Annotated in this window: 771 protein-coding genes, 13 tRNA genes, 4 pseudogenes, 4 riboswitches and 2 other annotated features (2 of these 794 cut by a window edge); of the genes and pseudogenes, 385 read left to right on the top strand and 403 right to left on the bottom strand. The window is 53.3% G+C overall.

Translation table 11 applies throughout. The annotated features are described in order from the left end of the window. Window positions 1-1039 carry the 5' portion of an acyl-CoA carboxylase subunit beta gene (locus KTH_RS20285; RefSeq protein ID WP_111319475.1) on the bottom strand. 545 nt of this gene lie to the left of the window's left edge, so only the first 1039 of its 1584 coding nucleotides appear in the window; it begins with the start codon at window positions 1037-1039; the stop codon falls past the left edge of the window. Between the two features lie 381 nt (window positions 1040-1420). Between KTH_RS20285 and KTH_RS20280 the strand changes: the two genes are divergently transcribed. After that, window positions 1421-1651, top strand: a complete 231-nt coding sequence (locus KTH_RS20280; protein ID WP_111319473.1) for a hypothetical protein — start codon at window positions 1421-1423, stop codon at window positions 1649-1651. 78 nt (window positions 1652-1729) lie between these two features. On the opposite strand, the gene KTH_RS20275 is transcribed toward KTH_RS20280, so the two are convergent. Next, window positions 1730-2728: a uroporphyrinogen decarboxylase/cobalamine-independent methonine synthase family protein gene (locus KTH_RS20275; RefSeq protein WP_497620749.1), complete on the bottom strand. Its 999-nt coding sequence runs from the start codon at window positions 2726-2728 to the stop codon at window positions 1730-1732. Then, complete coding sequence (gene metE / locus KTH_RS20270; protein ID WP_497620747.1) at window positions 2725-5037, bottom strand: 5-methyltetrahydropteroyltriglutamate--homocysteine S-methyltransferase; 2313 nt, start codon at window positions 5035-5037, stop codon at window positions 2725-2727. The genes KTH_RS20275 and metE overlap by 4 nt, the downstream gene beginning before the upstream one ends. A 159-nt stretch (window positions 5038-5196) precedes the next feature. Further along, window positions 5197-5335, bottom strand: a riboswitch (cobalamin riboswitch). 297 nt (window positions 5336-5632) lie between these two features. Here metE and KTH_RS20265 point away from each other — a divergent pair. From KTH_RS20265 to KTH_RS20240, 6 genes are all read left to right on the top strand, one after another. After that, the gene (locus tag KTH_RS20265) at window positions 5633-6115 is read left to right on the top strand and encodes an Asp23/Gls24 family envelope stress response protein (RefSeq protein WP_497620745.1); all 483 of its coding nucleotides are present in this window, start codon (window positions 5633-5635) and stop codon (window positions 6113-6115) included. 73 nt (window positions 6116-6188) lie between these two features. Continuing rightward, a complete protein-coding gene (locus tag KTH_RS20260; protein WP_497620743.1) occupies window positions 6189-6572 on the top strand; it encodes a hypothetical protein in 384 nt (127 codons plus the stop codon). 15 nt (window positions 6573-6587) lie between these two features. Continuing rightward, on the top strand, window positions 6588-7166 hold the full coding sequence (gene amaP, locus KTH_RS20255) for an alkaline shock response membrane anchor protein AmaP (protein ID WP_497620741.1): 579 nt from the start codon (window positions 6588-6590) through the stop codon (window positions 7164-7166). A 15-nt stretch (window positions 7167-7181) separates the two neighbouring features. Further along, a complete protein-coding gene (locus KTH_RS20250; RefSeq protein ID WP_211326021.1) occupies window positions 7182-7376 on the top strand; it encodes a hypothetical protein in 195 nt (64 codons plus the stop codon). An 82-nt stretch (window positions 7377-7458) separates the two neighbouring features. Then, entirely contained in the window at window positions 7459-8100 is a 642-nt protein-coding gene (locus KTH_RS20245; protein ID WP_497620739.1) for an RNA polymerase sigma factor, read from the top strand. Then, on the top strand, window positions 8090-8425 hold the full coding sequence (locus KTH_RS20240) for an anti-sigma factor family protein (protein ID WP_497620737.1): 336 nt from the start codon (window positions 8090-8092) through the stop codon (window positions 8423-8425). Before KTH_RS20245 ends, KTH_RS20240 begins: the two co-directional genes overlap by 11 nt. A gap of 40 nt (window positions 8426-8465) precedes the next feature. Here KTH_RS20240 and KTH_RS20235 read toward each other — a convergent pair whose 3' ends face one another. From KTH_RS20235 to KTH_RS20220, 4 genes are all read right to left on the bottom strand, one after another. Then, complete coding sequence (locus KTH_RS20235) at window positions 8466-9308, bottom strand: sulfurtransferase (protein WP_111319458.1); 843 nt, start codon at window positions 9306-9308, stop codon at window positions 8466-8468. Window positions 9309-9519: 211 nt separating this feature from the next. After that, on the bottom strand, window positions 9520-10596 hold the full coding sequence (locus tag KTH_RS20230; protein WP_497620735.1) for a dipeptide epimerase: 1077 nt from the start codon (window positions 10594-10596) through the stop codon (window positions 9520-9522). 70 nt (window positions 10597-10666) lie between these two features. Then, the gene (locus KTH_RS20225; RefSeq protein ID WP_497620733.1) at window positions 10667-11785 is read right to left on the bottom strand and encodes a D-alanine--D-alanine ligase; all 1119 of its coding nucleotides are present in this window, start codon (window positions 11783-11785) and stop codon (window positions 10667-10669) included. Between the two features lie 69 nt (window positions 11786-11854). Next, window positions 11855-13285: a UDP-N-acetylmuramoyl-tripeptide--D-alanyl-D-alanine ligase gene (locus tag KTH_RS20220; protein ID WP_497620731.1), complete on the bottom strand. Its 1431-nt coding sequence runs from the start codon at window positions 13283-13285 to the stop codon at window positions 11855-11857. 280 nt (window positions 13286-13565) lie between these two features. Here KTH_RS20220 and KTH_RS20215 point away from each other — a divergent pair, with 280 nt between their 5' ends. Next, entirely contained in the window at window positions 13566-14093 is a 528-nt protein-coding gene (locus tag KTH_RS20215; protein ID WP_497620729.1) for a YceI family protein, read from the top strand. Between the two features lie 88 nt (window positions 14094-14181). Here the strand turns inward: KTH_RS20215 and KTH_RS20210 are convergent, their stop codons facing one another. Then, on the bottom strand, window positions 14182-15420 hold the full coding sequence (locus KTH_RS20210) for a metal-dependent hydrolase family protein (RefSeq protein WP_497620727.1): 1239 nt from the start codon (window positions 15418-15420) through the stop codon (window positions 14182-14184). A gap of 96 nt (window positions 15421-15516) precedes the next feature. On the opposite strand from KTH_RS20210, the gene KTH_RS20205 reads away from it, so the two are divergent. Both KTH_RS20205 and KTH_RS20200 read left to right on the top strand, forming a co-directional pair. Continuing rightward, a complete protein-coding gene (locus KTH_RS20205; protein ID WP_497620725.1) occupies window positions 15517-16494 on the top strand; it encodes an NAD(P)H-quinone oxidoreductase in 978 nt (325 codons plus the stop codon). 163 nt (window positions 16495-16657) lie between these two features. Then, a complete protein-coding gene (locus KTH_RS20200) occupies window positions 16658-17836 on the top strand; it encodes an RNA-guided endonuclease TnpB family protein (RefSeq protein ID WP_497620723.1) in 1179 nt (392 codons plus the stop codon). A gap of 37 nt (window positions 17837-17873) precedes the next feature. Here KTH_RS20200 and KTH_RS20195 read toward each other — a convergent pair whose 3' ends face one another. Together KTH_RS20195 and KTH_RS20190 are read right to left on the bottom strand one after the other, a co-directional pair. Next, window positions 17874-18380 (bottom strand): hypothetical protein, encoded by a 507-nt coding sequence (locus KTH_RS20195; RefSeq protein ID WP_497620722.1) that lies wholly within the window; start codon window positions 18378-18380, stop codon window positions 17874-17876. 104 nt (window positions 18381-18484) lie between these two features. After that, window positions 18485-19240: a 2-phosphosulfolactate phosphatase gene (locus tag KTH_RS20190; RefSeq protein ID WP_497620720.1), complete on the bottom strand. Its 756-nt coding sequence runs from the start codon at window positions 19238-19240 to the stop codon at window positions 18485-18487. A 654-nt stretch (window positions 19241-19894) separates the two neighbouring features. Between KTH_RS20190 and KTH_RS20185 the strand changes: the two genes are divergently transcribed. Next, a complete protein-coding gene (locus KTH_RS20185; protein ID WP_497620718.1) occupies window positions 19895-20110 on the top strand; it encodes a hypothetical protein in 216 nt (71 codons plus the stop codon). A 136-nt stretch (window positions 20111-20246) separates the two neighbouring features. Continuing rightward, entirely contained in the window at window positions 20247-20504 is a 258-nt protein-coding gene (locus KTH_RS20180; protein ID WP_497620716.1) for a hypothetical protein, read from the top strand. Between the two features lie 134 nt (window positions 20505-20638). On the opposite strand, the gene KTH_RS20175 is transcribed toward KTH_RS20180, so the two are convergent. Beyond that, entirely contained in the window at window positions 20639-21403 is a 765-nt protein-coding gene (locus KTH_RS20175; RefSeq protein WP_111319436.1) for a hypothetical protein, read from the bottom strand. A 528-nt stretch (window positions 21404-21931) separates the two neighbouring features. Between KTH_RS20175 and KTH_RS20170 the strand changes: the two genes are divergently transcribed. The 7 genes from KTH_RS20170 to KTH_RS20140 all read left to right on the top strand — a co-directional run bounded on the left by KTH_RS20170 (window position 21932) and on the right by KTH_RS20140 (window position 32498). Then, window positions 21932-22642: a response regulator transcription factor gene (locus tag KTH_RS20170; protein ID WP_497620714.1), complete on the top strand. Its 711-nt coding sequence runs from the start codon at window positions 21932-21934 to the stop codon at window positions 22640-22642. A gap of 23 nt (window positions 22643-22665) precedes the next feature. Then, window positions 22666-24342 (top strand): sensor histidine kinase, encoded by a 1677-nt coding sequence (locus tag KTH_RS20165; RefSeq protein ID WP_497620712.1) that lies wholly within the window; start codon window positions 22666-22668, stop codon window positions 24340-24342. An 82-nt stretch (window positions 24343-24424) separates the two neighbouring features. Further along, the gene (locus KTH_RS20160; protein ID WP_497620710.1) at window positions 24425-25630 is read left to right on the top strand and encodes a GAF domain-containing sensor histidine kinase; all 1206 of its coding nucleotides are present in this window, start codon (window positions 24425-24427) and stop codon (window positions 25628-25630) included. A gap of 199 nt (window positions 25631-25829) precedes the next feature. Next, the gene (locus tag KTH_RS20155; RefSeq protein ID WP_170142373.1) at window positions 25830-26054 is read left to right on the top strand and encodes a hypothetical protein; all 225 of its coding nucleotides are present in this window, start codon (window positions 25830-25832) and stop codon (window positions 26052-26054) included. Between the two features lie 14 nt (window positions 26055-26068). After that, complete coding sequence (locus KTH_RS20150; protein ID WP_111319426.1) at window positions 26069-26521, top strand: hypothetical protein; 453 nt, start codon at window positions 26069-26071, stop codon at window positions 26519-26521. 348 nt (window positions 26522-26869) lie between these two features. Then, window positions 26870-29497, top strand: coding sequence for a protein kinase domain-containing protein (locus tag KTH_RS20145; RefSeq protein WP_497620707.1), 2628 nt, complete (start codon window positions 26870-26872; stop codon window positions 29495-29497). Window positions 29498-29723: 226 nt separating this feature from the next. Beyond that, window positions 29724-32498 carry a protein kinase domain-containing protein gene (locus KTH_RS20140; protein WP_497620705.1) on the top strand — a complete coding sequence of 925 codons (2775 nt, stop codon included), beginning with the start codon at window positions 29724-29726 and terminating at the stop codon, window positions 32496-32498. 35 nt (window positions 32499-32533) lie between these two features. Here the strand turns inward: KTH_RS20140 and KTH_RS20135 are convergent, their stop codons facing one another. The 4 genes from KTH_RS20135 to KTH_RS20120 all read right to left on the bottom strand — a co-directional run bounded on the left by KTH_RS20135 (window position 32534) and on the right by KTH_RS20120 (window position 34368). Beyond that, window positions 32534-32809, bottom strand: coding sequence for a DUF167 domain-containing protein (locus tag KTH_RS20135; protein ID WP_111319420.1), 276 nt, complete (start codon window positions 32807-32809; stop codon window positions 32534-32536). A 3-nt stretch (window positions 32810-32812) separates the two neighbouring features. Next, entirely contained in the window at window positions 32813-33082 is a 270-nt protein-coding gene (locus tag KTH_RS20130) for a YggT family protein (protein WP_111319418.1), read from the bottom strand. Window positions 33083-33085: 3 nt separating this feature from the next. Continuing rightward, a complete protein-coding gene (locus KTH_RS20125; RefSeq protein ID WP_111319416.1) occupies window positions 33086-33580 on the bottom strand; it encodes a DUF6391 domain-containing protein in 495 nt (164 codons plus the stop codon). A 62-nt stretch (window positions 33581-33642) separates the two neighbouring features. Further along, window positions 33643-34368 carry a YggS family pyridoxal phosphate-dependent enzyme gene (locus tag KTH_RS20120; RefSeq protein ID WP_211326018.1) on the bottom strand — a complete coding sequence of 242 codons (726 nt, stop codon included), beginning with the start codon at window positions 34366-34368 and terminating at the stop codon, window positions 33643-33645. Between the two features lie 422 nt (window positions 34369-34790). On the opposite strand from KTH_RS20120, the gene KTH_RS20115 reads away from it, so the two are divergent. The 3 genes from KTH_RS20115 to KTH_RS20105 all read left to right on the top strand — a co-directional run bounded on the left by KTH_RS20115 (window position 34791) and on the right by KTH_RS20105 (window position 40478). Beyond that, complete coding sequence (locus KTH_RS20115; RefSeq protein WP_497620702.1) at window positions 34791-36008, top strand: glycoside hydrolase family 113; 1218 nt, start codon at window positions 34791-34793, stop codon at window positions 36006-36008. Between the two features lie 5 nt (window positions 36009-36013). Further along, window positions 36014-39370: a glycosyltransferase gene (locus tag KTH_RS20110; protein WP_497620700.1), complete on the top strand. Its 3357-nt coding sequence runs from the start codon at window positions 36014-36016 to the stop codon at window positions 39368-39370. Between the two features lie 442 nt (window positions 39371-39812). Further along, entirely contained in the window at window positions 39813-40478 is a 666-nt protein-coding gene (locus KTH_RS20105) for a transaldolase family protein (protein WP_111319410.1), read from the top strand. Between the two features lie 47 nt (window positions 40479-40525). Here KTH_RS20105 and pgeF read toward each other — a convergent pair whose 3' ends face one another. Both pgeF and KTH_RS20095 read right to left on the bottom strand, forming a co-directional pair. Then, entirely contained in the window at window positions 40526-41452 is a 927-nt protein-coding gene (gene pgeF / locus KTH_RS20100) for a peptidoglycan editing factor PgeF (protein ID WP_497620697.1), read from the bottom strand. A 112-nt stretch (window positions 41453-41564) separates the two neighbouring features. Further along, a complete protein-coding gene (locus KTH_RS20095) occupies window positions 41565-42851 on the bottom strand; it encodes an LCP family protein (RefSeq protein WP_111319406.1) in 1287 nt (428 codons plus the stop codon). Between the two features lie 281 nt (window positions 42852-43132). Here KTH_RS20095 and KTH_RS20090 point away from each other — a divergent pair, with 281 nt between their 5' ends. The 4 genes from KTH_RS20090 to KTH_RS20075 all read left to right on the top strand — a co-directional run bounded on the left by KTH_RS20090 (window position 43133) and on the right by KTH_RS20075 (window position 48287). After that, window positions 43133-44320, top strand: a complete 1188-nt coding sequence (locus tag KTH_RS20090) for a M24 family metallopeptidase (RefSeq protein WP_170142356.1) — start codon at window positions 43133-43135, stop codon at window positions 44318-44320. Window positions 44321-44546: 226 nt separating this feature from the next. Beyond that, a complete protein-coding gene (locus tag KTH_RS20085; RefSeq protein ID WP_111319402.1) occupies window positions 44547-46157 on the top strand; it encodes a DnaJ-like cysteine-rich domain-containing protein in 1611 nt (536 codons plus the stop codon). Between the two features lie 166 nt (window positions 46158-46323). Further along, window positions 46324-46866 carry an RNA polymerase sigma factor gene (locus tag KTH_RS20080; RefSeq protein WP_111319400.1) on the top strand — a complete coding sequence of 181 codons (543 nt, stop codon included), beginning with the start codon at window positions 46324-46326 and terminating at the stop codon, window positions 46864-46866. Further along, on the top strand, window positions 46863-48287 hold the full coding sequence (locus tag KTH_RS20075; protein WP_497620694.1) for a WD40 repeat domain-containing protein: 1425 nt from the start codon (window positions 46863-46865) through the stop codon (window positions 48285-48287). The genes KTH_RS20080 and KTH_RS20075 overlap by 4 nt, the downstream gene beginning before the upstream one ends. 43 nt (window positions 48288-48330) lie before the next feature. On the opposite strand, the gene hisS is transcribed toward KTH_RS20075, so the two are convergent. Beyond that, complete coding sequence (gene hisS, locus KTH_RS20070) at window positions 48331-49644, bottom strand: histidine--tRNA ligase (RefSeq protein ID WP_497620692.1); 1314 nt, start codon at window positions 49642-49644, stop codon at window positions 48331-48333. Between the two features lie 208 nt (window positions 49645-49852). Between hisS and KTH_RS20065 the strand changes: the two genes are divergently transcribed. Continuing rightward, the gene (locus tag KTH_RS20065) at window positions 49853-51223 is read left to right on the top strand and encodes an acetyl-CoA hydrolase/transferase family protein (RefSeq protein WP_111319394.1); all 1371 of its coding nucleotides are present in this window, start codon (window positions 49853-49855) and stop codon (window positions 51221-51223) included. On the opposite strand, the gene KTH_RS20060 is transcribed toward KTH_RS20065, so the two are convergent. Next, on the bottom strand, window positions 51220-52476 hold the full coding sequence (locus KTH_RS20060; protein WP_111319392.1) for a mannosyltransferase family protein: 1257 nt from the start codon (window positions 52474-52476) through the stop codon (window positions 51220-51222). The genes KTH_RS20065 and KTH_RS20060 overlap by 4 nt on opposite strands. 501 nt (window positions 52477-52977) lie before the next feature. Here KTH_RS20060 and KTH_RS20055 point away from each other — a divergent pair. Further along, the gene (locus KTH_RS20055) at window positions 52978-54591 is read left to right on the top strand and encodes a glycosyltransferase family 39 protein (RefSeq protein ID WP_211326017.1); all 1614 of its coding nucleotides are present in this window, start codon (window positions 52978-52980) and stop codon (window positions 54589-54591) included. A 90-nt stretch (window positions 54592-54681) separates the two neighbouring features. Further along, a complete protein-coding gene (locus tag KTH_RS20050; RefSeq protein WP_111319388.1) occupies window positions 54682-55065 on the top strand; it encodes a hypothetical protein in 384 nt (127 codons plus the stop codon). 60 nt (window positions 55066-55125) lie between these two features. Here the strand turns inward: KTH_RS20050 and gyrA are convergent, their stop codons facing one another. Further along, window positions 55126-57669: a DNA gyrase subunit A gene (gene gyrA, locus KTH_RS20045; protein WP_111319386.1), complete on the bottom strand. Its 2544-nt coding sequence runs from the start codon at window positions 57667-57669 to the stop codon at window positions 55126-55128. Between the two features lie 422 nt (window positions 57670-58091). Here gyrA and KTH_RS20040 point away from each other — a divergent pair, with 422 nt between their 5' ends. Next, a complete protein-coding gene (locus KTH_RS20040) occupies window positions 58092-58661 on the top strand; it encodes a hypothetical protein (protein WP_111319384.1) in 570 nt (189 codons plus the stop codon). Between the two features lie 94 nt (window positions 58662-58755). After that, on the top strand, window positions 58756-60363 hold the full coding sequence (locus KTH_RS20035) for a PH domain-containing protein (protein ID WP_111319382.1): 1608 nt from the start codon (window positions 58756-58758) through the stop codon (window positions 60361-60363). A gap of 50 nt (window positions 60364-60413) precedes the next feature. Here the strand turns inward: KTH_RS20035 and rlmD are convergent, their stop codons facing one another. The 6 genes from rlmD to KTH_RS20005 all read right to left on the bottom strand — a co-directional run bounded on the left by rlmD (window position 60414) and on the right by KTH_RS20005 (window position 65592). Further along, window positions 60414-61775: a 23S rRNA (uracil(1939)-C(5))-methyltransferase RlmD gene (gene rlmD / locus KTH_RS20030; RefSeq protein ID WP_137686121.1), complete on the bottom strand. Its 1362-nt coding sequence runs from the start codon at window positions 61773-61775 to the stop codon at window positions 60414-60416. Between the two features lie 294 nt (window positions 61776-62069). After that, window positions 62070-63038: a DUF8173 domain-containing protein gene (locus KTH_RS20025; protein WP_111319378.1), complete on the bottom strand. Its 969-nt coding sequence runs from the start codon at window positions 63036-63038 to the stop codon at window positions 62070-62072. 52 nt (window positions 63039-63090) lie between these two features. Continuing rightward, entirely contained in the window at window positions 63091-63660 is a 570-nt protein-coding gene (locus tag KTH_RS20020) for a zf-HC2 domain-containing protein (RefSeq protein WP_111319376.1), read from the bottom strand. Beyond that, window positions 63641-64387: a sigma-70 family RNA polymerase sigma factor gene (locus KTH_RS20015; RefSeq protein ID WP_497620687.1), complete on the bottom strand. Its 747-nt coding sequence runs from the start codon at window positions 64385-64387 to the stop codon at window positions 63641-63643. The genes KTH_RS20020 and KTH_RS20015 overlap by 20 nt, the downstream gene beginning before the upstream one ends. Before the next feature lie 329 nt (window positions 64388-64716). Then, entirely contained in the window at window positions 64717-65280 is a 564-nt protein-coding gene (locus tag KTH_RS20010; protein WP_497620685.1) for a cysteine hydrolase family protein, read from the bottom strand. 229 nt (window positions 65281-65509) lie between these two features. Next, window positions 65510-65592 (bottom strand) — tRNA-Leu (locus KTH_RS20005). A gap of 241 nt (window positions 65593-65833) precedes the next feature. Here KTH_RS20005 and mnmG point away from each other — a divergent pair. From mnmG to KTH_RS19990, 3 genes are all read left to right on the top strand, one after another. After that, a complete protein-coding gene (gene mnmG / locus KTH_RS20000; RefSeq protein WP_497620683.1) occupies window positions 65834-67858 on the top strand; it encodes a tRNA uridine-5-carboxymethylaminomethyl(34) synthesis enzyme MnmG in 2025 nt (674 codons plus the stop codon). 440 nt (window positions 67859-68298) lie between these two features. After that, window positions 68299-69012: a response regulator transcription factor gene (locus KTH_RS19995; RefSeq protein ID WP_497620681.1), complete on the top strand. Its 714-nt coding sequence runs from the start codon at window positions 68299-68301 to the stop codon at window positions 69010-69012. A gap of 102 nt (window positions 69013-69114) precedes the next feature. Next, window positions 69115-70212 carry a sensor histidine kinase gene (locus KTH_RS19990; RefSeq protein WP_111319370.1) on the top strand — a complete coding sequence of 366 codons (1098 nt, stop codon included), beginning with the start codon at window positions 69115-69117 and terminating at the stop codon, window positions 70210-70212. Window positions 70213-70248: 36 nt separating this feature from the next. Here KTH_RS19990 and nfi read toward each other — a convergent pair whose 3' ends face one another. The 3 genes from nfi to KTH_RS19975 all read right to left on the bottom strand — a co-directional run bounded on the left by nfi (window position 70249) and on the right by KTH_RS19975 (window position 72448). After that, window positions 70249-70962, bottom strand: coding sequence for a deoxyribonuclease V (gene nfi / locus KTH_RS19985; RefSeq protein WP_111319368.1), 714 nt, complete (start codon window positions 70960-70962; stop codon window positions 70249-70251). A gap of 21 nt (window positions 70963-70983) precedes the next feature. After that, window positions 70984-71742, bottom strand: a complete 759-nt coding sequence (locus KTH_RS19980) for a class I SAM-dependent methyltransferase (RefSeq protein ID WP_497620678.1) — start codon at window positions 71740-71742, stop codon at window positions 70984-70986. A 136-nt stretch (window positions 71743-71878) separates the two neighbouring features. Next, the gene (locus KTH_RS19975; protein WP_497620676.1) at window positions 71879-72448 is read right to left on the bottom strand and encodes a hypothetical protein; all 570 of its coding nucleotides are present in this window, start codon (window positions 72446-72448) and stop codon (window positions 71879-71881) included. 894 nt (window positions 72449-73342) lie between these two features. Between KTH_RS19975 and KTH_RS19970 the strand changes: the two genes are divergently transcribed. Further along, window positions 73343-74308, top strand: a complete 966-nt coding sequence (locus KTH_RS19970) for a hypothetical protein (RefSeq protein WP_111319357.1) — start codon at window positions 73343-73345, stop codon at window positions 74306-74308. A gap of 67 nt (window positions 74309-74375) precedes the next feature. Here the strand turns inward: KTH_RS19970 and KTH_RS19965 are convergent, their stop codons facing one another. Then, window positions 74376-76208 (bottom strand): S53 family peptidase, encoded by a 1833-nt coding sequence (locus KTH_RS19965; RefSeq protein ID WP_170142355.1) that lies wholly within the window; start codon window positions 76206-76208, stop codon window positions 74376-74378. A gap of 412 nt (window positions 76209-76620) precedes the next feature. On the opposite strand from KTH_RS19965, the gene KTH_RS19960 reads away from it, so the two are divergent. From KTH_RS19960 to KTH_RS19910, 11 genes are all read left to right on the top strand, one after another. Then, a complete protein-coding gene (locus KTH_RS19960; RefSeq protein ID WP_111319353.1) occupies window positions 76621-77802 on the top strand; it encodes an acetyl-CoA C-acetyltransferase in 1182 nt (393 codons plus the stop codon). A gap of 222 nt (window positions 77803-78024) precedes the next feature. Next, entirely contained in the window at window positions 78025-79746 is a 1722-nt protein-coding gene (locus tag KTH_RS19955; protein WP_111319351.1) for an acyl-CoA mutase large subunit family protein, read from the top strand. Window positions 79747-79874: 128 nt separating this feature from the next. After that, window positions 79875-80786 carry a GNAT family N-acetyltransferase gene (locus tag KTH_RS19950; RefSeq protein WP_111319349.1) on the top strand — a complete coding sequence of 304 codons (912 nt, stop codon included), beginning with the start codon at window positions 79875-79877 and terminating at the stop codon, window positions 80784-80786. 50 nt (window positions 80787-80836) lie between these two features. Continuing rightward, a complete protein-coding gene (gene prmA / locus KTH_RS19945) occupies window positions 80837-81760 on the top strand; it encodes a 50S ribosomal protein L11 methyltransferase (RefSeq protein WP_111319347.1) in 924 nt (307 codons plus the stop codon). 21 nt (window positions 81761-81781) lie between these two features. Then, entirely contained in the window at window positions 81782-82573 is a 792-nt protein-coding gene (locus tag KTH_RS19940; RefSeq protein WP_111319345.1) for a 16S rRNA (uracil(1498)-N(3))-methyltransferase, read from the top strand. A 130-nt stretch (window positions 82574-82703) separates the two neighbouring features. Beyond that, window positions 82704-85043 carry an SWIM zinc finger family protein gene (locus KTH_RS19935; RefSeq protein ID WP_211326015.1) on the top strand — a complete coding sequence of 780 codons (2340 nt, stop codon included), beginning with the start codon at window positions 82704-82706 and terminating at the stop codon, window positions 85041-85043. Further along, entirely contained in the window at window positions 85030-87378 is a 2349-nt protein-coding gene (locus KTH_RS19930) for a helicase-associated domain-containing protein (protein ID WP_497620672.1), read from the top strand. Before KTH_RS19935 ends, KTH_RS19930 begins: the two co-directional genes overlap by 14 nt. An 87-nt stretch (window positions 87379-87465) precedes the next feature. Beyond that, a tRNA-Gly gene (locus tag KTH_RS19925) sits at window positions 87466-87537 on the top strand. Between the two features lie 14 nt (window positions 87538-87551). Continuing rightward, window positions 87552-87626: transfer RNA gene (locus tag KTH_RS19920), tRNA-Cys, on the top strand. Window positions 87627-87706: 80 nt separating this feature from the next. Continuing rightward, the gene (gene recO, locus KTH_RS19915) at window positions 87707-88516 is read left to right on the top strand and encodes a DNA repair protein RecO (protein WP_497620670.1); all 810 of its coding nucleotides are present in this window, start codon (window positions 87707-87709) and stop codon (window positions 88514-88516) included. Between the two features lie 110 nt (window positions 88517-88626). Then, the gene (locus KTH_RS19910) at window positions 88627-88959 is read left to right on the top strand and encodes a hypothetical protein (RefSeq protein ID WP_497620668.1); all 333 of its coding nucleotides are present in this window, start codon (window positions 88627-88629) and stop codon (window positions 88957-88959) included. 27 nt (window positions 88960-88986) lie between these two features. On the opposite strand, the gene KTH_RS19905 is transcribed toward KTH_RS19910, so the two are convergent. Continuing rightward, window positions 88987-89475: a tetratricopeptide repeat protein gene (locus KTH_RS19905; protein ID WP_497620666.1), complete on the bottom strand. Its 489-nt coding sequence runs from the start codon at window positions 89473-89475 to the stop codon at window positions 88987-88989. 171 nt (window positions 89476-89646) lie between these two features. Between KTH_RS19905 and KTH_RS19900 the strand changes: the two genes are divergently transcribed. The 9 genes from KTH_RS19900 (at window position 89647) to nuoH (ending at window position 101962) form a co-directional block, all read left to right on the top strand. Further along, window positions 89647-91056 carry a spinster family MFS transporter gene (locus KTH_RS19900; protein ID WP_170142354.1) on the top strand — a complete coding sequence of 470 codons (1410 nt, stop codon included), beginning with the start codon at window positions 89647-89649 and terminating at the stop codon, window positions 91054-91056. A 194-nt stretch (window positions 91057-91250) separates the two neighbouring features. Next, on the top strand, window positions 91251-92579 hold the full coding sequence (gene hisD, locus KTH_RS19895; RefSeq protein ID WP_246046322.1) for a histidinol dehydrogenase: 1329 nt from the start codon (window positions 91251-91253) through the stop codon (window positions 92577-92579). A gap of 434 nt (window positions 92580-93013) precedes the next feature. Next, window positions 93014-94801, top strand: coding sequence for a protein kinase domain-containing protein (locus tag KTH_RS19890; RefSeq protein ID WP_497620664.1), 1788 nt, complete (start codon window positions 93014-93016; stop codon window positions 94799-94801). A gap of 47 nt (window positions 94802-94848) precedes the next feature. Further along, window positions 94849-97488, top strand: a complete 2640-nt coding sequence (locus KTH_RS19885) for a PP2C family protein-serine/threonine phosphatase (protein WP_497620662.1) — start codon at window positions 94849-94851, stop codon at window positions 97486-97488. Window positions 97489-97669: 181 nt separating this feature from the next. Then, the gene (locus KTH_RS19880) at window positions 97670-98035 is read left to right on the top strand and encodes an NADH-quinone oxidoreductase subunit A (protein WP_111319327.1); all 366 of its coding nucleotides are present in this window, start codon (window positions 97670-97672) and stop codon (window positions 98033-98035) included. Further along, the gene (locus KTH_RS19875; protein WP_111319325.1) at window positions 98026-98727 is read left to right on the top strand and encodes an NADH-quinone oxidoreductase subunit C; all 702 of its coding nucleotides are present in this window, start codon (window positions 98026-98028) and stop codon (window positions 98725-98727) included. Before KTH_RS19880 ends, KTH_RS19875 begins: the two co-directional genes overlap by 10 nt. 168 nt (window positions 98728-98895) lie before the next feature. Then, window positions 98896-99216 (top strand): DUF2776 domain-containing protein, encoded by a 321-nt coding sequence (locus KTH_RS19870; protein WP_137686119.1) that lies wholly within the window; start codon window positions 98896-98898, stop codon window positions 99214-99216. A gap of 97 nt (window positions 99217-99313) precedes the next feature. Then, the gene (locus KTH_RS19865) at window positions 99314-100462 is read left to right on the top strand and encodes an NADH-quinone oxidoreductase subunit D (RefSeq protein WP_497620659.1); all 1149 of its coding nucleotides are present in this window, start codon (window positions 99314-99316) and stop codon (window positions 100460-100462) included. Window positions 100463-100549: 87 nt separating this feature from the next. Beyond that, complete coding sequence (gene nuoH, locus KTH_RS19860) at window positions 100550-101962, top strand: NADH-quinone oxidoreductase subunit NuoH (RefSeq protein ID WP_497620657.1); 1413 nt, start codon at window positions 100550-100552, stop codon at window positions 101960-101962. A gap of 158 nt (window positions 101963-102120) precedes the next feature. Here nuoH and KTH_RS19855 read toward each other — a convergent pair whose 3' ends face one another. The 4 genes from KTH_RS19855 to KTH_RS19840 form a co-directional block, all read right to left on the bottom strand. After that, complete coding sequence (locus tag KTH_RS19855; RefSeq protein ID WP_497620655.1) at window positions 102121-102759, bottom strand: phosphatase PAP2 family protein; 639 nt, start codon at window positions 102757-102759, stop codon at window positions 102121-102123. A gap of 60 nt (window positions 102760-102819) precedes the next feature. Beyond that, the gene (gene murI / locus KTH_RS19850) at window positions 102820-103707 is read right to left on the bottom strand and encodes a glutamate racemase (protein ID WP_497620654.1); all 888 of its coding nucleotides are present in this window, start codon (window positions 103705-103707) and stop codon (window positions 102820-102822) included. A 35-nt stretch (window positions 103708-103742) separates the two neighbouring features. Next, entirely contained in the window at window positions 103743-105410 is a 1668-nt protein-coding gene (locus KTH_RS19845; protein WP_497620652.1) for an acyl-CoA mutase large subunit family protein, read from the bottom strand. Window positions 105411-105617: 207 nt separating this feature from the next. Further along, window positions 105618-106199: an acyl-CoA carboxylase biotin carboxyl carrier protein subunit gene (locus KTH_RS19840; protein WP_497620650.1), complete on the bottom strand. Its 582-nt coding sequence runs from the start codon at window positions 106197-106199 to the stop codon at window positions 105618-105620. Between the two features lie 272 nt (window positions 106200-106471). On the opposite strand from KTH_RS19840, the gene KTH_RS19835 reads away from it, so the two are divergent. The 3 genes from KTH_RS19835 to groL are packed head-to-tail and all read left to right on the top strand — an operon-like array spanning window position 106472 to window position 108761. Next, on the top strand, window positions 106472-106771 hold the full coding sequence (locus tag KTH_RS19835) for a hypothetical protein (RefSeq protein ID WP_497620648.1): 300 nt from the start codon (window positions 106472-106474) through the stop codon (window positions 106769-106771). Window positions 106772-106806: 35 nt separating this feature from the next. Continuing rightward, window positions 106807-107097 (top strand): co-chaperone GroES, encoded by a 291-nt coding sequence (gene groES, locus KTH_RS19830; protein ID WP_111319309.1) that lies wholly within the window; start codon window positions 106807-106809, stop codon window positions 107095-107097. Between the two features lie 38 nt (window positions 107098-107135). After that, a complete protein-coding gene (gene groL / locus KTH_RS19825) occupies window positions 107136-108761 on the top strand; it encodes a chaperonin GroEL (RefSeq protein ID WP_111319307.1) in 1626 nt (541 codons plus the stop codon). Window positions 108762-108857: 96 nt separating this feature from the next. On the opposite strand, the gene KTH_RS19820 is transcribed toward groL, so the two are convergent. The 5 genes from KTH_RS19820 to KTH_RS19800 all read right to left on the bottom strand — a co-directional run bounded on the left by KTH_RS19820 (window position 108858) and on the right by KTH_RS19800 (window position 113061). Continuing rightward, window positions 108858-109118: a hypothetical protein gene (locus KTH_RS19820; protein WP_111319305.1), complete on the bottom strand. Its 261-nt coding sequence runs from the start codon at window positions 109116-109118 to the stop codon at window positions 108858-108860. A 99-nt stretch (window positions 109119-109217) separates the two neighbouring features. Then, the gene (locus KTH_RS19815) at window positions 109218-109958 is read right to left on the bottom strand and encodes a glycosyltransferase family 2 protein (RefSeq protein ID WP_111319303.1); all 741 of its coding nucleotides are present in this window, start codon (window positions 109956-109958) and stop codon (window positions 109218-109220) included. A 108-nt stretch (window positions 109959-110066) separates the two neighbouring features. Next, window positions 110067-111437 carry a DnaJ domain-containing protein gene (locus KTH_RS19810; protein ID WP_111319301.1) on the bottom strand — a complete coding sequence of 457 codons (1371 nt, stop codon included), beginning with the start codon at window positions 111435-111437 and terminating at the stop codon, window positions 110067-110069. A gap of 53 nt (window positions 111438-111490) precedes the next feature. Next, a complete protein-coding gene (locus KTH_RS19805) occupies window positions 111491-112156 on the bottom strand; it encodes a DNA-3-methyladenine glycosylase family protein (RefSeq protein WP_170211505.1) in 666 nt (221 codons plus the stop codon). A gap of 161 nt (window positions 112157-112317) precedes the next feature. Next, window positions 112318-113061, bottom strand: a complete 744-nt coding sequence (locus KTH_RS19800; RefSeq protein WP_111319296.1) for a TetR/AcrR family transcriptional regulator — start codon at window positions 113059-113061, stop codon at window positions 112318-112320. Between the two features lie 186 nt (window positions 113062-113247). On the opposite strand from KTH_RS19800, the gene KTH_RS19795 reads away from it, so the two are divergent. Next, window positions 113248-115383: a thioredoxin domain-containing protein gene (locus KTH_RS19795; protein WP_111319294.1), complete on the top strand. Its 2136-nt coding sequence runs from the start codon at window positions 113248-113250 to the stop codon at window positions 115381-115383. Between the two features lie 32 nt (window positions 115384-115415). Here KTH_RS19795 and KTH_RS19790 read toward each other — a convergent pair whose 3' ends face one another. Beyond that, window positions 115416-116138, bottom strand: coding sequence for a universal stress protein (locus KTH_RS19790; RefSeq protein WP_111319292.1), 723 nt, complete (start codon window positions 116136-116138; stop codon window positions 115416-115418). Window positions 116139-116657: 519 nt separating this feature from the next. On the opposite strand from KTH_RS19790, the gene KTH_RS19785 reads away from it, so the two are divergent. From KTH_RS19785 to KTH_RS19770, 4 genes are all read left to right on the top strand, one after another. Continuing rightward, window positions 116658-117347 (top strand): hypothetical protein, encoded by a 690-nt coding sequence (locus tag KTH_RS19785; RefSeq protein WP_111319290.1) that lies wholly within the window; start codon window positions 116658-116660, stop codon window positions 117345-117347. Between the two features lie 376 nt (window positions 117348-117723). After that, complete coding sequence (locus KTH_RS19780; protein ID WP_137686118.1) at window positions 117724-118512, top strand: anti-sigma factor; 789 nt, start codon at window positions 117724-117726, stop codon at window positions 118510-118512. Window positions 118513-118661: 149 nt separating this feature from the next. Continuing rightward, a complete protein-coding gene (locus KTH_RS19775; RefSeq protein ID WP_497620642.1) occupies window positions 118662-121670 on the top strand; it encodes a CHAT domain-containing protein in 3009 nt (1002 codons plus the stop codon). Window positions 121671-121778: 108 nt separating this feature from the next. Continuing rightward, window positions 121779-123614, top strand: coding sequence for a S8 family peptidase (locus KTH_RS19770; RefSeq protein ID WP_170142351.1), 1836 nt, complete (start codon window positions 121779-121781; stop codon window positions 123612-123614). Window positions 123615-123687: 73 nt separating this feature from the next. Here the strand turns inward: KTH_RS19770 and KTH_RS19765 are convergent, their stop codons facing one another. Next, entirely contained in the window at window positions 123688-123981 is a 294-nt protein-coding gene (locus KTH_RS19765) for a GlsB/YeaQ/YmgE family stress response membrane protein (RefSeq protein ID WP_111319282.1), read from the bottom strand. Window positions 123982-124217: 236 nt separating this feature from the next. Between KTH_RS19765 and KTH_RS19760 the strand changes: the two genes are divergently transcribed. From KTH_RS19760 to KTH_RS19745, 4 genes are all read left to right on the top strand, one after another. Continuing rightward, complete coding sequence (locus KTH_RS19760; protein WP_497620639.1) at window positions 124218-125579, top strand: MFS transporter; 1362 nt, start codon at window positions 124218-124220, stop codon at window positions 125577-125579. 239 nt (window positions 125580-125818) lie between these two features. Continuing rightward, the gene (locus tag KTH_RS19755) at window positions 125819-128203 is read left to right on the top strand and encodes a transglutaminase TgpA family protein (protein ID WP_497623266.1); all 2385 of its coding nucleotides are present in this window, start codon (window positions 125819-125821) and stop codon (window positions 128201-128203) included. A gap of 160 nt (window positions 128204-128363) precedes the next feature. After that, entirely contained in the window at window positions 128364-129404 is a 1041-nt protein-coding gene (locus KTH_RS19750; protein WP_497620638.1) for a hypothetical protein, read from the top strand. A gap of 9 nt (window positions 129405-129413) precedes the next feature. After that, window positions 129414-129995, top strand: coding sequence for a hypothetical protein (locus tag KTH_RS19745; protein ID WP_137686115.1), 582 nt, complete (start codon window positions 129414-129416; stop codon window positions 129993-129995). 74 nt (window positions 129996-130069) lie between these two features. On the opposite strand, the gene KTH_RS19740 is transcribed toward KTH_RS19745, so the two are convergent. Further along, complete coding sequence (locus KTH_RS19740; protein ID WP_497620636.1) at window positions 130070-131629, bottom strand: FtsX-like permease family protein; 1560 nt, start codon at window positions 131627-131629, stop codon at window positions 130070-130072. A 471-nt stretch (window positions 131630-132100) separates the two neighbouring features. Here KTH_RS19740 and KTH_RS19735 point away from each other — a divergent pair, with 471 nt between their 5' ends. After that, window positions 132101-133192, top strand: coding sequence for a lipid II:glycine glycyltransferase FemX (locus KTH_RS19735; protein WP_497620634.1), 1092 nt, complete (start codon window positions 132101-132103; stop codon window positions 133190-133192). A gap of 41 nt (window positions 133193-133233) precedes the next feature. On the opposite strand, the gene KTH_RS19730 is transcribed toward KTH_RS19735, so the two are convergent. From KTH_RS19730 to KTH_RS19685, 10 genes are all read right to left on the bottom strand, one after another. Next, window positions 133234-134652, bottom strand: coding sequence for an MFS transporter (locus KTH_RS19730; protein ID WP_497620632.1), 1419 nt, complete (start codon window positions 134650-134652; stop codon window positions 133234-133236). Continuing rightward, the gene (locus KTH_RS19725; RefSeq protein ID WP_497620630.1) at window positions 134649-135416 is read right to left on the bottom strand and encodes an ATP-binding cassette domain-containing protein; all 768 of its coding nucleotides are present in this window, start codon (window positions 135414-135416) and stop codon (window positions 134649-134651) included. The genes KTH_RS19730 and KTH_RS19725 overlap by 4 nt, the downstream gene beginning before the upstream one ends. Before the next feature lie 11 nt (window positions 135417-135427). Further along, on the bottom strand, window positions 135428-136489 hold the full coding sequence (locus KTH_RS19720) for an ABC transporter permease (protein ID WP_497620628.1): 1062 nt from the start codon (window positions 136487-136489) through the stop codon (window positions 135428-135430). A gap of 86 nt (window positions 136490-136575) precedes the next feature. Further along, a complete protein-coding gene (locus tag KTH_RS19715; RefSeq protein WP_111319258.1) occupies window positions 136576-137634 on the bottom strand; it encodes an ABC transporter substrate-binding protein in 1059 nt (352 codons plus the stop codon). 70 nt (window positions 137635-137704) lie between these two features. Next, window positions 137705-139297, bottom strand: a complete 1593-nt coding sequence (locus tag KTH_RS19710; RefSeq protein ID WP_111319256.1) for a cache domain-containing protein — start codon at window positions 139295-139297, stop codon at window positions 137705-137707. A 22-nt stretch (window positions 139298-139319) separates the two neighbouring features. After that, a complete protein-coding gene (locus tag KTH_RS19705; RefSeq protein WP_111319254.1) occupies window positions 139320-139883 on the bottom strand; it encodes a DUF4388 domain-containing protein in 564 nt (187 codons plus the stop codon). Between the two features lie 641 nt (window positions 139884-140524). Continuing rightward, window positions 140525-141433 (bottom strand): ABC transporter substrate-binding protein, encoded by a 909-nt coding sequence (locus KTH_RS19700; RefSeq protein WP_111319252.1) that lies wholly within the window; start codon window positions 141431-141433, stop codon window positions 140525-140527. A 184-nt stretch (window positions 141434-141617) separates the two neighbouring features. Further along, window positions 141618-141703, bottom strand: a tRNA-Ser gene (locus KTH_RS19695). Between the two features lie 7 nt (window positions 141704-141710). After that, window positions 141711-141796, bottom strand: a tRNA-Ser gene (locus KTH_RS19690). Between the two features lie 39 nt (window positions 141797-141835). Continuing rightward, window positions 141836-142120, bottom strand: coding sequence for a hypothetical protein (locus KTH_RS19685; RefSeq protein ID WP_111319250.1), 285 nt, complete (start codon window positions 142118-142120; stop codon window positions 141836-141838). Window positions 142121-142393: 273 nt separating this feature from the next. Between KTH_RS19685 and KTH_RS19680 the strand changes: the two genes are divergently transcribed. The 3 genes from KTH_RS19680 to KTH_RS19670 all read left to right on the top strand — a co-directional run bounded on the left by KTH_RS19680 (window position 142394) and on the right by KTH_RS19670 (window position 144131). Beyond that, window positions 142394-143263 (top strand): sigma-70 family RNA polymerase sigma factor, encoded by an 870-nt coding sequence (locus KTH_RS19680; protein ID WP_497620624.1) that lies wholly within the window; start codon window positions 142394-142396, stop codon window positions 143261-143263. Between the two features lie 113 nt (window positions 143264-143376). Next, a complete protein-coding gene (locus KTH_RS19675) occupies window positions 143377-143667 on the top strand; it encodes a flagellar biosynthesis anti-sigma factor FlgM (RefSeq protein ID WP_111319246.1) in 291 nt (96 codons plus the stop codon). Window positions 143668-143930: 263 nt separating this feature from the next. Then, a complete protein-coding gene (locus KTH_RS19670) occupies window positions 143931-144131 on the top strand; it encodes a carbon storage regulator (RefSeq protein ID WP_111319244.1) in 201 nt (66 codons plus the stop codon). Between the two features lie 103 nt (window positions 144132-144234). Here KTH_RS19670 and KTH_RS19665 read toward each other — a convergent pair whose 3' ends face one another. Beyond that, window positions 144235-145371: an inositol-3-phosphate synthase gene (locus KTH_RS19665; RefSeq protein ID WP_246046321.1), complete on the bottom strand. Its 1137-nt coding sequence runs from the start codon at window positions 145369-145371 to the stop codon at window positions 144235-144237. A gap of 385 nt (window positions 145372-145756) precedes the next feature. Between KTH_RS19665 and KTH_RS19660 the strand changes: the two genes are divergently transcribed. Together KTH_RS19660 and KTH_RS19655 are read left to right on the top strand one after the other, a co-directional pair. Then, window positions 145757-146806, top strand: coding sequence for a GHMP family kinase ATP-binding protein (locus tag KTH_RS19660; protein WP_111319240.1), 1050 nt, complete (start codon window positions 145757-145759; stop codon window positions 146804-146806). A gap of 50 nt (window positions 146807-146856) precedes the next feature. Next, entirely contained in the window at window positions 146857-147465 is a 609-nt protein-coding gene (locus tag KTH_RS19655) for a D-sedoheptulose-7-phosphate isomerase (protein WP_111319238.1), read from the top strand. A gap of 29 nt (window positions 147466-147494) precedes the next feature. Here KTH_RS19655 and KTH_RS19650 read toward each other — a convergent pair whose 3' ends face one another. The 5 genes and pseudogenes from KTH_RS19650 to KTH_RS19630 form a co-directional block, all read right to left on the bottom strand. Then, window positions 147495-148421: a GDP-mannose 4,6-dehydratase gene (locus KTH_RS19650; RefSeq protein ID WP_111319236.1), complete on the bottom strand. Its 927-nt coding sequence runs from the start codon at window positions 148419-148421 to the stop codon at window positions 147495-147497. Between the two features lie 178 nt (window positions 148422-148599). Continuing rightward, window positions 148600-149397 carry a GspE/PulE/PilB domain-containing protein gene (locus KTH_RS19645; protein ID WP_111319234.1) on the bottom strand — a complete coding sequence of 266 codons (798 nt, stop codon included), beginning with the start codon at window positions 149395-149397 and terminating at the stop codon, window positions 148600-148602. Window positions 149398-149524: 127 nt separating this feature from the next. Beyond that, window positions 149525-150352: a hypothetical protein gene (locus KTH_RS19640; RefSeq protein WP_111319232.1), complete on the bottom strand. Its 828-nt coding sequence runs from the start codon at window positions 150350-150352 to the stop codon at window positions 149525-149527. Window positions 150353-150448: 96 nt separating this feature from the next. Then, entirely contained in the window at window positions 150449-150904 is a 456-nt protein-coding gene (locus KTH_RS19635; RefSeq protein WP_487248050.1) for a Clp protease N-terminal domain-containing protein, read from the bottom strand. A gap of 81 nt (window positions 150905-150985) precedes the next feature. After that, window positions 150986-151405, bottom strand: a pseudogene (locus KTH_RS19630) (Clp protease N-terminal domain-containing protein); the annotation flags it as partial. Between the two features lie 418 nt (window positions 151406-151823). Between KTH_RS19630 and KTH_RS19625 the strand changes: the two are divergent. The 3 genes from KTH_RS19625 to KTH_RS19615 all read left to right on the top strand — a co-directional run bounded on the left by KTH_RS19625 (window position 151824) and on the right by KTH_RS19615 (window position 160834). After that, the gene (locus KTH_RS19625) at window positions 151824-153242 is read left to right on the top strand and encodes a DNA polymerase Y family protein (RefSeq protein ID WP_497620618.1); all 1419 of its coding nucleotides are present in this window, start codon (window positions 151824-151826) and stop codon (window positions 153240-153242) included. A gap of 486 nt (window positions 153243-153728) precedes the next feature. After that, window positions 153729-156512 carry a DUF4012 domain-containing protein gene (locus KTH_RS19620; RefSeq protein WP_497620617.1) on the top strand — a complete coding sequence of 928 codons (2784 nt, stop codon included), beginning with the start codon at window positions 153729-153731 and terminating at the stop codon, window positions 156510-156512. A 665-nt stretch (window positions 156513-157177) separates the two neighbouring features. Then, on the top strand, window positions 157178-160834 hold the full coding sequence (locus KTH_RS19615) for an AAA family ATPase (RefSeq protein ID WP_497620615.1): 3657 nt from the start codon (window positions 157178-157180) through the stop codon (window positions 160832-160834). Between the two features lie 70 nt (window positions 160835-160904). Here KTH_RS19615 and KTH_RS19610 read toward each other — a convergent pair whose 3' ends face one another. Then, window positions 160905-161561 carry a hypothetical protein gene (locus tag KTH_RS19610; RefSeq protein WP_497620613.1) on the bottom strand — a complete coding sequence of 219 codons (657 nt, stop codon included), beginning with the start codon at window positions 161559-161561 and terminating at the stop codon, window positions 160905-160907. Between the two features lie 383 nt (window positions 161562-161944). Between KTH_RS19610 and KTH_RS19605 the strand changes: the two genes are divergently transcribed. Then, entirely contained in the window at window positions 161945-162466 is a 522-nt protein-coding gene (locus KTH_RS19605) for a DoxX family protein (protein WP_111319218.1), read from the top strand. Between the two features lie 881 nt (window positions 162467-163347). Beyond that, entirely contained in the window at window positions 163348-163518 is a 171-nt protein-coding gene (locus KTH_RS19600) for a DUF7455 domain-containing protein (protein ID WP_170142346.1), read from the top strand. A 9-nt stretch (window positions 163519-163527) separates the two neighbouring features. On the opposite strand, the gene KTH_RS19595 is transcribed toward KTH_RS19600, so the two are convergent. The 3 genes and pseudogenes from KTH_RS19595 to KTH_RS19585 form a co-directional block, all read right to left on the bottom strand. Beyond that, entirely contained in the window at window positions 163528-164022 is a 495-nt protein-coding gene (locus tag KTH_RS19595; protein ID WP_371859998.1) for a sensor histidine kinase, read from the bottom strand. A gap of 63 nt (window positions 164023-164085) precedes the next feature. Further along, window positions 164086-165369 (bottom strand): annotated as a pseudogene (locus KTH_RS19590) (GAF domain-containing protein); the annotation flags it as partial. A gap of 1211 nt (window positions 165370-166580) precedes the next feature. Next, a complete protein-coding gene (locus KTH_RS19585) occupies window positions 166581-168527 on the bottom strand; it encodes a nitrilase-related carbon-nitrogen hydrolase (protein WP_111319212.1) in 1947 nt (648 codons plus the stop codon). 639 nt (window positions 168528-169166) lie between these two features. Between KTH_RS19585 and thrS the strand changes: the two genes are divergently transcribed. Then, complete coding sequence (gene thrS, locus KTH_RS19580; RefSeq protein ID WP_111319210.1) at window positions 169167-170978, top strand: threonine--tRNA ligase; 1812 nt, start codon at window positions 169167-169169, stop codon at window positions 170976-170978. Window positions 170979-171030: 52 nt separating this feature from the next. On the opposite strand, the gene aceB is transcribed toward thrS, so the two are convergent. The 7 genes from aceB to KTH_RS19545 all read right to left on the bottom strand — a co-directional run bounded on the left by aceB (window position 171031) and on the right by KTH_RS19545 (window position 181989). Then, window positions 171031-172620: a malate synthase A gene (gene aceB / locus KTH_RS19575; protein WP_111319208.1), complete on the bottom strand. Its 1590-nt coding sequence runs from the start codon at window positions 172618-172620 to the stop codon at window positions 171031-171033. Window positions 172621-172737: 117 nt separating this feature from the next. Next, window positions 172738-174015, bottom strand: a complete 1278-nt coding sequence (aceA, locus tag KTH_RS19570) for an isocitrate lyase (protein WP_111319206.1) — start codon at window positions 174013-174015, stop codon at window positions 172738-172740. 798 nt (window positions 174016-174813) lie between these two features. Continuing rightward, window positions 174814-178224, bottom strand: coding sequence for a preprotein translocase subunit SecA (gene secA, locus KTH_RS19565; protein WP_497620610.1), 3411 nt, complete (start codon window positions 178222-178224; stop codon window positions 174814-174816). Between the two features lie 243 nt (window positions 178225-178467). Next, window positions 178468-179481, bottom strand: a complete 1014-nt coding sequence (gene fgd / locus KTH_RS19560; RefSeq protein WP_497620608.1) for a glucose-6-phosphate dehydrogenase (coenzyme-F420) — start codon at window positions 179479-179481, stop codon at window positions 178468-178470. 421 nt (window positions 179482-179902) lie between these two features. Then, window positions 179903-180868 (bottom strand): DNA glycosylase AlkZ-like family protein, encoded by a 966-nt coding sequence (locus KTH_RS19555; RefSeq protein WP_497620606.1) that lies wholly within the window; start codon window positions 180866-180868, stop codon window positions 179903-179905. 30 nt (window positions 180869-180898) lie between these two features. Continuing rightward, window positions 180899-181393: a ClbS/DfsB family four-helix bundle protein gene (locus KTH_RS19550; RefSeq protein ID WP_497620604.1), complete on the bottom strand. Its 495-nt coding sequence runs from the start codon at window positions 181391-181393 to the stop codon at window positions 180899-180901. A 62-nt stretch (window positions 181394-181455) separates the two neighbouring features. Further along, window positions 181456-181989, bottom strand: coding sequence for a cysteine hydrolase family protein (locus tag KTH_RS19545; RefSeq protein WP_497620602.1), 534 nt, complete (start codon window positions 181987-181989; stop codon window positions 181456-181458). Between the two features lie 218 nt (window positions 181990-182207). Here KTH_RS19545 and KTH_RS19540 point away from each other — a divergent pair, with 218 nt between their 5' ends. Further along, window positions 182208-183173, top strand: coding sequence for a helix-turn-helix transcriptional regulator (locus KTH_RS19540; RefSeq protein WP_497620600.1), 966 nt, complete (start codon window positions 182208-182210; stop codon window positions 183171-183173). On the opposite strand, the gene KTH_RS19535 is transcribed toward KTH_RS19540, so the two are convergent. From KTH_RS19535 to KTH_RS19520, 4 genes are all read right to left on the bottom strand, one after another. Then, on the bottom strand, window positions 183088-183924 hold the full coding sequence (locus tag KTH_RS19535) for a GNAT family N-acetyltransferase (protein WP_497620598.1): 837 nt from the start codon (window positions 183922-183924) through the stop codon (window positions 183088-183090). The genes KTH_RS19540 and KTH_RS19535 overlap by 86 nt on opposite strands. Before the next feature lie 148 nt (window positions 183925-184072). Then, window positions 184073-184633, bottom strand: coding sequence for a CRISPR-associated protein Cas4 (gene cas4 / locus KTH_RS19530; protein WP_497620596.1), 561 nt, complete (start codon window positions 184631-184633; stop codon window positions 184073-184075). Window positions 184634-184642: 9 nt separating this feature from the next. Next, window positions 184643-185056, bottom strand: a complete 414-nt coding sequence (locus KTH_RS19525; RefSeq protein WP_497620594.1) for a hypothetical protein — start codon at window positions 185054-185056, stop codon at window positions 184643-184645. 22 nt (window positions 185057-185078) lie between these two features. Beyond that, the gene (locus KTH_RS19520) at window positions 185079-185654 is read right to left on the bottom strand and encodes an HD domain-containing protein (protein WP_497620592.1); all 576 of its coding nucleotides are present in this window, start codon (window positions 185652-185654) and stop codon (window positions 185079-185081) included. Window positions 185655-186075: 421 nt separating this feature from the next. On the opposite strand from KTH_RS19520, the gene KTH_RS19515 reads away from it, so the two are divergent. From KTH_RS19515 to KTH_RS19505, 3 genes are read left to right on the top strand one after another with little or no spacing between them, the layout of a single operon-like run. After that, window positions 186076-187350 carry an ABC transporter substrate-binding protein gene (locus KTH_RS19515; RefSeq protein ID WP_497620590.1) on the top strand — a complete coding sequence of 425 codons (1275 nt, stop codon included), beginning with the start codon at window positions 186076-186078 and terminating at the stop codon, window positions 187348-187350. Between the two features lie 60 nt (window positions 187351-187410). Next, on the top strand, window positions 187411-188352 hold the full coding sequence (locus tag KTH_RS19510; RefSeq protein ID WP_497620588.1) for a carbohydrate ABC transporter permease: 942 nt from the start codon (window positions 187411-187413) through the stop codon (window positions 188350-188352). A 20-nt stretch (window positions 188353-188372) separates the two neighbouring features. After that, on the top strand, window positions 188373-189242 hold the full coding sequence (locus tag KTH_RS19505; protein WP_111319184.1) for a carbohydrate ABC transporter permease: 870 nt from the start codon (window positions 188373-188375) through the stop codon (window positions 189240-189242). Window positions 189243-189395: 153 nt separating this feature from the next. On the opposite strand, the gene KTH_RS19500 is transcribed toward KTH_RS19505, so the two are convergent. From KTH_RS19500 to KTH_RS19490, 3 genes are all read right to left on the bottom strand, one after another. Then, window positions 189396-190673 (bottom strand): DedA family protein, encoded by a 1278-nt coding sequence (locus KTH_RS19500; protein ID WP_497620586.1) that lies wholly within the window; start codon window positions 190671-190673, stop codon window positions 189396-189398. A 302-nt stretch (window positions 190674-190975) separates the two neighbouring features. Continuing rightward, window positions 190976-191989, bottom strand: a complete 1014-nt coding sequence (locus KTH_RS19495; RefSeq protein ID WP_497620584.1) for a dipeptide epimerase — start codon at window positions 191987-191989, stop codon at window positions 190976-190978. A gap of 54 nt (window positions 191990-192043) precedes the next feature. Beyond that, window positions 192044-193096, bottom strand: coding sequence for an N-acetyltransferase DgcN family protein (locus KTH_RS19490; protein ID WP_497620582.1), 1053 nt, complete (start codon window positions 193094-193096; stop codon window positions 192044-192046). Window positions 193097-193382: 286 nt separating this feature from the next. Between KTH_RS19490 and KTH_RS19485 the strand changes: the two genes are divergently transcribed. The 3 genes from KTH_RS19485 to KTH_RS19475 all read left to right on the top strand — a co-directional run bounded on the left by KTH_RS19485 (window position 193383) and on the right by KTH_RS19475 (window position 195914). Further along, window positions 193383-194663 (top strand): carbohydrate kinase family protein, encoded by a 1281-nt coding sequence (locus KTH_RS19485; protein ID WP_497620580.1) that lies wholly within the window; start codon window positions 193383-193385, stop codon window positions 194661-194663. Window positions 194664-194838: 175 nt separating this feature from the next. Continuing rightward, window positions 194839-195303 carry a hypothetical protein gene (locus KTH_RS19480; protein WP_111319174.1) on the top strand — a complete coding sequence of 155 codons (465 nt, stop codon included), beginning with the start codon at window positions 194839-194841 and terminating at the stop codon, window positions 195301-195303. 8 nt (window positions 195304-195311) lie between these two features. Further along, complete coding sequence (locus tag KTH_RS19475) at window positions 195312-195914, top strand: molybdenum cofactor guanylyltransferase (protein ID WP_111319172.1); 603 nt, start codon at window positions 195312-195314, stop codon at window positions 195912-195914. 6 nt (window positions 195915-195920) lie between these two features. Here KTH_RS19475 and fni read toward each other — a convergent pair whose 3' ends face one another. The 3 genes from fni to purB all read right to left on the bottom strand — a co-directional run bounded on the left by fni (window position 195921) and on the right by purB (window position 200141). Continuing rightward, window positions 195921-197066, bottom strand: a complete 1146-nt coding sequence (gene fni, locus KTH_RS19470) for a type 2 isopentenyl-diphosphate Delta-isomerase (protein ID WP_497620578.1) — start codon at window positions 197064-197066, stop codon at window positions 195921-195923. Continuing rightward, window positions 197063-198616 (bottom strand): MptA/MptB family glycosyltransferase, encoded by a 1554-nt coding sequence (locus tag KTH_RS19465; RefSeq protein WP_497620576.1) that lies wholly within the window; start codon window positions 198614-198616, stop codon window positions 197063-197065. The genes fni and KTH_RS19465 overlap by 4 nt, the downstream gene beginning before the upstream one ends. 211 nt (window positions 198617-198827) lie before the next feature. After that, window positions 198828-200141, bottom strand: a complete 1314-nt coding sequence (gene purB / locus KTH_RS19460) for an adenylosuccinate lyase (RefSeq protein ID WP_111319166.1) — start codon at window positions 200139-200141, stop codon at window positions 198828-198830. A 490-nt stretch (window positions 200142-200631) separates the two neighbouring features. Here purB and KTH_RS19455 point away from each other — a divergent pair, with 490 nt between their 5' ends. The 5 genes from KTH_RS19455 (at window position 200632) to KTH_RS19435 (ending at window position 206754) form a co-directional block, all read left to right on the top strand. Next, entirely contained in the window at window positions 200632-202881 is a 2250-nt protein-coding gene (locus KTH_RS19455; RefSeq protein ID WP_111319164.1) for a serine/threonine protein kinase, read from the top strand. A gap of 324 nt (window positions 202882-203205) precedes the next feature. Next, window positions 203206-203415: a 50S ribosomal protein L31 gene (gene rpmE / locus KTH_RS19450; RefSeq protein WP_111319162.1), complete on the top strand. Its 210-nt coding sequence runs from the start codon at window positions 203206-203208 to the stop codon at window positions 203413-203415. A 119-nt stretch (window positions 203416-203534) separates the two neighbouring features. Then, window positions 203535-204962 (top strand): MGDG synthase family glycosyltransferase, encoded by a 1428-nt coding sequence (locus KTH_RS19445; protein ID WP_246046319.1) that lies wholly within the window; start codon window positions 203535-203537, stop codon window positions 204960-204962. 92 nt (window positions 204963-205054) lie between these two features. After that, window positions 205055-206023 carry a DUF1385 domain-containing protein gene (locus tag KTH_RS19440; protein ID WP_111319160.1) on the top strand — a complete coding sequence of 323 codons (969 nt, stop codon included), beginning with the start codon at window positions 205055-205057 and terminating at the stop codon, window positions 206021-206023. A gap of 23 nt (window positions 206024-206046) precedes the next feature. Then, window positions 206047-206754: a protein-tyrosine phosphatase family protein gene (locus tag KTH_RS19435; protein ID WP_170142342.1), complete on the top strand. Its 708-nt coding sequence runs from the start codon at window positions 206047-206049 to the stop codon at window positions 206752-206754. Here KTH_RS19435 and KTH_RS19430 read toward each other — a convergent pair. After that, window positions 206709-207581, bottom strand: coding sequence for a Cof-type HAD-IIB family hydrolase (locus tag KTH_RS19430; RefSeq protein WP_170142341.1), 873 nt, complete (start codon window positions 207579-207581; stop codon window positions 206709-206711). The genes KTH_RS19435 and KTH_RS19430 overlap by 46 nt on opposite strands. Before the next feature lie 213 nt (window positions 207582-207794). Here KTH_RS19430 and KTH_RS19425 point away from each other — a divergent pair, with 213 nt between their 5' ends. Together KTH_RS19425 and KTH_RS19420 are read left to right on the top strand one after the other, a co-directional pair. Next, window positions 207795-209225, top strand: a complete 1431-nt coding sequence (locus KTH_RS19425; protein ID WP_497620571.1) for an HD domain-containing protein — start codon at window positions 207795-207797, stop codon at window positions 209223-209225. Between the two features lie 114 nt (window positions 209226-209339). Then, window positions 209340-210062, top strand: a complete 723-nt coding sequence (locus KTH_RS19420) for a hypothetical protein (protein ID WP_111319152.1) — start codon at window positions 209340-209342, stop codon at window positions 210060-210062. Here the strand turns inward: KTH_RS19420 and KTH_RS19415 are convergent. Further along, window positions 210059-211117 (bottom strand): tetratricopeptide repeat protein, encoded by a 1059-nt coding sequence (locus KTH_RS19415; RefSeq protein WP_111319150.1) that lies wholly within the window; start codon window positions 211115-211117, stop codon window positions 210059-210061. The genes KTH_RS19420 and KTH_RS19415 overlap by 4 nt on opposite strands. Window positions 211118-211375: 258 nt before the next feature. Between KTH_RS19415 and KTH_RS19410 the strand changes: the two genes are divergently transcribed. Then, the gene (locus KTH_RS19410; RefSeq protein ID WP_170142340.1) at window positions 211376-212722 is read left to right on the top strand and encodes a S1C family serine protease; all 1347 of its coding nucleotides are present in this window, start codon (window positions 211376-211378) and stop codon (window positions 212720-212722) included. Window positions 212723-212852: 130 nt separating this feature from the next. On the opposite strand, the gene KTH_RS19405 is transcribed toward KTH_RS19410, so the two are convergent. The 3 genes from KTH_RS19405 to KTH_RS19395 all read right to left on the bottom strand — a co-directional run bounded on the left by KTH_RS19405 (window position 212853) and on the right by KTH_RS19395 (window position 215085). Next, on the bottom strand, window positions 212853-213599 hold the full coding sequence (locus KTH_RS19405) for a hypothetical protein (RefSeq protein WP_111319146.1): 747 nt from the start codon (window positions 213597-213599) through the stop codon (window positions 212853-212855). A 175-nt stretch (window positions 213600-213774) separates the two neighbouring features. Continuing rightward, a complete protein-coding gene (locus KTH_RS19400) occupies window positions 213775-214431 on the bottom strand; it encodes a zf-HC2 domain-containing protein (protein WP_170142339.1) in 657 nt (218 codons plus the stop codon). A gap of 21 nt (window positions 214432-214452) precedes the next feature. Next, window positions 214453-215085 carry a sigma-70 family RNA polymerase sigma factor gene (locus KTH_RS19395; RefSeq protein ID WP_111319142.1) on the bottom strand — a complete coding sequence of 211 codons (633 nt, stop codon included), beginning with the start codon at window positions 215083-215085 and terminating at the stop codon, window positions 214453-214455. Between the two features lie 340 nt (window positions 215086-215425). Between KTH_RS19395 and KTH_RS19390 the strand changes: the two genes are divergently transcribed. Then, window positions 215426-216550: a citrate synthase gene (locus KTH_RS19390; protein ID WP_111319140.1), complete on the top strand. Its 1125-nt coding sequence runs from the start codon at window positions 215426-215428 to the stop codon at window positions 216548-216550. A 48-nt stretch (window positions 216551-216598) separates the two neighbouring features. On the opposite strand, the gene KTH_RS19385 is transcribed toward KTH_RS19390, so the two are convergent. The 3 genes from KTH_RS19385 to sufB all read right to left on the bottom strand — a co-directional run bounded on the left by KTH_RS19385 (window position 216599) and on the right by sufB (window position 220618). Next, the gene (locus tag KTH_RS19385) at window positions 216599-218533 is read right to left on the bottom strand and encodes a protein kinase domain-containing protein (RefSeq protein WP_111319138.1); all 1935 of its coding nucleotides are present in this window, start codon (window positions 218531-218533) and stop codon (window positions 216599-216601) included. 95 nt (window positions 218534-218628) lie between these two features. Next, window positions 218629-219090 (bottom strand): macro domain-containing protein, encoded by a 462-nt coding sequence (locus tag KTH_RS19380; RefSeq protein WP_497620567.1) that lies wholly within the window; start codon window positions 219088-219090, stop codon window positions 218629-218631. Between the two features lie 127 nt (window positions 219091-219217). Next, a complete protein-coding gene (gene sufB / locus KTH_RS19375; protein WP_111319134.1) occupies window positions 219218-220618 on the bottom strand; it encodes a Fe-S cluster assembly protein SufB in 1401 nt (466 codons plus the stop codon). 306 nt (window positions 220619-220924) lie between these two features. Here sufB and KTH_RS19370 point away from each other — a divergent pair. Next, window positions 220925-220997 (top strand) — tRNA-Arg (locus KTH_RS19370). Between the two features lie 691 nt (window positions 220998-221688). After that, window positions 221689-222336 carry a hypothetical protein gene (locus KTH_RS19365; protein WP_497620565.1) on the top strand — a complete coding sequence of 216 codons (648 nt, stop codon included), beginning with the start codon at window positions 221689-221691 and terminating at the stop codon, window positions 222334-222336. Window positions 222337-223065: 729 nt separating this feature from the next. Here the strand turns inward: KTH_RS19365 and KTH_RS19360 are convergent. Beyond that, a complete protein-coding gene (locus tag KTH_RS19360; protein WP_111319130.1) occupies window positions 223066-225447 on the bottom strand; it encodes a serine/threonine protein kinase in 2382 nt (793 codons plus the stop codon). Between the two features lie 416 nt (window positions 225448-225863). Here KTH_RS19360 and KTH_RS19355 point away from each other — a divergent pair, with 416 nt between their 5' ends. Beyond that, entirely contained in the window at window positions 225864-227762 is a 1899-nt protein-coding gene (locus KTH_RS19355; protein ID WP_111319128.1) for a DUF790 family protein, read from the top strand. 13 nt (window positions 227763-227775) lie between these two features. Here KTH_RS19355 and KTH_RS19350 read toward each other — a convergent pair whose 3' ends face one another. Together KTH_RS19350 and KTH_RS19345 are read right to left on the bottom strand one after the other, a co-directional pair. After that, window positions 227776-228348: a thiamine pyrophosphate-dependent enzyme gene (locus KTH_RS19350; protein WP_111319126.1), complete on the bottom strand. Its 573-nt coding sequence runs from the start codon at window positions 228346-228348 to the stop codon at window positions 227776-227778. Between the two features lie 3 nt (window positions 228349-228351). Next, the gene (locus KTH_RS19345; RefSeq protein ID WP_111319124.1) at window positions 228352-228864 is read right to left on the bottom strand and encodes a thiamine pyrophosphate-binding protein; all 513 of its coding nucleotides are present in this window, start codon (window positions 228862-228864) and stop codon (window positions 228352-228354) included. A gap of 347 nt (window positions 228865-229211) precedes the next feature. Between KTH_RS19345 and KTH_RS19340 the strand changes: the two genes are divergently transcribed. Further along, the gene (locus tag KTH_RS19340) at window positions 229212-231284 is read left to right on the top strand and encodes an ATP-binding protein (RefSeq protein ID WP_111319122.1); all 2073 of its coding nucleotides are present in this window, start codon (window positions 229212-229214) and stop codon (window positions 231282-231284) included. Window positions 231285-231326: 42 nt separating this feature from the next. Here KTH_RS19340 and KTH_RS19335 read toward each other — a convergent pair whose 3' ends face one another. Further along, window positions 231327-231458: a hypothetical protein gene (locus KTH_RS19335; RefSeq protein ID WP_282957309.1), complete on the bottom strand. Its 132-nt coding sequence runs from the start codon at window positions 231456-231458 to the stop codon at window positions 231327-231329. Window positions 231459-232154: 696 nt separating this feature from the next. Between KTH_RS19335 and KTH_RS19330 the strand changes: the two genes are divergently transcribed. Beyond that, window positions 232155-233462 (top strand): AI-2E family transporter, encoded by a 1308-nt coding sequence (locus KTH_RS19330; RefSeq protein WP_111319118.1) that lies wholly within the window; start codon window positions 232155-232157, stop codon window positions 233460-233462. A gap of 62 nt (window positions 233463-233524) precedes the next feature. Here KTH_RS19330 and KTH_RS19325 read toward each other — a convergent pair whose 3' ends face one another. Then, a complete protein-coding gene (locus KTH_RS19325) occupies window positions 233525-234184 on the bottom strand; it encodes a potassium channel family protein (protein ID WP_111319116.1) in 660 nt (219 codons plus the stop codon). A gap of 53 nt (window positions 234185-234237) precedes the next feature. Further along, complete coding sequence (locus KTH_RS19320; RefSeq protein WP_111319114.1) at window positions 234238-234648, bottom strand: potassium channel family protein; 411 nt, start codon at window positions 234646-234648, stop codon at window positions 234238-234240. A gap of 162 nt (window positions 234649-234810) precedes the next feature. Between KTH_RS19320 and KTH_RS19315 the strand changes: the two genes are divergently transcribed. The 6 genes from KTH_RS19315 (at window position 234811) to pdxR (ending at window position 241299) form a co-directional block, all read left to right on the top strand. Then, window positions 234811-235857 (top strand): lipid II:glycine glycyltransferase FemX, encoded by a 1047-nt coding sequence (locus tag KTH_RS19315; protein ID WP_170142338.1) that lies wholly within the window; start codon window positions 234811-234813, stop codon window positions 235855-235857. A 30-nt stretch (window positions 235858-235887) separates the two neighbouring features. Beyond that, a complete protein-coding gene (locus KTH_RS19310) occupies window positions 235888-236481 on the top strand; it encodes an HD domain-containing protein (protein WP_111319110.1) in 594 nt (197 codons plus the stop codon). A 104-nt stretch (window positions 236482-236585) separates the two neighbouring features. Further along, window positions 236586-238823, top strand: coding sequence for a PAS domain-containing sensor histidine kinase (locus tag KTH_RS19305; protein WP_111319108.1), 2238 nt, complete (start codon window positions 236586-236588; stop codon window positions 238821-238823). Between the two features lie 17 nt (window positions 238824-238840). Then, window positions 238841-239236: a response regulator gene (locus KTH_RS19300; RefSeq protein WP_170142337.1), complete on the top strand. Its 396-nt coding sequence runs from the start codon at window positions 238841-238843 to the stop codon at window positions 239234-239236. A gap of 65 nt (window positions 239237-239301) precedes the next feature. Then, complete coding sequence (locus KTH_RS19295; RefSeq protein ID WP_111319104.1) at window positions 239302-239544, top strand: PLDc N-terminal domain-containing protein; 243 nt, start codon at window positions 239302-239304, stop codon at window positions 239542-239544. 144 nt (window positions 239545-239688) lie between these two features. Continuing rightward, complete coding sequence (gene pdxR, locus KTH_RS19290) at window positions 239689-241299, top strand: MocR-like pyridoxine biosynthesis transcription factor PdxR (RefSeq protein WP_170142336.1); 1611 nt, start codon at window positions 239689-239691, stop codon at window positions 241297-241299. Between the two features lie 63 nt (window positions 241300-241362). On the opposite strand, the gene KTH_RS19285 is transcribed toward pdxR, so the two are convergent. Further along, window positions 241363-242040, bottom strand: coding sequence for an RNA polymerase sigma factor (locus tag KTH_RS19285; protein ID WP_497620559.1), 678 nt, complete (start codon window positions 242038-242040; stop codon window positions 241363-241365). A gap of 284 nt (window positions 242041-242324) precedes the next feature. Here KTH_RS19285 and KTH_RS19280 point away from each other — a divergent pair, with 284 nt between their 5' ends. Both KTH_RS19280 and KTH_RS19275 read left to right on the top strand, forming a co-directional pair. After that, the gene (locus KTH_RS19280) at window positions 242325-245858 is read left to right on the top strand and encodes a TGS domain-containing protein (protein ID WP_497620557.1); all 3534 of its coding nucleotides are present in this window, start codon (window positions 242325-242327) and stop codon (window positions 245856-245858) included. 71 nt (window positions 245859-245929) lie between these two features. Continuing rightward, window positions 245930-247408 carry a winged helix-turn-helix domain-containing protein gene (locus KTH_RS19275; protein WP_497620554.1) on the top strand — a complete coding sequence of 493 codons (1479 nt, stop codon included), beginning with the start codon at window positions 245930-245932 and terminating at the stop codon, window positions 247406-247408. Here the strand turns inward: KTH_RS19275 and KTH_RS19270 are convergent. After that, window positions 247389-248351, bottom strand: coding sequence for an aminoglycoside phosphotransferase family protein (locus tag KTH_RS19270; protein ID WP_497620552.1), 963 nt, complete (start codon window positions 248349-248351; stop codon window positions 247389-247391). The two genes, KTH_RS19275 and KTH_RS19270, sit on opposite strands and share 20 nt — an antisense overlap. Window positions 248352-248972: 621 nt before the next feature. Between KTH_RS19270 and KTH_RS19265 the strand changes: the two genes are divergently transcribed. Continuing rightward, window positions 248973-249329: a DUF5522 domain-containing protein gene (locus KTH_RS19265; RefSeq protein ID WP_497620551.1), complete on the top strand. Its 357-nt coding sequence runs from the start codon at window positions 248973-248975 to the stop codon at window positions 249327-249329. A gap of 11 nt (window positions 249330-249340) precedes the next feature. On the opposite strand, the gene KTH_RS19260 is transcribed toward KTH_RS19265, so the two are convergent. Both KTH_RS19260 and KTH_RS19255 read right to left on the bottom strand, forming a co-directional pair. Then, window positions 249341-249577, bottom strand: coding sequence for a hypothetical protein (locus tag KTH_RS19260; protein WP_497620549.1), 237 nt, complete (start codon window positions 249575-249577; stop codon window positions 249341-249343). A gap of 276 nt (window positions 249578-249853) precedes the next feature. Continuing rightward, the gene (locus KTH_RS19255) at window positions 249854-250765 is read right to left on the bottom strand and encodes a CHAP domain-containing protein (RefSeq protein ID WP_497620547.1); all 912 of its coding nucleotides are present in this window, start codon (window positions 250763-250765) and stop codon (window positions 249854-249856) included. Window positions 250766-251227: 462 nt separating this feature from the next. Between KTH_RS19255 and KTH_RS19250 the strand changes: the two genes are divergently transcribed. Together KTH_RS19250 and KTH_RS19245 are read left to right on the top strand one after the other, a co-directional pair. Then, on the top strand, window positions 251228-252556 hold the full coding sequence (locus KTH_RS19250; protein WP_497620545.1) for a S53 family peptidase: 1329 nt from the start codon (window positions 251228-251230) through the stop codon (window positions 252554-252556). 96 nt (window positions 252557-252652) lie between these two features. Continuing rightward, entirely contained in the window at window positions 252653-253612 is a 960-nt protein-coding gene (locus KTH_RS19245; protein WP_497620543.1) for a DUF2207 family protein, read from the top strand. Window positions 253613-253694: 82 nt separating this feature from the next. Here the strand turns inward: KTH_RS19245 and asd are convergent, their stop codons facing one another. The 4 genes from asd to metX form a co-directional block, all read right to left on the bottom strand. Next, the gene (asd, locus tag KTH_RS19240; protein ID WP_111319082.1) at window positions 253695-254768 is read right to left on the bottom strand and encodes an aspartate-semialdehyde dehydrogenase; all 1074 of its coding nucleotides are present in this window, start codon (window positions 254766-254768) and stop codon (window positions 253695-253697) included. 51 nt (window positions 254769-254819) lie between these two features. Next, the gene (locus tag KTH_RS19235) at window positions 254820-256289 is read right to left on the bottom strand and encodes an aspartate kinase (protein ID WP_111319080.1); all 1470 of its coding nucleotides are present in this window, start codon (window positions 256287-256289) and stop codon (window positions 254820-254822) included. 131 nt (window positions 256290-256420) lie between these two features. After that, the gene (locus tag KTH_RS19230) at window positions 256421-257746 is read right to left on the bottom strand and encodes a homocysteine synthase (RefSeq protein ID WP_497620540.1); all 1326 of its coding nucleotides are present in this window, start codon (window positions 257744-257746) and stop codon (window positions 256421-256423) included. Between the two features lie 42 nt (window positions 257747-257788). Beyond that, a complete protein-coding gene (gene metX, locus KTH_RS19225) occupies window positions 257789-258931 on the bottom strand; it encodes a homoserine O-acetyltransferase MetX (protein ID WP_111319076.1) in 1143 nt (380 codons plus the stop codon). 192 nt (window positions 258932-259123) lie between these two features. Next, window positions 259124-259413 (bottom strand) — a binding site (T-box leader). A 71-nt stretch (window positions 259414-259484) separates the two neighbouring features. Continuing rightward, window positions 259485-259599, bottom strand: a riboswitch (SAM riboswitch). Between the two features lie 341 nt (window positions 259600-259940). On the opposite strand from metX, the gene KTH_RS19220 reads away from it, so the two are divergent. Continuing rightward, window positions 259941-260150, top strand: coding sequence for a helix-turn-helix domain-containing protein (locus KTH_RS19220; RefSeq protein WP_111319074.1), 210 nt, complete (start codon window positions 259941-259943; stop codon window positions 260148-260150). A gap of 71 nt (window positions 260151-260221) precedes the next feature. Here the strand turns inward: KTH_RS19220 and KTH_RS19215 are convergent, their stop codons facing one another. The 3 genes from KTH_RS19215 to KTH_RS19205 all read right to left on the bottom strand — a co-directional run bounded on the left by KTH_RS19215 (window position 260222) and on the right by KTH_RS19205 (window position 262826). Then, a complete protein-coding gene (locus tag KTH_RS19215; protein ID WP_111319072.1) occupies window positions 260222-261394 on the bottom strand; it encodes a thiolase family protein in 1173 nt (390 codons plus the stop codon). Between the two features lie 68 nt (window positions 261395-261462). Then, a complete protein-coding gene (locus tag KTH_RS19210; RefSeq protein WP_497620538.1) occupies window positions 261463-262128 on the bottom strand; it encodes a hypothetical protein in 666 nt (221 codons plus the stop codon). Further along, complete coding sequence (locus KTH_RS19205) at window positions 262116-262826, bottom strand: hypothetical protein (protein WP_497620536.1); 711 nt, start codon at window positions 262824-262826, stop codon at window positions 262116-262118. Before KTH_RS19205 ends, KTH_RS19210 begins: the two co-directional genes overlap by 13 nt. Window positions 262827-263081: 255 nt before the next feature. On the opposite strand from KTH_RS19205, the gene KTH_RS19200 reads away from it, so the two are divergent. The 3 genes from KTH_RS19200 to KTH_RS19190 all read left to right on the top strand — a co-directional run bounded on the left by KTH_RS19200 (window position 263082) and on the right by KTH_RS19190 (window position 265994). Then, window positions 263082-263975, top strand: coding sequence for an eIF2B alpha/beta/delta subunit family protein (locus KTH_RS19200; RefSeq protein WP_497620534.1), 894 nt, complete (start codon window positions 263082-263084; stop codon window positions 263973-263975). 139 nt (window positions 263976-264114) lie between these two features. After that, window positions 264115-265536, top strand: a complete 1422-nt coding sequence (locus KTH_RS19195; RefSeq protein ID WP_497620532.1) for a gamma-glutamylcyclotransferase family protein — start codon at window positions 264115-264117, stop codon at window positions 265534-265536. A gap of 164 nt (window positions 265537-265700) precedes the next feature. Further along, the gene (locus KTH_RS19190; RefSeq protein ID WP_111319062.1) at window positions 265701-265994 is read left to right on the top strand and encodes a GYD domain-containing protein; all 294 of its coding nucleotides are present in this window, start codon (window positions 265701-265703) and stop codon (window positions 265992-265994) included. 88 nt (window positions 265995-266082) lie between these two features. Here KTH_RS19190 and KTH_RS19185 read toward each other — a convergent pair whose 3' ends face one another. Beyond that, window positions 266083-267177, bottom strand: coding sequence for a gluconeogenesis factor YvcK family protein (locus KTH_RS19185; RefSeq protein ID WP_497620529.1), 1095 nt, complete (start codon window positions 267175-267177; stop codon window positions 266083-266085). A gap of 419 nt (window positions 267178-267596) precedes the next feature. On the opposite strand from KTH_RS19185, the gene KTH_RS19180 reads away from it, so the two are divergent. Continuing rightward, window positions 267597-268775, top strand: a complete 1179-nt coding sequence (locus KTH_RS19180; RefSeq protein WP_170142334.1) for a tetratricopeptide repeat protein — start codon at window positions 267597-267599, stop codon at window positions 268773-268775. 86 nt (window positions 268776-268861) lie between these two features. Here the strand turns inward: KTH_RS19180 and KTH_RS19175 are convergent, their stop codons facing one another. Continuing rightward, window positions 268862-269680, bottom strand: a complete 819-nt coding sequence (locus KTH_RS19175) for a hypothetical protein (RefSeq protein ID WP_497620527.1) — start codon at window positions 269678-269680, stop codon at window positions 268862-268864. A gap of 170 nt (window positions 269681-269850) precedes the next feature. Here KTH_RS19175 and KTH_RS19170 point away from each other — a divergent pair, with 170 nt between their 5' ends. Next, on the top strand, window positions 269851-271836 hold the full coding sequence (locus tag KTH_RS19170; protein ID WP_497620525.1) for a glycoside hydrolase family 15 protein: 1986 nt from the start codon (window positions 269851-269853) through the stop codon (window positions 271834-271836). Between the two features lie 183 nt (window positions 271837-272019). Next, a complete protein-coding gene (locus KTH_RS19165) occupies window positions 272020-273291 on the top strand; it encodes a calcium:cation antiporter (RefSeq protein WP_111319052.1) in 1272 nt (423 codons plus the stop codon). Between the two features lie 53 nt (window positions 273292-273344). On the opposite strand, the gene KTH_RS19160 is transcribed toward KTH_RS19165, so the two are convergent. The 3 genes from KTH_RS19160 to KTH_RS19150 form a co-directional block, all read right to left on the bottom strand. After that, window positions 273345-273839 carry a CPBP family intramembrane glutamic endopeptidase gene (locus tag KTH_RS19160; RefSeq protein ID WP_170142333.1) on the bottom strand — a complete coding sequence of 165 codons (495 nt, stop codon included), beginning with the start codon at window positions 273837-273839 and terminating at the stop codon, window positions 273345-273347. Window positions 273840-273970: 131 nt separating this feature from the next. Beyond that, window positions 273971-274333: a hypothetical protein gene (locus KTH_RS19155; RefSeq protein WP_111319048.1), complete on the bottom strand. Its 363-nt coding sequence runs from the start codon at window positions 274331-274333 to the stop codon at window positions 273971-273973. Window positions 274334-274515: 182 nt separating this feature from the next. Further along, entirely contained in the window at window positions 274516-276378 is a 1863-nt protein-coding gene (locus tag KTH_RS19150) for a protein kinase family protein (protein WP_170142332.1), read from the bottom strand. A gap of 990 nt (window positions 276379-277368) precedes the next feature. Between KTH_RS19150 and KTH_RS19145 the strand changes: the two genes are divergently transcribed. From KTH_RS19145 to KTH_RS19085, 13 genes and pseudogenes are all read left to right on the top strand, one after another. Continuing rightward, window positions 277369-277899 (top strand): NADH-quinone oxidoreductase subunit J family protein, encoded by a 531-nt coding sequence (locus KTH_RS19145; RefSeq protein WP_111319046.1) that lies wholly within the window; start codon window positions 277369-277371, stop codon window positions 277897-277899. 3 nt (window positions 277900-277902) lie between these two features. After that, on the top strand, window positions 277903-278232 hold the full coding sequence (gene nuoK / locus KTH_RS19140; RefSeq protein WP_111319044.1) for an NADH-quinone oxidoreductase subunit NuoK: 330 nt from the start codon (window positions 277903-277905) through the stop codon (window positions 278230-278232). A gap of 86 nt (window positions 278233-278318) precedes the next feature. Then, window positions 278319-280532 (top strand): proton-conducting transporter transmembrane domain-containing protein, encoded by a 2214-nt coding sequence (locus KTH_RS19135; protein WP_111319042.1) that lies wholly within the window; start codon window positions 278319-278321, stop codon window positions 280530-280532. 3 nt (window positions 280533-280535) lie between these two features. Continuing rightward, window positions 280536-282149: a complex I subunit 4 family protein gene (locus KTH_RS19130; RefSeq protein ID WP_497620520.1), complete on the top strand. Its 1614-nt coding sequence runs from the start codon at window positions 280536-280538 to the stop codon at window positions 282147-282149. Window positions 282150-282262: 113 nt separating this feature from the next. Next, entirely contained in the window at window positions 282263-283732 is a 1470-nt protein-coding gene (locus KTH_RS19125) for an NADH-quinone oxidoreductase subunit N (protein ID WP_111319038.1), read from the top strand. A 171-nt stretch (window positions 283733-283903) separates the two neighbouring features. Then, a pseudogene (locus KTH_RS19120) lies at window positions 283904-284599 on the top strand (ATP-binding cassette domain-containing protein); the annotation flags it as partial. Window positions 284600-284814: 215 nt separating this feature from the next. Continuing rightward, window positions 284815-285561 carry a lantibiotic immunity ABC transporter MutE/EpiE family permease subunit gene (locus KTH_RS19115; RefSeq protein ID WP_111319034.1) on the top strand — a complete coding sequence of 249 codons (747 nt, stop codon included), beginning with the start codon at window positions 284815-284817 and terminating at the stop codon, window positions 285559-285561. Then, on the top strand, window positions 285558-286280 hold the full coding sequence (locus KTH_RS19110) for an ABC transporter permease (RefSeq protein WP_111319032.1): 723 nt from the start codon (window positions 285558-285560) through the stop codon (window positions 286278-286280). The genes KTH_RS19115 and KTH_RS19110 overlap by 4 nt, the downstream gene beginning before the upstream one ends. 74 nt (window positions 286281-286354) lie before the next feature. Further along, window positions 286355-287074, top strand: a complete 720-nt coding sequence (locus tag KTH_RS19105) for a response regulator (protein ID WP_111319569.1) — start codon at window positions 286355-286357, stop codon at window positions 287072-287074. Continuing rightward, window positions 287032-288471, top strand: coding sequence for a HAMP domain-containing sensor histidine kinase (locus tag KTH_RS19100; RefSeq protein ID WP_111319030.1), 1440 nt, complete (start codon window positions 287032-287034; stop codon window positions 288469-288471). Before KTH_RS19105 ends, KTH_RS19100 begins: the two co-directional genes overlap by 43 nt. Window positions 288472-288565: 94 nt before the next feature. After that, a riboswitch (TPP riboswitch) is annotated at window positions 288566-288671 on the top strand. 77 nt (window positions 288672-288748) lie between these two features. Then, window positions 288749-289522: an ABC transporter ATP-binding protein gene (locus KTH_RS19095; RefSeq protein WP_111319028.1), complete on the top strand. Its 774-nt coding sequence runs from the start codon at window positions 288749-288751 to the stop codon at window positions 289520-289522. Next, entirely contained in the window at window positions 289519-290313 is a 795-nt protein-coding gene (locus KTH_RS19090) for an ABC transporter permease (RefSeq protein ID WP_111319026.1), read from the top strand. The genes KTH_RS19095 and KTH_RS19090 overlap by 4 nt, the downstream gene beginning before the upstream one ends. A 34-nt stretch (window positions 290314-290347) precedes the next feature. Beyond that, complete coding sequence (locus KTH_RS19085) at window positions 290348-291394, top strand: ABC transporter substrate-binding protein (RefSeq protein ID WP_111319024.1); 1047 nt, start codon at window positions 290348-290350, stop codon at window positions 291392-291394. Between the two features lie 19 nt (window positions 291395-291413). Here the strand turns inward: KTH_RS19085 and KTH_RS19080 are convergent, their stop codons facing one another. Beyond that, on the bottom strand, window positions 291414-292073 hold the full coding sequence (locus tag KTH_RS19080) for a thiamine diphosphokinase (RefSeq protein WP_111319022.1): 660 nt from the start codon (window positions 292071-292073) through the stop codon (window positions 291414-291416). A gap of 105 nt (window positions 292074-292178) precedes the next feature. On the opposite strand from KTH_RS19080, the gene KTH_RS19075 reads away from it, so the two are divergent. Genes KTH_RS19075 through lipP1 form a run of 3 tightly spaced genes read left to right on the top strand, consistent with a single transcriptional unit; the run spans window position 292179 to window position 295225 of the window. Next, a complete protein-coding gene (locus KTH_RS19075) occupies window positions 292179-293525 on the top strand; it encodes an FAD-binding oxidoreductase (protein WP_111319020.1) in 1347 nt (448 codons plus the stop codon). After that, window positions 293522-294259 carry an SDR family oxidoreductase gene (locus tag KTH_RS19070; RefSeq protein WP_111319567.1) on the top strand — a complete coding sequence of 246 codons (738 nt, stop codon included), beginning with the start codon at window positions 293522-293524 and terminating at the stop codon, window positions 294257-294259. The genes KTH_RS19075 and KTH_RS19070 overlap by 4 nt, the downstream gene beginning before the upstream one ends. 24 nt (window positions 294260-294283) lie before the next feature. After that, the gene (gene lipP1 / locus KTH_RS19065; RefSeq protein ID WP_497620515.1) at window positions 294284-295225 is read left to right on the top strand and encodes a LipP1 family hormone-sensitive lipase; all 942 of its coding nucleotides are present in this window, start codon (window positions 294284-294286) and stop codon (window positions 295223-295225) included. Window positions 295226-295288: 63 nt separating this feature from the next. Here lipP1 and KTH_RS19060 read toward each other — a convergent pair whose 3' ends face one another. The 9 genes from KTH_RS19060 to KTH_RS19020 all read right to left on the bottom strand — a co-directional run bounded on the left by KTH_RS19060 (window position 295289) and on the right by KTH_RS19020 (window position 303083). Next, window positions 295289-296233: a hypothetical protein gene (locus KTH_RS19060; RefSeq protein ID WP_497620513.1), complete on the bottom strand. Its 945-nt coding sequence runs from the start codon at window positions 296231-296233 to the stop codon at window positions 295289-295291. Window positions 296234-296345: 112 nt separating this feature from the next. Further along, window positions 296346-297098, bottom strand: coding sequence for a 23S rRNA (guanosine(2251)-2'-O)-methyltransferase RlmB (rlmB, locus tag KTH_RS19055; RefSeq protein WP_111319014.1), 753 nt, complete (start codon window positions 297096-297098; stop codon window positions 296346-296348). Window positions 297099-297240: 142 nt separating this feature from the next. Continuing rightward, window positions 297241-297846 (bottom strand): ATP-dependent Clp protease proteolytic subunit, encoded by a 606-nt coding sequence (locus KTH_RS19050; RefSeq protein WP_371859997.1) that lies wholly within the window; start codon window positions 297844-297846, stop codon window positions 297241-297243. 132 nt (window positions 297847-297978) lie between these two features. Next, window positions 297979-298641 carry an ATP-dependent Clp protease proteolytic subunit gene (locus tag KTH_RS19045; RefSeq protein ID WP_111319010.1) on the bottom strand — a complete coding sequence of 221 codons (663 nt, stop codon included), beginning with the start codon at window positions 298639-298641 and terminating at the stop codon, window positions 297979-297981. Window positions 298642-298843: 202 nt separating this feature from the next. Next, window positions 298844-299536, bottom strand: a complete 693-nt coding sequence (gene rnhB / locus KTH_RS19040) for a ribonuclease HII (protein ID WP_497620510.1) — start codon at window positions 299534-299536, stop codon at window positions 298844-298846. Next, complete coding sequence (rplS, locus tag KTH_RS19035; protein WP_111319006.1) at window positions 299523-299975, bottom strand: 50S ribosomal protein L19; 453 nt, start codon at window positions 299973-299975, stop codon at window positions 299523-299525. Before rplS ends, rnhB begins: the two co-directional genes overlap by 14 nt. A gap of 107 nt (window positions 299976-300082) precedes the next feature. Further along, window positions 300083-300349 (bottom strand): 30S ribosomal protein S20, encoded by a 267-nt coding sequence (gene rpsT, locus KTH_RS19030; protein WP_111319005.1) that lies wholly within the window; start codon window positions 300347-300349, stop codon window positions 300083-300085. Between the two features lie 311 nt (window positions 300350-300660). After that, window positions 300661-302448, bottom strand: coding sequence for a L,D-transpeptidase (locus KTH_RS19025; protein WP_497620507.1), 1788 nt, complete (start codon window positions 302446-302448; stop codon window positions 300661-300663). Window positions 302449-302462: 14 nt separating this feature from the next. After that, window positions 302463-303083: a TenA family protein gene (locus tag KTH_RS19020; protein WP_497620505.1), complete on the bottom strand. Its 621-nt coding sequence runs from the start codon at window positions 303081-303083 to the stop codon at window positions 302463-302465. A gap of 228 nt (window positions 303084-303311) precedes the next feature. Here KTH_RS19020 and recG point away from each other — a divergent pair, with 228 nt between their 5' ends. Next, window positions 303312-305951, top strand: a complete 2640-nt coding sequence (recG, locus tag KTH_RS19015) for an ATP-dependent DNA helicase RecG (protein WP_497620503.1) — start codon at window positions 303312-303314, stop codon at window positions 305949-305951. Between the two features lie 28 nt (window positions 305952-305979). Here the strand turns inward: recG and KTH_RS19010 are convergent, their stop codons facing one another. Next, a complete protein-coding gene (locus KTH_RS19010) occupies window positions 305980-306159 on the bottom strand; it encodes a hypothetical protein (RefSeq protein ID WP_111318998.1) in 180 nt (59 codons plus the stop codon). A 453-nt stretch (window positions 306160-306612) separates the two neighbouring features. Here KTH_RS19010 and KTH_RS19005 point away from each other — a divergent pair, with 453 nt between their 5' ends. The 16 genes from KTH_RS19005 (at window position 306613) to tatC (ending at window position 318073) form a co-directional block, all read left to right on the top strand. Then, complete coding sequence (locus KTH_RS19005) at window positions 306613-307992, top strand: cytochrome P450 (RefSeq protein ID WP_497620501.1); 1380 nt, start codon at window positions 306613-306615, stop codon at window positions 307990-307992. Window positions 307993-308098: 106 nt separating this feature from the next. Further along, the gene (locus KTH_RS19000) at window positions 308099-308674 is read left to right on the top strand and encodes a PadR family transcriptional regulator (protein ID WP_111318994.1); all 576 of its coding nucleotides are present in this window, start codon (window positions 308099-308101) and stop codon (window positions 308672-308674) included. 98 nt (window positions 308675-308772) lie between these two features. Next, on the top strand, window positions 308773-309963 hold the full coding sequence (locus KTH_RS18995; RefSeq protein ID WP_111318992.1) for an MFS transporter: 1191 nt from the start codon (window positions 308773-308775) through the stop codon (window positions 309961-309963). Between the two features lie 155 nt (window positions 309964-310118). Further along, window positions 310119-310481, top strand: coding sequence for a hypothetical protein (locus tag KTH_RS18990; protein WP_497620499.1), 363 nt, complete (start codon window positions 310119-310121; stop codon window positions 310479-310481). A gap of 217 nt (window positions 310482-310698) precedes the next feature. Next, window positions 310699-311202, top strand: coding sequence for a pantetheine-phosphate adenylyltransferase (gene coaD, locus KTH_RS18985; protein WP_111318988.1), 504 nt, complete (start codon window positions 310699-310701; stop codon window positions 311200-311202). A 60-nt stretch (window positions 311203-311262) separates the two neighbouring features. Further along, window positions 311263-311889: a hypothetical protein gene (locus tag KTH_RS18980; RefSeq protein ID WP_111318986.1), complete on the top strand. Its 627-nt coding sequence runs from the start codon at window positions 311263-311265 to the stop codon at window positions 311887-311889. Between the two features lie 249 nt (window positions 311890-312138). Further along, window positions 312139-312663 carry a YceD family protein gene (locus tag KTH_RS18975; RefSeq protein ID WP_111318984.1) on the top strand — a complete coding sequence of 175 codons (525 nt, stop codon included), beginning with the start codon at window positions 312139-312141 and terminating at the stop codon, window positions 312661-312663. 141 nt (window positions 312664-312804) lie between these two features. Continuing rightward, a complete protein-coding gene (gene rpmF, locus KTH_RS18970; RefSeq protein WP_111318982.1) occupies window positions 312805-312993 on the top strand; it encodes a 50S ribosomal protein L32 in 189 nt (62 codons plus the stop codon). A gap of 71 nt (window positions 312994-313064) precedes the next feature. Next, the gene (fabD, locus tag KTH_RS18965; RefSeq protein ID WP_497620497.1) at window positions 313065-314081 is read left to right on the top strand and encodes an ACP S-malonyltransferase; all 1017 of its coding nucleotides are present in this window, start codon (window positions 313065-313067) and stop codon (window positions 314079-314081) included. Window positions 314082-314236: 155 nt separating this feature from the next. Then, window positions 314237-314593: an Asp23/Gls24 family envelope stress response protein gene (locus tag KTH_RS18960; RefSeq protein WP_111318978.1), complete on the top strand. Its 357-nt coding sequence runs from the start codon at window positions 314237-314239 to the stop codon at window positions 314591-314593. Window positions 314594-314817: 224 nt separating this feature from the next. Then, a complete protein-coding gene (nusB, locus tag KTH_RS18955; RefSeq protein WP_111318977.1) occupies window positions 314818-315261 on the top strand; it encodes a transcription antitermination factor NusB in 444 nt (147 codons plus the stop codon). Next, window positions 315262-315504: an acyl carrier protein gene (gene acpP, locus KTH_RS18950; RefSeq protein ID WP_111318975.1), complete on the top strand. Its 243-nt coding sequence runs from the start codon at window positions 315262-315264 to the stop codon at window positions 315502-315504. Between the two features lie 244 nt (window positions 315505-315748). Next, on the top strand, window positions 315749-316447 hold the full coding sequence (locus tag KTH_RS18945; RefSeq protein WP_111318973.1) for an RNA polymerase sigma factor: 699 nt from the start codon (window positions 315749-315751) through the stop codon (window positions 316445-316447). A 9-nt stretch (window positions 316448-316456) separates the two neighbouring features. Then, a complete protein-coding gene (locus tag KTH_RS18940) occupies window positions 316457-316756 on the top strand; it encodes a hypothetical protein (protein WP_111318971.1) in 300 nt (99 codons plus the stop codon). A 52-nt stretch (window positions 316757-316808) separates the two neighbouring features. Then, a complete protein-coding gene (locus tag KTH_RS18935) occupies window positions 316809-317174 on the top strand; it encodes a twin-arginine translocase TatA/TatE family subunit (protein ID WP_497620493.1) in 366 nt (121 codons plus the stop codon). 32 nt (window positions 317175-317206) lie between these two features. Then, window positions 317207-318073: a twin-arginine translocase subunit TatC gene (gene tatC, locus KTH_RS18930; protein WP_111318967.1), complete on the top strand. Its 867-nt coding sequence runs from the start codon at window positions 317207-317209 to the stop codon at window positions 318071-318073. A gap of 49 nt (window positions 318074-318122) precedes the next feature. Here tatC and KTH_RS18925 read toward each other — a convergent pair whose 3' ends face one another. Genes KTH_RS18925 through KTH_RS18915 form a run of 3 tightly spaced genes read right to left on the bottom strand, consistent with a single transcriptional unit; the run spans window position 318123 to window position 320531 of the window. Continuing rightward, window positions 318123-319490 (bottom strand): MFS transporter, encoded by a 1368-nt coding sequence (locus tag KTH_RS18925; RefSeq protein ID WP_497620491.1) that lies wholly within the window; start codon window positions 319488-319490, stop codon window positions 318123-318125. Continuing rightward, a complete protein-coding gene (locus tag KTH_RS18920; RefSeq protein ID WP_497620489.1) occupies window positions 319474-320046 on the bottom strand; it encodes a hypothetical protein in 573 nt (190 codons plus the stop codon). Before KTH_RS18920 ends, KTH_RS18925 begins: the two co-directional genes overlap by 17 nt. A gap of 2 nt (window positions 320047-320048) precedes the next feature. Beyond that, window positions 320049-320531 carry a hypothetical protein gene (locus KTH_RS18915; RefSeq protein ID WP_111318962.1) on the bottom strand — a complete coding sequence of 161 codons (483 nt, stop codon included), beginning with the start codon at window positions 320529-320531 and terminating at the stop codon, window positions 320049-320051. A gap of 237 nt (window positions 320532-320768) precedes the next feature. Here KTH_RS18915 and KTH_RS18910 point away from each other — a divergent pair, with 237 nt between their 5' ends. Then, window positions 320769-321416, top strand: coding sequence for a MarC family protein (locus KTH_RS18910; RefSeq protein WP_111319565.1), 648 nt, complete (start codon window positions 320769-320771; stop codon window positions 321414-321416). A gap of 619 nt (window positions 321417-322035) precedes the next feature. Then, window positions 322036-323232, top strand: a complete 1197-nt coding sequence (locus KTH_RS18905) for a rhomboid family intramembrane serine protease (protein ID WP_249033443.1) — start codon at window positions 322036-322038, stop codon at window positions 323230-323232. Between the two features lie 371 nt (window positions 323233-323603). Here KTH_RS18905 and KTH_RS18900 read toward each other — a convergent pair whose 3' ends face one another. Together KTH_RS18900 and KTH_RS18895 are read right to left on the bottom strand one after the other, a co-directional pair. Continuing rightward, window positions 323604-324980, bottom strand: coding sequence for a TolB family protein (locus tag KTH_RS18900; protein WP_497620486.1), 1377 nt, complete (start codon window positions 324978-324980; stop codon window positions 323604-323606). 128 nt (window positions 324981-325108) lie between these two features. Then, window positions 325109-325849 carry an alpha/beta hydrolase gene (locus KTH_RS18895; protein WP_497620484.1) on the bottom strand — a complete coding sequence of 247 codons (741 nt, stop codon included), beginning with the start codon at window positions 325847-325849 and terminating at the stop codon, window positions 325109-325111. Window positions 325850-326038: 189 nt separating this feature from the next. Here KTH_RS18895 and KTH_RS18890 point away from each other — a divergent pair, with 189 nt between their 5' ends. Continuing rightward, on the top strand, window positions 326039-327175 hold the full coding sequence (locus KTH_RS18890; protein WP_497620482.1) for a cystathionine gamma-synthase: 1137 nt from the start codon (window positions 326039-326041) through the stop codon (window positions 327173-327175). 17 nt (window positions 327176-327192) lie between these two features. On the opposite strand, the gene KTH_RS18885 is transcribed toward KTH_RS18890, so the two are convergent. Both KTH_RS18885 and KTH_RS18880 read right to left on the bottom strand, forming a co-directional pair. Continuing rightward, window positions 327193-327594 carry a hypothetical protein gene (locus tag KTH_RS18885; protein ID WP_497620481.1) on the bottom strand — a complete coding sequence of 134 codons (402 nt, stop codon included), beginning with the start codon at window positions 327592-327594 and terminating at the stop codon, window positions 327193-327195. Between the two features lie 6 nt (window positions 327595-327600). Continuing rightward, on the bottom strand, window positions 327601-328491 hold the full coding sequence (locus tag KTH_RS18880) for an NAD-dependent epimerase/dehydratase family protein (RefSeq protein ID WP_497620479.1): 891 nt from the start codon (window positions 328489-328491) through the stop codon (window positions 327601-327603). 342 nt (window positions 328492-328833) lie between these two features. On the opposite strand from KTH_RS18880, the gene KTH_RS18875 reads away from it, so the two are divergent. From KTH_RS18875 to KTH_RS18850, 6 genes are all read left to right on the top strand, one after another. Then, on the top strand, window positions 328834-330093 hold the full coding sequence (locus tag KTH_RS18875) for an MFS transporter (protein ID WP_497620477.1): 1260 nt from the start codon (window positions 328834-328836) through the stop codon (window positions 330091-330093). 126 nt (window positions 330094-330219) lie between these two features. Beyond that, entirely contained in the window at window positions 330220-330759 is a 540-nt protein-coding gene (locus tag KTH_RS18870) for an MFS transporter (RefSeq protein WP_497620475.1), read from the top strand. After that, entirely contained in the window at window positions 330759-331466 is a 708-nt protein-coding gene (locus tag KTH_RS18865) for an MFS transporter (protein ID WP_497620473.1), read from the top strand. The genes KTH_RS18870 and KTH_RS18865 overlap by 1 nt, the downstream gene beginning before the upstream one ends. A gap of 33 nt (window positions 331467-331499) precedes the next feature. Beyond that, window positions 331500-331832, top strand: coding sequence for an RNA polymerase sigma factor (locus tag KTH_RS18860; RefSeq protein ID WP_497623261.1), 333 nt, complete (start codon window positions 331500-331502; stop codon window positions 331830-331832). A gap of 5 nt (window positions 331833-331837) precedes the next feature. After that, the gene (locus KTH_RS18855) at window positions 331838-332395 is read left to right on the top strand and encodes an RNA polymerase sigma factor (protein ID WP_497620471.1); all 558 of its coding nucleotides are present in this window, start codon (window positions 331838-331840) and stop codon (window positions 332393-332395) included. Between the two features lie 22 nt (window positions 332396-332417). Further along, entirely contained in the window at window positions 332418-332624 is a 207-nt protein-coding gene (locus KTH_RS18850; protein ID WP_497620469.1) for a hypothetical protein, read from the top strand. 41 nt (window positions 332625-332665) lie between these two features. Here the strand turns inward: KTH_RS18850 and KTH_RS18845 are convergent, their stop codons facing one another. From KTH_RS18845 to lpdA, 7 genes are all read right to left on the bottom strand, one after another. Then, window positions 332666-333853 carry an ArsA family ATPase gene (locus KTH_RS18845; RefSeq protein WP_111318938.1) on the bottom strand — a complete coding sequence of 396 codons (1188 nt, stop codon included), beginning with the start codon at window positions 333851-333853 and terminating at the stop codon, window positions 332666-332668. Window positions 333854-334070: 217 nt separating this feature from the next. Beyond that, window positions 334071-334289: a hypothetical protein gene (locus KTH_RS18840; RefSeq protein ID WP_111318936.1), complete on the bottom strand. Its 219-nt coding sequence runs from the start codon at window positions 334287-334289 to the stop codon at window positions 334071-334073. A gap of 808 nt (window positions 334290-335097) precedes the next feature. Next, entirely contained in the window at window positions 335098-337569 is a 2472-nt protein-coding gene (gene leuS, locus KTH_RS18835) for a leucine--tRNA ligase (RefSeq protein ID WP_111318934.1), read from the bottom strand. 427 nt (window positions 337570-337996) lie between these two features. Continuing rightward, window positions 337997-338072 (bottom strand) — tRNA-Ala (locus tag KTH_RS18830). A gap of 270 nt (window positions 338073-338342) precedes the next feature. Next, window positions 338343-338418, bottom strand: a tRNA-Ala gene (locus KTH_RS18825). Between the two features lie 136 nt (window positions 338419-338554). Next, complete coding sequence (locus tag KTH_RS18820) at window positions 338555-340102, bottom strand: polysaccharide deacetylase family protein (RefSeq protein WP_111318932.1); 1548 nt, start codon at window positions 340100-340102, stop codon at window positions 338555-338557. 319 nt (window positions 340103-340421) lie between these two features. Then, window positions 340422-341846: a dihydrolipoyl dehydrogenase gene (gene lpdA, locus KTH_RS18815; protein ID WP_111318930.1), complete on the bottom strand. Its 1425-nt coding sequence runs from the start codon at window positions 341844-341846 to the stop codon at window positions 340422-340424. Between the two features lie 573 nt (window positions 341847-342419). Between lpdA and KTH_RS18810 the strand changes: the two genes are divergently transcribed. Continuing rightward, window positions 342420-342668: a hypothetical protein gene (locus tag KTH_RS18810; RefSeq protein ID WP_111318928.1), complete on the top strand. Its 249-nt coding sequence runs from the start codon at window positions 342420-342422 to the stop codon at window positions 342666-342668. Between the two features lie 65 nt (window positions 342669-342733). Here KTH_RS18810 and KTH_RS18805 read toward each other — a convergent pair whose 3' ends face one another. Then, on the bottom strand, window positions 342734-343444 hold the full coding sequence (locus KTH_RS18805) for a metallophosphoesterase family protein (RefSeq protein ID WP_111318926.1): 711 nt from the start codon (window positions 343442-343444) through the stop codon (window positions 342734-342736). A gap of 143 nt (window positions 343445-343587) precedes the next feature. Between KTH_RS18805 and KTH_RS18800 the strand changes: the two genes are divergently transcribed. After that, window positions 343588-344085 carry a metallophosphoesterase family protein gene (locus tag KTH_RS18800; RefSeq protein WP_170142327.1) on the top strand — a complete coding sequence of 166 codons (498 nt, stop codon included), beginning with the start codon at window positions 343588-343590 and terminating at the stop codon, window positions 344083-344085. Here KTH_RS18800 and KTH_RS18795 read toward each other — a convergent pair. The 4 genes from KTH_RS18795 to KTH_RS18780 all read right to left on the bottom strand — a co-directional run bounded on the left by KTH_RS18795 (window position 344080) and on the right by KTH_RS18780 (window position 348918). Then, a complete protein-coding gene (locus tag KTH_RS18795) occupies window positions 344080-345117 on the bottom strand; it encodes an alpha-hydroxy acid oxidase (protein ID WP_111318922.1) in 1038 nt (345 codons plus the stop codon). The two genes, KTH_RS18800 and KTH_RS18795, sit on opposite strands and share 6 nt — an antisense overlap. A 73-nt stretch (window positions 345118-345190) precedes the next feature. After that, the gene (serS, locus tag KTH_RS18790; RefSeq protein ID WP_111318920.1) at window positions 345191-346477 is read right to left on the bottom strand and encodes a serine--tRNA ligase; all 1287 of its coding nucleotides are present in this window, start codon (window positions 346475-346477) and stop codon (window positions 345191-345193) included. 48 nt (window positions 346478-346525) lie between these two features. Next, window positions 346526-346742, bottom strand: a binding site (T-box leader). A 109-nt stretch (window positions 346743-346851) separates the two neighbouring features. Next, window positions 346852-348282 carry a zinc-ribbon domain-containing protein gene (locus KTH_RS18785; protein WP_111318918.1) on the bottom strand — a complete coding sequence of 477 codons (1431 nt, stop codon included), beginning with the start codon at window positions 348280-348282 and terminating at the stop codon, window positions 346852-346854. Window positions 348283-348606: 324 nt separating this feature from the next. Continuing rightward, on the bottom strand, window positions 348607-348918 hold the full coding sequence (locus tag KTH_RS18780; RefSeq protein ID WP_111318916.1) for a metal-sulfur cluster assembly factor: 312 nt from the start codon (window positions 348916-348918) through the stop codon (window positions 348607-348609). Window positions 348919-349147: 229 nt separating this feature from the next. On the opposite strand from KTH_RS18780, the gene KTH_RS18775 reads away from it, so the two are divergent. Then, window positions 349148-350065, top strand: a complete 918-nt coding sequence (locus KTH_RS18775; RefSeq protein ID WP_111318914.1) for a nucleoside hydrolase — start codon at window positions 349148-349150, stop codon at window positions 350063-350065. Window positions 350066-350120: 55 nt separating this feature from the next. Here KTH_RS18775 and rbsK read toward each other — a convergent pair whose 3' ends face one another. Both rbsK and KTH_RS18765 read right to left on the bottom strand, forming a co-directional pair. Continuing rightward, window positions 350121-351068 (bottom strand): ribokinase, encoded by a 948-nt coding sequence (rbsK, locus tag KTH_RS18770; protein WP_497620463.1) that lies wholly within the window; start codon window positions 351066-351068, stop codon window positions 350121-350123. A gap of 133 nt (window positions 351069-351201) precedes the next feature. Further along, a complete protein-coding gene (locus KTH_RS18765) occupies window positions 351202-354189 on the bottom strand; it encodes an AAA domain-containing protein (RefSeq protein ID WP_111318910.1) in 2988 nt (995 codons plus the stop codon). A 180-nt stretch (window positions 354190-354369) separates the two neighbouring features. Here KTH_RS18765 and KTH_RS18760 point away from each other — a divergent pair, with 180 nt between their 5' ends. After that, entirely contained in the window at window positions 354370-355533 is a 1164-nt protein-coding gene (locus KTH_RS18760) for a DUF711 family protein (RefSeq protein WP_111318908.1), read from the top strand. Between the two features lie 9 nt (window positions 355534-355542). Continuing rightward, complete coding sequence (locus tag KTH_RS18755; protein WP_170142325.1) at window positions 355543-355884, top strand: inorganic pyrophosphatase; 342 nt, start codon at window positions 355543-355545, stop codon at window positions 355882-355884. A 79-nt stretch (window positions 355885-355963) separates the two neighbouring features. Here the strand turns inward: KTH_RS18755 and KTH_RS18750 are convergent, their stop codons facing one another. The 5 genes from KTH_RS18750 to dnaA all read right to left on the bottom strand — a co-directional run bounded on the left by KTH_RS18750 (window position 355964) and on the right by dnaA (window position 360543). Beyond that, window positions 355964-356563 (bottom strand): GAF domain-containing protein, encoded by a 600-nt coding sequence (locus KTH_RS18750; protein ID WP_111318904.1) that lies wholly within the window; start codon window positions 356561-356563, stop codon window positions 355964-355966. A gap of 222 nt (window positions 356564-356785) precedes the next feature. Then, window positions 356786-357292 carry a universal stress protein gene (locus KTH_RS18745; RefSeq protein WP_111318902.1) on the bottom strand — a complete coding sequence of 169 codons (507 nt, stop codon included), beginning with the start codon at window positions 357290-357292 and terminating at the stop codon, window positions 356786-356788. 313 nt (window positions 357293-357605) lie between these two features. Continuing rightward, the gene (locus tag KTH_RS18740; RefSeq protein WP_111318900.1) at window positions 357606-357914 is read right to left on the bottom strand and encodes an ATP-dependent Clp protease adaptor ClpS; all 309 of its coding nucleotides are present in this window, start codon (window positions 357912-357914) and stop codon (window positions 357606-357608) included. A 286-nt stretch (window positions 357915-358200) separates the two neighbouring features. Beyond that, window positions 358201-358779 carry a hypothetical protein gene (locus KTH_RS18735; RefSeq protein WP_111318898.1) on the bottom strand — a complete coding sequence of 193 codons (579 nt, stop codon included), beginning with the start codon at window positions 358777-358779 and terminating at the stop codon, window positions 358201-358203. 204 nt (window positions 358780-358983) lie between these two features. Beyond that, entirely contained in the window at window positions 358984-360543 is a 1560-nt protein-coding gene (gene dnaA, locus KTH_RS18730; RefSeq protein ID WP_111318896.1) for a chromosomal replication initiator protein DnaA, read from the bottom strand. A gap of 699 nt (window positions 360544-361242) precedes the next feature. Between dnaA and KTH_RS18725 the strand changes: the two genes are divergently transcribed. From KTH_RS18725 to murA, 3 genes are all read left to right on the top strand, one after another. Further along, window positions 361243-362667: an FHA domain-containing protein gene (locus KTH_RS18725; protein WP_170142324.1), complete on the top strand. Its 1425-nt coding sequence runs from the start codon at window positions 361243-361245 to the stop codon at window positions 362665-362667. Between the two features lie 160 nt (window positions 362668-362827). Further along, window positions 362828-364315 carry a phytoene desaturase family protein gene (locus tag KTH_RS18720; RefSeq protein ID WP_111318892.1) on the top strand — a complete coding sequence of 496 codons (1488 nt, stop codon included), beginning with the start codon at window positions 362828-362830 and terminating at the stop codon, window positions 364313-364315. Between the two features lie 28 nt (window positions 364316-364343). Continuing rightward, window positions 364344-365687 (top strand): UDP-N-acetylglucosamine 1-carboxyvinyltransferase, encoded by a 1344-nt coding sequence (gene murA, locus KTH_RS18715; protein WP_111318890.1) that lies wholly within the window; start codon window positions 364344-364346, stop codon window positions 365685-365687. A gap of 46 nt (window positions 365688-365733) precedes the next feature. Here the strand turns inward: murA and KTH_RS18710 are convergent, their stop codons facing one another. Further along, complete coding sequence (locus KTH_RS18710; protein WP_111318888.1) at window positions 365734-367770, bottom strand: hypothetical protein; 2037 nt, start codon at window positions 367768-367770, stop codon at window positions 365734-365736. 287 nt (window positions 367771-368057) lie between these two features. On the opposite strand from KTH_RS18710, the gene KTH_RS18705 reads away from it, so the two are divergent. The 5 genes from KTH_RS18705 to KTH_RS18685 all read left to right on the top strand — a co-directional run bounded on the left by KTH_RS18705 (window position 368058) and on the right by KTH_RS18685 (window position 377778). Then, a complete protein-coding gene (locus KTH_RS18705; protein ID WP_111318886.1) occupies window positions 368058-368873 on the top strand; it encodes an SAM hydrolase/SAM-dependent halogenase family protein in 816 nt (271 codons plus the stop codon). An 83-nt stretch (window positions 368874-368956) separates the two neighbouring features. Continuing rightward, complete coding sequence (locus KTH_RS18700) at window positions 368957-369772, top strand: LLM class flavin-dependent oxidoreductase (protein ID WP_111318884.1); 816 nt, start codon at window positions 368957-368959, stop codon at window positions 369770-369772. Between the two features lie 903 nt (window positions 369773-370675). Further along, on the top strand, window positions 370676-373930 hold the full coding sequence (locus KTH_RS18695; RefSeq protein WP_170142323.1) for an LAGLIDADG family homing endonuclease: 3255 nt from the start codon (window positions 370676-370678) through the stop codon (window positions 373928-373930). A 167-nt stretch (window positions 373931-374097) separates the two neighbouring features. Beyond that, complete coding sequence (yhbH, locus tag KTH_RS18690) at window positions 374098-375240, top strand: sporulation protein YhbH (protein ID WP_111318882.1); 1143 nt, start codon at window positions 374098-374100, stop codon at window positions 375238-375240. Window positions 375241-375294: 54 nt separating this feature from the next. Beyond that, window positions 375295-377778, top strand: coding sequence for a SpoVR family protein (locus tag KTH_RS18685; RefSeq protein ID WP_111318880.1), 2484 nt, complete (start codon window positions 375295-375297; stop codon window positions 377776-377778). A gap of 49 nt (window positions 377779-377827) precedes the next feature. Here the strand turns inward: KTH_RS18685 and KTH_RS18680 are convergent, their stop codons facing one another. The 7 genes from KTH_RS18680 to KTH_RS18650 form a co-directional block, all read right to left on the bottom strand. After that, on the bottom strand, window positions 377828-378718 hold the full coding sequence (locus KTH_RS18680) for an alpha/beta hydrolase (RefSeq protein WP_111318878.1): 891 nt from the start codon (window positions 378716-378718) through the stop codon (window positions 377828-377830). 310 nt (window positions 378719-379028) lie between these two features. Continuing rightward, window positions 379029-379637 (bottom strand): sulfite oxidase-like oxidoreductase, encoded by a 609-nt coding sequence (locus KTH_RS18675; RefSeq protein ID WP_111318876.1) that lies wholly within the window; start codon window positions 379635-379637, stop codon window positions 379029-379031. 423 nt (window positions 379638-380060) lie between these two features. Continuing rightward, on the bottom strand, window positions 380061-381056 hold the full coding sequence (locus KTH_RS18670; protein WP_111318874.1) for a D-2-hydroxyacid dehydrogenase: 996 nt from the start codon (window positions 381054-381056) through the stop codon (window positions 380061-380063). Window positions 381057-381169: 113 nt separating this feature from the next. Beyond that, window positions 381170-382027 carry a PHP domain-containing protein gene (locus KTH_RS18665; RefSeq protein ID WP_111318872.1) on the bottom strand — a complete coding sequence of 286 codons (858 nt, stop codon included), beginning with the start codon at window positions 382025-382027 and terminating at the stop codon, window positions 381170-381172. Between the two features lie 79 nt (window positions 382028-382106). After that, a complete protein-coding gene (locus tag KTH_RS18660) occupies window positions 382107-382469 on the bottom strand; it encodes a D-alanyl-D-alanine carboxypeptidase family protein (protein WP_111318870.1) in 363 nt (120 codons plus the stop codon). After that, window positions 382466-383161 (bottom strand): helix-turn-helix domain-containing protein, encoded by a 696-nt coding sequence (locus KTH_RS18655; RefSeq protein ID WP_111318868.1) that lies wholly within the window; start codon window positions 383159-383161, stop codon window positions 382466-382468. Before KTH_RS18655 ends, KTH_RS18660 begins: the two co-directional genes overlap by 4 nt. 440 nt (window positions 383162-383601) lie before the next feature. After that, the gene (locus KTH_RS18650; protein WP_111318866.1) at window positions 383602-384732 is read right to left on the bottom strand and encodes an NADH:flavin oxidoreductase/NADH oxidase; all 1131 of its coding nucleotides are present in this window, start codon (window positions 384730-384732) and stop codon (window positions 383602-383604) included. Window positions 384733-384950: 218 nt separating this feature from the next. Here KTH_RS18650 and KTH_RS18645 point away from each other — a divergent pair, with 218 nt between their 5' ends. Then, complete coding sequence (locus KTH_RS18645; protein ID WP_111318862.1) at window positions 384951-385364, top strand: ester cyclase; 414 nt, start codon at window positions 384951-384953, stop codon at window positions 385362-385364. 49 nt (window positions 385365-385413) lie between these two features. On the opposite strand, the gene KTH_RS18640 is transcribed toward KTH_RS18645, so the two are convergent. Further along, on the bottom strand, window positions 385414-387300 hold the full coding sequence (locus KTH_RS18640) for a serine/threonine-protein kinase (protein WP_170142322.1): 1887 nt from the start codon (window positions 387298-387300) through the stop codon (window positions 385414-385416). A gap of 263 nt (window positions 387301-387563) precedes the next feature. On the opposite strand from KTH_RS18640, the gene KTH_RS18635 reads away from it, so the two are divergent. After that, complete coding sequence (locus KTH_RS18635; RefSeq protein WP_111318858.1) at window positions 387564-389048, top strand: aldehyde dehydrogenase family protein; 1485 nt, start codon at window positions 387564-387566, stop codon at window positions 389046-389048. Window positions 389049-389566: 518 nt separating this feature from the next. Continuing rightward, window positions 389567-391159 (top strand): serine/threonine-protein kinase, encoded by a 1593-nt coding sequence (locus tag KTH_RS18630; RefSeq protein WP_111318856.1) that lies wholly within the window; start codon window positions 389567-389569, stop codon window positions 391157-391159. Between the two features lie 57 nt (window positions 391160-391216). Here KTH_RS18630 and KTH_RS18625 read toward each other — a convergent pair whose 3' ends face one another. The 4 genes from KTH_RS18625 to pdhA all read right to left on the bottom strand — a co-directional run bounded on the left by KTH_RS18625 (window position 391217) and on the right by pdhA (window position 395448). Continuing rightward, complete coding sequence (locus KTH_RS18625) at window positions 391217-391795, bottom strand: DUF4870 domain-containing protein (protein ID WP_497620454.1); 579 nt, start codon at window positions 391793-391795, stop codon at window positions 391217-391219. A gap of 299 nt (window positions 391796-392094) precedes the next feature. Continuing rightward, on the bottom strand, window positions 392095-393378 hold the full coding sequence (locus tag KTH_RS18620; RefSeq protein ID WP_497620452.1) for a dihydrolipoamide acetyltransferase family protein: 1284 nt from the start codon (window positions 393376-393378) through the stop codon (window positions 392095-392097). 7 nt (window positions 393379-393385) lie between these two features. Then, window positions 393386-394378, bottom strand: a complete 993-nt coding sequence (locus KTH_RS18615) for an alpha-ketoacid dehydrogenase subunit beta (RefSeq protein WP_497620450.1) — start codon at window positions 394376-394378, stop codon at window positions 393386-393388. Window positions 394379-394401: 23 nt separating this feature from the next. Next, the gene (gene pdhA, locus KTH_RS18610) at window positions 394402-395448 is read right to left on the bottom strand and encodes a pyruvate dehydrogenase (acetyl-transferring) E1 component subunit alpha (RefSeq protein WP_111318848.1); all 1047 of its coding nucleotides are present in this window, start codon (window positions 395446-395448) and stop codon (window positions 394402-394404) included. Window positions 395449-396289: 841 nt separating this feature from the next. Between pdhA and KTH_RS18605 the strand changes: the two genes are divergently transcribed. After that, complete coding sequence (locus tag KTH_RS18605) at window positions 396290-397528, top strand: ATP-binding response regulator (protein WP_497620448.1); 1239 nt, start codon at window positions 396290-396292, stop codon at window positions 397526-397528. Window positions 397529-397839: 311 nt separating this feature from the next. After that, window positions 397840-397983, top strand: coding sequence for a hypothetical protein (locus KTH_RS18600; protein WP_497620446.1), 144 nt, complete (start codon window positions 397840-397842; stop codon window positions 397981-397983). Window positions 397984-398212: 229 nt separating this feature from the next. Here KTH_RS18600 and KTH_RS18595 read toward each other — a convergent pair whose 3' ends face one another. After that, a complete protein-coding gene (locus KTH_RS18595; protein ID WP_497620443.1) occupies window positions 398213-398845 on the bottom strand; it encodes a TenA family protein in 633 nt (210 codons plus the stop codon). A 216-nt stretch (window positions 398846-399061) separates the two neighbouring features. Here KTH_RS18595 and KTH_RS18590 point away from each other — a divergent pair, with 216 nt between their 5' ends. After that, complete coding sequence (locus KTH_RS18590; RefSeq protein ID WP_497620442.1) at window positions 399062-400093, top strand: GAF domain-containing protein; 1032 nt, start codon at window positions 399062-399064, stop codon at window positions 400091-400093. A gap of 325 nt (window positions 400094-400418) precedes the next feature. Here the strand turns inward: KTH_RS18590 and KTH_RS18585 are convergent, their stop codons facing one another. Next, window positions 400419-400694, bottom strand: coding sequence for a hypothetical protein (locus KTH_RS18585; RefSeq protein WP_497620440.1), 276 nt, complete (start codon window positions 400692-400694; stop codon window positions 400419-400421). Window positions 400695-400785: 91 nt separating this feature from the next. Further along, a complete protein-coding gene (locus KTH_RS18580) occupies window positions 400786-400947 on the bottom strand; it encodes a hypothetical protein (RefSeq protein ID WP_497620438.1) in 162 nt (53 codons plus the stop codon). A 325-nt stretch (window positions 400948-401272) separates the two neighbouring features. On the opposite strand from KTH_RS18580, the gene KTH_RS18575 reads away from it, so the two are divergent. The 3 genes from KTH_RS18575 to KTH_RS18565 all read left to right on the top strand — a co-directional run bounded on the left by KTH_RS18575 (window position 401273) and on the right by KTH_RS18565 (window position 405774). After that, window positions 401273-403846 (top strand): BACON domain-containing protein, encoded by a 2574-nt coding sequence (locus tag KTH_RS18575; RefSeq protein ID WP_497620436.1) that lies wholly within the window; start codon window positions 401273-401275, stop codon window positions 403844-403846. 93 nt (window positions 403847-403939) lie between these two features. Beyond that, the gene (locus tag KTH_RS18570) at window positions 403940-404794 is read left to right on the top strand and encodes a hypothetical protein (RefSeq protein ID WP_111318836.1); all 855 of its coding nucleotides are present in this window, start codon (window positions 403940-403942) and stop codon (window positions 404792-404794) included. A gap of 218 nt (window positions 404795-405012) precedes the next feature. Further along, window positions 405013-405774: a sugar isomerase domain-containing protein gene (locus KTH_RS18565; RefSeq protein ID WP_211326006.1), complete on the top strand. Its 762-nt coding sequence runs from the start codon at window positions 405013-405015 to the stop codon at window positions 405772-405774. Between the two features lie 49 nt (window positions 405775-405823). Here the strand turns inward: KTH_RS18565 and nagZ are convergent, their stop codons facing one another. From nagZ to KTH_RS18550, 3 genes are all read right to left on the bottom strand, one after another. After that, a complete protein-coding gene (gene nagZ, locus KTH_RS18560; RefSeq protein WP_111318834.1) occupies window positions 405824-407461 on the bottom strand; it encodes a beta-N-acetylhexosaminidase in 1638 nt (545 codons plus the stop codon). Window positions 407462-407494: 33 nt separating this feature from the next. Further along, window positions 407495-408451 (bottom strand): BadF/BadG/BcrA/BcrD ATPase family protein, encoded by a 957-nt coding sequence (locus KTH_RS18555; RefSeq protein WP_111318832.1) that lies wholly within the window; start codon window positions 408449-408451, stop codon window positions 407495-407497. A gap of 106 nt (window positions 408452-408557) precedes the next feature. Then, window positions 408558-409307 (bottom strand): GntR family transcriptional regulator, encoded by a 750-nt coding sequence (locus KTH_RS18550; protein ID WP_111318830.1) that lies wholly within the window; start codon window positions 409305-409307, stop codon window positions 408558-408560. A gap of 362 nt (window positions 409308-409669) precedes the next feature. Between KTH_RS18550 and nagA the strand changes: the two genes are divergently transcribed. Continuing rightward, the gene (gene nagA, locus KTH_RS18545) at window positions 409670-410845 is read left to right on the top strand and encodes an N-acetylglucosamine-6-phosphate deacetylase (RefSeq protein WP_111318828.1); all 1176 of its coding nucleotides are present in this window, start codon (window positions 409670-409672) and stop codon (window positions 410843-410845) included. A 60-nt stretch (window positions 410846-410905) separates the two neighbouring features. Here nagA and KTH_RS18540 read toward each other — a convergent pair whose 3' ends face one another. Further along, a complete protein-coding gene (locus KTH_RS18540; protein WP_111318826.1) occupies window positions 410906-411940 on the bottom strand; it encodes an SIS domain-containing protein in 1035 nt (344 codons plus the stop codon). A 291-nt stretch (window positions 411941-412231) separates the two neighbouring features. Here KTH_RS18540 and KTH_RS18535 point away from each other — a divergent pair, with 291 nt between their 5' ends. The 7 genes from KTH_RS18535 to KTH_RS18505 all read left to right on the top strand — a co-directional run bounded on the left by KTH_RS18535 (window position 412232) and on the right by KTH_RS18505 (window position 422935). Then, window positions 412232-414154: a glycosyl hydrolase family 18 protein gene (locus KTH_RS18535; RefSeq protein ID WP_111318824.1), complete on the top strand. Its 1923-nt coding sequence runs from the start codon at window positions 412232-412234 to the stop codon at window positions 414152-414154. A gap of 344 nt (window positions 414155-414498) precedes the next feature. Beyond that, entirely contained in the window at window positions 414499-416190 is a 1692-nt protein-coding gene (locus tag KTH_RS18530; protein WP_170142320.1) for an ABC transporter substrate-binding protein, read from the top strand. A gap of 646 nt (window positions 416191-416836) precedes the next feature. Then, window positions 416837-418477, top strand: coding sequence for an ABC transporter substrate-binding protein (locus KTH_RS18525; RefSeq protein ID WP_170142319.1), 1641 nt, complete (start codon window positions 416837-416839; stop codon window positions 418475-418477). 223 nt (window positions 418478-418700) lie between these two features. Beyond that, window positions 418701-419696: an ABC transporter permease gene (locus KTH_RS18520; RefSeq protein WP_111318818.1), complete on the top strand. Its 996-nt coding sequence runs from the start codon at window positions 418701-418703 to the stop codon at window positions 419694-419696. A 3-nt stretch (window positions 419697-419699) separates the two neighbouring features. Next, on the top strand, window positions 419700-420719 hold the full coding sequence (locus KTH_RS18515) for an ABC transporter permease (RefSeq protein WP_111318816.1): 1020 nt from the start codon (window positions 419700-419702) through the stop codon (window positions 420717-420719). Next, window positions 420719-421843: an ABC transporter ATP-binding protein gene (locus KTH_RS18510; protein ID WP_111318814.1), complete on the top strand. Its 1125-nt coding sequence runs from the start codon at window positions 420719-420721 to the stop codon at window positions 421841-421843. Before KTH_RS18515 ends, KTH_RS18510 begins: the two co-directional genes overlap by 1 nt. Window positions 421844-421846: 3 nt before the next feature. Further along, the gene (locus KTH_RS18505) at window positions 421847-422935 is read left to right on the top strand and encodes an ABC transporter ATP-binding protein (RefSeq protein WP_111318812.1); all 1089 of its coding nucleotides are present in this window, start codon (window positions 421847-421849) and stop codon (window positions 422933-422935) included. 70 nt (window positions 422936-423005) lie between these two features. On the opposite strand, the gene prfA is transcribed toward KTH_RS18505, so the two are convergent. After that, window positions 423006-424088: a peptide chain release factor 1 gene (gene prfA / locus KTH_RS18500; protein WP_111318810.1), complete on the bottom strand. Its 1083-nt coding sequence runs from the start codon at window positions 424086-424088 to the stop codon at window positions 423006-423008. Window positions 424089-424591: 503 nt separating this feature from the next. On the opposite strand from prfA, the gene KTH_RS18495 reads away from it, so the two are divergent. After that, window positions 424592-425341, top strand: a complete 750-nt coding sequence (locus KTH_RS18495; protein WP_497620429.1) for an ATP-grasp domain-containing protein — start codon at window positions 424592-424594, stop codon at window positions 425339-425341. A 23-nt stretch (window positions 425342-425364) separates the two neighbouring features. Here KTH_RS18495 and KTH_RS18490 read toward each other — a convergent pair whose 3' ends face one another. Continuing rightward, a complete protein-coding gene (locus tag KTH_RS18490; protein ID WP_497620427.1) occupies window positions 425365-426033 on the bottom strand; it encodes a histidine phosphatase family protein in 669 nt (222 codons plus the stop codon). Between the two features lie 87 nt (window positions 426034-426120). Here KTH_RS18490 and KTH_RS18485 point away from each other — a divergent pair, with 87 nt between their 5' ends. From KTH_RS18485 to KTH_RS18465, 5 genes are all read left to right on the top strand, one after another. Further along, a complete protein-coding gene (locus KTH_RS18485) occupies window positions 426121-426519 on the top strand; it encodes a hypothetical protein (RefSeq protein WP_497620425.1) in 399 nt (132 codons plus the stop codon). Beyond that, the gene (locus KTH_RS18480; protein ID WP_497620423.1) at window positions 426516-428750 is read left to right on the top strand and encodes an ATP-dependent Clp protease ATP-binding subunit; all 2235 of its coding nucleotides are present in this window, start codon (window positions 426516-426518) and stop codon (window positions 428748-428750) included. Before KTH_RS18485 ends, KTH_RS18480 begins: the two co-directional genes overlap by 4 nt. Window positions 428751-429044: 294 nt before the next feature. Continuing rightward, the gene (locus KTH_RS18475; protein WP_497620421.1) at window positions 429045-430022 is read left to right on the top strand and encodes an MBL fold metallo-hydrolase; all 978 of its coding nucleotides are present in this window, start codon (window positions 429045-429047) and stop codon (window positions 430020-430022) included. A gap of 106 nt (window positions 430023-430128) precedes the next feature. Next, window positions 430129-431352: a sensor histidine kinase gene (locus KTH_RS18470; protein ID WP_497620419.1), complete on the top strand. Its 1224-nt coding sequence runs from the start codon at window positions 430129-430131 to the stop codon at window positions 431350-431352. Between the two features lie 103 nt (window positions 431353-431455). Further along, the gene (locus tag KTH_RS18465) at window positions 431456-433051 is read left to right on the top strand and encodes an RNA polymerase sigma factor (RefSeq protein WP_497620417.1); all 1596 of its coding nucleotides are present in this window, start codon (window positions 431456-431458) and stop codon (window positions 433049-433051) included. A gap of 3 nt (window positions 433052-433054) precedes the next feature. On the opposite strand, the gene KTH_RS18460 is transcribed toward KTH_RS18465, so the two are convergent. From KTH_RS18460 to KTH_RS18445, 4 genes are all read right to left on the bottom strand, one after another. Continuing rightward, the gene (locus KTH_RS18460) at window positions 433055-434179 is read right to left on the bottom strand and encodes a glycosyltransferase family 4 protein (RefSeq protein ID WP_497620415.1); all 1125 of its coding nucleotides are present in this window, start codon (window positions 434177-434179) and stop codon (window positions 433055-433057) included. Between the two features lie 241 nt (window positions 434180-434420). After that, the gene (locus KTH_RS18455; protein ID WP_111318792.1) at window positions 434421-434711 is read right to left on the bottom strand and encodes a DUF5348 domain-containing protein; all 291 of its coding nucleotides are present in this window, start codon (window positions 434709-434711) and stop codon (window positions 434421-434423) included. Between the two features lie 1032 nt (window positions 434712-435743). Next, window positions 435744-436247, bottom strand: a complete 504-nt coding sequence (locus KTH_RS18450) for a hypothetical protein (protein ID WP_497620413.1) — start codon at window positions 436245-436247, stop codon at window positions 435744-435746. A gap of 64 nt (window positions 436248-436311) precedes the next feature. Continuing rightward, the gene (locus KTH_RS18445) at window positions 436312-436884 is read right to left on the bottom strand and encodes a hypothetical protein (RefSeq protein WP_497620411.1); all 573 of its coding nucleotides are present in this window, start codon (window positions 436882-436884) and stop codon (window positions 436312-436314) included. A gap of 607 nt (window positions 436885-437491) precedes the next feature. On the opposite strand from KTH_RS18445, the gene KTH_RS18440 reads away from it, so the two are divergent. Next, window positions 437492-440098: a tetratricopeptide repeat protein gene (locus KTH_RS18440; protein ID WP_497620409.1), complete on the top strand. Its 2607-nt coding sequence runs from the start codon at window positions 437492-437494 to the stop codon at window positions 440096-440098. A gap of 54 nt (window positions 440099-440152) precedes the next feature. On the opposite strand, the gene KTH_RS18435 is transcribed toward KTH_RS18440, so the two are convergent. Continuing rightward, the gene (locus tag KTH_RS18435) at window positions 440153-440314 is read right to left on the bottom strand and encodes a hypothetical protein (protein WP_170142316.1); all 162 of its coding nucleotides are present in this window, start codon (window positions 440312-440314) and stop codon (window positions 440153-440155) included. 944 nt (window positions 440315-441258) lie between these two features. Here KTH_RS18435 and KTH_RS18430 point away from each other — a divergent pair. The 4 genes from KTH_RS18430 (at window position 441259) to KTH_RS18415 (ending at window position 446811) form a co-directional block, all read left to right on the top strand. Next, complete coding sequence (locus KTH_RS18430) at window positions 441259-442833, top strand: NB-ARC domain-containing protein (RefSeq protein WP_497620407.1); 1575 nt, start codon at window positions 441259-441261, stop codon at window positions 442831-442833. 132 nt (window positions 442834-442965) lie between these two features. Beyond that, complete coding sequence (locus tag KTH_RS18425; protein WP_497623258.1) at window positions 442966-443613, top strand: tetratricopeptide repeat protein; 648 nt, start codon at window positions 442966-442968, stop codon at window positions 443611-443613. A gap of 432 nt (window positions 443614-444045) precedes the next feature. Then, on the top strand, window positions 444046-446412 hold the full coding sequence (locus tag KTH_RS18420; protein WP_497620405.1) for a tetratricopeptide repeat protein: 2367 nt from the start codon (window positions 444046-444048) through the stop codon (window positions 446410-446412). 27 nt (window positions 446413-446439) lie between these two features. Continuing rightward, window positions 446440-446811, top strand: a complete 372-nt coding sequence (locus KTH_RS18415) for a DUF488 domain-containing protein (RefSeq protein WP_497620403.1) — start codon at window positions 446440-446442, stop codon at window positions 446809-446811. A gap of 51 nt (window positions 446812-446862) precedes the next feature. Here KTH_RS18415 and KTH_RS18410 read toward each other — a convergent pair whose 3' ends face one another. Continuing rightward, window positions 446863-447051, bottom strand: coding sequence for a hypothetical protein (locus KTH_RS18410; protein WP_111318776.1), 189 nt, complete (start codon window positions 447049-447051; stop codon window positions 446863-446865). A gap of 226 nt (window positions 447052-447277) precedes the next feature. Between KTH_RS18410 and KTH_RS18405 the strand changes: the two genes are divergently transcribed. Beyond that, window positions 447278-449701 carry a DNA polymerase domain-containing protein gene (locus KTH_RS18405; protein ID WP_111318774.1) on the top strand — a complete coding sequence of 808 codons (2424 nt, stop codon included), beginning with the start codon at window positions 447278-447280 and terminating at the stop codon, window positions 449699-449701. Window positions 449702-449780: 79 nt separating this feature from the next. On the opposite strand, the gene KTH_RS18400 is transcribed toward KTH_RS18405, so the two are convergent. Next, window positions 449781-450725 carry an aldose 1-epimerase family protein gene (locus KTH_RS18400; RefSeq protein WP_170142313.1) on the bottom strand — a complete coding sequence of 315 codons (945 nt, stop codon included), beginning with the start codon at window positions 450723-450725 and terminating at the stop codon, window positions 449781-449783. Between the two features lie 470 nt (window positions 450726-451195). On the opposite strand from KTH_RS18400, the gene KTH_RS18395 reads away from it, so the two are divergent. The 10 genes from KTH_RS18395 to KTH_RS18350 all read left to right on the top strand — a co-directional run bounded on the left by KTH_RS18395 (window position 451196) and on the right by KTH_RS18350 (window position 460612). Next, window positions 451196-452674 carry an isochorismate synthase gene (locus KTH_RS18395; protein WP_111318770.1) on the top strand — a complete coding sequence of 493 codons (1479 nt, stop codon included), beginning with the start codon at window positions 451196-451198 and terminating at the stop codon, window positions 452672-452674. A gap of 18 nt (window positions 452675-452692) precedes the next feature. Beyond that, window positions 452693-454684, top strand: coding sequence for a 2-succinyl-5-enolpyruvyl-6-hydroxy-3-cyclohexene-1-carboxylic-acid synthase (menD, locus tag KTH_RS18390; protein WP_111318768.1), 1992 nt, complete (start codon window positions 452693-452695; stop codon window positions 454682-454684). Then, window positions 454681-455505 carry a 2-succinyl-6-hydroxy-2,4-cyclohexadiene-1-carboxylate synthase gene (menH, locus tag KTH_RS18385; protein WP_111318766.1) on the top strand — a complete coding sequence of 275 codons (825 nt, stop codon included), beginning with the start codon at window positions 454681-454683 and terminating at the stop codon, window positions 455503-455505. The genes menD and menH overlap by 4 nt, the downstream gene beginning before the upstream one ends. 61 nt (window positions 455506-455566) lie before the next feature. Next, window positions 455567-456385 (top strand): 1,4-dihydroxy-2-naphthoyl-CoA synthase, encoded by an 819-nt coding sequence (menB, locus tag KTH_RS18380; RefSeq protein WP_111318764.1) that lies wholly within the window; start codon window positions 455567-455569, stop codon window positions 456383-456385. 8 nt (window positions 456386-456393) lie between these two features. Beyond that, window positions 456394-457521, top strand: coding sequence for an o-succinylbenzoate synthase (gene menC / locus KTH_RS18375; protein WP_497620398.1), 1128 nt, complete (start codon window positions 456394-456396; stop codon window positions 457519-457521). A 17-nt stretch (window positions 457522-457538) separates the two neighbouring features. After that, window positions 457539-459059: an o-succinylbenzoate--CoA ligase gene (locus KTH_RS18370; RefSeq protein ID WP_497620396.1), complete on the top strand. Its 1521-nt coding sequence runs from the start codon at window positions 457539-457541 to the stop codon at window positions 459057-459059. Window positions 459060-459320: 261 nt separating this feature from the next. After that, window positions 459321-459674 (top strand): DNA-binding response regulator, encoded by a 354-nt coding sequence (locus tag KTH_RS18365; RefSeq protein ID WP_497620395.1) that lies wholly within the window; start codon window positions 459321-459323, stop codon window positions 459672-459674. 94 nt (window positions 459675-459768) lie between these two features. Next, window positions 459769-460251 (top strand): NUDIX hydrolase, encoded by a 483-nt coding sequence (locus tag KTH_RS18360; protein WP_497620393.1) that lies wholly within the window; start codon window positions 459769-459771, stop codon window positions 460249-460251. A gap of 155 nt (window positions 460252-460406) precedes the next feature. Continuing rightward, window positions 460407-460497 (top strand) — tRNA-Ser (locus KTH_RS18355). A gap of 39 nt (window positions 460498-460536) precedes the next feature. After that, window positions 460537-460612 (top strand) — tRNA-Trp (locus tag KTH_RS18350). A 48-nt stretch (window positions 460613-460660) separates the two neighbouring features. Here KTH_RS18350 and KTH_RS18345 read toward each other — a convergent pair. Then, window positions 460661-461035 carry a nuclear transport factor 2 family protein gene (locus tag KTH_RS18345; protein ID WP_497620391.1) on the bottom strand — a complete coding sequence of 125 codons (375 nt, stop codon included), beginning with the start codon at window positions 461033-461035 and terminating at the stop codon, window positions 460661-460663. 163 nt (window positions 461036-461198) lie between these two features. Between KTH_RS18345 and KTH_RS18340 the strand changes: the two genes are divergently transcribed. Continuing rightward, the gene (locus KTH_RS18340; RefSeq protein WP_497620389.1) at window positions 461199-461822 is read left to right on the top strand and encodes a hypothetical protein; all 624 of its coding nucleotides are present in this window, start codon (window positions 461199-461201) and stop codon (window positions 461820-461822) included. 66 nt (window positions 461823-461888) lie between these two features. On the opposite strand, the gene KTH_RS18335 is transcribed toward KTH_RS18340, so the two are convergent. The 3 genes from KTH_RS18335 to KTH_RS18325 form a co-directional block, all read right to left on the bottom strand. Next, the gene (locus tag KTH_RS18335; protein WP_497620387.1) at window positions 461889-463094 is read right to left on the bottom strand and encodes a pyridoxal-phosphate-dependent aminotransferase family protein; all 1206 of its coding nucleotides are present in this window, start codon (window positions 463092-463094) and stop codon (window positions 461889-461891) included. Window positions 463095-463221: 127 nt separating this feature from the next. Then, window positions 463222-464337 (bottom strand): 2-hydroxyacid dehydrogenase, encoded by a 1116-nt coding sequence (locus KTH_RS18330; RefSeq protein ID WP_497620385.1) that lies wholly within the window; start codon window positions 464335-464337, stop codon window positions 463222-463224. A 59-nt stretch (window positions 464338-464396) separates the two neighbouring features. Further along, the gene (locus tag KTH_RS18325; protein ID WP_497620383.1) at window positions 464397-465407 is read right to left on the bottom strand and encodes a D-alanyl-D-alanine carboxypeptidase family protein; all 1011 of its coding nucleotides are present in this window, start codon (window positions 465405-465407) and stop codon (window positions 464397-464399) included. 359 nt (window positions 465408-465766) lie between these two features. Between KTH_RS18325 and KTH_RS18320 the strand changes: the two genes are divergently transcribed. Beyond that, window positions 465767-466792, top strand: coding sequence for an alpha/beta hydrolase (locus tag KTH_RS18320; protein WP_497620381.1), 1026 nt, complete (start codon window positions 465767-465769; stop codon window positions 466790-466792). 115 nt (window positions 466793-466907) lie between these two features. Continuing rightward, entirely contained in the window at window positions 466908-468395 is a 1488-nt protein-coding gene (locus tag KTH_RS18315; RefSeq protein WP_111318743.1) for a molybdopterin-dependent oxidoreductase, read from the top strand. 60 nt (window positions 468396-468455) lie between these two features. On the opposite strand, the gene KTH_RS18310 is transcribed toward KTH_RS18315, so the two are convergent. Further along, window positions 468456-469415 carry a hypothetical protein gene (locus tag KTH_RS18310; protein ID WP_497620378.1) on the bottom strand — a complete coding sequence of 320 codons (960 nt, stop codon included), beginning with the start codon at window positions 469413-469415 and terminating at the stop codon, window positions 468456-468458. A 488-nt stretch (window positions 469416-469903) separates the two neighbouring features. Here KTH_RS18310 and KTH_RS18305 point away from each other — a divergent pair, with 488 nt between their 5' ends. Continuing rightward, window positions 469904-470290 (top strand): hypothetical protein, encoded by a 387-nt coding sequence (locus KTH_RS18305; protein WP_111318740.1) that lies wholly within the window; start codon window positions 469904-469906, stop codon window positions 470288-470290. Window positions 470291-470319: 29 nt separating this feature from the next. Here KTH_RS18305 and KTH_RS18300 read toward each other — a convergent pair whose 3' ends face one another. Beyond that, entirely contained in the window at window positions 470320-471492 is a 1173-nt protein-coding gene (locus tag KTH_RS18300; protein WP_497620376.1) for an FAD-dependent oxidoreductase, read from the bottom strand. Between the two features lie 303 nt (window positions 471493-471795). Between KTH_RS18300 and aroA the strand changes: the two genes are divergently transcribed. Then, entirely contained in the window at window positions 471796-473151 is a 1356-nt protein-coding gene (gene aroA, locus KTH_RS18295; RefSeq protein ID WP_497620374.1) for a 3-phosphoshikimate 1-carboxyvinyltransferase, read from the top strand. Here aroA and KTH_RS18290 read toward each other — a convergent pair. Beyond that, window positions 473148-473777 (bottom strand): helix-turn-helix transcriptional regulator, encoded by a 630-nt coding sequence (locus tag KTH_RS18290; RefSeq protein WP_497620372.1) that lies wholly within the window; start codon window positions 473775-473777, stop codon window positions 473148-473150. The genes aroA and KTH_RS18290 overlap by 4 nt on opposite strands. A gap of 219 nt (window positions 473778-473996) precedes the next feature. On the opposite strand from KTH_RS18290, the gene KTH_RS18285 reads away from it, so the two are divergent. Further along, window positions 473997-474299 carry a hypothetical protein gene (locus tag KTH_RS18285; RefSeq protein WP_111318732.1) on the top strand — a complete coding sequence of 101 codons (303 nt, stop codon included), beginning with the start codon at window positions 473997-473999 and terminating at the stop codon, window positions 474297-474299. A gap of 46 nt (window positions 474300-474345) precedes the next feature. Next, window positions 474346-475614, top strand: coding sequence for a radical SAM family protein (locus KTH_RS18280; RefSeq protein ID WP_497620370.1), 1269 nt, complete (start codon window positions 474346-474348; stop codon window positions 475612-475614). A gap of 32 nt (window positions 475615-475646) precedes the next feature. Here the strand turns inward: KTH_RS18280 and KTH_RS18275 are convergent, their stop codons facing one another. From KTH_RS18275 to ispE, 9 genes are all read right to left on the bottom strand, one after another. Beyond that, window positions 475647-475997 carry a hypothetical protein gene (locus KTH_RS18275; protein WP_111318728.1) on the bottom strand — a complete coding sequence of 117 codons (351 nt, stop codon included), beginning with the start codon at window positions 475995-475997 and terminating at the stop codon, window positions 475647-475649. Between the two features lie 58 nt (window positions 475998-476055). Continuing rightward, window positions 476056-477216 (bottom strand): glycosyltransferase family 9 protein, encoded by a 1161-nt coding sequence (locus KTH_RS18270; RefSeq protein ID WP_111318726.1) that lies wholly within the window; start codon window positions 477214-477216, stop codon window positions 476056-476058. Next, window positions 477213-478019: a GNAT family N-acetyltransferase gene (locus KTH_RS18265; protein WP_497620367.1), complete on the bottom strand. Its 807-nt coding sequence runs from the start codon at window positions 478017-478019 to the stop codon at window positions 477213-477215. The genes KTH_RS18270 and KTH_RS18265 overlap by 4 nt, the downstream gene beginning before the upstream one ends. Continuing rightward, window positions 478016-479302 carry a lipopolysaccharide heptosyltransferase II gene (waaF, locus tag KTH_RS18260; protein ID WP_497620365.1) on the bottom strand — a complete coding sequence of 429 codons (1287 nt, stop codon included), beginning with the start codon at window positions 479300-479302 and terminating at the stop codon, window positions 478016-478018. The genes KTH_RS18265 and waaF (KTH_RS18260) overlap by 4 nt, the downstream gene beginning before the upstream one ends. 174 nt (window positions 479303-479476) lie before the next feature. Continuing rightward, window positions 479477-480208 (bottom strand): IMP cyclohydrolase, encoded by a 732-nt coding sequence (locus KTH_RS18255; RefSeq protein ID WP_497620363.1) that lies wholly within the window; start codon window positions 480206-480208, stop codon window positions 479477-479479. 84 nt (window positions 480209-480292) lie between these two features. Beyond that, window positions 480293-481504: a glycosyltransferase family 9 protein gene (locus tag KTH_RS18250; protein WP_497620361.1), complete on the bottom strand. Its 1212-nt coding sequence runs from the start codon at window positions 481502-481504 to the stop codon at window positions 480293-480295. Continuing rightward, on the bottom strand, window positions 481501-482559 hold the full coding sequence (waaF, locus tag KTH_RS18245) for a lipopolysaccharide heptosyltransferase II (protein ID WP_497620359.1): 1059 nt from the start codon (window positions 482557-482559) through the stop codon (window positions 481501-481503). Before waaF (KTH_RS18245) ends, KTH_RS18250 begins: the two co-directional genes overlap by 4 nt. A 271-nt stretch (window positions 482560-482830) precedes the next feature. After that, window positions 482831-482986: a DUF5679 domain-containing protein gene (locus KTH_RS18240; protein ID WP_170142310.1), complete on the bottom strand. Its 156-nt coding sequence runs from the start codon at window positions 482984-482986 to the stop codon at window positions 482831-482833. Window positions 482987-483010: 24 nt separating this feature from the next. After that, window positions 483011-483937, bottom strand: a complete 927-nt coding sequence (ispE, locus tag KTH_RS18235) for a 4-(cytidine 5'-diphospho)-2-C-methyl-D-erythritol kinase (protein ID WP_497620357.1) — start codon at window positions 483935-483937, stop codon at window positions 483011-483013. 400 nt (window positions 483938-484337) lie between these two features. Between ispE and KTH_RS18230 the strand changes: the two genes are divergently transcribed. Continuing rightward, window positions 484338-485348, top strand: coding sequence for a hypothetical protein (locus KTH_RS18230; protein ID WP_497620355.1), 1011 nt, complete (start codon window positions 484338-484340; stop codon window positions 485346-485348). Window positions 485349-485385: 37 nt separating this feature from the next. Here the strand turns inward: KTH_RS18230 and KTH_RS18225 are convergent, their stop codons facing one another. Next, window positions 485386-486171 carry a hypothetical protein gene (locus KTH_RS18225; RefSeq protein ID WP_111318710.1) on the bottom strand — a complete coding sequence of 262 codons (786 nt, stop codon included), beginning with the start codon at window positions 486169-486171 and terminating at the stop codon, window positions 485386-485388. A 252-nt stretch (window positions 486172-486423) separates the two neighbouring features. On the opposite strand from KTH_RS18225, the gene KTH_RS18220 reads away from it, so the two are divergent. After that, window positions 486424-487254: a purine-nucleoside phosphorylase gene (locus tag KTH_RS18220; RefSeq protein ID WP_497623256.1), complete on the top strand. Its 831-nt coding sequence runs from the start codon at window positions 486424-486426 to the stop codon at window positions 487252-487254. A gap of 367 nt (window positions 487255-487621) precedes the next feature. Here KTH_RS18220 and KTH_RS18215 read toward each other — a convergent pair whose 3' ends face one another. Next, window positions 487622-488383, bottom strand: coding sequence for a hypothetical protein (locus KTH_RS18215; RefSeq protein WP_111318708.1), 762 nt, complete (start codon window positions 488381-488383; stop codon window positions 487622-487624). 153 nt (window positions 488384-488536) lie between these two features. Continuing rightward, window positions 488537-489166, bottom strand: a complete 630-nt coding sequence (locus tag KTH_RS18210) for a hypothetical protein (protein WP_137686105.1) — start codon at window positions 489164-489166, stop codon at window positions 488537-488539. 338 nt (window positions 489167-489504) lie between these two features. On the opposite strand from KTH_RS18210, the gene KTH_RS18205 reads away from it, so the two are divergent. Continuing rightward, a complete protein-coding gene (locus tag KTH_RS18205; protein ID WP_111318704.1) occupies window positions 489505-489774 on the top strand; it encodes a twin-arginine translocase TatA/TatE family subunit in 270 nt (89 codons plus the stop codon). Between the two features lie 46 nt (window positions 489775-489820). Here KTH_RS18205 and KTH_RS18200 read toward each other — a convergent pair whose 3' ends face one another. The 9 genes from KTH_RS18200 to KTH_RS18160 form a co-directional block, all read right to left on the bottom strand. Further along, window positions 489821-490726 carry an NmrA/HSCARG family protein gene (locus tag KTH_RS18200; RefSeq protein ID WP_111318702.1) on the bottom strand — a complete coding sequence of 302 codons (906 nt, stop codon included), beginning with the start codon at window positions 490724-490726 and terminating at the stop codon, window positions 489821-489823. Between the two features lie 130 nt (window positions 490727-490856). Next, window positions 490857-491204, bottom strand: a complete 348-nt coding sequence (locus KTH_RS18195; protein WP_111318700.1) for a 4a-hydroxytetrahydrobiopterin dehydratase — start codon at window positions 491202-491204, stop codon at window positions 490857-490859. Between the two features lie 105 nt (window positions 491205-491309). Next, on the bottom strand, window positions 491310-491972 hold the full coding sequence (locus KTH_RS18190) for an SDR family oxidoreductase (protein ID WP_111318698.1): 663 nt from the start codon (window positions 491970-491972) through the stop codon (window positions 491310-491312). Window positions 491973-492101: 129 nt separating this feature from the next. Further along, window positions 492102-492572: a 2-C-methyl-D-erythritol 2,4-cyclodiphosphate synthase gene (gene ispF / locus KTH_RS18185; RefSeq protein ID WP_111318696.1), complete on the bottom strand. Its 471-nt coding sequence runs from the start codon at window positions 492570-492572 to the stop codon at window positions 492102-492104. A gap of 2 nt (window positions 492573-492574) precedes the next feature. Further along, window positions 492575-493267, bottom strand: coding sequence for a 2-C-methyl-D-erythritol 4-phosphate cytidylyltransferase (gene ispD, locus KTH_RS18180; protein ID WP_111318694.1), 693 nt, complete (start codon window positions 493265-493267; stop codon window positions 492575-492577). A 96-nt stretch (window positions 493268-493363) separates the two neighbouring features. Next, on the bottom strand, window positions 493364-494548 hold the full coding sequence (locus KTH_RS18175; RefSeq protein ID WP_170142308.1) for a PIN/TRAM domain-containing protein: 1185 nt from the start codon (window positions 494546-494548) through the stop codon (window positions 493364-493366). A gap of 380 nt (window positions 494549-494928) precedes the next feature. After that, window positions 494929-496350, bottom strand: a complete 1422-nt coding sequence (gene radA, locus KTH_RS18170) for a DNA repair protein RadA (protein WP_111318692.1) — start codon at window positions 496348-496350, stop codon at window positions 494929-494931. Window positions 496351-496547: 197 nt separating this feature from the next. Then, on the bottom strand, window positions 496548-499067 hold the full coding sequence (locus KTH_RS18165) for an ATP-dependent Clp protease ATP-binding subunit (RefSeq protein WP_111318690.1): 2520 nt from the start codon (window positions 499065-499067) through the stop codon (window positions 496548-496550). An 822-nt stretch (window positions 499068-499889) separates the two neighbouring features. Then, complete coding sequence (locus KTH_RS18160) at window positions 499890-501428, bottom strand: 30S ribosomal protein S1 (RefSeq protein ID WP_111318688.1); 1539 nt, start codon at window positions 501426-501428, stop codon at window positions 499890-499892. 628 nt (window positions 501429-502056) lie between these two features. Here KTH_RS18160 and KTH_RS18155 point away from each other — a divergent pair. Both KTH_RS18155 and KTH_RS18150 read left to right on the top strand, forming a co-directional pair. Beyond that, window positions 502057-502686, top strand: a complete 630-nt coding sequence (locus KTH_RS18155; protein ID WP_497620348.1) for an NUDIX hydrolase — start codon at window positions 502057-502059, stop codon at window positions 502684-502686. A gap of 357 nt (window positions 502687-503043) precedes the next feature. Then, window positions 503044-503280, top strand: coding sequence for a hypothetical protein (locus KTH_RS18150; RefSeq protein ID WP_497620346.1), 237 nt, complete (start codon window positions 503044-503046; stop codon window positions 503278-503280). A 76-nt stretch (window positions 503281-503356) separates the two neighbouring features. On the opposite strand, the gene KTH_RS18145 is transcribed toward KTH_RS18150, so the two are convergent. After that, window positions 503357-504328 carry a P1 family peptidase gene (locus KTH_RS18145; protein ID WP_497620344.1) on the bottom strand — a complete coding sequence of 324 codons (972 nt, stop codon included), beginning with the start codon at window positions 504326-504328 and terminating at the stop codon, window positions 503357-503359. A gap of 210 nt (window positions 504329-504538) precedes the next feature. Then, complete coding sequence (locus KTH_RS18140) at window positions 504539-506341, bottom strand: alpha/beta fold hydrolase (protein ID WP_497620342.1); 1803 nt, start codon at window positions 506339-506341, stop codon at window positions 504539-504541. Between the two features lie 273 nt (window positions 506342-506614). On the opposite strand from KTH_RS18140, the gene KTH_RS18135 reads away from it, so the two are divergent. Next, window positions 506615-507088: an NUDIX domain-containing protein gene (locus KTH_RS18135; protein WP_111318678.1), complete on the top strand. Its 474-nt coding sequence runs from the start codon at window positions 506615-506617 to the stop codon at window positions 507086-507088. Window positions 507089-507114: 26 nt separating this feature from the next. Further along, entirely contained in the window at window positions 507115-507771 is a 657-nt protein-coding gene (locus tag KTH_RS18130) for an alpha/beta family hydrolase (protein ID WP_111318676.1), read from the top strand. 62 nt (window positions 507772-507833) lie between these two features. Here KTH_RS18130 and rpe read toward each other — a convergent pair whose 3' ends face one another. The 9 genes from rpe to mutS (KTH_RS18085) all read right to left on the bottom strand — a co-directional run bounded on the left by rpe (window position 507834) and on the right by mutS (KTH_RS18085) (window position 521613). Further along, window positions 507834-508505 (bottom strand): ribulose-phosphate 3-epimerase, encoded by a 672-nt coding sequence (gene rpe, locus KTH_RS18125; RefSeq protein WP_497620339.1) that lies wholly within the window; start codon window positions 508503-508505, stop codon window positions 507834-507836. A gap of 21 nt (window positions 508506-508526) precedes the next feature. After that, on the bottom strand, window positions 508527-509276 hold the full coding sequence (gene pgl, locus KTH_RS18120; protein ID WP_111318672.1) for a 6-phosphogluconolactonase: 750 nt from the start codon (window positions 509274-509276) through the stop codon (window positions 508527-508529). Window positions 509277-509301: 25 nt separating this feature from the next. Next, the gene (locus tag KTH_RS18115; RefSeq protein ID WP_497620337.1) at window positions 509302-510600 is read right to left on the bottom strand and encodes a glucose-6-phosphate dehydrogenase assembly protein OpcA; all 1299 of its coding nucleotides are present in this window, start codon (window positions 510598-510600) and stop codon (window positions 509302-509304) included. A gap of 86 nt (window positions 510601-510686) precedes the next feature. Next, window positions 510687-512234, bottom strand: a complete 1548-nt coding sequence (gene zwf / locus KTH_RS18110) for a glucose-6-phosphate dehydrogenase (protein WP_111318668.1) — start codon at window positions 512232-512234, stop codon at window positions 510687-510689. A gap of 169 nt (window positions 512235-512403) precedes the next feature. Further along, window positions 512404-513315: a phosphogluconate dehydrogenase (NAD(+)-dependent, decarboxylating) gene (gnd, locus tag KTH_RS18105; RefSeq protein WP_281278996.1), complete on the bottom strand. Its 912-nt coding sequence runs from the start codon at window positions 513313-513315 to the stop codon at window positions 512404-512406. Window positions 513316-513507: 192 nt separating this feature from the next. Next, a complete protein-coding gene (locus KTH_RS18100) occupies window positions 513508-515217 on the bottom strand; it encodes a phosphoglucose isomerase-related protein (RefSeq protein ID WP_111318664.1) in 1710 nt (569 codons plus the stop codon). Continuing rightward, entirely contained in the window at window positions 515217-516362 is a 1146-nt protein-coding gene (tal, locus tag KTH_RS18095) for a transaldolase (protein ID WP_111318662.1), read from the bottom strand. Before tal ends, KTH_RS18100 begins: the two co-directional genes overlap by 1 nt. 117 nt (window positions 516363-516479) lie before the next feature. After that, on the bottom strand, window positions 516480-518501 hold the full coding sequence (tkt, locus tag KTH_RS18090; RefSeq protein ID WP_111318660.1) for a transketolase: 2022 nt from the start codon (window positions 518499-518501) through the stop codon (window positions 516480-516482). Window positions 518502-518823: 322 nt separating this feature from the next. Next, complete coding sequence (gene mutS, locus KTH_RS18085) at window positions 518824-521613, bottom strand: DNA mismatch repair protein MutS (RefSeq protein WP_111318658.1); 2790 nt, start codon at window positions 521611-521613, stop codon at window positions 518824-518826. A 180-nt stretch (window positions 521614-521793) separates the two neighbouring features. Here mutS (KTH_RS18085) and KTH_RS18080 point away from each other — a divergent pair, with 180 nt between their 5' ends. Continuing rightward, entirely contained in the window at window positions 521794-522201 is a 408-nt protein-coding gene (locus KTH_RS18080) for a LapA family protein (RefSeq protein WP_111318656.1), read from the top strand. A gap of 17 nt (window positions 522202-522218) precedes the next feature. Here KTH_RS18080 and KTH_RS18075 read toward each other — a convergent pair whose 3' ends face one another. From KTH_RS18075 to nusA, 13 genes are all read right to left on the bottom strand, one after another. Further along, a complete protein-coding gene (locus tag KTH_RS18075; protein ID WP_111318654.1) occupies window positions 522219-523514 on the bottom strand; it encodes a hypothetical protein in 1296 nt (431 codons plus the stop codon). 1 nt (window position 523515) lies between these two features. Next, a complete protein-coding gene (locus tag KTH_RS18070) occupies window positions 523516-523983 on the bottom strand; it encodes a hypothetical protein (protein ID WP_111318652.1) in 468 nt (155 codons plus the stop codon). 110 nt (window positions 523984-524093) lie between these two features. Next, entirely contained in the window at window positions 524094-525524 is a 1431-nt protein-coding gene (locus KTH_RS18065) for an FtsW/RodA/SpoVE family cell cycle protein (protein WP_246046310.1), read from the bottom strand. A gap of 178 nt (window positions 525525-525702) precedes the next feature. Continuing rightward, window positions 525703-527109 (bottom strand): FtsW/RodA/SpoVE family cell cycle protein, encoded by a 1407-nt coding sequence (locus KTH_RS18060; protein WP_111318651.1) that lies wholly within the window; start codon window positions 527107-527109, stop codon window positions 525703-525705. Window positions 527110-527286: 177 nt separating this feature from the next. Next, window positions 527287-527739 (bottom strand): FHA domain-containing protein, encoded by a 453-nt coding sequence (locus tag KTH_RS18055; RefSeq protein WP_111318649.1) that lies wholly within the window; start codon window positions 527737-527739, stop codon window positions 527287-527289. Between the two features lie 12 nt (window positions 527740-527751). Continuing rightward, window positions 527752-528648 carry an FHA domain-containing protein gene (locus tag KTH_RS18050; RefSeq protein WP_111318647.1) on the bottom strand — a complete coding sequence of 299 codons (897 nt, stop codon included), beginning with the start codon at window positions 528646-528648 and terminating at the stop codon, window positions 527752-527754. Next, window positions 528645-529604 carry a bifunctional riboflavin kinase/FAD synthetase gene (locus tag KTH_RS18045; protein ID WP_111318645.1) on the bottom strand — a complete coding sequence of 320 codons (960 nt, stop codon included), beginning with the start codon at window positions 529602-529604 and terminating at the stop codon, window positions 528645-528647. Before KTH_RS18045 ends, KTH_RS18050 begins: the two co-directional genes overlap by 4 nt. Before the next feature lie 312 nt (window positions 529605-529916). After that, window positions 529917-530807, bottom strand: coding sequence for a tRNA pseudouridine(55) synthase TruB (gene truB / locus KTH_RS18040; RefSeq protein ID WP_111318643.1), 891 nt, complete (start codon window positions 530805-530807; stop codon window positions 529917-529919). 29 nt (window positions 530808-530836) lie between these two features. After that, window positions 530837-531871 (bottom strand): DHH family phosphoesterase, encoded by a 1035-nt coding sequence (locus KTH_RS18035; protein ID WP_111318641.1) that lies wholly within the window; start codon window positions 531869-531871, stop codon window positions 530837-530839. Then, window positions 531868-532254, bottom strand: a complete 387-nt coding sequence (rbfA, locus tag KTH_RS18030; RefSeq protein ID WP_111318639.1) for a 30S ribosome-binding factor RbfA — start codon at window positions 532252-532254, stop codon at window positions 531868-531870. Before rbfA ends, KTH_RS18035 begins: the two co-directional genes overlap by 4 nt. A gap of 102 nt (window positions 532255-532356) precedes the next feature. After that, entirely contained in the window at window positions 532357-534660 is a 2304-nt protein-coding gene (infB, locus tag KTH_RS18025; RefSeq protein ID WP_111318637.1) for a translation initiation factor IF-2, read from the bottom strand. A gap of 663 nt (window positions 534661-535323) precedes the next feature. Continuing rightward, entirely contained in the window at window positions 535324-535653 is a 330-nt protein-coding gene (rnpM, locus tag KTH_RS18020; RefSeq protein ID WP_111318635.1) for an RNase P modulator RnpM, read from the bottom strand. A gap of 13 nt (window positions 535654-535666) precedes the next feature. Then, window positions 535667-536788 (bottom strand): transcription termination factor NusA, encoded by a 1122-nt coding sequence (gene nusA, locus KTH_RS18015; protein WP_111318633.1) that lies wholly within the window; start codon window positions 536786-536788, stop codon window positions 535667-535669. Window positions 536789-537218: 430 nt separating this feature from the next. Between nusA and KTH_RS18010 the strand changes: the two genes are divergently transcribed. Then, window positions 537219-537665, top strand: a complete 447-nt coding sequence (locus KTH_RS18010; RefSeq protein ID WP_211326004.1) for a YccF domain-containing protein — start codon at window positions 537219-537221, stop codon at window positions 537663-537665. 3 nt (window positions 537666-537668) lie between these two features. Here the strand turns inward: KTH_RS18010 and KTH_RS18005 are convergent, their stop codons facing one another. Then, complete coding sequence (locus KTH_RS18005; RefSeq protein ID WP_170142306.1) at window positions 537669-538115, bottom strand: GNAT family N-acetyltransferase; 447 nt, start codon at window positions 538113-538115, stop codon at window positions 537669-537671. Window positions 538116-538354: 239 nt separating this feature from the next. Between KTH_RS18005 and KTH_RS18000 the strand changes: the two genes are divergently transcribed. From KTH_RS18000 to KTH_RS17985, 4 genes and pseudogenes are all read left to right on the top strand, one after another. Beyond that, window positions 538355-539500 carry an acyl-CoA dehydrogenase gene (locus tag KTH_RS18000; RefSeq protein WP_111318629.1) on the top strand — a complete coding sequence of 382 codons (1146 nt, stop codon included), beginning with the start codon at window positions 538355-538357 and terminating at the stop codon, window positions 539498-539500. Between the two features lie 79 nt (window positions 539501-539579). Continuing rightward, a complete protein-coding gene (locus KTH_RS17995; RefSeq protein ID WP_111318627.1) occupies window positions 539580-540467 on the top strand; it encodes a class I SAM-dependent methyltransferase in 888 nt (295 codons plus the stop codon). Further along, the gene (locus KTH_RS17990; protein WP_111318625.1) at window positions 540455-540913 is read left to right on the top strand and encodes an ATP-binding protein; all 459 of its coding nucleotides are present in this window, start codon (window positions 540455-540457) and stop codon (window positions 540911-540913) included. Before KTH_RS17995 ends, KTH_RS17990 begins: the two co-directional genes overlap by 13 nt. Before the next feature lie 176 nt (window positions 540914-541089). After that, window positions 541090-541498 (top strand): annotated as a pseudogene (locus tag KTH_RS17985) (ABC transporter ATP-binding protein); the annotation flags it as partial. Between the two features lie 44 nt (window positions 541499-541542). On the opposite strand, the gene KTH_RS17980 reads toward KTH_RS17985, so the two are convergent. After that, window positions 541543-542877, bottom strand: a complete 1335-nt coding sequence (locus tag KTH_RS17980; protein ID WP_111318619.1) for a hemolysin family protein — start codon at window positions 542875-542877, stop codon at window positions 541543-541545. A 447-nt stretch (window positions 542878-543324) separates the two neighbouring features. Between KTH_RS17980 and KTH_RS17975 the strand changes: the two genes are divergently transcribed. The 3 genes from KTH_RS17975 to KTH_RS17965 are packed head-to-tail and all read left to right on the top strand — an operon-like array spanning window position 543325 to window position 544465. Next, a complete protein-coding gene (locus KTH_RS17975) occupies window positions 543325-543729 on the top strand; it encodes a hypothetical protein (protein ID WP_211326002.1) in 405 nt (134 codons plus the stop codon). Next, window positions 543662-544054: a hypothetical protein gene (locus KTH_RS17970; RefSeq protein ID WP_211326001.1), complete on the top strand. Its 393-nt coding sequence runs from the start codon at window positions 543662-543664 to the stop codon at window positions 544052-544054. Before KTH_RS17975 ends, KTH_RS17970 begins: the two co-directional genes overlap by 68 nt. Before the next feature lie 3 nt (window positions 544055-544057). Then, complete coding sequence (locus KTH_RS17965) at window positions 544058-544465, top strand: GntR family transcriptional regulator (RefSeq protein ID WP_111318613.1); 408 nt, start codon at window positions 544058-544060, stop codon at window positions 544463-544465. A 301-nt stretch (window positions 544466-544766) separates the two neighbouring features. On the opposite strand, the gene KTH_RS17960 is transcribed toward KTH_RS17965, so the two are convergent. From KTH_RS17960 to KTH_RS17945, 4 genes are all read right to left on the bottom strand, one after another. Beyond that, window positions 544767-546902, bottom strand: coding sequence for a heterodisulfide reductase-related iron-sulfur binding cluster (locus KTH_RS17960; RefSeq protein ID WP_497620326.1), 2136 nt, complete (start codon window positions 546900-546902; stop codon window positions 544767-544769). A gap of 232 nt (window positions 546903-547134) precedes the next feature. After that, window positions 547135-548100 (bottom strand): electron transfer flavoprotein subunit alpha/FixB family protein, encoded by a 966-nt coding sequence (locus KTH_RS17955; RefSeq protein WP_111318609.1) that lies wholly within the window; start codon window positions 548098-548100, stop codon window positions 547135-547137. Between the two features lie 24 nt (window positions 548101-548124). Next, window positions 548125-548910 (bottom strand): electron transfer flavoprotein subunit beta/FixA family protein, encoded by a 786-nt coding sequence (locus KTH_RS17950; RefSeq protein ID WP_111318607.1) that lies wholly within the window; start codon window positions 548908-548910, stop codon window positions 548125-548127. Between the two features lie 329 nt (window positions 548911-549239). Next, window positions 549240-549887 carry a 6TM ABC transporter family protein gene (locus KTH_RS17945; RefSeq protein WP_111318605.1) on the bottom strand — a complete coding sequence of 216 codons (648 nt, stop codon included), beginning with the start codon at window positions 549885-549887 and terminating at the stop codon, window positions 549240-549242. Window positions 549888-549972: 85 nt separating this feature from the next. Here KTH_RS17945 and KTH_RS17940 point away from each other — a divergent pair, with 85 nt between their 5' ends. The 8 genes from KTH_RS17940 to KTH_RS17905 all read left to right on the top strand — a co-directional run bounded on the left by KTH_RS17940 (window position 549973) and on the right by KTH_RS17905 (window position 559055). Continuing rightward, window positions 549973-550494, top strand: a complete 522-nt coding sequence (locus KTH_RS17940; RefSeq protein ID WP_111318603.1) for a GNAT family N-acetyltransferase — start codon at window positions 549973-549975, stop codon at window positions 550492-550494. Window positions 550495-550669: 175 nt separating this feature from the next. After that, window positions 550670-552013: a cytochrome ubiquinol oxidase subunit I gene (locus tag KTH_RS17935; RefSeq protein ID WP_111318601.1), complete on the top strand. Its 1344-nt coding sequence runs from the start codon at window positions 550670-550672 to the stop codon at window positions 552011-552013. Between the two features lie 5 nt (window positions 552014-552018). Next, the gene (locus KTH_RS17930; RefSeq protein WP_497620322.1) at window positions 552019-553071 is read left to right on the top strand and encodes a cytochrome d ubiquinol oxidase subunit II; all 1053 of its coding nucleotides are present in this window, start codon (window positions 552019-552021) and stop codon (window positions 553069-553071) included. 174 nt (window positions 553072-553245) lie between these two features. Continuing rightward, the gene (locus KTH_RS17925) at window positions 553246-555816 is read left to right on the top strand and encodes a heavy metal translocating P-type ATPase (RefSeq protein ID WP_497620320.1); all 2571 of its coding nucleotides are present in this window, start codon (window positions 553246-553248) and stop codon (window positions 555814-555816) included. 329 nt (window positions 555817-556145) lie between these two features. Further along, the gene (locus KTH_RS17920) at window positions 556146-556271 is read left to right on the top strand and encodes a hypothetical protein (RefSeq protein WP_281278935.1); all 126 of its coding nucleotides are present in this window, start codon (window positions 556146-556148) and stop codon (window positions 556269-556271) included. Between the two features lie 290 nt (window positions 556272-556561). Beyond that, complete coding sequence (gene menA, locus KTH_RS17915; RefSeq protein ID WP_111318595.1) at window positions 556562-557500, top strand: 1,4-dihydroxy-2-naphthoate octaprenyltransferase; 939 nt, start codon at window positions 556562-556564, stop codon at window positions 557498-557500. A gap of 144 nt (window positions 557501-557644) precedes the next feature. Continuing rightward, a complete protein-coding gene (locus tag KTH_RS17910; protein ID WP_137686100.1) occupies window positions 557645-558421 on the top strand; it encodes a hypothetical protein in 777 nt (258 codons plus the stop codon). Window positions 558422-558494: 73 nt separating this feature from the next. Further along, window positions 558495-559055 carry a hypothetical protein gene (locus KTH_RS17905; RefSeq protein ID WP_111318591.1) on the top strand — a complete coding sequence of 187 codons (561 nt, stop codon included), beginning with the start codon at window positions 558495-558497 and terminating at the stop codon, window positions 559053-559055. Between the two features lie 37 nt (window positions 559056-559092). Here KTH_RS17905 and KTH_RS17900 read toward each other — a convergent pair whose 3' ends face one another. The 10 genes from KTH_RS17900 to rpiA form a co-directional block, all read right to left on the bottom strand. Continuing rightward, the gene (locus tag KTH_RS17900; protein ID WP_111318589.1) at window positions 559093-559722 is read right to left on the bottom strand and encodes a histidine phosphatase family protein; all 630 of its coding nucleotides are present in this window, start codon (window positions 559720-559722) and stop codon (window positions 559093-559095) included. Between the two features lie 58 nt (window positions 559723-559780). Next, on the bottom strand, window positions 559781-560113 hold the full coding sequence (locus tag KTH_RS17895; protein WP_111318587.1) for a PRC-barrel domain-containing protein: 333 nt from the start codon (window positions 560111-560113) through the stop codon (window positions 559781-559783). Further along, window positions 560094-560519: a PRC-barrel domain-containing protein gene (locus KTH_RS17890; protein ID WP_111318585.1), complete on the bottom strand. Its 426-nt coding sequence runs from the start codon at window positions 560517-560519 to the stop codon at window positions 560094-560096. The genes KTH_RS17895 and KTH_RS17890 overlap by 20 nt, the downstream gene beginning before the upstream one ends. Further along, a complete protein-coding gene (locus KTH_RS17885; RefSeq protein ID WP_111318583.1) occupies window positions 560520-561743 on the bottom strand; it encodes an NRAMP family divalent metal transporter in 1224 nt (407 codons plus the stop codon). After that, on the bottom strand, window positions 561740-562144 hold the full coding sequence (locus tag KTH_RS17880; RefSeq protein WP_111318581.1) for a hypothetical protein: 405 nt from the start codon (window positions 562142-562144) through the stop codon (window positions 561740-561742). Before KTH_RS17880 ends, KTH_RS17885 begins: the two co-directional genes overlap by 4 nt. 83 nt (window positions 562145-562227) lie before the next feature. Next, complete coding sequence (locus KTH_RS17875) at window positions 562228-563058, bottom strand: energy-coupling factor transporter transmembrane component T family protein (RefSeq protein ID WP_111318579.1); 831 nt, start codon at window positions 563056-563058, stop codon at window positions 562228-562230. Beyond that, window positions 563055-563912 carry an ATP-binding cassette domain-containing protein gene (locus KTH_RS17870; RefSeq protein ID WP_111318577.1) on the bottom strand — a complete coding sequence of 286 codons (858 nt, stop codon included), beginning with the start codon at window positions 563910-563912 and terminating at the stop codon, window positions 563055-563057. Before KTH_RS17870 ends, KTH_RS17875 begins: the two co-directional genes overlap by 4 nt. Window positions 563913-563925: 13 nt before the next feature. Beyond that, complete coding sequence (locus KTH_RS17865; protein WP_111318575.1) at window positions 563926-564768, bottom strand: ATP-binding cassette domain-containing protein; 843 nt, start codon at window positions 564766-564768, stop codon at window positions 563926-563928. A 6-nt stretch (window positions 564769-564774) separates the two neighbouring features. Beyond that, window positions 564775-565383, bottom strand: a complete 609-nt coding sequence (locus KTH_RS17860; RefSeq protein WP_211326000.1) for an ECF transporter S component — start codon at window positions 565381-565383, stop codon at window positions 564775-564777. Window positions 565384-565562: 179 nt separating this feature from the next. After that, window positions 565563-566270, bottom strand: a complete 708-nt coding sequence (gene rpiA / locus KTH_RS17855; protein WP_497620313.1) for a ribose-5-phosphate isomerase RpiA — start codon at window positions 566268-566270, stop codon at window positions 565563-565565. A 525-nt stretch (window positions 566271-566795) separates the two neighbouring features. Between rpiA and KTH_RS17850 the strand changes: the two genes are divergently transcribed. Both KTH_RS17850 and KTH_RS17845 read left to right on the top strand, forming a co-directional pair. After that, entirely contained in the window at window positions 566796-568550 is a 1755-nt protein-coding gene (locus tag KTH_RS17850) for a response regulator (RefSeq protein WP_497620311.1), read from the top strand. Between the two features lie 45 nt (window positions 568551-568595). After that, complete coding sequence (locus KTH_RS17845; protein WP_281278934.1) at window positions 568596-568727, top strand: hypothetical protein; 132 nt, start codon at window positions 568596-568598, stop codon at window positions 568725-568727. A 1-nt stretch (window position 568728) separates the two neighbouring features. Here KTH_RS17845 and KTH_RS17840 read toward each other — a convergent pair whose 3' ends face one another. The 8 genes from KTH_RS17840 to metH form a co-directional block, all read right to left on the bottom strand. Further along, the gene (locus KTH_RS17840) at window positions 568729-569502 is read right to left on the bottom strand and encodes a PspA/IM30 family protein (RefSeq protein ID WP_497620309.1); all 774 of its coding nucleotides are present in this window, start codon (window positions 569500-569502) and stop codon (window positions 568729-568731) included. A gap of 119 nt (window positions 569503-569621) precedes the next feature. Continuing rightward, window positions 569622-571139 (bottom strand): flotillin family protein, encoded by a 1518-nt coding sequence (locus tag KTH_RS17835; protein WP_497620307.1) that lies wholly within the window; start codon window positions 571137-571139, stop codon window positions 569622-569624. A 6-nt stretch (window positions 571140-571145) separates the two neighbouring features. After that, window positions 571146-571928, bottom strand: coding sequence for an NfeD C-terminal domain-containing protein (locus tag KTH_RS17830; protein WP_497620305.1), 783 nt, complete (start codon window positions 571926-571928; stop codon window positions 571146-571148). A gap of 4 nt (window positions 571929-571932) precedes the next feature. Continuing rightward, the gene (locus tag KTH_RS17825; protein WP_497620303.1) at window positions 571933-572253 is read right to left on the bottom strand and encodes a hypothetical protein; all 321 of its coding nucleotides are present in this window, start codon (window positions 572251-572253) and stop codon (window positions 571933-571935) included. Between the two features lie 238 nt (window positions 572254-572491). After that, a complete protein-coding gene (locus tag KTH_RS17820) occupies window positions 572492-573004 on the bottom strand; it encodes a helix-turn-helix domain-containing protein (RefSeq protein WP_497620301.1) in 513 nt (170 codons plus the stop codon). 331 nt (window positions 573005-573335) lie between these two features. Beyond that, window positions 573336-575732, bottom strand: coding sequence for a penicillin acylase family protein (locus KTH_RS17815; RefSeq protein ID WP_497620299.1), 2397 nt, complete (start codon window positions 575730-575732; stop codon window positions 573336-573338). A gap of 86 nt (window positions 575733-575818) precedes the next feature. After that, window positions 575819-577276: a cysteine--tRNA ligase gene (gene cysS, locus KTH_RS17810; RefSeq protein ID WP_111318557.1), complete on the bottom strand. Its 1458-nt coding sequence runs from the start codon at window positions 577274-577276 to the stop codon at window positions 575819-575821. A 555-nt stretch (window positions 577277-577831) separates the two neighbouring features. Next, window positions 577832-581410, bottom strand: a complete 3579-nt coding sequence (metH, locus tag KTH_RS17805; protein ID WP_497620296.1) for a methionine synthase — start codon at window positions 581408-581410, stop codon at window positions 577832-577834. A 388-nt stretch (window positions 581411-581798) separates the two neighbouring features. Here metH and KTH_RS17800 point away from each other — a divergent pair, with 388 nt between their 5' ends. Continuing rightward, entirely contained in the window at window positions 581799-582968 is a 1170-nt protein-coding gene (locus KTH_RS17800) for a carboxylate-amine ligase (protein ID WP_497620294.1), read from the top strand. A 99-nt stretch (window positions 582969-583067) separates the two neighbouring features. After that, window positions 583068-584297 (top strand): carboxylate-amine ligase, encoded by a 1230-nt coding sequence (locus KTH_RS17795; RefSeq protein ID WP_497620292.1) that lies wholly within the window; start codon window positions 583068-583070, stop codon window positions 584295-584297. A gap of 36 nt (window positions 584298-584333) precedes the next feature. Here the strand turns inward: KTH_RS17795 and KTH_RS17790 are convergent, their stop codons facing one another. The 5 genes from KTH_RS17790 to KTH_RS17770 all read right to left on the bottom strand — a co-directional run bounded on the left by KTH_RS17790 (window position 584334) and on the right by KTH_RS17770 (window position 589129). Beyond that, window positions 584334-584864, bottom strand: a complete 531-nt coding sequence (locus KTH_RS17790; protein ID WP_497620291.1) for a hypothetical protein — start codon at window positions 584862-584864, stop codon at window positions 584334-584336. A gap of 67 nt (window positions 584865-584931) precedes the next feature. Further along, entirely contained in the window at window positions 584932-585165 is a 234-nt protein-coding gene (locus KTH_RS17785; RefSeq protein ID WP_111318547.1) for a hypothetical protein, read from the bottom strand. An 81-nt stretch (window positions 585166-585246) separates the two neighbouring features. After that, the gene (locus KTH_RS17780; RefSeq protein WP_497620289.1) at window positions 585247-585792 is read right to left on the bottom strand and encodes a hypothetical protein; all 546 of its coding nucleotides are present in this window, start codon (window positions 585790-585792) and stop codon (window positions 585247-585249) included. A gap of 104 nt (window positions 585793-585896) precedes the next feature. Beyond that, entirely contained in the window at window positions 585897-587090 is a 1194-nt protein-coding gene (locus KTH_RS17775) for an aminotransferase class V-fold PLP-dependent enzyme (protein ID WP_497620287.1), read from the bottom strand. A 14-nt stretch (window positions 587091-587104) separates the two neighbouring features. Continuing rightward, window positions 587105-589129: a protein kinase domain-containing protein gene (locus KTH_RS17770; RefSeq protein ID WP_497620285.1), complete on the bottom strand. Its 2025-nt coding sequence runs from the start codon at window positions 589127-589129 to the stop codon at window positions 587105-587107. Between the two features lie 265 nt (window positions 589130-589394). On the opposite strand from KTH_RS17770, the gene KTH_RS17765 reads away from it, so the two are divergent. Then, a complete protein-coding gene (locus KTH_RS17765; protein WP_497620283.1) occupies window positions 589395-590435 on the top strand; it encodes a homoserine dehydrogenase in 1041 nt (346 codons plus the stop codon). Between the two features lie 32 nt (window positions 590436-590467). Here the strand turns inward: KTH_RS17765 and KTH_RS17760 are convergent, their stop codons facing one another. The 5 genes from KTH_RS17760 to KTH_RS17740 all read right to left on the bottom strand — a co-directional run bounded on the left by KTH_RS17760 (window position 590468) and on the right by KTH_RS17740 (window position 596215). After that, window positions 590468-592105, bottom strand: coding sequence for a mucoidy inhibitor MuiA family protein (locus KTH_RS17760; protein ID WP_111318539.1), 1638 nt, complete (start codon window positions 592103-592105; stop codon window positions 590468-590470). A gap of 121 nt (window positions 592106-592226) precedes the next feature. Further along, window positions 592227-593516 carry an MFS transporter gene (locus KTH_RS17755; protein ID WP_497620280.1) on the bottom strand — a complete coding sequence of 430 codons (1290 nt, stop codon included), beginning with the start codon at window positions 593514-593516 and terminating at the stop codon, window positions 592227-592229. A 75-nt stretch (window positions 593517-593591) separates the two neighbouring features. Then, window positions 593592-594425 (bottom strand): SDR family oxidoreductase, encoded by an 834-nt coding sequence (locus KTH_RS17750; protein WP_497620278.1) that lies wholly within the window; start codon window positions 594423-594425, stop codon window positions 593592-593594. A gap of 13 nt (window positions 594426-594438) precedes the next feature. Next, entirely contained in the window at window positions 594439-595533 is a 1095-nt protein-coding gene (locus KTH_RS17745) for a DMT family transporter (protein WP_111318533.1), read from the bottom strand. 82 nt (window positions 595534-595615) lie between these two features. Then, window positions 595616-596215, bottom strand: a complete 600-nt coding sequence (locus KTH_RS17740) for a hypothetical protein (protein ID WP_497620276.1) — start codon at window positions 596213-596215, stop codon at window positions 595616-595618. A 406-nt stretch (window positions 596216-596621) separates the two neighbouring features. On the opposite strand from KTH_RS17740, the gene KTH_RS17735 reads away from it, so the two are divergent. The 3 genes from KTH_RS17735 to mutL all read left to right on the top strand — a co-directional run bounded on the left by KTH_RS17735 (window position 596622) and on the right by mutL (window position 602586). Next, window positions 596622-598022 carry an FAD-binding oxidoreductase gene (locus KTH_RS17735; RefSeq protein WP_497620274.1) on the top strand — a complete coding sequence of 467 codons (1401 nt, stop codon included), beginning with the start codon at window positions 596622-596624 and terminating at the stop codon, window positions 598020-598022. A 146-nt stretch (window positions 598023-598168) separates the two neighbouring features. Continuing rightward, on the top strand, window positions 598169-600820 hold the full coding sequence (gene mutS, locus KTH_RS17730) for a DNA mismatch repair protein MutS (protein WP_497620273.1): 2652 nt from the start codon (window positions 598169-598171) through the stop codon (window positions 600818-600820). Next, window positions 600817-602586 (top strand): DNA mismatch repair endonuclease MutL, encoded by a 1770-nt coding sequence (gene mutL, locus KTH_RS17725; RefSeq protein ID WP_497620271.1) that lies wholly within the window; start codon window positions 600817-600819, stop codon window positions 602584-602586. Before mutS (KTH_RS17730) ends, mutL begins: the two co-directional genes overlap by 4 nt. Window position 602587: 1 nt before the next feature. On the opposite strand, the gene KTH_RS17720 is transcribed toward mutL, so the two are convergent. The 21 genes from KTH_RS17720 to cmr1 form a co-directional block, all read right to left on the bottom strand. After that, entirely contained in the window at window positions 602588-603157 is a 570-nt protein-coding gene (locus tag KTH_RS17720) for a P-loop nucleotide/nucleoside kinase family protein (RefSeq protein ID WP_111318524.1), read from the bottom strand. Between the two features lie 3 nt (window positions 603158-603160). Then, window positions 603161-603976, bottom strand: coding sequence for a hypothetical protein (locus KTH_RS17715; RefSeq protein WP_137686099.1), 816 nt, complete (start codon window positions 603974-603976; stop codon window positions 603161-603163). A gap of 81 nt (window positions 603977-604057) precedes the next feature. Next, window positions 604058-605476 (bottom strand): MFS transporter, encoded by a 1419-nt coding sequence (locus KTH_RS17710; RefSeq protein WP_497620268.1) that lies wholly within the window; start codon window positions 605474-605476, stop codon window positions 604058-604060. Between the two features lie 79 nt (window positions 605477-605555). Continuing rightward, a complete protein-coding gene (locus KTH_RS17705) occupies window positions 605556-605774 on the bottom strand; it encodes a DUF951 domain-containing protein (RefSeq protein WP_111318518.1) in 219 nt (72 codons plus the stop codon). A gap of 30 nt (window positions 605775-605804) precedes the next feature. Then, window positions 605805-606455 (bottom strand): nicotinate-nucleotide adenylyltransferase, encoded by a 651-nt coding sequence (gene nadD / locus KTH_RS17700; RefSeq protein WP_211325999.1) that lies wholly within the window; start codon window positions 606453-606455, stop codon window positions 605805-605807. A gap of 41 nt (window positions 606456-606496) precedes the next feature. Further along, window positions 606497-607531: a mechanosensitive ion channel family protein gene (locus tag KTH_RS17695; RefSeq protein ID WP_170142300.1), complete on the bottom strand. Its 1035-nt coding sequence runs from the start codon at window positions 607529-607531 to the stop codon at window positions 606497-606499. 83 nt (window positions 607532-607614) lie between these two features. Next, window positions 607615-608565 carry a tRNA glutamyl-Q(34) synthetase GluQRS gene (gene gluQRS, locus KTH_RS17690; RefSeq protein ID WP_111318514.1) on the bottom strand — a complete coding sequence of 317 codons (951 nt, stop codon included), beginning with the start codon at window positions 608563-608565 and terminating at the stop codon, window positions 607615-607617. Continuing rightward, entirely contained in the window at window positions 608553-609221 is a 669-nt protein-coding gene (locus tag KTH_RS17685; protein ID WP_497620264.1) for a Maf family protein, read from the bottom strand. Before KTH_RS17685 ends, gluQRS begins: the two co-directional genes overlap by 13 nt. Next, on the bottom strand, window positions 609218-610519 hold the full coding sequence (locus tag KTH_RS17680) for a class I SAM-dependent RNA methyltransferase (protein ID WP_497620262.1): 1302 nt from the start codon (window positions 610517-610519) through the stop codon (window positions 609218-609220). Before KTH_RS17680 ends, KTH_RS17685 begins: the two co-directional genes overlap by 4 nt. Before the next feature lies 1 nt (window position 610520). Then, window positions 610521-612962, bottom strand: coding sequence for a hypothetical protein (locus KTH_RS17675; protein WP_497620260.1), 2442 nt, complete (start codon window positions 612960-612962; stop codon window positions 610521-610523). A 110-nt stretch (window positions 612963-613072) separates the two neighbouring features. Then, window positions 613073-615280, bottom strand: a complete 2208-nt coding sequence (locus KTH_RS17670) for a tetratricopeptide repeat protein (RefSeq protein ID WP_497620259.1) — start codon at window positions 615278-615280, stop codon at window positions 613073-613075. 153 nt (window positions 615281-615433) lie between these two features. Further along, the gene (locus tag KTH_RS17665; RefSeq protein WP_497620258.1) at window positions 615434-616933 is read right to left on the bottom strand and encodes a glycosyltransferase family 87 protein; all 1500 of its coding nucleotides are present in this window, start codon (window positions 616931-616933) and stop codon (window positions 615434-615436) included. A gap of 183 nt (window positions 616934-617116) precedes the next feature. Beyond that, a complete protein-coding gene (locus tag KTH_RS17660; RefSeq protein WP_497620256.1) occupies window positions 617117-617584 on the bottom strand; it encodes a GNAT family N-acetyltransferase in 468 nt (155 codons plus the stop codon). 60 nt (window positions 617585-617644) lie between these two features. Then, on the bottom strand, window positions 617645-617839 hold the full coding sequence (locus KTH_RS17655) for a hypothetical protein (protein ID WP_111318502.1): 195 nt from the start codon (window positions 617837-617839) through the stop codon (window positions 617645-617647). 182 nt (window positions 617840-618021) lie between these two features. Next, entirely contained in the window at window positions 618022-618618 is a 597-nt protein-coding gene (locus KTH_RS17650; protein ID WP_111318500.1) for an NUDIX hydrolase, read from the bottom strand. Window positions 618619-618707: 89 nt separating this feature from the next. Further along, window positions 618708-620639, bottom strand: a complete 1932-nt coding sequence (gene recN / locus KTH_RS17645; protein ID WP_497620253.1) for a DNA repair protein RecN — start codon at window positions 620637-620639, stop codon at window positions 618708-618710. Next, on the bottom strand, window positions 620629-621618 hold the full coding sequence (locus tag KTH_RS17640; RefSeq protein WP_497620251.1) for an NAD(+)/NADH kinase: 990 nt from the start codon (window positions 621616-621618) through the stop codon (window positions 620629-620631). Before KTH_RS17640 ends, recN begins: the two co-directional genes overlap by 11 nt. 63 nt (window positions 621619-621681) lie before the next feature. Next, window positions 621682-623211, bottom strand: coding sequence for an HD domain-containing protein (locus KTH_RS17635; protein WP_497620249.1), 1530 nt, complete (start codon window positions 623209-623211; stop codon window positions 621682-621684). 68 nt (window positions 623212-623279) lie between these two features. Further along, window positions 623280-623657 (bottom strand): CRISPR-associated protein Csx15, encoded by a 378-nt coding sequence (gene csx15 / locus KTH_RS17630; RefSeq protein ID WP_497620247.1) that lies wholly within the window; start codon window positions 623655-623657, stop codon window positions 623280-623282. A gap of 12 nt (window positions 623658-623669) precedes the next feature. Beyond that, complete coding sequence (locus KTH_RS17625; protein WP_497620245.1) at window positions 623670-624533, bottom strand: hypothetical protein; 864 nt, start codon at window positions 624531-624533, stop codon at window positions 623670-623672. 40 nt (window positions 624534-624573) lie between these two features. Continuing rightward, window positions 624574-624942: a type III-B CRISPR module RAMP protein Cmr1 gene (cmr1, locus tag KTH_RS17620; protein WP_497620243.1), complete on the bottom strand. Its 369-nt coding sequence runs from the start codon at window positions 624940-624942 to the stop codon at window positions 624574-624576. 578 nt (window positions 624943-625520) lie between these two features. On the opposite strand from cmr1, the gene KTH_RS17615 reads away from it, so the two are divergent. The 7 genes from KTH_RS17615 to KTH_RS17585 all read left to right on the top strand — a co-directional run bounded on the left by KTH_RS17615 (window position 625521) and on the right by KTH_RS17585 (window position 633648). Next, a complete protein-coding gene (locus KTH_RS17615) occupies window positions 625521-627392 on the top strand; it encodes a PrsW family glutamic-type intramembrane protease (protein WP_111318486.1) in 1872 nt (623 codons plus the stop codon). Window positions 627393-627943: 551 nt separating this feature from the next. Beyond that, entirely contained in the window at window positions 627944-629029 is a 1086-nt protein-coding gene (locus tag KTH_RS17610) for a thiamine pyrophosphate-dependent dehydrogenase E1 component subunit alpha (RefSeq protein WP_111318484.1), read from the top strand. After that, window positions 629026-630012: an alpha-ketoacid dehydrogenase subunit beta gene (locus KTH_RS17605; protein ID WP_111318482.1), complete on the top strand. Its 987-nt coding sequence runs from the start codon at window positions 629026-629028 to the stop codon at window positions 630010-630012. The genes KTH_RS17610 and KTH_RS17605 overlap by 4 nt, the downstream gene beginning before the upstream one ends. Before the next feature lie 31 nt (window positions 630013-630043). Then, window positions 630044-631366 carry a dihydrolipoamide acetyltransferase family protein gene (locus tag KTH_RS17600; protein WP_111318480.1) on the top strand — a complete coding sequence of 441 codons (1323 nt, stop codon included), beginning with the start codon at window positions 630044-630046 and terminating at the stop codon, window positions 631364-631366. Window positions 631367-631469: 103 nt separating this feature from the next. Continuing rightward, window positions 631470-632357, top strand: a complete 888-nt coding sequence (gene lipA, locus KTH_RS17595; RefSeq protein ID WP_111318478.1) for a lipoyl synthase — start codon at window positions 631470-631472, stop codon at window positions 632355-632357. A gap of 6 nt (window positions 632358-632363) precedes the next feature. Then, on the top strand, window positions 632364-633161 hold the full coding sequence (locus KTH_RS17590) for an alpha/beta fold hydrolase (RefSeq protein WP_111318476.1): 798 nt from the start codon (window positions 632364-632366) through the stop codon (window positions 633159-633161). A gap of 61 nt (window positions 633162-633222) precedes the next feature. Then, window positions 633223-633648 carry a response regulator gene (locus KTH_RS17585; RefSeq protein WP_111318474.1) on the top strand — a complete coding sequence of 142 codons (426 nt, stop codon included), beginning with the start codon at window positions 633223-633225 and terminating at the stop codon, window positions 633646-633648. A 33-nt stretch (window positions 633649-633681) separates the two neighbouring features. Here the strand turns inward: KTH_RS17585 and KTH_RS17580 are convergent, their stop codons facing one another. Next, entirely contained in the window at window positions 633682-635376 is a 1695-nt protein-coding gene (locus KTH_RS17580) for a serine/threonine protein kinase (protein ID WP_111318473.1), read from the bottom strand. Window positions 635377-635808: 432 nt separating this feature from the next. Between KTH_RS17580 and KTH_RS17575 the strand changes: the two genes are divergently transcribed. After that, window positions 635809-636408 (top strand): hypothetical protein, encoded by a 600-nt coding sequence (locus KTH_RS17575; protein WP_111318472.1) that lies wholly within the window; start codon window positions 635809-635811, stop codon window positions 636406-636408. A 57-nt stretch (window positions 636409-636465) separates the two neighbouring features. On the opposite strand, the gene KTH_RS17570 is transcribed toward KTH_RS17575, so the two are convergent. From KTH_RS17570 to KTH_RS17560, 3 genes are all read right to left on the bottom strand, one after another. Next, window positions 636466-636960 carry a hypothetical protein gene (locus KTH_RS17570; RefSeq protein ID WP_111318471.1) on the bottom strand — a complete coding sequence of 165 codons (495 nt, stop codon included), beginning with the start codon at window positions 636958-636960 and terminating at the stop codon, window positions 636466-636468. 124 nt (window positions 636961-637084) lie between these two features. Next, complete coding sequence (mctP, locus tag KTH_RS17565; RefSeq protein ID WP_111318470.1) at window positions 637085-638680, bottom strand: monocarboxylate uptake permease MctP; 1596 nt, start codon at window positions 638678-638680, stop codon at window positions 637085-637087. Window positions 638681-638769: 89 nt separating this feature from the next. Beyond that, a complete protein-coding gene (locus KTH_RS17560; RefSeq protein WP_111318469.1) occupies window positions 638770-638973 on the bottom strand; it encodes a DUF3311 domain-containing protein in 204 nt (67 codons plus the stop codon). Window positions 638974-639280: 307 nt separating this feature from the next. Here KTH_RS17560 and KTH_RS17555 point away from each other — a divergent pair, with 307 nt between their 5' ends. Further along, the gene (locus KTH_RS17555; protein ID WP_137686098.1) at window positions 639281-640507 is read left to right on the top strand and encodes a serine/threonine-protein kinase; all 1227 of its coding nucleotides are present in this window, start codon (window positions 639281-639283) and stop codon (window positions 640505-640507) included. A gap of 15 nt (window positions 640508-640522) precedes the next feature. On the opposite strand, the gene KTH_RS17550 is transcribed toward KTH_RS17555, so the two are convergent. Then, window positions 640523-641533 (bottom strand): hypothetical protein, encoded by a 1011-nt coding sequence (locus KTH_RS17550; protein ID WP_111318467.1) that lies wholly within the window; start codon window positions 641531-641533, stop codon window positions 640523-640525. A gap of 139 nt (window positions 641534-641672) precedes the next feature. Then, complete coding sequence (locus KTH_RS17545; protein ID WP_497620237.1) at window positions 641673-642917, bottom strand: hypothetical protein; 1245 nt, start codon at window positions 642915-642917, stop codon at window positions 641673-641675. Between the two features lie 762 nt (window positions 642918-643679). Here KTH_RS17545 and KTH_RS17540 point away from each other — a divergent pair. Next, complete coding sequence (locus KTH_RS17540) at window positions 643680-646499, top strand: diguanylate cyclase (protein WP_497620235.1); 2820 nt, start codon at window positions 643680-643682, stop codon at window positions 646497-646499. Between the two features lie 95 nt (window positions 646500-646594). Here the strand turns inward: KTH_RS17540 and KTH_RS17535 are convergent, their stop codons facing one another. Further along, window positions 646595-647803, bottom strand: a complete 1209-nt coding sequence (locus KTH_RS17535) for a sigma-70 family RNA polymerase sigma factor (protein ID WP_246046306.1) — start codon at window positions 647801-647803, stop codon at window positions 646595-646597. Between the two features lie 478 nt (window positions 647804-648281). On the opposite strand from KTH_RS17535, the gene KTH_RS17530 reads away from it, so the two are divergent. The 3 genes from KTH_RS17530 to KTH_RS17520 all read left to right on the top strand — a co-directional run bounded on the left by KTH_RS17530 (window position 648282) and on the right by KTH_RS17520 (window position 652139). Then, a complete protein-coding gene (locus KTH_RS17530) occupies window positions 648282-648770 on the top strand; it encodes a hypothetical protein (protein ID WP_497620232.1) in 489 nt (162 codons plus the stop codon). 535 nt (window positions 648771-649305) lie between these two features. Then, entirely contained in the window at window positions 649306-650208 is a 903-nt protein-coding gene (locus tag KTH_RS17525) for a histidine kinase (protein WP_497620230.1), read from the top strand. A 245-nt stretch (window positions 650209-650453) separates the two neighbouring features. Continuing rightward, complete coding sequence (locus KTH_RS17520) at window positions 650454-652139, top strand: HEAT repeat domain-containing protein (RefSeq protein WP_497620228.1); 1686 nt, start codon at window positions 650454-650456, stop codon at window positions 652137-652139. A gap of 42 nt (window positions 652140-652181) precedes the next feature. On the opposite strand, the gene KTH_RS17515 is transcribed toward KTH_RS17520, so the two are convergent. After that, window positions 652182-653480, bottom strand: a complete 1299-nt coding sequence (locus tag KTH_RS17515; RefSeq protein WP_497620226.1) for an NAD(P)/FAD-dependent oxidoreductase — start codon at window positions 653478-653480, stop codon at window positions 652182-652184. A gap of 10 nt (window positions 653481-653490) precedes the next feature. Then, window positions 653491-654792 (bottom strand): DUF1015 domain-containing protein, encoded by a 1302-nt coding sequence (locus tag KTH_RS17510; protein ID WP_170142297.1) that lies wholly within the window; start codon window positions 654790-654792, stop codon window positions 653491-653493. A gap of 449 nt (window positions 654793-655241) precedes the next feature. Here KTH_RS17510 and KTH_RS17505 point away from each other — a divergent pair, with 449 nt between their 5' ends. Further along, complete coding sequence (locus tag KTH_RS17505; protein WP_111318448.1) at window positions 655242-655487, top strand: hypothetical protein; 246 nt, start codon at window positions 655242-655244, stop codon at window positions 655485-655487. A 15-nt stretch (window positions 655488-655502) separates the two neighbouring features. Here the strand turns inward: KTH_RS17505 and KTH_RS17500 are convergent, their stop codons facing one another. Then, window positions 655503-656114, bottom strand: coding sequence for a YbjN domain-containing protein (locus KTH_RS17500; RefSeq protein ID WP_111318446.1), 612 nt, complete (start codon window positions 656112-656114; stop codon window positions 655503-655505). Between the two features lie 370 nt (window positions 656115-656484). On the opposite strand from KTH_RS17500, the gene KTH_RS17495 reads away from it, so the two are divergent. Together KTH_RS17495 and KTH_RS17490 are read left to right on the top strand one after the other, a co-directional pair. Continuing rightward, window positions 656485-657504 carry an aminopeptidase gene (locus KTH_RS17495; RefSeq protein ID WP_111318444.1) on the top strand — a complete coding sequence of 340 codons (1020 nt, stop codon included), beginning with the start codon at window positions 656485-656487 and terminating at the stop codon, window positions 657502-657504. A 204-nt stretch (window positions 657505-657708) separates the two neighbouring features. After that, on the top strand, window positions 657709-659406 hold the full coding sequence (locus tag KTH_RS17490; RefSeq protein ID WP_497623254.1) for a protein kinase domain-containing protein: 1698 nt from the start codon (window positions 657709-657711) through the stop codon (window positions 659404-659406). Window positions 659407-659438: 32 nt separating this feature from the next. Here KTH_RS17490 and KTH_RS17485 read toward each other — a convergent pair whose 3' ends face one another. Continuing rightward, window positions 659439-660797, bottom strand: coding sequence for a GNAT family N-acetyltransferase (locus KTH_RS17485; protein WP_497620223.1), 1359 nt, complete (start codon window positions 660795-660797; stop codon window positions 659439-659441). Between the two features lie 467 nt (window positions 660798-661264). Between KTH_RS17485 and KTH_RS17480 the strand changes: the two genes are divergently transcribed. The 7 genes from KTH_RS17480 (at window position 661265) to KTH_RS17450 (ending at window position 666948) form a co-directional block, all read left to right on the top strand. Next, on the top strand, window positions 661265-661525 hold the full coding sequence (locus KTH_RS17480) for a 4Fe-4S dicluster domain-containing protein (protein WP_111318438.1): 261 nt from the start codon (window positions 661265-661267) through the stop codon (window positions 661523-661525). 167 nt (window positions 661526-661692) lie between these two features. After that, the gene (locus KTH_RS17475; protein ID WP_111318436.1) at window positions 661693-662322 is read left to right on the top strand and encodes a hypothetical protein; all 630 of its coding nucleotides are present in this window, start codon (window positions 661693-661695) and stop codon (window positions 662320-662322) included. Between the two features lie 185 nt (window positions 662323-662507). After that, complete coding sequence (locus tag KTH_RS17470) at window positions 662508-662726, top strand: hypothetical protein (protein WP_111318434.1); 219 nt, start codon at window positions 662508-662510, stop codon at window positions 662724-662726. Window positions 662727-662984: 258 nt separating this feature from the next. After that, entirely contained in the window at window positions 662985-663752 is a 768-nt protein-coding gene (locus KTH_RS17465) for a Bax inhibitor-1/YccA family protein (protein WP_111318432.1), read from the top strand. Between the two features lie 249 nt (window positions 663753-664001). Then, the gene (gene trxA, locus KTH_RS17460; protein ID WP_111318430.1) at window positions 664002-664352 is read left to right on the top strand and encodes a thioredoxin; all 351 of its coding nucleotides are present in this window, start codon (window positions 664002-664004) and stop codon (window positions 664350-664352) included. Window positions 664353-664539: 187 nt separating this feature from the next. Beyond that, window positions 664540-665286 (top strand): GntR family transcriptional regulator, encoded by a 747-nt coding sequence (locus KTH_RS17455; RefSeq protein WP_111318428.1) that lies wholly within the window; start codon window positions 664540-664542, stop codon window positions 665284-665286. Between the two features lie 246 nt (window positions 665287-665532). After that, on the top strand, window positions 665533-666948 hold the full coding sequence (locus KTH_RS17450) for a tetratricopeptide repeat protein (RefSeq protein WP_111318426.1): 1416 nt from the start codon (window positions 665533-665535) through the stop codon (window positions 666946-666948). Between the two features lie 76 nt (window positions 666949-667024). Here KTH_RS17450 and mntA read toward each other — a convergent pair whose 3' ends face one another. The 3 genes from mntA to moaD all read right to left on the bottom strand — a co-directional run bounded on the left by mntA (window position 667025) and on the right by moaD (window position 668723). Further along, window positions 667025-667864 (bottom strand): type VII toxin-antitoxin system MntA family adenylyltransferase antitoxin, encoded by an 840-nt coding sequence (gene mntA, locus KTH_RS17445; protein ID WP_111318424.1) that lies wholly within the window; start codon window positions 667862-667864, stop codon window positions 667025-667027. A 182-nt stretch (window positions 667865-668046) separates the two neighbouring features. Then, on the bottom strand, window positions 668047-668460 hold the full coding sequence (locus tag KTH_RS17440) for a molybdenum cofactor biosynthesis protein MoaE (protein WP_111318422.1): 414 nt from the start codon (window positions 668458-668460) through the stop codon (window positions 668047-668049). Beyond that, the gene (gene moaD / locus KTH_RS17435) at window positions 668457-668723 is read right to left on the bottom strand and encodes a molybdopterin converting factor subunit 1 (protein WP_111318420.1); all 267 of its coding nucleotides are present in this window, start codon (window positions 668721-668723) and stop codon (window positions 668457-668459) included. Before moaD ends, KTH_RS17440 begins: the two co-directional genes overlap by 4 nt. A 114-nt stretch (window positions 668724-668837) precedes the next feature. On the opposite strand from moaD, the gene KTH_RS17430 reads away from it, so the two are divergent. The 3 genes from KTH_RS17430 (at window position 668838) to KTH_RS17420 (ending at window position 672228) form a co-directional block, all read left to right on the top strand. Continuing rightward, the gene (locus tag KTH_RS17430) at window positions 668838-669578 is read left to right on the top strand and encodes a class I SAM-dependent methyltransferase (RefSeq protein WP_111318418.1); all 741 of its coding nucleotides are present in this window, start codon (window positions 668838-668840) and stop codon (window positions 669576-669578) included. A gap of 408 nt (window positions 669579-669986) precedes the next feature. Next, window positions 669987-670670, top strand: a complete 684-nt coding sequence (locus KTH_RS17425) for a TIGR00266 family protein (RefSeq protein WP_111318416.1) — start codon at window positions 669987-669989, stop codon at window positions 670668-670670. A 331-nt stretch (window positions 670671-671001) separates the two neighbouring features. After that, window positions 671002-672228: an MFS transporter gene (locus KTH_RS17420; protein WP_170142294.1), complete on the top strand. Its 1227-nt coding sequence runs from the start codon at window positions 671002-671004 to the stop codon at window positions 672226-672228. A 47-nt stretch (window positions 672229-672275) separates the two neighbouring features. On the opposite strand, the gene KTH_RS17415 is transcribed toward KTH_RS17420, so the two are convergent. The 6 genes from KTH_RS17415 to KTH_RS17390 all read right to left on the bottom strand — a co-directional run bounded on the left by KTH_RS17415 (window position 672276) and on the right by KTH_RS17390 (window position 680008). Next, a complete protein-coding gene (locus KTH_RS17415; RefSeq protein ID WP_497620216.1) occupies window positions 672276-673658 on the bottom strand; it encodes an Nramp family divalent metal transporter in 1383 nt (460 codons plus the stop codon). A 472-nt stretch (window positions 673659-674130) separates the two neighbouring features. Further along, window positions 674131-675639, bottom strand: a complete 1509-nt coding sequence (locus KTH_RS17410) for a leucyl aminopeptidase (protein ID WP_497620214.1) — start codon at window positions 675637-675639, stop codon at window positions 674131-674133. 189 nt (window positions 675640-675828) lie between these two features. After that, window positions 675829-676200 carry a response regulator gene (locus KTH_RS17405; protein WP_111318408.1) on the bottom strand — a complete coding sequence of 124 codons (372 nt, stop codon included), beginning with the start codon at window positions 676198-676200 and terminating at the stop codon, window positions 675829-675831. A 43-nt stretch (window positions 676201-676243) separates the two neighbouring features. Then, on the bottom strand, window positions 676244-678736 hold the full coding sequence (locus tag KTH_RS17400; protein WP_497620212.1) for a sensor histidine kinase: 2493 nt from the start codon (window positions 678734-678736) through the stop codon (window positions 676244-676246). A gap of 466 nt (window positions 678737-679202) precedes the next feature. After that, window positions 679203-679475, bottom strand: a complete 273-nt coding sequence (locus KTH_RS17395) for an anti-sigma factor family protein (protein ID WP_497620210.1) — start codon at window positions 679473-679475, stop codon at window positions 679203-679205. Continuing rightward, window positions 679472-680008 (bottom strand): RNA polymerase sigma factor, encoded by a 537-nt coding sequence (locus tag KTH_RS17390; protein ID WP_497620208.1) that lies wholly within the window; start codon window positions 680006-680008, stop codon window positions 679472-679474. Before KTH_RS17390 ends, KTH_RS17395 begins: the two co-directional genes overlap by 4 nt. A gap of 414 nt (window positions 680009-680422) precedes the next feature. Between KTH_RS17390 and mtnA the strand changes: the two genes are divergently transcribed. The 6 genes from mtnA to KTH_RS17360 all read left to right on the top strand — a co-directional run bounded on the left by mtnA (window position 680423) and on the right by KTH_RS17360 (window position 689052). Next, entirely contained in the window at window positions 680423-681520 is a 1098-nt protein-coding gene (mtnA, locus tag KTH_RS17385; protein WP_497620206.1) for an S-methyl-5-thioribose-1-phosphate isomerase, read from the top strand. 33 nt (window positions 681521-681553) lie between these two features. Then, window positions 681554-682186 (top strand): HD domain-containing protein, encoded by a 633-nt coding sequence (locus KTH_RS17380; RefSeq protein ID WP_111318399.1) that lies wholly within the window; start codon window positions 681554-681556, stop codon window positions 682184-682186. Window positions 682187-682259: 73 nt separating this feature from the next. After that, window positions 682260-683231 (top strand): PfkB family carbohydrate kinase, encoded by a 972-nt coding sequence (locus KTH_RS17375; protein WP_497620204.1) that lies wholly within the window; start codon window positions 682260-682262, stop codon window positions 683229-683231. Window positions 683232-683408: 177 nt separating this feature from the next. Then, window positions 683409-684677 carry an adenosylhomocysteinase gene (gene ahcY, locus KTH_RS17370; protein WP_111318395.1) on the top strand — a complete coding sequence of 423 codons (1269 nt, stop codon included), beginning with the start codon at window positions 683409-683411 and terminating at the stop codon, window positions 684675-684677. 500 nt (window positions 684678-685177) lie between these two features. Next, a riboswitch (SAM riboswitch) is annotated at window positions 685178-685293 on the top strand. 192 nt (window positions 685294-685485) lie between these two features. Beyond that, entirely contained in the window at window positions 685486-686712 is a 1227-nt protein-coding gene (gene metK, locus KTH_RS17365; protein WP_111318393.1) for a methionine adenosyltransferase, read from the top strand. 1191 nt (window positions 686713-687903) lie between these two features. Further along, window positions 687904-689052 carry an acyl-CoA dehydrogenase family protein gene (locus KTH_RS17360; protein ID WP_111318389.1) on the top strand — a complete coding sequence of 383 codons (1149 nt, stop codon included), beginning with the start codon at window positions 687904-687906 and terminating at the stop codon, window positions 689050-689052. A 53-nt stretch (window positions 689053-689105) separates the two neighbouring features. Here the strand turns inward: KTH_RS17360 and KTH_RS17355 are convergent, their stop codons facing one another. Beyond that, on the bottom strand, window positions 689106-691016 hold the full coding sequence (locus tag KTH_RS17355; protein WP_497620201.1) for an anti-sigma factor family protein: 1911 nt from the start codon (window positions 691014-691016) through the stop codon (window positions 689106-689108). After that, complete coding sequence (locus KTH_RS17350; RefSeq protein WP_111318385.1) at window positions 691013-691846, bottom strand: RNA polymerase sigma factor; 834 nt, start codon at window positions 691844-691846, stop codon at window positions 691013-691015. Before KTH_RS17350 ends, KTH_RS17355 begins: the two co-directional genes overlap by 4 nt. A 518-nt stretch (window positions 691847-692364) precedes the next feature. Between KTH_RS17350 and holB the strand changes: the two genes are divergently transcribed. The 5 genes from holB (at window position 692365) to alaS (ending at window position 698255) form a co-directional block, all read left to right on the top strand. Then, on the top strand, window positions 692365-693399 hold the full coding sequence (holB, locus tag KTH_RS17345) for a DNA polymerase III subunit delta' (RefSeq protein ID WP_497620198.1): 1035 nt from the start codon (window positions 692365-692367) through the stop codon (window positions 693397-693399). Window positions 693400-693426: 27 nt separating this feature from the next. After that, window positions 693427-694224: an enoyl-CoA hydratase/isomerase family protein gene (locus KTH_RS17340; RefSeq protein WP_497620196.1), complete on the top strand. Its 798-nt coding sequence runs from the start codon at window positions 693427-693429 to the stop codon at window positions 694222-694224. A 151-nt stretch (window positions 694225-694375) separates the two neighbouring features. After that, a complete protein-coding gene (locus KTH_RS17335; protein ID WP_111318379.1) occupies window positions 694376-695368 on the top strand; it encodes an NAD-dependent epimerase/dehydratase family protein in 993 nt (330 codons plus the stop codon). Between the two features lie 93 nt (window positions 695369-695461). Next, the gene (locus tag KTH_RS17330; RefSeq protein WP_111318377.1) at window positions 695462-696385 is read left to right on the top strand and encodes a hypothetical protein; all 924 of its coding nucleotides are present in this window, start codon (window positions 695462-695464) and stop codon (window positions 696383-696385) included. Window positions 696386-696938: 553 nt separating this feature from the next. Beyond that, the gene (gene alaS / locus KTH_RS17325; protein WP_170142292.1) at window positions 696939-698255 is read left to right on the top strand and encodes an alanine--tRNA ligase; all 1317 of its coding nucleotides are present in this window, start codon (window positions 696939-696941) and stop codon (window positions 698253-698255) included. A gap of 51 nt (window positions 698256-698306) precedes the next feature. Here alaS and KTH_RS17320 read toward each other — a convergent pair whose 3' ends face one another. The 5 genes from KTH_RS17320 to KTH_RS17300 form a co-directional block, all read right to left on the bottom strand. Further along, entirely contained in the window at window positions 698307-698510 is a 204-nt protein-coding gene (locus KTH_RS17320) for a hypothetical protein (RefSeq protein ID WP_111318373.1), read from the bottom strand. 226 nt (window positions 698511-698736) lie between these two features. Continuing rightward, complete coding sequence (locus KTH_RS17315; protein WP_170142291.1) at window positions 698737-698892, bottom strand: hypothetical protein; 156 nt, start codon at window positions 698890-698892, stop codon at window positions 698737-698739. A gap of 138 nt (window positions 698893-699030) precedes the next feature. Further along, window positions 699031-699486, bottom strand: a complete 456-nt coding sequence (locus KTH_RS17310; protein WP_111318371.1) for a DoxX family protein — start codon at window positions 699484-699486, stop codon at window positions 699031-699033. A 63-nt stretch (window positions 699487-699549) separates the two neighbouring features. Continuing rightward, on the bottom strand, window positions 699550-700182 hold the full coding sequence (locus KTH_RS17305; protein ID WP_111318369.1) for a TetR/AcrR family transcriptional regulator: 633 nt from the start codon (window positions 700180-700182) through the stop codon (window positions 699550-699552). Between the two features lie 108 nt (window positions 700183-700290). After that, window positions 700291-701568, bottom strand: coding sequence for a glycosyltransferase (locus KTH_RS17300; RefSeq protein ID WP_170142290.1), 1278 nt, complete (start codon window positions 701566-701568; stop codon window positions 700291-700293). A 158-nt stretch (window positions 701569-701726) separates the two neighbouring features. On the opposite strand from KTH_RS17300, the gene KTH_RS17295 reads away from it, so the two are divergent. Continuing rightward, the gene (locus tag KTH_RS17295; protein ID WP_111318365.1) at window positions 701727-702674 is read left to right on the top strand and encodes a zinc-dependent alcohol dehydrogenase; all 948 of its coding nucleotides are present in this window, start codon (window positions 701727-701729) and stop codon (window positions 702672-702674) included. Here KTH_RS17295 and KTH_RS17290 read toward each other — a convergent pair. The 8 genes from KTH_RS17290 to KTH_RS17255 form a co-directional block, all read right to left on the bottom strand. Beyond that, the gene (locus KTH_RS17290) at window positions 702644-703042 is read right to left on the bottom strand and encodes a thiol-disulfide oxidoreductase DCC family protein (protein WP_111318363.1); all 399 of its coding nucleotides are present in this window, start codon (window positions 703040-703042) and stop codon (window positions 702644-702646) included. The genes KTH_RS17295 and KTH_RS17290 overlap by 31 nt on opposite strands. 102 nt (window positions 703043-703144) lie before the next feature. After that, entirely contained in the window at window positions 703145-704353 is a 1209-nt protein-coding gene (locus KTH_RS17285; protein WP_111318361.1) for an acetylornithine transaminase, read from the bottom strand. A 37-nt stretch (window positions 704354-704390) separates the two neighbouring features. After that, on the bottom strand, window positions 704391-705605 hold the full coding sequence (argJ, locus tag KTH_RS17280) for a bifunctional glutamate N-acetyltransferase/amino-acid acetyltransferase ArgJ (protein ID WP_111318359.1): 1215 nt from the start codon (window positions 705603-705605) through the stop codon (window positions 704391-704393). 213 nt (window positions 705606-705818) lie between these two features. Next, complete coding sequence (gene ftsH / locus KTH_RS17275) at window positions 705819-707783, bottom strand: ATP-dependent zinc metalloprotease FtsH (RefSeq protein ID WP_111318357.1); 1965 nt, start codon at window positions 707781-707783, stop codon at window positions 705819-705821. Window positions 707784-707931: 148 nt separating this feature from the next. Beyond that, window positions 707932-708690, bottom strand: coding sequence for a ComF family protein (locus KTH_RS17270; RefSeq protein ID WP_170142289.1), 759 nt, complete (start codon window positions 708688-708690; stop codon window positions 707932-707934). A gap of 135 nt (window positions 708691-708825) precedes the next feature. After that, window positions 708826-710301, bottom strand: coding sequence for a lysine--tRNA ligase (lysS, locus tag KTH_RS17265; protein WP_497620189.1), 1476 nt, complete (start codon window positions 710299-710301; stop codon window positions 708826-708828). Window positions 710302-710596: 295 nt separating this feature from the next. Further along, window positions 710597-711061, bottom strand: a complete 465-nt coding sequence (gene greA / locus KTH_RS17260; protein ID WP_497620187.1) for a transcription elongation factor GreA — start codon at window positions 711059-711061, stop codon at window positions 710597-710599. Window positions 711062-711123: 62 nt separating this feature from the next. Continuing rightward, entirely contained in the window at window positions 711124-712038 is a 915-nt protein-coding gene (locus KTH_RS17255) for a biotin--[acetyl-CoA-carboxylase] ligase (RefSeq protein WP_497620185.1), read from the bottom strand. A gap of 586 nt (window positions 712039-712624) precedes the next feature. Between KTH_RS17255 and KTH_RS17250 the strand changes: the two genes are divergently transcribed. The 4 genes from KTH_RS17250 (at window position 712625) to KTH_RS17235 (ending at window position 718152) form a co-directional block, all read left to right on the top strand. After that, window positions 712625-712864 carry a DUF433 domain-containing protein gene (locus tag KTH_RS17250; RefSeq protein ID WP_111318349.1) on the top strand — a complete coding sequence of 80 codons (240 nt, stop codon included), beginning with the start codon at window positions 712625-712627 and terminating at the stop codon, window positions 712862-712864. 443 nt (window positions 712865-713307) lie between these two features. Next, complete coding sequence (locus KTH_RS17245; protein WP_111318347.1) at window positions 713308-713490, top strand: hypothetical protein; 183 nt, start codon at window positions 713308-713310, stop codon at window positions 713488-713490. A 187-nt stretch (window positions 713491-713677) separates the two neighbouring features. Next, window positions 713678-716176, top strand: coding sequence for a sugar phosphate nucleotidyltransferase (locus tag KTH_RS17240; RefSeq protein WP_497620183.1), 2499 nt, complete (start codon window positions 713678-713680; stop codon window positions 716174-716176). 176 nt (window positions 716177-716352) lie between these two features. Beyond that, a complete protein-coding gene (locus KTH_RS17235; RefSeq protein WP_497620181.1) occupies window positions 716353-718152 on the top strand; it encodes a serine/threonine protein kinase in 1800 nt (599 codons plus the stop codon). 113 nt (window positions 718153-718265) lie between these two features. On the opposite strand, the gene KTH_RS17230 is transcribed toward KTH_RS17235, so the two are convergent. The 3 genes from KTH_RS17230 to KTH_RS17220 form a co-directional block, all read right to left on the bottom strand. Continuing rightward, window positions 718266-719234 (bottom strand): NAD-dependent epimerase/dehydratase family protein, encoded by a 969-nt coding sequence (locus KTH_RS17230; RefSeq protein ID WP_111318341.1) that lies wholly within the window; start codon window positions 719232-719234, stop codon window positions 718266-718268. A 334-nt stretch (window positions 719235-719568) separates the two neighbouring features. Next, on the bottom strand, window positions 719569-719772 hold the full coding sequence (locus tag KTH_RS17225) for a helix-turn-helix domain-containing protein (protein WP_111318339.1): 204 nt from the start codon (window positions 719770-719772) through the stop codon (window positions 719569-719571). 308 nt (window positions 719773-720080) lie between these two features. After that, window positions 720081-720218, bottom strand: coding sequence for a hypothetical protein (locus KTH_RS17220; RefSeq protein ID WP_497620178.1), 138 nt, complete (start codon window positions 720216-720218; stop codon window positions 720081-720083). Window positions 720219-720277: 59 nt separating this feature from the next. Here KTH_RS17220 and KTH_RS17215 point away from each other — a divergent pair, with 59 nt between their 5' ends. From KTH_RS17215 to KTH_RS17190, 6 genes are all read left to right on the top strand, one after another. Then, complete coding sequence (locus tag KTH_RS17215) at window positions 720278-721609, top strand: metallophosphoesterase family protein (RefSeq protein WP_111318337.1); 1332 nt, start codon at window positions 720278-720280, stop codon at window positions 721607-721609. Between the two features lie 157 nt (window positions 721610-721766). Further along, window positions 721767-724850: a DNA polymerase I gene (polA, locus tag KTH_RS17210; protein WP_111318335.1), complete on the top strand. Its 3084-nt coding sequence runs from the start codon at window positions 721767-721769 to the stop codon at window positions 724848-724850. A gap of 99 nt (window positions 724851-724949) precedes the next feature. Further along, window positions 724950-726116, top strand: coding sequence for an LL-diaminopimelate aminotransferase (locus tag KTH_RS17205; RefSeq protein ID WP_111318333.1), 1167 nt, complete (start codon window positions 724950-724952; stop codon window positions 726114-726116). A 241-nt stretch (window positions 726117-726357) separates the two neighbouring features. Continuing rightward, entirely contained in the window at window positions 726358-728457 is a 2100-nt protein-coding gene (locus KTH_RS17200; RefSeq protein ID WP_111318331.1) for an amylo-alpha-1,6-glucosidase, read from the top strand. A 135-nt stretch (window positions 728458-728592) separates the two neighbouring features. Continuing rightward, window positions 728593-729267, top strand: a complete 675-nt coding sequence (locus tag KTH_RS17195) for a response regulator transcription factor (RefSeq protein WP_497623252.1) — start codon at window positions 728593-728595, stop codon at window positions 729265-729267. Beyond that, window positions 729267-730838 carry a sensor histidine kinase gene (locus KTH_RS17190; protein WP_111318329.1) on the top strand — a complete coding sequence of 524 codons (1572 nt, stop codon included), beginning with the start codon at window positions 729267-729269 and terminating at the stop codon, window positions 730836-730838. The genes KTH_RS17195 and KTH_RS17190 overlap by 1 nt, the downstream gene beginning before the upstream one ends. On the opposite strand, the gene KTH_RS17185 is transcribed toward KTH_RS17190, so the two are convergent. After that, window positions 730835-732787: a protein kinase domain-containing protein gene (locus KTH_RS17185; protein WP_111318327.1), complete on the bottom strand. Its 1953-nt coding sequence runs from the start codon at window positions 732785-732787 to the stop codon at window positions 730835-730837. The two genes, KTH_RS17190 and KTH_RS17185, sit on opposite strands and share 4 nt — an antisense overlap. A gap of 409 nt (window positions 732788-733196) precedes the next feature. Between KTH_RS17185 and KTH_RS17180 the strand changes: the two genes are divergently transcribed. Continuing rightward, a complete protein-coding gene (locus KTH_RS17180; RefSeq protein WP_111318325.1) occupies window positions 733197-734201 on the top strand; it encodes a hypothetical protein in 1005 nt (334 codons plus the stop codon). Window positions 734202-734259: 58 nt separating this feature from the next. On the opposite strand, the gene KTH_RS17175 is transcribed toward KTH_RS17180, so the two are convergent. Continuing rightward, a complete protein-coding gene (locus KTH_RS17175) occupies window positions 734260-735858 on the bottom strand; it encodes a class I adenylate-forming enzyme family protein (protein WP_111318323.1) in 1599 nt (532 codons plus the stop codon). Window positions 735859-736250: 392 nt separating this feature from the next. Here KTH_RS17175 and KTH_RS17170 point away from each other — a divergent pair, with 392 nt between their 5' ends. The 6 genes from KTH_RS17170 (at window position 736251) to KTH_RS17145 (ending at window position 745456) form a co-directional block, all read left to right on the top strand. After that, the gene (locus tag KTH_RS17170) at window positions 736251-736814 is read left to right on the top strand and encodes a hypothetical protein (protein ID WP_137686095.1); all 564 of its coding nucleotides are present in this window, start codon (window positions 736251-736253) and stop codon (window positions 736812-736814) included. A gap of 12 nt (window positions 736815-736826) precedes the next feature. Further along, a complete protein-coding gene (locus tag KTH_RS17165) occupies window positions 736827-739133 on the top strand; it encodes a peptidase domain-containing ABC transporter (RefSeq protein WP_497620175.1) in 2307 nt (768 codons plus the stop codon). A 240-nt stretch (window positions 739134-739373) separates the two neighbouring features. After that, window positions 739374-739634, top strand: coding sequence for a mersacidin/lichenicidin family type 2 lantibiotic (locus KTH_RS17160; protein WP_111318317.1), 261 nt, complete (start codon window positions 739374-739376; stop codon window positions 739632-739634). A 113-nt stretch (window positions 739635-739747) separates the two neighbouring features. After that, the gene (locus tag KTH_RS17155) at window positions 739748-742978 is read left to right on the top strand and encodes a type 2 lanthipeptide synthetase LanM family protein (RefSeq protein ID WP_170142287.1); all 3231 of its coding nucleotides are present in this window, start codon (window positions 739748-739750) and stop codon (window positions 742976-742978) included. A 216-nt stretch (window positions 742979-743194) separates the two neighbouring features. Then, window positions 743195-744259 carry an acyl-CoA dehydrogenase family protein gene (locus tag KTH_RS17150; RefSeq protein WP_111318313.1) on the top strand — a complete coding sequence of 355 codons (1065 nt, stop codon included), beginning with the start codon at window positions 743195-743197 and terminating at the stop codon, window positions 744257-744259. A 6-nt stretch (window positions 744260-744265) separates the two neighbouring features. Next, the gene (locus tag KTH_RS17145) at window positions 744266-745456 is read left to right on the top strand and encodes an acyl-CoA dehydrogenase family protein (RefSeq protein WP_111318311.1); all 1191 of its coding nucleotides are present in this window, start codon (window positions 744266-744268) and stop codon (window positions 745454-745456) included. Between the two features lie 28 nt (window positions 745457-745484). Here the strand turns inward: KTH_RS17145 and KTH_RS17140 are convergent, their stop codons facing one another. Both KTH_RS17140 and KTH_RS17135 read right to left on the bottom strand, forming a co-directional pair. Further along, entirely contained in the window at window positions 745485-745694 is a 210-nt protein-coding gene (locus tag KTH_RS17140; RefSeq protein WP_111318309.1) for a hypothetical protein, read from the bottom strand. A gap of 219 nt (window positions 745695-745913) precedes the next feature. Beyond that, window positions 745914-746162 carry a hypothetical protein gene (locus tag KTH_RS17135; protein WP_137686094.1) on the bottom strand — a complete coding sequence of 83 codons (249 nt, stop codon included), beginning with the start codon at window positions 746160-746162 and terminating at the stop codon, window positions 745914-745916. Window positions 746163-746376: 214 nt separating this feature from the next. Between KTH_RS17135 and KTH_RS17130 the strand changes: the two genes are divergently transcribed. Then, on the top strand, window positions 746377-746910 hold the full coding sequence (locus KTH_RS17130) for a methylated-DNA--[protein]-cysteine S-methyltransferase (RefSeq protein ID WP_111318305.1): 534 nt from the start codon (window positions 746377-746379) through the stop codon (window positions 746908-746910). A gap of 188 nt (window positions 746911-747098) precedes the next feature. Here the strand turns inward: KTH_RS17130 and KTH_RS17125 are convergent, their stop codons facing one another. Then, a complete protein-coding gene (locus KTH_RS17125) occupies window positions 747099-747455 on the bottom strand; it encodes a hypothetical protein (RefSeq protein WP_111318303.1) in 357 nt (118 codons plus the stop codon). A 373-nt stretch (window positions 747456-747828) separates the two neighbouring features. Here KTH_RS17125 and KTH_RS17120 point away from each other — a divergent pair. The 3 genes from KTH_RS17120 (at window position 747829) to KTH_RS17110 (ending at window position 749309) form a co-directional block, all read left to right on the top strand. Further along, window positions 747829-747900 (top strand) — tRNA-Val (locus KTH_RS17120). 120 nt (window positions 747901-748020) lie between these two features. Then, complete coding sequence (locus KTH_RS17115) at window positions 748021-748662, top strand: protein-L-isoaspartate(D-aspartate) O-methyltransferase (protein ID WP_111318301.1); 642 nt, start codon at window positions 748021-748023, stop codon at window positions 748660-748662. 179 nt (window positions 748663-748841) lie between these two features. Continuing rightward, window positions 748842-749309, top strand: a complete 468-nt coding sequence (locus KTH_RS17110; protein ID WP_137686093.1) for a hypothetical protein — start codon at window positions 748842-748844, stop codon at window positions 749307-749309. Here KTH_RS17110 and KTH_RS17105 read toward each other — a convergent pair. From KTH_RS17105 to KTH_RS17075, 7 genes are all read right to left on the bottom strand, one after another. Further along, entirely contained in the window at window positions 749236-751068 is a 1833-nt protein-coding gene (locus KTH_RS17105; protein ID WP_111318297.1) for an ATP-binding protein, read from the bottom strand. The genes KTH_RS17110 and KTH_RS17105 overlap by 74 nt on opposite strands. 33 nt (window positions 751069-751101) lie before the next feature. Beyond that, a complete protein-coding gene (locus KTH_RS17100) occupies window positions 751102-751479 on the bottom strand; it encodes a hypothetical protein (protein WP_111318295.1) in 378 nt (125 codons plus the stop codon). 535 nt (window positions 751480-752014) lie between these two features. Continuing rightward, on the bottom strand, window positions 752015-754645 hold the full coding sequence (locus tag KTH_RS17095; protein WP_111318293.1) for a CDC48 family AAA ATPase: 2631 nt from the start codon (window positions 754643-754645) through the stop codon (window positions 752015-752017). Window positions 754646-754889: 244 nt separating this feature from the next. After that, window positions 754890-756038, bottom strand: coding sequence for an NrfD/PsrC family molybdoenzyme membrane anchor subunit (nrfD, locus tag KTH_RS17090; protein WP_111318291.1), 1149 nt, complete (start codon window positions 756036-756038; stop codon window positions 754890-754892). A gap of 3 nt (window positions 756039-756041) precedes the next feature. Continuing rightward, window positions 756042-757001, bottom strand: coding sequence for a 4Fe-4S dicluster domain-containing protein (locus tag KTH_RS17085; protein ID WP_111318289.1), 960 nt, complete (start codon window positions 756999-757001; stop codon window positions 756042-756044). Beyond that, window positions 757001-760183: a formate dehydrogenase-N subunit alpha gene (gene fdnG, locus KTH_RS17080; RefSeq protein WP_170142286.1), complete on the bottom strand. Its 3183-nt coding sequence runs from the start codon at window positions 760181-760183 to the stop codon at window positions 757001-757003. The genes KTH_RS17085 and fdnG overlap by 1 nt, the downstream gene beginning before the upstream one ends. 186 nt (window positions 760184-760369) lie before the next feature. Next, window positions 760370-761605, bottom strand: a complete 1236-nt coding sequence (locus KTH_RS17075) for an L-lactate MFS transporter (protein ID WP_497620169.1) — start codon at window positions 761603-761605, stop codon at window positions 760370-760372. 565 nt (window positions 761606-762170) lie between these two features. On the opposite strand from KTH_RS17075, the gene ftsH (KTH_RS17070) reads away from it, so the two are divergent. Beyond that, the gene (gene ftsH, locus KTH_RS17070) at window positions 762171-764018 is read left to right on the top strand and encodes an ATP-dependent zinc metalloprotease FtsH (RefSeq protein ID WP_111318281.1); all 1848 of its coding nucleotides are present in this window, start codon (window positions 762171-762173) and stop codon (window positions 764016-764018) included. After that, window positions 764015-764599: an RNA 2',3'-cyclic phosphodiesterase gene (gene thpR / locus KTH_RS17065; protein WP_111318279.1), complete on the top strand. Its 585-nt coding sequence runs from the start codon at window positions 764015-764017 to the stop codon at window positions 764597-764599. Before ftsH (KTH_RS17070) ends, thpR begins: the two co-directional genes overlap by 4 nt. 43 nt (window positions 764600-764642) lie before the next feature. On the opposite strand, the gene KTH_RS17060 is transcribed toward thpR, so the two are convergent. Next, window positions 764643-765935 carry an MFS transporter gene (locus KTH_RS17060; protein WP_111318277.1) on the bottom strand — a complete coding sequence of 431 codons (1293 nt, stop codon included), beginning with the start codon at window positions 765933-765935 and terminating at the stop codon, window positions 764643-764645. Window positions 765936-766045: 110 nt separating this feature from the next. Between KTH_RS17060 and KTH_RS17055 the strand changes: the two genes are divergently transcribed. The 10 genes from KTH_RS17055 to KTH_RS17010 all read left to right on the top strand — a co-directional run bounded on the left by KTH_RS17055 (window position 766046) and on the right by KTH_RS17010 (window position 776888). Continuing rightward, a complete protein-coding gene (locus tag KTH_RS17055; RefSeq protein WP_497620166.1) occupies window positions 766046-766960 on the top strand; it encodes a LysR family transcriptional regulator in 915 nt (304 codons plus the stop codon). A 270-nt stretch (window positions 766961-767230) separates the two neighbouring features. Beyond that, complete coding sequence (locus tag KTH_RS17050) at window positions 767231-767602, top strand: hypothetical protein (RefSeq protein ID WP_497620165.1); 372 nt, start codon at window positions 767231-767233, stop codon at window positions 767600-767602. A 115-nt stretch (window positions 767603-767717) separates the two neighbouring features. Continuing rightward, window positions 767718-769487, top strand: coding sequence for a biosynthetic-type acetolactate synthase large subunit (ilvB, locus tag KTH_RS17045; protein ID WP_497620163.1), 1770 nt, complete (start codon window positions 767718-767720; stop codon window positions 769485-769487). Then, complete coding sequence (ilvN, locus tag KTH_RS17040; RefSeq protein ID WP_497620161.1) at window positions 769487-770032, top strand: acetolactate synthase small subunit; 546 nt, start codon at window positions 769487-769489, stop codon at window positions 770030-770032. Before ilvB ends, ilvN begins: the two co-directional genes overlap by 1 nt. A gap of 62 nt (window positions 770033-770094) precedes the next feature. Next, on the top strand, window positions 770095-771129 hold the full coding sequence (gene ilvC, locus KTH_RS17035; protein WP_497620159.1) for a ketol-acid reductoisomerase: 1035 nt from the start codon (window positions 770095-770097) through the stop codon (window positions 771127-771129). A 60-nt stretch (window positions 771130-771189) separates the two neighbouring features. After that, complete coding sequence (locus KTH_RS17030; RefSeq protein ID WP_497620157.1) at window positions 771190-772329, top strand: 2-isopropylmalate synthase; 1140 nt, start codon at window positions 771190-771192, stop codon at window positions 772327-772329. Window positions 772330-772449: 120 nt separating this feature from the next. Beyond that, a complete protein-coding gene (locus tag KTH_RS17025) occupies window positions 772450-773421 on the top strand; it encodes a branched-chain amino acid transaminase (RefSeq protein ID WP_111319535.1) in 972 nt (323 codons plus the stop codon). 159 nt (window positions 773422-773580) lie between these two features. Then, a complete protein-coding gene (gene thrB / locus KTH_RS17020) occupies window positions 773581-774606 on the top strand; it encodes a homoserine kinase (protein WP_497620155.1) in 1026 nt (341 codons plus the stop codon). A 19-nt stretch (window positions 774607-774625) separates the two neighbouring features. Continuing rightward, on the top strand, window positions 774626-776053 hold the full coding sequence (gene thrC, locus KTH_RS17015) for a threonine synthase (RefSeq protein ID WP_497620153.1): 1428 nt from the start codon (window positions 774626-774628) through the stop codon (window positions 776051-776053). 331 nt (window positions 776054-776384) lie between these two features. Continuing rightward, the gene (locus KTH_RS17010) at window positions 776385-776888 is read left to right on the top strand and encodes a hypothetical protein (protein ID WP_497620151.1); all 504 of its coding nucleotides are present in this window, start codon (window positions 776385-776387) and stop codon (window positions 776886-776888) included. Between the two features lie 31 nt (window positions 776889-776919). Here the strand turns inward: KTH_RS17010 and KTH_RS17005 are convergent, their stop codons facing one another. From KTH_RS17005 to KTH_RS16990, 4 genes are all read right to left on the bottom strand, one after another. After that, window positions 776920-777966 carry a type I phosphomannose isomerase catalytic subunit gene (locus KTH_RS17005; RefSeq protein ID WP_497620149.1) on the bottom strand — a complete coding sequence of 349 codons (1047 nt, stop codon included), beginning with the start codon at window positions 777964-777966 and terminating at the stop codon, window positions 776920-776922. 155 nt (window positions 777967-778121) lie between these two features. Continuing rightward, entirely contained in the window at window positions 778122-778460 is a 339-nt protein-coding gene (locus tag KTH_RS17000) for a thioredoxin family protein (protein WP_111318257.1), read from the bottom strand. A gap of 162 nt (window positions 778461-778622) precedes the next feature. Then, on the bottom strand, window positions 778623-780317 hold the full coding sequence (locus tag KTH_RS16995; RefSeq protein WP_497623250.1) for a DNA repair helicase XPB: 1695 nt from the start codon (window positions 780315-780317) through the stop codon (window positions 778623-778625). A 9-nt stretch (window positions 780318-780326) separates the two neighbouring features. Continuing rightward, window positions 780327-780998, bottom strand: coding sequence for an alpha/beta hydrolase (locus KTH_RS16990; RefSeq protein WP_497620148.1), 672 nt, complete (start codon window positions 780996-780998; stop codon window positions 780327-780329). Between the two features lie 734 nt (window positions 780999-781732). On the opposite strand from KTH_RS16990, the gene KTH_RS16985 reads away from it, so the two are divergent. Together KTH_RS16985 and KTH_RS16980 are read left to right on the top strand one after the other, a co-directional pair. Then, entirely contained in the window at window positions 781733-782776 is a 1044-nt protein-coding gene (locus KTH_RS16985; RefSeq protein ID WP_497620146.1) for a GGDEF domain-containing response regulator, read from the top strand. Between the two features lie 80 nt (window positions 782777-782856). After that, entirely contained in the window at window positions 782857-783264 is a 408-nt protein-coding gene (locus KTH_RS16980; RefSeq protein ID WP_497620144.1) for a hypothetical protein, read from the top strand. 73 nt (window positions 783265-783337) lie between these two features. On the opposite strand, the gene KTH_RS16975 is transcribed toward KTH_RS16980, so the two are convergent. After that, complete coding sequence (locus KTH_RS16975) at window positions 783338-783979, bottom strand: antibiotic biosynthesis monooxygenase (protein ID WP_497620143.1); 642 nt, start codon at window positions 783977-783979, stop codon at window positions 783338-783340. 183 nt (window positions 783980-784162) lie between these two features. Between KTH_RS16975 and KTH_RS16970 the strand changes: the two genes are divergently transcribed. Together KTH_RS16970 and thiL are read left to right on the top strand one after the other, a co-directional pair. Further along, a complete protein-coding gene (locus KTH_RS16970) occupies window positions 784163-785095 on the top strand; it encodes a GNAT family N-acetyltransferase (RefSeq protein ID WP_497620141.1) in 933 nt (310 codons plus the stop codon). Between the two features lie 7 nt (window positions 785096-785102). Beyond that, entirely contained in the window at window positions 785103-786110 is a 1008-nt protein-coding gene (gene thiL / locus KTH_RS16965; RefSeq protein ID WP_497620139.1) for a thiamine-phosphate kinase, read from the top strand. 3 nt (window positions 786111-786113) lie between these two features. On the opposite strand, the gene ruvA is transcribed toward thiL, so the two are convergent. The 4 genes from ruvA to KTH_RS16945 form a co-directional block, all read right to left on the bottom strand. Next, window positions 786114-786707, bottom strand: a complete 594-nt coding sequence (ruvA, locus tag KTH_RS16960; protein WP_111318243.1) for a Holliday junction branch migration protein RuvA — start codon at window positions 786705-786707, stop codon at window positions 786114-786116. Window positions 786708-786752: 45 nt separating this feature from the next. Beyond that, window positions 786753-787286 carry a crossover junction endodeoxyribonuclease RuvC gene (gene ruvC / locus KTH_RS16955; RefSeq protein ID WP_497620137.1) on the bottom strand — a complete coding sequence of 178 codons (534 nt, stop codon included), beginning with the start codon at window positions 787284-787286 and terminating at the stop codon, window positions 786753-786755. A 38-nt stretch (window positions 787287-787324) separates the two neighbouring features. Continuing rightward, entirely contained in the window at window positions 787325-788089 is a 765-nt protein-coding gene (locus tag KTH_RS16950) for a YebC/PmpR family DNA-binding transcriptional regulator (protein ID WP_111318239.1), read from the bottom strand. 200 nt (window positions 788090-788289) lie between these two features. After that, on the bottom strand, window positions 788290-788991 hold the full coding sequence (locus KTH_RS16945) for an alpha/beta fold hydrolase (protein WP_497620134.1): 702 nt from the start codon (window positions 788989-788991) through the stop codon (window positions 788290-788292). A gap of 151 nt (window positions 788992-789142) precedes the next feature. On the opposite strand from KTH_RS16945, the gene KTH_RS16940 reads away from it, so the two are divergent. Both KTH_RS16940 and KTH_RS16935 read left to right on the top strand, forming a co-directional pair. Continuing rightward, a complete protein-coding gene (locus KTH_RS16940) occupies window positions 789143-789517 on the top strand; it encodes a YraN family protein (RefSeq protein ID WP_497620132.1) in 375 nt (124 codons plus the stop codon). Between the two features lie 57 nt (window positions 789518-789574). After that, complete coding sequence (locus KTH_RS16935; RefSeq protein ID WP_497620130.1) at window positions 789575-790099, top strand: zinc-ribbon domain-containing protein; 525 nt, start codon at window positions 789575-789577, stop codon at window positions 790097-790099. Between the two features lie 52 nt (window positions 790100-790151). Here KTH_RS16935 and glgP read toward each other — a convergent pair whose 3' ends face one another. Continuing rightward, window positions 790152-792707, bottom strand: coding sequence for an alpha-glucan family phosphorylase (gene glgP / locus KTH_RS16930; protein ID WP_497620129.1), 2556 nt, complete (start codon window positions 792705-792707; stop codon window positions 790152-790154). Window positions 792708-793028: 321 nt separating this feature from the next. Here glgP and KTH_RS16925 point away from each other — a divergent pair, with 321 nt between their 5' ends. Next, window positions 793029-793481: a hypothetical protein gene (locus KTH_RS16925; protein WP_497620127.1), complete on the top strand. Its 453-nt coding sequence runs from the start codon at window positions 793029-793031 to the stop codon at window positions 793479-793481. Window positions 793482-793580: 99 nt separating this feature from the next. Here the strand turns inward: KTH_RS16925 and KTH_RS16920 are convergent, their stop codons facing one another. Together KTH_RS16920 and KTH_RS16915 are read right to left on the bottom strand one after the other, a co-directional pair. Continuing rightward, window positions 793581-794276 (bottom strand): LuxR C-terminal-related transcriptional regulator, encoded by a 696-nt coding sequence (locus KTH_RS16920; protein WP_111318225.1) that lies wholly within the window; start codon window positions 794274-794276, stop codon window positions 793581-793583. A 341-nt stretch (window positions 794277-794617) separates the two neighbouring features. Further along, complete coding sequence (locus tag KTH_RS16915) at window positions 794618-795202, bottom strand: GTP-binding protein (RefSeq protein WP_111318223.1); 585 nt, start codon at window positions 795200-795202, stop codon at window positions 794618-794620. Window positions 795203-795673: 471 nt separating this feature from the next. Between KTH_RS16915 and gatB the strand changes: the two genes are divergently transcribed. Then, complete coding sequence (gene gatB / locus KTH_RS16910; RefSeq protein WP_497620124.1) at window positions 795674-797173, top strand: Asp-tRNA(Asn)/Glu-tRNA(Gln) amidotransferase subunit GatB; 1500 nt, start codon at window positions 795674-795676, stop codon at window positions 797171-797173. An 18-nt stretch (window positions 797174-797191) separates the two neighbouring features. Then, the gene (locus KTH_RS16905; protein WP_497620123.1) at window positions 797192-798460 is read left to right on the top strand and encodes a Glu/Leu/Phe/Val family dehydrogenase; all 1269 of its coding nucleotides are present in this window, start codon (window positions 797192-797194) and stop codon (window positions 798458-798460) included. Window positions 798461-798655: 195 nt separating this feature from the next. Here KTH_RS16905 and KTH_RS16900 read toward each other — a convergent pair whose 3' ends face one another. Together KTH_RS16900 and KTH_RS16895 are read right to left on the bottom strand one after the other, a co-directional pair. Beyond that, the gene (locus tag KTH_RS16900; RefSeq protein WP_497620121.1) at window positions 798656-799096 is read right to left on the bottom strand and encodes a hypothetical protein; all 441 of its coding nucleotides are present in this window, start codon (window positions 799094-799096) and stop codon (window positions 798656-798658) included. Between the two features lie 212 nt (window positions 799097-799308). Next, the gene (locus tag KTH_RS16895) at window positions 799309-799644 is read right to left on the bottom strand and encodes a hypothetical protein (protein WP_497620119.1); all 336 of its coding nucleotides are present in this window, start codon (window positions 799642-799644) and stop codon (window positions 799309-799311) included. Between the two features lie 390 nt (window positions 799645-800034). Between KTH_RS16895 and dxs the strand changes: the two genes are divergently transcribed. Beyond that, window positions 800035-801978, top strand: a complete 1944-nt coding sequence (gene dxs, locus KTH_RS16890; protein ID WP_246046303.1) for a 1-deoxy-D-xylulose-5-phosphate synthase — start codon at window positions 800035-800037, stop codon at window positions 801976-801978. A 74-nt stretch (window positions 801979-802052) separates the two neighbouring features. On the opposite strand, the gene KTH_RS16885 is transcribed toward dxs, so the two are convergent. After that, complete coding sequence (locus tag KTH_RS16885; RefSeq protein ID WP_111318215.1) at window positions 802053-802793, bottom strand: response regulator; 741 nt, start codon at window positions 802791-802793, stop codon at window positions 802053-802055. 673 nt (window positions 802794-803466) lie between these two features. On the opposite strand from KTH_RS16885, the gene rpsB reads away from it, so the two are divergent. The 9 genes from rpsB (at window position 803467) to ispG (ending at window position 812276) form a co-directional block, all read left to right on the top strand. Next, window positions 803467-804303 carry a 30S ribosomal protein S2 gene (gene rpsB, locus KTH_RS16880; protein WP_111318213.1) on the top strand — a complete coding sequence of 279 codons (837 nt, stop codon included), beginning with the start codon at window positions 803467-803469 and terminating at the stop codon, window positions 804301-804303. Between the two features lie 297 nt (window positions 804304-804600). Further along, complete coding sequence (tsf, locus tag KTH_RS16875) at window positions 804601-805197, top strand: elongation factor Ts (protein WP_497620116.1); 597 nt, start codon at window positions 804601-804603, stop codon at window positions 805195-805197. Between the two features lie 14 nt (window positions 805198-805211). Next, complete coding sequence (pyrH, locus tag KTH_RS16870) at window positions 805212-805946, top strand: UMP kinase (protein WP_111318209.1); 735 nt, start codon at window positions 805212-805214, stop codon at window positions 805944-805946. 74 nt (window positions 805947-806020) lie between these two features. Continuing rightward, window positions 806021-806578: a ribosome recycling factor gene (gene frr, locus KTH_RS16865; RefSeq protein WP_111318207.1), complete on the top strand. Its 558-nt coding sequence runs from the start codon at window positions 806021-806023 to the stop codon at window positions 806576-806578. 11 nt (window positions 806579-806589) lie between these two features. After that, window positions 806590-807366 (top strand): polyprenyl diphosphate synthase, encoded by a 777-nt coding sequence (uppS, locus tag KTH_RS16860; protein ID WP_170142364.1) that lies wholly within the window; start codon window positions 806590-806592, stop codon window positions 807364-807366. Between the two features lie 155 nt (window positions 807367-807521). Next, window positions 807522-808400 (top strand): phosphatidate cytidylyltransferase, encoded by an 879-nt coding sequence (locus tag KTH_RS16855; protein WP_170142282.1) that lies wholly within the window; start codon window positions 807522-807524, stop codon window positions 808398-808400. Between the two features lie 176 nt (window positions 808401-808576). Continuing rightward, complete coding sequence (locus KTH_RS16850) at window positions 808577-809755, top strand: 1-deoxy-D-xylulose-5-phosphate reductoisomerase (protein ID WP_497620113.1); 1179 nt, start codon at window positions 808577-808579, stop codon at window positions 809753-809755. A 71-nt stretch (window positions 809756-809826) separates the two neighbouring features. Continuing rightward, window positions 809827-811020, top strand: a complete 1194-nt coding sequence (locus tag KTH_RS16845; protein WP_497620111.1) for a M50 family metallopeptidase — start codon at window positions 809827-809829, stop codon at window positions 811018-811020. 17 nt (window positions 811021-811037) lie between these two features. After that, window positions 811038-812276, top strand: coding sequence for a flavodoxin-dependent (E)-4-hydroxy-3-methylbut-2-enyl-diphosphate synthase (ispG, locus tag KTH_RS16840; protein WP_497620109.1), 1239 nt, complete (start codon window positions 811038-811040; stop codon window positions 812274-812276). A gap of 39 nt (window positions 812277-812315) precedes the next feature. Here the strand turns inward: ispG and KTH_RS16835 are convergent, their stop codons facing one another. The 3 genes from KTH_RS16835 to KTH_RS16825 form a co-directional block, all read right to left on the bottom strand. Continuing rightward, the gene (locus KTH_RS16835; RefSeq protein WP_497620108.1) at window positions 812316-814037 is read right to left on the bottom strand and encodes a hypothetical protein; all 1722 of its coding nucleotides are present in this window, start codon (window positions 814035-814037) and stop codon (window positions 812316-812318) included. 215 nt (window positions 814038-814252) lie between these two features. Then, window positions 814253-814326 (bottom strand) — tRNA-Val (locus KTH_RS16830). 34 nt (window positions 814327-814360) lie between these two features. Continuing rightward, window positions 814361-814437: transfer RNA gene (locus KTH_RS16825), tRNA-Val, on the bottom strand. Window positions 814438-814688: 251 nt separating this feature from the next. On the opposite strand from KTH_RS16825, the gene KTH_RS16820 reads away from it, so the two are divergent. The 11 genes from KTH_RS16820 to KTH_RS16770 all read left to right on the top strand — a co-directional run bounded on the left by KTH_RS16820 (window position 814689) and on the right by KTH_RS16770 (window position 826065). Next, window positions 814689-817190 (top strand): CHAP domain-containing protein, encoded by a 2502-nt coding sequence (locus KTH_RS16820; RefSeq protein ID WP_497620105.1) that lies wholly within the window; start codon window positions 814689-814691, stop codon window positions 817188-817190. Window positions 817191-817304: 114 nt separating this feature from the next. Further along, a complete protein-coding gene (gene aroB / locus KTH_RS16815; protein WP_497620103.1) occupies window positions 817305-818981 on the top strand; it encodes a 3-dehydroquinate synthase in 1677 nt (558 codons plus the stop codon). After that, a complete protein-coding gene (gene aroQ, locus KTH_RS16810; RefSeq protein ID WP_111318183.1) occupies window positions 818978-819433 on the top strand; it encodes a type II 3-dehydroquinate dehydratase in 456 nt (151 codons plus the stop codon). The genes aroB and aroQ overlap by 4 nt, the downstream gene beginning before the upstream one ends. A gap of 207 nt (window positions 819434-819640) precedes the next feature. Next, window positions 819641-820744: a M24 family metallopeptidase gene (locus KTH_RS16805; protein WP_111318181.1), complete on the top strand. Its 1104-nt coding sequence runs from the start codon at window positions 819641-819643 to the stop codon at window positions 820742-820744. A 12-nt stretch (window positions 820745-820756) separates the two neighbouring features. Next, a complete protein-coding gene (gene efp / locus KTH_RS16800; protein WP_111318179.1) occupies window positions 820757-821314 on the top strand; it encodes an elongation factor P in 558 nt (185 codons plus the stop codon). A gap of 58 nt (window positions 821315-821372) precedes the next feature. Further along, complete coding sequence (locus KTH_RS16795; protein WP_497620100.1) at window positions 821373-821867, top strand: acetyl-CoA carboxylase biotin carboxyl carrier protein; 495 nt, start codon at window positions 821373-821375, stop codon at window positions 821865-821867. A 6-nt stretch (window positions 821868-821873) separates the two neighbouring features. Further along, window positions 821874-823127 (top strand): exodeoxyribonuclease VII large subunit, encoded by a 1254-nt coding sequence (xseA, locus tag KTH_RS16790; protein ID WP_497620098.1) that lies wholly within the window; start codon window positions 821874-821876, stop codon window positions 823125-823127. 48 nt (window positions 823128-823175) lie between these two features. Next, the gene (xseB, locus tag KTH_RS16785; protein WP_111318173.1) at window positions 823176-823409 is read left to right on the top strand and encodes an exodeoxyribonuclease VII small subunit; all 234 of its coding nucleotides are present in this window, start codon (window positions 823176-823178) and stop codon (window positions 823407-823409) included. Between the two features lie 30 nt (window positions 823410-823439). Next, entirely contained in the window at window positions 823440-823883 is a 444-nt protein-coding gene (locus KTH_RS16780) for a divergent PAP2 family protein (RefSeq protein WP_111318171.1), read from the top strand. Window positions 823884-824459: 576 nt separating this feature from the next. Next, complete coding sequence (locus tag KTH_RS16775) at window positions 824460-825203, top strand: response regulator transcription factor (RefSeq protein ID WP_497620096.1); 744 nt, start codon at window positions 824460-824462, stop codon at window positions 825201-825203. A gap of 466 nt (window positions 825204-825669) precedes the next feature. Then, window positions 825670-826065 (top strand): hypothetical protein, encoded by a 396-nt coding sequence (locus KTH_RS16770; protein ID WP_497620094.1) that lies wholly within the window; start codon window positions 825670-825672, stop codon window positions 826063-826065. A 14-nt stretch (window positions 826066-826079) separates the two neighbouring features. Here KTH_RS16770 and KTH_RS16765 read toward each other — a convergent pair whose 3' ends face one another. Next, a complete protein-coding gene (locus KTH_RS16765; protein ID WP_497620092.1) occupies window positions 826080-826757 on the bottom strand; it encodes a sugar transferase in 678 nt (225 codons plus the stop codon). 441 nt (window positions 826758-827198) lie between these two features. On the opposite strand from KTH_RS16765, the gene KTH_RS16760 reads away from it, so the two are divergent. Both KTH_RS16760 and KTH_RS16755 read left to right on the top strand, forming a co-directional pair. Beyond that, window positions 827199-828326 (top strand): DegT/DnrJ/EryC1/StrS family aminotransferase, encoded by a 1128-nt coding sequence (locus KTH_RS16760; protein WP_211325987.1) that lies wholly within the window; start codon window positions 827199-827201, stop codon window positions 828324-828326. A gap of 538 nt (window positions 828327-828864) precedes the next feature. After that, window positions 828865-829866 carry a Gfo/Idh/MocA family protein gene (locus KTH_RS16755; RefSeq protein ID WP_111319525.1) on the top strand — a complete coding sequence of 334 codons (1002 nt, stop codon included), beginning with the start codon at window positions 828865-828867 and terminating at the stop codon, window positions 829864-829866. A 64-nt stretch (window positions 829867-829930) separates the two neighbouring features. On the opposite strand, the gene KTH_RS16750 is transcribed toward KTH_RS16755, so the two are convergent. From KTH_RS16750 to KTH_RS16715, 8 genes are all read right to left on the bottom strand, one after another. Further along, window positions 829931-830890: an SDR family oxidoreductase gene (locus KTH_RS16750; protein ID WP_111318158.1), complete on the bottom strand. Its 960-nt coding sequence runs from the start codon at window positions 830888-830890 to the stop codon at window positions 829931-829933. Window positions 830891-831135: 245 nt separating this feature from the next. Beyond that, complete coding sequence (locus KTH_RS16745; RefSeq protein ID WP_497620090.1) at window positions 831136-832374, bottom strand: glycosyltransferase family 4 protein; 1239 nt, start codon at window positions 832372-832374, stop codon at window positions 831136-831138. Further along, window positions 832371-833435, bottom strand: a complete 1065-nt coding sequence (locus KTH_RS16740) for a glycosyltransferase (RefSeq protein ID WP_497620088.1) — start codon at window positions 833433-833435, stop codon at window positions 832371-832373. The genes KTH_RS16745 and KTH_RS16740 overlap by 4 nt, the downstream gene beginning before the upstream one ends. A gap of 24 nt (window positions 833436-833459) precedes the next feature. Beyond that, the gene (gene asnB / locus KTH_RS16735) at window positions 833460-835403 is read right to left on the bottom strand and encodes an asparagine synthase (glutamine-hydrolyzing) (protein WP_497620086.1); all 1944 of its coding nucleotides are present in this window, start codon (window positions 835401-835403) and stop codon (window positions 833460-833462) included. 43 nt (window positions 835404-835446) lie between these two features. After that, window positions 835447-836706 (bottom strand): glycosyltransferase family 4 protein, encoded by a 1260-nt coding sequence (locus KTH_RS16730; RefSeq protein WP_497620085.1) that lies wholly within the window; start codon window positions 836704-836706, stop codon window positions 835447-835449. A 2-nt stretch (window positions 836707-836708) separates the two neighbouring features. Further along, window positions 836709-838013 carry a glycosyltransferase family 4 protein gene (locus KTH_RS16725; RefSeq protein WP_497620083.1) on the bottom strand — a complete coding sequence of 435 codons (1305 nt, stop codon included), beginning with the start codon at window positions 838011-838013 and terminating at the stop codon, window positions 836709-836711. Beyond that, the gene (locus tag KTH_RS16720; RefSeq protein WP_497620082.1) at window positions 838006-840888 is read right to left on the bottom strand and encodes a lipid II flippase MurJ; all 2883 of its coding nucleotides are present in this window, start codon (window positions 840886-840888) and stop codon (window positions 838006-838008) included. Before KTH_RS16720 ends, KTH_RS16725 begins: the two co-directional genes overlap by 8 nt. Window positions 840889-841106: 218 nt before the next feature. Beyond that, window positions 841107-842711 (bottom strand): tyrosine-protein kinase domain-containing protein, encoded by a 1605-nt coding sequence (locus KTH_RS16715; protein ID WP_497620080.1) that lies wholly within the window; start codon window positions 842709-842711, stop codon window positions 841107-841109. 521 nt (window positions 842712-843232) lie between these two features. Between KTH_RS16715 and KTH_RS16710 the strand changes: the two genes are divergently transcribed. From KTH_RS16710 to KTH_RS16675, 8 genes are all read left to right on the top strand, one after another. Next, window positions 843233-844858 (top strand): N,N-dimethylformamidase beta subunit family domain-containing protein, encoded by a 1626-nt coding sequence (locus KTH_RS16710; RefSeq protein WP_137686090.1) that lies wholly within the window; start codon window positions 843233-843235, stop codon window positions 844856-844858. A 22-nt stretch (window positions 844859-844880) separates the two neighbouring features. Next, window positions 844881-845912 (top strand): polysaccharide deacetylase family protein, encoded by a 1032-nt coding sequence (locus KTH_RS16705; RefSeq protein ID WP_497620077.1) that lies wholly within the window; start codon window positions 844881-844883, stop codon window positions 845910-845912. Continuing rightward, on the top strand, window positions 845893-847176 hold the full coding sequence (locus KTH_RS16700) for a carboxylate--amine ligase (RefSeq protein WP_497620075.1): 1284 nt from the start codon (window positions 845893-845895) through the stop codon (window positions 847174-847176). The genes KTH_RS16705 and KTH_RS16700 overlap by 20 nt, the downstream gene beginning before the upstream one ends. Continuing rightward, window positions 847173-848399 carry an NAD(P)-binding domain-containing protein gene (locus KTH_RS16695; protein WP_497620073.1) on the top strand — a complete coding sequence of 409 codons (1227 nt, stop codon included), beginning with the start codon at window positions 847173-847175 and terminating at the stop codon, window positions 848397-848399. The genes KTH_RS16700 and KTH_RS16695 overlap by 4 nt, the downstream gene beginning before the upstream one ends. A 63-nt stretch (window positions 848400-848462) precedes the next feature. Beyond that, a complete protein-coding gene (locus tag KTH_RS16690) occupies window positions 848463-849503 on the top strand; it encodes a polysaccharide deacetylase family protein (protein WP_497620072.1) in 1041 nt (346 codons plus the stop codon). A 6-nt stretch (window positions 849504-849509) separates the two neighbouring features. Then, a complete protein-coding gene (locus KTH_RS16685; RefSeq protein ID WP_111318119.1) occupies window positions 849510-850094 on the top strand; it encodes an acyltransferase in 585 nt (194 codons plus the stop codon). A 154-nt stretch (window positions 850095-850248) separates the two neighbouring features. Next, the gene (locus KTH_RS16680; protein WP_497620069.1) at window positions 850249-851043 is read left to right on the top strand and encodes a hypothetical protein; all 795 of its coding nucleotides are present in this window, start codon (window positions 850249-850251) and stop codon (window positions 851041-851043) included. 143 nt (window positions 851044-851186) lie between these two features. Continuing rightward, window positions 851187-851810, top strand: a complete 624-nt coding sequence (locus KTH_RS16675; protein ID WP_497620067.1) for a DUF4388 domain-containing protein — start codon at window positions 851187-851189, stop codon at window positions 851808-851810. Between the two features lie 64 nt (window positions 851811-851874). Here the strand turns inward: KTH_RS16675 and KTH_RS16670 are convergent, their stop codons facing one another. The 7 genes from KTH_RS16670 to KTH_RS16640 form a co-directional block, all read right to left on the bottom strand. After that, on the bottom strand, window positions 851875-852024 hold the full coding sequence (locus KTH_RS16670) for a hypothetical protein (protein ID WP_170142277.1): 150 nt from the start codon (window positions 852022-852024) through the stop codon (window positions 851875-851877). 244 nt (window positions 852025-852268) lie between these two features. Then, window positions 852269-853510, bottom strand: a complete 1242-nt coding sequence (locus tag KTH_RS16665; protein ID WP_497620064.1) for an NAD(P)/FAD-dependent oxidoreductase — start codon at window positions 853508-853510, stop codon at window positions 852269-852271. A 21-nt stretch (window positions 853511-853531) separates the two neighbouring features. Further along, the gene (locus tag KTH_RS16660; RefSeq protein ID WP_497620062.1) at window positions 853532-854464 is read right to left on the bottom strand and encodes an MBL fold metallo-hydrolase; all 933 of its coding nucleotides are present in this window, start codon (window positions 854462-854464) and stop codon (window positions 853532-853534) included. A 13-nt stretch (window positions 854465-854477) separates the two neighbouring features. Continuing rightward, window positions 854478-856058, bottom strand: coding sequence for an L-glutamate gamma-semialdehyde dehydrogenase (gene pruA, locus KTH_RS16655; RefSeq protein ID WP_497620060.1), 1581 nt, complete (start codon window positions 856056-856058; stop codon window positions 854478-854480). Window positions 856059-856189: 131 nt separating this feature from the next. Further along, window positions 856190-856654, bottom strand: coding sequence for an NUDIX domain-containing protein (locus tag KTH_RS16650; protein WP_497620058.1), 465 nt, complete (start codon window positions 856652-856654; stop codon window positions 856190-856192). A 61-nt stretch (window positions 856655-856715) separates the two neighbouring features. Beyond that, complete coding sequence (locus KTH_RS16645) at window positions 856716-858047, bottom strand: NHL domain-containing thioredoxin family protein (protein WP_497620056.1); 1332 nt, start codon at window positions 858045-858047, stop codon at window positions 856716-856718. 198 nt (window positions 858048-858245) lie between these two features. Then, entirely contained in the window at window positions 858246-858947 is a 702-nt protein-coding gene (locus tag KTH_RS16640) for a nucleotidyltransferase domain-containing protein (RefSeq protein WP_111318098.1), read from the bottom strand. Between the two features lie 94 nt (window positions 858948-859041). Between KTH_RS16640 and KTH_RS16635 the strand changes: the two genes are divergently transcribed. Continuing rightward, on the top strand, window positions 859042-859833 hold the full coding sequence (locus KTH_RS16635) for a carbon-nitrogen hydrolase family protein (protein WP_111318095.1): 792 nt from the start codon (window positions 859042-859044) through the stop codon (window positions 859831-859833). A gap of 81 nt (window positions 859834-859914) precedes the next feature. Here KTH_RS16635 and KTH_RS16630 read toward each other — a convergent pair whose 3' ends face one another. Continuing rightward, complete coding sequence (locus KTH_RS16630) at window positions 859915-860325, bottom strand: DUF4383 domain-containing protein (RefSeq protein ID WP_111318092.1); 411 nt, start codon at window positions 860323-860325, stop codon at window positions 859915-859917. 407 nt (window positions 860326-860732) lie between these two features. On the opposite strand from KTH_RS16630, the gene KTH_RS16625 reads away from it, so the two are divergent. From KTH_RS16625 to KTH_RS16590, 8 genes are all read left to right on the top strand, one after another. After that, entirely contained in the window at window positions 860733-861206 is a 474-nt protein-coding gene (locus KTH_RS16625; RefSeq protein WP_111318089.1) for a GatB/YqeY domain-containing protein, read from the top strand. A 473-nt stretch (window positions 861207-861679) separates the two neighbouring features. After that, the gene (gene cysC / locus KTH_RS16620) at window positions 861680-862249 is read left to right on the top strand and encodes an adenylyl-sulfate kinase (protein ID WP_111318086.1); all 570 of its coding nucleotides are present in this window, start codon (window positions 861680-861682) and stop codon (window positions 862247-862249) included. A 17-nt stretch (window positions 862250-862266) separates the two neighbouring features. Further along, window positions 862267-863433 (top strand): sulfate adenylyltransferase, encoded by a 1167-nt coding sequence (gene sat, locus KTH_RS16615; RefSeq protein ID WP_111318083.1) that lies wholly within the window; start codon window positions 862267-862269, stop codon window positions 863431-863433. Window positions 863434-863480: 47 nt separating this feature from the next. Beyond that, complete coding sequence (locus KTH_RS16610; RefSeq protein WP_111318079.1) at window positions 863481-864512, top strand: ABC transporter substrate-binding protein; 1032 nt, start codon at window positions 863481-863483, stop codon at window positions 864510-864512. A 24-nt stretch (window positions 864513-864536) separates the two neighbouring features. Further along, the gene (locus tag KTH_RS16605; protein WP_497620051.1) at window positions 864537-865376 is read left to right on the top strand and encodes an ABC transporter ATP-binding protein; all 840 of its coding nucleotides are present in this window, start codon (window positions 864537-864539) and stop codon (window positions 865374-865376) included. Beyond that, complete coding sequence (locus KTH_RS16600; RefSeq protein WP_111318074.1) at window positions 865360-866163, top strand: ABC transporter permease; 804 nt, start codon at window positions 865360-865362, stop codon at window positions 866161-866163. The genes KTH_RS16605 and KTH_RS16600 overlap by 17 nt, the downstream gene beginning before the upstream one ends. A 190-nt stretch (window positions 866164-866353) precedes the next feature. Further along, entirely contained in the window at window positions 866354-867007 is a 654-nt protein-coding gene (locus KTH_RS16595; protein WP_111318071.1) for an LON peptidase substrate-binding domain-containing protein, read from the top strand. Window positions 867008-867231: 224 nt separating this feature from the next. Further along, a complete protein-coding gene (locus KTH_RS16590) occupies window positions 867232-868449 on the top strand; it encodes an MFS transporter (protein WP_174843900.1) in 1218 nt (405 codons plus the stop codon). Between the two features lie 70 nt (window positions 868450-868519). Here the strand turns inward: KTH_RS16590 and fusA are convergent, their stop codons facing one another. Further along, a complete protein-coding gene (gene fusA / locus KTH_RS16585; RefSeq protein WP_497620048.1) occupies window positions 868520-870637 on the bottom strand; it encodes an elongation factor G in 2118 nt (705 codons plus the stop codon). 253 nt (window positions 870638-870890) lie between these two features. Between fusA and glyA the strand changes: the two genes are divergently transcribed. Further along, on the top strand, window positions 870891-872186 hold the full coding sequence (gene glyA, locus KTH_RS16580) for a serine hydroxymethyltransferase (protein ID WP_111318065.1): 1296 nt from the start codon (window positions 870891-870893) through the stop codon (window positions 872184-872186). Between the two features lie 39 nt (window positions 872187-872225). On the opposite strand, the gene KTH_RS16575 is transcribed toward glyA, so the two are convergent. From KTH_RS16575 to KTH_RS16535, 9 genes are all read right to left on the bottom strand, one after another. Continuing rightward, entirely contained in the window at window positions 872226-872810 is a 585-nt protein-coding gene (locus KTH_RS16575; protein ID WP_111318062.1) for a GNAT family N-acetyltransferase, read from the bottom strand. Further along, a complete protein-coding gene (locus tag KTH_RS16570; RefSeq protein ID WP_170142274.1) occupies window positions 872794-873804 on the bottom strand; it encodes a phosphotransferase family protein in 1011 nt (336 codons plus the stop codon). Before KTH_RS16570 ends, KTH_RS16575 begins: the two co-directional genes overlap by 17 nt. Window position 873805: 1 nt before the next feature. Next, window positions 873806-875896, bottom strand: a complete 2091-nt coding sequence (gene ligA, locus KTH_RS16565; RefSeq protein ID WP_111318057.1) for an NAD-dependent DNA ligase LigA — start codon at window positions 875894-875896, stop codon at window positions 873806-873808. 47 nt (window positions 875897-875943) lie between these two features. Further along, entirely contained in the window at window positions 875944-876231 is a 288-nt protein-coding gene (locus KTH_RS16560) for a putative quinol monooxygenase (protein ID WP_111318054.1), read from the bottom strand. 153 nt (window positions 876232-876384) lie between these two features. Next, window positions 876385-877452, bottom strand: a complete 1068-nt coding sequence (locus KTH_RS16555) for a phospholipase D-like domain-containing protein (protein ID WP_111318051.1) — start codon at window positions 877450-877452, stop codon at window positions 876385-876387. Between the two features lie 268 nt (window positions 877453-877720). Beyond that, entirely contained in the window at window positions 877721-880090 is a 2370-nt protein-coding gene (locus KTH_RS16550) for a sodium-translocating pyrophosphatase (protein ID WP_111318049.1), read from the bottom strand. Window positions 880091-880561: 471 nt separating this feature from the next. Continuing rightward, the gene (locus KTH_RS16545) at window positions 880562-882211 is read right to left on the bottom strand and encodes a putative manganese-dependent inorganic diphosphatase (RefSeq protein ID WP_111318046.1); all 1650 of its coding nucleotides are present in this window, start codon (window positions 882209-882211) and stop codon (window positions 880562-880564) included. A 430-nt stretch (window positions 882212-882641) separates the two neighbouring features. After that, the gene (locus KTH_RS16540) at window positions 882642-883757 is read right to left on the bottom strand and encodes a polyprenyl synthetase family protein (protein ID WP_497620043.1); all 1116 of its coding nucleotides are present in this window, start codon (window positions 883755-883757) and stop codon (window positions 882642-882644) included. Between the two features lie 138 nt (window positions 883758-883895). After that, the gene (locus KTH_RS16535; protein WP_497620041.1) at window positions 883896-884399 is read right to left on the bottom strand and encodes a B-box zinc finger protein; all 504 of its coding nucleotides are present in this window, start codon (window positions 884397-884399) and stop codon (window positions 883896-883898) included. A gap of 333 nt (window positions 884400-884732) precedes the next feature. On the opposite strand from KTH_RS16535, the gene folP reads away from it, so the two are divergent. The 3 genes from folP to KTH_RS16520 all read left to right on the top strand — a co-directional run bounded on the left by folP (window position 884733) and on the right by KTH_RS16520 (window position 888814). After that, entirely contained in the window at window positions 884733-885608 is an 876-nt protein-coding gene (folP, locus tag KTH_RS16530; RefSeq protein ID WP_497620039.1) for a dihydropteroate synthase, read from the top strand. A gap of 50 nt (window positions 885609-885658) precedes the next feature. Then, window positions 885659-887080, top strand: coding sequence for a bifunctional folylpolyglutamate synthase/dihydrofolate synthase (locus KTH_RS16525; protein ID WP_497620037.1), 1422 nt, complete (start codon window positions 885659-885661; stop codon window positions 887078-887080). Window positions 887081-887191: 111 nt separating this feature from the next. Next, window positions 887192-888814 (top strand): long-chain fatty acid--CoA ligase, encoded by a 1623-nt coding sequence (locus KTH_RS16520; protein ID WP_497620035.1) that lies wholly within the window; start codon window positions 887192-887194, stop codon window positions 888812-888814. 47 nt (window positions 888815-888861) lie between these two features. Here KTH_RS16520 and KTH_RS16515 read toward each other — a convergent pair whose 3' ends face one another. Together KTH_RS16515 and KTH_RS16510 are read right to left on the bottom strand one after the other, a co-directional pair. Further along, window positions 888862-889575, bottom strand: coding sequence for a metal-dependent hydrolase (locus KTH_RS16515; RefSeq protein ID WP_497620033.1), 714 nt, complete (start codon window positions 889573-889575; stop codon window positions 888862-888864). Between the two features lie 190 nt (window positions 889576-889765). After that, window positions 889766-891310, bottom strand: coding sequence for an asparagine synthase-related protein (locus KTH_RS16510; RefSeq protein WP_497620031.1), 1545 nt, complete (start codon window positions 891308-891310; stop codon window positions 889766-889768). A gap of 262 nt (window positions 891311-891572) precedes the next feature. On the opposite strand from KTH_RS16510, the gene KTH_RS16505 reads away from it, so the two are divergent. Continuing rightward, window positions 891573-892499 carry a C39 family peptidase gene (locus tag KTH_RS16505; RefSeq protein ID WP_111318025.1) on the top strand — a complete coding sequence of 309 codons (927 nt, stop codon included), beginning with the start codon at window positions 891573-891575 and terminating at the stop codon, window positions 892497-892499. Between the two features lie 33 nt (window positions 892500-892532). On the opposite strand, the gene KTH_RS16500 is transcribed toward KTH_RS16505, so the two are convergent. Genes KTH_RS16500 through KTH_RS16485 form a run of 4 tightly spaced genes read right to left on the bottom strand, consistent with a single transcriptional unit; the run spans window position 892533 to window position 895951 of the window. Beyond that, a complete protein-coding gene (locus tag KTH_RS16500) occupies window positions 892533-893363 on the bottom strand; it encodes a PIG-L deacetylase family protein (RefSeq protein WP_111318022.1) in 831 nt (276 codons plus the stop codon). A gap of 34 nt (window positions 893364-893397) precedes the next feature. Further along, window positions 893398-894177 (bottom strand): lipoate--protein ligase family protein, encoded by a 780-nt coding sequence (locus KTH_RS16495; protein WP_497620029.1) that lies wholly within the window; start codon window positions 894175-894177, stop codon window positions 893398-893400. After that, window positions 894149-895489 (bottom strand): MFS transporter, encoded by a 1341-nt coding sequence (locus KTH_RS16490; protein ID WP_497620027.1) that lies wholly within the window; start codon window positions 895487-895489, stop codon window positions 894149-894151. The genes KTH_RS16495 and KTH_RS16490 overlap by 29 nt, the downstream gene beginning before the upstream one ends. Before the next feature lie 33 nt (window positions 895490-895522). Then, the gene (locus KTH_RS16485) at window positions 895523-895951 is read right to left on the bottom strand and encodes a helix-turn-helix domain-containing protein (RefSeq protein WP_497620025.1); all 429 of its coding nucleotides are present in this window, start codon (window positions 895949-895951) and stop codon (window positions 895523-895525) included. A gap of 472 nt (window positions 895952-896423) precedes the next feature. Between KTH_RS16485 and KTH_RS16480 the strand changes: the two genes are divergently transcribed. Further along, window positions 896424-897221, top strand: coding sequence for a hypothetical protein (locus tag KTH_RS16480; protein WP_111318011.1), 798 nt, complete (start codon window positions 896424-896426; stop codon window positions 897219-897221). Between the two features lie 142 nt (window positions 897222-897363). Further along, window positions 897364-898428 carry a THUMP domain-containing class I SAM-dependent methyltransferase gene (locus KTH_RS16475; protein WP_497620022.1) on the top strand — a complete coding sequence of 355 codons (1065 nt, stop codon included), beginning with the start codon at window positions 897364-897366 and terminating at the stop codon, window positions 898426-898428. 55 nt (window positions 898429-898483) lie between these two features. On the opposite strand, the gene KTH_RS16470 is transcribed toward KTH_RS16475, so the two are convergent. The 6 genes from KTH_RS16470 to KTH_RS16445 all read right to left on the bottom strand — a co-directional run bounded on the left by KTH_RS16470 (window position 898484) and on the right by KTH_RS16445 (window position 903606). Then, a complete protein-coding gene (locus tag KTH_RS16470; protein ID WP_497620020.1) occupies window positions 898484-898885 on the bottom strand; it encodes a diacylglycerol kinase in 402 nt (133 codons plus the stop codon). Beyond that, a complete protein-coding gene (ybeY, locus tag KTH_RS16465; RefSeq protein ID WP_111318002.1) occupies window positions 898869-899426 on the bottom strand; it encodes an rRNA maturation RNase YbeY in 558 nt (185 codons plus the stop codon). Before ybeY ends, KTH_RS16470 begins: the two co-directional genes overlap by 17 nt. 110 nt (window positions 899427-899536) lie before the next feature. Then, window positions 899537-899719 carry a 30S ribosomal protein S21 gene (gene rpsU, locus KTH_RS16460; RefSeq protein WP_111317999.1) on the bottom strand — a complete coding sequence of 61 codons (183 nt, stop codon included), beginning with the start codon at window positions 899717-899719 and terminating at the stop codon, window positions 899537-899539. A 110-nt stretch (window positions 899720-899829) separates the two neighbouring features. Beyond that, on the bottom strand, window positions 899830-900954 hold the full coding sequence (locus KTH_RS16455) for a lysylphosphatidylglycerol synthase transmembrane domain-containing protein (protein ID WP_497620018.1): 1125 nt from the start codon (window positions 900952-900954) through the stop codon (window positions 899830-899832). 22 nt (window positions 900955-900976) lie between these two features. Next, the gene (locus tag KTH_RS16450) at window positions 900977-902575 is read right to left on the bottom strand and encodes an O-antigen ligase family protein (RefSeq protein WP_497620016.1); all 1599 of its coding nucleotides are present in this window, start codon (window positions 902573-902575) and stop codon (window positions 900977-900979) included. Between the two features lie 80 nt (window positions 902576-902655). Beyond that, window positions 902656-903606 carry a UDP-glucuronic acid decarboxylase family protein gene (locus KTH_RS16445; protein WP_111317990.1) on the bottom strand — a complete coding sequence of 317 codons (951 nt, stop codon included), beginning with the start codon at window positions 903604-903606 and terminating at the stop codon, window positions 902656-902658. Window positions 903607-903823: 217 nt separating this feature from the next. On the opposite strand from KTH_RS16445, the gene KTH_RS16440 reads away from it, so the two are divergent. Then, window positions 903824-904816 carry an ornithine cyclodeaminase family protein gene (locus KTH_RS16440; protein ID WP_497620014.1) on the top strand — a complete coding sequence of 331 codons (993 nt, stop codon included), beginning with the start codon at window positions 903824-903826 and terminating at the stop codon, window positions 904814-904816. A 110-nt stretch (window positions 904817-904926) separates the two neighbouring features. Here KTH_RS16440 and KTH_RS16435 read toward each other — a convergent pair whose 3' ends face one another. From KTH_RS16435 to KTH_RS16420, 4 genes are all read right to left on the bottom strand, one after another. Next, on the bottom strand, window positions 904927-905586 hold the full coding sequence (locus KTH_RS16435) for a CPBP family intramembrane glutamic endopeptidase (RefSeq protein ID WP_111317984.1): 660 nt from the start codon (window positions 905584-905586) through the stop codon (window positions 904927-904929). A 25-nt stretch (window positions 905587-905611) separates the two neighbouring features. Further along, entirely contained in the window at window positions 905612-906268 is a 657-nt protein-coding gene (locus KTH_RS16430; protein ID WP_497620011.1) for a DUF6483 family protein, read from the bottom strand. 59 nt (window positions 906269-906327) lie between these two features. Next, on the bottom strand, window positions 906328-907851 hold the full coding sequence (gltX, locus tag KTH_RS16425; RefSeq protein ID WP_497620009.1) for a glutamate--tRNA ligase: 1524 nt from the start codon (window positions 907849-907851) through the stop codon (window positions 906328-906330). 139 nt (window positions 907852-907990) lie between these two features. Next, window positions 907991-909025, bottom strand: coding sequence for an SDR family NAD(P)-dependent oxidoreductase (locus tag KTH_RS16420; RefSeq protein ID WP_497620007.1), 1035 nt, complete (start codon window positions 909023-909025; stop codon window positions 907991-907993). 310 nt (window positions 909026-909335) lie between these two features. Between KTH_RS16420 and KTH_RS16415 the strand changes: the two genes are divergently transcribed. Continuing rightward, the gene (locus tag KTH_RS16415; RefSeq protein WP_111317972.1) at window positions 909336-909839 is read left to right on the top strand and encodes a hypothetical protein; all 504 of its coding nucleotides are present in this window, start codon (window positions 909336-909338) and stop codon (window positions 909837-909839) included. 89 nt (window positions 909840-909928) lie between these two features. Here KTH_RS16415 and KTH_RS16410 read toward each other — a convergent pair whose 3' ends face one another. Beyond that, window positions 909929-911032, bottom strand: coding sequence for a tetratricopeptide repeat protein (locus tag KTH_RS16410; RefSeq protein WP_497620004.1), 1104 nt, complete (start codon window positions 911030-911032; stop codon window positions 909929-909931). Window positions 911033-911263: 231 nt separating this feature from the next. Between KTH_RS16410 and lysA the strand changes: the two genes are divergently transcribed. Both lysA and KTH_RS16400 read left to right on the top strand, forming a co-directional pair. After that, window positions 911264-912610, top strand: coding sequence for a diaminopimelate decarboxylase (lysA, locus tag KTH_RS16405; RefSeq protein WP_497620002.1), 1347 nt, complete (start codon window positions 911264-911266; stop codon window positions 912608-912610). Between the two features lie 36 nt (window positions 912611-912646). Continuing rightward, entirely contained in the window at window positions 912647-913183 is a 537-nt protein-coding gene (locus tag KTH_RS16400; protein WP_497620000.1) for a hypothetical protein, read from the top strand. Between the two features lie 20 nt (window positions 913184-913203). Here the strand turns inward: KTH_RS16400 and KTH_RS16395 are convergent, their stop codons facing one another. Next, window positions 913204-913743 (bottom strand): bifunctional nuclease family protein, encoded by a 540-nt coding sequence (locus tag KTH_RS16395; protein ID WP_497619998.1) that lies wholly within the window; start codon window positions 913741-913743, stop codon window positions 913204-913206. Between the two features lie 368 nt (window positions 913744-914111). Here KTH_RS16395 and lexA point away from each other — a divergent pair, with 368 nt between their 5' ends. From lexA to KTH_RS16380, 3 genes are all read left to right on the top strand, one after another. Further along, complete coding sequence (gene lexA, locus KTH_RS16390) at window positions 914112-914756, top strand: transcriptional repressor LexA (protein ID WP_111317958.1); 645 nt, start codon at window positions 914112-914114, stop codon at window positions 914754-914756. A 343-nt stretch (window positions 914757-915099) separates the two neighbouring features. Further along, a complete protein-coding gene (locus KTH_RS16385; RefSeq protein ID WP_497619995.1) occupies window positions 915100-916131 on the top strand; it encodes a hypothetical protein in 1032 nt (343 codons plus the stop codon). 84 nt (window positions 916132-916215) lie between these two features. After that, window positions 916216-916914 carry a DedA family protein gene (locus KTH_RS16380; protein ID WP_497619993.1) on the top strand — a complete coding sequence of 233 codons (699 nt, stop codon included), beginning with the start codon at window positions 916216-916218 and terminating at the stop codon, window positions 916912-916914. A 146-nt stretch (window positions 916915-917060) separates the two neighbouring features. Here the strand turns inward: KTH_RS16380 and KTH_RS16375 are convergent, their stop codons facing one another. From KTH_RS16375 to KTH_RS16350, 6 genes are all read right to left on the bottom strand, one after another. Then, complete coding sequence (locus KTH_RS16375; RefSeq protein WP_497619991.1) at window positions 917061-918020, bottom strand: LLM class flavin-dependent oxidoreductase; 960 nt, start codon at window positions 918018-918020, stop codon at window positions 917061-917063. Between the two features lie 113 nt (window positions 918021-918133). Beyond that, a complete protein-coding gene (locus KTH_RS16370; protein ID WP_497619989.1) occupies window positions 918134-919789 on the bottom strand; it encodes a hypothetical protein in 1656 nt (551 codons plus the stop codon). 10 nt (window positions 919790-919799) lie between these two features. After that, window positions 919800-920624 (bottom strand): ABC transporter ATP-binding protein, encoded by an 825-nt coding sequence (locus tag KTH_RS16365; RefSeq protein WP_497619987.1) that lies wholly within the window; start codon window positions 920622-920624, stop codon window positions 919800-919802. A 280-nt stretch (window positions 920625-920904) separates the two neighbouring features. Further along, window positions 920905-921561 (bottom strand): methionine ABC transporter permease, encoded by a 657-nt coding sequence (locus KTH_RS16360; RefSeq protein WP_111317940.1) that lies wholly within the window; start codon window positions 921559-921561, stop codon window positions 920905-920907. Then, window positions 921562-922542: a methionine ABC transporter ATP-binding protein gene (locus KTH_RS16355; RefSeq protein ID WP_497619985.1), complete on the bottom strand. Its 981-nt coding sequence runs from the start codon at window positions 922540-922542 to the stop codon at window positions 921562-921564. A 92-nt stretch (window positions 922543-922634) separates the two neighbouring features. Next, window positions 922635-922746 carry the final stretch of a MetQ/NlpA family ABC transporter substrate-binding protein gene (locus tag KTH_RS16350; protein WP_111317934.1) on the bottom strand. It continues 707 nt past the right edge of the window, so the window shows 112 of its 819 coding nt (coding positions 708-819); its start codon lies beyond the right edge, outside the window; it ends in the stop codon at window positions 922635-922637.

Genomic DNA, 922746 nt, shown 5'->3' with positions numbered 1-922746 from the left:
CCAGGACACCAGCGAGAGAGCGTGGCTGTTGCGCCACGATACCGACGGAGCGTCCATTCAGGCGGGCAAAGCCGATGAGGATATTCTGAGCGAAATGTTCCTGGACCTCGAAGAACTCGCCGTCATCAACAATATGTCGAATGATCGTTTTCATATCATAGGGCTTGTTGGGATTGTCGGGAATGATCGAATCAAGCGCCTCTTCCACGCGAGTCGGAGAGTCGTTCGGCGTGATTCGTGGCGGATCTTCCATGTTGTTCAGTGGAAGATAGCTGAGTAATTGCCGAATCATCCGAATACATTCGGGCTCACTCGGGCAGGCGAAGTGTGAAACACCACTGGTCGAGCTATGGACGCGCGCTCCACCCAGTTGCTCAAAGGTAACATCCTCATGCGTCACGGTTTTGACAACATTTGGCCCGGTCACAAACATATAGCTGGTGTTTTCGACCATAAAGATAAAGTCTGTGATGGCAGGTGAGTAGACGGCTCCTCCGGCACAGGGTCCCATGATCGCCGAAATCTGGGGAATAACACCGGATGCCAGCGTATTGCGCAGAAAGATATCAGCGTAGCCGCCGAGGCTGACCACACCTTCCTGAATTCGAGCGCCACCTGAGTCATTCAAACCGATGACTGGAGCCCCGTTCTTCATTGCCAGATCCAGCACCTTACAGATCTTCTCTGCATGTGCCTCTGCGAGGGAGCCGCCGTAGACGGTGAAGTCCTGCGAGAAGACGTAGACAAGGCGTCCATCAACTTGACCATAGCCCGTTACAACGCCATCGCCATAGATGGTCTGACCATCAAAGCTGGTACGGTTGGTGACAAACATATCAAGTTCATTGAATGTACCAGGGTCCAGGAGCAGATCAATGCGTTCGCGGGCTGTTAGCTTGCCTTTCTTATGCTGTGCATCAATGCGTTTCTGACCACCACCGAGTTTTGACTGTGCTTTGAGCTCTTGCAGCTCTGACAGCTTCTCAGCGGTGCTCTTAATATGGGTTGTATCCTGGGCACTACGTTCACTTGTGGTCATTGTGAGGAATCTCCATTGATTGCTTGTACTCTGAGTTCTTTTGTAGAAATAGGCTACGCACCCACTATACCACATCGCGTTCTTTCACGCTCGCTACCCTGAACAGTTCAGTTTCTGGTGATAAAAGCGCCTGAGCGGAAGCGCTCTCCTGTTACCCTTCTCCTGAAAGGAACGTGTTTGAGAGTAGAATCAAGAACCTGTTTTGAGGATGGAACAGGCAGTTTTAGCGGTGACTCATTTGCGTTTATGTGGCGCGTGGTCCCGGGGCTGAGAGCCATACAGAATGGGAAACCTTCTTCTCGTTTGAGAATGAGTGTTGGAGTAGCCCCGGAGGCCGCTGAAAAAGAACCTGTTTCTTGCTATCAGAGAAGGAGACTTTTTATGGGGAAAGAGAAAGAACATGATGAGCTGGAAGGGGTAGAGTCCATATCCCCTGAGCAGGCCAGAAAAGAAATGAAACAAGCTGCTGAGCGCGTCCGAAAAGAAGGGCAGGGAGCAAAATCCTCTCAGGGTGAAGAGGATGAGCTTGCTGATGTTGAGAAGATTTCTCCTGAGCAGGCAAAAGAAGAAATGCGTGAAGCAGTGCGTAAGCTCAAAAAGGAGAAGCAATAAGAGACCCTTCTGATAGATCCCATTATGTAGAGCGGGAAGAGTGAAGGTTCCCGCTCTTTTTTCTGCTCTCCGGCAGGACTACTCTCCGGAACAGGCTTCATGGGCAAGCTGTGAGAGCTGTTGTGCCTGTGCAAAATGTTCTTGTACAGCTTCAAGCGGTAGGAGACCCAGGCCACAGGTCGCGGTAAATATGGTGTGTCTGAGGCTCGGGATGATATGCTGACCTGGTTGTTGGGTCAGGAGCCAGCGCATAAAAAGTGTCGAGATATCCAGCTTGTGCGGTGTCGTGACTGTTGGAAGCAGCCCATAGGCTACGATTCCCCCGCCTCGTATAAACTCCTGTGTGCTAAGATCGGCTGCAAAGGTTTCCAGATCGCGATAGGCGTCAAACGAGATCAGATCAGCGTGAAGCCGTGTCAGCAGGGCATAATCAACAAGCTGAGCACAGCAATGGACTCCCGCCAGCGCTCCGGTTGCATGTATACGCTCAAGAAGCCACTGAAGCAGAGGCAGATGGGATGCGCCCAGGGCCAGACACGGTTCGTCTACAACCAGGAGCGTTGGACGCTGATACCGTTGCAGACGACGAATCTGCCAGAGAGCCAGCCGCGCCAGGTAGCGTGTAAGCAATCCGGCAGCCTCCGGGTCGGCAATGAGCGGTGTTTCACCGTCGAAAAGGCAACTGGCGAGCGTGAGGGGGCCGACCATCTGTCCTTTTACCGCTTTGGCCCGGGGAAAGAGCCCGGCAAACCATCCCGTCTCAAATGCAAAGAAGCCGCTGGCATTTTGTTCTGTGAGGGTTGCTGGACCACCTGCCAGAAAGCGCAGCAAGGCAGTTCGCTTCCCTGCTTTGATACGATAGCCGTACGTTCCGTCGCGCGGCTCGATCAGAGAAAGCGCCTCTCCTACTGCCTGTTCAAGCTGCATCTCCTGAGATGAGCGTTGCGGCAATTGCGGCCAGAAAGGAAGCTCCGGACTGTATTCGGCCACGAACTGAACTGCCGCCCGGGAGTCGGTAAGGGGCAGGCTCCCGACTCCCGTAACCGCGCCATTCGGGAAGAACGGTTGTTGGTTCACCCCTGTTTCTCTTTCTGCTGTGAGGTGTGCCGGAAGCGCCGGGCTGCCTCTACCATTCGGGTCAGGGATGGGCGCACCTCTTCCCAGCGGCGCGTTTTGAGGCCGCAGTCTGGATTCACCCAGAGCTGGTGGGCAGGTAAGACCTGTAAGATTGCTTGAAGTGTTTCGTCAAGCTCTTTTTGCTCTGGCACACGAGGTGAGTGAATGTCATAGATGCCGGGTCCAATGTCATTCAGGTAGCGACAGGTAGCAAATGCGTTGAGTAACTCAAGCTGAGAGCGTGAGGCTTCAATGGAGAGAACATCAACATCCATGCTGGCAATGGCATCCAGAATATCATTGAACTCGGAATAGCACATGTGGCTATGAATCTGCGTCTCGTCTTTGACGCCGGTCGAGGCCAGCCGGAAGCTATGAATTGCCCATTCAAAGTAGCGCTCGCGTTCCTCTACCCGTAGTGGCGTTCCCTCGCGTAGCGCTGGCTCATCGATTTGAATGATTTGAATACCCGCCTCCTCAAGCGCCTGTACCTCGTCTCGAATCGCGAGGGCAAGCTGATAGCAGGTTTCAGCGCGAGGCTGATCGTCGCGCACAAACGACCACTGTAGCATAGTGACCGGGCCGGTCAGAATGGCTTTCAGTGGTTTCTCCGTCAGCGCCTGAGCATAAGTGATCCAGCGAACAGTAATGGGGCTGGTATGTACCACATCGCCATAAATGATCGGGGGACGGACACACCGTGAACCGTAGCTCTGTACCCAGGCGTTGGCGGTAATCAGGATCCCTTGCAGGTGTTCTCCAAAATACTCGACCATATCGGTGCGCTCAAACTCGCCATGAACCAGGACATCTATCCCGATATCCTCCTGAAACCGGATCGTTTCCTCGATCTGATGGCGCAGGAATGTCTCATAATCCTGTGTGTTGAGCTTGCCCTTTTTATGCGCCTGCCGTGCCGCGCGTACTTCGCTGGTCTGTGGAAAAGAGCCGATAGTAGTTGTTGGCAACAGAGGAAGCTGGAGCCGTTCCTGCTGTTTGGCTTTGCGCACCGCGAATGGAGATGTGCGCTGGGCCGATTGTTGCAGTGCGGTGGCAACCCTGCGGGCAACGGCTGGATTGGAGACACGAGAAGACGCGCGACGCTGTTGGATGGCTTCTCGACTGGTTGCGAGCTCTGTTTCAACGGCGGGGCGTCCCTCGTTCAGGGCTCGGGTAAGCACAACCAGCTCTTCCACCTTTTGCCGGGCGAAGGCCAACCAGGGGCGAATCTCTGCATCTATATCGGGCTCCTGTTCCAGATCCATCGGCACATGCAGCAGCGAACAGGAGGGAGCAAGCATGACCCTATCTGATCCAAGCGCCTGTACAGCCCGCTCGGCGTATTGCAGAGCGCGATCAAGGTCGGTGCGCCAGATATTGCGTCCATCGACCAGCCCGAGTGAGAGCGAGAGTGTTGAGGGAATATCTGTGAGGGCCTGCTGCAATTGCTCAGGGGCGCGGACCAGATCAAGATGCAGCGCAGCTACCGGGAGGTTAAGCGCGGTTTGAAGATTCTCGTGCAGGGGACCAAAGTAGGTGGCCAGAAGGATGCGCGGGCTGGCTTTGCTCAAACGGGTATAGATAGCATGGTACAGCTTTCTTATCTCATCATCAAGGCGAAGGACAAGACATGGCTCATCAAGCTGAACCCACTCTACACCTGCTGCGGCTAACTGCTGAAGTAGCTCTTCATAGACCGGTAGTAGCCGTTCCAGCAATGAGGGGAGATGAAGTGTTCCTGTATGTGATTTGCTCAGGAGCAAAAAGGTAAGCGGGCCGGGTAATACCGGGCGGGCGTAAATGCCGAGGGCCTTCGCTTCCAGAAACTCATCAAGCGGCTTGGTTGAGGAGAGTGAGAAGCGCTGATCCGGGGTTAATTCGGGCACGATGTAGTGATAATTGGTATCAAACCACTTGGTCATCTCCATTGCTGGAAGCGCTGTGTCCCCGGCTGTTACGGCTTTTGTGCCGCGTGCCATCATAAAATAGGTGGAGAGGTCAACCATCGTGCCGGACCAGGCATAGCGTTCGGGAATAGCCCCGACCAGCGCGATTGTATCAAGGATATGATCGTAGAGGGAGAAATCATTTGCGGGAACATGATTCAGACCGAGTGTATGCTGAAGCTGCCAGTGCTGTTTGCGTAGTTCGGTCGCTCTGGATTGTAGCTCTGTCGCAGTGATTTTCCCGGACCAGAAGGCTTCCAGCGCCTTTTTTAACTGGCGTTGGGCCCCGATGCGAGGGTAACCGAGGTTTGTTGCGAGTACCATTGGATTGTGTCCTCTCTTGTCCTGAAGAATAACAATCCCTTCCAGCGTGAAGACAGAGAGCAAGAAAAAAGCCTGATCCGGCGGGGGAACAGGCGCAAGATCAAAGAACTTGCAGAGCGTGATGTGCTCCTGATGTCTTCCCCTTTGACGCGAAGGGTTGCTCGACGGTTCGTACGGGTGGGCATTCGGGCTCGGGAGTGGTTCCCTTACCGTTGCGCGACAGCACCGGATTTGCACCGGATTTTCCCCATATTTCAGCTATGCCACGACAGCATAGCCCCGTAGATGCGCTATATTCGTTTTCTGCGCTATAAATGTATGCTACCATATTCAGATTCTGGCCGTCAAGTGGCGCATATTTTTCCACTGAAAAATGAGTCATGATTCCCGAAACAATGGAAATTTTGTCTGAGCGATTCTCTGTAGAGTGCTGTTGGCTGTGCTTTTTCTGTGTGACTTTTTGCTTTCTTTGTCGTCTCTTTAATAGCATAGTGGCAAGAACAGCTCAACTCTTCTTTTCCGAGGAAATGGCTGTGTTGCTACGCGGAGAATGGGTGAAAATTCAAGCTTGAGTGCAACAAGGAAAGGGAAACGTATGACAACTCAGGGTGGAAAAAACGTCCAGAATCAGCAAGAAGCAGCGCGTACGGGTGTGGCAACGATTCCCCGTGCGACCGAAACGTATTCACAACAGGGAAAGACCTCAATTGCTGATGGTGTGGTTGCGAAGATCGCGGGTATTGCCGCACGTGAGGTACAGGGCGTTCATGCACTGGTTCCGGGTGGAACAGGGGCCGCAATCGGTCAACTGGCAACGCGCATGACTGGTGGCGATACGCGCTCTCAGGGTGTCAGTGTGGAAGTGGGACAGCAAGAGGCGGCGGTTGATGTGAATATGATTGTTGAGTATGGTGTGAGCATTCGGCAGGTAGCCGATGCTGTGCGGCAGAACATTATCAACCGTGTCGGCTCCATGACCGGACTCACCGTCAAAGAGGTGAATATCTCGGTGGCTGATCTCTACTTCCCTGAAGATGAGCGTAAGCAGAAAGAGCAACCAGAACCTCGTGTCCAATAGTATGGCAACAGGGGGACATCTCTTATAGAAGAATGCTCCTCCTGTTGTCTCACTTTCTGTGGAAGGAGGGGGGATGACACAGCTTCATTCTAGCGAGATCGGGGCACCGTCTGCTGAGGTTCGCTTTGCTCGGGAGATTGCCCGGGCGGTTGTACAGATGCCCGAGTTCGCATCTCTGGGGCCAGGGCGCTTTGTGCAGGCGGCAACCTATGGCCCTGGTGAACGTATCACCGGGGTTGTGGTACAGCAGAGCGCTCCCGAGGTTTTTACAGCAGAGATCCATGTGGTGCTGACAGAAGCCGCACTACAGCAAGCGTTCATACAGCAGCCAATCGGGAGCGCATATCTGCTACAACTGGCTGACGCTGTTAGGAAGGTAGCGCATCAGGCTGCGAGTCGGGTAGCAGGTACCGCTACCCTCGCTCAAATAGATGTGGCCTTTGATGATGTTGCCTGAGCATGGAGGAGAGCTATGAGAAATGTATTTAACCGGATAGTGCTACTCATTTTAAGCATTCTGGCTATCGTGTTTGGTATCCTGGCACTGCTGATCCTGGGCGGGCTGGTTTCACCTGCACAGCTCAGCCCTGGTGGTTTCTTACATGGCTTATGGAGCTCGATAGGCATGAGCAGCGGGCCCGGGCGCACGACAGCACTTATCAGCAGTATTGTAGCGCTTGGTTTAGGATTGGTGTTTCTGGGGATTGAGTTGTTACCGGGACGCAGAGCGGGTGAGTTTGTCATTCGACGTGATGGCCTGGGTACGGTCTCGGTCGCACGGAACAGTATTGATGAGCTGGTCGGGCGAGTGGCTGGGAGTGTGCCGGGAGTGCGTGAGGTTCGTGAGGACGTGGAGAAGGGAGATAAAGGGTTGCGCGTGTGGGTGCGGGCGGCGGTTGCTCCCGATGTGGTAGCGCCAGATGTAGCCCGTACCTTGCAGGAACAGGTACACACCGCCTTACAGAATAATCTCGGGCTCCCTGTCTCTGAGGTGCGTGTCTCGACACAGCTTGCTTCATTGGAACATACCCAGCGAAAACGAGTACGGTAATCTGGAAAGGAGGAAATGATGTCAGGAAGAACAGCAGGACTTCTGTTCGGTTTTGGCCTGGGGGTTGTCTGGATGTGGCTTGGCTTCTGGCCCGCGGTGTTAACGTTGATTCTTGGTGTGATCGGCTGGTTGATTGGGGGTGTCGCGGAAGGCAAGGTGAATCTGGCCGATGTCTGGAGCGATTTACAGGGACGACGGCGTGAGGTGTGACCACAGGTTAAGGATTCTTGGAGAGGGTCGCTAAGCTGAAAGTAGAGTGCACTGTGGTTCAGGGAGAAGCAGGAAGAAGTCTGTGAGCAAAAATAACCTCTCCGATGAAGAACTTGTGAGCCGTTGTCAACGTGAATTGCCCGATTCAACGCAGAGCTTTGAAGTGCTGGTCCAGCGGTATAAGCCGAGAATCTATCTGCTGGTTTATCGGCTTGTCCGCAATGTGGAGGAGGCAGAAGATGTCACACAGGAGGTATTCATTAAATTATATTATCATCTTCACTCGCTTGATCAGCAGGGCGCGTTTACCGGATGGATGTATCGAGTGGCGATGAATGCAGCGCTTGACGCTCTGGAACGGTGTAAGCGACATCCCCACCCCGAGACGGAAGGGGAGAGCGTCAATGCGCTTGATCAACAGGCGGCCAGTATACCAGAACCAGATGAGCAGGTGATAAGTGCTGAGTTGCGAAGCTGCATTCAACATGTCTTGAGTCAGTTGAAGCGAGAGCAGGCACGGGCGCTCATTCTGCGTGATGTTGAGGGGCTGGAGTATAAAGAAGTTGCTCGCTTACTGGGAACCAGTCTGAGCGCCGCAAAGATGCGAGTTCACCGCGCCCGGCTGGCATTTCAACGCCTGTTCATGCAACAGCCCTGTGGGCGGATCTACTTTGAACTGTACGTTGAGCAAGAGCAAGAAAAAAGGAATAGCTATGAACTGTAAAGAGGTACGGATGCAGCTGCTCGCACTCATTGAGGATGATCTACCAGTAGAGCAGCGTGAGGCTGTGGAAGCGGTGCTTGTCCATTGCTCCGAGTATCAACAGGAGTATCTGGCAGCGAGGCAAGCCCGCTCATTGCTGCTCCTCTTTCGGTCGAAGCCGGGAGAGGCCGTGCCCCTTCCCGATTTTGAGAGCCGCCTGATGGAGCTCTTAAAGCAGCGAAGGAGTGACAGGTTGGTGCAAGAGGGGTTTGAGGAACTGGTACCTCTGGCAGGTAAAGAGCAGGTGTCATCAGAGGAGAGGAGCGCTGTACAGAAAAAAAGGTAGGAGCACTTCCCCGGTTGCTCCTACCCCCAATGCCAAAGGATTAACGCTCGATGGGTGAGCGTACAAGGCTACCCCACTCGGTCCAGGAGCCGTCGTAGTTACGGACGTTCTGGTAGCCGAGGAGCTGTGTCAAGATGAACCAGGAGTATGCAGCGCGTTCACCTATGCGGCAATACGTGATGACATCTTTGTCAGGCGTGATCCCTTTTTCCTCATAGAGCTTCCGAAGTTCGTCTGCTGATTTGAAGGTTCCGTCCTCGCGTGCGCCAGTTGCCCAGGGAATATTCTTCGCACCCGGGATATGACCTGCACGCTGTGCTCCCTCTTGAGGATAGTTCACCATATGGAGAAGTTCGCCACTGTATTCCTGTGGAGAGCGGACGTCAACAAGCGCGAGACCGGGATCTCCCAGACGCTCAAAAATCTGGTCGCGGAACGCACGAATACCCTCGTTCGCGGGCTGTGCCTGATAGTTTGTCTCCTGATAGGTTGGCACATCTTTGGTGTAGGGCTGTCCAGCCGCTTCCCAGGCCGCGCGTCCGCCGTTCAGAATGCGGAGATCCTTATGCCCATAGAGCTTAAAGAGCCAGAAGGCATAGGTGGCATACCAGTTATTCTTATCGCCATAGAGAACGATTGTGGTGTCGTTCGTGATGCCCCACTTGCTCAGCAGCTTCTCGAAGCCTTCTTTGTCAATGAAGTCGCGGCTTAACGGATTCTGTACGTCGACATTCCAGTCAAGCTTGACTGCGCCGGGAATGTGCCCGATATCGTAGAGCAAGACGTCTTCGTCGGCCTCAATCAGACGGACCTTCGGGTTCTGTAGATTATCAGCAACCCACTGGACATTGACCAGAACTTCTGGATGAGCATACTCTGCCATCTCTGTATCTTCTCCTTTAGCCTATTGTTGACTAAGTAGATCAACTAAATAACCTTCTAGCTAAGTATAGTCAGAGAATGGGGCGAATGTCAACCTTTTACAGGGATGAATTTTAGAGAGTATGGAAAATTCCATATGGATGGATGGAAGGCGCAAAAAAAACTCTGGAAGAAAGCAAACTCTCTTCCAGAGTGGATAGGAGAAACTCGGGCTAACGGCGTTCTATGCCAAGACCGCTTGTGATGGTACTGAGGTCATAGCGGGCTCCAGATTGCTCATAGCCACCAATAAAGGGATCTTCTGCCATCAACATTGGAGTATCCAGATCGATATAGCGGAAGCCTCCGACTCCGGCTACCAGATGCGCCGCCGCGCTGATCGCAAGTCGAGAATCGATCATTGCACCGACCATCAAGGCGGTGTTGGTTGCCCGGCAAAGAGCCACGATATCGAGCGATTCAATGAGCCCGGTTTTCATCAGCTTGATATTGATCACATTGACTGCGCCCATGCTAATCAGGCGGGCAACTGCCGCCGCGCTATACGCACTCTCATCAGCCGCAACCGGCACCGTAGTATGTTGGGTGACAAACCGCAGGCCCTCAAAATCTTCCTTGTGTACCGGTTGTTCCAGCAGAATAGGGCGGATGTCGCGTTCGTCCAGCGCTTCCAGACAGAGCAGCGCTTCATTGGGGGTATAGCCCTGATTGGCGTCAAGGATAATAGCTGCGTTGGGTGCTGCCGCACGAACCGATTCCACGCGGTCCACATCTTCGCGTAGATCTCCGCCTATCTTGATTTTGATAACGCGCATACCCCGAGAAACAGCATCTTGAGCCAGATCATATGCATGCTCGGGTGTAACGATGGGAATGCTCATATCCGTTTCGATGGAAGAAGATGCCCCCCCGAAGAAGGTATAGAGCGGGATCTGATGCGAGCGTGTCAGGGCATCAAGCACAGCCATCTCGATTGCGGCACACACACTTGCCTGCGCATAGAACAGGCTGCGCACTCGTTTGGCCAGGGGACGCCAGTTTGCGGCGTCTTCGCCCTGAATCAATTCGGCGCAAGCCCGGGCTGTAGCAAGCGCCGTCTCCTGTGATTCTCCTGTGCTTGGCGGAAAGGGAGAACTTTCGCCATAACCTACACTGCCATCTGCCAGCGTGACCGTAATCAGAACGTTTCGGGCGGCGTTGACGCTTCCAGTCGCAATGATAAACGGCTCCAGCAGCGGGATATTTAATGGTTCGACCGCTACCGATGTAATGAGAGTGCGCGACGTCATCTGTTTCACCTTTTCTCTTTCGGCGCTGAAAGAAAACTATGGATACGTGTTCGTACTGTGGGGGATGCTTTTACAGGCTGGTGCGATTGCGCTGGCGATCCTCATGGCGCTCAAGGGCAAGCTCAATCAGCCGATCGATCAGCTCCGGATAGGGAATACCGCTTGCTTCCCAGAGCATGGCATACATACTGACCTGCGTAAAGCCGGGCAGCGTATTGACCTCGTTAATCAGAACCTCACCTGTATCCTTATTCAGGAAGAAATCAATGCGTGAGAGGCCGCTGAGGTCCAGCGCGATAAACGCCTGAATCGCCATTTTGCGGATCTGCTCGGCGGTCTCCTGTGGGATATCAGCCGGGATGACAATCTGTGATTTGTTGTCGATGTATTTAGCGCGATAGTCATAGAACTCGTTGCTCGGGATCACCTCACCTACCACCGAGACAATCGGCTCGTCGTTGCCCAGAACGGCGCACTCAAATTCGCGGCAGTTAATGCCCTTCTCAACAACAATCTTGCGGTCATATTCAGCGGCGACCTTGATCGCGTGGATCAGCTCCTCACGATTATGGGCCTTGTTGATGCCGACGCTGGATCCCAGGTTTGCCGGCTTGACAAAGGTGGGATAGCCAAGTTCCTGCTCGATTTTGTCCAGAATGGTTTCAGGGGCACGCTCCCATTCATTGCGACGGAAGACTGTGAAGGGCCCGACGGGAAGCCCGACCTGTTGGAAGATCAGCTTCATCTTTTCCTTATCCATGCCCAGGGCAGAACCCAGGACGCCGCAGCCCACATAGGCAACATTCGCCATCTCAAGGAGTCCCTGGAGTGCTCCATCCTCGCCGAAGGTGCCGTGTGTGACGGGGAAGATAACATCAATCGCGCTCTGATCTTCCTCCTCGGTCGCTATCAGGCTCTGGAGCGTGGGATCACCGGAAAGCGCGACGGCGTGGGTGGTGCCTTCTGCGGAGCTCTCGGGGAGTGCGACCGGCGTTCCCGCTTCCAGTAATTTGGTAGGATCGGCACCCCGAACCCAGGCCCCTTCTTTTGTGATGCCAATTGGCACAATATCATACTTTTCCGGGTTGATCTGACGCATCACCGACTGAGCAGAAGCAAGCGAAACCTCATGCTCACCGGAGCGCCCTCCGAAGACCACGCCAACACGGATCTTTTTTTTCTGTCCCATTAATTGTGTTCCTTTCCCTTACAGGTGGAAATACCGAGCTGATTCCGCTCAAGGAATCAGCTCGGGACGTTATTCAGAAAGCATTCGCAACAGGCTATCCAGACCAACACCGAGTGAGCCCTTGAGGAGCACCAGATCACTCGCCTGCACCTGCGATTTCAGCAGATCGGCTGTGGCACGTTTGGCCGCTTCCAGTTCGGGGGTATTCTCAAGGTTGGCGCTATAGTACCAGGTCTGTTCTGCGGGCAAACCGGCTGCATTGGCCCCTTCAATAAAATACCGGGCGTGATCGCCAATCGCAACGATATAATCTACCAGGCCAGCAAGCGCCTCGCCGGTTTGATAGTGCTCGTCTCGTGAGTATTCTCCGAGTTCAAGAATGTCTCCCAGAACGGCCCAGCGCTTTCCGCTGACCTGTTTGGCCTCTTTCATGGCGCGGGCAATGGCAATGATCGACTGGCGGTTCGCGTTGTAGGAGTCATCGACAATGGTGCTGCCGTTGGGACCAGGCTTGAGCTCGCCTCTTCGCTTGAAGGCTGTCAGTTCTTCAAGCGCCTCGGCTATCGTTGACAAGGGAATCTGAGCGGCACAACCGACCGCGGCGGCAGCCAGCGCGATGGTGACGCCATGTTCGCCGGGCAGACGAAGCTGAACAGGAACCTGTTCGCCCCGATAGTGCAAGGTGAAGTGCAGCCCGAAGAGCGCATCTCCACCGATATCGGTGGCGCGTACGTCTGCCGCTTCGTCGGTGCCATAGAAGAGCACGCGGGCACGGGTTTTTTCCTGCATGCCACGAACGCGCAAGTCATCATAGTTCAGGATTGCGATACCATCTGGCTCAAGCACCTGAACCAGCTCACTCTTTGCGATGGTGACCTGTTCCTGTGATCCAAAATAGCCGAGATGAGAGGCTCCCACATTGGTAATAACCGACCAATCAGGGCGCGTGATGGTGCTCAACATTGCGAGCTCACCAACCCACTGCGCCCCCATTTCAAGCACAGCGTACCGATGATGTGATTCCAGATTGAGCAGTGTAATCGGGAAGCCAATCTCAGTGTTATAGGAGGCTGCCGTCTTGAGGGTTGGCGCTACCTTGCTCAGGATCGTTGCGATGGCTTCTTTGGTGCTTGTCTTGCCGTTGCTGCCGGTAATTCCTATATAAGTGGTCTCGGGCTGCCGGCGGGTGCGCATCCGCGCAGTGTTGTGGAGAGCCTCAACGACATTGGGAACGACAAACTGAATGAAATCAGCAGGAACGTCGGAGGCTGGTACGGGATGTTCGCAGAGCGCCGCCTTTGCGCCCGCTTGAGCGGCTTTTGTGATAAAAGTATGGCCATCGACCTTTGCTCCTTTGATCGCAAGAAAGAGATCTCCGGGGCCGATCTGACGGCTGTCGTGATGTGCTGCATGGAACGTCAGGTCTGGGTCTGGCTGTTGAGCGCAGACCATTTCTAGCTTGCCTTTGTTTCCTTGCAGGATGTCGTTGAGGGTAAACATAGTGTCAGCTTCCTCTACATTCTGATACTATTTTGGTGCAATTATATCATGGATGACCTATTCTCTCCTTCCCCTCTTCCCTTCGTCCTGTATCTTCTCTCCTATCCCTTTTCAATCCTGACTAATAAAATGTTAGGTACTTGACGATGATGAGGACCTCGTGTTATACTAATGTCAACTCAGTAGTAAGATATTATTTAGCAGCTAACTATTAATAAGTAGGGACGTCCTTTGCGGATGGCTCGCCTACCTTTTTGTTGGAGAGAGGAGTTGTATTCTTATGACCTGGCAGATTGATCCATCTCACTCCCGCGTTGGCTTTTCTGTCAAACACATGATGATCAGCACTGTGCGTGGCCAGTTTAACTCATTCCGTGGTACGTTGAATATCGATGAGCAGAACCCTGCTGCTTCCTGGGTTGAAGCTGAAGTAGATGTTGCGAGCATCGACACCGGGGATAGCAATCGTGATGCCCATTTGAAGTCTGGTGAGTTCTTCCTGGCCGAGGAGTACCCAACCATCACCTTTAAGAGTACCAAAGTGGAGCCCGCAGGCGAGGGCGAGTACAAGGTGACCGGTGATCTGACTTTGCGTGGCGTGACCAAACCTGTCGTGTTTGATGTTGAGTATGGCGGTCAGGGGAAAGATCCCTTCGGAAACGTCAAAGCCGGTATCTATGCCCGCACAAAGATCAATCGTAAAGACTTTGGCGTCAACTATCATGTCGTTCTAGAAAGCGGTGGTCTGCTGGTTGGCGATGAGGTTAAACTTGAGCTTGAGCTAGAGGCTGTGAAATCCGCCGAATAGATATATCAGCAGATAATACCAGTTGTCTCCTCAGTGGAAAAGAGCATTCACCCGATACCGACAGTGGGTGAACGCTCTTTTTTTGCGTCTATGCTTCAAGCAGATTCTTACAAATGCGGCCATCTTTAATGACGAGACGCACGTTATCAGGATTACCAAAAAGGTCGATATCATCAAGCGGATTGCCCGAGAGCACGATCATATCCGCAAGTTTGCCTTCTTCCAGTGTGCCGAGCTGGTCATCCAGATGGAGCAGCCGCGCCGCATGAAGCGTCGAGGCCTGAATAGATTGCATTGGTGTCATACCATGTTTGACCATCAGTGAGAGCTCGCGCCCATTGCCTCCATGCCGTCCAACACCCGAGTCGGTTCCCATCGCGATTTTTACTCCGGCTTCGACGGCGCGTCGATAACTTGCCTGATGCGCTTCCACGACCTGTAGCGCTTTGGCGGCGATCATCGGGGGAACGATTTCGGGATGCTCATGTGAAAAATCGATGACATCGAGTGGAGCAACAAGTGTCGGCACCAGATACACACTTTTTTTCAGCATCAGCTCGATCGCTTCATCCGTTAAATAAATGCCATGTTCGATGGAAGCGACTCCTGCTTTTATGGCATTAATTATACCTTCTGCACCCTGTGCGTGGGCCATGCAACGCTTGCCTTGCGCCGCTGCCTCATAGACCGCTGTTTTGATCTCATCAATAGTAAGCTGGGCCGAGGTGGGAGCATCGGCTGTTGAAAGAACGCCGCCGGTCGTTGCAAGCTTGATCCAGTCGGCTCCGGCGCGTAGAAGCTCACGTGTCACCTTGCGCACCTCGTCCTCTCCATCCGCAACTGCGCGTGGAACATCGGTAAGCTGAAGACCAAACAGGCCAAGATCGCAGCCACAGGGATAGTAGCCGTCTCCATGTCCACCTGTTTGCGAAATAATAGAGACAGAGATCAGCATGCGAGGTCCTTCAATGATTCCCTGCTGGACGGCCATCTTCACACCTGCTGGAGTGCCGCCCGCATCACGAACGGTAGTCACACCCGCGTCAAGGGTTGCTCGCATTCGGGGAATGGCCTGAAACAGGCGCAAGGAGGACGGTGTAATCAGGTATTGCGCCATATTTGGATATTCCATCAGGAAATGAACGTGTGTGTCAATCAACCCAGGGAGCAGCGTTGCCCCTTGAAGGTCAATTGTCCGGGTGCCCGCGGGAATCTTGATGGTTTTGCCGATAGCTCGAATACGATTCTCTTCGATCAGAATGCTGATGTCTGAAATGGGATCGCGCCCGGTACCATCGATGATGGTGGCGTTGGTAAGGGCGATCATAGATGAAACTCCTTTCCGGGGCTATGAAACGTGCATTGCTTTCTTCATTGTACAATAAGAAGAAGAATATATCGGTTGAGAAAGGGGGCTTATCTGATGAAAGCAGTTCTAATTACCGGGGCAGGCGGGCCCGAAGTGCTCAGCATTCAGAATGTTGAGCCGCCCCAACCTTATGGGGAGTATGTCCTTGTGCGCGTGCGGGCTGCCGGGTTAAACCGGGCGGATATCGGGCAACGCATGGGGAATTATCCCGCACCGCCAGGAGCTCCGGCGAACATTCCCGGACTTGAATTTGCTGGTGAGGTGGCTGAGATCGGGCCTCAGGTACGGCGCTGGAAGCCCGGTCAGCGCGTAATGGGTATCGCGGGCGGTGGTGCTCAGGCCGAGTTTCTGCTTGCCCATGAGGGACTGCTTGTGGAGATCCCGGAGAACCTTGATTATGTGCAGGCGGCGGCGATTCCCGAAGTCTTTATGACGGCTCATGACGCGCTCTTTACTCAGGGGGGCCTGAAAATGGGTGAGCGTCTGCTTGTGCATGCGGCGGGAAGCGGTGTCGGTACGGCGGCTATTCAGCTTGCGCGCGCTGTTGGAGCGACGGTGTATGGAACATCTCGGACACCTGCAAAGCTGGAAAAAGCCAAGCCGCTCGGGCTAGATGTGGGGCTGGGTGCGGACCATTTCGCCGAAGAGGTGCAGCAGATGACAAAGGGTGAAGGGGTCCATCTGGTGCTCGATTTCATTGGGGCTGCCTATATGGAGCAGAACCTTGATGCGCTTGGTCCGTGGGGGCGTCTGGTCTATCTGGCAACGATGGGAGGAGCGAAGGCATCGGTTAATCTGGCGAAGGTGATGGGAAAGCGTATCAGTATTCGCGGCTGTACTTTGCGCTCGCGAACGCTGGAAGAGAAGCTTGCTGTCACTCGTCTCTTCACAACGCAGGTGATGCCTCTCTTTGAGAAGAGCCGTATTCAACCGGTGGTTGAGACGACATTCCCCCTTCATAAGATCGCTGAGGCGCATCGGGCAATGGAGGAGAACCGGAACTTTGGTAAGATTGTCCTCACGCTAGATTAGCGGGCTGTTCCCGGGATTTCCCGGGCAGCCCTGTTTCTTTATAGAACGGGCGCGGGAAAACCCCCTGGATTTCTCCGGGGGATGAAAGCGCCCTTCCTTGTTTGGCGGATGGGGTGGGGAGATACTGTTGACGTTTTACACCATATGGGATATCATGTAACGCATGAAACAGAAGAGAGCATACAAGTACCGCATCTATCCAACCGATGAGCAAAAGCATCGTCTTGCTCGCACCTTCGGCTGTGTCCGTTTTGTCTTCAATTGGGCGTTGCGTCAAAAGACCGATGCCTACTACAACGAGCAGAAGCGGATCTACTACAAAGATCTGAGCGAGATGCTGACGGCTTTGAAGAAGCAAGACGAGTATGCCTGGCTGAACGACGTCTCTTCTGTTCCCCTGCAACAAAGTTTGCGTCATCTGGAGAAGGCGTTCATCAACTTCTTTGAGGGACGTGCTCAGTATCCCACGTTCAAAAAGAAGCGCCATCAGCAATCCGCAACCTATACCAGCAATGCCTTTGTCTGGCGCAATGGGATGATCACTCTTGCCAGGATGAACGAGCCGCTTGACATTCGATGGTCGCGTCCCTTGCCTGATGGCAGTAAGCCTTCCAGTGTCACCGTCTCCAAAGATGGTGCTGAGCGCTCTTTTATCTCCATCCTGGTAGAAGAAGACAGTGAACACCTGCCTCCCTCTGTCCAGTCTGTCGGTGCTGATCTTGGCTTGAAGTCCCTGGTGGTCTTGTCTACGGGTGAAAAGGTCGGCAATCCCAAATGCTTTGCCAAAGACGAAAAGAAGCTGGCAAAAGCGCAGAGACGACACGCGAAAAAGAAAAAGGGATCGAAGAACCGAGACAAGGCTCGCAAGAAAGTGGCTCGTATTTATGCCCGGATCGCTGATCGACGCCGTGATTTCCTGCAGAAACTCTCGACAAGATTGATCCGTGAAAACCAAACGATCTGCGTCGAGACGCTGGCAGTCAAAAACATGGTCAAGAACGAGAAACTCGCCAAAGCGATCAGCGATGTTGGATGGTCGGAGCTGGTGTCCCAATTGGAATACAAAGCGAACTGGTATGGTCGAACCCTGGTCAAGATGGATCGGTGGTACCCATCCAGGAAGCGCTGTTGCGCTTGTGGGCATCTTCTCGACGCCTTAGCGCTTGATGTGCGTGAATGGACGTGCCCTGCATGTGGGGTCCATCATGACCGTGATATCAACGCAGCAAAGAACATGGTGGCCGCCGGGCTGGCGGTGTCAGCCTGTGGAGAGGCGGTAAGACCCGGTGCGGTGAAAACCAAAGCGGGCACGCCTCGTCGAAGCAGGAAAGCCCGCTCGTGAGGGTGGGAATCCCCCGTGCTTGAGCCGGGGGAGAAGGTCAATAGCTGAATGCAGCGCTCCCGAGGGCAGCACTATTCATCATTTCTTCCTGATACAGGCGATGCAGGAACCAGCCGAATGCTGTAAGAAAGCTCAGAGATGGGCAGGACGCGGCTGCTGGCTCCAGGCGAATCTTCTTCCCGCTCACCTGCACAAGCGGCGCACCGCTTTGATCGTGCCAGCTAAAGGAGCCCTTGAGCACTCCATCTTTCGTCCAGGCATACTGTCCATCTGGCAAAATGAGCGTATAGCGCGTCGAGCTATGCCGCTGGAGCGTAAGCACATTCGCGCCTTCAATCTGGATCTCTGGCTTGAAAAAGCCCTTACGAGAGAAGGTCCAGGTATGTTCTCCTATCTGGATCGTCGTCTGTGAACTGATGCTGGATTTCCAGCGCAATGTAGCGATGAGCGTGTTCTGATCAGCCCAGAGCTGGCTTTCCCTCTTGAACATGCCAGCCGAGCGAATTTCAAGCTCCTGGCCAATAAAGGGATACAGGTAATCCATGTTGTACCTTCTTCTCTGTGACCATTATTAATACTGTATATAATTGGTATACGTCGGAGCGTGAGAAAGGTTAAAAGGCAAGTGTTCTGGGAAACAGGCTTCGTTTAGAGTGCGATGGGGACCCGTTCCAGAATCAGCAGTTCAGTGTGGGGATGCTTTCCCGTGACCCGGGCAATGCTCGAACTGGCATTGTACGTCACGCATATATCTAGATCGGCTCGAAGACCTGCATTGATGACCGAGCGTGCCGAGCGACAGTATTCCAGCAATTTTGGAGGCGCGTAGGTCTGATAGAGTGCGAGCGCCGCATGGACGCTTTCATGTAGTTCCAGTGTAGGCGTCTGTTCGATGAGCATCTGTGCCAGATAGCCCGCGCAGACGGCGTCATCCAGCGGGAAATAGCCATACTCACCGGCACACACGATGGCGATATTACTTCCCAGATTGGTCGCCTGGGAGAGGGCATAGCTGGTCACAGCCTGGGCATTGTAGAAACAGCCCGCCAGACGTACGCTCTCGGGTGGACAGGCAAAGAAGGCGCGTGTTCCGTTCGTGGTGGTCAGAACCAGCTCTTTGCCAATTAGCTCGGCCTGTAAGAACTGGACCGGCGAGTTTCCGAAATCAAAGCCGGGGAGCTGCAAGGCGTTGCGTTCTCCACAGAGCAGGGCACCGGGGAGGTAGCGTGACGCCTCCTGAGCCTGTTCGATGGTCTGCGCGGCATAAATGCGGCTGGCTCCGCGGTCAAGGATGGTAGTCATGCTGGTTGTGGCACGAATCAGATCGATCACAATATAGACATCAAGGGCGCTTGCCCTGACTGTGGCTACTTCTGCTGGTGTAAAGTAGATGGTTAATTGCATGAGAAAAGAACTTCTTCACCTCTTTTTTGGGCATTGTATCGCGGGAAAAGTGTCGCTAGCAAGCACGGGCACAGGGCGGAGTGCTATGATACACGCTCATACACGCAGGATCATGCGCCTGAGAACTGCCATTTCTCTCGCTGGCCTGCCCGGGACATCAGTACCAGGACTTTCGGGCGCTTCCCGAAAACCTGTAAAGAATGAAGACGGGTGCGACCTGAAAAGAAGCATCATTCGCTTGTGATACCATCAGGATGAGTTCTTCACAAGTAACATGGGTAATCCAGGAAGCATAAATACTATGTATATTTCTCGATATGTCAACTACCACATGTTTTTCAGAGAGCAAAGGATCACGTCTCCTCTATAGTATAAGGTGTTGCAGTGCAGCAGATGCAGGGTGAAGAGACGAGAGACTTGAAAGATCACGACTCCGCCTTGTTCCGGATCTGGATCCTGGGACCGTTTCATGTTGAAAGGCATCTCTCTACTGATGCCTGGGAACCTGTCGACGAGAAAGAATGGGGCAGTATCCAGGCCGCCGCAGATTACACCAAAAGTCTCTGGAGATTCTTGCTCACGTATCATAAACGAACAACAACCTGAGCAACGCTGTTGCAGCGGCTTTGGTCTCATATGGCTTCCGAAACCCCTTTGTACCGTGCGACATCGAGGCTTCGTGCTCTTCTCTCAACACCGGACAAGCAAAGCCTGCTGACAACTGGCGAGCGCTTCACGGGTGCGGACCAGGCGCTCATCTGGGTCGGTGCCGACCATGCCGAAGCACTTGTCAGGGAAGCGGAAACCATTGGCCCGACGCAACCAGCGGCGATCCCGCTGCTCGAAGAAGCGCAGGACCGGTTCCAATGAGGGAGATTCTGGTGCAGGGGGGATGGAACATAGTGCATTAATGAGAAATGGGATCCTGTTGCAAATGAGATGCTATAAGCATGGCAGATGCTTGAGCGGGGAGAATCCGCAGAAGAAGCAGTCATCCGAGAGGTCTATGCAGAGACAGGAGCGCATATCACAGTGGCGTATTTCCAGGAAAGTCTACACGCGCTACAAGGATGACTATCCCAATGGAGGTCAAGCACAGCCGATCGCATTCGTCTTTGTGTGCTTGATACGTGGGGGAATGCTCTCTATCAATGGAGAGGAGACGCTGCGTTTCTTCCCGGTAATGGAAGCTCTCCCCTTTGTTCAATCAGCAGCAACGGGATTCGATGACTTTCTGCATGGGCGATGTGGTATTTCTCGTTAAGTCTCACCCTTTTGATATGGGGTGCAAACTCCCCCCTCTGGTCACACAGCAATGGAGAGAAAAGAACGGCACTTTGCACCGAAGCGCCGCTCCTGATGTTCTTGCTGATTCTCGCGATGAGAGGGAGCGAGGTTCTATCGTTCGAGCTTCTCAAGCTCTGCCCTGACAGCCTCTACCTGTTGTTCCATTGTGGCAAACATCGCCTTTCGTTGCTGCAACCATTCAGGACTTTGTGATTCATGTAGCCGTTTCTGGATAATGTTCATAAAGGACTGCTGGTGTGCGAGCCAGGCGTGCACAAACTGAATGACATGCTCGCGCTCGCTTGTACTGGTGGGCATTTCGCCGATGCGGAGAAAGGTTTTTGTTGTAGGGGTGTAGAGGGAGAGTTCATAGGTGGTGACGGGAAGGTGTTGCCCATTGGCATAGTCATGAATGGCGCGTAAACAGAAGTTCCCATAACGGAGAGCGACCGTTGGGCTGATGTGGCGCGTGACGGGGGGAAGATCGATACTCGGCAGATTTGAATGATAGTCCGGTTCGATCTCCTGTAGCGCCTGTTCTACATGGTGATAGAGTTGTTTCTGTCGCTCAAGGAAACTCTGCAATCCAGCTCTGGCGGTAGGATCAGGCGTTTGTTGTTGCATATGCTGAATACTGGCAAAGCGGTAGCGTTGCTCCTTGAGCCAGTCATGCAGATGCTGGATCAGGCCGGCCAGGTTGCTTTTATCAATATCAATGGTGCCGAGATTAGCCGTACAGTGGGTGATATCGTCGGTGAAAAGCACATGATACTGGTTGGTTTTCTCGACGATGTCGCCCTTATAAAAGGTGCCGGTATGCAGATGGAAACGCCCGTATTGCTTAATAGCCGGGCCTATCTGGAGAACGTGAGCCACAACAGACCTCCTCGGGAGACGTGCCGTACATGCGAAAGTACAAATCCGGTTGCAGCAGAGAAGTGCAGTATACATCACTTATCATCATTATACACTATGGCTGCAGTAGAAAAGATCTTTCTGGTACTGATACGAGCGGTGTTATGCCGCAAAAAAGCTTCCCGTTCGAGCCTGAACGGGAAGCTGGCTACCGTGGAGGGTCATTTTTGTATCGAGTGTTGCTTGTCTCTTTCTCGGAAAGGACGTCGCTTCCATCGCATCCAAGAGGGCAGGAGAGCCCGGAAGGGACTCCGGACTCTCTCGGGCGCAATGCAATGCATAGAACAGGAGTAAATGATATGGGAGATACTTCTGTCTTGTCCTGTAGTGTACCGGGAAAACATGAAGAAACTGTATGGTAACTTTTAAAAAACTCTCAAGATTTCGCGTTGGAACCAGAAACGGTCCATGCCATTCACCCTGAGCTATGATAAGATACGGAAAGATGCAACGGTATAAACAGGATGTGGGATGGAGCCGCACACAAGCATGACACAGAAAATATTGATAATTGAAGATGAAGAGGGCATTGTACACCTGCTCAATCTCTATCTGAAAGATGCCGGTTTTATCACGCTGGTGGCCAAAGATGGAGCTGATGGACTGGCGCTGCATGCCCGAGAGAAACCCGATCTTGTCATTCTTGATATTATGCTTCCTGCTGTTGACGGTTTTGAGGTATGCAAGCGCATTCGTGCCTGGGCTCAAACGCCGATACTCATGCTCACGGCTCGTGGGTCGGAGGATGATCGTGTGAATGGGTTAGAGCTGGGGGCGGACGACTACCTTGTGAAACCGTTCAGCCCGCGTGAATTGGTCAGTCGGGTGCGTGCCATTTTGCGCAGAACGGCGAGTCAGGAGAGCGGGGGCGAGGCCCCACCTGAGACCGAGCGCCGTTTGCTCTGTTTCCCCGGCCTGACGATCGATCTGGCAGCCCGGCGGGTTGAGGTGAACAGCAAAGAGGTTGCCCTGACTCCAACCGAGTTTGACCTGTTGTCATTGCTGGCTCAGACGCCTGACCGTGTCTTTACTCGTGAGGTATTGATGAACCGCATCTGGGGATATGACTATTTTGGGGATGGGCACATCATCGATGTCCATATGAGCGCCCTGCGTAAAAAGATTGAGGGGAGTTCCGGTCTGCGCTATATCAAGACGGTCTGGCGTGTTGGCTATCGGTTTGATATTCATGCTTCCTGAATGCAGAGAAGAGGATGCGGGCTATGCAAAAGAAACCGCGCTGGTGGGAACGCCTTCATTGGCGATTCGCTCTGGTCACTGTCTTTGTCTCACTGTTCGCGATGAGCGCAATGGCTGTTTCGGCTCTGGTAGCGCTGACCCATTTTTACGTCAGTGAACAGAATCATCGAGTGGAGGATCTGACAGAGAGCAGGGTACAGGAGATCAGCCTGATCTATCGCCATATGAATGGAAACAAAAAGACTGAGTGGCGCAAAGCGATGCTCTGCCGGGCCGTAATGCAGGTATTGACGAACGTCTCCAGAAAGAGCCTGCTTGGCGAGCAATCCTACGTGATGGCTGTTATTTCTCCTGCAAACACCCTGGTCTATCCTACCCCGGACCTTGAATGTGATGAACAGCATGGAGGCAAATCCTGGAAAGCACCATTCTCGCCGACTGTAGCGCAATTTTTAGATAAGCTGATTGCGGCCTCCGGGCGCGAAAAAGAGAAGATGGATTTCACCCTCTTGCGCGGTGCGATCCAGCAAGCACAGATGGGTGAGGAGGTCGCGGGCACTTTTGGGCCGAGCTGGTTACCTCAGCCTTTTATGGCGCAACCTATCCGCCTGACCCGATCTGACGGAACGAGTGAAGTGCTTGGTGTGCTCTTTGTCACCACACGCTTCGCGATAGATGAAAGCATGCCGCAGTTGATTGTCAATGTGGGAAGTGTGGTCTTGACTGCCTCGCTGATTATCGCGGTGATCGCGGCGGTGATCGCGATCCTCTTTACCCGGACCATTACCAGGCCGCTGGCGAAGCTCTCGAAGGCAGCCCGGCAAATGGCAGGTGGTGAATATCACGCGCAGGTGGTGACGCGGGCGGGGGGCGAATTGGGTGAGCTGGCTCATGCCTTTAACGAAATGTCGGCGCAGTTGCGGCGCGATGTGGAAGAGCTACGCCGACAGGAGGTGCTGCGGCGTGAGCTGATTATGAATATCACCCATGATCTGGCAACTCCCTTAACAGCTATTACCGGACTTGGTGAGGCGCTGATTGATGGTGTGAATCAGAGCCGCGAGGATTATGAGGCGACAGGCCAGATTATCGTGCGCGAGACGCTGCGCCTGAGGCGGCTGGTACAGGATATCCATATGATTGCAAAGGTAGAAGAGGGAGCCCTGCATCCACGCTATGTCCCGGTCCGATTGGCTGCGCTGGTTGATGAGGTGTTCGCGGTGTTGACACCCGAATTCGAGCGGACGAACCTTGAGCCGATCAACGCTGTTCCGTATCATCTGGCACCCGTTCAGGCCGATCGTGATATGCTCTTTCGTGTCTTTTCCAACCTTTGCGAGAACGCGCTGAGTCATACGCCATCCGGTGGCACAGTGACCGTTTCTGCGGAGCGCGAGGGCAACTATCTGCGACTCAGCGTCACCGATACCGGGCAGGGAATTCCTGAGGAGGCGTTGACCAGGGTCTTTGAGCGCTTTTATCGTGCTGATAGTGCACGGAGCTCGCAGGCTGGCAAGAAGGCCGGAAGTGGGCTGGGATTGGCAATTGTGAAGGCCATTATTGAGGCGCATGGGGGGAGTGTCTCTGCCGAGAATAGACCACAGGGTGGCGCACGAATCAGCTTTACGTTGCCGCTCCGTGATTCAAAGGGAAAACAACAGGAAAAAGCTGAAGAACGTTTGCGCCATGCGGAAATATAATATATGATATACTCTGACGCAAACAGCCGCTAAAATCCGCCCCTGTACAGTCAGATTAGGTGTAGTTGAAGAGGTCTTGATAATGAAGAAGGTAGATTCTTTTTCCTGCCCATCGCAGCCCACAACGCAGCTTGAGCTCTTTGTACAGCTCTCACAGTGGATGATTGCGCAGGGTGAGCCGACTGTACTGTATCGCGCCACGCTGGCCGAGATCGGGCGCTTGATCGAGAGCGAGCAACTGGACCTGTACCTCTATCGCTCCTTAGAGCCGGATGAACTGCGTCTCTGGCAGTGGCGCACTGAAGCTGGATGTCTGACCGTGGAAGGAGAGCGTCACCCTGCGGCAGAACTGCAAGAGCGAGATCCTGGCGTTGCTCATATACTGCATGCGCGTCCCCCTCTGGTGCATGAACGTGTGGGTTCGTCTGCCCAACTGGCGGCTCCGTTGAGCGTCCGCGGGAAGCTTTATGGCATTCTCTCACTCAGACGACACCGAGATTTTCGCCGCGAAGAGATTCAGACACTGCGGCAGGCGATCCCGCTGCTGTCTTCCTTGCTGGAAAACCTTGACACCGTGCGCGTACAACAGGAAGAACGACATCATCTGATCTCTCATTTTGGGCATGAGCTGCGTGCGCCCCTGAACACAATTAATGGCTATCTTGAACTCTTGCTGGCCGGGTCTGCGGGACCCTTGCAAGGGGAGCAGGTTGAATTTGTGCAACGAGCGAGGGCCAGCAGCGAGAACCTCTATGCAATGATCGAAGATACGCTGCTGCTGGCGCGTCTGGATAATGGGCGGCTGCAACTGTATCGCTCGCTGCTGGATGTTGCCGAAGTCGTGCTTGATGCAGTCGAGCAGTTGGAGCTGGACGCGAAGGACCGCTCGCTTAAAATACAGATAGCGGTGCCACCAACGTTGCCCCGTCTCTATGCCGATCAGTTGCGGCTCCAGCAGGTGGTGCGAAACCTTGTGCGTAACGCGATTGATAATACCGAGCCGGGAGGAAAGATCTGGATTCGCGCCACGCCAGACGAGCGGGATGCATCGCTGTTGCTGCTTCAGGTGCAGGATACCGGGAGAGGGATTGAGCCGCGCCACCGGGAACGTATCTTTGAACGCGGCTACCAGATTCGTCGTCCCGAGGGTCACCGTCACAGCCAGGGAATGGGATTGGCAGCGGTCAGAGCGATCGTCGAGGCACATGGGGGGCGAGTTGAGGTTGAGAGTGAGACCGGCAAAGGGAGCCTCTTCACTTGCTTCTTTCCAGGACTGCTTTCAGCATAAGAGAAGCGTACTGCACCCAAATGTTTGTCTGGTACGTGTAAGATTCTAGTAGAAACCCTTGACGCACTTTTAAACGCATGCTATTCTCAAAATATCTCATAGTGTTTCTTGGTGTAGTCAAAACCAGGAAGCCGGGAAGAGCGCGGTAGTAGTCACGCATGTAAAGAGAAGGAGACGGACCGTGGGAATGCTACGTATTATGTCCCGTCGGGGAGACGATCGAATTACATGGGACCCGAAGAAAGCCGATGCAAATGATCCTGAGGCTCAGGCCGCAGTGAGAGAGGCAGAGCGTATCTTTCAAGAGGCTCGTATGCGCGGAGCAACGGCATTTAGAGTCAGCCCCGGCCCTACCGAGCGCATCGATAAGTTTGATCGTACTGCCGAGCAGATAGTTATTGTACCGCGTGTTGTAGGTGGGTGAGGAGCGATACAGCTATGTTAGAAACGCTGAGTTTGTTTCTGGGCATATGGCTGTTGTTTCTCCTGCTCGCGATCTATTACCTGTCGCAAGCGCCAGAAGGGCGTGTCGGACGTTTTCGTGAGAGTGTCAGTGAACACTTCTCGGCTGAGAATCGGGCCAGGGCGCTCTTGCAGGAGATGTTGACCGACGAACAATATCAACAGTTGATGAAGTATGGATATCTCGAAGTTGCCAGTCCTTCGAGCGCCGACAGGATTTATCGAATTCCCGGCTCTGGTGGTCTGGTCAAGGTGTACGAGCGGGGGAGTGCGGTGATGGAACTCTGTTTGCAACCGGCGGAGCCTCTCCCGGATGGCGATGTTGTTTTGATGCATAAACTGATGATAGAAGCGAACGAGCCGGAATACCTCCAGAAAGCAAACCACTTTGCTCCGGGAATCATTTCGTTGCGCTGTCCACATCTGTAGAGCGGAAAAGGCACCGGGGGTTTTCGTTCCCGGTGTCCTGCTTTTTTTTGCCTGCCTTTCTCTTCCCAAACGGCGGATTTTGATTCTCCCCGCCATTTTTCGTCCATTTAGATAAACATTACTTCCCCCCTTTTGTTGAACTTTTTGTATGCAAATACGTAATCTATAAAGGGCCAGTCTATCACTATTCGAGCCTGTTTATGAGCGAAGGGAAAGAACATCTGCTGGTTCTCGACGGATATCAGGTAAACAAGTATAATGAGCTGGAAACGTCTATAGAGATGTGGGCTCTATTTGCGTCTTAGAAGGCAGGCTGAAACGATGGTATGTCCTTATTGTAATGCACCTATGCGAGATGGTAGCCGCTTTTGTGGCCGTTGCGGGAGGCATATCGGGCAGGAGAGGCGCGTTTCCTCTTCTACCGGGGCCCTGACTCCGGGGACGCGCCTGCAAGGGGGCAGATATAGTATTAAAAAAGTGCTCGGCGATGGAGGCGCTGGCTCGGCGCTGCTGGCAACCGATGTGCGGCTTGACAAACAGGTGGTGATTAAAGAGCTGCTCTCCAATGAGGCGAATGTGGCCGGATGGCAGGAAGAAGTGAAGCACTTCAAACAAGAGGTGGCAATCCTTGCGCATGTCGATCATCCACTGATGCCAGGGGTCACCGATCACTTTCAGGAGGGGATGCGTTATTTCATGGCGCAGGAGTATATTGAGGGCGAAACGCTTGAGGAGCGCCTGCAAACCCTGCAACATCCACTGCAAGAGCGAGATGTCCTGCTCTATGTATCCGATATTCTGGATCTGCTGGCCTACCTGGCCCGGTTGCCAACCCCCCTGATCCATCGTGATATCAAGCCCGCCAATATCATTCTCAGTGACGATGAGCAGGGAGTGCATCTGGTCGATTTCGGTATTGCCCGGGCGGAACAGAATAAACATGAGCGCCGTAAGCGAACCGAACGTTTTGGCACTGCCGGCTATGCGCCGCCGGAACTTTATCAGGGAGAAGCTGATCCGCGTTCCGATCTGTATGCGCTGGCTGCGACCATGCACCATGTGCTGACCAACCGGGATCCTCGCAATTATCCTCCTTTTCTCTATCCTTCGGTGCGGTCACTCAATCCGCAGCTCTCGCCTGAGCTTGAGCAGGTATTGGAGCGAGCGCTGCTGCGAGACAAAGAGCAGCGGTACCAGAGCGCCGCGGCCATGAAACAGGAGATCGATACGATTTTACGGGTTCGCTTTGGCGTGGTGCGCGACATCCCTGAAGTTGATGTTCTCCCTGCTGGTCATATTGTCACAACCGCAGAAGTGGGTGGCCCGAGGGGGGGAGCAACGCTTCCGGTCCAGCGCAGAGAACAGGTGGCGAATGCCAGTTTTACCCCACCTCCGCCGCCCACAGATCAGCCGCCGTTGCTGCCTCCTATAGGAGCGCTGCCGACGAAGAAGAGGCGTGTGAATACAGGCCTGCTGTTGCTGATCGGCCTGCTGCTTCTGGCGCTCTTAGGCGTGAGTATTTTTGGCGTCTTTTCTTTTATCAGCCCGGATTCCGGGCAGAAGCCGGAGACTGCGGAGAGCCACGGTATCGGGTCCGAGATGATCAATGGCGAGAAGATCGGCCTGAGCGATGGGAGCGTTGCGTTCGATGTCAAGCGAAGCGGCGGTGTGGTGAAGGAGCAGGGAGCGGAGCGTTTCCAGAAAGGCGATGTTTCGGCAGCTATTTCGCTCTGGAAGCAGGCATCCTCTCAGGACACGTCCGACGCGGAAACCCTGATTTATCTGGAGAACCAGCGAGTTGGAAATGCGCCACATGTGACAATCGTTGTTGGTACCATGCTTTCCGGCTCTGATGATGAGGTCGGAGTGGGACGCGATGATCTTCAGGGAGCGTACGTCGCCCAGAAAGAGTTTAATGATGGCGCAAAGCTGAAGGGTGGTGTGCTGGTGAAATTGCTGATTGCCAGCAGCGGTAGCCAGAACAGCTACGTGACAAAGGTGGTTCAGCGGATCAAGGAGCAGATGAAGCAGGACCCGACGATTGTCGGGGTGATGGGCTGGCCTTTAAGCGGACGAGCGCTGGAAGCGGCGCGATTACTCAAAGAGGTCAGGCTTCCTATGGTCTCGCAGACAGCCACCAGCGATGATCTGACCGGAATCTCACCCTATTTCTTCCGGATTGCGCCACCAAGCGCTGTTCAGGGGAAGGCGGGCGCGATGTATGCCCGCAAGACACTTGGCGTGAAAAAGGTTGCGCTCTTTCAGGATAAGAATGATCCGTACAGCCAGAGCCTTGCCAGCGATTTCGCGCAGGAGTTTCAGCGGCTTGGTGGCACTATTGTGACAACCGTCAACTATACCATTCATAAAGCTGAGACGATCTCCGAGGCGATGGAGCAGGCAATGAAGCCCAATCCTGATATGATCTACTTTGCCGGGTATTCGGGAGATGTCAGTACCCTGCTGGTGAACCTGCCTCCGGGAGAAATGCCGGTCATGGGAGGCGATACACTCTATGAGCTAAATGGCTTTCAGAGCAGTGCCCGGGCCAATTTTCACCGGTTGCGTTTTACGTCGCTGGCCTATCCCGACGAGTGGGATATTCTGGCGAAAGGACGTCCGCGACCTGCTTTCTTCAGTCATTATGCGGCGGCTTTTAATCCCGGCGGAGCGCATGCCCCTGCCTATGGATATACGAGGGCGAACAATGACGTCATTCTCTCGTATGATGCGATGACCGCGCTGCTCCTTGGATGCGCTAACGTGTTGAAGGACGGTAAGGAGAAGGTAACGCCTGAAGCACTACAGGTGGGCCTGAGAAAGATAAATGGCGCAAATGCATTTCAGGGAATCAGCGGTCAGATCTCTTTCGGCGCGGATGGAGACCCGCTGAACAAGGCAATTGTAATCCTACGGGTTGATGATAATGGTCATATTCAGATGGAGCCAAAGATTATCGGGACATACTTCTTGTAGTGTGTGACAGAGAAGTCAGGGTCCCGAAAGGGGAACAACGGCAGATGAGGGCGCTGTCTCCCCTATGAGCAGTCCGAACCGTTGGTTCTGTATTTTCTATGAGTGAGCGTGTCTCTGTTGTTGTATTTGTGGAAGCGGTCATCGGTGTGGTGTTCGGACTGTCATTTTTGTCAGTTGTCAGTTATAGAGCGAGTTAACGCATAAGTGGGAATAAGGCTAACATACTATGAGATGTCCTGTCTGTGGAACAGATAATGCGCCTGGCGAAGATTTTTGTGGGAACTGCGGCCTTGCCCTGGATTCTACAAATGCGAATGCGCCAACCGTCGTAACTCCTGTCAAAAGTGCCTCTCCGGTGAATACGGGGCCGACAGTAGTCTATCCAACCACGTCGCCCGGTATAACCGGAATGACGGGCGGCTCGGGAAAGCTTGCACCAAATATGGCGCTACAGAATGGGCGCTATGTTATTGAAAAGGTGCTCGGTGAGGGGGGGATGGGTACAGCCGCGCTTGCCAGAGATACGCGTGTGGCAAATAAACGCGTTGTGGTGAAAGAGCTGATTACTGACAGCAGTGATCCCACAAAATTAAGTGAGGACGTTGACAACTTCAACCGTGAAGTTGCGACACTGGCGAGCCTGAATCATCCGTCGATCCCTGATGTTACTGACAGCTTTCAGGAGGGATCGCGCTACTTCATGATTCAGGAGTATGTGCCCGGTGAGAATCTGGAAGCGTATATTGATCGGTTGCAGAAGCCATTGCCGGAGCGCGAGGTTCTGACCTATGCTTTACAGGTCCTTGATATCATTGACTATCTGGCACAGCAGAACCCACCCATTATTCACCGCGATATCAAGCCTGCCAATATCATTATCGGTGCGAGCAACAAAAAAGCACATCTGGTTGACTTTGGTATTGCGCGTGCGGATGTGAACAAGTATGCCAAGCGGAAGCAGACGTCGGCGTTGGGCACACAGGGCTATGCCCCGCCCGAACAATATAGCGGCAATGCAGACACCCGTTCGGATCTCTATGCGCTTGCGGCAACCATGCACCATCTCCTGACCAATCGCGATCCGCGCAATTATCCGCCGTTTAACTTTCCTGATGCCCGAACGCTGAATCCACAGCTCTCGGTTGAGACGGAGAAGATGCTGAAGAAGGCACTGACCATCGATGCCAGCAAGCGCTATCAGAGTGTCGGCGAGATGCGGAAAGATATTCAGGATATCTTGCGCAAGAACTATAACATGGGACGCAATACCATGCCTCAGCGTGGGACGGCGACTCAGGGCGGACAGGCTTCCCGTCCAGCGGCCAAACAGCCTGTAACGCCGCCTCCGGTGACGCCACCTCCTGTGCAACCTGTGTCGCCGCCAAAGAAAGAGTCTCATTGGGTGCGCAATTCGTTGCTGTTGCTGGTGGTGCTTGGCGTGATTCTGTTTGCGATTATCGGGGTCCCGCGTCTGTTCCCTGCGAAACAGGGGGCCAGCCCTGGAACAACCCCCACTGCGATCACGCAGACCGAACCCACCGCTAACGCGACTCCAACCCCCGGCGAAAAGAACGTCCTGGGTGTAGAGACGGTAGATGGGCAACTGATCGGGATCAGTGATGGCTCGACGGCCTTTGATCTGAATCGCCCGAGTGGTCCAGATAAGAAGGCCGCCGCGGAGAAGCTGAAGGCCGGAGATGTCAACAGCGCTCAGTCCCTCTGGCGAGCCGCGCTCGGGAAAGATAGCAGTGATGCAGAGGTGTTGATTAACCTGGAAAATCAGCGTGTGCTGGATTCTGGCAAGCCCTATGTAACGATTGTCGTGGGTACGATGCTGACCGGTGCAGCAGATAACATTCAGGCCGGGCGTGATCAGTTGCAGGGTGCCTATGTCGCGCAGAAGGAGTTCAACCAGAACAATGGGGCGCGTCTCGGTGGCAAGCTGGTTCGCCTGTTGATTGCTAATGGCGGCGATAGTGATCGCTTTGTGCCACAGGTTGCCAATCAAATTGTTGAGCTCGCTAAAAATGATCCAACCGTTGTGGGCGTGATGGGCTGGCCGTATAGCGCTCATGCACAGGCCGCGATTCGCGTACTGGGAAAAGCCCAGGTCCCGATGATTACCGGAACAGCTTCCAGTGATGATCTGACCGGCGTCTCTCCATACTTCTTCCGGGTCGCGCCATCCAATCAGGAACAGGCGAAGGTCGCGGCGAAGTACGCAAAGAGCAAGATGAACGCGAAGAATGTCGTTGTCTTCCAGGACCCTGCGAATACATATAGCCGCAGCCTGGCTGAAAGCTTTATGCAGGAGTTTCGGCAGGAGGGGGGCACGATTCTGGGCCCGGTTTCCTATACGCTGAAGGACGAGACCTCTATCAGTCAGGCGTTAGATGACGCGCTTCAGTTGAGCCCGGCACCTGATATGATCTACTTCGCGGGGTACTCCGATGATGTGAGTGTCCTTTTGAAGGATCTGCCTGAGAAGCCGAATACCCAGAACTTGCAGATCCTGGGCGGAGATGCGCTCTACAATCTGGGTGGCTATCCGGCAAATAACAGCGGTTTTAATCGGCTGCGCTTTACCGCATTTGCATATCCAGATGAATGGGATGTGCTCGGTCACGGAAGTCAGAAGCCGTCCTTCTATAAGGACTATCCAGACGCCTTTGACCCTAATCGGCGGCATCAGGGAAGCCCCTACGGCTTTACTCGTCCGGCCTTCAATGTGGTCCTGGGCTATGATGCAATGCTGGCCCTGCTGTCTGCGTGTGAGAACGCTACTAAGGGTGGAACGAACACACTGACACCTGAGGTAGTCAAAGATGCGCTGACTCAGATTACCGGGACCAAGGCCATTCAGGGCGCAAGTGGTCAGATTTCCTTCGGGGCAGATGGCAACCCGCTTGAAAAGCCTATTGTGATGCTTCGAGTCAACGAGCGCGGCCAGATTCAGATGGAATCGCAGCTCGGTTCTGGCAAGCTGTTAGTCGGTGAATAGCCAGCGAAAACAAAGAAGCGGTAGTGCTAAACAGCCTACCGCTTCTTCTTTTTGAGCGGATTCTTGATACGCTCCTGGATTTCGTCCAGCGTTACGCCTTCAATCTCCAGCGTTTTCTGACGTCCTGTTTCTCCTCGCACGATCTGAATGGAGCGTTTGGGCACCGCGAGGCTCTGTGCAAGCAGATCAATCAGCGCCGCGTTGGCTGCGCCATCAACTGGCGGCGCGGTCAGGCGGGCCTTAATCGTGCCCTGCTCCCACTCAAGGCTGTTTTTCCCGCTTCGGGGGATCACACGAACCGAAATGTACATACACTAGATGGGCAGGGCTTGCAGGATCAGGATCCTGATGATCTGAATGGAGAAGGCTGCCAGAAAGAACGAAAGGTCAAAGAAGCCAATTGGCTTAACAAAGCGTCGGAATGGCTCAATAAACGGGTCGGTGACATACGCAAGAAAGCGCACAATCGCGTAGCGCTCATCGATTTGAAACCAGGAGAGGAAAGCGCGCACGAAAAAGCAAATCATCAGGATGTTGAGCCCGATGTTTGCGATATAGTAGACGATCAGAAAGAAGATGCTCATACATTACTCCTGGACCGTTCGGACCTCAATAAAGGTGAGGCCGAAGAAATTGCGGCGGATGATCTCGGTAACGCGCACGCCCTGGAGATCTGGCAGGGTGGTAAAGTGGCGCTGGACATATTCACCAACTGGCCGGGCGGCGGCCCAACCGGCCAGCGTAGAGGCGGCAGCGGTTGCAATGCGGGTGCGGGTATTGCTGGATGCGAAGCCAAGCAGTGTCCCGAGGGTCACCATTGTGACTCCGACGGCCAGATTGGTGCCGCAATTGGGATGAATCGCCAGCTCCGCTTCTCCTGCTTGCAGGCGGCGCAGCGCTTCTTCAAGGGCGTGTCGTAGCTCTCCCAGGTCCACATCACCGAAGATAATGAAGCCGTTCGTATTGGAACGGGCGCTCACTGTCAGGTTCGGGACGCGTTGACTTAAAATGGTAATGGTTGCATGCTCAAGTGCATGGTTCTGGCGAATACGACGGCCAAACATAAAATCATCGAGTTGCATTCTGTTCCTCCTTGCACGATGCCTGTTGTCTGTCAATGACCGACATCGCCGCTAACAAGAGCTTACCGGGAAGGGCGTGCGCCGAAAATCGCTCGTCCAATTCGTACCATAGTTGCGCCTTCTTCAATTGCGACCTGATAGTCATCTGTCATGCCCATCGAGAGGTGATGCCAGGAATGCTGTGGAACGGCATCGCGCAGACGGTCACGAAGCTCGCGGAGCGCTCGAAATACCGGGCGTACCTCCTCGGGATTCGTAACCAGCGGCGCGACTGTCATCACGCCCTGTATATCCAGATGGGGGTATGCAGCGATCTCCCGGGCAACGCTCAGGCTCTCTTCCGGACGCATCCCTGCCTTTGAGGCCTCGCCTGCGATATTGATTTCCAGCAGGATAGGCAGGTGTTTTTCCCTGGATGCTGCCAGACGTTCCAGCACCTGAGCCAGATGAAGGCTATCAACGCTTTGAAGCATGTCAAATGCTTCGACCACTTTTCCAGCCTTGTTGCTTTGCAGGTGCCCGATCATATGCCAGTGAATCCCTTCCGGGTGAAAGGTCGCTATTTTCGGAAGCGCCTCCTGAACCCGGTTTTCCCCGAAATGGGTGAGCCCCTGCTGAAAAGCCAGTTGAACCAGTTCAACCGGCTTAGTTTTTGAAACGGCAATCAGCGTGATCTCTTCCAGCGGGCGGTTTGCCTTCTGGGCCGCTTCAGCGATTCTATTGCGAACTTGCTCGATATTGTGGGCAAGCTCTTCCGGTTCTAGAAACGATGATGAATGTTCTACCACAGTATACTCTCAAAATGTATCGGAATGTGTAATCGTTGCTGATGCTGATCAGTTGTAATACGCTTGATCGGGTACAGGAGTTGTGTGCCCTTTTCTCTATATCACATATATATTGTGCATACTGGCATAGATCAACGCATTCGTCAATATCGGGAAGAGAAAAGGTCATGATAGCTTGAAAGTACTCTTCAAAAAACGCTCGCTGTATTGGTTTTCTTTTCTCCTGTCTATCTGGCAAATTCGATCCCTGAGATCGGATACAGGCGTTGTGTGGCGTCATTGGCGTTCTTCGCTTTCGCCTGGATGCCATGAAGCTATACTGATATTATTTGAAATGATATTGTACGTCTTGATATAAAAAGGTACACTGTATGATGAGATAAGGCCTCTTTCAGAATTATGTGGTGAGGAGGGTTGTAAGGGTGGATGCCTCACGAGAGAAGCTGCCTGTCCTGCTGCTTCTCCTGTTGCTTTGTGTACTGCTGGCTGCTTGCAGTGGTGGATGGGAGAAGACCGAAAAACCAAGGCAAGATCTGCACATGACCGGGCCTACGTCCTGTGAGACCGAACAGCGGCCATTTCAGGCCGGGATCTCGTATCCTCAATGGAGTGTAACAGGGTACGGAGATGAGCACTGGAGCAAGAGCCTTGCCTTGCTCAAGGCCCAGACAGGCGCGTGCTGGATACAGATGCCAATTCTCCTGACGCAGGAAACATTGATCTCCACTGACGTGTTTCAGGATACAAACGCGCCTGCTCTCTATTCCTACGCAGAGGGTGTCAGAGCGGCTCATGCCCAGGGGCTGCGTGTCTTCACAACGTTTCTACTGACGGTGAAGCGAGATAGAAGCGACTGGGCTGGAGATATTTATTTTCAACGGAAGCAGGATATAGGCCGCTGGTTTGAGAGCTACTGGCAGGCGATCCAGCCATATGTACAGGTGGCGCAGGAGGAGAAGGTTGAGCAGTTGGCGCTTGGAACTGAACTAGAATGGCTGGCGGCCCATGCCCCCGCTCAACTCTGGACTCAGTTGCTGGGCCGTGCGCGTGCGCTCTATACCGGCTCTCTGGTCTATGACATGAACTGGACCGGCTTGCAGGAGGAGCCTCCTGCCTGGATGAAAGATCCTGCCCTGACCACAATAGGTGTATCGGCGTATATGCCGATTCTGCTGGAACCCCGACCGATTCCACGATCACATCTCACACTGGTCTGGAAGCAGCGTGAAGGGGCCGCCCTTGACACCTTTGCGCGTCGTCTGGGCAAACCGGTCCTGATTTCAGAGATCGGGTACCGTCGGCATAGCGATGCACTTGCTGATCCCTGGCGTGTGCATAGCAAGGCTCCGCTGGATCCTGCATTGCAGGCAAGCGCCTGTGAGGCCGCGCTTCAGTATGCCCTCAGCAACCCGCGCATCAGGGGGGTATTCTTCTGGGCCTGGGATGAGGTAGGGGCCATGAGCTTGCGCGATCAGCCCGCAGCCATCGTTTTGCGCAACTGGTTTACCTCTCCTCCCACAACGCCTGAATCCGAAAGCGAGGGTCCTTTTCGTCTTGCCGGTTGCAGAGCAGCGAAACAGCGATGTCAGCCGGGTGATGTACAGCGTCCTTCCAATGGGAGCCATACAGGAGAAGGATAAAGAGCATGATGATCCAACGAATGATAGCCCCTCGGCTCAAGATACCAAAGAAACAGACCTCGAATACCCTTGAGCACTATAAAGTATGGCTGGCAAAGCAGGCCGAGTGGGAGAAAAATCACGATCCGATCAAGGAAACCGAGGAATATCGCCGGGCTGCTGCACGGATTGTCAGAGTCAGAAATAAGAACGTTCAGGTATTTGTGCCGTTTCGTCCCGGCCTCTCCGCTTTTCAGGTATGGAGCAGGTCGCAGATGGGTATCGCTTGTATGGTCGTTCTGGCCGGTCTGGCTGGTGTCTTCTTCTCTGGCCTCTCTTTGCTCGTTACGACTATTGCGTTGATCACGATTGTCTATGCACTGCATTTGCTCCTGAGTTTCTGGATGCTGGCACGAGTCGCCGGGCCGTCGGAGACCACAAAGGTTGATGAAATCCTGCTTCGGCAACTCAAGGATGTGGAATGGCCGCGCTATACGGTGCTTTGTCCACTCTATCGGGAGGCGACGGTTGTGCCGCAGCTCTTGCGGGCGCTCAAGCAACTGGACTACCCTGAAGACAAATTACAGATCTTGCTGCTGACCGAGGAAGATGATACTCAGACCCGGAGCGTGATTCGGGCGCAAGCCCTGCCACCACATTTTCACCTGGTAACGGTACCTCCCGGAGAGCCGCGCACCAAGCCTCGGGCCTGTAACTATGGCCTGATGTATGCGACGGGAAGCTATATCGTCATCTATGATGCGGAAGATGTCCCGGACCCTTTCCAGTTGAAGAAGGCGGTCCTGGCTTTCGCGAGCCATGACACCGAGGTGGTCTGTGTGCAGGCCAGACTGAATTGCTATAACGCGAAGCAAAACCTGTTGACGCGCTGGTATACGGCTGAATATTCGATGTGGTTTGATCTGATCCTGCCTGGTTTGCAGAAGCTCGGGCTGATGGTGCCGCTTGGAGGAACCTCCAATCATTTTCGGGCTTCGGTTCTGCGTGCGCTTGGCGGGTGGGATGCCTTTAACGTAACGGAGGACTGTGATCTCGGGTTGCGGCTGTCGCGCTGCGGGTTCAAGACGGTTGTGCTGGACTCTACTACCTATGAGGAGGCCGTTTCGCAGGGGGGGAACTGGCTCCGACAGCGCTCCCGCTGGATCAAAGGCTACTTTCAAACCTACTTTGTGCATACGCGCTATCCGCTGACGCCGGGACGGAGAGAGCTACGCAACCTGTTTTCGCTTCATCTGCTTATCGGAAGCGGTGCCTGCATGCTGTTTATCAATCCGATTATGTGGGCGCTCTTTCTGCTCTATCTCTTCTGCAAAGATCTTGTGATGCCTTTCTATCATACGCTTTTCCCTCTGCCAATTTTCTATCTGGGGATTTTCTGCTTTGCTTTTGGAAACTTTTTCTATGTCTATCTGTACCTGCTTGGTTGTGCCCGAAGGAAGCTGTACGCTCTGATGCCATGTGCCCTGTTGATTCCCCTCTACTGGGTTGGGGGGTGTCTGGCCGCGTTGTTGGCGCTTGGTGAACTGGTGTTCCGCCCGCATTACTGGCAGAAAACCACGCATGGTCTGCATCTGAAGGATGGGCAGAGTATCCAGGGCTACCCACCAGAAGAGCGAGCCTCGGCAACGCTCAAGCTGACCAGAAGCCGAACGGATTTTATCCTCCCGGTCACTGATAAGATTCTGCGGGTCAATCCACTGCCAATGATGTTGAACCGGATGTATGCGACGCTACAAACGTTTCCGTTGCCGGTCTTTACGCGGATGCAGGCCCCTGCCGCAGAGGTGAAGAAGCGACGCCGCTCTGATCACTGGCTCATGGTCGTGCTTGGTACTGCCAGTGTGCTGAGTATCGCGAGCTGTGGTTACTTCTTCTGGCGGCGACAGATTTTGCTTTATAGCGAGGCGACCATCCAGTTGCGGCTGGCGCACCATGCCTTTGAGAGCATTGCGTCCGGGCAGGCGTTACCGGCAGGGACGTGGTTTTCGATGCCCCAGGTTGTGATGCTCCCATTTATCTGGAACTCCTATCTCTGGCAAACGGGACTTGCAGGTAGCCTGGGCTCGATGCTTTGCTATGTCTGTACTGCCTGCTTCTTGTACTTGACGATCAAGCGCCTGACGGGCAGAAGCATTCTGAGCTATCTGGGCACGCTGTTGTTTCTGCTGAATCCAAACATGCTGTACCTGCAAGCGACGCCGCTTGCTGAAGCGGTGGGTATTGCCACCTGTACGACGACGCTCTTCTTTTTTCTGGCCTGGGTGCAGGAGCAGCGGCTGCGTCTCCTGATCCTCTCAGGGGCCTGCTCGTTGCTGGCAATGATGGCTCATCCTCTTGGGTGGGGCGTGTTTCTGGCGCTACTAATCTTGCTTGTCGTGACCGGAAAACTTCAGCGGCAGTCTTTCTCCTGTATTGGAAGCAACCTGTTGCTCTTCGGTCTGTGGGGCGTGTGGGGGCTGGTGCTCTGGGAATGCTGGAATCTAATCCAGGCGCGTAATCCGCTGCTTGAGCTCTCTCGCCTGGCTTTATTCCCTGTTGAGATGTGGCATACACAGGGCATCTCTCCGGCCTTTCACCATATCGGGATAGCATTGAAAATTGCTGCGTTCGCACCTGCGTTCTTTGCCGGGATAGTACCTGTGATGCTGGCCTGTATCGGTATCGTGCTGTATGTCAGGCGGCAGAAATTGACGCCGGTCACGCTGACGGTGCTGACGTTTGGGATTGTTCCTTTCGTGTTTCTGGTGCTGGCGCTCTATACAGGACAGCTTTTTATCCTCTTGCCCGATACATCTCATGCCTCGTTTCACAATGTGCGATTTGGCTCGCTGCTGCTGGTGCCTGTGGCGCTGTTCTGTGCGCTGTTCTGTGATAGTGTGAGGCTGGAACACTGGCGGCCCTTCTCTCGCATCATGTTAGTGATCTTTGCGCTGCTGATTCTGGGGCAGTCTGTGGCGCTTGCGGCTGACGGGGGCGTTGTGCTAGAGGAGCGGCAGCAGGGTCAGACGTGTGAACCTGTGCCCCTGGTGTATCGCTACCTGGAGCAGCACTACAACGGAGGCATCATATTACAACGTCGGCCTGACCCGCGCCTTTCAACTATTCAGCGGCGCAACCTGCTTGATGAGCGCTCGGGCCTGCGGTGGAAGCAGGCGCTCCAGGAGCCGGAACGCTTTGCTGAGTGGGTCGTATATGATGGAGGCATGAAGGCACTGGATGTGAAGAGCGCTCGCTTTCGGACGCACTATCTGTTGCTGGTGCAGGATACATCGGGGATGCAACTGTTCTACAAAAAGGGAGGGCCGTCGCTGCATCATGTTGCCCGGGTGGTCGAGCAACCATGCCCTGAGCATCAGCATTAGTTTCCCTGTCTACTTCACGTAGGTGGACGCCTCCTGTTCCCTGGGGCGGCTCACCTGATGCCTCTGCTGGAGATACCGCCGGACGTGAGACGGCGGTATCTTTTTTCGGAGGATGTATTTTTGACACTCCCCGGGCCGAAAGAGTTGGGAATGCTTCTTTCAACTCGCATCCGTGCGCGTCGCAATAGCATGATGCCCTCCTGTCCAGAAGTCTTTGACGAGGTACAGTCGTTGGTTCCCTGTCTGCCTGATGGGACCTGTTCATGAAAAGGATTCTGACACAGGTGAGGTCCACTACCAAGTGACATTCGTATTCTCTGCCCAGAGGGAGCTGATGCACCATGAGCTCAAGCCTGGGACTTTCTGTCGCATTTTTGGTAATATGTAAAGATGTGGTGAGTGAATGTGTGTGTGCATAATCTGAAGATCAGGAGCGTGAGACATGGCCCTTTATGTAGATGGCGCCTACCTTGACGAGATTGAACAGGTTGCCGCTGTGCTACCAATCGCGGGAGTGACGACGAATCCGACCATTCTTTTGAATACGTGGAAACGTGGGCAGCATCTTGGAGCGCGGGAGCTCTTGCAGCAGCTTCTAGAGCGTGTGAGCGGCGATATCTTTATGCAGCCCTCTATTGCCAGCGAAGAGGATGGCTATCGTGAAGCAATGGGCTACATTGAGATCGCACCAGAGCGCATCTTACCAAAGATTCCGCTGACCCAGACCGGCATGAAGATCGCAATGCGATTGAAAAAGCAGGGGGTCCGTCTGGCGTTTACGGCTGTTACCTCAGTTGCGCAGGCGTATGCAGCAGGGTTGCTTGGTGCTGAGTTCATTATTCCCTACTATAATCGGATGCTGCGTAATGGTATTCAGCCTGCCGAGCGTATCAGTTGTATGGCGAAGATCTTTCAAGATCAGCAGTTGCCGACGCGTATTCTGGCGGCCAGTATCAAATCATCGGTTGAGGCGGCGCAGGCGCTGGCAGCGGGTGCACATGATCTGACAGTCCCTCCCGAGGTTCTACTGACAATGGTCACCGAGCCCGATACCGAAGAAGCGGTCGAGCGCTTTGAGAAGGATAGCAGCGAGCTACGATCGCTCTAGTTCAGGAAGGGGTGTGGGTCAGGATGCGCTGTTCTGACCCACCCTGTTCACGCAGGACGGAGCATGATCGTGACCGGAAAGCGGCCCGTCTGCCCGTTCTCCTTGCGATGTGAGAAGAAGTCAGCCGTGTTACAGCCGGTACAGATGTTGGCCGCCTCAATATGCTCCGGACGCAATCCAGCCAGGAGCAGCAGACGGCGATGAGTCTCTTGCAGGTTCAGGCGCAAGCTGTCGCGTCCGTTTTCCTGCACGATCCCAAAGGAAGCAGCTTCCCGAAGAAGTGGGCGGAACCGCTCCGCAATGGGGTCCTCGTCAAAGTTTGCCCGTCCCAGAAAAATGGCACGAACCTCTTCTGAAACCTCATAACAGCACTCTCCGATCGTCGGCCCGATCGCGGCGTGAATATCTTCAATGTGGCTGCCAAAGCGCTGTTGCATCGCCTCAATAGTGGTCAGGGTGACGCCACGAGCCGTGCCACGCCAACCGCCATGTGCGATCCCGATGACGTGTTGAACCGGGTCATAGAAAAGCAGGGGAGTACAGTCGGCAAAGGACATCGTCAGCGCCATGCCCCGGGTTTGTGTGATAATGGCGTCTCCTTTTCTGATCGTCTCGGGAGTCCAACCGGGCTGGAAATAACTGGCTGAGGACCAGTCAGAGCGCCAGGGTGCGTCCGGCTCATAGACATGAACATCAGCTCCGTGGATCTGCCAGAGCGTCACACAGGGCGAATCGGCGATATCAAGCGCCTCAAGTACCAGCCGCCGATTCTGTAGAACGTTTTCAACGGCATCACGTTTTTCTCGTAAGATAGAATGGGTTGTATTCAGGCTGTGATAAGGTGCCGGGCTGGTGCCACCGTGACGGGTAAAGACGCCGTGAACAAGCTCGGGGTACGCGGAAAGATGGTGAAATTGCAAGAACCGGAGTTGTTGATAGTGCTGTTCGATCAAGATAGTATCCTTCTTTATCAAGGTGGTCGAAATGGAGAAACTGTATGCTTGATTTTATTCTAGCATATAGAGGATGGGTAGCATAAGAAGGGAGTGAGGAACGGAGCCTTATTTCCTCACTCCTGAAGCTTCGTTATGTTCCTACATTGCAGCTCTGGGTGTCCGCTCCCAGTTCAAAAATGCGGTTAATCAACGGCTGGATGTTCTCACAATGCGGTATCACAACGTCCTGTTCCAGGCCGCCAATGCTGTAATCAATAACCTTGTCCCAGTGGCCATAGTTCTCTTTCCCTTCGCCCGGGCCAAGCGTCAGGCGCTGGATTTTCTCTGCGGTGAGCGTGCGTCCGAAATTGGCAAAGTCCAGCATCTCTTGCTCGCTCACGTTGGTGTAGACCTTCCCTTCGAGGTCTTTAAGAAGCTCTGGAAGCTTGTTCAGCAGGTCGAGGCCGTTGAGCTTCTTTTGGAGTGCTGTCAGTACCTGTTGCTGGCGATAGGTGCGTCCGATATCGCTGATCAGGTCGGCATGCCGCGAGCGCACATATTCAAGTGCCTCACGCCCGTTCAGGTGCTGAGGACCGGGTGCGATATAGAGCCGCTTGTATGCGTTCTTGTCTTGCGTGTGGACCTGCTTGTCCATATCATCCGGATAAGTGTCGTCAACAATGGGATGTTCAACCACAATATCGACGCCTCCAAGCAGGTCGATGACGTTGGCAAACCCATCAAGGCCGATCCATCCGTAGCGATCGATTTTAATGCCGTAGTTCTTTTCAACTGTCTGTTGTGCCAGAGCCACGCCATCTTCAAAGCTATTATTCTGGTTTGCACCGAGCAAGAAAGCCTGGTCTATCTTATGCATTCCATAGTCGTTGGGAATCGGAACCCAGGAATCACGAGGGATGGAGAGCATCGTAACCTTGTTTTGAATGGGATCGATACGTACAACCATCATAACCTGTGTCAGGACCGCAGGGAAGGTGTATTTTCTATCGTTATCGCTGCCAAGAAGAAGCAAATTCCAGGCTCGCCCTTGAATGCTGCTGAGTTGTGGTTCTGGCGTTTGCTGTTGCCCCGGCTTATTCTTAGTAATGGGTCGATAGAATTTGGTGAGTGGATCATGAATGTTCTGATAATAATACCAGTATCCTACTCCTAATATGGCGCCGAAGAGGACCAGAAACGCGAGAAAGATCGTCAACGCAATGCGTACCGGGCGGCGCTTGCGCTTCTTTTTTGTGCCCGGCATCTGGACGGTTGGCGTTTGGGAGAGCTCTTCGCGCCTCTGCTTGTCTGTTTCTTCTTTTGTTGTGGTTGCGGTCTCTGGTGGTGTATCGGGTCCCTCGGTTGACTGTGGCTCGGCAGGTGGCTTCTCTTCTACCGGCTCGCTAGATTGATTGTTTTGAGTATTTTGATCGGTCATAAATCATGCATTCCTGATAAGTATCTCAAAAAAGTATAAAGTGTCCGGGGGCCAGAGATAAAAGAAAAAGGTATCTATCAGAAGAGAGTGCTTCTGGCGGTGATTTGTTCCGCCGGGTTGCCGTATTTTCTCCTCCTGCTGTCTTTTTGCCGAGTATACTAAAGAAGGAATCGTTTGCTATGGGAAGATTGTACCATATTTAGATGTCCGTGATACAATGGTCTGAATAGATGACAATGTATCGCTGTCCCCCGGCTCGTAGCGAGAAAGGATATGGTCTTATGGATCTTGAACATATTCAACAGGCCTTGCGCGATGAGAAGATAGATGGGTGGCTCTTTTATGATTTTCGCAAGTCAAACCCGATCGCCTATCGGGTCCTTTCGCTCCCATTGAATGCTTTCTACTCGCGACGCTGGTTTTATTTTGTCCCGGCTCAAGGAACGCCAACAGCTATTGTCAGTGCGGTTGAGCCGCATGTGTTGAACGATTTGCCTGGAGAGCATCGTGTTTTCCGTACCTGGCAGGATTTGCATGCTCTACTAAAAGATACGTTGCAATCGTCCAAAAAGGTTGCAATGGAATATTCGCCCATGAACGCTATTCCCTACATTGCCCGTGTTGACGCTGGCACGGTCGAACTGGTGCGCTCGGCAGATGTGGAGGTCGTCAGTTCTGCTGATCTGTCACAATATTTCGTTGCTTGCCTGAATCCCTGGCAGATCGAGACGCATCGTATAGCCGGCAAAACGCTGATCGCGATAAAGGATAAGCTCTTTGCAGAACTGGGTGAGGATCTGCGCAGGGGGCGTGAGCTTGATGAGTATACGGTGGTGCAGCGCTTTGGCGCGATGCTTGAGGCGGCTGGCCTGAATCTGTCGCAGGGCTTGCCCCATGTGGCGGTGAATGCGAATGCCAGTAACCCCCACTATGAGCCGACGGCGACCACTTCTAGCCCGATCAAGCGCGGCGACCTGATCCTGTTCGACTTCTGGGCAACCACGCGAGATGAGGGCGCGATTGTCGCCGATTATACCTGGATGGCCTTTGCCGGAACCAGAGACGAGATTCCCCGGAAGCAGCGCGAGGTCTTCGAGGTTGTGAAGCAGGCACGTGATACTGCTGTTGCCTTTATCAGGGAGCGTATCGCCGCCGGAAAGCGCGTCCAGGGGTGTGAGGTTGACGATGTTTGCCGTGCCGTGATTGTCAAAGCGGGGTATGGCGACTACTTTGTGCATCGGACCGGCCATAGTCTGACCACGGCCACGCATGGCGAGGGGGCCAACAATGACAACTATGAGACACATGATAGCCGCTCTCTGTTGCCTGATACCTGTTGCACTATTGAGCCGGGCATCTACCTGCCAGAATTTGGAGTGCGCAGTGAAATTGACCTGATTATTGGCAAGAATGATGTTGAAGTAACCGGGGTTCCTGTCCAGGAAGAAATTGTGCCGCTTCTCTCATAAAGACCCACGAGAGGCCGACTTCCAGTCAGGAATGTCGGTCTCTTTTGTTTTGGATGGGGAGACATGCCGATCATTCTGAAAATACAACCAACGTCTGGGTATGGCGTATATAAGGTAGCAGCAGTCAGGATTGATAAACACTGCATCATAATAGCGTGAGTTGATATAATCAATCGAGAGTTCACCGTTTGGCTTTGTTGAAGCCACAGGATGGAGGCACCAGACTATGAGCGAGCGCAACACCGATCCCTATCTGCATAACTCAGGCCATACACCTTCGGATGATAAAAACGCGGATAAGACATATGCGGGCTCAGCTTCAAATTCAGAGAATCGAGGCTATTCCTGGCCAGATGATAAAGCGCAGCAAGATGAAATTGAAAAGACGATAGATGATATTAAACGTATGGTTGTTCAGGGAGCAAGTGAGGCTCAACAACGCATCAGGCGGGTGGTCGATAAAGCTGGCGATTACTGGCAAAAGATTCAGGAGCAACCCACTCCCCGGCAAGCGAACACCGTAGAAGAGCAGCGCCTGCGTCAACTGCTCAATATGTGGAGTAACGAAAACTGGCGTATTGCTAAAGACCTCGGTTCCTATGCGGAGTTGCATACCTGGGATAGTGGCGAGGTCTGGGAGGCGACATTACAGACGCGCTGGGAATCGCGGCAGATGGAGATTGTCAGCGAGCCCTACACCGGGCAGACTGTTGGTGCCCCAAAGCCGTTGCTCCCTGTCTGGGATTATGAGCTTCCACAGGTTGTGGGGCTGAAGCCGCCTCAGACACGCACTCGTCTGGAGAACATGGATGAGATTGTCTCGTGTACGAACTGCAATGGAACAGGGCATGTGCTCTGTGCCAATTGCACGGGGCGCGGGTGGGTGGTCTGTCCCGATTGTAAAGGACGAACGAAAAAGCGCTGTACTACCTGTCGGGGTCGTGGCTATATTGCTGATACCGAGCCCGGTGGCACAAAGAAGCCGTTCTTCAAGCGGCAGGCTGAAGGTGTGTCTCGATCGATCTCCGGGAAGTTCTCCGATCTCTTCGAGGGCATTCGACAGAAAGGTGTGCCGATTCCAAATCCGATAGATTCTGATCCCGCGGAGAAGGGACCGACGATTCCCTGTCCCGACTGTGTGAAAGGCGAGATGCCCTGCACCTGCGGCAATGGCAAGCGTGTCTGTGAGACCTGCGAAGGCTCACGGATGATGCTATGTAAGAACTGCAATGGGACAAGCAAGCTGGTGCGACATCGCGAGATCGCCCGGCGTTTTGACCTGCGCACCCGTACCGAGATCATCGGTCAGACCGATATACCCGCACAGCAGTTGCTGAAGGCTGGCGGTGATATTGTCTTCAATACCGAGGTCAATGAGCCTCTCTATGCCGCTGCTCCGCCAGATGGTGTCCCTGCTGAGGTATGGAGCACGGTCGTCAATATGGTCGATTCCGAAACTCGCCAGGGACGGGAGCGCTCTGGAACGGAGCCACAGTTACAGGCTCGCCCCACGCTTCAGGTGATTGAGCTGGCGCGTATCCCATACACGCGGGTCTTTTATCGCTTCGGCGATCATGATTACGTTGTGTATATCTATGACAGCGAGGGCAGTGAGAAATTCTATGCTGAGCAATTCCCGGCACGATGGGATAATATCGGACGTCTCTTCAAGGCAATCACGGCTGATCTGACAACCCCGGTGACTGTCCCAAATCCTGATGATAGCAATCGCCCGACCGGCGGCTATCGTGTTCCGGTAGAGGTTCCGCCCGAGGATCCCAACAACCCGGATACCTTTGACGAGCATGGCGGCAAGAATCCTTATCGCTATAAGTAGGCGCGAAACGAACCGTTTTGCACCTTCCAGCGAGAAGAGCGGATACCCAGAGATGGGCGTCCGCTCCTTATTTTGGGGGGGACGCGTGACGCTTTGCCTGTAAAGACGATAGTTATTAACGAATTATCGCATGCGAAGCCTGAGAAGGTAAGGAAACCTCTTTTTTATGCAACAATCGTTATCTGTTCATGATATGAAAGCCGCTGATCTCTATCAAAAATATTCTGTTAACTTATTTGCATATTTACGGCTGCATCTTGCCTCACGTGAGGATGCAGAAGACATGCTGGTAGAGATTTTTCTAGCAGCGCTCGAAAATGAAAAATTGAAAGATCTAGGTGAAGACTATCAGCGGCGTTGGCTCTGGCGGGTCGCTCATAATAAAGTGGCCGATTACTATCGGTCGAGAGAGAAACGTCAGGCGGTTGCCCTGGAAACGGTCACTGACTCGATGTATGAAGATGAAGAGCTGGCTCCCGAGCGGCTGGCCGAGCGTGGGGAGGACTATGCACGGCTCTATGCTCTCATAAGACAGTTGCCTGACATTCAACGCCGTGTGCTTGAATTGCGCTTTGTCCAGGGGATGCGTTGTCGGGAAATCGCTGAGCTTGTAGGAAAAAGAGAAGGAAATGTGCGTATGTTGATTTCGCGAGCGCTGAATCTCTTACGGGCTTTATATCAAGAGGCCAGAAGGGAGAACGGACAATGACAGAACGACACAGAGAATTTGATGCCGAGCACATAGATGAGCAGGTGGAAGAGCTGCTTCGGGCCGCATCAGAACCAACAACGTCAGAGGACGTCGACCAGCGCTTTGTGTATGATCTCCGGGATATTCTCGCCTCGTATGATGAGGATCAGCGTTCGGTCGATTGGGCCTGGTCTCGTATCGCGAGCCGAATGGCGCAGCCTGTATCACAATCACGCATACAGAGAACAAAACGCATGCGCCGAAGCTGGCTTGCAGATCTCAGAAAAGTGCCTGTCCTGCGGTTCGGAATCCTGGTGGCCGCCTGTTTGCTTCTCCTGCTGGTGAGCAGTGTCGCGTTTGCTCTCTATCAGGCGAAGCAGAATCAGCACCTGTCCCGGACAGCGGAGATACCGCCCTCTCAAAAAGGTGCTACACCCACGCTGGTTCAGACCTATGCGACTTCGGAGGCACCGGTGTACTCGCTTGAGTGGTCACCAGATGGGAAGCACATTGTCGCCGTGATTGGTGATACCGTCAAAAGCTGGAACGCGCTGACCGGGTCCGATGAGAAGGTATACCCGCTTCCGAGACTGCGAGGAGCGATTACGGATGTCAGATGGTCGCCAGATGGACGCTTGATCGCGGCTGGCACTGGAAGTCAATTGGTCATCTGGAATGCCGAGAATAGACAGGTCGTCAGAGTCCTCGGCGCTCAGCTACCAGGCTCAGATCAGCTGATTGGCTCGATTCTCAACCTGAGCTGGCTGCCGGATGGAAAGTCGATAGAGGCGCTGGTATCTGTCGAGGGCCAGATGTTGACCCAGATGTTTGTGATCTGGCATGTAGACGATGGTGCGCAACAGCGTGTAGTGTCACTCAATGGATTTGCGACCTCCGTCGCGTGGTCTCCTGATAGAAGTCGGATAGCAACCGAGCAGAACGGCAAGATGATGATCTGGAATGCCAGCACGCTTGAGAAAGTTGCGTCTTATGATGCGGTGGCTTCGCTGTTTGCCTGGTCTCCGGATAATCGTTCCCTGGCGCTGGTGGTCCCTGGTCGGGACCAGCATCGTCAGGTGATTATCTATGACGCTCAAACCGGGGCTCAGAAACTGGTCTATAGCGGATACGGCAACGTGAATGATATTGCGGACCTTGCCTGGTCGCCTGATGGCTCGCGGCTTCTCTCCTCTGCCTGGTTGAGCCTGCATATCACAACGCCGGATGGACAGAACACAAGGTCGACCGGGCTGCGCAGCGAGTTTTGTATCTGGAATGTGGTTGATGGGACAACGTTGTATACCTCGGCGGAACAGAACCAGTTTTTAGGGGCGCTGGCCTGGTCGCCTGATGGTTCCTTCTTTGCGGTCGGTGAAAGCTTCTGGGGAGGTGGAAAGAGTAAGGAACCGCTGGCTATTCGGATCTGGAAGGTATCCTGAAAGCAAAAGGAGCCGGGAGGAAGCCCCCCCGGCTCACGCTGTACTACTGTCCCTGATTCAGGGTCTGAGTGAGATGGTTGACCAATTGAGAGCGATCAACCTCAACCTGCTTGCTCTCAAGGTCGGACTCTTCTGCTTGCATGTTCTTCAAAATGACGGCGTTGCGCGTCAGCTCATCCTCCATGATCAGGACTGCATAGGACGCATGTGAATTATTGGCCTGCTTGAGCTGCGCTTTCCGGCTGCGGTCTCCATAGCTCATCTCGGTTTTAAGACCGGCATGGCGCAACTGGGCCGTGATCTCAACCGCGGCCTGTTTGAGTTCTGGCTTGCGGTCAAAGTAGACCACAAAGACCTCAGTAGAGCGCTCTGGGGGCGGCTCAATCCCCTGACGCTTCATCTCATTGATGATACGCTCAATCCCAAGCCCAAAGCCAATCCCGGGTGTATGTGGGCCACCCAGGAGTTCGGCAAGGCCATCATAGCGGCCACCGCCATTGATCGCCAGCTTATCCTTTTCGTTGGTGAACTCGAACACGGTACGGGTATAGTAATCCAGACCACGGACGATCAATGGATCGTGGACATAGGGCACACCATAGGCGGTGAGATACTGTTTCACGGCGTCGAAATGGGCCTGACAGGCTTCGCAAAGATGCTCGGAGATTTTGGGTGCCGCGGCAATTTTCGCCTGGTCCCTGGGATCTTTACAGTCAAGCATGCGCAATGGGTTCTTGGTATAGCGCACTTTACAATCATCACAGCAATCGTCCAGTAGCGGGCGATAGTATTCCTTCAGCAGCTCAACATACTGCGGGCGGCAGTTCTGATCGCCAATGCTGTTGATAGAGGCACGGATGTGTTTCAATCCCAGGCGGGTAAAGAGTTCATGAAGCAGACCGATGATCTCGGCGTCAAGCGCTGGATCTTCTTCTCCGATGGCCTCACATCCGAACTGATGGTGCTGCCGATAGCGCCCGGCCTGAGGACGTTCACGACGGAACATCGCCATATCAAGATAGAACAGCTTGACTGGCTGAGGGAGCTTGAACATGCCATGCTCAATATAGGCACGCATCACGCTGGCCGTTGCCTCCGGGCGTAGTGTGATGCTCTGGCGGCGTCCCTCTTTGTCGGGGCGATCGTCAAAGGTATACATCTCTTTCGTCACGATGTCGGACGATTCGCCGGATGTGCGGCGAAAGACGGCTGTCTCTTCAAGCAGAGGCGTATCAATGCGGCGATATCCAAAAAGCGTGGCAACCTCGGTCGCTACCTGCTCGAAGTAGCGCCAGTAGGGCTGCTCATCCGGCAGAATATCGCGAAAACCCTGTAATGCTCGAAATTGTTCTGGCATAACGATCTTATCTCCTCCAAGCACTTTGCGAATAGAGCTATTATAGCAGATTCTTACATGACTGTAGAGACATCGCAGACAAGAATATCACAACTTTCTTACAATCCGGTACAACACGTTGAAAAATGCTGAAACGTGAGACCTGAATGTGTGCTAAATAGAAGTGGGGCGATCTCTCCCCACATGATGGAAGAAGGAGAGTCTAAAAGTGTCAAGAACGATTTGGTGCGATATCGAGACTGCGGTCAGTGTCGTGCAGTCTGGTGATAGAGTGTTTGTACAGGGGGCCGCCGCGACCCCGACCGCGCTGACAGAGGCGCTTGTCAGACGGGGCGAAGAGCTGCATAATGTCGAGATTGTGCATATGCATACGCATGGTCCCACTCCCTATACCGAGGAGCGTTGGGAAGGCCATTTCTTTTTGCGCTCGTTTTTTGTGGCCGAAAATGTGCGCGAAGCGGCCAATAGTGGCAGAGCAAGCTATACTCCTGTCTTTCTCTCAGATATCCCGTTGTTGTTTGAGCCGGGCGGGGAGCTCCCGATTGATGTTGCCTTTATTCAGGTATCGCCGCCCGATCGGCATGGCTACTGTTCGCTTGGTCCCTCGGTTGATGTGACGCTGGCGGCAGTCCAGCATGCGCGTACCGTTGTGGCGCTGGTGAATCCCAATGTACCGCGTACGCATGGGGAAAGCTTTTTGCCCTTCTCGCGGGTGCATTTCGCAGTGCACTGGGAGGCCCCATTGTATGTGGTGGCCCGTCAGACGCCTGATGAGGTACAACTGAGCATCGGTCAGCATGTAGCACGGCTGATTGATGATGGTGCGACGCTTCAGCTTGGGATCGGCGCGATACCCGATGCGGTGTTGCGAGCCCTGGATAACCGCAAAGATCTGGGTGTGCATACCGAGATGTTTTCTGATGGTGTGCTGGATCTGGTCGAGAAAGGCGTGATTACCGGCGCCCGGAAGAAGCGGGATCAGGGAAAGATTGTCTCAAGCTTTGTGCTCGGCTCACAACGAGTCCTTGATTTTATTGACAACAATCCTGCCGTTGAACTTCATCCCACAACCTACACCAATAATACCGCGATTATTCGCCAATTCGAGCATATGGTGGCGGTCAATAGCGCCTTGCAGGTTGATCTTACAGGTCAGGTCTGTGCAGAGTCAATCGGACCATATACCTATAGCGGTGTGGGCGGGCAGATGGACTTTCTGCGTGGGGCGGCGCTCTCACCGCGGGGTCGTCCGATTATCGCGCTTCCTGCTACTGCCCGAGAGCCACGAACGAGCTATCGTACCGAGGCGCTGGCCCATCTGGATCTGGGAGCGCTGCGCCTGGACCCGGTTGAGGGACATATCTCGCGGATTGTTCCCATTTTGACGCCGGGTGCAGCGGTTACGACATCACGAGCGCACGTGCATTACGTTGTAACCGAATATGGCATCGCGGAGCTGCATGGGCGTAATCTGGCGGAACGGGTACGCGCCTTGATAGAGGTGGCCGCTCCTCAGTTCCGTGAAGGGTTAGAGCGGGCAGCCTATGCATTGCACCTTCTACCCGCTCGTTTCTACTAAACAGTCCAGAAGCCAACCAGAAATTGTAGTAGAAAAAAGGCTTGCAAGGAGCTTGCCAGTACCAGATAGTGCAGGTGAACCTGTTTCTGCATCCCAAGCTTTGCCAGGACGATAAAGGCTGGAAAGAGCTCCAGCACTAACCGTGAGAGCGATTGGAGCGGAAAGCCATCGTATGAGGGAAAGAGGATCAGAAAGAGATAAGCGACAAGCCCATAGAGCGCGTAGACCCGCTCGCGGGCGCTGAACTTCCAGGGGCCAACAAACGTCAGGGCTGTGAGCGCAAGCAAGATAAGCCCGGTGCTGAGATCAATGACGTTATGGATTGAGGCAAAGCCCAGAAGCGGCTGTTGACGAATCACGCCGAACGCCTTCAGGAAACCATAGCCGGGCAGACTCAGAACGCGATTCCAGCCCGCCTGTGCATGGGAAAAGGCCAGCGGATCGCCGAAGCGATACCAGCAATAGAGCGCGAAGAGCCCCAAACCGGTGGGTAATAGCAGTACGCTCAGGCCATCCAGCCGCAGCGCCCGCCAGTTCCACCCATGCTGACGCAGATAGTCATAGCAGAAGGGCAGACAGAGCAGGATTCCAGCGGAGCGCGTCAGGCAGGCAAGGAAGCCTACCAGACCCGCCAGCCACCAGCGCCCTTTGCGAATCTGGTAAAAGCAGAGCAGGGTAAAGAACAGGAAGAGCGATTCGTTGTAGGCTGCTGAGAGAAAGAAGGCCGTCGGAAAGAGTGCCAGATAGAGCGTTGTTCGGGCGGCCAGGATGGTGCCAAAATCACGCTCAACCAGACGATACAATATGACAAAGACACCGAAGAGGGCCAGGTTAGAAAGCAGCAGCCCAGCCACCAGCGCGTTTCGGGTGAGGAGGGCCAGGCCAGATTCAAATAGGGGATAGAGCGGAAAAAATGCGGTCCGCCAGGCCTCGTCATAGCCCTTACTGGCAATAAATACAAAATGGTCAGTGTCCCAGCGTCCCCACCATGAGAGGAGCATGGGTAATGCCAGGGATTTCTGCGTAAAATTTTCCAGATGAAAAAGACTACTCAAATAGGTGAGTAGAAAATAGGCAATATGTGTTGCAGTATAGAGTGGAAGGACAGCCAGAGCCGCTTTTTGCCAGGGGCGAAAGACCTGAGCCGGGCGGGTGGGCGCAAGCTGTTGCTGAAATTCGGTGATGGGAAGTGGTGCCGGAAATATTGGCTCCAGAGGAATATTCTGGGTGTGTGCGTCGTTCGATAGATCCATGTAACCTTTATCCTGACTAGCTGCCGATAACAGGTGCGTCCCCTTTCAGGAGCACCCATATGTGTTTCTGGCAGGCACAAAGTATGCTTCTGGATGGTGCATCCTTGCCTGTTCTTCCTTTCTTATGGTTGTGCTTGTTGATTCAAACGGAAAAAGAAGAGGCGAGTAACACTATCTCTGGAGGATAAGAGAAATTATGGAAGATAGTATCATGCTTTTCAATTTTTAAATGGTAGAGATGGAGTAATATGAAGAGGAGCATTGTGCAGATGCTATGAAGTTTGGTGGGTCGTCCTTCGCTGTCTTTCTCAAAATGGGCCCCTTGTGCTACAAAGTATAGAAAGAAAGCATCCAGGTGGTATAGTAAGCTGAAGTTGAGCCGGTAGGTGGAAAATGGTTTCGGAGGAAGGAGAGGACCGGGTGACATAAAGAAACTGTATCACAAAGAAGTAAAGGGTGAGTATGGATTCTCACAGAATACAGAAGAAAAACAGCGGGGATATGGTGGCAGGCAGCGGAACGGTAGGCTCATTGAGTGATAAACTGGACAGGAAAGCGCATTCCGGGGTGAGTGCCCGTCTCTCCTGGCGGCTGCTGATCGGTCTGGTCCTCTTTGGGGGCATGCTGGTGCTGGATCTCTTCCGCCTGGGACAACCAAGTATCTGGTTTGATGAAGCCTTTTCGGTTGAACTTGCGCGTCTTCCGTTCTCTCAGGTCTGGCATCTGGTGACTGACGCGGAACCGAACATGAGCCTGTATCATCTCTTGCTGCATGGATGGCTTCAAATCATGGGATGGTTCGGGATCTTGCCAACAGAGGCTGTGGTTCGGCTTCCTTCTGCTCTCTTCATGGCTTGTAGCGGACTGATCCTTTATTTCTGGGCCTCGCGTTATCTCGGCCTGCTGGCCGCGACGGTTGGTGTTCTCCTCTATGCATGCAACTTTTTACAGCTCACCTATGCACAGCAAACGCGTGCATATGCCTTGCAAGTCTTGCTCCTCTGCCTGGCCTGGTCTGCCCTCTTTGAGGGATTGACCCAACAGAAGAAACGCTGGTGGATCTGCCATGTGCTGGCCCTGATCGGCGCGATCTATGCTCATATGTTCAGCTGGTTGATTCTATGCGGGCAACTGGTCGGGCTGCTCGTCATGGCCTTGCTCAGTCAGGAATGGCGAGAGCGCATCATGGCTCAGAAAGTGCCGCTTGGTATCAGCGTGCTGACCGTAGGTGTACTGAGTATTCCGCTGGCGCTGCTCATTCCGCGTGGGGCTAAGACGGGCTGGCTACCAGCGCCGCACCTGGCTGAGATTGTAAACCTGCTCTATACCATTGGCGGCTATCAAAAGTATTTTCTGGTGGTGCTGGCTCTGATCGCGCTTGTTGGCATCAGTGTGGCGTTGCTACGTTTTGTCTCGTTCAAGGGACGTATCAACAAGCTATACGGAGTGCCTGGATCGGTGGTGCCGATCGTCTGGGCACTGTTGTGCTGGTTCCTGCTGCCCATTGTGATCGCTTATGTGGTGTCGTTGAGTCCCTGGCGGCTCTTTTCTGCACGTTATCTGGTAACGGTTGTGCCTCCCTTCCTGTTGCTGGCGGGAGTGGGGATCGCGGCACTGCGTCAGGTGTGGCTCAGGGGGATCTGTCTGCTGGTGTTGCTGGCGTTGGCTCTGACAGGAACGAGCTACTATTATCGCAGCGCGCAGGTGGAAGACTGGAATGCGGCCACGCATTGGATGCAGGAGCGCGCCCGGACAGAGGACGGCCTGGTATGCTATGACAATACAGTGCAGCAGGGATGTCAGATCGCGGTTGAATACTATCTGCACGCGTATCCTGGTCCCGCTCATTTCGAGCCTGAGAGCCCCGGGGCCTTCTCCTGGCAGATGTTTGGTCCTCTGCGTTCCGCTGGACCGGATGAGGCCGTTGATCCGGCGGCACTACAGCGATACGGCCAGAAACACGCGCGCATCTTCTTCATTGTCGGACGTGTGCGTGATGACGCGGCTTCGGCTCGTCTGGAGCAGGCGCTGAGCTGGATGGATCAACATTTCCACAAGAACGCGCAGTATACCTCGCGGACTGTCTCGATCTATCTCTATGAGACAACGCCGTGAGGGGCATAGAGCATGCAATTTGTGGTAGTATTGAGACGAGAGCTAATATAGACAAGGATTCGACAAGAGGAGAACAGGAGTATTTTTGGCATGGCAGACGGGTCATTTAACGAACTCTATCGGGACACGCTAAAGGATGTGTTTCTACGACTGGCGAATGAGCAGCTTGAGCAAGGAGCTGACGGCCTGACCTGTGCCGATACCTATGCTGAGCAGGGAAAACCAGAATTCACGCTGGCTTACCTGCTGCTTACAGAGGTTGCAGACGAGGTAAAGCGGGATATTCTGGCCCGTGCCTATGAGCAGCGGGCGCTATTGTCGGAGCAAAAGGCCGAGGCAATGGCCGAAGAATTTCATCGTCCATTCCCGATGATTAAGGTTGAGGCGCAAAAAGATCGTACCGCGGCCAGACAGGTGCGTTCAGGCAAACGCCTGCGTCGCGAAACAAGAGCCATTTCGATTCAGTTGAACTAAAGCAAAGAAGCCCTGACAAGAGACCAGGGCTTCTTTGCTTCTTTCGAGAAAGCAGGCAGTTTATTCCTGCTCCTCAACGGTTTCTGTTGTTGAGTCTGTCGTAACGGGTTCTGTTGCTTCCTGTTCGGAAACGGTGTTCTCGTCGAACTCCTCAGTGGTGTCCTGAGGACGTTTGCCATTTGTCGTCGCGATTGAAACGACCGCATCCCCATCGGCAACATTCATCAGGATCACGCCCTGCGTAATGCGGCTGGACTGCTTCACCAGATTAACATCTGTACGGATTACCACTCCGTTTGCGGACACAATCATCAGATCGTTATCCTTCTCAGTAATGATACGTGCCGCCGCCAGAGGGCCCGTTTTATTGGTGATGCGGAAGGTGATCACACCGGTGCCACCACGTCCACGCAGCGGGTACTCGCTCAGAGAGGTGCGCTTTCCATAGCCTTTCTCAGTAACGGCAAGCACCTCGCTGTCCTCGCTATCTTTCCGGGCCACGTTGAGCGATACCACGCGATCGCCATCCTCAAGCCGGATACCACGGACACCGCCGCTGGTGCGGGAAGCCCGCCGAAGCTGGTTGACGGCAAAGCGGGTGGCATGGCCATGAGCGGTGACAAGTAGCACGTCATCATCTTCGCGAGCAAGCTTGGCGCCGATCAGCTCATCATCATCTTCAAGATTCATTGCGATCAGGCCGGCACGGCGTACGACCTCAAATTCGGACATAGCCGTTTTCTTGACCTCGCCCTTGCGGGTTGCCAGAATCATATAGTCACGGCTTACGTCTTTCGGGACAGAGACAATCGCTGTGACGCGTTCGCGCTGCTCAATCGAGATCAGATTGATGAGATGCTCACCGCGTGCGGTGCGGCTGACATCGGGTAGCTCAAAGGTGCGAAGCTGGAAGACGCGCCCACGATCGGTAAAGAAGAGCAGGCTGTCATGCGCATGGGTGACAAGCAGGTGACGGACGGCATCATCCTCGCGTGTAACCATACCTGTAACGCCGCGTCCACCCCGGCGCTGTGCGCGATAGGTGTTGGATGGCAGGCGCTTGATATAGCCCTTCTCAGTAAGCGTGACAACTGCTTCCTCGTTCGGAATGAGGTCCTCATCCTTGAACTCGGTGACTTCAGCTTCCTGAATCTCGGTGCGCCGTGGGTCGCCATACTTCTCTTTCAGATCCTCAAGGTCCTGCTTGATGATCTTGCGAACTTCATTGATATCGCTCAACACCATCTGATAGTAGTGGATATGGCGCTGAACTTCCTGCAACTCGTCTTCGATTTTCTGCCGTTGCAGTGCGGCCAGGCTGGAGAGGCGCATATCCAGGACCGCCCTTGCCTGCTCGTTCGAGAAGCCAAAGGTTGTCTGTAGTTCTTCGGCCAGACCTGCGGTATCGCGCCTGGAATTGCGAATCGTGTTGATAACCGCATCCAGGTGGTCGAGAGCGAGTTTGAGCCCTTCGAGGATGTGGCGGCGTGCCTCGGCCTTTTTCAGGTCGAATTGGGTTCGGCGTGTGATGACTGACTCGCGATGCGAGATGTAGTGCTGCAAGAACTTCTTGAGCGTCAGCGTCTGTGGCTGCTGATCGACCAGTGCCAGCATATTGGCGTGGAACGAGCTCTGCATTGCGGTGTACTTGAAGAGCGAGTTCAGGACGCTGTGAGGATTGGCATCACGTTTGAGTTCGATGACCACACGCATGCCCCGGCGGTCGGACTCATCGCGAATCTCGGAGATGCCGTCGATCTTCTTGTCACGTGTGAGCTCAGCAATTTTCTTGACCAGCTCAGCCTTGTTGACCTGATAGGGAAGCTCGGTCACAATAATGCTGATGCGGCCGCGTTCAGATTCCTCAATCTGCGTACGGGCGCGAATTACAACTCGCCCCCGTCCATTTGCGTACATATTGCGGATACCCTCACGGCCCTGGATGATGCCGCCGGTCGGGAAATCTGGCCCGCGAATAATGCGAGAGAGATCTTCGGTGGTGGCATCGGGATGATCAATCAGGTAAGCGATGCCATCGCAGACCTCGTTCAGGTTATGGGGGGGAATATTCGTTGCCATACCGACAGCAATGCCGGTAGAGCCGTTCAAGAGCAGATTGGGCAGACGAGCCGGAAGAACGGTCGGTTCTTTCCCTGTGTTATCGTAGTTTGCGCGAAAATCGACGGTATCTTTCTCGATATCGCGCAACAGTTCGTCGGCAATTGCCGCCATTTTGGCCTCAGTGTAGCGCATGGCTGCCGGGGGATCATCATCTTGCGAGCCGAAGTTTCCCTGTCCGAGGACCAGGGGATAGCGCATAGACCAGGGCTGTGCCATACGGACCAGCGCTTCGTACACGGGCGCGTCGCCGTGGGGATGGTAACTTTTCAGAACCTCTCCAACAGTACCTGCACATTTACGAAATTGGCGCGTGGATTGCAGGCCCATTTGTTCCATTGCGTAGAGAATACGACGGTGTACAGGCTTGAGCCCGTCTCGAATGTCGGGGAGCGCCCGGCTGACGATGACGCTCATCGAGTAATCGAGATAGGCACCCGTCATTTGCTCAACAATATTGACCGTTTTTATGTTACCTAGTTCCATTGAAAAACATCCTCACAAAAAAAATCAGACATAGCCCACCGGCGACGTCGGATTGTAGTGCTCTTTCGCTTTATGAAGGCCTGGAGGGGACAAAGAAGATACTGTATTTTTGCAGTTAGAGGGCGCATGCATCGCACCTCTGAACAAGCATCAATATTGAATCCAGCATACATCTATAGTATAGCACATTTGGGTCATTGAAGCGAGTTTTTACCCTCTGGTAATGGTATGTTTAGGGATTAAAATGCTGCATGACAAGTTGATACAAAATTCACCCTGTTCTGCCCTATGTTTTCAAGATAACCTGTGGTATGATTTAATGCAAGAGCGGGATTTGCGGGAGAGTAGTATCATCTTGTTGTCACACAGACAGGCGCGTAGTATGGCCGTGATACTGTAGCCCTAAGGGAGTGACGAGCGTTATGGTTTTGCCTTTTACGGATCAACAGTGTTTTTTTGTAGCCATTCTGGCATTTATAGTGATAGGCTTTATAAGGGGGTGGAAGCGTGAACTGATATCCCTGGTTGCCGTGCTGCTGGCAGTTTTTCTCATTCGGCCGGATAGCGGAAGAGGCTTCAGTCAATTTATCAGCCGCTTACCTCAGATCTTTTCGTTTCTTATCACCGGCTCACAGGCGAATGCGCCCCAGCCGGACGCATCAACAAGCAACTTTCTTGGCGGCCCGTGGGGGTCGATTGTGCTGTTCATGGCGATTGTTTTGCTCGGCTATTTCCTCGGGAATAAGGCTTTCCCCAAGCCGGGTGTCCCTCAGGAGCGCTTTCTCGGTGTGATTCCCGGGATTATTTCCGGGGCCTTTGTGATGGCGTACCTGAGCAGCATGATCCCAAAATCGCCGAGCGGGCAATCTCTTCTTTCCGTTGCAGTGCAGGCTCCTGATCCAGCAAATTATATTCCTGTCCTTTTCTTGATTGCGATTGTCGCTGTAATCATTGCGTTAGTTGCCGCACGTGCAAAGCAGGCCAAAAAGTAGAACCATTCTCCATTCTTTGTAGAATCTCAATGACCGTGTTAGCAAACAGTGTGAGTGTATAGCGGTCGGCAAGCGTGAAGTGTTGAGGTGACGAATGGCCGAGAAATCCGGGAACAACACGGCTGGCGGACAACGGAAACGTTCTGGCTGGCGTATATCCCATTTTCGGCGCGGGGCAGATCGAAAGTGGTACTTCTCAGGACAGCAGCCGGGTGAAGTGGTGCGGATGGTGGTGCGCAAGCACTGGTGTTTTATGGTGCGTCCTGCTTTGCCCGCGATAGCCTCGGCGCTGGTATTGATACTGCTCCTCTGGATGAGTACTATTCTCCCGGGTGATCCACTGATTTGGTGGGCGCTTTGCGGAGTAGCGTTTCTGGTGTTTCTTGTCTTTGCTGTGATGTTCGCGTCTCGCGATCTGGTTGCCTGGTGGTTTGAGTCGTTTATTATCACGAACAAGCGTATTATCAACACGCGTGGCCTGTTTCAACCAACGCGCAAAGAGGTCTCCAACGACAAGATCGAGCAGGTTGGAATCGGCTTTAACTCGCTTCTGGGACATGTCTTCCACTATGGGACCGTCTATGTGTACCTTGATGGTGGTGAACTGATTATGGAGGATGTCCCCAATCCCAAACGGGTCAGGGACGCCCTGCATGATATCAGTGAAGACGTCAAAGCAAAGAAGTCCGGGGCGCCGAAGAAAGAGCAGCCCATGCCAGAAGATCCGGTGATGGCGGCTGTTCTTGAAGAGCTTTCGAAAGGGAAAGAGGTTCCCTCGCTGGAAAATGCAGACGCGGATTTACCACCTCCACCGGGAGAGGGAGAGCGCTTCCGGGGCCCGCGGCGTACCTTTGGCGGAATTCTTCGTATTCCTGCCGGTGTGCGCTACAGCTCTGGGGAATATACCGTGAAGTATATTCAGCGGTCGCGCTACGTGCTCTGGCGAAATCTGGCGATTCCGTTTTTGATCCTGTTGCTGGTGCTGCCAGTAGCCTTTTTGTCACCTGCCAGTGGTATCATTACACCGTCCATTCAGGTCTACTGGTGGTTTATCATGGGGATGCTTGTTGTTGGCTGTCTGGTCGCCATGCTCCTCATCTACATGAACTATGTCGATGATTTGTATATCCTTACGAACAAGCGCATTATCGACATCAACCGCCATTTCGTGCTGCTGTTTGAGCGTCGTGTTGAGACAGAGTACTCCAAGATCGTGAATTTGAAGGTGCAGGTCTCCAATCTGTTAGAGCGCTTTTTGGATGTTGGCAACCTGTATATTGAGACGCCGGGAAACAATCCCGATATTGTGTTGCGCACGGTTGATGATCCCTTCTCGCTCATGGATGAGATTCAGGGAATCAAGGGGTTCAAGGATCGCTACGACAAGGCCAAGAAAGAGAACGAAGAAAAGGAAAAGATGAAGCTCTGGTTTGGAACCATGTTCCGACAACTGGAGGCCCGAACGCGGGGCAGAGGAGCTCCCGATTTACGTGAAAAGGACATACTAACGGCGATCGCCTACGCGCAGGAGTGCGGTTTTGATGTCTCCGTGCTGGCGGAGGAGCCAGACCCGGGAATGGGTGTCCCCCCTGGCTTTGTATTGAGGCAGGAGCCGCCCGCAGGAACCTTAATGGAAGAGGGGAGCACCATCGGATTGGTGCTCAGTGCCAGCGGTAAGGCCGCCACGCTCAGTAAGCCCTAGAGAAGTGAGGAAGCCCCGGCAGTCTCGTCGGGGCTTCCCTTTTTATGCGTTTAGCGTGTGCCGCCAACGCGGGCCAGCAGAGCCACACATTCGATATGATAGGTTTGCGGGAACATATCGACGGGCTGCGCCGAAACCAGACGATAGCGTCCACCAGAACAGAGTGTCGCGATATCGCGGGCCAGAGTGCTTGGGTCACAGGAGACATAACAGATGGCGCGGGGGGCCATCTGTTGAAGAGCCCAGAGCGCCTTTGGATGGCAGCCGGTACGTGGGGGATCCAGCAGAGCCAGATCAATCCGTTCACGGCGATAGTGCAGGGTATTTAGCACGCGCTCAAGAGGTCCCTCAATCGATGTGATGTTGTTCTGGTTGTTGAGCGCTGCGCTGGCGCGTGCATCCATTACCGCGCTTGGCTGTGACTCAACCGCGATAACGCGAGCCGCCCGGGGCGCAAGGAACGACGAGAAGAGGCCAACGCCGCTATAGCCGTCCAGTACGACATCTGTGCGCTGTGGCTCAAGCATTGCCAGGGCCCGTTCAACCAGTACCGCTGTCTGTACCAGATTGACCTGAAAGAAGGAATCAGCGGAGACGCGGAAGCGGCGACCAAGTACGACGTCTGTCAGGAACTCCTGACCCACAAAAATACGGCCATAGCGTCCGCCGACACGCTCGATAATCACACCAACCATTGCGGGCGAGAGGCCGAGTAACTCCTGCGCAAGTGCCTGTGGGTCCTCGATCACCGAGCCGGGACGCGCGTGAACGGTCAGGAGTGTGGGTACGGCCTTTGCTGTCGCGAAGCTGTTCAGATTGTTGTTGGTAACAGCGCCGATTGCGCCCCGAATCTGAAAGCCCTGAATCATCTGACCAAGCTCATCACCAAAATACGCTATAAGCTTGGCACGAACGAGTTGATAGATATGGTCAAGAGCCGGATGGAACAAAGGAAAGCTCGGTAAATCTTGCACATCGTGGCTGTCTGCGATCTTTTGTCCGATTTCTCCCGACGGTCCAACTGTGAACTGTGCGATACTGCGGTAATGCCAGGGTGGAACCTGAGGCGGCATGCCAATTGTCGGGTGGACCAGTGCATCGGGCTGCTTACCAATGCGAACCAGCAGCTGACGTACAATATGGGCCTTCCACGTGAGTTGAGCCGGGTAGGCAATGTGCTGCCACTGGCAGCCGCAATCAGTCAGCAGTGGGTAAGGTGGCTCAATGCGTTCTGGAGCAGGACGAAGAATTTCGAGCAGCTGCGCACGTGCGTGCCCACGCCGCTCTTCAACGATCTCAACACGAACCCGCTCCCCTGGAATCCCTCCAGGGACGAACAGAACGCGTCCTTCATAGCGACCTACGGCATCACCTCCGTAGGCAAGGTCTGTCAGTTCAACATCAATACTCATGTTCACCTCGGCGGTCACCTGACGACATGCTTCCGTAGCGGGCGGCGTTGCCCTCGGAAGGTGCGCTACTCATCCGTTACAAGATGAGGAAAGCGCGTACTCTGTCGTTGATGTCCGTCCCATCCTTCCAGCGAAATTTATCTGACTATCCACAACAAACAAACGATTACTACTTAGCCCCAAAGGGATGTCTCGTCCCTTTACGCAGGATTCGTTCCTGTGTAGGTCGAAACGCTCTCTGATGTGAACCTGCACCACGGCCAATCGGAGCAGAAAAATTCGTTGCTTTTCATTTTAGAGCGGTAGCGGCTGTCTTGGCTGGCCGTATAGCCGTGTGCCGAAGCGGCTCAAGAGGACGGCACCAAGCCCTAACAATCCCGCACCAAGTGTGATAAGCCAACCGATGTAGGGGAGAGACCCGGCTAAAACGAAAACTGTCAATCCCACTACGACCTGTGTTAACCGAGTGTTATAGCCTGGAAAAAGCTTGTGCACTATATATTCGCCGATCAGGCTGCCAACGGCGACAGTGCCGAGTGCCCAGGCGGCAATGAGCACAACCAGGACGATGATAGCTAAAGGAATCGAAACAATTAACGCAAATAAGACGGCAAGAAAGAGCGGGGCAAGCACAACGCTGAGCAGGCCCAGAACCAGACTCCGGCGCAGCTTCTGGGTGATTGTGGTGCGTACCAGAACGACATGTTCCGGCATGAGTAGCGTGAGCAAGGCACCCAGTGCCAGCCAGGTCAGGAGAAACCAGAAACGGATAGCCGGGTTAGCCTCGCCAAGCAGAACCATTCCTGCACTTTTGGTGCATTCAAACAACGAGCCATGCAGTTCGGAATCGTTGTCATTGGTCCACTGACTCTGGCAGAGGTGAACGTCTCCATTCACATGTGCGTTGTCTTGCAGGGTTACACCCCCGGCATACACCATCACTTTCCCGTCAATCTTTCCATCAATCACTACAGAGCTGTTAAACGCAACAACATCACCTCGGACGATGCCACGAATAACAACCGTACCACCAAATACAGTAAGATTGCTACAGATCACCTCCCCACTGGTGATAACCACCGTTTTTCCGAAAAATGGCTGATGATACTCGCCTGTACAGTGCTGCTCGCTCGGACTCCGGGCGGCTGCGCTCGCCGTGCCGGATGTTGTCGGCAAGAGGACGCACAGCAGAAGGACGAAAACCAGGCCGAGCCAGCGCGCTCTGTCAATCATGCGCTGTTGACGTTTGGTGTTTGCATGCATATGGAACCTTCTTCCCTATCATGATCGCCCGGATAACGACCATGACCCTCGCCTACGCCTCCTGTGGGTGGCGCATCAAGCGAAGCCACATCCCCGACATGACGACAACGGCCAGTGCCAGCGCGGCAAGTAACCAGTTATTCTGCGTGACCAACTGTAAGGTTGATTGCAGGTATTGTGAGAGTACCACCAGTATATCAATAAGTCCTTTTCCAACGGTGAGCAGTTGTACAACCGTATCCGATTGAATAATGACAAGTGCCAGTAACCCGAGTGGCAGGCAGCTCAGGGAAAAAAAGATGATTGCTGCAAGCACCGTTCCAAGCGGCTGGATCTGGCTCATGCGGGTCCGCTGTTGCGTGCGAAGCTCTTCAAGCTGCTGCGAAATCTGACTCCGCTGCTGAATGGTGCGCATTATTTGTTCTGTCGAGACATGAGAGATGCTCGGTTTCATCTGGGGGATGGAGAGACGGAGCAACGCGTCCAGCTTCTGGAGCTGCTCTTGATGCATGCGACAACTGGCACACTGCTTCAGATGGTCTCGAAGCTCGTCTGCCTGACCGGGCTCGAACTCTTTTTGAGATTGAGCTTCCAGCCATTCTCTAGCGTCGCGACAGCGCATCAGCGTTTTCCTCCTCCTGTTGGGCGGCTTGTTTCTTAATCTGGCGCGCCAGAAGCTCGCGTGCGCGGTGCAGGCGGGCTTTGACCAGTGCCGGGGTCAGTTGGAGTGCCTGGGCGATTTCGTCGTAGGAGAAATCATACCAGTAGCGTAAAACGATAACGGCTCGATATTTTGCAGGAAGCAGTTGCAAATAACGCTGAATCTCGTCCTGCTGTTCTCCCTGAAGTGCTGATTGTTCAGGGCTGATTCCTACGTCGACAATCCATTCCAGAAATGGCACATCCTCTAATGGCAGGGCCAGAAAACGCCGGCGCCGCAGCTGATCAATGGCAAGGTGTGAGGCAATTGAAAGCAGCCAGGTGCTGAATTTATGCACTGGTTTGTACGTGTTGAGTTGTGTATAAGCACGCACGAATGCTTCCTGCGTGACATCTTCCGCTTCGGTGACGTTGCCAAGCATCCGATAAGCGAGATTATGGACTGCGTCCTTGTAGCGCTCGACCAGCACGGCAAACACTTCCTGGCGTCCCTGAAGCACCAGCTCGACAATCTCAATATCGCTCTTCGCTTCCAGTTGTGCATCAACTCTGCTGTATACCTCTGTTCGGCTTTGAACGCTGCTCTCCACCCGGGCCGCACTACGGCTTCGGCCCTTTTTCGCTGCGGGTTTGGCGATTGAGCCTAAACCCCCGAGCATATCTGTTGCTTTTATTGTTGATTCAACCATGCCTTACCGCTCATTATTTCTTCTAGAATAGACGTACTTTAAGAAAACTTCAATATTACAATGAGAAACTCAACATTTAAAAAGGCTTTTTAGACATGTACGAGCCGCGACTTAAAAAAGTTGTAATCTTTTTTGCAGTGTAACATGACTCTCCATCAGTGACAAGAGTCTGCTGTTGTACCGCTATTCTGCGCATACGCTGTTCAAATCTGCTCATTACCTGTTCCTTCCGGGCTCATACACATACCCATACTCTCAGTGATGAGATGAGTATATATGAGAAAAAGCTAGTCTTCTCTACTTTGTAAAACGAAATATAGTGACAGAAATCAAATTATGGTATCGCGTTCCCGGGTCACAAAGTCGATCTCCCCACTGGAGAGAACAGTGACAACATGCTCGTTATTCCCGAAATCGTCAAGAGTCTCATTATGATGGGCAACGATTTGTTCTGCCGAACACACATCGCTATCAACGGTGCTGTGAGCATCTGCGACCAGAGTGACATGAAAGCCCCGGCTGACCGCGACCCGGCAGGTGGTATCAATGCAATATTGCGTCCGACAGCCGACAATCACCAGGTGCGTGATGTTTTTGCTGTCGAGCAGAGCCTGTAAGGGTGTTTGATAGAACGAGTCGGGGGCGCTTTTTCGCAGAATGGGTTCGTCCGGAGCCGGTGCGACCGCGGGGTGAATCTGCCAGCCAGGTGTTTCAGGTTCCAACCCGCTCCCCTCGGGACCATCGTGCTGTATATAGATGACTGGGATATCTGCTGTACGGGCGGCTTGAAGCAGGGTCGTAATCGTGTTTAGAACGTCTTCGCGGCGAAAGGATTGCTCATTCATCAGCCCACTTTGCACATCGATGACCAGTAGTGCGGTCCTTCCTGTCATTGGCTCTCGCTTCCTTTCTACCCACTCATATAGCAACTCAGTGCTATTACTTCATAGATAAAAATCTATCTATTAATCTCTGAAAACATCTTTCATATGCTTGTATGTTTAAGATAACAAAGCACGCGTTGCATGTCAAGATGGAGAGTGAATGCCGGGGCTCAAAAAAGGGAAGGTGTGGGCATAAAAAAAGAAAAGGCGCTTCCTGGGAGGAGGAGTGATGAAGTGATGGGGCGTGTGGGACTCGAACCCACACGGCCTTGCGGCCCCGGGATTTTAAGTCCCGTGCGTCTACCATTCCGCCAACGCCCCATGTGGATTTACTGCTACGATAGTACCATGTTCTGGCCCTTCCGTCAATCGTTTTTTTCAAGAAAGTGCGGCTTCTGTTTTTTATCCCATTGTTCCCTCTCAAACGATAACGCAAAAAATGCTATCTCCTGCTTGATATATTGACGGAACCCCGTAACTGGGGCATAATACGAGTCGTGTAGGAGTGAAAAAACATTCATATAGAGGAATCGATAAAAGGAAACAACCAGGTAGAATGAGCATGAGTAATGGTGCAATGAGCGTCAATTCCCCTGCTGAACAGATGGTACGGGGAATCTATGATGTGATCGTGGTAGGGGCCGGACATGCAGGCTGTGAGGCGGCGCTTGCTGCTGCCCGTATGGGCCGAAAAACCCTGTTATTGACCATGAATCTGGATAGTGTTGCATTAATGCCCTGTAATCCTTCTATGGGGGGGCCGGCAAAGGGCCACCTGATTAAAGAGATCGATGCACTGGGCGGTGAGATCGGACGCAATACCGATCGCACGTTTATCCAGATGCGGCTACTCAATACCAGCAAAGGCCCGGCTGTGCAGGCGTTGCGCGCGCAATGTGACAAGCAGGCATATCGACTGGCAATGAAATACGTGCTTGAAAGTCAGCCCGGGCTTGAGCTCAAACAGGCAACCATTGCACGCTTGCTCAGCGAGACGGGGCCAGATGGTCGCCCGGTGATGACCGGCGTGGTGACGAATACAGGCTGGTGCTATATGGCGCCCTCCATTGTGTTGACGACCGGAACCTTTATTAATGGTCGCCTGGTTGTGGGTGAGAAGACACAGCCCGGTGGACGTGCGGGTGAAGGGCCTGCGGTGGGTATCTCCGAATCGCTTCGTGCTCTGGGGCTGGAAGTACGGCGCTTTAAGACAGGGACGCCTCCGCGAATCGATGCGCGTACCGTTGATTTTAGCAAGACCGAGCCGCAGCCCGGGAGCCGCAAGCCGCTGTATTTCTCGCGGGATCTCAGTGCCCGTGAGGACGTCCAGCTTCCCGGCGGACGTCCAAATCCGGTCTACCCCGTCACGGACGAAGATCTATACGGCTGGCGTCCACAGCTTCCCTGTTATCTGGTGCGCACCAATGAGCGTACCCATCAGATTATTCGCGATAACCTGCATCGTTCTCCGCTGTATACTGGCATTATTGAGGGCATCGGTCCGCGCTATTGTCCCTCTATTGAGGATAAGATTGTGCGCTTTGCGCAGAAGACAGCTCATCAGATCTTTCTGGAGCCGGAAGGCTGGCGTACTGGAGAGATGTATGTGCAGGGGATGAATACCAGTCTGCCCGAAGATGTCCAGCTTGAGATGCTGCGCAGCATTCCGGGACTGGAAAAGGTTGAGATGATGCGGGTCGGCTATGCGGTCGAGTATGATTATGTACTCCCTGTGCAGTTGAAGACGACCATGGAGACAAAGGCGGTTGCCGGGCTCTTCCTGGCTGGCCAGATCAATGGCACCTCAGGTTACGAAGAGGCGGCGGCACAGGGGATTATGGCGGGCATTAATGCGGCGTTATATGCGCGGCATGAAGAGCCGTTTGTGCTTGGTCGTCATGAAGCCTATATTGGAGTCCTGATTGACGATCTGGTGACAAAAGAGATGAGTGAGCCGTATCGCCTGCACACCTCGCGGGCCGAGCATCGTTTGCTGCTGCGAGCTGATAGCGCCGATCTGCGTTTGAGCGAGCATGCCTATCGTCTGGGGTTGATTGATGAGGAGCGGTATGCCCGGGTGATCGAGAAGCGTGAAACGATTCGGCGCACGATGGTCTCCTTGAGTGAACTGATCTTTACGCCATCCAGGCAGGTTGAGCAGCAGGCTCAGGAACTTGGCTTGACCGCCCTGAGTGGGAAGATGACCGCGACTGAGCTGCTGCGCCGGCATGATGTGCGCTATGAGCAGGTTGAGAAGCTCGCACAGGCAGTCGTCGGACCGGAGGCTCTCCCGGAACTGGAACCGGAAACGGCGGAGGAGGTGGAACTACAGGTCAAGTATGAGAGCTATGTCAAGAAGCAAGAGCAGATGGTCAGGCGCACCTCCCGGTTGGAAGAGATGCGGATACCGGAGGCCCTTGACTATCAACAAATACAACATTTACGCACGGAAGCGCGTCAGAAGCTGCTGAAGACCCGCCCTCGAACCGTGGGACAGGCGTCGCGGGTAGAAGGGGTGACTCCGGCTGATATAGCCATATTGATGGTGTATATCGAGAAAATACGTGCGCTAAAGTTGTCCTCTTGACATTTTCCGCAAATTGTGTGTACCATACACAAGCATAGAGCTCAGAATAGACGAATAGAGCAGAGAACGGTTTCATGTGTTCCCCCGTGCGTGCGACCGGCTCTATGCGTATTCATGCATTTCTAGTGCTGTATCACAGAACTGTCTGGGGAATGGAACGGAGGTTGTGGAGGCAGTATTCCTCGCGTTCATGGAACGTGCAACTTAGCATTCCATGAAAGAAGGAGCAAGCCCACACACCTCTTCTCAACACTCGCGTCGAGGCTGTAATGCGTGTTGTGGCGGCGTGGGTGGAAAAACGAAGGAAAGCAAGCGTATGGAGGTGGAAGTGTCTGTGACTGGAATCCGGTGTACAGATAGGAATGCTCTGTACCAGTGCATGTTGGTCGTCTTATGTATCGGTCGGTTAAGGAGTGCGGAAGTAACCACACAGGCGTGGAGTGCCTGAAGAACAGGAAGAGGGGAAAACCGTGTACATCCTTGTCGTTGACGACGATCGCTTTGCGAACACGCTGGTTCAGTTTGTACTGACCAAAGAAGGGTATGAGGTGGAAACCGCGGATAACCCGCGTGGTGCATTGCAGATGATACAGAAGCGTGAGCCGGACCTATTGATCCTTGATGTGACCATGCCCTATATTAACGGGTTTGAGTTCTCTGCGAAGCTTCGGGCTGAAGGATACGAGATCCCCCTTATTTTTATGACCGCCCAGGACACTATTGAGGCCAAATTGCAGGGCTTCAACATTGGTGCGGATGATTATATCTGTAAGCCCTATAATCATCAGGAACTGGTTGCTCGGGTGCAGGCGGTGATGCGGCGGATCAAAAAGAATGGTAAGGGGGGCAATCAAAGTATCCGCGTCGGACAGCTAGAACTCTTCCCTGCTGAACTCAGGGTGGTGATCGGGGGAAAGCATGCCGTCACTCTTACCCCGACCGAGATGCACGTGCTACGTGTATTGATGAGTAGTGCTGGTCAGGTGGTCAATCGTGAGCAATTGCTTGCGGAGGTATGGAACGATAACGAGAACAACAGCAACATTGTTGATGTCTATATACGCCGTCTCCGGGTGAAACTTGAAACAGATGCCGAGAAGCCGCAGTATATTCTTTCGGTGCGCGGAATCGGCTATAAGTTTGTTGGGAGATAGGGGGTCAGGGTGCGGAAGCGAGTATCAAAGCAAGGGGATAAGCAGTGCGTTGTCCCCATTGACAGCGAAAACAGAGAGAGCTGCGCAAGAGAGGAGCCACGGATGCTGGCTCATGTGCCTTTCGATATGCAGGCATTCATGCGCTTGACGCCTGATGCCATCTTTATCCTCGACGAGCACTTTCTGGTGCGCGATCTGAACCCGACGGCAGAGAAGACGCTGCACTGTTCGAGGACAGATGCGCTTGGCAAACGCTGTACCGAGGTGTTGCGCTGTAAAAATATGAACCACATGGAGCTCTGTGGAACCTCAAGCTGTCCCCTGATGCGGGTGTTGCAGGAGCAGCGGGCACTTCCCAATGAAGAGCTGATTTTTGGAACAGAGGTTGCGGCACAGTGTGAGGTCTCGACCAGCGTCACCCCGCTGTTGAATGAAGAGACTCGGCTGGCTGTCTTTACCGCTCGTGACCTGTCCGCGTTAAAGGTTGCCAATCAGGTGCGGGCGAATTTTGTTTCGATGGTCTCGCATGAGCTACGCACACCGCTCAACTCGGTGCATGGCTTTATCGAGCTACTGTTACAGGGCCATATGGGCGCGTTAACCGAGGAACAGCACCTCTATCTGGGGTATACGCAGGAAGGGGTGCAGCAGCTTATCTCGATCGTAGAAGATATTCTGTTTATGACGCGCTCGGATCTGGGACAGTTCGAGATCAAGCCGCAGAAGGTGCATCTTCGTGCGCTGGTCTCGCAGGTGATCCAGAGCTTGCAGCCGCAGGCAATCAAGGCCAGCGTGATTCTCTGTCATAATATCTCGCCTGAGACGCCACCACTCTACATTGATCCACAGAGAATCAAGCAGGTACTGAACAATCTGGTGACAAATGCCATCAAGTTTACACCGCCGGGTGGAACGGTCACGATTACGACGCGCAAGCACGATGATCGTTTTCAGATGATCTCCGTGATTGATACCGGCTATGGTATCCCGCCGGAGGATCGCCCCCATGTATTTGAACGTTTTTATCAATCAAACCATAGTCAGCAGTCGAAGATGGGCGGCTATGGTCTGGGACTCCCAATTGCGAAGTTAATTGTTGAGCAGCATGGAGGCGCTATCAGCTTTGATTCGGTCGTTGATAAAGGCACCACGTTCTATTTTACCGTGCCAATCTATAAGGGACAGGATGCAGAAGCATAAGGCCCTGCATCGCTGTTTGGTTGGCAGCGGATAGGGCTACTGCCAGAGGCTTTGCTGTTCCTCGGGCTCGGCGGGTTCCATCCAGGTTTTTTCTTTCGAGAGCTTGTCGGCCTGGCGAGTTGGTTCGGGCAAGCGGTAGCCTTTTGTCGTGGCAAGTACATAGCGGATGCTTGTTTCCAGGCTGACCAGGTGGCCTGGTGAGATAAACATGGGTTTCACTCGGCTACGGGTACGAACAACCGCACCGATTGTCTCGCCGTGGTCAATGAGCGGAACCCATGATCCGGCTTCTTCCCCAAGCTCCTTGCTATTGTATTTTCCGACAAGCAACGACTTGGCACAACCGATAGTAGGGATGTTCAGCCAGAGGCCGAGGTGGGAGGCAATGCCGATTCGGCGAGGGTGAGCAATGCCCTGTCCATCAGCCATGATCAGATCAGGACGCTGGCGCAGCTTCTTGAAGACTTCGAGCAGACTGGGTGCTTCGCGAAAAGAGAGCAGACCGGGAACGTAGGGCATGCGTAGCGGCTCTTCGTGCACGTGTTTCTCGATGATTTCCAGCTCTGGATAGGAAAGCAGAACGATTGCTGCGCGGGCCATCTCGGTTTCTTTCCGAATCGCCATGTCCACACCAGCGATAAAGCGCACATCGCCTACATGATCCTGAAGAATCACGCGTTGAGCCAGCTCACGTTGAAGGGCAATCGCTTCTTCTGGGGTCAGGTTCCATTTATGTAAGCTTTCTTGCATCTCTCTCTCTCTTTCCTCATACTAGCGGGTCGTCGCGACGCAGATCAGGCGGGGACTATCGAGCCGGAAGGGGCTGAAGTCATAGTCGCCAAGTATCTCTTTGATGGTGAAGCCTGCCTGCTCTAACAGAAGCTCAATTTCGCTGCGTTCAAACAGGTAGTGATAGGTTGTAGTGGTTGTGCGCTGGATCGGGCCGCCCTGCGTATAGCAATCATAGAAATGTGTCAATTCCAGCAGATGTCGATCTGTGGAGGCGGCGGGGCTGACAAAGTGGGTGAGCATTGAGCCATCTTCCAGCTTCCATGTTCCCTGATGAATCAACTGGCCGCCCATATTCTCCATATAGCGAATATCGCTGTTGCTCAAATCAAGGAGAAAGGTGCCGCCCGGATTCAGGTGCGCTCGAATGGCTGTGAGGGTCTGCTGCTGTTTGGCGCGCGTCGTGATATGGGCGAATGAGCCCAGGGCAATAAACGCCAGATGAAACTTCTTTCCCAGGGTAAGTTGACTGATGTCCTGTTGAACAAGGGTTACACGCTGAGCAACGCCAGCTTCTGCCAGCGCCTGTTGCGCCCGTTCTAGCATCTGGGCCGAGGTATCGACGCCGGTAACCTCGTAGCCATCTTCGGCCAGCGGAAGCAATACCCTCCCACTTCCACAGGCCAGCTCTAGAATCGAGCCTCCACCGAGTTCAGCGTAGTTGTGATACATGTCCAGATCTTCAACAAAGTGCGCATGCTCTATATCATAAAAAGTCGCTATCGGATCGTAACTATTCATCGTGTACCCTGTTCCCTCTTGCATTTCGTTTGTCAGGCAAGGTTAGTATAGCGTTCTGTAGGGGGAATGACAAGGGCAGAGAAAAAAGGATCGCCAGCCGGATAGCCTGGCGATCCCCGATAGGGCGGGTGACCCTCTACGGTAAAACGTCGTAGTCTACGATTATTTCTGCGCCAAAACTCTGCTGTAACAATGAGAGAAGCCGGGTCCCCTGAAGATCGGCTTTTTTGTGTCCCATTGCCCTGAGGCCGTAGCGCACATAGTAGGTCGAGCTGGAATAAAAGGTTGTGACGTCAATGCAATGCAGCATATGCGGAGTGGTGAGAGCAAACAATAAAACATCTGTCATTTTGGCGAATGACGGATGACGCGCTATAAAATCTGGATGAAAGCCTGCAAACCAGAAACATAGATTGCTTTTTTCATAGGAAAGGTCGTGCAGGGCATGGAGCAGCGCTGTTGGCTCTTTCCCATGATAATGAACAATGATTTCTTTACCCTCTGCTACGATCGGTTTTTGAATCTGTGGTGCGAGGTGCAAATTCAAATGAGCGATGCTGAGCGAGGAGTTGATTTCAAGGTCACCGCTGAGTAGTGCGCATGGCAGGGTGACAATCTGCTCCTCTATAAGCGCAGAAAAGAGCGCTTCAATGCTCTGGCGACTGATGGTACCGGGGTGACGTCGGGCGACCAGTAAATCAACCATACAGCCCACGGTGTTGCTCCTGTTCTAGCATTCCTGAAATCCTGCAACCAGGGTCTTCTCTAGTATAAAGTTTCGGATCTTTGTCAGGAAAAGATGTAGTAAAAAATAAAAATGGTATGGACATTGCTTGTGCGAAAATAAAGCATGAATGGTGCAGTGACAGGTTTCTTTAAGAAGAAATAGTTGTGTGTTTACTTCATGCTTGCTCCAATTGACTCCCTCCTGCATTCTTTTTATAGTATTCTCAAGTCCCTCTATGACGAAATGGGAGATCTGAAAAAATATCATACAAGAGAGAAAGCACAACGTAACTGTGTCTTTTTGTGGGAAAAGTGAAGTGTTTTGTTTTTAAGGAAGAACGGCGCTGTTTTCTCTTCATCGGCTAACTTGCCTTTGTCTGGAAGGTATTGGTATTCGCCACAGAAGCGTAAGCGCCTCTCTCTCTATGGTAGAGCTCGTTGCGAGATAACCTGTGTTCTGAAAAAAAAACGCTATTTCAGAAAGAAGTTCTCCCTGTGTATCTCCGGTGTTGTTTTCCGCTATCTCCTCAGGTATAAATAGAAGTGTTGGATGTCTGTCGTTTTGTGTGTAGAGGCGCACCGAAAGCAGAATGCCAGAACGCTCCTGCTCATCTGTGAAGTAGTTCATATGATTCTGTTTCTTTCTACGCTATTGTACATATATATTGATCAATTTGCGGGGGGGAGAACGTGGGGGGGCATGTCAGATTTTCTGGCGGGTGAGGACGCTTGTTTTTCCCAGGGGAAACAGCACACCGCTGCTCTTCACTTGCGACCAAGCGTCTCTAAGGGAGAAAACGACCCATCTGGCAAGTCAGGATTTTAGTTATCTCGCTTGAGATTGACATTTTTCACGTTCGAGGAGCAGTGTATTATGAATTATCAGCCGAACCCCCAGCAACCAGGTCCATATCAGCCGCAGACCAATTATGGCAGCGGTCAACCGTCACCAGAGGGTAACCCGGTTGATCCATATAACCCGTATACGCAGCCAGCATATCCCTCACATATGGGGACATCATCGCCTCAGTATGGACCGGTGCCCACTCCCGGCCCTACCTATACTCCGATGCCTCCGATGGGCCCTCCTCCAAAGCGGCCATCGGGCAAACGCACTGTGTTTATTATTGTGGCGGTCTGTATTTTGCTGGTTGTTTCTGCGTCGGCCATCGGTGGAGCTCTGTATGTCACCAATCAGAATAATATCAACGCGACCGCAACCGCGCAGACGAAGAATGAGCAGGCGACCGCAACCGCACAGGTGCAGGCGACCGCAACCTATCTCGCCACCCACTTTCCGTTTAGCTCAAACCTGGTTCTGGATGATCCCTTGACGGATAATAACAAGGGGAATCAGTGGCTCACTGACGAGTATTGTGCCTTTCAAAATGGTACTTATACGGATCATGTGCTGAATACCAAGACCTTTGCTGCCTGCACAGCGACCAAGCAGAATTTCTCGGATTTCTCGTTTGAGGTCACGATGAAGAACCTTACAGGGGCGGGTGGCGGCATTGCATTCCGCTCCAATGTAAGTGAAAGCCGGTATTATCTCTTCATGATCTATACTGATGGGTATTATTCGCTGAGCAAGTATAGTAAAGCCGATCGCATGACGACAATCGTGAAAGGCACCATTGCAAACTTCGACGCGCAAGGCCCGATCCGCCTTGGCGTGACCGCTGTCGGGAGCAAGATTCAGTTGTTTACCAATGGCCAATTGCTCAACGAGGCAAACGATTCTACCTTTACGACCGGACACGTAGGGGTTGTCGTTGTCAATGAAGATTCCATTACCAGCGCCCAGTTTACGGATGCAAAGGTCTGGCAACTGCCATGAACCTGGTAATGAGAAAGACAGAGGGAGCGCCTGCCGGGGCAGCTCCCTTTTTCGTTTTGTGCAAGTGTTATCGTCTCGTTTGCCGCAACTGGACCAGATAGGAGAGGAGCTGATCGGCCTTAAGGCTGCCTAAGCCGGTCGCGAGATCATAGTTGCGGGTGGCTGGATATGTTCCCTGATGCCAGCCGTTGAAGTCGTTGTTGCCGGTTGTGATGTCGTGGAAGGCGGCCTGATAGCTTGCCGGATTGGAGGCCAGTCTGTAGAGCAGGGGATTCAAGAAGCCGACACGACCTCCCCCATGTTTCTGTAACTGTTGATTGGTAATAGCGGTAAAGGCCGCCCAGATAGGAGCGCCTGCCGAGGTGCCACCAACTGCGAGCCAGGGCTTCATTTTGTTGCAGCCTGCTGATGGGACCGAGCAATAAATCAGGTAACCCTTACTTGCATCGGCATGCAAGGCGATATCGGGAATCTGACGGCAGATGCGCCCGTTGCCGGCCTGGCAGGGGGCCGCGCTTGTATGCGGGTTAATCACTCCGGGCGCTTGTTGCCAGGAAGGAGCTGCCCAGTAGTGGCTGATTCCGCCTCCTGAGGCTCCGATGCGAGGTGAGGGCGTGTTTTCAGTCGGATGATTCCAGACGGATTCGCTTTTATAGGTTGAGTCGCTGTTCAATTCCAGGCTGGTTCCTCCCACTGCTGTTACAAAGGGCTGAGAGGCGGGATCACTGACATTGAGCTGCTTCAGCGCTGGATTGGCATGCGCGCAGGCGGAACTACCACTATCGCCCGAGGCAACAAAAATGCTCTGACCCTGAAGGGCGGCGGCCTTCAAGAGGGTGTTTTCCTGTTTGAGCATTGCTGGATCTGCCAGATCCTCACAGACACCCCAACTATTGCTGACGACCGGCACGCGGTCTTCAACAATGCGGCTCCAGGCGTCCAGCACGCCAGCGGGCGTATTGGATGCTTCATAGATTTTCAGGGTACGAAGACCCGGGGCCATACTCAATACCTGTTCCGCATCAAGCTCGACTTCCAGTAAGCCGGGGCCGCTGCGCTCCGGGCCGTTGCCAACAAGAACCTGTTCAATAGAGGTCTGGCTGTCTCCATAGCAGGCACTATAGGTATCAAGATCGGTGGTCGAGTAATCATCAAGCTCAAAGAGGGCGATGGTCTGTCCTTCTCCACGCAGGCCCCGCTCATATAGTGAATCGAAGCCGTAGGCCCGGGCGATCTGCTCGGGAAGATAATAGCGTTCTCCAGGGCCCGGGCAGCCGAGCTCTGCCCCACGGGCGCTTTTCTCAAGGGGGCGAGCTGTGATACGGGTGCTGTGCTCCCATTGAATCGCGTTATTGAGTCCGGTAATACCGGAGATAAATGAGGCTAACCGTGCTGGCAAGCGGGGTTCACGATTCGTTGCGTAGTACTGATGGCCATCTGGCGCGGCATAATTCTGAATATTGACGCCAAAGGTTTGTTCTGCCTGTTCAGCGGTACCTGTGGCGGTCAGGAGCAATCGGTGCTGGTAGGTGTTCTGAACGTGAAAGCCAGCGCTTTCAAGATAGGCCCGAACTTGCTGATAGGCGCTTTCATTAGGGGCAAAAAGCGCGTTGAACTGCTGTGATGTCAGCATGGGGGGCGATCCACCCGCATTCAGAGTTTCGATATAGGCGTTGAACAGATCTTCGTTGCGCGGACGAAAACCGAGGGAAATAGTAAGTGGTTGCGTGCTCTGGCTCTCTCCTTTGAGCAGGCTAACGGGGAGCAGGGGGGAGAGCGAACCCGGGATAGTCAGCGGAGTCAGCGCCTGAAGCGGAGGCGTATACAGGCACTGAAGCAGCGCTGTCCCGATGAGGGTGAGCAGAATACTGACAGGTAGAAACAACTCTTTCAGAGACACTCTGCTCGTGTTCTTTGGGCATGTGGGCATAAGGTCTTCTAACCTCCCTTCGACTTCACCCGGTGATACTCTGGCTCCTGCCTGTGCAGGAGTGCAGCATGTTCCGCATCTATAGATATAAAAAGGATATATATAACTATGCGGTAGTGCATTGCTCTATACTGTAACATCATATGAATAGGGTGAAATGAGCCTGATCTATAGAGCGGTTGAGGGAGTCTGAGGAAACCGGAGCGCTGCTCTTTGCTGGAAGCGTCTATGAGCGGCGAGAAGAGCGGCAGTTTGCTATGTTGCTCATTTGACCAGGTATCATGCAAGGGGATACAATGAAACAGGCCAGAAATGGCAGTACTTTGTTTTTCGTTACGGGTCACAATGTCGTGATAGAATTCTGCATCCCAGGGAGGGTTTTATGACAGAACATATTCCCGTTCTTGTAGGAGCGGCGAGGACGCCGACGGGAAAATTTTTAGGGAGTCTTGCAAGTTTGAGCGCCATCGATCTGGGCGCTATTGCAATAAAAGAAGCGGTACGTCGTGCCGGGATCGATCCAGCCAGCCTGGATGAAGTGATTATGGGTAATGTCGTCTCCGCGGGCCTGGGACAGGCGCCCGCCCGGCAGGCGGCCATTCATGCCGGATTACCTGAGGATCTGCCCGCCTTTACGATCAATAAGGTGTGCGGGTCCGGCTTAAAGGCAGTGATGCTGGCGGCGCAGGCGATTCGCGCCGGAGATGGTCAGGCATTTGTTGCGGGTGGCATGGAGAGCATGAGCAATGCCCCTTATCTGTTGCCGAAGGCGCGAACCGGCTATCGCATGGGTGACGGAAAGCTGATCGATGCGGTGGTGCATGACGGCCTCTGGTGCGCCTTTGAAGACATTCATATGGGGAATGAGGCCGAGATCATTGCGGAAAAGTTCGGGATTTCACGCGAGGCACAGGACCAGTTCGCGTTGAGCAGCCATCAGAAAGCCCTGGCCGCGACCCAGGCCGGACGCTTTAAGGATGAGATCATCCCCATTGAGATCAAGCAGAAAAAGGGCACTATCGTCGTTGATACGGATGAGCCGATTCGTGGCGATACCTCGGCGGAAGCGCTGGCGAAGCTGAAGCCCGCTTTCCTTGAAGGAGGCACCGTAACGGCAGGCAACGCCCCCGGCTTAAGTGATGGCGCGTCCGCGACCGTTGTGGTGGATGAGGCGTTCGCGAAAGCGCACGGCCTGAATGTGCTGGCGCGTATTACGGGCTATGCCTCGGCTGCGATCACGCCTCGCTATATCTTCGCCGCTCCAACACGAGCCGTGCGCCGAGTGCTTGAGCGGACTGGATTAGAGATCAATGATTTTGATTTGATTGAGGTGAACGAGGCGTTCGCGGCTCAGACGCTTGCGAATGGGAAAGAGCTCGATTGGGATTGGTCACGGGTGAACGTGAATGGTGGCGCGATCGCTCTGGGCCACCCGATTGGTTCCAGCGGATCGCGTGTTCTGACGACGCTGATCTATGAGCTGCGCAGGCGGGGCGGTGGACGTGGATTGGCAACACTTTGTCTGGGTGGCGGTGGAGCAGTCGCGATGACGGTTGAGGTCTGAGTCCTGTAGAATGAGAGAGGGAGGGCGTGTATTCCTCAAAGGCGCTCTCCCCGCAGTATTCCGGTGGCAGAAAAACAGGGAGCACAAGAAGAAGGCGTCTATTGCTGTGTTTTCTGCATAGGAGCAGTACCATACAATGAAAATTCGGTCTATGATACAATATTGGAGAAACGGGCGCGTGCCCTTGCTGACCGTGCTAACTCGCAGAGGAGAGAGCGTTCAATGATTGAGCAAAAACCGACTGAGCCGTCTGTGAAACAGGGAACCCTTTTTGATAAGGCCGAACTGGAACGCCTGACGGTCAACAAGGCCGAGTGGGAAGCGACGGCCGTGCAAAAATCGATCGAGCGGGTCCCAGAGCGAAAGAATCTGATGACGACATCCAGTGTACCGGTGCAGCGGCTCTATACGCCACTGGACAATCAAAATCTGGATTATACCCGTGATCTGGGATTCCCGGGCACTTACCCCTATACACGGGGCGTGCAGCCTACCATGTACCGGGCGAAACCCTGGACAATGCGTATGTTCGCTGGCTTCGGCACCGCCGAGGATACGAACCGGCGCTTCAAGTACCTGCTCCAGCAGGGGCAGACCGGCCTTTCTACCGCGTTCGATATGGCGACGCTCTATGGCTACGATACCGATCACCCGAAAGCGGCCGGAGAGTTTGGTAAATGTGGCGTCGCGATCTCTTCTCTGGCCGATATGGAGATCCTCTTTGCAGATTTGCCTCTGGATAAGATTACTACTTCTATGACCATTAATAGCCCCGCGCCGGTGCTCTGGGCGATGTATATCGCGAATGCTGAGAAGCAGGGCTTCCCGATGGCCTCACTCGGGGGTACCTTACAGAACGATATCCTGAAGGAATATATTGCCCAGAAAGAGTTTCTGTTTCCGCCGGAACCTTCGCTGCGCCTGGTTGTTGATACTATTGAGTTCGGCACGCGCTTTATGCCGAAGTGGAACACGATCAGTATCAGCGGGTATCATATCCGTGAGGCGGGAGCGACCGCCGTGCAGGAGCTTGCTTTTACCCTTGCCGATGGGCTGGCCTATGTGGATGCCGCCCTTGAGCGTGGGCTGAAGATTGATGAGTTCGCGCCGAGGCTCTCGTTCTTCTTTGATGTCCATAACGACTTCTTTGAGGAGATTGCCAAGTTTCGAGCTGCTCGTCGACTCTGGGCACGGTTAATGAAGGAGCGCTATGGAGCCAAAGATCCGCGCTCAATGATGTTGCGTTGCCACGCGCAGACAGCAGGCGTCTCATTGACCGCACAGCAACCGGAAAACAATATCGTGCGGACCGCTATTCAGGCGCTGGCGGCTGTACTGGGGGGTACACAATCGCTGCATACCAATTCACTTGATGAGGCGCTGGCTCTTCCCACCGAGAAAGCGGCCTTGATCGCGCTACGCACACAACAGATTATCGCGCATGAGAGCGGCGTGGCGAACGTCGTTGATCCGCTTGGTGGTTCCTACTTTCTTGAGGAGCTGACCGATCAAACCGAGCGTGCGGCATTGGCCTATATCGAGCAGATTGACTCACTGGGTGGTGTGCTTGCCTGTATCCAGAATGGCTTCTTCCAGCGTGAAATAGCTGAGTCTGCCTATCGGTATCAGCAGGAAATTGATGCGAAAAAGCGTGTCATTGTCGGCGTCAATGAATATGTCATGGATGAAGAGGTTCCTGTACCGACGCTCTATGTTGATTACGAAGGACAGAAAGTACACCTTGAGCGCCTGAATCGGATTCGTCGTGAGCGAGATCAGGGAGCGGTTCGAGAGGCTCTGGACCGGTTGCGTTGCGCGGCCGAAGGAACAGAGAATACCATGCCATTTATTCTGGATGCGGTGAAAGCCTATGCAACTCTAGGCGAGATTATGGATGTATTCCGCACCGTCTTCGGAGAATACATGGAACCGGCCGTTTTCTAAATAGAACGTCTCAATGCGAGCATACCCTTCTAGCGGGCGCAAGGTTTTGTACCTGAACGCATTCAGTGATACAATGACTTGCGCCCTTTGTCTGCCCGCCGTTTGAGTTTGAAAGGGGGCTTGATTGGATGGATTCAATGATTGAAAGAATAGATGGCCCAATCGAGAAGCGCTCGCTCACCGCAGAGGATGTCGTTGCAATCCTGAAGCTTGCTGATGCGTGCAACAGGTATGAAAATTTGCATATGCGCCTGCTTGAAAAGGATCTGCGGGATCCCGAGCTCAAAACTCATTTTCTCTTGTACGAGGATGGCAGGCTTGCTGGCTATCTGTATGCTGAAGGAGTTGAGGAGAGGGAGCTGAGTGTGATGGTTCACCCGGCCTATCGGCGGAGAGGGATCGCCCGGGCACTGGTGGCACAGGCTCAGGCTGTTTTACGCGCGGCTGGCGCCACGCAGTTGCAGCTCATTTGTGAGGAGGGGGCGGCGGGTGGCAAGGCCTTTCTGACCGCACTTGGCGCTTCGCTTGCTCGTGCCGAGCATGAAATGGAGCTCGCGACGTTTCAGGAACGCTTTGCCTTTGATGACCGCCTTTCGTTTCAACCTGCACAAGACGATGAGATGGAGAAGGTGATCTCTGTTCTGGCGGACATTTCTCAAAAGTCGTCGGCGCACATTCGCCAGCGAGTTGAGAGTTGCTGGTCTAATCCCCACTGTTCCTATTATCTGCTGACTTTTGGTGAGGGTGCTGTCAGTTGTCGGGAAGCGGTTGGCGTTGTTCGTCTGGATTGGGATCGTAATGAGTGGACCTGCTGGCTCTACAGTCTCATCATAAAACCCGAGTATCGGGGGCGTGGCTATGGGCGTGTCTTGCTCGAAGAAGCGATACGTTCACTGCCTCATGATGAGCAATGGAAGGTCAAGCTTGAGGTGAATACAACGAATATTCCCGCTCTTCAACTCTATCAATCCTGTGGTTTTCGTATCACACGGACGTATGGATATTATCTCTTACCGCTGGCGTTGTCGGACGCACGGTAGGAACCCCTTGTATAAGGGAAACATTATCTACTTGGAGAACAGGAAATACTATGCGTTGGTTAGAACTTACGGTTACCTCTCATCCTGATGCAGTCGAGTCGGTCAGTGAACTCTTGAATCGCTACAGCCCGGATGGTGTGGTGATCGAACAGCCAATAGAGCTGTATGAAGAGGGTCAGGCGTATCGCGTGCTGGAGGGTCAGCCGGTCAAACTTCATGCATATGTGCCTATTGATGGGACGGAAGAGGATATCTGTTTGCGCGTGCGAGAAGCGCTCTGGCATTTCTCTGCGATCGGGTCACATCTGGTCGGTGATCTGGAAACGCGCCCGGTGAGTGAGGAAGATTGGGCCAATGCCTGGAAAGAATACTATCATGTCACGTTGATTGGCAAGCGCCTGGTAATTCGTCCCTCATGGCGTGACTATACCCCGAAGCCGGAGGAGGTCGTGCTGACGCTTGATCCCGGTATGGCGTTTGGCACTGGCCTGCACCCAACCACGCGCATGTGTCTGGAACAACTGGAAAAGCGCGTGAAGCCTGGAATGCAGGTGCTGGATGTGGGCACTGGTTCCGGCATTCTAGCGATTGCCGCCGCCAGGCTCGGAGCAGCTCATGTGCATGCCATTGATAACAGCAGCGTTGCCGCCGAGAGCGCCGCCGAAAATGCGAAAATGAACGATCTGGATGATCGCATCGATGTGGTGCTTGGGGTGCTGGACGAGCAGACGGCAAAGCAGCACGAAGGTAAATATGATCTGGTGCTGGCAAATATTATTGCCCACGTGATCGGAGGAATGGCCCCGCAACTCGCACAGACGCTTGCTCCTGATGGCCTGCTCATCGTCAGCGGCATTATTGAGGAACGGCGGAAAGATGCCGAGGAGCCGTTGTACGCTGCCGGGCTGGAACTGGTCGAAAAAGTGATGATGGAAGATTGGCTCGCGCTTGTGCTACGAAAGCGCACCGCATAATCAGTAAGGTTGTGAGGGTCTATGCATCGTTTCTTTGTCCCGCCAGAGTTGCCTTTGCAACCTGGCTCCACGCTTGATTTACCGGATACCGTTGCCCATCAGGTGAGGGATGTTTTACGTTTGCAGCAAGGGGAGCACCTTGTCCTGCTGGATAACAGCGGAGATGAGGCGCTCTGCTCGGTAATGAACCTCTCGCGCTCTCGTGTTGAGGTGCAGGTTGAGCAGCGTTCCCCGGGAAAGACCGGCTCAACGGTGAAAGTCATTTTGTGCCAGGGATTGTTGAAGTCATCAGGCCGTTTCGAGCTGATCCTTGAAAAGGGAACGGAGTTAGGAGTGACAACCTTTGTGCCAACCATCTGTCAGCGTTCGACGGCTGGACTCGGCGAGGTTGGTTCCTCCAAGTTGAAACGCTGGCAACGAATTGTGCAGGAAGCAGCGGAGCAATGTGGTCGTGCACGGATCCCGGGACTGGCACCGGTTCGACCGTTTGCCCGGGTGTTCGATGAGTTGCCTGAGGGGGCATTAGTTCTCATGCCCTGGGAAGAAGAAAAAGCACACCATCTGCGGACAACGCTAAAGGCGGCTCGAACCGCCTATACTGAGGCCCCGGCGGTGGAGCCACTCACGGTGGTTGTGTTTATTGGTCCTGAAGGCGGACTAACGGTCGATGAGGCGCGCATTGCGCGGGAGCATGGAGCACAGGTTGTCTCGCTCGGGCCGCGCATTCTGCGAGCAGAGACAGCGGCAATCACGGCTGTAGCGAATATCATGTATGAGTTAGAGTGTATCGGCGTAGAGCGAGGGCTTCATTGACCATGCCTGTGATTCGTGCTAAGATAGCCGGACATATAAGCGTATTCTGAGTATCTTACAGCTTTTTCTGTTTCCACAGCGGAGAAAGGTTCCTGTGGAAAACGAGCTTTTTGCGGACAATAATGGTGCTATGGAAAATGTTGTACCGGGCGTCCTTTTGCGCCTGAAGGCTACCGATATTATTCACATGGCTGGTCTCACCACTGCTTCTCTAGGACAGGAATATTGCCATATGGGGGCAGTGCTGAAGCCACAGCGACAGGGCGCATCTCTGAGTGGAACTGTGCGTGTAGCTCATGCGTCCTCACGGGTAGCTCTGGCGCTGATCGGTGAATTGGATGAAGATGCTTCCGCAGGTGAGTCGCGCCGCTATGATGTCAGCATTACGATTCAGAGCACGACTTCCTGGGATTATATCTGTACCTGTAATGAGCGATCCGAGCGGATCTGTGCTCATGCCGCGGCTCTGCTTTATTACTGGCTGGCGGAGCCGACTGCCTTTGTTCCCATTGCCCAACCCGCAAAAAAGCAGGAACCGGAACGACTGCCTGCACCGCCAAAGCAGTCGTTAAAGTCATATGCGAGGCCTCAGGCGAAATCCTATGCACCTGCTGCCCCATCAATCGTCGAGACGGGACAGGCTCCCGCTCGTGCGCCTGAGCATGAGACGCGAATCACACTTCCTGCAGGAAAAGTGGTAGAGCTCTTACAGCGGTATGGGCAGGAAGAATTGCGCTCTCTTGCCCGGGAATATGAGCTTACGGTAACCGGCCTGAACAAACAGCAGATAATCATGGCACTGCTTGAGGCGTTGCAGCAACCTGAAGCAATCCGACGAGTGGCGGCCTCGCTGGAGAAAGCCCCCCGCCAGCTTTTGGCCGTGATTACGCTTTCAGGGGGGACCGTGTCTGAAGGTGAACTGCGCGGACTCTATGAACGCTTCTCATTGAGCCGTGCGGGACAGCTTCAGGATCTTTTGCAGGTGTTGCAGGCGAAAGGGCTGCTTTTCCGCAAAGGTCTATCTCGTGAGCATGGCTGGTTTGTCCCTGAGGAAGTTCGTGCTGCTCTGCGTGTCACCGTCCCGATCAGCCATTATGCGTTATCGGTTCATGATATCCCCGAAGTCAGCAAGCAACAACTGCAGAAATTGCTGTCAGAACTCCTGCTACTGGCTCGGGCGCTGGACGGTTACCTGCTCTCTACAGAAGAACGGGAGTGGTTAGATCAGACAACGCGTGATGAGCAGCCGGTCTTCTCAAATCACCTGCCTGAAGCGCTGTTGCAGACTGCGCAGCAAGTGGTGTCGCGTCCTGCCGAATATCTCTCTTTTCTGGTTCGGCTGCTGCGTTTAGCCGGTTTTGTCTTGCGCGAAGAGGAACGGCTGCGGGTGCTCCCGGACTGTACGGCCCTGTTGCTCGGTCCATCCTCGATGCAAACAGCTCGTACTCTGTTTGATCTCTGGCTCAAGCAGACAGCTCTTGATGAGCTACAGGCCTTGCAGGCAGGTGGGATCAGGGTTGCCTTTCACCGTGATTCGCTCAATCGGCCCCTGTTGCGTGCGGGTGAGTTAGAGAGTGAGAACTGTGAGGCCCGCCAGACGTTGATAGCGCTTCTGACGCGCGTCCCTTTTGGTCAATGGGTCACGTTTGCTCCCTTTGCTCGCTTTGTCTACCGGCTAAATCCTCTGTTTTTACAGCATAGACAACGGCTCAATCCGCAGCCTCACTGGTGGCTTGAAACCGATGATCGTCATCCCTTACGCCCTCAGTTGTGGAATGATTGGTCACGCGCTGAAAAGGTTTATCTGGAGTATCTTTTGCGGGGACCGTTGAGCTGGTGGGGGCTCTGTGCGACCGTCGTTTCAGCCGAGCAGCAGGTCCAGGCGTTCTGTTTGCTGCCACAGGCAAAGCATCTCTTGTTTGCTGATGCGTTGCCGGAACCCGCCTTTGTAGATTTCCGGGAGGGACTTCCACTGGTAGAAATAGAGAATACCACAACACTCAGGGTTGCTCCTGGTGCGCAGGCCTGGCCTATTCTGGATCGTTTGGAGTCGTTTCTGCAACCAGCGGGCGTTGATCAGGGGAAACTCCTGTATCGGCTCTCTCCCGGCAAAATGGCGGCTGCGCTTGATCGAGGCATGCGTCCTGAGCCACTACTTGAGCTACTAGAAGCCTTGCAGGAGACGCGGGCAGATGAGAGCTTGCGTGCGCTGCTGGCACAGGTGCGTCACTGGCTCAACTGCTATGGTCGCGCTCGTTTATATACCGGTGTGACGATACTGGAAACGGCTGATCCGGGGATTATGGCCGAACTGACTGCCCAGGTCGACCTTGAGGAAAAACAGGTGCTGCGTATTCAACCAACAATGGCGATTGTGCGCAATGAGATGGTGGACCAGTTAATAGAAGAATTGAAGCGGCGGGGACAGACTCCCCTCTTGCACACAGAGGGACAGTATGGAGTTGAGTGAACTGGAACTGTTGCGTACCGTGCCAGCTTATCACGTGCAGGCAATGCTCCGGGCACGACGTGTGAAGGTTCCGGCTGGCAACGAAGATGAGGGGAATGAGCTTGAGCAAATTGTGGCTCGTCTGTTTGAACCAGGAGCATTGATAGAGGCGCTGAGCGAGCTGCGAGGGCTGGAAAAGCGGCTGCTCTGTGAACTTGTCTGGTGCGGCGGGCGGGCCAATAGCCGTGATCTGGCCCTGTATGCCACATATGCAGGATTGCTCGGAGAGGGAAATGAGCTTGAAGATGCTCGCCCGGGCATGAATGGAAGTGTTCAATATCCTGCCGCCTATTCGCACGGGCGGTTTGAGATGGCCCTGCATCTGTTGCTGCTTCGTGGCCTGATCTTCTGGAGCCAGAAGACACAATTTGCCAGTCTGGACTATGCCAGCGGGATTCATGATGGTATGCTGATCGTTCCCGCGTCTGTGAAAGAGGCGGCGCTGAAGCTCTGGCCCCCCACGAAACCGCTCTCTGCCCTTGCTGAGGAGCAATTGTACGATGTAGGGGCGGGGGCCCGGACGCTGCAACGAATGCTGTATCTCTACTGGTCAGCGGTGACGGCGGCACGAGAGGGGCTCACGCTGCTGAACAATGGCCTGCTGGCGCGTTCAGCCTTGCGCTATATTGTGGAACGGGTTGATGACCGTACCCGACTGGAACAGATCCGAAGCGAGACCGATATACCATACCTGCTGTTTGTGCGCCTGCTCTTGCTCAAACTGGGATTATTGCGTGTCCAGGGGGGGACACTGCTGGCTGCTCCGGCTCGAACCTATTTTCGGCAACCACTGCTTGAGCGTGCTCGCCGCTGTTATCAGCTCGCGCTTGAAGATGCATTCTGGAACGAGATTCCCTATCTTCCCGAGGTGAATGTGCGGCCAGGTCCCGCGCCCCTTGAGGCGGTGCATAGCGAGATACTGCGCTCCCGGCAGACTGTGATTGAACGGCTGAAATACGAGGAAGTGGGGGAGTGGATTACATTTCCCGCTTTTATTGCGCATATGAAGCTCTTTGCTCCCTACCTGCTCTTCCCTCGGCAGTATGGGCCGCGAGCGGAGCGCTATTCGACTGGTTGTAACCCCTATAATTGGGATTTCCGGTTGCGGAAGGGCTGGCTGACGCCGCGTGAGGGTTGGTATGCCGTCGAGGGCGGCTTTATTCAGACAGTAGTTAGCCAGATGCTTACCTGGCTCGGGATCACTGAACTGGATCATGCCGAGAAGCCGACACGTTTTCGTCTTCTGCCAGAGGCGGCTTTGATTATGGCAGAGCGTGAACCTGTAACAGGCGATGAGATCCAGGGTCGTTTGATTGTGCAACCGAACTTTGAGCTGGTCGTTCTTGCTCCCGTCTCGGAGGGGTTGCTGATCTCTCTGGATCGTTTTGCTGAACGGATTGACCTTGAGCATGTCGCTCGCTATCGTCTCTCGAAGGCCAGTGTGGTGCGGGCCATTCAGCAGGGACTGAATGCTGAGAAGATCACCCGCTTTCTGGAAACAGAGTCTCATAGCACATTACCACAGAATGTCGCTTATTCGCTCAAAGAGTGGGAGCGACAGGCGCGGCGGGTCGAGCTCTGGCGCAAGGTGATATTGCTGGAAGTTGAAGACCCGGCGGTGCTGGATGAGCTCTGTGCACAGGAGGAACTGTATGTGCGGCGCTTGAGCTCAACACTGGTCGAGGTGCTTCCAGAACGGATGCAGGAGATTCGGGAATGGCTCTGGCAACGTGCGCTTTTGCCTGCACAAACGGAAGCGCCTGCTCACTCTCCGCTGGCCGGTGAGGCGGGAGGGCCGCAATGGCGGTTATTAGAGGATGGGGTGTTACAGCCACTGTATCCGGTAGTTGATCTCTTTGTGGCAGCGGAGGCTGAGCGCTTCTGTGAGCAGCACAAGACTCATGGGGGGTTCTGTCTCACGCCTGACTCCGTGCGGCAGGCCTTGAAACAGGGAATGGAGCTGGAAGGGATCATTCGTTTTCTGCAACGGTATTGCCTTGATGGGATCCCGGGCTCGCTGTTGCCCCGCCTGAAACTCTGGGGTGATGGCTATAGCGCCAGTACTTCCATTTATCTTGAGCAGGGCCCGCTACTGCGTTTGCCTGAGCAGGTATTACAGGATCTGCACGGAGACGAGCAGGTGAGTGCTTTACTGGGTCCAACGCTTGAGCCAGAGTATCGCTTTGTGCGCATTTCCCCCTCCAATCTGGAGCGGTTACGAGCTCTGTTACGAGAACGAGGCTTCGCTTTAGATGAATTTTCCCAGTTTCAAAAAAATTCCTCGGAAAGTAGTTGACAACTCTTCCAAGTTATGATATTTTATACGTGCAGTCGGGAGTCACAGAAAAAAGAAAGTGATGACGACGCGCTAGCACTAAAACTAGCGGGAGTGGCTCAGTGGTAGAGCGCTTCCTTGCCAAGGAAGATGTCGCGGGTTCGAATCCCGTCTCCCGCTCTTTTTTATTGTATGGCGACGTAGCCAAGTGGTAAGGCAGGGCTCTGCAAAAGCCCCATTCAGCGGTTCGAATCCGCTCGTCGCCTCCAGGCGTGATGGTGTGAGACCTCACGCCTTTTTGTGTTGTTCTGGCGTTCACGCTACCAGTGCTTTTTCTGGATTGCTCTTTATGGCGCAACCACGTACATACTCCACCGATGCAATCATTCTCAAACGCTTCCCGTATGGCGAGGCCGACCGCATTTTGACGCTCTTTACTCCCTATAAAGGAAAGATCAGCGCTATCGCGAAGGGGACGCGTCGCCCGGTCAGTCGCAAATCGGGCCATCTTGAGCTGCTGTGCCTTTCGCGTTTGCACGTGGCACAGGGGCGTAATCTCGATATTATTACGCAGGCTCAGGTGAGTGAAAGCTTTCTCCATCTGCGGGGTGAGTTCTGGCATATGACCTGTAGTACCTATCTGGCAGAATTGATTGACCGGCTGATCGAGGACGATAACCCCTACCCGGAAGTCTATGAACTGCTAACGCTGGCCTTGCGTGTGCTGGATGCTGATGCGCAGGAGCTTCAGCAACAACGCACTGCCGGAACGCTCAATGCCGCCCATGAGCGCGACCGCAGCCTGCTGTTATTGCGCTTCTTTGAAATTCACCTTCTCTCATTGATTGGCTATGAGCCGCTGCTTCGGACCTGTGCTCACTGTGATGCGGAGCTGGAACCGGTGGAGAATGGCTTTACCCCGACGCTTGGCGGTGCGCTCTGTCCCGAGTGCTCGCATTTGTGGTCTCATAAAATCTCGGTCAATGCGCTCAAAGTCTTGCGTCTGCTCCAACGCAGTTCCTGGGCTCAGGTGCCGCGTCTGCATCTGAATGAGCAGCTGCATGGCGAGATCGAGCATGCAGTGCGTGGCCTGTTACGCCAGCATCTTGAGCGTGACCCGGAATCCTGGGAATTTCTGGCGATGTCGACCCGGCACTAGTGCCGATACAATCAATACATGATGCGGTGTTCTGGCTGAGAAACGGTGATGTGAACAAAAGCGTGCTCTCAGTAGAGTCTGTTTTTGTTAGCAATGGAAGGAGCGCCAGTATGGCGAACGAACATCGTTTCCATGAAATACATGCCCATACTCACGGCTCACAATGTGGACATACAGCCGTTCTGCATGAAGGGCATCTCGATTACCTGCATGAAGGGCACCTGCATCACCCGCATGGCGATCACTATGATGAGCACGTGATTGCTGTCAGCCCCCAGAATCCTGAGGAATGCAAGCAGGTGAGCTGCGCGTGTAGTGGTCATACAAGCTGCCAACATGAGCAGATCCCACATGGCGATCATATGGATTATCTGGTGAATGGTCGCTTGCATCATGTGCATGGCAACCATTGTGACGATCACGGACCTGTAGAGGTGCGATGAAAGAGGAGGATTGTTCCCCCTCTTTATTTATGCCTCCCAGACCTGATTGAGCTGAGGGGCGTAGAAAAGAATGGCTCGCCTATAGGTCTGAATATCCTCATTCGAGCTGGTTTCCGCGATGATACGAAGTACCAGCTCCATTGCCTCTGCGTGTCGTTGCACGTTGTAGAGCGCCATTGCCAGAAAGACCTGTAGCGCTCTCTGCTGTGGAAACTCCTGAACGCCTTGCTGTAAAGTTTCGACCGCTTGCTGATACTCTCCCAGGGCTCGATAGGTGCTTCCCAGACCCAGAAATGCTTCTGCCCGTTCTGAACCCGTGAGCCCGTTGTCCAGTGCAGCCCGATAATAAGGAACTGCCTCGCGCTCCAGTCCGAGCGAGTCATGTACTGAGGCGGTATAATAGAGCGTCTGCGGGTGTTTGGGGTTGGCAGTGACAAGCTGTAAAAGCTGTTCTCGCGCTTCTTCAAGCTTGCCCGCTGTATAGAGTTCTATCGCGTGCTGTAAATTCGCTTCCATTCGATCGGCTCCTGTCGCTATCATAATAGCTCCCAGTATACCCCATCTTTGAGTAGCGAGCATCCGTGTGCAAGAAGTCTTTTCCCGCCCCCTCAATGCTAGGAAATACCCTTTTTCTATGATATGGTTAAGAGGAATTGAATGTGCTGCATTGTAGCCGCCTCTGGAGGTATGATGGAAGATACCGCACCTGTTCCTCGAAAGGGCGAAGGACGTCGCCCACTTGTTGCATCCGCATCTTATGTATTCTGGGTCATGTTCTGTATCAGCTTTCTGAACTACCTTGACCGGTATGTCCTCAGTGGTGCAGGAAACGTGATGGCAAAAGAGCTGAAATTTGACCTCGGGCAGCTTGGCCTGATCGGTTCAGCTTTCCTGATCGTCTATACACTCTGTTCGATGCCACTGGGAATGCTAGGTGATCGCCTGAAGCGCAAGAACGTTGTTGCCACCTGTGTGGCGATCTGGAGCTGTGCCACAGCGCTGACCGCGCTGGCGAACAATTTTCTGTCTCTCTTTTTGTTTCGTATGTTGCTTGGGGTTGGGGAGGCGGGATATTTCCCGGCGGGGACCGCGCTGCTCAGCGACTATTTCAGTCGTTCGCGCCGCTCACGCATTATGAGCTTCTGGAGTATCGGACAGTATGTGGGCGTGCTCGGTGGCTATGCGCTTGGCGGTTATCTGGCAACGCTCTATTTTGGAAGCTGGCGGTTGGCCTTTTTGCTGACCGGTATTCCGGGCCTGCTGCTGGCGCTGCTTATCTGGCTGGCGCGAGAGCCCCGACGCAATCAGGCCGATGAGGAAGAACAACAGCAGCGCGGAGCTGTATCGGAGCCTGTGGAGCTGACAAATGCTCCACGTGGTACGATCCTACAGCAATGCCTGTCTCTGTTAAAGATCAAGACCATGATCACATTAACCGTCATGCAGATCTTTGCCTATTTTGTGCTTGGCATCGCGGCCTACTATCTCCCGGTCTTTCTCCAGCAGAAGGACACATTTGATCTTTCCTCAGATCGAGCTGGCCTGTACTCTGGTGGCGTGATTGTCATTGCCAGCTTGATCGGGACGCTGACTGGCGGCTATCTTTCGGATCTGCTGAATCGGCGACACCCGGGGGCGCGTGTGCTGGTGTGTGGGCTTGGCTTTCTGCTCTGTGCGCCGGTCTTTGCAACGGCCATTCTGACCCGGGATATGACACTCTTCACACTTTTCTTTGTCCTGACAGCGATTCTGCTCACCCTCTATACCGGGCCGAGCACCGCGGCGATTCAGGATGTTGTCCCTTCCTATTTACGTTCGAGCGCGGTCGCGGTCTCGATGTTAGTTGCGCACCTGCTGGGGGATGCCTTTGCGCCGCCTCTGGTGGGCATGCTGGCAACCTCTTTTGACCCGACGCATGGGACTCATTTTCAGGCGAATATGGCGGGCAACGAACTGGCTCTGGCATTTCTGTATACTTGCGTTCCGGCGCTGGTGCTGGCTGGACTGGTTGGAATTTTTGGGGCGCGCTGGATGAAGGACGATGTGGCGGCTGCTGAGCAGGCGGACAGGGAAGCGAGAATTGTGCCCGCGTCATAGGCCTTCCGGGTGATAGCGTCAACGGAAAATACGAGCGAAAGAGGAATCTCCTGCCCGCGAGCGGGAGGTTCTTCTTTCTGTATGGACAAGGAGGGTGACTGTCACTTATGATGAAGAGAGAAAAAGTTGTAGAATCTTCTGATTCGTCTTATTGTATTGAGCAGTAGAATTGTGTGCCGGGAGGTTCTGAGGAATTGTCAAAGATTCATTTTTATGAACTGGAACAACTGAGCGCGGAACAGCGAGCACGACTGTTGCGGCGTTCAGAGGTCGCGATTGACGATCTGATCGAGTATGTGCGCCCGATTGTGCGAGATGTGCGTGACCGTGGAGATGAAGCGGTGATTGAGTATATGGCCCGCTTTGATAAAGTGCACCTGACACCTGATCGTCTGCGGGTGAGTCGAGAAGAGATCGAGCAAGCGCATGCTGCATTAGAGAAAGATGTCTATGCCGCAATCGAGCATGCGGTTCGCAATGTGCGAACGTTTCATCAGCGTCAGTTGCCCCATGAACAGTGGTTTACCGAGGTCGCGCCGGGCGTGATGGCAGGTGAGAAGATCACCCCGATTAGTAGTGTCGGTCTCTATGTGCCGCGTGGGAAAGGGGCCTTCCCTTCTGTGATGTATATGCTTGCGGCTCCGGCCAGTATCGCTGGTGTGCCTCGAATTGTTGTTTGTACGCCTCCCGGACCGGATGGAGCGGTTGACCCAGCCTCGCTGGTCGCGGCTGATCTCTGCGGTGTGCATGAGATTTATCGCATTGGCGGTCCTCACGCGATTGCAGCGCTGGCCTATGGCACACAGAGTATTCCTCGGGTCCATAAGATTACCGGGCCTGGAAATCCGTATGTTTCCGCGGCCAAGCGTTTATTGTATGGGACGGTTGATGTTGGCCTTCCGGCTGGTCCAAGCGAAGCGATCATTCTGGCTGATGAGAGCGCAGATCCTGAGCTGGTTGCTCGTGATGTACTGATTGAAGCTGAACACGGTCCCGATTCGTCGAGTATAGTAGTGACTGATAGCCGGAAGCTTGCACAGGCGGTTGCGGCGCTGCTGCCGGCGAAGATTGAGGCGCTGCCTGAGCCGCGGCGGTCATTCTGTCTCAATGGATTGACGGGGGAAAAGGGAACGGGTGGCATCCTGCTAACGAAGACTATGCAGGACGCGATCGCCTTCGTGAACGAGTACGCGCCTGAACATATGGAAGTGCATGTGCAAGAGCCATTTGCGCTTTTAAGCGAGCTCAAGAATGCAGGTGAGATTCTCTTAGGGCCATATACACCGACCTGTACCGGAAACTATAGTGTTGGGACCAATGCGATTCTGCCAACCGGTGGCTTTGCCCATACCTTTTCCTGTACCTCAGTATTCGATTTTCTCAAGCGAACCGGAGTGGCGTATCTGACGGCAGAGGGCTATGCCTCCTTGAGTGAGACCACGCGTCGTCTGGCCACCTTCGAGGGGTTCCCGGCTCATGCTCAAGCGGTAACCGAACGACCGGTCCCTGATGCAAGGAAATAGCACTGTTGGGGGAATGAACCATCTACCCAAAGATACCAGTATTCGGTGTACATCCTGAAAAATGGTATGCTACATGGAGCAGTGGCGTGCGTTAGTGCGGAAGAGGGGGGAAAAGTGTGATTGTGTGAAGTAGGCTACTGCCCAGTGGAGACAAGATGTGTTATAATTCCCCCTACATAGAGGCCATCTTGTAATGTAGACTAGTGAGAGGACCAGTGCGCAGGGGAAGGTGTCCCCTTCAAACAGAGTTGCCAGGTCAAGGTGCTATGCGTCTCTTGTTGTCAGAAGGAAAGGGAATACGTTGTAGCACACGCCGGGGGATCTGACGCAGTATTGTTGCTGGCATATATAAAGGTCACGTATCAGATAGTATATCAGCAGTTGACCTGTTGCTAGATAGAGTCTAAAAAGTTGAAGATCGGTAACAGCAAGATATGAATAATAATGCACCTGATCCCAAAAATATATCATCTGTAAGCAGTGAGAATGGGCCTCAGAGTGGGCCAGTATCCCCTACGCCGTCAACCGATGGTGGGGCGCAAGCACGCCGCCGTTTACTCCCTGATACGGAGCTCTCAGACGGGCGCTACAGGATTGAGCGGTTGATTGCGGCTGGCGGCATGGGGGCTGTTTATCGTGCAATTGACAAGCGCTTTAACCGTCCTTGTGCCGTCAAAGAGATGCTGGATGACTTCACCGCAGAGGCGGAGCGGGCTCAATCGGTTGAGTGGTTCCGACGCGAAGCGACTCTGTTGCTGGATTTAAGTCATCAATGTATTCCTCGTGTGCGCGACTTTTTTACGCAAGATGGTCGCTACTATCTGGTGATGGACTTTATCGAGGGACGTACTCTATCCGAGATTCTTGAAAAAGAAGGCACTGTGATAGGGGTCAATGGAGCGCGAGGCGTGCCCGAGGCGCGTGCTCGAAGTTGGGCCATCCAATTGTGCGATGTACTGGGATATCTGCATCGCCAGAACCCTCCGATTATCTTTCGTGACTTGAAACCTTCCAACATCATGGTCACCGGGCAGGATGAAATTAAATTGATTGACTTCGGTATTGCTCGTAGTTTCCAGTCTCAGGGGCAGGCGACCATTATTATGACGGTTGGCTATGCACCACCTGAGCAGTTGCACGGCATGCCGGAACCGCGCAGTGATATCTATTCTCTGGGGGCGACCCTGCACCGTGTGTTAACCTGCCATGATGCTGCAAATAACAAGCCAACTATCTTTTCTTTCCCGCCTGTGCGCTCCTTGCGTCCAGATCTCTCTGTCGGCTTTGAGCAGATCTTGATGAAGGCTCTGGCATATACGCCTAATCAGCGCTGGCAGAGCTGTGATGAGATGGCGCGGGCTTTACGGAACTTGCCGCCGGTCACCGCTACACCGGTCGTTTCTGCTCCTCTGGGCAGCGGACAGCATTTCGCTGGCAGGCAAACACCAAGCGGCCCACAGAATCCGCCAAGTGGCGGCTCGGGTGGATATGTGCCTTCATCTGGTCCGGTGACAACCGGGACAACCGGCCCGGGCGGACAGTTTATTACGGCGGCGCTTGGTCATATGGCGGCGGGGCGAATTGAAGAGGCGTATATGGCAACCAGGCAGGCGTGTGGTATAGAACCCAATAACGCGCTGGTGCATAAGCTCTTCGGTCAGGTGTTTGCGCGGAGACGCCCCCCTCAGGTTGATCAGGCGATCCGGGCCTATGCACATTCTATTGAGCTGGACCCGAATGACGCCGAAACGCACAAGTTGATGGGGGATATCTGGCTCTATCTTCGTCCGCAGCCATATCAGGCCATTCCACATTACACACGCTCGGTTAGCCTGAACCCGCGGGATCATGAAACGCATTTCCGTCTGGGGTTGTGTTATGAGAAGACAAACCAGTTGGAACCGGCGCTGAAAGCCTATCAGGAAGCGCTGAATCTGGTGCCGAAACAGCCACCTCAGATGATGGGTCATTATGGGCAGATGCTTGGACGCCTTGCAATGCGTATGCAGCGCTATCCTGTTGCTGAACATGGTTTTGTACAGGCTTTGATCGCGAATCCAGCCGATCATAACACGCGCTTCTTGCTGAGTCAGGTGTATGAAGCTGAACAGAAGCTGGAAGATGCTTTCAGGGAATGCTCCTATGTATTGGGCCCTCTGGGCTCGATGAATCCGGCGGTCGCACAGATGTATCAACGATTACGCGCACGTTTAGGACGATAAAGACAGATTTCTATGCGCTGTCACTCCGGCATGAAGGGAAAATGTCAATGAATACGCATAGTCTCAGTTCCAGATGGCAATGGCGAGGTCGGTCGCTGTCTGTCTGTGCATTGGGGGGACTTCTTGTTGCTTTGATTCTGCATCTGCTTGCGTTCTCGCCCGTCTCTGTCGCGGCGGCAGAAAACAGGCCGCCATTGGGTGTTGCTCGTGCCGGTGCTTCGCTGGTGCGCCTGGTGGCTACGTATACCGTAGAAGAGAATACAGCTGACGCGACCCCTTCGCCAACCTCAGGGACTCCCCAGGCTACTTCAGTGGTGGTTCCCAGTACTATGTTTTCCTGTACCGGCCTGGGAGTGATTTTTGCGAGTTGGGCTGCTGACAATGAGTTGAATACCTGGATTCTGACAGATGGCAATGTCGTCACCAATGACGGACGAACCTGCGCTTCCTCTCGTCCAAATGCCAAATTATCCAGGCTGTTTATCTATTTCAGTACGGCGTTTAATGAGAAAATGCCTCCCATCCCCTTGCAGTTTGATATCGAAAAGGGAGATAAGCTGAATTCTCTGAAGTGCCAGACCAGCCCCTGTAAGGATGGCGTGGTTGCTTTTTCGCTGAATTATTCGCATTCGTTACCTTTCATTTCTGTTGTCAGCAACTCACCATCGGAAACGTTCACACTTGGCCTGGCAAAGAATGAAGACGCGATTGTGATGCCTGAAGCGGTGCATGACGGTGGCGATGGACAGGAGGCGGGTACCTATCGCACCCCGGTGCAGATGCCCGGTGAAGAGCTTGGTCAGAACCGTCTGGGTATGCCTGTGGTCAATAATGTCGGGGATCTGGTTGGCCTCTATGTGGGAAACACCCGGATTTCCGGCGACAGAATCAATGCTTTTATCAAGCAGCAGCTACCGGAACTACAGAAGTCCCATGAAAACACTGTAAACGCCCACTGGAAGAGCGGCGTTACCAATTTTTACCAGAAGCGCTATGAGCAGGCGCAGAGCGATTTCCAGAGTGTGGTAGCCGAGAATCCTCAGTTTCAGGGGGCCGATCTGTTGCGTCAGGAAGCAGCGCAAGAGCTACAGCATCAGAACACAACCAATACTGAGAATCAGAAGAAGGAGGCCGAAGCCGCAGGGCTCACTCTATTCGGTTTCCATCTTCCATATTGGCTGTTGATCGTTGCGGCCGTATTTCTCATTCTGGTGATCCTGCTGATCTGGGTTAGCCTGCGTTTCGGACGCGCACGAAGCCAGAAGGCACGTATGCGCAAGTTTCAGGCCGAGTTGGAAGAACTTGAGCGCCTGGCAGAGCCCGACGCAGCAAGAATTAAACAAGAGGAGGAGGCGCAAGCCATGCAACATCAGCAAAAGCCCCCGCAATCTCAGCCTCTCTGGGAGCAGCAAAAGGTGCAGGTATCTCAGGGCGCTGGCAATCAAGCGTCAGTTGCCCCCGGTTCATTCCCTGCTGGCAGTGAAACACAGCCTGCTCAGGCTGCCTCGTCCGCTCAGCGGAAGGGAGCTGAATTGACCTGTCCTGCCTGTGGCGCTCCGGTTCAGAAAGACGATAATTTCTGTACAAACTGTCGGCAGGTGCTCTCACCTTCAACCTCGGGTGTGCACTATCGCATCTCGTCTCAGCCGCTTGGGAGCCTGCGTCCGGCAAATCTGATACCGGCGGATAAAATCGCGGAGATGCCAACCGCAGAGATGCCACCCAAACAGTCGATTCAGGATGAGCCGACACGCCCGATTCCACCCGGTGTGACTCCGTCCTCCGCCGATACGGAGAAGACGGTTCCGTTTGATCGCTCCTTCATGGCTGATTTCACGCCGCTGTACCGAGCTGGCACGGCCTCTGATCCGGGCATCAAGCGCAAGCACAAGCCGAATGAGGACAGCTTGTTTGCGGCCTATGGGAGTTGGAATGTCAATTCGGCCTATGTACCGTTTGGCCTGTTTATCGTTGCTGATGGTATGGGTGGTCACGCTGCTGGACGCGCTGCAAGCCGTCTGGCGATCCAGACGATCGTGAACTTTATGCTGCCGATCCTGAACAAGAACTATATCGCTCACGGCGACTCGTTGGAGAAGTTGCTTGTGGAGGGCGTGCAGCGTGCCAATCAGGCGGTACACCAGAATAACATGGAGCAGCGTGCTGATATGGGCACGACGATGACGGCGGCGTTGTTGGTGGGGGCGAATGCCTATGTCGCCAATGTTGGCGATAGTCGCACCTACCTGTATCGTCCGGGAACCGGACTGAAGAAGATAACAAACGATCACTCGGTTGTTGCCAGTCTGGTGGAGGCGGGCATTATCAAGCCTGACGACATCTACACTCATCCAAAGCGCAACCAGATCTATCGCAGCCTGGGCGAGAAACCAATGATAGAGGTAGATAGCTTCCAGGTCACACTTCAGCCGGGCGATAAGATGCTGCTCTGCTCGGATGGTCTCTGGGATATGGTCCGTGATCCACAGATCGAGAGTATCCTGGCAGCGCCTGAGGGACCAGAACAGATGGTCCAGAACTTGATTCAGGCCGCGTTTGATGGGGGCGGTGAAGACAATGTCAGTGTGGTGTTTGTTGAACTGGCAGAGGCGGCACAGCCACCAACTGCCCCCTCTTTCCAGGTGGTGGGAAAGCCGGATACCATCGAGTTACCACCCCTGCAATAAGGCTTTTTCTCTCGGGCGGGATCGCATCCCGCCCGCTTTTTTGTGCCGCTTTTTGCGCATGATTCGTAGAAAGGGAAGGGGCGTAATAAATTGTCGCTCCTTTCTCCCTGTGCTATAATCAGTGCAGCATCTTCTAGCCTTTGTCGAAATAATAAAGGCCTTTTTATTGGGAGGAAAGCTCGTGCCAACCCTTAATCCTGGGTATTTATATGCAGGCATTCTCTTAGTGGCGGGCTTTGTTTTTGTGATACTTGCAATGGCCGTTGCTAACCTGCTTGCACCCCATAATGCTACAAAAGAGAAGCTACAGACATACGAGTCTGGTGAAACTCCGATCGGTTCCGCCTGGGTGCAATATCCTCTGGGCTTTTATATCTTCGCCTTGCTCTTCGTTGCATTTGACGTTGATATTGTTTTTATCATTTCCTGGGCGGTGATCTTTAAACAGCTAAGTATCTTTGGCTTTGCGGAAATTCTTTTCTTTATTATTGTGCTCACGCTTGGCCTGGTCTATGCCTGGCGTAAGGGAGTGACGCGATGGATCTAGTACCACGTTCAACAAACATACCCAGTGCAACAACTGGCTATCGAGATCAGAACGCAGCGCTTGCCCGTGATCTGGCGCCGATCGCGCAGATTATTGGGAAGCCGGTTCAGCCACAGACCATGAAGGGAGACTTCCTGGGTCTGGAGGTTGATGCGGAACATCTGGTCGCTGTGTGCCGTTTCTTGCGTGATCAGCTTGGCTTTGAATTGCTGAGCTGTGTATCAGGGGTCGATATGCTCGATCATATGGAAGTGGTCTACCATGTTCGCTCCATTGTGAGAGGGCAGTTGCTTCAGGTGAAAGTGCGCATTGATCGTGAGAAGCCGGTTGTTGATAGTGTCGTTTCGGTCTGGCCTACAGCGAACTGGCTGGAGCGCGAAACCTACGACATGTATGGGATCCACTTTGCCGGGCATCCTGATCTGCGTCGTATGCTTCTTGATGATGATTTTGAGGGCTACCCGCTGCGTAAGGATTTCCACCAGGTCCCTCTGACGGTCAAGCCACGGGCGACAACACAGGTTGATCCGAATATGGCTGTATCCGGTCAATTCCAGCAGCAGCGTCTGGAGCGCGTTGTGCAGAAGAAGCTCGGTCAGGGCATGCAGGAGCGCTTGCACCCCGGGACACCGACGTTTGGTCATTCTGCTCATGGGCCGGAAGATACCCCCCAGGGCGCGCCAGAGAAGTAGCAAGGCCCGTTTCTTCTGGTTCAGTTATGCAATGCGGGAACTGGCGTTCCCTCCTGACTGGAAGCGATCTCTGTTTGTTGTCTGGTCGTTTGCTCTCTCCTGTGAGCCGAATTGCCCGGGAGGAGTGAGCGTTTGAGCCTCTACCTGACTGAAATGTGAGTGTGTGCTATGCCGAGAGCAAGGGCGCGTCGGAATACTGGACAGAGCAAAAAGGGAACAGGCACACCCAAGAGTGAACAGGCTCGTCATCGTAGAGATAACGGAGGGAACAGCGGTGGAACCGGCGGTCCGACCCAGCAGAGAAGAACGGTCCTTATTCCTGCTCTTACCGCGCTTGTCTGTTTTTGTGGTGGCTTCTATTATGCCCTGTTCTCAACGGACCCGAACCGCGCTGTGATTGGTGGCATTGCTGTGCTCACGGGGTTTATCTGGCTGTTCCTTGTCTGGTCCCGTGTGCGAAGGCTGCCGCGAAGAATACATCGTAGATAAAGTTGCATGATACTCTGTGTTTCCTGTTCCGCCTGACGGCTCTTGTGTAGTCGTTGCGCGGGGTGGAAGATTTGAAATTTTCTGATTGAGGATACTCATGGCTACAGACCAAGAGATGAAAATACATCCTGAAGGGGGAGTTATCGAGGAGTCGAAGTCACAGGAAATGCTGTTGAACATGGGTCCTCAGCACCCTAGCACTCACGGCGTGTTGCGCTTGATGCTGAAGCTTGAGGGCGAAACAGTCCTTGACTGTACTCCAGTGATCGGCTATTTGCATCGCGGCATCGAGAAAATTCTAGAGAACCGCACGGTAATGGCCGGTATCCGTTATATGGATAACTCCGACTATCTTTCTCCGATGCTCAATGAAACGGCATATGTTGGCGCTGTTGAGCAGTTAATGGGCATCGAGCCCCCGCGTCGAGCTCAGTACATTCGCTTGATTACCAATGAGCTTCAGCGTATCGCAAGCCATCTGGTGGCTCTGGGAACCTACGGCATGGACCTCGGCGCTTTTACCCCGATCCTGTGGACCTTCCGCGACCGTGAGGGCATTCTGGACCTGTTTGAGGCCCTCGGCGGTAGCCGCTTCAATGTGAACTATATGCGTGTGGGGGGGGTGCTCCATGATACCCCCAGTGGTTGGCTTACGCAGTGCGAAAAGTTCCTGGATGAACTAGAGAAGAACACAAAAGAACTGGATGCTCTGCTGACCGGAAACGAGATCTTTATGGCTCGTACTCAAGGGGTCGGCTATATCGATCCACAGCAGGCGATGGCTTATGGTCTGACTGGCCCGATGCTGCGCGCCAGTGGCGTGAACTGGGACCTGCGTGTGAACCGCCCGTATATGGCCTATCGTGAGATCCCGGTGAATCCTCAGGTCCGTCAGGAAGGCGACTGTTTTGCTCGCTATTATGTCCGTCTCAATGAAATCTTTGAGAGCATTCGCCTGTGCCGTGAGGCTATCGATAAGATGCCCGGCGGCCCGATCTCGACACGCACTCCGATTGCCCTGCGCCCACCACGCGGCGAAACCTATTTCGCTGTTGAGAGCAGTAAGGGTGAGCTTGGTGTGTACTTTATCAGCGATGGCAGTGAATATCCGTGGAGAGCGAAACTGCGCGGACCTTCCTTCATCAACTTGCAGATCCTCCCGGAGCTGCTGCGTGGTCATAAGATGAGCGATACCATTGCGATTCTGGGTAGCCTGGACATCGTGCTTGGTGAAGTTGATAGATAACACGAGGTTTTTGACGGTACGAGTTGAAACAGGTCAGGGTGGCTCCCCTTGCCTGTTTCTATGTGTGCTGTTTTGGAGTAATTCAAGATGTTTAGCGTTGTGATGGCTGAGGCCGGATCGAGCGATCTTTGGACCTGGTGGACTCAGTTTGTAAGCGGACTCCTTTCCTGGGAGACCCTTCAATATGTGGTTGCCTTCCTCTCGATCTTTGGCTTTATCATGACCAGTGCGGTTATCCTGATCCTGCTCGAACGTAAGGTGATGGGCTGGATGCAGGACCGTCTGGGTCCTATTCATACCGGGCCGTGGGGCTTGTTGCAGACGGTCGCTGACGTTGGTAAGCTGTTGCTGAAGGAAGATATTCATGTGGTCAAGAGCGACAAGCTGATGTTCCTGCTTGCGCCTTCTGTCTTCCTGGCTCCGGTGATGGCATCCTGGGCAGTGATCCCGTTCTCTCCGTATATTCGCCTGCCGTTTACGGCTCTGGCAACCGGTATTGTCTTTTATGTAGCAATGAGCTCCATTGACGTTGTTGGCGTGATTATGGCCGGTTGGAGCTCGAATAACAAGTATTCATTGATTGGTGGTCTGCGTTCCGCGGCTCAGATGATTTCCTATGAGCTGCCGCTGGTGCTCTCGCTGGTAAGCGTGGTGATGCTGACAAGCGTCCTGGCGAAGGATGGTATCGGTACGGTGTCCCTCTGGGATATCCAGCAGTACCAGGATACCTGGACAAAGACTGGCAATGGCGTGCTGGACTTCCTCTTCCAGGGCTTCACTCCCTGGAGCTGGTTCTTCCTGGTGCAGCCGCTGATGCTGATGATCTACTATATCTGTGGTCTGGCTGAGACCAACCGCTCGCCGTTCGACCTGCCAGAAGCGGAGTCCGAGCTTGTGGCTGGTTATGTGACCGAGTACAGTGGTATGCGCTGGGCTCTCTTCTATCTGGGTGAGTACGGTAACATGACGATCGTGTCCGCGATCGCAAGCTATCTCTTCCTGGGTGGTTTCTCTGGCCCTGGCGTTGGTTTCTTGACCGGCCTCGGCAATATCTGGTGGGGACTGCTTGGAAACATCCTGGCGTTGGTGTACTTTGTGCTGAAGATCTACCTGCTGTGTACGGTCTTCATCTGGGTTCGCACAACTCTGCCACGCTTGCGTGCTGACCAGCTCATGCAGTTCGCATGGCTGATCCTGATGCCTGTTACACTCTGTAACATTGTGCTGAGCGGTGGCATCTACCTGATCTGTAACGCGCTTGGTCTCTCCAACCTGATCTACTTGATCGTGCTTGGTGTCATCAACTGGCTTTCGATCGGCCTGTTCATCTGGATTGTGCGTCGTGCAACTGTGGCGACCACGCGTCGCGCTCAGGCTCCCGCGATCCGGGCACAGCGTCGAGCGTCCTCTGTCCCTGCGCTTCAGTTGCGTGACGGGGTTCCGTCTCGCGTCTCTGAGCTCCCAGCGGGCAGCTCAGTCGCAGGTGGTGGCTCGCACTAAGCAAAAGAAGAAGCGAAAAGAGGCTACAGATTTTGCATGTAGTCTCTTTTCTTTTTGCCCGAAAAAAAGAGCCGGAGCAATGCCCGGCTCAGTGCCTGTTTTTGTTGATAGTAGAGATAACCCTTTCTTCTTTTTTTAGATCATCATTTTTGAATAGCTTAGAAGCCTATACATGTCAACAAGAGCCACGGAAGTAGAACACCGGCAATGGAGCCTGCGATGACCTGACCGGTGGTGTGACGTCGAAGGACAACCCGTGACCAGCAGACCAGCAGGAGCAGAACATAGGCCGGTAAACAGATCGCTCCATAGATGATCGTCAATATAGTGAGCGCCCCTGAGAGCGAGGCCGCGTGCATACTGATTTTCCACCACGCAGTAATAATCAGAAGAATGACTCCAATAATAATAGTGGCGAGCAATACGGATTGCAGGGCTCGTGGCGCTCGGGTCAGGGCCAGCGCGATCAGACCGAGCAACGCTGAACTGAGACCGAAGAGAAAAGGACCGGTCCGCTGTGAGCGCTTGCTGACGTCCAGATCGCTGAGCTTGCCCATTTTGACGCCGATCGCGATATAGATCATCGGGCCAACGCTCAGGAAGAAGAGCGTTAACGCGGTATAGCCAAGCGCGGTGTACTGATTCGCGGCCTGTGAAAGCGCCACCAGAAAGACTGCCGGAATAGAAATCACTATTGGTGATAGAATAGCTGAAAGATAGCGGGCAATGCGAATATGAGGTAATTGTGACGTCGCAAGTGGTGTATTCTTATCGAGAGTAAGTGGTTGTTCTCTCATGCGCCTCCTTCGTTCTTTCTCTCGCGTGTTATTGAAGCGAGAATGGTGCTCTCAGGTGCTTTATCCTGAAACCTGTGGATAGTTTTTCGCTTGCGTGACAGTGACTGGATAGCCCAGAATCACGCTGGCTGTCCGTTGAAATGCTGTGGCGTCCCCACTACTCCATAGCTGGACCGTTCCTCTTTCCTCCTGTTCAGCAGGCCGGAGCAGCTCTTCCGTTTCCAATACCCATTGTGTACGGCGGGCAATTGCACTTCCGCTATCAATTACTTGAACGTTCTCGCCGACGATTTTTTCAATCGCAAGTCGCAAAGCTGGAAAATGGGTGCAGCCGAGGACCAGAACATCGATATCTTTTCCCAGCACCGGGCGCAGCGATTGCCGCAGGATAACATCAACCTCGGGACCCTCGATTCTTCCCTGTTCAACCAGCGTCACCAGTTCGGGGCAGGCGGCGACGGCTACTTCAACCCCTGCTGCATGAGTAGCAATCAGGTTTTGAAGGTATGCAGCCTTTACAGAACTATTGGTTGCCACAACACCGATGCGTCGCTTCTGGGAAAGGCGTGCGGCTGGCTTGACGGCTGGCACTACACCGACAAAAGGAAGCTGTGGAAATGCCATCCGAAGTGTTTCCAGGGCTGCCTGTGAGGCCGTATTGCACGCGACCACAATCATTTTGACATCCTGTTCCAGCAGAAAGCGGGTGGCAAGTTGAGCCAGCTCCCGTACTTCTGCATCGGTGCGAGGACCATATGGATTGTTGAGCGTATCCCCAAAAAAGACAAAGTGCTCATGGGGTAGTTGCTTTCGTAGATCGGCCAGAATGGTCAGGCCGCCCGCCCCGGAATCAAAAACTCCGATAGGAGCAGATGGGCGACCTCTGCGGTCGCCCCGTGTTTTCTGTTCGCTTGTGTGTTCCTGGTTTCTCAGTATTTGTTGCGTCATAGTCTAAATCATCAACTGTACTTATGAACAGATCCTTACAGTTCAGCGGCGAACTCTCTTTGTTCTCCGAAGACATGTCGCAGCGCATCGCTGATCTCTCCCAGAGTGGCGTAGGCTTCAACTGCCTCAATGATAAACGGTATCAGGTTCTTGCTGCCTCGTGCTGCGTTCTGAAGAGCCTGGAGCCTGTTTTGTACCTGCTCGTTATCGCGCCGCTGGCGCAATGCCGCAAGTTTGGCAGCCTGACGCTTGCCTACCTCGGGATCAACCCGCTGAATTTCCGGTTGTACCTCATTCTCTATGGTAAAACGATTGACGCCCACAACAGTAGCAGTTCCTCGCTCTAAAGAGAGCTGATAGTCATAGGCAGCCTGTTCTATCTCAGATTGGAGGTAGCCCTTTTCGATGGCACGAACGCTTCCCCCGAGCTCATCTATCTTGTGGATATACTGCCAGGCAGCCTCTTCAAGCTGATTGGTCAGGGTTTCGATAAAGTACGAGCCTGCAAGGGGATCAACGGTGTCGGCGACGCCAGTTTCGTAGGCCAGAATCTGCTGTGTGCGCAGGGCAATACGAGCAGATTCTTCGGTCGGGAGAGAGAGTGCCTCGTCTTTGGAGTTGGTATGCAGTGATTGCGTGCCTCCCAGGACGGCGGCCATCGCCTGATAGGCGGTACGAATGATGTTGTTATCAGGCTGCTGTGCCGTCAGGGTTGAGCCGGCCGTCTGCGTGTGGAAGCGGAGCATCATCGAGCGTTTCTCCTGGGCGTGGAAGCGCTCGCGCATGATGTGTGCCCACATGCGGCGGGCTGCCCGGAACTTACAGATCTCTTCAAAGAAGTTGTTATGGCAGTTGAAGAAGAACGAGAGCTGCCCGGCAAATCTATCCACGTTCAGCCCTGCATCAATGGCCGCCTGTACATAGGCAATGGCATTCGAGAGGGTAAAGGCGATTTCCTGTGCTGCCGTCGCTCCCGCCTCGCGGATGTGATAGCCGCTGATGCTGATCGTGTTCCAGCGCGGCACATGTTCGGCGCAATATTTGAAGATGTCGGTGATGAGGCGCATTGAGTGCTCTGGCGGGTAGATGTAGGTGCCTCTGGCGACATACTCCTTCAGGATATCGTTTTGAATGGTGCCTGAAAGTTTGCGGACATCGGCCCCCTGCTTTTTGGCGACCGCGATATAGAGCGCCAGCAGAATAGAGGCCGTGGCATTGATCGTCATTGACGTGCTGATCCGCTCCAGCGGGAGGCCATGAAGCAGCGTTTCCATGTCTTCCAGGCTGGAAATAGAGACGCCGACCTTGCCGACTTCTCCGGCGGCCAGGGGATGATCTGCGTCATACCCGATCTGGGTAGGAAGATCAAAGGCAACCGAGAGGCCCGTGGTGCCCTGTGAGAGCAGATAATGGTAGCGTTTATTTGATTCCTCGGCGGTGCCAAAACCGGCATACTGGCGCATGGTCCAGAAGCGTGAGCGGTACATGCTCGGCTGTACGCCCCGGGTAAACGGGAACTCGCCGGGATATCCCAGTTGCTCCTGAGGCTGAAACTGAGCTAGATCCTCCTGTGTATACAGTGGCTGGACTGGAATATCTGAACTGGTGGTAAATTGGACCTTGCGCTCTTCTACCTTCTCACGCGCCTTCCGGTAGGTTGTTTCCTGCCATTCCCTGGCGCTTTTACTCACATGCTGCTGCATCGCAACATTCCTCCTTTGCATACCTCTGGCATTATAGCATACCTTCTGCGATGACCCCCGCATTCTGCTCTGGCAATGGGTCTTGAGTCCTGGTACCTCCACATTCAGGTTTCGGAACAGGAAGCTCTTCGCAGTAGCTTGCCCATCTCGGGTACGCGATTGAAAATGGTACCGGGCCACTTTGCCCGAAGTCGTTGAGAAGCGTGTTCAGGCGTCCTCTCCGGCGATAACAACCAGAATGTCACCCTGATCGACGGTCTGCCCTTTCTGGACGCGGATTTCGGTGACTTTACCGGTAAATGGAGCAGTCAGGTCATTCTCCATTTTCATCGCTTCCAGAACAGCAACGGCCTGTCCTTCTTCAATATGATCGCCAACGGCCACGGGAAGGCCCACAACCAGTCCAGGCATCGGAGCGGTCACTTCGGCGGTGCCTGTGCCTGCTGCGCCTTTGATCAGGCCACTTAATAGGCGGGTGCGCTCATCTTCGACGGTGACTTCAAAGCGTTGGCTCCCGATGAACAATTCATAGGTTTCACTTCCCTTCTGGCCGGGCCTGGTGATGCGACGGGCAAAAATATCATAGGAATGGTTGCCGATCAAAAGGCTAAAATGGCCCTCCGCATGGGCCGCGCCCTGTGCGATATTTGCCAGTTGCGCGATCTGCTGCCAGTCGATGGTATAGGCGTTGCCATCAAGCGTGATCGTATTTTTCTGGCCGTTTTCGCCAACCTCAACACGATAGGAAGGTTTTTCTTTTCTGGTATGAAGCGTTGTGATGTAGGCCATAAGACATGCATTCCTCCTGGCACATAATAGCTTGCTTGTTCTTACATTTCGTGCAAACATTGTACCATACCTTTGAGAACGCTGTGAGAGCGGAAGAAAGGGGGGATGGGCGTAACAACAGCGGTGGGGCTCGTTGGATCGTGGCTCTTCTGACGCCACAGGGAAATTCTAACACTTCTCTAACATTCTTCCTATACGCTTCTAACAATTTCTGTGGCATACTCATGTACGGATGAAGTAGTAGTTGTTCCACCATCCGTGAGAAATGAGCCATGTTCGCAGAACGCAATGAGAAACAGACAAATCAGCAGGCTTTTGAGAGCGAAACCGGGTTGCATGTGCAGTCGCGGCAGAGGCTCTATTGTGCGAACTGCGACATTGAGATTCTCTGGCGGCCAGTGGTGGTTCAGGGAAAGGTCTATTGTTGTGCGGGATGTGCAGCGGGTGGTCCCTGTACCTGCGACTACTCTCAGTATCGCTCGGTGAACATTGCCGGGGTGATCCATTATGAGCAGGAAAACGGGGGCGCGACTACTGGCGCTCCTGATGATAGGGAGATCCCTGAGCAATAACCATAGACTTTGTGAAACAAAAGGAGTATACGGCAGTGGCTAATATTCGTCCTGTTGGTGACCGCGTTGTAGTAAAGCCCGCGGCAAAGGAAGAAGTGACCAAGAGCGGTATCGTGATCCCTGATACAGCGAAAGAGAAACCCCAGGAAGGCACCGTGATTGCAGTTGGTAGCGGTCGCTTGCTCGATAATGGCGATCGTGCTCCTATCCAGGTCAAAGAGGGTGATCGTGTTCTGTTTGCCAAGTATGGCGGCACAGAATTCAAGCTGGAAGGTGAAGAATACCTCGTTCTTAAGGAAAGCGATATTCTCGCCATTATTGGTTAGTTGCTCATTGAAAAAAGAAGGAAAAGGACTGGGTTACAATGGCAAAGCAGCTCGTATTTAATGATGAGGCTCGTCGTTCGCTCAAGCGTGGTATCGATACACTTGCCAATGCTGTAAAGACCACTCTTGGTCCTAAGGGCCGCAACGTTGCTCTGGATAAGAAATTCGGCGCTCCTTCCGTTACACATGATGGCGTCACTGTTGCGAAGGAAATTCAGCTCGAAGATCCATTCGAGAACATGGGCGCTCAGTTGCTCAAAGAGGCCGCGACCCGCACAAACGACGTTGCTGGTGATGGTACCACCACCGCAACCGTGCTGGCTCAGGCTATCGTGACTGAGGGTCTGAAGAACCTGGCCGCCGGCGCCAACCCCATGCAGCTTAAGTATGGTATCGACAAGGGTACCGAGGCTGTTGTTGAGTACATCCGCAAGATGGCTATCCCCGTCGAGAGCAAGAAGGAGATCGCACAGATCGCCTCTATCTCCGCCGCTGATGAGCAGATCGGTGAGCTGATCGCCGAAGTGATGGACAAAGTCGGTAAAGATGGTGTCATCACTGTTGAGGAGTCCCGCGGTATCAACTTCGAGGTCGACTACGTTGAGGGTATGCAGATCGATAAAGGTTACATCTCTGCATATTTCGCGACCAACACCGAGAAGATGGAAGCCTCGATCGAGAACCCGTATATCCTGATCACCGACAAGAAGATCAGTGCCATTCAGGATATCCTGCCTTTGATCGAGAAGATGGTCCAGCAGGGCAATCGTAACATCGTCATCATTGCCGAGGATGTTGACGGCGAAGCGCTGCCGACCCTGGTTGTGAACAAGCTGCGTGGTATTCTGAACGTGCTGGCAATCAAGGCCCCTGGCTTCGGTGATCGCCGTAAGGATATGTTGCAGGATATCGCTGTACTGACCGGTGGTACCGTCATCAGCGAGGACATGGGCCGCCGCCTTGACAGCGCCACTCTGGAAGATCTGGGGACTGCTCGCCTGGTTGTCGCGCACAAAGACGACACCACCATCATCGAGGGTCATGGCAATCCCGAGGACATTCAGGCCCGCATCCGCCAGATCAAGGCTCAGATCGAGGCGACCACCAGCGACTATGATCGCGAGAAGCTTCAGGAGCGCCTGGCGAAGCTTTCCGGTGGCGTTGCCGTGATCAAAGTTGGTGCTGGCACCGAGGTTGAGCTGAAGTATCGCCAGACCCGCGTTGAGGACGCCCTGTCCGCGACTCGGGCCGGTGTTGAAGAGGGTATGGTCCCCGGTGGTGGCGTTGCTCTGGTTAACGCTGTTGCCGCTCTGGACGATCTGAAGCTTGAGGGTGATGCCGCGACCGGCGTGAGCATCCTGCGCCGCGCGCTTGAGGAGCCTCTGCGCCAGCTCGCCGCAAACGGTGGCCGTGATGGTTCTGTGGTTGTTGAGGGTATCCGCCGCGCTCAGAAAGAGCACAACAGCAACCGCATCGGTTATAACGTCCTGAGCGACAGCTATATCGACATGGTCGAGGCTGGTATTATCGACCCGGCGAAGGTGACGCGCTCTGCTCTACAGAATGCAGCCAGCATCGCCGCGATGATCCTGACCACCGAGGCCCTGATTACCGATATCCCTGAGAAGGAGAAACCCGCTGCTCCGGCAATGCCTGAGTACTAGTCGTTCTCCGTTTCGCAGATAGATCAAAAAAAGTGGCCTGCTTCCCGTTCCGGGTGGCAGGCCCTTTCGTTTGGAAATAGATTGAAAATCGGCGATTTATTGCGGAGAATCAAGCAGGATACAGTCGAAGCGAACGGTCCCGCTTTGCCTTTCAGTGACGACTTTCTGAATACCGACTGTGATATGCTCACCGATCTGGAACGGCAAGTGAGCCTGATTCAGGATACGACAGACGAAGCGCCGTGTTGGCTCTATCTGATCCGCGATCACGCAGCGAACGTAGGCCCGTTCTTCTCCCTGAAAGAACATTGTTTTCCCCTCTTCCTTTTCCTGGAGAATTCCAGCCCGAATCATCATGGAAGCGGCTCCTTTTTTTGTCCCCTTTGTTCTATCGTGTGCATAAGTGTTCTCGGCAGAAGAGGGAAGGCCCGGCACAACAAGACACCGGGCTCCTTTCTAAGCCGTATGTTGCGCTACTGGCTCTTTGCTCTCCTCAGGGATATGAAATGACCCGCGGAAGCGACGGCGTAACAGCATGGCCAGGGCTGGCCATCCATCTTTCCAGGGATTCAGCTTCTTGGCGGTGCGCGGGTTGTAGCTGATGGGCACTTCCAGGATCGTGTAGCCAGCCTGAAGCAGACAGGAGGTGATTTCTGGCTCTATCTCAAAGCGTTTGCCTTCCATCGGGAGCGCTTTGGCGACTGCACGCGGGAAGAGCTTATAGCAGGTCTCCATGTCGTGGATGCGGCTACCGTAGAGGAGGTTGGTAACGGCTGTGAGGAAGCGATTGCCCCAACGGGTCGTAAACTTCTGGCGTGAGAGGTTGCGATACCCGTAGACCGCGATTCGTTTGATACCGCGGGTCACTCCCTGCTCATACTTCTGCACCAATGCAGGGATGTCCTGTGGATCGTATTCCATATCGGCGTCTTGAATCGTGACCAGATCGCCGTTCACCAGCCCGAAGCCCGTCCGCAGACCTGCGCCTTTGCCCTGGTTATGATCGTGGCGGACATAGAGATATTTATTAAACGGTTCTTTTTGCTTTAGCTCCTGCAAAATTTCCCAGGTCCGGTCTGTTGAGGCATCATCAACAACAATGACTTCCAGATCCAGAGGAACTTCTGATAATGATTGTAGAATGGTTGCTACAGTTTGTTCTTCATTATAAACAGGAACGATTACTGATACACGCATAAAATAAGGCCTCTCTCCTACATATGGAATTTATTATAGGCGTTCCCTGAAAAAAGTTCTGTTGCCTGATTACACGAACGATTCAGAATGACAATAGCAACGGTTAAGTTACTTCCATGTATATATAGTCCCATCCGTCAGTGCAACAAAAAGTTGTCTTTCACTGAAATAGAGGGAACTGATCTGCCAGGGGTGATAAAACTTCTGAACAAGCTGGCCCGTTGCAGCATGCCATAAATCAATGACCCCTTCGTTGATCTCGCTATCTTCACGTGCAATCGCGATCCATTGACCGTCTGACGAGAATGCCAGGCGGGCGCTGCTTCCCATTGTACCCGAGGGTAAATCGCTAAAGGTTCCGTTTGTACTATCGCAGATACGCAGCTGATTTCCGGCAAAGCCAAAGGCAACCATACGAGCATCTGGCGTGACCGCGTAGGGAGGCGCACACGCAGCGCAATCTCCCACATCGAGCGAGATATCAATATGGGGGCGTGGTCCGCCAAAGCGCCCTCTGGCTGTCAGATCCCATCGTCTGAGGATCACTTTCTGCTGCTTTTCCCCTGGTATCTGGGCGCAGGAGAGGGTGAGCAGGTGGTTAGTGTCCTCGGAGAGCGCTCGCAGCCGGATAGCCCAAAATTGTCGATTTTCAATGTTTTCTTCAACACAGGTCACAGGGTCTATCAGTTTCTGGGTGTCATCCTCCATAATATGGCTGATAATGTCGCTGCCACGTACGCCCCATGAGCGCGGTGCCCGGATATCTCCTGGCAGGAGTGGAAGGGCCATTCGTACTGCCTGCTTCCCTTTTGCGGTCACCTGGGGCACGAGATCAAGGGAATAGTGAGCAGAGACGGCTCTTTCTGAGACATTATAACTCCAGAGGCGCTGACCACTCCATGCGTCCCAGACATGGACCGCCTGACGCCCCCAACCGGTTAGCAAGCTTCCAGCTTCTGAGAAGCGCAGTTCGCGCAGCGATTCAACGGTCGGGATAGGAGCTGCCGAGAAGGCAATTTCTTTGCAGGGCTGGTCGTCAACAAGTTGCCAGATCTTGCCTGTGCCGTCAAGGGTGCCTGCGGCGATCAATTGACCACTGGCGATGGAGATGCTGCGCAGAGCAGAGATCACTCCGAGCCCGGTATGCAGGCGCGGCCCTGAACGGAAAGGTCCCTTTGTGCAAAAAGTATTCAGGCCTGCAAATTCCAGGTCCTCCTGTTCGCTGAAGCGTTTGGGTCTGGAACGAGGCCGTGTCTGGCCGATGACGCCACCACGAATCGCATCGTAATGCTGTCGCTTTTCGGGATCGCTCAGGACGGCATATGCCCGATTGATCCGCTTCATTTGAATTGCGCTTCCTTCGCCTGCCAGATCGGGATGATGCTGTCTGGCAAGCTGGCGATATGCACGTTTCAGTGTTTCGTTATCCGCATCCTCTGAAACGCCAAGAATGGCATAGTAATTTTCAGGAGTGTCCATAATAACTATCTGGCTTATCGGTTCAGGTTGTACGAATGGCGCATCTGCATTCTCTATAAGGATACAATACGCGTGCGCTTGCGGTCATCCTTCATAGTATATCTGCGCCACCGCCAGATATACCACGTGGCAAATGTGCGATATGGTTTCCAGCGTTCCCCGAGGGCAAGCAGCTCTTTCCGCCCGGGCCGCTCTGGCAGACCGTATGCCTGTCGCACGCCCTCAACAAGACCAAGATCGTCAACTGGAAGCACATCCGGACGCGCCAGAGAGAAAATCAGGATCATTTCGGCGGTCCAGCGCCCGATTCCCTTCACAGCGGTGAGCTGTTGAATAATGGTCTCGTCGTCCAGCTCCGGCAGGCGCTCCAGATCAAGCTGTCCGGTCAGAATGTGTTCAAGGAGATTACGGACATAGCGGGCCTTTGCATTGGAAAAGCCGAGGGAACGCAGATCTTCATAGGCCAGAGGAAGAAGCGTATCAGGGGTGATCTTCCCATCAGGGACAGCCTGTCGGATACGCGCCATGATCGCATCTGCCGCTTGAACGGATATCTGCTGCGAAACGATGGCATCAACCAGGGCTTCAAAAAGATTGGGTTCGGGCTCAATGGTGCAAGGCCCCACCAGCTCAATGGCATGGTTCAGGACTGGATCGACCTGTTTGAGGTGCTCTGTTGCCTTTATGCGCAATGTGGCAAAGGATTCTTGTTCTGTCATACTCTTTTTGGGCTGCGACTTCTCTTTATTGATCAGGTCTCTATTGTACGACATATGAACCTTTTCGTCAGCAAGTACTGGGAAAAATGGTCAGGAGAGCCCTATACTGGTGGATATGACTTTCTACTTCTTCTGATCGCTTTTTGTATCCGTATCTGGCTTTACAGGCGAAGTGAGGCCCCGGTCTCGGGGCGCTGAAACCACTCTCTGGCTGCTCCGATATATGTTCGCAGCAGTGGCGCGAAGTATTCACGGGCCTCCTGCATGGTTTCGGGGGCTGGTGCTTGCCCTGACTCAAAGCGTTGCTGAATGACCGCCGCAGCCTCATCCGCAATCTGTTCGGCTGAGAGGCGCTGATCTTCCGCTAAGTACTGCTCAGTCATTAAAAAGCCCATCATAATCGCGCTAACCGAGTACAGTTGGGTTCGGACATCCATATCAGTACGAAGCAGTTGCCTTTCACGCAGGAAGAGCAAGAGTTTCTCGATAACTGCCAGTTTTTGCTGAGCCAGTGTAGGCGTGCCAACGTTCGCCAGTTGCAAAAAGTCACCGAGCAGATCGGTATCGTTGAGAAAGAGGGCTCTGGTCAGCGGGCGGTTCAGCGTCACAAACAGGGAGTGTCTGGTCAGGTGGGAAAGCAGGATGCCTTCGGGGTCTGCCTCGATCCTGTGAAGCATCTCCTCTCCTGCGCGAAGGAGTTCACGGAATATGGCCGCAAGGAACAGCGCTTCACGTGATTTCCAGTGCAGGTAGATGGTGCCTTTTGCCACGCCTGCCTGTCGGGCGATGTCGTCAATGGTGGTCTTGCGATAGCCCCAGCGAAGCATCAACTCAACGGCGACATCCAGAATGCGATCTGCACGCTCCTGTCGTCTGGTGGAATCGGATTGTAGTGATCGAGCCATTGTGTTCCTCCCTTCCCGCGCCGGTGTTCTGTTATGACTTTTTGGCTGTATCTGGTCACATATTCAGAGTTTGAGTATAGAGCGCCGGCCTGGAAATGTCAAGTACGGGGTTATTGCTCAATTTTCTCTTCTTTTCTGGATGTCGTACAATGCAAGAGAAACTGTCTTTTTTCGGGAGAAACACTTATGGCCGAGCAGCAACCACCCCGACAGGGTGAACATACGCACACCAACCGCTTGATTCATGAGACCAGCCCGTATCTCTTACAGCATGCTCATAATCCAGTGGATTGGTATCCGTGGGGAGATGAGGCACTGAAGCGGGCCCGGCAGGAGGATAAGCCTATCCTGCTGAGCGTTGGCTACTCTTCTTGCCACTGGTGTCATGTCATGGAACATGAGTCGTTTGAGAACGAAGAGATCGCAACCCTGATGAACCAGAACTTTATCTGTATCAAGGTTGATCGGGAGGAACGCCCGGATATCGACGCGATCTATATGCGTGCGGTTCAGGCCCTGACGCAACAGGGAGGCTGGCCGATGACCGTCTTTCTGACGCCTGATGGTCGTCCGTTCTTTGGTGGAACCTATTATCCGCCCCGTGATCGTCATTATGGTCAATATATGATGCCGGGCTTCCCGCGGGTGCTGCTCAGTATGGCGCATGCCTATCGAGAGGAGCGGGAAAAGGTCGAGGAGCAGGCGAATCAGCTTGCCCAGTATCTCCAACAGCAGAGTGAGGCGCCACTATTACAGCGCTCAACTCGGCACATCGAGTCGCTTGATCTGCTAGGCACAGCCAGCCATGCCCTGATTGCTGAATATGATGCGCAGCATGGTGGCTTTGGCAGTGCTCCGAAATTTCCGAATACGATGGCGCTTGAACTGCTGCTGCGCGTCCACCTGCACCGGGAAAAGGGCGAGATCGAGGGACAACCTCCTCGCTATTCCGAGCTACAAGTGGTGGAACACTCACTGCAACAGATGGCTCAGGGTGGGATCTATGATCAACTGGGGGGCGGTTTCCATCGATATTCCGTTGACGCGGAGTGGCTGGTTCCGCATTTTGAAAAAATGCTGTATGATAACGCGCTACTCAGTCGCGTCTATCTGCATACCTATCTGGTAACAAAAGAGCCGTTGTATCGGCGTATTGTTGAAGAGACGCTGGCCTATGTCATGCGCGAGATGCTCTCGCCTGAGGGAGGCTTCTACTCGACGCAGGACGCCGATAGCGAGGGGGTTGAGGGCAAGTTTTTCCTCTGGACACCCGAGGAGATCGAGCAGGCGCTTGAGTCGCAGGATGCCCGTATCTTTATGCGCTATTATGATGTGACGCGTCAGGGCAATTTTGAGGGCAAAACGATTTTGCATGTTGTCACCAGCGTGCCCGAGCTTGCGGCTGAGTTTCAGCGCTCACCCGAGGAGATTGAGCAGGCTTTGCGGCGTGGACGAGAGCGGCTCTTCCAGCTCCGGGAGCAGCGTGTGAAGCCCGGACGTGATGAGAAAATCCTGACCTCATGGAATGGCCTGATGCTGCGCAGTTTCGCGGAGGCGGCGCGTCATCTCCAGCGTGAGGATTACCTGCAAGTGGCGCTGAAGAACGCGGAGTTCCTGCTATCCACCATGCGCCAGAACGGGCGTCTTCTACGCACCTACAAGGATGGTCGGGCGCATATTCAGGGATATCTGGAAGATTATGTGTTTCTGGCTGATGGTCTGCTGGCTGTCTATGAGGCGTGCTTTGACGTTCGCTGGTTCCAGGCGGCTCAGGAGCTGGTGGAGCAGGCAATTGCGCTCTTTGCCGATGAGCAGAACGGCGGTTTCTTCGATACTGGTAAGGATCATGAGGAATTGATCTGCCGGCCAAAGGATATTATGGACAACGCAACGCCTTCGGGGAACAGCGGTGCGGCGGATGTGCTGCTGCGGCTGGCTGCCTTTACCGGTGAGAGTAGCTATCGGGAGCGAGCAGAGAACTATCTACAGGCACTCGCGGATGTGATGGTACAGCACCCCCAGGCGTTCGGACATGCACTGGGAGCGCTGGACTTTGCCCTGTCACCAGCGCGTGAAATCTCGATTCTGGGAGATCCGGCCTCAGTGGACACACAGGCGCTTCTGGCTGTGGTCAATCAGCGGTATCTACCGAACAGTGTGCTTGCCTGTGTTCAGCCGGAGAACAAGGCAGTGCTGACGGCCATACCATTGCTGGCTGGCCGTTCCATGCTCCAGCAAAAGGCAACCGCCTATGTCTGCCAGAACTTTATCTGTCAGCAACCGGTTTCATTTCCACATGAGCTGGAACAGATGCTAGCATGAGAAGGAGAACGCGGTTTCAGGGAGGGCTGCCTTTAGTCGTTAACGTAGCGTAGCTCTCCTTCTACCTGATGGCGGCACAGCATGCCACCTTCAGTAAGCTGTTCAAGCGCCTTTGTAGCGGCATCAAGTTCCTTTTTGCCAGAGGCATCTTTACCAGGGGGGGTGAAGAACTGCACCACTTTTTGAGGTGTCAGGATGGTCAGAGATGCGTTATTCTCTTTGAGGTAGCGTTTAACCTCCTCTTTGTACCAGCCGACCAGATCGTCAACGCGGTCTGGTTCGGGGGTAACGACAACCATAACGGGGCACGAAGCAAGCTGCAGGACGCGCTGAGAGACACTACCAACCAGCATACGCCGGAGGCGATGCTTGAGCGTATCGGCATGTCTGCCAACAACGATAAAGCTGGCATTATGTTCTCTGGCAGCTCGCACGATCTCGTCTGCTGGTACCCCTTCGCGAATGATGCTCTCGGTGCGCTCCAGTCCAATTCCGCGCTGTTCTAGCAGGAGGCGCGCTTTTTGTAGCGTTTCTTCTGCCAGGGTACGCTGCGCCGGTGTGACGACGCCGGGAAGGACCTGCCCGACATACATTCCTGGCTGCGCAGGAATGACCTGCGTAACCGGTATGACGTTTAAAAGCAGCAAACGAACCTGGGGGGCAGCACGCTCGACAAACTCGCTAACGGCCTGCAAGGCGTACTGAGCTGTCGGAGAAAGTTCAGAATCGATACCAAGCAGGATAGACTTATTCATGTCCCTCAGTCCTTTTTGTGGGACTGGTCACTTTTTTTTGGTTACGCAAGACATTGTACAAATCGCATGTTGCGAGTAATCTTATATATAAAGTATACCTGCTTTATTCATTTGTGGCAAGAAATGGTACATTTGACAGAGTAAAGTGTGCGAGTAACCAGGCAGGGGAAGGGACTGAGAGGGATACTGTACTCGCGTATAGATCATCACTGAATTTTTGTCGGAGATCGATTGAGAGAGATGGCAGCTTCTTCAAGAACCTATTTTTCGGGAGCGACAGATTTCTGTACATGATCGTTGTGTACTGTAGTGGTTGTAGTGAGGGGAGATCCCAGGGAAGCCGGAGCGTAACCGCAATTGCGCAAGAAAGGCTTTAGAAGCGAACCTGCGGAAGGTTTTGAGTAACCGCAAGATGCTGCGTTTATTCTCGTAGTGCGTCCACCCGGTGGAGGGGAGACGTACTATCCGGCCTTCAGTACAACTGAAGAGGAAGTAGGACAAGAGCAAATGGGGATCAGAATGGATAAACCACCTGGCGAAATGAGCCTGACGGAGTTGATGGAATGTAGCGTACGTGAAATGGGCAAGTATCGTCGGAAAGAGCCATGTAACGACCAGTATTGTTTAGAGGTGCTGCGCCGTGCAATTGTCGAACGTTGTGAGGAGGCGTGGCTTGTATTACAGAAGCTGTTCAGTGAAAGTATTCGTCTCTGGATTGGACGTCATCCCAGTCGTGAGGCGGCGCTGCGCCTGGAGCATGAGCAGACCTATATGGACGATACCTTCCGACGTTTCTGGCAGGCAGTAAGTGATCAGAAGCTGCGTTTCTCCACTCTCGGAGGGGCGCTGAGTTATCTGCATCTCTGTTTGAACTGCGCAATTATGGATACCCTGCGTGCCTACTCACGTTCTACCGTCGAGCCAATGCCTGACTATCATCAGGGGAATCATGACGAGCCCTTTGTGGTTGACCGCTATCATGAGAACGAATTGTGGCACGTCATTCAATCGCTGCTCCCCGGTGAAAAGGAGCGTCGGGTTGCGTATCTCCATTTTCACTGCAATCTCAAACCGCGCGAGATTGTACGCTATTGCCCGGATGAGTTTCACAGTGAAGACGAGATTTATCGGTTAAAGCGCAATATTATGGAACGCCTTTTACGCAATGCCGATAAGATTCGCTGGAAACTCGGGAACGGTGACGCCTGATTGGGAGGGCAGATATCTCGTTTGATGGTAACACTCTATACTTCTGTGATGGTGGTCTGAAAAGGTCCATGCAATTGTCTGTTACAGGGAGAGGTGGCCTGAAGCCGCGCTCTCCTTTGTTTTACCCGCCGGTTCTCTTTTCCTATTGTGCTTTGCTGGCTGTTAGTCCGGGCGAGTACAATAGTTATGTGCACATGTATCTATGTAGTGCGAGCGCTCTTCAGAAGCGGGATAAGAGTCTATACCTGTTCTCCAGAATGGCGCTCAGGTGAAAATAGAGTGCGAAAAATCTGCTCTCCGGCGTTTATAAAACAGCAGCAACCTAAACAACCGTCTAAATTGCGCTAAATGTTTAGAGAAATTGAAGGACCCGCTCATGATGGATTGTGTACATGCAATGGCACCTGATGATGACGAACTGCTCCGGTTTATTCTTGATGAGGAGCCATTGCGCGCTGAGACACAGGAGCATCTCAGACAATGTGAGGTTTGTCGTCAGCGACTGGTATTTTACAAGGAAACGAATGCGTTTCTGGTGTCGAGGCTGTATCGGAGCCAGTGCCCCGATGCGACAGCATTAAACCTCTTTTGCGCTCATATGCTCCCTGTCGATGAGGTGATGAAGATTACAGGACATCTGAAGGAATGTCCGCTTTGTAACAGGGAAGTGCAGGAGATCCGCCAGATCCTCGCTGATTTTGACCCCTTCCCCGTGCCTCCTTCACCGCGAGAAGCCCTGCGTGGCTTTGTTGAACGAATCGTGGCAACGCTGGTTCCCTGGCAGCCACAGTTTGTGACGCGAAGCGCCCTACATGAAACTCCGACTGAGAGTTCCTGGCCTCGTCAATATCGGGCCGGTTCTCTGAATATCTCTCTGCATCTCTCACGTACCAGCTATGGGGAAGCGATGATTCTCGGCTTGTTTTCCAGTGTTGATCCAAATGTCAGTAGCGAAACCTTTGAGGGAGGCTCTGTTTCTCTCTACACCGCTGCTCTCTTTCCTTCAGCACAGGAGATACCCGTTGATCCCCCTCTGTTGGAGGCGTCCATTGATGATCTTGGGAACGTGGTTTTAAAGCCGGTGCCAACTGGTGAATATGTGATGGTGGTCACCTTGCCTGAAAATGAAGTAGTGATTCCAGCTCTCTCCATTCCCGCAAGCTAGTGCCTGAAACTGCTTGCGCGGCGGTATTGTTTCGCTTTCAGCCGAAAGGGAAGAAACGCAACAGCTTTTTGCTTCCTGAAAGTAGATGGACTATTATTAAGGAAGATGCAAATGTTGTTTTTCTTCACATCCGCTGTTATGGGGTTGTTATGGATGTCGCACAATTCTTTCGCGAGGTGTTTGTTCGTGATTTTGAGGAAGGAAAAGCATACATCCTCTCTCAGGCTCGCTCGATTGAAGACCCGCTGGCGCTGGCCCGGGCTTTTAAAGAGGAGGCTTCAAAACAACTGTATGCTGACCCGTCTATCTCCTTAAAATACAGCGAGCTTCTGATCTTTTTCGGACAGGAGCTACAGATTCCTTTAGCCTATGGTCTCGGTCTCTCCGCGAAAGGGGATGCGCTTTCGACGCTAGGGTATCATCAAGCGGCCCTTGAGTGTCTGGAACGTGCCGGGCAGGAATTTCTACGCCTCGGAGATGAGTATCTTTGGGCGCGAAGCCGAATGAAATGGCTGATCTCCTGCGCGTCGGCGGGTCAGATTGAGAAAGCGTTACAGGAAGCCGCAACGGTACGAGCGGTGTTTGAGCGGCGGGGTGATCGTTACTGGATGTGTGCTGTTGATCTCAACACCGCGATTATTTATAAGCAGGCCGGCCTTTGTCAGAGCGCGATTGAACTCTATGATCGTGTGCTGGCTATTTATGCTGAGCTTGTTCAGGACGGCGATCCGAATGTCTATCGCTCGATTGCGATTGCGGAAAATAACAAGGCCAGTAATCTCTCAGTGCTTGGCCGTTTCTCTGAGGCATATAGCCTGCTCTATAGAGCTCGAGAGCGCTTCCTTGCCCTCGGGAATATCTGGCCCGTGATGATCACGGAAATTACGCTTGCTGATATCGATTTTGCTCAGGGCTATTATGGTTCGGCCCTGAAACGCTTCTATCAGCTACGCGATTTGTTTGAGCAGCATAAGCTGACCGATGCCCGATTGCTGGCCGGTATCTTGCTTCAGATGGCGCTCTGTTTGGTCAAGCTTGGTCGGACTCAAGAGGCCTATCGGCTTGCCACTGAGGCTCTGGAACAGTTCGAGCCGAAAGAGGGGTCCTGGGAGGCGGGTGATATGCTGCATCAGTATGCGCTGATCCTGGTGGCGGTAGGGCGCACAAAGGAGGCCCTGAACTCGCTACAAGAGGTTGTTGAGCTGTTCCATGCCCGTAACCTGATGTATTTCTCTAATATTGCTCGGCTCCAGAAGGCCGAGTTGTTGCTTGAGTTGGGGCGTTGGGCTGAGGCAGCAACCGAGGCCCGTGAGCTTCGGCAGATCTATCAGCAGCAGACATTGCAGCAGCTTCTCCTCCGTACTGAAATTGTGCTGGCTGATGCCTGTATTTCGCAGGCGGAACGCTGTGCTGCTGATGCTGACCAACGACAGAAGCTGTTGCAGGAAGCAGCAGAGCTGTGTCTGCATTGTGCCACGCGAGCCCGACAGCATAATTTTCAGGAACTGGTGTATAAATGCCGCTATTTGCAGGGGCGTCTGGCGCTCCTGCGGGGGAATGAGGGTCAGGCTGCACGCTATTTTGGGGGCGCGATTGCCCAGGTGGAACGCATTCTCGGGAATCTGCTCTACGATCTTTCGCCCTCGTTCCTGCGTACAACCTGGAACATGTACGAGGATATGATTGTGCTGCAATTGCGCCGTGGCAAGAAAGAGCAGGCCTTTCGGTATCTGGAACGCGCACGCTCAATCTCTTTGCGACAGTATTTAAATGTTGCTCCGGTCACTGCGCAGCAAGCTCAGGGGACGGTCTGGCAGGAACGCGGTACACTCTTCCTGCAGAAGCAGACCGAACTTGAGCAATGGCAGGAGCGCTATCGTAAATGTAGCGCTCAACTTGCGACGAATGATCCGCTGCTGCTCGCCCTGGTTGACCGAGAGGCTGTCAAAGAGGAGATGAACCTGTGCGAGGCAAAGATCAGTGAGCTTTTTGAGTGGCTGTATGTTCAGCAGATCGAAATACCCGATCATCAAGATTCGTCGTTGCGCTCGACTTTCCGTAACGTACGGACGGTCGATATCGCGCAGTTGCGTGCCTGTCTGCAACCGGATCAGGTGGTTCTGACCTATTATTTGTGTCGCGATGATGTGGTCATCTTTGCGCTTACTCCCGATACATTGGCTGTTTTTGAGGTGCCGGGAGCAGCGCTTCAGGTGGAACGCTACCTGCCGTTGTTGCATGCCCATCTACAGCCAGCCGGATGGTCTGACCCTGCGAATCCGCCACAGCAGGGACTTCGTGGGCTACTGCGCCGTCTGCACAAGCTGCTGATCGAGCCTGTGGCTTCGTGCTTGCCGCCACGCGAAGGGCTGATCACAATTGTGCCGTATGGGCCGCTGCATTCATTGCCCTTTCACGCGCTCTTTGATGGCGCGCGCTTTTTGATCGAGGATTTTCAGATCAGCTATTTGCCCGCAAGCACGCTGTTGACGCGAGCCATGCAGCCGGTGGCGGAGCATAAAAGCGCGTTGAACGAGCCGCTCATCTTTGGCTGCTCGGGGAATCGAGAGCTCCCCTCGGCTCGGCGTGAGGCTCTGGAAGTTGCTGAACTGTTGCGTGGCCGCTGCTATTTGGAGCAGGAGGCAACAGGGGAGAGGCTTCGGATGCTGGCCTCTGGTGCGCCGGTCATTCATCTGGCAACCCACGGTCATAGCAGACTGGACGCGCCGAATTTTTCCGCGGTGCTGCTTGCTGATGGGCTGCTGACAGCCTTTGATGCTTTCCACCTGGATCTTCATTGCTGTGAACTGGTGACGTTAAGCGGCTGTGAAACGGGACTTGCGTTGAGTGGCGGAGGTGACGAACAGCTAGGACTAGGACGTGCGTTTCTGGTGGCGGGCGCTGCCTCCCTGGTAATGACGATCTGGTCGGTAGAGGATAATTCTACAGGTCTATTTATGCATTATTTTTACCATCAGATCTTGCAGGGAGAAAGTAAAGTACAGGCATTGCGTACTGCTCAATGTCAGCTATTGCGGAGCTCTGCGGCCTACGCGCACCCGTACTTCTGGGCCGCTTTTCGGCTGGTTGGTAATCCGGGGCCGCTTGGCAGTGCGGTGAGGACCCAGCTAGAGAAGCAGGAGTCTCAATCAGTGTGAGGTGGGGGGCTTTGTCCTCCCACTTTTTGTGAAGAGAAGATAGGAGAAAAAATAGGGGGATAGTCGTTTATTTAAACGAAAATGTTATTGAAATATTTGGAGGAATACATGTCTGAAGAACATTATCATTTGTCTACCCCCTGGTGGAGTGCTCCTGTCATGTACTGGTTTGAACATGAACTGGTGGTGACGTTTCAATCGGATGTACCTCATACACATGGTACGGCTGTTGTGGCTGATTCTCTGAATATTGATGAATTAAACTCTTTTCTAATCAATCGCGGTTTTAAACTGGCCCCTCTGGGCTCTTCTCATTCTCACACTCATACTCATGACCATACGCAAATCAATGAACAACATACTGAACTCAAGCATGCGATGAAAAAGTGTCTCTTCTGTTCTCCTGCTTCAACCGGTACCACCGTTGTGGGTTTCTTCGCGGTAGAAGAGGTGGAGATGCACCATCAGTTGCAGGATGTTGAGGGGCCGGGATATGATACCTCTCCATCTCGTCGTGTGGTCAACATGTTGAATCAGAACCTGCAAGCATTGCGTGAGCATGCGCGTATTCCTATCGTGTCAGCGGCTCCAAACTGGTTGGGCGGTGCTACGCCTCAGGGGTGTATTTCTCATGGAAGCCCGGTTTATCCTCCGTTTCCGGTGCCCGTCGAGGATAGCTGTCCAGAACATCCAGGAAGCTGGTCGCTTTCTCTGCCTGAATTGAAGAATACCCCTCTTGAAACGAAGACGGGGAAAGGCGTAACGGTCTTTGTGCTGGATACCATGCCTGCGACAGCCGGAGACCCACAGGCGGCAATCCGCGAGGCGGCTCAACGTGCAGGTGATTCCAATATGCTCTTGCAGACGATCGCAGCACAGATGAACCGCGAGGAATCGCCCTCAATCAAATTCTACTATCAGCAGCTTTCCGAAGAGCTTGGCGAGGGGGCGGATGATCAGCTCGTCACCGGACGCGATATCTATGGGAAACTCTATGGCTTCCCGATGCCAGATCATGGCCTCTTTGTGACTGGCATCCTGCGCGATCTGGCGCCAGATGCTGATATCGAGTATGTGCGGGTACTGAACGATTTTGGCGTGAGTGATAGTTTAACGGTTATCAATGCGCTGGAAGCCATTCATGCACGCATGCAGCCAATTAATCCGCGCACGGGCCAGCCGGGTGATCTGCATAACAAGCCGGTCGTCATTAATCTGAGCCTGGTGCTGACGCCTTCAGATGAGGATCTCTTTAAGTACTGGCATGCTGCCGGTGCCTGCACGCCTCAGGAGCATGTGCAGATGATGTATGACATCAATCTCTTGCGGGCGCCGCTGCATCATGCAATTCAACGCCTGGTAGAGTCTGGCGCGGTCATTGTCGGGGCAGCAGGCAATGACTCCAATACGGATAGCACCCCGACCCGTATCGGCCCACGATATCCGGCCGCCTTTCCGGAAGTGATCGCGGTGGGTGCGGTTGATCGTCGTGAGCGGGCGGCACGCTACTCAAACTATCCACAGATTCCGCCAAAGGGCAATGGTATCGCGACTTATGGCGGTGGCTCGCCGACCCTGAACGAGATTGAGTATGGGATTGCGGATGCGATGATTGGCGTGTATACCGGGTCCAGATATCCCGCACTTGAAGCGAAGAACCCCCCAGAGCCTGCCTATGAGGGGAACAATCATTGTTGGGCATTCTGGTCGGGAACCTCGTTCGCCACCCCGATTGTCAGTGCGGTTGCCGCTCGCATTCTAGAACACATTCAACCGTTGCAGTTGCCTGCACGGCACGTTGCTGCCGAGGTACAATGGATCTTGACCGATCCTCACGGTCAGCATGAGGTATTCGGGACAACGTTAAGCACACAGCCAGAACTCGGGGTAACGCTGCTGCGTGCCACGCAGTGCCGCCCCGAGCGACCGCGCTTCGGACGCTAAACGCTGGAAGCAAACAAGAAAGAGGCAGGATAGTTCACGCTATCTTGCCTCTCTTTGTATCGAACATGCTGTTTTAGCTTCTACCACCTGTCAGTAATTTCAAGATGACGAGCAGAAGGGCGGCTCCCAGGAATGAGATGAAGATGGTTCCACAGAAGTGATAGGTCCCGCCTATATTCAGGGCACTGGCCAGGTATCCCCCGATTACCGCACCGATCAGGCCGACAACCGTATTACCCAGACAACCCAGACCTCGACCTCGGACGAGCAAGCTGGCAATATATCCAGAGATGAGACCAACCAGTAACCAGGCAATAATATCGCCTGGTTGGAGTAGTACGCCGATGTGAATGCCTTGAAATTGCATTGTGTGCTTTGCTCCTCTTTGTGCTATAGGGGCTTGTTTGTGTCCCGGTTTCCCGGGTGTTGTTATCTATGTTGTTGTTATCAATATACGCGGATTCAATGTCGGAGGTTATATTTTATTGCTTGCCTGGATGGCAGAGCTGAGAAACTGACCTTTTGTCCATTGTATGAGTGCAAGCGTGTGTGTTACTGTATACATATATTTGTTATCATACTGAGTCCAGGAGTATTACTTGTATGTCCTCTGTGTCCAGAGACCCTGAGACAGAGCACACCATAAAGGGTCGAGAGGCGCACACTACCCGCTCTTCACCTCTTTCAGTTCTGTCCTCTTTTATTCATTTGCCTCGTAATGTGTATCTTTTGCTTGTATTCACCCTGGGCAAAGGATTACAGCTTACGATCGCAACACTTACAATTAACTATTATGCATACAGTCTTGGGTATACGCAGGAATTCATCGGGATTTTTAGTGCGATGCCAGCGATCGGTGCTTTTCTGGGGGCTTTCCCTGCCGGCCTCCTGGCCGACCGTTTTGGGCGCAAGCCGATCCTGCTTGCCAGCGCTATTTTATCTCCGCTTTTTCTGGTCTGCATAGGTCTGGTAACGTCGGCTCCGTTGTTGCTTGCCTTCAGTCTGATTCAGGGTTTGGTGTCAACTGCATACTGGGTAACGAATCTCCCTCTGTTGACCGAGAGTACGACGGCAAACCAGCGCGTGGGTGTGATTGCTCTGAACAGTTTCCTGATGCTTGGCATTGGTTCACTGGGTAACCTTCTCGGAGGAGCAATTCCGGAGTTTGTTGCTGGCCTGTTGCATGTTCCCGCGAATAGTCCGGAGCCGCTACGTTGGGGTGTGATTGCTGCCTCACTCTTTACTTTCCTTTTTGGTTTGCCGCTCTGGCTCTTGAAGGAGTCGAAGCCGGTAGATGAGGCGCCAGCGGCTGAGACGGTGGTTGCGGTGCCGGAGCCAGGGGCTGCTGAGGCCGTGGTTGCGTCTACAGAACCGAAAGCATCTCAGGAGAAGCTGCCGGTCTGGCTCTTTGTTAAGCTGCTGATTCCTGATTTGCTCTTTACAATGGGTGAAGGGGCTGTGGTTGCCCTGATACAGATCTACTTTGTGATCCGGTTTCAGCTTTTGCCGGGCGAACTGGGCGTGATCTTCACTTTTTCGGGTCTGGCGGGTGGTATCTTCTCGTTGTTGGCTCCCTTGCTGACCAGGAGATGGGAGAAGATACGCATCGTGACGCTGGTGCAGTATATCAGCGCGCCCTTGATGGTATTGATCGGCTTTGCGCCTTCCCTGTTGGTAGCAATCGGGGGCGAATATGCCCGCTCGATTTTGCGTACGATTATTGAACCGGTATATGCAACTTTTGCGATGGAGCAGGTGTCGAATCGCCATCGTTCCAAGCTGGCTGGATTGTATTCAACAACATGGAGTATTGGTTTTAGCGTTGGGCCTTCAATTGCGGGCTGGCTACAGCAACACGTCAGTCTCTCCACATCCTTTGTGTATGGCGCGGGATGTCTTGTCCTGAGTGCGACGCTGTTGCTCCTGTTCTTCGGGCGAAAGCGGAGTGTTGTGTCATCCTCATAGCTCTTATCCCCTGAAGAGAAGCGTTCCTCCCTCTCTTCGGGGGCTATTGTTTTAGGTTGGGTTGATATGGTAAGGTAAGGTTGCTACTACTCTTAATAAATAAAGAAAAAGTCCTGATACCTGTAATAAGCGATAGTGAAACGCACTGAAAAAGGTATACTGCATAGTATGGCAATGCATATCTCTATTGGTCAATATAGACATGTCGTTTCAATGGTAAGGAGTATGGAAAGTTGAGCGTGCTTGACACCCGACGACCACCTGATATACCACCGGAAGATTGTAAGCCACCTCGATCAACACAGCCATTTTCTCAACCTGTCGTGGCAGCATATCCTGCCCCTCAGCGCTTTTCTTTTTCGTGGGCTCCTGCTGAAGGATGGCTTCCGTTAGTGCTGCTTGCAGTTGCGTTGTATAGTGTTGTGTATTCGGTCATTGCGGCAAACTGGGTCAAGCATGATACTTTGCTCTTTATTTGTCCGGCGGTTGGCCTGTTGGTTGGATTGGTAATCTCAAAAGTGCCGAAGGTGCCGCAATCGGTCCTGCACTTGTTGGCCTGCCTGTTCGGTCATACATTGGCCGTACTGGTAACGTGTATGCTGGCCTATCATATACCGATACAAACCTTGATAGAGACGACACATCAGGCGTTCATTGGTGGCTTTCAGGCAATGGAGGCTATTGAGCGTCTGTTCTTCTTCTACCTTGCTTTCCTGGCGTACTTCCTGGGCTACTTTGGTAGCTGGCTGATCTATCGGGCCCGTTTGCCCTGGCTGGTTGCGCTGGTCTATGCCTCGATCATCCTGGTAAATCTCAACTACGTCAAGACAGATTATAGCTATCTGGTTGTCATTCTGGCGGGAGCACTCGCGTTACTGATTGCTCGGGTTCAGCTAGCTGCGCAGATTTACAATTGGAGACAGGACGGCCTCTATACGGACCGTTCCTGGCTCCGTGCAATGACGCTGCGTCGGATGCAATTTGCCTCGGTAATAACGCTGCTTGCGGTTCTCGGGGCATGGTTCCTGCCCATTGTTGCTCAGCCTGCCCAGGGACGTGAGTTCTGGGCACGACTGGATGCGGCCTGGAATAATGTGGTTTCTGGACGTATCACGCCAGAGAATCTGGGGGATATCTTCAATGCGACTCCCGCGAACTTCTTTAGTGACCGGATGACCATTACTGGCTCTGTCAGCCTGCCGACTGGTGAGGTGCTTTCCTATACCACTACCGCTAATGCGCCACAATATCTGCAAGGCTTTACGTATAACGTTTTCGATGGTCGCACCTGGACGATTGAACCTGGAATGCTCTCTTCGGCCTACTTCCCGGCGGGGGCGACCCTACCCGACGATATTGTGCATGATAGCTCAACATCAACTATCGCAACGAATATCACCATGCTCAATCCGCCGCTTGGACCGAAGCACTATGTCTTTGCCCCTGCTCAACCTCATCGTTTCACGATCCCTACGATTGTGCGATCTGATGTGACCATGAGCGCATGGGAGAAAGAGGAACGCTTACAGAAGGATGAGCGTTACACAGTGGAGTCGATCCCGCCTGTCTCGGATTCCCGTCTCCTCTCAACGGTCCCTTTGCCTTCACAGAACTCATCCTTCTGGCAACAAGATCGCTACTATCAGGCGCTCCTCACTGGCTATGTCCAGCTTCCGCCCAATCTTTCGCCGGCGGTAGAGAGGCAGATGCAAGCGTGGACCGAGGGGGCGCACAATGCTTATGATGCTCTGAAGCAAATAGAGAAGCATCTAAGTGATAGAAACGAATTTACCTATTCTATAGAAAATACACCTATTCCATCTAATACCAATGTTGTTGATTGGTTGCTGCAAACGCGAGTCGGGTATTGTACCTACTATGCCAGCGCGATGATTGTGATGGCTCGCATGCTGCATATCCCGACGCGGATGGCAAATGGTTTTAGCCCCGGCCACTATGATTCACAGCGCAAGGCCTGGGTTGTGAATGGGAGCGATGCCCATAGCTGGGTACAGGCCTATTTCCCGCAGTATGGTTGGGTAAACTTTGATCCGACGCCGGGCTTCTCGGGTGATGGGTCGCAGTCGCTTGTGATTTCTCCACCGGAGTCAACGCAGCCGGCCGTTCCGACGCAGACAGCCACCGCAACCCAGGTCACGCAGAAAGAGGTGCCAACCAAACAACCGCAAGTAGAGAAGCCCAATTCGTCAGAGTCTCAAGATGAGAGGGACAATCCCGGAGTCTCCGTCCTGTTGACCGTGCTGATCCTGCTCACACTGGGTATTTCTCTGGTAGCGGGAGTGGTCGCGCTGTGCTCTCTCTGGTGGCGCAGGCTCTATGGGGGTAGCTCACCGATTGCTGGCGTCTATTGGCGGCTCTGCTGGTTAGCCAGTCGGGTCGGCTTTGCACCGAAGCCCTGGCAGACGCCGTATGAGTATAGTAGGGCGCTGGGGCAGCAGGTACCACAGAAATCGCCGTATCTCTGGCGTTTAACCGAGCTGTTTGTGCGTGAGCGCTGGGGTAAAGGAGCCGCTCGACCGGAAGAGGCCGAGCAGATACATTCAGCATTGCGAGATCTCCACTGGCAGCTTTTCAAGCGGAAGTGGCTGAGACGCACAAAGTAGAAAATGACAGAGGCATATCATTGATGTGCCTCTTTATTTGTGTATTATACGGGCGCTTGCCTATGTACGGATGTATTGATGTATGTTACGTTCGCTGACTCTTTTCGTCTCCCTATTAAGAGACGTCTGGAATTTTTGGGATGATGTGGAGAGGGGGAGTATGACCAAGCGTTCTGTACCGCTCATCGTCTGTCACTATGGATGGGGACGCCGCTTGAGCCTCTATCAAGACCACCTCGATTTACATGGAAAGCGCTATGCACTCACGGATTTACTTCAGGTACGGGCTCGCTACTTTCGCATTTTGGGTATCGCCTCGGCCCGACTTGAACTACGCTTTCGCTCGTCCATGGTCATAGTGCGTGGTATTGCTGCGGTTGAGGAAGCCCGCCGAATCGCTGAATATTTACATAGGTATGTGTCGACGTCACGCCGGAACGTCTATCGCTCTCGCCCGCGGCGAATGGTGACGACCGCAGATCAGCCGATCCGAAGCTTTTCCCGAATGCGCAAAGCGGCAACCACCGAAGAGCGAGGGCCTGTTCAGGTGTCCCACTGGTTGCATCGATATCAAGAGTTGCGTGAGCGGAGGAAACAGCGTTTACAGTCAGAACGATCGCTTCGCGAGTATGGCTTTGATGTTGAACAGTTGAGGTTACGCTTGCAGCAAGAGACCTTGCCACGTGTTCCCGTCCCGGTACGCCTTCTGCCCGGGGAGTATGCCCATTATAGCGCTGATGTGACGCTTTGTGATGAGATCCCCCCGGACGTACAGATACAGCGGTATCCTGCACGGGATCATGGCAAGCTGATCCTGACCAGCGAGCGCTTGATTTATTTTGGACGCAAATGTCAGATTGTGCTTGGTTATGGACGCCTGGTTGAGGTAACGGAGCTTCAGGGGGCCATCGCGTTTACGGCGGAACACTGGTCAAAGCGTGAGCTGTTTGCGGTGAAGCGCCCGCTAGAATTTCTGATGTATCTGGAAACGATTGTACAGCGTTTCCAGCAAGTGCAGCATATCAATCAGCGGCTCTCGCCGTGGCGTGGCACCTCCGTTCGTCAGGTGTTCTCTTTTTCATCTGGAGAAGAGCGTCAGCCTAGAACGGATGCGCTTTCTGGTGATCTGCTCTCAACGGATGAACATGAGGTCGCTGGACGCCGGGTGAGACGACTCAGTTCGCTACCGGACAAATTCTGAGGGTGAGCTATGATAGATACAGTAATGGCATTGTGGAATCAGGAAAAGCAGCGAGGAGGGTTGAAAGAACGCTTCTTTTACGCCGTGCTTGGTGGATGTCTGTGTGTTGGGCCGATGATATGCTATACCTTCTGGCAGATGTTCTTTCCGCTCAGAAGCGTCGAGCCGATACAGGTCATTACCATGACGCAACAGAAGAGCAAGCTGCAAATTGTGCCCCGTAACGAAAGCGAGATGCGGCGCTCACTGACGCTGCTTCCTGTGCAGCCGCGCGCGGTGGCGACGACGCCTGCGGAGGTGGTCGTTCCCCCGCCTGCTCAGGTGGTGTTCCCGGTCGCGACTCCTGAGCCAATCGCGACACTACCGGTTGAGCAGGAGCGGCCGCCCATCGCGCTCCCGACGCCGACGCCGGGACCTTCACACGTCACTCCTGAGCGAAAACCACCTGCCCCCGATCCCGGGAAGAAGAAAAAAGAGCCCGAACCGGGACCGATCATTCGTGTACCAGATATTCCTTCTGTGCCGGACCCCCTTTTTATTGCTGATCCAACGGTACCACCGATTCCAACGATAGTGGTACCAGAGCGCTAGGAGCCAGAGGACAGGATATCTGTTCTCGCGAGGTGTAGAAGAGAGAGTGAGTTTGCTCTCTCTTCTTCTTCTTTTTAGTCAGCGTTCAAGCGCAAGACCGTATGGAGCGAGGCGCGGATGATGGTGCTGACAGTCAGCAAGAGGACAAGCAGGCTGATCCTGAGTAGAGCCAGCAGAGGAAGCCAGATCTCAGGGGGAATGATGACTGAGATTGCCGCACCACTGTTGAGCATGCTGAAGAACTCCTTCGTTGTGCTGATGTTGGTGAAAGAGGCGTAATTGATTGCTGCCGGGAGCAGATAGGGCAGGGTGGTAAATGCCAGAAAGAGACCAACCACGAGGCCAAGCAGCAACCCTATGCTATATGGCGCTATCGTGAGCAGGGTATCTATTCCGAGACGCAGATGCGAGCTAAAGAGCCATTGTACAAGCGATCTGACCGCGAGCAGCGCAAGGAGCGGCCCAAGCAGTAGCGCCAGGATCGCGGGGCCACAGACCTGAAGCAGGAGCGTGCCGGAAAGCTGAAGCCGGGTTGCACCACGGCTGTGCAGCAGCGCGAGCGCCTCGTCCTGTTGCTCGAGTAACAGTTCAGTCATGATCGCCACAAAGAAGAGGATCAGCGCTGTTATCTGAACCGCGAGGACAAAAAGTGGGAGTTGCACTACTTGAAGTTGATCGCGGTAGATTGAGAGGGTGCCGGGCTTGCCTGCTGTGCCAAAGGCTGCCGAGCGTAGCTCACGTTGCTGAAGGAAAGGAGGCTTCTCGGTCAGGCTGCTGTCGCTGCTTTTCAGTTGTTCCCCGGTTATGTGATAGCGCGTCAAAAGTTCGTTGAGCTGTTCTGTATTCTCAAGGCGCTGGAGCACAACCGGATAACGCCAGTAGAGATGAATCGGCTCTGGAAGCGTCATTGTTCCTGATCGCGTCAGCGTATCGATCGCGTTAGCCAGCGCTGTATTCTCGGTCAATGCGGTCAGGGAGGTATCTGGCTGATAGGCGAACGTGGTATTTTGCCAATAGGGATCGCTTGCCGCAGGAAGAAAGATTCCGACGACGCGCAAGGTCAGTGTCGCTGGAGTGCCGACATGTGTGCCCGGCACTAGCAGCAGATAGCGCAAGGTCAGTGTCGCTCCAGGCCTGAGTTGAAGCTGAGTGGCAACAGACGGATGAAGCACGACTTCGAGTGCGTCCGCTGAGATGCGGGGAAGCCGACCCTCAAGAATCGTCAGGTGCGGCCTGGCCTGCTCTCCGGAGGCTCCTATCAGGCTCATGGTATACGGGTGCGACGTTGATGGTGCAAGTACTCTGGTACTGCTCGTTTCAAGTGAGAGCGTCGGGGGCACCGTAAGCCAATCCGTTAGATTGCGTTGAAGGGGTTGGGTCAGCTGTTGCTGGATCTGGGCCATCCGGGCCGCTGAGAGTGTTCCTGCTGTGGCATGCAGGGTAATGGTGGCCTCGGGCAACCCCAGCCGAAAAATAGTCTGTGTCAAGAGGGGGATCGCACAGATAACGAACGAGGCCGCGATCATTCCCAATCCTGTGATTGCCAGCAGTGGTCCTGTTTTCCGCAAACGCCACCCTGTGAGGACAAAAATTGCCGCCCATGTTGAAGCAAGAGGCCATTTAGATCTTTTCATTTATAAAATTCCTTATATGCGACAAAGAATGCTATTTATTACTGGTAATAAAAAGGGTGAACAATGTGAAAGAATACCGAAAGGCAACTACAAGTCTACCTTGATGATAGATATATGTCAATTTCTTGTGCAAGAGCAGTATTCTTTCCAGAAATTCAGCGAGGGAAGGTATCTCGGAGAGCCTTAGAAGAAGCAGCATGCTTTTCATGAAAAGGAGGATAGAGCTGCTTAAATTTTGTATACTATGTTATATATGTCGACCTTGCAGCGATGTATAAGTGTATCGTTGTTCGCCGAAAAAGTGCATCGTGCTGGAACATCTTCTTCTGCGGAGACGTAATAAAGAAAAATGATTACTCCGTAGCTAGGTTAAGGCTCTTATGAAGGCGAATGACGGAAATGTATGGAGAGGGGAGAAGCGTGTATTATCATATGCCGCTGAAATACATACTTGACAAAGGAAGTGAGTCGATGAGCCAGCTAGAAGAAAAGCCCTTCACGAAGTTGTCGTTGGAAATCAAAACCGAGATAGATCGTGAAGAGTGGAATGGCTTCTTACAGGAACATCCACAGGGTCACCTGCTTCAGTCATATGAGTGGGGAGAGCTGTTGCGTTATCTGGGCGCGAAAGTATATCGTCTGGCTGCTATTCAGGACGGGTGCATGATCGGTGCTATGATGCTCTCTCTTTCTGATGTGCCGCTTCCCGGCTTGCGCCTGAAATGGCTGTATTGTTGTCGTGGGCCTGCCGTTGATGCGCCTGATTCACCTGCTTTAAAAGCGTTGATTGAAGAGGCCCATGCCATTGCGCGTCGAGAGCGAGCCCTTATTTTGCGTCTTGAGCCTAACATTACCGAAGATGATCCTCAGTATGAGCGCTGGCTTGATGCTTTTCGCTCTCTGGGTTTTAAGATCAATCCGATTGCTGTGCATGGGCGGAGTAGCTGGCATCTCGATATCCGGCCTGCACTCCCGATACTTCGTTCGGCGTTCCGTAAGACATGGAGACATAATATTCAAAAGGCCGAGCGTATGGGCGCGGTCGTACGCGTGGCACAGAGCGAAGAGGACTTCGAGACGTATTATCGACTGCTGCAACTGACGAGCAAACGTGATGACTTCTTTATTCATGATAAAGACTATCATCGAGAGATCCTGCGTCAGTTCTCTGAGAACGGCAATGCTGCTCTGTTGATCGCTGAATATCAGGGGGAACCGGTTGCCGCAAAACTGTTGATTCGGTATGGTCACTGTTGCTGGGATATGTTTGCCGGCATGACAGATGATCGAACCGACCTGCCGAAATCGCATATTCTGCAATACCATGCGATTCTGTGGGCAAAGGAGCAGGGCTGCACCCTCTTTGATTTCCGTACCATTCCTGACAATCCACGCGAAGGGTCAGAGATGTGGGGAGTCTATCACTTCAAGAAGGGCTTTGGCGGCTTCCCTGCTCACTATCTCTGGACGCAAGATTACATCTATCGTCCTGTACTATATCGGCTCTGGCGGGAGGCAGTGGCCTTGCGCCGCACGCTTCGCCGACGCAAACATACACACTAGCACCAGAAGAAGAGAGGCTGCAAAGCCTCTCTTTCTTTCTGTTATGCTTGCTCATGTAGCAGGCGGGGCAGGCCAAGCGCCAGCGCCATCTGTAACATACAGATTCCCAGAATGTAGCACAGCATTGTGATTGAGAAGGCAGTGGTATAATGCTGTTCTCCGAGCAGGCTGAAAAAGATAACCCCGATCACCGCAATACCCAGAGCAGGCCCAACCTGTTGCGCCGTGCTGATCGAGCCTGAGGCGGCCCCGGCGGCATCATCGCCCGCGACAGTCAGAATAAAGCCCGGCAGAGGCGTGGCAACCAGCGCATTGCCGAAGCCCAGTATAGCAAGTGGAAGCATAGTGAGAAGCGTTGGTTTTGTCGTCATACTGACCACCACAAAGGTCACGACCGTTCCCAGGGCTGCTATAAGGATGCCCAGATGCAGGATACGAGTGCCGAGTTTCGGCGTCAGGCGGCTGGTTGCCAGGGAACCAACAGTATAGGCGATCGCCATAGGCGTAAAGGCCAGCCCCGCTTCAAAGGGGCTGAAGTGATGCCCGCTCTGAAGATAGAGGGCCAGAATAAAGAAAAAGGCGCTGCCGAGAGCTGTTTCCAGTAACAGGATCAGGATGCTCCGTGTAAAGACGGTGTTGCGGAACAGGGAGAGATCCAGCAGCGGGGATCCAAGCATCCGGGTGCGCCGTTGCTCATAGCGCAGAAAGAGCCAGCCTACAGGCAGACAGGCCACCAGACAGAGCAAGGTCCACCACGGCCAGCCCATTTCACGCCCCTCGACAAGCGGAAACGCAAGCAGGAAAAGGGTTCCTGTTGCCAGCAGGACGCCCGGCCCATCCACGCGGGTTGCTGTGGTTGAGCGCGACTCACGCAGCAGAAAAGGAGCCGCGAGCGCTGCAAGAAGCCCGACAGGCACATTGACGAAGAAGATGGGTCGCCAACCCAGACCCCCGATATTTGCACCAAGCAGCAGGCCCCCGAGTAATTGCCCTCCGATCGCGGCGGCTCCCAGAACTGCTCCGATAATTCCGAGCGCTATTCCCTGTTCTTTCTCGGGAAAGGTGACCTTCAGCAACGAGAATACCTGCGGAAACATCAGCGCGGCAGTGATTCCTTCCAGAATACGCGCGATAATCAGGACAAGCGTATCAGGGGCGATCCCACAGAGAAATGAGGTGAGCGTAAAGCCCCAGACCCCGTAAAGAAAGAGGCGCTTTCGTCCGTAGATATCGCCGAGGCGCCCGCCTGTCACGACGAGCACCCCATAGGCCAGAACGTAGCCCGCGATGACCCATTGCAGGCCCGCTGCATCCATATGCAACTCGCGTTGTAGCGCGGGCTCGGCCACAAAGACAATGAAGTCGTCGAGCGTTGTCATAAAGGCGGCCAATACGAGCACAACCAGCGCAAGCCAGCGTGTCCGGGCTGCCATCTGCTGAGGAACTTCTACTGTTGTCATGCGTGCAATCCTTTTTGCTCGGAGCCGGTAATCAGACTGATGATCTCGTTCTGGTTTGTTTCCTGGATGAGCCGCTCCCCTACCTTGCGCCCCTGACGCAGCACGATGACGCGATCGGCGACCTCGAAGACATCCTGCATATTATGGCTGATCAGCAGGATGGGGGTGCCGCGTTCGCGTAGCGTTCTGATCAGTTGGAGCACTTTCCGCTGTTCCGGGACGCCCAGAGCTGCCGTTGGCTCGTCCATGATGAGTAGACGGGCGTTCCAGTAGATGGTGCGAGCAATCGCGATTGCCTGCCGCTGGCCTCCGGATAGCTCACGTATGGGGCGGGTCAGATCCGGGATCTGGATATCAAGCTGTTCAAGCAAGGTGTGGGCCTCGCTCTGCATCAGCTTGCGGTCGAGCTCTTTGAACAGGCCCAGGCGACGTTTCAAGGGCTCGCGTCCCAGAAAGAGATTTGAACTGGCATCCAGATTTTCACAGAGCGCCAGATCCTGATAAATGGTCTCAATACCCGCCTTACGGGCGTCCATCGGCGTTGAGAAATGAACCGGTGTCGAATCAATGCTGATAGTACCCTGATCGGGCCGATAGACGCCGGAGATCATTTTGATGAGGGTTGATTTGCCTGCCCCGTTGTCTCCAAGCAGGCCGACAACCTCACCAGGATAGATAGTCAAGCTTACCTGATTGACGGCGATCAGGCCCCCGAAATGCTTTGAGAGGCCATCGAGTTGCAATACAGGCTCTTTCTCGGGCATGGATAACCTCCTCAGGCTCTGATGCGCATGCGGTCAACAAAGACGGCAATGATGATGACAACGCCCACTGCGATAAACTGCCAGAATGGGTCGATTCCCAGGATGATCAGGCCATTTTGAATCACACTGATAATCAGCGTACCGATGAGCGTGCCGATAATGGTTCCCTCGCCACCGAACAAGGAAGCGCCACCGATTGCCACCGCCGCGATGGAGTCAATCAGCAGGGGATCACCAGCCTCAGCGGCACCACTGGAAAAGCGGAACACATAGAGAACGCCAGCCGTCGCGGCCAGACAGGAGGAGAGAATATACACGAGCACGGTGTGGCGGGCGACCGGGATGCCTGCACGTCGAGCGGCCTCTTTGTTGCCGCCAATCGCATAGGTATGTTGACCGAAGCGGGTGCGGGTAAGCAACCAGTGGCAGAAGAGCACCAGGAGCAGGCTGAGGATCAATGGCATCGTAAAGAGGCCAACCACGTTGCTCATCTGCACGGCAGTCAAGCCCTGTGGTGGCTGAAAGAAGGTGATTGCTCCAGTGGGCTGAATATAGAGCAGGTTATTATTGCCGATGCGCCCGATATCCTGCAAGGGAATGCTGATCGGCAGGCCATTCTCGATGATAAAGCCGGCTCCTCGTGCAATGCCATACATACCAAGCGTGACGATAAAGGGAGGCACAGAGAGACGTGTGATCAGGACGCCGTTCAGCAGGCCGGGCAGGACGCCTACCGCCAGGCCAACCAGGAAGGCGATCACCACAACCAGCGGCAGGGGCAGCCGTGGAGCGAGGGCAATGATAATCTGTGCCACAATCACGGAAGCCATGCCAGTCGTATAGCCTACGGAGATATCCAGGCCGCCCAGAATAATCACAAAGGTCTGGCCGAGTGCCATGAGCAGCATGAAGGACATATCGGCAAAAATATTCTGGATATTCGTAATGCTGAGGAAGCCGTTGCCGCTGATAGAAAAGAACAGGAAGAGAACACACAGAAATATCCATGACCATGCTTTGCTGAGGTCTTTCCAGGATAGCTCCCGGCGGTTACGCGTTTTAACGCTGACCATACTTGCTCCTTTGTTTGACAGAAGAGAGACGTGATCGTACTGATCTCGCCTCTCTTACTGTATGTGTTCTGATGGTCGTAATTGGGTTAGTAGATCGCGTTCTGGGATTCGGGGGTATCAACGTTGGTCTTATCGATAACCACGAAGTCGGTCTGCACGTTTTTCTGAAGCGAGCTGTCGCCGTTCAAGGCCTTGATCGCGTACTGCACACCGATTTTGCCCATTTCGCGGGGCTTCTGGCCGATGATAAAGTCGATGATCCCATTGCGGAGATCGGTCACGCCCTGCTGTGACGAGTCGAAGTGGATAATCTTAATGGCATTGCTCTTGTTGGCATTTTTCACCGCGGCGGCTGCGCCTTCAGAACTGAAGGCTGTGGTGCCGAAGATACCAGCGATATCAGGGTGTGCCTGGAGCACTGCCGAGGTTTGCTGTGTTGCTTTATCCATGCTGCCCTCGTCATAGCTGGTGGAGACGATGGTGACCGCGCCATTCGTGGCTGCAATGGCCTCCTTAAAGCCCTTCTCGCGCTGGTCGGTTGAGCTTGTGCCGGGCTTATTACTCTGGATGTACACCTTGCCTTTGCCCCCGATCGCTTTGATCATCACCTCACCGGCAATCTTGCCGCCTTTGGTGTTGTCGGAGCCAATATAGGTGATAGGAAACTTGACCGAGCCATTGGCGTAGTCGCCATCGCCCAGAACGGTATCAACGGTAATGACGGTGATGCCAGCATCGTGCGCCTTCTGGAGCGGCGCTACCAGCGCCTGATTGTCACAGGGAGAAATAATAATGGCGTTTACCTTCCTGGCAATCAGGGCCTCAACAATTTTGGTCTGCTCGACCGGGTCCCACTGTTTGGGGGCCTGATAGGTCAGATCCATGCCTTGCGCCTTTGCTTCTTCCTCCGCCCCTTTTTTAATCATCTCATAGAACGGGACGCCCGCCATACCGCCTACGACCGCCAGAGCGTACTTTTTTGAGGAAGACGTATTTTGATTGTTGTTATTGTTTGAGGCGTTGGTTGAGTTGTTGGCGGAGCAGGCAACCAGGGCCGCACCACCAGCAACAGTAGCGATGCTGACAAGAAATGTGCGCCTGTTTAGCGCGTTCGAAAGGTCCAGGGGTTTGTTTGTTTTGCTCATGAATAAACTCCTTTAATGCACAGAAAATAGAGAAAGAGTGAATGTGTTTATGCAACACAAGAGAAATGTCTTATTTGCCAACGACGGTGCGCAACTGGTTCACCACCTGCTCTAGCTGGTCAGCGGCGTCGGTTGCTGAGGTCGCTCCCATCACGAGCTGATCGGCGACCTGGGTTGAAACCTTGACAGCCGAGGTCAGCTTTTTGTTGTTTTCCGTCTGAAGCCGGATGGCCTTTTCCGCGTAGCGAGTTGCGTTCATAAGCTGCTGCAAAGCTTTGCGGGTTGTAACACCGTCCAGGTTTTCCCAGTGCTGTTCTAGTCTGGTGCCGACCTCGCTTGCCTGCTTGATAGCGGTGTTGGCAGCGTCGGTATAGTATTGAAGTGATTGCAGACCGACGTTACAGGAATCAATCACCCAGGACTGCTGGGTCGCGGCCTTCTGCTCTTTTTCCGCTAGCTGCTTCAGAGATTCGCTGCTCTTACGCAAATTGTTGACCGATGCCAGGATCGGGAACGTGACGCGTTGGGCCAGCAGAACACCGATGATTGTGGCTGAAATGGTGAGTATACAGGCGATAATGATGGTGCTGAGAAGCTGTTCATCAGCGACCGCGGTAGCGGTTTTCAGCGGCGTTACCACGACATAGGTCCAGGGGACGGTATATGTTGTCTGGCGCGCGGCCTGATGGACCTCCTTCTGTCCGGGAGGCGTAAATTGTAACGTGACAGGTGGGTTGACCTGCTTATAGAGCTGTTCAAGCTCGGGAATGTCAAGCACGTCAACAGCATTCTCTGCCCCTTTACCGTAAAGATCACCAGCGCCGATCAGACTGCGTGTTTTCTCCGAGAGCGGCATCACGGCTTGAAAAAGATGCTGCGAGTGCACACCACTGAATGGGTCCGGGTTGGGGCTACTATGGGCAATAATGACGCCGTTCTGATCAAGAATAAAGGCATAGCTGCCGCTTCCATTCGTTCCCTGCTCTTTATTCACCAGATCCCAGATATAGTGAATGTCGAACGTGGTGCGTAAGATACCAACCTGCACATAATCTGTGGTTGTAATAGGCGTATAGATATCAATATAGGCTTCCTTTGTGATCGGGCTATAAAACACGCCAGAGACAAGGGTCTTCTTGGCTGATGGTGGCGGCTGATTGGCGCCGCTACTCTGTTGCTGTCCATCTGGCTGCATCTGCTTTAAATCTGCCGGGAGAATGTAATACTGCCCATGTGGCAGGGGCGAGGCTGGATAAGAGAGTTTGGGCATTCCTTGCAGGTCAAGCAGTGTCCAGTTCTCATAGTAGCTGCCGCGTCCATGACCGGTTTCAAGGCTGTCCAGTGCGCGTTGTTTGGTCGTTTCACTTGCGCTGCCATTCTTTTGTAGCTCTTCCATAAAGGTATGGAGAGGAGCCAGGCGGCTGAGCGCTTCGGCGGCGAGGATGCGTTCGGCAAAGAAGTTGTCAATTAGCTCTGTATGGATTTTCGCGTCGGTCTCTATTTCGCGATTCGCCTGGGCGATTGCGGTCGGACGCGTGACAAGCGTAATGATACCGATACTGAAGAGTAGCGGTGTGATGGCGACAATCACCAGAAGCAAGGCAACTTTAAGCGAAAGCGAGAGCGAGCGTCGGGTGTGTGTCCGATGGACTGGCTGTAACATGAGGCTCCCTTCTACGGATGTGCTATCGCTGAATGAGCCCGAGGGTTTCCAGTTGTCCGAGCATCTGGTGAACTTCCTCGGGTGAGCGCCGGACCAGGACGGCTAGCTCAGAGATGGTTCGTTGAGCGTCAAGTAACAGGAAGAGACGGCGATGCGTACGAGAAAGGCCGTATTGTTCAATAATCTGAAGGGCTTCTGCTGGATGTTTAATTCTGCGAATACCAGACCACGTCGGAGAGCCCTGTACAGAGGGGGTGGCAGGTGGTAGAGCCCGCTGCCTGCTGGTTTGACGAGGAGGAAGGGGGCCACTCATACGAAAAAGGGTGGGGCTTGTCTCGGGTGGGATGCCGGGAGAAAAGGAGAAGAAGCAATTTTTCCAGGTGCTGAGCCACCGGAGTGCTTCCGCTGTTCCCAGATTGCCCAGTGTAGCCCGGGTAATCTGCCCGTTGACAAAAGTAATGACCCCTACTTCTTTTTTCATTGTATCTTCTCGTTTCACAATAAGTACCCCGGATTTCCGTCCTAACTGTAGCGTATCTATCACGCTCCCCAGATCATCGGTCTGGGTTTCATTTGGTTCAAACATTCGTCTAGTGCTCCCATCCAGCGTATAACTCTAGTGATGCTTGTAGTACGCCTGAGAAGCTGCCGGGTGGCCTTTCCTTCGTATTCTACCTCTATATCTGTCGTCAAGGTGACCGGTTGAATGTATCTCCCATTTGCATAGCGCTACTTCTGCACGTGAACACAGGTGCTCGTTCCCATGAAGAAGAACTCCGGGGGTGAGACACCCCGTAGAGAAGACGGGCGTATACAGAGAAATGACAGGTAGAACAGGTAGATTGAAATTCCGGAGCAATATAGTAAAAAATAAGGTGATCTTGCCAGCGAAAGTAGAAAAATAAATTGAGTTAAAATATATTGCCCGGGTATTACTATCTATTCATGTATACACCCGAAAAAAAGTATTATCTTTATTTACCTTCCCGGGCAATATTATAACAAATAAAGGCAGGCAAGTCCATATAAGTACTTCTTATTTGTAGGTAGGAAAGTGGCATAGAAGCTATGGAAGATGCTAGAAGAACGATATATACTATCCTTGGTTTTGAATTTAAAAACGGGAGAAATTTCTGAAAATTATAGATAGGGGGCGGGATAGCTACAGAGGTAAAAAGGCTGTGGAAGGGAATCCACAGCCCGTATTTCTTCTGTAATATGACAGCGTTATTGATTTATTTCCGGCTCTTTGCAGATAACTGCCTGTGCTTCTTCTGTCTCTACATTCTCCCGATCGATGATGACAAAACCGGTTGAAATACGTTCGGGAATAGTACTTTCTTCTCCTTTCACTGCTTTTACCGCGCATTTTACCGCGAGTTGGCCCATATCAAATGGGCGCTGCGCGATCACAACATCTGCGACTCCGGCACGAAGCTCATCAATGCCCTGTTCTGAAGCATCGAAGCGCACAACTCTGATGTCCTGCGCCCGGTTTGTGGCTCTAAGAGCACGGGCAACACCTTTCGAGCTATAATCTCCAGTGCTCATAATGGCCGCAAGGTCCGGGTGGCGTTGGAGCATGGCTGTGGCCTGCTCACACGCGACATCAATCGAGCCGCCATCATACTCGATGCCGAGCAGTTCGATATCGCTTGTGCGCAGGATCTCAATGCAGCCCTCCTCGCGCTGATCAGTTGCGCTGACGCCCGGGTGCAGGCTCTGGATATAGACCTTTGGTTTGGTCTGACCATTGAGCAGACGCAGCAACAGCTCGCCGGCGAGCCTACCCCCGGCGGTATTGTCGGAGCCAATAAATGTCAGGGGAAAACCATTGGTAGAGGTGCCATCGCCGATGTGGGCATCAACGGTTAGCACCTTGATTCCGGCTTCGTGGGCCCGGCGCAAGGGTTCAACCAGTGCCTGACTATCGCAGGGAGTGACAATCAGCGCGTCAACGTGACGCTCAATAAACGAATCGATCAGTGGGATCTGTAAGGATGCATCCCAGTCGGCGGGTGCATCAACAAGCAGTGCGACGTTCTGACGGGCGGCTTCGGTCTCAGCCCCTTTCTGGATCGTGAGAAAAAAGGGTGTGCGCAGACCAAGTAGCAGCCCGATTGTACAGGTGTCCATCGGGTTTCCCTTTCATAAAAAAAAGCTAGATTGTATCGGGAAAAGGGGGTAAAAATGCGTTAATGCATTCTTACAAGGACGGGGGAAGGTATAGGTTCTTCGCAATTTTACCTGAAGAAGCGTGAGAAAACAAGGGAAACAGGACAAAAAAAAGAGACCAACCGGCGATTGACCTCTTGACGGGCGGAGGAGGTGGGATTCGAACCCACGAGGGCTATTCACCCTACACGATTTCCAGTCGTGCTCACTAGACCACTATGAGACTCCTCCACGCAAGCGGAGAGGGCGGGATTCGAACCCGCGAGGGCTGTTCACCCTACCGCTTTTCGAGAGCGGCACATTCGACCACTCTGACACCTCTCCGCCGTGAAGTATAGCATAACTTCCTCATTCTGACAAGCACTAATTTTCGTTTAATTCACCCTGCTCGTACAACCAGCGGGCGAATTGAATATGGCTGTCTTCCTCCATGCGCTGGCGCACTTCTGGATTGCTATAGAAACCCTCTTTCATATCGATGAGGCGAATAGCTTCACCCCAGGAAAAACCGCTGTCCAGCAATGCTTTTAACTGTGTATGCTCTTTGTACAGTGCCAGTTGTGTGGTCTCTGTCTGGTCTGTCTCACTGGTGTGCAGCGTTTGTTCTGGCTGCTCCGAATCTCCTGGCTGATAGGGTAGATTGTGCATTCCTGTTTCTCTCCTTAGGATCTTGAAAGATAATAGCGTTTCAGTGCATATGGAAGGGATTGGTTATCTACTTATATCGACCTCTTTGCCAAAATGTATAGTTCTCTTTTCTTCGGGACTTCTGTATGTAGAAGAAGGGACCAGAGTCAATAGGTATTGCCTGTAATTCCAAACTACACTGTAGGTACGTCAAGGAGCGAGACGAAAAGAGGAGGGCGGTGAGTTGTATTTTGCAGGTGAAAGGAGCGTAGAGTAATTAGTATGAGGGTCGGGGTGAAAACTTCTGTTGATGATATCTGGACACAATATATGAATACTCGCCGTCCAGAACTGCGCGAAGAGCTGATTGCACATTATGCTCCCCTTGCTCGTTTTGTTGTTGGTCGTCTGGGTATTCCTCCTTCCAGCCTACTCGATACTGAAGACCTCATTGGCTATGGTATGATTGGCCTGATAAACGCAATTGACCGCTATGATCCATCACGAGGAGTGCGCTTTGAATCCTTTGCGACACCCCGGATTCGAGGCGCGGTCATTGATCAGATCAGACAGTTGAACTGGTTACCACGTTCTGCTGTTTCGCGCATGCGGCAGGTCGAGGACACGCTAGCAACGCTGGAACAACGTTTGCAGCGTCCGGCGACTGAGACGGAAGCCGCGGAGGCAATGGGCGTTTCCATCGATCAGTATCGACAGATGTTGCTGGATATGAGCGCAACCGTGCTCTCGCTTGATGCCCCCCTGGGATCAATGGCACAGGAAGACGATGCGACCTCCCTGAGCGATTTGCTGGAAGATGAGCAGACGACAGGGCCCGCGGAGCAAGTTGAGCAGCATGAGCTTGTTACAGTGCTGGCAGAGGCGATCGAGCGCTTGCCGGAACGGGAACAGCTATTGCTCTCTCTGTACTACAAAGAGGAGCTGACTATGAAGGAAATCAGCCGGATCATGAACGTTTCCGAGTCTCGTATCTGCCAGCTTCGGATGCAGGCCATCATGCATTTGCGGGCCTCTATGCAGACCTATCAGACCGGAGAAGCGAAGGCTCGTAAAACACCCAGAAAAAAGGCGGAGGCCGGTCAGCGCCGTGGCCGTGGTCGTCCACGACGGAAAAGCACGACCGAAGAAAAATCCACTGATTGAACTGACCGGATTCTTTTTCAGTGACCTATGTCTAACAAAAATTCACGCGCTGCCGATTGTAATGTGTAGGATGTTGAGGGCCTGTCGGAGGCTCTCATTCGGGAGGTCAAGAGATGAAAAGCAATGCGGCGCGTAAACCTCTGTTTTTTGAACAAGCGCAGCATAGGGAGAGAAATAAAGTGCAAGGCCAGACATTTCAACCGGGAAATCAGATGAACTACGAGCCAGTACCACATTCTCGCTGGTACTATGATCTACCAACTGTTGAGAGCTTAATTGCCTGGGAGCAAGATCGAGCCATTTTGGTCGACAAATTACGTGCCCAAATCGAAGCAGGTACGTATACTGTAGAGAGTACGGTTGTTGCCAATTGTATACTTAAAAATGAAACCTGTTTCAGGTAGGTTGGTGTACGTTTTCGGAAGAGAGAATGTATTCTATCTTCCTTGTACAGAGGGAGAGACTGACCGCGGATTGTCTGATAGTCATAGGGGATCAAAAATGCACTATCAGACGTCATAATAGGTGTGGTCTGTAACTCTTGATGGTATGCCAGGTTTTTTGTCTACTGGTGCGGTTACGCTGAAAGATGCTCCTTTAGGCGTTTGTCGCAGCGCAGGGACGCTTGAAATGTGCTTCAAAATGATGAAGGTGAAGGGAGCTTTGCATGCTTGTATTGCGACGTAAAGTTGGCGAAAGCATTGTGCTGGCTGGAGTAATTAACATTTCTGTATTGGCTGTTGAAGGCGAGCGGGTAAAGATCGGCATTAGCGCACCCCCAGATGTCTCGATTGTGCGCGAAGAGTTGCTCCGCTCTGTTCCAGAGACGTCTTCGGTACAGAACACGTCTCCGGTACAGCATCGGTGAGCAATCGTGGATATGCCATGTATTGCCTGTGTGAATACATAGCATCTACAGATAGTGCAGGGTAAAACCCGAGGGCGGCATATACTGCCGCCCTTTTTTCTGCTTACTCAGTTGGTGCTTCAACCTGATGACCATTTGCCTCCACTTTGACGTTTCCTTTTCCTGCCATTTCGGCAATAAAGGACTCGGTCATTTCGCGAGCCACGTCATCGGAGTGTTGAACGGGAGGCGATTTCATCAGGTACGCGCTCGGTCCCTCAAGCGTGCCGCTTATTCCGTTATCGAGGGCCAGTTTCGCCATGCGCACGGCATCGATCACCACACCTGCGGAGTTCGGCGAATCCCAGACCTCAAGCTTGAGCTCAACATTGAGCGGAACATCCCCAAAGGTTCGGCCTTCAAGGCGGATATAGGCCCATTTGCGGTCACTGAGCCACTCCACATAGTCTGAAGGGCCGATGTGCACGTTCTCTTCGCCCAGTTCATAATCAAGCTGGCTGGTCACCGCGTTGGTTTTGCTGATCTTCTTGGACTCAAGGCGGTCGCGTTCCAGCATGTTGTAGAAGTCGGTGTTGCCGCCGACGTTGAGCTGCATGGTGCGTTCCAGCTTGACGCCGCGCTCACGGAAGAGTCGGGCCAGCTTGCGGTGAACGATGGTTGCGCCTACCTGGCTCTTGATATCATCTCCAATCATCGGGAGGCCGGCTTCTTTGAAGCGGTTCTGCCAGTATTGTTCGCGAGCAATAAAAACGGGGACACAGTTGACGAAGGCGACCTTTGCCTGTAGCAGTTGTTCAACATACCACTTGGTGGCATTCTCGGAGCCGACAGGCAAATAGTTGATGACGACATCGGTTCCGGTATCTTTGAGGATTTGCACGATGTTGTCGGTCGGGCCTGGGGCTTTGGTAATGATTTGTGAAAGATATTTACCCAGACCATCGTGTGTCATTCCTCGATAAACGCGGGCGTTCAGGTAGGGGACATCAGCAAACTTGTAGGTATTGTTGGGGGCGCTGAAAATAGCCTCGCTCAGATCCTTGCCGACTTTGTTCTGATCGATATCAAAGGCAGCGGTGAACTCAATATCCCGAATATGATACCCTCCCAGGTTGACATGCATCAGTCCCGGGATGAAATCGTCCTCGCTGGCGTTCTGGTAGTATTGCACTCCCTGCACCAGTGAACTGGCACAGTTGCCAACGCCGATAATTGCAACACGAACTTTTTTCTTCGACACTTCTCTTTTTTCTCCTTTTCTCCGTGCTTCTTCTGGCTGCGCATTGTCGCTTTCAGGGGGAAAAGACTCACTCGCAGAATGCAGCCCGGCACGGACTCTACAACATCTTAACCTTTTTGCCGGGGTAAAATATTCCACCTGCATGCTTTCTGTTCTGGTTTCATCCCGCTATATCGCCTGGTGATGAGCGGCTTGCGTATACTACTCCCTGGTTGAAGCTTTGTTTGAAGCAGGATACGCATCTGTTTCGTGGTACTAGATAGTTGGTTGAAGATATTATGCTTGCGCTTCACAAAGCATTTGTAAGGTTTATAGGATTTATCAAATCCTGTGGTAAAGGCAAGGAAGCGCTCCCTTATTTTGTGGTAGAGGAGATCGTGTTTCTATGTTGCTTGTAAGAGCTCCTATGCGAATCAGTTTCGGAGGTGGAGGGACGGATCTAGAAGCGTACTATGGCCGCTTTGGTGGCGTGGTGATCAGCACTGCTATTAATAAATACTTTTATACTATTATTGAAGCTGCAGCTACAGATGAATTACAAATAATCTCAGCCGATTATCGCTCTCTCTTTCGTCATGCGCCTTTTGATGCCCTTTCCTGGGATGGTGATCTTGCGTTGCCGAAAGCGGTCTGTCACCACTTTGGTATACGTGGTGGTCTGAATCTCTTTCTGGCGGGCGAAGTGCCCCCGGGGACAGGGCTTGGTTCGTCAAGCTCTGCGGCTGTGGCGCTGGTGCGCGCGTTCTCAACCCTGTTGGAGCTGCCAATGAGCAAACAGCAGGTTGCTGAACTGGCATCCTCTATCGAGATCGAAAAAATGGGGATGCCAATTGGCAAGCAAGATCAGTATGCCTCCGCCTTTGGTGGCCTGAATAAAATCTCCTTTACTGCCGATGGGGTCACCGTGACCCCCTTACAGATTGCCCGTGAAACCTATTGGACGCTGGAAAGGCGCCTGTTGCTTTTCTTTACGGGCCGTTCCCGGCTGTCAACCTCTATCCTGAAACAGCAGCGTACATCGACTGAACAGAATGATGTGATGGTGTTGCAGGCACTGCATCATATCAAAGAAGGGGCGCTGCAAATGCAGGAGTGTCTGGAATCTGGGGATCTTGAACGCTTTGCTCGCCTGCTCCATTATGCGTGGCAGGAGAAGCGTTGCCTTGCACCTGGCCTGTCTTCAAGCTTTATTGATGAATGTTACGAACTGGCGCTTCAGCGTGGAGCGCTTGGCGGAAAGATTACCGGTGCCGGTGGTGGTGGCTTTCTGCTGCTCTATTGCCCGGAAGAGGCTCAAGAGGCGGTCACGCTGGCTCTTGAGCAGCAGGGCTTGCAGCGAATGAATTTCCGGTTTGATCGGCAGGGGGCAGCGGTAATACTCAACGTTTCGTCTGGTTACGATCATCTGCGGGTTCAGCCCTATGAACACGAGTAAGCGGGCTGTTGTTGTTCGCGGAGCGTTGTGAGTTTGTCTAAGGGGGAAACATGTTGCATTCAACTGTAGCATACTTTCATGATGTTGAGCGCATGGTTCGTTCTATCTCGTTGCCGCAATTGCAAAATGTCCTGGATATCCTTGAAGATGCATATTACAAAGAAAAACGCATCTTTATTATGGGCAATGGTGGCAGCGCGGCAACCGCTTCCCATCTCGCGCTTGATCTGGCAAAGAATACGATTATGCCGGGTGCCCCACGCGTGAAAGCGATCTCACTGACAGACCATGTTCCCTTACTCACGGCCTGGAGCAACGATACCGCTTATGAGCATGTCTTTGCGGAGCAACTGGCAAATCTGGTCGAGCCGGGAGATGTCACGATCCTGATCAGCACCAGCGGCAATTCTGTGAACGTTATCCGGGCAGCTGAACTGGCGAAAGAATATCAGGCGGCGACCATTGCCCTGCTCGGGGCGCGGGGCGGCAAGCTGCGCCGTATGGTTGATGCCTATGTTCTGGCTCCGGGACGAAATATTGAGCAAGAAGAGGATGCTCATATGATCCTTGCGCATGTGATCACCCGGCATATGCGCGGTGTGGTGCGTTCCTATGCGCTTGAACAGGCGGAAGCGGCGGCCGTGATTGGAGAGCGGTAGCCCTGCGCCATCAGAGCTACCGCAATGCCTCAGTGCTGTTGAAAGTATGCGAGTGTTTTCTTGACGCCCTCTGCAAAAGAGACTTCGGGTTTCCAGCCAAGCAGCCGCTCTGCCTTGCCACAACTGAACTCGGCCATATAGAGGTCTCCCGGGCGTTTGGGGGCGCGGACAATCTCCGGTTCATAGCCGGTCAGATCTGCCAGGGTACGATAGATCTGGTTGACGGAGACGGCGTTTCCTGTGCCGATGCAGAACACATCGTTATCCCCGCGATTCAACGCCTGAATGTTTGCTCTGGCGACGTCCTCGACAAAGACGTAATCTTTGCGCTGCTCTCCATCCCAGTCAATGCGCACTGCTTCATGAGCAAGGAAGCGTTTCGCAAAGATTGCGATCACACCAGCCTCGCCGTTCGGGTCCTGACGTGGCCCATAGACGTTCCCGTAGCGCAGAATGGTATAGGTCAGGCCGTGTGCCTGCTGCCAGTACCGCAAATAATGTTCGGAGACCATTTTTGTGATCCCGTAAGGGGATTCTGGCCGCTGGAGTACATCCTCATCCAGAGGCAGACGGGCAGGAGTCCCATAGGTCGCGCCAGAAGATGCGAAGATAATCTTGCGAGTTTGGACGCGGGTGCAGTTTTCCAGCACGTTGAGCAGGCCCATGACATTGACCTGTGCATCCAGCCTGGGATCACGCGTGGAGACTGCAACGCTATGCTGTGCCGCGTGATGGCAGACGATTTCTGGTTGTACCTCGCTGAAGATGCGTGTAAGGGCCTCTTCATCGCGAATATCTGCATTGTAGAATGTCGCTTTGGGGTGAATGTTGTCCTTCTTCCCGCCGCCCTCATTCCACATGTTATCTATGATTGCGACCTCGTGTCCAGCCGCAATATAGTGGTCTACGATATGTGAGCCGATAAAGCCAGCCCCGCCAGTAACAAGAATTCTCATCAGCAGCCCTTTCTTTTGCAGGTTATTCCGGGCGGTCGCGTTGTGCCACGAGCGTTTATTTGCTCAGTTGACCGCTAAACAAACACGCAAACATCGCCCCCTTGCATTATAGAAAGAAATTCGGGCAAGTTCAACTTTACTGACGAATTGCCAGGCTTTCCTTCTGTGAGCATGATGTTCAGGACATTTTTTCCAGTGCTGCTTGAAGCTCCTGTGGACTGGCAAGAACCGGATAAATCTGCATGCCTGTCTCCTTCTTAAGCCGGTCAAGCGCCTGGCTGTTCTGTGGGTCCGACATTGCGACCGTCAGGGTATTGCGCTCACGACCAAGAGGGAAGCAGTGAAGCTCCTGTGCCAGTTTCGGGCTGATGACTCCCTTGAGGCGGCGCGGAAACTGGCGCGGAAGCAGGGAGAGATAGGGTATCCCGAGCTTGCGTGCAAGGCGAGAGAGCTCTTCCGGTTCGTGCGCTGCTGGACCGTTGTCGCTCTGGTGAATCAAGGCGCTTTGTTGCTGCATACCAGCGGTAATCAGACATTCTCTTCCACTGGGGTCAGGGAGCGGGTACGCACTGTGGCCGATACTGACATGCAGGGGTTGGCTGATATCCTGTTCGGCAGTATGATGAATACGCCAGAGCAGCGTATCCCAGAGGCGTTCCTGCACAAGCTGGCCGCCCTGACGGTTGGCTCCGAGCAGGAGAAAATGAAATTGCTGCTGCCGCATCAGCACGATATCTGTTTTGCGGACGCGTAAACGCAGGTGTGAAAGATAGTAATGGCAACTTCTTTCACGTGTTGCAGCAGGAATAGTGTCCTGAAAACGAAGTGAAATGGTTACCAGGGCTGTAGAGGGTGAGAGTTGCGAAATGCTACCCTCTATCATCCTGGCAATCTCTGGCACTGTTTCCACCATTCTGTAGTGATGTTCCTGTACCTCTAACGCTCCACCCGGTGCTGAGATTGCCTCCTGGCGCATAACTCGTCTCCTTGTATATCGAAAAAGTTGTATCCTTGAGATGTTGTGGAAAGTATAGCGCAACACACTGGAATTCGAGTCTTGACCCGGTTGCAGTCCTGTTAAGTCTTGTAATTTATGGTTAAGATCAATTCATTTCTTGTTTCAATGCGTGATGCGCTATCAGTGCCTGTAACGGTTCCATCAATGCATCTATGGTAAAAATGGCTTGATCTGCTTTCTGCATCATATCAAGTAAAAGAGTCATCACCATCTCGTCGTCTTCCGCGAGTACTGCCTGAAAGTCTGCCAGAATATCGCCATAGATCGCACAGGTGCTCTCAAGAAGTTCACGAAAAAGGCTGTCCAGACGATCCAAACCGGGAGGCATTGATTGAAGGTGGAAGGCATAGGTGCTCAGGGTACCACGGTAGCTTTTCCAGCTCTTAATGTGGGTACTGACGATGGCGAAGGCTCGACGCCATTGCTCTTGAATTTCGGGCTGCCAGCGGCTTTCTGGGGGCGATTGGAAGCGTTCAGAGCCGGGGCTGATCCCCTGTTCTTCTCTGACGTGTGAGGTGTCGGCGGTGGCATCCAGCGAGTCAATCATCCCGTTGATTGCGCTATTGAGGAGCTGAAAGAGTGTGGCAAGGCGTTCAAGCTGGCGTTGACCCACCAGCAGGTTACTCCATATTTTGCGTTTGCGTTTGAGCTCTTCGCTTCCTCGCACGGGCAGGTGCATACTCTGAATGGTGGTCGTGACTCTGGGCAGGATGTCCTGATAGAGTTTCGAGGTACTGAGAAAAATATGATGCAGGCTGACCTTGAAAAGCTGGATATCGGCGGCAAAGACACGCTGTTCGCAGTGTATCTCAAGCCGCCTGAGCATGGTTGCTAACCAGCGCTGTTCAGATCCGCTACCGGGTTGGAGCCGCCGTTCTGTGATGGCGCTCTCAGGGGTGCTGTTGTGATTCACGTCTTTTTCCCTTCTCTCCCTCATCCACAAAAACACAACAACTCTTATTCTCCATTGTACCGGACCTGCTGAATTGTCAGGTATAAGCATGCTGATCTAGAGCAGCGGTATGAGCGTTTCCCTCACTTTGGTGCGGGTAGTGCCAAGCGCCGTCAAAATGTTTTCCAGAGGGCCCTGCTCATCACGCAACATTGCCAGCAGGAGGTGTTCAGGACTGATAAGCTCTTCGTCTCGGGTTTGAGCCTCTTTATGCGCAATGAGCAGATACGCTGAGAGCAGAACAGAGATGCCGGGATGGGTGCTATCTGGCTCCTGTTCCGGTTCCTTTTGTTCAATAATCGAGCGAGCCTTGTCGATGGTGACTCCTTGCTTCTGAAGCGCCTGCGCTGCTGGTGAACTGCCCTCGTGAAGCAGACCAAGCAGCAATAATTCAGGGGTGAGGAGCAATTGCTTTAAGCGGGCAAGTTCGCCACCTGCGAACGTGAGTGCTGAGATAGAAAGTGGACTCAGTTGCCCATAGGGGATATCCTGTGGAAAGATCGTGAACGTCACTCCTGAGCTGAAGATCTGCTGCCTGATGGTTTCTTCTCTGGCATGCAGCGTTGAGGATGATCCAACTAGCTGTATTGTTGTGGTACGCAGGTCTTCCAGAGAGAGGCCCTGGCTTTTCAACACGCCGCCTGCGATGCCTTCGCCCTCACGCATCAGGGCGAGCAGGAGGTGTTCGGTGCCGATATAACGGTGATTCATCCGCCGGGCTTCATCGACGGCCAGTTCTATGACCTTTTTGGCGCGTGGTGTCAGGCCGATCGCACCAAGCACAATACGATCACCGCGTCCGATAATGAATTCGATTTCATGCCGAATCTTCTCAAGAGCGATACCACGAGCGAGGAGTACTTTTGTTGCTACGTTCTCTGGATTACGTAGCAGACCGAGCAGGAGATGTTCGGTGCCAATGTAATTGTGTGAGAACTTCTATGCCTCTTCTTGCGCATAGGAAAGCACTTTGCGAGCTTGTTCTGTAAATTTGTCAAAGCGGTCACGATCCATATTCTTTCCCCTTCTCTGATAGGCAGAAATACTCTAACATCTAGTACGTGAACTGTATTGAGAAGTTGTAAATACTGTGATTCTTTTCGCATATGCGGCTTTCTGAATGTTTCTTGACACACCTCTCAGAGCGTATGAAAATAGAAGTGCTGTATCTGTTGCGCTCTGTTTTGATGGCCTGTAAAACCGAAAGCATTGTTGCAATCGTTTATGTATTGTGTGGGGAGAAAGGAGGGCTTTATTCTGCGCGAGATGGACAACGTTCCTATCTGTCTGCCGCTTTGCGTGGCGATGTAATACAATGGCGTTTGAGCTGTCAGATGCTTATCAGCCCTCTTGTTTGGAAGATCATTTCTCTGTGCGCTTTTCTGGCGTACAGTATAAAAAGCAGCAATAGCAGAAGCAAGAAAACGAAACTATGCAGCAACCTTTTCATACTCCATTAGATGGAGATATTCAGACTGAACATCTGGTATCTGAGGGGCAGACTATTTCTTCCGCTGATCTGGAACAGGCAGCGAAAGCGGCCGAACGCGCCCGTTTACGTCAGGGTATTATGCATGTGCGAATCCACCATCTCTACTGTACGCTGGAAGAGCACTTTGACCCCTCATTGAAGGGCACCAGCTTTGTGATTGGTACCGGGAATGGACGTCCGAATGAGCCGGGGCGTGTGATTGACGCTTCGCCTGCTGCAATACGCCAGGGCATTACTCCGGGTATGCCACTACGGAGAGCGCATCGAATCGCGCCACGCACACGCTTTATGCCCGCTGCTCATGAACGCTACCAGCCGATCTTACAGAAGCTGCGGGAGCGCTATAGAGCCTATTCCCGGATTATCGAGTCACTGCCTCTGGCTGATGCCTATATTGATCTGCGCGGGTGCGAACTTCCTTTTGACTCGCCTGTGGCGCTTGCGGAACGTCTCTGTGCTGAGATCGCCGAGATGGAACTGACCGCACAGATCGGTGTTGCCAGCGGTAAGGCAATTGCTGAACTGGCCGCGCTGATGAGCCGGCGTGATGGGAGACAGGGCGTCCTTTACATTCCTCCGGGGAGCGAGGCATCATTTGTGCAGACCTTGCCTCTGTCGTTGCTCTTACAGGTGCGTGCTGCTGGCAATAGTGCCGGGAGCGCCGATGGAGATGAACGGGGGGGGACACTGTCTCGTCCGCCTGAGGCTGATGGTCGAGGCGAGCAGATAGACTCGTTTGCAGTTGCTGAAATGGTTGCCCATTTGCGCGATTTTGGTATTACCGAGTTCTCTCAGGTCGCAACCTTGACTGAAGAAGGGCTCCGCCGTCGCCTGGGACGCCTGGGAAGCTGGCTGTTTAAGGTCGCACAGGGAGAAGATTCCAGCCTGGTTGTGCCGGATGTTCCACCGCTGAGCCAGAATGCCAGAGTGCGCTTTCATCATGCCGCGGATGCCGACGAGACCTGTGCTGCGATTCGGAAACTGGCGGATTATCTCGGTCAACGTCTCCTTGAACAACGTTTAAAGGGTCAATCAATCGCCCTGATTCTCTGGCCGCACCGGTTGCTACGACGTGAGACACGAAAGCTAATGCTGGATGAAAGTGGTGAAGAAATGGCGGTGAGCGAGGCGGATGAGTCGATTGGAGGGCAGATGATTCTTGCCCGCCATACTGATGACGCCGATGTGATTGCCCACCATAGTTTGATGCTCTTTGCTCACTATCACCGTCCAGCATATCGGTATGTGCAGGTGCAGATCAGAATTGGCGATATTATCGCTACAATCCCTTCATATTACCCGCCACCAGCTCGCTCTCGTGGTCGCTTGACCCGAAAATTGCAGTCATCAGGACGATAACGAAGCACCTCATGAAAAGGAGCAGCATCTTCTGCTCCTCTTTTTTTCTGATGTTGAGAAGGTCAAGGGACTAAGAAATGTCTCTCTGGTTCTGAAGTACAAAATCGCTATATTTCTTTGCATTATTTTAATGCCTGTGTATGATGATAGCGCATACGCCTTGCTCGGTCAGACGAGCTATGACGAGGAGCCGGGTTTGTCAGCATAATTCTGCGCTTCTATTTCCTTCATGCTATCGTATTCCCGCCGATGTAACATACGAACGGCGAATGCGTTATAGCTATAGAGTGGGAGTTGCGGGGCAGAAGGGATACATGGCTTTTCTGGTCTTTGAAGCAATGCGCTCTTACTTGAATACATCATAGAAAAAGTATGTCTAAAAAACGAAAAAAGCGAAATAAACGTCACTCAGATTCCTCGCAATATGCACGTAAGCAGATGCGTGGATCTGAGGTGCAGAGAGAACAGAAATTGCGAACTCCGCGTGTGCAACGTCCTGAGGAAGCGCAACCTGAGGGAACAGAAGAGGCTGTTTCCGAGGGGAAGGCAATAGCTGCTGTCAAAGAAAGACCGGCGGTGCTGATGGACAGAGACACACAGTGCGAAAAGGAACAGGTCGAAGTGCCTCCTTCAATACCAGAAGCTCCTTTTTCCACGGAAGAGGCTACCCCTTCCTCCCAGGTTGAGAACGGTGAGGCAGAACCGCTTCTGGAGCCCTTGCACGTCTCAGAAGAGGAGCAGCCGAAAGAGGAAGCCATACCCGCTGAGGCCACTCAACCCCTGAAAGAGGCAGAGGAGCAGCCGAAAGAGGGAGAAGCTATACCTGAGGTCATGGAACAGGCAGAAGAGCAGCCGGAGCCTTTGTATGTCTCGGAAGAGAAGGAAGAACAGCCGAAAGAGGAAGAGCCGGAATCCTCAGGAGAAGAGGAGAAGAAAAAGGTTGCGCTTCCCGAGACTGTGCAAACCCGGGAAGGGAAAGTGCAAGAAGCTGCTGCTGTTCCGGCTGTTGCGGTTGTGGACGAGCAAGCGGAGAAGCCTGAAACAAAGCCGGGGGAAGCAGAACTTGTTCCTGGGCCCAAAGCTCCTATCATACTGCGTAAGCTGCCGTTAAGCCGCCGGCTCTCTATTGGGGTGCGTCTGGCGCTGGTATTCTGCCTGCTGGCTCCGCTCTGTGCTGGCGTGATCTATGGTGTAAATGCCTGGGTGACATATACCTCACTGCGCGCACATGCTGAGAATGGGGTGCAGCACCTTCTGAATATGAAGACGCTGCTTGCTGGTTCCGGGTCTACAGATGGGCAATCGATGATCCGCAAAAGCCCGAGCAGCATGCTTGATGCCAGTACATTGAAAGATGCAAAAGAGGAAGTATTGGCAGCGAAGGCGGAGTTTGAAGCGCTCAAGGGGTTGCTGAATGATTCAGCCGTGATTCACCATATTTCGCAGTGGTTGCCTCAGTTTGAGCCACAGATTACCTCGGCAAAGGCAGCAAGCCAGATCGGGATTGAGTTAACCGATATCGCTCAGATAGCGCTGGATGCGGGGATACAGCTTGCTCCTCGTTTTCGGGGGCCCTTGCTTGCCAATGAGCAAAAGCCGCTGGTTACCTCGACAGACTTGCAGCTCCTGCAACAGACGCTTCAACAGGTGATGCCGCGTCTGGACAAGATCGAGCAACAGACCAGGCTGCTTTCACTGGATGCCTTGCCGCTGGATACTGCGCAGCGGAATCAGCTTCAACAGTATGTGCTGCTGTTGCCACAGGTGCGAGAGACGCTCGGATTGCTTGAGAATATGATGGGGGTTGCTGGCTGGCTTCTGGGTGTGGATACGCCGCGCACCTTTCTGGTGCAGACCATGGATCGGGGCGAATTGCGAGCGACCGGAGGCTTTACCGGCCAGTTTGGAGAATTGAAGATCAATGGCGGACGCGTGGCTCCATTCTCGTTAACCAATGTGGCCTTGATCGAGTATGCGCCTGGTAGCCCGAATAGCGAGCAGGATGCACCGAAAGAATACCGCTCATGGTGGCCGTTTGCTAACTGGGGGCTGCGGGATGCGAACCTGTCAGCCGATTTTCCTGCATCTGCAAAGATTATTATGCAGGCATATAAGGATGAACTGAAGAAGAATGTGGATGGCGTGATTATGTTTACGCCATTTCTGATCGAGCACATGTTACAGGTGATTGGGCCGCTTTCCATCCCGAAGTACAACGAAACTGTGACTGCTGAGAATCTTGAGGATCGCCTGCATTATTATCAGCTCGATAACGCGGGCATCCTGAAAATCAAAACAATCGAGCATATTGAGAACAATGAGGAGGCTCGCAAGGTCTTTACCAGTCTGGTTGCGCAGGCATTGATGGCGCGTATTCGCAACGCATCCTTTGATGAATTGCTGGTGCTCGGAGTGATGGGTCTACAGAATTTGAAGACAAAGGATTTGCAGATCTATTTCGCCAATGAGCAGGCTCAGCAGTTGCTTAGCCGTTATGGCTATGCCGCGGAGATTGATCGCTCGACGGACCATGATGCCTTTTACCTGGTCCAGACCAACGTAAGCGCAAGCAAAGCCTCGCAGTATGTGCGTACGCTGATGAAAGATACGGTCACGCTGGATGCACAGGGAGGGGCGACCCATATGTTACAGATCAGATTGGCCTATAACCAGTTGGGTTCAGTCTATGGCCTGGATACCTATCGTGACTATATTCGTCTCTATGTGCCGCCCGATGCAAAGTTCCTCTGGGGCAATGGCTTTGATACCGGAGAACCCTTATGCGGGGGAACGCTTGGTCATTGTCCGGCGCAGGGAATCTATCCGGGTCAGGAACTCATTTGCCCAACCGATCAGTACGAGGCGGGAGCCTCTGCGCCGATGATTGGAGATCCCTATTACAGGCAATGGCACCCGCTGAACAAGATCGGGCCACCGAATAATTTCAAGAGCGATATCGCCGGGCGGGCTATGTTTGGCGGCTATCTGGTAGTGCCGAAGAACTGCACCATGCTTGCTACCATAGCGTGGTATGTGCCGCCCCAGAAGGGCCAGCAGACTGGAGTATACGATCTACTGGTGCAGCGTCAGGCGGGTACATTTCCGGAGCTGGATCTAACCCTGCAAAAAGCGGAGAGCGGATGTGCAACAATGCCACGCGATGGATTATACTATAATGGTGTGATGACTCAAGATATGCTTTTCAAGCTGGATGAAGGACAGCACGAGAAAGCTGCGAGCTGCCCTGAGAAGCCAGCAGTCGCTGTATAGACAAAACAGGCGGAAAAATCTTCCCTTTTCGCCTAAAAAAGAAAGTGTTACACAAGTTTCTCACTATTGTACATTTCCAATCTTTAAACATACTAATGAATCTGTCAATAGTACGAAGAGGCAATTTTCCTATTGCCTCTATGGAACTTATATGCTATCTTATACTGTACAAATAGCTGTGCGTTTGATAATGTAGAGCAGACTGCGACCCGACATCAGCAAACAGGGGAAATGGTGGTAGAACAGAGGGGAGCCAGATTCTGTACCGTGTGGTATTCCGAACAGCGTATACTACGTTGTGCAAAAGAAGTCCCCGAGGCCGTTCAGGTGAAGGGGAAAGCGGGTAGGTAGTTCACCCGATACATTGCTGTGGAAGCTGTCTATAGTCGAGCTATAGATCAGGAACTGCTTTGTTGTACTGTGTAGGAAATGGTCTCGGTCGCGGCTCTTATTGGTCTGTATGGGCCGATAAAGTGGCGGTGGGGCCTGGAGAGAGGGCATCTGCTCGTAGTGATTGCCGCCGGAGGTTGTGGCCGGTACAATGGTAAGGATGGGGCGCGCTGTCAACGCAGAAATGAGAGAAACAGCGTTATCACAATTCGTAGCAGAATGTACCGATCGTGCGTTATCGTAATTCACGGGAAGATTGTGGAAGAGAAGTATTCATGGAACAGCCAGCCATTTTAAATATCAACCGAACCGATGCAAAATACCAGTTTCGTCTTGATCTTCCCGATGGTCAGGTGCTTGCGGGACAGGAACTGAGCGTAGAGCTGAGCCCGGAGCAGAATGACCGTCTTCGTCGGATGCTGCAAGCAATGGCACAAGCGACCCGCTCTGTCGGGACACTGGATGGAAAGAGACAAACGGCCAGGACGGCTGCCATCAGTGATACACACATGGCGCTTGGTCGCTTCCTCTTTGATACGCTTATACCTCCTGTTTTGCATGATGCATTGCGCTCACTAAACGGTGCTCTCCTGCTTACGACAAACACCCCTGATATTCCGTGGGAGATCATGTTTGACTCAACACAGAGTCCCCGACCGGGGAAATATCTGTGTCAGACGGTGAGCGTTGCTCGTCTTCCGCAAGCGGTGCGTGATCGCTCCTATCGGTCCGGGTTACAGGATCGAGTGAATCGAGCTCATAAATTTTCCAAACGTGACGCGCAGGCGCTTTCGATCCTCTTTCTGGTCAACCCAACGGGCGAATTTGTGAGTGCGGAAGAGGAAGTTGCCTCTCTGTGTACCAGTCTGCCCGAGGCCATTGCGCGACTGATCCTCTACCGGCAGCAGGCAAATCAACTAGAAATGCGCATGCGGCTGAACGCAGAAAATCCTCTGATTGTGCACTATGCCGGCCCTCTTCCTTCCTTCATGGGCCTCAAGCCTGTCTTGCCCCTGGCAGGCAACTCACGTCTAGATGCATCTGCGGTTGAGCAGCTTTTCCTGGCATTACCCAGGAGTCCGCTGGTATTTCTCAGCTTTTATGAAGATGAACGAATTCTGCGTTCAACTGGCAGTGCGGCCGCACAGTTGGAGCGTGATGAGATTGTTGAGCAACTGGCCGCCACGCTGCTCCAGGCAGGAGCGGGTGCGGTTGTCGTGCCTCGCTGGCCTGCGAATCCGTTGCGCATGCGCGAATGTATGGCGCTCTTCTACCAGGATATTGCGGATGGCGTCACTCTGGGAGACGCGTTGCGGCGGGCACGCTCCTATATGGCTCAGCATTATACGGATGATACCGCCTGGATGACGTTTGTCTTATATGGTGATCCAACGCAACGTCTGGTAACTGGATCGCTTGCAGGGAAAGAACGCCCTGTTGAGCCACAATTTGATGACCTGGATGATAGTCAACTTATGCCACCCTTTTTCGCATCTTCTCATACACCTGATAGACGTTTCTTAAAAGCAGTTCTTGAACTTGCTCTGACCGAGGCCCGGCGGATGCACAAGGACTATTTAGGAACCCCCCATCTCTTCATTGCGCTCACAAAGCTGGATGGAGGCTGTACGCAGGATGCTTTACGGACGCTTGGTTTCTCTCCCAAGCAGGTGCGTGATGTCATCCGGCTGGCGCTTGGCTCAGGGAAGGCGTCCATCGATACGCCCATTCTTCCCACACGTCGCTGTAAAGAGATACTCCAAACGGCAGAGCGCAATGCGGCTTCTGCCGGGAGCTCGCTGGTTGATGAACGGGCCATTGCGCAGGCTGTTCTGAGTGAAGGGGATGGCGTGACCCATGAGCTGTTAACCAAGCTTGGTATTAATCCCTCGCAATTGATGGAACTGATCTCTCAGAGTAACGCCCATGCGCTGCTTGAGTTGGTCCCGTCCGCGAGCGCGGGAGGCCCCGAGATTGGCGCTGATGATCTGCCGGGCGTGCTTGCCCCCGAGGGAGCACCCAAAGGCGGAAACTCGGTGCTTGAGCGTCTGGGACGCGATCTGACCCGCCAGGCAAGCCAGGAGCAACTGACACCGCTGATCGGGCGCGAGAAAGAGATGCGTCTGCTCATGCAAACTCTGATGCTCAAGGATCGAAACAACCCCATCCTGATTGGCGACTCTGGTGTTGGTAAGACCACCATCGTATATGGTCTGGCACAGCGCATCATTGAGGGCAAGGTACCGCCCGAACTGAAAGGAAAACGCCTGATAGAGCTGTCCGCTAGCTCGCTTGTTGCTGGAACAAAATACCGTGGCGAATTTGAGGAACGCCTGCTGAAGGTGTTGGAAGAGGCGGAGGGAAGTGGCAATATTATCCTCTTTATTGATGAAATGCATCTCCTGATCGGGACCGGGCGGGCCGCCGATGGAAGTATTGACGCGGCAGGGATTCTTAAGCCGGCTCTTGCCGGGGGACGGCTACGCTGTATTGGCGCCACTACGCCACAAGAGTATCGTCTGATCGAGAAAGACGCGGCAATGGAGCGCCGTTTGCGCCCGATTCTGGTTGAAGAGCCATCACCGGATGAGGCGCTCGCTATCCTGAAGGGCATGCGCTCGCTCTATGAAGAGCATCATCATGCGACGATTACTGATGATGCGTTGCAGGCAGCAGTGAATCTTTCGGTCCAGTATCTCCCAAATCTCAGGCTTCCCGATAAGGCCTGTAGTGTGCTGGACGAGGCCTGTTCACAGGCGCGTATTTCCTGGATGGAACATGCGGAGGAAGCGGAACAGGAGGAAGAGCAGGAGAACGTGGATAATCGCCCGACGCCGGTGATTACGCCTCCGCTGATTGCCGAAGTGATCTCCCACCGAACAGGCATTCCGGTGCGCGCTCCCGGCCGTGAGGAGCGAGATCGATTGCTCGGTCTGGAAACGCGGCTCAAAGCCCGGGTGATCGGTCAGGAAGAGGCGGTGAAGCGTGTCTCGCAGGCGATTCAGGTGGCACGTGCAGGATTGAAGCCGCGCAATCGACCTGTAGGGGTTTTCCTGTTTGTGGGCCCGACCGGTGTTGGTAAGACGGAGCTTGCGCGTGCACTGGCGGCGGAGCTGTTTGGCTCCGATGATTACCTGATTCGGGTGGATATGTCCGAGTATATGGAGAAACATGCTGTGTCTCGCATGATCGGCGCTCCTCCGGGCTATGTAGGCTACGATCAAGAGGGACAGCTAACCGGCAAACTGCGGCGGCGCCCTCATTGTGTGGTGCTGCTGGACGAGCTGGAAAAGGCACACCCGGAAGTGTTTGACCTGTTCTTGCAGGTGTTTGATGCCGGACGTCTGACCGATGCACAGGGGCATACCGTTGATGCTCAGCATGCCATTTGGATTATGACCTCAAATCTGGGAACAGAGATGCTTGGGCGCTCGGTACCCGGCGGCTTCCGCGCCTATACACGCGAGAACGAGAAGCAGATGCAGCGTGAGCAGATCATGGAACGAGTTCGTCAGGCATTCCGCCCCGAGTTCCTGAATCGAATTGATGATATCGTGCAGTTCTACCCGCTGGATCGCGATCAGGCTCATACGATCACCCGGCTCCAGTTGCATGAGCTGGCCGGGCGCTTGCTGGAACAGGGAATGACGCTGAATGTAGAAGATAGCGCTGTCGATCTGCTTTGTAAGGAGGGCTTCAGTACGACGCAGGGCGCACGTCCGTTGCGTCGTGTGATTGAGCGTATGCTGACAGTTCCTCTCAGCTTGCGTATTCTTCTGGCCGATGTCCCGCAGCATTGTGAGGTCCGTGTCTCGGCCGTGAATGGTAAGCTGAATATTGACCTGCGCGATACCTCAACCATCATGTCTTCTCCTGAGCATACGCCAAGCGTTCCGGATGAAATCCCGCTGGATGCCGAGTTGACCTCATAAGTACAGGCGAAAGAAGAGTCGATAGCCCTTCATTCATCCATGAAAAGGGCTATCGACTGTGCTTCTGCGATCAGTCAAGACCGTTGTCAACTTTTGTCACAGTCCCCCTGGTTCCGTCATAGATAACCTCAACATCGACAGGCTGCTTGCCTGGGATAGACTGGGCGTTGGCAAAGTCTTCAATGCGGGTGCGTGAAGGATCGATTGGCAGATCATAGGTGTTGTTGCCTACCTTGAAGTGCAACATATTGTCCTTTCCAACCGGGCTGGTGGTGATACCCTCAAAATTAACCTTCTTGATTCCTGGCTCCCGTCTATCCTCGTCGTCGGGGAGCTCAAGCTTGTTTGCGACAAAGTTTCCTTGATTATCGGCAATCGTCTTGACTTTGATGAGTTGCCCGACAGTCGGCTGATCGGGGGGAACTTTATCGCGCCTGGTCTGTTCTGTGACGCGCATGGCCAGTTCTTTCCCGTTAGGCATTGTGACGCTCAGGCTGTCCTTGCTGGCCTGTTTCACGGTGCCGGTGAACTCGATGGTCTGTGCCGTTGTTGGCTGCTGAGGTTGCTGATTCTGCCCGGTTGTTGGGCTTTGTTGTGGCGGCGCTGGTTGCTGCGTCGATACCGGGTTCTGTTGCGTTGTGTTGTTATTGGTACAGGCAGTAAAAAAGAGTATACATGCTATACTTATTACGAGAAGAGAAAAGCGAATTTTTGTGAGCAATGACATTTTCTTGATCCCTCCTTTTTCATAGAATAGGGCATCTATATCTATTGTACTCTTATGAGTATAATAGATAACTTATATGCTATTCAAATATATACTCTTCAATATATGATTCTTAATATTAGAAACTCTTCTGCACGCTTTAGTAGATCAGACGGATGGCGAACTCATGCAGCAGGGCACTTCTCTCCTCTCGTGGACTATGCACATTTTGGGTGTTTTCAGCCCTCCTTGCTCTTCGGAGCGAAGCTTACAATGGAGTTGCTCAGCTTGTTACTAATTTAAAATTAGGGACTTGACAAAAGAAAGTGAAAGAGGTATCCTACTGAGGAGAAGAAAGTCACTTATCTAAAGTAACCAACGAGGGAAACTAAGAGGAGATTACCATGTCTATCGAAACTGGACTGTTTCTGCTGCGCGTCTGCTTTGGACTTATCATTGCAGCACATGGAGCACAAAAATTATTGGGCTGGTTTAGTGGTAGTGGTTTGAAGGGCACTGCGCAATTGTTGCAGAAGCTCGGGTTTAAGCCTGCCGGGTTCTGGGCCTTGTTAGGAGCAGGGGGCGAGTTTGGCGGCGGCCTGTTGCTGGTATTGGGTCTATTGACACCGCTGGCGGCTGCCGGTGTGTTTGCTGCTATGCTAATGGCTGTATTGAAGTTCCACTGGTCGGCTGGCTTCTGGGGGACGAAGGGCGGCTATGAGTATCCTTTGATTCTCGGTATTATCAGTATTATTCTTGGTCTGGTTGGTCCTGGAGCATATGCACTGGATGGAGCACTTGGGCTCGCCACGGTTCTTCCTGAGCTAACTGTGTTTCTGGTTGCTGCGGTGCTTGCCATTATCGTCGATGTGATCGGCCTTGTGACCAGCAAGCAGCCGGCTGAGGCTGCCACCCAGCAAGCATAACCCCTCTTTCCGCTAGAGAAAGGCCCGGTGTGAGCGCAGCGGGCCTTTTTTGTTGCGGCAAAAAAGAAATGTCGCCGACGTTACAGTCAACGACATTCCCGAATGTGCGACGGACTATTCTGCCAGCCCTGGCATGAATACACCGCAGATAGTGAATATGTGTGCGGGCAAACAGTCTCCGCTTTTCTACTGAGAGGAACCACACATTGTTTTCACGCAAAGGACCGGTGAAATGTTACAGGTGGCTAAAAGCTTGCTTCTATCGCAAGAGAAGGTGAAAAAGGTACGCTCGAAACGCCTCTTTCACCTCTTGAGGGGAATAGATGCTATTCTGATACTAAAGAAGAGAGGTGGGCGATTCTCGCTCTCACCCTGCTGCGATCACGGAAGAGAACCTTGTAAGCGGCTCAACGATTGTACCCTGTGGAGCACTGCTCAACACCAGATTTATCGGAACCCACGCTTTCAGGGATCTCCTGAGGATATGCAACCGGGCTTATTGGCACCCGTGCGACAATCGACCACCCTTGCCTACAACTATACCGCGAGCAGCTTCCCTGGCCCTTTGCTTCGCTCTGTTCCTCTCTTCAGCGGGTAAAAGTGGCCGTACAAGCCTCTGAAGCCACTGGAGGGGGGCAGATCTCTGCCCTGTCTTCTGACGAGGTGTATTTCTTCTCTTCATTTCTCTGAAGTCTTACATAAGACCGTGGAAGTGGTGCGCGCTCTGCTTTCTGGCCCTACGCCAGAAATATCGCTTCCCGATTGCAGGTGTCACACATTTACTCAATTTATGGTATGATAGGGGTGCATTCCTTTCAATCACACGGGTTTGTCGCCCTTATCTCTATAGATTTCTCTGAATAAAGGAGGATATATCTCTTATGAAAGCAGTTAGAACGCACGTCGGGCGCTGTGATACCTGTGGAGAGCCCGCTGCTTACGCGCAATTGCTCCCCGGTGGTCGCCGTTTCCTCTTCTGTGAAGAACATGCCCCCTTGCTGGTCAAAAAGCAGGCAAAGGCGGCTGAAGATAAGGATAGTGCGAAAAAGTAGCCTCTCCGCCTAAGCCATGGGCAATAGGATAGAGATTGTTGTACCCTTGCCTGGTATACCTTCACTTTCAATCCGAATCTTTCCACCCATGGCTTCAATCAGGCGGCGCGAGATATAGAGACCCAGACCAGAACCCCGGACAGGACTGTTCACATCACTTTCCACGCGGAAGAAGCGCTGAAAAACCCGCTCATGATCCTCCGGTTTGATTCCTTTCCCTCGATCACTGATGGTAATCATCACCTGCTGTCTCCCCTCCTCCTCACGCACGCGTGCGACAATCGAGAGCGGGGTCTGTGGCGGTGAATACTTCAGCGCATTGGTACAGATATTCATCAGTACCTGACGAAGTCGCATCGGATCAGCCCGCACCATGAGATGGGTGGGCACATGAAGATGAAGGTTTCGTTGCTCTTTGGTTAATTGTGGCTCGATCATCAGCACCACACTCTCGATCGCTTCCTGCACCGAAACGTTTTTGAACAGTGCCGGGCCGATGGTCATTTCTTTATCAAGACGACTGGCATCCATCACGTTGCAAAGCAGCATTGCCAGTTCGTCACATCCACGTCGTGCTTTTTCCAGAAACTCCCGACGGTCATTTGCAGGCAGGATCTCATCATATTGAGCCAGGAGCTCGATATAGCCCTGTACTGCGGTCAATGGTGTGCGGAGCTCATGGGAGGCCGTAACCATAAATTGATCTTTCATTTGATCGAGCTCTTGCAGGCGACTATGTGCTGTTTGCAGACGCTGGTAGAGCTGTGCATTCGTGTATGCGACGCCCGCCTGCTCACCGAAATCCTGTGCCTGTGATAGCTCGGGCAGATCCAGAGGCCGTGTGGTAGTGCTGCTCCGGTAACTTGAGCGTGCAAACACAAGCAGGCCAAAAGGTTCACCCCCTTCAATTAAGGGTGTGAGAATAGCGGTGGTGACGCCCTGCTGTATCAGCGTATCTCGGAAACCCTGTCGTGACTGAGTCGCGATACGATAGGTGCTGTGTTCGTCTCCTTGCGCTTGTTGTTGTCGCTTTTTGCCGATAAAATTGACATTATCCTGCTTTTCCTCTTCCAGCACGATGAGCGTTGGCTGCAACGCTTCAAGTGCCTGAGCATCTGGTTCATACAGGCTGATCGGGGGCCAATGGATGGGCTGGTCACTGCCAGAGTAGGCGGCCTGTGGCTGTAGCCCCTGGCCTTTTTGCAACAGATAGAAGATTGTGAAATCCGCTCGCAGGGCACGCGCTCCCTCTTCACAGATAAGCTGGCTGAGTTCTTCAGGTTCAATAACGGCGGCATTGAGACGGGTTGCTATATTTGCCATTGCCTGGGCGAATGCCTCACGTTCTTGCGTTTCCTGGTAGAGCTGTGCATGGCGAAGCAGTGTGGCGACCTGCTCGCTGTAGGCTACCAGGAGGGAGCGGTCCTGTTCATTGATCTCTGTCGATGATTGGCGCGCGACACCCAGACACCCGATCCGTTGCCCATGATAGCTTAAGGGAAAGAAGGTCATTGTCGCGATCCGTTGCGCCAGAAACCACGAGGCCACCGGCTCCGGGATATCGGGAGTGTGGCTGTTCCAATGTAAGAGGGTTTCATGCTCACTACGATAGGTGCGCTGTAGAATGTTCTCGCCCTGGAAAAACCAGCTCTGAAGTGGCTGTTTATGTGCTGCTGCAAGAATGTGCAGGTGGGGTGGCATATGGTACGGTCCACGATGCTCTTCTACGAGAAGCAAGAGTGCCGCATCAAAGCCCAGATCCGTAATCAAGGTGCGGGTCGCTTGCTCTCGGAGCGGTTTGAGCTCAATATGCTGTGTCAGCCGGGCCACGATCTGGTGCAGGTGGGCCATTTTATCCTGATGGGCGCTCTTTTCGCGCAGCAGTCCTTCGTTTTCGCGGCTGGCAACGAAGAAACGCGCCCCGATCAAGATGCCAATACTCAGAATCAGCAGCGGTAGAACCATCGCTTCATACTGAGGATTTATTCGGATATGGCGATATGCTGTTAGCACGAAGAGCAGCAACATGGGAATGTAGACCAGTAAATTCTGGGTGATGCTGCCGTTTCCCTGAACAGGCTCTTTCTGGCTGGAGGCCTCTTCTGGTTCCAGGAGCACCTCTCGATAGCTATAAAGGGAGGAGAGGCCGGTCAATAGACATCCTGCTATCCAGAGTGAATTTTGCAAACGATCCATTGCCCCTGTATAGAGCGAAATTATATCGCTGATGATAAAGATACCCAGACCGCCAATCAGTAACAGTGATGAGGGCTTATACAGTGAATGGACGTCGCGATAGAGCAGGTAGGCTATCCCGAACAGGGGAGCCAGAGTAGGACAGAGATACAGTAACGTCAATGAAGGCGATGGAGCGACGACCTCACCGAGGAAGGGAAGCGTCCGTTCTGGTATATGCATGAGCACCCAGGCGATCCCAAAAAGAGAAAGCGTGGTGATGATCGCGTCAAGGAGCATCTGGAAAGAGAAACGAGTGCGAAACGATAGAAGAAAAATTCCCAATAACAGAAGTAACGGACTGAGCAGTGCAAAAGAGACATCCTGTAACAGGGGCAACATCTGGTGCCACCACATATGCAGCAATAACCAGAGGGCATACAGCAATATGGAAGCCCCGATAGTGAACCAGGCATATTGATCACGCCTGTGGAGCCGTATCGGGCCTTTTCGGGCCAGAATAGCCGTTTGAAAGCACCAGAAGCTCGCCAGTAGTGCAGCGATCATCTGTGCAATACTGATAAAAAGAGTGGTTTCCGCTCGATCATTGATACGCCAGGGCAGGCTAATGACGAGAAGGACCACTGCCAGGCATGTAGCCAAAAATATGTATTTTGTGAACCTCTGTTGTTTGAGGCTATATGGTGCTTTTGTTGTGTGTTCGGACATTGCTAGCGTTTCTGCACGTTGCAATCACAGTCCTTGAGAGCGTGGGTCTTGTATGCAAGTATACTAACATGCAAACAAAGAGTCAACGGCATTTCCGGCTGAGTTTTGTGGGAGGTTGCTCCTGTTCACGGAGAGAACCACCCTCCGTGAACAGCGTGTCACTGATCGATTTTGGGCTTGACGAGGTCCAGATACCAGTATGGTTGACGTTTGCGTAGCATGGGCTTGCTGCGGACTGAGTTGCCTGGAATGCTGTCCTGTATGGAATAGTCCAGCTCTCCGGTCAGTGAGCCTGCCATATCTCCCGGCGCGTATCCGAGGGTATGGGTAGTGCGGCGTCCGGTGCGCTGCTCGCGCGTATCGATCGTCATCAGCATCAAGCCCGGCTCATCCTCATCGGCGATCACTTCATTGGCTCCAGTGGGCGAGAAGATGCCACTCAGGCCATTCGCCCGGGCATCGGCGTGCTGTCCGCTCCAGTTGGTCACTGCCAGATAGACATTATGCTCGGCGGCCCGAATGCGCCAGAGATAATGCTGTGGTGGCTCTTCCTCTTCAAAGCCCAGAATGCTGGGAATGGTAAAAGTGGGAGCTGTAAAGGGCAGAGGCACAGGGTCTGGGAAGTCGAGCAGCGTGGGCGCACAGACCAGATCGGCTCCCTTGCTCGCAAGCACACGGATCGTTTCAGGGAAGAGCGCATCATATCCCGTTGTAAGTCCAATACGCCCTGATGGCGTATCAAAGGTAGGCAGTCCGGCATTTCCAGGTGTTGCCCAGAGGCGATCTCGTTCGGTGAGATGGAGCTTGCGATAGGTGCCATAGACGCCCTCAGGGTCAATCAGCACAACGGAATTATAGTAGTGTCCATCGGCATATTCAGCGACGCCGAGGACCATGCTGAGTTGCAGTTCTTCAGCGAGTGTGGCAAAGGCTGCGGTCTCGGGACCAGGGATTTGAATTGCGCCTCGCTGGATATAGTTGCGGTACTCCTCATCACTCAGGTTGCCCTGTTGTTCGCGTGGTAGCGGGCCGGGTAGGAGCAGTTCGGGAAGCACTAACACGTCCGGGCAAGCCGGGCCACTGTCTTTAATAACAGCACGAATCAGGTTCCCGAGTGCTTCAATTGTTGCCAGGTTATTGCTTGTAGTACTGCGCGTAAAGGTGCCCAGACCGAGCTGTAGAAAGCCAACACAGGAGAGCTGCCCCGGTGGAAGGCTGCCCAGTTCATACAGCCCATGATAACGGAGTGGTTCCCAGAGATAGGTATTATCAACAAGCTGAATATACTCGGCTGGTCGCCTATCTTTCAAACGATCTCCCCGGCTAACCGCGCCCTGTCCCCAGACCTTCTGGCGACTTGCTTGCAGGTCAATCTCTCCGTAGACAATGCCGTCTCCTTTGCTGAGAAAATCTTGCAGGGTGCCATCTGGGTTAATAATGCAGCTTCCGCCGCTAAACTGGACGCCTCGTTCGTTCCCGTAGCGGTTGGCGACAACCACGTACAGGCCATTTTCCAGCGCTCGCGCCATCCACCAGCCCATTACCTGCTGATCACCTACCTGACTGGAAGGCAGGAGCAACACATCTGCGCCGTGCAGGGCGGAGAGGCGTGCCGACTCACAGTAGAAGGCATCCTGTGACATCAGGCCGCTCAAACGACCGAGCTCTGTATCCCAGACCGGTACTCCTTTATCCCCATCCCGTGCCCAACGTGGTTCTGACATATATGAATGTATTTTGCGGTACGTCCCTGTTATCCCTTTTGGCCCGATCAGTACCATACTGTTGTAATATACCTGTGTAAGGGGGTCAACTTCAGGTAGTGCGAGCGCGATAGAGCAGTGATATCGTGCAGCTAACTCCTGGAATTGCTGGCTTGTTGGTCCGGGAATCGATTCGACAAATGGTTGAATTTCCTCGCGTGATGTCCAACAGTAGCCGGTTGTGCCCATCTCCGGCAGGACAATCAGACTGGCCCTGTTCTTTGCCGCTTCTTCTGCCAGATGGAGCAAGTCGCGGACATTCTTTTCTTTCTCCCCGAGCGTTGGTTCATACTGAATTGCAGCAACACGATAGCGAAAGGGGGAGGGTATGGGATTACTCATGTAGTCTCCTGGCTAGGTAACTGTGCGAAAGGTCCCTCGCTTTTTGAGGCCAAAGGGCTTGGTTTTATGACTGGCTAGTAGGCAGTCTATCTCATCATCGTTGTATTATAGCACTTTGCACGCTTCACTGTATAATTTTCTTGTCGCTTGCTTAGTACTTTCGCCCCAGCGTTTGAAAGTGCTTGCAAGGTCATAATTCTATGATATTCTCTCACAAAAAACTATTTACAGGTTGCGCTTCTCTATGGTATGCTATAGGTATGTTCTACCGGTAGGCAAATGAGATAATGTGACCGTGGACACAAGACATGTCTTCTTACTCAAGGACATTCAGAGAGGATACACCGGCGGCTGAAAGTGTACCTGTAACCCGAGAAGAAGATACCCCTTGTCAGGTCTGTACCGAGACAGTAAGGTACACGGTAAAACCCCGTTAACGGTTTTGACCACGAGTGCTTTCTGCGCTTGAGATGGTCTCACTTGAGTTCTGAAGAGATTGGAAGAGCTCAAGGAGATACGTTATTGCGGAAAGAATCTGGGTGGAACCACGGAAAGTATTGAGCCCTTTTCGTCCCAGTGGGGATGAAAGGGTTTTTTTGTTGTTCTGTCCGCTACAGTGAAGATGCCAGGAGAGAATAGATGTCTTCCGCTGAATTAGATCTGGAAAAACAATCGGTGCATTATTCGCCTATTCAGCGTATGCGCCATTCGGCTGCACACGTGATGGCGGAGGCCGTTCAAGAGATATTCCCCGATGCCAGGTTCGCGATTGGTCCAGCCATTGAAGATGGTTTCTACTACGATATCGATCTTCCACGTCCGTTGACGCCTGAGGATTTGCCGGAAATCGAGAAACGTATGAAGCGCATTGTGAAGGCGAAACATCCGTTTGTGCATGAGATGTGGCCGCGTGAAAAGGCGCTCGAATACTTCCGTCAGAAGGGCCAGGTATATAAGGTTGAGATTATTGAGGGACTCCCTGATGCAGAGGTCGGCATGTATCGACAGGGGAACTTCCTTGACCTTTGCCGTGGTCCGCATGTTGAGAATACGGGACAAATCGGTCCCTTTAAGCTGATGCGGGTTGCTGGTGCCTACTGGCGTGGCGATGAGAACAAGCCAATGTTGCAGCGCATCTATGGTACGGCCTGGTTCTCACAGGAAGAGCTTGACCAGTACCTCTGGCGGCTGGAAGAGGCCCAGAAGCGCGATCACCGCAAGCTCGGGCGCGAGTTGAAGCTGTTTGTGATGCATGATGATCTCCCGGCGGGTGTGCCAATGTTCCTCCCGAATGGTGAGATGCTGCGTCACCTGATGGAAGGCTATGTGCGTGAGCTTCAGGAGCGCCACGGCTATCAGCACGTCTGGACGTCGCATCTGGGCAAAGTGCGCCTGTATAAGACGTCGCGCCACTGGTATACGTATCGCGAAAACATGTTCCCGGTTATGAAGGGCGAACAGGAGCAGCTTGAGGATGATGCCTACATTCTGAAGCCAATGAACTGCCCGCACCATATCACGCTCTATAAATCGCAGCGCCATAGCTATCGTGAGCTGCCGATTCGCTACGCCGAGTTCGCCACGCTCTACCGATACGAGAAGGCTGGAACACTCTCCGGTCTGGCCCGGGTGCGCAGCCTGACGCAGGATGATGCCCACGTCTTTATGCGCCCCGATCAGGTTCAAGAAGAGTTTAACCGGGCGATCGATCTAACGCTAGAGGCCTTCAAGACGTATGGTCTGAATGATTATTGGGTGCGTCTCTCGCTGCGTGATCCCGAGAAGAAAGAAGAGTATATCGGGAGTGACGAGATCTGGCAGGCCGCAGAGGATGCTTTGCGTGATGCTGCGCTGGGGAAAGGCCTGAAGTATGAAATTGGTATCGGTGAAGCCGCGTTCTATGGCCCGAAGATTGACTTTATGGTCCGTGACGCGCTTGGTCGCGAGTGGCAGTGCTCAACGGTGCAGCTTGATTTCAACCAGCCCGAGAACTTTGAGCTGGAGTATATCGGCGAAGACGGCCAGCCGCACCGTCCGGTGATGATCCACCGTGCGGTAACGGGATCGACAGAGCGCTTTATGGCAATGCTGATCGAGCACTATGCTGGCGCATTCCCGGTCTGGCTTGCCCCGGTGCAGGCGATGGTGATTCCGATTGCTGACCGTCACGCTGACTACGCCTATAAGGTGCAGGAGCTGTTGAAAGCCATCGGGCTTCGGGTTGATGTGGATGTTCGCGGCGAGCGCATGAACGCGAAGGTTCGCGATGCGCAGTTGCAGAAGATCCCCTACATGCTTGTTGTTGGCGATAAAGAGGCCGAAGCCGAGGCCGTCGCGGTTCGTTTGCGCACGAACAAGAATCTCGGTGCTGTGCCTCTGTCGCAGTTTATCGACAAGGTATCCGAACTGGTACGTACGAAGAGCCTCGCGCTCTGGGACGAAGAGGCATAAGGTCTGATATTCCGGCATCCTCCTGAAGGAGTCAGGAGGATGCCGGTTCTTTTTATGCCAGATATCGATAGGCCGGGAGTGTCAGAAACTCAACGAAGGTAGCAGAGGTAACCAGCTCATCGAGGATGCGAGCGGCATCCTCGAAACGCCCGGCGCGTAGTGCTTTCAGCCGAGCAAGCTCTTCATCCAGAAAGCTGTGGAATAGCTCAACCGTTACCTTGCGCCCATCGCCGAGAATTCCCCGTGGGTGATGGAGCCACTGCCAGAGCTGAGCGCGAGAGATCTCAACCGTTGCGGCATCTTCCATCAGATTGTTGATCGGCACGCAGCCAGTACCGCGCAGCCACGACTCAAGATATTGCAGGCTGACACTGATATTGTTGCGCACTCCGCCCTCGGTGATCGTTCCCTCTGGCACCTTGAGCAGATCGGCGGCGGTTACCTGTACATCCTCGCGTTTCCGCTCAATTTGATTGGGCCCCTTCAGGACAGCGTCAAACTCGGCCCGCGCTATAGAAACCAGTCCGGGATGTGCTACCCATGTGCCGTCGTGCCCGTCAGTTGCCTCACGGCGCTTGTCTTCGCGGACGCGTGCTAGCGCCTCTTCATTGGCCTGAGGATCATGCTTGATCGGAATCTGGGCTGCCATTCCACCAATAGCAGGAGCGTTGCGCCGATGACAGGTCTTGATAGTCAACAGGGTATAGGAGCGCATAAAGTGTGTGGTCATGGTTACCTGCGCCCGATCGGGATACAGGAAGTCCGGGTGATTGCGAAACTTCTTGATGGCACTAAAGATGTAATCCCATCGTCCACAGTTGAGCCCGGCTGAATGCTCGCGAAGCTCGTAGAGAATCTCATCCATCTCGAAGGTGGCAAGGATGGTTTCAATCAGGACGGTGGCCTTGATGGTGCCCTGCGGAATGCCCAGTTCTTGTTGTGCCTTGCTAAAGATATCGTTCCAGAGCCGCGCTTCGAGGTGGCTTTCCAGTTTGGGCAGATAAAAGTATGGGCCTGTGCCACGTTCGAGCAGGGCGTGCGCGTTGTGGAAGAAGTAGAGCGCGAAATCAAAGATCCCGCCAGAGATGGGTTTCCCATCGAGCAGGACATGCTTTTCGTCCAGGTGCCAGCCCCGAGGACGAACCAGCAGCACAGCCGTTTGCTCGTTGAGCTGATAGTGTTTGCCTTCTGGACTGGTATAGCTGATGGTGCGTCGCACCGCGTCTCGAACGTTGATCTGTCCCTCAATGGTGCCGGCCCAGGTGGGTGAGTGAGCATCCTCAAAATCGGCCATAAAGACTTTGGCTCCGGAGTTGAGCGCGTTAATGATCATCTTGCGATCGACTGGCCCGGTGATTTCAACGCGGCGATCCTGGAGGTCTGCGGGCAGGGGCGCAATGGTCCAGTTGCCCTGGCGAATGTGCGCGGTTTCGGGAAGAAAGTCGGGCAGTGTTCCGGCATCTATTTCGGCTTGTCGAGCGGCGCGGCGCTGTAAAAGATCTGCCCTCCTTCCTTCAAAGGTGCGACAGAGCAGAGCCACAAATTCCATCGCAGCCGGTGTCAGGATCTCGGCAAATGCGGGCGAAATTGGCGCGGTGATCTCGATACCTGCGGGAAAACGTACAGTTTCCTGACTGGTCATACTTTCGTCCTTCTTTATCACTTGTGCGGGAACAAACTACAGAAAGACGCAGGAGTGTGCTATTCACGTCTACTGATACACACTCCTACATCTTATCATAGAAGCGTACTGTCTGTCTTACTGGAACTGGGTCGTTTCAGTTGAACCTGTGAGGGCCACTGTAGAGGTTTCTCCGCCCGCAATCACCTGCGCCACCTCGTCGAAATAACCCGTCCCGACTTCGCGCTGATGCCTGGTCGCTGTATATCCCTGCGCCTCAAGCTCGAACTCTGCCTGTTGCAGCCGGGAGTAGGCGGCCATGCCCTCCTGTTTGTAGCTCTGGGCCAGCGTGAACATGCTGTAATTCAGAGCGTGGAAGCCTGCCAGCGTGATAAACTGGAACACGTAGCCCATTTCACTGAGACGCTGCTGAAAGGTGGCAATAGTTTGCTCGTCGAGGTGCTTTCGCCAGTTGAAAGAAGGTGAACAGTTATAGGCAAGCAGTTTGCCGGGATAGTGTGCATGAATGGCATCGGCAAAACTGCGGGCCTCATCCAGATCAGGCGTTGAGGTTTCGCACCAGATCAAGTCGCAGTAGGGAGCATAAGCCAGACCGCGTGCAATTGCAGCCTCAAGGCCTCCCCGTGTTCTGAAGAAGCCTTCAGGAGTCCGCTCACCCGTTAAAAATGGTTGATCGTTTGGATCAATATCAGAGGTAATAAGCTGTGCGGCGTTGGCATCGGTGCGGGCAATCAAGATGGTGGAAACGCCCATAACATCAGCGGCAAGACGGGCAGAGATCAGGTTCTTGATCGCGGCTCTGGTCGGGATCAGGACCTTGCCGCCCAGGTGCCCGCATTTTTTCTCGGAGGCTAGCTGATCCTCAAAATGAACGCCTGCAGCCCCGGCTTCAATCATGGCTTTCATCAACTCAAAGACATTGAGGGGACCACCGAACCCGGCTTCGGCATCGGCGACAATGGGAGCAAACCAGTAGATATCATTTTTGCCCTCGGAATGGTGAATCTGGTCGGCTCGCTGGAGGGCCTGATTGATCCGTTTCACGACATGGGGAACGCTGTTACTGGGGTAGAGGCTTTGATCCGGATACATCTGCCCGGCAAGATTGGCATCGGCTGCTACCTGCCAGCCACTGAGATAGATTGCTTTAAGTCCAGCCTTTACCTGCTGGACAGCCTGATTACCGGTCAACGCGCCGAGTGCTGCAATATAAGGTTCAGTGTTCAGCAGGTGCCATAATCGTTCGGCACCCAGGCGGGCCAGGGTGTGCTCGATTGAAATGGAGCCGCGTAAGCGCAGAACATCTTCTGCACTGTAGGGACGTTTGATCCCTTTCCAGCGAGGATCATGTGTCCATTGTTCTTGAAGGGATTGTGCCAGGGAGTCAGTCGTCATGATGTATGCTCCTCATCTCTACATGCTTCAACTTTGAAGCGCTGCACAACAAACAGTAGAAACCAGCGTCTACGCGTGAGGATGACGCAAGGGAGACCCCTTTGTCTCCCTTGTATCCTGGCGGAGACTCCTTTGTCCCCAGAGATTGTTTTCTACCAAAAGAGTACCACGAAGAAGCTCAAGCAGTCTATATTTTTACTTCGCAAATTCTGAGGTTATCCATAACCAAATGCTTATGTATCTGAAAAGAAAAGGCCGGTTCAGCATGAGAAGTCGCTGGATACTCGTTTCTGCGCTCTTTTCCCAGAAGCAACTGTTTAAGTTACAGCACCACTATTGGCAGCATGGGGGGTAGGCGTATCCCTGTGAGGAGGCCTCGGACGAAATGAAGAGGCAAGTTCTCACAAGCAAGCGAATATTCAGAGAGGAAGAGGATATCTGACTCTATTGTCGCCTGTACTGCGGTCGATGCAAGGAAGGGCGCACCGAATGTGCTGGTAAGGAGGCGGCTGGCGGCCTTTGGTTGGGTTTCGGAGCCACTTACCAGCACCTGGCAGGGACAACGTGAAAAAGCGCAAGTGTGCATTTGTCAGCTCAAGGCGAGCGCGAGCTGTACCCACAGGTTGAGCGAGAGATCAAAGCACTGCATCTCTGTGATGAGCTGGAAAACATCGTTCATGCAATCGTGGTAGGAAGCAGGGGTTTATCCTCTTCATGGGATTGAGCTGGAAACGGGCTAGCCGAAGAAAAAGACGGGTTCCCCTCTTCATTCAGTGGGAACCCGTCTTGTCTTTTGGCTTATGCGCCGTGACAGCGCTTGTATTTTTTTCCGCTGCCACAGGGACAGGGATCATTGCGCCCGACTTTGGGCAGGCTACGTGCAGCTGGAGCAGGCGTTCGCTGCCCGTTCTGACGGTGGCTGTTTGAGCGTGTTTTTACGGGCTGCTTTGTCTCGTCGCTTTTGGCCTGACCACTGGCCTCAGCAATGGCCTCGGCGTTTGTCTGTACATTGCGCGGAATGCGGCGCGGCGGCTCCGGTCGATTGACCTGGATCGTGACCTCATTGCGCAGCAGCTTCAGCAGGTTATCGACGGTATGACGTTGAATGGCTCGTTTAAGCTCTTCAAACATCATATAGGCCTCGTTCTTAAACTCGACCAGAGGATCACGCTGACCGACACTGCGCAGGCCGATACCCGCACGCATCAGGTCCAGCGCGTCGATATGATCCATCCACAGGCGATCAACGATGCGCAGCAGGTTGGTACGCTCAAGCTCGCGGATGGGGTCAATCGTCAGGCCCTGTGCTTTTGCCTGCGTGCGAAGCTCCTGGGCACGTTGCTCGTAGTGGTTGACCACCAGCTCGATGAGCTCCTTTTTCAGCTTATCTTTTTGCAGCGCGTGGATATTGTCTGGAACGATCTCTTCGGGAAGCTCGACCCAGGTCTCCAGCGCCTTAAAGAGGCTGTCAAGCTCTTCTTCATCGCTGATGGCATGGCCTGGAATGTGGGCCTCAACGAGCTGTGCGACCTCGTTTTCGATCATGTGCACGATACGATCATGCATATCGCCATGTTCGAGAATCGTGCGGCGATCAGCATAGATGACGGCACGCTGCTGTGCGATCACGTCGTCATATTCCACCACATGTTTACGGAGGTCAAAGTTGTAGCCTTCAACCTGGCGCTGTGCGTTCTCGATAAAGCGGGTGAAGATCTTGCTTTCCAGCGGAATATCTTCCATCCCGGCTTTTTCCATCAGGCCAGAGACACGATCGGCGGCGAAGCGGCGCATCAGTTCATCATCCAGCGCCAGGAAGAAACGCGACTCGCCAGGGTCACCCTGACGTCCGGCACGACCACGAAGCTGGTTATCAATACGGCGCGATTCGTGGCGTTCGGTACCAATGATATAAAGGCCGCCAAGCTCGATAACCCGCTTGCGATCTTCCTCGCACTCCTTGATCTTCTGTTGAAAGAGCTCCTGCTTTTCCTCTTCGCTCATATTCGCGATATAATCGCGGATTGCCTCTTCCTTCTCCTCACGCTCTTCTTCAGAGCGGGTGGGCATGTCGCGAATAAAGCTGACCGATTCGGCGTGTTTGCGCAGGATCGTATCAAAGTATCCTTCTGGATTGCCGCCAAGCAGGATATCGGTACCACGACCGGCCATGTTCGTTGCGATCGTAACAGCACCACTCCGACCGGCCTGAGCGACAATATGTGCCTCACGTTCGTGGTGCTTGGCGTTCAAGACGTTATGCTCAATCCCTTCGCGTTCCAGCATGGCGGAGAGCATTTCGGAGATCTCGACCGAGGTTGTACCGACCAGGACAGGCTGACCCTCCTCGTGGCGTTCTTTAATCTCGTTGACGATCGCGCGGTACTTGGCTTCCTGATTACGGAAGATCAGGTCTGGCATATCGCGGCGGATCATTGGCTTGTTCGTCGGGATGACGATGACGTCCAGCGAGTAGATCTTGTGGAACTCTTCGGCCTCGGTGAGTGCGGTACCGGTCATACCAGCCAGCTTGTTATACAGGCGGAAGTAGTTCTGAAAGGTGATGGTCGCGAGCGTGTGGTTTTCACGCTGTACCTTCACGCCCTCCTTTGCCTCGATTGCCTGATGCAGGCCCTCGCTATAGCGGCGTCCCGGCATCTGGCGGCCTGTGAACTCGTCGACGATCACGACTTCGCCATCTTTGACAATATAGTCCCGGTCACGCTTATAGAGAATCTCGGCTTTCAGCGCGTTCTCCATATAGCGCGTCATATCCAGGTTCTCTTCAGCATAGATGTTGTCGATACCGGCCATCTTCTCAATTTTGTCAATGCCTGCTTCTGTCAGCATGACGGCGCGGTGTTTCTCATCAACAGTATAGTCGAGCTCTTCTTTCAGGCGTGGGGCCCAGCGTGCGAACTGCGCATACATCTCGGTTGGCTCTTCGCCGGGGCCAGAGATGATCAACGGCGTACGCGCTTCGTCGATCAGGATGTTATCGACCTCGTCAACAATTGCGAAGTTGAGTTCACGCTGTACGGTCTGCTCGAGCGAGGTTGCCATATTATCACGCAGATAATCGAACCCGAACTCGTTATTAGTGCCATAGGTAATATCCGCCTGATAGGCTGCTTTACGCTCTGGTGTGTACGGCTCAATCGCGTTTACCAGAATGCCGACTGTCAGGCCGAGGAAGCGATAAATGTTGCCCATCCATTCGGCGTCACGCCGTGCAAGGTAGTCGTTGACCGTCACGACATGGACTCCTTTTCCGGTCAGCGCGTTCAGATAGACCGGAGCGGTTGCGACCAGCGTCTTACCTTCACCGGTTCGCATCTCGGCGATCTTGCCCTGATGGAGCACGTAGCCACCGATGAGCTGCACATCATAGTGGCGCATATTAATCACACGTCGGCCAGTCTCACGGACAACTGCGAAGGCTTCGGGAAGCAGGTCGTCCAGCGTCTCGCCTGTACGATAGCGCTTCACCATGTCTGGGAGCAGTGCGTCCATCTCTTCGGCCTTCAGCGCAATCAGTTCTTCCTGCATATGATTGAGGATGGTGAGGAAGAACAGCTCCATGTAGCGGTCAGCATTCTCATCAGTGATTTGACCGGAGGAACGCGTTTTCTCGTATGCCGTCCATGCTGTCTCGAAAGCCGCATTGCGCTCATCCTCATCAATATCTTTGAGCAGTGGTTCCACTTCGGTCAGCAGGGCAAAGGTGGTCTTTTTGGGGTCTGACGCCTCATCGGGCCATTCCTGACGCTCTTCGGCAAGATCCATTGCAGCACTGACGCGAAGCTCATTGAGGATAGGAGAGAGTTTTGTATAAGCCTCCTCAAAGCCTTCCGAAAGGAGATCCTGAAGGTGATCTTTTAATTCAGTTTCTGCATCTTTTTTGCGGTCGATTTTCTGCCGGTACTCGGTAATTGCCGCACGGAGTTGGTCATCTGTACATTTCCTGGCAAGCGGCTCTACTTTATCGAGTGCCTCACGGAAGAGCTGTACGAGCTCGTCTTCCAGCACCAGGCCGCCTTTGAGATGGAGAGAAAGCCGTGAGCGGAACTCAGCGGTTTTTCCGGCCAGTTCCTCATCAGAGAGTTTTTTTAGTTCCGGTTCTAAGGCATTGATCTTATCAATGATAGGCTGAATACTCTTTATTTCTCGTTTATTGGGGTCTCCCAGTAGTTTGCTTAGAAGTTGCATAGTGTCTGTTTTCTCCTACTGACCGGCATCGGTGCTGTTGGTAATAGTGTTGGAAATGAAAACTCCGGGTGATGCAATGGATTTCGTGCCTATTATACCACGGATGCTCAGTTTAGCACATACGTTTTTCTTTGTTCTGCTTTGGCTTTATGACCGCTATGATGGGTGCATTCTTGAACGGGGAAATGAGGAAGAAGGGGAAGGCGGAAGGTTGATCCTTCCGTCTCCCGATTTATGATCTGTTTAGCCCCAGCGCTGACGCAATCTGGGCAAAATTTCTTTCGCATAGAGTTTCAGGAAGCGCGACTGATCATCGCCCGGAGCATGGAAGACCAGATGTGTAAAACCAAGCTCAATATACGGGCGGATCTGCTCAATATGTTCTTCTGGGTCATTGGAAACGAGCCAGCGACGATGGGCCTGATCTGCAACCTCTTCGGCTTTGCGCTCCATCTCCCGGGGATCATGAATCGCAACTTTATCTTCTGCTGGCAGCGCCAGAGCGGCCCAGATACGGGTATCTTTCAGGGCGCGATCCCGGTCAGTATCGAAGGAAACCTTTATCTCAATCATGCGCTCGATCTGCTCGGGATCTCTCCCGGCTGCTTTCGCGCCTGCGTCTAATCCCGGTATCAATTTATCCCGATAGAGCTCATCGCCCTTTCCTGAGGTACAGATGAAGCCATCTCCCAGACGACCCGCAAGTTTTGCTGCAACAGGTCCCCCGGCACCCATATAAATAGGTATCGGCTGTGAAGGCTTATCATAAATGGTTGCATTGCGTGTATGGTAATACTTGCCGTCAAATGTGACCAGATCTTCAGTCCAGAGGCGGCGAATAAGTTCTACCGACTCTCCAAGACGGGCAAGGCGTTCTTTCGCCGATGGCCATTCAATATTGGCAACAGCGATCTCATTGAGCGCTTCACCTGATCCTACGCCCAGAATGATACGCCCGGGGGTCAGCACTCCAAGCGTGCCAAACGCCTGCGCTACCACCGCTGGTTGATACCGAAAGGTTGGCGTTAAAACGCTGGTGCCAAGCACGATCCGCTTTGTGCGCTGGCCAACAGCGGCCATCCAGGAAGGTGCGAACGGTGCATGTCCGTCGGTGTGACGCCATGGCTGGAAGTGGTCGCTGATCCAGACGCTATCAAAACCATTGTTCTCTGCTTCAATTGCCAGATCAAGCAGATGTTGAGGGCCAAATTGTTCGGCTGATGCTTTATATCCAAGCTTTAATGGAAAGCGTGCCATTTTTTTGTGATTCCTCCAATGCTTATCCCAATAAAAGGGGAAAAACACCTTCGACCGCTTGTCACTCTGGCCGAAGGTGAATATTCTTTTTAGTGTACCTAAGAAAACGAAAGTTGCTCCCTTTATTTACGGAATATTTGGGAGCTTTTGTCAAGATGAACTGTATACTCTCGTTATTCTCTACTATTAGATCTCTATTCTATTTTAGCCCGCTGCAAGAAGGGCAACCTTTGTTGCATGGTCCAGATGGTCGGGGATCTGGATACCATCCGCGCGGAGATAATGGAGGAATGCCCGCGCCATCTGCGTGAGGTCGGTAAGCATATCTGCGTCGGGGGTTACGTCGTCTTCCCACCACCATTGAGAGATGGTCCAGATACCTTTTTCCAGCCGCGAATCAAGTCGGGCGATAAAGCGGTTCTTATAGAAGACAGGTAGGACATAATAGCCCCAACGGCGTTGTGAGGCTGGTTTGTAGACTTCCCAGATATACGAGAAGTTGAAAAGCTTGCAGGTTTTTGCGATCCCAGAGTAGATTGTCCAGTGGACCAAGAATCCGCATGCGGTCGGCTGGTATGGAGGTGGTATCAAGCAGCGGCAGGGCGCTTGTCGGGATATAGTACGGCGTCTTGAGCGTCTCGATCGTGACCTGCGTGATGGTTCCCTCTTCGAGCAACTCGGCAATAACACGCTTGCGATCCTCGGCTTTGCCGCACACGCTCCAGATAGCCGGATCGGCTGCCAGACGCAGGAGACCAACAGCCTGAATGCGACGCGCTACGATCCAGCGAAGGTAGGCGTCATGGTCGGCCAGGAGAGGCTGCGCGAAATGTTTGGCGGGAATGACGCGCTCCGGTCTATCATAATAGTGGCGGCCATTTTTGCGATGATGGGTGAGCAACTCGCCACAGACCCACATGGCTCGTAGGGCACGATTGATCTGGGTGATACCGTACCAGGAGTTCCTTTCTCCATAGCGTGCCCTTTCCTCAAATTCAAGCGAGGAGAGCGGCCCACGGGAATCAATTGCCGCCATGATGGTACGTGGTAGGTCGGGATGCAGCCCCAGAATCTCACGATCGTGGTAAGGGCGGTGATGGGCACGGATAATTGCGCGTAAGGGCCAATCGCTAACAGGAACAAGGCAGGCCTGTTTATCCCAGGCATCGTAGATCAAGCGATTCTGATAGGCCGCTGTTTGCCAGTCATCCACCTGATAGCCGGGAATACGCGCCTGAAAGACAAGGTCCGGATTGCGTCCAACCGGGTTCAATGGATCATATTGTACAGTGCCCAGTTGCTCAAAGATCGCTGGCAACGTTGTCGGCTGAAAATGGTAGCTCGCCAGAAATTGGCGAGCCTGTGGTAGAGAGAGATGAACAGTCATAGGCTGGTTTCCTGCACTATTATTGAAGAGTTATTGGGCTGCTTTGCGTTGCAACCAGTTTTGAATGTATTCGGTATGCTCCTGATAGTGGCTGAATGTGTTTCCGTCTACGAGTTCCCAGAGAAGATATTTGTCAGTCCAGCATGGAGGCTGATTTAACATCTCTTCGGGCGTCTGCTCAACACTCTGCACTGTCTGAGCATAGGTATCCTCAAACTCTTGTTGCACATCAGCCAGAGAACGGTGTCTGTTCTCCTGAAAGATGCGTTCATTGATCCCATCAATGTCGAGTCCCTGGTCACGATCCTCCGGAGTGATACCCGCCCGCGCCGCTGCTAGATCGTCTATCAGGCGTTTATGCCAGGCGCTCAAATGTGCAATGTTATCTTTGATTGACCATTCACCATTGACTCCTGGTTCCTGTAATTGCTGCTCATCGAACTGAGCAAGGAAGGTTTTGAGGGCGTCATGCCCTTCCTGAATTTTTCTAAGCAATTCTGCTTTTGTAATTGGGTCGGCAGGCATAATGTTTACTCCTTCGTAATATATTGTATATCGTAATATATGCCAGTATACCATATCCTGTGCTAGAACTGGATTTCATGAGCTGGAACGACCCGGACCCGATATTCGCCCGTCTGAAACCAGTTTAAAAGCTCGTTATGATGGCGAATGATCTGTTCTGCTGAGAACGATGACGAATCAGAGGTTGTATGTGCATCGGAGACAAGCGTTACGTCATAGTGATGTGCGGTCGCGCTTCGCGTGGTGCTATCAACGCAATACTCAGTCTGACCGCCAGTGACAATCAGGTGGGTAATGTGGCGCTTCTGAAGCTCAGCCTCAAGCTCGGTCTCATAGAAGGCATCGCAGGCCTGTTTACGGATAACCGGCTCCTCTGGTGCTGGCGCGATAGCTGGATGAAGGTGCCAGCCCGGTGTATCAGGCTCCAGCGGGTCACCAGCAGGGCCATCATGTTGCACATAGAGAACCGGAAGCTGCTTCGCGTGGGCTTTATCAAGCAGTGTGCGGATGGTGTTCAAGGTCTGTTCTGGTTGATAGGCTCCTTCGAGTAAGCCTACCTGCATATCAATGATAAGAAGCGCGGTGTGATCCTTCATGGCCTGGACTCCTTTACCGAATTGCTGAAGCATTCTTTTTGCTTCTCATCTTGAGTATACCAGCATATCAGGTTATAATTTGACCTGTTTAAGGCGGTTCTGTCTGCTGCTCTCAAACCGGAGAACTGTTTCACTTGCGTGGCCTCCGCTCGTTGAGGATGGCGGTTCGCACCATGACCAGGAGCCGCCTGAAGTAGTTAGATGAGAGGGGAGAATGAATGTATTTTCCGACGACACGTGTCCTGACCGTGCTGGAACTCCTGCAATCACGCTCAAAGATCAGCGGACCGGAACTGGCGGAGCGCCTTGAGGTCGATATCCGAACGGTGCGACGCTATATCATGATGTTGCAGAGTATGGGGATCCCGGTTGAAGGCGGGCGGGGACGCTATGGGGCCTACTATCTGCGCCCGGGCTTTAAGCTGCCTCCCTTGATGTTTACTAACGATGAAGCGTTTGCCTTGACGCTCGGTTTGCTGACGGTCCGTAAACTGGGGATGGCTGATGCTGCTCCGGCTGTGGAGGGAGCGCTTGCCAAGCTGGAACGAGTGTTGCCGCGCGGCCTGAGTGATCAGGTGCAGGGACTCAAAGAGGTGCTCAGTGTCGATGTGCGGGAAGTACAGACGCTGACACAAAGTGCGATTATTGCTACGCTGGCGGCAGGGGCGCGTTTGCGCCGTAGAGTCTGGGTACGCTATGGCGCATATGACGCGGGGGCGACGGAACGCGAGATTGATCCGTATGGGCTTGTGTGTCGGGCAGGGTACTGGTACACGGTCGGGTATTGCCATTTGCGGAAGGACCTGCGTAATTTCAGACTGGATCGTGTGGAAATGGCTGAGCTACGAGACGAGACCTTTACCCGGCCAGAGAACTTTGATTGTCTGGAGTTCGTGGTGAAATCACTGCCAATGACGCCTGCTCGCTGGTTCATTGAGCTCTGGCTTGAAACCTCGCTGGAGGAAGCGCAGCGCTATGTCTCACCTGCACTGGCAGTCCTGGAACCTGTTCCGGACCATGAGCGGATGGTAAGCTTTCGCTGCTATGTCAATGAACTGGATTGGATGGCGCATATCGTGGCGGGGTGGCCTTTCCCGATCAATGTTCGTCAGCCGGCCGAGTTACGAGAGGAATTGAAGCGTCTGGCTGATGTGCTGAAAATGCAGGCCGAGAGAACCCTTTAAAGCGTGTCCAGGTCGCGACATGCTCGAAACCATATCGTGCATACCAGTTTTTAGGCCAATCGGCTGCATCGGCTCGCAGGCATAGTCCCTGTAGTCCTGCTGTAGTGGCAAGCTGACAGATGGCGTGCAGGAGCTCATTGCCGAACCCTTTTCCCTGATAGGCCGGGATGATATCGACATCTTGTAGCCTTCCAACTTTGCCATAGGGCGTATTGCAGCATACCAGACCGATGCCTCCAACGATGGCCCCTTCAGCGTGCGCAAGATACCAGGCGCTTTCTAGATGGCGCTGGCGCCAGCGAATATGCTCGATCATGCGTTGAATGGTGCGAGAATCGGTGATGCCGAACGCTTGCTCTCCCTGGAAGCGATAGGCGAACATGGTTGCCCAATCGGCTTCGTTTTGGGCTGGAGTGAGCCCCAGACGCAGGGAATGGATGTCAGGAAAGGCGGAAGCTGGCAGCCACATCCCCCATTCATGCTGCATGCGAACGGTTGGCGGTTGAGGCTCTGGAAAGAAGTCGGCCCATTCACCCGGAGCCAGTACGATCAGCTCGAAGGGGTGGAGGCAGGGAAGTGAGAGGTCTCTGAGTGCCTGACCGGGCTGTTGTATCCAGAGCTGATGAGAGCTGTGCTGATCGTGCCAGGCGCAATTATAGGTAAGCTGCCCCGCCGGAAGCTCAAGGATATGATTGCCTGTTGTCGCGATGTGCCATTCGGTTCGCCAGACAATATCCGCAAGATGGTGCATGGTTTTCTTCCTTTCAACAGGGCTGTCTTCTCCTCTTGAGGGGAATTCCAGAAAAGAAGGAGATAGGTTCTTCTAAGACAATAGAAATAGTGTATATATAGAAAAGCTTTTCTATAGAATGGGTACTCGAATTTTTCGCGAGGGCACTTTATTTTGCCTGCCCAATCGGACAGATTGCTCGAAAGGGACAAGCCTGGCATTTCCGTGCATTCTGGGTTTTCAGAACAGGCTGTTCCTTTTCATCGCAGGTACTCATTGCTCTGAGTTGTCGAAGCACTTTTTTGCGCAGCGCAGGTGTATACTCGACCGTAAAATCTCGGTCGGCATAGCGAAGTATGCCATGTGTTGGCGCTTCATCCGCGTAGTCTTCCAGGATCAAGCAGTACGCCGCTACCTGGATGACATGGTTGCTATACGGTTGCGTCGCCCCTTTGGTAGAAAGCTTGAGTTCAAGCGGCACGAGGCGACCATCCCGTTGCTGAATCACATAGTCAGGCTTGCCGATAAGCGGGTATGCGCTGGAACTGAGCGTTGTTCCCTGGCCATCGGCATCTTTATAGACCAATGTTCCTTCTGGCAAGCGTAACGCCTGATAGTAGGCGGTCTCCCGACGCTGTTGCTGGTGCTGCCGCTCGTTCCTCACCAGGAGGAGCAGGGCAACCGATGTAATAAGCAGAACAAGGCCAAAAGCGATCAATAATGAACCCATAAGCGCTCTTTATCGTCCCAAAAAGAGACCTGCTACGATCAGAATGATGGCAATGAGAAGTATGCAGATTGCAATCAGTGTCAATCTGTGCAACAGATCATTTGATGATGAGTCCGCTTTTAGACCACGTTGAGGGCCATGATCATAGTCGGTATGCTGGTGGATACCCTCATTGAAGGCATTCTGGCGAAGGAGCAGTTGTTCGATCACCTGATACTCAGGAAGGGATGGAGCCTGCGAGCCGTATTCGTGCTCAAGCTCGACCAGACGGGCAAAAAGCTCTTCTGTATCGGCCCGGGCTGTGGGGCCGAAGTGCTCGTACCACCAGGAGAGAGGGCAGTACTCGAACTGCGCAATCTCGCTGGCGGTAAACAGTCGCTGTGATTGAGGTGGACGAGGCGTATTGTCGATGTTATCAATCATAGCGCATCCTGTCAGTGCCTCTCTAGGCGGCAGTGCCTCGCAAGCCGAGCTGATCTGCAACCTCACTCATGGCCTGAATAACATTCGCGATATGCTCTTCAAGCGGAATACCCAGTTCTTCTGCCCCTCGTACCAGATCTTCACGGTTAACCCCGGCGGCAAAGCCTTTCGACTTCATCTTTTTCCGCACAGAAGAGACTTCCAGCCCGATCACGCTTTTATTCGGGCGCACAAGGGCAGTGGCTGTAATCATGCCGGTGATCTCATCACAGGCAAACAGCGCACGTGAGAGCAGGTCATTGCGAGGATTGGTCTCTTTATTGAGGTCGTTATGCGCCAGAATCGCATAGATAATGCGCTCGTCATATCCTTCTTCGCGCAGCCAGTGGGCGGCCACCTGCGTATGGCGCTCTAAATCGGGGTATTCTTCATAGTCGCAATCATGCAGGAGACCTGCAATTCCCCACAGTTCCTCGTCCTCCCCGTATTTCCGGGCATAGAAGCGCATTGCAGCTTCAACAGAGAGCATATGTTTTTGCAGGTTCACGTTTTTGACATGACTGGTCATCAGTCGATAGGCATCTTCTCGTGTTGGCATAGGAAACCTCTACAATTAGCAGAAAATAAAATGATGTCTTTCCGGTTTTATTGAAGCTATTATACTACATCCCGATGGTTCTGCATCCTCCCGCTGTTGGGGCAATCGGAAAAAAGGGGCCAGAAGTCCGCTTTCTCCATCCGTTATTTATGATAGTTACTTCATTTCTAGAAATACTACATTGACAGAGCCTGCATCTTCTCTGTTCTAGATGTGATCTCTGTCTATCCTGAACCGGTTCTTGGATTGCGATGAAAAAAAGACTGCTTGTTTTAGTATTGATTTTTTTTCATTTTATGTGTTATAAATTATCTAACTTTTATAGCTTTCTTCCAGGGATACGAATTGCCTCTTTGTTTGTATTCTTTGGTGGAAACGTTTTCTCCTGATGTGCGCTCAAGATTATCAAACAGGAGGAATTATGGAACGGACCTTTTCTGCATCGGGGAGGATGCGTAACCTGGCCTGTATCCTGTTGCTTATGGCAGTGTTGCTGAGTCTGGCAGGGTGTGGGCTGAATGCCAATGCGAGCGGAGATGGGAAGATCCATCTGAAACTCTGGTACTGGAACCGCTCCATTGATGATAACCTGCTTGCACAGGTGAACAAGGTTTTTCCGAATGTGGTCCTGGAACCACAGAAGATGTCAGATTATGACGCAAAGGTGCGTACCACAATGGCGGCTCATAATGGGGTCCCCGATATTCTGGCAATTAACTCCAACATCTCCATCTATTTCCCGGACGAAGATCAGTTTTATGATCTCAATACTCTGGGCGCGAAAGAGATCAAGTCGCAGTACCTTGAATGGAAATGGAATTACGGTCTGACTCCGAAGAATCGTCAGATCGCTATTCCGATGGATACAGGCCCGACGGCCCTCTTCTACCGGGCAGATCTCTTTGAGAAAGCTGGTCTTCCTGGCGACCCTGAAGAAGTCTCTGCACAGATCAAGACCTGGGATGATTACTTCGCACTGGGCCAGAAGCTCAAGCAGGCAACGAACGGACAGGTCTACGTGGTGGACAGCCTGACCAACCTGTATACGCAGCTCATGTCACAAAGCCCGAAGCTCTACTTCGATCGGGACGGAAACTATATCGGCGATCAGGAGCATGTGAAACGGAATTGGGACCTTGCCGTGAAGGCGTATCAGATGGGCATTGATGGCAAAATTGTCAGCAGTGAGTGGAACAAGGCCGCGAATAACGGGCGTATTGGCGCTTTTGTTCACGCTGTCTGGGAGAAACAGATCCTGGCAGATGCCGCGCCCGATACAAAAGGAAAATGGCGTATTGCCCGCGCCCCCGGTGGTGATGGAAACAATGGCGGCTCCTTCCTGACGATCACCAAATATTGCCAGCACCCGAAAGAGGCGTTTGAAGTAATCAAGTGGCTCCAATCTCCCCAGAACCAGTTAACCGCGTACAAAACCATGCAGCTCTTTCCCTCAGCATTCGATGCCCTGAAATCACCCGAGCTTGCGCAGCCTGAGCCATTCTTTGGTGGTCAGCGCACGACTGAGATTTTTAGTGCGGCTGCTGTAAATGTGCCTAATAGCTATTCTGCCCCTGATGATAGTGTGGTGAGCACCGCGATTACCGATCAGCTCACGCTGATTGAGCTTCAGGGAAAGAATCCCGAACAGGCCTGGCAAGATGCACAGAACGAAGCACGGAGAGTTTTGTTGCGGTAACGATTCCAAACAGGAGACTTGAAGGACGCGTCATTGTAGACGCAAAAGGAGTAGCTAGTTATGGGCAGCTTGAGTCCGGTTGCGACAACGATGAGTGGGAACAAGAGTAGCGCGGGTGCTACAACTGCACGGAAGAACTTTAAGCGCTATATTCCGATGTACCTATCTGTGGCACCCTTTTTCATCCTGTACCTGGTATTTGGCCTTCTACCATCACTGTTCACCCTGTACCTGTCGTTCCAGAAATGGGATGGTATCGGCGAGATGAAGTTTATCGGGCTGAATAACTTTATCTTTGCCTTAACCGATCCCAAGTTCGGCAAGTCAATCATCAACACCTTTCTGATCTGGTTCATGTCCACAATACCGATGCTCTTTCTGGCATTGCTGATGGCCTTCCTGCTGAACCAGCGGAAAAAATCGAAGTTTCTCTATCAGGTAGCTTTCTTCCTGCCTTACGTGACCTCGATTGTGGCGATTACCCTGATCTTTAACTCCTTCTATGGGTCAGAGTATGGCCTGATTAATGTGATACTACGCGCCATTCATTTGCCCGGGATAGAATGGCTTTCTGATCCCTGGGGGATAAAATGGTCAATTGCGATCATGGTCATCTGGCGCTGGACTGGCTATAACGCCCTGATCTATATGGCCGGTTTGCAAAGCATTCCAACGGAGCTGTATGAGGCAGCCCGCATTGACGGTGCAAGTACGAAAGACATCTTCTTTCATATTACGCTTCCACTGCTACGCCCGGTCATTCTTTTTACTGTGATCTCCTCGACAATTGGCGGTATGACCCTCTTCACTGAGCCTCAGGTTATGCTGGGCAACGGTGGCGGTCCGGCGGCTGAGGGCCTGACGATGTCGCTCTATCAGTATGGCCAGGCATTTGTGAGCTTCCGCTATGGCTATGGTGCCGCGGTGAGCTGGCTGATCTTCTTGATCCTGCTGGTGTTCACCTTTATTAACTGGAAAGTGGTCAACCGGGGCGATCGGTAAAAAGGAAAGGAGTCCGAAAGATGATAGGCGTAGCACCGCAACAAAACCATTTGAGCGCAAAGGGTCCCGGCTACTGGGTCAAGACCATTCTGGTTGAAGGTTTGCTCTTGCTTGGACTGATTGCTTCTGTGTTCCCGTTCTATTGGGTCTTCGTCATGTCGACCAACACCACCAGCGATATCTACAGGGTACCGCCAAAAGTGATCCCGGGTGGTAATCTCTGGACCAATGTGACGAATGTCCTGACGAATATGGATTTCTTTCAGAGCTTTGCGAACTCGCTGATTGTTTCTCTTGTATGTACTGTTCTGGCGTTGTTCTTCTGCTCAATTGCAGGATTTACCTTCGCGAAATTTGAATTCCCGGGGAGGAATGTGCTGTTTGCCTTGCTCCTGGGCACAATGCTTATTCCAACTGCCGGTTCAACTGTGGCCTCGTTTGTGATCATGGCAAATCTTGGCTGGATTGGCACATTTCTCCCGTTAATTATACCGGGAATGGCGACCGCCTTTGGTATCTTCTGGATGCGTCAGTATGCCCTCTCGGCGATTCCAAATGAGCTGATTGACGCGGCCCGTCTCGATGGGTGCGGCCATTTGCGGATCTACTGGCACGTCGCGTTGCCAGCGTTGCGCCCGGCGCTCGGCTTCTTTGGCATTCTGACCTTTATTACCTCCTGGAATGACTATCTCTGGCCGTTGATTGTCTTGAATGATCCCAGGATGTACACCTTACAGGTCTCGCTGACCTCACTGAAGGGGGTGTATGACACTGACTACAGCATGATCATGGCCGGAACGTTGATGTCAACGATTCCGCTCATTATTATCTTCTTCCTGGGAGCACGACAGTTTATCGCCAATATTTCAGCCGGCGCGCTGAAGTTCTAGAGCGATAGTCACTGTTGTCGGGTGCAAGAGGCATGCGTCCTGACAATGGATCTGAAAATGAAGATGAAATAACGAGCGCACACTAGAGAGAAGAGCGAGTCACCCGGTGAAAAGGGTGGCTCGCTCTCTCTGTCTGTCTTATCTGGCTTATGGCTAGAGGGGTTTCCAGGGGTTTTGTTGTTGTCCCTGTTGTGGCGCTGTCCAGGGACGCTGTACAACCGTAGCCTCATTCCCGTTTGCGGCGGGCTGTTGCTGCTGAGGCGTAAAGGGCGAATTGCCTATGCCCGGCATTGACGGAACGTGTGGCATAAAGCCTTGCTGTTGTGGTTGGACCTGCGGCATGCTGCCTTGCTGTTGTGGTTGGACCTGCGGCATGCTGCCTTGCTGTTGTACAGGTGCTCCCGACTGTGGCTGGAAAGGAGGTCCCGGACGGCGAATCACTGTCGCATCAGGATCGGCGTTCTGCTGTTGCGGTTGCCCCCATACCGGTTGCTGACCCCATGCGGGCTGCTGAGGCTGTTGTGCATTCCATGCAGGTTGCGCTTGTTGACCCCATGCAGGTTGTTGCGGTGTGGAATGGCGTACCACTGTGACATCTGGTGAGGAGCCCTGCGGTGCGCCTGAGAACGCCGCCTGACCCCATGCAGGTTGCTGCTGTGGTTGTCCCCATGCAGGTTGTTGTTGCTGAGGTTGTTGCGCATTCCAGGCGGGCTGCTGCTGAGGCTGTTGTGCATTCCAGGCGGGCTGCCCTGTGCCGGGAACTTCAGGGGACCAGTTCTGTGCGGTAACCTGTGCCTCGGTTTCCTCGGGTTCCGGCTTCTCACGCATCTGCAAAACGAGACGCCAGATATAGATAATTGCAAGAATAGCCACACAGCCACCGAGGATGTATTTGCCCCATCCTCCCATGATGTGGTCAATCTGGGTGTAGTTTTCTTTGAGGGCGTAGCCGCCAAAAGTCAGACCGATATTCCAGAGAGATGTGCCAAGCAGGGTCAGGAGCAGAAATGGGACGATTTTTACTTCAGCAACGCCTGCCGGGAGTGAGACCAGAGAGCGAATACCGGGAATGAAGCGACAGAAGAAGACGACCCAGATGCCATATTTGTCGAACCAGGCATCCGCTTTGCGAATATCCTTCCCGGAGACAGTAAGCCAGCGACCGTATTTATTAGCAAACTTCACGAGTCGCGCGGTACCGACGAATTTCCCCAGATAGTAGAAGACAATGGCACCGGCCATTGAGCCAATTGTTCCCGCTAAGGCAACAAAGACGGCATCCAGGGGATTCTTGGCGATAGATCCTCCCCACGGCATGATGACTTCTGAGGGGATGGGTGGAAAGAGCACCTCCAGAAACATAAGTATGCCTATACCGGGGTACCCGAGGGCCTCAAATGTTTTAACGAGGCCATCAATGATCTGGCTCATGAAGTGAGTTATCCTTTCACTTTGTCAGGGCTTTAAGCTGAAATGTGTGTATGTTCAAGGCGATTGAGTGTAAAAAGGCATAGTTTTTTTTATTTTATAGACGATGCAAACTCAGATAAGTTGTTTCTCATGGGAAAGATGGTAAAAATACCATTATTCTCCGGTGCTTTCCCGAAAATTGTACCATAGATTATCTTAAATCCAGATGAATCGAGAGAATAGATAGCTATAAAGGTTAGGGATAGCTCTATGAGTGGGGGAGAAGAGAGGCATTGCAGGAATGAACCTCTCTTCTGTTATTCTCAGTTTCGTGGGGTGACGCCCAATCCGGGAGCATCCGGGAGGATAAGCTTGCCGTGCTCGACTTTGACACCACTATAGGGATCGTTCTTGATCAAGAGATGTCCATCCAGATCGGCGTAATCAACCAGCGGGGTGAGGTGAGCGGCTGCCGTGATCGCAAGCGAGCTTTCGATCATACAACCAATCATGACCCGCAGATTGTGTGCTCGTGCAGTATGAATCATCTTCAGGGCGTTGCGCAAACCGCCACATTTCATTAGCTTTATGTTAATCCCATCAACACAATCAGCAACGACTGGAATGTCATCGACGGTGACGCAGCTCTCATCGGCAATGATGGGCAGGGGCACATTGTCGCGAATCAGCTTGAGCCCTTTCAGGTCGTGGGCTGGAACCGGTTGCTCGACGAATTCAACATTCAGGTCTGCGAATTGCTGAATCTTCTCAATGGCCTCTTTTGGGGTCCAGCCACAGTTTGCATCAACGCGGATCACCGCTGACGAGACTTCGCGAATCGCCCGGAGGTTGTCCAGGTCGTTCTTTGTCCCTACCTTGATTTTCAGAATGGGATAGTCTTTGGCGGCCAGCGCTTTCTTTGCCATCTCAGCGGGGGTATCGATGCCAATCGTAAAGGAGGTCAGCGGTGTGTGTTCTGGATTCAGGCCGAGCAGCCGATAGACCGGGATGTTCAGTATTTTGCCGATGAGATCATAGAGAGCCATATCAATCGCTGCTTTCGCGGCTGGATTACGCCCTATCGCTTTCTCAACATCGTGCAGGATCGTATCAAGCAGGAATGGATCTTCGCCCAGATGGTCTGCAAAGCGCTCAACACAGGCGAGCACGGTTTCCTGAATTTCGCCATAATAGCGACTGGGGGCCGCTTCACCATAGCCGGTAATGGTATTATGAGTTATCTGGACGACAACGTTTGTCGCAACATGCTGAACCGAACGTGCAATCCGAAATGGGGTTTCTAGATCGAGATTCATGGGCCTGGCGTCAATATGCATCTTGTGGCTTCCTCCTTAAATAAGACCAGCGCGTGGCTGGCGGTACGGTCGAACTCAAGCATTGAAATGGCGCTGAATGGCATCAACTAGCGGATCTGCACCAAAGCGGAGAACATCAACAGTGGGCAGGCCGGTTTCCTGCTCAATACGTTGTATCTCGGCGCGGGCTTCCGCTTCAGAAAGATGATGGGTGAGCAATGAAATACCAACCACTTTGCTGTTATGGTGAGGATGGAGCCAGTTGACAACGTCTTCGTTCATCCGAATCATCTCGGGAAGAGATGGGAGCGGACAATGTTGATAGCCGTCAATGGTTGTGGCTCCGGCAATATGGCAGAAGATCATCGCATCGGGAAGTGTTCCGTGTAACAGGCCTAATGTAACCGGGGAATAGCCGGGGTGATTGAGGGCCCCCTGTCCCTCAACAAAGACCCAATCATATTTCTCACAGAAGTCCAGCACCATTTCTTCGACCATTCCAGCTAGAAAATCACAGATGATATGGTCGATAGGCAGTCCGTTCCCTGAGATCATGATTCCGGTCTGGCCTGTGGCGACAAAGGCGCTGTTCAGGCCCCGCTGGCGGGCTGTTTGCTCGAGTTCCAGCATGGTGGTCATTTTCCCGGTTGAGCAATCGGAGCCGACCGCGAGAATAGTATGGCTACCAGCGCGGTGCGGAGTATAGTTCGCAACAACCTTTTTCTCTGGTGGGCGGCGTACATCATAGAGCATGACGCCATGCTTTTCGGCTGCCTGACGGAGCTCTTCATCATCGGATAGGAAGAAATGGAGCCCGCTGACGATGTTCATTCCCGCCTCGATTGCTGTGAGCAACTGCCAGCGCCATGCTGCCGGCAGATTCCCGCCACGTGGAGCGATACCGATAAGCAACGTATCTGGCTGATAGGGGAGGGCTTCACGAATGTCTCGAACAATTGGTATCCCTGTACCGAAGTTTGTTTGCAGTGCTTGCGCAACATCCTGACCAGCTTTGGTGCTGTCAATGACAGCAACAACTGTATCCTTGCTATAGCGGATGACACCTACTGCTGTTTTCGCTGCATGAAACTGAAAGGAGCCCTCTGCAAGAATAACGATTCTGCTCATAATAGCCCAACCTCGCAATACTCGAAGATGCTCTGTCATTTCAGGATGAATTGACAGAACGATCCGCTGACCGACAAATAGTATCTCTTATTATATAACCTGAAAACGGGCTTGTAGGGCCTGATTTTTCGTATGCAGGATTGGAGGTACGCTTGCTTGCTTCGAGAGGAAGGGCGCTTCTGCAAAAAGGAAGCTGATTATCTGTATAGTTTGAGAAACGTGATAGAAATAACCACGTACTATGTAAAGGGGAGATCGGGGAGAAATCTTCTAGAAGGAATAGCATATGAGGGAGCAGAAAGGATTGACTGAGTACAGCAACGGAGTTGATACCGCGATGAAGCATTTTTCGTCGTATGACGATCAAATCCCGATAAAGATGGAGGCCATTGTTGCAGGTCCCATCAGCCTGCATATTCAACCTCGATTCGGGGAACAAGCAGGCGTATCCAGGAAAATGTTCGAGGCCGAACAGGTGGCCTTGACGGCTGCTGGCTCTGCCTTTCATACCGGGGTGGCGCTGCAAAAGCTTGGCATTGGCACCGGTTTAATGGGAAAGGTCGGTGATGATGATTTCGGGCGTATACTCTTACAGGCGCTTGAGCCCTATGGCCCGATTCTGACCGAGAGCATGATCATTGCGGCGGGAGAGGCCAGCTCATGTGCAATTGTCGTGGAGAAGCCCGGGAGAGAGCACACGGTCATCTATTCACCTGGTTGTAATAAGACATTCAGTGTCAATGATATTCGTTATCGGCTGTTGGAAAATATCGCGCTCTTTCATGTTGCCACTCCTGCTCTGTTACCATGCATGTATCAAAACAATGGAGAAGGGCTGCTTGCGCTGATGCAGCAGGCGAAGGAGCGTGGTGTGACCACCTCGCTGGATCTCTCGTTCCCCACGCTCCTCGGGGTCAAGCCGGAGTGGAACGAGATGTTATCGGCTGTTCTACCGTCTGTAGATGTGGTGCTGGTAAATGTGGAGACGCTGCTATTTCTGTTGCGACGTCCACTGTATGAGAAGTTTACAGCCCGCGCCAATAAGATTAAGCCTGTAGACCGGGTTTCGCCTGAACTGGTTTCTACCCTTGCCCGAACCTTGATGGAGATGGGCCCAAAGATGGTCGGACTGAAGCTCGGGCATCGTGGCTTTTATCTGCGTACGGCCAGCTTTGCTTTGCTGGAACAGATGGGGCGGGCGCAGCCTTCGGGACTGGTGAATTGGGCGGATCGCGAGATCTGGGCTCCCTGTTTTAAGGTGGATGTGACAAGTACCACTGGAGCCGGGGACACCGCGCTTGCAGGCTTTTTGCTCGGGTTGCTGCGGGGAATGTCTCCAGTGGCGGCGCTTTCGGCGGCGTGTGCGGTCGGAGCGAGCAGCGTTGAGGCGCCAGATGCGTTAAGTGGTGTGCGAAGCTGGCCGGAAATCATGGAGCGGCTGGCGGCTGGATGGCCGCGTCTGTTGCCCGGGAAGAAGGTGCGGACTCCACTGGATATGGAAGCCTTTAAGTGGCGTTGGTCTGAAACAGACGAGGTCTGGCTTGGTCCTGAAGACAGCCGTTATTAGCTGTGAAATCGTGAGCGGGAAGGCGTCAGAAAATCGTATCTACAGCAGAGTGCATCTGATGCGCTTTCCCTGCTCTGACAGAGCATGCGCCTACTGGACTCTAACAGGCAGACATGATATCATTATCTGCAACCGTATGGCGTGGATGCACGGTATTTAAAGGAGTTGATTTTTCATGCAGTTTGACTTATTGCGCTGGCTCTTCCAGGACCCTGCTACAGCCGGTGCTGATGCGGGTTTATCAGGGTCTGAGCCGTTCCATTTTCTCTGGCCCTGGGTTATTTTTTGTGGTTTAGGACTCCTTGTCTGGTTTTACTATACAGTTGAGGGCCGGAAACGTTTTGTGAAAGGCAAACCGATTGCAAAGCGCATGCTTGATCGCTTCCTCGGCTGGCTTGCTGTGCTCTGTCTGGTTGGCTTTGTCTTTATCTTTGCTCGTGTCGCGATGGACTCAAGTCTGTTCGCCTGGCGTTTCTGGCGGTATCTCTGGGGGCTTGGCCTGCTTACCTGGGCTGTTGTCTGGGTTGTCTATCTCATCAAGCGCTATCCGAAGGAGCGGGCGAATATGGAGGCATGGAATCGCAGACAGCAGTATATACCGGCAGGGAAACGGAAGAAGGCAAAGGCAGGTAGCAGGTAGAACAGAGCATGAACAGCGCTGCGGGTATTATTCTCACAGGCGGACGAAGCAGGAGAATGGGACGCGAGAAGGGGCTTTTACCGCTCCCCGGCAATGAGCAGTATACGTTCGTTGAACGCCTCAGCCTGACCCTCTCCTCTCAGTGTAGCGAAGTGATTCTCGTTGCCCGCGACAGGGAGCAGGCACGCCTGTATCAGATGCCGAATGTGCGCACTGTCGTTGATGTGGTGCCAGATGTTGGGCCACTGATGGGTCTCTACAGTGGCTTACGGGCCATGCAGGCAACGCATGCACTGGTAACGGCAGTTGATATGCCGCTGGTACAGCCTGCGATCATTCACTATTTATTGGCTTTCCCTCAGGATGATACCTTGCTTGTTCCCGTTGTGAAGAATATCCCGCAGGTCTTGTTCGCTGTGTATCCGCGAACGGTTCTTCCCCTGATCGAACAGCGTTTACAGGAAGGGAGACGCGACCCTCGCTCCCTGCTGACGCTTGCCCGAGTCCGTTATATAGAAGAAGCGCAACTGCGACTGATTGAACCGCAGTTGCGTTCATTTCTCAATGTGAACACTCCTGAAGAGTTGGCTGCCCTTCAACAGCCCTCCTGATACAGGTTATGCTTCTGGCTGTGTGGCTTGAAACCGACGCCAGCGGCGCTGTGCCAGCCCCTTGATTTCATTCTCAAAGCCGCGAACGGTGAGCCACTCACGCGTCTCTCCAAGCAGCACCACATCGACCTCGCGCATTTGGGCGATGGAGGCGGCTCCGCTCAACTGCATCGCTATTTTGAGCTCCTGAATAAAGCGTTCCAGCCATTCCTGAACGGCCTCATAGCTCTGGCTGGCTGCCTTCAGGAATGGCAGACCAACACCGACCAGCGTAGCTCCGAGTGCCAGCGCTCGCGCCATATCCAGTCCGGTGCGTATGCCCCCGGTCGCGATTAAGGGGACGCGTGCGCTGGATGCCTCCACAATGGCAATCGGTGTCGCGATCCCCCAGTTTTGATAGAGCAGCCCGAGATTCATTGCGGCTGTGTTCCCATGTGAGCGGGCCCGCATCGCTTCCAGCGCTGGCATACTGCTGCCGCCTGCTCCTCCGACGTCGATTGCCGCGATGCCGTAGGAGCGGAACAGGAGCGCCTGTTCCCGGCAGATGCCTGCGCCGGTTTCTTTGGCGATCACTGGCAGTGGAAGCTGTTTGGTCAATGCTTGAAGTGAGCTGGCGATTCCGACGGCTCGTCGATCTCCCTCGGGCTGCGTGGCCTCCTGAAGGCTGTTCAGATGGACTGCAAGGGCATTGGCTCCAATCATGGAGATCGCGCGTTGTATCTGCTCAAGCGTAAAAGCCGGATGGCCTTCCTGCGCGATAAGCTGCGGTGCGCCGATATTGGCAATGAGAAACGCGTGGGGGGCCTGTTGCCGGGTAATAGCAAAGCTTCCTTCAACCTCAGCGTTGACAAGGGCGGCTCTCTGGCTGCCAACTCCTAGCGCCAGGCCGTATTCTTCGGCTGCTCTGGCAAGATTGCGGTTGATGGTGGTCACGTCGGGATGGCCGCCGGTCAACGAAGAGATAAAGATAGGGTAGCGGAGCCGCTGCCCGAGAAACTCGACTGACATATCAATGGCGTCAAGGTTCACCTCTGGTAGCGACTGATGCACAAAATGCACATCATTCCAGTTGGCGCGTTGCGGGACGGCTACATCTTCTTCCAGTGCAATCTTGACATGCTCTAATTTGCGCTGTTTGACTTCATCGGTCATGAGCGTGTAATCCTTTCTTTGTGCTTGCGACGGAGGAGCGAGACAAGTAGATAGGCAAGCGGAATACCAAAGATAAGCGCTGTCTGATATGGAGCGATCGGATCACTCTGAAAACCGATAAACGCGTAAATGAAGAGCGAGGTGAAGGTCAACCCCAGTATTGTACTGGAAAAGGTGTCCAGCTTCTGAAAAGGGAGCATCCAGAAAAACCAGAGGGTGTACCAGGGCCAGAACCAACCGGAAACGAGTACAAGATACCAGAGAGCGGAGGTATACCAGCTCTTGAACAGGGTAAAGATACCTGCTTTGTTGAGATATGCTGCTCGTACCTGCCCAAAGCACGAGCCATAAATCAAGACAAAGATAATGGTTGCAGAAGCTCGGAGCGTCATATCTGCGGAAATGACCGGGTTGATATATTTAGGAATATGCGCCACTTGAGCAAAAAAAGAGAAGAGCGCACGCAACGGGATTGCCAGTACACCAATTGGTGAGTGCACAAAGTGTTGCATGTCGATCGCCGATGTAATGGCAAAAAAGGTGACGGCCCCTTTCCAGAATGGGAGAAAGAGGCAGAATGCCGGAAGAAGAACGAGCACCAGGCGGCGGCAGAATGCCAGAAATGCCTGTAGTAGCACACGCTCGTGTCGGACATCAAACCAGAGAAAAAGGGGGGCCAGCAACAGGGCAATCAGGTTCGTGCTGATTGCCAGCCCAAAAATGAGAAAGGCCGCTATACATGGAACGATGCGCTCTTTATAGGTGTAGCAATAGACGGCAAGGAGCAGAAGCAATAAAAGGAGTCCCTCACTATGTCCGTTCCCTGCTAACTCGATCAGCACCAGAGGATTCCAGGCATAGAGAAGCGTGCCCGAGAACTGCCTTCTGGGCATGATCCTGCCAAGAATGGTCCAGACAAGCAGTGTGTTCAGCAGGTGCATGAGCAGTGCAAAGCCTTTAAAGAGCAAAAGGCTGACAGCCGGATTGTCACTGAGAAGAGAGAGCAGAGCAGAAATACAGAACCAGAGGGGACCGTAAATGTTGGCGATATTCCGCCCGGAAATCACCCAATGGATATAGGGATCGTAGGGCAATTGGGCCGGAAGCGTGTTATAGGGATCAAGCCCGTAGACCGTGATAATTCTTCCGGCAATCATATATGTAAACACATCATCCGAGAACAGCTTCGGCAAAAAGAGCAGAGTGACACCAAAAAGGGCGGTGCTTCCTGATAGCAGGAGCAGCGGATGCCGCAGGATCTCCCCCGCGTGTCGACTCAGCAAGAGGGCTAACAGATACAGGAAGATCAGCCCGAGAAGAGTACCGCCGAACAGGAGTGAAGGCAGGAATGAGGCGCTTGTGTGAAGCAGTCCTGCGAGTTGTTGATAGGGAGCTAGAAGCCAGGAAAGCTGTTCGAGCAGGGGAGTTGCACGAAGGTGCAGCACGGAGAAGGGAACCAGTGCAAGAAGCAAAAACCAGAGAAGTTCTATACCAAGCGCCAGCACGCAAAAGAAAAGGAGCTGACGTCCTGATTTTTTGTTTTTAAGCATTGATGTTGCTTGAGTTTGTACTGAAATAGCCAAAATGAAAGCAATCCTTCATCAAAAACTGGGGAAAAAAGACGGTAACTTCCTGCTCTGAAAGCATCACCCGGGGGCATGCTTTCACGAGAGTGAACCATCTTCCTCCTACTATCCTACCACTATATAGTATGTCGAATAGCAGAAAGGTTCTATAACAGGAAGCTACCGTTGTAGAAAGCTATTCCAGTCCAACGCGTTTGAAGGATGTATCGATATATTTGAGATAGAAATCTGTGTTGGTTAGCTCTTCAAGCTCAGCGCGGCTGAGGTGCTGCGTTACTTCAGCGTCGTTGCTGAGCTCGTTCAGCAATGCCGGACCCTGAATCGGGCCCTGGCTTGCCTGTGCCCAGACCTTTTTGGCGTTGCGCTGGACCATTTTATAGGCTTCCTGTCTGCCTACACCCTTGTCAATCAATGCCAGCAGAATGCGCTGTGAGAAGACCAGGCCGCCCGTCATATTCAGATTGGCCTTCATGCGCTCTTCGTCTACCTGGAGTCCTTCAATCACGTTAGTGAAGATGGACAGCAAATAATGCAGGAGGATACAGGCATCGGGAATGATAATGCGCTCGGCGGACGAATGGCTGATATCCCGCTCGTGCCAGAGGGCAACATTTTCCATTGCTGTGACCGAGTAGCCTCGCAGAACACGTGCCAGACCACAAATACGCTCACACAGTTCAGGATTGCGCTTGTGAGGCATTGCAGAGGACCCCTGCTGACCGGAGCCGAAGGGCTCGAAGGCTTCGCTGAGCTCGGTTCGCTGAAGGTGTCGGATCTCCTGTGCCATTTTTTCCAGCGAACTGCCAAGCAGGGCTAGCGTGGTGAGGAAGTGGGCGTGACGATCACGCTGGACAACCTGATTGGAGATCGGAGCCACACCCAGACCAAGCTTTTCGCAGACAAATTCCTCGATCTGTGGTGGGATCGTGGCGTGTGTGCCAACCGCACCGGAGATCTTGCCGACACTGACCTGTTCCAGAGCAGCGGCCAGACGCTTTTGATGGCGTCGCAGCTCATCCATCCAGAGCGCAAGCTTCAGACCAAAGGTGATGGGCTCGGCGTGAATGCCGTGTGTGCGACCTGCCATCAGGGTGTATTTATATTTCTTCGCTGCTTCACCAACGGCTGCGGTCAGTTTGGAGAGTGCAGCGGTCAAGACCTGTCCGGCCTCCTTGATCTGGACGGCCAGCCCGGTATCAAGTACATCGGAAGAGGTCAGGCCGAGGTGGATAAAGCGACCTTCGGGCCCGAGCTGCTCTTGAATGGAGCGAAGGAACGAAATAACATCGTGGTGTGTTTCCTTCTCGATCTCCTGCATGCGCTTTTCATTATAGCGTGCTTGCCGGATCTTCTCCATTGCTTCGGGGGGAATGACACCTTCACGGGTCCAGCCCTCACAGACGAGGAGCTCGACTTCAAGCCATTTATCGGTTTTATGTTTGTTGGTCCAGAGGTTTGCCATTTCTGGCAGTGAGTAACGCTCGATCATTGCTTTCTGTGTATCCTCAATCAATGGTTGTAGAGATCAATAAAGAGAAAAGCCGCGAGAGTGGTTCTGCCTGGCGACACCAGGGTGCTCACATCACAGCAGAACGCACAACACAATCAGGGTGTGCCGATAAGATTGTAGCATCTTGTTAGTACTATTGTCACCTGGAACGTGTTGTTCCATCGTGGAGGGGCGCGATTCTGCGAGGGGGTCGGGCCTCGCTGGCCGGGATGGTATAGGCAATTTGTCCTGTTTCTCTGGTTATTCGTTCCTCTACTTCCTAGAATTCTTGTGTTACATACTTCCTTGTGATATTCTCGCTTTATCTATGAGGCCAGATATCCTTACACTTTTTCTCTAAAAATCGTGTTTCTTTCGGGGTGAAAGAGAGATACGTGTCTCTCTATCGATGGCTCATGGGATGTGCAGGGAAGTGAGACCTGAATATTGTTTCAGTAGCGCCTCAGGGAGCATGAAAGAGGTGTAAAGCGTGAGCTCAAATGTGCAGCAAATTGGCAAATACAGGCTATTGGAAAGTCTGGGGAAAGGGGGGACAAGCGAGACCTGGAAGGCATTCGATGGGCAAAAAAGACAGCATGTCATTGTCAAGCAGCTACAGGCTGAGGTTGATAATCCAACTGCTTTTGTGCAGACAACCGACATACTCAAGGCCTTATATCATCCGAACGTGATCCCGCTGCGTGAGGGGATTCTTGAAAACGCCGGGGCGTATATGGTCAGAGAGTTTGTGACCGGAAAGACGTTGGCGCACATCCTGCAGCAGAAACGGCAAGCCAGAGAGACCTTTTCGGCGCAGGAAATCGTCGAGATTTTTTATCCTGTCGCTCAGGCTGTTGAGTATGCACATCGAAGCCGGATCATTCATGGAGGTTTAAAGCCATCTAATATTTTTCTTCGTCAGCCTGACGGACGCGGCGGAAGTTACTCGGGTGAGGTGGTTGTAACCGACTTCGGGGCATGGCAACTACTCGGCAATCCCGCAAACGCGCAGCATCGCCTCTCTTTGACCGCAATGACGTATATCTCGCCAGAGCAGGCATGGGGAAATCCGGGCCGACCAAGCAGTGATATTTACGCGCTCGGTGTGATTCTCTATGAGATTTGTGCTGGAACGGTGCCATTTCAGGGCAATCGACCGGTCGCGCTCTTGATGCAGCATGCCAATAAAGCCCCGGTTCCGCTTCGGGCGATCAATCCGCATATCTCTGAGAGGCTGGAAGCAGTGATTATGAACTGTCTGGAAAAAGATGCTTCCAGGCGCTTTCAGAGTGCACCAGAACTGGTCTCGGCGCTGGCAGATGCGCTACAGGTTCCGCTACCAGAGAACACAACGCCGTCGCTGAGTGGCAAGCAGACATCTGGTTGGCTTCAAAGCGTTCCTCGGGTGATCGATGCTACTCCCGCTCCCAAAAGGCCGGAACAGCAGCCTGCTCGTACAGTAGCATCTGACGTGCGGAGTCAATCAGGGCTACCGGCAGACCATAGGCGTAACGAGAATGTTTCACAGAAAAGCGATCAGGTGCAAGCGCTTTCGGAGATGCTGGCCTCCCGGCAGGAACGACAGCGCCGGCAGCAAAAATTGATCGTGACCGTGAGCGCTCTGCTGGCTTTGACACTGGTGCTTGGCATTGTGTTGACTCTGACCCTGACTCTCTCAATGCGCTCCGAGCCGAAGGTGCTCGGCTACGCTTCCTTTAGTAGCAGCCACCTGTTTGAGGTGAAAAAGGATGGGCGCGGCAATAATGATCAGATGACAGTCACGCTCTCTAATCTGGAAAAGCAGCCCGCGGCTGGCTCTAGCTTCTATGCATGGTTACTTCCAGATAAAGGGATGAGCCTGGCATCTGCTCTGCTCCTGGGCAAACTTCAGCTTGGAGATGACGGCAAGGCGACGCTCTTCTATCAGGATAAGCAGCAGACGAACCTGTTCTTGCGCATGAGTCGGCTGGTTGTGACTGAGGAACCGGATCCGAGCCCTCCACAGAAGCTGACAACGGATACCAGCAAGTGGCGTTATTATGCTGAGATGCCACAGAGCGTGGGCAACGATAAAACGCTGCTCCAACAGATGCGGGCGCTGCTGGTGCAATCACCTGAATTGAAGACATATGGCATTGAGGCAGGCCTGAGCGGCCAGATGCTTCAGAATATGCAGAACCTCTTTGCCCTTTCGACTCACATCTATAGTGTACAGCTTGATGGCACTCAGGCAACATCCTGGGATCCAACGTCTCTGCGCCAGGAACTGGCAAAGCTGCTGATCTATCTGGAAGGCTATGAGCAGGGAACAAAGGATGCATCACCCATCTCGGTAACGCTTTCGGAGAGTGAAAAGCAGGCGACACAACTGGGTTTGGTGAGTGGTTCAAAGAATTATCTGGGCCTGCTTGAGCAGCATCTTGAGAATATGAGGCAGTCACCTAACCTGCTTCAGGAACATCAGGAAAAGCTATCAACGCTGAGGCAAGAGGTGAAGGTCCAGCGTCAGTGGCTGATGCAGATACTTAATGATGCCAAGCAGGCGGTCAAGATGAGTGATAAGCAGCTCACTTCAACCGGCGTCTTTGTGGATATTGCCCGCTATGGCTCGTATGCCTATACGGGTTGTGTGGAGGAAAAAAACAACCAGAAGCAGCCCGGCTTCGTAGAGATATATGTACAGACGCAGGACCTTGCTGCCTTACCACTGCTCTCGTATGCCGCAGGAAGTGAGAAATAGTGCGCTGAGGCAGGTGGGTTAGTAATGTCGGCATAAAACAGTGTCGTCGCGTGTTATTTATGATAGAATATGACGGGCTGCTAAGAAATGAAAAAAGGATGGGACCCGTCAATTGCGGGTCCCTCTGTATGTAGATATGGAAGGCCGGAGCGGCGGGTCAGGGCAATCCCCCCCTTAAAGGAAACCGCAAGCACATCTTGACGAAGCAAGACCATGCATGTACAATCTTGTCACTGTGTTGTGTGTGGGGGGAACCTGCCGGAAAGCACAGCCTTCCCGGACACCTAGTAATCATTGATTAGAAATTGGGAGAGACCAATCACTATGAAACAGGGAATTCATCCGAACTACGTTGAAGCCACAGTGAGCTGTGCCTGTGGAAATAGCTTTAAGACGATGAGCATTAAGCCCGTCCTGAAAGTTGATGTTTGCTCTGCTTGTCACCCGTTCTTCACCGGGCAGCAGCGTATTCTTGACTCGGCAGGGCGCGTTGAGCGTTTCCGCAAGCGCTTCAATCTTGAAGACGAGAAATAGGCTTTTGAGCGTATGCAACGGGATAAAGGATGGCTCAGGCACTCCTTTATCCCTTTTTTCAGTTTGAGCCCAATGGATAGATATGAGAGATCCATGAGATACATAAGGGACTACAGGGGGTGAATATTCTGGTGAATGCAAAGCAGCGCACTATCTTATTCCTGATTGCTGATACGGGCGCGGGACATCGTAGCGCGGCGAACGCGATCAGAAATGCCTTACACCTCATCTCTCAGCAAGAGCAGGACGAGTGGCTGCAACGCTCTGATGCGGAGGCCGGGAGTGAGGAGAAGCAGGCGCCACCACCACATTACAACGTCGAAATCGTTGATGTGTTTGAGGAATACAGCCGTTTCCCGCTGCGTGAGTTTGTCAAACTCTATGGGCCTGCGATTCGTTATAATCCCAAACTGTACGGCGATGTATTTCATTTAAGCAATCGCGTTGGAACGGTAACCGCAGTCAATACCATGACGACGCCCTTACTGCTGAACGGCTTGAAGCGGCTTATCATCAGTGTACAGCCTGATATCATTGTTTCTATCCATCCGATGATTAATCATGTGACAATTCGTGCCTTGCGTTCGCTTGGCTTGAAGATCCCGTTTTTAACTGTGGTCACGGATCTGGTTTCTGTACACCATTTCTGGCTGGCTGAGGGCGCTGACGGCTATATTCTGCCAACGGAAGAGGCAAAAAAGCTCTATCTGGAACGTGGGCTTGATCCGAAGCGAATGCATGTGTTAGGCATGCCTATTGACCCGAAATTTTCGCGCCCGATTGCAAGTAAAGAAGAGCTGCGTCAGAAGTTTGGCCTGACGCCGGGGTTGCCTGTGATTCTGCTTGTTGGTGGTGGTGATGGTGCGGGAGGACTGCAAACTGCGGTCAAGGCAATTTCTCAGGCTCGTCTTCCCGTGCAATTACTGGTCGTGACTGGACGAAATAAGCGTCTGTATGCCAATTTACAGCGCACGCGCACGCGTTTGCACGTTCCGGCGCAGATCTTTGGCTTTGTTGATAATATGCCTGAGCTGATGCACGCTGCCGATGTCCTGATTACGAAGGCTGGACCGGGAACGATCTGTGAAGCGCTGGCCTGTAATCTGCCCCTGATCCTCAGCGGCTATGTGCCCGGGCAGGAAGAGGGGAATGTTGATTTTGTGGTACAGAATGGGGTTGGTGTCCTGGCGCTTGATCCGCGCACGCTGGTGAATGAACTGCGCAAGTTGATTAAGCCCGGCTCAAAAGTGCTACAGCAGCGCCTGGAGAACGCGAAGGCCCTGAGCCGTCCAGAAGCGTCATTTGATATTGCACGGTGCATCCTGAGTTATATTCCTGCGAATCAGGAGATGGACCCCTGGGAGTCCCCGCAGTGGTTACGACGGCAGCGGCATCTGACGGAGCGCTTGCGTTCGGCTGTGCGCCTGCGTCCTTTGTCTGCGCGTTTCCCTCACACTCTTCTAAAGAACCCTGCGACACGCCGTTCTACACAGACACATGATTTATCGGATATCAGTGATGTCTGGGAAACAAATAAGCGCAAGTAAAGGCGCTTGTTGAGAGAGCATCTCTATCCTTTTCCATCGCGCCTGATACAATTTGAAAAGGGAGCAATGCCGGGTGAAGGAGCTTTTAACGCATGGCTAAATTCTATTATGGTGGGCAGGCAGTTATTGAAGGTGTCATGATGCGCGGGCAGAACTCGCTCGCTGTCGCTATTCGAAAACCGGATCAGAACATTTATGTCTACGAGGAGAAGCTGACACCAAAGATCTATCAGAATAAGCTCTTCCGTCTGCCCTTTTTACGTGGCATGATCCTGATGTGGGAGGTTCTGGGCCTGGGATCTCGGATCCTGACCCTTTCCGCCAATGTTGCGACGGGCGCGCTGGACCCTGATGCACCGAAGGAGACCACCGAAAAAGGCGAGAAGCCGGAAATGATTGGCGGTGCTGGTATGGTCGGTTCCTTGCTGGTCTCTCTCTCGATTGCTGTTGCGGTCTTCTTTGTCGGACCGATGCTGGTAGCGAATCTCCTTCAGCCATTGATTGGTGGCGGCTGGCTCAACTTGCTGGTTGAGGGAGGCATTCGCCTGTTGTTGTTGCTTGGCTATCTGTATTTCATCGGACGAATACCCGATATTCAGCGTGTGTTTGGCTATCATGGAGCCGAACATAAGGCAATCAATGCAATGGAGCATGGGCAGCCGCTCGACGTTGCGCATGTGCGGCAGGCGACCCGCTTGCATACTCGTTGTGGCACCGGCTTTATCCTGATAGTCGCGGTAATCTCCATTTTTGTCTTCGCACTGGTTGGTTCGCCGATCTGGCCGATTAAAATACTATCGCGTATTCTACTCGTTCCTGTTGTGGCAGGGATCGCCTATGAGGTGATGCGTCTGGGAGCGAACTTCTATCATGTACCTCTGGTGCGCTGGCTGTTGACGCCTGCTCTGGCCTTGCAAGGCTTAACGACGCGTGAGCCTGACGATGGTATGATTGAGTGCGCAATTGCCGCGCTCGAACGTGTATTACAGAGAGACAAAGAAGCGGAATCGGCTCACGATGAGGTGCCGGTCAATGATCGTCGGGTCGTAACTGAGAAGTGATGGAAAAGGATAAGCTAAGAACGATGCAATCTGAACAAGCGCCAAAACAAACATCTGAGGAAAATACTGCTGTACCATATGATTTACCTGAGCCTGTAGAGAGCGAAACCATGCTTGCGGGGTTGCGGGAGCCGCAGAAGCTTCGTTTCTCGTTTGTGCGTTGGGGAACAACGGGCATGATTCGCGTACTCTATCGGCTCTGGACACGGCTGGCGGTTCGTCTGTTTCCGGAGAACTCACCGGGCGAGCGAGTCGCCCGCGCCCTGCATGTTCCTCTGCCTGACAGCTTGAACATGAGTTGGGTCACGGATCAGCTTTCCGTGGGTGGACGCGTGCATCCGCAGGACATTCAGACGTTAGCGCGGGCTGGCGTGAATTATGTGGTAGATACCCGTTCCGAATATTGTGACGATAAAGAGGCTATGCGGGCAGTCGATATCGAACTGCTGCATTTGCCTGCCCCCGATACCTATCCGCTCAGTATAGATCAGTTGATGGAAGGGGCACGGTGGGTCAGCGAGCGCCTTGAACAGGGAGGACGCGTGCTGATCCACTGCGAACATGGCGTCGGACGCAGCGTTTTGCTGACCTGTGCCGTGCTGGTCTATCGCGGGATGAACGCATTTGAAGCGCTCAGTCTGGTGCAGCGAAAACGCTGGCAGGCCTCGCCAAACCATCGGCAGGTTCAGCGACTGCGTGAATTTGAGGCCGCCTGCCGTTCCAGAACATAGCGCTCAATCGCGAGTGCAACCCCATCCTCGGCGTTACTGGCAGTAACCGCATGGGCAACCGCCTTTACCGCTTCCGGGGCCTGCCCCATTGCCACACCCCAACCGGCTGCCTGAAGCATCTCGATATCGTTATTGTTGTCGCCGATAGCCATAACCTGTTGCATGGTGATTCCCAGATGGCGGGCCAGCGCTTCAACGCCGCTGGCTTTCGAGCAGGTCTTATGCATAATTGCCAGCTCTGCCGTCTGGTAGCTACCCAGTGGCGTGATGTTCCAGGCACAGTGCAGGGATGAGATTGCTGGAACCAGCTTCATCACCCGGTCTTCTGTGGTGAAGGCCACAATGCGCAGGGGGTCCGGTTGCCCCATGCAACAGGTCGCATGCTGGAAGCGACGAATGATGTTGATTTCGGGAAGGTATGCAAAGTATTTTGCGACATCTTCGTTATCGAAGTCCTCTGGTCCGGTCCAGGTTTCCTCAACCTGATTGGTAAAATGATGAATGACCGGTTGCACGTTGTACTCAACCAGCACATCAACAACCTGCTGTGCGATCTCGGCCTGTAGCAGATTGGTATGGAGCACATGACCATCCGGATGGTCCAGAATCAGCGCACCATCATAGAGCACAATCGGGATGTCAAGCCCGAGTTCAGTCGCGATGCTTCCCGTGCTGAGATAGCGGCGTGCCGTAGCCAGTGTGACGGTAATACCGGCTTCTCGGGCGGCACGAATCGCAGCGCGTGTGCGTGGGGAGATCTGTTTCTGGGGGTTGAGGAGTGTTCCGTCAATATCAATTGCTATCAGTCGGATATCTTGTGGTAGCATATTCATGGGCGAATGTACAGAGACCCTTTTCTACAAACAAAACAATGAGAAAGCTACTCTCATTATAAGCAGGACTGACGGAAGAGGGCCAATAGAAAGCCTACAAGTACTGGCTGCCCGCGCTTGTGAGCACGATCGTTCGGGCCGCCACGCATTTTTCAAGCAACCCCTGAAGGGATGACAATGAGAACGAGAGAAGAACAAACAGTAAATATGAGTGACGATACTGAACAGCCGCTTGCGCAGAAGCAGGAGGAAGTGATCCGCCCCGAGATGCGCTCTTTCTGGCGGGATGCGGAAGGCTGTCCGCTTCTTCCCGATATGGAGCCTGTTAGCACGGTACGTGATAGCCTCTACGATTTGATCCCGCTTGGACCCCGTGAAAGAAAACTGATCGGGACAACTCCATTTTTGCGTTTGCAGCAGGTGAAACAGCTTGGCTTTGTCTATCGTGTCTGGCCCGGTGCGACGCATACGCGCTATGAACATAGTCTGGGATGCTATCATCTGGTCGTGCGGGCGCTGCGCTCGCTGTTGTATCGGGGGGAGCATGGTGGCCTGGATGGTATCTCTGTCAGCAGCATTCGGGCGCTGGTTGTGGCGACATTGTTACACGATATTGGCCATTATCCCTATTCACATACGATTGAGGAACTGGGTCACCCGATCCTCTTGCATGAAAAGGTGGGGCGCTCGATTATTGAGAAGAGCGAAATCGCAACGATCATCGAACGCGATTATCATCTATCGCCCGAGCGTGTCGCTGACTTTGTTGACCCGCCGCGCAATCGAGAGCGCCATCCGGATGATGAGCTGTTGAGTGCGCTCCTGAGTGGGCCGCTGGACGTTGATAAGCTGGACTATCTTCCCCGAGATGCGCGAGCCTGTAATGTTCCCTACGGAGGCGTTGATGTTGCCAGGCTGATCAGTGCGTTGCGCGTTCATACCATCGATGGTATGCGGCGCATTGTCGTAACGAATAAGGGTATTAGCCCGATGCATTCACTGCTCCATGCGCGTCAGGAGATGTATGATAATATCTACTGGCACCATACGAGCCGCTCATTCCAGATGATGCTGGTCAGGGCGGTACAGGATGCACTATCGGCGGAGTGCCTGACGGCTGAAGAACTGGTTGGCCTTCATGATGCCTCTCTGCTTGAACTGCTGCAAGCTGAGACTATGCCAGAGAGTACAAGGGCGCTAGCCGTGGATCTGGACAAGCGCCGCCCGTATAAAGTGGTGCTGGAAGTCAGTCGGAAGGCGGGCCGCTTCTTTAATCGGCTGGATGCCCTCTACTGGGACGCGGAACGCCGTCGCCGGATTGAACGGGAACTGGCTGCTGCGCTCACTGAGAAGCTGGATATGAAGATCGCCGATTATGAAATCCTCTTCGATATTCCCCGCCCCGAGAAGTGGGAAATGGATCTCTATATCTCTTTTGAGCATCCCCCCGTCGGGATGAAGCCGCTTATGTCCTGGGTCGAGGTGACCGGTCTGCAACCGGATGATCTGGCGCGCTATGAGCAGCATCAGCGGCGTATTCGCGTCCTGGTAGCCGCGCATCTGCGCGAGAAGATTCAGGCGCGCAAGGATGATATCGTGCTTCCGTTGTTGGAGCAACTGGTTGCTTCTGTCCATTAAAGCGCTTTCCGCAAAGCGAGAGTCCGGTTCCGGGAGCTCTCGCTTTTTTGTTGCTGGTGAAGATTGGCAGTGATAGGACGTAATTGTTGCAGAAAGCAGCAAAGGAGTCGGACCATGAATGCAGCAGACAGACAGGAACAGCGACGGCCAGGATGCATGGCGCTTCTCTTTCGCTGGCTGCACTTTCTGGTGGTAACCACACCCGGACGGGTTGTGGTGGGTATCATCTATGTCGTAAGTGGGCTGGCGTATGGCTTCTCATCATATACAGTGCACTATCAGGCTGGTCCGTCCGGTCCCTATCATCTCCTTGTCTCGGGTGACTCCTATTATCTCTCTACTGAGTCCGAACAGAACGTCTACTATCGTGTGGCGGTGGGAGATTTTCAGCCTATGCCGCACATTCAGGCGGAGCAATGGGACAAGCCACCGATTGTGTCCTTGCTGATTGAAGATCGGGCGGAGCATTTTGAGCTCTGGCTACCGGATGGTCGCCGTTTACGCGGGAAGAGCTACCGGGTGGTGCAGTTGACGCTGAGCCCGAATGAAACCTTTACAAGCGCTACGCTGCGCCAGCACCCCGATGGCTATTCGGTGAATCGCTGGCCGCTAGGGCTTGGCTCTTTGGGATTCGGGCTGCTCTGGTGGCTCTTTGCCTCGCTCGGGTTGTTGCTGGACTGGCTGGCGAAGCGCAAGGGCCGGTACGGGGAGCTCCGCGTTTCCGAAGAAAAGGCGCTGGAACTCCTGGACAAGCAGAACAGACGAGAGGACCTCTATGTGCCGGAGCACTGGCTGAGGCGCATTCGCCGGGCGCTTCGTGATAGAGGACGGGATTAAACGGGGCGCATCGGGCGAATGCTGGCTGGTTCTCGATCCTGCAAGCGAAGCTTTTTCAGTGCCTTATCATGAAGCCGCTGCGCAGGCGGATATTGCATATCGATCTCAAGCGCCTGCTCAGAGGCCGTGAGGGCCTGCTGATATTGTTCAAGGCGGTAATGAGTATCCGCTTTCAGGGTCCAGTAGCGCACATTGGTAGGATCAAGCTGGATAAGGTTATCAATTACCTGGCTTGCCTGTGCATAGCTGCCCATGCCACGCAGTGCCCGGATAAAATGTTCCCAGGCGAACACGTGATCGGGGATGATCTGAAGCAACTGTCCGGAGATTTCCAGCAACTCGGGATAGCGCTCCAATGAGCGAAGGGCTTGAGCCAGATTCATCAGGGCAATGGTGTTGAGCGGTTCCAGCGCGAGAATGGCCTGCGCTACCTCTGCTGCTTCCGTCATGCGTCCGAGCTTGTAGAGAATCTCGCCTTTCAATTGAAGCGGGAAGATATATTCAGGGTCAAGCGCAATGCTCTGATTGAAGGCGCTCAGGGCCTCGTTCAGTCGCTGAAAGTTCATCAGGGCAACGCCCAGATTGGCCCACGCTCGTGGGTCATTTTTGCCAACTTCAACGGCGCGTTGTGCGCTGCGCAGGGCCTCTGGATATTTTTGCTGAAGCAGTTGCAGGCCACTCCGGTTAATCCATGCTAGCGGAAGAGTATTATCAAGCAGCAGCGCCTGATCATTTGCAACGGTGGCTTCAGAAAGTCGTCCGAGTTTTTGCAGTGCCCGTGCTTTAAAGGCCAGACCCTCAGGAGATGCCGGTTTCAGACGAAGATACTGCTGAGAGAGCTCTAAGAGCTGCTCGAACTGTTCTGCCTGCTCCAGAACTTTCGCGAAATAGGTATAATAGCTTTGTGTTCTATAATCATGAAAGTTCTGCTCCAGCATTCTGACCAGGCAATTTTGTGCGAGCTGCCAATCTTCTTCTGTGATATGTTGGAGAAGTTGGGCAGAAAGATCTTCAAACTCCTGGGCTGTCATTGTGTGGCGCTGCTGTTCGTTCACCGTTCCAGATAACCCCTTCCGAGAATATCAGGGAAGCTATCCCCCCTCAACAATAGTAACACTCATTATCGCATGTATACCGGGTATGAGCAAGCCTTTCTTTACATGCCATGACTATACAGATTCTTTACAATTTTCACAAGGTTTCCTGATGAGGTCCCTGTATAGTAAGTATAGAAAGTTTACAGAGGGGATAGGGATAGACGTGGTATGAGAGTGAGGATATCTGGACTTGTAAAAGGGAAGAGGAGACTGCCAATGTCTACTTTTGAACCGGACAAGGATGAATTGCAATCATATAATGCTGTTCCCAATACGCAATCAGCGGAAAAGACATCTTCTTCTGCTCCGCAGGAAGCGGGGAGCACTCCACAGGGCGACTATGGACTGTATGCAAGCCAGGGGAGCCACATGGATCAAAAGATAAGTCCGATGCAAAACGCGCAACAGACGACCGCGGAAGCCCCATACAATATGTACACTGCCCCACAGGCATATGGTGCGCCTCCGCCAAAACGCAAGCGGAAATGGGGCCTCGCGCTTCTGATCCTTTTGCTTCTGGCGCTTGTCTTTGGCGGTGGCCTGTTTGCCGGTTTGCAGGTTGCCCGTGGGGGGGTGGCAAACGAGCAGGTGACTCCTCAGCCGACCATACCGCCTCTAACAGGTACCAACATCGAACAGGTGCGTGAGGCGGCTGTTGAGAAGGTTCGCCCATCTGTGGTTCTGATTACGGCTGAGACCAGTAAAGGGACCAGTCTTGGCTCAGGGGTCATTGTGGATAAACGAGGCTATATTGTCACCAATAACCATGTCATTGAGGGTGGACGCAATTATCAGGTAACGATCAACGATGGTACCAAGCTGAACGCGCAGGTGGTAGGCACCGATTCACTTGACGATCTGGCCGTGCTGAAGGTGGAGACCAAGAAGACGCTTATTCCCGCAACACTGGGTGACTCATCAAAGCTCAGAGTAGGTCAGGAGGTGTTGGCAATTGGTAATCCTCTGGGCAATGAGCAGACCGTAACCAAAGGTATCGTAAGCGCACTCAACCGAACGGTTTCTGAGGATAATGGTTCGGGTGCGATCCTGAACGCGATTCAGACCGATGCTCCTATTAATCCTGGCAACAGCGGCGGTGCGCTGGCTGATCTTCAGGGGAATGTGGTTGGTATTCCAACGTTGACGGCGATTGATCCACAGTTTGGTACTCCGGCAAATGGTGTCGGGTTCGCGATTCCCTCAAACCGGGTGCAACAGGTCGTCAAGCAGATTATTGAGACCGGAAAGGTCACCAATAGCGGACGTGCTGCGCTTAACATTCAGGCTGCTGACGTTGATCCGTTTGTCGCGGCACAGTATAACCTTCCGGTGGACCGTGGCGTGCTGGTGGCCGAGGTCACGCAGGGTGGTGCGGCTGCAAAGGCTGGAATTCGGAACGGGGATGTGATTGTGAAGATCGATGATACAGATGTAAAGAGTCGCTCAGATCTCACCAATTACCTGTTGAACAAGAAACCAGGTGATCAGGTGACGATTGGGCTCTATCGCGGTAATCAGCAGTTGACGGTCAAGGTAACGCTGGACGAATTGAAGGCGCAATAAGAAGCGCTCATGCATTGCGTTTGACTTGAAGATACCATTTCTCGCATGTGCGTTCTAACTGTGCTTCTTCTCCGAACGAAGAAGAGGGGACGGAGAATCCTGGCTCCTATCCTCTCTTCTTTTTTGCGCTTTAGGAGGTATGGGAAACCTGCGCGGTTGGGGCCGGGCGAGGACGCCGACTGGCAAGCACGACGCCAGAGAAGAAGACAATCCAACCAACTGCCATAATCAGCCAGAAGGTACTCTGGATGCCGAAACGCGCGAGGCTGCCTGCTGCCGCGTTTAGCAGGTCTCCAAGCAGGATCAGGAGATTCGCCCAGAGCAGATTTGCTGTACGCATCCCTTTAATATTGGTTTGGTGGCGAATCAGTTTCCAGCCGGAGTAGATCGCAACCCCGACGACGGCAACAACACCCAGTGAATTGAGGAGAATAATCATAACAAGCCAGGGACCGGGGCGCAGAACGCCGCTTCCAGGGGTTCCGGCAATTGCTGCCAGATGCGTAACATCGATGGTAGCATCTAGAATAAACGCGATGCAGATCAGGCTCAGGAACGAGAGAATCAAAAGGCAGGTTCGAGTAACGCGCGGACCGCTAACCAGCGCAATGCTTCCCAGGCCCAGCCAGGCTGGCATGATTGCTGCACCAAAGATATAGTAGATGCGATACAGTAGCATTCCCGTGGCGCTGGTCGGTTGTACCAGCAGCATACAAATATAGGCAAGCGTCGCAACCACTGCCATGCTGAGACCGATCGACCAGTACAATTGATTGGCTCGGTGTTTCTGTAGATATTGTTTGATGACGGTTCCTGCAAAGATTGCGGTCACTACCACGTTAATGATAGGTGGCAGATAGATCAAGAGTGTATTCATGACAAGCCCTTATGTGTTAGCGTACAATCTCAAAATCTCCAGAAGTGCTCTGAGATTTTCTCAAAGATTCTCTCAAAATATACAAAAAACGATAGGGGAAATGCAAAAAGGCCTGTCAGGACAATGCTTAGCGAATCGGAGCAGGAAGACCTCTGTGTTTGAGCTAGAGCGAAAGTTAAGGACTGCCCCGGGTCCGAGGTTTGAAGAGGGTTACTCCCATACCGCCGAGGATCGCAAGAAGAATGCCTACCCCGAGCTGAATGCCGGGCGTATTCAGGTTCAAGAAGGAGAGCAGCGAGAAGCCGGGCGCTGGCTCCTGTGTTTGAGGTGGATGCGTTGTTTCCTGCGTTTTCTTCAGGCTTGGCGTTGTTGGCTTGTTATTGGTGGTGACCGGCTGTGGTGTGTTCGCTTCTGCTGATTGGCTTGAATCGGACTGACTCGCAGGCCGTTCACCTGACGAAAGCATCACGCTATTATGTTGCTGTGTGAACATCAGGAAGCCGGAAAGCAGGAAGAAGATGCCGATCACCGCTGCCAGACCACTGATCAGGCGTAGCGATCTGCGAAGCGGGCCGGGTAAATGCCGCTTATGCTTGCTGACAGGTGTGACAGTGCTGCCCTCTTCTACTGGCAGCGTAAAGGAGCGTGGCAGGGGCAGCGGCGGAAGGTCATGGAGCAAGGCGACCGTTTGCCGGAGCGACTCCAACGATTGCCTACAGTCCTCACAGGATTGTATATGGCGTTCCGCCTTGTCCTGTTCGGGGGAGGTGAGTTCTCCATCAAGGTAGGCCGAAAGTTCTTCAGTTGTCAGATGCCGGGTATCGTGTGTCACACAAAAGCTCCAGGAAAAGATTTACTCGTTGCTTAGACGATAGGTGCCGGGTAAAAGTTCCCGGTGTTGCGAAAGATAACTGCGCAGTTTGCTCCGACCACGCGCAATGCGGGAACGAACGGTACCGAGCGTGGCCTGTGTGGCCTCAGCAATCTCATCATAGGAAAGGCCCTGAATATCACAGAGAATCACCGCGACGCGCTGATCAAGCGGAAGCTGCGCCAGCCCCTGTTGAATCAGTTCTTGAAGCTCGCGTGCGAGTACGTGCGCTTCCGGGTTCTCCTCTTGCCGGGAGGTGATGAGAGGGCCTAATTGTTCGGGTGCATGGGGCGCATCTTCTTCGGTCAGTTCGTCCAGTGAGCTCGCGGGGTGGCGTTGAACCCGACGCCAGTGGTCGCAGGCCAGGTTGGAGCCAATGCGTAACAGCCATGCCCGAAAAGAGGAGCCGGGCCGAAAGCTCGAGATCGCGCGAAAAGCGGAAAGAAAGGCTTCCTGCGTGACATCGGCGGCAACCTCGGCGTTCCCGAGCATGCGAAAAACTGCGCTATACATCAACTGCTGATAGCGCAGCACAAGCTGGTTAAATGCCTGTACGTCCCCTCGTTGGCTCCGAGCGATCAGGAGTCGCTCGTCTTCTGTTGCTGACCTGCTCATCACACAAATTACCCCAGACTTTGAAGCCGTTTGTGCTAGTGTAGCATATTTTACGTGCGGTGACTATTGCTTTTGGCATGAAAGGCTATCTCCAAGTTACAACGACTTGAAAAAGAGGGATATAAGGTGATATATGTAGATAGATAAGCGTGTTAGCTAGCTTCGTTGACACCTGCAAGCTCTGGTGTCATAATACCTGTACACAATAACACTAGAACTATCGCGCAATGTCTACAAAAGTTTCTGCTTCGCTGTGGAAGCGGAAAGACTGGCTCATTGATGAGCAAGTATGCCGCATATATTCCCCTGAGACGAAGCGATATCCTGTGGAGGACTGAGAATGACCACTGCTACAGCAGGTCTCGAGGATGTCGTCGCCACGACGTCTTCTATTTGTGATCTTGATGGTAAACTTGGCAAACTCACCTATTTTGGGGTGGATATCCACGATCTCGCACGCTATTCGACCTTTGAAGAGACCGCATATCTTCTCTGGCATGGTACGCTCCCAACGGAAGCGCAGCTAGAGGAAGTAAAAGCGCAGCTTTGTGCTCATCGTGTTATCCCGGAGCAGATTATTGCGCTGATGAAACTGCTTCCTGCCGAGACCGCCCCGATGAACGCCTTGCGCACGGCCATTTCTGCCCTTGCTGCATTCGACACAAGCTTGAATGATACATCGACACATACCAACGAGCAACGGGCGATTCGCCTGACTGCCGCCTTCCCTACCATTATCGCGGCCTGGCACCATATTCGGAACGGACGTGAACCGATTGCGCCATTGTCCGATGGCTCCCATGCCGCTAACTTCCTGTATATGTTGAATGGCGAGAAGCCCGACGAGTATAGCGCTCGGGTTCTGGATGTTGCCCTGATTTTGCATGCTGACCATGAGTTGAACGCCTCGACATTTGCCGCTCGTGTCACTGCCGGAACAAAAGCCGATATGTATGCTTCAATCACTGCGGCTATTAGCGCGCTTTCTGGCCCGCTGCATGGTGGCGCGAACGAGCAGGTCATGCGCACCTTACTGAAGATCGGCGAGCCTGAAAAGGCAGAGGCCTATATTCAGGAGGCGCTGGCCCGCAAAGAGCGCATTATGGGCTTTGGGCATCGTGTATATCGGACGGAGGACCCCCGAGCAACGCATCTGCGTGAGATGTCGAAGGAATTGGGTGAGCGCAAGGGCGAAACTCGCTGGTTCGAGATATCGCGTAAGATTGAGGCATATATGAAGGAGCATAAAGGGCTGAACGCCAATGTTGACTTCTATTCTGCCTCGGTGTACTACACAATGGGCATTCCTGTGGATCTGGATACTCCCATTTTTGCTTCGAGCCGCGTAGCAGGCTGGACTGCTCATATCCTGGAACAGTATGCAAACAACCGCCTGATCCGGCCACGCGCCGACTATGTCGGACCAAAGGTGACGGAGTATGTCCCGCTGGAACAGCGTGGCTAGTGCAGACGAAATTGAGCGAGAAGAAGAGACTGCGCGGTCTCTTCTTCTTTACCTTTTGGTTACCAGGGCTTGCAGACTCGCCTTGAGTTGCTCATAGGTCTGATAGCGCACGCCCGGGTCTTCGGCCAGCGCCTTACTGAGAATTGCTTCAAACGCTGGCGAGATTGCTTTATTCAGGATGCGCGCCGGTGGGTAGGTTGGGTAGTGTGGCGGCGCGATGTTGGTTACTGCATGATGCATAGTCGCGGCCAGAGCAAAGATGCAGGTTCGTTGATCGAATGGCTTGTCCTGAATTGGCAGATAGGGGGAGATAGCCAGTTTGCGCGTGGTGCGGCGGGGGCCTCCTCCGGGATGAGCTGCCAGAATCGAGGGCGGAAGTGGCACCTGAAAGCCTGTGAGCATGGCTCGATTGCGCTGTTTCTCGATAATGATGTTAGAAGGCGAGATATCATAGTGCCGCAGAGGAGGTGTCTGCTTTTCCAGTGCGATCAGAATATTTAAGATCGAGAACATATACTGAATGGCGTCCTGTTCAGGGATCGGACGCAGCAATTTCAGCAGGCGTTCCTCAATGCTTTCCCCATCAATATAGTTCATCACCAGATAGTAGTGCTGGCCCTCGGCAAAGCGCTGTAGGACCCGAGGTACCAACGGATGTTGCAGGCGCGTGAGGGGTTCGGTCACTCTATCGAAATGCGCGACATCTTTGGCCCGTTGTGCTAAGGGGGTGTCGGCGCACTCCCACCGTTTGAGGATGACTTTCTGCCGCGTTCGCTCATCAAAAGCAATTGCCACCATTGAGCGTGATTCTTCCGAGCGCCTGAGCATGTGTTTGATGATATAGCGGCCCTGGTTCAGGCTGACTCCTGCCAGTGGGCTATAGAGTGCCAGTGCTGAAGGAATAGTCAGGCGGCCACAGGTGGAGCAGCAGCGCTGACCGAAGCGAACCGGCGTCTCACAGTAGGGACAGCGGCGGTTATCATATTCGGTGCCGCAGAAGGCGCAGCGTTGAGCGCCACTGCGATTCTGTTGCCCACAATGACGACAAACATAGCGGAGCAGCGCTGTTTCAACCGCCTCGGTATAGGCGCGAGCGAACAAACTGACGCTGCTATAGCGCTGGCGGTAATCTTTTGCCATCGCTCGCTGCAACACAGCGGAGACCTCAACCGGAATGCGCGGATTCCATTGCTGTGGTGGGGGAGGCGCGGTATGGACGTGGGCCAGCCACATTTCTTCAATCCCTTTATGGACAAATGGTGTTCGCCCCGTCAGGAGCTCATAGCAGCAGATGGCGAGAGCGTATTGATCCGAGTCGCGTCGTGGCGTGCCCTGCCACTGTTCCGGGGGCATATACGCGGCGGTTCCAGTGACTTCGCCCAGGGAGGCATGTGTCTGAGTGCCGAGATGGAGCGTTGTGCCGAAATCGGAGAGGAGTACCTGTCCATTGCGCCCGATGAGCAGATTACCCGGTTTGACGTCCTGATGCACCATTCCGCTATTATGTACATATTGAAGCGCGTCTGCGGTTTGCTGCACATAGGGAACAAGCTCTTCGGCGAAAGCAAGACGGGGAGCGCCATTACTGTTACGGAACAGGTCCAGAATGGTTCGGGGGGCATAGTCAGTGACAAGATAGGGTTGTTCGCTATCCTCTAGCTGGCCAAAGTTATAGACCGGTAGAATATTTGGATGATGCATGGCCGCAATCCGTCGAGCCTCCTGAAAGAAGTTCGCTCTGGATTTGGCTGTAAACTGATCCAGACGCAGGACTTTCAGGGCCAGTACACGGCTGAGTGGAGCCGACTCGCGGATCTTATAGACATAGCCATAGCTCCCGGCCCCAATAAATGAGAGCACCTGATAGGTGCCGATATGAGCGCCGTGGACCAGGAAACCACAACGTGAGCAACTGATAGCTGTATCCGGGTTCTCGTGTCCCCCGCGTGGATTGAGGCAGTAGGCCAAAGAATTGTCTCCCACTTCTATGATTGCTTTCGATATGGTCGGGGTCAGATTCCTTCCCTCTACATCTTACTACGGTTGGTCGGCACTCGGGTTACGCGCTTTGTCTCTGATCAGGAGTACGGTGTGTCCTCATCAGTAATATAGAGAAAAACATCAATATCAAGTGCGCGTAAATAGCGGGCCATCAACGGGCCAACCGTATCCCAGGAGAGTCGCCCGTGCAGGGTGCCGAGTTTGGGAAACGCGATACTGGTGATGCCTTGCTTGCGATAGTGGGCGACGAAGTGGGCAAGACCCTGTTCAATGATCGAGAGAGTTGAGGGTTGGCGCCAGTGATTTTTTGTCGGAAAATTCAGAATCCAGGGCGTGCTTTCGGTATAGAGGACCGGGCGCCCGATACGCAACCTGCCCGCCGCACAATCCTGCTGATAGGCTTGAAACATCTTCGGGTAGCGTTGTTTGAAGGCGAGAGCAAGCCCTGCCCCCATGACCCCTTTACAATTCACCGGGTTAACAAGCGTCTGCGCTGTTGAGGTAAAGAGATCGCCCTTCATGTAGTATATCGCTGACATATGCCATCTCCAACTGCAAGACCTGTTTCTTTTAGCATACAGGATGACGGCTGCGGGCTGCAAGGAGCAACAAAAAAAGGGGACTTCGGTGAAGAGGTCCCCTTTGAATGATTGTTCTGGTTGCGGACTAGCCCACACTACCGGACATCTCAAGCTGGATCAGACGGTTCAGCTCAACGGCGTATTCCATCGGCAGCTCTTTGGTGATCGGCTCGATGAAACCGTTGACGATCAGCGAGTATGCCTCGGACTCATCAAGACCGCGGCTCATCAGATAGAAGAGCTGATCTTCACCGACCTTCGAGACAGTGGCCTCGTGGCCGATCTCGGTCATGTTCTCTTCGACGCGGATGGTCGGGTACGTGTCGGTGCGGGCTTGCTCATCAAGCAGCAGCGCATCACAGCGGACGCTCGACTTCGTGTGATGGGCGCCCGGATTGATGCGGATCAGGCCGCGATAGGAGGAGCGACCAGAGCCCTTCGAGACCGACTTCGACAGAATCTGCGAAGTGGTGTGCGGTGCAAGGTGCGTGATCTTCGCGCCTGCGTCCTGATGCTGCCCATCGCCTGCGAAGGCGACAGAAAGCACGTCACCACGCGCGCCTGGCTCCATCAGCAGGACAGCAGGATACTTCATGGTAACTTTTGAGCCGAGGTTACCGTCAACCCATTCCATCGTTGCGTCACGGTATGCGGCGGCACGCTTGGTCACGAGGTTGTAGACGTTCTTCGACCAGTTCTGAATGGTGGTATAGCGAACGCGTGCGCCCTCTTTCACCTTGATCTCAACAACAGCACTGTGCAGGCTATCATCGGTATAGTTAGGAGCCGTACAACCCTCCACATAGTGGACATAAGAACCGGGTTCGGCGATAATCAGTGTGCGCTCGAACTGGCCCATGTTGCGGGCGTTGATACGGAAGTACGCCTGTAGCGGAATCTCAACGCGAACGTTGGCGGGCACGTAGACAAAGCTACCACCACTCCAGACGGCGCTGTTCAGCGAGGCGAATTTGTTGTCGGAAGGCGGAACAATAGTGCCGAAGTGCTCTTTCACCAGATCAGGATACTCGCGCAGGGCGGTGTCCATATCGGTGAAGATCACGCCAAGCTTTTCCAGATCCTCACGAACCTTGTGATAGACTGCTTCACTTTCGTACTGTGCGGTCACGCCAGCAAGGTATTTCTGTTCTGCCTGAGGAATACCAAGACGGTCGAATGTCTCTTTGATTTCGGATGGCACGTCATCCCAGGACTTACCCTGCTGGGGCACAGGCTTAATGTAGTAATAGATATCGTCAAAATTAATACCGGACAGGTCAGCGCCCCAGGTTGGCATCGGCCGTCTCTCAAAGAGTTTCAGGCTCTTCAGACGGAAATCCCGCATCCAACTGGGTTCGCCTTTCATCTCAGATATTTGTGCAACGATGCGCTCGTTGAGGCCCTTTTCGGACTTAAACGCATAGTTTTCTGGTACATGGAAACCAGCACTATACGTATCCTGTTCCAGTTCAAATGCCTGACTCATAGATTTCTCCACTTGCTGGCTTAAATCTTCTCTATCAAAAATGGGAAAAGGATTGCTTCCCCTAATCCTTAGTTCTTTACTCGGATTTCAGGTGTATTATAAGTCTTTGAGCGTTGCTTGTCAAGGTGTGTCCGGTGGCCGGGCTGGTGGCTGCTCATCCTCTGGTAGCGAGCCGGGTCTGTATTGCTGAATCTGTCGACCGGGGCAAAAAGTCAGCAGATGCTTGACAGAATGGGGCAGGCATTGCTATTATGATAAAGGGTTTGCCGTTGTTTATCCAGTGTTTCAACGGTTTCCCGGATGTAAGCGCCCATAGCTCAGTGGATAGAGCAACGGTCTTCTAAACCGTGTGTCGCAGGTTCGAATCCTGCTGGGCGCGTTTGTAAGAGAGATGGCTTGTTAAGCCGTTTCTCTTTTTTTTGTGCTCTTGCCATATTCCTGAAAAATCCGCTTCATAAAACCTCCACTGTGTCTTTTAAAAAATCGTTACTGAAGCTCGTTGCTCTATCCCTTGAGTATAAGTGCTCAGATCAAATTTATAATACTATGTTCTGTCATGTTTTATGCCATCTGCCTTTATTTATTTTGCCACTTAGAAGCTTTTAAAGCCACTCTTCACAATGAATGCATCTAGTTTCCAGACAGAGGTACAGAACCAAAGGACTCCAGAAGCTAAAGAGCCTCCTGTGAACTGCCTTCAGTAAAAAAACCTTGCAGGGAGATTAATACAGGATATCCATATAAGGCTATATAACATCTTATATCGTAAGCATAGGGAGTATAACACGATGCTATAAATACAAGAATTTCATCATACTATATATCGTATTAGAGGAAATATTTGTATGAACGACATGATGCATTTTTAGAGAGGAGGGATCAGATCCTTAAACAAAAAAAGCTGTCTGTAGATCGCAATGGATCAATAATCAAAAAGCGTATAAAAATTACAAAATTCTTTATATCATAGTAAGTTGTAAACAATGCTATAAAATTTCGGTGGGGCTACGTTTAGCATATCAGATCCTTTTTTTATTGATTCTTTGAATTATATCTTGTGGAGGATATGAATGCAACAACCACCAAATTATCAACCACTTTACCCCCAGAAGAAGCCCAATCCCTTTATTGCCTGGTTCAAGCGTTTGTCGGTTCGAGGAAAGGTACTATTCATTGTTGCCTGTGCTGCCTTGCTTTGTACCTGTAGCGGATTTGGATCTTTTGCTAACTCTGGTAGCAAAACGGCGCAAACACAAGCCCAGGCGACAACTCAGCCCACCCAGCAGAAACAGCAACAAGCTGCGCCAACCCCCACGCCTACCAGGAATCTCACTCTAGAAGAGCGAGTGAAAGCGACTGCGACCAGCGTGAAGAAAGATGCTGAGGTGCTTTATTTTCCTGATCAGAAAACGGTTCAGGTCACAACATATATCGGAGCACAGTGGGATAACAACTCAGCTCGCGATTCGGTCAAGATGGATTGTTTTAGAATGCAGAAGGCGCTGTGGACCGCACAGCCGCCGCTAGGTCTGGAGAGTGTAATTGTTTTTCTACATGGGGATACCATTGATAAATATGGTAAAGAGGCAAGGGAACAGGTCGGAGGCTGTACACTGAAGAGGCCGACCGCTGAGCAATTTGTATGGCAAAATCTAACGTGGCGCACTGCCTGGGATGCGTACGACTTTAAGTCTCTGGCACCTTTCCTGCAAAAATAGGACTGTTCTTCTGGATGCCATAAACGGCCTTGCTGTTTTTCATGTACTTCCATCTGAAGCGAGCCGCAGTTGTTTTGCCGGGATGCGTTTATGTCCCGGCAAATGTATGCCCGAATTTTGGGCAATTTCAGGAACTGTAGAGAGCGCTCATCATAAGATGGGGTTGTATTTAGGAAAGAGGCAGAGTCAGGTACCGATCCTGGGGAACTCCTACCCTTTGTAATGGTGTGATATTGACCTTAGCTGGAGCAGAAGAAAAACGTTGTAAAGTAGCTTGTAGAACCGAATGCTTACAAACAGGTTTTCTAAACCGTATGTCGCAGGTGCTGGGCGCGTTTTTCTATTTTAGCCCGCGCTTGAAGCCAAATAACCCTATAGAACAAATATCAAAACACACTTCTGTAAGGTTTTTTCTTCAGAACTGAATGTCAGATCTCCCATTTTTCCGACAATGAAAGCCGGCAATAAGCTCTACAGTTCAGCGGACTTTTGCTTCTTTCTCTCCTTTTCCTATAGTTCCTCCCCCATTGCGAGAGCATTCTGTCTGCCGGAAATAGCAATTATTTCCGGCAGTAGAAGCGTGAAAACGCCCTCAAAATAGCAAGTGCTGATTATTTGGCCAAATCAGTACTTCTTTTTTGCCCTTAAAGGGTACCATGAAGTCCTGTATGGTGAGCGGAAAAAAAAGAGGCATGGATCCGTTTCTGTCCATGCCTCGGAATGATCCTGCTAGACTTTTTGCAGGGTGAGGGTTGCCAGATACTGGCTCTCGACATACGCCTGATAGGCTCCGGCTGAACCCAGAATCGGCTGTGGGCCCTGATTGGGTGGAATGGTTCGGCCGGCATAAGCGTCAGCCGCGAGCTGTTTCAACTGAAGAGCAACCTTAATCATCTCGGGGCTCTTGATATCCGATGCCTTAATAAGCTGGGTTGCGTAGGTTCGCATCTTCTGGACCCAGTCTTTCAGGTTCGTGATGGCGTTTTCCACGTTGCTTGCATGTTTCATTAACTCCTGATCTGAGCTTGCGACGCTTTTCAGTTGGGTGATCTGCGTGGAGAGCAAATCGAGATAGCCCTGCGTATTATCAATCGTCAGAATGCCGGTCTCGGTCGGTAGCAGGCTTGCTTGTTTTGCAGGGAGATCTCCGCTTTTGTGGGCCATCGTGGAGCCATCAATCAGCTCAATGATGCGCACCGCCTGTCGATATGCCAGTTGATAATCACCGGTGTTCTGAAGCGAGTCGACAATACTGCCTGCCTTATCATTGATCGATTGAAGCGCTTCTCGCATACTGGTTATAGCGCTCTGCTTCTCTGACAGGCCGGGCGTTGCGTAGAGAATATTCTTAATAGAGGGGAAGGCTGCTTGATCGAAGAGCCCTCGGAACACCTCTCGATTGCCCGGTTGTTGTGGCGGATGGTCAGCGTTCTCAAGCGTGATGATCACACCACGCGGTGAGAGCGAGAGCAAGTTCGTGTTCTTTTTGTCGCCGGGATAGAGCAAAGAGCCCTGTTTCTCCTTGAATGTGATCTGACCAAGAGGAAGCTCAGGCTGTGTCATATCCTGCATCTGGAGCCAGGCGAAATAGCCCATCCCATCTGGTGGAGCTTCAATGTTATTCAGTTGAATCCGAATAACATTATTATGCCCAAGTGCATTATCCTGAAAAAAGACCTGTCCGACGAGCGCTGCCGAGGCTGGCGCTTGACCACCACGATTCAGAAAGAGCAGACTGGCTGCACCTCCGCCAAGCAGCAGCAACACGACAAGCACTGCCGCAATAAGGTACAGAGGATTTGTGCGAGCGCGTTGCTTCTGGTGAGCAGGGACGGGATGCAGTGATGAGGTCCGCTGTTCCTGCGTGGGCACGGGAGGCGGCAGGACCGGTGATTGCTGCATCAGTTGTTCCTGCGGCGCAGCCGGGGTTGTGGTGGGTGTTCTGGCACTAACGACTTTTGTTGGCTCGGGTTCGTTTTTGAGCACAGGATTGATGGCCGTTGGCTGCATGGAAATACTGGCCGCCGGGAGTGATCCCGGAGGAGGCGTTTGCTGTGGCGCCTTTTCAACCGGAAGTGTCTGTGATGGCATCTGTGCCGCGGGTAGTGGTGGCAGAGAAGGTGTTGACCCTGTTCGTGTCGTTGAGGGTCGGAAGAGCGGCTGTGAGACGCCGAGTAGTGTTCCCCCCTCGTTGGCTGTTGGGGGCGCAGGCAGTGCCTCAATCTCGCCGGTTCTGGTTACTGGATAGATTGGCCGCAGTGAACAGGCTTCAGCGATGGCGGCAGCCAAATAGGCAGCCTTTGGGTAACGCGAGGCCGGATCTTTGGACATGGCGCGAAGGATGACCTCTGAAAGAGCCCCGGGAATGTTCGGGTTAATCAGGTTTGGCGGTGTGGGCAGTGTGTGTAGATGTTGCATGAGAACCGTGGTCGGCGTTTCTCCACGGAAGGGCTGTACTCCGGTGCAGATCTCATAGAGAAGCGCTCCCAGGGCATAGATGTCACTGCGTGCGCTCGGAGCTTCTCCACGTGCTTGCTCGGGTGAAAGATAAAAGGGTGTATGAGCATTAATAGGCATATTGAGCAAGCGAACCAGGCCTAGATCTGCTACATAGGGTTCACCTGCCTCAAAATGTGTTGTATTCTGTTGGTGAAGTAAAATATTTCGCGGTGTAATATTTCCATGCGCAATGCCGCGCCGATGCGCGTAATCAAGCGCAGAACCAATACAGGCGAATAAATAGACAATCTGGGGCACAGGCGGAAAGATGCCACGATGTGATGTTTTTCCCAGATAGGCATGGAGCGTCATGCCCGGGATATAGTCCATCACCAAATAGGCAAAAAGAGTGTTTGTCTCTACCGAGCGATACACGTTTAGATCAGTGACTGGCACCAGATTGGCGTGCTGCAACGTTATCAGAGCTTGTCCATTCTCTCGAAAATGCGTAAAGAACCGGGGATCGGTCTGTTGTAAATCGGTGTGGAGAATTTTTATGGCGATGTCACGCTGGAGCTGAAGATCTCTCCCCTTCCAAACCTCGCCAATAGTGCCCTGTCCGATACGCTGTTGCAGCTCGTATTTCCCCAGTTGCCTCGGGATTGTGCTCATTGCGACCTCCAATGTGACACTTCGCAAAGGCGTTTTGTTGTAAGCTACGCCAGACTGGCATAGCTGTTTGTTTTGACGACGATAACGAGGGTGAAAAACGCAGAAACGTGCTGAACTGTACGGGGAAAACCGGAGCAGTCTGTGCACTCCTGACTGTTTTCAAGATACAACAAGAAACATCGTAGAACAGCCCATAGCTACCATAGCATAAAAAAACGGCATCTTCAATTATGTTAGGATGCTTATCCTATCCCGTCTTCTCAAGAGGAATGGCAGCCTTGTCGAATGCTCTTTCCTTTTTCTGCTCTCCGCGTGAGAAGAGAAGGAGAGAATGGCGTGCGTGCCTTTGTTCCGCGAGCGCCTGATTCTGTGTTATATACTTGGATGGGAAAGAGACTACTGAGAGAGGAATATGTGTGCGGTTTAGTTTACAGGATGTGAAAAAGACAGTCCAGCGCCGGGGACAAGAGCTATCTGTCTCACTGCATTTTGTGCGCCCGGGAACTCTCACCACCGAGATTCAGAGCCTGATTGCCTATTTTGAACAGCTCCTGGGGCAGACGCAGCGCTCGTTCTCGCTTGACGAGGCACGCAGTTGTATCGGTGATTATCGGCTGGCTTCCTGCCTGATCGCGACGCTAAGCAACTGGTATGTCTGGCGTCAGCGTGAGTGGGGAGCTGTTGTACGGGAGATGCAGGCAAGCCCGGATTTCCTGCGTGACTTCGCGTCCCCGGGACAGCTCCGGTTGGCACTCTATGAATATGTGAATGAGCAGCAGAACGGCTTCCTGACACAGCAGAATCGTCATGCCACGCTGGCAGCGTTTGCCGCGCGCTATCACCTGACGGTTCCGGCACTGGAATATCTGGTGTTGCTGGATAGCGATGAGGAGGCTCTGTTGATCCGAATGACGGAGGCGCCTCCTTCTCCTCAGGATGTGGCGACGCTGTATAATCAATGGGCCTTTGAAGCCGCTCTGTGTAGCGCTTCAGAGGTGCAGTTTGTGCTCGATTGTCGGGCATTCGCGAGCGGGCAGACGAGCGGCAAAACGCGACCAGTGGCAGGTATCGGCACAGTAATCAAACGATTATGTTTTCTGGCGCGGCGGCTCGGCGTCTATTATGAGCTGAGCTATGAGGGGGAGGCTGAACATATGCTGCTCTCCCTGACGCTCTATGGACCGCAGGAAGTAACCGGAGCACCGCAACAGTATGGCTTACGGTTGGCGCGACTTTGCCGCCTGCTGTTGCGCTATCAGCAGGGACAGAAGCGCTCAGTGATACAGGCAATCGTTGAGGCAAGCGCGACTGTGCATTTCCTTCAACGACGCTATCTCTTCCGGATGGATTCCCACCTGCTTCGCCTGCTTCCTGCTGGCGAAGGGAACGACGACGAAAATCAGGACACCATTTTCGATAGCAGTGTTGAAGAGCAGTTCGCGGCTGCGTTTCTGGATCTGGCAAGTCGTAAGGGTGTGGAGGGCTGGATGCTGGAACGTGAGCCTGAACCCCTGCTGGTACAGGGCAGTATTTTGATCCCCGATTTTGCCCTGACGCGCGGGCAGAAGCGCCTGTATGTGGAAATTCTGGGATTCTGGACTCCGGCCTATCGAGAGCGGAAGGTGCAGAAACTCTTGCAGCTTCGTGGGCGCGATGACATCGTGCTCGCGATCCCTGAGGAAGCGAAAGAGGCGTTTCAGGTGATCTCGACGTTTTTCCCGATTGTCTATTATAATGGGCAACTTACCGTGACGGATATGCTTCAGGTGTTGCGACAACACTATGATAACTTCTCCGAGCGCATCCTGCACATCCAACCTGAGTCGGTACGGGAGCGCGTGCTTCAGGCCGGATTGATCCCTGAACAGCAGTGCTATGAGCTGCTGCATTGCTATAGTCGTTCCGAACTGATGCAGGCGCAGATCCATGTGACCGACGAGCATATATGCTATCTCCCGGGCATTGGTTTGTGCGCAGTAGCCTGGCAGCAGCAGCTTCTGGCGGAGGCCGTTGTCTGGCTGAAAGAGCATGGCACCGTTCCCCTGTCTGAACTGGTGATCGCTCTCCAGCAGCAATATTCTGTGTTGCAGCCGTGCGAGGAGGCAACAATAGAGGCTCTGCTTGCCTTGCAACCGACTATTCACATCACCCATGATTCAATCTTTGAGGCAACGGTCATGCTACAGGATGGTGAGCCGACCCCGGTTAGCATGGAAAAGCCTGCCGAGCCAGCTCCCAGGCGCAAGAAGCGAGCTGCATCGGCACGCAAGAAGGAAGCACCCGAGCCCCAGGACGGCCTCTGGAATTTTGGCTGAAATCGGATGGCGTTCAGGAGCGACCCCGTGCCTCAAGGAAGCGCCGAAACTGGTCACGGTTTTCCTGCAATGTGATGTCCATAAACAGCGATTGAGGTGGGACGGACTCCACTTTCGCGACAATTGTTGTCAGTGTATTGGTGATCAGTGCTTGCTGAACCTGCGCTTGAAACTCCTCAAGCGTCGAAGCAAAGAAAACAGCAGGAACGCCACTTTCCCGGGCAATTCCAGCCAGGTCGGTTCCTGTGGCTGTCGCCGTGGGAAAGCCACCAATCGAGGCCATATTTTCATTATCAAAGACGATGTGTAACAGGTTTCCAGGCTGGTAGCGGGCCATTGTACTGAGCGTCCCCAGATTCATCAGCAAGGAACCATCGCCATCAAGGACGATTACCTTTTCGGAGGGAAGCGCAAGAGCAATTCCCATACCCAGAGAGGAGGCGAGACCCATTGCATGTTGCAGATAGAAGAAGTTCGGTCGGTGTCCAAGCGCGTAGAGCTCACAGGCCGTTGCCCCCATGATTGTCACCACAATACGCGATTGCAATTCTGGATAGATTGCTCGAAGGGCGTCTGAACGAAGCATGGTTTACTCCTCCCAGAGTAGTTGGCGGGTCAGTAGCACAGCGACAGGTTGCAGCGCTGCGTGTGCAAGCGTCTGTGTGTCTGCGAGGGTGCGCTGTGCGTCAGCGGGTGAGGTCAACAGCGAATAGGGAATGTTGAGCGCACGCAAGACTGGCTCGGTCTTTAGCCCACCCTGGGTCTGCCACGGATCTGTTTCTCCTGATGAGCCACGATAGCTGATCAGCAGCAAGAGCGGAATTTTGTAGAGGAAGGCCAGCGAGACAATCGGATTGATAGCGGCAAGGAAGCCATGATTCTGCACGATAAGGGCTGAGCGAACGCCTGCCAGATACGCGCCGGCAGCGATGCCCACCCCCTCTTCTTCCTTCGCAACCTGGATGAACGTCATTTCCGGGTCATCGTCAATGGAGTTGAGCAGGGGAACTAACCATGTTTCAGGCAGCGCGGCAATCAGTTTGATATCACAGGCCTTGAGTGCCTCATAGAGGCAGCGGGCGTTCTTGCACGAAATTGGCATGCAACCTCCCTGGCAGACAATGGACGAACAAGGAAGAAACAGGGGATATATCTTCATTATACCATAGCTATATCAGATAACATGAAATACGTACTCATTCATGTGCTTGCCTGGAAGCCAGTCGATACATCGGGAGCAGCAGCGCGGCACCTGCTGGAATGCCCTTGCATTCTGTTTGAGCAGCAACTTATACTTCAGATATATGATTCTATATATAGAGAGAACCAGAGAAGAGGAGACAGCACCAGGAGGCCTATGAGCAAGATCAGAAAGCAGGAAAGCATATGAGGTATATGTGAGAGACGTGGTAGCTTGTCTGGTTCCCATCGAAGACGAGGAGGGAATATATGGATAGAGAGCGCCTGGAGGGGCATACTCCCGTAATTCGTATCTATCTACTGGGACAGTGTCGTCTGGAACGATGGAATAGATCAGAGTGGCAGGAGGTACATGAAGCAGCATGGCAACAGCGACGGATTCGTACTTTTCTTGGGTGCTTGCTGAGCGTGCCTTCTCGTATGCTTGGACGAGAGCAAGTAATGGAGGCGCTCTGGCCTGAAACCGATCTGGAGACGGCGGCCAATCGTTTGAATATCACGGTGCATAGCTTGCGCCAACTTCTAGAGCCGGATCTTGCCCGGCCTGCCAATTCCAGCTTGCTGCGTCTGGAACATGATATTTTTCGCTTTGCCTCACAGCAGAGAGTATGGCTTGATGCCGATCATTTTGAGATGCTACTTCAGCAGGCGTTACAGACACAGGAGCCATCCGAACGAGAGAGCCTGCTTGAGGAGGCAATGGCCCTGTATCGGGGTGATTTTCTCCAGGGGGAACAGATCGCTTCATGGGTCACCGTGCGGCGCGAGACCTTGCAGCGGAAATGGTTCGGTGTGTTGCTGGCTCTGGCAGATAGCTATATGGAGAAAGAGGCCTTTGTGCAGGCGCTTGCTCTGCTTGAGAAGCTGCTACAGGCATATCCGGCGCATGAAGCGGCGGCCTGCCGACTAATGCGCGTGCTGGCGTTGCAGGGAAGCCGCACAGAAGCACTGCTTGCTTATCGACGTCTGGAAGCGACGCTGTGGAAATTCTATGGGGCGGAACCGTTGCCAGAAACACGAGCCCTGTATGAGCAACTGCAAAGTAGCGGCCAGATAGGAGCGGTGCATCCGCGCTTACCTTTGCCGGTGGCGCGAGGAACGCGTTGTCATTTTGTGGGCCGGGAATATGAGTATCAGCGTATTCTTGAACAGGCAGACGCTCTTCAGAGCGACAAAGAGGGCTTCCCTCATTCACTGTTTCTCACTGGTGAGCCCGGCATTGGAAAGACGCGACTGGCAGAAGAGGTCAGTCGGGCGCTGAGCGAGCGGGGTTGGGCTATCCTCTGGAACAAAGTCTATGAGCAGGAGCAAACTGTATCCTATCGTCTCTGGATCGATGTATTGCGGCAGTTGAGCGGGCTGGAACAAGTTCAAGGTATGGAGCGAGTGCTGCGAGAGACGCTCTCGGGGCTGTTACTTTCCTCGGCTCCCTCCTGGTCGGCCAGAGTTGCCCGTGAGCGCTTTTCCCTGACCGAAACACTGCTTGAGTGCCTCTATCTGGCAGGACAGAAAGCGCCGATCCTGCTGGTCTTTGATGATCTCCATTATGCTGATCGAGCCAGCATTGAGGTCTTTGCAACTATCGTGCGGCGCGTCTGGTTGCAGCCGGTTTTGCTCCTGGGAACTTGCAATCCGCTCACAGACGGGGAGGAGAATGGGCTACAGATGCTCATTCGAGATTTGCAGGCAGAGCAGCGCGCCTGGCATCTGGAACTGAAGCCGCTTCCGTCTGAGCAGATAGGTCGATTGTTGCGGCGCTGTTCTCCTGCAATTCAGCGTTCTATTCTCGAGTACGCGCATGGGAATCCCTTTTTTGCGATCGAGTTTATACATGCCATTCAAGAGATGGAGCAGCAGCAGGGAGAAAACGAGATTCTCTATACGCTGAAGTTTGGCTCTTTGCCAAGCACTATCGCGGCGGCGGTCGATCTGCGCCTTGAGAAACTGAGCGAGCAGTGCCGGCGGGTGCTCTCGAAGGTAGCGGTACTGGATCATCCTTTTCCATTTGAGCTTGTCGCATTGATGACGCAAGGACAGGGGGGGCTATCACAGATGCTCGAAGAAGCGCTTCAGGCCGGGATCTTACTTGTGGAGAAGCAGGGAGAGCAAGAGCTGTATCGCTTTGCGCATCCATTGTTTGGCAAGCGTTTATATGAGCGGCTTTCGGCGGCGCGACAGGCATCACTTCATCGGCTGGCCGGTGAGGCACTGTCCCGGCTCTATAAGCAGGACGAAGAGGAAGTATGGTGTACGATTTCCTATCATCTGCTTAAAGGAGGACAGAACCCATTTACGCAGCGGGGGAAGCGGGAGGCATCCTGAAAAAAGCCCGCCAGAGCTGGACTCTGACGGGTTTTTTTCGCTTTAGCGTGCCGCGCGGGAGGGTTGCAGTGCAGCTTGCTCACGTACAACCTGCTGCTCGGTGACGGGTGCTGGTGTATCGGGAATGGTAGCCGCAAGGATAGCGCGTGACGTTACCTGAGATGTCGAAGTCACATGTATATGAGAAAGCCTGGCTGCTTCTTGATCTTTATTTCGGAGGGCAAGGAAGGCGAACGTAATGAACCACCCCAGCAAGACAACCAGTAGAACCCATAGAAGCGTGATTTGTGATGTCGAAGTCAGATGTGATATGCCCACTGTTTTTATCCTCTTTTCAAGCTGGTTTCTGATAGATACTTTCTAAGCTGTATAATGAAACGTCAAGTTACAGAGAAAACGAAATTGGAAAAATGTGAGACTCGATGCGCTCACTAAGAGAGAAGTACAGACCGCATAGGCTATCTTCCTCATACCTGATAGGAGTGGCTATCGCATGCTGCTGAGGGGTGCCCATTGCCCTCAAACAAAGAATGAGATAGCGTTCAAGCCGGTTAGCTCTACAGCCTCCGGCGGGCCTGGACTCCACATTGACATGACGAAACATAGCCATAGAAAGTTTCACTGTGCGAGTCTCTTCTTTTGACATAATCTGGAAAAGAGCATCTGGATAAAGATCTCAATATAGGTATATTCTAGTTTTCTTCTGATGAAACGTCTAAGCAAATAGAAGCTTTTGGCTAGGACTGTCCGTTAGAGTACTATCTATTGTAAAAAGAATAGCTGAAAACACTTGTTTTCGACTATGAAACATGTCACAATGGTGAAGATAAAGGTACACCGTCCGGTTGCTAACAGCGAGGAAAAAGAAATATGGGTCAAATTAACTGGCAACGAACGCGTGATATTTTAATCTGTATCATCTGCGTTGGTTTTATTTTCAGCGCATCATGGGCCTTGTTGGGTCAGTTTGTCGAGGCGATCGTGATTCTTGTCCTGTCAATGGCGATTGCCTTTCTGCTGACTCCTCTTGTAAACCTGTTAACGCGTGCGAAAATCCCGCGTGTGCTCTCCACCGCGATTGTCTATATTGGCGTTCTGTTCCTGCTTGGTTTTCTGATCTACCAGTTAGGAGCGAACGTGGCAGAGCAGGGAAGAAAATTCTCCGGTACTGTTTATGACTTCGTTGTCAGCATACCGGATCGCTATAACTCTACAATTAACTGGCTGAAAGAGATGGGCATTGCCCAGAGCGATATTGACAATGTCCTTAACGAGTTAAGAACGCAGGCCTGGAACTTTGCCTCTTCCGCGCCACTCAGTACGGTCAACATTCTGACGTTGGCGGTGCAGTATTTCCTCAATATCTTTCTGGTTGTGGTAATGAGCTTCTACCTGACACTTGACGGGAAGCGGATTCGTGACTCGCTGGTAGGGTTGGCTCCCAAGCGCTTTTTGCCGAATGTCCTGTTGTTTGAGGATGCACTGACGCGAGTAGTTGGGAATTATATTCGGGGACAGTTGACTCTGGCGCTGATCGTTGGCGCGATGACGGGGCTGGTCTGTGTGTTTAACCCACCTCTGGGCGAGTTCGCCCTGATCTGTGCGGTCCTGGCATTCCTCTTTGAAACAATTCCGATGGTGGGGCCGGCGCTGGCCTCGATTACACCTATTGTGATATCGCTGCTGGAGCCGCAACAATTTCCACGTACCTTTATTGTTGCCGGTTGTTTTGTCGCGATTCAGTTAATTGAGAGTAACATTCTGGGGCCTCGCATTGTCGGGCACGCGGTTGGGCTGCATCCGGTGGCTGCTATTCTGGCCTTGCTGGTAGGTGCGCGTCTGTTTGGCGTTTTTGGTGCTCTGCTGGCGACCCCGATTGTGGCGGCGCTGTGGGTGGTTGTTTCCAGCATTTATCGCTCGGCTCGAGGCGAGACGCCCGATCAGATTCTTGCGCGTAAGCGAGCGCCGTGGACTATTCGCCGTCCAAATGGGCGTTTTCGGGTTCGTCTGAGGCCACCCAATAGTACAGATGAAAGCGAAGCGCAGGAAGGTGAGGTTGAGTATAGTGATCTGATCTATGCGATTGATCAGGAAGGCAAGGCGGAGGAAGAGGGCGAAGAGAAGGAGAAAGAGCAATCGGAAACCTCGAAGAAAGAGCCTCCTTTGAGTGAGAAATAGGGCAGAAGAGCACTTCATCGCTGGATTGAAGTGCTCTTTTTGCTTCTGGCTTGTCCTGACGTTTAGCTTGTGCCGAAGTTGCGGCGCAGCTCTTCTTCTCCCTCCTGACTGAGGAGCGCATAGACGATATCGTTTGCCTGTAGCACGGTATCGGCATTGGGGAAGATCTCTTCGTTGTTCCGAATAATCAGCGCAAGCGTGCATTTGCGTGGAAGGTTGATTTCGCTTAGCTTCTTGCCAACAACCGGTGACATTGCCGGAACATTTACTTCGACAATCTCAAGGCCGGCTCGTTTCAACGTCAGCAAAGAGATAAAGTGCGGGCCGGGCAACTCACTTTCGATCAGCGAGAGGATTGCTTTTGTCGGGCTGATCGTGACATCGATTCCCAGTTTATAGAAGAGGGCCTCGTGCTTGGGATTGTTCAAACGAGCAATAGTACGAGCAACATTGAAACGTTTCTTTGCCATCTGGCAGATAACAAGGTTGTCTTCATCTTCACCGGTGACAGCAATGACTACTTCAGCACGGCGGACGCCCGCTTCTTCCATTGTGCGGGCCTCGCATGCGTCTCCCTTAAGAATGGCCTGTCCCAGTTCTTCGGCAAGCATTTGAACACGTTGTGCCGACTTTTCCAGAAGGAGCACCTCGTGTCCGCGTTTGAGCAAGCTCCTGGTCAGGTAGTAGCCGACGTCGCCACCACCTCCGATGATAATATACATAGATACGCCTCTCTACTCCCTTCCCTCGTATGCCGGGAATGTATTGATAGTGCTCATTGCTTTTCTTCTTTCAGTATGGCTTGAGAGAGAAGTTCTGCTCCTACAATTGTAGGGCTGATTGTCTCTATCCCAAGTTCCTGATACGTGCCCTGGCGAATCGGGTCATAGATACGGCAAACGACCTTCTTGACGTGAAAAATCTCTTTTGCGATCTGGCTTGCCATGATGTTGCGGTTGTCGCCATTGGTAACGGCGGCAAAGGCATCAGCTTGCTCGATTCCAGCCCGGCGCAAGATATCCTCATCCACTCCATTTCCGGTGATGCGCTCTCCCTGGAACTCGGGGTCCAGACGCTGGAAGGCGTCTGTATTGATATCAATGACAGATACCTGATGACCCTGCTTTTCGAGATTTGATGCAAGGGTGGCACCTACCCGACCACAGCCGAGAATAACAATTCTCACAGAATGCCTCCTGTCGGTTGTCAACCGCGTTTAGGATTAGGTGAAATGACAATGGTATTATAGCATGTCTGTCTTTAGTGATAGGATGGTTTTCCTGTGGAAGAGTGTGAAGAAGGCCAGTGATATGATAAGCTATCATAAATGCGAGAGAAAGTGAGTCCTATGCAAGCTCTACATCAGCGTTATACACTTCATCTGCTTCATGAGGCGGCGCGCGAGGTCTGGAACCGCTTTGTTGATGAGCACCCGAACGGACATTTTTTGCAGTCATGGGAATGGGGCGAGCTCAAGGCGCCCACTGGCTGGCTCCCTCAGCGCCTGGTTTTATGGGATAGAGAGCAGCTGCGCATTGTTGCGGGAGCACAGGTCCTCTGCCGGACCGCTCCCCATGTCCCCTTGCGTATGGGGCATCTGGCGTATATCCCGAAAGGGCCGGTGCTGGACTGGCGACAGCCCGAGCTCTGGGAGCCATTCTTTACCCGACTGCATGAGCATCTCAAGCGCCAGGGGGCTGTGGCCCTTCAGGTTGAATCAGCGGAAGAGACCGAGACAGAGGGTGGACGGTGGGTAGCGGAATGGTATCGACGCTGGCAAATGCAGCCGCTGCATCCAGTTCAACCATTGCGCAGTATCGTGCTGGACCTTTCCCCTGCTGAAGAGGCGCTCCTTGCTGGCATGAAAGAGAAGTGGCGCTATAATGTGCGGCTGGCGGCCCGGCGTGGCGTCACTATACGAGTGGCCGAGCGACCGGCTGATGTCCGCGCCTGGTATAACCTCTATCGTGTTACCAGTGAACGCGATCATTTCGGAATTCATGATCTTGAGTATTATCTGCGGGTCTGGCAGCTTTTCGCACCACAGAACCGACTTCGGTTGCTGCTCGCGGAGCACGAGGGCCAGCTTCTGGCAGGAATCTTTGTCGGGCTGTTTGCACGTCAGGGAATCTATCTTTATGGGGCTTCGGGCAATGAGAAGCGCCAGTTGATGCCAAATTATCTGTTACAATGGGAGGCGGTTCGCTGGTGTAAACAGCAGGGGGCAACGACGTATGACTTCTGGGGGATCCCTGATACCGATGCAGAGGGCGAGGCGATGGCCGGTGTGTATCGCTTCAAACGCGGTTGGGGCGGACGCGTGGTACAGTATATAGGGAGTTACCAGCACGTTTACCAGCCCTGGTTGATGAGGCTTGCCGAACGATTCCTCTAGCCCAATCGGAAAGGAAGGAAACGTCTGTCAATGGAAGAAAATATCCCATTTCGCCTGGAAACTGCATTAGAACGGAAAATCGCCGCTGACCCTGAGTGGCTGGCCGGGATTGAATGGGGGAAACCGCGAGCCGGTCACATGGAGGGTCCGGTGAAATTCCATATTGCAGACGTGCTGGCAAATATTGATGCGCAACATCCTGAGCCAGAGGAGCGGCGGGTGTTGCGCTTGATTGCCCTGCTTCATGATACATTCAAGTATCAGGTTGACGAGCACAGGCCGCGCATTCATTCAAACCACCACGCCTACCGCGCTCGATGCTTTGCACAGCGCTATATTTCTGATCCCATCTTGCTAGACCTGATTGAGTTGCATGACGAGGCTTATAATAGCTGGCGACTAGGCGCGATTAAGGGCGACTGGCGGCATGCGCAAGAGCGTGTCGACCTCCTGCTTGCCAGAATTGGTCCGGCGTTACCCCTCTATATCCGCTTCTTTCTGGCTGACAGTGGCACCGACTCAAAAGACCCGGCGCCGGTTCGCTGGTTCCTCGATTATGTGCGCAAGAAAGGGTTTCCTCTGCCTCCGATTCCTTCACGATACAAGCTGCCAAAAGAGGGCTAGAAGTCCTTTGCTCTTCTTCTTCTTTTGTCTATAGCTTCTCTTTGGATGCACTTTGTACACTGAACAGAGTGAGAGTGTATTGTTTCTGTTCAGGGGCAAACAGCATGAGTAAAGAAGGTGCGCGGAAGACGGGAGAGCAGAAAACGGGGGAGCAGCAAAAGCAGCGGCGTAAACCCTCGACCTCGGTGATCGAAAAGGTTGACAGGATCCATAGCCAGGATGAGTTACGCATCTATCGTTCTCTATTTGTGGGCATGGAACAGGGCGTAATCGTGTATGACGCCGAGGGGAGGCCAGTTATGGCGAATCCCGTTGCGGCCCAGATTCTGGGCATTCCGATGGAACAGCTTATGCAGCGTACGCCCTCCGATCCAGCCTGGCGTATGTTGCAGGAGGATGGCACGCCGTTCCCTGTGGATGCTCTGCCCGTGGTTCGCTCGCTTCGTAGTGGACAACTTCAAGCCGGTATTGTGGTGGGCGTTTTGAATCCCAAAGAAAAAGCATATCGCTGGTTACTGATGAATGTGATTCCTTCTCATCCTTCTCGAGCAACCCGGCCTGACTTTGTGCTTATGGTATTTCATGATTGTACCAATGAGCATCAACATCTAGATATACTCCGCTCCTCTGAGGCGCAGGCGCGCTCACGACTTGAAGAGTTGGAGGCCATTTTTGAGGTCATCGCCGATCACGTCTCCGTCTACGATTGTAATATGCACATCTTGCATATGGGACGAGTTTTGCGTGAGGCATTAGAACTGCCTGAAGAGAATCTGCCGGAAAGTCTGGATATACTGGTAAAGGACCAGAGCCGCATTCTGGATGAGCATGGAGAGCCGCTTCCCCGTGACCAGTGGCCGACCGCCCGTATTCTACGTGGCGAAGTACTCAAGGATGCAAACGCGGTCGATATTGTGGTGCAGCGTGCCGAGAAGCATGATGTCCGTTTTAGTATTACTGGTGCACCTTTGTTTGATCAATATGGGCACATCACAGGTGCGGTGACGATCTCAATGGATGTAACCCGGCGGCGCATGCTGGAACAGCGAACCCAGAACGCGTTGCATGCCATCCTTTCAATGGCTGAGGCGATGGTTGAGGAGAGGCATGACACGGGCTCGTTGATTGCTGCCTTTTCCGAAGGGGAGAATGCTGAAAGTGTTGATATGGTGCGTCGTCGACTGGCTGAGATCCCCTACCATTTGTTGGATTGCGAGCGAGTAGCGCTTCTGTTGCTTGATCCTGAGGCCCAGACGCTTGAGCCAATGATTATTGTGGGGGCTTCCCCGGAGCAAGAATTGCAGTGGCGCAATCGCATGCAGGACATTACTTTGCATGACATTGTGATGGGCAACGAAGCCTTGCTGAAACAGCTATATCAGGGTGAGGTAATTGGCCTGCGCCCCGGTGCATCAGCCTTGAAAGGCTCTTCGCTCTACAGGGTTGTTTCACCGATCATGCAGGGAAAGCAGCTCATTGGCCTGCTGGTTATTGGCTATGCCACGTTGAAGGTGCGCCTGGAGCCCGACGACCTCTCAATTATTCAGGGGATCGGGCGTCTTGCTGCGTTGTTGATCGCGCGTGAGAAGGCACAACAGGAGAGGGATCAGGCCCTGCAAGCCTTGCGAGATGCCAATGAGGAGCTAGAACGCCTCAATCGGATGAAGAGTAACTTTGTCTCGATTGTCAGTCATGAGTTCCGCACAGCCCTGACTGGAATTCAGGGATTCAGCGAGATTATGCGGGATAGTGAACTCAGTGCGATGGAGGTCAAAGAATACGCCGCCGATATCCATGCGGATGCACGTCGCCTGGTGCGCATGATTAATAATATGTTGGATCTCGATCGGCTGGAGTCGGGGCGTCTGCGCTTGAATCTGGGCTGGCTCGATCTAAACGCGATTATTATTGAGGTTGTGAATCGGCTACGTCAATCGGCGCCGAAGCATCATATCCGCTTGCGACTGGCAAAAGCGTTGCCCATTATACTGGGGGACCGTGATAAGCTGACGCAGGTCGTTGTCAATCTGCTGAACAATGCCATCAAGTATTCACCCGGCGGCGGAGAGATCGTGATTGGGAGCATTCTTGAGGGTAGTATGATTCATGTCTATGTCAAAGATAATGGTCTGGGCATTCCCGATGATGAGTTAGAGCGTATTTTTGAGCGCTATACTCGCGTTGAGACGATGGGCACACGTTTTATTCAGGGGACCGGACTTGGCCTGCCGATTGTTAAAGAGATTGTGCAGTTGCACGGCGGCGAGGTCTGGGCTGAAAGTGCGGTCGGAGAAGGCTCTGTATTTCATTTTACAGTGCGTTATGGCCCAAAAAGCGTGTAATGGAAGGGGGAATTGAGATGGCGAAGATTGTCTTTTGTGAGGATGAGGAGCGTATTCAGAAGCTGGTTCGGGTCATGCTTCGCTCAACACCACATGAGCTTTACCTTGCGGCTGATGGGCGTGAAGGGCTGGCTCTGATTGAGCAGGTCAGGCCAGATATTATTTTTACGGATATCTCGATGCCCTATTATGACGGCTTTCAGCTTGCCAGAATGGTGAAAGAGCGTCCTGAGCTGGCGCATATTCCGATCATTTTTATCTCGGCGTTCTCTCAACGTTCAATGATAGATGAAGGGTATGAATACGGTGGAGCGAGTTATCTGGTGAAGCCTTTTAGCGCAGCAGAACTCTATGAGAAGATCGCCGCTTTTTCCAGCATTTCCAACCCGGATACCTCGTCTCACGTACCTTAAATAGAGTAGTATGTAGTGTGATTGTATTGAATAGAAAAAGCGCTTCATCTAAAGGAGAAATAAAAATGTCTAATCGCGGATGTTTTTTTAATAGTGTTTTGTTTCTTGCTATTCTGTTTCTACCTGTGATTGTTGGTCAGATTATTGAAACCTTTATGGTGCTTGAAGATGAGTACTCAACCTCTGGAAAAGTGCTCTGGCTGGTTCTGATTTGGTTGGTGCCGGTGATTGGTACCTGGCTCTATCTGTTTTTCGGGCAACGTCCTCCGCAGCGCCGTGGGTATATTCGGTTCGGCCAGTCGGCATAAACCACACTTGTTCCATAGTTGTTATACAGGAAAGCAGCCAATTAACATCAATTGGCTGCTTTTTTAATACGTCAATTGGCCCTTGTCACATAGGGGGCGAACAGTTTACAGTGAATGGAGGAAGCCAATGCAGGAGGAATAGAGATGCGAGAGAAAACTATCCGAAAAGCGAAACATCCCCCACTCTACCAGAGCACGCCCCGATCTGTGGTGGTCCCGCTGCATACTTATATTCATTTAGAGCGTTCTTCCAGTGTGCCGCTCTATAAACAGATCAGTGACCAGATTCGCGAAGTGATCCTCTCGGGAGAGCTTGGTGAGGGATCACGTTTGCCAACTGAGAGGGCGCTAGCGCAGGAACTGAATGTCAATCGAACGACGATCATGAACGCCTATAATGAACTGGCTGCCGAGGGACTGATAGAGGGACATGTTGGTCGTGGAACAGTGGTTAAGCGAACCTATTTTCAGGCCTTTGAGGATGAGGAAGCCTTTGTTGATGATAGTCCTTCCTGGCTTTTTGGTTTGTCATCTATGGATGATCTGTCAGAGGGCCCTCAGGCGCGCGTCCTGAGCGATATTGCCTCAATGGGAGAGCGCGAAAATATTATCTCGTTGGCTTCAGCAACCCCACCACCTGATATGTTACCGGCTGAACTGATACAGTCCATTATGAGTCAAAGGCTGGCTGAGGGGAGACAAAGCGCACTAGGGTATTGTCCGGTTGAGGGATTGCAATCATTGCGGCGTGCGCTGGCATCACACATGCGGAAGCGTGGGGTTCCGGTTGACTTTCAGCATATCCTGGTGTTGTCCGGTTCGACGCAGGGAATCGGCTTGATCGGGCGTTTTCTCTTGCATCCAGGAGATGAGGTTGTGGTGGAGGTACCGACTTATCTGGGAGCGATTCAGACCTTTCGAGCATTGGGTGCGCGGATTATCGGGATCCCGGTCGATAAGGATGGAATGCGTGTTGATTTGCTGGAAGCGATGCTTGCCAGGCGGAAACCGCGCCTGATCTATGTGTTGCCAACCTTTCAGAATCCGACCGGGGTGGTGATGTCGCTTGAGCGGCGTAAGCGTCTATTGGCTCTGGCCCGGCGCTATCAGGTACCGATTCTGGAAGATGACCCTTATGGTGAGATCTATTTTGAGAATGATGTGCCTCAGCCCTTGAAGGCGCTAGATACGCGGGGCCATGTGCTGTACCTGAGTACCTGTTCAAAGATCCTGGCTCCCGGTTTGCGGGTTGCGTGGCTGGCGGCAGCGGAACCGTTGATAGAGATGCTTTCCCTGCACAAGCAGGTTTTTGATCTGAATACGAATGCTTTGGGGCAGTGGCTTGTATCCGAAATGTTACGTCAAAATGTACTGAGTAAACATCTGGAAACCGCGCGAGCGCTCTATCACCACAAACGTGATCTGATGCTTGATGCAATAAAGCGCTATTGGCCGGTTCCTGTGCGAATTCATGTCCCGGATGGCGGTTTTCATCTCTGGTGTCATCTTCCGGGCTGTATTCGGGCGCGAGCGCTCTTGCGAGAGTCCATTCAAGAACAGGTTACGTTTGTTCTGGGTGAGCCATTCCATGTTGATGGAGGTGGCCATCAACATATTCGTTTGAGCTTTGCTAGCGCCTCAGAAGATGAGATTGTAGAGGGTATTCGACGTATCGGTCTGGCAATGCAGCGTATTCTAGCTCGCCATGTACCGCGTGAAGAGCAGGAGAGGATTGAGCGCTTTCCTGTTGTCTGATCGCTTTATATAAAATAGCCGCCACCCCCTTGCTACCCCCTGAGAAAAAAGAGAGGACACTGGCTATTTTCTTCGCCTACGAACATGAAAACACGTGAACGGATGGTCTGAGCTAAAGTGCGGATTTGCGCTAAGGTGGCGAATAAGTGTGCTGCGTGCTGCATAGAATGACGCAAGCAGTTTCTGCTTATCTGCGCGTTCTTGCGGCCAGCGGCAAGGCGTGATATCCAGGTTATATCGCTGAAAAGACGCGATCAGGACATGTCGATCATCAACGATATCGTTAAAGTAGCAGATGGTGGCATACCGCTGTACGGGGGGTAATTCCATGATGGCGTCTACAACAAGGTCAAGTAGTTCCTGAAATGATGCTCGGTGTTCATATTCAAGGGCGGGATCGTCCCACCCCTGGCTCAAAGAGATGAGTGGTGTTCCGGTACAGGGTTCACCTTCTTCTGTGGTATGGAGGGAGAGCCAGGGCCTGGTGCTGCGGAGATAGCTGACAAACTCATTGTGGATGGTTCGTTTGAGGTATCCATGGAGATTGCTGATCTCGCGGCTTGCCAGGGCTCTGGCAAGCTTATACAGCGTGCACTGCGCTATCTCGTCCTGTTCCCAGTCATTCAGTGAGCAGTTGGCATGCTTCAGCATCACACGAATTACGGGTTCTAGCTCTACGAGAACCGAGTTAAGAGAAGGGGCGCTATAGTCAGATGGTACTTGAGGTTTCTGATAGGGCATACTGTACCCCTTTCTTTCCTGTGATGTTAGTTATAAAAAGAGCAGAAATTTTTATATTAAGTAATATATGCAGTAATTATTGGGAAATGTCAATAACTTTTGACGTAATTTTTGGAATAATAGACAAAAGAGAAACAATTTTATTTTCGTCTCTTTATTTTATTTTTATTCCTAAACGAAGTGATATAGAGACTTGACTTATGCATTTTTACATATTATTATTACGAAATAGGATATGGTTTGTAAAACTGTGAGGCAAGCAAAAAGAGCAAAGGTGCTTCCTGATGGGAAAGACTCGTTTGCAGGCAGAGCTTGCATGCTGGAAACCGGTTCCTACAACAATACCCGCTGAATGGGCTATGTGGATCGAAGAGCTGGCTCGGGAGACAGTGGGAAGCCCTCGTCCGGCCCATGCCTATGTGCTGAATGTGATCAGGTATGATGCCCGGGAAGTAGGGAAGCTGTTACAGAACTGGGGGTTGCCCTGGCAGGTTGTGGCAGCGGGATACCTGCGTATCTACGATGAGGAGTTGATTAAGCGGCGGCAGCTTCTGGATCGAGAGCGGGTGATGAGCCACTTTAAAGAGTCGCTGCTGTACTCTCGTTATATTGAAGAAGAGCAATTAGGGCCCCTCCTTTCTCTGCCCCATCGTGATCTAGGAGCGTTGTTGATTGCGGTTGCTATCCATTATCAGTCGTTAGTGCAACTGTCCAAAAGCGAGCAGCGGCCTGGAGACGATCAGAAGCGGCGACCACGTATTGAGAGCACCGGGCGAATCCTCCTTCACATTTGTAAGCGTTTGGGAATGTGGCGTTTTAAGCGCCAGATTGAAAACCTGATTGAGCAATTGGCCGATCCTCTGAAGTATAAACAAGATGAGCAGCGGTATTGTGCCATTCTTGAACGAGATGATGAGAAAATAGAAGACGTTCGTTGTATGTTTGTTAACTATTATCAACGAACGATTGGTCAGCAGATCGAGATTGAGGTTATTCCGTGTGAAGTTTCGGGCCTCAAACGCAGAGAGCTAAACAGTTATGCCCCGACAATAACACAGAAAAGACGTCTCTCGGGATTTGATCTGGTTGTTTTTAATGTGATTGTGCCCACTGTAAAGGATTGTTACACTGCTTTTGGCGTTTTAAATCAGCTTGGCATATTACAGGACCGCGTCGCTGACCAGATCGCGAATCCGAAACCTAACGGCTATAGTTTGTTGGCTTATGAACTCGTGCTGGATGGAAGCCATTCAGTTTTACAAGACCTTACCTGGTTGAGTGAAGAGCGCGTTTGTTGCTTTTTGCAGATTGCGACCGCACCTCTGCATGCCATTATGTATTATGGCTGTTTGTATCCCGAATGCTACCTTGTCTATACTCAAACTCTGCCTTTTCGGAAGCATCTCTACGAACTGCCTTCCGCGTATACCTGGAATAGTCCCGTTGGACGGGCGCTTTTTGCAATCAAGAAGGCAATTGTTGAGAGTGAAAAGGCCGTGCCGACCTATGATCGTTTGCGCCCGATTATCGTGTATGATAAGCATCGCAACCCGGTTGCTCTGGAAAAAGGAGCCACTATCCTGGATTTTGCCTATCAGCTTGCCCCTCATTTAGGTAATCAAATTGCGGAGGCTTATGTGAATAATCGTAGAGTGCCTCTCTATCGTGAACTCGATGCCGGTGACGTTGTCGAGATACGGACTGGGGGAGAATTGCAGATCCAGGATGATTGGTTTGATGGAAGATATGCCATTACCAAAAATGCACTGGATCAGATGCGCAAGGCATTGAAGAACCAGCTCCATAGATATAAGGGATATGTTTTAATTGATCGTGCGTTGAGACGTCAGCATTATACATTGTCTTTTGACGAGCTGGATGATGAATTGAGTCTGCTTGTGGCGCAATATCGTCTCGGTACGAGACAGATCTATCTTGAAAATTTCAAAGTGGAGTCGGAAGCGCCTTATACACCGGATTGGGCGGCGCAACAAATCATCAAGCGACGTGAACAGGCCGAGACGCAGAGCGAAGGGGAAGCCTGGCTCCCCCAGGCAATAGATTCGGAACAATTATACCCTTTGCGTTTATGCTATGTTTGCCAACCTGCTTATCCTCAGAGGATTGTCGGCAATCGTCGTAGGGGAAGTGAGGAATTAATAGTACACACGATCACCTGTGGTCGCTTGCATAGAAGAGACGCTGCCAGACATGCAGGTACTGTGCCGATGGACTGGAGGCGTGTTGATTCCACTCTGAAAGTGACGTTTACGATTGAGGCCCGTGATCGTCGTGGATTGGTACATGATCTCGCGAAACGATTGCGTCGGCATCAGTGTCTGTTGTTAGGTATTAATGGACGTGTGGTAATGCGCTGGCGCAAGGCGGAACTGAGCCTCCAAATAGAGGTCATTAATGATAGAGAGGCGCTTGCTCTCTGGGATGAGCTATCACAGGTAGAGAGCGTCACAAAGGTTGAGGTAGATGCAGAGGGGACTGACCGGTTAGTGTATGCATCCCTGGTGCATCAGAAAAAGAGGAGCTATCCCGAGCAAGCATATAGCAGAGGACCGGTAGCTTCTGATCAGCGAGGACAGAGCCTCACAAGGCGGAATCGTATTTTGAAGAATCCCTATGACATTTCAAGGCCTGCGACGGCGCAGATGTTTGTGGGACGTAGTTACGAGATGGATCGCCTGAACAGGGAACTCTGTGAGTCCGAAAGAGGGAAAGCGGTGCTCCTATATGGCCCCAGACGTTCCGGAAAAACCTCGCTTTGTAAGAATTTTCTGGAGCGCTATGTTACGCCGCCTTTCTGGTACACTTTTTATTCGCTTCAGAATGTTGTTGGTGAAAATGAAGAGGTTATTTTGCGATGGATTGCTGAGGCTATCGCCCACGCATTTCAATTACAATTAGGGGTAGAGGCTCCTCACTGGAATGAGCAGGCTATTCCTGATATTCATGCCTGCTTTACGGATTTCCTCTGTCGTTGCTTGGCCCTGACTCAAAACTCCCGCCTGATTCTGGTACTGGATGAGTTTGGGAGCGCCCTGGATGCGTATCAAGCCAGGAAACTGGATGTTCGTTTCTTCTCCTTCTGGCGCCATCTGATGGAGGAGGTTCCTCAACTCAGCCTGTTGATTTCGTTGCCTACACGCGCTCATATGCTGCTCACATCCAACGAATTTTCAAATGCGTTTAGTTTTGCCCAATCATTACCTGTTTCATATCTCGATTCAGAAAGCGCCAGCCATCTGTTAGTGGATCCATTAGAGGAACAGCATATCCAGTTTGCTTCTCAAACCGTGGCGGAAGCCATGCGTTTGACCGGAGGTAATCCATACTATCTTGCACTGCTCGGCCTACAGCTTGTTTTCTTTCTCAATATGGAGACAAACAAAGAGTACGTGACAAAACAAGATATCGATCGGGTAGTAAATGATATCATAGGTGCAGGTTCAATTCAGAACTTCATTTTTTATGGGAAAGAGTTACAGGATGAGCAGGAACTGGATATTATTGAGGCAATTGTTGAACTCACAGAACAGAATGGACAGGCTACTGTGTCCTTGCAGCAACTGCTAAATTCCCTGAATTTGTCTGTCCAGCATATTCGTTCTCGCCTTGAGCGCCTGCGTAATGGTCTGGTTCTTGGAGAATATATTCACCGTAAGCCTTCCAATCCCTATTATGCTTTTAAGGTTGAACTGGTTCGTTACTGGTTGCAACACAATCGCTGGTTTTTTCATTATTTTCGTAAAGAACGAGAGGACAGCCTAAGATGGGAGAGAAAGGAACTACATGGTTCAGTCTAGCCAATCCTTTTTTTGCTGTTGAAGACAAGGTGATAGGGAGAGTATCGGGGCGTGGAACAGATATAAAAAGAATGTTGATCGGCAGACAAAGCGCGATTATTCTGACGGGAGCGCCTTGTATCGGGAAGACCTCGTTGATTCGCTATCTCTGTGATGAGCCTGACAGCGGCTGGTCATGGAGGCAGGAAGAGGAACTGATCCCTCTTCAGGAGATGTTTGCCTTAGATAGGTACCATTTTGTGCAGATAGATCTTGCCCCCTTAGAGGGGTGTCTGCATGTACATGATATGTTACCTCTTTTTATTGCTGAATGCGCAAAAGCGCTCTATGCTATTCATTGCCCTGGTGAGAAACCACCTGCCCATGATCTGCGTGGCCTTAGAGATTTATTGAGATCGCTGAGTACGCAACATCCAGAGGAACAGTATTGTGTGATGCTGGATGCTGTTGAGAGGCTTGATCGACCAGATGTTGCTTTTCCGGAACTGGAAAAGAGCGGGGCGAAAACTCCTCAGGAAAGAGGGATTGCTTTGCTGAATCATTGCGGCGCTATTCGGGTTCTGGTTGACCTGATAGATGAATTTGCCTGTTTTAGTGTTGTGCTCTCAATCGAGAGCCTCCCTCATGCCAATATCGAGAGCCAGTTTGAGAATATCTCTGCGGATCTTGCCCGTTTCTATACGATGCCACTCCAATGTTTCACGTTGAAGGATACCCGTGCCTTGCTGGCCCAGCTCCCAAGGGATTTCGGGGAAAAGTGGGCTGCTTCATTCCACGAGCTTGGAGGAATGGAGATATTTTCCCAGCAGGAACAGGACTGGATTTATGAACAGGCTGGAACCCATCCTTATCTTTTGAGCCAGTTTTGCTATCAACTGTTCTATTTTAAACAACTGTACGCAGATGTATGCGGCTCGTGGCGTGAGCTTCCCTTAGATGGTCGCGAGCAGCTCCTTGAACAGGTCAATGCCGGGATTGCCACTTTTCTCTCTCGGCAATGGAAACGCCTGGTTCAAGCTCTGGAGCGTGGAGGTCCGGAGACAAAAAGCCATTTTGCTACCTTTGTTCTCGCCTTAAAGCAGAGAAAAGCAACGGAGCCATTTTCAGATGCAGAATGGAACTCATTTTACAATGTGCGCTATATCCTGACGAATGAAGGTATTGTGCGTTACGATCCATTCCGCCCTGTTTATCCTCCCGGATCGCTGCTCTGTCATTACCTTATCCAGCAGATACGTGAATGGACGTTACCTGCTGGACCAAGTGTTTTTCGCTTGAGCATTCAGTTTGCAGATAAAGAACCTGCGCAGCTCACACTCACTGAATTGGAATACAGGCTGTTAAAGGTCCTACTAGATCATCCCAAGCAGTGTAGCGAAGAGAGCCTGATGAAGGGAGGGTGGGGAAAAATAGTCGAGCGCTCCACTCTATCTCAGCGAATGCATCATTTACGTAAAAAATTACGCAAACACAGCGGTGAAGATCTGATTATTAATCACTATGGGGGCCATTATTCGCTGACAAACCCGTTCAGGCTCCAATTGGGATGAGTGCAGTTTTCTCCGGGGGCTTCTCCTGTATCACTTCTGGCTTGTCTGTGAGCTTGCTTGCCAGGACCTTGGCGATATCAAGAAACCCTTTGGAGAAGTCTTTTGACGCCTTATCATAAAAGAGGCTGGTATAGGCGCAAACGATTGCCTTTTCTGCCATGTAGTACCAGAGCAGGGGTTCGTATGCTTTTATCTCGCTGGAGAAAGAGTAGGCATCGAAAAAGGTGTTTAAGAGTATGCCCCACTGCTTCCATTCGAGGTGGCGAAGGATACTGACAAGCAGCATCGCCAGATCGCTGAGCGTGTCAATGTAGTAGAAATCGGAGCGCTTGTCGAAATCAATACAGTCGATTATCCATACATCGAAGGTCTGGTCAGTTATATTGAGATAAATGTTGTTTGCCTTGAGATCTCCATGACAGCGCTTGATGTGTTTCCGCTCCCATCGTTGCTTAAAGAGCCATTGATAGCGATGAAGTGCAGCTTTTAAGGGGACTGCAATAGCGGCTTCTGGCTCTTCGGCCTCTAATCCCAACGCACGGCAAACCGAATAGAGACACTTGAGGTTCACATTCAGTTTGCCTTGTAGCCGTGCAATGGTTCCGAAATCTGGCGGCGCCGGCTCTAACTGTTGATGTATTGAAGCGATATCTCGGGCAAGCTTTACCAGCTTTTCTGGCTGTAATGCAAAGTCATGCTTTTTGAGCTGGCAGTCCAGCCAGCCATCTGGATTTGATGGGCACTTCATAACCAGCGCATATTCAATTTCCTGTTCAAAATGGTTGCTCTTCTCATTCAGGTAGGTACGAAAATCTTGCTCCTGAATAAGATCTCCAATCTCGATACGACCACCTTCGCACAGGTCTTCCACATACTTCAGGGGGGCGATGCCCAGATAGATGTGTGGTGTCAGTTTGCGATTAAAGGTGTAGCCCTCTAGCAAAGCTTTTCGCCGTTGGATGCTTTCAGTGAAATCATAGATTCCATCCTTGTAAGCTTGGAGCCATTTGAGGCAAAGTTCCTCGTTGTATTCTGATACTGTGATGGGCTTAACTCTGACAACATTTGAGGGTTTTCTGTGTGAAAGGACTGTCCTGATGACATAGGAGGACGAGGGAATATATTTGTGTGTGTGGGAAGTTGAGGGGCTGCAATGCCCTTTTACTCCACTGCCATCATTGGCCTGAGGCATAAAGCACGTACATCTCCTCTCTACGAGATAAGATTTTGCTCTCAATGAGAGCCTTGATGAAGATTTAGTTCTGAATTTCAAATCGATGTGTTTGATAACAAGCTATAGGGGAGCAAGTCCTGCTCTACAAAATATAGTATACTGACCCATATGAAAGAGGCGTGTAATTGGGATTATGGTATATTTGTTTGATAGATAAATATCTACATTTGAAGTATATGTATATATTTGATAAAAAAAGAATGTGATGTGACATGCTGAAATAACGTTTGGGGAGGCGTGGTTCTGTGATGTGAAATGCGCTACAATAAAACAAGGCTGTTCCATTCGCGATGGTGCATAATGAAGTAACTTGTCTGAGAATATGGGGAGATGGAAGCAAACTTGAAGCGAAAACTGCAAAATGAGAATGCAGATTGGGAAATAACCTCTGATGGTCTGTATGTTGCGACAAGAGGGTTTTTGATTCGCCGTGGCTACTGTTGCGCCAATCGGTGTAAGAATTGTCCGTATATCAACTGGCGGGATAACCCCGAGTGGGAGCCCGCACCGCCAGAGGCCGTACGGCAGATGCGGGTATCACCAAAAGCGATCGCGGGAGCTGAAGCTATGCTGGCCTATCATAGGCAACAATTAGAGCTGGCTCACGACGAGCAAGAGCAGCGCTATCATCGGCGTATGTGGACACATTATGCTCATCTGTTGCGTTGTTGGGGGGCCGGTTCCTGATCGCCACTGTTTTATGGTGATGAGACAGCAATATGCACGACGAGACGCTTTGGTGAGCGTGGTCCGGGTTGCTTGCGACCGGTACCGCGAATGATGACGATCTGACGCAGTGAGGTTGTATCTTTTTGTGGTACTTCATCTTCTGGTTGACGTTCTGGTGTGGCATTTTGATACAATGTGGTTCCTGTTGTTTCGTTCTCTGGTTGCTGACGGAATGTTTCAGATGTTGTGGAATAAAAGGACGGCATGCAGAATTCCCTTTTCTCTTCTAGCTTGCATTCAAACGTGTACATGTACTCACAAAAACATCAGGCGTCCATTGCTGAATTAAACCAGCTTTGAGCTCCTTCGTCAAGCAAACGAGCCGGATACCAGGACCAAGATGCTACTCCCCTTTTCTCGCTGTCTGTTGAAGAAGAGCCCTTTCTTGCTTCCTCTTCTGTTTTTACCTCTTTTTGAGAAATACTGAGGCCAAAAGAAAGGGCTACAGATCAATTAACCTGTAGCCCTGTCATATGTTTGCTTTAGTGCCAGACGAAGTACATTCCCGGACCGGGTGAGAAATCCCAGTAGGACAGGGTTGCGAAACCGCCGCCTCCGGCATACCAGTTCCAGTTGCTGGTATGAACGGTTCCGTCAGGATTGATACTCTCTACGATCGCAACGTGACCGTAGCCACCTGCTCCCTGTACACCCGGCATCATTACCAGGATAGAACCGACGACAGGTTGTTGTGAGACATGCCAGCCATACGCATATGCTCCACTTACCCAGTCTGCTGCATTACCGAGCCAGGGAACCCAGATCCCGGTTAATTCGTGATAGCGCATTGCCGCCCAGTAGGTGCATTGACCGTAAAAGAAGTGGTTGCCGTCGCCGTAAGCGCCTGGAGGAGGAGTCGGAACACCTTCAAAGACCTGATTCCCCGGATCATAACCGTCCTGCGTTACAGCCGTCGCCGTGGCTGCCTGCTCGGGGAGCAAGGTCACTTTGTCATTCTTCGAGTTAAAACTGTTCAGCGTACTGTTGAGGAGCGTGCTTGGCGCTCCCTTTGCGTCAGATGTGATAGGAACGACTGCTGCCAGTGCGCCGCCGATGATCAGGACAAGCGTCAGAGTGGCAGCAATATGCAGAACGAAACGCCGGCCTTTTGGAGGGCGGACGCCGCCACTTTTCTTCCCGGAGCCTTTAATAACAACCGGGTCACGTTTGACCCCATTATCTCCCAGTGCTCCAGTGAGCTGGCGCGTCACTTTGGGAGCCATCATCTGCGAAGCATTCAAAGGTGCAGCGGGAAGCGGCTGTGATGCTGGTGGCATCTCTGCCCCTGGAAACGCCAGTTGCTCTACCGGAGTTTGCTGTTCTGTTGCATCCGAGGAGAGAGAATCAGTGTGTAATTGTGATTCAGGATTCTTTGTGAAATTCAACGACGACATACGAAATATCCTTCACTCCAGTATCTCGCATTACAATAAATACTTTTGCGATTTGCAGCACTTCATCACCTATACCTGACTTTACCCAAGGAGCTCGGGGGGGTCAAGTTATGTTCCGTTAAATAGGACTATAGAACTACATTGAGCAGCATGATCTTAACCAAAAAAGAAAGTACGTTGCTACTCCTCTCCCTGGAAAAATGCAGAGCTACTCATTGCTACGTGAAATATATGCTGATTGGGCACGATTAGTAGTAATCTGAGGAACAGGCGGAACAGGATAAACCGGTTGCTGCTCTACACTCCTTTCCTCCAGGGATTTCACCTGAACGAGCTTGTTTCTGCTGACCAGATACGAGGGGAACAGGTATAATGTGCGCAGGGTCAGAAACAATAGAGCATTTCTGACCTGGTGTACCATCGCTATGACCTGCGTGGGTCAGGTATAACGAGAGGAGAAGCATGAAAAAAGAGTTTTTTCGGTATTGGTGTTCCCTCGGCCTGCTGCTAACGCTACTGCTGGCGGCCTGTGGTGGAGGTGGTGGGGACAATGGAGAACAGCCGACAAAGCAGCCACAGGTAACCCCAACAGTACCACAAACTGCAACGACTGAGCCTGTTACTTCCTGTCCTGCACGGCTCAAGGAAGTGCGAACCTGTCTGACGCCCTATACGCTACGGCAGGTGTATGGTGTCCAGTCGTTGATTGATAAGGGATATACCGGGAAAGGGCAGACCGTTGTGCTGATCGAGTCCTTTGGGAGCCCGACAATCAAAGAAGATACAGACGCTTTTAGCAAGACCTTCGGCCTTCCTCCTGCCGATATAGAGGTAATCTTGCCGCTCAATGTGCCGGAAAAAGATCCGCATAATGATAAATATGGCTGGATGCAAGAAACGACGCTGGATGTCCAGATTGTGCATTCTATTGCTCCCGAAGCAAAGATCGTTATTCTGGTCAGTCCGGTGGCTGAAACGCAGGGCACTTTTGGCCTACCGGAATATCGTCAGCTAGAACAATATATTCTTGACCATAAGCTTGGAAATATTGTCTCACAGAGCTGGGGGGCATCTGAACTGACATTGCAGGATAAAGCTGCCCGCGATGAGCTCAATAAGTGGGATGCATTATTGAAAAAAGGGGCACTTGAGCATCATATTACCTACCTTAGCTCGTCTGGTGATTCCGGGGCTACCGATTATATCGATCAGGAGAGTACACGTCTGGGTGATAAGCCGACGACGGTTTTTTCAGCCAGTAATCCCTGGGGGCTTGCCGTCGGTGGGACAACGGTTCTGCCCAAAAAATCTGGTGGCTATACCGAGAGAGCATGGAATGGGAGTGGTGGTGGCTTCAGCAGTATTTTCGCGCTTCCCGAATATCAGAAAAAGCTACCCGCGCAGGTACAACAGATGTTGCAGAACCGACGAGGCGTGCCCGATGTTTCGGCTAATGCTGATCCGGCAACCGGCCTTGCCTATTATCTCAAGGGTAACTGGTCAATGGCAGGTGGAACCAGCGCCAGCGCTCCCCTCTGGGCAGGCCTGATCGCCATTGCAAACCAGATGGCCGGGAAACCACTCGGCTTTATCAATCCTGCTCTGTATCAACTGGCTACGACTCCCGCCTATAACCAGTGCTTCCATGATATAACGACCGGCGACAATACCAATCGTGAGGCTGATGTGGAAGGCTATCCGGCGATGCAAGGATGGGATCCCGTTACCGGTCTGGGCACACCGAACGCGGAGAAACTGCTTCCTGAGTTAATCAAAATACAACATGCTTGAATGAGGTGAGCTGCTCTCATTTTTTGCGTTTCAGGGGCGCTTGCGCTAGAGTATGAAGGAAGTTGAAAAATAAAAGATAAAGGATGGTCGATCGCTGTGTTCATCGCTGGCATTCTTCTTTTTTTGCTCGGGGCCGCTGCCCTCTTCTGGTATTGGAGAAAAGAAGGTGGCTTTGCTCGCACTCATCTGGATGATACAGAGATACAGGAACCGGAGTGCCTGGCTCCGGCAATTGCAGGGATCATGGCGATGAGTGCGCCGTTGCCGTCCTGGCATCATGCCCAGAGCGCCCTCTATCATCTGGCCAATCGGGGCATCTTACGAGTGCAGGAACTTGAGGAAACGGTTCTCTGGCGACCCGATCAGGCGGATTATCTACTTGAAATCGTTCAGGTGCCAGAGCAGTTGAGCGAGCATGAGCAGGGAGTGCTTGCCATGCTTTTCCCGGAAGGATATACGCGGGGAGCCTCGCTGAAAGCTTCTCAATTGAAGCGAGCCTATAGCAAACAATATCGATATTTCGCTGACGCATTGTTGCATGAGCTCGAAGAAAAGGGTTTTCTGGATCGGCGAAGGCAATATGTCCGCGGACATTTCGGCCTGATTTGTGTTTGTTCTCTGATCCTGGCGCTGATCGGGTGTATGATCGGGCTGACCGTTGGCTCGACCGAGGGGATCGGTTCGGTTGTCCACCTGGCCTTTGGCTTACTGGGCATTAGTGCCATCGCGTTCTTTATGCGCCTGCTTTATTCGACGCTCTCACCCCGAGGGCGAAGGCAGTCGCAGCGCTGCCGGGAATTCGCGAACTCGCTGCTCACAGCAATGAAGAAGGATACCGGGCCCGAAACGTTTGTGCAATACTTCCCCTATGCTGCCGGGTTTGGCTGGTTGGCCGCGTGGGTTTATGCGTTTCAGCAGCGTGAGGCTTTGAACGCTCCTGACTGGTATCAGCCTCGTACCTCGGGGGATGCACCACGCTCATTTGCTGCGATGCTCTTGATGTGGAATTCGATCTTTACCCGTAGCAATGGCGGTGATCTCCGCAAAAGTAACTAGGAAGTATCCGGGACGTCTCTGGTCGAGAGAAAGAGGACGGCACAAGGCCTGATGCTTTGCGCCGTCCTTTCATCGCAAGAGGCTAGAGCAAACCTTTTTGCACACAGAGTTCCGCATTCAGGACCGAACCACCAGCCGCGCCCCGGATGGTGTTGTGACCCAGGACCACAAACTTGTAGCTGAGAATCGGGCAGGGGCGCAGGCGTCCGATAGTTGCTGTCATACCCCGGCCTGCATTGCGGTCGCGAACCGTTTGCGGGCGATCCTCTTCATAACGATAGATCAGCGGATGCGCGGGAGCCGTAGGAAGCTTGAGCTGTTGTGGCTCTGGCTGATAGTTTGTCCAGACTGCAATGATATCCTCGGGGGTGGCCTGACGCTCAAGCTCTATACTGACGCATTCCAGGTGTCCTTCTCGGGTAGGAACGCGGGTGCAGTGAGCACTGACAGCAAGGGGAGCATCAACAAATCCCCGGCCCTCTTCCCAGGTACCAAGCATTTTACGCGTCTCGCGTTCCAGCTTCTCTTCTTCGCCCCCGATATATGGGATCACATTATCTACAATGTCATAGGAAGGCAGACCGGGATAACCTGCCCCGGAGATTGCCTGTAGCGTGGTGAGGATGGCTTTCTTGATGCCAAAGGCCTGCTGGAGTGGCTTGAGGGCCATTACCAGCGGCGTCGCCGAACAGTTCGCATTCGTGATAATAAAGCCGGGCCATTCTCTGCGTTGGCGCTGTTCCTGAATGGCCGCGACATGATCGGCGTTGACTTCTGGAATCAACAGGGGCACATCGGGTGCCATGCGGTGGTTTTTTGCATTGCTGAAGACCGCTACTCCGGCTCGGGCAAAGGCCTCCTCGATCTCGCCCGCTACCTCTCCGGGAAGCGCTGAGAAGACAACGCGTACGCCCGGGAGCGCTTCGGGACGACAGGCAACGACCGGCAAGGAGGCGACAGAAGCGGGCATGTCGCTTTCGGGGAGACGCCAGCGGGCTACTTCTCCATAGGGGCGGCCACCATGCTGCTCTGAGGCGGCAAGCCCGACCAGCTCAAACCAGGGATGATTGTGCAAAAGCTCGATGAAGCGTTGACCGACCATGCCTGTCGCGCCAAGAACGGCCACTGGAATACGTTGCTGTAACTGTGATGCCATAATAGTGCGTATTCTCTCCATTTCACTCAAGATTGATTTTGTCTGGCAGCCTTATGCTTCGCGGCGTTTTTCCTGTGTGGAATGGCGTACCAGCGGGATAACAGGCGCAATCAGATCACGATGCAGACTTCGCAGCGCCCGCTCGCTATCCTTCTCCTCAATAACCAGCGTGATATTGAGGTCGGAGGAACCCTGAGCGATAACCGGGATTCGCTCGTGTGCCAGGGCTGCGACGGCGCGGGCCGGGCTCATCGGATCAGCCATAAAACCGGAGCCAATGCAGGCACAGAGCGCTACATTGCGGCGACAGCGTACTGTCCAGTGTCCCATATCGTGTTGGAGCAGTGCAAGGATCGAGTCAGCAGATGCAGCCTCAACCAGAAATGAAAGGTGTTGACCCGAAGTTGAACAGATCGCAACCGGGGCTGCATCGGCGCGTGCCGCCAGCTCAAAGACCTGACCGGCATTCTCCTGAGCCCCGAACATATCCGTGCTCTCCATGATGATCAGGGCCAGGTTACGCTTAACGGTGATCGCACGTGCGCCGCTATTCCGCTGCGGGGCAACCGGTCCCACCACGGTGCCGCGAAGATGCGGGCGGAATGTGTTGCGTACCCGGACCGGAATATTGCGTGAGGCAATCGGGATCAGCGTGCGCGGATGCAGAACCTTCGCACCGAACCAGGAGAGCCGGGCGGCTTCTGCATATGAAAGGTGTGTTAGAAGGCGGGCATTCGTCACCTGGCGTGGGTCGGCGGTAAGGACACCATCCACGTCGGTAAAGATAGTCACTTCCGTGCAGTCGAGTGCTGCACCGATAACCGTGGCAGAGTAGTCCGAGCCGTTACGTCCCAGGGTGGTCACAAAGCCTGTGATGGTGCGGCCCAGGAAGCCAGCAGCAATGGGGACAATCCCACGCTCGACCAACGGGCGAACCAGTTTTGCCGCGTTGGCCCGGGTCTCTTCAGGAATAGGGTTTGCGCCAATGACCACACCGAAAGGCTGAGTGGTATCAGTTTTGGGGTGACTTGTAATGATAATTTCCTGTCGGATAGGTTCGGCAGCAATCCCTATTTCATTGACCGCGGCGGCAACCAGCAGGACCGAAAGCCGCTCGCCATATGCGGCAACCGCAGCGGTACGAAGCGTGACATCCTGATTCAGCTCGGCAACCCGCGCCAGAGCCTTAATATCGAGTTGTAATGATGAAAAGGTATTGGTCAGTTCAGCAAGCAGATCCGAAAGCGCTCTGCGATCAGTGACGAGCACTTCTGCGGCGTCGAGATGTTTTTGTCGCAGCTCCTTAAACTCTCGTATAATCTCCTCTTGCTGCCCTTCGCAGGCGTAGCGGGCAATACGGAGAAGCTGGTCCGTGATACCTGCCATTGCTGATACAACGACAACTGGAAAAGCGTCCTGTTCCTGACGCGCCTGTGCGATAACGCGGGCCACCTGTTGGATACGTTCACCACTTCCTACAGATGTACCGCCGAATTTCAAAACACAAACAGCATGTTCCATTTAAGTCACCCCAATTTGACAATGCTTCATGGTCCGGGATTGCCGGACACTCTTTCCTATGAACCGAAAACAAAAAGAAGAGGTATCGCTGATACGCCGCGATACCTCTCGATGAAGCGAATCGTGTCACGTTACGCGTTGACCGATTCATTTGCGGCGGCTACAGCAGCTTTGAGCGCCTGATCCAGGTCCTCAATCAGATCCTCTACGGTCTCAAGGCCAACCGAGAGACGGATGAAGTCTGGAGTGACGCCGGTTGCCTCTTGCTCCTCTGGCGTGAGCTGTGAGTGCGTAGTGCTGGCAGGATGAATAATCAGAGATTTGGCATCGCCAATATTTGCCAGATGCGAGAAGAGCTCAATATGGCGAATCAACTGCTTACCTGCTTCAAGCCCACCTTTAATGCCAAAGCCAAGAATAGCGCCATAACCATGCGTGAAGTATTTTTTCGCCAACTCGTGCTGCGGATGGCTCTTCAAGCCGGGATAGCTGACCCAGGAGACAGCAGGATGCTCTTCCAGAAACTCTGCAATGCGCTGCGCGTTCTGGCTATGCCGCTCCATGCGCAGCGGAAGGGTTTCCAGACCTTGCAGGAAAAGCCAGGCATTAAACGGGCTGACAGCCGGGCCCATGTCACGTAAAAGCTGGACACGTGCCTTCGTAATGTATGCCTGTGGACCCAGTGCCTCGACATAGCGCAGCCCATGATATGAGGGATCTGGCTCGGTCAGGCCGGGGAAGCGCCCACTCGTGGCCCAATCGAAGGATCCGCCATCGACAATAACCCCACCGATGGAGGTTCCGTGACCACCGATAAACTTGGTGGCCGAGTGAATCACGATATCCGCTCCGTGTTTCAGCGGCTGCACCAGATACGGCGTCGCCATAGTGTTATCAATAATCAGGGGAATCTTGTTGGCATGCGCGATCTCGGCGATCGTGCTGATATCCAACGTGTCCTGCCGTGGATTGCCGACCGTTTCTGCATAGACAGCTTTTGTTTTCTCTGTAATCGCAGCACGAATGTTTTCCGGGTCGCGGCTATCAACAATGCGTGTGGTGATGCCGAACTTGGGAAGGGTGTAGTGCAGCAGATTGTAGGTCCCGCCGTAGAGGCTTGCGGAGGCAACAATTTCGTCGCCCGCCTCGGCGATATTGAGAATCGCCAGCAACTCAGCAGCCTGTCCAGAGGCGGTAGCCAGTGCGCCAACGCCGCCCTCTAATGCCGCAATACGCCGCTCAAATGCATCCTGAGTCGGATTCATAATGCGGGTGTAAATATTGCCACTTTGCTGCAAAGAAAAGAGATTCGCCGCATGTTCCGGGCTATCAAACACATAGGATGATGTCTGATAGATGGGCACCGCACGGGCATTAGTTGCGCTATCGGCTGTCTCCTGTCCTGCATGCAGAGAGAGGGTTTCAAATCCATAGCTGCGATTACTGTTGAGCGCCATAGAAAGTCAACTCCTTTTCAATCGAGTGAGTAGAGAAACCAGCTAAACAAGCTGCGTGATAACTGCGGACATCTGCTGCCATTCTTTTAAGAATGCATCATGACCACAAGGCGAGTCAAGTTCTGTATAGATTGCATTACCGCCCAGCTTGCGTACAGCATCAGCCAGAGCCTGCACACGAGCTGCCGGGAAGAGAAAGTCCGAGGTAATGCCGACAAACAGGATTTTGCTGCTGATTCGGCGCAGCGCCGCTTCCAACGAGGGGAAACCGGCACTGATGTCGAAGAGATCCATTGCCCTGCTGAGATAGAGATAGCAGTTCGCATCAAAGCGACGCACCAGCGCCTCACCCTGATAGTAGAGGTAGTTTTCAACGTCGAAGCGGCCACCCAGATCGGGATGGCTGGTCGGCGAAGAAACGGCCTCGCGTCTCAGCGTATTGCGCCCGAAGCGGTGTTCCATTGACGCCTCGCTTTGATAGGTGATCATTGCCAGCATGCGTGCAATCGAAAGGCCGGTGGCGGGGCCTTTCCCTGGTGCATAGTCGCCACACTGCCAGTCGGGATCGGCCATAATGGCCTGGCGGGCGACTTCATTGAAGGCAATTCCCTGGGCGGTCAGCGCTCCTGTGGCGGCAATGACCGCTGTTTTTGAGATCAGCTCGGGGTAGAGTACTGACCAGCAGAGCGCTTGCTGACCGCCGATAGACCCTCCAATGACCAGTTCGAGCCGTTTCACGCCCAGATGATCGATCAGCTTGCGCTGTGCTCGCACCATGTCATGGATGGTTATAACCGGGAAGCGCATTCCATATGGACGCCCAGTCCGAGGGTCGATGGATGCGGCTCCGGTGCTGCCATAACAGCCGCCAAGCACGTTCGAGCAGATGATGAAATACCGGTCGGTATCCAGTGGGCGGCCCGGCCCTATCAATGGATTCCACCATGCTGCTTTGGGATCATAGGGACGAGCCGGGTCATGGGCGTGGGCATCACCGGTCAGCGCATGGGTAATCAGAATCGCGTTTGTGCCTGTGGCATTGAGTGTTCCCCATGTCTCATATGCCAGCGTAATCGGGCCGAGCACTCCTCCCTGCTGGAGTGATAGCCGATCAAAGGAAAAGGTCTTCTTTTGTGTTTCCGGTGTGATCGAAATGGGCTGCGTGATCTGAACTTTTGCCACCATAGGTTTTCGACTCTCCTTTCACGCTACTGGACTGTAGCGTGCCTCTCAAAAGGGCTCTCCTGTATGTCAACCGAACAGACGGATGTACCGTATTCAGGCTCTAGAACGCTAGTGAACCAATATCGAATATATATTGACACGCCCTGAAATATCTATGGAGGAGGAAAAGGGTGAAAAAAAACCCTCCCCCATCACAGGGGCGAGGGTAACTAGGCTTCGCGGTACCACCCTGATTTGTTGACACCTCACGGTGTGCAACCTCAGTGAGTGCTGTTCTCCTTCCTCTTTTCTCTACCTGCTGGAAGTGACAGCACTGCTGGCCTATAACGTAGCCACACGGCTCAACCTACTCTAGCTATACAGCTTTTTCAGTCTGCAACTCCGAGGTCATCTTCAATGCTGGTATGACGCTGACCTTCTCATCAACCGTCAACTCGCTGTAGTCACCCGTTGCATTTACTCGTCCTCTTCACGGTCATTTCCGTTCTATGCAGTGTTCAGGGCAACAAAAAACCCCTGACTTTTGACAGGGGTGCTGCGACTACGCATACTCCCCTCATCTTGCGGATTATGCATTCCGCCGGAATTGGCACCCTGTGTAATGCGACTTTGCAACACGGGTTGCCGGGCTTCATCGGGCCGTTTCCCTCCACCTCTCTGGATGAGAGCAATTGCTACTGCATATATTTTATTGTCAAAAGGTGCTTGCGTTTCGTATCGTTGTTAAGTATACCTAAGAGTTCTGAAAAATGTCAAGGGGGTGCACTGGAATTTGTTGAGCCGCTCCCCTTCTTTTTTTTATCCGTTCCCGGTGTAAAAAGAGCAAATATTGGAGAATGGTCATGTTTTCCTTTAAAATATGAAAAATAGATGGAAAATATTATATACTAAGACGTTAAATAAGTAAGAGTATACTATCATTTGTCGGCTTCTCCCGTTACTACCTTTATTTACTAAGAGGCCGTACTACACGTACTTAAACCGATATTCGTTTTTCAAGGGGGAAGACATGATACGTCTCAAGGTGAGGGAAATTGCTGAAAGCAAGAGCATCAGTATGACCCGTTTATCGAGAATCGCTGATGTAAACTACAAGACTGTACAGGCGCTGTTTCATGATCCGTATCGTGACGTAGCGTATAGCACTTTGGTCAAGCTCTCACGAGCCTTAGGGGTCAGTGTTGGCGATCTGGTTGAGGAGGAGCCCGACCGCAATTAGAACTATGGACAGGAAAGGAGAGAGAACAATGTATACGTACCCTGAAAACCGCTCAGGGTACGTTTTTTGGCTTAATCCAGCCGTTCAAGAATCAAGGCGTTGGCCATACCTCCGCCCTCACAGATCGTCTGAAGACCGTAGCGGAGCCCCGTTCGCTCCAGTTCGCAAAGCAGCGCAGTGGTCAGACGTGCCCCCGAGGCGCCCAATGGATGCCCAAGCGCAATTGCTCCGCCGTTGACATTGACCTTTGCCTGATCGACCCCAAGTTCATGCTGCCAGGCAAGCACAACACTTGCGAACGCCTCGTTGATCTCGAACAGGTCTATTTGCTCAAGCGTCATGCGTGCCTTTGTTAAGACCTTGCGCGTGGCAGGTATGGGCGCAGTCAGCATAAACACGGGATCAGCTCCGGCAAGTGCGAAGGAGACAAAACGCGCTCGTGGCTTGAGGCCGAGGCGCTCAGCAACTCCTCGCTCCATTAGCAGCAGAGCGCAAGCTCCATCGCTAATCTGGGAGGAGTTTCCTGCCGTGATACGTCCTGCTGACCTGAACGCTGGCTGAAGCGCGGCCAGCTTTTCGAGACTGGTATCAGTACGAATCCCTTCATCTCGTTCCATTAGAACGCCAGTCTCCTGAAGCGGAACCGGAATAATCTGTGAGCGGAAACGCCCCTCAGCAGTAGCCTGTGCTGCTCGGCGATGGCTTTCGAGGCTGAAGGCATCCAGTTCGGCCCGACTGAGTTCCCATTTTTCTGCGATCAACTCCGCACTGATGCCCTGGTGGACAAGTCCTTCTGTGTAGCGTGCACTCATTCGCGGCCCGAATGGCTGTCCTGGCCCATGCTCATAGGTTGACCCCATCGGGACACGAGTCATTGATTCGACCCCTGCCGCAATGGCGACGTCATATGCTCCGCTGATGATGCCCTGCGCGGCAAAATGAACCGCCTGCTGTCCTGAGCCGCACTGACGGTCAACGGTGGTTGCAGGCACACTTTCGGGAAAGCCCGCGGCAAGCACTGCATTGCGTCCGATATTCAATGCCTGTTCTCCAACCTGGTCAACACAGCCTACAATGACGTCATCAACGAGGGTTGGGTCAAGGTTGGTGCGTTCGATCAGGGCGGAAAGGACATGAGCAAGGAGATCAACAGGATGCCAGTCTTTCAGGCTTCCATTTCGTTTCCCGATCGGTGTGCGCAGGGCGGCAACAATCACGGCCTCGCGCGTGGAGGGCTGTAACATAGCATGTTCTCCCTGACTGCTGCTAGAAAACAGTCTATAGTCTTTTCTCTTATTATCGCATAAATTGCTCAAGAGAGTTGCTCAACCAGAGCGACCAGCAGGCGGATCAGCAGCAGGCTGACGATGATCGCAAGGCCGATTGCGATAAACCAGGCCAGCAGATTCACCACGAGAAGCAGCAAGAAAGGGAGCATAAGCAACATGTTCAAACTTCCACCAAGTGCCTGCGCAAAAGCAATCCACTGAAGCCCTAAATGGCCCTGGCGCAGGTTACGGGTGATTACGAGTAGCGCTATTCCGCTACAGAAGAGGCTGCCATTGAGCAGTTGGAGTGGAAACGCCTGCGAGATCCATTGCATATAGACAGTTAGCGGATTGTTCAACCAGCCCAGAAAGAAGGGGAAGTATATACTCTGTAGTGGCTGCTTCATCAGTGGGAAAAGCAGCAGAAGGGCCGCACAGATCACAGAGAGTAACATTCCTGCCTGTGCGCCCTGCTTGAGCTTTGTCGTAAAGGGAAGCGGTTGGTGCTCATAAATGACCGTGTGCTCTATGAAGTCCTGTACGCTGATTCCTGAGAAGGGGGAAGGTTCCCTGTCCTGTTGTTGTCTCTGTCGTTGTGTTGGCAGCATAAAAAACTCCTGGATAGTTTGGTCGGTCAGATTGAAGCGCCCGGGAGGCATGCAGGCTGCCGGGAAGCATACCTCCCGCTCAGCCAGCTTTACCAGTACCATTGTGCCAGAACAAACCATGTGGCCAGGCCATGCTGATCGGCATACGCACCAAAGATCAGCGGGTCAAGCAGTGCTGCGGCTGCGATTCCGGCCCCGGTGGTGGCGATGCCCGCACCCTTAATACCGGCAGTAAAGGCCTTTTTCAGCTTGCCCAGAACGATTGTAGTAGCGATATGTGCGATGTTGCCTAGCTGTTCGGCGGTGGCGGCTGCTTCCTTTGGCACAGGCGGCGCGATGACTTCCAGTGGAATTGGTCCATGCTCGCTGACGCTGTTGCGTGGCACCTCGTGGGCAATGTAGGTCCGCATCTGGTCGAGTGGTACCCCGGCTTCTCTGATGAGTTGAAGGCGTCGAGCGACATGAAGCGGCACAGGGAACTTTCCTGATGCCAGGAGCGGATCTTCTTCTGCCGGAAGAATCACTACATCTGTTTGCGCACCTCGAATCAGCTTTGAGCCAGTAAACAACGGATACTCGCCGAGGCACTGGATCGCAATGCCATGCTCCTGGCAGGGCTTCTCGATCAGCTCGGTGGCTCGCTGGCGTAAGGTGAATGCGGCCTGTGTCCAGATACAAAGCGTGCTGGCGAGGACATTTGGTGAGATACCCTGTATAACACCTTGCCTGGCGAGCGCGCTCTGTATTGTGCTGGTGACACGCCTTGCTTGAACATCATCCCGGTACAATGTATGATGCATTGTGTTCTCCTTTGTTCCAATGGCGAAACATGCTGTACGTGAATACCCTCTCTACCTTTATGACGCAGTTATTGTGGAATGTATTAAATCTCACGGTTACGATAAAAGAAATGCTATCTGCACACGCACGAAAAAGTACAACTGTTGGTTGTACGATTAGTCGATGCTCTGACGCAGACTATGTTAAACTGTTTCTTTGTTGTTTATGACGTTGCAAAACGGCAAAGATAAATTTGCTGCCAGGAGGGATGTACTATGAATGCAATTGAACAAAGAGTGAAAAAACTGTACTCAGATAGAGAACATGGGTCACGCTGGTTAGTGCGTGAGGCAATTTGTATTATGCACGATGCAGCGAAGGAGAAGGTTACCGAACAGCAAGAGCATATTTACATGCTGCGAGAAGTTGCGCGCGAAATCGCACAGGCGCGTCCGGCAATGGCGGCTCTTTCGGGGGCGATGGGCCTGTTAATGGTCGGACGCAAAACGCCCGCGGAGATCGCAGCGGCCGCTGCAAGGATGCTCTCTGACTATGACCGCATGACCACCCGTATCGCGCAGCACGCGGCTCCCTTATTGCACGGGAGCCTGCTGACATGCAGCATCTCCAATACCGTACTTGATGTGTTGCGGGCCTGCCGGCAGCAGATCAGCGAGGTGGTGGTGATGGAAGGGCGCCCGAACTTTGAGGGGCGTGAGACGGCACTAATCTTACAGTGTGCCGGGCTGAAGATCACGCTGATTACCGATGCTCAGGCCGCTCTTTTTCTGCCACGCTGTCAGGCGGTGGTGGTCGGTGCTGATAGCGTGCTGGAAGATGGCACGGTGCTGAATAAGGCCGGGACGGCTCTGGTAGGCTGGGCGGCTCACGGTCTCCAGATCCCCTTCTATGTGCTCTGTGAGACATTGAAGATCACGCCGCGCCACTGGAACCCCGACGAGGAACACTGGCTTGAAGAAAAAGAGCCAGAGGAGGTCTGGCCGGACGCGCCTGAAGGGATTGCAGTGCGCAATTTTTACTTTGATGCGACACCTTCCCACCTGGTGCGCCACTGGATTACGGAGCAAGGAACGCTGAAACGGGACGAGATTGGCACCTATGCCCGGAAGATCGGGGAGGCGATGCTCGCGTTGCAACTGGCTCCGTAGAGCACGGTAGGGGTGGGGAAAGAGAGTGACGCGGGAGACAACACTACTTTTGGCCTATTGATTTGGTGAAAATGGGAGTTGTTTGTATCCTGATACTACAGAAAGCAATAGTCTGACACTTCTTGAAATAAGGTGGTGCATGTGGAAGAAGGTGAAAGCAGTGGAGAGTCAGAGCAACGAGCACAAGCGAGTAGAGGATGCTTCCGATGACATCATGGCTGTGGCTGAGGGAGAGCAAGAGAACGAAGAGGTGGCGCCCGGCGTCTCTGTCATCAGAAGCAATACTCCCAGACCGTTAACCCTGCATTCTGAGCTTGCTCTTCACGATCTATCGCAGCTCGAAGAGCCGGAGGCAAGCGAGGAAGAGATACAGCCCTCCTTTCCGGCAAAGGCCCCGTCTGCCCCCCCTTTGCCCGAAGAAATCGACGAGGAAGAAGAGTCGGTTGAGGAGGGATCAACCGTTACAACCGCTCCCGTTGAGACAGTACCGCAATTCACCTGGCTTTTTGAATATGGCCTTGAGATGGACCCTACCGTGCTGAATAGCGTCGAACGGATGGATGGACAGGCTCTGCTCTATGGTCCCGCAGTACTGAAAGGCTATAGTATTTTATTGGGAACCCTGCCGAACGAACAAAAGACCCTGGCAACCATTGAACCCGGACCTGAAGCAAAGGCGGAGGTCTGGGGGGTGCTCTATCGTGTGCCACAACGCCTGACAAAGCCCGTAGATGATGAAGCATCGCTGCTGGATAGGGTGCATGCGGCTGCGCCTCCACGGCCCCTGTTTCGCCCCGTACAGGCCGTTGTGCGCGAGGCCTATCGGTCCCGCGATATCTCCTGTATCACCTATATTGCAACCGAGGCCGTGCGTCAGCAATTGCAGCCCCTTTCTCTGCTATCGGAGTCGGGGGGAACGGCTTTTGTTCAGCAACTGGCGGCAGCGGCTCGTAAACAAAAACTACCGATGAAGTACCTGGGGAGGTATATGATGCAAGAAGAGGATGCAGCAACCACCGAGGAGAAAAGCAGGCTGGATACGGCACTGATCGAGTATGCCCCGCAGGATACAGAGCCGCTTCCAGCCTTTCAGGAGCTTCAGGAAAAGGAGGCCAGCAAGGAACCATTGTTGCCGCGTGCGACGACGCGTCGGCGTTCCTCTCTGTTAACTTTATTTGCGACCTATCTGGTATTTACGCTCCTGCTAACACTCACCTTTGCAGTGTTGCATGGCATTGGTTTTGCGCGGGCTATCTTGAATGAAGAGTTTACGCTGTTGGGAGTCCCCTGGCTGGTCTTGATGTATGGTTTGTTGGGTGGCTGTATCAGTTGTCTGTTAACCCTGAGCCAGTATCGAAGTGCTCCCCCACCATTATTTATCGTCATCACGTGGTTCACACGACCATTTGTCGGCGCGGTTCTGGCTCTCTTCACCTATCTTCTGCTTTCCAGTGGGTTGTTTGTGTTTCAGGGTGGCATTATGACGCATCGCGGTATCTTCTTGCTGGCGGGAGCGCTGGCCGGAATCTGTGAAGGCTGGCTCTTTGTCCAGAAGAGGTAAAATGAGAAAAGGACCATTACGATATTAAAAATCTGAGATGAGAGAAAAGAATTAGAAAGAAAAGGTACTTGTGTTGTCGGCATGCCAGCGTATACAATGGAGTATATGGCCGTTGTTCTGCGAGACGGTGCATGTCTTTTTTCTCAATGTGGAGGAAAACGTCTATGCCAACATACGTGACTCTGGTCAATTTGACGGAGCAGAGCGTGAAGGATGTCAGGGACGCGCCAGAGCGTCTCAGGGCCTTTGAAGAGGCCGCAAAAGAGGTTGGTGGCAGGTTAGTAGGCTTCTATTTAGTGATGGGCCAGTTTGATTATGTGGTAATCATCGAGGCTCCCGACGATCAGACGGCAGCTCGCCTTCTTCTCGAAACGATGACTCAGGGTTCCATGAGAACGCAAACTCTGAGAGCCTTTCCACGTGAGGAATTTGAACAGATCGCTCACGGATTGCGATGAGCATGACAAGCCCTTCTACGCCAAAGGTAGAAGGGCTTCTTCAGGCCGCGTGAGGGTCCAACAAATACTGGCGTGGCCAGATGCTGTGTTAAAAATAGTCTTTCAGGATGGCCTGCACCAGTCTATCGGCATCGTGACGGGCCAGCGTGTCATCTTCCAGCGTGAGGTGCTCGATGACAACGTTGGGCACCAGACGACTGAGCTGGGCGCGATCGACAAGGACGGGCTCACTGCGCTCTTCAGAATACATCTTGAGGAGATCGGGTGAGAAGGGACCGTCATTAACGATGACGCGGTCGACGCGGGCTCCAAGATAACGATGGATTACATTGACAAAGTCAGATGCTTTGTAGCCATCTGTTTCACCATGCTTGGTCATCAGATTGCAGACATATACCTTTTCGGCCTCTGACTCACGAATAGCGCGTGCGACATCGCGCACCAGCAGATTGGGGAGCAAGCTTGTGTACAGGTCGCCAGGGCCAATAATGATGATATCTGCCCGGCGTAGCGCACGAATCGCCTGAGGACAGGCTGCGGCATCCTCCGGGAGAAGATGGAGACGTTGAATAGGGGAAAGGTCGCCGCGGTCTTTTTTGCCACGTGTATCGATCTCGGTTTCGCTACAGATCGTCGTGCCGTCTTCAAGGTCTGCACAGAGCGTTGTGGGAGTTAAGGTTACCGGCAGAACATTGCCTGCGGTATTGAGGAGTTCTTGCGCGTCTTCAATGGCAAGAAGCAGGTCGCCGTTATTGATGTCCTGTAGCCCTTTAATGATCAGGTTACCCAGACTATGCCCGGTGACACCCTGCCGAATGGTTGCCTCTGTTTCATCCTCATCGTCACGTTCAAAGCGATGCATAAAGACCTCGCGCCAGAGAGCTCCATTGCGGGCAAGCGCTACAAGGGATTGGCGAAGGTCTCCGAGTGGTAACTGGCGACGGAACTCGTCCATGAGCATGCGTGAACTGCCGCCACTATCTGACATAGTCACGATGGCAGTAATGTTCAGGGGATATTTTTTGAGATGCGAAAGCACCGAAAACGTTCCCGAACCTCCACCGATGGTGACAACCCGCAGATTAGTGAGGCGATCATGTAAGCGATGGTTTCCTTGCACTGTCAATCTCCTGCTACTGGATCCACTCTCGTTCTCGATGGTACTATCTTCTTCTAGATGCATCAATTTCGTTTCTCCATCTTCCACATCTAGCCACTTTGCTTGTTTTTGGGCAAAGGGGTAAACGTTTTTTCTTCCTGCTTTTATAATACAGTATCGAGAGGGTGGGCGCTCTGGCCCCTTGCACAGTCTATCACGAAGCTACTTGTCTCGCAAGGAAAAGCGCATATCCTGTAAGTACTGGGTTCTTGTGTAAAAGAAAAGATTACGTTATACTGTGAATAACGGGAAATCTCCTTGCCACTTTGTGGGCGCGGTGGTAAGGGTTCAAGATTTTCCGTTGTACTTTCTTTACCCTCCTTCTATTGGTATATAAGACTTCTTCTCTTCTTTCCTATTTATCCTTCCAAAACTACTCATTTTCCTATGGATGTGTTATAATTGCATATGTTTACATATGATGTAAGGAGGAGATGCGGTTCGTGGTATCAAATGCAAAATTGCAGATGCAGTTGTATCGTGCTCGTCTGCAAATAGAAGAAGGGCAGTCCGACGTTGTCTTGCATGAGTTGCAACAGCTACAGCAGGAGATTCAAGCTGCCAGCGAGAAGCAGCAGCAAGAATTTGCCTATCTGCTTGGCTGGTGTTACGTGGAACGACGCCAGTGGGATGAAGCCATGCGTGTGCTCTCTCCTTTACTGGAACAGGCAACAAGGGCCGAAGGCAGTGAGATTGTGCTAGAGCGCGAGCGCATCGCGTTTTTTTTGCTCTGCCTGGGGAAAGCCGCTTCCAATCTGTTTCTGTTTGTTGATGCATCCCTCCATTTTCAAGCCTGCCTCAAACTGTTGCACGATCGGCGTATTCACCTACCGCGAGTCCGTATTCAAGGGCGCTACTCTCTGGCTACCGCTTTCTATATGCGGGGGCTCTATCAGGCCGCGATACGGGAATACATGGAGGCACTACGCCTGTGTCAGCACTATCAAAACAGGGATGAAGTCCCCAATATTCATTATGGTCTCACCGAGACCTATCGAGCAATGGGCGACTATGAGCGGGCTGGTGAGCATGGAGAGATTGCGCTGAAGTTGTATCGTGAGCAAGCGAATCGTACGTTGGAAGCTCGAATGCTGAACGGCCTCGGATATATTCGTTTTTTGCAAAAGGATTATAGTACAGCGGCTGATTTATATACTGAAGCTCTTTCAATCTGTACCGGCTTGAGCGGTCAGCAGGCGCTTTCTATGATGATCTGTGCCAATCTGGCTACATTGCGTCTGGCTGAAGGGCGACCGGATGCGGCCTGGCGGTATTGTGAACGTGCTCTGGGAATCATCGAGCAGATCAAGGGAGCCTCTCCCTATATGGAAGGTGTAACATATCGGATCATCGGTGAGGTAGTCCATGCCGAAGCCATGCAACAGAGTGGAGAGCGGCGGAAGCAGCTCCTTGCCAGAGCGGTCGGCTATTTTGAACGAGCCATTGAGTGCCTGAAAGGAACGCAGACTGATTTCGCTCTGGCGGAGGTCTATCGGCATCTGGCGCAAACGCTAGAGGCGCAGGGGCAGCAAGAGCGGGCCCTTGAATACTGGCGTTCGGGATATGAACTGTTGCATGCCTCTGAGGCTGGTGGACAGGGCGATACTGCATTCCGCGAATAAAGGCTATAGCCCATCTTCTTTGTAGGTGGCCTCGTATATCAACATCTTGTTTGAGGCGGGCTGTCTCGATCGGGCAGCCCGCTTGCTCATTCCTCTGCTCGCAGCCGAACCAGCATGATGCTAAACCAGAGAATCCACGCGGCAAAGAACAGAATGGCATAGGTGGTTAAGGGCGACTGCCCCGTTGCCGGGCTGCAAGCAACTCCGACCGCGCTGCCACTCAAGGGTGCGGAAACGGCCAGCCCACAGTAGCCAAAAAGGAGCCAGGAAGTCGGCCAGAGCGTGCGCCCGCTTCGAGCAATCATCGCACCAAAGAACAGGCTGGAAAGCGCCAGAATCCCGATCGCGACCGCATTAGTCGTAATGGTAAAGATGTTGGTAAACTGGATAGTTCCCCCTGCAATGGTGCTGCCATGAAAGTTCTGCGCGGTTAGTGTGACATAGATCGTGCCGATGAGCGTTCCCAGAAGGAAAATCAGAATACCAATTGTGCCAAGCCAGGCGGCAAGGACCGCGAACCCCTTTCCTCTCCAGGCAAAAGATGGCATCCCCTCCGCCTGGTGTTCATCTTCTTCCTGCGGTTTCTCGCTCTCCTGCTCTTCACCCTCTTCAAGCTGACGCATCAGTTCTTGCGCGACAATAATGCGGTAGAGTGAATAGGGAAAGGTGAAGAGCAGCGCGAAGGCCAGAAAGAGCAGGCCGCGATAGATCAGGAAGTGGAGCGTGTGCTGCTGAATCCAGAGAAAATAGGCATCCATCCTGCCAACCAGCCGCGTATCATCGAAGCCAGCCGGATTGAGGACCAGCAATTGATAGAGCGGCGTGAGAAGAAGCAAAATAAGTGCGCTGACCAGATACAGCCAGCCGTTTGTGCGTAAACGTGAAAGTAAATTCCGTTTTTTCATGAAAAGCGAACCTACATCTTTGAACTTTCTTCATACAGTAGCAAAAAAGCCTTCATGTCACAAGATCGAAAGGGAAAAGACAGCTCTCTTATCGTTTAACCAGTAGAGACCCTTTGCTCGCCTGTTTTGTTTTGCTGTTGGGTTCAGTTGGAAAGTGGAGGATTGTTGTTATGCCTCGTGATATTCCGGTGGGAAATGGACGATTACTGGTGAATTTCGATCGGGCCTACAATGTGCGTGATATCTACTGGCCACATATTGGACAGGAGTTGCATACTGGTGGCGATATCTCCTATACAGGCATCTGGGTCGACGGCGCGTTTGCCTGGCTCAACGATCCCGAGTGGCGGCGGCAGATTCAGTATAGAGAGGAGACATTGGTCACCCATGTACTGCTTGAGCATCCTCGTTTACAGCTCCGCTTGCTCTGTGAAGATTTGGTCGACTTTCACCACCCTGTGTTTCTCCGCCACATGATTATCACCAATCTAGCGACACGGGAGCGAGAGGTGCGGCTGTTCTTCCATTATGACTGGTATCTCTGGAATGACCGGAACGCAAACACGGTATTTTACGCTCCCGAGCAGCAGGCGCTGATCGCCTATAAGTTGCGTGCATACTTCCTGATGAACGGGTTGGTGCGCCTGGACGGAACAACCACCGTTGGGGTCAGTAGCTGGGCTACCGGGATCAAGCAGTTTCAGGGCGCAGAGGGAACATGGCGTGACGCGGAAGATGGCGTCCTGGGCCGTAATCCGATTGCGCAAGGCTCGGTTGATAGCACACTGGCGCTGCATGTTCCGAATGTTGCTGGCGGCGCTGCTGTTGAGTGCTATCACTGGCTTGTGGCCGGTCAGGACTGGTCTGCCGTTGTGGAACTGGATCGGCTGGTGCGTGAGCGCGGTCCCGAAGTGTTGCTACAGCGTACCGCGAATTACTGGAAGCGTTGGGTGAACAGGGAAGTGGAGCCAGATTTCGCCGACCTGTCGCCTGAACTGGTCGCTCTGTATAAGCGCAGCTTGCTGATTGTGCAGAGCCAGATCGATCACGGGGGCGCTATTCTGGCCGCAAACGATGGCGATGTACAGGAGTTCTCCAATGATAGCTACTCCTACATGTGGCCACGTGATGGGGCGCTGGTTGCAAACGCGCTGAGCCATGCGGGCTATGGCGAGCCGACCCGCTCGTTCTTTCACTTCTGCAACGATGTCCTGACCGAAGGCGGTTATTTGCTTCAGAAGTATAACCCCGACCATTCCTGGGGGAGTAGTTGGGAAGCGTGGATTGATGGGGAAGGGCAGCCTCAGTTGCCGATTCAGGAAGATGAAACGGCTCTGGTGATCTATAGTCTCTGGCAACATTATCAGCGGTTTCATGATATCGAGTTCGTGGCTGCGCTGTTTCGCTCGCTGATCGTGCGAGCGGCTGACTTTATGGTCTCCTATCGAGATCCGAGAACGGGACTGCCCCAGGCCTCCTATGATCTCTGGGAAGAGCGCCGGGGCATCTTTACCTTTACGACCGCCACCGTCTATGCGGGATTGAACGCGGCGGCTCAGTTCGCGCATCTGTTTGGTGAAACTGTGCTGGCGGAGCGCTATGGTAGGGAAGCCGAAGTGATGAGAAGCGCGGCGCTTCAGTACCTCTGGGATGAGGAACGGGGCCACTTCTTGCGTCGAATCCAGGTGAAAGCGGATGGCTTACTTGAGAAAGATACGGCGCTGGATAGCAGCCTGTGCGGTCTGTTCCTCTTCGGGTTGCTGCCCGCCGATGATCCTCGTGTTGAGCGTACCATTCAGGCTGTTGAGCGCGCCCTCTGGGTGAAAACAGAGATCGGGGGGATGGCCCGCTATGAGAATGATCGCTATCATCAGGTGACAGAAGATCTCTCCATTGCGCCGGGGAATCCCTGGTGTATCTGCACTCTATGGCTGGCGCGATATCGCATCGCTCGGGCCCGCTCCCTGGATGAGCTACATCAGGCCTTGCCGCTGCTGGAATGGGTGAAAAAGCGGACCCTGTCGAGTGGCGTGCTGGCAGAACAGATGCATCCCTTTACCGGCGAGCCGCTGAGTGTTTCCCCATTAACCTGGAGCCATGCGGAATATATTATGACCGTGCGCAGTTATTGTGAGGCATATCGCAAGCTGGCATAACCAAATGACGAACAGCGATAAGACAGCGTTTGCTCCTTTATCGCTGTTCTTTTTTGTGTTAGTGTATACATGTGAGAAATAACCCGGAAACAGCCCGTTAAGCGCCTTAACCTCTACATTTTTGCAGAACAGCATAACCCGCCTGCAAAAGAAGAAAATCAATTGAAGGGGAGGACTCTTTTCATGCCGCGCTGGTTGTATTTCCTGCTGATCTTTGCAGTTGCAGCCGTTGTTCTTGATTTCGCACATGTGTCTTTGCCACCCGCCATCATTTTTGGGCTTGCAGCACTTGGCATTGTGCCGCTGGCTGCATTGATTGGCACATCCGTTGAAGGGGTCGCTGAATATACCGGTGAACGCATCGGGGGCTTGCTCTTTGCGACATTTGGCAATGCCACCGAACTGATTATCAGCATTTTTGCGCTGAGTGAAGGATTAGTCGATGTGGTTCGTGCCTCGATTATTGGTGCGATCCTGGGTAATGCGCTCCTGGCCCTGGGAATCTCTGTCTGTGTCGGTGGTTTCAGGCACGGACGCCTGAAGTTCGAGGCTCGCCCGGCCAGTCAGTATGCATCGCTCTTTTTGCTCTGTTCAGCGGGCTTGATGTTGCCAACCATTGCGAATCTGCATGTGGTATCGACGCAACAGAAGGTAGTAGAACATAATCTCTCGGACTTTATTGCGGTCATCCTGTTACTTGGATATATCGCTTCGATTATCTTTAGCGTGTTTCGGTTTCGTGATCATGGTGACGAGGATGAGGATCTAGAGCCGACTCTGGGCGCACGCTCAATGGACGCGATCTCGCGCTTGCTCTCGTACCGCTATCGTCTGGCACAGAGCGATATCGCGGGTAAGACCGAAGCATTGAAGCATATAGATGTCGCTGTGGATACGATGCTCAAACAAGAGCAGAAGCCGGCTGCAACCCGGGAGATCAACCCGGTTCAGGCGGCAGCATCCGCGACAAAACAGCCTGTCCATCTGCACCGTCCGCCGCTCTGGCGTTCTCTGTTGCTGTTGTGTCTCGCCACAGTAGGGGTCGCGCTGGTCTCCGAGGTGTTGGTTGGCTCGATTGAACCGATGGCGAAGGGTCTGGGTTGGAATGAGGCGTTTATAGGTCTGGTGTTTGTGCCATTTATTGGCGCGTTGCCCGAATACTTTAACTGCATCTCGATGGCCTGGAATAAGAAGATCGGTATGGTGTTGGCGGCGTCCGCTGGCTCCTCTATTCAGATCGCGCTGCTGGTTGCACCGCTGTTGGTGCTGCTCAGCCTGTTTATGCCACAACGCCTGGATCTGGTATTCAGTATCGTTGAGCTTGCGGTGCTTGGCATTACGACCTTTCTTTTCAGCGAGATTACAAAAGATGGCGAACTGGTCTGGCTGGAAGGGCTTTTGCTGATACTGCTCTTTGGCATGATGGCAGGAACAGTCTTTGCCTTTGGTGCCTGAACAAGCGAAGGGCGAGCGGAGGATCTCCTGCTCGCCTCTTTTGTGTGCGCACGTTACCGTCTTTGAACCGAGCGGGTAAAGTGCAGGTAGCCCAGAATGACGCTCGCAAGGAGCAAGACAAGCGTAACAACGATACCCCCTTCGGGCCCAAAGTTTCCCCCATTCAGCCACTCCGGGCCGACACTATGCATTTGAATGGGATAGAAGCCCCGATAGACAACCCCGCTGACTGGCAAACCGAAGACATTTCCTTGCATCCAGTTCCAGGCGGCATGGAGGCCGCTAACGCCCCAGATGTTCCCCGTATAGGCTGCATAGAGCGCGGTCAGGATCGCGAAGAGGAAGAGGTTCAGGAAGGAAATCACGTTGAAATTGGCGTTCAGGCCGTGCGCGAGCGAGAAGAGAAGCGAGGAAACAAACAGCGCAGCGGCCGGCGAGAGCTTCACGCCCAGGAGCGGGAAGAGCCAGCCCCGATAGATCAGCTCTTCTTTACCCCCTTGTAGCATCCAGGCCAGAAAAACGACCGCCACGCTTTGCCAATCGCGCATGTGCCCCTCCAGGGGCTTGAGTGAGCTCAGTGTGGCTGTTCCTGAGAGCAGAAGGAGGCCAACTGAGGAACCCATGAGCAGACAACCCGTAGTTATTCCAAGAGCATATGAACTGGTGAATGATTTGACGTTCAGGCCGAGGGTGCGAAAAGAACGCTTTTCACGATAAGGAGCCAGAGGAGCAGAACGACAGCGGCAAGCCAGATAAAACAGATCCAGATGTAGCCAGCGGCGCTCTTCAGACTATCAGTATCTCGATAGAGTGCGTATACCTGTTCACGTAACGAGAAGATAGAGCAGATTTTGTAGAAAGCAGGGATAAGCAGGTAATTGGGAAGCAAGAGAAAGACGAAAGAAAGCAGGGCTGTGATGAGAATCGTGAGGATCTTGCCCGGTCGGAAGCGACTGAGTCGGGCCTGCTGAAAAAGTGGTGTATGAGGATCAAGGAGCGTTTGACGCTGCTCCAACTCCATTGATTGCATTTTAATATACATTTTTTGCATTGCCCCTTTGACATAGTATAAATGACAACATAACGTCATCAAGACAGCCTAAGCGTCATGCTGGAAAGAAACTGTTCAATTGTCTTCTACAAACAAATCGCAGAAAGTGCGGAAATGTTACGGGGTAAAAAAAAGACGAGCAGGGAAAAGGACCTGCCCGCCTTTTGCGTGCGTTAAATGGGAATGGGGAGAACGTTATGTCCCTCTCTTCCTGATTGTACCAGATGGGATATAAACAGCTCGACGACAAATGGTTGCTCATAAAGCAAGCGATCTTTTCCATCCTTGATGCTGATGTAGAGCCGTTCGCGGCGTCCCCCGGGCTCTTTTTCAAACGGAGGCATCGGAAGCAAAACCTCTGCTGCATAGCCATATCCTGGGACCTGTACCTCTGCGCGTTGGATGACATAGGCTTTGCCCTGAGCCAGCACAGACCGAACCTCCAGATGGACTATATCGCCCTCTGTGAGGGCGCTCAGGCCAGCGATTGGGCTTCCTGGTGGCGCGGCAATAGGCCGGGTGGGGTGATTGCGACCCATAATGGTAATGCGTACCTGATAGGGCTGCTCCGGTCTGATCCGTAGCGGGGTTTCAACCAATGCGGCAGCCTGAATATCGCGTCGTTGTGTTCCAAGCACAAAGCTTTGCAGGTGTTTCAGCCAGACGCTCTTGACAACCGTTCCCTTATGAGGAGCCGGTAAGCCGGGCTTGCTCGCCGGGATCGGAAGCTGATTGATCACACGCATGATTGCAGGCAGGGCCGTGGTGAGCCGCTGTTTGACACGGTGCATGGTCTGGCTCAGTTCTCTGCTGAGGGCCGGCTTCTGTGGCTGCGCCGGAACTGGCAGGAACGATTGCTGCGGTGAGGGGGCCCCCGAAGGGGGGGGCTCATGCTGTCGAGATGCAAACGGCTGCATCCGCATGGTTTCCTGCTGATCGATGGGAACCGGTTCAGATAGCTTCCGGGTGGGCTGCTTCACCACGTCATCGCTTGTCGGGCTACCCTTCTCTTCTGGCATCTGATAGGGCAAGGGACCACTGGCAATGATGGTTGCTTCTGGGTCGTGCTTGCCCTGTTGTTTATCTGTATGTTTCGATGTAGAGCTATCGTTTGAGGCAAGCGTCTCAAGGGCAGCGGCCAGTTCATCGGCATGCTGGAAACGTTGAGCGCTCTCGATAGTCAACGTGCGTTGGAGGATCGGCGCGAAGCGGGCGGGAAATTCCTGTTTCTTGACGATGTCGCGTTCGGGAGCGGCTCCGGTCAGGAAAAGGTAGAGAAGCGCGCCCAGGCTATAGAGATCTGCGCGCGCGTCCGGCGGGTTTTGCTGGATCTCGGGCGCGGTAAACTTGCTGGCCGGGATCTTTGCCTTTTTTGCTGGCAGAAGCTGACGGACGGCAGGCGTTAGCCAGGAAACGATGAGCTCTGGTGTTGAATCGTTTTCACGGATAACGATCGTATAAGGATCGAGATCACCTAAAAAGATCTGATGGCGGTGCAGTGCAGAGAGCGTGCGGCAGAGCGAGAGGGTCCAGCGAATCGCTGTTTTTGTATCGGGGAGCCCGTTTCCGCTTTGAAGCTGATGCTGGAGTACATGCAGGGAGGACTTTTCTTGTGTCTGGACCTGTTGCCCGGCAATAACGAAAACATGTCCACGAAGAGAACGGAGATCGATCACTGGCAGAACACCGGCCGGGTGTTCCTGACGGAGCAGATCATATTCTTGTTGGATTGCTTTGAGAGCGCGGGCCTGCGTGCTCTGATCCAGCGAACTGGTGTCGATATCACGAATAGCGACAGGGCGTTGAAGCCGGTTGTCGGTTGCCAGAAAGATTTGTACAGCGGGTTGTCGTCGCACGAGAGCTGTTATATGATAGCGTTCATCAATCGCTTTCGTATCGCTTGAGAGCATATTGGAGTTCTGCTCAATGCGTGCGCCACAGCTACTACAGAAAACCGCATTCTGCGGTAGCGCGGTCTCGCAGTGCGGACAATGGGTACCAGAGGGCTGTTTTTGTGCATTGATAGTCGGTGTCACGCTCATAGATCCTCTACTACGTCTTTTTCAGGATAGGACAAACAACCGCCTGACAAGGGATACACAGGTTGAGCTTCTCAATGGCACGATGTCTGCTGCTGAAGTGCTTTGAGAAGAGAAAAGAAAAAATGATAACAGACAGTGTTGTTCTATAAAGAATGAACAATACGAAGCTCCATTGATTTCTGTCTTCTTATTATACGTTGTATTGGTGGATTTAGGGTATCGTCGTAGGAGGATGGAGAGGGATGTTTTCCCCTTGTCACATGTCGGATGTTTTGTTAGAATCCCTAAAGGATACTTGGCCTCTTTTCCTGCTCTGGATAGTGCCTGAGAAGCTTGCGAGTGATACAATATGAGTAAGAGTACCCCAGAAGCATAGGGCCGGGGGCTGATCGACAGTGCTGTCTCTGCGGTCCCTGCTGGCTTCTCAGAGCCAATGTATTCGCTTACCAATCTGGCACCACAACGACGTCTGTGTGTGCTTGCCTTGTGTCTCAAGAGGCTCCTGAATACCTGCATGCGAGCATGCTCTTGATTATGGATCACTCTTGTATCCGGGATGTCAAGAGTGTGTTTCCATGTTTGGAGAAAAATACAAGATCGATTTTCTCGTGTAGAAAGCCGGAACGGTTTTGAGAACGGAACAGAAGAGGTTTGAAAGGCGACACCACTCGTGTTCTCTGGAACGCGAGGACCGGGGGCGTTGGCAGAACCTCTTTGAGGAATGCAATGCGCGTTCCTCGCGCCTCTCTCCTGGAGAGAGCAGCCTTGTGGCAATCCCTTGAGGTTGTTGAGGGCTGAAAGCAAACAAGCGAACGTCTCTCTTTTGTGGAAAGAGAAACGGCGAGAAGACAAGAGGCGAAGAGTGCATTTGTGCTACGTGGAGTCCTGTTACTTCTTTTTATGAAAAGAAGCGAAGATAGAAGGATTTAATGTTCTCCTCTTGCCAGAAGAAAAGATTGTGATGATCCGAAACGACCCGGAGGTATGTTTAAGATGGACTTTGCCACCCTTTTATTCTGGATTCTGGCAATTGTCATGGTGGTGGCGGCCTTAGCGGTAGTCACAATGCGCAACATCGTTCACAGCGCTATGGCGCTCTTTTTCATGTTTGCGCTGGCTGCCGGTGTGTATGTCCTGGCCCGTGCTGAATTCATTGCTATTGTACAGATCCTTATTTATGGTGGTGCTATTACCGTTTTGATCCTGTTCGCGCTCATGTTGACGCGTATAGGAGGACAACGGCGGACGAATCCAACAAACAGAACCTGGCCGGTTGCCTTGCTGGTCTGTCTCCTTGTTGGTGGCAGCATCCTGTATGCTCTGTTGAGTAGTCCTCTGGCTGTTTCGCAGACGCTTCCTGCTAGCGTCCCGATGGACCCACTGAACAATGTAGCACGCATTGGCTTGCTGCTGTATAGTCCTAGCCAGTATAGCTATGTACTGCCTTTTGAAATTGCCTCTATTGTACTGTTGGTAGCAATTGTCGGCGCAATTGTTATCGGCAGGGAGGATTAGTATATGTTAACCACGCTCACACTCAACCATTTCCTGGTGCTTGGCGCTATTCTTTTTTGTATAGGACTGTATGGCACCATTGCAAAACGGAATGCCATTGCTGTCCTGATGGGCATTGAAATTATGCTCAATGCGGTGAATGTGACTCTGGTTGGTTTTTCGCTCTTCAATCAGGTTCCCGCTTATCGGGGCCTGCTTACCGGTCAAATCTTCGCTATCTTTATTATCACTGTGGCGGCGGCGGAAGCCGCGGTTGCTCTGGCGATGGTCATTGCGATCTATCGCAGACGCAAGACGGTGGATGTTGGCGAAATTGATATCATGAAGTTCTGATTCAGACAGGTCGCTAATGTGAAGAAAGGAGTTGTGCGCCCCCCTGTCTTCGAGGGTTAACACAGTGCGCACTGTGTTTTTTGGTTATGGAATTGTATCAATCTTCCTGGCTGATCCTGTTTGCTCCGCTCTTCGCTTTCGTCGTGATTATTTTCGGCACGCGAATGCTGGATCTGTTCAGCCGTCCTCGTGCAGCCACGGTGAGCGAAGAGTCTCATGGACATGCCACAGAGGCGCATGGTGAGGAGTCTCATGGTCATCATCATAATGGACTTGATGACGATGAAGATCCCAAAGTGCCTCAGTTGACCATCTGGGCAAAAGCCAGCGCCTGGGTTGCGATGCTCTTTATGGTGATCGCCTGTGGGTTCTCCTGGTTTTTGTTAATCAATGCTCTTACCAGTAACGTGCTCCCGGATCAGGGCACCTCGGTCTTTCATTATGAGTGGTTCGCGGTCCCTGGCAATCCGTTAAAACTTGAAATCGCTTTCCATATTGACCGCCTGGCTATCGCGATGATGGTGGTGGTGACGACGATCGCTCTCCTGGTGATGATCTACTCTCAGGGCTACATGGAGCGCTCCGCCGGGTACGCTCGCTTCTATTCGTACCTGTCGCTGTTCGCGTTCTCCATGCTGGTGATCGTGTTTGCCGCTAACTTCCTGGTCATGTTCATTGGTTGGGAACTGGTCGGTCTCAGTTCTTATCTGCTGATTGGCTTCTGGATTAATAAGACTGCCAAGCCTGATGAGCAGCGTCCGTCTCCCGCAAGCGCTTCGTTGCAGGCGTTTGTGATGAACCGTATCGGTGACGTTGGCTTTATCATCGGCATCATGATTCTGTTCACGTCTCTTGGCACCTTCGATTTTCACACGCTCTTTGCCAATGCCGGCCATATGGATAAAACCCTGCTGACCATCGCGATGATCTGTGTGTTCTGTGGTGCTATTGGTAAGTCGGCCCAGGTTCCGCTGCATTCCTGGCTGCCTTCCGCTATGGAAGGTCCGACTCCTGTTAGCGCGCTGATCCACGCCGCGACGATGGTTGCTGCTGGTGTCTATATGGTGGCGCGTACCTTCCCGCTGTATGCTGCGGCTGAGCCTGCTGCGTTCACTGTTGTTGCCTGGATTGGTGGTCTGACCGCGTTCTTCGCAGCGACCATTGCGCTGGTCCAGCGCGACTTCAAGCGTGTGCTGGCCTTCTCGACGATCAGCCAGCTTGGTTATATGTTTGTGGGTCTTGGTGTTGCCGGTCTGGCCGTGTTGAACGGTCATGGACCCGCCAACGAGCATGAGGCGCTGTTGGTCGCTGTTCAGGGCGCGTTGTCCGAGGGCGGTCATCATGTGCCATACTACGGCGTTGGTGCCGGTATGTTCCATCTGTTCACGCATGCCTTCTTCAAGGCGCTGCTCTTCCTGGGTGCTGGTAGCGTGATCCATGCCCTGCATCATGTGACCCATCGTGAGATGCAGGATATGCGCTTTATGGGTGGCCTGGCGAAGAAAATGCCGATTACGGCGATCACCTGGTTGGTTGCCGTGCTGGCAATTTCTGGCTTCCCTTTCACCTCTGGCTTCTATAGTAAAGAGACAATTATTGGTCTGGCCTATGAAACCAATCAGTGGGGTCTGTATGTGCTGACCCTGGTGACGGCCGGTCTGACCGCCTTCTACATGCTGCGTGCATATATCCTGGCCTTTGGTGGTCGCGATGGTAAGTTCGGTGGCCTCTGGGGTGGCACCTATCGCGGTGTTGGCGAGCCTCATGAGTCTCCGTTCACCATGACCATCCCGTTGATTATTCTGGCGATTCCTTCGATTATCGCCGGCTACTGGACTGGTTTCTTTCCCTTTGTGCAACCTCAGGCGAACCCGCTGGACATCCCGCACATGCTGTCCCTGCCTGATACCTGGATCGGTGTGCTGGTGTCGTTTATCGGTCTGGCCGTCGCCTATGTGATGTATTGTCGCGTGGAACCAGCAAAACTCGAATCTTTCGTACGGAATAATTCCTTCGTACGTGGACTCCACGCCTTCCTGTTTAACAGATGGTTTATTGATGACCTCTATGCGGCCTTTGTGAAGTACATTGTGATTGGCTTCTTCTGCAATGTCGCTCAGGCCATTGATACCTATGTTGTTGATGGTATTGTAAACGGTGTCGCTTTCCTGATTACTGGCCTGGGCCAGGGTATTCGGCGTCTGCAGACCGGACGCGTGCAGGCTTACATGGTTGGTTTCTTTGGTGGCGTCGCTGTGTTGGCAATCGTGGTTATTGTGCTGGTCACGAGGGGATATTAAGTTATGGACATTTTGTTTCATCCACTTACCTTAATTATCCTGCTGCCAGTGATCGGCGCACTGGTAGCGTATCTGACGCCTACAAAGGTTTCTCGCTGGGTGGCACTGATTTTCAGTGCGCTCGTGTTCGTGGTGACGCTCTACCTGCTCGGGCAGGGCTTCTCTCATGGATTTGGTAGCTTAAAGACCATTGGCGCTGTTAATCGCGTCGATTGGAATGCTGTTCGCGTCGACTGGATTTCTATTCCTATCGGGAAAATTCCGTTTAATGTTCAGTACTTCATGGGCGTTGATGGCCTGGGCCTTCCGCTGGTGGTGCTGAATGGTATGCTCACGGTGCTGGCGATTATTGGTGGCTGGCGGCGCAATCGGGTAAAAGATTACTTCGCCTTGCTGCTGCTGCTGGAAGCTGGCGTGATGGGTGTCTTTACAGCAATGGATCTGTTCCTCTTCTTCCTGTTCTGGGAGGTCGAGCTTGCCCCGATGTTCCTGCTGATCGGTATCTGGGGTAATGAGCAGATTAAGCACGGGGTTCCGGGTCGTATCTACTCTGCCTGGAAGTTCCTGCTGTACACCTTCTTCGGTAGTGTCTTTATGTTGGTCGGTTTCCTGCTGCTCTACTTCATGAATGCAGGAACCGCGGGTGCGACAATCACGGCGAGCATGCCGTACTTTGCCGATCCGGCGCATATGCCCTCCGGCACGCTGAATATTCTTGGTATCACTGCAAGCGCCCAGTTGGTGCTGTTCCTGTTGATCTTTGTCGCCTTCGCGGTAAAGATCCCAATGTTCCCATTTCATACCTGGCTGCCAGATGCGCACACCGATGCTCCAACTGAGGTCAGTGTGATCCTGGCTGGCGTCCTCCTGAAGATGGGTGCGTACGGTCTGATCCGTATCTGTTTCACGCTCTTCCCGGAGGGGATTCACGCGTTCGCTCCCTGGATGGCTGGACTGGCTGTGATCAACATCATCTATGGTGCGGCAATCTGTCTCGTCCAGAAGGACATGAAGAAGCTTATCGCGTATTCCAGTATCAGCCATATGGGTATTACCCTGCTTGGTGTGGCTGCCGCTGCCGGTAGCGGCAACGTCCAGTTCCGCGAGGTGGCGCTGATGGGTGCAACCTTCCAGCTTATCAGCCACGGCTTGATTTCTGGTATGCTCTTCTTCTGCGTTGGCGTGATCTACGACCATGCCCATACGCGTATGATTGCTGACTTCGGTGGTGTCGCCAAGAAGATGCCGCGTCTGGCCACCCTGTTTACGCTGGCCGGTATGGCCTCGCTTGGTCTGCCTGCTCTGGCTGGTTTCGTTGCTGAATACATGGTCTTCACAAGCAGCTATAAGATCTGGCCTGTGGCGACCGTGGTTTCGGTCTTTACTATGATCCTGACCGCTGGCTATCTGCTCTGGATGTTGAAGCGCGTCTTCTTTGGCCCCTTCAACAAGAAATGGAGCTGGTTGCCGGATGCCAACCCGCGCGAGATGGTTCCGCTGGTGATCCTGGCGGCTTTCATCGTGATCGTTGGTATCTATCCCAAGTTCTTGATTGATGTGCTGCTACCTAGTTTGCATCATGTCCTGTATGATGCGGCTCAGGCTTTGATTAAGTAGGAATCTCCCGGAACCCGTTGAGGCGATAGAGCTTCTTCTTCTTCGGGTTTCGGATCACCCGAACCGGGGGAATATTGCCGAAATATTCCCCCAGGCGGGTTAAGGAGTTCAGAATGAAATTCAGTGCGTTTGATTTCTACCTGCTCTCGCCAGCGATCAGCCTGATGGTATTGGCGCTTGTGGTGATGGCGGTCGATATGTTCGTAAAACGCCGCAGTGTTGTCGCCGCGATTTCGCTCGTCGGTCTGATTGTTCCTGCGGGGTTTGCGATCTCTCAAGCGATGACTCTGACCGGGACGCATAAAGCGTTCTGGGATATGTTGATTATCGATCAATACTCTATCTTTTTCACGATTCTCTTTTTAGTAATCGCGGCAGTGATGATCCTGGCCTCATATAACTATGTGGAACGCTATGTGAAAGGCCAGGGCGAGTTCTATGTCTTGATGCTGTTCTCAGTCGTCGGCATGATGCTGATGGCAAGCACCAGTGAACTGATCACGGTCTATATCTCGCTGGAGCTGACCAGCTTCCCGCTGTATGTGATGGCGGGTCTGATTCGTGAGAACGATAAGTCTGCTGAGGCAGCCGTCAAGTATGTGCTCCTGGGGGCGATGTCGTCCGCAATCCTGCTTTATGGCTTTGCTCTGCTCTATGGTCTGACCGGGACAACTGATCTGGCTGGCATTGCGAAATCCTTTGGACAGATCGGACAGGGGAACCTGGCTGTGCTGGTCGCCGATATTCTGATTATTGCCGGTTTCGGCTTCAAGATCTCGGCTGTACCGTTCCACATGTGGGCCCCTGACATCTATGAGGGATCACCTACTCCTGCAACGGCCTTCTTCTCGGTTGGCTCAAAGGCTGCTGGCTTTGCCGCAATGATTCGTGTGTTTATGCTTGGTAATCTGGGCGCGGTCAACCTGGGTGATCTGGTGGTCGTTCTTTCAATCGTCGCGGTTCTGACCATGACGGTCGGTAACGTGGTCGCTGCGGTTCAGAGCAACGCGAAACGCATGATGGCCTATTCCGGTATCGCGCAGGCTGGCTATATCCTGGTTGGCTTTATCGCAAGTCTGGCATCGGGACAGCCGCAAGGCAATAGCGCGGTGCTGTTCTACTTGCTGGTCTATGCGGTGACGAACCTGGGCGCTTTCGCCGGTATTATTGGGCTGGCGAACCTGACCGGTGGCGATCGCATCGAAGATTTCCGTGGCCTGTTCTATCGCGCGCCGCTGCTGAGCATTGGAACGGCGCTGTGTCTGCTGTCGCTCGGTGGTATCCCGCCAATGGCTGGCTTTATCAGTAAGCTGTATCTCTTCTCGGCTGCCTGGAATATGGGCCAGTACTGGCTGGTGGTCGTGGCACTGCTCAACAGCGTGATCTCGCTGGTCTACTATGGCCGCATTGTGAAGGCGATGTTCTTCGACAAGCCTGCAAAGCAGGGTCGCCTCTCCACTTCCTTCAGCCTCGGCACATCGCTGGTGCTGATGAGTGCGGCGCTGGTCGTGATGACACTGGTCGCGCAGGTCTTCCTGTCGGCTACCAGTTTGCCCGCTGGTCTCCTGATGGCGGGTCACTAAGCATCTATTCAGAAGAAGAAACGGGGTCCGTGCTGGTACGGGCCCCGCTTTGCTTTTCAGCTTGCCCTCTCCTCATCGCCCATTCCCCTGGATTGTTTATTTTTTCTTTAGATTCTGGCTGTACGATTTGGGAGAAATACATGTATACCTGTTTCTATTCGGAGTCCAATAATGAGCTTTATTGTGCAAACGGTCCATCTGACCAAAAAATACAGAAACCAAATCGCGCTACAGAATGTTAATCTGCTGATTGAGCAGGGGACGATCTATGGCCTGCTCGGGCCAAATGGAGCGGGAAAGTCAACGCTCATCAAGCATCTGGTTGGCCTGCTCCGCCCGACTGAGGGGCAGGTGCTGTTGTTTGGTGAGCCCTGGCGGCGAGAACACCTCTGGCATATTGGTGCACTGATCGAAGGTCCCGCCCTCTATGGCCATCTGACAGCCTGGGAGAATCTGGCGGTGCATGCGACGTTGCTTGGTGTGCCAAAAAACCGTATTGATGAGGCGCTGGAGCAGGTTGATCTGCGCAATGTAGGTTCCAAGAAGGCGGCTCAGTTCTCGCTCGGGATGAAGCAGCGGCTGGGGATTGCTTCGGCCTTGCTGAGCAGGCCCAAATTGCTGATTCTGGACGAGCCAACAAATGGGTTGGATCCTGCTGGCATTCGCGAGATGCGCGGGCTGATTCATCGTTTTTGCCAGCAAGGAATGACGGTTCTGGTTTCCAGTCATATCCTGGCTGAAATTGAGCAGGTCGTTACGCACCTGGGCATTATCAGCAAGGGGCAGCTTCGCTATCAGGGACGACTACGCGATCTGCTGGCGCAAGGACAACAACGCGTTGAGTTGGAGACGCCGCAGCTTCAGCAGGCATACCGGTTGCTTCAGCCCTCGTTCCCGGCCTTGCGGGTCGAAGGTCAAAAGCTGGTGCTTCCGAATCCGGGTGCGGTCACGGCTCAAATTATCTCGTTGTTGACGCAGCATGGCATCGCTGTGACCAAAATCGATACGGTACAGGATGATCTGGAAACGCTCTTCCTGCGGCTTGTTGAGAGCGGAAACTATCGCTAGGAGGAGAATGAGAGATGTTTGCTGTACTTCGGGCTGAATGGTTGCGTCTGAAAGGGGCTTTTGTACCGTTGTTTCTGACGGTGCTCCCGGCGAGCATTGTGGTGCTGGTAACGATCATGCGTTATCTGGCTCCGAACGCGACCGTCTGGAGCTATTACCTCTGGATGCTCTTCAACTGGTGGCCGCTGATCTGGGGGCCTTTCGGTATCGCGATTCTGGCTGCCCATTCGATGATGCTGGATAAGCCCTTGCTTCGGGGGCTGCGCTCACGTCCCGTGTCACCTGCGCTGCTCTACCTGGGAAAGCTGCTGGTACTGGTAATTCACTTCCTGGTCAGCTCTCTGTTGCTGATTGCATTGACGCTTTTGTCCGGGGTGCTCTTGCTCAAAGGGGCGACACCCTGGGGAACGGTCATTACTGCGTCGCTGCTGATCTGGGTAACGGCGCTGCCGCTGGTTGCGCTGATGTTGTGGTTTGCGCTGCTTGGCGGTTATGTATTGCCGGTTGTCGTTTCGCTTGTCGGGCCCTTGAGTGGCGCAGTCATGGCGGTACAATCATCCTGGATGTTGAATCCCTGGGCTTGGCCGTTGCGCGTGGTTATCCCGGTGGTTGGGGTGCATCCAAACGGTGTACCGCTTGAGGCTGGCGACCCGCTGTTGCAGACGCCAATGGTTCCAGTAGTGTTGGTGTCACTGATCGCGTTTATCCTGTTCGCAGCCCTGGGGGCGGTCTGGTTCGCCCGGCAGGAGGTGAAGGCATGACACTCCTGCGCGGAATGGGGGCCGAGTTTCTCAAGTTGCGGCGCTCTATGACACTCTGGTTAACGGTGCTGTTTCCGTTGCTCTGCATGCTGGCATTTGGCTGGTATCTGGCAACGACACACCGGATGACCTGGGATAATCTTCAGGAAACGTTTCTCATCTGGCTGGTGTTCTGGAGTGCTGGCGGTACGGCACTTCAGGCAGCGCTGGCTGCGAACATGGATGGGCAGAACTGGCGAGCGCTCCTTGCGCGTCCTGTTGAGCCGGGGATACAGCTAGGCGCGAAATATCTGACGCTGCTTGTGCTCTTGTTACTTCATGCGCTCTGGTTCAGTGTCTTGATTCTGATCACGGGGCTCCTGCTCCATGCTGAGGGCGAGATTCTCTGGGGGAGCTTGCTCGGTGCGCCGCTGGCTACCACGCTCTTTGTGATGCCGATGCTGTTGCTTTACACATGGCTTGCGACGGCGAAAGGGTTCGGTTGGACCATCGGGCTTGGTGGGATCGGCATGCTGGTGGGGACGCTGCTTGGGACAACGTCAATGGGTGATGCGGTATGGATGTATGTTCCCTGGGCGTGGCCTTTCCGCTTCCCGATGATGGCGCACGCGCTCTCCACGAACTGGCCACAGTTGCTGTTCCCTGTGGTTGCGACCGTTGTTCTGACGGTCACGGTGTTGTGGGTAAGTATACGCTGGTTCAGGCGACGCGAGTGGTAGACGGGACATTGTACGATTCAGATATGCGACCATTTTCAGGGAAGGAGCTGCTGTGTATGCTTGATGATGCGACGTTGCAGGGGAAAATTCTGCTTGTAGATGATGATGATGAGATTACACAGTTCGTCCAGGATGCCCTTGAGGACGAAGGCTTTACGGTGCTGATTGCACACGATGGAGCCCGGGCTATTGAACTGGCTCGGGTGGAAATCATCGATCTGGTGCTGCTGGACATTATGTTGCCGCATCTCGATGGCTTCAGTGTGTGCCAGGTTTTGCGTGATGAGCTGGATATCCCGATTCTCTTTGTCAGTGCCAGACAGGGAGAGTCCGACCGGATCCAGGGATTGAGTGTCGGTGGCGATGATTATATTATGAAGCCGTTCAGTATTCGGGAACTGGTTGCCCGGGTACGGGCGCATCTCCGCCGCGAGAACAGGCTGCGCAAGCAAAAGCGCCAGATGGTACGGCTGGTTTGTGGTGCGCTCTCGATTCACCTCGATACCTACGAGGTGCGCTACCGCGAACAGCTCCTTGCCCTGTCGCGCAAAGAATTTGAGATTGTTCGCTTGCTGGCGTTGCACCCGCGGCAGGTGTTTTCGCGCGAGACAATCTACGAGCGGGTTTGGGGCGACGATGCGAATAGCTACTCGGAGACCGTGACCGAGCACATCAAGCGAGTTCGGCGGAAGCTGGCGCTTGCAGATCCGCATACCGAATATATCAAGACGGTCTGGGGAGTAGGGTATAAATGGGACCAAGCCATAGCGAAGGCTTCCGACGCCTCTTTCTGAAATATCTGTTTTTGCTGCTTGCGATCGCTATTCCAGCTATTGTGTTTCTGGAAATGTGCCTTGCTGCTTTCTTGTTGCGTCCATTCGGCATGACTCAGGTAAGCGGCGAGGCCGGCCGGCTGGCACAGTTCGGGAGCGAGCATGCGGCACTGCTTGTGGAGCGAGACAATCGATTCATGCAGGACTGGGAGCGACGTGTGCGAGCTGTACCTGCTTTAGAGTATCTGGTACTCGATCCGCAGGGAAAACCGCTTGCCGGGAACAGGCAGACTTTTTCACCTCTGCCCTCTCCCGCGCTGTTGCTTCAGCGGCTGAATCAGACTATTTTGCTCAAGAATGACCACTATGTTAATACCGTGCCTCTGGTTTCTGATACCCGTGTCTATGGCTATCTCCTGTTGACCTATCCTGCCAGCGCCCTTCCTCCACAGGCGTCGATTTCCTGGGCTTTTATTCTGGGGCTGTTGCTGCTTGAGCCGCCTGTTGTGCTGTTTGTCGTTGTTCTAATCTTTGCCTCGCGTCTGGGCAAAAAGCTGAACCAGCCGGTTGAAGAACTGATGGGGGCGGTCGAGAAGATTAAACAGCACGACCTGGATTTTACGATCCATTATGACCAGCCTGATGTACTCGGCGATCTCTGCCGGGCGGTCAATGATCTGCGTACGGCCTTACAATCCTCGCTGTTGCGCGAGTGGGATAAAGAAGAGCAGATGCGCGAGCTTGTGGCCGCTCTCTCGCATGACCTGCGTACACCTGTGACCGTGATCCAGGGGCATATTGAGGGACTACAGCGGGCCCAGCCCGCCAAGCGAGCAGAGCGCCTTGAGCGCTATCTTCCGGTGCTGGAAACGAACGCGCAGCGCATTGGTCGTCTCCTGGAAGAGATCTTGCTGATCTCCTCGCTGGAACAGGCAGAATTCTCGCTTCAGATGCAGGCGGTCCATCTGGGCGATGAACTGCGACGTAAGGCCCAGAATTATGAGCTGGCGGCGGCTGAACAGGAGATTCGCTTTCGGTATGAACTCTATCGTGTCGCGGAGTCAGAAGAGGCGCTGCTTGATTTCTCGCAGATTGAACGGGTACTGGATAACCTGTTTGAAAATGCCCTGCGCTTTACCCCGAAGGGAGGCGAGATCACGCTTTCCTGTGCCTGGAATGTTGGTGTGCTCAGTATCAGCCTGCACGATACCGGGAGCGGGATTGACCCGCAGGAACTTCCTTTTATCTTCGACAAGTACTACACGCGATCTCGCAGGCCGAAGCAAGGCAAGAAGAAAACGGTTGGTCTCGGTCTCTATGTTTGCAGAGTGCTGATTGAAAAGCATGGGGGGCAGATTATGGCCCGCAATCGTCCCGAAGGTGGTTGTGAGGTATCATTCTGGCTGCCATTGCAGTGAGGCGCGTCACTGGCTGTCTATATTGATATATCTGCTATCTATGATATACTTGAGGTGAATTTATTGTGTTTGGCCGTATGATGGCCGGGCATGATTGCGCTGCTAGGGGAGCCTATAGGCTGAGAGGTGGCCGGAAGCGGCCCCGACCCTACGAACCTGATCTGGGTAGTGCCAGCGGAGGGAAGCGGCAGTTCTTCTTTTTCTCTACCTCATTCTCGTTTCTGCTGCATTCTTTCCCCATGCCTTTGTATCTCCCGAAAAGAGCTGTAGAAAAACAATGAATCCAGGCTATAAACTCTCGCTTCGAGGAGTGACCAGGAGCTTTCGTTCCGGGAAGCGAACGGTAGAAGTGCTGAGCTCAATTGATATGGATGTCAGGAAGGGCGCATTTGTGACTCTGATCGGGCCCAGTGGCTGCGGAAAAAGCACGCTGTTCAATATCATTGCCGGGTTGGATGTGCCTTCTTCTGGAACGGTGGCGATCGATGGTGACGCCGAGAGCCCACGTGCCGGACGAAGCGGCTATATGCTTCAGCAGCCGTTGCTGTTGCCCTGGCGCACCGTCGAGGAGAATATCCTGCTTGGGCCCGAGGTGCGACGTGAGGCTCGCCAGCAGGCCCGGGAGGAAGCGCGTGAACTGATGAAGCGCTTCGGGCTGGCGGAATTCGCACAGCAGTATCCCGCCACGCTTTCTGGTGGCATGAAGCAGCGGGTGGCCCTGCTCCGAACGGTGCTGTTTAACCGTTCGTTCCTGCTGCTGGATGAACCGTTAGGAGCACTCGATGCCCTGACGCGTCTCTCTTTGCAGATGTGGCTGCTCGATCTGTGGCAGAGTTTCCAGTCAAGCGTGCTCTTCATCACCCATGATGTGCGTGAGGCGCTCCTGTTATCTGACCGCATTTATGTGCTCAGCGCGCGGCCTGCGCGGATTTTGCGCGTGGTGGACGTTGATTTGCCGCGCCCGCGCCGCCAGGAACATCTGGCGGAGGCACGAGCCTTACAGCTTGAACGGGAGTTGCTTTCACTCTTGCTGAAGGAGCAGCCAGTATGAAACTACGTCGTATTGCCGCTTTTGGCCCTGCATTTGTCGTCGCCCTGGCGCTGCTGGCGCTCTGGGAAGTCTATGTGCGCTCGGGGATAGTCACTCAGTCTGTGTTGCCGTCTCCGTTAGCTGTGGTACAGGCTCTGGTAGATCGAAGTGATGCTCTCTTTGCCGAGACAGTGCAGACGTTGCTTGAAACGCTCCTGGGCATAGTGGTCGCTACGGTGTTAGGCTTGCTGCTGGCGCTGGCGCTCGGGTTATCGTCGCTAGTGCGTCAGGCGCTCTATCCGTTGCTGGTTGTTTCGCAGACAGTGCCTCTGGTCGCGCTTGCGCCTCTGTTGTTGATCTGGTTTGGCTATGATATCCAGCCGAAGATTGTACTGGTCACACTGTACTGCTTTTTCCCGATAACCGTTGCCTGTGCGGATGCGCTGCTCAGCGTGGACCCTGACCTGATCCGACTGCTTCAAAGCATGCGGGCCTCAAACTGGCAAATTCTCTGGATGGTGCGTTTGCCCGCGGCGCTGCCCGCCTTCTTTTCCGGGCTCCGGATTGCCGCGACCTACAGCGTGACTGGAGCGATTGTCGGCGAGTATGTCGGAGCTGAACGCGGTCTGGGAATCTATATGGTCAAAGCGGTGAACGCGCATGCGACGGCTGCTGTCTTTGCCGCTATAGTGATTACGTCGCTTTTGAGCCTTTTCCTATTTGTACTCGTCTCATTTATTGAGCGGCTTGCTTTGCCCTGGCATCAGCGGACGTTGCCGGGTAAGTTTGGACAACAGCCCGAGAGGGCTTAGTGTTTGTGGTTGATGTAAGGAGTTCTCTTTTGTTATGAGTAAGCGAATGCGCCTGCTGGCCAGTATTTTGATCCCGGTGCTGTTGATTGCAATCGTGGCCGGGCTCTTTTTCTGGCTGCAACGTGGTAATACACAGGGGGGGCCACAGGAGATGGTCAAGGTGACGCTGGCCCCCGACTGGACACCAAATACCAACTATACCGGCGTGTATGTGGCCCAGAAACAGGGCTGGTATCATGAGCAGGGAATTGATCTACAAATCCTGCCCTATTCGCCAAATACCACGCCAGATACGCTTGTAGTCAACAATAAGGCTGATATCGGGATCAGCTCAATGGAGGGTGTGGTTGCCGATGCCGCAGCCGGTCAGCCGGTCACTTCAATTGCCGCTATTTTCCAGCATAATACGTCTGAACTGGTTGCACTGGCTGACTCCGGGATCAAGCGCCCTCGTGACCTTGATGGGAAAATATATGGCGGTTTTGGCGCTCCCTATGAAGAGGCTGTGGTGCGTGAGATTATCAAGAAGGATGGCGGGAAGGGCGACTTTAAGAACGTAATCGTGAATACCAATGTCATGGATGCTCTGAAGCAGAAGAAGATCGATTTCGCCTGGATCTTTGAGGGGGTCGACGGAGTCCGAGCTGATCGCGAGGGACTGAAGCTGATCCGCTTCCCGATCAAAGATCACGGTATTCCCGACTACTACACGCCGACCTTTATTACCAGCCCCAGGCAGATGAAGGAGAAGCCCGACGTGCTGCGTAAGTTCATGGCAGCAACGGCGAAGGGGTATGAGTATGCTCGTGAACATCCTGAAGATGCTGCGAAGATGCTTATTGAACTGGGTGGCAAGGATGCGTTCCCCGATCCTGATTTTGTGATTGCCAGCCAGAAATATCAGAGTCAGTACTATGCTGACCCCGGGCAGCCGTGGGGCTGGCAGGAGCCGAAAGTCTGGTTAGGCTATCCGCGCTTTATGCTTCAGGCTGGCGCCGTGATGGATGCCTCCGGCAAGCCGGTCAAGCGACTGGAAATCAATACCCTCTATACCAATGACTTCTTGCCTCCGAAGAAATAGGGAGAAACCCGGGAGCAATTTATGCTTCCGGGTTTTCCTGTAATTCCGCCTGCCTGGTGTGAATTGCCAGCAGAATGCCTGCCTCCAGCGTCACGGTCGCCTGTGTCGCTGTCAGCACATTGCTGATACCGCGGGGTTTGCCAAAGGTGAGCGTTTCGCCTTTCAGCGGGTAGTAGAGATTCTGTGTGCGCACGCCTTCCGCGCTCATGGTCAGCGGAAAGAGCGAGAACAGGTCTCCCGGTTCCCCTTCAATATGGAGCTCGCCCGGCCCACGAACAACGGTGCAGAGCGAGGGACCATCAGCAAGCCTGAGGTCGATACTCGCGAAATCTGGATCGGCAATGAGTAATATGTTGCCAACGGTATGCTCGAAGCGCGCTCCACCCAGTCCGCCAAGAAGGGTGATGCGGGTTGCCCCATGCGTGCGTGCAGTCATTAGCGCAAGTTCAGTATCGGTCTCGTCTTTTTCGGCTGCGACCCGGATGAGTTCGGGCGCATGTGCTTGCAGCGAAGGAGGAAGAGAATCAAAATCGCCTACAATAATATCGGGAGGATAGCCTTGCTGGATCGCGGTCACTGCCCCTTTATCGGCGGCAATAATCAGGTCTGCGCTGGCGAGAGCTTCGTTGCAGGCACTTCCGGGGCGAAACGTTCCACCCGCAAACACAACGACATGCATCTTTCTTTCAATACCTTTCGGGCTAGAATAGTAGCTCTATTTTCTCACAAATTGGTACAATGGGATATCTTCTCAATTGAGACAGTAGAGATGGACAAGAATAAGATGGCTGCAAACAATCATCCTCAATCGTGGGGGCGTTTTCCGCAGGTCAGGCCCGAACGGGTGGTTCCAGTGTACTGGCGCGATGAGATCCCGGATCTGGCGATGTTTGAGCGTCCGGTGCTGCCCTACGCATATGGTCGAAGTTACGGCGATAGCTGCCTGAACGAGGATGGCATTACCCTTGATGTCAGTAACCTGCGCCACTTTCTCTCCTTTGATGAGGAGCAAGGGCTGCTCTGCTGTGAGGCGGGAGTCACGCTGGCTGAGGTACTGGATGTCATCGTGCCTCGGGGCTGGTTTTTGCCGGTAACGCCCGGAACGAAATATGTCTCGATTGGCGGGGCGATTGCTAATGACGTACACGGCAAGAACCATCATAAGGCTGGCACCTTCGGCTGTCATGTCACACGTTTTGAGCTGCTGCGCTCCGATGGACAGCGCCTGATTTGTTCGCCAACCGAGAACAGCGAGTTCTTTCGTGCGACCATTGGCGGGCTTGGGCTGACCGGCGTCATTCTCTGGGCCGAGTTTCGGCTGAAGCGGATCCACAGCCCCCTGATCGTGATGGATCGTATCCGCTTCTCCTCGCTGGATGAGTATCGCGAACTGGCGACTGCTTCCGATCGCGACTTTGAGTATACGGTCTCCTGGGTTGTGTGTCTGGGAAGCAAGAATGAGGTTGGACGTGGCTTCTTTATGCGGGGCAACCATGATACCTCTACCCGACGCGTCGTTCAGCGACGGCGGTCGCGGCTCCCTCTGACAGTCCCGTTTGATTTCCCGTCGTTCACGCTGAATCGCCTGAGCATCCATGCCTTTAACCGGCTCTACTATCATGCGCAGTCCGTGAAGCATGTACGGAAGACGGTGCATTACGACTCGTTTTTCTATCCGCTGGATGCTATTCATCACTGGAATCGGATGTATGGGAAGCGCGGCTTTTTCCAGTATCAATTTGTGGTGCCCTTTGAGGGGGGCTACGAGGTGATGCAGGCGATCATGAACTGCATCAGCCGCTCGGGTGAGGGCTCGTTTCTGACAGTGCTCAAGTCTTTCGGGGATGTGGAATCTCCCGGTATGCTCTCGTTTCCGCGCCCCGGGCTGACGTTGGCCCTGGATTTTGCCAATCATGGCACAAAAACCTTGCGACTGCTTGATCGACTTGATGCGATGGTTCGAGAGGCTGGTGGCTGTATTTACCCGGCGAAGGATGCCCGCATGCGAGCCGATGATTTTCAGCGTGCCTATCCGCAGTGGAAGACGTTTGAGCAGTATATTGATCCAAAGTTTTCTTCGAGCTTCTGGCGTCGTGTGACGCGGGAGAATGGATGGGAAAAGAAGATATGACAAAACTGGTCATTGTAGGGGCAACCTCCGCGATTGCACAGGAGACCGCGAAATGCTTTGCCAGAGATGGCGCTGAACTATTTCTGGTCGCACGGAACAGAGAGCGGCTTGAGATCCTGGCCGCCGATTTACGGATTCGAGGTGCACAGCGGGTCGAGCTCTTTGAGCTGGATGTGCTGGATTTTGAGCGCCATCAAGAGATGCTGGATACCGCTATTGAGACTCTGAAAGGGTTTGATATGCTGTTGATTGCCCACGGGACACTGGGTAATCAGCGGGCATGTGAGGCCAGTGTTGAGGAGACGTTTGAGGAACTCAAGCGCAACGCGCTCAGCGTTATTTCTTTGCTTACAATCAGCTCCAATTATTTTGAGCGGCGCCGCAAGGGCGTAATTGCGGTCATTTCCTCTGTAGCAGGTGATCGGGGCCGCAGGAGTAACTATGTCTATGGCACGGCAAAGGGAGCTGTCAGCCTCTTTTTGCAGGGGCTGCGCGGTCGGCTGGCAAAGGCCGGAGTTGCGGTAGTGACGATCAAGCCCGGCTTTGTGGATACGCCTATGACCGCTCATATGCGCAAAGGGCTGCTTTTCGCGAAGCCGTCGACTGTGGGTGAAGATGTGTATCGGGCGATGAAAAAGCGCAAAGAGGTTGTCTATACTCCCTGGTTCTGGCGCTATATCATGCTGATTGTTCGCGCTATCCCTGAGCGCCTTTTTAAATATCTCTCATTCTAACATGTCAGAAAGGATTCTCGGGCAATGACACTTGATCCACAGGTTGCGACCTTTCTTCAGGCTCTGCCAGATAAAACAAGTGGTGGACCTGAACCCACCCTGGAAGAGATACGCCTGGCGGCAGTGCAATCCGCACTTCAGACAGCGGGTGAGCCTTTTCCGGTTCACGGGGTGGAGGACCGAGTGATTCCCGGCCCTGGTGGTCCGTTGCCTGTTCGGATCTACACCCCGGCTGATGAGGAGGGACTGCCGGCCTTGATCTATTTACATGGTGGAGGTTGGGTGATCGGCAGCCTTGAGACGCACGATCAGGTTTGCCGTTCGCTGGCGAATCTGGCACATTGTGTGGTGATCGCGGTTGATTATCGGCTGGCCCCGGAACACCCCTTTCCGGCAGCCCTGGAAGATTGTTATGCTGCAGCGGTCTGGGTAGTTGAGCATGCCGAGACGCTCCATATCGACTCGAAACGGCTGGCAATCGGTGGAGATAGTGCGGGGGGCAATCTGGCGGCGGCAGTCACGCTGATGGCTCGCGAAATGGGAGCGCCCCACTTTGTCTTTCAGGTGCTGATCTATCCCGTGACCGATCACCCGGAAAGTGGCTCTGCCTCTTATCGCGAGTTCGAGGTTGGTTATTCCCTGACGAAGCATGATATGCTCTGGTACTGTGAACAGTATCTGCCCGATCCCTCCCAGTGGCAGAATCCCTATGTTGCGCCTCTGCATGCTCCTGACCTCAGCGGACTTCCTCCCGCGCTGGTGTTAACCGCTGGTTATGATCCTGTGCGAGACGATGGGAAACGTTATGCCGACCGCTTACAGGAGGCCGGAGTTCCCGTTCAGTATCGCTGTTATGAGGGCATGATTCATAGCTTCTTCCGTATGTTTACAGTGTTTGATAAGACGATGGAGGCTCATCGAGAGGTTGCCGAAGCCTTGAAAGCAGTGTTTGAGCGGGAGGCTTAGAAAGCGAAATCGGGTATCCTCAAGATGAAGAGCGATACCCGATGTTCTTTGCTGGAACAGGGGCTATTGTTTGGAAAACACGATATAGAGAATAGCGCCAACGATGACCAGTACAACGCCAATGCCACCAAAAACATAGATCAGAATGCTGATGGGGCTGGTGCCACCTGAAGAAGAGGTCGTTGATGTCGGAGTTGGAGTGACGGCTGCTGTCGGGGATGCCTCCGGGGTGGGAGTCACTTCCTCCTCTGTCGCGGTTGGGGAGGGCTCGGCTGTTGCGGTTGGAGATGCCTCTGCAATCGTAAGCTGTGCGGTTGCTTTCATGTGCTCACTCGGGTTGCCGGGAGCGTAGGCCAGCACGCTATAGGTTCCGGGCGCTGTCGTCGATGGAATGGAGAAGGTCACGCTGAACGCTCCATTTCGATCGTTGGATGATTGCGCGGTCTGAGTGAGAATAGGGGAACCACCGCTATTGAGAATGCTGATATTGACTCCCTGGCTGGGAACCCAGTTCGCGCCGGTGACTGTGACCTGATCGCCTGGTTTGATATTGGGCTGGGAAAGTGTGATACTGACATCCTGAGCCACCGTATAGGCGTTTGATGAGAGCGTGCCTGTAGTTCCCACAATTGCACAGATATAGTATGGCGTGGTGGGGGTTGCCGCGTTAGCGGGCCAGGTTGCATTGACGAGAAATGCGCCCCCCTGTATGGGGGCCGTCGATGGCGAGAAGGGGGTCATACCGGGTGCAGTGCCCGGATTGCATTGACCGGGGTCAGCATTAGTGGTCACAAAGAGCAGGACCTGGGGTTGATTGTCAAAGCCGGTGCCTGCAATTGTGACGGGTGTGCCAACGTGCCCGATGGCGGCACCCTCAACCATTGGCGCAGTAATCTGGACCTGGCCCGCTGCATGCGCCGGGGTTGGCTGAAGTGGGGCCAGGAGAGAGAGTCCAACCAGACAACCAAAGAAAAGCAGCAAGAAGCGCTTATGAAATAGCTTTATCACGTTCTATAACTCCTGAGCAAATAGCCTCGATCATTATGATATGACGTAGGGAGCCAAAATCATGTAACAGATCCTTGACCTTTTCACCGGGTGCGCGAGGTAGCAGGGCTGCTTATCGGCCCTGCTCGTTTCCTGTTCGCTGCCTGAGCGCTTCATAGAGCGCGATGCTTCCCGCGACTGCCGCATTGAGCGAGTTAATGTAGCCGTACATGGGTAGCTTGATGAGCAGGTCACAGTGCTCGCGTACGAGGCGACTGATGCCCTTCCCCTCATTGCCGACGACAATTGCCAGCGGGCCGGTCAGGTTAGCCTGAGTATAAACTGTTTGTGCCTCTCCTGCCAATCCCACAACCCAGACATTTTGCTTTTTCAGATAGTCAATCGTCCGAGTGATATTCGTCTCTTTGGCGATCAGAATATGTTCCGTGGCTCCGGCTGAGGTTTTGACTACGGTCGCATTGACCTCGGCGGCGCGATGCTCAGGAATCACGACACCGTGTACGCCGGCGGCCTCGGCTGTGCGCAGAAGAGAGCCCAGGTTATTGACGTCCTGAATCGCGTCAAGGATCAGGATAAAGGGGGCTTCGTTTTTGATGGAGGCGTGCTCAAGGATATCGTCAACGTGGGCGTACTGCCGCTCTTCTACCTGTGCGACGCAGCCCTGATGAACCGCGCCCTTGCTGATATGATCGAGCCGTGAGCGTGGCACAACCTCAACGGGCAGGCGCTTTTTCTCCGCGACCTGTTTAATCAGGGAGATAACGCCTCCCTCCTTCAAACCTTCTGCCAGCAAGATGCGCTTGATGACCCTGCCAGAATTCAGGGTTTCGAGAACGGGGTTGCGACCCCAGATATATTCTGCCATTATGCTCCTCTACAACCATTTTTTTGCTATCAACAATGCTATCCCGGCTGTCAAGTAGCAAAAAGGGGGAGTGAAAGGGGCATCTAAGGAGACAGAGAAACGAGCAGGGAGGTAACCCGACTCGTTTCCCTGAATGATCTGCTTATTTCTCCTCATCCTCTTTGGAGGAAGGAACGAGGATCTCGTCCACAAGACCATAGTCTACGGCCTGTTGCGCGGTCATATAGTTATCGCGGTCCGAATCCGCTGCGATTCGCTCCAGGGTCTGTCCGGTATGATGGGCCAGAATCTGATAGAGGCGATCGCGGGTGCGAATGATCTCGCGGGCCTCGATCTCGATATCGCTGGCCTGACCCTCGATGCCGCCAGAAACGAGCGGCTGGTGAATCAGGACAGTGGAGTTCGGGAGGCAGTAGCGTTTCTTCGGTGCTCCTGCTGCCAGTAGCACGGCACCCATACTCATCGCCATACCCACACAGAACGTCGAGACATCGGCCTCAAGGAACTGCATGGTGTCATAGATCGCCAGACCGGCGGTTACGCTTCCTCCTGGTGAGTTGATGTAGATGCTGACGTCACGGGTGGCATCCTCGCTCTGTAGGTAGAGCAGAACCTGAATGGTCTGGTAGGCGACGATATCGTCAATGGGCTTGCCGATCATGACGATGCGGTCTTTGAGCAACAGATCATCGATCGTCATAGACACATCATACGACTCACCACCATAGTATTCGTTGGTGATGCGCATAACGTCCTCAACAAACGACGGCCTGTAGATCGGGTTGTTGGCGCTGCTCTTCTCGATGATCTCTAGAGCCTCTTTCCGCCATTTGGGATCATTTGGATTAAAAACGGTGCCCATGCTTTCTCCTTCTCACGTTTACGCTTGCGTCTCTTCCCGCTTGATGATCTCGTCGGCCAGACCGTAAGCAACAGCCTGTTCTGCGGTGAGGTAGTTCACGCGGTCGGCTGTCTGAGCCACCTCATCATAGGTTTTACCGCTATGCTTGGCGAGAATCTCGTAGAATGAGCGGCGCTGACGTACCAGTTCGGTCGCCTGAATCTCGATATCGCGCGCCTGACCCTTTACCGCGCTCAGCGGCTGGTGAAGAATCACGCTTGCGTTGGGCAGCATGTAACGCTTTCCTTTGGTTCCTGCGGCTAGCAGCGCCGCCGCTGCACCACGTGCGACGCCGACGCCGACGGTCGTGATATCGGACTTGAGGTACTGCATGGTGTCATAGACCCCCAGTCCATAGTACAGGTGCCCCTCAAGTGACCCATGACAGTTAATATACATAGCAATATCACGGGTGGCATCTTCGCTATCAAGGTAGAGCAACATGCCGATGAGCATATTGGCTATTTCGTCATTGATGACTGGAGGCACAAAGATGATTCGCTCTTTGAGCAACAGTGAGGGGATCTCGCGTACGCGCACCGGCTCTCTGCGACCATAAGGGCGGTGTCCTTCGATTGTGGGGAACGGTGTTCCGGGAAGCGCAATTCGCTGCCTGACCTCCTGGCGGTTTCCGTCATCCATGCTGTATGCTCCTTTGTATTTCTATTTGCATTGACTGTGATTATACATCTACCATATGCCACGGAAAATGTATCGTCAACTGAAAACTTCACCCTGCAAAAAAAAGTGTTGTTTTATGATATCGTAACCACATGAATTTATCAATGCGAGCCTGGAACAGGAGAAGATGCGCCGCTTTCCCGGCCAGGGGGACAAGCTGGAATCACTCAAAATCGGCAAAGAGCCCATAGAGCATCTCGCGAATCGGAGAGAACGTTTTGCGATGGTGAGGCGTTGCACCATATTGCTTGATGGCCGCGATATGGGCTTCGGTGCCGTAGCCCTTGTGACGGTCAAAGCCGTACTCCGGGTATTCCTGGTGGAGCTCTCGCATCAGGCGATCGCGGGTGACTTTCGCAATAATGGAGGCCGAAGCTATAGAGAGGCTGCGTGCGTCCCCTTTAATGAGCGAGCGCTGTGGGAGCGTAAGATTGGGGAGGGTTAACGCATCAAGGAGTAATGCCTGTGGTGCGGGAGAGAGCTGATCCAGTGCGACCCGCATTGCTCGCTTGGTTGCCTGGAGAATGTTGTAGCGCTCGATCAGTTCAACGGAACCAATGCCAACACCCACGGCCAGCGCCTCTTGCATGATGCGATCGTAGAGGCTTTCGCGTGTGGCTTCGCTGAGTTGTTTGGAGTCATTCACACCCCTCAGGAGCTCGCTGAGGGTCTCGGCTCCTTTCTCCAGAGGTAGCATAACAGCGGCGGCTACCACCGGGCCCGCGAGGCATCCTCTTCCAGCCTCGTCAAGCCCGGCGATAAAGCAATAGCCCTGCTCGAACAGGGCCATTTCTTCTGCTAATGATGCTGTGATCGCTCCAGTAGAGCGAGTTGTGCTCGATTTAGGCGTTTTCACTTTGGGCTTCGGTGCGTGCTTCCTGTTTCGCGGCCTTCTGAGCAGCCTGTGCGGCAGTCATCGGGCGAACTTCTTTCAGGCGTGCAGCCTTACCAGTGAGGCCACGCAGATAGTACAGTTGCTTGCGGCGTACACGCGCATGGCGCAGTACTTCGATCTTCTCGATACGAGGCGAGTTGATCAGGAACGTTCTCTCAACACCAACACCATTGGTGATACGACGAACGGTGAAGTTGCGGTTGACGCCGCCACCACGAATGCGCATCACAACACCCTCGAAAGGCTGAAGACGCTCGCGGTTCCCTTCAACAACTTTGACCTGCAGGCGAACTGTATCGCCAGATTTAATTTCTGGTATGTCTTTGCGTAACTGAGCACTTTCAACAGCGGCCAATAGCGCCCGCCCTGCTGGCTTCGTTACGACCTTGTTATCAGCCATCCCTTAAAACCTCCTGTGCGCTCTTTGCTTTTCGCAGACACGCATAACTCCCGCTGCTTCCCGGAGGGGCAGCGGAATCCACGATTGCAGTGCATTGGGCGCAGGTATTACCTTGCGTTGAGTTGCTTCATCAAGCGAGATTTGCGGCGTGCTGCGTTGTTCTTGTGCAGTACACCTTTCTTTGCAGCTTTGTCCAGTGCGCTGATCGCTTCACGAACAGCAGCCTCTGCGGCAGCCGCGTCCAGATCAGGCGTTGCAATTGCCTGACGCGCTTTGGTGATCTCGGTCCTGACAGTTGATTTCACGCTGCGATTGTGTGCGCGGCGCTTCTCTTCCTGGCGCATGCGCTTTTCGGCAGCTTTATTGTTTGGCATGTGAAGATTTCCTCCCCGAATATCTGCCTCGACACCGGCTTTAACGAACGGACAATGGTACTCCTTGACGAACTACGGGGGCTTCGATCAGTATAAGCGGCATCACCGCAAGGATTCTGGGATGCGCTTATCTGTTGGTGTACTTCTTGCCCTGACTTTTTGCTTCTGTTCTTTTAGATAGTATAGGGATTATCGCAACAATAAAAATCCCGGTCTGTTATTGCCGGACTGGGTGAGTGCGCGTAGATTATAGCAGAAGTCCTTTTCACCTGTCAAACGACGCGTACTCGTGGTTACGAACTGACGCGTTTCTAATAAATGAGCAGTGGTGTCCCGTAGGCTGTATGCTGATAGAGCCAGCCCGCGTCCGCTTCTGCCAGGTTAATGCAGCCATGACTGCCATTGCTCGCAAACTCACCCCCTGCGTCGGCATGCGGAAAATTGGTCCCCGGCCCATACTCGGTACGCCACCAGCTATCGTGAATAAAGTAACCTCCCTCACGAAATCCCAGTGCGTATGTGATTCGGGTGTCGGGATACCAAAAGGCAGAACCCGGAGGCTCGGGAGACGTGAAGCGTGTCGGGGATTGGCGCAGAAAGATCGGCCAGTACCCGGGTGGCGTTGGACGCTCATATTGCCCTGTGGTGACGCGGAAGGCCCGAAGCAGCTTCCCCTCCTGATAAACGCGCATTGTTTGTTCGAGTAGCGAGACCACAATCACCTGTCCCTGCTCCTGATGATAGAAGCGGATCAGGTGGAGATCGGTGCTATGGACCTGATTCCAGGGCTCTTTGCTGCTGGCGTTGTTCTGCATCGCATGAAAGTGTTCCCGGGCATTTTTCAGCAGATCAATGATAACCTGATAGTCATCCGCGTTCTTTGCCCGCTGGACGCTGGCTCTCAACTCGGCAAGTAACCCATGTGTATCGTTGTACTCATATCCATAGCTGTAGGTAGTATTGTCAAATGCATTTTGATACCGGTGGGTCTGACCCCAACGCTGGACCTCGTCGCGCAGGATGTTCAGCCGATAGGTAGCCTCCCCACGGAGCAGCGGAAGACGGAGCGCGGCGCTATCCTGCTCAATTTGCTGTGCGACCTGCTGATATTCGGCGGGTGAGGAGGCCCGCTTGAAAGCCTCTCTGTTCGCTTCCAGCCGCTTTCGATAGACGCTGATATCGACATGGTAGCTTTGCAGCCGTTCCAGATCCTCGGCAAGCTGCTGAAGCTTCACCTGCCCGATAGCCTGGATGTGTTGCGCGGTAAGCTCATTGCCCAGGCGAACATGGTTCTGAAGCTGCTGCAACAGACGAGTGAAATCGCTGGCGGTTTGGGCACTTAGCAGGTTGGCTTTGTCGCTCTGTTCGTAAGTCTTGAGCGTATCGACTTTCACACCAACCTGTGCAAGCAAGGTAATGGTGGTCTGGAGACGGTTGAGCTGGTCATGAACAGGACCGAGTAGCTGTAGTGCCTGCATCGTATCGTGCATGCTGGCACTGACCTGTACAAAATCGCCGGGAAGCCGGGCCTGTTCTAGTTGCAGGCGATATTGAGAGAGCACCTCTTTGAAGCGCTCAGTTTCCAGAAAACCCTGTGCCTCGCGTTGGTTGAGCAGACTACTGAGCGCCTGTAGGTCGCGGTTCGCCTGGTAGCTCAGTCGTTGTGGGGCCTGTTCCTCGATACCGTGGAGTTGGATTAGCAGGAGTTGGTAGCTCTGCTGTAGATTGGTATAATAGGTTGTTACAGCCTGTGTATTTGTAAAGAAGGCGAGCGGCGCATGGGTGTTGTCCAGAACCCGCTGGCGGCGGAGTATTGGCTGAAGGTAGGCGTCGGGAATCCCGATACTACGGGCATACCGGAGCTCCTGCGCGAGTGCTTTGCTGCTCTGTTCGGCCTGTTGTTGGGCCAGCGGATCGCCGGGAAAGGCACTGAGCAGCACCATACAGAGAAAGAGAAGTCCTATCAGGAGGCAGAGACCTCGCAGTACATGCCTGTTTGGGCGACGCTTGTGTTCTGGTTGCGGATACCTGCTCAGAGTGCGCAGGTACCGAGCAGGATGTGCGGTCTGGATGGTGGCGGTTTTTACTGCGCGAACCATGACTCCTCGCAGCTTCAAGAGACGCCTGCGCCCGACCAGGCCATATCCCAGAAAGCCTTTTCCATCTGGGCTACATCGAGGAAAGCCTGCTCTGCTTCCTGAACATAGCCTCCGCGTTCCAGCGAGACTGAGGCAAGGCCATCAAGTACGCCGACGAATGTTTCAAAGCTCGGTGAGGTCCAGCGTTCGACAAATTCACGGAACTGTGGTCCTCCCGGAAGGGCGCTTTTCCAGGCGTCCAGGTAGGCACGTTCCACGGCCCAGATAATGGTGAGAATGACGGGTGGAGGTGCCTGAACATACTGTTTAAAGAGCGCTCCATATTGCTGTGTGACCGGATGTTCTGGACCATACACATTCAAATGACGCTCTTTTGCCAGGCCCTCGAACCATGTTAGCTCTGCTTCCAGTGAGGCAAGACAACGTATGATCGCTGCATGCGCAGGACGTGGCGCACGGGTGAGAAAAGAGGCCAGGAATTTCATTTCATAGCCGACAAAGTGATAATCCTGAACAAGCCATGCATTGAAGGCCTGGTCGTTCAGGGTTCCATTCCGCACTGCGTCAAGGAATGGATGATGTGTTGCGGTTTCCCAGCCATCTTTGAATTTCTCTATGAAAGATTCAACTCTCATTGTGGGATGCCCTTTCTTTCTTATCCAGGTGAGCAGAGTTTCCGTTTTATACAATAAACGATAGATAATTATAAGTGCAAGGGATTGTTTCTGGCGTAACAGGGTAGTTGGCCTTGTTATGTATTTCACGTTGTTGTCAGGAGGAGAATAGACAAATGTCACATTGACTTTTGTCTCGCTCTCCTTCTATTATTGGGGAGTGAATCCCTGAGCAGTTAGAAGATTTGTATGGAAAAACAGTCAAAGCAACATGTTTTATCTCCATATATAGAGCGCGCTCGTAAGGTGCTGCAACTGGAACAGCGCACACAGTATCGGGATAAGGCCATTCTGGGTGGTGGGCTTGAAGCGTTTGCCTCTCACTGGACCTCGGAGGCTGTTCAGACCTGTAGTGCTGCTGGTATAGATCCCGCTCCTGTGCGCCGTTTTGCCCAGTTGCTTCAGGGGTATCATCAGCGTGACCCGGAGCAACGTGCATCAAGTTTGCGGGCGGTGCTGGCCCTATTACATGAACTGGACTCCGGTCCAAAGCCAGTCGCTACACCCGTGAAGAAAGAAGCGGAGCCGATTGCTGCGCCCGTAAAGAAAGAGGCAAAACCGAAGGAAGCCAGACCGGAGCCGGTTATCCGCAAGATGCAGGAGCCCCCACCGTTGCCACAGAACCAGATCCAACTGGAAGCGGGCATGTCTCAAGGGCATACTGCTTTAACGCTGTTGAGTGCCGATGTGAGCGCTATTCCCGGCGTGGGGCCGACGGTGAAGAAGCGCCTGAATCACCTGAATATTCGTACGGTGCGGGATCTTCTCTTTTATTTCCCGCGTGAGCATCGTGATTATAGTAGACTGACTCCTATCAACAAAATTCCGTTTGATGAGCTGACAACAACAAAGGGCCTGATCTGGGAGGTGAGCACAAAGCGCACCAGCGGAGGCCGAACACGCACTATTGCCGAAATTTCCGACGAACATGGCAAACTCTATGCAAACTGGTTTAATCAGCCTTATCTGGAAAAGCAACTACAAAAGGCGAAGGGAAGCTATATTGTTGTTACCGGTATCAAGCAGCGTCTCGGGAACAAAGTCTACTTTAATGTCCGGAGTCATGAACTCCCGGAACAGAACGAGCTGCTCAACACCGGGCGGCTGGTTCCGGTCTATAGCCTGACCGAAGGCCTGCATGCGAAGGCCTTGCGACGTTTTACTGATTATGTGGTCAAGCGCTATGCCGGGATGCTTCCTGAACATCTTCCCCCTTCGGTGTTGCAGGCAGCGAACCTGCTGACGCTCTCGCAGGCAGTGGCGCAATATCACTATCCCGAAAATGAGGGCATGCGTCAGGCGGCCTATCGACGGCTGGCCTTTGACGAGCTCTTTTTGATTCAGCTTGGCATGCAGGAACGGCGCTCGCGCTGGCAATTCGAGGCTCCACAGGGGAACGCTTTCTCTATTGAACTGGATAAGATCTTTCTTGATTCCTCTGAGTTGCCGAAGATCAAGAGTCCTGAGCGTCAGGAAGCTGTACCTACGCTTGGCTCAACACTCTGGTCGGTCTTTACCACCGATAAGCCGCTTGAGGCAACCCTACCTTTCCGCTTTACTGAGGCACAGAGGCGGGTGATTTGCGAGATTTTCGCGGATATGGCGAAGAGTCAGCCGATGTGTCGCTTGCTTCAAGGTGATGTGGGTGCCGGTAAAACGGCAGTGGCTGCTGCCGCGCTGTTGATGGCGGCGTTCAACGGGTGCCAGGGCGCAATTATGGCACCAACGGAAATTCTGGCGGAACAGCATGCGCGCAGTATCACGAAGATGCTGGAACCGTTCGGCATTCGGACGGTGTTGCTGACGGGAAGCCTGCGCCAACGTGAGCGCAATCAGTATCGTGAGATGCTGGCGAGTGGAGAGGCCGCGGTGGCGATTGGTACTCACGCGCTGATTCAGGACGATATCACCTTTCATAAGCTTGGTCTGGTCATTGTTGACGAGCAGCATCGTTTTGGTGTGGAACAGCGCGATCTCTTGCGACGTAAGGGGTACCATCCGCATATGCTGGTGATGACCGCGACGCCAATCCCGCGCACGCTGGCTCTGACCCTCTATGGCGATCTGGACGTTTCGGTGATCGATCAGCTTCCGCCCGGTCGGCAGAAGATTATCACGCGCTGGCGTACCGGCGCACGGCGCAAGGAAGCCTATCAATTGATCGAGAAGCAGGTGGAGGAGGGCAGACAGGCGTTTATCATCTGTCCGCTGGTTGAGGAGTCGGAGGCGCTACAGGAGGTGAAAGCGGCAACAGCCGAGTATGAGCGCCTCCAGCGGGAGGTCTTCCCGCATCTGCGCCTCGGGCTGTTGCATGGAGCGATGAAGCCCGCCGAAAAAGATGAGATCATGCATCGTTTTCGAAACCATGAGCTTGATGTGCTGGTCGCAACCTCGGTGATTGAAGTTGGTATCGATATCCCGAACGCGACTGTTATCGTGATCGAAGATGCCGACCGTTTTGGTCTGTCTCAGTTGCACCAGTTTCGAGGCCGGGTCGGACGCGGGCAACATCAGTCGTATTGTTATGTGCTGAGCGCTGAGGCCAGTATCAATGCACAGGAGCGCCTGGGCGTCTTTGAGCAGATCGATGATGGCTTTAAGCTGGCTGAAGAAGATCTCCGTTTGCGTGGCCCCGGTGACTTTGTCGGCGTGCGTCAGAGTGGTATGCCCGAGATGAAGGTTGCTGATCTCAGCGATACCGCGCTGATCTCATTGACGCGCGATGTAGCTGCTAAACTCTGGCAAAGCGATCCCTACTTACGCAAACCAGAGCATGCACCACTGCGCGAACGCATGCACCTCTTCTGGCGCGATTTTATGGCTCACTAGCAAAACAATCAGGCAGGGGAACTGTTTCTCACGCTTCCTCTGCCTCGCTCAGAGGCATGTTGAGCGTCTCCAGCCGATAGGTCGTACCACAGAGTCGGTTCAAGCCTGCCAGCGCTCGCTCAGCATCCTCTCGCTGAACCGGCTGTCCCAGAACCATCATCCAGATGAGCAAAGTGCTGATACCGCTATATCTGGATACTTCAGTCATAGAGACCTGATGCTTTTTCAATACGTGTTTAAATGTGAGCTTTATCATCTGCCTTTTCACCCTTCAACAGTTCTTCAAAACCATGACACTATAGCAGTAAGCAAGGGACGGGTTCTCCGGACCGAGAAAGTGTGATCGTGGTTGCGTGAGCTACCACAGTTTCGTGCTTCCTCGAAATAACTTGATTTTTCAATGCGCTTTTGAGACACTAAACGCAAATCTCCCTCTCTTTTGTGGATGTCCGACGCGATAAAAGTTACCCAAAAGGTGGAGCAGGATCGAAAGATATCGAACGTTTTGCTTGTAATGCTCTCCATTTTCTGTCGTCTCTTTTGTGCATGAAACCGGAAGGAGCAGGTTGGAGGAAAAGATCCATCTTTTTCTCGATGCATTCCCAAGTGTGCTGCTGCTATAGTGTGAAGTGTTCCAGATAACAACGTGATGCATGATGAAATGGGAGAACACACAATGGTTGCACTCTCTACGCAGGAAAAGGAGATTCCTTTTCTCAAGCAAGAGAATCCCCTGATGGGGAGCCTGCTTGAGCATAATAGAGACCGTTTGAACTTCTATATGCGGCTGTGGCAGGAACATGGGAATGTGGTCGGGTTTCACTTTGGGCCCTTCCCGGGTGTGGCGTTTTTTGCGCCTGAACAGGTACGCAGTATTCTGGTAGAGCATGGCTATGATTTTGATAAAGGAGTGGCAATACATACCATCTTTCGGGCAGTCGTTGGCGATGGGATCTTTAGCAGCGAAGGGGAGTTTCATCGACGACAGCGCAAGATTATGGCACCTCCGTTTCAGCCACGGCATATTGTCAGCTATGCTGATACGATGGTGCGATATAGCGAGCAGATTCAACGGCAGTGGCAGGATGGGGAGAAAATCCTGATCAACCATGCGATGACCGATCTCACCATGAGCATTATTGGGAAGGTGCTCTTTGATGCGGATGTTTTGAAGGAGACCGATGAGTTGGGAAACGCCTTTACCATGATGTTTTCGTATGTCGGGAAGGAGCTAACTCGCCTGATTCATCTACCGCTTGGCTGGCCTCTTCCCGGCCATGCGCAGGTTCGTACTGCTGCCCGACTGCTCCAGGATCGTCTACGCCAGATGATCCGGGAACGGCGCATGCGGCCACTGGATGAGCGCAATGACGTGCTCTCACTCTTGCTGCGTGCCCGCTATGATGATGGGAGCGCGATGGATGAGGATCAGATCATTGCGGAGGCGCTAACGCTTTTTGGGGCAGGACATGAAACGACTGCCGTGGCGCTTACCTGGGCCTGGTACCTGCTGACGCAAAATCCCGAGCGCTATCGGAAGATGCGTCAGGAGGTCGACACTGTTTTGCAGGGCCGTTCGCCGACCTATGACGCTCTTGCCCAACTTCCCTACACGGTTCAGGTCTTCAAAGAGGCGTTGCGTCTGTATCCACCAGCCTATGCGTTTACTCGCACCGCGCTGAAAGATGTTTTGATTGATGGGTACCGCGTACGCAAGAATACGGTTGCGCTGATGGCTCCATGGGTGATGCATCGCAATCCTGAACATTTTCCTGATCCCGAACGCTTTGAGCCCGAACGTTTTGGGCCAGAACGTGAAAAGCTGATCCCGCGCTATGCGTTTCTGCCGTTTGGAGCCGGACCGCGTATCTGTCTTGGGAACCATTTTGCTATGATGGAGGGACCGCTGTTACTGGCGACGCTGGCACAGCGCGTGTCGTTTGAGTTTGTGTCGGGACAACAGGTTATTCCCAATCCTTCCAATACGCTGACGCTGCGTCCGCGTGATAACGTGAGCATGATTGTACGGCGTCGTGTCTGACAGGAGCGCAGAAAAGGCGAAGCGCAGGGCGATAAGCGTGCCTTGACGCCTCGCCTTTTTCAACGATATAATAGGTCAGATTTGACTGAGTAGGGCGGCTGTAACCATGTATAAACAAGTGATGCTTCTTGGCCTGCTGTTGGAAAAGCCAATGTATGGACAGCAGATCAGAGAGGTCATTGAAAACCATCACGAGATGCTGGCAAACTTTATCAAGAAGCCAACCATCTATTATCAACTGGAGCGTCTGGCGCATGATGGCTACCTGGAGATTCGCCGAGAGTCAGTGGAGGCTCCAGGGCCCGGTGCTGCCCACGATGATGTTGCGCTGCGCGAGCGTGACGTCTACTATATTACGGAAAAAGGACGTCAGTATTTCTATAGCCTCTTACGAGATACGATCAGCCGCTATACTCCCGGATTGGAAGATATCGACGCCTGTTTGTTCTTCCTGCGCTATCTTTCGCCCGAGGAAGCCAGGGCTCTGCTGGAAAAGCGTTATCAACTTGTCAACAGTTTCCGCCTCTCGGTCGTGAAGCAAATGGAAGGACTCTCTTCTCCAGATCCCGCTCACTTGCTGGTAAATGATCATAAGCTGACATTGCTGGATGCGGAGCTGAACTGGCTGCGCCGAGCAATCGATCATCTCTGTTCTTCTCAACGGAAGCAAGTCGAAGCGTAACTCTTTTTCCAGAGACGAAAGCATAGAAAGGGACAGAAGGTTTGCTCTTTTTTATGAGTTAAGTCAAATCTGACTTAATAAAAGGACGAGGTTAGAGTATGGAAAAGCAGAAACGCACGGCTATCTCCTTGATGGCCTTAACCGTGCTGATAGACTTCACAGGCTTTGGACTGATTATCCCGTTACTTCCTTTTTGGGCGGAACATTTTGGCGCGAATGCTTTCATGGTTGGCATGCTTTCAAGCCTGTATGCGCTGGCTCAGTTCCTGTTTACCCCGCTGTTGGGAAGCCTTTCTGACCGGTACGGGCGTAAACCGATCATTCTGCTCTCGTTGGTGATCGAGGCGTTGTCGTTTGCTCTGACGGCCCTGGCAGGGTCGCTTCCGGTGTTGTTGCTTGCTCGCTTTATCGGAGGTCTGGGCGCTTCAAATATTGGTTCTGCGCAGGCTGTGGTCGCGGATGTCACTGCGCCGAAGGAGCGAGCAAGGGGCATGGGAATCATCGGGGCCTCTATTGGTCTTGGCTTTGTGGTTGGTCCTGCGCTTGGCGGAGTGCTGGCACAGCAGAATCAGACACTGCCATTCTGGATCGCTGCCGGGGTTGCCTTGCTCAATATGGTGCTGGTGCTATTCCTGTTGCCTGAGACGCGTAAGCGTAGCAGCGTGAAGGAGGAAGCACAGCAGCGAGGGATCAATGTGCTGTTTTCTGGCTGGCGTACCGCGGTGCATTACCCGCTGATCCTGTCGGTTGTCCTTGTCAATCTGTTGTATACCGTAGCTTTTACCGGCATGGAGTCAGTCTTTGCCCTCTTTACGCAGCATGAGTTTGGATGGGGGGCATCACAGAACGCTTATGTGTTTACGTATATAGGCGTCATTGTGGTGATCATGCAAGGTGGGCTGGTAGGGCAGCTGGTGCGGCGCTGGCGTGAGAACGTTGTAATGATCGGCGGTATGGTATGCCTGGCGCTCGGGCTGCTCGTACTGGCGTTCAGTCATCAGCTTGCACTCTTGCTTATCGCGCTTGGTATTCTGAGTATTGGAGATGGAGCGGTTTCGCCACTGGTTTCCACCCTGCTTTCGTTTGCCACGCCTTCAGATGTGCAGGGCGAGACCCAGGGCTTCGCGCAGGGGATCGCGGGCCTGGGGCGTGTGCTTGGGCCGCTGGTTGCAGGCGGGCTCTATGCACTGGGGGGGCCGGCGATCCCGTTTGTTGTTGGTGGGCTGCTTTCGTTGCTGGCTGTATTGACTGCTTCCCCATCGCTTGCAAAGATTCAGCGTCCGGCCTGACAAGCCGGAGAATATGAAGTGGTGAGCTGCGATTTGCAGTGTTTCCACTTTTACGGTATCTTTTAACGTAAGGGAATGACGCTGCATTGGCAGCGTAGTGTGCGGGTCGTTGCTGGTCTGCACGCTTTTTTACCTTTAAAGGAGAGTGAGTTTTTATGCGTATTGCAATCTGGGTTGTGCGTGTTTGCTTTATCCTGGCTCTTATCATGGGAGTTCTCTTCTGGACCGGGAATTACACCTATATGCCACGGGCCGTAGATACACATAGATTACTGGGCCTGATCGTCACCATTGCGCTCTGGGTGATCGCCGGTATTTTGATGACCTCCAAACCCGGAAACCGGGGAATCGCAATCGGAGCCTTTGTCTGGGGTATAGTCCTGTTGATTGTGGGCTTCACGCAGGATTCTTTTGTTATCGGCCCGGGCAATGTGGTGACGAAGATTGTGCATGCCCTGCTTGGTATCGGCGCGATTGGTTTGAGTGAGATGATGAACGCTCGCCATAAACGCGACTAAGCGGCGGGTGCTGCAAGGCGAGGAGACAGTCCACAGGCTGTGTCCTTGCTTTTTTTATAGGCATCTGGAATCGGGGTAAAAGGAGCAGTGAACGCACTGGCTCATATCTCCCTCCTATTGCCGAAAGTCTCGCGTTATGGTTTAATGGAAACAGCATTCCTCTTAACGAGAAAGCGTCCGAGGGGTGCTAAAAAGAACAAATGAGGGGGAACCGGGCATGAATACTCCAGCGCAATCGGAACGGATTGCAGTCTATCCTGGGAGCTTTGACCCGGCAACAAACGGGCATCTGGATATTGCGCGTCGCGCGGCAAAACTATTTGATACCGTCATCATTGCGGTCTATGCGTTTCCCGCGAAGAATCTGTTGTTCTCGGTTGAGGAGCGAGTTGCGCTCTGGCAGGAGATACTGAGAGCAGAGGGGCTACACAATGTGCGGGTTGACTCCTTTTCGACACTGCTTGTTGAGTATGTGCGCTCGGTGGATGGTATCGCCATTATCAAGGGCCTGCGTTCTCCCAATGATTTTGATGCAGAATTTCGACAGGGTTTGATGAATCGCAAACTGGCACCAGAGATTGAGACCGTTTGCTTGTTTACAAACTTACAGCATCTTGTTGCAAGTTCTTCCTTACTCAAAGAAGTCGCACGCCTGGGCGGCGATGTCTCAGACATGCTCCCCCCTGTAGTTGTTCGGGCGCTTCAGCAGAAATATGGATGATAAAGGATTTCTGACTGTGCGCGGGCCTGGGGAGTTTCTCAGTGGGGAAGGAGGAAAAGAATGGATATATTATATCTCATTGACCGCCTGGAAAACCTCATTGCCAGTAGCAGGCGCGTCCCTCTAACGAATCAGGTGATTCTGAAAGAGGGTGACATCCTCAACATAATCGATCAGATGAGAACCTCGATCCCTGAGGAAGTGAAGCAGGCTCGCCGCATTATTCAAGAGAAAGAGCGTATTCTTGCCCAGGCGCAAGCTGATGCCTCCGCGCTTCTTGCACGCGCTCAGGAAGAGACTAACCGGGCCATTGACCGTGAGGGATTGCTGGTCATTGCGGAAGAGCGCTCACAGGAGATGATCCAGAGCGCAAATCTGCGTTCTCAGGATATCATCCGGCGGGCAGAGGAGCATGCCGAACAGCTTAAGGCTGATGCGGATGGATACGCGCTGGAAACGTTGCGCAACCTGCGTGAGCATCTGCTACATGTGGAGACCGAGGTCAGTCGCACGATTTTGAGCATTGAGCGCGGAATTGACAGTTTACAAGATCAACCAACAACGATTCTTGAAGAAGAGGTTGTTGAAGAGGAAGAGAACACGTTGCCTGAGCCTTCCGACCTTCCGACACCCCGGCGCTCGTCTCTGGCAGCGGATACTATAGGCGGGCCGAATGTTTTTTCGTAAAGGGCTGATTCAGTTGTGAATTTTGCGCTGTGCTTTCTGCCCTTGTGCTTGTGGTGCTACTTGCTATGGGCGTGAGCCGCTATCCTTGTCTATGCTGGTCCTGTGAGGGCTTGACACCCTCAAACGGCTTGTCTATAATGAGCAAGCGCCAGCTAAGAACGTAGGAAACTACATACCTGCGCCATAGCTATTTATAGTGATACATGTGTTCTCCCCACCGGGAGTTTGATCTATGGAAGGGGATTTCCTATGCTTTTTAATGTGGCGCAACTCATGAAGTCTCAGGTTGGGGCTTCATTCAAAGCAGATCTTCACGAAGACGAGATTCAATTCGATGAAGTTTCCAGGGTCGTCGGCCCACTTAATGGACATGTCCGCATGCGTCGTATCAATCAGGGGGTCCTGGTCGACGGATGGGTTGATGTAACCCTCGAATTGTCCTGCACACGCTGTCTGAGGGAATTTCAGCAGCCGATGCATGTCGTCTACGAAGCGCGGTACTATCCGACCGTTGATATTCTCACTGGCATGCCTGTGCATGCCGAGGATGTGGAAGACGCCTTCCCGATTGATGACCACCATCATCTCGATTTGACGGAGCCGGTTCGACAACAGATCCTGCTTGACATTCCGATGGTGACGCTCTGTAAAGAGGAGTGTAAGGGACTCTGCTCACAGTGCGGTAAGGATCTGAATGAAGGTCCCTGTTCCTGTGAGCCTGAGGTGGATACACGCTTCAGTGCGTTAAAGGCGTTGCTCCAGCAAGAAGGCTAATACAGCGGGTCGTCCAGCGGGTAGCGCCCCCACCCGATGGGGACGTTGCCTGTGGCGGCCTTCGCTTGGTATAGTGTTGTATGATTCAAAAATAGACAAGACCCAGGTTCTTATAACCGGTGGAAGAGGAGAGTACTAACCATGGGAGCGCTACCAAAGCAGCGTGTTTCTCGTTCACGTCAGGGTGAGCGGCGAGCTCATCATCATCTGAAGTTGCCGCAGCTGGCGGCTTGCCCGCAGTGCAAGAAGCCTCGGCTGTCACACCATGCTTGCCCTCATTGCGGTACCTATCGTGGACGTCAGGTCTTTATCCCGAAAAATCAGAAATAAATTTAGAAGGCGGCAGTGTAGCTTCTCACAAGCGATACACAGGCCGCTTTTCTACTGAAGAGTGAAGCAACATGTCGACACGAGTCGCTTTTCTTTTTCCCGGGCAAGGTAGCCAGACCGTAGGCATGGGGGCAGACATTTATGAGGCGTCGCCCGCTGCTCGCCGTGTCTTTGAGGCCGCTGATACAGCTTTTGGCTTTCCCCTGAGCTCTCTCTGTTTTCAGGGGCCAGAGGATACCTTGCGCTCAACAATCAATGCTCAGCCCGCTATTGTAACCGTCAGCCTGGCCTTCCTGGCCGCCCTTCAAGAAGCCCTTTCTCCTGACGATTCTTCCTGGATTTCTCCGCTTACTCCTGCCTTTCTGGCCGGTCACAGTGTGGGGGAGTGGACCGCGCTGACTGCGGCTTCGGTCCTGTCCCTGGAAGAAACGATCAAGGGGGTGCGTGAACGTGGGCGCCTGATGGAGCAGGAGGGAACAAGCTGCCCCGGTGGAATGGCTGCCATTATCGCGATGGAGCCGGACGTTGTTGAGCAGGTGTGCCAGGAGGCAACCGAACGAGCTCTGGCCGAGATCTCCGAGCCGGTGCATCTCGGACAGGGTAAGGTCATTGCCGCGAACTATAATGCGCCCGGACAGATTGTGATTTCCGGTGAGAAGCGAGCACTGGAGCTGGCGTGTGAGCTGGCAAAGGCCCGCGGAGCCAAACGCGTGATCCCGCTGGCGGTGAGTGGCGCGTTCCATTCTCCAGTCATGCGGCCCGCTGCTGATGCCCTGGATTCGGTGTTGTCCGAACTACAGATTAAAGATGCGGTTATTCCGATCATCAGCAATATTTCAGCAACTCCTTTGACAGATGCCCATGCCCTGCGTGAAGAACTTGCGAAGCAGGTGGCAAGCTCTGTGCAATGGACAAAGACCGTAGAATATCTGGTCTCTGCTGGTGTTACCACCTTTATTGAGATTGGCCCGGGCAATGCGCTTGCTGGTATGGTAAAGCGTATCGCCAAAGGGGTAACGATGCTGAATGTGAGCAAAGCGTCCGACGTCGCAAAGGTGGCTGCTGCTCTACGTGAAGCAGGCATCTAACAGCTATTCTGATAGGTGAAATAAGCCATCCTGGCGCTTTCTACTTGACAGCGCGGAAAAAAGCACCTATCTTTGCAATGGAAAGCGAAGATGCTGTTGTTTCGGTCGCGCCGCTTGTGGCCCCGGCCACAAATCGGTAGTAGAAAGAAGGTCTTATGACAATAGCGTCACAGCCCAGTGGCACCGTTCGAGTGGCACGGCAGGTTCTTTCGACTATTGTCATTCATAGTGCGTTGCTGATACCCGGTGTTGTTCGGATGGCAAATCCTGTTCGCTCTGCGCAGCGATATGGGCAATGGTCCCATCTTCTCAAGCGCGAGCTTCCGCCGCAAGGCGTTTCCTTGACCATTAAGGATAACACTGTGACTGCCGACCTGTATATTGTTGTCGAATCCGATGCTGATATGCTTGCAGTCGGGTCCGCTGTACAGGAGGAGGTTTCCGCAGCCCTTGAAGAGATGGTAGGGATGCAGGTTGAGGCTGTCAATGTCTATATTCAGGATGTTGCATAAGAGGGCGGGTGATACTGACACCTCTCTTTCTGCTTCGTCAGAGCATCCTGGAGATGAACGGGTGGTGTGCCGGGAGAGGCACATCTGGCCCGATGGTAATGTTGCATACCACGATGTCAGCGCTGCGCCCATGTCCTTCGTTATATGGTCAGGTAGACTAAACGGGTGAATCGCTGTGTCTGACCTCTCAGTTCAGGCATCGTGAAAGGAGCTTTCGAGGTACTATGCCAGGGATACGCAGACAAGCACGCATTGTCGCTCTGCAAACGCTTTATGAATACGATACGGCCAACCATGACCCCTTTGAGGTCTTGCAGCGGCATGCTCAAGAGCGTAATCTTCACACGAAGGTGGTGGAATATGCCCATGAGCTGCTTCAAGGTGTCTGCGACCACCTGGCGGAGGTCGATGCTCATATTCAGAGTGCCGCGCGTGAGTGGCCGTTACAACAGATGGCTCGCATCGATAAAAATATCCTGCGACTTGCCATCTACGAGATTCTGTTTAATAATACTGTACCAGCAAAGGCTGCTATTAATGAAGCCGTGGAACTTGCGAAGATTTTCGGAAGTGACACATCCAGTCGCTTTGTTAATGGTGTCCTGGGTACTATATTTAATCGGGCTCAGCAACAGCCCATCCCGAAAGCGGAAAGTGAGGTGAAGTAAATGTCGTCGTCCATCTATGAGCAACTCAAGCAGATTATCGTCGAGCAGCTTGGTGTGGATGAAAACGAGGTTGTTCCGACAGCTTCTTTTGTTGAGGACCTGAACGCTGACTCTCTCGATCTGGTCGAGCTGATTATGTCCCTGGAAGAAAAGTTCGGGGTTCAGATCTCCGATGAGGATGCTGAGAAGATCACAACCGTTCAGGAAGCTCTGGACTACATCGAAGAGCATTTGCAGAGCTAAATTTTTATCTCTCGCGCTATTATCCATACACGACAGGGTGGCTTTTTGCTGCCCTGTTTCCCCCCTCCCTTTTCCTCTCTTGCCCCTTTCCGTTTGAACTGGTATTGTAATAATAGTAAGACAATGATTTTTTTCGTTGTCACAAATCCTCCTGGTCGTGCATCGTTGTAATTAAGTAACTGTATTTGAGACACTGCTTCGCTGTGGAAGCGGTGAACGATAGAGAGTGGTCGCTGTGGATAAAATGCCAGCCGTTGAAGCGGTTGAAGCTCTTATACGTGATTACCATAAGCTGGTTTTCCATACTATTTACGGCCTGACCGGCGATTGGGAAGAAAGTCAGGATCTTACGCAGGATACGTTCCATCAGGCCTTGCGCTCGATTGATGCGGCGCGGGCCGCCAGTGGCGAGCATTTTCAGGCCAGAGCCTGGTTGCTGCGCATCGCGCTTAACACTGTCCGCATGCAGCGTCGGCGCCGCAAACTCTTCAGTTTTATTCCGTTCTCGCGGATGCCACAGAAGGCTGAAGGGAGACTGGAGGGTACAGAGGTTGTGCAGGAGGAACAGGCTGTTCCGGTGCAACCCGTTGGCTTTGCTCCGGTCGCTTCGCGCGATCTTGCTGAGCAGGTGGCGGAACAGGAGCTTGTGCAGCGAACCCTGGCAAAACTCCCTGAGCAGTTGCGTGAATGCCTGCTCCTTTCCATCGTGGGTGGCCTCTCAACGGCACAAATCGCCGATCTGCTCTCACTGAATGAGGCTGCGGTCCGGCAACGGCTCTCGCGAGCCAGAAAGCAATTTCAGCGGCTCTATCGCTATGAAAGTGGCGAAATGCTGATCGATACCTCTTCCCCACAGCGTCGCGTGACCCGTGACGAGGAGGAAGGGCAGGTCAAACCGCTCTCTCGTCGTTTATCGTTCCTGGCTCATCCTCCCGGCAGATAGGAAAAGCTCATGCGAAATGATTCTCTTGAAACCCTGCTGCTGCGCCATTATGGGCATGCCGCATCCACACCAGATGGATTGGAACAGCGTCTGATCGCGTCAGTCCGTCAGGAGGGCGCACAGCTTCGCCAGCGTCAACAGATGGAAGCGCATTTGCGGAAACGGCGCTATAGTCGCCGCCAGATGCTGCGCTTTGTGACTCTGGGTACAGCCGGGGTTGGCGTGGTAGGAGTCGCTCTGGATGGGATTAGCGAGGTAAGCGCATCTCTGCTTGGTCGGGATGTCTCGCACCCACAGCATGTCTGGTAATTGTTCTCTGTTGTTGCCAAAGGTTGTTACGACCAGAAAGGATACAAAACAAATGCCTATTGGATTTCACCCTTCTCAGCTTCTCATTCTGTTCTTGCTCGCGTTGTTGTTCTTTGGACCGAAGCGTCTTCCGGAAATGGGTTCAGCGATTGGTCGCACGATCAAAGAATTCAAGAAGAGCGTAGAGGGTATCGGCAATAGCTCCAGCTCGAAAGACGAGGAAGAGTATGTTGAGCCCAAAACGGCCCCCGCTCCAGAAAAGGCTCTGAACCCCGCGTCAATGTCGCTGGACGAGCTTGAGCGCGAGATTGCTGCTCGTAAGGCCGCTCTGGCTGCAAAAGAAGCTGCTCAGTCTGAGGTGAAGGTTGCTCCCGAGAGCGAGAAAAAAGAAGTCACCAGGGATGGCAAAGTTAGCTAAGACTGTTTCTATAGCCTGCTTAGGGGGAACTCATGGCTTCCAGTGAACTGGAACGGCAGGATCGGTTCAAGCAAGCGCTGGCCGAAGATGATGACGATTTCCGTTTCGATTTCGGAGACGATGATGACGAAGATGATGAGCTGGCTGGCTCTTCGATGACGCTGGTCGAGCATCTGGAAGAGTTACGCCAGCGTATCTTCAAGTGTCTGATCGCCATCGCGGTGTTTTCCGTGGTTGCGTTCATCTTCCGAGATTATATTATGGCTTTCCTGACTGCTCCTTTGCCTGATGGCACGAATGTGTTGACCGGGGTCAAAGGCACAGGACATAGCAAACTGGTCGTCACCGGGATTGCTGAAGGCTTTACAGTAACCTTGATGGTTTCTATCGCTATTGGGTTCCTGGCTTCTTTGCCTGTCGTTCTCTATCAAACCTGGGCGTTTATTGCGCCTGGCCTCTATTCGCACGAGAAAAAGGCGGCGTTGCCGTTTGTCTTTATCGGGATCGTGCTGTTTGTGATCGGCATTTCGATCGGGTACTTTATTCTGCGATATCCGCTGGAATTCCTGATCCGGTTCGCGCAGAACAACTTTACCGAACTGGTAACGGCGCAGAGCTACTTCAGTTTTGCGGCCTGGTTCTTGATTGTCTTCGGGCTTATTTTCGAGTTGCCGCTGGTGCTCACCTTTATGGCGAAAATCGGTCTGGTGACATCAGAGACACTCCGAAAGAAGCGTCCGTTCGCTCACTTTATTCTCTGGCTGATTTCCTGCTTCCTCCCGGGAGGCGATATCTACAGCCCGATTATTATTGGCATTTTTATGTCAGGTTTGTATGAGTTGAGCATTTTCTTTGTACGCTTCTTTACTGAGCGACAGTCGAAAAAGTCCCTGAGCTAAAAAAGGGATAACGAAAAGAAGGGCGGGAACACTCCCGCCTTCTTTCTGTTCAGGAGGGTTGCATCTCCTGCTCTACCTGTGGTGTGTGTGACGGCTCCTGGAGTCGGATGGCCGTGACCAGACGTTCCCCTTTCCCTCGTCCGAAATATCCCCAGAGCAGCAACAGTGAGCAGAGATACAGGATAGCGGCTCCTATGAAGACAACACTATAGCCTGATTGATCGATTAAAAGCCCTCCTATGGGGGTAGAAATGGCCGATGCGCCCTGATATGCGATCTGATAGAGGCTGTTAGCCATTCCCCGATTTTTGCGCTCTATGGCCTCCATTGAGAAGACCTGAAAGAGACCATTCCCCATATCCATTGTCCCAAGCCGGAAGAGATACAGAATTGAGACAAGGGGCAGATAGTGTATCAACCCGATTGCCAGCAGCAAGGGTAGACTGATGAGCCGGGTCAGGACAATAGTATTGATTTTGCCCAGAGCCGTGGCCAACAGTGGAGCGAGTAATGTGAGAAGCGCATACACAATGTTAGCTCCTCCATCAATCACCCCGAAGAGAAAGGGAGAGGCCCCCAGTGTATGCACAAAGTAGATGTTGAAGTAGGGAATGAAAAGTCCCGCTCCCAGGCCGATAAGCACCTGAATCGCGATCAGGATCGTGAGTGGGCTACGCAGCAGGGCTTGCGGGCGCCAATGCAGGCCGGGGCGCTGCGCTGGCCGGTGGGTGGCGCGGTCCTGTTGCGGGGGGCGTGGTGGCGGCGCGTCGCGCATCAACAGCAGTGGAATGAAACTCGGAGCCGCAATAATGCCAGCAAAGAGCAGCGAAAGCTGGTACGCCCGGGCCTCTGCTCCCGGGGCCAGCATGCTCTCTGCCCAGGAGGGAAGCCAGGCGGTCAGCCAGCTATAGTGTTGAATCCACTGGGGAAGCGCGCCCCCAAGCAGCTCCCCGATGACGGTCGTTACTTGTAAGAGCACGATATTGACACTAAAGAGATGCGGGCGCTCGCGTGGCGTGCTGTGATGGGTCAGGAAGGGGGCATTCACGACCAGAATAAAGGCCCCGCCAACTCCCGCGGCAAAACCGCTGATGAGCAGGGGAAGGGGCTGGTGCAAAAGAAATTGTCCCGCTCCGGCGATGCCAATTGCGAGACTGCCCAGAATCATGATCCACTTGCCACTAAAGCGGTCAACACAGAGGCCAGCGGGGAAAATAGCACATCCTGCACCCAACGTCGTTACAAAGAGAAGCTGACCGACGAAGCTGGTATCATAGCCCAGTGCGATCAGGTAGAGGTTATAGAGCACAAGGATGATACCAACTGTTACGCCGCTCAGCATGTTGCTGATAAGAAAGAGACGTGCATCTCGCTGAAAATGTTTGAATGCCTGAAGGTACTCAACGAGAAGGGACATCTTTTAACTGCTTTGCTGTGATTGTCTGCTCATATCCTTCGCCGCTCGGACTTTCGGCGGTGGATACAGGCGCTTTTTCTTTCATGAGTGTCCGATAGCCCGGGCTGGTAAATTGTAGCCCTTCCTTATTGATGCGTTCCTCAAGATTCTGCTTGCGGGGCGGCTTGAAGAAAGTTTTGACAATAGCCTTGCCCTGCTCAATGCGGGCGCGAACCTCAATTGCTCCCTGCGCGACTTTCCCGGTTGCCTGAGTAACCTTCTGATCAACCTTATCGACGCCGGCGGGCACTTTTGCTACGGTGCGCACGATGGCGTTTTGACTCTCGTCTGGTTCGCTTCCCTGCTTGACAAGCATGGTTGTTTTATTGATGCTCTCAACGTGGGGGCGCAACACTTTGATCAGTTCGGTTTTTTGGCGAACCCAGGTAAAGGCATAAAAGAACCCGATGTTCAGCGCGAGCGCCAGAATAATCAGGATCAGCGCGAACAGACAGATAATGATCGCTGCTATCTGTCCTCCGGCCTCAATAATTGGATTAATGACGGCAAATTCCATGCTCAGTCACCTCCCGCATTCGCCTGTATTTGCTCCATTTGTTGTTGCATGCGTTCTTCATAGCGGCTTCTGTTTGCCCCTTTACCAAGTAGCACGCGCAACATATGTTGTCCGGCGACAAGGCCTGCGGCGATGCGAATGCCCGGAGCCAGAATAATTTCAGAGACCAGTCGCGAGAGCGAGCTGACCGAGCCGACGGTATTTCCCGCCGTCTGGGCAGTATCTTTGACAATGCCGATGGTCTCCTGTATCGAGTCTGCCAGTGGCGTGACCTCGTTGCGCACTGTCTGGATGGTGCGAATAAGCATGATAATCCAATAGACAAGAAGGAGTGTTGATAGAACTAAGAGGGCTGCTAAGATCATTAAGAATATGTAGAGCGCTTCTAACAAAACATGAAACACTGCCGCAAGGACGATGCCGACGATGAGAAGGACGACTACAACCCCTGCGGTAATCGCCAGTGTTCTCGTTGCTCCCCGCATGATTTGCCTCCAATACAATTTCTCGGTAATTCTGTTTCATTATAACGTATGAGTAGAGGCCGTGTAAGCATTCTCTCCTGAATGAACTGCAATGGCTAGAGAATGCCGGTCCCTTCCTACTGTAACACGTTGCGAAGGAAGATCTCGGTACGCACAATTGATGAGGTTGGCCCCCGAGCGCTTGCCTGCTTTGTATGCTATAATGAGGTCGAAAAAGCTCTTGTGAGGTTTTTTTTTGTGCCTGCTATTCTGACGTTTACTATCAGTGCTTTTGTCACCTTTATTACCATTATAGATCCGGTTGGGCTGGCTCCTGTGGTTGTTGGGTTGACTTCCCATATGAGCAATGAACAGCGAAAAACCATCATCACGCGCTCGATTGTGATCAGCGCGGGTATTATTGCGTTCTTTGCTGTAGTTGGACGCTTTATTCTGGACAGGTTGGGCATCTCTCTCTATGCATTTAATATTGCCGGGGGCGTGCTGCTTTTTCTGGTCGCAATCGATATGCTCTTCGGGCGTCCGTCTGGCGCGCGCGAGACCAAGGAAGAGGAAGACGAGGCGATGACCCGTGAGGATATCAGTGTCTTTCCGCTGGCAATCCCGATGATCGCAGGTCCGGGAACTATTGCGACCACGATTCTCTATGTTGGTCGGGCGATGTTTCATCCGCTTGAACTGCTGGCGGTCTCGCTCTCTATTCTCTGTGCGCTCTTCTTAGCCTGGCTGGCGATGCGCGGAAGTTCCTGGCTGATGCAGAAAGTGGGCCGTACTGGAATTATGGTTGTCTCCCGTATTTTAGGTATTTTGCTGGCGGCGCTGGCTATTCAGTTTATGCTGGATGGGCTGCATTCTTTTGCGTTGGAGACTGGCTTCCTGCATTAAAAAAGATGGCCTCTGCTTTTTGCTTTCTGCATTTCTCTCTTTGCGACTCTCGCGCGCCTCAATCGTATTACCAGATAGAGAGAAGTTCTCTACTGGCAAAATCTTCTTGAGAAGAAGCGGTTGTAGTGGATTATTCCCGGCATGCAGGAGATGGTTCGGCGCTGTCTGATTCCACCCTTGCTGCAATAGGTATCTGCTTCCTGAAGAAACTGGTGTTCTCGGGTATTGGCAGGGTCATCGGCGCGTCTTTATTTGATTGACCCGGGAGAGCAGTGCGAGGAGCCGTCTCGCTTTGCGGGTGAGTGCGCGGCTTCCTGTTTGTGATTGGTAGACGTTCATTCTCTATTTTCAGTATTGGCTTATTGGTACCAGGAGTCGATTATTATGCATTAGTCAGTGGTTGTCTTTGCCGCACAACAGGCATACCTCTGCGCCGTTATCATGATCGATCGTCAAGGCCTGACACGCGACGCTATTGACAATCCTGGGTACACTGTTACTTGCAATTATGTCCCTGTCTCTTATCGGGATAGAAAGCGGAAGCCAGGTTGCCGGTGTGGCGTTTTCCTGGTGCTACTGGAGGAAACTTGTGGAAGCACAAACAAATATACAGCTATACATGGAACAGGGAAGGCAGGCCCTGGCTCAAGGGCAGGGGCGCGAGGCCGCGTTAGCATATGCCCATGCCGCACAAGCTGAGCCAGAGAACCCGATGGTCCATCTGGGGCTGGCAGAGGCAAACCTTGCGTTAAGAAGCTATGATATTGTGCGTATGGCCTGCCGCCGTGTTCAGGAGTTACAGCCGCAGGGCGGGTTAGAGGCGACGCTTGCTCAGGCGCTACTCGACCTGCTTGATCGCCGCTATGAACGTGCTCTCAGCAATGTGGATAAGGTGCTGAGTGAAGATCCCGGCATTGCGTATGCGCATGCACTGCGCTCGTATCTCCTGCGGATTCAAGGTCAGGATTATGATGCGAATCTGGCGCGGGCGCGGGCCGCTCGACTCTCGTTCGGAGGACGCTTTGAGGATTGTTTCCCACCAATGACAAAGCCGTCTCCTGCACCAATAGAGCGATCGACGACCTATACCGGAGGCTATCAGGGAACGACCGAGCCGAGTCGCAAGCCGCAACAGGAGTCTATTCCTGCCTGGACGCGTCCGAATCAGATGCAGCGGCAGATGCTACGCACAAACTTTTTGCTCCGCTATATTCCTGTTGTCACCTATACGATTATTGGTATTAATGTCCTGATCTATCTGCTTATCAGCATTTTGATGATTGTGGCTCCTGATCTGGCGTCACTCATTTATGGGTATGGTGTGCTTGCCCCTACATCTTTGCAAGATGGTGAGATCTGGCGTCTGATCACGTCGATGTTCTTGCATGCGCCTCCCCCCTCGGGGATCCTGCATATCGGGCTGAATATGCTTTCTCTGCTGTTTATGGGGCGTGATGTTGAGATCCTCTTCGGGAAATGGCGCTTCTTGCTGATCTACTTCCTGGCTGGTCTGGGTGGTGGGCTGCTGTTCATTCTGATGCCGGGTGACGCTAATGTCGTGGTTCTGGGCGCTTCAGGTGCGATCTTCGGCGTCTTTGGGGCGCTTGGGGCATTCTTGCTGACAAATCGCCGAGCAATGGGTGAACTTGGACGGGCCGCTTTCTCAAACTGGATCTTCTGGCTTGGCTTGAACCTGTTGTTTGGCTTTATGCCAGGCTCCAATATTGCTGTAATGGCCCATATCGGTGGCCTGATCGTCGGATTTGTGCTTGCGTTGATCCTGTTGCCGGGAGTGCAACGGAGTAGAAGAATATAAAATTCTTATTATTGAGGAGAGCCTGATATTAGTTGCAATATCAAGGCTCTCTTTTTTTATACCCTCTGCTTGTTGGAAGCCACAGTACACTGAATGTAGAGAGTCGAGCTTGCAATCTCGCTGTGACCCGGCTGAGTCACAAAAGATCCTGTCCATGCTCCAAAGTTCCACCAGGATACACTGGAGTTGGATTGATCCTATCCATGCCCTTTACCCCCCTGCTCGGCTCTCTCTTCCTTCTTTACAGATGCCGGCCCTCAAGATCTAAAGGGAAGGCATTCGCTGGCTGACTGTTTTTCTGTGGCGGCTTCGTGGTGCTGAGAAAAAGAGTGACCCGGTAACAGGATACCGGGCCATAGATATTGTCGTGTTTAATGTTTGAGTATCGCGATGATGCTGGCATACTGGCCTGTCTGCACGATTCTGGTCTTGGTGCCATGTTGCAGATCAAGGGCGTAGAGTGCGCCATCTGCATAACAGGTGACGACTTGATCGTTGAGCCACGGGCCTACTTCGACATGATGGGCATTGCTGGTTGCCTGAAGCTGTGGCTGCCCGAGATGCATTTGCGTGCCCTGACCGCTTATTTCGACCGTATAGAGCGAGCTATGGCGGAAGAACGGCGGACGGTCGTCGCTTGAGAAGACCACATAGGTAAGCTTTTTCCCGTCAGGCGAGAACTGGAAGGAATGCACCCAGTGATAACTGGCCTTATTCGGCATGTTCCGCTGCTCCGGGAGAAGAACCTGTGGGCTTCCCGGCTTGAGAGCTGCCCCGTCAATAGCCATCAATGAGAGGCTATTGGCGTTATTGAGCGCGGTAATATCGTCAGGGATATTTTTATCCTCTGGAATGGGAGCCATGCCGATATGGTCTGAATAGAGTAGTGTATTCATATCGGGAGCGAGTCCCATTGGCATCTCTGGCGTTTCCGCGTCAAGAAGCTTGATAGGCTCCTTTTTGGCCTGTTTGGAGAGCGAAAGGGCCCATAAACCATACAGGTTGGCGCGATTGTCGCCCCGGTTATCGGTGATAAGCAGCGTGGGCTCTGTCCCGTGCAGGAACGCGAAGGCGCGGAAACAGGGACACTGCTTATTTGTGCTTTGGTACACCAGTTCGGGGGCGTCAAGCGAGCCCGCATAGATACGAATTGTGCCTGTGCCTCTGGCCGGGGCAATGCTCCAGGCGATGCGGGAGCCGTCCTGGCTGAGTACCAGTGAGGTAATGGTCTCCCCTGCTTTGAGGGAGGCAAGCTGTTTGGCCTGACCATCAAAGGCGGGTATGGACCATACACCTGTGTTCGTCGTATAGAGTAGTGTGCCAGAAGGAGTGAGTACAGGCGGTACCGCTCGATTATAGTGATACCCGGGTGTATTCAGTGCCTCTGGAGTTCCGCCAGCGACTGGAACACGGTAGATCTTATCCTGTCCGGCATAGAGGACATAGAGTCCATTCGGTAGTGTCAGTGGCTCAACCGAGGGATTCTTTGCCATTTGAAAGGCAGAAGCCAGATCAGGTGTTGCGGTCGGCGTTGCTGACGCGAGCGTCGTGGGCGTCGCCGCTTCCTTTGTATTCGCTTTTTGTACCAGATTGCCGAACAAAAGGCCGGTAAATAGAACAAGGATCAAACCAATAAGTGTGATAAACGAGTAAATACTGAGACGTGAGACGCGTGCTCTTTTGTCAGGCGGCGATTGCTTGTCTGGTTTCTGTGCTTGATCAGCTACGTTATCTAATTTTTGTGTCAATGTGATCTACAACCCCGCATTATACAAATCGATTATCAGTATACACGAAGCTAGCTCTTATTGAAAAGGGTGATAGTTCCTATAGGCTGGACGGGTGAGGAAACAGGCAAGATGGTCTGTAATTCTGCCTATTTCTGACCGGGTATATGGCGATGTAAAAAGGCAAGGGTCCGTGCAAAAACCTCCTCGCGATCATGATCTTTCATAACAACATGATAGGAGTGCCGTACAATCAACAGATGTTTTTCTCGGGAGCCCAGACGCCTGTAGATCTCGTAACCATCCCGCACCGGGACAACATGATCCTGTGAGGCAGCGATTACCAGCGTAGGAACTGTGATGCGCGGGAGCTCCTGCCGTAATTGAGGGAGATAGAGCAGCATACTTTCTACCGGCTTCATTGGTGTCCAGCGGTAGCCATCACCGGGGTAGCGCTTACGCGCCTCGGGATCACAGATATCTTCACGCAGTGAGGGCAGCAGCGGTGCAACATATTTGCTCAAGCGTACTGCCGGTAGCATCCAGGGCCGCATAAAGAGAGGCGCACACATCGAAACGACTCCGGCGACTGTTTCGTGTGCCGCTATATGCAGGCAAAGCGCTCCACCGAGTGAGTGCCCGATGAGAAAGACGGCTGAGCAGTGTTGTTGAAGCTGATATAGCTCCTCGCGCACGCTTGCGGCCCATTCTTGCCAGCCGTAGCGAATCTGCTCTCGCCAGCGCACATCTGGACCATGCCCGGGAAGGAGCACCAGCCGAACGAGCCAATTCGGTTGCTCCAGCAGGGTGGGGAGTTCTGCAAAATCGTTCACGCCGCCATTCAGACCATGCACAAAGAGAACTCCGATCGGTTTACGCGCTTCCGTCATGTTTTCATCTCCTGATAAGTGCTCTGTATAGTAGTAATACGGGAAAGTATTGTTCTGGTTTGAACCTTGTCCTACCGGGATAGGGAAGAAGAACCGATATATTGTGCTTACCCACGTATGATGATATAGTCGGTTTATATGTAAGCAGTCTGTGTCAGATTTGATTGTGTTGTGTGAGGAGTTTGTTGTATGAAGTTTTCAACAAAAGTGATTCACGCGGGGCAGGAGCCGGACCCGACGACCGGTGCGGTTATGACCCCGATCTATCAGACGTCAACCTATGCTCAGACTGGCCTCGGAGAGCATAAGGGCTACGAATATGCGCGAACGGGCAATCCCACGCGTACCGCGCTGGAAGCATGTGTTGCGGCGCTGGAAAATGGTCAATATGGCCTGGCCTTTGCGTCCGGGCTGGCTGCTGAACATGCGATTCTGAACCTGCTGCGCGCCGGGGACCATCTGGTAGCCTGTGACGATCTCTATGGGGGAACGTATCGCCTCTTTGAGCGTGTCATGGGCCGCTATGGCGTTTCGGCCAGCTATGTGACTGCCAGTAATCTTGTGGAGTATGAAAAGGCAATCCGCCCGAATACGCGCCTGATCTGGCTAGAAACCCCGACGAATCCGTTGTTAAATCTGGTTGATATTCAGGCGGTGGCTCGCCTTGCCCATCAGCACGGACTGCTTCTGGTCGTTGATAACACGTTTGCCAGTCCGTACTTTCAAAATCCGCTGGATCTTGGCGCGGACATTGTGCTGCATAGTACGACCAAGTATATCAACGGCCATAGCGATGTGATCGGTGGGGTTGTGGTTACCAGTAATCAGGAGGTCTACGAGGAACTGAAATTCCACCAGAATGCAGCCGGAGCTGTTCCCGGGCCGTTTGATGTCTGGCTCACACTTCGGGGCATTAAGACGCTGGCAGTACGAATGAAGCAGCATGAAGAGAACGCGATCTTGGTTGCCCGCTTCCTTGATGAACATGCACGGGTCGAGCGTGTCTATTATCCCGGCCTGCCTTCACATCCAGATCATGCGCTGGCAAAGCGGCAGATGCGAGGCTTTGGCGGTATGGTCTCGTTCCAGTTGAAGGGAACACGGGCCGATGTTGATACCGTGTTGCGACGGCTGAAGGTCTTTACGCTGGCGGAGAGTCTGGGAGGTGTGGAGTCGCTGGTCTGTCATCCCGCGACGATGACACATGGCTCCATCCCGCAAGAGATTCGGGAGGCGCGTGGCGTGGTTGATACGTTGCTTCGTCTCTCGGTTGGCATTGAAGATATTCATGATTTGTTGTTTGATCTTGAGCAGGCTCTGGCCTGAGTGGCGGCGCTTGTCTGTTATTTGAGAAATGTCAGGCAACCGCCCAGATAGATGATCAGAAACACGATCGTGAGCAAGATCAGGGCGAGCAAGATAGGCTGAACGATGACACGGCGGTCTCGCGGCGGCGCTTGAAAAAAGTAGCGAAGCAAGCCGACGAGAACCAGGAGGAGCGCAAGGCCCAGGCCGATATAGGGGGTGTATCCTGCCGGGCCCGGGCATTGTGTTTCTCCGCGCCGGGCCATCCAGAGAACGTTGACGAACAGCCCGAGTGTGCCCAGTATCGGGACGAGAATACGATTCGCCAGGGCAATCGCCTGCTGATTTCCCTGGCGGCTCTGTATATAGATTGTCGCAAGGATCCCGATAAGCAGGAGCGCGGCTCCGATCAGTAATATCGGGGTGAAGCCGATACGCATAATGGGCTATCTTTCCTGTGAGAGCATACTTTCTGTGGGCCAGATGCCACAGACTGGCTGCCAGTGCAGAAGCTTTCTGGCGGCAAGATTGCTGCACCGTTGTGAGGGCGGACAGGGTTTCATCGGCTGTCGGGGTGGATGCGGGACCTCTAACAGGTCTGCCAGGCGATCAAAGTATTCACCACATCGTATAGGCTCATCAACAATGTTGAACGTTGAGCCGGCTGGTGCAGCTTCCAGCGCGGCAACAAATGCTGTTGCCATATCATGGACGTGCACTGGCGAGAGAAAGTGGCGTCCTGTGCAGGGAACCGCCAACCTTCCCTGACGAAGTAGAGTGAGCTGTTGTTCTTGATCTGTTTCTGGGCCGACAAACTGTCCACCACGCAGGATGCACCAGTGCAGTTTCTCGGGAGGGATGGCGCGAATCCGTTCCTCCATTTCACTGATTGGCTGACTGATAAAGAGCCGTTGTGGTGTAGTATCGAACGGCGCACCCTCATAAATCCAGTTGTCCCCACTGTCCTGATACGCCATCACTATACTCTGCTGTAAATAGCGCTTAACTCCGACCGCAAGCGAGATCTCAAGGAGGGCACGCGTGCTCTCGGTTAACACGCGTCTGACCTGGATTTGATCCTGAGTGGCGCCCGGGTCAGGGGGGACCGCGCCCGCGATATGGATAACGACATCACACCCTTTCAGCAATTCGGGCAATCTGGCAATGGTTCCCGGGTCCAGTAAGTCGCCTTGCATGACCTCTGCACCCGCTAATTCAAGGGCGCGAACTTGTTCAGGAGTTCGTGCCACTGTACGTACAATATATCCTTTTTGGAGCAGAAGAGGAAGTAATGCACGACCGAGGACGCCGGTTGATCCTGCAATGCCTATTTTCATGTGTGTTCCTTTCGTGCAGGTTGGAATGTCCCTGTGTTTTGCTTCTCTTCGTTCCCTGGCCCTGCCCACCAGAAAGAAGCGTGAATACTCTCCTTTTTCTAGTACGAATGATGCGGAACAGGTGTTTCCAACCCGGGATTCAGTGGCCTGTTTTTGGGGAAGCCAGAAAGAAATGTTTCTCTTTTGGAGAATTTTGGCAATTAGTTTGCAATTTACAGACGAATTTATGTTGATTTTTGTTGATATCTATGGTATCCTTCCGATGAAGCGAAAAAATTCTCTATAAAGATGGAAAAATTCTACCGAGAAAAGTTACTTTTTAATGGAGGAAGAAAAGGTCGTATGTTTGCCGTCTTAGCGAAAAAGAATTATACACTCTTGTGGTTAGGTCAGGTTGTCTCGATGATAGGAGACTGGTTTCTTGTCGTTGCCCTGCCATTCTACATTTATCAGTTGACTGGTTCGGTGCTTCAGACTGGCATTATGTATATTGTTGAATTGTTACCGCGGGTGCTACTCGGGCCAGTTGTCGGCGTATTTCTTGACCGCTGGGATAAGCGCAAAATAATGATGATCACCGATCTGCTGCGAGCGGTTATTCTGCTGTTGATGTTACTGGTGCGCTCAGCTGATTTCATCTGGATCATTTATGTAGTGACTATCTTGCAGGCGATGATGGCGCAACTGTTTGTTCCATCTTCAATGGCGCTTATCCCTATGCTGGTCGAAAAAGAGCAACTGATTGGAGCAAATGCCCTTTCATCCTTTAGTGAGTCGGTGACGCGGCTCATCGGTCCTCCGCTGGGTGGGGCGATGCTGGCCTTACTTGGCCTGAATGGCGTCGTGATTGCTGATAGCGTGACCTACCTGTTTTCCGCATGCTGTATTATGCTGATGGCAGTGCAGAGCACCTCGAAAGGACAGGAGGCGGTTGTTGCTTCTGGCAATGCGCTAAAGCGGCTCTGGAGCGAGTTGCTTGAGGGGCTGGTTGCGATTAAACAAAGTAAGGTTGTGGTGGGTATCTTTGTGATTATGGGCATTATGATGGTTGGTCAGGGGTTGATGAATGTGATGTTAGTTCCCTTTATTGAACAGATGCTCCATGCTGATGCGATGGCGTTTAGCTGGCTTCTCACTGCTCAGGGAGCTGGAACGCTGCTCGGTGCCCTCCTGGTGAGTACGCTTACGAAGAAGGTCAAGCCGGTTATCCTCGTCTCTCTAGGGCTGATCTCAACTGGTTGTACGATGCTGCTGTTAGCATTCTTTCCGAATCTGTGGCTTGCGCTTGGGGCCATCGCGATTATAGGGGTTTTGCTGGCTGGTTGTATGGTTTCGATTCAGACCTTGCTTCAGATATCCGTGGATGAGCGATATCGGGGAAGAGTGTTTAGCTCTTTTGAAACGATCATTTCTCTAACGATGCTGGTTGGTCTGCTGGCTTCGAGTGGCATTGGTGATCGGGTCGGGCCAGCACCGCTTATTGCGGCAAACGGAGCACTGACGGTTATTGCCGCGCTTGTGTCGCTGTGGTTGCTGCGCTCTGCGCGTTTCTCAGAGGAGGCAACTCTATCCGGAGCCAAGGTGGTCCCTGTCGTTGAATAACTTTCCCGTTTGTCTTCTACTCTGAATGGGGTGTGGCTGCCAGTCGCTGATGGTAGCCACATTTTTTATGTAACCTGAAGCGAATAAGAGTCACTAGAGAGTGAGAAAACGAGCGAAGGAGATAGTATGTTCTCACTCTTATTCCGATGTGATGTCTTGCTGTTTCGTCTGGGGCGCTTTGTTGCCGATCTGACAGGTTCAGCCTCAGGCATTGTTTTGCCCCTTCTGGTCTTGCAGCTTACTGGTTTGGTGCTGTCGATGGGATTGATGATGCTGATCAGCTTCTTACCTGAAATACTTTTCGGCACTGTGGCAGGCCTACTGGTTGATCGGCTGGACAGACGAAAAGTGCTGATCGGCTGTGAGCTCTGTAGTGCTGCTGCGGTGCTGCCGTTGTTGTTCCCGCAAGGTGGTGCAATGATCTGGTTGATCTATGGCGTTTATCTGGTGCAGTCCTTCTCTGGCCTGTTTTTTAACCCCGCCTCACGTGCGTTTATCCCGCAACTGGTTGAGAATGAACAGCTCGTGGCGATGAACTCGCTGGTATCGACCTGTGAGGCACTGATCCGTATTATCGGTCCTGTGGTAGGAGGAGCACTATTTGTCCTGCTTGGCTTGCAACCTGTGTTGCTGCTTGAGTTAGGTGGGTTCTCTTTTCGGCCTTGATGCTGTTACTGATCCGAGTGCCCGTGAGCGAGCGTGTCCCTGTTGAGCGAGGCCAGAAGCTAGCCGAAGAGTTGCTGCAAGGTGTACGCCTGATTCGGGAGGATCGAGCGCTTACAGGCTTGATCATTGTATTGATGCTGGTGCGGCTTGGAAGCGGAGCATGGAATGTCTTGCTGTTGCCTTTTGTGCTGCAAGTGTTGCATGGTGATACGCTGGTGGTTGGCTGGATCATGAACGCGCTTGGCATTGGCGCGCTCATCGGTTCGCTATTTATGCCGAAGGTCAGTGGCTGGCTTAAGCCGGGAAGCTGGATGGCCGCTGCAACGCTCTGTCTGGCGTTCTGCACTGTGCTGATATGCTGTTTTCCGTTTCTGCCTCTTGTTGTCGGTTTGATGACGATTCAAGGGCTATTTAACCCTGTTCACGGTATTATCTCTTCTACTTTGATCCAGCAACGGGTACGTGGTGAGCAGCAAGGGAGAGTCTTTGCCGCAGGGAACGTTGCATCAGTCGCTGTCTATGTGCTCAGCCTGGTTGGCGGAAGCTGGTGCGGCGATAGGTTCGGAATCGTGCCTGCGCTGCTGCTATCTGTATTGGTGCTTATCTCTGCCACCCTGCTTGCTCCATACTTCCTGTGTGGTGTTTCACTGCATACTGCCGAAGAGGTAAGACATGTTGCAGAAGAGAAAGCCTGTGGTGTAGAGTAAGAAAAGAGGAGACAAATCATATAGCAAGAAAGAATATATTATGGGTTTCTGAAGCTGAAATGGATACGGTGTTACAGAGAAGTAGACCCCTGGTTGCTGCGTCAGACGCGTGCCTTCGGGATAATTGATGAACAGGCAGAGGATGTGGTACAGGAAACACTGATTGCGGCCTGGAAGGGACTGCATCAGCTTCGAGATCCTGAGCGTTTTGAGGCCTGGTTAAGCGGCATCTGTCGGAATCTCTGTTTGCAGTATGTGCGTCGACAGAAGGCAAATTCTTCTACGATATATCTGGGCCCCTTGTTGAGGAAGAGGGCTTTGATATTGAGGAGGATCTTCTTCAACAGGACCGGGAGCGCCTGCTAGATAAGGTGTTGAGCTATCTGCCTGTCTCTGGGCGTACCTGCCTTGAGCTCTACTACCTGCAAGGAAAGCCGCTGGAAGAGCTTGCTGAAAGCTTGCGGGTTTCCGTGCAAACGCTCAAGGTGCAGATGCATCGGCTCCGCAGGCAACTATGGCGGCTTTTCAATACAGAATTGCGAACCGAGGCTGAAGAACTGGGATTGGCTGTCCAGTCGGCTGAGGCAATGGGACGACAGAAAACATGTATCTGGTGTGTGTATTGTGGGCGTCATTATCTGGTAGGCACACTTCAGCCAGAACAGAATGGAACCGGGGTCTATCTGTATTGCCCTGAATGTTCGCCCCGGCCTGAAGGTGAGCTCTTAATGAGTGGTGGGACAATCCAGAAAGCCAGTAGATGCTCTTTTTTGCCTGCCTATAAGCGCGATGGGAGCAAGCTGGAGAAATGCGCTGCAAACGGGATACAGGATGTGTTGTTGTTGTGGCGGTCGGGTACGCGTCCGAGTGTGTCCGGGAGCATTGCCCGCGGAAAAGATCCAGACGTGGATTTATGGCGAGTGCCTTAACTGTGGTGCCTATGGGCCCTGGGTGTCGGGGCTGACTGCGCTCCCTTATCAGGAGATTATCGCGTTTCGGTTGAAGCATCCCTTTTCGTGTTTCGAGCTGGAGCGTCTGGTTGTGTATAACGGGCTGCCAGCGCTGCGTTTCTGCCTGACCGATCAGAAGAGTGCAAGCAAGTTGCTCTTTTTCCTTGAGCCGAAAACGTTGCGTTGTCTGGCAAGCATCCAGGAGTAGCATGAGAGCAGAAAGAGCTGCTTCTGCTCTCAGAAAACTCCTTACGCTGATTTGTCGCTTGCTTCTGCCGGGGCAGTGAAGTGAATCTCAAGCGCATTGTTTGCCAGCCGGGCGCGAGTCGCTTCCTGATGAGCAAGGACGGACGGGAGCGTGATTTCGCGTTTGAAGTTGCCAATCTCAATAATGATCTCGTCGCCCTTCTTTGTCATGACCACCTTGTTCATTTCAATATGAGGGAGGGGCAATCGCAGCACATAGCTTTCACCCTGACGGACGATCTCCTGAACCGGTCCTCGATGAAAGACTCGGGTGGGATCCTCTTCGCCAAAGATCTCCTGTGCCAGTTGGGTCAGTGCGTCAACACCCAGAATCTCGCGTGGGTAGTAGGGAGCCTCCCAGACGGGCAGCGGCGAGAAGGTATCGTGGATAAACGTGCGAAGCTTCTCCTGACTCTGGAACATCTCCTGCATGAAGGCGTCCTGGTACGTGCCAGGCTGAAGTACACGGTTGCACATCACGCTATCAATCGGATAGCCAAAGAGCGCAAGATAGGTCTCGGCACGTAACGCTTCTTTGATGACCATTCTTTCCGGGTTGACGACGGGTCGATACGAGCTTATGTCCGGGTTGCTCAGCACCTCGCGTAGGATCTGAACGCGCTCACTGAGGCGCTGTACCTCGGTCATAATTTCGGTGGAGGGAAGCACTTTCTTGATAAAGGGACGCGCAAAGCTCAATGCATTCTGCACACTTTGTAAGCCGGAGATACGGTTCACGTACCACTGGAATGTATCGGGCATACTGAGCAGGCGAACCGTCTCACCAGTAGGGGCGGCATCGATGACCACAACCTCGAAGTTGCCCTGTTGGGCATTGCGATAGATGTTCACCAGGCTGACAATCTCGTCCATGCCGGGAACCAGTGCCAGTTCTTCAGCGATCACGTCATCCATGCCCTGTTTGCGAAGGGCATTTGCCATCTTCTCCTGAAGCTTGCCCCAACCGCGCCGCATCTCATCGAGCACGTTTACTTCCTGGGCGTAGAGATTGGGCGCTAGCTGCTGGGGTTCATTGGTCAGTGTGGTTTGAAAACAGTCTGCCAGGCTATGGGCGAGATCTGTACTGACTACCAGGGTGCGTTTTCCCAGAGCGGCAGAGCGTGCGGCTGTTGCGGCTGAGATGGTGGTTTTGCCGACGCCGCCTTTGCCAAGATAAAGAATAATGCGCATAGAAGTCCTTTATTTTGCAGTCTCTAGCTCTTAAGAGTCGAGTTCTTGATCTGATTTACTTACATGTACGTAGGAAAAGCCGCCCTGGTTTGAAAAAGGTTGGAGCATAGAAAAACGAAGGAGCCCACCAGAGAGTGGGCTCCTCGCAAAAGATATATCTACATTGCACACAGGTATGAATCGTCATACCTTCTTGCACTACGAGTTCTCAAAATACCTACGAATTCAACTTCCCATTCATATAGAGGAGTTTAAGAAACTCCAGGTGACGAATTACCTCAACCCTATCACTTCCACCATTCTGATACCACTGGCGCAACCAGTGCAGGGAAATAATCTCATCAGTTGAGAAGCCGCATCTGGTTAATTCGTCTGTTTCAGAGGTTGCATGATCGACGCCGCTATACGCTTCCAAAGGTCGTGTATTCGTATTCATGTGTATATCCTTCCACCTACGCCGATTTATGGCGAGCCGCCACTGCACTCATCCTCAATCTCATGTGCTGCTCTGGACAAACCAATGAAGAAGAATCGACCCAATCAGTCTTCTATTGATTTAGACGTCCGCCACAACACTTTTTCAAATACAAATTTTTCTGGAAAACGCACCTCCTTTAACACCTCCCCTGCTACATATTTCCTGATAGTTTAAGGATAAGCGGAAATCGGCGTAGTTACTATAGTCAGTCTGACACTTTTCTTGTGAAGTAGTTCACACTTTTCCAGAAAGAGACTACGCGAAATCCGCTCAAAAGGCCCTTCTCCATACGGGAGAGCAAGCGACCTGTATGAGCTCTCTAAGATTATATACGGTTGAGAATGCGAAAACGTTCCGTTCCCAGGACCATTAGTCCAGTGTGATGGGGCTTTTCCGGCGGCTTCGAGCCCCCATCGTCCTACGGGGTTATGACTCGTCGCGAACATAATTCCGCTCTTTCCCACACACAACCGAACCCTTTCTTCTCCACAACGCCACATCGCATCATACTGTTGCGCGAGCTTGCGGGATTCCTCAATTACAACAAGGAGATTGCCCTTTTTCTTCCATCCCAGACTATCAAAAAAAGCTTATGGCAGGTGGTTTAACGCTTTGGTTGGTAACACACAGTATGACAGGCTTCCCTGTCTTTTTTTACACTGAACGCAACTACGAGAAAACATACAAAACAGCATCCCGATGTTTATTGTACACCAGGATGCCGTTTTTGTGAACTCTTTTTTCACGTAGTTTCAAGCGCGTTTTGTTATCCCTTGCGAACAACAACGTTTGCAAGGCGACCGGGAACATAGATGAACTTCTGAATGGTGGCATCGCCGATGAATGATTGTACCTTTGGCGTTGCCAGCACCAGTTGGCGAACCTCGCCTTCATTGATGTTAGCGGGAACCTCAAGGCGCTCACGGACTTTGCCGTTGACCTGAATGACCAACGTAAAGGTTTCATCCTGGGTCTTGGCCTCATCATAGTGTGGCCACTCGCTCAGGTGGATGCTTCCTTGATGGCCGGTCAGGTGCCAGAGCTCCTCAGTGATATGAGGGGCCATCGGGGCCAGTAGCTGCATCATCGTCTCTAACGCCTTGCGATACTCGGCGCTATTGGCAACCGGGCTCTTCTGCTGCTTGATCAGCGCATTGTTACACTCCATCAGCGCGGCCAGGGCCGTATTGAAGTGGAAATTCTCCAGATCTTCTGTGACGCGCTTGATTGTCTTATGGCGCAGACGCTCGATCGCGCGGGTTTCCGCGTTCTGTTCATTGGTTGGATTATCGTTCCAGCTCTCTGTGACCAGTGTCCAGAAGCGATTCAGGAAGCGCCAGACGCCTTCCAGATTCTCCGCTTTAAAGGAGCCGCCAGCATCGAACGGTCCGAGGAACATCAGGTAGCTACGGACCGTATCGGCACCGTACTTTTCAACATAACGGTCTGGCGCCTCGACGTTGCCACGTGATTTTGACATCTTCTGGCCGTCGGGACCGAGGACCATGCCCTGATGGAACAGGCGCTTGAACGGCTCACCGAAGGGCAGATGACCCATATCGCGCAGCGCTTTCGTAAAGAAGCGCGAGTAGAGCAGATGCAGGATCGCATGCTCGATACCGCCTACATATTGATCGACCGGCATCCATTCTTTGATGCGTTTCTGGCTCCATGCTTCCTCGTTGTTGTGCGGATCGGTATAGCGCATGTAGTACCAGGATGAGCAGATAAAGGTGTCCATTGTATCTGCTTCGCGGGTTGCCGGGCCGCCACAGCTCGGGCAGGTGGTGTTCAGGAAATCCTTCTCGTAGCGCAACGGAGACTCACCGGTTGCCTTGAACTGGACATATTCGGGCAGGCGCACAGGCAGTTGATCTTCAGGAACCGGCACCATGCCACAGGAGTCACAGTACACAATCGGGATCGGACAACCCCAGTAACGCTGACGACTGATGAGCCAATCGCGCAGGCGGTAGCTCACGGTTGCCTTCCCGATTCCCTTTTCCTCCAGGTAGCGGATGACACGCGCTTTAGACTCGCTGGCGGGGGTTCCGTTGAACGGTCCGGAATTGATCATTGTGCCCAGGGCTGCCTTTGCTGAATCCCAGGTCGCGGGATCGGAGGGCTCTTCGTCTTCGGCACAAATGACCTGACGAATAGGCAGACCGAATTTCCGTGCGAACTCGAAGTCGCGTTGATCGTGAGCGGGCACGCCCATAACCGCGCCAGTACCATAGCCCATCAACACATAATCGGCAATCCAGACGGGAACCGGTTCGCCACTGACGGGGTTGGTGACATAGCCGCCGGTGAAGACACCGGTTTTCTCTTTCTCGGTGTTCATGCGCTCGATCTCGCTTTCGCGGCGAGCCTGTTCAATGTAGGCCTCGACGTCGGCGCGCCGGTCGGGAGTAGTGAGCTTCTCAACCCAGGGGTGTTCTGGTGCCAGAACGAAGAAGGTCACGCCATAGATCGTGTCCGGGCGTGTTGTAAAGACGGAGATTGCTTCGGTTTTGCCCTCGATCTCAGCGGTGAAACGGACCTCTGCGCCCTCACTGCGACCGATCCAGTTAGTCTGCATGGTGACCGTTTTTTCAGGCCAGTCAATATCCTCGAACTTTAGCAGCTCCTCGGCGTAGGCAGAGATCTTCAGCAGCCATTGGTCGATCTCGCGGCGTTCGACGATGCTGCCACAGCGCTCACAGGTGCCATCAGCCAGCACCTGCTCATTTGCCAGCGTGGTGTTACAGCTCGGACACCAGTTCGCGGGCGCTTTCGTGCGATAAGCCAGATTATGCTTGTAGAATTGCAGGAAGAGCCACTGTGTCCATTTATAGTATTCTGGCAGACAGGTGACTACTTCGCGTTGCCAGTCCCAGCCTGCGCCCATTGCTTTGAGCTGATCACGCATGCGTTCAATGTTGGCGAGTGTCCAGTCCCGGGCCTGGATGCCGCGCTTGATCGCGGCATTTTCGGCGGGCAGGCCAAAGGCATCGAAGCCAATGGGCTGCATCACATTATAGCCCTGCATGCGTTTGAGTCGACCAAAGGCGTCATGTGCAGAGTAGTTGTACCAGTGCCCCATATGCAGATCACCGGAAGGATATGGGAACATGACCAGATGATAGAAGTTCTCTTTTGGCGACTCATCCGGCGCATGATAGATTTGATCTGCTTCCCATTTGGCCTGCCAGCGCTGTTCTATTTCTTTGGGGTCGTATTTTGTGCGCGTAATCATGTACGGTCCTCCCCGAAATTCTTTCTTTCCGCAGCAGTTCAAAGGACTGCTGTAAGGCTCACCAGCGTAGGTGAGCAGTGGCTGTAGCTTTCATTGTTCTTATCATGGATAATCGTCAGTGCCCCGGGCTGAGTAATCCATGAAAGCATGTGAAGACTTTTATGAAACCAACCTCAAACATATCTGGGATACAGCGATAAGGTCCAGAATTACAAGAACTTCAAGCAATCAGGAAAAGCTCTGAGCATCGCCACACTGCTGAAAAGGGCCGTTTCTGGCGGAAACGGCCTGAGCTTCCTGGCTCAAACGTGAACCGAGGAATGACGAAGAGCAGGGAAGGGAACAACAAAAAAACCTTCCATCCGCGAGGGACGAAAGGCTTTCCGTGGTACCACCCTGATTTTTCAGTTCAGGTAAGCAAATTTGTTGGTGGACCTGAGGGGACTCGAACCCCTGACCTTCTCCATGCCATGGAGACGCTCTCCCAACTGCGCTACAGGCCCATGTTCTGTAAATCGTGTTGGTACACTTACCTTGAACTTACTCTCATTTTACGCTATAACGGGCGTCCCGACAAGCGCTACCAGGATATCCTGTTGACACTTGTAGCTCCCAGGCGAGTTCGGTTTACTGATGTAGCCTCGCACCACCCGGCTACTCTCTGGACGAGAAACCTACTACTCCTGCTCATCGCTTCCTCTTTGGCGGTATTTACTATACCACATCCGTCAGCGATTTGCAAGCCTTTTTCTCATCAATTCAACCAATCTTCCTGGTGGAGATGAGGGGATTCGAACCCCTGGCCTCGACAGTGCGATTGTCGCGCTCTCCCAACTGAGCTACACCCCCTTGCGGATTAGATAATACCATACTCTGTGGAAGTTGTAAAGACCTTTTGCCAGGATTTTTGAAAATTCGCCATTTTCCGGGGAAAAGTGGGGCAGAGTGAGGTGACGGGACGCGCTCTCGTCACCTCTGCCTTTGCTCAGGGAATGCTGGCAGTAAAGACATCAAGCCCGTACCGGCCATCTACCCGAATACGGAAGAGCTTTTGCGGTTGCTGGCTGTCCTGAATGATGCCGGTTTCACCCGGGGCAATCGTCGAGCCGACATAGCCAGCCTTGTTCAGTTGTGCGACGACGGCCTGCTGTGTACTCAGCGCTCCGCTTCGGAACGGCTCGCCGGCAGGATAACAGAACTGCTGAATTGGTACCTTGAGATTCTTTTCTAGTGTCGCACGGGATTCCTGAAGCTCCCTGAATGCCTGATCGGGCGAGGAGAGATAGGTGACTCCCATATCGACATGGTGGACGCTGTGAGAGCCTATCTGCATGCCATTGGCGAGCATCTCACGGAGCTGATTCCAGGTTGCCTGACCCTCCCAGCCAATCTTTTCTGTAATAATATAGAACATTCCTGTGTAGCCATATTTTTTGAGCAGTGTATAGGCGTTTGTGTATGCATCTGTGTAGCCATCGTCAAACGTCAGAATCACCGGGTGCTCTGGCAGTGAAGCGCCGAAATAGAGCGCGTTAAATAGCTGATTGAAGGTGATTGCATGGTAGCCTCGCTGCTTGAGATATTTCAATTGCTCTTCAAACTGCTGTGGCGAGACGGCCAGACTGAGATCAAGAGCGCTTGCGCTTGCGGGAAGCTCAAGAATGTGATGATACATCAGAATTGGCACTGCGAGTTGTTGTGCTGGTGGCTGTAACGGGGGCAGTACAGGTGCCTCTGGATCCGCGGGGCCTCCTGCCAGCACGCGCCACTGCTTTTCTTTCCCTTTGAGCGTCATTTCCTGGATGATCAAAGGCAGATTCTGGAAGATCCGGGAAGGATGCAGAACGTCATCGGCAAGCAGCGTTGTATCGGCTGGTGGCTCGGTCAGATCGAGCTTGAGCGAGACGGGTATGTGCAACACGTTCGAGTAGCTCTGCATGGTTTCGGGATTGATCCAGGTTTTTCGTTGCTCCTCCTTGCCGAACGTATAGCTATGAAAGGTATAGGCATTGTAGCGAGCTTGCTGGAAGGCAACATAGGCCGCCTGATTCTTCCATTGTTTTTGAATCTCGGGATGAAGCAGAGACCAGAGCTTTTGATAGTCCTTTGCCTTGAAGGCCGTCATAAATTGTTCTGCAACCTTATGCGCCTGTTGTTGTGCGGTGAGTTGTGGTGTGTTCGGGGAGGCTGACCCTCCTTTATTAGAGAGAGTCGCAGTATAACCCAGGACGCCGCCGAAGACGACAACAAGCGCGATCAATGAGATCACCAGGGGAAGCCAGAGCGGACGTCTGCGTGAGTGCATGACGGGAGGTATTGTCGGCCGAGTGAATGGAGGCGGATCAGGTTGCCTGGAAGCAACTTCAGGTGCTCTTTCTACCTGGAATGGTTGCTGACGCGAATAGGCAACAAAGTCCTGTATTAGCTCTTCGTTCTGTCCTGGTAGTTCCGGGAAGGCCGTCGGGAACGGAGTATTCTCTATACCGGTTTGCCTGCCCGCGCTTTCAAAACTGGTCTTGTGGTCATACATCATGGAAGTGCTCTTTCTGGTTTGCTGACTTGCACGTGATTGAAAAGCACGTCGATATTTGGAAAAAAAGCAGGTGCATTGATAGCCTGAATGCAAAAGAGAATGGGTATACTTTTAGCATACTGCTACGGTATACTGATAAGTGGCTTACCTCTCTAGTGTTTACAGCTTCTGGATATAGAGACGTAGTGGGTGGGCTTCTGTAGCGGGAAGAAGCTCTGCTAGGAAAAAAGGGGGGACCAGGCGTTTCAAAAGAAGAAGGGCCGTCCCATACTGACGGAACGACCCAGGGGATTGATATTCAGATATGCTCGATGCGTTTTTAAGCGCGAACGGGCTGGCGTTTGGGCCCAATATGAAGGGGGCGACCTTCGACCGCAAGAGCGGCTTCGTGAATGCCCTCGCTCAGGGTTGGGTGCGGGTGAATCGTGTCGATGATCTCATCAACTGTCAGTTCGCCGCGCATAGCAATCGAGAACTCGCTGATCAGGTTTGTGGCATCGGGGCCGATAATATGGGCACCCAGAATCTCACCATACTTGCCTGTGATAATCTTGGTGAAGCCATCCATCTCGCCGATAGCGACTGCTTTCCCAATTGCTGCCCAGGGGAAGCGCTCCACATGAACCTCGTCGTATTTCTCTTTGGCCTGTGCCTCGGTCAGGCCGACGAAGGCAATTTCCGGGAATGTGAAGATAGGATTGGGGACAACATCGTATTCCATTGTTGTCTGATGGCCCATCGCGTTCTCAGCGGCAACCTCACCCTCGGTTGAGGCTACGTGAGCGAGACCGGCACCTTTCGTCAGGTCACCAATCGCATAAATGCCGGGGAGGTTGGTTTCCATCTTCTCGTTGACACGAACGCGGCCACGATCCATATCAAGGCCCTGTTCAATCAGTTGCTCAAGGCCGGTGGTATTGGCACGGCGACTGACAGCCATCAGTACGTACTCGCTATTGAAGGACTGTTCACCCTTGTCGGTGGTGGTAATAACCTTCTTCTGGTCGCCATCATCCTCGATTGCCTCAACCTTTGCGCCGGTCACAATCTCGATTCCACGCTTGTTCAGGATACGGACCAGCAGCTTGCGTACCTCGTCATCGACGGGAGCCAGGATATTCGGTAGCATTTCCAGAATGGTCACTTTTGTGCCGATCGCGTTAAACATGCAGGCCAGCTCGACGCCGATTACGCCACCGCCGACACAGATCAGGCTCTTTGGAACAGCGGGCAGATTCCAGCAGGTATCGCTGTTGATCACATTGCGCCCGTCGATACCCGGCATAGGCGGCATCAAGGGGACGGAGCCATTTGCCAGAATGATCTTGTCCGCGCTGATGGTTTCCTGAGAGCCATCATTCTTTTCGATGCTGATAGAGCGGGAGGCGTCAACGCTTGCCTTGCCTTCAAAGACATCGATTTTATTTGCTTTCATCAGTTGGCCGACGCCGCTGGTCATGCGCTTTACCACTTTATCTTTATAGGCAACCGCCTTGCGCATATCGAGGGTAGGTTGCTCGGGAAGGCTAATACCCAGATCATCCAGTGACTCCATGTTGTGCAGTACTTCTGCGATGTGGAGCATGGCTTTTGAAGGGATACAACCGACATTGAGGCAGGTTCCGCCCAGATATTGTTTTTCCACGATCGCGACACTGGCACCAAGTTGTGCGGCACGGATAGCGGCGACGTAGCCGCCTGGTCCTGCACCAATCACTGCTACATCATAGTTTTTGCTTGCCATAAAGAAAACTCCTGCAAGTGAATAATCTATTTGCATGTGTGCTGACAGCTTCGATTGCTTTCCTCGTGTCAGCCAGTCGTAAACGGGAGCGTGTTTGACCTGCTTGTACACTTGTCTGCCGGGTACTCCTCAAGCGTAAGAGAGAGCAGCTTGAACGCTCCGCCTCGCTGGAAGCCTTTTTTGTCCATGTCAGTATATCACGTTTGAGCAGGCAAGGGCTATGCGGTCGAGTTTTCGGTTGAAGGGGTTGCAGCGCTACCTGTTATCATCATAGACTCATCCACAAGGACTGGCCTTTTTGGCCTATTGAAAGCTTTTTCTGGCTCGACTTGCCCCGGTGAGGCGTTTCTACTGATAGAGCTATGTTTTCATTATGCTTTTGTTTTTGTCCTGCTAACACTTACTCAGATTGCGTGAGGCGTCTTGCAAGGGAGGCTGAGCGCAGTACGCGGACCCGCTTTGAAAAAGGGGATCAGTGATCCTGTACAGGGCGTCCAGGCAAGGTCTGGGGCCGAGGGGCAAGGTGGAGGAGGACTGATTTGACCGCTTCGTTTTTTTATTGGGGGTTCTACTATGACTTCTACAAGCGAATTACGTGCAATTATTGAGGAATTGGAGTTAGTAGACATCGGGGACGCTGTCAGTTACTTTGGTGAGGAACTCTATGGTGAGGACGATTTTCCAGCGCTGGAACAATTAACCGGGCCGACTGGCGAGCTTTCGGAGAAGGCCGGAGCCTCTCAGTCACCGCTGCTTGCAGATACATTGTACGAATGTCCCTGCCATTTGAACATGCAGCATTATAACTGTATGTCCTGGTGATAGGGTGCTGAGGGAAGAAGTCCCGCTTCTTCGGCGGGGCTTCTTCTTTTTTGTCTGCCAACAGATCAATATTTCGCGGTCGTCAGGATCTTGATGCGGCTGCGGGCATGAGGAATGCCACACTCGCGCAATTGCCTGACTACCTGCTCGATATCATAGGAAACGCGTCGGATCTCGGCATGCCAGCTTCCATCCTGCCATGTTAACAGGCCATAGGAAGCACGTGCATCTTCGTCTCGGGGCAGACCACAACTGCCGACATCGACTAACAGGAGCTGTCGCCAGTGTCGAACATACGGAATATGGAGGTGTCCAAAGGCGAGCGCTCCAATAGTGGCATTAAGCGAGCCGAGTTGCTCTTCCAGCGTCTCATCTGAGGCTGTGGGGAAAATGGCCTCGTTCTGTGTCCGGGGGCTTGCATGGACAATCAAGGCGTTACTCCCATGCGGGTTGGTAATCAGGTGTGAGAAGGGCAGAGCGGACAGGTAGTCGATGCCTTCCTGCCCGATCTGTTCCTGTGTCCAGGCGATGATGCGGCGTTTCTTCGGACTTTTCGTGGGAGCTCCTGTGATGGTGTCAACGTCCACATTTCCCTGGATGACCGGACACTGAAGGCTCTGGATCAGTTGCAGGACCTCTTTGGGTCGAGGCCCGTTCAGGCAGAGATCACCAGCAATCACCAGATGATCGACTGGCGCCTGTTGGGAAAGATCGTGCAGCACTGCTTCAAGCGCTACCTGATTCCCATGAATGTCGGATATAATAGCGATACGCATAAATGTTATGTATCCTGGAAGTAGGTTTTCTCATCGTTTTTTTTGGTACCGGTCTCGGACTCATTGAAAGGGGCTCTTTCTTCAGTATAGCCCGGCAACGTACCACTAGCGTAATAGCACATCCAGGGAGGAAGCGAAATAGTATGGTCCATAAAGTAGGAGTTCTTTCTGATACTCACCTTCCCAGGTTTAAGCGGCTTCCAGAGGCTCTCTGGGAGCATTTTGCTGATGTAGAGCAGATTATCCATGCGGGTGATCTCTCGGTACTCTCGGTGCTCTCGGAGTTGGAAACGATCGCACCTGTTGTCGCAGTGCAGGGGAATGTCGAATATGATGAGGTGGTAGAGGCGCTTCCCATCAAGCGAGAGATACAGGTTGGCTTTTGTCGTATTGGCATTGTGCATATTCTGGGTGATTCAAAATATTATGCACGTAATGCTCTAGTAGAATTTCCCCGGGCCCGGGTGGTCGTTTTCGGACATAGCCATGTACCCTACAATAAAGAGCAGGATGGGCTGCTGCTCTTTAATCCTGGAAGCGCTACAGATCGTCGTCGCCAGCCAACCTGTAGTATCGGCATGTTGTATATCGATGATGAAGCGCTGTCGGTGCGCGGAGAAATTATTCCGCTTGCCTCATAGAATCTTCACCAATGAGGGCGTGATGCTGGCAAGGTTCGGGCAACCAGCCAGTGTCATCGCCAGTGCCAGTTCAGAACGCAAGATTTCCAGCACGCCGCGTACACCTTGAGCTCCGTTTGCGGCTAGTCCCCACAGCACAGGACGACCTACCAGTACAGCGCGAGCGCCAAGCGCCAGCGCCTTGAGGATATCGGTGCCGCGTCGGATACCACCATCCATGTAGACCTCACAGCGGCCTGCGACAGCTTCAACCACTTCTGGCAGTGCCTCAATGCCGGCCATAACCCCATCAAGCTGACGACCGCCATGATTGGAAACAATGATTCCATCGACGTGATGTTCCAGGGCCAGCAGCGCATCTTCAGCGGTCAGAATGCCCTTCAACAGAATGGGCAGGCTGGTCACGCTTTTGAGCCAGTCGACCGTTTCCCATGTATCAATCTTATGGCGTTCGGTTGGATTGAGAAAGCCTTCGGAGAGCTGGAAATTTGCGGTAGGAAGCTGCTGAAGCTGGTCAAAGTTGTTGCGCAGGTCACGTTCGCGATGTCCAAGTTGTGGCATATCGACGGTAAACACAATCGCGCGATAGCCTGCCTGCTCGGCCCGCTGAACCAGCGTCCGGCTGAAGTCGAGGTTGCGATGCGTATATAACTGAAACCAGATTGGCCCGGTAGCGGCTTGTGCAATTTCAACCACATTTCGTGAGGCCGCGGTGCTGGCGGTAAAAATGGTATCACAGTTGCCTGTGGCCTGCACTGTGGCAATTTCAGCGTCGGGATGAGCCATTGAGTGGGCTGCGGTAGGTGCGACAATGACGGGCATGCTGATCGGCGTGCCAAGTGCGGTGGTACGCATATCGAGATTCTTCGTATCAACGAGCATGCGCGGACGGATGCGAATACGCTCAAAGGCGCTACGATTGGCGCGCAGGGTCACTTCGTCGTCGCTGCCGCCATTGTAGTAGTCCCAGGCTAACTGATCCAGTTTCTCGCGGGCCAGCTTCTCGTAATCAAAGACGTTGATGGGGTCCATAAGGGGTCTTTGCTCCTTCCATACTCAAAGAAAAGGCGCGTCTGCTGCTTCCCGGCAGACGCGCACAGGGGTTTTATTGTTTCGGGTGAATGTACTCCTGACCACCCATATACGGGCGGAGTGCCTCGGGAATCCGTACGCTTCCGTCCGCCTGCTGGTGATTTTCCAGCAGCGGGATCAGGATGCGTGGCGAGGCAATGGCAGTGTTATTCAGTGTGTGAACGAACTTCAGCTTCCCATCTTCGTCGCGATAGCGGATATTAGCGCGACGGGCTTGCCAGTCATGCAGGTATGAGCACGAATGGGTCTCTCGGTAGCGGTTCTCGCTCGGCACCCAACATTCAAGATCATACATGCCGACCTTGCCATCACCCATGTCTCCGGTACAGACGTTGACCACGCGATAGGGGAGCTCAAGCGCCTGCACCAGCTCTTCCGCGTTTCTCAGAAGCTGCTCATGCCAGCGAACCGATTCCTCATGGTCGTTTTTGCAGATAATGTACTGCTCGACCTTATTGAACTGGTGGACACGGAAGACGCCGCGTGTATCCTTGCCGTACGTTCCCGCTTCCTTACGGTAGCAGGGGCTATAGCCAACAAAGCGCAGTGGCAGCTCTTCGGCCTTGAGGATCTCATCTTTATACATGCCGGTGATCGAGACCTCGGCAGTGCCAACAAGGAACAGATCCTCGTCCTCAACCTCGTATACCTGATCGCGTCCTTTTGGGAATTGTCCATTGCCAATAAAGGCGAAATCGCGGGCCATTGAGGGCACGATAAGCGGCATGAAACCTTCTTTGGCCAGACGATCGAGAGCGAAGTGAATCAGGGCAAGTTCCAGGCGGGCTGCGTCGCCCCGCAAGGCGTAGCTGCGGGTTCCGGCAACCTTGACCGCGCGCTCGATATCGATCAGATCAAGATGCTGCATGAGCTCATAATGATCGCGCATCTCGAAGTCGAACTGTGGTTTTTCGCCCCAGTACTTAATGGGCACATTGTCATCCTCATCTTTGCCAATCGGGGCGCTTGGATCGGGAATATTGGGGACCAGCAGGAGCATCTGATAGCGCTCGTCCTGTAAGCGGGTCAGTTCTGGCTCCAGTGCTTTCAGGCGCTCCGAGAGCTGTTTCCCTTCGGCAATAAGTTGAGTGCGCAGCTCCACATTCTTCTCTTTCGCAGCTTGCTGAATCTGCTTCGAGAGCTGCTTCTGCTGAGCGCGGGTCTGGTCAACTTCCTGCTGCATATTGATAACCTGCCGGTCAAGCTCAAGCAGCGCGTCGATATCGATCGGGTTGTTTTTCAGTCGTGCCGCCTCTTTCACGAGATCCGGATTGTTTCGGATAAAGGTAAGATCTAACATCTGTCAAACTCCTCTTTTCAGACAATAAAAAAACGCCGTGTCCTTTTCTTTCAGGACGACGACGCAGAATATGCTCTATCGTGGTGCCACCTTGTTTTATTCACCTGTAAGTGAACCTCGTTGTTGTCCGGTAACGGGGACGAACCGTAAACGCTGTTCGCGCAGGCTCCCGGGTGGATTTCGCTGAAGGTGTATCGCTGCGTTGCACCATCCCGCAGCTCTCTGAGATCACCCAACAGGTACTTATCCCGTTCATCGCTTGATATTTTGTTGTGCTGAACTGATATATCGAGAATAACACTGGGTTTGCGCTTTGTCAACCCTTATGAGGTAAAAGGGGAAGAGCAGCCTCCCGGGAGACTGCTCTTTGCTGCTTAGAGATTCCAGACTTTGAAGTTTTTGAACGCAACGTCTGTAGGCTGTGACTCCGCGTCGCAGAATACCCCGACCTGTCCGCTGCTGTAGGTACTATCGACCACGCTATCAACATAACGTTTGTTGATGTAGAGATACATGGTGTCACCCTGAGCGATAACAGTGATTGTGTTTGTCTCGCCGGAGCCAGTGCGCATCATATCGGTATGGTTAGTCAGGATTGAACCTTTAAAGCTGCTGTTCTTCTCGACATGGACTGCATAGGTGCCGTCGCTCTTAAACGAGAAGAGATAGGCATTCCCGCCTTTTGCATCGCCGCGCAGAACCAGACCACCTGCATCGCCTTTTACAATCGTCATCTCGACCTCAATGGCGAAGTTGGCGTAGTCGGTTTTCTGGGCATAGCAGGTCAGGAAATATTTCTCTTTGTTCAGCGTCGAATGATACTGGCCATCGCTAAAGTTGCATCCGCCTCCATCATTGGTTTTACCCACGTTCCAGTTCGCGCTATCGTTTGCTGCCAGTGGCGACGAGAGAACGGGCTTCCCTCCTGTGGCCTGCGTATAGAGACTCTGAAGTGTCGTTTGTGTGGCAACAGCGTTCGCTGTCGCCTGTGCTTGAGCAGTCGAAGTTGCATGTGCTTGCGCGACGGATGTTCCTGTCACCTGTGCGTTTGCAGTTCCCGTGGCCTGATTCTGGGCTGTCACCGTTTTTTGGGCTGTCGCGGTCTGGTCGGCCTGAACCTGGTTCGGAATAATGACGCCAAACGTTACAATTGCGCCGAGAATGAGTAGCAGAGCAAGCGCTGCTGAAATAGCGATCAGTGCGGTTCTCTTCTTCTTTGGCGGTTGTGGGGGGGTAGGAAAGCTACCCTGCGATGGCGCGTTGTAGGGGCTGGAACCGGAAAACTGTTGCGGCGGATAGTTCGCGGCAGAACCAAATTGCCCGGGGGTATGGTGCGGGTAGCTGGCGACAGGGCCAAATTGACTGGGTGTTGGCTGTGGATAGTTCGCGGCAGAGCCAGGGTGATTGGGAGTCTGCTGCGGGTAGTTTGCGGCAGAGCCAAACTGATTGGGAGCCTGAACATTCGGGTAATTGGGTGAGCTCCCGTATGCTGCCTCGGTCGCATAGGAAGAGGCCGTTTCCTGATACGCCTGATTGGAATCAATCGGCGCAGGGATTGTTGAATAGGTTTCGTGTAGCGGCTGATGGTTGGCTCCTGAGCCCTGAGAAGAAGGCGGTTGTGAGAGGGGAGGAGGAGCCGGAAAATCTTGCTGAGCAACCGGCGGCGGGCTGGCTACCGTTTGTGCCGAGTAGTCATTGCTGCTAAAGCCCGGTGTGCTCGGCGTACCAGGGTTCTGATAGCCACAATTGGTGCAGAACGAGGCCCCTGGTCGCAAAGGCTGGCCGCAGTTAATACAATATTGCATGCAAAAACTCCGAGAACTCCAGATAAGTACAGATAGAACGCAAGAAAGTGCCGTACAGGATAAGGTCCTACTAGCATACCATTCTTTCTCGGTTGTGCCAAGTTGGCAGTCTCGCAGTACTTCTCGCACCCTATCATACCATGCGAGAGGCTCGATAGCGAGGGATGGAAGTGCTTTGCTATGATTGACTTTACTCAGGTGATAGGGTAAATTCAGAAGGAAAAGTGGAGAAGAGAGTGAGGGATGAGGAAAGGAGAAAGAGAGGTGGAAAATATGGATGAACTGGCTCTGTCATGGAACCAGCCCACCCATTGTGTTTTCTGCTTAGACAAGACCCAGTTCCCACCGTGCGTCTTCTGTCATCCGCTCAGGAGACCAGGGAGGATCGAAGGTGAGGTCGACTTTGCAGCTTTTCACGTTTTCGACCTGACGTACACGCATGTCGATCTCCTCCATCACCTCTCCGGCCATCGGACAACCAATAGCTGTCAGGGTAATGGTGACATCTACGTGCCCTTCTTCCTGGTTTATGTTAAGGCCGTACACCAGCCCGAGATCGACGATATTGACCGGTATCTCTGGATCATAGCATTCGCGTAAGGCGTCCAGTACTTCTGCTTCGTTAATCTGTGCCATTCATCGGCTCCTTGATTTTGCTCCTGTTTAATCCGAGTAAAAAGGTCGGAATATACTCTTGTAATATACTGTATTTCCGGGCAATTGTCAAAAGCGACTTGCATCGTCCTCTTATTATATCTGTTACTATCAATATGGGTGATAGATAATAAGGCTTTTGTAAGGAGTATTCTATTCTGTTACTATCAATATGGGTGATAGATAATAAGGCTTTTGTAAGGAGTATTCTATGCGGCGTTTTATTATCGATACAGATACAGCCAGTGATGATGCAGTCGCGCTGGTCATGGCGCTGACATATCCTGATGTGACGATTGAGGCGATCACGGTGGTATGCGGAAATATGCCACTTGAGCAGGGGGTACAGAACGCGCTCTACACGGTTGAGTTGTGTGGCAAGCAGGTGCCGGTCTATCCCGGGGCGGTTGCACCGTTATTGCGGCCATTGGAGGCAGCTCACGATTATCATGGACAGGATGGTCTGGGAGATATCGGGTTGCCCTTGAGCGGAAGAGTGCCCGCGGAGCGCCATGCGGTTGATGTGTTGCGTGAAACGATTCGGCGCTATCCCTCTGAGATCACGCTGGTGGCCCTGGGGCCGCTGACCAATCTAGCGCTTGCTCTCACGCTTGAACCGGAACTGGCGTCTCTGGTTCGAGAGTGTATTGTGATGGGGGGCTCAGTCTCTGGTGGTAATGTAACCCCGGTTGCGGAATATAATGCCTGGGTCGATCCTGAGGCAGCGAAAATCGTGTTCGCTTCGGGTATGCCAATCAAGCTGGTTGACTGGCAGCTTTCAAGTCGCTATGGTATGTTGACTCCCGAGGAAGAAGGTCAGCTTCAGGCACAAGGCACGTCGCTGGCCACGTTCTGTGTCGATATTCAGCGGGTGGCGCGGGAAGTCAGTCAGAAGAATCTACAACGGGGCATTGTGCTGGCTGATCCGCTGACAATGGCGATCGCGCTTGAGCCAGAAACGGCAACCGAGACGGGCCGCTTCTTTGTCGATGTCGCGACCGATTCGTTAACTCGTGGCCAGACTATTGTGGATATCGGGAATGTTCTTCAGCGTGAGCCAAACGTAGAGGTTGTTCTGACCGCATCCCATGAGCGCTTTGTGCAGCTCTTGCATCGGGCGGTCCGCTAGCAAAGGGAGCATGAGTAGTTTCCAGTGCGAAGATCTGGAGACTACTCACCGACGCTCAGTGTGAGGGATATGAGGCAAGCACTTCTTCCAGTGTTGGCATGCCCGATTGAGCGCCAAACCGCGTTACTTTGAGCGAGCCGGCATAGACTGCGAAGCGCAGCGCCTCCTCTGCCTGCTTCCCTTCGGCAAGGGCAACGGTCAATGCGCCTACAAAGCAGTCCCCGGCGGCTGTTGTGTCCACAATCTGGATGCGGGGGGCCGCCTGATAGACGCAGCGTGGTTTGTGCTCCTCGTTTCGGGTGACCAACACAGCTCCTCTGCCTCCCAGGGTGATAACAACCGTCTGAATGCCATATCCCTGTAGGACCGTGGCGACAACCTGTGCATCCTCCGTCGTGTTCACTTGCTGGCCGCTGAGGTGGCTGGCCTCGGTTTCGTTGAGGATCAGCACAGAGACCTTTTGTAAGACCTCTCGTGGCAGGGAATGCGCCGGGGCCAGATTGAGAATAACGGGAACGTGAACCTTATGGGCAGCTTCGATCAGGCGGGTGACCGTCTCGATAGGGATTTCCATTTGTAGTACGAGGGCCTTTGCCTGAGGAAGTGCCTCTTGAATTGCTGCAAAGTGCTGTTCATCTCGTCCGACCTGCATATTGGCCCCGCCTGCAACAACAATCGAATTTTCGCCTTCGGGCAATAGAAAGATGAACGCAACGCCGCTTGATTCTATAGGATCTGTGACGATCAATTCAGTGTCAATCGAGTGTTTGTGAAGCTCTGCTACCAATTGCTTGCCAAAGGGATCGCTCCCTACTCGTCCGGCCATGCTGACTGAGCCTCCCAGTCGGGCCATTGCAACAGCCTGATTGGCCCCCTTACCGCCCGGGATGAGTTTCAAGGAACCGGCCCCGAGCAATGTTTCGCCTGGCGCGGGGATGCGAGGAACGCGTACTACCTGATCCATATTCAAGCTACCAACAACAAGAATTGAGCCCTGCTTCATTCTATCCTCCTCTGTTTGAGCTGCTCCTTTTACCCTTGATCTTCTGCTCGCACACTCCATTTCTGTAGATACTCTTGAGCATACACTATAGTTGTAGCAGGCTGCAATAGATCTTTGCAATAACGCTTGCAGATCAGGAAGGATGATAGGGTGTGATCGTTTTCATGCTGCGGCAATAGGTTATCAGGCGGTTGAAAATGGGCAGGTTTTCCAGTGCTGCTACGCTGCCAACCAGCATCAGCTTCTGTTGTGCCCGGGTTAGAGCGACATTCAGACGGTGCGGATCAACCAGGAAATCGCGGCGGAGGGTGTCGCGGGCCGGTTCTCGTGCGGTCGCAAACGAGATAATAATGACCGGGCGCTCTCCTCCCTGAAAGCGATCGACGGTATCTATGCTGATGTCTGGTGTTCCCTCCCATTCGTAGCTGATATCTGGCTGAAGCAGGGTTCGCCTGAGCAGCGCTACCTGAGCGCGGTAGGGGGCGATAATGCCAATATCCTGCGGCGCAACGCCTCGGGCCAGCAGCCCACCCACCAATGCTCTAACTGCCTGTGCCTCTGTCGTACTGATTTTGTGCTCGTCTTCGTTGCCCGGCACATCCAGAAAAACGAGCGGATGACCGGGAACGAGCATCGGGACGACAAAGGCTGGTTCTGGTTCGGACAGCTTTTCGGGCTTTCTGGTGAAGCGGAGGCGCTGGTTTGCGATCTCTGGTGCTGCTACAAGCTGGTCCTGATAGAAGACCCGCGAGGCGAAGTGAGAGATCCATTTGTTCATACGATACTGCACCCGTAACGGCACGCAAGCGCTGATCGCCTGTGGCGCCTGTTGCATATACTCGTCATCCAGCCGCTTGAGCTGGCTGAAGAGCGATTCGCTCAAACCAAGCTCGGCTGCTTCCTGACTCTGGACCAGCGGCGGGAGCTGCTTTTCATCCCCAACAAGGATAAAGCGTTTGGCGAAGCGAAGCGCTCCCAGAATTGCGGGAATCGTCAGTTGTCCGGCCTCATCAATGACGGCCACATCAAAGTGCAGGCCATTTTCACCATACTTGTCTGATGACCATGTGGCGGTGGTTGAAGCGATAACGGGCATGCGTTGCAACACCTCATGTACGCTTGCAGGATCGTCGACCAGCGTTTGCAACAGGCGATGCTGCACCTGTGGATCGATGCTCCGTTCGTGCCCCAGGCGAATGTAATCGGTGAAGCCCTCTTTTTCGAGGCGCTTGAGGATGTTGTCAACGGCCTGATTGGTAAATGCTGCCAGGAGCACGCGCTTGCCCTCAGCACAGAGGCGTCTGACGATCTCCGCAATAACACTGGTTTTGCCGGTTCCTGGAGGACCATGCACAAGTAGATAGTCGCGCATTTGCAGGGCACGGGTCACCGCAAGGTTCTGCTCGATGTTGAATTCAGGACGACCTTCAACGTGGCGCTCATAGAAGCGGGGCCGAACCTTTCCGGCAACCAGATCGCGCAGATGCGGCTCGACCTGAAGCCAGCGGGTTAGATTTTGCAGGGTGCGAGTATGGACGAGATCACTTGAGTAGCGGTCGATCAGGTGCGGATGCGCGATCAGCTCACGAGTCCAGACCGTGACCTCTTCGGCGCTGATTCTCAGGATCGTGCCGCTGACCACCTCACCGCGAATCGGGTCGCCGTCACTGAGCAGGATTTCGTCGCCCTCGCGTAGTTCAGAGGTATTGATGCAGCGGAAGGTCTGTTCCCAGCCGTCTTTTTCGGCCCTGGCTTCGCCCAGCGGTTCCAGTCCCCTGAGGGCCACACCGCGCTCGATCCGTTCCAGAACGGGAGCCTGCCAGAGTTGCGCCTGCTGTTTCTCCGCCTCTCTACCTTCCAGTTGGAGCAGGTGATAATAGTGCGCAAAGAAGGGACGCTCCTCATTGATTCGAACGTTGGGAAAAGGAGATTCAGCGTCAAGCGGATCATCGGTGAGATCTGGTGGTTCCCATTGCAGCAAAGAAGAGATCGTGTTGCATTCGTGGCGCAGGCTACAGCGCGGGCAGCGGCGCTCGGGTGGTGGTGAGGGAATGGCGCTGATCTGATGCAGGACAAGGATGTTGCGCGTCTCTACAACGCGTTGCAACTCGCGAATTGTTGAGGGAATGCCAAAAGTCTGAGCCTGGCCCGGTGTGCCGCTGTAGAGCAGGGTACCGAGAGCGCGCTTCATTTTGGAGTCGCGGCGAACTGCCAGCAGGGCATGATAGCCAAGCACCTGCCAGCGATGCGCTGTCTTCGGGAGCTTTCCATTCGCTCCGCCAGTTTTTAACTCAAGCAGGCGCTGCCGCTCTCCCTGTTGCCAGAACAGGTCCAACCGACCGCGCAGCCCGATCTCGGGCGCCAGCAGGAAGGTTTCAGCGCGTACCTGTTGCCCGTTGGAGGGTGTTGCCAGATCCCACAGGGTGGTGCGTTCACTCTCATACCAGCGGGCAAGGCTTTCCAGATGCGGCTGTACCTCGGCACGGAGCGCATCCGGCGTGAACTGTGCCAGAGCGATATCAATACTGTAAAGCTTCAGTGCCTCTTCCAGGTGCTGTTGCAGAATATCCAGGGCCGGTCCCGGGTCCGGGTTGCGGTCATGCTCTTTCAGCAGCTCTTTAAAGCAATAATGCACCAGATTTCCGCGTATGGCCTCGATGGAGGAGGGAGAGGGGAGCAGCCGTTGCAGAAGATATTGACGTGGGCAATATTCTGCCTGATTCAGGTCGGTGATGTTCAGCAGTGTGTCCGGTTCCAGAATCGCCAGTGAGTATTGATTCCCGAAGTAATGATACCAGCTCACACCCTGTTGTTCTATCGGCTCGGGCTCTGCGGGGAGATGATAGGCACGTAGATTGAGTGGTGCTTTTCGGATGGCCTCACGTCGCTCACGCAGTGCCTGTACAAGACTGCGATAGTAGCTGTGGGAGAGATGAAGGGCAATGTAGCGGCTCCCGGTGTCCAGAAAAAATGTTGCGAAACGTTCTCCCTGATAGCTTGTTTCCTGTGCGCTGAGTATCCGTCCTTCAATCTGGGTTTCATGGAACGCATGGCTGCTTCTATCCAGGGTACAAAGGAAGCAATCAGGCTGTCCATCGGCAAGGTGTTCATTCGTGTGCATAACGTTCAAGCAAAACTCCCCTCCATCGCATTCTAGCTCAAGTGTAGTCGGTATGCTTGCGCCCGTCAATCCTGCCTCTGTATACTGGGCAGATAAAGGGAGACTTCCCTATCGCGTGCAAAGGGCGTGTAAGTACCTATCTTGTAATTCAAGAGCAAGCAAAGAAAAGAGGAAAAAGCAATGCCATACCCACCTATTCGTGCTATTACGCTTGGTATTTCAGAGGCTCATCCGCTCAAGGAGCAGCAGATTCAGCGTGCCGCGGCGCTAGTCCGGCGTATCGGGCAACAGTTTCAGGAGCAGGGCTATACAGTACAGACGCTGCGGTTCTCAACGCGCCCGCTCTTTGATGATCTTACAGGCTGGTCAATTGCACAGATTCAAGCGTATGCACAGGAGCTACAGCGGTTGTTAGAGAAAGAGGGAATTGAGTATTGCTCGATTGGGCCTCTCCGTGCCGAGGAAGCAGCGACCGCCAGCTTTGATACACTGGCTGATATGCTGATCACGACTACGGCGCTCAGTGCTACGGTGCTTGTCGAACGGGAGTTATCCTATCAGGCAGCGATGCTGACGGCGCATGTGATGCGGCGGCTGGCGCTTGAGACCGACGAGGGTTTTGGGAACTTCCGCTTTGCGTTGCTTGCCTGCGTAAAACCGGGAGGACCGTTCTTTCCTGCGGCCTATCATGCGGGGCCGACAAACATCACGCTTGGCGTTCAGGGGGCCGGTCTGGTCAGGGATGCCATTAAGCGAGCGCAGGCCGAAACGAAGGGGGTGCTGACTCCTGTACAGATCACAGAGCTGGTACGCAATAGCTGCTATGCGGCAGCGGCTCCAATGGTGACACTTGGTCAGGAGCTGGCACAGGAGGCTGGTGTTCGCTTTGGTGGCATTGACCTTTCACCAGCGCCGATGGCCGACGAGAGTATTGCGGAGGCGATTGAGGCGTGTGGCTATGGCGAGCTTGGGTCTGCCGGGTCGCTGGCGGTCACGGCGGCCATGACTACTGCATTGCAATCGATCGAGTTGCCGCTATGTGGATATAACGGACTGATGTTGCCGGTACTGGAAGATACGCTTCTGGGGCGGCGTTGGAGCGAGCGGAAAGTGCACCTGCATTCGTTGTTACTCTACTCAAGCGTCTGTGGAACCGGGCTTGATACCGTGCCCTTGCCGGGTGATTGTACGCAGGAAGAGATCGCGCATATTCTGCTTGATGTCGCGGCTCTGGCACTGCGCTGGCGGAAACAACTCTCGGCGCGTCTGTTTCCTGTTCCCGGGAAGCAACGCGGTGAGCGCGCCTGCTTCAGTTCGCCCCATCTCACGACTGCCCTGATATAAGGAGAAGTGATGAGCGAAGAACGTTTCTGGCACTATCTGGATGAGCTGGTTTCGACAACGGAACTGGTCATTGACAGGCCAAAGGGGAGCAAGCATCCGCGCTATGCTTCTATGGTCTATCCGCTGGACTATGGATATCTGGCGGGCACCACATCGGGTGATGGGCAGGGTGTTGACGTCTGGGTGGGAAGTCTGGAGGAGCGACATGTGACGGCGCTCCTCTGTTGTGTAGATATGTTGAAACGAGATAGCGAGATCAAGCTGTTGCTCGCCTGTACGCCTGCCGAGATAGAACAGATTGTTGCCCTGCATAATCAGGGACAGCAGGCGGCGCAATTGCTGCTTCGGTGAGGCTTACAATGAGGGGAGCACTGAAACAGCCAGCGCTCCCCTCATTGCTTTTCCTGATAGCATATATACCTGTATGTCACTACATAGAGGTAAAAGGTGTTCCCCAGAGGGCACCGATCACGCCCTGATAGGAACTCCTGACGCCTTCATATAAGCGGGCATTTTCGATAGCCAACGCGGCCAGACTGCCCAGGACAGAAAGGAACTGGATATCATCCTCATTAAAGTCGGTCTCGTGTTTTGTATACACGCGCAAGACACCGATCGCCTCTCCATGAACCTCCAGGGGAACGCAGAGGAGCGAGACAAGCCCTTCGTCTCTGGCGGCATGCTGATACTGGAAGCGTTTATCTACACGAACATCAGTGATGCAGACGGGGGCTCCGGCAAGCGCTTCACTGTCAATCGCACTATGGGTGATATCTACAGGGCCTTTTGCAAGGTATTGGCCGCTCAGGCCATAAACGGCGCTCAAGTGCAGTTGACCAGTTTCCTGATCAAATAGGCGAAGGACACAGGCATCAACCTGCATGGCTTCAGTAATGCTGGTCACAACACTTTGCAGCACTTGATCAAGCTCAAGGCTGGAAGTAAAGGTCAGTGCGGCCTGATAGAGCGCAGTGTAATAATCTTTATGTGAGCGGCGCGGAACATTAGTTGTATTGGCGTCAGTGTGCATACAATCTCTCCCCGGACGACTGAGAAAAGTGTGTCTTTCAAGAAAACAATAGCGCGATGATACTAGTAACACGCTTTTATTGTAGCACACGTATTCAGTCCGGGAAGAAAAGCATGCAATATACCACAAAGAGCGACTCTGTGGTAACGCTCATAGAGCCATTCTTACCATTTTTTTTATTGTGGGAAAAGAGAGGGGGAGCCTCTCTTTTTGATGTAGAGATCAGACCTGAGCCATCACCTTTTGCGGTGCCGGGTCCTGCACCAGCCAGACGCGGCAGGGCGCATTTGCCAGTACATAGGGAACCGTTTTGCCCAGATCTGTACGATTACTGTTACGTACCAGTCCAATCAGGATCAGTGCACAGTGATGGTCTCTGGCCTCATCAACAATAGCCGGTCCCGCATCGCGAGCCTGGACTATCTCGGGTATTGCTTCACATCCCACGCGTTGGGCGATCTCCATTGCAGAATTGAGTAGTTTGTCAGCTCGTTCAGACTCCTCAGTGAGAACAGCTTTCAGGGGCAGTGCTCGTGGAACCTCAATCACATGAACAAGATGGACCTTACGTTTGGCTCCTTTCGCCATTTGACAGGCCAGGTAGACAAGGTTGTAATCGAGTTTATCGCCGCAGATTACAACTTCTATATCCCCGGTGGCACCCTCACCTAGAGCAGATTTGCTCATCACCGTCTCTTCTTTGGCGCGGGAACCCCATAAGTGAACCATAATAGATTTCCTCCTGGTGGAGCATGATAAAACAGCATCATTGACTACCCGGTAGAGTGAGTTCCTGCAATGTCAGCAAGCTCGCTTGTCGGGTTTGTGTCCTACAGGATTGTAATACCGGCGCTTCTCTGAGTCAATGGAGCAGTCCACCTGTATTATTTTCCTCTCTGTTCCAGACTACAGCGTCTTAATCGTCTCTCCTCTTTATTTATACGCTCGAAGTATGGAGATGTTGTACATCTTTCCCGTTACTGCCCGTCGCAATCGGTACAAAGCAAAAGGCGACCGATAGAGGCCGCCTGGAACACTACAGCTAATCTGGCTCAATCGTTGCGGTTAAGCCGTAATCGATCAAGCGTTCTTGATAAAACTCAGCTAATTCCTTCGGACAGACAACAACAACCGCTTGCCCGGTGAGATGCGCAGTGAGCATAATATGCGTTGCCTCTTTCATCGTCAACGAGTTGACGGTTTCGAGCAGCGCATACACGACGTGCATCATATCGTTATGGTCATCATTGAACAGGATAACCTTGTACGGGGGAAGCAGTTGTACTCTTTCCCGCACTATCTCTTCTGGATTGAGCGAGTTGAGGGGTGAAAAACCCACATCCTGGGGCATGCTACAACTCTCCGTTTTCCTCGATTAACACGTAGCTGGAACACTAAGCATGCTATAGACTATTGTAAACAAGTCTTTTTTATTTTGCCAGTGGGCAGGCCCCTTTCTTAGGAGAAGTGTGGAAAATTCACTCTCAACTGCCTTTCTTCTGCTCTCCTTCGCTTCGTGCGGCTGCTTGAGCGCCTGGAATGGCCCTGAAACCCCTTTCCGGGACTAGCCCGAACGCCTTATCCGGACCAAAAAAAGTCCCGCCTGACTGCTCTCAGGCGGGGGAGTCGTGGTTTGCTCATTCCTGACGGCCAACGCTGCGGTCTATTTTGCCCTCGCTGTTCAACAGGATGGCTCTGGCCTTCGACTTGCGGCTGATATTGACGGGCTCATGGAAGCGCAGGGCAACGACGTTCTTCGCCTTGCCATTTGCACGAGTTGGGGACGGTGCGGGTTGTGCTGTCTTCTGTCCGATTGCGCCAACGGTTTTGCGGCGGGTAAAGCCAATAAGCGCACCAATCACCACACCGAGCACCACACCGATGGTAATCAGAAGCGGCGCGGGAATCGAGGGCAGGGCAAAGGTAGCGGCAAAGGCCAGCGCCCCGAGGACCACGGCAAAGATAACGGCGAGTACGATAATAAGCACGGGATTCGGGCGTGTTACCGTGACCTGACGAAACATTTCGCTTCGATCCTGTGGCCCGTGGACGCGAAACTCGCCTGCTCCATATGATCCTTCACTGAGCTGATGAACTTCGTCTTTGTCGAAGCCAGCTTTATACAATTTCTCAATGGCTGTATTTGCCTGGCTCTCATCGCGAAATACAGCCAGAAGGTCAAAATCTCCATATTGCTGCTGTTGTTGCTGTTGCATACAAGTCTCCTACCCGAAAATTTGGTATGGTTTGCAGCCTTATTATAGTGTCCAGCGAGGGGAAAGGCTACAGTATTCCGCTGCAAGAAAGCTTTTAGAAGAGTAGAGAATGCTATCTGCTCCATCTACGCTTGAAGGGGAAGGCAAGTTCCAGCGCACTTTAGCGCTTCTTGAAAAAGGGGGGCAACACAGGCCCTATCGCTCTTACGGCCTGTGTTGCAAGGATTCCAGCACGGCAGCGATCTCGTGGCGCACGCGCTCATTGTTTTTGATCTCAGCCTGGACCTTTTCCCACCCGTGCATAATGGTGGTATGGTCGCGTCCGCCAAGAGCCGCGCCGATTTGCTGCAAGGAAGCGGTTGTCTCTTCGCGCATCAAATACATTGCCACCTGCCGGGGCCAGGCAATCTCGCGATCGCGTTGTTTACTGCGAATCCGCTCTATCTCGACATTATAGTAGCGACAGACGCCCTCCAATACCTCTTCGACCGTTAGCTTGATGGGAGTATGCTTTCGTTCCGTATAGAGGTTTTCCAGCGCAGCTTCGGCGATGTGAGTTGTGATATCGACGTTGTGCAGCGTGGCGTAGGCGATCACGCGATTCAAAGCGCCCTCCAGCTCACGCACATTTGCGCGTTCGGGCCGAGCAATATACTCTATCACCTCATTTGGGACGGGGAAATGCAGAAGCTCGGTTTTAGAGCGAAGAATTGCCAATCGATGCTCATATTCTGGTGGTTGGACATCGGCCAGAAGACCCCATTCAAAGCGTGAGCGCAGGCGATCCTGCAAACTGTGAATCGCTTTAGGGGGACGGTCGCTGGTGACAACAATCTGCTTGTTTGCGTTATGCAGGGTATTAAAGGTATGAAAGAACTCCTCTTCTGTAGACTCTTTGCCTGCGATGAACTGAATATCATCGACCAGCAAGATATCTATCTGGCGGTATTTGGCCCGGAACTCCTCTGTTTTCTGATACCGAATGGCATTAATAATCTCATTGGTAAATTTTTCAGAGGTAACATACAGGACAGTCAGGCCTTTGGACTCTCCCTCATGTCCAACAGCATGGAGCAGGTGAGTTTTGCCCAGGCCGACTCCGCCATACAGGAAGAGTGGATTATAGATCTGCCCGGGTTTCTCTGCTGCGGCCTTTGAGGCTGCATGGGCAAGCTGATTTGATTTCCCCACAATAAAGGCGTCGAAGGTATAGCGTGGGTTCAGTTGGCTTTCTCCGGTATAGGGTGTTGACGATTTGACCGTTTTAAGTCCAGGGGTTGCCGGGATCTGAATCGGCGAGCGGGCAGGCGGCTCATCGTCCCAGGTCTGCTCCTGAGCAGGCTGGTTGACCGAGTCTTTGTTCAGGCGCTGGAGCGGAAGAATGAACCCCTTTGGGTTAGCCCCCGTCTCAGCAAGATGTTTCTCGCGCTGTACCAGGGACGGACGATGTTTCCCCAGGCGGTGAGGCCGTCGGGGAGGAGAGAAAAGGATATCGGTTGTAGCTTCCGTCTGTGGGCGTTCTTTGGCTACGACGATTTGTACTTCGACCGGGTTCCCGATCACTTCGCCGAGCGCGAAACGGATGGGGTCAGCAAAGCGGTGTTCCAGATGTGATTTTGCAAAAGGGGTGGAGACACCAACGGTAAAGACGCCATCCTGAAAAGAAAGCCCGGTGGTACCCTGAAACCACGTCGTAAAAATATTATGGGGTACTTTTGCTTGTAGACGTTCTATTGCTGTTTGCCAGATTTGTTTTGCATTCATATCTATGGCACAGAAGGCCCCTCTCTTCTCGTTTGCTTCAACTAATCTCTCTTGAAAAGAAAAATACTGGCTTTGTTGTTCACCAGATGGGTGGCTCTCTCGTTGTTTCTGAAACTGAGCGCTTGTTTGTATTGTCGTCCTCCCCGCCACCCCCCTCACTTATGTGCCAAGAAAGGTAAAAAAGGCTCTCATGTCTATTTCGTCGTTGGTGAATTGTAATGGTAGCATTAAATCTGGCTGCTGTAAAGTCCCCTGCCATCAGAACGGGATGAGAACTATTTCATAGTTTGGCCCGTTTGTAAAGAGTATACTTTTTGCAAAAAGGGGAGAATAGTACTCCCTGCTTTTGTCTACATTGCTCATAATAGTAATCTTTTCTGTGGGAAGAAGGGAAGAGAGGGGTACTCTTTTCTCCCTGTCGACCCGTACAAGAAAGTGAAAAGCAGAAGTGCTATAAAGACCGAGGTGATGGGAACCTCCACTTCCTTCATGGGGTGTGTTCACGATACAGGGCGAATGTTTCGTTTTACTCTCTAGAAGGATATGAACTACTCTGTAGTCTGTCATGTTGGCTGTTTTCATGCGGGATCAGTCGCGTCGCCCTCGACTCTTAACTTGTACTTTTGATATAATGACAGAAGTTTTTGTGCGCGTACGTTGCGAAATCATTGCGTGCAACGAATGGGAGGAACTTTTATCATGGATAAGTGTCCCTTTTGTGGGGCCGATACGCGGCCAGAGGATAATTTTTGCTTGAACTGCGGCAATCGCCTGCATGGAACCCCTGCCGTGCCTCAACAGTCAATCCCTGCGGGCGCAGGTGAGCCCACTCTGGCAAATCAGGATGAATGGAGTCCATCTGGACAGGAGGCGGGTACCGTGCCTGCTCGTGGTTGGTCCGATCCAATGGCCCCGACTGTTTCCGGGAACTCCGAACAAGAACCCGCTTATCAGGCAGCGCCGGTCGCGAATGCGACTATGGAGAAAATTGAGGAGCCTGCTCGCTTTATTCTGCGCTCCGAGGATGGACACGATATTCAGGAATACGTGCTCGATAAAGCTGAAATTACAATAGGGCGCGCACCAAATAGTGATATATTGTTATCGAAAGATAAGCTGACCTCACGCCGGCATGCACTGGTCACTTTTGAGAATGGTCAGTATTTCTTGCGAGATGAGCACAGTGCGAATGGCACCTTTGTCAACGGACAGCAGCTTGAGGAGAACGCTGTGCATCAGCTGCGCGAGAACGATCATATCGGCATTGGAGAGCATGAACTGATCTTCCGCGCTCCCGGCTCAGTTGCGGATGATGTCGCTGACTTTCCGACTGTCAGCGTTGATGAATCCAGTATCGATCATACGTATCGCACCAATGCCGACGCGAATGCCACCATCCCGACAACCGAGGACGCGGAGGAGTATGCCACGTTCTCGATGTCTGACCCCGAAGCGAATGCTTTGCATGGCTCGTCTTCCGACTCCTACTCCTTTACAGATCAGGAGGGGATGGTGCCCGCAACCGAGGAGCCTGCTGTTCCTGTTGAAGACATACCAACTATACAGGAAGAAGAGCCGGAAAAGCCCGTTTATACGCCGCAGGTTGAGAAGACCCAGAAGACCTCTTCTCCTGAGCTCGATCTTGTGCCGCCTACCCCGATCCTCAATAATGATCCCAATGTTACTTTCGGTCGCCTGACTTCTATCTCTCAGCCGGAACTGCCGGATCTGAGCAGCGTGATCGCTGCCCTGAGTTCGCTGGATGGTCAGGTTAAGGAGTTGCAAGATCAGTTTGTTGCTACACAGGACGCGATGCGCAAGCATGAGAGCGACGTTGCCAGTGTGGCTAATCAGCTTCGTTCCGGTATTCGCCGCGTTTCGGAGCGGATGGATAACACCATTGCTGATGTCGCACGCAGCCGTGAGGCGCTGGCATGGGCTGAGCTCTCGCAGTTGATGGAAGATGTGATGAACAATCCTCGCGACATCGAGTATGTTACCAAGCTTGCTCGCAAAGCGCGTGAGCTGAACAAGGTCTTCCAGATTCACCAGGCCGTGTTGAACACAATGGCCGAGTGCAATTCGCTGTTGCGCAAGATGATCGGTGATGAGTCGCAGGGCTAAGGAAGACGCTCTATTCTTCCAGTCTGATACAAAGAACAATCAACCTTGAGAGGCACCCTCTTGCGGGTGCCTCCTCTTTGCTATTAGAATTCCTCTCTGGAGATACAAACCACACGCTCTTTTCGATCAAGAAATTCAGATATATATTCGGACTTGTTACATGCAAGAACAGCTATCACAGAATCTCGCACCAGTCCTCCCGGCCAGTGAGCGCTATGATGCTATCGTCATCGGCGCGGGTCTGGGGGGCTTGCTTGCCGCCGCCCATCTGGTTCAGCGGAACAAGCACGTGCTCGTGCTGGAACGCCTGAATCATAGTGGGGGCCGCTTTACCGCCAAAACCTTTCAGGGTGTTCAGGTAAGCACAGGGGCCGTGCATATGGTGCCGTTTGGAAGCAGTGGCGTTCTGGCGCACATGCTCAGTCGGTTGCGCGTTCCCTATCGCTTTTTTGATGCCGATGTTTTTGGTTCCTTTCATGTTCATGGCAAACAACACCGTGTGCGCGGGCTCCTGGGTGTATCGCGCTTTCTCGGACCGCGTCAGTTTGGCTGGTTCCTGCGTCTGGGGTGGTTGATGTTTTTCCGTCCTCTGCCCGCAGATGAGCGCGATTTGCCCTTTGATCGTTGGCTGGAGCGGCATATCAACGTGAAGCGTAACCCGCAACTGGTCGCCTTTTTCGAGCGTATCTCGCGCTTTGCGCTCAGCCTTGAACTGCATCAGGTCAGCACTGCTGAAGTGATCCAGACGACAAAGAATATGTTTCGCTTTGGTGCGCCAGCGATTGTGGATGGTGGATGTGGAGCGCTATCGAAACGGCTGGAGCAACATGTTATCAAGCAGGGGGGAGAGATCTTGCATTCCTGTGAAGTGCGCCAGATTCTGCAGGAAGAGGGCAAGGTGTCCGGGGTGCGTTTCTTACAGAAGACGAGCGGAGAAGAGCGAACTGTCTATGCTCCGCTGGTTGTCAGTGATATTGGCCCACGCGCCACGGATGCCCTGCTAGAGAACCGACGGATCACGCAGGCAGCATTGTTAAAAGAACTGAAAAATCCGGCAATGGAGGCGCCACTGAGAGGTGAGCCCACGATCAGGGAAGCCGTTGGCCTGAAAGTACATGTGCTCAGTGATGTCTCGCTGATCCCGCATCGTGGGATTATGTATTGCCTGGATACAAAGCGTATTGCCGGGATCGTGCAGCCGACAAACAGTGACCCTTCATTGGCGCCTCCTGGAAAACATCTGTTGATTACGCATCAGGTGATTCAAAGTCACAATGTGGAAGAGGAAAAGGCTTTAGCACTGGCTGATCTCCGCATGCTGTTTGGAGAGACATTTGAGAAGCACTGCCGGGTGCTGACAATGGGCACCTATCGGGGTGAATGGCCGGTAAATCGTCTCTCACAGGGAGAAGATGTCTCACCAAAAACGCACGTACAGGGACTGTATCTGGTTGGCGATGCAGTAAAGCCCTCGGGTTACCTGATGGTTGAGGGCGTGGCCCAGAGCGTCAACCATTTTCTGGACCTGCTGGACTCGCTTGATCGGGAGCGGGCGCGTACGCGCCGGTCGCATATGGCGGTGCGTGGCTCAAAGCTCAATGCGTTGCGCTGGCTCTATAAGGCCCCCGGGAACTCCGGTCGGTATTAAAAAGTGCATGAAACAGAAAGGTTGTTGAATGGAACTCACTACTGCATCGTCTCAACGTGGGCCGTATTATCGGATCACAGGAGGAACTGCACTTGAAGGAGAGGTTGTCATCAGTGGGGCAAAGAATGCCGTCACGAAAATGATTATTGCCTCTCTGCTCACCGACGAACAGTGTATATTGCGCAATGTCCCCTTGCTTGGCGATATGTACCTGACAATGAAGCTCTGCGAGGATATCGGTTCTGAGCTGTCGCTAGAGGACCATACGCTCTCGATTCGGACGCCAGATGTGCAGAAGACGGTTATTTCAACGGAGGTGGGTGGCCTGAACCGTATTGCGGTCCTGACTCTTGGTCCCCTGCTCCATCGGCGCGGCGAGGTCACTATTCCGGCTCCCGGAGGTGATCGGATCGGACCACGCCCGATTGACTTTCATATCAATGGGTTGCGCCAGATGGGGGCTGTAATTATTGAGAAGGACGGCCATTACTTCTGTTCCGCTCCCAACGGACTACGCGGTACCACAATCAAGCTCCCCTTCCCGAGCGTGATGGCAACGGAGAACTTCCTGATCTCGGCTTCGCTGGCTCGTGGGGTGACCATCATTGAGAATGCTGCGACTGAGCCCGAGATTATCGACCTGATCAAGCTGCTGCAAAAAATGGGCGCGATCATTGAAATCAAGGTAGATCGGCGTATTGTCATTGAAGGCGTTGAGCGGCTGCATGGCGCGGTGCATACCTTGCTCAGTGATCGCAACGAGGCCGTCTCGCTGGCAATCGCTGCCTACCTGACGCGGGGTGATGTCTATTTGCGGCGCGCACAGCAGGACACACTGCTCACCTTCCTGAATACGCTCTCGAAAATGGGGCTTCGCTTCGAGGTCGATGACGAGGGGATTCGTTTTATCGGGCGTGAGACGCCGCCGCCTGCAATCGCGCTGGAAACCGATGTGCACCCGGGGTTTATGACCGACTGGCAGCAGCCCTTTACTGTGCTGTTGACGCAGGCAAAAGGCATGTCTGTGGTGCACGAGACGATCTACGAAGATCGCTTTGGCTATACCGAGGCGCTGATTGGTATGGGGGCGCAGATCGGCCTCTTTACCAAATGTCTGGGTGAGGTGCCCTGCCGTTTCCGCTCAAAAGAGCATCGGCATAGCTGCGTGATCAATGGTCCAACACCACTCAAGGGGACCCGTCTGCTGATCCCTGATATCCGGGCGGGCTGTTCCTACATTCTGGCAGCGCTTTGTGCGGAAGGTGTTTCCGAGGTGTATGGCATCGAGCATATCGAGCGAGGTTATGAGCATCTCGACTGGAAATTACGGCAGCTTGGAGCACAGATAGAGCGAATTGCACCGGAGGACTGATGAACCGGGAGACAGGGAGGGAAGGCGCGCTTTCCCTCCTGTCTTTTTATCCCTGCCATTCTGATTTGACTTCGCGAATCTGTTCTGGTGTGAGGATTCTGAACAGGATCAGCAGGTTCTCCAAATCGTATTCAAGGCCGATGGAATGGAGCTCTTGCCGAATGCGGCCAAGAGCAGCGATCTGTGCCGTGGTGATCAGGCCATGACTGAGCAGGCTAGCGGCAAGCAGTTGATCCGGTGTGAGCAGCTTGAACATTAACAGGATTTCGCCAAGCTGGTAGTTGAGATCAACGCCACGAAGCATACGCTGGATATTCTGCGCGACCTGAAGGCGACTCTCAGGCACCAGATGTCCTTCAAGTAACACACTATTGAGTGTGCGCGTCGCATGTCCGTTCAGCACCTGTGGCTGGGGAGCCTGAGCGGTTGGTGCTGGCATGGGCGGCAGGCTCTGCATGATATTCATCAGCACAGCATTATTGGGCCCTTTGGACGTCTCACTCTCGTTCAATGGCTCATTGGCAACCTTTTTGATCTCGGCCTTGATCTGCTCGACGAGGGCCTGATTGCTGTTGCCCTTTGTTTCGGTATTGGGCTCGTTTTTGCTGATCGGGAAGATCTGCTCCTCTTGCTCGTTGTCCTCTTCCTCTCTGACGGTTGTCTCCACCTTGAGAGATTGCGCAGTTGTACGGGGCGGTGTGCTGGAGGCGACGGTTGCCGAGGCGATCGAAGCCAGCGGCGTATTGGTTGCCGGTGCGGGTTGAGTCTGTGGCTCGGTACGTCGCTGATTCTGTGAGCCGGGCCGTTCAACCGGAATATCCTGAATCGGGGCAGCGCGTAACGGCTGCGAGGCGATGCTATCTTCGTTTGGCTTGATGGTGCGTACCCCTTCGGCGCTCGACTGAAGCATGCGCATCCCTGTCAGCGTGGTGTGAATGCCCGATTGCACGAAGGTGTCAGGCTGCGGCTCCTCGATGGGCTGAGGATTGTAAGGGTCAAGCTGTGACTGTTGTTGTTGCACCGCATGGAAGCCGGATGGCACAAACTCTTCAGGCGTTTGTGGCTGTGGCTCGGGTTGGGTGAACGCGGGTGGTACCGGTTGATTGAAGGGTGTATTTGTGTTGTAGGTAACGGTGCTCGGTTCCGGTGCAACGGGCGGCTCATTGGGAATAGGCTGACGCGACTGGACCAGCCGTGAGAGCTGCGCCAGACCGGACTCGTTGGCGGGATCAGAGGGCTCCTGCCCGCTTGCCAGACGCTGAAGAATCGTTGATTCGTTTGCCTTTGAAGGCGTCTGGTACTCATAAGCAGGTTTGTTGTTGTCGACAGGCTCGGTTTCGGGCTCATTGCCCTGTTGCGTTGTCCAGTTGCGCTGGTTGGGATAGAGAACAGCGCGTATTTTGTCGGTATAAGAGGTCGTCTGCACAGTATGTTCTATATCGTTGCCTGACGCCGCTGTATTCCCCGGAAAAGGCTGGTTGCTCCGTGGGGGTGCGTATGGGTTATAATCTGGTGAAGACGGGAAGCGTTGGGCGGTATTACCGCCAGCCTGATTGGTACTGGTTGTATACGCACCTGACATGACGGAGCGCGGCGAGGAGGGGGTTGTAGGCGACATCGGTGGTGGTGGTGGAACCCTCGGAACACGTGGCAATGTTGAATTACCAGAGGGGGCAGACACTGTCTGATTCGGAACACGAGAACGCACGGCATCGACCAGGCTCATAATGCCGATCATGCCGTCAACTTCTAGATCTGCGGTGGATGATTGACCGCCATCTTCAAACTCGCGTGCCCCATATCCTGCGATGTTTGTACAATTAAATGTAAGGACCTGAATACCTCGGCCCCGGCGCTGCGTATCCAGAGCCACCCAGAACTCTCGACGTGCAGCCGCCGCCTGAGATATGTTCACGAGAATCAGACGAATTGGCTGATGTGCAATGGTGTCAAATACCTCAACTGCGGTGCGTGCCGTATGACACTCATAGCCTGCAAGCTGAAGTTCACTGGTCAGCAATCCCGCCAGTTGTTGATCTCGTTCAAATAGTAGAATATGCGGTCCACCAGTACTGACATTCATAACCTGTATCGCTCCGGTCGCTGGCTCGTCTTGTATAAATTTCCAACAGATTTACAGCGTGTTTATTCGCAGTTTCTTTGAAGTATGGCTACATTGCCGCTAGTATAGCACATCTATCTGGCATTGTCATAGCAAGTATGACTTATGATATATAAGGCCCTTCTTAATGCGTAGGAAGGGCTTGTCATAGAAAGGCATAAACTCAGGTATCCTATTTCTACCTTTGCCATACTTGCCCATACTGTGTGTTTAGCGAAAATCACCATCAAGGAGAGAATGAGATACACATGAAACAACCGATTATTGCTTTACTGACCGATTTCGGTACTGCTGATGGCTATGTTGGCGTGATGAAAGGTGTCATGCTTGATACCGAGCCGCATGCACAAATGGTTGATATCACCCATGAAATAGCGCCACAGGATGTCCCCGCCGGCGCCTGGATCCTGGCGAACAGCTATCGCTATTTCCCGAAAGGAACGGTATTCCTCTGTGTGGTTGATCCGGGCGTGGGAAGTGTGCGTCACCCCATTGCGGTGCACCTCGGCGACTGGTATTTTGTCGGCCCCGATAATGGACTGTTCAGCTATATCCTGGCTCAGCAGCCCATACATCAGGCTGTTGTGCTGGAGAATCCCGCTTATCGGCTCACGCAGGTAAGCTCGACCTTCCACGGACGCGATATCTTTGCTCCGGCTGCGGCAGCGCTTGCCTGTGGCGTTGCGTTGACCGAGCTCGGACCTACCCTGGCCCCAGAAGCCCTGCAGCGCTTGCAGTTTGTAGAGCCGGTGCGCGCGGGAGCCGAAATCGAGGGCTCTGTAGTCCATATCGATCATTTTGGCAATATTATTACAAATATCCCGTTAACGATGGTCCCGGAACTGGATGGCGATCGTTCCGCTCAGTTGACCTTTACCGAGCACGATGTACGGGTGACAGGGTATCGGCCGACCTTTGCGGCCCCTCAGGCCGGAGGTGCGGCTCACCCCTTTATCTACGGAGATAGTTCCGGTTTTGTTGCGGTTGCTATCCAGAATGGGAATGCGGCGGCAACGCTGGGGATCCAGCGGGGCGCCTCCCTGAAGCTGACACTTTCCCGCTAAATATGACGGGAGATGACATCCTTCTGCTGCTATGCTGGAAACAGCGCAAATCTGTTATGGGCATTAGAGAGGAGCAGAGTGGAATGAAGTACGGCTTTATCATCTCCTGTGGGGATGTACACACGGTCGCTGAGCTGGCATATGAGGCGGAACAGGCGGGATGGGATGGCGCTTTCTACTGGGATGGAATCTATATCGAGCAAGCGGAACATGTGTATGATCCCTGGATTGTGATGGCAGCAATGGCTCTGCGTACGCAGCACATTCGTCTTAGCGCGATTGTCACCCCGCTTTCAAGGCGGCGTCCGTGGAAGGTCGCGCGTGAGGCGCTCACGCTTGATCATCTTTCCCGGGGGCGTTTCACGCTCTCTGTTGGGTTGGGGGCGCTTGATGATGGCGGTTTTTCAAAGGTGGGTGAGGTGACGGACCTGAAAGAGCGGGCGGAACTGCTTGATGAGAGTCTGGAGATTCTGACCGGACTGTGGAGCGGGGAGCCGTTTTCCTATCAGGGCAAGCACTATCAGCTCGATGAGATGCGCTTTCGGCCTACTCCTTTGAGCCATATTCCCATCTGGGTGATCGGGGCCTGGCCATATCATAAGTCAATGCAGCGGGCGTTACGCTATGATGGCGTCATCCCCACGAAACCCCGGGCGGAGATGACGCCCGATGACACGCGAGCGATCAGGGAATATGTTGTTCAGCATCGTGTGGCAGACACGCCATTTGAGATTGTCTGGGAAGGGACAACTCCGGGCGATGATCCCGAGAAGGCGGCGGCGCTGGTGCGGCCCTGGCAAGAGGCGGGTGTAACGTGGTGGATGGAATCTGATTGGGCGACGAGCGATCCCGAGACCTTGCGTCGACGGATCAGACAGGGACCTCCCCGTGTAGACTGAATGGATGGCCGGTATCGACTGGATACCGGCTTTTTTTATAGGAGAATGGTGAGAATGCTGAGTAGCCTGTGCGAGGATGTCGAATCGTACGGTTGCCGGATCGTTTGGCAAGGTACGTAGAATGGCGTTAAAGGGCGCAGTATCGTTTCATTTTAGAATTGAAGTAAGCAGAGAAATATGCTATAATGAAGATAAACCCCATAGGAGGGAAGAACGTTCTAGATGAGGTTAAAAAATAGTTGGCAGAGATGTTCGTAACCGTCTGAAGAACATCAGTGGTTGGTTACAATGGATTAAGAAAGGACACATTGAAATATTGTAGGAGCATCAAACGGATGCAGTTGACAACTCTAACCCATTACAACCAACCTGTAAAAAGGGCTGGATTTATAGTAGAAAATCAAGCATATAAAAATAGAAACGTTGGAAAGGGCTGGTTCTCACACGCCTTGTTGAGCGTGAGAAACTGGCCCTTTCGGTCTTCTGTATCCTGCTGGAACGAAGGTTGTGGCATGGGGAGAGGTGATGCGTTCTTTACCAGCGCAGCATCACAAGCAGTTTGGGAATGGAAAGGAGGGTGTGAAGGTGACGTTACTCGTGTTCATGGGCTACAACAACCTCCGGGGTTCTGATGAACGGCTATGAACGAGTGATGAAACCTGCGCTCTTCTCTCACCTCTCGTTGAGGGTGAGTGTGTAGCGGTCCATTGAGACTGTTGCAACTTGAAACACACAAACGTAGAACTTTGTCCTTGCCCGAACGCGTACGAAGGTTCCCTAGCTGTCAATTGTAGTTTTTGTCTCATCGGTGACGTGAGTAAAGGGGGATCAGTTTCTTTCATGAGACTGCTTCAGAAGGTCGTCCATACGTCATCGATCTGTACAGCAAAGAGAGGGTAAGCCATGGATCTGGTGAAGCGGTTGGAAGAATATCGCGATAGAGAGCGAGAGCTGCTATGGGAAGGCACCTTTGCGCAATACTTTGAGATTGCGTCGAAGCGGCCTGAAGTGGCCCGTCTATCGCACGAACGCATTTACCATATGATTATGGATGCGGGCGTTGAAACGACTCGCACCGGCGAACATCGCTACAACTTTTTCAGTCAGGAGATCTTCGGCATAGAGAAGCCCCTTCAACAAATCGTTGACTACTTCCACTCGGCTGCACAACGTCTGGAAGTGCGCAAGCGTATTCTGCTGCTCATGGGACCTGTTGGCGGCGGTAAATCAACCATTGTGGCCTTGCTCAAGCGTGGAATGGAGGCATATAGCCGCACACCTGTGGGCGCAGTCTACGCGATCAAGGATTGCCCGATGCATGAAGAGCCGCTCCACCTGATCCCGATGGAGTTGCGACCAGATGTCGAGCGCGAGTTTGGACTGTATATAGAAGGTGAGCTCTGCCCGCATTGTCGCTATATGGTTGATACCAAATATGAGGGGCGAATTGAAGACGTCCCGGTCAAGCGTATCACCTTTAGCGAGAAGTATCGGACTGGTATCGGGACCTTTACGCCTTCGGACCCCAAAACGCAGGATATCAGCGAGCTGGTCGGCGGCATTGACCTTTCTACTATCGGTGAAGTTGGCTCAGAGAGCGACCCCCGCGCGTACCGTTTCGACGGTGAATTAAATATCGCAAATCGCGGCATTATGGAATTCGTTGAGATTTTGAAGTGCCTCTCTGGTGATACTCTGCTCTTCACTTCTAACGGAATCCGCCGATTGGACTCATTTGCATCTCCTGATCAGCCTGCTGGTATGTCGCGTGATATTCAGCTTTCCCTGGCAAGTAGTGTCGGTGTGGAGACTGCGACCAAGCTGTTCTATGCAGGAAAGAGCAAGACCCGGCGTTTGGTCACACGAAGAGGGTTTACGCAGGAGGGCACGCCTGAACACCGTGTTCAGATTGTGAATCAGGATGGTGTTCTGATCTGGCGCAGACATGATGAACTCCAGCCCGGTGATTGGCTTGTGCTGCAAAAGGGCCAGAACCTCTGGGGTCAGGATGTCGAACTGCGCTGGACTCCTCAGAGAGCCGAACTTGCACAGCGGATCCGGGTGCCTGAGCGCATGACCCCTGATCTTGCTCGTTGGCTCGGCTATATGGTTGCAGAAGGTGATATCCGGCCTGATGGTACGGTTCGTTTTACCAGTTCCGAAGACGAACTGCGTGACGATTTTGCCTCTCTGACTGAACAGGTTTTTGGTATTATTCCTCGGCGGAATCGTCATACCATTCAGCTCAATTCGGTTTCACTGGCTGACTTTGCGCTTTATATCGGGTTCCAGAGCGGAGCATGCAACAAAGAAATTCCCTGGAGTGTGCTCCAATCGTCTCATGCCTGTATGGTGGAATTCCTCTCGGGCTACTTTGCCGGAGACGGAACAGTGACTGCCAAAGGGCGTCTATCATGGACAACTGCCTCCGAAACGCTTGCAAAGCAGCTTCAGGTCGTCTTGCTCAACATGGGTGTGGTGGCTCGCCGAACACGTGTCCAGGCTCGCTCTGCCCAGATGAAAGAGCCCGGTTCTTACTGGGTGGTTGCGGCTGATGGCGTGGATGCTGATATGCTGGCAAAGCAGATGCCATTGCGTCCGCTGAGCAAACAGCTTGCCTATGAGACCCGTACCAATGGTGTGGCTCGCTCAGGGAGAGCTGATCTGATCCCGAATACCGCTGGATACTGGGCTACCATTTCGCAGGAACTTCAGCAGGTCACGATTGCAAAAACGCAGGCCGCTGGTAGCTCTCACGCGGTAGATTATACCGGGGCCCAACAGATTCTGGGTGAAGATTATAGGAATCTCCATATGCTCCGGACCGGTACAAATAGCTGTACGCGTGATATGGCCCGGAAAATGCTCGGGAAGCTAGACGGATGGGTGGAAACACCTCCCGGATTGAATGCGCTCCTGAACCCATCGCTGTTTTATGATGAGATTGTTGCGCTTGAGGATGGTGAAGCTGAGTGTTGGGATTTCCATGTCCCGGGTTCACATACCTTTATCGCGAATGGTATCGTCAATCATAACTGTGATGAAAAGTTCCTGTATGTACTGCTTACTCTGAGTCAGGAGCAGAACATTAAAACCGGGCGCTTCAGTATGATCTACGCGGACGAGGTCGTTGTCAGCCATACCAACGAGCATGAGTATCAGGCATTTGTTGGCAATAAGAAATCAGAGGCATTGCAGGACCGCATTATTCTGGTCAAAGTGCCGTATAACCTGCGTGTCTCCGATGAGGTTAAAATCTACGAAAAGCTTCTCAAGCAAAGCGCTTTGAAGAACGTCCATATCGCACCGTACACGCTCCGTATTGCCAGTATCTTCGCCGTGCTGACCCGCCTTGAGCCTTCCAAGAAAGCCGGGATGAGCCTGATGAAGAAGCTGAAGCTCTATGACGGCGAGGATATGGAGGACTTCAAGCAGAAAGATGTGCGCGAGTTGCAGGAGGAAGCGGTTCGCGAAGGCATGGACGGCATCTCGCCGCGCTATGTGATTAACCGCCTGTCAAATGCGCTGGTCAAACAGAATGTCACCTGTATTAACCCGATCGATGCCCTTCGTGCCTTGCGTGACGGCCTGGATCAGCATACCAGCATCACACGAGAAGAGCGGGAGCGCTACCTGAACTTTATCAATGAGGCACGCAAAGAGTACGACGAGATGGCGAAGAAAGAGGTTCAGCGAGCCTTTGTCTACTCCTATGAGGAGTCGGCACGAACGCTGTTGAACAACTACCTGGATAACGTCGAGGCGTACTGCAACAAGACCAAATTGCGCGATCCGATCACTGATGAAGAGATGGAGCCTGATGAGCACCTGATGCGCTCGATTGAAGAGCAGATTGGCGTCTCGGAAAACGCGAAGCGCTCCTTCCGTGAAGAGATCCTGATCCGCATTTCGTCGCTGGCACGCAAAGGACAAACCTTTGACTATACCAGCCACGAGCGCCTGAAGGAAGCTATCGAGAAAAAGCTGTTTGCTGATTTACGGGATGTCGTCAAGATCACCACATCAACACGCACACCGGATAAAGAGCAGTTGCGCAAGATCAATGAGGTGGTTAACCGCCTGATGACGGAGCACGGCTACTGTCATGTGTGCGCAAATGAGATTCTCCAGTATGTGGGTAGTCTCTTAAATCGATAAGTTGCACGAAGATGTGGGTGCATAGCATCTCTGTGATCGTATACGGTTGTTCTGCCCTGCGTTCCAGTAGCGCAGGGTAGATTTCCTACCGCTCTGATGTTGCCTCGGCATGGGATCTGCTATGCCATCTCATCTCCGTTTCCTTGTTTTTGAGAAGGAGAAAGACGATGTCTGTTTCTCAGCATGATTGGTCTTTGCACCGCAAAGGGCAGGTAGATCAGGAGCGCCATAAAGAGAAGATCCGCGAGGCAGTCAAGAAAAATCTGGGGGAGATTGTTAGCGAGGAAAGCATCATCCTCTCGGACGGCAAGAAAACAGTTCGCATTCCTATTCGCTCCCTTGAAGAATATCGCTTTCGCTTTGATCCTGGCCGCCAGACGCATGCCGGGCAGGGGAACGGAAAGAGTAAGGTTGGCGATGTGGTTGCCCAGGAACCAAAACAGGGCAAGGGGAAAAAGGGCGATGCCGGCAAAGATCCTGGCTATGACTATTATGAGGCGGAAATCTCTATCGAGGAACTGGCACAGCTTATCTTTGAGGATCTGAGTCTCCCGAACCTTGAGGAGAAGCGCCAGCAGGAAATGCAGACCGACGCCGTTCGCTTCACTGATGTGCGTAAAAAAGGCCCGATGCCCAATCTGGATAAAAAACGCACGATCCTGGAAAACATCAAGCGCAATGCCGCAAAAGGCGAGCCACGCTTTAAAGATATTAAAACCGAAGACCTGCGCTTTAAAGTCTGGGAGCCAACCATCCGCTATCAGTCCAATGCGGTCGTGCTGGCGATGATGGACGTTTCGGGCTCAATGGGCGAATTTGAGAAATACATTGCGCGGAGCTTCTACTTCTGGATGGTCCGCTTTTTGCGCACAAAGTATAACAATGTACAGATCGTCTTTATCAGTCACCATACCGAGGCGCGTGAGGTGACGGAAGAGGAGTTTTTCCATAAAGGCGAGAGTGGCGGCACACAGGTTTCCTCGGCGTATGAACTGGCCCTGAAGATCATTCAGGAGCGGTATAACCCGCAGGACTGGAACATTTATCCCTTTCACTTCTCTGATGGGGATAACCTGCCCTGGGATAATGACCGCTGTGTGCAGCTCGTGCAGCGCCTGATGGCGCAGTGCAACATCTTTGGCTATGGTGAGATTCGTGAAGGCCATTATCGTTCTCCCAGTACGCTCATGTCGGCTTATAGCAAGATAAACGACAAGAAGTTTATCGCTGTAACCATTTCTGATAAAAAGGATGTTTACCCCGCTTTGCGTAAGTTCTTTGCTCAACGTGACCCTGTTCCCTCCCGCTAGAGTACTTTTGGCTCTCCGGGAGGCTTCCCGGTAATCGTGTAAGGAGAGTATGCTATGATCGGCTTTGATTCCAATAGCGATCTTGAGCGATTGCGTGATGCGATCGATGCTGCCTGGGAGCAAGCTCACAAATTCGGACTTGATCCGTTCCCGACTCATTTTGAGATGGTTCCAGCCTCGATCATGTATGAGTTTGCATCCTATGGGCTGCCGGGCCGCTTCAGTCACTGGACACACGGGAAGGCATACTATCGTCAGAAGATGCAGTATGACCTCGGTTTGAGCAAGATCTATGAGATGGTGGTAAACACCAATCCCAGTTATGCCTTCTTGATGGAGATGAACAATCTCCTGCAAAATACCTTTGTTGCCGCACACGTGTTCGGCCATACCGACTTCTTCAAGAATAATGTCTACTTTCAGCATACCTCACGGCGCATGATTGATAAGGCCAGTATTCATGCTGAACGGATTGCGAAATATGAGTTCGATCATGGACGCGAAGAGGTCGAACGCTTCCTCGATGCGGCATTAGCGATTCAGGAGCATGTTGACTATAACCTGCTCCTGCGCCGTGAAGGGGGGGAGTCAAAGCCGAGCAATGCTGTAATGCGGACTACCGAGTATGATGATCTCTGGAACCTCGATGAGCGGGCCGAACGGGCCGAGGAAGAGCGCAGTATGCGCCCTGGAAAACCGCCCAGATTCCCTGAGAAGCCCGAGAAAGATATTATGCTCTTCCTGATCAATCATGCACCGTACTTGCAGCCCTGGCAGCGCGATATTCTGGAAATCGTGCGGCAGGAAATGTTGTACTTTGTGCCACAGATGCAGACCAAGATTATGAATGAGGGGTGGGCCTGTCTTGTGGCAGATAGTCTGGTCCAGACAGAGTATGGCCTGATGCGCTATGATGCTCTGCATCGGCTCCTCGCTCGGGGGCAAACGGTGCAGGTAGCGAGCGGTGAGGGCATCTGCGATCGAATCACTGATCGTCATGTGCGTCGCAATGCCCCGGTCATTCGGCTCCATACACGCCGTGGGCTGGTGCTGGAGGGAGCTGAGGAGCATAAGCTGAGTGTTGGCCCCGAGCAGTGGATGTCGCTTCAATCGGTGCGCGTAGGACAGCGTGTTCCTCTGGCAGTGGGAGAAAACATCTGGCCACAGGAAGAGGTGGCTCTGTCGGGAAGCGCACCCCGGCTGGTCGCTCGGCAAGGAGGCACACAGACCGCTGTTCTCGGTCTGCCGACAACGGTTACTGCCGGGTTTGCCGAGTTTCTGGGCTATCTCTGCTATGGCGGCAGGGTGGATCCGCTAACGGGGCGGGTCTGCTTTACCTGTCAGGATGAAGCAGTTGCCAGACGCTATGTGGAACTGGTGACCACGCTGTTCTCGGTTGATCCGGAGACCATTCATTTCACGGGACCGGAGACCAATCGCTGGTATAGTGTCTTCCGCTCGCCTGAGGCGCTGGAACTGGTACACTCGCTTGAGATGCAGAACGGGGTGCCCGAGGTCATTCTGCGTTCTCCCCGGCTGGTAGTCAACGCGTTCCTGAAAGCCTGCTTCGCGCTGACCGGGCAGATTTCTGAAGGGCTTGTATTGACGGCACCCTCGGAGCAGGCAGCGCGCACGCTTCAGTGCATCCTGCTCAACTATGGAGCGCTCTCGTGGCGTGATGGGGCGATACTGCGCATAACCGGTAACTCGTCTCGCGTGTTCGCGGAGGCAATCGGGCTAACGCACGTGCAGGAGGTTCAAACCTATCTGCGCAATGCGCCCGATGAAGCTCCATTTGATGAGGTAGTGCGTATCGAGCGAACCGTGGCAGATGTCTATGATATCACAGTACAGCGGTCGCATCGCTACATTGCAAATGGTATGTTGCACCATAATAGTTTCTGGCATGCGCGCATTATGCGGGCGTTGGGAGAGCAAAACGTGATTTCTGATGCGGAGACGATCGAGTTTGCTCAGTTGCATTCTTCGGTGCTGTCACCCTCACGAACGTCGCTGAATCCCTATTATATTGGCTTTAAGATCCTCGAAGATATTGAACGGCGTTGGGATAATCCAACCCGCGAGGAGCGGGAACGTCTGGGTCGCCAGCCCGGCAAGGGGCGTGAGAAGCTCTTCGAGGTGCGTGAACTGGATAATGATGTCTCGTTCTTGCGCAATTACCTGACCGAGGATCTGGTCAAGGATCTGGACCTCTACCTCTACAAGAAAGAGGGCGATGAGTGGGTGATTGTTGAAAAGGACTGGCGCAAGGTTCGCGATACCATCGTTTCCAATATGACGAACTTCGGGTATCCCTACATTGTGGTCGATGATGGGGACTATCGAGGGAACCGCGAGCTCTACCTGAAGCATATGCATGAGGGACAGGATCTCGATATGCCGTACGCGGAGAAGACCTTGCAGCATATCTATCATCTGTGGGGCCGTCCTGTGCACCTGGAGACGGTGTTCGATGGCAAGCGTATCCTGTTGTCCTATGATGGCGAGAGAAACAGTAAAAGTACTTTGGAAAAATAGAGGTCTGAGAGGCGCGGCAACAGGGGCTGCGCCTCTTTTTGTCTCGCTGTTACGCTGTGGTCAGCCCATGCCGGCTGAGAAAGTCGCATTGATCATTGAGCACCTGTGAGAAAAGTGGCTCGTGATAGATGTCAATATGGTCGCCCGGGTAGGTGCGGACTTCGGCGGCAGGAATACGGCGTGCGGTCTTTATCGCGGCCTGTGGCGAAGTAATGCGATCCTGTTCACAAATACAGAGAAGCACCGGACAGCGGATATGCTGCGCCTGCTGAATCGGACGGTAAAACGGCAGGGTCAGATTGATACGGGCCGCGATATGATTGGGATAGCGATAACCTGCCGGTAGCATCTCCTGATAGCGCTCGAATGCACCCGGGGTTGCCAGCATGGCCAGCTCGTCCACCTTGCCAACTGTGGTGATATAGTGCGGTTCCCGACCTAGAATGTGGTGACCATAATCGCGAAGAGCTGCCACGAGCAACTGAAGCGAGCGAAGCGGACTGTACATGGTGAGGGTTGTCAGACCGTCGGTGAATGGAATCTGGCTGATGACGGCGGCAATGCGCGAGTCCTCCGCGGCGATGCGCAGGACATGTCCCCCTGAAAACGAGGTTCCCCATAAAATAATGCGTTCTGGATCAAGCGCCAGGTTGCTGCGTGCGTAGCGAATGGCGGCTCTCCAATCGGCCAGTTGCCCCTTGATGTCGACAATCTGGCGAGGGGAGCCTGCGCTTTCCCCGAACCCACGATAGTCGAAGACCAGCGCAGCCAGACCAAGCGTGGCAAAACGTGTTGCATAGGCATCAAGGCGCATATCACTGGTCGCTCCAAGCCCATGCCCGAGAATCACGCAGGGAAGCGGTTGTGTGTGGTTGGGGAGATACAGCCGTGCGGCACAGCGATCCCCCCGGGACAAAAAGTCGACGTTCTGATACTCCATGCTATCTCCTTTTGCCGACTGAGCGACTCTCTTTGTTGTCTATCATGTTGTCTATTGCTCGAAATGTTTCAGAAAGCCCCGAGCTTATACCCGGGAATAAAAGGAGCATATGCGATCTCTGAGGAGAGAACGCGAGTACCGCTTGATAGAGGATCCTATCTATGCTTTGCTTCTTTTCATGTACAGGTACCCCTCGTTAAACGCTTCTGGACAGGTGCCGCTATGGGGCATCACCCCGTGACGGCTTGTATGCATGCTGACTTGAGCGTTGCGCTGCTCCGGGAAGGAACCTCGATCCTCTATCGGATGTTTACCAGTAGCGCTCTTCTTTCCAGGGATCGCCACTGTTATGATAGCCTCTGGTTTCCCAGAAGCCGGGCTTATCGTGCTCCATAAATTCAAATCCGTCTAACCATTTTGCGCTTTTATAGCCGTAGAGTTTGGGTACAATTAGCCGGACCGGGCCCCCATGTTCAGGCGTCAGAGGCTTGCCATCATGTTTCAGCGCGATCAAAACGTCGTCGTCATCAAGGGCTGTGAGCGGTATATTGGTGGTATATCCTGTCCAGCAGTGGGCCATGACATACTGTGCCTCAGGCAGGGGACGTACACGTTGGAGGATCTCGCGGATATGAATCCCTTCCCAGGTGTTATTGTAGCGGCTCCATAAGGTAACGCAATGGAAATCGGCGGTAACCGTTGTATGGGGCAGTTGCAGGAACTCTTCCCATGTCAGTTCGAGCGGATTTTCAACCAGACCTGAAACTCGAAAGCGCCAGTCAGAAGGTAGGCTGGAAGGCGTGCTCTCGAAGGTTAGGACTGGCCATTTACGTGTCAAGTGCTGACCGGGAGGAAGGCGATCTCTTCCATCGGGGCGTTTCTCGATTGGTGTTGACTTCTTTCCCAAGAACCATTTCATGATGATGTGAAACTCCTTCACGCTTCTTGTGGCGGCAGTGCTGTTTCTATGCCGGAGCATGATGCTATGATACCAGTTCTTGCTGTGATATGGGAGGCATAGAACAGCTCTTCTCTTGAACTCCGTCTTTTGTCCTGTAAAGATTGGAATAAAAGTACCTGCCACCTTCACCAGGGATCAGAAAAAAGAAAGCGCGTGGGTGTGCAACACTGATGTGATGCATAGACCCCGGACACAGGCGGTCAGTTTTCTGGTATTTCGATCTCTATACCCTGTATCGTTTTGGAAAGCTGCGGCCATAAAGCGGGCAGGAGATGGGGTTTCCTCTCCTGCTCTAAAAGCATGGGTAATCCTGTTTCTGGAAGCAGTGTAGCATGGTGCTGGAATTCCAGCAGAACTATCTGGCTGACTGAGAAGATTAGCCTAGTACTTACGGTCAGGCCGGAAGCGGTTGCGCATTGGCAGCCCGTTCTGATAGCGATGAATATTATCGGTGAAGAGCGAGGCAAGGCGCTCCCCATAGCGATCGGTTGAGCCTGCAATATGTGGCGTCAGGATGACGTTTGGCAGATCAAACAATGGATTCTCTTTCTCTGGCGGCTCCTGTGCAGTGACATCAAGCCCTGCTCCCGCAATCCAGCCCTCTTTGAGCGCGCGAATCAGGGCTGCTTCGTCAATGACCTTGCCACGAGCGATATTGACCAGGTAGGCATGAGGACGCATGGCGCGGAGCTCCTGCTCACCGATCATTCCTTCTGTGCGGGGGGTCAGTGGGACCGAGAGCACAACGTAATCGCTGAGGCTGAGCAGCTCATGAAGCTGATCACCAGTATAGAGCTCGTCGACGTCGGGATCTTCTGTTCCCGGTTGCGCAGAATGACGTAGCGCGATCACATGCATGCCGAAAGCTCGCCCGAGCTGAGCGATACGGCGACCAATACTTCCCAGACCGATAATACCAAGCGTGCTGTCCGCCAGCTCAGGTGTGCCACCTTGCTGCCCACGGAAGAGCTTGTTCGCCTCTGCGTAGGGCGGCCAGCGATGTTCTCGCTGCATTATGACAAGAGAAGGCCACGAGCGGTTGAACATCAACATACTTCCGAACACATATTCGGCGATACATTGTGCGTGAATGCCTGCGGCTGTGGTGATGATGACGTTGCTGTCCGGGGCCGCGAGGGGGCTTTTGAGAAGCCAATCAACACCAGCCGACGGCGTCTGAAGCCAGCGAAGGCGAGGGGCTAGTTCGCGCCCGTTAGCGGGCATAAAGCCGCAGGCAATTTCAGCATCTTTCAGGGCTTGCAAATAGTCGTTGTTATCGGCAAAGCAATGAATATCAATACCTGTTGCTTTGCGGATGCGCTCCTGTTGGGCAGGGGTGAATTGAAACGCGCTGACGATTGCGGGATGATGTGTCATAGGGCGATATGGTCTCCTTCTGTCATGCTGGTTTGCCCGGGAGCATCCCCGGGCTTTTTGTGTCTTTGTATTATACCGTATCTTGCCCTTATGCTCCGTTGCTTTCTGTGAAGCTATTCAGCATTGAATGTGAAGCCAAGACGTTCGAGGAGAGCGCGTGCCTGTCGGGCCTGATATTTGATAGGCATCTGTGCTGCCGGGCTGTGTGAGTCGGAGCCCGCACTGACAAGAAGCTGATGCTTTTCAGCGTAGCGCAGGAAGAACGCGGTATCTTCTGGGGAATGCGCAGGGTAGAATGCTTCCAGCCCGTCAAAAGGGGCAATGGCGCGAAGCTCGTCAAGCGCCTCCTCGGTAAAGTAGAAGGATGCACCACCACGTCCCGGGTGTGCAAGCAGGCAAACTCCGCCACTCTGATGCACCGTTTCAATCACCTGTTCAACCGGCACTGTGCTCCAGACGCAGTTCAGTTCGTCGAGAAGCCGTCTCCCTTCCGCTTTATCGGCGACGTAGCCGTGCTTGATGAGAAGCAATCCGAGATCAGTTGGCAGGCGCACCTCGCCGCCACGCTTTGCCAGAAGCTCCTGTTCCCGGGGGAAGCGATAGCCGCGTTCGAGCAGTGTCATATAGGCCTGGCGCGTCCTCATATAGAGGGGACGGAGTAGGCTATCACTCAGCTCGCGCAGAGCAGGATTATGCGGGTCAAAGCCGAAGCAGAGCACATCTGTCGAAATACCTTTCCATTCACCACTGAACTCGGCGGCTGTCAGGATATGAAGGTTTCGCTGTGCGCCCAGGTATTGAACCTGCTCGATTGTATCCACACGGTCATGATCGGTAATCGCTGCAATGGCAAAGCCTTCCTGTACCAGATAATCAATCAGTTCTTCGGGGTGCCACCAGCCATCACTATGGATAGTATGGAGTTGGAAATCAATAGGGGCATCAGGGGAGATGGTTGATGCTACTGTCACCTGCTATCCTTTCTTACACTTGTAGGCACAACAAAATAAATTGCCCTTATCATACCATTGCTGTAAAGCAGAGGATAGTTTATGGCTGTGTGAGCACATGAAATCCCCAATCAAGGAGCCGCCGGGCATCTTGATCACGGCGTTCTCCGGCGCTTGCCTGTAATATCGCCCCGATTAGATGATGTTTACCACTGGTTGCCGAGAATACAAGACAGTAACCTGCGTCGGTGGAATGGCCGGTTTTAATCCCTGTGGCTCCCGGATAACTGCTTAAAAGAGAATTGGTCGTTTCCCAGGTGTAAGCTTGGTGAAGGGCCGTTTCGTGGATCTGATAGCGCTGTAACTGTACGATCTGGGCGAAGAGCGGGTTGGTTTGTGCATGGCGAGCGAGTCGGACCAGGTCTTCGGCGGTCGAGTAGTGCTGTTCCCCGGCGGCGCTCATTGCCAGTGCGGGATGAATGATAGCCCCGGTGTTAGATAGTGTGTTTTTTTGAGCCCGAGGCGCTGGGCGTACTGGTTCATCAGGCGTACAAATGCGGGGAGGGTGCCGCCAACCGCTTCCCCAATAATCAAGGCGACCTCATCCCCTGAGGCCAGCATCAAGGCATAGAGGAGTTCTTTGAGGGAGAGTTGATCACCGGCACGAAGGCCGATAGTGTAGCCTCCACAACGCTGCACTCGATCGGTCGTCTCCTGTGGGATCGTGATGCATTGCTCTAAATCGCCATGTTCCAGTGCGATCAGTGTGGTCATGATCTTGGTTGTGCTGGCAATTGGGAGCGGTTCCTGTGCGTTCTGATTGACAAGGACGCTACCGGTATTGGCTTCCATCAAATAGATGGCGGCTGCATCTACAGAGAACGGCAGCGAGCGGGGCTCAGGCAGCGAATAGTGTGGTGGCTCATCAGTGCGGGCAAAGTGCAGAAAGGCGTATCGTTCCTGCATGGGGATGGCAAAGTAGTCGGCCAGAAGCTCCGTAAGCTGTGCCGAAGGGCGGCGCTCTCCTGCCTCTATTTTTCGTATAGTAATGGATGCACAATGAATACGTCTGGCAAGTTCAGTCTGAGTCAACCTGTATTTCTTCCGTTGCTCTTTGAGCCAGGCGCTAAATGCTATAGATAGGCGTTGATTCACGGTCTGCTACCCTGTGTTTTTCTCTAGAGATAGTACTGTTTCAATATTACGTTGTTTGTGGCGTAAAGAAAAGGGACATTTGCCCTATTGGAAGAGGCGGAAAGAGTGGTGAATGCGGCATCGATTGCAAAATAGTGGGAGTCCGTGTATGGATCGGCTTGTGATGGTGGACATGTAGCAGCAGCACAAAGCGTTTGTATGACGCTGGAATTGTTGATGAGCTGGTGAAGGAACTCCTCGGCGGGACATATACGGATCAGCAGCGGACTGCTGAGGCCTTGAAAGCGGCATTGTTGTGACATCTGAAAGAACTCAAGGACGTGTCTGTTGATGCGGGAACAGCGCTATCAGAAATATCACCATATTGGCTATGTGATCCAGGGGGAAGGGAGCCAGGCAGAAAAAAGAGCCACCTTTGCCGTCAGGTGGCTCCTTCACTGTTAAGGGACAAGGGGAAGTTTGGCTCGTTCGTATTGTTTCGGCCATGCGATATCGTAATGCAGGGCGTGCGCGGCACGAAGTGGCCAATGAGGATCGCGCAATAGCACGCGGCCCAGTGCAATGATATCGGCCTGTTCCTGAACAAGAATCTCGTTTGCCTGCTCGGGCTCCGTAATCAGGCCGACCGCTGCCGTTGGAATCCCGGCTTCTCGACGCACATGCTCAGAGAGCGGAACCTGATAACCGGGCGCGGTTGGTATCTTCGCAGTCGCGACGTTGCCGCCAGATGAGACATCAACAAGATCGACGCCATGATGCTTTAGCGCTTTGGAGATCTGGGCGGTTTCTTCAACCGTTAGCCCGTTCTCTGTCCAATCGGTCGCGGATAGACGGACAAGCAGAGGAAGCCGCTCGGGCATAATCGCACGTGTCGCGTCAACCACTTCAAGCAAGAAGCGCATGCGGTTTTCCAGACTGCCGCCATATTCATCCGTACGGTGGTTTGAGAGCGGCGACAGAAACTCGTGAATAAGATAGCCATGCGCTCCATGAAGCTCAAGCACCTCGAAGCCTGCTGCGAGGGCCCGTTGTGCCCCTTTCTGGAATGCCTGCACGATCTCAGTAATCTCTTCGCGCGTAAGCTCATGCGGATAAGCGTGGTCGGCTGAGAAGGCTTCAGCACTTGGGGCGATTGGCTGCCAGCCTCCCTGCCCTTCCGGGACAGCACCATATTCCGGGGCCCAGGGGCGGTAGGTGCTGGCCTTGCGCCCAGCATGCGCAAGCTGAATCGCTGGAACTGCTCCTTGCTCTTTGAGGAAGCGGGTAATGCGACTGAGCCCTTCAATATGCTCATCTTTGTAAATACCCAGGTCCTGAGGCGAGATGCGCCCGCGTGGCTCAACGGCTGTTGCTTCGGTCATAACCAGCGCCGCTCCTCCGATAGCGAAGCCTCCTAGATGAACAAAGTGCCAGTCGTTCGCAAAGCCGTCAACCGACGAATACTGGCACATGGGGGCAACCATAATGCGATTGCGGAGTTGAATATCACGGAGCTGGAATGGCTGGAAAAGCAGAGGAATAGACTGTTTGGGGAGAACCTCTTCAGAAGCTTTTTCCTGCCCTTTCTGCATGCTCTATATTCCTCCAGAAAAGATAATTTTTTCCATAAAAAAGCCGGACGATGCCGGTTTATATATTGCCTTTTTCATAGAAGAGAACAATAGGGCGGGCGCGATTATTCCCGGTCGCTCCTCTAGCCAGAGGGGGAGCAAGTGCGCTATGATGTCTTTATCACAAGGACGTGTAATTGCTGAAGAAAGCAGCTCTGAAATGAGGGAGGATAACCGACATGAGCATCGAAGCAAATAAGGCCCTTGTCTGGCAATACTTGAAACTCTACAATGGCGCTGATCTGGCGATCGTTGATACTGTTATTTCCCCCGATTTCATCGATCATATGCACCCTGAACAGGAGAGAGGACCCGCTGGCGTGAAGCATGCGCTTGGCCTTTTTCGTGCCGCCTTCTCCGACATTCGGTATCAGGTTGAGCATATGATAGGAGAGGGCGATATGGTGGCCTTTCGCTTTCGGCTGGAAGCGCTTCATAGGGGATCATTTGCCGGGCTTGCTCCCACAGGCCGTCGGGTAACGCTGACCGGGATGGATTTTGTGCGTATTGAGAATGGACAAATTGTTGAGCTATGGAGCTGTCAGGATACGCTGGACTGGGTGGCGCAACTCGGGGGTAAGCTGGTTGTATAGGCATATTGAACAGGGAGTGGACGTCACCGCCACTCCCGGCAGTGATAGATCAGTGTGCCTGCCAGATATGGATTAGCTTATCCTGCCCTCCTGAAGCGACAAAGCGACCATCGGGAGACCAGGCCAGGGCGCGAATCGGGCCATTGTGCCGATCATAGGTATAGATAAGCTGCATTGTGGTCATGTCCCACACCCGAATGAAGCGTTCAATCGTGGTGCTGGCTGCCAGAAAGCGCCCATCAGGCGACCAGGTCAGACTGTTAACGCCGTCCTGAGGGCTATGCGGTAGCGTATATGTCTGCTGCCCGATATGGTCACAGAGGGTGATGGGATGATGCTGCCAGCCAAAGGCGAGCAAGCGGCTATTGGGAGACCAGGCCAGGGCAGTAACGTGGGAGCCAGGACGCCGAAGCGTGTATTTCTGCGTGTTGGTGTGTGGAGACCAGATGCGCAGTGTATCGTCATTGCCTGCGGAGGCGATATAGCTTTGATCCGGGGACCACGCGAGAGCCAGCACGGTATCTGCGTGTTTTTCATAGGTTGAGGTCAATCTAAGCTCTGACATCTCCCAGATTTTCACCTGACAGCTTTCTCCGCCTGCCGCCAGTTGATTCCCGTCCGGGGACCATGCCAGAGCCCAGGTAATGGGCTCCCATTTTTCCAGAACAAAGCGCTTGAGGCCCAGAATTCGGGCAAGTGAGGTAGCGAACGAGGTGTAAGGAGCCCACATATGCAGCGTGTAGTCAAGGCTGGCCGAAGCGATATAGTCCCCGGTTGGGGACCAGGCGATTGCAGTAACGCGATCACTGTGGCCTTTATATTCATACATCTTCTTCCCACTGTTGGCCTCCCAAAGATGCACTGCTCCCTCGCTGGCTGCTGAGATGATGTACTTGCTATCAGGAGACCAGGAGAGTACGTGAACCTCTGCCTGATGTTGTCGATAGATGCAGGTGGTCACCCCCCTCGTCGAGAGCGTGAGCAGGCCGGGAACGGGTACCTGTTGTGCCAGTTTTTCCAGCGCCGCTTTTACCTCTACCGCGCTTTCGGGGCGCTGTTCACTGTCCTGAGAGACAAGCTGCTCGATCAGGTGGGCCAGCTCGGCATATTGTGTGGGAAGCTCTGGCAATGTAAAGTGAAATGGGTTTGCTTCTGGGTCGATGCCGGTCAGGAGCGTGTGCAGGGTAGCCCCCAGGCTGTAGAGGTCAGAGCGGGCTGTGGTCTGGGCTCTGCCGTATTGCTCAGGTGCCGCATAGCCGGGAGAGCCGAAGGCGATGGTATCACGAGGCTTACCGGGCTTGTAGCGTCGAGCAACGCCGAAATCAATGAGAAAGATTGTCCCTGAGGGCGTCTGAATCAGGTTATCTGGCTTGATATCGCGATAGATTATCGGTGGTTGTTGTGAGTGCAAATATTCAAGAATAGAGCACACCTGAATACCAATATGAATTACCTGCTCGATCGGTAGTCTTTTCTCCGGGATTTTATTACGCAGGTCAATGATCGTTTCCCCTTCAATAAAATCAATGACAAGATACCAGTTCAAGGGGTCGGTAAAGTGAGCATAGAGACGGGGAATCTGTGGATGCCGCACGTCTGAGAGGATCTGAACTTCCCGGTTGAATGCGTCGGTCGCATCGATGACCTCCTGCGGGGAAAGTCCTGCCAGCCTGATCTCTTTAATTGCGACCAGCCTGTCATCTTGCTGCGTATCTCTGGCCTTATAGACCGCGCCAAAGCCTCCGGTCCCGAGCTGTTCAAGAATATAATAGCGATCCTTAAAAAGATGGTGCAACACAATATGATCGCTACTTTCGATCTGTTCGGGCCGTTCCAGTTCCTGTATGAGTGAGTGATTGCAAGCGAAGCAGTGGCTTGCTGACGGCTCATTGGCCGCGCCACATTGCGGGCAATAACGATGCGTAGATGTTGTCATAAAAAAAGAGCTACCTTCATGTTCAGGTTGCATTATCTATTTTACTTAGATTCGTGAGAAAAATCTAGTAGTTAGTTTTGCAGCATACAAAAAATGCTGCTCTGGCCTGTCGAGCGAGCTGCAAAAGCAATATAGAATGATCTGGCGCTTGCTCTTTGCGGCTGAATCTGTTATAAGCATAGCAGGATGTTTCTGGCGTTCCGTACCACTGTGGAGATCGGAAAAGAGAAAGGGATATCAGCGTAGAACAGAGAGGTTCTTCTATGACAACAAGCAAGGTGCTAAACGCATTTCTTCAACAGAGGCCAGTGAAAATGTTGATTGGTGGGGAATGGGTGGAAGCGGCAAGCGGAAAGACGTTCTCTTCGCTTAACCCTGCGACCGGTGAGGTTCTGGCAGAGGTTGCTGAAGGGGAAAGCGAAGATATTAATCGTGCAGTTGCTGCTGCTCGCAACGCTTTTGAAAGCGGGGCCTGGCCGAAGATGACCCCTTCTCAGCGCGGCGCATTGCTCTGGAAACTGGCTGATCTGCTGGAGCAGCATGCGGAAGAGTTTGCAGAGCTGGAAACCCTGGACAACGGCAAACCGATTAAATATGCTCGTGCGGTTGATGTCCCGCTGGCCGTGGATCATTTCCGTTATTTTGCCGGGTGGGCGACGAAACTGGAAGGGGAGACAATCCCTGTCTCTATTCCCAATATGTTTACCTATACGCTGCGTGAGCCGCTTGGCGTGATCGGGCAGATTATCCCCTGGAATTTTCCCTTGCAGATGGCGGCATGGAAGCTCGCTCCGGCGCTGGCCTGTGGCAACACCTGCGTCTTAAAACCGGCAGAACAGACGCCGCTTTCCGCGCTCCGTCTCGGTGAATTGATCTGCGCGGCGGGCTTTCCTGAAGGCGTCGTCAATATTGTGCCGGGCTTTGGCGAAACAGCCGGGTCAGCCCTTGCAGCACACCCCGACGTGGATAAAATCGCCTTTACCGGTTCAACCGAGGTCGGGCGAAAGATCGTGCAGGCCAGCGCGGGTAACCTGAAAAAGGTGACGCTGGAACTGGGTGGCAAGTCGCCAAACATTATCTTCCAGGATGCCGATTTGAAGTATGCTATTCGTGGGGCAATGAATGCGGTCTTCTTCAATCAAGGGCAGGTTTGTACAGCCGGGAGCCGCCTATTTGTGCATCAATCGGTCTACGAGCAGGTTGTTGATGGCCTGTGCTCGTATGCCCAGCAGATGAAAATCGGGCCTGGCATCTCTCCCGATACCGAGCTTGGTCCGTTGGTCTCTGAGGAACAGAGGCAACGAGTCGCCTCCTATATTGAGCGGGGCAAAGAGGAAGGGGCAACGCTGCTAACCGGTGGCAAGTGCCCACAAAGCGAGACGTTAAAGGGCTTTTTTCTTCAACCGACCATTTTTGATCACGTACATGATGATATGACGATTGCGCGTGAAGAGATTTTTGGTCCGGTTGTTGTCGCATTGCCTTTTGAAAGTGTGGACGAACTGGCGGCCCGAGCGAATAAAAGCATGTATGGGCTTGCCGCGGGCGTCTGGACAAACAATATCAAGATCGCGCATCGAATGGCTGCGACGCTCAAGGCGGGTGTGGTCTGGGTGAACACGTACAATATGTTTGATGCGGCCGCACCATTTGGCGGCTACAAACAAAGCGGATATGGTCGTGAGATGGGCCATGCTGTGCTTGATGCCTATACCCAGCTCAAGACAGTCTGGATCAGTACCCGTTAGAGATGCACGAGGGGATAGTGCATGGCTGTTTGCTATCTCCTCCCACTTTTTCGGGCACCGGTAGATGAAAAAGAGGGTGTGATTAAAGAGGAAAAAGCTCGTTATAGATGATAAGATCATGGATATTTAAGGGTAATGTATGGTATTATTGGGAAGAAGAAAGAGCGGAATAGAAAAGGGCTAAACCACTAGAATAGGTAGTGAGGGAAGAGCTGGACTTTGTAGAAAGTATCAGGAAACTGAATAAATAGACGTGCATAAACACGATTTTAATTGTATACTGATTTTATGTTGTGTTTATCTGTATCATCCTGTACAGGAAAACGCGTGGAGTTGAGCGGGGAAAATGCATTCGTAAGGGACGTATATTGATGTATAGAGATGGAAGCGAGGAGAGAAAACAGGGCGGTACGTGCGGTGAGGTAGGGAAAGGGACAAAGGGTACACAAATCTATTTGCCAGCCAGGGGGAGCCGACGATTTTGCGACGCAAGCAAGGAACGTTAGGAGCAAAGGACCATGATGAATCTAGAATCGCACGAGATCCCGTTTTCATTTGAGCAACCTGAAGCCATTCAAACTCCTTTACTCTCTCTATTGCAACGCATAGAGCAGACAGAGCTGAGTATGCCGGGAAGCATACAGGGAAGTGTGGCACAACATGTATTGGTGATCGATGCAGTGGATTCCCGCGCCCGCTACATCGAAAGAGTTCTATTTATGGCTCGGTATCGACCGGTGCTCGTCCCGAAGGCGCTCGATGCCTTCACCCTTTTTTTGCGCGGTGGATATAATCCACTTGCCGTGATTGTAGGTCAGGACGAAGCGAATGAGCGCTTTTTTTTACAGCGCTTGTTGACTCAGATCGAGCAGCGGTATGATCGTAAGGTGCCCCTGATTCGCCTGCTGGTCAAGCAGGGACCTCCATCAGCACTTCGGTCTCAACGTACAGTGCCAATCCCACCTCGACCGGGAAGCAGCAGAGGGAACTCGGATTCGTTTCATGCGATCTCGCCTGCTATCTCGTTGATTCGTCCGCAGGAGCCGCATGGAATGCCAGTGCAGTCGTCACCGATCTTGACGCCGCCTTCCCCCTCCACACCAGAGCCGCTTTTTCCGCAGCAAATGCCATTTGTAACGACTGATGCCATGCAGCTTGGAACACAGGAGGCAGCGCCCCTTTTCACGCCATCAGCACCTATTCCCTCTCGTTCTGGTTTTGAGAATAGTCAGCAGTTGCCACAACCAAAACAGATACAGCCGCTCTCGCTTGAGGGGCAGGATCTGGGCCGCTATCGTGTCAGAACATTGATAGGGGCAAATGTGTATCAGACCTATGATCGCCTGCGGGAACGTGATATTGCGCTGAAGGCATACCAGACGAATGCGATTCCTTATGCAATGATGGAGGGGCAACTAGAAGAGTCCAATATTTTTGAGTTGGAAGCAGAGTTGCTAGATCCCTTAAAGCATCCGCATATTTTGCCCGTGTTGAATACAGGCAAATCTTATATCAGTGGCGTTCCATTTATTTATAAAACTATGCCTTTGTGCGCGGAGGGATCGCTGAAACAATGGTTATGGCAGCGAGGGGAGAATCGCATGTTCTCCTCACAGGAGATTCTGCCGATTCTGTTACAGCTTGCAGATGCGCTACAATTTGTCCATAATCGTCAGGTGACGTATCAGAACTTCAAGTTGTCGAACTTGCTCCTTCGCGGGCAGGCCGAGAGCCTGGATAAGATGCATATTTTGCTGGCCGACTTTGCAATCACGCAGGATGGCTCTTTCTTCTCGCATAGTGCCGACGCGTATCCCTATATAGCCCCGGAGCGCTGGCTAGGGCAGACATCCCCGGCATCAGATCAGTATGGGCTGGCGGCTATCATCTATGAGCTGCTGACCGGGCGCCCTCTGTTTCAGGGAACCTCGGAGCAGACCTTAAAGCACCTGCATATGAACATGCAACCACAGCCGCCAAGCGCGTTCAATCCGATGGTGCCTGCTTATGTCAACTCCGTCCTGTTAAAGGCACTGGCAAAAGATCCGCAAGATCGTTTCCCCAATGTGATGGCGTTTGCCAAGACCTTTCAACAATATTGCAGCGTCTAGCGCAACAAAACAGGAGGCGAGTTCGTAAGGGCTCGCCTCTTTTCTTCTGGTATAACCTCACCTGCGCCGCCCGGCTAACCGTTCGGCAAAATCGGCCAGGAAGGGAATGCGGAACTGCGAACCCCGATAGGATGTAAACATCAAGAGAATCCACAGGAGCGCCGAAACGCCCAGGAAGAGCGGTGTGACACAGGCAAGGAACGGCCCGAGCAGAAAACCAAGTACTGGAATGCTTGGAATAAGGGTCAGGATAAGGTAAATGATAAGGACTGACAGAGAGAAAACGGTTGACTGAGCCGCCGCAAAACGCACAAACTGGTTTGTCCGCTCCTTAAGCAGAAAGTAAATTCCGGAGAAGGGGCCAAGCGCATAACTCCAGACGGCAGCCTTGCGCCCGGACATGCCGCTTGCCGATGAGGTGTAAGCCTGGTGACGCGCTGTGACGCTGCGTGGTGGCTGATACACCCGCTGCTGCTGTTGTTGCTGCTGCTGTTGTCCTCCCGTCTCCTGATTGGCGTATTCCCCGTAGGGATCCTGAGAACTGGACTGGTTCTGTGAAGGCGAACTGTATCCGCCGCTATAGCCTCCGTAGCCGTAAGGGTCCTGATTTGGGTCTTGATTGGAATGTATGCTCATAGAGATACCCTCTTTTCTAAGCGAAGACACGTGTTCATTGTCTAATACGCTGTACCGAAGGAAAAGGTTAGAAAAAAAACGTTCCAGGATAGATAAACGTTGACCTGAAGAGAATGTCCAGCGGTGTATGAAAGCGTGTCCTCTCTTTTCCCTGCTCAAAATATGAGAATAGAATGCTGTCCTTCCCTCACTGTAACATGTAGAAGCGGTAGCAGGCAAGAGCGGGAGGGATGCCGGGGAGGGAGCCATGAAAGGGGACAGAAGGGGCGCCCTGAATAGCGCCCCCCTGCAATCGTTGTTTAGCCAAGCAGTGAGTATGGATTCTGCAACAGACGTTTCACTTCCTGCAAGAAGCGAGCAACCATTGCGCCATACAGAATGCGGTGGTCAGCAGAGATTGTCAGCGGCATAATGTCGCGGAGAACTGGCTGTCCATCAACCGGGACAAAGGTCTTGCGTGTGGAGGCAACGGCCAGAATGGCGGCCTCGGGCGGGTTGATGATCGCCTGGAAGCCGGTCACATCCATCATGCCAAGATTTGAAATGGAGAATGTACCGCCGCTCAGATCAGCGATGGTGAGCTTGTTATTGCGGGCTCTCTCGATCAAGGCTTTGGTCTCGCGGGCAATGGTGCGAACGCCTTTAATATTGGCATCTTTCACCACCGGGACGACCAGCGCGTTAGGGACATCAACGGCCATACCGATGTTAATATGCTTGTGGAGAATGAACTGACCGTCGCGGTAAGACGCGTTGACCTGGGGGAACTTCTCCAGGGCCAGAGCGACCGCCTTGATCAGCATATCATTGACGCTGATCTTCACGCCGTCCTCGCCAGCGGCAGCATTCAATGTCTGGCGGAGTGCCAGGGCATCGGTCATATCGACCTCGTTGCTGACATAGAAGTGCGGAACATACTGCTTCGACTCAAGCAGGCGGCCAGCGATCTTCTTCTGCACGGACGAGATCTGGACGACCTCGGAATCCTCAGGGATTGGAGCCTGAGCGAAGGAGGGAGCGGCGGCGAGCGGCGCGGGCTGTGCGGCTGGTGCCTGAGTTGTGGGTGTAGCCTTGCGTTGTTGCTCAAGATAGTCTTCGATATCGTCACGCACGATGCGACCACCCGGGCCAGAACCCTTGATCTGGGCAAGCTCAATGCCATGCTCTTCGGCCATACGGCGGGCCAGAGGTGAGACCTTGATCCGGGTGCCTACCGGGGTGGCTGTCGCAGCGGGTGCCTGCGGGGCCTCGGGCTGGCTGGCTGGTTCCTCATTTTGTGGTGCCTGAGCCTGCTCTTCGGCTTTTGCCTCTACTTGCGGGGCTGTGGCGGCGGGCTTCTGCGCGCCGGAACCATCGCCAATAATAGCGATAGCCTGCCCGATCGGGGCGGTTTCGCCTTCCTGGATCAGGATTTGCTCCAAAATCCCGTTCTCGTAGGCTTCGATCTCCATATTTGCCTTGTCGGTTTCCACTTCAGCCAGGATATCACCCTTTTTCACTTCGTCGCCAGCTTTTTTGAGCCAGCGAGTGATGGTGCCTTCCTGCATCGTGTCACTCAGGCGAGGCATGCTTACTTCGGACATATGTTGTTTATCTCCTTCTGCGGCGCGGTGCGAGTTCGTTGACCGCCTCGATCAACTGTTTGGCTCCAGTCAGGGCAGAGAGCTCAAGCGGCTTAGAGTAGGGAAGTGGCACTTCCACGCTGGCAACGCGCTTGATCGGGGCATCTAGATAATCAAACGCCTCTTCCTGTAAGGTCGCGGCGACTTCTGCACCGATACCGTAGGAGCGCCAATCTTCTTCAAAGATAATGGCTCGATTCGTCTTCTGAACCGACTTGACCAGTGTTTCGCGATCGAGTGGGCGCAAGGAACGCAGGTCAACGACCTCAATGCTGAGACCGTTTTCTTTTTCCATGCGATGGGCGACATCAACGGCAATTGAGGTCATGCGCGAGTAGCTGATGACCGTCAGATCCTTTCCCTCTTTGGCAACTTTGGCCTTGCCAATAGGGGTGGTATAGTCGCCCGAGGGGACCTCACCCTTTGTATTATAGAGGGCCAGGTTTTCCAGGAAGAGGACGGGGTTGTCATCGCGAATGGAAGCTTTCAGCAGGCCCTTTGCGTCTGCCGGGGTAGAAGGAGCAACGACCTTTAGTCCCGGGATATGAGCAAAGAGGACTTCCAGATTCTGCGAGTGGGTAGCAGAGAGCTGCTGGCCGCCGCCTCCCGGTGTGCGAATGACCATAGGAACGGCAGACTGACCGCCGAACATATAGTGTATCTTTGCGGCGTGATTAATAATCTCGTCAATACCCATCAAAATAAAGTTGATGGTCATAATCTCAACGACCGGGCGCAGGCCAAGCATGGCTGCGCCAACGGCCATCCCCAGGAAGCCGTTCTCGGCAATCGGGGTATCAACGACGCGGCGAGGGCCAAACTCTTTGAGCAAGCCCGCGGTAATCTTATATGAACCCTCAAAGGTGCCGATTTCTTCACCGAGCAGGAAAACATTTTCGTCGCGCTTCATCTCTTCGCGCAACGTATCATTAAGCGCTTGTCTGAATGTGATTTCTGCCATGAATCTAGTCCCTTCCCTGATCCTTATTTTTCGCCCGCATAGATGTAATCATAGAGAGTGTCAAGAGCGGGGAACGGACTTTCTTCGGCAAACTGGACGGCCTCTTCAACTTCCCGCTCAACCTGTTTCTCGATCTCATTGATTTTGGCGTCGTCGAGCAGACCGGCTTCGCGCAGCACGCTCTCAAACTTCATGATGGGGTCATACTGCTCGCGCAGGCGGCGGACCTCATCACGATCGCGGTAGCGGTCTGGATCAACCACGGAATGACCACGGAAGCGGAAGCTCACGGCTTCGATCAGGCTGGGCTCGCTCTCCTCGCGTGCCAGACGACACGCCTCTTGCATGGCGTCGCGGACTGCCAGCACATCGGTGCCATCAACGCGCACGCTATGCATATCATAGGCACAACCCTTGCGATAGAGCTCTGCCACTGCGGAGCCCTCGTCAACGCGGGTGCCCATACCATACTGGTTGTTGACCACAAAGAAGACAACTGGCAGCTTGTAAATCTTTGCCATGTTCAGAGACTCATGGAATGGGCCGCCGTTGGTTGCGCCATCGCCCATCTGGCAGGCGACAACTTCTTTGCCCCCTTTGTACTTCACGGCAAACGCTGCGCCGACGGCAAGAGGAATCTGGTTTCCGACAATGCCATAGCCACCCATGAAATGGCGGCTGACATCGGCCAGGTGCATTGAGCCACCACGCCCTTTTGAACAACCAGTTACTTTACCGAACAGTTCAGCCATGACTGATTTCGGTGTGATGCCGCGGCAAATCGCGTAGCCATGCTCGCGATAGTTGGCATACACGTAGTCATCGGGGCCGAGACCATGAGAGAACCCGACAACTGTGGCTTCTTCGCCCAGATTGAGGTGACAGTAGCCACCGATGCGAGCCTTTGTGTACATCTCGCCCGATTTTTCCTCGAAACGACGGATCAGTACCATCTGTGTGTAGTACTGCAACAAGGTGTCTTTGTCTTCGTTTTCAAGCTTTGCGACGTCGGGCTTGTTGGCTTCGGCTGCATCAGAGGCCTTCGACCGCTTTTTTTGTTCCGTATTCATGACGGCTCCTGGTAAAAGTAGTAGTAGTAGGGTAAGAAAAGGAGGCTGTTATCACGAGAATTGGTCACAGCGCGCTTTTTTCCTTCGCCATCGAGGATCCTTCGTCATTGAGGGGAGCGCTGCGCTTGATTATTCTTAGTCACCTGTCTACTGAGTAATACGCCTCCTAAGTGCAGTTTGTTTCCGTATAAAGAAGGATGCCCACCCGATCTTATTTGTGGGATTCTGCTCTCTTCGTGTTTGTTCGCTCGGTTTCTATCCTGTACAGCCACCTGGACTGCTACTGGGCTCCCTCTCTCATGAAGGGCCTCAAGGACCCAGGTATGCTTCAGGAAAGCGGGAATGTTGCCTATGAAACGTGCTTTTCCATACCCAAAACAGGTTTGTGATTCAACACGAAGAATCACCCTATTATATAAAAGATAGGTACCGTTTTGTCTATACGTAGTCTGGCAGACTCTTGTTTTGGTGGCGTCAGGTTTCTATGCACAACCTTATTTATTATAGAAGATAGCCCCCCACTACGCAAACTTTCCACGCCCGTTCTGGGAAGCTGTAATTCCGGTCTGTCTGTGCCCCCCTCCTCTCCTCATGCGCTTTCCTGCCGACAAGTGTCTTTGTTACACTTACCGGCTCTTTACTTTTTCTCTGTAGAATAGGTGATGCTATCTCGTTCGCCCTGTCTGTTAGAACCCGTATTCTCTACCTCTGCCTTCTGTGACACTTTTGTGAGCAGGGGATAGCGAAACAGGATACAAGACAAATGGGCCCCTTTGAAACGATCGGAAGCGTCATTAGCGTATCATTTAATAAAATCGAAAGAAGGGTTCAGAGCGCCACTATGAATACACCGCATATCCTGATTGTTGATGACGATGTCGCGTTATTGCAGGCCTTACCTCAGACGCTTCAGCTACGCCTGAAGGATGTTCAGGTTGAGACCAGCGATACCGCTGATAAGGCTCTAGAGCTCATTCAGAAGTATGATTATGACGCGATTATCAGTGATATTAAGATGCCAGGTATGGATGGGCTGGAATTGCTGTCGAAGATACAGGAGCTCAGACCCGATACCCCGACCCTGTTGATTACCGGGCATGGCGAGTATGATCTGGCAATCCGCGCCTTACGGGGTGGGGCCTATGATTATATTTTAAAGCCGATCGATCGTGATGCGTTTGTCGCAGCTCTCCAGCGCGCTATTCAAGCTCATCAGTTGCGTCGGCAGGTTAAAGAACAGCATCTTGCGCTTGCGCAACATGCGAAGACGCTTGAGTGGCAGGTACAAAAGCGCACCAGTGAGCTGATCGCCGCCAATGAGATGAAGGAAAAGTTGATGCGAATTGTGGCGCATGAGCTGAAGATACCGCTTTCTGGTGTGCTTGGCCTGGTCCAGTTGCTTCAGCGTCAGGTCGAAAGTGGAGAGGATCGTGAAGTGCTTTTGCAGGGGCTGAAAGATATTGAGCAGTCGGTGAGCCGAACGGACATTCTCATTCAAGATCTGCTGGATACCTCCTTAATGGAGTCCAATATGTTTGTGCTACGCCGTCAGCCATTCGATCTGGTGGCGTTCTGCAAGCAAATGCTCTCGACATATACAGGCGGCTCTGGCCCTCTGCTGACAACCGAGATCGTTGGGGGAGAGCCCGTGCTGATTGATGCCGATCGCGATCGTATCTGTCAGGTGCTGCTCAATCTGCTGTCAAATGCGCGCAAGTATTCGCCGAAAGGATCCGCCATTACGATCACGATCATGCAGCATGGCTATAATGCCCTGATCACTGTCCAGGATGAGGGTATCGGGATTGTGCCAGAGGAACAGGGAAAGATCTTCGATCAGTTCTATCGTGTGCCCGATGTGCAGGTCTTGAACGGTGAGCGTCCCGGCCTGGGGCTTGGCCTCTTCATCGCCCGTAAGGTTGTTGAACGACACGGAGGCAAAATCGAGGTAGAGAGCACGGAAGGCAAGGGGAGTACCTTTACTGTGGCCCTGCCCGTCTTTGTCGATCCAGATGCAACAACCGCCGATGCTTCCCTGCTGGAAGTGAAAACACATGCTACCTGGACGCTGGTGCATTGATCAGGAGAGGAATGATGCAGAAGCGATTTTTACCGCAGGAGTAGCCTGTAATAAGCTACTCCTCTGTGATTCTCGAAGAAACCTGTGTCTCCCTTGAAGAGAAGCTGTCGCTCGATTCTGCGACCGCTCCCATAGGAAGACGTTGTCAGCCGCTCATACCGGATTTTGAGCGCAAGAAGGTGGGCAAAGCTATTCAGCCTTCACTATTGTGTTAAGCGCTCCTCGTGCCGTTGTACATGCAAATTCATGGTAGCCATATGCTGCATAAGCTTGCAGGCAAAAAGACCTTCCTTTTTCGAGCTTATCTGCATATGGAAAAGCCAGTAGGGGAAGAGCAATCTCGAGCGATCACACTGCAAATTGGAGATCAAGTGATGGGGAATGGCATAGAAGACGATATCAAGCCCAAAACAGCCCGCCGGTTTTCCACTGCGACCTCGTTGGTTGCTCCATAATCGGGCATTGATGGCGGTGCACAGACTGCTCTTTACTGGTGGCTTGCTCTTCTCAAGCAAACAATTACCCTATTTTGACCAGAGCATACGTTATCTGGCCTTTTTTTATTGTAGAACGTCAATGAGCGGATTGGAACTCGGCTCCTGCAACCAGGGATTATGAAGCAGGATGTGCTGTTGTAGCGGGCATGGCGAGGGCAGGAGTAGAGGTTTCTCTGTCTCCTATCCCTCAGGATGTGGATGGGATTGCTTGTGCCGAGAAGAACGCGACCTCAAGTTGCATGGCGCGGCGGTACGTCGTATGAACTGGTGGTATATCACTGGCATAGCGATCGAGTAGCGTTTCAAGCCGGACTGCGAGTGCCTCAAATTCTGGTGCTGCGTAAGTATGAATCCAATCCCGGTAGGGGTGAGCTTCCGTCACCTCGTGAAAGGCAAGCATCTGCCCTAGAAAGGCATAGAGACGCATACAGGGCGTCATCGCTGCACAGATCTCCCCGATATCACGAAGCGTAGCTGTTGCCAGTAAGAAATCAGTGTAGGCCAACGTGGCCGTATCCGGGACAACCTGTGTAAGATCAATATCCCATCCTTTCGCGTTCCGCTGATGGAGCGTAAGTTCGGCAAAGACACCGGAGAGCAGTTCATAAAAGTCGCGCATGCCCTGCGTGTCGGGAGTATATACCAGTGCCAGCGCATACGCCCGGGCGTACGCGTTGAGGAAGAATGCATCCTGAGCCAGGTAATGCTGAAAAACCGCGTATGGGAGGGTGCCATAGCGTATCCCATGTATAAAGGGATGATCCAGTGCCTGTTGAGCGAGATCGCGATTTTCTTGCCATAAGAGCTGTGCAAGTGTCATTATACAATACCTCTTCTGTGTTATATCTCTCGAAGCCCTGGTTCCTGTTCTCAGTATAGATGGTTAGTACATCGTTTGCAAGGCGCTGCTTTGTTGGTGAGATGAGATTAAAAATAAATAAAAATTTTTCAGATGAATTGACGTACGTCATGCTTTGCTGATACTATTTTGAATAGTGACGTATTGAATTGGATATCATGCAGTAAGGGTAGAGATGTGGAAAGACCGTCCTCCTGGAGATCGCTCCTGAGTCAAAAGATACAGGACCCGCGTGAGCGTCAAAGCCTGGCGAAAGCCTTGAAAGTGAATGCTGTTACGCTTCTGCGTTGGGCTCAGAACACCTCAAATCCTCGCTATCAACATCTGCGGCGCTTGTTGGACCTCGTTCCAGAGGAGCGTGCTGTCTGGTTAGAACTGCTTCAGGCCGAGTTCCCGGATTTCTTACCACTGGGTGAGGGAACAGAGGCGAAGGATGAGACACTGTTTATCCCTTCCAGGGTGTATGCAGAAGTTTTCTCGAAGTATGTTATGTTGCCTCGTATTCAACGATCCTGGTGTATTATTGAAATCGTATTGCAGAATGCATTGAAACAGCTTGCTCCTCAGCGACGTGGTATGGCGGTTACGCTGGTAAAATGCATGCCTCCCGTTAATGGCCGTATTCGAAGTTTGAGGGAATATATCGGCTATGGGTATACCCCCTGGAAGGATAATCTTGAACAGCAGGCTGTTTTTCTGGGCATGGAGTCGCTGGCAGGATATGTTGTGAGTTCATGTCATCCGCGTATGATTCAAAACAGCAAAGAGTATACTGGCATTTTACCCGGGAAATGGGATAAGTGGGAGCGAAGTGCGGCGGCGTATCCTATTTTCCGGGCTGATCGGGTGGCAGGTTGTTTGCTGGTGTCCTGTGCAGAGCCCAACTATTTCACGACTGCGCGGCTGAAGCTTATAGAGCATCATGCCGAGTTACTGGTACTGGCATTTGAGGCACATGAATTTTATGAGCTTCAGGCTATTCAGCTTAAAATGATGCCGAAGTATACAGTGCAAGATGAGCACTTGAAACATTTCCGTGCGCGCGTGAATCAACTGATACAGGAAGAGGGAAGAAAGGGGCGAGCACTTGAAATGAAGCAAGCCGAGCAAGAAATGTGGAAAATCTTTGAGAATGAATTGCTGGAAATGGCCGAGCGGGCCAATCTGGAACGAACGATTCTGTCTCCGCAGGAGCCCCCTTCTACATGAGCGTTGTATTGATATATTTGGGCTTGTGGTGTGGTTTCGTCGCAAGCCCAGATATTTTGCCTATGCATACGCTTACTGTGCCCGCTCCATTCCTTTCCGCCAGCATATACTTCTGTGTCCTCTCTGTTGAGGGTTTGCGACACTTGCAGAACTCGACTGCTTCAGGGCGCGTGAACTGCGCGATTTGTTTGTGACAGAAGGCGATAAGTTCTTCGGCGCTTGTCTGTTGGCCAGGCTTTAGGACGCTCGCTCAGGGTTTTCATGCGTGATTGCGACAACCGTGCATCCTGGTACTATCGGGTGATGGACCATTACTGCTCGACCGTCATTGTGGTTCTCCTTCCCGAGAAATTATCTTCTTTGCACGCTCGCGCAGCTTGATAGAGTCATCCGGGTGCCAGGCGTCGATATTGTCGGGGGAGAACCTGCCACTGCGAAACACCTTTGCGGTTGCTGCTGGATGGGTATCCCTTCGCGACAGATTTCTGCGCAGAATGACTTTGCTCATTGTGTCCCCATCGTGCGTCTCTGGATCGATATCCCGCACGACCTTATCGCCCTCTATCGGGCAAGGAGCCACGCCTGTTCTGGTTGCTTCCATTCTCGCTGTTACTCGCAGATGGCGTAGATCTCAGTCAGTTCGGAGACAGGATTTGGACGTATATTGAGTTGATTGAGGTGTGTCAGCTGCATTAGAGGATGAGACGCGCCGGCAATCGTTGTCGTGATTGGCCTTCCAGGCAATGGGTATCTGGACGATTGACCAGGAAAACCTGTACAGTTGATGCCTTGCTCGCTTTCCCGCCATTCCTCACCTCTTCCGACGCTGGCTTGCCCGGGCAGACATGAGTCATGTCAACCGCTCGCTTCTCTCAAGCACGCAACCCGAGGCACAGGCTTATGTGGTTGTCAGGAAGAGGCGAAGAAGCATAGTAGCTGGAAAAGCGTATTGATACGCGTAAATATACTTGAAGGCTTGTGTAAAGCATAGTACTTTCACTATGACAAATAGGCTATATGGCTTGAATTATTGCTTTTCTATGTAAAATGGTATGTAGTAGTTACAATTCAGAAAAATGCTGATAGTTTTTGCAAAGATGCGTAATGGTTGTATTTGATGTATTTAAGTTTGCATTGTCCTAGCAACGAAACAGTATGTGCATGTAGAAAGAGAAGGATATGCGCCAATGTCTACGCTGTAACAGGGCAACGGTAGCATCTTCAGCTTTTTGCGAAAGCTGTCAAGCCTCACTTCTCAATCGTTCGCAGGAAGAAGGGGGAGCAGACATTCGCCAGGCACCTCCTGTTCGGCCACAGACGGATCAGGAGGAAGAGCGGAACCTTCCGGACGAAGGGGATTCTCACGGAACGCTTGTTTTGCGGGAGAATGCCCAACTTGTGAAGGAATTATCGCCAGTTCTTCAGGAGAACTCGCCTGCTTTACGTTCACTGCTCTCGGAGGTGCAGGAATTTCCTCCAGAAGTAGATGAGCTTTTACCGGCCCTGGAAGAGAAAACCATCACCGTTGAGCGGGAGAAACAACAGCCTATTCGTACGGGGGCTCTGAGTTCAACAGGTCAGCGCAAGGCTGTGGCAAAGCGTTTGCGCACGGGTTTTCGGATTCTGACAGTTGTTGCCATTCTGGCTCTGCTTGTTGATCTCTTACTGGTCTACTTTGTATTTTTGAACAGGAGCAGTAAGCAGGAACAGAGCAGCGCTTCGCCGATTATCATGGCCGTTCCCGGCATCGCCAGACGGGGGCAGCCGCTCAAGCTCCAGTTGAAATATTTTCCGTCTTCGTCGCAGGTATTACTGACCCGAGATATTCAGGAAAGTGTGCGTACTGAGAACGCTTCGCCCTTTCTCACGGTAAATGAGCAGGGCGAAGCGGAGGTCTTGCTGCATATTGATGATAGCTGGAAGGCCGGTAGCCACTCGATTCAGGCGCAGGATGTCCACACACACTATGTTGCCAGTACGGTGATAGAGGTCGTCGGGGCCGGTCGGGTGCAACCTCCACGGATTCAGATTCGACAGCGAATGCTTGACATGGGCGCCGCCCTTCAAGGGGCAAACACCATCCAGCCCTTGCAGCTCTTGAATAGTGGTGGTGGCGCAATCTCGTGGACGGCCAGCAGTAATCAACGCTGGCTCTTCCCGACTCCGAGCCGGGGCACATTTAGTAGTGGTCAGAATATTGCGGTGGCCGTTTCCCGGGCAAAGATGGCGCCCGGAGAGTACAAAGGAGAAATTCAGATCGCGTCGAACACGGGAGTAGAGACGATTCAGGTCAAGATGGTCGTGCTCCCGTTGCATACTACCAGTAGTTCGGTCATGAGCGTTGTTGCTCCGGGGCTCTCTTTTACGACCAGTGATGGCGATGAAAAGCGGCAGGAGCAGACGCTGACGGTGCGGAATGAGGGGAAACAACCATTACGCTGGAAAGTCGCGGGAAAAGCCGCGATGCCCTCATTGATTGGAAGCCCGATCTTGCACAGCGATGTCGATTGGCTCACAATCAGCCCATCTCAAGGAGAGGTTGCGCCGGGCAAGACGCAGACTGTGCATGTCAGGGTTAAGAGCCGTGACCTTTTGCCCTATGTATACGGGAGCATTGTGACCTTTAGTGCGGAGCAGCAAACCCTGAACACACCTCAGTCGGTCGCAATCGCGCTTGATGTCCTGCCCGCCTGTGGGCTGGCAACCGATCGGCGCAATCTGAGCTTTGAGGCTGCACAGGGCCAGACAAACGTTGCGCCGCAACAGCTTGGTATCCATCTGGCCTCGACCTGTAATGGTCGCGTCTCCTGGAGGGCCAAAACGCAGGCTAAATGGCTCGCGGTATCTCCTGCATCGGGCTGGTTGGAAGCCGGCGGCAAGACCATGTTACAGGTCGAGGTGAAACAGACCGAGGCCGAGCAGCAGGGCTTCATCATTCTGGAAAGCAAGCAGCAGACACAAACAGTGCTGGTGCAGCTTCATCTTTCTTCGACGACGGCCGCAACGCCAACCGTCAATCAGATCACGCCTTCTGTACAGCCAACGGAAACAGCGAGCGAGACAGCAAAGGAGGCTTCATATACTGTGTTCCCCTCGCTGGTGACGTTTAATATCTCGCAGGGAAAGAGCGAGCGGCAACAGCAGGAGGTTCTGGTCTCCAATACCGGTCAGGGTGAGCTGTCATGGGAGGCACATATTGATTCGGCGGGCGCTGATTGGCTCTCTTTGACGCAGAACCGCGGTATGCTGGCAGCAGGAAAGTCGGATCATCTAACACTGGAAGTCGACCCAACAAATCTGAGGGTGGGGAGCTATAGCGCCTTAATCAAGATCTCTGTGACCGACATGCAGGGTAATACGGCAAATTTACCAGCCCAGGCGGTCACGGTCATGCTGAATGTGATTCCACCGTGCTCCTTTACGGCATCGCCCGCTGAACTGGTCTTTGGAGCCTCGCTGCTCAATCCGAAGCCTGGCGGCCAGGATATTCAGTTGAATGTTAGTGGAGCTTGTTCCTACCCGGTAACGTGGCAGGCTACGATTGATGCTGAGGGACAGGACTGGATCCAGCTCTCGCTCTCTTCAGGTGTTGACAACGGTCAGGGAAGCACGATTACGGTTCATGTCAATCCTGGAAACCGGTTGCTTGGAACGTACAAAGGAACAATTACTATTACAGCGGTCGATCAAAGGGGACAGGTGGTGCGAGGAAGTCCACAAAGTGTTACGGTAACGTTGAATGTACTGCCGTGAGGCGGCGCCGGGTCTGGTGTTTGGGGATGCTCCCGACATCGGGCCCGACGTGAGCGGCGGTAGATGTTGTGATTGGGGAAGGGCACTTTCGTTATGGGTGAGAATGAATCCTTTCAGGTGTCGCCACTTGAGCATGCGGTCACAACGGTTCTGGCCTGTTTAAGTCTGGTGAAATATAAAGCGGCACTGGAAGAGACGCAGAAACGTGAGTTGATCGGTGATCTGGAAAAAACGCTGCAATTTCTCAGTGATCTGGATGAAGCGTTTGCCACGCAACAGGAGGCCAGATCAGTACGGGGGAAGGAGAGCGAGGGCGAACAACGTGTCGATCAGCGCACGCTGGCGGATCTCTACAAGGTCTATCAAACCTATCTGGGGATGGAACGCGGCGGCGTGATGGGCTCTTTTGTCGGACGCTTTAATGAATCAATGACCACCATCGATGAGGTGCAAAAAATCATAGAAAACTATGGAAATGTCGAAAATTATGGAAATAGTCATGAGATCTATACAGGAGCACTCTCTATTGAAGATGCACTACATCGGGTACGTGGTTTTCTCGCGGATCTCTACTATATCTTCCTGGAGTTTATTCGAGCGCTTGCGGCAGTGTTACAGCACAGCAGCTCTCAAATCGACACCGAGGAACTATCATCACTGCCGTTCGCTGCCGATACCTCCACGCAGGCTCTACAAAAACCGTATGCTCCCCTGTTTCGAGTCTATGAAAAACACCTCCTGCTCAAGAATCGCAATGGCTCGCTTCAGCTTCACGTCAATGAGTCGATCGCCTTTCTTGAGTTCCTCAAGGAGAGTCTGAGCAAGGAGTTTCACAAGCGGGACGAGATGATTATACAGATGAATAAGATTGCTCGCTTGCTTCGTGAGTTTGAGCGGCTCCTGACCGAGTATGAGGGGATCATCTCTCGTTTATATCGTTCTTCTTGATTGAGAAGAGAAGCGCTGCCTGACTTACAGAGAATTGACATATCATGGCGTTGAAGGTACATTTTGCAGAGCGAACACCTTCTTTTTCGCGATACCGAAGAAGGAACTCGTTCGGAGCAAGGAGATAGTGGTGTATGCCTTGACATAGCTGTGAGGCGGGGGATGAGATGGAGAGTTCAGACCGTATATTTCTGCTTTAGCAGTAGAAGGATTGTAAAATGAGCGATCAGCAACGTTTCGGTATGGACCTTTTCTGGAATCAGGCTTCGGTCATAGTTGAGCGGGTTCTTCAAAGTCAGAAGGACGTCATTGCACGAGCGGCTGAAATCTTTGCCAGTAGCATCACACAGGGTGGCGTGATTCATGCGTATGGCACCGGTCATTCACGAGCGTTTGCGATGGAACTTGCTGGCCGGGCCGGAGGTCTTGTCCCGGTCAACCGGATGGATCTGGAGGACCTGGCATTGAAAGCGGGTTGGCCACACGAAGTCGTGGTGCATCCGGACATTGAACGCGATCCTGAAGCGGGAAAGCAGCTTCTTTCCTGCTATCGCATTGAGCCACATGACGCATTTATTTTCTGTTCGAATTCAGGCGTGAATGTTGCGATGGTGGAAGTGGCCCGGCAGGTGAAAGAAAAAGGATATCCTCTGGTTGTCGTAACCTCGATGCAGCACACACAGCGTGTGTCCTCGCGTCACCCCTCTGGCAAGAAGCTCTATGAATTTGCCGATGTGGTGATTGATAATCATGGTCCGTTCGGTGATGCTCTGCTGGAGCTGCCTGGTGGTGGAACTGCCTGTGCGGTCTCTTCGATCACCGGGGTATTGATTGCTCAGATGATAACGGCGGAAACAATCGGTCTGTTACTGGAACGAGGTGAAGAGGTACCGGTCTATATCTCGGCAAATGTTCCGGGAGGGATAGAACGAAATCTGGAAATTGTCAGGCGCTATGAGGGACGCATTCGCCCCGTATAACAGGTGTCAGGGAAGAGAGAGACTGTTTCTCTCTTCCCTGCGCAGGTTTCTAGAGATGGTGTCCGTGCTCATAGAGGCCGGGCAGGCTGACCGGCAGATGACCCTGAGCGGAGATCTCTCCGAAGAGAACACGAGCCGCCGCTGTTAAGGCAGGCGCGGTATACTCATAAGTGACCAGATAAGTGGTCAGCTCAGGGAAGGCCAGCAGGTCATACGGATTGTAGCCCGCGATGCCGATCAAGGGGCGACCGGTGCGCTGTAGATCTTTGAGTACCTGTGCCTGAGCCCGATCGATGTTGGCATTGACGGTGACGGCGATAATCAGATCTGCCTCGTTCGCTGCCTGAAGCAGTTCTGTGGGTGTGGCTTCATTCTCAACCGGCTTATAGGCGTGGGCTGTCACCTGCGGATGCCGCTCGCGTATGGCATGTGCCAGCACCTCGAATTGATGATACTGGTCGGTCGCTTTGGTCCAGATATCCTTCTGTGGATACACGAGCAGGACACGTTGTTCCGGTTGCAGGCGCAGTGGAAGCAGCCCCGCTTCATCTTTGATCACGGTTGTTGAGCGCTCATACGCTTGGGTGCTGAGTTCCTGATGCTCCGGGCTGTTCACAATAGTGTTTGTTTGCCTGGCAAGCGTATCCTCCCAGGAGAGGCGCCGCGCCTTGAGTTCAAGAACACGTTCCAGTGCCTCCTGAATTATTTCTTCTGAGATGACTCCTTTGGCGACCGCTTCCCGAATGGCGTTCAGGCCTTCAAGCTGATGCTCGTACACATGTGAGATCAGTACCAGATCGATGCCTGCTTGCAGCGCCATCACGCTTCCACGCGTGAAGCCGAAGGTCTTTGAAATGGCGTTCATTTCCAGACAGTCAGAAATGACAACGCCCTGATAGCCGAGCCGCTGTCGAAGCAAGCCGCGAATAATGGTTGAGGACAGCGTTGCGGGAATGCCCTCTTCCTCGATCAGGGTGGGGAAATACACGTGTGCTGTCATGATGCTATCGGCTCCGGCTGCGATGCCTGCCTTGAAGGGCACCAACTCCACCTGTTCAAGACGTTCGAGCGAATGGGCGATCACCGGAAGCGACAGGTGAGAGTCGACCGCGGTATCACCGTGTCCGGGGAAATGTTTCAAACAGGAGATGACACCTGCACGGGCATAGCCCTCCAGTGCAGCAACTCCCATACGGGCAACATCCTGAGGCACCTCACTAAAGGAGCGGTTCCCGATCACCGGGTTGGCCGGGTTATTATTGATGTCAACAACCGGAGCCAGATTCATGTTAATGCCCAGAGCCTTGAGTTCCTGGCCGCAGGCATAGGCTACGTCCTGTACCAGTTGTATTGACCCAGTTGCTCCCAGAGCCATATTACCAGGGAAGGCGGTTGATCCTTTGCCCAGGCGCTGGACCATTCCATTTTCTTGATCCACGGTAATGAGTAGAGGATAGCGATGTCCGGCCTCATGTGCGATGCGCTGAAGCTCGTACGTCAGGGCGCGCACCTGTGCGGTATCCTGCACATTCCGTGAGAACAGAATAATATTGCCAACATGATGGTTTTTGATCAGATCGACAATATCGGGTGAAGGTGTTGTCCCATGAAAGCCTACAACAAAGAGTTGCCCTATTTGTTCGTCGATGGACATATCGGCGGCGAGCTTTGCCGTGACAGGATGCATCTTGGCTGTTTCCTTTCGTCTAGTCCGAGAGTGTTAGAGTGCGTTCCAATCGCTGGCCGGCCCCATCGTAATGGTTGCCCGTGCTGCACTCACACCGGGCTCCTTGACAATGGCAACCGGCCCGATGGTAAATTCTTTGCGCAGGTGGGTCAGCATCTGTTCGCGGAAATGTTCCTGTCGAACAAGGAGACTGCCCGCAAGCGCCAGGGGCAGGCGTTTCTCTGGAAAGTCCAGTTGTCGCCCCAGGGCCGCTACTGCCAGAGCGAGCTCAGCGGCAGCGGTAGCGAGAATCTGCTGTGCAACGGTGTCGCCTGCTTCCGCGGCCTCGAAGACACAGCGGGAGAGATCGGCAATAATATGCTTTTCGCTGAACGGATAGACAAATGAGATAATGTCGTCCGGCGTATCGAGCTTCCAGTACCTCAGAATCAGGTCGAGAAGAAGAGTCTGCGGGCCTCGCCCGTCGGCAGCACGTGTAGCGGCGTGGAGAGCCTGACGACCGAGCTCAAAGCCGCTGCCCTCATCACCCATCACATGCCCCCAACCACCGGCACGCCTGACCTTGCCATTGTGATCTCGTCCCATCGCGATCGAGCCAGTGCCTGCGACAAGCGCGATTCCAATAGCCCCATCAAGTGCGCTCAGCAGTAATTCCGAATCGTTAGTAATCAATACATCGTTAGCAAGCGACTGGACCAGAGGGAAAACCCGTTCGTGGTCGCCGCGCTTTCGTTCAAAGCCGGCCAGTCCAAGCCAGGCTTTCTTGATGGTGATAGGGTCAGGAATTTGAAGCAGGGCCTTTGCCTGTTCGACAGCGAGAAAGATATTTCGGGTAGCTGTTTCAAGGCCCAGTGCTGCAATATTAGAGCTGCCAGCTTGTCCACGCGCCAGTTCTTCCCCCTGTCCATTCACGATAACGGCCAGTGTCTTGGTGCCTCCACCATCGACACCCAGATAGAGGGAAGTGGGAGAGGGGTTCGGTGTTGCCATATGTTTTGCTCTGCCTCCAAAAAGAGTAGATTTCTTTACAGGATATCGTATAGCGCGTCTCACTGGCTATGGTTTTTGCCGAAATAATGGTCCTGGTACAGGAATGCTATGGATTGCTCAGCAACTGGTCTCGCTTGAGATTGACATAAAAGGTGTACTTATGGCCGCAGTAGACCGAGGATGCAAATTCAACAGGGATATTGCGCTCGGTGTAGGTCGTGCGGCGGATATAAAGGACAGGGCTCCCGATCGGTATCTTGAGGTATTGTGCCTCTTCAGTCGTGGCAATACCGGCTTCAAGTTCTTGCTCCGCCTCGACGAGGGGAAGCCCATATTTTTTTTCGAGCAGCGCATAGAGCGATTGCCCCAGATCTTCTTCAAGCAGCCGCTCACAACCCATAAAACTGAGGTGTGAGCTTTCCAGGGCGAGGGGCTCATCATTGGCGAGACGCAAGCGGCGCAGGTGAAATACTGGTTGATTGGCTTTGATACGCAACCGCGTAATTGCCGCTTCGTCTGGAGTGCACATCTGTGCCAGTAAGACCCGTGTGCCTGGCTGCTGTCCTCGCGCTTTGATATCTTCAGTAAAGCTGGTCAGTCGTATGAGTTGCTGTGTGATCTTCTGATGACTGACAAACGTGCCTCTCCCTTGCTCACGGAAGAAGAGCCCTTCATTGACAAGTTCTGTGATGGCCTGCCTCGCTGTCATGCGGCTGATGCCGTACTGTTCGCAGAGCTCGCGTTCTGAGGGGATCAGGTCCCCGGGTTTCCATTCCCCGGCTTCTATTTTCTCCCGCATAATCTCTTTGAGTTGATAATAGCGGGGGAGGGGACCTTTTTTAAAAAGAGAACTCATACAAAAGCTTGTCCTATCTTTTCACCTGTCGGAGAGATATGCCCGGAATACAAGCTCCCGAGCTTGTCTGATGCGCTCATCAGCCCGGCCTGAACTCTCTTCTCAGCTTGCGCCATAGAGTGTGATTTTGTACCTATGCCTGCCTGCTACAATGAGAGGTAAAAGTATCAAGGTGATATAATTGGTATAATTGTATATACCACCTTCTCCTTGAATAATCTCATAATTTTGAACACTCGTCAAGAGACGCAAGACGGGGTACGATAGAGAACGTTGGTAATACGTGCTATTTCCATGAACACTCAAGAGCTAGTGACGAACAGAAACAAACCGGAGTGAAAAAATTCAAAGGAGAAAAACTCATGGGTTTCACATTACGAGGTGCGCGCCTTGTCGATGCTTCAACCGATCTTCCCGCAGGAGACATTATTGTTGATGGTGAGAAGATCCAGAGCGTGGGAGCAACTTTGACTGTAGCCGGGAAGGTCATAGATGTATCAGGGATGATTGTGACTCCCGGCTTTATTGATGTCCATACACATGGGGGTGGCGGCTTCGAGCTCCATACAACTAAGGTTGAGCAGATTTATGCTTACTCGCGCTGGGTTGCGTCAACCGGTGTGACTTCCTATCTGGTCGCGGTTGTCGGGACGCCAAATTGTGTCCCTGTCGCTCAAATGGAGACCGCCGTTCAAGCAATTGAGCACCAGCAGGACGGAGCAGAACCGCTCGGTATCCATCTTGAGGGCCCGTATATCAATGTCAAGAAGCGTGGGGCTCATCCGCCTGAGTGGCTGCGTATTCCTGATCCAGAGGAAACAGAAGAGGTGCTACGCGTGACGAACGGTCATCTACGGCTGGTCACGCTGGCGCCAGAGCTGCCCGGTGCGCCCGAGATGATCAAGCAACTGGTGGAGGCACAGGTTACGGTCAGTATGGGGCATACCGAGGCTGACTACCAGCAGGCGAAGGATGCTTTCGCGCAGGGTATCACCCATGTAACCCACTGCTTCAATGCGATGCGTCCGATGCTACACCGCGAGCCTGGCCCGCTGCCCGCTCTATTTGAAGCGCCGAAACATGTGAAGGGCGAACTGATTCCTGATGGCTATCATGTGGACCCGGCCATGATGCGTGTACTGGTGAAGCTGCTCGGTCCGGACCGCACGATTATCGTCACCGACGCTCAGGCTGGCGCTGGTATTCCCGATGCTGTATTTGAATTTGCTGGTCAGACCGTCTATGCTATGTGTGGCGCTGCCCGTTTTAAGGATGGCACCCTTGCCGGGAGTATCCTGACGTTGGATAAGGGGTTGCATAATGTGCTTGAACTGACCGGTGTCAATCTCCAGGAGGCTATCACGATGATGACCCTGAACCCGGCGCAATCGATTCATGTGGATTCCCGCAAAGGTCTGCTCAAGACGGGCTATGACGCGGACCTGCTGCTTTTTGATTCCTCATTGACCCTGCAAGCAACTATCTGTCGTGGCCGGATTATATATGCAACCGAGGACTGGCGCGAGCGCTTCCTGTAGTCTTCTGGCTTGCAAAAAACAACGCACCGAATGAGCCGCTTCGGTGCGTTGTTTGCTTTCTTAAAGCGTCCGTGTGACTTTTTGGAGCCCGCGCGGTACATCCGGGTTAAGGCGTTTTGCCAGGGTAAGATGCAATGCCAGAACCTGCCCGGGCAAGATGGCAGTGATCGGACTGAGCCACTCGGGCAGGGCCGCCGCAATGGGCATTGGCGTTTGAGCGAGTTCTAACGCCTGCTCTGAGTCTGAAATGATCAGGAGCTCGGCTTCAAGCTTCTGGAGATCTTTGGCCAGCTCGATCATGTCCTGATAGGCGGCTCCCCGGGGCATAATCAGAATGGTTGGTGTACCGCTGTCGATGGTGGCAATCGGCCCGTGACGGAAGTCAGCGGAGGAATAGGAGATTGCCATCACATAGGTGAGTTCCTTAAGCTTCAGTCCGAGCTCGAACGAGGTCGAATAGTTATAGCCGCGCCCGACAACAACGCAATGTTCCATATAGCGATATCGCTCGGCAAGTGGTGCCAGTTGCTTTGAGCGCTCAAGGGTACGCGTCATTGCCTCCGGTATCTGCTTGATCTCTTCAAAGCGCTGCTGGTCTCCGCTAAGAGCCGCGGCAAACAGCATCATGACAGCAAGCTGTGCCGTGTAGGTTTTGGTGGCGGCTACTGCTCGTTCGAGCCCTGCATGCAGTTCAACGACGTGATCCGCGATAGTAGCGAGTGGTGAGTTCGCATCATTAGTAATGGCGATGGTGGGTCGTCCCTGTCGTTTTGCCTCTTCCAGCACGGAAACAATATCGGGCGATTGGCCGGATTGCGAGATGCCCACGACCAGCGCGTTATGGAGGCGTGGCGGGTGCTTATAGAGCGTATGAAGGGAGGGAGCGGCCAGGGCAATAGGATAGCCTCCGAGCGTTGACCAGGCATACTTGGCGTAAGTGGCCGCGTGGTCGGATGAGCCACGAGCAGCGATAACGATATAGTCGAAGGGTGGTAACTGAGCGACGATCTCGGAGATATGCTGTGTTTCTTGCTCCAGGAGTGTTGTAATGACCTGGGGCTGACTGTATATTTCTTGTTCAAGCAGCGATGACATCTGAATCCTCCTGCTGAAAGTCCATCATGGAGAAAAAGCGTCAGATCTTCTTTCACTACTATACCATACGCTGTAGTATAGTGGTCTAGATGTCTTGACAAATACGTTATTTGTAGGTACAGTTTTTAGCAGAAGCGATTCCTCTGTAGCTTTCATCAGAAAAGAGAGGGCAAAAAGTGTGCCTGTGGCCCTTCCTTGTTTGTAGCGTCAGTCCTTGTAGTACAAGGAAGTCATTGTAGCTCCGGAATAGATAGTGCAATCTCCTGGCAGGATGCCGGAAAGGATTGTTGTATGCTACAACGCTATCGACTACCGATGCTTATTGTTCCTCTGCTCTTTGTCCTGGTCTCCTCTGGCCTGATCGCGCTCTGTCAGCCACTTGGGGCGCGAGCTGCCTCTGATGTGAAAGTCCAGTACCGGGGCTCCGGGGGCGCAACTGCACAGGAATTAACTCCATGGCTACGGATCGTGAATACCGGGAGTGCCAACGTCTCGTTGTCCGAACTGAAGGTCCGATATTGGTTTACGCGTGACTCCAATGCAACTGTGAATGTGGCCTGTGATTGGGCGGTGATCGGGTGTGGCTCGATTACGCGCACAACCGGAACACTTGCCTCCCCCAAACCGCAGGCCGATTCCTATGTTGAACTTGGCTTCTCATCAGGAACAGTGAACGCGAATAGCAACACCGGTGAAATTCAACTCCGTATCTATAAGTCGGATTGGAGCACCTTTACGCAAAGTAACGACTACTCGTATGATGCCAGCAAGACGGCATTTGTCGACTGGGATCATGTTACTCTGTATCGGAACGGTCAACTCGTCTGGGGTGTAGAGCCCGGCGGCAACACCGGCCCGACTCCGACCCCGACAACGCCAACTCCGACACCAACAACTCCGACCGTGACCCCGATTCCAACAACTCCGACCGTAACGCCAACGCCTCCACCGGGTAATAAGAAGCAGGTTGTGGGCTACTTCGTGCAGTGGGGCATTTATGAGCGTCAATATTACGTCAAGAATCTTGTGACATCTGGCTCAATGAACACTCTCACGACGATTAACTATGCCTTCGGCAATATCAGCACCAGCCTGCGATGCTACGAGGAGAATCGCGCCGGGTGGGGGGATTCCTGGGCCGATTATCAGCGCTCGTTCCAGGCGAGTGAGAGTGTTGATGGCGTCGGCGACACCTGGGATCAGCCCTTGAAGGGGAACTTCAACCAGTTGAAGAAACTCAAGGCCAGGTACCCCAATGTAAAGATCCTCATCTCTCTGGGTGGCTGGACCTGGTCAGGGCGTTTCTCGGATGCTGCTTTGCCCGCCAATCGTGCGGCCTTTGTTAAGTCCTGTATTGACCAGTACATCAAGGGAAATTTGCCGCAGATAGATGGCGATCCTGCTGGTGGGAATGGCGCCGCTGCTGGCATCTTTGACGGTATCGATATTGACTGGGAGTATCCGGCGATGCCTGCCTTTGAGGGTGACCCGAGCCGGGGCATTCCGCCCAATACATACCGTCCGGAAGACACGCAGAACTATACTGCCTTGCTGGCCGAATTCCGCAAGCAGCTTGATGAGATCGGCGCTCAGAACGGGAAGCACTACCTGTTGACGGCGGCAGTTCCGTCGGGTGTTGATAAAATCGAGAAGATTCAGGTGAACTCGTTCTCGCAGTACCTTGATTGGGTCAACGTTATGACCTATGATATGCACGGTGCATGGGATGCGCAGGGGCCGACAAATTTCCAGTCGCCTTTGTATCCTTCGCCGAATGATCCATCAACGGGCGTGCAGAAGAACTACAACATCGACTTTGCGATTCAGCAGTATCTCAATGGTGGGGTTCCGGCAGGCAAGCTCTTGCTCGGTGTGCCCTTCTATGGGAGAGGCTGGACAAATGTGCCCAATCAGAACAATGGTCTCTATCAGACAAGCCCGAATATGCAGCCAGCTCCGGGCACCTACGAACAGGGCATTGAGGACTATAAGGTGCTGAAGAAGCTTGCGGGCTATACCAGCTACCGTGATCCGATTACCCATTCTTACTGGCTGTTTAACGGGTCAACGTTCTGGACGCTGGATGATCCCGTTGCCCTGAAAGATAAGATCAATTACCTGAAGAGTAAGGGCCTGGGCGGGCTTATGGCCTGGGAAATGGATGGCGATGATGGTACGCTGATACAGGCTATTCACGAGGGCATTTCTGGTTAAGGGAGACGGGCACGCTTCACGCCTTGTCATCTGAGAAGGTACCCTTCACCAGAGGAATCGCTTACGCTGTAGTCCTCCATACCAAAATGTGCTAGTGGAGGACTACAGGTTTTTTCTTAGAAGTTAAGCTGTAGTATACTGTATTTCCGCCAGATGAAATCTGGAACGTGTTTCCTTGCTCTCCTGGTTCCCCTTTCGTTCCAGTGATGCCAGAGGATACTTCTTATCGTATCGAGAGAAGCAAAGGGAGAGATGTATGCATTTTATAAATACATGCATTTCACTACATCTATTTCTATTGACGCGTCATGCTAAGGCGCGGTTCTCCGGTTCAGGAGGTTTGTATGAAGCCGACGTCAGACAGGGCAAGCAAGCGGGGCCGGGCGGGGGCCTTGCTCTTGCTAATGCTGCTGGTGCTCTCTTTTCTGCTCACTGCGTGTAGTGGCGGGGCAGAGACGCCAAAAGAACAGAAATCCCATGTGCTTAATGGCATTGCAACCGTCGATGAAAAGTATACGAAAGATATGAATCCTTTTTCGTCGACAGCGAATCCGGGCGTGAGTAGTTTGATCTATGAGCCGCTCATATTTACGAACATTATGGATAACTCCCTGACTCCCTGGCTTGCCAGCGGGTATAGTTTCTCGAAGGATCTGGGGACATTGACCCTGACCTTACGCAAGGGGGTGATGTGGTCAGATGGTATTCCTTTTACTGCGAATGACGTTCTTTTTACCTTCCGACTGCTCAAAAAGTATCCCTCGATGGACGTGAATAACCTCTGGGCATATCTCGCAAATGTAGAGGCACCAGATCAGTACACCGTGGTCTTATCCTTTGCCAGACCATATCCGCCGTTGCTCTGGTCGGTAGGAAAAACAACACCGGTGCCAGAACATGTCTTCTCCAGAGTTGCCGATCCGCGCCCGGGCCACTTTATCAATGAGAGCCCGGTGGGGACAGGCCCATATCTTTTGAAAAGCTTTGATCCATATCTTGTGCAGTATGTCAAGAATACGCGCTACTGGCAGGCCGACAAGGCGCAGATCTCTGAGGTTCGGTTCCATGTACTCAAAAATAATAATGAGGCGTGGGAAGGTGTCGCAAGTGGTCGCTATGACTGGTCGGGAATTTTCCCCTCGGGTGATATTAACGCAACCTATGTGAAGAAAGATCCCGCCCATAACCACTACTGGTTTGCTCCCTATGCTAATCTGATGCTCTTTGTGAACCATGAGCGTGCGCCGTTCAATATCCTGCCCATCCGTCAGGCGATCAGTCTGGCACTTGATCGCGAGCGGATGTTTAAAGATGCGGAGGGCGGCTATGAGCCGGTGGCAAGTCCAACGGCGGTGGTCTTGCCCGGACATAAAAAGTTCCTTGATCCGCAATATGCCAACCTGAAGTTCTCACGTGATCTGGATCAGGCGAAATCGCTGCTGGCAGCTCAAGGCTATCGCGCTGGAGCGGATGGTATCCTGCAATCATCACTGGGAACCCGGCTCTCGTTTAATCTGGTTGTGCCCGCCGATTGGAGTGACTGGGTTGAAGTCTGTAAGATTATCCAGGACAACTTGAAGGCGGTTGGCATCGAGGTCAAGCTGAATGGCCTCTCGGTGCAGAAATATTATGAGGCCCGCTCGCTTGGCGATTTTGATATGCTACTTGGTACAACGACGCCCTCGCCGCATCCTTTCTATATGTATGATATGCTGCTCAATAGCAGTCAGGTGCCGCCCGTAGGGGAAGCTGCCGTCTCCAACTACGAGCGCTGGCGTGATGCCGAGACTAACGAGTTGCTGAATCAATATGCTGGCACGATTGACCCCAAAGTGCAGCAGCAGGCGCTGAACGGTTTGCAGCGTATTATGGTGGAGAAGCTGCCGGCTATCCCGCTACTCTATGCCGCGATGTGGTTTGAGTACAACGATAAGCGGTTTACTGGCTGGCCAAACGAAAAGAACCCGTATGCCAGTGCTCAGGTTACTGACTCTGACAACATTATGGTCATCTTAAATCTCAAACCGGTGAGCTAAGCTGAAGGAGAGTGGTTTGATCGACCGCTCTCCTTTTTTTGAAATAGTCGAGCGTACGCTGAGAACTTTTCTAGAGCTGATGCGTAGTATAATGTGCCATAATCGAACGAATAGACACGCCGCTCGTCGAAAGATCAGCAGTTCCCTGCACCTTTTGCTAACGAGTTCCAGGATCATTGCGCGGAATTGATGGTCTAGTGGTCTAGATGACTTGACGATTTGATAAAGAAGAGGTACAGTACATACATACTTTGTTTCAGACAGAACGCGATGAAGCGTAATTGTACCTTGAACAATGTCTCTCCTTGAAAAAGGGGAAGGCAGAAAGGAGAGGATAGCCACCGGGAAAACAGAGGAAAGAAGCAGACCCGGAAGAGAAGAGCAAAAGATACCTGCTTTGGTTTTACTCTGAGAAATATACATCGAAAAGCGTAGATGCTTCTATAAACAGTGAACCCGTTACCATGGTGGTAACATAGTGCACATCTGGCAGAACTCATCGGTATCTTTCTTTTGACCCTATTCTAAATCTATTTGCTGTGCTGTGCGGCGGGCAGGGATAGTGCGCCGCCAAGTCAGTGTTAGGAGGTTACTTGTGTCTCCCAACTCTCACGCAACGACCGCGCGAGTAAAAGCAAAGATGAGCATGGCACTCTTCTCTGTGCTCATACTCTTTGCCGTTTTACTGACGGCCTGTGGTGGTGGTAACCCAGCGACGGGAAACAACACCACACCGAACAATAAGAAAGCTATCCTCAATCTAGGTGCCCACGTTGGTGGTCCCTATGTGCGAGCGACCAGCCCGTTCAACCCGAGTGCGAATGAAGGCATTCTGGGTTTTGTATATGAGCCGCTCTATTTCGTCAATCAGATTGACGGGAAAGAAACGCCGCTGCTGGCTTCGAGCTATCAGTGGAGCGAGGACTTTAAGAAGCTGACCTTCACCATCCGTGAGAACGTGAAATGGAGCGATGGTCAGGCGTTCTCCGCCGAAGACGTGGCTTTCACCTACAATCTGTTGAAGAAGTTCCCGGCAACCGATACCCGCGGTCTGTGGAACTATTTGACCAGTGCTGAAGCTCCCGACGCGAAGACGGTTGTGATTACCTTCAAGCAGTCCTATACCCCGCTGTTCTATAACCTTGCTTCACAGGTGCCAATGGTTCCAAAGCATATCTTTGAGAAAGTCAAAGATCCTGTGACGTACAATGAAGATCCTGTTGGAACCGGACCCTTCAAGTTTGATAAGCTGACTCCTCAGATGATCACTTACAAGAAGAACGCGGATTACTGGCAGGCCGACAAAGTTCAGATTGAGGAACTGCGCCTCCCGCAGGTGACAGACAATAACGTCCTCTTGCAGAAACTGATTGCCGGTCAGATCGACTGGGGTAGCTTCTTCCCTGAGGGCAGCCTGGATCAGACCTTCGTGTCCAAAGATCCGCAGAACAATCATTACTGGATGCCGCCGTACGCGATGTTCTCCATGTACATCAATCTGACCAAAGAGCCGCTGAACGATGTGGCGCTGCGTCAGGCGATGGCCTGGGCTCTGGATCGTGACCAGCTTGCCAAGCAGGCTGAGGGTGGGTATGTTGATGGCGGTAATCAGTATGGCCTCGTGACCCCGAACCAGAACAGCTACATTGATAGCTCCCTCGAAAAGATTTCGTACAACAAAGAAAAGGCAAACGAGATTCTTGACAAGGCCGGTTACACCAAAGGCTCTGATGGTGTCCGCACCAAGAATGGTCAGCGGCTCTCCTTCAAGCTGAACCTGCCTGCCGGTTGGACCGACTGGGAAAAGATGGCCTCGATCATTCAGGCAAACCTGAAAGAGATCGGCATCGACATTCAGGTGAATGGCTTGCAGCAGGCGAACTGGACCGATGCGTTGAACAACCAGAAATATGATCTTTCGATCGGTGGTACATACAGCGGTCCTTCTCCCTACTATCAGTTCAACAACCACCTGAACAGCGCCAACATCGGCCACAACGGCCAGAACTGGTCCGCCTGGAAGGATGACGAAACTGACAAGCTGCTCAATCAGTATGTCAGCAACTCGGCCAACAAGGACGAGCAGACGAAAGCCATTCACGGCCTTGAGAAAGTCATGGTTGAGAAGGTTCCGTTCATCCCTCTGGTCAACGCTGGCGGTTGGTTCGAGTACACCACCAAGAATTTCACCGGTTGGCCGAATAAGGATAATGCGTACGCGCTTGGTCCTACCTGGTCCTTCCCTGATAACCTGATGGTTGTGACCAACCTGAAGCTGAAGAGCTAAGACACACGCTCTTCAGGCCCGTGGCCTCGATACATGGAATGGCCTGGCAGGGCCCAGGCCATTCTTTATTGTATGAGAAAGGCACAAAAGATTGCGTTACATTTGCTTCCCAAATACTCTATAGGTTATTCTTAGGAGGAGAACGGTAAAATCCCGGCTCCTTTCAGGAAGAAGCGCATACGCAACAAATCTGCCCAAGGAGTAACACCAAAGGAGTAATAATATGCGTCACTTGCTCCGTCGCATATTTTTCTACCTGGCAGCCGTGTGGGTTGCCATTACATTGAACTTCTTCATTCCGCGTCTGGCCCCCGGTAACCCCGCGCAGGCTCTGGTCGCTCGATTGGCACAAAAAGGGCCGGTTCCGCCCGAGATGCTGAAAGCGGTTGAGGCGGCTTTCGGCATTAATTCCAGCATGCCACTCTGGCAGCAATATTTCGTCTATCTTGGTGATCTATTGCGTGGCAACTTTGGGATGTCCTATACCTACTATCCCAACCAGGTTTCTGATGTAATTGGCCAGAGTGTGATCTGGACCCTGATTCTGGGCGGCGTGGCTGTTGTCTTGAGCTTCTTACTCGGGAGTTTGATCGGTGCAGTTCTTGCCTGGAAGCGTGGCTCTCTGGGTGACTCGGTCTTAGTACCCTTGATGAACTTCCTCTCGGCGATTCCCTATTTCTGGCTGGCAATGATTATTGTCTTCTATCTGGGGTTTGTCCTGCGGTGGTTCCCGTTCTCTGATGGCTATGACCTGGATCTGGATATTGGCCTGTATCCCGAATTTATCGGTAGCGTTATCGTTCACTCTATCCTGCCCGCGCTGACCATTGTGCTCTCTTCTATTGCTGGCTGGATGCTCACTATGCGTAACTCGATGGTGACAACGCTTTCCGAAGACTACGTGCTCATGGCCCGAGCGAAAGGACTGTCTTCACGCCGAGTGATGTTTGCCTACGCGGCCCGCAATGCGATCCTGCCGAACATTTCTGGCTTTGCCATTGCGATCGGCGGTGTGGTTGGCGGTCAGTTGATGACTGAGATTATCTTCTCCTATCCCGGTATCGGCTATTCGCTCTTGCAGGCGGTGCAGGGTCAGGACTACCCGCTGATTCAGACCATCTTCCTGATTATCGCGCTGGCGATTCTCGGGGCGAATTTCCTTGCGGATATGCTCTATGTGGTTCTGGACCCGAGGGTGCGTCAGGAGAGGAGTGCATAACATATGGGTAAATCCAGTTTCTATCCAGATGACGCAGTAGCTACTTCGCAGCAGAAAACGGAGAAAGGTATGCTGGCTCCTTCTCAAGCTGAAGCTGTGATTGAGTCACAGCTTCATCCCTCGTTCTTTCAGCGGCTGGGCGGCGCTCTCTCTGCCTTCTGGCGAGCCTGTACCTCAAATAAGAAGGTTGCAATTGGATGCGTGGTTGTCTTCTTCTTTATCCTGGTCGGCCTGATTGGTCCCATGCTGATTCAGGGTGATCCGAATGCGGTCTCGCATAACGCTAATCAAGCACCTTCTGCACAGTATTGGCTCGGGACCGATGCGACCGGACGCGATCTGTTCAAGCAGCTCATCGCCGGAACGCGAACCTCCGTGTTTATGAGTCTGGCAACGGGGGCGTTGGTCACACTGTTCTCGATTCTGGTTGGGGTGGTTGGTGGCTACTTCGGCGGCCTGGTTGATGACCTGTTGACGCTGCTGACAAACGTCTTCCTGGTGCTGCCCTCTCTGCCTCTGGCAATTGTGCTGGCCTCCTATTTCCCGCGCAATGAGTTGACGGTTGCGCTGGTCATTGCCTTCACAAACTGGGCCTGGGGCGCACGGGTGTTGCGTTCAGTCACTTTGACAATGCGTGGACGTGACTTTGTGACGGCTGCGCGTGCCAGCGGTGAGAGTACCTGGCGCATCATTTTCTTTGAGGTGTTGCCCAATCAGCTTTCAATCATCGCGGCAAGCTTTGTCAGCACCACCGTGTTTGTGATCGTTTTCTCTGCGTCTCTGGACTTTCTGGGTCTGGGCGATCCGTCGAATGCAAGCTGGGGCGGTATGCTGCAACTGGCTTATAAGAGTAATGCATTGATGCTTCAGCAGTGGTGGTGGTTTGTGCCACCTGGCCTGTGTGTTGCATTGCTTGGAGCCGGCCTCTCTTTGATCAACTTCGGTATTGATGAGATTGCTGATCCGCGCCTGCGCAGTGAGCCTGTACCAAAGGAACTGAAACGTAGGAAGGTGATAGTCTAATGGCTACACAGACAAAAACTGAAACATTGCTTGAAGTCAAAAATCTAAGCGTCGACTACTTCGCGGCCAGCGGCACCGTGCACGCGGTCCGCGAAGTCAGCTTTACGCTCAATCGTGGCGAAATTCTCGGGCTTGCAGGCGAGAGTGGCTGCGGAAAGTCAACCCTGGCCTTTGGGGTCGCCCGCCTGCTGCGTCCTCCCGCCTATATTACCGGCGGTGAGGTGATCTATCATCCTCCTGCTTCGCGTGAGGAGCAGGACGCGATTCAGCGTTCCTCGCGCAAGACTGGTAGTGAGCCGGTGGATATTATGCGTCTCTCTCCTGCGGAACTTCGGGCCTTTCGCTGGAATGACCTTGCCGTGGTGTTCCAGAGTGCCATGAACTCGCTCAACCCGGTCATGAGCATCGGTGCCCAGATTATGGATGTGCTTAAGACGCACCGCCCGGATATGGGAAGCGATCGCCGCAAGAAGCGCGCCGCCGAGCTCCTCGAACTTGTTGGTATTGCCCCCGATCGCCTCAAGAGCTACCCGCACGAACTGAGTGGTGGTATGCGTCAGAGGGCCGCGATCGCGATTGCACTGGCTCTAAACCCCGAAATCATTATTATGGATGAGCCGACCACGGCGCTTGATGTAGTGGTACAGCGTGAAATCCTGCAATTGATCAGCTCCCTCTGTAAAGAGCTCTCCACTGCATTGATCTTTATCACGCATGATCTTTCGCTGCTGATCGAGCTGGCTGACAAGATCGCGATTATGTATGCTGGCACCATGATTGAAAAGTCGAGCAGTGTTGATATTTATACCAACCCCCGGCACCCGTATAGCTTTGGCTTGCTTAACTCGTTCCCGAATCTGCGTGGTCCACGGCGCAAGATGGCCGGTATTCCTGGCACCCCTCCCGACCTGCGCCATATTCCTACAGGCTGCCCGTTCCAGGATCGTTGCCCGCTGGTATATGATCAGTGCCGCAGCGTTGTTCCCGAGTTGCAGCCCGCGACCCCCGAGAAACCAAACCAGCTTGTCGCCTGCCACCTGTATGATAAGCGCTACCAGTCGGGCGTTACGCCGACAAAAGAAGTTTTTGCCCAGCGCTATGAAGCTCTGGCCGGAAGGGAGTAACGAATGAGTACTGCCAATCAAGAGATGCGCACAGAACTCGATACATCGGTTCAGCCAATCATGGAGGCTATCAAACTCAAGAAGGACTTCCCGCTCCGTCAGGTTCGTCTCTGGGGCGCTCCCGAGGCTGTGCATGCGGTAGAAGAAGCAACGCTTTCTCTCTATCCCGGGCGTGCGACCGCTCTGGTTGGTGAGAGTGGTAGCGGCAAGACGACAGTTGCGCGTATGCTGGCGCGTCTGTACGATCCCACGTCAGGCTCGATTCTCTTCCGAGGAGAGCCGGTGAAGTTGCAGCGCAGTGCAGCGGCGCTCCGCCAGTATCGCCGTCACGTGCAGATGGTCTTTCAAGATCCATTTGGTTCGCTTAACCCGATTCATAGTATTCGCTATATTCTCTCACGCCCGCTACGCATTCATGGCCATGTGCGCAACTCTCGTGAGGAGACCGAGCAGGTGCTTGCCCTGTTGCGCCGTGTGAACCTGACCCCTGCCGAGCAATTCATTCTGAAATACCCGCACCAGCTTAGCGGTGGCCAGCGCCAGCGTATCGCAATCGCGCGCGCTCTGGCTGTCAAGCCGGAGGTGCTGCTTGCCGACGAGCCGGTTTCGATGCTGGATGTTTCGATCCGCCTGGATATCCTCAACCTCCTGCGTCGCCTGAAGGATGAAGAGAAGCTGGCGCTGCTCTATATCACACACGATATTGCCAGCGCTCGCTACTTCGCTGAAGAGACGCTGGTGATGTATGCAGGCCAGATGGTTGAGGGTGGCCCAAGTGAAGAGGTCACACAGACGCCGAAGCATCCATACACGCAGTTATTGTTGTCCGCTGCCCCCGATCCCGACCGTATTAAGGGGCAGGGCTTCGCCAAGCTGCCCGCACGTGGTGAGATCCCGAGCCTGATTAAACCTCCGACTGGATGCCGCTTCCATCCGCGCTGTCCGCATGCGATGCCGGTCTGTAAAGAGCGCTTCCCTGGACGTACCGACCTGGGACATGGTCACTGGACCCATTGTTTCCTCTATGGGGAGGGCAAGCCGATTCAGGTTCAGAAGAAAACAGATCAGGCCGCAACCAACGACCAGAAATAGAAACGCAGTCAAAAAGAAAGGCTCTCATTCCACGAACGGAGTGAGAGCCCTTTTTTGTGCTGGCTGGCAATTAGACTTCCGCAAACATGCTTTGCAGCTTTTCGGCCTGCTCAACGGTAATCAGGTTATCGATGAACTCATCGATGTTGCCGTTCAGGATGCCGGGGAGATTATGCTTCGACAGGCCAATACGGTGGTCGGTGACGCGGTCCTGTGGGAAGTTGTAGGTGCGAATCTTCTCACTGCGATCGCCCGTCTGGACCTGGGAGCGGCGAGCTTTGCCCTGCTCTTCCTGGCGACGAGCTTGCTCCATGTCCCACAGACGTGCTTTCAGCACCGAGAGCGCTTTTTGCTTGTTCTTCAACTGCGACTTCTCGTCCTGACAGGTAACCACCAGACCAGTGGGCAGGTGGGTGATCCGCACTGCCGAGTCGGTGGTGTTCACGCTCTGGCCTCCATGACCGGAGGAGCGATATACATCTACGCGGATATCATTGTCTTTGATCTCAATCTCGATATCATCATCTGCCTCTGGCAGCACAATGACTTTCGCGGTCGAAGTATGGATACGGCCTTTCGCCTCTGTGGTGGGGACACGTTGAACGCGATGCGTGCCGCCCTCGTATTTCAGCCGACTGTATGCGCCTTTGCCCTTGACGGTAAAGGTGACGTCACGAATGCCGCCCTGTTCAGTCTCGTTAATATCCATGACCTCGATCTTCCAACGGCGGCTATCAGCATAGCGGCTATACATGCGGAAGAGGTCGGCTGCGAAGAGAGCCGCTTCTTCACCGCCAGCGCCACCCTGAATGGTGACAATGGCGTTCTTGTCGTCCATAATATCCTTTGGCAGCAGCGCGATCTGAATCTCTTCAAGGAGCTTCTCTTTGCGCTTTTTCAGTTGCTCCATCTCCTCAAAGGCAAGATCACGCATCTCGCCCTCTTCAAGCTCATAGAGCTCCTGGGCCTCTTTTAACTGCTGCTCGGTCTCGGTCAACTCAGTATATTTCTGGACAACCGGGGCCAGTTCGGCCTGTTCACGGCCGTACCGTTGCAGCAGGGAGACGTCGGCCAGGACATCAGGCTGTACCATAAGCTCTTTCAGCTCTTCATAGCGCTGTGCCAGACCGGCGAGTTTCTGCTTTAAATCCATAGTTGTCTTCTCTTCCTCTCACTTATTCTCTTTCTACCACTCTACGGACACCTGAAGGGATTCTGGCACTGGAAAGACATGCCGGAGTTGGTAGAAAATACTTCTCTCTGTTTATAATCGTTGGATACAGGGAAATGTTCAGAAAAAAGATACAGATTATTATGAGGGCAAAAAGGAGGTATCGCTACCCGGCTGTCAGCAGGTAACGTTTGTGTAGATTGTAGAGAATATGGCTTTGTTCCAGCATGAAGCTGGCGTTGGTGGAAAGCGTCATACAGCTCATGTCAGTATTATATCATGTTTACGGTGGTCGTGAAAGAGCGCTCTTTCACTTTCACGGGATCGATCGTTTTGTTGCATAGCTCATAGATTTCTTGCTCCAGCTGACGTATACTGGAAACATTCTTGTAGGGTTGAAATAGTCAACAGGAGAGGGGACGCGAGCGATGCGTTTCTGTTTTCTTCTTGATTCTATAGAGGAAGATTTTCTTGTCTGCGAAGCTGTGGTAGACCAGCTCGAACAGTGGGGGCATCAGTGCGCAATCGTACGACTGGATATCCAACAGGTTCCGCAGATCGAGGCTTACGATGCATATATTGCATGGTCTATATCTGAAGATTCCACTCTTTCTTTTTTAACACAAGTCGAGGAGCATGCTATTCCGGTGATGAATACTGCGAGAGCGCTGCGCCTGCTCAGGAAGAAGGAGGAGGCGTTACGGTATGCTGCGGCACACGGTATAGCAGTTCCGCCTTTCTCTACTGAAAAGCCGCTGGCGGCGGATATGTACCCCGTGTCTCTGTACCCGCTGCGCAACGAGAAGGCGGCTGTGGTTGTCGAAACGCCTTCCGCGCCCTGGCCCGAGGGTGAGTATCTGCTTCTGAGCAAGATCGCGAAAACGGTTCCTGATCTTCGTATTTGTGTGATTGGCAATGAAGCGCATGCGCTGCGGCGGGGGAAGAACGAGGATGGAGAGACCGTCTATCATGAGACGAGCTTTACGCCAGAACTGCTTCAACTGGCTCGACAAGTTGGAGCGGTCTTTGACCTGGATCTCTACAGCCTCGACATCGTGGAAACAGAACGGGGCCCACTGGTAGTCGCGCTACGAGAACGCCCTATGCCTGAAGGGGTACAGCGCCTGGTCAGTGGAATTGCTGAATATGTCCTCCATACTGCCTATCATGGCCGCGAACACTCTCCATTGGTTCCGGCTTTGATTCGTGGAATGCTCGGCCACCGGCATCTCTGAAGAAATGCCGGGGTCTACCTGAGCTAGAAGATACGCAGATGAGCGATATCATTCATTATATAAAGAACGCGCCGCTGCTGATTTACTCGAACGATGGTGATGCTGGTGTTGACGCAGGGAAAGAAAAACTCCTTATCGAGCTGAAGAACCTCTGCGGCATAGGCGTTAATCACTCCTCCATGTGCGAACAGGAGCACGCGCTGACCGATATGGCGGGCGGCAATCTCGTCAATGGTGGTGACGACGCGTCGGCGAAAGTCCTTTGAGCGCTCGCTGTTGGGGAAAGAATCCCATGTTCCAGATTCGCCCGCAATACGCACAATGTCGTCCTGCCGCTCTTGTAACGCCTTGACGATCTCCTGCGGATTGTTATGTTCGGCAATGGGCACCAGTTCATCCAGATTAATTTCGCGGAGTCCATCAACAAGCTGCGCCTGCAAGCCGAGGTGTTCTAGCAAGGGCGCACCGGTTTCCTGACAGCGCTTCAAGGGGCTGCTATAGGCAGCGTCAAAATGGATCTTTTTGAGGCGTTCTGCCAGGGCAAGCGCCTGTTTTCGTCCTATCTGACTCAGAGGGAGATTATCATAGCGTCCTCCAGGGATCAGTTCGTCTGCTCCCGGAATGGCGTCGCCGTGACGGATCAGAAAGAGCTCCGCCGCGTTTTGTGTGTGCATCAAGAATGGATCTTGCATTGTATTTGTCCTTTAGAGATTCCTTTTAGAATATATAAGGAAGCCGCTGGCTCTACCTGATGTGGTGCAGAGGTTGTCAGGAGAGCAGTGGCTGAAGTTGGTAGGGGTGCTATTGCCTGCTTTATGAGCATTGTAGCAGGCACGCGCGACACTTTCAATAGAGCTTCTGGAACATCTGTTTGTGAATTGGAAATAGATTTCAATGGTGTGTTGTTTCCTATTGATGAAACCTCTTTCGCGTATCGGAACAAAGAGCCTAAACGTGAAAAAGGTACTGAAAAAACGAGATCGAAACCGAATAAATGGAATAATACATCGAGCCACTATGTTATAGTAAGTGAAGTTAGCAATCAGATTGAGAGAGTGCTAGACAGCGGGCTATGCCTGTGGTATACTTTTAGCAGTCGCTCGGCAGATTTGCTAAACGAAGAAGATGGGAATGAGATCTACTTTTCTGAGAAAGAAGAGGAGCATAATAGATTATGAAGTGTGAGCGTTGTCATAAAAATCCCGCCCGTGTACGTGTTGAGCAGGTTATTGATGGGCGAAGAGAGGCGCACTTTCTCTGTCAATCCTGCGTTGACGAGATTATGAATGCAATGGGGCAGATGGGTGGCGGTATGGACGGCGTAGGCCCGATGGGTGGCGGTTTCCCCTTTGGCTTTAATATGGGTGGTGGAAAAGCCGCCTCCTCTGGAAACGTCAATACGGCAACTGCCGAGCGACAGGGCAAGCATAGCAAGACGCCGACGCTCGATCAGTATGGCCGTGACCTGACAGCAGAAGCAGCGGAAGGGAAGCTTGATCCGGCGGCTGGACGAGAAAGAGAATTGCGCCGCCTGATTACTGTTCTGGGGCGCCGCCAGAAGAATAACCCGGTTCTGATTGGTGAGCCTGGCGTTGGTAAAACAGCTATTGTTGAGGGACTGGCACGCAGAATCCAGGATGGAAAAGTACCTCCTCATCTGCGCAACAAGCGCATCGTGTCGCTGAACATTGGTGGTATGGTGGCCGGCGCTATGTTCCGGGGCCAGTTTGAGCAGCGCATCAAGTCCATTCTTGAAGAGCTCCGCGAGAATCCAGACACGATTGTCTTTATCGATGAATTGCATACCGTTGTTGGCGCTGGTGCCGCGGAGGGTGCGGTTGGCGCTGGCGATATGATCAAGCCTGCACTGGCACGTGGTGAGCTGCGCTGTATTGGTGCAACCACGCTGGATGAGTATCGCAAGCACATTGAAAAGGATGCCGCGCTTGAGCGCCGTTTCCAGCCAATTATGGTCAATGAGCCAACCGTTGAGGAAGCGGAGGAGATGCTGAAGATTGTGCGTCCGAACTACGAGGCACATCATGGCGTCTCAATCACCGATGAGGCTATTGAGGCGGCTGTGAAGCTGTCCGACCGCTATATCAATGACCGTTTCTTGCCTGACAAGGCAATTGATGTTATAGATGAAGCTGGATCTTCCCTGCGTTTGGAGGCGAGCGAGAAAGGTATTGTCACTCCAACGTTGATCGAAGATCTGGAGAAAGAACTTGCTGATATCCAGAGTAAGAAAGAGGCTGCGGCCAACGCAGAAGATTATGAGCGTGCAGCCCTGATGCGTCAGCAAGAACTGTTGACACTCAGCAAGCTTGAGAAAGCACGGGCGCAGATGAACGACGATTCGGCGCTGACCGTCACGCCTGAACATGTTGCCCGTGTGATCGAAGCCTGGACCGGCGTTCCTGTCAGCCAGATGCTGGAGAGCGAGCGCCAGAATCTGCGCAATCTTGAACAGGATCTGCGTAAGCGGGTGATCGGTCAGAACGAAGCCATCTCGGCTGTGGCGCGTGCGATCAGACGTTCACGTGCTGGTCTGAAAGATCCGAAGCGACCTATCGGTTCGTTCCTGTTCCTCGGGCCTACCGGTGTTGGTAAGACCGAGCTGGCGAAGGCTCTGGCGGCTGAACTGTTCGGTGGCGAAGACAATATGCTGCGCTTCGATATGTCCGAGTACATGGAGCCGCATACCGTCTCGCGTCTGTTTGGTAGCCCTCCGGGTTACGTCGGCCATGATGAGGGTGGTCAGTTGACTGAGCGTGTTCGCCGGCGCCCGTATAGTGTCATCCTTTTCGATGAGATCGAGAAGGCACATCCAGAGGTCTTTAACGCGCTGTTGCAGATCATGGATGATGGCCGCCTGACGGATGGTCAGGGGCGCACGGTCGACTTCAAGAACACCGTAGTGATTATGACCAGTAACGTCGGTACCTCGGACCTCAAGCGAGCCGCACATCTTGGCTTTGTGACCAAGAAGGGTGACTCGGAGCGCGAGGAGAAGCACGAAGAGATGCGCTCGAAAGCGCTGGAAGGTCTGCGCCGTGTCTTCCGACCGGAGTTCGTCAACCGTATCGATCAGATTGTTGTCTTCCACTCTCTGGGTAAGGAAGAACTCAACCAGATCGTTGACCTGATGCTTGAGCAGGTGCGTGAACGTCTGAGCGAGCAGAAGATTGAACTGGTAACGACTGACGCTGTGCGCGAGTTCCTGCTGAAGGAAGGCTTTAACGAGGAATTTGGCGCTCGTCCGTTGCGCCGCGCTATCCAGACGCATGTTGATGACGTGCTTGCTGATGCCCTGCTCGCAGGTGAGATCGCCAGCGATCAGAAGGTTGTCCTTGATGTTCAGGACGGCAAAGTTGTTGTCTCTAGCCCTGAAATGGTGCAGAACTAATCGTACACGAGCATAGCGGAAGAATCTTTACAAGCGGGTTGGGCTGTTCTTAGCGAGCGGCTCAACCCGCTTTTTTGTGCTTTGCCATGAGGGATGATTCGTTTTCTGACGGAACAGAAGCGTAGCGAAAAACGTACAATACTATAGGGAGCTTTGTGTGCTCATTTTTCCTGATGGCGGCTTTTTATATGCATGTATGAGCACGCACAGGGAGAAGACGCAATGTAAGGGGTAGCTGAAAGCTTCCCTGTTTTCCCGGCTTATGAATGATAAAAAAGAGATGTGAGGATAGAGATGAGTAGACGTTGTTGGCCTGCGAGGCGCTGGCTACAATTGGGAGCTATATCATTGGGTGTTGTTGGTGCGGGAGTAATTGTCAAAAGTTTTATTCCTCCAACAATCGAGCTGGAAGGAGCAGAGAGCGCGCCAGAAAACTGGCAGCGGCACAATCTGCCCGAGATAGATATTTCGTTTTTACGCTGTGGAAGCACACAGGTGCCCGAGTGGCTACTACAGCAGGGAGTGCTCTCCTGGCGACCGCGCACCATCGCCCATAGTGCTGTGTTAATCCGCCATCCCCGAGCGACCTTTCTGTATGATACCGGGCTTTGTGAGGCGATTTCCATACGCTTCATTGCAGAGCAGTCACCTTTCTTTCGGCGCACGCTTGGTCGTTTGACGCAAGAGAAGTCGCTGTCCGAGCTGTTAGGCGGGATCTCGCTTGATTTCGCATTGCTTTCCCACCTCCACTGGGATCATGTAGGCGGGGTTCCAGATATTCCTGGTGTACCGTTGCGTGTGAGCCGTATCGAGTATGAGTCCCTGCTTCAATCAAGAGATAACGAAAAGAAGGAACTCACGCTCCGTCTGATGCAGAACAATCCGGTTGAGGTGTTTGATCTGGAACCGGGAGACATCGCGGGCTTTTCGGCTGCACAAGATCTCTTTGGTGATGGGTCGCTGTTGTTGATCTCGTTGCCCGGCCATACACCCGGAAATACCGGTCTTTTGATTCAGCGTTCCAATGGCTCGCCGCTGTTTCTTGTGGGAGATGCAGGTCACATCGTTGAGAATATTCTTGGTCCAACTCCCCTTCACCCCCTGTTTGGTTCGATGGTGACGACTGATAAAGAGCAGGCCCTTGATACCCTCAAGCGGTTGTACCTCTTTGCGAATGCTCACCCTGAAATTCCCCTGATCTGTATGCACGATGCACAAATGCAGGAAAAGTTCATGAGTTCTGAGCTGGCACGAAAGGAGAGAGCTGTATAATCCGCAGAATCTGGATATCACAGCTTCTTTTTGCTCTATGGTAAAAGAATATGCTACACTGCAAGAAGAGAATAAAGAACGCAGTTTGGGGGAAAGGCAGGAGCCAATGACCGGAGTTCCCAGAGAAGCGCTTGTTGATCGTCAGGGACGCCCGCTGAAGAAATTAAGCTTTGAGCAGCGGGTGCAATTACGCAAGCAGTATACTGCCCGTATTCCTCGCTGGCGGCGTCCTCTGGTGGGCTATCTCTTCAGTGTTCCCTTGATTGTCCTCGCGTGGGGTGGGAATGCATTGCTTTCACTGGCGCTTGGACGAAGCGATGCAAACTTTTTAAGCGCTTTCTTGCTGCTTCCGGTGCTGTTTGTGGCTCTGTTCTGGGGGGTTGGTTCCTCAGTGGTGACGGTTCTGTTCAGTGCGCTTCTGCTCCATATGATGCAGTTTCGCGAAAACGGGTCTAACATGTTGGACTGGCAGAGCGCCATTCAAGTCTTGCCCTTTGTGGTGGCTGGCCTGACTATTGCGCTGATTACGGCCTTGCGCGAGCGTGAACGGCTCAAAGCACTTGCCGCCGAACAGGAATTGCAGGAATATGCTGAGGAACTGGAAGTAATCAACCACAAGCTGGAAGATGCCAACCAGTTGAAGGACCGCTTTATGTCGATCGCGTCACACGAGCTCAAGACGCCTATCACGACGATTCGCGGACAGGCACAGCTAGCGCTGCGCCGTTTAGAGAAGATGCGCGAATTGAGCCCGGAAATGAAAGGAATGAAACAGGCTCTGGAGCGGGTGAATGACCAGACACAACGTCTGACCTCTCTGGTTGAAGAACTGCTGGACGTCAGCAGCCTGAGAGCCGGAAAGGTGGAGCTCCGCAAGCGTTGCTGTGATCTGGCTGAGGTTTGTCGTGAAGTCATTGAGGATCAGCAGCTCCTCAGCGAGCGCCCTATTGAGCTTGTCCTGCCCGAGCAGCCTATCAAGGTACTGATTGACAAGGATCGCCTGGCACAGGTGCTGGTGAATCTGGTCAGCAATGCCTTGAAGTATTCCGCTGAGGGGAGCCCGGTTGAGCTCGGGTTAAAGCGTGAAGAGCATAGCCCGGCTTCCGCTTTGATCTGGGTGAAAGATCATGGAAAAGGGATCGCCCCCGATCAGTTGACCCGTATTTTTGAGGCATTCTATCGCGATCCAGATGCACAGGCTTCTTCCGCGAAGGGCCTGGGACTTGGACTGGCTATCTCGAAAGAAATCGTGGATCGGCACAATGGGCGTATCTGGTGTGAGTCGGAGCCGGGCCACGGGAGCACCTTTTTTGTGCGTCTTCCTCTCTAACATTACTATGGTGGACCTTTCACTGTACGTAAAAAACTGGTGAAGCGACAATGATGTTGCAAGAGGCCTTTCGAGGCCAGAAAAGAGTAGAGGAGGCCCGGAGATGGGCGCACAGCCCTGTCCCGATGAGGATCAGAACGCGCTGATTCTGGAGGCTCAGGGAGGCGATCTTTCAGCTATGGAACGCCTCTTTGAGCGCTATCATGCCCATATTTATCGATACCTGCTTCTCCTGCTCGGGGAGAGCGGAGCGGGGAAAGAACTGACACTGGAAACCTTCTGGCAGATCTGGGAGGCGCTGCCCGGCTTACACGATCCGATGCAATTTGTCCTCTGGCTCTATCGGATTGCAACCAACCTTGCTTATGACGAGCGCTCAACGCTCCCCATTACCTCGCGCTATCAGTGGCAGGCGCTGCCTCCTGATATGGCGCGGATACTGGGGGATGTCGGTCAGCTTCCCTGGCCCGAGCGCCCTTGTCTACTCCTGCATCTGCTGGTGGGCTTCACGGAGTCTCAGATAGCTGATTGTCTGGGCCTTCAGGAGAAACAGGTTACACAGTACATTGAGCGCTCTGTGGAGGCACTTTTACCGCTTAAGGAGCTGCGCCAGATAGTACAAGGTGTGCCGATTCCGCTGCCATCGGTGACCTCCCCTTTCCTCCCCGAGCATATGGAGCGCAGACAGGAGAGGCGGCCCGTGGTCCTGCTTGCCAGCACACAACCGTTTCGCCAGCGGCGCTTTTTACAACTATGTACACGAATCGGGATGCCTGTGCTACTTGTGGTGCTGTTAACATCAAGTGGGCTCTTGTTCTGGCTCAATCGGCCTGTGCAGCCAGCTCCAAAAGGAGAGCCGCTTGCTACCCCGTCCCGGATCTTTGATCCCGCGCACGATCGCCTGAGTTGCTATTTTAACGAGGTGGTCAATCAGCCGTCATCTATTTGTAGCAGGCATCTCTACCAGGATATTAATCAGAGTGTGGAACTGGGTCCCTATAAGCTGCGTGTTGAGCAGATATACGCGGATGTCAATATGATCGGGCTGGCCTATTCGCTGCTGTATCCTCGGGCCAGTGATTCCGACGATAATGTGATGTTGCGTATGTCTCTGCATGTGGGCAACGGTCTGACCATTCCCTTGCAGGCGGAGATGCGGGGGAGAAATCAATCTATCCCCTTTAAAAATGCGCTGTTTAAGATCGCCTTTTATTATCTCAGCCTACCATTGCAACAGATTCCTCAGAAAGCGAATGCGAGTCTACAGATCTCGCAGGTAACCGTGTTACGCACCGATAACAGGGATCGAATTGAACTGTTACGTCCCGCTGATGCATCGCTTCGGATCAACTTTCCGCTCACCTTCCATGCTGGTAGAGCCATTACGCCGATGAGTCAGATCGAGAAGAGCGATCTGCTGTTAGAGAGTGTGATAGCCTCACCAGGCAATGTGCAGATCCTGCTTCGTTGTGTACACTGTGCCACAACGACAAAGCGCTATAACTATACGCTGGTTGTTGGAAATGATGTTGCGATTGCGACGATGGTGTTGACCGGAAAGAATGGAACGGAGCTGCACATCTATTTCCAGGAGTCCTTTGATGAGCGTAACGAGCGCTGGCGGCTTATTATTACCGAGGCGAGTGCGGGCGGCAACAGGTATGAAACAACGTTTGCAGCCCCCGCTGGCGCCTCATGAGTATTAGCTTCCAGGTGATGAGAACGAGGGAATTTTGCTCTGTGCAATCACATAACGGTAAATGGTTTCGTAGCGTCGGGCCATCGCGCGGGCCGAAAAGTGTTCCTCGACATGGGCACGAATGTCCGTCTGGTCAAGGCTGTCCAGATGCGGTATCATTTCTATCATTTCGTCCAGTGTATCCACAACGAAGCCGCTAACGCCATGATGGACAACTTCGGGCGCGGCACCATGTCGGAAGGTGATAACAGGACAGCCAACGGCCATCGCTTCAATCATGACCATGCCGAATGGCTCTTCCCATTCAATGGGATTCAGGAAGCCCCGGGCTCGGCTGAGCAGCCTTCGCTTCTGTTCCATATTGACCGCACCGAGGTAGCGGATGTGCTGGTTATCAATCTGTGGCTCAATGGTCTGATGGAAGTAGTCCTGCGTCTCTTTGGAGGTGTGATCAATGGTCCCGGCCAGCATCAGCGGGATCCCGCTGCGCCTGGCAGCCTCAATGGCGTGATGCGGGCCTTTTTCCGGGGAGAAGCGCCCGAGCCAAACAAGAAAGTTCTCTCGGTGGTGGCCAATTGGTGTATAGTCGTCAGTGGATAATCCGTTAGGAACCACGCCTGCGAAGTTGAGTTGAGGAAGCTGTTGCAGGGCTTGCTTTCGAGCGCTTTCACTGATGGCGACCAGTGGTACCGAGGAGGACCAATCCATAAAGAAAGAGTCGGCATCTCCCTGCCAGTCGTCGCATTGGTCAAAGGGAAAAGGGCTGTGCAATGTCACGACATGTGGTGTAGAAAGGGATGAAAGCAACGGGTACAGGTACATGTCTGCTGGTGAAGAAAGGTGGGCATGTACCACATCGTAGGCCTGTTCCTGAATATGCTCGATGGCTTTCACCAGATGGTAGTATGCTTTAAGGGGCGCGTGCCAGGGTCTTCCCTCTTCCAGCAGAGGGTGGGGAATAAAGGAGATGAGCCGGGCCGAGGTGCGCGTATCTTCTGGCGCGTACATCGTGACCTCATGTCCACTCCTGACCTGTTCTTCTATCAGATGCGCGATCACGGCTTCAGTACCGCCATAGTTTTTGGGGGGTACGCTGATCCAGGGGGGAGCTATTTGTGCTATACGCATGACTATCCTCCATTGTAAGATGACAACAACTACTTCGGACCCAAAAGCTGTGAAATAAGGGTTGGAGAAGTAGAACAGGTAGAGAATCACTTCTTCTGTTATCAGTTACCTGTATGTGTAACGAAGGAGAGGGAAAAAGGGTGACTGTTACCAGCCGAAAAAAGCAGACTGCACTATGCCCCGACGGCAATGTGCAGCGGGTGGAGGAGAAATATCGCTTCTTTAGAAGTCAGTAACGAAACTAATGAAAGCGCGATCTCTGTTGTTCTGGTGTGTGGCGAGCCTCTTGTTCAGGAAGGCGGACCAGGACGCCAGCCCGTAACCGAATACCGATACGGTCCGGAGTGAGCAGATACCAGCCTGTTGTATCATGGGCAACCTGTCCCGGGAGCCAGTGACCCAAAATACACACTTCAAGGTTCTGACCAATCGAAAGCGCCTGCCCGTTGAGCAGCAGGCTGTCTTTCAGGTCGGTGAGGCGAGCTGGACCAGGGCGATGTGTGGGCGACGGAGTGTGAGAGGTCTCAACCATGATTTTGTGGCATTCCTTTCGTTTCAGACATTTCGGCAAGGGTCGAAATAGAGTGATTCTTTATAACACGTTGGAAAGAGTATTTCCGCTTCAGCAGGTGTGTCCGGCACTTGCCATTGTAGCTTGCTTAGCCGTTTGCACTGCCTGTTTATAGCGTAGAGCAGTTGCAGTCGGTCTGGCGGCTTCTCCAAAGGGAGAAGAGACGTGTGAAATGATAGGCCTTCTCTCCTGAAGGTCACGACACCCGATCTGGCTGGCTTGTAAGTGTCGTCAACAATCGTCTTATCCTTGCAAGAAACCAAAATGGAACGAAGGGGCTGCGCAGAAGCGCCCTCCTGACACATTGCTACTGTAGCATATGGCAAAATCACAGGCATCCTTCAAAGGGATGGTTTGCCAGAACAGGAATAGTTTCTCTTCCACTCCTTTTGGGTGATACTGGTGGCATGCTTGAGCGAGCAAGGATATCTATTACCGAAACACGTCAGAAGGCTCCTCCCTTGAGGCCGGGAGATAAATAGTGTACCCGCGCTCTCCGAGTAGAGAAAAAGAATGTCGCTTGATAGGAGATTTCACCTGTATTACACTCTTTTCCATGTGCCGTATCGGTTCTCGTCTGCCCGACGTGGTTCCCTCGTCTAACGCTTCTGGACTGCGTGCCCCTTCCAGGCCAATGCATCGCGACAATGTCGCAAGTATGCCGGTTGTAAGAATCTCCCCGGCATCTGCTCCGGGACGTATCAAGTTCTTGAAGGAAGAAGGGGCATGTGGAATGATGTACCCGGCTTCTCTGACTTCACCTGCTCGCATAGAGATGGGCCACAGCTCACGCCAGTCAGGAAGGGAAAGCAGGCTGAGCCCGGAAAATGATAGAAATTGTAACATAGGAAGGACAAGAAGGCAAATAAGCAGGTTGATGGGGGGCCCGGCTAGCCATCCGTGGGGGACCGCAAACCCCACGGATGTGCTACCGGGAAGGTGAGGGAGCAAAGGGACGGTGCGATAATGTCTGCTTCACGGTCCGTTGCTCTATCAGGCTCGTATAACCGGCATCGGTGTTGCCGAGACGAGCAGAATGTAACCGGTCGAGAGAATGGACGAGATGTCAAAGCCAAAGTGCTTCAGTTTCAGGCGTGTCCGTGAGAGTGCGTCGCGTATGGGCCGCATTTCCTGATCCCAACTGTTCTCTTCCTGGGCTCGATTCAGGTGTCGTCGGGCCTGCGCCACAGCCTCTTCACTCACGCGTCCATTGTAGAAGCTGGCGTACAGCGCTTCATACGGGCAAAAGTACGGGAACATATCCAGTAGCGGCAGCAGGACGCTCATCTCGGTTCCGGTGAACTGTTCTTGAGCGATCATCTGAAGCCGGTCCCCATCGTATGCAAGATACGACAGCGTACCGAATTTGGTATTCAGCGCCAGAATATGCCCTGTCGGGAGCGCATCTTGCAATGAGAAATGGAGAATCTCAGGGTCTTTTTTCACTTCGCAGGTCGCAGCTTTACTTTTACGCGCATAGATCTTTTGCAAAGTCATGGCTGCTCCGTCCTCTCTTGCCGCTCCCGGGCTTTGTTATTGTCGCTCTACTCTCTCCTGTTTTCTAGTTTGTGATATGGAAAAGATATCCGCAAATGAGAATACCGATTGTGCTGAGTGTCAGCAGGGCCAGAAGGTAGTAAAAGCTTCTGTTCTGCACATCTCTCATGCTGGCGCTTGCGATAACAGAAGGTACTGCCTGTGAAGCCGCTGCTCTCGTCTCCACAGGCACCACCCCCTGATAGGGAAGGGACATATCCCGAGGGTGAGCTTGGCCCTCGGGCTTTGCACGTAACCGCTTCGTCATGGGAGGAGGAACATGAATAGCTGTGAATCTGGAGCTATCTGTATATTGTCTGGTATATTGTCTGGCCGTTCCTCCGGGCAGGATATCCGTCCGATGCAATGGTTCTGTGATCGGGGCGGCTCCCTGTCGTCGTGATGTGCGAAGACGCTGGTAACGTGCTGCTCGCTTCTGTTGCGCCATTGGGACGAGAGACATACTGTGTAGCGATCGGGTGATGTGTCTCGCGGGACGGGTTGCCATATCATCTGGCGAAAGTCCCGTCTGGACGTTTTGTGCGGAGTGCGAGAAGGGAGTCTGGTTTGTGACGTTCCCTGTCTGCTGATCCTGCATATGTTGGCGTCCTCCTCTGGAGAGCGTGCCCCGTCTCGCTCAATACCGGCATCCTACATTGAAATTTGTCAATAATAGGTGGTAAGGTGGGTGGAGCAGCACGGCATCCCTGCCGGTTCTGCTGACCGTCAAACTATCAGTCGTCCCTGCTGATATGGACCGAGAATAACATCCTCTCTCGGATTAAGCTGCTTCCGGACCCACTTACCGTATCCACTCTTGCCTTTGTATTCCTTTACTTCTGGCTAGCGGACCTTCTGTTAAAATTATGGACCATAGCCGTACACAAAGGAAAGATCATATGTTATCATTCATTTAAACATATTTATCATTTTTGGGATTGGCTGTCTTTTGCCCTGGAAAATAAACAGTGGGGGGCCGCTCCGGGCGGGTATAATAAGCTGATCATTTTTCCCGGATGATCCAGACGGAAACTATGAATGCACTGAACACGAGCGTGCGAGTAACGATGCTGTTCCTTTTTTTCTTTTCCTCTCGTTTTATACAAGTGAAGGAAAGAAGGATGTGTAATCAGATTACGGGTGCGTAGTGCTATGTATGCGCCAGTGGGACGCAAATGCATGCAGTCAGGAAGGACTTGAGAATAGTGGAGCGCAATCATCCAGAGCATGAGCCATTACCACGTGTACGGCTCACTGAAGCTCGCGTCAGTCTTGCCCTCTCTCAGCAAGAAGTCGCGGAAAAGATTGGAACGACCCATGTGAATGTGAGCCGTTGGGAGCGTGGTATTACCAAGCCCAATCCGTACTTTCGGCGAAAGCTGTGTCAGCTATTTGGGAAAACGGCGCAAGAACTGGATCTGGTGCCTTCACCTGAGGAACAGAAGGCGGAACAGCAAGCAGCAGAGCGGCAACAGGCAGCAAGAGAAGAAGCGAGCAAGCCGCATGAGCGTGTACCAATCTATGATTCTGCGATTCCGCTTCAGCCCGCTATCCGTCTGGTTGGGCGTGATAAAGAGATGGCCCTGATCAAGAAGCGTTTGTTTACCGGGGGCAATGTCGCGCTAACCGCGTTAAATGGGCTTCCCGGTGTTGGCAAAACAGCGCTCTCCGTTGCGCTTGCGCACGATGCGGAGGTACGGGCCCATTTTCGTGATGGGATTCTCTGGGCTGCACTTGGCCCGAAACCCAATGTGCTTGGCTTACTCGGGCGGTGGGGAACGCTTTTAGGAATTGCCCCTTCTGAGATGGCAAGTCTGAGTGATGGTGAGGCATGGGCAAAGGCAATTCATCATGCGATTGGAAGTCGCGCGATGTTGCTGGTTATTGATGATGCCTGGAACGTTGAAGAGGCGCTGGCGTTTAAAGTTGGCGGTCCGAATTGCGCTCACCTGTTGACGACACGCCATTCTGATATTGCGACGTTTATCGCGATGGATGGCGCAACTCGCATTGAGGAACTTGGGGTAGAAGAGAGTATGACGTTACTACGCTCTCTGGCCCCGATGGTGGTTGATCGTGAGCCGCAGAAGGCGCTGGATCTTGTGCAGGCTGTTGGCGGTCTGCCGCTGGCCCTGACGTTGATGGGAAACTATTTGCGGAAACAGTCCTATAGCGGACATGCCCGCCGAATTGCCGCTGCTCTTGAGCGCCTGAGCGACGCCGAGGCCCGTTTAATGGTTAAAGAGCCTCATGGTCCGGTGGAAGGCCATTCAAGTCTGGAAAGCAACCAGCATATCTCGCTTGTTTCGGTTATTTCTGTCACAGATCAATTACTCTCGGAAGAGGCTCGTGCGGCTCTGTATAACCTCTCGGTCATTCCTGCCAAACCAAATACGTTCTCTGAAGATATGGCGCTGGCGGTGGCTGCCTGTGATGTTGAAGTGCTGGACATGTTAAGTGACTCCGGCATTCTGGAAAGCAATGGGACTAGTCGCTATATGATCCATCAGGTTATTCGTGACTATGCAGCCTATCAGCTTGAACTGGATAACGCGGCTGAGAGGGCGGCGCGGGGACGCCTGCTGGACTTTGTGCTTGATTTCGTTGAAACAAATAAGGACGATTATCAACAACTGGAGCAGGAAAGTACCAATATCCTTGCCGCGATGGAGATGGCCTATAACCTGCAAGTATGGGAAACGCTGGTACGCTGTGCCCTTGCCTTTATACCTCATTTCATGCGGCATGGTTCCTATGCGCTGGCTGGTCTGCATCTGCAACATGCGATCGAAGCTGCGCAGGCGCTGAGCCGAAAGCAGGATATAGCGTTGTTACAGCTCTATTATGGACAGGTATTGCAGCAGCAGGGCGATTTTGTGCAGGCAGAAACGACCTTCCAGGATGGATTAGAGGTAGCCCGGCAGATCGAAGATCAGAGCCTTATCAGCGCATTTCTCAATGATCTCGGTTGGGTCAATACCAAAATGGGGAAATACGACCTTGCGGAAGACTATCTTCAACAGGGCTTAACCATTGCCCGCCAGATAGGAGATCTCAAACGTATCAGTTCTATTTTGATGGTGCTTGGATCGGTCTCGATTTACCTGGGAGATTATGCCAAAAGTGAAGCCTACCTGCAAGAAGGGTTGAGGCTGGCTCAGCAGATCGGAGATCAAGAATTAACCTGTTTTATGTTGTCAAATTTAGGGGTGAATGCAGGTCAGAGAGGGGATTTTTCTGTAGCCGCTCAGTATTTCCGTGAAGGTTTGGCACTTGCCAGAAAAATTGGGCAGAAGGATCGAATTTGCTCGTTATTAACAAATCTTAGTGGGGTTGAAATAGAACTGGGAAAGTATCAGCAAGCTGAGAATAGCTGCCAAGAAGGTCTTGAGATAGCTTATCAGATCGAACATAAGGAACGTTTAAGCGCATTACTTATTAATCAGGGAATAGCCTTCCGAGGACAGAGGAAATTTGAAAGGGCAAAACGAAGTTTTGAGAATAGCCTGAAATTGGCAAGAAAAATAGGAAACCCTTTTATGATAGCTCTTGCTCTGTGTGAATATGGAACGTTGTTGCTTGATCTTGAGGAAATAGAGAAAGCAAAAGAAGCGTTTCAGGATGTATTGACTATTACTCCTAAAGGGGCTGCTGATCTTCTGGCCCTTGCTCAATATGGGCTTGCAAAGATAGCGGCGTCACGCGGGGAAATAGAGAAAGCAAAAGCGCTTGGTTCTGAAAGTGCCGTAAGTCTGGAAAACATGGGGCACCGTAATGCACATGAGGTGAGGGATTGGTTAGCTTCACTGTAGGTTGCTTGGGACGCAGGGGCGCTTCTTCACAAAAGCGCCCCTGCTTTTTAGATATTATTCTGGGAAGAATGCAAATGGGTGAATTACACCGGGATCACTAGGTGTTCCAGCCCCTGCTGCATGAACGCCGGTTGTGACTTGAATAGCTACAAGCGTAAGCGCCAGCAACAGAACCAGTGCCGGTATAATCCAGAGCATGAGTTTCTTTTTGTTCATGTGCGTGTCTTCCTTTCTTCAAGTGGGAGCGAACAGAAAGCCTTTAGATAAAGTAGTGTGGTATCCGGAACCTCTATTTGTTAATAGGATCGAGCCTTTGCCTTAACTATAAGGCAACTTATCTGAGTTCGTCCGATCCCTTGCTGCCCACGCAGCGTATATCTACAGGACAGGTACTAGCTTACTATATCCAGGTTTACTACTTCAAGCTTTTCTGTTCCTTTTCCCCTAAAATACCTGGTGCTTTATATTTGTTCAGTGGAGCCATTCCCTCGGCTTCATATGAACGGCAAAAGCGTATTGTCTGTTTCCCTGGCTCCCTCCAGGTTCTCCCTGTATAAAGAGAAAGCAGACAATATATTATTATGCTGGACTGCCTGCTAGTGCCGGGATTTGCTGGCAAACACAGTTCTACTTCTCATCTGGAAATGCAGTAGCGTAGATACTGTCCCTCCGCTTTTCTGGTCTAGCACAGACGATACCTGTTAATGTACTATCTTTATATTGAAGATAGTATAAGATGTATCGATGTTTTTCAACAAATTTTGCCTTCTCGACAAAAAAGTACTACCCGGAAGCGGATCGTTGCCATCAAAACAAGAAGCCGAAAAACTACTTCAAGCAGCATTATAATATAAAGCCCGTTTTGCCTTCAATGAGTTTCCGTGAAAATCGTGTGAAAATTCGGCGGTTTTTCGGATAGACATTTTCTTTTTGGGCATTCATACTTGTATCAGGCTATAATTAGTACAAGCTAAAGAGGAGTGTTTTAAATTATCTGGAATGAAAAAAGTTTGACAGAAGTTATGCCTTTTAGGGGTGAAGAACTGTGTTATTATAGGTAATGATAAATAGTATGGGCGCATAAAGGCCGCAGGCAGAAAAGAGTGATCAAGAAGAATGCTCGAAAAAGCAGCAATAGAGCTTGCAAGGAAGCCGATCCGGTGACAAAAAAAGAGCTGGTGCAGAAAGAACGAGAACCGATCTATGATTCTGCAATCCCCCAGTTGCCTCCATTTCCGTTGGTCGGGCGTGCCGAGGTACTGGAAGCAATCAAGCAGTGGATCTGGACCGCTGACGATGAATTGAATGATGGTGGAGGGACTGTCGCTCTGTATGGGACGCCGGGCGTGGGAAAAACAGCGCTGGCGACTGCACTGGCGCATGACCCCGAAGTAAGAGCGTATTTTCTTGATGGCGTTTTGTGGGCAGGGTTAGGCTTAGCGCCTGATCCGACCACTATTTTGAATAGGTGGGGCACATTGCTTGATGTTTCTCCCACTGTTCAGGCAAAGCAAAAGAGTGATGAGTGGAGACGTCTGTTGCAGGAGGCGATAGGGGAGAGAGCTTTTCTGATTGTCCTTGATGATGCTTGGAGGATCGAGGATGCACGAAACTTACAAATTGGTGGCCCCTACTGCGCGTATCTAATTACGACGCGTTCTTCAGAAGTTGCTGCTACACTGGCCGGTGAGGGGGCTGTGAAAGTCGAGGAACTGAGTCAGGAAGAGGGCGTACAATTGTTGCAAATGCTTGTTCCCGGGCTGGATATGACTGAGAAGGCCCAACAACTCGTTCAAGCGGTCGCTGGCTTGCCGCTGGCGCTTAAATTACTCGGAAATTATGTGCGCAAGCAGGCCTATAGTGGGCGTACCCGCCGGATTATTGCGGCTCTGGAACGTATTGAGCGTTTGGATGAACGGTTGAGTATTCAGGAGCCGCAAGCTCCGACCGAACAACATCCCAGCTTGAACGCAGATCTACCGCTTTCTTTACGGGCAGTTATTGCAATCTCTGAACACCAATTGCCAGAACAGTTGCAGCGAGCTTTTTATGCGTTGGCGACGATCCCAGCCAAGCCAAATACATTCTCGGAGGAGATGGCATGTGCAGTAATGAATTGTACTGTTGAGCAGTTTCATCTCGTGCGTGATAGTGGATTGCTGGAACTCAGTTCTCAGGGACGCTATACCATCCATCAAACGGTACATGATTATGCCTGGCAACGTTTGCACGAGGTTGGTGGACTTGAGAAGGCGTACTGCCGCTTGCTCTCTTATTTGATGGATTTTGGTGAGATGTATCAAAAAGAATATGAGCTATTACAACAGGAGTGCGTCACTACTCTTGCCTGCCTGGAACAAATAGTCGGTATGGGGAAAGGGAAAGAGTTTGCGGAACTCTTTTTGATGTATGTACCGTTTTTAATGAGCACTGCTCATTATGAAATTACCAGACAGCTTGCTTTACGCGCTGAGGCGATTGGCTGGGAGTACAAGGCTCCGGTACTTGTTGTTCGGGCCCTCTTTTATCAGGGACAGGTATTACAAAAGTTGGCACATCTTGCTCAAGCCGAAGAATGCTTCCGCGGTGCTCTCGAACTCGCTCAGCAGATGAATAATGAAGAATATATTTGTAGCGCTCTAACGGAGCCAGGATGGATTGAGTCAAAGCGAGGACCATATGAGCAAGCAGAGCAACATCTACTGGACGGGCTTTATATGGCAAATAAGCTATAAAACAAGCAATATTTGTGCTTTATATTTAAAAATTTAGGAACTTTATATATTTATAGAGGGTGCTATAAGCAGGTAGAAGTCTATTTACAGGAGGGGTTATCCCTTGCAGAACTTCTTCATGATCGAGAGTTAATGTGCCTTTTAATAGCGAATCCAGGTGTAAATCTGAGGGAGCAGGGAAGGCATGAGGAGGCGAGAGAAAATTTGCAAAAAGCGTTGATATTGGCCGAGCAGATAGGCTACAAGGAGCAAGTATGTAATTGTTTGCTCAATCTTGGTGGATGCGAACTTGCATTAGAGAACTATAAAGCGGCCAGAAAATATTTTCAAGATGCATTGGTGCTTGCTCAACAACTGGGACTTCGCGAATGGATTTGTGGAGTTTATAGCAATCTGGCAACGACGGCTATGCTTGAAGAAGACCGTGAACAGGCAGAGGTTTATTTTCAAGAAGCCATCAAACACGCACGACAACTCGGCTATGTATTTGTTCTTGCCACTGGCTTCTACGAATATGGCAATATGCAACTGCGTCAGGGCCGGCTCGATGAAGCGGAAGCGCTTTTTCGCGAGATGTATGCATTGGCGCCGTATGGGGCTCAAGAATTACTTGCGCTGGCCTACCATGGAATTGCTCGTGTTATGGCGCGCGCGGTCATCTGGGAGAGGCACAGCGATGGGGAGGGATTGGCCGTATCTATGCTGGAATCGATCGGGCATAGAAATGCGCAAGAAGCTAGAAAATGGTTGAATACATTAAGAATGAAGCATTCACAATAAATAGTTATGGACTATCAAGAAAAAGAACTGTGTGTATTTGTTGTTCATCAATGCATCAGCTTATGGTATGATAGGAGTCAGCCGGTATTTGAAAGGGGAAAAGCGGATCAGCAGGAAAACAGAAGGACGAGAGGCGATGTTTATTTAAGAAATGGGCGCCTGTAGCGTCTACTTCTGTTGTGGACCATTCGTACTCCTTTGTCCCGGGTTATCAGAATGTTATATAGGTTGACATGTTGCAGGGCTGTTTCTCGTCTGCCCCGGTTCTACTAGATGAAAATCTAGGCTGTATGAACGCATGTCGGTGAGATGCCGTAAAGAAGTACAATTAAGAAGAACGCAGAGGATGCGAGTGCAAAAAGTCAAGGATGGCGACCTTCTCATATGTGCGTCAATATGTGAGAAGCGGGCCGCTACAGAGGAGTTCTCCACATGGCGAAAATAGAAACTGATGTGTATCGGGCAGCAATGGTTTTTAGCCGTGAATGGTTTGAGCCACAACCGGTTTATGATCCTGCGATTCCTCCGCTATCGTCCCTGCCCTTAGTCGGAAGAGAAGATGATCTGGAAGCGCTCAAACAGCGAGTCTGGGAAGGCGGGAATGCGTCCCTGACGGTGCTGCACGGGCTGCCAGGTGTTGGAAAGACCTCTCTGGCCGCGGCTCTAGCTCATGATCCTGAGGTGAGAGAACACTTCTGTGATGGCATCTTATGGGTCGGGCTGGGCACTTCTCCCAATATCAGTGGGGCGCTCAGTCGGTGGGGGCGTCTGCTTGGCCTGGATTATCCACAAGAACAGCCATTAAAGAGCTATGAGGAATGGGCCCAGGCGCTTCATCACATTCTGGGTTCTCGACGCATGTTACTTGTCATCGACGATGCATGGAGCGTGGAAGCCGCCATGCCTTTCAAACTGGGTGGACCACTCTGTTCTCATTTGATTACCACACGCTTCCCGACCATTGCCAGCCATTTCACCGTTGACGGCCCGATGCTGTTGAAAGAGCTGAATGATGAACAGGGTATGCAGCTCTTACAGATGCTGGCTCCCCATTTGGTCGAACAGGAAAGGCAGCATCTTTCGGCACTGGTTCAGGCCGTAGGTGGCCTACCGCTGGCCTTGAACCTGATTGGAAATTATCTCAAGCAACAGGCGATAGGGGAAACGCAAGAAAAGCAACTGGAAACAATCCTGCGGTTGCTGAGGGATACAGAACAGCGGCTTCAGCTTCGAGGAGAAGATCAAGACCCTTTGCGCTTGCCTGCCAGTACGCTTTCGTTACAATCGGTGATTGCGCTTACCGATCAACAGTTATGCGAACAAGCTCGTAAGGCGCTTTACGCCTTATCTGTGCTTCCGCCCAAGCCGGATACCTTTTCAGAAGAGGCCGCACTTATGGTGGCCGACTGTGATAGTGATACCCTGGATATGCTGGTTGATGCCGGACTGCTTGAATGCCGGAATTTTGATCGCTTTACCCTGCATAAGACGATAGCTGATTATGCGAGTGCTCGGCTCAAGAAGCTGGCGCTTGCTCCTGAGCAGGGGCCTGCTCTGCGCCTGATCCGCTATGTGCTTGCATTCTTGCAGGAGCAAGCGCACGAGTATGACGCGTTTGAGAGAGAAAGTGCGACAATCATGGTCGCGCTTGAGGCCGCGTTTCGGCTCGGCATGTTCCCTGAGTTTATTCAGGGGAGCATGGCCTTTCTTCCCTTCTTGTTGATGCGTGGGTCATATGTGCTGGCCGAGCAGCTTGCTGACAGAAGTTATCGGGCTGCAATGGAGATACAGAGTCAGCAGGAGGTGATGGAGGCGATCTACTGGCGCGGGGAGATCGCTTCGCGTAAGGGAGATTTCTCGCGAGCAAATATCCTGTATCTTCAGGGGGTTCAGCTCGCCCGGGACCAGAGCAATCGCCTGTTCATTTCGGCCTTTCTGAGCAGTTTGGGAAGCCTGGCGTGGCGCATGGGTTCCTATGAGGAGGCTGAGGTATTTCTGCAAGAGGGGCTGGCGATTGCCCGTGAAGGGGGCTATCACAAATACCTTGTTCGTATCTATAAAGCGTTTGGCGCACTGACCTGCACGAAGGGCGAGTATGATCGCGCTATCGGGTACCTTCAAGAAGGGCTGGAACTGGCACGACAATATGACTATCGCGATATGGAATGCTATATCCTGATGAATCTCGGGGTGACGTATGCAGAGACCGGAGATTTCGCCCGGGCTGAGCCCTATTTTCGGGAGGGCTTGCAAACGGCGCGGCAATTGCGACATCGCGAACTGTTGTGTATGATTTTGCTCAACCTCGGAACACTTTCCTATGAGGGGGGCAATTACCAGGATGCTGACACGTTTTTGGAAGAGGGTTTGACGATCGCAAAGAGTATTGATCTGCGTGAATGGGTCTGTCTCCTTACAATAAATAGAGGTGAACTCAAAATCAGACAGAGCCATTTTGATGAGGCTGAGCCCTATTTTCGGGAGGGCTTGCAACTGGCACGCCAGATCGGGAACCGCCGGGCGATCGCCGCTGCCTTACTCGGATATGGAGAACTCCATCTGTACAAGTTCGAGTTGGAAGAAGCAGAACAGGCATTTCAGCAAGCACTGCAAGAAATGCCGAAGAGTGATCAGGGGCTCCATATTGGCGGTTGGTATGGACTGGCGCGGGTGGCTCAGGCGCGTGGCAAAATCGACGAGGCCCGAGAGCGAGGAAAAACATGCTTGCGCTATGTAGAGAATGGTGGGCATCGGCTGGAAGAAGAAATACGGCTCTGGATCAATAAATTGTCAGCCTGAATGGCTTGCTGTCTGGAGACCTGGAGAGTGAGGCGAATCATGTATCCGATCCGTTTAAAGCGAGCATATGAAGCGCCTGACGAAAGCGATGGCACGCGTGTCCTGGTAGAACGGCTCTGGCCCAGAGGTGTTTCAAAGGCAAAGGCGCATATTGATCTCTGGCTGAAAGACATTGCGCCCAGTACCGACCTGCGCCACTGGTATGGCCATGAGCCAGAAAAGTTCCCTGAGTTTCGGCAGCGCTACGAAGCCGAGTTACATGAGGGCGCAGCACATGATGCGCTCAATCGTTTGCGTGAAATGACACAGCAACAGCCTGTCACGCTGGTTTATGCCACGAAAGATGCAGAGCATAGCAGCGCAGCAGTATTATATGATATCTTACAACAACAGCAATAATAGCTGGCCAGGTCTGTAGGGAGGCCTTCTCTCTCTACAGGCCTGCTTTGTTTATCGGCAGAACTGGCATTTCAACGGTAACTGGGTTGCGGTTGGGGTCGGTCCGGGCGTGGGAAAGGCATACAGAGGACGCTCCGTGTAGGGAAACATCGGCGCGACCAGCAAGAGTAACAGAAGGCAGGCAGCCACAATTAGAAGTGCGCTCCCGAGAAACAGCAACTGCTTGCGATGAATAACCATATGATCTCCCTCTTTTTACTGTGGCTTTCCTTCATTGCGATGATCTCAGAATCTGTATGAGTGCTATTGTATTGATATATGGATATGTTTTGAAAGCAAATAGCCGCTTTGTCATACACGAGTGAGATCCCTATAGGAGATGCTGGTGAGGCCCAGGTTGTTTGTTGTCGGGAAACATGGTATGCTCTGGAATAGATGTTCTCATTTTCAGGAGAAGGAGTAGACTGTGCAGGCCCATCACGATGAATATGTATTTGGATGGGACCCGACGCCCGGTATTGTTTCGGTCTGGGCGAATCGCCAGGGTAGAGTGTTGTACTGGCGCAGGGTGCGGGATGAGGAGGGAAACGAGCGGGTGCTTTGTGTACGAGATCGGTTTCGTCCCTGGATTCTGGCAACCTCGCTGGATGACGTCTCGCACCTGGGGTCCGATCTGGTGGAGGAAGGGCGCGGGGGAACGAGTCGGACGGTCTGGTATCGGGAATTGCAGGGGGAAGAGGGGAGCTATCGTTTTTTGCTCTCCGCCTTTGATGGGCGCACGCTGGAACAGGCTATTCTTGAGGGGGCCTCGCTGCGCTTGCAACGTGCAGTCAAAACGGTACAGGAGTTGCCCGACGCCTATTACAGAGTTGGCCCGGTCGAGCAATATCTGATTGGAAGCGGACGCGTCTATTTTCGGGGATTGCACTATGACGATCTGCATCGGCTCCAATTTGATCTTGAGACCACAGCGCTGGATCCACATCGCGGGCGTATCTTCCTGATCGCAGTTCGTGACAATCGGGGTCTTGCTGAGGTGCTGGAGGCGCCGCATCCCGAAGATGAGAAGCGCTTGCTACAGACCTTCTGTCAGCTTGTGCGCGAGCGTGACCCTGATATTCTGGAAAACCATAACCTCTTTGGCTTTGATCTTCCATTTCTTGAGCATCGAGCACTGATCCATGATATTTCGCTTGATATCGGGCGTACAGGTTTTGATGGTGCTCCTATGCTTCTTGAGCGCTATGAAGAAACACTGGCAATCGGCCCGGAGGCACGCAAGCGAACGCGCTATAGTGTTGGCGGGCGCGAACTCATCGATACGCTTGACGCGGTGCGTCGCCATGATTTTGTGGTGCGGGCACTCCCGAGCTATGGCCTGAAAGATGTGGCGCGTTATTTTGGGCTGGCCTCGCAGGAACGCGTCTATATTGAGGGGAGCGAGATTTTCGCACGGTATCAACGCGAGCCGGAGCGGGTCAGGCGCTATGCCCTCGATGATGTCTCCGAAGTTGATGGCCTCTCAAAACGCCTTCAGGGGGCGCCATTTGCCCTCGCTGGTATGGCACCCCGTCGTTATGAACGCCTGGCCTCTGCCGGGCCTGCTATGGGCATTTTAGAGCCAATGTTGGTCAGGGCCTACCTGCGTCGAGAAACAGCTTTGCCGGGTTCGGGACAACGGGTGTTGAGTGGAGACCTGCACGAAGGCGGTGCGGTGCGGCTCTTTGCCAGCGGCGTGGCCCGTAATGTGGTCAAGGCGGATGTTGCTTCACTCTATCCATCGCTGATGCGTACATTTCAGATTGGGCCCTCGTGTGATCGCCTGGGCGTTCTTCTCAGCATTCTGGACCGGCTGACCGACTTACGTTTAGAGCAGAAAGCCGCGGCGCGAGAGGCGGTGCCAGACTCGATTGAGGCAAACCATTATGAGGCGACGCAGGCCGCGATGAAGATCCTCATCAATTCGGCCTATGGCTACATGGGTGCTGGCTCAATGGCGCTCTTTGCTGATAGTCAGGCGGCGTCGGAGGTGACACGTCGAGGGCGGGCGATCCTTGCTCAGGTCTTGCAGGCGCTGGAGAAGCGAGGTATGGTGCTGATTGAGGCCGATACTGATGGTGTCTATTTCGCTGTACCAGATCACTGGAATGCCGAGCAGGAGCAGCGTCTTGTGGCTGAGATTGGCGCGGAGCTGCCGGCGGGCATTCGGTTGGAATATGAAGGGCGCTATCAGGCTATGCTCAGTCACGAGGTGAAAAATTATGCTTTGCTTACCTACTCGGGGGAGCTGATCGTGCGTGGGGTGGCGTTGCGGTCAAGCCGGGTGGAGCCATTTGGCGAGCGTTTTTTGTTGCAGGCGCTTCGCTGTACCTTGTTGGGTGATATTTCCGGGGTGCGCAACGCCTACCTTGAAACGGTTGACGCGCTTCGCATGAAGCGGCTCCCCGCAATTGATGTTGCGACCCGGGTTCGGCTTTCCAAGACGCCAGAAGAGTATCTGGCGCAGCGCAAGAAGCATCTGGAACCCGCCTACGAGGCTCTGCTTCAGGCCGGACGGCGGAAATGGTTTCCAGGAGAGCGGGTGCGCTTCTATCGTGCCAGAAATCGTCAGTATGTCTGGATTCCAGAGGAAACAGCCGAGACCGCCACACATAACGACTGGGAACAGCCTCCGGGGAATGCGAACGAGCTTCGAGACCGCCGTGATTATGATACAGAGCACTATATTCAGGTGCTGAAGAACTCCTACGCGAAGCGCCTACAGAAGGCTTTTACCCCCGAGGATTATCATGCGCTTTTCAGCAATGAGCAGCCAGGTCTGTTTGATGGGATCTTTGAGCGACCGCTTGAGTGTATTCAGCCCATTTTGAAGCGTGAGGAGACCATTTGATCTGTGCTTAAAGCACAAGGCTTCCCGTGTCGGCTTGTTACAGGCGGTATTCCCCTGACAGGAATACCGCCCGGACCGTTTAAAGGGTAACGGTGATCCCCCACAGGCTTCGCGTGGTCTCGCCTGGTTGCAGAATCTGGAGGCCCAGACCGTTATTAAAGGCGTTGGCGGCGCAGGTGTATGGCTCAATGGCAAGGCCGCGCCGCCGTTCGTTTTCGGGCAGAGGATCGCCGGTGAAGACTTGCACATAACGGTACGACTCATCCAGAAAGAGGGTCACTGTGGGGTGGCCCTGAGCGGTCGAGAGGCTGATGCGGGCGAAGCCATCCGTGTCGCGTTCCAGATCAGCAAAACCGGTGTCCAGTTCAAGAGCCCCGATTTTGCGTGTCTGGCGAAAATCATAGCTGGTTCCTTCAACGGGAAGAGGCTTCGGATCGGGAATCATACGCTCATTGGTCTGAAAATAAGAGCGTGCTGGAAGGCGCAAGGTTGCACAGTTGACTCGCTCGGTGCCTACCGTAAAGTAGGGATGGTGCCCGATGCCATAGGGAAGCGGTGTCGGGCCGACATTCTGCGCGGTTGTTTCAATTTCCAGGCCCCGCTCGGTGAGTTTGTAGGTATGCTGTAACGCAAGCAGAAAGGGGTAGCCTTCCTGAACATGGAGCGTCAGCGCAAACGTGACCTGATCCTTTTCGCGCTGACTGATGTGCCAGTTCATCCAGCGTGTAAAGCCGTGGATGGCGTGATTGCGTGGAAGCTCATTGATGGGAAGCTGATATGTCTTTCCCTGGAAGGTATAGCGTCCGTCTTCTACACGGTTAGGCCAGGGTAAGAGCACCTGTCCACGTCCTGCCTGAGCGCTCTCCTGCTCAGGGTAGGTGTCCAGAAACTCGCGGCCCGCGACACGCAGAGAGCGCAGCCCGGCCCCGACCTCAGTGAGCACTGCCTGCATATTTCCGCGACGGATTTCAATTTGTTGACCCATTGGAAGGGTCTGACCCTGTGTCGATGCGCCTGATATCATCACTTTTCCCCTTCTCATTTTCGGTAAAAGCCAGTGTATGAGTCTATAAAAAGTATACTGCTTTTCGCGTAGTCTCACCAGTCAGAATGCTGATAAACACGGTCTGGGTGCCTTTTGAGGGAGGAGTGAAGCGGGGAGAAAGTTGGTAGGCGTGATACTGGCATGCTATAATACAGAAGAATTGTTTGACGAATACTGGCCGTTTCTCAGGACTACAAAAGAGAAGCTCATCTAGAAAAACGAATAGTGGTGAATGAAAGGTATGTGGTGATTATGGTGTATTTGTGTAGGATAGATGAGCGCCAACCCCTTTGATGCTAATTTATCTATGCCCATTTGTTTTTGCTTGCTCGTATCCAGGCATGTACGTTATTTTTTTGCCTGTGCATATGGCGTCTGGAGCTGCTATGATTCGATAATAAAAGAATGGGCAAGAAAAAAAGAGGAACTTTTATCTAAACAGGTGAATTATGGAGACTGTTTTTACTGATATACCGGCTATGAGTGAGAGTGAGACCGGGGAAGATGGGTTGTCACAACATGTTGTAGAGCGTCTGTTTTTCCTCTGTCAAGAGGCTTCTGCTCGTGCCTCGCATCTACAACAGAGCGTGCTGGCGTGTTTTACTCTATCAGTCAAACGGTATGATCCGCTCCATGTATTTTACGCTTTTCGGCGTATGGAAATGGGGGAACGCTTCTTCTGGGAGGTTCCGGCAACCGGTCAGGCACTTATTGGTGTAGGGAGCGCCGTAACGATTAACGCACAGGGGGCGAACCGTTTCGACGATGCCGCTGAGGCGGTACGCTTCTATCAAGATCATGCATTAGTAGCGGGTGATGAGTACAGCCCGCTCTTTTTTGGTGGTTTTCGCTTTGATCCGCAACGTCCCCCTACTGAGCTCTGGCATGGTTTCCCGGAAGGATTACTGATCTTGCCGCGTTTTCTGTATCAGTGTCACCCCGGGCGTGAGCAGGCAACACTCACGTTGCATATGCTGATCGAGCCTGAGACCGCGATTGAACCTCTCTCTACTCTGTTCATTGAACAATTGCGGCGTTTTAACGCAATAGTTGCATCGATACCTGTACACAGATTCCTGCAAGCAAATGACGAAGTTACGCCGCTTCGTATCTCCAATGTGTTGCCGCCACAGGAGTGGATGGGCATTGTGGCGAAGGCTGTCGAGAAGATGCAACGGGGTGAGTATCAGAAGGTTGTGCTGGCGCGCGCAGTTGAGGCCAGCCGCGAACTTCCCTTTGATATTGAAGCGACATTGGCCCGGTTGCGCGTGAACTATCCGAATACCTTTGTATTCGCGATCCAGCGAGGGAACAAGTATTTTGTTGGAGCGACGCCCGAGCGGTTGGCGCGTGCCCACAACGGTTTGATCGAGACAATGGCCCTGGCCAGTTCTGCACCACGAGGGAAGACGGAAGCAGAAGACCGGATGTTTGAGCGTGAGCTGGAACGACCCAAAACCATGCATGAGCACTTGATTGTAGTTGATATGATCCGTTCTGCCCTGGAACAGATTTGCTCTGAGGTCACGGTTGATAAAAAACCGCAGTTGCTCAAGCTCAAGAATATTCAGCATTTGCACACGCATATTGCCGGTCGATTGTTGCCGGGGTGCTATGTACTGGATGTCATGAAAGACCTGCATCCGACGCCTGCTGTGGGTGGATTTCCTCGTGAAAAGGCTCTGGAAGAGATTCGCCTGCATGAGAAGCTGGATCGCGGCTGGTATGCCGGTCCGATTGGTTGGGTAGATGGTAACGGGAACGGTGAGTTTGCTGTTGCTCTGCGCTCTGCACTGATCGATGGGCAGAAAGCAACGCTCTTTGTTGGAAATGGTATGGTTGCCGATTCCGATCCAGAAAGCGAATTCCGCGAGACCTGTTTGAAAACCCCTGTTATGTTACGTGGTCTCGGTGGTGAATGCGAATAAGAAAGAAGTAAAGGCGTTATGACTGAGATTCAATCGAAGAACCAACCCGAGAACCCCACCTTTGCCTATGTCGGGGCATTTGTTGATGAACTGCAACGTTCAGGTGTGCATCACATCGTTTTCTGCCCGGGGTCACGTTCAACGCCATTAGCCATCGCTTTCGCGCAACATCCAACTATTCGCACCTGGCTGCATATTGATGAGCGTTCTGCTGCCTTCTTTGCATTGGGCCTGGCGAAGCGCCTGACCGCGCCCGTTGCGTTGCTCTGTACGTCGGGGACTGCGGCTGCCAATTTTCTGCCTGCGGTTGTCGAGGCGAAGTTGACGCATATTCCTCTGTTGATTCTGACTGCTGATAGACCCCATGAGTTGCGTGAGTGTGGTGCACCGCAGGCAATCGACCAGAATCGCATTTATGGCACCCACGTGAAATGGTATCAGGAGGCGGCCTTACCCGAAGCAACCAACACAGGATTGCGCTATATTCGGACACTGGCCTGTCGCGCAGCAGCACTTACAATGGCTTTTCCGGCTGGCCCAGTACATCTGAACTTCCCTTTCCGTGAGCCGTTGACGCCCGATCCGCAACCGTTGCCGCCCCTTGAGCAACGTGACCCGATCGCCTGGAATGGGCGTCCAGATGGTGAGCCCTATGTCACCGTAAGCGAGGCGCATTCCAGCCCCTATGTGGAGATCACCGCAGGCGATCGTTTTGTTGAGCTTGCGCGGAAGATGGCAGAGACACCGCGCACCCTGATTGTGGTCGGTCCTCATCTGCACCCACGGCTTCCGGTCATGCTGGCGGCAATGGCTCGCGCCTGGAGGATTCCGGTGCTGGCTGATCCTCTGTCCCAGTTGCGAGGCGGCCCAACGCTCTATGATCATATCATCACCAGCTATGACGCGTTCTTGCGCGATGCGGCCTTTATTGAACAGGCGGCTCCCGAGTTAATTATCCGCTTTGGGGCGATGCCTGTTTCAAAGCCTCTGCTGCTCTACATGAAGCGCTATAAAGACTGCCCTCAGGTTGTGATTGATGGGTACAGTGACTGGCCTGAGCCAACGCAGCTCGCTTCTGAGGTGATTCAGGCTGACCCGGTGGCGGTGGCGCAATATCTCTTCCACGCGGTCAAATCCTATGCGGAAGAGCCACAGCAGAGCCCGGGTGATATCGCATGGCTGCGGCTCTGGCAGCGCGCCGATAGCGTGACGAGGCAGACCTTGCGACAGACAATGGAACACTTTGAGGAGCCATTTGAAGGGCGATTGTTCACTGAGCTGGCCGAAACACTTCCCGCGAACTCGATTCTCTTTGCGGGCAACAGTATGCCTGTGCGTGACCTGGATACCTTCTTCTGGCATACTGAAAAGCCGGTCGCGATTTATGGCAATCGGGGAGCAAATGGCATTGATGGCGTGGTGTCGACCGCGCTTGGTATCAGTGCTGCGACCACGGCGACCGGAGAAAAAGAACCGGTCTTTCTGGTGATCGGTGATCTCTCCTTTTTTCACGATATGAATGGTCTGCTCGCGGCGCATTTGCATAAACTCGATCTGACTATCATTCTGGTGAATAATGATGGTGGTGGTATCTTCTCGTTCCTGCCTCAGGCCGCGCACCCCGAGCATTTTGAGGCGTTATTCGGGACGCCAACTGGACTGGAATTCCATCATGTCGTTGAGATGTACAATGGAAACTATGCGCTTGTCTCTGATTGGAGCGAGTTCCGCGCTTTTGTTGAGCAGAGTGTTGAAATGGGTGGTCTGCACGTAATTGAGCTTCGGACCGAGCGCGAGAGCAATGTGCAGATGCATCGACAGCTCTGGCAGGCGGTCAGCGGGGCGCTGGCGCAACTGCATGATACCAATACTGAGAGCCTGTACGAGGAAGAGCGCCTACCCGAAAAACAACAACTGGACGAGGCCGACGTCATCTCCGGGGAGGCCATCTTCGAGCCAGTACAGGAGGGCGACGACGACTTCGATCTGTTGGAGCAAGATGACCGATGAGGATTGCAGTAAATGGTGTCCATCTCAACGCGGAATGGTATGGCCATGAGCAACACCCGCCACTGGTGCTGTTGCATGGTTTTACCGGGAGCACGGCGACGTGGCGCCCCCTGTTTGCCGGGCTGGCTCGGTATCAGCTTCGCCTGATCGCGCTGGATATGCTCGGGCATGGAGCCTCTGACGTGCCTGCCGATCCAGAGCGCTACAGGATGGAGCATTGTCTTGAAGATATTCTGGCCGTTTTGCGCACGCTTGGCATTCGCGAAGGCGAGGCTGCACTATTGGGCTATTCAATGGGGGGGCGCATCGCCCTCTATTGCGCTTTCTCTGGCTTCTTCCGTGCGGTCATTCTAGAAAGTGCATCGCCCGGGCTGGCAGATCCTCAGGCGCGAATAGAACGGCAGCGCAGCGATGAGGCTCTAGCGGAGCGGATTGAGCGCGAGGGCGTGCCTGCCTTTGTCAACTACTGGGAGCGGCTCCCGTTGTTTGCTTCACAGCAATCGCTCTCGGAGGCGCGACAGCAGGCGCTTCGGGCTCAGCGGCTCCAGAACAGTGCCCTGGGACTGGCAAATAGCCTGCGTGGTGTGGGCACGGGCGTACAGCCAGCTTTACATGAGCGGCTATCGTCATTAACCATCCCGGCGCTCTTGTTAACCGGTGAGCTGGATACCAAATTCTGCACAATTGCGGAGATGATGGCCGGTCGGCTTCCCCGAGTCGAATGGCAACGGGTTGCGGGAGCAGGCCATGCTATTCATCTCGAACGACCAGAGGCATACAACCAGTATGTAGGACAATTCTGCACAAAGGTGCTAAGATGAAGAAGGGGGGCAGTTTCCTGCTACCCTGGAAATTCCTAGTTTAGTCAGGAGATGAAGTATTATGGCTGTCGAATGGCAGAAAGTATGTGATTATCAGGACATTATTTTCGAGAAGGCTGAGGGCATTGGGAAGATCACCATCAATCGTCCTGAGGTGCACAACGCCTTCCGTCCAGAAACGCTGTCTGAAATGATCGATGCTTTTAATCGCTGTCGTGAGGATCAGGAGATTGGCGTTGTGATTCTGACCGGTGCTGGCGGTCGTGCCTTCTGCTCCGGTGGCGATCAGCGCGTACGCGGCGAGGGGGGATATGTTGGAGGTGACGGCGTGCCCCGCCTGAATGCGCTTGATTTGCAGCGTGTCATTAAATATCTGCCCAAGCCCGTTATCGCAATGGTTGCAGGTTACGCGATTGGTGGCGGACATGTGCTGCATGTTCTCTGTGACTTGACCATTGCTGCTGACAATGCTCGTTTTGGTCAGACAGGCCCGAAAGTCGGCAGCTTTGACGCCGGTTGGGGAGCTACCTATCTGGCCCGCATCGTCGGCCATAAGAAGGCCCGCGAGATCTGGTATTTGTGCCGCCAGTATAGCGCTCAGGAAGCGCTGGACATGGGTCTCGTCAATGCAGTTGTGCCTCTGGAGCAACTGGAAGAAGAGACCGTGAAATGGGCGAAAGAGATTCTGGCGAAGAGCCCCATTGCGATTCGCTTCCTCAAGGCTGCCTTCAATGCTGATACCGATGGCCTGGCTGGTATTCAGGATCTGGCCGGTGACGCGACCATGCTCTACTACATGACTGAGGAAGGCAAGGAAGGCAAAAACGCATTCCTTGAGAAGCGCAAGCCCGACTTCTCGAAGTTCCCACGCCTGCCATAAGGTAACCCATGAGTATTGTTGATATTCTCTGTCATCCGTACCGGATACCGCTACGCACGGGTGTTTCAACTGCTCATGGAAAGCTAGCTGTGCGCAGCGGTGCAATTCTTGAGGTACGTTCTGCGAGTGGGCACATCGGCTATGGCGATGCTGCCCCTCTCGCAGATTTTCATGCTGAAACGCTCGATTCTGTCTTGCAGTCGCTGACTCCATTGCTGACACAGCTTCAAGGACGTGAGCCTCTCGCCGCCCTTTCGACGCTCTATAACCTGCTCGATTCCGTCAAGTTGCCTTCTGCCACGGTGTTTGGTCTGGAGGTGGCCCTGCTCGATCTGGTCAGTAAGATGCGCGGCGTTCCGCTGTATAGCCAGCTCTTGCACGATTCCGGGAAAGGAAAGAGTGCCATTCCTGTCAATGCAGTTATCGGGGCGAGTGGCATTGATGAGACAGTGCAGGCCGCTCGAATGGCGGTCCAACGTGGGTTTCGCTGTCTGAAGCTCAAGGTGGCGAATGGATTGAGCGAAGAAGATGAAATTGCTCGCATCGCGGCGGTTCGGCAGGCCGTTGGATCAGATGTGGGGTTACGCCTTGATGCCAATGAGCACTGGGATTTTGAGCGTGCTGTCAGGGTGTTGAATGCTTGCGCCTCGTACGATATTCAGTATGTGGAGCAGCCATTCAGAGCCTATGATCTGGACAGCATGTATCGCTTGCGTCAGGAGGTGGCGATTCCCGTTGCTGCTGATGAGGCCGTCTATAACCTTGAGAATGCCCGACGTATTGTGGCCTGGGAGGCGGCTGATATTTTGATTATCAAGCCGCAGATGACAGGGGGTCTCTATATGTCGCGCCAGATTATTCATGAGGCAACGCGCCATAATGTTCAGTGTGTGGTAACGGATGCGATGGAAAGCGGAATCGGAGTTGTCGCAACCCTGCATCTTGCTGCGGCCTCGCCCGAAGTGACACTGCCTTGTGGGCTGGCGACGCTGGATCTGTTGGCTGATGACCTGCTATTGGAAGCCCTGCCGATCGAGCAGGGATCTATGACAGTACCTGCCGGTCCTGGTCTGGGAATGTCTCTTGATCAAGATGCTTTGAAAAAATATGCAGTGAAAGAGGTGAGGGGAGAGTGAAGGTAGAAACTCCTTCCATGACAACAACAACTGTGTTGCCCAATTGGCTCAAACGCTGTGCCGAGAATTACCCCACGCGTTGTGCTCTCACCTATGGTTCTGTTCATTGGAGCTTTGCTGAGCTAAATGCGCAGGTAGAACGGCTGGCGCGGCAGCTTGCCGGGGCTGGCGTGCAGGAGGGGAGTCGTGTCGCGTGTATGGCAATGAATGGCCCGGCGCTGGTGATCTGTGTCCATGCCCTGACACGCTTGAAGGCTATTCTTGTCCCGCTGAATATTCGTTTGTCGGTTCAAGAACTGTGCTGGCAGTTACAGGATGTTCGAGCTGATCTGCTGCTGTATGAGCCGCGGTTTGCAACGACGGTCGCGACCATTGCCGAGATGGTGCCGGGATTAAAGCAGCACGCGCTGCTGACCGGGAGCGAGGACGAGCGCTATGCCGTATGGCTTGAGGCGGCGACCGAGCAGGATGTCCCGCTAAGCGAAGAGATCTCGTTAAACGCGACACAGGCTATTATGTACACATCAGGTACTACCGGACATCCAAAGGGTGTTCTGATTACCTATGCTATGCAATGGTGGAATGCTGTTGGCTCGGCGTTGAATATGGGGCTGCATGCGCGTGATTGCTGGCTTGCCTGCATGCCATTGTTTCATATTGGTGGCCTTTCGATCCTGATGCGCAGTGTGATCTATGGTATCAGGATTTATGTGATGGAAAAGTTTGACGCTCAGGCTGTCAATCGGGCTATTTGCGAGGATGGTGTGACGATTATCTCGGTGGTGGCGGTCATGCTTCAGCGCATGCTGAACGCGTTAGATGAGGGACAGCGCTATCCTGAGACGTTTCGTTGTGCGCTACTCGGCGGAGGTCCTGCACCTTTACCTTTGCTGCAAGCGTGTGCGGCGCGCAATGTGCCCGTTGTGCAGACGTATGGCCTGACCGAAGCCTGTTCTCAGGCGGCAACGCTGGCCCCCGAGGATGCCTTGCGCAAGCTCGGGTCCGCTGGTAAACCTCTGTTGCCTGTGCAGTTGCGCATTTTGAACGATGGAGTGGAAGCAAAGCCCGGAGAGCCGGGAACTATCTACCTGAAAGGGCCAACAATCACCCCCGGCTATGATCATCGCCCTGACGCGACCAGTGAGGCGTTTTTTGACGGCTGGTTCTCGACCGGAGATATTGGATATGTGGATGCCGAAGGCTATCTTTATGTGCTTGATCGGCGTACAGATCTTATCGTTTCTGGTGGGGAAAATGTCTATCCAGCCGAGGTAGAAGCGGCTCTGCTGTCTCATCCCGCCGTGGCAGAGGTGGGAGTCTGTGGCCGAGAACATGTCCAGTGGGGACAGGTACCTGTGGCCTGTGTTTGCCTGCATCCCGGGGCTCAGGTCTCAGAAAGTGAGCTTCAACGCTATGCTGAACAGCGGCTTGCTCGCTATAAGGTGCCGAAGGCTATTTACTTTGTCTCTCAGTTGCCGCGTACCGCTTCTGGCAAGTTGGTGCGCCGCGATTTGAAGCTGTTGCTTCCTGAAGCCTGAAAGGCTATCAGGAGAAGCGGGGTCGCTCTGGCCTCGCTTTTTCTTTTGGGGAGCGAAGATGTCTCTGTTGGCTTCTTACTACAATGTGCAAACAAAAGTTCACAAATGTCACTCTTTCATTTCTCAGTTGTTTATCAGATATGTGACATAGAAGATACTCTAATATCATTTTAATAGGATTTGGACCATAAGTGTGTTATAGTTTCTAATAACGAATGGAAATCTGCTATGTATCGCTTGAAGCCGAGGAGGGCGGACACTATGCGTATCGCTGTCATCGAGAACGAATTGTCCATACAGGACATGTTGCGCTATGCATTAGAACTGGAAGGACACCGGGTTGATATATATGCGTGTATCCCAGATCAGTTCCTTAAGTGCGATCTTGTCATTATCGAGCCGGGAGAATACGGGCAGCATTTTCAGGTGGTCTTACACTGTATCGAGTATTATCGAGTTCCGGTCGTAATTCTGACCTTTTACGATTGGAACATTATTATGGCTCAGGAATATGGGGTTCCGGCTCTCCGCAAGTTGCCGTTTCGTCTCTCCTTGTTTCTGGAATATGTCAATATGTTTCAAGACAGCACCGTGAGTCGGCTGAAGGTCGGGTGAACGCTTGTAGGGAACATGTGCTTTTTGCTATACTGCTCTTCGGGCGTCTGTATGTGACGGTCAATCTCAAGTAGAAAGAGGGGTAACTCGGGTCATGGTGACACCGGTTCTGGCTACGCTCGGGTATATTCTGTCTCCTGATGGCAAGCAGGTTTTGATGATCCACCGGAACAAACGGCCTGATGATCTCCATTATGGGAAATATAATGGCCTGGGTGGACGGCTTGAGGTCGGAGAGGATGTGGCAACCTGCATGAAGCGGGAAATTCGTGAAGAGTCTGGTCTGGAAGTGGATCAGATGACTCTGCGGGGGTCGATTATGTGGCAGGGCTTCGGTAAACAGGGGCAGGACTGGTTCGGCTTCATTTTCCGTATCGATCGCTGGCATGGCGAGCAGCATTCCGGGAACGCTGAAGGCTCGCTGGTATGGGTTCCGCTGGATTCTCTGGCTACGCTTCCTATGTGGCCAAGCGACAGATATTTTTTGCCGATGGTGTTCGATCAGGATGAGCGTCCTTTTCATGGTCATATGCTTTTCCGCAATGGTGAGTGCCTGAGCTGGACATACCAGCGGTAAGCTTGACGGGGCATGGTACAATAAGATCGCTCCGGGTGAATCCCTTCTCTTGCAGGTGAGCGCTGCGAAAAGTCTGAAAAATTCCCAGACAAAGCTATTGACAAGCTTTAAAGAACCTGCTAATATGTTGGAGAAAGGTGATGAGCCTGACGTACGGAGAGGTCGCATAGTGGCCTAGTGCGGCGGTTTGCTAAACCGCTGAGGGGTATTCCCCCTCCGAGAGTTCGAATCTCTCCCTCTCCGCCAGAAAGAGCGCATATTCAATATGTGCTCTTTAGTTCCCTTAGGGGAGTAGCTCAATTGGTAGAGCACCCGACTCCAAATCGGGCGGTTGCGAGTTCGAGTCTTGTCTCCCCTGCCAGGAAAACCTCTCTGTATCTCACACAGAGAGGTTTCTTTTTTTGCCCAGTTACTGCATCATTTCGACCCATTGTGCTCGCCAATCCGGAGCAGTATACGGTTCAGGCCAGTAATCAACCTCTTTGACAATCAGACTATCCCGTAGCTCAAAAAAAGAGATCGCGGTTTCCTGTTGACCCTGAAAGGCCATTGTGCAGAGGGTCACCGCTTCGTTCTCGCTTGCCAGAATACGGTGAATGGTGATGGTCCATTCTCCGGGGTAATTTGCATTCACGGCAATGTAATTTTCCTTGCCGCGAATCCGCTCCCTCGTTTGCGGCCACTCACAGGTGAAGTCATCATGAAGAAATACTGCCAGATCCTCGAAGCGTCTTTCGCTCATAGTCTGCCAGAAGCGTTCTATCAGGTCATGAGATGAATGCATTGCCTGCTTTCCTTTCTTTTGCTATTTTTCTATTATAGAAGAGATGTTCTATTTCGTAAAGTGGAAATATGGGACAAAAACGAACCTTTTTTCTTCCTTATCCGTAAATGAAGTAGCGATCAACGGAAGGAGCGCAATCTATGAGCGGAAGGAGCATAGTTATATGAGTGAACAGACAGGGAACGAAGCAAAAGGACGCAGTATCGTTGCGTATACCGATAGAGGGCGTTGGGTTAAGTCGAATGTGCGCAATCTGGCTACCGGAGCCGGACTGGCGTTTCTGGCGACACGGAAAGGCGCGAACTTCCTGATCAAAACAATCTCCTCAACATCGCGGGGTCTCCTGATGGTCTGGGGTCTGGGCAATGTGCCGGCCCTGTTTCATATGTTGAGTACAAAACCTCTGGTAGTCGTGGATGAGGAGGGCATCCGGTACAATCTCCCTGCGCTTGGTCCGATAGAGCTTGGTGGCTTCCTGCCGTGGAACGAGATAGCCGGCCTCTATCTTGCTGATATCTCGGCTTTACAGCAGGGCAAGGCACAGAAAGTGCTCTGTGTGCTTCCCAGAAACAAGGAGACGTTCCTTCAACGTGGGAGCCTGGTAACACGCAAGGTGCGCGGCTTTATGAATAATATGGTCGGTTCACCTTTCTGTATTCTAGATTCTGGCGGCGTTACGCTGTCGCCCGAAGAGATCCTGAACCGTATCAGAACATCGTTTGCTGACAAGCTGGAAGAGCATCGCATTGTGCTTGGCGATGAGCGCAAGGTGGCGATGCCCCGCTAGGGCAACTAGAAGAGAGAGCAGACAAATCCTTGTTCGAGGGATACTGTCTGCTCTCTTTTTTCTGTCTTAGTGCTGAGACGCGTAGAAATCATCGACGGCCTGGATTGCAGTGCCTCGGGTAACGGGATAACCGCTCTCAGGGAGCACATGTTCCAGCGCTTCCAGCACGGTATAGACGTTCTGGCTATTGGCGTTGTAGCCCATCAGACCGATGCGGATCAGGCGACCCTGAAGGGCGCCAAAACCACCGCCAATCTCGATGTTATAACGCGAGAGCAGGGTTTTGCGGATATGCATTTCGTCAACGCCTTCCGGGAGCAGGATAGCCGTCAGGACAGGTAACTCATAGCCGGGCTCGGTGAGAATCCGCAGGCCAAGCGCCTTGATTCCTGCTTTTAGAGCATCTCCATGCAACTGATGTCGAGCAAAACGGGCTTCCAATCCTTCCTCACAGGTGATGCGGAGGGCTTCGCGCATGCCATACACCAGATTGCTGCAGATCGTGTGATGGTAGGTGTGATCTCCGTTCCAGTAGCGGTTCAGGGCTTCCAGATTCAGATAGTAGCTTTGAACTGGCTTGCGGCGTTTCTTGATGGTTTCAAGCGCTCGTTCGTTCAAGGTAACGGGTGCAAGGCCGGGGAGCGCCCCCAGACATTTTTGGCTGCCCGCATAGCAGGCGTCAATTTTCCATTCATCGACTTTGACAGGGATACCGCCCAGGCCGCAAACCGCGTCAACCACAAAGAGTGCTCCGTGCGCGTGCGTGACACGTTCCAGCTCCTCAAGTGGCTGCCTTAAGCCGGTCGAGGTCTCGGCGACAGCGGTCGCAAAGAGCTTGACACCCGGGTTCTCCTGAAACGCCTTTTCAAGCGTGGCAGCTTCAAGCGGCTTGCCTGGCTCAGTTTCCAGATTGATGACTGTTGCACCGACACGTGAGGCGATGTCCACAATGCGTCCGCTGAAGAAGCCCAGGCTACCAGCGATCAGGGTGTCGCCTTCTTCGAGCAAATTACTGAGCACAGCTTCCGCACCCGAAAAGCCTGAGCCAGAAACACAGAGCGTCATGTCATTCTTTGTCTGGAACACCTCTCGTAGCAGGGCGGCTGTCTCTTCCAGAATGGTGAACATCTCGGGATCGAGGTGCCCGAGCTGGGGCGCAGAGGAGATTCGTAACACGCGTGGATCGACATTGCAGGGGCCAGGGCCGAGCAAGAGGCGATAGGGCGGATTGAGTTCAGGTATTTGCGATCGGGATGGGGTTATCTGGGTCATTGTAATGAGAGCCTACCTTTCCTTGCATACTGAAGAACACACCTCGACACTGAAGCGTGGCATCCGTTGCATAATTTATGATTTTCGATACATTTGTCAGCATATCACGAAAGAGCCGATGATTGTGCTATTGTTGATCCAGCACATCAGGATTCAGGATATTGGGCGGTACCTCCCCTTTCTGAAATGCCAGCAGGTTGTTCGCGGCTGTGGTTGCCATAAGGGAGCGCGTTTTCAGGGAAGCGCTACCAATATGGGGAGCCAGGACGACGTGTTCCATCTGCAAGAGCTCTGGTTCAATCGCCGGTTCGTTTTCAAATACGTCCAGTCCTGCACTGGCAATTTGGCCTGTCTGGAGCGCTCGGACAAGCGCCTTTTCGTCGATGATTGCACCTCTGGCGGTATTGATGAGAATGGCTTCGGGCTTCATCAGTGCAAACTCGCGCTCACCGATCAGATGATGTGTTTCTTGCGTATAGGGGCAATGCAGGCTGATAAAGTCGGACTCCTTCAGCAGCTCCTCGAACGAGACAAAGGTGAGGTTATAGCGCTGTTCTTCTTCCGCTGACAGGCGCGAGCGGTTGTGATACAGCACCCGCATGTTAAAGCCCGAGGCACGCCTGGCCATCGCCTGACCGATCCTGCCGGCCCCGATAATGCCCAGTGTCGCGCCGTAAACCTCTGCCCCACAAAACAGCAGTGGTTCCCAACCGGTAAAGCGCCCGGCACGTAAGAAGCGTTCAGACTCGGGGATGCGGCGCGCGGTCGCCAGAAGCAAGCCAAAAGCAAGGTCGGCGGTGGTGTCGGTCAACACTCCAGGGGTGTTACTGACCGCGATGCCAAGTCGGGTCGCGGTGGCAACATCGATATTGTTAAAGCCAACGGCCATATTCGCGATCATCTTGAGGCGCGGATTGGCGGCTGCACAGGTTTCCAGGAAACGTGCATCGATGGTATCTGTGAGCAGGCAGAAGAGATAGTCATGACCGGGAGCACGGTGGAGTAATTCATCATACGACCAGATGACCCCCTCCTCTTCGTTGGCCTCGACGATCCCGAAGGATTCAAGGATTGGATAGGCAGCGTCAGGAACCTTTTGTGTGACCAGGATCTTTGGTTTGTCAGACATCATTGCCTCCAGGAAAATAATGCGTGGACACGAAAGAGTGACGGAGGGTGGCGCTGTCTCTTTCTGGTGTCCCGGGTGCAGGGTGGTGGAACGCCAGACGCGGGGGTGTTCCACCAGTCATTGTAACAAACTGCTCTCCTGGATTGCAAGCTAAGAGGCCCGATGCCCGAGCCCTACAGGGTGCCCTTCAGCTTCGCGAAGCCCCAGTTGAGCAGCGCAGTGGCGTCAATATCGCGTTGGCTCAGACTGGTATCGTGTAGAATTGCTCCAATGATATAGTGATCGTCCTGAACGGCTGCAAAGACAAAGCAGTAGCCCGCTCTTCCTGTATAGCCTGTTTTGATGCCGAGCAGCCCTTCATAGGACGATAGGAGTGTGACCCGGCTTGGCCAGGTGTATCTGTGATTGGTGCTGGTTGCTTGTACCTCGTATGCGGGTGATTTGGCGATCTCGGCGAAGAGTGGAATTGTCATCGCGTAGCGGGCCAGAGTAACAAGATCGTCTGCGGTCGATGTACTGACGTCGCCCTCGATAGTGAGACCATCGGCATCGACGAAGTGTGTTTGTGTCATGCCGAGCGCCTGTGCCTTCGCGTTCATCATCTGGATGAAGGTATCAACGGAGCCATCGCCGATCACCAGTGCGATGGTATAGGCGGCATCAGCGCCAGAGGGAAGCATCAATCCGTAGAGGAGATCGCGCAGGGTCAGCACGTCCCCGGCCACAAGTTGTGCAGTACTGGCATCGGTTCCCTGCACGTGGTCGATTGCTGCTTCTGGCACCGTGATGCGCTGATCGGGGTTTCCGTTTTCCAGCGCAAGCACCGCCGTCATCATTTTGGTCGTACTGGCAACGGGTAGCGGCATATCATTCTTCTGCTGGAAAAGTGCCTTACCGCTATTGACCTCAAAAAGATAGGCCGCTTCAGCCTGAATGACTGGTGCGTTCTGCTTTGATGATACAGTGGGTGTTATCTCCAGGGTAGGTGAAGGCGAGGGGGTTGGTGATGGCGTCAGAGTAGCCGTCGGGTGTGGCATGATGGTTGGCGTTACCGGAGCCTTCCGGAGCCCAAAAGACGCGAGCAACGGGTTCGCAACGGAGGTGAAGGCAAGGACAGAGGCCAGCATTCCCAGTACCAGCACTATGATAAGTGCGAGAAGCAGTATAGGTTTCTTCTTCTTCATAAGGTATATGCTCCTTTTTAGAGACAGAATAGCTTTCATACATTCTATGCCAGGAAACAGAGATGAACGGAAACAGAGTCGGAAGCCGCCTCCCCATTGTCTGGCTTACTGTAACATGCAATTTCAGGAGAATCAATGTTGTTATTGGCGAAAAGAGAATAAGGTGTGCGATGGTATCGCTTTTTGTATCGCTCTCTCGTGAGAGTGGCGCTGGGTGGGCCGAATAGATCAGACCTCTTTGTTTGCAATGGGATATACTACTTGAAAGAGCGTACAAAACTCTGTCTCTGGTGTTCCTCTCTGAGAGGCAAATGATCGACTATCAATTTGCCGGGAAGAGATGAAAGAAAGGAGCTTCTATGCAACCCTGGTCCATCGAGTGGAAAGGCCGTCTCGTAGAGCATGTTTTCAAGAGTGAAGTGCTGAAAGGGAACCCGCTGCATGACCCCTATGAACGCCCGCTCTGGGTGTATCTGCCTCCCGGGTACGATGACGACCCCGCCCGACGGTATCCGGCTATTTATATGATTCAAGGCTTTACCGGTCAGTTGGATATGTGGCGGAATCGGACGGCGTTTCGCAAGAACTTCCCAGAAATGGTAGACGAGCTCTTTACGAAGCAGGGAACTCCTCCCTGCATTGTGGTTTGGGTCGATTGCTGGACCTCGTATGGTGGCAGTCAGTTTCTGGATTCTCCCGCGGTTGGGCGCTACCATACGTACCTGTGTGATGAGGTTGTTTCCTGGGTTGATCTCCACTATCGGACGCTGGCTTCCCGGGAGCATCGGGGCATTGCCGGGAAATCGAGCGGCGGCTATGGCGCGATGATAACGCCGATGTTGCGTCCGGATCTCTGGGGAGGCTTTGCTACCCATGCCGGGGATGCCCTCTTTGAGATGTGCTATTTGCCCATGTTTCCGGCTTCTGTGCGGGCGCTGCGCGAGCACTATGATGGCTCTTATGAAAAGTTCTGGCAGGATTTCCGGAGCCGGGTTCCGCTGACTCGCGAGAGCGATTTTAACCTGTTGAATGATTGGGGGATGGCTGCCTGCTACTCGGCGGAGAAAGATGGCACGGTGAAGCTTCCCTATGATACGACAACAGGCGAGCTGATTCCCGAGATCTGGGAGCGCTGGCTTCAATGGGACCCGGTGCGGATGGTACCACGCTATGCGAAGGCGTTGCGCTCAATGAAGGCCATCTATATTGACGCCGGCAGACATGACCAGTTCTATCTTGATCTGGGGGCGGAAGCGTTCCGGCAGGCGCTGGAATTGATCGGTGTCAGGGATGTCTTCTTCGAGCTTTTTGAGGGAACGCACTCTTCTATCGAGTATCGCTATCCGCTTTCGTTGCGCTACCTGGCTGAACGCCTTGCTCCCTGAACTCCTGCTGCATAATCGCTGAGAAACAGTGATTCCTGCTTCCTCGTGTCTTTAGTAGGGCAAACTCATCAAAGCAGAAACTGTATTACGAGAGAGACGAGGAGCAGGAACACCAATGGATATCTCTGTGATTCTGGCTGCGGTCAGTTTTCCGGCCTGGCTTCGCATTACGCACTTTATCAATATTCTCTTTATCGGTTTATTGATGCGAAGTGGCATTCAGATTCTGGCGGCGCACCCCCGTTTATACTGGAATATCGCCTGTAAACCCGGAAGCGAGTGGCTGCGCTTCACGAAAAAGAAAGTCCCTCGCGACAAGCTGTGGACCTCAATGGATGAAGAGGTGAAGGCATCGCCTCTTCTGGCTTTACCGGGAGGCGAAAATCTGGGACTGGGGCGGCACTGGCACTTCTTCTCGGTCACGTTCTGGCTTCTCAACGGGCTGATCTATGTGATCTTACTCTTTGCAACGGGCGAGTGGAGCCGGCTGATTCCCACATCCTGGGATATTATCCCGCGAGCTATCCATACAATGGGTACCTATCTGACCTTCCATATTCCGCCGAAAGGGGATTTTCAGCCCTATGATCCCTTGCAGCAGCTTGCCTACGCCGCGATTGTGTTTCTGGTCGCTCCGTTATCGCTTCTGACCGGGGCAGCGATGTCACCGGCGATTGAGGGCCGGTTTCCCTGGTATCCCAGGCTCTTTGGTAATCGACAGGTTGCACGGAGCCTCCACTTTATCATGCTGGTCATCTTTGTGTTGTTTACCATTGTGCATACGCTTCTGGTGCTGGTTGTCTATTTTGATGACAACATTCGCCATATTGTTCTTGGAACAACACAAAGCAGTCTTGGCCTTGCGATCGCAATAGCGGTTGTTGCGTTAGCCTTTGTGCTACTCTTTTACGCCTGGGCATCGTGGTTCACCTTGCGCCATAAGCGGGGGGTGCAGCACACACTGGGCCATTTTGTGGATCGACTGCAAAAACTGTTCCTCCGGCGAGTGACCTCAGCACAGGATTATAGCCGGGCTGATCTCACGCCCTACTTCTGGGTGAATGGACGTCCGCCCGATACGGAAGAATACAAGCAGCTTCTTGAGGAAGGTTTCAAAGATTGGCGGCTTGAGGTGAAAGGGATGGTTGCGAACCCTATGCATTTCTCCCTGGATGACCTGAAGCGTATGCCCGTGACCAAACAAAGGACGCTGCATAATTGTATCCAGGGTTGGACAGGAGTTGCGGAGTGGAAGGGCGTCTGTGTTAGCGAGATTCTGGCGACCTGTGGCGCTCTGCCCGATGTGAAGTATCTGGTCTTCACTTCGCTGGAAGAGGATTCTATGGGGCGCCCATACTATGAGGTCATTGATATAGAATTGGCCTGCCATCCACAGACTATTCTGGCGTATGAGATGAACGGGAAACCGCTACCGATTCCGCACGGAGCACCGCTGCGCCTGCGAGTGGAAACGACGCTCGGCTTTAAGATGGTGAAATACCTGCGCTCGATCGAACTGGTGCAATCGTATCGCCCGTTCGGCAACGGACAGGGTGGTTATCGTGAGGATGTGCGCTACTATGGAATCGATGCTGAGATCTGAGAGAGAGGGGGAACAAGCTTGCAAGAAGCCGTTCCCCCTTTCTTGCTGTCCATATGAAGGTCAGAAGAGAGGAAAACGTTGTCCGGGCTGATAGATGCGCCGCGCTGGTGTTATGGTGACAGCGGGGAGCCCTAAATAGTCGAGCGATTCATGCAGTAGCGTATCAACAATGTGTTCCAGAATCGCGATGTCGTCATGTTGAAAAGGGTGGAGCGTACTGGACCGCAGCAGCCTGAACGGATCTTTCTCTCTGATCCAGTGCGAGCAAATGATACCAAGCGCTGCAATAAAGAGTAACAGGAGCGGGACATAGAGAATGGAGAGAATAAAGCAGAGATCCCAGGAAAAGATCAGACTTTGATAGAACTGCTCAAAATTCTGTTGCGTAAACGAGGTGGTCAGCGCTTGCTGGAGCACGATATAGCCGTAGAGTGGAGCCAGCAGGACCAGCGCAGTCAGCACGATCAGCAGTATAACGCGTAAGGGATTAAAGGGCATACAGATGCTGATGGTGCGCGAGATGTACAGGTTGTTGCCCACGGTGGTCACATAGATGAAGCCACTGGTTGCTTTCCGGCGGATGGTGATTAGCGTGCGCTCTTCCCTGCCATCTTTCTGATGGTACTCTTCAAGCGAGACGCGAGTCTCTTCAAGCTGTTGCTGATAGGCTTTTTCGGTGATGACCGCTCGTACAATCTCCTGTTTGATCGGGACGGTATCAAGCGGTGACTTGTTGACGAGCCAGGAATGATGGGAGACCACAATCCCGGGGCTGCTCGTCGTGCTCCGGGCTGTAGTTGGCTTGCCCTTCTCCGAGAGAAGCTCTCTGTTGGCAGGTTGTTCGGTCGGGGCTCCCGGTTGCGGTGTCGTTGGCAGGGTAGGATGAGAGCCTGAAGACTGTGACACGGGAGACGTGGTCTCATGAAGCAGGGCATCTTTAGACCGCAACTGATCGGCCGTGTTTGGGGCTGGCGAATGATTGCGCTTCAGGGCGGGCAGTTTGGCGAAAGAGCCTGTCATTTTGCTCCTCATAGGGAGTTTTGTGCCGCAATGAATGCAACTGGAAGCCTGATCGAAATTGACGCGAGAGCAATGAGGACAGATTGACGGCATGAAAAATGAACCTCCTCTACAATCCAATCCACACACACATTGATTAATGCGGATTTTACAAGCATCATGCCATTTTGTCAATCATCTCAACCATAAAAAGCTATACATGAATGTTCACGGCCAGGGAAGGAGAAGCGTGTTCTGCCTCTCCTTTCAGGTGGTGCCGGGCTGATTGCTTGAAATATATAGATCTATTGGGCTCAGTAAGAGCCCTATACTGGAAATAGATCCAGATGCGGTGATGCGGGGAGTGAGTCCGGGGCTTGAAAACTGGATCGCTGGAAAGGTGGGCTTTTCATGTTGTCTACCGTTGAAGCTATGCTGAAGAGATCGTTGAGTTCGCTTGAGGTGAAAATGCATCCCGGTTTTGTTCTGGTCGAGAGGAGAAGGGAAGAATGACAACACGACCAATCAAGCCACATGCTGCGTATCGACAGATTCAGCCAGTTCGACATGAGCCGCTGGAAGTGCACAATCTCTTGTGGAACAGAGCGCCTGCAACGCCGCCTGTGCGTTCCTCCTATGTCGCTCCAGATGCCAATCAGTACCATATTCTCTTTACCGGACTTGTTTTAGGTATTTTCAGCATCGCGGCGTCTATTTTCCCGGTTTGTGGTTTGCCAATGGCGCTGGCAGGATTGGTGCTGAGTTTGCTCGGGAGGCGTATCGGGGCGTTTCAGAAGCTTGCAAGCTGGAGTCTTTTGCTGGCGATTATAGGCTGTACGCTTTCGCTGCTCAATATCGGCGTGATGCTTGGCATTTATGTTCTGACCTATCTGTGAGGGGTGATACCTCACAGATAGAGCGCTTTTCAGGCCAGTAAGCCTGCATGGACACGGGGTTGTGCGAAGCGGGAGACCTGAAAGCGTTGCAGGGGAATGATCGGCTCACGATCAAGCACCATATTGCTGAGTATCTCGCCCAGAAGCAGGCCGAATTTGAAGCCATGGCCCGTCAGACCTGTTGCAAATACAATACGTGGATCGTCGGGAAGAAAGTCAAGAATAAAGTCCTCATCAGGGCTGACATCATACATACAGGTATCAACGTGTGCCAGTGTTGCGTTTTGCAGCAGCGGGATCAGGTGCTGAAGCTTTGTGGTAATGTGCTCGATCGTGAGCGGATCAATATTCGGTGGCTCATCAGGATCAATAGGCGTCCCAAAGCTATGAGAGGTGGCTTTCAACCAGGCGGGGCCATCTCCCTGACAGGTGTTATGAATTGGCATTCCGTACAGATCATCAGCCATAAAGGCCGGAAAGGAGTTCAACGCAAAGGGAGAAATGGGCAGGCCAGTAAAGTACAGAACATATTGACGTGTGATACGAATAGGGAGCTGTAACGATCCAAGTAAGTGTTGGACCCAGGGGCCAGTTGCAAGGATGACCTTTTCTGCATATATAGTGTCATGCTCATTGGTAATCAGACGAATTGGTTGCAGAGGCTGATCTGAGAAAAAATGCGTAACACGCGTATTGGGTACGATGGTTCCTCCCAGGTCACGGATGGCATCACGCAATGTATGTAAGCATTTCGATGCATAGAGCATGCCTGCTTCGATGTTGTATGTCAGAAAAGAAAAAGGCTCAATCTGAAATTGCGGGAAACGCTGACGGCAGGCCTGCGAACTGATACGCTGTATGGGGAGGCCGAGGTCTTTTAAGCTATGATAGCTTCCTTCAGAAGAAGGATCGTTTTCATGTCCCAGAACGAGCATCCCGGTTCTGGTGTAAAGCGTGCGACCCGTACTATGCTCTAGCTCATGCCAGCGTTGCAGGCTCAGTTGCACCATTTGCGGATAGAAGGTATCCATCCCATATTCAAAACGCAGAAGTCTGGAAAGGCCAGATGACGTAGCACGCTGATGAGCAACGGTCGCCTGTTCCAGCACCGTGACATCTCGTTTTCCCTGTCGTAACAGGGCATATGCTGCCGCCAATCCTACAATTCCGGCTCCGACGATGACAAATCTCTCACGGAACACGGTAACTCTGCCTCCTGTTTTCTTTCTTGTGTATAGAAGAGTTGGTATGATTATAACAGAGAATAAACTTGGAATCAACGAAAGAGCTTCTTATAGTATAGAAACGCCTTGACCTTTACTATGCATACCTTTGATATATTCATGTAGTGAAAGTGTAATAACTTTGTAGAATATTTGTAGTTCGTTCAGGGAACTCTATGATTTGAAAAGTATTTGCTCTGTCTTCCTCCTCCTGCGTACCTGACGATGTGGCCTTGAATCGCATATAATGGAGGCATCGTATCATCAACCAAAGGAGTTGCAATGCAAGAACCACTCATCACGTCTCCTGTGCCGGGACAGACGCTCACTGTTGCACCTGTTGCTGGCTCTCTACGGATCAACGGGCAACCAGAGATTCCCTCTTCAAAGTATTACACGTTGCGCTATGTCCTGGCCGCGACTCTGGCTGATGGAGAGAGTGTCATCTATTATCCGGCCCAGAGCGATGATAGCGAAGCGTTGTTTCGAGGATGCCGGGCGCTTGGGGCACAACTGGCCTGGGATGATGCTGAACGGCGCGTGCTGCGTATCAAGGGTATCGGTGGACGGCCTCCGGTACAGGGCCCGGTCACGATAGAGGTAGGCAATGCCGGGGCAGTTCTGCGCTTGCTCCTCGGTCTGGGCGCGTTGCTGCCGCAGGTGACATTTGAGACGGATCATCCTCTCTCGCTGGGCAAACGTCCAAACCGTGAATTGCTGGAAGCACTGGCATCGCTTGGAGTGACCTACGAGGCGACCGGACCCGAGGGCTGTGTTCCCCTAACCCTCCACGGTGGCAACCTGCGCGGAGGGCACATTCGTATTTCAGGTGCACGGAGCTCGCAGTATCTCAGTGCTCTGCTGTTTCTATGTCCACTGCTGACGGAGCCGGTTGAAATCGAGGTGGTGGATATGCTCAAGTCGCAACCGCTGGCCCGGGCCACGCTAGAGGTGTTGCAAGAGGCTGGTATTGTGATCGAGCATGATGCTGCGTTACGTCACTTCAAGATTCAGCCCAATCAGCGTTATCAGCCACGTGAGTATGTCATTCCTGGCGATTATCCATCGGCGGCTGCACTGCTTGCTGCGGCCAGTGTCGCGACCGATCCAGCCAGTGAACTGCGGCTGACGCGCTTGCGTCCGGGAGAAGAGATCGGGGAGGCGCTGCTGAGCGCGTTTCGGGCAATGGGCGCCGACCTCGTCCGTGATGGTGAGCAGATTACGCTGCGAGGGGGGCGGCCCTTGCACGGCATCGAGCTTGATGGCGACGTCGTGATTGACTGCATTCCGGTGCTGGTGGCGGCTGCCTGCTTTGCCGAGGGGAGAAGTGTTTTTTTCAATATCGAGAGCCTGCACTACAAGGAGTCCGACCGGATTGATGATCTGTGTGCCGAGTTGCAGCGGGCGGGCTGTGATGTTGAGCCGCGCCGAGATGCCATTATTGTGAATGGCCGACCAGAGGGGATCGAGGGCGGCGTTACCGTCGATGGGCATAACGATCATCGTCTGCTCATGGCGCTGGCAATCGTAGGCATGCGAAGTCGCCACGGGCTGACGATTACCGGAGGCGAGCATATTGTCAAAAGCTATCCGCATTTCTTTGCTGTGTTGCGAGCTCTGGGCGCGAACCTGTATTAAGGGGTGAGAGGGATCAGGAAGCGGCAGCGGGGCTTTGTTTCATCCAACTCGCATTGTTCCTGTACGGCAACTCCTACCAGTTCAGAAACAAAAGCCTCTGCGAGTTGGCAGGCAGCCGGGTGCGCCTCAATTGCGGCGGCCAATGGACACTGTTGCCCCTGAATACAGTAGTGATCTTCATGCTGCTCAAGATGCGCCGCGCCGCCAAGCTCCTGAAGAATGCGGACTGTTGCCTTCAGGCGGGTGGGTACATCGCCTGAAGGTAATCCGAGCCGGTGCGAAAGGCGTTCGCCTGTCAGTCGAAGGAGTGCTATCAACTCTTCCTCATCCATCTGTTCGGCCAGGGTAGTAATCAAAGTATGGAGCACAGTTCCGTAAGCTCTGGGGAAGAACTGCTCGGCAGACGGGGCCAACTCGTAGACGCTGGCGGGCTTGCTGGAGCCGCGTCGAACACCGTTCTGCTGTACGAGGCCGTCGCGCTCGAGTGTGGTCAGATGGGCACGAATTGCGTTATCGGTAAGCTGAAGTTTTCGGGCCAGATCATCAACCGTGCAACTATCCTGGCGAAGAATTTCGATGATGCGTCCGCGTGTGCTTGTGAAGAAGCGCTGATTCCAGGTTCTCATTACTTGCACCTTTCCTTTCCCGGGGAGCACTGCGTCTTTGTCAGTAAAGTCAATATTTTCCTTGACTTTCTTGTGTGTACTCTATTATAGCAAACGCTGTATCGGGCTATGGAAAAATGGTTGTCGGAGTGATACAATAGCCAACAATTGTAAGGCGTTTTGCTCAAAGCATAGCAGGGAATAGAGGAAGCTTCCAGTAATAACCGAAAGGAAAGGAATGTGTATAGGTTTAAAGGCTTTGATAGTGCAGAATGTGGGGACAGTATGTCCGCACTGGAAACTCTGGTCAACGCCTGGATGGAAGCGGAGCGCCCGCGCATCCGTTATATGTGCCAGAGTATGCGCGGCGAGCATATCCTGCTAAGCTTCGTCTATGAGGACACACGTGAGTTGGAGAAACGTGTTGCTACTCAGGCGCAGACAGGGGTAACCGGTGGGCTGCCGCGAATATACGACGAGGATCTGATTGACGAATGTCCGACCAGCCCGAGGATCCCGGTCACACCTCCCCCGATGCATTGAACTCCTTTTGCTTGAGCAGCATGTTGCGTTGATAGTGTAGGTTAGAATGTCTTTTCCATACGTATTGTACTGTACGCCCGAGGGTGAAATTTGCGAAGATCGTAGCTTACAGGCGCTTTCCTTTGATGGACACCCTTTGCGGGCCGAAGATTTGATCCCGCTTCCCGATGGCGTCACTCTCTCGATGATGCCGGATCGGCTGGCTGTTGGTTTGCGTAAAAACGGAGAACGGAAAGTATTGCCTCAATCCCGTGGGTGGGCGCTGGCGGCGCTGCTCCCGATTGGCTATACTCGGACGCTTCTCCCCGCGTACGAGAAGATCCCGGACACTGAGCCCTTGCCCTTCTTTGGCTATAGCGCCGTCGCCGGGATAAACGGGCGGCATTATGTCGCGGCCGTCAAGACCGATGATCCATATAAGTGGCATCCGCGCTCGTTCCCCCGGCGCAAGCTGGAGCGGCTGGTGCGTGAGAAGTTACGCGCATATCCCGAGAACCGGGTGATCAAGCAGCATGCACATTGTGCGCTTGACTATTCCTGTCCGACTGCCAGTAACCTGTTTTTCTCACGTTGGGAAATGGCGATTGCGGTTTCGCCGGGCTGTAATGCTCGCTGCGTTGGTTGTATCTCCAAGCAAGAGGAGGAGGAACTGATCTCGCCACAGGATCGCCTGACCTTTATTCCTACGGTTGAGGAGATTGTTGAAGTTGCGGTTCCACACCTTGAGAGCGCTCCTGATGCGATTGTCAGTTTTGGGCAGGGGTGCGAAGGGGAGCCGCTGCTACAGTTTCGGCGGATCGAGCAGGCGATCAAGGGAATGCGTGCCCGCACTGATAAAGGTGTGATTAATATCAACACGAATGGAAGCAGGCCCCGCTGGCTCCAGAAGCTCTATGATGCCGGGCTGGATACCATTCGGGTCAGTACGATCTCGGCTCACCCTGAGACCTATACCGCCTATTATCGCCCGCTTGGTTACACCTTTGAGGATATCAAGGAATCGCTGATTCGGGCGCGAGATGCTGGCCTGTATACGTCGATTAACCTGCTTTGTTTCCCGGGTATGATTGATCGAGAGCGCGAGGTTGAATCTCTGCTTGCGTTTGTGCGTGAGACAAAGCTGTGTTTGATCCAGTTGCGCAACCTGAATATTGATCCGGAAGTCCTGTTGCCGCGGATGCCCGCGCTCGACTCGATGGGGAAAGCGCTTGGCATGAAAACATTTCTGGAAGTATTACGGCGCGAGGTTCCTGAGGTGGAGCTTGGCAACTTTACGCGACCCATTCAACGACCGATATCAAGCGTACAAGCATAAGCACAAAAGTAAGAAGCAGGTGAGCAAGGAGTTTACCCATCTGCTTCTTGCGTTTTCTTTCGAGTGGTTCTGCGCTTCTTCGGCCGCTCTTCTCCTTGCAGCCGTTTGGCAAGCTCCGAAACGAAGCGCGAACGGGTCTGTGAATTGACCGGGAGATTGTGTTCGCGGCAGAATTCAAGCAGATCTTCGACAATAATAAAGATGGGCAGAACCGCGTATCCCTGGCCTCGGAGCTGATCGGTCATCCGTTGGGATTCCCAGTACCATTCTCTCCAGGTCGGGTGCATATCATCCGCATCGTCTGCGACACGCAGGAGTTTCGCATACTCTTCGGGCGAGTATGAGGCCAGAGCAATAAAAGATGTTTCATTCTCACGACTCATAAGATGTTCTGATCCCTTTGCTTCCACTGGTTCTATCACAACGACAAACAGATTGCTGCTAGCGCTGCACCTTGCCTGTTTCACGGAGCAGCCTGCGAGCTGCAACCGCGACCGGATCGACCCCAAGCAAGGCCAGACAATCGCGGGTGGCACAGCCTTCCGGTGTTCCAAGCATATGCTCGCGATAGAAGCAAGGCATACAGGGAAGATCCAGGTGTACAACGGTGGCCCGCTTTGGTTGCGGTTCGCCGGTATATGGCCCCCAGGCTTTATAGTTGGAAAGGCCAAAAATAGCAACGGTCGGCGTTCTGGCTGCGGCGGCCAGATGCATCAGCCCGGAATCGTTGCCGACGAAGAGATCAACTAGCTCCAGGGCAGCAGCCGTCACTTTGATACTTCCCTTCCCTGCCAGACTACGCACCGGCATCTCTGAGCGCATCAGGCTGATGATCTGTTGATGCAGTTCGGCCTCCTCTGGACCCCCCATCAGAAGTAATTGTCCCCCAACATCATGATAAAGGGTATCTGCTAATTGCGCAAATTTTTCCGGGGCCCAGCGTCGCGCTGTACTGTAGCCACCACTGCCCGGGTGCATGGCAATGATAGGACGCTGGAGCGTTTCCTCGGTCGCCTCACCATAGACGAGCAATCGGGCGGCTGTCCGTTCCTCGTCGCTTAATGGAAGAAACAGCGACTTATCGCGAATAGTTGCGCCAGCGGCTGCGGCAACCGCCATATTATAGTCAGCTTCGTGCATCGCGCCAAAGCCCTCATCCTTGACACGAACATTCAGGAACCAGCCGTGACCGTTATCCAGCCCAACGCGCCACTTTGCCCCCGTCACGCGCATCAATGCCTGATGTTTCAGCCTGCCAAAGAGCAGCGTCAGGTGGTGGAACAGGAGTACTGCGTCATATCTGCCCTCTCTCAGCGGGCGCAACAGGTGTAACAGGCGCTTGAGATTGCCGGGGTGCTTGATAAATTGCTTGGGATAGTCAAACAAGTATTTATCAAGAACAATAATATGATCGATTGCATTCCATCCGTTGAGCAATCCAGCAGAGTCAGGTGTAACCAGTAGATCAATGCGGGCATTGGGATAGCTCTCACGCAGCGCACGAAGGGCCGGAGTCGCAAGCAATAGGTCGCCAATCCCGGCCAGTTTCACAACAAGAATGCGGGCATTCTCTGGTAACGTAATCTGTGTTGTATGCATCATGAACTTTTCCAGATAGAGATTGTGCTGTAGTCGCGGAAACCGAGACGACGATATATTTTCTCGCTCATTGAGGTCGGAGAGAGCACTGCATGTTGATAGCCAAAGCGGTGTGCTTCATGCAGTGCGTGCCGGACCATTGCCGTGGCGATACCTTGTCGCCGCGCCTCAGGAAGGGTTGCTACGCCGAAGATGCCTGCTAACCCCGCATGCAGCAGCAGGGAGGTGATAGCGACAGGCTCCCCGTGTTGATACCCTATATAGTGGTGCCAGGAAGCGTTGAAGCCCTCATAGAGATACTTCTTATAGTACAGTGCTGCGATGTCTGGCGGGTTGCCAAATCCCTGCTGCTCGATTTTTTGTAATGGGGCCAGACTCTCCGCATCTTGTGCTTTCTGGATGGTCAGTCCCTCGGGTGTAGGTTCGTCCTGGGCGAACTCGGAAAGGTTGAGTGCCATACAGCTCTTGTTCACCAGATGCACAAAGCGGCGACGCTTGAGAAAGTGGGCGAAGTGAACCGGGCGGGTTGCCGCTCCCAGCACCCAGGCAAAGCCTGTATTCCGTTTTGTGAAGTAGCGGGACATCCTGTCGATGTAGGCAGAAATGGTGCGCTCGTCATTGTCTGGAATATGCGTTTGCAGGACGGCGTTCAGAATAGGCACTCCGGTATAGAGCCAGGTGAGTTCCGCTGTCTCGTGGAGCTCACCTTCTGGCATACTTCGTCCGAATCCGGCCATCTCCTCACAGATGATAGCATCAACGGCGGTTGCGAAGGTGAAATCGGTTGTGTCTTGAAGTGGTTTCATGCATTTGCCTCGTTCGCGGCTGGCTGTAAGCGAGCATGTACGACATGACGAACGCGAGCCGGAGAAATGTCTTTCATACATTGGGTAGTGAAGAAGCGGCAATCAGCCGGTCCTTCGGCGGTATAACAGGGACGACACCAGATATCGCTTGTCAGTACGGTCGCCCGAGGGCTGATGGGACCACTCAGGGTGGGATCGGTCGGACCATGAATGGCGATGACGTTTGTACCGACCGCGGCTCCGATGTGCATGGGGCCGCTGTCGCCTGTAATCAGGATATCAGCCTGTTGCAGCAGGGCCGCAAGCTGGATCAGATTGGTCTTTCCCGCCAGGTTCAGCGGGCGTTCGCGCATACGCTGAAGCACAGCCTCAATAATCGGTTGATCTTGTGGCGTTCCAGTAAAGACCACGGTATAGCCATCATCGTGGATCAGGCGATCGACCAATGCGGCCCAGTACGGGATAGGCCAGCGCTTGGATTGTCCGTTATGAGAGCTGACGTGACAGGCAATCAGGGGTGTGCCGGGCCTCCATCCATGCTGCTGTAACAGCGCTCGAGCCTCCTGACGAGCCTGTTCTTCTACAAAAATGTGTGGAATGCGATCGGCCTCGGTGGGCTGTGCACCGGCCGCTCGCCCTAGTTGCAGACAGTAATCAACCTCGTGTTTGCGATCACCGGGCCGCCAGTGTCTTCCTGCGATTGGATCGGTCATAAAGCCAGGGTATCCTTCTTCCGCGAACCCGATGCGTCTGGGTGCGCCGCTCAACACGGACAGGATAGCCGCCCACGGGCCATAGACGCTGATTGCAAGATCATAGTGACGATCACGCAGACGTTTCAGCAATGAGCGCAGTTCTTGCCAGTTCTTTTGCTGGAAGAGCGAGCGTGGTCTGCGCCAGATATTGGGATCATAGGAGATCAGATCGGCAATATCCGGGTCGTTGCGTAGCAGTGCAGCGCTGGCGGGCGTCGCCATCAAATCGATCTCTGCATCTGGATAGGTGCGCTTGAGCAGACGGAGCACCGTTGTTGACATCACCAGATCCCCGATGAGGTCAAGCCGTAAGATCAAGATGCGTCGGGGGTGAAAGGTGGCCGGGTTGAGTGGCTGCTTGCGCTTCCCTGCTTCTTTGAGACGGAGCGCGAGCCCTGCCACACTCAGGCCGCTGTAGATCGTCTTCAGTAACGCGTCTCTGATGCTATGAACAAGCACATTGCGAAGTTTCCGCTGTGAAGCCGGTCGTGTTGGGTAGCCGTATTCATCTATCCCTGGCTGCAACATATTTTCCTCTATTTTCAGGTGTTCAAATCTAACTCTCTTTGCTGCATTATAGAGAGTGCGAGGTAAAGTTGCAAATATGCAGCCCTTTGACTGGGAAGAAGAGCTTATAGAGCGGCAAGAAGCGAGAGAAAGTTGATCTGTTCTTCCTCCCGCCCGCGCTGTTCCAACTGGTTCCTAGCTCCCAAAACGATTGTGCAGAATAAGCCTGCTTGTTCCATTGGCGCTGATGCTTTTGACTGCCAGCGAGATGCGGTTCTCGGCATTCAGTGCTTCCCAGTAGGTTCTTAGCACATCTTCAGCTTTGCCCTGACAGGGGAGCAGCAGCGGATCGCCGCTAAAGCTCGGCAGTGGATTTCCGGGGCCTTGATAGGTGGTCAGGCCGAAGCCAAACCCCGCCTCAGGCATAGCCGGGCGATAGGTGAAGCGATCTGTATAGGCAGGATCAATCTTGCTTGCCTTGAGAATGCTGAAGCACACGCTCCCCGTTTGCTGCTGCAAATCGAGCATTGCACTGATGCGCGGCGTGTAGTGAGGGGCATCCGGTTCGCGCTCGCGTTTCGCCAGTGCCTCATCAAAGGTGCCTCCCGCTTGCAGGGTCTCAAAGATAGTGCGTGTCTGGTCTCCGTTGCTGACAAGGTAGCGATATGGAAGGTCAAGCATGGCCTCATAAATAATCAGGCTGGGATCCTCAACCAGACGAGCGTCAACCGGTTCAGTTCTCAAGACGTTGCGATCAGCCACAAAGCGGCGATTTCGGCTCTGCTCGCTGCGTCCCATGATCCAGTAGATAATGAACCAGCCGTTCTCTTCTTCTGAACGTCCGATGACGAGGCCGCGTCCAGGATACGGGTTGTTCTGGATATGCTGCTTGAAATTCTGGTGAGCAAGCGCTAGCGCATCTGTCATTGTGCGAGTAAACTCCTTCATAAACTGGAATAATATTGCACTCTCATGGTAGCATATCACGCCAACTATCGTGAAACGCGGCCATTACTGGCGGCAGAAGGTATTCAGAAGGGTGCAGGCTGCCTCTTCAACGGCCTGTTCGGGGATACGCTTCACGCAGGGATGCTCATCCAGTTCATCGGGGCGGAAATCCAGGCGACCGCAAGGGATACATGGGCAGGACGGACATTTTTCCTGTGAGGTAATAACGATATGGCGGTTCGCAGGGCCCCACGGGCCAAAGATTGCGGGATCAGTCGGGCCGAACAGGCGCACGGTGGGCGTACCCTGAGCTACAGCCAGATGGAGCGGCCCGTTATCAACGCCAAGGACCAGACTGGCCCGTTTGAGCAACGCTGCCAGTTGTCCGGTCGTCATCTGACTCAAGAGCAGGGGGCGCGGCTCGATGCCTTGTGCGATTGCTTCCAGCATCTCGTGCTCAGCGGGGCTGCCGGTCAGCACCAGACGCGCTGTCGGATATCTGTTGAGGAGGGCGTTCGCGCTGCGGGTCCAGGCGGCATTGCGCCAGAGTTTGACCGCGCCTCCGGTTCCGGGGTGGATCACCAGCACTTCTGTCTTCTCATCGATGCCAGCCTGTTCAAGTTGCGTCTGAAGCCAGCGCTGTTCGTCGGTGGTTGGCGTGAAGACAAGCGGGTAGCGTTCCGGCGCGAAGGGCTGCTCAAGAGCCGGCAGACCGAGGGCCTCCAGTCCGGCGCTGGTCAGCTCAAGATTATAGAAAGTCGAGTGTTGATGCGGCCGAAATGGCAGGGCGTGCGTTAAAAAGGGTTCCGCTGGAGCAAGGGCATAGCCGACTCGGCGCGGTATGCCTGCCAGATACATCAGGGCTGCGCCCCACCAGAAGTCATTGCGCAGGTTGATGGCAAGGTCATAGTGCTCCTCGCGTAGCTCGTGGGCTATCTGGCGAAGCAGCGTGTAGGGCTCAAGCGCCGATTGGGCCGTGCGGCGGAAGCCCGGGAAGGCACAGGTGCGCAGGTGATCAATGGCCGGGTGTCGGGCGACGACATCAGCCGCCCAGGGACCGACCATCATCGTGATCTGTGCAGTGGGCACATAGGCGCGAAGCGCATCTAGCACGGGCGTGGTCATTACCATATCACCCAGATGGTCAGGGCGGATCAACAGAATGCGCGGGCGCTCGGGAAGCGGCTGCTGTGCTTTTGCCCGGGCGGCGATGGCTCCCGGGAGGCCGGCCACACGAACGGCCTCAAGAAGTGCTATACGGAGCATGTGCTTCATGAGACGACCTCGCTATTCTGCTGTGTCGGAAGCAGGCGCAGGACTGCCTGCCACACATCATCTACGGTGATGGCCTGCATACAGGTGCAGTTCTGGCAGGCGTTCATTTTCCCCAGGAAGAAGCAGGGCTGACCGGTCGGATGTTTCCAGAGGGCGATATGCTTCGGGTCATCGGTTGGATAGGGGCCGTACTCCTGTGGGCTGGTGGGACCGAAAATGCCGATCACCGGGATACCAACAGCGGCGGCAAGATGCATCGGGCTACTATCATTGCCAATGTAGAGAGCACAGGCCTCAAGCTGCGCCGCCAGTTCGCCGATACTGGTTTTGCCCGCGAGATTGACAACGCTTCCCTCAGGAACATCCAGTCCATCAAGCAGGCTACGGGTCAGCTCGGTATCGCTTTGACCACCAATAAGCAGCACATGGGCCTGCAATTCATGAACCAGTTTCGCGACAAGGGCACGATAGCGTTCCAGCGGCCAGCGCTTCGCGGTCAACTCCATGCCGGGATTACTACCACCACCCACAAACACAGCGATCTGGGGTTGACCCAGATGCCGAGCGCTGCGCCGTTCTTCCTCGGTCGGGACAAAGCGCATGCGTGGTTGTCTGATAGGAAGTTTCAGGGCACGTGCCAGATCAAGATAGATATCTGCCTCATGCTGAAGGTGTTCGGATGAGCCGGATACCGGCACACGATCAGTGAGTGAGAAGCCACGTCCCAGACTATCCGGCCCCACGCGACGAGGGATGCCAGCCAGCCAGGGAAGCAGCGTCAGAAGTGGCGAGCGATCCAGCACAAAGGCAAGGTCAAAGCGATAGGTTCGTAGTTTGCGAGCCAGTTGCAGATATTCTTTAAGGCTATACCGGCCAAAAATACCGACCGAGCCACAATCAATCACACGATCGACGGCGGGGTGATGCTCTGGTATGACCTTTGACCAGGAACCCGCGACATAGGTGATGGTGGTATTGGGATAGCTGGCACGAAGCGTTTCCAGCAGTGGCGTTGTCATAATCAGGTCGCCCAGACAGCAAGGCTTTATCACCACAATAGAGCGTGGCTGTCTGCTGGCGCTTCCGATGCGCAGTGTATCCAGCAGTGTAAATGGAATGCGGAGTGCCTTGCAGACCGCACTGATAACCTGTTGACGCAGAGTAAAAGCCCTCCCTCTCGATCAAGTCGGCTTTATTATAACCGAGAAGAGCGAGAAAAGTCGATGAAAGGAGTACCAGAGAGTACAAAAGAGAGAGGACGTCGTCCAGACGACGTCCTCGGACCTGTTTTGCCCTGGTATAGAAGGTATGAGCCTGTGTGTAAACCTATTGCTTGCTCGCGCCAAGAATGGCATTCACTTTTGTGCCGCACTCGACACAGAGACCTTTCAACGCTGGTTTCCCGTTCTTCATCGTGACGCGCTGTGCGTCTTTAATCTCGGTCTTTTTCTTGCATTTCACGCAATAATACAGGTCTGCCAAAGTGTTATTACCTCCTTTTATCCGTTAAAAGCTGAAAAAGCTGATATCCTCGTGCTGAGGATGAATTGCGCGGGTCAGATATACTTCATATCCTGCTTCGCGCAACTGATGCTGTACACGTACAGCGGGATCAAGGGTGGTAAATGCAGTGAAGAGGGTTGGTCCGCTGCCAGATAAATAGACGTGAGGCGCTCCTGCGCGAAGCATCTCTTCTCTGGCTCGGGCAACCTCCGGATACTGTTCCAGCACACCTCGTTGCAGGCTGTTATGCAGGTCTTCAGGTCGTACGGGAGTTTGCTGTTCCAGCGCAGTGCGCAGTTTCCGGCTCCATGAGCCATCACAGTAGTCATCAGGCGTCAGGTTTCGGAAGACGGAGGCCGTCGAGACACTGATAGCTGGTTTGAGCAGGAGCAGCCAGCGCATGGAAGCGGGCCAGTGTGGTGTCAGAGGTGTAATCACTTCTCCGCGACCTTCACAATAGGCAAGCCCGCCTTCCAGGAAGAACGGTACATCGGAGCCCAGGGCGGCCGCGATCTCATGCAGTTCTTTTGCTGAGATGGGCAACTGCCATGCCCGTTGCAGCAGGGTGAGTACAGTTGCTGCATTGCTGCTTCCGCCTCCCAGGCCAGCAGCGACCGGGATCTGCTTATAGAGTTCCACTTCAAAGCCGTAAGGCAGTGCCAGCCGTTGGCGGAGTGCCTGGATCGCTCGCACCACAAGATTATCATCGCCGTTAAGTTCCGGGCGTGAGCAGGTGAGCCGCACCGCATCCTCAGCGATGGCGGTCACACAGATGGTATCGTAGAGATCAATGGTCTGCATAATCGTCAGCAGCTCATGGAAACCATCGCTCCGACGCCTCAGAACGTCCAGGGTCAGATTGATCTTGGCGTACGACCGGGCAAAACAGGTCTGACCTGCTCGCTGTTCAGAAAGGTGTGTGTTCGTCATGATACCTGAATGTCTACGCTATAATTTTTTATTATAGTGAGGGTTATTCTGATACGCGCTCATTGCTGATTACAGCATAGATGTTGATGAGGCGCAACCAGAAGACGATCAACATTGCACGCGGCAATCCTGATCTGTTTGGAAAAGGTGTGGAGAGAATACATTAGAAATGCAAAAATTGTCAAGCACGCTGTCCATCCTGGTGACTGATCTCATTTCTTTATCGCCCATTTTGCCTATTCTTGCGGGAAGAATGGCCGCTTCGATAGCCTGAATTTACCCCTGCTCCAGTGATTGCAGTTGGCCTGTGTTATACTGTCACGTATGCATGTATAAATGGTGCCTCAATCGTCGTAGGAATTTTAGAGTATAAATCATACCTGGAGTGTTGGTGGGACTTATGGATATAACTGTTGCATACTTCCACCCGTTCTTTCACCCGGAAACGGTGAAGCGCGATTTTGAGCGCATACGAGCAACGGGCGCAACAAACATTGTGTATGCTATTCATGAACAGGAAGAGCAACGCTGGGCGCGAGATTTGGAGCGCGGGTTACAGATAGCACGGGATCTTGGGTTGCGGGTGTTCCTGAGCCTCGGGCGTTATGGAAATCTGTTTGCCGGTCCTGCACATACTCCAAGCTGGTTTACGTTTCGGAATATGGAGTCCCGGGTCAAAGATCGGCATGGGCGCTATCATGGCGAGACCTGCTATAACCATGAGCCATTTCGCTCGTTCATCTTCAAAGAGATCGAATACTTTCTCAAGAACTACCCCATTGATGGCATCCTGATTGATGAGCCGCGTGGCCCTGATATCACCTGTTTTTGCTCTGTCTGTCGGGCACTCTGTCCTGATATCGCAGACCTTCCTCATTTTCGGCGTCGCTCGATGATTGAGTTCTTTGGAGAAATGTTCGCGACCGTCAAGCAGGCAAAGCCCGGGGCAAAGACGGCTGTCGTGTTGCTTCCCGAAGATCTGGACCTGGCCGAAGAGCTGGCCTCATCTATCCCCCAACTGGATATTATCGGGTGTCATTTGTTCTGGCAGCTCTTGAATGAGGATGTGACAAAGGTGGCCGAGTGGGGGCAGACGCTGGTCTCAATCGCGCATCAGTATGAGAAGCAGAGCCAGCTCTGGTTACAGAACTATAATCTCAGTGCTGGCGATGAAGAGCTGCTAGAGCCCTCTTTTAAGATGTTACTCGGTGCAGATCCTGACGAGGTCGCCTGCTATTACTACTGGCGCAACAATGAGAATCCCGAGCGGGTTTGGGAGTTGACCCTTGACCTCTTGCGTCGTGTTCCGCGCCCGCACTTCTTCAAGCACCCCACACTGTCACGACTTCCGGCGATCTCGGCGTCACCAAGTAAAGAGAAGCAACAGCACTGGAAGTCATTTCTCTCGTAGAGAGAAGAAAGGGCGATCATTCGACCGCCCTCATCGCTTATTTCGTGTTGCGACCAAAAGGCTGTGTCCCTGTGTCTTTATCTTCTTCAAAGAGCTGTTCAAGCAGCGTCCGGACAGCCTGGAGCTCTTTCCGGGTTGCCGCTTCGTCGGCCTGAGCTTGCAGTATGACGCCCTGAATGCCGAGTAGCTTGAGCAGTGATGCGCGTTCGCGGTCCAGCTCGCCCGAGACACGAAGGAACGAGGGATAACGAACTGCCTCACGGACAGCCTGATAGCGTAGCGTCTCTTCAATGCTGAGCGTGCCATTTGTGTTAAAGTCCAGGTCAACAGCAGTGATGCCAAAGAGTGAACTCAAGGTTCTGATGAAGAGCGGGAATAGTTCTTCTGAGCGCATCGGAACTGTAACGACCTTTTCGATGTCTTTAGGTTCCAGGGTCAGGAGGTGGGCAGGGGCCGTGAGTGGCAGCACGACGTATTGCACCCCTTGCTCCTTGATGTGGGCAAAGCTTTCACGGTTCAGGTGCTCCCACCCGCCTGTGATGCGCAGGCCGCTGACCACATCATCATTGTAAGACTTTGCGGCTTCGATCTCTTGCTTTACTGTTTCCAGAGTACCATTCTCTTTACCGTTCCAGGTAAAAAGCAGGCCATCAGCTCCGGCTTTTAAGGCCGCCTCGGCGTTTCCTGCGACGATCTGCGGAAACTCAATCACAAGCGCTGCGGCATGAGCTTTTGAATCGGGCTTGTTCTTGCCCAGAAAGCCCATCCCTGCACCACTTTGCGCCCGGCGTGCCTGTGTAAACATGTCGTGCAGTTTTGCCATATTTTAACAAAATCTCCTTATCATGGACACGGTTTCTTCTCATCCGTGTGCTGCATTCTACCTTTGTACTTGAAACATCAAGAAGCAAGTTCATTATAGCATCTTTCCCTGTGATTGACATATGCCTGCGTGCTCCAGACGCCGCACTCCTTTTCTGATGCGTGTCTCCATAACGGCAGACCTGCTACAATGATGGCTGGATGGGAAGGCTCGCTTTCCCGCGTATTTCGGTAGTGAAAGGTGTTATCAATGATGCAGTACGAGAATGTTGCCGAGGCGGTGCGTGCTATTCAGGCGCGAACAACCTTGAAGCCCCATGTGGCTCTGATTCTGGGCTCCGGTCTGGGTGATCTGGCGGCGGAACTGGTCGACGCGACCGCTATTCCCTACGCGGAGATTCCGCATTTTGCCCGTTCAACCGTGATTGGACATGCGGGGCGTCTGTTACTTGGGACGCTGGAAGGCGTGCCTGTGGTTGTCATGCAGGGGCGCTTTCATCTCTATGAGGGCTACTCTCCCGAGGTAATTACATTCCCGATTCGGGTGATGCGTCTGCTTGGCGCCGAAATCCTGATTGTGACGAATGCCGCAGGCGGGGTTAATCCCGCATATGCCACAGGAGATATTATGCTGTTGAAAGATCATATCTTCCTCCCTGGCATGGCCGGATTAAACCCGCTCATTGGTCCCAATGATGAGCGCTTTGGTGAACGCTTCCCGCCGCTGGCCCATGCCTATGATGTGGAATTGCGTGAGGTGGCTCGCACGGTCGCACAATCCTGGCCCGATCTGACCTTGCAGGAGGGTATCTATACAATGGTGACGGGCCCGAACTATGAGACCTCAGCCGAGCTTCGCTTTTTGCGCACCATCGGAACCGATGCTGTCGGTATGTCGACGGTGCCTGAGGTGGTGGTAGCGCGGCATATGCGCATGCGAGTGCTCGGGTTAAGCCTGATCTCGAATGAGGCCACGGGTGATGAAGAGGCCGAGGTCAACCACGAGGAGGTGCTTGAAGCGGCAAACGCGGCACGTCCGAAGTTTACCGCGCTGGTTCGGGGGATTATCCGTTCACTTCAGTAGCGGCTCATAATGTTCAAGCGCGCCAAAGCGAGAATAGCAGCGTCTTCCTCTCAAATATGACAATCTCTTCGGAATGATTGACCCGCTCTTCTTCGGAGGGAGCCATCAAGAGCATGTAGCAAGAGCGGGTCGCACATCGAATTGCCACACGCATCGAACGGAGAACGCTTCCCGTCCGACAGGACCGGGCGAGAATGGGGCACGTGTCACTTGTCCCTGATGTGTCGGACAAAGAGGACAAAGCAGCCCCTGTGAAAAGGCTGAGGTGCGGTGGAGTTCAGACACAAGCCTCCTGGCGGGAGGTGATTGACTTCAGTAGTGAGAAAAGAAAAGGCGTGCATCTTACTGAGAGATGCACGCTTGCTGCTTATTTCTTGGGAGCCACAATTAATTCAAGATATGTCCAGTTAAAGCGTTTCCCTTCCCAACTCATAAAGAAAACGGCATAGTAGTTGCCCGGGGGCAGCGTAGGTGCTACTGTGTACTTCCATTGAATATGTCCTTGATCGTCGGTCTTTTGCACCTGTGGGGTCGAGGGATCGAAAACAAGGGCGTTCTCTATCTCCTCGGGGAAGGCCTGACCTATGCGGTCATTTGAGGCCCAGGGTGCGTTTGTCAGCTCAACCAGCTTCTTATTGAAGTCGCTGTCCTTTTTAGTGAGCCAGAGACGGGTGGCGATACCTGCCGTGTGTAGCTCTTCAGGACTATTACAGGTGCCGCTCCCTGTGACCGGTTTCTTCTGTGCTTGCATATCGGCAGTCAGTTGGGTTTGATCGCCTTCCATAAGGCCATAGGATGAAAGTTTGCCTGCTGGACAGCCGAAACCTGTCGTCAGAATGTCGATAGTAGGGGTTGGGGTTGGCGCTGTTTTCGTTTCGGTTGCCGTTGGCACTGTTGTGGTTGATGGCGTCGGTGTCAATTTTGTGTTTGCCTGATTTGCTGACTGTGGGCGATTGATCGCACCAATAGTGAAGCCACTGAGTAAGCCAGCAACCGCAAATAAAATAAGGGCGATGAGTACAGCGCTTTGTGGTTTATTCGGCCTCTTGCCGTTCTGTTGTGCTTGCCCTGAATAGCCGTGAGGTGGTGGCGTATGCGGGCCAGGTTGTGATGGTACTATTGGTTGCATGCTCTACGCGCTTTCTTCTTGAAATTCCCTGCACAAAATAAACTTTCCACTTACCTTTTACCATCATATCATGAGTGGGCCGGAAGGTAAGAGTTTTATCTATTTGCATTAGCCAAAATAGGTAGGGAATCGGAAAGAGAGCATGCTTGAGCGCTACTTCTCTTTGGTCACGGTAAACTCAACCCAGCTCCAGTTTGCATAGGTGCCGTCCCAGTCGGTGATAATCACAAGGAAGTATTTGCCCGGTTTGGTGCTGGCGGAAACGCCAAACTTCCAATGACCTTGCCCCTTTTCGTTGCACATCTGGGTTTGTGGTGTGCCGGGATCAAAGACCAGAGCTCCAGAGATTTCACCGGGGAGTGGCTCCTTGACCTTGTCGGGAGGCCAGAGGTTACTGGGAATCTGGATGCGCCCATTTTTATGCTCGGAAAGCCAGAGCTTACAGGTGATCCCTCCGGACTCGATGGGGTTTCCCGATTTGGCGCATTCTCCCGATTTATCGACCGCATGGGCCTTGAAGGTATATTGGATGGCCCCGTTCGCGATACCGCTGTAAGCCGTTTCGTCAACAACGGGGCAGTTGAGCGGCACCTTCGGGCCAGAAACCGGTGTCGTGGTGGCGGTTGTTTGAGCTACAGGTTGTGATGCTTGCGGTTTTGCGGCAGGAAAGAGCGCTTTTCCGGCAGCACCAAATGTAAAACCTGCGAGTAAGCCTGCAAGGGAAAAGAGAAAGAGAGCTGTGATAATGGCTTTCTTTCGACCTTTGCTCGGTTGGTTATACATATTCTGCATTTTCTAGAAAAATCTATGTTATTGTGTTGTTGTTTGTTATTGTATTACTAATGATATCACGCTATCGGTTGTGCTGTACCCTATTAGGCCAAATGGGTAGGATGCGCAAAAAGAGACCGATCATCACCCTGGGGAAGGCTTGATCGGCGAGCCCAGAAAAAGGGGGTATGGGGGAAAACCTGGGCCGGTAAGAAGAGCGTTCTACTCTCATGTATATGAACGGGAAAACAGCTCAATTTTTGTGCTGTTCTTACTCGGATTCTTGCTTGTCAGTATGATACAATACAGACACGAGGAACAGTCTTTTTTGCGGACAGGGGGTGATACTGATGCATTATTTAAATCTGGCTATTCTGATCTTGCTCCTGCTGGCCGTATTTGGGCCCAAGCATCTGGTGAAGATGGGCAAGGGAGCGGGAAAAGTGGTCGGCGAGGCAAAGGTGATGAAAGACAAGCTGATGGCCGACCTGAAAGTTGACGATATTGTTGGTGATCTGCGTGATGTGCCCACATCTCCTCGCGATGTCGCACGGAAGCTACTCCTTGATTCACCAAAGGACACCAAAGAGCAGGACGTCAAGGTCGCAAAAGCGGAATAAGCCCTCTCTCCTCGCAGGAGGCAGCCGAGTAATACCACTAGTGGCGTCAGCGGCGTGATGAGTGCTGACGCGCCGTACTATGCTCTTTGCGAGGAACCTTCTTGCTACCCCATCCGGTGACGTGAAGCCAGCGCTCGAAGGTCATAAGTTCCGGATAAATGGCACGAAGCGCCGGGATATCTGCCCTGAAACCACTGGTACTGAGCCAATCGAGATAGCGTACCATCTCAGGGCTGTAACCCTGTGTGCGCGACATTTCTACATAGTGTACCTCTTTTTCAAGCACGCGGCTAAAGGCTTCGGCAATCTGAAGCATAGAAAGCTCATCACCCGCAAGTTCCAGCGCCTGGCCGAGAAAGCGCTGTGGCTGCGCAAATGCCAGAGCCGCGAACGCACCGATATCTGCGACGGCAATCATCTGTAGACGGCGCTCGGCAGGAAGTGCCCAGGCAAGGACACCCTCTTGAATGGCTGAACCAAACATTGTGTGAAAGTTATCCATAAAAAAGACAGGCCGGAGAATGGTTGCGGGAATGTTGAGAGCGCGGATATATTGTTCAATCTGCCACTTGCTTTCAAAATGAGGGATGTTGGTATTGCGGTCGGCGCCCCCAATCGAGCTATAGACAAAGTGCTGTATGCCCTGTGCACTGGCGGCGTTCACCAGTCGCTTGCCCTGGGTGATCTCGGTCGCGGGATTCTGAAGCGTGTCTGGCTGCATGCTGAAAACGCCGTAAACGCCATGGAGGGCTTCGCTTAGCGTCTCCGTTTGGTCAAGGTTGCCGGGAACCAGTTCTACGCCGCGTTGAAGGAGTTCGCGCGCGGTTGGTTTGCGGGGATCACGTACTAGAGCGCGTACCTTCCAGCCCTGTGCGAGAAGATGATGCGTGACGGCTCCGCCCTGCTTACCGGTTGCGCCAACGACGAGAATAGTTTTTGCCTCTGGTAGCATAGCGCTCTCTCCGACGTATGATGGTAGAAAACCTCCTTCTCTTCTTACTATACCTGTCTATTTGATAGATGTGGATAAATGTTTGTTGCCCTTCCCGGATCAAACCCGCCAGAGGGAAGGGCACCCATGCTTAATGCATAGAATCATAGACCTTGTCAGTTTTCGCGGCCATAATGAAATCATTGCGATGAAGCCCGTGGATCGCATGTGTCCACCAGACAACACCGACACGACCCCACTCCAGCGCGATCGAGGGATGATGTCCCTCTTCCTCTGCCAGCTCTCCTACTTTGTTGGTGAATGCCAGAGCCTGAGCAAAGTTTTTGAAGGTAAAGACCCGTTCAAGGCGACGAATCCCGTCTTGCTCGATAACTGTCCAATCGGGAAGCTGTTTCATATATTCAGCAATTTCAGCGTCGGTGGCTTTGGGAGCATCGGCGCGGCAGGCCTCACACTTCAAATGTCTGAGTTTTGTCATAGCGCTTTTTTCTACCTCCTGAAATAGAATCCTCTATTAGTATACGGATGGGGTCCATGTATGGAGGCATCGGCAGTAGAGAACAAGCAGGTAACGTGTTTCAGGTTATGCGAAAAGGTGTGGGCGTGTGGCTGGTCCCTGATCGGGCCAAATGATCACATCGACACTTTTGTTGGCGGCTTCCGGCTGGATGAGCGCCTGTACCAGTACCTCGGCAAGGTCGGCGCGTGGGATCATACCATCTGTCGGGAGGGGATGAGGAAAAACCAGAATACTTTGTCCGCCCGGATCATCGGTCAGGCCACCGGGATGAATAATGGTATAGGTCAGGCCACTGCTTATCAGTGCCTCTTCGGCCTTGTGCTTGGCTCGAAGAATATGTGCCAGAGGCGGGATGCGTTCGGGTTGTTGTGTGCCCATTGAGGAGCAGAGGATAAAGTGGTGTATGCCTGCCTCTTTGGCCGTATTGATTGCCCGAACGAGCAGGGCATGTTCAGTTTCCTCAATCACCCTGCGATCGCTCATAGAACGCGTGCCAATGACACTGATAACGGCCGTGCATCCGTCCATTGCCTCCCGTAATGTTGCGGAATCGAGTATATCAGCAACGAAGATCTCTGTGGTGGGTGATTGCAGTCCTCGGGCCTTCTGTGGGCTGCGTACAAAAGCGCGAGCGTGAATGCCTTTTGCTTGAAGTGAGGAGAGAACAATGCGGCCTGTAGCGCCACTGGCGCCGAGAACCAGAACGCGTCCTGTGAAATCTACCATAAGTTGCAGCTCCTTCTTCAATCTTTCTTCTTCTATTATAGTCGTGCATGCAGAAGGATGAAGCACACAGGCCCGGAAAGAGAAAAAGCCGCCTTCCGGGTAGGAGAGACGGCCTCTTCGTGGTTCTATCTATCGTTCTACCAGGAGGGTGGCGTAACAGGCGATGCCCTCGCCGCGGCCTGTGAAGCCGAGGTTATCGGTCGTAGTGGCTTTGACGCTCACCTGATCGAGCTCAAGCCGCAGGGCACTGGCGATGTGCTGGCGCATCGCGGGCGTGTGGGGAGCCATTTTCGGGCGTTGCGCCACAATCGTGACATCAATATTGCTGATTCTCCAGTTCTGCTTGCGAATCAGCTCATAGGCATATTCCAGAAAGACGGTGCTTGGCTGATCTTTCCAGCGGGGGTCTTCTGAGGGAAAGTGAGAGCCAATATCGCCCTGAGCGGTTGCGCCAAGCATGGCATCTACAATCGCGTGAAGCACCGCATCTGCATCGGAGTGACCCGAAAGGCCGAACTCATAAGGGATGGTCACACCTCCGAGGATCAGCGGACGATCCTTGACGAACGCATGAACATCGAAACCAAAACCAATACGCATTGTCATTTTTCCTGACCTCGAACAAGGATTTCGGCGAAGAGGAGATCTTCCTGTGTTGTAATCTTAATGTTGGTATATGATCCGGGAAAGATCGTTACCTGGTGTCCCAGACGCTCCAACAGAGTTGCATCATCGGTCATATCGTCTTGTGCTTCGGGAGCGTGATGGGCCTCATAAATCAGCGGGAAAGAGAAGACCTGAGGTGTCTGCACCGACCAGAGCTGCGAGCGGTCGGGTGTCGCGACAATCACATTTTCTCGTACCTGCTTGATCGTATCTTTTACCGGGACAGCAGCAATAGCGGCTTGCGTCTGCTGCGCGGCCTTCAGGCCTTCCTCCAGTATAGCAGATGTGACAAAGGGGCGGGCGGCATCATGAATCATTACCCAGCGACAGCCGGGTACATGTTCTTGTAGCGCATCCAGCCCGTGGCGCACGGAATCCTGCCTTCGCTGGCCGCCGGGAACGACAGCAATCACTTTATGCCAGCGTTCCTGCTGGCAGAGCTGCTGTACGTCATAGAGACGCTCCTCGCTGGTCACAATGACAATCGTGCTGATCAGAGGGGACTCCTGAAAGGTATCAAGGGTGCGGGCAAGAGTAATACGGCCAGCAAGGGGGATCCAGAGCTTGTCGCGCCCCATGCGACGACTGGCCCCGGCGGCAACGATAACAGCGGCGGCTGTTGTATTCATGCTCTTCTTGAATCGCTTCCTTTCTCCAGTAGGGTTTGAAAGAGAAAGAGGGCACCCGCTGCGGGGTGCCTCTGAATGGGTTGCTCTGTTTGCTTTTTATGCCTGTCTCTGTCTGGTCGCCTGAGGGACCGAGGGAGGAGAGGCGGTGTTCGTCTGCTGTTGACTTTGTGGTTGCTTGGGATGGGCAAAGATCATACGACCGGCGACCGTTTGCAGCACGCGGGTGACGGTCACCTCGATCGTCATGTTCATATACTGGCGTCCGTTCTCGACGACAATCATCGTGCCATCATCAAGGTAGCCGACGCCCTGTCCGAGCTCTTTGCCATCTTGCATAATCTTGATATGCAGATCTTCGCCGGGGAGCAGCACCGGTTTAATCGCGTTGGCGAGCTCGTTAATATTCAGAACTTTGACGCCCTGCAACTCGGCTACCCGGTTCAGGTTGAAGTCATTCGTAATGATCGGACAATGCAGGTCTTTTGCCATCTTGACCAGTTTGCCATCAACGTCATTGATGCCCTCAACGTCGGTATCAATGATCTCGATGGGCACCGTGGCATCCTTCTGAAGCCGATTGAGAATTTCAAGACCACGGCGTCCCCGGTTGCGACGCATGGTATCAGCGGAGTCGGCGATGCGTTGAAGCTCATTCAAGACAAAGCGTGGAACAGTGAGTGTGCCGCTAATAAAACCGGTCTGGCTGATATCAGCGATCCGGCCATCAATGATCGTGCTGGTATCCAGTAGAATGGGAGAGGGCGGATGCTGCGCTTTAGCCTTGTCTTTGTCGCGATCTTTCTTGCGGTCGCGTTCATTCTCTTCATCGCGATCGCGGTCGCGGCGGCGTTGCCACATGCCCTGAAAAAGGTGGGCAAGATCGCTTTTACGCATAACCGCAGAGGCCACACCGAGCCAGCCGAACAGCACGGCCCCGACAAAGGGCAACAGATGTCCCAGTGGCTCTGGCAGGCTATTGAGAGGAATAGCCAGAAGGGCCGAGATAATCAGGCCAACGGTCAGGCCGATGGCGGCAGCTACCAGATCGCTGGCGGCTGCTTTCCGAATTTTATCGCGCATCCATACGTACGGAATGACCGTAACGTATGGGGTGATTACAAAGGCAAAGACCCCGGCGATAAGCGCGATACCAATAATCCACTGCCAGGGAAGAGACTCTTTCCCCGGTACGGCATGGGAAAGCTGCCACATGTAGTAGCTGAATATGGTGCCGATGGCAATGAGGCACCCGACAATACGTGACACATTGTTAACGGACATCCCTGCATCCTCCGTCGCAAAACACAATAGATGCGATACATGGTTTCATGCTCAAAAGGCGCGACGATGTAAATGCAGGCGAGAACGGTGATGAAAAGAAGAAGAATGATTGCAGATAACATGTTGCCTCGCTTGCTGTGATAAATCATAGAAACCGTGCCTGTTGAGCAGAAAATTTACTATATCGACTATGCAGTATACATGTTTTCAGGACGGGACGCAACAACCATAGTAAGGCTATCATCGTGCTGAAAACGGTGTGTCGTACTGCAAAAGTCATACGTTCACTATCATCTCGCAGTGGAAGGACCGATTGCCTTCCTCATTACTAGTGTAATGTAATCGCTAAATCGATCGCAAGTGATGTTGAAAAAGACTGCTCAATCCTGGGATGAAAGATTGAAGAGCACCTCTAATGCAACACCTAAAGTACTAGCAGTGATAATCGTAAAGTCTGGTGGGAGTCCCGCATCTTCCAGCTCAGTGCGAAGTTGTGACCCTTTGCCTGCTGAAGGAATAATGCAGCGCTTGAAGCCCAGTTTGGCCGCCTCACGAATGCGCAGAGGCAGGCGATTGACCGCCCGTAACTCGCCCGAAAGTCCCACCTCACCAATCAGCACCAGATCATCCGGGATATTTTTATCGCGATAGCTGGATGCGATGGCTGCTGCGATGCCAAGATCAACCGCGGGCTCTTCCAGCGAGAAGCCGCCAACGACATTCGCATAGACATCCTGATTATTGACAGGAAGACCGACACGCTTGGTTAGAACAGCCAGCAGCATCAGCAGGCGGCTATGTTCGATACCGTTGGTGTTACAGCGGGCGATGCCATAATTGGTTGGAGTGACAAGGGCCTGTACCTCCACCAGAATTGGTCGGGTGCCCTCCATGCTGACCACAATAGCGGAGCCGGTAGCACCTGAGGCACGATCAGAGAGGAATGCTGCTGAAGGATTAGGCACTTCAAGCAAGCCCTCCCCATGCATCTCAAAGACGCCGACTTCGTGGGTGGGTCCGAAACGGTTTTTCACGCCGCGGAGCAGACGATAGGAGTGATATCGTTCGCCTTCAAGGTAGAGTACGGCATCTGCGATATGTTCAAGGGCTTTTGGACCGGCAACCGTGCCTTCTTTGGTCACATGGCCGATGATAAAGATAGGCACATGGGTACTTTTTGCAAGATGCATGAGCTGGACGGTGCACTCGCGCACCTGACTGATGCTGCCGGGAGCGGCGGTCAGGTGGCTGGCAACGACGGTCTGAATGGAGTCGACGATGACCAGAGCGGGCTTGAGCTTATGAACGGTTTCGGCGATGACATCCAGCTCAATCGCAGCCAGAAGATACAACTGTTCGCCTGTGATCTCAAGCCGTTCAGCGCGCATCTTCACCTGCTCGACGGACTCTTCGCCTGAAACATAGAGGACAGGACCGGAGGACCGGGAAATATGGCCGGACACCTGAAGGAGAAGCGTGGATTTGCCGATACCAGGTTCGCCCCCGACCAATGTCAGAGAGCCAGCAACCAGACCACCACCAAGCACGCGATCCATTTCTGAATAGCCAACAGAAATACGGGTTTGTGTCAACGGCTGAATATGTGGCAAAGCAACCGGAGCGCTGGTCCCCTGTGAAAGAAATGACGAACCGGTAAGGAGGGGTTGACGACGTGGCTGCGCCGGTAGCTCGGCAACCTCTTCCAGTGTGTTCCAGGAGCCACAATCGGGGCATTTCCCCATCCACTTGCTCTGCTCACCACCACATTGCTGACAGACGTATTTTGTTCGAGTTTTCGGCATGGTTACTCAATCTATTTCAACTTGACGAGAGAGACCGCGATACAACAAAGAAGGACGCATTCTGGAAATCCCGTGCGAGACGGAAACCGACATACATCTTTTCCAATTGGAGGATGTAAGACCGGCAAGAGGTTTTGAAGAAACGGGTAAGAGAGAAGAGGGGTATGTTCAGGTACAACATACCCCTCTGGTTTCTACTAGGATTCTGGGCTGGAACTTCCCTCACCGCCTGCCGAGAGAGCAGCTTCAGGAGTTGCTCCCGGAGGGAGGGGCTCGACGCGCTTACGCACGTTGAGAACCAGCTTTTTCTCTTCAATCACGGCTTCAACGAGGTCGCCCGGGCGGAACTTGCCTTGCAGCAGGCCTTCAGCAAGCTGGTCTTCGACCAGACTCTGAATAGTGCGGCGGAGCGGACGTGCGCCATACTGAGGATCGAAGCCCTTCTCGATCAAGAAGTCCTTCGCAGCGGACGGGACGACCAGCTCAATCTGCTGTTCAGTAAGCTGTGCACGGACGCGGTTGAGCAGCAGATCCACGATTGAGTACATCTCTTCCTTGCGCAGTGAATGGAAGACGATAATCTCATCAATACGGTTCAGGAACTCTGGCTTGAAGGTGTTCTTCAGTTCGCCGATCACCTTGCTTGCCATTGTATCGTGCTCAACCTTTTCCCTGTCTTTCGTCTGGTGGAAGCCGATAGCGGCAGCCTTATTCAGCAGGGAAGCGCCAACGTTGGATGTCATGATAATGACAGTGTTTCGGAAGTCAACGGTGCGACCCTTCGCGTCGGTCAATTTGCCGTCTTCAAGGATCTGCAACAACATATTGAAGACGTCGGGGTGAGCCTTCTCGATCTCATCGAGCAAGATCACGCTGTAGGACTTACGTCGGACCGCCTCAGTTAACTGGCCGCCTTCTTCATAACCGACATAGCCCGGAGGTGCGCCGACCAGACGTGCGGCTGCATGACGCTCCATGAACTCTGACATGTCGATCTTAATGAGAGATTCCTCGCTGCCGAACATGAACTCGGCGAGTGCTTTTGCCAGCTCGGTTTTACCGACGCCAGTTGGTCCCATAAAGATGAAGGAGCCAATCGGGCGTTTGGGATCTTTCAGACCGGCGCGAGCGCGGCGTACAGCGCGGGAAATCTTCTCAATGGCCTCATCCTGGCCGATAACGCGAGCGTGAAGGGCCTCTTCCATCTTCAACAGGCGCTGAGACTCTTCCTGAGCGATACGCATCACGGGGATACCTGTCCACATCGAAACGATCTGGGCGATTTCCTCTTCGCCAACGACAGGCTTTTCGCTGCCACGCTCTTTCTGCCAGCCAGATTCCAGCTTGGCAATGCGCTCACGCAGCTTGACCTCGCGGTCGCGCAACTCAGCAGCAAGCTCATATTCCTGCTGTTGAATGGCTGCTTCTTTCTCACGCAGAACGGACTCCAGCCCTTTGAGCGCTTCTTTCAGATTGAGAGGAGCGAGCGAGTTCTGCATGCGAACGCGGCTGGCGGCCTCATCAATCAGGTCGATGGCCTTATCGGGCATGAAGCGATCAGTAATATATCGACTGGCAAGCTCGGTTGCGGCCTTGAGCGCCTCGTCTGTGATCACCAGACGATGATGCTGCTCATAGCGTTCGCGGATACCTTTCAGGATCTCCACGGTTTCCTCAACCGAAGGCTCGCGGACTATCACTTCCTGGAAGCGCCGCTGAAGTGCGGCATCACGTTCAATGTATTTGCGATACTCATCGAGAGTAGTTGCACCGATACATTGCAGCTCTCCACGGGCAAGAGCCGGTTTCAGGATATTCGCGGCATCGACCGCGCCTTCTGCGGCACCGGCACCTACGAGGGTATGAACCTCATCAATGAAGATGATGCAGTCGCGGCTGTTGCGAATTTCCTCAATGATCTTTTTCAGCCGTTCCTCAAACTCACCGCGATACTTTGTACCGGCCACAAGGGAGCCGACATCCAGGGTGAGCAAACGCTTCCCGGCGAGCGTTTCCGGTACTTCGCCTGAGATCAGACGCTGAGCCAGTCCCTCGACAATAGCCGTTTTACCAACGCCCGGTTCACCGATCAGTGCGGGGTTGTTTTTGTTACGGCGGGAGAGGATCTGGATGACACGTTCGATCTCTTGATGACGCCCGATGACGGGATCAAGGGTTCCGGCACGAGCGGCGGCTGTCAGGTCAATGCCCATCTGGTCGATGGTGGGGGTCTTCGAATGTTTCGCCTCGCGCTCATGCGGCGCGCCAGACTGGCTGAGCACCTGTATGGTTTGAGTACGAACTTTTTCGAGGTTGACACCCAGGCTTTCGAGAACGCCAGCAGCGATCCCTTCACCTTCACGCACAAGACCAAGCAAGAGATGCTCTGTGCCGATATAGTGGTGATTGAGGCGACGAGCTTCGTCAACAGCCAGTTCGATGACTTTCTTGGCACGCGGGGTCAGACCGATTTCGCCAAGAACGATGCGGTCACCGCGCCCAATTATAAATTCAACGGCGCTGCGAACCTTGTTGAGTTCGACGCCGAGATTCGCCAGAACTTTCGCTGCCACCCCTTCGCCTTCGCGCACCAGGCCCAGCAAGAGATGCTCTGTACCGATATAATTATGCTGGAAGCGTTGAGCTTCTTCTTGAGCGAGACTCAAGACTTTTCTGGCTCGCTCTGTGAATTTATCAAACCTATCTCTGTCGTTCACCTGTTTGTCACCCCCCTTTCAGTGGCAGAGGGTGGAACCGAGCCCTCTGTGTCGCTCAGGTAAACTATGTGATTCATCATACAACACCCATCATACAGCGTCAAGGATAACAACTGTAGCCTCCCGTCTGTCGAGAAACTCTTACTGTTTCTATGTACAATCCCGTCCTCGCACTTCTTTTATTGCGATATAAAGGAAGCTGGGAGAATCTTTCGCTTTGTTGTCTGTTTCTTTAGAGAAGTTTTCCAGGGAAGTGAAGAGAGGAAATGGAACCGGCTTGTGAGAACACCGCTTTTCCGCCAAATCATGGAACCTCTTGAGCTCTCTGGCCATCAGGACCGAGGGACTCTGCAAGGAGAACTGCGCTTTAGCGGAATGTGCTCAACCAGTTTACCTGCTCCTTGCAACGCTGGTAAAGAAACCCCTCTAGCATACTTGATAAACTGTGCATTTTATAATACTACACGGAATATGCTGCGTCAAGGAGACCCAAAAGTTCTATTTTATAGGGAGTGCGTCTGACCTCGCGGCATATCAGCATGCCTCTTATCTTCTCCCTGTATATACTCTCTACTAATAATTACGTTCGGTATATCGGGAAGTTGTACACCAATTCTTCTTATTTTTTCTTTCTTTTTGGTGGTGAAAATGGTGGGTTCACCTTGATTGTAGTTATACTCTGGAAGCGTACTTGCTTTATAAGCTGAAGAATATGCTGGTAAAGAAGCAGTTCACCCCGTTACTCTCTCGGTAAAGAGAGCAACGGGGGAAGCTTGTGTTTTTGTATCGTCTGATACCGTTTTTTCTGTTGTTGCCGCCGGCTTACTTCTCGGTCTCGGACTCTTCCTTTGAGCGCTGAAGCGCGGCTGCCCGGAAGGCTTCGGCCATTGCGGTCATCTCGCCTTCATCATCGGACGGAAGACCTTTGAGTAGCGAGGCATCGCGCTCGCGTTTCTCTGGTCGCTTCTCAGTGCGCTCGCGTTTGTGCTCCTGCGCAGGAGCGCTCTCCAGAGACGGAGGCGTGGTGCTCAGAGAAGGAACTTCTTTGGCTGCCTGCTGCTGAGCGGCAGGTGTCTGCTCCTGAGCCTTCTCTTCTGTCGGCTGGGCTGCCTCTTTGGTCTCCTTCGCTGCGTCTGGCTCTTCCACCTGACGCAGGCTCAGACCGAGGCGACGGCGCTCAGGCTCGATGCGCAGGATGCGCAACTGAAGCTGCGTTCCTTCCTGAAGCGTCTTCGGATCGGTACCGGCAGGCAACTCGGACTGATGGATCAGGCCCTCGATGCCATCTTCGATGCGTGCGAATGCACCGAAGGGTGCAATCTTAGTGATAGTGCCGGTAACGAGCTGACCAACATGGTAGCGCTGCTCCACAGTGGTCCAGGGGTCAACTTCGGCGCGCTTGATCGACAGGGCGATCTTTTTGCGCTCTTTGTCAACGCTGAGGACCTGTACTTCAACTTCCTGTCCAACCTGAAGAACCTCGCTTGGATGGTTCACTCGGCTCCAGGCAAGCTGACTGATATGGACCAGACCGTCGGCGCCTCCAAGATCAACAAATGCGCCGAAGTTGGCGAGATTGCTGACCACGCCTTTGCGGACTTCGCCCGGTTGGAGCTCTTCAAGTAGCTCCTCGCGGCGACGCTGGCGCCATTCCTGAACGGCCATGCGCTCCGAGAGAATCAGACGGTTGCGTGCACGGTTGATCTCGATAATCTTCAACTGAAGCTCTTTGTCTTTCATCGAAGCCAGTTTGGCGGCCGTTTCCTGGTTCTCGCCACCGGCTGCGACTTCTTCGCGCTTCAGGTTCAAGATCTGCGAGATAGGCACAAAGCCTCGAATCCCGTTCACATCAACGATCAGGCCACCTTTATTGAAATCAATGACCTTCGCCTTGATGATCTCGTTGTTCTTGTACTGCTCCTCGGCAATACGCCACTGGCGCTCGGTGTTTGCACGCTTGAGCGAGAGCACCGCATGTCCTTCAGCATTTTCCGGCTGAAGAACATAGACCAGAACTCGATCATTGAGATGGAGTTCATTATAGGAGCCATAGCCACTAGAAGGCAGCTCTTTCGTTGAAAGAATGCCTTCGGATTTAAGCCCGATATCGACAAGGATTTCATCCGAGTCGATGTGCACGATGGTGCCTTCGACGACATCCCCACGTTTGATAATGGGGTTAGCCGAGGCGGCTAAAAGCTCCGCCATCGTGTTCTGATTGAAGTCCGAAACTTCTTCGGGGTTCACTGGATTGTTGTTCTGTACTTGAGGGTCGTTGCCTTCGATCATCGTCTGTACCCGCCCGCTGTTAGGATTTTCCGCTGGCTTTGTCGAAAGGTCGCCTTGCTGTTGTGCTTGCATGGGTAAAAACCCCCTTCGATCCACGGTTTTTGCCCTGTGCTGGTGACACTCCGGCCAACGGTTTAAAAAAAGTAAAGAGAAAGATAGTGTTTTACCGTATTCTATTTTGCGTCATTTCGATTACCATAACAAGGTAAAACCGAGATGAGCGGTTTCCTGCTTCTTTGCTTAATAAAGAACCTGGGGAGTGTACCAATTTAAGGAATTGGGCTTATCGGAGGAGATGCTAAGGCGGTAATCGTTTCGATTAGAATTGCGCTCTCGATGCTCTGTCGTTTTCAGAACCATAAAGCGGCTTCAGAACCATATTGTTTGCTCTACAGAACGGTATACGAAACGATACTCGCAGGCAGGTAAGCTCTAGTTAAGACACATAAGCGCCTGGACAAAGCATATCCCCACTCGATGCTTCAATTATACCAAAAGCCGTCCTTGAATGCAAGACAATGCGCAGCCTTTTAGCAATGCTCTCCGATGTTTTCTATCTTCCACATTGTATCACAATAATGCAACCCCCCGGACCCTATTTCTTCGCGCTTCAGTGGCGCTTCTTTGGCCTGGCGAAAATACTTTCCACCTGTGAAAGTTTTGTGAAGATGAAGAGCTTTTTTATGATACAATATCTGGTATGAAACGCAAAGAGGTTTTGGCTTTTGTTCAATTTCTTCAGTCCAAACTTGCTCCCGTGGCTCACAGCGACCTGCTGATCGATCGCGTCGAAGGCCGACAACCACAGGCACGGAAAGCGGCTGTGCTTCTTCCGCTCTTTGAACGTGAGGGAGAAATTGACCTGCTCTTTATTCGGCGAGCCAGTTCGTTGCGGGCTCATAGTGGTGAGATTGGTCTGCCAGGTGGTAGTATCGAGCCCGATGATGAGACGGTTGCGCTTGCTGCGTTGCGTGAGGCATGGGAGGAGATTGGCTTGCTGCCGGAACGCGTTGAGATTCTGGGCTTACAGTCTCCAGTCTTTACGGTGGTCAGCAACTTTTTGATTTCGCCGGTGGTTGGCTTCTTGCCAGGGGGGCCGGGCACGCTCACATTGCAGCAAAGTGAGGTGGCTGAGCTCTTACAGATCCCGCTCTCTGCGCTGGCTGATCCTGCGATTCTGCGTACTGAACGGCGCGGTCCGCGTACCATCTACTTTTATGACTATGGACCGTACTGTATCTGGGGGGCGACCGGGCGCATCGTGCATGATTTCCTTCTGCTTGTGGCGGAATGGCAGCGTACTCAGGCTGCGGCTCAACTTCTGGATTAAGCTGCCTGTTGTACAATAGGAAGTGAAGACAGATTGTGCCAGGAGGTGGAGAATTATCACCCCCCATTAGTCATATGGCTCTTGCTAATCCCCGCAGTTTAGCTACAATTATGAATGTAGTAAAGAGGTTCTGTAGTGCGTTTGTAGTCGAAAATCTCGTATTGTGGTTAGGTCTGTAAGTACCGGAGCGGAGAAAAGACAGTGACAGTACCGACATCTGATACGCATTTTGCGCATAACCTGCCGCGAAGACCTCAAATGAACTCGTCTGCTCACTCGATGTTTTATGCTTCAGAACCAATCTATTCATCCTCATTCCCCTCCCCCTTACGCTCTGGCGCAGGTGACGCTGAAAACGTGCATCACAGGTACTCCATTGATTTTGCTTCGTGCTCCCGAGAGCTCGCTACTGGTGGCTTGAAGACGCTTACCGCAAAACGTGAAATCCCTCCGCCAAACCTTGAACGCTCTGCTTTCGGATATGAGGCCGCTGTCAGTGTGAAAAGCTATCGCTTCTATCTGGCAATCCTTGTCTGCGTGATTCTCATGCTGATTGGCGGAGGCGCTGTAATGTGTGTGATGCTGCAACCGTAGTGTGTCAAGCTTCAGTGTAGAAAGAATGGGAGAGTTGCCACACGAGATATAAAGAGATGCCCCTGCTGGTACTCGTTTAAGACGTTGTGGCTGCCGGTAGGCCATGCAATGTTTCGGCCCTTTGTACTGCCCTGAGAATCGCACGTGCCAGTGTGCTTGAGGCAGTTGCTCCAAGAAGACTCACAAGTTGAGCCATTTGGGTGGGGTCTGGGCGATGCTGTGGTACGGCGAGCGCAAAGATTGTGTCACCATCAAACATGGTATGTGCAGGATGAATGACCTGTGCAAGGCCGTCGTGTGCCATTTGCGCAAGCTTGGTTGCTTCCGCTTTGGTAAGGGCAACGTTCGTTGCGACGACTGCTAATGTGGTGTTGCTGAAAGGATGAGCCTGCTGAAAGCTCAATCCTTCGGGTAAATCTGCGCTCCGGGGCCCGGCGATCAGTTCGCGAGTATCAGGATCAACAACAGAACCAAATGCATTAACAACGGCAAGCGCTCCGACAAGCATTCCTGAAGGCAGTCGGGTACTGGCTGAGCCGAGGCCACCCTTATGCGCTCGTGCCAGCCCGAACATTTTTCCGACGCTGGCTCCTGTGCCTGCTCCGACGTTGCCTTGAGGGATAGGACCTACTGTAGCCTGAAGGCAGGCTCGATATCCGGACTCGGTATCCGGTCGCACGCTGGCTGAACCGAGGGCCAGATCAAAAATTGCTGCTGCCGGAACGATGGGTACCCGGGCTATTCCTGTCTGGAATCCTTGCTGATGCTCTTCCAGATAGCGCATCACGCCCGCTGTCGCCGCCAGGCCGAACGCGCTCCCTCCGGTGAGCAGAACGGCATTGACTTCCGACACCAGGTGTATAGGGTTCAGCAGATCGGTTTCATGTGTGGCCGGAGCACTGCCACGAATATCGACTCCACCTGTTGCCGCCTGATCGCAGAGGACCACAGTACATCCTGTTGCGGCCTCAAGGTTGGTATCATGACCGACACGAATGCCTGGAATGTCGGTAATGTCGTCATGCAGTGGATTTTTAGCTTGCATCATCGACTCCATATATGCTCTCTGCACTGAGTTACCTGTCAGTGGGATCACACGATTTCTTGTGAAGGATCGTTGTATTGGCAGTATATCTTAAAATGAAGGTATTTGCATGTAGTGATTGATCGCTGAGGGCTGGCAAGCACGCACTATTCCCACTCTGGGGATGCAAAAGAAAAGGGAGAAGTCAACCGCTGACTTCTCCCTGCAAACTTCCTAGATGAAAGGTGGTTCCGGCACCGAACGCAGACAGCTTGACGAGGGCGTCCGCTCGGGGTTGCTCATAAACGAGTTCATGATGGTCATCGGGCAGATGTTGGTCATAAAGACGCCGTGCCCGGTTCCCGGGAATACCAGAAATGTGCTCTTTGGCAGGGTACTATGTGCCATCTCACCCTGCGAGGGTGGCGTGATGGGATCATATTCTCCGGCCAGAATCAGAGTGGGGACCTGGCTTTTTACCGGTTGTTTCTGCTCCGAGGGCACTGCTGGCTGATTCCAGACTTTACAGATCTCATAATCATATTTGGTGTTTGGCATGAGCAATGTGTTCAGAGGCGGATGCAGTTTCTGGGTCTCTTCGATCAGCTTCTGTTGCGTGGTATAAGCCATGTCCTCGCCGCACATAATAGAGTAGTACATGCCCTCACTCATATTCTGATTGGCAAAGAGCAGCGTATACATCGAGGTAAACATCAGCGTGTCACCCTGGTCAAGTTGCTCGATGACCTGGGGCAACATAGGAATGAACTGTGTCACATAGAGGGCGCTGAAGAGCCAGTTCACCAGTCCGTTGCCATCAACAAGGAAGGTGCCTTCTTTTGCATCCTTGATCGATTCTGGCTGCTGATTCCAGCGATCGACCAGACTATAAAAGGTGCGTTCCAGCTCCGGATATTTGTGCTGGCAGCTTGTATCTTCTGAACAACCCTTGAAGAAGGTGTCAAAGGCGTGTTGATGCAGGCCCGGCAGATTTTCAAAGAGATTGGTCTGTAAGGGGACGGTCGAATCCAGGGTGACGCTGTGCAGTTCTCCGGGGAAGAGCCGCATCACGGTCAGCGCCAGGCGCGTACCATACGATACACCGTAAAGGTCAACCTGCTTATAGCCGAGGGCCTGAATCAGCGAGTGCACATCAGTGGCGTTATTGATTGTGGTATAGGTTGCCAGATTTACCCCCGATTGAGTGAGGCGATCACGGCATTTCTGGCCTGCCTCAATATAGCGCTTATTGGCTTCGTCCTCGCTCAGTTGCTGATCGCGAGTCTCTTTGTCCAGTTGATCCATTTCCAGGCAGTCAAGCGAGGGCTGAGAATAGCCTGCACCACGCTGGTCAAAGAGTACAAGCTGACGGCCCAGAGTAATGCTATCGAGATTCGTTGAATCGATGTAGCTTCCCAGATCTCCCAGTGCGGTACCGCCCGGGCCTCCGGTTAGATAGAAGAAGGGCGGGCGAGACTTTGCTGCGTCACCGGGTGGGGTGAAGATAGCGACGGCTAGCTTGATCTTCTTCCCATCTGGTTTTGCATAGTCTTCGGGAACGGTTAGATAGCCACATTTCACCTGTGAGCCTTCTTTGATTCCCTTCCCGAGTTCAAAGGGACAGCTTTGTTGTGTGAATGCGCTATTGAGTTGTGGGAGCGCTGTCGCGGTGCCCGGAAGGCCCGGAAACGCTGTTTTAGGCGACGGCTGTAGATAGTACCAGGCAATGTAGCCACCCGAAAGCAGTAGGGCCAGCACCAGAATCAGACTGACAGCGCCAATCACCACACGGCGGCGTCCAGGCGGTGCTGGTGGTGGAAAGATCGGTTGTTGGTACGGCTGTGCATGAGGTGGTGACGCCTGATATGGGCCGGGCTGTGGTGAAGCTGGCTGTTGTGGCGTCTGAAGTGTTGCTGATTCATCGGATGACGTATATTCCATAAAAGGCCCATCATAGATAAGCTGCTCATCCTGACCCGATGTTGTAGGTTGTGATGGCGTTCTATCAGAATTTCCCGGCGTCGGGGATGTGTCCATAAGAGTGAACCGACCTTTCAAATGATAACTGGCGTTCTTTATGACAGATTTTTCAGAGAATGAAGAAACGTAATGCACTTACAATTATTTCCATGTAAGCACATTTATAGCGTATGATGGAGGAAATAGCAAGCGATAGACTGAAATAAGGTTTGTTGGTTGAGACGGTTGCTTCATCAGGAACTGAGGGAGAAAGTTCATTGAGGAGGGGAAGGAAGATAGGAAACAATCGCTCTATTTCTTGACGATGCAGGGTTGAAAGGAGAAGGAAATATGACCCGCACTGATTATTACTATGATCCTGCGGCCCCGGAAGCGCATCGTATTGTGCCTGCCGCTTCGGCGGTCGTGGTAAATGACGAGCAGAAGATCCTGCTTCAGCGGCGCAGAGATAACGGGTACTGGTCATTGCCGGGCGGTATGATGGAAGTGGGAGAGAGTATTGCTGAGACAGTGATTCGCGAGACGCGTGAGGAAACCGGCATAGAGGTTGTCCCGGAATATATTATAGGAGTGTATAGCGATCCCCGCCATATCATCGCGTACTCAGAGCATGATGTGCGGCAACAGTTCTCGATCTGCTTTGCCTGCCGCATGGTTGGCGGAGCGCTCCAGGCAGACGAAGATGAGGCGACGGCTGTTGGTTTTTTTGCCGTGGACGAGCTGGCGCAACTCGCAATACATCCCTCTATTCGTCTGCGTATTCAGCACTATCTTGAGCGGCGTGAGCGTCCTTATTTTTCCTGAGCTTTCATGTTATGAGGAGAAAAGATATGGCGTCAACAATGCAGCGCTTGCCGATTACTGGCTATCAGGGGGAGCCTGTTCCCCATAAGTTCTTCTGTCAGGATCATACAACCGAGCATCTTGCGTTCATCTTTCCGGGACAGGGCTATACTACCGATCACCCGCTGCTCTATTTTTCAACTATGTTGCTGCAACATGCCGGGGCCGATGTACTCTGTGTCGACTATAACAAGCGAGCGAACTTTGAGACGCTGGCTCCTGATGATGTATTACGTTGTATCCGGGAGGATGCGCTTGCTGCCTCTCGCGCCGCATTACAGCAACGTGCATACAAACGGCTGACGCTTATTGGCAAGTCGCTTGGCACGATCGTCATGAGCCAGTTGTTTGCGGATATAACGTTTGAAGGCACGTTACAGGCTATCTGGCTGACTCCGGTGCTGCGAGATCCGATCTTTCGAGCGCTGTTGCATGAAAAAGAGCGCTCTTTATTGGTAATTGGTGACAAAGATCATTATTATGATGCGCGGCTGGTGCAGGAGTTTCAGGCCCAAACAACCGATCAGGTTATGCTGGTTCCGGGAGCGGATCACAGCCTCCAACTGGGAAACGACGCGCCGGGCTCGCTGCGGGTGCTTGCGCAGGTGATGGAGCGAATGGACCAGTTCTTGAAGCGGGCATAACGCAAAGAAAAGGCCCGTCCTCTGCACTCAAGCGATCCAGAACGGGCCTTTTGCTTCAGGTTTTAGAGATTGGAAGAGGTTGCGGCAAGGCGCAGACGCTTGACTGCATCTGCCACGCTTTCCTTTTTATTGTAGACCGCGGAGCCTGCGACCAGCAGGTTCGCCCCGGCATTGACGACCTGAGCAGCCGTCTTGATATTGATGCCGCCGTCGACCTCAATATCAATGTTGGTCAACCCGCGTCTGGTGATCATCTCACGAGCCTGCCTGATCTTGGGGAGCGTCTCCGGCACAAAATCCTGACCGCCGAAGCCTGGACTGATGGTCATGACCAGGATCAGATCAATAAAGGGCAGCATATCTTCCAGCATAAAGACTGGCGTTGACGGGTTCAGAGCCACGCCGGTTTGCTTGCCAGCCTTCTTGATCTGCATCAGGACGCGGTGCAGATGCGGGCAGGTTTCCTGATGCACAATAATCACATCAGCGCCAGCCTCCGCGAACGTCTCGATGTAGTCCTGTGGATTGGTGATCATCAGATGGGCCTCAAGGGGCAGGCTGGTACAGCGGCGCACTGCCTCAACAACCATCGGACCCATCGTGATATTCGGTACAAAGTGGCCGTCCATCACATCGATCTGGATGCGCTGTGCGCCGGCTGCCTCGGCCTCGCGGACCTGCTCGCCCAGACGGGTAAAATCGGCTGAAAGAATAGAAGGAACAATACCGATCATGCTTGTGCAGTTCACTCCTCTTTAGCGTGCTTTTTGTGATAGGTGCGAGGCAGCGCCGGTATCAAACAGCCAGGTTACATCACCGTTGGACGGTTGCACGATCTGGGCCGGGTACTCCTCGGGATTGTATTCACCTTCCAGCACAGCTTGCACAGCCTCGGCCTTGTCCTTTCCTGTAACCAGGAAGAGCACATGTTTTGCGGCATTCAGTACGGGAGGCGTGAAGGTCAGGCGCGGTGGAGGCGGTTTGGGAACCGTAACCGGCATGACCAGCCGAACCTGTTCTTTCAGAGACTCCTGATGCGGGAAGAGAGATGCAGTATGGCCCTCTGGACCCATGCCAAGCAGGATCAGATCAAAGACCGGAGTCCCTTCGGTTTTGAAGACGCGACGCATCTCATCGGTATAAGCCTGAGAGGCAGCGTCGCGGTCAGCCTGTTCCGCTGGAACGCGGTGAATCTGCTGTTCGGTCAAAGGAACCTTGCCGAGCAGCGTATCATATGCCATGCGATAGCAGCTATCGGGGCTATCGGGTGGTACACAGCGCTCGTCGGACCAGAAGACCTCAACCTTTGACCAGTCGATCTGGCTGGTGTAGGGCTCTTCTGCCAGCAGGCTATAGAGCGCTTTCGGGGTATTGCCGCCAGAGAGCGCAATGGTGAAGTACCCATGATCGGCAATAGCCTCATGAGCAGCCTGAATCACGCAGCGAGCTGCGGCCAGACTCAGCGCCTCAAGGTCGGCGTACGTTGAAACATGTATGTTCTGCATAAAAGCAACGCTCCTACGCTATAACTTAGATTTCAGATAGGAGTTGATAGACCTCTTGCAGGGTGTCTTCATAGAGATGATCGCGCCCGATAATCTCTAATTCCTCATGTAAGAGATCGATTGCCGGTTGTGTACCTGGTATTGGAACGGTGCGCGGGGGGCTGGCTCCTTCGGGGAGCGTGACCACGGTCAGCGCATGTTCTCGGTCATCAGTGCGATTGACGGTGAACGTCGCAAGCTTTCCATCTACTGTACTGGATAGGCGGACCAGACAAATAGATCCGGGAGGAAGGCCAGGTTGCACCCGAGGGCGCACAAAAATAGTCCCTTCACCACTGTGGGAGATCACCGGTTCGGGATAAAGCCCTTCAGCAGTCTCTTCGGTCGGGATGAAGTGGAGTGGCCCGGTGCGGTGAAGTGTATGCCAGGTATAAGCACCGGTCTCTGGATCGCGATAATTGTCCGGGTGGCTTGGATCAATGTGCCAGTTCAAACTGGTTTTGAGCCAGGCCGCGAGTAGAAGGGCACGCGTTGCATTGACGGTGGCTCCCGCAATAGGTGACCGGGCGGGTTGAGTATCCTCTGCTGAATCCGTGGGGAGCACGGAATGTTCCACCTCAATGCGGAAGACTCCTTCCAGATAACGCTGATAGGCGGGCACATCAAAGAACTGAGCAACCAGTTGACGCCAATGGGTGATACGGCTCCAATTCAGATCGCTCAACGCGCTATCGCGTAATGCGCGGCTGATCTGGGCAAGCTGCATCAGGCTTGCCTCGGGCTGGAAAAAGCCATGCGAGTCGACAATAACGCGGCTGGACGAATTTGCCAGATGGTGGAAGAGTGGATTGTCAGTCGGGACATCCTGGAGCCACCAGAGATACACGGGTAGGTCAGGTTTGAAGAGTGGCTGTAAAATGGTATCTGCCGCAGAGGCAGCAGAACCGGAGAGCAGGACAGTCACCTGTTCAAAAGTATGGCGCATCATATCGGAGACAATCGGGAAAGAGCGAAGCGTGACCCAGGTCGAGACACCTGGGGGGGCTCCGGGATCGGGATTCAGGATCAGCAGAATGACCCGTCCGATATGAGTACTGCCGAGATTGCGCAGCCCCGCACTAGCATGCTGAGCTGCGGCCAGGTTGGGAGCGCAGATCACAAAATTGAGCACGCTAGTGCGGACACGAATATTCTGACCTATACGGACATTATCGGCTGAGAGATGCCAGAGTTGGGCTAAAGTCTCCTCTACGTCTTCCATACGTACCTGTTTTCCGGCCCACGGAAGGCGCGGCTCAGTGTTTCCGGTAGAAACCTTCGTCATACCCCGTTCCCTTCTCAGATGAACGTCGTTGTTCACGCAGACAGCGTTGTACAAACACCATATATCAGTAAAAGGCTAAGCGGATGTTACGGACGACGCCACCGGAAGCCGTCGCGCCAGATGAATTCATCGGCGGCCTGTGGACCCCAGGTACCGGATTCGTAGGTATGAATGGGAACATCGCCACTTGCCCATTCGTCAAGAATTCCCTGCACAAAGGCCCAGGCGGCCTCAACCTCGTCGCGTCGCGTGAAGAGCGTTGAGTCTCCAAGCATGCTATCGAGAAGCAGGCGCTCATATGCCTCTGGCTGCTGACGAACGAAAGATGAACCATAGAAGAAGTCCATGTTCACCGAGCGAATCTGCATATCAGTTCCCGGAACTTTCGCGCCAAATTTCAGCGAGATGCCCTCATCCGGTTGGATGCGCAGAGTCAGAACGTTGGGCTCAACCTGTGATTGGCTGTCCTGGCGCTTGAAGAGCATCAATGGTGGCTGCTTGAACTGAATTGCGATTTCTGTTACGCGTTTCGGCAAATGTTTTCCGGTGCGTAAGTAGAATGGTACGCCAGCCCAGCGCCAGTTGTCAATGAACAATTTCAGCGCGACATAGGTTTCTGTAGTCGACGTTGGCGAAACGCCCGTCTCTTCGAGGTATCCTTTGACCGGTTGACCACCCACATAGCCCGGTCCATACTGTGCTCGAATGGTGTTGGTAAGCACATCCTGTCCGACGATCGGTTGCAGCGCCTGCAAAACTTTCACTTTCTCGTTTCGCACGGCATTTGCCTCAAATGCAATCGGCGGCTCCATTGCAACCAGCGTGAGCAACTGGAGCATATGGTTCTGAATCATGTCGCGGATCGCACCCGATTCCTCGTAGTAGCCACCCCGGCCCTCGATACCGATATTTTCCGCTGCTGTAATTTGTACGTGGTCAACATAGCGGCGGTTCCACACCGGCTCAAAAATGCCGTTTGCCAGACGGAAGACCTGAATGTTCTGGACGGTCTCTTTTCCAAGATAGTGGTCAATACGATAAATCTGCTCTTCTTTGAAGACTTTCCCGATCTGGCGGTTCAGCTCGCGTGCTGAGGCCAGGTCATGACCGAATGGCTTCTCCACGATGACGCGGGTCCAGCCTTTGCGGTTCCGGTTCAGGCCTGCCGCACCCAGGTTTTGAATGATGGTCGGGTACTGGCTTGGGGGCGTTGACAGGTAGAAAATGCGGTTCCCGCTGGTTCCGCGCTCCTGATCCAGCTTGTTAAGCAGGGCGGCAAGCCGCTCATACCCTTCAGGATCATGGAAATTGGATTGAAGGTAATGGATGCCAGATGCAAAACTCTCCCAGACTTGCTGGTTGACTGGCTTCTGACGTGAAAATTGGTTGACTGAGTCGAGCGCCTGTTTGCGAAATTCCTCATCGCTGTAGGGGCGCCGCGCAAAACCCACAACGGAGAAACCGGCAGGGAGTGGGTGCTCCAGAGCCAGATTATAGAGTGCCGGTAAAAGTTTTCGATGGGTCAAGTCGCCTGTAGCGCCGAAAATGACCATCACGCATGGCTCCGGGCTCTGCTTCATTCGCAGTCCCTCGCGGAAAGGATTTGGCGCCTCGACTACCGCACGTTGAGGCATGTGTAAATCTCCTGATTCTTAAAGATGTATGATTACGTCTCTGTCTGCGTGTTGTATAAATCCACAGTGAACAGCAGGAAGGGGAGGGCTGGCGGGTTGCCAGACCTTCCCCGATATGCCTTTTACTGGCTGTTTATGACTGGATAAATGGTAAAGGAAGTGGCCCCTGTTATTGATTGCTCTTCACCGCGTGACCACCGAAGCCCTTGCGCAGTGCTGCCAGCACTTTCGCGCTGAAGGACTCATCCTGGCGCGAGTGGAAGCGCTCGAACAGCGAGAGCGTGATGACCGGTGCCGGAACGTTGGTGTCAATTGCCTGCTGAATGGTCCAGCGACCCTCACCAGAGTCCTCAACATATCCCTTGATGCTCTCAAGCTGCGGATCCTGCTCAAAGGCACTCTCTGCCAGCTCAAGCAGCCAGGAGCGAACCACACTACCCTGATTCCACAGGTGCGAGATAGCATGCAGGTCAAAGTCATACTGGCTGGCCTTCAGGATTTCAAAACCTTCACCATAGGCCTGCATGATACCATATTCAATGCCATTATGCACCATCTTGACAAAGTGTCCGGCACCGTGGCTGCCGCAGTAGAGGTAGCCATCAGGGGGAGCCAGGGTCTTCAGCAAGGGCTCGATGTACTCGAAGGTCTCTTTCTCGCCACCAACCATCAGACAGTAACCAACCTTCAGGCCCCAGATACCGCCGCTGGTACCGGCATCCATGAAGTGGAAGCCCTTCTCGGTCAGCTCTTTGCCCCGGCGGATCGAGTCTTTGTAGTTGGAGTTTCCGCCGTCAATGATGATATCGCCCTTGTTCAGATAGGGGAGAACTTCCTGAATCATGTCGTCGGTTGCCTGGCCGGCAGGAACCATGACCCACACGACGCGAGGAGATTGTTGCAACTTACCAACCAGCTCCTGAATGCTGTATGCGCCTTCTGCGCCCTCTTTGACAATCTCATCTGTCTTTGCTGCGGTGCGGTTCCATGCTACTACGCGATGGTTGTCGCGAAGCAGGCGGCGAACCATGTTTGCGCCCATGCGGCCAAGTCCAATAAAACCGATTTCCATTTTCTGAATCTCCTTAGTATTTCAATACGCCCCTTTGGGAAATAGCGTATTTTGTTATAAGTGTGATGTTGGCGAAGGCTCTTCGCCCGGGCGAGCATGCTCGCCCTCTCGATCATTACTGGAATGACTGATAAAACAGTGCTGTAAGGATACCCGCTGTCAGAGAAAGGGGGTATCCTTACCTGCGACACACGTCTGTGCTTAGATGGCCTGATCCACGACCTGTAGGCCTTTTGCCAGATCGCCGGAAACATGGATACGGATGTTGCGGCGTTCATGGTTATCCAGGGAATAGAGGTCGCCGAGGGCCTGGGATTCCTTCAGGACAGCGAACGAGTAGATCTCGCCAGGGATCGAGGCATCCTGATGGACATCTCCTGTAATCTGAATAAAGACGCCGTTGTTGGCACCACCTTTGTGAAGCTGGCCGGTCGAATGCAGGAAGCGCGGACCATAGCCAACCGTGGTGGCAACTTTATATGTATCGCGCAGGTGCGTGCGCAGAGCCTGAAGGGCAGCCTCTGTGCTCTCAGTGCGCTCTACATAAGCCATGATAGCGATGTAGTCGCCGGGGCGTACCTGCGCAAGGAAGTTGTGCAGATAGCCTGCGAGATCTTTGCCGCCGTTCTCTTTGCCAACGATCTCAATCTTTGCCGGTTCGTTGGTGACCACAACTGGAGTCGGCTCAGGCAGGCGATGTTCCTGCTGATACTGGGTCAGGATGCGCTTGGTGTTGTCCTTGCTCTCCTGAACGTTTGGCTCGTCCAGCGGGTTGATGTCCAGGAAGAAGCCAGAAACGACTGTTGCGTACTCCCAACGGAAGAACTCAGCGCCGATCTGATAGAGATCGCCGATTTCAAAGCGCACAACAGGCTGGCCCGCGTCGACGAGCGCCTGTACGCCTTTATCAAGCTCGCTATTGTCGCCTCCATCGACGCGCAGATAGGCAAAGATGCGGTCATTGCCATAGACGTCGGGGGTGCCAAGCTGTTCGCCTTCAACCGGGAGCAGTCCACGGCCTTCTTTACCGGTGCTCTCCGCAATCAACTGCTCAACCCAGTAGCCGAAGCTGCGTAACTCGGGCGAGATGATGAAGGTCACTTTGTCGCGCTGCTGCTTGTAGAGTGCGCCCATGATCCCGCCAAGCCAGAGACCAGGGTTTTCCTGCGCGCTGCTCTTCTGACTGGCGTTCATTGCTTTCTCGCCCCACTCCAGCAGGCGCGGAATGTTCAGACCGATCAGTGCGCCTGGCACCAGACCGAAGAACGAGAGTGCTGAATAGCGGCCACCGATGTCGGGTGGATTCAGGAAGACATGGCGGAAGTTCTGTTCACGTCCCAGTGTCTCAAGCGAGGTGCCGGGATCGGTGATTGCGATGAAGTGCTTACCGGCCTCATCCGCACCGACTTCCTTGCTGACTCGATCGAAGAAGTACTTGTAGTGAGACATCGTTTCGATCGTACCGCCAGACTTGGAAGCAACAATGAACAGCGAAGTACGAAGATCAATCTTCTGTTCGACGGTGTGCACGGTGTCCGGGTCGGTAGTATCCAGCACGTAGAGCTCAAGATAGCCAGGAACCACGCCAAAGGTGGTGCGCAGAACCTCAGGGCAGAGGCTGCTGCCGCCCATACCGAGTAGAATGGCGCTCTTGTAGCCATCTTTGCGCACGGCGTCAACCAATGTGGCGATCTCGTCGTACTTCTCTCGCATGGTATTGACGACGGTCAGCCAGCCGAGACGATTCCGGATCTTTTCCTGAATAGCCGGATCGGATTTCCAGAGCGATGCATCAATCTGCGAGATGCGAGCTGCTACCTGCTGTTCGTCCAGTACACGCCACCCTTCAGCGACTGAGCGCTGAAGGTCTGCTGGCGCTTGAAATTGTCCTACTTGCAGTGCTGTGCTCATTAGTCTGCAACCTGCCCTTCTTTGATGGCCTTTTTCTTGCTCTCGATACCGTTGAAGAGCTGATGGAAGGAGTCAACAAACTTCTCAACACCTTCGTCCTGCAACTGCCTGGCGATCTGGTCATAGGAAATGCCGACCTGCTCAAGCGTGTCGAGGGTTTTCTTCGCGCTATCAAGATCGTCTTCGATGCTGTGGCGAACCACGCCATGATCGCGGAACTTGACGATTGTCTCAAGCGGCATAGTATCGACGGTGTCGGGGCCGATCAGTTCTTCGGCATAGAGCACGTCGCGGTAGGCCGGGTTCTTGGTGCTGGTGCTGGCCCAGAGCGGACGCTGAACATGCGCACCGGCATGCTTCAAGGACTCGAAGCGCGGGGTGCTGAAGAGCTTCTTGAACTCCTGATAGACAATGCGGGCGTTGGCGATTGCCGCTTTTCCTTGCAGGGACTTCAGCTTCTCCTGCTCATCTGGGTCGTTGCTGGCCTTGATCTTCTCATCGAGCAGCTTATCAACCAGGGTGTCGACGCGACTGACGAAGAAGCTGGCGACAGATGCGATGTGATCGATCTCAAGCCCTTCGCCGTTGCGATCCTCAAGAGCGCGGATGTAGGCATCAACAACCTCGCGATAGGACTGAATGGAGAAGATCAGCGTGATGTTGACGTTAATCCCCTTGCGCAGTGTCTCGTAGATGGCTGGAATACCTGCCGGGGTGGCCGGAATCTTGATCATCAGGTTCGGGCGATTAACCATCTTCCAGAAGCGCTCTGCCTCACTGATTGTGCCCTGCGTGTCGTTTGCCAGCTCAGGCGAGACTTCCAGGCTGACATAACCATCCTGACCGTTGGTCCGATCATAGATCGGGCGCAGCATGTCCGCGACGGTCTGAATATCTTTAATGACCAGAGCCTCGTAGATCTCGCTCGTGCTCTTGCCTGCTCGGAGGAGTTCCTGCATCTGCTCGTCATAGGCATGGCCAGCGCTGATCGATTTCTCAAAGATGGTCGGGTTTGCAGTCACACCTACAATGCCATCGTTATCGAGCATTTTCTTAAACTCGCCAGAGTTGAGCTGAGCGCGGTCAATATTATCATACCAGACGCTCTGGCCCTGCTCCTGGAGCTTGAGCAATGGGTTCGTCATAATCTATCATCTACCTTTCTCTATAACACAATCGGATTGTTTCTACAGAAGTCGGGCCGATGAGCGGTCGTTTCTGCTGGTGACCGCCCATGGCCGAAAAACGCTCTGGCTTTACGATTAGGCCAGCAGCTCTTTTGCTTTGGCTACCACGTTGTCAACAGTGAAGCCGAAATGCTGGAAGAGCAGTTTTGCAGGTGCCGAAGCGCCGAATTGATCGATAGTGACGGTTGCACCATCGAGGCCAACGTAGCGAGCCCAGCCAAAGGATGAAGCGGCCTCAATCGCGAGACGGGCTCTGACGTTCTTTGGCAAGACGGATTCTTTGTATGCTGCGTCCTGTTTCTCAAAGAGCTCCCAGCTTGGCATACTGACGACGCGGACGGCTACGCCTTCCTGCTGGAGTTTGCGTGCGGCATCGACTGCAAGAGAGACCTCTGAACCGGTCGCCATCAGGATCAGATCCGGTGTTTTCTCACTATCGAGTAACACGTATGCGCCTCGGGTAAGGTTTTTGGCTGATGCCAGCTCGTTGCGATCAAGGGTCGGCAGGTTCTGGCGCGTGAGTGCGAGGGCAACCGGGCCATCGATGCTGATGGCGGCGCGCCAGGCCTCAACTGTCTCGTTAGCATCTGCCGGACGGATCACGGTCAGGCCGGGAATCGAGCGCAGTGAAGCAAGCTGCTCAATTGGCTCGTGGGTCGGGCCATCTTCACCAACGCCGATGCTGTCGTGTGTAAAGACAAAGATGGATTTGAGACCCATAAGTGCCGAAAGGCGAATGGAGGCCTTCATATAATCGGAGAAGATCAGGAAGGTCGCGCCAAACGGGATCAGGCCGCCGTAGAGGGCCATACCGTTGACAATTGCGCCCATCGCGTGCTCACGGACACCATAGTGCATGTTGCGTCCATTGGTTTCAGGGCCGAAGTCGCCGAGACCCTTCATGTCGGTGTTGTTGGATGGGGCCAGGTCGGCGGATCCACCGATCAGGTTAGGGAGCTTGGGCGCGATCGCGTTCAGAGCTTTACCGGAAGCAACGCGGCTTGCCAGCGCCTCACCTGCCGGGAACTCGGGGAGCTCGCTATCCCATCCGTGCGGCAGCTTGCCTGCCTGTTCCTGCTGCCACTGCTCGGCCAGCTCAGGATAGGCGGCTGCGTAGGCGTTGAACTGTTCCTGCCACGCCTTTTCCTGCTCTGCGCCACGCTCAACGCACTGGCGGAAGTAGTTGAGAGCCTCTTCTGGAACAAAGAACGGCTCTTCAGATGGCCAGTTCAGGTTGCGCTTTGTCAGAACGACCTCTTCTGCACCAAGCGGAGCACCGTGGGCCTTGTGATGTCCTTGCAGGTTCGGGCTACCGTATGCGATCTTCGTGCGCACGACGATGAGGGACGGGCGCTCTTTCTCGGCCTGGGCTGCCTGAATGGCCTTGTCAAGCGCTGCCAGGTCGTTGATATCCTCAACGCGCTGGACGTGCCAGTGATAGGCCTCGAAGCGAGCAGCAACATCCTCGGTGAAAGCGATTGCTGTATCACCCTCAATGGTAATGTTGTTGTCGTCGTAGAAGTAAATCAGGTTTCCAAGCTTGAGTGTTCCTGCCAGCGATGCGGCCTCAGAGGCGATACCTTCCATCAGGTCGCCATCGCTACAAATGCCATAGATGTAGTGGTCGAGGATCTGATGCTCCGGCTTGTTGTAGCGGCTTGCCTGGAAGCGAGCAGCAATCGCCATACCAACGCCGTTGGCAACGCCCTGGCCAAGCGGGCCGGTGGTTGTCTCGACGCCTGCGGTATGTCCATACTCCGGATGGCCCGGGGTCTTGCTTCCCCACTGGCGGAAATTCTTGATGTCCTCAAGGCTCAGATCATAGCCGGTCAGATAGAGCATGCTATACAACAGGATTGAAGCATGTCCACAGGAGAGAATAAAGCGGTCACGGTTCACCCATTTCGGGTTGCGCGGGTTATGCCGCATGTATTTGGTCCAGAGGAGATATGTCAGCGGGGCGAGGGCCATTGCGGTTCCCGGGTGACCAGAATTGGCCTGCTGGACTCCATCCATAGACAGCGTGCGGATAGCATTTATGCAGAGATCTTCAAGAGAGCTTTGCGAATGTGTCGGTTTCTCTTGTTGAATTGTCATGAGAGTTGTGAATCCTCCAACGAAATCGGATGATTTATTGTATATCTTACACTATCGTCACCCTAATGATATCACATATGGCAACTCTTATGTTGTGGTCGGGTACTTCCTTCTGAAAAAGTCGCCGATCTTTTGGGCTCTATTTTTCCATACGGGCAGCATTATCCCGCCTGGATGATACAGCGTATGCCGCCCTTCGTCATCTGGTTTTGGCGCCCCGGAAGCCAGTTTGTGATGCGTTTGTGAGAGGTGTAGCGGCTTGTCTTCAAAGGATTGAAAAAAGGGACTCGATAATTGTGGTAATCGAGTCCCCGAAATGCTCCTATGCATGTTCTTTATTGGCTTTTTGTTGAAGCTCATAAAGCTTACTGATCGCTTCAATGGGTGTCAGTTCATCGATTGCAAGATTTTTGAGTTCTTCAACGACCGGATGGGTTTCGGGCGCAAAGAGCGTCATCTGCCACGCCTGGGGCATGGTGAGATCGCGCATGGCCTTGCGACGGCTTTTGGCGTCCCCTTTTTGCTCAAGCTCTGCCAGGATCTCTTCTGCCCGGTGGATCACGGGGCGGGGGAGGCCCGCTAGCTGAGCGACATGGATGCCATAGCTGCGGTCGGCGCCTCCGGGTACGATCTTGCGCAGAAAGATGACTTTGCCCTCTTCTTCGGCCACTGCGACATTGAGACAGCGAACCCGTGGCAGAATGCGTGAGACCTCCACAAGCTCATGATAGTGCGTTGCGAAGAGGGTGCGAGCGCCGCTTCGCCTGTTGTTATGCAGATATTCAACGACGGCCCGTGCAATCGCCAGTCCGTCATACGTACTGGTGCCGCGCCCGATCTCGTCCAGAATAATCAGGCTGCGCTGTGTGGCATGGTGCAATATATTGGCGGTTTCCACCATCTCAACCATAAAGGTGCTCTGGCCGGTTGCCAGATCGTCCTGGGCACCAATACGAGTAAAGATGCGATCAACAATGCCGATACGGGCCGATTCTGCGGGCACAAAGCTGCCAATCTGGGCCAGCAGGGTAATCAATGCGACCTGGCGCAGATAGGTCGATTTACCGGCCATATTGGGGCCTGTAATAATGGCTATCTGGCCCTCACTGATCGAGAGATCGGTATCATTGGGAATAAACGCTGTATCCGATTGTGTCTGTTCCACTACCGGGTGACGACCAGCGACGATATGAATGGTATCGCTCTCGTCGATAATCGGGCGACAATAGTTATTTTTCGCAGCGATCTCGGCCAGACTCAAATAGACATCAAGTTCTGCGACGGCGTGCGCGGTGTCTAGAATGCGCTCGGAGGCGTGAACCGCGATATCTGAACGCAGTTGCACGAAGAACTCATTCTCCATTCTGTTGATGCGTTCCTGCGCGTTCAGGATCAGCGCCTCCTGCTCTTTGAGCTCTGACGTGATATAACGCTCGCAGTTGGTCAGGGTCTGGCGGCGCTGGTAGTCGGCCGGGACACGGTCAAGGTTCGACTTGGTGACCTCGATAAAGTAGCCATACGCTTTGTTGAAACCAACCTTGAGGTTGGTAATACCGGTGCGCTTTCGTTCGCGCTGTTCTAACTCGGAGAGCCAGCGGCGGCCGTTGACCGAGGCGTCGCGTAGCTTGTCCAGTTCGGGACTGAAGCCAGCGCGGATAATACCGCCCTCGGTAATGCTGACCGGCGGATCTTCGACGATGGCGTGTTCGATCAGCTCGATGATGTCTCCGTTGTCAGAGAGCCGCTGCATGATCCCTTGCAGTGCGGCAACCGTTGCGCTGCTGCTTTCGGCCAGACAGTGGCGCACCTCGGAGGCGGCGCGGAGTCCATTTGCCAGCGCTACCAGATCCCGGGGCGAGGCAATACGTTGACGGACCCGGTTAATCAGGCGCTCGAGGTCGCCCGCTTTCTTCAGCGCTTCACCGAGCTGTGCCTGAAGCAGGGTATCCTGTAAGAGAACCTGTACCGTTTCCTGGCGCGTCTGAATTTCCTGAATATTCAGCAGCGGTTGACCGAGCCAGCGGCGCAACAGACGTCCTCCCATCGGGGTACGTGTTTTATCCAATACCCAGAGCAGCGAGCCTTTCGTTGTGCCACTGCGTCCCGTCTCGAAGAGTTCCAGATTGCGCCGGGTGTAGGGATCAAGCGTCATAAAGCTACTGGTAGAGTAGGTTTCCAGCGAGGTCAGTTGTTGGAGTAGCCCCTTTTGCGTTTCCTGTACATAAGCCAGAACGGCTCCGGCAGCGCGAATGGCCAGGGGCAGTTGATCGCAGCCGAAGCCCTCAAGTGAACTGACATCAAACTGTTTGAGCAGGCGATGGCGCGCATCGTCTTCGGCAAAATATCGGGAGTCGTAGGGCGTGATATGCCCGGCTAGCCCGTTTAGCAGCTTGACCAGTGGAGCGTAATCGTCCTCGTCGTCGTCCTCATCCAGTTCTGGTATAGTGGCGTTAGGATCGCCATTACTGCCGAGCTTGGTGACCTGTTTCTCGCTCAGAACGGTTGCCAGCCAGCGCTTCTTGCGGCTTCCCAGGCGGCTATAGTTGGCCTCAACCAGCACTTCCGCCGGTCCAACACGTGAGATTTCCTGTTGAATGGCAAGCTCTGGTTCAGGTGTGTTAAACTGTGTCACGGCGAACTCACCGGTCGTGATATCAATATATGCAATCCCAACGGCGTTACGTCCAAGCACAACCGCTGCAAGGAAATTGTTCCGTTTCGCGGCCAGCATTGTTGGGTCAATGACTGTTCCCGGTGTGACAACGCGGACAACCTCGCGATCGACCAGGCCACGCGAAAGAGCGGGGTCACTGGTCTGCTCGCAGACTGCAACGCGGTAGCCTTTACCGACCAGACGCGCGATATAGCCGTCGGCGGCATGATGGGGGACGCCGGCCATTGGCGACTTTTGTCCCCGACCAAAATCACGACGGGTGAGCGCTATTTCCAGTTCGCGGGCGACGATCTCCGCATCATCGTCGAACATTTCATAGAAGTCTCCCATGCGAAAAAAAAGGATCGCATCGGGATGCTGACTTTTGATCTTCAGATATTGAGCGCGAACCGGGCTATGATTGGGTGTATCGTTTGCAAACTCTCCGAATAAGACCATAGAACCTCCTCCAGGCACAGATTGTAGTATAGAGGTTCTTCCTCCGAGAGTCAATTTGCGTAGGCCTGGTTAAGAGAATGAGGCTGCAATGCGTAGCAATAGATCAAATAGTCTATACAGGTTTATGGTGGGAGATAGATACATTATAATATGTGATATTAATGGCGCAAGGAGGTTGAAATGATCTACCTCATGCTGGTAATTCTGGGCTTAATCGGCGCATTGGTTGCCATGTTCAGTGTCCAGAATCTTGATCAGGTTACCCTGAGTTTTTTTAGTCTTCAGCTCTCTTTGCCGGTGGGGATCATCTTTATCGCTACCTTTCTTATCGGGGCTATCCTGCTCTATCTGGTTGATGTCGCTGCTGGCAAGCGGGACAAGCGCGAAATCGCACGCCTGCAAAAAGAGAATGAGCGCTTGCAGAAACGTGTTTCAGAGATGGAGAAGCAGCTAGCTGCGACGCAACTGGCGCAGCAGATGATGCAGCCGCAAGCCCCGCTCTCACAGCAACAGGGAACCATACCGGGACAGGCCCAGAGACAGCCAATGACATCGATGCCTCGTTTGATTAAGCCGATGAAAAACTGAAATGTGGGTAGGAGGCTCTATCTACGCCAGAGTTGCCCCAGGAAGCGTTTGAAGATATTCTGGTGTTCTATGTCGTGAGAATCTTCCTGGGTCTTCCTGTCTGGCTTCTCCTGTTGGCTACTCTCGTTGATGGTAGTCTCCTGTGTCGTCTTCTCTTTCTCATGGGGCTCATCTGCTGGTTTCTTTTGTGTCGTCCCTTCTTGCTCACGGGGCTCATCCGTCTCCTCTGTGGGCTGTTGCTCGGGCAGCGGTGTTTCTGGAACATTCGCCGAAATGGTGACTCTTCCCTCTTCTGGCAGGCGCACACTGCTGATCTTCTCTGTAATGGGCTGCTTGCGCTTCTGTGTGCTCTCTTCCGGCTCTGCGACAAGGGTCGGTGTTTCGCCCTGTGAGTTGGTCTGAACAACAGGAACGAGCTCTTCTTTTTCTGCTGTCTCGGGTGTCTCTTGAGGCTCGGTGATTGGACCGTCGATAGCGGGTTGTTCCTCAGCAGGCTGCTCAGACACGTTGTGGATGCCTGCCTGCGTGGACTGTTGATCTTCGGCTTGCTCAGCAGACAGCGTGCTCTTGGGAGATGGTGGTTGTTCCTCTTTGGCTTCCTCGGGTACATCACCAATGCCTGCCTGTATGGGCTGCTCTTCAGCGACCTGCTCTGGTACATGATGAAGGGCCTCAAGGGATGGTAGTTGTTTCTCTTCGGCCCGCGCGGCCTCATTGTAAACAACCCCAATGGTGGGCTGCTCTTCAACGACCTGCTCGGGCTGTGAGGGTTTCTCTGTGTGAGTTGGCAATTCTCCCTCATCGTCGTTGGTGAGCTTTTGCAGCAGCATCTCTTCGGTAATAGCGCTTTCCTCTTCGGCGGCTTCTGGCGGGCGCTGACCTTCCTGAATCGAGTCAAGCCAGTTGTATGCGCCATCAAGGGCATTCTCGCACCACGTCGTATAGTCACCTTGAATGAGGTCGAGCGACTCACACCGTTCAAGCAACTGCATAGTGTGATCAAGCCAGATATCGCCACGTGAAAGCATGCGGTCAAGCAGGTCGAGATCATGCACGCCACTGGCTTGAAGGCGTGCCAGCGCGGCGAGCGCGATTGGTGATGGCTGAACTCTCTGCGTCTGTTCTTCGTTGGTTTTCAGTTCGTTATTGAGCGCGGTCAACTCTGTTTGCAGGGCGATAATTTGCTGCTGGATTTTCCAGAGCTTGTACCCCTGGTAGAACTGCTCGACATCATGTTCACCCAAGCGAGCATAGAGCGCCTCAATGTGAGCGGGAAAATAATGTACGGTTGTTTGCTTCTCTACCGGGCGCATCCTAATTCTCCCTCTTATCCTGTGATTGCTCTGACTGGCGGTGCCAGCGCTGTGCCCATCGCTCAACGAGCCGGTTTACCCGGTCGCTTTGCTGATCTATGGGCATATCTGTAGAAGCGAGATTGCGAATCCACCAGGGGAGGGCTACCTGCGGCGCTGTTTGTTGCTCTGCAAAATAGGGTTTTTCTGGCGTGCTCCCCTGAGGCGTTGAGCCAACGGCTACGGCCTGTAAGGAGGGCGAGGTAACCTCTCGGGCTGAAGGATATGAGGCGGGTGCTGACTGCTTCTGCGCTTCGGTGGCATGTTCGGTCAGCGCCCGGATAATAGCATTGTCTTCCAGTGAAAGGGAGCGCTGTAAGCGGGCTGCCTGGGCCTGAAGCTGGGCTAGCTCCTGCTCGCGCTGTGTCAATTCGTTTTGAAGACGTCGTTTATTTTCTCGGTAATATAACCATTGCCTGTATTGTCCCATACCGTCTCTCTCGTTCAATAATACTACCTTTATTATACACGGGGCCAATATATGGGCAGTATAGCATGAGCAGTATTGATATACAAGAAAGCAGAATGTTCGCTAAACTGCTAGTAGACAGTTTCTTTTTCCATCTCGGTATCATGAGAAATACGTAAGAGAATACCGATAATGATGTAGTTTGCGAGTATTGAGCTTCCTCCATAGCTAAGGAATGGGAGCGGGATTCCGGTTAATGGCAGTAGCTTGATATTACCTAGCGTAATAACCAGTGTCTGAATCGCGAAAATACTGGTCAGGCCCCCGGCGAGGAGCTGCATAAAAGGGTCTCGTGCCGTAATAGCGATGCGAAAGCCCCGATACATAATCAGCGCATACAGGCAGATAAGCGCGAACAGGCCAATCAGACCGATCTCTTCTCCGATCCCGGTAAAGATCATGTCAGACTCAACGACCGGCACATAGGTCGGATGCCCGAGCCCGATCCCCGAGCCGAGTAGTCCTCCGCTGGCAATAGCCATCACAGCCTGTAAGATTTGTTGACCCTGGTTTTCCGCATAGTATTGCTGAGCGGGTGTCCAGTTTTGCCAGTGTACAATATCGAATGTCACCGTCCGAAAGCGGTTCTGGACGTAGCCGAACAGGTTATAGCTGATGATTGCCATTCCAACAAACAGGAGCAGGCTGACAACGGTATAAAGCAGGCGACCGCTGGCAAGGTACATCAGGCAGAGAAAGGTACAGTAGATCAGCAACGCCAGGCCGAGATCATGGACCATCAGGAAGATCAGCAGTGCCAGGCCAAGCATCATCACCAGCGGGCCCAGATGGCGCAGCGGTGGGAGATGCAGCCGTCCCAGTTTCATATATCCTTTCGCGATAATCTCTCGGTTCTCGCTGAGGTAGGCAGCAAAGAAGATCACAATAGTGATTTTCGCGAACTCGGAAGGCTGAAGATTAAATGGTCCAAAGCGCAGCGCATCACGAGCCGGGCCTGCATCGGAGTCCATGATACTCTTAATAACGGCAGGGGCAAGCGCGATAAAGCTTAATACAATCCAGGTATACTTGTAGCGCGAGAACCGGGGCAGATAGCGAAGCGCGATCATCGTCAAGCCACACGCAATCAGGCCAAGCAGAACCCAGACAAGTTGCTTGCTCCCAAGATCAAAGCCCTGATCGCGCCCGATACGGGTAACCATCATGACGCCGATACCGCTGAGCAGGCTGACCAGTGGCAACAGAAACTGATCCGCTTTTGGGAAGAAGATGGTGAGCAGAATATGCATCACAAAAAAGGCGACGATCAGACCGAGCGCTGGAATCAGGCCCTGCACGGTCGGGAGGATCTTCGGGTTATAAGCTGAACGTGGGTCAATATGCTCGATCACGTTGTTCGCGATAAAAAGCTGTGTCATGATCAGCAGCAGAATAAGGGCGGGAAGAATGAACAGACTCAGCTCTGTCCAGCGATACCGCCTGAGCACACTTTGCTTTTCGGGCCGTGTTCTATACTTTGTTCGGAGCTGGCTCTTCATCATGGCTCATACCTGCCTCTCTGATAAATACGGTGCGCCTCTTTTCCGTTTTTCCCTGTTATTATATCAACAAATTATATATTCTTGATCGAAAGAATTACCCGGCGTGAAAGAGAAAAACCGGGAGAGGAAATCCCTTCCCGGTTTATCACGAACTATCTGATAGAGAGGTAAAAGGGGTCTAATATGAACTTTCCGCTTCAACCTCTGTATTATGGGAAATGCGGAGCAAGATGCCGATAATGATATAGTTTGCGAACAGTGAACTCCCACCCTGACTCAAGAAGGGAAGAGGAACACCGGTCAATGGCATCAACTTGAGATTTCCCGCGATAATGACCAGCGTTTGAATCGCGAAGATGGTCGTCAAACCGGCTGCTAGCAACTGACTGAACGAGTCACGCGCCTTCATGGCGATATGGAAGCCACGATGAATGATCAGCAGATAGAGGCCGAGGATCGCAAAGAGACCCATCAAGCCAATTTCTTCGCCCAGACCGGAAAGCATCAGGTCCGACTCGACTACCGGAATGAAGAAGCGTCCCGCTGGATGACCAAGCCCGAACCCCTGACCAAAGAGGCCACCGGTGCAGAGACCGATCAGTCCCTGCATGATCTGATAGCCGGGATCATCCGCGAATGCAACCTGCTCTGGTGTCCATTTGTCCCAGTTCACAACATCAAAGCCAACGACCGCAAAGCGATTTCGCACATAGCCTAGCAGCATATAACCCACAAAGCCCAGCACGAAGAATGCTCCCAGACTGACCAGCACATACATCAGGCGGCCACTGGCAAGATACATCAGACAGAGGAAAGTGCTGTAGATTAGCAGAGCCAGACCGAGGTCATGGACGACCAGGAAGATTGCCAGCGCGATGCCAAGCATGGAAACCAGTGGGCCCAGATGGCGTAGTGGCGGCAGACGTAGATTACCGATCCGCATAAAGCCCTTTGCCAGAATATCGCGTGTCTCGCTGAGGTAGGCGGCGAAGAAGATCACAATGGCAATCTTTGCGAACTCCGAAGGCTGGATTTTGAAGGGCCCAAGACCGAGCGTGTCGCGGGATGGTGCGTCTCCGGCGAGTACGCCTTTGATAAGTGCTGGAAGCAGCAATGCCAGCGTGATCAGTGCCCAGATGTATTTGTAGCGCGAGAGCTTTTGTGGTACACGCAAGATGGCGACTGTGGCGCAGCACAAGCCAAAACCAAGCAGCGCGTATAAGAACTGGTTGGTTCCCAGACGCGGGTTATGTAGATCAGGGCCCAGGCGGGTGGCCATCAGCACACCAATGCTGCTCAGGAGTCCGGCCAGCGGAAGGAGCACTTGATCTGCCTTCCGAAAGAAGAGATTCAGCACGATATGAACCACGGCAAAGGCGCCGATCAGACCGAGCGCCGGAATCAGTCCTTCAAGTGTTGGAAGCTGTTGCGCCGTCAGTGGTGAACTGGCATCACTGGCGTTTTTCAACGAGTTGGCAATAAGTAATTGTGTTGTGATAAGGACGATAATGAGGCTAGGGATAATAAACAATCCTAGCTCTTTCCAACGATAGCGGCGCGGTCTATCGGGTGAATGACTTGCCATCTATCTACACCTCTCTATCTACACGAGCTAAGCGTTTCCTGTTGCACTGCTTTTTGATCGGTCTAAGAATTTCTGTGGATCGGAGCGCGCATAAGCTCTTTTTCAGGCGCCTCGGCGGAGGAGAGGGGACGAGTTCCTGATCCTCCCGAATACCTGTGCCTTAAGGGCGGCTCAGGTCTACTGGGTCAGCTTAAACTGGATGTAGCCGACGCTGATAATATCCCCGGCCTTCGCGGGGAGTGGATCACGTGCCGGTTGGCCGTTGACATAGGTGCCGTTCGCGCTACCTGCGTCCTGAACGTACCATGTGCCATTACGGAACCACATGCGGGTATGCTCTGCTGAAATGTACTGATCTTGAATAGGAATCGTGTTTGTCGGGCCGCGACCGATATTGGTCTGAGGCTGAAGGGCGAAGCGTGTTCCGGGCATTAGACTGGTTGGGCCGCTGTTCACCACAACAAGATGGCCCCAGATGCGCCCGGATGGCTCCGAACTCCCCTCACCGGCGGCTGCATTTTTCTTGAGATCGCGCGTAATCGCAATAACTACCTGCATCAGAAACAGGTAGAGGAGCACAACCAGCAAAATGCGCAATATCAATAAAAAAGAGTCTATTTGTAAAGCCATAGGGCGGAGGTCTCACCTTCTCTCGAAGTAGAAATCATAGCTGCCGATGGTAAAACGGTCACCATTGCGCAGAACATGTTGGCGCATATTCGGTATGCCATTGATCGTGATACCGTTTGTGCTACCGAGGTCAAAGATGGCAAAATTGCCGTCGGGTTGATACTTTACCTGAGCATGATAGCGTGAGACGCGTTTATCTTCAACAATGATATCGTTACTGAGTTGGCGACCAATATTGACGACCGGTTTTTCGATCCGATAGACTTGCTGGCCTGACTGGGGTAGACGGATGGTGAGTCGTGCGGGTGGCACCGCAGCCGTCTGCTGTACCCCGGGCATAGAAGGCGGATTATTCCCCGCGGGCGGCCCATAGTGATTGGGGCTGCTGGCCGGAGTCGGAGATTGAGGAACTGGCGGTTGTTGCGGGGAAGAGCCCCCGAACTGGTTTTGTGGCAGGGCGGCACGAATCTGAGCCAGCTGTTCGGGAGAAAGGGCCTGTGTTGCCATCAGACCGTCACCTCCTTGCCCGTCACCCATCTCCACTTCAACGCGAATCTCGCCGGGGCCCATTGAGCTTTCAGCGTGCAGGCGAATAATCGGCATTGTGCGCAGGGTATAATGGTGGCGTCGCGCGTACTCGACAAGATGATTTTGCCAGTCACGAACCAGCATGGCCTGACCGGGAGCGAGTTGCTGGTGATCTTTGATGCTCAGGTAAATGTCATAGACATTCGGGGCGAGGCGACGTCCCTCGCCCTGAAGCAACGTATTGTCATCCAGCGCCCGCTCAAGCCGCCGCTCAATCTCCACCGGTTCCAGACGGGACGGAAAGAGACGCGCGAACGGACGCTCGATCAGGCGTTGCATAAACGCTTCAAATTTATTTAATGGGTTCTGGCGAGCTTTCAATTGCTCACCCTCCTGGCTGTTAATATCTGCCGTGCCTGCTGAATATCAGTGGAGAGCTGTGTTTTGAGCGCTTCAATGCCTGCAAATTTCTGCTCTCCTCGCAGGCGGGCAATAAAATCGATCCGAATTTCTTTATCGTACAGATCAAGCTCAACATCCAGTAGATGCGCTTCGACCTGGCGCACCTTTCCGTCAAAGGTCGGTCGTAAGCCAACATTGACTGCTCCGTTATAAACGGTGGAGGCCCCCGCTTCGTCACCACCGGTACTTTTGACTACGCGGACATACGCGGCGTAGACTCCATCAGCCGGGAGCAATTTCTGCTCGCCAGGGCGGACATTTGCCGTCGGGAAACCGAGGAGGCGACCGCGTTTATCTCCATGGAAAACGACGCCGCTTACCTCAAATGGATGTCCGAGGAGCGTGTTAGCCTCGACGATATTTCCTTCTTCGATGAGCTTCCGAATGCGGGTACTGCTGATGCGCTGCTGATCATCTTCCTGGAGCGGAACCGGAGCTACCTCAAATTCATGCTGTTGCCCGTACTGTTGCAGAAAGGCAACGTCTCCCATACGATTATGGCCGAGTCGGAAATCCGCACCGACTACCAGCCCCTTGATGGTGAAGTGCTGACGCAGGTTGTCCATAAACTCCTCGGCGGTCATTGCCGCGACTTCAGGTGTGAAGTGAACAACAATTGAGTCAGCAACCTTGCCATATTCACGGGCAAGGGCGAGCTTTTCATCAAGCGTAGAGAGCAGTTGGAGGTGGACGCCGGGCCGAACGACTTCAAGCGGGTGAGGTGAAAAGGTAACCAATACCGGTTTACTGCTCAGCTGTTCTGCCATGACGCAGAGGGTGTGCAGAAGATACTGGTGACCCCGATGAATACCATCGAAGTTCCCTATAGTAATAACGATAGGTTCGGTTTGTGTGAGCGTTGTTGTATATTCCATATATATTTTCAAAGTGGCTTCCAGAAGAATCTCTTGGAAATGCCGTACCCTATTGTGTTAAATAATGTTGCCTTTAGAGTACTCCTATAGTACCACAGGCTATTTTTGTCAGCAATAATCGTAGCCATAGCAGACATTCAACAACGCTCAGCGGACTGCTTGAGGCTGCATCCTGTTTCAACTTTGCAGAGGGAGAAGCCTGGCTCTCACAAGTCCCGGGCGTGGTGACGGTGCTGCTTGCCGTCTGCTCTTTCTGGCTGTCTTCTTATCCTTGATTACGTTTGGTTGTCACAAAAAGTTTGAATTTCGGGATCAGGCCGTGACGAATACCTTGACTGGTTGCCAGGTGCACTGCTCACTATTCCAGGAGGCTAGTGCAATAAAGCGGCCATCTGGATCATACACGCGTGCCAGGGGCGTTTGTGTATGGGGGAGGGCCGGATAACGAAAGGTGTTTCCATGCAGAACACGCTCTGCTGTCTCCGCATCCAGCGTCAGTCCGGGAAAATGCCGCACTGCGCTATCAGCAGGAAGCAGATACTCCTGAAGTCGGTTTTCTTCTATCGCGGAGGCCAGTGCTTCGAGTGTCACACTTTTGGCCAGAGTGAAAGGACCGCTGCGGGTTCGGGTCAGCGAGGAAAGATGTGCCCCATAGCCAAGATACTCGCCGAGATCATAAGCCAGTGAGCGAATATAGGTCCCCTTGCTGCACTCAACTGCCAGCATCAGGGTAGGAGGTGTCCATGCAAGCACATTCAGATGATAGATCTCGATCGGGCGAGGTTGTAGCTGCACTTCGGAGCCTGCACGCGCCAGTTTATAGGCGGGTTGTCCTTGAAGCTTGATTGCCGAATAGCGCGGCGGAAGCTGCTGCTGTTTCCCCAGGAAATGGGGGAGAGCGGCCTGTATCTGTTCCAGCGTGAGCGTAGAGGCATCGGCAGTGCGGAGAACCGTCCCCTCCGTATCATAGGTATCGGTCACGGTACCAAATGTAATCCCGGCCTCATAGGCCTTGCCGCTTTCACTCAGGTACTCGGCGACGCGTGTGGCCTGGCCCAGACAGAGCGGCAGAACGCCCTGTGCCATCGGGTCCAGTGTGCCAGCGTGTCCGACGCGCTTCTGTTTGACAAGCCTGCGTACTCGCGCCACAACATCATGAGACGTCATGCCTGTTGCTTTATTGATAACAAGAATCCCATCCATGACAGCCCGCTGCTCCTCTTTCCTGATCGCTATTCGTCGTCGCCTTCGCCGATGGCTTCTTTCAAGAGCGCGACGACCTCGGGAATGGCCTCTTCCAGTGGCTTATAAATCGTTGCGCCAGCGGCCCGGGCGTGGCCTCCGCCTCCGAGGCGCATACAGATATCGGCGGCGTTTACCGGCTCATAGGTACGCAGGCTCAGGCGGGTTTCACCCTCTTCGTAGCCTTTGAACAGAGCACCAACCTGTACGCCTTCGATATCGCGCAGCATCCCAACACAGCCGCTATCCATCTCGGTTGTCGCGCCGGTCTGCTCAAGCATGTCTTTCGAGATATAGGACCAGACCAGACGACCGCCACAGGCCACCTGTGCTTTCGCGATAACCTCGGCCTCAAGGCGCTTCTGGGCCAGGGGATGCGTGCGGAAAATAGGTTTCACCGATACTTCTGGAACTGCGCCTGCATTCAGCAGCACTGCGGCAGCCTCCAGCGTTCGGGCAGTCACATTTGAATACTGGAACGAACCGGTATCTGTGATGATGCCGGTCAGCAGGCATTGTGCCGCGTCTGTATTCAGGGGGAGCCCTGCCTGTTGCTGGAACAGGACAAGCAGCTCAGCGGTCGCGGCGGAGGCCACATCGATAATGTTGACCTGTCCACAGCCACTGCTGGTCAGGTGATGGTCGAGGTTGAGGACGCGGGCCCGCTCAAGAAACGCGCTGTGCCGTTCGTAGATGGCTCCATACCGATAGAACTCGCCTGCGTCCAGGGCAATGACCAGATCAAATTGTTCATCGCCGAGCGTTGTCTGTAGCTTCTCGATGCCCGGAAGAAAGTGAAACGCGCGCGGGGCTGGATCGGCGCATACAGGAACGCATTCTTTCCCGAGCAGGGAGAGTATATGAGAAAAGCCCAGAATAGAGCCGAGCGCATCGCCGTCGGGGTGCTCATGGGCGAGTAAGGCGATCCGCTGTGCTGGCTCTATCAGGGCCATTGCATTTTGCACAAGTTCTGGATTGAGTTGTTGATCTAATGGGGTAGCTGTGGGAACGGTTTGCTGACTCATTCTTCCTCTGTCTTTGATTGTTGCGTCTTCTCCTGCTCTTCGCGTTCAATCTGGTTGATCAGAGCAAGGACCCGAGCGCCTTCTGCTATCGAGTGATCGAGTTTGAAGGTGAGTTCCGGGACATGACGGAGCACGAGGCGGGAACCCAACTCGCGACGCAAGAACCCGGTTGCGTTCTTGAGACCCTGGATCGTTTTCTGCTGTTCTTCCGGAGTACCCATAACGCTCACCATGATTTTGGCCTGACGTAAGTCGCCGCTGACATCTACGTGGGTGATGCTGGCGAAGCCGACGCGCGGGTCCTTTACCCGGGTGCGCAACAGATCACTGATCTCTTCGGCAATCAGTTCCGCCAGTTTTTCCTGTCTATGTGTATTTGGCATAATGGACCCTCTTCAACTCCATGATACGAGCAGCGTGGAATGTTCCTGACCGTCATCAGTTCGATTCCACGCTTCTGTTCTGTACGATATTGTATCGGTTGCTTATGCGCCGGGCTGGACTTTTTCCTGTGTAAAGGCTTCAATGATGTCGCCAACCTCGATGGCGTTGAAGTCGTCAAGCACGATACCGCATTCGTAACCGGTATGAACTTCGCGAACATCATCTTTACCACGACGAAGAGAACCAATCTTGCCTTCGTAGACCTTCTCACCCTTGCGAAGAACGCGAGCCTGTGAAGAGCGCGTCACTTTACCGTCGGTGATACGGCAACCGGCAATCTGCATATTGCGTCCGGCCTTAAAGGTTGCCACGATCTCGGCGTGACCCTCAATAACCTCACGGTACTGTGGCTCAAGCATGCCCTTCAGCGCGTTCTCGATATCCTCAATCATCTTATAGATGATGTTGTAGTGGCGGATATCGACGCCCTCTTTGGCAGCCTCACGCTGTGCTGCATCATCGGTCTTCACATTAAAGGCAATGATGATGGCGCCAGAGGCAGCCGCCAGATGGACATCTGTCTCGGTCACATTACCGACACCCTCGCGGATCAAGCGGACCTTCAGGTTCTCGCTGCTGATCTTCGAGAGCGAGTTCTTCAGTGCCTCGGCAGAGCCCTGCACGTCACTCTTGAGGATGACGTTCAGTTCCTTGACCGCACCCTCCTGTAGATAGAGCGTATCCAGGCTGACCTGATTCAGGTTGGCCTCCTGCTTGCGGCGCTCGGCCTCTTCAGCTGCGCGCTGCTTGGCGCTCTTCTCATCGGGCATTGCTTCGACACGATCACCGGCCTGTGGCACTTCGGGAAGACCCAGAATGCTGACCGGGGTGCTCGGTGGCGCTTTCTGAATGCGCTTGCCTCGATCGTTGAACATGGCACGGACCTTACCAACAATCGGGCCCACAACAATATGATCACCCATTTTCAGAGTGCCATCCTGGACCAGCACGGTTGCAGATGTGCCGCTGCTCTTCTCCATCTTGGCTTCAATGATGGTACCGACTGCCAGCTTGTTCGGGTTGGCCTGGATATCCTGAATTTCCGCGACCAACAAGATGTACTCAAGCAGTTCGTCGATGCCTTCGCCCTTCTTGGCCGAGACCGGAACACAGACCGTTTCACCGCCGTACTCTTCAACAACAATGCCGATTTCGGCCAGTTGCTGCTTAACGTGATCGGGGTTTGCTCCCGCCTTATCGATTTTGTTCAGGGCGATGATAATAGGCATATTGGCAGCGCGGGCATGGTCGATTGCCTCGCGTGTCTGTGGCATGACGCCATCATCGGCAGCGACGACAATAATTGCAATATTAGCGACCTGTGCGCCGCGAGCCCGAAGCGAGGTAAAGGCCTCGTGGCCTGGTGTATCCAGGAAGGTGATCTTCTTCCCGTTGATCTCAACCTGATACGCGCCGATATGCTGTGTGATACCGCCGACTTCGCCCGCGGCAACCTTCGTCTTCCGGATTGTGTCCAGCAGCGTTGTTTTACCGTGGTCGACGTGTCCCATAATTGTCACGACAGGAGGAACGACAACCGCGTTCTTGTCCTGAATCGGGGGTTTCTGGATTTCTGGTGCGACGACGGGGCGTCCCTGTACCGCATTCGTAGAGACCTTTGCCTCCTGTGGCTCAAAGCCCAGTTCTTGCGCGACAAGGACGGCCTTATCATAGTCGATAACCTGATTGATGTTCGCGAAAATGCTATGACCGATCAGACGACGAATGACTTCATTCGGCGTAACCTCCAGTAACTCGGCCAGATCCTTCACCACAATCTGTGGTGGAATCGTGACCGGGCCGCCAGCGGGTTTCTCCTTTACCGGAGCGGCGCGACGTTCAGCCGCTTTATGTGCTGCATTCGAGCGAGAGGCTGGACGCGAGGTGGCTGGTTTACTCGGTCGACTGGTCCGTGTTCCGGCTGTCGGCGACTGGGTTGCCTGACCACCGCGAGCACCTCTAGTCGGCTGTGCAGTGCCTGTTTTCCCAGAGGGTGCAGGCCGCCCACTGGTCGCAGTGTTTCCTGCTGTTCGGGTTGTCTGCCCGCGATGGCCTCCGTGGGTGCTAGTGGCAGGACGCTGCGCGTGTGTGCTTCCTCTTGAATGTGCAGGACGGGCAGGCGTTGGGCTTGTGCCCTGATGCCCTTCTTTGCTTCCACTCTGGGTGCGTGTCGCGCCCTGGGAACTGTTGGAAGGACGCCGCCGCGTCTGTGCTTTATTCTCGTGTTCCTGGCTGCCTGGTGTTGTGCTCTCGGCTCTTGCGCGTGGCTTCCGGGTATGTGTCTGTTGTGTCGTCTTCGGTTTAGCCTGCTCAGTGCCTTCTGTGAGTTCAGACGTATCTCTCATGAAGAAGACTCCCTCCTATCATCTGCTGCGCCTTTAGGCGGCGGAAATCTCTCTTCACAGCCATGAAAAAGGTCTGTCACCCTTCTTCCTTCTCTTCAGCATTTTCTGTAGGAGAGGGGACAGACCCTCGTTGGTGCAGTGCCAGGCATGTTTTTAGTCTGCGCTCTCTGGCGTAGAGGCTATGCTTATTGAATCATAGCTGATCGCTCCGCAAACATTCGCTGATACAACTGCCCTGTAAAACGAGGGGCTGTGTCTCTAACAAGAGTAGAGATAATACAATACATTATTTCGTTTCAATTCTTGTCCGACCGATAGGTCAGAGCGTCGTATTGAAAACGTCCCTTGTTCTTTTTCGACCTTTGTTCTGCTGGAAAAGAAGGGACGATCAGAAAACAACCATCGAGTAGTGGCGGCCTTTTGTTTCCAGATGCCGGTACATTGCTATCTGTGTAAGAACGGTGTGAGACAATGTGGCAGCCAGCTCAGTAAAATCTTCTATCGGATAAGATATCCCATTTAGTATAGAATACTGATGCAACCTTTGCAAATGGCAGCAGAAAGCCGCCACTTGCAAGCGTTTGCGTATTACAACTGAATGATATACCGATACTACACAGTATACAGGTTTCGCGTGGTATTGTCTGAGGTTCTGGTACTTTTTTACGAGTTCGTGCTGCCCGTTGATACCGTTTGCTCTTTCGGTAGGGTCGCAATGAACTCGTTGAGCCCGGCTTTATCTTCTTCCGAGATGCTATCGACCTTGAGAACCTGCTCGATTCGTCTGGTTTTCATTGCCTGTTGCCAACAAGAGAGACGAGCGCACAGATACGCGCCTCGGCCCGACTTCTTGCCCGTCGCGTCGATCACGACCTTTCCTTCTGGCGTGCGCACAACACGCAGAAGTTCGCGCTTCGATTTGGTCTCGTGGCACGAGACACAGGTGCGCATTGGTATATGCTTCCGCGGTTTTGCCTGTTTCCCCTTTGTCATGCTGCTCCGCTCCCTATTTCTGGCTGCGAGAACGGCTTCGCTGACGGCGTGTTGTCACCGCCTCATCCTCAACCGGTTCCTCGTAGACTTCGCCCTCGGCTGGCTTCACAACATCTACCCGCCAGCCCGTCAATTTGGCTGCCAGACGAGCATTCTGCCCATCTTTTCCGATTGCCAGCGAAAGCTGACGTTCGGGTACCGTGACGATGGCAGTATGATCGGACTCGCGCAGCTCTACCTTCAGCGGCTTCACCGGGCTGAGCGAGTTGGCTACAAAAGTTGCCGGATCTTTATCCCACAGGATAATATCAATCTTCTCGTCGTTCAGTTCGCGCACAATATTATTGATGCGCGAGCCGCGTACACCCACGCATGCGCCGATCGGGTCCAGTCCTTCCTGACGGGAATGAACTGCCACTTTGGTGCGGCTTCCCTGCTCACGGGCAATTGCCATAATCTCAACAGTGCCTTCGTAGATCTCAGGCACTTCGGCTTCAAACAGACGTCGTACCAGATCTCGATGGGTGCGCGAGGCCAGAATTTGCAGGAGTCGTCCCTGAACCTTCCGAACATCATAAATGTAGACGCGAATACGCTGGCCCGGGCGGTAGCGCTCTGTCGGGACCTCTTCGCTGACTGGCATCAAGCCTTCGACCTTATCTACTTTATCAAGGTCAAAGTCGATGACCCAACCGCGGTTAGCGTCCTTTCGGGTGAGCGTGCCCAGGCGTATCTCTCCGACCCAGTTCTTGATCTGATCGTAGAGATGCTCATGCTCAGCTTCGCGAATGCGTTGTAAAATGACCTGTTTGGCCGTCTGGGTAGGGATACGCGCGAAGATGAATGAAGAATCTACGTCGACGAGTTGTCCGAGGGCTGCATTTGGGATTAAACGCTGTGCCTCTGCCAGAGAAATCTCTTCATTGGGGTCTGTGACCTGGGCAACGACGCGCTTTGACGCCCATACATGGACTTCACCGTTTTTATCAACCTCGATGCGTACATTCTCGCCTCCACCGAAGCTTTTGCGATAAGCCGCTAACAGGGCGTTCGCTACGGTCTCCATAACCACTTCGCGGGGTAGTCCCTTTTCGGCAATCAATTGTGCAATTGCCGCCTGAAATTCGCTCCTCATGTGCCTTACTCCTCCCGCTGGGTGCCCAGTGAAACTAGTTCAATTTGTTCGTGTGCAAAAAAAGCCTCTGGCAAACAGAAAAGTGGGGGGCACCCACTTTTCACAAAAACGCTACTCTATTCTGAAATAATTATAGCATGTAGATCGCTATTTGGCTAGTGGAAAACCTGTCTTTATCCGCCTCGATGTACATTTATCTTTTTCGTTCTCATGCTCGGAGTCGGGGGAATATCGGGAGCAAGAAGCTGCTTCTTCTTCGGGCTTGCGTAGTATATAACAGTCGGAACTTCCGTTTTATTCCTTTGTCTGTCTTTCGTTTATCTCTTGTAGAAGAGTGGTGACTGTATGTGGTAGCGATTTGTACCTGTTGTTTTTGAGAAAGTCTTCTTTATAATAAAAAAGAGGAATACGAATAAGAAAGAGCAGTTTTATGATGCAGCAACATCCGTTTGGACAAAGTCAGGTTGTGGTGACGCGGCAGGGCCCGGGATTTCTCTTGCGTGCGGCCTGGTTTCTGCTACTTGGCTGGTGGCTCGGGCTGTTCTGGCTCTGTGTCGGGTACCTTCTCTGTCTGACGATTCTTGGCTTGCCGTTTGGCCTGATCATGCTGAACCGCTTGCCGCAGGTGCTGACGTTGCGCCCTGTGACGCAACAGGCGCACGTAGTGGCAACCAGCGGCGGGGTGTTTGTGCATACTGGAGAGGTGTCGCAGCATCCTTTCTTGCTACGTGCGCTGTACTATTGTCTGATTGGTTTCTGGTTCGGAGCTCTCTGGTCCCTGGTAGCCTTTGTGTGCTGCATTACCGTGATTGGCTTACCGCTCGGGTTACTGATGTTTGATCGCCTGCCCGCCGTTATGACCTTGCGGCGCAACTAACGGTCACACCTCAATTGGTCGGTGCATCACGACATGAGGACCGATGCCAGGTAGCTCGAAAACCTCACCGAGCTGTTGAAACCCGTAGCGTTCATAAAAGCCTTTGGCGGTGATGCGCCCGTTACACCAGATCTCGCCGGGCTGCCCCTGGGCGGTAACATAGGCAATCAGAGCGGTAAGAATACGCCCGCCGATGCCCTTTCCCTGCTGCTCAGGGGCGACTGCCATCCCTCGAATCCGCCAGATATTCCGGTTGGTGGTGCCGTCTTGAGCCTCACGAAAGATTGAACCGATTCCTATTAACTGATCCTCGAAAAAACATCCTGCATGGAAGCTCGTTTCATCGGTATCATGTGGGTAGGCGCATGCTTCAAGCGCTTGATGGGGGCGAAGCACGCGCTGGCGCAGTGGGTAGGTTTCCTCTGCTGAAATAGAGCGAATCTGTAACATATGGGGTCTCCTGTAACGATAGAATAGGTTCAGTATAGCCTGGCGAACGGGGAAAGAAAAGCCTGCTGACAGAAGCCGTTCTGATAATGTGATATACTCCTGAATGAAGGATTCCAGGCAGGGAACAAAGAAGTCCCTTTTGCTTCGAGAAATCATGAGAGAGTGCGAAGAGCCGGTGTTACTGGCTGAGAGCGCATTTTCTGTTGACGCATCTGACGTCATGAAAGGAGTACAGGAGCATGGCTGTGATAACCGTCAGTGAAGACGAACGAGACTTAATAGCGGCGATCCGTGAGATTGCGGAGGAACGAGTTGCTCCGCGTGCCGCCGAAATAGATCACACCGGCGAATTCCCCTGGGATATGAAAGAGCTGCTTGCTCATCACGATATTTTGGCGATGCCTTTTCCCGAAGAGTATGGTGGCCTGGGGTCCTCTGAACTGGCGATTACGATGGCTATTGAAGAGCTTTCACGCTGTTGCGCTACTACTGGCCTGTTACTGGCTGTTCAACAGCTTGGCTCAATGCCGATTTTGCTAGCTGGCAACGAGAAACAGAAGCGTACCTATTTCCCGCGTCTGGCAAGTGGTGAGTGGCTGGCGGCCTTTGGTCTGACCGAGGCCGGCTCCGGCTCCGATGCGGCTGCAATGAAGACGGTCGCTGTGCGCCAGGGTGATAAGTATATTCTCAATGGTTCAAAGCGCTTTATCACGAATGGCGGCCTTGCCCAGGTCAACACTGTTTTTGCGATTACCGATCGCGAGAAGGGCACGCGCGGCATCAGCGCGTTTATTGTTGAGAAAGAGTATCCCGGTTTTTCTGTTGGACATGTTGAGGATAAGATGGGGATCAAAGGTTCTCAGACGGCTGAGCTGATCTTTCAGGATTGTGAGGTGCCCGCCGAAAATCTGATCGGTGAAGAGGGACAAGGCTTCAAGATTGCGATGATGACTCTGGATCGGACCCGGATTGGCATTGGAGCGCAGGCGCTTGGGATCGCCCAGGGCGCACTGGAGCTGGCAATCTCTTATGCCAAACAGCGTGTGCAATTTGGGCATCCGATTGCCGATAATCAGGGCATTCAGTTTATGCTGGCTGATATGGCAACAAAGGTTGAGGCCGCCCGTTTGCTTGTGTACAATGCTGCCGCGATGGTTGATCGAGGTGAGAAGAACTTTAGCAAGTATTCCTCGATGGCAAAGATGTTTGCCTCTGATGCCGCGATGGAAGTTACGAATGATGCAATCCAGATTCTAGGTGGTTATGGATACATGAAGGAGTATCCCGCCGAACGGATGATGCGCGATGCAAAGATTACCCAGATTTATGAAGGAACGAATCAGATCCAGCGTCTGGTAATCGCGCGGTCGTTGCTTGCCGAGTAAAGAATGCGAAACGCTGCGGGGTACAAATCGCCTCAGGCTGTTTGTGCCCCCTTTTGTTGAAAAGGGAGAAGGCTGGCTCATGGCATCATTTAATTTTGATACACTGGCACAAATCTATGACGCGACGCGGGGCTATCCTGAAGAAGTGGCCTGTCAGATCGCACAGAAGCTTGTTCGGCTCGCGGGCAAGCCCGAGCAGAAGAAATGGCTTGAAGTCGGCATTGGAACCGGCAGGGTAGCTATTCCACTGGCAGAACAAGGACTCTATTGTACCGGCATCGATATTTCCACTAATATGCTCGATCGGCTGGAGCAGAAACTGAAGCAACGTGGCTGGCAGGCTGTGGCATATCCCTGGGGAACGCTGGAAGATGAGCGTGTGGCCTCTATTCCCCGGGTGGTGCGCTATGAGCATCCTGAGCTGGTAGCGGCCTTGCGAGTTGCGCTTGCTGATATGACCGCAATCCCTTTTGAGTCAGGCTCGTTTGATGTGCTCCTCGCGATTCATGTCTTCCACCTTGTTGATGGCTGGCAACAGGCGGTACGGGAGTGTTTACGTGTGCTGCGTCCAGGCGGAGTATTTCTGCGTGCCTGGGATGAGTCGGTTCCTTCGGATATCAGCAAGATTGCCGAGACCTTCTGGCGCATGGTTGAGGAGCGTGGCGGCAAGAAGAGCCTTCAGGCATTAGAACAGAAGCCTCAAGTTGATGCCTTCCTTGAAGAGCTTGGCTGGCATTCAGAGGAGGATAGTTCATTTACCTGGGTGCAGGCAACAACGCCTCGCCAGGAACTGGAATCATATCTTCAACGGCAATGGTCGTCGCTCCGGCGGATTCCCGATGAGATCTTTCAAAGCGTGATCGGACCGCTGGAAGAGTGGGCCTACTCTTACTATGGGGAAGGGATCGACACTGTACGCAAGTGTGAGGAGCGCTTTGTTGTGAGCCGGAGCGTATGGAAGTCGTGATTCTGATTGGTTTGCAGGGTGCGGGGAAAAGCACGTTTGCGCGTACTGTGCTTCAGCCTGAGCCAGAGACATGGACCTATATCAGCAAGGATCTGTTCCCGAACAATCGACGGCCCGCGCGACGCCAGCATGTGCTGCTGGAAGAGGCACTTCGCGAGGGGCGCTCTGCGCTTGTCGATAATACCAATCCGACGAAAGACGATCGCGCTGATGTGATCGCGCTTGGGAAGCAGTATGGTGCTGAGATCATCGGTTACTGGTTCACTGCCAATCTCAAGAGTTGTCTGAAGCGGAATCAGCAGCGCAGTGGTCGCGCGCAGGTGCCTGATGTCGCCCTGTTCAGCACCGTGAAGAAGCTGGAACCGCCAGCATATAGTGAGGGCTTTGATGCCCTCTTTTGTGTGCAGACAAATAGAGATCTCACGTTTACCGTTTCCCCTCTTTAGCCGCTGGAATACTTCGTTCGCTGTATAGTATACTGACCGATGCAATTGGTTTTTTCGTCTTCCCCTGAAAAAGAATTACGCTGGAAGGGGCTTTTTTGCTTTTTCCTGGATGAGATCTTTCCCCTCTTCAGTCTCTGTAGATCGTTGTCTGTTTTTGATCCCTGTTTTCCCCTTTTACCGAACAAGATAATATTCTTCTTGGCCCGCCGCTAGAGCAGGATCGTCTAAAACGGGCGGTTCACGCGGCGGTGATGGAGCATGATGTTGTTGGCCTTGAAACCGGGCTGGCGACCCCTGTTGGGGTGAGAGGTGTCAAGCTATCAGGGGGCCAGATCCAGCGAGCGGCTCGTATGTTTGTGCGAGATGCTGAGTTGCTCGTCTTTGATGATCTCTCAAGTGCGCTGGATGTCGAGACGGAGCAGACATTATGGGAGCGGCTTTTTGAGCAAGCACAAACAACCTGCCTTGCGTCGCGCTGATCATATTCTGGTGCTGAAGGCTGGGCAAATTGAGGCTGAAGGAACGCTGGAAGAGCTACTGACACAGAGCAGTGAGATGCAGCGCCTCTGGTTCGAGACAGACTGACGAAAGCGGTTCCCGCAAACATATCTCTTGCGGGAACCTTTCGGTTATGAGGTTGGCTGTTTGTCTGTGGCCTCGGGAGCCGTCTGACGAATCAATACTTTGTCGATGCGGCGTCCGTCCATATCCATAATTTCGATTGAGATATTATCGATGGTCAGTTTATCGCCCACCGCCGGGATTTTCCCCATATGGGTAAGGATCATGCCAGCCAGTGTCTTGTACTCGACCTTCTCATCGGGCACGGGGGGCATATTGAACTTTTTCCTCACAAGTTCTTGATCGATCATTGCATCCACAAGCCAACTGCCATCTTCACGCTGAACAAAACCGCTTTCTTCTGGCTGGTCATACTCATCCTGAATCTCGCCAACCAGCTCTTCAAGCAGGTCTTCAAGCGTTACCAGACCGGTTACCTGACTGTACTCATCGATGACAATTGCCAGATGGATGCCTTTGCTGCGGAAGGTTTGGAGCAGATCATCAACGTGCTGATATTCTGAGATAAAGAAGGGCGGACGCGCCAGCTTGACCAGATCAACCGGTTCATCCTTTGAGCGGGCTCGCAGCAGGTCTTTTGCATACAGTACGCCGACAATGTTATCGAGCGTCTCTTCATAGAGCGGCAGGCGCGTATAGCCCGAACTGAGGAAGGTTTCAATCACGGAGTCAAAAGGCGTACCAACCTCAACGGCAACGATCTCTGTGCGTGGTACCTTTACTGAGCCGACCGAGCGATCAGTGAAGCGAAACACGCGATTGATGAACTCTTCTTCGCGGCTCTCAACGGTTCCGATCTCTGCTCCCTCACGTGCGAGGTATACAATATCCTCTTCGGTGATCTCCTGCTTACGCGCTGTCTGCTGACCGACCAGGCGCAGTACAATGTTAGCTGTCACTGTCAGGAAGGCAACAATTGGGCTGGCGATAATCGAGAGGCGGCGCATAATTGGGGCTGCAATGGTGGCGATTTTTTCGGCCGATTGCAGGGCGATACGTTTGGGAACCAGCTCACCGATCAGCAGCGAGAAGTAGGTAATCAGTACAACAACAATGCCGAGGGAAATCGGGGCGGCATATGGTTTCGTGGATGGGAACACCTGAACCAACCAGCGAGATAACCAATCACTGATACTCGCGCCTCCATAAGCCGCGGAGAGCGTACTGATCAACGTGATACCCACCTGAACGGTTGCAAGGAAACGGTCCGGGTCTTCTGCAAGGTTAAGCGCCTCCTCAGCGCTCTTCTTCCCTGCGTTTGCCTGTTGTTGCAGACGACTGCGCCGCGCCGAAACGATTGCAATTTCGGAGGCGGCGAAGAAACCGTTTGCCAGTATCAAGACAAAGATGATGATAACCTCTACTATAGGGAAGCCGGGCATGTGCTTTTACGTCCTTTATTTGATATTCCAGTGTTATGCTTGAGAATCATGCAGTTATCTTATGGAGTATATTCTAACATAGCCTGACAGCATGTGAAAACGCCAGTGACGATAGGTTTTGCTTTTCGCAAGCCTCAACCTGCCAGGATTTGATCTTCTTCCCTTTCAACTGTCTTAACCTATTGATACGGTTTTACGTTGTACAACAGGTTTGATAGCTTCAATGGAGAAAGAAGTATGTCTGTGAATCTTTTTCTCATAGCCGGTATATTCCTGATTGGCAGTATCATTGCCCTCTTTATGGGATTACGTACATGATTTACTCCTCAGATGCAGTTCTCTCTAAAAACAGGAGCTAGAGGAATGGAATCTTCCACAAGGGCAGTATTCCATGCAGGTGCTTATGAGACGGGTAACTGAGATATGGCAGGCCATTTTCTCTTCACTATGGTTTGGGCTGGCTGGCTCTGCATGGCGCTGGCTCTTCTCATGCTGGCATGGAAGTCTGAACAGATGCTATACTCGGAACTACTCTATCTGGAACTTGTCCTGTTTATGGGGGGTGGATATGGTGTCGGGGTGCTTGTCGGAATCATACGCGTACGCAAATTGAGCCGCTCGGCTGTTGCCTATAGTGATCTGCATCGGCGAAAGGTAACCGATATCCGTTCAGTGCTGTTCCCTCTGCTCATTGGGGCTCTGATCGTCTATACGATCTTGCTCACAGTGCTCTATCTGCCCTATTTGAAGTCAGGAGCAGAGCTGAATGCGGGGGTTCTGGCATGTGCCATTGTACGGCTGGGGCCTGGTGCTGATCCCTGCCGGGATGCTGCTTCTTGTGGGGCTGGTTGAGCTCCTGATCTCCTTGATTGTGCGTGGGGCTCGTTTGAATCTGACGCCTGATCCACAGCAATCTCGCCGTCTGGATGACTGGTTGCGGCATCGCTTGATCGCTGCTCTGACTGGACAGGAGTTCCTGCTTCTCTCGGGCCTGTTGGCAGCACAATGGCGTTTGCTGGTGCAGAGTGAAGGGATAACCGTGCCGGATTGGCTCAGCGTGATAGGGGTGGCAACCTGGTTGATCTCACTGGTTCTGTTACCTGTCAGTTGTCTCTTTGTGCATCTCTTTCGTAGAGGGCTTGGTGGTCGGCTGACGGATGGAAGCAAAAAGGAGTAATTGATGATGGACTCATTGCCACTTCTCGTCATTCATCATGATAGTTCAGTCGCACCCTATGAGCAACTCAAAGAGCAATTGAGAAGGGTGATAGCATCGGGCAGCATGCGGGCCGGAGAGAAGCTTCCACCTGTTCGTCAATTCGCCCGAGATCTGGGTCTGGCTCCTAATACAGTCGTGCGAGCATATCGGGAACTCAAGGAAGAAGGTTGGATCGAGCTTTCTGTGGGAAAACGAGCGAGAGTTGTATCTGTGCCGCCCGTGCTGCCCCTGGAGGAGCGGCAGCAACGACTGAGCGAGGCTGTGCGTGAGCTGCTGATTTCCACACAGCAGCTCGGGATCTCGCTAGAAGAGCTCTATGCTGAAATCGAGCATCAGGTTCAGTCCTATAATCCGTCTGCAAGGAAGTAGCGTTTTTCTAGCCTTCGGCAAATCTTACATAAGACAATTTTGAAGAGGAGATAGAATCCGGGCGAAAAAAGACCATATGCGCGTTCGTCTGACGTGAATTCGGCTGTAATTCTGAGCAAAGGGCAGTGGAAGTGGCTTCCCGTATACTGGATACTGAAAGCGATACACGAACCGGACAAGAAGCATAATCCTTTGTTTCTGTTCGTAACTAGCCGCTCAACATGGGGAAGCAGAAAGCCGCCGGAGCAGGGACGTCCCGGCGGCTTTCTATTGTTTCTGTTCGTCTTTGGGCTATCTGGCTCTAGATGGTAGCAGGTCTTCTGTTGGATGTCTCTTTCTGGTCGATTGCTTGAACCAGAATCTCCGAGATATCCTCAACCTGAAGCTTCTCCTCAGCCTCAACGCCTTTGATGCCATCCTCAAACATAGTGATACAGAAAGGACAGGCAGCAGCCAGCACCTCGGCTTTGGTGTCCAGGGCCTCGTTCACGCGGGTCTGGTTGATGCGCTTGCCTATCTTTTCCTCCATCCAGGCTCGCCCGCCACCGCCGCCACAGCAGAAGCTCCGATTGCGGTTGCGCTGCATCTCAACGATGCCATTATTGTTCAGTACAGTCAACACGCGGCGCGGCTCATCGTACACATCATTGTAGCGACCGACATAGCAGGGGTCATGATAGGTGAGCTTGCGCTTATCAAAACCCTCAGGAAGCTCAAGCTTGCCATCTTCTACCAGCTTATTGATGAACACGGTATGGTGGACCACATCGTAATCACCACCGACCTGCGGGTACTCATGCTTGATGGTGTTGAAGCAGTGGGGGCAGGCGGTAATAATCGTGCGATGTTTGGGAGGGCCTGCGTGCTCGTCTGCGGGTGGCAGCGACTGATTGAAGCCGTAGCTATTGAGCGTCTCCACGTTCTGTTGCGCTTGCATATACCACAGATATTCGTGGCCGATGCGGCGTGCGGGGTCGCCCGTACAGCTTTCTTCAGGGCCAAGAATAGCAAAGTTGACCTTTGCGGCTTTGAGCACCTTTGCAACCGAGGTTGCCACCTTCTTGTTGCGCTCATCGAATGAGCCCATACAGCCAACCCAGTAAAGTACATCGGCATCGGGATTCTCAGAGAGCAGCGGAATATCCAGGCCAGCGGCCCACTCGGCGCGTTTGTCGTTACTGATCTCCCAGGGATTGCCGTTGCGCTCGATATTGTTAAAGAGGGAAGTAACCTCTTGCGGGAACTCGCTTTCCTCCATCACGAGGCTGCGGCGCATGTCAACGATTTTGGGCACATGCTCGATCGAGACCGGGCAGATCTCCATACAGGCCATACAGGTCGTACAGGCCCAGAGCGCCTCTTTTGAGATGATACCGCCAACCATTGGTTTATGATGAGCTGCCTGCTCATCTGCCGTCTGATCTTCCTTCACGGCAGCGGTTCCATATTTGTCGTAGATCGTCTCGCGGCCCAGGATCTCACCGCTGCGGACAAAGAGAGCCTCTTTGACGCCTAGAATGATCTCTTTCGGGTAGAGAGGCTTGCCGGTATTGGTGGCAGGGCAGACCGTGTTACAGCGACCACACTCCGTACAGGCATAGCCATCGAGGAGCTGTTTCCAGGTGAATTGCTCCACCTTCGAGATGCCATAATCCTCTCGCTCTTCCAGATTCTCGATCGGCGGGAGTGCGCCCTTCGGTTTATAGCTCTGGAAGAAGACGTTAAACGGTGTTGCCAGCAGGTGCAGGTGCTTGGAGCGTGGCAAATAGATCAGGAAGGCAAGCACGATCAGGACATGAACCCACCAGAGAAAGCGATAGGCGTTGATACTGGCCTGATCTCCGGCCAGACGGAACAGCGGGTAGAAAAACTCACCGAGTGGGGTCCAGGCCGTACCGTGTGTGGCGCTATACTCGAAGCCCTCGACCAGGGCAAGGGTCAAGATAACCAGAAAGATCAACCCTAGAATGATATAGCCATCCCAGGGGCCATGCAGGAAGCTTTGCAGTTGTTTGGGATGAAACACTGCGCGCCGGATAGCAAAGATGACCAGGGCCGCGAATACCAGAACGAGGAAGCTATCAAGAATCCAGGCGAACACATGACTCTCACCGACGAATGGCAGCGAGAGATTGAATGCATTCAGTATGAGATCCAGCAACCCGATCTGGATCACGATAAAGCCCCAGAAGGTAAAGAAGTGTGCTATTCCAGGGATAGGGTCGCGCAATACACCGCTCTGCCCGAGAACGCCTTGAAAGATCGAGCCGATTCGGTCATCGATGCGGTCGAAGCGGTTTTCTGGACGCGCTTTTACCAGCAGCATAACCAGCTCGCCGGCTCGCCAGGCAAAGAGCCCCAGGGCTGCAACCAGTACGACAAGAAACAGGGCGGTGCCGAGCCAACCCCCGGTAGGTGAAATCGGTGGGGGCGTCATGGTATGGAACCTCCGTCTAGACTTCGGACGGGCGGTTTTCGGAATGCTTTCGCGAGAGCATCGGTCGCCCGTACAAAAGCGCTCAGTCCTCTTTTTCAAGAACTCTCTTCACGACGCCTGGCGACCACCCCGAAAGCGGGGAACGCGTCAGCATCGTTGGTGACGTGGGTAAAAAGTGCTTGTAGAGGGTACCTTTCTCTCTGGAAAGGCACCCGCATTGTCACAGAAGCGACTACGCTTTGCGTTTCTTCACTTCCTCTGTCAGTTGGGGCAGAATGGTCAGCGCATCGCCAACCACGCCAAAATCTGCCACTGAGAAGATAGGCGCATTCTCGTCTTTGTTTATGGCAACGATAAACTTTGAGCCTTTCATTCCTGAGAGATGTTGAATCGCGCCGCTGATGCCCGCTGCAATATAAAGCGTTGGCTTGACGGTCTTTCCCGTCTGGCCGATCTGATAGCTATAGGGGAGCCAGCCAGCATCGACAATGGCGCGTGTTGCTCCGGGAGCGCCTCCAAGTGCTGCCGCCAGCTCTTCAACCAGATGATAATTCTCGGCTTTACCCAGGCCACGACCGCCACTGACAATCACTGCGGCATCTTCGAGGGCTGGTCCTTCACTGGCAACCTCGACCGTATCGATGACCTTGATCGCCTGGGCTTCGGTGCTGATTGTGGTCGTGAGCGTCTCAACTTCAGCGGTGCGCCCTTCGTAGCGCTCCAGTGCGAAGGCCTTCGGACGGACCAGCACAATACCGGTTCCCTGATAGGGATGAGTCGCGGTGACAAGATTCTCACCACCCCAGGGCACAGTGACCTTCAGGCCATCATTCTCGAAGTTCAGATCAGTGGCGTCGGTAATCAGGCCGATATTGTTGCGAACCATCAGGCGTGCAGCGATATCGCGCAGGTTATAGGTGGTTGCCAGCAAGAGTAGATCGGGCTGATGCTGCTTGAGAAGATTACTGACTGTCTCAACGGCGGGCAGGGTCAGATATGTGTCATAGGTTTCATCGGCGTGGACATAGACCTTCTCAGCTCCGTACTGCCCAAGTTCCGGAGCGATCTCTGCTGCGGCTGCACCAAGCACGATCGCTTCTGCACGGCCCAGTTTTGCAGCTTTCCCGAGCACTTCCAGCGAAGAGCGGGCGGGCTTTCCATTTTCGAGTTCGATCAGAACCCAGATTGTGTGTGCCATCTGCTATTCTCCTTTCGCTGGTTCCTAAAGCAACTGGTACCGCTGCAAAAAGTCAGCGATCTGCTGAGCCGCAGTGCCATCGTCCTTGATAATCTGTCCTGCCGCACGGGCCTCGACCTGACCAATGCTCAGAATTTTCTCGCGGGCTCCCTGCTCACCTACCTGCGCCGCGTCAAGACCCAGATCCGCCAGCTTCAACTGACTGAATGGCTTGCGCTTTGCACTCATAATACCCTTCATGGTCGGGTAAATAGCCTCAAACGAGCCACTGGCGATGGTGACGACAGCGGGCAACTGACATTCAACGGTTTGATAACCGGACGGAATCACGCGTTTGATGACGGCTTTCGTGCCTTCTACCTTGATTTCGCGGGCAAAGGTGAGCTGAGGAATGCCCAGAAACTCCGCGATTCCACCGGGTACCATGCCGGTATAGCCATCGGTACTCTCGGTCGAGCAGAACACCAGATCCGCCCCCTCTTTTTGGATGACGGAGGAGAGGACGCGAGCCGTTGCCAGCGCGTCAGAACCTGCCAGCGCGTCATCTGTGACCAGAATGGCGCGGTCGCAGCCCATAGCCAGGGCGCGGCGCATGCCTTCCTGAGCGGAGGCGGGCCCCATGCTCAACGCGATTAATTCGCTGTTACCAATGGTGTCACGAAGTTTGATTGCCGCGGAAATAGTACTCTCGTCGCCAGGATCGAGAATGAGGGATACGCCTGTGCGTACGAGTCGTTTGGTGTTCGGGTCCAGTTTACTGACCGTGGTATTTGGGTCAGGCACCTGTTTTATACAGACAATAATCTTCATCGTTTCTGCGCCTCGTCTATTGTTGATGTAGGACGTGGGAGACAAGGAAACCGCGTTGTTTCCTTCGGTTATACTATTGTACCTGTCTGAAAAAGAACGTGTCAACGTTGCTAGCTAACGCGCGAAGATGGGAATAACTCTGCCTTTTTCTTTCCCGGCGTTTGTGGAGAAGGAAGAGGGGTATTTTCTTATATCCATGAAGATCACTCCGAAGCGGAATCAGAAGCGCTGGTTGGAAGAAAAGAGGAAGTGTCCCACTTCCAGAGCCATACTCGGGTGGGCTGTTTGTTGCAGGAAAGGAGGAGGTGTTATCCTGGTGGTGCAAGGAGCTAGCGGGCACGTTGTCGCTGGACGAAAATAGCGGTGATTACGGCAATAAATCCTGCAAAACAGAGCGAGAGGCCTGCCTGCGGACTACCGGTAAAACTCCAGAGAATGACACCGATGACCTCAAGTAAGATGCCGCCTGCGAAAAGGAGCGTAATCGCCAGCGGGGAGGTGTCAAATTTAGCACTGACCTCCTGACGCTCATAGCTTGGGGCCTCGCGTCTCTCCTCTGTGGTTTGCGGCTGCTCAAAGGCCTCACTGGCTGTCGGGGCATGCTCTTCAATGGCGGAACGAAGTGCCCGGTACAATTCTTCAATTTTGGCACGGGAGGAGCGCACATAGACAGTTCGTTCTCCATCGCTGATACTTAATTCACGGAACAACGGCTCAAAGCTCTTCTGACGGAGCGTTACTCGTTTGATGGAGGCAAGCGGAATAGCATCAAGGAAGAGATATTCTCGCGGGAAACTGCGGTAATAAAAGCCAAAAACGCGCTGGTTGGTGAGCACAACGTCTCCCGCCTCGCTACGCTTCTCTTTGCCATTATCCCAGATACCGGGAATATCAAGCAGAGGCTGTTCATCTGGCTGTAATTGCTTGTCGAGCCCTTTCAGGCTTTTGATGATCTTTTGCGCCTGGCTTTGAGACACCGCGTTTGCTCCTCCTGCGAATAGAACCAGAATAGAATTTTTCAAATCAAGGCAGATTATACCATAGTGACAGGAGTGTGCGTAGATGGTTGTTACCATTCGTCCGGCGCGAACTGAAGACGCGCATGGCATTGCTTTCGTTCACACTGAGAGCTGGCAGACCACCTATCAGGGGTTGATGCCCGCCGAATATATCGCGCAGCGTACGTTAGAGCGGCGTCAGCGAACCTGGGAACATGTGTTGCAGCAGCCCGATGCGCTGGTCTATGTGGCGGAGGATAAACAAGGGCGGCTTGTGGGCTTTGCGAACGGCGGACCGTTACGGAGCGATGATCCCGGCTATGCCGCCGAAGTATATTGCCTTTATCTGTTACAGGAAGCGCAGAGGCAGGGGCTCGGACGCACATTGGTGAGGGTGCTGGTAGCAGATTTCCTCGCGCATGGTATGGAGAGTATGCTGATCTGGGTGCTTGCCACCAATCCGGCACGGCGCTTCTATGAGGCGCTTGGAGGCATACTGGTTAGAGAAATGATGGTGGAAGATAACGGCTTTTCATTGCATGAGGTTGCCTACGGTTGGCCCGATTTGCGCGCGATGTCGTTTTGATCTGCTTCCCGGTATTCTGCGCGCATTGTTGTTGTTGACATAAATGCGGCGTGTAACGAATACTCGCTCTGGACACGTGTAGCATAAGGAAAGGGTGATTCGGGTGGCGCCGTGGTGCGGAGGGGAGAGAAGAAGTCAGTTCCTCAATTTTAGAAGGAGTAGAGGTGAATTTCGTATGTCAGACCTGCTCGCTGCACGTGCCCAGATGGGAACGTCCCTGGCATTCCATATTATCTTTTCGGCTCTCGGGGTCGGACTGCCTCTTCTATTCTGCATAGCCGAGGGTCTGGCGCTTAAAACGAAGAATCGAGACTGGATGTTACTGACTCGCCGTTGGTCAAAGGGAGCCGCCATTCTGTTTGCGATTGGCGCTGTATCCGGTACCATTCTCTCGTTTGAACTCGGGCTTCTGTGGCCAACGTTTATGGATTTTGGCGGCGGGGTGATCGGATATCCTTTTATGCTGGAAGGATTTGCCTTCTTTCTGGAAGCTATCTTTCTTGGTCTCTACCTGTATGGCTGGAATCGGCTTTCTCCGCGTGCCCACTGGCTCTGTTCTTTTCCGGTTTGGATCAGTGCGCTGGTCTCGGCCTGGTTTGTGGTCAGTGCGAATGCATGGATGAATACGCCGACGGGCTTCGTTTTAAAGAATGGAAGGCCGGTTGATATTGATCCCATTCAAGCCATGCTGAATCCAAGCACGCCTTATGAAACCATTCACATGATGCTGGCCTGTTATGTAGCAACCGGGTTCGCAGTGGCGGCTGTCTATGCCTGGGGTATTCTGCGCGGCAAACGAGACAACTATCATCGCAAAGGTTTGATGATCGGCATGTTGATGGCTGTGATCGCCACCCCCTTGCAGATTATCAGCGGTGACTTCAATGCTCGCTTCCTTTCTGATGCACAGCCGACCAAGTTTGCGGCGATGGAGGCGGTCTTTCACTCCGGCAATGGCCTGCCGATCACGATCGGGGGTCTGGTCGACCCTGACAATCGGACGGTGCACTACGGTATTGAGCTGCCAAAGCTGTTAAGCGTGCTGGCAAAGGGCGATCCAAACGCGCCTTTGAAGGGCCTGGATCAGTTTGCTCCCTCTGACTGGCCGAATATCCCGCTGGTGCATCTTTCGTTTGATGTGATGGTTGGCTGTGGTTTCTTCGGATTGCTGGTTGCGGCTGTTTTCTGGATCTCCACGGCGATCAAGCGGCGAATTCCGCTCAACCGTGTGTTGCTCTGGGGGGTTGTGATTGCCGGGCCGCTGGCTTTTCTTGCCATCGAAACCGGTTGGATGGTGACCGAGCTTGGACGGCAACCCTGGACAATCGTTGGTTTTCTCCGTACGGCAGATGCCGCTACACCGGCTCCCTGGGTAACTATCAGTTTTCTGGTGTTCTCGCTGGTCTATATTCTGCTGGCTGTGGCGTTGATCGGGTTGCTACTCTGGGTTGCTCGTTCTCCAATGCCACAGGTTGGAATGCCGGGCCAGGAGCAGCCAGTAGAGAAAGCGGGGGTGTAGTTGGGATGGATGTTGCATTGCTGGCCCTGATCGTTCTCTGGTTGGCCTTAATTACCTATACCGTGTTGGGGGGCGCCGACTTTGGAGCTGGCGTACTGGGAATATTCACGGGCAGGAATGCGGAGCGCCAGCATGAATTTATCAATCATGCGCTTGGGCCTGTCTGGGAAGCAAACCATGTCTGGCTGATCTTTCTGGTGGTCGGCTTGTTTACTCTCTTTCCAAAGGGATTCGCTATCCTGTGTGTTGCGCTTTTCTTTCCGCTGTTGCTGGCCTTACTCGGTATCGTCTTACGTGGTGCGGCATTCATTTTTCGCTATTATGCGCCGGATACGAGTAGCCTGTTCGCAAATGTGTGGTGGAAGGTTTTTAATATTGCCAGCGTCCTGACTCCGTTCTTTCTGGGAGCCAGTGCCGCAGCGGTTGCCAGCGGTCATCTGCTTGACCCGAGCGGAAAGCCAAACGCGGCGAATGTTTCTCCCTGGCTCTCTCCCTTTGCGATCATTATTGGTCTGATGGGTATTGCACTCTGCACAGCATTGGCGGCGGTCTATCTAACAGTTGAGGCGAAAGACGCTCAGGACGCGTTTCTCTGCGAATCCTACCGTAAGAAAGCGTTGATCGCGGGCGCGGTTACTGCCGTGCTTGGCCTGCTTGGTCTGCTGCTCTCGCCGATCTATGCGCCCGGGCTCTGGCGGGGCATGCTGGGACATGGCATCCCGCTGGTGATTGTGTCCATGCTGCTTGGATTGCTCACAGCGGCGCTGCTCTGGCTGAAACAATATCGGCTGTCGCGCCTGGCGGTGATTGTTGCGACGGCATTCCTGTTGAGCGCCTGGGGCTTCTCGCAATATCCGTATCTGGTTCCGCCTGCTCTGACGGTCTCTGCGGCGGCGAACGAGCCAAATGTCATCAAGGTCGTGCTGATTTCGGTCTTGATCGGTTTAATTATCCTGCTGCCGTCGCTCTACTACCTGTACTCGATCTTTAAGCTGCCGTATCCTGCTCCCGGGCGCGTTACTCAACCGGAGGGACACAGGAAATCTGATGGGGCCTGAGACTGAACGAGGGAGCCCGATGCGGTTCCCTCCCTTTTTGCTTTTTTGGGGAGCAATGAGAAAAAAGAGAAACAAAAAGCCTTGACGAATGCTTGACACCTGACTTATAATTGGACTGTACCCCCTACCAGGGGGTATGGGTTAAGACAATAGCAAAAAGTCAGGAAAACTGCTATGAGCATTGAGATACAAAAGCCAGCGGCAGGAGCGCAGAAGGTAACACTGGACATTGAGGGGATGACCTGTGCAGCCTGCGTGCGGCGAATCGAGAAGGGGCTGCTCAAGGTCCCCGGCATACTGGATGCAAATGTCAATCTGGCAACCGAGAAGGCCCAGGTGACATACGACGCGCAGGAAACCGGCGTAGAGCAGATGGTCAAGAAGGTTGAGGCGCTTGGCTACAAGGCCACACCTGAGCAACAGGCCGCGCCGAGTCAGCAACAACTGATGTTGAATGTGACTGGTATGACCTGTGCCGCTTGTGCGATGCGCATTGAGAAAGGGCTAAAGAAAGTCCCGGGTGTGCTGGATGCAAGTGTCAATCTGGCAACCGAGAAGGCCCAGGTGACATATAACGCGCAGGAAACCGGCGTAGAGCAGATGGTCAAGAAGGTTGAGGCGCTTGGCTATGGCGCGGCTCCGGTGGAGGACGTACAGCCTTCCGTTGAGAGTGCTGGCCTGAGTCCGGCTGATCTGCTCAAGCAGGAAGAAGAACATAGTCAGCGCAAGGCCCGTGAGATTCGCCATAAGCGCAATCTGTTGATTCTGGGCGTGGTGCTGGCGATTCCGGTAGCGATTCTGGGCATGTTCTTTATGAATCGCTTCCCGGGTGAAAACATTTTGTTATTGGTTCTGACAACGCCCATCTGGCTGGTTGTCGGTTGGGACTTCCACAAGGGGGCGTTAAAGAATCTCCGGCACTTCAGCGCTAATATGGATACGCTGGTGTCGCTTGGTTCAACTACAGCATATGTGATGAGTGTGGTTGCGACCTTTGCACCACAGCTTGTCGGCCATATGACCTTCTATGATACGACGGCCCTGATTATCGTGCTGATTTTTCTGGGCAAGTACCTTGAGGCGCGCGCCCGGGGGCAGACGAGCGAGGCTATCAAGAAGCTGGCCGGTTTACAACCGCGCGTGGCTCATGTGGTGCGTGATGGCATGGAAGTCGATGTCCCGGTCGAACAGGTGCGTGTGAACGATCTGCTGGTTGTGAAGCCGGGTGAGAAGATTCCGGTGGATGGTATGGTTGTGACTGGATCGTCCGCTGTTGATGAGTCCATGATTACCGGTGAGAGTCTGCCTGTTGAGAAGACAGAGGGCGATAACCTCATCGGGGCAACGATCAACCAGCGCGGTCTGCTGCGCATGCGTGCCTCAAAGGTAGGCGCTGATACAGTGCTGGCTCATATCATTCGTCTGACCGAGCAGGCGCAGGGCTCGAAAGCGCCGATTCAGCGCATCGCGGATACCATTTCGGGCATCTTTGTTCCGGTAGTGCTGGTGATCGCGGTGTTCACTTTCGTTGGCTGGCTGATCGCTTTGACAACCTTCCAAACAGAGACTATGCAACTGATGAGCTCGCTCAGTGGCGGGTCAATGATGATGATGCGTGATCCGGTGATCTCATCGATTGTGGCTGCGGTTTCGGTGCTGGTTGTGGCCTGTCCCTGTGCGCTTGGTCTGGCAACGCCGACCGCGATTATCGTCGGTACTGGCAAGGGTGCAGAGAAGGGCATCCTGATTAAAGGCGGTGAGAGCCTGGAGCGGGCACAGAGTATTCAGAATGTGCTGCTCGATAAGACCGGAACCATCACGGAAGGCAAGCCGTCATTGACCGATGTTGTGGCCGTTATGGGCTTGAAAGAGCAGGACATTTTGCGCCTGGCCGCTTCGGCTGAACAGGGTTCTGAGCACCCGTTGGCAGCAGCAATCGTCGAGGGTGCGAAAGAGCGGGGAATCACGCTGACTGCTCTGCAAGAGTTTACGGCGCTGGTCGGCCGCGGAATCAAAGCAGTTGTTGAGGGCCGTACGGTCCTGATCGGAACACGCCGCCTGCTGGAAGAGCATCAGATCAGCTATGAGAGCGTCGCATCACAGGTCGAAGGCATGGAGCAGCAGGGCAAAACGGCGATGCTGGTTGCGGTTGACGGCGCAACGGTCGGTGTTGTAGGAGTGGCCGATACGGTGAAAGCGGACTCCGCTGCCGCCATTCAACAGCTCCACGCAGAGAATATCGATGTCTGGATGATTACTGGCGACAATAAGCGAACGGCCCGAGCGATCGCAGCTCAGGTCGGCATTCCTGAAGAGCGTGTTCTGGCCGAGGTGCTGCCGGAAGATAAAGCCAATCAGGTCAAGCGCTTGCAGGAAAGTGGACGGGTGATCGCCTTTGCCGGTGATGGCATTAACGACGCTCCGGCGCTGGTTCAGGCTGATGTCGGTATCGCGATGGGAACCGGCACTGATATCGCGATGGAGGCTGCTGATATCACGCTGGTCAAGGGCAACCTCAGGAGTGTGGCAACCGCGCTCTCGCTCTCGAAAGCGACCATGCGCACTATCAAGCAGAATCTCTTCTGGGCTTTCGCCTATAACTCGGTGCTGATCCCGGTGATGATTCTGTCACCGCTGATTCCCTTCTTGAACGAGCAGGCTCCGATCTTCGCGGCGGCGGCAATGGCGCTCTCTTCGGTCACGGTGGTGACGAACTCCCTGCGTCTGCGTCGCTTTCAGAAATAATGTTCAGAAAACAAGGAAAAGGACGGGTATAGTGAGAACAGATACCCGCCCTTTCCTTTTTGGGTGCGCTCCATGGTATGGATGCCTTGCGTTACCTCTGGAGCTGCCGGGCTACCGAGTCGGGGACAACCAGTAGCCCTCTCCCATAACTGATGACGTGTTCAGCACTGAACATCGGGTAGTGACCGCTCTTCATTTCGCGTAACCCGGCCCCCCAGTTCAAAACCTGCTATCCGGAGTGCCGCGGGATCAAGCAGGATGTTTTTCACGATGCCTATCACCTCGCCGTCTTCCGCTCAGAACGAGATAATTGAGCAGATGATGCTCCAGTGGAAAGCGTTCAGCCCGGCCTCTTTCTCTTTGACCAGCTTCTCTTCTTTGTCGAAAGTGACGGCGTCATTGCCTATCGTCCGGATATCCTCGGTCAGCAGCGCTGGAGACCCGTCTTGAGCTGAAGGGCGCAAACGACATTTGTTGCAGGAGCGAAATAGAAGCCTTCAATGGGTCCTGCTTTCTCTCCCATGTCTATGGCGACGACGGCGAGGCCATAGAGCTCCGACCATTTTTGTACTCGGTCTGCATCCCTTCGCTCCTTGCTCCCGACTGGAAGGAGCCGGCGAAGCTCATCGGGTGGTAAGCCAATCCTTTGACTTTTCACGGCTCTCGTTTTACTATTTTTAGTATACTGGATTCCCTGAAATTGGTACCGGGGTTTTATCTCAGAAACAGGAATATCGTGTAATTTATGAGTGATATACAGCCAACAGTAGCAAGCGGGAAACCACCCGCATGGAAAGTATGGGTCAAGACAGCACGCCCATTTACGTTGACTGCGACAGTGAGTCCGGTGCTGGTCGGAACCACATTTGCAGCGTATCAAGGAACGTTCCATTTCTGGATTTTCCTGACCACCTTTTTCTCGTGCCTGTTCCTTCAGATAGGGACAAACTTTTTTAATGAATACTTTGACTATCTCTATGGGCTTGACCATGCGGGATCGCTTGGCGCCTCGACCGTAATCTTTCGCAATGAGATGACAGCGGGTCAGGTGCTTGGCGGCGCAATTGGTTGCTTTGTGATTGCGATCATACTGGGTGTTGTACTGATCTTTCTGGTCGGTCCGGTGGTGATCCTGTTTGGTGTGGGTGGCATGCTGATTGCCTACTTCTATAGTGCAAAGCCGTTCAAATTCGCCAGCCGCGGTCTCGGTGATGTGATGGTGTATCTGGCGATGGGCTTTCTTGTCACCTGGGGCTCGTACTTTGTGCAGATCCATGAATGGTCATGGCAGGCCTTTGCTGCCAGTGTGCCTATCGGCTTTCTGGAAACCGCGATTCTGAACATGAATAATGTGCGCGATTATCAGGATGATAAGGCAGTGAATAAGAAGACGCTGCCAGTGCGCTTTGGTCTGAAGTTTGGGCAGCGCTACCATGCAGCCCTACTTTTCGGAAGCTATGTGGCGATTCTGCTCTTTGTGCTGGTCGGACTCCTGCCACCTCTCAGCCTGCTGGTGCTGATTACCTTCCCACTGGCATGGGTGAATGTGCGCGCAGTGCTGACGGCGACGGAGCGTAAGGCGTTTATGATTGGCATTAAGCGTACGGCCTTGCTCCTCTTCCAGTTTGGACTTGTTTTCTCGCTGGCCTTCGTGCTTGCCATCTTTGTGATGCCCCACGCTTAGCTTTCTGCACTATTTCTCTGTCATCTCTCAATCTATACGAGTGAGATGGCAGAGATTTTTTATGGAAAAGATATATGTTTTTCTATATTATTTCAAATGATAATTGACGAAAGAGAAATGTGATGGTATAAATTATAGAAGGAGATGAAATGGCACTTGTGGCAACGCGCAAAGGTTGTGACTCTAGTGGGAGTGCGTGTGAAAGGAGAACGAAAAGCAATGGTTGCCGGGTATTGGAGATTGCGCGCTCAGAAATCTCCAGAAGCAGTCATCAAAATCCTCGCACGTCGGGCTCTGGCTCAAGATAAAGTTTTACGGATGTCAAATGCTGCGTTCGCAGTAGAAGAGGGGGGAGATGTGGTGGTTGTAGAGTCAATGAAGCAGGCGAAATCGCGTTCGCGCACAAAACGTTCCGTCCTCCCTGGCCAGGAAAAACGGATTGTCATTCCCCGGCAAGAAGCGTTTGAGTGTATTGCTGAGGCTGCGCAAGACAAGTCCAGGCAGTTGCGCGAGAAATTCTACCGCTATCATCGTCAAACCTGGCTCTGGTTCCTCGGGTGTGCTGTGGGGATGTCCGGCGTCATTATCAATTCCGTGCTGCTGGCTTTACTCATCTTGATCCCTGGCATTTTTCACTATTTCACTCCAACCTTATTGACGCTGTTGATTGCTGACGCTCTCAGCCTGCTTGCCGTCGCGCTGATCTTTCGCCAGACAAAAGCGTTCTGCCAGCAAGTTGATTTTACTGTAGAAGACATGCTTCAGGTCGACTGGTTATGTAAAACAGTAAAGGACATCGCGGCTATTCCGCTGGATTCACCGACAAAAGAGCTTCTCCAGGAAGTCCTGCTTGTGCGTTCTCTCGGTGGAGAGAATAAGCGTGTGGTAAAAGAGTATGTGAAGGCTGTATACTTAAAATAGAATGAATGTTCTATCGATTGTGTGACGGTTCCGTATGGCTCTCTGTTTGGAGTTATGGAGGGGAGGAAAGAGTATGCCGGTGGTGTGGAGACGGCGCAAAGATCTACAGCCGGATAAAGAGCGATCAACGCAACAGACGTTGCAGGTTGAACATCTCTCCCTGGCAGAAGACCTGAAGCCCTTACAGATCGCATATGAGCGCTGCTATATAGAAGCCCGTTTGTGGTTTTATGTGAGCATTGTTGCTGCGATTATTGCCACATTTACCACTATCGCTTTAGGTGTGCTGATTGTGAACTTCGTTATCTGGCGGGGAAGCACAACCTCCTCGCTGGTAGAAACGCTTGCCGCCGCGGTCAGCAGCATGATCAATGGCGTGATCACCTATCTTGTCTTCTCGCAGAAAAAGTATGCCAACGAGCGGCTTGATAGCTATGCTTATCGAATCAGCAAGATGGTGGATGAAGATGAGGACGAGGAGCGTCGAGGGAACCTGATTGGTCTGGTGCTCTCCTCGCATTTGAGCCAGGAGGAACAGAGCAAGCTTATCAAGGAGATCATCGTCAGCAGCCAGCGGAAGCGACCGACGCGCCTGCCCGAACAATCCCTTGTCGAGAGAATGCCTGAGCTGTAGCTTGAAAGGTCGCCTCGTTTTCTGGCTGCCTGTCTTCTCAGACGCGCAGGTGTTGTATATGCGTAGTATCGTTGTAGCGTACCAGTGTTGCCTGATCTCCCTGTAGGTGTACTTCTGAAAGGCCCGTCGGCTCCATCTCCAGGCGGCGACTACTGCGCAGATTCAGCTCTAACATATGCCCGATCAGCAGACGAAGCACCGTTTTATGCGATACAATCAACACCGTCTGGCCTGTATGTGTCTTCACTATTTCATCCAGGCAGGGAACAAGCCTTGCCAGCACTGCCTGTGGTGTTTCGCCATCAGGAGGCCAGGCGCGCCAGGAACCGCGGTCCCAGGCGGCCAGCAAGTCGGGATCACGTCGTGCCAGCTCGCTGCGGGGCAAGTCCTCCCAGGAACCGAAATCCATTTCGCGTAGCTCCTCCCGCTGTTGTAGGGGTAAACCGGTTATCCGGGCCAATGGAGTCGCGGTCTGAATGGCTCGTTGCTGAGGGCTGGAATAAAGCGCGTGGATAGGCTCATCGCGAAGCCGTTCTGCCAGAGCGGCAGCCTGCTGTACTCCATACTCGGTCAGTGGAACTTCGGTGCGGCCACAACAATAACCATCGCGGCTGGTTCTGGTCTGTCCATGCCGCACGAACAGGAGACGAGTCGTACCAGTATTCATAGAAAAAAAGCATACCTCTCGTTTCTCAGATAGTCATAAAGTATCATAGCAGAAATGGTCACTCGTCTTCAGGGGCTGCTGGAACAGAGTAGCTTTGCTTGTCAGGTAAACTACGGACGATGATCGCCTTTTTCTCGACGCGCAGTACGTGTTCCCAGAGCACTATTTGCGTATCGGGCCGTACTTTTAGCAGACGTGCAAAGGGCAGCGCTACGTGTAACCGATGGAGAAGGCCGTACCGGCCGCAGAGCAGCGCCGTAATTGTATACGTTGGTTCGGTTGATTTATCTGCTTGCTTCGACACCTGAATATCCAACACATGGCCGATCAGTTTACCTTCGGTCGAAACGATCCTCTTATCAAGCACCTCTTCAATTCTCAGAACTCTCATAGCCACTTCCCGGAATCCAGCGAAAAAGAGTGCGTGCAATCCATTGTTCTGAGCGTCCCGGGCCATAGTGGGAGGCTGGACCATGCAATAGCAGGGTTGGGCCAAAACGCTTGACCTCGCTGAGTGGTATCTTATATTCAAACCGACCGTGCAGGAAGAAATGCAGCCACTTTCGCAGGCGCGGACTGATGCGACTTGCCAGCGCCTCCGGTCCGACCAGCAGGTGAAGCAGCACAGGAGAGGTATCATCTCCGAGCAGACATTCAATGCTGGCAACGCGTCCGATACGCAGGCCATCCTCTGTCACTAATTGTGAGTCGATAATATCGCGGATCGCAAGCTTTCTTTCCTGCTTCAAGAGGTTGTCCCAGTATTCGCCATATTCGCTTTGCATTGGCTGATCCATTTAGCCACCTCCACTGAGAATAATCAGCGGGAGCGAACTGACCGCGATGACCCATGCAACCGCCAGAATAATGATAATCACGATATTTAAGGCCAGCCCGTTTGTGTAATTCTTCAGGTATTCTCGGTTATTCATCAGGATTAAGAAAGGACTGAGTGAAATGGGCAACAGGAGCGCGATGACAGTCGAGCCGATCAGCGCCAGTTGTTGGGGATCAATTCCGACACTGCCGATGATGAACGCGGTCAGCAGAATACTCATCAGCGCCAGTTTGAAGCGCGCCACCTTGACTGGCTTTTTGTTTTCGCCCCATTCCCAGCCAAATCCCTGGGCGATGTTATAGGAAACCGCAAGGTTGACCTCAAGGGCAGCGCTCAGGCAGGTAGCGAAGAGCGTTGTTGCGTACAGGATAGCGCCCCAGGGCCCAAAGGCTTTCGCGATTGTCAATCCGAGTTCGCCCATTGTACCCGAACTGAGATGCAGGGGCTTGAGGGTCATCGCTCCCAGTATAATTAAGGCCAGTGTCCCGGTACAGCCAAAACTCATACCAATGATCGCTGTAACACGGTTTAGCGTCAAGGAGTGCCTGGTCCAACGCTCTTCCCGTGCTCCTGAAGAGTAAAAATAGAGCAGATAAGGGCTGATAGTCGCGCCAAAAGAGGCCGCGGCCAGATAGAGATATTCGGCGAAATCTCCCTCCGGGATGTCTGGACGCCACAGCGTCGGGAACAGCTCCGGCGGTGGTCCGCCCAGATGAATAATACCCGCGATAAACGAGAGCATAGTGAGTCCGAGCAGCGAAGGAGCGTTTTCGATAAAGCTGAACGAGGCTCGCCAGCCAATCAGCCAGATAAGCAGAGCCGAGAGCGGGGAGAGCCAGTGCCAGGAGATCCCGGTCAGTAGCGAGAGCGCGACGGCAACGCCTCCAATTTCGGCGGAGAGCAGCAGGGTACTGGCGATAATCTCGCTACAGAGAATGACAAGATAAAAGCGGAAGCCGAAATTCTCGCGTATGGCCTCAGCATAGGTTTTCTGGGAGATGGCGGTAAAGCGCCCGATCATTTCGATCAGCAGGATCACAGCAATGGTTGCCAGAAGTACCACCCAGATCAGGCCAAAGCTGAAGCGGGCTCCGGCTTCTCCAGCGGTGACGATGGTTCCGGCGTCAAGAAAGCCTCCCATTGCTGTCATGATGCCAAGCAGGATCCCAAACCATTTTCTCACGACTTCCCCGCTTCCTGAAAAAGCCTGCTGGCGGTCTGCAAGCTCTGATATTGTATCTGCCAGTTGCAGGTATTGGTCAGGCAGGGCTGTTTTAGAGCCTGAAAGGCAGGTCGAAAGCTGGCAAGTAATGGTTTGATTTGAGCAAGAGGAGGAGCGCCTTCTAAGGTGGCAAGCTGCTGGTCGGTTCCTGCAATTGTCCCCACTAATTGCTCAAAGGTCGAGCGGGCATAGGGAAGCGGCAGTTTTCCCTGATGCACATATTGCAGGGTAACTGCTCCCGCCGCGAAAGTAGCGCCCGCATTGGTAACAGTGCGCTCGAAATCGGTATTGGTGAAACGACAACTGACCAGAAAAACAAGGCAGAACAGGCAGAAGCAACAGGATTTCAGGTGTTGTGTCATAGTGTGTGCTCCTTCTGCAAACGCCCCGAAGGCTTTATTACATAGACACGAAGAAGCACACAGAAAAAGAACAGGCTCCGCTCTCACACTGGAGCGAAGCCATTTATGACAAGTGCCAGCACACCCACCAGGCAGACAACAATCAGGGTGATCGCCTCCACACGGGTAAAGGAGAACTGGCGGCGTTTGCTGCGCCTCCATCCCCTGTGCATCCCATAACAGCGGGCCTCCATTGCTGTGCTAAGCGCTTCGGCACGCTTAAAGCTATTGAGAAAGAGTGGCACCAGCAAAGGCGCGAGTTTGCGGGTTCTTTGCAGAAAGTTTCCCTGATCGAAACGCACACCGCGGGCTGCCTGTGCTTTCACCAGCCTCTCGATCTCGGCAAGCGTCAGGGGGATAAACTTCAGTGCGACCACAAAGACCATGATGAAGGCGTTCACCGGCAGGCCGATTTTCTGGAATGGGCTAAGTAGCGCTTCCAGCCCATCGGTAAAGTCAACCATTGAGGTGACAAAGAGCAGCAATGAGGCCAGATAGTAGAGGAAGAAGACGCGAACGAGAATGGTTGCACTGTAGAGCAGCCCTTCACCGCTCAGGCTCAGGATCCCCCAGCGCCAGAAAACATGTTGGGCCGGAGCGCTATAGAAGAGCGTCTGCAGGACGAAGATAAAGGCAAGAAAGCCAAGAAACGGCTTGAAGCCCCGCAGGACGTAGGCGGTCGAGAGGCGCGAGAGACGATGCATCCACAGACAGAGCAGCAGGCAGAGCGCAAAGGCCAGAAAGCTATGGATGATCGAGACAACGATGGTCAGGACAATAAAACAAAAGAGCTTGGTACGCGGATCGATGCGGGTAAGCAGGGAGCCGTTATTAATATACTGCCCGAAAGTGATATTACGGGTAATCTGTATCATGGCTGGGTCTCCATGCGGTCAGGGATGGAAGCGGAGAGCAACACGTCTTCCAGCTCGGCCAGATTGGCCACATCAGTACGCAGGTCAGGGAAGACACTACGCATGTCCAGGGCAATCTGTGCTGCCTCGGGAAGCGCGATATCAAGTGCCGCGATCTCCTCTGCTCGCGCCAGAATGTCGCGGGGACTTCCTGAGAACAGGCATTGTCCTTGATCGAGAATGTGGATGGTGTCGGCCAGTTCGGCCACATCAGCGAGGCTGCTGGATGCATAGATGATCGTCATTCGGTGTTTGAGGGTCGCGATCAGCTCAAGCAATTCGCGTCGGCCCCGGGGATCAAGACCGGCGGTTGGCTCATCGAAGAGCAGCACATCTGGTTGCATCGCCAGCACTCCAGCAATAGCGACGCGGCGCTTCTGCCCTCCGCTCAGGGCGTAGGTGTAGCGGGTCCGAAAATCTTCGTAGGGCAGTCCGACCGCTTCAAGAGATTCTTGCACCAGCCGACGCGATTCGGCAACGCTGATGTTCTTTTGCAAGGGACCAAAGGAGACATCTTTACCGACTGTCTCCTCAAAAATCTGGGCTTCGGGCGATTGGAAGACAATACCCACCTTTGCGCGCAGGCGCTCGATATCGGTGACTGGACTTCCTTCAAAAAGGAAGGTCCCCTCGCCTGGCTGAATAAGCCCTGCCAGCAGATCCAGTAGCGTCGATTTGCCTGCCTTTGTTGGCCCGACAAGCGCCGTCGTTTGTCCGGACTCAATAGAGAGCGAGAGCCGATGCAGGGCCTCTGTCGCGAAAGGTGTGCCCTCTAGATAGGTATAGGAAACGTTATGCAGCGTGAACAGTGTCACTCTTTTCTCCTGTTTATTCTGCCAGGTGTTGCTGGAAGGCAGCTTTCAATTGGGCACTGGAGAGCAGGGTGTGCGGTAGCCAGGTCAGGCCCCGTTCACGCAGCCGTTGCCCAAGTCTACAGATCAGAGGCACATCGAGGCCCACTGCTTCCAGTTCCTCTATACGCGTGAAAAGCTGTGCAGGTGTCTCGTCGAAAAGGATACGCCCCTGATGCATGACGATAGCCCGCTGAAAGTGCGCAACCTCATGCATAAAATGGGTGATATGCACCACAGCCAGTGAGCGCTCTCGTGCCAGACGGTGGACAGTTTCCAGCAAGTGCCGGGCTGTCTGGCCTGAAATCATGGTAGTGGGCTCATCAAGCAGGAGGTAGCGCGGACGCATTGCCAGCACGCCCGCGATGGCGACCCGTTGTTTCTGCCCGATTGAAAGATCTTGAATCGGCATATGGGCATACGCTTCCAGTTGCAGCAGTGCCAGCGCTTCCTGAACGCGCTCCTCAATCTCAGGGCGTGGCAGGCCCAGATTCTCGGGACCAAAGGCGATATCGTCGATGACGGTGTTGGCGACAAGCTGGTCATCGGGATTTTGAAATACAATCCCTACATGCTGACGAATGGTCCAGAGCGCCTCACCATGCGCTGTAGTTGAGAGTCCATCAACCAGAATGGAGCCGCTCGACGGGCGCAGGATTGAGGCTAAGAGCTTCGCCAGTGTGCTTTTTCCTGACCCATTTTGCCCGAGAATGGCAACGGTTTCACCTGGCTCAATCTTCAGGTTGATCTGCTGAAGAACAGGAGAAGCATTACGCTCCTCCCGGCTATAGTGAAATGTAACGTCTTTGACTTCTAACATACTTCTCTAATAGGGCAATTCGTCGCGGTTTTTTGTCTCCGGGGCGTGCACCAGACGACGCTGGACAATAGAATAGCTGCGCACAATCACCTCAGCCAGCAGAGCCGAGATAATTGCCTCCGCGATGGCCTGAGGGAGCACGGTTGGGAGCAGAGCCAGCGGGACGTAGCCGCGCAGCAGGCCCATGCCCAGAACCAGTACCGTATTGGTGGCGGAGCCGAGGAAGCCCGCCATGATTGCGGCAAGGTCCGTATTCAGGCGTTTGAGAGCCGCGAAGACTCCCCAGGCTACCAGACCGATGAAAATACGGGGCAGGATTGAAACCAGTGGATCTTTAAACATCGGGATAGTGGCGTGAAGTAAGCTCATAATACCAAAGATAAGGCCGGAGAAAAAGCCTACCACAGGCCCACCGATGATGCCCCCGATCACGGTTGGAATATGCGCAATTGTGGCGTTCCCGGTAATGTTGGGAATAGGGATAAAGCCGATACCAGGAATAAGGGTAATGCAGATAGTGATCGCAGCCAGAATACCGGCAATCACGATTCGATCGGTTGTGATTGACCAGATAGCGGGCTCGCGGGTAATGTCCCGGTTCCCTTTCTCCTTCAAGATGGCACCTCTTCTTTATCTCAGCCTGATCTGAGAGGCTGAGGATCTTGTTGTTCAACGCATCAAAAAACAGAAGGCGCTCTCTCAAAAAAAGAGTATGCTTGAGAGATAATGCTTCTCAAGCATAATATCTGGCACAGCTTTGTTATGTCAAGCGACTTTTTGAGGTATAAGATGCGCTAGTTTGGCCTGAGTACTTTTATGCCATCTTTTCCTGCAATAATCGCTTCTTCGGCCATCTTCAGGAAGAAGCCGGTATCGACGAGGCCGACAATGCGCTGCATGGCTGTGTCAATTGCTTCTGGGTCGGCGACTCCATCGGGGAATGTGCAATCAAGAATGACATTGCCGTTGTCAGTGATGAATGGAGCATCTGAAGCGGGTTTCTGGCGAAGCTTGACCAGTGCTCCCAGAGCCTCCAGACGATGACGAACTGGAGTGATGGCGAAAGGCACGACCTCAACCGGGATGGGACAGTGAGTCCCGAGTCGCTGAACCAGCTTGGTCTCATCTGCAATTACAACAAAGCGGCGGGCGGCTGTGGCAACAATTTTCTCGCGCAACAAAGCGCCTCCACCGCCCTTCACAAGGCGCAGGAAGGGATCAATTTCATCGGCGCCATCTATATAAAGATCAAGCGTCGGATTGAAATCAAGAGTTGTGACAGGAATACCAACTTTCTTCGCCAGTTCCTGTGAACCGAGCGAGGAGGAGACTGCACCTTTGATTTGGAGCCCCTCCTGAATGCGCTGACCCAGTGCGGTAATGAAGTAATGTGCGGTTGTGCCAGTCCCAAGACCAACAAGCATCCCATCTTCGACTAGCTCCGCTGCCCGGGTTCCTGCTGCCTTTTTCCAGGATTCAAGCAGGTTTTCGTGGGGTATCATGGTTCCTCCCAACAGAATGAAGAGACGCGCGTAGGCGTCTCTTTTCTGGAATGTCTATTCCTAGATGAGTATAGCACGTCGCACAAGTTGACATCAAATCGGGGCTTGCTCAAGAGGGTGAGAGAGAGAAGGACGTGACAGGGAAGTACAAGTTGCTTATATTCTTGCTATCCATACCTCATCGTGATACACTCATCACGTGAAGAATGCTCCTATCGGCAATACTGATTATTTGCGCTACTGGATGATGTAAAAATACCCTTTCGGAAAAACTGAGCCTATCGCGCGGAAGCACGACCCTGTTCTGAAAAGGATGTCGCAGAGGAGACTTCACCCGCTTTCATGGAACACGTCGCTCTGGATTGCTGGTGCTCATCCCCCGGGGATGCAGAGCTGCAATCACATCTCGCCTCCATCGTCGAGGATGAGGCTTGCAGCGGTCCTCAAAGGCTGCTGAGGATTGAGGCAAAGAAACGGACAGATAGAACGAAGCAGGTCAATCTCTGTTGCAGGTGGTAGAAAACAATGACGAATATATCACGCGTATTTGTGGTTGAAAGCGATGAAATGCTGAACCAGGCTCTCGTGAACTCGCTTCATAAGGATGGCTATGTTGTCCAGGGGGTGACAAACGGGACTGATGCTATTCGGGTGCTCTGGGCAGAAGAATATGACGCAGTTCTGTGTGATTTAAAGGCGGCTGGAATTGATGGGCTTGAATTATTGCAGTGGCTGCGGGTATATCGTCCAAATACAAATATGATTATGATTGGCAATGCCAATACGCCTGAGGAGCAGCGCATGCAGGTGCTGGAAGGGGGAGCGGTTGGCTTTTTGGAGAAGCCGCTTGATATGCGTGTGGTACGTGAGGAGCTACGCCGTTTACAGCAACAGAGCGGATTTTCTGCGAATCTCGAATCATTTGACCTGCTGGATGTCATTCAAATTGTCACAATGAGCCGAAAGAGCATTGCGTTGGTGGTGAACACCGGCCTTGAAGAGCGTGGCGTGCTGCGCTTCCAGAATGGCGAATTGATCTGGGCTGAGTATGGTATGCTGCGCGGAGAAGAGGCCTTTTTTGCTCTTGCTGCCCATAAGAATGGGACGGTTACTCATCAGCCGTGGAGCGGCCCGGCGACCTCGAATGTGACGCAGCCGCTTTCCCGCCTGATTTTACAGGCCCTGCAATATCGCTCGCGGGCGCAGGCGGCTCAGAATGGCGGCTCTTCACCGCTTCAGCCTCCGCTGGAGCCACAGCAAAACGAGGCGGGTTTCTCCTTTGATCTTGATGAGATCGATGATACTCCATTTGGCTTTGTGGCCCCTGCCGGAGAAGAGGTGCCAGATCAGGCGACCATGCTGATGCAGAATCCCTTTCAGGCGGCGGAAAACGGTCAGTGGTGGGAGCCGCCTGCCGAGGAAGCTCCTTCCTTAGAGCCAGAGAATAAGAATAGCGGGATGTATGCCGCGATGGGCAATAATAACGTGCAAGGGGTCACCTTCAGCGATCCGGCGTTCGCTTTTGATAGCGGCCCGCTCTCGTTGTCAGAAGAAAGGAGAGCTATTGCACGTGCGCAACAGGAAGCGCCCTCGTGGGTGACCGATCAGCCTACGGCCTCTCATATACCTGCGGTTCAGATGCCGCCGACGGCTGCTCCCGGGCCATCTGAATGGCAGCTTCCCAACGGCTCGACCGGACAAATTGCTCCACTACAAACGACCGGCCCCCGCAAAGTGGTTTTAACCGAGGCGGTCAGTCCGGCGCCGTTTGAACGGCAAACAAATACGGGCAATCAACAGGCTATCTCCTCTTTCTCCCATCAGTTGCCCGGGAACAGTGCGGAGCTTTCGCCTATTTCTTCGGCAAGTGGTCAACAACGGGCAATTCGACGCAATTTGAACTATGGCGCGCTGGTGTCGGTGTTGCAGACGCTAGGATACTCGGTCCGTGGTTTTGTGGCCGCGGCTGTGATTACCAGCGAGGGACAGCCAATTGCGCAGGTAGCGATTGAAGAACTGGACGTTTCGCGTGCTGGCAAACAGCTTAGCATTGCTTTACAGAATGTTGTACAATCTTTACACCAGAGTGGCTGGGGCGGGTTTGATGATCTGATGATTGCCAGCACAGAACGCATGCTGTTCCTTCGCACCGTTGGCGCAGAGAAGAATGCTTTTCTGGTTCTGATGACCTCGCGTGATGTGGATACCACGGAATGCCGCAAGTTGCTGGTAGATGCTGAAAACGCGATCGATGGAGCGCTGAAAAATACCGGTGTATAAGAGACCGGGAAAAGATACAAAGAAGAAACAAAGGGAAACGTGAACATGGCAGAAGAGAAGAAAAAGGTTGTTACCGAAGAAGAGAGAAACAATAACTACTTTTCATTTATTGTCGGCATGTTTATTGCCCTGGCAGTAGTTATTGTTTTCGTTCTTCTATTCGGTCCGTATTCATAAATTAATCCTGCGACGCCTCCATATGCTTTTTCAGCTCATCAAGGCTTAATTCCCCGGGTGAGATACCGGCTGTCAGGTTATCGGTTGTGGTCCGCTTACGCCCGGGTAGACGCCCCTGTGCGCTCTTCCTGGCTTTAAGTGCCTGGAGCTGCTGTTCTAGCCGCTGCTCTTCCGATATCGCCTCCAGCTCATTCGCCAGATCTCGCTGATGCTGTTCGACCAGCGCCTGTGCTCGCGCTTCGGCGTCCTGGGTTGTGGCCTGAGCCTGTTGCGTACGTGGGTCATTCTGGATACCCCGGGTGCGATTCAGCGCTTCAAAGACACGCTGCTGCAATAAGGCGTTTCGTTTGCGCGTCTCCAGCAGTTCGAGCGTTGTTTCGACCTCCGTAATCTTTGCTTCAAGACGGCGTAATGCGCCACGCATGACCGTAATAACCCGCTCTTGATCGGTTTGCAGGTGTTGATAGCGCTGTGCCTGCTTGTTCAATTCGTTGTACTGGCTGAGCGCAGTACGGGCCAGACTATCATTATTCTGCTCGATTGCTTGTTCGGCTTTATGCAGCCATTTTTCGGCTTCTGCCTGCTTTTCTGTACAGCGTTTGCGTAGCTGATGGCTCTCGGCAATAGCCGTTGCAACTTGTGTTTTGACCTGTACCAGTTGATTGCGCAGATCAAGGCGCAGTTGCTGTAGCGCTTTATCTGGATCATCAGATTGCTCAACCACGCTGCTCAGACTGATGCGTAGCAGGGTAAGCACACGCTCCAACAAGTTCATAGGCCATTCTCCCTTGAAAGATAGACAGTAAGTATGGCAGGAGGGCAAAACTCGGAGCAGGCGGAGCAAAGAAAGCGCCCCGCCTGACAATCCGTTTTACTTGCTATAGGTACTATACATTATTGCTTCTCGCTCCCCGTTGTCTGCTCGGTATTTTCCGCGTCGCCCGGGTTCTGCCCGTTCAACGAGGGAACGCGATTCATCAAGTCACCAACTTTCGTGCCACTCAACAACTCGAAGAGAGCGGGAACCTGAGCAACCATATTGACGATGTCGCCTGTCAGGCGGCTTGCACCCAGCCCGTCTTTTCCTCCAGTGGAAACGATGGTCACTTTGTCGACTTTGCTCAGCGGCTCGGCAATGGCGCGAACCACATCCGGCATGCCGGTAAGTAGCTTGTCGAGGACAGCTGCCTGATTGTACTCGTGGTAGGCGGCGGCTTTCACCTTCATGGCCTGGGCTTCCGCTTCACCTTTGGCCTTGATAACTTCTGCTTCGGCAAGACCGCGAGCTTTGATGATCTCTGCCTCGGCGAGACCTTTGGCCCGGTTGGCTTCCGCTTCACCAAGACCGCGCATCTTGGCGGCATCTGCCTGACCTTGAGCTTCGAGTGTCAGGCGCTGACGTTCTGCTTCTGCGACGGTTTCAATGCGGCGGCGTTCTGCCTCGGCGGCTTTCTGGATGGTTGCCTGTAGTTCGAGTTCGCGGCGGCGGATTTCGGCTTCCTGCACCTTGATCTGGGCCTGTTTCTCGAACTCGGTCACTTTGACGGCCTCAGTGACGACCTGCTGCTGCACGATATTGGCCTGAATATCATAGGCCTTATCGGCGGCTGCCTGCTGCTTCTTGATCTCAGCCTCATAGGAAGCTCGCTTAATGGAGAGGTCGCGCTGAAACTCGGACTGCTTCGCCATTGATTCGGTTTCGGCTTTGACGCGCTCCTGATCGGCAGCGGCACGTGCAACGGCTGCTTCTCGTGAGGCATTTGCCTGCTGAATCTGCGTGTCGCGTTCCGCCAGTGCGGTCGCGATGTCGGCATTTTTGCGAATCTGGGCGATTTCCGGGCGGCCCATGTTCGTGATGTAATCGTTTTCGTCACGCACATCTTTGATGGTAAATGAGATGACCTCCAGGCCCATCTTGTCCATGTCGGCGCTGACGGTGCGCAGCATCTTTGCACCGACGCTTTCGGGATCTTTGACCAGATCCTCAACGGTAAGCTGACCTACGATACCGCGCAGGTGGCCTTCCATAACCAGACGGATCAGGCTTTCGCGCTCCTCGCGGGTTTTGCTCAAGAACTGCTCTGCTGCGGTCAGAATGCTCTGCGTATCCGAGCGCACTTTGATCTGCGTCACCGCTTCAACGTTGACCGCAACGCCCTGCGAGGTGTAGAGCGCCTGCGCCGGAGCGACATCAAAAGACATCAACTCAAGCGAGAACTCTTCGGCACGCTGAAATAGAGGGATAACAAATTTTGCCCCTCCGGTGATGACGGTTGCGCCTCCGGTACCATAGATGATTAATGCCTGGTTGGGGCCGACCTTGCGCAGGATGCTGCTTATAATGCGTAACAGGATAAGGACGACGATCACAAGGACGACAACGCCTATTCCTATCATTACAAGCATGTCCATAGAAGTTTACTCCTTTTGTAGATCTTTGCGCATAGTAGATTCAGAAGGGTGATCGGATTCTTTCAAAAAAGCTTCCAGTTCATCCAGAGCGCTTGCATCGGGGAGCGCTTCCGGGTTCTCTTGCTCCTGGCTGACAAAATGCTCCCATGTATCCACTTCTGCAACCCCTTTTTGATAACTCAGCACAACGACTTCCTGACCACGCTCGAGGCGGCGACCATCAACGCTGCGAGCCGGAATGCTTTTGCGCAGACCGCTCGGAGAGGTGTACATAATTTCACCGATGCTTCCTTCTTGAATGGTCAGGGTTACTTTGCCCACGAGGCCGGTGCGGTCCGATACATCCTGAATGGTCTCTCCTTCGCTCCCTCCCGCGATGCGGTTCAGCAATTTCAGGATCAGGGCAGCAATAATAACGCCTCCGACGATCGAGAGGATCATGGTTAACGGAAACTCAAAATGTACTCCGTTTTTGAACAGATAGCCAAAAAATCCGAACCAGAGCAGAAAGAGCACGATTGCGGTCGGATTCAGAATCGCGAGTAGCGAAAAATGATGATCCCCGCCATCGCCATCTGTAATCATGCCATCATTATGCCCATGTGCTCCATGATCTCCATATCCGGTATCAACGTGGTGTGTATGCAGCAGGTCACTGAAGTGATGCCCACCTGCATCGTGTACATGACCGTGCCCGATGCTTCCCATCATCGCGACGATGAGCAGGAAAAGCAGGCCAAAACCAAAACAGAATATGAAGAATAATGAGAGCGGATCAGTTGCTATCATGATGCTACTCCTTCGTAACCATCACCGGTTGTGTGCTGTATCGGTCCATGCGCTCGGCCAGTAATGCTATCCCGAGAAGAACAGCGGTGATAGCTAACGCGCATGCGATTGCAAGGCAAAACGAGACGGGAGAGATGCCTAGAAAACCCAGTACTGGAAATGGCCGATCATCAAGAAGAAGGCTGGTTGCAAGCAAGGCCACGGCGGAACCAAACAAGATGACCGGAAGCAGGATCGGAAAGCGGCGCGAAAGAACGCTGTGCCCTGGAGTAAACAGGACATGCTGCTGTTCCTGTCCTGCGTGCTGTGCTTGACTCTGTTTCATACTATTCCCCTTACACTAGAGAAGATGCTTCTGGCTTCTCTCCTTACAGGATGGTGTTCTCTCCCTTCGCTTGCTGGAACCCGATCAGAAAAGGCTGCGTTCGATTGCGAATTGTTATACACAACGCAGTATCCTGAGTAATAAAACGCGGAACCGCTGAGAAAATACAATATCTTCTCTATAAGAGGGCCATTAGTACCGATATCCCTGTACGGGCCGAGTAGATTCTTGCTTTCTTTTACTCCTGATAAGAAGTCTGGTCCTCATCGAGAAAGAGCGCTTCATGGCTGGTAACTGCCTCTGTAATCGCCTCTAGCTCTTCAAGTGGCAATTCTGCCAGTTGCCGGAGCAACATCAACAGGTGTCGCGGCCTCTCTGATGAAGCGAGAAGATGCAAGAGGGCGTGCAGGTCCGGTTCTGAACGCCATTCGGCGGCTCCTGCGACAAGCCAGGTATGCAGTCGATCGCTTTCGCTTTCAAACTCACTTAATAAGTCTGTGCTATAATCTGGTGGGTCACTGACCAGGTAGCCGGGATGCACTTTAAAAAAGCGGGCGAGCAAATCGCGGGTTGAGGCCGTAAGATGCACCCGTTTTCCGCTTTCCAGTTGAGAGAGATAGGCCTGGCTGATGCTCTCATTCAGCTCTTCCTTCATCGCTTTGACGACCTCCATTTGTGTCATCGGGCGATTCAGTCCGCGCAGTTCTCCCTCTACGGCCCGCAAGTGTTTCATTTTCTCCGCTAAGTCCATGTTCCCGCTCCCCATAACTAATTGCTATATCAAGCATAACTGTTTGTTATCCATTTGTCAAGGGTTTGCAAGCGAAGTGACGTGCCTCAGGGAATCTGGCTATCAAGCAGGACTATCAGGGCTGGAGAGAAAGATAGACATGTGGAAGGAAAGGGCAAAAAAATGAGGCTTGTCTTTTTTGGGGGTATTGGTAAACAAGCCTCACTTTTATGCAGGGATAGAGCCTGTGACCACCCTACCTCTGTCATGTCTTTCAGTGTATCCGAAAAATTTAAAGAATAGCTCAAGAAAAGCTCAGGATTGTATGAGATTTGTTTAAAAATTCCCGCTTTTAGCGTGGATGCAGGTAGAGGACTCCTTCAGCATGGGCGGTGATGGTATCGCGTTCGTAGAGCATCGGATGATGCCCCACCTGAAGCCATTGCTGGATCAGGTCATCGAAGTGCTTGCTGTTCGGGAGGCCCGATTGTCCCGGGGCGTGACTGGAAAGCGACTGTTCCAGATTTCCCAGGTCGACGATCATGCGATAGGTAGACACGGAAATTACCTCTTCTGGCCGATCGGGCAGGGTTGCACCCATATTGATGGTATCGCCGTCGCCCCCGATAGGATAGGGACCGCGATTGAACAGCTTCACTAACAGGGGATGCTTACCCAGGATATGCTTGAAGGTCAGCTTATGGACCGCGCCATAGTGCCAGCGCAAGATGTTGTCGCCCAGACGCTCGCGTAGCTCATCGATGGTTCCATGCCATGCGGCTTTCAGAGCTGCATTCCAGGTTTTTGGGCCATTCGGAATACGGGTTCGGGCAAACCAGGCGTCATTCTGTTCGTGGAGCAGGCGAATCAACAGGGGAACCTCGCGGCCAAATAGCTCATTATCGCTTGCCAGCGGAGTATGAGCAACGCCCAGGTAGCTGCTCAGGAGTGCTTCATCATCGCCGATTGCTGCGCTGAAGACAAGCCACGACAGTTTGCGTTGAAAGGTGGTATAGAGAGCCGCGCCAATGCTTTCTGGGGTGAGGGTGTAATCCCAGGAACGCAAGATCTCCTGTGCCGCACGTTCCTGAGGTGTGGTCGGCTCAAGACGCAGCAGGAAGGGGAGAATCTCGGTAGCCGGTATTGAGTAGGTGTCGGCCTGAATACGGACCATATCGGCGAGCGAGAATTTCTCTTTGCTGTGAAGCAACTGCTTGATACGTTGAGCACGATAGCCGTTCATCCAGTTGCTTGAAATGTAATAGGGGTAGGAATCGTCGACGATACGGTTATTTGCGGTGAGCAGAAAGCCCTGCTCCGGGTTCAGGGTGTGAGGCAGCTCCTCAAAGGGAATCACGCCGGTCCATTCATGAGCGCCTGTCCAGCCCGGCACTGGTAACACGTTTTGTTTTTGCTCACGGAGGGGGACGGTTCCGGCCATCTGATAACCGATATTGCCGCTGGTATCAGCATAAACAACGTTTTGGGCCGGAGTGTCCCAGTAGCGTAGTGCTTCACGGAACTCATCCCAGGTACGGGCAGTATTGAGGCCAAGCACGGCCTGCGGAAGTGTGCACGGTTCCTGTCCGATCCAGCGGATGGCCAGCGGCATTTTGATATCCTCATTGATAACCGGACCATGCCGGGTAATACGAACCTGTTCCACCACTGCCTCTTCATCTTTGACCTGAATGATCTCACGAAGTACAGTCGCTTCTTCCCAGTGATCCTGATAGCGGTACTGGCGCGGATTTTCAGCACTGAACTCTTCAATGTAGAGATCCTGCACATCGGCAAAAACGTTGGTTACACCCCAGGCAATAGAGCGGTTATGGCCAATCAGAATGCCGGGTATTCCGGGAAAGCCGGCTCCAATCACGTCGAACGAGCCCGCGATAAGGTGGCATTCGTACCAGAGGGATGGAACTTCCTGTCCGAGATGAGGATCATTACAGAGGATCGGCGCGCCTGTCTCGCTTTTGCTGCCAGCGACAACCCAGTTATTGCTTCCGCCGATCAGGCCCGCGCCACAGAGTTGCTTGAACTGCTCGAATTGTTCCAACACGTTCGGGGTTGTGCCCTGATAGGTTGCGCCGGGTGGCAGGATCAGCGGGTGCTCGGGATCGCTACTGCCTTCAAGTCGAGCCGCCTGTTCCGGACCCAGATGCTCAATCAAGAGGGCACGGATCAACTCAGATTCCCAGTTCGAACTCAATATCCAGGCGATAGTGCGGCAGCGGAGCAGGGTGTCAGCGACGGTCCAAAGCGTCGGGCGATAGTGAAGGATCGCAAACTCTACGGGGAGGTTCTGCTTTTGCTGAATGAGGTAGGCATTAACACCAAGCGTATAAGTTGAAAGCGTCTGTTTGATCTGTGATGGCAGCGTTGCAACATCGCGGCGGGAGTCCCGATAGAGGCCCAGACGACGGCTAAAGCGATCTGCTTCTATGGCAGTTGCGCCAAAGATTTCCGCCAGACGACCGGATCCAAGACGCCGATGAAAATCCATTTGCCAGAGGCGATCACGGGCGTGCAGATAGCCTTGCGCAAAGAAGAGATCAGCTTCATTTTGCGCATAGACATGAGGTATGCCATACTGATCGGTGATGATCTCTACGGAGTCGTGTAGCCCTTGCAGGCGAAGCGTGCCTTCTGTTTGTGGTTGCCGCTTGAGCAGGCTCATTGTGCCGCTTGCCAGCCTGAGCATAGTATCAGAGGTCTGTTCCAGTTTCTCCCGCCAGGAAGTCATAATGAAGCCCTCCTTGCTATGTTTGAAACGCTATCAGAATGGGGACGTGCCGATGCACCACCCCCATTCTGATTGTACACGAAAGGCTACACCAGTTGCGTTCCTTGAGCGGTATCGCGTACCTCATAGCCCATCTCCTTAAGCTGTGCGCGGAGCTGATCTGAGAGGGCCCAGTTCTTCGCTTTACGGGCTTCGTCGCGCTGGCGTACCAGCTCACGGGCTTCGTCGCTGATCTCACGCGGCTTTTTCGGTTCGACCTCGTTCAGCCGCAGGCCGAGAACGCGATCAAAGTCGAGCAGCAGGTGACGGCGCTCGGCGGGATCAATGCTCTGATCGCGCACAACCTCTCGGGTCAGGGCCAGAGCGGTTGGCATATCCAGATCATCGTTGATGGCGGTATGAAAGGCGTCGCGCATCTTTTGCGCCGCTGGAGACCACTGTCCAGAGAATTCGCTGACCGGGAGGTCCGCCAGATCCTCGCGCAGGTGGTTCAACGCGTTCTGCGCCGCTGTGATCGACTCATCTGTGTAGTTGAGCTTCGAGCGATAGTGCGCGGTCAACAGGAGGTAGCGGAAGGCCAGCGGATCGATGCCCTCGGCTTTCAGCGTCTCGATCAGCAACACATTCCCTTTGGAACGCGACATCTTGATGCTGTCGTCGTCGTTTCCCTGTGCCTTCATTTTACGGTTGCCAATGATCAGGAACTCCCCATGCATCCAATAATTTACCGGAGGTTTGCCGGTGATGCCCTGACTCTGGGCAATCTCGTCCTCGTGATGCGGGAAGACAAGGTCGAGCGCGCCTGTATGGATATCGAAGCGTTCGCCCAGGTATTTCATAGACATAGCAGAGCATTCGATGTGCCAGCCGGGGAAGCCCACGCCCCACGGGCTCGGCCAGTTCATCTGACGTGACTCGTCGCCTTTTTTCCAGAGCGCGAAGTCTTCGGGTGCCTGCTTGTCCTCGGCAATTTCCATCTGCTGACGGCCATGTCCACCGGCGCGAAGCTGCTCGACAGTGTTCCCCGAAAGCTTGCCATAGTCCGGGAATTTGTCCACATCGTAGTACACATTCCCATCGGAGATGTAGGCCAGCCCTTTCTGAAGCAGCTTTTGGGTCAGATCCTGAATCTCGGGAATATGGTCGGTTGCCTTTGGCGAGAGGTGAGGCGGCAGGATGTTGAGCTCTTCCGAGTCGCGCATATATTGCTCGGTGTAGTATTGCGCGATCTCGAGAGCGGAGCGACCGGTTTTGCGTGCCTCAGCCTCTAGTTTGTCTTCTCCGCTCTCGATATCGTCGTTTTGCAGATGACCGACATCGGTAATATTGCGGACTAGAAAGACATCATAGCCGTTGTATTCCAGGGTACGCCGAATCAGGTCGGTCATGACGAAGGTACGGAGATTGCCGATGTGGATATCTTTATAAACCGTAGGACCGCACGAGTAAATACTTACTTTTGGCGGATGTATCGCTTGAAACAGCTCTTTCGAGCGAGTCAGAGTATTATAGAAGTATACAGGTTTAGATGAAACCGCAGACATGAGTCTTTCTCCCCTTTTGGTTTGTTGACGTATAAGGATCAGGATAGAGATGCGGTAACTCAGGCGGGACGTGCGGGGGATGGGCAAATCTGCAGGCACGCCGATACGTTCACGAAGGGCTGAGTCCCGGTTATTTGTTTCCTTCGTGAACGTAGCGACAGGTACAATATCGAACCTGATACTGAAGTGCTTGCTGATACACTCGGTGCTCCAGATGTAAGGATTTATTTCAGATATTATAGCATATTCGCGGGGGAAAAAATACACCTTTCCTTAGAAGCCAGAAGACAGGGGAAGCATAGGTTCACACACCTTCCCCTGCTCCTCCTTTGACGGCAGCACAAGATGTCAAAGATCAGAATCACTGGAAGGGTACTTTGCAACACTTTCAACAGAGGCATCATGTGCCGCGACTGTGCCATAATACCTCTCTTTTTGCCTTCTGTCACGAGACTTCAGACGGGTTTTTCTGGATTTTTCTAGCTATATAGTACTATTATGCCGTGCTGTAGGAATGAGAGCACCTTTTCTCTTTCCCACAGCACAGGAGTTGTTTTATACGGTAGCGGCCTCAGTAGCGCCACGAACCGAGAAGTAGACGGCCTGCGGGTGATGAATCACCAGTGCTGCGGTTGACTGTTCGGGCACGAGCTGATGTGCTTCTGTCAGCGAAACGCCGATAGTTTCCGTGACCGGCAGCACCTTGAAGAGCTTCTCATGCTCATCAAGCTCTGGAATTGAGGCATAGCCCCAGCTATAACGGCGGGCGCGCTTGTCATCCAGTCCCAGTTCTTTGCGTATATGGCGGTTGGTGTATTCTGCCAGCGCCTCAGCTAACTCAACCGAGAGCCCATGCAGATAGTAGGCCTCGGAGTAGTTTCCGGCGTCTTGCAGTTTCTGGACTGCCTGACTGGCTGACTCACCCATAGTTACTACCTGAAGCGCCACGACATCAAGCTTGCCGCTCTCCACTGAGGCAAAGTAGTCTGCCAGGCAGAGGCGATCACGCTCCTGCTGGCGTGGGAAGCGGAAGCGCACCACCTCATGAAGCGGTGAGCCGGGCTGCACCATATCGCGATAATCATAGACGATCAGCTCGTTCCCCTTCGACTGACAGGGGAAGTAGCCATAGACGACCTTCGGTTGCAGGTAGCGCTGCTGGCGTGCCTCGCGAAGCATACGTTCAAGGCGCGGCTCAAATTCGCGGGTGACCAGTTGCTTGAACTCTTCACCGTGGGCCTTGCCGCCCCAGTGCAGGCGATAGAGCGTGTTCAGATCGGCACAGGCAACCACGTCTTCCAGCCCGAGACGGTCAAGCACGCGGGGTCCCCAGAATGGCGGCGTTGGAATCGAATCAACTGGTTTGACGCTGGCCGAAGGGGTTTCATCTGCCGGGGCCTGTTGCGCCGGGGCCTGCTCTTTCCCGCCTTTGCGCTGTCGCTCCTTGAGGGCCTCCTGCTTTGCCTTTTCAATGAATGCCTTGCGCGCGCTCTCGGAGCTGGTCAGCTTGTCAACGATGTCCAGCCCCTCGAAGGCGTCTCGTGCATAGAAGACGCCCGGCTCATAAGGAACAGGGGGTGAGTCTGGCGTCTGCTCGTCCACAAAGAGAATGCGGCGACCAAAAGAGCGGTTAATGGCCGCGCCACCGATGATGACCGGGAAATTCAGTCCGCGCTTATGCAGCTCTTTGACGCAGAGCGGCATCTGTTTTGAGGTGCTGACCAGCAGTGCCGAAAGCCCGATCGCGTCGGCGTTGACCTCAACGGCCTTCTCAAGAATGGTGTTGAGTGGCACCTGTTTCCCGAGATCGTACACGGTGTAGCCGTTGTTGCTGAGAATCGTGTTAACCAGATTTTTGCCGATGTCGTGTACGTCGCCAAAGACGGTCGCGAGGACAACCTTTCCTTTGGTATAGCCTTCTTTCTTTTCAAGGTAGTTCTCAAGCTGTGCCACTGACTTTTTCATCACCTCGGCTGATTGCAGCACAAAGGGGAGAATCAGTTCCCCGGCACCGAAGCGATCACCGACATCTTTCATGGCGGGCAGTAACACCGTGTTGAGGATCGCAACGGCGGCTTCACCCACGGGAACACCCTGCGTCTCAGCATGCTCGGAAACGGCCTGATCGATCAGGGCTTCAATACCGTCTTTGCGGCGATGCAGGATATGCCAGTGCAGCTTTTCGGCCACGGTCATGCCCTCGGTCGGATCAGCTTTCCCGGCGCTCTCATCCTTTTGTGGGCTATGGGCCTCAAAGTAGGCGATGTAGTTTGGCAGGGCTTCGGGGCGATTGAAGATCAGGTCCTCTGCCAGTTTGCGCTGTTCCTCGTCGATCTCGGCGTAGGGGGTGATATGGGTCGGGTTCACGATTGCCATATCCAATCCCGCTTTCACGGCGTGGAAGAGGAAAACGCTGTTCAAGACAGCCCGAGCATGCTGTTTCAGGCCGAAGGAGAGGTTACTGACGCCGAGAATAGTCAGGGCGCCGGGAAGTTCGGCCTTAATACGGCGGATAGCTTCGATTGTCTCGATCGCAGCCGATTTCAGCTCGTCCTGACCGGTCGTAATGGGCAGGGTGAGCGGGTCAAAGATCAGCGCGTTGGGGGGCAGGTCGTATTCATTCACGCAGATGTCATAGATGCGTCTGGCGACCTCGAACTTGCGCTCGGTGGTCATGGCCTGGCCAACCTCATCGATGGTGAGCGCGACAACCGCAGCCCCATGTTCCAGCGCCAGAGGAAGAACCTTCTCAATACGCTGGCGGCCCATCTCCATATTGATCGAGTTCAGGATAGCGCGGCCCGGGTAGATTTCCAGAGCTGCTTTCATCACATCGGCCTCGGTTGTATCAATGACAAGTGGGGCCTCGATGCTCATGGAGAGCGTCTTGACCAGTTTTGCCATCTGATCAGCCTCGTCGGTGCGTTCGGTAGTGGCGACCTGAACGTCCAGCACGTGAGCACCACCTTCGACCTGATGGCGTGCGATGTCAAGCAGCGTATCGTAGTCGTCGTTGAGCAGCGCCTGTTTGGCCTTGCGGCTTCCCTGGGCGTTCACGCGCTCACCAACCAGCGCCGGGGGAGGATCCTGATGCATGTTCACGGAGCGAATCGCGCTGGTTACAACCGGAGGGATGATCTGCTTGAAGTCTTTGTTGGTGAAGTGAGTGTCGGCGAGGGGGCGAGGGCGGCGAGGGGCGGTACGACAGGCATTGACAATGGCACGCAGGTGCTCGAAGCTGCTGCCACAACAGCCACCAACAATATTCACACCAAATTCAGTAATGAACTCGCGCAATGCCTGAGCCATCGGTTCCGGCTCCAGCGGGTAGACGGCCTGCCCATTGACGTTCAGAGGGATGCCTGCGTTTGGAATGGTTGATATAGGAAGCGGGCTATGCTCGCTCAGGTAGCGAACCGGCTCGCGCATATGCTCCGGTCCGGTGGAACAATTCAGGCCGACGATATCGACGCGCAGGGCGACCAGGGTGTGCAGCACCGCTCCGATGTCGGTTCCCAGGAGCATACGTCCGCTGGTATCCAGCGAGACCTGTGCCTGAATGGGGACCTCACGACCATCTTCCTTCATAGCGCGACGAAGTCCGGTAATGGCGGCCCGCACTTCCAGGATATCCTGGCTGGTCTCGATTATAAAGAGGTCAACGCCTCCCTGTAATAGCGCTTTTCCTTGCTCGCAAAAGATATCTGCCAGTTGTTGATAGGTAATATTGCTGAGCATTGGATCATTTGAGGAGGGGAGCATGCCTGTAGGGCCGACGGAGCCGGCAACAAAGCGGGGCTGTTCTGCGGTACTGTAGCGATCTGCCAGACGACGGGCAATTTGTGCTGCGGTAAAATTGATATCGTAGGTCAGATGGCCTAGCCCATATTCGTCCAGTTTCAGGCGGCTGGAGGTAAACGAATCGGTCTCGATCACGTCACACCCAACCTCAAGGAAGCCTGTGTGAAGCTCTTCGATGACCTGGGGCTTTGTCAAAACGAGATAATCGTTACAGCCTTCCGTTGCCTGCCCGCCATAATCCTCGGCGGTAAGCTGGTAGCGTTGAATATTGGTCCCCATTGCGCCGTCAAAGATCAGGACACGCCGGGATAAGGCTTCTAAATATCGACTCATAAGGCTGCCTCTCTTCAGAATTCATGAAATTTCGGTTTTTCTCTGTTTCTTGAGATCCTCACACATACTGACCGGGGAGGATGATGACCGATACAGGAATGTCTGTATCATCTGGTTTTTTCGCTCTTGTCTGGCAAGCTGCATTGTTGACTCTGGTTCTCAACAATTATAGCATGTCTGCTACAGAGATGTGGAGGTGTCTATATTATTCTCGATAATGCTGAACGCGATGTATTGAGATCTCCGTTTTTCTCGTTCTTGAGCTCGCTCTTTGCTTGGTAGCCTTCGTACAATGATGATATGGATTTGTGAATAGACGACTATGAGTGTGACGAGAACGCCTGTATACAGGAGGGGAAGGGCCTGAAAGAGAAAAAGGAGCATGCCGATGGCGACACGCTTTACATTGGGGATTGAAGAGGAATTTCAGATTGTCGATCACAAAACCAATGCCCTCTTATCCGGGGCTCCGCAACTCTTACAACAAGAGGTGAGTGGGCTTGAGGAGAGGATCAAGCCGGAGCTGTTACAATCCACTATTGAGCTGATCACGCCTGTTCTGCCTGATATGGCGACGGCGCGGCATGTTTTGCGTGAATCTCGTGCACTGCTGGCTGCTCGGATGGCTCGAGAAGGACAGACATTGGTGAGCGCCGGGACTCATCCCTTTTCCCATTGGGTCAGCCAGGCCCCGAGCGTTGGTGAACGTTATACTGAAATGGTGGCCGAATACCGGGAAGCCGCACTCTGTAATCTGGCGTTCGGGCTGCATATACATGTTTATGTTGATGATGACAGAGACCTGTTGATTCAGGTGTTTAATCGGGCGCGAACGTGGTTGCCGCATTTACTGGCTCTCTCAACCAATGCACCGTTTGTTGAGGGCCGTGAGACCGGCTATAAGTCGTATCGCCCGATCATTAAACATCTTCTGCCGCGGAGCGCTATTCCGCCGACATTCGCGAACTGGCAGGCCTTTGATGCCTATCTACAGGAATTGATCTCGCTTGGCGTGATTGATAATGGAAAGAAGATCTGGTGGGAGGTACGCCCGCATGTTTTCTATCATACGCTGGAGTTCCGTGTCTGTGATATGCCGCTGACCATTCAGGATACGCTGGCGTTGGCTGCGCTCTGTCAGGCGCTGGTGGCGAAACTGACCCGTGATATTGAGCAGGGACGGGAGCAGGAACTGTGCTCTGTCATGGCGCTTGAAGAAAATCTGTGGCAGGCGATGCGTTATGGCCTGGATGCCCGGTTCCTGGATTTCTCCCGTCGGAGGTCTATACCAATGCGCAACGCGATCCGAGACTTGCTGACAGACCTGCATGAGGTCTCTGAAGAGCTTGGTTGTCAGCCCGAGGTCGCTTATGTGTATCAGATGCTGGATGATCCCCTCGGGACTGGTGCAGATCGGCAACTGGCCATCTATCATGAGACCGGTGATTTACAGGAGGTAGTTCGTTTTCTTCGAGCGCAAACAATGAAAGATATTGATCCTGTCATGGAGGGCATGGCCGGTAACTCTGCCCGATATGGGGGCGAACTTTCGCTTTGATGTCTCCATTTCCCGTCTTGAAACGTTTCTCAAAGGAAGAAGGAAATATGCTCTTTTGAGAGCGTTTCTTGATACCGCGCATTGAGAAAGGCGGGACTCATGGTTATGAATAAGCGCATTGACCTGATGGCGCAGCAAAAGCCAGCGCGGAGGGAAAAGCCTCATCGCTTTACGATCGGTATTGAAGAAGAGTTTCAGACGGTTGAGCGAGACAGCGGAAATCTCTGTTCAAGCGCCCCCTATATCCTGGATAAAGGAGCGCCCTACTTCCAGGAACAGATCAAGCCCGAAATGCTACAGTCAACGGTTGAGTTTATCTCGAGTGTGCTTCCCGATATCGAGGCTGCACGAAAGGAACTCTGTACCGCACGAGCTTTGTTGACGCGTCTGATTAAAGATCAGAATCTGGCGATTGTGAGTGCCGGAACGCATCCTACAGCGCATTGGCGTGCCGAACAACGGACCGAGAAGGAGCGCTATGCAGAGCTGGAAGAAGAATATCAGGATGTTGGACGAGCCATTCTGATCTTTGGCCTGCATGTACATGTTGCGATCCCGGATAAAGAGCAGGCTATTCGGGTCATGAATCGGGCGCGAACATGGCTGCCTCATTTGCTGGCCCTTTCGTCGAACTCCCCTTTCTGGAAAGGGCATCTGACCGGGCTGAAGTCCTATCGCTCGGTTGTATGGAGCCGTTTCCCGCGGAGCGGTCTGCCGGATATTCTCCCCTCATGGGCCCATTTTGACAGCTATGTGCAAAAGCTGGTCAAACTGGATTGTATTGATAACGGAAAGAAGATCTGGTGGGATATCCGTCCACACGCCTTTTTCGATACGCTGGAGTTCCGCATCTGCGATATGCCCGCAACGATTGAAGATACACTTGGTATTGCGGCGCTCTGTCAGGCGCTGGTCGCGCGTCTGGTCAGAGCTGAGGAGCGAGGCGAGGATATTCCGGTGCTTGCCAGCGATCTGATCGCCGAAAACAAATGGCGAGCGATGCGCTATGGTATGGAGGCCGAGATGCTGGATTTCGTGCGAGAACGGAAGCTGAGCCTGCGCGACTCGGTGCGGGAGCTGCTTGATTTCGTCGATGAGGTTGTTGATGAGCTTGGCAGCAGACGCGAGATGACCTACCTTCGTGCACTGCTGGATGACCCACAGGGAACGGGCGCGGACAGGCAGATCGCTGTATTCCGGGAGAGCGGCGGCAACATCACCAGTGTGCAGCGCTTCCTGGTTGAGCAGACTATGCGCGGTGTGGAGCTAACCGAGGCTGACTTGTCCTCCCCGATGTTCCACTTCAAGATGCATGAGCATATGTCTTGATGCTGTGGAGGAAGGGAAATCCCCCTTCCTCTTTTTTTACACGGCCTTGAAAATGATCTGATAGTGAAAAGAGGCTCCATCGAGCTGGATTCCATAGCAGCCGGGAGCCCGAACCCGGGTATAGGTTGCATAATTCAGCCAATTGGAGTCATCGCGGCCCTTGATGGTTGAGGCGAGGGCCAGTTTTGAGCTAGCTGGCTCCTGCCCGAAACGCACTTCGTGGTGACCATCGAGCTGCTGACCCCGCAATAGAATCGGGCCCTGATAGGAGGGGGCAACGAGGACTAGCGTTTTGAGGAGATGTTCATCTTGACCACCTGTCGCGCCAGTAGCTGGATCAATGATCATATACAGTGGGCCTTTGCCCTGTGCCGCTCCAAACCGCAGATCTACCCGTTGGGAGGGAGTGACCGGGCAGGATGTGCCGGAAGCAAGTGACGGCAAATGCAACGGGCGCTGCTGCAGCATTTGAAGTGTGACCGTTGCGGTCGGCGTTAGTGTTGCATTCGTCTGTGGTGTACAACTCGCAAGGAAAAAGAGAAGCGGAAACAGGAAGATAACACGCATCAAAAATACTCCTTCTCTTTGATTGAAAAGGAGTATAGCGAGCATAGCTGAATTCAATCTGAAAAGTCTATTCGAGTAGATCGGCGAGACTCCTGACGTAGAAATTGACCTTGCCGCACTGCATACAGGCTGTTGTATAAATATCCGCGATGTGTCTGCCCGAAAGGGCGTCACGGATGCCACGATTTGGTAGCTTGACTCGCACTTTACCCATATAGTTTGCTTCTATCTCGAACTCGACATAGACCTGTTCACCCTGACAGGCCGGGCAACGATGCAGCGCAATCGTTCTATCCGCCATATTGATGTATGCTCCTTTCTGCGTAATCTTCTGGCTCTATAGATAGAGACGCATTGCAGGCTCAAATATCGAATGAGTAGCCTATTCCACCGGGCGTTGCAGCGGGAGTTGAAAAAGGACCTTTAGTTCTGGCGCCTCAATGTCGAGCACTGCAATATGTGCAATTTCCAGCTCCCAACGAAAATTCTGTTTTGTGATGCAGGGCAGGACGCGGGCTAGCTTGTCCTCATCCAGCTCGGGAAGCGGGATCTCGATACGGGGTATCCAGTGTTCTGGATGATAATCCAGCGGTGGATGTTCACTGATACGCAGAAAGGTTTTCCAGAGGCATTGCTGAAAGCGGGCCAGTTGTGGGCTTCGGACAATCGCAATAGAGAGACATGGAGTGGGGCCGGCAAAGATACAAAGCCCGGCTGTCTGGATAACAAAAGCGCTATGGGAGCTGGCGCATTCATGGAGATAGCGTTCAAGCTGTTCCCAGTTATAGGTACAGGAGACATAATAGGGGATGTAGGGTCGTATTGTCTCGAAGCGGTGGGTCAGGCCGGTTGCTGCACAGAGTTCTGCCCCCAGTTTTTGCAGACTGTGGTCGATCGTGCCATCGAGCAGTGAGACAATTCCATGCATAATCTCTGCCTCGGTCAGTAGATCTATATATTTCTACCTTTTGAGCAATTATACAGGGTCGCACCAAACGGAGGCAGAGGCGGCTGACCTCTGCCCGGGGTGCTCTACTGCACGAGGCGCTCGATGCAGGCGCTGAAACGCTCAACCTCTTCTTCAGTGTTGTAGTAGTGAACGGAGGCGCGCACCAGTTGATCCAGCTGGCGTTCTTCCATGTCCAGCAGCGTGGAGCTCTTCTGAGAAATAGAGACATTGATCCGCTCTTTTGCCAGCTCACGCTGAATGTGTTCGGCTGCGACGCCATCAATGGTAAAGGTGACAATACCGCCCTGAGTGATGCCGCGATCATGTACGATCACTCCTGGAATCGGGCTGAGCAGCGAACGCAAACGATAGGCAAGGTCTTTGATGCGTCGCCACGAAACCTTGAGATCCCACTGCATTGCATAGTCAGCCGCGACACCAAGCGCGATCTTGGCCGCATAGTTGCCTTCCCAGTTCTCAAAGCGACGGGCATCCGGGCGGATCTCATAGCGGTCCTTACTGACCCAGGTGGCTGCATGGAGATCAAGCATCGGGGGCTCAAGCTGCTCAAGCACCGAGCGACGAACATAGAGGAAACCGCTGCCTCGGGGGCCGCGCAGGTACTTGCGCCCGGTTGCTGACAGGATATCGCAGCCAATCTCATCAACCTGAATGGGCATCTGTCCGACGGTCTGACAGGCATCAACCAGAAAGAGGATCCCGGCCTCGCGTGCGATCTTTCCGATCTGGGCTACAGGATTGACAAGGCCGCCGTTTGTTGGCATGTGTGTCACAGAGATGAGTTTGACGCGCTCATCAAGCATGTTGCGGAGTGCCTCAATGGAGAGCTGCCCATATTGATCGTTGGGGATTACTTCAACGACTGCCCCGGTTTTTTGTGCGACTTGAAGATAGGCAATGTAGTTACTGGCATATTCAGCCATCGCGGTCAAAATACGGTCTCCGGGTTTGAAGGGGATCGAATAGAACGCCATATCCCAGGCCCGGGTAGCGTTTTCGATCAAAGCGATCTCGTCACGATGCGCACCGATGAGCGTGGCGAGTGCGTCGTATGTATGTTCTATTTTGTCAATGGCCTCATCAGCCGCCTCATAGCCGCCGATCGCGGCTTCACGCTGGAGGTGAGTGATCATCGCATCAAGTACAGGCTGTGGGAGGAGCGAGGAACCTGCATTGTTCAGGTGCAGAACGTTGGTGCAGCCTGGCGTCTCTTTTCTGGCCCGTTCGATATCAAAGCGCATGCGTTTTGTATCCATTCCTTTCTAAGCCTCTATACGGCAACCCATACAATCACTTTTGCGTCGTTCCCACCGGATGCCAGGCGGCGGGAGTCGTTTGCCCAGGCAACAGCTATCACATCTTTCTCTTTATCATGGAAAGTATAATCATATATCTTTTTGCCTGTAGCAACCTCCCAGACACGAACAAGTCCTTTATCATGAGCCGTTGCCAGATAGCGTCCATCCGGGGAGAGGACGGCCTGGTGAATGTTCGGCTGTTTCTCATCCGCGAAGGTGCGAATCTCGGCCCCTGCCAACCTATCCCAGAGCTTGACTTCATAGCTGGTTGCAGACATCAGCTTTTCACCATCAGGGAGCCAGAGAATTGCGTTCTTGCTACCTGATTGCCCATCATACTCAAAGACGTCTTTCCCGCCCGGCTCCCAGATCCGGACTTCGGAGTTGAGGGAGCTGCTTGAGGCAATCAGCTTGCCATCGGGAGACCAGGCAATAGCCTTAATGGAGGAATTTCCATAGGTCGGGATATGCCCTTTATAGGTCGTTTTGATTGCGCCGGTCTTGGCATCCCAGATATAGATTACACTGTCATCCGCACCGGAGGCAATAGAGAGGCTATCAGGGGACCAGGCCAGCGCCCCGATGCCATCGCCGAAACTGCTGGCTTTGTGCTTGGTAAATTGGTAGGTAGCCTTCTCGGAATGGCCGTCCCAGATATGCACAACATTGTCGGAGCCGCCAATTGCCAGGTACTGCCCATCTGGCGACCAGAGCGCATATCGGACTTTGACGCTGGAGTATGTGGTGTGCTTCTCAGGTGATGGACGATAGACGCTTTTCGCTTCTCCTGTGGTTGCATCCCAGACCTGAACGGTGTCGTCAGCGGCGGCGGAGGCAATCGTGTTGTCATGCCAGGAGAGTGCCAGCACGTCCTGTGCGTGGCGTGAATAGGTCTGAATAATCGTGCCCCGTGGTGGCAGGGGCGTCGGACGTGTCAACACAAACAGGGCGCCTCCACCAATGGCAAGGAGACCCGCGCCACTGGCGATCCCGATGAGGGCGGCGCGGCGGCTGAGACGTGGGCCTCGTTTGGAGGGGGTCGGAGATTGTATGATTGGAGGCGTTTGCTGCACGGTTTGCGCGGCTGCGATATGTTGTTCGGTCTGTGGTTGTGTTACGGTCACATAGATCTGATTGCTGCTGTGTTCGCTGCCGGACACTCCTTCGGTGGTGGTCTGATGTGTCTGCTGGATCGCTTGAGAGAGCGCGGTGGCAAAGGCACGAATGCTTGCAAAACGTTGATGGGGATCTTTTGCCAGCGCGGTCATGACCACGCTCTCGATATCGGGCGAGATATCGGGACGTTTCTCGCGGAGTGGTGGTGGTGGCGTGAACAGGTGCTGTCCATACAACTCAGTGAAAGAGCCACGAAAAGGGCGTGTACCGGTAAGCCATTCATAGACGACAACCGCCAGGGCATATTGATCGCTGGCGGGACGCGGCTTGCCCTGAATCTGTTCCGGAGCCATATAGGGAATCGTGCCAGCGACTTCCTGTGTCTTTTGAACTTGCGAGGTCTGTGCGATCAACGAGATGCCGAAGTCGCCCAGTAATACTTCGTCATGGCGTCCAATCAGCATATTTTCTGGTTTGATATCGCGGTGCACCAGTTTCTGTTCATGCGCATATTGCAATGCCGAGGCCACCTGCTGGACGTAGCTATTGATTGTTGCCATAGGCACCTGGGTGCCATGGGGGTGTCTGTCGCGCAGGCTTCCGTTCGGGGCATAATCCATAACCAGAAAGGGGAGAGAGTCCTGCATACCAAAGTCCAGCACGCGAATAATATTGGGATGCAGCAAGCGGGCAATCGTACGAGCCTCTCGCAAAAAGTTGTCTTCTTCGGCCTGTCCAAGTCGCGTGCGCAACACTTTGATCGCTGCTTGCGTGTTGAGATAGATATGTTCTGCTAGATAGACCTCGGCGGAACCTCCCATGCCTAGAAGTCTGATAACACGATAGTTTCCGAACTGCTGTCCTGCTGCCGGAACTGTCATATGCATCTCCTTTGCCCTATCGTTATGCATCTCGCATTGTAGGGGGCTCTGGTTGAGTCTGTCAAGCTGCTATTCGCAGTCATACTTTGAAATAGTACAGAGAAGCATACCAGCAGAAGCGCCACTGCACAAGGTATTCTTTCGCATTCTTGAAAATCGAGAAGGCAAAGAGGCACAAACGCCTATCTGCCTGCTAGAAATGTGCCTGCGAATGCCTGTTTGTGGTAGTATGGAACTATTCTTTAGACGGATGAGGGCGTTACGAATGAAGGTATACAATCTTGCTCTTATTGGATTTGGTCACGTTGGAAAGGCGCTGGTGCGGCATCTCTTGCTGAAAAGAGAGGAATTGCGTGACCGCTATGGTATTGAGTGGCGCTTAACTGGCGTCGCGACCCGTCGTATGGGCTGGCTTGCTGACCCCGCAGGATTAGATGCAGACGCTCTGCTCGCGGGACAGCTTCCCTCTCCGCCTCATGCATTGCAGAATGTGGAGCAGTGGCTAGAGGCTGCACAGGCTAATGTGCTTTTTGAGCTCAGCTCGACCAACCCCCACAGCGGACAACCGGCCATTGACTATATTCGCTCCGGACTGGAACACGGGGCGCATGTGATTACCGCGAACAAAGGACCGATTGTTCACGCGTATCAGGAGTTGCGGGATCTGGCAAAGAAGAAGGGAAAGAAGTTTCTCTTTGAGGGCACGGTGATGGCCGGGGCCCCGCTCTTTTCGCTTTATCAGTACACGCTTCCGGCAACCAGCGTAACGCGTTTTCGGGGCCTGTTAAACTCGACCGCCAATGTGATTATTGCCGAGATGGAGCAGGGCAGAAGCTTTGATGAAGCGCTGCGCCAGGCACAAAAACTCGGTATCGCCGAAACAGATCCATCGCTCGATGTTGATGGTTGGGATGCTGCGGTCAAAGTGTGCGCGATTGCGACTGTGTTGATGAATGTTCCCTTACGTATTGATGAGGTCCAGCGCGAGGGCATTCGCAACCTGACCCCGGAGCAGGTGAAGACGGCGAAGGCAGCAGGCAAGCCCTATAAGCTGGTTGCACAGTTGGAGCGTACGCCTTCTGCCATTGTTGCCAGTGTCCGCCCCGAGCAGCTCAACAGCGATGATCCGCTTGCTGCTGTCAGTCCTGCCTCGATGCTGGTGCACCTGGAGACCGATCTTGTGCCAGGCTTGATGATTACCCTGCATCTGCCCGAAGAGGAGCGAGCAGGTCTGGATGCCACGGCTTATGATGTGATGGCCGATATGATTCGTGCTATTTCTGGTGAGGAAGTAGGGAGCCACTGAGGAGAGCGGCTCCCTTTTTTCTGCTCTGATTATTATTCTTGCTCGACAGGTACCAGTCCGACAACGCGAAGGTCGCGGGGGTGTTCAACCACAAAGCGGTAATCAATGGTGTATTTCTCGTCTGTGGCAAGCGCCTTTTTCCAGGTAAGCAATTCCAATTTAGTGCGCTCTACTGGAGGTGGCTGTAATTGCGTGACGCGAACCTTGATGCGCTCGTGTTGTGGTACGGGAAGCCGATCGCAGACCACTATATTGCGGGTTGTCGATGCGTAGTTCTGCACTGTAATCTGGTAGCCATAGGTCAGGCGGCGGATATCGCCCTGAAGCAGGTTCCCTTTTTCAACGTTGGCTTCGGTCAGCTTGCGCTCAACTTTCAGACGCTCATCCAGACCCAGGAAGACGCGAAACTGTTCGCCTGGTGCGGTCAGCTTGATTTCCGTGGTACCGACGTAGTTTCCGTCAAGAAAGATGCTGGCCTGTCCCGCGAGCAGCGGCGAGGCACTTGTATTGGTGATGGTGCCGCGCAGATGGGCGACCTTCTCCAGTGCGGGGGCGCAGACATAGTCGAACTCACAGGGGTATTTATCGATGACGATGGTTGTTTTATGGGGCGAACCATCAGAGGGGATATCGACTGAATGCCCAATATGAAAAACCGTGGCGGCCCCGCTGCTTTCGATCTCCGCTGTACTGATACTGGCGGGCGCAGCTGCGGGCTCGGGTGGCAGTGGTGGAGCTCCTGCGGGCATATCGCTACTCTCGGCTATCTTGCTTGCTGACAACATACTGTAGCGCATAGCTGGTTGTGCTGCCCGAGCGAAGGGAACCGGGGGCGTGTGCTCTTTCAGATACCAGGGGCGTAACTCGGGGAGAACCGCGGCCAGGCTAGGGCGGGCAGTGGAGAGCGAGATCCGAACCTCATTCCAGGTTTCTCCGGTTTGCTGCGTGACCATGCCGTTATAGGTTAGCTCAACGTCACCTGTTGTCTCCTGTTCTGCGCTTGTCGCAACCCGAACGTCGTAGCGAGGTTCCCATGAAGCGCCTGTTACCAGATAGGAGAGTTCAAGGGTAAAGTCGCCCTCTGTTGGAAGCTCAATGGTGACACGGGCTGTCAGTCTATCAGGGCTCTGGTTCCCCTGTTTCTGCTGACGCTCGCGTTTCCTGGCGTCAATATCTTGCAGGAGCTTCTGTAGCTGAAGGTGCAGGTCAAGGGAAGCTCTGGCATCATCCAGCGCTTGTTGTGCTGCGAAGCGAAAGAAGTCGGTGCAATCCTGAGGGCGCATGGTGCCACGCGAGAGGCCGTGTGCGAACTCTTTCGACTCTTCTCCAAGCGCTCGCAACCACTGCTGGCGATCCTGGAGGGCGCCCTGTTGGGCCTCAAGCAGGCGCTGTTGTTGTTCGAGCTCCTCTATTTCCTGATCCAGACGGGTTAAGTCTTCTTCAGGGGCGCGACTATAGAACTGGGTTTGAAGCTCGACATTGAGGATGCGAGTACCCTCCGGGCCTGTTCCGGCGGCGCGGAGTGATTCGCGTTGGATGGTGTGCTGAGGCAAGTTCTGTACCTCGACTTCATGTTCTCCTGCGGGGAGATGGATGGTCCCCCGTCGCGTAATCAGGGCTCGATCGTTGTAGACGGTCACTTCTTGAATCGATGCGTTGATAGCTGGCATGCTGTACGCCTTCCCTTTCTTTCTCTGGACGCTTTCTCAACTATCAACATATACGCAGGGAGGGAGGAAAAGTAATGGCCGAAAAGGAGGGAACTCCCTTTCGGCCTTGTGCTGCTCTGTATTAACGTACCTTTTTAATCGGGATGATGAAGACTGCGCTTAGCACGGCAGCAACGGCAGCCATGATGAACAACGCAGTGTAGCTATGGAAGACGCTGAATGCCAGGAAGGAGAACAGCGGCACCAGCACCTGAGGCAATACGTTCGCGACCGAGATCAGGCCGAGATCCTTACCAAGATTTTGCCCCTTCTGCACATCCTGTCCCTCGGGAAGCACCTGTGTCGCAAGTGCGATATCTGAGGAAAGGAAGATACCAAAGCCGATCCCGAAGAGCACAGCGACCACCAGAACCATTGTCCAGGTTGGGATAAGCGCGATAAGTGCCAGTGCGACGGTCATAATAAGTCCGGCTGCAATCACAAATGGCTTGCGGCGCTGTACCTTGTCTGACAGAAAGCCCGTGATGATTGTCGAAATTACTACGCTGACTGTATTAATGACCTGGAACATTGCCACGCCCTGCTCTGATGCCTGCCCGGGGAAAAGCTTCTCATAGTGGATGATGTCTTTCAAATAATAGAGCATGAACGTCACCAGAATGATCTGTGACAGCGTTGCCAGGAAGCGCCCGCACCATGTGAACACAAAGTCTGCGGTTCTCAGTGGGCTGAAGAAGGTGTTCAGGAAGGTTTTGAGCGAGAACGGCGGAAGCTCCTCTTTGCTCAGGGGCTTCTCCCTATCAAGGAGGACAAAGAGCGCGATCACGACAAAGAGTAGGCCGGCAATCGCATAGTATGAGCCCTGCACGGAGCGAATAACCTGAGCAATCAAAATACTGCCGATAACGATACCAACCGGCTGCGCCAGTCCCACGAAGGCCGAAACCGTCGCGCGCTGGCTGACCGGGATACGATCCGGAATGATGGTCAGGATTGGGGCGAGCAGCATACCCATTGCAAAGCCGTAGACGGCAACTTCGATTGCCAGTACCGCAATACTGGTGGCGAAGGATTGCAGCACCAGCAGCAAGCTCACAATGACCACGCCAATAGCCAGCCACGTTCGGCGAGGCCCGAGGCGGAAAGTTGTGCGGTCGCTGATCGCACCGATAATAGGCTGTGCGATTACACCGGTAATACCGGTCGCAAAGAGGATCAGTGAGAGCCCGGCTTCTTTGTTCGCAGCATCAATCTGCGCGATCTGCGAGGGAAGCAAGAGTTGCTGAATAGGGATAATGGCGAGCCAGATAACGATGTTGGCCAGCGAGAGAAAGAGTTGGAAGCCGAGGCTTACCCGCTTCTTTCCTCCCTCTGTTGGAGAAGCATCTTCGATGATTGAGGCGTTTGCCATACAGGTTCCTTTCATGTGTGTGAGATAAAAAATGAATGCTGTTGAGTGTGGCCATGCATTCAACAGGACCATGTGCTAGAATTGCTCCCGATATGCGCGAATAAAATCACGGATGGTATATGGTGCTCGTCCGAGGAGCTTTTCGACATCTGAGGTGACTCCAGCGGTGACGCCTGCCCGGGCGATGCCATAGACTGCGAGCGTGTTTTCAATGTATGGGGTGGGCATGCCCTTTGCCTCAAGATGTGCTCTGAATTCCTCCTCAGATGGGTTGGCATAAGTAATGGTGCGGCCCAGTTCCTCGCTCATGATCTGTGCGACCTCAATATAGTTCAGGGCCTCGCCTCCGGTTAAGGTATAGGCCTGATCGCGGTGCTGGTCGTTCAGCAGGCTAAGTACGGCGATCTGAGCGATATCACGGGCATCGATCAGGCTGGTGCGTGAAGTACCGGCTGGTATGAAGAGAGTGTTATCCTTACGAATCTCATCAAGATGTTCGGTCAGCAAGTTCTGCATAAAGAAGCTTGGCCGTAGCGCGGTACAGGCAATTCCCTCATCTCGAATATACTGCTCGACGCGGGCAGGAGGCGCGAAAGGAACGTGTTCAACACCCATTGCCGAGAGGAAGACGATATGCTGAACTCCCTGCTGTTTCGCTGTTTGAACGAAGGGGAGTAGAAAGGTTTGCGTATCGGCAAGCTCGGGAGGCCGTATCAGAAGCACCTTCTCAATGCCTGCAAGGGCCTGCGCGGCTGTTTCGGGTTTTGTGTAATCCAGATAGACGGCTCGTGAATCTTCGCGCGGTACATGACGGGTCGCGAAGCGGAAGGGAACTCCTGTTTGCATCAAGTAGTGGATTACCAGTGAGCCAATGGTACCAGTTGCTCCTGTGATAAGAATGGAAGACATGAGCAGCTCCTTATTAGTTATCAGGAATGAGTGGGAATGGTGCTTGTTTGGGTTGCAGCATATCGCGCTGGAGCTGTGCGATCTCTTTGTAGAGGACGTGCAGCCGGGTATTGCCCTTTCCGACCGGGAATTGAATCAGGTGATGGTGGGTTCGGGCTTGCCGTAGCGCCTTGAGCAGACCTTCCAGTTCGGTGATTAATTGCTGATACTCGTACTCAAGCTGGCGTGAGCGCTCCATGCGGGCAATCATGTTATTGATGGGGCCAATGATGTTCCAGAGCGGGTTACTCTGGGTCGAAATCTTCGTGAAACCCCGGCCTGTGTTGGCATGTAACAATGCCTGTGAGATCTCCTGAATGGCGGCCTCAAGGCGCTCCTTCTGTTCTGCAATCTGCTGACGTGACTCGGCGATATCGCGTTCGAGCAGGGCTATCTGTTCCGCGCGGTCAGCGCGTGCAATGGCTTGCGTGGCACTGCGTACCCAGAGAAATGCCAGGAAGGCAACCACAAGCTGAATCGCGATAGGCAAGGAGATCAGGCCAACGCCCGCGATGGGCAGCGCGGCGGCAAGGTCTGGCTGATGGGGTAGAAAGAGAATGCCCAGGATCGTGAAGGCGCTGCTGAGCCCGGCGAAAATAAAGACGTAATAGGCGGGCAGAATCGAGGCGCAAAGCACCAGATAGATCACCTGAAGATCGAATAAGGGCAGGGTGGAAAGGCTCAGTCCTCCTGGTGTTGTCAGAATATTGCTGGTTGTGGTAAACATCACGTTGCCTACAATCAACAGGCCGGCAGCTGTGATATACCCGTGCCGATTGCAGATCATCGCGATCGTGTTTGCAGCAATCGCGCCAAACAGAAAGAAGGCAAGCATTTTGTTGGTGCCGAAAAAGCCTGCGGGCAGCGAGGTAATGGCATAGACTTGAAGCAAGAGCAGAATGATACTTGCCAACCGGGCCCGGCGAAACTTTTCACGCTGGATTAAAGGCGCGGTTGGAGCTGGCTCCGGTATGCATGAGATGCGAAACCACCATTGTAACGGGTTCCGGCGGCTGGGAGCTTCTGTTTGCAGGTAGGATGGTAATTCCTGCCGGTTCATATCGTTCATTAGAGTATTTTTGGACCTCCCTGGTATACATGCAGGATATACGATTTTTTTAAGCAATACGCATACACAATACGAAGAAGCGTTACCGCGTGGTCGGACCCTGAGCAAAGACGATCAGATGGTCATTGTACAGGGCCATAAGCTCCGCATACACGACCGGGAGCGGCAAAGAGAGCAGGGCTGCAATGCGCTGTATCGTGTTGGCACCGTTGACCAGAGCATAGATACTACGCGCCGTACGCGATAAATGCTGTAAGTATCCCGGCGGTATATTCTGGTAACGAACCGGTATAAGCATGCTTCGACTGTCGGGCTGTGATGGACTTGCTGGCAAGAGCGATCGGGCTGGTGAGTACTGGGCCGGGTATCTCTCCAGTGCAGGATTAGGGTTGCCCATAAAGGAGGACGCACGGTTTTTATCAGGAGTTGTGGCCTCTGTTAATTGCCAGGCAAAGACAATGCCTCTGATTTTTTGCAAGGCTTGCTGTCCATCAAAGAGCAGTTGCCCTTTGGGGTTTCTAATCCTGATCGTGACGATCTTTCCCATCTGGAGTTCTACAAGAATGGTTCCTTTACGGAGAGAACCAGAGAGCCCGCCTGTTGAAAGATCTGCTTCCAGGAATCCAGTAATCCGGCGGTTTTGCAAGACACTTATCAACGTCTCGATATCCAGGTTATACACATTCTCTGAATTCAGCCCCTACCTCTAGAGGCAGTAATGCTGATGCTCCTTTACTGTTTCCACAAAATATGATGTTGGTTCCAACGTTTCTAACCGATAAAGAAAATGTTTTTGTCCCAAATGGTTTTTCATGTGCTCTACGTAGTTATGATATTAGCATGTTAAGTAGAAAACTACAATAGTACCGGGTAAAAATGTTTATTTTACAGCTTTACTTTTATGATAGCACCCTGTTACAATTTCCAGAATAGAGTTTCTCTGCTCGTCTGGTTGCTTTTGCTGTTATTTATAGGATTGTGTGCTTCAGATTATCTACACTGCTTTCACCAATGCTGTCATCTCACTCTTTTCTTTTGATAACAGTGTTGCAGCAAAACAAGAATCGTAAATAGAGGAAACAGTATTTATGCAGCATGACTCGATATATCCTGTCTCTCCCGGGACGGAAACATCACGTCCGGTGATTCTGCGGGCACATGATGCTCGCTATAATGAGGCACGACGTGTCTGGAACGGCGCGTTTGATCGCTATCCCGCAGAAGTGCATCTTTGTCGGAGTACCGAGCAGGTGGCATGGTCTGTGTGCTCGGCTCGTCAGCGTGGGCTGGCGCTTGCTGTGCGTGCCGGTGGTCATAGTCCGGCTGGCTTTTCCGCGCTGGATGACGGTGTTGTGATTGATGTACGTGGACTCCAAAAGCTCGCTATTGATCCAGTGCGGCGTCTGGCTACAGTGGGAGCCGGGCTGATCTGGCGTCAATTTGATGCTGCGGCCCAGGAATATGGATTAGCCTGTACTGGTGGAGCCTTTTCAACTGTGGGCGTTGCTGGCTTCACGCTTGGTGGTGGTGTCGGCCAGTTGTTACGTTCCTGTGGTTTGGGCTGCGACAATCTGCTTTCCGCTGTCGTTGTGACTGCCGATGGTGAGATCAGACAGGCATCTCCCGATGCGGATGCAGAGCTGTATTGGGCATTACGCGGGGGCGCAGGCAATTTTGGCGTGGTGACTGAGCTGACCTATCGCTTGCACCCAGTCCGGGAGGTGACAGCGGGAATGCTGGTCTATCCACTGACCGAAGCAGTTGAGGTGATTCACGCGCTCCGCGAACGGACGGCTGTCGTCCCTGATGCGTTGACATGGCATATCGTCTTTGCCACTGCCCCGCTTGAAGGTGGACCCTTTCCAGAGGCACTGCGCGGGCAACCGGTGATTCTGATACAGCCTGCCTTCTTTGGGCCTCGTGAGGAGGCAGACATATGGCTTCGCCTGGTGCGCTCGATAGGTCGCCCTCGCGTGGATCTGGTGGCCCCGATCACTTATGTAGCGCTGCAACAAGGAGCCGATGCCACTGCCCCGGCAGGGATGAAGTGGGATATGCGCGCCGAGTGGTTGCAGGCGATTGACGATGCAACTATTGCTACGATTGTGGCGGCGATGGAGCAGACAACCTCACCTTTGAATCAGGTTGTTTTTCAACTGGTCGGGGGCGCACTGGCACGCACTCCCCTGGCCGAGACACCGTTTTCGTTTCGGCATGCAACTCATTTCATTGAGATTATTAGTGGAACCTTTCCCGATGATCCTGATTTTGAGCGCCATCAGATCTGGGGACAGCAGCTCTGGCAGCAAATGACGCGTTGGTCCGCTGGAGGAGGCTGTCTTAATCATCTGGGTATTGGCGAGGGCCCGGAGCGCGTGAAGGCTGCATTCCGGGCGGAGGCCTGGATGCGCCTGGTTGCGCTGAAGCGGCGCTATGATCCTGAGAACGTGTTTCGCTCTACTGCTCCTATTTCTCCTGACGGATGCTAGCATGAGAGCCCGAAGATGTCGGAGAGTATGGCAGGCCAGCGGGAGAGATCCCGGTGGTACTGCCACCTTTTGACATTCCCAGAAGAATAGGGTAATGTACGTCTGTTCAATAAAAATTCTGTGTGCGCGAAGGGGTCAGGGAAGGAATGACGACGCCCGCTCGAAAACAATACTTACGGATCAAAAGTCAATTTCCAGATGCCATTCTGATGTATCAGGTCGGGGATTTTTACGAGACCTTTGATGAAGATGCCCGAATTGCAGCCCGCGAACTACAAATTGTGCTGACCAGCCGCCAGTATGGAGGCGATGGTGAGCGTGTTCCGCTGGCCGGTATTCCACTACATGCGCTTGATAACTATGTCGGGAAACTGGTGCATCGCGGGTATAAAGTGGCCATTTGTCAGCAGGTCGGGGAAATTGGGAAGGGGGTTGTTGATCGTGAGGTGACGCGTATCCTGACTGCTGGCACGCTCTCGGAGCCCAACCTGCTACCAGCTCGTCAGAACAATTATATGGTAGCTATTGCTCCCGGGCGGGCCCATACCGGGCTTGCGGTGGTTGACGTCAGCACCGGGGAATTTCAGGTTACATGGTTTGAGACAGCCGAGATGCCTGTTGCGCTGGATGCTGAGCTACAGCGCCTTGACCCTGTCGAGTGCTTGCTTGCGGAGGGACATGAGAAGCAGTCCTATCACTTCCCGACAAAGACTGTCACCATTACGGCCTGTCCGCCTTCGTTCTTCCAGCCCGAAGCTGCCCGCGAACGACTATGTAAGCTCTTTGGCGTCCAGACGCTTGAAGCATATGGATGTGCTCATATATCGCAGGCCGTTGCAGCCGCAGGGGCGATTGTTGCCTATCTTGAGAAAATGAACGGCAACCTGCTTTCACTGCTGACCGGGCTCCGCTCTTATCGCACGACCAGCTATATGGCGCTTGATGCCCATACGCAGCGCAATCTGGAACTGTTGCAGGGAACTCGGAGCGGTACGCTTCATGGAAGCCTGTTAAGCGTGCTGGATCGCACTATTACGGCAATGGGAGCGCGGCAGTTGCGCAAGGTGATTACGCAGCCGCTGCTTGACCTCAGCCTGTTATCCGATCGCCTCAGCAGCGTTGAGGAGCTCTTTGAGAGCCCTGCTCTGCGGAGCCGTTTTACCATGTGCCTGCAGGCATTCAGCGATATGGAGCGGATCGCCGGGCGGGTTCGACAGGGCACGGCGGTTCGCAATGAGGTATTCGGACTGCGGGATAATCTGGCGCTGATCCCGCAGTTGCGCAGTCAGTTGCTTGGTTGCAATGCGACACTGCTTCAGCAGTTGGCCGAAGAGATGGACGAATGCGAAGATGTCGTCTCGCTGATTGATCGTGCGCTGATGCGTTCGGGTGAAGAGGATGAGGACGGAGACGATGGCCGGCTGATTCGTCCCGGCTATCACGCGGAGCTGGATGAGCTCTTTGCTTCGATCAAGGATTCGCGGCGCTGGATGGTAACACTTGAGATGCGCGAACGCGAGCGGACCGGCATTAAATCGCTGAAGGTAGGCTTCAACAAGGTCTTTGGTTACTACATCGAGGTGACAAAGGCCAATCTGAAGCTGGTGCCCGAAGATTACATGCGCAAGCAGACTCTTGTTAATGCCGAGCGCTTTATTACGCCCGAACTGAAAGAGCATGAGGCGCGTATCCTCACGGCCTTTGAGCGTATCGAGGAGATGGAGCGCAGCATCTATGCCGATGTGCTGCGTCAGATCAGCGTACAGTATAACCGTCTGATTGAGACCGCACGGGCTGTAGCCTGGGTAGATGTGCTACTCAGTTTTGCCGTGGTAGCTGCTCATCAGGGATATGTGCGCCCGGTACTGGAACAGGGGCACGGTCTGGAAATTGTTGAGGGGCGGCATCCCGTGGTTGAGGCCACGCTTGACGGAGATGTCTTTATTCCCAATGATACAGAACTCGATGCGGACAACGCGACACGAATTCTTCTGCTGACTGGGCCCAATATGGCCGGGAAATCGACCTATTTGCGTCAGGTCGCTTTGATTACCCTGATGGCACAGATCGGCTGCTTTGTGCCCGCTCGTTCAGCCAGGCTTGGCCTTGTTGATCGGATCTTTACCCGTGTGGGTGCGGAGGACGATATTGCTGCAGGGAAAAGCACCTTCATGGTGGAGATGGAAGAGACAGCGACTATCCTGCATCACGCCACACAGCACAGCCTGATTATTTTAGATGAGATCGGGCGTGGCACCAGTACCTATGATGGGCTGGCAATCGCACGGGCCGTGGTTGAGCATCTGCATGATGTGACGCAGGCTCGCACGCTTTTCGCGACGCACTATCACGAGCTTTCGGCGCTGGCAGATGAGCTTCCTCATCTTAAGGTGTATACGATGGCGATCAGCGAGGATGCCAATGGGATTGTGTTCCTGCATCGTGTAAGGCCCGGAAGCGCCGGGAGAAGCTATGGGGTCTATGTGGCTCGACTGGCTGGCATGCCGCTGAGCATTATTCGGCGAGCGGAAGAGGTACTCGGCCATCTTGAACAGCGGCCATCCCCTGTGCTCTCGCTGGATGCTCCCTCGACGAATGGGCGTCGGGTGAAGCAAGTCGCGGAGGCGCCGAGCCGATACGAGTGGCAGAGTGAGGAGGCTCGTGAGCTTGCGACGCGTCTTGAGCAGGGTGAGGATGTCGATCTTGATTTGCTCGATGTCTACGCGATCACGCCGCTAGACGCCCTGAATATATTGTTCCTCTGGCAAAAGAAGAGAAGTAAGCAGCATATTCGATGAGTCAGTATTCACAGCAACCGGAAATACCATCACGTTTGCCGTTAAGAACCCTGCCTGTTGAGGTCGCCGAGCGGATCGCCGCTGGAGAGGTGGTCGAACGCCCGGTCTCAGTCGTGAAGGAGTTGGTTGAAAACGCGCTCGATGCTGGCGCCCACGAGATTCGCGTTGAGGTTCGCGGCGGTGGCCTGAAACTGCTTCGTGTGACCGATGATGGATATGGGATTCCCGAAGATGAGCTTGAGCGGGTCTGCCTGCGTCATACGACCAGCAAGCTTGCCCGTTTTGAGGATCTCAGTCGTTTACAGACACTGGGGTTTCGGGGTGAAGCACTTGCCAGCATCGCGGCGGTCGCGGAAGTGCACCTGCTCAGCCGCACCATTGAGACGGAACGGGCAGGACTGATTGAGCCCGCGCTTGGTATCACGGTGCGTGGTGGAGAGATCGTCGAGCGTGGACGGCGGGCCCGTGTGCATGGAACGACGGTTACGGTACGCGATCTCTTTTACAATGTTCCTGCTCGTCTCAAGTTTATGCGTGGCGCACGGACTGAGAACGGGCATATCCTGCAACTGCTGCGACGCTATGCAATGGGCTATCCGGCAGTGCGCTTTCATCTGCAACTTGATGAGCATATTGCTCTGCAAACCAGCGGCTCCGGCGAACTGGCGCTAACGCTGGCGGAGCTCTATCAGTTGCCGCTGGCGGAGATGCTGCATCCGGTCCATGTCAGTGATGGACAGCATTACACGGTGAGCGGCTATGTGGGAAATCGGGCGCTGGCCCAGGCGAATCGCCAGTTTATCACGCTATTTGTCAATGGGAGATGGGTGCAGACGCGAGCGCTTCTCGATGCCCTTGAGAAGGGGTATCGTGGCTCTCTCTCAAAGGGAAAGCATCCGCTGATCTCTCTGTTTCTGACAGTTCCCCCTGATGAGGTGGATGTGAACGTGCATCCTGCCAAGACCGAGGTGCACTTGCAATACGAGGAAAGTATTCTTGCAGCGCTCACCCGGGCGGTACGCGGTGTGCTGGAAAAAAGCCCTGCTTTGCCAGAAGAGGTTCAGTTTCCGGGCCCATTGCTGGCGACACAGCGCAGCCTGCCTCTGCCGAAGCGGCGCGGTTTGCGTGTCAGCGAATCGGCTGAGGGCTACAATGTCTCGACGGCTCCCCGTGATGAGGCGGAAATCATTGCTCACTTGCGTCCGCTTGCACAGCTTCAGCAGGCGGTCATTCTGGCGGAGGCTCCTGATGGTAGCCTCTACCTGATCGATCAGCACAGGGCACATGAGCGTGTGCTGTATGAGCACCTGCGCAGCCGCTATACCGGGATTCGCTCCGAGGAGGAGGTGACAGATGCTCATATGCTGCTTGAGCCGGTGATTGTGGAAATGAAGCGTCATCAGGCCGAGCTCCTGGAAGAGCGTCTCCCGATGCTTCGTGGTCTGGGGATCGAGTGTGAACGTTTTGGTGGGCGTAGTTTCCTGGTCCGTTCGGTGCCAGTTAGTGAGGGCAATGAGCAGTTGATCCCGCATCTTCAGGAACTGGTGTCGCTGGCGGCGGAGGATGCTGACGACTGGGAGGCCCATCTTCTGATCAGTCTTGCCTGTCGTTCCGCGCTGCGTCGTGGCCGGGTGCTGGACCATGCCGCGCAGGCCTCCTTGCTCAAGGCGCTTGCGCAGGTGGCGGCTCCCGCTGTGTGTCCACATGGGAGCCCGGTTCTGTTACACTATAGTCGCTCGTTCTTGATCGATAAATTTGAGTGGTAGATCATGCGTGTGCCTGGCTGAAGCGCTGTATCGTGTCCAGAAGCTTCGTATAGTCTAGAGAGGCAAAATCGGTAGTATCGATCTCATACAGCGGGCCATCCAGTTCGAGAGGGGTGATCTTCCCCTGAAGCAAGCGGTCCTTGATCTGCTGGAAGATGAAGGGGTCCGCATGCCCTGGATGACGTTGTCCCTGTTGCCAGCGCTGCTGGAAGCGTTGCACCAGCACCGGGCCTTCGCTGTAGCAGAGTACCTGAAATGGCACGAACGGATAGCGTTGCCGCAGCGCCTCTAGCTCCTTTGAAGCCTTTTCTGACTCGAAGTTGCTCTCGATAATACAGGGTTGACCGACGCGCAAAAGGGAGCCTGTGATAGTGTACAGCAGCGCATAGATGGTGTTGTTGCGCTCCTCCCGCCGCTCCTGATCTTGATTGCTCCAACGCAGGTGCTCAAAGAAGAGCTCTTTGAGATTGTCTTTCGAGAAGAAGGGGAGCCGTAGATCTGCCGATAGACGCTCTCCCAGAGTTGTTTTACCGGTACAGGGATGGCCGGTGATAACGATCAATACTGTCATGCTCTAACGCCTCGCTACATAGAGTATCAGTTCTGCCAGGAGCAAGAAGAGCAGATCTAACCCGATCAGCACCAACAATGCGAAGTCGACATGAGCTGCGATCGAGGTTGCAAGCTGAAGCAGCAATGGATAATTGACGATATGGTTGAATTGCAGGTAGATGATGCCGACGATCAGGATCAGGGCCATACTTACTCCGAAGAGCAGCCAGCGGGCGCCGTACCAGTCCTGTCGGCTCGGCCAGAGTTCAGAAGTCACTGTCAGAATCAAGTAGGGAGTAATCAGCAGTGTCCACCAGGGCCAGTCGGGACGCCGCCATTGCAGATCCCATTGCGCGTTGAACGGGAAGTCCCAGAGTTGATAGCCAGTTGCTGCCCAGTAGAGGAAGGCAAACATCGCAATCCCGCCAAGCAGTGGTGCAACGCCACTGAAGCCATCTCCCACATAGCTCATGATTCGGCCTTGTGGGCGCACATATTGCACCTCACCCAGTTGCAGCGATTGTCTCCCCCGGCTCCTTACAACGCGTCCCTTCACCTTGCGCATTGGCATGGGCTTGACACGGAAGAGCGTAATGCTGGTAATGCGAAAGCCAAAGGGATAGAAGAGGAGCAACATGATCGCATGACTGAGCTCGTGTAGAATGACGCCAGGCGCATTGAACCAGAACCAGAGCAGTGGCCCACGCTCGCGCAACCAGTAGTAGCCAATCTCATCAATACGAAGACGTAATGCTTTACGGGAGACACGCAGCAAGGCAAAAAGGAGTAGCACACCTACAAGCGTGATCCAGGGCAGGTGTGGTTGAAGTTGTGCCAAGAAGTCTTTTCCTGAGTCCATAGCCCCCTGCATTCTTTCCTGATCCGTTTTTTAGTATTGTAGACGCTCAATCCGATGCCGTCAATGTATCCTCTTCTGTTCTAGAGTGATAACCTGCTTTTCTTGTTCCATTCCCTGCCGTTGATGATAAGCTTGTATAGCAGCGGCATGCTTTTTCTCATAATACAGACTCCAGGCTCCAAAGAGAATATGACAGACGGCAAGCAGATACAGCACGTTTTCAATGCCAAACGCGTCGGCAAAGCCACCCATAAACAAAATCACCGGGACGGTACAGGCACTGTAGAGCACAAGCTGAAGCGAGATCACGCGCCCCTTGAGCCGGTTCGGAGTCAACTCCTGCATCGCTGTCTGCGATGGGATATTCAGGAAGTCCAGCCCGAAGCCCGCCGCCAACAACAACAATGCGATCAAGCTGAAGACCAGCGGGTTAAAAGACCAGCCAGCAGGCTTGAGATACGGAGAGAGCCAGGCCGAGAGCGGGACAAGGGCACAGGCAATCGTTAAGATGATAGTTCCGGTGGTGATTGTACGCGAGTGCCCAAGTTTACGGAAGATACCCGGCGTCAGCAGCGAGCCAACAACCACACCGAGCGCTGCGGGAGCAAACACCAGTACCAGCGCGTTTTCTGGTAAATGCAGCAGGTTGGTTGTGATCTTGGTCGCCAGCTCGATAACTACAAAGAGCAGGACGCCTGCATACGAGAGCTGGATCACTGCCAGAAACAGCGGCTTATTTGTGCGTACAAACTGCCACCCCTGATACATCTCGTGCCAGATACTCCCGACTGCTCCAAGCGTCTGCGTGGTAATCTGGCCAGATTGGGTTGTGTACTTCCTGTCGACCTGGTTCTGTGGAATGAGCAGAATAAGACCGGCGCACAGCAAATAGAGGATCCCGATCAGGAAGTAGAGCTGAACGAAGGCATCTATTGTCAGATTGAACAGGTGAAACTCTGGTAAAAGCGTCAGCACAATCGAAGCGACTACATAGCCGATTGCCTGCGAGATCTGCATGGTGATGTTAAACAGCGAGAGTGCAGGCATTAACTCGCTTTTCCTGACAAGCTGCGGGATCGATGATGATTCGGCGGGAGCGAAGAACTGCCCGATCGTTGAAATAATAAAGGTAAGTATGTAGAGTGGGACAATGGATGTGTGATCGACAATAAGGACGACAATCATGAGCAGAGTGGCGATCCCACGCAGACAGTTGCTTCCCCAGAGGATTCGACGCCGTGATACGTGATCGACTACCACCCCGGCAGGTGCGCCGAACAGGACGGCAGGGAGCACGAAACTGATGATGGCAAGGCCGACAAGCGTCGTTGATTGTGATACTTTATTGATTAAGACCAGAAATGCATAGTTTGCGGCGTTGAAGATCATCTGGGAGATGATTTGTGCTAGCCAGAGATAGAGAAAGTTCCTGTTCCTGAGAACAGGTAGGAACCCCCCGCCTGGATTGGCTGCTGCCATAGAAACGTTTCTCCTTACTACCAGCGATATGGGCCCCAGGTTCTAAGAGGCAGGGCTGAGATGCGGAGGAGGCCAGCTGTTATACCTCCGCATTGGAATCGGTTTGTGATAATGGTGGCAATTTTTGTTTGACGCGCCGCTCAACCTCGGAGCGAGGAAGCAGAACGCGCCGTCCGCATGTCTCACAGCGCAGACCGATATCGGCTCCCAGGCGCACAACTTCCCAATCGTAGCCACCACAGGGATGCGGTTTGCGCAAACGCAGACGATCTCTCAATTCAAGCTGTAATGGTTGCATATAACAGTACCTTTAGGTGCCAGAAACGGCTTACTCTTGATAGAGACGCTGTACATGAATATACTGTTCTACAGGGTCTGGAACCTGATATCTGATCGGGCGGTGCTGCCTGACACGCTCCCGCAATTCTGTTGCTGAGATATCCAGCAGCGGAGCATGAACCAGCAAGAGCCGCTGTTTCAGCCCCGGGACTCGCGCTTCGATTCGGTCCAGGCGCTCCTGTGAGTCTGGATCTTCATTATAGCCGGGACGTCCAACGGCCACAAGGGCAGTCAGGTGGCGCAGAATTTCCTGGGGAGTGTGCCATGTGTGGAACTCTTCCAGGCTGTCCCAACCAACAACAAAATACAGCTCTTTTTCCGGGCCCCACAGCTCTCGTAAGCGTTGCAGTGTCAACGCCAGATAGGAGGGTCCGGTATTCTCGATTTCTATTCGCGAGCAGGCGAACGCTGGATTAGAAGCGATTGCCAGTTCAACCATTGCCAGACGGTGGTTGGCTGGTGTCACCTCTTTACCATGCTTATGCGGTGGCTGTCCGGCAGGGATAAAAACCATCGTATCAAGATTGAGCGTGACGCGAACCTCTTCTGCTATGGCAAGGTGCGCGTAGTGGATCGGATCAAAGGTACCACCTATTAAACCTATACGTTGTTGTGCCGCCAATGGTTGGAACTCGGCCACAAGCACACACCTCCTCAAGGCTTTCTCCGTTGCTATTGTTGCTATATATTGCCAGCTAATTCGGTGACCGTCAACTCCGCTGTAGGCAGGGCTTCATGCAGCGCGTTCATTGCATCTGTAACTGTTTCCGGTTGCTCCGGGCTGATCCAGAAACGCACGTTCAGGGTCACTTTCTCCTCAACGTAGCTGTTGAAGAGCACCTGTGGCTCTACATGACTCAGGATAGTGACAATGTTCTTCAACTCTCGCTTGATGGTGGCGTGTGTCTCTTCTTTCTGGTAGTCCTCACGTTTCAATGTTACTGCAATGGTTGCGCGGCGCTCTCCATAATAGGAGGCGTTTGTAACAACGCTGTGGAAAAGCAGGGTATTGGGGACCATAACCTCTTCTCCGCTGAGAAGACGAAGACGGGTCGCACGAAGCTGGATATCTTCGACGTGGCCGGTGTAGGTGATGCCTGCGTTGGTGATAGATACAATGTTGCCAATGTAAAAAGGGCGCTCAAGCAGGATATAGAAGCCTGCGACCAGATCTTTCAGGATATCCTGAAGCGAAACGGTCAAGGCGACGGTAATCGCGCCAAGCATTGTGACCGGCATAGTCAGCGGCACGCGCCAGAGGGAGAGTATCCAGAAGAGCACAATGACCAGTGTGATCACATAGATGATGCGTCCGATCAGGGTGCGGATGTTGATGTCAATTCGATTCTCGCCAAGTCCACGAATGGTCGCTTTATTTAGTGTACGGGCGACGCCAAGTCCGAAGGTGACTGAGATAATCGAGACGACCAGGTTCGAGATCAGACTGACAAGGTCAATGTTGGGGGCATGGCTCAAGATCTGTTTCCACCAGTCGGCTGCTCCATTCACGCTCAGGCTAAGGATAAATGGCGACGTGGCGAATACGATCAGGAGCGGAGGCAGCACAATCAGGATGCCGAGCGTTTGCACCAGCCAGTTATCAAGTATGGTGTTTTTGAGGCGTGCAAGGAGCTTACGCCGAAAATACAGGCCAACCAGCAGCCCGGCCAGGGTGAGAATGATGAATAGTGCTATGCCAATTGTCTTGCTGAGCATATCATCCGTTCCCCATAGAATAAGTCCCGAAAGAAGAACCATTCGGCTAATGAGACCACCCTTCTACGAAATCTGACACAGAGTTATTCTTGTGATATTGCGCGTATTATATCATATGGATCAGATCGAAAACGCTTTGCCAGTTCATCAGGAGCCACGTTAGAACCCGTTTCAACAAGATGACATCCAGCGGCTAAGAGCCCGACGACCTCTTCTGCTGTTGCCCCTTCTGCGCGCAAAGGTCCCAGCCCCATACTCCTATCTCGCTTCGAGAGGCGCTTTCCGCTGGCATCACGAATTAGCGGCACATGGGCAAACTTCGGTATCGGGAAGCCAAGCAGTTGAAACAGCAGGATCTGGCGGGCTGTCGATGAAAGCAGATCATCGCCACGCACTATCTGATTAATCCTCATCAAGCCATCATCCACCACGACCGCGAATTGATAGGCGAAGATGCCATCCGAGCGACAGAGAATAAAATCTCCCACCTCCTGTTGTACGTTCTGAGTGATGGTTCCGGCAAGCTGATCGGTAAAGGTGATCGTGGCATCATCGGGGACGCGGAGCCGCAAAGAGGGACGGCGCATCCGTGCTTTCTCGCTGCGCTGTTTCGCTGTCAGATAGCGACAGGTGCCGGGATAGACTGGGCCATCCCCTGCCCCCTGTTGCGGTGCGCTGGCCGCATGCGCGATCTCGGCTCGACTGCAATAGCAGGGATAGACCAGCCCGGCCTTTTCGAGAGTACGCAGATAGTGTTGATAGATGTCCAGCCGCTCACTTTGCGTATAGGGTACATGCGGGCCGCCACAATCCGGCCCCTCGTCCCAATCAAGTCCGAGCCAACGAAGATCGTCAATCATCTGTTCGGTTGCTCCCGGGCGAACCCGCGGACGGTCAAGATCTTCGATCCTGAGAACAAAGCGTCCGTTATGGCTACGGGCAAAGAGCCAGGCCAGCAAGGCTGTCCGTAGATTGCCCATATGCAGTGCTCCGGTCGGGCTCGGAGCGTAACGGCCTCGTACTATTTCAGACATTGCTCCGACCAGGGACAACAGACACCCGCAGGATCGGTGCAGATGGTCTCAGTTGTGTGGATACCGAATTTTTCGAGGAGTTCAGCAAGCGTGCAGAGTGGGAGCCCGACAACGTTCAGATAACAGCCGTTAATGCGCTCGGTTGGCTGAAACTCCGGGTTCTGAATGCCATAGGCCCCGGCCTTATCCATCGGATCGCCTGAGGCGATATAGGCGTCAATCTCTTCGTCGGTATAGGAACGCATCAGGACCGGTGTGCTACGGCTTGCGCCATACAGCGTCAGTTCACCGTTGATTTTCCTGCTGACCACCACACCGGTTACAACGCGGTGCCAGCGCCCGCGTTGTGAACGGAGCAGCTCACGGGCATGTTCCTCATCGCGAGGCTTGCCCAGGATCTCATCATCGAGCAACACGGTTGTATCGGCGGTCACGACAATGCGGTTCTCGGCTTCGGGAAGGGTCGATGTTGCCAGCGCCTTGTGTGCGGCGGTCCATTGAGCCAGGCCTTCTGCGGGGCCGTGGTAATGCTGCTGTACCTGATCTTCGTCAATTGGTGCGACGGCCACGGTGAATGGCAGGTGCAGCCGGGTGAGAATCTGCCTCCGCCGGGGTGAAGCGGAGGCTAATAACAATGCTTCCTGGGTCTCAGTCATAAAGCTCTCTCCAATACTGCCACGCTTTCGATGTGCGCTGTCTGAGGAAACATATCAAGCGGCTGCACAGAGCGCAGACGGTATGTTGCATGCTGGTTACAGAGAATATGAAGATCGCGTGCCTGGGTTGAGGGATCGCATGAGACGTACACGATTCGCGCAACCGGATGCTGAATCAGCGCTTCCAGAACACTTGGCTGGCAGCCCGCACGCGGCGGATCGATCACAAAGCCGTCAAGCTCAGCCGCCAGTTTAGGCAGGAGATCTTCGACTTTTCCCTGCATAATATCGACGTTGGTCGTCTCACGCAGGTTCCAGCGGGCATCTTTGATCGCGCTTGCAGATTCCTCAATGGCTATGACGCGCCCGAAGTGGCGAGAAAGAAGCAAGGCAAAGGTGCCCACACCACAGTAGGCATCGACGACGGTGAGCCTGCGTGGGTCTTCGCGATAGTCGTCGTGTGTCAGCAGACCATCGAGCACCATCTGTGCCATTTTCTCCGCCTGCGCCGTATTCGTCTGGAAGAAGGAGCTCGGGCGAATGCGGAAGACCTGACCGGCAAGCTTCTCTTCAATCGTCTCGGTGCGTACATCAATGCCAGCCGCAAGCAGATCCAGTGCTACTTCAGGCGACTGCTCTGGTTGCAGAATCATCTGGCCGGTCGCGGTGCCATAGCGCATCAGCACCTGTGGGCGCGGATTATGATGTTGGGCCACGATGCTCAGGGCACGGTTGATCTGCGGGTGCGCAATCGGGCACTCGACGATTGGCAGCAGGCGGCGTGTATGGCGCTCGGTCAGGCCGGGTTTTCCTTCTCCATAGACCGAGAAGCGCATATGGTTGCGATAGTTCCACGGGTTATCACACGGCACCGTTGGCAGGAGGGGCGGATTCTCAAAGCCGCCAACCTCCCGGAGCAACTGTCCAACAACCTCGCGCTTCCATTCGGTTTGTGCCTCATACTTCATATGCTGAAGCTGGCAGCCGCCGCAGGTTCCAAACACTGGACAACGAGCCTGTACGCGCAAAGGTGAGGCCTCGTGAATTTCGGTGATCCAGACACGGGGCGGGCGTGGCTTCCAGCGACGACGACGCTTGCGTGCAGGCGGCGCGGATGGCTCCTCGACCGCGATAGTGACGCGTTCGCCGGGCAGACCAGCAGGAACGTGCAAGGTCACGGTCTCGGTGGTGCCATCCTCACGCTGTTGTGTAATCTCTGCTGTGGCGTCTCCCTCACGGACAAGAGCGCCGAGCGTAACGGTATGATAGTGAATTTGGCGTTCTTCTTGTGTCATCATCCTACTTTGTATCGGGCCTCTTTCTTTTCTTCCGCTGTAGATGTTCTCGGTAGGACATGGCGACCTCGTATGCTTCGCGTGCCTCCTGGACAAGCGGGAAGTCGGGTGCGAGCTCCTCTGCCTTCTCAAGATAGTTCTCTGCGTCGCGGAATTTGCCCTGTTCCACATAGGTAAGTGCCAGCGATGCGAGTAGATTCGCATCTGAGCCGTGGGTTTCCAGCCCCTGGAGCAGGACGTCTTCCGCGCCAACGGGATCATGTTTGACGCTGCGATAGAGCAGACCAAGTTGAATATAGGCCTCAACGTTGTCCGGCTCGATATCAATGCTTCTCAGGAAGCTGAGCTCGGCGCTATCATACAGGCGCATGCGCATCTGAAGATCGCCAATGTCGGTCCAGACACCAGGATAGTGCGGGGTAATCTCCGCCGCTCGTTGATAGTGCATCAGGGCCTGCTCAAGATTTCCCTTCTGCTCATAGAGCAATCCCAGATTCCCTTCAATCTGCGTTGCTTCTGGAGTGGAAGGTGATAGCGTTGCGGCTTCTAGCAACAGCTCTTCCGCCTCATCCCGTCTGTTGTCCTGTTGGATTAACTGACGCGCAAGCAATATGAGCGCTTCAGGCGTGCGTTCCTTTGTTAATGCCTCCTGCAACGCCTGCTCGGCATCGCTTTCGATCGTGCGAACGCGGGCGATATCGGCCCTCTCCTCCTGTAGCTCCTGACTCAGCAGTTGTAGCGCTTCGGCCATTTTGCGTAACGCGAAGGCCTGCTGTTCTGGGAAGCGTTCCGCGAGCAACTGGTAATAATAGGCTGCGCGTTCGGCATCCAGCGAAAGAAGTGCTCGTGCTCCGGCTGTTTGATAGAGGACGGGCGCTTTCTGAGGAGCGCGAGCAATCAGGGCATCCTGATAATGCAGCATCTGAGTGAGCAAGGTGAGCAGTTCTGCCAGTTCGCCCCACCGCTGCGATGGCGGTATATCTATATTTTCATCGTCCTGATCGAACAAACTCTTGAATCCTTGATTGCGGATTTCCTGTTCGTTAGAGAGGCCGAGTGTACCAAGCTCTTCCTTATAGAGGCGCTCCAGGGCTGCCGCGCCCCGTTGAAGTTCCGCGTCGGGAAGACCGAGAAGTCGTCCTCCCTCATCTGTCAGGGAGTGGATGCGCGTCTGCTCGTTTTCCTCGACTAGCTTAAAGGCTGTCCAGAACCAGTATCGCCCCGTGCGAGCATAGTGCGCGGTTGCCTGTGGGAGGGCTGGAAGCTCGCGTGCAATCGGTGTCTCGATCATCTCCATTGACCAGAGAGCGTCAACCACCTCAACATCTTCTTCGTCTTCGACCGGAGCCGTGTAGCGATCTTCGTCGCTCTCGAACAGGTCATCAACCTCACGCGCATGGATCACATGCGGGTTGAAGCGTGTCGGATGAGCTGTATCAAACCAGCGCTTATGCAGTTTGACCCATTCTTCACGGGGGAGACCCTGTTTCAGCGGGCTTTCGCGGGAAAGCAGATCATAGGCGCGAATGAACTCGCCATTGGTCCAGAATTCGAGGAAGTTCCGCACGACGTCCTCTGCCTGGCTGATGCCGAAGAACTCCTGAAAGAGCTCCTCAACCTCGGTCTTTGAGGAGGGTGTGGCGCCTTCAGCGTAGACCTCTTCCTCGTCTTCGTTGCCGGCATGTGCTTCGGGCGCTTCAAGAATGAGCTTGCGCACAAGGTGGCTGTGATGCGTGTACTCAGGCGGAAGCTTTGAGCCCTGGGCGCGATGCACTTCCAGAGCCTCTTCAAGTAACAGCCGGGCGCGCGCCAATGGGCTCTTAATCAGCTTGACACCCTCAAAGTTTGCCCGAGTGTATTCGATCTGCTGTTCGAGCTGGCGCTTGCTCATGACATCAGTGAAGAACTCTTTGATCCCGACATCCCAGAAATCAAGCAGGAACCCCATAACTCGGATGCCTTCGTATTCCTCGCCTTCATACCAGCAGACAAGCAGTTCCACTTCGCCAATATCACGCGAATCGGTATAGATGGCCTGCCAGAAGCGTGGTTTCTTTTCGCCGCTGGCAATATTGAGCGTGACAAACGATGGCGGCGTTGGCGGAACCCATTCCGGGATAATCTTTGCACCTTCCAATTGAATGAGCGAGCGCCGCGCCTCTTTCCGTGCCTCTTTCTCAGGAGCCAGGTGATAGGCGGCATTCAAGATGTTGGCTGCAACAACATCCTCCCGCTTCCCGAGCTCTTTGAAAAAGGCGAGCTGGGTTGGGACGCTCTGGCTGAAGATGTCAGAGAGTGCCTCTTCAACCCGGGCGGTATTCTCGGCGACGTCAAGTTGTTGCCCGATTTGTTGATAGGAGGCCAGAAGATGTTGTAGCTGCTCCTGGTCTGCCTGGGCCTTGAGCTCTTGCGCTTTCTTGTTGTTTGTAGGTTTTTTAGGCGACACGACCTTCGATCCCTTCTTCAATCACCGAACAATAAGCATTACAGGGAGCATTGAGCATGATGGAGAGGAGGACGCAGGAAGCTGCGTCTCTCCTGAATAACTGGTTCGGTCTAGCGTTTTTTGCTGGCCCGGAACTGCTGCCGCACGCTCTGGACAATCTCCAGCGTTGGATCAAGCATCTCGGCGCGTTCCAGCTCCTCCTGTGCCGTTTTTCGTTCTCCCAGTTCATGCAGCACGGAGGCGTAGAGCGCATGGAGATGAGCAGAAGCGGGATTCTGTCTGACGCCTTCTGCCGCGATGCGTTTCGCTTCCTGTTTTTCGGAACGATTCATATGAATGGCGATCAGCTCCGAGTAGATGCGTATATCCTGTGGTTCCTGTTGGAGTGCGCGCTGATACATCTGCTCTGCCTTCTCGAAGTGACCAAGCAGACGATGCGCAAAGCCGATATTAAACCAGATGCCCGGCAGGTTTGCATCTAGCTCGGAGGCTCGCTGGAAATGTGAGAGGGCATCACCGACGCGCTCACGCCGCATAGCGATAGCTCCCAGGCTTGCTTCAATGGTTGCCTCATCCTGCGGCGAGGGCGACTGACCTCGAGCCTTTTCCAGCTCGGTTTCAGCCTCTTCATTGCGTTGCTCGCTCATAAAGAGCTCTGCAAGTAGAATGTGGTTGAGCGACGAATCATGCAACTCAATGGCCTCATGCAGCGCGTTCTCTGCCAGATCCAGGAAGTGTTGGCGGCGTTCTGGCATGGTTTCAGCCCGAGGACTGAAGGCGTAGTTGATCTCAGTTGCAGCGATTCTCCGCAGGTTCTCTTCATGATTCTCCGGGAAGCGCTGGAGCAAGCGATCAAGGTAGACCATCGTGCGTTCAGGGTTGCCCTGTGCCATTGCGCGCCCCACCGCCGCCTCTAATGGATGGCGATCAAGCGGAAGCAGGGCGATGAGAGCATCATAGTAGAAAAGGGCTTTGCTCAGACGCATCGCCAGCTCTTCCATAAAAGCCTGAATATTATCGCTTTGCTGGCGGGCCAGTTGGTCGACAGCCTCTTCCTGTTCCTTGATCTGCTGCTGAATTTCCGCAACCGGGAGGCCCTGAATGCGTGCGCCTTCATCCGTAATGCGCTGGATGCGCCAGCCGTCCTTCTCGTGGACCAGTGTGAAGATGGACCAGAACCAGTGCCGGCCAGTTTCTCTGTTGACGGCGGTTCCCATTGGCATTTCAGGTAATGTGCCGCTAAGTGGCGTCGGGCTCAGTTCGACAGACCAGCCAATCTCAAGATCCTTTCGTCTGCTTGCGCCTTTCGCAGTTGAGGGGAGCCATATAGCATCCTGTGTTGCCTCACGCTCCTGCACAAAGCTCAGCTCGATGCGAGCTGGTTTGGCCTCATCAGCCCAGTGGCGATGCTGCTCAATCCATTCATCGCGTGTTGCATCGCGGAGCAGGGTACAGGTGCTGCTGAGCAGATCATAAGTCAAACCATAATCGCCCATTGACCAGGCTCCAATAAAGTGCAAAGCGGTCTCTTGCGGCTCCATATCTGGATAGACAAAGGTAGCGCCCGAGTCGCGCCCTGCTTCAGTTGCTTCGAGGATCTGCTTCTTGATCAGCGGCTGATTGTTTCGGTACTCTTTGGGGAGTGGGAGCTTGCGCCAATTATGCACAGAGAGCGCTTCTTCAAGCAGGCGTCGGCCTTCAGCGAGCGTGCATTCGACCAGCGGGACATCTTGCAAACGCGCTTTGAGCTCTGTGATGCGGTCCTGAGCGCGGCGCTTGCCTGTTGTTTCAACCGAAACTTCTTTGATGCCTTCGCTCCAGAATTCCAGTAAAAAGCTGAGGCTACGAACCTCTGTATAATCGTAGCCTTGCTCCCAGAACAGGAGAAGCTGCACTTCTCCCTGTTCACGGGATTGCGTAACAAAGCCTTTCCAGAAGCGCGGCGGATTGGAGACATTGACCTGAACAACGGCGGGTCGGGCCTGTGGTGGCTGCCATTGCGGCTGAATCTTGTGCCCCTCTAACGTGAGAAGAGAGCGACGCGCCTCCTTGCGAGCATCCTTGTTCGGGGCAAAGGCGTTGAGGGCAACCAGCAGGTCAGCGGCGTCCTGATGTTGTTCTTTCCCGAGCGCTTTGAGCAAGGTGATCTGCTGTGCTTCTGTTAATGCGATAATTGGCTGAAGCACAGACTCTGCTCCTTGAGCATCTTCTGTAGTGCGAATGGTTTGTGCGAGTGTATGATATTGTGAAAGCAGGTCTTGCACCTGCTTGTGTTCTGCCTCAGAAAGTTGCTGTAAAGTCTCTTTTTTGCGTGACATAGTGATTACTCGCGCTCCTGAGATCTGTAAGATATACGCTGACTAGGGGATTGTACCACGAAGTAGGCAATGCGTCGAGAGAACGATGAAGGACGTAGAAACAGGTCCGGCGCATACCTCCGGACCTGTCTGTTGCATGCTGTTCTAGATGGTTCAGGCGTGTGCCGGTACCTGTGTTGTTCGAACCAGGCGACGCGCCCAGGCGATGAGAGAGAATTTCTCAAGTGCGGGATTGATACGCGCACCCATCACAATGTAGATCGGGAAGGCAATGCAATAGAAGTAAGACGGCAGGCTGCGCCACGCGAAGATCAGCGGCACGAAGGCAAGCAGTAGTGCCGCTTCCGGCGCCTTGCGGCTGATTCGCCAGTAGAGTGCCAGTGTGCCAAGCATTGTCAATCCTTCCACGACAGTATAGACTTTTTCAGGCAAGAACGGTATCAGCTTGGTGACGCTGAGGTTGATAATACCAATTCCCATCGGGAACATCGGGTCCGCAATTGGAGCCAGCACACCAGCGACAAACGCCTGTGGGTCCCACAAGAAGAACGGCAGGTTAAATACCAGAGCCACTGCAGCCGCAATCGAGCCACGATGCAGCGTTTCTTTCAGATCATAGTTTCTGAAGATCATAATGAAGTAGAATGGGACAAGAAACCATGATGTCTGCTTGGTTGCGATTGCCAGACCGAGGAACAGGCCCGAGAGCCAGCGCGAGTCCTTAAAGAGCCAGGCCAGAATAACCAGCAGCGCACAGAAGATGTCCAGGTTCCCGCCGACGGTCGAGGCCCACATAGGAATGTTCGCCATCGCGAGCAGCAGTGCCCAGGGGCGGAGCGCCGGATGTACCGCTTTCCAGGCCACAAAGATGATCAGCAGATAGCTAAGAATATAGAATGGTAGAACATTATAGGTATTCAGCAATGCGAACGGTAACAGCGTCAAAAAAGAGAGTGCTGGATAACTGACCCGTGACTCGAATTCGGGGGCCTCACCGGCCTTGAGCGCGGTATTCAGCACGCTGCGGATCTCGGGCTCGCTCGGATAGTCGAGACGGTCCGCAAACTGACCCTGACGCAGGGGTGTAGTCCAGCTTGGCTGTAGCTCAAAGTGCTGGTTTCGGAAGATGTCCAGCATATTGGAATCGGTATAGGGGTTGCGGCCATCTACCAGCAACATCGCGGCATTGGTGTCCAGTGTGGTGCCATCGTTTGAGAACTCGGGTGGTAGAAAGCACATGATAATGCCCCGACCGAATTGAATAAAGCCTGCAATGCTTAAAATCAAGGTCAGAATAAGCACAACACGTTGTCCACGTGTTGGGAAGGGTTGTCGAGTGCGGGAGGCCTCGGGCTTCCTGGTTCGCAACGCCATCCAGACGGAGGCGAAGCAACCGAGAAGCAGGAAAAGAGGAATCAGCGAGGCAACGGGTCCCAGGAACGGGAAATACCAACCATGATCGATCTCGTTAAGCGAAAGTAAGATCAGCGCGAGTGCAATCCATACGGCTCGTCGTTGCAGGTCCGCGATCTTCCTCTGATCCTGCGCTGTTTCTTGTGTAAAGAAGTAGCGCATCCATCGAGGCAACGGTGCTGAGTTCTTTTGCTCTTGTCGTGTTGTCTGCGTCGTCGTAAGTACAGATTGCTGTGCCATAAACCCTTGCGCTTAGCCCGATCGCTCTGTCTCTGTCCGTGTTCCGGGCGTTTGCGCTTTTGTACCTCCCGATAAAAAGTACCGAGTTAGCAGAGACTCGGTCCAAGTGTTAGAACGAAGAGTCAGGCTCTTCCGTCACAAAAAAGGGGAGGAACTTGTCTACCGAGCGGGAATTGACGGGACTTAGATGCGCAGACGGTAATAGAGCTCGCGATGTTGCAATTCAAAGCCGAGCGACTCATAGAGCTGAATGGCAGGAAGATTGTTCTCCCACACCAGTAAGTCCATAGCCTCGATATTGCAATGCTGATGGGCATACTGGATTACATGTTGCATGAGCGCTTTCGAGAGCCCTTTCCCTCGATAGTCGGGATGGACCACCACCCGTTTGATATAGCCGACCGGGTGCGGTGTACCTGAAGGGGGCAACATCAATTCCACTTTAGCGCAACATTGTCCATCGAGCTCCGCCAGAAAAATAAGGGTATATTCGTGCGTAGAGGGATCGACTGAGCCAAAATACTTCTCCATTTCGCGGTGAATGTTGCGGGTCGGCGAGTTACTGAAGCTATCAAGGTAATCAATAGCCTCTACGTCTTCGGGTGTTGCCAGGCGAAAGGTTAATGCCGTGGTCGAGTGTTTTTCAATCATAAACACAAACCTGCCATCTCTATCCTGAATTGCCCATCACTGCTTTAATGAAGGGGAGCGCTATGGCATCTTTTTGCGAGGAAGCAAAATAATAGAAACGAGCGCATAGCCAGCGCAGCCTAGCAGGAGCAATGAATAGACGATCTCTTCACCGTTACTGACCTTAATTGCCCCAAAAAGCATAGAGAGTCCCCACCAGAGGAAACCGATAAAGACCACAAAGAGCAGCAGCGTGCTCATTAACTTCTTGCTCATCTGTTCTATATCCTTTACATATCCTGTGCCATCAGGCCTGTGAGTTGTCAAATAAAGAGTGTGTGGATATCGCTATGCAGTAGAGCGATATCCAGTTCGTATTATAGCATAGGTGTCGAGATCTGGCTTCTCCCCCAGAAATAGAGCAGAAAAGCTGACACGACAGAAGAAGTCAGGCTGGTTCAGGCCTTCTGTATCGCTTGCCAGACGACCTCATGGATGACGGCTCGCATCTGGCCCCAGTCGTGCCAATCGCTCCCCTGTCCATCGGGATAATGGATATTGTGCAGATAACGCGCCATTGCCGGAAGCTCCTCAGGCTTGACTTCTCGATAGTTCTCAATCCGCTCATCTTCGTCAAGTGCGCCCAGAACGCCGCCCGTCTCATCGAGCAGGAAGGCAAAGGTGAAGAACGCCGGTTTCTCACCCGAGTCGCTGGTATGGTAGATGACAACAGCAAGGAAGCGGCGGACCTCTACCTGTAACCCAGTCTCTTCTTGTGTCTCCCGGAGCAGGGCGTCAAAGATAGCTTCTCCGTGATGGATTCCTCCGGTGAGCAAACGATAAGCCTCAGGTGGATAGATATCTTTCTTCATGGTGAGCAGGCGGCCATTGGGGCGGCGAATGACCATGCAGACCTCGCCATAGCGGTCAGCCTTGTTCAGAGGCTCAAAGTTACTGCCGCTCTCAAGATAGGCGGTATGGATCAGGGGCTTTCCATAGTGGTCGGCCAGGCGGATCAGTTCGGCCTGAATCTCTGCGGGCAACGAAGCAATCATGCGACAAGGGTACTCCATTCTGAAAGGTTGCTAGAAAGAAACAGCATGCACTGGACGGGCATGCTGTGAGCATTGGGCTTGTGTCTTTCTTAATAGTGATAGTTGCTGTGAGCGCGTTTCCAGTTCTCCTTGAAGAGGAGCGAGCGTTCCAGCATTTCCTGTGCGTTTTTGAGCGCCGATTCAGTGACACTGCCGCCAATAATATGGGCGATTTCGCGGATACGCTGTTCCGGTCGGAGCTCATTGACAATGGTCAGGGTGCGATCATCAATAATCTGCTTATTGACATTGTAGTGCAGGTCAGCAAAGGCGGCAATCTGTGGCAGGTGGGTTACGCAGATCACCTGATGGTCGCGGGTTAACTGCCAGAGCTTCTCACCGACAACCTGGCCGCTACGACCGCTGATACCTGAATCGATTTCGTCAAAGATCAGCGTTGGGGTTGCGTCCGCACCAGCGAGAATCGTTTTCAGCGCCAGCATCAGGCGTGAGGTTTCACCTCCTGACGCGATTTTCGTGAGCGGCTTGAACGGTTCACCGGGGTTTGGTGCAATCAAAAACTGCACGCGATCAATGCCGGTTTGATCGCAGGCGAAATGCTGTTCCGGCCCGTCATCTGGCTGAGCAGGCACACCGTTTTCATCGGGCCGTTGGAGGATCTCGACCTTGAAGCGGGCGCGGCGCATATTGAGATCATTCAGTTGTTCTTCCATCGCGGCAGCAAGCTGTGCAGCAGAAGCGCTGCGGCGTCGTGAGAGCTCTGAGGCCAGTTTTCCGATCTCACGGCGATATAGAGCGTCCTTCTGCTGCAACTCAGCGATAATCTCATCACGATGGGTGATGCTTTCCAGTTCGTTGCGATCCTTCTCGACGCGCTCTAGTAGCTCTTCAATGGTTGCCACTGCATACTTACGCTTCAATTGCGAGATCAGGGCCAGGCGGGCCTCGATCTCTTCCAACCGTCCCGGGTTGTCCTCGATATCGGCTTCGTAGCTACTGATACCAGTTGCGACGTCTTCAAGCTGAATGGTTGCCTCGTTGAGCATTTCAGCGAAGCCTTCCAGACTCTTATCAAGCCGTGCCAGTTCCTGAACGCTGCGCTGTGCTGCATAGAGCTGGTCAAGCGCGGAACTGAAGCTGTCGCTGCCTAGCTCGGAGCCTTTTATCAGGCCATACGCGGCGGTGCAGAGCTCACGGAGCCGCTCGGCACTACTCAGGACTTTGCGTTCAGCTTCCAGCTCTTCGACTTCGCCTTCGCGGAGTTCGGCCTTCTCGATCTCTTCGATCTCAAAGCGCAGGAAGTCGGCGCGGGCCTGTTGTTCGCGCTCGTTGCGAAGGAGTTCCTGTAGTCGTTTGCGGGCGTTGCGCCATTCTGCATACTTTTTACTGAGCTCATCACGCAGGGGGAGCAGCTCGGCATAGCGGTCAAGGAAGTTGATATGCTGCTCAGTGCGCAGCAGGCTCATATGCTCGCTCTGACCGTGAATGTCGATCAGCCAGCTTGCGACCTGCTGTAGCACATGTTGAGGAAGGGCACGTCCGTTGATGCGCGAAACGGTGCGTCCCGAGCGAAAGATATCCCGCGTGAGAATCAGGGTATCATCTTCAATTTCAATGTCATACTCGTGTAAAAGCGATGCAAGGGCAACGCGTGCGTCTGCGCTCTCGGTGTCGGCGGGCCGATGTGTGACGTAGCGCTCTGTCTGTTCGATCACTTCCAGAAGCGTTGATGGTGAAGCACCGTTTGAGCCAGCATGTGCAAGGACCTCAACCGGTTGCAGCTCTTCATCAAGAATCGGCGGAAGAGCCTCAACAGAGAAAACACCCTCGACGGAGGCTCGTTCGCAGCCAGCACGCACAAACTCGGCACCGATTTTGCCACCGAGTAGAGCATTAACGGCGTCTATGATGATCGACTTACCTGCGCCTGTTTCGCCGGTGAAAACATTAAACTGGCGATGAAGGTGCAAATGTAAGCGGTCAATAATAGCAAAATCGCGAATGTTCAGTTCAAGTAACATGATTATGTTCGGTTGCTTCTGCTATATCTGTATCGACTGCTAAGCTTTCAATCGGTTGCAAACCGTCATTCTTGAGTTTGGCGGTGATAATCTGATAAAAATACGTCGGAGGGCGGCGGCGCAAGAATTTGGTCACGTAAGGGCTTTTCTGTACGGAAACCAGCGCGCCATCTTTGATCTCACGATTGATCTGCCCATCAGCAGAGAAAACGCCGTTCTGGGAGCCAGTATAGATGCGCAGCTTGACACAGGCTTCTGGCTGGAGAATAAGAGAACGGTTTGAAGCGAGATGTGGCGCAATCGGGGTCAGGATGCTGCTTTGCACCTGCGGGTGCAGCAGAGGACCACCGGCAGCCATATTATAGGCTGTAGAGCCTGTCGCCGTTGAAATAATCATGCCGTCAGCATATGTCGTATTATAGTAGTGGTTGTCGACCCAGACCTGTACGCGTACGCCACGGGGCCACGTCCCACGAGCAACCACGACATCATTCAGGGCGAGAAACTCTTCGCTGGTATTATCCTGTGTCAGTGTGGCATGAAGCATTGCGCGCTCATCTACCCAGACAGAGCTATCTTGTTCGAGGTAATGATGTAGATGGGTGAGCACCTCATGCGGTTCCAACTCTGTTAAAAAGCCGACGCGGCCAAAATTGATGGCGACTATTGGTATATCCAGGTCGCAACAGAGACGCGCTGCATGCACGATGGTACCATCTCCGCCGAGCACGAGCGCTATATCACAACCTTGCAAGGAAATCTCGGGGTCGTGTCGCTCTTCTGTATGCAGACCGAAAATCCGAACCCGATAACCCTGTTTTTGAAGGAAAGGCGCTAACTGGTTCGCATAGCTGGCGGTTTCCTGCTTGCGTCCCTGATAGCAAATCGCTATTGTCTTCACAACCGTCTCCCAGTGGCAAGAGAGGGCGACTTGTAAGAGCCGCCCTAACGTTATTAAGCCTCTGTAATGGTACGTCATGAGGCTCCATTTGTCAATTATCTATTCGTATAAATGTTCGTATTTTGGGTACTCTTTTCTTGTTCAGGGTGCCTCTTTCTTCAATTCGTTGAGCTTTTCGCTGGCAAACCAGAGGGCATCTTCTTTTGAATGGATGATGCCATCTGCCTGCGCTTCTGAGAGCATTTCCAGCAGTTGGCCTATGATTGGCCCCGGCTTGAGGTTCAGGCGGTGAATCAGCTCCTGAGGCGTGATGACGCGTGGCGGCAGAATACGATCTCGTTCGCGAATATAGCGAGTGAGCAAAAGTACTACTGTGGAAAGATGCCGTTGCCAGGCCTCAGTAAGGTCCTGCGGGCCACGCATCGCCAGATGATCGGCAAGCGACACAAGCGCGACATTGATCCCGACGGGACCGAGATCAACAAAGTAACGTCGAATCGCACGCTGTGTGATCTCTGTGCCGCTGAGCTGACCGGGCCGCATATGATGAGCGACGACCTGCTGTACCAGACGACTTTCGGCGTTGCTGGCTCCCAGGCGGTGCATAATCTGGCGGGCGAGCGGAACGCCAGCCTGCGGATGATGGTAGAAGTGGATATGGCCTTCATTATCGACCGCGTACGTTGTTGTCTTCCCGATATCGTGAAGGAGCGCTGCAAGCTTCATTGGTGGAGAAGTTAGCGCTTCGCGAGAATAGAGGTGCTGTTCTTCCGCTTCTTTGAGGAGCGCCTGCAACGTGATGATATCGTCTGTCTGGTTGTGGTTCAGGCGGCTCTCACGGAGCTTTTCGGGTGGCTCGTCCAGCACCTGTGCCAGTTTTTCAAGCGCTGCAACCGTTTCTATAGAATGTTCCAGGACATCCCAGTTATGCAGGGAGGGCTGCGGCATGCCGCGGGCCGGGATGAATTCCGGGATCAGGGCAGTGAACAGTCTGTGCTTATCCATATAATGAAGACGAGAGGCCGCGCCCTCTGGCTTGAGAATCGTATAGAACTCTTCCCGAATACGCTCACTTGCCGTTTGAGGGAGCAGGTTCGCATCACGTGTGAGCATTTCTGCTGTCTGTGGCTCGATGGAGAATTGCAGCGTCGTCATAAAGCGAATGGCACGCAGAAGGCGTAGAGGGTCACGCTGAAAGACGGCGTCTCCGGTTGCTCGCAGCGTCTTTGTGTGCAGGTCATCCGCGCCATGCAGCGGATCGAGAAGCTGAAGCTCTGTTCCGCTGGTGAGGTGCGCTACCAGATTGGGGAGCGGAATCGCGATGGCGTTGATGGTGAAGTCGCGTTCCTGAAGATCCGCCTCGATGGCTGTACCATGCAGCGGCGCGATATCAAGGATAAGTTCTTCTTCTGCGGGCTTGAGGGTGATACGGCTTGCCTTCTCGTTCATCTGGGCATAGTATGCATCCAGGTGATTTGCCAGTTTTCGGGCAAGCTGATGCGCGTCACCGGTTGAGACGATATCCCAATCCTTGCAAGGTTGTTGGTGCAAGAGATCACGAACAGATCCCCCTACCAGATACGCCTGTTGTTGCTGGCTTTCAAAATAGGCTGAGGTCTGTTGTAAAACGCTGAGCATGCGTGCCTGACGCTGATTCAGTGTAATTTTCATAATGCGAATAACAGAACTCCCTCCCGGCTTGTATTCGCAAAATATAGTATCACAGATCGTATCACAGATCAGCGTTTTTGCCGTGCCTCCTCCCGAATGTTTTGCAGGTTGATGATCTCGCTGACTCCATAGGTGGTGATTGTCGAGTGACGGGGCGTAATGCGTATGATGGATGGGAAGCGCCCCATGCGCCCATGAAGCTCTGCAAGCAGCAGACAGGCGGCATGTGAGAGTCCGGGGGGGTTAATCACAAGGCTGGTTTTTTGCCATTCCTCCGAAGAGAGGGCGGCTGCATCGGCAAGCGCAACAATTTGCGGGCCGAGTGGCTCACCCTGTTCAATCTGAACTGGAATGGTGCGCACCTCTGAGGTCGTGTTCCCGGTCAGGCTTTCGATCTGCGCTTTCTGTTCTTCCGTGAGTGGGTGTGAAAAGTTCAGTACGATCATATTTCAACTCCCTTAAATGCGTGGATATTTTGGATTTATGGCTTGTTCTACGAGAAACTCCTTCACTCGGGGAAGCCCCTCTCCAGTAATAACGAAGATGTGGTCTTTTTCTGCTTTATGCTGAATATCTGCGTGTCTCTTTGGATCTATCTGGTTTGTGAATAGGCTCGTTATCAGGAACTTGCCAACGAAACGGTGACCAATTGAACTGGCAACAGTTGTAACATCTCTGACTGTCTTCGATTTCTTTCCTTTTGTCCCGGTTTTACACTCAACAATCAGGGCTTGAGCTTTGTATATCATTGCGACATCTATTTGTGGCGTAGTAGTTTGCAGTTGCAGAAGACGAAGGTGTAGTGGTGAGTGTCGCTTGAGATCCCTTCCCGGATTTCTTTGATTCCAGGCTTTTAAGCTATCACCAATAGCATGCAGTGCGTCTTTAACGTTTGTTGATGGGGAGCGGAACTGAGCGACCAGGAGTTTGCATGTGTTCCTGTTCAGGATCTCAAAGCTGGATGTGCCTATAGGTCGATTCTTTTCTCGATTTTTACAACAGAGGTTGCGTGCAGCCTTGATGCCATCAGAGAGCTGGAAGGCGAGCTGCTCTGCACTACAAGCATTTGCGAACGAGAGCCCGAAGAGCGCCTGTATATTTTTCCCCTGATACTGGATATCCTGGACAACCAGGTTGCCTCCGCAACGGCGTGCACGAGACCCAAGCCCGCCACGATGAGTCAGAAGCCAGAGAGAGGCGACTGCCTGTTTCAGTTGTTCGATGTGTGCATCATGAGCCTGAATGACGAGTTGAAATGTGGTTTCCTCCTGGAAGCAGTAGCGGCGAAGAGGGGCAGTTTTACCTCTGACAGCAAAGTCCATTGACCAGAATAGATACGCTTCTCCTGCTGCTGGCGGTTTTCTATATTCTATGGTCTTTTTTGATGCCTCGAGAGGTATTTTTAGGGTTGACGGCAGAACCCAGAGATGAGGAGCCAAAAACGGCAGCTTCAGCCTCGCGTAGCGCTTTCAGGTTTTCTGGCCCTTCTACTCCTGCAACGAGAGCCCGGTACCAGTATCGCATTTGTCCTCGAAAGGAGGGGGCACGGAGCTCGGCAGCTTTCTGGTTGGCACCGGCAAAAAAAGAGGGGTAAGCGAACGGAGAGTAAACGTGATTATATGCATCCTTTCTGATGTTTTCCTCTCTATCAATAGAACGAAATTTTACCTGTAATATATCTATATTTATAACAACTGGCAGGGACGTAGACGATAAAGTAATCAACTGCATTTCAGGGATAGCTGATGGAGAGAAAAAGATACTGAACTTGATGCGGTGAAATAGAGAAAAGGATGTAATGACGTACTATAGTTCCTTCTCTCTGAAGAACAATACCAAATATTGAAATTGAACAAAAAATGATGGAAAATAAAATAAAAAGGGAAGTGTATGCATGGGATATGTCAGGGAAATGTGGAATACTATGATAGAGTAGAAGAAAAGTAGTTTTAAAAGAAATGTTTCAGGAGCGAAAGGGCTCTATTTATGAAACGGGGAGATTCTGATCCAATGGGAATCAATGGAAAATCATGCCGTTCTCTTGTTTTGAAAGACTGTTAGAGGGAGGTTTCAAGCGCCGTGGCGGGTTCTCTGGTCAATAGTTGAGTAAGCTGATATAGTACAATAACGTACAAATCACATGAACGGTATTTCTGGGAGAATGGCGCCAGGACCCTGTTACACTGGGATTGTCAGGAGCGTATGGGAAAAGTGGAGCAGAGCCAGATGAGGATATGTTTGTGTTTGTGGTCGCCTCCTGCGTGACCTGAAAGTGTCCTGGGCAAAACCTATAAAGCCGGGGACGTTAGATGAGAAAGAGTTTTGGTGTGCTGCGGGTTGTGCGGGTGCGCCCGCCGTCGGGGGCAGCGGCGAAACGACAGTCATCTGAGTGGTTGCCTCACGACCGGCCTGTGCATGTACTGACCAATCGGGTTACGACAATTGGTAGAGCCTTAAGTAATGATATTTTGTTGATGGACCCAACCGTATCACGTGAGCATGCACGCCTGGTAGTAACCGAAGAAGGCTGGCGTGTCTATAATTTGACCGAAAATAGTATCGTACGAGTGAATGGGAAGGCGGTTCCCTTTGGGCAAAGCATGCCGCTGGTATCTCAGGATTATCTTGTGCTCGGGAGTACTCTGTTACAACTGGTTGCGCCTGAGAACAGCGGCATAGAGGAGAGTGGGCCAGGTCCCCTGGTAGCTGACGGACATAGCAGGCTGATTGAAGAGGAAGAGCAAGTCTTGCTTGAAGATCAGGCGCTGGCCTTGAAGCAGCAGCGAAAGGAACAGGTCTCTCCGGGGAGTATAACGCCAGCTCCTGATATTTCCTGGTGCCCTGAACCGACTCCAAAAGCGATACCAGATACGCTAGATCTGTGCCGGGGAGGTGAGAGCGAAGAACGACAGGAAACCTGGAATGTACAGAACGAGGAGCTTTTTGGCGTGGGGGTCACGCTGGAATTCGCGTTACCCCGGCGCTTTGGTCTCCGGAAACGCTGGCTCCTCTGGCTCTTTGCAGCTCTGGGGATTATTGTGCTGATCGTGGCGTTGATGCTGAACAGCTTTATCAGTCTTGGCTCGGTGCGGCAAGATGGGTTGCCTAACCTGCTGATGGCTGTGTTGATCCCTTTGATTCCAGCCGGACTAATTGTTCTTCTTGTAAACTTTATTGATTCCTATGAAAGAGAGCCCTGGTTCCTGAAACTCGCGGCTTTCCTCTGGGGAGCGGCGATTGCGGTCCCGCTCTCGGTCTGGATCGAGGAAGGAGTTGACAGGCTGATACAGGCAGCCGGTTTCAAGCTGGAAACAAATACTTTCTGGATTGTGCTGCTTCAGGGTGGGCTCAATCCCGGGATCACTGAAGAGGTGATGAAGGGGCTCGGGCTGCTGCTGTTCTTCCTGTTCCTGCGTGACGAGTTCGATAATGTGACGGATGGAATTGTCTACGGGGCACTGATCGGGGCAGGCCTGGCAATGGTCGAGAACACACGCTATTTTATCGACAACTCTTCCACAAGCCTGCTGGCAAACCTGATTGTAGGCCGTATTGTGCTTGGCTGGTTGACGCACCCGACTTTTACGATTTGTTTTGGTGCGGCTCTGGGCTATGTTCGGCATACACGGGTGCGCTGGAAACAAATTCTGATCCCGCTGGTGGGGCTGCTGATCGCGATTTTCCTGCATACGGTCTTTGACAGTGTCAACTATTATGCCTACGAGATCCTGTTCCCGACGCCGGAGAACAATCGGACCATGTTTTTCTGGTGGCTTGCGATTAGCTGTAACTATGTTCTGCCTTTGCTGGCGCAGATCTCGCTGGTTTATGTTCTGCTACGAGCGCTGACCCATGAATCGGCCATTATTCGTGAGTTTCTGGCCGATGAGGTGAGCTCGGGTACGGTGACGGTCGAGGAATACGCGCTGTTGCAAAGTGCGAGCCAGCGCAGGCGTGTTGAGAAGAAGGTGCGCCAGACTCAAGGCTTCAAGCAGTGGTTGCGTGTGCAGGCTCTTTATCAGACAGAAATCGGACTGGCGTTTCGCAAGTGGCACGTCAGCACAGGTGATAAGCCCAAGCGGCGCGAGATTCAGCCCGAGGAGGCCTATCGACAACGGATCTGGAGGCTCCGCCAGGAGATAGAGGCGGCACAGCTCGAAGCGAGCAAGGACCACCAGTAGAGCAAGGAGGGCATCTTGCCCTCTTTTTTTTTACGCCAGCAATACCTCTTTTCCTCTCTCATGCATGTAACAAGAAGGGGCAAAATAGCAAGTTCTGATTAGTTGGCATAATCGGAACTGGTCTGTTGCCTCTCTTTTACCGGAGAGAAGAGCCATTTCAGATGTAGAAATAGCTATGTGGAGCAGAGAGATACAGAAGGGAAAGAGCGTAAGAACCATACAAACAGGAGCTTGCAGTAACAAGATGCGAGTGGGGAAAAGAGACAAGTAGCTCTCCTCTTTTGAGGGAATGGGACGGCGACTGGCGCGTTTTCGCAGGCAGGTTGTGCTACAATAGAGGAGAAGCGTGCAGCTCTATAGCTTATACCGCTAGAGAGTAGCGAGAGAGATATCAGGCATTCGATCAAGAGCCTGTTATCTGGGCGGCTGGCATCAGGCTGAGAAGGGAGCAGCTAAGCGTGGTTGACACCCCTTTGAACCACATGCTAGCATGAACGCAGGTAGGCTTACATTTTTTCATGTAGAGATTTGAGAAAGAAGGGTGTAAGGACATGCTGGAGCGGGTTGACCTGCTACAGATCTATTACTTTATGCGCCTCACCCGTGCGATGGAGGACCGAACCCGGACCCTGTTTTTGCAGGGAAAAGTCGTGGGGGGTGTCTATACAGCGCAAGGGCATGAGGCCACCACTGTCGGGGCAGCAATGTCGCTGCGCGATGGGGACTGCATCGTTCCGCAGCATCGGGATCTGGGGATGCAGCTTGTTCGAGGGACTTCGCCTCGTGCAGTGATGTGTCAATGGTTAGCTCGCGGAAACTCCCCGACGCTAGGACGCGATGGGCAGCTACATATAGGCGACATGCATCATGGAATTGTGCCTATGATCAGTATGCTTGGCGAATCGCTTCCGGTTGCGTGCGGAGTTGCCCTCGCGATGAAGATGCGGAAGCGTTCAACGATTGTTCTGGCTTCCTGTGGCGATGGAGCCACCAACACGGGTCCATTCCATGAAGCAATGAACTTTGCCTCTGTACAGAAACTTCCTCTTGTACTTGTGATCGAAAACAACGGCTATGCGTATTCTACCCCCTCCCATAAGCAGTTCAATATTCAGAACCTCTCTGAGCGTGCCAGAGCATATGGCATCCCCGGTGAAACGGTGGATGGAAACGATGTTCTGGCCGTCATCGAAACGGTCGGGAAAGCCGTTGAGCATGCACGAAGCGGCAAGGGTCCAGCTATCGTTGAGTGCAAGACTTTTCGAGTTCGTGGACATTCGGAGGCCGATAAAGCCGATTATGTCCCGCAGGATGTGCGCGAAGAGTGGTTGAAGAAAGACCCTATCAACCTCTTTGAGGCGTATCTGACCCGGGAAGGAATTCTAACCACAGCAAAAAAAGCCGAAATTGAGGCGAACATCAAAGCGGTCACAGATGATGCTGTACGCTTTGCTGAACAAAGTCCGGCACCAGATCCGGAAACGGTCGCTGATTATGTGTTTGCTCCCGATGGACCGATTGCAATTGTTGGCGAGCCGGGGGCAGAAGATACACGCTATGTCAATGCGCTTGATCGGCGAACCGGGCAGCCATTTACCACGATACGGAAGACAGAGGAGGCCATTGGACGGCGATGAGCGCGAAAGTTACCTATCTGGAAGCTATCAGCCAGGCCATACGCGAAGAGATGCGACGAGATGAGGCGGTATTTCTCCTGGGTGAGGATGTGGGCACCTATGGTGGAGCCTTTAAAGTGAGCGCCGGTCTGCTTGAAGAGTTCGGTTCCGAGCGCGTCATTGATACACCGATGGCTGAGGCTGCGATTATTGGTTCGGCAGTTGGTGCGGCGCTGATGGGGATGCGCCCGATTGCCGAGATGCAGTATATTGATTTTATCACCTGTGGCTTTGACCAGATTATCAACATGGCGGCGAAGATGTACTGGCGTGTGGGCATGCCGGTTCCTATTGTTGTGCGCGGCCCCGCCGGGGGCGGCACCAAAGGTGGCCCTTTCCATTCCTCCACGCCTGAAGCCTGGTTTTTCCATGCTCCGGGCATCAAGGTCGTCTATCCTTCCACGGCCTACGATGCAAAAGGCTTGCTGAAAGCGGCGATTCGTGATAATAACCCGGTGCTCTACCTTGAGCATAAGCTGCTCTATCGTATGCCCGAGCTGCGGGAAGAGCTGCCGGAGGAAGACTATGTCGTCCCGATTGGCAAGGCAATCGTCCGGCGTGAAGGGGAAGACATGACCATGATTACTTATGGCGCAATGGTGCATCAGTGCCTGCAAGCTGCGCAAGTTCTGGAACGAGAGGACGATCTGGAGGTTGAGGTGCTTGACCTGCGGAGCCTGACCCCGCTGGATCGTGAGGCTATCTCGGCCTCGGTGAAGCACACGAATAAGGTCTTGATCGTCCATGAGGATGCGCTAACCGGAGGCGTTGGAGCGGAGCTGTCCGCTTTGATTGCTGAAGATCTGTTTGAATACCTGGATGGCCCGATCACGCGCGTTGCTGCTCCAGATGCTCCATTCCCTTATGCTCCTGCGTTAGAGGCGGCCTACTTGCCAAATGCAGCGAAAATACTTTCTGCGGCTCGTGAGCTTGCCGCGTACTGAGTAGAAGACAGAAAAGAAGGAGTGTACGATTATGCCAACGCCGGTACAGATGCCTCGCCTGGGTGAATCGGTCTCTGAAGGAACTATTGGGGCCTGGCTCAAAAAAGAGGGCGACTACGTCGAGCGTGACGAGGCAATTGCAGAAGTCATTACTGATAAGATCAATGCGGAACTCCCTTCGCCGGTCGCCGGTCGCCTGACGAAGATTCTGGTTCAGGTCGATGAAACGGTTGCGGTCGGCACCGATATCGCGCTGATTGAAGAGAGCGCCGATGTCCCGTCTGAGAGCTCGCCTGAAGCTCCTGCAACCGCTCCCGGTCCCGATGCGGCCCCCGTGGCCAGCCCGGCCCAGGCCAAAACGCCTGTGATGGAGAAGGCAGCCGCCCGTACGGCAGCACCCACCGAGAAGCCACCGACCGAAGAGCGCCAACGAATCTCACCGCTGGCTCGCCGCCTTGCCCGTGAGCATGGAATTGATCTCAGCCAGATTCAGGGAACTGGTCTGAACGGGCGCGTCCGCAAAGAAGATATTCTGGCTTATCTGGAGAAGCAGAGGGAACAGCCCCCGGTCGCTGCACCTTCCGCACCTGCAGCCCCGAAGCCCGCTCCGACTCTACCGCAACCAGCTGCGGTCAGCTTTGAGCCAGGAGAAGATGTACAGATCATTGAGCCCGGGCGTATGCGCCTGGCTATCGCTGAGCATATGGTGCGCAGTAAGCATACTTCTCCTCACGCCACTGCGGTTGTTGAGGTGGATATGACCAACATCGCGAAGTGGTTGGAGAGGAACAAGGCGGCTTTCAAACAGCGCGAGGGCTATGCACTCAGTTATGTGCCGTTCGTTATCAAGGCGGTATGTGAGGGGATTCGTCAGTACCCGATCCTCAATTCAAGCTGGACGGAAGATAACAAGATTGTTATCAAGAAGCGCATCAATATGGGGGTGGCCGTTGCGACTGATGCCGGGCTGGTTGTGCCCACTATCTATGATGCGGATCAGTTGACAATTGCCGGACTGGCACGCAAGGTCAATGATCTGGCGGCGCGAGCTCGCGCGAATAAGCTGACCATTCAGGACATGCAGGGCAGCACATTCGTGGTGAATAATACCGGGGTTTTTGGTACAATCATATCTATACCGATTATCAATCAGCCTCATGCGGGTATTCTGGCAATGAACGCCGTTGTGAAGCGCCCGGTCGTAACCGAAGATGATGCTATTGCTATTCGGTATATGATGTATCTGTGTCTCTCCTTCGACCATCGCTTGCTGGATGGTGCCGAGTCGGGTGGCTTTATGAAAGCCGTCAAGACAAAGCTAGAGAGCTACGGCAAAGAGATTGATGTGTACTAAATGCCTGCATGGCAGACGATAAAAGCGTCTGGGCTGGCTCCTGGAAAAGCATAGGGGCCTGCCCGTAGTTCCATTTTTCAAGAAGAGCTAAGGAAACAAAACAATGACAATTAGTATCCCTCAACGACGACCGGAATGGTTGAAGGTTCGTCCTCCTGGCGGCAAGAACTATGAGCAGTTAAAGCAGTTGATGCGCGGAAAATCGCTGCATACCGTCTGTGAGGAGGCGCGTTGTCCTAATATCGGGGAATGTTGGGGGCAGAAGACAGCCACCTTTATGATTCTGGGAAGTGTCTGTACACGAAGTTGTGGCTTCTGTGCAGTCGCGACGGGGCGCCCTCTGGGTCTCGACTGGGAAGAGCCAAAGCGTGTCGCTGAAGCCGTGAAAGCAATGGATCTGCGTCATGCGGTCGTGACCTCGGTGAATCGGGATGAACTGAAGGATGGAGGCGCGGCTGTCTTCGCTGCTACTATTCGCTGGATTCGTCGCATGAACCCTGCTTGTAAGGTAGAAATCTTGACACCGGATTTCAAGGGGGTTTATGATGCTGTACGGGTAGTAATGGATGCAAAACCCGATGTGTTCAATCACAATGTGGAAACGGTCCCCCGACTATACAAGCGTGTCCGACCGCAGGCCATTTATGAGCGCTCTTTACAGGTGCTCAAGTGGGCGAAAGAAATGCATCCAAAGGCCCCGACAAAATCAGGCTTTATGCTTGGTCTGGGAGAAACCTGGGATGAGGTTATTCAGGTCATGCGCGATCTGCGTGAACACGATGTCGATATTCTGACCATCGGGCAATATTTGCGTCCCTCGTTTAAGCATCTGCCGATTGAGCGTTATGTACCATTGGAAGAGTTCGACGCACTGAAGCAAGAGGGCCTGAAGCTCGGCTTTAAGACTGTGGTGGCGGGCCCCTTTGTTCGTAGTTCGTATCATGCACGTGAGCAGGCCGAAGAGGCAACTGAGGTCCTGAATCAGGAGTAAGTATCTGTGAAAGTAAGAATCAAAGGCCGAGATATAGCTTACGACGATCATGGAATAGGGGTTCCGCTTCTCTTCTTGCATGCCTTCCCGCTCAATCGGAGCATGTGGGATGAGACGATCAAGGCGCTGCTCCCCGAGAATCGTTATCGCCTGGTTTCGCTGGATTGGCGTGGCTTTGGCGAGAGCGAGGCGGATACTGGGGTCAGCACAATGGAAGCGCTGGCCGATGATGTCGCTGGCCTGATGGATGCCCTGGGAATGCAGAACGCTGTTCTCTGTGGGCTCTCAATGGGCGGCTATGTGGCCTTTGCATTCTTACGCAAATATCCGCAGCGCGTGCGCGGGCTGGTTCTGGCCAATACGAAGCCCGAACCTGATGATGCGGAGGGCAAAGCAAACCGAGAGAAGGTGGCAACGCTGGTTGAAGCGCAGGGCGTCGACCCGATTGCTGATATTCAGGTGCCAAAACTGCTCTCGGTTGCTACCCGACAGCATCATCCTGAAATTGAAGCCCGTGTGCGCCAGATGATCCATGCTGCGACCCCGGAAGGGATTGCCGGGGCCTCCCGTGGTATGGCTCAGCGTCTGGATTCGACCGACCTGCTTCCTCATATCCATTGCCCCGTACTGGTTATCACGGGCGAGCAGGATAGCCTTATGACTCCGCAGAAGGTACAGGCCTATGCCGCTCGTATTCCTGATGCGCAGTTTGTTGTTATTCCAGAGGCCGGGCATCTGTCGAACCTTGAGCAACCGGCACGCTTTGATCAGGCTCTCCGCTCGTTTTTACCGAAAACTCTGTAGTGCTTGTTGCTCTTACTGAAACGTGCCGGGAGGCGGTACGTTCCCCTGAGGGATAAAAGTCATGAGCCAGGTACAGTCTTGGGATGGACAACATCCTCCACTGGTCCTTGTGGTTGATGATAATCCGGCGATACGGGATATGGTTTCCTGGGCTTTAGAGCTTGATGGGTACGAGCCTGCGGAGGCGGCTGAAGGTCAGGAAGCACTGGATTGGCTGACAACTGCTTTACATGAAGGGCGCTATCCTGCTGTGATCCTGCTTGATCTGGCAATGCCGGGTATGGATGGCAATACATTCCTGCAACGCCTGCGCAGCCAATGGCACCCCTCGCTCCCGCAGCCTGCAATTGTGGTGATTACGGCAGGCATGCGAGAGGCTGAGGCGCTCAAACTGGGGGTTGAGCAGGTGATTGTCAAACCGTTCCATGTTCGCGATCTTCTTGACGTAGTGCGTCAATTTGCCATGCGCAATGGAGAGCGCCGGTAAAGGGGCTCCCTGTGCTCGAGGAGCCTATCTTTCTTAAGAGCATTTCCAGACCGCGGTTGTTGATGTCCCCTGTGCTGTGAAGGTAATGGTTCCCTGCTGACAGAGCTGCTTATAGGAGGGGATATAGACCTGAAAGGTGATAGATGTTCGCTCTCCTGGTGCCAGGGTTCCCTCATTCCCTGAAGGAAAACTCGCTACGATTCCTGAGGCTGCGGCACTCCAATGCTGCTCTGTTGAGGCGTCATCGCTCAAGGTCAGCGTTGTCTGACAGCGAAACACAAGATTATGCTTGCTATCATAACCCATAAACGGACAATTCCCGCCTGCCATCGAGGGCGCAAAGGTGGCTGTTTCCAGCGCAAGTGTGCCCGCCTTAACTTCGGGTGTGGGTGAAGGCGTAGGGGTGGGGGAAGGAGTCGCTGTCGGTGAGGGCGTGAGTGTTGGTGTGGGTGAAGGCGTAAGGGTGGGGGAAGGTGTCGCTGTCGGAGAAGGAGTTGCTGTCGGTGTAGAGGTGGCGCCAGGTGTTTGCGTTATAGATACATCCTCGGTGCTGATTGTAATCGTGGTTGGTTCACTGGCGTTCGTGATCTGTTTTGGTTGTGAGATGGGATGAAAGAAGGCAAGGCCGCCACCAACGCAGGCAAAGATGACCAACAGGATTGCCCCCACGGTTGAGAGCACGACCCACTTGTTGGGCTGTTGATTGGCTGGTGGGCGCTGCGGCAAAGGATGAGGCGCGACTGGCTCGGCAACAGGCTGTGCAGCGGTCGGTGCATCGAAAGTCCCCATATCAGGTTGCTGCATCTGAGGTATGTCTAGCTGTGTGGGGGCTGCGGCAAGATCAAAAGCGTTTGGCGCAACCTGCCCGGGCTGCGGATCCGGAATTGATGGAATACTTTGATAGACTTCTCCCTTTGTGGCGGCACTCAAGGCGGCCAGCAGGCGGGGCAGTTTTGAGTAGCGTTGGGCCGGATCCCGACTCAATGCCTGAAGCAGTATCAAATCGACTTCGGACGGGATGGCCGGGTTAAGATGCGAGGGCGCTATCAGCGTTTTTGTGCGATAGTAGGTGCCAGGTTGCGTGGTTGAAGGCACGTGATAGGGTTTTTGCCGCGTGAGCAGCTCGTAAGCAATGGCTGCCAATGCATAGAGATCATTCTTTTTCTCGGCATCTCCCGAAGGTGCCTCGGGCGGTAAATAAGGCGCGGTTTTGTCGGTAGGTTCAGCATTGGGCAGCGAGTGCAGATGGATATCGGTCAGAAAGAGCTGCCCGTTGTCCGCCAGAAGCAGGCTTCCGGGGTGCAGGTTTCCATACACGATGTCCTGTGAGTGTAAATAGGTGAGCGCCTGCCCGATCTGTGAGATCAGTATATCCATGGCGGTGCAGGTGAATTGGCGCTCTGGCTGCTGTTGTAAGAGTGTTTCCAGTGTCCGAGCAGGCAGATATGGCCTGACCAGATAGGGGATTCCGTGTTCAATGCCAGCATCAAGATAGGGAAGAAGGGACTCGTGCTGCAAGCTTCGGAGCATTGCCGTTTCCTGCTGGAAGGCCTCATACGCCTGTGCCTCGGTCAGAGGCGCATGAGGATAGAATTGGATCTGTACTATTTGTTGAGGAATGGAAATGTTCTGTGCCTGGAAATGAATACAGTGTGAGTCGGATGCCAGCACGCCAGTGATAAGATAATTCCCAAGTTGTCTGCCAATAAAAGAAGCATGTTCTTGCATGAGAAAATTGAACCCCTGCCAGCTCTATTTTATACGGCCGTAACGAATGAGAAACGCGGTCTGTTGTCTAATGGATGAGTTGCTGTCCTTAGCATAGCAATCGGATGCTTGGCCTGTCAACGGGGAGGAAGCAGTATAGCTAAATTCCCTCAGTCACGTTGTAATTTATTCTCCTATTTTTGCTTGAAAGTGAAGAGTAAGTGGAGGTTGATAAATGCTGTATCCCTGTGGTGAAGAGACTGGCGTGACAGGAAAACGTGGCCCGTAATCCCATACAATGGTACTGCTGAGCACTGATTGAGTGCCAGGAAGGTCGCTGAAGCTCCGACACAGTCATACTGGAGATGGGAAGTTCCTCTACTCGTTTCGTGCCATTAATTGCTATAATAGGTGGTAACTTGTGGACTAGTCAAACAGGAGAAAAGTATCATCATGACTCAAACGGAACAGCAGGAGCCAACAAAGATAGAACTGGAAGAGGACAATGAGGTTCTAGAAACGACTCAGGGTCGAGGAAAGTGGTTGACCCTGGCTGGCTTATTTGCACTAATGATTCTTGGCGTGATTGGCTGGATGCTCTTCAGTCACCTGCCACGCGCCGAAACGCTCTCTGATAATCCTCTTGCAGAAGATACCAAACCGGTTCCGAGTCCCGTCAACCTGATGGAAGAGGTTGCATTGAAGACGCAGCCTGTTACGGTGCAGGGATTGGAGTTTACGCTAGAGAAAGCACAAACAGCCGAGAGCTTTTCGGATCTCAAGAAGAAAAGTAGCCCGTATACTACTCGTATTTATGTAAAAGTCAGGAATACGACGCAGAAGCCCATTGGCTTCCAGTATGTTTCTTCCGAAGTCGCGCTTGCGCTCAGCAATGGCAAGGAGATCAGCCCCAAATTTGCTGGACTGCCTCCCGAGCTCTTGCAGGGAGAGACCAAGGAAGGCTATATTGATTTTCCGGTTGATCAGCAGATCTCGCTTGGAGATATCAAGCTGCGCATTGGCACGACGCTTATTCCTCTGAAAGAAAAGTAGCTCTCAGAACAAAAAAAGAGCGAAGGACCTTCTCAGCCCTCGCTCTTTTTTGTGTGGCTAGTCAAGGTCGGGGGCCGACACATGTTCAACCCTCCGTATCACTTCACTAAGGGCCTCAACTTGCGCGGGATGGTCTTCCACCTGCAACAGGGCGTCCTCAAGCAGCAGGTAGTATTCAACCAGGGTGCCTTCACCGCTTGTATGGTGGTCAACGCATTCTTGAAGCAGCATGGCGGCGTCTTCAAACATCTGAAGTTGCTCCTGAGCATCCTGAATTGCTTGCTGAAGCTGCTGTATCTGTTGAAGAGAATCAACCTGCGTACGCCGCCGGCGGGGCCGCTCATCCTCTTCCTCCATAATGTATTGCATTTTCAGCGCTGATTGCCCTATCGCTAATTTTATCTCGCGCTGGCGGCGATCAAGCCAGGCCCGAACAGCGTGGATACGGACCAGGATATTGGCGTTTTCAGGAAGGCGCAATTGATCGTCTGCGAGTAAATTGTCACTTCCTTCCTCTGGTTCGGTTTCATCAAATTCGTCTTCGTAACTCATTCTGCGCTCCCGTGTGGCTGTTAGTAGCATTGTGCCTATTATAGCACGAAGCGGAGGAGTGCAATTGATGAGATGCAAAAAAAAGAAGCCCCTGCGTGTGCAGGAACTTCCTTGATATCCGAATCTAGCTCAGGGCTTGTCCGATCGGTTCAGGCTCCTGAGCAGGAATGAGATCTTCATCATAATCGCCTGGCTGCGTACTGTCCAGCCCCTTCTGAGGGCTGAAGATGTTGAAGATCGGTGTCAGGATCAGCACGAGCAGGATATTGAGGACCACTGAGGTAATCGCGATATAAGTAATGGGCAGGTGAATTGGGCCCAGGATAATCGGCGCGACCGTTTTCACGGCTGCTCCAGTGGAATTGGCAATCACGATCCAGGTTCCTGAGACCATCCCTGCCAGCCAGCCGATCAGCAGCGCCCAGCGGTTGAACCAGTTCGTATAGAGGCCAAGAAAGACAGCGGGCAGTGTCTGAATAATCCAGATACCTCCGAGAAGCTGGAAGTTAATCACAAGCTGCTTGTCGATGCTCAGGATGAAGAGCAGGGCCCCGAACTTCAGCACAAATGAGGCCCATTTCGCTACCTCGGATTCTTCACGGTCGCCTGCTCCAGGGCGCAGGTATTCCTTGTAGATGTTACGAGTAAAGAGGTTTGCGGCTGCAATGGACATGACGGCTGCGGGCACTAACGCGCTGATCGCGATGGCGGCAAAGGCAAAGCCGGTAAACCATGAAGGGAAGAATTGATTCAGCAGTGCCGGGATAGATCCGTTATTCCCCAGACCGGCAATTGGCTTTGTTTTTGCAGCGATTGCCATATAGCCGAGCAGCGCCAGCAGGCCAAGCATCAGCGAGTAGATCGGCAGCAGCGCCATATTGCGCTTGACCGCTCGCGGGCTGCTGCTGCTCAGCACGCCAGTAACCGAGTGTGGATACAGGAAGAGGGCCAGTGCAGAACCAAGTGCCAGCGTCGCGTAACCGAGGAAATGTTCAGGTTGTGGCAGGAAGATAAAGGTTTTGACCTGCGCTGCCTTCTCACTGGCTGCCTGAAAGATCGGGCCGAAGCCTCCGAGGGCGTAGGGAATATAGATAATCGCGGCAAAGAGCACAATAAAGATCATGATATCCTTTACCAGTGCAATCATCGCAGGAGCACGAAGACCGCTGGTATAGGTGTATGCTGCCAGGATCAGGAACGCGATCAATAACGGGATATCGACATTCACGCCCCCGATAGGGATCATGGTTGGAATGCCCAACCCTTCAAGTGCAACCTGAATTCCAAACATTTGTAGCGCGATATAGGGCATGGTTGCCAGAATCCCTGTGAACGCGATCGCCAGAGCCAGTAAGCCGCTGCCGAAACGCCCCCGGACAAAGTCGGCGGCAGTCACATAGTTATGCCGTCTACAGACTGCCCACAGTTTCGGCATGAACAGGTAGACCAGCGGATAGGCGATCGTGGCATAGGGAACGGCAAACCAGCCGCTCATAATGCCCACGCCAAACATGGCAGCCGGTACCGCGATAAAGGTGTAGGCGGTGTAGAGGTCACCACCAAGCAGAAACCACGTAATAAGCGTGCCGAAGCGGCGCCCTGCCAGCCCCCATTCATGCAGCTTATTCAAGTCACCGCGCCGCCAGCGGGCTGCGATAAAGCCAAGCACGGTGACAAAAAGGAAGAAAAATAGAAAGATAATGATTGCATCCCATTGCATGGTGTCTCTCTTCCTTTCATGCAAAGACATCGATGAGTGAAGTCAAAAGGCCGCGCTAAATGCCTTTTATGGGACGGGTAGTAGTCGGGTTAGCGTCTGGTCTCAAAGAGGTAGACGCCTGCGGTAATCAGGGAAGTGAAAATAATCCAGAGTAGCTGATACCAGTAGAAGTAGGGGAAGCCAAACAGTTCGGGGCTACCGGAGCTGTAGAATGGCACCCAGAGCAGGGCTACCAGAGGAATGATAAACAAGAGCCGCGCCCAACGTCTTCGTCGTCCTTGTTGGTCTAGCATGGCTGTTCTCCTTTTCGTGGGTAGAGAGGTGATGAATACAAAAAGTATAGAATGAAACTGGAAAGGGAACAACACAAAGTAGTTTATGGAACATCGCTGGTTCCTCTGGTACATAGACCAGAAGAGACGTTCCATTCCCGATGATAAGCGGTTTGCTGAGTAAACTACTTTCATGCTATCCTACGGTATTTTTTGAAAAATGTCAATCAAGCTATGGATACGTGACAGAAAACTTGCTGCGACAGGTAAAATAATTAAGGAAAAGGTTTTCATGTATTGTGGAGTGGTGGAGGATGTGCATCTTGCTATGTGTACAAACATAAATGATCAGGAAGAGGAAACGCTTGAGCAGGCGTATGCTCGCTGGCAGCTCTCCCTGATTCGGACCCCGCTTGATCTCTCGTTTCAAGATTTCTGTTCCGCGTATCCCGATGGCACGGATACAGGTGAACCACTGCGGAACGGTGATATTATTCTGGATGGATGCTATTGTATCGAGCAACTGCTGTATCAGCGTCCCCGGGTTAATCTCTATCTGGGAAGGCGGGTCGGTAGCTCGGCGGGTGGCGATAAAGAGTTTGAGCCGCTGGTTGCGATTCGTGAAGTGGTGCTGGTTGGGCTTGATCCGCTGGTTCGCGATTGTATCGAAAATGCTCTGCTGGAAGAAGCGCAACACTCAACGCTGTTCTGTCCCGTTGGCCTGCCTCTGGTGAGCGAGCGTGTGCTTGTGGAGGGCGGGCGCTACTATCTTATCATTCGCTTGCAGTGTGCTTACAGCCATCTTCAGGTATTACCAATGACACTGCAAGAGCTTTTGCTGCGCGAGAGCTGGCCTGCGTGGTTGCACAAAGAATGCGCCTTGCAGTGGGGCTTGCAGGTGTGTCGAATGGTTGCCCGGTTGCATCGATTGGGCGTTATTCTGGGTGATGTGAGCCCGACGACGATTCTGGTTGATCGTGATGGGGTGGCCCCCTGGACGCCGACATTGTTATTTTCCTGGCCGCCTGCCCCCTGTTTCTGGCATGAAGGTGCGGGTCCGTTTACCCCGCAGCAGATTTATAATGGTGTTTTCCCGATCCTGAATACCGCGGGAAATAACCCTTTTATCGCGCCCGAGTTGCTCTATGGATACGCCGACGAACGCTCTGATGTGTATTCATTGGGTGCTTTACTTTATATGTTTTTCACGCGTTTCGCTCCGATAGTCGCGTTACGCCGTATGCGTGCCGAGCAGACAGGCGCAGAGACAACGGGAACCAGTATCGAGCAGGCATATATGAATGCGATTGAGCGCTGTGAAGGGCTGGAATTAGTGGAACCTTCCAGACTGCGCCCGGGAATCCCGCGCTCTCTGGAACGTGTGCTGCTTCGTGCCCTGGCTCTGGAGCCGGAGCAACGGTTCTCTTCGGCTTTTGAATTGGTTGAGGCACTGGAGGAGGTTCATATACAGGATGAGCTCCCGGTTCCTCTAGAGCCGGTTCAGAAGCAACGTCGCTCTTTCTGGTCTGGCTTCTGGCGCTTGAAAAGGGAATAAGAGCTGAGCACGCTTTCAGGAATGAGTGCAGAGCAAACCATGCTCTTGCAGTGCAGCTCTCTGGACCGCCTGAACCAGACGATCTGCATGAAGCGGCAGGAGCTCATCGATCAGACGCTGTGTCTTCCCTTTTCGTCGTGCTTCCCGAAATTGAAGGAAATCTGCCTCGGCTTCTGTTTTCTTTGGAACGGGAATGGACTGCAAGCAGTCAGCAAGATGTGTGACTTCCTCCGGTGTGAGATAGCCGCTGATATTCCCATAGGCGTCGCCTGCCTGATAACCAAAAGGCATCTGGCGTCGGCCACAGGCCAGAAACTCAAAGAGCGCCATTGCCCGGATGGAATAACGTGCCAGCCAGCCGCGTATCTGAAGGTGAACCGGCAAACGACCTAGCTCAATCCCGATGGGGAAATCTGGCGCCTCATCTTCTTCGTCATCCTGCGAATCGGTGTGGGCGAAACGCAGGGGTGGTTGCTCTGCGACGGGCAGAGAAGTGGGCGTAATCGGATCTTCTCCCGCTGTGTGTTGTACGGCCACAAGACTATGAATCAGGTCATCCAGACCGGCAGTGTGTAACAGGGCGATCATTTCGCCGCGTGCCATCTCGGGTTCATCCTCAGCTTGGGGTAGGGGATTGATTGGGCCATGCTGCCAGGGAAGACAGTATTCCTGAATCAGCGCTCCCCAGATAGTACGGAGTGCCTCAGAAGGGCGAGGCAGTCGGGGAGTGTGATGCAGCGCATAGGTATCGCTGAGAGAGGTGAAGGCTGCGGCATCGCAGAGTACAGCATATTCTTCAAGGTAGGGTTGTTGCCGGGGCAACTGTTGCACAAAGCGTCGTGCTCGAATCCAGGTGCGTACTTGCTGCAATGCCGCAGGAACGAATAGTTCTTCCTGCGCACATCGGGTCTGCTCAAAGAGCTGGTAAGCGTCGGTTTCGTCTTCGTTGATGAGCCAACGAGCCAGAGCAGGCATGATACGATCTGCGTACTGGTGCCAGTCAAAAGCGTGAACTCGCACAATCATCAGGAACAACTCTCTTTAGAATAGATACAACTCAGATTACGGATGGCGAACAATGCATGGGTTTCCTCTGCATACAGAGTACCTCTTCTCTATGTCGAACTACAAATAGATAGCTCTATGGTAATAGGTCCTACCACGCTTATGGTACTCTGTTATTGCTCGACGCGTTTCCGTTGTCTTGCTCCTCCTTCTTTGGCATAACATACAGTCCCATCTGGACCTGCTGCATCATTTCCTCCAATACCGGATCATCCTGTAAGCCGGTGAAGGAGATCTGACCCTTTTTCACGGTTGGCTGCTGTTCCAGACTGCTTTGCAGATCTGGCGGGAGATCGAGCGAGTTCGCCTGTATATAGTTCACGCCGGGAATGCCATTTCCGCCGGGGCTGTTGGATGGCACAGGAGCATATGAGCCCGCGAGCGTGGCGTCTGCATCAAACTGCGTGGCAAAGTCCTGATTCTCCATTGCGGGCATGGGAGAGAGCTCTTCTGGCATGGAGATAGTAGAGAAGCCCCCTGACATTGGTTCCCGAGGCGTCGGGAATGAGCGGAATGCAGGCAATGAGCCACTCTGATTCAGCGGAACCGGTGTGGGCATATCGGCGACTGTCGGTGCATCCGGTGACTCGGCGCTCCAGGGTGCCTCAGGCGTTTGAACTGGTGGCGGCGCTGGAGAGAATTGCTGTGGCACCGGAGAGAATTGCTGTGGTGGTGTAACAGGCTGTTGTTGCTCTGGTACAGCGGTCGCCAGAGATGGAGACATGTACGGACGCTTGCCCTTCTCTCCCTGCTGATGCTGCCTGTATTTGCGTACCATCAGCAGCGTGATAATGACAGCAGCGATAACAATCATAAATCCAGCACCAACGATGGGAAAGATGGTGGATAGATTATTTTTCTGGGTATTGGTGGTTTCCTCGGGTTGAGCGGTCGCTGTGGGCTCAACCTCCGGTGATGCTTCCGGGCTTGGCGAGGAAGTGGGCGTCGGGCCAGGAGTGCGTGTGGGCGATGGTGACGGGCTCGGCGTCGGAGTCACAACCGGCGGCGGCGGAACCATTCCCCCTTCATCCGGCGTCGGACTGGGCGTAGGTGATGGCGTTGGGCTCGGTGTAGGCGAAGGCGTTGGGCTCGGTGTAGCGGTCGGGCTCGGTGTAGCTGGAGGAGGTGTTTTGGGTGTAGTTGTCACTATGACAGTGACAGTGTTCAGTGGATCGGGAGACGGTGTTCCATCTACCGTCTGTGTCCCGTTATCCAATTCCTCCGCATCAACAAGCATAGATTTCATCAGGGCGATCGTGCCTACCCCGGTAAATAAGAGCAATACCAAACAGAGCGCCATCGTCCTCAATGTCCACTGAGCATGCCCAAAATGACGCTTTTTCACAAGTGTATGCCTCCTGATTGGCAGTGCTGCCAGTTATAATTGCAAATAGAGAAATAAAAAGGCTGTCACCAGAAAAGATGGAACTTTTTTGTAGCATATATCGCAAAAAGACCGATAGAAAAGAGCGAAAAGCCGATTCTATTGCGGCGCGTATATTTGCTCTTCCCAGTGTAGAGAAAGAAAAGTTGTATTGTCAAGCGAACGGCAGAAATGTACCACAATATTTAAATACGGTTGTTTATGAGCGTTTGGTGGATGCCCTGCCTCGAAAGCGGGTCATTGTGCTTTTTTCGTAGTTGTTTGGCTGTACATCCGTACGGCTTTACATCAACGACAGCGGTGTAACGTTACTGTAAAGTGAAGCGTGAAATGAGAGAGAATCGAAATGTTTTTTGTATTGTTGAGATTGTCGAGTTTTTGAAGGATTGAGGATTGTGGCAATGAGGAGCGAGAGATGCTACTGTGCGATTCGAGGTCTCTTTGAGGATCACAAGGAAGGCCATTTCCCCCTTTTTTTGGACTTTCATTGCAGAATGCTGGCATGAAGGATGCTGGATTTTATGCTGTTCAGCACAGATATGGAGCAAGAGCAAGTAGTGCTTATATGGTATAGAAAAGATGAGGCATTTTCTCTCGCTTGCTGTTACGTGCTTCTGGTATCCTGGGTGCAGAACGGAAGCAAAGAAATGGAGCAGATCTGTGGTGCGCGTCTTGAGAGGGCTCAAGAAGTGCTCTGAAAGCTGCTAGAAACGGGGGCACAGCATGTTCTCACAATCACAGGATACCCGGGAACCGCAGATTTCTCTGCCCCTGCCTTATCTACAGGGAGAGGCCTCGGAAGCGCTGCCGCGCGTCCTGCGTGGTAAGGACATTATCACTTTTGTGGTGCTGATAACCCTATTTATGCCTGCTATTCCGAATATTTATAGGAGCGGGACAATTGCCTTTCTGTACTGGATTGTTGGTGCGCTTGTCTGGATGGTACCTAGCAATGCAGTGATGCGCTGGCTCTATCTGCGGATTCAGCGTCTGGGTTATGTGATCTGGGGGGTGCATGTCGCGGGGCGACGCTGGGGTATGTTATCTCTTTTTTCGATCTGGTTGGCAGGTATCTTTGCCACTACTGTCCTTTTACAGAGTACAATTTTACCGCTGCTGCATCTGTTCCCGAACTGGTTTCTTGCCCCGATCTATCAGGCGCTCTGTATGGTAGTTGTGCTCGCGCTAGCGACAGTACTCTGCTTCCTTCGGCTCCGTCTCCTGTTTTCCCTGCTCGGCGTTCTGACCATCATCTACTGTGCTCTTTTTCTGTCTCTCGGGCTGGCGGGTATTCTCTGGCTGTTGCGGGGACATGCATCTGCTGTGCCGCTTGTTTGGCCACCGCTCTCGGCTGTTGAATTTAAATTTAGCGAATTATTCGGGCCAGTCCTCTGGGCGCTGGTGGGTGGGGAGGCGCTGGCACTGATGGTGCGTGAGATCAAAGGGACTGCGGAGTCAGTGCGGAAAGAGACCCGCATGATCTGGGTGGGAAGTGCGATTGTGCTCTGCTGTTATCTGGCGGCAACCTTTGGGACGGTGGTTGTGGTCCCACTGAATACCTATACCTTCCCGCGCAGTGTGATGATCCCCGCGCTGAACAGCGTGTTCGGCGAGAACATCTTCGGGGATGTGCTGATCTTCTTGCTGTTCCTTTGCCGGGTTGGAACCTCGGTGATCTTGTTGCTCTCATTTTCGCGTCTGGCATATCGCATGGCCTGCATACGGATCATGCCGGAGCGCTTTGCTCGAAAGAACCGTAGTGGGATTCCCTATAATGCCATTATCGCACAGGCTATAGTGATATTTTGTGCTTTTCTTGTTTTATATACGCTCCTTCCATCATTGCAGGTCTTGAGTGTACGACCTGTACTTTTACTGGATATGCTGTTTTCTGTTTTGCAGGCAATCGCGTTGATTGTCTGGCTGGTTGCTATGCTTCAGGTCTTTCTCTTTGTGATTATCGCGTTGACAGGAGAGCTACGCGGGGAAAGCACTGCCGAGGGCAGAACCCCGAAACGGGAGGCGCTGGTCTTGCTCGGGCTGGCGATTGTGGGGTGTCTGACGGCACTGACTGGCATTGCGACATCGCTGACGCATTCGTGGGTATCACCCTGGGTTCCTATGCCGCATTGGTTTTTTCTGGTTACGGGAATCACCCTGTTGCTTGGCATTCTTGGGCTGCTCACCGCTGACATTCCTTATGTCAGCGCGGCGGTAAGCGAGCTACGACGCTTGCATCAGCGCGAGGTAGAACTGCGGGCAAGGTTGCAGGATGCGTATAACGAACAGCGAGTGCTTGTACAGCAACAACAGGAGTTAATCGCGGATGTCGATCGCTTGTATCGTGAGAATGCTCGTGCCGCCTTGACCGATCCGGTGACCGGGTTGCCGAACCATCGCGCGGTGCTGAATCGACTGGATCGGGATATACAGGAGAGCAAGCAACGTCATGAGCAACTGGGCTTTCTTTTTGTGGATATCGATCATTTTAAGCGGATCAATGATAGATGGGGTCACCTGGCAGGTGATGCGGTGTTGCGGGAGGTAGGGCAGCGGTTACAGCAGGGGGTGGGGGAAAACAACTTTGTGGGGCGCTATGGCGGGGAAGAATTTGCCGTCATTGTATGGAACGTCGATGTGCAGCAAGTCGCAGAGATCGCTGAGCGGCTTCGTTGGGCTATTGCATCCCGGCCTTTTCAATGGAATGTTGAAGCCGAAGCGGCGGCTACAGAGATCTCGCTTTCTGCCAGTTTTGGGGTAGCTGTTTGTCCTGTACATGGTAGTGAAGCAAAGACCCTTATTCAGTATGCTGATAGCGCAATGTATCGCGCAAAGAATAGTGGGCGAAATCGTGTATGCATCGCTGATGAAGACGAAAGGGCGATTCATATGGCACTCTCAACGTCAGAACGGTTTGAAACGGTGGACGAGCGAACGACGCAGGCGCTTCTGGCTGTCACTTCTGTACGTGATCCCTACCTGTATGTCCATTCGCGGCGTGTAATGATCCTGGCTGATGCGATCGCTGTTGAAATGAAACGTCCTGCCGACGAAGTGCGCCTGTTACAACTTGCAGCATTGTTTCACGATATTGGGAAGGTTGGTATTCCAGACAGCATTTTGCATAAACCCGGACCGCTGACGGATGAAGAGTGGAAAATGATGCGTCGCCATGCCGAGCTGGGCAGCCAGATCCTGGCGCAGGCGGGCGGCATTTTTGTGCTGGTAGCCGGGATTGTGCGTGCACACCATGAACGCTGGGATGGAAAGGGCTATCCAGATGGGCTGGTGCGTGAGGAGATCCCGTTTCCGGCGCGTATTCTTGCGGTAGCGGATGCCTACGACGCGATGACGTTTCCGCGTGTCTGTCGGAAGTCAGTTTCCTCTCATGAGGCCTGCCAGGAGATTGTGCGCTGCGCGGGCTCGCAGTTTGACCCCGCTGTTGTGCGGGCGTTCCTGTTTGTGATGCGGACCGCTTCACCGCAGGTGATACAGCGGTTACACTCGGTCACAGCGGGGTATGGTACATTGCAGAACGGCTAAAACGTCTTTTCAGGCTCGGAAAAGAAGGCGTGAAATACAAGCGATGGAGAGGCTAGCGTTCTCCATCGCTCAGGTTAGCTCTACACGGTAGCAGGTCAGGCAAAATCGCGCAAGATATGCACCTGAATCGGTTGACGTAGTGTCCGTAGGGCCTTGACTTCGATCTGACGAATGCGTTCCCGGGTCAGCTTAAAGTAGACGCTAAGCTCTTCCAGAGTATGGCAGTAGCCATCCTGTAGCCCGTAGCGAAGCTCAATCACCTGACGTTCACGCTGACTGAGCGTTTCAAGAGCGCGTGAGATCTGATCGCGGAGGACCTGATGCGTGACTACCTCGGCGGGGGCGGCTGCGCTGATGTCTTCCAGAGTATCAGCAAGGTGATACTGCTCATCATCGATGAGAGGAGCATCAAGCGAGATCGGTGTCTCAGCTATACTCTGTAGCTCAACAATGCGTTCCTTTGAAAGGTTAATCGCTTTGGCGATCTCTTCCGGGAAGGGATCGCGCCCAAGATCCTGATAGAGCTGACGCGTAATACGCTTCATTTTATAGATAAGTTCGACGACATGCACCGGCACATGGATTGTGCGTGTATGCTCGGCAACGGCCCGGCTGATGGCTTGCCGAATCCACCATGTGGCGTACGTGCTGAAGCGGAAGCCACGGCGTGGATCAAACTTCTGGACGGCTCTAATCAGTCCTAAATTGCCTTCCTGAATCAGATCTAACAGTGAGATTCCCTGATTGTTGTAGCGTTTTGCGATACTGACCACCAGGCGAAGGTTCGCTTCGACCAGCCGTTGTTGGGCCTCGTGATCTCCTTCAGCGACCAGATGCGCAATTTTCAGTTCCTGCTCAGGGGATAAAAGCGGGAAGCGCCCTATCTCTGCGAGATACTGGCGAATGGCGTTATCAACCTCGCTGTCCTCTTCGTCTCCAAGACCTTCGCCTTCTTCGTATAGGAATGTCTCTTCATCGGCAAGATCAGAAAAAGATGACGCTGTCGCTTTTGGTCTGCCTCTGCGCGCTGTTTTTTTCGGTGGTGTAAATGTTGTCTCTAAGTCACTTCCTTTCGGAAAGAGTAATCGTTCATCAGTATCCAGTAATGGCGTCTCTAGAATTTCCTCCTCTGTAGAGACTCTCCTTGCCTTTCTTCCTCTTTTGGCCGGTGGTTTGGTTGGCTGTGTTGATGCGGCACGGCGTCCACGGCGTTTTCTCTGTTGGGTTCCTTCACCTGTTGCGTAGCTCGTTTCTTGACTGTCGAGCCCATTGACTGGCCCGACGTTGTTCACACTGGCTACCATATACCTACTCCTTTACCTCAAAACCCATTCCACATAATTTGGTAACCGGAGAATGGTGATGCTGGATGAGCCCTTTAAGGACTGGAGCGTTTCCAGCAACACTGTGTCTATACGCTGCTTCACTACAGCTTCAAGAATAGACACCCCCCCTTATCTTTTTAAGGGTGCAAGATATATGCCAATCGGCCTGAATCTGAAGGAACTGGAAAAAATTTCTGAAAAGATGAAGCTGTAAGGACTGCAATAGAGCCAGTGCATATGGTCCGCTTCTGCTGAAAAATCGCGACATATAGCGCTTCTCTCTCTGCGTTGTACCTCATCAGAGGTGGAAAAATTTTCCACTTGCTGTGGATATATCCGCAGTTTGTTCGTCAATGACAGAGAAAATCTAGCTTGCTGCATCCCAAAAGCGGCCTAAACGGCGTTCTTTGTTTACAGGAGAATAGATTGATGTTTATCTCTGCTTTTCGGGAGCCCTATGAAGAAACATTATCCTATCACACCTCTTCCGGCATTGCGACAGGAAAAGCCGGTTCTGCTGCCTCGCACCTCGCTTCGGAGCAGGTTGCGGGAACAGCGTTCTGTATATGTGTTTCGTTCCCCTGTGTCATGTCAGCAACATGTGCTGCCACACTGCTGTAGCACACCTGCTGTTGAGGATATTCCAACTGCACCCGAAGAAGATTGTTTTGACATCGCTGATATCAGGACCTTTCCCCCGCCGGCATTTTCTGCCACTCCTTCCCCTGCCTATCTCCGTTCGATCACGCCACCACCTGAGCGCCTGCCGGTGCTGTCTCCCTCTCTGGTGAGTCAGCTTTCAGTGAAGGAGCGTTGCCGCCGCTGGCTACTCAGGCCAGGTCATCTGGAGGGGCTTTTCTGGCTTTGCGGAACGGCGTTGCTGGTGGGAGTGAGCGTGCTTGTAACGCTGGCTGTTCTGCTGCGTCTGGGGCTGCTTGCCCACTAGTGTTCACCTGATCTTGTGTATTTAAACTGCAAAAAGTACTGTTACCTTCTTATTATATTGTTAAAGAGAGATAGAATACTGTACAATTAGTTGGGGATCAGTATGTCTCATGCAGGCTCATCGTGGGAAAGAGGCTGCGCTGAAGGGAAGGAGGGGCTGTAAAGCCACAAGAGAAGTGCTTTGTTGTGATCTGGCGAAAGCAGGAGCGCTACAAGGCCTATAGAGGGAATGGCGCTCGAAGTGTTGTGAGCGGGCAAGCACCGGTTCTCGTGAAGCTGCGCCTTGTTGAGAAATTGAGATACAGAATAGCATGTCCTATATGCCGATGTTCTTGTCTTTCTCTCTCTTTCCCTTTCAGATCTGCGGTTCTTCGTATGATATAAATATACTTTTATCTCCCAATATGGTATACTCCACGCGAGACCGCTCGTCTGGATCGTAGAAAACAGGATCTGGAAGGAGAGGCGGTTTGTGGAATTCATTGTGATCTTGTTCCGTACTGTCTTTGTAGAATGTTAGTTGAGTTTTGGAACGTATGCGAAAGACTGAGAATTTAACACGTCCATTGGTGACGGGAAACCTGGAAGCTGTGCGGCCGGCGGCCTGGAAGCGCTGGCTCCATCTGGCCCATCTCGCTTTCTTTGGCATGCTCTTTGCTATCGTTGGCTGGAATGAGGTGATGCGGGGCGGCTCATGGTATCATCATGGGGCGATGGCTGCACTTGCGTTCCTCTGGTGTATATGGTACTGGTTTATGCTGGTGCGACATCCACAGTGGTGGCGGCGCGTCGGGTTGATGCTCTGCTACAATGCGGGGGCGTTGCTCCTGCTCGGGGCGCTGGTCTGGCTGAATTCCGCCTGCTGGCCGCTGGTCTACCTGTTCTATCCGCAGGTGTTTGCCGTCCTGCCGCTTGGTTGGGCGATTCCGGTTGGTTTACTGGCCGGAGGGCTACATGTCGGCATGCGTTATGTGCTGGATCAGCAGCCATTAGGGTTCTTATTGCTCAATGTGGCACTCGCGCTCGTGGTCTATGCAGTGGTGACGACAGGAGCCATAGCGCTGGTCCAGTTGCATCTTGAGCGCAACGCCTTGCAGGATGAGCTGCGAATCACCCGGAAGAAACTGGCAGAGGTCAGGCGTAGAACATATGCGCTGGAAGACCAGCAGCGTCAGTTGCGTACCGTGCACGATAATCTGACTCAAGGACTTATCAGTATTGTGATGCATCTCGCGGTCGCAGATAAAATGATGCCGAGGAACACGTATAGCGGCAGTCGACAACATGTCGAGCAGGCACGAAGCGTCGCCCGGGAAAAATTAGCCGATGTACGGCGCTGGCTGAAAAAGACCGGTCAGCACGACGCCCTTCCTCCTGAGCTTCCCGTGACCGAAGAACTAGAGCTGATTTCCTCGCTTGTACAGGAAGAAAAGCCATAACGGTCATGTGTGGTACAGACCACGGCTGAGAGGAATTGCAGTGTGCGCTTCCTTCTCAGCTATTTTTGCATGTATTGCTGTTCTTTTTCTCCACTTTATGTTGATAATGTAGCGGGGCAGTGGAACGCCTGGTCTGATTTGCTCGACGTGCCCTGAGTGAAGTGATACAATGACTTTCATTGGTAGATTCTCCTGATAAGAGAGACTGAACGCAACTCCACAGGTACTATTGTAAGGAGAAACGCATGCCGCGAGGTCGAAAAGGATTGCCTCAAGAGAGTATAGATAGCATTTTGCTGGCGATGTGTCGCCGTAATGATATAGAGCAAGAAACACTGGCGGGGTATTTTGATCGTCTGGATGAGGAATGGACGAGAGGGGCTCGTGAAAAGGTCCTGAATTTGCTGCGTTCCTCTGATATGATGGCGCAACGGGCGGCTCTGGTTATCCTCTCAGAGCTGGCGACCGATTTTGATATAGAGGAACTGGAAGATTTTGTGACGGACCCTACGGTGAGTGATGTCGCCAAGCTGTCGCTTTCTCCATTGTTAAAAGAATTGGGCTCTGAACTGGCTGAAGATGGGTTGGTTGAATACCTCAATGATCCTGTCGGAGCGATGCAGCGAATGCAGATGCGCCTGCTGGAACTGGTAGGGCAGAGTGAGCGTGGGACTGAGGCCGTCCTGGTTGATGTGACCTCAATGCCTGTTGAGCGCCGTATTTCTTTTATTCAGTGGCTCGGCAATAGCAACGATCCGCGGGCTGCAAACTTATTGATCCCGCTGCTGGAAAATCAGCCGAGTAAGGTAGTGACGGTGATTATTGATGCGCTGGAACAGCTTGGCGCGATTGCGGCACCGCGTTCGGTTCCGGCTCTTCGCCATCTGATCGCCACTACCTCGAATCGCCAGCTCAAGCAGCAGGCTCGCGTCGTGCTTGGTCGCCTGACCATGTTGACGGCCCCGGGATTGCTGGATGAGATGCCTGAAGCACTGACGCCCGCTGATCTGCCGCCATTTCAGGCGCGGGTGAGCTTTCTCGATGGAGCCGGCTCGCAATTTATTCTGCTGCTCTGGAAGCGCCCGGATGGCCTGTTGAAGGGTGTAAACATCTTCTATCGGGATCAGATCGGGATCAAGGATTGTTACGGTATCGATGAAATGGAGATGCAGCAGCTCAGTCGAATAACGGGTGATATGCATGAGCAGGGCATTCATAGCGTTGAGGTGCCGTTCTCGTTTGCGCGCCTGCTAATTATGGAGGCTCGTGCTGTCAACAAGCGGACGCGACGGGCGTTGCCTATCTCCTATTCAATCTGGCGCCCGTTTATCGAGTTTGAGCCTATTTCCAGGAAAGAGAAGGCCTCATTGCCGCCCGCCATCCTGGAAACGCTGCCTCTTGATGAGGAGACGCGAGCACAGGCACAGAAGGGCGGAGACCTGTACCAACTGCCCGAGTTTTATTCCTGGTATTTTGAAACGATCCAGCAGTTGGAACCATACATTAACCGCTATTGGAACGCCTGTAGTGCACTGGAAGCTCCAAATGCGAGCGCGAAGTTGCTGAACGAGGGGCGCAGTCAGGAGCAAGTGAAACAGGAGCTGCTTGAGGAACTGGTAACTGAGGCTCTGGAGAAGCTCTTTGATGAGAAATGGCGGGTGCTGTATGCCGAACGTCTGTTGCGTCAGGCGGCGGTGTTTCAGCTTGTTGGGCGTGAGGATGTGGCGCATACTATCCGAGCTGTTGCGACCGTCATGAAGCCCGCTAGCGGTGTTGTAATATCCGAGCAGGCATTTCCGCGTATGATGATGCAGCTCTCTATCGAGCAGGGGCCATTACGTATGATGGTCGAGGCGTTTGGGGATAGTTCGCTTGGGGATCAGGATCTCAGGGCGTTGGCCCATGATCTGGTGGGTGAAGACGATAACTGAGCAAAAGGCAAGGCCGGGCAATACACCCGGCCCTCTTTTTTCTCAGGATGAGGTTGCTTTCAGTGGGGTTTTGAGCACGGCCTGTGCCGCGTATTCACCACTATGCATGGCTCCCTGAATGCTGCTGGACTTGGTGTATTCTCCGGCAAGATAGAGTCCCTCTATTTCAGTTGTGTTGTCCGGAAGCGAATCATAGATGCCAGTGGGCTGCGCAAACTGAGCAAAAGGAATGCGATAGACGGCCAGCGTTTGCCAGCTCTTGAGATCATGTTCCGGGAACCAGCTTGCGATCTCGGTCAGGCTCCGTTGCGCAATTGTGTCATCATCCTCAGTTGGGTTGCCGAGGATCGTTGCCGAGAGCAGGTGCTTGCGGCGTGGTGCATAGCTTGGCGCAATATTGCTCAGGAGCGTGGCATTGTTCACATAGGCGTCTGGATTGGCGTTCAGCAGGATTTTCCGTTGTGAATAGAGCCGGGTGTCACCCGCGAAGTACACGCAGACACAACCGACGCCTTCGATAGGAAGCCCCTTTCCATGCTGTCCGAGGAGTTGAGAGGCGACGGGAGCCGGGGTCGCGAGAACCACCTGCTCCGTGTGGATCTCTTCGCCGTTTGTCAGTTGTACACCACGAATGCGCTGTCCCTCAATCAGCAGCCTCTGCACCCTGGCATTAAAGCGAATAGCGCTTCTGGGAATGTGAGACGCGATCTGTTCTGGAATGCGCTGTATCCCTTCAGCAGGAAGTACGATATCACCGGTAGCCAGCATCTTAAAGAGAAACTGGAACATCCGGGCGCTGGTATGCATTTCACGCTCAAGGAAGATATCACCGAAAAAGGGGCGTATAAAGTTATCAATGAACTTTTGCGAGAAGCCCTGTCGGAGCAGGTAGGCCTCTGTGCTTTCGTCCTGTCCATGTGGTTGGTTGGCGCCGGAAAAAATATCACCGGCGGAATACTTTTGGAGTTGTGCCCGTAATGTAACTGTCCTGGCTTTGTCGGTAGCTGGAATCAGCGGATTGAACAGGCTTGGAAGCAGCCCTTTGGGATCGCGGAGGGGATCACTGATCTCGTAGCGTTTCCCGTTCTTGATCAGGAGTGCACCTGGCTCAAAGGAGCGCTGTTTGAGCCGTTCAAGGTTGAGGTGCCGTTTGAGAGCCGGATAAGCCGTAAACAGCACCTGAAAGCCGCGATCGAGTCGATAGCCATCTTCATGATAATCTGTGCGCAGGCGACCGCCGACCTGATCTGCCGCCTCTAAGACAAGTACCTGCTGACCTGCTTCTACAAGCTTCTTCGCACACGTAAGCCCCGCCAGGCCAGCTCCGACAATAAGTATCATCAGTTACTCCTTACCACAAGGGATTGATTACTAGTCCGGTGATGAGTTTCGGATATATATAGGTTGATTTCTGTGGCATACGGTCATCTGCCTGTGCCACATCGCATACCTGTCGCAGTGGAGTGCTGTTCAACAGGAGAAGAGCCTGTATGGAGCCGTTTTGAAGCTCGTCCAGACTGGCTTGCAGTTCATGATTATAGCGAACATACTTGCCCGCGGCCATATCCTCAGGTGTCAGGCCAAGCAGCGCTTCAAAGATCAGGCGTTGCGCGATCGCGACATCCAGCCGTTCCCAGGCTGCTGAATGTCCGCTGTTCTGCATGGCGGCGCGTCCCTGGTCGTGGAGACGTAGCAGCAGCGTGTGCTCTTTGGTCTTCAGGATAAAGGATGGTTGGGCTTGGCCTGCCTCATCCAGCCGGGCCTGTAGGGCCTCATCTGTGTGCAGTGGCTCGACCTCGAAGAAGCTGCCAAGCTGCTCCGGTGTGAGTGCGCTTAGCCCTTCAGATGGGAGGTTAAACAGCAGGCGATGCGTGGGCATGACGACGAGTCCGGGGTCATCAATATCAATCAATGCCATCATAGTAAAGTTGGCAGCATCTTCGGGCGATAGTTCGCGGCCCCGGCTGGCAACAAGCTCATTCCGATAGTTCAGGCCGGTCTCATAGCGGTGGTGGCCGTCAGCGATATACAATTGTCGCTCGGCGAAGAAATCACGAATCAGCGCAATCTGCTCTTCGTCATAGATAGGCTGGAAGCGGTGCTCAACCTTCTCTTCGTCAACGAACAGGACTTGAGGCTGTAGTGCGTACTCGCTCAAGAGGCGGCGCATGCGGCCCTGTGGGTCCTCATAAAGGCTCATAATTGGGCTGAAATTCGCAACGCAGGCGCGATATAGGCTGAGGCGATCATCTTTATCTTTTTTGCGTGTGTGTTCATGAGGCAGAATGACCCGTTTTTCCCAGGGTTCCAGGCGCACACGAGCAAGCAGGCTGGTGCGTGTGTAGGTTTTGCCTCCCTGCTGAAATAGCTGCTGATAGAGGTAATAGCAGGGCTTCTCTTCCTGCTGGATGACGCCTTGAACACGCCATTCCGCCAGGGTGGCAGCGGCGCGCGTGTAGACGTTGTTCAGCTCATTATCGTTCGGTTCCGCTTTGCCAAGCTCAAGCCGCACGATGTTATAGGGGTTGCGCTGATAGTAGCGCTCCTGTGCCTCTTTGCTGATGACATCGAATGGAGGGGTAACAACTTGTGCAAGATCTTCTATTTTCTCATGCGCATAGCGCAAACCGTGGAGCGGTCTGACATCTGCCATAATGTATCGCTTCTCCATCTTTTCTTATCTACGTCCAGCACGCATGGAGCGGGCCTGCCTGGCAATCGGAAATGCTCTATGCCACTCTATTGTATCACGTCTCTCTATAGCAGTCTTTCTTTTTCTCGCTGCCCCGACCTCTTCTCTCCTGTTCAGCTTGTTTCTTGAACAGAGAAACGGTGTTCCAGCCGATGCTTGACAGGATTTGGTCGGCTGTGTTATGATGAAGCTATAGAACAAATGTTTGAAATTGAATATGCTCTCCCTTGACCTCATGATATTCTCCTTTGCTTCCCGCATGGCGGTCGGGTATTCCTCTCTCTCCCCCCGACCGCCGGGGAGGCACCTCTTCTTTCCTCTCGTTCCTGTTGCTTGACCCTCTGCTTGCTCAAGCGCTACAATGGAAGGGCTTGTGATGAAACTGGAATTTGAGGGAGAGAGGCCATAGTATGTATACGATCGTAACGTATCTGGGAATGCTTATTGCTGCTGGAATTCTCTTCTGGGGCGTCTGGCTGGTAACGAGAAGATATCTGGGTCGGAAAAAGGTGCTGCGTGGGCGAGTAATGAACGACTGGGTCCCCTTTGATCCCGCGACAATGGAAGATGATGAAGTTGCCGGGACGCCCTCTGATCTCTCCACGCGAGCCCGGCAAAATGGGCATTTCTCAACCGAGAAACACCCCCGGTATTAATAGAGGCAAGAGCGTTCAGTCTCGTTTCTTGTTTTCTTCGAGCAGGCGAACGACCTCTGCCAGAACATCTTCTGCGTTCAGATCGTTATGGAGCTCATTGTCTGGAGGCGGCACAGGACTGAAGGTGGTAGTATTGAGCGCTTTTCCGCGCTGGAAGAATTCCTGTTCGCATTCTTCCAGGGCTTCGTGGACACTTTTGTGCCCATAGAGGATACGTGGCAGGAGGCTCTGATAGATACCAATCGTCTGCATGATTGCGCGAGTGGCGAGCTGGAACTGTTCAAAGCTCAGGCCGTTGTCGGCGAGCGGAATCGTTTCCTCAAGGCGGATCTCGCCATCATTAAGATCAAGGCCAAACTTGCCAATAGCGATCCGATAATTGACGGCCATCAGGGCTTCAAGACACTCCTGGCGTTTATACAGGCCAAGCGTCGCGATATGGGGGACAATAAACATCAGTTTTCGGGTCTCTCCGCTTTGATGGAAGCCGATAATCAGGCGCCATTGCCCCTGTTCTCCATGAAAGGCCATTTCGACGAGCTCTTGTTTTTCATTCACGTTTGCGACTTTCAGGCCCATCTGTGTGAGGTATTGGATAAGGTGTGAAAGGCCAAAGTGTTCTGGCATGCGCTAACGCTCCTCAAATAATTGATGTAATAATACCTTTTTATACGCTTGTTGTTATAGTAGCTATACATTCAATGAAAGAGTAACAAAAAGGATAACCTGTAGATAAAACTGTTGAGAGCCACAACGCATCTGCACGCAAGCAAAAAGCGGAAGCTCCCCCCAAAGTATACCATATTGTAGAGATGATGTCGTGGGTCTTCGCTCGCAATCTGGAGCGTGGCATGTCATTCGGCCTCGTGGTTGCATGAACACGGAAGCGGGTTATAATAGTTGTATTACCAATCTGCATCTATTTCTTTCTGTGCGCGGGAGCATACTGAAAAGAGAGGCTCTGGTACTGAATTATTGCTTGTAGGAGAAGAGTTCTATGGTTGATCTGAATTCCCTTTCCTTTGAAGAAAAATTACAGCTCGGGGCGGAGAATGCGGTCAAGTGTATGGGGGTGTCCGAGGGCGATCGTGTGGTGATTATAACTGATTATGCACGTGAACATATCGCAAGTCGCGTGGCGGCAGCCGCGCTAAAACGTCATGCCGCCGTTTCTGTGTGCTTCCTTGAGCACTATGGGAACCGCCCTCTCACCAGCTTTTCCGATGAGTTCCGCAATGATCTGATTCAGGCCAAACCGACGGTAACCTTCTATATTGCCACTGCTCAGCCCGGTGAGATTGCGTTCCGTATTCCTCTGTTGCCGTTCCTGGTCAATGAGTTGCGTGTGCGCCACGGGCATATGATCGGTATCGATGACCAGTTGATGACTGAGGGTATGTGTGCCGATTACGACGAGGTATTCAAAGTCACCAACCAGGTCTACGAACTGGTACGCAATGCAAAGACTATCCATGTGACCTCACCCAAAGGTACCGATGTCAGCGCCACCTTCCACCCGGACTGGAAGTGGATCCCCTGTCATGGACGCTATACCGAGCAGGGAAAGTGGGGCAACCTGCCCGAAGGAGAGGTATTTACTGCCCCTGCGACCGTTGATGGCACACTCGTGTGTGAAGTGCTTGGTGACTATTTCTCGGAGAAATATGGCGTCTTGAAGCAGCCGCTGACGATCAAGGTCAAGGATGGTTATATTACCGAGGTCAGTAGCGAAAACGAGGCCCTGGCAAAGGAAGTACGCGACTACTTCTTCTCAGTGCCGAATGGCAACCGGGCGGGTGAGTTCGCGATTGGCACGCTGACCAGCCTGAAGAAGCTGACTGGTAATCTCTTGCAGGATGAGAAAATGCCGGGACTACACGTCGCTTTCGGTAACCCCTACCCGGAGTTTACCGGCGCTGATTGGGATGCTTCGATTCACGTTGACGTCATTCCTACATGTTGTACAATTGAAGTAGATGGAAAGACGATTATGCGTGATGGAGCCTTCGTAATCTAGTATCGTCTTGTAGTGCTACAGACGATATATAGAGCAAGAAAAAGCAAAGAAAGCGCCTGACTAATGCCGGGCGCTTTCGGGCTCTACTCTCTCTGCTTGCCTCTGATACGGCACCCTGCTGAGGATGAGCGGCAGCGTGAGCATTTTCGGGACTGACCGTTTTTTCTTTTTTTGCTGCGAGAGAGGAGCGTAACGTTGACCGCTGTGAGAGGTGAACACCTTATCGGGAAGGAAATCGGTTCCTGCATCCTTGAACGGGTGCTGGGGTGTGGGGGATCAAGTGTTGTGTTTCTGGCTCAACAGCGGAGCCCGGAACGAAAAGTAGCCGTAAAGGTCTTTCTCCCTCGTGCCAACCTGGAACAACAGGTATTACGCAATTATTATGAGCGTTTCTTACATGAGGCTGAAACGGCCAGCAAGCTTGACCACCCGAATGTTCTGCCTATTTATGCCTATGGCGAGCAGGACGGATTGCCCTATATTGTCATGCCCTATATGTCCAGAGGCACGCTCTCGGAGTATGTTGCTCAACATGGTCCTCTCTCGCTGCTGGATGCCCAGTGGTATCTTGAACAGATCGCCTCTGCATTGACTCATTTGCATGAACAGGGCTGGATTCACTGCGATATCAAACCGGCGAATATTCTGATTGATGAAGAAGAGCACGCAATGCTGACCGATTTTGGCATTGCGCAGAAAGTGCAATCGCTGCATCCGACGGAACAGGGAAACTTCTTGATGGGCACTCCCGATTATATTTCTCCTGAGCAGGCAATGGGTGCTGTGCTTGATAGTCGCTCAGATATCTATTCTCTGGGGGTCGCGTTCTTTTTCCTGCTGACTGGACAACTCCCTTTTAAAGCTTCAACGACGATAGCCGTTGCATTGATGCATGTGCATGATCGACCTCCTCGACTGACATCGTTGCGTGCGGATATACCATCGGAGATTGATACCGTGCTTCAGCGGGCGCTGGAAAAGAAGCCAGAACGCCGTTTCGCTACACCGCTCCAGTTCAGCGAGGCGTTTACAGAAGCGGTTAATCTCTATTATTACCGTGAGCAGCGAGAGCAGAAGAAACGCAGCAAGCGCCTGTTACAGGCTGTTGCGCCGCCCGCTGTACCCGAAGATGAACAGCCAACGCTCGATACTGGTGATCAGATATCGCTTCCAGCTAGAAAGAGGATAACCCCTGCACGCGTGGTCTCACTGCTGTCGCTCCTGTTGGTCGTCATCATCGGCGGATTCGCTGGCGCATTGCTCTACCCGCGACTTTTTACGGTTCCCGAGGTAAAAGCGACACCGACGCCTCTGCCTATGTATCAACCGGCTACCGGAGAGGCGCTTGATCTTCTGACAAGCTGCGATAGCTGGCCGACGAGTGGATCCTTTTTCTATGACAGCCGAAGCAGAGCTTATCATGTCTTGAATCGGACGCCACAGAATGTGCCGGTGGTCTCGCTTTGCCCCCTGCATAGCTTTCGAGACTTCCGCTTACAGGTTGAGATGAAGCAGATCAAAAGTCCGAAAAATGGGCGTGATAACTATGGCGTGATTTTCCGTTCGGATCCCGGGCAGTCGCACTACTACCTCTTTGAGATTCTGGGTGATGGTTCCGGTCAGTATGCCTTTTATCGCTATGAGGGCAAATGGAATCCACCGTTAGCGCTTGGTGCCTTTCCCGATTTTAAGCCGGGCTTGCAGCAGGCAAACACTCTGACGATTGAGGCCCGAAATAATACTTTTATCTTCGCACTGAATGGGCGCTCGCTTGGGCCACCCGTTGTGGATCCCGGGCATACCGCTCCAGCGGCTGGCCTGATCGGCTTCTTTGTAGAGGCAAATGGAGTTGAGGTGGCTTTCTCAAAGGTGATGATTGAGTCACGGGGAGCAGGGCGCTAATGCCCGCTCCCTTTTGTAGGCGAAGTGAGCGTTTAGCTTCCAAAGGGGAACGAATAGCGTGTCGGGAAAAGGATTTTTAGCAGCGCTTCCCCTTTGCTGTTGGCCGAGACATCCGGGAACATCCGGCGCAGTTCATCCAGACCCCGGTAGCCGAACAGGAGCTTGAGAAATGCGCCATATGGGAATGCGCCATCCGTTTCATTCTCGAATGGCTTCAGGCGGAACTTCTCAATGTTCGCCAGATGGCCTTCTTTGAAAACCAGACGTATACAGCCCCGATAGAAGTTAAGCTTGAGCTCTCCGCTGTAGTTCTCCATTGCTGTGCCGATCAGACGCTGTTCCAGCACGGGCGTGATCTTTTTCAGGAATGCAGGGAGATCGGGAACGCGAATATACCAGGCGTACGGCTGCTCCTGCTTGCTGATAAGATCCTTGCCAAGCGCGTCATAGACTGGATGCTGTCCGCCCAGATGGAAGGTAATCTCTTTTAAAGGATGTTGCCTTATTCCGCTTGGAAGCTGCTCGCCCCAGGTTTTGAGTGCGCGTAGCAATGAGGGCATCAGCACGGACAGCGGTACTCCGGGCTGCACATCCAGCAGGAGTACCGGGAGCTCACTGCCCCATCGGTTGCCCGGCACCATCAGGAAGCCCTGACCCTTGCCTGCTGCATCGGCGATAATGCGAATGCGGAAATAGCCGCGGAGGCCAGACTGTTCCTTTTCTGCATTGATATGATAGCGCCAGAAGGCTGCGGGCACCTCGCACCATACCAGGCTCTGTGGCTTACGGCGGCTATAGCAGGACTCGATCAGCGGCAGATCGTCTTCTGTGGCTTCGCGCAGGCTATAGGGCTCGGATTCACCCTCTTTCAGTTCCGGGACGGCATGAGCGGAGACCAGACATTTGCCCCCGAGGTCAAGAGCATACTCATAGCCAAATTGACGATAAAAGTTCGGAATGCCGGTAATTGCCTGAAGGAGATCCTGATTGGCGGCACTGCGTTCGTGCAGCAGCTCAAAGACGCGGCGAACCAGACCCTGATTGCGATACTCGGGGTCGGAGGCGACGATTTCGGGTCGCCCGACCGGGATTTTGATGCCATCATAGCTCCATGTCTCTTTCAGGTAACAAGAGCAGGCAACGACGGGCTTCCCCTCCTTACTGGTATCCTCAACAAGGGCGTAATCGTTGGGGCCCATTGCCGGGTGTGAGCCGCTCATTAAACGTATCACGGTATCATACAGGCCCTGGTGAAGTGGGTCAGTCTCCTTTTCGCGGAAGGCCTTGCCCACGAGATTGGCGATACGGGGCGCATCCGCGGCAGTGGACCAGCGTAACACCAGGCCATTGCCAAACTCATAGGAGCTCTTTGATGGTGAAGAGAGAGTCATACAAGTCCTCATTTCTAGTTGTTCATGATAAGGGAAACAAAAAAACCGTGGCAGCCATCCACGGTTTTCAGAGAGAGCGGCATCTATATAGCAGTTCTATCATCTGGTGCGTGTAATGCTTCTCTGAAAACAGGCAGAGTGGGCCCATCCTTGTAGGGAGCGTGAGAGGAGACGTGGGTGAAAGCGACGACCATAAAGAGGCTCCTCTGTTGCTGGAATGGGGTGTAAAGCTGCTGCAACACTGGAAATGCCTCCTTTCGATCGTGCTATAATAAGGGCGATGTCACTTCAACTATACCGGGTTTACTGATACTTTGTCAAGGTTACGAGTGACCCCGGCAGGCGTAAAAAGCAATTGACATCGTTTGTGCAACCCTCTATACTGAAACAGACCAAAAATAGAACGTAGCCACTGTGCTGGCCCTCATGGGGGGATAGCATAGTGTGCAGAGGAGGATATCTGGCCCATGACCTACGTAATCACTCAGCCCTGCATCGGCGTGAAAGACGCATCATGTGTTGATGTTTGCCCGGTCGATTGTATTCACCCTTCTGCTGACGAGCCCGGATATGAAGATGCCGAGCAGTTGTTCATTAATCCAGATGAGTGTATCGACTGTGGGGCCTGTGAACCCGCTTGCCCTGTGACTGCCATTTTTGAAGAGTCTGCTGTTCCCGACGAGTGGAAGCAGTTTATTAAGATCAACGCTGATTTCTTTAATGGCTAAGCGGAATCGCAAGTGAATTGTCACTTTCCAAAAAGAAGCGAGTGGGGTGAGCGCTTTTTTTGCTGAGGGCTTACCCCATTCAGTGTTCTATATCTCTTCGTGTGTGATATAATACATGTGCTACTGATTGCTGTACGCACATATTCTTCGTGATGGAGCGAACCCCAATGCCTGTAACTCGACGTAAACGCGCCAACCCACCTGAACAGCCAGAAAACAATAATCATCAAACTGCTGAACAGCAGGAAACAGCCTCGGTTGAGCATCCTGTTTCCGGGCGTTCTGCCGATGTTTCAGCTCAGGCAGAACAGGTGGAGAATCCCGGTCAGGAAACGCCTGCTGTGAGAGGAGAGAACGGTATCTATCAGCAACAAATGCCCCAGAATGGTGGCTCATACAATGAGCGTTCAGAGATGGAGCCTGTGGTCAGGCGCCCGACGTTCCGACGTCCTCAATTGTCGTCATCGAATGCGTCTCAGTCGATGCAGCAGCAGAGCCTGCCTGCCTCTATGACGACGCCTTCTCATGCACCATTGCCCACGCCAACCCACGAGATTACATTACCGCTTGGGAATCTCCTGCATCTGGCCTACAACCCGAGCTATACCGGGGCGGAAGAGGCTCGCAATGCGCTGATCCATAAGCTGGCCCACGAGAGTAAGTCCGGTGGACGTGCTCGCTGCTGGAGCTGTGGATCACTTGCTGTGGCTTATGATCACTGGAATACCCGCAGCAAGAGCTTTGGTGAAGTAGGGATTGCTTTCTGCGAAATTTGTGGCGTGTGGAGCGTTTTATAGTCAGGGATTTCTTGATATCCGTCTGTAATGACCTGTTGTGCTGCTCCTGCAACCTGTAGCAGTGATACCCTGCGGAGAGAGCAGATAGACGCGCTTGCTATTCAGCATGTGACGGAAGAAGAGAAACTCTGTTTGGATTCTGTTGTATCGATGTCGTGCGTATCGGATGCAGCAAGGAGATCGGCATGACAACAGACAAGAATGGGCTGGCTACAATAACCTGCCCGCGGTGTGGTGGAACTATGATCAAGCCTGCTGGAAGTACCTTCTACTGGCACGCTTCAGCGAATCATCCGCCCTGTACAATCACAAATATTCCGGAAGGCGTCTATACAACGACGAGTGGTGGAGAGGCTGACCCCGTCCTCTCTTCTTCCAATGAGGAAAGTCGTATCCAGTCATAATACCGGTTGGTTGCGGTTGCCAGTTTGATGAAAAGGCCGCTTGTTCGTCCAGACTCTTTGAGACGACGCAAGGGCCTTGCCACTGTTTTTGGTTCATCTCTGGTAGAGTGCAACTTCTCTCATCCTGATGCGTATAATAACCAGGGAAGAACCTCTTCAGTAGCTGGAGTATTGAGCGTATACTGAAGAGGCGCTTGGTATTGGCTTTTCTTCTACTGACCGTTTCGACCGGTTGAGTTCTCGCCGCGAGGTGTAACTATGTACAATCCGAATAACAACCCCTATGGTGGCTGGGGAAGGGGACCATATCCTCAACAGCAGCAACAACAAGGTGGTTATAATAACTTCGGCACACGCTATCAGTTCCAGACTGCGCCCTATGCTGGCCCGTTGCAGTCAAGCGATCTGATCAGTAAGGTGATGGGCCTGCTGGCCTTTTCCTTTGTCTTCGCTTCGGCGGGGGCCTGGGTCGGCATGTATGTGCTGCATCTGACGTTTATGACGTATCTTATCGTCGCCATCCTCGGTCTGGTTCTGTTGATTGCGTTGCAGGCAATGATTCAGCGCTATCCCGCAAACCTGATCTTGCTATATGCCTTCACTTTCCTGGAAGGCTTATCGCTCTCGCCGCTCCTGGCGTCCTATGTCGCTTTTGCGCCGACGATTTTGTTGCAGGCGTTCCTGATTACAGCCGCTACTTCTATCGGCCTGTCTATCTATGCCTGGACAACAAAACGCGATTTTACCCGATTGGGAGATTTTCTGTTTGTCGGCTTGATCCTGTTGTTGATCGCTGGCATTGTGAACATCTTCTTCCATTCAACCATCTTTTCGCTCATCATTTCGATTGTCGGCATCGGCATTTTTATGGGCTATATCCTGTTTGATATCCAGAAGGCGAAGTACATGGCGAACACGCTGCCCAATGCCATCGGGCTGACGGTGTCGATGTTCTTGAATGTGCTGAACCTTTTCCTCTACATTCTGCGTCTGCTGACAATCTTACAGGGAAGTGATAGGGATTAGAGCGCCACAAGGGGAAACGATGGGAAAAAGGTTCTCTTTCCCCTTGTCGGATGAAAGTCTCTCTTCGTATACTATTAGGGAGAGCAGAACCGCCGCAGTGTTGTTGTAGAGCTTGACCGCTGATGAGAAGGAATAGAATCTTTTCCTGGTTTTGTTCTCCTCAATAGATGCAGGTTAAGGACCATTTGGGGCTTGACGTAAGCGCGAAATGCATCTATTATGTTCTTGGGAAAGTGAGTAGTTTGCATTATGGAACATGCTAATCTCTTCCACGTTGGAGATCAGGATTTTGAGGAGAAGGTGCTAAAATCCTCAACACCTGTGATTGTGGATTTCTGGGCTTCCTGGTGTGGGCCTTGCCGGATGCTGGCCCCGCACTACGAGCGCTTGAGCGATGAATATGCCGGTCGCTTGAAATTCGCGAAGATGGACGTTGATGCCAACCCGCGTACGCCGGGTAGCTATTATGTCCAGGCCATCCCGACCCTGCTGGTCTTCAAGGATGGTCGCGAAGTTGGCAAACTGGTCGGCCCGCATCCAAGCCGTCTGAAGCCTGAGATTGACCGTATTCTTGCGGAAAATGGGGTTTCTGCCGTTTAAACCCCACTTCGCGGTCTGGTCCCGTTCAGATCTTTTTCAGAAGAAGTTCAAAAGCTCTGAAGTTCTGGGGCCAGACCCCGATTCTTTCGCAATTCCTACTCGACGCATTCCTTTTTTTGTGATATATTCTTGTCATACTATACATATCACATTTTTAACTGTTGTATGGACATAAGGGGAACCGTATATGCCAATTCTAGAACGATCCAATCCGTTACCACTCTACTATCAGTTGAAAGAAGTGCTGAAACAGCAGATCCACTCAGGGCATCTTGCGCCGCATACGGCCATTCCGTCTGAGCCCGAACTGGTGGCTCAGTACCATGTGAGCCGCGCGACCGTCCGTCAGGCCCTGACCGAGCTGGTTCATGAAGGCCTGCTGTACCGTCAACATGGCCGCGGCACTTTCGTTTGTGAGCCTCGTGTGCAGCAGCGCGTGGCAAGCGAGCTGAAAAGCTTCTCCGAGGAATTGCGCCGGCGCGGTCTGAAGCCCGGCGGAATGCTGCTGGTTAGCGAACTGGTGCGCGGCTCTCAGCACGTGCGTGAACAGTTGCGCCTGAACGATGAAGAGCAGGTCGTGCGCCTGGAGCGTATCCGCACCGCTGATGGCGAGGCTATTGCCTATGAAGTCAACTATTTACCCTATCCTCGCGCCATGAACGTGTATCAGCGCGCGAAAGAGGCTGCTGATGGCTCGCTCTATCAGTTGATGGCTTCTGAGGGCATGGTTCCATACATGGCCGAGCACGTTTTTAAAGGCGACAAGGCAAACGAACGTGAGATCGACCTGTTGAAGATTCCAGCCGATGAGTGTGGCATGCGCGTGGAGTGCACCACCTTTGACGAGACCGGTGCGCCTATCTCCTTTACCGAGGCCTTCTATCCCAGCTCGCGTTACGAGTTCCAGTTGACTCTGCGTGTCGCGTCGAAGTAGTTCTATCCGCTGTGACCCATAGGTACCGGGTGTACCTATGGGCTACAGGCTCTTTGGCTGGTTGTATCATGAAAAGGGAGGTCAGTCGTTGTATATGCATGGATATGCAACGACAGGACACGAAGCGGGACCGCAAGTGATCGTGTCTCGGGCGCTCTGCCCTCCTGGTACATCACAGGAAGAAGCTGTAGCCTGTCCTTCAATTTGTTTGTTTTTCAAAAACACGGGGAGTAATACGTGTCGCAGATGGATGATAAGACTCCAGAAGATCGCGCAGATCAGGAGCAAACACAGCAGGTGGCCGATGAGGTCCAGATGTGGACAGATAAGGGCAATAAGGCGGCAGAGGCTGGCAATTATGAGGAGGCTGCCGATTGTTTCGAGCGTGCAGTTGCCGCAAACCCTGAAGATGCCCGAGCCCGCTATAACCTTGCCCTTGCACAGCAATATCTGGATGATACCGAGATGGCGATTGCCGGATATCATCGCGCCATCGACTTGAACCCGAACTTGCTGGAAGCCTATGAGAATATGGCGAATCTCTATGGCGAGTTAGGGATGTATGAAGACTCACTGGAATATTTCCAGCAGGCTCTGGAACTGGATCCGCAGAACGATGAACTCTATGTGAACATTGGCGATACCTATCGCTTTTTGAACCTCTATCGCGATGCGATCCAGTCATATCGCCATGCCTTGATTTTGAATCCTGACAACACTCGTGCATCAGATCAGCTTCAGGACGTACGTGAGCGTGTGAACGATCAATTGCGTCGCATGATGGATCAGGAGCGCCGCATTGATGAAGATCCGGCTGACGCCTCGCGCTATGCCGAACTGGCGAATATCTACCTTGATATGCACCGTTATGACGACGCGTTCTCACTGGCCAATCAGATGATCTCACTTGAGCCAGAGGGACGTGTTGGCTATGACGTGCTGGCCGCTGCTTATGAGCAGATGGGCAATGCTGAGGAGGCCGCGAAGGTCTACAATCACATTGTCGAGCTGGACCCTGAGGATGCCGAAGCCTGGGAAAAACTTGGTTTCTGGCGCTCGTTGCAGGGTGACGAGGGTGGGGCGGTTGAGGCCTATATTCGCGCGGTACAGCTTGATCCCAATCGCACAACCGCACGTTTTAGTCTTGCTGAGGCGTATCTGGATGCGGGGCGCTATGAACTGGCCCTCCCCATTTATCAGAACCTTGTGGAGAACAGCGAGGGACTGCTGAATGAGGACGATCATGCTGCCGCACTGGCCGGACTGGCCGAGACGTACAATACGTTAAAGCGCCATGATGAGGCCCGCCAGACCGCAGAGAAGATGCTGGAACTCTTTAAGGACGATGCCGAGGGCTATTATCAGCTTGCTACTGCCTATGACGGGCTTGGCGACAATGAGAAAGCGATTGAAAATTATCTCAACGCGATTGAGTTGGAGCCGCTGAACGCTGATTACTATAACGACCTCGCTGATTCACTGCGTAAAGCAGGCCGTCTTGATGAGGCGCTCGAATATGCCCATCAGGCGATTGCACTGGATTCATCCCTGACGGAGGCCTACGAAACGCTGGTTGAAGTCTATCGCGCGATGGGTCGCGAGGATGACGCGAAAGCTGCTGAAGAGCAGGTCCAGATGTTGCGGGGTTCGTCCGGCGCCTAGACGACAAAACAAACGAGTTACAGCACAACAAAGCTCCCTCTGGCGCTTTTCCTGCCGGGGAGCTTTTCTTTTTGGCTCAGGCCTCCAGTTTTGGTTCAATGGTATCTGCAAAGGTTTCGAGGTCGTGCGCCGTTCGCTGCAATGAGGCGTGCAATGCGCGTCTATCAATGGTATGTGGCTCATAGAGCAGGCTGTCACGCTGGTTTGTAATATGTTCAAGCTTATAGGCCAGCGGACGCGGAATGATCTGCTCTGTGGCGATGATGCCGAGCAGGTCGTGCTGTTCCTCGGGTTTGCGCAGGCTCAGCGCCGCAATGAGCATTGCGCACAGTTGTAAGCAGGCCTCAATCGCTTGCAATAGATAGCGCTCTCCTGCTCCGTACAGGCGATAATTGGTCGCAAACTCGTCTCGCTCCTTCTCGCCTAACTCCCTGAGTATTATGGTGGCTTCGCGCAGGTTTTTGAGTTGTTGCCGTGCAATCTCCCGGTTGAGCGAGAGGAGCTGCCCTTTGAGCCGCCGCCCGAGCGCCTGGTTCTGGATGTCATTGTATTTGCGGTAGTCCAGGTAGTCCATGACGGCGCGGGTCTCGAACATGATGCGCTTCTTCTCATCGCGACTATAGAGCAACTGCCCGTATTTAATGACATGCGATTTCAGCAGTAACGAGGCCTTATTTAAGATCAGGACGTCGATATTGTCCGATTCAAGGCGTTTCGCCAGTTCGCTGAAGAAGTAGAGTTGATATTCAAGAAATTGATCGGCTTTAATTTGCTCCATCAACAGGATAGCAATATCTACATCGGAGAAATCGCCGAATGGGGCACGGTTGGAGAGTGAGCCCGCGAGGTATGCAACAGTCACCGGGTTTTGTGCGAACAGTTGTGTGAGTTGGGTGTGCTTCTCGAATAGATTCATCAACGACCTCCAAGATATATCCTGGCTTGCCCAGGTCGTTGTTAGGTCTTACCAAAGCTATTCCGAATATTCGCCTTCTATTGCTTGAGGACTACTCTATTCTTTACTAGAACGAGTCGCTTTCTTCTTCCATTGTACCATAAAAAGAGCTTGTCGGAGAAAGAGGGGGAAGCCTTGCGCTCTCACCCCTCTACCCATGCTTCCCCGTCTGTCGCTACCTCCTTTTTCCAGATCGGGACTGTGGTCTTGAGCGTATCAATGATATAACGGCAGGCTTCGAAGGCTTCGGCGCGGTGGGGACTGGCAACAACGATAATCACGCTGGCCTCACCGATTTCCAGTCGTCCAAAGCGGTGCGCTACCGCGATTCGATCAACGCCCCAGCGCTTGCTGGCTTCCTGAATAATTTGCTGAATTTGTGGGTACGCCATCTCTTCATAGACCTCATACTCAAGATAGCGAACCTGTTTGCCACGGGCGTGATTGCGCACGACTCCCTCGAAAACGACGATCCCGCCAACGGTAGGATCGCTGACCGCCGCTACCAGTTCATCACGCTTCAGTGGCTCGCGTGTAAGTTGGATAATCGGGTTCATACGTGTTTCCTCCGGGGTTGACCACCTCCCATTGGGGGAATAAAGACAAGCTCATCTCCCTCATGCAGCTCGGTCTCAGGTTGCACATAGGCCCGGTTGACCGCGCATAGGCAGCGCTCCAGAATGGGCCGCAACGGCGGATAATGGTCCAGCAGCAGGGTGCGAATATTGGCAATGGTGCTACCCTCGGGAACGGTGAGCGTTTCTTCATTCTGGCCGGTCACTTCGCGCAGTGACGCAAAATAGCGAATTCGAATCTTCATGTTTGAGAGTATAACACAAATCGTCTTCCTTCAGGGTTGTGCTTTTGGCGCTTTCCGGGTACATTGAAGAAGAAGTACCTGTATTTGAAAGCGTTATCATAGGAGAACGAGAGAATGAACGAGAACCAGAGCTGGAATGAAGAAAGCTCTGCCATATTCCTTGCATATGCAGATCTTTTTGTCCCGGCACGGGAGGAGCAGTTCGCCTCGTTGATCTCGCTGCTTCCTGCGCGTCAGGATGAGTCTTTTACTGTTGTTGAACTGGCGGCAGGAGCTGGCGTGCTGGCAGAAGCGATTCTGGAGCGTTTCCCTTTCTGCCGCTATCTGGCACTTGAACCATCACAGGCGATGCAGGGGCAGATGCGGCAGCGGCTGGCACGCTTTGCGGACAGGTTGGAAATACGCCCATTCCAGATGGAAGAACTGGCATGGCGGGCGACCTTGCCAACGCCGTTGCGCTGTGTGGTATCGTCGCTGTGTGTTCACCATCTGACGGATGAGGAGAAGGCGACGCTGTTCAAAGACCTGTTTTCGCTGCTCTCTCCTGGTGGTGCGCTGTTGCTCGCGGATATCGTCAGGCCGCTGACTCCATTGGTTGCACAACACTATGCACAGGAATATGATGAGATCGTGCGGCAGCAGAGTTTGCTTCAGTATGGAGATGAAAGCGGTTTTCAGCGTTTCTGTGATGAGCGCTGGAATTACTTCCGTTACGAGTATGAGGATCCCGCTTCAACCGATAAGCCTTCGCTGTTAAGCGACCAGCTCCGCTGGCTCAGTGAGGCCGGTTTCACCGCTGTTGACTGCTTCTGGTTACGCGCTGGCCATGCGGTATTCGGGGGATATAAAGCGTAGCGTGTAGAGGAAGAAACATGCACAATACATGCAACTATCATAGGGGGTAATGAAATAAAGGAGGCCTCTGAAATGTTGTCATAAGTAGAGGGTTATAGAATACACGACATTATTTTCTTGTATCATTGATCGAAGTTGCCTTCGCGCCTCTCTCGATCATGTTTGTACCTCTCCTCGTTACCCATCTTCTTGAGAGGGCGGGTCGGTTGTAAGGATGAACCGACCCGCCTTTTCAACATGCAGGCCAGTATGGTCTGCTTTTTTTATGTCTATGAGCTTCTCAGGGCTATTGTACAAATGGGCTGTGTCTGCGTTTTTATTGTGTAGAGTATTTCCGTTTCGGTTTGCCGCCAAAGAAGAGAGCTGTGTTACAATAGATCAATCCATGTCAGAGGAGGAAAGTTTTTTATGCAAGTGAATATCGTGCAACGCCCGGCATATTCCCTCGGGGTGCTGACACTTGCGCCGAATGAGCCGATTCGTGCGGAGAGTGGCGCGATGGTCAGCATGTCCTATGGAATCACGCTTCAGACGAATACTGGTGGTGGAGTCTGGAAGGCGTTGAAGCGGTCGGTAGTTGGGGGGGAGTCGTTCTTCCAGAATGTCTATGTTGCGCCCCCTCAGGGGGGAGAGGTGACGGTTGCGCCCTCGTTGCCCGGAGACTTGTACCTGTTGAATGTGCATCAATATGAGCAATATTTCCTGCAATCTGGTGCATATGTCGCCTCTGAACTCTCTGTAGAGTTTGATACCTCGTGGGGTGGTGCCAGAAGCTTCTTTGGCACTGGCGGCGGCCTGTTTATGTTGCGCACTGCGGGAAATGGCCAGATTGTTGTGTCTGCTTATGGCGCGATTATAGAGCGCGTGCTTCAGCCCGGTGAGGTTTATACGGTTGATACCGGCCACATTGTCGCCTTTACGCAGAACATGCAGTTCAATGTGCGCCCTGTTGGTGGTCTGAAATCGACTTTCTTCAGCGGAGAAGGTCTGGTCGTCGACCTGACCGGGCCGGGGCGTGTGCTGATTCAGACGCGATCGATCAGCGCGTTCCTGGACTGGCTGATTCCGAAAATTCCCAAACGCGAAAACTAGGCTGTGGGCGAGCAGAGTGTCCTCTACCCTGCTCGCCTTTTTTATGATATACTCATCTAGAATGATCTCGCATCATTCTAGCTTGAACGAATTGGAGGTGCCCCAATGGGTACCAGCATCCGCACCCCTCAGCTTGCGTAGTTGCGCTGAGGGTACCTGACAGTTCAAAACCGTTTTTGAGAGAAGAGCCCTATCGCTTTATTCCTCGCTTGCGATAGTGTTTTACTTACCCCATTTTTGGTATTCCTCCGTCCCTATGTGACGCTCTATGCGCAACTACCCTCACCTTCATCTGGATCCGTTTTTTATGCGCATTTTGAAGGAGCGTAGAGTGAAATTTCCTGCTTTTTTGCGGAAGGGATTGCTGAATCGATCCTTTGCCTGGCTCTGGGCCGGGCAGACGGTCTCTGCTTTTGGCTCACATATTACAGCCCTTAGTGTGGCGTTGGTGGCGCAATTTGCGCTTCATGTCCAGAGCTTTGAATATAGCATCTTGATGTCGCTGGAGGCACTACCAGTGCTATTGTTTAGCTCGCTGGCTGGCGTCTGGGCTGATCATGTGTCGAGGCGTTCGTTATTGCTCTGGGCCGATGCAGGTCGGGCGGCGCTTCTGTTTCTTGTGCCACTGGCTGCGTTCTCTGGTTGGTTGCGTATCGAATTGCTGTACGGGGTGGTGTTGCTGGTCGGGGTGTTGAATGTGCTGTTTGCGGTCGCGTATCAGGCATTCTTGCCCTCGCTGGTATCTGAAGAGCAACTGGCGGAGGGTAATAGCAAGCTGGCATTGAGTGATGCGCTGGCCGAAATTCTAGGCCCATCGCTGGCGGGTGTTCTGATTCAACTGCTGACCGCGCCTTTTGCGATGCTGTTTGACGCGTGCTCCTATCTTGTTTCGGCGGCCTGTATTCTGTTTGGTATTCGGACAGAAGCAAAGCCTGAAGCGCGAGAGGAGGGGGCGGGAAATGCGTTTGCGGGCTGGCGCGAGATCTGGCGCTTCCCTGCTCTGCGGGCTCTTGCCTGCTATGTGACACTGCGGAGCTTCTGCGGAAGTGCGTTTGTGCTGTATATCCCCTTTCTGATTGATGAGTTGCATGTGTCCTCGCTCGCCCTGGGGATCATTATTTCCGCGGGTGGAGCCGGGGCATTACTTGGGTCGATACTGCTTTCTCGGTTGGTGGCTCGCTACAGGAGTGTGTCCTTGCTCCTCTGGGGAGCGCTGATTCATACCGGGGTAAATCTGTTGAACCCGCTGCTCCCTGGCTCCCTGGCGCTTACGTCTGTGCTGCTGTTCGGGATACAGCTTGTTGGCGATGCTAGCTACGCGATCTATAGTGCCAGTGAGATCACGCTGCGTCAGCGACTGGTTGCGGATGAGTACCGTGGGCGGGTGAATGCCTGTCTGCATCTGCTGGAAAACGGGATCGCTCCTCTGGGAATGGTGCTGGCAGGAGGAATTGCCCGGAGTGTCGGGGTGCGCCCGGTACTGTTGATTAGCTCGCTTGTGGCGCTTGTCCTCGGAGGCTGGCTGTGGTTCTCGCCTGTACGTCGGGTCAGGCTGTAGGGCAAGAAAGAGCCCTCTGACTTCTTCTCAGAGGGCTTCTTTGTGCTTTATGATCCGAAGGCAAGACCCGGGAAGAGGGTCTGTAAAAGCAAGTAGATGTTCAGGATTGCAATCAGAATGGCGACGAACCAGGAAAGGAGCTTGAGCCAGAGCGGATTGACAAAGCGTCCCATTTTGGTCTTTTCGCTTGTGAACTGAACCAGTGGGAAGACCGCAAAGCTCAACTGAAACGACAGGATTACCTGACTCAGCACCAGCAGTTCGCCAGTTCCTCGCTCACCGTAGAGCGCCGTGACGATCACTGCGGGCACAATGGCAATTACACGGGTAATCAGGCGACGTAACCAGGGCTTCAGGCGAATATTCAGGAAGCCCTCCATCACAATCTGACCGGCCAGTGTTCCTGTGAGCGTTGAGTTCTGCCCGGAAGCCAGCAGTGCGATCGCGAAGGCAGTGCTGGCAATCGGTGCACCCAGTACTGGCGTGAGCAGCTTATAGGCGTCCTCGATATCGGCCACGTTGGCGTACTGAGTGCCATGGAAGGTCGCAGCCGCCACAATCAGGATAGACGCGTTAATCACAAAGGCGAATAGCAGTGAGACGGTAGAATCGATCGTTGCGAATGTAACGGCCTGCGCTTTCCCTTCGTCGTCACGTTTGAAGGCGCGGGTCTGCACAACACTGGAATGCAGGTAGAGATTGTGCGGCATCACGGTTGCGCCCAGAATACCGATCGCGATGTAGAGTGCCTGCGGATTGGTCACGACTTCTGGACGCGGGACCAGATTGCCCACGATCGGCAGGATATCGGGTCGTGAAGCGATCAGTTCATAGCCGAAACAGAAGGCGATGGCAAGAATCAGGGCGCCTACAATTGCCTCAATGAGCCGGAAGCCCTTGTGCTGTAAAAAGAGAACAAGAAAGACATCGAGCGCTGTAATAATGACTCCGATAATCAATGGGATACCGAACAGCAAATTTAAGGCTATAGCGGAACCAATGACTTCCGCAAGGTCACAGGCTGCAATCGCAATCTCACAAAGGAGCCAGAGCACAAAGGTTACTGGTCGAGAATAGTGATCGCGGCAGGCCTGTGCTAGATCCCGCCCGGTCACGATGCCGAGCTTAAGGGCGAGATGCTGAAGCAAGATCGCCATCAGGTTTGAGATCAAAATGACTGAGATGAGTAAATAGCCGAACTGGGCGCCTCCGGCCAGATCTGTGGCCCAGTTCCCCGGGTCCATATACCCTACTGCAACCATCAGGCCGGGCCCCAGATAGGCCAGCAAGGTTCTCCAGAAGCCCTTCTTCTGGGGAACCTTTATTGTCGCGTGCACTTCTGGTAGTGATGGGAGACCTGCACTTCTTTTCCATCCCTGCTCTTCCGGCAACGGGCTTGAGACGGGTGTGTTCACCGTTTCTTGCGCCATGTATTTTCGTGCTCCTCTCATACGTTCTATTGTGCTCCGTGAAGCGATAATTTTGAGTGATAAATATAAATTTTTAGCTCTCTAAAATTTACTATAACATAATCCTAAAAAAAGCTCAAGCGGTTCTGGGGGGACTTTTCCCGAGAGAGAATATTTCTTTACTAGCACTTGTTTATTGTTGCGTCTTTTTGAGGGGCAAGCCCTGTTGAAAACACGTTTGGTCTTTGTAATCCGCTACGTTGCTTGCTGCTCTGACAGAAGAACACGTTCAAGAGAGTCAGACCTTCCAGGGGGGCAAATGCTGAATAGTGTTTCTTACTTTGAATTATCGGATTTCGGCTGACACATATTACCTGATTTTTCCGGCTGAAAAAGGGCAAGTACCGGTGTTTTTCTCGTATGATAGAGAAGTAGACCACTGAAGGAAAAAGGCGGGCCCTGAGGTGTCCAGAGCCCGCCTGAATGGTTCAGCTTATTGATGTGCTTCCTGTGCGATGCGCAGAGCCAGTTCGGCCAGCGTACGCACACCAACGCCTGTCCCCCCAACTTCCTGATAGGGCTTGCCGGTATCGACAGCGCTGGTGCCTGCAATGTCAAGGTGTGCCCACTGCGCGTCGTCCACGAAGTTTTCAAGGATCTTGGCGGCAGTGATGGAGCCTGCATGGCGGCCACCGGTCTGCTTGATGTCGGCGATCTCGCTTCTGATCTGTTCGCCGTATTCCTCATCCATTGGCATCGGCCAGTATTTCTCGCCCGAGAGCTTGCCCGCATCAATGATCCGCTGTGTCAGCTCCTCGCTGTTGCTGAAGACGCCTGTATAGACGGTTCCAAGCGCGACAACCATTGCGCCGGTCAGAGTTGCCAGGTCAATAATCGTCTTTTGGCCCTCTTTGCATGCATAGGAGAGCGCGTCGGCCAGGATCAGGCGCCCTTCAGCGTCAGTATTGACGATCTCTATGGTTTTGCCGTTCATAATGCGCAAAATATCGCCTGGTTTGTACGAGCTGCCGCTGGGCATATTTTCGCAGGTTGGAACATAGGCCGTCACATTGATCTTCGGCTTGAGTGACGCAATTGCCTGCATTGCACCAAGTACAGCAGCCGCTCCGCCCATGTCGCCCTTCATGCTTTCCATACCAGCCGCGGGCTTGAGGGAGATGCCGCCTGTATCAAAGGTGATGCCCTTGCCGACAAGCGCAAGATGTTTCGCGTTCTTATCCTCGGCTCCGTTGTAGCGCAAGATGATGAAGCGTGGGGGTTCGGCGCTGCCCTGAGAGACTCCGAGCAGACCGCCCATTTGCAACTCTTGAATCTTCTCTTTGTCGAAAACCTCGTACAGAATGCCGTATTTCTTCGCCATTGAGACGGCGCGGTTCGCCAGCTCGCGTGGAGTCAGGACGCAAGAAGGCTCGTTAATCAGGTCGCGTGCAAAGTTTGCGGCTTCTGCCAGCGCTCGACCTTTGTCGATGGCCTGCTGTGCGGCGGGGTCGTTGCTGACAATGGTTAGCGAGGCGACTTCACGGCTCTTATCCTGTGTCTGATACTTACGGAAGGTATACGCGCCAAGCACTGCGCCCTCGGTTGTGGCCTGAAGGGCAAGCGAGGTGTCAACGCTGGATGCTGCCCAGTCGAACGCGAAGGCGACGTTCTGTGCACCAGTATTTTGCAAGTGACGAGTCACAGTGGCGCTTGCGCGGCGGAACGACTGCGCGTTTACCTTCTTGTCAGATCCCAGACCTACAACAATGACACGACGTGCTGGCAGCTTCCCAAGTGGGTGGAAGGTCAGCAGCTCACCGAGTCCGGCTTTGAACTCTCCGGCGGCACAGCTTTCGCTGATCGCTCCGCCGAGTTGCTCATCAATAGAACGGGCGACAGTTGCGAGCGTGACGCTCTTTTGTTGGCTCTCGGCAGTAGCAGCCAGAACCAGAGCATCACACGATACTTCTTGGATTGAGGTTGTTGTAAGACGAATATCCATACGATCTACCCTTTGTACTCCTGTTCCCTCTTCTGGCGGAAGAGAGAACCTGTTCTGGTGTTGAAGAAATAAGGGCGCTTAGCCGTCTCCTTGTATGAAGCTGGATTGGAAGCGCCTATATGTTAGTATCGCACATCATCTCAACACTTTGTCGCCTGTTCTACCTGAATAAGGTGCTGTGCTGGATAATCAGGGCAAAAGCCGTTCAACCAATTCAAGCAACTGCCGCGGCTTAAATGGCTTGGTCAGATATTCTGTACAGCCGATCTGGCGAGCGGCCTCGCCCTCATCATGCAGCGCATAGGCGGTAACAGCGATGATCGGCACTGTTTCCATGCCCGGACGAGCGCGAATGAGTTGTGTAGTACGGTAGCCGTCCAGAACGGGCATCGAGAGATCTGTCAGAATCAGATCGACCTGTTCGCGGTCCAGAATATCGAGCGCCTCACGGCCATGCGTCGCGCTCAAGCAGCGATAGCCACGCGTTGAAAGCACACGCTCGATCAGGATACGATTTGACACCTCGTTCTCAACAATTAAGATGGTACGTTGATTGTTCATACCTTTGTTACTCTTTTCTCCTCTTCCATCACTGAGTGCGTATTTACATTCCTTGATGAAGCGGGGCAATCGGGAGGGTAAAGGAGAAGGTTGAGCCCTGCCCCGGAATACTCTCGACCGTCATTTCTCCCCCCTGTAACTCGATCAACTTTTTCGCGATCGTCAGGCCGAGGCCGGTACCGCCAAACTTACGCGTGGTGCTGCCATCAGCCTGACGGAAGGCCTCAAAGATATAATGCAACGCGGCAGGAGAAATGCCAATACCGGTATCACTGACCAGGACGCGAACTCTCTCGTTGTTGCTCATGCAGTGACAACGGATAGTCACGCCACCTGTTTCCGTAAACTTGAGCGCGTTTGATATCAGATTGATAGCGACCTGCCGTAAGCGGTGCTCATCGGCCAGTACCGGTGGCAGGTCGTGAGCGCCTTCCAGCGTCAGGGCCAGATTTTTATTGTTTGCCATTGGTTTGAGCTGGTTGACAACATCCTGCAAGCACCGTTCCAGATTGAGCGCTTCAGGGTTGACCTCGATCCGGTCTGCCTCGATTTTGGAGAGATCAAGCATATCATCGACAAGGTGTGAGAGGTCTTCGGCACGCTTCACGATAAACTGAATATGCTCTTCCTGTTCCGTGGTGAGCTCGCCATCCACAAAGCCCTCAAGGATCAGGGCCCCATAACTGATAATGCTATGCAGCGGCGTGCGGAGCTCATGCGTGACATTCGCCAGAAACTGTGATTTGAGCTGATTAGCCCGTTCTAGTTCGGCGTTTTTCTCTTTGACCTCGGCGAAGAGGATCGCGTTTTGAATAGCCATTGAGGCCTGAATGGCAGCGGTACTCAACAGGAACGTATCGCGTCCGCTGATCTGGTTGGGCTGATCGGCATAGAGAATAAAGGCGCCTATGGCCTGCTCTTGCAGCAGGAGAGGGACGGCCACAACGGAGTGGTAACCCGCCTCAAGTGCCAGCCTGGCCCAGACTTCTTGTTTTTCCTCGTAGATCTGGTCGATATCTTCGGCGTAGGCGATCTTCTTTTTCTGGATAACCATTTGTGCCAGCTTCATATCTAGTTCGCGCAGGGCCGAACGGGGGATACGTGAACTCGCGTCCGCGATTCCAACAGATGTGCTGCTTTGTGGTGCAGGGCTCTGGCGCAGGTTGGGGAGCGCGGCCATTTTGGTTGTCGCGGCCAGGGTAATATCTCCGCCTGGATCGGCATAGACGCTTACTTTGCCCTTTTCTTCCTCGTGAGAGGGCACAGGTGGCGTATAGGAGAGGCCTGAGGTAGTGACCTGCTTGCTTTTTGGCAATTCCCACTGTGCTACTGCCCAGGGTTGCAGCATTTCGCGCCCATAGAGATGCAGTGAGACATGTTTGACCTTCATAATCGTTCCCAGGCGGGTCACGATCTCACCAAGCAGGTGCTCAAGGTTCAGGGTAGAGATCAGCCCATCGCTCAGAGTCAGCAGGTTGCGCATCTGCTCGGTCATCGCCTGATTCTCCTTCTCACGCGACTCATTGAGTACTGCGATACGCTGTTCCAGCATATTGAGATCATCATCCAGCTCGCTTGTTTCCGGCTCTTGTGCAGGTGTTAAGCTGGTGCTGAGGTTGGCCTGAAGCTGGCGGAGTGGTTGAATTAAGAGCATGCGTGTGGTAGACATATAGGCCAGCAGACCGAGAGCGAAGATACAGAGGCCGGAGCCGCCAAAGATTAACAGGATTTGCGGGCTGCTATAGTCGACGCCCGGATAGCTGTCGATTGCGACCAGGACGATATCAGGGGAGATCAGCCCGGGAAGCTGGATCTGATCGCTGAGGGTCAGGAAGCGTTGTCTGCCTTCTAGAATCTGAAACTGTTTGGCCTGACAGGTGGCCTCATTAACGCCAATCTGCTGCTCGGTGACGCCCGCGATGCCGCGCACCTCGCCTTCAATACACAGAGCCGCGTTTGTACCGGCGCGTTGTGTCAGACCGGCCACGAAATAGTTATCAATGCGTTGTGTGGCGATCAGCAGCGATTGTCCCTTCCCGCTCCCGATAGGCTGAACGATCGTCAGGACCCAATTCTGCTCGCTATCACTTTCTGTCGCCTTCTGAACGGCAATAATCGGCTCGCCGGTAAGTGCTGGATCTAGCGGGGGAAGATTCTGCTGCAGAGCCGCCTCACCGAGCTGCGTTTTCTGCTGTTGGTCACGAGTCAGAATGGAGATGGTTGAGAGGCGCAGGCGTGACATATGGCTGCTTAAGAGTTCCTGAAGCTGATTCTGGGTATTGCGTCCGTTGAGCAGAGGGGGAAGCTGCGGGTTTTTGGCGAGCTTATCAAGCTCTTGAAGCAGCGTTGCGATCTGCCCTTGATAGGCACGAGTGAGCAGCGTGAGATGCCCCTGTACTCCGTTTCTGGCGCTCTGCTCTGTGTAGACCTCGGTGAGAAGCCAGGTCACAATTGAGAAGAGAAGCAGGCACGACAGGAGTATCAGGGTTGCGATAGTAATTAATTTTCCTCCAAGAGATCTGGCAATGAACCGCATGCGCTTCTACTGATGCTATCCTCTCACAAACTGATGCTTACGGATCTTATGATAGCATGAATGGGCGGGGGTTGCATCCGGGCAAAAGTAAGGGGCGGACGGGGTGCCAGCTCGTCCGCCCCCCACCACGCATAGTGACATGAAGTACTACGCGAAGTTCCAGAAGGTGCGCGTGTAAACCCCATGGGGAAAAGGTTACACGGAAAAGTAGATATACGTTACAAGCCGCTCGTCGAGGTGGAATTGCTTGCTCGCGTATATCCCGCCCTCCATCCTGGACCTATGTATTATAACGCATAAGTGAGTGATTTGTTATCACTTTCAGGGGGGAATTTTTCGTTTTTACAAGAAAACGCTAAAAGATAGCTCTTTTCTCCTATTGGGTGCGCTGCACCTCACCTGGACTACCCGGGCATGTACTGCACGATTTATAGTGTAAAGTCTGGCAGGAGCGATAAAAGGAGGATTAGAGATGATGGGAATTAAGAAAGGATTCCTGTTCCAGGCAGCGCAGAAGCTCGTAATATTCCCGGGAGGAAAAGAGGTTGTGTGAGAGCGAGGGGGTGGGTTTGATTCGAGGCATCAGAGTGAGGAGAGTATCAAAACGGTAATAATCAATCAGGATACTGTGGCAATCCTGACAATCGACCAGATGGGAGGCGACCAAGGAACGCTCATCGCCTGCGAGCATGCCGTCAAGGTATGCACTAAGCAAATCCCTGACCTGCTCGCAGTTCATCGCCTGGCTCCTCCTTGCTCTAATGCTCGATAGTGTTCACGAAACGACTGACGTGCTCTGGACAAATACATCTTCACACCGCTTTCCGCAATATTGAGGGTCTGAGCAATTTCGCTATACGTGAAGCCTTCCTGAGTATAGAGCAGAAGCGCGGCACGATATTGTTGAGGCATGCGCTTGAGAGCAGCTCTGACAAGCTCGGTGGTTCCGTATACTTCCTGCGGATCGGCGTTTTCGGCGTCGGCGGGCTCATGGTCAAGATCTTGCCAGGGAAGCCAGGCGATAAGTTTCTTCCGCCTGAGCGCATCATAGGCTGTATTGGTAGCAATGCGGTACAGCCAGGCAGAGAGCTTGAGGTTTGAGTCCATTTTGGGCAGAGCGCGAAAAGCCTTCAGGAATGTATCCTGAGTCAGGTCGTCTGCCTGTTCACGATCGCCTACCAGATGATAGACGTAATTGTAAATAGCAGTTTTATATTCGTCATAAATCTGTTCAAAGGACCACGTACATTCCTTTGTTTCCACGCGGGTCATGCGCTATTATCCCTTCGATGGCTACTATTATCAGCTTGTCCGTTCCTCGCAAGTGATAATGCCCCATGCACGGAGGGAGCCGAGAACCGGCTTTCCGGTGGGATAGCATGACCTTATCCTTCTGTCTAGTGGAACGGACAGAGGCGTTTCCGGTAACATGTACAGGCGTTTGTCACCAGAGCGCCAGGATGTGGAAATCCTGCGGTGCAGCAGGCCTACATCTGTGACAGTTACTTGCAGTTGCGCGTCGTTTCGTCTATCATGGTAACATACTTTAAGGGTTTTTCTGCTATTTTTCGTCTATAGCCTAGTACTATTGGGGGGAAGAAACCCTCATCATACTCTCCTCCTCGTTACATTAAGGGAGGTTTTTCGATTTTTCTCGTACGCAAAGAATAAGGAGGACTTTGCTTCATGTCTTCTCTTCTTCGGCAACAACGGGTACACGCAGTCTGGTGGGAGGACGATGGCGAAGGGGCCGCTGTTTGCCTGCTTGATCAGACGCAACTTCCCGCTGAGGTCGTCCATCTTCGATTGCGGCATGAGCAAGAGGTGGCTGATGCGATTCGCTCGCTGAAAGTGCGTGGTGCTCCTGCTATCGGGGCAACCGCTGCCTTTGGGCTCTGTCTGGCGCTTGCGCGGCTGCTGCGTGAGCAGGGTGACGGGCTGACCTGTGCTGCCGCTTATGCTCATTTTCTCAAAGTTGCCGAACTGATGCGTGGTACTCGCCCGACGGCTGTGAATCTCTTCTGGGCCATCGAGCGGATGCAACGCTGTGCAGAGAGGCTTGCAAAAGAGGAAGTCGCGCCGTCCTATCTGGTGCAGCAGCTTCAGGCTGAGGCGCAGGCGATCGTGGATGAGGATGCACAGGCATGTCTGCGCATGGGTGAGCTTGGAGCCGAATTGCTTCAGGACGGCGATCATGTGCTGACGCATTGCAATACCGGGATGCTGGCAACGATGGGATGGGGAACTGCTCTGGCTCCGCTCTATATCGCTCATCGCCAGGGAAAGCGGATTCATGTCTATGTGGATGAAACGCGCCCGGTCCTTCAGGGAGCGCGCTTAACGGCCTGGGAGCTTTCACAGGAAGGTGTTCCTCTGACTCTGATTACCGATAACATGGCTGCGTATTTTATGGCTCAGGGAAACATCAAAGCTGTGTTTGTGGGGGCTGATCGCGTTACCGCCAACGGCGACGTTGCGAACAAAATCGGCACCTATGGGCTGGCTGTTCTGGCGCGGGCTCATCAGATTCCCTTTTACGTTGCGGTTCCTCGCTCGACGATTGATCTGTCACTTGCATCTGGCGCACATATTCCGATTGAGCAGCGTAATCCTGCTGAGGTAACAACAATTCGTGGGGTCTCGATTGCTCCTGCCGGTGTTCAGGTTGCCAATCCCGCCTTCGATGTAACGCCCAATCACCTGATTACGGCTTTGATTACGGAACGCGGCATTGCTTACCCTCCTTTTGCCGATTCGCTTCGTCAGATCTGTGCTGACGATTAACACTCATCTTGCTTGGAAGGTTGCACGGGTACAATGGATACCGATATTCTGCACGCTGTATCCCAGTATGCACAAGAAGTGCTTGGGAATGAGGGGTTCCGTTATGCCAGCGCGGTCGTCGCGAATTGTAAAATGCTTGCCCTGCAAATAGAGGCTGAAGAAGAGGCTGCGCCTGCTATCAATACGGAGGCCCTGGTTCTTGCCGCCTATCTGCATGATATTGCGGTTGTTTCCTCTGGTTTTAAAGACCATCACCGCAAGTCAGCCGAGATGGCGGTTGAGTTTTTGAAGCAACAGAAAGCGCCTTCAGAACTGGTCGAGCTCGTTGAACAGATTATTCTGATCCATACGACCAGTGTTCCTGAGGGAGAGCGCGAGTCAGTGCCCATAGAGGGTCTGATTCTCTATGATGCCGATAAGCTCGGTCGCTTGAGCGGCCTTGCCGTGGTGACTTCTTTGATTGAACTGGGTGAGCGCTACCCTCATCGCGCCGCTAACAGTGACTTGCTGGCCGCGGTGCTACGCCACATCGAAGAGCGCTTTATTGAACTGTATCAGTCTTTGCATACTCAGCCAGCTCGCGAGCTGGCACGAGATAAATTTAATCGTACACTTGCATTCCTGGACGGCGTGATTGAGCATCTGAGTGATGCCACTCCTGTCTGATCGTTTTCATTTTGCTACTTTATCGGACAAAACCTGTCCGAACATTTTGTGTCCTTTATGGAGGTCGTTAGCAGTGTCTATTCTTGTTGTTGGGTCAATCGCTCTCGATTCGATTGAGACCCCCTTTACCCGGGTCGAGAGGGTGCTTGGTGGTGCGGCATCATACTTTGTTACCGCTGCTTCCCTGTATACGAAGGTCAATATGGTCGGGGTCGTCGGCAAGGATTTCCCGCAGGAGCATCTCACGTTCTGGGAACAGCGAGGTGTTGATCTGAAAGGGGTCGAGATCAAAGAAGGGCAAAACTTCTTCTGGCGCGGGCGCTACCATATGGATATGAACCTCCGCGATACGCTGGAAACAGAGCTCGGCGTCTTTGGCGATTTTCACCCCATTGTCCCCGAGGAGTATCGACAATCCCCCCTGCTTTTCCTGGCAAACATTCACCCGGAACTTCAGCTAGAGGTACTCGAACAGGTTCCTTCTCCCCGCCTGACCGTGCTTGATACAATGGAGCTCTGGATCAATACAACACGTTCCCAGTTGACTGAGGTGATGAAGCGCTCCGATGTTTTGCTGATGAGCGAGGAAGAGGTGCGCCACTACACGGATCAGCCGAGCGTGCTTGCCGGGGTGCGGCAGCTTTTTGGGCTTGGCCTGAAGTATATTGTGGTCAAGCTAGGCAGCTATGGGGCTCTGTTGTTCGGCGCAGATGGCACCTATTTCAGTGCTCCGGCCTATCCGCTGGAAGAAGTGATTGACCCAACCGGCGCAGGAGATTCGTTCGCAGGTGGCTTCCTGGGCTACCTCTCGTCGGTACAGCCCGGTGCGGATGGGACCTATGCAATTGACGATCTCAAGCGAGCTGTGGTGCATGGAAATATCATCGGCTCCTTTGTCTGCTCCGATTTCAGTATCGATGGTCTGCGAAACGTGACTATGAGCGACGTGGAGCAGCGGTACAAGGAACTTGTGGTCTTCTCGCATTTTGACCCATCCTGGAAACCGGTCTCGTCTTTGCAGGATACCAAAGAGCAAGTTTTGTAGTACAATAGTCGATGGTGTGTTCAGAAAAACGTGTTTGAGAAGGCGAACCTGCGTGTTCGTCAACTCTTTGCTACGGCAGTTTGGACGCTTGTTGTTCTCTGAAAATGCTGTGGCGTTTTCAGGAAATGAAATGCCTGTAGTGGATTGAAAGAAAGAAAGAAGAGGAATAGCATTTCTATGTCTATTTCGACCAAAGGTGATGTGAAGGACCTTGCCCTTGCAGCCCGCGGACGTGACCGTATCGAGTGGGCCGCAAAGGATATGCCCGTTCTGCGCCTGATCCGTGAGCGCTTCGAGAAGGAACAGCCGCTCAAGGGTGTGCGTATGTCTGGCTGCTTGCATATTACGACCGAGACCGCCAACCTTGCGATCACGCTGAAGGCGGGTGGCGCTGACCTCGTTCTCTGCGCCTCAAATCCCCTGTCAACACAGGATGATGTGGCTGCTGCTCTGGTGAGCGAGTACGGGATTCCGACCTTTGCCATTAAGGGCGAAGATGAGAAGGTGTACTATCAGCACATTTATGCTGTGCTTGATCATAAGCCAAATATGACAATGGATGATGGTTGTGACCTCGTCTCGACGCTCCACAAAGAGCGCACCGCGCAGGTGCCCGATATCATTGCAGGCATGGAAGAGACGACAACCGGTGTCATTCGCCTCAAGAGCATGGAGAAAAACGGTGTTCTGAAGTTCCCTGTGCTGGCGGTCAATGACTCTGATACAAAGCATCTCTTTGACAACCGCTATGGTACCGGTCAGAGCACGTTGGACGGCATTATCCGTGCAACCAATCTGCTGCTTGCCGGACGTAATGTTGTGGTGATCGGCTATGGCTGGTGCGGTCGTGGCGTCGCTTCCCGCGCTCGTGGCATGGGCGCGAATGTGATTGTCTGTGAAGTTGATCCGGTGCGCGCACTTGAGGCCGTGATGGATGGCTTCCGCGTGATGCCTGGTGTTGAGGCTGCCGCTCTTGGTGATGTTTTCATCACCGTGACTGGCGACATCAATGTGATCGATGTGCCGCATCTGGAGCGTATGAAGGATGGAGCGATTATCGCGAACTCCGGTCACTTCAATGACGAGATCAACATTCCGGCGCTGGAAAAGATGGCGACTGGCAAGCGGCGCGTGCGCGATTTTGTTGATGAGTACACCTATGCCGATGGTCGCCGCATCCACTTGCTGGCTGAAGGTCGCCTTGTCAATCTGTCCGCTGCGGAAGGTCATCCCGCCAGCGTGATGGATATGAGCTTCGCAAACCAGGCGCTCGGTAGCGAGTATATGCTGAAGCATGCAAACGAGTTGCAGCCAAAAGTCTATACCATCCCCACCGAGATCGATCAGGAAATTGCCCGCTTGAAGCTTACCGCGATGGGCATCAGCTTCGACAAGCTGACTCCTGAGCAGGAACAGTACCTGAACTCCTGGGAGTCTGGCACCTAGTCGCTGGTCCGCAATGGGATCCGGGGAGCCTCTGGCCGTGGACCGGGGGCTCTCTGTGGTTGTTGAAGTATTCCTGTTCTGGTGGCTATAGGGCGGTCCTTCCGTGTGGCTCTGACAGAAGAGCATTGACAATGGCAGGTTTTTTGCCGTAAAATAGGTACGATATACGTGTTGTAAACGTTTCTAAGAAGCAATGACACATGATGTCAGATGGTCCCTTTGACAGGGTTTCTCCCTACGGGGGGAGAGGAGGAACAGCAATCCACCTTTTGTTCACACCTTCTCGCAAGCCACTTCTTTGGAAGTGAAGCCTTTCAGCGAGGTGAACGATGCGTCATGTAGCTCCGATCGTTTGCAAGTGCGGCGAAGAGTAGTGGGCACCGCAATTTGCCCTGCACGGCTGGACCGTGCGAACGGATGACCGATGGACCCATTGGTCATCACTTTAAGATATTGTTCAGAGTGACAGTACATAAACAATAAAACATCCTATGAGATCGCTCTCATCAAGAGAGGTGGAGGGAAACGGCCCGATGAAGCCCGGCAACCCGTCTGTGTTTTGTCTATGACAGGAAGGGTGCCAATTCCGGCGATAGCAGCTATCGCAAGATGAGGGGAATGTGCTAAACGCCAGGCCCCTGAAAAGCAGGGGTTTTTTTGTGCCTTCAAACCGACTCTGTGTATCTTTCTTGTCTTTTCTACAGCGCACATGTGCACATCTTCCCGTATCGCCTCGCGAGAGTAGTCTGCGGTGTTTGAGTTCTATCATTTATAGAGAGAGGATGGTGTCTGCAAATTGCAAAGTTTTATGCAGAATCCGAAAACATTCTTTACCAGTGAATCGGTCACCGAGGGACACCCGGATAAGATGTGTGACCAGATCTCGGATGCGATTCTTGACGCTATTCTGACGCAGGATCCGTATGCCCGTGTTGCTTGTGAAGCCGCGACAACAACCGGCCTGATCCTTGTTGCCGGTGAGATTTCTACTTCTGCCTGGGTTGATATGCCCGCGCTTGTTCGTCAAACAATCGAGCAAATCGGCTATATCAATGCTGAATATGGTTTTGACTATCGTACCTGTGGGGTGGTGACCGCAATCGGTCAGCAGTCGCCTGATATTGATATGGGTGTAAGCTCCTCGTTGGAGTCGCGTGAGGCTCGTCTGACTGATGATGAGTTGGAGCGTGTCGGCGCTGGTGACCAGGGTATGATGATCGGTTTTGCCTGTAACGAAACCCCTGAGTACATGCCTATGCCTATCAGCCTGGCCCATAAGCTCACCCGTCGCCTGTCTCAGGTTCGTCGTGATTCCTGGCGCGGTGAGGGCTCGATGGCATATCTGCGCCCTGATGGCAAGAGCCAGGTAACGGTACAGTATGAGTATGGCCGTCCTGTTCGTGTCGACACCATTGTGATCTCAACTCAGCACGCCGACTATGTGGATCAGGAGCAGATCCGCCAGGATGTGATTCAGCATGTGATCCGCCCGGTGATCCCCGAGGAGCTGCTTGACAACGAGACGAAGATTTTTGTCAATCCGACCGGACGCTTCGTGGTAGGAGGTCCGATGGGTGATGCCGGTCTGACCGGTCGCAAGATTATTGTTGATACCTATGGCGGCATGGCTCGTCATGGCGGCGGTGCGTTCAGTGGTAAAGATCCCACGAAAGTGGACCGCTCGGCCGCATATGCTGCTCGCTACATCGCGAAGAACGTGGTTGCGGCTGGTCTGGCCGATCGTATCGAGCTTCAGGTTTCTTACGCGATCGGTGTTGCGCGTCCGCTCTCGCTGTTCGTTGATACCTATGGTACCGGGAAGGTTTCCGATGAGGAGATCGTGCGCCTGATTAACGAGCACTTTGACCTGCGTCCCGCGGCGATTATTCAGGATCTCAACCTGCGCCGTCCGATTTATCGCCCCACGGCTGCCTTCGGCCACTTTGGTCGCACTGATATTGAGCTGCCCTGGGAGGCGCTGGATAAAGTACCAATGCTGCGCAAGGGCGCAGGCGCGGCGCTGGAGAGCCTCTAGAGCCGAGAACACCGGTTTTTATGAAGAGCTATGGGAGAAGCACCATAGCTCTTTTTGTATGTCGCGTACGGCCTTGTTTGGACTGGAGCAGCAGGGGTCTGCACCTCACTCGCTTCTGGCACGCTTCAATATTGCGCTTGATCACTTCCGCTGAGATCGCCCTGTTGTTCCCTGGGGGAACTGCTCCTCTACAGGTGCTCCTTTCCACATACCTTCTTGAGATGAAGAAGCTTCTTACTCAAAAAAACGCGAGGCGTATCCTTTGAGCAGGTTCATTATGAGCGCAGGACTAAAGTCTGACGGCGCGCTTGCAAGCACATGAAGTGATCTTCATCTGTCTCCAGTGCAAGTCATGTTACTCGCTGCCGTTCACCACATACCGCAGATAAGCGTTTGCCTCTCCTTTGCGTCTCGCACATCAAAATGCGACGGAGATATGTTGGTATCTACACGAGGTGATAGGCGATTGAGAAGTGAGTATACCTTGTTTTACCCATTTGCAAATCATTGGTATTCATGCTAGCATGATACGTATGAGCACGGTGAAAATCTACCAACTGAATCACTTGCCCCGGTCTCTCTTCCTTCGTTTGCACGCGGCACAGATGGAGGCTGCATCAGTGTGGAACGTGTGTGCTGAGATGCATAAAGAAGCTCGGACTACGCATGCCAAATGGCCGGGACGCAATGAATTACAGCAGGAGACCAGAGGTCGATTCGCGCTGCATAGCCAGTCGGTACAGAGCCTACAAAGCCAAAGCGGCCCACATCCTGAGTTTCACCGGCTCCGAACGAGGAAGCAGTAGCCGGTGTCCGGTTTGTGGGTAGAAGCACAAGTTCACAGGAAGAACATGGGCAGGCCGGGTCTGTGGATTTATGGGACACCGTGACCTGGTCGAGGCAGTCAATATACATCTACTCGCTTATGGAAAGCATGTGAAGTTTCCTCGTTCCTTCACGTATCTCCCCCTGGCATCTCCAGGAGGAGTAGTCGGGCCGACACGCCCCCCGTTATCTGAGTAAAGAAACTGGTCAAGCACGGCTTCCAGAGCCGGTCTCTTCGGAGACTGCCCGTCCGGTGGATGCTGCTCAGAAACCTGCCAACCTTTAGGTGGGAGTGTCACGATATAATAATGTCCAGTAAGTTCATTCCTGCGTACCCGAAGTACGCGCAGTAGAAAGGGAAACGTTATGGACTTTAGCCTCAACGACGAGCAACTAGCCATACGTAATACATGTCGGGAGTTTGCGGAACAGGAGATTAAGCCGGTAGCAGCGCGGCTGGATGAAACCGGTCAGTTCCCCTATGAATTGGTTCGCAAAATGGGTGAACTGGGCTTATTGGGCCTGCCTTTCCCTGAAGAGTACGGTGGCGCTGGCGCTGATTTCCTCTCATATTGTCTTGCCATTGAAGAGATTTCTCGTGGTGATGTAGCCATTGGAATCACGATGGAAGCGCATACATCGCTTGGCGCTATGCCGTTTTACCTCTTTGGATCGCAAGAACAAAAGGAGCGGTATCTACCTGTGCTGGCAACCGGGGAACAGCTCTGGGCATTTGGTTTAACAGAGCCGGAAGCCGGTTCCGATTCGAGCGGCACCCGAACGCGTGCCGTGCTGGAAAATGGACGCTGGCGCATCAATGGCTCAAAGGCCTTTATTACCAATGCCGGGACTGAGATGAGCGGCGGAGTCACGATCACAGCGGTCACTGGCGAGCGCCCCGACGGACGCCCGGAGATTACAAACCTGATTGTCCCGAAGGGAACGCCCGGGTATATCATTGGTAACAGCTATAAAAAGATGGGCTGGAAGGCCTCCGATACCCGCCCACTGACCTTTGAAGATTGTGAGGTTCCTGAAGAGAATATTTTAGGGCAGCGTGGCGACGGCTTCAGGCAGTTTATGACGATTCTGGATGGGGGACGCGTGGCGATTGCAGCACTCTCGGTCGGGCTAGCTCAGGCCTGTCTGGACGAGGCATTGAGCTATGCAAAACAGCGAAAGCAGTTCGGTAAACCGATCAGTTCGTTTCAGGCTATTCAGTTTAAGCTGGCTGATATGGAGACTGAGATAGAGCTGGCACGGTTGATGTACTATAAGGCGGCGTGGCTGCATATGCAGGGCAAGCCATTCCGTAAAGAGGCGTCGATGGCAAAACTCTTTGCCTCCGAAACCGCTAAACGAGCCGCCGATCAGGCTGTACAGATTCATGGGGGCTACGGCTTTATGGAAGAGTTCCCGGTGGCGCGTTACTGGCGCAGTGTGAAGATCAACGAGATTGGTGAGGGGACCAGCGAGGTGCAGCGCATGATTATTGCCAGACAGCTTGGCTGCTAGAAACAGAAAAGACAAGGGAGCGGTTTTAAACTGCCCCCTTGTCTTTTTTTGTTTTACTGCTGTTGATTGTCCGTTTGCTTAGGCCAACTGAAGGTATTAAAGGTGATCTTGTTTGGCTGCTGCGAAGCGCCATTCTCTGCTGTATTGGGCTGGTTGACCATCCAGACAGCAGTGTCACCGTTGACCCGCAGGAAGGCGGCGTTGTTGGGTACCGCGTTCCCGACCGTGACCAGATTGCCCGCTGTCACATCGTACATGCTGAAGCTCTTGTCCGAGCGTTCCCAGACGAGGAAGCGATCACCGCCCTGTGGAGCAAGTGCTGTTTTTACGTTGTCTTCCAGTTTGAAGAGATGCTGGCTGTTATCGTGCAGCGCGTAGGCAAGCAGGACGCCAGTCAGCAAGCTATCCGGTTGGGCCAGATCGAGCGCCTCAGCAGCTGACGGGATAATGCTATCCGGCTGCGGTGTGGCAGTCGGTGTGCTTGTCACCTCGGGCGTTGCTGTGCCTGTTGGTGTAGCGGTGCTGTGTGCCGTTTTGGTTGCCGATGGGGCGGCGTTCGCTGTTGATGTCGCCTTTGGCCCGGGTTGCTCGTTCTCGTTGACTTTCGTGCTCAGAACAAAGAGTGTGTTCCCGACCACCTGTGGATGGAAAGAAACCTCATCATCACGGAACAGCGATTTCTCTACTTTGCTGTTCGGCATCCTGTGGCTACTCGGGTTCTGGTTCTCTTGCAGAACCTGTTGCTGCCAGACATTGCCATGGAAGATGTTGTTCTGATCCTGCCATTCCTCACCCCAATAGATGCTTGAACCATCACTGGTTGCGGTGGGAGAGGTCAGGATATGCTGATCTTCCCCTTGAGCCAGTTCGTATGAAACGGGCTTCTTGCCTGCTTCCAGTGTGTATTGGGTCAGGAATGAGGTGCCGTGCTCATCCAGCCACGCGAACAGGAAATGATTCTGATAGAACGCAGTTCCCTGAACAGGACTGTGAACCCACTCAGGAGCGGCCTTCGGGTTGAAAGTGCCCTTGAATAAGGTCAGTGGCTGCTGCTCTCTCCCGGGGCTTCCCAGATAGAGCGCCTGGATGCTCCATGTTCGTTTGGTCTCGCTCTCATTCTGCTTGGATGCCTTTTTTGGGTCGTCCTTTGGAGGATCGTACTGAAACCAGACCAGCCAGTTATTGCCGTACTGTAACAGATAGAGTGAACTGGACAAGTCCTTGTTGAGCAGCGGAGTGCTCTGCTGTTTCCTGGTGTCCAGTTGTTGAAGTGTCCAGAACAGTTCTCCCTTTTCACCCTCTTTATATGCCGTGTAATAGATAGAGTCCCGGGTGCTAATTGCGCTGGCTACATGGGTATAGTCTGTTTGCGTGGTATAGTTGGTAACGGCTATTTGTGGGCGCTCATGAACCGAATTGGTAATTGGCCCTCCACCTTTAATCGTGACAGGTTGATTGGTATTTGATTGAGACATCAATGCCAGAGAAGTCAGGCCGCCAACCATAATAAAGAGCAGGAATGCCGCAGCCAGTCCAATCACCGCGAACTGGTTCATCCGTAGCGGGCGCGGACGGCGATGCTGTGGATGAAGTACCGGGATCGGGCCTGTCTCTGCGGTTGAAAAAGCCGTAAGAGCATCCGCACGACGTCCTGTAGCCTGCTGCTCCTTGAGATAAGGTTTCAAAAATTCAGGCGTCGGTGTCGATATCTCTGTTGACGCATTCCGCTGAAGGAAGCGAGTGTGTTCCGCAGCCAGGGCTTGCATCAGACGGCGGTGCGCCTCTGGTGAGGGTTCGATGGTTGGAAGTGAGCGAATGCCCTCCCCGATCAACCTGTATTCGTTTTGCGCGCGGCGACATGCTGAACACTGAGCCAGATGAGCCTCAAGTTCAGCAAGATCTGCCTTTTCCTTTTTGTGGTCCCGATAAATGGCGAGTAGCTCTCGCACTTGACTACAGTTCAATCTTCACCGACCTCTTTTTTGTACAATGCGATAAATCGTTCTCGTGCTCGCATCAGACGCATCTTCACAGCCGAGGCGCTGATATTGAGCACTTCCGCAATCTCTGCACAAGAAAGGCCGTCGTTTTCATACAACCATAAACAGGAGGCGTACTTAGGTGGTAGCTGTTGAAAGACGCGCTCCACTATCTCGCGGTCCGCAACGCGACTTTCAAAACGGGCCCCATCATAGTTATGAGGTTCATAGCTGGTACTGACCGCACCGGACCGAACTTCCGGTACGCTTTCCTCGTTTGAGTGCCCATCGCTGGTCGTACTTCCTGTCTCGCCAACCATTCCCGCCCCGATGCCGCGATCCTCATTAAAGAGCGATAACGGCAGCCAGGAAATCAGGCGGCGACGGCGCAATGTATCTGTCGTGGTGTTGGCCGCAATGCGGTACAGCCACGCCGAAAGTGCGCCGGGCTGAACGACGGTTCCGCCTAAGAGCGCTCTATATGCTTTTACGAAGACATCTTGTGCCAGGTCATAGGCTTGCTCTCTATTCCCTACCAGATGATAGATAAAGTTGGTGATTGGTCCTTGATAACGCAGGAAGATGTTCTCAAAGTCTTCGATGCTGATCTTTTCAGCCTGCTCCGTGTTGTGCGTTGCAGGTGACTTTTCCTCAGCGCCTTCGAGCTCTTCCGCACGCTCGCGAACGTCCTCTGCTTCCTCTTCTATCCCTTCCTCCTGTACAGGGAAAGAGAGACCCGATTGGCCTGGACGCTCTTCCTCTCGGGGAGAGCGTAGACTGCTATTTGTATTGTACAAACGGATGGCGATATCCATTGGTTACATCAACCTTAATAAGCAAACAGAATAAGTCAAGTTTTTTCTAGAGGTTCCTCGGGACTTTTTTTGATATATTTAGCAGGATAACATATGATTCGATTGTTTTGCTGTGAGCTAATAAACAGGAACCATCAGGCTGTGGTCTGGTGTGTATGCAGTGGCCCGATTGATTTTCCCCTCTCCTTTTCCCCTCCATTCTACTCTTCTTGCTGCCGGGTGGAGCAAAAGTAGGAACTTTGAGCCAGGAGCCCCTGCGTTACTGCACCTTTCGTCTGGCAAAACGACGTACTACCCGCTTCTTGTGCTCCGCGCTGGCCGGAGGCAAGCAGGCCCATCGTGATCCGGGTTGCCAACACGCTGACAGACTTTACATCGTAAAGCGCGGATATAACTGAAACAGATGCTCATAAATAATAGTATAGCATACCGATCTTCTGAGCATGGGCCGATAGGACTTTTACCCGGATGGCGCGAGTATTCTTGCTCTGGCCGGAACTTTCTGTTACCATGAATTCATGAGTACTCATGAGATATCAGCACGTGGCTGGAATATTGTCGGCCACGAACATGCGATTGATATTTTACGGCGGGCTCTGGCGGCACAGCAGATACGTCATGCCTATTTACTCGTAGGCCCCCCGCGTATCGGCAAAACGCTTCTCGCCCGGCGACTGGCGCAGACGCTCCTGTGCACTGGAGGGCCTGATCCAGCAGTCTCGCCTCAGGATCCCTGCAATACCTGCCTCGCCTGCCGGAAGGTACTGCATGGCAATCATCCCGACGTCCACATTATTGAGAAAGCGCCCGATAAGCAGTTTATTCTGATTGAGCAGATTCGTGAGCTACAGAACCTCTCGGCTCGGCGCACAATGGAGGGACGACGCAATATCTTCATTATTCCCGACGCACAATATATGAACCTTCAGGCGGCGAACTGCCTGCTCAAGACGCTTGAGGAGCCAGAGCCCGATGTGGTGCTGATCCTGACGGTTCCCGAGCCCGGACTGTTGCTGCCGACCATCCTTTCCCGTGTACAGATGCTCTCGTTGCAGTTGCTCACCGCTACACAGATCAAGCAGGCTTTAATCGAGGGCTGGCAGGTTGAAGCCGAACATGCCGAATTGGTCTCCGCGCTGGCCGCTGGCCGGATGGGGTGGGCGATACAGGCAATTGAGGATGATGAGATGCTGGATGAGCGGCGTGAGCATCTGGAACAGCTTGCTATGTTGCCTACCCTCTCTCGTGTTGAGCGCTTTGACTATGCTCAGAAGATAACTGCTGCTGACCGCATCGGTGAGCTTGGCGACCTGCTGGAACTCTGGCTGCTCTGGTGGCGTGATCTCTTGCTTGCAAGTAATAATTGCGTTGATCTTATTGTCAATGCTGATATGCGAGATCTGTTGATGAAACAGGCCGCAAAGCTGCCCTCAACGGTAGCGGAACAGACGATCAAGAACATTTTGAAGGCCCGTGAGGCCATTGAGCAGAACGTAAACCCGCGCATTGCCCTGGAAGTATTGATGCTGGATCTGCCTGCATTCAATGTGTAGGCTCCTGAAGGAATAGGAGTTTATACCATGAGTACCCCTTTTCAGCACCTGCTGCTGGAACGCGACGGACAGGTGCTTGTGATCACGATGAATCGTCCCGAAGTGTTGAACGCTATCAATGATCTGATGTTAGAGGAACTGGTTGCGGTAACTGAGGAGGCGGCGCGTGACAATGCGATCCGCTGTGTGGTGCTGAGGGGAGCCGGTCGCGCATTTGGTTCTGGTCAGGATCTGACCCGGTTCGCATGGGAGTATAGTCGCGGTAAGCAGATCTCGGTCGGTGAGCATCTGGACCTCTATCACCGACTGGTACAGGCGCTTCATACGATGCCCAAACCGACGCTGGCGGCTATTCATGGCGTGGCGGCTGGTATTTCCTGCAATATTGCGCTGGCCTGTGATCTCCGCATTGCTGCCGATGATGCCCGTTTTCTGGAAGCTTTTTCTCGCATTGGCCTTGTTCCTGATGGTGGTGGCAGCTATTTCCTTCCGCGGCTGGTTGGTCTGGGGCGTGCACTTGAGCTAGCGATGCTGGCCGATGAGCTCGATGCCCACGAAGCCGAACGGATCGGGCTGGTCAATCGCTATGTCCCCCTGGCTGATTTTGAGACTGAAACCAGAAAGCTCGCTCAACGGCTGGCGGCTGGCCCAACGCGCACATATGCGCTGATCAAAGAGCTGATGTTTGCCTCACTGGATACCGAGCTTGCGGAATCGCTGCGTCTCGAAAGCAAGCTTCAGGACCAGGCGCTTACAACAGAGGATCATCAAGAGGGGGTTGCGGCCTTTTTGCAGAAGCGTCCTCCCCGTTTCAGCGGGCGCTAAGCGTTTCATTGTAATATTGGAATCTATGCTGATAGCATTGTTCTCGTCGGATGTATGCTATCAGCATTGTTTTTCTCTTCTCCCGATGCCTTTGTCTCCTGTATGCTAGAAAAAAACCGCTGACTCGCCAGCTAAGAAAGAGGAATGAATTATGCGGCTTCTGATTCTCGGTGGTACGAAGTTTCTGGGACGGCATGTTGTCGATATCGCATTGCGGCGTGGTCACGAGGTGACGCTGTTCAATCGAGGTAAAACGAATCCAGAGCTGTTCTCGCAGGTGGAGCAGATTCATGGTGATCGCGCTACTGATCTGCACCTGTTAGAGGGACGCGCGTGGGACGCGGTGATTGATCCAAGCGGCTATGTTCCGGGTGTTGTACGGAAGACGGTGGAAGCACTGGCCTCGTCGGTCAAGCATTATGCCTTTATTTCATCGATCAGTGTGTATGAAGAATTTGTCGGTCCGAATGCCGATGAAACGTACCCGGTGGCGCAACTCAAAGACAAGGATACTACAGAGATAACTGAAGAGACCTATGGCCCCTTGAAAGCACTCTGTGAGCAGGTTGTTGAGGAGGCTTTCCCCGGACGCGCGGCGATTATCCGTCCCGGGCTGATCGTTGGTCCCTGGGATCCCTCCAACCGCTTTACGTACTGGCCGGTACGCATTGCACAGGGTGGTGAGGTGTTGGTTCCTGCCAAGCAGCAGGCAGTGCAGATAATCGACGTACGTGACCTCGCGGCCTGGACGCTGGATCTGGTGGAGCAGGGAAAAGCCGGGACCTATAACGCGACTGGCCCCGATTATGCTCTGACGCTGCAAACGGTGGTAGAGACCTGCAAGGCTGTGACGGGAAGCGATGCCCGCTTTACCCCGGTCAGCGAAGAGTTTCTGGAACAGCATGAGGTGCTGCCGTGGGTTGGTTTGCCGCTCTGGATTCCTGGCGATGCCGGCAACTGGTTCCAGCAAGTGAATATTCAGCGGGCACTGGATGCCGGTTTGCGCTTTCGACCGCTTGAGGAAACGGTGCGTGATACGTTGGCCTGGGCGAAGGAGTATCCCGCCGACCCCGAGAAAGTACGCTCGTTGAAGCCGGAACAGGAGCAGGCAGTGCTTCAGGCCTGGCATACCGCCAACGCCTGATTGCCAGATATCCATTGTTAGATACGCCCTGTGAGTGGGTCTTCTTATAGTATAATAGAGGGAAACCTGATGATTGCTATCTGAGGATACACAGTGCGTATAGATAAACTTTCTTTTAACAATGCCCAGACACAGGGAATGGCGCGGCGAGAGTGGTTACAGGCTCATTCGCCGCACCATCTGGAAAACTGCGTTGAACTGATGAAACAGGGGCTGCATCTGCGCCCGCGAAGTACCTCTCAAGCGACGGTCGTTCTGGGTGCGGGAACCTGTACAGAAGTTCCTCTGGTTGAGCTATGTCGCGGCTCAGAAGAGGTAGTTCTGGCCGATCTTGATTATGCCGGAATGCGCCGCGCCTGCGATGAGCAGTTGACTGCTGTCACGCTGCGCCGACGTATGCGGCTGGTCGAGTGTGATGTCAGCGGGCTGGTGAGCTTCAATCTACAACGAATTATGCGTGTGCAGCGTTGGGATGAGGCCGCGAAGCGAGGCGCTGATACGCTCTTTTCACTTGCGGCAGACTGCCTTGAGCGGTGCCCGGTTCCTGATCCGCCAGAGATCGGTGATCTCGGGGTTGGTGATTATGGGCTGGTTGTCAGCTCGCTGGTGCTATCACAGCTCTTCAGCTATCCTCTGCTGGACATTCTGGACCAGATTCAGAGTGTTGCCCCTCAGTTGCTTGGTGAACAGGAACGACATGCTCGTTATCAGCAGGCCGCTCAGGATTTCCGTCTGCGCCTGGTGACATCGCACCTGCACTTTTTGCGCTCGTTACTGGATAAGGGCGGCGTGGTGGTACTGCTCTCCGATGTTCGTGGATTTGCCTTTATGGTGCATGGCACAGACCATGATGCCAAACATCGTCGCTATCTGCCTCTGGTGCCGCGTCGCTTCTTCGATCTGGTGCGGGAGAACTTCGAGGTGGTGGAAGAGCGCAAGTGGGATTGGATTACCGATTTACCACAAGAAGGGCGCTTTGGACGCGGCTATGAGGTGTACGGGTATGTGCTGAAATAGCTGGTTGACTTTGGCGTAAGGATACATTATACTTGATTATATCTTGATTAACCCTTTGTAAAAACGAAATTGAGATGAAGTCGCCGCGAGGGACGAAAGTATGTGTGCTATGGAGCACGCCAGCGAGTCGGTGATGGTGGAAGACCGGCATTTCCCATAAGCGCATGCTGTGCCCCCCTCAGACCGCTAGCCGGTCGCGACGCAGGATGAACGCTTTTCGCCTTGTAATCCTTGCCGGTTGCCCTCCGTTACCACGGGGCAGGGCATCGAATGTATGCTGTTCTCAGCACTCTTGAAGCTGACGCGTATGTTCCGTGCCTGGTGAGAGGGAAGTTTCTCTGTATTACACCTTCAATGGCAGAGAGATGACCAATTCAGGTGGTACCGCGGGTACTGTTGATGAAGTAGAAGAAGACAGCCCGTCCTGAGCAGATAGTTGCTCAGGATGGGCTTTTTGATTGCTCAGAGAACGTCCCGGGCGAGAGAAGGCGGAAAGCTAAAAGTGCTGTTGTATTCATGTCATGATCTACGTTTGTTAGAAAGGAAAGCTATAATGCAAAGTAACGAGATTCGCCAGACGTTCCTGGAATTTTTTCAGTGCAAAGGCCATACCCGTCGCCCGAGTGCTTCTCTGGTGCCGAAACAAGACCCCTCACTTCTGTTTGTTAATGCGGGAATGGTGCCGTTTAAAGATCGTTTTCTGGGAGGGCCGGATAAGCTGGATCGGCTTGTCTGCTCTTCGCAGAAGTGCCTGCGGGTGTCGGGCAAACATAACGACCTGGAAGAGGTCGGGCCCTCACCCCGTCATCATACCTTTTTTGAGATGCTCGGGAACTTCTCGTTTGGAGAGTACTTCAAGCGAGAGGCGATTCAGTATGCGTGGGAGCTGCTGACCGAGGTTTATTGCATCCCCGTTGAGCGGCTCTGGATCACGGTCCACACTGGTGACGATGAGGCGGAGCAGCTCTGGCGTGAGATTGGGGTGGAGCCGTCACGGATTCTGCGCTTTGGCGATAAGGAGAACTTCTGGATGATGGGGGAGACGGGCCCCTGTGGTCCATCTTCAGAGATCCACTATTATCATGGGGATGATCTGTCCATGCAGCGACCAGAAGGGGTGAACTCTGAGGATGATACCTATATGGAGCTCTGGAATCTGGTGTTTGTTCAGTATTATCGCGATGAACAAGGGATGCTGCATCCGCTGGATCGTCCCTCGGTTGATACCGGAATGGGCCTTGAGCGCCTCTGCTCCGTGCTTCAGGGTGTCGGAAATGACTATCAAACAGATCTGTTTCAACCGCTGCTTCAGCGCCTGATCCGTGATACGAGTCCTGAACAGTATCGGGAACGGCAGGCATACTATCATACCATCATGGATCATTGCCGCTCGATTGCGTTTCTGATCGCGGATGGCGTGCGCCCGAGCAATACCCGACATGGCTATGTGCTGCGGCGGCTGATACGGCGTGCAATCTATATCGGGCGTGAACTGGGGCTACCGCGTTCGTTTCTGGGTGAGCTGGTGCTGACCGTCATTGAAACGATGGGATCAATCTTCCCGGAGCTTATCGAGCACTCTCAGGAGATTCTGGACTGGACGACCGATGAGGAAACGCGCTTCCTTCGGACGCTGGAAAAGGGCGTACGTTATCTGGAAGACGTTATGAACAGCCTGCACGAGCGCGGTGAGCACACGCTAAGCGGTGCAGAGGTTTTCCGCTTGCATGATACCTATGGGTTTCCGCCCGACCTGACGCAGAGGGTTCTGAGTCGTTCCGGGTTGAAGGTGGATATGCAGGGGTATGAGCGCTGCCGTCAGGAGCAACAGGAACGCTCCCGACGCGCGATTATAAGAAGTGGGAGCTAACTTTCTGGTGCATCATAGCAGGGATCGCTGGCAATCTGAACACCGCGGTATTCATGGAGATAAGCCCTGATAGCGGCGGTTGCTTTCGGTCAGCTCCTGGTGGCGCTTTTCCGCGGCAAGCACGGCTTGTTCTGGCGATCCCTGCTCAAGTCGGATCAGGGTCATTTGAAGCGCTGTCTCATGATAGTCGGCTTTACGCAGCCGTACGACTACCTGAATAGTGGGCCGTTGTTCTGCCTTGTATACGGTAGCCATTCTCGGGGGTCGCGTTTGGGGGAAGCTGGCCTTGCTCCTCCCAGAAACGACGAGTCGAGGGCTGGGCATCGACCTGCATCGCGGCTTCATGCATGTGGAGCCGCTGCCGCTTTTTCGTCTGCGAGGGTCTCGGAGGCCTGATGGAGCAGATGCTGCATCTCTTCAATTTACTGCCACTTCGTGATAAAGCCGGGCGTAGCACCATCGATCAAGGCGGTTATTACTATCAGATTTCCTTGACTAGCTGCCTGTATGAGCTGACGAGCGCTAACCCGGTAAACGGGCCAACCAGCAGATGAGCCAGCCAGAGTATTGCCAGATGAAGCGGGGTATAGTAGCGATACCCCTGCTTCCCGCGTTGTCCAGGGGAATAATCCCTCATGCTGCGTCATTGCGTATTATCTGGGGACTCAGGTCTATTACTCCGAATAAGTCTTCTATTTATAAAAGTCCACTGTTACCAGTTCTTTGCTGAATAGAACAATAAGCTCTTATAGAATACCTCAGCTTGCTGACAGGGTTATGGATTGAAAACGGGCAATGCAGCAATGAGTGCGTAACCAATAATGAGAAGCTGCATTGGTATCCGGAGCCAGAGAGGCGTTGCTGTCTTTCCCCGTAACGGTAGTTGCTCACGGGCGGCTTTGACATTTGCGGGAAACATCACCAGCAGTAACAGGATCAGACACCAGCCCGTGATATTTCGCGTCAACGGAAACAGGAGACCGAATGCCCCCAGGAATTCAAAGATTCCTGTAAGCGTCACCAGAGCCTGAGGAAAGGGCAAAAACGAGGGGACCATCCTGGTAAGCTCATACCTGGTTGCGGTAAAGTGAGTGGTGGCGGTCATGACAAGCATCAGCGCAAACGCGACACTTGTGCAGTTCTGCCACGCTGTGAAGAAGGTCAGTCCTAGCAGACCGAGCCCACGACAGAGCAGCGTTGTACCAATCAGAACCAGTTCAAGAAAAAACATAGTATTCTCCTTTTTGCTGTTATATAGGTTAACGGTGTTAATTAAGCAGGTAAAAAAAGAAAATTATTCGCTGCTCAAGCCCTCAAAGACCATTCTGCTGGTCAATTCGGTCATCTGCTGAAGCATCTCACGGTCAAGTACTGGCATGCTGATCGCAAGTGACACGATGCCATGTACGTGCGCCCAGAGCGTCTGGCTGTAGACCTCAATATTGCCGGGACGAAGCACGCCCTCGTTGATTCCTTGCTGGATTGTATCACGCAGGATATGAAACGAGGCATAGCGAGGCTGCTCTTCACCTTCTCTTTGTTGCAGCAGAAAATCTGAGCGTTGCAGAAACATCAATTGATAGTAGATCGGGTTCTCCAATCCGAAGGAGACATAGGCCCGGCAGAGAGCTGCGAGCCGTTCGCGGGCTGATGTGGCTGTCGCCACAGCCTGCTGAAGCTGGTAGGCGAAACGCTCGAAGCCGTAATCGACAATTGTGAACAAGAGGTCGTCTTTGTCCTTGAAGTAGTGATAAATCGTTGTGGCTGAATAACCGATCCGTTCCGCGACCTTGCGAAGCGAGAAGCGATTGTATCCCTCTTCAAGAAAGAGCTCTCCAGCAGCTTTCACAATCGTTTGCCGGAGCTCTTCTTTTTCGTGTCGTTTGCGCTGCTTGATGGCCTCGCGAACTCGCTCATCTCTGGTCATAGCTTGATCCCTTCGCTTTGTTAGGTTAACAGCGTTACTATTATAAACACAGATAACCAGAGCTGTCAAGGAAAGCGCTATCTCGTTTGAGACAGCGCGAGCAGCGATCTAATCCGCGGGGATTGCTCCGGGATTATCGGTCTGGCTTGGTGTGCGGCCTGATACGCTTTCCAGCAAGCTCAGGTAGTGGATCAGCATGGTGGGAATCAGATAATGCTGCCGGACATGCTCGTGTGCCTGCTGTCCCATTTCCTCCCATTTGTCTCGATCACGGAGCAAATGCAGCGTATATTCGGTGGCCTCTTCAGTTTCATCGCTGATATAGCCGTTGGTGCCATGAATGATCTGAGTACGTGGCCCTGTGGCTGTGGTGCCTATCACTGGCTGATATTTCCACATCGCCTCAGTAATTGTCAGACCGAAGCCCTCTTTTGTCGAGCGCTGTAAAATCACACTGGAATAGCGTTGGAGCGCATTTACCTCTCTATGCCGGACTACTTTTGGATCGGAAAGCAGGTGAATATCCGGGTCCCCCTGCGCATACTTCTGGACATCGTGCAGAATGTTCAGAGCGTTGATATCGTCTGCTGCCTCCATTGCGCCCACCAGGGCAAGCTGAACCTCAGGCTCTTCGCGTTTCACCCGGCGATAGATGTCGATGGCTTGCCACGGGTTTTTCCAGCGATCGAAGCGGGCAACCTGAGTAATGAGCGGACGTTTCGGGTCGATGCCACAGCGAATCAGGCATTCTTCGCCGACATCTGCCGAGAGCGCTGCGTTTTTCTCAGTAAATGGATCAATGCCGAGGGTCAGCACCTGGGCGCGGTCTCCCAGATGTTGTTTAAACACGGTAAACGGATTATTAAAGACACAAAGCTGATAATCACGCTGATATTCCATAATATAGTCTACTGCATCAGGATTCGGCTTATCTGTATCGATATGACAGAACCAGATGGTGGGTTGAAGCCAGGGGAAAAGTCGGGCCAGCGGGATCAACTGAAAATCATGGATAAAGTAGATATCAGCATTTTCCTCTTCGGTTGGCTGCTGTGGAAGGGCCTGCTGTAGCCAGCGCAGAAAGTTCTGCTTCTCCTTTTCGGGAATGGTTCCGGCGATACCGCCCTGTAGCATATCAACAATACGTGTTGTGAAGTGATTCGAGTCGGGATCGAGCTGAATAACCTTGCGCTTATGCTGAATATTGAGATTATCGGTGATAGGCGTCAGAGCTCCAAGTAGCTCAGCAACGCCGCCGCCTCGGTGAGTAGTATTGATATGCAGGACTCGTATCCCTTCCACAGATCGTGCTTTCTTATAGATATTTTCCAGGAATGTTTCACCGATCAATTCTACATAGCGATCTAAAAGCGGTGCATTCTCCATGCTTGCGGTCTCCTGTAAGAAAAAAATGCTGTCAGAATTGAAATTTGCATGATTTATTTGAGTTAGACACGGGATACCCTGCATTTTTGTTACTCAACCGTGGTGAATCGCGCGCTGGTTATGGTAGAGTATGGGAAAAAGATGGGAGGGAACAACGCATGCAAGCCAGAAGCCTGTATGTGCTTGCGCCAAAAAAGGTGGAATGGATAGCAGAGGAGCTTCCAGAGCTCGGGGTGCATGAGGTACTGGTTCAGACGACGACGGGAGAGAGCAGTATTGGAAGTGAGCTGCCACGCTATAGCGGGACGGCTCGCAGCAGTTCGCTCCCAAAATACCCTGTGATGACGGGTTACGAGAACGTGGGAACGGTGCTGGCCCGCGGCTCAGAGGTGAAGCGCGTGCATCCGGGAGTGCAAGTCGTCTGCTTTTATGGACATCGTACGCATGCCGTGATCCCTGAGTCAAAGGTGATTCGTGTTCCTGATGAGATCTCGGATGAACTGGCGCTGCTCACTATCCTGACCTGTGATTGTGCTAAAGGCGTGCGTAAGGTGATGCCGCGTCCGGAAGAAGCGGTACTGGTGAGCGCGGCCGGAGCAATTGGCCTGATGACGCTCTTTATCTTGCGGGCATATGGTGTCCTGCATGTGGATGTTGTTGAAATGGAGCCGCAGCGTCATGAGCTGGCTCGTAAGCTTGGTGCGCGACGGGTGCTGTTGCCAAACGAACTCCCGGAGAGCAGCGAAACGTACACGGTGAGCTTTGAGTGTACCAGTCGAAACGCCGCCTTTGCACTATTGCAGTGGAATTTGAAGCCGGAGGGACGCCTGTGTGTGCTGGCAGACGGAAACTATGAGCCTTTACAGCTCACACCTGCCTTTCATGAAAAAGAACTCTCCCTTTTTGCTTCAAGCGACGGCTGGAACTATCAGGAGCATGCGGCCTGGTTCTTTCAGGTTGCAGGTCAGAGCGGGTTGGAGGCACTTTTTGAGTGGCGGGTTTCCGCGCAGGAGCTTCCGGATGTCTTTGAGCGGCTGGTGCAGGGGGAGATGAGACCGGTTAAGGTGCTGGTATCCTATGAGCCGCAGCGTGCTTCGGGGCGTTGACAGTAGGGCTTGACGCCCGGAAAGTGGTGGCGATTGCGGGCGACCCAGTGGTAGAGTTTCTCTTCCAGCGGACCAATCAGCGGGAAGAGGTAGAGCAGGCTGAAGATGGGCACGACTGTGATGGCGTCAAGCGCGGCGCTGATTGCTCTGGCCCCCGAATACTTGCGCCCACTGAGCGGGATTGCCCAGACAGAAGTTTCGCATTGTTGTAGCGTCAGGCCGTACTGTTCGGGGATGCCGGGCTGCTGAAACGGCACAAGGCGGATACGTTTGCGCCAATCAAGGGAACGCAGAATGAGAGTGGTCGCAGTGCAAAAACCACAGCTTCCATCAAAGATGATGGTGAGTGTCGGCGTGTGCTGATCCATAACGTGTCCTTTCAGAACAGTTTTCTTAGAAACACGTGGAGTACCAGGATGGAGTGACAAACAGGGGAGGGTACAGGCGTACCCTCCGAAGGAGACAGATGTTTAGCGGGTCACTTCCTCAAGGGTGCGATCCAGAATCTGCGCGGCCTCATCAATATCGGCTGGTGTCAGGATCAAGGGCGGAATCATGCGCAGTGTATCGCCACCCAGGGCATTAAGCAGCAGCCCGTTTTTCAACGCCTTCTCAACCAGTGTTCCAGCCAGATCGTTTTTCACATGAACGGCACGCATCAGACCGATGCCACGCGGGCTATCAATAATATCATATTTGGCGCAGAGCTCTTCAAGCTTGGTGTTCCAGTATTCGCCCATTTTAGTTGCGTTCTCAAGCAGGTGCTCCTCCATGATGGTCTTCACGGTAGCGACACCAGCGGCACAAGCGACCGGGTTGCCGCCAAAGGTTGTCCCGTGATCACCGGGCTGGAAGAGGTCAGTGCGTGGACCTGTGAGCATTGCGCCGATGGGGATACCGCCAGCGAGGCCTTTTGCCATTGTCACAATATCAGGAGTGATGCCGTAGTGTTGCCAGCTAAAGAAGGTGCCGGTGCGCCCCATGCCGGCCTGAACCTCATCACAGATCAGGACAAGGTTTTTCTCGTCACACCACTGGCGCAAGCCCTGCATAAATTCCTGTGAGGCGGGCCAGATACCGCCTTCGCCCTGCACGGCTTCGACCAGAATGGCGGCTGTTTTATCGCTTGTGGCAGCTTTTACGGCGTCCAGATCGTTGAAAGGAACCTGCTGGAAGCCATCAGGAAGAGGTTGCCAGGTGGCCTGATAGGAGTCCTGACCGGTGGCGGCTGTAGTGGCAAGTGTGCGTCCGTGGAAACTGCGCTTCATACTGATAATCTCATATGCGCCGTTTCGGTGCAGGCGACCATATTTGCGGGCCAATTTGATCGCACCTTCGTTCGCCTCTGCTCCGCTGTTAGAGAAGAAGGAGCGCATACCGCCGCTCTGCTCCGCCAGTTGCTCGGCCAGCTCGATCTGACGGACATTGTAGAAGAGATTTGAGACGTGGATGAGCTGCGTGACCTGCTCCTGTACAGCCTGAACGATTGCCGGGTGACAGTGGCCCAGGACGTTGACTGCGATTCCGGCCACAAAGTCAATATAGCTTTTTCCGTCTGTGTCCCAGACACGTACTCCTTCACCGCGCACCAGTGTGATGGGTTGTCGCTTGAAGGTACCCTGATAGTATTTCTGCTCAAGTGCAGCCCAGTCGCGTTTTTCCAACCCCGTTGTTGTCATGCTTTTTTTCTCCTACTCACTGAAAAAAATGGGAACCTTACCGTGTGTATAACGTGTTCTCGTCGATGTAGCCATGTGTCAGGTCACAGCCCCAGGCGGTTGCAGTGCCTTCGCCCAGATGAAGATCAATCGTGATCGTGACCTCATCGCCGAGCATTGCAGCCTTTGCCTGTGCCTGATCGTAGTTAAGCGGCAGACCTGCCTTGAGAAGCTGAACATCGCCGATATATATATCGTACGTATTCTGGTCAAGCTCACAGCCGCTGGCGCCAAGTGCTGCTGTAATGCGTCCCCAGTTAGGATCACTGCCCGCTACGGCGCATTGCCAGAGTGGCGAGAGGGTGATGCTGCGCGCCGCTTTGACGGCGTCGGCTTTGCTGCGTGCGCCACGAACATTGACCGTCATCAATTTCGTAGCCCCTTCGCCATCGCGAGCCATCTCACGAGCCAGATAGCGCAACATAGAATTGAGTGCCTGTCGGAACGTCTCCGCCTGCGGGTGCCGTGCATTCAGAGGATTGTTCCCGGCGAGGCCGTTGGCAAAGATCAAGCAGGTGTCGTTGGTGGACATATCACCATCAACGGAGATCATATTGAATGTATCGGCTACAGCGGCGCGAAGCTCGTGCTGAAGCCATTCCTGCTCTACAGCGGCATCGGTTGTCAGATAGCACAACATGGTTGCCATATTCGGGTAAATCATACCCGAGCCTTTGGTGACACCTCCCAGTCGTACCGTTCGGTCATCGATCTCGAATTCAAGGGCGATACGCTTGGGGCGCGTATCGGTTGTCATAATAGCAACCGAAAAATCGTTCCCGTTTGCGCTGCTTAACTCGATGTTCCGAACGCCTGCCTCAATCTTCTCCATTGGCAGTTGACGTCCGATGATGCCTGTTGAGGAGCAGAGCACAAGATCTTTGTCCAGCCCGAACTGTTCGGCGACCAGCTCAGTCATGCGATAGGCGTTCTGAAGGCCCTGTGCTCCGGTGGCACAATTGGCATTCCCGCTATTCACAATGACTGCCTGTGCTTTTCCTGCTTTAAGCCGCTCCTGACAGACCATGACTGGCGCGGCTTTGGTGGCGCTGGTGGTAAAGGTACCGGCTGCCACACAGGGAACATCTGAGACCAGAATTGCCAGATCTTTGATTCCGGCATCGGATTTGATTCCACACGCTGTGGTTCCTGCGCGAAAGCCCCGGGGAGCCGTCACGCACTGATCGATTTCACGAAATAGTTCTGCTGCCACAGACCGTTATCTCCTCCTGATTGAAAAAAGCTCCAAAACTCAGCACAACAAAGCCCATATTTATCAGTTCCGGTTGGGCTCGTGTCACTGGATAGAGGTGTGCGGAGTCAGGAACTTGTACCATATCTCATTGTACAATGCTGCGCTCGGTTCCTACAAGCCCCGAGATGAGGAAAAACGAACGGGCGGTGCGAATGCCGCCCGCTGTACTTCTTAGCCTTCTGCCTCTTCTCGATAGAGAGAGGGTAAAGGGGGATACTGTGTCTGTGTAGCGCTTTTGAGAACAGGAGATACGTGAGCGGTATCGTGTGTGTCCTGATCTTCTTGCTCTTCGTTTAAGGGTTGATTAAAGAGTGCCTCAAAGGCAGGCCCTTCCAGGGTCTCTTCTGTAATCAGGCGTTCGCTGATGAGCACAAGCCGGGTTTTATTCTGTTGCAAGATGTTATACGCGCGGTCGAATGCTTCCTGCACAATCCTTTGCACTTCCTCATCAACCTCGCGGGCGGTCTGTTCGCTATAGTTGCGCTGCTCGCCGAGGTCGCGTCCCAGAAAGACCAGCTCTTCTTTATGGCCGAAGGCGATCGGGCCAAGGCGCTTGCTCATGCCATATTCGGTGACCATCGCGCGTGCGGTTTTTGTGATACGCTCAATATCGTTGGAGGCTCCGGTTGTTACCTCACCAAAGATAATGAGCTCGGCCACATGTCCACCCAGTGCGTAGGCCAGCATATCTTCAAACTGGGACTTACTCCATAAGTAGCGGTCCTCAGTAGGGAGGAGCATCGTAAAGCCTCCGGCCTGTCCTCGGGCCACAATGGAGACCTTATGCACGGGGTCACAGTTGGGGAGCATACGAGCGACCAGCGCATGACCGACCTCATGATAGGCGGTGATTGCCTTCTCTCGCTCACTGATAATTCGGCTTTTGCGTGCTGGTCCAGCGACCACGCGGTCAATGGCCTCTTCCAGCTCGCTGATTGTGATCAGGCGTTGATTGCGGCGTGCCGCCAGAATCGCAGCCTCATTTAACAGGTTTGCCAGATCAGCACCGGAGAAGCCCGGGGTTTGCTTGGCAAGCGTTTCCAGCGAGATATTATCCGCCAGCGGCTTTCCTCGCGCATGGACTTGAAGAATAGCGACGCGGCCTCGGATGTCAGGGCGATCCAGTACCACCTGGCGGTCAAAGCGTCCGGGGCGCAGGAGCGCGGGATCAAGGACGTCGGGGCGGTTGGTTGCGGCGATCACAATCACATTGGTGTTTGAGTCGAAGCCATCCATCTCAACCAGAATCTGATTCAGGGTTTGCTCACGCTCATCATGGGAGCCGCCCAGACCAGCGCCGCGCTGGCGTCCGACCGCATCGATTTCATCAACGAAGACAATACAGGGGCTGTTGCGTTTGGCCTGATCGAAGAGATCACGCACGCGACTGGCTCCAACGCCGACAAACATTTCTACAAACTCGGAGCCGCTGATGCTGAAGAAGGGGACGCCTGCTTCTCCGGCGACGGCGCGGGCTACCAGCGTCTTTCCGGTCCCGGGAGGTCCGACGAGGAGCAGGCCCTTCGGAATGCGTGCACCCAGAGCGACAAACTTTTCGGGATATTTCAAAAATTCGACGATCTCCTGTAGCTCCTGTTTCGCCTCCTCTACCCCAGCAACATCGGCAAAGGTCACCGTTGACTTATTGCCCATAAACAGGCGGGCGCGGCTCTTGCCAAACGAGAGCGCCTGATTGTTCGCTCCCTGCGCCTGTCGCAGAATGATAAACAGCAGGCCGAGAAACAGCAGAAAGGTGAGTATCCCACCAATAGAACTGAGCAGCGTTCCAAACTGGTTGGGCGCTTCATATTGCAGGGTCAGGTTACTGGTGTTGACGTAGTCGATGCCATTATCCTTGAGTACCTGGGTGACCATGAACCCTGGATTGACGGTTGCGGTTTCTTTTGCTGCGTTTGCCTCTTTGCCGCGTGTCAGCGTGAGTGAGTCATTGCTGACACTCAAAATGTCCTGTTTACCCTGGCGAATGTCTTCCTTTACGTGCTGCAACAGTGTCGAGACGTTGACAGTTTTGACATTCGTTTGTGGGCGAAAAAAGAAGACGACCGCAAAAACGACGATTGCGATGACCAGGAGCCAGATAACGCTTGCTCTAAGCCATTTTCCGCTATTTAGCATTGTGGCTCCTCTCTCTACGGATAGCATGCACAAAAAGCGGCTTTGTGCTGCTCTTTTTCCTCTCCATATAGTTTCCTGATTGTCTCATATCAATTATTGTGTGCTCTATTATAGCATATCAGGTGAGGGACTCTTTGCTGTTGTGTATTTAGCGAAATGAAAGAGAACGGCTTGCATTTCTTGACCTTTCATGTGCGAAATTCCTTTTAGCCAGAACCAGGCCCCAGACCGCCTGAGCGCCAGCGTCCAACAAGGGGCGGGCACAGGCTTCCAATGTCGCGCCGGTCGTACTGACATCGTCGATCAGAAGGATGGTTCGCTCTCTGATCCGGCGTGTCGAAGAAGGAAGGCTGAAGGCAGCCGCTACATTGGCACGCCGCTCGCTGGCGGTCAGGCCGACCTGCGAGGATGTGGCCCGACGTCGGATCAGCAGCCGCTCATCCCAGGGAATGCCAAGCTGCCTGGCGCAGGCGCGTGCAAGAAGCGTTGCCTGATTGAAGCCGCGCTGGCGCTGGCGCTCGGGGTGCAGCGGAACCGGGAGCACGATGTCTGCTTGCAAATGGTGGCGCTGGTAGGTTTGAGCGAGCAGCTTTCCGAGCGGGTCAGCCAGCTCGATGACACCCTGATATTTCAAGGCGTGAATGCTGGCAAGCAGGACGCCTGTATAGCTCCCGACAGCGCGCAGTCCTCGAAGTGCTGAGATGCGTTCTGTGCAGGGGCGACAACAGGCCTCGGGTGTCGCAAGGAGTGTCAGGCAGCGTGGACAGTAGGGCGGAGTCAGCGGCTGGATGCTTTGCATGCAGCGGCTACAGAGCACGGTTCCACTGAGAGCGCAACCTGCACACTGTGGGGGAAAAAGCAGGTTCAAGGTCCCTCGGTAGAGCCAATGTAATGGTGATACGTTCATACAATACTGCTTTTCCTTTTTCCGAAGCCTTCTTGATCTATTCATTTCTATATAGTATACGGGTGAGAACAAAGGCCGGCTGAAAAGAAAAAGCGCCCCCGACCAGAAGGCCGGGGGAATGGGATGTATCAGTATTTATTCTTCGGTGGTTTTGCGCATGGCCGGGAACAGGATCACGTCGCGAATGGACTCCTGATCGGCCATCACCATTGTGAGGCGATCGATGCCGATACCGACGCCACCAGTAGGAGGCATCCCGATTTCCAGCGCTTCAAGGAAGTCTTCGTCAAGTATCTGTGCTTCCTCGTCGCCCTGCGCGCGCTGACGCATCTGATCCTCAAAGCGGGCGCGCTGATCCAGGGGATCATTGAGTTCGGTGAAGGCGTTTCCAACCTCAAGGCCACCAATAAACGGCTGGAAGCGCTCAACCAGGCCGGGCTTGCTGCGATGCTTCTTAGTCAGCGGTGAGAGGTCAAGCGGGTAGTCGATCAGGAACATGGCCTGCTTCAACTCGGGAATACCCTTGCGGAACATGGCCCCTTTCAAGTCATCGATCAAGCGACCGCGCTCAAGATTGGGATCAACCTCATAGCCCTGCTCACGCATTGCCGCGCCGAGGCTCTCTTTATCGGGGTACTGATCCACGTCGATGCCGGTATACTGTTTGATGGCTTCCAGGAGCGGGATGCGCGGCCAGGGAGGCGTGAGATCGATTTCGACCCCCTGATAGGTGACGACGGGCTTACCCTTGACTTGCCGGGCAACATAGGCAATCATTTCCTCGGTCAGCTTCATCATATCGTTGTAGTCTGCATATGCCTGATAGAACTCAAGCATCGTGAACTCGGGGTTATGACTGCGGTCAATGCCCTCATTGCGGAAGTTGCGGCCAAGCTCATAGACGCGCTCGAAGCCGCCAACGATCAGGCGTTTCAGATAAAGCTCAACTGCGATGCGCAGATACAGATCGCGATCAAGCGCGTTATGGTGTGTAATGAACGGGCGTGCGGTCGCGCCACCATAGAGCGGCTGAAGGATCGGGGTCTCAAACTCCAGGTAGCCGTGATCATCCAGGAAGCGGCGAATTGCGCTGATAGTACGGCTGCGGGTAGCAAATACCTGTTTTACCTCTTCGCCATTAGCGATCAGGTCAAGATAGCGTTTACGCTGGCGGGTCTCGATATCTTCAAGCCCGTGGAATTTTTCGGGGAGCGGACGCAGGCCCTTCGAGATAATGTGCCATTTGCGGACATGCAGCGTATGCTCACCGGTTTTGGTGACAAAGAGATAGCCATTGGCCTCGATGAAGTCTCCGACATCAAGTAGTTTGATCTGGCGATAGTTCTCTTCACCAATATCATTAATGCGGAAGAAGACCTGAATTCTTCCGGTGCCATCCTCAATGGTAGCGAAGGTGGCTTTCCCCATCACACGGAGCAGGCGAACTCGGCCAACAAGTGTAAAATTGCCTTCTGGTCCAACGAACTCGTCAAAGTGCTGCTGGACGTCTGCAATTGTATGAGAACGCTCAACCGTTGTAGGATAGGGTTCTATGCCCTGATCTCGCAACGCATGGAGGCGCTGTATTCGTATCTCCCTTTCCTCTGGCATATCGTTTTTGTTTTCCCTTCGACGTTTTGTGCCATAGTATACCGCAGGCATGACAAAGACACGGATAACCGGTATACCAGGCTCCATGTTCTGTCCATTGTAACATTGTTTGGCGTTACTGGGTAGTGACAGCGTGCCCTGCTATCACATTTTGCTATCGTGGTAGGGGGAAGAAAAAAAGGAGCCCTCCAGGTGTTGGGCTGTGAAATGGGAATAGCCAACCCGGGAGGACTCAGTTTTTCTGGGATTGCAACCGTATCCTCGTTTGAGAGGAAGGGAGCGGCGCGGGAGGAGCTTATTCGATGCTTATAACGGTGTACTCTTTCACGCCGCCCGGGGTGGAGACCATAATATGATCTCCGGCTTTGTGGCCGAGGAGTGCACGACCTACCGGGGATTCGTTTGAGATGCGACCGGCGCTCGGGCTGGCTTCAAAAGCACCAACAATAGTATAGGTTACTTCACGATCATCGCTAGTACGAAGATGGACAATCGAGCCCAGGGAAACTTCGTCAGTTTGTCGATGGTCGATCAGCTTGGCACGTGCGATAAGCTGTTCGAGCTCCATAATGCGAGACTCAAGTTTAGCCTGTTGGTCCTTTGCGTCGTCATAGGCAGGGTTGTCTATGACATCGCCGGACTCTTTAGCATCATGGAGGTACTGCGCCACCTCTGCGCGCCGCACTGTGCGCAGAAATTCAAGCTGACTCATAGCACGCTGTAAGCCGTCTGAAGTTAGGAATACATCCTGTGTCTCCATCTTCTGTTCCCCTCATTCTGGTTGGAGTTCGTTCTCCAACGATAGTACCTCTGCAACGTCAACTACTCCGAGGGATACCCAACGTCCCCCCAGGTGATAATGACGCGCTTACCTGTAGAAGAGCGTAAGATCAGTTCTCCGCTCTCGCCAACGTCTTCCGCGACCCCTTCGATCAGGGTATCTCCCTGACGTACTTTGATAGAACGCCCCAGGGTTGAAAGGCGTTGACGCCAATTGTTCAGGACCTGCCGGGCCTGTGTGTCGCCGTTTGTGGCGGCCACCCCTTCTTGCGCCTCCTGCTGGAGCGCCAGATAGACGCGTTCCAGATGATAGAGGAGGTGCGCGAGCAGAATTTCCCGTTGTACGGGATGTTCGCACTCCGTCTCTAGCGTGGTTGCCCGCTGTTGCGGCGCGGCCTGCGCAGGTGTTTGTTCGCTATCCCGCACACTGCCTTCAGTGTGTTGTGGAAGCGGCATATGTTCAATACGACCATTGACGTTTATCCCGATGCCCATCACTGCAACCATCCGACCGGATAGGTCATGGCTGGTCTCAATGAGTATACCAGCAACTTTCCGGCTGCCGATGAGAATATCATTGGGCCATTTGATCGAAGCTTCTAGTCCACAGCATTCGGCGATTGCATCGACAACTGCCAGAGATGCAAGCATAATCAGGAGATAAGGCGGAAAGTGTGGTGTTACGATTGTTGACGAGAGCACATTCTTCCCGCGCACATCGATCCAACGCCTTCCCAGTCTCCCTTTACCGGCAGTCTGGCTATCGGTTAGAATCACCGTCCCTTCATCTGCTCCTTTCAGAGCACATTGTATCGCCAGGATGTTTGTTGACTCGACGACCGGTAGAAAAACGGTTCGTCGGCCAAGCCCAAAAAACTGTGTCCCCAGAAGGGAAAGCTCTTTCTGTAAAACGTCAACGTCGAATTGGTTTGTATCAGTGGTATTCTCTGTTTTCAAATTCTTCCGCTTCTATCTACCCTGAAAAGAAATACTGGTATGAGTCCGTGATTAAGACGTTGATTTTGCTTCGAGATACACTAATGAGGTGCCTTGTTTGATAAATAGAAAAAACTGTGTATCACTCTGTTCTAGGAAGCGTGCCCCGAGTTGAGGTCTGGCGCGACTTGTACAGAACGCCTATCACCCCCCGTCAGGCATTGCAATCAGCATATAGAAAAACGGCTTTCCAACCGCTTCCATCATGCATTATACGTGCAAAAGATCCTCCGCTGTGTCAGCAGAGAAAAGGGCGATGTATACACAGCTTTGCGCTCGTTGAGAGGTATTGTACCAGAGGATTTTAAGAGTTGTCAAGCTTTTTCTGAAAACTCACTCATGCGCAGAAGCGTGATAGGCAGCTCCTTCGGCTTATAACGCTATCTGGTGTGGTTGAGTCTACTGTGAATTTTTTGTGAAAGCAGCCCCTTGTCTGGTAGAGGTTTATAGGGGAGGTTTTTATTCCCTGCCAGCGTGGCATTGATTCGATTTATAGAAATAGAATATGATAATTGATAGAGGTATATATTGTGTAAAGGGAGGGGCTATGGGTATTGAACAAACAGCACATCCGCATATTATTCGTGATTCAACCATTTATGATGGTGAGCCAATTATTGCCGGGACGCGAACCGGAGTTCGGCATGTCATGCTTCTGTTCCAGAGCGGCCTTGACCCCGAAGTGATAGCGGCTGAACAGCATCTCACTCTCGCTCAGGTGTATGACGCGATTAGTTACTATTACGACAATGAAGAAGAAATAAAGCGTTATATGCGAGGTGGGTAGTGTACAGCGGCGTTTTTAACCATCTGATTGCCGTGAATCGGCTTGTAATCAAGAGTGCTATCAGTGTGGCAAATTCCCCGTTAATACGCTATACTGTGTAGTAGTGATGACGGTAAGGGGTACAGATAGCATTATCTATCTGGCCGTTGTTCATGCTCCACGTTTTCTCTGTCTGAAAAAAGAGTCTGGCCCGCTTTGCAAGGACTTTGTGCGTGCGATCTTCGGTCTTTAGCATGCGGGAAGAAGGCAGACCCATCGGGCTTTGTGCTGTTCTTGTCTTGTTGTTGGGATGCCCTTTTTCTACCTGTTCTCATCGTTTATTGCCCGTGGTGGTCTCCTCTTGTGGTATCCACGATTGCTCTGGTTTTGTTCTTACCTGGATCTCTCTGAGTATGGTGGCCTACGTCACGATGTGTAGCTAGATGCGTAAGGGGGACAAGTATATGCAACACCAGTATGTGGATTTGCTTATTGATGCCCTCCTTGACGAGGGATTCTCCTTAGAGGAGGCTCGTAAGCTCATCAAATTACAGGAAGAGTACGAAGAGAAAAAAGCGTCTGAAATTACCTATCGTCATCTTTTTGTGCGCTGGTTGGTAGAACAGGGAAGGTTGAGTGACTGGTAGTAAATGCCTTGCGACGCGTTTTTCTCTTGTTGTACAATAATGTTAGCGGAGTTGTTCGGACGGCGTGGCTGTAGCTACGCCGTCCTTCATCTATTTTACTCATTCCTTGCTTTACGTGCTTCTTTTGACGGTGTTGAGTGTGTGAAGTTTGGCTCTCAGGAAGTTAGCTGGGATAAGGGAGGCTCTCATGAAGGCAGTTGTTATGGCCGGAGGTGAAGGCTCACGGCTACGCCCCTTAACGATTCGGCGCCCTAAACCGATGGTTCCCATTGCCGGCAAGCCGGTTATGGAACATATTCTGAATCTGCTGAAACGACACGGAATTACTGAAGTGGTAGTTACCGTTCAGTATCTGGCGAGCAGTATTGAAGATTACTTTGGCAATGGCTCTCAGTTTGGCATGCATATCACCTACTCGCGGGAAGATGTGCCACTGGGGACCGCCGGCAGTGTCAAAAATGCGGAAGAGCATCTGACAGAGCCATTTCTGGTGATCAGTGGTGATGCTCTGACCGATTATGACCTTACCGATTTAGTCAAGTATCACAACGAAAAGAAGTCCCTGGCAACGCTTTTGCTGGCGCATGTGCATAATCCTCTGGAATATGGAGTTATTATCACCAATGAGGATGGGCATATCACCCAGTTCCTTGAGAAGCCAAGCTGGGGCGAAGTTTTCAGTGATACCATCAATACCGGCATTTACGTGCTGGATCCGAAGATTTTTTCCTACTTTGAGAAAGACAAGCCCTTCGACTTCAGTCAGGAACTCTTCCCGATGATGTTGAAGCAGGGTGACCCGATATATGGCTATATTGCGCCAAAGGGGTACTGGTGTGATGTCGGCAATTTAAGTGAGTATATGCGTGCCAATGCTGACGCTCTACAGGGACGCGTGGATATTGAGATTCCGGCGAAAAATATCGGCAACAATATCTGGTGTGAAGAGGGCGTCGAGATCGATGGCTCAGCTCAGTTGTATGGCCCCGTCTATCTTGCACATGACTGTAAGGTGCGACAGGGCGCGATTATTCATGGCCCGAGTATCATCGGTGGCTACGCCATTATTGACGAGCGAGCGCAGATTGATCGCAGTATTGTCTGGAATAACTCCTATATTGGCGAGCGAGCAGAGCTGCGCGGTGCGATCGTCGGCACCTCAACCAGCGTCAAGGGAAAGGCGGTAATGTTTGAGGGCTCAGTCATTGGCGATAATTCCACGATCCAGGATGGCGCGATCATTCAGCCTAACGTCAAGATCTGGCCTGATAAGGAAATTGAGGCCGGGGCCGTTGTCAATACCAGTATTATCTGGGGATCACAGGGACGGCGCAGCCTCTTCAGCCGTCACGGTGTGACCGGGCTGGTGAATGTGGATATCACACCCGAGTTCGCCACCAAGATCGGGGCTGCCTATGGCGCGATTCTGGCGCGCGGGGCGACTGTCTGCCTGAACCGCGATGAACACCGCACGTCACGCATGATTAAGCGCGGTATTAACGCGGGCCTGCCTTCTGCCGGAGTCAATGTCTGGGATATCAATCAGGTGCCGATTCCAGTGGCACGCTACTTTATCCGCAATACAGATGCGGTCGGTGGTGTGCATGTACGCGTGTCTCCCTATGATCCCAGAGTCGTCGATATCAAGATTTTCGACCATAACGGCCTTGATATTAACAAGACGACCGAGCGGAAGATTGAGAACCTCTTTTTCCGTGAAGATTATCGCCGCGTCTATATGGATGAGATCGGCGCGATTAATGTGCTCAGCGATTCCGATGTGTGTGGCCGCTATATGCAGGGCTTCAATCGTACCATCAAGCATGAAGTGATTCGCGAGCGCAAGTACCAGCTCGTCGTTGATTATGCCCATAGCAGCACGATCCTGATGTTGCCTCAGATTTTTGATGATCTGGGCTGTGAGGTCATTGTGCTCAATACCAGTCGGGACGAAGGGGCACCAAGCTCGCCTGATGATGAGGGACGGGCAATGCAGCGCCTCGCGGCGGTGACCTCTGCTCTGAATATGGATATGGGCATTCGGATTGACCCGGGCGGTGAGCGCATCTGGATTGTTGACGATCGCGGGCGTATTCTGGACGGGATGAAGCTGCTGGCGGTAATGACCAGCCTGTTCTTGCGCGAGAATCGCGGGGGCACAGTGGCCGCTCCGGTAACGGCTCCCAGTGTCTTACAGCACATCGCGAAGCGCTATGATGGCTATATTCAGCATACGAAGGTTCTGCCGCATGCGCTGATGACGGCAGCCATGCGTGAAGGTGTGGTGCTGGTTGGCGATGGACGCGGCGGTTTTGTCTTCCCGTCGCTGCAACCTGCCTTTGATAGCATGCTGGCGATCGCGAAGCTACTGGAACTGCTGGCAACCTTTGAAATGCGGCTATCAGAGGTGGTCGACGATCTTCCGGCATACTATATGAGCATGACCCGCGTGACCTGCCCCTGGGAGCACAAAGGGAAGGTGATGCGCATCCTCAGCGAGCAGTATCGTGAGCGGCGTGCCAAGCCGATTGACGGCATTAAGATCGATCTGGGCAGTGAGTGGGTTCTGGTGTTGCCCGACGCCGATAATCCGCTGTTCCATGTTGTGGCCGAGTCTACGTCAAATGAGCAGGCTCAAGCACTTGCGGAAAAATATGCACGTGTGGTTAGCGGCCTGCAACAGTAGACATCTTTTGCAGAAGGGCTCTTCCTGCACAGGAAGAGCCCTTCTTCTTTTGGTTTGAGTAGAAATGGATTTCTGTGTTTATAACGGAAGAGAAAAATAAACTTGTAATATGAGAGGCCCTGCTTTACAATAGCGAAAGAGGAAGTATCGATTAGCTTCGTTTGTAGGAGCAAAGGATGAACGCGTTTATTGGAAAGCAGATCGGAAATTATAAGATTATTCGTATGCTTGGAAGTGGTGGCTTAGCCGATGTGTATTTAGGAGAACATAGTTATCTGAATACGCAGGCGGCGATCAAGATGCTTCAGACGCGCCTGGTAAGTGAGCAGGTTCAGCCCTTCTTGAATGAGGCGCGCACGGTCGCGAACCTCTCTCACTCGCATATCGTCAAAGTGCTGGATTTCGGTATTGATACCGAGAGCAAATATCCCTATCTGGTGATGACCTATGCCCCGAATGGGACCCTGCGGCAACGTCATCCCCATGGAACGCGCCTCTCTCCAACAGAGGTCCTCTCGTATCTCCGGCAGCTTGGTCCGGCACTTCAATACGCACATGAGCGCAAGCTTATTCACCGCGATATCAAACCCGAAAATATGTTGATAGGTGCAGATGGCTCTATTTTGTTGGGAGATTTCGGGATCGCGGTCGCAACTCAGAGCTCGCGCTATCAGGGCAAGCAGGAGGTTGGCGGCACAGTTGCCTATATGGCCCCGGAACAGATTCAGGGGAAAGCTGTAGCTGCCAGCGATCAATATGCGCTTGCGATTGTGGTCTATGAGTGGCTGGTGGGACAGCGCCCCTTTACCGGCTCTTTTGCTGAGATCGGGAGTCAGCATCTCTTTACTGCCCCACCCTCGATACGGGAGAAGGTGCCCGAAATCACGCCACAGATCGAGGCCGTCGTGCTGAAGGCGCTGAGCAAGAAGCCTGAGGATCGTTATCCAAGCATCCAGGCCTTTGTAAGCGCTTTTGAGAAGGCCTATCAGGAGAGCCAATCGGCTCCATTGCCTCCGCCGCCGAAGGATGTGAGCGGCGAGACAACCCATATGCCCCAGGATGCGAACAAGACGCCGCAGTTAAGCGAGTCGCAGATCCCAACCGCCCGGGCGCAATTTACGCCTTCCTCGCCTGAGCAGCCACCAGTGGGGGTGACATCTGGTGCGTCGCATGTGATGACCAACCCCAATCTATCGCAGATTCCAACCTCGCGACCGCTGATGACTCCCACGCCTTCTGGAAGTCAGCTCTCGGGCTATTATCCGGTGCCTCCGGCTGCAGCTTCGGCTCCTCCAGCTCCGAAGCAGAAGTCTCGTGCCGGGCTGATCCTGACTATCGTTATCTTGATTCTGCTACTGCTTGGCACGCTTGGCGGCGGTGGCTATCTGCTCTGGCAGATGAACAACCAGATCGTCGCGTTAAGCAAGGATCGGGCCGCCAACACGCAGCCGACTCAACCCCAGAGTACCCAACCGATCGTCACGGCCCCGACCGCGACGCCTTCACCAACCAATGAAACTTCTGGCAGTGCTGCGGCAACGGTAACAACGACTCCCGAAGTCACACCAACGGGCGGCCAGATTATTATATACAATGTCGCTGATATCAAGAAGTTCCGCTTTACCTGTGCCTTGAGCTGCGATTACAACGCGCTTGATATCGTTTTGGACTCGATTACCGTAAATGACGAGGAGCGTACTTCTACCTGGCATTTCACGATCACTAATGGTTCTCATCAGGCTTGTGAGTATATGCGAGCGTACAAACTCTATTTAACTGATGAAAGTGGTAAGTCATATAGTTCGTCCGGGCCGTTTACTGAGGCCATCTTGTTGAATGGAGATCAGACGATGGAGCGCTGGGCTTCTGTGAAACTGGGGTCTGAGAAGAACACAGTCTATCAGGTTCATTTTGAGGATACTTGTTTTTCCTTTGGTAGTAATAAGGTCTACCAGATTGAGAATTTCAGGATTTAGGGGATAATAAGAACCCCCCGCATACTGGCGAGGGGTCCCAAAGGGTAGCCACGGTGTTTAGGCGCTATCGCAAATGAGTATATCTGCTGGTTTGCGAGCGCCTTCTGGCCGCTTTACACCAGCGAGGGGATATGGGTAAGTGTGGGTTTCTGCTGGCTTTGTGTGGTGTGCGGGTGCCCGTCGAGACGTTGAAGCATGCGCTGAATGCCCTCATACAGTGACACTTCAGGGTACCATCCAAGCATGCTACGGGCCAGACTGTTATCAAGGACGATCTGCTCGGTCTCGGCGAGTGAGCCAGAAAGCGTGACCGGCTCAATGGTACTGCCAAGCGCCTGCGCCATCAGGCGATACAGGTGTTTGATGGTGTAGCCTTCGCCGCTACTGATATGGAAGGTCTGGTTGTCGCCGCGAACGAGGGCGAGCAGGTTTGCCCGAACCACGTCATCAATATAAATATGGTCGTGCATGCTATCGCCGGAGCCGCGAATGATGGGGGCTCGCTGTTCCAGCAGCATCGCCATACAGTAGCTCAGGGGGTGGTTGGTTGCCTGTTCTCCATACACATTGGCATAGCGCAGGATCGTATGTTGAAAGCCATATTGTCTGGCATAATAGCGCACATACCATTCGCCTGTCATACGGCTGATATCGACGGGTTGTTTGGGCTGAAGAGGAGTCTCTTCTTTGAGTGGAAGCTGGGAGGGATCAACGGTGCCGTAGAGCGTATTTCCACCGGAAGCGAAAATAAACTTCTTAATTGCAGCATCAGCACAGCTCTCAAGGACGTTCAACAGACCCCGAATGCTGGTGTCGGCGTCCAGTAGCAGGTGATCCTGTGGCAGTTCGTCTGTAGTATACGCCACGTGGTAGCTGACGATATCCGGGCGTTCGTTGCTCAGAATCGTGTGCAACTTTGGGCTACGGATATCGATGTGATAAAACCGGGCGCGTGGGTCGATAGTGTGCTGAGTGCTATGACTGAGATTGTCGATGACCACAACATCGTGGTTTGCTTCCAGATACGCTTGTGTGAGATGGGTGCCGATAAAGCCTGCTCCTCCCAAGAGTGCTATTTTCATAGAACTTCCTTCTCTCCTTCGTTCTTCTAGGGACTGGCCTTTGTCCGATACCGGATTGTGTGTATGGGTTTGTGTTGCGAAACGTCACATGTTGTTCTGCTTTTTTTGCTCCCCTTTGTTTCTAGTGTACCCCCATTATGTATAGACATGGGTAGATCCATATTCTTAAAATGAATTGAGTAGATTTTTGGGAAAAGAGCAAAAATATTCTACTGTCTATTATACTGACTTTTTACTTACTGAGGCTCGAAATGCTCGCTGCTCTGCAGCAAAAAGAAATGGGGTACCAGAACAGATACCCCATTATGCCGTGTGAGTTGCGTCTGAACTGTTCTTATGCTGGCGGTGTGCCTCCACTCAGCAGCTTATCGAGCGTTGACTTCTTGATACGATACGCCTGACGTTTGCCCCGGTGGGGGAGCGTGATCGCCTCAAGCGCGCCACTCTTGATCCAGCGTCGTACGGTCGTATCATCCACGCGCAGACGACGTGCTACTTCCCGAACAGTTAACAGTTCATCATGGGTCTCTTCTACCATGCTTCTACCACTCCTGCACCGATTGGTGCTCATGTGCACTAAATTGGACGACTTCTTGATCAACAGAGATATATCGCTGTTTTTCAATCTCCTATTGAGGAGACTGATACGTAAATGCCTTCTGGACATTCGGTTGACGTTAGTCTGACAGTAAAGGCACAGGCTATTCTACCGTCCTGAGTTGTCCGTCTGTCCCGTTGGGTAACTGGCGATGCAACGAAACTACATACAACTTTGGTTGCCAGTTAACTATACTATACATGTCGGTGCAAACACTGTAGTAATAGACTTGTCACCCGCAAAAGGCCTTACCCGGGCTTCGTGTTGTTTTCGCGCCTGCTCTTTTGCGGTCTGATCGGCGTCAGACGCGATTCACTATTCATCTCGCCAGGGAGGGAATAGTATTCTTGTGCGGTGTCTTGCTCCTGTATTTCAAGCTTGCCCATACGGTCTGCTGCGAAACAGGTTTTCAGATCGACTATGCGACTTACAGAAAGGATTCTTCATGACACACTATAAGCTCATCATAAGTGACCTTCACCTTGCGGATAACACCTTTCCTCTCGATGGGTTTGGACAGCGCCAGCAGGAAGCCTTTATGCGTTTTCTGAGCGCGTTTGCGGCTGAGCCCTCCATTCTTGAGGACACTGCCTCATTGGAACTTATCATCAACGGTGACTGTTTTGATTTTCTGATGGTTTCTCCTTCCTTATCGGCGGATACTCCAACTTCTCCTTACTCTACTATACGTAGTACGGATGCAACTTTTGCACAGCAAAAGCTGGAAAAAATAAGAAACGCACATCCATCATTCTTTACGGAACTGCGGCGGTTCCTTGCTTTCTCGCATCACAGTCTGACGTTCCTCGCTGGAAATCATGACATCGAGCTCTGTTTTCCTGAAGTGCAGCGGCGCATCTGTGAGGCGATTACAGGGAAGCCCAGCGATGAGCGTGTGCGCTTTGTGCCCGATCGCTTCTATTCCCCTGCTCCTGATGTGGTGATTGAACATGGTCATGCATTTGATGCCTGGAACTGCCCCCCTGAGCTCTGGGACGATGCAGGACGGCTCCGTGCGCCATTCCCGGCACACCTGGAATTGCCTCCAGGTACGATCTTTCATCAACAGGTGCTGCGGTATATCGCGCTCAAACATCCCTATATCGAGCATCTTGAGCCTCCAATCAGCAATATTCGTGAAATTGCGCTCCTCTGCCTCATTGATCCTGAGCTATTGCATGATATGGTCCAGCGCACTGTGCGTCTCTTTGCGCCAGAACGGTCTATGACGATGGAGGCTAGTCCTGACCCACAAAAGCTCTTTGACGCGGTTATTTTTGAATTTCTGGCCTTCCGTAGTGAGATGGGGGCACAGAGAGAGGAGCAGCGAGTTTCGCAGGCTGAAATGCTGGAATACATGCAGGTTCGTGAGGCGCTGTCTCTGCCGGTAGAACAGGCGCTCGCCCGCCTCTTTACCTCTTCTCGTGATGAGACCAGCGCGGCGGTCTCGCAGGGGATGCATGAGGGGCTGCGTTCCCGGCCAGAGCTACGCTATGCGATTGCAGGCCATACCCATAGCTGGCGCAGTGAGCGATTAAGCGACACTCAGACCTATCTGAATACCGGCACCTGGGTTGATCGCTATGCGATGCCCTCGCCCGAAGAGATAACGCCGGAACTGATTGCATGGCTTCGCCAAACCGACTGGCGACGCATTCCTTTACGCGATCTGACGTTGTTCTCGTTTGTGCTGGTAGCGACCGATCCAGGAACACCGTCGCAGGCGTACCTCTATGCCTGGGATATGGAACATAATCGCTATGAGGTGCTTGAATGATCGCAACAAGGGCTTTCCCTGAGACGCAGAAAACAGTACAATGTCTGCTGACAAGAGTGATGTATGAATCCGTTTGTGCTATTTTGCCGGGAGCATTGCCGTTTCTATACCGCGCAAAAAGAATTCCTGGGAATAAGAAGAGTTGAGGGGTTTCTTTATGGCTGCATCAGAGAATAAACGAAAAAAGCTTGTACTGGTCGATGGACACGCAATTATCCATCGTGCCTTTCATGCCGTTCCAGAGGACTTATCTACCAGCAGCGGAGAGCCGGTCAATGCGACCTTTGGCTTTACATCTATGTTAATGAAGGCGCTTTTAGAGGAGCGTCCTGACTATATCGCCGTCACGTTTGACCGCCCGGTGCCCACGTTTCGCCATGAGCATTATGCGCCCTATAAAGCGCATCGCCCGACCCTTCCCGAGAATATGAAGCCACAATTTGGCCGTATTCGTGAGGTGGTGTCGGCATTTGGCATCCAGATCTACGAGAAGGATGGCTTCGAGGCTGATGATGTGCTTGGCACACTGGCTGTGCAGGCCACACAGCAGGGCGTTGATACGATTATCTATACCGGTGATATGGATACGCTGCAACTGGTCAATGATCATGTGCGTGTCAAGGTTGCCAAGCGTGGTATCTCCGAGGTGGTTGACTATAATACCGCAGAGGTTAAGACCCGTTACGGTTTCCCGCCGGAGCGCTTGCCTGATTTCAAGGGACTGGTGGGCGATAAATCGGACAACATTCCGGGCGTGGCCGGCATCGGTGAGAAGACGGCTACCCGCTTGATCGAGCAGTATGGAACACTGGAAAATATCCTGAGCCACCTGTCAGAGCTCAAGCCGAAAGAGCAGAAGCTGTTGCGTGAAGGCTCAGAGATGGCAAAAGAGAGTAAATATCTGGCAACTATAGTGCTGGATGTTCCCATTCAACTCAAGCTTGAGGATTGCCGCTTACAGCATGTGGATAGCGAAAGGATCCTGACGCTATTTCGTCAGCTTGAGTTTCGGTCGCAGGTTGAGCGTGCGTTTGCCCTGTTCCGGCAACTGGGAATTACCTTTAAGCCGGACGAGATCGGGGCACAGAGCCTTGACGAGCTATCCGATGAGGCAACCGTTGCGAACGCGCAGGCTGTGGAAGCGGAAAAACTCCACTATGCACCTCCTGTGGGTGTGGTGCCGATTCTCACGCCTCCGCCACCACCGGATGGGACAACTGTTCCGCTTCTGCTCTCTCATCCCGAGGCTGAAAACATCGCAACACCAGCCGCAAACGATGTCGAAGAGATCGAGCGGCCAACACAACTCAGTCTGTTTGGCGAGGAAGAGCCGCGAGTAGAGACGACGCGCCGATTGCGCTTACCAACCTCGCAGGCTATGGAAACCCCTCTATTCCTGCCAGAAAATGCGACAATGCAGACCAGTACCATGATCGTCGATACGAAGGAAGCACTAAACGTGCTGGTGCAAAGTCTTGCTTCTGCTGGTCGCTTTGCCCTTGATACCGAGACTACCTCTGAGGATCAGCGTAAAGCGAAACTGGTGGGTATCTCGCTGGCAATGGCTCCGGGTGAGGCGTACTATATCCCGGTTGGTCATACGCACACCATTGATAATCAGGAACCAGGCCAGCAGCTTCCGCTTGAGTATGTGCTGGAAACACTGCGCCCTGTCTTTGAGGATACCGCTGTCCAGAAAATCATGCATAACGCGAAGTATGATATGGCTGTGCTGTCGCTGCATGGAATTGAGGTCCGCGGACTGGCATTCGATACGATGGTCGCTGCCTATCTGATTGAGCCGGGCAGGCGGGCTCTGGGCTTGAAGGATCAGGTATTTCAGCGGCTCGGGCATCTGATGACACCGATCAGCGAACTGATCGGGACGGGCAGCAAAGCAATTACGATGGATCGTGTGCCCATCCGTAAGGCCGCTGACTATGCAGGAGCAGACGCCGATATGACGCTGCGCCTGGCCGGACCGTTACAGGAAGATCTTGAGCGTAATGGTCTGATGACGCTCTATCAGCGCGTCGAGTTACCACTGATCTCGGTACTGATGCAGATGGAGCTCTATGGCGTGGCGCTGGATGAAAACTTTCTGCATGTCTTTGGCGAGAAGCTGAACGAGCAGATACACGATTGTGAGCAGGCGATCTATGACGCGGTCGGTCACACCTTTAATATCAATTCAACTCGACAACTGGGTGAGGTGCTGTTTACTGAACTGAAGCTTCCAGCCGGGCGCAAGACAAAAACGGGATATTCGGTGAGCGCTGACGTGATTGAGAGCTTGCAGGGAAAACATCCCATCATTGATTATCTGCTGGCCTATCGGCAGTTGAGCAAGCTGAAGTCAACCTATGTTGATGGACTGCTGAATCTGATGGATAAGACGACCGGGCGCGTCTATACCTCGTTTAACCAGACGATTGCGTCCAGCGGGCGTCTCTCGTCCAGCAATCCGAATTTGCAGAATATCCCGGTGCGTACGGAGCTGGGGCGCCAGATTCGCCGGGCTTTTATTGCTGACCCAAGCTACCAACTCTTAACGGCTGACTATTCCCAGATTGAACTGCGGATTCTGGCGCATATTACCGCTGAGCCGCGTCTGGTCGAGGCCTTCAGTAAGGATGAGGACATTCATACCATCACGGCCTCATCGCTGTTTGGTGTGCCGCCTGAAGCTGTCACAAAGGATCAGCGTCGTCTGGCAAAGACCGTTGTGTACGCTGTGCTCTACGGGCAGTCGGCCTTTGGCCTGGCGCAGATTACCGGTATGACCAACTCTGAGGCAGCCGACTTTATCAAGCGCTATCATGAAACCTTCCCGAGCATCAAGGGCTATGTTGAGGGAACGCTGAATCAGGCTCGCCAGCAGGGCTACGTCAACACGCTCTATGGGCGCAAGCGCTTTATCCCTGATATGCGCTCGCTCTCCTTTACCGAGCGGCAGGCACTTGAACGTGAGGCAATAAACATGCCCATTCAAGGGACTAATGCCGACATTATCAAGATGGCGATGCTTCAGCTTGCGGGCGAGTTTCAGAGACTGCGTATGAAGACGCGTATGCTGCTCCAGGTGCATGATGAACTGGTCTTTGAGGTCCCGGTTGAAGAGATCGCGCGAGCCAAGGGACTGATTCGGCAGAAGATGGAACATGTCGTGACTCTCTCTGTGCCGATCAAAGTAGAAATGAAGCTTGGCAAAAATTGGTATGAGGCCGAACCAATAGAGTAGAATACAACAAAGAGGGTAAACGTATGAGAGTCGCTTGTGTGTTTTTGTGAAGGACACACAAGCGTTGTTCCATTCCGAGTAGCTTGTAGAGGAGTTTCCGTGGTTCAGTTATCGAATCTTATTAACAGCCTGCCTCCCTTCCATTTTGCCGATGCCAAGAAGCGTATTGAGGAGAAACAGGCACAGGGGGTAGATGTCGTTGATCTCTCCGTAGGTGATCCAGACCTGCCCGCGCCTGCGAGTGTTATTGAACGTCTGTGTGAGACCGCTCATCAGCCGATCAATCATCGCTACCCTGAATATCGGGGCATGCATGCCTTTCATGATGCTGTTGTTTCCTGGTTTCAGCGCCGCTTTGGAGTCGCGCTAGAGCCGGAGCGCGAAACCCTGGCGCTGATCGGCTCGAAAGAAGGGCTGGTCTATGCGGCCTCCTGTGTGCTGAACGCTGGCGATATCGCGCTGACCCCTGATCCCTATTACCCGGTCTATGTCTCGGCGGCTACCACAATTGGCGCCCAGCCTTATATGCTGCCGTTGCGCGAAGAGAACCGGTATCTGATGGATCTGGATAGCATTCCTGCGAATGTGCTGGCGAAAGCACGTCTGCTCTGGCTGAACTATCCTAATAACCCGACCGCTGCGGTTGCCGATCTCGACTATTTTGCGTCTGTTGTGGAGTTCGCGAAACGTCATCAACTGGTAATTGTGCATGATATGGCCTATGCCGAGACCTACTACGACGATTTTCGGCCACCCTCGCTGTTACAGGTCCCCGGGGCAATGGATGTAGCGGTCGAGCTGCATTCGTTGAGTAAGACCTATAACATGCCGGGTTTCCGCGTAGGGATGCTGGTTGGCAATGCGACGCTGGTTGATGCCGTGGCACGTCTGAAGAGCAATATTGATAGCGGCATTTTTCGTCCGGTGCAGTATGCCGCAATCGAGGCGCTAAACTTGCCGGAAGCATGGACGATTGAGCGCAATGCTGTCTATAAGCGTCGTCGTGATTTGCTGGTTGAGGGTTGTAATACACTGGGTATGCGTGCGGTAGCTCCCCTTGCGGGCCTCTATATCTGGGCGCGTATCCCTGCGGGATATACATCGCGCGAGTTCTCAAACTGGCTCTTTGATCGCATTGGTGTCTTTATCACACCGGGCTCGAACTTCGGGCCTGCCGGTGAGGGCTATGTGCGTATCTCGTTGACGACGCCCGATGAGCGGATCGCCGAGGCATTGCGTCGTATTCGAGAACTGATGGCTGCATAGGTTTGCAGGGCTGCTTGCTGAGAACGCGGTGGCCCTGCTTTTTTGACTCCATTCTAGCCCCCTTGTCTTCTTCTCTGGACGTGATACGTTGCACGTGATACACTGCATAACTGGAAATATTGCATTTCATAGTGTATTATTCTTTGTCACTGAGACGCTCCCTCATTGATAGCGGGAGTGTTCTTTCCCATGATGACTCAGGCGGCAGTGGGAAAAGGGACAATGAGGAGGTTATAAGAGAATGTTTGCGAAGTTGCAAAATGAACCTGTTGCTCAACCTGCCGATTCCGCTTTCTGGCATATCAGATTAGACCGCTCCATTTGTGCAGATATACAGACCGCACTGAATTATGAATGGCTTGTCACGAATGGCATAGGTGGTTATGCTTCCAGCTCGCTTGTGGGTGCAACGACGCGTGGGTATCATGGGTTGCTGGTTGCTGCTGTGCGGCCTCCAGTTGAACGGGTGGTGATGGTGACAGGAATAGATGAAGAGATCACGCTGACTGATGGAACCGTATTGAAATTGGGCACTCATGAATATCAGGGGGGCGTGCTTGATCCCCAGGGCTACCACTATCTAGAAGCGTTTGAATTGGAGGGCGATATTCCCTGTTTCCGCTATCGGCTCACTGACGAGCTATTGCTGGAGAAACGTATCTGGATGGAATATGGGGAAAACAGAACGTATGTGCAATATCGGTTGCATGGGGCGAAGCAAGGCGACAACGCGCTTGCGCTGACATTGGTACCATTTTGCCTGAGCCGCGATTATCATGGGGTGACGCGCGGGTCTGAAGACTGGCATTTTATCGTAGATAGTCAGCAAAATCGCTGTCGGATTCGTGCCTATGACGGAGCGCCTGTATTTTATCTGGTTGCTGGCCCCTCTGCCTTTTTCTCTCCTACCGGGCTCTGGTACTGGCATGTCTACCATAGACGAGAGCGAGAACGCGGTTTGCCCGATCTGGAAGATGTCTATCAGCCCGGCATTTTTCGGCTGTCGCTTGGAGTTGATGAGCCGGTTTCGTTAGTGCTGGCAGCCGGTGAGCAGTCGCTTGCCGAGTTCGGGGGAGAACAGCATGAAGCGGCTGTGAGCGCCGCCTTGCGTCGTCAGCAACAGCGTATCCAGCGGGTACTTGATACAGCGGCCTGCGTGGCGGAACAGGACCCGGTTCGTGCGCGCCTGACGCTTGCAGCAGATCAGTGTATCGTCTCGCGGCCCGCTGCACAGGGCACGGAAGCCAGCCGTACCGTGATTGCGGGTTATCCCTGGTTTACTGATTGGGGACGGGATACAATGATCTCGCTTCCCGGGCTGTTTTTGTGTACTGGACGCTATGAGGAGGCGCGGGCGCTGCTCAGGGCCTTTCTGGCCTATGTGCAGGATGGCCTGATTCCGAACCGCTTCCCCGATTACGACGCCACCCCGGAATATAACACTATTGATGCGACGCTCTGGCTATTCTATGCCCTGGATCGCTATTTGAAAGAGACCAATGATATGGCTCTCCTTCAAGAGGTGTACCCGATACTGGTTGATATTATCGAGCACCATGTAAAGGGAACGCGCTATAATATAGGGATGGATGCCGAAGATGGGCTGCTTCGCGGTGGTGAACAGGGCGTTCAACTGACATGGATGGATGCCAAAATTGAGGAGTGGGTTGTGACACCGCGTCGAGGGAAGCCTGTTGAGGTGAACGCGCTCTGGTACTTCGCGTTACGGGCTATGGAGCGCTGGACGCAACAGCTTGGTGGAGAGAGCACACCCTATCAACAGCGTAGTGAGCTGGTCAAGCTGCATTTTGCCCGGCGTTTCTGGTATGCCGATGGTGGCTATCTCTATGATGTTGTTGATGTGGATGGTGTTGCCAATCAGAATGACCCGGCATTGAGGCCCAATCAGTTGTTCGCGGCAGCTCTTGCCCCTGACCTGCTCGCGCGTGAGCAGATTGAGAGTCTGTTTCAACAGGTAACGCAGTATCTGCTAACTCCTGCCGGGTTGCGTACGTTGAGCCCGCATGACCCGAATTATCATAATCACTTTAATGGAAATCGCTGGCAGCGAGATAGCGCCTATCATCAAGGGACGGTCTGGCAATGGTTGATAGGCCCGTATATTGATGTGCACTGGCTGCTCTATCGTGATGTGAGGGCGATCAGAGAGCTGCTTCAGCCTCTCATCGAGCAGCTCACGCTCATGGGACTGGGGTCGATTAGCGAGGTAGCTGAACCTGAGCCTCCCTTTGAGCTTGCGGGCTGTTTCGCACAGGCTTGGAGCGTGGCCGAAGTGCTTCGGTGTTGGAGATTGGTGCAGGCTGAACAGAATCAAGAGTAAGCAAAAAAATCCTGCGCCATTTCATCTTCTTTTCATAAATGTAGAGTATAGTAACAGTATCGTGTTGATTCCTATGCTGCAAGAGTCGTGGTGGGAGGAATCAACACGATGCGGCATTTTCTCATAGAGGTAGCTATGCGCATCCTGGTTGTTGAAGATGATCCGCGTCTGGGGCCTGGTTTGAAGAAGGGGTTGGAAGGGAGTCATTACGCCGTCGATCTGATTGCCAGTGGTGAAGATGCGATCATTATGGCCCTGACCACTGCTTATGATCTGATTATTCTTGATATTCTCCTTCCCGGCCTGAGTGGTTTTGAAGTCTGCAAGCAGCTTCGTGCGCAGGGAAAGCCAGTTCCCATTCTCCTGTTAACCGCGCTTGGCGAAGTAGAGCACCGTGTCACCGGGCTCGACCTGGGCGCTGATGACTATCTGGTGAAACCCTTTGCCTTCAGCGAACTTGAGGCGCGTGTGCGTGCTCTCCTGCGGCGGAGAAGTCCGATCAAGTCTCCTGTATTGCAATTCATGGATATTACCCTCGATACGCGTTCCCATGAGGTGCGGCGCGGTGAGCGGCTGATTACGCTTGGCAACAAAGAGTATGCGCTGCTTGAGTTTTTTATGCGTCACCCCAATCAGGTCTTAAGCAGAACGATGATTGCCGAACATGTCTGGGATGCCGATGCCGAGCATCTCTCGAACGTGATTGATGTCTATATTCGCTATCTCCGGCGCAAGCTCTGTGAGGCGAATGAGCCCAATGTGATTCAGACAGTACGTGGATCTGGCTATCAATTACGGGAACCGGCATAATGAGCAAGAAGAGCCCTAAGCCCTATGTCTCGGGCGATTGGAGCCGCTATTATACCCCGATCGAGCCAAAGCACAGCAAACGGCGCCTGACCCCGCCTGGTATTCGTTTACAGTTGACGCTCTGGTATTCCGTTGTATCCGCCACGCTGATCTTTCTCTGTGCGCTGGCCTTCTATGCGGCATTTGAACGTTATCTGTTTGTCAACCTGGATACAACATTGCATCTGCGGGCACAACAAATCGCTGAAGGGATGGCAACTGGCTCCGATGGACGCTTGCGGGTGGTTCGGATTATCAGTGAGGAGCCAGAGCTTGATGCGTCGGCGGTGATTGTGGGCAACTGCCTCAACCATACTGAGGCCAGCAGCGATTGCGTGAACCGGCTGAATGACACCACGGCCCGTTCACAGGAGAGCATCTATGTGCGCATTCTGGATCGCTCCCGCTCGATCATCTATAGTACGGCTAACCTGAAGGATGTGCAATTGCCCCTGGAGAGTCTTGATCGGCCTGAGCAGGGGCAGCCCTGGGAGGGAACAGTGAATAACGGTGACGATGAGGCTGTGCGGTTTTATAGCACTATGTTGATCTTTAATGGCAAAATCGTCGGCGTGATTCAGGTGGGGCAGAAGCTCGCGCTGCTCTACACGCGGTTGCGGTTCTTTCTCTTTGTGTTGTTGATCTTATGCCCTGTATTACTCACGATGAGCGGCATTGTCAGCTACTGGCTGGCGGGGCGGGCGTTCCGGCCCATTCGCAGGCTGACACGTACGGCCCGGGCAATTGGAGCGCGTGACCTGGATCAGCGGGTGCCGCTTTCTCCCGCGCGGGATGAGGTGCGGGAGCTGACTATTATCTTCAATCAGATGATCGGGCGTCTGGAGCGGGCTTTTGCGCAACAACGCCGCTTTGTCGCCGACGCTTCCCACGAATTACGCACCCCTGTTGCCGTGATTCGAAACATGACCGAGGTTGCGCTGACACAGGCAAAGAGCAAGGAAGACTATATTTGCGCTCTTGAGGCGATCAATGACGAGTCCGATAGGCTTGGCCGCCTGGTCAGTGATCTGTTAGCGCTGGCTCGCGTCGATGAAGAGCGCATGCCACTTGATAGCGAGCCGGTGCGCCTTGACTTTCTGGCTGCTGATGTCGTCGATAGTATGGCAAGCTTTGCGGCTGAGCACGGTATCACGCTACAAACAGGTACCTTGCAGCCTGCCACGGTGAAGGGGGATGCAGCCCGCCTGATTCAAGTGCTGATGGGGTTGGTTGATAACGCCGTTAAGTATACCAACGCCGGGGGAACCGTCACGGTGGCGGTTGAAGCCTGCGCATCGCATGTCCATTGCAGCGTCACTGATACTGGAATCGGTATTGCCCGGGAACACCTGCCCCATATCTTTGAGCGCTTTTACCGGGCTGACCCGGCCCGCTCAAAGGCAGTCGGCGGGAGCGGGCTTGGGCTCTCCATTATCGATTGGCTGGTGCGTGCGCATCATGGGGCAGTGACCGTTGAGAGTGAACCGGGGAAGGGCTCGACCTTTATGATAACGTTGCCACTGATGCACTAGGAAACGATCGCCACGATAGCGCTGATATTGCCCTCTCCTCCGGCGTCATTGGCTGCATCGGTCAGGCGGCGTGCCATTTCCTCCGGTGTGCCTCCCTGGGCCAGCAAGCGCTGGATCTCCGAGTCACGGAGCATATGCCAGAGGCCATCTGTACAGAGCAAGATAATATCGTTTGGCGCGACGGACTGCTGAAAATAGTCAATCGGAACATAGTAATTCTGCCCAAGCGTGCGGTAATGGTGGTTCCGCTTGGCGCTTTTATACACGTCATCCGGTTCAAGCAACTTGGACGCAACCAGTGTTGCGGCAATAGTATGATCGCGTGTAATGCAGTAGAGACTGTCTGCGTCGGCGTTGTAGACGTAGGCCCGGCTATCTCCAATGCTGGCGACATGAAGCTGATAATGGTATAGCAGGGCCACTGTCAGCGTACAGGCCATGTTGCTATCATAGTCAGCATTACAGTGGTAGACGACCTGATTGGCCTGACGGGCCGCGTCGCTGATCCATTGTTGTAACACAGTCTCAGACGGTCGAACGCCGGGATTACTGCCGGGAATGGGTCCTCTGGGGCCTGTTGAACTGTTACTGCCCATTGGCGGCGTGTAGTGCGTCAGCGAGCGTGGAGGCTCGGTCAGGCGCGGAACCATAATATCTGCGACGCTCTCGATCGCGAGCCGGCTGGCTTCATGACCACCGAGTGGCTGCCCTTGTGTCCCGAGCAGACCATCTGAGATAGCAAGCAGGCTGAAGGGACTGGGCGGGGGCTCCAGATTGGTGCAGAGTCCTTGAATGACCAGCAGCATATCTTCATTTTCCTGTGCCTTGCGTCCCAACTCGCTGATATAGCCGAGCTGGCAATGATCGGCCACCGCCGGAGCCGTGACATCCAGATTGCGCCCACAGTGACGGCAGAAGCGAGAGGAACTGCGGTTCTCGCGTCCACAGTGTGGGCAGGGATTCTCGGGCATCACGGTACGCACAATCACGTTAGCGTTACTGGTAGCCATAATGGTGGGGGCTACAATGGTAGGAGCCGAGTGAATGGGATCGGAATGCAGGGCATCCTCAACCGCCTGCGCGAACTCGCCTGCCGAGGTGAAGCGTTTCTTCGGATCGATGTCCATTGCCCGCATAATCACAGGGTCAACGTTCGGCGGTAATGCATGATTCAACGCGCTTGGTGGCGGGATCTCTGCGGCCAGCGTTTTGATCACAGCCTGCATTGGTAGTAAGCCGGTGAACATCTGATAGGTCACGACACCCATTGCATAGATGTCACTGGCGGGCTCGGGCTTCCCCTGTTCCTGTTCTGGCGCGATATAGTGTTCGGTGCCGATGGAGAGGCCACGCTGCGTCAGGGACTTTTCCTGCTGCATTGCCCGGGCAATACCAAAGTCAGCCAGGATCAGGCGTCCATCATCCTGATGAATGAGCAGGTTGGATGGCTTGATATCCCTGTGCACGATCTGCTGTGGATGCTGATGGACTGCATCGATAGCCGCGGCCATATCTTTCAGATAGGTTAAAGCCTGTTGCGTTGGTAGTGGCTTCTCAGGTTTGAGCAGCGCTTTCAGGGTTCCTCCAGTGATTAACGGCATTTCCAGATAGAGAAGTTCCCCATCCTGACCGAAATTGACCACGGGCACAATATTCCGGTGACGGAGCTGATGTGCATAGCGAGCCTCGCGCCGGAAGCGCTCTATAGCCGTTTGTGGATCCATATTTTGATAGGATATAGAGAGTACTTTCAGGGCGACCTGCTTCATTTCAAAGGTATCACTGGCACGATAGACTGCACCCATACCGCCCATGCCAATGAGCGTTTCAATACGGTAGCGCCCGGCTACCACAGCTTCGGGCAGCAGGCAGCGGCAGTATGGATTCGCGCATATTTTTGTTCCGGGTGGATATTCTGCTTGGCAGCGCGGATTCGGGCAATGTGGCATAACGACTTCTCTACCATCTCTTTTTTCTGACAGGGGTCTCCCTGTAATTGGAAATACCAGAAAGTGTACCTGGGAACCACTTGACTAGTGTATGGTAATGCTTAGAATGCTGTCAATATGAATGATAATTTTGTCTGTATTTCCCTCCCAGTTTGCGAGGATGCCTCAGAAGGAGCGAACCTGAACGGGCTCTCTTGCCATTTATACGGCTGAAGGAGATCCGGGTTGCATGGGCGCTCGCGGTATGAACAGATACAAGCTGATTCAATGTTTCTCATGTTTCTAGCTTCCCCTATCGGACAGTTTGCTTCAAAGTGTTAAGCACGCTATAATCAGTTTAGCTTGGAAAGGGGTCTTATTTCCACAGCCCTGGTCTGATAACAGATGCTTTAAAGGATAACAGGATATCATGCTACAGTTACCGTTGGTGCTTTTTATCGTGATGGCGGAAGTGACGGTCGGCTCTGTCTGTGTTATGGTCTTTCTGGACTGGCGCAATGAGGTACGCCGCAGCTTCCTGATTACGTATGCGTTTATTTATCTCTTCCTGGCAGTTCTCACTTATCTGGCACAGCAGAACTTTGCTTCTGCGGAACTGCTGAACTCGTTTGCACATCTCGATCATGCATGGACCGGGTATTTATCTCTGCCGTTACTGGTCTTTGCTATTCTGCTCTTGTTTTATGCGATTTTCCTGATTGCCGATAAAAGTGCGGGCGGAGATGGAAAAGAGAAAATGGAGAAGGCGGCAGAAGAAGCCATTGCGGAGGGGAAGACTGCTCCGGCGAAGTTCTCGGTGGCGCGTCTTCTGCGTTATGTCTCCGGGGCTGCTACGATTGTTGTTGGCCTGATCGCGATTCTGGTGATGGCGATGGTCTTTCGTCCACTGGCCGCCTCGGTCCTCTCAGGAGGGGTGACTGTTGCTGTCTTCTTCGTGGCGACGTTTGCGCTTGGTGGCGTAATGACGGCGATGTGGCTTGGTCACTGGTATTTGAATACGCCTGCTCTGACTGAGAAGCCGCTGCTCTTTGCCACAAATATTGTGCTGATCTCTCTGCTGCTTCAGCTTGTTCTTTCCTTCTTTACCGGTCCGGTGATTGCCAGTGCACAGAAGCAGCCGCAAACGAATAACCAACCAACTGTGACGGCATCGACACCAGCGCCAGGCGAGAAGGACCCGAACAAGATTGTGAAACCTGCCAATCAGCCGACCGTGGCGCCGATCAGCGTAGATGGAATGCACTGGCTACAGATCGCGGTTGGTTTTGTCTTCCCGCTGATTCTGGGTGGGCTCACCTGGAAGCTGGTACGTGATCGCTCGTTCCAGTCGGCAACCGGCATGCTCTATCTTGTTGTGACGCTTACTTTGGCCGGGGAGATTATGGCGCGCGGCCTCTTCCTGGGTGGTCTGTAGACTGAGCATGCGTCTCTATTGGTGAGGAACGCCGGGAAAGCTTCCCGGCGCTCTTTTTTTATGCGTTCTGAGCTCTCTCCTTCAAGACACGGCGCAGGATCTTGCCTGATGCATTTTTGGGAATTGCATCGATAATTTCAAGGTGGTGGATCTTTTTGTAGCCCGCAAGTCTGCTGTTCACGAATGCCATGATCGCTTCAGGGTTTGCTTGCTGCCCGCGCCTCGGCACAATGAAGCCTTTCACCAGCTCACCCGCTTCCTTGTCGGGAATGCCGATCACCGCGGCATCGCCGACCGCTGGATGTTCCAGCAGCAGGGCCTCTACCTCGGCAGGCGCGATACTGAACCCTTTATATTTGATCATCTCTTTCTTGCGATCCACAATATATGTGTATCCATCTTCGTCGACATGGCCGATGTCGCCCGTATAGAGCCAGCCGTTACGGAGCACTTTCGCGGTTTCTTCTGGTGCTTTCCAGTAGCCCTGCATGACCTGTGGTCCGCGAATGATCAGTTCGCCATCTTCTCCCGGTGGAAGCTCACGCTCACCGGTCTCAAGATCCACGATTTTTTGTTCGGTGTTATGCGTCAGCAAGCCGATGCTTTCCAGGCGGATCAGCGCGGGATCTTTCGGCTGAGCATGAGTCAGGGGAGATGCTTCAGTTAATCCGTATCCCTGTAAGGTGATGATGCCGGTTTTCTCCTGAAGCTGGCGGGCCGGTTCTGGTGGCATGGGGGCTGCGCCAGAGAGAATATAGCGGACCGTTTTCAGCTTGCTGAGGTCTATGGGGGCATGGGCGAGGGCCAGCACAATCGGGGGAACGACAAATACATAGGTGACGGCGTGCTTTTCGCACAGTTCTAGCGCTTGCAGCAGGTCGAAGCGCTCCATAATAACCTGCGTGCCACCACAGGCGAGGAAGCTACCAGTCAACATAATGCCATAGATATGATAGAACGGTAGAAAGAGCAGTGCTGTGTCGGCATCGGTGGGCTGTAATGCGGTCAGAAATTGAATATTGTTGCTGACAAGGTTGCGGTGTGTCAGCATGGTGCCTTTCGGGAGGCCTGTTGTGCCGGATGAGTAGGGCAGGGCAAGCAGGTCATCAGGGGTCACGGGATCATATTGCTGATAGCGAGGCGAGGAGCGGCGAAGAAGGGCGGCGAAGGTCTCCGCGCCCTCAAGGTGTTCTGGAATATCGATCCCTGTCACCAGAATATGCTTGAGGTGGGGGAGCTCATGCTGACTCCGAACAAGCTGAAAGATGGGGACGAGTTCGCGCTGTATCAGGATGGCAACCGCTTCGGAGTCTTCAAGCTGATGGGCAAGCTCGCGCTCTTTGTAAGAGGGATTGACGGGACTGACCACCACTCCCAGTGAGGCGGCAGCAATAAAGGTCAGGATGAATTCCGGGCGGTTGGCGGTGTAGATGCAAAGACGATCTCCTTTACGCAATCCTATATCATGCAGGCCGTTGGCGATACTGTTGATCATTGAGATGGCTTCGCGATAGGTCAGGACAAGGTCATAGTACTTGATCGCGGCTTTTTCAGGGTGTCTCTGAGCGGCTGTTCGTACGAGCTGGTCGTATGATACCTCAGGAATGTCGATGGGTGGCCGAAAGAGCTCCGGCGCTCTCATTTTTTGTACATCCATTGTGCGCTATCCTTTCTTTCTCATAGAAGCAAGAGAAGGGGAAAAGGGGAAACAATGCGCGTGATGGGCCTGTAGATATAGGTGAAAAGAAAACTATAGCAGTAGCATAAAGGATATTTCTGAAAAGGTCAAGTGGAAAAGGAAAATCTTCAGGAAAAGGCCGTTGCATGAAGAGGAGGAGGACAATCGGGCTATTGATTTTTGGAGCTTATGAAACTGGGAAAGTGCTTCCGTACGCTTCAGTGGTGCTGAGAAAGCAAGAAAGCATGTAGAAATGTGGAAATGTGTGCCTGTTTGGACCTTTTCATATAATACAAGTAGAAGTGGAAAATCTCTCTTTTGAAAATGTGTAGAAGTGTGGCGAGGTTTCAGTTACAGTTTGTGTTTGATACATGTTAATACATAAACGTTCTGTCTATCGTAAGAGCGCCATCGAGCATTACATGCGGAGCCGGGAAGGTGATACCCTGCCGCGCTTTATCTCGTTGCCGCTCTCCCTCTTTTTGTGGATTTTGTTTTTACTGCTACTGGAGGCACTTGGCCTGGCCTGGTTCTATAAAGTTCCGGTGTATGTGGTGGGCAATGGAATTGTGCTTGCCCATGAGCAGCAGAAGGGCGAACAGGGTGCTCTGGCAGCCATTTTTGTGCCGGCCTCGCAGGCGGATAAACTACGGGTCGGTCAGGTGGTTCTGGTGCGATTGCAGGCGAATGCTCAACCGGTACGAAGTCAGATAGAACAAGTTGAGGAGCCGCTACAGAGCCCTGATCACCTCTGTCGTACCTATGGGCTGGCCGCGCAGTGTACGACACTGATCCAGCAGCCATCGGTCGCGGTGCTGCTGCGTTTAAACACGTTTTCCGCACGGCAGTATGCGGGGAGTCTGTTAACTGCTGATATTCAGGTCGGAACCCGATCTATTCTCTCTCTCTTCCCGGGTTTGGGTGGGTTTAAGTAGGATGTTGTGGCAATGAGTAAAGTAAAACCTGAAAAGCGACGAAAAAGAGCGAATGAGAAGCATATCCCTATTGAAGAACAGGAAACCTTAAAGTTGCCGGGTAGACGGCTCAAGCCCTCAAAGCTGTCTCGTAAGCGGCGCGTGCCGGTGCTCCTTCAGATGACGGAAACCGAGTGCGGCCTTGCCTGTCTGGCTATGATCTTGAGCTACTATGGCCGAAAAACGTCGATTGCTAGCCTGCGCTCACGGTATGGTGCGGGACGCGATGGCCTGACTGCGTTAGGGATTGCCAAAGCTGCCCGTCATTTTGGGATGCGTGTGCGGGCGGTTTCGTTGCAGCATACCGATCTCTCAGGCGTCACGTTGCCAGCCATTGCACACTGGGAATTCAAGCATTTTCTGGTTGTGGAGCGCTGGTCAAAAAAGACTGTTGATGTGGTTGACCCGGCGGGTGGGCGGCGCCGCCTGACGGCAGAGGAGTTCGATGCGGGATTTACCGGCGTGCTGATCACATTGGAGCCGGGTGTCAGCTTTGTCAGCAATGGACCCGACGCGACTCCTAAACTCTCGCTGACCTCCTATCTGTTGCAATGTTTAAAGCGAACGCCCGGCGTCCTGGCGCAGATCTTTGTGGCATCTGGCATTTTACAGGTCTTTGGCCTGATTTCTCCGCTACTGACGAAGGTTGTGGTTGATCGTATTCTCCCTTTTGGATTAAGCGATGTGATGCTGTTGCTCGGGGTGGGTATGCTTATGCTGGTGCTCTCCCAGGGCGTGATGACGCTGCTTCGAGAATGGCTGCTGGTCTATCTGCGTACTCGGGTTGATATTCATCTGATGCTTGGCATTCTAGAGCACCTGCTGACTCTGCCCTTTAGCTTTTTTCAGCAGCGTTCGACTGGTGATCTGCTCTCGCGCCTGAGCAGCAATAGCGTAATCCGTGATACATTGAGCAATCAGCTTGTATCCACTCTCTTAGATGGTAGTCTGGTTGTAGCCTATTTTTTTATCCTGCTCTGGCTCTCGGTGCCGTTTGGCCTGCTGGTTTTCGGGATTGGCTTTTTTCAGGTCTTATTGATGATTGGCTCATACAAACATATTACCAATCTTGCCAGTCAGGAACTGGTCGCACAGGGAAAGACACAGGGCTACCTTACGGAGGCACTGGCTGGAATCGCGACTCTGAAGGCCGCCGGGGCAGAAGATCGAGCCCTTGAACGCTGGACGAACCTGTTCTTCAAGCAACTGAACATCTCGATTCGGCGAAGCTATTTCACGGCAATGACCAGCACCGGGATGAACCTGTTGCGCACGTTTGCACCGCTGGCACTGCTCTGGATCGGAGCGCTTCAGGTGTTACAGGGCTCGCTCTCGGTTGGCATGATGCTGGCGCTGAACTCGCTGGCCGTCTCCTTTCTCACGCCGCTCTCGTCGCTGGTTAATAATGCACAACAGTTTCAGCTTGTACAGGCAAATTTTGAGCGTCTGGCAGATATTATGACTGCTGAAGCCGAGCAGAAAAAGCAGGAGGTCGCTTTGCCGCCAAAACTGAGCGGCGATATTGAGCTAAGGGGGGTCTCTTTTCAGTACGCGCCCGATTCCCCAAAAGTACTGAAGGATATCAACCTGTCGATTAAAGCCGGGCAGAAAGTGGCGATTGTAGGGCGAACCGGTTCGGGGAAGAGCACGCTTGGCAAGCTGTTACTGGGCCTCTATGTGCCGACAGAGGGCGACATTCTCTATGATGATATTCCGTTGCGGAAGCTGAACTATCAGGAAGTGCGGCGTCAATTCGGAGTTGTGATGCAGGATGCCTCGGTTTTCAGTGGCACGGTATTACAGAATATTGCGCTGAATGATCCTTCAATGGACAACGAGCAGGTGATAAAAGCAGCTCAGCTCGCTGCAATTCACGATGACATTATGAATATGCCAATGGGCTACGAGACCTATATTGCGGAGGGGGGAAGTGCCCTCTCGGGTGGTCAACGGCAACGGCTGGCAATTGCCCGGGCGATAGCCCATCAGCCCTCTATTCTGCTCTTTGATGAGGCGACAAGCAGTCTTGATGTGGTGACAGAGCAGCGGGTTGCGCTGAATTTACAGCAGTTTGCCTGTACACAGATTATTATTGCCCATCGCCTGAGCACGATTCGGGATGCTGATCTGATTCTGGTGCTGGATAACGGCTCGATTGTTGAGCAGGGCACGCATAAGCAGTTAATTAGCTTGAAAGGTTACTATTATCAGCTAGTGCTCCATCAATATGAAAGAGAAAGAAATAAGATGAAACAATATAAAACAACCCAGCTACCATAAGAAACAGGAAGCCCCATGATTTCGGATATTTTGCTGTACGAGTATAATATAAATAGGTGATACGGTTACAGTTGCAAAACCGGGGAGCTGATGGAAGTGTTGTAATGCCCTGTGCAGTGCTGTGCTGCTAGAACAGACAGTATTTGCATGATCTCCACCTCCAAATATACCGCTCTCAAGCTGTTGACCGGTTGCCATGTCGTAAACCGTCAATTTCACAGAGAGAAAGGAATTGGAAACATGAGCTTCGATGTCGTTCGCGCATGGAAAGACGAAGAGTATCGCAATTCTCTGTCCGCTGAGGAGCTGGCAATGCTTCCTGAGTGCCCTGCTGGCGAAATGGAACTGACCGATGCCGATCTTGAGCAGGTCAGCGGCGGTTGCCATCATCATGCCAATCAGGCAATTTCGTTCGGTTGTGTAAATTCAGCCGCACTTGCCTGCTTGCAGAGCGCACTTATCGGTGCTTGCGTCTCCGCAGGCATCTGCAACGTTGACTAGTCCGACCTCGGACAAGGGTGTTTTTCATAGGAGGGTTAGGGAGGTTACAGTCCCTGACCCTCTGCTTGCTGTTTTCTGTGGGAAGAGAGAGGATGATGAAGGATGTGAGTGATATGGAGATTCAACAGAATCAGGATATCTGGCACCGCGCAACATGGTATCGTGCCTTGTCATTGCAGGAGCGTGCGCACTTGCGAGAAGAGATGCCACCGCAGTGGGAGCCTGACCAGCAGGCACTGAAAAAGGCACAACGCTGGCAGGAACAGCCTCCTTTCCAGACCGATACATATTTCGAGCGGCGGCTTGCGACCGTGTCTCTCTCCTATGATGCTTTTCTGGCGCTCCTTAGCGAAGATCCTGCACAGCTTCAGGCGCGTTTAATGGCTCTGCCTCCCTGGCTCATTGAATTGCGCGAAATCTGGGCTCTCCGTCATGAAGAGATCTCTTTCCCTCTTCCCGAGTCTGCAAAGGCTGATTCTGGTTCTCCTGGGGCTTTCCTGCCAGCGTTGCGCCCTTTTCTGATGCGAGCGTGGCAGCGTCTGGAACGGGGCGTATCCGCGCTTGTCGATGAGTATGGAGCAGTACCATTTGATCCACAGGCGATCGTCGCACAGCTCTTTGCTCGTCTACCGGTGCAGCTCCTTATGCGCTTTCTACGTACAGCGGTTCTTGAACTCAACGTTGCACGCGTGCAGGGGCGGTTGCAGGGTGCGACACCTGAAGAACGGTTCCAGCGTTTTATTGATTATCTGGCGCGGCAGGATGGGCTGTTTGTGTTGCTGGAAGAGTATGCGGTTCTGGCACGCATTCTTGTTGAGACACTTGAGCGCTGGATTTTCTGCATGTTGGAACTGATGAAGCGTCTCTGTCTGGATTGGGAGGAGATCCAGGCAACGTTCTTTCCAGATCAGGACCCCGGCTTGTTGGTCGAGATACAGACTGGCAAAGGCGACACGCATCGTGGTGGTCGTAGTGTGGCTATTTTGGGTTGGCAACATGGACAGCGTCTGGTCTATAAACCTCGTTCCTTGAGTATTGATGTGCACTTTCAGGAACTGCTGCGCTGGTGCAACGAGCGGGGATGTGAGCCCGCGTTTCGTCCGCTGGTCCTGTTGAATCGGGGAGACTATGGCTGGATTGAGTTTATTGAGGCGCAGGACTGCACTTCGGAGGAGGCAATAGAGCGTTTCTACCGGCGTCAGGGAGGGTATTTGGCGCTGCTGTATGCGTTGCAGGCCGCGGACTTCCACGCTGAAAATGTGATTGCTTCGGGCGAGCATCCATTCCTTGTCGATCTGGAAGCACTACTACAGCCGCGTATCGCGTTGAGCGCTGGTATAGAGCACGATTTCCCGGAGTTTCAGGTCATTGCGCAATCGGTTTTGCGCATCGGCCTCTTGCCTCAGCGTATCTGGTCCGGTGATGAATATGAGGGTATCGATGTCAGCGGATTAGGGGGCAAATCCGGGCAGCTTTCCCCGTCACGGGTTCCGATTCTACAGCAGATTGGAACGGATCAGGCGCATATCAAACGTGAGCGTATTCTGATGAACCTCGGACAGCATCGGCCAACTCTGAATGGGAAAGATGTAGACACGTTGAGCTATTGTGAAAGCATCGTGGCCGGCTTTACTGCTGTCTATCATATCCTGATGCGCGAGAAAGAGGTATTGGGCCAGAAACTCACCGCTTTCGCTGAAGACGAGATTCGCTGTGTGCTGCGGCCGACTCGTATTTATGGCTTGTTGCTGGAAGATAGTTTCCATCCGAATGTGTTGCGTGATGGGCTTGACCGTGACCGCCTCTTTGATCGCCTCTGGATCGGGTGTGAGCATCAGCCTCATATGGAACGCCTGATTTCTGCTGAACACGCCGACCTGTGGGCCGGGGATATCCCGATGTTTACGACCCGTGTCGCCTCATACGACCTGATATCTTCGCGTGGTGAGCGGATAGAGGCATTCTTCTGTGAAACCGGGCTGGAACGGTCACTCAAGCAGGTGGCGCAATTCAGCGAGGAAGATCTGATGAGACAGCTCTGGGTTATCCGGGCCGCGTTCACCAGCATGACCCTCGGTACAGAGAATGTCTCGCGCCTGAGCTTGCCTGCGCAGGAGACGGAGGTGTCCAGCGCGGACCTGCTTCAGGCGGCCCGCTCCATCGGGGAGCGGCTGCAACGGTTGGTCTTACGGCACGAGACTGGCGCGGGCTGGCTTGGTGTGGTTCCCGTAAATGAACGAAGCTGGCACCTGTTGCCCGCGGGAACTGATCTCTATAATGGCTTATCGGGCATTGTGCTGTTCCTGGCGTATCTGGGGAAAGTCGCGAACGCTGCTGACTGTACTGAGCTGGCACGGGAGGCATTGAAGAGCATCCGTTATCAGCTCGCGATTCAGCGCAAATATGGCATTCTGGACGGTATCGGCGCGTTTAGTGGGTTAGGCTCTTATGTCTATCTGTTCACACATCTGGGAGCGCTCTGGCAGGATAAGACGCTGTACGAAGAGGCCAGAAGCTGGCTTCCATCTATCGCAGAAAAGCTTGAGCAGGATAGTGCCTTTGATGTGATTGGTGGTGCTGCGGGATGTATTGCTGCGTTGTTAAGTCTGTATCAGGCCACGTCTACAGATGAGGTGCTGATGGTTGCCCGTCGCTGTGGTGATCATTTGCTGGCTTCGGCTCAGGAGATGTCTCAAGGGATTGGTTGGCGTACCCCGCTCTCCGAGCAACCGCTAACCGGTTTTGCGCATGGAAATGCTGGCATTGCGTTGAGTTTGCTGCGGCTCTTTGTGGCCTGTGGAGAAGAGCGCTATCTTGAAGCGGCACGAAAGGCGGTTGCGTATGAGCGGAGCTTGTTTTCAGAGGCTGAACAAAATTGGCCCGATCTTCGTGATTTGCCCGGTAGATCGAGAGAACAGCAATCGTTTATGGTGGCCTGGTGTCATGGGGCGTCTGGTATCGCGCTTTCCCGTCTGGGCATGCTGTCTTGTATGGATGATGCGATGCTGCGGGCAGAGATTGGTGCGGCACTGAAAACAACGCTGATCCGAGGATTTGGTCTGAATCATAGCCTCTGTCATGGCGATTTCGGGAATCTTGAGGCGCTCTTGCTGGCATCACAGCGTTTCCAGAAACCAGAATATGAGCAAATGGTGCATCGTCTGACGGCGGCTTTGCTCGTGAGTATACAGGAGCAAGGAATTGTTACAGGCGTGCCGCAAGGGGTAGAGACGCCGGGGCTGATGCTCGGGCTGGCGGGTGTGGGGTACGCGCTTTTGCGTCTGGCTGCTCCACAAGAGATGCCATCGGTTTTGCTGCTTGATCCCCCGAGGGGTTTCGTATAGTCAAAGGGTATAGGGAAACTAACAAAAGACCGAATGCAATGTTCTGTATCCCTTGTTTTACTTCACCTCTCACTCTCTATTGAGGGGCCTTTCAAGGCCCTTTTTTCATCTGTTCAGGTAGCAAAAATGGCATGGAATGCATTATGATAGAAACAGACGGTATCTGATTGTATTTGTAGCTCTGGGATTTCTCCTGGAGAAAAGGGCCTCCTCTTTATGCTGAATTTCTCATTAACAACGGAGCAGGAAGAGCTTCGGCAGCTTGCGCGGACGCTTGCCCGAGAGCAGTTGCGCCCGCAGGGACGAAGCGCGGACGAACAGGGCTTTTGCTCAGACGCGCTCTGGCAAACTATCACACAAACCGGGCTGACAAGGCCTTTTGCTGAACGCTATGGGGGAGACGGGGCGCTTGATGCGGTGACGCTGGCTATTATCGCCGAAGAGTTTGGGTATGGTGATGCTGGTCTTGCGCTTCATATCCTTGGCTCACTGATCGCACCGCTCACGATCGCTCTGGCGGGAACTGAGGAGCAGCGCCAGAAATATATCAGTCTGTTTTGCCGGTATGAAGAGGCGCGGGGAGCTCTGGCCTTTGCCGAACCGTTTAGCGCGTATCGCTGTGAGGAGATCACGACGCCCCTTTATGCCACGGTTGATGGGCTCTCTGTGCGGCAGGGCATAAAGCGGAATGTGCTTCATGGCGGTAGCGCTGCATTGACTGTTGTGCTTGCGCGTAAGGCCGGGGATCTGTGCGCCTTTGTGCTCCCTGAGACCGGTTGGCAGAGTGTGCCCGAGGAAGAGCGTGTCGGCTTGCGAGCGGCACAGAGTGCGACGCTCAGGCTGGAACAGGTACAGATTCCGACTCATTGTATGCTCGATAATACGGAGCAGGTTACACGAGCTGCGCTGCTCTATTGCCTGTTACGGGCAGGTGTTGCATGTGGCATTGTGCGGGCAACGCTGGACTATGCCGGGCAGTATGCGCAGGAGCGTGTGGCCTTTGGACGTCCGATTGTCTCCTATCAGGGTATCGCTTTCTTGCTGGCAGAAATGGCGATGAAGCTGGATGCGGTGCGCTTGTTGCTCTGGCATGCGGCATCTCGTTGGGATCAGGAAGCGGTGACTGCCGAGCTGGGTGGCGAGATTGAGGCGGTGCAACGTCAGGCGCTTACCCTGGCTCAGAAAGCGACGGCAGACGGTGTGCAGATTCTCGGAGGCGCGGGCTATATACAGGACCATCCAGTTGAGTTGTGGATGCGTCACGCGATTGCGATGGAGTAGTGCGCCATGCTGGATTTTACGTTAAGCAAAGAACAAGAGGCGTTTCGGGACTATGTGCATCAGATTGCGCTTGAAGAGATGCGCCCGGTGTCGCTGGAATGCGACCGTACGGAAACTATTCCAGAAGCATTTTTCTGGCAGATGCAGAAACGCCTGCGTGGTGGTGCGGATGGACAGGCACGCCAGTGGATCGCCGAGGGGAAAGCTGCTCCCGGCCAGGAACAACTACTCTCGATGCTTGGTTATGAAGAACTGGCGTGGGGAGATGCGGCGCTGGCAACCGCTTTACCCGGCCCTGGTCTGGCCTACCCTCCACTGATGGCTTTTGGCACTGTGGAGCAACAACAGCGCTTTCTCTCGCTCTATGAGGATGACGGCCTGCATTGGGGGGCGCTTGCCCTGACCGAGCCCGGCTGTGGCTCCGACGTTTCAGCGATTGCGACCACTGCGCGGCGCGAGGGGAATGCCTGGGTGCTGAATGGGCAAAAGCAGTTTATTACGAATGGGGCTCGTGCCGATCTGATTATTACCTTCGCGACTGTGAATAAGGCGGCGGGACGTGGCGGCTTGCTCCCGTTTGTGGTTCCTGGAGGAACTCCCGGTTTGAAGGTGGGGCGCATCGAGAAGAAAATGGGGCTGCGTGCCTCTCAAACTGCCGAGCTGCTCTATGAAGAATGTCGCATTCCTGAAGATCACTTGCTTGGAGCGCTCTTGCACGCCGGTCGAGCTGGCTTTAAGGCTGCTATGCGAACGCTGGATGCAACTCGCCCGATGGTTGGAGCTCTAGCTGTGGGATTAGCTCGTGCTGCCCATGAAGAGGTGACGCAGTGGCTCAAAGAGGAACTTCCGGCCAGCTATTCGCTACAGAAGCGGCGGGAACTGCTGGAGCAGGCTGAGGAACTGGGATATGAGATCCAGATGGCGCGGCTGCTTGTCTGGCGTGCTGCATGGATGGCTGATCGGGAGCTTGCCAATTCAAAAGAAGCGTCTATGTGTAAGGCCTATGCCGGGGAACTGGTGATGAAGGTAACGACGTTTGCAGCGCGGGTTGTCGCCTCGGGTGAGATGACGGAGGCGCGCCTGTTTCTTGAAAAATGGTTTCGTGATGCCAAAATCTTCGATATCTTTGAGGGGACCGCGCAGATTCAGCGGCTGGTTATTGCGAGAAGGCTCTTCCCTGAGGTTACCATTCCATGAGAAGGGGGTAGAGGCGGTCGGGCCGCCTCTACTTTCTGCGTGGCTGTTTGAAGTTTGGCTCGTCGTCTATCTCATCGTCGAGCTCCTCTTCCAGTTCCAGCTCTTCTTCTTCCAGCTCGCGAATCCAGTCGTGCGTGCGGTTGTTCCGTTTTCCGACAGCCGCCCGCCGGCGTTCTGCGTCGAACTTGAAGGAATCGCGTTTGTTGGCTGCGCGTTTATCACGTAACTTGCCTCTCATGCTATCACCTCCTCTCTAGAACGGAGGTGATAGCGGGTGTTTGCTGACCAGCAACAGGATTTCATAGGACCTGCGTAAGAACCTTTCTACTTTTGATTGGATGAGTATATATCAAACACTGTTGCCTAAAACCCAGGTGAGTGGAGCTCTCTGTCCTGAGAGTGGCGAACAGGAAACGATTCCTACTACTTTGAGTATAAGTGTAGCGTGAACGTGATTTCATAATGAGGAATGCATGCGCACAGTGAGGAATTTTTGTGGCGAAAGATGAACGCCCAGGCGCTGATTACACCGGGCCAGAACAGCAGTAGCCAGGGTCACATGATTGTTCAGATAGAAAGATTGTTTTTCTTTCGGTGAGTTCTGTTCTTTCGCTGCAAAAATCGCGCTGTGGTTGCAAGACTTCTTTGCATAGAACCCACCTCCTTTGAATGCTTGTGTGATCATCTTTTCAGTGAACAGCTTCATCAAAGAGACCTGTAACTGTTTATGAGTGTACAAGCCCTCTAAACAAAAGTCAAGCATTTTTGTGCACAAAAAAGTCCTGCTGAGAAAGATAGCCTGATATTACCAGGGAAGCCAGTGCAAGACTTGCTTCTTGCGTCGAGACCTATTTCATTTGTCTGTCTGTGTCCTTCATGATACACTCCTGTCAGAACAAGGAGAATGGAGACCTGAAAGCATGGAAAAAGCGCGATTGATTTATCATGCAAGCGTGGCGACTCCAAAGGGTGAGTGCGTGGTGATGGCAACCGAGCACGGTGTTTGCTGGACGGGCACGCCCGGCACACCGCTGGAAGAGGGCCTCGCATGGTGTCGAAAACGCATCCCCCAGGCGCAGATTGAAGCGGGGATAGGTGTCGCCCCACTTCAGCAGGCGATCGATGAGCTACAGCGTTATATCCAGGGAGAAAAGGTGCAGTTTTCCTGTCCCCTTGATCTGTATGGCACGCCATTTCAGAAGCTTGTATGGCAGGAGCTCTATAAAATTCCCTATGGCGAAACCAGAAGCTATGCAATGATTGCCCGAGCGATTGGAAGACCACAGGCGTGTCGGGCGGTTGGGGCGGCCAATGGAGCAAACCCGGTTGCGGTTATTGTGCCCTGTCATCGCGTTATTGGAAGTAGTGGCTCGTTGGTTGGTTATGGTGGGGGACTGGAAACAAAGGTATGGCTGCTCGCACTGGAACGAGCAGGAATGACGCCTCTTCTATAGTGCGTAGCAGCCAAATTCCCTGTGCGCCTCCCATGAAAGCACGATATCAAGCGCAATCCTTATCCCTTGCTTTCTGTGTAAGGTGCGAACGATTTGCTTCATAGTTATTGAAAAGCATCTTTTACATCTAGAAAAAGGGCAAAATACTATCCCTCCTGTTTGACTTTGCGGGAGGGATAGGCGGACCTTTACGGACGATAATTACCGGCCTGCGTCATGAAAACGCGCACCAGACCACGGATCGCCACCACGGCTACCACAATTTCAATGATAGCCATAACGATCCAGACCCAGAGCAAATTAACGTGATAGGATGCGGAGTGTGGGTCAACTGAATGGGCGAAAAGTGGGCCAAGAATAATCAGCGGCAGGGCGAGCAGCATAAGACAGCACAAAATAGCCACCACCGGCAGAATAATACGCCAGAGCCCTGAGTCGCGCAGGTTCTCCGTTTTGGCGGTTCCAAACGCCTCTCTGCGCTCTGTACCGGCAACCTCCGATGTTGCCGATACCTTCTTTGCGGTTGAGGCCGTTTCTTGTTCCATACAAAGACTCCATGTGTGTGTTTCAGCCCTCAGCATTCTCTGAGGACTAGTGGACAAATGCCTCCCTGGTCGTGGAGGGAAAAGCAGAAAAATCAACGTTCACCCGTATTCATAGCGGCTCGTTCCAGATTGAGGGAGCCATGAAAGCGGATGAAGTCTACCATGAAACAGGACGTTTCATTTTTGCTCTTTAGTATATCATAGTGTAGAAGCAGATGGATCGGGAAGAGCTTGCCATTTGAACGGACTGAAGCGTTTTTTTTCCTCTCTGTTTCCTGCTATGAGATGAGAGCCGGAAAAATGTTGAGAAATGGGGACAAAAGTGCTTGACAATCGGCGGCGATAATGCTATATTGCTTGTGTCAGTTGCAGAGGGCGCTTAGCTCAGTGGGAGAGCGCTTCGTTCACACCGAAGAGGTCACTGGTTCGAACCCAGTAGCGCCCACCTCTCATTCTTCCATTTCTCAATTCTTCCATCTTTCACCTTTGTTTTTTCCTCCCTGCCTGATACGTATAACAATGTGTGAGACTGATTGCTTTGTCGTTTGAAAGTGAGCCCAACCCTATGACCGAAAAACGCAGGCAACAATTACTTGCACAGCTTCATCAAGCCGGAATCACCGATCAACGAGTTCTGGATGCAATGGCCCATGTTGACCGTGGACTCTTTGTTGAGGCACAGCTTTTGCCGCATGCGTATCGTGACATGGCGCTTCCAATTGGTTGCGGACAGACAATTTCACAGCCATTTATGGTTGCATTGATGACCCAGGCCTTGCATCTGACCGGGAATGAGCGCGTGTTGGAAATTGGAACCGGCTCCGGATACCAGGCAGCGATTCTGGCTCAGCTCTGCTCATATGTCTATAGCGTCGAGCGCCATCAACAGCTTGCACAACAGGCCTCATGGCGTTTGATGGAAGCGGGAATTCGAAATGTTTCGGTCATTGTAGGCGATGGGTCTCTTGGGTGGCCCGAGGCAGCTCCCTATGAAGGGATCCTGGTAACGGCTGCTGCTCCTGAGGTGCCTATCAGCCTTGTCGAACAACTTAGTCCCGGTGGGCGGCTGGTGCTCCCGGTTGGTTTGCCTGAGGAACAGGATTTACTGCTTATTGAGCGGAGGGGAGCGAAGGTAGAACGAACCTCACTCGGTGCTTGTGTCTTTGTGCCTTTGATCGGGCGTGAGGGATGGAGTGAGGATCGCTAGTACTGGAGATGATTATCCTTTGCATCGGGATAACCCGTAGCATATAATAGAGATATTAAGATGATTAGTTCCCGGTTCCACAGGCTCTCTGCTAGCCAGGAACCATTTCTCCCCATTTGCGAGGGTACGGCATGCCAGGCGTGAATTTTATACACATTGTAAACCCTCTGGGTGTATGTGTGTTCATTGTACTGTGGCTTGTTCTTTTCAAGCTTGCTCACCTTCTGGTAATGGTTTGGCGTCGTGAACCTATGGTTGGATGGGCCATCGGACCTCTCGGTATCACCTTTATGATCGCCCAGGAACCCTCTCCATTCTCCATCTGGCTTCGCGTATTGTTTCCAGCCTTTGTTTCTGGAAGTGTCCTGTATATTGGTTTGTTTACGCCTCTAAGCCCTGTAGATATGCCAGAACATCCCCTGATTCAATTTGTGATGATCCTGCTCGGGGTGCTTCTGACCAGTACCAGGGATGTGATTAACGCGTTGCGTGATCTCCTCTACCCGCTCTGGGGAGAAGCTCGTATCCTGCAAAATCTCTATCAGCTTCGTGGCTCATGGACGAAGTTTCATTTTACCTCGTTTGGCCACTCGTATTTGCATGACCATTTTGGTTCGAGCCCCGGTGATTTGCTACAGGTTCTGTAAGAGGCTCTTGCTGCTGTGGATGTTGGTCGCGTGGTAGTGTAAAGTAGAATGTGGTCCCGATATTCTGGTTTTTCGAGAACCAGATCGAGCCGCCATGTCTGTTGACAATCTCTTTTGCAACATAGAGACCAAGCCCGATCCCAGAATATTGCTGTGTGGCGGTATTGTGAACCCGGTAGAAACGCTCGAAGATGTGGTCATAGTGTTCCGGGCTGACCCCAATTCCCTCATCAATAATACTGACAAGATAGTGATCTTTCTGCTGTTGGAGCCGTACGGTCACATGGCCACCATGTGGGGAATACTTGATCGCGTTATCCAGAATGTTTCCCACGACCTGCCCGATTCGCTGGCGGTCGGCGACAATTTTGGTATCCTGCGCCTGAATATCCAGATGCAGGGTATGCTGTTCTGCGCTGACCTGAGCGAGGTTCACACAATCGTTCAGGAGATCAGCCAGATAGAATTCTTGAAAGTGCAGGGTCATCTGGCCCCATTGCACCTGTGAAAGGTCCAGCAGATCGTTCACAAGGCGCTCCAGATGCTCGGTCTGCCCCTGAACAATATACAGGCTGCGCAGATCATAGCTCTCAGGTGGGTCCTGTACCTCGGGCTGTGCGGTGTGGAGCTTGCGCAGGCGCCGCTCAATCCGGCGGACAAGGTGCTGCGTGTAGCCTTTAATTGCGGTCAGCGGCGTGCGCAGTTCGTGCGAGACGACCGAGACAAACTCATCTTTCAGGCGCTCAACCTGCTTGCTTGAGGTAACATCGTTCAGCACGGCAACGACACCAACGGGATGCAGCGACAGACCATCGGTGCTGTGGAGTGGTGAGGCGCTTACACTGAGCGAGACCGGTACGACATCGCTGCTTGCTCCATCAATCTCTACATCTTGATTGATGACGGTTTTTCCCTTTCGTGCTTCATCGATAATATCGGCCAGGCGTGCCAGCCAGGGGACCTTTGTTTTCTCTGCCAGTGAGCGCAAATGGGTGTCAGGCGTGATGGTGATCTCTGCCTGTGAGAGCATATGCCGGGCCGACTGATTCAGGGAAGTGATAGTGCCGTTTTCATCGGTGAGCAGTAGCCCCTCTGCCATACTACGAATGACGAGTTCCAGCCGCTGTCGTTCCAGCTCAGCCTGACGCCAGAGCGCGTTTTCACGTTCTCGAAGCCGCACGTTTTCCAGCGCGACAGCCGCGTAGTCGGCGATCATTGTGGTCAACTGTAGCAGGTTGGTGTCAAACGAGCCGGGACGCTCATCAAAGAGGCTGAGTAATCCGATGATATGGTTCTCAACGGTCAGTGGAATATTCAGACAGGAACCAATCTCAGAGCCGGTTGAGCCCTTCGGATGGCGCGATTGGGCCAGTTCGTCGGGCGCGTCCAGATAGGCACTGCGGGCAAGTGACTCCTCGTCCACATGGGGGAAATCCATCACCCGAGCCGCGCTGGCGATCCGCTGAATCATAGCTTTGAGGAAGGGAGCACTTAACGGATACGACGGAATGATGAAGAGCTCATGGGGATTCCCTTTGAGCAAAATGCAGCAAGCTGAGAAACTATAGATCTCCTGTAGTGCAGCAAGCAAAGCACGGTGGACCTGAAAGCGGTCAAATGCTGCAACAAACCGCTTACCAATGGTGTTGATATATTGCATTTCCTCGCGGATAGTCGCAAGGCGATCCGCACGCTGTCCAGCGGAAGAGCGGAACGCGCCATCTATGATATTTGATTCGGGTTGCACGCTGCTCTCCATGCTTTTTCCTTACTGCATTGACTACATTGAGAACTACTGTATTTGTTTCAACTCATGGGTGACCTCTTCGTGGAGAGGTGGAGCGATTAAGTCACCCGTCAACTCCCGTAAGCCCGCGAAACATTCTTCCAGCAAAGCGTTTAATCCCTCCGCCAGTTCCGCCGAGGTTGCTCCAGCGAGATGAGCCTGAATGGCCGATGGATGAATAGCTGTATAAGGACGTGTGATAAGGTACTCCAGAAACGGGTATTGTCCTGCAACTCTTCTCGCTGCACCCTGTACAAGAACCCGCGTGGTTGCTTTGCCTAGAAGAGGAGAAACGCGTTTATCAATCAACTGTAGAGCTTTAAGAAAAGCGTCAGTTAATTGTTCACGGGAGATGGAAGAGGAGTTGTCAATGATTTGTGACACTTGCTGCTCCCTTCGCTGATTTAAAAATGCTCTCCGATTTTTATTATAGCATAGTTGCCTATATATTGTAAGTGAATAGTACTTACAATGATATGGCTATATCGAGATCTATAAAAAGCCTTTTTAAGAGATGTATACGTAGAGATGAATGAATGCTGTTTTACGCGCTCAGCTTACGTTCTTCAAACGGACACTCTCGTATGACGCCTTACAGAAACCAGTAGTGCGCTTCTCTGGCACTTTTTCACCACACCACTTACCGAAATTCGATCTACAATTGAACAATTCATCCGCCTGAAGCTCATTTATTTGTTGGAAGCTCTACAAGAAACACCGCCTCTACTTATAGAAACGGATATTCTTCTTCTGCGGTTACAATCCGGTGGGATTCCCTTGAAATCTCTCTATGAAGAAAAACGCAAGCAACTGCACTCTTTTGCAGATAAAAAATGAAGCGACCATTCTACTATTATAGATTACTGGTAGATTGGTCGCTCGATTACTTCTGCTTTTTCTGTAATTTTTCTGGAAAGACCTAGCCTCGCAGGAAGAACATCTGAAGAATGAGCAGAATAACCAGCACTGCAATGGCGATGCCCATCCAGAAGCGGGCATCCTTAACCAGCATCAAGAGCGGTGCGGCTGTGCTTAGATCGGGAGCCTGCGGGTTATCCCGGTCGGCAGCCATCTCTAGCAGGCGCTCGCGTCCGCGCTCAAGCTTTTGCTGCTTCTCCTCTTTCTTTTGCTGTGCCTCATACCGCTCTGTCTGCTCCTGAATCGCCAGTTCGAAGTGTTCGGCACGAATCAGAAACATACTGGTCAGTTCGGCTGTGGTAGGAGGTTGCGCTTCTTCCTGCGCTTGCTCGGTCGTTTCAACGGCCTGTTGCACCTCGCTCGCTACGACTTCGGGCTTCGGTAGCGCTTTCCCCTGTTTGAGCGAAGTTTGTTCTCGTAACGCAAGCAGAGCTGCGCGGCGGCAGATCGCCTCGATATCCGCGCCGCTGCGTCCTTCGGTCCGGCGAGCCAGATCTTCGGCGGTTACATCGGGTGCAATTGGGCGCTCGCGCATATGTACCTCAAAGATGGCGCGCCGCTCTTCTTCGTTCGGGTAGTCAAGCTCAACCACCAGATCGAAGCGTCCGGGGCGCAACAGCGCCGGATCGATCAGTTCAGGGCGATTGGTGGCCGCCAGCACAATAATGCCCTCACGTCCCTCGATGCCATCCATCTCGGTGAGCAATTGTGCAATGATGCGGGCTCCAACGCTGCCATCCGCCCCGGTATCGCTGCTGCGGCGCATTGCCAGTGCGTCGATCTCATCAAAGAAGATGATACAGGGAGCGGCGTGCTTGGCGCGGCGGAAAATCTCACGAATCCCCCGCTCTGACTCTCCCACCCATTTCGAGAGCAGTTCGGGCCCCTTAATCGAGATGAAACTGGCATCGCATTGGTTGGCAAGTGCTCGGGCCAGCAACGTTTTACCTGATCCCGGAGGGCCTGCCAGCAGGATACCACGCGGTGGCGTCACCCGGGCCTTCTCGTAGAGATCTGGATAGAGCAGCGGCCATTCAACGCTTTCTGTCAGCATATCCTTGACCTTTTGCAGGCCGCCCACATCATCCCATGAGGTTTCGCTGACCTCAACGTACACTTCGCGGATCGTGGAGGGCTCAATCTCGCGCAGGGCCGTCTGGAAGTCGTTCATTGTGATCTGAAGGTTGACCAGCGTCTCATATGGAATGAAGCCGCCCTGAAGTAGCTCATTGATTCGAGGCAGGTTGCGGCGCAACGCCACCATTGCGGCCTCTCGACAAAGCGCGGCCAGATCAGCGCCTACAAAGCCTGGCGTCATCTGGGCCAGGCGGTTGAAATCGACGTCAGGGGCCAGCGCGGCATTGCGGCTATGGATTTTCAGCACCTCGATACGACCCCGGATATCGGGAACGCGCAGCGGGATCTCTCGGTCAAAGCGCCCGGGACGCCGAATGGCGGGATCAAGGGCGTTTGGCTGGTTTGTCGCTCCAATTAATACGACCTGCCCGCGAGAGGTCAAGCCATCCATCAGTGCGAGAAGCTGGCCGACAATACGTCGCTCGACCTCGCCCCCGGTTTCCGGGCGTTTAGGCGCCAGCGCGTCCAGCTCATCGATGAAGATGATACTTGGCGCGTTCTGTTGCGCTTCCTGGAAGATATTGCGTAGCTTCTGTTCGCTTTCTCCGTAGAACTTGTTGATGACTTCCGGACCATTAATGACATAGAAGGCCGAGTTGGTCTCGTTTGCCATTGCCCGGGCGATCATCGTCTTACCGGTTCCTGGAGGGCCATAGAGCAAGACCCCCTTCGGCGGCTCGATACCGACGCGATCAAAGACGGCGGGAAACTTGAGCGGCAATTCTACCATTTCACGAATTCGCTGAAGCTCTTTATCCAGGCCGCCGATATCCTTATAGCCGACGGCCGTCGTATCCAGCGTGATGGTGTCGCGTGTCTGGATGCGGATCGCCGTATTTGCCTGAATGATGACGGCATCCGTTCCCGTCTCCTGTTCCGGTTGCCGTTCGCTCTCATTGGCGGAGACCTTATAGATCGGGGTAGATGGAGTGGTGCCGATCACCAGAAAATCGGTCGGTGTTGAGCCCGAGAAAGGCACGCTGAGCACGTCGCCGATGGTCACAGGAAGGCCGGTCAGGAAGCGGAGCAAAAGAGGAGAATCCGGCTTCAGGGGCGTTCCCTGCGCATTCAGTGGCAAAAGGGAAATTTCATCTGCGTCGGCGACATTGTTCGCTTTACGTACGGTGACCTGTTCTCCGGGCTTTGATGCACTATTGAGAATAATACCGCGATGAAGGACTATAGAATCTCGCTGTTGCCCGGGCAGAAGACGTGCAGCAGTTGTTCGTTTTCCTGTAATCAGCACAATATCGCCAATCTGGCAGCCGAGCCGCGTGATGGCTGCGGCATCGAGGCGGGCCACGCCGCGCTCATGCTGTGGTGGACCGGCTACAATCGTATAACGGGCCTCTTCGGCTGGCGTATCTTCTATTAAAGGGCGAGTTGGACCTTTGACCGGTCCTTTCGCATTCCCGTTCTGTTCTGTTGTAAGCCTGTCTGTTGTTCCCGTATAAGGAGCATGTGGATTGTGTTCTTTATTGCTGTACTGCTCCATGAAATTTCAATTAGTTCCTTTCTCTCACTACAGCTATTGCTGCCGAGGAATCTTCCTTTTCTCGTATTAGTTACGAAACAGGGTAAGAAAAGTTGAACTAACCGGTATCAAGAGAGGAATGCTGTCTGTTCTGTGCCAAGATAGCTCACGCTTCTCTGCAAACAGGTGTTCTATTAATTTTCGTTGTCCAGGGGAATAGAAGGAGAAAAAGAGCGGGAGCCGGAAGATCCCGACTCCCGTGCGCTTAGCGCTTTGCGTTCCAGAGTGTGGTACGGGCGTCCCGACTGGACGTGTGACCTGCTTCCACGATGGTGCGGCGCAGGAAATAGCCACCGATCAGCACCAGAAGCGAGATCAGGACTCCACCCGGTGTGCCCGGTTTTTGGGGCTGCTTCCTTCTTTTTAACAGGGAGCAGGTTTGAAGCACCCAGGGGAGCACAAGTCCGGTGCCAAACTGGAAACGCCAGAAGGTGCGTCCATGTTCGCCGGGGCCTGTGCCCACCAGCGGGCGAGCGGCACGACCGGAAGCGCGAAGATAGCTGAGAATGTCAGCTATCTCGATCATCAGTGCTGCCCATTCCAGCTTTTCGAGCTTATGTAGGACTTTTGTCGGCGCTCCGAGCAGACGCAGCATCAGCGTGATGAGCGCGCTACTGGTGGAGATGGCGGAAGTGAGAAAGATCGCGCCAAGACGCTTACTGCGTGACCAGAGCGGAACGCTGGTCGCGGTGAGCAGTACACCGGTATAGCTTCCCAGGAAGAAGCCAAAAAGCGTCCCGGGCAGCGCGATGAGTTTTTGTGGCAATGAGGCAAGCAGACGCTCCCCCCACCATTTCCCCAGGATGCCATCACGTGCCGCCTGAATCATGGCCGTGATGCCGCTGAAGAATGAGAAGCCCATCAACCCCCAGACACCCATAGACATAGGTGACTTCACTTTGAACATGCGCAGCATTTGAAGGAAGCGTTCCGGGCGACCCAGATCTGCGATAAGTAGCAGTGGACAGGGCAGGAGCGCCAGCAGCGAGAGATAATAGCCCGTTCGGACAACTTCCCGATCCTCTTTTGAACCAAACAATGAGGCGAGACTTGCAATCACGTAGCAGCCAGCAGCCAGCCCGCCAAAGAAGAAGTACCATACGATTTCCCGGCGCCAGAGCGGTTCCTTGAGCACTGGGTACTCGTAGTAGCTTGGCTCCTGGCGCTCTCGTTCAGGATCTGGTGTATAGTCAGTCGTGAAGGCTGCCAGCCGCTCAAACAGGCTCTTCTCGGTTTCGCTATATGTTGTCAACGTCTCGGCGAGTCTATCACTCGGGCGCTCGATAATGGTTGTGTTCCAGGGTAAGCCTTTTGAGATGAGGTGCTCATAGAACGGTCTCAGTTGAAAGTGCATGGTTTAATCGTCTCCCCCCTTCTTTTCCCTGAAAAAGAGCGCTCCAAGTACGCCAAGCAGCAGCGCCCCAATGATTGACCAGAGCGAGGCCGGGATAACGTTATTGGCCGGGCGCTGTGGGTTTCGAGGCAGGTTATACACCTCGGGCTCTTCCAGAAGCAGGAAAAACGAGTTCAGGCCACCATCCAGAATCTGATCATCTACCCCATAGAGCCGTGCTTCTGGAACACCACGCTCATGCAAGATGCCGAGCCGTTCCCGTGCTTTTTGCTTGAGCTGCTCAACCTCACCGAAGGTGATCGAATCGGTCGGGCAGGCTTTGGCGCAGGCAGGCTCTAACCCGTCTTTCAGCCGATCATAGCATAGGGTGCACTTGTGGGCTGTATAGTCTCCGCTCTCGTCTCGGGCGATAACGCCGAAGGGGCAGGCAACTACACAATAGCCGCAACCGTTACAGATATCCTGCTGCACATAGACGGTATCATATTCGGTGCGAATAATTGCCCCGGTGGGGCAGGCCTCGTGACAGGGCGCGTTAGCACAGTGCTTACACACATCACTATGCATCAGCCAGCGCTCGCTATTGAAGAAGGGCAGAGCCGTTCCGGGCGGCGTCTCCGGGATGGTGCCGTTCTCTCTGGCCTCCGCAACGCGATCCTCGAACAGCGGCAGTACAGGAAGCGGTTTCCCTCTCCCATGATCGATACGTTCAACGAACTGCACATGCCGCCAGGTGCGGGCGCTGAGATGGCGCGTATTGTCGTAGCTGGAACCGCTCCAGACCGGTTCTGGAGCTGGAAGTTGGTTCCACTGGCGACAGGCTACCTCACAGGCCTTACAGCCAATACAGACGCTGGTATCGGTAAAGAAGCCCATTTTCGGTTGTGGCGGTGGTGGCTCCTCCTTGCCCAGAGGAGCCAGAACGTTGAGCAAGTTGAACCGTGTATCATGTTCTCGCAACATTATTTCCCTCCTTCGTGGAGGCGACCCGGACGGATGTTACAGGTGAATGCCTTTGCCTCTTCAATGCTCACATTGGGTTCCAGCACCATATGTGTCAGATCATTGGTGATTGAGCCGGTGCTTTTTCCCTGAAAGCCCCAATGGAACGGCAGACCAATTTGATGAATGGTTCGGCCTCGTACCTGAAGTGGGCGCATTCGCTGTGTCACGAGTGCTCGTGCCTCGATTTCGCCTCGTGCTGTACTGACGACAAGCCAGTCTCCATGCTTGATCTGGCGCTCGGCAGCCAGCTCCGGGCTGAGTTCGGCAAACAGTTCCGGCTGTAGCGCGTTCAGCCAGGGAAGCCAGCGCGTCATAGGGCCACTGACATGGTGCTCGGTCAGACGGTAGGTTGTGACCACAATCGGGAAGCGCTCATCACCAATCAAAGCCAGTGGGTTATCTTTCCGATTGCGGAAGTACTTCGCCGTCGGGTTGCTCTCTTGCTTGTACAGCGCGTTATGGACCGGTGATTCTGCCGCCTCGTAATGTGTTGGCAGCGGACCATCTTTCAGGCCGCGAGGCACAAAGAGCCAGCCGCGTCCGTCCGGTTTCATAATGAAGGGATCACTTCCCGCGATCGCATCCATACCGGTTGCGTCTGGTGCCGGGATATAATCCGGGCGCTTGTTGAGCGGGAAGTCAGGTATATCGTATCCCGTCCATTTTTGTTGTTGCTCGTCCCACCAGATGTACTTTTTCCGCTCGGACCAGGGCTTCCCTTCCGGGTCGGCGGAGGCGCGGTTATAGAGAATACGCCGGTTTGCGGGCCATGCGAAGCCCCATTGCAGGTTGGTCCGTCCGTCCGGGATGCGCGAGGCCGCGAGATTCTTGCCGGGCTCAGGATAGACGCCGCTATAGATCCAGGAGCCACATGCCGTACTCCCGTCATCTTTCAAGGCCGTGAAGCCCGGCACATGGGGCGCATTGTGCAGGTTGTAGACCTGTTTACGGTCCTCCGATTGATAGACGTAATAGCCATTGATCTCTTTCAGCACAAGCTCGGCGTCTGGCTCATCCAGAATGCGTGAACCGGGCTCTGGCTCAGTGCGCTCATAGTCCCAGGTCAATTCCTGAATCGGGCGATCTTTGGGATCGGTGCTTTCAGCGTAGAGCCGTTTTAACCGGAGCCCCAGGTGATAGATAAACCAGAGGTCCGAGCGGGCGTCGCCGGGTGGGTCAATCGCTTTATCGCGCCATTGTAGCAGGCGTTGCGTGTTGGTAAAGGAGCCTTCTTTCTCAGTGGAGGCCGCGGCTGGCATCAGGAAGACCTCGGTCTTGATCGTTTTGGGATCGACTGGTTCGGGGCCTTTGTACCAGAAGGCGGCCGATTCGACCTCATAGAGATCGCGCACAACCATCCAATCAAGCTGCTCCAGGGCTTTACGCTGCATCTGCGCGTTTGTGCTGCCCGCAGCCGGATTCTGACCGAGCAAGAAGTAGCCCTTTACTTTGCCGTCCAGCATGGCATAGCTGGTGACAAGGTGCGAGTGGTCTCCGGTAATCTTGGGAATCCAGTGATAGCCGAACTCGTCGTCGGTGTGAACCGCTTCGCCATACCAGGCTTTGAGCAGGCTCTTGATATAGGCCGGGAAGTGCGACCACCAGCCGGTTTTCAGGCCAGAGGTCTCTATATATTCCTCAAGCGACTGCTGTGAGGGAACCAGCGCGTGCTTGCCCTCCCAGTGGGTCACCGACTTATCCGCCTCGCGTGATGGGCGCTCTTCTATCAAGGCGCTTGGCTGTGGCATATAGCCTGCCAGCAGATCATAGAGCGTCGGCACATCGGTTGAGCCCTGAATGGAGGCATGACCACGTAGCGCCATCACGCCGCCGCCCGGTCGTCCGATATTGCCAAGCAGCAATTGCAGCATCGCAGCGCAGCGGATAATCTGCACGCCCTTTGATTGCTGTGTCCAGCCGACGGCATAGCAGAAGGCCGAGGTGCGTTCGCGTCCTGAGTTCTCAACCAGCGCTCGGACAACCTGCATCCACTGTTCACGAGAGACGCCGCAGACCTGCTCTACCATTTCTGGCGTGTAGCGAGCGTAATGCCGCCGCAGAATCTGGAAGACACAGCGCGGATGTTGCAAGGTTGGGTCGCGGCGCGGCTTCCCGTACTCGTCGCGCTCATAGTCCCAGCTACTCATATCGGCGTAAGTGCCCGTCTCCGGGTCGTAGCCGGAAAAGACGCCATTGAGATCTTCGGTATCCTGGAACTCCTCTCGAATCAGCATCGGTGCATTGGTATAGTGCACCACGTAATCATGGAAGTAGGCGTTGTGTTCAAGCAGATAGCGGATAATCGCGCCCAGGAAGACGATATCGCTTCCTGCCCGGGTCGGGATATAGAGATTCGCCAGGGCCGAGGTGCGCGAGTAATGCGGATCGATATGAATCACCTGTGCACCCCGCTCCTTCGCTTTGACTACGTTGGCAAAGGCGATAGGGTGCGCTTCCGCCATATTGCTCCCCATGATGATGATACAGTCACTGTTCACCAGATCCTGTGGAAATGTCGTAGCACCGCCACGACCATATGTAGTACCCAGACCGGGTACAGTTGAGCTGTGTCATATACGGGCCTGGTTCTCAATCGAGACCATTCCCAGGCCGCCCGAGAAGAGCTTTTTCATCAGATAGTTTTCTTCCACATCCAGAGTAGCACCACCAAGCGAGGCTATCCCCTGCGTGTGATTAACAATGCGTCCATCATCGAGGCGCTGGACAAATGTCTCATCCCGCGCCTTCTTGACGCGCTGCGCTATCTGCTCCATTGCCCATTCTAACGAGACCTCTTCCCAGTGATCGCTATAGGGCGCACGATAGAGAACTTTCGTCAGGCGGCTTGGGTTGACGGTATATTGAAATGTGGCCGAGCCTTTTGGGCAGAGGGTGCCATGATTGATCGGGCTATCAGGGTTGCCCTCGATATCAAGAACTTTGCCGTCCTTGACATAGACATTCAGGCTACAGCCGACGGCGCAGTAGGGGCACACGCTATGAACGACTCTGGCATCACGAATGCGTGGAGCCTTCTCAATGCTTTCGCGGCTAAAGGGCTGTGTGCGCGAACCGATCTGAAGCAGGTTCGTGAGCACACTGTGTACCGTCTTTGGTAGTGATGGTGTGCGTTCTTTCATAGCTCAATATCCCTTTATTGTCTGTTTCCTTTTTTTATGGCCTGGTGCAGGGAGGGGCGCGTGCAAACTATAAGCCTCGCTTGCGTAACCTGAGCGATATCAACCCCGCCACTGGCAAGCTGAAGAAAAAAGGTGTATAGCTTCTCGCTGCTTTGAATGTTGTTATTATAGCACTGCCGCCTGAGACTACGATGAAGCTCCAGCAGAAGGCGTGGCTTTTTCCCCCTCTCTCTGGATCAGAAGTCGAGCCAGCAGGGGCAACGCACAACTGATCAGCATCAGGGCGGCCAACAGGAAAAGCGTGGTCCTGTAGTCAATCGCGGCGATCAGCAAGGGGCCGATAATTCCTCCCGCACTCCATGCCGTGAGCATCACGCCATAGATGGTCCCCGAATTCCTGGCCCCGAAGAAGTCAGCGGCAAAAGCGGGCATGGTCCCGAAGCCACCTCCGTAGCAGAGGCCAATGATGGAGGCAGGTAGAAAGAGCAAGGCAAAGTTATCAATAAAGGGTGTCAGGGCAAAGGCAAAAATCTGAATGATGAACATAGCGAGAAACGCGCCTGGCCGCCCGATGAGGTCGGAGAGCCAGCCCCAGAAGAGTCGCCCGGCTCCGTTAAAGATAGAGATTGTGATCACCAGGATTGAGGCGATACCTGGTAGCACATGAGTAAACTTTTCGGCTAGAGGGGAGGCAACCGAGATCAGCGCGGCGCCTGCGGTGACGTTCAGGGCGAGGATCAGCCAGAGGAGGTACCAGCGTGGTGAGCGTAGCGCCTCGGCCAATGTATAGTCTCTGGTAGCGCTGCTGGCCTGCTGTTGTGGTGAAGGGGTCCAGCCCGGTGGTGCGTATCCTTCAGGGGCAGTCTGGTAGAACTGCGCGGCAAGCACGACGATCAGAAAATAGGCGATGCCCAGTATGCGGAAGGTGACGTTCAGACCATAACCGGGGAGCAACAGGTTTGCCGCGATTGGGCCGGTCAACGCTGCTCCCGCGCCAAAGCCCGCGACGGCCAGCCCGGTAATGAAGCCGCGCCGATCAGGGAACCACTTGATCAGCATTGCCAGCGCGACGATATAGCCCAGACCAAGCCCGATCCCGCCTATAATGCCGTACGTCAAATACAGAAGCGTGAGATTTGGCGAGACAAAGCCTGCCAGAAAGACCCCTAGTCCATAGAGCAGCCCCGAGGCAGTCGCGATGATGCGAGGACCAAAGCGGTTATTCAGATAGCCGCCAAAGCCTGCGGTAATGCCGAGAGCAAGCAGAACAATGCTGAAGGTCAGGTTTGCGGCTGGCTGGCTGACTCTGTAGACATTGATGACAGGTTTGAGGAAGACACTCCAGGAGTATACGGCCCCCAGAGCCAGTTGCATACAGAATGCAGCAATAGCAATAATCCAGCGGTTGGGAGTTTGAAACATGCGTTGCTCCTTTCGCGCATCTCTGCGCTGTACAGAAAAGAGAGGTAGCAGTTGCTCTACGATTAGATGAGTCGTGAACTCCCGAAAGTTGTAACCTGAGAGAGGCGCTTTTTGTCAACTATCAATCTCAACTTCGCTTTCAATTTGACGAATAGAGAAGTAGCGCCTCATGATTTCAGGTTGAAGGATCGTGGATGAGCGCTGTGAATAGTGATAAGTGTACGGAAAAAATGCAGAGAATTCAAGCGCATGCCATTCCTGCGGTGCTCGAGCGATAATAGGAGGTATTTCCTATAGTTTTACATGGTAAGAAGGGACAATCTGACCCGCTTTGGATAGTGGGCAAAGTGGCAATACAGGCCTGTATTTCCTCCTTTGAGGCAGGATATGCATGAGCTCACTCAGTGAATTCTCATCTTGCTAAGACGATTCTTATCATATATACTAGCCTCAAGTCTTCGCTTGAGACAAAGAGAAATAGAAAGAAATACGCTGAAATAGCATTTCAGGTTTTTAACAGTAACAACAGTACCACACGAATTACAGAAGGGTCTGTCAGCACTCCATGAATACGCCTCCAAAGAAGAATCAAGAAACAAGAAAGACGAATCCACAGGATTCGACACAAAAGACGACACGAAAAAAGAGTACCGTATTGCGCCTGGTCCTTGCGATTACCTGTATTGTGGTCGGGGTCGCGCTCCTGGCCTTTGCAGGGCTTCGTCTGGCCGGCATCTCCTTTGGCACGACTTCCGTTCAGGACAAGCCGATCAGCGACGTGATGACGATGGCGGAAAAGGGGCAACTGAAGTCGGTCTCGATTGCCGGTAATGAGATTACCGTGACCGCAAAGAATGGTCAGGAGTATCATTCGATCAAAGAGGATGGACAGGCTGTCACCGATACATTCCGCAAAAATGGCGTTTCTGTCAACATTGAGAACAATCAGAACACTCAATGGGTACAGGGCGTGGTAAATGTGGTGCTTCTCCTGCTGGTTGCAGGTTCTCTTTTCTTTATTATGCGGCGAGGTAGTATGGGTAGCCAGGCGGCTCCATTTGCTCGCTCAAAGGCGAAACGGTTTAACGAGTCGCGCCCTTCTATCTTGTTTAAGGATGTGGCAGGGGTTGATGAAGCGAAAATTGAGCTTCAGGAGATTGTAGAGTTCCTCAAGTACCCGGAGCGATTCCGGGAAATGGGCGCGCGAACGCCAAAGGGTGTGCTGCTGGTCGGTGCCCCCGGAACCGGTAAGACGTTGATCTCACGTGCTGTCGCCGGTGAGGCAGGCGTACCGTTCTATAGCGTGAGCGGCTCAGAATTCGTCGAGATGTTTGTGGGTGTAGGTGCTGCCCGCGTGCGTGACCTATTTAAAGAGGCTAAAGCCAATGCACCCTGTATCGTCTTTATTGACGAGATCGACGCCGTTGGTCGCCAGCGTACCAATTCCGGTACCGGTGGAAATGATGAGCGTGAGCAAACTCTGAACCAGTTGCTGGTAGAGATGGACGGCTTTGACAAGCATACCAGCGTGGTTGTGATCGCTGCTACGAACCGTCCTGATGTGCTTGACCCCGCACTGTTGCGCCCGGGCCGCTTTGATCGCCGCGTGATGCTGGATAAGCCGGACATTCGCGGACGCCATGCCATTCTGGAAGTGCATGCTAAAGACAAACCGCTTGCGAAAGATGTACAATTAGAAGAGTTAGCGCGGCAGACTGCCGGTTTCTCCGGCGCCGATCTTGCCAATCTGCTCAATGAAGCTGCACTGCTAGCAGCACGGGCCGGTGAGCGTACCATTCGGAAGACGCATCTTGAAGAGGCAATCCTGCGTGTGATGGCAGGGCCGGAGCGCAAGAGCCGCATGATTACCGAGGAAGAGAAGGCTATCATTGCCTATCACGAAGTCGGACACGCGATTGTGATGCGCTCAATGCCCGGCGCTGATCCGGTGCAGAAAGTCTCGGCCATCGCTCGTGGTATGGCGCTTGGTATCACTGTTCAAGCTCCCGCGGAAGATCGTTACCTGCTCCGCCGCTCTGAGTTGCTGGCGAAAATGGCCGGTGCAATGGGCGGACGTGCCGCGGAGGAAATCATCTTCGGCGATGTCACGACTGGAGCCAGTCAGGATATTGAGTATGTGACGAATGTCGCTCGCCGCATGGTCTGCGAGTTTGGTATGAGCCCGCTGGGGAAAGTCGCTTTGCGGGTTGAGCCGGATGGGTCAACGACCTTGAGCCCGGAAATGGCTGCAAAGATTGATGCCGAAGTCGCGAAACTGGTCGATCAGGCTTATGAGACTGCGCTATCTATTCTGCGAGAACGTAAGGATAAGTTAGTTGAGATCTCAGAGCATCTTATCAGGGTTGAGACCATTGATGGCTCTGAGCTAGATGCGATGTTGTTTGCAGCATGACCAGAACATTTATTGCGCTTGAAATGAATGAGGCACAGCAGCGCCACCTCTCGAAAGTGATCGGGCAGGTGGCGCAAGCCTTGCCCGGCATCCGTTGGGTTGACCCTGCTGGTATTCATCTGACACTGGCCTTTCTTGGCGAGTTGAGCGATGAACAGCTTGCCGAGGCGATCAGTGCCGCCGAAAAAGCGGCCAGTCTGGTAACTCCGTTCTCCTATCGTCTCTCACGTCTTGGCTCCTTTGGGTCACAGCGACAGCCTCGTGTCGTCTGGATGGGTGTTGATGAGCCCTCGGGAACCCTGCTTCACCTGCACCGCGTCCTCAGCCGGGAATTGGAACAGCGTGGCTTTGAGATCGATAAAAGGCCGTTTTCCCCTCACCTGACCCTGGCTCGAATTAAGAGCCCGCTTGCTCCAACTGAACTTCAGGCGTTGCAAACAGTGCTAACAGGCAAACAGCAGGGACTTGTTTCTACAGAATCCTATCCTGTCACTCAGATCAATGTGATGAAGAGTGAGCTGTTTCGGAGTGGGGCAAAGTATACCTGCCTGAAAGAGTGTGTGCTAAAGACAGAACTTTGAAAAATACCCTTCTGCGGAGAGGAAAACCCCTCTCCGCTTTTTTTTATTGCTGCGATGATCGACATTCCTGTTCGATTATAACTGTATCTTTGGTAGGATGGACGGCTGTCTCTTTTCCACTCTTGCGTTTCCACTGTATATGGAGCGCTCCCCCGATACCTGTGCTCATAATCAACAGGGCACAGAGGACAATGCCGATAGGAACACTGACATATTGATACAGGGAGGCCGCGATGAGACCGCCAAGCGCCATCGCACTCATCGAAATCGTGCTGTAGGCGCTATAGACTTTACCAATATGGTGCGGCGGGATCTCCGTCTGAATAATCAGCATCAATGGAATATCATCCAGCGGGCCGCCAAGCGCCGCGCAGGCCGAGCCAAGCAACGCGATTGGCAATGAGGGAGCACAAACCATCAGCAGAAAGCCCAGACCCACAATCACGCGTCCAAGCATTATAGCGGCAAGCGGTCGGCGTAACTTGATGCTTCCCATCACAAAGTTGCTGATAACGTTGCCAACTCCATACGCGCCGACAATCAGGCCATAGGCACCCGGACCACTGTTCAGATAACGCTCGGCATAGAGCGGAATACCTGCGGTAAAAGCGATGGTCCAGGTTACAGCGATCACAAAAACGGCAGCAAAAATGCCGGGAAGGTACGGGTGCCGCCGAATCTGCTGGAAACCATCTTTCAGGTCGGTCAGAATACCGACAACTCCGTCATGACGCCGCTTGCTGGTGTGCTCAGAAGGGGAGAGGTGGCGCCCAATCAGAAAAATCGCACCTGCGGATATCAGGAAACTGACCGCGTCCAGGGTGAAGAAGTGTTGAAGCGGCAGGACAACCAGCAAGGGGCCTGCCAGACTTGGACCAAGCGCCCGCGCCAGACGGCGGGTGACATCCATCAACCCGTTCGCAGCCTGCAATGTGCGGGTGTCCTGTGCGAGCGTCGGGAGGCTGGCCTGAAGAGCCGGGTCAAAGAGCGAACCCAGGCTGCCAACGAGCAGCGCCACAACCAGCATATGCCAGAGCTGCAACTGACCGAAGAAGGCCAGCACAGGTAAGCTGCCGACCACACATGCACGTAGAATATCGACGGTCAACATGATGGTGCGACGATTCCAGCGGTCGGCATAGACTCCGCCAAGCAGGCCGAAGGCCAGCGCGGCCCCCGATTCTACGGCGCTCACCATGACCCCTGTGCTTCCGGCAATGCGAATCGCGAACCACATGACGGCAATCGCGTAAAAGAAATCTCCGATTGAGGAGAGAACCTGACTGCTCCAGAGCAAGGCAAGTTGCGGATAGCGTAAAACCTTTAAGAATTGCATCTTTTCCTCACTGGATAATTTGTTCTTTCTAGAGCATACTCACTATGGTAGGATGAGACAAGTATGTATTGCCTATACTTTCTATCGAATATTTCTATAGGGGCAAGCGTATGGATTTGGAGCAGTTATTCACCTTTGAACGAGTGGTGCGTGAGGGCAGTTTCAGTAAAGCTGCACGCTCGCTGAATATCAGTCAGCCCACTATCAGCGCCCGCATCCAGGCACTGGAAAACGAGCTCGGGGGCACACTCTTTACGCGTGGGGGACGCGTGGTCACATTGACGGAAAGAGGGGAGAGCTTTTTACCATATGCGCGCAGGGCTATGTCTGTGCTGCGAGAGGGAATAGAGGCGGCACAGTTTACCGGCCAGAGTGGAAGCGTGATGTTGGCGGCCATGCAATCGCTCTCAGGGAGCTTTCTCGCCAGTACCATTGAGCGCTTTTATGCTACTCATCAACGTGTGCACTGTTTTCTTCATGTCGCTCATAGCGCCGAAATCATTGCCATGCTGACGGATGGGCTTGTGAAGCTGGGCTTAATCAGCTACCCCTTTCTGGCACCGCATATCAAGCAGTTGCTGCGGTTCAGTGAGCCCTTGCACCTGATGGTCGGAGAGGCTCATCCGCTTGCCCGGCTGCCTGAAGTGACGCTGGAGGATGTGCGCCATCTGAGCAACCCGCTTTTAAGCGTACGTTGGGGACCATCCGTTGACTCCTATGCGGAGCAGCTTGGCCTGTTGCCGCAGCCCGGCCTTGACCTGCCCTTCAATACCATCCGGCATCTGCTTTTACGCGGTATGGGAGCTGCCTTTCTTACCCGGATGACGGTCGCGGAAGATCTGGACAGCGGGCGCATTGTGCAGGTGGAGGTGAAGGACCTTCCGCCGCTCTATCGGGAGAGTGCGCTTGTCTGTTTGCGTGGAAGTACGTTGTCACCGGCGGTGCGGGATTTTGTGCAGGTTATGAAGGATGTGGCAGCCAGTATGCCCGGCATTACCCGGCTTGTGATTGAAGAAAAGAGGTAAAAAGCGCAAGCGCAAATGATATAGCGTTGCGATATGTGTATAATGTACATAGGAAATGAACTTTCGATGGTTACTTTTTCCATGATTGTGTTCTGATGGTAATACCGGGGTTGACAAACATTTGGCTACTGGTGTATCCTCGTGAACAAGAAAGCTATGGCTGTCCGCGATGGCGATGGCGCCAGGGTGTCGGACAGTGTGAAGAAAAAAGCAGACAGATTGCACAGCAGAAAACGCAAGAATTGATTTCATAATAAGGAGTGACACGCGATGGCAATGACATACACAGCGCAAGGACAGGCGGCAATGAACGCCGCAATGGGCCGCGCTCGCAGTATGTCCTGTCGGATGCCCGCGGCTCGTCACTCAGCTATGCCTGCGCAGAAGAATGAACGCGCTTTCACGGCAGCAAATGGAATGATTGGAACCGGCGTCTTAACGTCGGTTTCTTTGTTTGTTGTGTCCGTGCTTCCTGGCGTAACCCTTTTTAGCCTTGTGGTACTTACCCTTGTACTCCTCGGCCTTGTAGTAGTCCTCCTTATAGGCGGCCTTCTTATTAGCTGCCTTACCGGACTTACAGGGCTTGCGGGTCTGGTAGGGCTTATTGAGAAGCTAGCCACACGTAGTGCAAAGGGAGATTAACGGGAGCAACGGTGCAACCCAATCCAAAGAAGGTAACCTGACGAGGGCCTCCCTGGCTAGGGAGGCCCTTTTATTATGTCGTTTGAGTAGAGTCTGAAGAGTCTTTGGAGGAATTATGGCAATCGCTACTAATATCATCAGGCAGACGGAACGTCCAGACCTGTACAACGAGGCGCGAGAATTACCCGGCAGTCATATCATCTGCGAAGCCCTGCTCCGTGAAGGCGTAGAGTTTGTCTGGGGATATCCCGGCGGAGCGATCATGCCGTTTTACGACTCTATAACCTCGTATCCCTCTATTCACCACGTGCTGGTGCGCCATGAGCAAGCTGCCTCGCATGCCGCTGATGGCTATGCTCGCATCACTGGCAAGGTTGGTGTGTGTACCGCTACCAGTGGTCCCGGTGCCACCAATCTGGTGACAGGTCTGGCAACTGCCTATATGGACTCGGTTCCGGTTGTGGCTATCACCGGTCAGGTTGGTCGTCCCCTGCTCGGACGCGATGCCTTCCAGGAGACCGATATTCTCGGAATTACACTGCCCGTTACCAAGCACTCGATTCTGGTGCGGAGCATTGAAGAGATTGCTCCGGCCATCCATGAGGCTTTCAGGATCGCGCAGAGTGGGCGCCCTGGCCCGGTTGTGGTCGACATCCCGAAGGATGTGCAACAGCAAAAGGGCTGGTATGATCCCTCCCGGTACGAGTCCGCATATGATTACTTCCGCAAGGAGGAGAGCCGCCACGAAAAGCCTGAGGGCACACTGATCGAGCAGGCCGCGAAATTAATCAGCCAGGCGCGGAAGCCGCTGATAATGGCTGGTCATGGCATCATCCTATCAAACGCCTATGCCGAGCTCAAAGCATTTGCAGAAAAGACGGGTATCCCGGTTATCGCAACACTGCTCGGTCTGAGCGCATTCCCTGACTCGCACCCGCTCTTCCTGGGCATGCCCGGCATGCATGGCCCTGCTCATGTGAACCGTGCAATTGGTGAGGCTGATCTAATTGTCGGCGTGGGTCTGCGCTTCGACGATCGTGTGACCGGCAAGGTAGATGAGTTCGCACCGAAAGCCGCACTGATCCATATTGATATTGACCCGTCTGAGGTCAGCAAGGTCAAAGTGGCAAACGTTCCGCTGGTGGCTGATGCAAAGGTTGCTCTGGCGGCCCTAAATGAGGCCGTGAAGCCCGGCGATCACTCTTCCTGGCTCCAGGAGATCCGCGACTGGCAGGCGCAGGATGAGGGGCGGGCCGCTGCCCTCAAGCGTGATGAGACGCTTCCCAGTCCGATGGGTATTCTACACGCGATCAACGAAGTGACCGAGGGGAAGGCGATTGTTGTTTCGGACGTCGGTCAGCACCAGATGTGGACGGCTCGTTTCTATCCCTGGTCGCGCGCCAACAGCCAGATTACCTCGGGTGGTCTGGGGACAATGGGCTTTGCACTTCCGGCTGCAATGGGAGTGAAGATGGGCGCTCCTGAGGCTCCAGTCTGGGTTGTCGCTGGTGATGGTGGCATTCAGATGAATATCCAGGAAATGGCGACGCTGATGCAGGAGGGCGTCGAGATTAAGATTGCGATCATGAATAACGGCTATCTCGGCATGGTGCGCCAGTGGCAGCAGTTCTTCCATTCGCGCAACTACTCTGAAACGCCGATCACCGGACCAGACTATGTTAAGCTGGCCGAAGCCTATGGCGCAACCGGCATGCGTGTCACACGTGGTGAGGATGTGATCAGTGCGATCAAACGGGCGATGGAGACCCCGGGACCCGTGATTGTCGATTTTGTGATTGAGGCGGAAGCGTGTGTGTACCCGATGGTTGCACCCGGTTCACCCATTACGACCATGATCGAAGAGCAGGCGGAGGAGAACGAGTAATGAAGGACACATCTGTGATGGAACGTGCCGGGCATTCCGTGATTAACCCGGATGCCGCGCAAACCTATACCCTGATGACCGTTGCCGGGGATCGTCCCGGCACGGTGGACCGCATCATCAACATTCTGCGTCGTCGCCGCGCCAATATGCAGACTATGACCATTGCTCGCGACGCTCAGGCAGATCAGATTCGGGTGACGATAACGGTGAACGATACCGAGGTAGGCAAAGCCTATTTGATCGAGCAATTGCGCAAGATTGTCGACGTGCAGAGCGTCGAAGAGATCAGCGCCACGCAGGCGGTAAGTCGTGAACTTGCACTGGTAAACGTCGCCTCTACGGCGGAAACAACTCGCGATATCCTTGAGGTGGGCAATCTCTTCGGGGCTCACACGGTTGATATCACACCCGACTCGATTGTACTGGAAATCACGGGTAGCAGCGATAAGGTGTCTGCCTGTATTGAGCAACTCCAGCCCTTTGGTATTCGTGAGATCGCGCGCTCGGGTCAGGTGACACTGGCTCGGGAGAGCGAGGCCGAATAAGCACAATTCGAGACATAACAAAACTAGCATCAATATCGTGAAAAAGGAGATAGAGAAACAGAATGCCTACATTCTATTATGACTCAGATGCGAACCTGGATTTTCTCGCTGAAAAGACGGTGGCAGTGATTGGTTATGGCAGTCAGGGTCATGCTCATGCACTGAACATGCGCGATAGCGGCTGCAAGGTCATCATTGGCCTGCCCGCCTCAAGCAAGAGCCGCCAGAAGGCCGAGGCTGATGGCCTGACTGTAAAAACTCCGGCTGAGGCAGCGCAGGAGGCCGACGTGATCATGCTCCTGATCCCCGATCAGCATCACAAGGACGTATTTGAGCATGACATTCGCCCCGCGTTGAAGCCCGGCAAGCTGCTGCTGACCGCGCACGGCTTCAGCATTCACTTCGGCCAGATTACACCGCCAGAAGATGTTGACGTGGCGATGGTTGCTCCGAAGGGCCCTGGTCATATTTTGCGCCGCGTCTATACCGAGGGTGGCGGCATCCCTGGTCTGATCGCTATTCATCAGGATGCAACCGGACAGGCAGAAGCGGTCGCGCTGGCCTATGCACGCGCTATCGGCTGTACCCGTGCCGGTGTTCTGCGCACCACCTTTGAGGAGGAGACCGAGACTGATCTGTTCGGTGAGCAGGCGGTGCTCTGTGGCGGTGTCTCCGAGCTGGTCAAAGCTGGTTTTGAGACGCTGGTTGAGGCAGGCTATCAGCCAGAAGCCGCATTCTTCGAGTGCATGCATGAGCTCAAGCTGATTGTTGACCTCATCTATCAGGGCGGCCTGAACTACATGCGCTACTCCATCAGCGATACCGCCGAGTATGGTGACTATGTTTCCGGTCGCCGCATCATCACGCCGGAAGTTCGCGAGTCCATGCGCGCTATCCTGCGTGACATTCAGGATGGCACCTTTGCGAAACAGTGGATTCTGGAAAATCAGGCCGGTCGCCCTGCCTTCATGGCTCGCCGCCGTCGCGAGCAGAGTCATCAGATCGAGCAGGTTGGCACTGAGCTGCGCGCTATGATGGGCTGGCTGAACCCGGTCAAAGTCGAGGGTACAAAAGTAGAGTCTATCGGCGAGCAATAATACACGGTTTGAGGGGGAACTTCCCCCTCACCATCTGGCACCAAAAGGAGAGAAACGATCATGGGAAACCCTGCTATGGTGAAGATCTTCGATACGACGTTGCGCGATGGTGAACAATCGCCCGGGGCGACGATGACCCTGGCTGAAAAGCTGCTGGTTGCTGAGCGCCTGGCAGACCTTCGTGTTGATATTCTTGAAGCTGGTTTCCCTGCTGCGTCCCTTGCTGATTTCGCTGCGGTCAAAGAGATCGCCAGGAGGATGCAGGGAAAGGGTGTTGCGGTTGCGGCTCTGGCCCGTGCCAATGCCAATGATATTGAACTGGCCTGGGAGGCGTTGCGTGATGCTGAGCAGCCAGTAATTCATATTTTCATGGCAACGTCTGATCAGTTTCAGCAGCGCCATCTGTCGCTTTGCCGCGAGGAGGCGCTACAGCGTGTCCGGGCGATGATCGCTTATGCACGGCGGCTCTGTCCAACAGTCGAGTTCTCGGCTGAAGATGCGACGCGTACCGAGCGTGAGTATCTGTATCGCGTGCTCGAAACCGCCATCAGACAGGGTGCAACCACGATAAACCTTCCTGATACGGTCGGCTATTCCTCTCCTGAAGAATATGGGGCGCTTTTCCGTCAGGTGTGCAAGCACGTGCCGGGCATTGAGGCGGTGACGCTGAGCGCACACTGTCACGATGATCTGGGGCTGGCGACAGCAAATGCGCTGGCCGCGATTCGAGCCGGAGCGCGACAGGTTGAGGTGACAATCAACGGCATTGGTGAACGAGCCGGTAATACAGCGCTAGAAGAAGTGGTGATGGCGTTGCGCACGCGCGCTGATGCCTTCGGCGTTGATACGCGGATTCGGACCGAGCATCTGGTCTCGGCGAGTCAGCTTGTAAGTCGGCTGACGGGCTTGCCTGTCCAGCCAAACAAGGCGATTGTTGGTGCGAACGCGTTTGCTCCCGATGTGACGTTTATGACGCCGCAATCTGTGGGCCGCGCAGAGGTCAATGGCGTGCTCTGCAAGCAGGCGGGACGCTATGGGCTGGATGCGCATCTGCGCCAGCTTGGCTACAGACTCTCAGCGGAACAGTTGAAGCGGGTCTATCGGCGCTTTGTGTCGCTGGCCGACGAAAAGAAGATTGTGACGGACGACGATTTGATTTACATGGTTGAATGTAGCCGTGAAACGCCTGTGGCGATCTGAGCGCTTCCTATCATTTCGGAAGATGACAGTCCAGGATGGTTTTCTAGTAGTGTAGGGATGCTGGCGCGGCGCAATGTCGCGCCCGTCAGCTTTTATGATATAACAGAGAAGGGAGGTTCTATGTCGTTTGCAGATGTCTCACCTGAAGAGCAGAAAGAGCGAGGGGTCCCGACACTTCAGGACGAGGGTTTTGCTTATTTCGAGGGAAAGATTGTTCCGATGAGTGAGGCAAAGGTCAGCATTGCGACCCATGCGCTCCAATACGGGACCGGCTGCTTTGAGGGCATTCGGGGCTATTATAATGAGAAGCATGGACGGCTCTATATCCTGCTCATGCGCGAGCATTATGAGCGAATGGCCGATTCAATGCGCCTGCTTCGCATGGATATCAAGGAAACCGTTGACGATTTGTGCCGTATCACTGTTGATCTGGTGCGACGTCATGGCTACCATCAGGATGTCTACATTCGACCGTTCGCCTATAAGTCGGAATGTACGATCCGGGTGGGTTTGAGCGGGATCAAGGATGGTCTGGCTATTTATGCCTTCCCTATGGGGAACTATGTTGATATCAGCGATGGCCTGAGCGTCTGTACCTCCTCCTGGCGCCGTGCGAACAGTAACGCTATGCCGGTGCGTGCCAAAGTCACCGGCGTGTATGTAAACAGCGCTCTCGCGGTTAGCGACGCCAAAGAGGCGGGTTTTGACGAGGCTATTATGCTGACGCATGATGGCTATATCTCGGAGGCCAGTTCCTGCAACATCTTTGTGCTGCGTGGAGGCAAGCTTGCAACGCCCGCCGTTTCAGAAGATATCCTTGAGGGGATCACGCGAAACGCCTTGATTGAGCTGATTCAGAACGAGTTTCAGATACCCATTGAACAGCGGCGGATCGATCGTACCGAGCTTTATGCGGCGGACGAGATCTTCACCTGTGGGACCGGCGTTCAGGTTTCTCCGGTGACGCATGTGGATCACCGCCCGATTGGCACTGGACGCCCTGGAACGTTTACAATGGAACTGCAACAGGCGTATCTTGCGGCTTGCCGTGGCGAGAATGAGCGCTATATCCACTGGGTGACACCTGTATAGCATGTGTCCAGGGAAGAAAAGACTCATTTTCGGAGGATAGACTGTTTCTGTTACCTTTGTACTTGCTTGAATGCTATTCTTGAAAAACATGATAGAATGATGCCAAACCAGAGAAAGGATGGAGTATGCATCGTACATCAGAAAGGCAGGTAGCCGCCGATGGCACTGGTATTACCTGCTTCAATCACAGTCTTAACGCCCGCAACGTCGGCTAATCTGGGTCCTGGCTTTGATAGTCTGGGACTTGCTTTGCAGCTTTATAACCGTTTTACCGTGGAAGAAGTGGACGGCGATCCTCTCCGACCACAGATAGAGATACAGGGCTCATTAGGAGCACAGTTATCGACGGAGCCGGATAACCTCTTTTTCAAAGCCTTTGCACTGCTCTTTGAGCGTCAGGGAGTTCCCTTACCAGCGATCAAGATTCGCATGGAGATTCGGATCCCACCTGGCTGCGGTCTGGGAAGTAGCGCGACTGCGGCTGTTGGGGGTCTGGTCGCTGCGAATGAATGGTTGCGTCGCCAGAACAGGGCGTTACCTAAAGAAGAGTTGCTGGAACTGGCCGTTGCCGTGGAGGCCGGGAATCATCCAGATAATGTGGCCCCGGCGCTACTTGGGGGCTTGGTCGCAACAACCAGCGTCGGCGGAAACATCAGGGCCATTAAAACGCCATTCCCTGGTGATCTCAAGGCGGTCATCTTTACTCCTTCGTTTTCAATGGATACGGTCGCGGGGCGCAAGCTGCTCCCGTCCAGTTATCCAAAAGCAGATGTGACGTTTAATACGGGTCGCGTGGCGTTGTTGCTGACAGCACTCCAAACAGGACAGTATGATTTGATCGGGGAGGCGATGCAGGACCGTTTGCATCAGCCCTATCGTCAGGCGCTTTTCCCTGCAATGAATAATATCATTCAGGCTGCTGTCGAGGCCGGAGCCTATGGAGCCTGTCTTTCTGGTGGGGGGTCATCTCTGATTGCACTGGCGAGTTCTCGTTTCCAGGCCATTTTGCGCGCAATGGAAGAGACAGCGCGCGCGGCTGGCATCGAAGGAACTGGCCTTATTCTACGTGCCGATCAGACCGGGGCACGCGTGCTGCAAGGAACGCGGGCTCGTTCACGAAAGGATGTCAGAGCACGTTATGGTAATCAATTCTGCTGGTCACCAGCCAGGCCAGGAAGCAGGTGAGAGGAGTAATCGCACAAAAATGGCTTTGTCTCCAGATGTAGCTGAAGTTCTATCCAGAATCTCGCTCCGTTGCGTTGAGTGTCTGGCCCTGTACCCCGCTGTCGAGGCCGGACAGTCCGAGAGCGGGGCGGCGATTCCGCGCTATCGGTGTGAGTGTGGGGGGGTGCTTGACGTAGAAATGGATTTTTTACCATCCAGACCCACCTATGGGGATGGGCAGGCGTTGTTCGATTTTGAGAGTCAGGGATGTGATGCACCAACTGCTGGAGCCGACTGGCGGCAGATTTTTGATGAGCGCTTTTCGTCGCCCCCTATCTGGTCAATCAGCACCGATAAGGTGTTGCTGGATTGCAGCGGTGTCTGGCGTTATCGCGAACTCATTCTTCCGGCTCCCGAACAATACGTCATCAGTCGTCCAGAAGGAAACACCAATCTCTATCCTGTTGGTATGGAAAATTGCCCTGTTGGCCGGGCCGGACATCGGCATATTGGAGCCTATGCGGGTCTGGAAACCTTTTTCCTTAAACACGAGGGTGAAAATCCCAGTGGTAGCTTTAAAGATCGCGGTATGACGGTTGGCGTCACTATGGCGCATATGCTTGGCGCGAAAGCGGTTGCCTGTGCCTCGACGGGAAACACCTCCGCCTCGCTGGCCTCATATGCGGCCCAGGCAGGAATGCGCGGAATTGTCTTCCTGCCCGGTGGCAATGTCGCAAAAGGAAAGCTAGCACAGTCGCTGGCGTATGGAGCGCAGACGATTCAAATTTCTGGTGATTTCGATGATGCAATGCGTCTGGTTGAGCAGGTCTGTAATGAGCTTGGAATCTATCTTCTGAACTCGCTGAACCCGTTCCGGGTGGAGGGTCAGAAGGCGATCGGTTTTGAGATCCTGCAACAGCTTGATTGGCAGGCTCCTGATTGGTTGGTACTGCCTGCGGGCAATCTGGGCAATACATCCGCTATCGGCAAGGCATTCCGGCAGGCGTATCAACTATCACTGATCAATCAAATTCCACGAATTGCCTGCATTCAGGCTGAGGGAGCGAATCCATTCTATCGCAGCTTTATGCAGAACTTCGCTCGCAAAGAGTCCGTTCAGGCACAGACGGTCGCGACCGCGATCAAGATCGGTGATCCGGTTAGCTATAGCCGTGCGCGCCAGGTGATCGAAGAGACTGAGGGCGTGGTTGAAATGGTGAGCGATATGGAGATTCTGGCTGCAAAGGCGGTGATTGATCGGGCCGGGATCGGCTGTGAGCCTGCCTCCGCTGCCACACTCGCAGGGGTACGCAAACTGGTGGAACGGGGGATTATCAAGCATGATGAACGAGTCGTTGGTATCCTGACAGGCAACTTGCTCAAGGATACGGTGACGGGTTTGCCGGAGCCGGAGAGCATGGTGATTGAGCCCACATTTGACGCTGTCAGGAAAGTACTCGACTTCTAGCTTAAGCGCACAATGTGTTTGACTTCAAAGGATAGGCAGGAATGCTCTGTCTATCCTTTTCCTCTTGCTCGTTTTTCCTTCTCAGCTTATGTTTTATGCGATGCTTGCCGATAAGAGATTCAGGACGCATGGACTTTTTCTGTACAGGTAGAAGCGGCAGGGAAGGATTCCGCGTCTTCCTTTGTTTCAATATATGTACCCCTTTGTGTGCCGAATATGCTATAGTTAGTGCATGTGAGCGAGCAGCAAAGGCTTCCAACTGAAGACACAAAGATACGTATAGATAGATAACGACATATGTACCCTTACACGCTGAACTGGTGATGTGCTGATGAAGTTTTTGAAACGATTGAAAGATCTGATACCCCCCTGGCAGATGCCGTCGGAGCCCAGGAAGGCGATAGGCTGGTTCTTGCAATGGCTCTTTACGCTGATTGTGCACTTTTTCTGGATTCCGCTGGCCGTCTACGTGGTCTATCAGACATATAGCGTCTGGATTACACAGAATCCGTTCCTCGGCATTCTGAGCGGCATTATAGCGATCTTCGGGGGCCTGGTGTTCTGGGCGTTACTCTACGGCCTGTTGCTGGTGCTGAATATGGTGACAGGTATCTCGCGGGTGATCTCCGATGTCAACCGGATGCAGGAGCAATTGTACTCACAACAAACTCCGTTTAACTCGCTTTTCGGGAATATGCGCAATCCTGCTAATATGGGCCGCGTGGTTGAAGGTGAGGTCGTTGACGATGAGTATACGAACAACAGACGACCGCCCGCGAATGGCATGATTATTCGGGTGATTGAGGAAGATCCGAAGCAGTCACACAACAAGTAAACAAGCAAGCAGGGAAATGGGGAGAGCACCGTTAAAGGGTGCTCTCTCTATTTTGTTGCTTCCAGAGCTTCCAGGCGCTATCATCTGCTGCCGGGACATAAGAACGCAGAAACTCGCCCTGCCCGCTGATGCGATAAGCTCCAAGTGCGGCGGGAAGCACAAGCGTCTGACCACGAGTCAGGGTCTCGTTCTGGCTGAAGCCCTCTCCATAGGAGATCTGAAGCGATGCGCCAAGTGAGGTGACAATCACACAGCTTCCCGCGGTCTTGTCCTCAAGTGTACCGTGTGAGGTGAGGGTGACGGCACGAGAGACAAAATACTTGCAGGCAACCAGGCACCGCTCTTCATAGCCAACGGTGCTGGGAAGCGCGACCGGGTGCATCTTGATCTGAGGTGAGGCCGTGTAGTGTGAGACATCCAGCGATTTCTCAATATGCAGCTCGCGCGGCTTGCCGGATGCGTCGAGGCGACCATAATCGTACATGCGGTAGGTCACGTCGGAGTATTCCTGGAGTTCATAGAGCAGGATGCCCTTTCCAATGGCATGCACGGTTCCTGCTGGCACAAAGACCACGTCTCCGGGGTAAACCGGCTCCTCATGCATCAGAGTATCAAGCGTGACGTTCTCAATGGCCTGACGGACCTCTGCGCGGGTGGTTTTCCCCTTAAAACCGTGTACGATGCTCGCGCCGGGCTCAGCGGCCAGAATATACCAGTACTCGGTTTTGCCAAGCTTTCCGCCCTCGTACAGCGCGGCGTAGTCATCCTTCGGGTGAACCTGGACCGAAAGCTGTGCATTCGCGTCGATAAACTTGGCAAGGAGCGGGAAGCGTTGACCAAAGATCGCGGTTGCCTGTTCTCCAAGAAAATCGGTTCCGAGCAGCTCGACGACCTCACCTAGCGTTTTGCCTGCATAGGGGCCGTTCTGAACCACGGTGCTGACCTCTGTCTCCCAGGATTCACCGATTGCGACATCGCCGGGGGGGAGCTGTTTCCAGTTCTCATCTCCGAGGCGGCGCCCCCCCCAGAGCGTTTCATGTAGTGACGATTCCAGACGAATTGGATAGAAATAGCGCAACTGATATCTCCTCTTTACGCTGCCGATGGATTTCTTACAAGACAAAACGCCTGCCTGTTGTCCAGCGTCGCAGTTTTCAAACATGCGCACGTTTTCATTGGCAAGCGGCAATGTCTCTCACGTCAATGCTGTCTCAAGCGAGTGGGGCGTTGTGTCTATTGCGTGAGCAGTAAGACGCCCTCAATCTGGCGACGCAGTTTGTCGCGCATCATAATCCCTTTAATGCGGTGTACTTCTTTTCCTGCTTTAAAGAAGACAAGCGTCGGGATGCCATCGACTTCCCACTGCTGCGTGAGTGTGGGTTCGCTTTCTACGTTGACTTTCGCGACGGCGATACGCTCTTGAAAGTCTTTACTGGCGGCCTCAAGCTCTGGCTCCTGAATCTGACAGGAGTTACTGTTTTCGGCATAGAAGTAGACTATGACAAGCTGTGAAGCCTGAAGAACCTTCTCAGCAAAATCTTCGTTTGTAACGGTAAAGCATGTATCTGTCATACTATCCTCTTATAGGAATAAAGAATAAAGCCCTTTGACCCCCAAATTATCACCCCGAGGGGTTCCTGTCAAGCAAGAAGGGGGCACAAGGATGGTTTTGAGAACGTGACCGGCGTGAAAGGAAGCGCGCTCCTTTGTTCTATTTTACCCATATCTCATGAGCTATGAGCGTGCGGGAGGAGCGATAATGCTTTCGGCATCTTCGATCAGATAGCGATAGCCCTGCTCAGTCAGGAAAAGTTGACGATTCGCGGAAAAGTCTTGATCGCGGGTATCGCGGGTGACGATCGTGTAAAAGTAGGCGGGGCCGCCATCTCCCTTTGGACGAAGGATGCGACCGAGGCGCTGTGCCTCTTCCTGCCGTGAGCCGAAGGTACCGGAAACCTGAATTGCGACGTTGGCATCGGGAAGATCAATCGCGAAGTTTGCGACCTTGCTGACCACCAGTCGCTTGATTGTGCCCTGACGAAACTGCTCGTAGAGCTTCTCGCGCTGTGCGTTCGAGGTGCGTCCGGTCAAAAGTGGGGCCTGAAGTTCCTGTGCCAGTGCCTTGAGCTGCTCAAGATACTGCCCGATTATCAGAATCTGATCCTGTTGATGTTGCTCAACAAGATGATGGACAAGAGCATGTTTGGCGGGGTTCTCGGCGGCAAGGCGATATTTCTCGCGGGTTTCGGCCATAGCGTAGGGTAACTGCAACTCCTCCGCCAGATTAACGCGAATTTCATGGCATTCTGCCGTTGCGATCCAGCCCTGACGTTCCAGCTCACGCCAGGGGACATCATATTTTTTCGGGCCAATCAGGCTGAAGACATCGGCCTCACGCCCATCTTCGCGCACCAGGGTCGCGGTCAGGCCGAGACGCCGACGGGCCTGTAGCTCGGCGGTGACACGAAAGACGGGAGCCGGAAGCAGATGCACCTCATCATAGATAATCAGGCCCCAGTCGTAGTTTGTTAGCAGCGCGAAGTGAGGGTAGCTGTCCTCTTCGGTGCTGCGGCGATAGGTGAGCATCTGATAGGTGGTGACTGTGATCGGCGCGATCTCCTTGACCTCGCCTGTATATTCGCCGACCATTTCCGCAGGGATATCGGTTTTATCCAGGATTTCCTGTATCCATTGTCGTACGGCGACGGTGTTGGGAGTCAGGATCAGGGTGGCACGTTGCAACAGGGCCATCGCCGTCAGGCCAACAATTGTCTTGCCTGCACCACAGGGTAGCACAACAACGCCGCTGCCACCACCGGGAGCGCCTCCAGCGTAGAAGGCATCGGCGGCTGCCTGTTGATAAGCGCGTGGCGCGAAAGGTTTGTCCTGCATGGTGGTGCTGCGGAGCGCGAAGGGCAGCGGTGAGCCATCAGTGTAGCCTGCGAGATCTTCTGCCGGGAACCCGATCTGAATAAGCGCCTGTTTGATATGGCCCCGGCGCGAGGCATCGACACGCAGGGTGTGACGGTCAATCGCTCCAAGAATATAGGGTTGCAGGCGCTGCTGGCGCTGGATTTCAAGCAGCAGATAGGCATCTTCGGAGGTGAGGAGCAGGCCCTGCTCATCGCGGATCAATTTCAGCCGACCGTAGCGCGCCATATATTCGCGGATCTCGCTGATGATGTTGGCTGGTAGCGGATATTTGCTATAGTGCTGAAGTTGCTCAAGCACCCGATCGGCATCCATTCCACCTGCGGCGGCATTCCAGAGCGAGAGCGGAGATAAGCGATAGGTGTGAATATGCTCTGGCGATTTTTCCAGTTCGGCAAACTGAACCAGGGCATCCCGTGCCGCGGCATGCTGTGGATGATCGACTTCCAGGAGAATGGAGCGATCGCTTTGCACAATGAGCGGGTTCTGCGGTTGTATCACCTTCTATCACACTCCGGGCATTGCAGCCCATTTCTTGATATAGTTGATTACGGCGGTGACGGCTGGCTCCTCATAGCCACGCATTAAATGGCGGGCGCCAGTAATCACTTTGATTCCTTTTGGTCCGGTCATCTGTTCGACGAAGGGTTCGAGCTTGTGAAGCGGGCAGATCTCGTCAAATTCGCCGGTGACAAATAATTTTGGGCGTTCAAATGGGCGTGGGAAACCTGCCATAGCGCGAAATAAAGGTAAGCTGATTGCAACAATAGTGCGAATGCGTGGATCAAAAGGGCCGTAGAGAAGGGAAATATAGGCTCCGAAACCATGTCCGATCACGCATAGCTTGGAGGGATTGATATTTCTCTGGGCAAGCGCCAGATCAATTGCTCCTGCCAGATCCAGCGGTTCCAGACGTCCATCTGTCTGTTGCCCCTGGCTTTTGCCGACGCCCCGAAAGTTAAACCGGATGGCAAGGATACCGGCTGCCGCCAGATGCCGGGCCAGAGCGACGGTGAGTGGATCGTTCATATTGCTGCTGGCGGGCTGAGGGTGACAGAGGATCGCCACCGGAGCAGCCTTGATGTTGGCGGGTTCATGGAGAACCCCTTCAAGGAGACAGGCAGGTTGTCCCTTGCTGTAGAATGAGATAGCTCTCTCTGCTTGTGCTGCTAAGGTCATATTGTGCCCTTTTATCTACCGTATAATCTATCTCTTTGACATCTATCTTATCGCAGTCGGGGGCAGGCGTCAACTTTTCTGCTGAGTCCAGCCTCCGGATACATCGTCAGGTAAAAGGAACTACCTTGTGAAAGCCTGAAAAATCGAGATGAAGAACATAAATCAGGGCTTCAAATACTTTGCAGAGACTACGAAGGATGTTATACTGAATATGACGTATGTGTACATATTTTTGCTTATGTTGTTGGCATATGTCAATTGAGGAAGCTTGTTCCTGTTTTCGTGTGCTATATCCTTGTACGCTTACTGGAAAACGATCACACATCTATTTTAAGGGGTGAACGCGGGTGTTTATATTCTTTTTATTTAACACACCAAATAACCTCTTTGGCCTGTGATCCATGTACTATCCGGCTTCCTTTCGGGGGGAGGGAATGGCCGATAGGCTTGCTTCCAGGTAGCGCTTGCGGCTTTTCGGGATCGCATGGTTGTACCTTGTTTTATTTTTTTTTCGGTCTGTTTGCAGACTCGTGCAGTGAAAAGAAAGGGATCGCCCTGTTTATTTTAGTAGATCGACTGTACGACATTTCGCGTTTGCCTTCCGAAAAGAGGATATGTATACGGATAGGGGAACCGGCTGTATACGAATAAACTGACATTTGTTGTACACGACAAATCCATTGTTTATTCTGTATACGATGTCTGTTTAGTGAAATGTAGAGGCAGGAGTACACATGTCCAGCATCTTGGTCATCGAGGATGAGAAAACAATCACTAGTTTGCTTATGGAGAAGCCAGGACTAGGCGGGTGTCAGGTGACTATGCTCCTCAATGGCAGTGCTGCTGTAGAGTTTGCCTTGCGTGAAATTCCTTCTCTCATTATCATTGATTTTGCCTCTCCGGGTATTGATGGCTATGCGCTGGTCGAAGAATTGCGAGATCTCCCCAAATGTATGCATATACCGGTCATTGCCATTAGCGACGAGGATGATCTGGACGCGAAGGTGCGAGCCTATGAGGTTGGGGTGGATTGCTACCTTGTACATCCCTATGCCGAGCTTGAGCTACTGGTGCTGGTTCGGCGTCAGCTTCGCCGGGTTCAACAGGCCTCGCTCTCTCCCCTCACGCAGTTGCCCGGAGGCTTGCAACTGGAACAGGCCATTGATGATAAACTGAGGAGCATGCAGCCCTGGAGTATTCTCTACCTCGATCTTGACAATTTTAAAGCCTTCAACGATGTGTATGGCTTCTTGATCGGGAACGATATGATCCAGCTCCTGAGCCGGATCTGTCAGAGTGTTGTCTATCAATATGGCAATAGTGACGATTTTGTCGGGCATATTGGAGGTGATGATTTTCTCATTGTGACCACTCCTGATCGTGACGAGAAATTGTGCAAGGAGATTCTGCGCCTCTATCAGGACGAAAGCCAGAGTCTCTATCGCCAGGAAGATCTTGAACGCGGGAAGATCAGCGGGATTGATCGCAATGGAAAACCCTGTGAGTTTCCTCTGGTTACGCTCTCTATCGGCGTTGTACGGGATCAGCGCTCTGCTGGCATCGATGAGATAGGATCGCTGACCGCTGCCGCGAAGTGTGGTGCAAAGCGCTCTTCTGATAGTGTCTTCGAGATTTCCCCCCGGAAAAAGTATTCCCTCGACCATTGCTCCTGCTCCTCAGCCAGAAGCTCCGTTCTGGCCTTTGCCCAATCTGGCACGATGGAACAAAAACTCAGGAGCTTTATACAGCTAGATGGGTCTCTGGTGAAACAGACATAATATTTTTCCGGGTCTCCGCTATTTTGTCATTTTGTGCTATGCTTTCACTATGATGATCTCTTGTTTTTCTGAGAGGTGTAATGTTTACAGAGAACGATATTCTGCAACAACAGGAGTCTGAAGACCAGGCTCGCCGCGCGGCGTTACGCGAGAACGCGAAAAGAGTGTTCCGTGAAAGTGGTCTCGGTGATATTCTGCAGGCGCTGAACAAGAACGTGCTGAAAGGGCGCGGGCGCTTTGAAGAGTATGACACGATGGTGCTCTTCAAATGGGGCACCGGCTATACGGCTCGCCATATCTGGATTGAGGTGGTAGAGAACTCGATTCGTTTCCGCTTGCGACCTCATCTGAAATGCGCTCGTCCCGCGCCTCAGTGTGATGGCGAGTATCATACGCTGACGCGTGAGATGTGGTCTGATCGCGCTTTCTTACAGTCAGAAGTCAAGCGCTACTACGACCGTCCTGTTGCTGAAACCACAGCCGATTAAGTCCGAAGCAGTAGAAGGAAGAATGGCGGTATAAAAAGGGAAACGAGGGCCTTGCGCTTATTGCCTGCTTCCGTCATGTGAGTGGCGTCAGTGGCAATAAGTATGCTGCCCCTCGTCTGTTGATGTGTGCATGCATTTGCTGATAGCGCGGAGTGGCAAGGAAATGCTCGCGCTCGCTTTCGCTGCCCCAACTCAAAAAGTGAAGATGCACTGCTCCCTGTGCAATCGTTTTCTCCGTTCGGTTCTCCTCTGGAATCCCTCGCGCCAGAAAGGCAAAGGCCAGCAACATTTGGAGCTCCTCATCTTGCAAGGCGCTGATCGCCTCCTGTTGCAGGCTCTGTCCGTACTCTGCCCGTGCCTGAATCAGATGCAGTGCTGCGGTCTTGATCTGGGCCGTTGAGCGACTGTAGCCCCATTGATAGTACATCAGCCATTGATAAGGCGGCGCTTTCAGAAGCTCGCCGACAGTCGTTTGCAGGGCTTTTTTCGGGTTGTAGCGCTCCTGTAGGTCGAACCAGCTTTCCTCATCATCCCAACTTGTCAACAGCACATAAATAGAGCCCTTCTCGTTTCCACGCCCCTGCCCATAGTAGCTCTGAAGCGTCAGCAGGCCGGGCGCGTTGCGAATGGTCTCGTTCACAAGGCGCAGCCGCATCTCGCTTTCCGCCTCAGTTCCAGAGGCTACATATGCCATTGTGACAACCAGTAGTTCCATTGAATATCTTCCATTCTTAGTTCTTGCGTATGTTAGGATAGCATAGCCCTGTAGCCAGGAGCAAGCAGAATGCTGCAAAATGCGGCTTTTCGCTGGCAGAACGGCTACGCTCTTACGCCTGGCATAATACAGGTTGTATACTGCTTGTGTGGGATCGTCATAGCTCTCGCTGGAGGTTTTTCGATGCGTGACCCTGGTATGGTACCCCGTGACCCTATTGAGTGGCGACAGGCCGGGCCCGAGGACGCCGCTATCTGGGTGTCGGTAACCCGACGCAGCGCCGATCAGTTACATTTTGAACCGGAAGAGGCTCAGCTTGCGCGTTACGATGAGGAGAGCCCTGAGCGGCAGGCTGAACGTTTTTTGCTCTGGCGTGGGGCCGAGCCGATAGGCCGCCTGCGCTTTTCCGCGTATAAGGATACTGCTTTTTTACATGGACTGGTTCTGTTGCCGGAGGCCGGGGGGCGTGTGGCCGCGCAGGTTGTGACTGAGGCGCTGGTGCGAGCGGCGGTGGGTGGGGCACGCTACCTTCATGCGACCTATCCTGCCGCCTATCTGGCCTCGTTTGCCTCGTCTGGCTTTCAGGAGTTGCGACGACGCACGATTATGATTGCTCCGACTGATCTCGCGATGCCGCTGTTCCCGCTGCCTGCCTCGTTGCGGGTGCGTGAGATTGCCTCGCATGATCTGGATCAGGTCGGCATTCTGCTACAGCGTGCCTATGAGGCGGGCCCCGATAACCTGCATGCCGATGTCGCAGGCTGGCGTTGGGAGGTCCGGTCGACGTTGGAGAGCGCTTTTGGTCCGTTTATTCCAGAGAGTTGCTTTGTGGTTGAACATAGTCTGGATCGGTTTAATCTGGTCGGGGTGATTCTGGTTCATCTGGAACGAGGGATGCCACGTATCAGGCATATGGTGGTAGCGCCTTCGTTTCGTCATGTGGGGCTGGGCCGTTTTCTGGCGGTGAAGGCCATGCGGCGGCTGCGTGAGCTTGGCTATGCTTCTTTACTGTTACATGTGACGCTTGATATTCCAGCGGTGCATCTCTACCATCAACTGGGCTTTGTTGAGGCAGGGCCAACCTATATTGAAGCTGAACGACATCTGGTGAAATAAAAGGTCTATGCAGATATATAACGAATTTGAATTAATTGCGCGTTTGACCCGGGGCCTGACGACACGCCCTGATGTGGCGCTTGGTGTGGGCGATGATTGCGCCTTGCTCGATATCGGCGGTGATTCCCTGCTGCTGGCAACCTGTGATAGCCAGGTGGAGGGCGTACATTTTACCTTGCGCACCTCTACACCTGAACAGATCGGGCGCAAGGCGCTGGCGGTGAACCTGAGCGATATTGCCGCGATGGGAGGAGTGCCGCGTTTCGCCCTGATCTCGTTGGTGATCCCGCCGCGCTTCTCTCAGGAGGCGCTTGAAGGCATCTATCGTGGGCTGCGTCAAGAGGCAGAGCGCCATCAGGTGGCGATTGTTGGAGGAAACATTGCGGGGGCTGGACAGGGCAAGCAATTGATGCTGGATATTACGCTTCTGGGGACGGTCAGGCGTGGACAGGCTATCACCCGGGGAGGCGCACAGATCGGAGACGTGCTCTGTGTGACTGGTTCGCTTGGTGACTCGGCTGCGGGCCTCTTCACCCTGTTACATCCCGACGGAACGGGCGCAGAGAATGCTCTGACCTTTGTGCAAGCACGGCATCGCACTCCTGTCCCACGTGTGGCGGAAGGGCGTGTTCTGAGCGCATTTGGCCCCGCTGTGGTGACTGCTATGCTGGACCTCAGCGATGGGTTGAGTGGGGATCTTCAGCACCTCTGTGAGCGCAGTGGAGTCGGCGCGCGGGTTTTTGCGGAGCACCTGCCTTTGACGGAGGAAATGCAGGCGATCGCGGCTCGCGTTGGGAAAGATCCGCTTGACTGGGCGTTGCATGGAGGCGAGGACTATGAACTGCTCTTTACGCTCAGACCGGAAAAGGCCCGAGAGGTCATCGAGGCGGTGCAGGCACAAACGGGCACACGCGTCACTCGCATCGGGGAGATTATCCCGTCCGGTATGTGCCTGATCGCCCCCTCTGGAACCGAGCAGCCGCTACAGGTGCGGAGCTGGGATCATCTCCACTGAGCTTTATTGTCTGGAGAAGGTGCGCAGGGCATAGGTGACCTGCTCTTCGAGCGTCATGGGCTGGTCCTGGGGAATGCGGGCAATGGCTGCCTGTGCCTCTGCATTGGAGAAGCCAAGCCCGATCAACGCTTCGAGCACTTCGGCCTGCACCCGGTTGGCTGTAGGTCCGGCGGCGGTGCCTTCGGCTGCCGGCAGCGTTGGAAGTTTGCCCTTTAAGGCCAGAATAAGCTGACTGGCAAGCCGTTTGCCCACGCCGCGAGCCAGCCCGAGGCGCTGTACATCTTCATCGGCAATGGCCTTGTACAGGGTCGCGGCGTCCATCACCGAGAGAATCGCCAGCGCGACGCGTGGCCCGACCCCATTCACGGTGATGAGCTGGGTGAAGGCGTCCCGATCGGCCTCGGTATCGAAGCCATAGAGCGTGATACCATCTTCGCGCATGTGAAAATGGGTATGGAGATGCACTTCTGTTCCCGGCTCGGTCAGGTGGCTCAGGGTTGTCGCCGGAGCAAACACCTGAATCCCAAAGCCGCCAACACGAATAATTGCACTATCGGCGCGACATGCTTCGAGTATGCCGTGAATACTGGTAATCATTGCCCCTGTTGTTCCTTCTCCTTGACTAGAAAATGCATGCCCGTTTTACCGGGTGTAGCCAGCGAGGCTGGAAGGAAGAGCGTTCAGGTGACAGATAGCGACTGCGGCAGCATCTGCGGCGTCATCAGGTTTTGGGATTGATGACAGCTTCAGCAAGATACGGACCATTTCCCCTACCTGTTCCTTTTTTGCCCCACCATAGCCGGTCACTGCCTGCTTTACTTGCTTGGGGGTATACTCCGTGACCGAAAGGCCGCTATTGGCCAGGGCCAGCATGGCGACACCGCGTGCATGCCCGACTGACATGGCAGTACGAACGTTCTTGGAGAAGAACAGCTCTTCCATAGCGGCTTCATTCGGTTTATATGCCTCGATGACGTTGCTCAACCCTTCATAAATAATCTGAAGACGTTGCGCAAGGGGCATTTTGGCCGGGGTAGTGATGACATCGCATGCAAGCATACGTAATTCACTGCCTCTTGCCATCACTACCGCATAGCCAACAATCGCGGTCCCGGGGTCGATCCCCAGGGCGATGCGCGGGCGGAGAGATGGGTGAACTCTGGCTACACTGTCCATCTCAAACGCTTTCCTTACGTTGTGTTGTATTCAGGCGCTCAGGACTGGTACGAGCTCGCAAACTCCTCCGGGAAGTCTGCGTTCGTGTACACGTTCTGTACATCGTCCAGGTCTTCCAGCCGTTCGAGCAAGCGAAGCAACTGGTGAGCTGTCTTCTCATCGCTGACATCAACTCTGGTTTTGGGCACCAGGGTCGCTTCAGATTTCACGACTTTGAGCTGACGCTTCTCCATCTCCTTGCGCACCTCTTCCACATTGGAAGGGTCGGTATAGACGGTCAGCGTGCTATCGCCGTCGTTTGCTGTTTCAACGTCGTCTGCGCCCATGTCCAGAACCTCGACAGATAGTTCGTCGGGGTCACGTCCATCCAGCTCGACTTCAAGAACACCTTTATTCTCGAAGAGCCAGGAGACGCTTCCGTTCTCACCCATGTTCCCACCATTGCGGTTGAAGGCGTTTCGCACTTCGGCAACGGTGCGGTTCCGGTTCTCGGTCAGGGTTTGAACCAGCACGGCGGTGCCACCGGGCCCATAGCCCTCGTAAACGATCTCTTCGAGGTTCGCGCCCTCGTGACCGCCAAGCACGCGCTTGATTGTGCGCTCGATGTTTTCCATCGGCATGTTTGCATCGCGTGCACGCTGTATTGCCATACGCAGGCGGAAGTTCGCGGCCGGGTCGCCGCTTCCCCCCTCACGGACGGCAACCGCAATCTCGCGTCCCAGACGAGTGAAAAGCTGACCGCGGCGGGCATCATTAACACCTTTTGAGCGACGAATCTGCGCCCATTTTGAATGTCCTGCCATAATGTAGCTCCCCTCTCATTTCTTTTCGTATCAGCATCTAATGGAAATATGCCTCTAGCATATGTATACGCTGCTGCTAAAGTGTGCTGTTGGCATATTGTAACACGAACCTATGGAGAGCGTCGAGAGGGTGAAAGCCCCGGTCGCTTGCTGCCCTTTGAGATGTGGGCCGACTCCACAGGCGCGCTGTCCGCCGATCCTCATAGCCATGCCTCAATAGCCTGCCCACAGGCGGCGGTCTGCTCTCGCATCAGGTAGTGTCCCGCCTCTGAAAGCAGGTGGAGAGACGAGTCCGGAATCTGTTGCTGCATGTATTGTGCGTATTTCGGGGGAGTCAGACGGTCTTCCTGCCCGGTGAGAATCAGCGTGGGCAGACGAATTTCGGCCAGCCGCGACATCACATCAAAGTGATCGCAGGCCAGCAGATCGCGGTAGAGCATACGCACGCTTCCAGGGTCGCTTTCTTGCAGCAGGCGCGGAACGAGCTGCTCTTCATGCTGTGGCGCAACCGCCAGCCGGGTAAGCTGAAGCTTGCATGCTTCGGGATTCTCGTGTGCGGCCTCAAGGAGCGAGGGATGCACTCGCAGGCGCCCCCCCGTGCCACAGAGGATCAGACCGCTGAGCGCTTCGCCATGCGTCAGGGCCAGCATCAAGGCGATCGCGCCACCCAGGGAGTGCCCTGCGATAATCGGACGCTCTATCCCTATTTCCTCGGCAATGATTCTCGCAACCGCTTCTGTATACTCCTCAACGGTTGCAGTCGCGGGGAGCGTATCGGGACGTTTGCCATGCCCGGGCAGATCAATGGCGTAGGTCGGATAGGCTGCAAGCTGCTCAAGCAGCGGCTTCCAGATCGCGGCGGTATCTCCTGACCCGTGGAGAAAAATGATGGGTCGCGTCATTGCGTCCACTCCTTTCACGTCGGCGTTTTCTCTTATCATACCATGTGTTTTCTCCTGCATCGCCTGTTTTTCGTGATTCTGTGGTAGACTATGGGCAGCCAATCACAACATTCTGTGAAGTTGTGCGTAAGTATTGGAAGGAAGGTGTCTGGTGGCATGGAGCAAGGGCAATACTGAGCTTGGACGGCTTGGTGAGCGTCTGGCTGCTGAGCGGCTTACGCGTGACGGCTATCAGATTCTTGCACGAAATTTTCGTTGCGAGTACGGTGAGATGGATCTGATCGCCCGTGAGGGGTCGGAGCTGGTGTTTGTTGAGGTAAAGACCCGACGCAGTACGGCCTATGGACTCCCTGAAGAGGCGGTAGATGCGCGAAAACAGCAGCGACTCATTCGGATTGCGCTCTACTATCTTGGGACGCATGAACTGACGGAATGCTCGTGGCGGATTGATGTTGTTGCTGTTCAGCTCAGCCGCTCCGGTGTTCTTGAGGAAATTCGAGTGTATCGATACGCTGTCACGGAATAGACAGCCAGACGCCAGATACGATAGAATTGATGACGGGTGGGTGATCTCACCTGAGATATGACCTGGAGGCAGACAATGGGCGATTTTCTGGAATCTGCGAAAAGCTTTTTCAACTCGGCGGTCAGCCGTACGAGCTGGGAGGCACAGAAACAGCTACGCTTGCGAGGAAAACAGGGCGAACTCGATAAACTGCTTGAGCAGCGCATGCAACTTTTGAATGATCTTTCTCTGACCGCTATGAACCTGTATCAGCAGGGCAGCCTGACAGATGCGCAACTCTCACGTCTCTGCGCCAGCATTATTGAACTGGATAACGATATCCGTAAACGTGAAGAGCAGATTGAGGAGATCAAGAAGGAAGCGTATCCGGCGGAACAGTTTGCCCCCGGGCCAACGCCGAACTATACTGCGCCGGGCAGTTCATCGCAGCATACGCAGGATACAACAAATACCCCGCCTGCTGGCGCGTATTATTCGCCGACAGGTGATGCACAGCAGGGACAAACACTCTGTCCCCACTGTAACCAGCCTGTCCGTCCTGGCGCCCTCTATTGCCGGAACTGTGGCGGAAAACTGCGCTAGGTATCGGGAGATAGCATGCCCTCTCAACAAACAGAAGAGAGGGCACGTGCTGCTAGCCCCAGCGAATCAATCCCATTTCATACTTCTCGGTAAGCAGCGGATGTGACGGGACAACACGTACGTTGTATGCGATACTGCCGCTGGCCTCTGGCTGAAGTACGGCATCAAAGCGGTAGGCGCCGTCCTGTTCGCGTTGTACATAGCGCATTGGAACCGCGTACTGTGGTCGGGCATGCTCTTCATAGAGGTCGCCGTAGACCAGCTCAACCGATAGTTCCTCGGGTGTCAGCTCGTTCACGCGCACCCATGCATGGACCTCGATGCTTTCTCCCAGGCTTAATTGTCCCTCGCGTTGACCGTTCACATACAGTTGCAGGCTGGGCCAGTGTTGCTGTACGCGCTTTTTCCAGCGGGCCAGTGTGCGTACACGCTCATAGTTGTTCTGCTGAATCGCGGCTCCCTGCTCAATTTCAGGGACATAGTAGCGGGTGGTGTATTCCTTGACCATGCGCCGCATGCTAAATTGCGGGGTACAGGTCCGAATCGCCTCTTTCATATATGCGATCCAGCGGGTAGGAATGCCGCGCTCGTCATAGTTGAAGAACGTCGGAATAATCTCGTTTTCCAGTGTGTCATAGAGCGAAGCGCTATCAGCATCTGCCTGTACTTCCTGATCGTGATATTCGCGTTCTTCGCCGATAGACCAGCCATTGGATCCGTTGTACCCCTCAGCCCACCACCCGTCTAGAATACTGAAATTGGGCAGGCCGTTGAGGGCAGCTTTCTGTCCACTGGTGCCGCTGGCCTCATATGGGCGAATGGGATTATTGAGCCAGAGATCAGCGCCAGAGACCAGATAGCGGGCCATGTCGATATCATAATTTTCCAGTAAAATGATCTTTCCTTTAAACTCCGGGCTGCGTGAGTAGTGATAGATCTGCTCAATCAGGGCTTTCCCGGGCTCGTCGGCGGGGTGCGCTTTTCCGGCAAAGATGATCTGCACCGGGCGCTCGGGATCGTTGAGAATACGCTTGAGCCGTTCTATATCGCGGAAGAGCAGCGTTGCCCGTTTATAGGTCGCGAAGCGGCGGGCGAAACCGATAATCAGCGCCTCGGGTTTCAGCATCTGCTCAAACTCGGCGATCTGAAACGAGCCCTCACCAAGCCGAAGATGCTGTTCGCGCAGGCTTCTGCGGGCGTACTCGATCAGTTGTTCCTTGCGCTGAAGGTGCGTGTGCCAGAGGGCGTCATCTGGAATATTCTGGATGCTGTTATCCCAGAAGGCGGCATCGTCGATATGCTCCCCCCAATCGGGCGCAAGGTAGCGCTGAAACAGGGCGTTGATTTCCGGAGCGATCCAGGAAAAGGTATGGACGCCATTTGTAATGGAGCCAATCGGCACATCATCGACATCGAGCCCCGGCCAGAGGAACTGCCACATTTTCCGCGAGACCGCGCCATGCAGCGCACTGACGCCGTTATGCTGTCCGGTAAGTCGCAACGCGAGTACCGTCATTCCATAGGTTGCGCCCCAACCATGATCCTCGCGGGCCACTTCAAGGAACTGATCGCGGGTAAGCCCGAGCTGTCCCCAGTAAGCGCCGAAATACTTATCGATCAGGTCATAATTAAAGGTATCATTTCCGGCAGGGACAGGCGTATGTGTGGTGAAGAGCGAGTTCGCGGTAACAACTTCGCGGGCCTCATCAAAGGTCATCCCTTGAGCTACCAGCTCGCGGCAGCGTTCGAGGCTAAGAAACGCCGCATGTCCCTCGTTCAGGTGCCAGACAGCGGGCTCAATACCGAGCGCACGCAGGGCCCTGACGCCACCGATACCAAGCATAATCTCTTGAGAGATGCGCATTTCACGATCTCCGGCATACAGGCGGGCCGAGAGCTCGCGGTCTGCGGGTGCATTGGGCTCAACATCGGTATCCATCAGGTAGAGGGGAATGCGTCCCACCATCAGCCGCCAGACTTTCGCGTAGATGCGCCGTCCGGGCAGGTCTACGCTGATCATCACTTCGTGTCCATCGGGACCTACTGCCGGAACGACTGGAGCCTGTGAAAAGTGCAGCTTCTCATAAATCGCTTCCTGTCGTCCTTCCCGCGTGATCTGCTGCGAGAAATACCCCTGTGGATAGAGGAAGCCGACTCCGACGAACGGCAGGCCAAGATCACTGGCCTCTTTACAATGATCGCCCGAAAGAATACCCAGACCACCGGAGTAGATCGGAAGCGCTTCGTGCAGGCCAAACTCCGCCGAGAAGTAGGCAATGGTTTTATCGGTCAGCGAAGGATAGGTGCGCGAGAACCATGTTCCCTCTGGACCGGGATGCATATAGCGGTCGAAATCGTTGAGCACAGTATCAAATTGTCGAAGATATTCAGGGTTCGAGGCCGCTTTTTCCAGTATGACCGGGCTTACTTCGCTCAGAAAGCGTACCGGGTTATGTCCCACGGTCTCCCAGAGCTCCGGGTCAAGGGTACTGTAGAGAGCGCGGGCTTCGGGGTGCCAACTCCACCACAGATTGTATGCCAGTTCGTATAAGCGATTGATACGCGGTGGCATATCGGGAAAAACAGTAATACGTCCATAAACTTTCATGAAATTGGACTTCCTTTCTTCTCAGCCCTTCTTACTGCACAAACAGATCAGCTCCATTCTCAATACGAGATAGCGGGTGTGAAAGGAGACAGCCTGTTCCTTCCTTGCAGAACGCCTGTTGTCTGCCGGGTCCCTTGACAGCAGACAACATCCGGGGCAAGACCGGCCTAGACATTCACTTTCAGTATATCTTGCTGATGAAAATACGGTCAACGGCTCAAAAAGCGAACGAGCGCCCATCTTTACACCCTCCTATGCGATGTGGTATGGTGCGCCGGGAGGGTGGTATCTATGTGGCAAAGCAGACGAAACAGAGCCCTGTTGTCTGGCGGAATCGTATTGCTGCTGGTGCTGTTGGGCGCTGGTTTGTGGTGGTGGGATGAGACGCGGCGTGTGCCAGTGCTCTCCATGATAGATCAGCAGGGAGTCTCTCAGACCGCGCTGCCAGTGCTCCCGATTCTGGCCGAAAAAGGGATCGCGCTGACGTATAACGGAGAGGAGCCCCCTATCATGCAAACGCAGGCGCTCTATCTGGCCGCCCAGTTTGCCCCTGAAGCCGCCTCGAAGGCAAAAAGAACAGGCGTTGTCTATGGGAGTTTGACCTATGCAAAGGGAAACATGGTTCCAGCCTGGATGGTCTGGTATCAACAGGTGCCGCTTCCGTCCCCTGACCCGGTAACAGACACGCCATCACTGCGGGTATATGACGTTTTCGTCTTTCTTGATGCACGATATGGCGTTCATCTCCTGAGCGTGTGGGACGGTAAAAAATAGAGCAGACAGGAGTGGGGGAATCCTGATTGCCCCGAGGCGCAATCGGGGGGATACCTCCAGCATGAGTGCAATTCCTGTGCTCTATTTTAGGGTCTGAAATTAGCTATCCGGCATCTTGATTTTAATCCAGCCGTGCTGCAACGCATGTACCACTGCCGCTGTACGATCGCTGACCGAGAGCTTTTTCAAGATAGAAGTAATATGATTCTTCACGGTCTGGTCGCTAATCTTGAGCGACTTGGCAATCTCTTTGTTGCTGTTCCCGCGAGCGATATAGTCGAGAATCTCCACTTCGCGGCTGGAGAGGGGTGAATAGGTTTCCTTTGGTTCCGGTTCTTCTTCCTCTACAGTCATTTCGCGGAATGACTTGAGAACTCGGCTGGCGACCTGTGGACGGGCCAGAACGTCATCTTTGATGAGGTACTCGCCCTGACTCACCTTTTGCACGGCTTCCATTAACTCGTCAGGAGAGATGTTGCGGGTATAGTAGGCAGCAGCCCCGACTTTGATAGACTGGAAGAGACGCTCTTCATCCTCTGAGGGCGTCAGAATAATGATTGCCATCCGGGGGGCATGTTGCCGTGCAAGCCTGGCTATTTCAAGTGGATCGGTCGTTGTCAGACCGGCATCAATAAGTGCAACCTCGGCCTCACTGGTTTTAATCAGGTCGAGAATTTCCATAGGGTCGGTTGATTCGCCTACAATCTCGACGTTCCCCATGCGTTGCAGAGTTGCTCGAATACCCTCACGAAATAAGGGCTGTTCATCAATAATGATGACGCGTATCGTTTCCATGTAATCCCTTCGTAGAAGAGGAGACAGCGAGGAAGAGCCTCCGCTACACTGCCTGCCCTTTACTAGTTTGTGCAAACTCCAAAACGACTGTTCTAATCCTAACCCCCTAATCTTCTCAGGGGAAAAGTCCCACCAATGGTTGTGCATCATTATACACACAAAACGCGTTGTGAACAATTGGTAGAGTGAGGAAATTCTTATTTCTTTCTGTGAAGATTTTTGCGGAGAGAAGGGAACTGATGCGGTAAGAAACGTAAGGAGCTGCGCTTCCGACATTCTCAGAATCAGGCAGAACGCAACTCCTTCCTGTTTCGGGTAGTAGCAAAATGGTTTTAAAAATATTAAATACGGTCGAGGCGTTCGATAGTGGTGTTAATCCCTTTTTTCAGGCTTTCCAGCACACCGGTCCCGGTGACGGCGACCGCTTCATAGGCCGGGAAACGATAGGGATTGAGATATTTTTCCAGCACTGACACAGGGAGAACGTCTTGCAGGTCCCGCTTGTTCCACTGCATCACCAGCGGAAATTCAGCGATGTTCTTTTTCATACGGCGCAATTGGTCTTGCAGCTCTTGCCAGCATTCAATGTTTTCCTGGAGCTTGCTCGCCTGGGAATCCGCCACAAAAATAACACAATCGGCTCCTTTTAAAACGGAAATACGGGTTTGCTGATACAGCACCTGGCCCGGAACCGTGTATAACTGGAAACGAATGCGGAAGCCGCGCACCACGCCTAATTCAAGCGGGAGTAGGTCAAAATATAGCGTTCGCTCGGTCTCCGTATCGATCGAGACCATCTCTCCAACATCCTGGGGACGAACGACCTGGTGGATATAGTGAAGATTGGTTGTCTTGCCGCTTAGACCGATTCCATAGTAAACGATCTTACAGTTGATTTCTCGTTTTGCCATGTTAATCAGGGACATATTTGTTAGCTCTCCTGCCCGCTCTATTTGGCTCACTACCCGATGCACTACAGCCCAGGTAGCCAAACGTGCTACTACTTTGTCTGGGACAGTATACCGTATTTTGTGCCAAATGCCAACGACGTGAGACATTCAGGGAAGAGAGCGCCATTGACTTCCCTTCCTGTTTTGCGGTCTTATGCATGCAAGTAGCGGTCTTATAATCGACTATTTCTTGTTCTGCGTCCTCGGTGTGTGAAAACCACTCTATCTAATTGAACTGTGGGTCAGCAAGATTTTACGCTATTTTTTCTGAGTTTGCAACGTAGGCAGGCAAGGTGACGCCGCAGCCCGGCATTTCTGCCCGCTATACCTGCTTTTTCTGGCTGTTGACGAATGCGGGAGAAAGGTCTAGACTTACAACAAAACTGCGAGTAGCTTTTCCTTTTTCTGGTTGGGTCGTGATTTAAGAGAAGGTTAGGTTTTTCAAGCATGACAACAACTGCTACGACACATACACCGATTGATACCGATTTTGAAGTTGTGATTGGCCTGGAAGTGCACTCACAGCTCCTCACCAAAAGCAAAATGTTTTGTCCCTGCCCGACCGGCTATGCCAATGAAGCCCCAAATACCCATGTCTGCCCGATCTGTATGGGTATGCCGGGTGTCTTGCCGGTAATCAATGACGAGGCTGTCAAATATACTATCATGACAGCTCTTGCCCTGAATTGTTCTATCCCCGAGTATTCCAAGTTTGACCGTAAGAGCTATCCGTATCCCGATCTGATGAAGGGCTATCAGATCTCTCAGTATGATATGCCCTTGAGCCGCAATGGCTATCTCACCATTCAGTTGGATGGCCAGTCCAAGAACATCGGCGTTACCCGCGTTCATCTTGAAGAGGATACCGCCAAGTCGAGCCATCTGGGTGGCTATACCCTGATTGATGTGAACCGGGCAGGCACTCCGCTGATGGAGATTGTTAGCGAGCCCGATATGCGCAGCCCGCTCGAAGCGCGGCTCTATATGCAGAAATTACGTGAGATCCTCGTTTATTTAGGGGTGTCATCTGGACGTATGGAAGAGGGAAGCCTGCGCTGCGACGCCAATATTTCGGTGCGTCCTCGCGGCGAGCAGAAACTTGGCACCAAGACCGAGGTCAAAAATATGAACAGCTTCCGGGCTGTTGAGCGGGCGCTTGAGTATGAGGCGAGGCGCCAGATCGCCATTTTAAAAGAGGGTGGCACAATCGTTCAGGAGACGCGCGGTTGGGATGAGAGCCGCGGCGTGACGGTCGCTCAGCGCACGAAGGAGCAGGCCAATGACTACCGCTACTTCCCTGAGCCCGATTTGCCTCCTCTGGTCATCAGCCCGGCACGCGTGGAAGAGATTCGCTCTTCATTGCCTGAATTGCCTGACGCCCGTCGCGCTCGCTTTGCCGAACAGTACGGCTTGAGTGAGCAGGATATAAATGTTATGACGGAAGATAAGCCTCTAGGAGATTACTTTGAGAAAGTGGTTGCTGCCTCTCAGATTAAAGACTATAAGGCGCGGGCCAAGCTGGCCTGTAACTGGGTGCTGAGCGAGGTGGTCCGTCTGCTCAAAGCAAACGCTGTCTCTATAGAGGAAAACCCGCTCGCTCCTGCGGCAGTCGCCAACCTGATTGATCTCCTTGACAAGCAGCGGATCACTGGAAAGCAGGCGAAGGAGATTATTGACGAGGCCTTTGCTTCAGGCGAGATGCCGGAGAAGATCGTTGAGAAGAAGGGCATCAAGCCTCCTATTACCGATATGGCCGCCCTTGAGCCGTATGTGCAGGAGGTCATTGCCAAAAATCAGAAGATTGTTGGAGATTACCTGAAAGGAAAAACCAACGCTATTCAGGCTCTGATGGGACAGGTGATGAAGCTGACGCGTGGGCAGGCTCGCGCCGATATGGTCCTGTCATTGCTGAAGCAGAAGCTTGGCGAGCCTCAGAATCCCCAATAAAAAAAGGAGACGCGGACAATGCACGATGATGTGAGGAAGTCTGGCGCTTTTAATCCTTATGAGATGGCGGTCCAACAATTTGAGTTGGCCGCCGATAAACTCTCTCTTTCGGAAGATATGCGGGAGATTTTACGCAAGCCCAAACGTGAGCTCTGTGTGAACTTTCCCGTTCGTCTGGATAACGGGCGAATCAAAACATTTACGGGCTATCGGGTACAGCATAATGTGAACCGGGGGCCGGCGAAGGGCGGTATTCGCTATAGTCCAGAAGTGACACTGGATGAGGTGAAGGCCCTCGCGATGTGGATGACCTGGAAATGCGCGGTTGTCGGTATTCCCTATGGTGGTGCCAAAGGTGGCGTTATCTGCAATCCGAAGGAGATGACGCCTGCGGAGCTGGAACGCTTGACGCGCCGCTATGCAACGGAAATATCGATTATTATTGGCCCTCATAGCGATATCCCTGCTCCTGATGTGAACACCAATCCCCAGGTGATGGCCTGGATTATGGATACCTATTCGATGCATGAGGGCTTCTCAATCCCTGCTGTGGTGACAGGGAAGCCGCTTTCCATCGGCGGGAGTGAGGGGCGGAACGAGGCAACGGCGACCGGCGTTCTCTTTGTGACCCGCCGCGCTGCCAGATATATTGGTATGCCGTTGCAGGGTGCGCGTGTGTGTATTCAGGGGTTTGGTAATGCTGGTAGTATTGCTGCTCGACTCTTCCATCATGAGGGCTGTAAAGTTGTGGCGGTATGCGACAGTCAGGGCGGCATCTATAACGAGAGCGGCCTTGATCCCGCGGCAGTCGTTCGCTACAAACAGGAACATAGCACCGTTGTTGGTTTTCCGCAGGCGCAGCCAATCAGTGAGCAGGAATTGCTGGAGGTTCCCTGTGATGTCCTGATTCCGGCTGCAACCGAGGGAAGCATCACGGCTCACAATGCTGATCGTGTGCAGGCGCGGCTTATTGTTGAAGCTGCCAATGGTCCTACGACGCCCGAAGCCGATGCGATTCTGTACCAGAAGGGGACCACGGTTATTCCCGATATTCTAGCAAATGCTGGCGGGGTAACGGTCAGCTACTTTGAATGGGTTCAGGATATTCAAAGCTTCTTCTGGGGGGTTGAGGAAATCACTCACAAGCTTGAGATGATTATGAACCGGGCGTTTGATGCGGTCGCCCGACAGGCAGAGCGCTACCATTGTGATTTCAGGCTCGCTGCCAGTATGCTTGCCATTTCGCGTGTCGCCGAGGCCACAAAGATTCGTGGCATTTATCCATAAGTTGCACCAGAGCAGAAAAAAGAGGGCAACCCTTGCACCGGGTTGCCCGTTTTTTGTGTGTCTGTCCCTTTGCTATGTATTTTTTCATCCGCGGTCGGCTCTGAGCTGGCGCCATTGCTCGTGAGTTGTCAGAGCCGAAAGGCTGAGCGTTCTATAGGTGCGACGAGCTAGACGCAACAGGGTGAAGCTGCGACGCTAGAACGTTTTGCGCTCGCGGCGAGGTTTTTTGACTGGCTTGGCGGCGCGGGTGCTTTTCTTCTTGCGCTCGCGTTCGCCCCATTCCAGATCATCCTCGTCGTAGAAGTCCTCACCCTCTTCAAGCTCGGTCCCCTCGCCTTCGTCCTCGCCTGCGCCAAAATCGACGTCAGGGATATCGCTATCGGAGACTGCTTCGTTCTCGGGAGGCGCTTCCTCTTGCTCATCCTCAACAACGGGGTGAACAATATCCTCGCTCTCGGTGCTCTGTTCGCGTGCGCCCCTGCGTCTGGACGGCGTTTCGGCCTCCTCAGCCTCCTCGCCCTCTGTTTCTTCCTGGTCCTTCTGCCCAATTTCTCTGCGACCGGCTGCAACATCGAGCCAGAACTGAGAGTAGTAATGTGGTCTCTCTGAATCTTTCTCAGTGTCTTTTTTGTTCATGAGCTATGCGGTTCCCCGATAAATGATGTATGCATAGATACGGGAAAGAACCGCGCCTCCTTTCATTATATGAGCTGCATGGAGACCCGCCCTCCTTGCATGATGCGGGAAGAAGATCTTCCGCGCCATGAAGGAACTCTGCCCCTACGAAAGAGGGGCAGGAAAGTGGTTCTCAGGTTAAGCCCTCTTTTTTCAACGGCTTTGCATTATTATCAATTCCATCGCTTGTAGAGACCCACGGCCTGACGCCGGGGAGAGGGAAGAGGCAATACCGCCCTTCTCCTCACAACTCCGCTTGCGCGAGTAATGGCAGCCTCGTCAAGGTCAGGAGACGGTTTTCCCTGTACACTGCGCACCCATCGCCCGCTTTCAACATGAACCAGAGCTGATGGGACCCTGATGTACCCGGATATTCGTCCCTGACGGAGCCCGATCACCTTTTCAGGTGCTGGCTGAGACCGGTCAGGTGTGCGCTTGCTCTTCACAAGCTGCCGCCCAAAGGCGTGGAGTTCCTGACGCCATTGGTTTTGTGCGCTGATCGTTGACAATCGCAATCCGTCGCCTGAAACGTTCTGGGATGCCTCGTGATAAGCTATTATGAAATATCTATTGTGCGTTTCAATAGATATCCCGTGCCATAATAAAAAGAAACCTACCGCCTGTCAAGGTCTACAGTCGGTCCTTTCCCCGAGCCTCTCAGGCTTTTTCGACGCTTGTCAAGACCCTAAGTGTATCAATTTTTTGGGCCGGGGTGTTTGCTTGTCGGATCGATCACTTTTATAATACGAGAAAGCTGTAATAGAAATAACATCTTTTTCCCGTGAAAGTGTCCTTATTTGTACGAATGAAAGAACCATGAGGAAGACAACCCCTGGTGATGCCCGTCCCTTTGTCTCCCTCGTGCTGCGACACGAAAGATACTATCTGGAGGCAATCTTTTGAGAATACTTGATAGGATTGATAGTCCCGCACAATTACGTGAACTCAGTGTTCCACAGATGGAGCAATTGGCGAAAGAGATTCGTCAGGAAATTATTGAAAAGGTTTCTGTGAGGGGTGGACATCTGGCTCCGAATCTGGGCGTCGTTGAACTCACTATGGCTCTGCACTATGTGTTCAATACACCTGAGGACCAGCTTGTCTGGGATATCGGGCATCAGGCGTATGTGCATAAGTTGCTGACCGGGCGGCGTGATCGTTTCCACACTATTCGGCAGTTTGGCGGGCTTTCCGGCTATCTGCGCCGCGATGAGAGCCCCTACGATGTATTTGGCGCCAGCCATGCGAGTACCTCCATTTCCGCGGCGCTCGGGATTGCTGCCGCTCGTGACTTGCAGGGCAAAGATTTCAAGGTTGTGGCGATTATCGGCGATGGAGCACTGACCGGTGGTATGGCCCTGGAAGCACTGAATAATGCTGGTAGCTTGAAAAAGAATCTCCTGATTGTCCTCAACGATAACGACAAATCTATTTCCGACAATGTTGGCGCACTTCATCACTACCTCGGGCAGTTGCGCCGCCTGCGCACTTCTCCAAGCTATCAACGCTTGCGCAATGTCGCGAAAGAGTCTATTGAGCTGCTGCCGGTTATCGGTGATAAGGCGCGTGAGGCCGCTGGCAGGGCTGAGAACAGCCTGAAACAAATTGTGTTGCCGAGTAAGAGTGGCGCGGTTTTTGAAGAGCTCGGGATCAAGTTCTTTGGCCCATTCGATGGGCATGATATTCCTTTAATGATCGATGTATTTGAGAATGTGAAACATATTGAGGGGCCGGTTATGGTTCAGGTGGTGACGCGTAAGGGAAAGGGCTGGCACATCGCCGAGAACGATTCGACGAAATGGCATGGTCCCGGCGCCTACGATTACAAGACTGGCGAGATTAAAAAGAATCCGAACGATCCGCCCACCTATACTGAGGTCTTTGCCAATACTCTGGTCGCGATTGCAGGTCAACAGCAGAATGTTGTGGGGATTACGGCCGCAATGGCAGAGGGAACCGGCTTGAAGAAGATGCGCGAATACTATCCGCAGCGCTACTTTGACGTTGGTATTGCCGAGCAACACGCTGTGACCTTTGCCGGTGGTATGGCCTGTGAGGGGCTCACACCGGTGGTAGCCATTTACTCGACCTTTATGCAGCGTGCCTTCGATCAGGTCATGCATGATATCTGTGTCCAGAACCTGCATGTTGTTTTCGCGATGGACCGTGCGGGCATTGTCGGTGAGGATGGACAGACACAGCATGGCGTCTTCGATATCGGCTTTATGCGCATGCTGCCGAATATGAAGGTCATGGCTCCAAAGGATGAAGAGGAGCTGCGCCATATGCTCTATACAGCGATCCAGATGGATGGGCCGGTCTGTTTGCGTTATCCCCGCGGGAAGGCGCTTGGTGTGCCCCTGACCGACGATCTCAAGATGCTGGAAGTGGGCAAAGCTGAGCTGTTGAGCCCAGCCACGTTGGATGAGGCAGAACAGCGCTCCTGTGCGATCCTTGCCTATGGCTCAATGGTGCAACAGGCCGAGATTGCCGCCCGGGAGCTGGCTGAAGAGGGCATACAGGTCGCGGTTGTTAATGCGCGCTGGGCGAAACCGCTGGATCAGGATATGATTCTCCGCCTTGCGCGTGGCACGCGGCATCTGGTCACGATCGAAGATCACGTGCTGGCGGGTGGCTTTGGCAGCGCCGTCCTTGAATTGTTGGAGCAGCAGGGCATGCTGCACGAAGTAGAGACGCGCTGTATTGCGCTGCCCGATACCTATGTTGAGCACGGTGCACCAACAATCCTGAAAGAACTGTATGGCCTCTCTTCTGCCCACCTGAAAGAAGTCATCCGCGAGCTGCTAAAAGTGCAGCCTTGTGATCCGGTCTCCACCGACTGAAGATGTCAGGAGATCACAGGGAAGCCATAGCCCGACTCAGGTTCGGCATGGCTTCCTGTGTGCCCGGAGAGGCGTTACAGTTGAAGACCCTGACTGGTAAAGTAGATGGCTTCGGTTCGGTTGCGAGCATGCAACTTCTCGAAAATATTTTGCACGTGTTTATGTACCGTTGATTCTGCGATGCAGAGTTCTCCGGCAATCTCACGGTTTTTCCGTCCTTTACGCATCAGGTCAAGAATCTCCTGTTCTCTGCCGGTCAATGGGCGTGCAGATGGTGTTGGCGCGCTTGTCAGCGAGGTGGCATCATTCTCGTTATCCACGCTGGTACGTGCGGAGCGGCGAGTGCGATAGGCGGTTGCACTGGCAGCGAGGCGCGAGGGATAAAAGGGCTCATGCATGCGGCGTAGCTGTGCCAGTACCTGTGAAGCCAGAGGACCGGGAATACAGAGCTCATTGCGGGCCGCGCACTGAATGGCGTGAAGCAGTCCCTCGGAGTCGATATCTTTGGTAATGTAGCCCATTGCGCCTTTCTGCAAGGCGCGGAAAACGTATTGATCCTCATGGACGGCGGTAAAGATCACCACACGCGAATGTGGCGATTTATCCAGAACCAGGCTGGTCGCCTCAAAGCCGTCACAATCGGGCATATCCATATCCATCAGGACAACATCGGGCTTGAGTTCCTCTGCCTTTTCTGCTGCTTCCTGGCCGGTAGAAGCCTCCGCGACGACGCTAAAACCTCCTTCTTTCTCAAGAACTTCGCGCACGGCGCGACGCATTAACGAGTGGTCATCTGCAATGATAATGTTTACCATAGTGAGTTCAAACCCTTTCTACTTCGACTACCCCTGAATTTGTGGATGTGAGAAATGCGTAATACACAGTACACTATACGCACCTCTTCAAGAAACAAACGGTGTTTTAGAAAAGTACGATTGTGACGCCTGTACCGGGATCAGGTGAAGCTTTTGCAACGAAAGCCTCCGCCTGAACGGTATCAGAAAAGGAGCAGGAGTCGGGATCGGACTTGGAGCTCGCCGGATACAATGCCATGAAGTATTGACGGTAAACTCATAAGCTACCAAGCGTATCCGGGAAATACGTGTCCTCCCCCGCACGATCTTCCTCCACCCACTACACCTTTTTCCGTTCAACTTTCAGTATACCTTACTTTGTCCTTTTTGGGGAGTACATAGAACCAATGAGGCTAGTCCCCTTTTCTACTGTCTTCTTTGACGTCTGGTAGTAGTTTTTTTCTTGCGTATGCAAACCCTCTGTGCTATACTTCACAATCGGCGGGAAAACTTTTTTTCCGCTTCAGTTTATCAGTACAAAAAACATAATCAAGTACACACGCTCTCCAAGCCGTCACCCCCTGGGGTCCGTTTATACCGCGCTATGTGGAAGCAGGCATACCTGGGGCCTTGATATTTGACATCTGGAGAGCGGAGGAACAAGGGAGGTCCGTTTTTGGCTAACATCATTTCGATGAAACAGCTCCTTGAGGCCGGTGTCCATTTTGGTCACCAGACCCGCCGTTGGAACCCGAAGATGCAGCAGTTCATTTTCATGGACCGCAACGGGATCCATATCATTGACTTGCAGCAGACCGTCGGCCGCCTGAACGAGGCGTACAAGTTCGTTGAGCAGCTTGTTGCTGATGGTGGCACTATCCTGTTCGTCGGCACCAAGAAGCAGGCACAGGAAGCTGTTGCGGAAGAGGCCAAGCGCTGTGGCATGTACTACGTTAATCATCGCTGGCTCGGCGGTATGCTGACCAACTTCCAGACCATTCAGGCTCGTATCCGCTATCTGCGCGACCTTGAGCGCCGCCGCGATAACGGCGAGTTTGAGCGCCTGCCCAAGAAGGAAGCCCTGAAGTTGCAGGAAGATATCGAGCGCCTTGAGCGTGTGCTTGGCGGCATTAAAGATATGAAGTCGCTCCCCAGCGCCCTCTTTATTATTGATACGCGTAAAGAGCGCACCGCTGTGCTGGAAGCACGCCGCCTTGAGATCCCCATCATTGCGCTTGCTGACACCAACTGTGATCCCGACGAGATGGATTATCCAATCCCGGCAAACGATGACGCGATTCGCGCCGTGCGCCTGCTCTGCTCGAAGATTGCGGATGCCGCCGTTGAGGGCCGTCGCCAGCGTGAAGCGATGATGAAGGACGAGACCGAGGGCGCGGAGATCGCTGAGGCACCAGCCGCCAGCGAGGAGAAGCCCGAGGTGAAGGCTGAAGAAGCGCCAGCCGCCACGGCTGAAGCCAGCGAAGAGAAGAAGAGCGATTCCACACAGCCTGAGTTGGTGACGAAGGAATAGCATTTTTTCACAGAAACCGTCAAGCGGGGGGTCAGGGGCTGATGCCTCCTGCCGCCCGTTTTTTCCTGTATAAAAAGATTTCTTTCTGCTTGCAGATCGGCTCCATGCGGCCTGGAAAAGACTAGCCATTTCAGGTGAGACGGATGCCTGTCTACCCCACAAAAAAGGGTCGCTTTGGGCGTCAAAAGCCGAATCCGATTTTGTCAAGCACTCAGAGCCCAAAAACAATGAACAGCAGGCATTGCGACTGAAGCGCAGCCTGAGTATGATACATCAAGATTTCGAGGAGTGAAAACAATGAACTACACGGCAGCGGATGTGAAGAAGTTGCGTGAAGAGACCGGTGCAACCTTTGCCGATTGTAAGACCGCTTTGACCGAGTCGAAGAGCTGGGAAGAGGCTGTCAAGTATCTTGAGGCCCGCAGCAGCCGCAAGGCAGAGAAAGTGACCGGAGCTGGCCGCGAGACCAGCGAGGGTGGCGTTTTCGCATATGTCCATCACAACAATAGCGTCGGCGTTCTGCTGGAACTCAATTGTAGCACCGACTTCGTTGCACGCAGCGAGACCTTCCGCAATCTGGCAAATGAGCTGACTCTGCAAATCGCAGGTGTAGCGCCCAAATATATCACAGTGGATGATGTCCCCGCGGAGGTGATCGAGGCGAAGAAGCAGGAGATCCTGCAAGATCCCTCGATGGAGCGCGTCCCCGAGGCAAAGCGCGAGACTGTTGTCACCGGTAAGCTGAATAAGGCGCTCGCGACCGAGGTACTGATGCTTCAGCCCTGGGTCAAGGATGAGGCCGTGACCATTGGCGATCTGGTGCGCAAGGCTATCGCTGACACTGGCGAAAATATCGTGGTGCGCCGCTTCAGCCGCTTCAAACTGGGCGAGTAAGGCGAGGACTCTTTATGGCATCCGATCTCAAGTATCAGCGTATACTCCTGAAGTTGAGCGGTGAGGCGCTTGGCCCGAAGGGTTTCGGTATTGATGCCGAAACCGTTCGCCGCATCGCGAGTGAAGTCAAGCGCATTCACAGCCTGGGAGTAGAAATAGCGATAGTTGTCGGTGGCGGTAACATGTGGCGTGGCGCTGACGCTGCTGCTACCGGAATTGATCGAGCCACCGCCGACTATGTCGGGATGCTGGCGACGGTGATGAACTCGCTGGTGATGCAGGACGCGATGGAGAAGCTTGACATGGTCACCAGAGTTCAGACCGCTATCGAAATGCCTCCCGTTGCTGAGCCGTTTATTCGCCGTCGGGCGGTGCGGCATCTCGAACGGGGCCGAGTGGTGATCCTGGCGGCAGGAAGTGGAAATCCTTTCTTTACGACGGATACTGCCGCTGCCCTGCGAGCTGTGGAACTCAATGCGCAGGTATTGCTGAAAGCTACCAAAGTAGATGGCGTCTATGATGATGATCCCATGCGCAATAGGAGCGCTCGTAAGTTCGATGAGCTTTCCTATATGCAGGCGCTCACTATGGGGTTGAAGGTCATGGATAGTACCGCGCTTTCTCTCTGTAAAGATAATCGTCTTCCGATTATTGTCTTCAATTTGCACCAGCCCGGTGCGCTTGAAGCCATTATTCGTGGCGAAAAGTGTGGTACACTCGTCACTAGTGATGTAGAGGAACCCGTGTAGACGGGTCATGCTCCTGTGGCGCTTGTCTACTCCGGGGTGAAAAACAGCATCCATTGAAAAAGGGGTAATACTTTATGACTGCTGACTTATTTGAGGATGCGGAAAGACGCATGAAGAAAGCCATTGAGGCTCTCAAGCATGATCTTGGTTCAATCCGCACTGGCCGTGCAAGTTCAGCCCTCGTTGAACGCATTACCGTTGATTACTATGGCACCCCGACGCCTGTCAATCAGGTCGCAACTATCACTGTCCCTGAGGCGCGCCTGCTGGTGATTCAGCCCTGGGATAAGAAGATGATCCCTGATATTGAAAAGGCTATTCAGAAGTCGGACCTGGGGATTAACCCGACGAATGATGGTCAGGTGATTCGCCTGAACATTCCTCCTATGAGTGAGGAACGCCGCAAAGAGATGGTCAAGACGCTGCATAAGAAGCTCGATGAGCATAAAGTGGCGATTCGCAATGTTCGGCGGGATGTCCAGGAAAAGCTTCGTGATCGAGAGAAGAAAAAGGAAGTTTCCGAGGACGAGCTGAAACGTAGCACGGACAAGCTACAGAAGCTCACCGACCGCTACATCGCTGAGATGGATAAGGTCGGGAAGACGAAGGAACAGGAGATATTGGAGGTCTAACTTTGACCAGGATGTACAATCTCTTGTCCTCAAATAAGAGGAAAGAGAAGGTTTCGACGCAGCCACAGTCTGTCGCCCCTGAGCACGCTCATCCTTGCCGCCATATCGCGATTATTATGGATGGTAATGGTCGGTGGGCAACTCAGCGGCATCTACCACGTCTGGCCGGACATAAGGCGGGCGTGAGTGCTCTACGCCGTGTGCTCGCATGCGCGGCTGATCTGAATGTTGAGATGCTCAGTGTCTATGCCTTCTCAACGGAGAACTGGGAGCGTCCCCGCGCTGAGGTGGATGGTTTGATGCGCCTCCTCTGGGAGACGATTCGCTCTGATGTTGAGAAGTTGCATCGCGAAGGTGTGCGCTTGCGCCATCTTGGTCGTCTGTATGATCTTTCTCCTGAGTTACAAAAAGCGGTACGCGATTCTGAGGAACTTACCAAAGACAATACGCGTATCTGCCTGAATGTGTGCTTTAACTATGGAGGTCGGGCTGAACTGGTCGATGCTGTGCGCCAGATTATCGCCAAAGGCTATCAGCCCGATGCCATCACTGAAGAGCTGATTGCTTCTCATCTCTATACAAGCAATCTGCCAGACCCTGATCTATTAATCCGTACTGCCGGAGAGATGCGGGTCAGTAACTTCTTGCTCTGGCAATGCGCCTATAGCGAGTATTATTCAACACCCACCCTCTGGCCGGATTTTAGCGAAGAGGATCTGCGGAAAGCGATCGAGAGCTACTATCAGCGTAAGCGCAAGTTCGGGCGTGTTCCTTCTGCCTCTCAGTAGATAGAGAACAGAGAGTACAATTGTTGTAGGGCGGTGCCATGTGCCGTCCTACTTCCGTATGTGCGTTCTCTTTTTGGATCTGTCTTTGTCAGTTTAAGGGAAAGGGCCTTTGTTTGCGCAGGGCTAGTAGAAATAAGGATTCGGGTAGCGCTGAGATGCCTACTTCCCCGGAGAACAACAAAAAAAAGGCAGCTCTTGGTCAGCGGTTGCTGACCGCATTTGTTCTTATGCCTGTTGTGTTGCTCTGCGGCTGGTTTGGAGGGTGGGCTGTCTTTGCTGCGTCCGCTCTCGTGGTTCTGGTTGGCTCTTTTGAGCTCTACAATATGCTTCATCATGCTGGCTATCGCCCCTTGATCTGGGTGAGTCTGGCCCTGGGCCTCCTCTTCCTTCTTGCGGCTATGTTTCCCTCGCACCGTTTATTTCTTCTCGAACTCGGTCTGGGTGGGGTGCTGGTGCTCTCTTTTCTCTGGCTCTTCTTCCGTGAACGGTTAGAAGGGGCTATGGTTGATTGGGCGCTGACACTGGCTATCGCTCTCTATCTTGGTTGGCCTTCGAGCTATTTTATTTTGCTGCGAGGAAATGAGATCCCTCAGGTGCATCTGGGGAATGGCCTTCAGCTCTCGCTTCCCTCTGGCATCTGGTGGACGCTGGCGCTGTTACTTGGCGTCTGGGGTTTTGATTCTGCTGCTTTCTTTGCGGGTCGCCTCTTTGGAAGACATAAGATGGCTCCCCGGATCAGTCCGGCAAAGACCTGGGAAGGGGTTGCCGGTGGCCTGATCTTCTCAGTGCTGGCCGCGCTCCTGTGTACCGTTGGCCCGCTTGGGCTTCCCTGGTATCTGGCGGTCCTGCTCGGGCTGCTGATCGGCGTGGCGGCAACAGTGGGTGATCTGGCTGAGTCCTTGATCAAGCGTCAAACGCATGTCAAAGATAGTGGGCAGATTATGCCCGGTCATGGGGGGCTCCTGGATCGGACGGACAGCTTGCTGTTTGCGGTGATCGTGGTATACCTGTTTGCTTCGGTTGTCAGACTCTAGCGCTGTACCTGTGACAGGATGCCGGAAAGAGAGCGCTCGTGAAGAGCAGCCGTCCTTTGTGGCTGCAGAGGGTTCAATTTATACACTATAATCTGAGTGAGAGAGTCTCGTTAGTTGCTGCGCTTTTGAGGGCAAGCCGGAAGAAAATTTGTGTGTAAAGATCGCAGGTTGATTTTATGGTTCAATTTCCAAAACGTATTGCTTTACTGGGTAGTACAGGTTCAATTGGTCGGCAGACGCTTGATATTGTGCGCAGTTTCCCTGATCTCTTTGAGGTCGTCGCTCTGGCAGCCCGCAGTAATGTGCAGTTGCTTGCCGAGCAGGTACAGGAGTTTCGCCCTTCGCTGGTTGCTTGCCTGGCCGATACGCCCGAGGTAGAACGGCAGGCACGTGAGCTCTTGCCAGGCGTCGTTCTGGGTGAGCAGGGGTTGCTGGCGGTAGCAACGCTGGCAGAGGCCGATGTGCTGGTCACGGCAACCTCTGGCCTGATGGGGCTGCGCCCGACGCTGGCGGCTATTAATGCTGGCAAGTCGATCGCGCTGGCGAATAAAGAAACGCTGGTGATGGCCGGTCATATTGTGATGGAGGCCGCGCGGCAGAACAATGTCTCCATTGTCCCTGTTGATAGTGAGCATAGCGCGCTCTGGCAGTGTCTGCATGGTGAACGGACCGAGGACATTCGGAAATTGATTCTGACTGCCTCTGGCGGTCCATTCCGCACGGCCTCACTTGAGGAGATTCAGGCGGTGACGGTCGAGCAGGCGCTTGCACACCCGACCTGGCGGATGGGACAGAAGATCACCATTGATAGCGCAACGCTGATGAATAAAGCTCTGGAAGTAATTGAAGCTCACTGGCTCTTTGATATACCATATGAACAGATCGAGGTGGTGATTCAGCCCGAAAGCATTGTTCATTCGATGGTCGAGTTTCAGGATGGCTCGATCAAGATGCAGGCCAGTTTACCTACGATGCATCTCCCCATTCTCCATGCGCTCTCGTATCCGCTGCGACCGAATACCGCCGACAAAGGCTTGATCCGCGAGCTGAGTTGGCCGCAGGTGGCCCAACTTCATTTTGAGGAACTGGCACTTGAACGTTTCCCGTGCTTCCGCCTCGCTGTCGAGGCCGGGCGCCGTGGTGGTTCCTATCCCGCAGCCCTGGTCGGCGCGGATGAAGAGGCTGTCGCGCTCTTTCTGGAGGGCCGGATAGATTTTCCGGGGATCGCACGTGTAATTGAGCAGGTGTTGGAGCGGCATGATCCTATCGCACAGCCCGATGTGGCAACTACCCTTGAGGTCTGTGATTGGGCTCGAAAGACGGCTCTCGATCTCTGCACTCAAAAGCTTGTGTAAGCAAGCAGGCGGCGGTGAACAGGAGCTCTTTGAGGGAGCATTGCAAGACACGATTGAAGAAGGATTTGTGAATGAATTGGTACTTGCTAGCTGCGATTCCGGTTTTATGCGTTCTGGTGCTGGTTCATGAACTGGGGCATTTTCTCGCTGCCAGGTGGGCGGGCATCCGCGTCGAAGAATTTGGACTGGGCTTTCCTCCCCGGTTGATCGGGTTCCGCCGCAATGCCCGGGGACGCTGGAAAATCGTCTGGTTCGGAGCTTTGCGCTATGCAGAATCGGAGGAAACTTCTCCTCTTGCATCGGGGGAGCAATCGGCGGCTGCTCACCATCATACGCTCTACTCTTTAAATTTGCTGCCTATCGGTGGATTTGTACGTATGCTCGGTGAAGATGGCTCGATGTACGATGAGCAGGGAAATTACGATGCCAATAGTTTTGCGGCAAAACCGGCTTTTAAGCGTATTGTGGTGCTTGTGGCGGGCGTGTTGATGAATGTCCTGCTCGCGCTGGTACTCTTTACCATTGCCTATGGACAGGGTGAGCCTCTACCCACGACGCAATCTCCCGCAGTGATCGGCCAGGTGGCGGCGGGTTCTCCTGCGGAGGCAGCGGGAGTGCATCCTGAAGACAAGGTGTTGAGCGTCAATGGGCAGAAGATCACGACCTATGCAGAGCTGAAGGATATCGTGGATAAAGCCGCCGCGGCAGCAAAGGGGAAAGAGACGCTTCCTGTTCAACTTCAGATTGAGCGTCCGGGCTCACCTCAGCCGATATCTATCACGATTCAGGCGCGGGTGAATCCACCAGAGAACCAGGGGCGGCTTGGTGTTGTGGCAAAAACGGCCTATGCAACGGTGCCCCTCTGGGAAGCGCCGATAAAAGGATTTGTGGCGACATTCAATACGACCGGCCTCTTTATCTCCACGCTTGGCAAGATGGTGATTGGCGCGATTAAGCCCGATTTGATGGGCCCTGTCGGGATCGTACATTTTACCGGACAGGTGGCCGAAACGGTGCCCGTGGTCGGCTGGTGGTATATCCTGAATCTTACTGCTATGTTAAGCTTGAATCTGGCTATCGTGAACATCTTGCCTTTCCCGGCTCTGGATGGCGGTCGTGTGCTGCTGGTCCTGATCGAGATTGTGCGAGGTGGTAAACGTCTGAAGCCAGAACGCGAAATGTTGATTAATCTTATTGGAATGGCAATTTTACTGGCTCTTATGGCTGTGGTTACCGTCAGTGATATCCTCCGCTTGAGCCATTAAATGGAGTTATAACAATCATGCGAAGAAAGACCCGTCAAATTCGTATCGGTAATGTTCTGGTTGGTGGCGATGCTCCTGTTGCGGTGCAGTCGATGACAACGACGTATACTCGTGATGTCAAGTCAACGGTGGAGCAGATTCATCGCCTGCAAGACGTCGGCTGCGAAATTGTGCGTGTCGCCGTTCCTGAGATGGAAGATGCCGTTGTCCTGGGCGAGATCAAGAAGCAGATCCGCATTCCTCTGGTTGCCGATATTCACTATAACCCTGAGCTGGCAATGGAAGCCATTCGCCAGGGCGTTGATAAGGTTCGCATTAACCCGGGCAACCTGCTTGAGGGACGCACCTCTTTTGAACGAATCGTGCGTGCGGCGAAGGAGCGCGATATTGCTATGCGTATCGGTGTGAACTCCGGTTCTATTGATGCGCTGGACAAACAGGCACAGATGCAGCGTATTCAGGTTCGTCTCCGCGCCGATGGCACGCTTGAAAAGACTGATCCTGCCGAGGCCCGTCGCATTGAGCGTGAGCGTCTCGCCGAGCGAATGGTCAACAAGGCACTTGAATATATTGGCTGGTGCGAGGAACTGGACTTCCATAATGTGATCGTTTCGCTGAAGTCCTCCACGGTGTTGACCGCTGTCGAGGCGTATCGGCGTTTTGCGGAGCGCTCTGACTATCCGTTGCATCTTGGTATTACCGAGGCGGGAACTCTGGTGACAGGCGCGGTGAAGTCTGCGGTCGGTATGACGATGCTGCTTGCTGATGGGATTGGTGATACATTGCGCGTTAGCCTGAGCGCCGAGCCCGAGGAAGAGATCCCGGTTGCCTATGAGATCTTGAAGGCGCTGGAGCTGCGGAACCGTGGCGTTACTTTTGTGTCGTGCCCGTCCTGTGGCCGTGTTGAGATTGATGTGATCGGTGTGGCAAATGAGGTTGAAAAGCGCCTCTCGAAGGTTTCGACTCCGATTCATGTCGCGGTTATGGGCTGCGTGGTGAACGGCCCGGGTGAGTCGCGTGATGCAGATGTGGGTCTGGCGGGCGGAAAAGGAAAGGGTGTCATTTTCCGCAAGGGGAAGGTCGTTCGCACAGTGCCCGAGGATCAGTTCCTTGACGCAGTGCTTAAAGAGGTGGCATCTCTGCTGCCCGAGCACGAGGCCAGGCTGGTCTATCCAGAGGGTGGCATTCAGGATATTACGTATACCCACCGCACGCGCGATGAGGGAATGAACCTCCCGCTTGCTGCCAGAAACTGAAGCAAACGAAAAAAGAGCCTCTCGGATTACAAGAGAGGCTCACTTTTTTGCCTGTTTGATGATAGCCTTATCAAGATCGACCAGCGGAAGCTTCGTGCGAGCGACAATAAAGCCATTGAGTTGATCCTGCCAGCGGTGATAGTCGTCAAGGCTCATCTTTGGGTCTAAGTCTGGCGCCCAGAAGTGGCTGAAGGTCTTTTGCCAGCGTACGACTGTCTCCTTGCTTGCCAGTTCATAATACAGCCTTTTCTTCCGCGAGAACGAGAGAGCCGGAGAACGATAGACAGAGAACAGCCGGGCCTCGTTCCAGCGCAGTTCGTTGGTTTTTGCTTGAAAATGGACCCTGATTCCCTGCTCGCTAACCTCAATATCCTGGACGACCTGCTTGCGCTTTATGAGCCACGTGGTGATGCTCAGAAAGATTCCCAGAAACAGCACACTGAAAGCGGCCCCTATGAGCGGTTTTTTGGGGTAAAGAATAAACGAGAGCGGCAACCAGAGGACAAGGGCTGTAATAAGCATTGAGACGAGTGTTGCTCGGAAGCTGGTTCGCTGCACAATCGTCTCTGGTTGAGGGAGTTCCTGAACCGCAATTGGTTGCTCTTCTGCCGCGAACTGTTCTTGCTGCTCAAATGCTCGTGCGCGCGCCCTGCGGAGGCGCTGATAGTAGTGTCGGGCTCTGGGGATAACAATGAGCAGGAGAAGTGAGCACAGCAGCAAGAATGCTCCTATCAGAATCAAGGTCAGAGAGAAGGTTTCAGATGGCCTGGTAAAGCTGAACTGGTATATGCCTGTTGCCAGGAAAAAGAGGCCCATTATGCCCAGAAACACGAATGACCAGAGTGCCTTTGAGAGGCTTGAGAAGGTGACTTCCTGAGGATCATTGATGCCGATCAGCGGGGAAGGATCCCGGAGCGGCTGTTTATCATTGAAATCGAGCAGTGGTAGCTGTGTTCGCGCTTTTACAATGCCCGTGACCAGGCGAAACAGTTTATGCGCTTCTTGTTGCCCCTGATTGCTCTCGATTCTCATAAGTGGCAGGTTGTTTGCAACATTGTTCCAACGCACAACGGTCTGGTCATCTGTCAGCTCATACGTCTGAAAGATCGGGTTGCGGCCCTGGGTATTGATGGCGTCGTAGCGAGCAAAGAGGCGTGCATCTTCCCAACGGATATGCTGTGTTTCTCCCAGGTAATGGGTAGTGACTCCCTCTTCTGTGACCTCGATGCTCTGAAAGTAGATCCGTCCATAGATCAGCGGAAAGAGAATGATAAGGAGAGCACATGGGAGCAGTATGCTGGATAGGACTATAAGGATACTTTCCAATTTAAGCGTGTTCAATGACAGAAGGACAACGAATATAGTGACTACTGCAAGCAGAATCAATGCACCATACAGAAGCAGTTTGAAGTTCGTCTTGACGCGGATGGTCAGGGGAAGTTGTGCTGATTCAATAGGCCACGGCTGACTGGCAGCAATAAAGGATTGCGCGTCATGTAGCGCGAGGGCCCGCCGTTGTGCGATGCGCTTCCAGAAGCGTTCCTTGCTGATTTGCATGACACAACTGCTGATGCTTCCTGCCAGCAGGAGCAGACCCAGCAGTGCAAAAGTAACACTACGGGTTTGAAATGTAACCATGATAGAGATGGTCAGTGCGATGTAGCACAGAGCAAAAAACAAGTAAAAAATGGGGAAGATACGCTCGCGGCTGAGACGCTTTATCGCCGGATCTTGAATAGATGTATTTTCTGGTCGGGTCATTGTTCCCATTGCATCTCACCTCTGCTGTATAGACATATCACAGGTAAAAGAGGAAAATTTTTCTCAATTCTGAAGTACCTATCTGTAATGAAATACGGGCGGCAAAAGGGAAGAGTTCTACTGTGAAGATTAGAAATAGGTGAGAGCTGTAAAAGAAGGAAGAATGCTCGCAGCCAAAAAAGAAAAAACCTGACATTGAAACTGTCAGGCCTGGGTGGGCGGTACAGAACTCGAATCTGTGACCTCCACGATGTCAACGTGGCGCTCTAACCAACTGAGCTAACCGCCCGGGTATAGCTTGTTCGGGACAGTTCATCACTGTCTGGTGGGCGATACAGAACTCGAATCTGTGACCTCCACGATGTCAACGTGGCGCTCTAACCAACTGAGCTAATCGCCCTCGGTGGGTATTATGATAGCATGGGTAGATTCGGTTGTCAATAGATTTTGTACAGGTTTCTCCGGGACGAATGCCGCAACTTCCTCCTACTGATTTGGGAATATCGGGAGAGAATGCTATAATTGAAAAATGTACTATTTGTTGCGTTCGCATTTTTACAATGGTTGCGCAAATGACATTGTTAGTAACGGAATTCTGAACTGAAGTCTGTCTGGCGCTCATTCTCAATTCGGCTAAGGAAGGCTGGTTTTATGCTGCTCGTCGTAGCTTGTAAACTGGTAGCATGGTGTAGAAAAGCAACTGTAGGACATCGAATATCGGCGCTTCATATTTCCGGGGTAGTGTTGTTGCTGCTTGCCTCGCTGTTACCGGTCCTGCCTGTGCAGGCTTCGCCGATACGTATTGACTCTCATACCATGAAGACGGGAGATGAGAATTGCAGCCGTGTCGGGTTTTCTCCGAGCGGGAACCCATTTCCTATTTGCCCCGGTCCCTATCCTGTCGGTGGAAATTGTGTCTGGTGGGCCTGGGAGCAGTGGCATTTACTCGGTTACGATCTCCCGCGAAACTGGGGAAATGCGGCTGATTGGGTGGTCGATGCGCAGCGGAGCGGACTGCCAATGGGGACGACGCCTCGTGTTGGCGCTATTGCCGTTTTTCCGCGTGCCGATGGTGTATGGGCGTATGGTCTCCCCGGGCATGTAGCCTTTGTGACGAACGTCTATCCCGATGGGCAGACCTTCGATGTCACCTATCAAAATTATGGTGATCCAACGCCTATGTATGTCGGAAGGCGGTATAACGCTGCTTATATCAATCAACCACAGTATCAGAATGGCCGCCTGCGCTTTATTTATTTCCCGCGTGAGATCGACCTGACGCTTTTTGCGCATCTGCCCGGCATCAATGGCAATCCCGCCGAGTCGATTGCACAAGCCAATCAGCAATTGATGCAGGCACAGCAGGCAGACACATCAAAAAATATGCAGAACAAGGTCGCGCTTGGCCTTTCTCCTGCCTCGTCCGATCAGGAATATAATGCTGATTTTACCGGGACGGGGACCAGCGATCTCTTGTTGTATAATCGCAAACAGGGAACGCTCAAGGTCCTGCATCTTGCGAAAGAGAAGAAAGATAGGTTGAAGGTGGTGGAGCTGGGCGATTCAATCACGCCTGCTGGAAAATGGGGCCCGATGCTGGATGTGCATCTCGGAGACTTTGACGGTTCAGGGACAACCGATATTCTGCTGTATGAACGCAATACCGGAAAAATACATCTCCTGGCTCTTACGCGCGAGCTGAAAATCAAGCAGCATGCGGTGCTTAATGGTGAGGGCCCGGGCTGGGAAGTGTATGCCGGGAAATTCGACGGGAAACGGAGTGCCCTCTTCATGTATCATCGTCTGGCGAATCCTTCGGCGTATCAGCCCGGCCCGACGGAGACGCAGAAGCCGCAGCCCACGCCCTCAGTGACGCCAACCCAGACACCTACAGCTTCGCCAACGAAGATCCCTTCGCCGACGCCATCACCAACCAAACAGCCAACGGCTACGCCTTCGGTGACGCCAACCCAGACGCCAACTCCTTCGCCGACGCAGGCTCCTTCGCCAACACCAACGACGAAACCAGCTCCGTCACCGACTGTGAAACCATCTCCAACACCAACGGCGAAGCCATCACCTACGCCCTCGGTAAAGCCAACTGCTACCGTTACGCCGACACCAACGACGGTACCCGGCCTGAAGGAGACGCCATCGATCACTGTTCCGTTAGATCCAATGGTGCCTGCGATACCCACGCCGACGGTATCACCAACCCTATCGAGCATACAGGGTTCGCCTGTGGCTCTCTCTGCCCTCAATGCGACTTTGCCTCTACAGCCCACCAATGCAACGACCGAGGGTGAGCTGAGCGGAAGCAAGCTTCAGGAATGGGAGAAGCAGGGAAGACAACCAAACGTGATACTGCTCGACTTCGATAAGGATCTGAAGGTGCAGCACCGACAGGTGTATACGCTCTGGCATTCCAGTTGGGAGGTCTATACAGGACGCTTCTTGAGTCACGAGCAGGACGGCGTCTTCCTGTATGATCGTATTTCTGGCAAGGGGCGCATGATCGGCTTTAACGATCAACTGGGGTTACGCTATGCCAAGAACGTCAAGGATATCAAAGGCAACTGGATGGTTTACAGTGGCGACTTCCTCAATACCGGGCGTGCGCAATTGCTGCTCTATGATCCCGAGAACGGGCACGCGCGCATACTGGGCTTTAATCCCAAACTGACGCTTGAGAAAACAAAGACTTTTACTGACTGGGACTCGCATCTTGTGCTCTATGTTGGTCATTTCGGTACACCCGCTCTTGGCGTCATGCTCTATGATCCGCAGGAGGGGCGCAGCACCTTTATGACGTTCGATGCTTCGCTTCAGGTGAAGCAGATGTATGTCACGAAGAGCTGGGATGAACGCTATCAGATTTTGATCGGGGCGTTTGTTGATCGCTCGCACTGTACCAAACAAACCGAGAAAGAGTGCTTGCAGCAGGACGCGATTCTCGTGTTGAACCGGGAAACGGGCAAGATGCAGTACTATGTCTTCTCTTTTGGCCGCAAGGTCAAAGTGTTTGACAACCGCGTGCGAGCCTTTGAGCGGCATGGTATTGCCTCGGAGCAGTACATTGAAACGAAGGATACAACAACCTTTGACTTGATCTCAACCATCCAGACCTCGATCAAAGATGAGGAACTCTACTAGAGAACCGTAAGAGCTCTGGAAAGGCATCCTCCGACGGACATGCTGATCTGAAAGGGTACAGAAAGATCAGAAAGAGTCTCGCTCCGGAGGATGCCTCGTGATACAATAGCGTACATGCGAAATGTATTTTTGATCGGACTGTCAGGTAGTGGCAAGAGTACGATTGCTCGTCTCCTTGCGCAGCGGCTACAGCGTCCGCTATTCGACCTTGATCTGTTGATCGAGCAAAAGGCAGGTATGAGCATCCCCGCCATTTTTGCGCAACACGGCGAGCGCTATTTCCGCGAATGTGAGCGTGTTGTTCTGGCCGAGGCGGTGCAGCAGCAGGCAGGAGCAGTCATTGCGACCGGCGGTGGGATCGTGAGCGAGGCTGCCAACCGTGCCCTTATGAGCGAGCATGGAGTGAGGGTCTTCTTGCATGTTGAGCCGGAAGTAGCTTTGCAACGCTTGCTCGCTCAGCACAGGACCGCGATAGAGCGAGGAGAGCAACCAGAAACACGCCCCTTGCTTGAGGGTTCTGATCCACTGGCGCGGCTTCAAAACCTGCTCGCATTGCGCCATCAGTGGTATGCGGAGGCCGAACATACCTGCCACGTTCAGGGAAAGTCTGTTGAACAGATTACATCGGAGATTATAGCCATGCTCGTGAGTTCGGGTGCTCTGGAAGGGGCTGAGCCGCTTGTGCGTCATATACAGGCTGGCTCTGGATACGATGCTATTGTTGAATGGGGTGGCTTGGGTCGTTTACCACAGTATCTCAAGCAGGTACAATCATCATCTCGCGTCTTTCTGTTTACCGATAGCCATCTTGCGCCGCTCTATGCCGACACGCTGCTACAGAATCTTACTGGCGCGGGTTTCGAACCGCACCTCTATGTGGTTCCTGCCGGTGAAGAAAGCAAATCCATGGCACAGCTTGGCGCTATCTATGATTGGCTGGTCGAGCAGCGAGCTGAGCGGCGCGAAACGCTGATCGCTTTTGGGGGCGGCGTCATCGGGGATCTGATCGGCTTTGTGGCGGCGTCGTATTTGCGTGGCGTTCCTCTGGTGCAGGTGCCAACCTCGCTGCTTGCCCAGGTGGACTCGGCAATTGGCGGCAAAACAGGGATCAACCATCCCCGGGGCAAGAATCTGATTGGCGCGTTTTATCATCCGCGTCTGGTTCTCGCTGATCCCGCAGTGCTGCTTACGCTGCCTGTGCGCTCTCGAACGGAGGGATGGGCAGAAATCGTTAAATATGGTATGATTGTGGACGCCGAGTTATTTTCGCTGTTGGAGGCACACCAGGACTCGTTGCGGGAATTCTCGCCTCCGCCTGTTGCGTTGCTTTCACAGATTATTGCTCGTAGTATTGATCTCAAGGCGAGCGTGATCGAGAGCGATGAACGAGAGCAGGGGCTGCGTGCGATTCTGAATTATGGTCATACCATCGGGCATGCGCTGGAAAGCGTGGCCGGATATGGTGAGTGGCTGCATGGTGAGGCTGTCTCGCTTGGCATGGTCGCGGCTGCTGCCATTGCTTATGAGGCCGGGATGTTCTCTGCCGAAGAGATGGCGCGTCAAAACGCGCTGCTGGCTGCACTCGGGCTGCCGACCGAATATCGGGGAGATGTTCGGGCAGAAGATATTCTGGCAAAAATACAGCTTGACAAAAAGGTCGTGGGAAAGCGTGTGCGCTGGATTATGCCCCGCCGTATCGGAGAGGTAGAGATTACCGAGATGCCCGACGAACTGGTAACTCGTGTGGTGACAGCTTTCTTTGGGCAGAAGAAGGGATCGCAAGGCGAATGAAGTCTATTCTTGTGCTGAATGGACCAAACCTCAATACGCTGGGAAAGCGTGAGCCTGCCATTTATGGCTCGATGACTCTGGAACGGATACAGGAGTTGATCTGTGCGCGTGGTAGGGAGCTCTCGGTTTCAGTCCAATGTTTTCAGTCCAATCATGAGGGAGCCCTGATTGATTATATGCAGCAGCATGCTGAACAGGCGGATGGCATGATTATCAATCCAGGGGCTCTGACCCATTATTCCATTGCTCTCCGTGATGCGATTGCCGCGCTGCCATTTCCGACGATTGAGGTGCATATCAGCAATATCTATGCGCGCGAGCCGTTCAGACATCACTCCGTCATCGCGGCGGTCTGTCAGGGACATATTGCCGGGCTTGGCTGGCGTGGCTATGTCCTGGCTCTGGAAGCGCTGGTTGATCAGCTTCAATCCCGGGTTGAGCGGGCGGTATAATGAGGGCATATTGAAGAAAGATTCCCGTTGCGGGAACGAAACAGGAGGTTTGAAAGGCGACCCCGCTGATGTTCCAGGAACAGCGAGTCGTTGTCTGCGCCCCCTGATACGACAGTATGTATCCCTTTCGCATATCGAGATGAAGGCTTGCAGCGCCTGAACGGTTGCTGAGGGTTGAAAGAAAAAAGAAAAAGAAGAGAAGGTATTATGAGTCAGAAGAGTCTTGCCGAGCTACGTACATGGTTGGCTGAACAGGAACTTGATGCCTTCCTGGTCTCCGATGCAATGAATCGCTCATACCTGAGCGGCTGGTATAACGAAGATACCGAGAGTGCGGGTTGGTTGCTGGTCGGGCCGGAGCAACAGTATATTTTGACTAATCACCTGTACGCGGAAGAGGCCGAAAAAGAGGCGGCAGGCTGGACAGTTGTACTTCCTGAGGCGCGCCAATACGCGGCGGCAGTCGTGACCCATGCGCAGAAGCATGGCTGGAAGAAGATTGGCTTTGAGTCGCATGCGCTCAGTTTTGCTGTGTATGAGCAGTTACGGTCTCTCGGTGAAAGTGTTTACACGCTTCACCCCTATGAGAGCAGCAGCATTGAAGCCAGCCGCGTGGTCAAGCAGCCGCATGAGCTTGATCTGCTCCGCAAGGCTTTTGAGATTACCGATGCCGCATTCGCCCATATTTGTGAGTGGATTCAGCCGGGGATGACCGAGAAGCAAGTCCTCTGGGAGATCTACACCAAAATCGTTGAGCTTGGCGGCGATTCTGCCGGCCTGTGGGGAATTGTTGCTTCTGGCCCTAATGGCTCTATGCCGCATGCGCAGCCATCTGAGCGCCAGATTCAGCGTGGCGAGTTCATCACGATTGATATGGGAGCTCGCTATAAGGGCTATCATGCCGATATGACTCGTACTTTCTCGCTTGGTGAGCCGACCGATCCCCAGATGCGCGAGGTCTGGGAGGCTGTCCATTTCGCGATGAAGGAATGTGAGGCCGGTTTGCGTGCCGGAGTCAATGGTGTGGCGGCGGATGCGCTTGCCCGGAACGCGTTGGAGATGAAGAATCTGGCACAATACTATGTGCATAGCACCGGACATGGCGTGGGCTTACAGATTCACGAGGCTCCCAGCCTCTCACAACGCGCCCCGCAGGATGTCGAGCTTCCCGCTGGCTCGGTCGTGACTATTGAGCCCGGAGTCTACATTCCCGGCAAGGGTGGCGTCCGCCTTGAAGATTCTGCGCTGATAACCGAAAATGGAATCGAGATTTTAACGAAGTCACCATGCGTGATGGTACTTCCGAAATAGAAGGAGTAATGCATGATTACGACAGGCGACCTGAAGAAGGGTTTAACAATTGAGGTTGAGGGGCAGCCCTGCCAGATTCTTGACTGGCAGCATATTAAGATGGGCCGTGGTGGTGCAATTGTGCGCTTGAAGACCCGCAACCTGCGCACTGGCGCGATTACGGATCGCTCCTATGATGCTGGTGAGCGCTTCAAGAGGCTGTATCTGGATCGCTCGAATGTTATCTATCAGTACAATGATGGCCAGTTCTATCACTTCATGGACAACAGCACCTATGAGGATATCGCCCTGACCGAAGAGCAGCTTGGCGACGCGAAGAACTATCTCATTGATAACATGGAACTGGATATCGTTCGCTACAACGACGAGCCAATTTCGGTTGAGCTTCCTGAAAAAGTCGTTCTCAAGGTGACATATACTGAGCCCGGCTTCAAGGGTGATACTGCTACCGGTGGCTCCAAGCCAGCAACAACTGAGACCGGTTTTGTTGTTCAGGTTCCGCTGTTCGTAAATATCGGCGATTCGATCCGCGTCAATACTTCTACCGGGCAGTATGTAGAGCGAGTGTAGGGGATTCTTCCCCTCCTCCCTCTGACAAAAAATCTAGTATATGGAGTCTAAAGGCATTATGGATAGCGGTACACTGGCTTCCTCGAACGGGGATTACCGCGTTTCACAGGAAGAATATATTAAGGTAGAGCAATTGAAGCGCCTTGTCCAGATGATGGACAAAAGCGATGTATCTGAGATAGAGGTGAAGCAGGGTGCGGCGGGAACTCGTCTCGTCTTGCGGAAGGCCAAACTCGCAGAGAGTGGCACAACGGATATCGTAGAGGTTGTAGAGGAGAGCGAAGAGGCCCCCGAGGTTGAGAAGAAGTTTACCGTGACCGCTCCGCTTGTTGGCATTTTCCACCCCTGGGCCAAACCAAAGGGAAAGGCGCTGGTCTCTGTTGGCGATAAGGTCAAGGCCGGGCAGTTGATCGGTACGATTCAATCCCTGAATGTCTTGAATGAGGTTGAGACATCGGTTGCTGGCCGAGTGCTGGAAGTGCTGGTTCAAGATGGGCAGCCGGTTGAATATGGCCAGCCACTGGTGACTCTTGATATCGCTGAGGAGGCGTAGGAAGCTATGTCTGCCATGCATCCCGGGTATCTGCCGGGCTTTGCCGATGAATGGAGCGTTTCGGCTCTCTCCCGTTACCTGAAAGAGCTTTTGGAGACGGATGATGTTGTGCGATACGTTCGGGTGCATGGCGAAGTCTCCAACTGTAAGACGTATCCCTCCGGTCATTGTTATTTTACACTGAAGGATCAGGACGCGCAGCTCAACTGCGTCTTCTTCAAACAGGCCAGGTTGCGCTCTGAGGCCCCTACTCTGCGGAATGGCATGGCCTTATCCGCAGAGGGACGGATTTCATTTTATGATCGCGATGGCAAGCTACAGCTTTACGTTGAGAATGTTACGCCACATGAGGGGCCGGGAGTGCTGTTTGAGCGTTTTCAGCGTTTGAAGGAACTGCTGGAAGCGGAAGGACTATTTGCTCCGGAACGCAAGCGACCGCTGCCAGCGCAGCCCGAGGTAATCGGTATCGTGACCTCGCTTCAGGCGGCTGCGTTGCGCGATATGCTCTATATGCTCCGAACCCGATATCCGCTGGCGCGGGTGATTCTGGCGCCTGCTCTGGTGCAGGGAGAAGACGCCCCGGCTTCCATCGCGGCGGCGCTGGATCTGCTAAACGAGCATGATGAGGCCGAGGTCATCATTGTGGGTCGGGGCGGGGGGTCCATTGAGGAACTCTGGGCCTTTAATGAAGAGGTAGTCGCTCGGGCTATTGCGCGTTCTCGTATCCCTGTGATTAGCGCTGTCGGCCATGAAACAGACTTTACCATTGCGGATCTGGTGGCCGATTATCGGGCGCCCACACCAACGGCAGCGGCCACAGTGGCCGTCCCCGATATCGCCGATTGGCAGGCGCAGCTTACAGTGCTTCAGCGTCAACTCATGGATGCTATGCTTGAGCGCCTGAAAGAGCTCACAGACGAGGTTGAGAGCGTGCAGCGGGAGCTTGAGCGTGTCAGCCCGTTAAATATGATCGACGCTTATCAGCAGCGAATTGATAGTCTGACCGCCAGTTTGCAAATCTCGATGCGGCATCATATTTCGTTATATCAGGAACGTTTGCACGGTCTGGCGCTTCAGCTTCATTCTTTGAGTCCTCTGCTGACGATTGCTCGCGGCTATGCCGTGGTGCGGCGCGCCCGGGATCAGCAACCGGTGACTAGTACTCAGCAGGTCCAGGCGGGTGAAAACTTGACGATTCAGGTTCAAGATGGCACTATTCCTGTACAGGTTCTCGCTGAGCACATCCAGTCTACCGGGTAAAGGTGCTTGTCAGGCGCTCTGCCGGGCAAAAACACATGAGGTGAAATAATGGAAGAGCAGCTTTCATTTGAAGAAGCGTTTGCACGTCTCGAAGAGGCGGTTGCAGCGTTGCAAGATGGCAAACTTCCCCTGGAACGGGCCCTCAGCACGTATCAGCAGGGAATGGCTCTGGCTCAGTATTGTAATGAGATGCTCCAGCAGGCCGAGCTCACGGTGCAACAGCTCTCTGTTGACGACAGCGGCTCGCCGGTCGTGCACTCGCTGGATGGATTGAACGAATAAAAGGAATGAGGAGAGATTCCTTACTGACAGATGGTGAATAACTCTTTGTTTGATAACCGAGTTTTATGGGCCGCGGTTCTTGCATGGGCAATTGCCCAGATCAGTAAGACTATCTATGAGGTGATTCGCGAACGGAGATTGCTGCTCGGGCGTCTGGTCTCCTCTGGCGGCATGCCAAGTTCTCATTCGGCGCTGGTCACGGGCCTGGCAACTGCAACCGCTCGTATTGTTGGCATTGGTTCCCCGGAGTTTGCCATTGCCGCGGTTCTGGCCGGGATTGTGATGTACGATGCGGCTGGTGTCCGGCGGGCGGTCAGTATTCAGGCACGAATTCTGAACCAGATGATAGATGAGGCATTTCAAGGACGACCGTTTGCTGAAAAACGCCTGCGTGAGCTGATCGGCCACACACCATTTCAGGTGTTTGTGGGCGGCCTGCTTGGAGTATGCATCGGCCTGCTTATGACGGTCTGATTCTCGTCCTCCATTAGTACTTTTGAGTAGTCATACGCTTCCTGTTTTCGTCGTTTTCGGAGTCTCTCCTGCGACGAAAACTGATAAGCAGTCTTATCTACTTTTCTGTCTTCCAAACCCCCTATCATATTGTAAGTGAAGCGGCTTCTGTGGCTGTTTGAAGCCCTCTTGGTTCTGGTCTCGCTTCTCTGGTTGGTGATCTTTTGCAGGGGGCTCTGCTGCTCCTGATTCATCTCTTTGATTGTGCGGACGTTGCACTTTTCATGGGTGGTAAAATAGTTCTATGCACCTCATGTCCATTATTGAAAAGTGCAAATGGATCGGCTATAGTTACCTCTAGAGTATCGGGACCACCGAGATAGAGCGAGCAAGGGATAGTACGATTATATATAGGCACTCTACCGGTTGTCTGATCCTGTCTTATGCTTCGTTTGATGCAATGCGAGGCCGCATATCTGCTTGATGTCATTGCATGCATTCCTGAAAAGCACAATAGATGTTTGCCCTCTATACCCTGCTACTACTTACGCTCTTATTGGATGAGAGCGATTGTCTTATATAAGGGGAGTAAATGCGATGAAATTATTAATTATTGATAGTGATCGCGATCTTGTCGAAATGCTAACAAGCTGGTTGAAGACATTGGGACATGAGGTGTATCGAGCTTTTACCGAAGAGAAGGCGAGAATCGAATGGCAAGAACGTCGCCCTGATCTGGTGATTGCTGATCCTGCGATGCGTGACGCTGACATTCTGGAATTGTATCGTGAAATGCGCACCAAGCATGACGCCCTCCTCCTGATTTTGACCGATGGGAAAGATGTACAGGACGAGGTACGTTGTCTGGAATCCGGGGCCGACGACTACCTGCGTAAGCCGTTTTTCCCCTCGCAGTTGCTGGCCCGAATTCGCGCTATCAGCCGTCGCTCACGCGCAACGCTGGAACGTCGCCCCTCCTCCATTATCAAGGTTGGCCCTCTTTGTGTTGACTCCCTGCATAATGAAGTGACGATTCATGGTAAAACCGCCCGCTTGACCCCCACCGAGAGTAAGCTGCTGCACCTGCTAGCAATCAATGCTAATGATGTGTGTACTGCTGGACAGATTGTAACCCATGTATGGGGCTATGATGGGGATGGAGATACCTGTTTAATTAAGGCGCATATTCGTCATTTGCGCCAGAAGATCGAACCCAACCCCGGGAATCCTCGCTATATTTTGACCGTGCCTGGCGTGGGATATACTTTGATCCGGCGCAATGAGGATCTCGACCAGGAGAACGTTTCTGACGCCCGCTCTTTGCGTGTAGCGGCGCTGTAACAAAAGGCGTGTGAAAAGAAGAGCGTGGTATAAGCTCTTCTTTTTTTATGCCAAGTTGCAAACTCTCAACATGCCCGTGTTGCATATCACCATTTTTTCTCACCTTTCTCTATCGCCTCTGCACATCGATAAGGTAAGGTTGGTAGTGAGAGTGGCGAGGCGGTTTTGTGAATGAAACCGGGATGCGAAAGGTTGAGCTCGCTTCCGGTAAAAGAGCAGGTGTCATCTGGCACTGTTCGGACGGCGGTCGTGCATTCACAAGGGTTGCGAAGGGATGCAATCAAGCGCATCGCGCGAAAGGCGAGCAGAAAAGCCCTGTTGAATCCTGCAATGGCTGGATGCCCGCTGTCTGCTACAGTGGAGACAGCAACCGAGGGCTGTTTGCATGCCAGACGGTGCAAAGAGGCGCTCTTCCTTGTTTGTGTATTTCTGGTCAGGAGGTAAGCAAAGTCGGAAAATGGTACACATGCGAGTAAAATCGAAGGCTCTCCCGAAACCTGTCACACGTCCCGCTGTTATCCCTGGCCTGCGTGATTTACGCCATATACCTCATCGCTATCGGCGGCTATTGCCTCTACAGGTGATGCAGAAATATCAATGTGCGGTGATTGGAAAAGAGGGGAAGCTATTGACGGTTGCGGTGGTAGCTCAGCCAAAGGTTGATTTATATGGATTTATCTATCGGTTAACGGGCTGTGCGCCATTCTTTGTGTTGATTGACCCGTTCCGTATGCATCTTTTGCTCCAACGGGTTGAACGCTTTGAGCGGCAACGCACGCGCCTGGTCGATCCCTATTCTCCCTATCATCCGCTTCGTGTGCGTCCGCTCTTCTCCCTGCTTCCCTGCCATCTCTCAAAGTAGGAGAAGAGCTGATCTTACGCGCCTCCGCGTCCCAGGATCATCACCGGGATCGTCAGGATGATCAGCTTCAGATCCTGCCAGATTGACTGCATTTGAAGGTATTCGATATCCATTTCAATCATGTCTTGAAAGGAGACACGAGAACGTCCGTAGACCTGCCAGGTGCCAGTACAACCCGGTTTGCCACAGAGGCGGAGCCATTCTCGTTCGGTGTACATCTCGACCTCATAGGGCAGGGGAGGCCGTGGGCCAACCAGCGACATTTCACCGCGTAGTACGTTCCAGAACTGTGGCAGTTCATCGAGGCTCGTCTTGCGGATAATGCGCCCGACGCGGGTTACGCGTGGATCATTACGGAACTTGTAAGCGAGAGAGGGATCACCGGAGGTGTCGAGTTTGCCACCGTTCATAAAGAGTTTGATCTTCTCTTTGTGGATGTTCTGGTCACTGTCTACATACATAGATCGGAATTTGAGCATCTCGAAGACACGGCCATCCTGTCCGATGCGTTTTTGTCGGAAAAAGACCGGTCCTTCTGAGTCAAGCTTGATGCAGATGGCGATCAAAATGACGACGAACAGGAGAAGAGGGGCTGCAAGCAATGTAATCACAATATCCAGAAGCCGCTTTACTTTGAGATACGTAGGATTAAATGTGATAATACTGGCCTGTTCTTGCTGCAATACAGCCATACGGTTCGTTCCTCCCTCGATGGCATCATGAGATCCGGGTTCCTTATGTCATCTTACCGCGCCTCGGTGTATAACTGGTGAGAAAATGTATGGAGATATGGTAAAAAGTAGGGGCTTTGGTGGAAATACGTCGATATGGGGCCTGGCCGGAAGTTCTTTCTCATGCTGAATAGCGGGGAGCGGCTCAGACTGCAGGCATCTCTTTTCTTCCGGTTTGCTTTTATGGGGAGAATGGCGCATTCTGTCCTTTCCTGTTGGATAGGTTGGAAGCGTGCAGACGGAAATGGAGAACGCAGCGATCAGTGTCAAGTCTTCTCAACTCTGATTGGGTAGATTTACCTATCTTCTACCTGTTTGAGCATCTCTCTGCTACTCTCGTGTGCTACAGTTGCGATAGAAACAAATCAACCCTGTTGAACTAGCTAAAGGAGTGAAAGGTAAGTGCCTTCTCTGAAAGTGCCTCTTGTTGATTTACGCGCACAGTATATGACGCTCAAAGGTGAGATTTTGCGTGCGTTTGAAGAGGTTCTGGATAGCATGCAGCTCTTTCTTGGGCCCAGGACACAGGCCTTTGAGGAACAGTTTGCGGCATTCTGTGGCTGTCGCTATGGTGTCGGCAACTCGTCCGGTACCGAGGCTCTGGCCCTGGCGCTTCGTGCTTGCGATATTGGCCCGGGTGATGAAGTCATCACCGTTTCCAACACCTTTATCGCAACCGTTGAGGCCATCGCACAGGTGGGAGCTACGCCAGTTTTTGTGGATGTTGATCCAGAAACCTATTTAATGGACTGGCGTCAATTGGAGCGGGTGGTAACGCCGCGCACGCGGGCACTTCTACCCGTGCATCTTTATGGGCACGCGGTGGAAATGGGACCCGTTATGGAGTTTGCCCGTTCCCATAACTTACGTGTGATCGAAGATGCCTCACAGGCGCATGGTGCCACCTATCAGGGGCAGCGCGTGGGCAGCTTTGGTGATATAGCCTGTTTCAGTCTGTATTTCAGTAAGAATATCGGTGCCTTTGGTGAGGCGGGTATCTGCACGACCAATGATGCTGAGCTGGCGGCGAAAATGCGGATGTTGCGCGATCATGGCTCGCGGGTGAAGTATCATCATGATCTGATCGGGGGAAACTGGCGCATGGATGAACTACAGGCGGCTGCGCTGCTGGTCAAGCTCCCTCACCTTGAGCGCTGGAACGAAGCGCGCCAGGTCCATGCTCGTGCCTATACCGAACAGTTGCGTGATGTGGTGGAAGCAGTCCCGGTAGAGCGACCGTGGGGAACGCATGTGTTTTGCTACTATGTCGTTCAGGTTCCGCAGCGTGATCGCTTCCGTGAGGCGTTGGAGCAGGAAGGAATCGGCACGAATATTCATTATCCCATCCCGATTCATCTCCAGCCATGTTGTGCCCGCTATGGTTATCAGCGTGGGTCGTTGCCGGTGACGGAAGCCGCTGCTGAGCGCATTGTCTCTTTACCGATGTACCCGGAACTGACCCCGGAACAGAGGCAAATGGTTATTGATGCTGTGAAGCGAAATGTCTCTTTGTTGGCCGCTCAAGCATAAACACGCCCCTCTCTCGTACAGATGAACAGGTTTGTGGGGAACTGGACGGGGAACATGTGGAAGGAGCTTTCATGCGCGTTCATGGAACAACCGCTCGCGGAGACGCGACCATGAAAAGAGGTGAAGTCCTTCTTGCTCTCGTCAAGGAGAGGCTTGTAACAGTCTGCTGAGGATTGTAGCACAGACACATACAGAAACAAACGGACACAGTATTGAGAAATGCGAGCAAGGCTCATGTATGCCTCTACGTAGAAAGGCATGAGGGTGAACTGCACATCCTTCTCCTCTCTGATATGAAGGCCGCAGGAACTATGTGAAAGCAGGCGAGACTCATGGCTCTGCATATAGTCCTGTTTTTACCTGCCAAACCGTTTATGACGGAACCGGGTAAGCAATCTTCTCTTGAAATGGTGCTTTCACAATATGTCTATTCATATTGGGAGAAGGATGAAAAGCGAAAAGTGACAGTGAATACCCATACTTGACTGCATTTCTGAGGAACGTTTACAACACACACAAAAGAAGGATTATGTGTGAGATGGCGAAGTTGCGCTTTGGTGTCATTGGTTGGGGCTACTGGGGGCCAAAAATTGCGCGTAATCTGGACAGCTTGCCACAGGCCTCTGTGGCGATGGTTGCTGATCTGGATGAGCGCCGTCTTGCCCCCATACATGCTCATCAGCCCTGGATACATACAACGACAGATGTCGAGGAGTTATTGCATTCCGATGTTGATGCTGTGGTGGTTGCCACCCCGGTAAAAACACATTATCGGCTGGCTAAAGAGGCTTTATTGTGTGGCAAGCATGTCCTTGTAGAGAAACCTCTTACGGCCAGTGTGGCCGAGGCTGAAGAGCTTGTTGCTCTGGCAAAGGAGATGAACTGTGTGCTGATGGTCGGGCATACGTTTGAGTATAGCCCTGCCGTGAATGAGTTACGCAAACTGGTGCAGGCCGGAGAGCTCGGACGCATTTACTGTGTGGAAACCGAACGGCTGAATCTGGGGCTATTCCGCAATGATATCAATGTGATCTGGGATCTGGCACCGCACGATGTTTCAATTCTATTGTACCTCTTCGGGCAGCTTCCAGAGCAGGTCAAGGTACAGGCGCACGCTCACCTTCAGGCAAATATTCATGATATTGCGCATATCGATCTTGGGTTCGCCGATGGAATGACCTCTCACATTCATGTCAGTTGGTTACATCCTTGCAAGGTGCGGCGCGTGACTATTATCGGTGACGCTCGTATGGTTGTCTATGATGATACCAACCCTGCTGAGATGATTAAGGTCTACAACAAAGGGGCCGATGTCCATGCGGACCCGGTCGTCTCCTATCGCTATGGCGCGATTACGATTCCCCATATTGACTGGATTGAGCCGCTGCGATTGGAGTGCGAAGACTTTGTGAACTCGATTCTGAAGGGGACATCCCCACGGGCGAGTGGTGAAGTAGGGGTTGCGGTTGTGCGGGTACTTGAGGCAGCGCAGGAGGCGTTACGACAACAAGCAGCCTCGATGAGCGTCAGTGTTTCCTGATCGCCGAATTTCATGAAACCTCCTGAAAGCCTCGGTGCTCTCAGGAGGTACCTCGGAAAGATGCTTATCCTGCCAGCAGGCTTGCTGGTGACTGCATTGAGGCAAGAGTGCGTGCTAGTCCGTCCTCAAAGCGCACACTCGGGTGATAGTTGATGAGCTCTCTGGCTTTGCTGATATCTGCCAGACTGTTACGCACATCTCCCGGGCGAGCCGGACGATACTCTGCTTCTATCTCTCGATTCAGCAGCTTTCCGGCAATGCAGAGCATCGTATTCAGTGAGATACTCTCTCCAAGACCGATGTTCAGCACTTCTCCTACTGCACGGGGCGCTATCGCGGCTTGCAGGTTCGCCTGAACAACGTTCTCAATATAGGTAAAATCGCGTGTTTGTTCCCCATCGCCGAAAATAACAGGCCGCCTGCCTGTCAGAATTGAGGCTAGAAAACGCGGGACCACGGCAGCATATTCCGCATAGGGATCTTGCCGGGGGCCAAATACATTGAAGTAGCGTAAAGATACGGTTTCCAGCCCATAGATACGTGTAAACACATGGCAGAGCGTCTCGCCTGCCAGTTTGTGTGCTGCATAAGGCGAGATTGGCTCAGGGCGCATATGCTCCTGTTTGGGGAGCTGTGGCGCGTTGCCATAGATCGATGATGAGCTTGCGTAGACAACACGCCTGACACCAGAATCTCGGGCGGCAATCAAGACGTTCTGGGTGCCATTGACATTGATTTCCAGGGAGGCAGTTGGGGCGATGACAGAGCGTGGTACCGAGGCCAATGCTGCCTGATGAAAAATAATCTCGATGCCCTCCGTTGCTTTTTTGAGTGCATCGAGATCACGTATGTCTCCCTGAATGAATTCCACATCGTCGAAGCGCTGCCGCAACAAGGTGAGATTCTCGGCCTTGCCAACATCGAGGCTGTCAAAGATCCTGACTGCTTCACCTCGTTCGAGCAGCGTTTCCGCAATATGTGAACCAATAAAGCCAGCTCCACCGGTAATCAGATATCTGGTCATGAAAATATGGCCGCACACTTGTTCAAGGTGCGCCTCCCCCTTTCTAGTGGATACCTCGAAATTGCCGTAGATGCATACCGGTAATTCGGTATCTACGCATTATGGCGTGTCTCTATCACGCTCATTTGTCTATTACTGTAACAGATTTTTTCGTGCGTGTATATATATATCGGTCAATAAGAGGATAACTGAGAGGGGATTGTGACCGGCTTTGTTGAGTTTATGTATTCAGTTTTTTTGATAGGCTAGACTGTCACCATATCTTTTTCTGGAGCGGCATCGCTCAATGCTTCTATGTTGAAGAGCTGGCGATAGCCGTGAAGCAATGGTTCTCGGGTTTTCTCCCAACAAAGCTGCTGGCGAATCCGCTGGCGGCCATAGGCTCCCAGTGCCTCGCGCAAAGCTGCATCTTCAAGCAGGTGTTCGATACAGGCGGCGAACTCTTCAACGCGGTTCGGTGTGGCATAGAGAGCCGCTTCCTGAGCGGAAAAGCGGGTTTCCGGGAGATCAAATGCCACCACGGGTACCCCCATTGCCATATATTCCATTGTTTTCAGCATGGTGCTCTGGTCGTTCAGTTGGTTGCTCGGATCGGGAGAAAGGCCAATATCTGTCACGGCAAGATAGCGCAACATCTCAGGCCGGGGCAGCCAGCCGGTAAAGTGAACGAAGGCTTCTAGCTGAAGCTCATGCATCAGGTGTTTGAGTCGGGGAAGCTGTTCACCTTCTCCCATCAGGACAAGCAGGAGATCGCGCCGTTGATAGCGATGCACCAGTGTGTGGAGCGCATGGAGCACATATTCGACTCCATCTTGAGACCCCATCACTCCTACATATGAGAGCAGAAAGCGCTGTCCCTGCTTTCGGGCGGGCTCACGCGGAATATCAGTATAGTGGGCAAGCTCTGGGCCATTGCGCACCACAATCACCTTCTGCGGTGCGCAGGCTCCGCGCCTGATTGCCTGCCGCTTCTGTGACTCATTCGTTGTCAACACGAGATCGGCAGTGCGATAGGACCACTTTTCCAGTTGCAACAGGATATGATACAGGAACTTCATGCGCCCACCGAACTTGACTCGAAACATTTCCGGCGCCAGATCATGCTGATCGAAAATATATTTCTTGCCGAAGAGCTTGTAGAACAGACCGATTGCGAAAAAGGTATCGGGTGGGTTGGCGGCGTGGATGACATCAAAGCCATGCTTGCGCCAGACAACCAGACTCAGCCAGAAGGTCAGCAGCATCGAGACCAGATACTCCATTATGAAGCCGAGCGCTGTTTCCTGCTGGGGTTGGGCATAGCGATAGATGTGAATGTTGTCTATGCACTCATAGCTGGCCTGATCACGTGTCCTGCCTTTCGGGCAGATCACGCTGACCAGAAAGCCATGTTGCTGGAGCGTCTTCGCCTCGCGCCAGACGCGGGGATCAGAGGGAACTGAGAGGTTTTCTACCAGCATCAGCACTTTGGGAAGCTGTCTCATCGCTTGCCTCCCTCAACGCTGAAAAAGCGTACCCGGAGCCTCTGCGCTCGCTTTTGCTCCTTGTGACGAATGGCTCGGGTATAGAGCGCAAGCACATCTTTGGCAATGGTCATGTGATTGAGATGACAGATATCTTCGCGTCCGCTGGTGCGCTCAGGGTGGCGCAGAGCCTTTGCCAGTCCATCAGCCAGCGACTCTGCATTATGCTCACAGACGCTACAGCCCGCAGTCCGACCGATCACCTCGGCCACATCCCCCACGCGGGTTGCAACAACCGGGACATTGCAGGCCATCGCTTCCTTGACAACATTGGGTGATCCTTCCTGCACCGAGGGCAGAATCAGCGCGTTACTGGCGTTGATATAGCGCGTCACCTCTGTTTGCGGCAGCCCATTCGCGACGACCAGTTCTGCTTCAAGCCCGGTCTTCTCGCGCAAGCGTTTGATGGCCTGTTGCGCCAGTGCGTAATTCTTGACGGGGATCTCAGGGTTATTGGCGAAGACAACATAGAAACGGTCAGGATCCCATCCCAGGGCCCGGCGTGCCTCTTCACGCGGAATCGGTTGAAAGAGCTCGAAGTTGATCCCATCAGGAATCACGACCGCGTCGGCAAAGCGAGAGGCGCGTTTCATCTCCTCTGTCTTCACGGTGACCGCATCGACGTGCTTGCAGAGCCAGCGGCTGACGGCGACAACAAACAGGCTCTTCTTACTATGGCCTCCCCGTGGGGTGACGGTGCCAAGCAGATCGTCGCCCAGATATGCGGCAACAACGGGCGTGGTCCACTGTAAACGAGCCAGCAGACACCAGAGACCGTAGTGACCATTGATGATATCGTAGCGACCTGTCAGCGTCTTCAAAAAGACCTGGAGCGCGGTCGAAATATAGCGTATCGGCGTTGGCAGGGCGGGGTCAGGGTGAATGATATCAACCTGATGTCCAAGCGCCTCCAATGCATCTACCCAGGCCTTGATAAAGGTGCCTTTATGGGGCCGCGCGGGGGTCGGGTAGATGCCAGTGACCATAAGAATGCGGTAAGGCGATGCGTTGAGTGCAGACACGAATTACTACCCCTTCAATTGACATTAAGAGAGACTGACAGCGACCTTCTGATCTTCAGCAAGCAACTCCTCGACCGAGAGTTCGGGCTTTTCCAGCTTCGGGCTATCGATAAAGATGCGGAACCAGAGTTCCAGGCTGGCAAGCGTGAACAGTTGTGCCTGATAGTTGGTGCGCCCTTCAAGGTGCTCGCGGAGCATTCTGGCAATGAACTCCTCATTGAAATAGCCTCGGCTGCACAGGCGATCGGAGAGCAGCAACTGTGTAATCAGGTTGCGCTGGCCACCCCGGAACCAGATGCCGGTGGGCACATTGAACCCCATTTTCTTTCGGGTCAGGATGGGATGCGGCAGGAAATCGGTAAAGGCTTTTTTCAACAGATATTTGGCGCGGAACGGCTTGATTTTGTTATGTGAAGGGATGCTGGCGGCATATTCCATCAGGTGATAGTCCAGCAGGGGAATCCGTGACTCTAGCGAGGCTGCCATTGTCATCTTGTCGCCCTTCATCAGCAGGTTGTCCGGGAGCCAGATCCTGGTATCGAGATAGAGCATCGCCGACAGGTCATCGCGTTGCGGGTTCTTGCTCAACCAGCGCTGGAAGGCCCTCGCTGCATCCATATTGATGGAACTCAGGACGTGCTTGCTGAGCAGCTCATTTTTCATGGGCCCGTTAAAGATTCCGAACCAGGACATCCAGCGTTGTGGAGCAGGCTGTGAAAGGGTGCGAGCCGTGTTTTTCAGCTTGCGCATGCTATAGGGGAGCCTGTCAAGAAGCTGCTGGATGACGTTATCGCGTACGACCCGTGGCAGGATATGGTAATACTGGGCGATCCAGTCAACGACATATTTGGGATAGCCCGCGAAGAGCTCGTCCCCTCCCTCGCCTGAAAGCACGACCTTGACGTACTGGCGTGCCAATCTGGAGATAAGATAGACGCCCAGATCAGAGGGCTCGCTGACCGGCTCGTCTCGGTGCCAGGTGAGCAGGGGCCAGTATTGCGTCATATCAGAGGATTTCACCACCAGCTCATGATGGTCGGTACCAAAGTGACGGGCGACCAGCCGCGCATAGGGAAGCTCGCTATAGTCGGGGTGATCGAAGCCAACGGCAAAGGTTTTCACCTTCTGGTTGGTTAGCTTGCTCATAATGCCGGTGATAATGCTTGAATCGACGCCACCGCTGAGCATCGCGCCTACCGGCACATCCGCCATCATCCGCTCTTCGACGGCACGCCAGATATGGGCACGGATGCCCTGAATATAGTCTTCCTCGGCCTGCTGTTCGATCTTGCCGAACTGATAATCCCAGTAGCAGTTTTCCTGAAGGGTATCGTGCTCATACAGCAGCCAGTGCCCGGGTTGCACCTTATAGATATTGGCGAAGAGCGTCTCTGGGCCTGGCACATAGCGCACGCTGAGAAAATCTGCCATTGCCTGTATATCGGGCTCGCGTTTGACGCCAGGATGTGCCAGCAGCGCCTTGATCTCCGAGCCAAAGACAAGTGTCCCGTTGACATGTGTATAGTACAGCGGCTTTTTTCCTGCACGATCACGCGCCAGCAGCAGCCGCTTGCGGGGAGCATCCCAGAGCGCGAGCCCGAACATGCCATGTAGCCGGGTGAAGCAATCGAGTCCATATTCCTCATAGGCATGAATGATTGTTTCTGAATCACTGCTGGTACTGAAGCGATGTCCTTTCTCGATGAGCTCTTTGCGGAGCTCCTGATAGTTCCAGATCTCGCCATTGAAGACAAGCCAGATCTCTCCCGTCTCGTTGCACATTGGTTGGTGGCCGCCCTCAAGGTCAATAATGCTGAGGCGGGCAAAACCGAGCCCGAGGGGCCCATCCAGGTGATAGCCGGTGTCATCGGGGCCCCGGTGGTGAATAAGCTGTGTCATATGCTCTATGATCGCTTGTGAGGCCGGTTCACCGCTGCTTCCGTTGTAGTATCCACAAATTCCGCACATAGTTTCGCTCTCCTCATAAGCCCTGGATGGGGCCTGTTGCTTTCTACCGTTTCGCCGATATCATTTCGTCATACATTTTTAAATAGGTATGGGTGATAAGATCCAGGGAATAGTGCTGTTCAATTCGTTTCCTGGCCGCCTGACCGTAGCGCTTGAGTTTCTCGGGGTCTTGAAGCAGATCAAGAATAGCCTCAGCAAGGGCACGATAATCGTCGACCGGGATCAGACGACCATTGATCTCATCCTGAATGATGTCCTCACTGCCACTGACACGCGTTGCGATGCAGGGTAGGCCCGAGGCCATTGCTTCAAGCACTGCGTTTGGCATTCCCTCCCAGCGTGAGGGAAGAATGGAAAGGGCTCCACGATGGAGCTGTTGCGGTATATCGCTCCGTGCCCCGGCGAACTCGACGCTCTCCTGCACCTCAAGGGCCTGGGCCAGCTCGGTGAGCTGTCGGCGCAGTGGACCATCGCCGAAGACGATCAGCCGGGTGTCGGGGCGCTGTGCCTGCACCAGCTTCCACGCCTGAAGCAAGACATCAATACCTTTTTCATACCGCATTTGGGCGACACAGACAACTGTTCGGGACTTTTCAGGCAGCTCTTTTTCCGCCGGATGGAAGCGTTGTATATCGACGCCGCTCGGAATAAGGTGCGTATTGGGCAGGGCGAAATGATTCTCTTTGAGATAGTTCCACATACGTGAACTGGTAATAATAACTCTGGCATTGACCGTTTTCAGCAATTGATAGGCCAAAAGGACAAAGGGCCGCCCCAAACGTACCAGGCCTTCGAGATCCCCGTTGATCCAGTTCTGGTTATCCAGATGCAGACAGGGGGTTTCGGGAGGCAGTGGACCGGCCAGGAGCTTTACGGGCCCATTGCGCTTATCTCCGCCCGTGCTGCAAACAAGGATCAGCATTGGTTTTCTGGCAAACAGAGCTACAAGTGCATTTGGAAGCGTCAATGTGCTGAGTTGGTAGACATGCAGGAGATCATAACGGCTTCGATGCTTCCAGAGTGTCCAGCCAAGCATAATGAGAGCCAGGAAATACATCAGGCGCTGAAGAAGGCGCGGCAGCCTTTCTCTTCCCACAAGCACCGAGCGACCAACACGAATGACCGGAACGCCTTTGACAATCTCACGCGAGGCCCATTCCTTCTTGTGTTGGAACGTCACAACAGTTGCTTCATGCCCGAGGTCCCTCAAGATCCGGGCCTGAAGCAGCGCCTGTGTTTCAGCACCACCCACATATGGATGAAATGTCGCGATAACCAGATAAATACGTTTCTTTTGAGACATCTTTATTTTTTCTCAGTCAGCAGTGAATAATACAGTTCAATGGTACGGTGAACGATTGCTTTCAGATTATAGTCGCGCTCGACGGTTGTTCGTGCGGCCTGTCCCATGCGTTCAGCGTGTTCATGATCTTCGATGAGGTGTCGCAGTGCTTGTGCCATCGCCACGGGATCTTCTGGCGGTACAAGCAGTCCGTTCTCCTGATCGACAATCAGATCTTCGCTGCCGCTGACGCGGGTTGCCACGCAGGGGAGCCCGCATGCCATCGCCTCAAGCAGCGCGTTTGGCATGCCTTCCCAGCGCGAGGGGAGCACGAACCCCCATGACTGGTGAAGCAGGTCCATGACATCACGCCGAAGTCCCAGAAACTCAACGCTGTCCAGAATGCCGAGCTCGCTTGCGATCCGCTCTATCTGTGGGCGAAAAGCTCCTTCCCCGACGAGTCGCAGGCGGGGTTGTATATCGGAATGCCATTCCCGCATCATGCGGGCCCAGGCGTGAAGTAGCACATCAACCCCTTTAGGATATTCCATGCGGGCGACGCAGGTAATAATGCGCTCTCGCTGCTCGGGGGTGGGGCGCCGCTCAATTGGCCTGACCTGTTCGGTATCGATGCCGTTAGGAATGCGGAAAATCTTCTCCTGCGCGATCCCGTTCGCTATCAGATAGGCCGCGCTGCGATGGCTGAGCACCTGATAGCGGGCATGAGAGCGCTTTAGATAGCGCTGAAAGAGCCCACCCCAGTAAATAGAGCGCTTCATATCGTCCAGATCGCCAGCGGTCCAATCGCCAGCGGGAACGCGCAGGAGCTCGGGCGGGAGCTTCCCTTCCAGCGTGTCGGCCATCAGCATTGCACCCTGCTGACGAATGCGTGTCAATTGTTCCTGTGTTGGTCCTGCGCTCTGCACGCTGATGAGCAGCGGCGTCCCGGTGAAACGGGTGATAAACGCGGCGATTGCGCCAAGCGTGCCAACCTGCATCATATGGATCACATCGAAATGGTGGCGCATGCGCCAGAGCTTGATGAAGGTCATCAGCTCATAGGGAAGATGCCCGGTACGCCCGATGCGGAGCCGCCCGTCAGGATAGTAGAGGCCGCCGATGCGCAGAATCGGCAGACCGTTATGTATGGAGCGTTTATCCCAGTGCTTATAGTGCCGCAGTGTCATCACCGTCACGTCATGCCCGAGGGCGCGAAGTTGTTGCGCGTGTTTTTCGGCCTGTGCCTCCGAGCCGCCAACAAATGGGTGAAACATAAACGAAAAGACACAGATACGCAGGCGTTTGCCGGGGGTTGGTTGTTCAGGCATGAGTTACCTCCATTGCCTCCACGCTTTGGGGGCGGGAGATTTGGTTCCAGTAAGGCAGGAAGGGAAGCGCAAGGATCATCCAGATATAGATGCTGACTTGCTGGCTCCACATCACCGTGATTACAAACGCATGGACAAAGACATTGAAGAAAACGGCTACCCCCATTGCCAGCACAAGCCGGTGCTCCGGTGAGGCATAGCGCATGCGCCGGATCATTGTCCAGGGCAGGGAGATCATCAGGAGCAGCAGGATTGTTAGCCCGATAAAGCCATGATCGTACATCGATTCCAGAAACACATTGTGCGGCGCGTTATCCACGATACCCGCTCCAATTGAGACTGGTTGCTCAATCAGCAGAATATTTGAGCTATAGAGGCCTTCGCCGAAAATAGCTGCCGGGTTAAAGTGCTCAAGCACTGCCTGCCACAGATAGGTACGCCCATTCAGGGTAAAGATGTCGCTGCTGAAGAACCGCTCAAAGACCGGAATGTTCAGGGCAGAGGTCACAATGAGCGCCAGGATGAACAGGACAACGGCGCCGCCAAGCAGCCACACACGTAGCTTCTTGTAGGGGAGCAGCATCAGCATCAGGAAAATGCTGACCGCCACACTCCCCAGCGTGGTGCGGGTGAACGTGACGCCCAGACCGGCCAGCATCAGGCCGAGCACAATACCACCAAGCAGGCGCGTAGGCCACGTCTTGAGCGTGAACAAACGGTAGATCGCCAGTGGAATGGTGAGCGCCTCAAAAAGCGCCAGGGTCGGGGGCGCAGCAAAGATTGAGCCCGCGCGGAAGAGTCCCGCGATCTCGTTATCATAGTGGCCGTCAGTATGAGTAAAGTAGCCATAGATGCCGTAGAGCGAGATAAAGACGGTCATCGCTAGAATGCCATCAACCAGCAGCAGCATGCGTTTGCGGGTGTTGATATGATGCATCATCAGGATCGGGACTGCGATACAGGCCAGATGAACCAGCCACATCGTCATAAACTCAGAGATGCTCACACGGATAAAGGGAAGCCCGGGAAGCATCCAGAGCACATAGGCTGTCAGGATTGCCAGTGGCGGCATCCAGCGGAACGCGGGCTTGATTGGCGTAACCAGCATCAAAGCCAGTGTTGGGAAAGTCAGTCCCGAGAGCAGGTTATGTCCGTTAAAGATCTGAATGGTCGAGCCAATCAGTGCATCCAATCCCACCCAACTGAGAAGCAGGATATAGGGGGACTGCATCAGGAACATCAGCACAATTGAGCCAAATGCGGCGCTAATTGCCAGCTTGCTATTTGTCACGGTACCGACAATGCCGGCTCCAAAGGCGACCATTGCGGCCCCGATCTTGAACACCTGCCTGAGCAATTGTGAACGGCCCATGCCGTTCTCTTCACGCCACTCACGCCAGAGATCGTAATAGGGACCAAGCCCGAGCTTGAGCAGCACCGTCAGAATCTGTTTCGGCGGCTGGAAAAGGTGCAGCGGCCCGATCATGCGGCGCAGCGTGATAAGCAGGATGAACATCGAGACGAAATAATAGGCCGAGGTCGCAAGGGCAATACCGAAGCTCTGCCAGAAAAAGCTGAAGACCGCGTCAAACAGCGCGTTCAAGATGATGTTGATAGTGGTCATCATCAACAGGACGCGTGTTTTTTGCAGAGCGCTGAAGGCCCGTGAGACGGTAAAGCCAAAGGCCATCGGGGTTAAGCCGATCGCAAAGCCTATCAGGATGTTCGCTGTGAGCGCGGTATCCTCGGTATGGAAGCGGCCTCGCTGGAAGAGCAACTGCACGATAGGGGTTGCCAGTACGATCATGATGAGCGAGAGCACTGTAACCGCGATGCCCAGACCCCAGAGGTAGAGACGCAGCGTCTCTTTGAATGCCTTCATATCCTTGATCGCTGCCTGTCGCGACAGGTACGGCAGAGCCGCCCGGCCGACCGAGGTAAAGATCACACCGGTGAAGACGCCGACCAGCTTTTCAGCGTTTTTGAGCGCGGCAACGCTTCCCTCATGTGGGATAAAGGACGAGAAGAGCATATCGAAGTAGGGGGCAGCCTGACTGATCAGGGCCCCAACCAGCGCGGGCCAGGCCGTCTGCCAGATCTCGGGAAGCTCCTGCATGCGTAGATCAATGACCGGGATCAGACGGATTTTCGTCTGAAAAAGTCGGATCATTGTGATGACAAGCTGGAAGGTGGTGCCTGTTAGATAGCCGACACAGTACATCACAATGCCATATTGCTTGTTGCCAATAACGATAAACAGGGCGGTAGTAATTGGCACGAGCAGGCGTGAATAGGCAGCCCAGCCAAACTGCCCCTCGGCATTGACCAGACACTCAATATAACCGCTCAAGGTCGAGGTGATAATCACCGGGAAAATCCAGGGGGCCAGGCTGACCGCTAGCTGCGAGGTCGTCTCTTTCAGACCCGGACCCCAGAGGAAGATCAACGGTTGCCGCAGCAAGAGCATGATGCCGGTACAGACAATCAGCCCGATAATGAAGAGAAAAAACACCGTGCTGATCAGCCGGGATGCGTATTCTTTCCCTTTCAGCCGCGCTTTTGTGTAGACCGGGATAATGGACGATTCGATTGAGCCTGATAGCAGGTCAGGAAGCAGCAATGCGACAACCGAGGCGACATAGTAGGCATCCAGTTCTGCTCCCTGGCCGTAGATTGTTGTCACGACCAGCAGCAGTACCATACCCATCATGCGCGATAAAAGATTTGCCGAGGCCAGACTGAGCAGGGCGCGAAAGATATTTCTATTGGCCGATTTAAGCCGTACCGCCACCAGGCGTGCGCTTGTTGTTCCTGTACTCTGGCTGTCGATTGCTACAGCGTGACCACTCTGTGTAAGGTTTGGCGGTTGGGACATTGTTTTCCGACCATTCTGTTATACGTAGTTTTTAATAGTTCAGCTTGAATATTGTTGACTGTAGAAGCGCCTTTTGGCAATACACTGTACCTTGTTTGCTATTGTTTCCTCGTGGGCTGGCGAAACGAGAGACGGTATAATGCTAACTGGTAAGCAGCGAGCCGCCGCTTGAGCGTTGCGGGAGCTTCGAGCCCCCGTTTGGCTCAAGCTGAAAGCGTTTAGCGGCGCTGGTTGTTCTGTTGTGGTTGCTGTTGCGAGAGCAGCCCTCTTGATCCGTTCAGTGGCGGCATCATTGGTGCCGAGCCCGGAGCCATTGAAGGGGCATTGGGCATCATTGACGGTGAATTGGGTGCCATCTGGTGACCGGGCTGCATCTGCTGCATAGGTTGCATCTGGGCAGGCTGCATCTGTGGCTGGTTCGCTACCGGACTGGCCTGCTGGGGCACACGCTGTTGTGCTGCCGGAGCAGCCTTAAGTAGCGGTGCACCTTGTGTCTGGACCGAGCCGCGATAGTCATGAATATCGCCATATTCAGGCCATTGGCTGCGGTTGATCGCCAATCCCAGAACGCGGGTTCCCGTGCGGCGTAAAATTTGCATGGCTCTATTCAACAAACGACGCGGCGAACGAGAGGCCGCTACAACCAGTACCGAGACCTCAGCATAAGAGGCCACAATCTGGGCATCAGCAACCGGGAGCAAGGGCGGCGTATCAAAAATAACGTAGTCAAAGCGGTTCGTATCCTGATAGTGCTTGAAGAGGCGACGCGCCGTGTCCGAGATCAGCAATTCCGCGGGATTCTGCGGGCGTGTGCCAGCAGGCATTAGCCTCAGGGTCGGGATCTCTGTCGGGATGCCATCAAGCGCCATTTCGTTGTTTCCCCAGACACCCATAAGGATCTGTGCCAGACCGTTCTGATTGTTGATATGGAAATGCTTGTCTAGCACGGGGTTGCGCAGATCGGCATCAACCAGCAGCACCCGTTTGCCTGACATCGCCAGAAAGGTCGCGAGATTGGCCGCAATGGTGCTTTTTCCTTCACCGGCGAGGGCGCTGGTTAGCATAATCAGCTTAAATGGCTGCTGAGTCTGAGCGGTCGCAATATTGGAACAGAGCACACGGCAGCCTTCCGCCAGTTCGGGTGTGTCCTCCGCGTTCTTGCCCTGTTGATTCTTCGAGAGCTCGGGAATGATAGTCAACGCGTCGGCCTCCAGCAGCTTCTGCATCTCTTCTGGATTGGGGACGCGATCATCGAGCCATTCAAAAACAACTATCAAGGCGATTGCCAGACCAAACCCTACCAGGGCACCAACAATAGCGTCCTGTGTCGGCTGAGGCTTGCTCGGGCGAGTGGGTTCGATCGCCGGTACCACGCGCAACTGAGAGACGCCACCAAGCTGCGTGTTCTGGTACTGAGCGAAGTTCTGGGCTACATCATTGGTGATGTTGGTTGCCATCTTCGGGTCTTCATCGCTGACGGTAACTTCAATCACCTGGGTGCCACCTATCTGCTTGACTGAAATCTTGCTGGCGAGCTCGTTGGCCGATTGCATGTGATACTTGCTCACTACAGGCTGCAACACTGTCGGGTTGGTGACCAGCTCGATATAGGTTGGGAGCAGCGTGAGGGCTGCCGTGGCGTTGTCCGATGGAGATGATGATGTCTGCAACGTGACCACGATACTTGCAGATGCTTTGTAGGTTGGTTTAATAAACAACTTCGATACGGCAAAGGTGCCCACACCACAAATAACGACCCCTACAACTACCAGCCATGCCCATTTTTTGGCAAGCAGTATGTAGCGACTGAGAGATATTCGCATGTATATACCGTCCTTACCTCGTTAAAAATCGGAATCGTGTATGAGAAAAACGAGTCGCCTCCATTATGTTTTTTACAATAAAAATTGAAATTTGTATCTGATATAGGCTTTTTGTAATGGGTTACCCTCACCTTTGAGGGAAACGCATTAAAAAGATACTATCCTATCTATTGGATTCGGGTTGTTACAGGTGTTGAGATGGCGTGGAAAATGCGAGGGACTGGTGCACATCCCTACTCTTCTTTTTCGCGTCTTTCTGCCCTTTTTTCGGCCACAGAGAACATGGATTTCTCTACACCCTGTTCCAGAGTTCTACTGATTCTCCACCCGAATGTACATCGCTTTACCACAGGCGTATGCTATCGTTCTAGTGCAGAAGTGCACACGCCTGCATTTTCTCTCACATCCCACAGGAGGGATGTGGCGTGCCGCAATCTATATGGTTGCTACAGTCTGAAAAACATGCCAACGAACAAGCAGTAGATAAACAAGTACGCAAGCAAACGGGAGGTATCCCCTGCATGAAGTTTCGCATCGCAGGTGCTATAGTGCTCTTCATTATCGTGAGTCTGGTGCTGGCTATCTTCCTGGGTGATCCAGCTATGATGATGAAGGCCTTTCAATCATCTGGTTCGGGCAGTCCCCCGGTTGCGCCGACCTCAGTTCCCGCGGACGCAAACCCGATTGTGAAGGAAAACGCTCAGCCCGGCTCAAATGAGTGGCGTATTCCTGCCGGGAAAGAGGCCACAACTCAGATTCAGGCCTACGCAGGGGCTGTATCGGTAGATCCAGGACAATCATTGCAATTTTATGTGAGCACCCAGAAGGCCGGAACTCCCTACTCCATCCAAATCTTTCGGCTGGGCTGGTACTCAGGCTTTGGCGGTCGCTTACTGAAACTGGTCCAGAATCAGGAAGGAGAGGCGCAGGGATACTATGAAGAGCGCACGCGCAAGCTGGTCGCCTGCTCTACCTGTTATCAGGGAACGGATGGGCTGATTGAGGCTCGTTGGAAGCCCTCATATACGCTTGAGGTGCCGCAGGACTGGACAAGTGGTGTCTATCTGGCAAAGTTTACCGATGCGAGTGGCTGGCAAACCTACGCTCCTTTTGTCGTTCATGGAAACCCCAATTCTCGCTATGTTGTGGTGACGCCAGATACCACAATGGCTGCTTCTAACGAGTGGGGAGGCAAGAGCCTGTATGATATGGGAAGCGGCTTCTTTAGCGAGAATAGTTTTGCCCCGACCGCCGCAAAAGTGTCCTTTGATCGTCCCTATTTGTACTATGCCGGAGCCAGCCAGGTCGTGTCGCTGGAACTGAACGCCATTCGCTGGATGGAACGGCAGGGTTATGACCTTTCTTATATCAGCAATGTCGATCTGCATCGGCAGCCGCAACAGCTTCAGCGCCACAAAGCCACTATTTCTATCGGTCATGATGCCTATTGGACGCTTGAGATGCGGCAGGGCTATGAAGCGGCGCGGGATAAGGGCGTCGGTCTGGCCTTTCTGGGAGCCGCCGACGGCGTCTGGCAGATGCGCTTTGAGGCGAGCAGCACAGGAACCCCTGATCGCACGGTTATTTGCTACAAGGTCTCCTCAGAGGAAAACACGTTGAGTAGAGACCCGATGTATGCGACTGATCACACACGTGTGACGGCCCAATGGCGAGATCCTGTGCTCCACCAGCCTGAAAGTACTCTGATTGGCGTGATGTACTCCGATATGTCGCGTGGGCAGGTTGATTTTGCATGGAAGGTGAACAAGGACGCGGACCAGACTTTGCTGAAGAACACCGGCATTCAGCCCGGCAAAGGCTACGGATGTAGCTATGTAGGCTATCTCTGGGACCGGGTGTATCGGGATTCTTCACCGGCTAACCTGAAAGTGCTTGCGACATCAAATGTCCATAACGAAAACAACAAAGAGGATGTCAGCAATACAACCTACTATATTTCCCAGTCGGGGGCAATGGTCTTCGCAACCGGTTCCACCTACTGGACCTATGCGCTCGACAACTATCGCCCGACGTACCTGCCAGACCGAAACTGGGAGTGCGGCGACACGGAGTCACCGGAGATGCAGGCATTACTGGCAAATGTGTTTCATGAGCTGGTAGAGCGCCACTCGCCGAATGCGCTGTAAATGAGATAGGAGGGAGCACAATATGTCTTTGCGTGAACGTGCGCGGCTTCTGGTGGCGGGTGGTCTCTATTATAGCGGGTTGATCGCGCTGGCTCGTTTCCGAAAGCGGCGGCAGTTGATCATCCTGAACTATCATCGGGCTGCCGGTAAGAACCTGCGGCACCAGATGCGCTATCTGAGCCGCCATTATCGCGTGCTCCATCTTGAGGAGGCGCTGGAAGAGTTATACACATATAAACCCGTTACTGATCGGCGTCCGCCTATTGTGCTGACATTTGATGATGGCTATCTGGATAATTATACCTGCGCCTTGAAGCTTGCCCGGCAGTTCCAGATCCCCATCACGGTCTTTCTGATCCCTGGCTATACCGAGAGCGGGCGTTATTTCTGGTGGCTCGCCGGTGACTATCTGGCACGTCATACGAAGGTCGAGAAGGTGACTCTGGGCGGGAAAACGTATCAACTGGCGCAAGCCGGGGAGCGAGCCGCCCTTGCACGGGCCATTGATCAGCAAGTGCGTGAGGCTACCTCGGTGGCGGAACGTGAAACCTTCTTGAAGCAGATCCAGCAGGAGCTTGAGGTACGCTTACCGGTGCGCTCGCGTGAGGGCACAACCGAGCCAGCGTTACCCATTACCTGGGATGAGGCACGCGAAATGGAGCGCACCGGGCTGGTTTCCTTTGGGGCTCATACGATGTGGCACCCCGTTCTGAGCCGCCTGAGCGATCCGGCAGAGCTTCAATATGAGGTGACGGAGTCGCGCCGGGTGCTTGAAGAGAAACTCGGGCATCCGGTACGAACTTTCGCCTATCCAATCGGAAAGGATGAACACTTTGGTGAGGCGGGCATGAAGGCGGTCAGGAAGGCTGGATTCTCGTGGGCAGTTACGACCGTAGAAGAGGTCAACACGCCGAACAGTGATCCTCTGCTCCTTGCTCGCTTGCCAGGAGATCTGGAACAGCCCTGGCTGATTCTGGCCGCTGAGCTGGTTGGCTTACTGGGCATAGTATCACGTATCAAGAAAAGATTGAAACATGGGAACACATCTCGATAATCTGCTGAAGCCAGAAGCGCGGCGTACCACTTTCTATGATGCGCTGGTTCTGGATGCGAAATTGCGCCAATCACTGGTGACGATGCGCTCCCTGGGAAGCCGTGGCTTGACGATTGCCGCGTTGGAGGTTGCCGATGTGCTACAACAGTCAAAGCATGTGCCTGCCTTTGCATCTCGCTGGTGTCGGCGGGCTTATGTTGCGCCCTCCTATCTGCAACAGACCGACGCCTTCCTTGACTATCTGCTGCACATTCTGGACCATACTGGCGCTCAGGTCGTGATCCCGTCCGCCGATGGAACGCTTGAAGTGTTACGGGCGCATCGCGAGACGGTAGCGCGGAGGGCACAGCTTGCCCTGGCGAAAGAAGAGGCTCTGGCCGTTGCGACCGATAAAGAAAAAACGCTGGATATAGCATCCCGACTCGGCATCGGGATTCCCCGGGGGGTATCTGTTCAGCATGTAGATGAGGTTCCTGAGGCGGTGCGTACGGTTGGCCTGCCCGCAGTGGTGAAGCCGGTGGAATCCTGGCTCTGGGGCAAGGGACGTGGTGTGCGGGTCATCAGCCAATTGGTCACAACACATGATGAGGCACGGGAGGCTGTCGAAGAGCTGACACAGCATGGAGGCAGTACCCTCTTTCAACAATTTTTGGATGGAAGACGAGAAGCAATCAGCCTGTTCTACGCTGATGGTACGATGTACGCACGTTTCGCCCAGTGGGCCAAACGAACCCAACCGCCCCTGGGGGGAACCTCGGTCTATCGCCAGAGCATCGCGCTACCCGAGGATATTACCGGGCAAGCGGAGCGGCTGGTGCGTGCAATAGAACTGGAAGGCTATAGTGAGGTTGAGTTCAGGCGTGACAGTGCAGGTCGTCCCTATTTAATGGAAATCAATCCTCGGTTGTCTGCCTCCATTGAAGTCGCGGTCCGTGCGGGCGTTGATTTCCCCTATCTGCTCTATCAGTGGGCTCGTGGGGAGAAGCTTGAGCGGGTGACGTCCTATCAAACGGGCGGCTGGATGCGCTTTCTTGAAGGCGATATTTTGACGACGGCGCAGGCGCTTGCACAAAGAGGACGACCGGGTGTGGCCCCTCCGGCGCAATCTCTACTGGACTTCATTGCGGCCTTCTTTACACCCGCTGCCTATGATTATCTAGATAAGGATGATATACGTCCTCTCTGGACTGCAACGCGTGATTTTCTGCACCGTGGCGTCCAGCGAGTGATAAGGGGCCCATCTTCCAGGAGGAATATGCAGTGAACGTGTCTTTGGATGTGAATACTGTTCAGGGGAGAACTGCCCTGGCTTCTTATGATGTTGTTGTCCTCGGTGCTGGCCCATATGGCCTTTCTGCTACCGCCCATATGCGTGCGCGAGGGTTGAATGTCGCTGTCTTTGGCAAGCCTATCGGTTTCTGGCGTGAGCATATGCCAAAGGGGATGCAGCTTCGCTCGTATTGGTGGGCAACCAATCTCTCAGACCCGGAAGGTCGCTATCAACTCAAAGACTATTTCCTGCTCAAGGGGAAGCGGGAGCCGGAGATCCTGCCTATTCAAGATTTCGTGGATTACTCGCTCTGGTTTCAGCAGAACGTCGTGCCAGATGTTGATGAGACGCTGATTCAGCGGATCTCAAAAGTGGGGAGCCTCTTCAAGGTGCAGCTTGAGGATGGGCGCGTGCTCTTTGCCCGGGCAGTCGTGATGGCTCCCGGACTTCAGTACTTTGTCTATTATCCAAAAGAGTATCAGGGCTTGCCGTCGTCTCTGGTCTCGCACAGTGCTGATCACCATGATATGGCTGAGTTCAAAGGGAAGAGGGTCATTGTTGTGGGGCGTGGTCAGGGGGCGCTGGAAACGGCGGCCTTATTAAACGAGAATGGGGCAACGGTCCAGTTGCTGGCACGCCGATCAGTACACTGGATCTCTGGTACCGGTCACAGCAGCTTGCCACCTGTGCTGCGTCAATTGCGCGCACCAGATTCCGCGCTTGGTGGTGGTTGGCTCAATGTCTTTCTGGAGAAGTTGCCCTATAGCTTGCAGCGTTTCCCACGCGATATTGTCGATTATATTGTTGATACCAAGCATGGCCCGAAGGGGGCTCCCTGGCTGAAGCCCCGCATTCTGGGAAAAGTGGAGATGCTTGAGCATCAATATGTCGATGCGGTTGAGCCACTTGGCGAGACGGTTCGCGTGCAGCTTGCCAGTGGCCGGCAGCTTGAGGCAGATCATATTTTACTGGGAACCGGATACAAAACCAATCTCAAGCGTCTGACAATGCTGGCTCCTGAGCTGCTGCAAGAGATCCATACGTATCAGGGGGCTCCTGTGCTCAATCCCTGGTTCGAGAGCAGTGTGACCGGGCTGTACTTTATCGGCTTTTCATCGGTAAGAAGCTTCGGGCCGCTTTATCGCTTCGTCCTGGGTGCTGACGCTGCGGCCCGTCGTCTTGCTGTTGCAGTTCCGCGTTATGTTCGTGCCTTGTAGTCAAGGGCGCTTCAATGGATGATGTGCTCACGCCAGAACAATTGCTAAAGGAATAGAAACGCTATGCGCCGACGTATTCTCGTTTTTATCGCAGCTTGTATGTACTATAGTGGTCTGGTTGCGCTGGCCCGTTCGCTGAAGAGACGGGACAAAAAGCGTGTCGTGGTGCTGAATTATCATCGTGCCAGTGGCGGTCATTTGCGCCGTCACTGGCTCTATCTTCAGCGTCATTATCGGATCGTGCCACTTGAAGAGGCGCTGGATGAGGTGTATGCGCCCGATGCGCAATTGAACGGAGATCCACGTTCTCCGGTTGTAGTCACTTTTGATGATGGCTACCGCGATAATTATACCTATGCTTTCCCGCTGGCCTCTCAATTGCGTGTCCCGTTCACGATCTATCTGATTCCTGACTATATCGACAGTGGTGATTATTTCTGGTGGGACGAGGGAAAACGGCTGGTACAGCGGGCTCGTGTGTCGAAGGTGCAGCTTGAGGGGAAGGTCTATCGCCTCAGCGAGTCGCAGGAGGTGGATGAGCTGTCGCACCTGATTGATCAGCGGCTGCGCTTTGCACCGTCAGTGGCAGAGCGAGAACGCTTTCTGACAATGGTGCGTGAAGCTTTGCAGGCACCATCTGAGGTGCTTCCGGCGGAAGAACCGGGAATGCCGCTCACCTGGGATGAGGTTCGGGAGATGGATGCAAGTCAGCTTGTCTCTTTCGGAGCACATACCTTGCATCATCCGGTGTTGAGCGCGCTGACTGACCCCGCAGAAGTGCGACGTGAGATTGTCGATTGTAAGCGTGTGCTGGAAGAGCGCCTCGGGCACCCGGTCCGCTCGTTTGCCTATCCTATCGGGCAGATGCAGCATATCAGTCCCGAGGTGGTGGAGGCAGTACGTGAGGCGGGCTATTCCTGGGCCCTGACAACACGTTATGGCGACAACACACCGGAGGCTGATCCGCTGCTGCTTCATCGGGTGGAGGCTGATATTGATCAGCACTGGCTGGTCGTTGCGGCTGAGGTCGCCGGGCTCTGGGGCTTCTTCTCACGCCTGCGCTGGATCCCGTTTATCCGCAATCGCTTTACAAATTCGAGGTAAGCGCCAATGACCGAATCGAGCTTTTTTGTGCATCCGCTGGCCGAGGTAGAAGAGCATGTACAGATCGGTGACAAAACGCGGATCTGGCGGCATGCTCATATCCGCTCGTATGCGTCGATTGGCGCGGAATGTAATATCGGCAAGGGCGTGTATGTGGAGACGCATGTGCGTATCGGCTCACGCGTCAAAATCCAGAACAATGCTTCACTATTTGAGGGTGTCTCTATCGAGGATGGCGTCTTTATCGGACCCCACGTCTGCTTTACCAATGATATGTATCCTCGTGCGATTACGCCGGATGGGCGTCTGAAGGGGGCAGAGGATTGGGAGGTGACTCCAACATTAGTGAAGTATGGGGCTTCGATTGGCGCGGGCGCGGTGATCGTGTGTGGCGTGACCATCGGGGAATTCGCGTTGATCGGTGCGGGCTCTGTTGTGACGCGTGATGTGCCGCCGCATACGCTGGTTCTGGGGAACCCTGCGCGGCCTCGTGGCTACGTTTGTCGCTGTGCGCGCCCTTTACGCGAGATCCGCGAGAGTGAGGCGGGGCGCATCGGGCACTGTGAGCGCTGTGGTGATATCACTTTTTAAGGAAACGACCAGATTGCAGGATACACGATACGCTAAAAGTCGTGTAGAACCCAGAATTTCTTGACACTCTTCTTGCTTCTCGGTATCATAGTTCCACAAGAAGAAGTTTATATGCGTGTTTTTGCGCGTTGGTGCATAGAAAGTGGATGGTGTTGTGCCGCAATCTGGTCTTCCAGGCTCCTTGTGGCAGGGACCTTTGCGTGATCTTGCGCTGATCGTCTATCAGGTCAGGCGGGTTCGGGCATTTGGTCGGCTCACAATTCGCAATACAGAGCGCCTGAGTATCTCTCATCTCTATTTCCGGGCCGGAAAACTGGTGCATTGCATCGGTAATCGTGGCGACATTCGTTCGACGCTGCAAGAGTTACAGGCGTGGACGCAGGGGATGGTGCGCTTTGAACGCGGCGCGATCACCCGAGATGTGACGCTGAACGAGACACATGAGCGCCTGTTTGAAGAGACACTACAGCGCCTTCACCGTAGCGGCGTTATCCAGATGCCGACCGTACCTTGTGTGGTGGAGGGCACCGCGGTGACGGTCAGCGAGACGCAAGCGCTGCTTACACCGCTTGAGTGGCGCATATTGATCGAAGGGACACGGCGCGTTGCTCTTGTCATTGCGCGTCTGGTCGGCTCTCAAGAGGCACTGGCGGTACTCCGCGATATTCTTGACGATCTTTCTACTGCTTTTCCTCTCTTCGCTCATTTGCAGTTCTCTCCTGCCGGTTATCTTCAGCTCGCCGATCAGACATTGCTGGATCGCTACCCGCGTAATGAGCTGCTAGAAGGCTTCTCCGCTTTGATTGAGACCTGCTTCTATTTTTGTGCTCCGCTGGTTGGTGAAAGGGAGGCGCATACATTGACCATGCAGGCCCTGCACGAGCTCGCTCCAGCGCTCAGCGGGCTTGGGGTGTTGCGCATAGAACGTCCGCTCCTCTCTCAGGGATAACCTGTCGTATATATGGAATTACGTATATGGATGTATGAATTTTGCCTCTTAAAGGTATATATATATTGAAACATGCTTTTGCAGGAAGTATAATCAAAAAGAGAAAACAGTGGCTTGTAAAAGACGTGGTAAGGTTGGCTGATATGAACATTTCTCCAGATAGGTCACTCGCTACAATTCTGACTACAAACTTTTTCGCTGATGTGGTGCTGGCTCTGGGCTATATCCAGAGTCGTCGTGCATCGGGACGCCTGGCGTTGCGCAATGGTGAGCGGTTTGGCGTGGCTCATCTCTACTTTAAGGAGGCTCGCCTTGTGCATGTCACAGGTGACAAACGTGCTTCGGTAGAGGTATTGCAGGACCTTCTTTGCTGGAAGAAGGGCTCAGTGCGTTTTGATAGCGCTGTTATCTGTGAGTGTGATGATGTTTCGTGGCAGCAGGCGGAAGTGTTCGCGCACTGGTTAGCGCTGCTGGAAATGCGGGCCGTTGTTCAGGGTATGCCACGTCATGCTGTGCACAGAATATTGATGCACCTCCTTATTGTGCTCCCGAGGCGACCGATTGATCTTCCAGTACACGCCCGAGAACGCGAAACAGAACGGCTTCGGGCGCTCCCTCAGCTCCAGGACACGTCCCCGACTCTTCCATTTCTACCGTTGCAGCAGGCATTCCGACGGGCGACAGAGTTTGCTCAGGAGACAGCTCGACTGGCCGTTATCCGCACCGAGAAATTGCTACAGGAGCGCTTTAAAGATCGCCCGGAATAAAAAAGCGAGGAGAGCCGGACGCCTGCTCTCCTCACCTTCGAGACCAGTGGAGGAACACATGTTGTTATTCTTCAATGATTGGTCTGCTCCACTTGGAGAGTATTCGAGCTTGCTGGCGGTAGCGCCGCAGCAATTGACGCTGGCGTTGCGTTGCTGCCCAGCATAAAAGCATACCGATAAGTAATCCCATCAGAAAGATAGTGACTGCGCTCATACCGTTCTTGCTCCTCTCTGCCTGTTCAAATGTTTCCCGGATAATGTATCTTGTTTTACTGTTCTTCATATAAGTAAAGACGTGATTCAAAAGAGAAATTGAAAAAGAAAAGTTGCTCTTATGAAACAGGAAATAGGGCTGATACAGCTTTAGAAGAGGAATGAGAGGGAATCAAAAGAGCTCAAAAATTCCCTGTATTGTCGAATAGCTATCGATCAATACAGGGAGTTTGTAGGAAATAGTGTTATGATCGCTTCAATGAGGGGCGCCGAAGCGAGAAAGGTGCAAGCTCTTCCGGAGTGCTTCCATGCTGTACTGCTTGTGCCAGTAACTGCCCGACGCGAATCCCGAAAGGCATGCCATGCCCGCAAAAACCACAGCCTGTCCAGACAGTGGACATCTCGGGAACCTGATCGATAATCGGCAGGTAATCTGGTGTGAATGCCATCAGTCCGGCCCAACGACGCTGTACCTGAAGCCCTTGTAGCCGCGGGAAGAGACGCGGGAAGACCTGCTCAAGTGCCTGTTGTACTTCCGCTGTTGGCTGTTGAATGGTGACGCCTTTATCCTGCTCTGGCGCGACCTCGCGGCATCCGCCAAGCAGAAGAGAGCCATCGATTGTCTGTTGCCAGTACTCGCCGGTTGCGGTGACCCCTGCTCCCAGACCGGTATGGAAGACAGGCTCTCTCGGTGCGTAAGAAAGTGCCTGGCCCCGTACTGGCACGACCAGCCCACGCAAGGCGGGCAGCAAATTCGCTGTCCATGCATTGGTGGCGATAATGGCAGCTCTGGCCTCAAGAGTGCCATGCTCAGTATCGAGACGAACGGTATTCCCGCTTGCTTGCACCTGCCTGACTGTGGCCTGATAGAGCCGAGCGCCGTGGCGTTGTGCTGCCTGAGCGAGCCCCTGGACCAGTCGTCCCGAGTGGATCAGCCCGGCCTCAGCATAGAGCTCGCCGCCGACGATCTCCGGGCCAAGTTCCGTCGCGATATATTCCTGCAATCCCTGGCGGTCCAGCAGGTGAATCCTCATGCCCTCGGCCTGAAGTGCGGCAACGTTACGGGCCATATGCTCTCTCTGACTCTCGTTCAGCGCCAGTGAGATGATTCCGGGCTCGCGATACTGGCAGTCCAATTGCTCCTCTTCAAGGATTTGACGCAGCAAGCGCTGATTCTCCCGCGTCAGGTGGAGGATAGCAAGCGCAGTCTGGTGCCCGAGTAGTTCGTTTTCTGCCAGGAAACCGAGGGCTGAGTGATATGAAATAAAGCCGCCGTTGCGTCCAGTGGCTCCATAGGCGACGGCGCTTTGTTCAAGGAGGACTGGATGTAAGCCTGCTCTTGCAAGCCAGTAGGCGGCGGAGCATCCCAGGACGCCCCCGCCGACAACGACGACATCTGCGATTGTGGGTGGTGTCGTCTCTAATGGATAGGCGGCAAGTGTGCTTTGCCAGTAGGAAACAGAGCTCCTTTCAGGTTCCTTTTGCACGCTGTTCCGTCTCCTTACGTTCTATGACGCTTTTCCCTGCTTTCGCCAGTAGCGCATATATCCCTGAACTGTCATTGGATAGTTGGTTGCCAGATCATAGCGTCGTACCATTGTGGGATCATCGGTCAGCCGCTCCAGTTCTGGTTGTGTACTGGCAATCAGGTACTCGGTGATCTGGGCCTCATCCTTCCCCTCGCGCATTGCCTGTAGAACGAGCTCGCCCCAGCTATATAGCCTCTCGCGTAGTTGATCGAGATGGGCGACTGGCTCCTTGCTTGGTCCGAAGTGAGCAAGATAGAGCACATCGGGGTGGAGCTGTTTCATCATGGTAATGGTGTGAGTCCAGACTTCGAGGTCAAGGTCCGGTGGGGGCGTCGGTGGCCGATTATAATTGATGCCCGGCAAACGCACGCCAGCGGCGTCACCAGTAAACATCTCGCCTGAATGCACATCGAAAAAGATGACATGGTGTGAGGCATGCCCTGGTGCATAATGGACTTCAAGCCTGCGATCAGCAAGCGTCAGCACATCGCCGTGGTCAATTGCCTGAACCTGATCCTCTGGCACCGGTTCAACCGTGCCCCAGAGCTCGTTCATTCGGTCGCCATAGATGCGAGTCGCGCTGGTAAGCAGTTTAGCGGGATCAACCAGATGGGGCGCTCCTTTGCTGTGGGTCAGGACCGTCGCATGAGGCATTTGCTGAAGCAGCGTTCCTGCTCCGCCCGCATGATCCAGATGGATATGTGTTGCAAGGATGTGGGTTACATCCTTTGCCTGGAAGCCAAGCTCTTCGAGTCCCTCTATCAGGGCTGCCGCGGTTGTTTGTGGGCCGGGGTCGATCAGGACGAGCTGATCTGACCCGGCAAGCACATAACAACCCAGCACGCCATGTTCACCCTGGAACGGAAGAGAGATGTGCCAGAGCTTATGGCTGAGTTGAGTAACCGTCGTCACGGACTCCTCTTTCTTACTTTTTGGTTGAAATGGCCTTCGCTTGTGTGAAGAGTAACAGGTAATCCGGGCCGCCCGCTTTGGAGTCGGTACCGGACATATTGAAGCCGCCAAACGGATGGACGCCGACCAGTGCTCCGGTGCACTTGCGGTTGAAGTAGAGGTTCCCAACGTGGAACTCTTCCTTCGCCTGCTCAATGCGCTCTTGATCCTGAGTGTAGAGCGAGCCGGTCAGGCCATACTCGGTGCTGTTGGCAATGTCGATCGCATCAGCGAAATCTTTCGCTTTAATGAAGGCAAGGACAGGGCCGAAGATCTCTTCCTGTGCGATGCGTGCGTTGCGGTCAACATCGGCGATGATGGTTGGCTCGATGAAGTAGCCAGGGCCCTTCTCTCCGCCACCGAGAACAAGGCGTCCTTCTTTCTTGCCAATCTCGATGTATTCGAGAATCTTCTTCTTGGCTTTCTCGTCGATGACGGCACCCAGATTGACGGTCGGATCCTGCGTGACATCGCCCACGGTGAGCTTTTTGGCGCGCTCAAGCACTTTCTCAAGTACCTGATCGTAGACCTGCTCGACGACGATGGCGCGGGAACCGGCGGAGCACTTCTGCCCCTGGAAGCCAAACGCGGAAGAGACAATACCATCCGCGGCGGCATCAAGATCGGCGGTCTCATCGACGACAACCGCATCTTTACCGCCCATTTCCAGCACACTGCGCTTAAGCCAGATCTGACCCTGTGCCACTTTTGCGGCGCGCTCATAGATGCGCTCGCCAACCTCGCGGGAGCCGGTGAAGGACACGAAACGGGTGCGTGGATCATCAACCAGCGTGTCGCCAATGGCTGCACCCGAGCCGGTCAGGTAGTTGATCACGCCTGCTGGTAGGCCGATTTCTTCAAACACACGGACGAACTGGTAGGCTATCGCCGGGGCGGTGCTGGCTGGCTTCAGTACAACCGTGTTGCCTGCAACGATCGCGGCGGAGGTCATACCGAGAGCGATTGCACACGGGAAGTTCCAGGGTGGAATCACTGCGCCAACGCCGAGCGGAATATAGACAAGCTCGTTGTCCTCTCCGGGTGTGGTTGGAAGATCCTGGGGTGCGGCCAGTTTGAGCATCTGGCGGGCATAGTATTCGAGGAAGTCGATCGCCTCGGCGGTGTCGGCATCGGCCTCAACCCAGGTCTTGCTGACCTCGTAGATCATCCAGGCGTTAAAGTAGAACTTGCGCTCGCGGATGATGTCGGCTGCTTTGAAGAGATAGGCTGCGCGTTCCGTGGCAGGCACTTTCTTCCACGTTTTGAAGGCTTCGGCTGCGACTCCTACGGCTTCCTTTGCCTGTTCAGCGGTACCCTTGATAAAATAGCCGAGGACCTGATCCGGGTTTGCAGGGTTAATTGAAGCGAAGGTTTCGCCTTCGGTGATTTTTTTGTCGCCAATGATAAGCGGATATTTCTGCCCCAGTTCGCTCTTCACCTGCGCGAGAGCGGCTTCCTGGGCGCGGCGATTCTCTTCTTTACTGAAATCGGTAAGTGGCTCATTCTTGAAAGGGGTTTGAGCACGTGTCTGTACGTCTTCCATTACCTGTGACATGTAGATATCTCCTTATGAAACACTTCATCGTGTTTGAATGATTGGACAGCTTTATTGTATCTCAAAATGGTGGGCAATTGGTAGGACTGCTTGTCCTTGAGATGTTGACGTAAAAGAGAAAAGAACCCTGTTTAACGCATAAACGGTAGCAGATTTCCTGCCCAGGCGTCCTCGATCCGCTGTAGGTGGTGTTCCATAATATCGAGGTGAGCAAGCTCTTCTCGGCTGAAATAGGCCAGTTCGAGTGTTTCAGTGCCGCTTGTCAGTGTGCCTGCAATAGGGCGTGCCTCAAAGCAGAAGTGCACTGTCTGATAGCGATTCCCGTCGGCATACTGCAAAATCATGTCCGGGTTGGAATAGACGCCTATGAGCTTACCGACCTGAACATGCAGCCCGGTTTCTTCCAGCACCTCACGGGCACATGCCTCTGTCACGCTTTCTCCGGCATCCATGTGTCCACCGGGCAGGCTCCAGCGCCCGTTGTCATCCCGACGCATCAGGAGAAGCTTTTGTCGGTCCTCATCGAAAATTACAGCCGAGCAACTGACGGAGAGTCGGGCCGTTTTGCCGATGCGTTCTCCATAGACCACTTTCATAGATACACGATCCTTTTGTTGATGGGGTTGCAGAGATGGGGCGCTGCCCATCCCTGCCTGTTTATGCCGGTCGGAGAAGCTTCAGGGTCTCGACGGTTCGAGCTTCCAGATCGAGTACCCGAATAGCATGGTTGTTGGTATCGGCGACATAGAGCTTTTGCCCATATGCGGCCAGTCCTGCGGGCTCGTTGAACTGGGCCTCATCAAAGCTGCCATCGCGGTACCCGGCCTGACCATCTCCGGCCAGCGTTTTGACCTCACGGGTGAGCGGATCAAGCACTTTTATCTTATTATTATAGGTATCGGCCAGATAGACGCGGCCTTGAGAGGCACAGACAGCCTGCACATGCTGTAATTGTGCGTTATCACCTGTACCATCGACGTCGCCGAAATCAAACAGCCCCGTCCCGACCAGCGTGGTGACGCGGCGCTTGCCATCGAGCTCGACTGCACGCACGGCGCTGGTTTCGCTATCCGCGACATAGAGGATGTTGTTCTCGATCGAGAGCCCGTAGGGTTGCGCGAACCAGGCCTCGTCATAACTGCCATCGCGCAGGCCTTCCGGTCCAGCTCCGGCGAAAATGCGAATCTCGTTGTATTGTAGATGCACCATGTAAAGCGCATGGACGCCGGCCATAGCGATATAGAGCCGCTCATTCTGGTAGGCAAGATCCCAGGGCGAGCTGAGCGCGACCTGTAGCGGCTCTCCCGAGGTTGCCGTTCTGGCGATGCCGTATTGCTGTCCTGTTCCGGCAATGGTTTCAACCCGTTGTGTTTCCAGGTTTACCCGCCGAATCAGGTGGTTTTCGGTATCGGCGACGTAGAGTGTGTTGCCTGTGAGGGTCACCCCTTGTGGACGGTTGAATTCTGCCTGCTCTGCCGGCCCGTCGGCTCTGCCCTCTTTGCCTGTCCCGATAATCTGGCGAACAGTACCGTTTAGATCAGCCTCGATCAGCCGGTGATGTGCGGTATCACTGATAACGATGCGTTGTCCATCAACGGCCACTTTGCCCGGGAAGGCAAGAAACGATTCCGGTGCTGTTTCGCGGGCAAAACGCAACGGCTGATGGGTCAGTAAGCCTTCGGCATCGAAATCGTCGATCATGCGCTGTATCAGTTGTTTGCCCTGTTCTGGCGCAATCTCGCCCTCGTGCTTGCCGATAACCCGGTTCTCAGGGTCCAGAAACATCAGCGTGGGCCATGCCCGCACTGCGTACTGTTGCCAGAGGTTCATCTGGCGGTCGTTGACAACGGGATGGGTGATCCCATAGCGTAGCACGGCTTCGCGTACGCTTTCAGTGAATTGCTCCCGTGGAAATTTGGGGGAGTGAATGCTGATAACCGTCAGCGTATCTGGGAAGGCGGTTTCGAGCTCTCGCAACTGCGAAAGCATATGTACACAGTTGATTCAACAAAATGTCCAGAAGTGAAGAATAACGATATGCCCACGAAGTTCCTGCAAACGCAAAGGATGGTCGCTGTTGATCCAATCCAGACCAGCAGGGAACTCTGGTGCTCTCACTTCTCCTCGGTAACGTCCCAAAAGTCACCTCTCTTTCATCCAGGCTGCTAACAACAACGGATGTTTCTATTATGACACGTCTGACCAGTCAATTTCCCATTCCAGTGGCATAGGCCCGCCAACCGGCTTCAGGATATACTCTGCAAGTCGGCGCAGGGCCGCTACGCGCTCCAGGAGGGGACCACTTGTGAGGGCGGTTCTGGCCTCTCGGGCTGCGGTCTCATCCCATCGGGCAAGCTCCTGTAACAGCCGCTTCGGTTTATCCCACCAGCGATGCTGGAGCTGAAAATGAACCTGTATCAGCCACTGGCAGAGAGAACTGATCAGAAGCGTGGCGGTAGCCTCATCATCCGCCACATCCTCGATATCACGCAGGGTATCGGCAACTGCGTAGCGAATAGACCAGAGATGCTGTAGCTCTGGTGGCCCTGCTTCCCAGACCTGCCGTGCTTCCTCCTGGAGTTCTGCAAGCACACCCTGTGGATCATAGAGAATGTGCCCGAATGCGAACATATGTGGATTGACAGGACTGCCATTATGAATCTCACGTTGCAACTGGTTCGCTGGATTAATAAACATCTCTATTTCGTGCCCATCAAGCAAGAAGTTGTGGCGTTTGCGGCGTGGCTGTCGGATGACAACATGCACATCGAGATCGCTGTTCGGGCCGGGTGTACTATGGATCCGGGAGCCGGTAAGCAGGACACCTTCCAGATCGTCGCCAAATTCCTGCTGTAGGCGCTCAAGAAGCCGCTGGTAGAGTGATTGCATCGTTGTGTAAACTCCCCTATAGAAGCAGATGAAGAAGATTTGGAATGGTATCGTATCATATTGGCGACAGAGAAAAAAGAAGAAATGAGGTCTTATGTATATAAATATTCATTTATGTCAATTCCCAAATTCTTTTGTTATTGCGCAGAACCTTCAATCAATGCTTTCGGTTGTGGAAGAAGCTACACCCGATGAACTGCTTGTTTTTCATGAGGGGGCGATCTCTGGCTATATCGATGCACTGGAGCCGATGCTGCACCTTGAGCGGGAAGCCCTGCCTGCTGCCTTCGAGACCCTGACGCAGGCTGCACAGCGGCGTGGCGTGCACCTGGTGGCCGGTTCCTGTCTGCCTGAAGGGGACTGCTGGTACAATGCTGCACTGTATTTCTCGCCTCGGGGAGAACGGGCTATCTATCGCAAGGTCAACCTGGCATATGCAGAGCGTCCGATCTTTCAGGCAGGGGACGAACTCCCGCTGTTCACAATGTGCTTCGCAGGGGGAGAGGTCCGTGTGGCGTTTCAGCTCTGTCGCGAACTGCGTTTCCCCGAGCAGTGGCAATATCTCGCGCATCGCGGTGCTGACCTTTTTCTCTATCTGACCAATGCCGCAAACCCGCAGGAGGTTGATGGGGTCTGGCGCGCGCATCTCATCAGTCGGGCCGCTGAGAATCAACGTTTTGTGGTGAGCTCCAATGTGGCACATCCGCACCAGCATTGCCCGACAATGATTGTTGCTCCCAGTGGGGCAGTGCTTCAGGAGGCGCGAACAAAGGAGCAGCCAGAGACGCTTCGGGCAACGTTGGATCTGTCACAGAATGCTCGCTGGTACCTCGGTCAGTGCCGCACCGATGTGGTCTCGCTCTCCTACAAAGGGCAGGCACTCTAAAGCAAAAAGGAAGGCAGGAGCGGTGCGCGATTCCTCTCCTGCCTGTTTGCTCTCTGAGTGTAGAGTTGTTGTCTTTACAGATTAAGATGTAGGGGTTGGTGTACGCCTGATCTCGGTGCCGGTAACGAAGAAGCCCACTGCCAGAGCGATGATACCTGCAACGAGGTGGAGTACATGATCTACAGCGTTGACATGCATGATCCCGAGCAGTCTATGGTCAAAGTAGAATGCCGGGTACACAAGCCCTGCCAGGCCCAGTAGCGTGTAAACAACGCCAAAGATCTGGTTAAAGAGTCTTGACCAGGGCATGAATGTGGCAATGAGGGCGATTATTCCTGTAACGAGGTGAACAATGTTGTGTACAACATCGACATCGAACCCACCCATATTTGCCACACGCATCGTTGATGAAAAGAAGAAACCGACTATACCAATGATCGTGAACACAATGCCCAGGATCAGGGAAAGAATTCGGTTTGCCGTCCAGATCATATACGCTCTCCCTTTCTACGGTGAAACAAGTGGAATACAGTGCGTACCTGGATCAATAGAGGGTCTTCCCTGGACAGGACCGGGTTTTATTGAGCGACGACACACCTCCTTGATTTGTTGCTTGCTTTTCATTGGATTTCTCTATTCTTAACTATAGATACGTGTCTCTTATAGGAAAAGTGACACATATATGAGAAGCATTCCAGTAATGCTGTGCTTCGCTGTTGGGTCTTTTTCTGGAAAAGTCGAACGTGTTCGCGTGATACTATATTCGGTTCGGTAGCTTCTGCTTGCGTATGCTGCCTCCCGAAAAAACCGCCTGTTTCCTGCTGATTTTTTTTGACGGACATAGTATACTGGTGAGGCGCACAAAGCACTAGTTTTAAAGGTTAGGAGATGTTTTTGTTATGGCTCGGCAAGAATTTCCGATAGAACAGCAATTGCGAAAGGACATGCAAGATGCTCAGCGGGCTCGCGATCAGGTCAGGCTCGATACGATCCGGATGGCAATCAGCGCCATTCATAACCTTGAAGTTGCACGTACTGACCGCAAAAATCCCGAGTATGGTCAACCGATGACCGAGGCCGACTGCTATCGCGTGCTGGAACAGGAAGTCAAGAAACGCAAGCAGGCAATTCCTCTCTATCAGCAAGGTGGACGCACTGATCTGGTGGAGAAGGAGCAGCGCGAGATGGAGATTCTGGAACACTATATCAGCGCCGCTCAGTTGAGTGATGACGAGGTTCGTGAGGTAGTGAACCGCCTGATCGCCGAGCATGGAAAAGAGTTCCGTAAGGTGATGCCCCTTGCCGCGAAGGAACTGAAGGGGAAAGCTGATGGCGCTCGCGTGAACCGCATCGTGCGTGAACTGACCGCTTAAAACCGTTTCAAAAGGCACAAATCCGGGAAGGGCTGGCGTTTCAGGCAGGCGCGGCCCTTTCTAGCCGTTCTCTTCCTCGTCTAAACACGCTTGCTTCTGGTCTTTTGCTCCTCTGACGGTAATATCCCTCAGCAGCTTGCTCTTCATTCGTTCCTCGAATCATGCCCCTTCTCTTTCGGCTCCGTTCTTTCGGGTATATTGGCTGCATCAGCGGTGTGCATTTGCAGGAGTTTACCACGAAGGCAGAAAAAAGGTTGACAATATCCTCAGGCGTACTGTATATTCTCATTAGGTCAGAAAGTTGTGTAAGTTGATAAACTAAGTCAACAATGGGGTGCTGACCGAGGCGGAACAACGGCTGTTCTTGCAAGCACGTAAATAGATACTGATGATCGATCCTGCTGATTACAGTATATGGGGAGAAGCTATCGGTGTAGGTACCGATACCAAAGGTCAAAGGAGTTGTGAAGCAGATGTCTCAGAAAGGTTTTACTCTCTGGTTTACAGGGCTCTCGGGTGCCGGAAAAAGCACGCTGGCGGAAGCGGTTGCCAGGCGCCTTCGTACGTTGGAGCGCAAGGTTGAGATCCTTGATGGCGATGTGGTGCGCACCCATTTGAGTAAGGGCCTGGGCTTCAGCCGTGAGGATCGCGATACCAATATCAAACGCATTGCCTTTGTGTGTGACTTGCTCTCGCGCAATGGAGTGATCGCGATTTCGGCTGCTATTTCTCCCTATCGCGAGGCCCGAGCGTGGGCCCGTGAGCAGATTGGCGAGTTTGTGGAGGTATATGTGAAGTGCCCGCTCGATGTCTGCCGGGAACGTGATGTCAAGGGGCTCTATAAGCTGGTGGATGAGGGCAAGATTCGCCACTTCACCGGAGTCGATGATCCCTATGAGCCTCCCGAAAATCCCGAATTGATCGTTGAGACAGATAAAGAGACGCTGGAAGAAAGTGTTGCGCGTATCTTTGCTCGCCTGGTTGAGCTCGGGTATCTTGTGCCAGAAGAGGTGGCCGCCGGGGTCGCTGCACAATCTGCATAGAGAGGGGAAAGGGGAATATGGCAGAACACTTGATTGCTCCACATGGGGGAACCCTGGTTCGCAATCTGGCTGCAGAGGATGAGCGAGCCGCCTTGCTGGAACGGGCTGCATCGTTACCTCGGCTTGTCGTCGGTGCACGACAGCTTGCCGATCTGGAATTGCTGGCCAATGGGGCCTATAGTCCGCTGACCGGCTTTCTGACTCGTGACGAGTATCTGAGCGTCGTCAATGAGCTCCATTTACCCAACGGGCTTCCCTGGTCGATTCCAATCACACTGTCGGTGTCTGTAGAAGAGGCAACGGCCTTGCATGAGGGGAGTGAGGTCGCGCTGGTCGATGCGGCTGGAACGCTTCAGGCGGTCCTGACCCTGCACGAGAAGTATCCGTACAACAAAAAGCACGAGGCCTTGAAGGTCTATCGCACCGATGAGGAAGCGCACCCAGGCGTTCGGGCGCTCTATCAGCAGGGTGATGTGCTGCTTGGTGGACCGGTAAAGGTCGTGGCGCTGCAACAACAGCAGTTTTCCCACTATCGCTTTACCCCTGAACAGAGTCGGCAGCTTTTCGCAGAACGAGGCTGGCGGCGCGTGGTTGGCTTTCAGACACGTAATCCGGTGCATCGAGCACATGAGTATATCCAGAAATGCGCCTTAGAGACGGTTGATGGGCTCTTCCTGCATCCACTGGTCGGCGAGACCAAGAGCGACGATATCCCGGCAACGGTGAGAATGCGCTGCTATGAGGTCCTGCTGGAACACTATTACCCCGCTGATCGGGTGATTCTGGGGGTGCTGCCCGCTGCAATGCGTTATGCTGGACCTCGTGAGGCGATCTTCCACGCGCTGCTGCGCAAGAATTATGGCTGCTCGCACTTTATCGTGGGGCGCGATCATGCGGGCGTCGGCAACTACTACGGAACCTATGATGCACAGCGTATTTTTAGCGAGTTTGACGCGAATGCGCTTGGTATAACGCCTCTCTTCTTTGACCATACCTTCTATTGCCGGGCCTGCGAGGGGATGGCCTCGGCGAAGACTTGCCCGCATTCGGCGGAACAGCATGTGATCTTGAGTGGAACGAAGGTTCGCCAGCTGTTGCGTGATGGGCAGATGCCTCCACGTGAATTCTCACGTCCTGAAGTGGCTCGCATTCTGATTGAAGCAATGCGCGAATATGTCGCCTGACCGGTGAGAGAAGAGGTAGAGCTGTGTACAAAAGACAGAAAAGATTCATGTTTCTCAGCTCCTTTCTTCCCTTGATGTTGGTTGTTATCGCTGGCTGTGGAGGGCAAACCGCGGCCAGCGGTGACAATCCCTCTGAAGTGCGCCTGGGCTATTTCCCGAACCTCACGCATGCGGTTGCGATCGTGGGAATCGCTCAGGGCTCGTATCAAAAGGCTATCGGGGAGAAGCTGAAACTGAAGACGACAGCGTTTAATGCTGGTCCATCTTTGATTGAGGCCTTATTTGCGGGTGATATTGATATTGGCTATGTGGGACCGAATCCCGCGGTTAACGGGTATATCAAGAGTCATGGCGATGCGCTGGCAATTATTGCCGGAGCTTCCAGCGGTGGGGCGTTGCTGGTTGTTCGTCCAGATGCGCATATTCAGACGGCGAAAGATCTGGCGAATAAAAAGATTGCCTCTCCTCAGGTTGGCGGTACGCAGGACGTGGCGCTACGCTATTACCTGCAACAGAATGGTCTGCAAACCACCGATAAAGGTGGAAATGTGCAGGTTGTCCCGACCGAGAACCCGAATATCCTGTCGTTGTTCAAGCGAGGGGAACTTGATGGCGCGTGGGTTCCTGAACCCTGGGCCAGTCGCCTGATCGTTGAGGGGAAAGGGCGTATTCTTGTGGATGAACGTCAGCTCTGGCCGGGCGGCAAGTTCGCGACCACCATTGTTGTTGTACGCAAGCAGTTCCTGACGAAGCATCCCGACCTGGTCCGGCAATTTTTACAGGCGCATGTTGAAACCGTGCTCGCGATACAGAAAGATCCTTCCCTGGCGAAACGGCTTGTCAATGAGGAGATCAAGCGTGTTACCGGAAAGCCATTCCCGGCGCAGATCCTTGATCCTGCCTATGCACGCCTTGATGTAACCTATGATCCACTGGCGCAGACGATCGTGCAGTCTGCGGAGCGGGCGTATACGCTGGGCTTTCTCGGGCAGGAGAAGCCAAAGCTTGAGGGGATCTTTCAGCTTCAGGAGTTAAACACCGTACTGCGTTCAAAGGGGTTGGAAGAGATAGCAGCGTAAAAGCGCACAGGAGAGAAATGGGCGATGTTTCAGCGACAACTGGTCAAAGAGAAACATGATATCGAATCGAAGCATGAGCCTGCGGGCGGCATCTCATTGCAGGTGGAAGGGGTATCAAAGCTCTATCATGGAAGAGCGGGAGCTGTTCAGGCGCTTTTGCCGGTTGATCTGGATGTGAAGCCCGGCGAATTTGTCTGTCTGCTTGGCCCGAGCGGATGCGGTAAATCGACACTTCTCAGTATTATCGCGGGGTTAGAGCCCCCGAGTAGCGGGCAGGTCCGGGCAAATGGCAAGTTGATTCAGGGCCCGGGTACGGACCGGGTCCTGTTGTTTCAGGATGCGGCCCTGTTCCCCTGGCTCGACGTATTGCGTAACGTTGAGTTTGGCTTGCGTCAGGCAGGGGTTCCGCCGAAAGAGCGCACCGAGCAGGCCCGACATTTCCTTGAGTTGGTGCATTTGCATGGATTTGAGAAGAGCTATGTGCATCAGCTCTCGGGCGGCATGAGGCAGCGTGTCGCGATTGCGCGGGCTCTGGCGCTCAACCCGGCGATCCTGCTCATGGATGAGCCCTTTGGCGCGCTGGATGCACTGACGCGCGACCGCTTGCAGGCCGAACTGGAAGAGATCTGGTCATCGACGCGCAAGACGATCCTCTTCGTGACCCATAACGTGCGGGAAGCTGTTGCTCTGGGTGATCGGGTGCTGGTCTTCGCGCCGCGTCCGGGGCGTATTGTGCGCGAGTTCCGCATTACATTGCCGCGTCCGCGCTCCCTTGAGAACTATCAATTGATGGAACAGGCCAGCGAGATTCTGGCGGTCCTGAAAGAGGCAATGGGTGAGGTGAAGCATGGCGAAAGCGATTAAGGTAGCGGCACCGGCGGAGCGGCGTCTGTCGGTCGGCACATGGGTGCGACGGATTGTCTTCTATATTGCTGTAGTGTTGTTCTGGCAGGGCATTGTGTCGCTGCACATCTGGCCGGAATATGCCCTACCCGGGCCGTTGGAAGTGTTAAATGCACTGATTCTCGGTCTTCAGTCGGGGCTGTTTGTGCTGGCAAGTCTGGTGAGCCTGCAACGCATGCTTATTGGCTACGCGATCTCAATGGTGATCGGGGTGCTGCTTGGCATCTTGATCGGGCGGGTACGTGTCGCTGAAGAGACTCTCGGGACGCTGGTTATGGGGTTACAGGCGCTGCCAAGCGTGTGTTGGTTGCCGCTGGCTGTGCTCTGGTTTGGTTTGAGCGAGCAGGCTATCATCTTTGTGGTCGTGATGGGTGCGCTCTTCTCGATCACGCTTGGTGTGGTGAACGGCATCAAGAACACGCCGCCCATCTACCTGAACGCCGCTCGAACGCTTGGAGCTCGGGGAATCGCACTGGCGACTCAGGTGATTCTGCCTGCTGCTATGCCCGCGATTTTGAATGGTTTTAAGCAGGGATGGGGCTTCGCGTGGCGCTCGTTGATGGCCGGTGAACTGCTTTTCGCCTCGCTGAGTCTGGGAAACCAGCTTCAGGCGGGTCGCGACCTGAATGATGCCGCGAAGGTGTTGGCAGTGATGCTGGTGATTATCGCTATTGGTGTGATTATCGATTCGCTGCTGTTTGCGACGCTGGAACGGCGATTGCGAGAACGATGGGGGTTACAGCGCTAAGCACATGGCTCAGGCGGAGGGCGCAGGGGCTCAAGCAAGACGACTCTCTACAACATGGTATAATGTCTGTGGATTTTGAATCGTTTCGCGTCAATAGAGCAATACGACAAACTCGCGGGTCTGTTCGTGATGCGGTGATTGATGCATGTGGCGAATGAGATAAGGCTTGCTTGAGAGGAGCGCTGACCTGATGTCGATGTCGGATATTGAGATACCGCTGTTCCCGCTCGATGTCGTCCTTTTCCCCGGAACGGCTTTGCCGCTGCATATCTTTGAAGCGCGTTATCGCTCGCTGATTACGGATTGTCAGCGGGATCATATGCCGTTCGGGGTGGTACTGGCGAAGCCGGAAAGTGTCTATCTGGAGGAGGAACCGTTTTCGGTAGGCACGATGGCTGTGATTCATAATCTGGAACGACTGCCCGATGATCGCTATACGCTGATGGCGGTTGGCACACAGCGTTTTCGGATCGTCGAGTTGCATCGGACAACCCCCTACCTATCAGGTGTTGTTGAGCTGTTATATGACGACGCAGAGCCGGATGAGATGCTGTATCCACCTATGACGCAAGCGAACTCGCTCTTTCTTCGCTATCTGAATATGGTCCTTGAGTGCATGAACGAAGAAGGGAACACCGTTGCGCTCCCTGAATTGCCCGAGGATCTTTCATACTTTATTGCGTACTTCCTTGAGATTCAGAATGAGGTCAAGCAACACCTGCTGGAGCTGACATCCACCCGCCAGCGACTGCAAGAGGAGATTGAAATCTTGCGGCGTGAGGTTCCCTTTATGCGGCAAATACTCTCGAAAGAAATATCAGAGGAACGTTGCATGTTGAATTAGCTGACGTTTTTTCCGGTTGACGTCTGTCGAGGTCGGGTGATATAACGTGTATCACATCGTTTGCTTGCATCATCTTTGCCTCAGTGTGGAGCCAGATGGTGCAAAAATGTAGTGGGGTCTACTGAAAATCAGGCGGCGCTCGCCGTTCTGATTCTTTTTTGTCTTTTTTCCTCTTTTCTTTTCGGCGTTGTATTCGGGATAGATCGAAGGAGGTCGATAGTTCCATGTCTGATGTGATAGCCCCGACAGCGGCGGCTGAGACCGCACAGGCAAAAGAAACACGGATGCCGCGCAAGCTCGCGTGGTTGCTGGCTTTTGCCTGTGCCGTTTCGGTCGCGAACCTGTACTATATTCAACCGGTTTTGCCTGATATGGGGCGAACATTCTCGGTAACAGCAGGGCAAATCGGCTTTGTGGCGACCTTGACACAGTTTGGTTACGCCGCTGGCTTGCTCTTTATTATCCCGCTTGGGGATCGTTATCGACGGCGTTTGCTGATCTGTCTGATGCTGGTGCTGGTTGCGCTGGCGTTGGTCGCCGTTGCGATCTCTCCATCGCTTCTGATCTTGTCTCTTGCAAGCTTTGCCGTTGGTGCAACCACGATTGTGCCACAATTGATTATCCCGATGGCGGCGGGAATGGCGCATCCTCAGGAGCGCGGGCGCGTGATTGGTGTGGTGATGACCGGGCTGCTGATTGGTATTCTGCTTGCGCGAACGTTCAGCGGTTTTATAAGTGCACAGCTCGGCTGGCGAGTCGTCTATTGGATCGCGGCAGCCATGATGATCTTGCTGGCGGTAGCGCTGCATTTCCTGCTACCCGAAGAGTACCCGCAGGCGAATATGAGCTACCCGCAACTGCTTAAATCGCTCTGGGGCCTGTTTCGCACCGAGCCGGTGTTGCGCGAGGCAAGCTGTATCGGTGCGCTGGTGTTTGGTGCGTTTAGTGCGTTCTGGGCAACACTCTCGTTCTTCCTGGAGACGCCGCCATACCACTATGGCAGCGATGTTGCAGGAACTTTCGGGCTGGTTGGCGTTGTTGGAGCGCTTGCTGCCTCGCTTGTGGGCCGGATTGCGGATAGACATAATCCGCGCCTGACGGTTGGCTTTGCGCTTGGTATTGTGCTGGTCTCGTTTGTGATCTTCTGGCTGACCGGCCAGTTCCTCTGGGGGCTGATTATTGGCGTGATCCTGCTGGATCTGGGCTCACAGGCGAATCAGGTCTCGAATCAGGCGCGAATCTACAGTTTGAACCCGGCTGCGCGCAATCGATTGAACACGGTCTATATGGTGTTCTATTTTGTCGGTGGCTCGATTGGTTCAGCGCTTGGAGCGTTTGGGTGGAGCTTTGCGAAGTGGAATGGTGTCTGCCTGATTGCCTGTATTCTGTTGGTGCTGGCGTTGCTGCTCTACGGAGTCAACAGCCTGCGCCGCAAGATGTAATTCAGCGAAAACAAGAAATGCGCCCTCCCCAACGGGGAGGACGCATTCTTTTCTGGGAGGTTTCAGATGTCTAGCTGGCAGCCTTCTGATGTTCTGCGACCAGGGCTTGCTGAACGTTGCCTGGCACCTCTTCATAATGGGCGAACTCCATCGTGAAGGAGCCTCGGCCCTGAGTGATCGAGCGCAGGTCGGTCGCATAGCGCAGCATCTCGGCCTGTGGCACTTGAGCGGTAATCTTCTGCATCCCGTTTTCCAGTGGCTCCATGCCCATCACGCGCCCGCGCTTGGTGTTGATGTCGCTCATGACGTCGCCCATATTGTTTTCAGGAACCACAATGGACACATCCATGATCGGCTCAAGGATCACGGGGTTCGCGTGGGGGACCGCCTCTTGCATGGCGAGTGAGGCTGCGACCTCAAAGGCCTGAATCGAGGAGTCAACCGGGTGATACTTGCCGTCATAGAGCGCGACCTTGACATAGACCATCGGATAGCCTGCCACAAAGCCGCGCTTGAGCGATTCGCGCACGCCTTTCTCAACGCCCGGGATAAACTGGTTCGGCACAACACCGCCCACGATGCGATCTTCAAAGATGAAGGTCTGTTCGCTATCGCGTGGAAGTGGCTCAATCTCCAGCCAGACATCACCGAACTGGCCGTGACCGCCTGTCTGGCGCTTATGGCGACCGTTGGCTTTTGCCTTCTTGCGGATCGTCTCACGGTAATGGATATGTGGCTCTGCGGTTTGCAGGTCAACGCCGAACTTGCGCTTGATGTTCTCGACCGCGATCTGAAGGTGCGTCTCGCCCATACCGGAGATCAGAGTCTCTGCCGTCTCCGGGTCGCGGGCCACGCGGAGTGTGCGATCCTCCTCAACGATACGAGAAAGAGCCTGTCCCATCTTATCCAGATCGCTTTGACTCTTTGGTGTCACGCGAAGTGTGAAGCAGGGCTGCGGGAAGTCGATCGGGCCCAGCGGGGTTGTAACCGCTTTATTGCTGGTCAGGGTATCGCCTGTATGGGTGTTGGTTAGTTTGGTTACTGCACCAAAATCGCCAGCCGGGATCTCGTTTGTGGGCTCTGCCTGTAATCTGCCACGCGGAACGGTCATCTGTCCAATACGCTCGGGCGTTTGGGTCTGAATATTGTAGAAGAGCGTATCGGGCTTGAGGCTGCCGGTATACACACGGAAGGTTGTAATTGTGCCAACCTGCTGCACTGATGTCTTGAAGACAAGCGCCGACATCTCGTCCCCGAAGCGTTTTGCATCCTCTGGAACGGCCTCTGCCGCGCTTGGAAGATAATCGATAAGGGCATCAAGCAGCGTCTGAATGCCGATATTTTTTGTCGCTGAGCCGCAAAGTACGGGGATCAGTTGGCCCGCGTGGGTTCCCTGTCGAACGAGCGAGAGCAATTCATCATCGGAGAGTTCTTCGCCTTCGAGGAACTTTTCCATCAAGGTGTCATCGTTCTCGACAGCCGATTCAATGAGCTGCTCACGATAGGTATTGATGGTATCCTGCAAATCGGCGGGGATGGATACCTCTTGCACGGCGTTGCCGCCTTCAAAGGTGTAGGCTTTCCTGCAAATCAGATCCACCACACCGTGGAAGCTGGATTGTTCGCCGAGCGGGATTTGCAGCGGAACCACTGAATGTCCGAATTGGGCTCGAAGCGATTCAAGGGCGCGTTCAAACGATGTATTCTCACGATCGAGCTTATTCACAAGGACCATGCGGGGGAGCTTGCGTTCGTTCGCATATTGCCATGCCAGTTCGGTACCAACTTCTACCCCTTTTTCCGCAGTCACAACAACCAGGGCTGCATCTGCGACGCGCAAGCCTGCTTTGACTTCGCCGACAAAGTCCATATAACCGGGGGTGTCAATGAAGTTGAGTTTGTGGTCATGCCATTCGACGGGGATCACCTTCGTGTTTAAGGACATCCGGCGCTTGAGTTCCTCGGGGTCGTGGTCGGGAATCGAGGTGCCGTCATCGACTTTGCCCTGACGAGTCACCGCACCGCTATCATACAGCGCTGCATCGATAACCGACGTTTTTCCGGCTCCAACGTGGGAAATTAACGCTACGTTGCGAATTTGTTCCGCACTATATACCTTCATAAGCCCGAAATCCTCCTGTCTTTCTAGCAAGAGGCGGTCTGTCAGGCCGCATCGGGGTCTGACCATAGACCACCTTTTGCAACGCGTGACATTGTTCTTCGGCCGGTTTGTTAGCTGGTACAGGAACGTTTTCTGCTATACATATCCTGTGTAGTAGGATTAGTATATCAGCTATGTGCAGTTTATTCAACAGGGTATCCTATGCCTCAGTGCTTGTCAGGGGGCATCGTACTGTCTATTGTTTCACTGTCCTTTCCCTGCTATACTTGAATCGGACCTTCTACCAGTTCTTTTTTTAGCGTACGGGAGAGTTGAATACATGACCGTAGATATACATGACCTTGAAGCCATTCTGGCGCGTCAGGAGGAGTGGCGGCAGAAGCAGACCATCAACCTGATTGCCAGTGAGAACGCACAGAGCCCCGCTGTACGTCGTGTGCAGAACTCCGATTTTATGGGACGCTATGCGGAAGGCCACCCCAATGAGCCCGGGAAAGTGCTTCGTTACTACCAGGGCACAAAGTATATTGATGAGATCGAGTCAATGGTGACCCGTGAAATATGCGAGCTTTTCGGCGCGAAACAGGCAGATGTGCGCCCGATTAGTGGAAACGCGGCCAATACGGCGATCGCGCTTGGCTATTTGCGTGGTGGTGATGCTGTTGTCGCGAACTCAACGGATGCAGGCGGCCATATCAGTCACGGACCGGTCGGGGTGATCGGACGTCGTATTCAGAACCGCGGGCAGCTTCTCAAGCTTGGTTCGGAGAAGTCCGTCCACCTTCATTATTTGCCCCTGACCGAGGATCGCTATCACGTGGACGCGCAGAAAGCGATCGAATTGATCGATACGGTCTCTCCGCAACTGGTGATTATGGGGAAAAGCCTGTTCCTCTTCCCCGAGCCGCTCTCTGAGGTGGCGGCGTTCTGTCAAACAAAGAAGATCCCTGTGTTGTATGATGCGGCCCATGTGCTTGGCCTGATCGCGGGCGGCCAGTTTCAAGATCCGCTGCGTGAGGGCGCGACCTGGATGACGGGCAGCACACATAAGACCTTCCCCGGCCCGCAGCGTGGCGTGATTCTGAGCAATCTTGAGAGTCCCGAGGCCGAGAAGAAGTACTGGGCGGTGGCTGATCGCGGGGTGTTCCCCGGCTCTTCCAGTAACCACCATCTGCACTCGTTGGCCGGGTTGGTTGTCGCCACTCGCGAGATGAAGCAGTATGGTCGCGAGTATGCACAGCAGATTATTCGCAATGCGCAGGCTCTCGGACGTGCGCTGGACGAACTGGGAACGCCAGTCGAAGCACGTGAGTTCGGGTACACACAGAGCCATATCATCGCGGTCAATGTCGCCGAGTGGGGTGGCGGCGTCGAGGTTGCCAAACGCCTTGAGGAGAACGATATTATTCTGAACTACAACATGTTGCCCGGCGATAGCGATCCTCGGAACCCCTCTGGCTTGCGTATCGGCACGTCAGAGATGACCCGCTTCGGCATGGATGAGAAGGCGATGGGCGAACTGGCGCAGTTAATGCATGATGCCATTCGCGGGAAGGATGTGAAAGAAGAGGTCCACAGGCTGCGAAGCCGCTTCCTTGACATGAAATATGTCTAGCATGTTGAAGGGAAGCGAGGGTAACGGGTGCTCTGCTCGTTACCCTTTTTTATTGTATTCCTGCTCCGGCCAGTAGAGCGATTTCCCGAGCAAAATATCTGGTTTGCCGGGGCCGTTGGCATCGGGAATAACGCCGATAATGCGATAGCCGAGCTTCTGGTAGAACTCATAGGGATGGCGCTTCAGGTTTTTGATGCGCGCCACATGCTCCCAGATATTCGGAAAGAGGTTGATTCCGGCTAGCGAAGTTCTTCCGGTCTCGTCATCGCTGCCCAGGGTGATGGTCAGGCCGCCGCGCTGGCGCACCTGCTCCTCAAAGTCACGGACCAGCGCCGCCCCGACACCGCGCCCCTGGCAGACAGGATCAACGACCAGCGGGTGCAGCTCCCAGACTCTGCCGTGATAGGCGCTGCTTCCGGCGATCCAGCCAAGCACGCTGTTCTGCTCATCGATGGCGATGCGGCTGATAAAGCCATCCCCGGTGTTTTCACGAATCTCTTCCAGGGCGCTGTCTCGATCGGGCCAGGACGTAGGAGACGAGGCTGCGAAACCGGCGATCAGGATACGCGCCACCGCTTCCACAGCGGCCTCATCCTGGAGGGAGAGATCACGAATCTGTACCATACATCTCTTCTTTTCTATCGAATGTGTGCAGTGTATGCAGGATCAACTCTCTGACCTCGGCGATCATGCCGGCGCTGGCGGTGGGCCGCTGTAAAAATTGCGACAGGCTGAGCAGATCCAGCAGTTTCGCGATGATACGCCAGGCTGGCGGAAGAAAGCCCCCATATTCACGATAGCCGCGAATAAAGGCTTGCTCAAAGCTATGCGGCAGCCGATGCGCGTAGCGGAGCATGTTGCCAATATCGAAGAGTGGTGTATCCGCGAAGGCGAATTCCCAGTCCAGCACGGCGGCTGTCTGCCAGCTTCCGTTCTGTGGCCGTACCAGGATGTTGATTCCCTTGTAGTCTCCGTGCGTCAGCCGTGGGATAGCGTCGGAGCCAGACACAAGCAGATAACTATTGCGTTGCACAAAGTTCAGCAGCCACGTGGTTTCTCTTGAGCCGAGGCGCTCTACAGCCGGACTATCCGTCCAGATCTCCTCAAGTAGTGTGAGAAAGGTGTCAGGCCGCTGGAATGGCTCTATCACCGTCAGCTCGGGGCCAAGAATACCCGCCTCTGGAAAGCGATAGCTTCCGATTTGGGCCAGCGTTTGGCCGACGGCATAGGCACAGATCGCAAGCTCTGCCTCGGTGCCGTGCTTCTGTATCTTGCTCAACAGTGGACCTTCAATCCAGCGCAGCACTGCGTAGGGTTTGTCAAAGCGCTGCATGTCGGGGTCCGCATAGAGCACCTCCGGTATCGGAACATGCGGATAGAGCAGGCGGAAGAGGTTGAGATTCTTCCGGCAGGCTCCCTGATCGCGCATATAGATCCGCAGGACAACGGCCTCTGTGGAGTCTGGGAAGGTGATCTTATAGTTTGTATTGCAATGTCCCTCTGTCAGCAGCTCGATGCTGGCAGGGCGCTTCCCGGGGAAGACTGGTTGCAACAGCTCCTGAAGCGTCTCGGGTTCAAGCCGGACAAAGGCGTGCAGTCTTCCCCAGGTTTCTTCCACGCTATGCCTCGGCTTTCTGCTGATATTGGGCAAGCAGATCGAGTAGCCACTGCTCGTCATGGACGGGGACGCCGGCTTTTTGTGCTTTTGCCAGCTTGGAACCGGCATCTTCTCCGACGATCAGATGATTGAGCGATTTGCTAACACCCGTTGCGATGGTGCCGCCGAGCTGCTTGATTGCTTCCTCTGCCTTCGGGCGTGACATGCTGGATAGGCGACCGGTAAGCAGGAAGGTCTGACCGGCAAGCGGGCCATCCTGACCGTGACGCTCTTCCTTCATATTCACGCCAGCCGCGCGCAGGCGCTGAATCAGGTCCCGATTCGCGGGCTGTTGGAACCATGTATAGACGCTATGGCCGATCTTCGGACCGATGCCCGGAATGGCGTTGATCTGCTCCTCAGAGGCATTCATCAGCTGGTCGATGTCGCCGAAGGTGTTTGCCAGAATCTGCGCGGTCTTCTCACCGACGTAGCGAATGCCCAGAGCGAAGAGCAACCGCGAGAACGGGCGACTCTTGCTGGCCTCGATCGCGCCAATCATGTTGTTTGCGCTCTTCTCTTTGACGCCCTCAAGCTGCAAGAGCTGGTCTTTTGTCAGGTTGTAGAAGTCAGAGACGGTCTGGATCAGGCCTGCATCAACAAGCTGCTCGCAGGTCTTTTCGCCGATAGTATCGATGTCCATTGCTGGCTTCGAGACAAAGTGTGTGATGCTCTCAAAGTTGCGTCCCGGACAGTGCGGATTCGGGCAATAAGCCATTGCCTGATCTGGAATACGCACAATCTTCGTGCCACAGCGCGGGCAGTTTTCCGGTAGATGGTACACCTCTTCTTGACCGGTTCGGCGCTCGATGACGGGCTTGACGACCTGGGGAATCACTTCACCGGCGCGCTGCACCAGTACCCAGTCACCAATGCGCAGGTCTTTCCGCTGAATATCTTCTTCATTGTGCAGGGCAGCCCGCGAGACGGTCACGCCACGAATGTTGATCGGCTCAAGCATGGCCCACGGGTTCAGCGAGCCGGTGCGTCCTACATTGACGCGAATATCCAGGAGCCTGGTTGCGACCTGTGTTGGTGGATATTTGAAGGCAATCGCCCAGCGAGGATCACGTGCAACAACCCCCAGCTCTTCCTGCTGTGCCAGATCATTAATTTTGATAACCACGCCATCAATCTCATAGGGCAGGTTGAAGCGCTCATTTTCCCATTTGTTGCAGTACTCAAGCACCTCATCCAGCGAGTGCGCAAGCTGAATATTCGGGTTGACAGGGAAGCCCCATTCTTTGAGCAGTTGTAGTGTCTCCCACTGCGAGTGAACCTGCATTCCGTCAATATAGCCGATCTGATACCCAAAGAAGTTCAGATTACGGCTCGCGGTAATACGCGGGTCCTTCTGGCGCAGCGAGCCGGCAGCGGCGTTCCGTGGATTGGCAAAGAGCTTGCCACCGGTGATCTCGGCGTTGAGCTTCTCAAAGCTATCGATAGACATATAGATTTCGCCGCGCACCTCGACTCGATCTGGGATTCTGTCGCCGCGCAGGCGTTGCGGGATGGTGCGAATGGTGCGCACGTTGGGGGTCCAGTCCTCACCGACCATACCATCACCACGGGACGCACCAATTGTCAGCTTTCCTTTTTCATAGGTCAGAGCCATTGCCAGACCATCAATTTTGAGTTCGCAGACGTAAGAAAAGGTCGCGTCGGGAAGAATGTTTTTTGCGCGTTTGTACCATTCGCGCAGCTCTTTTTCGTTGCGTGCATTGGCGAGGCTTAACATCGGGACCGGATGCCGATGCTGGGGAACTTCCTGTGTTGGTGTGCTGCCGACTCGCTGTGTGGGCGATTCTGGTGAGACCAGCTCGGGGTGTTCCTGCTCGATCTGTTGCAGTTCCCGCATGAGCTGGTCATATTCGGCATCAGTCAGGGTCGGGTTGTCCTCGATATAGTATTGATAGTTGGCCTCCTCGATCTGATGCCGCAGCTTCTCCACATGAGCGGCGAGCTGATTTTCATCCTTTGGTGGTTGCTGTTCCCAGAGTGTCCCCTGAGTGCCTGCCGCTTGCTTCTGTCCTTCAGGCGTCTCGTTCTGCATTCTCTCTCTTTGCTCCTGATTTTTTTATGCCTGATCTTCTCTTCTTTTTAGAAGGCCTGATAGTGGAAAACGTCTGGCTGTCCTTCATACAGGCCCTCGATTGTCTTGCGCCATTGTGTAAAGAGGGGACCACCCCGAAAATCAACGGTATGTGCCTCAAGGGATGTCCAGACGTTTGTAACCATGTAGCGTCCGGGATGCTCAATACAGCGGGTTGCGTGAGCCGAAATACAGTCAGGGTGCTCCCGGATCGTATCCAGTCCTTTGATAATTGCCTGTCCTAGTTCCTCTTCTTTGCCCGGGATAGCGGTAAAAAGGGCAATCTCTGTTACCATGTTTCATCCTCCCTTGATACTAAGACGTTCCAATTGGCGAGAGAAGACCGCACTGCTTCAGCCTCTTGATATCCTATCATGAATTGCCTGTCTGGTATAGGGTGTGAGAGAAAAGCAGAGCGAGAGCAGAAGCCCCTGCTCTCGCTCTGTGGCTCAGGCTGCTTTGCCTGTATCCCAATCTGTCGAGAAGGTTTTTTGCAACGTGGAGAGGACATCGGGGTCAGTAACGAGAATACCAACCTCCCGGTTCTTGTCCAGCGACGAGGTAGAGATGTTCTCGGAGCCGACAAAGCCAAGCTGTCCATCGGCAACGAATATCTTGGCGTGCATGATGAGCTTGCCCGCAAACTTCACCTTGACGCCGCCTTTCTTGATATGCTTGATACCTTCGTCATTGTTGTCCATTGAACGTGGCTTTGGCACAATGACCTGTACCTGAACGCCTCGCTTGGCGGCTGCAATGAGAGCGTTTTCAACCTCATCATCCTGCATCTCTTCTGCCTCGACCAGCAAGGTCTTTTTGCTATTGTTGATGATTGACAGGAAGTGGCTGCGTGAGTTCAACGGACTGAGCACAAGGTTTGGATTATCAAACGAGAAATCCTTGCGATCCCAGTCGGCGTTGAACATGTCGATGAGGACCTTCACGTCTTGAGGGTTTTTGTCAATGATGCCATATTCGCGGTTCGCTGCGCTGCTGCTGCCGCCAAGCGCTGACTTGGTCAGATTGGCCGTCATAATGTAGGCTGTTGTGCCGTCAAGAATCATGAGCTTGGAGTGGGTCAGGCGATATTTGGGGTTGGTCGCTTTTGCCTGTGCTCCCGCCGCCTTGAGCTTGTCCATTGTCTCCTGTGGTTTGGCTGCACCACCACCGCCATAGGGGTTATCTTCCAGCATTACCCGCACGTCTTTGCCTTTTTTCGCCGCCGATTGCAGTGCGCTTATCACGTTTGGCTCGGTCAGGAGATAGACCTGAACCCAGACTGACTTTTTCGCGCTGCTGATCGCATCGGTGATGACCTGATAGCCCGCGTCTGGCTCAACAAACACATCAACATCGTTTGCGCCATTTGACGAGGTTGGTGTGTTGTCTTCGCTCTGCTGGTTTTGTCCGCTTGTCGTTGGATTTCCTGTGCAACTGGCCAGAATCAGACAGAGCAGCAGTAATGCCAGAAAGGTGCTGGCAATTACTGACTTTTTCCGGGAGTGGTTCTGTGTCATGTGTTTTTGATACCTGTCTACGCTTTTTGTGCCCGACAGGCACTCCTTTCTATCCCGTTCTTGACAACGCTTACGCGCTGTGCATCCCTACTCCTGTTCACGAAACAGGTATATGTTCTTAATGAAAGAAAACCGGAAATGGATATCCTTTTTGCTGAAAGAGTGGCGGATCTTTCAGATGGTGCAGTCACATCATATCATGTCGACAGGGCTTTGTCGGCACGAATCAGGTGGGGAAAGCCCGAACGAGCTTTCCCCTTGCACCATCTTACGGATGGAGGGCGATAAACAAAGGAGCAAGCACAAGTGTGATCGTGCTCAGTAGCTTGATCAGCACATGCAGCGAGGGACCGGCGGTATCCTTGAAGGGATCACCAACGGTGTCACCGACCACACCGGCCTTATGGGGCTCGCTCTTTTTGCCCAGAACCAGCGCCCCGGCTTCGGCACGGTCGACCATCTCGCCCTGAGCATTGACACGGAGATATCCCGCCTCAATGTATTTCTTGGCATTATCCCAGGCGCCGCCGCCATTATTCAGGAAGAGTGCAAGCACGATGCCGCCCATTGTCCCGACCATCAGCAGGCCTGCTTCGGCATGAGGACCGAGAATTACCCCTACTGCGATTGGTGTCAGTACGGCCACCAGTCCGGGCAGGACCATTGCCCGCAACGCGCCCTTCGTGCTGATATCAACACAACGGGCATAGTCGGGGTCGGCTCGATCGGCCACATTTTCGGCCATAATCTTGGGGTTATCGCGAAACTGACGCCGCACCTCTTCAATCATTGCTTTTGCTGCCTTGCCCACGGCCTGAATCGCTAACGAGCTAAAGAAGAAGATCAATGTCAGCCCGATGAGCGAGGCAATAAAGACCGAGATATCAGCCAGATCGACCCGATAGACATCAGGCGTCGGGTTGTGGCGGAAGAGCTCGTCCAGGTAGGCGGTAAAGAGCAGAAAGGCTGCTAGTGCCGCGGACCCGATGCCGTACCCTTTGGTCAGGGCTTTGGTGGTATTACCCACGCCATCGAGTGCGTCGGTAATGTCACGCACTGCTTCGGCCTGTCCGCCCATTTCGGTAATGCCGCCCGCGTTATCGGTGATAGGCCCGAAGGTATCCATTGCCAGAATGTACGCGCAGCTCATCAGCATGCCCATTGTGGCGACGGCAGTGCCAAAAATGCCACCCGGGCTGATGACCATCGGCACGCCCGCGACCGCTGGCATCGTGACCTGACTCCCTAAAAAGAAGGAGAGGCCCAGTGCGCCACTGATCGCCAGCACTGGCAGGGCGGTGCACTCAAAGCCGATGGCGATGCCTGTAATAATTGTCGTGGCCGGCCCGGTCAGCGTGGAGGCGGCGATTTCGCGCACGGGACGCCAGGTACCGGCGGTGTAGTACTGGGTGATGTAGACAAAGGCAACGCTCAGCAAAATGCCCACGATACCCGAGAAACCGAACCAGAGCCAGCCGGGAATGTTGTAGTTGCCGGTGACGCCCGTCCCTTGCAGCAAGAGATAACTGCCAGCTACAACGCCGATGGCCGAGAGGATGCAGGTAATCCAGTAGCCGACGTTGAGCTGCTTCATGGCGATTTCGCCGGGGTCGCGACCTGCTGCCTTGTCCGGCTCGGTCACAATTGAGGGGCGAAGCCACATAATGCCGATGCCCGAGGCGATCAGCCCGAAGGCGCGAACGACCAGCGGAAAGAGAATCCAGCCAATATTATGTGTCGCCAGATAGAGATTGACGCCCAGAATCATCGCGCCAATGTTTTCGGCGGCGGTTGACTCAAAGAGGTCGGCGCCACGGCCCGCACAGTCTCCCACGTTATCGCCGACCAGATCAGCAATCACGGCCGGGTTGCGTGGGTCGTCTTCGGGGATGTTGGCTTCCACTTTGCCGACCAGATCAGCGCCAACATCAGCCGCTTTGGTGTAGATGCCGCCGCCGAGCTGGGCGAAGAGGGCAACAAAGCTCGCGCCAAAACCGAACCCGACAATCAGGGAGGGGGCAAGCTGCGGGTTGGTCAGGCCTCCGTAGGCAGTAAAAAGCAGGGAGACACCAAGCAAGGAGAGGGCAACAACCAGAAAGCCGGAGACCGCTCCGCCTCGTACGGCCACAGTTAACGCTTCTCCCAGGCTCCGCCGGGCCGCGCTGGCTGTACGGATGTTGGATTTGACCGCTACGTACATGCCGATGTAGCCAGAGATACCAGAGCAGAGAGCGCCGATCAGGAAGGCAACCGCGGTGTGCCAGGCCAGATCCCATTTCTGGGCCAGACTCCCCTGACTCAAGAGATACAGTACGCCTGCTACGAGGATTGCGGCAAAGATGGAGAGTACGGCGATGGTGCGATATTGCCTGTGCAAGAATGCCATTGCCCCTTTAAAGATAGCGTCTGCCACTTTTTGCATGGCCGGGGTGCCGGTATCCTTACGTAAAACATAGTTGGCAAGGAAGGCCGCGAAAAGAATTGCCAGTAGCCCTATGCCTATGGGAACCCAGATGTAGTTGGTCACGATAGACAGCCTCCTTTCACGAAGCCTGACTCGAAGCGAAGCCGCGTGAGCGCTGACACTCACGCATTCGGCTTGTGTCTTACGATGACTGAACGTCCCTCCTACAATCATTGTAAAAAAAGGTGATGCAGCTTCCCTCTCTCTGGTAGAGAGGGAGAATCGAAAGATAGTGTAACATATGCGCGTATTCTGTGACAAGAGAATTTTATCCTATTTACACATATATGGTTTTTGTAATGAATCTATTCTGGTAAATTTCCTGTCGATCGGGCGCTTTCTGCTCGCTTGATTATACAGGCAATGCCGGAAATACGTGTATATTTGTCGAGTATAAAGGGAAAAATTTGTATAGATGTGCTTTTCTGAGAAAACAGAAGAAGAGTGTGTTCCTTGCTTAGAAGAAAGAGAAATAGGCATGAATCGTGTTGAGAAGGGCAGGGCCGGCAAGGGGACAGTATATTGATATTTCAATTCATAGTAGTGGAAAATGGAAGCGCTTTTCTATTCTCACTCAAATGAAAAACGCTTCCAAAAAAAGGCTATGCCACCCGCGACTCAGGCGAGTGGCAGACGAAGCAGACATTATTTCTCGTCTTTGGTGTTCATCGCGGCCTCGATCCGTGGCAGGGCCGGTACAACCTGCTTCTTGCGCGAGACGAGACCCTCAACCACGATAGAGTGACCATCTTTCTCCAATGGCGCATTGAAGACCTCGGAGGCAGCGGCCTCGCAGTTGTGGAGCAGCAGGCGGCAGCGCATGTTCAGAATGTCAACGATCATGAACATGAAGGCGGTGTAGTTGCGCTCTTTGGAGAGCCGTTTCATCGTATCGAGCAGTTCAGGTAGGCGCTTCTCGACAGTGGCCGGGCTGGCGGTCTCGACGGTGCCTACAGCGAACTTACCGGAGCGCACATTGAACTCCTTGAAATCGGAGGTCAGCAGTTCCTCGGCGTCCTTCTCGTTGAGCTCGCTGGCGGCGGCGGCAAAAATGGCCTGTCCATATTCCTCGATATCTTCTCCGGCGATGGCGGCCAGCTCGGCTGCTACCTGCTCATCGGTCGGGGTGCAGGTGGGAGAGCGCAGGATCAGCGTGTCATAGAGTAGACCAGCGAGCAGGAGTCCGGCAACCTCGCGCGGAATGGCGATCCCCGCTTCATGATAGAGTTTGGTGATGATTGTGCCGGTGCAGCCTACCGGTTCAGCGCGGAACATGATCGGCTTGCTGGTGTAGACATCGGCAATGCGGTGATGGTCGATAATGCCGAGGAGTTCGGCTTCGTCGATGCCATCAACGGCCTGCGAGCGCTCGTTATGGTCAACCAGAACCACCCGCTTCGGACGCGGCTTGATCAGGTCTGTGCGGGACACGTAGCCAACCAGCCGGTTGTCAGCGTCGACGACGGGCAGCGAGCGGTGTCGCATGATGGATCCCTTGATCTCGCTAAGCAGATCCTCCGGGTGGCAGAACTCAAAGTCGCGGTTCATAATATCCTGAACCTGAATACTCAGATTGATCAGGCGAACGGCGGTAAAGGTGTGATGCCCTGTGCTGATGACCATAACTCCATGCTGCCGGGCGGCAGAGAGGGTCTTTTCTGAGACGAGCAGATCACCGGTAATGACCAGGGCGGCGGCACCATTTTCGATGGCGGTGAGCTGTGCGTCTTCGCGATCGCCAACCACGACGAGGCATCCCGGCTCAATGTACTCGGTCATGGTCTCGGCTTCCATCGCGCCAACAAGGATGCGGTTGCCTAATGGCTTGCGTCCCTCAACCAGCACGCGACCACGCAGCACCTTGACCAGATTCTCTTTATGCAGGGGAATCCGGTTAACGGACTGTGGATCAAGATCATTGAAGAAGAGCTTGGCGAAGTCCTCGTTGGTGATAATACCATGTACCTTGTTGTCTGCATCGATGACGGGCATTGAGCGGCGCTCATGCTCCTGAAGGAGCTGGCCTGCTTCAAGTAAGGGCTGATCGATATGAGCAGAAATAACGCCACGGCGCATGACATCTCTGACTTGCAGGTAGACATCGTCGAGAGCTTCAGGAGGCGTAACGTTATAGCGGTCGAGCACAAAGCGAATTTCCGGCTTCAATTTTCCATTGCGGGCGGGAATGGCGTTCTCGTTTCCCTGCATCTGTAGAAGCCGAGCATAGGCATATGCTGAGGCCACCGAATCCATATCTGAGCTTTTATGTCCAATTACGTATATTGGCTGTGCCATTTGGTTACTCACTCCGAAATTTTGGGGTCTTTTCTAGTCACTTTTGATGTAGGGAATTGGTGACTCTCGAATTATCTCTTGAATGCGGCATGCCGTCAAGCTTATCTTAGCTGTATCTGACGCGTGAGTTGATTTCTTACGTAGATCTGCCCCATTTTACCACAGCCATTTGCTGATAGATGAAGCCTCTTTACAAGCCGATTTGTGTCGAAAGATGCTTTTCAGTATGCCGCTTTCTTGCTTCTTTGCTGAAAGAGCACGCCAGCACATGGATCAGGTCCCTCTGCTGTCCGCATCTTACCCCCTCCATTTTTAGTATAAAGAGTGGTAGAAAGACGGTGAAATGCCTGCTTCCATTCGCTGGCCTGTTCTGTCACACAAACAAGCGAAAAAGACCTCCCCGACAGGAGAGGCCTCATCGAGTCTGGTTTTAGTGTGCCGCCTCTTCGACGAAGCGCACCATGACCTCCATATCATCCAGTGCGCGTTGAGCGACCGGATTGTTCTGTCTGGGAACCTGTGCAAGGGCCTTGTATGCCCGCTGACAATACTGACTCAGGAAAGTACGGCAATACGCCTGGGTGCCTGTGCGCTCCATGCATTCCAGCACGGTACGAACCTGCTCGGTGCTCAGTGGCTCCTGCTGCTGGTAGATCTGCTGAAGCGTTGCTCGATCCTCGGCGCTGGCCTGTTCGAGCGCATGAAGGATGGGCAGGCTTTTCTTGCGTCGATAGATGTCGCCTGCTTCAGTCTTGCCCAGTTCGGCGGTAGTTGCCCAGACGCCAAGCAGATCATCGCGTACCTGAAAGGCCAGACCGATCGCTTCGCCGAAGGTTCGCAGGCTCTCAATAGTGGCCTGATCCCGGGTGCCAAGCATCGCGCCCATCTCGGCTGCACAGGCCATGAGCGCTGCGGTCTTGCGTTGTATCATATCGATGTACATGGCTGTCGAGACCTCGGTCTGATCCTCGAAGCTCATGTCCAGATATTGGCCTTCGGCAAGGGTCAGGCAGCTTCGGTCGAGGACACGCCCGAGCCGGGCTGCAATCTCGCCCTCAACGCCTTTTTCCAGCACATCCCAGAGGGCAAGCCGTGAGAGGGCAAACATACCATCTCCGCTGTTAATGCCGTGTGAGGCTCCCCAGATGCTCCAGAGAGTGCGGCGGTGGCGTCGTTCTTTATCGCCATCAACGATATCATCGTGAATCAACGTGAAATTATGGGTCAGCTCGACTGAGGCGGCAGCCGGGAGCGCCCGTTCAAGATAATCCTGCTCGTTGGACAGTCCCCAGGCCCCGGCAGCTTCGTAGGCGAGGAGCAACAGGGTCGGGCGCAGGAGCTTGCCCGGATTGCTGCTGGTCGGCGTGAAGCTGGCATCAACCCAACCGAGATGGTAACGCATCTGCCCGTAATAGGGGGCGAGGTCGTTCGCGCTCTGGACGGTGGCGGGATCTGCCGCGATGCGCTCAAAGCTGGCCTTGAGAGCGTCACTGATGTGCTGTTGATAGCGCGTTAATGTCGCGTAGAGAGTTGGTGATAAGGTCATGCTAACAGAATTCTTCCCTGTTTTTGAATAATGAAGAACGGCCCTTCCTCTCTCCTTGCTTGCTTCTCTGCTTTTGTGTTGGAAAGAGGAAGGGGGTATTTTTCTCCCGTGACTTCTCTATTAGATTATAGCAGTTTTTTAGGGATGGAAGTAGAAGAAGACAGCGGCAGCAACAGTTCCTAGAGCAACGAGGGTTCGAGCCAGCCCTTTGAGGCCGCCAACAAAGTGCAGGGGTGAACAGAGGTCACAATATCGGTTCACATACTGGTAACGATGGCCTCGCATCCCGTCGCGGATAATCGTGACATCCTCTGACTTGCGCTGGGTATGCAGCTCGTCACAGATATGCCGTCCGCAGCCGCGACAGAAAAAGTTATCGACAAAGTGCGAGGTGCGGGAGATTGACCACTGATCGGGGTAGACCTGAATGCCACACACATAACAGATCTGTTCCTGTGCAAGCCTCATCTGGCGTTCCGCGCAGGGGGAATGATGCTGTTTCGGAAAGTGCTCCTGACAGAAGCTCAGATTGCAGTCGGGACAACGCCCCAGGGCTTCCTCTTCGCATTCCCGGCAGCGGCGTGAGGCAACGACCTTATGGAGCTGTCTGCCCTCGCGTATTGTGCGATTCACCTTCGGCATATGCTTCTCTCTTTTCTTTACTTTGTATCTTCAGGCAGAGCGCTCTAGAGGCGCTCTCTTCTCTTACGTAGAGGCCGTATGGAAAGGTTTCTCTCTGCTATTATAGCATGTTGCTTATCGGGGAAAGAGAAAAATGGGCATATCGGCATATAGCTTGCCTTCTGCTCTGTTCTCTGGCCCTCCTGTTTTCTGGCTGAAGAGAGGTAAGAGGAGGTGAAAGCAGGAAGAAGCGGCAGCTTTTGTTTGCCTTCGTTTTGCCCACAGGTTATGATAAGGGATGGTATTATTGTATCCTTGTTTCTTTTTGAAGCTGTTGTAAGTGAGGATATGTCCATGTCCCAACCACTAGCACCTACAACCTGGGGCCCCTACCAGTTGGAGTGGGGAACTCGGACCTATATCATGGGAATCGTCAATGCGACCCCCGATTCTTTTTCAGGTGATGGTCTCAAGCAGGCTGATCTAACCGTTGAGGAGGTGGTCAAACAAGCAGTCTCCCAGGCGCAACACTTTGCCGGGGAGGGCGCGACGTTTATCGATGTCGGTGGCGAGTCAACGCGTCCCCATGCTCCCAGGGTCTCGGCTGAGGAGGAATTGGCCCGCGTGATTCCGGTGATTCGCGCTATGCGGCGAGAGCTTCCCCCGGAGACGATCATCTCGATTGATACCTATAAAGCGATTGTGGCGGAACAGGCGATCGCTGCGGGCGCAAATCTTATCAATGATATCTGGGGCTTTCAGTATGATCCTGATATGGCGGTCGTAGCGGCAGAACAGGGTGTACCTGTGGTGCTGATGGCGAATATGCGTGGCATCCCCAAGAAACGTGACATTATCAGTGATATCTTGCGCTTTCTCTCGACGAGCATTGATAAGGCTCTGGCCGCCGGCGTGGAGTGGGAGCGCATTATTATTGATCCCGGAATCGGCTTCGGAATGACGCCTGAAGAGGATGTTACGGTGCTGCGACGGCTCGGGGAGCTTCGTTCGCTTGGGCGCCCCATCCTGCTTGGCACCTCGCGTAAGTCGCATATCGGGCGTATTCTTGGCGGCTTGCCTGCCTCCGAGCGCCTGGAAGGGACTGCCGCGACGGTCGCACTTGGCATTGCGCAGGGTGCCGATATTGTGCGCGTGCATGATGTACGTGAAATGCTACGCGTTGCTAGAATGAGCGATGCTGTGGTGCGTGGCTCATTTGCCCTTGAGTAACGCGTGATCTTGCAAACCAGAAACTTGCTAGTAAGGAATCAGTGGAACTCGTGAACTACCAGGATGCACTTGCGTATATCTACGGCTTTAGCGACTATGAGCGCAGTGGCAAGTATACGCGTGACCGTGGGGAGAATCTGCCGCGCATTGCGGCCCTGCTTGAGGCTCTTGGCAATCCCCACCAGGACTATACCAATACTCTGATTGCGGGCACAAAGGGCAAAGGCTCAACCGCTGCAATCATTGAGAGTGTGCTGCGGGCGGCTTCTGTACGCACTGGCCTGTATACGCAGCCCGATTTGCATACTTTCCGGGAACGCATGCGCGTCAACGGGCGCTTGATCAGTGAAGATGAGGTTGCGTCCCTGATCCCGACGATTCAACAGGCTGTGGAGGCCGTACGGGCCCGGCAGGAGTTTGGCCCGTTTATCACCTATGAGATCGGTACTGCGCTGGCCTTCCTCTACTTCTCGCGTCAGCAGGTACAACATGCCGTGGTTGAAGTCGGGCTTGGTGGGCGGCTCGATGCCACCAATATCACGCATCCGCTGGTGTCGGTGATTACCTCGATCAGCTATGATCATATGGCCGTGCTTGGAGACACGCTTGAGAAGATCGCGACCGAGAAGGCGGGCATTATCAAACCAGATGGGCTGGTGGTCACATCGGCTCAGGCTCCTGAGGCGTTGTTGGCGATTGCGCGAATTGCGGCACTGCGTCAGGCTCGGCTGATTCGTGCAGGACATGCGGAGGTTGACCCGGCGCAGGCCGAAGTCGAAAGCGGCGCTCTGCCTCCGCTTCACTATCGCTATCGGCTTCAGGAGAGGCGAGGCGAGCATCAGATCTTTACGGTCTGGACGCCTGAGCATGTCTATTCTGATCTTGAACTGGCGCTGGCGGGTGAGCATCAGCTTGAGAATGCGACGGCGGCGCTGGCAACGTTGGAACAGTTGCGCCAGAAAGGAATTGTCTGGGATGAGGCCGCGCTTCGCGAGGGCCTGCGCTCGGTGCATTGGCCAGGACGCATTCAGGTTGTCGGACAGCATCCGACGATTGTGGTGGATGCGGCCCACAATACCGATTCGCTGCAAAAGCTGCTTCAGGCAATTCATACTTCCTTTGAACCGCGGCGGCTGGTGATGGTCCTCGGGACGTTGCGCGATAAGGATCAGTCCGGCATGGTGCGCGCGCTGGCCGATGTGGATACGGTTGTACTGACGGCGGTCCAGAATCCGCGTGCCACTCCTGTCGCGGAACTGGAAGCGCTCTTTCAGGAGTACGCTCCCCGGGTGAAGCTGTCTCGTGCGGAGCCAAGTAGCGCAGCCATTGATCTCGCAGTGCGTCAGGCTGGAACCGATGCGCTGGTCTGCGTGACGGGTTCGGTGTATCTGACCGGTGAGGCGCTCCGGTGGGCGGCTGCACATGGGGATAAACGAGCGCAGGGTGAAATAGAGGGGATAGACCATCCATAAGATCGCTGTATGTGAATATGCTGTAGTAATCGATATTTTGAGAGGGTAATGATATAATCTTGCGTGTAGATCATCGCATATTCTGGCTGTTTACCAGGCGAGGAGGAAAACATGCAAGGGTTAATGATGAATTACCCTCTCACTCTGCATCATGCCTTTACGCGTGCAACGACCATTTTTTCGCGGAATACGATTGTCACCCAGACCGAGGGAGAGCCCCACTGCTACACCTACAAGGAGTGGGGTGAGCGGGTGATGCAACTGGCGAACGCACTGCGACAGGCGGGCGTGCAGCAGGGTGATCGAGTGGCTACCTTTGGCTGGAACACGTATCGTCATTTTGAGCTCTACTACGCGGTTCCCTGCATGGGGGCGGTCCTGCATACCCTCAATATTCGCCTTTTTGTCGACCAATTGCTGTATATTATCAATGAGGCCGAAGATAAGTTTATTTTCGTCGATGGCGACCTTGTTCCCCTCCTGGAAAAACTGGCTCCACAGCTTCCCTCTGTCCAACTCTATGTCATTATGGGCGAAGCGCCATATGGTACCGGGGCGCTACAGCCGGCTGTTGATTATGAAGCGTTCCTGGCCGGGCAACCTGCTGTGTACGAATGGCCGCAGCTTGAGGAAGATACCGCCGCCGCGATGTGCTATACCTCGGGAACGACCGGGAACCCGAAGGGCGTTGTCTACAGTCACCGCTCGATTTTCCTGCACTCGCTTGGTGTTTGCCTGGCTGATGGCATGGGGCTTTGTGAGCAGGATGTGGCGTTGCCAGTTGTGCCGATGTTTCACGCCAACGCCTGGGGAATCCCGCATGCCGCAGCCTTCACCGGGACCAGCCTTGTGTTTCCGGGGCGCTTTCTGGATCCTGCACGGCTGGCCCGGCTGATGGAGAGCCAGCATGTAACGATCAGCGCCGGAGTTCCCACTATCTGGATCGGGCTGTTGCATCTGCTGGAAAGAGAGCAGTATGACCTCTCGGCCTTGCGCGCCATTTATTGTGGTGGGTCAGCGGCGCCCCGGAGTCTGATTGAGGGACTGGCGCGCAAAGGGATCAATCTGTTGCATGCCTGGGGAATGACCGAAACCTCTCCGCTGGCCAGTATGGCCCGTCCGCGGCGCTTACAGGCTGAACAGTCGCTGGACGAGCTCTTTCGGGTCAAGGCCACGCAGGGAACGATCTCGGCCTGTGTGGATTTTCGCGTTGTGGATATGGAGACCGGTCAGCAAGTGCCCTGGGATGGGCGGAGCTATGGAGAGTTGCAGGTGCGAGGGCCCTGGGTAGCCCGTGCCTACTACAAAGATACCGGGTTCGCTGCCAGGTTCGCGGATGGCTGGTTGCGTACTGGAGATGTGGCTGTGGTCGATGAGAATGGGATGTTACAGCTTGTCGACCGCACGAAGGATCTGGTCAAGTCGGGCGGTGAGTGGATCTCGTCTGTCGAGCTTGAGGGCTTGATTATGGGCCATCCGAAGGTGCTTGAGGCCTGTGTGATCGGTGTGCCTCATCCAAAGTGGGGTGAGCGCCCGCTTGCCTGTGTCGTGCCAAAGCCAGAATACGCGGACCAGATTACCACGGAGGAGCTCTTTGAGCATCTTCGCCCGAAGGTGGCGAAATGGGCGCTCCCCGATGCGATCATTTTTGTGGAAGCGATTCCGAAGACCAGTGTAGGCAAGTTCGATAAGAAGGTGCTGCGCCAGCGCTTTGAAACCTATCCGCTGGATTGAGCAGCCCGCACCTCCAGGGGATTTCCCTGGAGGTATTTGTATGAACTCTAGCTGATGGTCTGGCCGGGCTTCATCTCGATGACTTCAACCTGATCCAGACCGAGTTTACCCAGTTCCTCGCGTAGCTCGGCAGGGGTGCCGCGCAGAACCGGGAAGGTGGCATAGTGCATCGGAATCACATGCTTGACGCCGAGCAGCCGGGTTGCCAGCGCTGCCCCGCGTGGGCCCATCGTGAAGAAATCGCCGATAGGCAGCATCGCGATATCAGGTGCATAGAGTTCGCGAATAATCTGCATATCAGTGAATGGCATGGTGTCGCCTGCATGGTAGATCTTCAGACCATTCTCAAGCTCGATCACATAGCCTGCTGGTTCGCCTCCATAAGAGCCATCCTCAAGCCCGGAGGTGTGTAGCGCGTGAGTCATGCTGATCGTGATATTGTCGATGACCACGCTACCGCCTTTATTGATCCCGATCGTGTTTTCGACGCCCTTGCTGGAAAGCCAGTTCGCAAGCTCAACGATAGCGATGACCTGCGGCTTATACTGCTTTGCGGTTGCCACGGCATCCCCGATATGGTCGGAATGCCCATGGGTGGCAAGTATCAGGTCGAGGTGCTCAAACTTGCGCGCCTCTGCCGGGCAGGCGGGGTTATGCTCTAGCCAGGGATCGATCAAAATAACCTTGTTTGATGGGGTTGTGATTTTGAATGTGGCATGACCAAGCCAGGTAATTTTTGTCCCTTGCAATTGTAGTGTCATAATGCTCCTTTCGTCGGTTGCAGTCGTTGATTTTCTGAGAGTGCCGCTACAGGAAGGCATCCCCTTTTATCATACTCTCCACTGCACTAACTGTCCAATAAGCATGGATTTGCTCCCTGTTGCATGCTCTCTTGCTTTCACGTCCCTGGGGCCTTCGCCGTTTTGCATGGGGCTATCGTTTTATTGCCTGCTAGATACTCACGTGAAAGATACGCAGAAAGAGCTGTGTGGTAAACACGAGCAGCAGCTTTCTCCGATGTTCTTCCGTCTGAGGTCGCTTGAGTATGGCCTTGAGCGCTTCAGGATCAAAGAGACCGGTCTGACGGAGTGCCGCAGGCCCGATCAGATCATATACCAGCTCCAGGTTCTCCGGCGTTGTCACGGGCCCATGCAGCGAGAGCGAGGATCTGGCTTCTAATCCTTTGGCGACGTGCTTTCTGACCAGATGGGCAAAGGGGTGATCGCGCTGTGTATAGGCTTGAGTTTTTTGTGAGAGCTGAACCAGTAGTGGCATGACGTGCGGATGCAGATAAGGAGAGCGCAGAGCCATTTGTTCCTGTGAGGCCAGATGTTGAGCCGGTGTCACCACCTGGTCGGGAAGGCGCATGTGCAACTCAAGATAGGCGGTCGGATCGTCCAGCTTTCCGGCAGCACGTTCCAGCTTGCGAGCGTATAACGTCTCTTCCCAGGCGGTTTCAGCCTCAAGCATGCGAGTGGCATCTTGCGTCCAGAGTGAGCCGGTGGTCATGCCGAGCTGCTTCTTATAGTACGAAAAAAGGTTTTCAGAGTGTGTGCCGTTGCTTTTCGTGGGGCGCTTTGGTTCGCCAAGCAGCAGGCGTGCACCAAGCCCGGAAAGCGCGATACGGGCCTGTGTCTCGACGGCAGCCGTATGCAGGAGTTGATGGAGCGTGAGCGCCGTATCATCAACACAGGGGCTTTCCAGGCTGGCGATAGTGGCGGCCCAGTAGTCCGGGTGATCGACTCTGCCAACTGCCAGCCAGGGCAGGCCACAGGCTTCTGCAACCTGCTCGGCAATTTGCCATTCTGGACCATGCTTCTTCCAGCCGATTGAAGCGACGGTAAAGGGGCGCAGATGGGCAGCGAGAGCAATCGCCAGGGTTGAGGCGCTTCCTCCGCTTCCCAGACCCACGGGCAACAGTTCGGGGGAAAGATACTCGGTCGTAGCCTGCTGAAGCTGGTCATAGAGCTCTTCAAGTGGGACCTCGGCCAGCTCCTTTGGAAGGAGATCGCTTGTTCGATTGAGGACTACTTTACCACGCTGCCAGCGAAGGAGCGCACCCGCGGGCACAACCTGAATATCTCGAAAGGCGGTCAAAGGGGCGGGCAGAAAGCCGTAGTGTTGCAGCGCTGCCAGGGCAGCAAGGTTGAGCCGACGTGGCGGGTTGAGCGCCAGCAGCGCCTTGATCTCGCTGGCAAAGACCAGATTCCCCTGTGCGGGCCAATCTTGCAGAAAATAGAGCACATGCTGACCGTTCAGGGGGCGGCGATAGGTAAGCGTGCGATGTTCGGGCACCCAGTCGAGGAGAGGCGGTTCGTGTCGTTGGGGTGCTGCATATGCAGGATCGACACAGGTCAACAGTCCTGCGCCGGGAGTAATGCTATAGGTTGGCTCTGTCCCATGTCTACCAAGCACAGTCCCCATTGCTTCCAGAGCCTCACGAATAATATCTTCAGGAACCTGTTCGCCAGTAATCCAGCCTGCCAGTCGTACCATAAATGAACCTCTTCACCATCTTTTCTACAGGGCGACTCCTCACCTTGCTACCATCATCATATAGCACGTTTGTCCCTTTTTGGCAGCGGAGAGGGGACTATTGGGGGGAGCAGAAGCGGCCCATTGATCGATATTGGCAAGTAATGGTATAGTTTGATTAAAAGAAAATGGATACCCGTAGCGCTTTCAGGCTACTTCCGGGGTATAAGGAGAACGCGCATGGTAAGCCCATCCGGCATGCTTTCTACAGGGAAGGAGAAAGATGATTAGCCTCGTCGTCATACTCCTCATCATCTCATTGGTCATCGTTGCACTTGGCCTCTGGCTCTCCCCTCGCTTTCATAGTTCCGTTCCTCGCTACACAGTCAGGAATGTACAGCGTCGCTCGACGGCGCTGGTGCGGGCTCCTCGGGCCGCACTCTCAACAACTGGTTATCGAGCGGGACCGAGCGCCTCTGTGTTTCCTGCGGCTGAGGTTCTGGGCTTACATAAGCCGCGTACGGTCGTGAGCCTGATTCTGTTGTTGCTGGCATTCTCGGTTGCAGGCCTCTGGGTCTATAAGGTCGTCCTGCCCGGCAATGTGGGCATTACGCCAATGCAGTGGCCGGATGCAGCAGTTTCGCAGACACCGCCAACTTCCGCGAGCACCTCACCGATTATGCCCCCTGCAAGACCTGCCTCGAAGTTCCTGACGCGGTTGAGTCAGCTTGACCCGAACCAATACAGCTCGCAACAGGAATTTGAGACGTGGGGATATTCGGCCTGTTCCGCTGCCTCGATGACGATGGTAATCAACTCGTATAACAAGGCGAATGGCGCAAATAAGCAGTATCGCGTCACTGACATCCTCAAGGAAGAGATCGCGGTGCATGCCATCACGCCTGAACTGGGCTTGCTGGAACCACAGGGGATTGACCGAACAGTTGCTCGCTTCAACTTCAAGACCACATGGCTCAATAAGGCCTCTCCCGCTGATCTGGTGAAGATCGCGAACAGCGGCCATCCGATCATTATCGGTTTTCCGCCTGAGCGTTGGGCTGGTGGTCATTTGCTGGTGGTGCGTGGTGGAGATACCAATAAGCAACAGGTGTTTCTGGCCGACTCATCCAGTCTGAACATGCAGGTGATGGATTATAAGACCTTCTTGAAGTACTGGGTCGGCTTCGCAGTTGTTGCCAGTCCAAAATAAAGAAAGCAGGGACTTCATAGTCCCTGCTCCTGATCAGGCCATTTCTGTCGGTGCCTCTTCCTGCGGCTCGGCAGGTGGGACGTGTAATTTGATCCGGCGGAATGCCTCTGCATACTGCATATCCAGCCCCATCTTCTCTTTCGCCTCTCGTGCGATCTCAGCTGCCCGAGTTTTGATCGACGTGTGCATATCAGCATCAGGGCCAAACTGGGTGACATGGCACTCAAGCGCTTTCCCCTTGAGATCAATCGTCTCGGTTACATCAACGTAGGTATTGATCTGTGCGCTGAAGAAAAGATAGAGCTCATGAACGCGATAGGGCTCTAATCCTTCTGTCAGTAATTCTCGATAGGCGCGAGGATTTCCGACTGCCGGGAAAATGGCGTCAAGGACGATATTCCCGGTTGCGCGGTGGTCCGGGTGATTGAGATAGGCGGTCGCGTTGGGTTCGGTGTTGGGGTCAGGCGCAAGAATATGCTGTGAAGGATCATGCGTAAATACAACACGGGGACGATATTTGCGAATCAGCTTGACGATTGCCTTGCGTGCGGCCTCGCTATTGGTCAGATGCCCATCGGGGAAGCGCAGGAATTCAACCTGTTTGACGCCAAGCACCTCCGCTGCCATCCTCTGTTCTTGCTCTCGCATCAGCATAAACTCGGTATCGGGGATACTGGGAACCTCTCCACCCTCTGTACCATCGGTCATTACAACCCAGACAACCTTTTTGCCCTGCTTGGCCCACAGAGCGCTTGTAGCGGCTGTGCCAAAGTCCGCGTCATCTGGATGAGCGCCGATGACCATTGCCTCATAGTCGGGAGTGGTGACTACCTGTACTGCTCCCGGAGCATTTCGATCTCCCATAAAAATGAACCTCACACTAAAGTATTGAAGGATGTCAGGCGCCCTCGGGTACGGGCGTGACTACTTCTTCAAACGCTCTGATTACCTCATTTATTCCGACCGCTCGACCTGCAAGTTCATCCAGTCCTGCAACTCTTTTGGGGAGACCTTCACGGAGAAGGGCCTGTTCTTCCGGTGTGGTTCCGAGCGTTTGGGCCAGTAGCTCGCTCTCCCAGTGCATCACTACCCCTGCTTGAAGCAGGCTTCCACTGCGGCGGCGTACCATGCAGAGCCCGACCACTTTGCGCAGTCCGGTGACAACCTCATAGGGTGAGAGCGTGCCATAGCAGGCCCGGTTCATCAGGCGCTCATATGCCTGCGTTTCGGGCTGCTTGAGCAGGGCGCGTTGCGCGTGCGCCGCCTCCGGTGAAATAACTTCCGTGTCGATGTCCAGGCGGTGTAGTGCCGCAACCCAGGCCTCCCCGAACCAGCGGTAGGATTCAACGATATCATGTTGAATCAGCGGGTGATCGGGGGGCAGGATGACATCCAGACAGAGAAGTTGGGGACCCACAAGGACGGTTGTGCCGCCTGAACGCCTGCGATAGACGGGGATCTGAAGCTCGGCCAGGGCGCTCTGGTTCAGATGCTCCTGTTTCTGTGAGAAGCCCAGTACCAGACCGGGCCGTTCGGCCAGCGACCAGTACAGAATAGGCTGGTCGCCGGGCCGAATGCTATCAAAGAGCGTTTCATAGCGGTCGATATGTTGTTGCTGATCGGTAATGGTCAGCGGGATAATGTTCCAGTTAGCGTTTTGCGTACAAAACCTGTTCAATGTTTTTCTCCGCGGGCGCACGCAGGGCCCAGCCGATAAAGGCGGAAATGAGGCAGAGGAGCGCACCAACGGCCAGCCCCAGAGAGGCGCCGATGGTATTTGCCAGACCGCCCATAAGCAGGTTACCAATAGGAGTGCTCCCGGCAAATACTAACATGTAGACGCTCATTATTCTACCACGCAGATGATCGGGTGACACTGTCTGAAGCGTGGTGTTGGCTGTCGCGGTAAAGGAGACCTGTGTCAGGCCCACAAACGCGATCAGTATGAGCGAGAGCCAGTACCAGTGTGAGAATGCGAACATGATTTCCAGCGTGCTAAAGCCCATCCCGAGCAGCAACCATTGCGCCACCGGTGAACGAGTGCTCCGCGAGGCAAGCAGAAGAGCGCCTATCAGCGAGCCGATCCCATACGCAGCGCTCAGGAAACCATAGCTTTCCGGACCGCCCCGCAGTACATCGGTCGCGAAGATGGGAATGAGAATATTAAAGTTGATACCAAAGAGTGAGATACTGCCAAGTACCAGGATGACCAGCAAGATAATTGGTGTTTTGCCAATATACCGAAAGCCCTCTGCAAGGCTCTGGAAGGTGCTGACCTTGCGCCCGTATTTCGGATGATTGGACAGGTTATGCGTATGTAGCTTGCGCGCGTCAATCAACAGCAAACCGAGAATCACCGGGATAAAGCTAATCGCATTCAACAGAAAGAGTGGCGCATTGCCGAGCCAGGCGATTAAAAGCCCCCCGATGCCAGGTCCCACGACACGCGCCATATTCACCAGTGACGAGTTAAGTGCGACCGCGTTCGGAAGGTCCTCGCGGCCAACCATCTCGGCAACAAATGCCTGACGCGTCGGCATATCAAGTGAGTTCGTCAGACCTAACAGGGTAGCAAAAATGAAGAGGTGCCAGAGCTGAACGGTTCCGGTGATGACCAGCGTCCAGAGGAGTGCGGCCTGAAGCATTGCAGCGGTCTGGGTAAAAACAAGCACGGTGCGCTTGGGTAGCTTATCTGCCAGGACGCCGCCAAAGAGGGAGAAAATCATAACGGGCAGGAACTGAAGCGCCCCGATGACGCCCAGGGCCCAGGCACTATGGGTCAATGTCAGGACCAGCCACGCCTGGCCGGTTGTTTGCATCCAGGTTCCGATTTGTGAGATCATTTGCCCGGTAAAGAAGAGGCGATAGTTGCGATGCTTGAGGGCTGCGAAGGTGCGAAGAAACCCTTTTGTCGCTTTCTCAACCTTTGCCTCAATCCTGGCTAAATCCTGTTCTTGTAGTTCCTCCTCTTTTGTGGAGATTGTTGTCATGCCACTTCCCTTCTAATATTACAAAACAGATACCTAATATGGTGTATTACCCCCTTGTAGATATTCCTGGCTTTTCAGCCGGGTGAGCAGCGTTGAACGCATATGTTCCAGTTCGCTGATGCGCTGCTCAATCAGCCGGATTACCCGGTAATAGGCTGCATCATTGCAGATATGTGTTTCGCCATTGGAAGTATGAGCTGTCCTGACCTGCCCGTCCGCTTCCTGCAAGAGCTCACGAATCTCGGCAAGTGAGAAGCCGAGCAAATCACGGAGTTTTTTAATCTGCTCTAATCTGGTGATGTCGTGTGAGCTATAGAGGCGATAGTTGCTTTCGGTGCGGTCGGTCGGTGGCAGCAGACCTACTTCTTCGTAGTAACGGAGCGTACGTTTGGTCAAACCCGTGATCCGGGCGACATCCTCTATACTATAACTGTTTTTGTCGGTGCTGAGATCTCTATACATAATGCATTGCTGTGCGCTTCTAAAACAGATAAGTCTCAATCGGTGCGCATATGCGCATATCAAAATATATAGCTGGAACACGGGAAACAGGGTCGAGGCCAAAGCAGACAAAGGCTCGTTTCGCGGATTCTCCTGCGGCGTTGAGGTGGCGAAAGACCACTGAAGTGGGTAAAGGGTTCCCGTGTGGTTGCACATATATGTATAAGTACATCCTTAGTATAGCATAACCTTCACGTAAACGTCAAAGCAATACGCGCCGAGGATGTGACCATGCAGAAGCAGTGTACGAGGCGAGTTGGAGGCAGGCGTCTGACAGGCTTGATAGGTGCCTGAATGCTGCTGAAAAGGAAGAATATCGGGGGAGAGAAGAAGCAAAAGCGGTCAAGATTCCCTAACCCTGTGGTACAATAGTCATAGCGTTTACCGCCTGACGAACTCCGTCAACCTAGTTGGAAAAACAAGGAAGTGCCATATGCATGATACTCTGGCTGCCTTGGTAGAGAGGGCTTTAACCGGTAATCACCGTCCCCTGGAGTTCTACCTGCGCGATAACAGCCGTTTACCAGGCCCACGTGCAAATCTGGAGTTAGCGGATGATGTAAGCAACCTGCTGGCCTCTTTTGTTTCCAGGTGTCCAGATAATGTCCGTTCTCTTTTGCACTATTTCGTCAATGGTGAACGGAAGATGGTTACCAGCAATTCACCCTCTGAGTTCCTCATGCTCTGCGGTATTATCGGGTTAGGGGTCTGTGCTTCCGTGCAGCCTGACTGGCGGGAAGAAACCTTTATGACACTCGATCATTATGCCTGTAGCCCTTGCTGGCGGGTGCGCGAGGGGGTCGCCATCGCGTTTCAGCACCTCTTGCAGGCAGACACCACGCAGACGCTTGCGCATTTACAGAGTCTGGCCGAAACCGGGAACTGGTTACAGCAGCGTGCTGCCATTGCTGCCGTTGCCGAGCCCATTTTGTTGAAATCGCTGGATATTGTACCGGGTGCCCTTCAAATGCAGCGTACCGTGCTTGAGCGTGTGCGACAGGTTCCCGAGGGCGAGCGCAAGCAGGAGGAATTCCGGACCTTGCGGCGCTCACTTGCCTATACGCTCAGTGTGGTGACGGCGGCTGCCCCGGCTGATGGCTTTGCCCTGATGCGCGAGTGTGCGTCGTGGCATGATGCTGTGATTACCTGGATTTTACGGGAAAATCTGAAAAAGAAGCGACTGGCGAAATATGCCAATGATGCTCGGGAAGTGGCACGCCTGCTTGAATAAAGAGACAGAAAGAAAGGGTGCTCCACGCTGAGAGCACCCTTTCTTTCTCGGGTTGTCGTTGCCTCACTACGCCGTTTATGGTATGATTGCCTCCCAGTTGAGAGTTAGCATTTAATAATTTGGAAAAGAAGAAGTAAGGCGGATGGCGTATCTTTGTTATGTCATGACGATGCCGGGATTAGAGACCCTGGCCTTTAGTGAAATTCGTGCCCGTTTCCCCGGTACAGAATTGGTGAAATACTCGCGTGGGTTGACTCTGTTTCGGACCAGCACTCCCCCGGCTGAATTGTTGACATTACGCACGGTGGAGGATGTCTTTCTTGTGATTGCGCATATCCATGGAGTGAGTGCGAAACGCGAGGCTCTGAAGGCGTTGCATGCGGCAACCATCAAGGCCGATTGTGCGCCAGCGCTCTCGATCTGGGGAAGAATCCATAAAGGGAAGCGAGCCCGTACATGGCGTCTTGTCAGTCAGATGTACGGTGAGCGAAAGTATCGTCGGGTCGATGCGGGCGATGCAGTCAGTGGAGCGTTGCGCAAGAGCCTGCCACAGTATTTGCATCCTGTCAAAGAGAATGCGGACATGGAGTTCTGGCTGTGGATCAACAACAATGAAGCGCTGGTGGGGCTTCGTCTGAGCGATGCAACCATGCGACATCGCCTGTACAAGCAGGAACACCTCCCGGCCTCGCTGCGCCCGACTGTGGCGGCGGCACTCTGCTGGTTGTCGCGTCCGACGAAAGATGATGTGGTGCTTGATCCGCTCTGTGGCGCGGGCACGATTCTGGTTGAGCGTGGGCTGATGGCTCCAGCGGACGAGCTGCTCGGCGGTGATATCCGTGAAGAGGCGATCGCGATGGCGAAACGGAATGCTCGGGTCGCAAAGGTCGATGTTGAGTATGGCATCTGGGATGCGCGTCATTTGCCGCTGGATCCTGAAAGCGTGACCCGCATTATCAGCAATCTGCCCTTTGGCAAACAGATCGGAACGCCGGAGAAGAACAGGGAGCTCTATGAGGATCTGGCGAAGGAGTTCCATCGTGTGCTGACTCCTGATGGCTTGATGGTGACGTTAACCAGTGAAGAGCGTTTATGGGAAAGTCTGCTGCGAGCGAATGGCTGGCATGTGCTCAAGAAACTGGTGATCGCGGTCTTAGGGCAGCCCGCCACGATCTTTGTCGCGGAACGAGCGAAGAAGAACGCATAAAAGGAGACAGACAACAAAGCCACCCATTGTGAAAAACGGGTGGCTTGTTTTATGGCTAGAAAACTCTCTGCTGAATCATCAGATTCCAGAGGCGTGGTCCAAAGAGCAGGCATCCTATAATGACCGCGAGCAGCGCACAGACGAGTACGGCGCCGGCGGCGGAATCTTTGGCTCGTTTTGCCAGCGGGTGATGCTCTGGCGAGACCAGATCAATGCAACACTCGATCGATGTATTTACCAGTTCTGCTGCAATAACAAGGGCAATAGTAAGAAGAATAAGTGCGAATTCCGCCAGTGAAAGGCGAAGGAGAAAGCTCAGCAAAACGGCAATACCTGCAATCACGACATGAATCCGGAGGTTTCGCTGTGTGCGTAACCCGTACCAGATCCCCTCAAAGGCATAGCCAAAGCCCGCGATAAACTTTCGCCAGGCGGAAGTATCAGACCTGTTTCCCAACGTGCTCCATAACCTGTTGCTGTAGTTGAATCATTTTCTGATAGCCCGCTTCGGTCTGATCGTCATAGCCCACCAGATGAAGCACCCCGTGCGCAAGCAGATACAGAAGTTCATAGTAAACGCTATGACCTGCGGCTGCGGCTTGTCGCTCGATGGTCGGCCAGGAGATCACGATATCACCCAGATTGGTGACCTCGCTCTCGGGTGTGACAAAGGGAGGAGTTTCTTCCGCTGCTGTTTCCTCTTCTGGTTTCTGCCAGAGCAGCTCGGGTGGAGCCTCAACAAGTGGCTTGTCCAGCAGGGGAAAGGAAAGCACATCGGTCGGCTTATTGATGTTGCGATATTGCTGATTCATCTCCTTGATATCCTCATCGTCGGTGATCATCAGCGTCAACATCACCCGCTGCTGAATGCCTGCTACTGCAAGCGTCCGCTGTACGGTGCCATCAAGATCAAGGGTTTCAAGCTGCTGTTCTAGTTTCGCGTTCAGGTCGTTATCGCCTGTATTGACGTACAGATCAATAAGAGGATGATCTTGCATCGTTACTCTACGCTTTCTTCAACTTTCACAAAGAAATAACCTCCATCTCTACCGAATATAATAACATTCAACAGAAATGGAGGTGATAGGTATACTGATAATGCACTTTTTTAGCCTCGACGCTGCGTCTTACGGCGGCGCGCGGCTTCCTTTCGCTTACGTTTCACACTCGGCTTCTCAAAGTGCTCGCGACGGCGGGCTTCTGCAAGGATGCCATCCTGCTGAATCTTGCGATTGAATCGCTTCAGAGCTGTCTCGAACGACTCGTGCTCGCCGATTTTCACTTCAGACACCAGTAATCCCCCCTCTCGTGGCCTGTTTTGGAGGAAACAAAAATTATTTTCTGTTTGCCTCTCGACCTGCGCCCAAAATTATATGTAAGTTCTCAGGCGATGTCAAGTTCTCAGGCTTTCTGCTGCGCTGCTTTCCGCCCGAAGGCGATCAGGAACACGATAAGGCCGATGATAAGCACGCTGAACAGGCTGATCGATCGATCGAGCAGGATCGCGGCCGCAGCCTGATTGACGATGTCAGTACCGGACGAGTACAGAGAGATAATTCCTACCATCCCTGCTTCAACCACGCCGATACCACCTCCCGTCGTTGGCAGTGCGGTAAGGAGCGCTTCTGCCAGACCAATCACAATGGCTGCGGCTGTAATGTGCAGCAGGCTGCCTGTAATGAGCTGGAGTGAGAGCGCCACAAAGAAAAAGCGGAGCGACTCACAGACCCAGACTCCTGCTGTCAGTATAGCCAGGGTGGGCAAACGCTTGAATGAGCCGAGCGTCCCTTCCTGGAAATGGTAGTACTGTTCACGAAAACGGGCTGGAACAAGTTTCGCTATTGGTTCACGCGCCACGCGCAGCACGATCAAACCTATGATGCCCGCGATGACCGCGCCAAGCAGCAGTTCAAGGCTCAGTTGTAACTGCGCGGGCATATGCTCGCGAAGGCTGATTAAGACCGCCGGAATAAACAGGACCAGCAGCACAATCAGGTCCAGGAGGCGCTCTGCCAGCACAGTGCCAAAGCTGCGCGTTGTGGAGACGGAGATCTCTTTTTTGAGCAGATAGGCGCGATACAGGTCGCCAAGCTTGGCCGGTACCACAACATTAGCAAAGAAAGAGATATAGATAATCTCGACTCGCTTCCAGAACCCGGGCAGGTGTATACCCGCTTCTTTTGTGTAGCCGACATTCTCTAACAGGATACGCCAGCGCCAGGCACGCAGGCCAAACGAGACATAGTAGATGACGAAGGCCAACACAAAGAGGAGCAGGTTCGCTTTTTGCAGTGCTGCGCCGATTTTCTGCGGCTCGATATTCATCCTCTGAGCGAAGATGGCAAGGGCTATGACAACAATGGCAAGTGGGAGCAGGGTGCGCCAGTTCAAGAAGCGCTTTTTCAGTGAAAGCTGATCCTGTGTAATTTCACCCGCTTCCGCTACGGGAACTGCTTCTGCTGTTGCATTTAGTTCAATATTAGACTGTAATATTGTTTCAGTGTTTGCATTCGTATTCGTTGCCATATTGTTACTCTTTGCATTATGATTAGCCACTGACTGCCTCCGATTGCTCATGCGCCACATCGTGCCCCAGACGCAGAAGCATAATAAGGTACAATGCGATGAGCGATGTCATACTGTGCACATACAGGTTATCCACCAGGTTATGTACACATACTGTCATTTGTGAGGCCAGTAGCCCTACTACCAGCGCTCGATCATTAGCCAGTATACTCGTTTGCGCCAACAGCTTGCTCGCGAAGCTGGCTCCTTGCGCGCTTGTAAACCGCTTCTTGCTGTTGTCGATAGCGCGTTGAATGTTGCGCAGGATGTATCCACCTGTCAGAAAGATGGTGGTGAGGAAGAGAAGCAATGCTCCTAATCCCAGTATGCCTGCTTCTGCCGCGATATTTATGTAATAGTTATGTGCATGTCCGAGTGGATTATTAAAAATAGTGATAAAGTAGCGATCATAGACTGCTGGATAGTTGCCGATGCCAACGCCCGTCAGCGGATGGTCCAGAAACATATTGATTCCAGCGATCCAGTGGGCCAGCCGCTCGGCAGTCGCGAAATCAGCATCCTGTGGCGCTACCAATGAGATACCAGTCAGACCGAGCTTATTAAACAGTGGAAGAAGGAGGTGTTGAGGTATCAGGCCGGCAAAATAAGCGGCAACTCCTGCCAGTGCACCGATCAGGGCGAGCCGGATAAGGATATTCCATTTTTTGGGTAGCCCTAGCAGGATAAGGAGCCCGATGCCAGCCGCCAGCGCCAGCATCCCACCACGCGAGTCAGTCAGGTAAACAGCGATTCCGAGGATCAGGCTTACGATCCCCGCCGGGACCCGCACCTTCAGACTGTTTCCTAGTAGCAGGAGGGCCAGCGAAAGAACCAGTGTCATATTGAGATAACCTGCATAGGGATTGGGCTGACTGAAGGAGCCGTAAATGCGCAGGCTATCACCACGAATAAACGATGTTGGACCAAGCTGAAATGCGTATTGGAAAAAGCCCAGACCGGCCTGTGAAATGGCCGCCAGACAGGCTATCGCCGTCAATATCCAGATTTGCCTGCGGGTTCGCAGATACGTCGTTCCGATCAGGCAGATCAGGAGCACTTCAACCCACTTGATGATCTCCTTCAGACAGAGCTTGAGATCCTGTGCTCCGGGGATAGATAGCAGCATCGCGAAAAGGAGACCAAGCAGTGTAAGCAGGAGAACGCGGGGAAAGGGGAAACCAACAGGACCGGTAGAGATTTCCGTTTTGCTCTTCGTACGCAGCACGTGCTGTAATGCCCAGCTTGCCCCCAGTAAAAAGACCAGGAGATCAGCGCCCGAGACGTTCAATGATGCTGGCAAAAGTCCTTCCAGCGATCCCCAGGGGACAGCGATTGGAAGCATATAGAGCGCGGCTTCAGGCCGAATGAATACCCAGATGCCGATAGCCGCGTAGAGTGGCACCAGCAGATTGAGCGGGCTTGGCAGAAAGAACAAACAGCACAGTGTCAGGAGGCTCCCTATTCCTCCGATGACATTTGCCAGAGTTCCAAACCGTTGTATGTGTGTCCAGAACGCCCCTTGCGTGTGTATCTGGCTACTTTCCTGCGCATTGCGCTCAAAATTGTGCAATTCAGAATGCATACCGGTCCGTTTTTCTTTTAACGTTTGTCGTGTGGGAAAAACGCTTCAAGGCGCTTTCCAGGATACATGAGCAGACGACTTCAGGAAACAGTTGAGAGATCCGGGATCTGCGTGCGGAACCACTCGATTGTCTGCTTCAGACCTTCTTCCATTCCTACCTTCGGTTCCCAACCGAGGACGCGCCGTGCCTTGTCAATATTTGGCTTTCTGCGCTCTGGATCATCAACGCGGCTTGCCTCATAGACGATAGACGAGGATGCGTTACAGAGCTTGATGATCGCCTGCGCATATTCGAGAACGGTATGTTCATCCGGGTTGCCGAGGTTAAAGACCTCTCCTGTCGTATTGGGCTGGAACATGGCGCGCATCAGTCCCTCGACAAGATCGCTGACATAGCAGATGCTGCGGGTCTTGCTGCCATCACCATAAATAACCAGAGCTTCGTTTTTCAGGGATTGGGTGATGAAATTGGGAATCATGCGCCCGTCGTGGATCTGGCTGTTCGGTCCATAGGTGTTGAAGATACGGACAATACGCACATCCAGCCCATACTGACGGTAGTACTCCATTGTCAGGGTTTCACCCAGGCGCTTGCTCTCATCATAGCAGGCTCGTGGGCCGATGGAGTTCACATTTCCCCAGTACTCCTCGGTCTGCGGATGGACCAGCGGGTCTCCGTAAATTTCCGAGGTGGAAGAGATCAAAAAGCGAGCATTGTGCTTTTTCGCCAGTTCAAGCATCCGATAGGTTCCCTGGCTGTTCACCATGATTGTTTCAATGGGGTGAGACAGGTAGCCAATGGGGCTGGCAGGGCTGGCGAGGTGGAATATGGCATCGGCCTCATATTCAAATGGGTCAGTCACATCATGATTTAAAAATTGGAATCTATTATTTGGAAATAAAGGCTCAATATTGCGGGTGGACCCGGTGATGAGGTTATCAACACAGAGAACCTCGTGACCTTCTTCGAGAAGGCGCTGACATACATGGGAGCCAATGAACCCCGCTCCGCCAGTGACAACAACTTTCAAAGGATAAACCTCCACTTATTGAAGATGCGCTTTTAGGTACCTTACCCTTATTATTGTACTCTTAAAGGCTAGACGAACCGTACATTGTAGAGTAACGAAATTGCCCGAATAGTTACCCTTTTGATCTATACACTATAATGTAGCAATGTTGTGATATCGCTATTGCAACGTCCACCCGGGCTCTGTGTCGTCAAGTTTCAAGAAAAAGGTGATAGATATGGCTCTTATTCTGTCCCAGAACGAAGTGAAGCAATGCGTGAGCATGGTGGATGCGATCGCCGCGATGCGCACCGCTTTTCAGGCTCTTGCCGAAGGTCACGCCCTGATCTCGCAGCGGAGTGCTGCCCCGCTGATCGGTGATGGCGTAGCACTGCTTATGCCCTCTCTTCTTAGAACGCAAACTCCTCCCTCTTTTGTCGTGAAATGTATTACAGTTGTTCCCGAGAATTTTTCCCGCCAGCTTCCATTAACCAGTGCAACGATGCTGCTGCTGGATGCGGAGACAGGGCAAGCATTGGCCGTCCTTTCGGCGGGCTGGCCAACCGCGATGCGCACCGGTGCCGTCTCCGGTCTGGCAACCGATCTCATGGCTCGCCCCGATGCCGATATTCTGGCATTGTTTGGCGCTGGCGGACAGGCCCCTTTTCAGGCGGTTGCAATCCATGCCGTACGCCCTCTTCGCGAGATTCGTATTGTAAATCGTAACCCCGACCATTTCAACAGGTGTTGCCAGACAATTCAAGCGCTGATCGGCCCTGGCTGTCCGCCTATCAAGCATGTCGCGCTCTCTGCTGAAGCGTTGCGTGGTGCCTCCCTGGTTGCCTGTGCGACCACTGCATCTTCGCCTCTCTTCGCGGCATCAGAGGTTGAGCCGGGTACGCACATCAATGCGATCGGAGCCTTTACACCTGAAATGTGCGAGCTTGACGCCGAACTATTGCAGCAGGCGCGTATTGTTGTCGATCAGCGAGAGGCCGCGCTTGCTGAGGCCGGTGATCTCCTTCAGGCGCTTGCCCGAGATCTGATCCCTGCCGCTGATACCTGGACTGAGCTTGGAGAGTTGCTGACGGGCCAAAGCCTGACGCGCCTGCAACCGGAAGATATCACCGTATTTAAATCTGTCGGTCTCGCAGTTCAGGATGCTGCAATTGCTCAGCTTATTTATCAACGTGCCCGTGAACAGAACCTGGGTGTGAACGTCGAGCTCTAAGCTGCTCTTGCCTGGTATCGCCAGTTGAGTGCCGAAGGATGGCCCGCTCATGTCAGGGTCATCTCGGCTCTGTAAGGAAACACGCCTGATATTTCGATACCGTTTCTTGCTCAGACCTCTACTGGCTGCTGTTGTATGGTAGGCGTGTGGCCCTGTCGGCGCTTCCAGACTCGATAGAGCGCTTCATCTCCCCAGCTCAAAAAGCCGCTGGTCGTAAAACCATGCACAATTGAGACGGCAAGCAGCGAGTGCGGCCCCGGCAGGCAGAGGTAGACCAGACTGAAGACGATCCCGGCCAGTCCAACCCCGGCAACGCTGCGCCAGTTCCAGCGTCCGAGCCGATGATAGAGCGTATACACCGCCGTGCTGACCAGCCAGCCCCAACCTATCCAGCCCGTCCACTGGGTGACTGCTGCCAGGAGAAAGCCCCGGAAGAAAAACTCTTCAACCGGGCCATTGATAACCAGATAGTAGAAACCCTGAAAGAAATGATCGCCAACGGTCGGCCAGCGAAACCAGGGACCGACGATAAACATACGGTAGAGAATGGCAAAGACCGCCATCCCGGCCCCCACAAGTATGCCGACGCACAGATGAAGCGGTACATGAGTGAAGGTCAGGCCCAGAAATGATGGCGGAAGTTTCAAGAGCCAGATATAGAGCAAGGGGACCAGCGTCAGGGGAAGTATGCGCATCAGGATATCGGGCCACATCCAGCGCCATGAACTGGCAACCGTTGAACGAACAAGCTTTCTCTCTGTTGTGCTCACTCACATACCCCCTTCAGGTTTTCGGCTACTGCATAGTGCGGAGACGTTGCAATCCCTCTTCCACCTCATCGCGGGCAAGGTTCCCGGCCTGAAGATCGCTGTTTGTTTTTGTCTGCAGGCGCTGGTAAAACTGCTCTCCCTCTTCCCGTATGATCGGATCATTAGGGGCTGCATCCAGCATCTCATAGAGAAGATCTTCTGCTCTGGAATAGTGGCCCTGACGTTCAAAATAGCGGAAGACAAGCTGCTTTGTCTCCTGTGGGATGTCGTATTCGTCAAGCTTTTTCAGCAGCGCCTCCACATCTTCAAAGAGTTCTGTTTCAGCGCTTCGTGGTTCCTCGAACAGGGTATAGAGCATCAGGTGCAGCGCTTTTACATAACGATAATAGCTCTCAGTCGTGTTGCCCATCTCCTCATAGGTTTCTCCTTCGGTTTTCAGCAGGACGGCGGCCCATAGGGCGGCCTCAATATTGAGGCTTCCCAGCGGGGAGAGGGCTTTGATCAGATCTCTTTCACTCAGCGAATTGATCAGACTGGAGGAAAAGCCGGTCATTTTGATCAGATATTCATCGATGGCAATGAGCGCCTCTTCGTGACGGTTGAATTTGCGCAGGCGCAGGACAATTGCCAGCATGCGGCCAAATTGCTCCGCAATGCGCAGGATATAATCCCGGTTCATCATAAGAAGGCTCCTCCAGGAAGGTGGGAAGAAACAATTGTTTCCCCCCACGAGTTGAATGATCAGGCTAGTTTGTTGATGGCGTCCTGAATGCGTTTCAAGCTGACCTCACGCCCGAGCACTTCCAGCATCTGGAAGAGTGGAGGGGTGGCGTTACTGGCGCTCACCGCGACACGGACCGCGCCGAAAAGCTGTCCCGGCTTCAACTCAAGCTGCTGTGCAAGGTCTCGCATAGGCTGCTCCATGATCTCATGATCCCAGTTTTCCAGCCCGGACAACAGCGTATAGGCATGTTGCAGCGCGTTGCGGGTGCTCTCTGCGTCCATCTTCTTCTGAATCAGCATAGAGGCATCATAGTCGATCTCCTTCAGGTAGAAGAAGGAGGTCTTTTCCGCGGCATCGCTGAGCGTTTTCATGCGCTCCTGTTCCAGCTCTAGCACACGTTTCGTATATTCACGATCGAGAGGACGAGCGACGCTATCAGGCAGTCCCCCTTCGGCCTCCGGGCGCTCCATATAAGGGATTGTTCGGTCTACGAGCTCGTCAAGCGAGAGCTTCCGGATATACACGCCATTCATCCACAGCAGTTTGTCCGGGTCATAGAGACCAGATGCCACGCTGATGCGGTCAAGGGTGAAGACGCGAATCAGCTCTTCTTTCGTGAAGAACTCGGTCTTGTCATCGTAGGACCAGCCCATCAGTGCCATGAAGTTGAACACGGCTTCGGGAAGGTAGCCCTGCCGCTTGAAGTCGGACCAGGAAGGAGCATTGCGCCGCTTACTGAGCTTCTTTTTGTCTTTGCCGAGTACGTTGGACACGTGGTAGATCCTGGGTGGCTCCCAACCGAGTGCGCGATAAATGGTAATGTGATAGGGCGAGGTGGAGATCCAGTCCTCACCGCGCAACACATGTGTGATATTCATCAGGTGATCGTCAACGATGGCGGCGAGGTGGTAGGGGGCCAGCCCGTTTGACTTGAGAATGATGATATCATCAAGGTTGCTGTTCTCAAATACCATATCGCCGTGCAGCTCATCATGCACAACGGTCTTGCCCTCAAGTGGCATGCTCAGGCGCACCGTATATTTGAGTCCTGCGGCCTCGTTTGCGGCTCGCTCCTCGGCGCTCAGATAGCGGCACCGGCGGTCATAGCGCGGCGGCAGTTTTTTGGCTTCGCGCTCTTTGCGCATCTGATCAAGGCGCTCGGGGGTGCAGTAGCACTTATAGGCATGTCCGGACTCTATCAGTTTATGCGCGTAATACTGGTAGATTGATTTGCGCTGCAACTGGGAGTAGGGGCCATAGGGTCCGCCTATTGTTGGACCTTCATCGATATCCATCCCTAGCCATTTGAAGCCTTGCAGAATGTCTTCAACCGAACCTTCCACTGTGCGGGTTGTGTCGGTGTCTTCAATGCGGAGGATAAATTGTCCGCCACCGTGGCGTGCATAAAGCCAGCTAAAAAGCGCTGTCCTGAACCCACCAATATGCTGAAAGCCAGTGGGACTGGGAGCAAAGCGCAGACGGGGCGGGCGATTGGCTGGCGTCGTCACCTGCTCCTGTGTCCGGTTGTCGATCTGTGTCATCCCAGAAAATCTCCTGTTGCTTACAAAAACTACTAGTCCCGGCTATTTTAGCATAGTTTCCCCTTTGCTGTGTAGCTTTTTCCCCGGAAAATGAAGAGCTATCCGCCCTGCTCACGGATAGCCCCTGATCGAGATCATTTCAGGTTCGGATATATTGCTTGTTCCGGTTAGCGGCCCTTTCGCCCACTGCGGTGAGCTTCTTGCCAACTTCGGTCCTGCTCTCCTTCCCGGTTGCCTTCTCCTTCGCCTCGGGACGCTCATCCGTCGACGGAAGCCCACGCGCGACCAGGCTGAGCGCATCGACGGTCAGGCCCGGGAAGAGGCCATGTATGCGGGTGGCAAGTTTGGCGCGAAGCGTGATAATCTTCTCGGTTTGTCCCAGGCGGGTCGCGCGTACGATCCGTTTGGCGGCTTTGGTCGAATTGATCGCCGAGAAGGGTGAAGTTGCTCCCAGGCCAAACCAGACATATTCTGCTGATCTGTTCCCTTTATAGAAGGCGTTGACGTGAGAACCGGTACGCATCAGGCCCGGGATTACAGTTACAACCTTGATTCCTTCCTTGTTTAGCTCGGTGTGCAGGCCCTCGGAGAAGCCAACCGCTGCCGCCTTCGCACAGTTGTAAGGCAACAGGTGCGGGAAACGTACGACACCGCCAATAGAGGTAATATTGACGATCCGCCCGCTTTTCCGTTGCCGCATATGCGGGAGCACGGCCAGCGTTGTATACACCATGCCCCAGTACATGATATCCATGCATTCCTGGAAGTCCTGAAGCTCCATCGTTTCCAGCGGCCCCACGGTGATAATTCCGGCATTGTTGACGACAATATCAATCTGCCCGAAGTGCTCGAGGGCCTCATGCACCATACGTTCGACCTGCTCCTGTTTGCTGACATCGCAAGTGGTGGCCAGTACCTCCGCTCCCATGCTTTCAAGTTCGCGACGAGCGCTTTCTAACGGCGCTTCCTCACGGGCACAAATGACCAGACGCGCCTTCTGCCGGGCGAACTCGCGGGCCATTTCCAGACCCAGTCCGGTGGAGCTGCCGGTAATCAGGACGACCTGTCCCTGTAGATCCAGGGCGTTGCGCCATTTCCAGAGCTGACGCAGGGCCAGCGCAGTGCCAAGACCAGCGCCGATGAACAGAAGATTTTGTCCCCGACTGCGTTTCATTGTTGTTTCTCCTGTACTCCGCTGTTTTGCCATCGTCGACCATTTCTTCAGAAGAACACGTGCCATCTACCTTTGATGTGCCAGCTTGAGTAGGGGCGAGTTTTCTTTTGGGCGCTGCGCTCTCGGAAAAGTCGGGCCTGGAGTGTTACAATTAATAGCAGAGAAAAATAATTGTCAGGGGATGAGCTATTTTTCGTCTTCACCTTGTTCTTTTCTTTTGTTTTTTGAAGATGGTATGCATTGTTTTCCCGGATCACAATGGCAGCTTTCTGACGTATTTCTTTTCATTGTGAAGGAGTCACCCAGCGTTATGCAACCTGGATCTGTTCGTGTGAAGTCTGGTATCACGCATATTGCACGACGTTATGGCATGATTTTTGGTCTGATACGGGGCCTGTTCTGTTTTCTTTTTGGGATGTTGAATAATATTGTTCGTGTTCACTCCCCGGCGCTTGTTTTCCCTCTTGATATTCTACAGGATTGTTTTTCGTTTGCTCTTTTCTTTCTGGCGGGGTGGCTTGCTTCGTCGCGTACCGCTCGCCCGGGCACCGGGTGTATTGCCGGGGTATGGGCTGGCTGTGTTTCGCAAGTGATTATTTTTGTGACAGGTGCTCTCTATTTGCTGGTCGCACAGTATGCCTATCCTTTACCCGAGGGCTCTGATACGATGGGAGAAATCTGGTCCCCTTTTCTCCTCCATATGGTGCAACATGCTGCGCTCTGGGTTGTCCTGGGGGTCGGGCTTGGTCTATTTGGGGGCCTGCTCAGTAGCTATTTGGAAAGGAGTCGCACCGCTACCGAGTCTGAGCAGTGAGCGGTGCACTTTCTAGATAAAGAGGTACCGGCGAGAGACAAAAAGCAATACAGCGAGATGAAATAACTTGCTGCATTGCTTTTTTGTATTTAAAGCAATTGAAGCTCTTGCAGAACGGGAACAAGGTGTTGTTGATAGAAAGCGGGATTAAGCGGCTCCAGCAGACGCAGCCCGTTATAGAAGATCGGCGGCAGTGGTGTCTGTGTGCGCAGGTGTAAAAGGGTCTCAAGCGCCTCGGCATCCCGATGCAGCGCGACATAGCACATCAGTTGCCGGTAGTCCGCCTCCCCTAATCGGGGGCCTGGTACTGTGCTGAGAATCTGCAATGCCTGTTGATACTGACCGCGAAACCAGTACAGGGCACTGGTGCTGATACGTGTTTGGAAATCGGTAGGAAGCTTTATGATGTTTTGAAGCTGGCGGATGTAATCTTCTTGTGAGCTCTTGAAGGGATCAACACAGAGTAGAAGCCAGAACAGCCACCATTGAAGACAACATCGTCTGGGAGAGAGCTTTATTGCTATCTCGAAATTGGTGATCGCGTTTGCCATATCTCCCATTGCGATATAGGGGAGTCCTCGGTCATGATAGAGTAAGGCAACATTCTTTCTTGTGTTCGGGAGTGCAATAGCTTGATCGTAGGCCGCAAGCGCTGCCTGATACTCCTTCAGTTGAGTCAGTATATAGCCTTTTGCGCCATAGTAGGTAGGGTTTCTGGGGTTAATGGAGAGGGCCTTTTCAATGTTGAACAGCGCTGTTTGGTAGTCCTGAATGTACCGATAGATGAAAGAGCGAAAGTAGTAGATCTCAGGCTCATTGGGGTGGAATTGTAGGGGAAGTTCCAAAGTAGAAAGACCTTGTTGTATATTTCCCATCGCAACATAGTTCATACTCTTATCTCGATAGGGCCACACTGCTTTTGGTTTCAGTGCAATCGCCTTATCGAGATCTGCCAGCGCTTTCTGATATTGGCACAGTTGGTTGTATGCAAAGGCGCGTTCTCCATAGAAGAACAAGCGGTTGATATGAAGCGTAATCATAATGCTAGAAAGCGTGATAATGAGTTTGAATGCCTGAAAGCGCCGAAGTGAGTGGACAAAAAAAACGACAATGATTTGCAAGGTGCAAGCGATGAGGAAGCCATAGCATGCGTAGATTACCAGGTTCATAAGCGAAAAATAGGTGTCCTGCATACAAGCACTCCATAAAGAAAGAAAATAAAAGAGTGAAAAACTCTGCAATAGTATAGGGTGATGGATGTAAATCTGTCAATAGTGTATTCTGGCAAGAAAAAGGTACTTCTGTGGTACGATAGAGGTGGAGAGAGTTAGATGATAAGGACCACTCGCGGAAAGGAGCGACAGGCCATATAATAGCAGCTATAGAATTGTTTTCTCTACGGTAGAAGGGAGTCTTCCTTTTTTATGGCTGTATCGCTTTCGCCCGCACAACGAGCGCTGTTACCGGACACGATGTCCGTTTCTGCATCCGATCCTTTTACTCTGGAACTGGCCGGGCACTCTCTGAAACAGCTTGCTGAACGCTATGGAACGCCACTGTATATTTTTGATCGTGCGACCATCGTGAACGCTTGTGCACAGTATCGAGAGGCTTTTCGCAGAGAGTATCAGGCATCGTCGGTCCAGATTCTTTATGCTTCTAAGGCATATCTTTCGCCCATGATAGCCCGGCTGGTCGCTGAAGAGGGGTTAGGGTTGGATGTAGTTTCCGGGGGGGAATTGCTGGTTGCTCATCGGGCGGCCTTTCCGATGGAGCGTATTTCTTTTCATGGGAACAATAAGTCAGCGGAGGAATTGCGGCTTGCGTTGCGGCTTGGAGTGGGGCGAATCGTGCTGGATAACTGGAGCGAGCTTCGGCGGCTGACGCAGATCGCACGAGAGATGCAGATGCATCCTGGCGTCCTGGTGCGGGTCGCGCCCGATGTCGAGACCGACACCCATCGTTATTTGCAGACGGGGCATGCAACGGCAAAATTCGGTTTCCCCCTCAGTACCGGAGATGCGGCGGAAGCGGTACGAACAATCTTGCATGAGGGACAGCTTCACGTATTGGGACTGCACGCGCACTCGGGAACCATGTTGCGTGAGACGCGACCCTATGAAGAGTGTTTGCAGCGCCTGCTGGAACTGGCTGTATTGCTCCATAAAGAGACGGGTTGGTGGCCGCAGGAACTCAGCCCGGGTGGTGGATGGGCGATTGCCACACCGGACGCTCCCGACAGACCCGACCCTGCACTACTGGCAGCCGCCTTGCAGCGATGTATACTGCATTGTGTCGATACACTGAAGATCTCGCAGCCCTTGCCGATGCTGATAATAGAGCCGGGACGCTCGATTATCGCACGTGCCGGGATAGCGCTTTATCGTATTGGTGCCCGCAAAGCGACCCCGGGTGGGATTACGTATCTCTTCGTTGATGGCGGCATGGCAGATAACATTCGACCGGCACTCTATGGAGCATTGTATACCGCGCTGCCTGTAGAGCAGCTTGAGCGGGAGCATGATGTTTCTTTCTGTGTCTCAGGGCGCTATTGTGAGTCGGGGGATATGCTGATAGAAGAGGTCAGGTTACCGGATATGCGGGAAGGCGAACTGTTGCTCTTGCCCACAGCGGGAGCCTACTGCCTGCCAATGGCAAGCAACTATAACCTTGTCCCTCGTCCGGGCGTACTGTTAGTAGACAAAGAGACAATACATGTGATGGAAAGGCGCGAAACGTACGACGACCTTCTATCTCGTTATTGTGATTGAGAAGTGTAAAGTGCTTCATTGTGGAAGGAAGAGCAGATGAGAAGGAAGCAAGATCAACAGCAACACTATATGGATGAGCACGACCTACCAACCGAGCCTATAGCGCGTGAAAGCGTGACATCCCGAAGTCCCTACGATGATAGGACGGTGGCCGTTCCTTCACGTCAGCAGTCAGCGCCTTCCTCAAATGGAGCCAGGCGGGGTTATCAGCCTGCGGAGTATCCTCCTGCTGCCGGGACCTATGAACCGGTGCCCGCTCAGCCAGTGCGTCCGGTGAAAGCGAGTCCACTCCCCGGTCTGGTGACGCTGCTCTTTGTGCTTGTACAACTGCTATTACTTGTACGATTCTTGCTCAAAATACTGGCAGTGTCAGAGACGGTCGTATGGGCTGCGGCTATCTATCAGGTCAGCGCAGTGTTTATTGTGCCTGTACGGTCGCTATTGCTGCTGATACCTGTCCCCATAAAGCTAGATGTCGAGATCTACACCCTGGTGACGATCCTGCTCTATGGAGTGCTGGCGCGGGTTCTTGCGGGCCTGTTGAGGCTGCTTTTGAAGCCGCGTCGGTACTAAGGCTGGCCCGGGTAGTAGGATCAGTCTTTGCCGAATTCGTCCAGGACGTCCAGGCTGTTGATAAAATCGCGATAGGCGGAGAGGTTGTCGTCTTCGTCCTCCTCTTCGCTTTCTTCGTCTCGCTCGCGGAGCAGAGAAGGAGGCTGCGGCTCCTCGCTTTGCTCTATGGGCACACCTGCCCGTTCGAGTACGCTTTCATCAACGTAGATTGGTGTTTTGGTGCGTACGGCCAGAGCAATCGCATCGCTCGGTCGAGAGTCAATTTCAACATGCCGTCCTGCCACGTCCAGAATCAACCGGGCGTGGAAGATTTCATCTACCAGATCAGAGATCTCTACACTGACGAGTGTAGCGCCTAGCTCACTGATAACGTTTTTCAGCAGGTCGTGGGTCAGTGGTCGCGCTGAGGTTGCCCCCTGTAACTCGACGGCAATAGCATAGGCTTCAGCGTGCGCTATCCAGATGAACAGATACCGCTCTTGATCGACTGCTTTCAAGATGACCACTCGCTGTTGCGTCGCCAGGCTGATACGTACGCTTTCAACTGTCATCTCTACCATAGGCTTTTGACTCTCTCTTTCATGGCCGGGGTCCGTCGAATACATTACGCCTTTATTGTACACCTATCCTAACTTGTTGCGCAAATGCCGGGCGGGCCCCCCTTTGCCTGCCACCTGATGCAGACAGGCTGTACTGTTGGTCTTGACTACCCTTCCCCTTTCTTATGAGTATAACAAAATCTATTCAGCATTCCAACCACTTCTATTTAGCTGCTTATCAGAAAGAAAATTCTAGAAATTCGTTCGAGTACCTACTTGTATTGCCTGGACCGTTATGGTATTATGTTTTTGAATGGCCGTTCTATATGCAATAGGTTCAAGGGTGGTGTGGAGATGTTCATTTGTTCAGAAAGGCAGGGGACTGTTCTATGTCACTAGAGCAAGCCAGCGAGATACAACGCCGGATGTATCAATTTATTGTCGGCTACATAAAGCGTGAGGGGATGCCCCCGACTAATCGTGAGATCGGCCGTGAGATGAATATTGCCAGCACCGGTCACGTTGATTATCATCTGACGATGCTGGAAAAGAAGGGGTATATCGTTCGCACTCCGAAAAAGAGTCGCGGCATTAAGTTGACCAACCCGCTGAATGGGGTGCCTGTCAAGGGCGCTATCGCTGCTGGTCGACCGCTTGATATCTACCCGGACTCCGTGGACCGCTGCGTTGATGTTGGGACTGAAGCGTTTGCTCGTGATAATTGCTATGCCCTCGAAGTCAAGGGCAACTCGATGATCGAAGATCACATTTGTGATGGCGACTTTGTGATTATTAAGCCTCAGAGCACCTGTAAAAATGGTGATATCGTGGTCGCGTTGCACACACAGGAAGGTGTGCAGGGAAGTGCGACGCTCAAGCGCTTCTTCCAGGAAAAAGAAAACGACCGCGTTCGCCTCCAACCCGCCAACTCAGAACTTGAGCCTATCTTTATTCCTAAGAGCGTCTGGGATCGTGAGTGGACGATTCAGGGACGCGTGGTGGCGATTATTCGTCAGTGCAACTCGGCCGCGTAAGGCGTGTCCGCTGGTTGGTGCTTTTCTGCTCGAAGACAGGGTCACTGTCTCGGGACATCGTTTTTGCTTGAACGGTGAAGGCAGTCAGGAAATGTGGACTCTTTTCTCGGCAAGAAATACCTCTCTGCGGGGTCCGCTGACTTGCTGCCTTTTTCACGTCTCCAACCTCATTCTCTGTCCCCTGTTCTTTTACCGCATGAGTTTTTACCCTTGTACTCTCCCGCCAGGTCTGGTATACTTCATAAAGGACTTTAAGTGGAATTTCTTACTGTTTTGATGGTAGTGCGTGCTTGATAGAGAGCCTCAGAAGGCCCCGGTTGCTCAGAAAGGATATCAAGCAGTTATGAAGGCTGTCGCCGCAGCCCTGGTACTGGTTCTCGGTGCCGCTCTTATGCTCTGGTTTGGTAATACGCTCAATTCCTGGGTCCTCGGTGGGTTAATCGGTGGTCTCGCTGCCTTAGTTCTCAGTATCCCCATTTCTGTGATGATCTTCTCCCATCTCGCTCGTCGTCATGATGAGCGCTTGCGGCTTGAAGTTGAAGAAGAAGAAGCATTCTATGAAGCTGAAATGTATACTGCTGAGTATGCCGAGCTGCCGACCGGCCGAGGGCGCCGCACGATAGAAAGCTACGCGGTCACCGAGTACGCGGATGACGACGTTGATGATACGGAATATGTTCCGCTCTCGCGAGGACATTCTGGTTACTACTTGCCGGAACCCTCTTCTCAGCGGCTTCCTGCTCCGTCAAAGCGTAGCACGCCTGCCCTTCCTGCCGAAACTCGTAGTCAGGCCACGAATGGACGGCGTCCACAACGCCGGTATTATCCCGGTCTCCCTGCTTCGGCCACCAATGTGACGCAAAAGAATCTGCGTTCTGCCGCGTTGCGTGATGCTTCGATGGAGGCCAATGATCTGTACGAGAACGACTACTATGATGAGGAGCCGATCCCACAGCGCCGTTCGACGCGTTCCGGCCGGATTCAGCGTGGGCGTGCTTCCCGCGAGTTAACGGGCCGTCATCGAGTACGTCGAGTTGTCGATTCTATTCCACCTCAACAGTTGCCTCCTGCTCGGTCTTCCTATGACCAGTATGAAGATGAGGAGCCTCAGACAGAGGTCATACAGGACCCATATCCTTCGACGAAATCACGTCGCCTTCCATCAACGCAGCTTTCACGTCAGTCGCGTGCGCTGCCGTCTCGGCCAGCAGATCCCTCAACAGAAGTGTTCCAGAAGCCGCTTGTCAGGAGGGCTCCGTATGTCTATGAGGATGACTCTGTTCAGCAGGAGCTCTCACAGCAGATGCAGCGGCCGATTCGGCGTCGCTCCTCTCTTCGTCTATCTCATCAGCTTGATGATGAGGAAGAAGTATAGTTCTGGTACTGTTAGCTAGCCTCTTTTAGCGGACTGTGGTACTATCAAATCAAAAAGACCGGTTTCGCTGAGGAGGCTTTTTTTATGCTTGGACCTTTAATGGAAATACTGCAAACGTTTATAACCAATCTTTATGTTCAAACGGGTTTGTTAGGTATTATTCTTGCTATGGCGATTGAAAGCTGTTGTATACCATTGCCAAGTGAAATTGTTATGCCTGTCGCTGGCATCATGGTTTCGCGGCGTCTCTTGCTTGGTGGCGTACCTGATCCGTGGGGCGTGGTGCTGGTTGGCCTTTCTGGCGCTCTGGGTTGCCTGCTTGGCTCGATGCTGGCATACTGGATCGGCTATAAGGGAGGGCGCCCATTGATGCTGAAATATGGACGCTATGTGTTAATTTCGCAGCACGACGCGGATAAAGCCGACGCGTTCTTTAAGCGCTGGGGCTCTGCGACCGCCTTCTTCTCCCGGCTGCTGCCCATTGTACGTACCTATATTTCCCTGCCCGCGGGAATTACCAGAATGCCTTTTATCAAGTTCTGTGTCTATACCTTCCTCGGCTCGTTCCCCTGGTGTCTGGGTCTGGCCTATCTCGGCCATGTTGTCGGCGATAATCTGGAAGTGATTGAGCCCTATTATCGTGGCGCTGAGATCATCGTGGTGCTGGCTGTGGTGGCACTGGTTGTGCTCTACTTCTGGCTGCATATTCGCAACGACCGCAAGGCCCGTGCTGCTCTGGCCGAGGCCCGCGCTACCGAGCAGACCCCTACTTCTCAGAGCTAAACGCAGAACAAGCGGCAGGAGGGCACAGCTTTCCTGCCGTATCGCTTTTCAGAGCTCAGATATCCTCGGCGAAAGTGGCCTTGCTGCTTTACCGAGCGAGACGGGCACACAGAAACACGTGGTGCCCGTCTTGTTTGCTCTCCGTTCTACTTTGTGCAGTGCGGCAGAACCTCGGTTGCAAAGGCCTGAATCCCCTCAATATCATCGATATCGAGCCATTGCACCATCAGTTCCTCAACTCCTGCCTCTTCATAGGCCTTAATCTGCTGAATGACCTGCTCTGCGGTGCCAACAATGTTCCCCTTCTCGGTATGGAGCGTGTGCACCACAGCATCGAGCGACTTGTCTTTCAGCTCAGGGACGGAGTGACGCCACTCCAGCTTGCGATCAAGGGTGGCGCTATCTTTGCCGAAGTAGATGCCCTGCATGGCTGTGCGCTTAACATCAGCAGGCTGACGTCCCTCTTTTTGCAGCAGCGTGTCAAGCAGGGTCGAGCGCTCCCGGAACTCATCGGGGCGCAGGAAGACCGCGTTCCAGATATCTGCGTAGCGCGCCACCAACGGAAGCAGGCGTTTAGGGCCATTGCCGCCGATCAGCAAGGGAAGCTTTTGCTGTGGGCGTGGAAGAAGCTGCGCGTCGTGAAGCTGGTAGAAGCGTCCCTCAAAGGTTGCCGGCCCTTCGCTATGCAGCAGACGTGTTGCCACCTCCAGCCCTTCCTCAAAGCGTGCCATACGCGTCGGGATATCACCAAGCGGATAGCCATATGCGTGATGTTCGCGATCCTGCCAGCCGGAACCCATGCCCAGAATCATGCGCCCGCCTGAAAGGTCGCTCAGTGCTGCGGCCTGACGTGTCAGCATCACGGGATCACGGAAGGAGACCGGCGCGACCAATGGTCCGAAGTGGATGTGCTTGCTTTGTGCTGCCAGATAGGTCAGGGAGACGACCAGTTCAAGGGATTCGTAGTCGGGGGGATTGGGATTGGTGAAGTGGTCTGAGCGGAAGAGGCCGGCAAATCCCTGTCCGTCGACTGCTTCTATGAGGCGTTGCCAGCGTTGCCATGTCAGCCCTATCTGCCCCTCTACCATAAGAGAAATCGCTACCATAGGTTTTCTACTCCTCTACAATGTTTGAATCTTCCTTTCATGGTAGCGAATGCTGCTTGCAGGCGTCAAGTCAGACAGCAGCAGGGGAGCCGTCTGACTCCCCTGCTTTTGGGCTATTTGGTGACTGCTTCCAGAATCTCGGGCATTCGCTTCACAAGCCGGGCGCCGGCAAAGCGTGTGACACCCACATAGATGATCATGCTATAGGCAAGCCCGAGCGGTACACTGAGTGCCAGGATCCATTGGGCATGGAAGAGCACCGGAAGCGCTGTACCCAGGGCGACTGGCGCGGTCAGCACTACCATTGCGATAAGCGCTCCCAGCGACATCAAGGCTCGCAGACAGCCCGCCTCAGATGTGGTTCCAGTTGAGGTCTGCATTCCCCGGCGTAGCTCTTTCCATTTCTGCGGGAAGAAGACTGAGGAGGCGTTACCACAGCCGACGATAATCAGGATTGCAGCAATGCCCGATACAAGTGAGGGCACAAACAGATCCCAGTTCCTGGTGAGAAAGGTTGCAATCGGGAGCATAATCAGCAGCTCGATGAGACCGATGCCAAAGGCAACCAGATTTTTTCCCCAGAGCAATTGCATGGGGCGAAGCGGAAACAGAAACAGCGTGGTCAGGCTGGCTCGCTCAAAGCCAAGCGCATTATATGAGAAACGATAGAGGGTCAGGGCGATGACGAGTGGCGTGAAGATCATCAGCCAGACGTTGAGTCCGGTCGGATTGTTTCCGATATTGAGAAACGAAACCACAATCGCGAAGATGGGTAACAGAATGGCTTGCAGGAGCAGCGCCGTAATCTGCGGATCACGTCGTATGTAGCGCATGTCTTTCAACAGCACTGCATAGGCCTGCCCGGGAACCAGACGGCCAAGTAGACCACCGGCAGGGACCGTATCTACCTCTTTATGCTGATGTTTGCGCTGCTTCTCAACATCTGGCGCGACCAGTCCCTTTTCAACAACGCTCTGCCAGAGGTACAGGGCAACAAAGCCGATCGCAAGCGGTGCAAGCAGCCAGAGGAACCCGCTTCCCCAGTTTCCTGCGTTTGCCTGCTCGATAGCCCGGCACACCATCCCGGATGGAAGCCATTGCAGGTAGGGCGAGAAGGTCTGCTGATTGAGCAGGTTCAGGAATGAACTGGAGGCCAGCCCGCGAAACAGGAATTGCGCGAAGTATCCTGTGAATGAGACCAGCACAATCAGGAGCACACCCAGATCACGAAAGCGCCGACTTTGCAGAACTCGCATCAGGGCGGTGAGCACGAACTGACTGGTCCCGATTAACTGGAAGTAGAAGACGATCATTGCCAGTAGCGTAAAGAGCGCCATTGGCAGTGAGGTTGCCATACCGGCAATAACGCTTCCGAGCAGGATCAAGAGCCCGAATGTGGGGAGATCCAGCAGTGTTGAAGCCAGAAGACCGAACATCAGTTCCCAACGTGTCAGCGGGAAGGTTGCCAGCTTCGAGAGGTCCAGCCCCTCGTTCATATTGAATTCCAGCAAGGGAAAGATGATCCAGAATACATAGATGGACGAGAGGACCAGAAAGAGAACCTCGATATTTGCCGGGGCAGGCAGAAAACGAGTTGTGTTAAAGATGAGCGCACTGAATGCGAATGCGATGATCAGCAGGAAGATGAGAAAGATGGTCATGCCGATAATCTGTCCCACCTGCCCTTTGCCTTTGCGCGTAAAGGCGCGTAAAAAGAGTTTCCAGCGCAGCCAGAGCAGCCAGCGCAATTTATCCCCGTGAATAAGCACAGCAGCTCTCCTATTCTAGCCAGCTCAGGTTATGAGCTTCATTCCGCACGCCGATCACATTGAGGAAGATATCTTCCAGTGTTGCATCTTTGTCCTCGCCGCTGGCCCGTTCGCGCAGTTCCTGAAGAGTGCCTTCAGCGACAAGCGTGCCCTGGTTGATAATCCCCACGCGCGTACATAGACGCTCAACAACTTCCATGATGTGTGAGGAGAAGAAAACGGTCGTTCCTCGCCGCGTCAGATCTTGCAGGATGTCACGAATGACCCGCGAACTGACCGGATCAATGCCCTCAAAAGGCTCGTCAAGGAAAATGACCTGTGGGCGATGAAGAATCGCTGCTGCAAGGGCAACCTTTTTGCGCATACCAACCGAGTAATCAACAACCATTTTATCGGCATCGTTGTTCAGTCCCAGAATCTCCAGGAGCTCTTCTGTGCGACGCCGTACGTCCGCAGCAGGAACTCCGTACATATGCCCGGCAAAAGCGATAAATTCACGCCCGGTTAGCCGTTCGTACAGGTTCAGGTGCTCGGGAAGCACTCCCATCAAGGTACGGGCCTGAAGTGGATTTTGCCAGACATCAACTCCACTGACCAGAACTGTTCCACTGGTCGGGCGCAACAGGCCAACCATCATCTTGATGGATGTTGATTTGCCTGCGCCGTTTGGCCCCAGAAAGCCGAAGAATTCGCCGCGTCGAACTGCCAGGTTCAGATGATTCACCGCGACCTTCTGGCCGAAAACCTGGGTCAGATCTTGTGTGTAAACTGCGTATTCAGATGGATTCCTTCCAGATTGTGGTATCATTGAGTCTTGCTGCGGAAATGTCGTCATTTTTAATAGTCCTTTTCGATGTTCTTCATATTGCGATTAGCTATACAGAATATAACTGATCGTTAACTGATTTGTCAAGGGCCATCCTGGCTTCGCTGTGGAAAATGGGAGTGTAGAAGCTCTTCCTCCCTCTAATAGACGGGGAAAATACGGGCAGTTCAAACGGGGACTCTCTATGGAGGGCGCGCCTGATTGCGACAATAGTGCTGGATTTATAGCGGTTTGTTTTAATCTCAGGCAAAATAAAGAAGGGGCAAACGAGTTTGCCCCTCGACATATTCTATTTCTTTTCCAACAGGCTGGCGAGGAAGTTGCCAAGTAACTGGATACCCTGCACCAGAATAATCAGCAGGATAACGGTGACGATCATGACGCCGGTCTCAAAGCGCATGTAGCCATAACGAATCGCCAGATCTCCCAGACCTCCCGCACCAATCGCGCCCGCTATAGCCGAGTACCCGAGCAGGTTGATAAAGGTGATCGTGATGCCGCGGACCAGCGCGGGTAATGCCTCCGGGATCAGCACCTTTGAGATAATCTGCCAGTTATTGCAGCCAATGGCCCGCGCGGCCTCGATGACGCCGTTATCAACCTCGCGCAATGAGGTCTCGGCAACACGTCCGAAGAACGGCACAGCAGCTACGACCAGCGGAACAATAGCGGCGGGCGCTCCGATCGTCGTTCCGGCGATCAGGCGGGTAAATGGCGAGATGGCAACCATCAGGATGATAAACGGAAGCGAGCGGCCAATATTGACGATAATACCGAGTACCTGATTGAGCCCCGGCGCGCGGAGCAGTCCCCCTTTGTCGGTGGTTGCCAGCAGGACGCCAAGTGGTATCCCGAGGATCACGGTAAAGATGGTGGAGGTGATGACCATCAGAAGCGTGTCGAGTGTGGCCTGAATCAGATCAGGTGTAAGCGAAGACCAATCCATTTACCGCTGTACCTCCACGTGTAGTCCAAGATTTTGCAGATAGGCCAGTGCCTGCTCAACCTGCGGCCCAACCAGTTCGGCCTGCATCTGCCCGATACGCTGCTGTCCAAGCAGTTCAAGCTGTGCGCTGAGAATATTCACATCGACCTCAAAACGGCGAGCCAGCGTGGAGATAATCGGCTCTTCCGCCGAATTGCCCGCGAAGACGATCGAGACGACGGCAGCTCCCGGCTGTGGCGTGTGGATTTGAGGGCGTGGGAAGAGAGCATGCGAAAGGCGGGTATCAGGCTGCGCTGCCAGTTCGCTGACCTCTCCCTGCTCGACGATCCGTCCGGCCTCAATAATCGCGACGCGATCACAGATCTCGCGTACGACGTCCATCTGATGCGTAATCAGGAGAATGGTGAGGCCCATTCGTTTGTTCAGATCGCGGAGAAGCTGCAAAATAGAATGCGTGGTCTGGGGATCAAGAGCCGAGGTGGCCTCATCCGAGAGCAGAACGTCAGGGGAGCCCGCCAGCGCTCGGGCAATGCCCACCCGCTGCTTCTGGCCTCCCGAAAGCTGCGAGGGATATACTTTGGCTTTATCGGAGAGTCCGACAAGGCCAAGCAGCTCTTCGACGCGCGAGCGCCGTTCGGAGGCTCGCACTCCCATCACTTCCAGCGGAAACGCGACATTCTCAGCAACGGTGCGCGAATTGAGCAGGTGAAAATGCTGAAAGATCATACCGATACGCTGTCGTGCCTTGCGTAGCGCGGCTCCAGATAGCGTAGTCATTTCCTGATCATTGACGATGATCGATCCAGAGGTTGGGCGTTCCAGCATGTTGACGCAGCGAATCAGCGTGCTTTTGCCCGCGCCGCTCTGGCCCAGAACGCCAAAGATCGAACCTCGTGGCACGTCAAGGTTAATGTCATCAAGGGCGACAACCGCCTGATCTTTCTTGCCATACACTTTACGAAGATTGCGAATGGTTATCATGTGCGACAGAACCTTTAGAAATGTGAAAGCGGAGCCTCTCGCCAGAGAGGCCCGCAGATGTGAGAAGCAAGCAAACAGTTGTTTCGAGCGGCTTAGAAGGCCGGCAGGACCGAGCCCTGATACTTCTCCTCAATAAACTTTTTCACTTCCGGGGAGGTCAGGAGCTTATACAGCTTCTGTACCGCCTGATCGTTCTCGTGGCCC

This window comes from Thermosporothrix sp. COM3, from assembly GCF_059696735.1.
This window is presented reverse-complemented; position numbering and strand designations above follow the sequence as displayed.

Excerpts from the sequence above, each read along its gene's own strand:
- KTH_RS20225 (WP_497620733.1), bottom strand. The coding sequence starts at position 11,785 with ATGGGACAGAAAAAAAAGATCCGTGTTGGCGTGGTCTTCGGAGGGCGC.
- KTH_RS17770 (WP_497620285.1), bottom strand. The coding sequence starts at position 589,129 with ATGACAGTTCCGGCAGCAGGACAGCAGTTCGGAAACTATCGTGTTATC.
- KTH_RS18435 (WP_170142316.1), bottom strand. The coding sequence starts at position 440,314 with ATGAACAAAAAGAAACTCATGCTCTGGATTATACCGGCACTGGTTCTG.
- KTH_RS17305 (WP_111318369.1), bottom strand. The coding sequence starts at position 700,182 with ATGACCAGAGATGAGCGAGTTCGCGAGGCCATCAAGCAGCGCAAACGA.
- sufB (WP_111319134.1), bottom strand. The coding sequence starts at position 220,618 with ATGAGTCAGGCATTTGAACTGGAACAGGATACGTATAGTGCTGGTTTC.
- KTH_RS19390 (WP_111319140.1), top strand. The coding sequence starts at position 215,426 with ATGACCACTGCTACAGCAGGTCTCGAGGATGTCGTCGCCACGACGTCT.
- xseB (WP_111318173.1), top strand. The coding sequence starts at position 823,176 with ATGGAAGAGCAGCTTTCATTTGAAGAAGCGTTTGCACGTCTCGAAGAG.
- KTH_RS16670 (WP_170142277.1), bottom strand. The coding sequence starts at position 852,024 with ATGAGCGCAGTCACTATCTTTCTGATGGGATTACTTATCGGTATGCTT.
- thrB (WP_497620155.1), top strand. The coding sequence starts at position 773,581 with ATGGCACTGGTATTACCTGCTTCAATCACAGTCTTAACGCCCGCAACG.
- KTH_RS19795 (WP_111319294.1), top strand. The coding sequence starts at position 113,248 with ATGGCCGAGCAGCAACCACCCCGACAGGGTGAACATACGCACACCAAC.
- KTH_RS17390 (WP_497620208.1), bottom strand. The coding sequence starts at position 680,008 with ATGACCCGCGTGGAAACAAAGGAATGTACGTGGTCCTTTGAACAGATT.
- KTH_RS18585 (WP_497620440.1), bottom strand. The coding sequence starts at position 400,694 with ATGGAAGCAACCAGAACAGGCGTGGCTCCTTGCCCGATAGAGGGCGAT.
- KTH_RS17955 (WP_111318609.1), bottom strand. The coding sequence starts at position 548,100 with ATGGCACACACAATCTGGGTTCTGATCGAACTCGAAAATGGAAAGCCC.
- KTH_RS18945 (WP_111318973.1), top strand. The coding sequence starts at position 315,749 with ATGCCAGCCGTTGAAGCGGTTGAAGCTCTTATACGTGATTACCATAAG.
- KTH_RS20205 (WP_497620725.1), top strand. The coding sequence starts at position 15,517 with ATGAAAGCAGTTCTAATTACCGGGGCAGGCGGGCCCGAAGTGCTCAGC.
- KTH_RS18740 (WP_111318900.1), bottom strand. The coding sequence starts at position 357,914 with ATGCCCCAGGATGTGGGTTTTTCACCCCTCAACTCGCTCAATCCAGAA.
- KTH_RS17495 (WP_111318444.1), top strand. The coding sequence starts at position 656,485 with ATGGTTGATCTGAATTCCCTTTCCTTTGAAGAAAAATTACAGCTCGGG.
- KTH_RS17285 (WP_111318361.1), bottom strand. The coding sequence starts at position 704,353 with ATGACAACAACGGGGTTGGAAAAACGCGACTGGGCTGCACTTGAGCAG.
- glyA (WP_111318065.1), top strand. The coding sequence starts at position 870,891 with ATGACCGTAGATATACATGACCTTGAAGCCATTCTGGCGCGTCAGGAG.
- KTH_RS16985 (WP_497620146.1), top strand. The coding sequence starts at position 781,733 with ATGTCCAGCATCTTGGTCATCGAGGATGAGAAAACAATCACTAGTTTG.
- KTH_RS18080 (WP_111318656.1), top strand. The coding sequence starts at position 521,794 with ATGATCTACCTCATGCTGGTAATTCTGGGCTTAATCGGCGCATTGGTT.
- KTH_RS20235 (WP_111319458.1), bottom strand. The coding sequence starts at position 9,308 with ATGGCAGAGTATGCTCATCCAGAAGTTCTGGTCAATGTCCAGTGGGTT.
- KTH_RS19265 (WP_497620551.1), top strand. The coding sequence starts at position 248,973 with ATGGAAGCAAACTTGAAGCGAAAACTGCAAAATGAGAATGCAGATTGG.
- KTH_RS20230 (WP_497620735.1), bottom strand. The coding sequence starts at position 10,596 with ATGACGTCGCGCACTCTCATTACATCGGTAGCGGTCGAACCATTAAAT.
- KTH_RS18205 (WP_111318704.1), top strand. The coding sequence starts at position 489,505 with ATGCATTATTTAAATCTGGCTATTCTGATCTTGCTCCTGCTGGCCGTA.
- gatB (WP_497620124.1), top strand. The coding sequence starts at position 795,674 with ATGACAACAACTGCTACGACACATACACCGATTGATACCGATTTTGAA.
- KTH_RS19940 (WP_111319345.1), top strand. The coding sequence starts at position 81,782 with ATGCATCGTTTCTTTGTCCCGCCAGAGTTGCCTTTGCAACCTGGCTCC.
- KTH_RS17160 (WP_111318317.1), top strand. The coding sequence starts at position 739,374 with ATGAGCTTCGATGTCGTTCGCGCATGGAAAGACGAAGAGTATCGCAAT.
- KTH_RS20110 (WP_497620700.1), top strand. The coding sequence starts at position 36,014 with ATGATGATCCAACGAATGATAGCCCCTCGGCTCAAGATACCAAAGAAA.
- KTH_RS17790 (WP_497620291.1), bottom strand. The coding sequence starts at position 584,864 with ATGCGTGTTATCTTCCTGTTTCCGCTTCTCTTTTTCCTTGCGAGTTGT.
- KTH_RS18455 (WP_111318792.1), bottom strand. The coding sequence starts at position 434,711 with ATGGTTGAGACCTCTCACACTCCGTCGCCCACACATCGCCCTGGTCCA.
- KTH_RS16755 (WP_111319525.1), top strand. The coding sequence starts at position 828,865 with ATGGCGAAGTTGCGCTTTGGTGTCATTGGTTGGGGCTACTGGGGGCCA.
- greA (WP_497620187.1), bottom strand. The coding sequence starts at position 711,061 with ATGGAGACACAGGATGTATTCCTAACTTCAGACGGCTTACAGCGTGCT.
- KTH_RS19645 (WP_111319234.1), bottom strand. The coding sequence starts at position 149,397 with ATGCGCCAGGAGGCAATCTCAGCACCGGGTGGAGCGTTAGAGGTACAG.
- KTH_RS18465 (WP_497620417.1), top strand. The coding sequence starts at position 431,456 with ATGGGCGCACAGCCCTGTCCCGATGAGGATCAGAACGCGCTGATTCTG.
- KTH_RS17235 (WP_497620181.1), top strand. The coding sequence starts at position 716,353 with ATGAACGCGTTTATTGGAAAGCAGATCGGAAATTATAAGATTATTCGT.
- mutS (WP_497620273.1), top strand. The coding sequence starts at position 598,169 with ATGACGACGCCCGCTCGAAAACAATACTTACGGATCAAAAGTCAATTT.
- mnmG (WP_497620683.1), top strand. The coding sequence starts at position 65,834 with ATGAGTAATGGTGCAATGAGCGTCAATTCCCCTGCTGAACAGATGGTA.
- KTH_RS17155 (WP_170142287.1), top strand. The coding sequence starts at position 739,748 with ATGGAGATTCAACAGAATCAGGATATCTGGCACCGCGCAACATGGTAT.
- menB (WP_111318764.1), top strand. The coding sequence starts at position 455,567 with ATGGCTGTCGAATGGCAGAAAGTATGTGATTATCAGGACATTATTTTC.
- KTH_RS17605 (WP_111318482.1), top strand. The coding sequence starts at position 629,026 with ATGAGCGCGAAAGTTACCTATCTGGAAGCTATCAGCCAGGCCATACGC.
- KTH_RS16710 (WP_137686090.1), top strand. The coding sequence starts at position 843,233 with ATGAAGTTTCGCATCGCAGGTGCTATAGTGCTCTTCATTATCGTGAGT.
- pdxR (WP_170142336.1), top strand. The coding sequence starts at position 239,689 with ATGCGAGAGAAAACTATCCGAAAAGCGAAACATCCCCCACTCTACCAG.
- lipP1 (WP_497620515.1), top strand. The coding sequence starts at position 294,284 with ATGACACTTGATCCACAGGTTGCGACCTTTCTTCAGGCTCTGCCAGAT.
- pruA (WP_497620060.1), bottom strand. The coding sequence starts at position 856,058 with ATGTCACAGGTAATGGAAGACGTACAGACACGTGCTCAAACCCCTTTC.
- KTH_RS19840 (WP_497620650.1), bottom strand. The coding sequence starts at position 106,199 with ATGGCCTACATCACAACGCTTCATACCAGAAAAGAAAAACCTTCCTAT.
- KTH_RS18670 (WP_111318874.1), bottom strand. The coding sequence starts at position 381,056 with ATGACACATCATCCCGCAATCGTCAGCGCGTTTCAATTCACCCCTGCC.
- KTH_RS17195 (WP_497623252.1), top strand. The coding sequence starts at position 728,593 with ATGCGCATCCTGGTTGTTGAAGATGATCCGCGTCTGGGGCCTGGTTTG.
- KTH_RS19305 (WP_111319108.1), top strand. The coding sequence starts at position 236,586 with ATGAGTAAAGAAGGTGCGCGGAAGACGGGAGAGCAGAAAACGGGGGAG.
- KTH_RS17575 (WP_111318472.1), top strand. The coding sequence starts at position 635,809 with ATGACTCAAACGGAACAGCAGGAGCCAACAAAGATAGAACTGGAAGAG.
- KTH_RS17925 (WP_497620320.1), top strand. The coding sequence starts at position 553,246 with ATGAGCATTGAGATACAAAAGCCAGCGGCAGGAGCGCAGAAGGTAACA.
- KTH_RS16490 (WP_497620027.1), bottom strand. The coding sequence starts at position 895,489 with ATGACAACAATCTCCACAAAAGAGGAGGAACTACAAGAACAGGATTTA.
- fabD (WP_497620497.1), top strand. The coding sequence starts at position 313,065 with ATGTCGACACGAGTCGCTTTTCTTTTTCCCGGGCAAGGTAGCCAGACC.
- KTH_RS18810 (WP_111318928.1), top strand. The coding sequence starts at position 342,420 with ATGACTTCTACAAGCGAATTACGTGCAATTATTGAGGAATTGGAGTTA.
- KTH_RS17400 (WP_497620212.1), bottom strand. The coding sequence starts at position 678,736 with ATGCGGTTCATTGCCAGATCTCTTGGAGGAAAATTAATTACTATCGCA.
- KTH_RS16645 (WP_497620056.1), bottom strand. The coding sequence starts at position 858,047 with ATGCTTTCGCAGTTGCGAGAGCTCGAAACCGCCTTCCCAGATACGCTG.
- KTH_RS17950 (WP_111318607.1), bottom strand. The coding sequence starts at position 548,910 with ATGAAGATTATTGTCTGTATAAAACAGGTGCCTGACCCAAATACCACG.
- KTH_RS18995 (WP_111318992.1), top strand. The coding sequence starts at position 308,773 with ATGGAAAAGCAGAAACGCACGGCTATCTCCTTGATGGCCTTAACCGTG.
- KTH_RS18650 (WP_111318866.1), bottom strand. The coding sequence starts at position 384,732 with ATGCAGAAAGGGCAGGAAAAAGCTTCTGAAGAGGTTCTCCCCAAACAG.
- KTH_RS18250 (WP_497620361.1), bottom strand. The coding sequence starts at position 481,504 with ATGAAGCACATGCTCCGTATAGCACTTCTTGAGGCCGTTCGTGTGGCC.
- serS (WP_111318920.1), bottom strand. The coding sequence starts at position 346,477 with ATGTTAGATCTTACCTTTATCCGAAACAATCCGGATCTCGTGAAAGAG.
- KTH_RS18575 (WP_497620436.1), top strand. The coding sequence starts at position 401,273 with ATGCGCCAATGTCTACGCTGTAACAGGGCAACGGTAGCATCTTCAGCT.
- KTH_RS18410 (WP_111318776.1), bottom strand. The coding sequence starts at position 447,051 with ATGGTTATTCATCGCAAGCAGTTGCTGTTTCTCGGGAGCGCACTTCTA.
- KTH_RS16480 (WP_111318011.1), top strand. The coding sequence starts at position 896,424 with ATGCATGATACTCTGGCTGCCTTGGTAGAGAGGGCTTTAACCGGTAAT.
- trxA (WP_111318430.1), top strand. The coding sequence starts at position 664,002 with ATGGAACATGCTAATCTCTTCCACGTTGGAGATCAGGATTTTGAGGAG.
- KTH_RS17115 (WP_111318301.1), top strand. The coding sequence starts at position 748,021 with ATGACCGAAAAACGCAGGCAACAATTACTTGCACAGCTTCATCAAGCC.
- KTH_RS20190 (WP_497620720.1), bottom strand. The coding sequence starts at position 19,240 with ATGCAATTAACCATCTACTTTACACCAGCAGAAGTAGCCACAGTCAGG.
- KTH_RS18925 (WP_497620491.1), bottom strand. The coding sequence starts at position 319,490 with ATGTCCCTTCTCGTTGAGTACCTTCAGGCATTCAAACATTTTCAGCGA.
- KTH_RS16440 (WP_497620014.1), top strand. The coding sequence starts at position 903,824 with ATGGCTCTTATTCTGTCCCAGAACGAAGTGAAGCAATGCGTGAGCATG.
- KTH_RS19025 (WP_497620507.1), bottom strand. The coding sequence starts at position 302,448 with ATGGTTCGCGCAGTAAAAACCGCCACCATCCAGACCGCACATCCTGCT.
- sat (WP_111318083.1), top strand. The coding sequence starts at position 862,267 with ATGGCAGAACACTTGATTGCTCCACATGGGGGAACCCTGGTTCGCAAT.
- KTH_RS19625 (WP_497620618.1), top strand. The coding sequence starts at position 151,824 with ATGCAGCAACCTTTTCATACTCCATTAGATGGAGATATTCAGACTGAA.
- KTH_RS17500 (WP_111318446.1), bottom strand. The coding sequence starts at position 656,114 with ATGCCAGAACACTTTGGCCTTTCACACCTTATCCAATACCTCACACAG.
- KTH_RS17295 (WP_111318365.1), top strand. The coding sequence starts at position 701,727 with ATGCAAGCCAGAAGCCTGTATGTGCTTGCGCCAAAAAAGGTGGAATGG.
- KTH_RS17765 (WP_497620283.1), top strand. The coding sequence starts at position 589,395 with ATGAAGGTATACAATCTTGCTCTTATTGGATTTGGTCACGTTGGAAAG.
- lpdA (WP_111318930.1), bottom strand. The coding sequence starts at position 341,846 with ATGGCAAGCAAAAACTATGATGTAGCAGTGATTGGTGCAGGACCAGGC.
- thrC (WP_497620153.1), top strand. The coding sequence starts at position 774,626 with ATGGCTTTGTCTCCAGATGTAGCTGAAGTTCTATCCAGAATCTCGCTC.
- KTH_RS19315 (WP_170142338.1), top strand. The coding sequence starts at position 234,811 with ATGCAAGCTCTACATCAGCGTTATACACTTCATCTGCTTCATGAGGCG.
- aceB (WP_111319208.1), bottom strand. The coding sequence starts at position 172,620 with ATGACCAGTCAGGAAACTGTACGTTTTCCCGCAGGTATCGAGATCACC.
- efp (WP_111318179.1), top strand. The coding sequence starts at position 820,757 with ATGATTACGACAGGCGACCTGAAGAAGGGTTTAACAATTGAGGTTGAG.
- KTH_RS17540 (WP_497620235.1), top strand. The coding sequence starts at position 643,680 with ATGTTCTCACAATCACAGGATACCCGGGAACCGCAGATTTCTCTGCCC.
- KTH_RS18980 (WP_111318986.1), top strand. The coding sequence starts at position 311,263 with ATGGATATATTATATCTCATTGACCGCCTGGAAAACCTCATTGCCAGT.
- KTH_RS19280 (WP_497620557.1), top strand. The coding sequence starts at position 242,325 with ATGGGAAAGACTCGTTTGCAGGCAGAGCTTGCATGCTGGAAACCGGTT.
- rpe (WP_497620339.1), bottom strand. The coding sequence starts at position 508,505 with ATGATCGGTATTGTTCCTTCTATTCTTTCAGCCGATTTTACCCGTCTG.
- KTH_RS18140 (WP_497620342.1), bottom strand. The coding sequence starts at position 506,341 with ATGGACACATCCCCGACGCCGGGAAATTCTGATAGAACGCCATCACAA.
- KTH_RS18230 (WP_497620355.1), top strand. The coding sequence starts at position 484,338 with ATGGATATAACTGTTGCATACTTCCACCCGTTCTTTCACCCGGAAACG.
- KTH_RS17910 (WP_137686100.1), top strand. The coding sequence starts at position 557,645 with ATGAAATGGCACTTGTGGCAACGCGCAAAGGTTGTGACTCTAGTGGGA.
- KTH_RS17900 (WP_111318589.1), bottom strand. The coding sequence starts at position 559,722 with ATGAATACTGGTACGACTCGTCTCCTGTTCGTGCGGCATGGACAGACC.
- KTH_RS20145 (WP_497620707.1), top strand. The coding sequence starts at position 26,870 with ATGCGAGATGGTAGCCGCTTTTGTGGCCGTTGCGGGAGGCATATCGGG.
- KTH_RS19875 (WP_111319325.1), top strand. The coding sequence starts at position 98,026 with ATGGATCTAGTACCACGTTCAACAAACATACCCAGTGCAACAACTGGC.
- mutS (WP_111318658.1), bottom strand. The coding sequence starts at position 521,613 with ATGGTCTTATTCGGAGAGTTTGCAAACGATACACCCAATCATAGCCCG.
- KTH_RS19960 (WP_111319353.1), top strand. The coding sequence starts at position 76,621 with ATGACAGAACATATTCCCGTTCTTGTAGGAGCGGCGAGGACGCCGACG.
- asnB (WP_497620086.1), bottom strand. The coding sequence starts at position 835,403 with ATGTGCGGAATTTGTGGATACTACAACGGAAGCAGCGGTGAACCGGCC.
- KTH_RS18175 (WP_170142308.1), bottom strand. The coding sequence starts at position 494,548 with ATGTCCGTTAACAATGTGTCACGTATTGTCGGGTGCCTCATTGCCATC.
- KTH_RS16780 (WP_111318171.1), top strand. The coding sequence starts at position 823,440 with ATGGTGAATAACTCTTTGTTTGATAACCGAGTTTTATGGGCCGCGGTT.
- KTH_RS17980 (WP_111318619.1), bottom strand. The coding sequence starts at position 542,877 with ATGCCCGGCTTCCCTATAGTAGAGGTTATCATCATCTTTGTCTTGATA.
- KTH_RS19010 (WP_111318998.1), bottom strand. The coding sequence starts at position 306,159 with ATGACTGAAGTATCCAGATATAGCGGTATCAGCACTTTGCTCATCTGG.
- KTH_RS18695 (WP_170142323.1), top strand. The coding sequence starts at position 370,676 with ATGGATCTGGTGAAGCGGTTGGAAGAATATCGCGATAGAGAGCGAGAG.
- rpsB (WP_111318213.1), top strand. The coding sequence starts at position 803,467 with ATGAAACAGCTCCTTGAGGCCGGTGTCCATTTTGGTCACCAGACCCGC.
- metK (WP_111318393.1), top strand. The coding sequence starts at position 685,486 with ATGCAGAATCCGAAAACATTCTTTACCAGTGAATCGGTCACCGAGGGA.
- KTH_RS16935 (WP_497620130.1), top strand. The coding sequence starts at position 789,575 with ATGACCTGGAGGCAGACAATGGGCGATTTTCTGGAATCTGCGAAAAGC.
- KTH_RS17220 (WP_497620178.1), bottom strand. The coding sequence starts at position 720,218 with ATGGGCAAGCTTGAAATACAGGAGCAAGACACCGCACAAGAATACTAT.
- KTH_RS17820 (WP_497620301.1), bottom strand. The coding sequence starts at position 573,004 with ATGGACTTAGCGGAGAAAATGAAACACTTGCGGGCCGTAGAGGGAGAA.
- KTH_RS19540 (WP_497620600.1), top strand. The coding sequence starts at position 182,208 with ATGTATTTTCCGACGACACGTGTCCTGACCGTGCTGGAACTCCTGCAA.
- KTH_RS18005 (WP_170142306.1), bottom strand. The coding sequence starts at position 538,115 with ATGTTACAGATTCGCTCTATTTCAGCAGAGGAAACCTACCCACTGCGC.
- nagZ (WP_111318834.1), bottom strand. The coding sequence starts at position 407,461 with ATGCATCCTGTCACGGCAAAGCTCGCCGCCGATATGTCCATCGACGAA.
- KTH_RS18395 (WP_111318770.1), top strand. The coding sequence starts at position 451,196 with ATGGAGACTGTTTTTACTGATATACCGGCTATGAGTGAGAGTGAGACC.
- secA (WP_497620610.1), bottom strand. The coding sequence starts at position 178,224 with ATGCAACTTCTAAGCAAACTACTGGGAGACCCCAATAAACGAGAAATA.
- KTH_RS16975 (WP_497620143.1), bottom strand. The coding sequence starts at position 783,979 with ATGGAACTACTGGTTGTCACAATGGCATATGTAGCCTCTGGAACTGAG.
- KTH_RS16650 (WP_497620058.1), bottom strand. The coding sequence starts at position 856,654 with ATGAAAGTGGTCTATGGAGAACGCATCGGCAAAACGGCCCGACTCTCC.
- ispF (WP_111318696.1), bottom strand. The coding sequence starts at position 492,572 with ATGCGTATTGGTTTTGGTTTCGATGTTCATGCGTTCGTCAAGGATCGT.
- KTH_RS18600 (WP_497620446.1), top strand. The coding sequence starts at position 397,840 with ATGGAAAAGCCAGTAGGGGAAGAGCAATCTCGAGCGATCACACTGCAA.
- KTH_RS18960 (WP_111318978.1), top strand. The coding sequence starts at position 314,237 with ATGACAATAGCGTCACAGCCCAGTGGCACCGTTCGAGTGGCACGGCAG.
- moaD (WP_111318420.1), bottom strand. The coding sequence starts at position 668,723 with ATGAAGATTCGAATTCGCTATTTTGCGTCACTGCGCGAAGTGACCGGC.
- KTH_RS19545 (WP_497620602.1), bottom strand. The coding sequence starts at position 181,989 with ATGAAGGATCACACCGCGCTTCTTATCATTGATATGCAGGTAGGCTTA.
- aroA (WP_497620374.1), top strand. The coding sequence starts at position 471,796 with ATGCAAGAACCACTCATCACGTCTCCTGTGCCGGGACAGACGCTCACT.
- KTH_RS16675 (WP_497620067.1), top strand. The coding sequence starts at position 851,187 with ATGAACATTTCTCCAGATAGGTCACTCGCTACAATTCTGACTACAAAC.
- KTH_RS19480 (WP_111319174.1), top strand. The coding sequence starts at position 194,839 with ATGCAGTTTGACTTATTGCGCTGGCTCTTCCAGGACCCTGCTACAGCC.
- KTH_RS17190 (WP_111318329.1), top strand. The coding sequence starts at position 729,267 with ATGAGCAAGAAGAGCCCTAAGCCCTATGTCTCGGGCGATTGGAGCCGC.
- KTH_RS16900 (WP_497620121.1), bottom strand. The coding sequence starts at position 799,096 with ATGAACAAAAAAGACACTGAGAAAGATTCAGAGAGACCACATTACTAC.
- KTH_RS19890 (WP_497620664.1), top strand. The coding sequence starts at position 93,014 with ATGAATAATAATGCACCTGATCCCAAAAATATATCATCTGTAAGCAGT.
- KTH_RS17425 (WP_111318416.1), top strand. The coding sequence starts at position 669,987 with ATGCAAGTGAATATCGTGCAACGCCCGGCATATTCCCTCGGGGTGCTG.
- KTH_RS19345 (WP_111319124.1), bottom strand. The coding sequence starts at position 228,864 with ATGCCAATTTCGTGCAAGAACGCCCGCTGCCTCTATGAGGCACTCAAG.
- xseA (WP_497620098.1), top strand. The coding sequence starts at position 821,874 with ATGTCTGCCATGCATCCCGGGTATCTGCCGGGCTTTGCCGATGAATGG.
- KTH_RS16595 (WP_111318071.1), top strand. The coding sequence starts at position 866,354 with ATGTCGATGTCGGATATTGAGATACCGCTGTTCCCGCTCGATGTCGTC.
- acpP (WP_111318975.1), top strand. The coding sequence starts at position 315,262 with ATGTCGTCGTCCATCTATGAGCAACTCAAGCAGATTATCGTCGAGCAG.
- KTH_RS20210 (WP_497620727.1), bottom strand. The coding sequence starts at position 15,420 with ATGATCGCCCTTACCAACGCCACCATCATCGATGGTACCGGGCGCGAT.
- KTH_RS20140 (WP_497620705.1), top strand. The coding sequence starts at position 29,724 with ATGAGATGTCCTGTCTGTGGAACAGATAATGCGCCTGGCGAAGATTTT.
- KTH_RS19735 (WP_497620634.1), top strand. The coding sequence starts at position 132,101 with ATGAGCCAGCTAGAAGAAAAGCCCTTCACGAAGTTGTCGTTGGAAATC.
- KTH_RS18700 (WP_111318884.1), top strand. The coding sequence starts at position 368,957 with ATGAAGTACGGCTTTATCATCTCCTGTGGGGATGTACACACGGTCGCT.
- KTH_RS17525 (WP_497620230.1), top strand. The coding sequence starts at position 649,306 with ATGCGAAAGACTGAGAATTTAACACGTCCATTGGTGACGGGAAACCTG.
- ilvB (WP_497620163.1), top strand. The coding sequence starts at position 767,718 with ATGGCAATCGCTACTAATATCATCAGGCAGACGGAACGTCCAGACCTG.
- KTH_RS18535 (WP_111318824.1), top strand. The coding sequence starts at position 412,232 with ATGCTACAACGCTATCGACTACCGATGCTTATTGTTCCTCTGCTCTTT.
- KTH_RS17960 (WP_497620326.1), bottom strand. The coding sequence starts at position 546,902 with ATGACGCCCCCACCGATTTCACCTACCGGGGGTTGGCTCGGCACCGCC.
- KTH_RS18035 (WP_111318641.1), bottom strand. The coding sequence starts at position 531,871 with ATGAGTCAGCAAACCGTTCCCACAGCTACCCCATTAGATCAACAACTC.
- KTH_RS17940 (WP_111318603.1), top strand. The coding sequence starts at position 549,973 with ATGGTTGTTACCATTCGTCCGGCGCGAACTGAAGACGCGCATGGCATT.
- KTH_RS17200 (WP_111318331.1), top strand. The coding sequence starts at position 726,358 with ATGTTTGCGAAGTTGCAAAATGAACCTGTTGCTCAACCTGCCGATTCC.
- KTH_RS19615 (WP_497620615.1), top strand. The coding sequence starts at position 157,178 with ATGGAACAGCCAGCCATTTTAAATATCAACCGAACCGATGCAAAATAC.
- KTH_RS17935 (WP_111318601.1), top strand. The coding sequence starts at position 550,670 with ATGTCAGACCTGCTCGCTGCACGTGCCCAGATGGGAACGTCCCTGGCA.
- KTH_RS16715 (WP_497620080.1), bottom strand. The coding sequence starts at position 842,711 with ATGCGAATATCTCTCAGTCGCTACATACTGCTTGCCAAAAAATGGGCA.
- KTH_RS17825 (WP_497620303.1), bottom strand. The coding sequence starts at position 572,253 with ATGAAACAGAGTCAAGCACAGCACGCAGGACAGGAACAGCAGCATGTC.
- KTH_RS17965 (WP_111318613.1), top strand. The coding sequence starts at position 544,058 with ATGATGGACTCATTGCCACTTCTCGTCATTCATCATGATAGTTCAGTC.
- KTH_RS16485 (WP_497620025.1), bottom strand. The coding sequence starts at position 895,951 with ATGTATAGAGATCTCAGCACCGACAAAAACAGTTATAGTATAGAGGAT.
- KTH_RS18460 (WP_497620415.1), bottom strand. The coding sequence starts at position 434,179 with ATGCGTATAGCACAAATAGCTCCCCCCTGGATCAGCGTACCCCCCAAA.
- KTH_RS19310 (WP_111319110.1), top strand. The coding sequence starts at position 235,888 with ATGGAAGAAAATATCCCATTTCGCCTGGAAACTGCATTAGAACGGAAA.
- KTH_RS19285 (WP_497620559.1), bottom strand. The coding sequence starts at position 242,040 with ATGCCCTATCAGAAACCTCAAGTACCATCTGACTATAGCGCCCCTTCT.
- KTH_RS20130 (WP_111319418.1), bottom strand. The coding sequence starts at position 33,082 with ATGAGCATCTTCTTTCTGATCGTCTACTATATCGCAAACATCGGGCTC.
- KTH_RS16355 (WP_497619985.1), bottom strand. The coding sequence starts at position 922,542 with ATGATAACCATTCGCAATCTTCGTAAAGTGTATGGCAAGAAAGATCAG.
- KTH_RS16600 (WP_111318074.1), top strand. The coding sequence starts at position 865,360 with ATGGCGAAAGCGATTAAGGTAGCGGCACCGGCGGAGCGGCGTCTGTCG.
- nusB (WP_111318977.1), top strand. The coding sequence starts at position 314,818 with ATGCCAGGGATACGCAGACAAGCACGCATTGTCGCTCTGCAAACGCTT.
- dnaA (WP_111318896.1), bottom strand. The coding sequence starts at position 360,543 with ATGAATGCAAAACAAATCTGGCAAACAGCAATAGAACGTCTACAAGCA.
- KTH_RS19775 (WP_497620642.1), top strand. The coding sequence starts at position 118,662 with ATGGATGTCGCACAATTCTTTCGCGAGGTGTTTGTTCGTGATTTTGAG.
- KTH_RS17270 (WP_170142289.1), bottom strand. The coding sequence starts at position 708,690 with ATGAACGTATCACCATTACATTGGCTCTACCGAGGGACCTTGAACCTG.
- KTH_RS18210 (WP_137686105.1), bottom strand. The coding sequence starts at position 489,166 with ATGTATAACCAACCGAGCAAAGGTCGAAAGAAAGCCATTATCACAGCT.
- folP (WP_497620039.1), top strand. The coding sequence starts at position 884,733 with ATGTCCCAACCACTAGCACCTACAACCTGGGGCCCCTACCAGTTGGAG.
- KTH_RS16640 (WP_111318098.1), bottom strand. The coding sequence starts at position 858,947 with ATGCAATCACTCTACCAGCGGCTTCTTGAGCGCCTACAGCAGGAATTT.
- KTH_RS17250 (WP_111318349.1), top strand. The coding sequence starts at position 712,625 with ATGGGTATTGAACAAACAGCACATCCGCATATTATTCGTGATTCAACC.
- KTH_RS17600 (WP_111318480.1), top strand. The coding sequence starts at position 630,044 with ATGCCAACGCCGGTACAGATGCCTCGCCTGGGTGAATCGGTCTCTGAA.
- KTH_RS16730 (WP_497620085.1), bottom strand. The coding sequence starts at position 836,706 with ATGTCTCAAAAGAAACGTATTTATCTGGTTATCGCGACATTTCATCCA.
- KTH_RS17000 (WP_111318257.1), bottom strand. The coding sequence starts at position 778,460 with ATGACAGATACATGCTTTACCGTTACAAACGAAGATTTTGCTGAGAAG.
- thpR (WP_111318279.1), top strand. The coding sequence starts at position 764,015 with ATGACCAGAACATTTATTGCGCTTGAAATGAATGAGGCACAGCAGCGC.
- KTH_RS19085 (WP_111319024.1), top strand. The coding sequence starts at position 290,348 with ATGAGTAAGCGAATGCGCCTGCTGGCCAGTATTTTGATCCCGGTGCTG.
- KTH_RS19000 (WP_111318994.1), top strand. The coding sequence starts at position 308,099 with ATGTATAAACAAGTGATGCTTCTTGGCCTGCTGTTGGAAAAGCCAATG.
- KTH_RS17535 (WP_246046306.1), bottom strand. The coding sequence starts at position 647,803 with ATGGTAGCCAGTGTGAACAACGTCGGGCCAGTCAATGGGCTCGACAGT.
- pgl (WP_111318672.1), bottom strand. The coding sequence starts at position 509,276 with ATGCAGAACATACATGTTTCAACGTACGCCGACCTTGAGGCGCTGAGT.
- KTH_RS16610 (WP_111318079.1), top strand. The coding sequence starts at position 863,481 with ATGTTTCTCAGCTCCTTTCTTCCCTTGATGTTGGTTGTTATCGCTGGC.
- KTH_RS20265 (WP_497620745.1), top strand. The coding sequence starts at position 5,633 with ATGACAACTCAGGGTGGAAAAAACGTCCAGAATCAGCAAGAAGCAGCG.
- KTH_RS16685 (WP_111318119.1), top strand. The coding sequence starts at position 849,510 with ATGACCGAATCGAGCTTTTTTGTGCATCCGCTGGCCGAGGTAGAAGAG.
- KTH_RS19500 (WP_497620586.1), bottom strand. The coding sequence starts at position 190,673 with ATGAGCCAGATCATTGATGGCCTCGTTAAAACATTTGAGGCCCTCGGG.
- KTH_RS19605 (WP_111319218.1), top strand. The coding sequence starts at position 161,945 with ATGTCTATCGAAACTGGACTGTTTCTGCTGCGCGTCTGCTTTGGACTT.
- radA (WP_111318692.1), bottom strand. The coding sequence starts at position 496,350 with ATGCCGAAAACTCGAACAAAATACGTCTGTCAGCAATGTGGTGGTGAG.
- KTH_RS16575 (WP_111318062.1), bottom strand. The coding sequence starts at position 872,810 with ATGGTACAGATTCGTGATCTCTCCCTCCAGGATGAGGCCGCTGTGGAA.
- KTH_RS16750 (WP_111318158.1), bottom strand. The coding sequence starts at position 830,890 with ATGACCAGATATCTGATTACCGGTGGAGCTGGCTTTATTGGTTCACAT.
- KTH_RS17010 (WP_497620151.1), top strand. The coding sequence starts at position 776,385 with ATGAAGTTTTTGAAACGATTGAAAGATCTGATACCCCCCTGGCAGATG.
- KTH_RS17685 (WP_497620264.1), bottom strand. The coding sequence starts at position 609,221 with ATGACTGAGACCCAGGAAGCATTGTTATTAGCCTCCGCTTCACCCCGG.
- rpmF (WP_111318982.1), top strand. The coding sequence starts at position 312,805 with ATGGGAGCGCTACCAAAGCAGCGTGTTTCTCGTTCACGTCAGGGTGAG.
- KTH_RS17695 (WP_170142300.1), bottom strand. The coding sequence starts at position 607,531 with ATGCTCAGCAAGACAATTGGCATAGCACTATTCATCATTCTCACCCTG.
- KTH_RS17830 (WP_497620305.1), bottom strand. The coding sequence starts at position 571,928 with ATGATAGCAACTGATCCGCTCTCATTATTCTTCATATTCTGTTTTGGT.
- KTH_RS16980 (WP_497620144.1), top strand. The coding sequence starts at position 782,857 with ATGTTTACAGAGAACGATATTCTGCAACAACAGGAGTCTGAAGACCAG.
- KTH_RS20010 (WP_497620685.1), bottom strand. The coding sequence starts at position 65,280 with ATGACAGGAAGGACCGCACTACTGGTCATCGATGTGCAAAGTGGGCTG.
- KTH_RS18905 (WP_249033443.1), top strand. The coding sequence starts at position 322,036 with ATGGAACAGGGAAGGCAGGCCCTGGCTCAAGGGCAGGGGCGCGAGGCC.
- KTH_RS19050 (WP_371859997.1), bottom strand. The coding sequence starts at position 297,846 with ATGCGCATCACCAACGAATACTATGGTGGTGAGTCGTATGATGTGTCT.
- KTH_RS18345 (WP_497620391.1), bottom strand. The coding sequence starts at position 461,035 with ATGCATTCATCTCATGACCTGATAGAACGCTTCTGGCAGACTATGAGC.
- aceA (WP_111319206.1), bottom strand. The coding sequence starts at position 174,015 with ATGACGACTGACTCCCTGGCACAATCCCTTCAAGAACAATGGACACAT.
- KTH_RS19675 (WP_111319246.1), top strand. The coding sequence starts at position 143,377 with ATGAAAAGCAATGCGGCGCGTAAACCTCTGTTTTTTGAACAAGCGCAG.
- KTH_RS20195 (WP_497620722.1), bottom strand. The coding sequence starts at position 18,380 with ATGGATTACCTGTATCCCTTTATTGGCCAGGAGCTTGAAATTCGCTCG.
- KTH_RS19725 (WP_497620630.1), bottom strand. The coding sequence starts at position 135,416 with ATGCCCGAGAAAGAGCCTGTATTGCAACTCGATGGCCTCTCAAAGCAT.
- KTH_RS18635 (WP_111318858.1), top strand. The coding sequence starts at position 387,564 with ATGACAACAAGCAAGGTGCTAAACGCATTTCTTCAACAGAGGCCAGTG.
- KTH_RS19300 (WP_170142337.1), top strand. The coding sequence starts at position 238,841 with ATGGCGAAGATTGTCTTTTGTGAGGATGAGGAGCGTATTCAGAAGCTG.
- KTH_RS18450 (WP_497620413.1), bottom strand. The coding sequence starts at position 436,247 with ATGACTTTGCAAAAGATCTATGCGCGTAAAAGTAAAGCTGCGACCTGC.
- rplS (WP_111319006.1), bottom strand. The coding sequence starts at position 299,975 with ATGGCTGATAACAAGGTCGTAACGAAGCCAGCAGGGCGGGCGCTATTG.
- KTH_RS18310 (WP_497620378.1), bottom strand. The coding sequence starts at position 469,415 with ATGACAGGCTCTTTCGCCAAACTGCCCGCCCTGAAGCGCAATCATTCG.
- KTH_RS17880 (WP_111318581.1), bottom strand. The coding sequence starts at position 562,144 with ATGACACAACACCTGAAATCCTGTTGCTTCTGCCTGTTCTGCCTTGTT.
- KTH_RS18340 (WP_497620389.1), top strand. The coding sequence starts at position 461,199 with ATGAGTGAACAGACAGGGAACGAAGCAAAAGGACGCAGTATCGTTGCG.
- KTH_RS18525 (WP_170142319.1), top strand. The coding sequence starts at position 416,837 with ATGGCACTCTTCTCTGTGCTCATACTCTTTGCCGTTTTACTGACGGCC.
- KTH_RS19440 (WP_111319160.1), top strand. The coding sequence starts at position 205,055 with ATGGCTAAATTCTATTATGGTGGGCAGGCAGTTATTGAAGGTGTCATG.
- cysS (WP_111318557.1), bottom strand. The coding sequence starts at position 577,276 with ATGTCTGCGGTTTCATCTAAACCTGTATACTTCTATAATACTCTGACT.
- KTH_RS17710 (WP_497620268.1), bottom strand. The coding sequence starts at position 605,476 with ATGGCAGCAGCCAATCCAGGCGGGGGGTTCCTACCTGTTCTCAGGAAC.
- KTH_RS20015 (WP_497620687.1), bottom strand. The coding sequence starts at position 64,387 with ATGGTTGAATCAACAATAAAAGCAACAGATATGCTCGGGGGTTTAGGC.
- KTH_RS19910 (WP_497620668.1), top strand. The coding sequence starts at position 88,627 with ATGGCGAACGAACATCGTTTCCATGAAATACATGCCCATACTCACGGC.
- KTH_RS18645 (WP_111318862.1), top strand. The coding sequence starts at position 384,951 with ATGAGCATCGAAGCAAATAAGGCCCTTGTCTGGCAATACTTGAAACTC.
- KTH_RS16550 (WP_111318049.1), bottom strand. The coding sequence starts at position 880,090 with ATGATTGTAGGAGGGACGTTCAGTCATCGTAAGACACAAGCCGAATGC.
- KTH_RS19655 (WP_111319238.1), top strand. The coding sequence starts at position 146,857 with ATGTTGCATTCAACTGTAGCATACTTTCATGATGTTGAGCGCATGGTT.
- nuoK (WP_111319044.1), top strand. The coding sequence starts at position 277,903 with ATGTTAACCACGCTCACACTCAACCATTTCCTGGTGCTTGGCGCTATT.
- KTH_RS17165 (WP_497620175.1), top strand. The coding sequence starts at position 736,827 with ATGAGTAAAGTAAAACCTGAAAAGCGACGAAAAAGAGCGAATGAGAAG.
- coaD (WP_111318988.1), top strand. The coding sequence starts at position 310,699 with ATGAATACTCCAGCGCAATCGGAACGGATTGCAGTCTATCCTGGGAGC.
- KTH_RS19550 (WP_497620604.1), bottom strand. The coding sequence starts at position 181,393 with ATGCCTGCCGACCCAATTACAAAAGCAGAATTGCTTAGAAAAATTCAG.
- menC (WP_497620398.1), top strand. The coding sequence starts at position 456,394 with ATGAGTATTGTTGATATTCTCTGTCATCCGTACCGGATACCGCTACGC.
- KTH_RS20240 (WP_497620737.1), top strand. The coding sequence starts at position 8,090 with ATGAACTGTAAAGAGGTACGGATGCAGCTGCTCGCACTCATTGAGGAT.
- KTH_RS19430 (WP_170142341.1), bottom strand. The coding sequence starts at position 207,581 with ATGCTACCACAAGATATCCGACTGATAGCAATTGATATTGACGGAACA.
- ruvA (WP_111318243.1), bottom strand. The coding sequence starts at position 786,707 with ATGATTACCAGTATTCACGGCATACTCGAAGCATGTCGCGCCGATAGT.
- murI (WP_497620654.1), bottom strand. The coding sequence starts at position 103,707 with ATGACGCAACAAATACTGAGAAACCAGGAACACACAAGCGAACAGAAA.
- KTH_RS19215 (WP_111319072.1), bottom strand. The coding sequence starts at position 261,394 with ATGTTACAGCCCTCCACGCGCGAGGCCGTGATTGTTGCCGCCCTGCGC.
- KTH_RS18640 (WP_170142322.1), bottom strand. The coding sequence starts at position 387,300 with ATGACAACATCTACGCATCGTTATTGCCCGCAATGTGGCGCGGCCAAT.
- asd (WP_111319082.1), bottom strand. The coding sequence starts at position 254,768 with ATGGCATCACAGTTACAGCAACGTATTCCAGTGGCCGTTCTTGGCGCG.
- KTH_RS18420 (WP_497620405.1), top strand. The coding sequence starts at position 444,046 with ATGGCGAAAATAGAAACTGATGTGTATCGGGCAGCAATGGTTTTTAGC.
- KTH_RS18780 (WP_111318916.1), bottom strand. The coding sequence starts at position 348,918 with ATGGCACAGATTAACGAAGCAGAAGTACTGGACGCCTTACGCGAATGC.
- KTH_RS20085 (WP_111319402.1), top strand. The coding sequence starts at position 44,547 with ATGAGCGAGCGCAACACCGATCCCTATCTGCATAACTCAGGCCATACA.
- KTH_RS16475 (WP_497620022.1), top strand. The coding sequence starts at position 897,364 with ATGGCGTATCTTTGTTATGTCATGACGATGCCGGGATTAGAGACCCTG.
- tatC (WP_111318967.1), top strand. The coding sequence starts at position 317,207 with ATGGCTTCCAGTGAACTGGAACGGCAGGATCGGTTCAAGCAAGCGCTG.
- KTH_RS19865 (WP_497620659.1), top strand. The coding sequence starts at position 99,314 with ATGGCTACAGACCAAGAGATGAAAATACATCCTGAAGGGGGAGTTATC.
- KTH_RS17775 (WP_497620287.1), bottom strand. The coding sequence starts at position 587,090 with ATGGATACAAAACGCATGCGCTTTGATATCGAACGGGCCAGAAAAGAG.
- KTH_RS18225 (WP_111318710.1), bottom strand. The coding sequence starts at position 486,171 with ATGGCAAAACTGCACGACATGTTTACACAGGCACGCCGGGCGCAAAGT.
- KTH_RS16850 (WP_497620113.1), top strand. The coding sequence starts at position 808,577 with ATGGTTCAATTTCCAAAACGTATTGCTTTACTGGGTAGTACAGGTTCA.
- KTH_RS17455 (WP_111318428.1), top strand. The coding sequence starts at position 664,540 with ATGCCAATTCTAGAACGATCCAATCCGTTACCACTCTACTATCAGTTG.
- KTH_RS18075 (WP_111318654.1), bottom strand. The coding sequence starts at position 523,514 with ATGCGCCCGGTAGAGAAGCAAACAACCGTACATTATTTTCCCGCTCAC.
- KTH_RS18115 (WP_497620337.1), bottom strand. The coding sequence starts at position 510,600 with ATGACGAAGGTTTCTACCGGAAACACTGAGCCGCGCCTTCCGTGGGCC.
- KTH_RS18060 (WP_111318651.1), bottom strand. The coding sequence starts at position 527,109 with ATGGCAAGTCATTCACCCGATAGACCGCGCCGCTATCGTTGGAAAGAG.
- KTH_RS18935 (WP_497620493.1), top strand. The coding sequence starts at position 316,809 with ATGCCTATTGGATTTCACCCTTCTCAGCTTCTCATTCTGTTCTTGCTC.
- KTH_RS20165 (WP_497620712.1), top strand. The coding sequence starts at position 22,666 with ATGCAAAAGAAACCGCGCTGGTGGGAACGCCTTCATTGGCGATTCGCT.
- nuoH (WP_497620657.1), top strand. The coding sequence starts at position 100,550 with ATGTTTAGCGTTGTGATGGCTGAGGCCGGATCGAGCGATCTTTGGACC.
- KTH_RS17735 (WP_497620274.1), top strand. The coding sequence starts at position 596,622 with ATGCAGCATGACTCGATATATCCTGTCTCTCCCGGGACGGAAACATCA.
- KTH_RS16635 (WP_111318095.1), top strand. The coding sequence starts at position 859,042 with ATGTATATAAATATTCATTTATGTCAATTCCCAAATTCTTTTGTTATT.
- KTH_RS19835 (WP_497620648.1), top strand. The coding sequence starts at position 106,472 with ATGTTCGCAGAACGCAATGAGAAACAGACAAATCAGCAGGCTTTTGAG.
- KTH_RS18620 (WP_497620452.1), bottom strand. The coding sequence starts at position 393,378 with ATGTCCGAAGTAAGCATGCCTCGCCTGAGTGACACGATGCAGGAAGGC.
- KTH_RS19200 (WP_497620534.1), top strand. The coding sequence starts at position 263,082 with ATGAATGCAATTGAACAAAGAGTGAAAAAACTGTACTCAGATAGAGAA.
- KTH_RS19765 (WP_111319282.1), bottom strand. The coding sequence starts at position 123,981 with ATGCAATTTCAAGGCATTCACATCGGCGTACTACTCCAACCAGGCGAT.
- nagA (WP_111318828.1), top strand. The coding sequence starts at position 409,670 with ATGGGTTTCACATTACGAGGTGCGCGCCTTGTCGATGCTTCAACCGAT.
- KTH_RS16625 (WP_111318089.1), top strand. The coding sequence starts at position 860,733 with ATGGCTCGGCAAGAATTTCCGATAGAACAGCAATTGCGAAAGGACATG.
- KTH_RS20125 (WP_111319416.1), bottom strand. The coding sequence starts at position 33,580 with ATGCAACTCGATGATTTTATGTTTGGCCGTCGTATTCGCCAGAACCAT.
- KTH_RS18775 (WP_111318914.1), top strand. The coding sequence starts at position 349,148 with ATGCGGCGTTTTATTATCGATACAGATACAGCCAGTGATGATGCAGTC.
- ligA (WP_111318057.1), bottom strand. The coding sequence starts at position 875,896 with ATGCAGAACGAGACGCCTGAAGGACAGAAGCAAGCGGCAGGCACTCAG.
- KTH_RS17180 (WP_111318325.1), top strand. The coding sequence starts at position 733,197 with ATGCTACAGTTACCGTTGGTGCTTTTTATCGTGATGGCGGAAGTGACG.
- KTH_RS19950 (WP_111319349.1), top strand. The coding sequence starts at position 79,875 with ATGGATTCAATGATTGAAAGAATAGATGGCCCAATCGAGAAGCGCTCG.
- zwf (WP_111318668.1), bottom strand. The coding sequence starts at position 512,234 with ATGCCTCAACGTGCGGTAGTCGAGGCGCCAAATCCTTTCCGCGAGGGA.
- KTH_RS20075 (WP_497620694.1), top strand. The coding sequence starts at position 46,863 with ATGACAGAACGACACAGAGAATTTGATGCCGAGCACATAGATGAGCAG.
- KTH_RS19855 (WP_497620655.1), bottom strand. The coding sequence starts at position 102,759 with ATGAGAGAACAACCACTTACTCTCGATAAGAATACACCACTTGCGACG.
- KTH_RS18605 (WP_497620448.1), top strand. The coding sequence starts at position 396,290 with ATGAATACACCGCATATCCTGATTGTTGATGACGATGTCGCGTTATTG.
- KTH_RS17995 (WP_111318627.1), top strand. The coding sequence starts at position 539,580 with ATGGCATCATTTAATTTTGATACACTGGCACAAATCTATGACGCGACG.
- lysS (WP_497620189.1), bottom strand. The coding sequence starts at position 710,301 with ATGCCAGAGGAAAGGGAGATACGAATACAGCGCCTCCATGCGTTGCGA.
- KTH_RS18200 (WP_111318702.1), bottom strand. The coding sequence starts at position 490,726 with ATGCTACCAGAGGCAAAAACTATTCTCGTCGTTGGCGCAACCGGTAAG.
- KTH_RS17380 (WP_111318399.1), top strand. The coding sequence starts at position 681,554 with ATGGATACCGATATTCTGCACGCTGTATCCCAGTATGCACAAGAAGTG.
- KTH_RS18530 (WP_170142320.1), top strand. The coding sequence starts at position 414,499 with ATGAAGCCGACGTCAGACAGGGCAAGCAAGCGGGGCCGGGCGGGGGCC.
- KTH_RS17140 (WP_111318309.1), bottom strand. The coding sequence starts at position 745,694 with ATGAGAGGCAAGTTACGTGATAAACGCGCAGCCAACAAACGCGATTCC.
- KTH_RS18720 (WP_111318892.1), top strand. The coding sequence starts at position 362,828 with ATGCAAGAACAGCTATCACAGAATCTCGCACCAGTCCTCCCGGCCAGT.
- KTH_RS16920 (WP_111318225.1), bottom strand. The coding sequence starts at position 794,276 with ATGGAAACGATACGCGTCATCATTATTGATGAACAGCCCTTATTTCGT.
- KTH_RS19340 (WP_111319122.1), top strand. The coding sequence starts at position 229,212 with ATGGATAGAGAGCGCCTGGAGGGGCATACTCCCGTAATTCGTATCTAT.
- KTH_RS16375 (WP_497619991.1), bottom strand. The coding sequence starts at position 918,020 with ATGGTAGCGATTTCTCTTATGGTAGAGGGGCAGATAGGGCTGACATGG.
- thrS (WP_111319210.1), top strand. The coding sequence starts at position 169,167 with ATGTCTTCCGCTGAATTAGATCTGGAAAAACAATCGGTGCATTATTCG.
- lysA (WP_497620002.1), top strand. The coding sequence starts at position 911,264 with ATGGCTGTATCGCTTTCGCCCGCACAACGAGCGCTGTTACCGGACACG.
- KTH_RS17215 (WP_111318337.1), top strand. The coding sequence starts at position 720,278 with ATGACACACTATAAGCTCATCATAAGTGACCTTCACCTTGCGGATAAC.
- KTH_RS18750 (WP_111318904.1), bottom strand. The coding sequence starts at position 356,563 with ATGCACACTGACGCCAATACAACTAATGTTCCGCGCCGCTCACATAAA.
- lexA (WP_111317958.1), top strand. The coding sequence starts at position 914,112 with ATGTCACTAGAGCAAGCCAGCGAGATACAACGCCGGATGTATCAATTT.
- ilvN (WP_497620161.1), top strand. The coding sequence starts at position 769,487 with ATGAAGGACACATCTGTGATGGAACGTGCCGGGCATTCCGTGATTAAC.
- KTH_RS17745 (WP_111318533.1), bottom strand. The coding sequence starts at position 595,533 with ATGAACGATATGAACCGGCAGGAATTACCATCCTACCTGCAAACAGAA.
- KTH_RS16775 (WP_497620096.1), top strand. The coding sequence starts at position 824,460 with ATGAAATTATTAATTATTGATAGTGATCGCGATCTTGTCGAAATGCTA.
- KTH_RS18135 (WP_111318678.1), top strand. The coding sequence starts at position 506,615 with ATGACCCGCACTGATTATTACTATGATCCTGCGGCCCCGGAAGCGCAT.
- KTH_RS19395 (WP_111319142.1), bottom strand. The coding sequence starts at position 215,085 with ATGAGCAGGTCAGCAACAGAAGACGAGCGACTCCTGATCGCTCGGAGC.
- KTH_RS17530 (WP_497620232.1), top strand. The coding sequence starts at position 648,282 with ATGAAGAAACATTATCCTATCACACCTCTTCCGGCATTGCGACAGGAA.
- murA (WP_111318890.1), top strand. The coding sequence starts at position 364,344 with ATGGAACTCACTACTGCATCGTCTCAACGTGGGCCGTATTATCGGATC.
- KTH_RS19090 (WP_111319026.1), top strand. The coding sequence starts at position 289,519 with ATGAAACTACGTCGTATTGCCGCTTTTGGCCCTGCATTTGTCGTCGCC.
- KTH_RS19730 (WP_497620632.1), bottom strand. The coding sequence starts at position 134,652 with ATGACAACAGTAGAAGTTCCTCAGCAGATGGCAGCCCGGACACGCTGG.
- KTH_RS19790 (WP_111319292.1), bottom strand. The coding sequence starts at position 116,138 with ATGAATAAGTCTATCCTGCTTGGTATCGATTCTGAACTTTCTCCGACA.
- KTH_RS17395 (WP_497620210.1), bottom strand. The coding sequence starts at position 679,475 with ATGAACTGCGAGCAGGTCAGGGATTTGCTTAGTGCATACCTTGACGGC.
- gyrA (WP_111319386.1), bottom strand. The coding sequence starts at position 57,669 with ATGGAACTAGGTAACATAAAAACGGTCAATATTGTTGAGCAAATGACG.
- KTH_RS16845 (WP_497620111.1), top strand. The coding sequence starts at position 809,827 with ATGAATTGGTACTTGCTAGCTGCGATTCCGGTTTTATGCGTTCTGGTG.
- KTH_RS19510 (WP_497620588.1), top strand. The coding sequence starts at position 187,411 with ATGGGCAGCTTGAGTCCGGTTGCGACAACGATGAGTGGGAACAAGAGT.
- KTH_RS18270 (WP_111318726.1), bottom strand. The coding sequence starts at position 477,216 with ATGATGCATACAACACAGATTACGTTACCAGAGAATGCCCGCATTCTT.
- KTH_RS20020 (WP_111319376.1), bottom strand. The coding sequence starts at position 63,660 with ATGCGCTGTCGCGACGCTAGAGAATGGCTGGAAGCTCAATCTCAAAAA.
- KTH_RS19275 (WP_497620554.1), top strand. The coding sequence starts at position 245,930 with ATGTTGATCGGCAGACAAAGCGCGATTATTCTGACGGGAGCGCCTTGT.
- KTH_RS16400 (WP_497620000.1), top strand. The coding sequence starts at position 912,647 with ATGAGAAGGAAGCAAGATCAACAGCAACACTATATGGATGAGCACGAC.
- KTH_RS19785 (WP_111319290.1), top strand. The coding sequence starts at position 116,658 with ATGGATAAACCACCTGGCGAAATGAGCCTGACGGAGTTGATGGAATGT.
- KTH_RS19435 (WP_170142342.1), top strand. The coding sequence starts at position 206,047 with ATGCAATCTGAACAAGCGCCAAAACAAACATCTGAGGAAAATACTGCT.
- KTH_RS16395 (WP_497619998.1), bottom strand. The coding sequence starts at position 913,743 with ATGGTAGAGATGACAGTTGAAAGCGTACGTATCAGCCTGGCGACGCAA.
- KTH_RS16765 (WP_497620092.1), bottom strand. The coding sequence starts at position 826,757 with ATGGCTGTATTGCAGCAAGAACAGGCCAGTATTATCACATTTAATCCT.
- mctP (WP_111318470.1), bottom strand. The coding sequence starts at position 638,680 with ATGCAATGGGATGCAATCATTATCTTTCTATTTTTCTTCCTTTTTGTC.
- KTH_RS19110 (WP_111319032.1), top strand. The coding sequence starts at position 285,558 with ATGACACTCCTGCGCGGAATGGGGGCCGAGTTTCTCAAGTTGCGGCGC.
- fusA (WP_497620048.1), bottom strand. The coding sequence starts at position 870,637 with ATGGTCAGACCCCGATGCGGCCTGACAGACCGCCTCTTGCTAGAAAGA.
- KTH_RS19130 (WP_497620520.1), top strand. The coding sequence starts at position 280,536 with ATGGACATTTTGTTTCATCCACTTACCTTAATTATCCTGCTGCCAGTG.
- KTH_RS20200 (WP_497620723.1), top strand. The coding sequence starts at position 16,658 with ATGAAACAGAAGAGAGCATACAAGTACCGCATCTATCCAACCGATGAG.
- cysC (WP_111318086.1), top strand. The coding sequence starts at position 861,680 with ATGTCTCAGAAAGGTTTTACTCTCTGGTTTACAGGGCTCTCGGGTGCC.
- KTH_RS20160 (WP_497620710.1), top strand. The coding sequence starts at position 24,425 with ATGAAGAAGGTAGATTCTTTTTCCTGCCCATCGCAGCCCACAACGCAG.
- KTH_RS19020 (WP_497620505.1), bottom strand. The coding sequence starts at position 303,083 with ATGAGAGTTGAATCTTTCATAGAGAAATTCAAAGATGGCTGGGAAACC.
- KTH_RS19260 (WP_497620549.1), bottom strand. The coding sequence starts at position 249,577 with ATGCCGTCCTTTTATTCCACAACATCTGAAACATTCCGTCAGCAACCA.
- KTH_RS16970 (WP_497620141.1), top strand. The coding sequence starts at position 784,163 with ATGCGTGACCCTGGTATGGTACCCCGTGACCCTATTGAGTGGCGACAG.
- KTH_RS17750 (WP_497620278.1), bottom strand. The coding sequence starts at position 594,425 with ATGTCTTCCATTCTTATCACAGGAGCAACTGGTACCATTGGCTCACTG.
- ispD (WP_111318694.1), bottom strand. The coding sequence starts at position 493,267 with ATGAATACAACAGCCGCCGCTGTTATCGTTGCCGCCGGGGCCAGTCGT.
- KTH_RS17585 (WP_111318474.1), top strand. The coding sequence starts at position 633,223 with ATGAGCCAGGTACAGTCTTGGGATGGACAACATCCTCCACTGGTCCTT.
- KTH_RS19255 (WP_497620547.1), bottom strand. The coding sequence starts at position 250,765 with ATGTCGTCGTTGAATTTCACAAAGAATCCTGAATCACAATTACACACT.
- KTH_RS18505 (WP_111318812.1), top strand. The coding sequence starts at position 421,847 with ATGAGTACTGCCAATCAAGAGATGCGCACAGAACTCGATACATCGGTT.
- KTH_RS16500 (WP_111318022.1), bottom strand. The coding sequence starts at position 893,363 with ATGGGAGATCGAAATGCTCCGGGAGCAGTACAGGTAGTCACCACTCCC.
- KTH_RS18660 (WP_111318870.1), bottom strand. The coding sequence starts at position 382,469 with ATGAGCGCCGCCGGGGAACAGCACTACTCGACCGCCGAAGACCTGGTC.
- KTH_RS17905 (WP_111318591.1), top strand. The coding sequence starts at position 558,495 with ATGCCGGTGGTGTGGAGACGGCGCAAAGATCTACAGCCGGATAAAGAG.
- nfi (WP_111319368.1), bottom strand. The coding sequence starts at position 70,962 with ATGCAAGAAAGCTTACATAAATGGAACCTGACCCCAGAAGAAGCGATT.
- KTH_RS18890 (WP_497620482.1), top strand. The coding sequence starts at position 326,039 with ATGAAGTTTTCAACAAAAGTGATTCACGCGGGGCAGGAGCCGGACCCG.
- KTH_RS19700 (WP_111319252.1), bottom strand. The coding sequence starts at position 141,433 with ATGGACACCTGTACAATCGGGCTGCTACTTGGTCTGCGCACACCCTTT.
- KTH_RS17520 (WP_497620228.1), top strand. The coding sequence starts at position 650,454 with ATGCCGCGAGGTCGAAAAGGATTGCCTCAAGAGAGTATAGATAGCATT.
- KTH_RS19800 (WP_111319296.1), bottom strand. The coding sequence starts at position 113,061 with ATGGCTCGATCACTACAATCCGATTCCACCAGACGACAGGAGCGTGCA.
- tkt (WP_111318660.1), bottom strand. The coding sequence starts at position 518,501 with ATGACAATTCAACAAGAGAAACCGACACATTCGCAAAGCTCTCTTGAA.
- KTH_RS19125 (WP_111319038.1), top strand. The coding sequence starts at position 282,263 with ATGAAATTCAGTGCGTTTGATTTCTACCTGCTCTCGCCAGCGATCAGC.
- tal (WP_111318662.1), bottom strand. The coding sequence starts at position 516,362 with ATGACGAACCCATTGCTCAAGCTCCAGGAGCAGGGCCAGAGCGTCTGG.
- KTH_RS18055 (WP_111318649.1), bottom strand. The coding sequence starts at position 527,739 with ATGGCTTTACAAATAGACTCTTTTTTATTGATATTGCGCATTTTGCTG.
- KTH_RS19770 (WP_170142351.1), top strand. The coding sequence starts at position 121,779 with ATGTCTGAAGAACATTATCATTTGTCTACCCCCTGGTGGAGTGCTCCT.
- KTH_RS16690 (WP_497620072.1), top strand. The coding sequence starts at position 848,463 with ATGCGCCGACGTATTCTCGTTTTTATCGCAGCTTGTATGTACTATAGT.
- KTH_RS18195 (WP_111318700.1), bottom strand. The coding sequence starts at position 491,204 with ATGACAAAACTCAGACATTTGAAGTGTGAGGCCTGCCGCGCCGATGCT.
- KTH_RS18400 (WP_170142313.1), bottom strand. The coding sequence starts at position 450,725 with ATGATATCAGGCGCATCGACACAGGGTCAGACCCTTCCAATGGGTCAA.
- glgP (WP_497620129.1), bottom strand. The coding sequence starts at position 792,707 with ATGAAAGTTTATGGACGTATTACTGTTTTTCCCGATATGCCACCGCGT.
- KTH_RS19710 (WP_111319256.1), bottom strand. The coding sequence starts at position 139,297 with ATGTTACAGCCAGTCCATCGGACACACACCCGACGCTCGCTCTCGCTT.
- KTH_RS18680 (WP_111318878.1), bottom strand. The coding sequence starts at position 378,718 with ATGGAGTATCAGAACGTCGACTTTTTGTCCCGGGGGGATCGCTGTGCC.
- KTH_RS16420 (WP_497620007.1), bottom strand. The coding sequence starts at position 909,025 with ATGAAACGCAGTCGGGGACAAAATCTTCTGTTCATCGGCGCTGGTCTT.
- mntA (WP_111318424.1), bottom strand. The coding sequence starts at position 667,864 with ATGAATCTATTCGAGAAGCACACCCAACTCACACAACTGTTCGCACAA.
- KTH_RS19080 (WP_111319022.1), bottom strand. The coding sequence starts at position 292,073 with ATGCATGTCGTTGTGTTTGCGGGTGGAACGTTTCGCCCCGGAAGTGCC.
- KTH_RS17930 (WP_497620322.1), top strand. The coding sequence starts at position 552,019 with ATGGATGTTGCATTGCTGGCCCTGATCGTTCTCTGGTTGGCCTTAATT.
- KTH_RS17465 (WP_111318432.1), top strand. The coding sequence starts at position 662,985 with ATGTACAATCCGAATAACAACCCCTATGGTGGCTGGGGAAGGGGACCA.
- KTH_RS18625 (WP_497620454.1), bottom strand. The coding sequence starts at position 391,795 with ATGAGCATACATTCCAATCAAGACCCAAATCAGGACCCTTACGGCTAC.
- KTH_RS17505 (WP_111318448.1), top strand. The coding sequence starts at position 655,242 with ATGTATACGATCGTAACGTATCTGGGAATGCTTATTGCTGCTGGAATT.
- KTH_RS17050 (WP_497620165.1), top strand. The coding sequence starts at position 767,231 with ATGGCAATGACATACACAGCGCAAGGACAGGCGGCAATGAACGCCGCA.
- KTH_RS19100 (WP_111319030.1), top strand. The coding sequence starts at position 287,032 with ATGGGACCAAGCCATAGCGAAGGCTTCCGACGCCTCTTTCTGAAATAT.
- KTH_RS17555 (WP_137686098.1), top strand. The coding sequence starts at position 639,281 with ATGTGTACAAACATAAATGATCAGGAAGAGGAAACGCTTGAGCAGGCG.
- KTH_RS19780 (WP_137686118.1), top strand. The coding sequence starts at position 117,724 with ATGATGGATTGTGTACATGCAATGGCACCTGATGATGACGAACTGCTC.
- KTH_RS16905 (WP_497620123.1), top strand. The coding sequence starts at position 797,192 with ATGCACGATGATGTGAGGAAGTCTGGCGCTTTTAATCCTTATGAGATG.
- KTH_RS19115 (WP_111319034.1), top strand. The coding sequence starts at position 284,815 with ATGTTTGCTGTACTTCGGGCTGAATGGTTGCGTCTGAAAGGGGCTTTT.
- ahcY (WP_111318395.1), top strand. The coding sequence starts at position 683,409 with ATGTCTATTTCGACCAAAGGTGATGTGAAGGACCTTGCCCTTGCAGCC.
- KTH_RS19935 (WP_211326015.1), top strand. The coding sequence starts at position 82,704 with ATGGAAAATGTTGTACCGGGCGTCCTTTTGCGCCTGAAGGCTACCGAT.
- fgd (WP_497620608.1), bottom strand. The coding sequence starts at position 179,481 with ATGGCACGCTTTCCATTAAAGCTTGGATATAAAGCATCAGCCGAACAA.
- KTH_RS17095 (WP_111318293.1), bottom strand. The coding sequence starts at position 754,645 with ATGGAGCAGTACAGCAATAAAGAACACAATCCACATGCTCCTTATACG.
- KTH_RS16950 (WP_111318239.1), bottom strand. The coding sequence starts at position 788,089 with ATGGCAGGACATTCAAAATGGGCGCAGATTCGTCGCTCAAAAGGTGTT.
- KTH_RS18520 (WP_111318818.1), top strand. The coding sequence starts at position 418,701 with ATGCGTCACTTGCTCCGTCGCATATTTTTCTACCTGGCAGCCGTGTGG.
- KTH_RS18070 (WP_111318652.1), bottom strand. The coding sequence starts at position 523,983 with ATGGGACAATACAGGCAATGGTTATATTACCGAGAAAATAAACGACGT.
- KTH_RS17705 (WP_111318518.1), bottom strand. The coding sequence starts at position 605,774 with ATGCAACCATTACAGCTTGAATTGAGAGATCGTCTGCGTTTGCGCAAA.
- KTH_RS19410 (WP_170142340.1), top strand. The coding sequence starts at position 211,376 with ATGTCTACTTTTGAACCGGACAAGGATGAATTGCAATCATATAATGCT.
- KTH_RS16745 (WP_497620090.1), bottom strand. The coding sequence starts at position 832,374 with ATGAGACAGCTTCCCAAAGTGCTGATGCTGGTAGAAAACCTCTCAGTT.
- KTH_RS17075 (WP_497620169.1), bottom strand. The coding sequence starts at position 761,605 with ATGTTTCAAACTCCCAACCGCTGGATTATTGCTATTGCTGCATTCTGT.
- menA (WP_111318595.1), top strand. The coding sequence starts at position 556,562 with ATGAGTGATATACAGCCAACAGTAGCAAGCGGGAAACCACCCGCATGG.
- KTH_RS20170 (WP_497620714.1), top strand. The coding sequence starts at position 21,932 with ATGACACAGAAAATATTGATAATTGAAGATGAAGAGGGCATTGTACAC.
- KTH_RS18215 (WP_111318708.1), bottom strand. The coding sequence starts at position 488,383 with ATGCAACCAATAGTACCATCACAACCTGGCCCGCATACGCCACCACCT.
- rpiA (WP_497620313.1), bottom strand. The coding sequence starts at position 566,270 with ATGATACCCCACGAAAACCTGCTTGAATCCTGGAAAAAGGCAGCAGGA.
- KTH_RS19330 (WP_111319118.1), top strand. The coding sequence starts at position 232,155 with ATGGGTCAAATTAACTGGCAACGAACGCGTGATATTTTAATCTGTATC.
- yhbH (WP_111318882.1), top strand. The coding sequence starts at position 374,098 with ATGTCTGTTTCTCAGCATGATTGGTCTTTGCACCGCAAAGGGCAGGTA.
- KTH_RS18915 (WP_111318962.1), bottom strand. The coding sequence starts at position 320,531 with ATGCGGGGAGCAACGAGAACACTGGCGATTACCGCAGGGGTTGTAGTC.
- KTH_RS19365 (WP_497620565.1), top strand. The coding sequence starts at position 221,689 with ATGCAACAACCACCAAATTATCAACCACTTTACCCCCAGAAGAAGCCC.
- KTH_RS18785 (WP_111318918.1), bottom strand. The coding sequence starts at position 348,282 with ATGCAATATTGTATTAACTGCGGCCAGCCTTTGCGACCAGGGGCCTCG.
- KTH_RS18320 (WP_497620381.1), top strand. The coding sequence starts at position 465,767 with ATGCAACCCTGGTCCATCGAGTGGAAAGGCCGTCTCGTAGAGCATGTT.
- KTH_RS19175 (WP_497620527.1), bottom strand. The coding sequence starts at position 269,680 with ATGAAAAAACGGAATTTACTTTCACGTTTACGCACAAACGGCTGGCTG.
- recN (WP_497620253.1), bottom strand. The coding sequence starts at position 620,639 with ATGTTACTTGAACTGAACATTCGCGATTTTGCTATTATTGACCGCTTA.
- KTH_RS19930 (WP_497620672.1), top strand. The coding sequence starts at position 85,030 with ATGGAGTTGAGTGAACTGGAACTGTTGCGTACCGTGCCAGCTTATCAC.
- KTH_RS19295 (WP_111319104.1), top strand. The coding sequence starts at position 239,302 with ATGTCTAATCGCGGATGTTTTTTTAATAGTGTTTTGTTTCTTGCTATT.
- KTH_RS19485 (WP_497620580.1), top strand. The coding sequence starts at position 193,383 with ATGAGGGAGCAGAAAGGATTGACTGAGTACAGCAACGGAGTTGATACC.
- purB (WP_111319166.1), bottom strand. The coding sequence starts at position 200,141 with ATGATCGAGCGTTACTCACTGCCAGAAATGGCAAACCTCTGGACCAAC.
- KTH_RS19425 (WP_497620571.1), top strand. The coding sequence starts at position 207,795 with ATGAGTGACGATACTGAACAGCCGCTTGCGCAGAAGCAGGAGGAAGTG.
- rnpM (WP_111318635.1), bottom strand. The coding sequence starts at position 535,653 with ATGACAAAGGGGAAACAGGCAAAACCGCGGAAGCATATACCAATGCGC.
- KTH_RS18840 (WP_111318936.1), bottom strand. The coding sequence starts at position 334,289 with ATGAATACGAATACACGACCTTTGGAAGCGTATAGCGGCGTCGATCAT.
- KTH_RS19595 (WP_371859998.1), bottom strand. The coding sequence starts at position 164,022 with ATGACCATCGGCCCGGCACTGTTCAAAAACGTTTCGGTGCAGGAAGCG.
- KTH_RS18425 (WP_497623258.1), top strand. The coding sequence starts at position 442,966 with ATGTGCCTTTTAATAGCGAATCCAGGTGTAAATCTGAGGGAGCAGGGA.
- KTH_RS20215 (WP_497620729.1), top strand. The coding sequence starts at position 13,566 with ATGACCTGGCAGATTGATCCATCTCACTCCCGCGTTGGCTTTTCTGTC.
- KTH_RS18365 (WP_497620395.1), top strand. The coding sequence starts at position 459,321 with ATGCGTATCGCTGTCATCGAGAACGAATTGTCCATACAGGACATGTTG.
- ftsH (WP_111318357.1), bottom strand. The coding sequence starts at position 707,783 with ATGCTAAATAGCGGAAAATGGCTTAGAGCAAGCGTTATCTGGCTCCTG.
- holB (WP_497620198.1), top strand. The coding sequence starts at position 692,365 with ATGAGTACTCATGAGATATCAGCACGTGGCTGGAATATTGTCGGCCAC.
- ilvC (WP_497620159.1), top strand. The coding sequence starts at position 770,095 with ATGCCTACATTCTATTATGACTCAGATGCGAACCTGGATTTTCTCGCT.
- KTH_RS19465 (WP_497620576.1), bottom strand. The coding sequence starts at position 198,616 with ATGCTTAAAAACAAAAAATCAGGACGTCAGCTCCTTTTCTTTTGCGTG.
- KTH_RS17340 (WP_497620196.1), top strand. The coding sequence starts at position 693,427 with ATGAGTACCCCTTTTCAGCACCTGCTGCTGGAACGCGACGGACAGGTG.
- KTH_RS19845 (WP_497620652.1), bottom strand. The coding sequence starts at position 105,410 with ATGCAGCAGCATGTGAGTAAAAGCGCCAGGGAATGGCAGGAAACAACC.
- KTH_RS16450 (WP_497620016.1), bottom strand. The coding sequence starts at position 902,575 with ATGCATTCTGAATTGCACAATTTTGAGCGCAATGCGCAGGAAAGTAGC.
- rbfA (WP_111318639.1), bottom strand. The coding sequence starts at position 532,254 with ATGCCAAATACACATAGACAGGAAAAACTGGCGGAACTGATTGCCGAA.
- ispE (WP_497620357.1), bottom strand. The coding sequence starts at position 483,937 with ATGACGAACACACACCTTTCTGAACAGCGAGCAGGTCAGACCTGTTTT.
- KTH_RS16945 (WP_497620134.1), bottom strand. The coding sequence starts at position 788,991 with ATGACGCGACCCATCATTTTTCTCCACGGGTCAGGAGATACCGCCGCG.
- KTH_RS17655 (WP_111318502.1), bottom strand. The coding sequence starts at position 617,839 with ATGAGCAAGAAGTTAATGAGCACGCTGCTGCTCTTTGTGGTCTTTATC.
- KTH_RS17310 (WP_111318371.1), bottom strand. The coding sequence starts at position 699,486 with ATGTTTTTTCTTGAACTGGTTCTGATTGGTACAACGCTGCTCTGTCGT.
- infB (WP_111318637.1), bottom strand. The coding sequence starts at position 534,660 with ATGAGAGATACGTCTGAACTCACAGAAGGCACTGAGCAGGCTAAACCG.
- KTH_RS19955 (WP_111319351.1), top strand. The coding sequence starts at position 78,025 with ATGATTGAGCAAAAACCGACTGAGCCGTCTGTGAAACAGGGAACCCTT.
- metE (WP_497620747.1), bottom strand. The coding sequence starts at position 5,037 with ATGGTACTCGCAACAAACCTCGGTTACCCTCGCATCGGGGCCCAACGC.
- KTH_RS16720 (WP_497620082.1), bottom strand. The coding sequence starts at position 840,888 with ATGTCCCAACCGCCAAACCTTACACAGAGTGGTCACGCTGTAGCAATC.
- KTH_RS17350 (WP_111318385.1), bottom strand. The coding sequence starts at position 691,846 with ATGGATATCGCCATCCGTTTGTACAATACAAATAGCAGTCTACGCTCT.
- KTH_RS18630 (WP_111318856.1), top strand. The coding sequence starts at position 389,567 with ATGATGAATCTAGAATCGCACGAGATCCCGTTTTCATTTGAGCAACCT.
- KTH_RS20220 (WP_497620731.1), bottom strand. The coding sequence starts at position 13,285 with ATGTTTACCCTCAACGACATCCTGCAAGGAAACAAAGGCAAGCTAGAA.
- KTH_RS19805 (WP_170211505.1), bottom strand. The coding sequence starts at position 112,156 with ATGACAGAACAAGAATCCTTTGCCACATTGCGCATAAAGGCAACAGAG.
- KTH_RS18010 (WP_211326004.1), top strand. The coding sequence starts at position 537,219 with ATGATGCAGCAACATCCGTTTGGACAAAGTCAGGTTGTGGTGACGCGG.
- recO (WP_497620670.1), top strand. The coding sequence starts at position 87,707 with ATGGCGCAACCACGTACATACTCCACCGATGCAATCATTCTCAAACGC.
- KTH_RS16430 (WP_497620011.1), bottom strand. The coding sequence starts at position 906,268 with ATGATGAACCGGGATTATATCCTGCGCATTGCGGAGCAATTTGGCCGC.
- KTH_RS17185 (WP_111318327.1), bottom strand. The coding sequence starts at position 732,787 with ATGCCACATTGCCCGAATCCGCGCTGCCAAGCAGAATATCCACCCGGA.
- ftsH (WP_111318281.1), top strand. The coding sequence starts at position 762,171 with ATGAATACGCCTCCAAAGAAGAATCAAGAAACAAGAAAGACGAATCCA.
- KTH_RS19235 (WP_111319080.1), bottom strand. The coding sequence starts at position 256,289 with ATGGAACATGCTGTTTGTGTTTTGAAATTCGGCGGTACATCTGTAGGA.
- mtnA (WP_497620206.1), top strand. The coding sequence starts at position 680,423 with ATGTCTTCTCTTCTTCGGCAACAACGGGTACACGCAGTCTGGTGGGAG.
- uppS (WP_170142364.1), top strand. The coding sequence starts at position 806,590 with ATGTACAATCTCTTGTCCTCAAATAAGAGGAAAGAGAAGGTTTCGACG.
- KTH_RS16380 (WP_497619993.1), top strand. The coding sequence starts at position 916,216 with ATGCTTGGACCTTTAATGGAAATACTGCAAACGTTTATAACCAATCTT.
- cas4 (WP_497620596.1), bottom strand. The coding sequence starts at position 184,633 with ATGGGTTCATTATTGATCGCTTTTGGCCTTGTTCTGCTTATTACATCG.
- KTH_RS19715 (WP_111319258.1), bottom strand. The coding sequence starts at position 137,634 with ATGAGCAAAACAAACAAACCCCTGGACCTTTCGAACGCGCTAAACAGG.
- KTH_RS17450 (WP_111318426.1), top strand. The coding sequence starts at position 665,533 with ATGGATGATAAGACTCCAGAAGATCGCGCAGATCAGGAGCAAACACAG.
- KTH_RS19740 (WP_497620636.1), bottom strand. The coding sequence starts at position 131,629 with ATGAAAAGATCTAAATGGCCTCTTGCTTCAACATGGGCGGCAATTTTT.
- KTH_RS18190 (WP_111318698.1), bottom strand. The coding sequence starts at position 491,972 with ATGGTAGATTTCACAGGACGCGTTCTGGTTCTCGGCGCCAGTGGCGCT.
- KTH_RS17615 (WP_111318486.1), top strand. The coding sequence starts at position 625,521 with ATGAGAAAGAGTTTTGGTGTGCTGCGGGTTGTGCGGGTGCGCCCGCCG.
- alaS (WP_170142292.1), top strand. The coding sequence starts at position 696,939 with ATGCAAAGTAACGAGATTCGCCAGACGTTCCTGGAATTTTTTCAGTGC.
- KTH_RS18370 (WP_497620396.1), top strand. The coding sequence starts at position 457,539 with ATGACAACAACAACTGTGTTGCCCAATTGGCTCAAACGCTGTGCCGAG.
- KTH_RS18580 (WP_497620438.1), bottom strand. The coding sequence starts at position 400,947 with ATGACTCATGTCTGCCCGGGCAAGCCAGCGTCGGAAGAGGTGAGGAAT.
- KTH_RS18705 (WP_111318886.1), top strand. The coding sequence starts at position 368,058 with ATGAAACAACCGATTATTGCTTTACTGACCGATTTCGGTACTGCTGAT.
- KTH_RS17485 (WP_497620223.1), bottom strand. The coding sequence starts at position 660,797 with ATGACTCTCTCTTCACCATCAAAGAGCTCCTATGAGTTTGGCAATGGC.
- KTH_RS16535 (WP_497620041.1), bottom strand. The coding sequence starts at position 884,399 with ATGCCGAAGGTGAATCGCACAATACGCGAGGGCAGACAGCTCCATAAG.
- KTH_RS17135 (WP_137686094.1), bottom strand. The coding sequence starts at position 746,162 with ATGAAGCTGTTCACTGAAAAGATGATCACACAAGCATTCAAAGGAGGT.
- aroQ (WP_111318183.1), top strand. The coding sequence starts at position 818,978 with ATGAAGTCTATTCTTGTGCTGAATGGACCAAACCTCAATACGCTGGGA.
- KTH_RS17335 (WP_111318379.1), top strand. The coding sequence starts at position 694,376 with ATGCGGCTTCTGATTCTCGGTGGTACGAAGTTTCTGGGACGGCATGTT.
- KTH_RS19145 (WP_111319046.1), top strand. The coding sequence starts at position 277,369 with ATGTTTAAGATGGACTTTGCCACCCTTTTATTCTGGATTCTGGCAATT.
- KTH_RS18540 (WP_111318826.1), bottom strand. The coding sequence starts at position 411,940 with ATGTCATCGCTGCTTGAACAAGAAATATACAGTCAGCCCCAGGTCATT.
- KTH_RS17835 (WP_497620307.1), bottom strand. The coding sequence starts at position 571,139 with ATGGACATGCTTGTAATGATAGGAATAGGCGTTGTCGTCCTTGTGATC.
- menD (WP_111318768.1), top strand. The coding sequence starts at position 452,693 with ATGACTGAGATTCAATCGAAGAACCAACCCGAGAACCCCACCTTTGCC.
- KTH_RS18130 (WP_111318676.1), top strand. The coding sequence starts at position 507,115 with ATGGCGTCAACAATGCAGCGCTTGCCGATTACTGGCTATCAGGGGGAG.
- KTH_RS18550 (WP_111318830.1), bottom strand. The coding sequence starts at position 409,307 with ATGAGTTCTCTTTTTAAAAAAGGTCCCCTCCCCCGCTATTATCAACTC.
- KTH_RS18735 (WP_111318898.1), bottom strand. The coding sequence starts at position 358,779 with ATGCAACAGCAACAACAGCAGCAATATGGAGATTTTGACCTTCTGGCT.
- KTH_RS17175 (WP_111318323.1), bottom strand. The coding sequence starts at position 735,858 with ATGGATGTACAAAAAATGAGAGCGCCGGAGCTCTTTCGGCCACCCATC.
- leuS (WP_111318934.1), bottom strand. The coding sequence starts at position 337,569 with ATGATTACGCGCACAAAATACGACCCCAAAGAAATAGAACAGCGCTGG.
- KTH_RS19970 (WP_111319357.1), top strand. The coding sequence starts at position 73,343 with ATGAATTATCAGCCGAACCCCCAGCAACCAGGTCCATATCAGCCGCAG.
- KTH_RS17225 (WP_111318339.1), bottom strand. The coding sequence starts at position 719,772 with ATGGTAGAAGAGACCCATGATGAACTGTTAACTGTTCGGGAAGTAGCA.
- polA (WP_111318335.1), top strand. The coding sequence starts at position 721,767 with ATGGCTGCATCAGAGAATAAACGAAAAAAGCTTGTACTGGTCGATGGA.
- KTH_RS19490 (WP_497620582.1), bottom strand. The coding sequence starts at position 193,096 with ATGAGCAGAATCGTTATTCTTGCAGAGGGCTCCTTTCAGTTTCATGCA.
- KTH_RS17890 (WP_111318585.1), bottom strand. The coding sequence starts at position 560,519 with ATGGATCAGCCAATGCAAAGCGAATATGGCGAATACTGGGACAACCTC.
- thiL (WP_497620139.1), top strand. The coding sequence starts at position 785,103 with ATGCAGATATATAACGAATTTGAATTAATTGCGCGTTTGACCCGGGGC.
- KTH_RS17290 (WP_111318363.1), bottom strand. The coding sequence starts at position 703,042 with ATGGATCAGCACACGCCGACACTCACCATCATCTTTGATGGAAGCTGT.
- KTH_RS18000 (WP_111318629.1), top strand. The coding sequence starts at position 538,355 with ATGGCTGTGATAACCGTCAGTGAAGACGAACGAGACTTAATAGCGGCG.
- KTH_RS18480 (WP_497620423.1), top strand. The coding sequence starts at position 426,516 with ATGAAGTGTGAGCGTTGTCATAAAAATCCCGCCCGTGTACGTGTTGAG.
- KTH_RS19230 (WP_497620540.1), bottom strand. The coding sequence starts at position 257,746 with ATGGCGCTCAACAGTAATCGCAGCTATGGATTTGAAACCCTCTCTCTG.
- rbsK (WP_497620463.1), bottom strand. The coding sequence starts at position 351,068 with ATGAAGCAGGGCTCAATTCTTGTTGTTGGTAGCTTGAATATGGATCAG.
- amaP (WP_497620741.1), top strand. The coding sequence starts at position 6,588 with ATGAGAAATGTATTTAACCGGATAGTGCTACTCATTTTAAGCATTCTG.
- KTH_RS18275 (WP_111318728.1), bottom strand. The coding sequence starts at position 475,997 with ATGAGTCGTGAGAATGAAACATCTTTTATTGCTCTGGCCTCATACTCG.
- aroB (WP_497620103.1), top strand. The coding sequence starts at position 817,305 with ATGCGAAATGTATTTTTGATCGGACTGTCAGGTAGTGGCAAGAGTACG.
- mutL (WP_497620271.1), top strand. The coding sequence starts at position 600,817 with ATGAGTCAGTATTCACAGCAACCGGAAATACCATCACGTTTGCCGTTA.
- KTH_RS19380 (WP_497620567.1), bottom strand. The coding sequence starts at position 219,090 with ATGTCAGCGATATACTACATGAAGGGCGATCTCTTTACCTCAACAGCG.
- KTH_RS17650 (WP_111318500.1), bottom strand. The coding sequence starts at position 618,618 with ATGATTGCTTCGTTGCCCGCAGAGATTCAGGCCGAACTGATCCGCCTG.
- KTH_RS19555 (WP_497620606.1), bottom strand. The coding sequence starts at position 180,868 with ATGACTGTTCATCTCTCTCTACCACAGGCTCGCCAATTTCTGGCGAGC.
- KTH_RS19750 (WP_497620638.1), top strand. The coding sequence starts at position 128,364 with ATGACCAAGCGTTCTGTACCGCTCATCGTCTGTCACTATGGATGGGGA.
- KTH_RS18760 (WP_111318908.1), top strand. The coding sequence starts at position 354,370 with ATGCCATACCCACCTATTCGTGCTATTACGCTTGGTATTTCAGAGGCT.
- KTH_RS20260 (WP_497620743.1), top strand. The coding sequence starts at position 6,189 with ATGACACAGCTTCATTCTAGCGAGATCGGGGCACCGTCTGCTGAGGTT.
- KTH_RS17105 (WP_111318297.1), bottom strand. The coding sequence starts at position 751,068 with ATGGAGAGCAGCGTGCAACCCGAATCAAATATCATAGATGGCGCGTTC.
- KTH_RS19975 (WP_497620676.1), bottom strand. The coding sequence starts at position 72,448 with ATGGTTGATTTACTGGTCGCCCGACGTCACCCCGGTACCATCAGTCGC.
- KTH_RS18865 (WP_497620473.1), top strand. The coding sequence starts at position 330,759 with ATGCTGTTACTGATCCGAGTGCCCGTGAGCGAGCGTGTCCCTGTTGAG.
- KTH_RS19325 (WP_111319116.1), bottom strand. The coding sequence starts at position 234,184 with ATGTATATTATCATCGGAGGTGGTGGCGACGTCGGCTACTACCTGACC.
- KTH_RS16855 (WP_170142282.1), top strand. The coding sequence starts at position 807,522 with ATGCCTACTTCCCCGGAGAACAACAAAAAAAAGGCAGCTCTTGGTCAG.
- KTH_RS16725 (WP_497620083.1), bottom strand. The coding sequence starts at position 838,013 with ATGCCTGAACAACCAACCCCCGGCAAACGCCTGCGTATCTGTGTCTTT.
- KTH_RS20025 (WP_111319378.1), bottom strand. The coding sequence starts at position 63,038 with ATGCATGCAAACACCAAACGTCAACAGCGCATGATTGACAGAGCGCGC.
- nrfD (WP_111318291.1), bottom strand. The coding sequence starts at position 756,038 with ATGCACTTTCAACTGAGACCGTTCTATGAGCACCTCATCTCAAAAGGC.
- KTH_RS17850 (WP_497620311.1), top strand. The coding sequence starts at position 566,796 with ATGACGAATATATCACGCGTATTTGTGGTTGAAAGCGATGAAATGCTG.
- KTH_RS18885 (WP_497620481.1), bottom strand. The coding sequence starts at position 327,594 with ATGCGTATCGGCTTCACCCCGATATTACTGATCGGAGCCGCGCTCCTG.
- KTH_RS18685 (WP_111318880.1), top strand. The coding sequence starts at position 375,295 with ATGATCGGCTTTGATTCCAATAGCGATCTTGAGCGATTGCGTGATGCG.
- KTH_RS20080 (WP_111319400.1), top strand. The coding sequence starts at position 46,324 with ATGCAACAATCGTTATCTGTTCATGATATGAAAGCCGCTGATCTCTAT.
- KTH_RS16705 (WP_497620077.1), top strand. The coding sequence starts at position 844,881 with ATGTCTTTGCGTGAACGTGCGCGGCTTCTGGTGGCGGGTGGTCTCTAT.
- KTH_RS19980 (WP_497620678.1), bottom strand. The coding sequence starts at position 71,742 with ATGAATAGTTACGATCCGATAGCGACTTTTTATGATATAGAGCATGCG.
- KTH_RS16365 (WP_497619987.1), bottom strand. The coding sequence starts at position 920,624 with ATGACGACATTTCCGCAGCAAGACTCAATGATACCACAATCTGGAAGG.
- KTH_RS16805 (WP_111318181.1), top strand. The coding sequence starts at position 819,641 with ATGAGTCAGAAGAGTCTTGCCGAGCTACGTACATGGTTGGCTGAACAG.
- KTH_RS18515 (WP_111318816.1), top strand. The coding sequence starts at position 419,700 with ATGGGTAAATCCAGTTTCTATCCAGATGACGCAGTAGCTACTTCGCAG.
- KTH_RS17475 (WP_111318436.1), top strand. The coding sequence starts at position 661,693 with ATGCCTGTAACTCGACGTAAACGCGCCAACCCACCTGAACAGCCAGAA.
- KTH_RS19170 (WP_497620525.1), top strand. The coding sequence starts at position 269,851 with ATGCCTCGTGATATTCCGGTGGGAAATGGACGATTACTGGTGAATTTC.
- KTH_RS17550 (WP_111318467.1), bottom strand. The coding sequence starts at position 641,533 with ATGATTGTGCGAGTTCACGCTTTTGACTGGCACCAGTACGCAGATCGT.
- KTH_RS17410 (WP_497620214.1), bottom strand. The coding sequence starts at position 675,639 with ATGGATATTCGTCTTACAACAACCTCAATCCAAGAAGTATCGTGTGAT.
- KTH_RS20040 (WP_111319384.1), top strand. The coding sequence starts at position 58,092 with ATGGTTTTGCCTTTTACGGATCAACAGTGTTTTTTTGTAGCCATTCTG.
- KTH_RS17125 (WP_111318303.1), bottom strand. The coding sequence starts at position 747,455 with ATGGAACAAGAAACGGCCTCAACCGCAAAGAAGGTATCGGCAACATCG.
- KTH_RS17360 (WP_111318389.1), top strand. The coding sequence starts at position 687,904 with ATGGACTTTAGCCTCAACGACGAGCAACTAGCCATACGTAATACATGT.
- KTH_RS17130 (WP_111318305.1), top strand. The coding sequence starts at position 746,377 with ATGGAAAAAGCGCGATTGATTTATCATGCAAGCGTGGCGACTCCAAAG.
- KTH_RS19905 (WP_497620666.1), bottom strand. The coding sequence starts at position 89,475 with ATGGAAGCGAATTTACAGCACGCGATAGAACTCTATACAGCGGGCAAG.
- KTH_RS16885 (WP_111318215.1), bottom strand. The coding sequence starts at position 802,793 with ATGGTAAACATTATCATTGCAGATGACCACTCGTTAATGCGTCGCGCC.
- KTH_RS19885 (WP_497620662.1), top strand. The coding sequence starts at position 94,849 with ATGAATACGCATAGTCTCAGTTCCAGATGGCAATGGCGAGGTCGGTCG.
- KTH_RS18360 (WP_497620393.1), top strand. The coding sequence starts at position 459,769 with ATGGTGACACCGGTTCTGGCTACGCTCGGGTATATTCTGTCTCCTGAT.
- KTH_RS19505 (WP_111319184.1), top strand. The coding sequence starts at position 188,373 with ATGATAGGCGTAGCACCGCAACAAAACCATTTGAGCGCAAAGGGTCCC.
- KTH_RS20050 (WP_111319388.1), top strand. The coding sequence starts at position 54,682 with ATGGCAGACGGGTCATTTAACGAACTCTATCGGGACACGCTAAAGGAT.
- KTH_RS20035 (WP_111319382.1), top strand. The coding sequence starts at position 58,756 with ATGGCCGAGAAATCCGGGAACAACACGGCTGGCGGACAACGGAAACGT.
- KTH_RS17875 (WP_111318579.1), bottom strand. The coding sequence starts at position 563,058 with ATGATACAGATTACCCGTAATATCACTTTCGGGCAGTATATTAATAAC.
- KTH_RS18065 (WP_246046310.1), bottom strand. The coding sequence starts at position 525,524 with ATGATGAAGAGCCAGCTCCGAACAAAGTATAGAACACGGCCCGAAAAG.
- KTH_RS18280 (WP_497620370.1), top strand. The coding sequence starts at position 474,346 with ATGTCTTTTCCATACGTATTGTACTGTACGCCCGAGGGTGAAATTTGC.
- KTH_RS19220 (WP_111319074.1), top strand. The coding sequence starts at position 259,941 with ATGATACGTCTCAAGGTGAGGGAAATTGCTGAAAGCAAGAGCATCAGT.
- KTH_RS19990 (WP_111319370.1), top strand. The coding sequence starts at position 69,115 with ATGCTGGCTCATGTGCCTTTCGATATGCAGGCATTCATGCGCTTGACG.
- KTH_RS16455 (WP_497620018.1), bottom strand. The coding sequence starts at position 900,954 with ATGGCAACGAATACGAATGCAAACACTGAAACAATATTACAGTCTAAT.
- KTH_RS19190 (WP_111319062.1), top strand. The coding sequence starts at position 265,701 with ATGCCAACATACGTGACTCTGGTCAATTTGACGGAGCAGAGCGTGAAG.
- KTH_RS17240 (WP_497620183.1), top strand. The coding sequence starts at position 713,678 with ATGAAGGCAGTTGTTATGGCCGGAGGTGAAGGCTCACGGCTACGCCCC.
- KTH_RS19210 (WP_497620538.1), bottom strand. The coding sequence starts at position 262,128 with ATGGTACTGGTAAAGCTGGCTGAGCGGGAGGTATGCTTCCCGGCAGCC.
- KTH_RS19045 (WP_111319010.1), bottom strand. The coding sequence starts at position 298,641 with ATGGATGACGGAAACCGCCAGGAGGTCAGGCAGCGAATTGCGCTTCCC.
- KTH_RS19670 (WP_111319244.1), top strand. The coding sequence starts at position 143,931 with ATGCTTGTATTGCGACGTAAAGTTGGCGAAAGCATTGTGCTGGCTGGA.
- KTH_RS17440 (WP_111318422.1), bottom strand. The coding sequence starts at position 668,460 with ATGAACCCGATTATCCAACTTACACGCGAGCCACTGAAGCGTGATGAA.
- KTH_RS16385 (WP_497619995.1), top strand. The coding sequence starts at position 915,100 with ATGAAGGCTGTCGCCGCAGCCCTGGTACTGGTTCTCGGTGCCGCTCTT.
- KTH_RS20095 (WP_111319406.1), bottom strand. The coding sequence starts at position 42,851 with ATGACCGATCAAAATACTCAAAACAATCAATCTAGCGAGCCGGTAGAA.
- recG (WP_497620503.1), top strand. The coding sequence starts at position 303,312 with ATGGAAAAACAGTCAAAGCAACATGTTTTATCTCCATATATAGAGCGC.
- KTH_RS18565 (WP_211326006.1), top strand. The coding sequence starts at position 405,013 with ATGAGCGATCAGCAACGTTTCGGTATGGACCTTTTCTGGAATCAGGCT.
- KTH_RS19250 (WP_497620545.1), top strand. The coding sequence starts at position 251,228 with ATGAAAAAAGAGTTTTTTCGGTATTGGTGTTCCCTCGGCCTGCTGCTA.
- ispG (WP_497620109.1), top strand. The coding sequence starts at position 811,038 with ATGCGAAGAAAGACCCGTCAAATTCGTATCGGTAATGTTCTGGTTGGT.
- KTH_RS19525 (WP_497620594.1), bottom strand. The coding sequence starts at position 185,056 with ATGATTGATAACATCGACAATACGCCTCGTCCACCTCAATCACAGCGA.
- KTH_RS17800 (WP_497620294.1), top strand. The coding sequence starts at position 581,799 with ATGGCGACACGCTTTACATTGGGGATTGAAGAGGAATTTCAGATTGTC.
- KTH_RS18475 (WP_497620421.1), top strand. The coding sequence starts at position 429,045 with ATGAGTAGACGTTGTTGGCCTGCGAGGCGCTGGCTACAATTGGGAGCT.
- KTH_RS18765 (WP_111318910.1), bottom strand. The coding sequence starts at position 354,189 with ATGCACACGAATGAACACCTTGCCGATGGACAGCCTGATTGCTTCCTT.
- hisS (WP_497620692.1), bottom strand. The coding sequence starts at position 49,644 with ATGCCAGAACAATTTCGAGCATTACAGGGTTTTCGCGATATTCTGCCG.
- KTH_RS19705 (WP_111319254.1), bottom strand. The coding sequence starts at position 139,883 with ATGTTTGAACCAAATGAAACCCAGACCGATGATCTGGGGAGCGTGATA.
- KTH_RS17300 (WP_170142290.1), bottom strand. The coding sequence starts at position 701,568 with ATGGAGAATGCACCGCTTTTAGATCGCTATGTAGAATTGATCGGTGAA.
- KTH_RS19660 (WP_111319240.1), top strand. The coding sequence starts at position 145,757 with ATGTTGCTTGTAAGAGCTCCTATGCGAATCAGTTTCGGAGGTGGAGGG.
- KTH_RS18875 (WP_497620477.1), top strand. The coding sequence starts at position 328,834 with ATGTTTGCCGTCTTAGCGAAAAAGAATTATACACTCTTGTGGTTAGGT.
- KTH_RS17055 (WP_497620166.1), top strand. The coding sequence starts at position 766,046 with ATGGATTTGGAGCAGTTATTCACCTTTGAACGAGTGGTGCGTGAGGGC.
- csx15 (WP_497620247.1), bottom strand. The coding sequence starts at position 623,657 with ATGATCGTACTGAACTTTTCACACCCACTCACGGAAGAACAGAAAGCG.
- KTH_RS18325 (WP_497620383.1), bottom strand. The coding sequence starts at position 465,407 with ATGAAGAAGAAGAAACCTATACTGCTTCTCGCACTTATCATAGTGCTG.
- KTH_RS18990 (WP_497620499.1), top strand. The coding sequence starts at position 310,119 with ATGCGTATTGCAATCTGGGTTGTGCGTGTTTGCTTTATCCTGGCTCTT.
- KTH_RS17640 (WP_497620251.1), bottom strand. The coding sequence starts at position 621,618 with ATGACGTACCATTACAGAGGCTTAATAACGTTAGGGCGGCTCTTACAA.
- KTH_RS18870 (WP_497620475.1), top strand. The coding sequence starts at position 330,220 with ATGTTCTCACTCTTATTCCGATGTGATGTCTTGCTGTTTCGTCTGGGG.
- KTH_RS20055 (WP_211326017.1), top strand. The coding sequence starts at position 52,978 with ATGGTGGCAGGCAGCGGAACGGTAGGCTCATTGAGTGATAAACTGGAC.
- KTH_RS17625 (WP_497620245.1), bottom strand. The coding sequence starts at position 624,533 with ATGGACTTTGCTGTCAGAGGTAAAACTGCCCCTCTTCGCCGCTACTGC.
- KTH_RS16820 (WP_497620105.1), top strand. The coding sequence starts at position 814,689 with ATGCTGCTCGTCGTAGCTTGTAAACTGGTAGCATGGTGTAGAAAAGCA.
- prfA (WP_111318810.1), bottom strand. The coding sequence starts at position 424,088 with ATGGATTTAAAGCAGAAACTCGCCGGTCTGGCACAGCGCTATGAAGAG.
- KTH_RS16505 (WP_111318025.1), top strand. The coding sequence starts at position 891,573 with ATGATTAGCCTCGTCGTCATACTCCTCATCATCTCATTGGTCATCGTT.
- prmA (WP_111319347.1), top strand. The coding sequence starts at position 80,837 with ATGCGTTGGTTAGAACTTACGGTTACCTCTCATCCTGATGCAGTCGAG.
- KTH_RS18555 (WP_111318832.1), bottom strand. The coding sequence starts at position 408,451 with ATGGCAACACCGAACCCCTCTCCCACTTCCCTCTATCTGGGTGTCGAT.
- KTH_RS16415 (WP_111317972.1), top strand. The coding sequence starts at position 909,336 with ATGCAACCTGGATCTGTTCGTGTGAAGTCTGGTATCACGCATATTGCA.
- KTH_RS19760 (WP_497620639.1), top strand. The coding sequence starts at position 124,218 with ATGTCCTCTGTGTCCAGAGACCCTGAGACAGAGCACACCATAAAGGGT.
- KTH_RS19350 (WP_111319126.1), bottom strand. The coding sequence starts at position 228,348 with ATGCTTCGTTCAGACGCCCTTCGAGCAATCTATCCAGAATTGCAATCG.
- menH (WP_111318766.1), top strand. The coding sequence starts at position 454,681 with ATGAGGATTGCAGTAAATGGTGTCCATCTCAACGCGGAATGGTATGGC.
- KTH_RS20280 (WP_111319473.1), top strand. The coding sequence starts at position 1,421 with ATGGGGAAAGAGAAAGAACATGATGAGCTGGAAGGGGTAGAGTCCATA.
- KTH_RS17660 (WP_497620256.1), bottom strand. The coding sequence starts at position 617,584 with ATGATTGAAAAACACTCGACCACGGCATTAACCTTTCGCCTGGCAACA.
- KTH_RS18745 (WP_111318902.1), bottom strand. The coding sequence starts at position 357,292 with ATGGTTCACTTATGGGGTTCCCGCGCCAAAGAAGAGACGGTGATGAGC.
- KTH_RS20180 (WP_497620716.1), top strand. The coding sequence starts at position 20,247 with ATGCAGAGACAGGAGCGCATATCACAGTGGCGTATTTCCAGGAAAGTC.
- KTH_RS20060 (WP_111319392.1), bottom strand. The coding sequence starts at position 52,476 with ATGGATCTATCGAACGACGCACACACCCAGAATATTCCTCTGGAGCCA.
- KTH_RS16510 (WP_497620031.1), bottom strand. The coding sequence starts at position 891,310 with ATGGTACGACTGGCAGGCTGGATTACTGGCGAACAGGTTCCTGAAGAT.
- KTH_RS19360 (WP_111319130.1), bottom strand. The coding sequence starts at position 225,447 with ATGAGCACAATCCCGAGGCAACTGGGGAAATACGAGCTGCAACAGCGT.
- KTH_RS17780 (WP_497620289.1), bottom strand. The coding sequence starts at position 585,792 with ATGCATGGAATTGTCTCACTGCTCGATGGCACGATCGACCACAGTCTG.
- tsf (WP_497620116.1), top strand. The coding sequence starts at position 804,601 with ATGAACTACACGGCAGCGGATGTGAAGAAGTTGCGTGAAGAGACCGGT.
- KTH_RS17515 (WP_497620226.1), bottom strand. The coding sequence starts at position 653,480 with ATGATACTTATTGTCGGAGCTGGCCTGGCGGGGCTTACGTGTGCGAAG.
- KTH_RS17060 (WP_111318277.1), bottom strand. The coding sequence starts at position 765,935 with ATGCAATTCTTAAAGGTTTTACGCTATCCGCAACTTGCCTTGCTCTGG.
- rpsT (WP_111319005.1), bottom strand. The coding sequence starts at position 300,349 with ATGCCAAACAATAAAGCTGCCGAAAAGCGCATGCGCCAGGAAGAGAAG.
- KTH_RS19160 (WP_170142333.1), bottom strand. The coding sequence starts at position 273,839 with ATGCGCGATTGGCAAAGCGTGGCGGTCGTTTTTCTGGCCTGGATGCTA.
- KTH_RS17145 (WP_111318311.1), top strand. The coding sequence starts at position 744,266 with ATGCTGGATTTTACGTTAAGCAAAGAACAAGAGGCGTTTCGGGACTAT.
- KTH_RS18100 (WP_111318664.1), bottom strand. The coding sequence starts at position 515,217 with ATGAGCACAGCACTGCAAGTAGGACAATTTCAAGCGCCAGCAGACCTT.
- KTH_RS19720 (WP_497620628.1), bottom strand. The coding sequence starts at position 136,489 with ATGGTCAGCGTTAAAACGCGTAACCGCCGGGAGCTATCCTGGAAAGAC.
- KTH_RS18755 (WP_170142325.1), top strand. The coding sequence starts at position 355,543 with ATGAGCGAAGAACGTTTCTGGCACTATCTGGATGAGCTGGTTTCGACA.
- KTH_RS18595 (WP_497620443.1), bottom strand. The coding sequence starts at position 398,845 with ATGACACTTGCACAGCTCTTATGGCAAGAAAATCGCGATCTCGCTCAA.
- KTH_RS19185 (WP_497620529.1), bottom strand. The coding sequence starts at position 267,177 with ATGCATCTAGAAGAAGATAGTACCATCGAGAACGAGAGTGGATCCAGT.
- KTH_RS18675 (WP_111318876.1), bottom strand. The coding sequence starts at position 379,637 with ATGAAATGGTTCTTGGGAAAGAAGTCAACACCAATCGAGAAACGCCCC.
- KTH_RS19155 (WP_111319048.1), bottom strand. The coding sequence starts at position 274,333 with ATGTATATTAAAATGCAATCAATGGAGTTGGAGCAGCGTCAAACGCTC.
- KTH_RS18255 (WP_497620363.1), bottom strand. The coding sequence starts at position 480,208 with ATGACAGATGCGCTAGCGCTTGCTCACCAGAATTTCAAGCAGCATATC.
- KTH_RS16915 (WP_111318223.1), bottom strand. The coding sequence starts at position 795,202 with ATGTCCCTGATTAACATGGCAAAACGAGAAATCAACTGTAAGATCGTT.
- KTH_RS17030 (WP_497620157.1), top strand. The coding sequence starts at position 771,190 with ATGGGAAACCCTGCTATGGTGAAGATCTTCGATACGACGTTGCGCGAT.
- KTH_RS18445 (WP_497620411.1), bottom strand. The coding sequence starts at position 436,884 with ATGCAGGATCAGCAGACAGGGAACGTCACAAACCAGACTCCCTTCTCG.
- metH (WP_497620296.1), bottom strand. The coding sequence starts at position 581,410 with ATGAGTCGATATTTAGAAGCCTTATCCCGGCGTGTCCTGATCTTTGAC.
- KTH_RS19585 (WP_111319212.1), bottom strand. The coding sequence starts at position 168,527 with ATGAGTAATCCCATACCCTCCCCCTTTCGCTATCGTGTTGCTGCAATT.
- KTH_RS19405 (WP_111319146.1), bottom strand. The coding sequence starts at position 213,599 with ATGAATACACTCTTGATCTATCTGCCACCTATCATTAACGTGGTAGTG.
- KTH_RS20090 (WP_170142356.1), top strand. The coding sequence starts at position 43,133 with ATGGATCTTGAACATATTCAACAGGCCTTGCGCGATGAGAAGATAGAT.
- KTH_RS16560 (WP_111318054.1), bottom strand. The coding sequence starts at position 876,231 with ATGGTAACAGAGATTGCCCTTTTTACCGCTATCCCGGGCAAAGAAGAG.
- KTH_RS19520 (WP_497620592.1), bottom strand. The coding sequence starts at position 185,654 with ATGCCAACACGAGAAGATGCCTATCGACTGATGACCAGTCATGTCAAA.
- truB (WP_111318643.1), bottom strand. The coding sequence starts at position 530,807 with ATGGATGGGATTCTTGTTATCAATAAAGCAACAGGCATGACGTCTCAT.
- KTH_RS17560 (WP_111318469.1), bottom strand. The coding sequence starts at position 638,973 with ATGCTAGACCAACAAGGACGACGAAGACGTTGGGCGCGGCTCTTGTTT.
- KTH_RS17815 (WP_497620299.1), bottom strand. The coding sequence starts at position 575,732 with ATGACTTCCTGGCGGGAGAAACTGGAACAGACCTCTGATACTATGCTC.
- KTH_RS18145 (WP_497620344.1), bottom strand. The coding sequence starts at position 504,328 with ATGATGCAAGCTAAAAATCCACTGCATGACGACATTACCGACATTCCA.
- KTH_RS18975 (WP_111318984.1), top strand. The coding sequence starts at position 312,139 with ATGCTTTTTAATGTGGCGCAACTCATGAAGTCTCAGGTTGGGGCTTCA.
- KTH_RS18470 (WP_497620419.1), top strand. The coding sequence starts at position 430,129 with ATGACCGGAGTTCCCAGAGAAGCGCTTGTTGATCGTCAGGGACGCCCG.
- KTH_RS18045 (WP_111318645.1), bottom strand. The coding sequence starts at position 529,604 with ATGGAATATACAACAACGCTCACACAAACCGAACCTATCGTTATTACT.
- frr (WP_111318207.1), top strand. The coding sequence starts at position 806,021 with ATGACTGCTGACTTATTTGAGGATGCGGAAAGACGCATGAAGAAAGCC.
- KTH_RS17230 (WP_111318341.1), bottom strand. The coding sequence starts at position 719,234 with ATGAAAATAGCACTCTTGGGAGGAGCAGGCTTTATCGGCACCCATCTC.
- KTH_RS20105 (WP_111319410.1), top strand. The coding sequence starts at position 39,813 with ATGGCCCTTTATGTAGATGGCGCCTACCTTGACGAGATTGAACAGGTT.
- KTH_RS18155 (WP_497620348.1), top strand. The coding sequence starts at position 502,057 with ATGAAACGCAAAGAGGTTTTGGCTTTTGTTCAATTTCTTCAGTCCAAA.
- KTH_RS18800 (WP_170142327.1), top strand. The coding sequence starts at position 343,588 with ATGGTCCATAAAGTAGGAGTTCTTTCTGATACTCACCTTCCCAGGTTT.
- KTH_RS17895 (WP_111318587.1), bottom strand. The coding sequence starts at position 560,113 with ATGAGAGTTCTGAGAATTGAAGAGGTGCTTGATAAGAGGATCGTTTCG.
- KTH_RS19205 (WP_497620536.1), bottom strand. The coding sequence starts at position 262,826 with ATGCATCATACATTGTACCGGGATGATGTTCAAGCAAGGCGTGTCACC.
- lipA (WP_111318478.1), top strand. The coding sequence starts at position 631,470 with ATGACAATTAGTATCCCTCAACGACGACCGGAATGGTTGAAGGTTCGT.
- KTH_RS18220 (WP_497623256.1), top strand. The coding sequence starts at position 486,424 with ATGCAGTACGAGAATGTTGCCGAGGCGGTGCGTGCTATTCAGGCGCGA.
- pyrH (WP_111318209.1), top strand. The coding sequence starts at position 805,212 with ATGGCATCCGATCTCAAGTATCAGCGTATACTCCTGAAGTTGAGCGGT.
- waaF (WP_497620365.1), bottom strand. The coding sequence starts at position 479,302 with ATGTTGCAGCCAGGGATAGATGAATACGGCTACCCAACACGACCGGCT.
- KTH_RS16545 (WP_111318046.1), bottom strand. The coding sequence starts at position 882,211 with ATGGCACAGCCAATATACGTAATTGGACATAAAAGCTCAGATATGGAT.
- gluQRS (WP_111318514.1), bottom strand. The coding sequence starts at position 608,565 with ATGTCTGAAATAGTACGAGGCCGTTACGCTCCGAGCCCGACCGGAGCA.
- KTH_RS17635 (WP_497620249.1), bottom strand. The coding sequence starts at position 623,211 with ATGAAAATTACACTGAATCAGCGTCAGGCACGCATGCTCAGCGTTTTA.
- KTH_RS16590 (WP_174843900.1), top strand. The coding sequence starts at position 867,232 with ATGTCTGATGTGATAGCCCCGACAGCGGCGGCTGAGACCGCACAGGCA.
- KTH_RS18710 (WP_111318888.1), bottom strand. The coding sequence starts at position 367,770 with ATGAATGTCAGTACTGGTGGACCGCATATTCTACTATTTGAACGAGAT.
- KTH_RS16700 (WP_497620075.1), top strand. The coding sequence starts at position 845,893 with ATGGGAACACATCTCGATAATCTGCTGAAGCCAGAAGCGCGGCGTACC.
- rlmB (WP_111319014.1), bottom strand. The coding sequence starts at position 297,098 with ATGGCAGAATATATCTGGGGTCGCAACCCCGTTCTCGAAACCCTGAAT.
- KTH_RS16990 (WP_497620148.1), bottom strand. The coding sequence starts at position 780,998 with ATGACCTTAGCAGCACAAGCAGAGAGAGCTATCTCATTCTACAGCAAG.
- KTH_RS19135 (WP_111319042.1), top strand. The coding sequence starts at position 278,319 with ATGGAATTGTATCAATCTTCCTGGCTGATCCTGTTTGCTCCGCTCTTC.
- KTH_RS18895 (WP_497620484.1), bottom strand. The coding sequence starts at position 325,849 with ATGACGGAAGCGCGTAAACCGATCGGAGTTCTCTTTGTGCATGGTCTG.
- KTH_RS20135 (WP_111319420.1), bottom strand. The coding sequence starts at position 32,809 with ATGTACATTTCGGTTCGTGTGATCCCCCGAAGCGGGAAAAACAGCCTT.
- ybeY (WP_111318002.1), bottom strand. The coding sequence starts at position 899,426 with ATGCAAGATCATCCTCTTATTGATCTGTACGTCAATACAGGCGATAAC.
- KTH_RS16835 (WP_497620108.1), bottom strand. The coding sequence starts at position 814,037 with ATGACCCGACCAGAAAATACATCTATTCAAGATCCGGCGATAAAGCGT.
- KTH_RS19600 (WP_170142346.1), top strand. The coding sequence starts at position 163,348 with ATGAAAGCAGTTAGAACGCACGTCGGGCGCTGTGATACCTGTGGAGAG.
- fni (WP_497620578.1), bottom strand. The coding sequence starts at position 197,066 with ATGACCGATGAAGTCAAACAGCGCAAATTAGAGCATGTCAAGATTGCA.
- KTH_RS20250 (WP_211326021.1), top strand. The coding sequence starts at position 7,182 with ATGATGTCAGGAAGAACAGCAGGACTTCTGTTCGGTTTTGGCCTGGGG.
- KTH_RS16605 (WP_497620051.1), top strand. The coding sequence starts at position 864,537 with ATGTTTCAGCGACAACTGGTCAAAGAGAAACATGATATCGAATCGAAG.
- KTH_RS17990 (WP_111318625.1), top strand. The coding sequence starts at position 540,455 with ATGGAAGTCGTGATTCTGATTGGTTTGCAGGGTGCGGGGAAAAGCACG.
- KTH_RS18920 (WP_497620489.1), bottom strand. The coding sequence starts at position 320,046 with ATGGAATTTGCCGTCATTAATCCAATTATTGAGGCCGGAGGACAGATA.
- KTH_RS17845 (WP_281278934.1), top strand. The coding sequence starts at position 568,596 with ATGGCAGAAGAGAAGAAAAAGGTTGTTACCGAAGAAGAGAGAAACAAT.
- KTH_RS19195 (WP_497620532.1), top strand. The coding sequence starts at position 264,115 with ATGTGGAAGAAGGTGAAAGCAGTGGAGAGTCAGAGCAACGAGCACAAG.
- KTH_RS18820 (WP_111318932.1), bottom strand. The coding sequence starts at position 340,102 with ATGATGTATGACCACAAGACCAGTTTTGAAAGCGCGGGCAGGCAAACC.
- KTH_RS17150 (WP_111318313.1), top strand. The coding sequence starts at position 743,195 with ATGCTGAATTTCTCATTAACAACGGAGCAGGAAGAGCTTCGGCAGCTT.
- KTH_RS19685 (WP_111319250.1), bottom strand. The coding sequence starts at position 142,120 with ATGCACAATCTACCCTATCAGCCAGGAGATTCGGAGCAGCCAGAACAA.
- KTH_RS17755 (WP_497620280.1), bottom strand. The coding sequence starts at position 593,516 with ATGGCAAACGCCTCAATCATCGAAGATGCTTCTCCAACAGAGGGAGGA.
- KTH_RS17570 (WP_111318471.1), bottom strand. The coding sequence starts at position 636,960 with ATGAGTTACGAAGACGAATTTGATGAAACCGAACCAGAGGAAGGAAGT.
- KTH_RS17415 (WP_497620216.1), bottom strand. The coding sequence starts at position 673,658 with ATGGCGCAAGAAACGGTGAACACACCCGTCTCAAGCCCGTTGCCGGAA.
- KTH_RS18490 (WP_497620427.1), bottom strand. The coding sequence starts at position 426,033 with ATGCAAGATCCATTCTTGATGCACACACAAAACGCGGCGGAGCTCTTT.
- KTH_RS19420 (WP_111319152.1), top strand. The coding sequence starts at position 209,340 with ATGAATGCAGCAGACAGACAGGAACAGCGACGGCCAGGATGCATGGCG.
- KTH_RS19900 (WP_170142354.1), top strand. The coding sequence starts at position 89,647 with ATGATGGAAGATACCGCACCTGTTCCTCGAAAGGGCGAAGGACGTCGC.
- KTH_RS18725 (WP_170142324.1), top strand. The coding sequence starts at position 361,243 with ATGGATAAGTGTCCCTTTTGTGGGGCCGATACGCGGCCAGAGGATAAT.
- KTH_RS17405 (WP_111318408.1), bottom strand. The coding sequence starts at position 676,200 with ATGAACAATCAACGTACCATCTTAATTGTTGAGAACGAGGTGTCAAAT.
- KTH_RS17840 (WP_497620309.1), bottom strand. The coding sequence starts at position 569,502 with ATGAACTTGTTGGAGCGTGTGCTTACCCTGCTACGCATCAGTCTGAGC.
- KTH_RS18880 (WP_497620479.1), bottom strand. The coding sequence starts at position 328,491 with ATGAAAATAGGCATTGCAGGATCAACCGGCGTCCTCGGTCGTGCATTA.
- KTH_RS16360 (WP_111317940.1), bottom strand. The coding sequence starts at position 921,561 with ATGGATTGGTCTTCGCTTACACCTGATCTGATTCAGGCCACACTCGAC.
- KTH_RS18510 (WP_111318814.1), top strand. The coding sequence starts at position 420,719 with ATGGCTACACAGACAAAAACTGAAACATTGCTTGAAGTCAAAAATCTA.
- KTH_RS19820 (WP_111319305.1), bottom strand. The coding sequence starts at position 109,118 with ATGATGATTCGGGCTGGAATTCTCCAGGAAAAGGAAGAGGGGAAAACA.
- cmr1 (WP_497620243.1), bottom strand. The coding sequence starts at position 624,942 with ATGCAGTTGATTACTTTATCGTCTACGTCCCTGCCAGTTGTTATAAAT.
- KTH_RS17315 (WP_170142291.1), bottom strand. The coding sequence starts at position 698,892 with ATGAGGGATTATTCCCCTGGACAACGCGGGAAGCAGGGGTATCGCTAC.
- KTH_RS17510 (WP_170142297.1), bottom strand. The coding sequence starts at position 654,792 with ATGGCAGATGTCAGACCGCTCCACGGTTTGCGCTATGCGCATGAGAAA.
- KTH_RS17580 (WP_111318473.1), bottom strand. The coding sequence starts at position 635,376 with ATGCAAGAACATGCTTCTTTTATTGGCAGACAACTTGGGAATTATCTT.
- nusA (WP_111318633.1), bottom strand. The coding sequence starts at position 536,788 with ATGAGGAGCGAATTTCAGGCGGCAATTGCACAATTGATTGCCGAAAAG.
- KTH_RS18570 (WP_111318836.1), top strand. The coding sequence starts at position 403,940 with ATGGGTGAGAATGAATCCTTTCAGGTGTCGCCACTTGAGCATGCGGTC.
- KTH_RS18160 (WP_111318688.1), bottom strand. The coding sequence starts at position 501,428 with ATGCAAGCACAACAGCAAGGCGACCTTTCGACAAAGCCAGCGGAAAAT.
- KTH_RS17795 (WP_497620292.1), top strand. The coding sequence starts at position 583,068 with ATGGTTATGAATAAGCGCATTGACCTGATGGCGCAGCAAAAGCCAGCG.
- gltX (WP_497620009.1), bottom strand. The coding sequence starts at position 907,851 with ATGACACAGATCGACAACCGGACACAGGAGCAGGTGACGACGCCAGCC.
- KTH_RS19070 (WP_111319567.1), top strand. The coding sequence starts at position 293,522 with ATGACAAAACTGGTCATTGTAGGGGCAACCTCCGCGATTGCACAGGAG.
- KTH_RS19075 (WP_111319020.1), top strand. The coding sequence starts at position 292,179 with ATGGCTGCAAACAATCATCCTCAATCGTGGGGGCGTTTTCCGCAGGTC.
- KTH_RS19095 (WP_111319028.1), top strand. The coding sequence starts at position 288,749 with ATGAATCCAGGCTATAAACTCTCGCTTCGAGGAGTGACCAGGAGCTTT.
- rlmD (WP_137686121.1), bottom strand. The coding sequence starts at position 61,775 with ATGAGTATTGATGTTGAACTGACAGACCTTGCCTACGGAGGTGATGCC.
- KTH_RS16515 (WP_497620033.1), bottom strand. The coding sequence starts at position 889,575 with ATGACACTACAATTGCAAGGGACAAAAATTACCTGGCTTGGTCATGCC.
- KTH_RS17245 (WP_111318347.1), top strand. The coding sequence starts at position 713,308 with ATGCAACACCAGTATGTGGATTTGCTTATTGATGCCCTCCTTGACGAG.
- KTH_RS17785 (WP_111318547.1), bottom strand. The coding sequence starts at position 585,165 with ATGGCGGATAGAACGATTGCGCTGCATCGTTGCCCGGCCTGTCAGGGT.
- KTH_RS19870 (WP_137686119.1), top strand. The coding sequence starts at position 98,896 with ATGCCGAGAGCAAGGGCGCGTCGGAATACTGGACAGAGCAAAAAGGGA.
- KTH_RS17610 (WP_111318484.1), top strand. The coding sequence starts at position 627,944 with ATGCTGGAGCGGGTTGACCTGCTACAGATCTATTACTTTATGCGCCTC.
- KTH_RS19535 (WP_497620598.1), bottom strand. The coding sequence starts at position 183,924 with ATGCACCATCTTGCGGATATTGTCTGGCGAACCGAATGGCACATCGCG.
- KTH_RS17025 (WP_111319535.1), top strand. The coding sequence starts at position 772,450 with ATGTCGTTTGCAGATGTCTCACCTGAAGAGCAGAAAGAGCGAGGGGTC.
- KTH_RS18615 (WP_497620450.1), bottom strand. The coding sequence starts at position 394,378 with ATGGCAGAAATCACATTCAGACAAGCGCTTAATGATACGTTGCGCGAA.
- KTH_RS17430 (WP_111318418.1), top strand. The coding sequence starts at position 668,838 with ATGAACGAGAACCAGAGCTGGAATGAAGAAAGCTCTGCCATATTCCTT.
- KTH_RS18940 (WP_111318971.1), top strand. The coding sequence starts at position 316,457 with ATGCGAAATGATTCTCTTGAAACCCTGCTGCTGCGCCATTATGGGCAT.
- KTH_RS18845 (WP_111318938.1), bottom strand. The coding sequence starts at position 333,853 with ATGCGCATTATTCTTTATCTTGGCAAAGGCGGCGTCGGCAAAACCACC.
- KTH_RS17865 (WP_111318575.1), bottom strand. The coding sequence starts at position 564,768 with ATGTTAGAAGTCAAAGACGTTACATTTCACTATAGCCGGGAGGAGCGT.
- KTH_RS19745 (WP_137686115.1), top strand. The coding sequence starts at position 129,414 with ATGATAGATACAGTAATGGCATTGTGGAATCAGGAAAAGCAGCGAGGA.
- KTH_RS16630 (WP_111318092.1), bottom strand. The coding sequence starts at position 860,325 with ATGATCTGGACGGCAAACCGAATTCTTTCCCTGATCCTGGGCATTGTG.
- KTH_RS19810 (WP_111319301.1), bottom strand. The coding sequence starts at position 111,437 with ATGGACACTCCTGAAAATTACTATGCCATTCTTGGCGTTTCAGAGGAT.
- KTH_RS17975 (WP_211326002.1), top strand. The coding sequence starts at position 543,325 with ATGGTTTGGGCTGGCTGGCTCTGCATGGCGCTGGCTCTTCTCATGCTG.
- KTH_RS17720 (WP_111318524.1), bottom strand. The coding sequence starts at position 603,157 with ATGACAGTATTGATCGTTATCACCGGCCATCCCTGTACCGGTAAAACA.
- KTH_RS16795 (WP_497620100.1), top strand. The coding sequence starts at position 821,373 with ATGGATAGCGGTACACTGGCTTCCTCGAACGGGGATTACCGCGTTTCA.
- KTH_RS17480 (WP_111318438.1), top strand. The coding sequence starts at position 661,265 with ATGACCTACGTAATCACTCAGCCCTGCATCGGCGTGAAAGACGCATCA.
- KTH_RS20150 (WP_111319426.1), top strand. The coding sequence starts at position 26,069 with ATGTTAGAAACGCTGAGTTTGTTTCTGGGCATATGGCTGTTGTTTCTC.
- KTH_RS18290 (WP_497620372.1), bottom strand. The coding sequence starts at position 473,777 with ATGAGAACCTGGAATCAGCGCTTCTTCACAAGCACACGCGGACGCATC.
- pdhA (WP_111318848.1), bottom strand. The coding sequence starts at position 395,448 with ATGAATACGGAACAAAAAAAGCGGTCGAAGGCCTCTGATGCAGCCGAA.
- KTH_RS19475 (WP_111319172.1), top strand. The coding sequence starts at position 195,312 with ATGAACAGCGCTGCGGGTATTATTCTCACAGGCGGACGAAGCAGGAGA.
- KTH_RS17085 (WP_111318289.1), bottom strand. The coding sequence starts at position 757,001 with ATGTTGCGAGAACATGATACACGGTTCAACTTGCTCAACGTTCTGGCT.
- KTH_RS19005 (WP_497620501.1), top strand. The coding sequence starts at position 306,613 with ATGGGAGAACACACAATGGTTGCACTCTCTACGCAGGAAAAGGAGATT.
- ruvC (WP_497620137.1), bottom strand. The coding sequence starts at position 787,286 with ATGGACAGTGTAGCCAGAGTTCACCCATCTCTCCGCCCGCGCATCGCC.
- KTH_RS17760 (WP_111318539.1), bottom strand. The coding sequence starts at position 592,105 with ATGCCAGCTATCAACGCATCGATTCAAGAAGTGACCGTCTACAACGAT.
- KTH_RS18805 (WP_111318926.1), bottom strand. The coding sequence starts at position 343,444 with ATGCGTATCGCTATTATATCCGACATTCATGGGAATCAGGTAGCGCTT.
- metX (WP_111319076.1), bottom strand. The coding sequence starts at position 258,931 with ATGGTGGCAAAAGTTCAGATCACGCAGCCCATTTCGATCACACCGGAA.
- rpmE (WP_111319162.1), top strand. The coding sequence starts at position 203,206 with ATGAAACAGGGAATTCATCCGAACTACGTTGAAGCCACAGTGAGCTGT.
- KTH_RS19610 (WP_497620613.1), bottom strand. The coding sequence starts at position 161,561 with ATGTCATTGCTCACAAAAATTCGCTTTTCTCTTCTCGTAATAAGTATA.
- KTH_RS19515 (WP_497620590.1), top strand. The coding sequence starts at position 186,076 with ATGGAACGGACCTTTTCTGCATCGGGGAGGATGCGTAACCTGGCCTGT.
- KTH_RS20155 (WP_170142373.1), top strand. The coding sequence starts at position 25,830 with ATGTCCCGTCGGGGAGACGATCGAATTACATGGGACCCGAAGAAAGCC.
- KTH_RS17665 (WP_497620258.1), bottom strand. The coding sequence starts at position 616,933 with ATGGCACAGCAATCTGTACTTACGACGACGCAGACAACACGACAAGAG.
- KTH_RS17670 (WP_497620259.1), bottom strand. The coding sequence starts at position 615,280 with ATGTCACGCAAAAAAGAGACTTTACAGCAACTTTCTGAGGCAGAACAC.
- KTH_RS18315 (WP_111318743.1), top strand. The coding sequence starts at position 466,908 with ATGGATATCTCTGTGATTCTGGCTGCGGTCAGTTTTCCGGCCTGGCTT.
- KTH_RS17170 (WP_137686095.1), top strand. The coding sequence starts at position 736,251 with ATGTTAATACATAAACGTTCTGTCTATCGTAAGAGCGCCATCGAGCAT.
- KTH_RS18795 (WP_111318922.1), bottom strand. The coding sequence starts at position 345,117 with ATGGACCCCATCAACGTCTTTGATTACGAGAAGCTGGCCCGCGAGAAA.
- KTH_RS16410 (WP_497620004.1), bottom strand. The coding sequence starts at position 911,032 with ATGCAGGACACCTATTTTTCGCTTATGAACCTGGTAATCTACGCATGC.
- KTH_RS17320 (WP_111318373.1), bottom strand. The coding sequence starts at position 698,510 with ATGGCTACCGTATACAAGGCAGAACAACGGCCCACTATTCAGGTAGTC.
- KTH_RS16540 (WP_497620043.1), bottom strand. The coding sequence starts at position 883,757 with ATGACCTTATCACCAACTCTCTACGCGACATTAACGCGCTATCAACAG.
- KTH_RS19650 (WP_111319236.1), bottom strand. The coding sequence starts at position 148,421 with ATGAGAATTCTTGTTACTGGCGGGGCTGGCTTTATCGGCTCACATATC.
- KTH_RS17470 (WP_111318434.1), top strand. The coding sequence starts at position 662,508 with ATGACAACAGACAAGAATGGGCTGGCTACAATAACCTGCCCGCGGTGT.
- KTH_RS18265 (WP_497620367.1), bottom strand. The coding sequence starts at position 478,019 with ATGAAACCACTTCAAGACACAACCGATTTCACCTTCGCAACCGCCGTT.
- KTH_RS17680 (WP_497620262.1), bottom strand. The coding sequence starts at position 610,519 with ATGATGACACAAGAAGAACGCCAAATTCACTATCATACCGTTACGCTC.
- KTH_RS18335 (WP_497620387.1), bottom strand. The coding sequence starts at position 463,094 with ATGACCCAGATAACCCCATCCCGATCGCAAATACCTGAACTCAATCCG.
- groL (WP_111319307.1), top strand. The coding sequence starts at position 107,136 with ATGGCAAAGCAGCTCGTATTTAATGATGAGGCTCGTCGTTCGCTCAAG.
- KTH_RS19495 (WP_497620584.1), bottom strand. The coding sequence starts at position 191,989 with ATGCATATTGACGCCAGGCCCATGAATCTCGATCTAGAAACCCCATTT.
- KTH_RS16770 (WP_497620094.1), top strand. The coding sequence starts at position 825,670 with ATGCGAGTAAAATCGAAGGCTCTCCCGAAACCTGTCACACGTCCCGCT.
- KTH_RS16520 (WP_497620035.1), top strand. The coding sequence starts at position 887,192 with ATGCAAGGGTTAATGATGAATTACCCTCTCACTCTGCATCATGCCTTT.
- KTH_RS18305 (WP_111318740.1), top strand. The coding sequence starts at position 469,904 with ATGACAACACGACCAATCAAGCCACATGCTGCGTATCGACAGATTCAG.
- KTH_RS19815 (WP_111319303.1), bottom strand. The coding sequence starts at position 109,958 with ATGCGTGTATCAGTAATCGTTCCTGTTTATAATGAAGAACAAACTGTA.
- KTH_RS19165 (WP_111319052.1), top strand. The coding sequence starts at position 272,020 with ATGCCGCGCTGGTTGTATTTCCTGCTGATCTTTGCAGTTGCAGCCGTT.
- KTH_RS16555 (WP_111318051.1), bottom strand. The coding sequence starts at position 877,452 with ATGACACAGAACCACTCCCGGAAAAAGTCAGTAATTGCCAGCACCTTT.